The sequence below is a fragment of the Pseudorhodoferax sp. LjRoot39 genome (assembly GCF_964253035.1).
Taxonomy (GTDB): domain Bacteria; phylum Pseudomonadota; class Gammaproteobacteria; order Burkholderiales; family Burkholderiaceae_C; genus Pseudorhodoferax.
Window position 1 is genome coordinate 6,775,863 of sequence record NZ_CAXUQL020000001.1, and the last position, 734,953, is coordinate 7,510,815.

General features: G+C 69.7%; 666 protein-coding genes, 4 tRNA genes, 8 pseudogenes, 1 riboswitch and 1 other annotated feature (1 of these 680 running past the window's edge). Of the genes and pseudogenes, 338 read left to right on the plus strand and 340 right to left on the minus strand.

Features of this window, described 5'->3' with window-relative positions:
- The 12 genes from gyrA to ACSQ4M_RS31725 form a co-directional block, all read left to right on the plus strand.
- Nucleotides 1–1,043, plus strand: partial view of a DNA gyrase subunit A gene (gene gyrA, locus ACSQ4M_RS31670; RefSeq protein ID WP_436193330.1) — the 3' end only. It extends 1,591 nt beyond the left edge of the window; 1,043 of the gene's 2,634 nt are visible here — the last part of the coding sequence; its start codon lies off the left edge, out of view; its stop codon occupies nt 1,041–1,043.
- Between the two features lie 70 nt (nt 1,044–1,113).
- A complete protein-coding gene (serC, locus tag ACSQ4M_RS31675) occupies nt 1,114–2,223 on the plus strand; it encodes a 3-phosphoserine/phosphohydroxythreonine transaminase (protein ID WP_436193331.1) in 1,110 nt (369 codons plus the stop codon).
- Nucleotides 2,224–2,254: 31 nt separating this feature from the next.
- Nucleotides 2,255–3,361, plus strand: coding sequence for a prephenate dehydratase (gene pheA, locus ACSQ4M_RS31680; protein WP_436193332.1), 1,107 nt, complete (start codon nt 2,255–2,257; stop codon nt 3,359–3,361).
- A gap of 10 nt (nt 3,362–3,371) precedes the next feature.
- The gene (locus tag ACSQ4M_RS31685; protein WP_436193333.1) at nt 3,372–4,250 is read left to right on the plus strand and encodes a prephenate dehydrogenase; all 879 of its coding nucleotides are present in this window, start codon (nt 3,372–3,374) and stop codon (nt 4,248–4,250) included.
- 2 nt (nt 4,251–4,252) lie between these two features.
- Nucleotides 4,253–6,268, plus strand: coding sequence for a bifunctional 3-phosphoshikimate 1-carboxyvinyltransferase/cytidylate kinase (locus tag ACSQ4M_RS31690; protein WP_436193334.1), 2,016 nt, complete (start codon nt 4,253–4,255; stop codon nt 6,266–6,268).
- A 178-nt stretch (nt 6,269–6,446) separates the two neighbouring features.
- Complete coding sequence (rpsA, locus tag ACSQ4M_RS31695) at nt 6,447–8,135, plus strand: 30S ribosomal protein S1 (RefSeq protein WP_436193335.1); 1,689 nt, start codon at nt 6,447–6,449, stop codon at nt 8,133–8,135.
- 123 nt (nt 8,136–8,258) lie between these two features.
- Nucleotides 8,259–8,573: an integration host factor subunit beta gene (locus tag ACSQ4M_RS31700; protein WP_056656968.1), complete on the plus strand. Its 315-nt coding sequence runs from the start codon at nt 8,259–8,261 to the stop codon at nt 8,571–8,573.
- 64 nt (nt 8,574–8,637) lie between these two features.
- Nucleotides 8,638–8,970: a lipopolysaccharide assembly protein LapA domain-containing protein gene (locus ACSQ4M_RS31705; protein WP_436193336.1), complete on the plus strand. Its 333-nt coding sequence runs from the start codon at nt 8,638–8,640 to the stop codon at nt 8,968–8,970.
- A complete protein-coding gene (lapB, locus tag ACSQ4M_RS31710; protein WP_436193337.1) occupies nt 8,960–10,117 on the plus strand; it encodes a lipopolysaccharide assembly protein LapB in 1,158 nt (385 codons plus the stop codon). The genes ACSQ4M_RS31705 and lapB overlap by 11 nt, the downstream gene beginning before the upstream one ends.
- The gene (rfaE1, locus tag ACSQ4M_RS31715) at nt 10,114–11,079 is read left to right on the plus strand and encodes a D-glycero-beta-D-manno-heptose-7-phosphate kinase (RefSeq protein ID WP_436193338.1); all 966 of its coding nucleotides are present in this window, start codon (nt 10,114–10,116) and stop codon (nt 11,077–11,079) included. Before lapB ends, rfaE1 begins: the two co-directional genes overlap by 4 nt.
- A gap of 1 nt (nt 11,080) precedes the next feature.
- Complete coding sequence (gene rfaD / locus ACSQ4M_RS31720) at nt 11,081–12,079, plus strand: ADP-glyceromanno-heptose 6-epimerase (protein ID WP_436193339.1); 999 nt, start codon at nt 11,081–11,083, stop codon at nt 12,077–12,079.
- A gap of 4 nt (nt 12,080–12,083) precedes the next feature.
- Complete coding sequence (locus ACSQ4M_RS31725; RefSeq protein ID WP_436193340.1) at nt 12,084–12,371, plus strand: ComEA family DNA-binding protein; 288 nt, start codon at nt 12,084–12,086, stop codon at nt 12,369–12,371.
- Here the strand turns inward: ACSQ4M_RS31725 and ACSQ4M_RS31730 are convergent.
- Nucleotides 12,332–15,970, minus strand: coding sequence for a hydantoinase B/oxoprolinase family protein (locus ACSQ4M_RS31730; RefSeq protein WP_436193341.1), 3,639 nt, complete (start codon nt 15,968–15,970; stop codon nt 12,332–12,334). The two genes, ACSQ4M_RS31725 and ACSQ4M_RS31730, sit on opposite strands and share 40 nt — an antisense overlap.
- Nucleotides 15,971–16,084: 114 nt before the next feature.
- Between ACSQ4M_RS31730 and ACSQ4M_RS31735 the strand changes: the two genes are divergently transcribed.
- From ACSQ4M_RS31735 to ACSQ4M_RS31745, 3 genes are read left to right on the plus strand one after another with little or no spacing between them, the layout of a single operon-like run.
- Nucleotides 16,085–17,053: a TRAP transporter substrate-binding protein gene (locus tag ACSQ4M_RS31735; RefSeq protein WP_436193342.1), complete on the plus strand. Its 969-nt coding sequence runs from the start codon at nt 16,085–16,087 to the stop codon at nt 17,051–17,053.
- 6 nt (nt 17,054–17,059) lie between these two features.
- The gene (locus tag ACSQ4M_RS31740; RefSeq protein ID WP_436193343.1) at nt 17,060–17,569 is read left to right on the plus strand and encodes a TRAP transporter small permease; all 510 of its coding nucleotides are present in this window, start codon (nt 17,060–17,062) and stop codon (nt 17,567–17,569) included.
- Nucleotides 17,562–18,863, plus strand: coding sequence for a TRAP transporter large permease (locus ACSQ4M_RS31745; protein WP_436193344.1), 1,302 nt, complete (start codon nt 17,562–17,564; stop codon nt 18,861–18,863). The genes ACSQ4M_RS31740 and ACSQ4M_RS31745 overlap by 8 nt, the downstream gene beginning before the upstream one ends.
- On the opposite strand, the gene ACSQ4M_RS31750 is transcribed toward ACSQ4M_RS31745, so the two are convergent.
- Entirely contained in the window at nt 18,832–19,569 is a 738-nt protein-coding gene (locus ACSQ4M_RS31750; RefSeq protein ID WP_436193345.1) for an aspartate/glutamate racemase family protein, read from the minus strand. The two genes, ACSQ4M_RS31745 and ACSQ4M_RS31750, sit on opposite strands and share 32 nt — an antisense overlap.
- 6 nt (nt 19,570–19,575) lie before the next feature.
- On the opposite strand from ACSQ4M_RS31750, the gene crcB reads away from it, so the two are divergent.
- Entirely contained in the window at nt 19,576–19,947 is a 372-nt protein-coding gene (gene crcB, locus ACSQ4M_RS31755; RefSeq protein WP_436193346.1) for a fluoride efflux transporter CrcB, read from the plus strand.
- Between the two features lie 18 nt (nt 19,948–19,965).
- Here crcB and ACSQ4M_RS31760 read toward each other — a convergent pair whose 3' ends face one another.
- A complete protein-coding gene (locus ACSQ4M_RS31760; RefSeq protein WP_436193347.1) occupies nt 19,966–20,322 on the minus strand; it encodes a hypothetical protein in 357 nt (118 codons plus the stop codon).
- Between the two features lie 173 nt (nt 20,323–20,495).
- On the opposite strand from ACSQ4M_RS31760, the gene ACSQ4M_RS31765 reads away from it, so the two are divergent.
- The 9 genes from ACSQ4M_RS31765 (at nt 20,496) to ACSQ4M_RS31805 (ending at nt 29,830) form a co-directional block, all read left to right on the plus strand.
- Complete coding sequence (locus ACSQ4M_RS31765) at nt 20,496–22,313, plus strand: glutamine--tRNA ligase/YqeY domain fusion protein (RefSeq protein WP_436193348.1); 1,818 nt, start codon at nt 20,496–20,498, stop codon at nt 22,311–22,313.
- Between the two features lie 117 nt (nt 22,314–22,430).
- On the plus strand, nt 22,431–24,512 hold the full coding sequence (locus ACSQ4M_RS31770; protein WP_436193349.1) for a TonB-dependent receptor: 2,082 nt from the start codon (nt 22,431–22,433) through the stop codon (nt 24,510–24,512).
- A 13-nt stretch (nt 24,513–24,525) separates the two neighbouring features.
- On the plus strand, nt 24,526–25,215 hold the full coding sequence (locus tag ACSQ4M_RS31775; protein WP_436193350.1) for a DUF4198 domain-containing protein: 690 nt from the start codon (nt 24,526–24,528) through the stop codon (nt 25,213–25,215).
- 2 nt (nt 25,216–25,217) lie between these two features.
- Nucleotides 25,218–25,676, plus strand: coding sequence for an ABC transporter permease (locus ACSQ4M_RS31780; protein ID WP_436193351.1), 459 nt, complete (start codon nt 25,218–25,220; stop codon nt 25,674–25,676).
- The gene (locus tag ACSQ4M_RS31785; protein WP_436193352.1) at nt 25,676–26,320 is read left to right on the plus strand and encodes an energy-coupling factor ABC transporter permease; all 645 of its coding nucleotides are present in this window, start codon (nt 25,676–25,678) and stop codon (nt 26,318–26,320) included. Before ACSQ4M_RS31780 ends, ACSQ4M_RS31785 begins: the two co-directional genes overlap by 1 nt.
- A complete protein-coding gene (locus tag ACSQ4M_RS31790; protein ID WP_436193353.1) occupies nt 26,317–26,877 on the plus strand; it encodes an ABC transporter permease in 561 nt (186 codons plus the stop codon). Before ACSQ4M_RS31785 ends, ACSQ4M_RS31790 begins: the two co-directional genes overlap by 4 nt.
- Nucleotides 26,870–27,580 (plus strand): energy-coupling factor ABC transporter ATP-binding protein, encoded by a 711-nt coding sequence (locus ACSQ4M_RS31795; RefSeq protein WP_436193354.1) that lies wholly within the window; start codon nt 26,870–26,872, stop codon nt 27,578–27,580. The genes ACSQ4M_RS31790 and ACSQ4M_RS31795 overlap by 8 nt, the downstream gene beginning before the upstream one ends.
- Nucleotides 27,581–27,674: 94 nt before the next feature.
- Nucleotides 27,675–29,216, plus strand: a complete 1,542-nt coding sequence (locus ACSQ4M_RS31800) for a PhoX family protein (RefSeq protein WP_436193355.1) — start codon at nt 27,675–27,677, stop codon at nt 29,214–29,216.
- A 29-nt stretch (nt 29,217–29,245) separates the two neighbouring features.
- A complete protein-coding gene (locus tag ACSQ4M_RS31805) occupies nt 29,246–29,830 on the plus strand; it encodes a PEP-CTERM sorting domain-containing protein (RefSeq protein WP_436193356.1) in 585 nt (194 codons plus the stop codon).
- 41 nt (nt 29,831–29,871) lie between these two features.
- Here ACSQ4M_RS31805 and ACSQ4M_RS31810 read toward each other — a convergent pair whose 3' ends face one another.
- Nucleotides 29,872–30,858 (minus strand): Bug family tripartite tricarboxylate transporter substrate binding protein, encoded by a 987-nt coding sequence (locus ACSQ4M_RS31810; protein WP_436193357.1) that lies wholly within the window; start codon nt 30,856–30,858, stop codon nt 29,872–29,874.
- Nucleotides 30,859–31,004: 146 nt separating this feature from the next.
- Between ACSQ4M_RS31810 and ACSQ4M_RS31815 the strand changes: the two genes are divergently transcribed.
- Both ACSQ4M_RS31815 and ACSQ4M_RS31820 read left to right on the plus strand, forming a co-directional pair.
- On the plus strand, nt 31,005–31,388 hold the full coding sequence (locus ACSQ4M_RS31815) for an HPF/RaiA family ribosome-associated protein (protein WP_436193358.1): 384 nt from the start codon (nt 31,005–31,007) through the stop codon (nt 31,386–31,388).
- Nucleotides 31,385–31,600, plus strand: coding sequence for a hypothetical protein (locus ACSQ4M_RS31820; protein WP_056657055.1), 216 nt, complete (start codon nt 31,385–31,387; stop codon nt 31,598–31,600). The genes ACSQ4M_RS31815 and ACSQ4M_RS31820 overlap by 4 nt, the downstream gene beginning before the upstream one ends.
- Before the next feature lie 3 nt (nt 31,601–31,603).
- Here ACSQ4M_RS31820 and gshA read toward each other — a convergent pair whose 3' ends face one another.
- On the minus strand, nt 31,604–33,211 hold the full coding sequence (gshA, locus tag ACSQ4M_RS31825) for a glutamate--cysteine ligase (RefSeq protein WP_436193359.1): 1,608 nt from the start codon (nt 33,209–33,211) through the stop codon (nt 31,604–31,606).
- A 71-nt stretch (nt 33,212–33,282) separates the two neighbouring features.
- On the minus strand, nt 33,283–34,191 hold the full coding sequence (locus ACSQ4M_RS31830) for an SDR family NAD(P)-dependent oxidoreductase (protein WP_436193360.1): 909 nt from the start codon (nt 34,189–34,191) through the stop codon (nt 33,283–33,285).
- Nucleotides 34,192–34,298: 107 nt separating this feature from the next.
- Between ACSQ4M_RS31830 and ACSQ4M_RS31835 the strand changes: the two genes are divergently transcribed.
- Genes ACSQ4M_RS31835 through ACSQ4M_RS31850 form a run of 4 tightly spaced genes read left to right on the plus strand, consistent with a single transcriptional unit; the run spans nt 34,299 to nt 38,037 of the window.
- Complete coding sequence (locus tag ACSQ4M_RS31835) at nt 34,299–35,180, plus strand: NUDIX hydrolase (protein WP_436193361.1); 882 nt, start codon at nt 34,299–34,301, stop codon at nt 35,178–35,180.
- Nucleotides 35,181–35,218: 38 nt separating this feature from the next.
- Nucleotides 35,219–35,827, plus strand: coding sequence for an intradiol ring-cleavage dioxygenase (locus tag ACSQ4M_RS31840; protein WP_436193362.1), 609 nt, complete (start codon nt 35,219–35,221; stop codon nt 35,825–35,827).
- 56 nt (nt 35,828–35,883) lie between these two features.
- Entirely contained in the window at nt 35,884–36,705 is an 822-nt protein-coding gene (gene nudC / locus ACSQ4M_RS31845) for an NAD(+) diphosphatase (protein WP_436193363.1), read from the plus strand.
- A gap of 27 nt (nt 36,706–36,732) precedes the next feature.
- Complete coding sequence (locus ACSQ4M_RS31850; protein ID WP_436193364.1) at nt 36,733–38,037, plus strand: GNAT family N-acetyltransferase; 1,305 nt, start codon at nt 36,733–36,735, stop codon at nt 38,035–38,037.
- Nucleotide 38,038: 1 nt separating this feature from the next.
- On the opposite strand, the gene ACSQ4M_RS31855 is transcribed toward ACSQ4M_RS31850, so the two are convergent.
- On the minus strand, nt 38,039–38,302 hold the full coding sequence (locus tag ACSQ4M_RS31855; RefSeq protein ID WP_436193365.1) for a hypothetical protein: 264 nt from the start codon (nt 38,300–38,302) through the stop codon (nt 38,039–38,041).
- Between the two features lie 69 nt (nt 38,303–38,371).
- Here ACSQ4M_RS31855 and hemA point away from each other — a divergent pair, with 69 nt between their 5' ends.
- The 6 genes from hemA to ACSQ4M_RS31885 all read left to right on the plus strand — a co-directional run bounded on the left by hemA (nt 38,372) and on the right by ACSQ4M_RS31885 (nt 44,381).
- Nucleotides 38,372–39,649 (plus strand): glutamyl-tRNA reductase, encoded by a 1,278-nt coding sequence (gene hemA / locus ACSQ4M_RS31860; RefSeq protein ID WP_436193366.1) that lies wholly within the window; start codon nt 38,372–38,374, stop codon nt 39,647–39,649.
- Between the two features lie 66 nt (nt 39,650–39,715).
- Complete coding sequence (prfA, locus tag ACSQ4M_RS31865) at nt 39,716–40,801, plus strand: peptide chain release factor 1 (protein ID WP_436193367.1); 1,086 nt, start codon at nt 39,716–39,718, stop codon at nt 40,799–40,801.
- The gene (gene prmC / locus ACSQ4M_RS31870) at nt 40,798–41,619 is read left to right on the plus strand and encodes a peptide chain release factor N(5)-glutamine methyltransferase (protein WP_436193368.1); all 822 of its coding nucleotides are present in this window, start codon (nt 40,798–40,800) and stop codon (nt 41,617–41,619) included. Before prfA ends, prmC begins: the two co-directional genes overlap by 4 nt.
- Before the next feature lie 30 nt (nt 41,620–41,649).
- Nucleotides 41,650–41,976: a Grx4 family monothiol glutaredoxin gene (gene grxD, locus ACSQ4M_RS31875; RefSeq protein WP_436193369.1), complete on the plus strand. Its 327-nt coding sequence runs from the start codon at nt 41,650–41,652 to the stop codon at nt 41,974–41,976.
- 93 nt (nt 41,977–42,069) lie between these two features.
- A complete protein-coding gene (locus ACSQ4M_RS31880; RefSeq protein ID WP_436193370.1) occupies nt 42,070–43,065 on the plus strand; it encodes an AAA family ATPase in 996 nt (331 codons plus the stop codon).
- Entirely contained in the window at nt 43,062–44,381 is a 1,320-nt protein-coding gene (locus ACSQ4M_RS31885; RefSeq protein WP_436194098.1) for a hemolysin family protein, read from the plus strand. Before ACSQ4M_RS31880 ends, ACSQ4M_RS31885 begins: the two co-directional genes overlap by 4 nt.
- Here the strand turns inward: ACSQ4M_RS31885 and ACSQ4M_RS31890 are convergent.
- Nucleotides 44,371–45,015, minus strand: coding sequence for a lytic transglycosylase domain-containing protein (locus ACSQ4M_RS31890; RefSeq protein WP_436193371.1), 645 nt, complete (start codon nt 45,013–45,015; stop codon nt 44,371–44,373). The genes ACSQ4M_RS31885 and ACSQ4M_RS31890 overlap by 11 nt on opposite strands.
- Nucleotides 45,012–46,751 carry a proline--tRNA ligase gene (locus ACSQ4M_RS31895; RefSeq protein ID WP_436193372.1) on the minus strand — a complete coding sequence of 580 codons (1,740 nt, stop codon included), beginning with the start codon at nt 46,749–46,751 and terminating at the stop codon, nt 45,012–45,014. Before ACSQ4M_RS31895 ends, ACSQ4M_RS31890 begins: the two co-directional genes overlap by 4 nt.
- Before the next feature lie 113 nt (nt 46,752–46,864).
- Between ACSQ4M_RS31895 and ACSQ4M_RS31900 the strand changes: the two genes are divergently transcribed.
- Together ACSQ4M_RS31900 and ACSQ4M_RS31905 are read left to right on the plus strand one after the other, a co-directional pair.
- Nucleotides 46,865–47,515, plus strand: a complete 651-nt coding sequence (locus ACSQ4M_RS31900; protein ID WP_436193373.1) for an RNA pyrophosphohydrolase — start codon at nt 46,865–46,867, stop codon at nt 47,513–47,515.
- The gene (locus tag ACSQ4M_RS31905) at nt 47,502–48,038 is read left to right on the plus strand and encodes a CNP1-like family protein (protein WP_436193374.1); all 537 of its coding nucleotides are present in this window, start codon (nt 47,502–47,504) and stop codon (nt 48,036–48,038) included. Before ACSQ4M_RS31900 ends, ACSQ4M_RS31905 begins: the two co-directional genes overlap by 14 nt.
- Before the next feature lie 2 nt (nt 48,039–48,040).
- Here the strand turns inward: ACSQ4M_RS31905 and proB are convergent, their stop codons facing one another.
- The 4 genes from proB to rplU form a co-directional block, all read right to left on the minus strand.
- Nucleotides 48,041–49,189, minus strand: coding sequence for a glutamate 5-kinase (gene proB, locus ACSQ4M_RS31910; RefSeq protein WP_056657102.1), 1,149 nt, complete (start codon nt 49,187–49,189; stop codon nt 48,041–48,043).
- A gap of 4 nt (nt 49,190–49,193) precedes the next feature.
- On the minus strand, nt 49,194–50,264 hold the full coding sequence (gene cgtA, locus ACSQ4M_RS31915; RefSeq protein ID WP_436193375.1) for an Obg family GTPase CgtA: 1,071 nt from the start codon (nt 50,262–50,264) through the stop codon (nt 49,194–49,196).
- A 77-nt stretch (nt 50,265–50,341) separates the two neighbouring features.
- On the minus strand, nt 50,342–50,602 hold the full coding sequence (gene rpmA, locus ACSQ4M_RS31920) for a 50S ribosomal protein L27 (protein WP_056657108.1): 261 nt from the start codon (nt 50,600–50,602) through the stop codon (nt 50,342–50,344).
- Between the two features lie 11 nt (nt 50,603–50,613).
- On the minus strand, nt 50,614–50,925 hold the full coding sequence (gene rplU / locus ACSQ4M_RS31925) for a 50S ribosomal protein L21 (protein WP_056181609.1): 312 nt from the start codon (nt 50,923–50,925) through the stop codon (nt 50,614–50,616).
- A 233-nt stretch (nt 50,926–51,158) separates the two neighbouring features.
- Between rplU and ACSQ4M_RS31930 the strand changes: the two genes are divergently transcribed.
- Nucleotides 51,159–52,088, plus strand: a complete 930-nt coding sequence (locus ACSQ4M_RS31930; RefSeq protein ID WP_436193376.1) for a polyprenyl synthetase family protein — start codon at nt 51,159–51,161, stop codon at nt 52,086–52,088.
- Between the two features lie 16 nt (nt 52,089–52,104).
- Nucleotides 52,105–52,181 (plus strand) — tRNA-Pro (locus ACSQ4M_RS31935).
- Nucleotides 52,182–52,244: 63 nt separating this feature from the next.
- Here the strand turns inward: ACSQ4M_RS31935 and ACSQ4M_RS31940 are convergent.
- The 4 genes from ACSQ4M_RS31940 to ACSQ4M_RS31955 all read right to left on the minus strand — a co-directional run bounded on the left by ACSQ4M_RS31940 (nt 52,245) and on the right by ACSQ4M_RS31955 (nt 57,044).
- Nucleotides 52,245–53,693, minus strand: a complete 1,449-nt coding sequence (locus tag ACSQ4M_RS31940) for a formimidoylglutamate deiminase (RefSeq protein WP_436193377.1) — start codon at nt 53,691–53,693, stop codon at nt 52,245–52,247.
- Nucleotides 53,694–53,800: 107 nt separating this feature from the next.
- Nucleotides 53,801–55,777, minus strand: coding sequence for a PhoX family protein (locus ACSQ4M_RS31945; protein WP_436193378.1), 1,977 nt, complete (start codon nt 55,775–55,777; stop codon nt 53,801–53,803).
- A gap of 206 nt (nt 55,778–55,983) precedes the next feature.
- Nucleotides 55,984–56,457 carry a PaaI family thioesterase gene (locus tag ACSQ4M_RS31950; protein ID WP_436193379.1) on the minus strand — a complete coding sequence of 158 codons (474 nt, stop codon included), beginning with the start codon at nt 56,455–56,457 and terminating at the stop codon, nt 55,984–55,986.
- Nucleotides 56,458–56,486: 29 nt separating this feature from the next.
- Complete coding sequence (locus tag ACSQ4M_RS31955) at nt 56,487–57,044, minus strand: TetR/AcrR family transcriptional regulator (RefSeq protein ID WP_436193380.1); 558 nt, start codon at nt 57,042–57,044, stop codon at nt 56,487–56,489.
- A 149-nt stretch (nt 57,045–57,193) separates the two neighbouring features.
- Between ACSQ4M_RS31955 and ACSQ4M_RS31960 the strand changes: the two genes are divergently transcribed.
- From ACSQ4M_RS31960 to ACSQ4M_RS31975, 4 genes are all read left to right on the plus strand, one after another.
- The gene (locus ACSQ4M_RS31960; protein WP_436193381.1) at nt 57,194–58,351 is read left to right on the plus strand and encodes an efflux RND transporter periplasmic adaptor subunit; all 1,158 of its coding nucleotides are present in this window, start codon (nt 57,194–57,196) and stop codon (nt 58,349–58,351) included.
- A 5-nt stretch (nt 58,352–58,356) separates the two neighbouring features.
- Complete coding sequence (locus ACSQ4M_RS31965) at nt 58,357–61,494, plus strand: efflux RND transporter permease subunit (protein ID WP_436194099.1); 3,138 nt, start codon at nt 58,357–58,359, stop codon at nt 61,492–61,494.
- Nucleotides 61,495–61,497: 3 nt separating this feature from the next.
- Nucleotides 61,498–62,937, plus strand: coding sequence for an efflux transporter outer membrane subunit (locus ACSQ4M_RS31970; protein WP_436193382.1), 1,440 nt, complete (start codon nt 61,498–61,500; stop codon nt 62,935–62,937).
- A gap of 258 nt (nt 62,938–63,195) precedes the next feature.
- Nucleotides 63,196–63,624 (plus strand): TA system VapC family ribonuclease toxin, encoded by a 429-nt coding sequence (locus ACSQ4M_RS31975; RefSeq protein WP_436193383.1) that lies wholly within the window; start codon nt 63,196–63,198, stop codon nt 63,622–63,624.
- 18 nt (nt 63,625–63,642) lie between these two features.
- Here the strand turns inward: ACSQ4M_RS31975 and ACSQ4M_RS31980 are convergent, their stop codons facing one another.
- The gene (locus tag ACSQ4M_RS31980) at nt 63,643–64,176 is read right to left on the minus strand and encodes a GAF domain-containing protein (RefSeq protein WP_436193384.1); all 534 of its coding nucleotides are present in this window, start codon (nt 64,174–64,176) and stop codon (nt 63,643–63,645) included.
- A 93-nt stretch (nt 64,177–64,269) separates the two neighbouring features.
- On the opposite strand from ACSQ4M_RS31980, the gene ACSQ4M_RS31985 reads away from it, so the two are divergent.
- Nucleotides 64,270–65,916: a hypothetical protein gene (locus tag ACSQ4M_RS31985; protein WP_436193385.1), complete on the plus strand. Its 1,647-nt coding sequence runs from the start codon at nt 64,270–64,272 to the stop codon at nt 65,914–65,916.
- An 8-nt stretch (nt 65,917–65,924) separates the two neighbouring features.
- Here the strand turns inward: ACSQ4M_RS31985 and ACSQ4M_RS31990 are convergent, their stop codons facing one another.
- The 4 genes from ACSQ4M_RS31990 to ACSQ4M_RS32005 all read right to left on the minus strand — a co-directional run bounded on the left by ACSQ4M_RS31990 (nt 65,925) and on the right by ACSQ4M_RS32005 (nt 70,408).
- On the minus strand, nt 65,925–68,450 hold the full coding sequence (locus ACSQ4M_RS31990; protein ID WP_436193386.1) for a sensor histidine kinase: 2,526 nt from the start codon (nt 68,448–68,450) through the stop codon (nt 65,925–65,927).
- A complete protein-coding gene (locus ACSQ4M_RS31995; RefSeq protein WP_436193387.1) occupies nt 68,447–69,238 on the minus strand; it encodes an ABC transporter substrate-binding protein in 792 nt (263 codons plus the stop codon). Before ACSQ4M_RS31995 ends, ACSQ4M_RS31990 begins: the two co-directional genes overlap by 4 nt.
- Nucleotides 69,239–69,254: 16 nt before the next feature.
- Nucleotides 69,255–69,950 carry an HD-GYP domain-containing protein gene (locus ACSQ4M_RS32000; protein ID WP_436194100.1) on the minus strand — a complete coding sequence of 232 codons (696 nt, stop codon included), beginning with the start codon at nt 69,948–69,950 and terminating at the stop codon, nt 69,255–69,257.
- Nucleotides 69,951–70,036: 86 nt separating this feature from the next.
- A complete protein-coding gene (locus tag ACSQ4M_RS32005) occupies nt 70,037–70,408 on the minus strand; it encodes a response regulator transcription factor (protein WP_436193388.1) in 372 nt (123 codons plus the stop codon).
- 115 nt (nt 70,409–70,523) lie between these two features.
- Between ACSQ4M_RS32005 and ACSQ4M_RS32010 the strand changes: the two genes are divergently transcribed.
- Together ACSQ4M_RS32010 and ACSQ4M_RS32015 are read left to right on the plus strand one after the other, a co-directional pair.
- Entirely contained in the window at nt 70,524–71,183 is a 660-nt protein-coding gene (locus ACSQ4M_RS32010) for a response regulator (protein ID WP_436193389.1), read from the plus strand.
- Between the two features lie 73 nt (nt 71,184–71,256).
- Complete coding sequence (locus ACSQ4M_RS32015; protein ID WP_436193390.1) at nt 71,257–72,039, plus strand: response regulator; 783 nt, start codon at nt 71,257–71,259, stop codon at nt 72,037–72,039.
- A gap of 108 nt (nt 72,040–72,147) precedes the next feature.
- On the opposite strand, the gene ACSQ4M_RS32020 is transcribed toward ACSQ4M_RS32015, so the two are convergent.
- From ACSQ4M_RS32020 to ACSQ4M_RS32045, 6 genes are all read right to left on the minus strand, one after another.
- Entirely contained in the window at nt 72,148–73,890 is a 1,743-nt protein-coding gene (locus ACSQ4M_RS32020; RefSeq protein WP_436193391.1) for a methyl-accepting chemotaxis protein, read from the minus strand.
- 147 nt (nt 73,891–74,037) lie between these two features.
- Nucleotides 74,038–75,798 carry a methyl-accepting chemotaxis protein gene (locus ACSQ4M_RS32025; RefSeq protein WP_436193392.1) on the minus strand — a complete coding sequence of 587 codons (1,761 nt, stop codon included), beginning with the start codon at nt 75,796–75,798 and terminating at the stop codon, nt 74,038–74,040.
- A gap of 20 nt (nt 75,799–75,818) precedes the next feature.
- On the minus strand, nt 75,819–76,325 hold the full coding sequence (locus tag ACSQ4M_RS32030; protein ID WP_436193393.1) for a chemotaxis protein CheW: 507 nt from the start codon (nt 76,323–76,325) through the stop codon (nt 75,819–75,821).
- Between the two features lie 233 nt (nt 76,326–76,558).
- A complete protein-coding gene (locus ACSQ4M_RS32035) occupies nt 76,559–80,323 on the minus strand; it encodes an EAL domain-containing protein (protein WP_436193394.1) in 3,765 nt (1,254 codons plus the stop codon).
- Between the two features lies 1 nt (nt 80,324).
- Nucleotides 80,325–80,711, minus strand: coding sequence for a response regulator (locus ACSQ4M_RS32040; RefSeq protein WP_436193395.1), 387 nt, complete (start codon nt 80,709–80,711; stop codon nt 80,325–80,327).
- A 2-nt stretch (nt 80,712–80,713) separates the two neighbouring features.
- Complete coding sequence (locus tag ACSQ4M_RS32045; RefSeq protein ID WP_436193396.1) at nt 80,714–82,198, minus strand: PAS domain-containing sensor histidine kinase; 1,485 nt, start codon at nt 82,196–82,198, stop codon at nt 80,714–80,716.
- A gap of 372 nt (nt 82,199–82,570) precedes the next feature.
- Between ACSQ4M_RS32045 and ACSQ4M_RS32050 the strand changes: the two genes are divergently transcribed.
- Nucleotides 82,571–84,286, plus strand: a complete 1,716-nt coding sequence (locus ACSQ4M_RS32050) for a tannase/feruloyl esterase family alpha/beta hydrolase (RefSeq protein ID WP_436193397.1) — start codon at nt 82,571–82,573, stop codon at nt 84,284–84,286.
- 13 nt (nt 84,287–84,299) lie between these two features.
- On the opposite strand, the gene ACSQ4M_RS32055 is transcribed toward ACSQ4M_RS32050, so the two are convergent.
- Genes ACSQ4M_RS32055 through ACSQ4M_RS32070 form a run of 4 tightly spaced genes read right to left on the minus strand, consistent with a single transcriptional unit; the run spans nt 84,300 to nt 93,700 of the window.
- Nucleotides 84,300–85,715 carry an efflux transporter outer membrane subunit gene (locus ACSQ4M_RS32055; protein ID WP_436193398.1) on the minus strand — a complete coding sequence of 472 codons (1,416 nt, stop codon included), beginning with the start codon at nt 85,713–85,715 and terminating at the stop codon, nt 84,300–84,302.
- Nucleotides 85,715–88,966, minus strand: a complete 3,252-nt coding sequence (locus ACSQ4M_RS32060) for an efflux RND transporter permease subunit (RefSeq protein ID WP_436193399.1) — start codon at nt 88,964–88,966, stop codon at nt 85,715–85,717. Before ACSQ4M_RS32060 ends, ACSQ4M_RS32055 begins: the two co-directional genes overlap by 1 nt.
- A complete protein-coding gene (locus ACSQ4M_RS32065; RefSeq protein WP_436193400.1) occupies nt 88,963–92,079 on the minus strand; it encodes an efflux RND transporter permease subunit in 3,117 nt (1,038 codons plus the stop codon). The genes ACSQ4M_RS32060 and ACSQ4M_RS32065 overlap by 4 nt, the downstream gene beginning before the upstream one ends.
- Nucleotides 92,080–92,083: 4 nt before the next feature.
- Entirely contained in the window at nt 92,084–93,700 is a 1,617-nt protein-coding gene (locus ACSQ4M_RS32070) for an efflux RND transporter periplasmic adaptor subunit (protein ID WP_436193401.1), read from the minus strand.
- A 127-nt stretch (nt 93,701–93,827) separates the two neighbouring features.
- On the opposite strand from ACSQ4M_RS32070, the gene ACSQ4M_RS32075 reads away from it, so the two are divergent.
- From ACSQ4M_RS32075 to ACSQ4M_RS32105, 7 genes are read left to right on the plus strand one after another with little or no spacing between them, the layout of a single operon-like run.
- Nucleotides 93,828–94,451: a DUF6622 family protein gene (locus ACSQ4M_RS32075; protein ID WP_436193402.1), complete on the plus strand. Its 624-nt coding sequence runs from the start codon at nt 93,828–93,830 to the stop codon at nt 94,449–94,451.
- A 24-nt stretch (nt 94,452–94,475) separates the two neighbouring features.
- Nucleotides 94,476–94,769 (plus strand): 2TM domain-containing protein, encoded by a 294-nt coding sequence (locus tag ACSQ4M_RS32080; protein ID WP_436193403.1) that lies wholly within the window; start codon nt 94,476–94,478, stop codon nt 94,767–94,769.
- 18 nt (nt 94,770–94,787) lie between these two features.
- Nucleotides 94,788–95,462: a glutathione S-transferase gene (locus tag ACSQ4M_RS32085; RefSeq protein WP_436194101.1), complete on the plus strand. Its 675-nt coding sequence runs from the start codon at nt 94,788–94,790 to the stop codon at nt 95,460–95,462.
- A gap of 10 nt (nt 95,463–95,472) precedes the next feature.
- Nucleotides 95,473–96,543: an alpha/beta hydrolase family protein gene (locus tag ACSQ4M_RS32090; protein ID WP_436193404.1), complete on the plus strand. Its 1,071-nt coding sequence runs from the start codon at nt 95,473–95,475 to the stop codon at nt 96,541–96,543.
- Nucleotides 96,540–97,670 (plus strand): sensor histidine kinase, encoded by a 1,131-nt coding sequence (locus ACSQ4M_RS32095; RefSeq protein ID WP_436193405.1) that lies wholly within the window; start codon nt 96,540–96,542, stop codon nt 97,668–97,670. The genes ACSQ4M_RS32090 and ACSQ4M_RS32095 overlap by 4 nt, the downstream gene beginning before the upstream one ends.
- A 14-nt stretch (nt 97,671–97,684) precedes the next feature.
- Nucleotides 97,685–98,203, plus strand: coding sequence for a TlpA family protein disulfide reductase (locus tag ACSQ4M_RS32100; RefSeq protein WP_436193406.1), 519 nt, complete (start codon nt 97,685–97,687; stop codon nt 98,201–98,203).
- Nucleotides 98,200–99,012 carry a LytR/AlgR family response regulator transcription factor gene (locus tag ACSQ4M_RS32105; protein ID WP_436193407.1) on the plus strand — a complete coding sequence of 271 codons (813 nt, stop codon included), beginning with the start codon at nt 98,200–98,202 and terminating at the stop codon, nt 99,010–99,012. Before ACSQ4M_RS32100 ends, ACSQ4M_RS32105 begins: the two co-directional genes overlap by 4 nt.
- On the opposite strand, the gene ACSQ4M_RS32110 is transcribed toward ACSQ4M_RS32105, so the two are convergent.
- Nucleotides 98,999–100,051 carry a carbon-nitrogen hydrolase family protein gene (locus ACSQ4M_RS32110; protein WP_436193408.1) on the minus strand — a complete coding sequence of 351 codons (1,053 nt, stop codon included), beginning with the start codon at nt 100,049–100,051 and terminating at the stop codon, nt 98,999–99,001. The genes ACSQ4M_RS32105 and ACSQ4M_RS32110 overlap by 14 nt on opposite strands.
- Nucleotides 100,052–100,301: 250 nt before the next feature.
- Here ACSQ4M_RS32110 and ACSQ4M_RS32115 point away from each other — a divergent pair, with 250 nt between their 5' ends.
- The 4 genes from ACSQ4M_RS32115 to mntP all read left to right on the plus strand — a co-directional run bounded on the left by ACSQ4M_RS32115 (nt 100,302) and on the right by mntP (nt 104,404).
- Nucleotides 100,302–101,282 (plus strand): Bug family tripartite tricarboxylate transporter substrate binding protein, encoded by a 981-nt coding sequence (locus tag ACSQ4M_RS32115; protein WP_436193409.1) that lies wholly within the window; start codon nt 100,302–100,304, stop codon nt 101,280–101,282.
- Between the two features lie 53 nt (nt 101,283–101,335).
- Nucleotides 101,336–102,277: a LysR family transcriptional regulator gene (locus tag ACSQ4M_RS32120; protein ID WP_436193410.1), complete on the plus strand. Its 942-nt coding sequence runs from the start codon at nt 101,336–101,338 to the stop codon at nt 102,275–102,277.
- Nucleotides 102,278–102,354: 77 nt separating this feature from the next.
- A complete protein-coding gene (locus tag ACSQ4M_RS32125; protein WP_436193411.1) occupies nt 102,355–103,593 on the plus strand; it encodes an FAD-dependent monooxygenase in 1,239 nt (412 codons plus the stop codon).
- 61 nt (nt 103,594–103,654) lie between these two features.
- Nucleotides 103,655–103,817, plus strand: a riboswitch (yybP-ykoY riboswitch).
- Between the two features lie 17 nt (nt 103,818–103,834).
- On the plus strand, nt 103,835–104,404 hold the full coding sequence (gene mntP, locus ACSQ4M_RS32130) for a manganese efflux pump MntP (protein WP_436193412.1): 570 nt from the start codon (nt 103,835–103,837) through the stop codon (nt 104,402–104,404).
- Between the two features lie 6 nt (nt 104,405–104,410).
- On the opposite strand, the gene ACSQ4M_RS32135 is transcribed toward mntP, so the two are convergent.
- The 8 genes from ACSQ4M_RS32135 to ACSQ4M_RS32170 form a co-directional block, all read right to left on the minus strand.
- Nucleotides 104,411–106,834 carry a TonB-dependent siderophore receptor gene (locus tag ACSQ4M_RS32135; RefSeq protein WP_436193413.1) on the minus strand — a complete coding sequence of 808 codons (2,424 nt, stop codon included), beginning with the start codon at nt 106,832–106,834 and terminating at the stop codon, nt 104,411–104,413.
- A 90-nt stretch (nt 106,835–106,924) separates the two neighbouring features.
- The gene (locus tag ACSQ4M_RS32140; protein WP_436193414.1) at nt 106,925–107,749 is read right to left on the minus strand and encodes a FecR family protein; all 825 of its coding nucleotides are present in this window, start codon (nt 107,747–107,749) and stop codon (nt 106,925–106,927) included.
- Complete coding sequence (locus tag ACSQ4M_RS32145) at nt 107,746–108,267, minus strand: RNA polymerase sigma factor (protein ID WP_436193415.1); 522 nt, start codon at nt 108,265–108,267, stop codon at nt 107,746–107,748. The genes ACSQ4M_RS32140 and ACSQ4M_RS32145 overlap by 4 nt, the downstream gene beginning before the upstream one ends.
- Before the next feature lie 90 nt (nt 108,268–108,357).
- Entirely contained in the window at nt 108,358–108,564 is a 207-nt protein-coding gene (locus ACSQ4M_RS32150) for a DUF2788 domain-containing protein (protein ID WP_056657197.1), read from the minus strand.
- Nucleotides 108,565–108,569: 5 nt separating this feature from the next.
- Nucleotides 108,570–109,343, minus strand: coding sequence for a DUF2189 domain-containing protein (locus ACSQ4M_RS32155; protein ID WP_436193416.1), 774 nt, complete (start codon nt 109,341–109,343; stop codon nt 108,570–108,572).
- A 56-nt stretch (nt 109,344–109,399) separates the two neighbouring features.
- Nucleotides 109,400–109,753, minus strand: coding sequence for a hypothetical protein (locus ACSQ4M_RS32160; RefSeq protein ID WP_436193417.1), 354 nt, complete (start codon nt 109,751–109,753; stop codon nt 109,400–109,402).
- A 35-nt stretch (nt 109,754–109,788) separates the two neighbouring features.
- Complete coding sequence (gene clpB, locus ACSQ4M_RS32165) at nt 109,789–112,389, minus strand: ATP-dependent chaperone ClpB (RefSeq protein ID WP_436193418.1); 2,601 nt, start codon at nt 112,387–112,389, stop codon at nt 109,789–109,791.
- 92 nt (nt 112,390–112,481) lie between these two features.
- Nucleotides 112,482–112,964: a molybdenum cofactor biosynthesis protein MoaE gene (locus tag ACSQ4M_RS32170; RefSeq protein WP_436193419.1), complete on the minus strand. Its 483-nt coding sequence runs from the start codon at nt 112,962–112,964 to the stop codon at nt 112,482–112,484.
- 238 nt (nt 112,965–113,202) lie between these two features.
- Here ACSQ4M_RS32170 and dapA point away from each other — a divergent pair, with 238 nt between their 5' ends.
- A complete protein-coding gene (dapA, locus tag ACSQ4M_RS32175) occupies nt 113,203–114,093 on the plus strand; it encodes a 4-hydroxy-tetrahydrodipicolinate synthase (RefSeq protein ID WP_436193420.1) in 891 nt (296 codons plus the stop codon).
- On the opposite strand, the gene moaD is transcribed toward dapA, so the two are convergent.
- Genes moaD through ACSQ4M_RS32205 form a run of 6 tightly spaced genes read right to left on the minus strand, consistent with a single transcriptional unit; the run spans nt 114,080 to nt 120,092 of the window.
- The gene (gene moaD / locus ACSQ4M_RS32180) at nt 114,080–114,331 is read right to left on the minus strand and encodes a molybdopterin converting factor subunit 1 (protein WP_436193421.1); all 252 of its coding nucleotides are present in this window, start codon (nt 114,329–114,331) and stop codon (nt 114,080–114,082) included. The genes dapA and moaD overlap by 14 nt on opposite strands.
- Nucleotides 114,328–115,572 carry a molybdopterin molybdotransferase MoeA gene (locus tag ACSQ4M_RS32185; RefSeq protein ID WP_436193422.1) on the minus strand — a complete coding sequence of 415 codons (1,245 nt, stop codon included), beginning with the start codon at nt 115,570–115,572 and terminating at the stop codon, nt 114,328–114,330. Before ACSQ4M_RS32185 ends, moaD begins: the two co-directional genes overlap by 4 nt.
- A complete protein-coding gene (gene mobB, locus ACSQ4M_RS32190) occupies nt 115,569–116,102 on the minus strand; it encodes a molybdopterin-guanine dinucleotide biosynthesis protein B (protein ID WP_436193423.1) in 534 nt (177 codons plus the stop codon). Before mobB ends, ACSQ4M_RS32185 begins: the two co-directional genes overlap by 4 nt.
- The gene (thrC, locus tag ACSQ4M_RS32195; RefSeq protein WP_436194102.1) at nt 116,099–117,514 is read right to left on the minus strand and encodes a threonine synthase; all 1,416 of its coding nucleotides are present in this window, start codon (nt 117,512–117,514) and stop codon (nt 116,099–116,101) included. The genes mobB and thrC overlap by 4 nt, the downstream gene beginning before the upstream one ends.
- Nucleotides 117,514–118,836, minus strand: a complete 1,323-nt coding sequence (locus ACSQ4M_RS32200; protein ID WP_436193424.1) for a homoserine dehydrogenase — start codon at nt 118,834–118,836, stop codon at nt 117,514–117,516. The genes thrC and ACSQ4M_RS32200 overlap by 1 nt, the downstream gene beginning before the upstream one ends.
- Complete coding sequence (locus ACSQ4M_RS32205; RefSeq protein ID WP_436193425.1) at nt 118,833–120,092, minus strand: pyridoxal phosphate-dependent aminotransferase; 1,260 nt, start codon at nt 120,090–120,092, stop codon at nt 118,833–118,835. Before ACSQ4M_RS32205 ends, ACSQ4M_RS32200 begins: the two co-directional genes overlap by 4 nt.
- Before the next feature lie 130 nt (nt 120,093–120,222).
- On the opposite strand from ACSQ4M_RS32205, the gene ACSQ4M_RS32210 reads away from it, so the two are divergent.
- From ACSQ4M_RS32210 to ACSQ4M_RS32220, 3 genes are all read left to right on the plus strand, one after another.
- Nucleotides 120,223–120,600 (plus strand): Mth938-like domain-containing protein, encoded by a 378-nt coding sequence (locus ACSQ4M_RS32210; RefSeq protein ID WP_436193426.1) that lies wholly within the window; start codon nt 120,223–120,225, stop codon nt 120,598–120,600.
- Between the two features lie 143 nt (nt 120,601–120,743).
- Nucleotides 120,744–121,220 (plus strand): peroxiredoxin, encoded by a 477-nt coding sequence (locus ACSQ4M_RS32215; protein ID WP_056657231.1) that lies wholly within the window; start codon nt 120,744–120,746, stop codon nt 121,218–121,220.
- Nucleotides 121,221–121,374: 154 nt separating this feature from the next.
- Nucleotides 121,375–123,084, plus strand: coding sequence for a PhoH family protein (locus tag ACSQ4M_RS32220; RefSeq protein WP_436193427.1), 1,710 nt, complete (start codon nt 121,375–121,377; stop codon nt 123,082–123,084).
- A gap of 9 nt (nt 123,085–123,093) precedes the next feature.
- Here the strand turns inward: ACSQ4M_RS32220 and ispH are convergent, their stop codons facing one another.
- Together ispH and ACSQ4M_RS32230 are read right to left on the minus strand one after the other, a co-directional pair.
- Nucleotides 123,094–124,038: a 4-hydroxy-3-methylbut-2-enyl diphosphate reductase gene (gene ispH, locus ACSQ4M_RS32225; protein ID WP_436193428.1), complete on the minus strand. Its 945-nt coding sequence runs from the start codon at nt 124,036–124,038 to the stop codon at nt 123,094–123,096.
- Nucleotide 124,039: 1 nt separating this feature from the next.
- Nucleotides 124,040–124,501, minus strand: coding sequence for an FKBP-type peptidyl-prolyl cis-trans isomerase (locus ACSQ4M_RS32230; protein WP_114466157.1), 462 nt, complete (start codon nt 124,499–124,501; stop codon nt 124,040–124,042).
- Between the two features lie 56 nt (nt 124,502–124,557).
- Here ACSQ4M_RS32230 and radC point away from each other — a divergent pair, with 56 nt between their 5' ends.
- The 10 genes from radC (at nt 124,558) to ACSQ4M_RS32280 (ending at nt 133,702) form a co-directional block, all read left to right on the plus strand.
- On the plus strand, nt 124,558–125,244 hold the full coding sequence (gene radC, locus ACSQ4M_RS32235; protein ID WP_436193429.1) for a RadC family protein: 687 nt from the start codon (nt 124,558–124,560) through the stop codon (nt 125,242–125,244).
- 29 nt (nt 125,245–125,273) lie between these two features.
- Nucleotides 125,274–125,879 carry a Smr/MutS family protein gene (locus ACSQ4M_RS32240; protein WP_436193430.1) on the plus strand — a complete coding sequence of 202 codons (606 nt, stop codon included), beginning with the start codon at nt 125,274–125,276 and terminating at the stop codon, nt 125,877–125,879.
- Nucleotides 125,880–125,940: 61 nt separating this feature from the next.
- A complete protein-coding gene (locus ACSQ4M_RS32245; RefSeq protein WP_436193431.1) occupies nt 125,941–127,356 on the plus strand; it encodes an efflux transporter outer membrane subunit in 1,416 nt (471 codons plus the stop codon).
- Between the two features lie 17 nt (nt 127,357–127,373).
- Nucleotides 127,374–129,266, plus strand: a complete 1,893-nt coding sequence (locus tag ACSQ4M_RS32250) for an O-linked N-acetylglucosamine transferase family protein (RefSeq protein WP_436193432.1) — start codon at nt 127,374–127,376, stop codon at nt 129,264–129,266.
- Entirely contained in the window at nt 129,263–129,766 is a 504-nt protein-coding gene (locus ACSQ4M_RS32255) for a methyltransferase domain-containing protein (RefSeq protein WP_436193433.1), read from the plus strand. Before ACSQ4M_RS32250 ends, ACSQ4M_RS32255 begins: the two co-directional genes overlap by 4 nt.
- A gap of 13 nt (nt 129,767–129,779) precedes the next feature.
- The gene (locus ACSQ4M_RS32260; protein ID WP_436193434.1) at nt 129,780–130,886 is read left to right on the plus strand and encodes a hypothetical protein; all 1,107 of its coding nucleotides are present in this window, start codon (nt 129,780–129,782) and stop codon (nt 130,884–130,886) included.
- The gene (locus ACSQ4M_RS32265) at nt 130,883–131,434 is read left to right on the plus strand and encodes a GNAT family N-acetyltransferase (protein ID WP_436193435.1); all 552 of its coding nucleotides are present in this window, start codon (nt 130,883–130,885) and stop codon (nt 131,432–131,434) included. The genes ACSQ4M_RS32260 and ACSQ4M_RS32265 overlap by 4 nt, the downstream gene beginning before the upstream one ends.
- Nucleotides 131,431–131,865, plus strand: coding sequence for a sugar 3,4-ketoisomerase (locus ACSQ4M_RS32270; protein ID WP_436193436.1), 435 nt, complete (start codon nt 131,431–131,433; stop codon nt 131,863–131,865). Before ACSQ4M_RS32265 ends, ACSQ4M_RS32270 begins: the two co-directional genes overlap by 4 nt.
- Nucleotides 131,862–132,962 (plus strand): DegT/DnrJ/EryC1/StrS family aminotransferase, encoded by a 1,101-nt coding sequence (locus ACSQ4M_RS32275; protein WP_436193437.1) that lies wholly within the window; start codon nt 131,862–131,864, stop codon nt 132,960–132,962. Before ACSQ4M_RS32270 ends, ACSQ4M_RS32275 begins: the two co-directional genes overlap by 4 nt.
- The gene (locus tag ACSQ4M_RS32280) at nt 132,959–133,702 is read left to right on the plus strand and encodes a DUF5672 family protein (protein WP_436193438.1); all 744 of its coding nucleotides are present in this window, start codon (nt 132,959–132,961) and stop codon (nt 133,700–133,702) included. The genes ACSQ4M_RS32275 and ACSQ4M_RS32280 overlap by 4 nt, the downstream gene beginning before the upstream one ends.
- A 27-nt stretch (nt 133,703–133,729) precedes the next feature.
- Here the strand turns inward: ACSQ4M_RS32280 and ACSQ4M_RS32285 are convergent, their stop codons facing one another.
- From ACSQ4M_RS32285 to ACSQ4M_RS32305, 5 genes are all read right to left on the minus strand, one after another.
- Nucleotides 133,730–134,248, minus strand: a complete 519-nt coding sequence (locus ACSQ4M_RS32285; RefSeq protein WP_436193439.1) for an N-acetyltransferase family protein — start codon at nt 134,246–134,248, stop codon at nt 133,730–133,732.
- A gap of 165 nt (nt 134,249–134,413) precedes the next feature.
- Nucleotides 134,414–141,889, minus strand: a complete 7,476-nt coding sequence (locus ACSQ4M_RS32290) for a heme utilization protein (RefSeq protein WP_436193440.1) — start codon at nt 141,887–141,889, stop codon at nt 134,414–134,416.
- Between the two features lie 252 nt (nt 141,890–142,141).
- Nucleotides 142,142–143,497 carry an HlyD family type I secretion periplasmic adaptor subunit gene (locus ACSQ4M_RS32295; protein WP_436193441.1) on the minus strand — a complete coding sequence of 452 codons (1,356 nt, stop codon included), beginning with the start codon at nt 143,495–143,497 and terminating at the stop codon, nt 142,142–142,144.
- Nucleotides 143,490–145,661: a peptidase domain-containing ABC transporter gene (locus ACSQ4M_RS32300; protein ID WP_436193442.1), complete on the minus strand. Its 2,172-nt coding sequence runs from the start codon at nt 145,659–145,661 to the stop codon at nt 143,490–143,492. The genes ACSQ4M_RS32295 and ACSQ4M_RS32300 overlap by 8 nt, the downstream gene beginning before the upstream one ends.
- 85 nt (nt 145,662–145,746) lie before the next feature.
- Nucleotides 145,747–146,556, minus strand: coding sequence for an HpcH/HpaI aldolase/citrate lyase family protein (locus ACSQ4M_RS32305; RefSeq protein WP_436193443.1), 810 nt, complete (start codon nt 146,554–146,556; stop codon nt 145,747–145,749).
- A 158-nt stretch (nt 146,557–146,714) separates the two neighbouring features.
- Between ACSQ4M_RS32305 and ACSQ4M_RS32310 the strand changes: the two genes are divergently transcribed.
- A complete protein-coding gene (locus ACSQ4M_RS32310; RefSeq protein ID WP_436193444.1) occupies nt 146,715–147,413 on the plus strand; it encodes a PEP-CTERM sorting domain-containing protein in 699 nt (232 codons plus the stop codon).
- Between the two features lie 4 nt (nt 147,414–147,417).
- Here the strand turns inward: ACSQ4M_RS32310 and ACSQ4M_RS32315 are convergent, their stop codons facing one another.
- Nucleotides 147,418–148,620 (minus strand): MFS transporter, encoded by a 1,203-nt coding sequence (locus ACSQ4M_RS32315; RefSeq protein WP_436193445.1) that lies wholly within the window; start codon nt 148,618–148,620, stop codon nt 147,418–147,420.
- A 64-nt stretch (nt 148,621–148,684) separates the two neighbouring features.
- Entirely contained in the window at nt 148,685–149,485 is an 801-nt protein-coding gene (locus ACSQ4M_RS32320) for an IclR family transcriptional regulator domain-containing protein (RefSeq protein ID WP_436193446.1), read from the minus strand.
- 73 nt (nt 149,486–149,558) lie between these two features.
- Here ACSQ4M_RS32320 and ACSQ4M_RS32325 point away from each other — a divergent pair, with 73 nt between their 5' ends.
- From ACSQ4M_RS32325 to ACSQ4M_RS32395, 15 genes are all read left to right on the plus strand, one after another.
- Nucleotides 149,559–150,260 (plus strand): 3-oxoacid CoA-transferase subunit A, encoded by a 702-nt coding sequence (locus ACSQ4M_RS32325; protein ID WP_436193447.1) that lies wholly within the window; start codon nt 149,559–149,561, stop codon nt 150,258–150,260.
- A gap of 2 nt (nt 150,261–150,262) precedes the next feature.
- Nucleotides 150,263–150,907, plus strand: coding sequence for a 3-oxoacid CoA-transferase subunit B (locus ACSQ4M_RS32330; RefSeq protein WP_436193448.1), 645 nt, complete (start codon nt 150,263–150,265; stop codon nt 150,905–150,907).
- Between the two features lie 4 nt (nt 150,908–150,911).
- Nucleotides 150,912–152,117 (plus strand): 3-oxoadipyl-CoA thiolase, encoded by a 1,206-nt coding sequence (pcaF, locus tag ACSQ4M_RS32335; RefSeq protein WP_436193449.1) that lies wholly within the window; start codon nt 150,912–150,914, stop codon nt 152,115–152,117.
- Between the two features lie 11 nt (nt 152,118–152,128).
- Nucleotides 152,129–152,923: a 3-oxoadipate enol-lactonase gene (gene pcaD / locus ACSQ4M_RS32340; protein ID WP_436193450.1), complete on the plus strand. Its 795-nt coding sequence runs from the start codon at nt 152,129–152,131 to the stop codon at nt 152,921–152,923.
- Between the two features lie 15 nt (nt 152,924–152,938).
- Entirely contained in the window at nt 152,939–154,003 is a 1,065-nt protein-coding gene (locus tag ACSQ4M_RS32345; protein ID WP_436193451.1) for a cyclase family protein, read from the plus strand.
- Between the two features lie 95 nt (nt 154,004–154,098).
- A complete protein-coding gene (locus ACSQ4M_RS32350; protein WP_436193452.1) occupies nt 154,099–154,395 on the plus strand; it encodes a YciI family protein in 297 nt (98 codons plus the stop codon).
- A gap of 39 nt (nt 154,396–154,434) precedes the next feature.
- Entirely contained in the window at nt 154,435–155,160 is a 726-nt protein-coding gene (locus ACSQ4M_RS32355) for an SDR family oxidoreductase (RefSeq protein WP_436193453.1), read from the plus strand.
- 37 nt (nt 155,161–155,197) lie between these two features.
- On the plus strand, nt 155,198–156,538 hold the full coding sequence (locus tag ACSQ4M_RS32360) for a short-chain fatty acid transporter (RefSeq protein ID WP_436193454.1): 1,341 nt from the start codon (nt 155,198–155,200) through the stop codon (nt 156,536–156,538).
- Nucleotides 156,539–156,578: 40 nt separating this feature from the next.
- Nucleotides 156,579–156,863 (plus strand): muconolactone Delta-isomerase, encoded by a 285-nt coding sequence (catC, locus tag ACSQ4M_RS32365; protein ID WP_436193455.1) that lies wholly within the window; start codon nt 156,579–156,581, stop codon nt 156,861–156,863.
- Between the two features lie 41 nt (nt 156,864–156,904).
- Entirely contained in the window at nt 156,905–157,897 is a 993-nt protein-coding gene (locus tag ACSQ4M_RS32370) for a Bug family tripartite tricarboxylate transporter substrate binding protein (protein ID WP_436193456.1), read from the plus strand.
- Nucleotides 157,898–158,086: 189 nt separating this feature from the next.
- Nucleotides 158,087–158,881, plus strand: a complete 795-nt coding sequence (locus ACSQ4M_RS32375) for an energy-coupling factor ABC transporter ATP-binding protein (RefSeq protein ID WP_436193457.1) — start codon at nt 158,087–158,089, stop codon at nt 158,879–158,881.
- Entirely contained in the window at nt 158,875–159,468 is a 594-nt protein-coding gene (locus tag ACSQ4M_RS32380; protein WP_436193458.1) for an energy-coupling factor transporter transmembrane component T family protein, read from the plus strand. The genes ACSQ4M_RS32375 and ACSQ4M_RS32380 overlap by 7 nt, the downstream gene beginning before the upstream one ends.
- Before the next feature lie 86 nt (nt 159,469–159,554).
- Nucleotides 159,555–160,130 (plus strand): biotin transporter BioY, encoded by a 576-nt coding sequence (locus tag ACSQ4M_RS32385; protein WP_436193459.1) that lies wholly within the window; start codon nt 159,555–159,557, stop codon nt 160,128–160,130.
- A 13-nt stretch (nt 160,131–160,143) separates the two neighbouring features.
- Nucleotides 160,144–161,682, plus strand: coding sequence for an AMP-binding protein (locus ACSQ4M_RS32390; protein WP_436193460.1), 1,539 nt, complete (start codon nt 160,144–160,146; stop codon nt 161,680–161,682).
- The gene (locus ACSQ4M_RS32395; protein ID WP_436193461.1) at nt 161,667–162,647 is read left to right on the plus strand and encodes a beta-ketoacyl synthase N-terminal-like domain-containing protein; all 981 of its coding nucleotides are present in this window, start codon (nt 161,667–161,669) and stop codon (nt 162,645–162,647) included. Before ACSQ4M_RS32390 ends, ACSQ4M_RS32395 begins: the two co-directional genes overlap by 16 nt.
- A 36-nt stretch (nt 162,648–162,683) precedes the next feature.
- Here ACSQ4M_RS32395 and ACSQ4M_RS32400 read toward each other — a convergent pair.
- Nucleotides 162,684–163,909, minus strand: a protein-coding gene (locus tag ACSQ4M_RS32400; protein WP_157086564.1) for an IS3 family transposase whose coding sequence is annotated in 2 segments (ribosomal slippage) — nt 162,684–163,621 and nt 163,621–163,909 — 1,227 coding nt in all. Because the reading frame shifts where the segments join, the coding sequence is not laid out codon by codon here.
- Nucleotides 163,515–163,631 (minus strand) — a sequence feature (AL1L pseudoknot). It overlaps the preceding gene by 117 nt.
- Nucleotides 163,910–163,959: 50 nt before the next feature.
- On the opposite strand from ACSQ4M_RS32400, the gene ACSQ4M_RS32405 reads away from it, so the two are divergent.
- A complete protein-coding gene (locus ACSQ4M_RS32405) occupies nt 163,960–164,175 on the plus strand; it encodes a hypothetical protein (protein ID WP_436194103.1) in 216 nt (71 codons plus the stop codon).
- Between the two features lie 15 nt (nt 164,176–164,190).
- On the opposite strand, the gene ACSQ4M_RS32410 is transcribed toward ACSQ4M_RS32405, so the two are convergent.
- From ACSQ4M_RS32410 to ACSQ4M_RS32420, 3 genes are all read right to left on the minus strand, one after another.
- On the minus strand, nt 164,191–164,874 hold the full coding sequence (locus ACSQ4M_RS32410; protein WP_436194104.1) for a nitroreductase: 684 nt from the start codon (nt 164,872–164,874) through the stop codon (nt 164,191–164,193).
- A gap of 118 nt (nt 164,875–164,992) precedes the next feature.
- The gene (locus ACSQ4M_RS32415; RefSeq protein WP_436193462.1) at nt 164,993–165,982 is read right to left on the minus strand and encodes a 4-hydroxythreonine-4-phosphate dehydrogenase PdxA; all 990 of its coding nucleotides are present in this window, start codon (nt 165,980–165,982) and stop codon (nt 164,993–164,995) included.
- 5 nt (nt 165,983–165,987) lie between these two features.
- The gene (locus tag ACSQ4M_RS32420; protein WP_436193463.1) at nt 165,988–166,965 is read right to left on the minus strand and encodes a Bug family tripartite tricarboxylate transporter substrate binding protein; all 978 of its coding nucleotides are present in this window, start codon (nt 166,963–166,965) and stop codon (nt 165,988–165,990) included.
- Between the two features lie 114 nt (nt 166,966–167,079).
- Between ACSQ4M_RS32420 and ACSQ4M_RS32425 the strand changes: the two genes are divergently transcribed.
- Nucleotides 167,080–168,015 (plus strand): LysR family transcriptional regulator, encoded by a 936-nt coding sequence (locus ACSQ4M_RS32425; protein WP_436193464.1) that lies wholly within the window; start codon nt 167,080–167,082, stop codon nt 168,013–168,015.
- Here the strand turns inward: ACSQ4M_RS32425 and ACSQ4M_RS32430 are convergent.
- Together ACSQ4M_RS32430 and ACSQ4M_RS32435 are read right to left on the minus strand one after the other, a co-directional pair.
- On the minus strand, nt 168,012–168,416 hold the full coding sequence (locus ACSQ4M_RS32430) for a group II truncated hemoglobin (RefSeq protein WP_436193465.1): 405 nt from the start codon (nt 168,414–168,416) through the stop codon (nt 168,012–168,014). The two genes, ACSQ4M_RS32425 and ACSQ4M_RS32430, sit on opposite strands and share 4 nt — an antisense overlap.
- A 26-nt stretch (nt 168,417–168,442) precedes the next feature.
- The gene (locus ACSQ4M_RS32435) at nt 168,443–169,909 is read right to left on the minus strand and encodes an MFS transporter (protein ID WP_436194105.1); all 1,467 of its coding nucleotides are present in this window, start codon (nt 169,907–169,909) and stop codon (nt 168,443–168,445) included.
- 160 nt (nt 169,910–170,069) lie between these two features.
- Between ACSQ4M_RS32435 and ACSQ4M_RS32440 the strand changes: the two genes are divergently transcribed.
- Together ACSQ4M_RS32440 and ACSQ4M_RS32445 are read left to right on the plus strand one after the other, a co-directional pair.
- On the plus strand, nt 170,070–170,948 hold the full coding sequence (locus ACSQ4M_RS32440) for a LysR family transcriptional regulator (RefSeq protein ID WP_436193466.1): 879 nt from the start codon (nt 170,070–170,072) through the stop codon (nt 170,946–170,948).
- A 159-nt stretch (nt 170,949–171,107) separates the two neighbouring features.
- Entirely contained in the window at nt 171,108–171,605 is a 498-nt protein-coding gene (locus tag ACSQ4M_RS32445) for an AAA family ATPase (RefSeq protein WP_436193467.1), read from the plus strand.
- 8 nt (nt 171,606–171,613) lie between these two features.
- Here ACSQ4M_RS32445 and ACSQ4M_RS32450 read toward each other — a convergent pair whose 3' ends face one another.
- On the minus strand, nt 171,614–174,133 hold the full coding sequence (locus ACSQ4M_RS32450) for an ABC transporter permease (protein ID WP_436193468.1): 2,520 nt from the start codon (nt 174,131–174,133) through the stop codon (nt 171,614–171,616).
- Nucleotides 174,134–174,241: 108 nt separating this feature from the next.
- Here ACSQ4M_RS32450 and ACSQ4M_RS32455 point away from each other — a divergent pair, with 108 nt between their 5' ends.
- Entirely contained in the window at nt 174,242–175,180 is a 939-nt protein-coding gene (locus tag ACSQ4M_RS32455; RefSeq protein WP_436193469.1) for an SMP-30/gluconolactonase/LRE family protein, read from the plus strand.
- Nucleotides 175,181–175,231: 51 nt separating this feature from the next.
- Here ACSQ4M_RS32455 and ACSQ4M_RS32460 read toward each other — a convergent pair whose 3' ends face one another.
- The 5 genes from ACSQ4M_RS32460 to argG form a co-directional block, all read right to left on the minus strand.
- The gene (locus ACSQ4M_RS32460) at nt 175,232–176,206 is read right to left on the minus strand and encodes a Bug family tripartite tricarboxylate transporter substrate binding protein (protein ID WP_436193470.1); all 975 of its coding nucleotides are present in this window, start codon (nt 176,204–176,206) and stop codon (nt 175,232–175,234) included.
- A gap of 82 nt (nt 176,207–176,288) precedes the next feature.
- Nucleotides 176,289–176,990, minus strand: coding sequence for a MarC family protein (locus tag ACSQ4M_RS32465; protein WP_056668920.1), 702 nt, complete (start codon nt 176,988–176,990; stop codon nt 176,289–176,291).
- A gap of 16 nt (nt 176,991–177,006) precedes the next feature.
- Nucleotides 177,007–178,539, minus strand: a complete 1,533-nt coding sequence (locus tag ACSQ4M_RS32470; RefSeq protein WP_436193471.1) for a BCCT family transporter — start codon at nt 178,537–178,539, stop codon at nt 177,007–177,009.
- Nucleotides 178,540–178,782: 243 nt separating this feature from the next.
- Nucleotides 178,783–179,472: a MarC family protein gene (locus tag ACSQ4M_RS32475; protein WP_436193472.1), complete on the minus strand. Its 690-nt coding sequence runs from the start codon at nt 179,470–179,472 to the stop codon at nt 178,783–178,785.
- A gap of 27 nt (nt 179,473–179,499) precedes the next feature.
- Nucleotides 179,500–180,837 (minus strand): argininosuccinate synthase, encoded by a 1,338-nt coding sequence (gene argG / locus ACSQ4M_RS32480; RefSeq protein WP_436193473.1) that lies wholly within the window; start codon nt 180,835–180,837, stop codon nt 179,500–179,502.
- 92 nt (nt 180,838–180,929) lie between these two features.
- On the opposite strand from argG, the gene ACSQ4M_RS32485 reads away from it, so the two are divergent.
- A complete protein-coding gene (locus tag ACSQ4M_RS32485) occupies nt 180,930–182,354 on the plus strand; it encodes a DHA2 family efflux MFS transporter permease subunit (RefSeq protein WP_436193474.1) in 1,425 nt (474 codons plus the stop codon).
- A 4-nt stretch (nt 182,355–182,358) separates the two neighbouring features.
- On the opposite strand, the gene ACSQ4M_RS32490 is transcribed toward ACSQ4M_RS32485, so the two are convergent.
- Nucleotides 182,359–183,213: a CPBP family intramembrane glutamic endopeptidase gene (locus ACSQ4M_RS32490; protein ID WP_436193475.1), complete on the minus strand. Its 855-nt coding sequence runs from the start codon at nt 183,211–183,213 to the stop codon at nt 182,359–182,361.
- A 52-nt stretch (nt 183,214–183,265) separates the two neighbouring features.
- Entirely contained in the window at nt 183,266–184,093 is an 828-nt protein-coding gene (gene fdhD, locus ACSQ4M_RS32495; RefSeq protein ID WP_436193476.1) for a formate dehydrogenase accessory sulfurtransferase FdhD, read from the minus strand.
- Nucleotides 184,094–184,191: 98 nt separating this feature from the next.
- On the opposite strand from fdhD, the gene ACSQ4M_RS32500 reads away from it, so the two are divergent.
- Nucleotides 184,192–185,346 (plus strand): ATP-binding protein, encoded by a 1,155-nt coding sequence (locus ACSQ4M_RS32500; RefSeq protein ID WP_436193477.1) that lies wholly within the window; start codon nt 184,192–184,194, stop codon nt 185,344–185,346.
- Nucleotides 185,347–185,353: 7 nt separating this feature from the next.
- Here ACSQ4M_RS32500 and apbC read toward each other — a convergent pair whose 3' ends face one another.
- The 3 genes from apbC to ACSQ4M_RS32515 are packed head-to-tail and all read right to left on the minus strand — an operon-like array spanning nt 185,354 to nt 190,320.
- Entirely contained in the window at nt 185,354–186,445 is a 1,092-nt protein-coding gene (apbC, locus tag ACSQ4M_RS32505; protein WP_436193478.1) for an iron-sulfur cluster carrier protein ApbC, read from the minus strand.
- Nucleotides 186,446–186,453: 8 nt separating this feature from the next.
- Nucleotides 186,454–189,540, minus strand: coding sequence for a response regulator (locus tag ACSQ4M_RS32510; protein ID WP_436193479.1), 3,087 nt, complete (start codon nt 189,538–189,540; stop codon nt 186,454–186,456).
- A gap of 6 nt (nt 189,541–189,546) precedes the next feature.
- On the minus strand, nt 189,547–190,320 hold the full coding sequence (locus tag ACSQ4M_RS32515; RefSeq protein ID WP_436193480.1) for a substrate-binding periplasmic protein: 774 nt from the start codon (nt 190,318–190,320) through the stop codon (nt 189,547–189,549).
- Nucleotides 190,321–190,573: 253 nt separating this feature from the next.
- Between ACSQ4M_RS32515 and metG the strand changes: the two genes are divergently transcribed.
- Both metG and ACSQ4M_RS32525 read left to right on the plus strand, forming a co-directional pair.
- Nucleotides 190,574–192,646, plus strand: coding sequence for a methionine--tRNA ligase (gene metG / locus ACSQ4M_RS32520; protein WP_436193481.1), 2,073 nt, complete (start codon nt 190,574–190,576; stop codon nt 192,644–192,646).
- Nucleotides 192,646–192,843, plus strand: coding sequence for a hypothetical protein (locus ACSQ4M_RS32525; protein WP_436193482.1), 198 nt, complete (start codon nt 192,646–192,648; stop codon nt 192,841–192,843). Before metG ends, ACSQ4M_RS32525 begins: the two co-directional genes overlap by 1 nt.
- 9 nt (nt 192,844–192,852) lie before the next feature.
- Here ACSQ4M_RS32525 and ACSQ4M_RS32530 read toward each other — a convergent pair whose 3' ends face one another.
- Nucleotides 192,853–193,497 carry a TetR/AcrR family transcriptional regulator gene (locus ACSQ4M_RS32530; RefSeq protein WP_436193483.1) on the minus strand — a complete coding sequence of 215 codons (645 nt, stop codon included), beginning with the start codon at nt 193,495–193,497 and terminating at the stop codon, nt 192,853–192,855.
- Between the two features lie 160 nt (nt 193,498–193,657).
- Between ACSQ4M_RS32530 and ACSQ4M_RS32535 the strand changes: the two genes are divergently transcribed.
- The 8 genes from ACSQ4M_RS32535 to ACSQ4M_RS32570 all read left to right on the plus strand — a co-directional run bounded on the left by ACSQ4M_RS32535 (nt 193,658) and on the right by ACSQ4M_RS32570 (nt 200,712).
- Entirely contained in the window at nt 193,658–194,986 is a 1,329-nt protein-coding gene (locus ACSQ4M_RS32535) for an NAD(P)/FAD-dependent oxidoreductase (RefSeq protein WP_436193484.1), read from the plus strand.
- 83 nt (nt 194,987–195,069) lie between these two features.
- The gene (locus ACSQ4M_RS32540; protein WP_436193485.1) at nt 195,070–196,470 is read left to right on the plus strand and encodes an amino acid permease; all 1,401 of its coding nucleotides are present in this window, start codon (nt 195,070–195,072) and stop codon (nt 196,468–196,470) included.
- 9 nt (nt 196,471–196,479) lie between these two features.
- Nucleotides 196,480–196,863, plus strand: coding sequence for a RidA family protein (locus ACSQ4M_RS32545; RefSeq protein WP_436193486.1), 384 nt, complete (start codon nt 196,480–196,482; stop codon nt 196,861–196,863).
- A gap of 14 nt (nt 196,864–196,877) precedes the next feature.
- Nucleotides 196,878–197,414 (plus strand): VOC family protein, encoded by a 537-nt coding sequence (locus ACSQ4M_RS32550; protein WP_436193487.1) that lies wholly within the window; start codon nt 196,878–196,880, stop codon nt 197,412–197,414.
- Nucleotides 197,411–198,727: a fumarylacetoacetase gene (fahA, locus tag ACSQ4M_RS32555; protein ID WP_436193488.1), complete on the plus strand. Its 1,317-nt coding sequence runs from the start codon at nt 197,411–197,413 to the stop codon at nt 198,725–198,727. Before ACSQ4M_RS32550 ends, fahA begins: the two co-directional genes overlap by 4 nt.
- Nucleotides 198,728–198,738: 11 nt before the next feature.
- Nucleotides 198,739–199,071, plus strand: coding sequence for a 4a-hydroxytetrahydrobiopterin dehydratase (locus ACSQ4M_RS32560; protein WP_436193489.1), 333 nt, complete (start codon nt 198,739–198,741; stop codon nt 199,069–199,071).
- Nucleotides 199,064–199,954 (plus strand): phenylalanine 4-monooxygenase, encoded by an 891-nt coding sequence (phhA, locus tag ACSQ4M_RS32565; RefSeq protein ID WP_436193490.1) that lies wholly within the window; start codon nt 199,064–199,066, stop codon nt 199,952–199,954. Before ACSQ4M_RS32560 ends, phhA begins: the two co-directional genes overlap by 8 nt.
- Nucleotides 199,951–200,712, plus strand: a complete 762-nt coding sequence (locus tag ACSQ4M_RS32570) for an SDR family NAD(P)-dependent oxidoreductase (RefSeq protein ID WP_436193491.1) — start codon at nt 199,951–199,953, stop codon at nt 200,710–200,712. Before phhA ends, ACSQ4M_RS32570 begins: the two co-directional genes overlap by 4 nt.
- Nucleotide 200,713: 1 nt before the next feature.
- On the opposite strand, the gene bamE is transcribed toward ACSQ4M_RS32570, so the two are convergent.
- Nucleotides 200,714–201,226, minus strand: a complete 513-nt coding sequence (gene bamE / locus ACSQ4M_RS32575) for an outer membrane protein assembly factor BamE domain-containing protein (protein ID WP_436193492.1) — start codon at nt 201,224–201,226, stop codon at nt 200,714–200,716.
- A 40-nt stretch (nt 201,227–201,266) separates the two neighbouring features.
- Between bamE and ACSQ4M_RS32580 the strand changes: the two genes are divergently transcribed.
- Nucleotides 201,267–201,473, plus strand: coding sequence for a DUF3460 family protein (locus tag ACSQ4M_RS32580; protein WP_436193493.1), 207 nt, complete (start codon nt 201,267–201,269; stop codon nt 201,471–201,473).
- Between the two features lie 65 nt (nt 201,474–201,538).
- Entirely contained in the window at nt 201,539–202,339 is an 801-nt protein-coding gene (locus tag ACSQ4M_RS32585; protein ID WP_436194106.1) for a segregation and condensation protein A, read from the plus strand.
- Here the strand turns inward: ACSQ4M_RS32585 and ACSQ4M_RS32590 are convergent.
- From ACSQ4M_RS32590 to ACSQ4M_RS32605, 4 genes are all read right to left on the minus strand, one after another.
- Nucleotides 202,336–203,328, minus strand: coding sequence for an NAD(P)H-dependent glycerol-3-phosphate dehydrogenase (locus ACSQ4M_RS32590; protein WP_436193494.1), 993 nt, complete (start codon nt 203,326–203,328; stop codon nt 202,336–202,338). The genes ACSQ4M_RS32585 and ACSQ4M_RS32590 overlap by 4 nt on opposite strands.
- 3 nt (nt 203,329–203,331) lie before the next feature.
- The gene (gene secB, locus ACSQ4M_RS32595; protein WP_056900789.1) at nt 203,332–203,805 is read right to left on the minus strand and encodes a protein-export chaperone SecB; all 474 of its coding nucleotides are present in this window, start codon (nt 203,803–203,805) and stop codon (nt 203,332–203,334) included.
- An 87-nt stretch (nt 203,806–203,892) separates the two neighbouring features.
- The gene (gene grxC, locus ACSQ4M_RS32600) at nt 203,893–204,153 is read right to left on the minus strand and encodes a glutaredoxin 3 (RefSeq protein WP_436193495.1); all 261 of its coding nucleotides are present in this window, start codon (nt 204,151–204,153) and stop codon (nt 203,893–203,895) included.
- Nucleotides 204,153–204,563: a rhodanese-like domain-containing protein gene (locus ACSQ4M_RS32605; RefSeq protein ID WP_436193496.1), complete on the minus strand. Its 411-nt coding sequence runs from the start codon at nt 204,561–204,563 to the stop codon at nt 204,153–204,155. Before ACSQ4M_RS32605 ends, grxC begins: the two co-directional genes overlap by 1 nt.
- Before the next feature lie 124 nt (nt 204,564–204,687).
- On the opposite strand from ACSQ4M_RS32605, the gene gpmA reads away from it, so the two are divergent.
- From gpmA to ACSQ4M_RS32620, 3 genes are all read left to right on the plus strand, one after another.
- Entirely contained in the window at nt 204,688–205,434 is a 747-nt protein-coding gene (gene gpmA, locus ACSQ4M_RS32610; protein ID WP_436193497.1) for a 2,3-diphosphoglycerate-dependent phosphoglycerate mutase, read from the plus strand.
- Between the two features lie 113 nt (nt 205,435–205,547).
- Complete coding sequence (locus ACSQ4M_RS32615; protein ID WP_436193498.1) at nt 205,548–206,984, plus strand: S41 family peptidase; 1,437 nt, start codon at nt 205,548–205,550, stop codon at nt 206,982–206,984.
- 70 nt (nt 206,985–207,054) lie between these two features.
- The gene (locus tag ACSQ4M_RS32620; protein ID WP_436193499.1) at nt 207,055–207,804 is read left to right on the plus strand and encodes a HesA/MoeB/ThiF family protein; all 750 of its coding nucleotides are present in this window, start codon (nt 207,055–207,057) and stop codon (nt 207,802–207,804) included.
- An 80-nt stretch (nt 207,805–207,884) separates the two neighbouring features.
- Here the strand turns inward: ACSQ4M_RS32620 and ACSQ4M_RS32625 are convergent, their stop codons facing one another.
- The gene (locus ACSQ4M_RS32625) at nt 207,885–208,376 is read right to left on the minus strand and encodes a thermonuclease family protein (protein ID WP_436193500.1); all 492 of its coding nucleotides are present in this window, start codon (nt 208,374–208,376) and stop codon (nt 207,885–207,887) included.
- Between the two features lie 63 nt (nt 208,377–208,439).
- On the opposite strand from ACSQ4M_RS32625, the gene ACSQ4M_RS32630 reads away from it, so the two are divergent.
- From ACSQ4M_RS32630 to ACSQ4M_RS32640, 3 genes are all read left to right on the plus strand, one after another.
- Nucleotides 208,440–210,149, plus strand: a complete 1,710-nt coding sequence (locus ACSQ4M_RS32630) for a SulP family inorganic anion transporter (protein ID WP_436194107.1) — start codon at nt 208,440–208,442, stop codon at nt 210,147–210,149.
- Between the two features lie 106 nt (nt 210,150–210,255).
- Nucleotides 210,256–211,026, plus strand: coding sequence for a GGDEF domain-containing protein (locus tag ACSQ4M_RS32635; protein WP_436193501.1), 771 nt, complete (start codon nt 210,256–210,258; stop codon nt 211,024–211,026).
- Between the two features lie 10 nt (nt 211,027–211,036).
- A complete protein-coding gene (locus tag ACSQ4M_RS32640; protein ID WP_436193502.1) occupies nt 211,037–211,864 on the plus strand; it encodes a MinD/ParA family protein in 828 nt (275 codons plus the stop codon).
- Nucleotides 211,865–211,900: 36 nt separating this feature from the next.
- Here the strand turns inward: ACSQ4M_RS32640 and ACSQ4M_RS32645 are convergent, their stop codons facing one another.
- The 8 genes from ACSQ4M_RS32645 to ACSQ4M_RS32680 form a co-directional block, all read right to left on the minus strand.
- Nucleotides 211,901–212,143, minus strand: a complete 243-nt coding sequence (locus ACSQ4M_RS32645; RefSeq protein ID WP_436193503.1) for a hypothetical protein — start codon at nt 212,141–212,143, stop codon at nt 211,901–211,903.
- A gap of 74 nt (nt 212,144–212,217) precedes the next feature.
- Entirely contained in the window at nt 212,218–213,081 is an 864-nt protein-coding gene (locus ACSQ4M_RS32650; RefSeq protein WP_436194108.1) for a DUF429 domain-containing protein, read from the minus strand.
- The gene (locus ACSQ4M_RS32655; protein ID WP_436193504.1) at nt 213,078–213,485 is read right to left on the minus strand and encodes a type IV pilin protein; all 408 of its coding nucleotides are present in this window, start codon (nt 213,483–213,485) and stop codon (nt 213,078–213,080) included. The genes ACSQ4M_RS32650 and ACSQ4M_RS32655 overlap by 4 nt, the downstream gene beginning before the upstream one ends.
- Before the next feature lie 29 nt (nt 213,486–213,514).
- Nucleotides 213,515–216,895, minus strand: a complete 3,381-nt coding sequence (locus tag ACSQ4M_RS32660; protein WP_436193505.1) for a pilus assembly protein — start codon at nt 216,893–216,895, stop codon at nt 213,515–213,517.
- Between the two features lie 11 nt (nt 216,896–216,906).
- Nucleotides 216,907–217,623 carry a pilus assembly PilX family protein gene (locus ACSQ4M_RS32665; protein ID WP_436193506.1) on the minus strand — a complete coding sequence of 239 codons (717 nt, stop codon included), beginning with the start codon at nt 217,621–217,623 and terminating at the stop codon, nt 216,907–216,909.
- Between the two features lie 17 nt (nt 217,624–217,640).
- A complete protein-coding gene (locus tag ACSQ4M_RS32670; protein ID WP_436193507.1) occupies nt 217,641–218,450 on the minus strand; it encodes a PilW family protein in 810 nt (269 codons plus the stop codon).
- Nucleotides 218,447–219,097 carry a type IV pilus modification protein PilV gene (pilV, locus tag ACSQ4M_RS32675; RefSeq protein ID WP_436193508.1) on the minus strand — a complete coding sequence of 217 codons (651 nt, stop codon included), beginning with the start codon at nt 219,095–219,097 and terminating at the stop codon, nt 218,447–218,449. Before pilV ends, ACSQ4M_RS32670 begins: the two co-directional genes overlap by 4 nt.
- Nucleotides 219,088–219,621 carry a GspH/FimT family pseudopilin gene (locus tag ACSQ4M_RS32680; protein WP_436193509.1) on the minus strand — a complete coding sequence of 178 codons (534 nt, stop codon included), beginning with the start codon at nt 219,619–219,621 and terminating at the stop codon, nt 219,088–219,090. Before ACSQ4M_RS32680 ends, pilV begins: the two co-directional genes overlap by 10 nt.
- A 227-nt stretch (nt 219,622–219,848) precedes the next feature.
- Here ACSQ4M_RS32680 and ACSQ4M_RS32685 point away from each other — a divergent pair, with 227 nt between their 5' ends.
- Nucleotides 219,849–222,701: an aconitate hydratase gene (locus tag ACSQ4M_RS32685; protein ID WP_436193510.1), complete on the plus strand. Its 2,853-nt coding sequence runs from the start codon at nt 219,849–219,851 to the stop codon at nt 222,699–222,701.
- Complete coding sequence (gene arfB / locus ACSQ4M_RS32690; protein WP_436193511.1) at nt 222,698–223,105, plus strand: alternative ribosome rescue aminoacyl-tRNA hydrolase ArfB; 408 nt, start codon at nt 222,698–222,700, stop codon at nt 223,103–223,105. Before ACSQ4M_RS32685 ends, arfB begins: the two co-directional genes overlap by 4 nt.
- Here arfB and ACSQ4M_RS32695 read toward each other — a convergent pair.
- Nucleotides 223,102–224,547 carry an alpha/beta hydrolase family protein gene (locus tag ACSQ4M_RS32695; RefSeq protein WP_436193512.1) on the minus strand — a complete coding sequence of 482 codons (1,446 nt, stop codon included), beginning with the start codon at nt 224,545–224,547 and terminating at the stop codon, nt 223,102–223,104. The genes arfB and ACSQ4M_RS32695 overlap by 4 nt on opposite strands.
- Before the next feature lie 235 nt (nt 224,548–224,782).
- Here ACSQ4M_RS32695 and ACSQ4M_RS32700 point away from each other — a divergent pair, with 235 nt between their 5' ends.
- A complete protein-coding gene (locus ACSQ4M_RS32700; protein WP_436193513.1) occupies nt 224,783–225,370 on the plus strand; it encodes a CBS domain-containing protein in 588 nt (195 codons plus the stop codon).
- A 3-nt stretch (nt 225,371–225,373) separates the two neighbouring features.
- Here the strand turns inward: ACSQ4M_RS32700 and ACSQ4M_RS32705 are convergent, their stop codons facing one another.
- The 8 genes from ACSQ4M_RS32705 to ACSQ4M_RS32740 form a co-directional block, all read right to left on the minus strand.
- Nucleotides 225,374–225,652 (minus strand): hypothetical protein, encoded by a 279-nt coding sequence (locus tag ACSQ4M_RS32705; protein ID WP_436193514.1) that lies wholly within the window; start codon nt 225,650–225,652, stop codon nt 225,374–225,376.
- Between the two features lie 121 nt (nt 225,653–225,773).
- The gene (locus ACSQ4M_RS32710; protein WP_436193515.1) at nt 225,774–226,919 is read right to left on the minus strand and encodes a Gfo/Idh/MocA family protein; all 1,146 of its coding nucleotides are present in this window, start codon (nt 226,917–226,919) and stop codon (nt 225,774–225,776) included.
- Nucleotides 226,916–227,971: a sugar phosphate isomerase/epimerase family protein gene (locus tag ACSQ4M_RS32715; protein ID WP_436193516.1), complete on the minus strand. Its 1,056-nt coding sequence runs from the start codon at nt 227,969–227,971 to the stop codon at nt 226,916–226,918. Before ACSQ4M_RS32715 ends, ACSQ4M_RS32710 begins: the two co-directional genes overlap by 4 nt.
- A complete protein-coding gene (locus ACSQ4M_RS32720) occupies nt 227,971–228,924 on the minus strand; it encodes a substrate-binding domain-containing protein (RefSeq protein WP_436193517.1) in 954 nt (317 codons plus the stop codon). The genes ACSQ4M_RS32715 and ACSQ4M_RS32720 overlap by 1 nt, the downstream gene beginning before the upstream one ends.
- Nucleotides 228,925–228,959: 35 nt before the next feature.
- Nucleotides 228,960–229,937, minus strand: coding sequence for an ABC transporter permease (locus tag ACSQ4M_RS32725; RefSeq protein WP_436193518.1), 978 nt, complete (start codon nt 229,935–229,937; stop codon nt 228,960–228,962).
- Complete coding sequence (locus tag ACSQ4M_RS32730; protein WP_436193519.1) at nt 229,924–231,447, minus strand: sugar ABC transporter ATP-binding protein; 1,524 nt, start codon at nt 231,445–231,447, stop codon at nt 229,924–229,926. The genes ACSQ4M_RS32725 and ACSQ4M_RS32730 overlap by 14 nt, the downstream gene beginning before the upstream one ends.
- Nucleotides 231,444–232,616 (minus strand): ROK family protein, encoded by a 1,173-nt coding sequence (locus ACSQ4M_RS32735; RefSeq protein ID WP_436194109.1) that lies wholly within the window; start codon nt 232,614–232,616, stop codon nt 231,444–231,446. The genes ACSQ4M_RS32730 and ACSQ4M_RS32735 overlap by 4 nt, the downstream gene beginning before the upstream one ends.
- Nucleotides 232,617–232,744: 128 nt before the next feature.
- Nucleotides 232,745–233,647: a LysR family transcriptional regulator gene (locus ACSQ4M_RS32740; RefSeq protein ID WP_436193520.1), complete on the minus strand. Its 903-nt coding sequence runs from the start codon at nt 233,645–233,647 to the stop codon at nt 232,745–232,747.
- Nucleotides 233,648–233,731: 84 nt separating this feature from the next.
- Here ACSQ4M_RS32740 and ACSQ4M_RS32745 point away from each other — a divergent pair, with 84 nt between their 5' ends.
- The 18 genes from ACSQ4M_RS32745 to trxC all read left to right on the plus strand — a co-directional run bounded on the left by ACSQ4M_RS32745 (nt 233,732) and on the right by trxC (nt 251,748).
- Nucleotides 233,732–234,949 (plus strand): alpha-hydroxy acid oxidase, encoded by a 1,218-nt coding sequence (locus tag ACSQ4M_RS32745; RefSeq protein WP_436193521.1) that lies wholly within the window; start codon nt 233,732–233,734, stop codon nt 234,947–234,949.
- Nucleotides 234,946–235,623, plus strand: coding sequence for an RraA family protein (locus ACSQ4M_RS32750; RefSeq protein WP_436193522.1), 678 nt, complete (start codon nt 234,946–234,948; stop codon nt 235,621–235,623). Before ACSQ4M_RS32745 ends, ACSQ4M_RS32750 begins: the two co-directional genes overlap by 4 nt.
- Complete coding sequence (locus tag ACSQ4M_RS32755) at nt 235,620–236,651, plus strand: hydroxyacid dehydrogenase (protein ID WP_436193523.1); 1,032 nt, start codon at nt 235,620–235,622, stop codon at nt 236,649–236,651. The genes ACSQ4M_RS32750 and ACSQ4M_RS32755 overlap by 4 nt, the downstream gene beginning before the upstream one ends.
- A gap of 50 nt (nt 236,652–236,701) precedes the next feature.
- A complete protein-coding gene (locus ACSQ4M_RS32760) occupies nt 236,702–237,685 on the plus strand; it encodes a tripartite tricarboxylate transporter substrate binding protein (RefSeq protein ID WP_436193524.1) in 984 nt (327 codons plus the stop codon).
- A gap of 26 nt (nt 237,686–237,711) precedes the next feature.
- On the plus strand, nt 237,712–238,680 hold the full coding sequence (locus tag ACSQ4M_RS32765) for a Bug family tripartite tricarboxylate transporter substrate binding protein (protein WP_436193525.1): 969 nt from the start codon (nt 237,712–237,714) through the stop codon (nt 238,678–238,680).
- A 59-nt stretch (nt 238,681–238,739) separates the two neighbouring features.
- Nucleotides 238,740–239,447 (plus strand): SOS response-associated peptidase, encoded by a 708-nt coding sequence (locus tag ACSQ4M_RS32770; RefSeq protein WP_436193526.1) that lies wholly within the window; start codon nt 238,740–238,742, stop codon nt 239,445–239,447.
- 447 nt (nt 239,448–239,894) lie between these two features.
- Nucleotides 239,895–241,703 carry a methyl-accepting chemotaxis protein gene (locus ACSQ4M_RS32775; protein ID WP_436193527.1) on the plus strand — a complete coding sequence of 603 codons (1,809 nt, stop codon included), beginning with the start codon at nt 239,895–239,897 and terminating at the stop codon, nt 241,701–241,703.
- A 4-nt stretch (nt 241,704–241,707) separates the two neighbouring features.
- The gene (locus ACSQ4M_RS32780) at nt 241,708–242,892 is read left to right on the plus strand and encodes a GGDEF domain-containing protein (RefSeq protein ID WP_436193528.1); all 1,185 of its coding nucleotides are present in this window, start codon (nt 241,708–241,710) and stop codon (nt 242,890–242,892) included.
- Nucleotides 242,893–242,935: 43 nt separating this feature from the next.
- On the plus strand, nt 242,936–243,607 hold the full coding sequence (locus ACSQ4M_RS32785; protein ID WP_436193529.1) for an amino acid ABC transporter permease: 672 nt from the start codon (nt 242,936–242,938) through the stop codon (nt 243,605–243,607).
- A gap of 6 nt (nt 243,608–243,613) precedes the next feature.
- On the plus strand, nt 243,614–244,267 hold the full coding sequence (locus tag ACSQ4M_RS32790; protein ID WP_436193530.1) for an amino acid ABC transporter permease: 654 nt from the start codon (nt 243,614–243,616) through the stop codon (nt 244,265–244,267).
- A gap of 32 nt (nt 244,268–244,299) precedes the next feature.
- Nucleotides 244,300–245,085, plus strand: coding sequence for a transporter substrate-binding domain-containing protein (locus tag ACSQ4M_RS32795; RefSeq protein ID WP_436193531.1), 786 nt, complete (start codon nt 244,300–244,302; stop codon nt 245,083–245,085).
- A 361-nt stretch (nt 245,086–245,446) separates the two neighbouring features.
- Nucleotides 245,447–246,160, plus strand: a complete 714-nt coding sequence (locus tag ACSQ4M_RS32800) for an amino acid ABC transporter ATP-binding protein (protein WP_436194110.1) — start codon at nt 245,447–245,449, stop codon at nt 246,158–246,160.
- Nucleotides 246,157–247,110: a sugar kinase gene (locus ACSQ4M_RS32805; RefSeq protein ID WP_436193532.1), complete on the plus strand. Its 954-nt coding sequence runs from the start codon at nt 246,157–246,159 to the stop codon at nt 247,108–247,110. Before ACSQ4M_RS32800 ends, ACSQ4M_RS32805 begins: the two co-directional genes overlap by 4 nt.
- Nucleotides 247,107–248,078: a 2-hydroxyacid dehydrogenase gene (locus ACSQ4M_RS32810; protein WP_436193533.1), complete on the plus strand. Its 972-nt coding sequence runs from the start codon at nt 247,107–247,109 to the stop codon at nt 248,076–248,078. The genes ACSQ4M_RS32805 and ACSQ4M_RS32810 overlap by 4 nt, the downstream gene beginning before the upstream one ends.
- On the plus strand, nt 248,075–249,088 hold the full coding sequence (locus tag ACSQ4M_RS32815; protein WP_436193534.1) for a LacI family DNA-binding transcriptional regulator: 1,014 nt from the start codon (nt 248,075–248,077) through the stop codon (nt 249,086–249,088). The genes ACSQ4M_RS32810 and ACSQ4M_RS32815 overlap by 4 nt, the downstream gene beginning before the upstream one ends.
- 43 nt (nt 249,089–249,131) lie before the next feature.
- Nucleotides 249,132–250,175 carry an NADP-dependent oxidoreductase gene (locus tag ACSQ4M_RS32820; RefSeq protein WP_436193535.1) on the plus strand — a complete coding sequence of 348 codons (1,044 nt, stop codon included), beginning with the start codon at nt 249,132–249,134 and terminating at the stop codon, nt 250,173–250,175.
- A 108-nt stretch (nt 250,176–250,283) separates the two neighbouring features.
- Nucleotides 250,284–251,264, plus strand: a complete 981-nt coding sequence (locus ACSQ4M_RS32825) for a Bug family tripartite tricarboxylate transporter substrate binding protein (protein WP_436193536.1) — start codon at nt 250,284–250,286, stop codon at nt 251,262–251,264.
- A gap of 37 nt (nt 251,265–251,301) precedes the next feature.
- Nucleotides 251,302–251,748, plus strand: coding sequence for a thioredoxin TrxC (gene trxC, locus ACSQ4M_RS32830; protein WP_436193537.1), 447 nt, complete (start codon nt 251,302–251,304; stop codon nt 251,746–251,748).
- 3 nt (nt 251,749–251,751) lie between these two features.
- Here the strand turns inward: trxC and ACSQ4M_RS32835 are convergent, their stop codons facing one another.
- On the minus strand, nt 251,752–252,414 hold the full coding sequence (locus tag ACSQ4M_RS32835; RefSeq protein ID WP_436193538.1) for an ion channel: 663 nt from the start codon (nt 252,412–252,414) through the stop codon (nt 251,752–251,754).
- A gap of 30 nt (nt 252,415–252,444) precedes the next feature.
- Nucleotides 252,445–253,653: an MFS transporter gene (locus ACSQ4M_RS32840; protein ID WP_436193539.1), complete on the minus strand. Its 1,209-nt coding sequence runs from the start codon at nt 253,651–253,653 to the stop codon at nt 252,445–252,447.
- A 79-nt stretch (nt 253,654–253,732) separates the two neighbouring features.
- Here ACSQ4M_RS32840 and ACSQ4M_RS32845 point away from each other — a divergent pair, with 79 nt between their 5' ends.
- The 5 genes and pseudogenes from ACSQ4M_RS32845 to ACSQ4M_RS32865 all read left to right on the plus strand — a co-directional run bounded on the left by ACSQ4M_RS32845 (nt 253,733) and on the right by ACSQ4M_RS32865 (nt 257,538).
- Entirely contained in the window at nt 253,733–254,728 is a 996-nt protein-coding gene (locus ACSQ4M_RS32845) for an AraC family transcriptional regulator (RefSeq protein WP_436193540.1), read from the plus strand.
- A gap of 90 nt (nt 254,729–254,818) precedes the next feature.
- Complete coding sequence (locus ACSQ4M_RS32850; protein ID WP_436193541.1) at nt 254,819–255,148, plus strand: type II toxin-antitoxin system RelE/ParE family toxin; 330 nt, start codon at nt 254,819–254,821, stop codon at nt 255,146–255,148.
- Nucleotides 255,141–256,265, plus strand: coding sequence for a helix-turn-helix domain-containing protein (locus tag ACSQ4M_RS32855; protein ID WP_436193542.1), 1,125 nt, complete (start codon nt 255,141–255,143; stop codon nt 256,263–256,265). The genes ACSQ4M_RS32850 and ACSQ4M_RS32855 overlap by 8 nt, the downstream gene beginning before the upstream one ends.
- Nucleotides 256,266–256,546: 281 nt before the next feature.
- A pseudogene (locus ACSQ4M_RS32860) lies at nt 256,547–256,822 on the plus strand (alpha/beta hydrolase); the annotation flags it as partial.
- A gap of 38 nt (nt 256,823–256,860) precedes the next feature.
- Nucleotides 256,861–257,538, plus strand: coding sequence for a nitroreductase (locus ACSQ4M_RS32865; RefSeq protein ID WP_436193543.1), 678 nt, complete (start codon nt 256,861–256,863; stop codon nt 257,536–257,538).
- Between the two features lie 150 nt (nt 257,539–257,688).
- Here the strand turns inward: ACSQ4M_RS32865 and ACSQ4M_RS32870 are convergent, their stop codons facing one another.
- The 5 genes from ACSQ4M_RS32870 to kynB all read right to left on the minus strand — a co-directional run bounded on the left by ACSQ4M_RS32870 (nt 257,689) and on the right by kynB (nt 264,137).
- Complete coding sequence (locus ACSQ4M_RS32870) at nt 257,689–258,816, minus strand: IS5 family transposase (RefSeq protein ID WP_436188132.1); 1,128 nt, start codon at nt 258,814–258,816, stop codon at nt 257,689–257,691.
- 222 nt (nt 258,817–259,038) lie between these two features.
- Nucleotides 259,039–261,210, minus strand: coding sequence for a hypothetical protein (locus ACSQ4M_RS32875; RefSeq protein ID WP_436193544.1), 2,172 nt, complete (start codon nt 261,208–261,210; stop codon nt 259,039–259,041).
- A 97-nt stretch (nt 261,211–261,307) separates the two neighbouring features.
- On the minus strand, nt 261,308–262,144 hold the full coding sequence (gene kynA / locus ACSQ4M_RS32880) for a tryptophan 2,3-dioxygenase (RefSeq protein ID WP_436193545.1): 837 nt from the start codon (nt 262,142–262,144) through the stop codon (nt 261,308–261,310).
- Nucleotides 262,144–263,493 (minus strand): kynureninase, encoded by a 1,350-nt coding sequence (gene kynU / locus ACSQ4M_RS32885; protein WP_436193546.1) that lies wholly within the window; start codon nt 263,491–263,493, stop codon nt 262,144–262,146. Before kynU ends, kynA begins: the two co-directional genes overlap by 1 nt.
- A complete protein-coding gene (gene kynB, locus ACSQ4M_RS32890; RefSeq protein WP_436193547.1) occupies nt 263,490–264,137 on the minus strand; it encodes an arylformamidase in 648 nt (215 codons plus the stop codon). The genes kynU and kynB overlap by 4 nt, the downstream gene beginning before the upstream one ends.
- A 131-nt stretch (nt 264,138–264,268) precedes the next feature.
- Between kynB and ACSQ4M_RS32895 the strand changes: the two genes are divergently transcribed.
- The 3 genes from ACSQ4M_RS32895 (at nt 264,269) to ACSQ4M_RS32905 (ending at nt 266,825) form a co-directional block, all read left to right on the plus strand.
- On the plus strand, nt 264,269–265,153 hold the full coding sequence (locus ACSQ4M_RS32895; protein ID WP_436193548.1) for a helix-turn-helix domain-containing protein: 885 nt from the start codon (nt 264,269–264,271) through the stop codon (nt 265,151–265,153).
- Nucleotides 265,154–265,329: 176 nt separating this feature from the next.
- On the plus strand, nt 265,330–266,064 hold the full coding sequence (locus ACSQ4M_RS32900; protein WP_436193549.1) for a nuclear transport factor 2 family protein: 735 nt from the start codon (nt 265,330–265,332) through the stop codon (nt 266,062–266,064).
- A 110-nt stretch (nt 266,065–266,174) separates the two neighbouring features.
- Nucleotides 266,175–266,825: a hydrolase gene (locus ACSQ4M_RS32905; RefSeq protein WP_436193550.1), complete on the plus strand. Its 651-nt coding sequence runs from the start codon at nt 266,175–266,177 to the stop codon at nt 266,823–266,825.
- Nucleotides 266,826–266,841: 16 nt separating this feature from the next.
- Here the strand turns inward: ACSQ4M_RS32905 and ACSQ4M_RS32910 are convergent, their stop codons facing one another.
- From ACSQ4M_RS32910 to ACSQ4M_RS32945, 8 genes are read right to left on the minus strand one after another with little or no spacing between them, the layout of a single operon-like run.
- Nucleotides 266,842–268,230 carry an amidase gene (locus tag ACSQ4M_RS32910; protein WP_436193551.1) on the minus strand — a complete coding sequence of 463 codons (1,389 nt, stop codon included), beginning with the start codon at nt 268,228–268,230 and terminating at the stop codon, nt 266,842–266,844.
- Entirely contained in the window at nt 268,227–268,973 is a 747-nt protein-coding gene (locus ACSQ4M_RS32915) for an aspartate/glutamate racemase family protein (protein ID WP_436193552.1), read from the minus strand. Before ACSQ4M_RS32915 ends, ACSQ4M_RS32910 begins: the two co-directional genes overlap by 4 nt.
- A complete protein-coding gene (locus ACSQ4M_RS32920) occupies nt 268,970–269,875 on the minus strand; it encodes a polysaccharide deacetylase family protein (protein ID WP_436193553.1) in 906 nt (301 codons plus the stop codon). The genes ACSQ4M_RS32915 and ACSQ4M_RS32920 overlap by 4 nt, the downstream gene beginning before the upstream one ends.
- A 2-nt stretch (nt 269,876–269,877) precedes the next feature.
- A complete protein-coding gene (locus ACSQ4M_RS32925; protein WP_436193554.1) occupies nt 269,878–271,212 on the minus strand; it encodes an amidohydrolase family protein in 1,335 nt (444 codons plus the stop codon).
- A gap of 4 nt (nt 271,213–271,216) precedes the next feature.
- Nucleotides 271,217–271,975, minus strand: a complete 759-nt coding sequence (locus tag ACSQ4M_RS32930; RefSeq protein ID WP_436193555.1) for an amino acid ABC transporter ATP-binding protein — start codon at nt 271,973–271,975, stop codon at nt 271,217–271,219.
- Nucleotides 271,969–272,622 (minus strand): amino acid ABC transporter permease, encoded by a 654-nt coding sequence (locus tag ACSQ4M_RS32935; protein ID WP_436193556.1) that lies wholly within the window; start codon nt 272,620–272,622, stop codon nt 271,969–271,971. Before ACSQ4M_RS32935 ends, ACSQ4M_RS32930 begins: the two co-directional genes overlap by 7 nt.
- On the minus strand, nt 272,622–273,464 hold the full coding sequence (locus ACSQ4M_RS32940) for a transporter substrate-binding domain-containing protein (RefSeq protein ID WP_436193557.1): 843 nt from the start codon (nt 273,462–273,464) through the stop codon (nt 272,622–272,624). Before ACSQ4M_RS32940 ends, ACSQ4M_RS32935 begins: the two co-directional genes overlap by 1 nt.
- Before the next feature lie 55 nt (nt 273,465–273,519).
- Nucleotides 273,520–275,034 carry an amidohydrolase family protein gene (locus ACSQ4M_RS32945; protein ID WP_436193558.1) on the minus strand — a complete coding sequence of 505 codons (1,515 nt, stop codon included), beginning with the start codon at nt 275,032–275,034 and terminating at the stop codon, nt 273,520–273,522.
- A gap of 32 nt (nt 275,035–275,066) precedes the next feature.
- Between ACSQ4M_RS32945 and ACSQ4M_RS32950 the strand changes: the two genes are divergently transcribed.
- Nucleotides 275,067–275,531 carry a nucleoside deaminase gene (locus ACSQ4M_RS32950; protein ID WP_436193559.1) on the plus strand — a complete coding sequence of 155 codons (465 nt, stop codon included), beginning with the start codon at nt 275,067–275,069 and terminating at the stop codon, nt 275,529–275,531.
- A 142-nt stretch (nt 275,532–275,673) separates the two neighbouring features.
- Here ACSQ4M_RS32950 and ACSQ4M_RS32955 read toward each other — a convergent pair whose 3' ends face one another.
- The 3 genes from ACSQ4M_RS32955 to ACSQ4M_RS32965 are packed head-to-tail and all read right to left on the minus strand — an operon-like array spanning nt 275,674 to nt 278,480.
- A complete protein-coding gene (locus ACSQ4M_RS32955) occupies nt 275,674–276,543 on the minus strand; it encodes an ABC transporter permease (RefSeq protein ID WP_436193560.1) in 870 nt (289 codons plus the stop codon).
- The gene (locus ACSQ4M_RS32960) at nt 276,536–277,387 is read right to left on the minus strand and encodes an ABC transporter permease (protein WP_436193561.1); all 852 of its coding nucleotides are present in this window, start codon (nt 277,385–277,387) and stop codon (nt 276,536–276,538) included. The genes ACSQ4M_RS32955 and ACSQ4M_RS32960 overlap by 8 nt, the downstream gene beginning before the upstream one ends.
- A gap of 4 nt (nt 277,388–277,391) precedes the next feature.
- Nucleotides 277,392–278,480, minus strand: a complete 1,089-nt coding sequence (locus ACSQ4M_RS32965) for an ABC transporter ATP-binding protein (protein WP_436193562.1) — start codon at nt 278,478–278,480, stop codon at nt 277,392–277,394.
- A gap of 288 nt (nt 278,481–278,768) precedes the next feature.
- Between ACSQ4M_RS32965 and ACSQ4M_RS32970 the strand changes: the two genes are divergently transcribed.
- The 11 genes from ACSQ4M_RS32970 to ACSQ4M_RS33020 all read left to right on the plus strand — a co-directional run bounded on the left by ACSQ4M_RS32970 (nt 278,769) and on the right by ACSQ4M_RS33020 (nt 289,758).
- Nucleotides 278,769–279,818: an ABC transporter substrate-binding protein gene (locus tag ACSQ4M_RS32970; RefSeq protein ID WP_436193563.1), complete on the plus strand. Its 1,050-nt coding sequence runs from the start codon at nt 278,769–278,771 to the stop codon at nt 279,816–279,818.
- Between the two features lie 4 nt (nt 279,819–279,822).
- Nucleotides 279,823–280,554 carry a maleate cis-trans isomerase family protein gene (locus ACSQ4M_RS32975; RefSeq protein WP_436193564.1) on the plus strand — a complete coding sequence of 244 codons (732 nt, stop codon included), beginning with the start codon at nt 279,823–279,825 and terminating at the stop codon, nt 280,552–280,554.
- Between the two features lie 61 nt (nt 280,555–280,615).
- The gene (locus ACSQ4M_RS32980) at nt 280,616–281,353 is read left to right on the plus strand and encodes a GntR family transcriptional regulator (RefSeq protein WP_436193565.1); all 738 of its coding nucleotides are present in this window, start codon (nt 280,616–280,618) and stop codon (nt 281,351–281,353) included.
- Between the two features lie 67 nt (nt 281,354–281,420).
- Complete coding sequence (locus ACSQ4M_RS32985) at nt 281,421–282,779, plus strand: amidohydrolase family protein (RefSeq protein WP_436193566.1); 1,359 nt, start codon at nt 281,421–281,423, stop codon at nt 282,777–282,779.
- Nucleotides 282,780–282,985: 206 nt separating this feature from the next.
- Nucleotides 282,986–283,981, plus strand: coding sequence for an ABC transporter substrate-binding protein (locus ACSQ4M_RS32990; protein ID WP_436193567.1), 996 nt, complete (start codon nt 282,986–282,988; stop codon nt 283,979–283,981).
- Nucleotides 283,982–283,992: 11 nt separating this feature from the next.
- Nucleotides 283,993–284,817 carry an ABC transporter permease gene (locus ACSQ4M_RS32995; RefSeq protein WP_436193568.1) on the plus strand — a complete coding sequence of 275 codons (825 nt, stop codon included), beginning with the start codon at nt 283,993–283,995 and terminating at the stop codon, nt 284,815–284,817.
- Between the two features lies 1 nt (nt 284,818).
- Nucleotides 284,819–285,583, plus strand: a complete 765-nt coding sequence (locus ACSQ4M_RS33000; protein WP_436193569.1) for an ABC transporter ATP-binding protein — start codon at nt 284,819–284,821, stop codon at nt 285,581–285,583.
- Complete coding sequence (locus ACSQ4M_RS33005) at nt 285,583–286,578, plus strand: NAD-dependent epimerase/dehydratase family protein (RefSeq protein WP_436193570.1); 996 nt, start codon at nt 285,583–285,585, stop codon at nt 286,576–286,578. Before ACSQ4M_RS33000 ends, ACSQ4M_RS33005 begins: the two co-directional genes overlap by 1 nt.
- On the plus strand, nt 286,571–287,377 hold the full coding sequence (locus tag ACSQ4M_RS33010) for an SDR family NAD(P)-dependent oxidoreductase (protein ID WP_436193571.1): 807 nt from the start codon (nt 286,571–286,573) through the stop codon (nt 287,375–287,377). Before ACSQ4M_RS33005 ends, ACSQ4M_RS33010 begins: the two co-directional genes overlap by 8 nt.
- Nucleotides 287,378–287,591: 214 nt before the next feature.
- On the plus strand, nt 287,592–289,010 hold the full coding sequence (gene hydA, locus ACSQ4M_RS33015) for a dihydropyrimidinase (protein ID WP_436193572.1): 1,419 nt from the start codon (nt 287,592–287,594) through the stop codon (nt 289,008–289,010).
- A gap of 4 nt (nt 289,011–289,014) precedes the next feature.
- On the plus strand, nt 289,015–289,758 hold the full coding sequence (locus ACSQ4M_RS33020) for an aspartate/glutamate racemase family protein (RefSeq protein WP_436193573.1): 744 nt from the start codon (nt 289,015–289,017) through the stop codon (nt 289,756–289,758).
- Here ACSQ4M_RS33020 and ACSQ4M_RS33025 read toward each other — a convergent pair whose 3' ends face one another.
- The 4 genes from ACSQ4M_RS33025 to ACSQ4M_RS33040 are packed head-to-tail and all read right to left on the minus strand — an operon-like array spanning nt 289,759 to nt 293,377.
- Nucleotides 289,759–290,103 (minus strand): YkgJ family cysteine cluster protein, encoded by a 345-nt coding sequence (locus tag ACSQ4M_RS33025; protein ID WP_436193574.1) that lies wholly within the window; start codon nt 290,101–290,103, stop codon nt 289,759–289,761.
- Entirely contained in the window at nt 290,084–291,340 is a 1,257-nt protein-coding gene (locus ACSQ4M_RS33030) for an MFS transporter (protein ID WP_436194111.1), read from the minus strand. The genes ACSQ4M_RS33025 and ACSQ4M_RS33030 overlap by 20 nt, the downstream gene beginning before the upstream one ends.
- 1 nt (nt 291,341) lies before the next feature.
- Entirely contained in the window at nt 291,342–292,724 is a 1,383-nt protein-coding gene (locus ACSQ4M_RS33035; RefSeq protein ID WP_436193575.1) for an ATP-binding protein, read from the minus strand.
- Nucleotides 292,721–293,377, minus strand: a complete 657-nt coding sequence (locus ACSQ4M_RS33040) for a response regulator (protein ID WP_436193576.1) — start codon at nt 293,375–293,377, stop codon at nt 292,721–292,723. The genes ACSQ4M_RS33035 and ACSQ4M_RS33040 overlap by 4 nt, the downstream gene beginning before the upstream one ends.
- Before the next feature lie 112 nt (nt 293,378–293,489).
- On the opposite strand from ACSQ4M_RS33040, the gene ACSQ4M_RS33045 reads away from it, so the two are divergent.
- Nucleotides 293,490–295,439 carry a prolyl oligopeptidase family serine peptidase gene (locus tag ACSQ4M_RS33045; protein ID WP_436193577.1) on the plus strand — a complete coding sequence of 650 codons (1,950 nt, stop codon included), beginning with the start codon at nt 293,490–293,492 and terminating at the stop codon, nt 295,437–295,439.
- A gap of 37 nt (nt 295,440–295,476) precedes the next feature.
- Here the strand turns inward: ACSQ4M_RS33045 and ACSQ4M_RS33050 are convergent, their stop codons facing one another.
- The 5 genes from ACSQ4M_RS33050 to ACSQ4M_RS33070 all read right to left on the minus strand — a co-directional run bounded on the left by ACSQ4M_RS33050 (nt 295,477) and on the right by ACSQ4M_RS33070 (nt 300,300).
- Nucleotides 295,477–296,982 carry a carotenoid oxygenase family protein gene (locus ACSQ4M_RS33050; protein WP_436193578.1) on the minus strand — a complete coding sequence of 502 codons (1,506 nt, stop codon included), beginning with the start codon at nt 296,980–296,982 and terminating at the stop codon, nt 295,477–295,479.
- 10 nt (nt 296,983–296,992) lie between these two features.
- Nucleotides 296,993–297,436 (minus strand): DUF2141 domain-containing protein, encoded by a 444-nt coding sequence (locus tag ACSQ4M_RS33055; RefSeq protein ID WP_436193579.1) that lies wholly within the window; start codon nt 297,434–297,436, stop codon nt 296,993–296,995.
- A gap of 164 nt (nt 297,437–297,600) precedes the next feature.
- The gene (locus ACSQ4M_RS33060; RefSeq protein ID WP_436193580.1) at nt 297,601–298,161 is read right to left on the minus strand and encodes a hypothetical protein; all 561 of its coding nucleotides are present in this window, start codon (nt 298,159–298,161) and stop codon (nt 297,601–297,603) included.
- Nucleotides 298,162–298,174: 13 nt separating this feature from the next.
- Nucleotides 298,175–299,092 (minus strand): ornithine carbamoyltransferase, encoded by a 918-nt coding sequence (gene argF, locus ACSQ4M_RS33065; protein ID WP_436193581.1) that lies wholly within the window; start codon nt 299,090–299,092, stop codon nt 298,175–298,177.
- Nucleotides 299,089–300,300, minus strand: coding sequence for an aspartate aminotransferase family protein (locus ACSQ4M_RS33070; RefSeq protein WP_436193582.1), 1,212 nt, complete (start codon nt 300,298–300,300; stop codon nt 299,089–299,091). The genes argF and ACSQ4M_RS33070 overlap by 4 nt, the downstream gene beginning before the upstream one ends.
- A gap of 281 nt (nt 300,301–300,581) precedes the next feature.
- Here ACSQ4M_RS33070 and ACSQ4M_RS33075 point away from each other — a divergent pair, with 281 nt between their 5' ends.
- Nucleotides 300,582–300,899, plus strand: coding sequence for a DUF3579 domain-containing protein (locus tag ACSQ4M_RS33075; protein ID WP_436193583.1), 318 nt, complete (start codon nt 300,582–300,584; stop codon nt 300,897–300,899).
- A gap of 123 nt (nt 300,900–301,022) precedes the next feature.
- On the opposite strand, the gene rpsT is transcribed toward ACSQ4M_RS33075, so the two are convergent.
- The gene (gene rpsT / locus ACSQ4M_RS33080; protein WP_436193584.1) at nt 301,023–301,328 is read right to left on the minus strand and encodes a 30S ribosomal protein S20; all 306 of its coding nucleotides are present in this window, start codon (nt 301,326–301,328) and stop codon (nt 301,023–301,025) included.
- Nucleotides 301,329–301,446: 118 nt separating this feature from the next.
- On the opposite strand from rpsT, the gene murJ reads away from it, so the two are divergent.
- Together murJ and ACSQ4M_RS33090 are read left to right on the plus strand one after the other, a co-directional pair.
- On the plus strand, nt 301,447–303,015 hold the full coding sequence (gene murJ / locus ACSQ4M_RS33085) for a murein biosynthesis integral membrane protein MurJ (RefSeq protein WP_436193585.1): 1,569 nt from the start codon (nt 301,447–301,449) through the stop codon (nt 303,013–303,015).
- Between the two features lie 52 nt (nt 303,016–303,067).
- Nucleotides 303,068–303,925, plus strand: coding sequence for a SirB1 family protein (locus ACSQ4M_RS33090; protein WP_436193586.1), 858 nt, complete (start codon nt 303,068–303,070; stop codon nt 303,923–303,925).
- 6 nt (nt 303,926–303,931) lie between these two features.
- On the opposite strand, the gene ACSQ4M_RS33095 is transcribed toward ACSQ4M_RS33090, so the two are convergent.
- The 6 genes from ACSQ4M_RS33095 to ACSQ4M_RS33120 are packed head-to-tail and all read right to left on the minus strand — an operon-like array spanning nt 303,932 to nt 309,297.
- Complete coding sequence (locus ACSQ4M_RS33095; RefSeq protein ID WP_436193587.1) at nt 303,932–304,729, minus strand: SDR family oxidoreductase; 798 nt, start codon at nt 304,727–304,729, stop codon at nt 303,932–303,934.
- Between the two features lie 26 nt (nt 304,730–304,755).
- Complete coding sequence (gene hemW, locus ACSQ4M_RS33100; protein WP_436193588.1) at nt 304,756–306,024, minus strand: radical SAM family heme chaperone HemW; 1,269 nt, start codon at nt 306,022–306,024, stop codon at nt 304,756–304,758.
- Nucleotides 306,024–306,623, minus strand: coding sequence for an RdgB/HAM1 family non-canonical purine NTP pyrophosphatase (gene rdgB / locus ACSQ4M_RS33105; RefSeq protein ID WP_436193589.1), 600 nt, complete (start codon nt 306,621–306,623; stop codon nt 306,024–306,026). The genes hemW and rdgB overlap by 1 nt, the downstream gene beginning before the upstream one ends.
- An 8-nt stretch (nt 306,624–306,631) precedes the next feature.
- Nucleotides 306,632–307,360: a ribonuclease PH gene (gene rph, locus ACSQ4M_RS33110; protein WP_436193590.1), complete on the minus strand. Its 729-nt coding sequence runs from the start codon at nt 307,358–307,360 to the stop codon at nt 306,632–306,634.
- Nucleotides 307,361–307,402: 42 nt separating this feature from the next.
- Entirely contained in the window at nt 307,403–308,290 is an 888-nt protein-coding gene (locus tag ACSQ4M_RS33115) for a PP2C family protein-serine/threonine phosphatase (protein ID WP_436193591.1), read from the minus strand.
- Nucleotides 308,287–309,297 carry a serine/threonine protein kinase gene (locus tag ACSQ4M_RS33120; RefSeq protein WP_436193592.1) on the minus strand — a complete coding sequence of 337 codons (1,011 nt, stop codon included), beginning with the start codon at nt 309,295–309,297 and terminating at the stop codon, nt 308,287–308,289. Before ACSQ4M_RS33120 ends, ACSQ4M_RS33115 begins: the two co-directional genes overlap by 4 nt.
- A 73-nt stretch (nt 309,298–309,370) precedes the next feature.
- Between ACSQ4M_RS33120 and ACSQ4M_RS33125 the strand changes: the two genes are divergently transcribed.
- Nucleotides 309,371–310,288, plus strand: coding sequence for a YicC/YloC family endoribonuclease (locus ACSQ4M_RS33125; protein WP_436193593.1), 918 nt, complete (start codon nt 309,371–309,373; stop codon nt 310,286–310,288).
- Nucleotides 310,289–310,589: 301 nt separating this feature from the next.
- Here the strand turns inward: ACSQ4M_RS33125 and ACSQ4M_RS33130 are convergent, their stop codons facing one another.
- From ACSQ4M_RS33130 to ACSQ4M_RS33140, 3 genes are all read right to left on the minus strand, one after another.
- Nucleotides 310,590–310,901, minus strand: a complete 312-nt coding sequence (locus tag ACSQ4M_RS33130) for an MTH1187 family thiamine-binding protein (RefSeq protein WP_056669270.1) — start codon at nt 310,899–310,901, stop codon at nt 310,590–310,592.
- A gap of 146 nt (nt 310,902–311,047) precedes the next feature.
- Nucleotides 311,048–312,694, minus strand: coding sequence for a long-chain-fatty-acid--CoA ligase (locus tag ACSQ4M_RS33135; RefSeq protein ID WP_436193594.1), 1,647 nt, complete (start codon nt 312,692–312,694; stop codon nt 311,048–311,050).
- A gap of 125 nt (nt 312,695–312,819) precedes the next feature.
- Nucleotides 312,820–314,040 (minus strand): ABC transporter substrate-binding protein, encoded by a 1,221-nt coding sequence (locus ACSQ4M_RS33140; RefSeq protein WP_436193595.1) that lies wholly within the window; start codon nt 314,038–314,040, stop codon nt 312,820–312,822.
- Nucleotides 314,041–314,241: 201 nt separating this feature from the next.
- Between ACSQ4M_RS33140 and ACSQ4M_RS33145 the strand changes: the two genes are divergently transcribed.
- The 3 genes from ACSQ4M_RS33145 to ACSQ4M_RS33155 are packed head-to-tail and all read left to right on the plus strand — an operon-like array spanning nt 314,242 to nt 317,086.
- Entirely contained in the window at nt 314,242–315,429 is a 1,188-nt protein-coding gene (locus ACSQ4M_RS33145; protein ID WP_436193596.1) for a CaiB/BaiF CoA transferase family protein, read from the plus strand.
- Complete coding sequence (locus ACSQ4M_RS33150; RefSeq protein WP_436193597.1) at nt 315,426–316,097, plus strand: nitroreductase; 672 nt, start codon at nt 315,426–315,428, stop codon at nt 316,095–316,097. The genes ACSQ4M_RS33145 and ACSQ4M_RS33150 overlap by 4 nt, the downstream gene beginning before the upstream one ends.
- Before the next feature lie 20 nt (nt 316,098–316,117).
- Nucleotides 316,118–317,086 (plus strand): Bug family tripartite tricarboxylate transporter substrate binding protein, encoded by a 969-nt coding sequence (locus ACSQ4M_RS33155; protein WP_436193598.1) that lies wholly within the window; start codon nt 316,118–316,120, stop codon nt 317,084–317,086.
- A gap of 98 nt (nt 317,087–317,184) precedes the next feature.
- On the opposite strand, the gene ACSQ4M_RS33160 is transcribed toward ACSQ4M_RS33155, so the two are convergent.
- Genes ACSQ4M_RS33160 through ACSQ4M_RS33180 form a run of 5 tightly spaced genes read right to left on the minus strand, consistent with a single transcriptional unit; the run spans nt 317,185 to nt 321,033 of the window.
- Nucleotides 317,185–318,087, minus strand: a complete 903-nt coding sequence (locus ACSQ4M_RS33160; protein WP_436193599.1) for a dihydrodipicolinate synthase family protein — start codon at nt 318,085–318,087, stop codon at nt 317,185–317,187.
- A 33-nt stretch (nt 318,088–318,120) separates the two neighbouring features.
- Nucleotides 318,121–318,639, minus strand: a complete 519-nt coding sequence (locus tag ACSQ4M_RS33165; RefSeq protein WP_436193600.1) for a cupin domain-containing protein — start codon at nt 318,637–318,639, stop codon at nt 318,121–318,123.
- 25 nt (nt 318,640–318,664) lie between these two features.
- Nucleotides 318,665–319,417: an SDR family oxidoreductase gene (locus tag ACSQ4M_RS33170; protein ID WP_436193601.1), complete on the minus strand. Its 753-nt coding sequence runs from the start codon at nt 319,415–319,417 to the stop codon at nt 318,665–318,667.
- Between the two features lie 4 nt (nt 319,418–319,421).
- Nucleotides 319,422–320,243: an aspartate dehydrogenase gene (locus tag ACSQ4M_RS33175; protein ID WP_436193602.1), complete on the minus strand. Its 822-nt coding sequence runs from the start codon at nt 320,241–320,243 to the stop codon at nt 319,422–319,424.
- The gene (locus ACSQ4M_RS33180) at nt 320,236–321,033 is read right to left on the minus strand and encodes an alpha/beta fold hydrolase (RefSeq protein ID WP_436193603.1); all 798 of its coding nucleotides are present in this window, start codon (nt 321,031–321,033) and stop codon (nt 320,236–320,238) included. The genes ACSQ4M_RS33175 and ACSQ4M_RS33180 overlap by 8 nt, the downstream gene beginning before the upstream one ends.
- Before the next feature lie 396 nt (nt 321,034–321,429).
- On the opposite strand from ACSQ4M_RS33180, the gene ACSQ4M_RS33185 reads away from it, so the two are divergent.
- The 3 genes from ACSQ4M_RS33185 to ACSQ4M_RS33195 all read left to right on the plus strand — a co-directional run bounded on the left by ACSQ4M_RS33185 (nt 321,430) and on the right by ACSQ4M_RS33195 (nt 324,427).
- Nucleotides 321,430–322,050: a TRAP transporter small permease gene (locus ACSQ4M_RS33185; RefSeq protein ID WP_436193604.1), complete on the plus strand. Its 621-nt coding sequence runs from the start codon at nt 321,430–321,432 to the stop codon at nt 322,048–322,050.
- 65 nt (nt 322,051–322,115) lie between these two features.
- Entirely contained in the window at nt 322,116–323,381 is a 1,266-nt protein-coding gene (locus tag ACSQ4M_RS33190; protein WP_436193605.1) for a TRAP transporter large permease, read from the plus strand.
- Nucleotides 323,382–323,440: 59 nt separating this feature from the next.
- Nucleotides 323,441–324,427: a TRAP transporter substrate-binding protein gene (locus tag ACSQ4M_RS33195; protein WP_436193606.1), complete on the plus strand. Its 987-nt coding sequence runs from the start codon at nt 323,441–323,443 to the stop codon at nt 324,425–324,427.
- 22 nt (nt 324,428–324,449) lie between these two features.
- Here the strand turns inward: ACSQ4M_RS33195 and ACSQ4M_RS33200 are convergent, their stop codons facing one another.
- Complete coding sequence (locus tag ACSQ4M_RS33200; protein ID WP_436193607.1) at nt 324,450–325,451, minus strand: LacI family DNA-binding transcriptional regulator; 1,002 nt, start codon at nt 325,449–325,451, stop codon at nt 324,450–324,452.
- Nucleotides 325,452–325,645: 194 nt separating this feature from the next.
- Between ACSQ4M_RS33200 and ACSQ4M_RS33205 the strand changes: the two genes are divergently transcribed.
- Nucleotides 325,646–327,199, plus strand: a complete 1,554-nt coding sequence (locus ACSQ4M_RS33205) for a long-chain-fatty-acid--CoA ligase (RefSeq protein WP_436193608.1) — start codon at nt 325,646–325,648, stop codon at nt 327,197–327,199.
- Nucleotides 327,200–327,202: 3 nt separating this feature from the next.
- Here ACSQ4M_RS33205 and ACSQ4M_RS33210 read toward each other — a convergent pair whose 3' ends face one another.
- The 11 genes from ACSQ4M_RS33210 to ACSQ4M_RS33260 form a co-directional block, all read right to left on the minus strand.
- Nucleotides 327,203–328,195, minus strand: a complete 993-nt coding sequence (locus ACSQ4M_RS33210) for a Bug family tripartite tricarboxylate transporter substrate binding protein (protein ID WP_436193609.1) — start codon at nt 328,193–328,195, stop codon at nt 327,203–327,205.
- 17 nt (nt 328,196–328,212) lie between these two features.
- The gene (locus tag ACSQ4M_RS33215) at nt 328,213–329,349 is read right to left on the minus strand and encodes a CaiB/BaiF CoA transferase family protein (RefSeq protein WP_436193610.1); all 1,137 of its coding nucleotides are present in this window, start codon (nt 329,347–329,349) and stop codon (nt 328,213–328,215) included.
- Entirely contained in the window at nt 329,346–330,359 is a 1,014-nt protein-coding gene (locus tag ACSQ4M_RS33220; protein ID WP_436193611.1) for an NAD(P)H-dependent flavin oxidoreductase, read from the minus strand. The genes ACSQ4M_RS33215 and ACSQ4M_RS33220 overlap by 4 nt, the downstream gene beginning before the upstream one ends.
- 2 nt (nt 330,360–330,361) lie before the next feature.
- Nucleotides 330,362–331,336 carry an NAD(P)H-dependent flavin oxidoreductase gene (locus ACSQ4M_RS33225; RefSeq protein WP_436193612.1) on the minus strand — a complete coding sequence of 325 codons (975 nt, stop codon included), beginning with the start codon at nt 331,334–331,336 and terminating at the stop codon, nt 330,362–330,364.
- 16 nt (nt 331,337–331,352) lie between these two features.
- Nucleotides 331,353–332,891 (minus strand): ABC transporter substrate-binding protein, encoded by a 1,539-nt coding sequence (locus tag ACSQ4M_RS33230; protein WP_436193613.1) that lies wholly within the window; start codon nt 332,889–332,891, stop codon nt 331,353–331,355.
- A 38-nt stretch (nt 332,892–332,929) separates the two neighbouring features.
- Entirely contained in the window at nt 332,930–333,967 is a 1,038-nt protein-coding gene (locus ACSQ4M_RS33235) for an ABC transporter ATP-binding protein (RefSeq protein WP_436193614.1), read from the minus strand.
- On the minus strand, nt 333,968–334,963 hold the full coding sequence (locus tag ACSQ4M_RS33240) for an ABC transporter ATP-binding protein (protein ID WP_436193615.1): 996 nt from the start codon (nt 334,961–334,963) through the stop codon (nt 333,968–333,970).
- Nucleotides 334,963–335,778, minus strand: coding sequence for an ABC transporter permease (locus ACSQ4M_RS33245; protein ID WP_436193616.1), 816 nt, complete (start codon nt 335,776–335,778; stop codon nt 334,963–334,965). The genes ACSQ4M_RS33240 and ACSQ4M_RS33245 overlap by 1 nt, the downstream gene beginning before the upstream one ends.
- A 725-nt stretch (nt 335,779–336,503) precedes the next feature.
- On the minus strand, nt 336,504–337,463 hold the full coding sequence (locus ACSQ4M_RS33250) for an ABC transporter permease (protein WP_436193617.1): 960 nt from the start codon (nt 337,461–337,463) through the stop codon (nt 336,504–336,506).
- Nucleotides 337,464–337,520: 57 nt separating this feature from the next.
- Complete coding sequence (locus tag ACSQ4M_RS33255) at nt 337,521–338,675, minus strand: thiolase family protein (protein ID WP_436193618.1); 1,155 nt, start codon at nt 338,673–338,675, stop codon at nt 337,521–337,523.
- A gap of 23 nt (nt 338,676–338,698) precedes the next feature.
- Nucleotides 338,699–339,112: a Zn-ribbon domain-containing OB-fold protein gene (locus tag ACSQ4M_RS33260; protein WP_436193619.1), complete on the minus strand. Its 414-nt coding sequence runs from the start codon at nt 339,110–339,112 to the stop codon at nt 338,699–338,701.
- Between the two features lie 159 nt (nt 339,113–339,271).
- Between ACSQ4M_RS33260 and ACSQ4M_RS33265 the strand changes: the two genes are divergently transcribed.
- Genes ACSQ4M_RS33265 through ACSQ4M_RS33295 form a run of 7 tightly spaced genes read left to right on the plus strand, consistent with a single transcriptional unit; the run spans nt 339,272 to nt 346,692 of the window.
- Nucleotides 339,272–340,468, plus strand: coding sequence for a CaiB/BaiF CoA transferase family protein (locus ACSQ4M_RS33265; protein WP_436193620.1), 1,197 nt, complete (start codon nt 339,272–339,274; stop codon nt 340,466–340,468).
- A gap of 2 nt (nt 340,469–340,470) precedes the next feature.
- The gene (locus ACSQ4M_RS33270) at nt 340,471–341,682 is read left to right on the plus strand and encodes a CaiB/BaiF CoA transferase family protein (protein ID WP_436193621.1); all 1,212 of its coding nucleotides are present in this window, start codon (nt 340,471–340,473) and stop codon (nt 341,680–341,682) included.
- An 11-nt stretch (nt 341,683–341,693) separates the two neighbouring features.
- Nucleotides 341,694–342,821, plus strand: a complete 1,128-nt coding sequence (locus ACSQ4M_RS33275; RefSeq protein WP_436193622.1) for an acyl-CoA dehydrogenase family protein — start codon at nt 341,694–341,696, stop codon at nt 342,819–342,821.
- An 8-nt stretch (nt 342,822–342,829) separates the two neighbouring features.
- Entirely contained in the window at nt 342,830–344,395 is a 1,566-nt protein-coding gene (locus tag ACSQ4M_RS33280) for a class I adenylate-forming enzyme family protein (protein WP_436193623.1), read from the plus strand.
- Nucleotides 344,396–344,411: 16 nt separating this feature from the next.
- On the plus strand, nt 344,412–345,203 hold the full coding sequence (locus ACSQ4M_RS33285) for an SDR family NAD(P)-dependent oxidoreductase (RefSeq protein ID WP_436193624.1): 792 nt from the start codon (nt 344,412–344,414) through the stop codon (nt 345,201–345,203).
- A gap of 10 nt (nt 345,204–345,213) precedes the next feature.
- Nucleotides 345,214–345,987, plus strand: a complete 774-nt coding sequence (locus ACSQ4M_RS33290) for a crotonase/enoyl-CoA hydratase family protein (RefSeq protein WP_436193625.1) — start codon at nt 345,214–345,216, stop codon at nt 345,985–345,987.
- A gap of 54 nt (nt 345,988–346,041) precedes the next feature.
- Nucleotides 346,042–346,692, plus strand: a complete 651-nt coding sequence (locus tag ACSQ4M_RS33295; RefSeq protein WP_436193626.1) for a TetR/AcrR family transcriptional regulator — start codon at nt 346,042–346,044, stop codon at nt 346,690–346,692.
- A 13-nt stretch (nt 346,693–346,705) separates the two neighbouring features.
- Here the strand turns inward: ACSQ4M_RS33295 and mnmH are convergent, their stop codons facing one another.
- Entirely contained in the window at nt 346,706–347,809 is a 1,104-nt protein-coding gene (gene mnmH, locus ACSQ4M_RS33300; protein WP_436193627.1) for a tRNA 2-selenouridine(34) synthase MnmH, read from the minus strand.
- 130 nt (nt 347,810–347,939) lie between these two features.
- Here mnmH and ACSQ4M_RS33305 point away from each other — a divergent pair, with 130 nt between their 5' ends.
- Nucleotides 347,940–349,265: a C4-dicarboxylate transporter DctA gene (locus ACSQ4M_RS33305; protein WP_436193628.1), complete on the plus strand. Its 1,326-nt coding sequence runs from the start codon at nt 347,940–347,942 to the stop codon at nt 349,263–349,265.
- A 4-nt stretch (nt 349,266–349,269) separates the two neighbouring features.
- Nucleotides 349,270–349,956, plus strand: a complete 687-nt coding sequence (locus ACSQ4M_RS33310; protein ID WP_436193629.1) for a GntR family transcriptional regulator — start codon at nt 349,270–349,272, stop codon at nt 349,954–349,956.
- Between the two features lie 10 nt (nt 349,957–349,966).
- Here the strand turns inward: ACSQ4M_RS33310 and ACSQ4M_RS33315 are convergent, their stop codons facing one another.
- The 16 genes from ACSQ4M_RS33315 to ACSQ4M_RS33390 all read right to left on the minus strand — a co-directional run bounded on the left by ACSQ4M_RS33315 (nt 349,967) and on the right by ACSQ4M_RS33390 (nt 364,920).
- Entirely contained in the window at nt 349,967–350,512 is a 546-nt protein-coding gene (locus tag ACSQ4M_RS33315) for a DUF4256 domain-containing protein (protein ID WP_436193630.1), read from the minus strand.
- On the minus strand, nt 350,509–351,414 hold the full coding sequence (locus ACSQ4M_RS33320; protein WP_436193631.1) for a PaaI family thioesterase: 906 nt from the start codon (nt 351,412–351,414) through the stop codon (nt 350,509–350,511). Before ACSQ4M_RS33320 ends, ACSQ4M_RS33315 begins: the two co-directional genes overlap by 4 nt.
- Before the next feature lie 33 nt (nt 351,415–351,447).
- Nucleotides 351,448–352,479, minus strand: coding sequence for a sensor histidine kinase (locus ACSQ4M_RS33325; protein ID WP_436193632.1), 1,032 nt, complete (start codon nt 352,477–352,479; stop codon nt 351,448–351,450).
- Nucleotides 352,480–352,575: 96 nt separating this feature from the next.
- Nucleotides 352,576–353,046 (minus strand): DUF2127 domain-containing protein, encoded by a 471-nt coding sequence (locus ACSQ4M_RS33330; protein ID WP_436193633.1) that lies wholly within the window; start codon nt 353,044–353,046, stop codon nt 352,576–352,578.
- A complete protein-coding gene (locus ACSQ4M_RS33335; protein WP_436194112.1) occupies nt 353,046–354,254 on the minus strand; it encodes an HD-GYP domain-containing protein in 1,209 nt (402 codons plus the stop codon). The genes ACSQ4M_RS33330 and ACSQ4M_RS33335 overlap by 1 nt, the downstream gene beginning before the upstream one ends.
- A 46-nt stretch (nt 354,255–354,300) precedes the next feature.
- Nucleotides 354,301–355,101: an enoyl-CoA hydratase-related protein gene (locus ACSQ4M_RS33340; protein WP_436193634.1), complete on the minus strand. Its 801-nt coding sequence runs from the start codon at nt 355,099–355,101 to the stop codon at nt 354,301–354,303.
- An 8-nt stretch (nt 355,102–355,109) separates the two neighbouring features.
- Nucleotides 355,110–356,318 carry an ABC transporter substrate-binding protein gene (locus ACSQ4M_RS33345; protein WP_436193635.1) on the minus strand — a complete coding sequence of 403 codons (1,209 nt, stop codon included), beginning with the start codon at nt 356,316–356,318 and terminating at the stop codon, nt 355,110–355,112.
- Nucleotides 356,319–356,349: 31 nt separating this feature from the next.
- Nucleotides 356,350–357,627 (minus strand): acyl-CoA dehydrogenase family protein, encoded by a 1,278-nt coding sequence (locus tag ACSQ4M_RS33350; protein WP_436193636.1) that lies wholly within the window; start codon nt 357,625–357,627, stop codon nt 356,350–356,352.
- Entirely contained in the window at nt 357,624–357,986 is a 363-nt protein-coding gene (locus tag ACSQ4M_RS33355; RefSeq protein WP_436193637.1) for a DUF6285 domain-containing protein, read from the minus strand. The genes ACSQ4M_RS33350 and ACSQ4M_RS33355 overlap by 4 nt, the downstream gene beginning before the upstream one ends.
- Nucleotides 357,986–358,981, minus strand: a complete 996-nt coding sequence (locus ACSQ4M_RS33360; RefSeq protein WP_436193638.1) for a phosphotransferase family protein — start codon at nt 358,979–358,981, stop codon at nt 357,986–357,988. The genes ACSQ4M_RS33355 and ACSQ4M_RS33360 overlap by 1 nt, the downstream gene beginning before the upstream one ends.
- The gene (locus tag ACSQ4M_RS33365) at nt 358,971–359,993 is read right to left on the minus strand and encodes a branched-chain amino acid ABC transporter permease (RefSeq protein WP_436193639.1); all 1,023 of its coding nucleotides are present in this window, start codon (nt 359,991–359,993) and stop codon (nt 358,971–358,973) included. Before ACSQ4M_RS33365 ends, ACSQ4M_RS33360 begins: the two co-directional genes overlap by 11 nt.
- 5 nt (nt 359,994–359,998) lie before the next feature.
- The gene (locus ACSQ4M_RS33370) at nt 359,999–360,871 is read right to left on the minus strand and encodes a branched-chain amino acid ABC transporter permease (RefSeq protein ID WP_436193640.1); all 873 of its coding nucleotides are present in this window, start codon (nt 360,869–360,871) and stop codon (nt 359,999–360,001) included.
- A 4-nt stretch (nt 360,872–360,875) separates the two neighbouring features.
- Entirely contained in the window at nt 360,876–361,592 is a 717-nt protein-coding gene (locus ACSQ4M_RS33375; RefSeq protein ID WP_056900657.1) for an ABC transporter ATP-binding protein, read from the minus strand.
- Nucleotides 361,589–362,392, minus strand: coding sequence for an ABC transporter ATP-binding protein (locus ACSQ4M_RS33380; protein ID WP_436193641.1), 804 nt, complete (start codon nt 362,390–362,392; stop codon nt 361,589–361,591). The genes ACSQ4M_RS33375 and ACSQ4M_RS33380 overlap by 4 nt, the downstream gene beginning before the upstream one ends.
- Nucleotides 362,393–362,461: 69 nt before the next feature.
- A complete protein-coding gene (locus ACSQ4M_RS33385) occupies nt 362,462–363,640 on the minus strand; it encodes an acetyl-CoA C-acetyltransferase (RefSeq protein ID WP_436193642.1) in 1,179 nt (392 codons plus the stop codon).
- A 53-nt stretch (nt 363,641–363,693) separates the two neighbouring features.
- Nucleotides 363,694–364,920 (minus strand): CaiB/BaiF CoA transferase family protein, encoded by a 1,227-nt coding sequence (locus ACSQ4M_RS33390; protein WP_436193643.1) that lies wholly within the window; start codon nt 364,918–364,920, stop codon nt 363,694–363,696.
- A 222-nt stretch (nt 364,921–365,142) separates the two neighbouring features.
- Between ACSQ4M_RS33390 and ACSQ4M_RS33395 the strand changes: the two genes are divergently transcribed.
- Both ACSQ4M_RS33395 and ACSQ4M_RS33400 read left to right on the plus strand, forming a co-directional pair.
- Entirely contained in the window at nt 365,143–365,580 is a 438-nt protein-coding gene (locus tag ACSQ4M_RS33395) for an Hsp20/alpha crystallin family protein (protein WP_436193644.1), read from the plus strand.
- A 26-nt stretch (nt 365,581–365,606) separates the two neighbouring features.
- Nucleotides 365,607–366,002 carry an Hsp20/alpha crystallin family protein gene (locus ACSQ4M_RS33400; protein ID WP_436193645.1) on the plus strand — a complete coding sequence of 132 codons (396 nt, stop codon included), beginning with the start codon at nt 365,607–365,609 and terminating at the stop codon, nt 366,000–366,002.
- A gap of 16 nt (nt 366,003–366,018) precedes the next feature.
- Here ACSQ4M_RS33400 and ACSQ4M_RS33405 read toward each other — a convergent pair whose 3' ends face one another.
- The gene (locus tag ACSQ4M_RS33405) at nt 366,019–366,642 is read right to left on the minus strand and encodes a 2-hydroxychromene-2-carboxylate isomerase (protein WP_436193646.1); all 624 of its coding nucleotides are present in this window, start codon (nt 366,640–366,642) and stop codon (nt 366,019–366,021) included.
- The gene (locus ACSQ4M_RS33410) at nt 366,642–367,847 is read right to left on the minus strand and encodes an ABC transporter substrate-binding protein (RefSeq protein ID WP_436193647.1); all 1,206 of its coding nucleotides are present in this window, start codon (nt 367,845–367,847) and stop codon (nt 366,642–366,644) included. Before ACSQ4M_RS33410 ends, ACSQ4M_RS33405 begins: the two co-directional genes overlap by 1 nt.
- Nucleotides 367,848–368,074: 227 nt before the next feature.
- Here ACSQ4M_RS33410 and ACSQ4M_RS33415 point away from each other — a divergent pair, with 227 nt between their 5' ends.
- From ACSQ4M_RS33415 to ACSQ4M_RS33445, 7 genes are all read left to right on the plus strand, one after another.
- A complete protein-coding gene (locus ACSQ4M_RS33415; protein WP_436193648.1) occupies nt 368,075–369,295 on the plus strand; it encodes an ABC transporter substrate-binding protein in 1,221 nt (406 codons plus the stop codon).
- 1 nt (nt 369,296) lies between these two features.
- Complete coding sequence (locus tag ACSQ4M_RS33420) at nt 369,297–370,355, plus strand: alcohol dehydrogenase (RefSeq protein ID WP_436193649.1); 1,059 nt, start codon at nt 369,297–369,299, stop codon at nt 370,353–370,355.
- A 194-nt stretch (nt 370,356–370,549) separates the two neighbouring features.
- Complete coding sequence (locus ACSQ4M_RS33425) at nt 370,550–371,692, plus strand: acyl-CoA dehydrogenase family protein (protein WP_436193650.1); 1,143 nt, start codon at nt 370,550–370,552, stop codon at nt 371,690–371,692.
- A gap of 68 nt (nt 371,693–371,760) precedes the next feature.
- Nucleotides 371,761–372,000 (plus strand): AbrB/MazE/SpoVT family DNA-binding domain-containing protein, encoded by a 240-nt coding sequence (locus ACSQ4M_RS33430; RefSeq protein ID WP_436193651.1) that lies wholly within the window; start codon nt 371,761–371,763, stop codon nt 371,998–372,000.
- A complete protein-coding gene (locus ACSQ4M_RS33435) occupies nt 371,981–372,406 on the plus strand; it encodes a PIN domain-containing protein (RefSeq protein ID WP_436193652.1) in 426 nt (141 codons plus the stop codon). Before ACSQ4M_RS33430 ends, ACSQ4M_RS33435 begins: the two co-directional genes overlap by 20 nt.
- 190 nt (nt 372,407–372,596) lie before the next feature.
- On the plus strand, nt 372,597–373,565 hold the full coding sequence (locus tag ACSQ4M_RS33440) for a diguanylate cyclase domain-containing protein (RefSeq protein ID WP_436193653.1): 969 nt from the start codon (nt 372,597–372,599) through the stop codon (nt 373,563–373,565).
- A gap of 143 nt (nt 373,566–373,708) precedes the next feature.
- Nucleotides 373,709–374,932 (plus strand): hypothetical protein, encoded by a 1,224-nt coding sequence (locus ACSQ4M_RS33445; protein WP_436193654.1) that lies wholly within the window; start codon nt 373,709–373,711, stop codon nt 374,930–374,932.
- A 4-nt stretch (nt 374,933–374,936) separates the two neighbouring features.
- On the opposite strand, the gene ACSQ4M_RS33450 is transcribed toward ACSQ4M_RS33445, so the two are convergent.
- The 25 genes from ACSQ4M_RS33450 to ACSQ4M_RS33570 all read right to left on the minus strand — a co-directional run bounded on the left by ACSQ4M_RS33450 (nt 374,937) and on the right by ACSQ4M_RS33570 (nt 406,717).
- The gene (locus tag ACSQ4M_RS33450) at nt 374,937–375,587 is read right to left on the minus strand and encodes a hypothetical protein (protein WP_436193655.1); all 651 of its coding nucleotides are present in this window, start codon (nt 375,585–375,587) and stop codon (nt 374,937–374,939) included.
- The gene (locus tag ACSQ4M_RS33455) at nt 375,584–377,176 is read right to left on the minus strand and encodes a transporter substrate-binding domain-containing protein (protein WP_436193656.1); all 1,593 of its coding nucleotides are present in this window, start codon (nt 377,174–377,176) and stop codon (nt 375,584–375,586) included. The genes ACSQ4M_RS33450 and ACSQ4M_RS33455 overlap by 4 nt, the downstream gene beginning before the upstream one ends.
- On the minus strand, nt 377,151–377,825 hold the full coding sequence (locus tag ACSQ4M_RS33460) for a HemK2/MTQ2 family protein methyltransferase (RefSeq protein ID WP_436193657.1): 675 nt from the start codon (nt 377,823–377,825) through the stop codon (nt 377,151–377,153). Before ACSQ4M_RS33460 ends, ACSQ4M_RS33455 begins: the two co-directional genes overlap by 26 nt.
- A gap of 139 nt (nt 377,826–377,964) precedes the next feature.
- Nucleotides 377,965–379,611 carry an eCIS core domain-containing protein gene (locus ACSQ4M_RS33465; RefSeq protein WP_436193658.1) on the minus strand — a complete coding sequence of 549 codons (1,647 nt, stop codon included), beginning with the start codon at nt 379,609–379,611 and terminating at the stop codon, nt 377,965–377,967.
- Nucleotides 379,608–382,055 (minus strand): hypothetical protein, encoded by a 2,448-nt coding sequence (locus tag ACSQ4M_RS33470; RefSeq protein ID WP_436193659.1) that lies wholly within the window; start codon nt 382,053–382,055, stop codon nt 379,608–379,610. Before ACSQ4M_RS33470 ends, ACSQ4M_RS33465 begins: the two co-directional genes overlap by 4 nt.
- Complete coding sequence (locus tag ACSQ4M_RS33475; RefSeq protein ID WP_436193660.1) at nt 382,052–383,398, minus strand: ATP-binding protein; 1,347 nt, start codon at nt 383,396–383,398, stop codon at nt 382,052–382,054. The genes ACSQ4M_RS33470 and ACSQ4M_RS33475 overlap by 4 nt, the downstream gene beginning before the upstream one ends.
- Nucleotides 383,382–386,843 carry a contractile injection system tape measure protein gene (locus ACSQ4M_RS33480; RefSeq protein WP_436193661.1) on the minus strand — a complete coding sequence of 1,154 codons (3,462 nt, stop codon included), beginning with the start codon at nt 386,841–386,843 and terminating at the stop codon, nt 383,382–383,384. Before ACSQ4M_RS33480 ends, ACSQ4M_RS33475 begins: the two co-directional genes overlap by 17 nt.
- On the minus strand, nt 386,836–389,361 hold the full coding sequence (locus ACSQ4M_RS33485; RefSeq protein WP_436193662.1) for a hypothetical protein: 2,526 nt from the start codon (nt 389,359–389,361) through the stop codon (nt 386,836–386,838). Before ACSQ4M_RS33485 ends, ACSQ4M_RS33480 begins: the two co-directional genes overlap by 8 nt.
- Nucleotides 389,358–390,152 (minus strand): hypothetical protein, encoded by a 795-nt coding sequence (locus tag ACSQ4M_RS33490; RefSeq protein WP_436193663.1) that lies wholly within the window; start codon nt 390,150–390,152, stop codon nt 389,358–389,360. Before ACSQ4M_RS33490 ends, ACSQ4M_RS33485 begins: the two co-directional genes overlap by 4 nt.
- On the minus strand, nt 390,149–393,979 hold the full coding sequence (locus ACSQ4M_RS33495; protein ID WP_436193664.1) for a hypothetical protein: 3,831 nt from the start codon (nt 393,977–393,979) through the stop codon (nt 390,149–390,151). The genes ACSQ4M_RS33490 and ACSQ4M_RS33495 overlap by 4 nt, the downstream gene beginning before the upstream one ends.
- Complete coding sequence (locus tag ACSQ4M_RS33500; protein ID WP_436193665.1) at nt 393,976–394,386, minus strand: GPW/gp25 family protein; 411 nt, start codon at nt 394,384–394,386, stop codon at nt 393,976–393,978. Before ACSQ4M_RS33500 ends, ACSQ4M_RS33495 begins: the two co-directional genes overlap by 4 nt.
- A gap of 158 nt (nt 394,387–394,544) precedes the next feature.
- Nucleotides 394,545–394,844, minus strand: coding sequence for a PAAR domain-containing protein (locus tag ACSQ4M_RS33505; protein WP_436193666.1), 300 nt, complete (start codon nt 394,842–394,844; stop codon nt 394,545–394,547).
- A gap of 180 nt (nt 394,845–395,024) precedes the next feature.
- Complete coding sequence (vgrG, locus tag ACSQ4M_RS33510; protein ID WP_436193667.1) at nt 395,025–396,821, minus strand: type VI secretion system tip protein VgrG; 1,797 nt, start codon at nt 396,819–396,821, stop codon at nt 395,025–395,027.
- A gap of 3 nt (nt 396,822–396,824) precedes the next feature.
- The gene (locus ACSQ4M_RS33515; RefSeq protein ID WP_436193668.1) at nt 396,825–397,511 is read right to left on the minus strand and encodes a CIS tube protein; all 687 of its coding nucleotides are present in this window, start codon (nt 397,509–397,511) and stop codon (nt 396,825–396,827) included.
- Between the two features lie 16 nt (nt 397,512–397,527).
- Nucleotides 397,528–397,698, minus strand: coding sequence for a DUF5908 family protein (locus tag ACSQ4M_RS33520; protein WP_436193669.1), 171 nt, complete (start codon nt 397,696–397,698; stop codon nt 397,528–397,530).
- Nucleotides 397,699–397,706: 8 nt separating this feature from the next.
- Nucleotides 397,707–398,213, minus strand: a complete 507-nt coding sequence (locus ACSQ4M_RS33525) for a phage tail protein (protein WP_436193670.1) — start codon at nt 398,211–398,213, stop codon at nt 397,707–397,709.
- The gene (locus ACSQ4M_RS33530; RefSeq protein ID WP_436193671.1) at nt 398,210–398,668 is read right to left on the minus strand and encodes a phage tail protein; all 459 of its coding nucleotides are present in this window, start codon (nt 398,666–398,668) and stop codon (nt 398,210–398,212) included. The genes ACSQ4M_RS33525 and ACSQ4M_RS33530 overlap by 4 nt, the downstream gene beginning before the upstream one ends.
- 40 nt (nt 398,669–398,708) lie before the next feature.
- Entirely contained in the window at nt 398,709–400,331 is a 1,623-nt protein-coding gene (locus ACSQ4M_RS33535) for a phage tail sheath family protein (RefSeq protein ID WP_436193672.1), read from the minus strand.
- A 12-nt stretch (nt 400,332–400,343) separates the two neighbouring features.
- Nucleotides 400,344–401,165, minus strand: coding sequence for a hypothetical protein (locus ACSQ4M_RS33540; protein WP_436193673.1), 822 nt, complete (start codon nt 401,163–401,165; stop codon nt 400,344–400,346).
- Between the two features lie 7 nt (nt 401,166–401,172).
- Nucleotides 401,173–401,733, minus strand: a complete 561-nt coding sequence (locus ACSQ4M_RS33545) for a DUF4255 domain-containing protein (RefSeq protein ID WP_436193674.1) — start codon at nt 401,731–401,733, stop codon at nt 401,173–401,175.
- Between the two features lie 88 nt (nt 401,734–401,821).
- Nucleotides 401,822–402,244 (minus strand): response regulator, encoded by a 423-nt coding sequence (locus tag ACSQ4M_RS33550; RefSeq protein ID WP_436193675.1) that lies wholly within the window; start codon nt 402,242–402,244, stop codon nt 401,822–401,824.
- Nucleotides 402,245–402,319: 75 nt separating this feature from the next.
- Nucleotides 402,320–403,003: a response regulator gene (locus ACSQ4M_RS33555; RefSeq protein ID WP_436193676.1), complete on the minus strand. Its 684-nt coding sequence runs from the start codon at nt 403,001–403,003 to the stop codon at nt 402,320–402,322.
- Nucleotides 403,000–403,707 (minus strand): sensor histidine kinase, encoded by a 708-nt coding sequence (locus ACSQ4M_RS33560; protein ID WP_436193677.1) that lies wholly within the window; start codon nt 403,705–403,707, stop codon nt 403,000–403,002. Before ACSQ4M_RS33560 ends, ACSQ4M_RS33555 begins: the two co-directional genes overlap by 4 nt.
- Nucleotides 403,708–403,925: 218 nt before the next feature.
- Nucleotides 403,926–405,482, minus strand: a complete 1,557-nt coding sequence (locus ACSQ4M_RS33565; protein WP_436194113.1) for an acyl-CoA synthetase — start codon at nt 405,480–405,482, stop codon at nt 403,926–403,928.
- 17 nt (nt 405,483–405,499) lie between these two features.
- Nucleotides 405,500–406,717, minus strand: a complete 1,218-nt coding sequence (locus tag ACSQ4M_RS33570; protein ID WP_436193678.1) for an ABC transporter substrate-binding protein — start codon at nt 406,715–406,717, stop codon at nt 405,500–405,502.
- 185 nt (nt 406,718–406,902) lie between these two features.
- On the opposite strand from ACSQ4M_RS33570, the gene ACSQ4M_RS33575 reads away from it, so the two are divergent.
- The 6 genes from ACSQ4M_RS33575 (at nt 406,903) to ACSQ4M_RS33600 (ending at nt 413,135) form a co-directional block, all read left to right on the plus strand.
- Nucleotides 406,903–407,607 (plus strand): glutathione S-transferase N-terminal domain-containing protein, encoded by a 705-nt coding sequence (locus ACSQ4M_RS33575; RefSeq protein ID WP_436193679.1) that lies wholly within the window; start codon nt 406,903–406,905, stop codon nt 407,605–407,607.
- A 1-nt stretch (nt 407,608) separates the two neighbouring features.
- Nucleotides 407,609–408,214 (plus strand): 2-hydroxychromene-2-carboxylate isomerase, encoded by a 606-nt coding sequence (locus ACSQ4M_RS33580; RefSeq protein ID WP_436193680.1) that lies wholly within the window; start codon nt 407,609–407,611, stop codon nt 408,212–408,214.
- Nucleotides 408,211–408,984 carry an enoyl-CoA hydratase gene (locus ACSQ4M_RS33585; protein WP_436193681.1) on the plus strand — a complete coding sequence of 258 codons (774 nt, stop codon included), beginning with the start codon at nt 408,211–408,213 and terminating at the stop codon, nt 408,982–408,984. The genes ACSQ4M_RS33580 and ACSQ4M_RS33585 overlap by 4 nt, the downstream gene beginning before the upstream one ends.
- An 82-nt stretch (nt 408,985–409,066) precedes the next feature.
- The gene (locus ACSQ4M_RS33590) at nt 409,067–410,305 is read left to right on the plus strand and encodes an acetyl-CoA C-acetyltransferase (protein ID WP_436193682.1); all 1,239 of its coding nucleotides are present in this window, start codon (nt 409,067–409,069) and stop codon (nt 410,303–410,305) included.
- Nucleotides 410,306–410,380: 75 nt separating this feature from the next.
- On the plus strand, nt 410,381–411,583 hold the full coding sequence (locus ACSQ4M_RS33595) for an ABC transporter substrate-binding protein (protein WP_436193683.1): 1,203 nt from the start codon (nt 410,381–410,383) through the stop codon (nt 411,581–411,583).
- A 7-nt stretch (nt 411,584–411,590) separates the two neighbouring features.
- A complete protein-coding gene (locus tag ACSQ4M_RS33600; protein WP_436193684.1) occupies nt 411,591–413,135 on the plus strand; it encodes an AMP-binding protein in 1,545 nt (514 codons plus the stop codon).
- A 22-nt stretch (nt 413,136–413,157) separates the two neighbouring features.
- Here the strand turns inward: ACSQ4M_RS33600 and ACSQ4M_RS33605 are convergent, their stop codons facing one another.
- Both ACSQ4M_RS33605 and ACSQ4M_RS33610 read right to left on the minus strand, forming a co-directional pair.
- The gene (locus ACSQ4M_RS33605) at nt 413,158–415,110 is read right to left on the minus strand and encodes a hypothetical protein (protein WP_436193685.1); all 1,953 of its coding nucleotides are present in this window, start codon (nt 415,108–415,110) and stop codon (nt 413,158–413,160) included.
- 196 nt (nt 415,111–415,306) lie between these two features.
- A complete protein-coding gene (locus tag ACSQ4M_RS33610; protein ID WP_436193686.1) occupies nt 415,307–416,548 on the minus strand; it encodes a Bug family tripartite tricarboxylate transporter substrate binding protein in 1,242 nt (413 codons plus the stop codon).
- Here ACSQ4M_RS33610 and ACSQ4M_RS33615 point away from each other — a divergent pair.
- Both ACSQ4M_RS33615 and ACSQ4M_RS33620 read left to right on the plus strand, forming a co-directional pair.
- Nucleotides 416,472–417,962 carry a flavin-containing monooxygenase gene (locus tag ACSQ4M_RS33615; protein WP_436193687.1) on the plus strand — a complete coding sequence of 497 codons (1,491 nt, stop codon included), beginning with the start codon at nt 416,472–416,474 and terminating at the stop codon, nt 417,960–417,962. The genes ACSQ4M_RS33610 and ACSQ4M_RS33615 overlap by 77 nt on opposite strands.
- A 19-nt stretch (nt 417,963–417,981) precedes the next feature.
- Nucleotides 417,982–418,923 (plus strand): alpha/beta hydrolase, encoded by a 942-nt coding sequence (locus ACSQ4M_RS33620; protein WP_436193688.1) that lies wholly within the window; start codon nt 417,982–417,984, stop codon nt 418,921–418,923.
- Nucleotides 418,924–419,097: 174 nt separating this feature from the next.
- Here ACSQ4M_RS33620 and ACSQ4M_RS33625 read toward each other — a convergent pair whose 3' ends face one another.
- The 3 genes from ACSQ4M_RS33625 to ACSQ4M_RS33635 all read right to left on the minus strand — a co-directional run bounded on the left by ACSQ4M_RS33625 (nt 419,098) and on the right by ACSQ4M_RS33635 (nt 423,145).
- Entirely contained in the window at nt 419,098–419,892 is a 795-nt protein-coding gene (locus ACSQ4M_RS33625) for an SDR family NAD(P)-dependent oxidoreductase (protein ID WP_436193689.1), read from the minus strand.
- Between the two features lie 35 nt (nt 419,893–419,927).
- Nucleotides 419,928–422,093: a fatty acid oxidation complex subunit alpha FadB gene (fadB, locus tag ACSQ4M_RS33630; RefSeq protein ID WP_436193690.1), complete on the minus strand. Its 2,166-nt coding sequence runs from the start codon at nt 422,091–422,093 to the stop codon at nt 419,928–419,930.
- An 86-nt stretch (nt 422,094–422,179) separates the two neighbouring features.
- The gene (locus ACSQ4M_RS33635; RefSeq protein ID WP_436193691.1) at nt 422,180–423,145 is read right to left on the minus strand and encodes a Bug family tripartite tricarboxylate transporter substrate binding protein; all 966 of its coding nucleotides are present in this window, start codon (nt 423,143–423,145) and stop codon (nt 422,180–422,182) included.
- Between the two features lie 287 nt (nt 423,146–423,432).
- Between ACSQ4M_RS33635 and ACSQ4M_RS33640 the strand changes: the two genes are divergently transcribed.
- On the plus strand, nt 423,433–423,786 hold the full coding sequence (locus tag ACSQ4M_RS33640; RefSeq protein WP_436193692.1) for a hypothetical protein: 354 nt from the start codon (nt 423,433–423,435) through the stop codon (nt 423,784–423,786).
- A gap of 263 nt (nt 423,787–424,049) precedes the next feature.
- Here the strand turns inward: ACSQ4M_RS33640 and ACSQ4M_RS33645 are convergent, their stop codons facing one another.
- The 3 genes from ACSQ4M_RS33645 to ACSQ4M_RS33655 form a co-directional block, all read right to left on the minus strand.
- Complete coding sequence (locus ACSQ4M_RS33645; protein WP_436193693.1) at nt 424,050–424,775, minus strand: TerC family protein; 726 nt, start codon at nt 424,773–424,775, stop codon at nt 424,050–424,052.
- A 100-nt stretch (nt 424,776–424,875) separates the two neighbouring features.
- Nucleotides 424,876–425,706 carry an acyl-CoA thioesterase gene (locus ACSQ4M_RS33650; protein ID WP_436193694.1) on the minus strand — a complete coding sequence of 277 codons (831 nt, stop codon included), beginning with the start codon at nt 425,704–425,706 and terminating at the stop codon, nt 424,876–424,878.
- Nucleotides 425,707–425,867: 161 nt separating this feature from the next.
- Nucleotides 425,868–426,839, minus strand: coding sequence for an NAD(P)H-dependent flavin oxidoreductase (locus ACSQ4M_RS33655; protein WP_436194114.1), 972 nt, complete (start codon nt 426,837–426,839; stop codon nt 425,868–425,870).
- A gap of 258 nt (nt 426,840–427,097) precedes the next feature.
- Here ACSQ4M_RS33655 and ACSQ4M_RS33660 point away from each other — a divergent pair, with 258 nt between their 5' ends.
- On the plus strand, nt 427,098–429,776 hold the full coding sequence (locus ACSQ4M_RS33660) for a LuxR C-terminal-related transcriptional regulator (protein WP_436193695.1): 2,679 nt from the start codon (nt 427,098–427,100) through the stop codon (nt 429,774–429,776).
- 15 nt (nt 429,777–429,791) lie between these two features.
- Here the strand turns inward: ACSQ4M_RS33660 and ACSQ4M_RS33665 are convergent, their stop codons facing one another.
- From ACSQ4M_RS33665 to ACSQ4M_RS33705, 9 genes are all read right to left on the minus strand, one after another.
- Nucleotides 429,792–430,844: a hypothetical protein gene (locus ACSQ4M_RS33665; RefSeq protein ID WP_436193696.1), complete on the minus strand. Its 1,053-nt coding sequence runs from the start codon at nt 430,842–430,844 to the stop codon at nt 429,792–429,794.
- 327 nt (nt 430,845–431,171) lie between these two features.
- On the minus strand, nt 431,172–433,379 hold the full coding sequence (locus ACSQ4M_RS33670; RefSeq protein ID WP_436193697.1) for a hypothetical protein: 2,208 nt from the start codon (nt 433,377–433,379) through the stop codon (nt 431,172–431,174).
- Between the two features lie 62 nt (nt 433,380–433,441).
- Nucleotides 433,442–434,695 (minus strand): hypothetical protein, encoded by a 1,254-nt coding sequence (locus ACSQ4M_RS33675; RefSeq protein WP_436193698.1) that lies wholly within the window; start codon nt 434,693–434,695, stop codon nt 433,442–433,444.
- Nucleotides 434,688–435,509, minus strand: coding sequence for a hypothetical protein (locus ACSQ4M_RS33680; protein WP_436193699.1), 822 nt, complete (start codon nt 435,507–435,509; stop codon nt 434,688–434,690). The genes ACSQ4M_RS33675 and ACSQ4M_RS33680 overlap by 8 nt, the downstream gene beginning before the upstream one ends.
- A 13-nt stretch (nt 435,510–435,522) precedes the next feature.
- Nucleotides 435,523–436,224, minus strand: coding sequence for a YaiO family outer membrane beta-barrel protein (locus tag ACSQ4M_RS33685; protein ID WP_436193700.1), 702 nt, complete (start codon nt 436,222–436,224; stop codon nt 435,523–435,525).
- A gap of 155 nt (nt 436,225–436,379) precedes the next feature.
- The gene (wecB, locus tag ACSQ4M_RS33690; RefSeq protein WP_436193701.1) at nt 436,380–437,552 is read right to left on the minus strand and encodes a non-hydrolyzing UDP-N-acetylglucosamine 2-epimerase; all 1,173 of its coding nucleotides are present in this window, start codon (nt 437,550–437,552) and stop codon (nt 436,380–436,382) included.
- Nucleotides 437,549–439,474, minus strand: coding sequence for a hypothetical protein (locus tag ACSQ4M_RS33695; protein WP_436193702.1), 1,926 nt, complete (start codon nt 439,472–439,474; stop codon nt 437,549–437,551). Before ACSQ4M_RS33695 ends, wecB (ACSQ4M_RS33690) begins: the two co-directional genes overlap by 4 nt.
- Nucleotides 439,471–440,562, minus strand: coding sequence for a hypothetical protein (locus ACSQ4M_RS33700; protein ID WP_436193703.1), 1,092 nt, complete (start codon nt 440,560–440,562; stop codon nt 439,471–439,473). Before ACSQ4M_RS33700 ends, ACSQ4M_RS33695 begins: the two co-directional genes overlap by 4 nt.
- A complete protein-coding gene (locus ACSQ4M_RS33705; protein WP_436193704.1) occupies nt 440,559–441,887 on the minus strand; it encodes a glycosyltransferase in 1,329 nt (442 codons plus the stop codon). The genes ACSQ4M_RS33700 and ACSQ4M_RS33705 overlap by 4 nt, the downstream gene beginning before the upstream one ends.
- Before the next feature lie 725 nt (nt 441,888–442,612).
- On the opposite strand from ACSQ4M_RS33705, the gene ACSQ4M_RS33710 reads away from it, so the two are divergent.
- Genes ACSQ4M_RS33710 through ACSQ4M_RS33720 form a run of 3 tightly spaced genes read left to right on the plus strand, consistent with a single transcriptional unit; the run spans nt 442,613 to nt 447,327 of the window.
- Nucleotides 442,613–444,724, plus strand: coding sequence for a hydantoinase/oxoprolinase family protein (locus ACSQ4M_RS33710; RefSeq protein ID WP_436193705.1), 2,112 nt, complete (start codon nt 442,613–442,615; stop codon nt 444,722–444,724).
- Nucleotides 444,721–446,340 (plus strand): hydantoinase B/oxoprolinase family protein, encoded by a 1,620-nt coding sequence (locus ACSQ4M_RS33715; protein WP_436193706.1) that lies wholly within the window; start codon nt 444,721–444,723, stop codon nt 446,338–446,340. Before ACSQ4M_RS33710 ends, ACSQ4M_RS33715 begins: the two co-directional genes overlap by 4 nt.
- A gap of 24 nt (nt 446,341–446,364) precedes the next feature.
- Entirely contained in the window at nt 446,365–447,327 is a 963-nt protein-coding gene (locus tag ACSQ4M_RS33720) for a Bug family tripartite tricarboxylate transporter substrate binding protein (RefSeq protein ID WP_436193707.1), read from the plus strand.
- Between the two features lie 13 nt (nt 447,328–447,340).
- Here the strand turns inward: ACSQ4M_RS33720 and ACSQ4M_RS33725 are convergent, their stop codons facing one another.
- From ACSQ4M_RS33725 to ACSQ4M_RS33750, 6 genes are read right to left on the minus strand one after another with little or no spacing between them, the layout of a single operon-like run.
- Entirely contained in the window at nt 447,341–448,153 is an 813-nt protein-coding gene (locus ACSQ4M_RS33725) for a crotonase/enoyl-CoA hydratase family protein (protein WP_436194115.1), read from the minus strand.
- 7 nt (nt 448,154–448,160) lie between these two features.
- Nucleotides 448,161–449,060 carry an SDR family oxidoreductase gene (locus ACSQ4M_RS33730; RefSeq protein ID WP_436193708.1) on the minus strand — a complete coding sequence of 300 codons (900 nt, stop codon included), beginning with the start codon at nt 449,058–449,060 and terminating at the stop codon, nt 448,161–448,163.
- Nucleotides 449,061–449,073: 13 nt separating this feature from the next.
- Nucleotides 449,074–449,874, minus strand: a complete 801-nt coding sequence (locus ACSQ4M_RS33735) for an enoyl-CoA hydratase/isomerase family protein (RefSeq protein ID WP_436193709.1) — start codon at nt 449,872–449,874, stop codon at nt 449,074–449,076.
- Nucleotides 449,871–451,019 carry an acyl-CoA dehydrogenase family protein gene (locus ACSQ4M_RS33740; RefSeq protein WP_436193710.1) on the minus strand — a complete coding sequence of 383 codons (1,149 nt, stop codon included), beginning with the start codon at nt 451,017–451,019 and terminating at the stop codon, nt 449,871–449,873. Before ACSQ4M_RS33740 ends, ACSQ4M_RS33735 begins: the two co-directional genes overlap by 4 nt.
- Before the next feature lie 15 nt (nt 451,020–451,034).
- Entirely contained in the window at nt 451,035–452,591 is a 1,557-nt protein-coding gene (locus ACSQ4M_RS33745) for a long-chain-fatty-acid--CoA ligase (protein WP_436193711.1), read from the minus strand.
- Nucleotides 452,592–452,616: 25 nt separating this feature from the next.
- Nucleotides 452,617–453,699 (minus strand): CaiB/BaiF CoA transferase family protein, encoded by a 1,083-nt coding sequence (locus ACSQ4M_RS33750; RefSeq protein WP_436193712.1) that lies wholly within the window; start codon nt 453,697–453,699, stop codon nt 452,617–452,619.
- A 179-nt stretch (nt 453,700–453,878) separates the two neighbouring features.
- Here ACSQ4M_RS33750 and ACSQ4M_RS33755 point away from each other — a divergent pair, with 179 nt between their 5' ends.
- The 3 genes from ACSQ4M_RS33755 to ACSQ4M_RS33765 are packed head-to-tail and all read left to right on the plus strand — an operon-like array spanning nt 453,879 to nt 456,823.
- The gene (locus ACSQ4M_RS33755; protein ID WP_436193713.1) at nt 453,879–454,850 is read left to right on the plus strand and encodes a tripartite tricarboxylate transporter substrate binding protein; all 972 of its coding nucleotides are present in this window, start codon (nt 453,879–453,881) and stop codon (nt 454,848–454,850) included.
- A 4-nt stretch (nt 454,851–454,854) separates the two neighbouring features.
- Nucleotides 454,855–455,322: a tripartite tricarboxylate transporter TctB family protein gene (locus ACSQ4M_RS33760; RefSeq protein WP_436193714.1), complete on the plus strand. Its 468-nt coding sequence runs from the start codon at nt 454,855–454,857 to the stop codon at nt 455,320–455,322.
- Nucleotides 455,323–455,329: 7 nt separating this feature from the next.
- Nucleotides 455,330–456,823: a tripartite tricarboxylate transporter permease gene (locus ACSQ4M_RS33765; RefSeq protein ID WP_436194116.1), complete on the plus strand. Its 1,494-nt coding sequence runs from the start codon at nt 455,330–455,332 to the stop codon at nt 456,821–456,823.
- A 49-nt stretch (nt 456,824–456,872) separates the two neighbouring features.
- Here the strand turns inward: ACSQ4M_RS33765 and ACSQ4M_RS33770 are convergent, their stop codons facing one another.
- The 3 genes from ACSQ4M_RS33770 to ACSQ4M_RS33780 form a co-directional block, all read right to left on the minus strand.
- Nucleotides 456,873–457,382, minus strand: coding sequence for a pyridoxamine 5'-phosphate oxidase family protein (locus ACSQ4M_RS33770; protein ID WP_436193715.1), 510 nt, complete (start codon nt 457,380–457,382; stop codon nt 456,873–456,875).
- 96 nt (nt 457,383–457,478) lie between these two features.
- Complete coding sequence (pgm, locus tag ACSQ4M_RS33775; protein ID WP_436193716.1) at nt 457,479–459,131, minus strand: phosphoglucomutase (alpha-D-glucose-1,6-bisphosphate-dependent); 1,653 nt, start codon at nt 459,129–459,131, stop codon at nt 457,479–457,481.
- A 92-nt stretch (nt 459,132–459,223) separates the two neighbouring features.
- The gene (locus tag ACSQ4M_RS33780; protein ID WP_436193717.1) at nt 459,224–460,234 is read right to left on the minus strand and encodes a LacI family DNA-binding transcriptional regulator; all 1,011 of its coding nucleotides are present in this window, start codon (nt 460,232–460,234) and stop codon (nt 459,224–459,226) included.
- 177 nt (nt 460,235–460,411) lie between these two features.
- Between ACSQ4M_RS33780 and ACSQ4M_RS33785 the strand changes: the two genes are divergently transcribed.
- The 6 genes from ACSQ4M_RS33785 (at nt 460,412) to ACSQ4M_RS33810 (ending at nt 467,111) form a co-directional block, all read left to right on the plus strand.
- The gene (locus ACSQ4M_RS33785) at nt 460,412–461,368 is read left to right on the plus strand and encodes a Bug family tripartite tricarboxylate transporter substrate binding protein (protein WP_436193718.1); all 957 of its coding nucleotides are present in this window, start codon (nt 460,412–460,414) and stop codon (nt 461,366–461,368) included.
- Nucleotides 461,369–461,526: 158 nt separating this feature from the next.
- On the plus strand, nt 461,527–462,657 hold the full coding sequence (locus ACSQ4M_RS33790; protein ID WP_436193719.1) for an L-talarate/galactarate dehydratase: 1,131 nt from the start codon (nt 461,527–461,529) through the stop codon (nt 462,655–462,657).
- An 18-nt stretch (nt 462,658–462,675) separates the two neighbouring features.
- The gene (gene garD, locus ACSQ4M_RS33795) at nt 462,676–464,250 is read left to right on the plus strand and encodes a galactarate dehydratase (RefSeq protein ID WP_436193720.1); all 1,575 of its coding nucleotides are present in this window, start codon (nt 462,676–462,678) and stop codon (nt 464,248–464,250) included.
- A complete protein-coding gene (locus ACSQ4M_RS33800) occupies nt 464,247–465,155 on the plus strand; it encodes a 2-hydroxy-3-oxopropionate reductase (protein ID WP_436194117.1) in 909 nt (302 codons plus the stop codon). The genes garD and ACSQ4M_RS33800 overlap by 4 nt, the downstream gene beginning before the upstream one ends.
- Before the next feature lie 41 nt (nt 465,156–465,196).
- Nucleotides 465,197–465,985, plus strand: a complete 789-nt coding sequence (locus tag ACSQ4M_RS33805) for an HpcH/HpaI aldolase family protein (protein WP_436193721.1) — start codon at nt 465,197–465,199, stop codon at nt 465,983–465,985.
- A 28-nt stretch (nt 465,986–466,013) separates the two neighbouring features.
- Nucleotides 466,014–467,111, plus strand: coding sequence for an SMP-30/gluconolactonase/LRE family protein (locus tag ACSQ4M_RS33810; RefSeq protein ID WP_436193722.1), 1,098 nt, complete (start codon nt 466,014–466,016; stop codon nt 467,109–467,111).
- A 10-nt stretch (nt 467,112–467,121) separates the two neighbouring features.
- On the opposite strand, the gene modA is transcribed toward ACSQ4M_RS33810, so the two are convergent.
- Together modA and tsaA are read right to left on the minus strand one after the other, a co-directional pair.
- Nucleotides 467,122–467,871 carry a molybdate ABC transporter substrate-binding protein gene (gene modA / locus ACSQ4M_RS33815; RefSeq protein WP_436193723.1) on the minus strand — a complete coding sequence of 250 codons (750 nt, stop codon included), beginning with the start codon at nt 467,869–467,871 and terminating at the stop codon, nt 467,122–467,124.
- Nucleotides 467,872–467,945: 74 nt separating this feature from the next.
- Entirely contained in the window at nt 467,946–468,440 is a 495-nt protein-coding gene (gene tsaA / locus ACSQ4M_RS33820; RefSeq protein WP_436193724.1) for a tRNA (N6-threonylcarbamoyladenosine(37)-N6)-methyltransferase TrmO, read from the minus strand.
- 61 nt (nt 468,441–468,501) lie between these two features.
- Here tsaA and ACSQ4M_RS33825 point away from each other — a divergent pair, with 61 nt between their 5' ends.
- Both ACSQ4M_RS33825 and ACSQ4M_RS33830 read left to right on the plus strand, forming a co-directional pair.
- A complete protein-coding gene (locus ACSQ4M_RS33825; RefSeq protein WP_436193725.1) occupies nt 468,502–469,476 on the plus strand; it encodes a molybdopterin-binding oxidoreductase in 975 nt (324 codons plus the stop codon).
- A 33-nt stretch (nt 469,477–469,509) separates the two neighbouring features.
- Nucleotides 469,510–470,754 carry a DUF2325 domain-containing protein gene (locus tag ACSQ4M_RS33830; protein ID WP_436193726.1) on the plus strand — a complete coding sequence of 415 codons (1,245 nt, stop codon included), beginning with the start codon at nt 469,510–469,512 and terminating at the stop codon, nt 470,752–470,754.
- A gap of 4 nt (nt 470,755–470,758) precedes the next feature.
- On the opposite strand, the gene ACSQ4M_RS33835 is transcribed toward ACSQ4M_RS33830, so the two are convergent.
- The 3 genes from ACSQ4M_RS33835 to ACSQ4M_RS33845 all read right to left on the minus strand — a co-directional run bounded on the left by ACSQ4M_RS33835 (nt 470,759) and on the right by ACSQ4M_RS33845 (nt 472,068).
- Nucleotides 470,759–470,947: a DUF2970 domain-containing protein gene (locus ACSQ4M_RS33835; protein WP_436193727.1), complete on the minus strand. Its 189-nt coding sequence runs from the start codon at nt 470,945–470,947 to the stop codon at nt 470,759–470,761.
- A gap of 69 nt (nt 470,948–471,016) precedes the next feature.
- Nucleotides 471,017–471,724, minus strand: a complete 708-nt coding sequence (locus tag ACSQ4M_RS33840; RefSeq protein ID WP_436193728.1) for an LrgB family protein — start codon at nt 471,722–471,724, stop codon at nt 471,017–471,019.
- Nucleotides 471,721–472,068, minus strand: a complete 348-nt coding sequence (locus ACSQ4M_RS33845; RefSeq protein ID WP_436193729.1) for a CidA/LrgA family protein — start codon at nt 472,066–472,068, stop codon at nt 471,721–471,723. The genes ACSQ4M_RS33840 and ACSQ4M_RS33845 overlap by 4 nt, the downstream gene beginning before the upstream one ends.
- 96 nt (nt 472,069–472,164) lie before the next feature.
- Between ACSQ4M_RS33845 and ACSQ4M_RS33850 the strand changes: the two genes are divergently transcribed.
- Together ACSQ4M_RS33850 and gloA2 are read left to right on the plus strand one after the other, a co-directional pair.
- Nucleotides 472,165–473,580 carry a PLP-dependent aminotransferase family protein gene (locus tag ACSQ4M_RS33850; RefSeq protein ID WP_436193730.1) on the plus strand — a complete coding sequence of 472 codons (1,416 nt, stop codon included), beginning with the start codon at nt 472,165–472,167 and terminating at the stop codon, nt 473,578–473,580.
- Between the two features lie 5 nt (nt 473,581–473,585).
- Nucleotides 473,586–473,978: an SMU1112c/YaeR family gloxylase I-like metalloprotein gene (gene gloA2, locus ACSQ4M_RS33855; protein ID WP_436193731.1), complete on the plus strand. Its 393-nt coding sequence runs from the start codon at nt 473,586–473,588 to the stop codon at nt 473,976–473,978.
- Here gloA2 and ACSQ4M_RS33860 read toward each other — a convergent pair.
- The 3 genes from ACSQ4M_RS33860 to ACSQ4M_RS33870 all read right to left on the minus strand — a co-directional run bounded on the left by ACSQ4M_RS33860 (nt 473,960) and on the right by ACSQ4M_RS33870 (nt 477,776).
- The gene (locus tag ACSQ4M_RS33860) at nt 473,960–474,889 is read right to left on the minus strand and encodes a DUF808 domain-containing protein (RefSeq protein ID WP_056669534.1); all 930 of its coding nucleotides are present in this window, start codon (nt 474,887–474,889) and stop codon (nt 473,960–473,962) included. The genes gloA2 and ACSQ4M_RS33860 overlap by 19 nt on opposite strands.
- Before the next feature lie 74 nt (nt 474,890–474,963).
- Nucleotides 474,964–476,388, minus strand: a complete 1,425-nt coding sequence (locus ACSQ4M_RS33865) for a GTPase/DUF3482 domain-containing protein (RefSeq protein ID WP_436193732.1) — start codon at nt 476,386–476,388, stop codon at nt 474,964–474,966.
- Complete coding sequence (locus ACSQ4M_RS33870; RefSeq protein ID WP_436193733.1) at nt 476,385–477,776, minus strand: DUF2868 domain-containing protein; 1,392 nt, start codon at nt 477,774–477,776, stop codon at nt 476,385–476,387. The genes ACSQ4M_RS33865 and ACSQ4M_RS33870 overlap by 4 nt, the downstream gene beginning before the upstream one ends.
- A gap of 93 nt (nt 477,777–477,869) precedes the next feature.
- Between ACSQ4M_RS33870 and ACSQ4M_RS33875 the strand changes: the two genes are divergently transcribed.
- Nucleotides 477,870–479,765, plus strand: coding sequence for a PhoX family protein (locus tag ACSQ4M_RS33875; protein ID WP_436193734.1), 1,896 nt, complete (start codon nt 477,870–477,872; stop codon nt 479,763–479,765).
- 4 nt (nt 479,766–479,769) lie between these two features.
- Here ACSQ4M_RS33875 and ACSQ4M_RS33880 read toward each other — a convergent pair whose 3' ends face one another.
- The gene (locus ACSQ4M_RS33880) at nt 479,770–480,288 is read right to left on the minus strand and encodes an N-acetyltransferase family protein (RefSeq protein WP_436193735.1); all 519 of its coding nucleotides are present in this window, start codon (nt 480,286–480,288) and stop codon (nt 479,770–479,772) included.
- Between the two features lie 65 nt (nt 480,289–480,353).
- Here ACSQ4M_RS33880 and ACSQ4M_RS33885 point away from each other — a divergent pair, with 65 nt between their 5' ends.
- The 4 genes from ACSQ4M_RS33885 (at nt 480,354) to ACSQ4M_RS33900 (ending at nt 483,916) form a co-directional block, all read left to right on the plus strand.
- Complete coding sequence (locus tag ACSQ4M_RS33885) at nt 480,354–480,641, plus strand: 2Fe-2S iron-sulfur cluster-binding protein (RefSeq protein ID WP_436193736.1); 288 nt, start codon at nt 480,354–480,356, stop codon at nt 480,639–480,641.
- Nucleotides 480,642–480,684: 43 nt separating this feature from the next.
- Nucleotides 480,685–481,305: a guanylate kinase gene (gene gmk, locus ACSQ4M_RS33890; RefSeq protein ID WP_436193737.1), complete on the plus strand. Its 621-nt coding sequence runs from the start codon at nt 480,685–480,687 to the stop codon at nt 481,303–481,305.
- Nucleotides 481,306–481,322: 17 nt separating this feature from the next.
- On the plus strand, nt 481,323–481,526 hold the full coding sequence (gene rpoZ, locus ACSQ4M_RS33895) for a DNA-directed RNA polymerase subunit omega (RefSeq protein WP_056669554.1): 204 nt from the start codon (nt 481,323–481,325) through the stop codon (nt 481,524–481,526).
- Between the two features lie 101 nt (nt 481,527–481,627).
- A complete protein-coding gene (locus tag ACSQ4M_RS33900) occupies nt 481,628–483,916 on the plus strand; it encodes a RelA/SpoT family protein (protein WP_436193738.1) in 2,289 nt (762 codons plus the stop codon).
- Here the strand turns inward: ACSQ4M_RS33900 and greB are convergent.
- The 8 genes from greB to ACSQ4M_RS33940 form a co-directional block, all read right to left on the minus strand.
- Complete coding sequence (gene greB / locus ACSQ4M_RS33905) at nt 483,892–484,452, minus strand: transcription elongation factor GreB (protein ID WP_436193739.1); 561 nt, start codon at nt 484,450–484,452, stop codon at nt 483,892–483,894. The two genes, ACSQ4M_RS33900 and greB, sit on opposite strands and share 25 nt — an antisense overlap.
- A 44-nt stretch (nt 484,453–484,496) precedes the next feature.
- The gene (locus ACSQ4M_RS33910; RefSeq protein ID WP_436193740.1) at nt 484,497–484,841 is read right to left on the minus strand and encodes a hypothetical protein; all 345 of its coding nucleotides are present in this window, start codon (nt 484,839–484,841) and stop codon (nt 484,497–484,499) included.
- Nucleotides 484,822–485,073 (minus strand): hypothetical protein, encoded by a 252-nt coding sequence (locus tag ACSQ4M_RS33915; RefSeq protein WP_436193741.1) that lies wholly within the window; start codon nt 485,071–485,073, stop codon nt 484,822–484,824. The genes ACSQ4M_RS33910 and ACSQ4M_RS33915 overlap by 20 nt, the downstream gene beginning before the upstream one ends.
- Before the next feature lie 148 nt (nt 485,074–485,221).
- A tRNA-Arg gene (locus ACSQ4M_RS33920) sits at nt 485,222–485,298 on the minus strand.
- A 98-nt stretch (nt 485,299–485,396) separates the two neighbouring features.
- Nucleotides 485,397–485,473, minus strand: a tRNA-Arg gene (locus ACSQ4M_RS33925).
- Nucleotides 485,474–485,498: 25 nt separating this feature from the next.
- Nucleotides 485,499–486,698, minus strand: a complete 1,200-nt coding sequence (locus ACSQ4M_RS33930) for an amidohydrolase family protein (RefSeq protein ID WP_436193742.1) — start codon at nt 486,696–486,698, stop codon at nt 485,499–485,501.
- Nucleotides 486,638–487,408 (minus strand): TetR family transcriptional regulator, encoded by a 771-nt coding sequence (locus ACSQ4M_RS33935; protein WP_436193743.1) that lies wholly within the window; start codon nt 487,406–487,408, stop codon nt 486,638–486,640. The genes ACSQ4M_RS33930 and ACSQ4M_RS33935 overlap by 61 nt, the downstream gene beginning before the upstream one ends.
- 16 nt (nt 487,409–487,424) lie before the next feature.
- Nucleotides 487,425–488,201, minus strand: coding sequence for a ferredoxin--NADP reductase (locus ACSQ4M_RS33940; protein ID WP_436193744.1), 777 nt, complete (start codon nt 488,199–488,201; stop codon nt 487,425–487,427).
- A 221-nt stretch (nt 488,202–488,422) separates the two neighbouring features.
- Here ACSQ4M_RS33940 and ACSQ4M_RS33945 point away from each other — a divergent pair, with 221 nt between their 5' ends.
- From ACSQ4M_RS33945 to ACSQ4M_RS33990, 10 genes are all read left to right on the plus strand, one after another.
- Nucleotides 488,423–490,000 carry a 6-hydroxynicotinate reductase gene (locus ACSQ4M_RS33945; protein WP_436194118.1) on the plus strand — a complete coding sequence of 526 codons (1,578 nt, stop codon included), beginning with the start codon at nt 488,423–488,425 and terminating at the stop codon, nt 489,998–490,000.
- Between the two features lie 12 nt (nt 490,001–490,012).
- Nucleotides 490,013–490,885, plus strand: coding sequence for a UPF0280 family protein (locus ACSQ4M_RS33950; protein WP_436193745.1), 873 nt, complete (start codon nt 490,013–490,015; stop codon nt 490,883–490,885).
- A 79-nt stretch (nt 490,886–490,964) separates the two neighbouring features.
- Nucleotides 490,965–491,549 (plus strand): amino acid synthesis family protein, encoded by a 585-nt coding sequence (locus ACSQ4M_RS33955; protein ID WP_436193746.1) that lies wholly within the window; start codon nt 490,965–490,967, stop codon nt 491,547–491,549.
- A gap of 52 nt (nt 491,550–491,601) precedes the next feature.
- Complete coding sequence (locus ACSQ4M_RS33960; RefSeq protein ID WP_436193747.1) at nt 491,602–492,810, plus strand: ABC transporter substrate-binding protein; 1,209 nt, start codon at nt 491,602–491,604, stop codon at nt 492,808–492,810.
- Nucleotides 492,811–492,973: 163 nt separating this feature from the next.
- On the plus strand, nt 492,974–494,857 hold the full coding sequence (locus tag ACSQ4M_RS33965) for an ABC transporter permease (protein ID WP_436193748.1): 1,884 nt from the start codon (nt 492,974–492,976) through the stop codon (nt 494,855–494,857).
- On the plus strand, nt 494,854–495,630 hold the full coding sequence (locus ACSQ4M_RS33970; protein WP_436193749.1) for an ABC transporter ATP-binding protein: 777 nt from the start codon (nt 494,854–494,856) through the stop codon (nt 495,628–495,630). The genes ACSQ4M_RS33965 and ACSQ4M_RS33970 overlap by 4 nt, the downstream gene beginning before the upstream one ends.
- Nucleotides 495,627–496,352 (plus strand): ABC transporter ATP-binding protein, encoded by a 726-nt coding sequence (locus tag ACSQ4M_RS33975; protein WP_436193750.1) that lies wholly within the window; start codon nt 495,627–495,629, stop codon nt 496,350–496,352. Before ACSQ4M_RS33970 ends, ACSQ4M_RS33975 begins: the two co-directional genes overlap by 4 nt.
- A 25-nt stretch (nt 496,353–496,377) precedes the next feature.
- The gene (gene pncA, locus ACSQ4M_RS33980; protein ID WP_436193751.1) at nt 496,378–497,091 is read left to right on the plus strand and encodes a bifunctional nicotinamidase/pyrazinamidase; all 714 of its coding nucleotides are present in this window, start codon (nt 496,378–496,380) and stop codon (nt 497,089–497,091) included.
- Nucleotides 497,088–497,585 carry a (2Fe-2S)-binding protein gene (locus ACSQ4M_RS33985; protein ID WP_436193752.1) on the plus strand — a complete coding sequence of 166 codons (498 nt, stop codon included), beginning with the start codon at nt 497,088–497,090 and terminating at the stop codon, nt 497,583–497,585. Before pncA ends, ACSQ4M_RS33985 begins: the two co-directional genes overlap by 4 nt.
- A complete protein-coding gene (locus ACSQ4M_RS33990; protein WP_436193753.1) occupies nt 497,582–501,121 on the plus strand; it encodes a molybdopterin cofactor-binding domain-containing protein in 3,540 nt (1,179 codons plus the stop codon). Before ACSQ4M_RS33985 ends, ACSQ4M_RS33990 begins: the two co-directional genes overlap by 4 nt.
- Nucleotides 501,122–501,131: 10 nt before the next feature.
- On the opposite strand, the gene ACSQ4M_RS33995 is transcribed toward ACSQ4M_RS33990, so the two are convergent.
- Both ACSQ4M_RS33995 and ACSQ4M_RS34000 read right to left on the minus strand, forming a co-directional pair.
- Nucleotides 501,132–503,189 carry a GumC family protein gene (locus ACSQ4M_RS33995; protein WP_436193754.1) on the minus strand — a complete coding sequence of 686 codons (2,058 nt, stop codon included), beginning with the start codon at nt 503,187–503,189 and terminating at the stop codon, nt 501,132–501,134.
- Between the two features lie 79 nt (nt 503,190–503,268).
- Entirely contained in the window at nt 503,269–505,260 is a 1,992-nt protein-coding gene (locus ACSQ4M_RS34000; protein ID WP_436193755.1) for a hypothetical protein, read from the minus strand.
- Nucleotides 505,261–505,377: 117 nt separating this feature from the next.
- On the opposite strand from ACSQ4M_RS34000, the gene ACSQ4M_RS34005 reads away from it, so the two are divergent.
- The 5 genes from ACSQ4M_RS34005 (at nt 505,378) to ACSQ4M_RS34025 (ending at nt 512,986) form a co-directional block, all read left to right on the plus strand.
- Complete coding sequence (locus tag ACSQ4M_RS34005; protein WP_436193756.1) at nt 505,378–506,697, plus strand: UDP-glucose dehydrogenase family protein; 1,320 nt, start codon at nt 505,378–505,380, stop codon at nt 506,695–506,697.
- Nucleotides 506,698–506,748: 51 nt separating this feature from the next.
- A complete protein-coding gene (locus ACSQ4M_RS34010; RefSeq protein WP_436193757.1) occupies nt 506,749–508,227 on the plus strand; it encodes an MBOAT family O-acyltransferase in 1,479 nt (492 codons plus the stop codon).
- The gene (locus ACSQ4M_RS34015) at nt 508,227–509,279 is read left to right on the plus strand and encodes a hypothetical protein (RefSeq protein ID WP_436193758.1); all 1,053 of its coding nucleotides are present in this window, start codon (nt 508,227–508,229) and stop codon (nt 509,277–509,279) included. The genes ACSQ4M_RS34010 and ACSQ4M_RS34015 overlap by 1 nt, the downstream gene beginning before the upstream one ends.
- 91 nt (nt 509,280–509,370) lie before the next feature.
- A complete protein-coding gene (locus ACSQ4M_RS34020) occupies nt 509,371–510,282 on the plus strand; it encodes a hypothetical protein (RefSeq protein ID WP_436193759.1) in 912 nt (303 codons plus the stop codon).
- Between the two features lie 109 nt (nt 510,283–510,391).
- Nucleotides 510,392–512,986 (plus strand): hypothetical protein, encoded by a 2,595-nt coding sequence (locus ACSQ4M_RS34025; RefSeq protein ID WP_436193760.1) that lies wholly within the window; start codon nt 510,392–510,394, stop codon nt 512,984–512,986.
- On the opposite strand, the gene ACSQ4M_RS34030 is transcribed toward ACSQ4M_RS34025, so the two are convergent.
- The 6 genes from ACSQ4M_RS34030 to ACSQ4M_RS34055 form a co-directional block, all read right to left on the minus strand.
- Nucleotides 512,969–514,240, minus strand: coding sequence for a polysaccharide pyruvyl transferase family protein (locus ACSQ4M_RS34030; protein ID WP_436193761.1), 1,272 nt, complete (start codon nt 514,238–514,240; stop codon nt 512,969–512,971). The two genes, ACSQ4M_RS34025 and ACSQ4M_RS34030, sit on opposite strands and share 18 nt — an antisense overlap.
- A 30-nt stretch (nt 514,241–514,270) precedes the next feature.
- Nucleotides 514,271–515,653, minus strand: coding sequence for a Coenzyme F420 hydrogenase/dehydrogenase, beta subunit C-terminal domain (locus ACSQ4M_RS34035; RefSeq protein WP_436193762.1), 1,383 nt, complete (start codon nt 515,651–515,653; stop codon nt 514,271–514,273).
- Nucleotides 515,650–517,032, minus strand: coding sequence for a glycosyltransferase family 4 protein (locus tag ACSQ4M_RS34040; RefSeq protein WP_436193763.1), 1,383 nt, complete (start codon nt 517,030–517,032; stop codon nt 515,650–515,652). The genes ACSQ4M_RS34035 and ACSQ4M_RS34040 overlap by 4 nt, the downstream gene beginning before the upstream one ends.
- A complete protein-coding gene (locus ACSQ4M_RS34045; RefSeq protein ID WP_436193764.1) occupies nt 516,993–518,492 on the minus strand; it encodes an oligosaccharide flippase family protein in 1,500 nt (499 codons plus the stop codon). Before ACSQ4M_RS34045 ends, ACSQ4M_RS34040 begins: the two co-directional genes overlap by 40 nt.
- 215 nt (nt 518,493–518,707) lie before the next feature.
- Complete coding sequence (locus ACSQ4M_RS34050; protein ID WP_436193765.1) at nt 518,708–519,964, minus strand: pyridoxal-dependent decarboxylase, exosortase A system-associated; 1,257 nt, start codon at nt 519,962–519,964, stop codon at nt 518,708–518,710.
- On the minus strand, nt 519,954–521,546 hold the full coding sequence (locus ACSQ4M_RS34055; protein ID WP_436193766.1) for an acyl-CoA ligase (AMP-forming), exosortase A system-associated: 1,593 nt from the start codon (nt 521,544–521,546) through the stop codon (nt 519,954–519,956). The genes ACSQ4M_RS34050 and ACSQ4M_RS34055 overlap by 11 nt, the downstream gene beginning before the upstream one ends.
- 60 nt (nt 521,547–521,606) lie before the next feature.
- On the opposite strand from ACSQ4M_RS34055, the gene ACSQ4M_RS34060 reads away from it, so the two are divergent.
- Genes ACSQ4M_RS34060 through ACSQ4M_RS34070 form a run of 3 tightly spaced genes read left to right on the plus strand, consistent with a single transcriptional unit; the run spans nt 521,607 to nt 523,575 of the window.
- Nucleotides 521,607–521,864, plus strand: a complete 258-nt coding sequence (locus ACSQ4M_RS34060; protein ID WP_436193767.1) for an acyl carrier protein — start codon at nt 521,607–521,609, stop codon at nt 521,862–521,864.
- Entirely contained in the window at nt 521,861–522,724 is an 864-nt protein-coding gene (locus ACSQ4M_RS34065) for a hydrolase 2, exosortase A system-associated (RefSeq protein WP_436193768.1), read from the plus strand. Before ACSQ4M_RS34060 ends, ACSQ4M_RS34065 begins: the two co-directional genes overlap by 4 nt.
- Nucleotides 522,721–523,575: a hydrolase 1, exosortase A system-associated gene (locus tag ACSQ4M_RS34070; RefSeq protein ID WP_436193769.1), complete on the plus strand. Its 855-nt coding sequence runs from the start codon at nt 522,721–522,723 to the stop codon at nt 523,573–523,575. Before ACSQ4M_RS34065 ends, ACSQ4M_RS34070 begins: the two co-directional genes overlap by 4 nt.
- A gap of 10 nt (nt 523,576–523,585) precedes the next feature.
- Here ACSQ4M_RS34070 and ACSQ4M_RS34075 read toward each other — a convergent pair whose 3' ends face one another.
- Complete coding sequence (locus tag ACSQ4M_RS34075; protein WP_436193770.1) at nt 523,586–524,635, minus strand: GNAT family N-acetyltransferase; 1,050 nt, start codon at nt 524,633–524,635, stop codon at nt 523,586–523,588.
- 81 nt (nt 524,636–524,716) lie between these two features.
- Nucleotides 524,717–525,628, minus strand: coding sequence for a polysaccharide pyruvyl transferase family protein (locus tag ACSQ4M_RS34080; protein WP_436193771.1), 912 nt, complete (start codon nt 525,626–525,628; stop codon nt 524,717–524,719).
- 83 nt (nt 525,629–525,711) lie between these two features.
- On the opposite strand from ACSQ4M_RS34080, the gene ACSQ4M_RS34085 reads away from it, so the two are divergent.
- Nucleotides 525,712–527,922 carry a glycosyltransferase gene (locus tag ACSQ4M_RS34085; RefSeq protein ID WP_436193772.1) on the plus strand — a complete coding sequence of 737 codons (2,211 nt, stop codon included), beginning with the start codon at nt 525,712–525,714 and terminating at the stop codon, nt 527,920–527,922.
- A 19-nt stretch (nt 527,923–527,941) separates the two neighbouring features.
- On the opposite strand, the gene ACSQ4M_RS34090 is transcribed toward ACSQ4M_RS34085, so the two are convergent.
- The 19 genes from ACSQ4M_RS34090 to ACSQ4M_RS34180 form a co-directional block, all read right to left on the minus strand.
- Complete coding sequence (locus ACSQ4M_RS34090) at nt 527,942–529,309, minus strand: putative O-glycosylation ligase, exosortase A system-associated (RefSeq protein WP_436193773.1); 1,368 nt, start codon at nt 529,307–529,309, stop codon at nt 527,942–527,944.
- Nucleotides 529,302–529,481 (minus strand): hypothetical protein, encoded by a 180-nt coding sequence (locus ACSQ4M_RS34095; protein ID WP_436193774.1) that lies wholly within the window; start codon nt 529,479–529,481, stop codon nt 529,302–529,304. Before ACSQ4M_RS34095 ends, ACSQ4M_RS34090 begins: the two co-directional genes overlap by 8 nt.
- Nucleotides 529,482–529,499: 18 nt before the next feature.
- Nucleotides 529,500–530,720 carry a UDP-N-acetyl-D-mannosamine dehydrogenase gene (gene wecC / locus ACSQ4M_RS34100; RefSeq protein WP_436193775.1) on the minus strand — a complete coding sequence of 407 codons (1,221 nt, stop codon included), beginning with the start codon at nt 530,718–530,720 and terminating at the stop codon, nt 529,500–529,502.
- Entirely contained in the window at nt 530,720–531,859 is a 1,140-nt protein-coding gene (gene wecB, locus ACSQ4M_RS34105; protein WP_436193776.1) for a non-hydrolyzing UDP-N-acetylglucosamine 2-epimerase, read from the minus strand. The genes wecC and wecB (ACSQ4M_RS34105) overlap by 1 nt, the downstream gene beginning before the upstream one ends.
- The gene (locus ACSQ4M_RS34110) at nt 531,856–533,073 is read right to left on the minus strand and encodes a TIGR04063 family PEP-CTERM/XrtA system glycosyltransferase (RefSeq protein WP_436193777.1); all 1,218 of its coding nucleotides are present in this window, start codon (nt 533,071–533,073) and stop codon (nt 531,856–531,858) included. Before ACSQ4M_RS34110 ends, wecB (ACSQ4M_RS34105) begins: the two co-directional genes overlap by 4 nt.
- A gap of 9 nt (nt 533,074–533,082) precedes the next feature.
- Nucleotides 533,083–534,228, minus strand: a complete 1,146-nt coding sequence (locus tag ACSQ4M_RS34115) for a TIGR03088 family PEP-CTERM/XrtA system glycosyltransferase (protein ID WP_436193778.1) — start codon at nt 534,226–534,228, stop codon at nt 533,083–533,085.
- Nucleotides 534,218–535,420 carry a glycosyltransferase family 4 protein gene (locus tag ACSQ4M_RS34120; protein WP_436194119.1) on the minus strand — a complete coding sequence of 401 codons (1,203 nt, stop codon included), beginning with the start codon at nt 535,418–535,420 and terminating at the stop codon, nt 534,218–534,220. The genes ACSQ4M_RS34115 and ACSQ4M_RS34120 overlap by 11 nt, the downstream gene beginning before the upstream one ends.
- A 35-nt stretch (nt 535,421–535,455) precedes the next feature.
- A complete protein-coding gene (locus tag ACSQ4M_RS34125) occupies nt 535,456–537,393 on the minus strand; it encodes an XrtA/PEP-CTERM system amidotransferase (protein WP_436193779.1) in 1,938 nt (645 codons plus the stop codon).
- Nucleotides 537,394–537,409: 16 nt separating this feature from the next.
- Nucleotides 537,410–538,960 carry an exosortase A gene (gene xrtA, locus ACSQ4M_RS34130; RefSeq protein ID WP_436193780.1) on the minus strand — a complete coding sequence of 517 codons (1,551 nt, stop codon included), beginning with the start codon at nt 538,958–538,960 and terminating at the stop codon, nt 537,410–537,412.
- Nucleotides 538,961–538,968: 8 nt separating this feature from the next.
- Complete coding sequence (locus tag ACSQ4M_RS34135; RefSeq protein ID WP_436193781.1) at nt 538,969–540,195, minus strand: TIGR03087 family PEP-CTERM/XrtA system glycosyltransferase; 1,227 nt, start codon at nt 540,193–540,195, stop codon at nt 538,969–538,971.
- A 6-nt stretch (nt 540,196–540,201) separates the two neighbouring features.
- The gene (locus ACSQ4M_RS34140) at nt 540,202–541,239 is read right to left on the minus strand and encodes a FemAB family XrtA/PEP-CTERM system-associated protein (RefSeq protein WP_436193782.1); all 1,038 of its coding nucleotides are present in this window, start codon (nt 541,237–541,239) and stop codon (nt 540,202–540,204) included.
- 8 nt (nt 541,240–541,247) lie between these two features.
- A complete protein-coding gene (locus ACSQ4M_RS34145) occupies nt 541,248–542,105 on the minus strand; it encodes an XrtA system polysaccharide deacetylase (protein ID WP_436193783.1) in 858 nt (285 codons plus the stop codon).
- A complete protein-coding gene (locus ACSQ4M_RS34150; protein WP_436193784.1) occupies nt 542,102–543,184 on the minus strand; it encodes an XrtA/PEP-CTERM system-associated ATPase in 1,083 nt (360 codons plus the stop codon). The genes ACSQ4M_RS34145 and ACSQ4M_RS34150 overlap by 4 nt, the downstream gene beginning before the upstream one ends.
- Before the next feature lie 3 nt (nt 543,185–543,187).
- The gene (locus ACSQ4M_RS34155) at nt 543,188–544,777 is read right to left on the minus strand and encodes a TIGR03016 family PEP-CTERM system-associated outer membrane protein (RefSeq protein WP_436193785.1); all 1,590 of its coding nucleotides are present in this window, start codon (nt 544,775–544,777) and stop codon (nt 543,188–543,190) included.
- 75 nt (nt 544,778–544,852) lie between these two features.
- Nucleotides 544,853–545,755, minus strand: coding sequence for an XrtA-associated tyrosine autokinase (locus ACSQ4M_RS34160; protein WP_436193786.1), 903 nt, complete (start codon nt 545,753–545,755; stop codon nt 544,853–544,855).
- 7 nt (nt 545,756–545,762) lie between these two features.
- A complete protein-coding gene (locus tag ACSQ4M_RS34165; RefSeq protein WP_436193787.1) occupies nt 545,763–547,328 on the minus strand; it encodes an XrtA system polysaccharide chain length determinant in 1,566 nt (521 codons plus the stop codon).
- Nucleotides 547,329–547,331: 3 nt separating this feature from the next.
- Nucleotides 547,332–547,928 (minus strand): XrtA/PEP-CTERM system exopolysaccharide export protein, encoded by a 597-nt coding sequence (locus ACSQ4M_RS34170; RefSeq protein WP_436194120.1) that lies wholly within the window; start codon nt 547,926–547,928, stop codon nt 547,332–547,334.
- A gap of 248 nt (nt 547,929–548,176) precedes the next feature.
- Nucleotides 548,177–549,184: an NAD-dependent epimerase gene (locus ACSQ4M_RS34175; RefSeq protein ID WP_436193788.1), complete on the minus strand. Its 1,008-nt coding sequence runs from the start codon at nt 549,182–549,184 to the stop codon at nt 548,177–548,179.
- Nucleotides 549,181–550,023: a PEP-CTERM/exosortase system-associated acyltransferase gene (locus tag ACSQ4M_RS34180; protein WP_436193789.1), complete on the minus strand. Its 843-nt coding sequence runs from the start codon at nt 550,021–550,023 to the stop codon at nt 549,181–549,183. The genes ACSQ4M_RS34175 and ACSQ4M_RS34180 overlap by 4 nt, the downstream gene beginning before the upstream one ends.
- 99 nt (nt 550,024–550,122) lie before the next feature.
- Here ACSQ4M_RS34180 and pilB point away from each other — a divergent pair, with 99 nt between their 5' ends.
- The 6 genes from pilB to ACSQ4M_RS34210 are packed head-to-tail and all read left to right on the plus strand — an operon-like array spanning nt 550,123 to nt 555,654.
- Nucleotides 550,123–551,856, plus strand: coding sequence for a type IV-A pilus assembly ATPase PilB (gene pilB, locus ACSQ4M_RS34185; protein WP_436193790.1), 1,734 nt, complete (start codon nt 550,123–550,125; stop codon nt 551,854–551,856).
- A 24-nt stretch (nt 551,857–551,880) separates the two neighbouring features.
- Nucleotides 551,881–553,098: a type II secretion system F family protein gene (locus ACSQ4M_RS34190; protein WP_436193791.1), complete on the plus strand. Its 1,218-nt coding sequence runs from the start codon at nt 551,881–551,883 to the stop codon at nt 553,096–553,098.
- Nucleotides 553,098–554,060 carry a prepilin peptidase gene (locus tag ACSQ4M_RS34195; protein WP_436193792.1) on the plus strand — a complete coding sequence of 321 codons (963 nt, stop codon included), beginning with the start codon at nt 553,098–553,100 and terminating at the stop codon, nt 554,058–554,060. Before ACSQ4M_RS34190 ends, ACSQ4M_RS34195 begins: the two co-directional genes overlap by 1 nt.
- A gap of 8 nt (nt 554,061–554,068) precedes the next feature.
- Nucleotides 554,069–554,668 (plus strand): dephospho-CoA kinase, encoded by a 600-nt coding sequence (coaE, locus tag ACSQ4M_RS34200; RefSeq protein ID WP_436193793.1) that lies wholly within the window; start codon nt 554,069–554,071, stop codon nt 554,666–554,668.
- A gap of 25 nt (nt 554,669–554,693) precedes the next feature.
- Nucleotides 554,694–555,449, plus strand: coding sequence for a cell division protein ZapD (zapD, locus tag ACSQ4M_RS34205; RefSeq protein WP_436193794.1), 756 nt, complete (start codon nt 554,694–554,696; stop codon nt 555,447–555,449).
- Nucleotide 555,450: 1 nt separating this feature from the next.
- Complete coding sequence (locus ACSQ4M_RS34210; protein WP_114466620.1) at nt 555,451–555,654, plus strand: DNA gyrase inhibitor YacG; 204 nt, start codon at nt 555,451–555,453, stop codon at nt 555,652–555,654.
- A gap of 4 nt (nt 555,655–555,658) precedes the next feature.
- Here the strand turns inward: ACSQ4M_RS34210 and ACSQ4M_RS34215 are convergent, their stop codons facing one another.
- From ACSQ4M_RS34215 to secA, 4 genes are all read right to left on the minus strand, one after another.
- The gene (locus ACSQ4M_RS34215) at nt 555,659–556,126 is read right to left on the minus strand and encodes an NUDIX domain-containing protein (protein WP_436193795.1); all 468 of its coding nucleotides are present in this window, start codon (nt 556,124–556,126) and stop codon (nt 555,659–555,661) included.
- Nucleotides 556,123–556,998 carry an ATP-binding protein gene (locus ACSQ4M_RS34220; protein WP_436193796.1) on the minus strand — a complete coding sequence of 292 codons (876 nt, stop codon included), beginning with the start codon at nt 556,996–556,998 and terminating at the stop codon, nt 556,123–556,125. The genes ACSQ4M_RS34215 and ACSQ4M_RS34220 overlap by 4 nt, the downstream gene beginning before the upstream one ends.
- A gap of 136 nt (nt 556,999–557,134) precedes the next feature.
- Complete coding sequence (argJ, locus tag ACSQ4M_RS34225) at nt 557,135–558,364, minus strand: bifunctional glutamate N-acetyltransferase/amino-acid acetyltransferase ArgJ (protein ID WP_436193797.1); 1,230 nt, start codon at nt 558,362–558,364, stop codon at nt 557,135–557,137.
- A gap of 22 nt (nt 558,365–558,386) precedes the next feature.
- Nucleotides 558,387–561,149 carry a preprotein translocase subunit SecA gene (gene secA / locus ACSQ4M_RS34230; protein ID WP_436193798.1) on the minus strand — a complete coding sequence of 921 codons (2,763 nt, stop codon included), beginning with the start codon at nt 561,147–561,149 and terminating at the stop codon, nt 558,387–558,389.
- Nucleotides 561,150–561,332: 183 nt separating this feature from the next.
- On the opposite strand from secA, the gene ACSQ4M_RS34235 reads away from it, so the two are divergent.
- Nucleotides 561,333–561,638: a hypothetical protein gene (locus ACSQ4M_RS34235; RefSeq protein ID WP_436193799.1), complete on the plus strand. Its 306-nt coding sequence runs from the start codon at nt 561,333–561,335 to the stop codon at nt 561,636–561,638.
- A gap of 74 nt (nt 561,639–561,712) precedes the next feature.
- Nucleotides 561,713–562,300 (plus strand): GbsR/MarR family transcriptional regulator, encoded by a 588-nt coding sequence (locus ACSQ4M_RS34240; protein ID WP_436193800.1) that lies wholly within the window; start codon nt 561,713–561,715, stop codon nt 562,298–562,300.
- Between the two features lie 13 nt (nt 562,301–562,313).
- On the opposite strand, the gene cydX is transcribed toward ACSQ4M_RS34240, so the two are convergent.
- Genes cydX through cydD form a run of 5 tightly spaced genes read right to left on the minus strand, consistent with a single transcriptional unit; the run spans nt 562,314 to nt 568,628 of the window.
- Entirely contained in the window at nt 562,314–562,469 is a 156-nt protein-coding gene (cydX, locus tag ACSQ4M_RS34245) for a cytochrome bd-I oxidase subunit CydX (RefSeq protein ID WP_436193801.1), read from the minus strand.
- Nucleotides 562,470–562,490: 21 nt separating this feature from the next.
- Nucleotides 562,491–563,645, minus strand: coding sequence for a cytochrome d ubiquinol oxidase subunit II (cydB, locus tag ACSQ4M_RS34250; protein ID WP_436193802.1), 1,155 nt, complete (start codon nt 563,643–563,645; stop codon nt 562,491–562,493).
- Nucleotide 563,646: 1 nt separating this feature from the next.
- Nucleotides 563,647–565,248, minus strand: a complete 1,602-nt coding sequence (locus ACSQ4M_RS34255; protein ID WP_436193803.1) for a cytochrome ubiquinol oxidase subunit I — start codon at nt 565,246–565,248, stop codon at nt 563,647–563,649.
- Nucleotides 565,249–565,287: 39 nt separating this feature from the next.
- A complete protein-coding gene (locus ACSQ4M_RS34260) occupies nt 565,288–566,985 on the minus strand; it encodes an amino acid ABC transporter ATP-binding/permease protein (protein WP_436193804.1) in 1,698 nt (565 codons plus the stop codon).
- Nucleotides 566,982–568,628 carry a thiol reductant ABC exporter subunit CydD gene (gene cydD / locus ACSQ4M_RS34265; protein ID WP_436193805.1) on the minus strand — a complete coding sequence of 549 codons (1,647 nt, stop codon included), beginning with the start codon at nt 568,626–568,628 and terminating at the stop codon, nt 566,982–566,984. Before cydD ends, ACSQ4M_RS34260 begins: the two co-directional genes overlap by 4 nt.
- Nucleotides 568,629–568,806: 178 nt before the next feature.
- Between cydD and serA the strand changes: the two genes are divergently transcribed.
- Complete coding sequence (gene serA, locus ACSQ4M_RS34270; RefSeq protein ID WP_436193806.1) at nt 568,807–570,039, plus strand: phosphoglycerate dehydrogenase; 1,233 nt, start codon at nt 568,807–568,809, stop codon at nt 570,037–570,039.
- Between the two features lie 4 nt (nt 570,040–570,043).
- Here serA and ACSQ4M_RS34275 read toward each other — a convergent pair whose 3' ends face one another.
- The 10 genes from ACSQ4M_RS34275 to ACSQ4M_RS34320 all read right to left on the minus strand — a co-directional run bounded on the left by ACSQ4M_RS34275 (nt 570,044) and on the right by ACSQ4M_RS34320 (nt 577,374).
- A complete protein-coding gene (locus ACSQ4M_RS34275; RefSeq protein ID WP_436193807.1) occupies nt 570,044–570,808 on the minus strand; it encodes a YoaK family protein in 765 nt (254 codons plus the stop codon).
- 36 nt (nt 570,809–570,844) lie between these two features.
- Nucleotides 570,845–571,525: an HAD family hydrolase gene (locus ACSQ4M_RS34280; protein ID WP_436193808.1), complete on the minus strand. Its 681-nt coding sequence runs from the start codon at nt 571,523–571,525 to the stop codon at nt 570,845–570,847.
- A gap of 22 nt (nt 571,526–571,547) precedes the next feature.
- A complete protein-coding gene (locus tag ACSQ4M_RS34285) occupies nt 571,548–571,922 on the minus strand; it encodes a YchJ family protein (RefSeq protein ID WP_436194121.1) in 375 nt (124 codons plus the stop codon).
- A 20-nt stretch (nt 571,923–571,942) separates the two neighbouring features.
- Nucleotides 571,943–573,073 (minus strand): acyl-CoA dehydrogenase family protein, encoded by a 1,131-nt coding sequence (locus tag ACSQ4M_RS34290; protein WP_436193809.1) that lies wholly within the window; start codon nt 573,071–573,073, stop codon nt 571,943–571,945.
- A gap of 16 nt (nt 573,074–573,089) precedes the next feature.
- Entirely contained in the window at nt 573,090–573,719 is a 630-nt protein-coding gene (locus tag ACSQ4M_RS34295) for a pyridoxamine 5'-phosphate oxidase family protein (RefSeq protein ID WP_436193810.1), read from the minus strand.
- A complete protein-coding gene (locus tag ACSQ4M_RS34300) occupies nt 573,719–574,390 on the minus strand; it encodes an SDR family oxidoreductase (RefSeq protein WP_436193811.1) in 672 nt (223 codons plus the stop codon). Before ACSQ4M_RS34300 ends, ACSQ4M_RS34295 begins: the two co-directional genes overlap by 1 nt.
- A complete protein-coding gene (locus ACSQ4M_RS34305; RefSeq protein ID WP_436193812.1) occupies nt 574,390–575,583 on the minus strand; it encodes an acetyl-CoA C-acyltransferase in 1,194 nt (397 codons plus the stop codon). Before ACSQ4M_RS34305 ends, ACSQ4M_RS34300 begins: the two co-directional genes overlap by 1 nt.
- Nucleotides 575,584–575,628: 45 nt before the next feature.
- Entirely contained in the window at nt 575,629–576,321 is a 693-nt protein-coding gene (gene can / locus ACSQ4M_RS34310; protein WP_436193813.1) for a carbonate dehydratase, read from the minus strand.
- 98 nt (nt 576,322–576,419) lie between these two features.
- Nucleotides 576,420–576,881, minus strand: a complete 462-nt coding sequence (locus tag ACSQ4M_RS34315; RefSeq protein WP_436193814.1) for a PaaI family thioesterase — start codon at nt 576,879–576,881, stop codon at nt 576,420–576,422.
- Nucleotides 576,882–576,939: 58 nt separating this feature from the next.
- Entirely contained in the window at nt 576,940–577,374 is a 435-nt protein-coding gene (locus ACSQ4M_RS34320) for a MerR family transcriptional regulator (RefSeq protein WP_436193815.1), read from the minus strand.
- 107 nt (nt 577,375–577,481) lie between these two features.
- On the opposite strand from ACSQ4M_RS34320, the gene ACSQ4M_RS34325 reads away from it, so the two are divergent.
- Together ACSQ4M_RS34325 and rpoH are read left to right on the plus strand one after the other, a co-directional pair.
- Nucleotides 577,482–578,540 (plus strand): MBL fold metallo-hydrolase, encoded by a 1,059-nt coding sequence (locus ACSQ4M_RS34325; RefSeq protein ID WP_436193816.1) that lies wholly within the window; start codon nt 577,482–577,484, stop codon nt 578,538–578,540.
- Nucleotides 578,541–578,693: 153 nt separating this feature from the next.
- Nucleotides 578,694–579,629, plus strand: a complete 936-nt coding sequence (rpoH, locus tag ACSQ4M_RS34330) for an RNA polymerase sigma factor RpoH (RefSeq protein ID WP_436193817.1) — start codon at nt 578,694–578,696, stop codon at nt 579,627–579,629.
- Between the two features lie 83 nt (nt 579,630–579,712).
- On the opposite strand, the gene ACSQ4M_RS34335 is transcribed toward rpoH, so the two are convergent.
- Genes ACSQ4M_RS34335 through ACSQ4M_RS34360 form a run of 6 tightly spaced genes read right to left on the minus strand, consistent with a single transcriptional unit; the run spans nt 579,713 to nt 585,183 of the window.
- Nucleotides 579,713–581,128 carry a hypothetical protein gene (locus ACSQ4M_RS34335; protein WP_436193818.1) on the minus strand — a complete coding sequence of 472 codons (1,416 nt, stop codon included), beginning with the start codon at nt 581,126–581,128 and terminating at the stop codon, nt 579,713–579,715.
- Nucleotides 581,129–581,138: 10 nt separating this feature from the next.
- Nucleotides 581,139–581,729: an SCO family protein gene (locus ACSQ4M_RS34340; protein WP_082551258.1), complete on the minus strand. Its 591-nt coding sequence runs from the start codon at nt 581,727–581,729 to the stop codon at nt 581,139–581,141.
- A 2-nt stretch (nt 581,730–581,731) separates the two neighbouring features.
- Complete coding sequence (gene cyoE, locus ACSQ4M_RS34345; RefSeq protein ID WP_436193819.1) at nt 581,732–582,646, minus strand: heme o synthase; 915 nt, start codon at nt 582,644–582,646, stop codon at nt 581,732–581,734.
- Nucleotides 582,643–583,812: a COX15/CtaA family protein gene (locus ACSQ4M_RS34350; protein ID WP_436193820.1), complete on the minus strand. Its 1,170-nt coding sequence runs from the start codon at nt 583,810–583,812 to the stop codon at nt 582,643–582,645. The genes cyoE and ACSQ4M_RS34350 overlap by 4 nt, the downstream gene beginning before the upstream one ends.
- Nucleotides 583,809–584,543 carry a hypothetical protein gene (locus tag ACSQ4M_RS34355; protein WP_436193821.1) on the minus strand — a complete coding sequence of 245 codons (735 nt, stop codon included), beginning with the start codon at nt 584,541–584,543 and terminating at the stop codon, nt 583,809–583,811. Before ACSQ4M_RS34355 ends, ACSQ4M_RS34350 begins: the two co-directional genes overlap by 4 nt.
- Entirely contained in the window at nt 584,485–585,183 is a 699-nt protein-coding gene (locus tag ACSQ4M_RS34360; RefSeq protein WP_436193822.1) for an SURF1 family protein, read from the minus strand. The genes ACSQ4M_RS34355 and ACSQ4M_RS34360 overlap by 59 nt, the downstream gene beginning before the upstream one ends.
- Nucleotides 585,184–585,233: 50 nt before the next feature.
- On the opposite strand from ACSQ4M_RS34360, the gene ACSQ4M_RS34365 reads away from it, so the two are divergent.
- The gene (locus ACSQ4M_RS34365; RefSeq protein WP_189685099.1) at nt 585,234–585,461 is read left to right on the plus strand and encodes a twin transmembrane helix small protein; all 228 of its coding nucleotides are present in this window, start codon (nt 585,234–585,236) and stop codon (nt 585,459–585,461) included.
- A gap of 60 nt (nt 585,462–585,521) precedes the next feature.
- Here the strand turns inward: ACSQ4M_RS34365 and ACSQ4M_RS34370 are convergent, their stop codons facing one another.
- The 7 genes from ACSQ4M_RS34370 to ACSQ4M_RS34400 all read right to left on the minus strand — a co-directional run bounded on the left by ACSQ4M_RS34370 (nt 585,522) and on the right by ACSQ4M_RS34400 (nt 591,562).
- Complete coding sequence (locus ACSQ4M_RS34370) at nt 585,522–586,403, minus strand: cytochrome c oxidase subunit 3 (protein ID WP_436193823.1); 882 nt, start codon at nt 586,401–586,403, stop codon at nt 585,522–585,524.
- 1 nt (nt 586,404) lies between these two features.
- Entirely contained in the window at nt 586,405–587,010 is a 606-nt protein-coding gene (locus ACSQ4M_RS34375; RefSeq protein WP_436193824.1) for a cytochrome c oxidase assembly protein, read from the minus strand.
- Nucleotides 587,007–587,120: a cytochrome oxidase small assembly protein gene (locus ACSQ4M_RS34380; protein WP_436193825.1), complete on the minus strand. Its 114-nt coding sequence runs from the start codon at nt 587,118–587,120 to the stop codon at nt 587,007–587,009. The genes ACSQ4M_RS34375 and ACSQ4M_RS34380 overlap by 4 nt, the downstream gene beginning before the upstream one ends.
- A 12-nt stretch (nt 587,121–587,132) precedes the next feature.
- Nucleotides 587,133–588,758: a cytochrome c oxidase subunit I gene (gene ctaD / locus ACSQ4M_RS34385; RefSeq protein WP_436193826.1), complete on the minus strand. Its 1,626-nt coding sequence runs from the start codon at nt 588,756–588,758 to the stop codon at nt 587,133–587,135.
- A gap of 32 nt (nt 588,759–588,790) precedes the next feature.
- Nucleotides 588,791–589,978, minus strand: coding sequence for a cytochrome c oxidase subunit II (coxB, locus tag ACSQ4M_RS34390; protein ID WP_436193827.1), 1,188 nt, complete (start codon nt 589,976–589,978; stop codon nt 588,791–588,793).
- Between the two features lie 40 nt (nt 589,979–590,018).
- The gene (locus ACSQ4M_RS34395; protein ID WP_436193828.1) at nt 590,019–590,495 is read right to left on the minus strand and encodes a DUF2244 domain-containing protein; all 477 of its coding nucleotides are present in this window, start codon (nt 590,493–590,495) and stop codon (nt 590,019–590,021) included.
- 161 nt (nt 590,496–590,656) lie between these two features.
- Complete coding sequence (locus ACSQ4M_RS34400) at nt 590,657–591,562, minus strand: class I SAM-dependent methyltransferase (protein ID WP_436193829.1); 906 nt, start codon at nt 591,560–591,562, stop codon at nt 590,657–590,659.
- Nucleotides 591,563–591,594: 32 nt separating this feature from the next.
- Between ACSQ4M_RS34400 and ACSQ4M_RS34405 the strand changes: the two genes are divergently transcribed.
- Entirely contained in the window at nt 591,595–592,305 is a 711-nt protein-coding gene (locus ACSQ4M_RS34405) for a ComF family protein (protein ID WP_436193830.1), read from the plus strand.
- An 18-nt stretch (nt 592,306–592,323) separates the two neighbouring features.
- Nucleotides 592,324–592,803 (plus strand): tRNA (uridine(34)/cytosine(34)/5-carboxymethylaminomethyluridine(34)-2'-O)-methyltransferase TrmL, encoded by a 480-nt coding sequence (gene trmL / locus ACSQ4M_RS34410; protein WP_436193831.1) that lies wholly within the window; start codon nt 592,324–592,326, stop codon nt 592,801–592,803.
- Here trmL and ACSQ4M_RS34415 read toward each other — a convergent pair.
- Nucleotides 592,794–593,249, minus strand: coding sequence for a MaoC family dehydratase (locus tag ACSQ4M_RS34415; protein ID WP_436193832.1), 456 nt, complete (start codon nt 593,247–593,249; stop codon nt 592,794–592,796). The genes trmL and ACSQ4M_RS34415 overlap by 10 nt on opposite strands.
- Before the next feature lie 27 nt (nt 593,250–593,276).
- Nucleotides 593,277–593,897, minus strand: coding sequence for an AAA family ATPase (locus ACSQ4M_RS34420; protein WP_436193833.1), 621 nt, complete (start codon nt 593,895–593,897; stop codon nt 593,277–593,279).
- A gap of 79 nt (nt 593,898–593,976) precedes the next feature.
- Here ACSQ4M_RS34420 and ACSQ4M_RS34425 point away from each other — a divergent pair, with 79 nt between their 5' ends.
- Together ACSQ4M_RS34425 and kefC are read left to right on the plus strand one after the other, a co-directional pair.
- On the plus strand, nt 593,977–594,573 hold the full coding sequence (locus tag ACSQ4M_RS34425) for an NAD(P)H-dependent oxidoreductase (RefSeq protein ID WP_436193834.1): 597 nt from the start codon (nt 593,977–593,979) through the stop codon (nt 594,571–594,573).
- 7 nt (nt 594,574–594,580) lie between these two features.
- Entirely contained in the window at nt 594,581–596,398 is a 1,818-nt protein-coding gene (gene kefC / locus ACSQ4M_RS34430; RefSeq protein ID WP_436193835.1) for a glutathione-regulated potassium-efflux system protein KefC, read from the plus strand.
- A 16-nt stretch (nt 596,399–596,414) separates the two neighbouring features.
- Here kefC and ACSQ4M_RS34435 read toward each other — a convergent pair whose 3' ends face one another.
- On the minus strand, nt 596,415–597,170 hold the full coding sequence (locus ACSQ4M_RS34435; RefSeq protein ID WP_436193836.1) for a sulfite exporter TauE/SafE family protein: 756 nt from the start codon (nt 597,168–597,170) through the stop codon (nt 596,415–596,417).
- Nucleotides 597,171–597,245: 75 nt separating this feature from the next.
- Here ACSQ4M_RS34435 and ACSQ4M_RS34440 point away from each other — a divergent pair, with 75 nt between their 5' ends.
- The 7 genes from ACSQ4M_RS34440 to ACSQ4M_RS34470 all read left to right on the plus strand — a co-directional run bounded on the left by ACSQ4M_RS34440 (nt 597,246) and on the right by ACSQ4M_RS34470 (nt 605,508).
- Nucleotides 597,246–597,401 (plus strand): hypothetical protein, encoded by a 156-nt coding sequence (locus ACSQ4M_RS34440; protein ID WP_436193837.1) that lies wholly within the window; start codon nt 597,246–597,248, stop codon nt 597,399–597,401.
- Between the two features lie 155 nt (nt 597,402–597,556).
- The gene (locus ACSQ4M_RS34445) at nt 597,557–598,756 is read left to right on the plus strand and encodes an ABC transporter substrate-binding protein (protein WP_436193838.1); all 1,200 of its coding nucleotides are present in this window, start codon (nt 597,557–597,559) and stop codon (nt 598,754–598,756) included.
- A gap of 70 nt (nt 598,757–598,826) precedes the next feature.
- Nucleotides 598,827–599,747 (plus strand): branched-chain amino acid ABC transporter permease, encoded by a 921-nt coding sequence (locus tag ACSQ4M_RS34450; RefSeq protein ID WP_436193839.1) that lies wholly within the window; start codon nt 598,827–598,829, stop codon nt 599,745–599,747.
- Nucleotides 599,747–601,561 (plus strand): branched-chain amino acid ABC transporter ATP-binding protein/permease, encoded by a 1,815-nt coding sequence (locus ACSQ4M_RS34455; RefSeq protein WP_436193840.1) that lies wholly within the window; start codon nt 599,747–599,749, stop codon nt 601,559–601,561. Before ACSQ4M_RS34450 ends, ACSQ4M_RS34455 begins: the two co-directional genes overlap by 1 nt.
- Nucleotides 601,554–602,276 carry an ABC transporter ATP-binding protein gene (locus ACSQ4M_RS34460; protein ID WP_436193841.1) on the plus strand — a complete coding sequence of 241 codons (723 nt, stop codon included), beginning with the start codon at nt 601,554–601,556 and terminating at the stop codon, nt 602,274–602,276. Before ACSQ4M_RS34455 ends, ACSQ4M_RS34460 begins: the two co-directional genes overlap by 8 nt.
- Nucleotides 602,276–603,895 (plus strand): GMC family oxidoreductase, encoded by a 1,620-nt coding sequence (locus ACSQ4M_RS34465; RefSeq protein ID WP_436193842.1) that lies wholly within the window; start codon nt 602,276–602,278, stop codon nt 603,893–603,895. Before ACSQ4M_RS34460 ends, ACSQ4M_RS34465 begins: the two co-directional genes overlap by 1 nt.
- A complete protein-coding gene (locus ACSQ4M_RS34470; protein ID WP_436193843.1) occupies nt 603,892–605,508 on the plus strand; it encodes an AMP-binding protein in 1,617 nt (538 codons plus the stop codon). Before ACSQ4M_RS34465 ends, ACSQ4M_RS34470 begins: the two co-directional genes overlap by 4 nt.
- Here the strand turns inward: ACSQ4M_RS34470 and ACSQ4M_RS34475 are convergent.
- Nucleotides 605,492–606,799 (minus strand): MFS transporter, encoded by a 1,308-nt coding sequence (locus tag ACSQ4M_RS34475; protein ID WP_436193844.1) that lies wholly within the window; start codon nt 606,797–606,799, stop codon nt 605,492–605,494. The genes ACSQ4M_RS34470 and ACSQ4M_RS34475 overlap by 17 nt on opposite strands.
- Before the next feature lie 86 nt (nt 606,800–606,885).
- Between ACSQ4M_RS34475 and ACSQ4M_RS34480 the strand changes: the two genes are divergently transcribed.
- The gene (locus ACSQ4M_RS34480; RefSeq protein WP_436193845.1) at nt 606,886–607,854 is read left to right on the plus strand and encodes a LysR substrate-binding domain-containing protein; all 969 of its coding nucleotides are present in this window, start codon (nt 606,886–606,888) and stop codon (nt 607,852–607,854) included.
- Between the two features lie 27 nt (nt 607,855–607,881).
- Here ACSQ4M_RS34480 and ACSQ4M_RS34485 read toward each other — a convergent pair whose 3' ends face one another.
- Nucleotides 607,882–609,282, minus strand: coding sequence for a PLP-dependent aminotransferase family protein (locus tag ACSQ4M_RS34485; RefSeq protein ID WP_436193846.1), 1,401 nt, complete (start codon nt 609,280–609,282; stop codon nt 607,882–607,884).
- A gap of 88 nt (nt 609,283–609,370) precedes the next feature.
- On the opposite strand from ACSQ4M_RS34485, the gene ACSQ4M_RS34490 reads away from it, so the two are divergent.
- Nucleotides 609,371–610,660, plus strand: coding sequence for a hydroxymethylglutaryl-CoA reductase, degradative (locus ACSQ4M_RS34490; protein WP_436193847.1), 1,290 nt, complete (start codon nt 609,371–609,373; stop codon nt 610,658–610,660).
- 39 nt (nt 610,661–610,699) lie between these two features.
- The gene (locus ACSQ4M_RS34495) at nt 610,700–611,248 is read left to right on the plus strand and encodes a surface-adhesin E family protein (RefSeq protein WP_436193848.1); all 549 of its coding nucleotides are present in this window, start codon (nt 610,700–610,702) and stop codon (nt 611,246–611,248) included.
- Nucleotides 611,249–611,251: 3 nt separating this feature from the next.
- Here the strand turns inward: ACSQ4M_RS34495 and ACSQ4M_RS34500 are convergent, their stop codons facing one another.
- Together ACSQ4M_RS34500 and pcaF (ACSQ4M_RS34505) are read right to left on the minus strand one after the other, a co-directional pair.
- On the minus strand, nt 611,252–612,571 hold the full coding sequence (locus tag ACSQ4M_RS34500; protein WP_436193849.1) for an amidohydrolase: 1,320 nt from the start codon (nt 612,569–612,571) through the stop codon (nt 611,252–611,254).
- Nucleotides 612,572–612,593: 22 nt separating this feature from the next.
- The gene (pcaF, locus tag ACSQ4M_RS34505; protein ID WP_436193850.1) at nt 612,594–613,799 is read right to left on the minus strand and encodes a 3-oxoadipyl-CoA thiolase; all 1,206 of its coding nucleotides are present in this window, start codon (nt 613,797–613,799) and stop codon (nt 612,594–612,596) included.
- A gap of 82 nt (nt 613,800–613,881) precedes the next feature.
- Here pcaF (ACSQ4M_RS34505) and ACSQ4M_RS34510 point away from each other — a divergent pair, with 82 nt between their 5' ends.
- The 3 genes from ACSQ4M_RS34510 (at nt 613,882) to ACSQ4M_RS34520 (ending at nt 616,472) form a co-directional block, all read left to right on the plus strand.
- On the plus strand, nt 613,882–614,316 hold the full coding sequence (locus tag ACSQ4M_RS34510; protein WP_436193851.1) for a DUF1841 family protein: 435 nt from the start codon (nt 613,882–613,884) through the stop codon (nt 614,314–614,316).
- 161 nt (nt 614,317–614,477) lie between these two features.
- On the plus strand, nt 614,478–615,161 hold the full coding sequence (locus ACSQ4M_RS34515; RefSeq protein WP_436193852.1) for an NAD-dependent epimerase/dehydratase family protein: 684 nt from the start codon (nt 614,478–614,480) through the stop codon (nt 615,159–615,161).
- A gap of 30 nt (nt 615,162–615,191) precedes the next feature.
- Complete coding sequence (locus tag ACSQ4M_RS34520; RefSeq protein ID WP_436193853.1) at nt 615,192–616,472, plus strand: alpha/beta hydrolase family protein; 1,281 nt, start codon at nt 615,192–615,194, stop codon at nt 616,470–616,472.
- Nucleotides 616,473–616,810: 338 nt separating this feature from the next.
- On the opposite strand, the gene ACSQ4M_RS34525 is transcribed toward ACSQ4M_RS34520, so the two are convergent.
- A complete protein-coding gene (locus ACSQ4M_RS34525; RefSeq protein WP_436193854.1) occupies nt 616,811–617,542 on the minus strand; it encodes a siderophore-interacting protein in 732 nt (243 codons plus the stop codon).
- Nucleotides 617,535–618,764: an arabinose transporter gene (locus tag ACSQ4M_RS34530; RefSeq protein WP_436193855.1), complete on the minus strand. Its 1,230-nt coding sequence runs from the start codon at nt 618,762–618,764 to the stop codon at nt 617,535–617,537. The genes ACSQ4M_RS34525 and ACSQ4M_RS34530 overlap by 8 nt, the downstream gene beginning before the upstream one ends.
- Nucleotides 618,765–618,824: 60 nt before the next feature.
- Here ACSQ4M_RS34530 and ACSQ4M_RS34535 point away from each other — a divergent pair, with 60 nt between their 5' ends.
- A complete protein-coding gene (locus tag ACSQ4M_RS34535; RefSeq protein ID WP_436193856.1) occupies nt 618,825–619,478 on the plus strand; it encodes a TetR/AcrR family transcriptional regulator in 654 nt (217 codons plus the stop codon).
- 133 nt (nt 619,479–619,611) lie between these two features.
- On the opposite strand, the gene ACSQ4M_RS34540 is transcribed toward ACSQ4M_RS34535, so the two are convergent.
- Nucleotides 619,612–620,295 carry a c-type cytochrome gene (locus ACSQ4M_RS34540; protein ID WP_436193857.1) on the minus strand — a complete coding sequence of 228 codons (684 nt, stop codon included), beginning with the start codon at nt 620,293–620,295 and terminating at the stop codon, nt 619,612–619,614.
- 88 nt (nt 620,296–620,383) lie between these two features.
- On the opposite strand from ACSQ4M_RS34540, the gene ACSQ4M_RS34545 reads away from it, so the two are divergent.
- The 11 genes and pseudogenes from ACSQ4M_RS34545 to ACSQ4M_RS34595 all read left to right on the plus strand — a co-directional run bounded on the left by ACSQ4M_RS34545 (nt 620,384) and on the right by ACSQ4M_RS34595 (nt 632,326).
- On the plus strand, nt 620,384–621,226 hold the full coding sequence (locus ACSQ4M_RS34545; protein WP_056669914.1) for an AAA family ATPase: 843 nt from the start codon (nt 620,384–620,386) through the stop codon (nt 621,224–621,226).
- 17 nt (nt 621,227–621,243) lie between these two features.
- Nucleotides 621,244–621,837: a GNAT family N-acetyltransferase gene (locus ACSQ4M_RS34550; protein WP_436193858.1), complete on the plus strand. Its 594-nt coding sequence runs from the start codon at nt 621,244–621,246 to the stop codon at nt 621,835–621,837.
- Between the two features lie 16 nt (nt 621,838–621,853).
- The gene (locus tag ACSQ4M_RS34555; RefSeq protein ID WP_056669919.1) at nt 621,854–623,047 is read left to right on the plus strand and encodes a vWA domain-containing protein; all 1,194 of its coding nucleotides are present in this window, start codon (nt 621,854–621,856) and stop codon (nt 623,045–623,047) included.
- 4 nt (nt 623,048–623,051) lie between these two features.
- Nucleotides 623,052–624,995 (plus strand): autotransporter assembly complex protein TamA, encoded by a 1,944-nt coding sequence (locus ACSQ4M_RS34560; RefSeq protein WP_436193859.1) that lies wholly within the window; start codon nt 623,052–623,054, stop codon nt 624,993–624,995.
- Nucleotides 624,995–629,059, plus strand: coding sequence for a translocation/assembly module TamB domain-containing protein (locus ACSQ4M_RS34565; RefSeq protein WP_436193860.1), 4,065 nt, complete (start codon nt 624,995–624,997; stop codon nt 629,057–629,059). Before ACSQ4M_RS34560 ends, ACSQ4M_RS34565 begins: the two co-directional genes overlap by 1 nt.
- 40 nt (nt 629,060–629,099) lie before the next feature.
- Nucleotides 629,100–629,174: transfer RNA gene (locus ACSQ4M_RS34570), tRNA-Arg, on the plus strand.
- A 36-nt stretch (nt 629,175–629,210) separates the two neighbouring features.
- Nucleotides 629,211–629,552, plus strand: a pseudogene (locus tag ACSQ4M_RS34575) (HipA family kinase); the annotation flags it as partial.
- Nucleotides 629,549–629,890, plus strand: a complete 342-nt coding sequence (locus ACSQ4M_RS34580; RefSeq protein WP_436193861.1) for a hypothetical protein — start codon at nt 629,549–629,551, stop codon at nt 629,888–629,890. The pseudogene ACSQ4M_RS34575 and the gene ACSQ4M_RS34580, both read left to right, overlap by 4 nt.
- A gap of 87 nt (nt 629,891–629,977) precedes the next feature.
- On the plus strand, nt 629,978–630,772 hold the full coding sequence (locus ACSQ4M_RS34585; RefSeq protein ID WP_436193862.1) for a helix-turn-helix domain-containing protein: 795 nt from the start codon (nt 629,978–629,980) through the stop codon (nt 630,770–630,772).
- Nucleotides 630,773–630,959: 187 nt separating this feature from the next.
- Nucleotides 630,960–631,745 (plus strand): THxN family PEP-CTERM protein, encoded by a 786-nt coding sequence (locus ACSQ4M_RS34590; RefSeq protein ID WP_436193863.1) that lies wholly within the window; start codon nt 630,960–630,962, stop codon nt 631,743–631,745.
- A 140-nt stretch (nt 631,746–631,885) separates the two neighbouring features.
- Nucleotides 631,886–632,326: a DUF2501 domain-containing protein gene (locus tag ACSQ4M_RS34595; protein ID WP_436193864.1), complete on the plus strand. Its 441-nt coding sequence runs from the start codon at nt 631,886–631,888 to the stop codon at nt 632,324–632,326.
- Between the two features lie 7 nt (nt 632,327–632,333).
- Here the strand turns inward: ACSQ4M_RS34595 and ACSQ4M_RS34600 are convergent, their stop codons facing one another.
- Nucleotides 632,334–632,813, minus strand: a complete 480-nt coding sequence (locus tag ACSQ4M_RS34600; protein WP_436193865.1) for a YqaA family protein — start codon at nt 632,811–632,813, stop codon at nt 632,334–632,336.
- 120 nt (nt 632,814–632,933) lie between these two features.
- On the opposite strand from ACSQ4M_RS34600, the gene dusB reads away from it, so the two are divergent.
- From dusB to purH, 3 genes are read left to right on the plus strand one after another with little or no spacing between them, the layout of a single operon-like run.
- Nucleotides 632,934–633,974: a tRNA dihydrouridine synthase DusB gene (dusB, locus tag ACSQ4M_RS34605; RefSeq protein WP_436193866.1), complete on the plus strand. Its 1,041-nt coding sequence runs from the start codon at nt 632,934–632,936 to the stop codon at nt 633,972–633,974.
- The gene (locus ACSQ4M_RS34610; RefSeq protein WP_056664797.1) at nt 633,971–634,207 is read left to right on the plus strand and encodes a Fis family transcriptional regulator; all 237 of its coding nucleotides are present in this window, start codon (nt 633,971–633,973) and stop codon (nt 634,205–634,207) included. The genes dusB and ACSQ4M_RS34610 overlap by 4 nt, the downstream gene beginning before the upstream one ends.
- Nucleotides 634,208–634,244: 37 nt before the next feature.
- Entirely contained in the window at nt 634,245–635,849 is a 1,605-nt protein-coding gene (purH, locus tag ACSQ4M_RS34615; protein WP_436193867.1) for a bifunctional phosphoribosylaminoimidazolecarboxamide formyltransferase/IMP cyclohydrolase, read from the plus strand.
- 70 nt (nt 635,850–635,919) lie between these two features.
- Here the strand turns inward: purH and ACSQ4M_RS34620 are convergent, their stop codons facing one another.
- From ACSQ4M_RS34620 to thiD, 3 genes are all read right to left on the minus strand, one after another.
- Nucleotides 635,920–636,636, minus strand: coding sequence for a glycine zipper 2TM domain-containing protein (locus ACSQ4M_RS34620; RefSeq protein WP_436193868.1), 717 nt, complete (start codon nt 636,634–636,636; stop codon nt 635,920–635,922).
- A 92-nt stretch (nt 636,637–636,728) separates the two neighbouring features.
- Nucleotides 636,729–638,030 carry a glutamate-1-semialdehyde 2,1-aminomutase gene (gene hemL, locus ACSQ4M_RS34625; RefSeq protein ID WP_436193869.1) on the minus strand — a complete coding sequence of 434 codons (1,302 nt, stop codon included), beginning with the start codon at nt 638,028–638,030 and terminating at the stop codon, nt 636,729–636,731.
- A gap of 5 nt (nt 638,031–638,035) precedes the next feature.
- A complete protein-coding gene (gene thiD / locus ACSQ4M_RS34630) occupies nt 638,036–638,965 on the minus strand; it encodes a bifunctional hydroxymethylpyrimidine kinase/phosphomethylpyrimidine kinase (protein WP_436193870.1) in 930 nt (309 codons plus the stop codon).
- A 141-nt stretch (nt 638,966–639,106) separates the two neighbouring features.
- On the opposite strand from thiD, the gene ACSQ4M_RS34635 reads away from it, so the two are divergent.
- The 5 genes and pseudogenes from ACSQ4M_RS34635 (at nt 639,107) to ACSQ4M_RS34655 (ending at nt 645,523) form a co-directional block, all read left to right on the plus strand.
- Nucleotides 639,107–639,259, plus strand: coding sequence for a rubredoxin (locus tag ACSQ4M_RS34635; RefSeq protein WP_436194122.1), 153 nt, complete (start codon nt 639,107–639,109; stop codon nt 639,257–639,259).
- Between the two features lie 25 nt (nt 639,260–639,284).
- Nucleotides 639,285–639,674: a response regulator gene (locus ACSQ4M_RS34640; protein WP_436193871.1), complete on the plus strand. Its 390-nt coding sequence runs from the start codon at nt 639,285–639,287 to the stop codon at nt 639,672–639,674.
- The gene (locus ACSQ4M_RS34645) at nt 639,671–640,168 is read left to right on the plus strand and encodes a chemotaxis protein CheW (RefSeq protein ID WP_436193872.1); all 498 of its coding nucleotides are present in this window, start codon (nt 639,671–639,673) and stop codon (nt 640,166–640,168) included. Before ACSQ4M_RS34640 ends, ACSQ4M_RS34645 begins: the two co-directional genes overlap by 4 nt.
- A 16-nt stretch (nt 640,169–640,184) precedes the next feature.
- Nucleotides 640,185–640,547: pseudogene (locus ACSQ4M_RS34650) on the plus strand (methyl-accepting chemotaxis protein); the annotation flags it as partial.
- Nucleotides 640,548–640,591: 44 nt separating this feature from the next.
- Nucleotides 640,592–645,523: an Hpt domain-containing protein gene (locus tag ACSQ4M_RS34655; protein ID WP_436193873.1), complete on the plus strand. Its 4,932-nt coding sequence runs from the start codon at nt 640,592–640,594 to the stop codon at nt 645,521–645,523.
- Here ACSQ4M_RS34655 and ACSQ4M_RS34660 read toward each other — a convergent pair.
- Nucleotides 645,499–646,548, minus strand: coding sequence for a substrate-binding domain-containing protein (locus tag ACSQ4M_RS34660; protein ID WP_436193874.1), 1,050 nt, complete (start codon nt 646,546–646,548; stop codon nt 645,499–645,501). The two genes, ACSQ4M_RS34655 and ACSQ4M_RS34660, sit on opposite strands and share 25 nt — an antisense overlap.
- Nucleotides 646,549–646,851: 303 nt before the next feature.
- On the opposite strand from ACSQ4M_RS34660, the gene ACSQ4M_RS34665 reads away from it, so the two are divergent.
- The 9 genes from ACSQ4M_RS34665 to ACSQ4M_RS34705 all read left to right on the plus strand — a co-directional run bounded on the left by ACSQ4M_RS34665 (nt 646,852) and on the right by ACSQ4M_RS34705 (nt 657,867).
- The gene (locus tag ACSQ4M_RS34665) at nt 646,852–648,117 is read left to right on the plus strand and encodes an ABC transporter substrate-binding protein (RefSeq protein WP_436193875.1); all 1,266 of its coding nucleotides are present in this window, start codon (nt 646,852–646,854) and stop codon (nt 648,115–648,117) included.
- A gap of 128 nt (nt 648,118–648,245) precedes the next feature.
- A complete protein-coding gene (locus ACSQ4M_RS34670) occupies nt 648,246–649,184 on the plus strand; it encodes a carbohydrate ABC transporter permease (RefSeq protein WP_436193876.1) in 939 nt (312 codons plus the stop codon).
- A gap of 10 nt (nt 649,185–649,194) precedes the next feature.
- Nucleotides 649,195–650,040 (plus strand): carbohydrate ABC transporter permease, encoded by an 846-nt coding sequence (locus ACSQ4M_RS34675; RefSeq protein WP_436193877.1) that lies wholly within the window; start codon nt 649,195–649,197, stop codon nt 650,038–650,040.
- Between the two features lie 4 nt (nt 650,041–650,044).
- Entirely contained in the window at nt 650,045–651,694 is a 1,650-nt protein-coding gene (locus ACSQ4M_RS34680) for an alpha-glucosidase family protein (protein ID WP_436193878.1), read from the plus strand.
- A 14-nt stretch (nt 651,695–651,708) separates the two neighbouring features.
- On the plus strand, nt 651,709–652,899 hold the full coding sequence (locus ACSQ4M_RS34685) for an ABC transporter ATP-binding protein (RefSeq protein ID WP_436193879.1): 1,191 nt from the start codon (nt 651,709–651,711) through the stop codon (nt 652,897–652,899).
- A gap of 57 nt (nt 652,900–652,956) precedes the next feature.
- Nucleotides 652,957–655,356, plus strand: a complete 2,400-nt coding sequence (locus ACSQ4M_RS34690) for a glycoside hydrolase family 65 protein (protein WP_436193880.1) — start codon at nt 652,957–652,959, stop codon at nt 655,354–655,356.
- A 4-nt stretch (nt 655,357–655,360) separates the two neighbouring features.
- Entirely contained in the window at nt 655,361–656,029 is a 669-nt protein-coding gene (gene pgmB / locus ACSQ4M_RS34695; RefSeq protein WP_436193881.1) for a beta-phosphoglucomutase, read from the plus strand.
- 92 nt (nt 656,030–656,121) lie between these two features.
- Entirely contained in the window at nt 656,122–657,375 is a 1,254-nt protein-coding gene (locus ACSQ4M_RS34700) for a carbohydrate porin (protein ID WP_436193882.1), read from the plus strand.
- A 153-nt stretch (nt 657,376–657,528) separates the two neighbouring features.
- On the plus strand, nt 657,529–657,867 hold the full coding sequence (locus ACSQ4M_RS34705; protein ID WP_082551071.1) for a PRC-barrel domain-containing protein: 339 nt from the start codon (nt 657,529–657,531) through the stop codon (nt 657,865–657,867).
- 3 nt (nt 657,868–657,870) lie between these two features.
- Here ACSQ4M_RS34705 and ACSQ4M_RS34710 read toward each other — a convergent pair whose 3' ends face one another.
- Nucleotides 657,871–659,364 (minus strand): cryptochrome/photolyase family protein, encoded by a 1,494-nt coding sequence (locus ACSQ4M_RS34710; RefSeq protein ID WP_436193883.1) that lies wholly within the window; start codon nt 659,362–659,364, stop codon nt 657,871–657,873.
- 41 nt (nt 659,365–659,405) lie between these two features.
- Between ACSQ4M_RS34710 and ACSQ4M_RS34715 the strand changes: the two genes are divergently transcribed.
- The 16 genes and pseudogenes from ACSQ4M_RS34715 to ACSQ4M_RS34790 all read left to right on the plus strand — a co-directional run bounded on the left by ACSQ4M_RS34715 (nt 659,406) and on the right by ACSQ4M_RS34790 (nt 682,393).
- Entirely contained in the window at nt 659,406–660,005 is a 600-nt protein-coding gene (locus ACSQ4M_RS34715) for a YqgE/AlgH family protein (protein ID WP_436193884.1), read from the plus strand.
- Nucleotides 659,972–660,424: a Holliday junction resolvase RuvX gene (gene ruvX / locus ACSQ4M_RS34720; RefSeq protein WP_436193885.1), complete on the plus strand. Its 453-nt coding sequence runs from the start codon at nt 659,972–659,974 to the stop codon at nt 660,422–660,424. The genes ACSQ4M_RS34715 and ruvX overlap by 34 nt, the downstream gene beginning before the upstream one ends.
- Nucleotides 660,421–660,918 carry a bifunctional pyr operon transcriptional regulator/uracil phosphoribosyltransferase PyrR gene (gene pyrR, locus ACSQ4M_RS34725; protein ID WP_436193886.1) on the plus strand — a complete coding sequence of 166 codons (498 nt, stop codon included), beginning with the start codon at nt 660,421–660,423 and terminating at the stop codon, nt 660,916–660,918. Before ruvX ends, pyrR begins: the two co-directional genes overlap by 4 nt.
- Before the next feature lie 2 nt (nt 660,919–660,920).
- Nucleotides 660,921–661,883, plus strand: coding sequence for an aspartate carbamoyltransferase catalytic subunit (locus ACSQ4M_RS34730; protein ID WP_436193887.1), 963 nt, complete (start codon nt 660,921–660,923; stop codon nt 661,881–661,883).
- Complete coding sequence (locus tag ACSQ4M_RS34735; protein WP_436193888.1) at nt 661,880–663,175, plus strand: dihydroorotase; 1,296 nt, start codon at nt 661,880–661,882, stop codon at nt 663,173–663,175. The genes ACSQ4M_RS34730 and ACSQ4M_RS34735 overlap by 4 nt, the downstream gene beginning before the upstream one ends.
- A 4-nt stretch (nt 663,176–663,179) precedes the next feature.
- Nucleotides 663,180–663,920 carry a lysophospholipid acyltransferase family protein gene (locus ACSQ4M_RS34740; RefSeq protein ID WP_436193889.1) on the plus strand — a complete coding sequence of 247 codons (741 nt, stop codon included), beginning with the start codon at nt 663,180–663,182 and terminating at the stop codon, nt 663,918–663,920.
- Nucleotides 663,921–663,936: 16 nt separating this feature from the next.
- Nucleotides 663,937–664,890 (plus strand): annotated as a pseudogene (locus tag ACSQ4M_RS34745) (aspartate aminotransferase family protein); the annotation flags it as partial.
- Nucleotides 664,891–665,101: 211 nt separating this feature from the next.
- A pseudogene (locus ACSQ4M_RS34750) lies at nt 665,102–665,263 on the plus strand (amino acid ABC transporter substrate-binding protein); the annotation flags it as partial.
- 4 nt (nt 665,264–665,267) lie between these two features.
- Nucleotides 665,268–665,924, plus strand: coding sequence for an aspartate/glutamate racemase family protein (locus ACSQ4M_RS34755; RefSeq protein WP_436193890.1), 657 nt, complete (start codon nt 665,268–665,270; stop codon nt 665,922–665,924).
- A 123-nt stretch (nt 665,925–666,047) separates the two neighbouring features.
- Entirely contained in the window at nt 666,048–666,680 is a 633-nt protein-coding gene (locus tag ACSQ4M_RS34760) for a hypothetical protein (protein WP_436193891.1), read from the plus strand.
- Nucleotides 666,677–667,030 (plus strand): hypothetical protein, encoded by a 354-nt coding sequence (locus tag ACSQ4M_RS34765; RefSeq protein WP_436193892.1) that lies wholly within the window; start codon nt 666,677–666,679, stop codon nt 667,028–667,030. The genes ACSQ4M_RS34760 and ACSQ4M_RS34765 overlap by 4 nt, the downstream gene beginning before the upstream one ends.
- A 770-nt stretch (nt 667,031–667,800) precedes the next feature.
- Entirely contained in the window at nt 667,801–669,552 is a 1,752-nt protein-coding gene (locus ACSQ4M_RS34770) for a ShlB/FhaC/HecB family hemolysin secretion/activation protein (protein ID WP_436193893.1), read from the plus strand.
- Between the two features lie 31 nt (nt 669,553–669,583).
- Nucleotides 669,584–680,401 carry a hemagglutinin repeat-containing protein gene (locus ACSQ4M_RS34775; protein WP_436193894.1) on the plus strand — a complete coding sequence of 3,606 codons (10,818 nt, stop codon included), beginning with the start codon at nt 669,584–669,586 and terminating at the stop codon, nt 680,399–680,401.
- A gap of 60 nt (nt 680,402–680,461) precedes the next feature.
- Entirely contained in the window at nt 680,462–680,815 is a 354-nt protein-coding gene (locus ACSQ4M_RS34780; protein ID WP_436193895.1) for a hypothetical protein, read from the plus strand.
- A gap of 120 nt (nt 680,816–680,935) precedes the next feature.
- Complete coding sequence (locus ACSQ4M_RS34785; protein WP_436193896.1) at nt 680,936–681,826, plus strand: hypothetical protein; 891 nt, start codon at nt 680,936–680,938, stop codon at nt 681,824–681,826.
- A gap of 144 nt (nt 681,827–681,970) precedes the next feature.
- Nucleotides 681,971–682,393, plus strand: coding sequence for a hypothetical protein (locus tag ACSQ4M_RS34790; RefSeq protein WP_436194127.1), 423 nt, complete (start codon nt 681,971–681,973; stop codon nt 682,391–682,393).
- 142 nt (nt 682,394–682,535) lie between these two features.
- On the opposite strand, the pseudogene ACSQ4M_RS34795 reads toward ACSQ4M_RS34790, so the two are convergent.
- Nucleotides 682,536–682,859, minus strand: a pseudogene (locus tag ACSQ4M_RS34795) (amidohydrolase family protein); the annotation flags it as partial.
- A 192-nt stretch (nt 682,860–683,051) separates the two neighbouring features.
- Between ACSQ4M_RS34795 and ACSQ4M_RS34800 the strand changes: the two are divergent.
- Nucleotides 683,052–683,327, plus strand: a pseudogene (locus ACSQ4M_RS34800) (hypothetical protein); the annotation flags it as partial.
- A gap of 203 nt (nt 683,328–683,530) precedes the next feature.
- On the opposite strand, the gene ACSQ4M_RS34805 reads toward ACSQ4M_RS34800, so the two are convergent.
- Genes ACSQ4M_RS34805 through ACSQ4M_RS34815 form a run of 3 tightly spaced genes read right to left on the minus strand, consistent with a single transcriptional unit; the run spans nt 683,531 to nt 685,390 of the window.
- Complete coding sequence (locus ACSQ4M_RS34805; RefSeq protein WP_436193897.1) at nt 683,531–684,013, minus strand: type II toxin-antitoxin system VapC family toxin; 483 nt, start codon at nt 684,011–684,013, stop codon at nt 683,531–683,533.
- Nucleotides 684,013–684,261: a type II toxin-antitoxin system Phd/YefM family antitoxin gene (locus tag ACSQ4M_RS34810; protein WP_436193898.1), complete on the minus strand. Its 249-nt coding sequence runs from the start codon at nt 684,259–684,261 to the stop codon at nt 684,013–684,015. Before ACSQ4M_RS34810 ends, ACSQ4M_RS34805 begins: the two co-directional genes overlap by 1 nt.
- A 58-nt stretch (nt 684,262–684,319) precedes the next feature.
- On the minus strand, nt 684,320–685,390 hold the full coding sequence (locus ACSQ4M_RS34815; RefSeq protein ID WP_436193899.1) for an ABC transporter ATP-binding protein: 1,071 nt from the start codon (nt 685,388–685,390) through the stop codon (nt 684,320–684,322).
- 96 nt (nt 685,391–685,486) lie between these two features.
- Here ACSQ4M_RS34815 and ACSQ4M_RS34820 point away from each other — a divergent pair, with 96 nt between their 5' ends.
- Entirely contained in the window at nt 685,487–687,100 is a 1,614-nt protein-coding gene (locus ACSQ4M_RS34820) for an ABC transporter permease (RefSeq protein WP_436193900.1), read from the plus strand.
- Between the two features lie 3 nt (nt 687,101–687,103).
- Here the strand turns inward: ACSQ4M_RS34820 and infA are convergent, their stop codons facing one another.
- Nucleotides 687,104–687,340: a translation initiation factor IF-1 gene (gene infA, locus ACSQ4M_RS34825; RefSeq protein WP_056664868.1), complete on the minus strand. Its 237-nt coding sequence runs from the start codon at nt 687,338–687,340 to the stop codon at nt 687,104–687,106.
- Between the two features lie 215 nt (nt 687,341–687,555).
- Complete coding sequence (locus tag ACSQ4M_RS34830) at nt 687,556–688,002, minus strand: HIT family protein (protein WP_436193901.1); 447 nt, start codon at nt 688,000–688,002, stop codon at nt 687,556–687,558.
- A 112-nt stretch (nt 688,003–688,114) separates the two neighbouring features.
- Here ACSQ4M_RS34830 and ACSQ4M_RS34835 point away from each other — a divergent pair, with 112 nt between their 5' ends.
- Entirely contained in the window at nt 688,115–690,244 is a 2,130-nt protein-coding gene (locus ACSQ4M_RS34835) for a TonB-dependent receptor (protein WP_436193902.1), read from the plus strand.
- Nucleotides 690,245–690,294: 50 nt separating this feature from the next.
- On the opposite strand, the gene ACSQ4M_RS34840 is transcribed toward ACSQ4M_RS34835, so the two are convergent.
- Entirely contained in the window at nt 690,295–691,215 is a 921-nt protein-coding gene (locus tag ACSQ4M_RS34840) for a LysR substrate-binding domain-containing protein (RefSeq protein ID WP_436193903.1), read from the minus strand.
- A gap of 108 nt (nt 691,216–691,323) precedes the next feature.
- Between ACSQ4M_RS34840 and ACSQ4M_RS34845 the strand changes: the two genes are divergently transcribed.
- The gene (locus ACSQ4M_RS34845; protein ID WP_436193904.1) at nt 691,324–692,286 is read left to right on the plus strand and encodes a Bug family tripartite tricarboxylate transporter substrate binding protein; all 963 of its coding nucleotides are present in this window, start codon (nt 691,324–691,326) and stop codon (nt 692,284–692,286) included.
- Nucleotides 692,264–693,223, plus strand: a complete 960-nt coding sequence (locus tag ACSQ4M_RS34850) for an N-formylglutamate amidohydrolase (RefSeq protein WP_436193905.1) — start codon at nt 692,264–692,266, stop codon at nt 693,221–693,223. The genes ACSQ4M_RS34845 and ACSQ4M_RS34850 overlap by 23 nt, the downstream gene beginning before the upstream one ends.
- On the opposite strand, the gene ACSQ4M_RS34855 is transcribed toward ACSQ4M_RS34850, so the two are convergent.
- Nucleotides 693,220–694,113: a LysR substrate-binding domain-containing protein gene (locus tag ACSQ4M_RS34855; protein WP_436194123.1), complete on the minus strand. Its 894-nt coding sequence runs from the start codon at nt 694,111–694,113 to the stop codon at nt 693,220–693,222. The two genes, ACSQ4M_RS34850 and ACSQ4M_RS34855, sit on opposite strands and share 4 nt — an antisense overlap.
- A 105-nt stretch (nt 694,114–694,218) precedes the next feature.
- Between ACSQ4M_RS34855 and ACSQ4M_RS34860 the strand changes: the two genes are divergently transcribed.
- The 7 genes from ACSQ4M_RS34860 to ACSQ4M_RS34890 are packed head-to-tail and all read left to right on the plus strand — an operon-like array spanning nt 694,219 to nt 702,938.
- Nucleotides 694,219–696,336 (plus strand): 3-hydroxyacyl-CoA dehydrogenase NAD-binding domain-containing protein, encoded by a 2,118-nt coding sequence (locus ACSQ4M_RS34860; RefSeq protein ID WP_436193906.1) that lies wholly within the window; start codon nt 694,219–694,221, stop codon nt 696,334–696,336.
- Between the two features lie 29 nt (nt 696,337–696,365).
- On the plus strand, nt 696,366–697,553 hold the full coding sequence (locus ACSQ4M_RS34865) for an acetyl-CoA C-acyltransferase (RefSeq protein ID WP_436193907.1): 1,188 nt from the start codon (nt 696,366–696,368) through the stop codon (nt 697,551–697,553).
- 10 nt (nt 697,554–697,563) lie between these two features.
- A complete protein-coding gene (locus ACSQ4M_RS34870; RefSeq protein ID WP_436193908.1) occupies nt 697,564–698,760 on the plus strand; it encodes an acyl-CoA dehydrogenase family protein in 1,197 nt (398 codons plus the stop codon).
- 16 nt (nt 698,761–698,776) lie between these two features.
- Nucleotides 698,777–699,916 carry an acyl-CoA dehydrogenase family protein gene (locus ACSQ4M_RS34875; protein ID WP_436193909.1) on the plus strand — a complete coding sequence of 380 codons (1,140 nt, stop codon included), beginning with the start codon at nt 698,777–698,779 and terminating at the stop codon, nt 699,914–699,916.
- Nucleotides 699,913–700,710 carry an oxepin-CoA hydrolase, alternative type gene (locus ACSQ4M_RS34880; protein WP_436193910.1) on the plus strand — a complete coding sequence of 266 codons (798 nt, stop codon included), beginning with the start codon at nt 699,913–699,915 and terminating at the stop codon, nt 700,708–700,710. Before ACSQ4M_RS34875 ends, ACSQ4M_RS34880 begins: the two co-directional genes overlap by 4 nt.
- 35 nt (nt 700,711–700,745) lie before the next feature.
- Nucleotides 700,746–701,909 (plus strand): CaiB/BaiF CoA transferase family protein, encoded by a 1,164-nt coding sequence (locus ACSQ4M_RS34885; RefSeq protein WP_436193911.1) that lies wholly within the window; start codon nt 700,746–700,748, stop codon nt 701,907–701,909.
- A gap of 33 nt (nt 701,910–701,942) precedes the next feature.
- Nucleotides 701,943–702,938, plus strand: a complete 996-nt coding sequence (locus ACSQ4M_RS34890) for a Bug family tripartite tricarboxylate transporter substrate binding protein (protein WP_436193912.1) — start codon at nt 701,943–701,945, stop codon at nt 702,936–702,938.
- A 15-nt stretch (nt 702,939–702,953) separates the two neighbouring features.
- Here ACSQ4M_RS34890 and ACSQ4M_RS34895 read toward each other — a convergent pair whose 3' ends face one another.
- The 6 genes and pseudogenes from ACSQ4M_RS34895 to ACSQ4M_RS34920 all read right to left on the minus strand — a co-directional run bounded on the left by ACSQ4M_RS34895 (nt 702,954) and on the right by ACSQ4M_RS34920 (nt 705,844).
- Nucleotides 702,954–703,358, minus strand: coding sequence for a hypothetical protein (locus ACSQ4M_RS34895; protein ID WP_436193913.1), 405 nt, complete (start codon nt 703,356–703,358; stop codon nt 702,954–702,956).
- Nucleotides 703,359–703,448: 90 nt separating this feature from the next.
- Complete coding sequence (locus ACSQ4M_RS34900) at nt 703,449–703,733, minus strand: DUF3253 domain-containing protein (protein ID WP_436193914.1); 285 nt, start codon at nt 703,731–703,733, stop codon at nt 703,449–703,451.
- Nucleotides 703,730–704,488 (minus strand): DUF72 domain-containing protein, encoded by a 759-nt coding sequence (locus ACSQ4M_RS34905; RefSeq protein ID WP_436194124.1) that lies wholly within the window; start codon nt 704,486–704,488, stop codon nt 703,730–703,732. Before ACSQ4M_RS34905 ends, ACSQ4M_RS34900 begins: the two co-directional genes overlap by 4 nt.
- Complete coding sequence (locus tag ACSQ4M_RS34910; protein ID WP_436193915.1) at nt 704,485–705,048, minus strand: DNA-3-methyladenine glycosylase; 564 nt, start codon at nt 705,046–705,048, stop codon at nt 704,485–704,487. The genes ACSQ4M_RS34905 and ACSQ4M_RS34910 overlap by 4 nt, the downstream gene beginning before the upstream one ends.
- 151 nt (nt 705,049–705,199) lie before the next feature.
- Nucleotides 705,200–705,424 (minus strand): annotated as a pseudogene (locus ACSQ4M_RS34915) (tripartite tricarboxylate transporter substrate-binding protein); the annotation flags it as partial.
- Nucleotides 705,425–705,490: 66 nt separating this feature from the next.
- On the minus strand, nt 705,491–705,844 hold the full coding sequence (locus ACSQ4M_RS34920; RefSeq protein ID WP_436193916.1) for a hypothetical protein: 354 nt from the start codon (nt 705,842–705,844) through the stop codon (nt 705,491–705,493).
- Between the two features lie 235 nt (nt 705,845–706,079).
- Between ACSQ4M_RS34920 and ACSQ4M_RS34925 the strand changes: the two genes are divergently transcribed.
- Both ACSQ4M_RS34925 and ACSQ4M_RS34930 read left to right on the plus strand, forming a co-directional pair.
- On the plus strand, nt 706,080–707,522 hold the full coding sequence (locus ACSQ4M_RS34925) for an iron-containing redox enzyme family protein (protein ID WP_436193917.1): 1,443 nt from the start codon (nt 706,080–706,082) through the stop codon (nt 707,520–707,522).
- A gap of 174 nt (nt 707,523–707,696) precedes the next feature.
- Nucleotides 707,697–708,152 carry a nucleoside deaminase gene (locus ACSQ4M_RS34930; RefSeq protein WP_436193918.1) on the plus strand — a complete coding sequence of 152 codons (456 nt, stop codon included), beginning with the start codon at nt 707,697–707,699 and terminating at the stop codon, nt 708,150–708,152.
- Nucleotide 708,153: 1 nt separating this feature from the next.
- Here ACSQ4M_RS34930 and ACSQ4M_RS34935 read toward each other — a convergent pair whose 3' ends face one another.
- Complete coding sequence (locus tag ACSQ4M_RS34935; protein ID WP_436193919.1) at nt 708,154–709,038, minus strand: LysR family transcriptional regulator; 885 nt, start codon at nt 709,036–709,038, stop codon at nt 708,154–708,156.
- A gap of 154 nt (nt 709,039–709,192) precedes the next feature.
- Between ACSQ4M_RS34935 and ACSQ4M_RS34940 the strand changes: the two genes are divergently transcribed.
- The 3 genes from ACSQ4M_RS34940 to ACSQ4M_RS34950 are packed head-to-tail and all read left to right on the plus strand — an operon-like array spanning nt 709,193 to nt 712,328.
- Nucleotides 709,193–710,179: a tripartite tricarboxylate transporter substrate binding protein gene (locus tag ACSQ4M_RS34940; protein WP_436193920.1), complete on the plus strand. Its 987-nt coding sequence runs from the start codon at nt 709,193–709,195 to the stop codon at nt 710,177–710,179.
- A complete protein-coding gene (locus ACSQ4M_RS34945; RefSeq protein ID WP_436193921.1) occupies nt 710,176–711,189 on the plus strand; it encodes an NADPH:quinone oxidoreductase family protein in 1,014 nt (337 codons plus the stop codon). The genes ACSQ4M_RS34940 and ACSQ4M_RS34945 overlap by 4 nt, the downstream gene beginning before the upstream one ends.
- Nucleotides 711,186–712,328: a CaiB/BaiF CoA transferase family protein gene (locus tag ACSQ4M_RS34950; protein WP_436193922.1), complete on the plus strand. Its 1,143-nt coding sequence runs from the start codon at nt 711,186–711,188 to the stop codon at nt 712,326–712,328. The genes ACSQ4M_RS34945 and ACSQ4M_RS34950 overlap by 4 nt, the downstream gene beginning before the upstream one ends.
- Nucleotides 712,329–712,353: 25 nt before the next feature.
- Here ACSQ4M_RS34950 and ACSQ4M_RS34955 read toward each other — a convergent pair whose 3' ends face one another.
- A complete protein-coding gene (locus ACSQ4M_RS34955) occupies nt 712,354–713,202 on the minus strand; it encodes a helix-turn-helix domain-containing protein (protein ID WP_436193923.1) in 849 nt (282 codons plus the stop codon).
- 218 nt (nt 713,203–713,420) lie between these two features.
- On the opposite strand from ACSQ4M_RS34955, the gene ACSQ4M_RS34960 reads away from it, so the two are divergent.
- From ACSQ4M_RS34960 to ACSQ4M_RS34975, 4 genes are all read left to right on the plus strand, one after another.
- Nucleotides 713,421–714,290 carry a fumarylacetoacetate hydrolase family protein gene (locus tag ACSQ4M_RS34960; protein ID WP_436193924.1) on the plus strand — a complete coding sequence of 290 codons (870 nt, stop codon included), beginning with the start codon at nt 713,421–713,423 and terminating at the stop codon, nt 714,288–714,290.
- Nucleotides 714,291–714,292: 2 nt separating this feature from the next.
- The gene (locus ACSQ4M_RS34965) at nt 714,293–715,075 is read left to right on the plus strand and encodes an alpha/beta fold hydrolase (protein ID WP_436193925.1); all 783 of its coding nucleotides are present in this window, start codon (nt 714,293–714,295) and stop codon (nt 715,073–715,075) included.
- A 75-nt stretch (nt 715,076–715,150) separates the two neighbouring features.
- The gene (locus ACSQ4M_RS34970; RefSeq protein ID WP_436193926.1) at nt 715,151–716,491 is read left to right on the plus strand and encodes an amidohydrolase family protein; all 1,341 of its coding nucleotides are present in this window, start codon (nt 715,151–715,153) and stop codon (nt 716,489–716,491) included.
- A gap of 82 nt (nt 716,492–716,573) precedes the next feature.
- The gene (locus ACSQ4M_RS34975) at nt 716,574–716,918 is read left to right on the plus strand and encodes a c-type cytochrome (RefSeq protein WP_436193927.1); all 345 of its coding nucleotides are present in this window, start codon (nt 716,574–716,576) and stop codon (nt 716,916–716,918) included.
- Nucleotides 716,919–716,921: 3 nt separating this feature from the next.
- On the opposite strand, the gene ACSQ4M_RS34980 is transcribed toward ACSQ4M_RS34975, so the two are convergent.
- A complete protein-coding gene (locus ACSQ4M_RS34980) occupies nt 716,922–718,394 on the minus strand; it encodes a vWA domain-containing protein (RefSeq protein WP_436193928.1) in 1,473 nt (490 codons plus the stop codon).
- Nucleotides 718,395–718,518: 124 nt separating this feature from the next.
- On the opposite strand from ACSQ4M_RS34980, the gene ACSQ4M_RS34985 reads away from it, so the two are divergent.
- Nucleotides 718,519–719,139 carry a sigma-70 family RNA polymerase sigma factor gene (locus ACSQ4M_RS34985; protein ID WP_436193929.1) on the plus strand — a complete coding sequence of 207 codons (621 nt, stop codon included), beginning with the start codon at nt 718,519–718,521 and terminating at the stop codon, nt 719,137–719,139.
- Nucleotides 719,136–720,176: a hypothetical protein gene (locus ACSQ4M_RS34990; RefSeq protein WP_436193930.1), complete on the plus strand. Its 1,041-nt coding sequence runs from the start codon at nt 719,136–719,138 to the stop codon at nt 720,174–720,176. The genes ACSQ4M_RS34985 and ACSQ4M_RS34990 overlap by 4 nt, the downstream gene beginning before the upstream one ends.
- A gap of 25 nt (nt 720,177–720,201) precedes the next feature.
- Here ACSQ4M_RS34990 and ACSQ4M_RS34995 read toward each other — a convergent pair whose 3' ends face one another.
- The 3 genes from ACSQ4M_RS34995 to ychF form a co-directional block, all read right to left on the minus strand.
- Complete coding sequence (locus tag ACSQ4M_RS34995; RefSeq protein ID WP_436193931.1) at nt 720,202–721,251, minus strand: alcohol dehydrogenase; 1,050 nt, start codon at nt 721,249–721,251, stop codon at nt 720,202–720,204.
- Between the two features lie 4 nt (nt 721,252–721,255).
- Entirely contained in the window at nt 721,256–722,695 is a 1,440-nt protein-coding gene (locus ACSQ4M_RS35000) for an aldehyde dehydrogenase family protein (protein WP_436193932.1), read from the minus strand.
- A gap of 122 nt (nt 722,696–722,817) precedes the next feature.
- Nucleotides 722,818–723,909 carry a redox-regulated ATPase YchF gene (ychF, locus tag ACSQ4M_RS35005; protein WP_436193933.1) on the minus strand — a complete coding sequence of 364 codons (1,092 nt, stop codon included), beginning with the start codon at nt 723,907–723,909 and terminating at the stop codon, nt 722,818–722,820.
- 376 nt (nt 723,910–724,285) lie between these two features.
- On the opposite strand from ychF, the gene ACSQ4M_RS35010 reads away from it, so the two are divergent.
- Nucleotides 724,286–724,888: a hypothetical protein gene (locus tag ACSQ4M_RS35010; RefSeq protein ID WP_436193934.1), complete on the plus strand. Its 603-nt coding sequence runs from the start codon at nt 724,286–724,288 to the stop codon at nt 724,886–724,888.
- Between the two features lie 72 nt (nt 724,889–724,960).
- The gene (locus ACSQ4M_RS35015) at nt 724,961–725,497 is read left to right on the plus strand and encodes a hypothetical protein (RefSeq protein ID WP_436193935.1); all 537 of its coding nucleotides are present in this window, start codon (nt 724,961–724,963) and stop codon (nt 725,495–725,497) included.
- A 139-nt stretch (nt 725,498–725,636) separates the two neighbouring features.
- On the opposite strand, the gene ACSQ4M_RS35020 is transcribed toward ACSQ4M_RS35015, so the two are convergent.
- The 5 genes from ACSQ4M_RS35020 to ACSQ4M_RS35040 all read right to left on the minus strand — a co-directional run bounded on the left by ACSQ4M_RS35020 (nt 725,637) and on the right by ACSQ4M_RS35040 (nt 730,908).
- Nucleotides 725,637–725,846, minus strand: a complete 210-nt coding sequence (locus ACSQ4M_RS35020) for a YbdD/YjiX family protein (RefSeq protein WP_436193936.1) — start codon at nt 725,844–725,846, stop codon at nt 725,637–725,639.
- Nucleotides 725,843–727,900 carry a carbon starvation CstA family protein gene (locus tag ACSQ4M_RS35025; RefSeq protein ID WP_436193937.1) on the minus strand — a complete coding sequence of 686 codons (2,058 nt, stop codon included), beginning with the start codon at nt 727,898–727,900 and terminating at the stop codon, nt 725,843–725,845. Before ACSQ4M_RS35025 ends, ACSQ4M_RS35020 begins: the two co-directional genes overlap by 4 nt.
- Nucleotides 727,901–728,007: 107 nt before the next feature.
- Nucleotides 728,008–728,631 (minus strand): response regulator, encoded by a 624-nt coding sequence (locus ACSQ4M_RS35030; protein WP_436193938.1) that lies wholly within the window; start codon nt 728,629–728,631, stop codon nt 728,008–728,010.
- Nucleotides 728,628–729,977, minus strand: a complete 1,350-nt coding sequence (locus ACSQ4M_RS35035) for a cache domain-containing protein (RefSeq protein ID WP_436193939.1) — start codon at nt 729,975–729,977, stop codon at nt 728,628–728,630. The genes ACSQ4M_RS35030 and ACSQ4M_RS35035 overlap by 4 nt, the downstream gene beginning before the upstream one ends.
- 19 nt (nt 729,978–729,996) lie before the next feature.
- The gene (locus ACSQ4M_RS35040; protein WP_436193940.1) at nt 729,997–730,908 is read right to left on the minus strand and encodes an MOSC domain-containing protein; all 912 of its coding nucleotides are present in this window, start codon (nt 730,906–730,908) and stop codon (nt 729,997–729,999) included.
- 76 nt (nt 730,909–730,984) lie between these two features.
- Here ACSQ4M_RS35040 and ACSQ4M_RS35045 point away from each other — a divergent pair, with 76 nt between their 5' ends.
- The 3 genes from ACSQ4M_RS35045 to ACSQ4M_RS35055 all read left to right on the plus strand — a co-directional run bounded on the left by ACSQ4M_RS35045 (nt 730,985) and on the right by ACSQ4M_RS35055 (nt 734,845).
- Nucleotides 730,985–732,133 carry an FAD-dependent monooxygenase gene (locus ACSQ4M_RS35045; RefSeq protein ID WP_436193941.1) on the plus strand — a complete coding sequence of 383 codons (1,149 nt, stop codon included), beginning with the start codon at nt 730,985–730,987 and terminating at the stop codon, nt 732,131–732,133.
- Between the two features lie 76 nt (nt 732,134–732,209).
- A complete protein-coding gene (locus ACSQ4M_RS35050; protein WP_436194125.1) occupies nt 732,210–732,977 on the plus strand; it encodes a DsbC family protein in 768 nt (255 codons plus the stop codon).
- Nucleotides 732,978–733,015: 38 nt separating this feature from the next.
- Nucleotides 733,016–734,845 carry a M61 family metallopeptidase gene (locus ACSQ4M_RS35055; protein ID WP_436193942.1) on the plus strand — a complete coding sequence of 610 codons (1,830 nt, stop codon included), beginning with the start codon at nt 733,016–733,018 and terminating at the stop codon, nt 734,843–734,845.
- Nucleotides 734,846–734,953 lie beyond the last annotated feature (108 nt).

Consider the following 734,953-nt stretch of genomic DNA (forward strand, 5'->3'; position numbering starts at 1 on the left):
GCCATGTGGAGCACAGCTCCTACGACCTCAGCACCGAGGACCTGATCACGCCGACCGACATGGTCGTGACGCTCTCACACTCGGGTTACATCAAGAGCCAGCCGCTGTCCGAATACCGCGCACAGAAGCGCGGCGGCCGCGGCAAGCAGGCCACTGCGACCAAGGAAGACGACTGGATCGACCAGCTCTTCATCGCCAACACGCACGACTACATCCTGTGCTTCTCCAACCGCGGCCGGCTGTACTGGCTCAAGGTCTGGGAAGTGCCGCAGGGCTCGCGCGGCTCGCGCGGCCGGCCCATCGTCAACATGTTCCCGCTGGCCGAGGGTGAGAAAATCAACGTGGTGCTGGCGCTCACGGGTGAAAACCGCAGCTTCCCGTCCACGCACTACGTGTTCATGGCCACCTCCATGGGCACCGTCAAGAAGACGGCGCTGGACGAGTTCAGCAACCCGCGCAAGGGCGGCATCATCGCCGTGAACCTGGACGATGGCGACTACCTGATCGGCGCCGCCCTGACCGATGGCAAGCACGACGTGATGCTGTTCTCCGACGGCGGCAAGGCTGTCCGCTTCGATGAGGACGATGTGCGCCCGCTGGGCCGTGCGGCACGTGGCGTGCGCGGCATGACGCTTGAGCCAAGCCAGAGCGTGATCGCCATGCTGGTGGCCGAGGACGAGCAGCAGTCGGTGCTGACCGCGACCGAAAACGGCTACGGCAAGCGCACCCCGATCACCGAGTACACGCGCCATGGCCGCGGCACCAAGGGCATGATCGCGATCCAGCAGAGCGAGCGCAACGGCAAGGTCGTCGCTGCCACGCTGGTCCATGCCGACGACGAGATCATGCTGATCACCGACAAGGGCGTGCTCGTGCGCACCCGCGTCAGCGAGATCCGCGAACTCGGCCGCGCCACGCAGGGCGTGACGCTGATCGGCCTGGACGAAGGCTCCAAGCTCAGCGGCCTGCAGCGCATCGTCGAGAACGATGCCAACCCGGCCCTGTCCGACGACAGCGGTGAAGGCGAAACCCCCGCCAGCTGATACCGCCCTGCCCCGGCCCCGGCCTGCGCGAGCGGCCGGGGCCTTTTTCTTCCATTGCAACGGAGTGCCCATGCAACAGCGCCCCTACAACTTTTCCGCCGGCCCGGCCGCCATCCCCGAAGAGGTGCTGCGCGAGGCCGCCTCCGAGATGCTGGACTGGCACGGCAGCGGCATGGGCGTCATGGAGATGAGCCACCGCGGCAAGGAATTCATCTCGATCTACGAGCGCGCCGAGGCCGACCTGCGCGAGCTGCTGGCCGTGCCCGCGCATTACAAGATCCTGTTCATGCAGGGCGGCGGCCTGGGCGAGAACGCCATCGTGCCGCTGAACCTCTCGCGCGGCGGCGTGGTCGATTTCGTGGTCACGGGCAGCTGGAGCCAGAAGTCGATCAAGGAAGCCGCGCGCTACTGCCAGCCGCAGCTGGCGGCCAGCAACGCCGACAGCCAACACACCACCATGCCCGACCCGGCCAGCTGGAAGCTCAGCACGGGCGCGAGCTACCTGCACATCTGCAGCAACGAGACCATCCACGGCGTGGAGTTCCAGACCCTGCCCGACCTCAAGGCCCTGGGCTCGGACACGCCGCTCGTGATCGACTGTTCCTCGCACGTGGCGAGCCGCACGATCGACTGGTCGCGCGTGGGCCTGGCCTTCGCCGGTGCGCAGAAGAACCTCGGGCCGGCCGGGCTCACGCTGGTCATCGTGCGCGAAGACCTGCTCGGCCACGCGCTCAAGGCCTGCCCGAGCGCCTTCGACTACAAGACCGTGGCCGAACACGACTCGATGTTCAACACACCGCCGACCTACGGTATCTACATCGCCGGCCTGACCTTCCAGTGGCTCAAGCGCCAGCGTGAAGGCGCGCTGTCGGGCGTCGCCGCCATGGAGCAACGCAACCGCGCCAAGGCCGAGCTGCTGTATGGCTACATCGATGGCTCCGACTTCTACGTCAACAAGGTTGCGGCCGGCTGCCGCTCGCGCATGAACGTGCCCTTCTTCCTGCGCGACGAAAGCCGCAACGAGGCCTTCCTCACGGGCGCCAAGGCACGCGGCCTGCTGCAGCTCAAGGGCCACAAATCAGTGGGCGGCATGCGCGCCAGCATCTACAACGCCATGCCGCTGGCGGGCGTCCAGGCGCTCGTGACCTACATGCGAGAATTTGCGCAGTCACAAGCCTGACATCCCCCACCTGAAAGAGACAAGACCCGCCATGTCCGCAGAGCCCAGCGCCGTTTCCTCCCCCGACCTCGCGGCGCTGCGCGTGCAGATCGACGCGCTCGACCAGGAACTGCTGGCGCTGCTCAACAAGCGGGCACACGTGGCCGAGCAGGTGGGCGCCGTCAAGCGCAGCGAGGGCTCGCCCTTCTACCGCCCCGACCGCGTGGCCCAGGTGATCGCCAAGATCCAATCGCGCAACACCGGCCCGCTACGCGACGAGCATGTGGCCGCCATCTGGAACGAGATCATGTCGGCCTGCCTGGCCCTGGAGGCCCCGCAGCGCGTGGCCGTGCTGGGCCCGGCCGGTACCTTCAGCGAAGAGGCCGCGCTGCAGTACTTCGGCAGCGCAGTCGAGCTGCAGTACTGCGCCAATTTCGACGAGGTGTTCCACGCCACGGCCTCGGGCGCAGCGCACTTCGGCGTCGTTGGCCTCGAGAGTTCGGCCGAAGGCGGCGTCACGCGCTCGCTGGACCTGTTGCTGAACACGCCCACGCACATGGTCGGCTCGGTGAGCCTGGCCGTGCAGTTCAATCTGCTGCGCCTGTCGGATTCGCTGGAGGGCATCGAGGCCGTGCTGGCCCATCCCCAGGCCCTGGCGCAGTGCCAGGGCTGGCTGTCGACCCACCTGCCCCACGCCGAGCGCCGCGCCGTGTCCAGCAACGCCGAAGGTGCGCGACTTGCCGCCACCAATCCGGCCTGGGCCGGGCTCGCCAGCGAGCGCGCGGCCACGCAGTTCGGCCTGCACCTGGTGGCCCGCGCCATCCAGGACAACGCGCACAACCGCACGCGTTTCGCCATCATCTGCCTGCCCGAAACGCTGGACGCACCGCCAGCCTCGGGCAAGGACTGCACCAGCCTCGTGGTCTCCGTGCCGAACAAGCCCGGTGCGCTGCACGACCTGCTGGTGCCGCTCAAGACCCACGGCGTGTCGATGACGCGCTTCGAGTCTCGCCCGGCCCGCACCGGCCAGTGGGAGTACTACTTCTACATCGACCTGGACGGCCATCCGTCCCAGCCGCACGTCGGCAAGGCCCTGGAAGAACTGCGCGAGATCTGCGCCTTCTACAAGCTGCTGGGCACTTACCCGGTCAGCGCCTGAGGGCGCCGCGATGTTCGAACGCCTGGGCCTGATCGGCTGCGGCCTGATGGGCGGCTCGTTCGCGCTCGCGCTGCGCCAGGCCGGCCTGGTCCGTCACATCGCCGGCTTCAGTGCCTCGCCCAACACCACGCAGCGCGCGCTCGAACTTGGCGTGATCGACGTGCAGGCTGCTTCGGCCGCTGAGGCCGCGGCTGGAGCCGACCTGGTGCTGGTCGCCGTGCCCGTCGCCGCGACCGAGACAACCTTTGCCGCCATCCGTGCCACGCTTGGCGCCGACACCCTGCTCATGGATGTGGGCTCCACCAAGAGCGACGTGGTCGCTGCGGCCGAACGCGCGCTCGGGGGCGCCCTGCCCTGCTTCGTGCCGGCGCACCCCATCGCGGGCAAGGAGCGCGCCGGCGTGGACCATGCCGATGCTGCGCTGTACCAGGGCCGCCACGTGATCCTGACGCCCATGGCCACTTCGGGCGCATCCCAACTGGCCAAGGCCCAGGCCGTCTGGACCGCGCTCGGCGCACGCCTGGTCGAGATGACACCGGCCGCGCACGACACCACCTTCGCGGCGGTCAGCCACCTGCCGCACCTGCTGGCCTTCGCCTTCATCGACGGCATCGCGCAACAGCCCGAAGGCCATGCCATCCTCGCGCTGGGCGGGCCGGGCTTTCGCGACTTCACGCGCATCGCCGCGGCCGACCCGCGCATGTGGCGCGACATCTTTCTTGCCAACCGCCAGGAGTTGCTGGGCCAGCTGCGCGCGCACCAGGAGGCGCTGGCACGGTTCGAGCAGCAGATCGTGGCCGGCGACGGCGCCGCGCTGGAACAACTGATCAAAGAGGCCAGCGGCATTCGCGCCGCCTGGCACATGGATTCATTCAAACCCGGGACCTGAGAATGTTCGACACCGCCTTTCTGGATCTCCCCCCGCTGCAGGGAGCCGCCGGAACGGTGGCGCTGCCGGGCTCCAAGAGCATCTCCAACCGCGTGCTGCTGCTGGCCGCGCTGTCGGCCGGCCAGACCGTCGTGCGCGACCTGCTGGACTCCGACGACACGCGCGTGATGCTCGCGGCGCTGGCCCAACTGGGCTGCACCATTGCGCGCGAGGGCAACAGCGTCACCATCACCGGCCTGGACGGAAAGCTCGCCACCACCGAGGCCGAGCTGTTCATGGGCAACGCCGGCACCGCCATCCGCCCGCTGACCGCCGTGCTGGCCCTGCTGGGCGGCAAGTTCACGCTGACCGGCGTGCCGCGCATGTACGAACGCCCCATCGGCGACCTCGTCGATGCGCTGGTACAGCTGGGCTGCGCCATCGGCTACGGCGCCAACCCCGGCTACCCGCCACTGCAGATCGGCATGCCCGGCACGCTGCAACTGGACCAGCCGATCCGCGTGCGCGGCGACGTCTCCAGCCAGTTCCTCACGGCCCTGCTGCTGGCGCTGCCGCTCGTCACGCGGCGCGACATCACGGTCGAGGTGGTCGGCGAACTGATCTCCAAGCCCTACGTGGAGATCACGCTGAACCTGCTGGCGCGCTTCGGCATCGCGGTGGCGCGCGAGGGCTGGCAGCGCTTCACGATCCCGGCCGGCAGCCGCTACCAGTCGCCTGGCGAGATCCATGTCGAGGCGGATGCCTCCTCGGCCAGCTACTTCGTGGCGCTGGGCGCCATCGCGGCCGATGCCTCCCAGCCGCTGCGCATCGAAGGCGTAGGCGCGGCCTCGATCCAGGGCGACATCCGCTTCGTCGAAGCCGCCCAGGCCATGGGCGCCGCGGTCGAGGCCGGCCCGAACTGGCTGCAGGTGGCACGCGGCGCCTGGCCGCTCAAGGCCATCGACCTCGATTGCAACCACATCCCCGACGCCGCCATGACGCTGGCCGTCATGGCGCTGTACGCCGACGGCCCGAGCCGGCTGCACAACATCGCCAGCTGGCGCGTCAAGGAGACCGACCGCATCGCCGCCATGGCGACCGAGTTGCGCAAGTTCGGCGCCGAGGTCGAGGAAGGCCAGGACGAGCTGCGCATCGTGCCGCCGCCCATCGCCGCGCCCTGGCCCAGCGCGGCCATCCACACCTACGACGACCACCGCGTCGCCATGTGCTTCTCACTGGCCGCCTTCCACCGGCTGCGCCCGGGCGCAGTGCCCTCGCAATCTCCGGTGCGCATCCTGGACCCCAAGTGCGTCGCCAAGACCTTCCCGGACTACTTCGAGGCGCTGCTGGCGGTCTGCCGCACGCCGACCGCTCGGGTGCCGGTGCTGTGCATCGACGGCCCCACGGCCTCGGGCAAGGGCACGGTGGCCGCCGCCGTGGCGCGCGCGCTGGGCTACCACTTCCTCGATTCGGGCGCGATGTACCGCATCACGGCCTACGCGGCCCTGCGTGCCGGCCACGCCATCGGCGCCGAGAACGAAGCCGCCATCGCCCGCATGGCGGCCACGCTGCCGGTGCGCTTCGACGACGGACGCATCTGGCTGGACACGGAGGACGTGACCGACGCGATCCGCACCGAAGCCGCCGGCATGAACGCCTCCAAGGTCTCGGCGCTGCCGGCCGTGCGCGCCGCGCTGGTGGACCTGCAGCTGAGCTTTCGCCGCTTGCCGGGCCTGGTGGCCGACGGCCGCGACATGGGCACCGTGATCTTCCCGGCGGCCCCGCTCAAGGTGTATTTGACGGCCAGCGCCGAGCGCCGCGCCGAGCGCCGGCATAAGCAGTTGATTTCCAAGGGGATTTCAACTATAATCGCCGACCTTCGCGCGGACCTTGAGGCGCGCGACGCGCGGGACTCGTCCCGCGCCGTCGCTCCGCTTCGCGCCGCAGCCGATGCCCTCACCCTGGACAACTCCGATCTGCCGGTGCAAGCCTGCGTCGATCGGGTGCTGGCCTGGTGGGATCAGCGGCAGGGCTTCTGAGGTAACAGTCAGGGCCGCACGAAGGCAAGGCCCATCCGGCCAGCCCGCGCAGCAAGCGCATCGGCCGGATGGTTCACAACCCAACCGTCGCGGGACGCTCCCGCAACTACCGCCACGACAGTCTTAGAAGCCGGCGCAATCCCGCGCAGGCAAACCTGCTCCGTGGTCAAGGAACTACATGTCTGAATCTTTTGCCGATCTGTTCGCCGAGTCGCTCCAAACCACGGAAACCCGTGTTGGCGAGGTCGTGACCGCTGAAGTCGTTCGCATCGAACACAACTTCGTCGTCGTCAACGCCGGCCTCAAGTCCGAAGCCTATGTGCCGCTGGACGAGTTCAAGAGCGACAAGGGCGAAGTCGAAGTGCAGATCGGCGAGTTCGTGTCGGTGGCCATCGTCGCCATCGAAAACGGCTACGGCGACACCATCGTCAGCCGCGACACCGCCAAGCGCCTGGCCTCCTGGATGGCCCTGGAAAAGGCTCTGGAATCCGGCGAGTTCGTGACCGGCACGACCAGCGGCAAGGTCAAGGGCGGCCTGACCGTCCTGGTCAACGGCATCCGCGCCTTCCTGCCCGGCTCGCTGATCGACACGCGCCCGGTCAAGGACCTGACGCCGTACGAGAACAAGACCCTGGAATTCAAGGTCATCAAGCTCGACCGCAAGCGCAACAACGTGGTGCTGTCGCGCCGCGCCGTGGTGGAAGCCTCCATGGGCGAAGAGCGCGCCAAGCTGATGGAGACGCTGAAGGAAGGCGCCATCGTGCAGGGCGTGGTCAAGAACATCACCGAATACGGTGCGTTCGTCGACCTGGGCGGCATCGACGGCCTGCTGCACATCACCGACATGGCATGGCGCCGCGTTCGCCACCCGAGCGAAGTGGTGCAGGCTGGTCAGGAAATCACCGCCAAGATCCTCAAGTTCGACACCGAGAAGAACCGTGTCTCGCTGGGTCTGAAGCAGATGGGCGACGACCCGTGGATGGGCGTTTCGCGCCGCTACCCGCAGAGCACGCGCCTGTTCGGCAAGGTCACCAACATCGCCGACTACGGCGCGTTCGTCGAGCTGGAACCCGGCATCGAAGGCCTGGTGCACGTCTCCGAAATGGACTGGACCAACAAGAACATCGCCCCCTCCAAGCTGGTCTCGCTGGGTGACGAAGTCGAAGTCATGGTCCTGGAAATCGACGAAGACAAGCGCCGCATCAGCCTGGGCATGAAGCAGTGCAAGGCCAACCCCTGGCAAGAGTTCGCGCAAAACACCAAGCGCGGCGACCGTGTCAAGGGCCCGATCAAGTCGATCACCGACTTCGGCGTGTTCGTCGGCCTGGCCGCCGGCATCGACGGCCTGGTCCACCTGTCCGACCTCTCGTGGAACGAAACCGGCGAAGCCGCGGTTCGCAACTACAAGAAGGGCCAGGAAGTCGACGCCATCGTGTTGGCCGTGGACGTGGACCGCGAGCGCATCTCGCTGGGCATCAAGCAGCTCGACGGCGACCCGTTCACGACCTTCGTGACGGTCAACGACAAGGGCCAGACCGTGACCGGCAAGGTCAAGACGGTGGACCCGCGCGGCGCCGAGATCGACCTGGGCGGCGACGTCATCGGTTACCTGCGTGCCTCCGAAATCAGCCGCGACCGCGTGGAAGACGCACGCAACGTGCTGAAGGAAGGCGACGAAGTCACGGCCGTGGTCGTCAACGTCGACCGCAAGACGCGCAACATCCAGCTGTCCATCAAGGCCAAGGATGCTGCCGACCAGAACGAAGCCATGGCCAGCCTGAGCCAGCAGTCCGCGCGTGAAAACGCCGGCACCACCAGCCTGGGCGCCCTGCTGCGCGCCAAGCTGGACAACAACAGCAACAACTGATCGTTGCTTGGAAAGCGCACGGGAACCCGCGTTCCTGTGCGACATTCGTCGGGCCAGCACCTTCGCCGCACCTGTGCGGTGGCAGGACTGGCCCGATTCCGTTGGATGCACCCCTGAACCACCATGACCCGATCCGACCTCGTTGAAGAACTGGCGGCCCGCTTCAGCCAGTTGACCCACCGCGATGCCGAGCACGCGGTCAAGACCATCCTGGACGCCGTGGGCGACGCCCTGGTCAAGGGCCACCGTGTGGAGATCCGCGGTTTCGGCAGCTTCTCGATCAACCGGCGTCCGCCGCGCATGGGGCGCAACCCGCGCAGCGGCGAGGCCGTGGCCATTCCCGAAAAGCGCGTGCCGCATTTCAAGCCCGGCAAGGCGCTGCGCGAGGCCGTGGACAAGGGCCCGGTCGATCCCGACGAACGGCGTTACGACCGCTGACGCGGCGTGCGCATTCGGGCCTGCGGCCCGACCGTAGAATGCCCCGGATGAGGACATTCGCTTCATGAAGAATCTGGTGTGGCTGCTCAAGTGGATACTGAAAGCAGCCATTTTTTTTACGCTGTTCGCATTCGCGCTGAACAACCAGCACGAGGGCGCGGTGCGCTTTTTCTTCGGCACCGAATGGCGCGCGCCCATGGTGCTCGTGGTGCTGGCCGCGTTCGCGCTGGGCCTGGCGCTCGGCGTGGTCGCCATGGCGCCGCGCTGGTGGCGCCAGCGCCACGCCGCGCGCGGCATGGTGGTCGAGCCACCTGCCCCCGCGCCGACCGTCCCGCCGTTGCCCGCCGAGGCCGCCACCGACACCAGCCTGGGCAACGTGCCGCGCCATGGACTTTGATCTCGGCTGGATCCTGCTGGGCCTGCCGGTGGCCTTCGTGCTGGGCTGGCTGGCCTCGCGGCTGGACCTGCGCCAGCTGCGCATCGAGAACCGGCGTGCGCCCAAGGCCTACTTCAAGGGCCTGAACTACCTGCTCAACGAACAGCAGGACCAGGCCATCGACGCCTTCATCGAGGCGGTGCAGAAGGACCCGGACACGACCGAGCTGCACTTCGCGCTCGGCAACCTGTTCCGCCGCCGCGGCGAGTACCAGCGTGCCGTGCGCGTGCACGAGCACCTGCTCTCACGCGCCGACCTCAGCGCCGCCGACCGCCACCGCGCCCAGCACGACCTGGCGCTGGACTTCCTCAAGGCCGGCCTGCTCGACCGCGCCGAGGACGCACTGCGCAAGCTCGAAGGCAGCCGCTATGAGGCACAGGCCCTGCTCGCGCTGCTGGCCATCTATGAGCGCTCGCGCGACTGGCCGCAGGCCACCGAGATTGCGCAGAAGCTGCAGGACCATGGCGAAGGCAGCTTCAGCGGCCGCATGGCGCATTACCTGTGCGAGCAAGCCGCCGCGCGCAATGCAGCGGGTGATTCGGAGGGTGCAGCCCAGCTGCTGGCCCGCGCCATCGTCACCGCGCCGCAGGCACCGCGCCCGCGCATCGACCAGGCCCTCATGCAGGTCAAGGCCGAGCGGCATGCCGAAGCACTGCACACGCTGCTGGAGCTGGCCGCCGTCGCGCCCCAGTCGGTGCCGCTGATCGCCAACGCACTGGCCCAGACCGGCAGCGCCAGCGGCCAGGCGGAACGCACGCTGGCCGCGCTGCAAGAGAGCTACGAACACTTCCCCTCGCTGGACGTGCTGGACGCCATCGTGGCGCTCGAGAGCGGGCAAGGCGACCGGCGCGACGCCGCCCGCCAGCGCTACCTGCACCACCTGGAGCGCGAGCAATCTCTCGTGGCCACGGCACGCTGGCTGGCCGGCGAGAAGCTCGAGCACGAACAGTTCCATCCGCAGGTGCAGCGCGCCATCGAGCACGCCACGCGCCCGCTCACGCGCTACCGCTGCGCCGCCTGCGGCTTCGAGGCCAAGCAGCACTTCTGGCAATGCCCGGGCTGCCAGGCCTGGGACAGCTATCCGCCGCGCCGCGTGGAGGAACTATGACGGCCACACCCGCGCTGCTGCGCAATCCCCTGCCCACGCGCGAAGCGCTGGCCGAAGCCCGCGTGCTGGTGGTCGGCGACGCCATGCTGGACCGCTACTGGTACGGTGCGGTCGACCGCATCTCGCCCGAGGCGCCCGTGCCCGTCGTGCGCGTGACACGCGAAGAAGAGCGCATCGGCGGTGCCGCCAACGTGGCCTACAACATCGTCACGCTGGGCGCGCAGGCCGCGCTGCTCTCCGTCGTGGGGGACGACGAAGCCAGTCGCAAGCTCGAGGAGCTCGTCACCGCCACCGGCATCGCGGCCCACTTCGGCCGCGACGCGCAGATGCGCACCACGGTCAAGCTGCGCGTGATCGGCCGCCAGCAGCAGCTGCTGCGGCTCGATTTCGAGACCGTGCCCGAGACCGAGACGCTGGCCTCGCAGTCCGCGCTGTTCGACGAACTCATGCCCCTGCACGCGGCCGTGCTCTTCTCCGACTACGGCAAAGGCGGCCTGGCCCATGTGGCGCAGATGATCGAAGCCGCGCGCGCGGCCGGCAAGGCCGTGCTGATCGACCCCAAGGGCAGCGACTACTCGCGCTACCGCGGCGCCACGCTGATCACACCCAACCGGGCCGAGCTGCAGCAGGTGGTGGGCAGCTGGCGCAACGAGGACGAGCTGCGCACCAAGGCCCAGCGCCTGCGCGGCGAACTGGCGCTCGAAGGTCTGCTGGTCACGCGCAGCGAGGAAGGCATGACCTTGTACGACGCACACGGCGAGACCCATGTGGCAGCCCAGGCGCGCGAGGTCTTCGACGTGACGGGCGCGGGCGACACCGTGATCGCCACCATGGCCGCGCTGGTCGCCGCCGGCGCCAGCCTGCGCGACGCCATGCCCATGGCCAACAAGGCCGGCGCCATCGTGGTCGGCAAGTTCGGCACGGCCACGGCCAGCTACGAAGAACTGTTCGAAGGCCATTGAAATGACACGCTACGTGGTCACCGGCGCGGCCGGCTTCATCGGCAGCAACCTCGTCAAGGGCCTGAACGCCCGCGGCGAGACCGACGTCATCGCGGTCGACGACCTCACGCAGGGCGACAAGTTCCGCAACCTGGCGGACCTGCAGATCGCCGACTACGTGGATGCGGCCGACTTCTACACCCGCTTCGACCAGGGCCGGTACGGCCGCGTCGAGGCTGTGTTCCACGAAGGCGCCTGCAGCGACACCATGGAGAGCAATGGCCAGTACATGATGGCCAACAACTACACGCTCACCGTGAACCTGTGGGAAGCCTGCCAGCGCCAGCACACGCGGTTGCTGTACGCCTCATCCGCCGCGACCTACGGCGGCTCGGCCGTGTTCAAGGAAGATCCGGCCAACGAGGCCCCGCTCAACGTCTACGGCTACTCCAAGCTGCTGGTGGACCAGCGCCTGCGCCGCGAGACCGGCGCCCAGTTCGAGCGCGCGCGCCACCAGACCGTGGGCTTTCGCTACTTCAACGTCTATGGCCCGCGCGAGCAGCACAAGGGCCGCATGGCCAGCGTGGCCTTCCACCAGTACCACCAGTTCAACGCCGAGAAGCAGGTACGCCTGTTCGGCGAGTACGGCGGCTATGCGCCGGGCGAGCAGGAGCGCGACTTCGTCTACATCGACGACGTGGTGGCCGTGAACCTCTGGTTCCTCGACCACCCGGACCGCTCGGGCCTGTTCAATCTCGGCACGGGCCGCGCCCAGCCCTTCAACGACGTGGCTCTGGCTGTCGTCAACGCGCGCCGCGGCACGGCGCTGACGTTGGAAGAAGCCGTGCAGCAGGAAGCCATCGTCTACACCGCCTTCCCCGATGCGCTGCGCGGCAAGTACCAGTGCCACACCCAGGCCGACCTGACGGCCCTGCGTGCGGCCGGCTGCGAGCATGCCTTTGCCGATGTGCGCACGGGCGTGACGGCCTACATGCAGGCCCTGGCGCTGGCCGGCGCCTGAAGCCATGCGCGCCCTGCTCGCGCTGCTGCTGGTCCTGGCGGCGCCGGCCTGGGCGCTCGAAGTCAACCAGGCCAGCGCTGCCGAACTCGACGGCCTGCGCGGCGTGGGCCCCGGCCTGTCCACGCCCATGCTGGAGGAGCGCGCCAAGGCGCCGTTCCGCGACTGGGCCGACCTCATGGCCCGCATCAAGGGGATCGGCCCGGGCAACGCGGCGCGCTTTTCAGCCCAAGGCCTGCGCGTGAACGGCCAGGCCTACGAGCGGCCGGCCTCCCCCTCCTCCGCAGCCCGCTGACCGAAGCCACCGCCGCCCGGCGTGTGGATCTCGAACACATCACCGGCCTGCATCTGCGCCTGGCCGATGTGGCCCAGTGGCTCCACGCGCCCGTCGGCACGCAGCACGCGGTTCAGGCCCGGCGCACCGGCCTGCCCGCCAGCCATGCCGAAGGCCGGATGCACCCGCCCGTTCGACAGGATGCCGGCCGTCATCGGCTCCAGGAAGCGCACGCGGCGCACGCCGCCGTCGCCGCCGCGCCAGCGGCCCGCACCGCCCGAGCCGGCGCGGATGGCGTAGCTCTCCAGCCGCACCGGAAAGCGGTGCTCCAGCACCTCCGGGTCGGTCAGCCGCGAGTTGGTCATGTGGGTCTGCACGACACTGGTGCCGTCGAAGCCCTCACCCGCACCCGAGCCGCCCGCAATGGTCTCGTAGTACTGGTGCTGCGCGTTGCCGAAGGTGAAGTTGTTCATCGTGCACTGGCCGGCTGCCATCACGCCCAGCGCGCCGAACAGCGCGTTGGTGATGCAGGTCGAGGTCTCCACGTTGCCCGCCACCACCGAGGCCGGCGGGTTGGGGTTCAGCATCGAGCCCGGCGGAATGAGGACCTGCAGCGGCTTGAGGCAACCCGCGTTGAGCGGGATGTCGTCGTCCACCAGCGTGCGGAACACGTAGAGCACGGCCGCCATGCAGACCGCCGTGGGCGCATTGAAGTTGTTGTCCTGCTGCAGTGAGGTGCCCGTGAAGTCGATGACCGCGCTGCGCGCCGCGGCGTCCACGCGGACCGCGACCTGGATCTGCGCGCCGTTGTCCAGCGGCAGCGTGAAGCAGCCGTCCTTCAGCCGCGTGATGACGCGGCGCACCGACTCCTCGGCGTTGTCCTGCACATGGCCCATGTAGGCGCGCACCACATCCAGGCCGTACTGCGCCACCATGCGGCGCAACTCCTGCACGCCCTTCTCGTTGGCCGCAATCTGCGCTTTCAGGTCCGCCAGGTTCTGCTGCGGGTTGCGGGCCGGGAACTCTCCAGACCCCAGCAAGGCCAGCAGCTCGGCTTCGCGCAACTGCCCACCCGCGACCAGCTGGAAGTTGACGATCCGCACGCCCTCCTCCTCGATGCGCGTGGAGAACGGCGGCATCGAGCCCGGTGTGCTGCCGCCGATGTCGGCATGGTGGCCACGCGAGCCCACGTAGAACAGCGGCTGCGCGTCGCTCTCGTGCAGGTAGACCGGCGTGATCACGGTCACGTCGGGCAGGTGGGTGCCGCCGTGGTAGGGATCATTCAGCGCGAACACGTCGCCCGGCCGCGTGCTGGCCTGGTTGGCGCGGATCACGGCCTGGATGCTCTCGCCCATGGAGCCCAGGTGCACCGGCATGTGCGGCGCATTGGCCACCAGCTGGCCCGCGCCGTCGAATAGCGCGCAGCTGAAATCCAGACGTTCCTTGATGTTGACCGAGTAGGCGGTGTTCTGCAGCTGCAGGCCCATCTGCTCGGCGATGTTCATGAACAGGTTGTTGAAGACCTCCAGCAGCACCGGGTCCACCGTGGTGCCGGCCGCATGGGCCACGGCACGTGACAGGCGGCGCTCCAGCACCAGGTGGTCGCGCGCGGTCAGGCAGGCTTCCCAGCCGGGCTCCAGCACGGTGGTCGCATTGCGCTCGGCAACGATGGCCGGGCCGGCGATGCGGTCGCCCGGCCGCAGGTCTTCGCGCACCACCAGTGCGGCCTGGTGCCACGCACCTTCGCAGTACATGGCCACGGTCTCGCGCACCGGCGCAGGCCGTGGCGCGCCCAATGGCAGCTGCGGCTCGGCGGGCGCATCGCCGGCCAGCTGGGCCTCTACCGACACGGCCTCGACCACCAGCGCCCTGCCGGCCATCAGGAAGGAGAAGCGCTGGCGGTAGGCGGCCTCGAACGCGGCCTGCATGTCGGCCAGACTGCCGAAGGGCACGACCAGCGCCGCATCGCTGCCCTGGTAGCGCAGGTGCACGCGCCGGTCCACCAGCGTCGGGCCCTCGCCCATGGCCTGGCGCGCGAGCTCGGTGCCAGCGGCCTCGGCCAGGCGTTCCAGCGCAGCCGCGATGGCAGGCAGCTGCTCGGGCTGCAGCGGCAGTTCCAGCGCCTGCTCGCGGATCACGGACTGGTCGGCCAGCCCCATGCCGTAGGCGCTCAGCACGCCGGCCAGCGGGTGCACGAAGACCCGGTCCATGCCCAGCGCATCGGCCACCAGGCAGGCGTGCTGGCCACCCGCGCCGCCGAAGCACTGCAGTGTGTAGCGCGTGACGTCGTAGCCGCGCGCCACCGAGATCTTCTTGACCGCGTTGGCCATCTGCTGCACGGCGATCGCGATGCAGCCCTCGGCCACCTGCTCGGCACTGCGCCCGGCCCGGGCCGCGAGTTCGGCGAAGCGTCGGCGCACCACGGCCAGGTCCAGCGCCGCGTCGCCGCCCGGCCCGAACACCTGCGGAAACCAGGCCGGCTGCAGCTTGCCCAGCAGCACATTGGCGTCGGTCACCGCCAGCGGCCCGCCGCGCCCGTAGCTGGCCGGCCCCGGGTTGGCACCCGCGCTCTGCGGGCCCACGCGAAAGCGCTGGCCGTCGAACTGCAGGATGGAGCCGCCGCCGGCCGCGACCGTGTGGATGGCCAGCATCGGCGCGCGCATGCGCACGCCGGCCACCTGGGTCTCGAACTCGCGCTCGAAGCTGCCCGCGTAGTGCGACACGTCGGTCGAGGTGCCGCCCATGTCGAAGCCGATCACGCGGTCATGGCCACCCAGCTGCGCGGTCCGCGCCATGCCCACGATGCCGCCGGCCGGGCCGGACAGGATCGCGTCCTTGCCCTGGAAGGCATGGGCATCGGCCAGCCCGCCCGAGGACTGCATGAACAGCAGGCGCACGCCCGGCATCTGCTGCGCGACCTGGTCCACGTAGCGGCGCAGGATGGGCGAGAGGTAGGCGTCGACCACGGTGGTGTCGCCGCGGCTCACGAGCTTCATGAGCGGGCTGGTGCGGTGCGAGGCGCTGACCTGCGTGAAGCCGATCTCGCCCGCGATGCGCGCAGCCGCCTGCTCGTGTGCCGCGAAGCGCCAGCCGTGCAGGAAGACGATGGCCACGCTGCGCAGGCCGCTGTCGAAGGCCTGCTGCAGTCGGATCCGCAGCGCAGTCTCGTCCAGTGGCTGCAGCACCGTGCCATCGGCCGCCACACGCTCGTCGGCCTCGACCACGGCGCTGTAGAGCAACTCGGGCAGCACGATATGGCGGTCGAACAGCCGCGGCCGGTTCTGGTAGGCGATGCGCAGGGCATCGCGAAAGCCCTGCGTGGTGACCAGCAGCGTCGGCGCGCCCTTGCGCTCCAGCAGCGCGTTGGTCGCCACGGTGGTGCCCATCTTCACGCAGTCCACGCGCTCGGCCGTGATCGGCTCGCCCGGCGCCAGGCCCAGCAGCGCGCGCATGCCGGCGACGGCCGCATCGTCGTAGCGCTCCGGGTTCTCGGACAGCAGCTTGTGCGTGACCAGGCTGCCATCCGGCCTCTTGCCCACGATGTCGGTGAAGGTGCCGCCGCGGTCGATCCAGAACTGCCAGCGGGCGGGGACGGAAGAAGTGCGTGGGTGTGTCTGCATGCGGGCTCCGCTTGCATGGTACGTGCCGGCCTTGCGGACAAACACGGGGCGGGTGGCCCGGGAATTGCATTTATGCTGGTTTCCCTTCGCCATCCCCCTTCCACCGGAGAGACCATGAAGCTTCATCCCGCCCTGCTTGCAGCTGCCGCACTGGCCCTGGCACCCCAGGCCTTCGCCCAGACCAAGTGGGACCTGCCGGCCGCCTATCCGGCCACGAACTTCCACACCGTCAACCTGAGCCAGTTCGCGGCGGACGTGGACAAGGCCACCGGCGGCAAGCTCAAGATCACGGTGCATGCCAACGCCTCGCTGTTCAAGGCGCCCGAGATCAAGCGTGCCGTGCAGGGCGGCCAGGCCCAGGCGGGCGAGATCCTGCTCGTGAACTTCCAGAACGAGTGGCAGGTGTTCGGCGCCGATGGCCTGCCCTTCCTGGCCGACAGCTACGACGCGGCCTGGAAGCTCTACCAGGCGCAAAAGCCATTGCTGGAGAAAAAGCTCAACGAGCAGGGCATGTCGCTGCTGTACACGGTGGCCTGGCCGCCGCAGGGCATCTACGTGAAGAAGCCGATCCAGTCCGCGGCCGACCTCAAGGGCGTCAAGTGGCGCGCCTACAGCCCGGCCACGGCGCGCATCGCCGAGCTGGTGGGCGCGCAGCCCGTCACCGTGCAGGCGGCCGAGTTGTCGCAGGCCATGGCCACGGGCGTGATCGAGTCCTACATGTCGTCCGGCTCCACCGGCTTCGATACCAAGACCTACGAGCACATCAAGTACTGGTACGACACGCAGGCCTGGCTGCCCAAGAACGCGGTGATCGTCAACAAGGCCGCGTTCGACGCGCTGGATGCGGCCGGCAAGAGCGCGGTGATGAAGGCCGCGGCCGAGGCCGAGACGCGCGGCTGGGCCGCGTCGAAGAAGGAGAACACCGACACGCAGGAGAAGCTCAAGGCCAACGGCATGAACATCCTGCCGCCCCCGCCGCAGCTCAAGACCGACATGGCCAAGGTCGGCGACACCATGCTCAAGGAGTGGCTGGACAAGGCCGGTGCCGATGGCAAGGCCCTGGTCGACGCCTACCGCAAGTAAGGCCGCATGCGCCGCCTTCTCGACGCGCTCTACGACGGCGCCGCCTGGCTGGCGGCGCTGTGCATGGTGGCGCTGCTGGTCGCCGTGCTGCTGTCCATCATCGGACGCCAGCTGCACTTCAACATCCCCGGCATCGACGCCTACGCCGGCTACCTGATGGCCGGTGCGGGCTTCCTGGCGCTGGCCCACACGCTCAAGCGCGGCGAGCACATCCGCGTGACGCTGCTGATCAACGCCCTGCGCGGCGGCGCACGCCGTGGCCTGGAACTCTGGTCTTTGGGCCTGGCCACGCTGCTGGCCACGCTGTTCGCGTTCTACAGCTGCCGGCTGGTCTGGCAGTCGCACAGCTTCCACGACATCTCGACCTCCAACGACGCCACGCCGCTGTGGATCCCGCAGCTGGCCATGGCGGTGGGCACGGTGGTGTTCGCGCTGGCCTTCGTCGACGAACTGGTGCGCGAGTTGCGCGGCGAGCGCGCGCAGGCCGCCAGCGGGGAGGCACTGCGCAATGAGTGACCTGGTCATCACCGGCCTGCTGGTGCTGTCGCTGTTCCTGATCCTGGGCAGCGGCGTCTGGATCGGGCTCACGCTGTCGGGCGTGGCCTGGATCGGCATGCAGCTGTTCTCCTCGCGGCCGGCCGGCGACGCCATGGCCGTGACGATCTGGGGCTCCGCTTCGAGCTGGACACTGACCGCGTTGCCGCTGTTCGTCTGGATGGGCGAGATCCTATTCCGCACCCGGCTCAGCGAGGACATGTTCAAGGGCTTGTCGCCCTGGCTGCAGGCACTGCCGGGCCGGCTGCTGCACACCAACGTGGTGGGCTGCACCATCTTCGCGGCGGTCTCGGGCTCCAGCGCCGCGACCTGCGCGACCATCGGCAAGATGACGCTACCCGAGCTCGCCAGGCGCGGCTACCCCGAGCACATGACGGTGGGCACGCTGGCCGGCGCCAGCACGCTGGGGCTGCTGATCCCGCCGTCCATCATCATGATCGTCTACGGCGTCGCGGCCGAGGTCTCGATCTCGCGGCTGTTCATCGCCGGCGTGCTGCCCGGGCTGCTGCTGGGCCTGCTGTTCTCGGGCTACATCGTGGTCTGGGCCTTGCGCAACCCACATCTGGTGCCGGCCGCCGACGCGAAGATGGGCTTCACGCAGAAGCTCGCAGCCTCGCGCAGCCTGATCCCGGTGGTGCTGCTGATCGTGGCCGTGCTGGGTTCGATCTACGCCGGTATCGCCACCGCCACCGAGGCGGCCGCGCTGGGCGTGGTCGGCTCGCTGGTGATCTCGGCCGTGCAGGGTTCGCTGAGCTGGGCCAACTTCCGCGACGCGCTGCTCGGCGCCACGCGGCTGTACTGCATGATCGCGCTGATCCTGGCGGGCGCGGCCTTCCTCACGCTGTCCATGGGCTACATCGGCCTGCCCCGCCATCTGGCCGAGTGGATCGCCTCGCTGGGGCTCAGCCAGGGCCAGCTGCTCGCGGCGCTGGCGGTGTTCTTCATCATCCTGGGCTGCTTCCTGGACGGCATCTCCATGGTGGTGCTGACCATGGGCGTGCTGATGCCCACGGTGCAGAAGGCCGGCATCGACCCGATCTGGTTCGGCATCTTCATCGTGCTGGTCGTGGAGATGGCGCAGATCACGCCGCCGGTGGGCTTCAACCTGTTCGTGCTGCAGGGCATGACGGGCAAGGAGCTGCCCTGGATCGCCAAGGTCGCGCTGCCGATGTTCCTGCTGATGTGCCTGGCCGTGCTGCTGCTCTACCTGGTCCCCGGCCTGGTCACCTGGCTGCCGCAGCAGATGATGAACTGAGGGCCGCGCGCAGCACCGCATCGTCCAGCAGCGACAGGCAGCGCCAGCCGGTCGCCGCCGCCACCGCCGCCGCATAGGGCGGCAGGTTGGTGCATTCCAGCACCAGCGTGCGCAGCTGCGGCGCGCGGGCCTGCAACGCCAGGGCCGCGGCCACCACCTCGGCCTCGGCGCGCACCAGGTCCAAGGCCGGCGCGTTGCCGAGGATGGCGGCGACGAAATGGCTGTCCGGCGCCACGCCCTGCACCAGCACGTCGGCCAGCCGCGCCGGGGGCACACCCGCTGCCAGCAGATGGGCGGGCGTCAAGGCCTGTTCGCTGATGGTCAGCACGCCCACCTGGGCGGCCGATGCCAGCAACGCGGGCAACTGCAGAAGACTGGAACTGCGCACGGGCACAGGGGTGGCGGCCTGCAGCACATCCTGCAGCAGCACCAGGAAGCCGCAGCTTGTCGTCACCGCACAGGCACCCTGCGCGGTCAGCGCGCGCACCGCGTTGACGAAGGCCGGCGCGAGCGCCCTCAAGGCGGGCGGCGAGCCCACCACTTCGCGCGGCCATGCCCCTGCAACGCGCCACTGGCGCACGGCGCAACCGAAGCTGCCCGGATGCCCGATGTCGCCGAGCGGGCGCGGAAAGCGTGTGTCCAGCATGACCACACCGAGCAGCCCATCGGCTGCGGCTACAGTGTCGGGCGATTCGATCCGAGGCACCTCACCATGCTATCCGTCTTCGCCATCTGCTGTGGCGCCTGCTTGGGCGCGCTGGGCCGCTGGGGTCTGTCCCTGTGGCTCAACACGCATGGGCCGATCCCGCTGGGCACCCTGGCCGCCAACCTGATCGGCGGCTACCTGATCGGTGTGTGCATCGGCGTTTTCGAGGCGGCACCGACCCTGCATCCAGCCTGGCGGCTGGCCCTTGTCACAGGTTTCCTGGGTGCGCTGACGACGTTCTCGAGCTTCTCGGCCGAAGTGGTGCTCATGCTGCGGGACGCCCGCTATGGCCTGGCCTTGGCCACAGCCGCGACCCATCTGCTGGGGTCGCTGGCCCTGACCATTGCCGGGCTGCGCACCGTGATGCTGCTGCGCTGAGAGACTGACAGGCTGCCGTCAGCGCCGCCAGCCGTCGCGGCGGTCGTGCCGATGGCCGTGGCGGTGCCCATGGAAATGCGGCCGCGGCGGACCGTAGTAGATGGGCTGCGGCTGGTAGTAGACCCGCGGCGGCGGCACGTAGTACACGGGCGGCGCGTGGTAGACCGGCGGCGGCCGGTAGTAGCGCGGCGGCGGCGCCACGATGACGGGCGGCGCGACGTAGACCGGCGCATTGCCCACGATCACCTGGGCACCCGGCGCACCCACGCCGACCGACCAGACCACGTCGCGCGCCTGGGCGCCGGTCGCCATCGCCCAGCCTGCGATCCCGATGGCCGCGGCGGCGGCCCAGCGGCCTGCTTGCGTCAATGCCATGTGCACTCCTTCATGTCGTCGCCGCAAATTGCGGCCATGGGCTATTGACGCACGAACATGCAAATGGATGACGCAGCGCGCGTTAAACAGGTTACCGCGGGTAACGACTCCTGCGCAGGGCCGCACAAGCCCTCAGCCTGAGTGATCGACGCTCCCCTCCTAGAATCGGTTACATGAATTCCCCCGCGTCCGAGCCGACCGACCACAAACAAAGCAATTTCCTGCGCCAGATCATCGAGAACGACCTGGCCCAGGGCACCTATGCCAGCCGCCACTGGGGCGGCAGCCCCGGCGATGCCGCCCACCATGCCCAGGGACCGAGCGATCCGGCCCGCGTGCGCCTGCGCTTTCCGCCCGAGCCCAACGGCTACCTGCACGTGGGCCACGCCAAGAGCATCTGCCTGAACTTCGGGCTGGCGCGCGACTACGGCGGCGTCTGCCATCTGCGCTTCGACGACACCAACCCCGAGAAAGAGGACGAGGAGTACGTGCGCAGCATCGTCGACAGCGTGCGCTGGCTCGGCTTCAACTGGGAGTCCGGCGGCGCCAGCCACCTCTACCAGGCCAGCGACTACTTCGACTTCATGTACCGCGCGGCCGAGTACTTGATCGAGGCAGGCCACGCCTACGTCGACGAACAGACGCCCGAGGAAATGCGCGCCAACCGTGGCGACTTCGGCAAGCCCGGCGTGGACAGCCCGTTCCGCAGCCGCACGCCCGCCGAGAACCTGGCCCGTTTCCGCGCCATGCGCGACGGCCAGCTGGCCGATGGCGCCGCCGTGCTGCGCGCCAAGATCGACATGGCCAGCCCCAACATCAACATGCGCGACCCGGCGATCTACCGCATCCGCCGCGCCACGCACCACAACACGGGCGACCGCTGGTGCATCTACCCGATGTACACCTACGCGCACCCGATCGAGGACGCGCTGGAGCAGATCACGCACAGCATCTGCACGCTGGAGTTCGAAGACCAGCGCCCGTTCTACGACTGGCTGCTCGAACGCCTGGCCGAAGGCGGCCTGCTGTCGGCCCCGCCGCCGCGGCAGTACGAGTTCGCGCGGCTGAACCTCACCTACGTGATCACCAGCAAGCGCAAGCTCGCCCAGCTCGTCAACGAGCAGCGCGTGAGCGGCTGGGACGACCCGCGCATGCCCACCATCGTGGGCCTGCGCCGGCGCGGCTACACGGCCGAGGCCATCCAGCTCTTCGCCGAGCGCATCGGCGTGACCAAGAGCGACAGCTGGATCGACTACAGCACGCTGGAAGGCTCGCTGCGCGACACGCTGGACGCCACGGCCAAGCGCGCCATGGCCGTGCTCGACCCGGTCAAGCTGGTCATCACCAACTGGGACGCGCTGCACGGCGCCGGCACGTTGGACGATTGCAGCGCGCCGATCAACCCTCACGCGCCCGAACAGGGTCGGCGCAGCTTCCAGTTCGGCAAGGAACTGTGGATCGAGCGCAGCGACTACGAGGAAACGCCGCCCAAGGGCTTCCACCGCCTGTACCCGCCGCAGATCGCGGCCGACGGCACGGCCAAGCCCGGCAACCGCGTGCGCCTCAAGTACGGCCACGTGGTGCAGTGCACAGGCGCCGTGCGCGATGCCGAAGGCCGCATCACCGAGGTGCATGCCGAACTGGTGCCCGACACCAAGAGCGGCACGCCGGGCGCCGACGCCATCAAGGTCAAGGGCGTGATCACCTGGGTCGGCGTGCACGACGCCGTGCCGGCCGAGGTGCGGCTGTACGAGCGTCTGTTCAACGACGCCCACCCCGACGCGGGTGGGAAGAACTTCCTGGACAGCCTGAACCCGGACAGCCTGCGCACCGTGCAGGCCTACCTGGAGCCCTCGCTGGCCAGCGCCGGCGTGGACGACCGCTTCCAGTTCGAGCGCCATGGCTACTTCGTGGCCGACCGGCGCGACCACCATCCCGACAAGCCGGTGTTCAACCGCACCACGGGCCTGAAGGACAGCTGGGGCAAGTAAGCCCTCCACACCGGCGCCGCGCACGGCGCCATACGCCATTCGGCGCATGGGGCGCCGTGCGCCCGCCTGCGATACTTGTAAGAAGAAATCAACAATCTTCTTATGAGGGAGTTCCGCATGCATGCGACACGGTGGTGGAGCGGCCTGGCCGCCGCGGTTCTGGCAACGTCGACCCAGGCGCAGCAGCCCGGCGCGGCACTGCAGGATGTGACGATCAAGGGCCAGGCCCTGGCCGAGAGCGCCGACCAGCCCTACAGCGTGCAGAGCTTCACGCAGCAGGAGATCCGCGAACGCCAGATCAGCCAGCCCGAGCAGCTGTTCCGTGAAGTCCCCGGCATGGAGGTGCGTGGCCTGGGCTACGGCGGCGTGGCCAACTCCTTCGTCCTGCGCGGTTTCTCGGGCGGCGGGCATGGCGGCGACATCGGCTTCGTCATCGACGGCATCCCGCTCAACGAGGCCTCCAGCCACGCCGACGGCTACGCCGACCTGAATGTGCTGGTGCCGCTGGAGCTGGCCAACATGCGCGTGTTCAAGGGTCCGGTATCGGCCCTGTACGGCAACTTCAACCGCGCCGGCGTGGTGGCGCTGGAATCGCGCAAGGGCGGCAGCTACCGCGAGGCCGACCTGCGCCTGGGCAGCTACGGCACGGTGGACCTGCAGGCCGCGGCCGGCGGGCAGGTCGGCGGCGCCCGCGTCAACGCAGCGGCCCAGGTCTACCGTACCGACAGCTACCGCCAGCAGTCCGGCAACGAACGCGCCACCGTGGCGCTGCGCGCGGCCTTCGACCTCACCAGCGCTACCGAACTGGCCCTGTCCACCCGCCTGCACAAGGCCGATGCCGACACCGCCTCGGTCATCACCCAGGACCAATACGACAGCCGCGGCCGCTTCTACGACAAGAACCCGAACGTCATGAACGACGCCTCGGACAAGAACTACGGCACGCTGCGCGCCGACCTCTCGCACCGCATCTCGCCAGACCTGAAGCTGCTGGGCTTCGTCTACGGCACCAAACAGGACTTCTGGCGCTCGTTCACGCGGCTGACCAATGCCACCACCTGGCAGCAGCGCCGCGAGAGCTACGACCGCGACGTGCTGGGCTACGGCCTGAACCTGAACGCCAGCCAGCGCTGGCTGGACCGCCCCGTGCAGTGGGTAGCCGGCGCGGAGCACTACGCCGAAGACACGCACTACCGCTACCTGGACGCGTTGAACAACAACCAGACCACCGCCGCCACGACCACCGCCGGCGTGAACGGCGGCAGCGGCACGCTGGACCGCATGCTCAAGACCCGCACCGATGCCGTCTTCGCGCAGGGAGAATGGGCACTGCACCCGCTGCTGCGGCCCAGCCTGGGCCTGCGCCACGACCGCATCTCCGGCGGCTGCGCGCGCCGCGGCCAGGAGACGCGCACGGGCGCCAGCGCCCAGTGTGGCGACATGCAGGACTTCTCCGTCAACACGCCCAAGTTCGGTCTGCGCTCGACTTGGCTGCCCGGCGTGCTGGAAGCGCGCGCCAGCATCGCCGAAGGCTATGCGCTGCCCAGCGACGCGGCCAAGTTCACGGCCGGCCTGGCGGTGCAACCCACCACCTTCCGCCAGACCGAGCTGGGCCTGGCCTTCACGCCCGGCGCCGACTGGCTGATCGACCTGGCCTGGTTCCGCACCAACAGCCGGGACGAGGTGGCGCTGGTCGATGCCTCCTCGCTGACCTACGCCAACATCGGCCGCACGCGGCGCGAAGGCCTGGAGGCCGAAGTGCGCTGGATGCCCGGTGGCCTGTGGGAGCTGTCCGCCGCGCTCTCGCACACGCGCACCCGCGTGGTGGAGAGCCTGCCCGGCACGCCCTGGCTGGTCGGCTCGGCCATCACCGGCGTGCCGCGCAACCTGGCCACGCTCGTGGCCACGCTGCGCCCCATGGCCGGCGTCACGCTGACGGCCACCGGACGGGCCGTCGGCCGCTATGCGATCAACCAGCCCAGCGCCACCAGCGCGGCCACGACCTACGGCGGTTACCGCACGCTGGACCTGATGGCCAGCTACGACGTGCGCGGCGCGAACAGGCAGCGCTGGTTCGTGCAGCTGACCAACGTGACCGACCGCCGCTACGCCACCTCGGCCGGCATCACGGGCGGCACGCCCACCTACAACCCGGGCGCACCGCGGCTGGTCACGCTCGGCACCTCCCTCAGCTTCTGAAAGAATGAGCCGTATGAACAATTTCTCCTACCGCCGCGTTGGCGCCCTGCTGCTGGCCCTGCTCGGCACGGCCGCGCAGGCGCACGATGCCTGGATCGAGCCGGCCACGGGCGGCTTCACGGTGGTGTTCGGCCACGAGGGCAAGCTGGAAGCGGCCCTGCCCAGCAAGGTGCTCAAGGCCCAGGCGGTCGATGGCGCCGGCCGGGCGCTGCCGCTCAAGCTGGACGGGCTGCAGGTGGCCGTGGACGGCAAGCCCTCGCTGCTGCTGCTGCACTACGACAACGGCTTCTGGTCGCGCACGCCCGAGGGCAGCAGGAGCGGGCCGAAGAACGAGGTGCCCGGCGCCAGCTCGGCCTCGCACGCGCTCAAGTACGGCAAGACCGTGCAGGTCTGGGACGCTCAGGCCAGCCGTGTGCAGGGCCTGCCCGTGGAGATCGTGCCGCAGTCGGCGCAGGCGCCCGTTGCCGGCACGCAGCTGCCCGTGCAGGTGCTGTGGGACGGCCAGCCGCTGGCCGGCGCCACGCTGTCCTGGCACGAAGCCGGACAGGACAGGGACACCAAGGCCGATGCCCAGGGCCGCGCGCTGCTGCCGGTCGCCAAGGGCCGGCAGATGTTCAGCGTGAGCGCGCGCCGCCCGATCGCAGGCGACGCGCGCGCCGACACCCTGTCGGTCTCCAGCGCACTGGTGTTCGAGGCCCGCTGAACATGCGCGCCGCCCGTGCCCTCGCCTTCGCGCTCGCGGCCTGGGCCGGCACGGCCGCGGCCTGGGCGCACGCGGTGCGGCACGAGGTCGCGGTGGGCGAGGCGGTGGTCGTGGTGCTGCACTACACCGACGGCGAACCCTTCGCGTTCGAACGCTACGAACTGTTCCGCGGCCAGGGCAGCGAGCCCGTGCAGACCGGCCGCACCGACCAGCAGGGCCGCCTGGTGCTGCTGCCCGGCGCCGGCGGCGCGGCCGAAGGCTGGCGCCTGCGCGCCTACTCGGCCGACGGGCACGGCATCGAGACCGCGCTGGACTTCGCGGCGCACGACGGCGCAGCCCCCACCAGCGCCAAGGCGTCCGCGCCGGCCGACCCGGGCTGGGCGCGCGCGGCCCTCGGCGTGTGCCTGATCCTCGGCATGGGTGCGCTGGGTCAGCGCCTGCTGCGCAAGAAGCCCGCCTGATGCACATCCCCGACGGTTTCCTGTCGCCGCAGACCTACCTGCCGGCCTATGCCGTGGCGGCGGTGGCCTGGTGGGCCGCCGGCCGCGGCCTGCGCGCGCGGCTGGACGAGGCGCTGGTGCCGCGCCTGGCCGCACTCACGGCCCTGGTCTACGCCATGGGCCTGGTGATGCTGCCGCTGCCCGGCGGCACCTCGGTGCATGCCGTGGGGGTCGCCCTGCTGGCGCTGCTGTTCGGCGTACGGCTCGCCTTCCTGGCCTACAGCCTGGTGCTGCTGCTGCAGTCGCTGCTGTTCGGCGCCGGCGGCATCACGGCCCTGCCCGTCAACGCGCTGGCCATCGGCGGCGCGGGCGCGCTGGTCGCGCTCGCGGTGTTCCGCGCGCTGCGCGGCTGGCACGAAGACGCCGCCGTGCTGCTGGCCACCTGGTGCGCCGTGATGGCCTCGGCCGCGCTGGTGGCGCTGGTGCTGGGCCTGCAGCCCTGGATGGCGCACCGCGCCGACGGCACGGCGCAGTTCTTCCCGTTCGGCCCCGCCGTGGTCCTGCCGGCCATCCTCGCGCCGCACGCGCTGCTGGGCCTGGCCGAGGCCGCGCTGACGCTGCTGGTCTGGCGCGCCGCCAGGGCGCGGCGCTGGCAGTTCACATGACGCCGACCCGCTGGCTCGCGGCCTACCTGCTGGCCGTGCTGGGCCTGGGTCTGGTGCACGACGGCCGGGCCCTGGCCGCCGGCCTGCTGCTCGCGCTCTGGCTGGCCGGCCCGCAACGCTGGCGCCTGCTGCGCCGCAGCCTGCTGGCGGTGCTGGCCTTCAACCTGGCCGTGAGCGGCGGCCTGCTGCTGCAGGCCCTGCTGCAGGGCAGGCCGCTCGCGCCGCTGGCCGAGCCGCTGCTGGTGCTGAACCTGCGCGTGCTGCTGCTGGTGCTGCTGGGCTTCGTCTTCGTGGCCCGCGTCAACGTGCTGCAGGCCCTGGCCTTCGCGCCCACGCTGCAGTTCCTGGCCACGCTGGCGGCCGGCCAGGCCCAGGTGTTTGCGCGCCTGGTGCGCGAGCACGGCTTGGCGTTTCGCAGCCGCACGGCCGGCGCGGGCGGCCTGCGCGCCCGCACGCGGCATGGCGCGGCCACGGCCGGCCATCTGCTGGACCAGGCCGTGGCCGGCGCCCAGGCCTCGGCCATGGCGGTGCGCGCACGCGGCGGCTTCGATGGTTGAACTGGAGGGTGCGGCCTTCGGCTGGCCCGATGCCGCGCCGGTCTGGTCCGGCGTTTCGCTGCGCATCACGCCTGGCGAGAAGCTGGTGCTGCTGGGCGCCAACGGTGGCGGCAAGTCCACGCTGCTGCAACTGCTGGACGCGCTGGTTTTTCCCAGCGCCGGCAGCTACCGCTACGACGGCGAGGCCGTGACGCCGGCCCGCGCGCGCCGCACCGATTGGGCGCGGCGCTTCCGGCGCGAGGTGGGCCTCTTGTTCCAGCACCCCGAGGCCATGCTGTTCAACCCCACGGTGCGCGACGAGATCGGCTACGGCCCGCGCCGCCTGGGCCTGCCCGATGCCGAGGCGCGCATCGCCGACTGGGCCGCACGGCTGCGCATCGACCACCTGCTGGACAAGCCCCCCTTCCTGCTCTCGGGCGGCGAGAAGCAGCGCCTGGCCCTGGCCTGCGTGCTGGTGATGGAGCCGCGCCTGCTGCTGCTGGACGAACCCCTGGCCCACCTGGACCCGCGCACCGCGCGCTGGCTGCTGGACTGGCTGGCGCAGAGCCCGGCCACGGTGGTCACCAGCACGCACCAGCTGGCCAGCGCACCGCAGCTGGGCGCGCGCGCACTGGTGCTGGCCGGCGGCAGGCTGGCCTACGACGGCCCGCTGGCCGGCGCACTGGCCGACAAGGCGCTGCTCGTCCAGGCCGACCTCGCCTGACATCGGGCCGGCCGCGCGCGGCCGCGGCAGCGCCACGCCACTGTCATGGACGGTCAACACAATCGCGCCGCCCTGTACTCCCACGAGGAAACCCATGACCGAACACGACGTGTCCCACGGCCGCCGCAGCATGCTCAAAAGCAGCTCGGCCGCCATCCTGGCGGCCTTCGGCGGCCCCATCGCCGCGCTGGCCAGCCGCAACGCCGAGGCTGCGCAATGCGTGCCGGCCGTGGCCTCCACGCTGGTCGCCAGCCCCTACGGCGCGCTGACGCCCGTCAACGACCAGGTCACCGGCCTGCCGCTGCTGCAGCTGCCGCCGGGCTTCACCTACAAGTCCTACGGCTGGACCAACGACCTCATGAGCGATGGCCTACTGACGCCTTCCACGCATGACGGCATGGGCGTGGTGCGTTCGCGCAAGGTCGGCCGCAGCAATGAGATCGTGCTGGTGCGCAACCACGAGCGCTCGACCAGTTCCAACCCCGACAACATCCTGGGCGCCGGCCGCGCCCGCGTGGCCAAGCACGACACCGGCGCCACCAACGGCGCCTACCAGGTCGGCGGCACCACCAACCTGGTGTTCCGCGACGGCAACTTCGTCGAGAGCTACGCCTCCTTCGGCGGTACCTACCGCAACTGCGCGGGCGGCTCGTCGAACTGGGGCTCTTGGCTGACCAACGAGGAGATCCGCAGCAACGCCATCAGCAGCGAAGGCAAGAAGCACGGCTACATCTTCGAAGTGCCGGCCGACACCAGCCTGACCGCGGCCAACCCGCTGCCCATCGTCGGCATGGGCCGCATGGCGCACGAGGCCAGCGCACTCGACCCGGACACGGGCTACTGGTACCTGACCGAGGACCAGGGCAACGCGAACACGCTGTACCGCTTCCTGCCGAACAACGTGGACGGCGGCCTCGACTCGCTGCACGCGGGCGGCCGCCTGCAAGGGCTGAAGGTCCGAGGCGTCATGAACGCCGACATGCGCATGCCCACGCTGTGCCAGGAGTTCGCCATCGAATGGGCCGACATCCCCGACCCCGACATGGACGGCGCCACGCTGGCCTCCATCGTCGGCAACGTGTCGGCCGCCGGCCCCTACATCCAGGCCTATGCCAATGGCGCGGCGGTGTTCGGTGCCTGCGAGGGCTGCTGGGTCGCCAACGGCACGGTGTTCTTCACCGACAAGCAGGTCACGTCCAACCCCAACCGCGCCGGCCGCATCTGGGCGCTGGACCTGGCCAGCAACACGCTCAAGGCCATCCTGGTCAGCAACGACATCACGGTCGGCAACTCGCCCGACAACCTGTGCGTGAGCCCGCGCGGCGGTGTGCTGTTCAACGAGGACGGCAGCGGCTCCGGCCTCAATGCGGCGGGCCAGCCCATCTCGGTGCCCGCGCAGCGGCTGATGGCGCTGAACCCCGACGGCACGACCTATGAATTCGCCGCCAACAACTACAACTGCACCGCCGCAGAGCTGATGGCGGCCGGCAAGACCAACGGCGTGACCGGCAACCGCCGCAACACCGAATGGTGCGGCTCGGTGTTCAGCCCGGACGGCCGCGTGCTGTTCGCCAACCTGCAGGGCCCGGGTCTGACCGTGGCCATCACCGGCCCCTGGGCCAAGGGCACGCTGTGAACGCCCATCCCCTTCAAGGAAAGACATCCATGCATCCGTTCAAGCAATTCGCGGCCGTGGCCGCCATCACCGCCGGCGCCCTGTTCGCTGCCCCGGCATCCGCCGTCGTGGTCTCCGGCTTCTCCGGCGGCGCCGGCAGCACCGTGGACGACTACAGCACGGTGGGCCTGGCCTCGTTCGACCTGAACCTGGCAAGCGCCGCACCGGCCAAACTGCGCTTCACGCTGGAGGCCGGCGACGTTGGCAGCCCGCTGTCGTTCAACGCCATCGTCAACAACTTCTTCGGCCTGGGCATCGAGCACTTCGCGCTGACGCTGGGCGGCGCGGCGTTCCTGTCGATCGGCAGCGTGGGCGATGGCGGCTTCGGCTCCAACCCCCAGGCCAGCGGCATGGGCAGCACGGCCCTGGTCGACTTCGCGTCGCCCGAGTACGTGTTCTTCACCGTGGGCGACCCGCTGGCCGCCGGCGGCCAGGACTGGCTGATCGATGTGTCGGGCCTGGGCGTGGGCGACAGCTTCACGCTGCAGATGTCCACCGTGCCCGAGCCCGGCAGCCTGGCACTGCTGCTGCTGGGCCTGGCCGGCGCGGGCATGGCGGCCCGTCGGCGCCGCTGAGCGAAATTGCCCCCTGGCGCCTGGCGCCGGGGGCGCGACCATCACTGCGGCTGGAAGCCGCTGTCCTTGATGATCTTCGCCCAGGTCTTGGTGTAGGCCTGCTCGCGGCTGTGCAGTTGCTGCTGCGGCATGTAGCCCACCGTGAGGCCCATGGCCGTGAGCTTCTCGCGCACGTCGGACATGGCGATGACCTTGGCCACGGCGGCCGAGAAGCGGTCGATCGCGGCCTGCGGTGTGCCGGCCGGCGCGAAGATGCCGTAGTAGGGCAGGTCCTCGAAACCGGAAACGCCGAGCTCGGCGAAGGTCGGCACATCGGGCATGGCGGCCTGGCGCGCGCTGCCCAGCACGCCGACCACGCGGATCTTGCCGGCCTTGTGGTTCTCGATGAAGTCGGGCACTGAGCCGACGCCCGCGCTGATCTGGTTGCCCAGCATGTCCGCGATCATGGGCGCGCTGCCGCGGTAGGGCGCGGCCAGCAGGTCCATCTTGTACTTGTCGGCCAGCACCTTGACCAGGAACTCGGGCGTCGAGGCCGGCGCCGGGATGCCGATGGTGCCGCGCCCCCCCTGGCTCTTGAGCCAGTTCAGGTACTCGGGCATGGACTTGGCGGGCGTGCCGCCCGACACCGCGAGCGCATTCACGAAGGTGGCGAAGCCGGCCACGGCGACGAAGTCCTTGGCCGGGTCGAAGCCCGGGTTCTTCGTGACCAGCGGCAGGATGGAGACGGTGTGGTCGTGCGTCAGGAAGAAGGTGTTGCCATCGGGCGCGGAGGTCTTGAGCGCATTGGCTGCGATCTGGCCACCGGCGCCGGCGCGGTTGTCGACGATCACGCTCTGGCCGAGTTCGCCCTGGAGCTTGTCCGCCAAGGTGCGGGCGATCACGTCGGTGCCGCCGCCGGCTGGAAAGCCGACCAGCAGCCGCACCGTGGACTGGGCCTGGGCGGCCAGGCCCGTGCCCAGCAAGGCCGCCACGGCCAGGGCCTGGGTGAGCCGGCGGCGGACCGTGCAAGGCGAAGAAGGTCGAGACATGGGATCGGTTCCTGTAGGACGGGGGGACACAAAAAACGCAAGAACGATACCAGAGCCCCCGGACACAATCGCCCCGTTCCTACACCGGGGCTTGCAGGGCTCAGGCACACTGGGCGGCCCACTGGTTCAAGAGAGAGACCCGACCCATGCAAGTGCAAGTGAACACGACCGGACTGCCCAACAAGGAATCGCTGGACCGCTGGGCCGAGCAGTACCTGCAGGACGAGCTGGCGCGCTTTCGCCACGACATCACGCGCATCGAGGTGCACTTGTCGGACGAGAACGGCGGCAAGGCAGGGGGCGCCGACAAGCGTTGCCTGCTCGAAGTACGGCTGGCGCACCACCAGCCGCTGGCCGTCCACCACGACGCCGACAGCCAGGACCTGGCCGTGCGCGGCGCAGCCGACAAGCTCAAGCGGCTGGTGGAACACACGGTGGACAGGGGCCGCGACAACCGCCATCGCGAGCGCGAGTCCATCCGCAAGGACGGCGTGCCCGACGCCGATCAAGCCGACGCAGCCGCGCTGTGAGCCGCGACGCGAAGAAGGAGGCCGACCTGGCCTGGAAAGGCGGGCTGTGCTGCGTGATCGGCCTGGCCGTGCTGCTGGGTCCGCAGTTCATGCCGCCCTCGGGCATGCGCGACACGATCGCGCAGTCGGCCATCGTCGGCTGGTTCGCGCTGGTGCTGGGCCTGGCCTTCATCGGCCATTTCCTGTGGCGCCGGCGCGCCGACCGGCCTTGAGCCTCAGAGCGCGGCGGCCTGCAGTACCTGCGGCGCCGCGCCGCTGCCACGGCGCTTGAGCGCAAGGCCCAGGCGCTCGGGCCGCAGATACTCCTCGCGGTAAACGTCGAAGGGCATGGTGTCGCTGGCCTCGATGCGCTTTTGCGCCTCGATGGAAGCGCTGGACGCCGCCACGAAACGTTCGCGCAGTGCATCCGGGAACGGCAGCGCCAACAGCTGTGCGCGCGTCTGCAGCGAGTGCTGCAGCGCAAAGCGCGTGAAGCTGCTGCCATGTTCACGCGTGGCGTGCTCCAGCACGCGGGCCGAGGGCAGCGTCTCGGGCGCCAGCAGCGCGGCGCGGGCGGCCTGCACTGCCGCCACATGGCCTTGCCCACCCAGCGCAGCGTCCATGGCCTGTGCCAGCGGAAGGCATTCGTCGACGAGCTGCAGCGCCCACTCGGTCAGCACACGCTCGCGGCCGTTCTGCTCGAGCACCAGTCCCGGCTCGCGGCCGCGCGCAGCCACGCGGTGCTGGTTGCGCGCCAGCGCGGCGATCTCCTCGGGCGTGTCGGGCGGGCTGTCGTTGAGCAGGCAGTGCAGCAGGAACACGTCGAGAAAGCGCATGGTCGAGGCCGCGATGCCGAGCGGCTCGAAGGGGTCCAGGTCCATCAGGCGCACCTCGATGTACTCGACGCCGCGCTCGCGCAGCGCGTGCAATGGCCGCTCGCCGGGGTGGATCACGCGCTTGGGCCGGATCGTGCCGTAGAACTCGTTCTCGATCTGCAGCAGGCTGGTGGCCAGCTGGTTGTAGTCGCCGCCTGGGTTGCGGATGCCCACGGCCTCGTAGGCCGGATACGGCTTGGTCAGCGCCTCCTGCAGCGAGGCGCCATAGCCTTCCAGGCTGTTGTAGCTGACCGCCAGCGTGGATTGCGCATCGCTCTGGTAGCCGAGCCGGCCCATGCGCAGCGAGGTGGCGTGCGGCAGGTACATGCTGTGCTCGCCGAGTGGCTGCAGCGCATGCTCGCGGCCCTGCACGAAGCTCGCGCACACGGCCGGCGAGGCGCCGAACAGCACCAGCGGCAGGAAGGCATGGCGGCGGAAGTTGCGGATCAGGCCGAAGTAGGCCCCGCTGTCGATGCCCGGCATCGACCAGTTGTAGTGGATGCCCGAGATGGTCTGCATGCGCCGGCCATAGCGGTGGCCCAGGCCCATGCGGTAGACGCTCTTGGCGCGGCCCACGTTGGACGAACCGTAGCGGCCGATCGGGATGGTCTCGTCGGTCGGCAGGCCGCAGGGCATGCTGGAGACCCACAGCATCTCGTCGCCCTGCTCGCGCAGGACCTGGTAGACGTACTGGTGCACCTCGCGCAGTTCCGCGAGGCAGCTGTCCACATCGCCGTGCACGCCGGTGATGAGTTCCAGCTGCGACTCGCTGAAGTCGGTGGTGATGTGTTCGTGCGTGAGTGCCGAACCCAGCGCGGCCGGGTGCGGCGTCAAGGCCAGGCCGGCATCCGGCGTGGCCCGCAGGCTTTCCTTCTCCAAGCCGCGGCGGATGCCGCGCAGGCGTTCGGCCGTGAGGGCGCCCACGCGCTCCATGAGGGGCGTGCTGGCATGCAAGGTCGTTGTGGCCATTGTTGTTTCAAGCCCCGAATCTGTGTGGGGCCGGAAGGTATCACAGGCCGGCAAGCCCTGCAGGCGAGGGTTTAGCCGGCGTGTTGCACCGCGCGGCCGACTTCCAGCCGGCCCTGCTCCGAGCCGCTTTGCGGCACGGTCTCGCCTTCGCGGGCGCGCACGGCGTCCAGCGCAGCGGCCAGGCGTTCGGGCGCTTCCTCGCCGGTGCCGATCCACTGGCCCTGCGTCAGCGTGACGTGCGCAGCCTCGAACGAGCCGGCGCCGGCGCACAGCACGGCGCGCGTGGGCGCGTCTTCCGAGGCCAGCACCAGCATGGCCGGCACCACGGCGGCCGGGTCGAGCGCGCGCAGCACCTCGGGCGTCATGAGGTCCTCGGTCATGCGCGTGGCGGCCGTCGGCGCCAGGCTGTTGACGCGGATGCCGCTCTTGGCACCTTCGATCGCCAAGGTCTGCATGAGGCCGACCAGCGCCATCTTGGCCGCGCCGTAGTTGGACTGGCCGAAGTTGCCGTACAGGCCCGAGGACGAGCTGGTCATCACGATGCGGCCGTACTTCTGCTCGGTCATGAACGGCCAGACGGCCTTGCAGCAGTGCACGGCGCCCATCAGGTGCACGTCCATGACGAGACGGAAATCGGCCAGGTCCATCTTGGCGAAGCTCTTGTCGCGCAGGATGCCGGCGTTGTTGACGAGGATGTCGACGCGGCCCCAGGCGTCCACGGCCTGCTGCACCATGGCCGCCACGGCCGCGTAGTCGGTGACCGAGGCGCCGTTGGCCAGGGCCTCGCCACCGGCGGCGACGATCTCGTCGGCCACGGCCTGCGCCGCGCTGGTGGAGCCACCGCTGCCGTCGCGCGCGCCGCCCAGGTCGTTGACCAGCACCTTGGCGCCGCGTTTGGCCAGTGCCAGCGCATGTTCGCGGCCCAGGCCGCCGCCGGCACCCGTGACGATGGCCACACGGCCCTTGAAATCCAGACCCATTCGTTCGTCTCCTTGGCAAGTGGAAGCTGCGCGACAGCGGCCACCAGAAGCCTCTGGTAGCCTGCGGCACAGCAAAAAAACCGCGCAACTGTACTGGAGACGCCCCCATGGAACTGAACCTGCATGCCATCGACACGCCGCCGCGCGCGGCCTCCACCGTGGTCATGCTGCGCGACGGTGCGACCGGCCTGGAGGTGCTGCTCATGAAGCGCCACGGCCTGTCCGACGTGCTGGGCGGCGCCTACGTGTTCCCGGGTGGCAAGCTCGACCTGGCCGATGCCGAGCTCGATGCCGCACAGCACCTCGACCAGGCCGCGCCCGCGCTGCACGCCAGCCTGCACGACGCGGAACTCGACGCGGCCCAGGCCGCCGGCCTGTACGTGGCCGCCGTGCGCGAGGCCTTCGAGGAAGCCGGCGTGCTGCTGGCCGAGTCCGCCGATGGCAGCGAGCCCGACCTGGCCCGGGCCAGTGCGCTGCTCAAGGCCGGCACGCCGTTCAACGCCATGCTGGCCGAACTTGACCTGCGCGTGCAGACGCGCCGGCTCGCGCCCTGGTCGCGCTGGATCACGCCACGCGTGCCCTCGGTCATGAACAAGCGCTTCGACACGCGCTTCTTCGCGGCCATGGTGCCGCCCGAGCAGGTCGCCACGCACGACGACTACGAGACCACCGAGAGCACCTGGCTGTCGCCGCGCGCCGCGCTGCAGCGCTACTGGGACCGCGAGATCGAGATGGCGCCGCCGCAGATCATGACGCTGGCCCAGCTGGCGCGCCACGCCACGGCCAGCGACGCCGTGGCCGCGGCCCGCACGCGCCGCCCGCCGCTGATCCAGCCCGAGAGCCTGGAGGACGGCGGCACGCGCGTGGTCTGCTATCCGGGCGACGTGTGCCATCCCGTGCGCGAGCGCGCCATGCCCGGCCCGCTGCGCCTGCGCTGGCACAACAAGCGCTTCGAGCCCGTGGACGGCTTCGACGCGCTGTTCCTGTAGTCGCGGAACCTCGGCGCGGCCGGCCGCATCTCAACGCCATGCCGACCCGCCGCACGCTCACCGCCGCCCTGATCGCCTGCCCGGTCGTGCTGACGACGCGCGCCCAGCCCGTACCAAGGCCACGGCCCACGCCGGCGCAGACCGAAGGCCCGTTCTACCCCGTCGCCCTTCCGGCCGACGCCGACAACGACCTGCTGCGCAACGGCGCACGGCGCTACGCCCGCGGCCAGCCCGCCTGGCTGGACGGCACGCTGCGCGACCTGGAGGGACGGCCCGTGCGCGGCGCCCAGGTGGAGATCTGGCAGTGCGACGAGGCCGGCCACTACGACCACCCCGGCGACGGCAGCCGCCAGGACCCGGCCTTCCAGGGCTTCGGCCGCACCACGGTGGACGCCGAGGGCCGCTGGCGCTTCCGCACCATCCGGCCCGTGCCCTACAGCGGTCGCACGCCGCACATCCATGTGAAGGTGCGGCTGGGCGCGCGCGAGCTGCTGACCACGCAGCTCTATGTCGAGGGCGATCCGGGCAATGCGCGCGACTGCCTCTGGCGCCGGCTGGACACCGCCGACCGTGCGGCCGTGACCCTGCCCTACACCGCGGGCAGCGACGGCCTGCAGGCCCGCGCGGCGCTGGTGCTCGCGCTCTGACGCGCATGCACAGCGGCGGTTAGCATGCGGGCTCCAACGGCCCCGGATACCAGCCCATGCTGCAAACCCCTCCCTCGTTCACCCCGCTGCTGGCAGCGCGTGAACAGGACCTGGTGCAGAACTTCGTGTTCTGCGGTGACGAACTCCTGGTCGGTGAAGCCGATCTGGCACTGCCCGGTGCCATCGTGTGTGCCGCGCTCGGCCTGCGCAGCGCAGACTTCCTGCCCGTGGGCCTGCTCGACGAGGCCTACTGCCGCGTGGCCTGGCTGCCCAAGGGCACGCCGCTGCCCGAGGGCCTGCGCCCGCGCCGGCTGCGCGCACTGTTCGGCGCCATGGAAGAAGGCCAGTTGGCCGTCGCCGGCCGCGCCTGGCAGATCGCCGAATGGGCACGCACCCACCGCTTCTGCGGCGCCTGCGGCGGGCCCACCACGCACGTGGCCGGCGAACGCTGCATGCGCTGCCCGGCCTGCGGCCACACGGCCTACCCGCGCATCTCGCCGGCCATGATGGTGCTGGTGCGGCGCGGCCCCGAGATCCTGCTGGCACGTCACAACAACTCGCCGACACGCTTCTACACGGCGCTGGCCGGCTTCCTGGAAGCGGGCGAATCCATCGAAGAGGCCATCCACCGTGAGGTGTTCGAGGAGGTCGGGCTGCAGGTGAAGGACCTGCGCTACTTCGCGAGCCAGTCCTGGCCGTTCCCGCACTCGCTCATGGTCGCGTTCACGGCCGAATACGCGGGCGGCGAGATCCGGCTGGACGAGAACGAGATCGCCGAGGCGGTCTGGGTCGGCCCCGACGACGCGATGCCGGCCATCCCCCCACGCGGGCTCTCCATCGCCGGACACCTGATCGAGGCCCACCTGCCCGGCCGCTGAGCACATACTGCGGCGAGGAGGCACGCCATGGCCCGAACCAAGTCCCAGACCCTGCTCTCGCGCACGCGGCGCGCATTGCACAAGGGCATGCGCCAGGCCATCGGCTTCATGCCGCAGTCGGCGCGCTTCGCAGTAGCGCGCTCCTTCGTCGACTGCGACCCGGCGCCCGACCCGCGGCTCACGCTCAAGATCGCCGACACGCAGCAGGAACTCGAGGCCTGCTTCAAGCTGCTGCACGACGCCTACGTGGCGGTGGGCTTCATGCAGCCTGCGCCCTCGGGCCTGCGCGCCACCATCTACCACGCACTGCCGACCACCACCACGCTGTGCGCCAAATACGACGACGAGGTCGTGGGCACGATCTCGCTGATCCGCCAGAGCCCGCTGGGCTTTCCGCTGCAGGCGGTGTTCGATCTGTCCAGCGTGGAGGCCGAGCGCGGCCAGATCGCCGAGGTCTCGGCCCTGGCCGTGCACCCCAAGCACCGCAAGACCGGCGGCGCGATCCTGTTCCCGCTCATGAAGTTCATGCATGCCTACTGCACGCGCTTCTTCGACACGCGGCACCTGGTGATCGCGGTCAACCCGTACCACATCGAGCTCTACGAATCGCTGCTGTCGTTTCGCCGGCTGCCGCAAAAGACGGTGGCGGCCTACGACTTCGCCAACGGCGCGCCGGCCGTGGGCGCCACGCTGGACCTGAGCCAGGCCGAGCAGCTGTTCGCGCGCGCCTACGCCGGCAAGCCGCCGCGCAAGAGCCTGCACCACTACTTCTTCAAGATGGAGCTGCCCAACATCCGTCTGCCACAGCGGCGCTACTACACCACCAACGACCCGGTCATGACGCCGGCGCTGCTGGATTACTTCTTCAACCAGCGCACCCAGGGCTTCGCTGAACTCGATGCACGCAAGATCGCCATGCTGCATGAGATCTACGACCTGCCCGCCTACCAGGCCGTGCTGCCGCCTCTGGCCCAGCCGCCGGCCCAGATGGACACGCTGCGCCGGCATCCGCGCTTTTCGCTCAAGTGCAAGGGAAAGCTCGAGATCGAAATCGGCGGCCAGCGCCGGCTTGTGGAATTGCAGGTGGTCGACGTGTCGAACGAGGGCTTCCAGGCCCATGCGCGCGAGGAATTGCCGCTCAAGACCTCGGGCCGCGTGGTGGTGCACCTGGGCACGGACGAACAATCGGTGCTGCAGGTCACCGTCATGCGCGGGCGGCGGTACGACGACTATGGCGCCTACGGTTTCCTGATCAACGCCACCGACCAGCCCTGGCGCGAATGCGTGCACGCGCTGGAATCAGGCCACACGCACCACGACCTGCTGGCTTGATTCAGCGGCGCAGCGAAAGCAGCCAGGACAGGGTGCCGCAGCAAGCCACCAGCGCCGCGTAGCCGGCGATGCTGCCGTCGCGGCCCATCGCCCACAGCGCGCCCAGCAGCGCCAGGCTGCCGGCCAGGCTGGTCAGCAGCCACGCGCTCCACCAGCGCATGCCGCCGCCCCGGCCCACACGGCTGACCAGCGTGGTGCACAGCGCGACGCACAGGGCCGGCAGCACGAAGGCCAGGCCGTGCAGCAGCAGATCGACAACACCCATGGGAGAGAGCGAAGGGCTTGACACAGGTCAAGCGACAGGAAGAGGCGCCGGATTTTATAATCGCCGGCTATGGCTGTCTGGGCTCTCGGCATCAACCACCACACCGCCCCGCTGGATCTCCGCGGGCGGTTTGCGTTCGCCCTGGACCAGATCGCCCCCACGCTGGCCGGCCTGCGCTCGGCGCTGTCGGGTCCCGAGGCGGCCATCATCTCCACCTGCAACCGCACCGAGATCTATTGCGCGAATGGCGCCGCCGACGCCCAGGCCATCGACCGCACGGTGGACTGGATGGCCCATGCCGGTGGCGTGGCCCCTGCCCTGCTGCGCTCGCATGCCTACACGCTGCACGACGGCCTGGCCGCGCGCCACGTGTTCCGCGTGGCCAGCGGCCTGGATTCCATGGTGCTGGGCGAGGCCCAGATCCTGGGCCAGATGAAGGACGCCGTGCGCGTGGCCAACGAGGCCGGCGCGCTGGGCTCCACGCTGAACCAGCTGTTCCAGCGCTCCTTCTCTGTCGCCAAGGAAGTGCGCACCGCCACCGAGATCGGCGCCCATTCCATCAGCATGGCAGCCGCCGCCGTGCGCCTGGCCTCGCAGCTGTTCGAGGACCTGGGCCAGGTGCGCGTGCTGTTCGTGGGTGCCGGCGAGATGATCGAGCTGGCCGCCACCCATTTCGCAGCCAAGAGCCCCAAGTCCATCGCGATTGCCAACCGCACGCTGGAGCGCGGTGAGAAGCTGGCCGGCCGCTTCGGCGGCGAGGTCATGCGCCTGGCCGACCTGCCGGCGCGGCTGCACGAGTTCGACGCCATCGTGAGTTGCACCGCCAGCACGCTGCCCATCATCGGCCTGGGTGCCGTGGAGCGCGCGCTCAAGCAGCGCAAGCACCGGCCCATGTTCATGGTCGACCTGGCCGTGCCGCGCGACATCGAGCCCGAGGTCAAGGGCCTGGAAGACGTGTTCCTCTACACCGTGGACGACCTGGCCAGTGTGGTGCAGACCGGCCAGGCCCAGCGCCAGGCGGCCGTGGCGCAAGCCGAGGTCATCATCGACGCGGGCGTGCAGAGCTTCCTGCACTGGATGGGCCAGCGCGACCCGCAGAACGGTGTGGTGCCCTTGATCCGCCAGCTCAACAGCCAGGCGGATACCTGGCGCCAGGCTGAACTCGCGCGCGCGCGCAAGCAGCTGGCGCGTGGCGACGATGTGGACGCCGTGCTCGAAGCCCTGGCCAAGGGCCTCACGCAGAAGATGCTGCACGGCGCCATGGCCGAGTTGCACGCGGGCGACGGCCCGGCCCGCACGCACGCCGTCGAGACCATCTCGCGCCTGTTCCTGCGCAAAGAGCGTTAGCGGCGCCCATCGCCGCCTCACCGCAGCCTCTGCGCTGCGGCCCTGCCCCCATTGGACCGTCGCCCCGTGAAACCCTTTCTCCGCCAACAACTCGAGCGCTACGCGCTGCGCCTGTCCGAACTCGACTTCCTGCTGTCGCGCCAGGACATCATGGCGGACATGAAGCAGTTCATGGCCTTGTCGCGCGAGCATGCCGACGTGGCCCAGGTGGCTGGCCGCTACGCGCGCCACCAGCAACGCCAGTCCGACCTGGCCGCCGCGCAAGAGATGCTGGCCGACCCCGACATGGCCGACATGGCGCGCGAGGAGATCGCCAGCGCCGAAGCCGAACTCACGGAACTGGAGAACGAACTGCAGCGCATGCTGCTGCCCAAGGATCCGGACGACGCGCGTGCGGCCTTCCTGGAAATCCGGGCCGGCACCGGCGGCGACGAATCGGCCCTGTTCGCGGGCGACCTCTTGCGCATGTACACGCGCTTTGCCGAGCGTCGCGGCTGGAAGACCGAGCTCATCAGCGAGTCACCGAGCGAACTGGGCGGCTACAAGGAAGTGGTCATGCGCGTGGACGGCGAGGACGTCTACGGCCACCTGCGCTTCGAGTCCGGCGGCCACCGCGTGCAGCGCGTGCCCGCCACCGAGACCCAGGGCCGCATCCACACCAGCGCCTGCACCATCGCCGTGCTGGCCGAGCCCGACGAGGCCCAGGCCGTGCAGATCAACCCGGCCGAGCTGCGCATCGACACCTACCGCGCCAGCGGCGCCGGTGGTCAGCACATCAACAAGACCGACTCGGCCGTGCGCATCACCCATTTGCCCACGGGCATCGTGGCCGAATGCCAGGACGACCGCTCGCAGCACCGCAACAAGGCCAAGGCCTTGCAGGTGCTGCTCGCGCGCATCCAGGAGAAGGAACGCAGCGAGCGCGCCGCCAAGGACGCGGCCGAGCGCAAGGGCCTGATCGGCAGCGGCGACCGCAGCGACCGCATCCGCACCTACAACTTCCCGCAGGGCCGGCTGACCGACCACCGCATCAACCTCACGCTGTACAAGCTGTCCTTCATCATGGAAGGCGACCTGGAAGAGGTGGTGCAGTCGCTGCGCGCTGCGCGCGAGGCTGAGCAGCTGGCCGAGCTGGAAGTCGGCGCGGCGTGACACTGGCCCAGATCCTGGCTGCCGCGGCCGTACGCGGCCTGGACCGGCTGGACGCCCAGCTGCTGCTGCTGCACGCGCTGGGCCACGACGCCAACGACCGCGCCTGGCTGCTCGCGCACGACCAGGACGTCCCCACGCCCGAGGTGCTGCAGCGCTTCGAAGCGCAGGCCGCGCGCCGGCTCGCGGGCGAGCCGGTGGCCTACCTGCTCGGCGAGAAGGAATTCTTCGGCCTGCCGCTGCTGGTCGACGCGCGCGTGCTGGTGCCGCGCCCCGACACCGAGACGCTGGTGGAATGGGCGCTCGAACGCCTGCCCGGTGGCGGCAGCGCCCTCGACCTGGGTACGGGTAGCGGCGCCATCGCGCTGGCACTGGCCCATGCGCGACCGGACGCTCTGGTGGCGGCTGTGGACCGCAGCGCCGACGCGCTGGCCGTGGCCAGCGCCAACGCCCAGCGCCTGGGCCTGCGCGTGCGGTTCATGCAGGCCGACTGGCTGCAGGGCGCGGACGGCCCGTACGACCTGATCGTCTCCAACCCCCCCTACATCGCCGACGCCGACCCGCACCTGGCGGCACTCGTGCACGAGCCGCTGTCGGCCCTGGCAGCGGGCGAAGACGGGCTGGACGATCTGCGCACCATCGTGGCCGACGCGCCCGCTCACCTGAGCCCCGGCGGCTGGCTGCTACTGGAACATGGCTACGACCAGGCCGAGGCCGTCTGCGCCCTGCTGCGCGCCCAGGGCTTCGTGCAGGTCGGCAGCCGCATGGATCTGGCGGGCATCGCACGCTGCTCCGGCGGCCAGTGGCCGATCACAGGATAATTGCCGCCATTTCCGTCCGGAGGTTTCCCCATGAACGACACCCAACAACGCATAGCCGACCTGGTCAAGTCCAACGACATCCTGCTGTTCATGAAGGGCAGCGCCAGCTTCCCCATGTGCGGCTTCTCGGGCCGCGCCATCCAGGTGCTCAAGGCCTGCGGCGTCGACCCCAAGAACGTCAAGACCGTCAACGTGCTCGACGACGACGGCATCCGCCAGGGCATCAAGGAATACAGCAACTGGCCCACCATCCCCCAGCTGTATGTCAAGGGCGAGTTCGTCGGCGGCTCGGACATCATGATGGAGATGTACGAGTCGGGTGAACTGCGCCAGCTGCTGGGGACGACGGCCGCCTGACGGCAGCCGGCGCCCGACAACGGGGCAGCCAGGCGCTGGCAGGCTGGCACGGCTTATGCTGAAATGGTTTCGTCAGTCTCACTGGGAGCTTTGATGGAATCGCGCAGCACGGCCTTGACGGCCACCCCGATCCACCTGCCTGTTGCCAGCATGCGCAGCGTCTACCAGACGCAGGACGTGGAGCGCAAGCTGGCCAAGCTGCAGTCCAAGGAGCACGAGCAGCTGCGCAGCACCTACGAGCGCATGCTGGAACGCGGCCCCGAGCGCTTCCAGGTCAAGCCCTCCGGAATCCCCGAGATGGCCACGCTCTACCAGATGCTGCCGAACTTCACCGAGGCGCTGGATGATGTACGCCGCCACGTGGCGCTGAGCCACAACAGCCCCGATGGCCTGGAGGTCACGCCCATGCTGCTGCTGGGCCCGCCCGGCATCGGCAAGACCCACTTCGCGCGCAAGCTGGCCGAACTGCTGGGCACCGGCATGAACCTCGTGCCCATGAGCTCGATGACGGCCGGCTGGCTGCTCTCGGGCGCCTCCTCGCAATGGAAGGGTGCCAAGCCCGGCAAGGTCTTCGAGGCCCTGGTCGACGGCCAGTACGCCAATCCCGTGCTTGTGGTGGACGAGATCGACAAGGCCGGCACGGACGCGCAGTACGACCCGCTCGGCGCGCTGTACAGCCTGCTGGAGCACGACACGGCGCAGAACTTCGTCGACGAGTTCGCCGAGGTGGCCATCGACGCCAGCCAGGTGATCTGGATCACCACGGCCAACGACGAGCGGGCCATCCCCGAGCCCATCCTGAACCGCATGAACGTGTTCAGCATCCCGGCGCCCACGCCCGAGCAGGCCCGGCAGATCGCCGGCCAGCTCTACGCCGGCATCCGCGGCGAGCATGGCTGGGGCCCGCAATTCCAGCCCGAGGCCCAGGCCGACGTGCTGGACACGCTGGCCGAGCTGGCGCCGCGCGAGATGCGCCGCGCGCTCATGACCGGCTTTGGCAACGCCAGGCTCGACGGCCGCGACCACGTGCGCGTGGACGACCTGCCGCGCCCGGCCGCCGCCAAGAGCCGCATGGGGTTCGTCCACTGAGCCTCTCGACCAGTCTGCTGCTCGTGTTCGCGCTGATCGTGGTCAGCGCGTTCTTCTCCGTGGCCGAGATTTCGCTGGCCGCCTCGCGGCGCCTGCGCCTGCGCCAGCTGGCCGACGAGGGCGATGCGCGTGCCACGCTGGTCATGAAGGTGCAGGAGCAGCCCGGCCACTACTTCACCGTGGTGCAGATCGGCCAGAACGCGGTCGCCATCCTGGGCGGCATCGTCGGCGAGGGCGCCATGAGCCCGCTCTTCGCCGACCTGTGGCGCTGGCTGGACCTGGACGATGCGCAGGCGCGCACGGCGGGCTTTCTGGTGTCGTTCCTGGTCACCACCTCGCTGTTCATCCTGTTCGCCGACCTCTTCCCCAAGCGCCTGGGCATGACCCAGCCCGAGGCGCTGGCCATGCGCGTGGTCAGACCCATGCAGACCTGCATGTCGCTGTTCAAGCCGCTGGTCTGGGTCTACAGCCGCACGGCCGACGGCCTGTTCAAGCTGTTCGACCTGCCGACGCAGCGCGACGACCGCATCACCTCGGACGACATCCTGGCCATGGCCGAGGCCGGCGCGCGCTCGGGCGCGCTGGCGGCGCGCGAGCAGCAGGTCATCGCCAATGTGTTCGAACTGGACACGCGCACGGTCTCCTCGGCCATGACGCAGCGCGACCGCATCGCCTTCTTCCGCCGCGACGAGCCCGACGCCGTGATCCGGCTGCGCATCGCGGCCGAGCCGTTCTCGACCTACCCGGTCTGCGATGGCGAGATCGACCGCGTGGTGGGCTACGTGGACGCCAAAGACCTGTTCCAGCGCGTGCTCAACAACCAGCCGATCTCGCTGCTGGACGATGCGCTCGTGCGCAAGGTGCTGGTGGTGCCGGACCGGCTCACGCTGGCCGAGGTGCTGGACCAGTTCCGGCTCGTGCACGAGGACTTCGCGGTCATCGTCAACGAGTACAGCTTCGTGGTGGGCGTGGTGACGCTCAACGACGTCATGAGCACGGTGATGGGCGAGCTCATCGCCTACCCGCTGGACGAGGAGCAGATCGTCAAACGCGACGAGAACTCCTGGCTCATCGACGGCGCCACGCCGGTGCAGGACGTGCAGCGCGCGCTGGTCATCGACGAGATGCCGCACGCCGAGGAGTACGAGACGCTGGCCGGCTTCATGATGGTGATGCTGCGCCGCGTGCCCAAGCGCACCGACACGGTGACCTGGGGCGGCTTTCGCTTCGAGGTGCTGGACGTGGACAGCTTTCGCATCGACCAGGTGATGGTCTCGCGGATGACCGATCCGACCCCGGCGGCGCCTACGCGCTGAAGTTCCAGCGCTTGCGCGCCGCCAGCACGGCGTTGGGGTACGGCGTTTGACCACGCGAGCCGTTGTAGCGGCCCAGGCCCAGGAACAGATCGCCCCGCTCGCGGTCCAGGTAGTGGCGCAGGATCACGCAGCCGAAGCGCAGGTTGGTCTGCATGTGGAACAGCCGGCTCGGGTCGCCATCGGCCAGGACGCGCGTCCAGAACGGCATGACTTGGGTGTAGCCCCGGGCGCCGGCCACGCTGATGGCGAAGCGGCGGAAGTTGCTCTCGACCTCGATCAGGCCCAGCACCAGGGCGGTGTCCAGGCCGGCGCGGCGGCTTTCGTACCAGACTGTGTCCAGGAACTCGCGGCGCTCGCTCCACTCGGGCTTGCGGCGCAGCAGCAGCGGGCTGGCCGCGCCCAGCCAGCGCAGGTAGGCCATGCGGGCTTCGGTGCTGTGGAATTCGGGCACCGGCGGCGCCGACTGGGCCACGGCGGCGCTCAGCGCGCTGCGGACCGAATCGGCAAGGGGTTCCTCGACCTGGCCACCGGCATGGGCCAGTGCGCTGTGGCCGAGCAGACCCGCACTGGCGACGCCCCCCAACAGCCTGCGGCGGGACAGGCCTGCTGTGGGGCGTGGTGCGACAGGGTTCAAGCCAGGCGTGATTTGACGAACGCGCCAATCTCTGCCGTTGCCACACGCGTGGCGGCAGCGTCGCGCCGGTGCTGGTACTCGACCTGGCCGTCCTTGAGCGCCTTGTCGCCGATCGTCACGCGGTGCGGCACGCCGATCAACTCCCAGTCGGCGAACATGGCGCCCGGGCGCTCGCCACGGTCGTCCAGGATCACGTCCACGCCAGCGGCCATCAATTCCTGGTACAGCGCTTCGGCAGCTTCCTTGACGGCCGGACTGCGGTCCGGGCTGATCGGGCAGACCGCCACCGTGAACGGCGCGATCGCATCGGGCCAGATGATGCCGCGCGCGTCGTGGTTCTGCTCAATGGCCGCGGCCGGCAGGCGGGTGATGCCGATGCCGTAGCAGCCCATTTCCAGGAACTGTGGCTTGCCGTCTTCGGCCAGGAAGCTCGCGTTCATGGCGCGGCTGTACTTGGTGCCCAGGTAGAACACATGGCCCACCTCGATGCCGCGCTCGATGGCCAGCACGCCCTTGCCGTCCGGCGACAGATCGCCGGCCACCACGTTGCGCAGGTCGGCCACGAGGTCGGGCTCGGGCAGGTCGCGGCCCCAGTTCACGCCGGTCATGTGGAAGTCGGGCGCGTTGGCGCCGCAGATCCAGTCGTGCATCACGGCCACGTCGCGGTCCGCTACCACGGTGACCGGCTGACGCAGGCCAACCGGGCCCAGGTAGCCAGGCTGGCAGCCGAAGTGCGCGTCGATCTCGGCCAGCGTGGCGAAGCGGAAGCCCTGCTCCATGCCTGCGAGCTTGCCGACCTTGACTTCGTTCATGTCGTGGTCGCCGCGCAGCAGCAGCAGCCAGACGCGCACCACGGTTGCGCCATCGGCGCCGGTGCTCTCGGTGGCCAGCACCAGCGACTTGACGGTGGTGGCGAGCGGCACGCCCAGCAGCTCGGCCACATCGGCGCAGGTGGCCTTGCCTGGCGTGGGCGTCTTGGCCATGGCCTGGCTTGCGGCTGCGCGAGCCTGCGTGGGCGCCAGCGCCTCGGCCTTTTCCATATTGGCCGCGTACGCGCTGTCCGGGCAGTAGACGATGGCGTCCTCGCCGGTCGCGGCGATCACCTGGAATTCCTCGGACAGGTCGCCGCCGATGGCACCGCTGTCGGCCGCCACGGCACGGTAACGCAGGCCGAAGCGGTCGAAGATGCGACGGTAGGCCTGCGCCATGACCTGGTAGCTCGCCTTTGCCGAGGCCTGGTCGCGGTCGAAGCTGTACGCGTCCTTCATGATGAACTCGCGCCCGCGCATGAGACCGAAGCGCGGTCGGCGCTCGTCACGGAACTTGGTCTGGATCTGGTAGAAGTTCTTGGGCAGTTGCTTGTAACTGCGCAGCTCCTGGCGTGCGATGTCGGTCACGACCTCTTCGCTGGTCGGCTGGACCACGAAGTTGCGTTCGTGCCGGTCCTGGATGCGCAGCAATTCCGGACCCATCTTGTCGAAGCGGCCCGTCTCTTGCCAGAGTTCGGCCGGCTGCACCACGGGCATGGTCATCTCGATGGCGCCAGCGCGGTTCATCTCCTCGCGCACGATGGCCTCGACCTTGCGGATCACGCGCAGGCCCATGGGCATGTAGGTGTAGATGCCCGCGCCGAGCTTCTTGACCATGCCGGCGCGCGTCATCAGCTGGTGGCTGACGACCTCGGCATCGGCAGGAGCTTCCTTGAGCGTGGAAATCAGGAACTGGGACGCTTTCATGGGCGAAAAGGAATGTGTGCAGGGAAGACCCGAAACCGGCGCGGGCTGGTCGCCGCTTGATACACAGACCACGCTGTGCATAATGGTTTCAGTTAAAAAATTGGGGTTTGATTATGCTTGACCGGGAAGGCTTCAGGCCCAACGTCGGCATCGTCCTGCTCAACCACAAGAACCAAGTGTTCTGGGGCAAGCGCATTCGCACGCACTCCTGGCAGTTCCCGCAAGGGGGCATCGACCGGGGCGAATCGCCAGAGCAGGCCATGTTCCGCGAACTGCACGAAGAAGTGGGTTTGCGTCCGGAACATGTGCGGGTCGTCGCGCGCACGCGCGACTGGTTGCGCTACGAGGTGCCGGACCGCTTCATTCGCCGCGATGCGCGCGGCCACTACAAGGGACAGAAGCAGATCTGGTACCTGCTGCAGCTGACAGGACACGACTGGGACCTGAACCTGCGTGCGACCAACCATCCGGAGTTCGACGCCTGGCGCTGGAACGACTACTGGGTTCCGCTGGACGTGGTGGTGGAATTCAAGCGCGGCGTCTACGAGATGGCGCTGACCGAGCTGGCGCGCTACCTGCCGCGCCACGACCACCGCAACCGCTACCTGCGTTCCAGCATGCGAACGCGCGAAAATGATCCGCACGATCTGCGCCACGACGTGGCGCAGCAGTTCGAATTGCCGCCCGGCGGCAGCTTCGAGCCCGATCCCCAAACCAACGAGCGGCTGGGCGCCGCTCCGCACAGCAACCATGCTTCTTCGTAACGGCCGCCTGGCGGCCTGCCTGGCCGCCGGCGCCCTGTGCGCTGCAACCGCCAGTGCACAGTCCATCAGCAAGGAATACAACAGCAACGCTCCGGACGAACCGGAGTGGGTCGAAAACGAGGCGCCCGCCGCCCCGGCATTCGACATGAGCAAGCTCGTGGACGTGACCGTCGACGCGCAAGGCGCATTGCGCTATGGCATCGATCCGGCGACGCTGCAGATCGGCAAGGATGGTGTGGTGCGCTACGTGATGGTGGCCCGCAGCACCAGCGGCGCGATGACCGCCATGTACGAAGGGATTCGCTGCGACACAGGCGAATACAAGCTCTACGCGCGCTACAACGTCGACAGGTGGACGCCGGTCGGCAAGCCCGAATGGAAGTCGCTCTGGGAATCCACGCGCGTCAAGTACCCACTGGCCTTCGCGCGCCAGGGCGGCTGCGACGGCAAAGCGCGCCCCACGTCGGTACAAGACATCGTGCGGCAGCTGAAGTCGCCCGCACAGACGGTCTACCCGAACTGAGCTCAGCGGCTCAGCACGAGGTTGTCCCGGTGGACCATCTCGTGCTCGGCCGTGTAGCCGAGCAAGGCCTCGAACTCGCTGGACGGTTTGCGGCACAGCAGCCTGGCCTCGGCGCTGGCGTAGTTCGCCAGCCCGCGGGCGATGGTCTGGCCCTGGTTGTCGCGGATGGCGATCACGTCGCCGCGCGAGAACTCGCCCTCCACCGCGGTCATGCCGATCGGCAGCAGGCTCTTGCCCTCGCCACGCAGCTTGCGCGCCGCGCCATCGTCGACGACGACGGCACCGCGCAGTTGCAGGTGGTCGGCCATCCACTGCTTGCGCGCCTGCATCTTCTGCGTTTGCGCCACCAGCAAGGTGCCGATGGCTTCGCCCTGCGTCAGGCGCAACAGCACATCGGGCTCGCGGCCCCAGGCGATGACCGTCGACGCACCCGAGCCCGCCGCACGCTTGGCGGCGAGGATCTTGGTGATCATGCCGCCGCGGCCGATGCTGGATCCGACACCGCCAGCCATGGCCTCGAGCGCCGGATCGCCGGCCTGCGCCTCGTCGATGAAGCGCGCGTCCGGGTCCTTGCGCGGGTCGGCCGAGTACAGGCCGCGCTGGTCGGTCAGGATGACCAGGACATCGGCTTCGACCAGGTTCGCAACCAGGGCACCCAGGGTGTCGTTGTCGCCGAACTTGATTTCGTCGTTGACCACGGTGTCGTTCTCGTTGATCACCGGCACCACGCCGTGCTGCAGCAAGGTCAGCAAGGTGGATCGCGCGTTCAGGTAGCGCTCGCGGTCGGCCAGGTCGGCATGCGTGAGCAGCACCTGGGCGCTGCCCAGGCCGTTCTCGCGCAGCTTGCTCTCGTACATCTGCGCCAGGCCCATCTGTCCGACGGCGGCCGCGGCCTGCAGCGCGTGCACTTCGCGCGGGCGCGTGCTCCAGCCCAGGCGCTTCATGCCCTCGGCAATCGCACCGCTGGACACCATGATCAACTCACGGCCACGCGCGCCATCGCCGCGCACCAGCGCTGCGAGCTGGCGCGACCACTCGCCGATGGCTGCCTCATCCAGGCCGCGCCCTTCGTTGGTCACCAGGCTGGAGCCGACCTTGACGACGATGCGCCGCGCATCGCGCAGCAGGGTCGAGTGGGCAAGTGGCGTCATGGAATCAAGCGTCGGAGGATTCGGAAAAACGTGGATCGATGGCGACGGGCTGGTTCTCGGCCGACTTCTCGGCATGGATGTGCTGGAACACGGCCTGCACCAGCTTCTCGCAGCCCTCACGCGTCAGCGCCGAGATCTCGAACACCGGGCCTTTGAAACGCAAGCGGCGCACGAAATCCTTGACCTTGGCGGCGCGCTCCTCGGTCGGCACCATGTCCAGCTTGTTGAGCACCAGCCAGCGCGGCTTGCCGTGCAGCGTGGCGTCGTACTTCTTGAGCTCGTTGACGATGGCGCGCGCCTGCACGACTGGGTCCACGCTCTCGTCGAAGGGCGCCATGTCGATGACATGCAGCAGCAAGCGTGTGCGCTGCAGATGGCGCAGGAACAGATGGCCCAGGCCCGCGCCGTCCGATGCACCTTCGATCAGGCCTGGCAGGTCGGCCACCACGAAGCTTTGCTCCGGGCCGACGCGCACCACGCCCAGGTTGGGGTGCAAGGTGGTGAACGGGTAATCGGCGATGCGCGGCCGCGCGTTCGACACCGCGGTGATCAGCGTGGACTTGCCCGCGTTCGGCATGCCCAGCAGGCCGACGTCGGCCAACACCTTGAGCTCGAGCTTCAGGGCCTTCTTCTCGCCGGGCCAGCCGGGCGTCTTCTGGCGCGGCGCACGGTTGATCGCGCTCTTGAAGCGCATGTTGCCGAAGCCGCCATCGCCGCCCTTGGCGATCGTGATGACCTCGCCCGGCACCAGCAGCTCGAACAGCTGCTCGCCGGTCTCGGCATCGCTGATGATGGTGCCCACCGGCATGCGCAGCGTGATGTCGGCACCGGCCGCGCCGAACATGTCCGAGCCCATGCCGTGTTCGCCGCGCTTGGCCTCGTGGCGCCGCGTGTAGCGGTAGTCCACCAGGGTGTTCAGGTTGGGGTCGGCCACCGCATAGACGTGGCCGCCGCGGCCACCGTCGCCACCGTTGGGGCCGCCGAACTCCTTGTACTTCTCGTGGCGGAACGAAACGCAGCCGTTGCCACCGTCGCCGGACGCGACATCGATCGTGGCTTCATCGACAAATTTCATGCTCCACCTCGCAAGTTAAAGAGACCAAAACGACAAAGCCCCGACGAGCGGGGCTTGGTTCCGGAGGACCGAAGTCCTCAGGCTGCCGGCGTGATGAAGACCGTGTGCTTGTTCATCGAACCCTTGACGGCGAACGACACGTGGCCGTCGACCAGGGCGAACAAGGTGTGGTCCTTGCCGACGCCGACGTTGCCGCCGGCATGGAAACGCGTGCCGCGCTGGCGCACGATGATGGAACCGGCGCTGACCAGCTCACCACCGAAGGCCTTCACGCCCAGCATCTTGGGCTTGGAGTCGCGCCCGTTGCGTGTAGAGCCGCCGCCTTTTTTCTGTGCCATGACCTATTCCTTTAACCGGCGATCGCGCCGATTTGCAGTTCGGTGAACTGCTGGCGATGGCCTTGACGTTTCTGATAGTGCTTGCGACGGCGCATCTTGAAGATGTGCACCTTGTCGTGCTTGCCATGCGCCACGACGGTTGCCGTGACGGTTGCGCCGGACACCAAGGGCGTGCCCACCTTGATCTCGCTGCCGTTGCCAACGGCGAGAACCTGGTCGATCACGATCTCTTGGCCTACATCCGCAGCAATCTGTTCTACTTTAATTTTTTCGCCGGAAGCAACGCGATACTGCTTGCCACCGGTTTTTATGACCGCGTACATGTGAAACCTCTGATGAGCCCTCTACCTAAGCTCTAGAGGGTGAGCCATCGCCGGACGAATTTCCGCGAAGCCCGCGAGTATAGCACCCCTGGGCCGGGCGCAGACCAGCCAGTGCGCCGGCCCGGCGGATGGCAGGAGCGGCTTCCTATAATCCGCCGCAATTACCCTGGGTCACACCTTTGTCCGTCCACAACTCCAGCACCGCAGAGGCGGTTGCGCTGATCGCCGACGACATGCGCGAAGTCGATCGATTGATCGCCAAGCGCCTTTCTTCCGATGTGCCGCTCGTCGGCCAGGTCGCACAGTACATCATCTCCGCGGGCGGCAAGCGGCTGCGCCCGGCCCTGCTGTTGCTGATGTGCGGCGCGCTCGGCCAGCGTTCGCCCCAGCGCTTCACGCTGGCAGCGGTGGTGGAATTCATCCACACCGCCACGCTGCTGCACGACGACGTGGTCGACGACTCCACGCTGCGGCGCGGCCGCGCCACGGCCAACGAGGCCTTCGGCAACCCGGCCAGCGTGCTGGTGGGCGACTTCCTGTACTCACGCGCCTTCCAGATGATGGTCGAGGTGGGCGACATGCGCATCATGCAGACCCTGGCCGAGGCGACCAACGTGATCGCCGAGGGCGAGGTCATGCAGCTCGTGAACATGCACGACGCCTCGCTGGACGAAAACGGCTACCTGCGCGTGATCCGCTCCAAGACCGCCAAGCTGTTCGAGGCCAGCGCGCGCATCGCGGCCATCCTGGCCGGCAGCCCGCCCGAGATCGAACGCGCCTGCGCCGACTACGGCCAGGCGCTGGGCACGGCGTTCCAGGTCATCGACGACGTGCTGGACTACGATGGCGCGCCCGAGGAGATGGGCAAGAACCTCGGCGATGACCTGCGCGAAGGCAAGTGCACGCTGCCGCTGATCGCCGCCATGCGGCGCGGCACCGCAGCCCAACGCGACACCATCCGTGTCGCGATCGAGAACGGTGCTGTCGACAACATCGACGAAATCATCGCCATCGTGCGCGAAACCGGCGCTCTGGACATCACCCGCGAAGCCGCCGCGGCAGAAGCGCAACGCGCCATCGAGGCCATCTCGCAACTGTCTCCAAATGACAACACAAAAGCTTTGCTACAATTAGCGGCTCAGCTGTTGCAGCGCAGGTCCTAGGGCCTGAGTTGCAAATCGGGGTGTAGCTTAGCCTGGTAGAGCGCTACGTTCGGGACGTAGAGGCCGGAGGTTCGAATCCTCTCACCCCGACCAGCCAAGTCATTGTCATGAGCAAAAGAGGCCGCGCAAGCGGCCTTTGTTGTCTCTGCCCGCAGCTCAGCGCCACAACGCAGCCATCGCCGCGCTGAACGCCGCACCCAGTTGCGGCCCCAGCGGCACGGTCGACGTGCTGCCCACCACCCTGCCCTGCGTCACGACCGCCTGCCCGGCGACGAACACGTCCCACAGACGCGGCGAGGGCGAGGAGAACACCATGGCATCCAGCACGTGCTCTGCAGGGATGCCCAGCAGCGCCGGCGACTGGTCGTCCAGCACCACGAAATCGGCCCGGTGGCCCGACTGGATGGCCCCGATGCGTTGGCCCGTGGCAGCCCGCCCGCCGGCAATCGCCGCCTCGAACAAGGCCGCGGCGGTGCTGTCGCGCCCCGCGGCGCGCGCCGCCACATTGCGCTGGTGCAAAAGGGCGCGCTGCGTGTACTCCAGCAGGCGCAGCTCGGTCGTCCACTGGCGCGAGACCTGGCTGTCCGAACCCACCGCCCAGCGCCCGCCCAGCGCCATGTAGGCCGGCAGGTCGAACACGCCATCGCCCAGGTCGGCCTCGGTGCTGGGGCACAGCACGACCGATGCACCGGCCTTGCGCACGCCCTGCAGTTCTGCCGGGGTGGCGTGGGTCGCATGCACCAGGTTCCAGCGCGCATCCACGGCCGCGTTCTGCAGCAACCACTCGATCGGGCGCAGGCCGGTGTGGGCCACGCAGTCGTCCACCTCCTGCGTCTGCTCGGCCGCATGGATGTGCAAGGGCAGCGACACCTTGCGCGCGTGCGCAGCCACCTCCTGCAAGGCCACGGCGTCCACCGCGCGCAGCGAATGCACGGCCACGCCCGCGCCCAGCAGGGCGCCGGGGCTGGTCTGGTTGGTCTCTGCATCCACGGCCAGGCGCGCCACGGCTTCCACCGTGCGCAGCACGCTGTCCGGCGTGGAGGCGAAGCGGCGCTGCCCCTCGCCCAGCGCGTCAGCGCCGAAGCCCGCCCGCATGTACAGCGTGGGCAACAAGGTGAGGCCGATGCCCACGCGTTGCGCCGCGCGCACCAGGGCCAGGGCCATGTCCAGCGGCGCGCCATCCGGCTGGCCGTCGGGCGCACCGTGCAGGTAGTGGAATTCGCAGACCTGGGTGTAGCCGGCCTGCAACAGCTCGGCGTACAGCAGGCTGGCCACGGCCTCCAGTTGCTCGGGCGTGATGCGCCGCGCCACGCTGTACATGCGCTCGCGCCAGGTCCAGAAGTCGTCGACCGCGGTGGCGGCACCGTCGCGCCGGCGCTCCGTCAGCCCGGCCATGGCCCGCTGAAACGCATGGCTGTGCGCGTCGACCATGCCGGGCAGCACGGGTCCGCCCAAGCGCACCGCGCCACGCTGCTGCTCGGCGCTGGCATTGGGCAGCACATTGAGCCAGCAGCCGTCGGCCGCCACCGTCAACACCACATCGCGCGCCCATGCCCCCTGGATCCATGCGCGGCTCGCCAGGAACCGCCTCACCTCATGCGTCATGCGCCGTCCTTCCGCTCGGTTTTGCACATTCTGCACCGCCCCTTCCATGCAAAACGGCCCCGGCGCCTTGCAGCACCGGGGCCGTCCTGCGGCAGATCAACGAAGGCTCAGGTGCCGACCTTGCCGCCGTCTTCCCGCCAGACCACGACCGTGGCAGGACGCGGGCGGCCGCCGGCGCCGTTGTCGGGCCAGCGCGAGAAGGCCAGCGGATCGACCGCGGGATCGGTCGCCGGCGCGCGCGGATGGCTGCCGTACTCGCCCGGGTGCTGCACGTTGACGAACACGTACTTCTGGTCCGGCGTCCAGGTGATGCCCGTGATCTCGCAGCCCGAGGGGCCGACCAGAAAGCGGCGGATCTCCTTGGTCGCGGGGTCGGCCACCAGCATCTGGTTGTTGCCCATCCCGGCGTAGTTGCCGCGGTTGGAGAAGTTGCCGTCGGTCTGGATCCACAGGCGGCCGTCGGCGTCGAAGGCCAGGCCGTCCGGGCTGTTGAACAGGTTGTCGGCGTTGATGTTGCTCGATCCGGCCTGCAGGCCGCCGGCCGTGTGGGCCGGGTTGCCGGCCAGCACGAACAGGTCCCACTCGAAGCTCAAAGCGGCCGCGTCCTGGCCGGTCTCGCGCCAGCGGATGATCTGGCCATAGATGTTGCTGGTGCGCGGATTCGCCTCGTCCACCGTGCTGCGGCTGCTGTTGTTGGTCAGCGTGAGGTAGACCTCGCCCGACTCCGGATGCACCGTCACCCACTCCGGTCGGTCCATCTTGGTTGCGCCGACATCGTCGGCCGCCAGGCGCGTGTTGACCAGGATGCCGCCCAGGTCGCCGTACTTGGCGCCCAGCGTGCTGCCTCCGGCGATCGGCGTGGACGGCACCAGGGCCACCCACTCGCCCGTGCCCATCATGTCGCCCACCGTGGCGCCGGCACCGAACCTGGCCACGTACAGCGTGCCGGTTTCCAGCAGGTTGACGTTGGCGCGCTGGTTGTTGGCCACGTACTTGCCGTCGGAGACGAACTTGTAGACGTAGTCGTTGGCCTGGTCATCGCCCATGTAGACCACGACACGGTTGTCCTTGGCCAGCGTCTGCGCCGCGTTCTCGTGCTTGATGCGGCCCAGCGCCGTGCGCTTCTTGGGCGTGGACGAGGCGTCGAACGGGTCGATCTCGACGATCCAGCCCAGGCGGTTGGGCTCGTTGGGCACCAGCGCGTAGTCGAAGCGCTCGTCCTCCTCGTGCCAGCGGTAGCCCGCGCCCGTGCTCGACAGCCCATAGCGGCGCATGTTGGCGTCGCGCGCCTCGGTGGTGCTGGCGGTGCCGAAGTAGCCGTTGAAGTTCTCTTCGCAGGTGAGGTAGGTGCCCCACATGGTGTAGCCGTTGCCGCAGTTGTTGACCGTGCCCAGCGAGACCTCGCCGGCCGGGTCGGCGCTGGTCTGCACCAGCGCGTGGCCGCGCACGGGGCCGGTCAGCTGCATGGGCGTGTTCATGTGGATGCGGCGGTTGTACTGCGAGGGGATCACCACCTGCCAGTTGCCACCCACCAGGCGCACATGGGCGACCGACACGCCATGGGCGTGCTGGGCCTTGCGCACCTGCTCCAGCGACCAGGGCGTGGCACCGGATTGCTCGGCCGCCGTGTAGAAGTACTCGGGGTTGATGTACTCGTGGTTCATCACGAGCAGGCCTTCGGTGCTGTTGTTGTCCGACAGCGGGAAGAAGTGCATGCCGTCGTGGTTGTCGCCGAACTGCAGCGCCTGGTCGGCGGCCGTGTTGGTGGCGTCCGGCTTCCAGGCCGGCGAGTTGGCGAACAGCGGATCGCCCCAACGGCAGAACACGGCGTGCCGGTAACCGGCCGGCACGACGATGTCGTCGCCGGTCGCGGCCGCCACGGCCGCGAAGCCGAGCATCGGGCCGCTGTCGTCGCCGTCACCGCCGCCACAGGCGCTCAGGCCCGCGCCGAAGAAGCCGACGGCCCCCATGGCCAGGCCGCTCTTGAGAAAGCCGCGGCGCGAACGGGCACGCTCGACGAGTTCGTTGAAGTGGGGGTTGGCGCTGGTGTTGGTGGGGATGTTTTCTGGATCGATCGAACGCATCGGGGCACAGTCCTGTGGTGGGAAAAAGGACAAGACGCTTCCCCGCCATGCTTTGTGCATGGTGTATTTCGCAGGCAGAGGCTGGCTTGCGGGCGTGATGGTCGAAACCGCCCGTGACAGTCCCGTGAAGCCCGCATGACCAGCGGGCGTGTTGACAAAGCCCGCCGTTGCGCGCAGATGTCACGGCGCGTTGCGCGCCGGCGCCTTCAGTCCCCGCGCAGCCGCAGCGGATCGAAGTCCAGCGGCGCGTCGTCCTGCGGCGGCCGGTAGCGGAAGATGCCGCTCGTGCGCAGCGCGGGCGCGCCGTCGGCCGTCACGAGCGCCTGCGCGAACACCATGGTGCGCGTGCGTTGCAGCACCTCGCCCTCGCCCTGCACCCAGGCACCCAGCGGCGCCGCGCCGACGTAGTCGACCTGCAGGTTGACCGTGGGCAGGAAGCTGCGCCGGCCGTCCGTGCCCTGGTACATGGTCATGGCCGGCAGCAGCATGTCGCAAAAGCTCGCCAGCATGCCGCCGTGGCAGGTGCCGATGGGGTTGGTGTGGCGCGGCTCCACACGGAAACCCAGCTGCAGCTTCTCGCCGGTCAAGCGGCCATAGAGCGGGCCGTTGGCGGCAATGAAGGGGCCGCCCATCACGATGGGGCGAAAGCCGGCAGGAATGGCGGGAGCGGTGTCTGGCATGGCGCCGATCATAGGCAGCGCCGCGCGCGTCAGAAGTCCCGGCCTTCGAGCAGCACCGCGAGCAGCCGGGCGTACAACCGCTCCAGCGCTGCCCGGTCGGCCTGCATCTCGGTCGGCTGGCGGAACACCGTGCCTTCGATCAGCACGGCCACCACCTCGCAGCGCGCCGCCGCCTCGGCCGGCGACAGCCCGGGCATGAGCCGCAGCATCTTGGCGATCGCCTGCTGCTGGCTGCGCTTGTCGGCCTCGCGCACGATGGCCGCGATCTCGGCGTGGCGCGTGGCCTCGGCCGTGATCTCCAGCATCAGCACGGCGTCCTCGGCATGGCGCGCGTCGCGTTCGGGCGTGCGCGCGGCCAGCCGCTCGGGCGTGCACGGGCTCTCGCCGCTGGTCGCCATGCGCGCCAGCCTGCGTTCGATGATGTCCTCGACGATGGCGCGGATGATCGCGTCCTTGCCCGGGAAGTAGCGGTAGATCTGGCCCACGCTCATGCCCGCGGCGCTGGCGATCTGCGCCATGGGCGCGGCATGGAAGCCGCAGCGCAGCACGTTCTGGCGCGCGGCCTCGACGATCTGCGCCCGGCGCAAGGCATCGCGCTCTTGCTTGGGCGGGCGGGGACTGCGGACGGGAGCGGTATTCACAGAGTCTTTACAAGAGCACAACAGGCGGCTTGCAATGCTATTTGAGAATGAACGTTCATTCTTTGAATTTCATACCGCACGCAAGGTCTTCTGCCATGACACGCCTTCCCTCCCTCGGCCTTGCGGCCATCGTGATGCTCTCCGCCTGCACCCGGCAGGAGGCAGCGCCGCCCCCACCCGCCATACCCGAGGTCGGCGTGGTCACGCTGCACACCCAGGCCGTGCCCCTGCAGCAGGAACTGGCCGGCCGCACCACGGCTGCGCTCAGCGCCGACGTGCGGCCCCAGGTCGGCGGCATCGTCAAGGCGCGCAAGTTCACCGAAGGCGCGCTGGTCCAGGTCGGCCAGGTGCTCTACGAGATAGCCCCGGCCAGCTACCAGGTCGCCGCCAACCAGGCCAAGGCGTCCTGGACCAGCGCCAAGGCCGCCGTCGACGCGGCCCGGCTCAAGAGCCAGCGCTACCAGGAACTGCTGGCCATCGAGGGCGTCTCCAGGCAGGACGCCGAGGACGCCCGCGTGGCCTACGAGCAGGCCCTGGCCAGCGTGGAGCAGACCCGCGCCGCCTACGAGGCCGCGCAGATCAACCTGGGCTACACCCAGGTGCGCGCGCCGATCTCGGGCCGCATCGGCACCTCCAGCGTGACGCCCGGCGCCCTCGTCACGGCCAGCCAGGACACCGCGCTGGCCACCATCCGCGCGCTCGACCCGATTTACGTGGACGTGACGCAGACCAGCGTGGCCCTGCTCCAGCTGCGCCGCGCACTGGCGCAGGACGGCCTGCAGGCCGGCAGCACCAGCGTGAAGCTCGCGCTGGAGGATGGCAGCACCTACGCACGCACCGGCCGCCTGCAGTTCAGCGAGGTGGCGGTGGACCCCGCCACGGGCTCGGTCACGCTGCGCGCCGTGTTCCCCAACCCGGACGGCCAGCTGCTGCCCGGCATGTACGTGCGCGCGCTGCTCGACCAGGCCGTGGACCCCAAGGCCATCCTGGCACCGCAGCAGGGCATCACGCGCGACCCCAAGGGCCATGCCACGGCGCTCGTGGTCGATGGCGAGAACAAGGTGCGCCAGCGCGAGGTCACGGTGCAACGCAGCGTCGGCGACCAGTGGCTGGTCTCGGGCGGCCTGACCGAAGGTGACCGCCTGGTCGTCGAAGGCACCTCCAAGGTCAAGGCCGGCAGCACGGTCAAGGTGGTCGAGCTGAAGACCGACACCGCCGCCAAGGTGGCCGACGCCGGCAAGGAAGGTCGCTGAGCATGCTGGCCCGCTTCTTCGTCCAACGGCCCATCTTCGCGTGGGTCATCGCCATCGCCATCATGCTGGCCGGCGCGCTGTCCATCGAGACGCTGCCGATCTCCCAGTACCCCGACGTGGCGCCGCCCACGGTGCGCATCTCGGCCACCTACACCGGCGCCAACGCGCAGACGGTGGAGAACAGCGTCACCCAGATCATCGAGCAGCAGCTCACGGGGCTGGACGGCATGCTGTATTTCTCGTCGAGCAGCAGCTCCGCGGGCAGCGCCAGCATCAACGTCACCTTCAAGCAGGGCACCAACCCCGACACCGCCCAGGTGCAGGTGCAGAACAAGGTGCAGCAGGCGCTCACGCGGCTGCCGTCGTCGGTGCAGTCGCAGGGCGTCACGGTCACCAAGTCGCAGACCGACTTCCTCGTGATCATCGCGGTCTACGACCAGACCGACAAAGCCAGCGCCACCGACATCGCCGACTACATGGTCAGCAACATGCAGGAGTCCATCGCGCGCGTGGAAGGCGTGGGCTCGGTGCAGGTGTTCGGCGCGCAGTACGCCATGCGCATCTGGCTGGACCCGGAGAAGCTGGCCTCCTACAGCCTGATGCCCTCCGACGTGCAGGCCGCCATCGAGGCGCAGAACACCCAGGTCACGGCCGGCAAGATCGGCGCGCTGCCCGCGGCCGGCAACCAGCAGCTCAACGCCACCGTCACGGCGCAGTCCATGCTGCAGACGCCGCAGCAGTTCCGCGACATCATCGTCAAGCACGCCAGCGGCGGCGCCACCGTGCGCCTGTCCGACGTGGCGCGCGTGGAGCTCGGCAGCGAGTCCTACGACAGCGTCACGCGGCTGAACGGCCACCCGGCCTCGGGCATCGCCGTGATGCTGGCGCCCGGCGCCAACGCGCTGTCCACGGCCGAGCGCGTGTTCGCCGCCGTCGACCAGCTCAAGCTGGGCATGCCAGACGGCTATGCCGTGGCCTACCCCAAGGACAGCACCAAGTTCATCAAGATCTCGATCGAGGAAGTGGCCAAGACGCTGGTCGAGGCCATCGCGCTCGTGGTGCTCGTGATGTTCGTGTTCCTGCAGAACTGGCGCGCCACGCTGATCCCCGCGATCGCCGTGCCCGTGGTGCTGCTGGGCACCTTCGGCGTGCTGGCGGTGTTCGGCTACTCCATCAACACGCTGACCATGTTCGGCATGGTGCTGTCCATCGGCCTGCTGGTGGACGACGCCATCGTCGTGGTGGAGAACGTCGAACGCGTGATGGCCGAGGAAAAGCTCTCGCCGCGCGAGGCCACCATCCGCTCCATGGGCGAGATCACGGGCGCGCTGGTCGGCGTGGCCACGGTGCTGTCGGCCGTGTTCCTGCCCATGGCCTTCTTCAGCGGCTCCACGGGCGTGATCTACCGCCAGTTCTCCATCACCATCGTCGCCTCCATGGTGCTGTCGGTGGTGGTGGCGCTGACGCTCACGCCGGCGCTGTGCGCCACGCTGCTCAAGGCCCACGACCACGGCGCGCCGCGCGGCCGCCTGGCCACCTGGTTCAACACCCGCATGGAAGGCATGACCGGCCGCTACGGCAGCCGCGTGGCGCGCATCCTGGCCTCGCCCGCGCGCTGGCTGCTGCTGTACGGCCTGCTGCTGGCCGGCCTGGCCGTGCTGTTCATGCGCCTGCCCACCGGCTTCCTGCCGACCGAGGACCAGGGCCAGGTCATGGTGCAGTACACGCTGCCCGTGGGCGCCACCATGGGCCGCACCGTGGAGACCGCCAGGCAGGTCGAGCACTACTTCCTGACGCAGGAGAAGGACAACACCGACGTGGTGTTCACGGTCGGCGGCTTCAACTTCAGCGGCAGCGGGCAGAACGCCGGCATGGCCTTCGTCGAACTCAAGGACTGGAAGGAACGCCCGGGCGCGGCCAACCGCGCCGACAGCATCGCCGGGCGTTCGACCCAGGCCCTGGCCGGCGTGCGCGACGCGCAGATCTTCACGCTGAACCCGCCCTCGGTGCCGGGCCTGGGCCAGTCCAACGGCTTCGATTTCATGCTGCTGGCGCAGGCCGGCACCACGCGTGCCCAGCTCAAGGACATGCGCAACAGCCTGCTCGGCAGCGCCGCGCAGAACCGGCAGCTCGCGGCCGTGCGCCCCAACGGGCTGGAAGACACGCCGCAGCTGGCCGTGGACATCGACAACGCCAAGGCCTCGGCGCTGGACCTGTCGATCGCCGACATCCACAGCACGCTGGCCTCGGCCTGGGGCGGCACCTACGTGGACGACTTCATCGACCGCGCCCGCGTCAAGAAGGTCTACATGCAGGGCGACGCGCCGTTCCGCGCCAGCCCCGAAGACCTGGCCGACTGGCGCGTGCGCGGCAGCGGCGGCGCCATGACACCGTTCTCCGCCTTCGCCACCACGCGCTGGACCAACGGGCCCGAAAGCCTGTCGCGCTACAACGGCCTGGCCTCCTACGAGATCCAGGGCGAGCCCGCAGCCGGCATGAGTTCGGGCACGGCCATGGACCAGGTCGAGCAGATCGCCCAGGGCCTGCCGGCCGGCAGCACCTACGCCTGGACCGGCCTGTCCTACCAGGAGCGGCTGTCCAGCGGCCAGACCTTCAAGCTCTACGCGATCTCGCTGCTGGTCGTGTTCCTGTGCCTGGCGGCGCTGTACGAGAGCTGGTCGATCCCGATCTCGGTGCTGCTCGTGGTGCCGCTGGGCGTGATCGGCGCCGTGCTGGCGGCCACCTTGCGCGGGCTGGAGAACGACGTGTACTTCCAGGTCGCGCTGCTGACCACGATCGGCCTGGCCTCCAAGAACGCGATCCTGATCGTCGAGTTCGCCGAAGCCGCGCACCGGCGTGGCCAGAGCCTCGTGGCCGCCGCCGTCGAGGGCGCGCGGCTGCGGCTGCGGCCCATCCTGATGACCTCGCTGGCCTTCATCGCCGGGGTCATGCCGCTGGCGCTGTCCACCGGCGCGGGCGCCAACAGCCGCGTGTCCATCGGCACCGGCATCGTCGGCGGCACGCTGACGGCCACGGTGCTCGCGATCTTCTTCGTGCCGCTGTTCTTCGTGCTGGTGCGCCGCCTGTTCCGGGCCGGCGACCCGCATGCCGACTCCGCACCGGCCACCACCCAAGGAGCCTGAGCCATGGCCCGACCACGTCCCCTCGCGCGCATCGCCGCGGCCTGCATCGCCTCCACCGTGTTCGTGCTGGCCGGCTGCGCCTCGATGGCGCCCAGCTACGAACGCCCCGCCGCACCCGTGCCGGCGCAGTGGCCCACGGGCGCGGCCTACGCGCCGGCCACCGACCAGGGCACCAGCGCGGCCGACCTGCCCTGGCGCTGGTTCATCCTGGACACCCGCTTGCAGCAGGTCGTGGCCCAGGCCTTGGACGGCAGCCGCGACCTGCGCAAGGCCATCGCCAGCATCGCATCGGCGCGCGCCCTGTACGGCCAGCAGCGCGCCGCCCTGTTCCCCACCGTCTCGGCCGGCCTGGACGGCAGCAAGGCACGCTCACTCAACAACGGCACGGCCGTCACCACGCAGAGCGTGAGCGCCACGGCCAGCGTGAGCGCCTACGAACTCGATCTGTTCGGCAAGACGCGCAGCCTGAGCGACGCCGCGCTGCAGACCTACCTGGCCAGCGCCGAGGCCGCGCGCGCCACGCGCATCGCGCTGATCGCCGAGACCGCCAACGCCTGGCTCGCGCTGGCGGCCGACCAGGACCGCCTGGCCACGGCCCGCCAGACCATGCAAAGCGCCCAGCGCAGCATGGAGATCGCGCGCAAGCGCCAGGAACTCGGCGCGGCCTCGGCCGCGGACACGCGCAGTGCCGAGACCGTCTACCAGCAGGCGCGCGCCGACGTGGCCTCGACCACGGCCGCCGTGGCGCAAGACCGCAACGCACTGGAGCTGCTGACCGGCGGCCCGGTGGCCGATGCGCTGCTGCCCACCACCCTGCCCCAGGCCGACGGCTGGCTGGCCGAGGTGCCGGCCGGCCTGTCGTCCGAGGTGCTGCTGCGCCGCCCCGACGTGATGCAGGCCGAGCACCAGCTGCAATCGGCCAACGCCAACATCGGCGCCGCGCGCGCGGCCTTCTTTCCCTCGGTCTCGCTGACGGCCACGGGCGGCATCGCGAGCGCGGCGCTGGCCACGCTGTTCAGCGGCGGCACGGGCGTGTGGAGCTTCGCACCGGCCGTCTCGCTGCCGCTCTTCGACGGGGGCGCGCGCCAGGCCAGCCTGGACCATGACCGCGCCGAGCAGAAGGTGGCGCTGAACAGCTACGAGCTGGCGATCCAGACCGCCTTCAAAGAGGTGGCCGACGCGCTGGCCACGCGCGGCACCATCGCCGAGCAACTGGCGGCGCAGCGCGACCTGGTCAGCGCCGCGGCCGGCAGCGAGCAACTCGCCACCGCGCGCTACCAGCGCGGCGTGGACACCTACCTCAACGCGCTGGTCGCCCAGCGCACGCTGTACAGCGCGCAGCAAAGCCTGGTCACGACCCGGCTCAGCGCGCTGCAAAGCCGCGTGACGCTGTACCGCGTGCTGGGCGGCGGCCTGGCGGGCGAGATGCCGCCGGCGTCGTGAAGCGCACCGTCCGTGGCCGCCCTGGCTTGCGCCAGGGCAAGCGCGGATGCTTCGATGCATTGAATCACTGACTCATTGATCCATCTCCACCATGCGCACCACGATCAAACTCGACCCGGGCGTGCACGAGTCCGTGCGCCGGCAGGCCCTGCGACAGAACATGTCCATGGCGCGCTTGCTCGGCCAGTTGGTGCAGCAGGGCCTGCGCGCCAGCACCGAGACGACGAAGGCGTGCTGTGACGATGTGCCAATGCGCCGATGGCGGCACGCCAGCCGGCCGTGCTGCTGGACGTCAACACGCTGGTGGCGCTGGGCTGGGTCGAGCACGAAGCCCATGCCGCCGTCGTGCAGCGCCTGGACACGGCCGCGGCCTGGGCCACCTGCGCCATCACGCAGCTGGGCTTCGTGCGCATCTCCTGCACCAGCGGCATCTTCAGCCGCACCCTGTCGCCGCCGCAGGCCCATGCCGCGCTGCAGGCGCTGTGCGCCGACGCCGAGCACGCCTACCTGGCCGAGCACCCCGCCGTCACGGCCTGCGACTTCAGCCTGCTGAGCGGGCCGCGCCAGACCACGGACACCTACCTGCTCGCCCTGGCGCAGCACCACGGCATGCGCCTGCTCACGCTGGACAAGCTCCTGGCCCAGGCGTTTGCCGGGGGGCCGTTCGAGCTGCTGGAAGCGGGCTGAGCCCCTCCCCCGAAGGGCTCAGGCGTAGAAGGCCGGGATGTTCGGCCGCCCTTGCACCGTGCCGGCCGACACGCCCTGCAACTCGGCCGCCACCATCTTGCCCAGCACCGCCAGATGCTCGCGCTCCCAGGCGCTCAGGCGCTTGGGCTTGCGGTCGATCAGGCACAGCGTGCCCACCGACTCGCCATTGGCCATCACCAGCGGACAGCCGGCGTAGAAGCGGATGCGCGGATCGCCCGTGACCAGCGGGTTGTCGGCGAAGCGCGGATCCACCATTGCATCGGAGACCTCCAGGATCTCGGGCTGCAGGATGGCATGGCCGCAGAAGCTGATGTCGCGCGGCGTCTCGCTGGCCTCCAGGCCGATGCACGACTTGAACCACTGGCGGTCCGCGTCGACCAGGCTCACGAGCGCGATCGGCACCTTGAACTGCGAGGCGGCGTAGGCGGTGATCAGGTCGAAACGCGCCTCCGGTTCGGTGTCGAGGATCAGCAGATCGCGCAGCGTGGCGATGCGTTGGGATTCGGTGGCAGGCAGGGCGGGCGGCCGCATGGCGGACTCCTGGTCATGGCGGGTGGACAGGCGGGCGGATTATTGCAGCGCACCCGGCCTACACTGCCCCATCCGCAGCACGCCGCTCGCCCCATGACGCCCTCGGAATCTGCCACCGGCACCGAAGACCCCACCCGGGTTCGCCACTTCCGCCAGATCCTGTTGTGGCCGCTGCGCCTCATGCCCTTGGGCGGCGGCTCCGGCGCCAAACCCTGGGAACTCCTGGCCGGCTCGCCCTGGCAGGAGGAAGTGGACGAATACACGGGCGACACCTGCCGCTTCCACGAACGGCACTACAACGAGTTCGTGACCTTCCTGCCCTATGTGCAGCGCTTCCTGTACGGTGAGGGCCGCCACGGGCGCACGGGTGGCGCCACGCTGCACGGCTCGCCGATGCGCGTGTTCCGCCGCCACGACATCGCCGCCGTGCGCCTCACGGCCCGGCCCGGCGACGCACCGGTCACCCTGTCCATCGTCCACGCCGACCTGTACTTCTTCCTCGACGTGGACCTGGTGCTGTTCAACCTCGAGGTCAGCGCCGACGACCTCGCACTGGAACAGGCGCAGGAACTCATGTACCGCTTCGGCCGCGGCTACCCGCCCGGCTGGGACGCCGCCGGCCAGCCATTGCACTGCCTGACCGACGCCGAATGGCTGGACGCGCAGGGCCGGGTGCTGACCCGCTCCGATGCGCACCAGCGCGACGCCTTCCTGGCCCATGTGGCCGAGCACCGCGCGCCGCGCATCGCCACGCACTGGGCCGCCATGCTGGAGCCGCTGGTGCCCGACTACTCCGACCAGAGCGGCGCGCTGCGCTACCGCCAGATCGAGTACTACCGCATGCCGCTCATGGCCTACCTGGCGCTGAACGACCCGCGCGCGCTCTCGCGTGCCGATTTCGTGCGCCTGGGCCTGGTCACGGGCTCGGGCGACAACCGCGCCCTGCCTTTCGCCGACGAGCACCTGGCCGACTTCGAGCAGCGCTTCTGCTACGACCGCTTCTGGAGCGCCGGCGGCGCCGCGCCGGACACGCGCTACCTGTGCAACGGCCATTCGCTGATCGTCGTGGGCCGGTCCGACTCGGTGCTCTATGGCTGCCGCGACCGCGGCGTGCTGGCCCAGTTCCGGCACCAGCACTTCCTGCTGTTCCTGATCGCGCACTTCCAGAAGGCCGCGCTGCTGATGTACTCGGACAAGCTCGTCGAGGCGCTGCGCGACCTGGACGTGGGCAGCGCCGACAGCGTGCGCCGCTTCAAGCGCTCGATCCGCGGCGCCTTCGAAGGCTTCCTGCGCTTCACGCACCGCTACTGGTTCCACGAGATTTCCGAGCAGGCGCTGGTGCGCGCGCTGTGGGGCATGTGCGCTAGCCACCTCAAGCTGGACGCCACCTACTGCGAGGTCAAGGAACGCATCGCCGACATGGCCCAGTACCTGGAGAGCGACAGCCTGCGCCGCCAGGCCAACACCGTGGTGCGGCTGACGGTGGTGACCATCTTCGGCCTGATCGGCACCGTGACCACCGGCTTCCTGGGCATGAACCTGCTGGCCGAGGCGGATGCACCGCTGTCGCGCCGGCTCACCATCTTCGCGATCGTGTTCGTGCTCACGACCATGCTGACGGTCTACACCATGGCCAAGTCCAAGAAGCTGTCGGACTTCCTGGACGTGCTGTCGGACGAGCGGGCCACGGTGTGGCAGAAGTGCCTGGCGTTCGCGGCCGTGTGGCGCCGCGACGGCTGAGCAGCGCCTCAGAGCGAGGCCGGCACCGTCTCCGCCATCGCGCGCATCGGCAGATGGACATGGAACGCCGCACCGCGTGCCAGGTTCTCCGCGTGGATGCGTCCACCATGCGCCTCGACGATCTTGCGGCAGATGGCCAGGCCCAGGCCGGTCCCGCCCGATCCGTCCTTGGTCTTGCTGGACTGCACGAAGGCCTCGAAGATCTTGCCGAGCTCGGCTTGGGGAATGCCGGGCCCCTGGTCTCGGACGCAGAAGTGCAGCTCATGGCTGGGGCTGATCTCGCCGACGATCTCGACGGTGCCGCCCTCCGGCGAGAACTTGATCGCGTTGGCGATCACGTTGCGCATGAGTTGCTGGAAGCGCAGCGGATCGGCCTTGGCCAGCAGCGGCACGTCCGCCAGTTGCAGGCGCAGGTCCAGCCGGCGTGAGTTCACCAGCGGCTCCAGTTCCCGCACGATGGTGCGCAACGGCCCGCGCAGGTCGATGCGTTCCAGGTGGAAGGTGCCGACCGTGCTCTCGATCTTGGCCACGTCCAGCAGGTCGTTGACCAGTGCCAGCATGCGCTGGCCGGCGGCGTGGATGTCCTCGAACATGCCGGCCAGCTTGGGTTGGCCCTGGCCGCGCAGACAGCCCAGTTCCGAGAAGCCGATGATCGACTGCAGCGGCGTGCGCAGTTCGTGGCTCATGTTCGCGACGAACTCGGACTTGGCGCGCGAGGTCTCTTCCAGCGCGTCCTTGGCTTCGCGGGTGACGCGCTCGGCTTCGCGGAAATCGGTCACGTCCATCAGCACGTTCAGGATGCCGGCCGTGCCGCCCTGTGCATCGGGCACCAGCGCCTTGATGACGCGGGTGCTGCGCAGGCTGCCGTCCGCGTTGCGAACACGTGCTTCGAAGTGGACCGTGCCGCCCCCGCCCAGCACCTCGCGGTCGCCCTGGCGGTGCATGAGCCCCTCTTCGCTGCGCAGCACCTCGTCGAACCTGCGGCCGATCACGGCGCTGCGCGCCAGCCCCTTGTAGTCCTGCCAGGCCTGGTTGACCAGCACCAGCCGCCCGCCGCTGTCGGTCATCGAGATCGGCAAGGGGTTGACCTCCAGCAGCTTCTCGCTCAAGGCGAGCTGCGCCTGCAACTGGCGCTGCACCTCCCAGCGCTCGGTGATGTCCACGGCGCTGCCGGCATACCCGGTCAGCTGGCCGTCCACCAGCACCGGGACGACGGCCACATCCAGCAGCAGCTCGCGGCCCGCTGGCGTCATCACCCGGGCCTGGGTGGAGCGCGTTCCCAGGCCGGCCCCGGGCCGGAACAGCGCCTGCACCGCGGCGCTGCTCTCCTGGCGCACCAGGGTGTGCAGCGGCCTGCCGATCGCGTTGTCGACGTTCGTCCCGCGCAGCGCCGACCAGCGCGCGTTCACGAAGGTGATAGCGCCGTCGACGTCGGTGCGAAAGAGCAGCTCCTGCACGCTCTTCATCACCACCGCCATCTCCTGCTGGCTCTGGGCCACGCGGGCCTGCGCTTCGTCGCGCAGGCGGCGCGCGGCCTCCCGGGCGCGCAGGCTGCGCCACACCAGGGCGGACAGGGCCAGGATGACGGCGATGGCGCCCACACCCACCGCCACGAAGCCGCGTGCGCCGCGCTCCCAGCGCTGCACGGCCGCAGCCACTGGCTGGTTCACGATGGTCACGAGCGGGCGTGTGCGCGAGGTGCGGTAGGCCACCATGTCCTGCTCGCCCGACAGCCCGGTCCCCCGGTAGCTGCCGAATTCGTGGCGCGGCAGCAGTTCGCGAAACACCTTCAGGTCGGCCACATTGCGGTCCCGCTGCAGGCCGGCCTCGTCGGAGGCGGCCAGCACCTCCCCCGCATAGCTCGCGACCAGCGCGGTCTTGCTGGCGTCGCCCAGGCTCAGCTGCTGGTAGGTGGCAATGGCATCGGGGTTGATCAGGCCCACCAGCAGCAACGGCCGGCCCGTCTCCGACCTGAACTGGCGCATCAAGGGGATGAAGCCCAGCCCGCGCGGACTGGCGACGGCCGCGCCGCGCCGCAGGCCGCCGAGCCCGCGCGCGGCGACGAACGGGCCGACCACGTCGTGCTCGGCCGTGGGCAGCTTGCCGAGCCGGTCGATGTCCACCGCGATGCCGGCTTCCCCCGCGACCGAGCTGGCGAGCACCTGCCCCTGCAGGTCCAGCACCGCGGCCGAACGCACGAAGGGCAGGCCCACGAGCACCTGCGCCAGGCCGAGCTGGGCCGCCTCGCGGTCCTGCGGCAGGCGCTGCAGCGCAGCGGCCCGGGCCAGGCCGCTCAAGGCCACCGAGGCCGTCTCCACCGTGCGCGTGGCCTGTTCGTCCAGCACGCGCGCCAGCAGTTCGAGCTGGCGCTGTTCGGCGTCGATGGCCTGGGCGCGGTCGCTCCAGGCCACCCAGGCCGTGGCCAGCGCCACCGCGCAGGCGAGCAAGGCGCCGGCCGCCAGCGCGAGCCAGCTGGACAGCCCGGCATGGGTGCTGAACCGGGGCATGCCGCGGCGGCGGTCGGGCTGGCTCATGGTGCAAGGATGTCGACCAGCCCGTGCCTGCGCGCGGCCTGGGCCAGCGTGCCGTCGCGCTTGATGCGGGCCACGAAGCCATCGACGGCGTTGAACCAGGCGTCGTCGCCCGGCTTGGTGGCATAGGCGTAGGGCAGCACGTGGAAGGGCTTGGGCGGCGCGATCAGGCGTGCCCAGTCGGCGTTGTCCAGCAGGCGCCGGCTGTAGGGATAGTCGGTCATGAACACGTCGATACGGCCCGCCTCCAGCTCCAGCTCACGCGTGGCGGGCGGCTTGATCCTGACCAGTTGCGCCTGCTTGAGCTGCGCCGCCATCACCGGCTCCATGAACGTGCCGGCCTGCACCGCGACCTGCACGCCCGGCTGGTCGATGTCGCTCCAGTCCTTCACCACCGCGCTGCTCTTGGTGGTGATGGCGTAGATGTCGCTGCTGAGGTAGGGCCGCGTGAAGCGCAGGTGTTCCATGCGCTGCGGCAGCATGGCGATGGCGAACATCGCCACATCGCAGCGGTCGGCCGTCAGGTCGGCGATCAGCGTGCTGAACGACGAATCCACATAGCGGATCTTCACGCCCAGGTCCTTGGCCAGCGCGCCCGACAGGTCGATGTCGATGCCGCCCAGCTGCTCGGTGCGCGGGCTGCGGAACGTGATGCCGTAGTAGTCGGGCCAGATGCACACGCGCACCACGCCGCTGGCCTGCACGCGGTCGAAGGTGGCGCCGGCCATGGCGGGCGAGCTCGCCTGGGCCATGCACAGCGCGAGAAGGGAGGGAAGGATGCGGCGGAACATGCGGACTCCTGCGGTGCTAGTGCGCGCCGATCAAGGCGTGGAAATCGAGGTTCTGCGCATTGATGAACTGGCGCAAGGTCTCCAGCCCGTCGAAGCCCTCCACGAAGGCGTCGACCACGCGCGGATCGAAGGCCTTGCCGCGCTCCTGCACCAGCATGGACAGTGCCTGCCCGGGGCTGTAGGCCTTGCGGTAGACGCGGTCCATGGTCAGCGCGTCGTAGAAATCGACCACCGAGGTGATGCGCGCCGACAGCGGAATCGCCTCGGCCGCCAGGCCAGCCGGATAGCCCTTGCCGTCGTAGCGCTCGTGGTGGTGCAGCGCCACCTCGGCCGCCAGTTCGAAGAGCGGCACGCGCGAGCGCCCGAGGATGCTGTGGCCGATCGCGGGGTGCTGGTTCATCACCGCGCGCTCCTGCGGCGTCAGCGGCCCGGGCTTCTTCAGCACGGCGTCGGGCGTGCCGATCTTGCCGATGTCGTGCATCGGCGCGGCCTTGCGCAGCATCAGCGCCTTGTCCCGGGATTCGCCGAGGAGCAAGGCCAGCGCCTCGGCCAGGAAGCCGATGCGCACGATGTGCAGGCCGGTGTCGTCGTCCTTGAAGTCCGCGGCCAGCGACAGGCGCAGCAGCGATTCGTGGTGGGCGTGGGTGAGCTGGACCAGCGCTTCGTTGCGCTCGCGGTACATGCGTCCGAAGTCGGCAACGAAACGCTCCATCTGGGCCGATGCGGCGGCGTCGAAGCTGTTGCGCAAGCCGGCGGTCGGCACGGGCGCTGCCGCAGCCTGGGTGTGCGTGTGCGTGTTCATGCCGCCACCTCGACCCGGCGCAGCGTCTCCAGCACCTGCAAGGTGGAAAACGGCTTGACGAGGTAATCGTCGGCGCCGGCCTGCAGGCCGGCTTCCCGGTCACCGCTCTGGCCCCGCGCGGTCAGCATGACCACCCTGGTGTGCTGCAGCGCAGGGTCGTTCTTGATGCGGCGGCACACGTCCAGACCGTTGAGCAGCCCCGGCATCATCACGTCCAGCAGCACCACGTCGGGTGCCGTCTGCAGTGCACGGGCCAGGCCGCTGTCGCCGTCGCCCGCCTCCTCGATGTCGTAGTCTTCGAATTCGAGCGTCATGCGCAGCAGCTTGCGGATGTCGGCGTGGTCTTCAACGATCAGGATCTTGCGCATGGGAACTCCGGAATCAGCCGGCAGGGCTGGATTGGCGTTTATCATATTTATCATTTGAGCCAGATTCAACTGAAAATGCTAAGAGACACGGAAATCTGGTAAAACTGCACGCCACATGAAGAACTTGGCGGCCGACGGTGCCGAAACCCTGAGCACCCTGGAAACGGCCAAGCGCCTGGGCCTGGCCGTGCGCTCCGTACAGTTGATGGTCGACCGCGGGGAGCTGACGGCCTGGAAGACGCCGGGCGGGCACCGCCGCATCGCGCGGGCATCGGTCGCGCAATGGATGGCGCAACGCGACGGCACAACGGGCCAGGCCGCCAGGCCGCCGGACAGCGTGGCCGCTGCGCCCCGGGCCGCAGCGCCGACGCCGACCGCTGCGGGCAGGCGCCGCGTGCTGCTGATCGAAGACTCGGTGCACTTCCAGCGCCTGGTGTCGCTGCTGGTCGCCGACGCCTTCGCCGACGTGGAGCTGCATGTCGCCAGCGATGGCATCACTGGGCTCACGATGTACGGACAGCTGCAGCCCGACGTGCTGATCATCGATGTGCTGCTGCCGGGCATCGACGGGCCGACGCTGATCGCCACGCTGCGTTCGCAGCCGCTGTTCGCCCAGAGCCGCCTGATCGTCATCACCTCGCTGGACGAGGCCGAGCGCGCCCCGTATGCCTATGCGCTGGCCGGTGTGCCGCTGGTCCACAAGCCCAGGCTGGCGCTGGAACTGCCGGCGCTGCTGGCCAGCGCCCTGGCCGGCATGGGCCGCCCACGGGAATGAGCGCCGCGCCGGGCCGTCCCCAGCAAGTGCGCTCCCGCCTGACGCGGCGTGCTGCAGGCCGAAGGGTGCACCAGTGAGCCCCACCCGACCGCCCGAAGCCACGCGCACCGCAGGCGAAGCCGAAGGCCCGCCGCTGCACCTGCCCCGCGTCCTGCTGGTCGAGGACGACCCTGCGATGCGCCGCTTCGTCGATGCCGTGCTGGAGGACCAGGGGGTCGAACTGCGCAGCACGGGCTGCATCGTGGATGCGATCGCCGAACTTGCGGCCGCGCCCTGCGCGCTGGTGCTGACCGACCTGATGCTGGCGGGCGAGTCGGGCCGCAGCCTGGTGCAGCGCCTGCGGGACGAGCCGGCCCTGGGCAGCGGGCCGCGGGTGGCCGTGATGAGTGCGGGCTTGAACGCGGAGATCAGTGCAGATCTGCTGGCGCTGGGCGCCTGGCGCCTGCTGCACAAACCGGTGTCGGTCGAACAGCTGCGCCAATGCGTGCGCGACGCTCTCGACGCGGGGCCGGCTTGCCGCGCCGCCACCGCACAGGCCGCGCCGCCCAGCGCCATCGACACCTACTTCGGCGGCAACGCGCGCATCTACCGCCTGTACCGCGAAGCCTGCGAACAGCAGTTTCCGTACGACGTGGTGGAAGGGGACCGGGCGCTCGCCGCGCGGGATGCGGCGGCCATGCGCCGCCTTGGCCACACCCTGAAGTCCGTATTGCAGGCCTTGGGCCAGGACCTGGCGCTCGATGCGGCGCGCGCGATCGACCTCGCGAGTGCGCAGAACGACTGGGCCGTGGTGGCGCAGCAATGGCCCGTGTTGCGCACCGCGTTGCAGGGCCTGATCGCAAGGTCCAACGGTTAAGGCAACGCTGAACAAGTCCACCACTGGCGGCTCGATTGCGTTGTGATCCGATGAAGCAACAGATGGCGCGGGCGGGTCTGCAGACTGAGGCAGGGCGCCAGCCGATCGTCAGAACGCCGACCAACCGTCCGTGCCGGTCTTTGCCGCAGCGTCGGCTGCATGGTTCGGCTTGGAGCCCAGTGCCTTCGCCAAGGGCTTGGACGTGAACGCCGGACGGATGACATTCCTCGCCCGGTCCGGGCCGCGGCGCTCAATCGCCGGAGCATTCCCGGAGGGGGCCGGCGCACTGGCCGCGCCTGCGTGGTCCTCCCGCGACAGCTTGAAGACCGCCACCGCCTGAACCAACTGCTGCGCCTGGTCCTTCAGGCTGGCCGCGGCGGCAGCGCTTTCTTCCACCAGGGCGGCGTTCTGCTGGGTGACCTGGTCCATCTGGCCGACGGCCTCGCCGACCTGGGCAATCCCCGCGCTCTGCTCGGTGCTGGACAAGCTGATCTCCGCGACGATGGTGCTGACGCGCTGGATCGACCCGACGATCTCGCCCATGGTCTTGCCGGCCTGGTCCACCAGCGCCGTTCCGTGCTCCACCTGCTCGACGCTGCGGCCGATCAGCGCCTTGATCTCCTTGGCTGCCTCGGCGCTGCGTTGCGCCAGGGTACGCACCTCGCCGGCCACCACGGCGAAGCCTCGGCCTTGCTCGCCCGCACGGGCAGCTTCCACCGCGGCGTTGAGGGCCAGGATGTTGGTCTGGAAGGCGATGCCGTCGATCACGCCGATGATGTCGCCGATCTTGCGGCTGCTCTCGCTGATGTCCTGCATGGTGGTGACAACCCGGCCCACCACCTCGCCGCCTTGCGCGGCGACGGCCGATGCGCCCTGCGCCAGCTGGTCGGCCTGCCTGGCGCTTTCGGCATTGGCACGCACCGTGCTGTTCAGTTGCTCCATCGTCGCTGAAGTCTGCTGCAGCGCGCTGGCCTGCTCTTCCGTGCGTTGGCTCAGATCCTGGTTGCCATCGGCGATCTCCACACTGGCCGTGGCCACGCTTTCGGAGTTCGAGCGAACGTTGGCCACCACCTGCGCCAGACTGGACCGCATCCGGTCCAGGGCTTGCAGCACCTGGCCTGCTTCGTCTTGCGCGCTGGTGTCGACCGTGACACTCAGATCACCGGCCGCGACCCGGTTTGCGGCGGCCAGCGCCTGGCCCAGGGGACCGGTGACGGAGCGGATCAACCAGAAACCCGCCGCCGATGCCAGCACCAAGGCAAGCGCCACGGCAATCGCCATCGCGTTGCGCGCCGTCATGTAAGCGCCGTCGCTGGCGATGCTTTCGGCGACCGAGCCGTCGTGGTTGAGCTTGACCAGCCTCTCCAACGTGGCCGAGAAGCGGGTGAACAGGGGTTTGGACTCCTTGTCCAGCATGGCGCGGGCCCGTTCCGTCTCATTCTTGCGCGAGGCTTCGATCAAACGGTCATGCATCTGCAGGTAGAGCTTCCAGTCGCTGGCGAAGCTCTCGTAGATCTTGCGCTCCTCGTCCGAACTGATGAGCTTGACGTAGGCGTCGCGGTTCTGGTCGAACGCAGCCTTGACGACGGCGATCTCCTTTTCGATGGCCGCCATGTCCGCGTTGTCGGTGGCCAGCACATGGCTGATCTCGCCGATGCGGAAATCCGACGTCTTGGTGTTCATCGCGTTGATGAGTTCCACGCTGGGCAGCCAGTTGCTGGTGATCTCCTGCGTGGATGCACGCATCGCGCCCATCTGCCACAGGGCCAGCGCCGCGACGCCCAGCAGCATGGCGCCCAGCAAGCCGAGGATCAGTTTCAAGCGGTGGGCGATCTTGAGGTTGGCAAGCATGTTCAGTTCTTCATCGAGAAATGGGGGGTCTGGTGTTGGTGTCGAAGAAGGCCTGCCAGGACCCTGGGGGGCAGGACACGCCTGCTCTCGCGGGGGCGCCCTCTTCGACGGTCTCTCGCCGTTGGCCTTTTCGGCGCGGCCACAGTGTCAGAAGCTGGTCCAGTCGTCGCTGCCGGTCTTGGGCAGCCGCGCAGGGCCTGCGGTCTGCACAGCGCCATGCGCTGCGCAGCGCTGCATCGAACCGAATGCCGGTCGGATCACGTTGGCGGCAGGACGACGCTCCAAGCGACCTGCGCGCTGCGCAGCCGGTGTGGAGGGCACCGCGGCATGCGCCGCACCATCGCCTTCGAGCGAGAACACCGCGACCGCCTGAACCAGTTGATCGGCCTGGTTGCGCAGGCTCTCTGCGGCTGCCGCGCTTTCCTCGACCAAGGCCGCGTTCTGCTGGGTCACCTGGTCCATCTGCGAGACAGCCTCGCCGACCTGTCCGACAGCAGTGCTCTGTTCGCTACTGGCCGAGCTGATCTCGCCGACGATGTCGCTGACCCGCCGGATCGCCCCGACGACTTCTTCCATGGTCCGCCCGGCGCGGTCCACCAGCTCAGAACCCTGTTCCACCTGCTCGACACTGGTGGAGATCAAGGTCTTGATCTCCTTGGCCGCCTGTGCGCTGCGTTGCGCCAGGTTGCGGACTTCGCCGGCGACCACTGCAAAACCTCGCCCTTGCTCACCGGCCCGGGCCGCCTCGACCGCTGCATTCAGCGCCAGGATGTTGGTCTGGAAGGCGATGCCGTCGATGACCCCGATGATGTCCGAGATCTTCTTGGAGCTTTCGTTGATCCCCTTCATCGTGCTGACGACTTCGTTGACGACCTCTCCGCCCTTGACCGCCACGCTGGAGGCACCCAACGCGAGTTGATTGGCCTGTTGGGCGTTTGCCGCGTTGTGGCGAACGGTGTTGCCCAGTTCGTCCATCGTGGCGGCCGTCTGTTGCAAGGCACTGGCCTGTTCTTCGGTGCGTTGGCTGAGGTCCGCGTTGCCGGTGGCGATCTGGGTGGAGCCAGTGGCAATGGAGTCGGAAGCCGCGCGAACCTGCTGGACGATGGCACCCAGGCTGGCCTGCATCGCGCCGAGAGAGGCCAGGACGCTGCCGGCCGGCGCATGCCGGGCACCCGTGACCGGGCTCAGATCGCCCATGGCCACTTTCTCGGCCGCGACGCTCAGCTCGGCGGGTTCGGCACCCAGGGCGCGCGACAGGCGCCGCACGATGAGTGTGCCGGCCACTGCCGCCGCGATGAAGGCGAGAGCGCAGGCCAGCAGCAGGTAGTTGCGCTCCGTCTCGAACTGCCGCTCGGCATCCTCGATCATCTGTGCAGCGTGTTCCTCGGTGTAGCTCGAATACGCATTGGTCGCCTTCGTCAACGCCGCCAGCAGCGGGCGGCATTCGTCGTTCATCCTGCGTACCGCCTCGTCGGTCTGCTTCTTGAGGGCCAGATCCACGATGCCGAGCGCGACCGGCGCGTACTGCTTCTCGATGCGCGCGATGTCGGCGATCAGCTCGCGTGCCTTCTGGGAGACACCGTCCGCGGAGGCCATCTGCAGCAGCTTGGCCATGCGCTCGGTGACGTCTTGCTGGGCCCGCTCCACATCTGCCTTTTCGGCTTGCAGGTCGGCCTCCCGGGTCACCAGCACCAGGTTCCGCGCGGCGATGGCACGCCGGTCTACCGCGGTCCGCACCCTCTCCGCCATGGTCGCGCGGGCATTGATCCCCTCCACGTAGCGAACGAAGTTCTGGTTGGCATCGTTGAGCGCCATCAACGACAGTCCTGCGACCAGCAGCACCAACAGGGCGAGAGCACCGAAGGCGGAGATCAATTGGGTCCGGACGGTCATGTTCTTGCGTGTCATGGTGAAGTTCCTTCGAGCGTTCAGCGTGCCAGGCCGATGTCGGCGCTGGCGACGAGTTGTTCCATGTCCAGGAGCATCAGCACGCGCTCGTGCTGGTCTTGGCGGACGCTGGCAACGCCGATGATGTAGCGCGCATCGATGGCGCTGCTGAATCGCGGGGTGGGATGGATGTCCTCGGCCTTCAGGTCGAGGACATCCGAGACCGAATCCACCACCACGCCCACGGTGCAGCGGGGAAGATTGAGCACGACCGTGACGGTCATCGCGTCGAACCTCGGCACCGCATCGAACCGCATCCGCAGGTCGACCACCGGCACGATCTCGCCACGCAGGTTCAGAACGCCCGCGATGAACGCCGAGGCACCGGCGATGCGGGTCGGCGCTTCGTAGCAGCGGATCTCCTGAACGCACAGGATGCTGATCCCATACTCTTCGGAACCCAGCCGAAAGCTGAGGTATTCCTGCGGCACGGCGCACGCAACGGCGCTGCGTTCGGGGCTTCGATGGAGAGCTGGATCGACGGTCATGTGAATGGCTCCAGGTTTGGACGGGGAGGAGTTGGCTTGGGTGACCGTGAATGTACTTTTAAAATGATAAATATGATCGGTAAAATGATTTAAATGGATCTGTTCGTTAAAATCTTCTCGGATGGACTGGGGTGGGCACTCTGACGGGGCGTGCCATCCGCGATCCCGCGCAGGGATTCAGGAGTGGAAAAGCGGCTCCGGCAGAGTGCGGATGCCATGGAGATCGGAGCGCGCTAACGGACGGCGGCGGCGGCCTGGAGCATGTGCGCGAAGTCCGGCTCGGGGACGGGGCGGCTGATCAGGTAGCCCTGCAACTGGTCGCACCGCAGCCGGCGCAGCGTCTCGGCCTGCTGCTCGGTCTCCACGCCTTCGGCCACCACCGCCATGTGCATCGCGTGCGCCAGCGAGACCATGGTGGACACCAGCGTCATGCTGCTGGCGTCGTCGTGCATGGCCACCGTGAACGCCCGGTCGATCTTCAGCACCTGCGCGGGAAGCCGGTTCAGGTACGCCAGGGACGAATACCCGGTGCCGAAGTCGTCGATGGCCAGCGCGATGCCGTGTTCGCGCAGGCGCCCGAGTTTGTCGATGGTGTTGTCCACGTCCTCCATCGCCGCGCTCTCGGTGATCTCGAGCTCGATGCCGGCCTCGCTGCCCGAGCTGCCGCCCAGTGCCGCCAGCACGGTGTCGACGAAGTCGTGCCTGAGCAGTTGAACGGCCGAGACATTGACCGCGACGGGAGGCGCTGCCAGGCCGCGTGCCATCCAGCGCCGACGGTCCTGTGCCGCCTGGCGCAGGGCCCAGGAGCCGACCTCCACGATCAGGCCACTCTCTTCCATCAAGGGAATGAACTTGAAGGGAGGCACCAGCCCGAGTTCGGGATCCTGCCAGCGGATCAAGGCCTCCACGCCGACGATGCAACGGGTCTGGGCATCCACCTTGGGCTGGTAGTGCAGCACGAAGCGCTCGCGCGCCAGCGCATCGCGCAGCCGCATCTCCAGCGCGATCTTTTCGGTGATCGCCCTGCCGACCTGCGCGTCGTACAGCAGCACGCGCTCGGAGGACCGCTTGGCGCGTTTGACGGCCGCCTCGGCATGGCGGAACAGCGTCTCGGCATGGGCGCCATCCTGCGGACAGATGGCCACCCCGAGCCGGGCCGCTACGTGGATGGCGGTGCCGCCGCAAACAAACACCTCGCCGAAGCAGGACCGGATGAAGTCGGTCAAGGTCCTCAGGAGTTCGATGCCCTGCGGCGCGTTCTGGATCACCATGCCGAACTGGTCCGGCCCCACGCGCGCCAGCCGACTGCGGTCGCCCAAGGCGGCCAGCATTCGCCCCGCCACCTGGCGCAACAGCTCGTCGCCGGTGTGCCGGCCCCACAGGTCGTTGATGGACTTGAAGCGCTCGATGTCCAGCACCCCGATGGCCACGCGCGTGTGGGTGGTTCCGGCGGCATCCAGGAACTGGGCCACGCGTTCGTTGAACAGCATGCCGTTGGCGTGGCCCGTCAACGCATCGTAGTAGGCCAGGTGATTCAGTTGCTCGGCCTGGTGCAGGTGGTCCATCGCGAACGACAGGTCGCCGGCCAACTCGCGCAGCAGCTTGATCTCGTCCGCGTCGAAGAAGTCCACTTCGTCTGCATAGAGCATGAGGAGCCCACGCGTCACCGTCGCGACCACCAGCGGCAGGGCGACGGCGGACCTGGCTCCGGCCTTCAGGGACGACTCCCGCAACGACATCCAGGGGCTGCGGTCGATGTCGTTCACCACGATCGGCTGCTGGCGCACGATGATCTGCTCGAACTGCAGACTGCCGGTGTCCAGGTGCTTGTGGAGCTCGGCGCCCAGATGCTCGAAGTAGCCGCTCGCCGTGCCGTCGTGCTGGCCGGCCACGATCTCGACGCGCAGGGGATCCGCGTGCAGCAAGCCGATCCACGCCATCTTGAACCGGCCGGTCTCGATGGCGACGCGACAAGCATCGCGGAAGAGTTCGTCACGCTCCTTGGCGCGCAGGACCAGCGCGTTGATGTCGCTCATCACGGTGGAGACGCGGTGCAGCCGGCGGATGCGCTGCTCGGCCTGCTTGCGTTCGGTGATGTCCTCGTGCGTCACGACCACGCGGACCGGGCCATCCCCGGCGAAGCGCGAGACGCGCGCGACGAACCAGCGCGCCTGCGTGGGCGCATCGCAGGCGTACTCCATCGTGAACGTCTCCTGCTGCGCCTGGACCACGCACTGGATGCCGGCGGCCAGGGCGCGTGCGTCGACCGCCTGTGCGCCCTGCACCTGCGCGCAGGCGTGCAGGTAGTTCGCGCCTTCCGGGGCGTGCAGCAGCGCCGGCTCGGCGTGCACCTGCGCGAACGTGCGCCAGGCGCGGTTGACGGTCAGGACCACCCCCGTGCTGTCGATCACGCACACGTGCTCAGGCAGCGAATCCAGCGTGGCGCGGATGAAATGCTCGGAGGCCCTGAGCGCGTCCTTCGCCCGCCTGCGCTGCACGAACTGGCCCAGCTGGTCGCCGATCACGCGCGCCGAGGCCTGGATGCGCGCGTCGGGTTCGCGCCGGTCGCGCCCCAGGAAACTCAGCACGCCCAGGACTCGGCCACCGCTGAAGAACGGGAACAGCGTGGCACTGACCACGCCCTCGTTGGGAAGCACGGCCCGGTGCATCAGCCTGGGCTCGGCGCGCAGGTCGGGAATCCACAGCGGCTCGGCGGTGCGCCACACGCGTCCGGCCAGGCCTTCCCCGGGCCGCAGGACCGTCACGTCCTCGGCGTCCGAGACCAGCACGTCCATGGCGGGCGCCCGCCATTGCGCAGCCAGGCGCAGCACGCCGGCGGCTTCGTCGACCTGCCAGAAGCGTCCGATGGCCCAGTGCTGGGATGCGCAGATGGCCTGCAGCACGCTGGACAAGGCGCTGTCCATCGTGTCCACGCTGGCCAGGGCGCGCGCCACCTGGTGTTCCAGCCGCAGCAGCACGCCTTCGCGCTCGCGTGCATCGGCCTGGATCTGCAGCAGACCGACCTGCTGTTGCACCTGGGCATACAGGTTGCTGTTCTCGTAGAAGCGACCGACCTGCGCGGCCTGCACGGCCAGGGTGCGCTGGTCGTCCTCGTCGAAGCCGTCGCTGTTCAGCTTGTCGAGCAGAAGGACCCAGCCGTAGCGGCTGCGCAGCGAGACCACTGGTGCCCGCAGGGCACTGGGCACACCGGGGAAATGCCGGTGCACCAGGCCGCGCAGCGTGGCGCAGCCGCCTGTGGCATCGAAGCGGCTGGAGCCGCCGTCCTCGCCGACCTCCGCCAGTTCCGCCTGCAGCCGCCCGACGGCGTCGGCCTGTCCATCCGGACCGCCACGCGCGACGACGCGCATCTGCGTCGATTCCGCGTGGTCCAGCACGGACAGCACCACCAGCCGCGCGCCGAACAGGGTGCGCACGCCGTCGCAGAAGTGCTCGAGCAATGCGGCCCCATTGCGCTCGGAGGCCAGGCGCACACCCAGGTCGATCAGGGCCGCGAGCCGGCCGTTGGCCTGTTCGAGCTGCTGCGCCTTCTGCACCAGCTTGTCCGTCACCAGCCGCAGGTGGTCGCGTTCGAAACCGGGCGCAGCGGTTGCCATCGCCGTCGGCGGGCCGTCGTTCGCCAGCGCCGCCTGCACGGTGGCGAGGATCCGCTCGGGCTCGCAGGGCTTGGAGAGCACATGCCGCACGCCGCAGGCGGCGGCCAGCACGCGGGCCTCCTCTTCCAGGAAGGTCGCGGTGTAGAACACGATCTCGGTGTGGGCGATGGCCGGATCGCTGCGCAGGCGCCGCACGAACTCGTACCCGTCCATCGTCGGCATCAGGATGTCGCAGACCACCAGGTCGGGCCGGAACGCGCGTGCCTGGGCCAGCGCCTCTTCGCCATTGGCCGCCTCGACCAGTTCGTGGCCCGCATAGCGCAGCAGCGTGACCACCAGTTCGCGGTTGACCGCGACGTCATCGACGACCAGCACGCGTGCCATGTCAGCCAACGGCTTGCGGAGTGCCGCCGAGGAATGCGGCGATCTGGTCGATGAAGCGTTCCGGCTCGATCGGCTTGGACAGGTAGCCCGCGAAGCCGGCACGCATGATCTGTTCGCGGTCGCCTGGCATCGAGAACGCCGTCAAGGCCAGCACCGGGATGCTGTCGCAGGGAGGCGTGCGCTGCAGCGCGGCGATCAGCCCGTAGCCATCCAGCACCGGCATCTGCAGGTCGCTGATGATCAGGTCGGGCCGCTCGCGCGTGGCGACCTCCAGGCCCTGGACGCCGTTCGTCGCCAGCAGCACCTCGTGGCCGGCACTGGCCAGCAGGTAGCGGGCCAGTTCCAGGTTGGCGGCGTTGTCTTCGACCACCAGGATGCGTGCAGGCATGGTCAGGTTTCCGGCAGGGTCAGCGTGAACCGGCTGCCGCGGCCCGTATCGCTGTGCACCAGGATGTCGCCGCCCAGCAGCGTGGCCAGCTTCAGGCTCAGGTGCAGGCCCAGGCCGGTGCCCTCGGGCTGCACGCCGCCGCGCTGCTCGATGCGGCTGAAGGCGTCGAACAGCCTGGTCTGGTCGGCCGGGGAAATGCCTTCGCCGCTGTCTTCGACCGCGATGTCGGTGCGCCTTCCCGTGGCGGTCGCTTCGTGGGTGAGCGACACGCGCACGAAGCCCGCGGTGGTGAACTTGATCGCGTTGCTGGTCAGGTTGATGACGATCTGGCTCAGTGCGCGTCGATCGGTCAGCAACGGGCAGGGCTCTGGCGGCATCGTCAGCGCGAACGCCAGGCCTTTCAGTTCCGCCTGCGGCCGCAGGGTGGCGATGACGTCCTCCAGCACGGCACGGCAGTCGATGGCCTCGGGACGCAGTTCCGTCTTGCCGGCCTCGATCTTGGCCACGTCCAGCAGGTCGTTGATCAGCGCCAGCAGATGGCGGGCGCTGCCCTGCACCGTGCGCAACTGCTTGTCCTGGTCCGCGGTGAGCGGGCCGGGCAGCTTCATCAGCAGCGTGCCGGTGAAGCCGATGATGGCGTTCAGCGGTGTGCGCAGCTCGTGGCTCATGCTGGCGAGGAAGCGGTCCTTCGCCTGGTTGGCGTTGGCCAGCTCCAGGTTCTTCTCCTGCAGCGTCTTCTCGAAGTTCTTGCGTTCGCTGATGTCGCGGATCGCGCTCATCACGAATGCGCTCTCGTCGGTGTGCAGCGGCGACAGGCTGATCTCGATCGGGAACTCGCTGCCGTCCTTGCGGCGGCCCGCCAGATCCAGGCCCGAGCCCATGGCCCGCTTGCGCGGCTGGAACAGGTAGTTGGAGCGATGGCCCACGTGCGCCTTGCGGAAACGCTCGGGCAGCAGCAGGTCGACCGACTTGCCCAGCAGCTCGCCGACGGCGTATCCGAACAAGCGCTCCGCCTGGCTGTTCGCAATGACGATGTGGCCGGTGGGATTGGCGATCACGATGCCGTCCGGCGTGGACTCCAGCAGGTCGCGAAAGCGCGCCTCCATCAAACGCGCGTCGCGCATCACCTTGATGGGCGTGACGTCCTTCTCCACGAGCAGGATCAGGGGTTCCGTATCGTCCGGCAAGGTGACGCGCTTGGCCGACACATCGGCATAGAGCAAGGAGCCGTCCTGCCTGCGCCGGACCGACTCGAAGGTGACCAGGCCGCTCTGCAAGGTTTCCTGCATGCGCTGTACATGCTCGTGGGCGTGCGACTGGGGAACGATGAGCTCCGCGAGGTCGCGCCCCACGGCCTCGGACTCCGAATACCCGAACACGTTCTGGGCGCCGAGGCTCCAGTACGTCACGCTGCCGGTGACGCTCGTCAGGATCGCGGCGTCCGGAAACTGGGTCTTCAATAGGTCGACGACATCGAAGACACGCATGATGCTCGCCCTTTGTTTGCTCCGTTCTTGGCGCAATTTTGCACCTGATTTGCAATGAATTGTGATCAGATTGTGAAGGTGCCTGGAGCCCACCGACACGCGCCGACATCCGCATGGCGCGGCCCGTCGGGCGGAAGATTCAGCCCTGGGGCTGGGCGCCACCGGCTGCGCGCTCAAGAAGCGCTGCGCCGACACGGCCCCGTCGCTGGAGAGCGGCGGTGTGGCGGCGCGACACGTCCACCTGAACCCGCTCGCGGCCAGCCGCCACGCGCTAGCATGCGGCGGTCCGGGCCCCTGGCGCGGACGGCGCGCGTGGCGCCACGGTCGGCAGTGCCCACGCGCGGTCCATCCAATAGCCCTCGGAGACACACAATGGCACGCACGACATGGCCCCAACGGGGCCGGTTCCCGGTTTCGCTGCTCGCTGCATCGCTGGTCCTGGCTGGCCTGGCCGGTTGCAACTCGGACGACGACCCCGTGGCCTGCGCCGATCTCAACGGCATGACGGTGGCCGCCAGCGCCATCGGTCTGCGCACCCAGGGCGCCACCGTCACGAGCACCGCGGTCGTGCCGGCAGCCGGCAGCGGCGCCACCGCAGTGGGCGAGTACTGCAAGGTGCTGGGCAGCATCCAGCCGGTGGACGGCAACGCCCCCAAGATCCTGTTCCAGGTCAACCTGCCCACCAGCTGGAACGGCAAGGCCATGATGTTCGGCGGCGGGGGCTACAACGGCAGCATCGCCACCGGCCTGGGCAACGTGCCGGCCGGCCCGGCCGACCAGCCCGTGCCGCTGGGCCGCGGCTACGCCACCTTCGGCAGCGACTCGGGCCACCAGGCCAATGCCGACGGCAGCCGCGATGGCCGCTTCGGCGCCAACGACGAGGCGCTCGCCAACTTTGCCGGCGACGCGCTCAAGAAGACGCTGGACGTGGCCAAGGCCATCATCCGCAAGCACTACGCCGAGGCACCCAAGCGCACCTATTTCGCGGGCGGCTCCACCGGCGGGCGCGAGGCGCTGCTGGCCGTGGGCAACTGGCCACAGGACTTCGACGGCGCCATCGTGCTGTATCCGGCCTGGAACGCCGCCGCGCTGGATCTGCAGTTCGGGCGCATCACGCGCCAGCTGGCACAGCCCGGCGCCTACCCGAGCCGGGCCAAGCGCCAGTTGGCCTACAACGCGGCGCTCGCGGCCTGCGACGGACTGGACGGCGTCAGCGACGGGCTGATCAGCAACATGCCCGCCTGCAACACCAGCTTCAACCTGGCCAGCGCGGCGCTGAACGGCGCGCCCGTGCGCTGCGCGGGCGGCGCGGACCTGGGCGACAGCTGCCTGTCGGATGCGCAGATCGCCTCCTTCGACACCTTCAACACGCCCCTGGTGCTGCCCTACGCCTTGGCCAGCGGCGAGACCACCTACCCCGGCTTCAACACCTGGGGCACGGACTTCGGCAACCCCGGCAGCAGCCCGCTGCAGCCCACGGTGCTGACGCTGTCGCTGGGCACCGAGCAGCCGGCCAACCCGATGCCGGCCGTCACGGCCACCACCATGCCGCCCTACGGCAGCACCTTCTGGGACCAGTGGGTCAAGTACTTCGTCACGCGCGACGCCAGCTTCAATTCGCTGACGCTGGATCCGCAGGCACCCGGTGCCTGGCAGGCGCGCATCGTCGCGCTGACCGGCATCCAGGACGCGAACAAGACCGACCTGTCGGCCTTCCGCACCCGCGGCGGCAAGATCCTGATGGCGCACGGCACGCACGACGCGCTGGTCAGCACGCGCGCCACCCAGCAGTACTGGGCCCGCCTGCGCAATGCCATGGGCGCCGCCACCGTGGACAGCTTCATGCGCTACTACGAGATCCCGGGCTACGGCCACGCCGCCAGCAGCGTGTTCAACGCCGCCTGGGACTCGCTGACCACACTGGAGAACTGGGTCGAGCGCGGCACCGTGCCGCCGGCCCAGACCGTGGCCGACACGGCCGGCGTGCCCGGCCGCACCCGCCCGCTGTGCGACTACCCGGCCTGGCCGCGCTACCGCGGCGCGGGCGACGCGAACCTGGCGCAGAACTACAACTGCGCCACGCAGTGAGCCCAGGGGCGATTCAGGGCTGGCGCAGCCAGTCCGCCTCCCAGCCGCCGCCCAGGGCCTGGATCAGCGCCACGGCCGCCGTCTGCCTGGCCAGCTGCACCTGGGCCAGCGTGCGCCGCGCGCTGAGCGCCGAGGCCTGGGCGCTGACCACCTCGCTGTAGCCGACCTGGCCGGCACGGTAGCGGTTCAGCATCTGCTGCTCGGTGCGGTCGGCCGCCTGGGAGGCGTCGCGGCGCAGGCCTTCCTGCTCGGCCAGCGCGGCCGTGGCGCTCAACTGGTCCTCCACGTCCTGGAAGGCCGAGAGCACGGTCTGGCGGTAGCTCGCCACGCTGGCGGCATGGGCGGCCCGTGCCGCATCGGTGGCGGCATCGCGCGCACCGCCGTCGAACACGGTCTGCGCCACCGACACGCCCAGCGCCCACAGCAGGCTCGATGCTCTGAACAGATCGCCCACCCGGCTGGCGCTGCCGCCCAGGCTGGCCGACAGGCCGATGCTGGGGTAGTAGGCCGCGCGCGCGATGCCGATCTGCGCGTTGGCCCGCGCCACCGCGCGCTCGGCGCCCGCGATGTCGGGCCGGCGCTGCAGCAGCAGCGAGGGCAGCCCCGTGGGCACGGCCGGTACCACGGGGCGCCAGGCCGCGGGCGCCAGGGCGAACTCCGACGGCGTCACGCCCACCAGCACGGCGATGGCGTGCTCGTAGGTCGCGCGCGAGCGCCGCAGCGCCACGCGCTCGGCCTGCGCACCCAGCAGCTGGGTCTGGGCCTGCAGCACATCGGTCTGGGCCGCGATGCCCGCGTCGTAGCGGTTGCGCGTGATCGCGAGCGCGCGCTCGTAGCCGGCGATGGTCTCGTCCAGCAGCACGGTCTCCGCGTCGGCCTCGCGCAGCGCCAGGTAGTTGGCGGCCAGCGCGCCGATGGACGAGAGCCGCGCCGAGGCCAGGTCGGCCGCGCTGGCCTGGGCATTGGCCTGGGCGCTGTTCACGGCCTCGCCGAGCCGGCCCCAGAGATCGGGCGACCAGTCGGCCGCCACGCTGGCCGCGTAGGAGCGGCTGGACGCGCCACCGCCGCGCACCGGCCCGCTGCGCCGCGCGCTGCCCTCCAGCGACACCGTGGGCAGCAGCGCCGCCTGCTGCTCGCGCACCAGGGCCTGGGCCTGGGCGTAGTTGGCCACGGCCGCGGCGATGTTCTGGTTGGAGACCTGCACGCGCGCGGCCAGCGCGTCGAGCTGCGCATCGCCGAAGCGCGTCCACCAGTCGCCGCGGTCCAGCGCGTCGCCGGGCTGTGCCGGCACCCAGCCGTCGGCGGCCGGGGCTTCCTTGAAGGCGGCGGCGAAACCGGTGTCGGGCCGCGCGTAACGCGGGCCGACGGCGCAGCCGGCCAGCACGGCGGGCAGCGCGAGGAGAAGGGAGCGGCGGGGCAGCATGGCCATCATGGGGTCCGGGCGAGCAGGCGGTCGTTGGCGGCCGGGCGGCGCAGCTTGTCCAGCAGCACGTAGACCACGGGCACGGTCAACAGGGTCAGCAGCTGGCTCGCGATCAGCCCGCCGACGATGGTCACGCCCAGCGGCTGACGCAACTCGGCGCCCTGGCCGAAGCCCAGCGCGAGCGGCAAGGCGCCCAGCGCCGCGGCCAGCGTGGTCATGAGGATGGGACGGAAGCGCAGCAGGCAGGCCTCGCGCACGGCGTCCAGCGCCGACAGGCCGCGCGCGCGCTGCGCCTCCAGCGCGAAGTCGATGATCATGATGGCGTTCTTCTTGACGATGCCGATCAAGAGGAACAGCCCGATCAACGCGATGATGGTCATCTCCATGCGGAACAGCAGCAGCCCCAGCACCGCGCCGACGCCGGCCGAGGGCAGCGTGCTGAGCACCGTGATCGGGTGGATCAGGCTCTCGTACAGCACGCCCAGCACGATGTAGATGACGACGATGGCCGCGACGATCAGCAGCGTCTGCTGCCCGCCCGTGTCCTGTGCTGCGCGGGCCGTACCGGCAAAGCTGCCGCGCACATTGACCGGCATGGCGATGTCGTTCTCGGCCTGCCTGACCAGCTGCTGCGCCTGTGCCAGCGTCACGCCGTCGGCCAGCGCGAACGAGATGGTGCTGGACAGCTCGGTGTCGTCGTGGCTGATGGCGCTGGGCACGGCCCGCTCGCCCACGCGCACGAAGCTTGCGAGCGGCACCATGGTGGTGGTGCTGGTGGCCAGGGCCTGGCCGGCCGAGGAGTTGCGCGACGCGGGATTGGCCGAGGTCACGGTCGAGGTGCCCGTGCTGCTGTTGGCGTTCGACTGCACCGTGCTCGTGCTCGTCTGCCCGGTCGTGGGATCGACGCTGGTGCTGACCGTGGACGGCACGTACAGGTCCTTGAGCACCAGCGGCGCCTGCTGGAAGCGCGGCGCCCACTCCATGATCACCGAGTACTGGTTCAGGTCGTTGTAGATGGTGGCCACGGAGCGCTGGCCGAAGGCGTTGTACAGCGCGGCGTTGACGGCCGCCGTGCTGACGCCCAGGCGCGCCGCGGCGTCGCGGTCGACCGAGACGAAGGTCTCCATGCCGTTGTCGGAGGATTCGCCGTCCACGTCGGTCAGCTGCTCCAGCTCGGCCATGCGGTCGGACAGTTTCTTCGACCAGTTGCGCAGGTCGGCCAGCGAATCGCTCTTGAGCGTGTACTGGTAGGTCGAGTTGCTGCTGCGCCCGCCCATGCGCAGGTCCTGCACCGGGCCCAGGAACACGCGCAGCCCGGTCAGCTGGTTCAGCTGCGGGCGCAGCCGGTCGATCACGGCCTGGGTCTTCTCGCTGCGGCCATTGCCCAGGGGCTTCAGGTTCACGAACATGAAGCCGCCGCCCGCGCGCGCGCCGCCGCTGAAGGCGATCACGGTGTCCACCGCCGCGTCGGCGCGGATGATGTCCACCGCCTGCTTGAGCTTGGCCTGCAGCGCCACCGACGAGATGCTCTGGTCGGCGCGGATGCCGGCATTGAGCTGCCCGTTGTCCTGCTGCGGGTAGAAGCCCTTGGGGACGTGCATGAACAGCCAGACGTTCAGGCCCACCACCACGGCCAGCGAGAGCATGACCAGGCCCTTGCTGGCCAGCGCCCAGTCCAGGCTGTGGGCGTAGACGCGCAGGCTCCAGGCCCACAGCCGCTCGGTGCCGCGCAGGAAGGGGCCGCTGATGCGGCCGGGCGGGCGCTGGCGGTACCAGGCTTCGCTGCGCAGCAGCATGGCGCACAGCATGGGCGTGGTGGTCAGCGAGATCACGAGCGAGATCAGCACCGCGGCCGACAGCGTGACCGCGAACTCCTGGAACAGCCGCCCGACCTGCCCGCCCATGAACAGCAGCGGAATGAACACCGCCACCAGCGACAGGCTGATCGACAGCACCGTGAAGCCGACCTCGCGCGCGCCCTTCAGTGCCGCGGCCATGCGGTCCATGCCCTCCTCGATGTGGCGCTGCGTGTTCTCCAGCACCACGATGGCGTCGTCCACCACGAAGCCGGTGGCCACCGTCAGCGCCATCAGGCTGAGGTTGTTGAGCGAGAAGCCCAGCAGCCACATCACGCCGAAGGTGCCCAGCAGCGAGACCACGGTGGCCACGGCCGGGATGACGGTGGCGCGCGCGCGGCGCAGGAACACGCCGACCACGCACACCACCAGCACCACCGACAGCATCAGCGTGAACTCCACCTCGTGCAGCGAGCCGCGGATGGAGTTGGTGCGGTCCGAGGAAACCTGCACGGCGATGTCCTGCGGCAACTGGGCGCGCAGTTCGGGCAGCAGGCGGCGCACGCTGTCCACGGTCTCGATGATGTTGGCGCCGGGCTCCTGCGTGACCAGCACGATCACGGCCGGCTTGCCGTTGAACAGGCCCACGGTGCGCGTGTTCTCCACGCTGTCGGCCACGTTCGCCACGTCCGACAGCTTCACCGGCGCGCCGTTGCGCCAGGCGATCACGAGATCGCGGTAGTCGGCCGCGCGCAGGCCAGGCGCGGGCGTGTAGACCTGCAGGCGCCGGCCCTCACCCTCGATCGCGCCCTTGGGCCGGTTGGCGTTGTTGGCCTGGATCGCGGCGCGCACGTCCTCCGTGCTGATGCCCAGCTGGTTCAGCGGGTAGGGGTCGAGCTCCACGCGCACGGCCGGCAGCGAGCCGCCGCCGATCTCCACATCGCCCACGCCCTCGACCTGCGCCAGGCGCTGGCTCACGATGTTGGACACCGCGTCGTAGATCTGGCCCGGCGTGCGCGTCTCCGAGGTCAGCGCGAGGATGATGACCGGCGAGGCCGTGGGGTTGGCCTTGCGGTAGGTCGGGTTGCTGCGCAGCGTGCTGGGCAGGTCGGCGCGCGCGGCGTTGATGGCGGCCTGCACCTCGCGCGCGGCGGCGTCGATGTTGCGGTTCAGGTCGAACTGCAGCGTCACGCGCGTGGAGCCCGTGGAACTCGTGGAGGTCAGCTCGTTGACGCCCGGGATCACGCCCAGCCGGCGCTCCAGCGGCGTGGCCACGCTGGAGGCCATGGTCGAGGGGCTGGCCCCCGCCAGGTTGGCGGAGACCGAGATCACCGGGAAGTCCACGCGCGGTAGCGGCGAGACCGGCAGCACGAAGAAGGCCAGGATGCCGGCCAGCGCCACGCCGATGGTCAGCAGCACGGTGGCGATGGGCCGCTCGACGAAGGGCCGCGACAGGTTCATGCGGGCGCCTCGTCGCGGTGCCGCGCGAACCGCTGGCCCAGGCGGTCGAACGCCAGGTAGATCACCGGCGTGGTGAACAGCGTGAGGATCTGCGACAGCACCAGGCCACCGAAAATCGCCAGGCCCAGCGGCCGGCGCAGTTCGGCGCCCTCGCCCCAGCCGAACATCAGTGGCAGCGCAGCGAACAGCGCGGCCAGCGTGGTCATGAGGATGGGCCGAAAGCGCAGCAGCGCGGCCTGGTGGATGGCCTCCTGCGGCGTCTTGCCCTGCTGGCGTTCGGCGTCGATGGCGAAGTCGATCATCATGATCGCGTTCTTCTTGACGATGCCGATCAAGAGGATGATGCCGATGATGCCGATCACGCCCAGGTCCTGGCCGCTCAGCATCAGCATCAGCAGCGCGCCCACGCCCGCGGAGGGCAGCGTCGAGAGGATGGTGAGCGGGTGCACGTAGCTCTCGTACAGCACGCCCAGCACGATGTAGACGCAGACCACGGCCGCGAGGATCAGCCAGAGCTGGCTGGTCAGCGATTTCTCGTAGGCGCCGGCCGCGCCCAGGAACTTCATGGAAATGCTGGGCGGCAGGCCGATCTCGCTTGCTGCCGCGCGGATGGCCTGCACCGATTTGCCCAGTGCCGCGCCGGGCGCGGTGTCGAAGCCCACGGTGGCGGCCGGGTACTGCGCCACGCGCGTGACCTGCAGCGGCGCCAGCTGCTCTCGTACCGTGGCGAAGGACGACAGCGGCGTGGTGCCGCCGCTGCCGGTCTTCAGCTGCAGATTTCCGAGGCCCTGCACCGAATCGAGCCCCTCGCGCTGCGCCTCCAGGATCACGCGGTACTGGTTGGTCTCGGTGAAGATGGTGGAGACGATGCGCTGGCCGAAGGCGCTGTAGAGCGCGTCGTCCACCGCGCTGGCGGTGACGGACAACCGCGCGGCCGTGCCGCGGTCGATGTCCACATAGGCCGCCAGGCCCTGGGCGCCAGCGTCGGTGGTGGCGTTGCGCACGCGGTCGGCCAGGTCGGCGCCGTGCAGGCGCTCCACCAGCTTGCGCGCCCATTCGTTCACGAGTGCGGTGTCCACGCCTTCCAGCGAGAGGCGGAACTCGGTCGGCCCGGCCTCGGCGTCGATGGTCAGGTCCTGCGTGGGCTGCAGGTACAGCGTGACGCCGGCCACGGCCTCGCGCACGCGCTGGCGCAGCCTGTCCATGGTCTCCTGCTGGTTGCCACGGTCCGCGCGCAGGTTCACGAGCATGTTCCCGGTGTTGAGCGCGGTGTTGCTGGCGCCATCCACACCGACCACGGCCGACAGGCTGCGCACCTGCGGGTCGGCCAGGATGGCCATGGCGGCCGCCTGCTGCAACTCGGCCATGCGTGCGTACGAAACGTCCTGCGCGGCCTCCACGCGCACCTTGAGCTGGCCCGTGTCCTGCGTGGGGAACAGGCCCTTGGGGATCGCGATGTACAGCAGCACCGTGAGCACCAGCGTGGCCAGGGCCACCAGCAGGGTCAGCGGCTGGTGGCGCAGCACCCAGGCCAGGCCGCGGTCGTAGCGACGGACCACCCGGTCGAAGAAGCGCTGCACGGCGTGGCCGAAGCGGCTGGGCGTTTGCGCCTCGGGTTTCAGCCAGCGCGCCGACATCATGGGCACCAGCGTCAGCGAGACCACGGCCGAGATCAGGATGGTGATGGCCAGCGTGACCGCGAACTCGCGGAACAGCCGGCCCACCACGTCCTCCATGAACAGCAGCGGGATCAACACCGCGATCAGCGACACCGTCAGCGAGATGATGGTGAAGCCGATCTGCGTGGCGCCCTTGAGCGCCGCGACGAAGGGCTTCTCGCCCTCCTCCAGGTAGCGCGCGATGTTCTCGATCATGACGATCGCGTCGTCCACCACGAAGCCCGTGGCGATGGTCAGCGCCATCAGCGAGAGGTTGTTGAGCGAATAGCCCAGCAGATACATGAGCCCGCAGGTGCCGACCAGCGAGATCGGCACGGCGATGCTGGCGATCACGGTGGCGCGCAGGTTGTGCAGGAAGCAGAAGATCACCAGCACCACGAGCAGCACCGCCAGCACCAGCTCCAGCTGCACATGCTCGACCGAGGCGCGGATGCCGGTGGTGCGGTCGGACAGCACCTCCACGCGCAACGCGGCGGGCAGTGCGGCCTGCAATTCGGGCAGCTGCTGCTTGATGGCGTCCACGGTGGCAATGACATTGGCACCCGGTTGCCTCTGGACATTCAGGATCACGGCCGGGCGCAGGTCAGCTCCGCTGCCCTCCTTCAGCGCCGCCCACGCCCCCAGCTGCGCGTTCTCGGCCCCGTCCACCACGCGCGCCACGTCGCGCATGCGCACGGGCGCGCCGTTCTTCCAGGCCACGATGAGGTTCTGGTAGTCGACCGCGGCCAGCAGCTGGTCGTTGCTGTTGATGCTGTACGCGCGCGCCGGCCCGTCGAAGCTGCCCTTGGCGCTGTTGGCGTTGGCCGCGGCGATCACCGTGCGCAGTGTGTCGATGCCCAGGCCCACCGAGGCCAGCGCATTGGTGTCGGCCTGGATGCGCACGGCGGGCCGCTGTCCGCCCGACAGCGTGACCAGGCCCACGCCGGCTACCTGGCTGATCTTCTGCGCCATGCGCGTGTTGACCAGGTTCTGCACCTCGGTCAGCGGCATGCTGTCCGCGCTGACGGCCAGCGTCAGGATGGGCGCGTCGGCCGGGTTGACCTTGGCGTAGACCGGCGGCGCCGGCAGGTCGGCCGGTAGCAGCGAGTTGCCGGCGTTGATGGCGGCCTGCACCTGCTGCTCGGCCACGTCCAGCGTCTGGTCCAGGTCGAACTGCAGCGTGACGATGGACACGCCGGCCGCGCTGGTCGAGGCCATGCGGTTCAGGCCCGGCATCTGGCCGAACTGGCGCTCCAGCGGCGCGCTGACGGTGCGGCTCATGACCTCGGGGCTGGCGCCCGGGTACAGCGTCTGCACCTGGATGGTCGGGTAGTCGACCTGCGGCAGCGCGGCCAGCGGCAGGAAGCGCAGGCCGACCAGGCCGGCCAGCACGATGGCCAGCATCAGCAGCCCGGTGGCCACCGGGCGCTCGATGAAGGGTCTGGACGGGCTCATGACCTCAGGAACCCGGCCGGCGCCGCTGCTGCAGGTTCTGCCAGCGCGCCAGCGCCTGCGGGTCGCCGCGGTCCAGCGCTTCGAGGAACTGCTTGCGCTGGGCCAGCTTTTCGGGGTCGTCCTTGACCGACTCGAGCATGCGCTGGCGCTGTTCGGCCGTCGGCAGGCCGGTGGACTCGGGCTGGGCCGCTGGCGGCTGGCCGCTGGGTGCGGGCGCCGTGGCAGCCGGTGGCTGCGGGCCGGAGGCGCCCGGGCGCGCCGGCAGCGGCGCGGGCGCGGCGGCCGGGGCGTTGGCGGGCGTGGAGGCGCCGGCCGCAGGCGCCGCCGCGCCCTGGCCGTTGCGGCGCCCGCCACCAGCGCGCGGGCCGGCCGGCGGCACCTCGCCCTGCAGCCGCACGCGCGCGCCTTCGCTCAAGCGGTCGCCACCCTCGGTCACGACGAGTTCGCCGGCCTGCAGGCCCTCGGTCACGGCCACCACGTCCACTGTCGCCTCGCCGCGTTTCACACGGCGCATGCTGACGCTGCGGTCGTCGGCGATCACATAGACGTAAGGGCCCTGCGGCCCGGTGCGCACGGCCGTCACGGGCACCACCAGCGCGTCCAGCGTGCGCAGCGTCATGCGCACGTTGACGAACTGGTTGGGAAACAGCTTGCCGTCGCCGTTGGCGAAGCGGGCCTTGGCCTTGACCGTGCCCGTGGTGGTGTCGACCACGTTGTCCAGCGTGGAGAAGCTGCCGGTGTCCAGCACCGCGCTGCGCGTGCGGTCCAGCGCGGCCACGGTCGGCTTGCTGTTGCCGCGCACCTGCTCCTGCACCTCGGGAATGCGGTCCTGCGGCACGGCGAACTGCACGTCGATGGGGTTCATCTGCGTGATCACGGCGATGCCCGTGCTCGCGCTTGCCGCCACCGTGTTGCCGGGGTCCACGGTGCGCAGGCCGATGCGGCCCGTGAGCGGTGCCGTGATGCGCGTGAACTCCAGGTTGACGGCCGCCGCGGCCTCGGCCGCCTTGTCGCTCGTGACCGTGCCCTCGAGCTGCTGCACCAGCGCGGCCTGGGTGTCCACGTCCTGCCGGGCGATGGAGTCCTGGCCCAGCAGCGTGCGGTAGCGTGTCAGCGTGACGCGGGCGGCCTGCAGCTGCGCCTCGTCGCGCATGCGCGTGCCGCGCGCCTGCATCAGCGCCTGCTCGTAGGGGCGCGGATCGATGCGGGCCAGCAGCTGGCCCTTGCGTACGGTCTGGCCTTCGGTGAACAGCACCTCGGTCAGCACGCCACCGACCTGGGGCTTGAGCGTGACCGTGGCGGTGGGCGTGACGGTGCCCAGCGCGTCCAGCGTGATCGGGATCTGCGCGCGCGCCACGGCGGCATGGCCGACCGTGACCATGCCGAAGCTGCCGGGGCCGCCCGGCGGGCCGCCGGGACCACCGGGGCGGGGCCCCATGCCGAAGCCGGCGGGCGTCTCGGCCGGCCGCTTGACGAGGTAGTAGCTGCCACCGACCAGCCCACCCAGCACCAGCACGGTGACCAGCGCCCCGAGCCAGCGGCGCCCGTGCGAGGGCGGCCGCGCAGGCGGCGGCTCCAGGGAACGGGAGGGCAAAACAGGGCCGGGCGTGGGGTAGTCCATGGCGCGAAATCGGGGGCAGGCACGAGGTTTGTGCGATTGGAGCCGGCGATCGTAGCCGGCATGTGCTTGCAACTGTCAACGGCAGGTAAAGCGGCCGGGCCAGCCCGTTCGTCGCGCTGCACTGCAGTTGGCGGCGCCGTGCTGCAGCCCGTCGCATGGCGCTGGGAAGCGGCGCAGCGCCAGCGCACAGTCGCGCCAACGCAGCACACCACACACCACGGAGCCCGCCATGCTGATCCAGATCCTGACCCACACGCCCGCCTGGGTGTTCGCGCTGTTCGCGCTGCTCGCCTGGATGGGCGGCAAGCAGCTGCGGGACGGCAGCACCCACCTCATCCGCGCCACCGCCATGCCGGTGGCCATGGTCGCCCTGGCCATCTACGGCGTGACGGGTGCGTTCGGCCGCTCGGATGCCGGCTGGCTGGCGCTGGCCGGCTGGGGCCTGGCCGCAGCCGCGGCGCTGGCCCTCGTGGCCCGGCTGCCGCTGCACCCGGCCGTGCGCTACGAGCCGGCCAGCCGCCGCTTCTTCCAGCCCGGCAGCTGGGTGCCGCTGGCGCTCATGATGGGCATCTTCGCCACCAAGTACGCCGTGGGCGTGCTGCTGGCCATGCACCCGGAACTGGCCCACCAGGGCGGCTTCGCCACCGGCGTCAGCACGCTGTACGGCCTGTTCAGCGGCATCTTCGCCGGCCGCGCGCTGCGGCTGTGGCAATTGGCCCTGCGCCAGCACGGCGCCGCCGTCACCGCCTGACCCCTTTTCTTCAAGGAGCACACCATGTCCCGTCACCCCATCCCCGGCGAAACCCAGCTCGACTGGACCGCCCGCCGCCGCGCCAAGGCCAAGCTGGGCTGGTTCGCCCACGCCACGGTCTACCTGGTCGTCAACGCCGTGCTGGTCGCGCTGTCGCTGGCCGGTGGCCGGCACTGGGCGCTGTTCCCGCTGCTGGGCTGGGGCCTGGGCCTCCTGTTCCACGGCCTGGCGGTCTGGCTGCTGGCACCGGGCAACGCGCTCATGGACCGCATGGTGGCGCGCGAACGCCAGCGGCTGGACGGTGGCACGCCGCGCTGATCGGGCACCATGCAGGCCATGATCACCGTCCACCACCTCGACAACTCCCGCTCGCAGCGCGTGCTGTGGCTGCTGGAGGAACTGGAACTGCCTTACGAGATCGTGCAGTACCAGCGCGACCCGGCCACCCTGCTGGCCCCGCCCGAACTGCGCCGCGTGCACCCGCTGGGCAAGTCGCCCGTGGTGACCACCGACGACGGGCTGGTGCTGGCCGAGTCCGGAGCCATCCTGGAGACGCTGGTGGAGCGCCATGGCCAGGGCCGCCTGGCACCGCCGCCGGGCACGCCCGAGGCCGTGCGCTTTCGCTACTGGATGCACTATGCCGAGGGCTCGGCCATGCCGCCGCTGCTGCTCAAGCTGGTGTTCGACCGCATCGAGAAGGCCAAGATGCCCTTCTTCGCCAGGCCGATCGCACGCAGCATCGCGGCCAAGACCAAGGCCGCGCTGATCGCGCCCAACCTGCAGCGGCACCTGGATTTCCTCGAAGGCGAACTGGCCGGGTGCGACTGGTTCGTCGGCGATGCCTTCACGGCGGCCGACATCCAGCTGAGCTTTCCGGTCGAGGCCGCGCGGCAGCGCGCCGGGCTGGATGCCAGCCGCCCGAACCTCATGGGGTGGCTGGAACGCATCCATGCGCGGCCGGCGTTCCGGCGTGCGCTGCAGCGTGGTGGGCCGTATGCGCTGGCCGACTGAGGGCCGCCCCGTGGCACCGCGTGCAATGCGCATCCTGCTGGCCGCCGCCGCCATCGCCACGGGGCCAGCCGCGCTGGCGGCAACCGGCCTGGCCACGCTGCCCGCCACGGCCACCCAGGGGCCCATCACGCTGCTCTACCCCACGCAGGACGCACCGGCCGCGCTACAGCGCGGGCCGTTCACGCTGCAGGCAGCGGTGGATGCGCTACCCGCGCGCGGCAACGGCCGACTGGTGGTGCTGTCGCATGGCTCGGGCGGTTCGGTGTGGCCGCAGTTCGACATGGCCAGCGCGCTGGTGGCGGCCGGCTTCACGGTCGCCATGCCACTGCACCAGGGCGACAACTTCGAAGACACCAGCGACGTCGGCCCGGTGAGCTGGGCGCGCCGGCCGCAGGAGGTGTCCCGCGCCATCGATGCCGTGGCCGCGCTGGCCGCACCGGGCGGCCGGCTGGCTCCGCTGCAGCTGGATCTGCAGCGCGTGGGCGCCTACGGCATGTCGGCCGGCGGGCTCACCGCGCTGGCGCTGGCCGGGGGCCGTTGGTCGCCCGCGCTGCTGGCGCAGCACTGCGATGCCCACATCGAACAGGACTTCGCGGCCTGCGTCGGCCTGTCCACCGAGTTGACGGGCGGCGTGCTGGACAGCGCGAAGATCGGCATCGCCCAACGCGTGATCCGCGCCAAGCTCGGCGGCGACACGGCATGGCGCAGCTGGAGCGAGCCGCGCATCGCCGCCGTGGTGTCCGCCGTGCCGATGGCCGCCCCGTTCGACATGGCCTCGCTGGCCACGCCGCGCGTGCCGCTCGGCCTGGTGCGCGCCGGGCGGGATGCCTGGCTGGCGCCGCGCTGGCACAGCGACGCCGTGCGCGCCGCCTGCGCCGAACGCTGCACGCTGCTGGCCGACATGGCACAGGGCGGCCACGGCGCTATCCTGTCGCCGGCAGTGCCGGGCCTGTCCGGCGCGCTGGGTCGGCTCTTGAACGACCCGCCCGGCTTCGACCGCAGCACGCTGGCCCAGGTCTACGACGCCATCACGGCCTTCTTCGTCAAGAATCCGGGCACCGCACCGACCCGGACCCCATGAACCCCATCCTGCGCAACGCCCTGCGCCACTACCTGCACGTGCTGGCGCTGTGCTGCGTGGTGGCGGTGCTGACCACGCTGATGTGGCCCAACCGCAGCTACCTGTCGCAGCTGGCCTACTCGCTGTGCATCGGCACCATCTGCTGGGGCACGATGGAGTTCGGCCGCTACGCCGTGCCGCGTCGCCACTGCCACGGCGACGCCGAGGGCGGGCACGGCTGGCCCCAGGGCTGGCGCGGCCTGCTGCTGACAGTGGCGGGCATCCTGGTCGGCTTCTACGCGGGCGACTGGCTGGCCTACAAGCTGATCGGCCCGGCCGACCCCAGCCGCACGGCCGATGCGCGCGACAGCATGATCGGCCTGTACATCACGGTGGCGGCGGGTGCCATCGGCTCGTTCTACTTCCACACGCGCGGCAAGGCGGCGGCTCTGGCGGCCGCCATCGCCGCTGCCGAGCGTGACGCCACCGAGGCCAGGCTCAAGCTGCTGGAAACGCAGCTGGAGCCGCACATGCTGTTCAACACCCTGGCCAACCTGCGCGTGCTGATCACGCTGGACCCGCCGCGCGCCGTGGCCATGCTGGACCGGCTCAACAGCTACCTGCGCGCCACGCTGGGCGGCTCGCGCGCCACGCTGCACCCGCTGGCGCAGGAGTTCGAGCGCCTGGCCGACTACCTGGAACTCATGGCCGTGCGCATGGGCCCGCGCCTGCGCTACCAGCTGGAGCTGCCCGATGCGCTGCGCGCCGTGCCGGTGCCGCCGCTGCTGCTGCAGCCGCTCGTGGAGAACGCCATCCGCCACGGGCTGGAGCCCCAGGTCGAGGGCGGCACCATCAACGTGCGCGCCTGGCAGGAAGCCGGTGCCGAGGGCGTGCAGCTGGCGCTGCAGGTGCAGGACACGGGCGTGGGCCTGCCCACGGACGGCGCGCCAGCCACGGGCGCGGGCGGCTTCGGCGTGACCCAGGTGCGCGAGCGCCTGCGGGCCCTGCACGGCGAACGGGCCAGCGTGGTGCTGCAGCGCGCGCCCGGCGGCGGCACCGAGGCCCTGCTCCGCATGCCGCTGCAGAGCGGCGCCGGCCTGCGCACAATGGCAGCCACGGCACCGCCCCCGCAGGGGCCCTCTTCCTGACCGGAGACTCCACGATGCAGCAAGCCCATTCCCGCCGCCGCGCGCTGGCCCAGGCCGGGGCGCTGGCCCTGGCGTTCGGCGCGCCCACACTGCGTGCGCAGCAGCCCAGGGGCGCGCTGCCCGCGCCCGGCAGCCGCCTGTCCGTGCCCGCGCTGACGCTGCTGGACGGCAGCCGCTTCGCGCCGGCCCAGGCCGAGGGCAAGCTGCTGGTGCTGTACTGGTGGGCCAGCTGGTGCCCGTTCTGCGCACTGCAGTCGCCGCACATGGACCAGCTCTGGCGCACGCAGTCGGCGCGCGGCCTGGCCTTCCTGGGCTTGTCCATCGACAAGACCGCCGCCCCGGCCACCGCTTACCTGCGCCAGAAAGGCTACGCGTTCCCGAGCGCCTGGGTCTCGCCAGAGGTGGAACGCGCGCTTCCCCGGCCGCCGGGCCTGCCCGTGACCGTGGTGCTGGGCCGCGACGGCAGGGTTCTGATGGCCGAGGCCGGCCAGCTGTTTCCCGAGGACGTGGCGGACATCTCGCGCTTCCTGTGACCAGCCCGACCGCCCTGATCGCCGAAGACGAGCCGCTGCTGGCGCAGGCGCTGCGCGCCGAGCTGGCCGCCGCCTGGCCGCAGCTGCAGATCGTCGCCATGGCCGGCGACGGCCGCAGCGCCGTGGAAGCAGCGCTGCTGCACAGGCCCCAGGTGCTGTTCCTGGACATCCGCATGCCAGGCCAGGACGGCCTGGCCGCGGCGGCCGAGCTGGCCGAGCGCTGGCCCGAGGACGCGGCGCCGCTGCCGCAGCTGGTGTTCGTGACCGCCTACGACGAGTACGCAGTGCGCGCTTTCGAGGCCCAAGCCTTCGATTACGTGCTCAAGCCCGTGCAGCCCGAGCGGCTGCGCCGCACCGTGGCACGCCTGCAGCAGGCCTTGGCCAGGCCCGAACCGGCATCAGCCCAGGCGCTGGAGCAGCAGTTCGCGCAGTGGCGCCGCCTGCTGGGCGCTGCCGGCACCGGCGCGCCGGCCGCGCCGCTGCGTTTCATCGCCGCGGGCGATGCCGGTGGCGCCAACGTGCGCATGGTGCCCATCGACGAGGTGCTGTACTTCGAGGCCGCCGACAAGTACGTGCGGGTGCTGACGGCCGGCGAGGAGCACCTGATCCGCACGCCGCTCAAGCAGCTGTTGCCGCAGCTGGACGCGCAACGCTTCTGGCAGGTGCACCGCGCGGTAGTGGTGCGGGCCGACGCCATCGAGCAGGTCCAGCGCGACGAGGCCGGCCGGTTGCATCTGCGCCTGCGCGGCCGGCCCGGCGAGCGCATCGCCGTGAGCCGGCTCTACACCCACCTCTTCAAGGCCATGTAGCGCCGTTGGGCGTCGCGGGCGGCTGCTCGTCGTCCAGCAGGCGTGCAAAGGCGGGCTGCTCCGCGCCGCTCCAGGCCACGGGCTCGTGCCGGCGCCGTTCCACGCCCAGCGAAAATACGTCGAAGCGGTTGTAGTAGCCCACCACGTCGTGGAACTGCTTGGGCTCGATGCAGCGGTTCAAGTCGAAGTCGGCGTAGGCGATGCCCTCATGGGCCTGCAGCATGTCGCCCACCGCCGCCCCGGTGGGATCGACGAACATCGAGACACCGCGTGGCGTCTGGTCCACGATCTCGGCGACCTTCGGATCGCGGTCCACCAGGAAGTCGCGCATGGCCTGGTCCATGAAGCTGGCGCAGACGATGCCGAAGGCCTTGGCCTCGAAAGCATGGGCGGCTGCACGGATGCGGTTGGCTGCCACATTGTCGAAGTTGCCACCTTCGGCCGGCTGGCGCGTGGGCCACATCGGCGGCCAGCTCGACACATGGATCTGCTCGCCCTGGGCCATCAGCGCGAAGCGCGCCAGCGGGTTGGTGTTCTCGCCGCAGATCAGTCCGCCGATGCGGCCGAAGCGCGTGTCCGCGACACGAAGCCCCTGGCCGTCGCCGCTGGCCCAGACCAGCTTCTCGTAGAAGGTCGGCACCAGCTTGCGGTGGTGGTTCAGCAGCGTGCCGTCCTCACCGATCAGCAGGTTGCTGTTCCAGATGCAGCCCGCACTGACCGTGCTGCGTTCGCTGATGCCGAGCGACACGCAGACACCGAGACGCCGCGCGGCCGCGGCGATGCGGGCCACTTCCGGCCCGGGCACGGCCACGCTGTTCTCGACCATGGTCTCGAACAGGTCGTGGTTGTGGATCGGTGCCCACAGCGCAGCCCACACCGGGAACGCGGGGATGTAGGTCTCGGGAAAGGCGATCACGTGCGCGCCATGCCGCGCCGCCTCTTCGATGAGATCGACAGCCTTCTCCGTGGTGGCGGTCTTGTCGAGCAGGACGGGTGCGGCGTGGACCGCGGCCACGCGGACGCGGGGCAATGAACTCATGGTGTGGACCGTTCGGTGGTTGCAATGGACGCGCCACGATAGGTGGCAGCCACGCCATCGGCCACCGGCAAATGCGCAAGCTCCTGTGCAATTTCCCGGGCGGCCGTTCGCACGCTTTCTGCGTGGTTGCCGGTGTCGCCGCACCGGCTGGCCGTCATGCACCAAATGGGGTGCCGATGCTGCCGCCACCAGGCGCAAAACCTCGCGCCGGCCATCGGTCGGAAATCCGAACTCTCCAAAGCGATCCACCATGACGATCCACAGAAGAACCGCCCTCAAGACCGCCCTGGCCGCCACGCTCGCGGGCCTGGCCTCGGCACCCTGGGTGCGCGCACACGCCAGCGCACCGCTGCGCATCGTGTCGCCCTTCAACGCCGGCGGCGTGAACGACGTGCTGGCCCGCGCCATGGCCAAGCCCCTGGGCGACCTGCTGCACCAGTCCGTCATCGTCGAGAACCGGCCGGGCGCCGGCGGCAGCATCGGCGCCGGCTACGTCGCGCGGGCCAAGCCCGACGGCAACACACTGCTGATGGGCATCGTGGACACGCAGTCCATCATCCAGTTCATCTACCGCAAGCTGCCGTATGACCCGGACGCAGACCTGCGCCCGGTCAGCCTGGTCACCAGCATTCCGATCGTGCTGATGGTCGGCCAGTCGCTGGCGCAGGTGCGCACCATGGACGATCTCGTGCGGCTGGCCAAGTCCCGCCCCGGCGCGCTGAGCTACGCCAGCTGGGGCGTCGGCAGCATCGTGCACCTGGCGATGGAGCGTTTGTCCGCCGCGCTCGGTCTCGATCTGTTGCACGTGCCGTTCTCGGGCCAGGCACCGGCGGTGCAGGCGGTGCTTGCGAACCAGGTGGACATGATGTTCGTGCCGGCCGGCGCGGCCGATGCCGCGTCGAGGGACGGGCGCGTGCGCATCCTGGCCAGCGCCACGCCGGCCCGGCTGGAGCTGCTGCCGCAGTCGCCGACGCTCAAGGAGCTGGGTGTCGACCTGTCCATGGGCCTGTGGCAGGCCCTCTACGCGCCGGCCGGCACGCCCGCAGCGACGGTGGAAAAGCTGACGGCCGCCGTGCACCAGGCCATGCAGGACAGGAGTTTTCTCGAAGTGGTGCGCCTGCAAGGTGCGCAGCCCGAACCGACCTCGGGCGACGGCCTGCGCAAGCTGCAGACCGACGAGCGCCAGGTCTACGGCGCGCTCGTGAAGCGGCTGGACATCAAGCTCGATTGATGCACCGGTGAGCGGTTGGCGCGGACCACGCCGGTGCCACGCACAATGACGGCATGACCACCAAGAAGGTGCCGCTGGCCGACCTGGACTGGGACGACCTGCGCTTGTTCCTGCAGATCCAGCGCAGCGGCAGCCTGTCGCAGGCCGCGCGGCAGCAACGCGTCGACCACTCCACGGTGAGCCGGCGCCTGGGCCAGCTGGAACTGTGCCTGGGCGGGCCGCTGTTCGAACGGCGGCGCGACGGGCTCAGGCCGACCGAGCTGGCACACCTGCTGACCACGCACGCCGAGGCGATGGAGGTCGCCGCGCTCGGGTTGCAGGAGAAGCTCGGTGGCGGTGAACGTGCGCCCGCGGGCAAGGTGCGCATCGCCATGATGGAAGGCATCGGCACCACGTTCGTGGCGCGGCATCTGGCCCCGTTGCTGGCGCAGCATGGCGGACTGCAGATCGAGCTGGTGACCTCGGCCACGGTGGTCAACGTCAACCGCCGCGAGGCCGACATCTTCGTGAGCTTCTTCGAGCCGCAAGGCCAGGGCCTGGCGTGCGCGCCGGCCGGCGGCTTCGCGCTGTACCTGTATGCCGCACCGCAGTACCTGGCAGCGCATGGCGTACCGGCCAGCCTGGCCGATCTGGCCCAGCACGTATTCGTTGGCTACGTGGACGACCTGGTGCAGCTCGACGCGGTGCGCTGGCTCGACGAGCTGGTGCAGCGCCCGCGCATGCGCCTGCAATCGAACAGCATGCTGGCCCAGATGAGCGCCGCTGCTTCCGGCCTGGGCCTGGTGCTGCTGCCCAAGTTCTCGGTGGTGCAGGAGACCGGCCTGGTGCCGGTGCTGGCGGCCGAGGCCAAGGTCACGCGCACGCTGTGGCTCAGCGTACACCACGACCTGCAGTACTCGGGCCGCATCCGCGCCGTCATGGGCTACCTGCAGCAGCTGTTTGCCGCACAGCAGCCATGGCTCAACGGGCCACCGGACACCGCGCCGCGCGGCTAGCGTGGGCGACCAGGCGGCCACGCCGGTGGCCTTTGCAAGGCGCTGCAAGCGGTACCGCTGGGCACAATCGCTGTCCCATGGCACATCCCCATCAGCTTCTTGTCGCCGGCGGCGGCATCGGCGGTCTGGCCGCCGCACTGGCCTGTGCCCGCCAGGGCTGGCAGGTGCGCGTGTTCGAGCGCGCCGCCGCCTTCAGCGAGGTGGGCGCCGGCGTGCAGCTGGGACCCAACGTGGTGCGGGTGCTGCAGGCCTGGGGCCTCGATGGGGCGCTGCAGGCGGTGGCCGCATTCCCTGCGCGGCTGCGCGTGCGCGATGCGGCAAGCGGCCGGCAGTTGGCCACGCTGGATCTGGCCGCCATGCCCATACGCTACGGCGCGCCCTACGCCACCATCCACCGCGCCGACCTGCTGGCGCTGCTGCACGGAGCCGTGCAGCAGCGCGACGACATCGCGCTGGCGCTCGACCGACGGGTACAGGGCTTCGATGACGACGGGCACCAGGTGCGAATGCAGACCCACCATGGCGATGGCCGTGCTGCGGAGCCGGTCGCAGGCGACGCGCTGCTCGGCGCCGACGGCCTGTGGAGCAGCGTGCGCACGCAACTGCTGGGCGACGGCCCGCCACGCCTGACCGGCCACCTGGCGTACCGCGCATTGCTGCCGCAGGCGGTGCTGCCCGCTGCGCTGCGCAGCGCCGAGGTCACGGCCTGGCTGGGCCCGCGCCTGCACCTGGTCAGCTACCCGGTGCGCGGCGGCGAGGCGCTCAACGTGGTCGCCTTCGTGCACGGGCTGCCGCCCGGCGGCGCACGCGGCGCCACGCCCGATGCGCTGGCCGACTGGGACCACGCCACCAACGCGGCCGACCTGCAGGCCGCCATGGCCAGTTGCTGCGCGCCGCTGCAGGACCTCGTGCGCGCCGTGCCTGCCTGGCGGCTCTGGGTGCTGGCCGACCGCCCGCCGCTGCACGCGGCCACGCAGCAGGCAAGCGGTCGGGTGGCCCTGCTGGGCGATGCCGCCCACCCCATGCGCCCCTACCTCGCCCAGGGCGCCGGCATGGCCATCGAGGATGCCGAGGCCCTGGGCCGCGCGCTGCGCCAGGCCGATACGGCCGGCATCGCGGTTCCCACGCTGCTGGCCCGCTACGCATTGGAGCGCTGGCAACGCAACGCGCGCGTGCAGGCCCGCGCGCTGCGCAACGGCCGCATCTTCCACGCCACCGGGCCCGTGCGCTGGGGCCGTAACCTCTCGCTGCGTCTGCTCGGCGAGCGCTTGCTGGACATGCCCTGGCTCTACGGGCCGCAGCCATCCGGTCGCTGAAGGCGAATGCAACGTTCTCCCAGCGCCGGGCTATTCGCGCCTGCCTATACTTGCCCCTCCCTTGGGGAGTAGCCGGCTTCCAGCCTTTTGGAAGCGCCTGCGTCAACACACTCGGCATCTTGCATGCCGTGGCGCAGGCAACCCTTGCACGGTAGGCGAGACCATGGGCAGGCCCCGCGACGCAGGTCGGGCAGCGGGGCGCTGCCCTTGCGCTCTCGCCCGGCCGCACAACGGGTCCCCCATGAATCTCGCTTCCACCGCCCTGCTGGCCATGGCCATGTCGACCGATGCCTTCGCCGCGGCCGTCGGCAAGGGCACGGCCCTGCAGAAACCGCGTTGGTCCGAAGCCCTGCGCACCGGCGCGATCTTCGGCGTCATCGAGGCCATCACCCCCATCGTCGGCTGGGGCCTGGGCTACGCCGCGTCGGGCTATGCCAAGGCCTGGGACCACTGGATCGCCTTCGTGCTGCTGGGCGTCCTGGGCCTGCGCATGCTGGTCGGGGCGTTGCGCAAGCCCGATGCGCATGCCCAGGAGAAGCCGACCAGCCACGGCTTCTGGCTGCTGGCCGTGACCGGCTTTGCCACCAGCATCGACGCCATGGCCGTCGGCGTCGGGCTGGCCTTCCTGGACGTGAACATCGTGCCGGTGGCCGCCGCCATCGGCCTGGCGACCTTCGCCATGGTAACCCTCGGCGTGATGGTTGGCCGCGTGCTGGGCCAGGTTGCCGGGCGCTGGGCCGAGGCGGTCGGTGGCGTGCTGCTGATCGGAATCGGCACGGTGATCCTGTTCGAGCACCTGACGGTGCTCTGACCGGCATCAGTACCGGTAGCTCAGCGAGGCCATCACGCTGCGCGGCTCGCCGTAGTAGCTCTGGCGCGTCCAGCCGTCGGGGCGGTCGATGTACTTGCGGTCGAGCAGGTTGTGCAGCGTCAGCGTCGCGCGCAGCTGCGGCGTGATCTGGTAGCCGGCCTGGGCGGAGAACACGGCCACGCCGCCGGCCTTCCAGCGCACGCCGCTGTCTTCCGAGTAGATGCCGCTGCGCACGCGCACGCCCGCCGCCAGGCTCAGGCCGTTGGCGAAGCGGTGGTCGCTCCACAGCGAGAAGAGGTGGCGCGGGAACACGGTGGTGAACGGCTGGCCCTGCTGGGCAGGCGCGGCGCTGAGCTGCCGCGTGCTGTTGTAGCCGTAGCCAGCCGTGAGATTCCACTGTGGCGTGATGCGGCCCGTGAGCTCGGCCTCCAGGCCCTGGCTGCGCACCTTGCCGGCGGCGACGGACGCGTCGGGGAAATCCGGGTCCGGGTCGGCCATCGCGCGGTTGCTGTCCTCGATGCGGTAGAGCCCCAGGCTGCTGCTCACGCGCTTGTCGAAGTGCTCGCCCTTGACGCCGACCTCGAACTGGTGGCCCTGGCGTGGCTGGAGGAAGCCACCGCCGCGGTCGGTCTCGGACTGCGGGCTGAAGATGCTGCTGTAGCTGCCGTAGACGGACCACTCGGGCCCCAGGTCGTAGACCACGCCGGCATAGGGCACGAGCTTGGCGTTCTCGCTGCGGTCGGTCGCGCGGTCCAGCAGGTTCTGGTACTCGAACCAGGCGACTCGTGCACCGGCCACCAGCGTGAGCGGCGCGACCGGCTTGATGCGTGCCTGGCCGAACAGGCCGTTCTGGATCTGCCGGATGCGGCTGTAGGGCGCGTCGATGGCGACGTCGGGCTTGGCCACATCGGGATCGGGCGCGAACACGTTCTGCACGAAGCCGTTCTGGCCCCAGGTGCTGGAGTTGTAGGCCGCGGTGTTGCGAAACACCTGGCGGTTGGCGCCCAGCACGATCTCCTGCCTGAGGCCCTGCCGCTGGAACGGCAGGCTCAGCTGGCCCTGCAGGTTGACCTCGCGCTCGCGCGTCGTCGAGAAGTACGGCACGACCAGCATGTCGCCGGTGACCGGGTCCACGTTGCTGTTGCCCCAGGCGATCTCGCCGGCGTTGTCGCGCGCGACGTGGTTGGCCGACAGCGTGAGCTTGCCGCCGCCGGCCAGCCGGTGCTCGAGCTCGGCGAAGCTGCGTTTGGAGTTCTGCTCCTGGTGGTTCCACAGCGCGCCGATGTAAGTGGAGCGCGAGACGTCGGGGTAGCCGCCGGCCGCATAGGCGGCCAGGCCGAAGAAGGGCCGGTTGGTCGTGCGCTGCTGGCTGTGGCCGAGCGACAGCGTGGTGTCGGCATCGAAGTCGTATTCCAGCGTGCCGTAGACCATGGGCTGGCGCGTCCTGGCGTAGTCGGTGAAGTAGTGCCGGTTCTGCCAGGCGACCACCAGGCGCCCGCGCAGGCTGCCGTCGGCGTTGAGCGGGCCGGTCACGTCGGCATCGGCGTAGTAGTGGTCCCAGGAGCCGACGCTGGTCTTGGCGTTGAAGCCGAACTGGTCCTGCGCGCGCTTGCGCACCATGTTGACGGTGCCGCCCGGGTCGCCCGCGCCCTGCAGCAGGCCGGCGGGGCCACGCCAGACCTCGACGCGGTCGAACATGGCCAGGCTGAAGTTGTTCTCGTAGACGCGCGCGGACGAGGACACGCCGTCGATCTGGTAGCGGTCGATGTTGTAGCCGCGCGATTCGAGGTTGAAGTTGTTGGTGCCGTAGGTGGTGACCTTGAGCGCCGTCGTGTACTGCATGGCCTCTTCGATGCTGAAGAAGTTCTGGTCCTCGATGCGCTGGCGCGTGAGCACGCTGACGGAGTTGGGCGTCTCCCGCAGCGCGTGTTCGCCCAGGCCGATGGTCACAGCGCGGGCGGTGTAGTCGCGGCTGCCCTCGGTCGTGGCGCTGCGCTCGGCACCGGCCACGACCTGCACGGCCGGCAGCGCGCCACCGGTGCCCGGCACCGGGGCGGCAGGTGCGGTGGACGCAGTGCCGCCGCGTTCCACCACGAAGGTCTTGCCGCCATCGGCCGTGCGCACGGCCAGGCCGCTGCCGGCCAGCAGGCGGTCGAGCGCCTCGCGCGGCGTGAGGCTGCCGCGCAGTGCGCCCGCGCTGCGGCCCTGGGCCAGGCCGCTCGCGAACATGACCTGCACGCCGGCCTGCTGCGCCAGCACGTTGAGCGACTGCTCCAGCGGGCCGGCCGGCAGATCCAGCGCCACGGTCTGGGCCTGCGCACCGAGCGCGAGCAGCGCCGCAGCGGCGGCAAGCGGGGCACGGCGCCGCAGCGCCAGCCACAGCGGCAGGCGACGGGCCGCAGGGAACACGGAACGGTGGAACGGTGGCACGGAAGCGCTCTCCTGGGTGGTGGTGGACATCTGGAGAACAAGCCGTCCGGCGCGGCCACGAACCCTACCCCTGGCGCAATTTTTTTTCGCTCAGCGCGCCACCACCGTGGCGCTGCCGTCGGCGGCGTGCTGCACGCGCACCGGCAGCAGCGTGGGCAGCAGGTCGAGCAGGGCCGCGGCGTTGGCCGTGCGGTAGACGCCCGAGACCTCCAGGCCGGCCAGCGCCGGGCTGGCCAGGTGCACCGGCTGGCCGCGGTAACGGGCGATCTCGCGCAGCACCTCGGCCAGCGGCGTGCGCTGGAACACGAAGCGCCCGTCGCGCCAGGCCGTGGCAGCCTCGGCGTCGACACGGCGCACCGGGCCGAGAAGGCCGTCCTGCGCATCGGCCCGCTGGCCAGGCTCCAGCGTCACGCCCGCGGCGGCGCGGCCCTGCAGCGCCACGCGCCCGCGCAGCACGGTGACGGCCACGTCCTCGCCCCAGCGCCGCACGTCGAAGGCCGTGCCCAGCACACGGACCTGTGCCGCGCCGGCATCCACCGTGAACACGCGCCAGGCCGAGGGCGCCACCTCGAACAGCGCGCGGCCGCTCTCCAGCGCCACGCGGCGCGAACGCAGGTGGCGTTCCACGCGCAGCCGGGTGGCGGTGTCCAGCGTCACGGTGCTGCCGTCCGACAGGTTCAGCACGAGGCGCTGGTCGGCGCGCGTGGCGACACGCTCGGTGCGCCAGGCCGGGTCGATCCAGGCCAGCAGCGCCGCTGCGCCGGCCACGCAGAGCAAGGCCACGGCGGGTGCCTTGCGCCGGCGCACGGGCGGCGGCGGCTCCCCGCGCGCGGGCAGCGGAAAGCGCTCGCGCAGCGCCTGGCGGTGGCGCTGCAGCGCCTCGTCGGCCGGCGCGGGCAAGGGCTGCGGCTTCATGCGCGGCCCCCTCTTCGCAACGCGGTGCGGCAGGCCGCCATGCCCAGCCGCAGGTGCTTCTCCACTGTCTTGTGCGCAATGCCGAGCTGCTGCGCCACCTCGGCATGCGGCAGTTCGTGGATCTTGTGCATCACGAACACCTGCCGGCAGCGCTCGGGCATGGCCTCGATGGTGCGGCACAGCAGCTCCAGCTCCTGGCGCGCCTGCAGCGTGTCCGCCACGCCGGCCTGGTCGGATGGCACCTCGGGCAGTTGCTCGACCGCATCGATCCAGTGGCGTTCCCGGTCCTGCGTGCGCATGCGGTCCACGGCGCGGTCGTGCGACATGCGCCGCAGCAACGCCAGCGGCACGCGCACCGGGTCGTGGCGCGGGCGCTCCAGCAGGTCCACGCAGACGTCGTGCACCGCCTCGCGCGCCAGCCCACCGTCGCCGAAGCGCCAACGCAGCTGCGCGACCAGCGTGTCGTAATGCCGCACGAGCGCGGCCAGCAGCGGTGAGGAGGGACGGGAGTGCAGCACGGGCAGGCGGCGGTGGACGTCCAGTCCGCGAAAGATGAGAATATTTCGCATTATCAACCGGCCACGGCCTGGCCGCCGCCGGCGGCCCGCTCAGCTCAGGAAGAACTTGATCACGCCCTTGGCCGCGAAGCCGACCATGCCCAGCCCCAGCCCCAGCAGCAGCACGAAGGTTCCGAAGCGCCCGGCCTTCGACTCGCGCGCCAGCTGCAGGATGATGAACAGCATGTAGAGCATGAAGGCGCCGAGGCCGAAGGTCATGCCGAACCAGGCGATCTGGGCTTCGGTGTAGCCGAACATGCGGGTCAGGCCACCAGCTCGCGGTAGGCGTGCCAGCTGGCATGGGCCAGCCAGGGGGCCACCAGCACCAGGCCCAGCAGCGCGGGCAGCAGGGACAGCAGCGTGAGGCCCACCAGCAGCACGGCCCACAGCGCCATGGGCAGCGGGTTTTCGAGCACCGCGCGCCAGCTCGTCAGCACGGCCGCCAGCACGCCGATGCGCCGGTCCAGCAGCAGCGGGATGGCAATGACGCTGGAGGCGAACACGGGCGCGGCCAGCAACGCCCCCAGCGCCAGCCAGGCCTCGAACAGCCAGCCCTGCCCGGCTGCGACGACCAGCAGCAGGAAATCCTCAGGCCGCCGCACCATCCCCGGCGCGAAACCCGTGACGAGCGCGGCCGAGGTCACGACCCAGCCAGTGCCCGCGCAGGCCAGCAGGACGCCGAACAGCACGAGCCGGCCATCGCGGGGCCACCACACGCGCAGCGCCGTGGCCAGAGTGGGCCGTTCTCCGCGTTCCAGCGCACGGCTGACCGCATACAGGCCCGTGGCCGCGACGGGCGCGACCAGAAGAAACCCCGAGAACGCGCCAGCCAGTAGCCAGAACTCGGCATGGGCCACCAGTGCGAGCGCGGCACCGAAGCCGGCCAGTACCAAGCCGTGCAGCAACCCCGGCAACGGGCAACGCCACAGGTCAGCCCACCCACGCGCCAGCCAGCGCAGCGGCGCACCGGCGCCGACGGTGCGCACGGCATGGCGCCGGCTTTCGGTCAGGGCACTGTTGGCCTTGTGGTGGGGCATGCGCCATGCTCCCATGGCGCAGTGCAGGCCGCGTTGACCTGCATCAAGCGATCAGGTCAGCTGCGCGGCGTCTTGGGCTGGACGTCTTCCACGTCCTGCGTGATGGCGCCGGGCGGGCTGAAGGGCGAGGGCTCGCCGGGCGCGGCTTCCGGTGCGGTGCGGCCCCGCGGGCTGGTGGCCTGCTGCTGCCAACTGCGGTAGCGACGCCAGCTGGCGGCCGGGTCCACACCCATGCCGCCGAACTTGAGGATGAAGGGCCGGCCGGTGAGGCGCGCCCACAGCAGCCGCAAGCCGAACACCACGGCCAGCACGGCCGCCGCCAGCACGAGGCCGGCCGCCACCGCCAGCCCCGCGACCAGCAAGGCCACCTGCAACATCAGGCGTACGAGGCCCGCTACGAAATCACCCACGGCCCCATCACTCCTTTGTTGCGTGCCCGCGATCATCAGTGCACCACCCGGTCGAAGCGGAATTCACCCGGCGACTGGATCGGGTCCACATCCACCGGAATCACCGCCTTGGGCGCGAAACGCCCTTCGAGCAGCATCTTGGACAGCGGATTCTCGATGCGCTGCTGGATCGCCCGCTTGAGCGGACGGGCACCATACACCGGATCGAAGCCGACCTTGGCCAACTCCGCAAGCGCGGCAGGGGAAACGTCCAGCGTCAGGTCCAGGTGCGCAAGCCGTTCGCGCAAGGCGCGGATCTGGATGTTGGCAATCGCCTCGATGTGCTGCGCGTCCAGCGCGTGGAACACCACGGTCTCGTCGATGCGGTTCAGGAACTCGGGCCGGAAGTGGTTCTTGAGCTCGCCCTGCACCGCCTCCTTGATGTCCTCCGCGTCCTGGCCGACCATGGCCTGGATCAGGTGCGAACCGATGTTGCTGGTCATCACGATCACGGTGTTCTTGAAGTCCACGGTGCGGCCCTGGCCATCCGTGAGGCGGCCATCGTCCAGCACCTGCAGCAGCACGTTGAACACGTCCGGGTGCGCCTTCTCGACCTCGTCGAGCAGCAGCACGCTGTAGGGCTTGCGCCGCACGGCCTCGGTCAGGTAGCCGCCCTCGTCGTAGCCCACGTAGCCCGGGGGCGCGCCGATCAGGCGGGCGACCGAATGCTTCTCCATGAACTCGCTCATGTCGATGCGGATCAGGTGGTCCTCGCTGTCGAACAGGAAGCCCGCCAGCGCCTTGCACAGCTCGGTCTTGCCCACGCCCGTGGGGCCCAGGAACAGGAAGGAGCCGGTCGGCCGGTTCGGATCGGACAGGCCGGCGCGCGAGCGCCGGATGGCGTTGGCCACGGCCACGATGGCCTCGTCCTGGCCCACCACGCGCTGGTGCAGCTTGTCTTCCATGTGCAGCAGCTTCTCGCGCTCGCCCTGCATGAGCTTGGACACGGGGATGCCGGTGGCGCGCGCCACGACCTCGGCGATCTCCTCGGTGCCGACCTGGGTGCGCAGCAGGCGCGCGCCATGGCCCACGCCCTTGCCGGCTTCCTTGTCCTGCGCTTCCTTGAGCTTCTTCTCCAGCTCGGGCAACTTGCCGTACTGGATCTCGGCGACCTTGTTGAAGTCGCCTTTGCGCTTGAGTTCCTCGACCTGGAAGCGGAACTTCTCGATCTCTTCCATGACCTCCTTGGAGCCCAGCGCCTCGGCCTTCTCGGACTGCCAGACCTCGTCGAGGTCGGCGATCTCTTTTTGCAGCTTGGCGATCTCGTCCTCGATCAAGCCGAAGCGCTTCTGCGAGGATTCGTCCTTCTCGCGGCGCACGGCCTCGCGCTCGATCTGCAGCTGGATCAGGCGGCGGTCCAGCCGGTCCATGACCTCGGGCTTGGAGTCCATCTCGATCTTGATCTTGGCCGCGGCCTCGTCGATCAGGTCGATGGCCTTGTCGGGCAGGAAGCGGTCGGTGATGTAGCGGTTGGACAGCTCGGCCGCGGCCACGATGGCCGGGTCGGTGATCTGCACGCCATGGTGCGCCTCGTACTTGTTCTGCAGGCCGCGCAGGATGGCGATGGTCGCCTCCACACTGGGCTCGCCGACGAGGATTTTCTGGAAGCGGCGCTCCAGCGCGGCGTCCTTCTCGATGTACTTGCGGTATTCGTCCAGCGTGGTCGCGCCCACGCAATGCAGCTCGCCACGCGCCAGGGCGGGCTTGAGCATGTTGCCGGCGTCCATCGCGCCTTCGGCCTTGCCGGCGCCGACCATGGTGTGCAGCTCGTCGATGAAGACGATGGTCTGGCCCTCGTCCTTGGCCAGTTCGTTGAGCACGGACTTCAGGCGTTCTTCGAATTCGCCGCGGTACTTGGCACCGGCCAGCAGCGCGGCCATGTCCAGCGACAGCACGCGCTTGCCCTTCAGCGAATCGGGCACCTCGCCGGCGACGATGCGCTGGGCCAGGCCTTCGACGATGGCGGTCTTGCCCACGCCGGGCTCGCCGATCAGCACGGGGTTGTTCTTGGTGCGGCGCTGCAGCACCTGGATGGCACGGCGGATCTCGTCGTCGCGGCCGATCACCGGGTCGAGCTTGCCCATGCGGGCGCGCTCGGTCAGGTCCAGCGTGTACTTCTTGAGGGCTTCGCGCTGGCCCTCGGCCTCGGCGCTGTCGACCTTCTGGCCGCCGCGCACGGCGTCGATGGCCGATTCCAGCGCCTTGCGCGAGACGCCGTTCTCGCGCAGCAGCTTGGCCGCGTCGATCTTGCTGTCCACGAAGGCGAGCAGGAACAGCTCGCCTGCGATGAACTGGTCGCCGCGCTTGAGCGCCTCCTTCTCGGAGGCCTGCAGCAGCGTCACGAGGTCGCGGTCGGGCTGGACCTGCTCCTGGCCCTGCACCTGGGGCAGGCGTTTGACCGCGCCTTCGGCCGCGGCCAGCAGGCCCTGCACGTTGGCACCCGCGCGTTCGAGCAGCGGGCGCGGGCTGTCCTGCTGCTTGAGCATGGCGACCAGCACGTGCTGGGGCGTGATGTAGGCGTTGTCATTGGCCAACGCGAGGGACTGGGCGTCGCCCAGGGCTTCTTGAAACTTGGTGGTGAGCTTGTCGATTCGCATGTTCGAGTTCTCCGAATTGCAACGAACATGGGGCGAGGATGCGCCCGTTTCAAGGGCAGCGCTATCGGTGCGCGCCGACAGCTTGATCTGGATCAGGCGTTCTGCGCGGTGATGCCCCAGCGCGCCAGGGCCGCGTCGTCGCTGACGCGGGCGTCGACCCAGCGGCCGCCTTCGGGCGTCTGCTCCTTCTTCCAGAACGGGGCCTGGGTCTTGAGGTAGTCCATCAGGAACTCGCAGGCCTGGAAGGAGGCGCCGCGGTGGGCCGAGGTCACGGCCACCAGCACGATCTGGTCGGTGGGCGCGAGCGGACCCACACGGTGCACCACGCGCGCGCCATAGAGCGGAAAGCGCGCGAAGGCCGCATCGACCATGGCCTCGATGGCGCGCTCGGTCATGCCAGGGTAGTGCTCCAGCTCCAGCGCCGTGACCTGGCCCGGGGCGTCGGGATGGCGGTCACGCACGGTGCCGACGAAGCTGCAGACGGCGCCCACGCGGGCGTCCTGCGCGCGCAGGGTGGCGATCTCCACGCCGAGGTCGAAGTCGGCGGTCTGGATGCTGACGCGGGGAAGAGACATGCGGCGATTCTCGCGCAAGCTATAGTGGCGCCCCATGTTCGCCCTGATCGCCCCCAGCACCACACCCGTGGCCGGCTGCTGCGCGAAAAAAGCGAACAAACCGCCGCTCGTCTGACCGGGGCTGCGGTTCCGTCGTCGGATGTGCGACGGAACCCCTGGCAGCCCTCCTGCACGAGCTTCGCGCGCGCTCCCCCTTCGATGGTCGACCCCGACGGTCTTGTTGTACCCATCGAAAGGAATGCTCGTGTCTTCTGCCTCCCTCTTCTCCGGCCTGTGGATTCCACTGGTCACGCCCTTCACCGCCGACGATCAAGTCGACCACGCCGCGCTGAGCGCCCTGGTGCGCGATCTGTGCCAGCGCGGCGTGGCCGGCTTCGTCCCCTGCGGCAGCACCGGCGAGGCCGCCGCACTGACGGCCGAAGAGCAGCTGGCCGTGCTGGACACCACGCTGGCCGCGGCCCAGGGCCTGCCCGTGCTGATGGGCGTGGGCGGCTACCGGCTGCAAGGCGTGCTGGCCCAGCTGGAAGCCGTTTGCACCAGGCCCGTGGCCGGCGTGCTGGTGGCGGCGCCGTTCTACACCCGGCCCTCGCAGGAGGGGCTGCTGGGCTGGTTCCGCGCCCTGGCCGATGCCAGCCCTGTGCCGCTGGTGCTCTACGACATTCCCTACCGCACGGGCACGGAACTGCGGCTGGAGACGCTGCTGGCGCTGGCCGACCACCCGCGCATCCAGGCCATCAAGGACTGCGGCGGCGACGCGGGCAAGACGGCGGCGCTGATCGCCGACGGCCGGCTCTCGGTGCTGGCCGGCGAGGACGCGCAGGTTTTCAGCAGCCTGGCGTTGGGGGCCTGCGGCGCGATCACAGCCAGCGCGCACCGGCACACCGAGCGCTTCGTGCAGGTGATCGAACGGCTGCAGGCTGGCGCGCTGGCCGAGGCCCGCGCGCTATGGCAGCCGCTGCTGCCCTGGGTACAGGCGGTGTTCGCAGAGCCCAATCCCGGCCCGATCAAGGCCTTGCTGGCCGAGGCCGGGCAGATGGGCGACCGTCTGCGCGCGCCGATGACCAGCGCCTCGCCCGCCCTGCGCCAGCGGCTGCGTGCGCTGGAGGACGGCCTGCTCAGCCGCCCGTGACGGGTGGGAAGAAGGCGACTTCCGCGCCTTCGTGCAGCGCGGCGGTTTCGTCCTGCATCTGCTGGTCCACGGCCACGCGCACGGCGCGGCCACGGGCCAGCAGCTCGGCATAGGCCCCGCCGCGCGCGCGGAGTTCGTCGCGCAGCGCGCCGACGGTGGCTGCTTCGGTCTGCACCGCTTCCTGGCCCAGGCCCAGGCCTTCGCGGATGGAGGCGAAATAACGGACGGAAAGCTTCATCCCCACAGGTCCTCGAAGGGCAGGAAACGCACGGTGTCGCCGCGTGCGATCGGCTGGCCGGCAGGCGTGTCGACCAACCCGTCGCTCCAGGCCACGGAGGTCAGCACGCCAGAGCTCTGGTTGGGGAACAGCTCCAGCGCGCCTTCGGCATTGCGGCGCGCGCGCAGAAACTCGCGGCGCCGGTCGGCACGCTTCCATTCGAAGGCGGCCGGCAGGTGGACTACCGCGGGCGCCGTGTGCGCAGCACCCTGCAACTGGAGCAGGAACGGGCGGACCAGCATCAGGAAGGTGACCAGGCTGGACACCGGATTGCCAGGCAGGCCGATGAAATGGCAGGCCGCGCCGTCGCCGCCGGGGATCGATCCGTAGGCAAACGGCTTGCCGGGCTTGATCGCGATCTGCCAGAGCTCGAGCTGGCCGAGGGCCTGCACGGCGGGCTTGACGTGGTCTTCCTCGCCGACCGAGACGCCGCCACTGGTCAGGACCAGGTCGTGGCCCTGGGCCGCGCTGCGCAGGGCCTGGACGGTGGCATCCAGCCGGTCCGGCACGATGCCCAGGTCGCTGACCTCGCAGCCCATGCGCTGCAGCAGCGCGCGCAGGAAGAAGCGGTTGGAGTTGTAGATCGCGCCCGGGCGCATCTGCGCGGGCGGCACCTCGCCCGGCATCACGAGTTCGTCGCCGGTGGAGAACAGGGCCACGCGCGGGCGCCGCGCGACGGTCAGCTCCGCCAGGCCGATGCTGGCCGCCATGCCCAGCGCGGCCGGTGTGAGCCGCGTGCCCTGCGCGAGTACGGTCGCGCCCAGCGCCACGTCCTCGCCGGCGCGGCGAATGGACTGGCCCGGCGTGGGCACACTGCGCACGCGGATGCGGCCGTCGTCGAGCAGCTCGCAGTCTTCCTGCATCACGACGGCGTCCGCGCCTTCGGGCACGGGCGCGCCCGTGAAGATGCGCGCGGCGGTGCCGGCGGCCAGGGCCGTCCCGGTGCTGCCGGCCGGAATGCGTTGCGACACGGGCAGCACGGCGCCCGCGACGGGCACCTCGGCGCAGCGCAGCGCATAGCCATCCATGGCACTGTTGTCCAGCGGCGGCACCTGCAGGCCGGACACCGCATCGCGCGCCAGCACGCGGTGGTCGGCATCGAAGGTGGACACGGTCTCGGCGGCGGCCAGCGGCTCGGCGCAACCCAGCAATTGGGCCAAGGCCTCGTCCAGGGTCTTGAGCTTGGCGGCGGGATGGTTCATGGAGCCTCGTCGGTACGGTGGGCGAACTGCGCGGCATTGTCGGCCAGCCAACGGGCCAGCGCCGGCACGTCGTTCAGATCCAGCACCGGGCACAGGGGGGCGGGCTGGAGCACGGCCGGCGCGTCGGTCAGCACGGCGCGGACCTGCGAATCCTCGGGGTAGCGCGCGGGGCGCTGCTCGCCGGCGCGGCGCAGTTCCAGCCGCGGCAGGTCCTCGTGCTTGAAGCCTTCGACCAGCACCCAGTCCACGTCCTGGCGCAGCTCGGCGATCAGGCCGCGCGCGGTCGGCGCCTGCTCGGCGGCGTACTCGCGCAGCAGCGCCAGGCGGCGGTCCGAGGCGACGACCACCTCCTGCGCGCCGGCTTCGCGGTGGCGCCAGCTGTCCTTGCCCGGCGTGTCGATGTCGAAGCCGTGGTGCGCGTGCTTGACGACCGAGACCGTCTCGCCGCGGGCCTTGAGCAGCGGGATCAGGCGCTCGATCAGCGTGGTCTTGCCGGCGCCCGAGTAGCCGGCGAAGCCCACGACCTTCATGCGCAGTGTTCGGCGATGTAGCGCTTGACGACTTCCGCGTCGGCCGGCACGCGCTGCACGCGGCGCGGCAGGTCTTCGATGCCCTCGAACTTGGCCGGCCGCTCGGGCGCGCGGCCCAAGGCTTCGACGATGGTCTCGGCGAACTTGATCGGCAAGGCCGTTTCGAGCACCACCATGGGCACACCCGGCGCCACGTGTTCGCGCGCGACCTTCAGGCCGTCGGCCGTGTGCGTGTCGATCATCTGGCCGAAACGGCTGAAGGTGTCGCGGATGGTCGCGAGGCGGTCGGCGTGCGTGCTCTTGCCGCTGGCGAAGCCGAAACGCGTAGCGGCCTGCGCGAACAGCGGATCGGCCGACAGGTCGAAGCGGCCGGTCTTCGACAGCCCCGTGCCGAACAGCTCCGCCGTGCGTGCGCCGTCGCGGCCCAGCAGATCGAACACGAAGCGCTCGAAGTTGGACGCCTTGGAGATGTCCATCGACGGGCTGGAGGTCTCGTGCGTGTCGGCGCTGCCGCGCACGCGGTAGACACCGGTGCGGAAGAACTCGTCGAGCACGTCGTTCTCATTCGTGGCCACGACCAGTTGGGCGATCGGCAGGCCCATCATGCGCGCCACATGGCCGGCGCAGACGTTGCCGAAATTGCCCGAGGGCACGGTGAAGCTGACGCGTTCGCCTTCGGTCTTCGTGGCCTGGAAGTAGCCCGCGAAGTAGTAGACGACCTGGGCCAGCAAGCGCGCCCAGTTGATCGAGTTGACCGTGCCGATGCGGTACTGGCGCTTGAATTCCAGGTCGTTGGAGACGGCCTTGACGATGTCCTGGCAGTCGTCGAACACGCCGTCCACGGCCAGGTTGTGGATGTTGGCGTCCTGCAGGCTGAACATCTGGGCCTGCTGGAACGCGCTCATGCGGCCGTGCGGCGAGGTCATGAACACGCGCACACCCTGCTTGCCGCGCATGGCGTATTCGGCCGCGCTGCCGGTGTCGCCACTCGTGGCGCCCAGGATGTTGAGTTCAGCGCCGCGGCGGCCCAGTTCGTACTCGAACAGGTTGCCGAGCAGCTGCATGGCCATGTCCTTGAAGGCCAGCGTGGGGCCGTTGGACAGGGCTTCGAGGTGCACGCCTTCTTCAAGCTGGCGCAGCGGCACGATGGCCTCGGTGCCAAACACCTCGCGCGTGTAGGTCTTGGCGCACAGCGCCTTGAGGTCGGCGGCCGGGATGTCGTCGATGTAGAGCGACAGGATCTCGAAGGCCAGCTCGGCGTAGGGCAGTTGGCGCCAGCGCGCCAAGGTGGCCGCGTCGACCTGCGGGTACTGCTCGGGCAGGTACAGGCCGCCGTCGGGCGCCAGGCCTTCGAGCAGGATCTCGCAGAACTGCTTGCGGTCCGGGTGGCCCCGGGTGGAGAGGTAACGCATCAATTCAGCTCTTCCTTGCGGATGCGCGTGATCGGCGCCAGCACGGTGGGCAGAGCCTGCATCTTGGCGATGGCCGCGTCCATGCGGGCTTCCTGGCAGTCGTGCGTGAGGATGATCACGTCGGTCTGCGTCGAGCCCTCGCCGCCGACCTCGTCGGCCTCGCGCTGCAGCACCGCGTCGATGCTGATGTCCGCCTCGGCCAACAAGCCTGTCACCTTGGCCAGCACGCCGGCCTGGTCGGCCACGCGCAGGCGCAGGTAGTAGCTGGTCACCACCTCGCCCATGGGCAGCACCTTGAGGTCGCTCAGCGCATCGTGCTGGAACGCCAGATGCGGCACGCGATGCTCGGGGTCGGCCGTGTGCAGGCGGGTGATGTCGACCAGGTCGGCGATCACGGCGCTGGCGGTGGGCTCGCTGCCGGCGCCCTTGCCGTAGTACAGCGTGGTGCCCACGGCATCGGCCTGCACGACGACGGCGTTCATCGCGCCCTCCACATTGGCAATCAGGCGCTTGCTTGGCACCAGGCTGGGGTGCACGCGCAGCTCCACGCCCTTTTCCACGCGCTTGGTGATGCCCAGGAGCTTGATGCGGTAGCCCAACTGCTCGGCGTAGCGGATGTCCTGCGCCGACAGCTTGGTGATGCCTTCCACATAGGCCTTGTCGAACTGCACCGGGATGCCGAAGGCGATGGCCGACATGATGGTGGCCTTGTGCGCGGCGTCCACGCCCTCGATGTCGAAGGTCGGGTCGGCCTCGGCATAGCCCAGGCGCTGGGCCTCCTTCAGCACCACGTCGAAGTCCAGCCCCTTGCTGCGCATCTCCGACAGGATGAAGTTGGTGGTGCCGTTGATGATGCCGGCGATCCACTGGATGCGGTTGGCCGTGAGGCCCTCGCGCAGCGCCTTGATGATGGGGATGCCACCGGCCACCGCGGCCTCGAAGGCCACGATCACGCCCTTGGCCTGGGCCGCGGCGAAGATCTCGGTGCCGTGCACGGCCAAGAGCGCCTTGTTGGCCGTGACCACGTGCTTGCCAGCCGCGATGGCTTCGAGGACCAGTTGCTTGGCGATGCCATAGCCGCCGATCAGTTCGACCACGATGTCGATGCTGGGGTCGGCGATCACGGCGCGCGCATCGGCCACGACCTGCACGTCCGCGCCGACGATCTCACGCGCACGCGCGACGTTGAGGTCAGCCACGGTCGCAATCTCGATGCCACGGCCGGCGCGGCGCCGGATCTCCTGCTGGTTGCGCGCGAGAACGTTGAAGACACCGCTGCCGACGGTGCCGATGCCCAGAAGGCCGACCTGGATGGGTTTCATGCGAGAGCCGCTTGTGCGGTGGAGGAAGAGGAAACGGAATGGCGCTTGCGGTAGTGCTCGAGGAAGCTCGCGATGCGGCCGATGGCCAGGCGCAGGTCGTCCTCGTGCGGCAGGAACACGATGCGGAAATGGTCGGGCGTGGGCCAGTTGAAGCCGGTGCCCTGCACCAGCATGACCTTGGTCTCCTGCAGCATCTCGAGGATGAACTGCTGGTCGTCCTGGATCGGATAGATCTTGGGGTCCAGCCGAGGGAACATGTACAGCGCAGCGCTGGGCTTGACGCAGCTCACGCCCGGAATCGCCGTGATGAGTTCGTAGGCCAGGTCGCGCTGGCGGCGCAGGCGGCCGCCTTCGCGCACCAGGTCCTTGATGCTCTGGTAGCCGCCCAGCGCGGTCTGGATCGCCCACTGGCCCGGCACGTTGGCGCACAGCCGCATGTTCGAGAGCATGTTCAGGCCCTCGATGTAGTCGCGCGCGGGCTTCTTGTCGCCCGAGACCACGAGCCAGCCGGCGCGGTAGCCGCAGCTGCGGTAGCTCTTGGAGAGCGAGTTGAAGGTCAGCGTCAGCACGTCGTCCGACAGGCTGGCGATGGCCGTGTGCTTCACGTCGTCGTAGAGCACCTTGTCGTAGACCTCGTCGGCGAACAGCACCAGGCCGTGCTCGCGCGCCATGGCCACGAGCGCCTTGAGCAGTTCGTCGGAATACAGCGCGCCGGTCGGGTTGTTCGGGTTGATGACCACGATGCCCTTGGTCTGCGGCGTGATCTTGGCGCGGATGTCGTCCAGGTCGGGCATCCAGCCATTGGCCTCGTCGCAGCGGTAGTGCACGGGCGTGCCACCGGACAGGCTCACGGCGGCCGTCCACAGCGGGTAGTCGGGCGCGGGCAGCAGCAACTCGTCGCCGTCGTTGAGCAGCGCATTGGTGGCCATCACGATCAGCTCGCTGGCGCCGTTGCCCAGGTAGATGTCGTCCAGCGTCACACCCTTGATGCCCTGCTTCTGGGTCTCGTGCATGACGGCCTTGCGCGCCGCGAAGATGCCCTTGCTGTCCGAGTAGCCGGCCGAGTTCGGCAGGTTGCGGATCATGTCCTGCTGGATCTCTTCGGGCGAATCGAAGCCGAACACCGCGAGGTTGCCGATGTTGAGCTTGATGATCTTCTGGCCCTCTTCCTCCATCTGGCGCGCGGCGTCCATGATGGGGCCGCGGATGTCGTAGCAGACATTGGAGAGCTTGGCGGATTTACGGACGGTTTTCATGGAGTCCTCTTGTGCCCCTCGTGCTTCAGGCGGCTTGCGCCACGGCCCCACCGGCGTGCCTGTTGAAGCGAAAACCTATAATTTGACCACAGTTCGCGGCAATTCCCGGCCCGCATACCTCCCCCTTCCCATGAAGCTGCAGCCCGACAAATCCGACGTCCAGACCATCACTGCCCTGGGCCCGGGCTGGATCGGGGTGCAAGCCGACCGCATTGCGCACAGCGTGGTGATCGGCTCGCGCGGCCAGCGCGACGCCTGGCCGTGCCAGCGTTTCGAGGACCTCACCGCAGAGCATTTCGCCCAGTTGGCCGAGATCGATTGCGAGGTCGTGATCTTCGGCAGCGGCGAGCGGCTGCGCTTTCCGCAGGCTGCGTGGCTGCGGCCCCTCATCGCCAAGCGCATCGGCGTGGAGACCATGGACACGGCCGCCGCCTGCCGCACCTACAACATCCTGGCCCAGGAAGGCCGTGATGTGGTGGTCGCCTTGCTGCTGGAGCCAGCGGTGTGACGCATGCACGCCCGCACCGCGCTCCCTGTAACAAGGGAACGCGAAGAGCATTTTCAGGGTAAAATCAAGGGTTGCCGCGCGGGCCGCACAGTCCTATACACCCGCGGCTGTCGACCACTTTCCGACTCCCGAGATTCAAACATATGGCGATCGTTGTCAACAAACTCATCCCTGAATTCGAAGCCAACGCCACGGGCGGCGTGAAAGTCTCCAACACCTCCCATTTGGGCCAAGTCCTGGTGCTGTATTTCTATCCCAAGGACAACACGCCCGGTTGTACCACCGAAGCCATGCAGTTCCGGGACAAGTACAAGGACTTCGTGAAGGCCGGTGCCACGGTGTTCGGTGTCTCGCGCGACAACATGAAGTCGCACGACGAGTTCAAGGCCAAACTCGAATTGCCCTTCGAACTCATCGCCGACACCGAAGAGAAGATGTGCCACATGTTCGGCGTGGTCAAGAACAAGATCATGTACGGCAAGAAGGTCAAGGGCATCGAGCGCAGCACCTTCCTGATCGGCGCCGATGGCACGCTGCAGCAGGAATGGCGCGGCCTCAAGGTCCCTGGGCATGTGGACGAAGTCCTGGCGGCCGTCAAGGAACTCAACACGACCGTCTGAGCACTGCGGTCATCCGCGCGAAGGGCTGTCACGGGGGTCATGCATAATGGTTCCATGCCCCTAGGAGACGCTCCTCGCGCATCCCACCAAAAAGCCGCCCTGGCGACCGGGCGGCTTTTTCGTTTTTGGTCCTTCCCAGGAAACACGACGCCCCATGCCTCTGCCCCCGCCCCCCGCAAAGCGCGCTGCCACCCTGTCTCCTGACGCCTTCGACGCGCCTGCGCGCGCCACCTCCAAACCGGCGCGGGTCGCACGCGCGCGCTTCACCGAGACCGCTTCGGAAGAACCGGCGCACACGCCGCGCGAAGCCCAGGACGAAGCGCCCGTCGCCGCGCTGCGCGACACTGGCGTGGCCGTCGACGTCCCCGTGATGCGCGAGGCAGTGGACGCGCCGCCGGCGCGCACGCGCCGCCAGGCCGCCACGGACACCCCCGCCGCGGCACCCGCCCGCAAGCGCAAGCCGGCCAAGTCGGCCGGCCCGTCCAAGCTGTTCGTGCTCGACACCAACGTGCTGATGCACGACCCGATGTGCCTGTTCCGCTTCGAGGAGCACGACGTCTACCTGCCGATGATCGTGCTCGAGGAGCTCGACGGCCACAAGAAGGGCATGAGCGAAGTGGCGCGCAACGCGCGCCAGACCAGCCGTACGCTGGACGCACTGGCCGGTGCGCCGAATGCCGACATCGCCGTCGGCCTGCCGCTGGATGTCACCGGCCACCGCGAAGCCGGCGGCAAGCTGTTCTTCCAGACCCGCGCGCTGGACGACAAGCTGCCGGCCAGCCTGCCCCAGGGCAAGGCCGACAACCAGATCCTGGGCGTGGTCGAAGCCTTGCGCCGCGAGCATGCGCCGCGCGAGGTGGTGTTGGTGTCCAAGGACATCAACATGCGTGTCAAGGCCAGGGCCCTGGGCCTGGCGGCCGAGGACTACCAGAACGACAAGACGCTGGAAGACGGCGAGTTCCTGTACTCCGGCGCGCTGGCGCTGCCGCCGGATTTCTGGGCCAAGCACGGCAAGACGGTGGAGAGCTGGCAGCAGGGCCAACACACCTTCTACCGCATCGCCGGCCCCGTCGTGCCCAGCCTGCACATCAACCAGTTCGTCTACTTCGAGGCGCCTGGCGAGCCCAGCCTGTACGCACGCGTGACCGAGATCCGCGCCAAGACCGCCGTGCTCAAGACGCTGCGCGACTTCAACCATTTGAAGAACGCCGTCTGGGGCGTGACCACGCGCAACCGCGAGCAGAACTTCGCGATGAACCTGCTGCTCGACCCCGAGGTCGACTTCGTCACGCTGACCGGCAACGCCGGCACCGGCAAGACGCTGATGGCGCTGGCTTCGGGCCTCACGCAGGTGCTGGACGACCGCCGCTACACCGAGATCATCATGACGCGCGCCACCGTCAGCGTGGGCGAGGACATCGGCTTTTTGCCCGGCACCGAGGAAGAGAAGATGGGCCCCTGGATGGGCGCGCTTGACGACAACCTCGAGGTGCTGGCCAAGACCGAGACCAGCGCCGGCGAATGGGGCCGCGCGGCCACCAACGAGCTGATCCGCTCGCGCATCAAGATCAAGAGCATGAACTTCATGCGCGGCCGCACCTTCCTGAACAAGTACGTGATCATCGACGAGGCGCAGAACCTGACGCCCAAGCAGATGAAGACGCTGATCACGCGTGCCGGCCCGGGCACCAAGATCGTCTGCATGGGCAACCTGCAGCAGATCGACACGCCCTACCTGACCGAAGGCTCCTCGGGCCTGACGTTCGCGGTCGACAAGTTCAAGGGCTGGCCGCACGGTGGCCACATCACGCTGGCGCGCGGTGAACGTTCGCGGCTCGCGGACTTCGCCAGCGAAGTGCTGTAGAGACCGGCCTCAAGCCTCGAGCTTGAGACCCTTGGGCAGCGGGAACTTCAGGGTTTCCTGCACGCCGTCCATCTTGCGGACCGCCTGTGCGCCCAGCGCGCGCAGGCGCTCGATCACCTGCTGCACCAGCACGTCGGGGGCGGATGCGCCGGCCGTGAGGCCCACGCGCGGCCGGCCTTCGAACCATTCGGCGCGCAGTTCGTCGGCGCTGTCGACCATGTAGCTCTCGGTGCCGAGCTTCTTGGCGAGCTCGCGCAGCCGGTTGCTGTTCGAACTCGTGGGGCTGCCCACCACGATCAGGATGTCGACCTGCGGGCTCAGCACCTTGACGGCGTCCTGCCGGTTCTGCGTGGCGTAGCAGATGTCCTGCTGCTTGGGCTCGCGCACGTTCGGAAACCGTGCCTTGACCGCGGCCGCGATCTCCGCCGCGTCGTCCACCGACAGCGTGGTCTGCGTGACCACGGCCAGCCGTTCGGTCTGGCCCGGTTGCACGCGGGCCACGTCGGCCACGTCCTCGACCAGGTGGATGCCGCTGTCGAGCTGGCCCATCGTGCCCTCGACCTCGGGATGCCCCTTGTGGCCGATCATGATGAACTCGAAGCCTTCCTTGTGGAGCTTGGCGACCTCCACATGGACCTTGGTCACCAGCGGGCAGGTCGCGTCGAAGACATGGAACCCGCGCCGCTCGGCCTCGCGCTGCACTTCCTTGCTGACACCGTGGGCGGAGAACACCAGCGTAGCGTGGGGCGGCACATCGTCCAGCTCCTCGATGAAGATCGCGCCGCGCGACTTGAGGTCGTTGACCACGTAGGTGTTGTGCACGATCTCGTGGCGGACGTAGATCGGCGCGCCGAACTTGGCCAGCGCACGCTCGACGATCTCGATGGCGCGGTCCACGCCAGCGCAAAAGCCACGCGGCTCGGCCAGCACGATGTCGTTGACCTTGCCTGTCATCTCACAGCACCCCGATCAGCTGGACCTCGAAGGTCACGGGTTGGCCGGCCAGCGGGTGGTTGAAGTCGAACTGCACGGCCGTGTCCTTGAGCGCGATGACCGCGCCCGCGTAGCTGCCCGTGCCGTCCGGCGTGGGGAACTGCACCACGTCGCCCACGCTGTATTTCTCGTCCGGGTCGCCCAGCTTGGCCAGCAGGCCGCGCGCGACCCACTGCTGCATCTCGGGGTTGCGCTCGCCGAAGGCGGCGCCTGCCGGCAGCTCGAAATGCGTGTGCGTGCCCTCGGCCAGGCCGAGCAGACGTTCTTCGACCGCGGGCGACAGCTCGCCCGCGCCCAGCGACAGCGTGGCCGGCTTGCCGCCGAAGGTGTTGATGATGTCGCCGCCCGGACCGGCCAGCCGGTAGTGCAGGGTCAGGAAGGAGCCGGGGTGCACCACGGGCGCGGCGGCGGAGTCTGGGGTCATGGGAAGCCTCGATAAACTGGCGCCATTGTAAAAACCCGGCCCGCCGGGTCCCCGCCATGGCGCTGAAAGACCTTCCCATCGATGCCCAGCCGCGTGAAAAGCTGCTGGCACGCGGGCCGCAGGCGCTGGCCGATGCCGAGTTGCTGGCCCTGCTGCTGCGCACTGGCATCCAGGGCAAGAGCGTGCTGCGCATGGCCGACGAACTGCTCGCACCGCCGCCGCTGGGTTTCGGCGGCGTGGCCGGGCTGCTGAGTGCCACGGCGGCCGATCTCGCCCGCATCAAGGGCCTGGGCCCGGCCAAGCGCGCCGAACTCGTGGCCGTGCTCGAACTGGCCCGCCGCGCGTTGGCCGAGCAGCTGCGCGAACGCCCGCTGTTCAGCGCACCGCAGCAGGTCAAGGACTACCTGCAGCTGCAGCTGGCCAGTCGCCCACACGAGGTATTCGCCGTGCTGTTCCTGGACAGCCAGCACCGCCTCATCGCGCTCGAGGAGCTGTTCCGCGGATCGTTGTCACAGGCCAGTGTCTACCCGCGCGAGGTGGTGGTGCGCGCGCTGGCCCACCATGCCGCCGCCGTCGTGCTGGCCCACAACCATCCGAGCGGCTGCGCCGAGCCCTCGCGCGCCGACGAGTTGCTCACGCAGCAGCTCAAGGCCGCGCTGGCGCTGGTCGATGTGCGCGTGCTCGACCACGTGATCGTCGCGCCCGGCCAGGCGCTGTCTCTCGCCGAGCGGGGGCTGCTGTGAGGGCCCGCTCGCTGCAGGACCTCGCCGCCATGCGCGGCCATCTCGCCGAACAGCAGCGCCTGGCGGCCGAACACGAGGCCGCGCGCCGCGAGGCCCGGCGCCGCGCCGAAGCCGAGCGCAACCTGTTCGCCGATGCGGCTGGCCCGGTGTTGCCGCTGCGCCAGCCAGCGCGCGTGCGGCTGGTACCCGAGCAGCCCGCGCCGATCCCGGTGCAGCAGCAGCTCGACGAGCACCGCGTGCTGCTGGAAAGCCTCAGCGACGAGTTCGACGCCACCACGCTGCTGGACGTGGACGACGCCATGAGCTTTCGCCGCCCCGGCATCGGCACCGATGTGACACGCCGGCTGCGCAAGGGCGAGTGGAGCCTGCAGCGCGAGCTCGACCTGCACGGCCTGCGCCGCGCGGATGCGCGCGAAGCCTTGTCGGCCTTCATCCGCGATGCCCACCGCCAGGGGCTGCGCTGCCTGCGCGTGGTGCACGGCAAGGGCCTGGGCTCGCCCGGCCGCGTGCCCGTGCTCAAGTCCAAGGTCCAGGCCTGGCTGATCCAGAAGCAGGAAGTGCTGGCCTTCGTGCAGGCCCGCGCCGACGAAGGCGGGGCCGGCGCGCTGGTGGTCCTGCTCAAACCGCAGTCCTGAGCGACAGAAGGCATACGCGGGCGCGCAGAACGGCGCCACCCGGCACTAGACTGCCCGCGCCATGCGCCAATGCCTGCCCCGCCCTGCCACTCCGCGCGCCCTGGGCGCGCTGTGCGCCGCGCTGCTGCTGGCCGGTTGCGCGCAGCAGGCGCCGCTGCAGCGCCCGCAGGCGCCGGTGCCCGCGGTCTGGCCAGGCCAGCTGACCGAGGGCGGGCAGGACGCCACGCGCATCCACTGGCGCAGCTACTTCGCCGACGCCCGGCTGCAGGCGCTGATCGCCGCTGCGCTCGAGCACAACCGCGACCTGCACATCGCCGCCGCCCGCGTGCAGGAGGCACGCGCGCAGTACGGCATCACGCGCGCCGACCGCCTGCCCGGCGTGAACCTGGGCGCGCAGGCTGCGATCCAGCGCTCGCCACCGGCGCTGAGCGGGCTGGATGCGCAATCCAACGCCGACCGCTATGACCTGGCCGTCTCCACGGTGTCGTTCGAGCTCGATTTCTGGGGCCGGCTGGCCCGGCTGTCCGAGTCCGCGCGCGCGAGCTACCTGGCCACCGAGGAGGCGCAGCGTGCGCTGCAGCTCTCGCTGGTGTCGGATGTGGCCAGCGCCTACTTCGCGCTGCTGCAGCAGGACGAGGCCCTGGCCCTGGCACGCGCCAATCTGGCACTGCGCGAGGAATCGCTGGACCTGCTCGCGCGCGGCCAGCAGATCGGGGCGGTGCAGGACTACGACGTGCAGCAGGCCACCGGCGCGCTGGAGAGCGCGCGCGGCACGCTGTTCGCGGCCACGCACCAGCAGACGCTGGCCACCAACCGCCTGCAGTTCCTGGTGGGCCAGACTCCTGCCGCGCTGCCGCCCGGCGGCACGCTCACCGCCCAGGCCCTGGGCCAGTCGCTCGCCGCCGGCCTGCCAGGCGAGGTGCTGCTGCTGCGGCCCGACGTGCTGGCAGCCGAGCAGCGCCTGGCCGCCTCGCATGCCAACGTGGGCGCCGCGCGCGCCGCGTTCTTCCCCAAGATCGTGTTGACCGCCGGGCTGGGCTTCGCCAGCCCCGCGCTGGCCACGCTGTTCAGCGGCGGCGCCTGGAACTTCCAGCCTGCGCTGAGCTTTCCCTTGTTCGACGGCGGCCGCCTGGAGGCCCAGGCCGACGTGGCCGAGGCGCGCAAGCGCGTCGCCATCGCCGAGTACGAAAAAACCATCCAGCAGGCCTTCCGCGAGGTGGCCGACCAGCTCTCGGCCCAGCGCACGCTGGCCCATCAGCTGCAGGCCATTGCCGCCAACCAGCGCGCGCAGCAGCGCCGGCTCGAGATCGCCCAGGCCCGCTACGCTGGCGGCATGGTCGGCTACCTGGAGGTGCTGGACGCCCAGCGCGACCTGGTCGGCGTGCAGCAGACCGCCATCGAACTGCGCCGCGCGCAACTCGACGCCTCGGCCCAGCTCTACAAGGCCCTGGGCGGCGGCGCCCGCGCCGGCACTTGAACCTCTCAGAACCACGCATGTCCATCTCCGACACCCTGGTGCGCGCCATCCAGCTGCAAGGCAGCGGCCACACCAACGAGGCCGCCGCGCAGTTCCGCGCCGTGCTCGCCGCCGACCCCGCCAACGGCCCGGCCCACTACTCGCTGGGCCTGATCGCCTGGCAGGCTGGCGACCCGGCCACCGCGCTGCAGCGCTGCGCGACCGGCGTGGCCGCCGCGCCGGGCTTCGCGCCGCTGCACCACCTGCACGGCACCGTGCTGCAGGGCCTGGGCCGCAACGACGAAGCCCTCGCGGCCTACGACCGCGCGCTCGCGCTGCAGCCCGACTTCATCGACGTGCTGCTCAACAGCGGCGCGCTGCTGCGCGCCATGTACCGCCACCACGACGCGCTGGAGCGCTTCAACCAGATCCTGCGCTTCGCACCCGACCATCCGTCCGCTCTGGGCAACTGCGGCATCCTGCTCACCGAGTTCAAGCAGAGCGCCCAGGCCATCGCGATGTTCGAGCGGCTGGTGCAGGTCAAGCCCGATGCCGACTACGCGCTGGGCCTCTTGTTTTTCGAACGCCTGCATGTGTGCGACTGGACCGATTTCGACGCACTGCGCGCGCGCATCGTGGCCGGCGTGCGCGCCGGCCAGCGCGTGTGCAAGTCGCTGGCCTTCATGTCGGCGTCCAGCGATGCGCAGGGCCACCAGCGCGCCGCGCGCATCTTCGCGGCGCACCAGAACCCGCGCCAGCCGCAGGCGCTGTGGAACGGCGAGCGCTACCACCACAAGCGCATCCGCATCGCCTACGTCTCGCCCGACCTGCGCGAGCACCCGGTCAGCCACCTGATGTGCGGCATCTTCGAGCGGCACGACAAGAGCCGCTTCGAGACCATTGCCATCTCGCTGGGCGTGGACGACGGCAGCCGGCTGCGCGGGCGCATCCTCGCGGCCTTCGACGAGTTCGTCGACGCGCGCGACTGGACGGCCGAGCGCACCGCACGCTGGATGCGCGAGCGCGAGATCGACATCGCCATCGACCTGGGCGGCTACACGTCGGACACGCGCACCGCCATCTTCGCCTGGCGGCCCGCGCCGGTGCAGGTCAACTACCTGGGCTACCCCGGCACCATGGGCGTGGACTACTACGACTACATCCTGGCCGACCGCCACATCATCCCGGACGCGCACAAGCCCTTTTACGACGAGCAGGTGGTCTACCTGCCCGACGCCTACCTGCCCGTGGACGACAGCGTGCAGATCGCCGAGCGCACGCCCACGCGCGCCGAATGCGGCCTGCCCGACGAGGGCGTGGTGTTCTGCTCGTTCAGCCACGACTACAAGATCACGCCGCCCGTGTTCGATGTCTGGATGCGCCTCTTGGCCCAGGTGCCCGGCAGCGTGCTGTGGCTGGTCTCGCGCGGCGAGGCCACGCAGCGCAACCTGCGCCAGGAAGCCGCGCTGCGCGGCATCGCGCCCGAACGCCTGGTCTTCGCCGGCCGCGTGCCGCGCGTGGAAGACCACCTGGCCCGCTACCGCCAGGCCGACATCTTCCTGGACACCCACCCCTACAACGCCCACACCACCGCCGCCGACGCGCTGATGGCCGGCCTGCCCGTGGTGACCCTGGTGGGCGACTCCTTCCCCTCGCGCGTGGCCGGCAGCCTGGTCAAGGCCGCCGGGCTGCCCAAGCTGGCGACCGATTCGCTGGCCGCCTACGAAGACCTGGCGCTCAAGCTCGCGCAGAACCCGGAGCGCCGCGCCGCGCTGCGCGAACGGCTGCTGCAGCGCGAAAACGGCCAGGCCCTCAGCGACACCGACGGCTTTCGCCGCCACCTGGAGGCCGCCTACACCGCCATGTGGCGCCGCACCCAGCTCGGCGGCGCCCACGACGCGCTGGCCTGCCCGGCGCTGGAGAACACATGACCAAGACCCTGGACCTCGGCTGCGGCCCCGAACCCAAGAACCCCTTCAATGCCGACGAGGTGTTCGGCGTGGATGTGCGCGACCTGGGCAGCAACATCCGCGCGGCCGACCTGGTGGTCGAGCCGATCCCGTTCGAGAGCAACGCCTTCGAGTACGTGACCGCGCACGACTTCCTCGAGCACGTGCCGCGGCTGATCTACGCGCCGCAGCGGCGCAACGCCTTCATCGAGGTCATGAACGAGGTCTGGCGTGTGCTCAAGGAGGGCGGCCTGTTCCTGTCGATGACACCGGCCTACCCGCATGCCACCACCTTCCGCGACCCGACGCACGTCAACTTCATCACCGACGAGACCTTCCCGCTGTACTTCGACTGGCAGAACCGCTGGGCCAAGATCTATGGCTTTCAGGGCGCGTTCCGCATCGAGATGCAGGAGTGGCGCGGCATCCACCTGCTGACGGTCATGAAGAAGGTGGTGCTGGACGACACGCCCAACCCCTGACAGCCCAGCGCGCATGAACCTCCCCCCCACCGCCTACGACCTGGTCGGCAAGCTGGCAACCCAGGCCGCCGACATGCACCAGCTGCTGCAGGACCCGCTGCTCGACTCGCTGGCCTACGCACAGCACGAGCAGCTCGTGGCCAAGCTGCGCACGGCCGACTTCGGCGCCGCGCGCCAGGTGTTCATGGGCGCGCACCTGTGCCATGCGCGGCCCACCGAGCACGGCCGCCGCTACGTCGCGCTGGCGGCGGATTTCCTGGATGCGCCACCGGCCGACATCCCGCCCGGCAGCGTGTTCCTGCTGCTCAACAACGACATTGGCAAGGACCTGCCGCGCTACATCGCCTTCCGCGAAGCCAACCCGCAGGCGCTGTTCGTGGTCTGGGACTGGGATTCCCAGCACTGGCTGCAGATGAGCTGCACACTGGCCATGCAGAGCGACTTCTACGTGTCGGCCTCGTCGGACAACGCCTTCCTGCTCTCGCACTTCAACCCGCACATCCTGGGGCCGGTGTTCGCCGGCGTGCACCAGTGGTCGCGCCAGTTTCTGTTCGAGCGCTTCGACATGCTGACCGCGCCGCGCGCCGAGACCCCATTCGGCCCGCACGTGCACTACGCCAAGTACCCCAAGCGCAGCCGCGCCGTGGCCGCGCTGGCCAAGCACTTCGACTCGGTGCGCTTCGCCGACAACCAGTTCAAGGCCCGCAGCGACGAGGACAACCTGCGCGAATGGGCCGGCTACAAGAGCCACTGGATCGTGCCGGTGCTGGGCGGCGTGCCGATCCGCGTCTACAACGCGCTGATCACGGGCGGCATCCCACTGGTGCCGGGCTTCTACCGCAATCTGCCAGAGATCGCCGGCCTGGGCACCAGCCCGCTGTTCTACGAGGTGCACGATCTGATCGAGCCGCAGGCCATCGCTGCGCTGGCCAACGAGCGCTTCGACTCCGAGGGCCACGGCGCGCTGCTGCAGCGCGTGTCCGATGCGCTGGCCACGCAGCATGTGGACGCCCGCTGCGCGCAGCTGCTGGGCCTGCTGCAGAACAGCATCGCCGGCCTGCTGGACGGCCGCGAAGCCACCCTGCCCGGCCACTACGGCGGCGCCGGAGCCAGCCCATGACGCCCGCCCCGTTCGACAAATCCCGCACGCTGCGCGGCAGGACGGTGCTGCTGCGTGCCGCCACGCCAGACGACGCCGACTTCGTGCTGGCGCTGCGCAGCGACGCCGCGAAGACGCGCTTCCTGCAGCCCGTGCAGGCCGACCTGCAGGCGCAGCGCGACTGGCTGGCCCGCTCCCACGCCGACCCGCAGCAGCTGTACTGCGTGATCTGCGCGCACGACGGCACGCGGCTCGGCCTGGTGCGCCTGTACGACCCGCAGGGCGACAGCATCTGCTGGGGCAGCTGGCTGATCCAGGACGGCGCGCCCGCCTCCACGGCCATCGAGTCGGCCCTGCTGGTCTACCTGCACGCGCTGGCGCTGGGCTACCGGCGCAGCCATTTCGACGTGCGCATCGGCAACGACAGCGTGATCCGCTTCCACACCGGCTTCGGCGCGGTCGAGACGCACCGCACGGACAAGGACATCTACTTCAGCATCGGCGAGGACGCCATCCGCGCCGCGCTGCACAAGTTCCGGCGCTACCTTCCCGCGGAGACCACGCCATGAGCGAGCCCACCCCGATCCCGTTCTCGATCGACCTGTGCCAGATGGTCGAGCTGCCCAAGATCCACGAGCCGCGCGGCAACCTCACCTTCATCGAAGGCGGGCGCCACGTGCCCTTCGACATCCAGCGCGTGTACTACACCTACGACGTGCCGGGTGGCTCCGAGCGCGGCGGCCACGCGCACAAGGGCCTGCACCAGCTCATCATCGCCATGTCGGGCAGCTTCGACGTGGTGCTGGACGACGGCAAGGACAAGAAGCGCGTGCACCTGAACCGCTCGTACAACGGCCTGTACGTGTGCCCCATGATCTGGCGCGAGCTCGACAACTTCTCCTCCGGCTCGGTCTGCATGGTGCTGGCGTCCAACCGCTACGACGAAGACGACTACTACCGCGACTACGCCCAATTCATGCGCGCGAGATGGAAAGAATGAAGACACCCTTCCTGGACCTGGACGCCGGCTACCGCGAGCTGCAGGCCGAGCTCGAAGCCGCCATGCTCGGTGCGCTGCGCTCGGGCCGCTACATCGGCGGCGCAGAAGTCGAGGGCTTCGAGCAGGAGTTTGCGGCCTACACCGGCGCCGCGCACTGCGTGGCGCTGTCCAACGGCCTGGACGCGCTGGCGCTGGCGCTGCGGGCCATGGGCATCGGCCCCGGCGACGAGGTCATCGTGCCCAGCAACACCTTCATCGCGACCTGGTTCGCGGTGAGCCAGTGCGGCGCCGTGCCGGTGCCGGTGGAGCCGGTGGAAGCCACGGGCAACATCGACGTGGCGCGCATCGCCGCGGCCATCACGCCGCGCACGCGCGCCATCGTGCCGGTGCACCTGTACGGCCAGCCGGCCGACCTGGACCCGGTCCGCGCACTGGCCGAACAACATGGGCTGCAGGTGCTGGAAGACGCGGCCCAGGCCCACGGCGCACGCTACAAGGGCCGGCGCCTGGGCGCACAGGGCACGGCCGCCTGGAGCTTCTACCCCGGTAAGAACCTGGGCGCCCTGGGCGACGCCGGTGCCGTGACCACCGACGACGCGGCCCTGGCCGAGCGGCTGCGCGCGCTGCGCAACTACGGCTCGCAGACCAAGTACGTGAGCGACATGCAGGGCGGCAACCACCGCATGGACCCGGTGCAGGCCGCCGCGCTGCGCGTGAAGCTGCGCCACCTGGACGCCTGGAACGCGCGGCGCGTGCGCATCGCCGCGACCTACTCCGAAGGCCTGGCGGACAGCGGCCTCGCCCTGCCGGCGGTGCCGGACTGGGCCGACCCGGTCTGGCATCTGTACGTGGTGCGCACACCGCAGCGCCAAGCCCTGCAGCAACGCCTCGCGGCAGAAGGAGTGGAAACGCTGATCCACTACCCCATCGCGCCGCACCGGCAAAAGGCCTATGCCGGCATGGGCCTGGGCCTTGGCAGCCTGCCCGTGGCCGAGCGGCTGGCCGAGCAGGTGCTGAGCCTGCCCATCGGCCCGCAGATGACGGCGGACCAGGTGGCCGCCGTGCTGCAGGCCGTGCGCCGGGCCGTGGCGGCATGACGGCCATCGTGCTGGTGCCGGTCTACCGGCCCACGCTGCCTCCCATCGAGCAGTACTCGCTGGATGTCTCGCTGGCCGCGCTGGCCGACCGCCCGGCCGCCTTCGTGGCCCCCCACGGGCTGGACAGGCGCTACTACCAGGCACGCTACCCGCAGCTGTCCTTCGTCACCTTCGACGACAGCCATTTCGCCGACATCCCGGGCTACAACCGGCTGCTGCTGGATGCGGCCTTCTACCAGCGCTTCGCCGACCACAGCCACCTGCTGGTGCTGCAGACCGACGCCGTGGTGCTGCGCGACGAGCTGGACGCCTGGTGCGCCTCGCCCTACGACTACCTGGGCGCGCCCTGGCCCGACGGCAACGAGCTGTTCGTGAACCTGGACCATTTCGAGGGTGCGCTGGGCAAGCGTATGAAGGTGCATGTGGGCAACGGCGGGCTGAGCCTGCGCCGCATCGACAAGAGCATCGCCTTGCTGCGCGAGTTTCCGCAGGCCACGCAGGTGTTCTGCCAGACCGGGTCGAGTGAGGACCTGTTCTTTGCCTTCATGGGCGCGCTGTCGGCCGACTTCGTGCTGCCGGGCGAGATCGCCGCCTCGCGCTTCGCGCTGGAGTTACGGCCCTCGTACTACTTCGCCGTCAATGGCGGGCATGCGCCCATGGGCGGGCACGCCTGGTGGAAGTACGAGCCGGCGTTCTGGAAGGCCTTGCTGCCGGCATCGCCGGTGCTGGACACGCTGTAGGGACGCGCCCGATCCGGGCGCGGGTTTCTAGATGCCGGGCGGGGTGCGGCCGTTGGTGGCCGCCAGCCTGGCGACAGCCTGCCCTGCGAGGCGAAAGGCGAGCCGGTCCTCGACCGGGGTCGCGCCCAGGCTCTTGTAGAACGCGATGCCTTTGGCATTGCTCGCCTTGACCGGCCAGTCGATCCGGTGGCAGCCGCGCTCCTGCGCGTAGGCCGCCACCCATGCCATGAGAGCCCGGCCGACACCACCGCTGCGCCGGGAAGCGCTGACGTAGAGTTCCTTCAGCTGGCAATGGCTGCGCCGCCCGGGCTCGGGCTCGACGAACGAATACACGAGCGCGATGGCGGCGAGGCCGATCACCTGGCCGCCCGGGGTGGTGGCGACCACCAACCGATGCGGCGATCCGGGCGACAGCAGGTTGCGGACAGCATGGTCCCGCACGACGTCGCGGCCCGCGGGCGCATCGGGGTTGTAGTACGCGTTGACCTCGCACAGGAGGTCGACCAGGGACTCCTGCTGCGCCGGGGAAACGAAGCCGATGTGCATGGTGGGTGGCTGGGGGCCTGGGAGTATGCCGCCGAAAGCCAGGCGCATCGCCTGCCCACCGGCGCCTATGGACAGGCGGGACCGGCCGCAGCCGGTCCCGCCCTCGGGCCTGTCAACGCGCCGGACAGGGGCGCTGTCCGTCGTGTCGACAAGCCCTGGCCAGCGTCAGGCCTTGGGCGTTCCGCCGGCCAGGATGCCCTGCTGCGCCGGGTCCTGCAATCCGGCCAAGGTCGTCATCGACTTGCCGAGCGCCGTGACCACCGCCGTGGACGGCGTGCCGGCCACCGGGTTGCCATTGGCATCGAACTGGCGCATCGCGTCCGCCATGCCGACCACCACGCCCTGCGTGGCCGAGCGTGCCGCCGCCGCGGTCGCCGGATCGGCTGCGGCCTGCTGCGGTGCGGCGTTCCAGGCCGCCTCGCCATCGAAGTTGCCGATGGCCTCGGCCAGGCTGCCGACCTGCGCACGCAGGTCCTCGGCCGGCGCGGTGTCGGCCACCGCCTTCTGCGCCACGAACCAGACGTCGGCCGCCGCATGCGTGGCGCCGTCGGTGGTCTCGTAGCTGGACACCAGGCCCACCAGGTTGCCGTTGTCCTTGCTGAGCTCGGCGCGGGCGTTCAGGTTGATGCTCTTGATGTTGTAGTCGGCCAGGGTGCGCAGCTCGCCGGACTGGCTCGTGCCGTCGGAGTCCGCATCCACCCACAGGCGCAGATCGGCGAAGGCCGCGTCGTCGGCGTTCAGCACGCCGTCGCCGTTGCTGTCGAGCTCGCGCAGCGCGGCATAGCCGTCCGCGGCGGTCTCGCCACTGGCCAGGCGCGTCGAGGTGCCGAACAGCTCGGAGCCGTCGTTGATGCTGCCGTCGCCGTTGCGGTCCAGCACCAGCAGGCCGTCGCCGCTGGAAACCCAGCCGGTCTGCACCGCGTTGCCGTCGGCGTAGAGGTCGAACTTGACACCGGCCGTGATGCTCTGCGTCGCCACGCCGTTGCCGTCCAGGTCCAGGATCACCGGCGAGCCCAGCGCCAGGTGCTGGGTCTGGGCGGTCGTGAACGCGCTGATCTGCGTGGTCGTCAGGGCATGGACCTGCGTGGTCGTCAGCGCCGCCACCTGGGTGGTGCTCAGAGCCACCAGGTCGGCGGTCTCCAGTGCACGCACCTGGGTGGTGGTCAGCGCCAGGATGTCGCGGGTCTCCAGCGCCGCGGCCTGCGCCGTGGTCAGTGCGGCGATGCTGCGCGTGCTCAGCGATGCCACCTGGGCGGTGGTCAGCGCGGCGATCTGGGCCGTCGTCAGCGCAGCGATGCCGGCCGTCGTCAGCGCGGCGATCTGGCTGGTCCGCAGCGCCGCCAGGTCGCCGGTCTCCAGCGCCGCCACCTGGGCGGTCGTCAGCGCCGCGATGCCTGCCGTCGTCAGCGCCGTGGCCTGCGTGGAGGTCAGCGCCGCCACCTGGGCCGTCGTCAGTGCCGCCACACCCGCGGTGGTCAGCGCCGCCACGCCAGCCGTGCTCAGCGCCGCCACCTGCGTGGTCGTCAGCGCCGCCACACTGGCCGTGCTCAAGGCCGCAACCTGGTTGGTGCGCAGCACGGCCACGTCACGCGTCTCCAGCGCCGCCACCTGGGCCGTCGTCAGCGCCACGACGCCAGCCGTGGTCAAGGCCACGACCTGTGCCGTCGTCAGGGCTTCGATCTGCGCCGTGGTCAGCGCGGCCACGCCAGCCGTGGTCAGGGCCGCGATGCCGGTGGTGCTCAGCGCACCCACCTGCACGGTGCTCAGCGCCGCCAGGTCGGTGGTCTCCAGCGCACGCACCTGCGTGGTGGTCAGCGCCGCCACGTCGCGCGTCTCCAGTGCCACCACCTGGGCCGTCGTCAGCGCCACGATGCCGGCCGTGCTCAGGGCAGCCACCTGCGTGGTCGTCAGGGCCACGATCTGGTTGGTGGTCAGGGCCGCCACGCCGTTCGTGGTCAAGGCCGCGATCTGGCTGGTGCGCAGCGCGGCCAGGTCGCCGGTCTCCAGCGCCGCCACCTGGGCCGTCGTCAGTGCCGCGACACCGGCCGTCGTCAGCGCCTGGGCCTGGCTGCTCGTCAGTGCCGCCACCTGGGCCGTCGTCAGCGCGGCCACGCCGGCCGTGGTCAGCGCCGCCACGCCCGCCGTGCTCAGCGCGCCCACCTGCGCGGTCGTCAGCGCGGCCAGATCCGTGGTCTCCAGCGCACGCACCTGCGTGGTCGTCAGGGCCGCCACGTCGCGCGTTTCCAGCGCCGCCACCTGGGCAGTCGTCAGTGCCACGATGCCGGCCGTCGTCAGGGCCGCCACCTGCGTGGTCGTCAGGGCCTCGATCTGGGCGGTGGTCAGCGCCGCCACGCCAGCCGTCGTCAGCGCAGCGATGCCGGTGGTGCTCAGCGCGCTCACCTGCACGGTGGTCAACGCCGCCAGGTCGGTGGTCTCCAGCGCACGCACCTGCGTGGTGGTCAGCGCCGCCACGTCACGCGTCTCCAATGCCGCCACCTGGGCCGTCGTCAGCGCCACGATGCCGGCGGTCGTCAGCGCGGCGACCTGGCTGGTCGTCAGTGCCACGATCTGGGCCGTCGTCAGGGCGGCCACGCCGTTCGTGGTCAAGGCCGCGATCTGGCTGGTGCGCAGCGCGGCCAGGTCGCCGGTCTCCAGCGCTGCCACCTGGGCCGTCGTCAGTGCCGCGATGCCTGCCGTCGTCAGCGCCTGGGCCTGGCTGCTCGTCAGTGCCGCCACCTGGGCCGTGGTCAGCGCCGCCACGCCAGCCGTGCTCAGCGCCGCGACACCGGTCGTGCTCAGCGCGGCGATCTGCACCGTGGTCAGCGCGGCCAGATCCGTGGTCTCCAGCGCACGCACCTGCGTGGTCGTCAGGGCCGCCACGTCACGCGTTTCCAGTGCCACCACCTGGGCCGTGGTCAGTGCCACGATGCCGGCCGTCGTCAGGGCAGCCACCTGCGTGGTCGTCAGGGCTTCGATCTGGGCCGTGGTCAGTGCCGCCACGCCGGCCGTCGTCAGCGCGGCGATGCCGGTCGTCGTCAGCGCGCCCACCTGCACGGTGGTCAGCGCCGCCAGGTCGGTCGTCTCCATGGCACGCAGCTGCGTGGTGGTCAGTGCCGCCACGTCGCGCGTCTCCAGCGCCGCCACCTGGGCGGTGCTCAGCGCCACGATGCCGGCCGTCGTCAGCGCCGCCACCTGGGCGGTGCCCAGTGCAACGATCTGGGCGGTCGTCAGCGCCGCCACGCCGTTCGTGGTCAAGGCCGCGATCTGGCTGGTGCGCAGCGCGGCCAGGTCGCCGGTCTCCAGCGCCGCCACCTGGGCCGTCGTCAGCGCGGCGATGCCGGCCGTCGTCAGGGCCTGGGCCTGGGTGGAGGTCAAGGCCGCCACCTGGGCGGTCGTCAACGCCGCCACACCCGCGGTGGTCAGCGCCGCGACACCGGTCGTGCTCAGCGCGGCGATCTGCACCGTGGTCAGCGCGGCCAGATCCGTGGTCTCCAGCGCACGCACCTGCGTGGTGGTCAGCGCCGCCACGTCGCGCGTTTCCAACGCCACCACCTGGGCCGTGCTCAGTGCCACGATGCCGGCCGTCGTCAGCGCCGCCACCTGCGTGGTCGTCAGGGCCTCGATCTGGGCGGTGGTCAGCGCCGCCACGCCGGCCGTCGTCAGCGCAGCGATGCCGGTCGTCGTCAGCGCGCCCACCTGCGCGGTGGTCAGCGCCGCCAGGTCGGTCGTCTCCATGGCACGCAGCTGCGTGGTGGTCAACGCCGCCACGTCGCGCGTCTCCAGCGCCGCCACCTGGGCGGTGCTCAGCGCCACGATACCGGCGGTCGTCAGCGCCGCCACCTGGCCGGTCGTCAGCGCCACGACCTGGGCCGTGGTCAGCGCGGCCACGCCAGCCGTGGTCAAGGCCGCGATCTGGCTGGTGCGCAATGCCGCAAGATCACCAGTCTCCAATGCCGCCACCTGGGCCGTGCTCAGCGCGGCGATGCCGGCCGTGGTCAGGGCCTGCGCCTGGGCGGTCGTCAGGGCCGCCACCTGGGCGGTGGTCAGTGCGGCCACCTGGGCCGTGCTCAACGCGGCGATGCCGGTCGTGCTCAAGGCCCCCATCTGCACGGTGGTCAGGGCGACCAGGTCGGTGGTCTCCAGCGCACGCACCTGGGTGGTGGTCAGGGCCGCCACGTCGCGCGTCTCCAGCGCCGCCACCTGCTCGGTGGTCAACGCCACGATGGCGCTGGTGGTCAGCGCCGCCACCTGGCCGGTGGTCAGCGCCACGATCTGGGCGGTCGTCAACGCGGCCACACCGGCCGTGGTCAGCGCGGCCAGGCCGCTCGTCGTCAGTGCAGCGATCTGCAAGGTCGTCAGCGCCACCAGGTCGGTGGTCTCCATCGCGCGCAGCTGCGCGGTGGTCAGCGCGGCAACGTCGCGCGTTTCGAGCGCCGCCACCTGGGCCGTGGTCAGGGCCACGATGGCACTGGTGCTCAGGGCGGCCACCTGGGCCGTGCCCAGTGCGACGATCTGGGCCGTCGTCAGCGCCGCCACGCCGGCCGTGGTCAAGGCTGCGATCTGGCTGGTGCGCAGCGCGGCCAGGTCGCCGGTCTCCAGCGCAGCCACCTGGGCCGTGCTCAGTGCCGCGACACCGGCCGTCGTCAGCGCCTGGGCCTGGGTGGAGGTCAGGGCCGCCACCTGGGCGGTCGTCAGCGCCGCCACGCCGGACGTGCTCAGCGCCGCGACACCGGACGTGCTCAGTGCAGCGATCTGCACCGTGGTCAGTGCGGCAAGATCCGTGGTCTCCAGCGCACGCACCTGCGTGGTCGTCAGGGCCGCCACGTCGCGTGTTTCCAGCGCCACCACCTGGGCGGTGGTCAGCGCCACGATGCCGGCCGTCGTCAGCGCCGCCACCTGGCCGGTGGTCAGCGCCACGATCTGGGCCGTCGTCAGCGCGGCCACGCTGGCCGTGCTCAACGCGGCAATCTGGCTGGTCCGCAGTGCGGCGAGGTCGCCGGTTTCCAAGGCGGCCACCTGGGCTGTCGTCAGCGCGGCAATGCCAGCCGTCGTCAGAGCCTGGGCCTGGGTGGAGGTCAGGGCCGCCACCTGGGCCGTGGTCAGGGCGGCCACGCCGGCCGTGCTCAGGGCCGCGATGCCGGCTGTGCTCAGGGCACCCACCTGCACGGTGGTCAGCGCCGCCAGGTCGGTGGTCTCCAGTGCACGCACCTGCGTGGTGGTCAACGCCGCCACGTCACGCGTTTCCAGGGCCACCACCTGGGCGGTGGTCAGCGCCACGATGCCGGCCGTCGTCAGCGCCGCCACCTGGCTGGTCGTCAGCGCGGCGACCTGGGCCGTGGTCAGGGCTGCCACGCCGGCCGTGCTCAGCGCGGCGATGCCGGCCGTCGTCAGCGCACCCACCTGCACGGTGGTCAGCGCCGCCAGGTCGGTGGTCTCCATGGCACGCAGCTGCGTGGTGGTCAGCGCCGCCACGTCACGCGTTTCCAGGGCGGCAATCTGCTCGGTGGTCAACGCCACGATACCGGCCGTCGTCAGTGCCGCCACCTGGGCGGTGCCCAGCGCGACGATCTGGGCGGTCGTCAGCGCCGCCACGCCGGCCGTGGTCAAGGCCGCGATCTGGCTGGTGCGCAGCGCGGCCAGGTCGCCGGTCTCCAGCGCCGCCACCTGGGCCGTCGTCAGCGCGGCGATGCCGGCCGTCGTCAGGGCCTGGGCCTGGGTGGAGGTCAAGGCCGCCACCTGGGCGGTCGTCAGCGCCGCCACACCCGCGGTGGTCAGCGCCGCGACACCGGTCGTGCTCAGCGCGGCGATCTGCACCGTGGTCAGCGCGGCCAGATCCGTGGTCTCCAGCGCGCGCACCTGCGTGGTCGTCAGCGCCGCCACGTCGCGCGTTTCCAGCGCCACCACCTGGGCCGTGGTCAGCGCCACGATGCCGGCCGTCGTCAGGGACGCCACCTGGCCGGTGGTCAGTGCGGCGATCTGGGCCGTCGTCAGCGCAGCGATGCCGGCCGTCGTCAGCGCGGCGATCTGGCTGGTCCGCAGCGCCGCCAGGTCGCCGGTCTCCAGCGCCGCCACCTGGGCGGTCGTCAGCGCCGCGATGCCTGCCGTCGTCAGCGCCGTGGCCTGCGTGGAGGTCAGCGCCGCCACCTGGGCCGTCGTCAGTGCCGCCACACCCGCGGTGGTCAGCGCCGCCACGCCAGCCGTGCTCAGCGCCGCCACCTGCGTGGTCGTCAGCGCCGCCACACTGGCCGTGCTCAAGGCCGCAACCTGGTTGGTGCGCAGCACGGCCACGTCACGCGTCTCCAGCGCCGCCACCTGGGCCGTCGTCAGCGCCACGACGCCAGCCGTGGTCAAGGCCACGACCTGTGCCGTCGTCAGGGCTTCGATCTGCGCCGTGGTCAGCGCGGCCACGCCAGCCGTGGTCAGGGCCGCGATGCCGGTGGTGCTCAGCGCACCCACCTGCACGGTGCTCAGCGCCGCCAGGTCGGTGGTCTCCAGCGCACGCACCTGCGTGGTGGTCAGCGCCGCCACGTCGCGCGTCTCCAGTGCCGCCACCTGGGCCGTCGTCAGCGCCACGATGCCGGCCGTCGTCAGGGCCGCCACCTGCGTGGTCGTCAGGGCCACGATCTGGTTGGTGGTCAGCGCCGCCACGCCGTTCGTGGTCAAGGCCGCGATCTGGCTGGTGCGCAGCGCGGCCAGGTCGCCGGTCTCCAGCGCCGCCACCTGGGCCGTCGTCAGTGCCGCGACACCGGCCGTCGTCAGCGCCTGGGCCTGGCTGCTCGTCAGTGCCGCCACCTGGGCCGTCGTCAGCGCGGCCACGCCGGCCGTGGTCAGCGCCGCCACGCCCGCCGTGCTCAGCGCGCCCACCTGCGCGGTGGTCAGCGCGGCCACGCCGCTTGTCGTCAGCGCAGCCACCTGGCTGGTGCGCAGCACGGCCACGTCGCGCGTTTCCAGCGCCGCCACCTGGGCCGTCGTCAGCGCCGCGACGCCGGCCGTGGACAGCGCAGCGACCTGGGCGGTCGTCAGCGATTCGACCTGGGCGGTCGTCAGGGCCGCCACCGCCGTGGTGCGCAGCGCCGCAATGTTGGCCGTGCTGATGGCGCCAACCTGCGCGGTGGTCAGCACCGCGATGTCGGCCGTGTCCAGCGCCGTGATCTGGGTGCTGCGCAGCACGGCCACGTCACGCGTTTCCAGCGCCACGATCTGCGCTGTCGTCAGTGCCGCAATCTGGGCCGTGCCCAGGGCCTGCACCTGCGCCGTCGTGAGTTCCTGGACCTGGGTGGTGGTCAGCGCCGCGATGCTGGCGGTGTTCAGCACGGCGATGGAGCCCGTGCCCAACGCGCCGATCTGGGTGGTCGTGAGCGCCGCGACCGCTGCGGTACCGAGCGCCGCGACCTGCGTGCTGCGCAGCGCCGCGATATCGCGCGTTTCCAGGGCCGCGATCTGCGTCGTCGTGAGCGCAGCCACGTTGGCCGTGCTGAGCGCCTGCACCTGGTTGGTCAGGAGAGCCACCACCTGCACGGTGGTCAGCGCCTGCGTCTGCTCCGTCGTCAGCGCCACCATATCGGCCGTGCTCAACGACTGGATCTGCTCTGTGGTGAGCGCTGCGATCTGCGCTGTGGTCAGGCCACTGATATTGCTCATTTTGTGCTCTCTTCAGTTCTCAATTCAGGCACACAGAACCATGTGCAGTTTTGGTGAACAGATCATCCGTCTCCGCGACTGCAACGTGATCACTCCATCGGAACGCGCGGCGTGCCGCTATTCCCCCAAAACGTATTGGCGACCGGACCGCCGGAAAACTTGAATGCTGCCTGACCTAATTGGCAGATTTATCTGTTCTTAACTTGAGCAGACACTTTTTGTTGCATCTGCGCAACGAAAACACATGGAGCGTCACCGCGGCTCACGGATGGCTTCGTCCAGCCCCTTGGTCAAGGGCCAGGCCAGGTAGGACATGACGGAGCGCCGGCCGACCACGATCTCGGCGTCCAGCGTCATACCAGGCAGCAAACGGGCGCTGTCGGCCATGTTCTTGAGCGCCGCGTCGCCCAACGTCAGCCGGGCCAGGTAATAGGCGTCGGTGCCGCTGCGCGCGCCCGGGTCGCGCTGGAAGGCGTCCTCGCTGATGGTGCGCACCTCGCCATCCAGCGTGCCGTGGCGCTGGAACGGGAAGGTGGCGACCTTCACGTGGGCATGGTCGCCGCGCCGGATGTAGCCCACGTCGGCCGCCTCGACCTGCACTTCGGCCTCCAGCCGCACGTTGAGCGGCACCAGCGTGAAGAAGGTCTCGGCCTCGCGCACGACCGAGCCCGGCGACAGCTTGGCGATCTCCAGCACCACGGCGTCCTGCGGCGCGACCAGGGTCACGAGGTTCTGGCGCCGCTCGGCCTTCTGCAGCTGCTCGCGCACGCTGTCGCGCTCGCGTGAGGCGGTCAGCAGGTCTTCCATGGTCTTTTGCCGCCAGCCCTTCTCGAAGGCGGTCTGCTCGGCATCGAAGGCGGCCAGTTCGCGGCGCAGCTCCTGCTCGCGGCTGATGGCCAGCTCCAGCTCGCGCGCGACCTCCTTGCTGCGCTGCTGGGCCTCCAGCAGCTGCAGCGGCGAGCCCAGCTTCTGCGCCACCATGCGCTCCTGCATGGCCTCGATCTCGCGCAGGGACTTGAGCCGCGAGGCCACGAGCTGCTGGTCCTGCCGGTTGGTGGCCTGCGCCGCGCGCAGCTTGGCCGCGGTCTCCGCCAGCTTGCGCTGCTGGGCCTGGTAGTTGGCCTGGCGCTCGACCAGCAAGGTGGCCTGCAGCTGGGCATCGGCATCGCCCTTGGCGGGCCGGGCGGCGCCGGCCTTGCCCGACAGCTCCTGCTGCAGGCGCTGCACCTGGGTCTGCAGGCTGGCCAGCCGCACGCGCAGCTGCGATTCGTCGGCCTGGGTGAAGGTGGCGTCCAGCGATGCCAGCGCATCGCCCTTGCGCACGACCTGGCCCACGCGCACGGCGACGTTCTGCACCACCGCGGTCTCCAACGGCTGCACCACGACGTTGGGCAGAGGATTCACCAGCCGGCCCTTGGCCACCACGACCTGGTCGATCTGCGACAGGCTGGCCCAGGCCACGAAGACCACGAGGGCCAGCACCAGCACATGCAGCGTGAGCCGCGCCAGGCGCGGCACAGGGCTGCGCTCGATCTCGTCGGCGTCGGGCAGGTAGTCGACGGCGGTGGCGTCGCGGTCGCGCTTCAGGAAGGAGAAGAACCTAGACATGGCTGGTCTGCTGGTGCCACAGCGTTTGGTAGGTTTCGCAGCGCGTGAGCAATTCTGAATGCCGCCCTTGGTCCACCAACTTGCCTTGCTGCATCACAAGGATGGCGTGCGCGTTGACCAGTGTGGACAGCCGGTGCGAGATCATGATGACCGTACGCCCGACCGCGATCTGCGACAGGTTGCGGATGAAGATGGCCTCGCTCTCGGGGTCCAGCGCGCTGGCCGCTTCGTCCAGGATCAGGATGCGCGGGCGCGTGAGCAGCGCGCGCGCGATCGACAGGCGCTGCTTCTGCCCGCCCGAGAGGTTGGCGGCGTTCTCCTCCAGCAGCGTGTTGTAGCCCTGCGGCAGCCGCTCGATGAATTCGGCCGCGCCGGAGGCCTCGGCGGCAGCCACGATGTCCTCGAACGAGGCCTCGGGCCGCGCCACCGACAGGTTCTCGCGCACCGTGCCGCGGAACAGGAAGTTCTCCTGCAGCACCACGCCGATCTGGCGGCGCAGGTGCGCCAGCTCGATCTCGCGCGCGTCCACGCGGTCGAAGCGCACCACGCCCTCCTGCACGCTGTACAGCCCCTGGATCAGCTTGGTCAGCGTGGTCTTGCCCGAGCCGCTGCGCCCGACGATGCCGACCACGGCGCCGGCGGGAATCGTGAAGCTCGCGCGGTCCAGCGCGGCGACGCTGGAGCCCGGGTAGCGGAAGCTCACGGCGTCGAAGGTCACGGCACCACCCAGCTGCGGCCGCAGCCCGCCGGCCCCGGACGATCCCTCGGAAGGCCGGTTCATGACCTCGCCCAGCATGTGCACGGCCAGCGCCGTCTCCTGGTACTCGTTGACCAGGCCGACGATGGCGATCAGCGGCTGCACCACGCGGCCTGCCAGCATCTGAAAGCCGATCAGCGCGCCGACCGAGAGCTCACCGTCGAACACCAGCTGCGCGCCGAACGCGATGATCACCACGGGCAGCAGCTTGCCCAGGAAGTCGGTGATGGCCGCACCCGTGATGGCGATCTTGCCGACGCGGAACTGCATGTTGATGGACTGCGCCGAGCGCTGGTCCCAGAGCCGGCGCTGGGCCGGCTCGATGGCCAGCGCCTTGACCGTGCGCATGCCGTGGATGGTCTCCACCAGCATGGCCTGGCGCGCGCCCTCGGCGTTGTACAGGTCGTTGAGCCGGCGCCGGAACACCGGCACCATGACCGCGACCACGCAGGCGATCAGCGCCGTGAAGGCCAGCGTGACCAGCGCCAGCTTCATCGAGTAGGCGAACAGGATGGGCAGGAAGACGATCAGCGAGGTGGCGTCCAGCACCGTGAAGAACATGCGGCCCGTGAGGAAGGCACGGATCTTCTCCACCTGCTGCATGTGGCGCGTGATCACGCCGGCGGTGGTGGTCTCGAAGTAGTCGATCGGCAGCGACAGCAGCTTGGCGAAGGTGCGCCGCGTGAGCCGCATGTCGATCTTGTTGGTGGCCGACAGCGTGAGCAGCTGGCGCAGGAAGCCGAACAGCGCATCGAACAGCAGCGCGATGACCACGCCCACGGCCAGCACCCACAGCGTGGAGATGCTCTGGTGCACCAGCACCTTGTCGATCACCAGCTGGAAGAAGATCGGCGAGGCCAGGGCCAGCAGGTGCATGGCCAGCGCCGCGATGGCGATGTCGCGCAGCGCGGCCTTCTGCTTCATGATCTCCGGCACGAACCAGCGCAGGCCGAAGCGCTGCTGCTCCTGCGGCAGCGCGTGCAGGCGCTTGAGCAGGTAGACCTCGCCCTGCCATAGCGCGGCGAAGGCGGCGCGCTCGAACATCCTGACCTCGGTCGGGCGCTCGGACTGCGGGTCCAGCACCGCCACCTGGCCGCTCGGTTGGCCATCGGTGCCGGGCGCGCCGGCGTCGCGCTTGGCACCCACGACGATCACGCAGCGGCCATCGGCCAGGCGCGCGATCAGCGGGAACACGCCCTGCTGGGCCAGCAGGCCGGCCCAACCCATGCGCTCATGGCTGGCCTTGAGTCCGATGTCGCCGGCGATGCGCAGCAGCGTGGCCGGCGGTGGCTCCTCGGCACCGAGCGCGTAGTCCTCGATCAGCCGTTCCGGATTGATCGGCAGTTGGTGGTGCTGCGCGACCGCGGCGAGGCACTGGATGGTGGAATGGGCAAAGCGGTCGGGCATGTTGGATCCTGGCCCCCAGGGGCCGGGCCGAATTTCAGCACGAGCCGCCCGGCATCGACGCCCGACCAGACCGCCGTTCGGACCGCTAGTCGGCTGGACGCGCCTCCGCCAGGATCGCCTGTGCGAGCAGCGCGATGGGCTTGTCGACCATCTTGCCGTCCACCGTGACCGCGCCCAGCGGCCCGGCCGCCAGCGCCGCGACCACGCGTTCGGCCCAGGCCACCTCGGCGGCCGTGGGCGCAAAGCCCTGGTGCACGCCAGCCACCTGCTTGGGATGGATGCAGAGCTTGGCGCCGAAGCCGAAGCGGCGCGAACGCCGCACATCGGTGTGGAGCTGGGCGGCATCGTCGATGGCCACCGACACGCCGTCGATGGGCGCAGCGATGCCCGCCAAGCGCGACACCAGCACCAGCTGCGTGCGCACGCTGTTCATCTCCTCGGCCTCGCCCTGGATGCCCGAGTCGGACATGAAGTCCACCGAGCCGAACGCCAGCCGCAGCACGCGCGGCACGCGTGCAATCTCCTGGGCGGCGAACCAGCCGGCCACGCTTTCGACCAGCGGGATCAGCCATTGCCCGTCGCGCAGGCGGCCGGCCAGCTGCGCGAGGCCGTCGGCGTCCTGGGCCTTGGGCACCATGAAGCCGCGCACCATGGGTGAGTCCAGCAGCGCGCAGTCCTGGGCGTACCAACTGGTGTCGGACGGATTGATGCGCACCCAGACCGGTGCCGTCGCCTGCGCCAGCCAGGCGCGCACGGCCTCGCGCGCGAGCTGCTTGCGTTCGGGCTGCACCGCGTCTTCCAGGTCCAGGATCACGCCATGGGCGCCGCTGGCCAGGGCCTTGTCGAAACGTTCCGGCCGGTCGCCCGGCACGAACAGATAGCTGCGTTCTTGCATTCTGAAATCACCCCTTCTTCCATTGCATACAGAGAAAAGCCTAACTACGTCACACCCGGCGGCCGCTCGCGCAGATGGAACACCAAATTCCACACAAAAGTAAAACACCACCATTTGTATGCTTCAGTTCCCTGTCGCACACCACCGAATCCTCTGCAATGAACCTGCAAAGCATCCTCACCGCCGCCGCTCTATCCGCTTGTCTCGCCGCCCCCGTCGGGGCCACCGTCGTGCAGGGCACGATCACTGAAGACAAACTCGTGGGCTACATGGGGAACATCAGCCTCACCACGGTCTCCGGCAACGACACGCTGCCCGACACCGCGTTCGCGTTCTGCATCGTCGGCTGGGCCCATTGGCCCGGAACCGGCAGCGCCCACCAGTACACCCTGACCGATTCCTTTGCGCCCTTCATGAGCCAACCGGCTGCCGTCGACAAGGTCACGGGGCTGCTGCACTACGTCATCGACTACTACTACGCACCGCTGCTGGCAGGCTTCTATGGCGCCGAGGCCGGCTACGGCTTCAACCAGGCGATCTGGCAGCTGACCGGCGCCGACGGCACGCAGAACAGCGTGGTGGCCAGCGCCAACGACGAGGACACCGACCCGCGCGGCACCTACGCGCTGTACGCGACGATCATGGGCGACCTGTACGAACACTACGACAGCATCTCGCCCGACTACCGCTCCCAGCGCTACACCATCCGCTTCCTCCAGGAGTCCGACGACACCTACCAGTCGCTGGCGATCGTGAGCGAGAACGCGGGCAACGAAGTGCCGGAACCCTCGTCGCTGGCCCTGCTTTTCGCCGGGGGCTTCGCGGTCTTCGCCGCGCGCCGCAAGCAGCAGGCTTGAGTATTCAACGGCCGCCATCGGCCGCCCGCGCCGACAGCCTGGCGCGCAGCAGCGCCACGCAACACAGGCCGGTCGGCACCGCCAGCCCCAGATAGCCTGCGCGGTAGGTCCCGAACAGGGCCGACAAGGCGCCGAACACCGGCGGCCCCAGCACCACCCCGAAGAACGTGAACGCCAGCGTGCCCCCCGTGGCCACGCCGGCCAGGCCGGGCGGTGCCTGGCGCGCCACCTCGGCCAGGTAGACGCCGTTCCAGCCGATCGCCGAAGCGCCGAACACCACCAGCACCGCCAGCACCAGCCACTGCGGCCAGGCCGGCGAAAGCCAGGCCGTGGCCGCACTGCTGAGCGTCATCACAGCAGCCAGCAGCGCCAGCATGCGGCGCGCGCCCATGCCGCGGTCGGCCACCCAGCCCCACAGGATGCGCCCGACCACGCCGCCCAGTTGCGCGAGCGAGAGCGCGAGCCCCGCGGCCACGAGCCCGTAGGCCAGGCCTTCGTTGAGGTAGGTCACGAGGTAGGTGGTCAGCGACAGCTGGGCAATCGAGAACACGAAGGAACAGGCCGCCAGCATCTTGAGCGCTGGATGCCCCAGCACGAGCCGGATCGGCTGCGCAAGGTTCCCCAGCGCCATGGGCTTGCCGGCCTGCCGGTCTGCATCGAGTTCGGCCCGCAGCGGCTGGGCGACAACGGCGCAGACCAGACTGGCCGCGGCCGAGGCCAGCAGCGCGCCCTGCCAGCCCAGCAGCAGCATCAGGCTGGGCACCAGTGCACCGGCCAGCATGCCGCCCAGCGGCACGCCGGTCTGCTTGACCGAGAACACCAGCGACATGCGGTGCGCTGGCGTGCTCTTGCTGAGCAGGTGCGAGCTCGCGGGCGTGATCGGGCCGTAGCCCAGGCCGATCATCAATGCACCGACGGCACTGGCGGCCGGGTGCGGCACAGCGCACAGGGCCAGTCCGGCGGCGCACAGCACCAGGCCGCCCTGGCTCACGCGGATCGCGCCGAAGCGCGCCACGGCCGTGCCGGCCGCCAGGCTCGCGGCCATGGCGCCGGCATAGACCAGGGCCACGTAGACGCCGACCAGCGCGGCCGACACGCCCAGCGCGGGCGCCACCACGGGCGCCATGACCGGCAAGGTCAGCAAGGCCATCGACACCATGGCCTGCACGGCCAGCGTGATGGCCAGGGTCATCCAGGGACCGGTCATCGTTGTTGCTCCATGGCGCCGCACTGTAGCGGCATGCCTGCCCCGGAGCCGACGCCCGGTGGACTCAGCCGCGCAGCATCCTCTGCCCGATGGCCTGCGCGGCCGACAGCAGGGCGGGCAGCATCTCGCCCCGCATCTGCGTCTCGCTCGTGCGGTTGGCCTGGCCGCTCACGTTGAGCGCGGCCACGGTGCGGCCCGCGCGGTCCACCAGCGGCGCCGCGATCGAGATCAGGCCCTCTTCCAGTTCCTGGTTCACGAGGCACCAGCCCTGCGCGCGCACCGCGCGGATGCGCGCCAGCAGCCCTGCGTCATCGAGCGTGGTGTGGGCGGTGTGGCGCTCCCGCGGCAGCCGGGCCAGGCGCTTGAGCAACTCGTCCTCGGGCAGCGCCGCCAGCAGCACGCGGCCCATCGAGGTCCAGAACGCCGGCAGGCGCGAGCCCACGCCGAGATTGGTGCGCATGATCTTGTGCGTGGGCACGCGCAGCACGTAGACGATGTCCAAGCCCTCGAGCACGGCGGCCGAGCTCGACTCGCGCACGCGCTCCACGAGGTCTTCCATCACGGGCTCGGCCAGGTTCCAGATCGGCAACGAGGACAGGTAGGCGAAGCCCAGGTCCAGCAGCCGCGCCGTCGGCCGAAACAGCCGGCCGTCGGTCTCCACGTAGCCCAGCGCCTGCAGGGTCAGGAGGATGCGCCGCGCCCCAGCCCGCGTGAGGCCGGTGCGCGCCGCCACTTCGCTCAGCGTCTGCTGCGGCGCCTCGGCGCTGAAGGAGCGGATGACTTCCAGCCCGCGCGCGAACGACTGCACGTAGCTGTCGCCGGGCCTGGGTGTCGCCAAAGCGTCTGCGGAGTTGTCGGTGGCCATGAGGGTGTTCACTATAATTCTTTTAGCGAACAAATGTTCGTATGTAGAACAAATTTTGTTTGAGGAGCATGCAGTGATCGACAAGATTGCAGAGTCCGTCGCGTCCGCACTGGCGGACGTGCGCGACGGTTCCACCGTCCTGATCGGTGGCTTCGGCACGGCCGGCATCCCGGCCGAACTCATCGACGGGCTGATCGCCCAAGGCGCGCGCGACCTCACCGTCGTCAACAACAACGCGGGCAATGGCGACGCGGGCCTGGCGGCGCTGCTGGCCACGGGCCGCGTGCGCAAGATCATCTGCAGCTTCCCGCGCCAGGCCGACAGCTACGTGTTCGACAACCTGTACCGCAGCGGCAAGATCGAGCTGGAGATCGTGCCCCAGGGCAACCTGGCCGAGCGCATGCGCGCCGCCGGCGCCGGCATCGGCGCCTTCTTCTGCCCCACGGCCTACGGTACGGAACTGGCCAAGGGCAAGGAAACGCGCGAGATCAATGGCAAGCACTACGTGCTGGAGTACCCGATCCATGGCGACGTGGCGCTGATCAAGGCCGAGCGCGGCGACCGCTGGGGCAACCTGACCTATCGCCTGTCGGCACGCAACTTCGGCCCCGTGATGGCCATGGCCGCGCGCCAGACCATCGCCTCGGTCCACGAGGTCGTGGAGCTCGGCCAGCTGGACCCCGAGGCCATCGTCACCCCCGGCATCTTCGTCAGCAAGATCGTCAAGATCGACCGCGTGGCCACCCAGGCCGCCGGCTTCAAGAAGGCGGCATGAACATGGCCTACACCAAACGCAGCAAGGACGCGCTGGCCCGCCTGGTCGCGCAGGACATCCCCGACGGCGCCTACGTGAACCTGGGCATCGGCCAGCCCACGCTGGTGGCCAACCACATCCCGGCCGGCCGCGAGGTCATCCTGCAGAGCGAGAACGGCATCCTGGGCATGGGCCCGGCGCCCGCCGCGGGCAGCGAGGACTACGACCTCATCAACGCCGGCAAGCAGCCCGTCACGCTGCTGCCGGGCGGCGCCTTCTTCCACCACGCCGACAGCTTCGCGATGATGCGCGGCGGCCACCTGGACATCTGCGTGCTGGGCGCCTTCCAGGTCTCGGCCACGGGCGACCTGGCCAACTGGAGCACGGGCGAGCCCGGCGCGATCCCGGCCGTGGGCGGCGCCATGGACCTGGCCATCGGCGCCAAGCAGACCTGGGTCATGATGGATCTGCTGACCAAGCAGGGCGTCAGCAAGATCGTCCAGCAGTGCAGCTACCCGCTGACCGGCCTGGCCTGCGTCAAGCGCATCTACACCGACCTCGCCACCTTCGCCATCACGCCCGAAGGCGTGCGCGTGGTCGATGCCGTGGACGGCCTGTCCCACGCCGAGCTGGAACAGCTCGTCGGCCTGCCCCTTCTCAAGGACTGATCCCATGAGCCAACAAGCCTTCATCTGCGACGCCATCCGCACGCCCTTCGGCCGCTACGGCGGCGCGCTGTCTTCCGTGCGTGCCGACGACCTGGGCGCGATCCCGATCCGGGCGCTGATGGCGCGCAACCCCGAGGTCGACTGGGAGCAGGTCGCCGACGTGCTGTACGGCTGCGCCAACCAGGCCGGCGAGGACAACCGCAACGTGGCGCGCATGTCGGCGCTGCTGGCCGGCCTGCCCATCGCCGTGCCCGGCGCCACCATCAACCGCCTGTGCGGCTCGGGCCTGGACGCTGTCGGCACGGCCGCGCGCGCCATCAAGTCCGGCGAGGCCGGCCTCCTGATCGCCGGCGGTGTGGAGAGCATGAGCCGCGCGCCCTTCGTGATGCCCAAGGCCGAGACGGCGTTCTCGCGTGCCAACGCGGTCTACGACACCACCATCGGCTGGCGCTTCATCAACAAATTGATGAAGGCCCAGTACGGCGTGGACGCCATGCCCGAGACGGCCGAGAACGTCGCGGACGACTACAAGATCGAGCGCGAAGCGCAGGACCGCATGGCCCTGGCAAGCCAGAAGAAGGCCGTCGCCGCGCAGCAGGCCGGCCACCTGGCGCGCGAGATCACGCCCGTGACCATCCCGCAGAAGAAGGGCGACGCCATCGTCGTCGACAAGGACGAGCACCCGCGCGACACCAGCCTGGAAGCCCTCGCCAAGCTCAAGGGCGTGGTGCGTCCTGACGGCACCGTGACGGCCGGCAACGCCAGCGGTGTCAACGACGGCGCCTGCGCGCTGCTGCTGGCCAGCGAAGAACAAGCGAAGAAGAACGGCCTGACGCCGCGCGCCCGCGTGGTCGGCATGGCCACGGCCGGCGTGGCCCCGCGCGTGATGGGCATCGGCCCGGCGCCGGCCACCGAGAAGGTGCTGGCCCAGACCGGCCTCACGCTCGCGCAGCTGGACGTGATCGAACTCAACGAAGCCTTCGCCGCGCAGGGCATCGCCGTGCTGCGCATGCTGGGGCTGCCGGACGACGACGAGCGCGTCAACGCCTGGGGCGGCGCCATCGCGCTGGGCCACCCGCTGGGCGCCAGCGGCGCACGCCTGGCCACCACGGCCGTCAACCGCCTGCACGCCACGGGTGGTCGCTACGCGCTGGCCACCATGTGCATCGGCGTGGGCCAGGGCATCGCCGTGGTGCTCGAACGCGTGTGAGTGGGGACGGCATGAGCGATACCCTCGTCCCCACCGCCAACGGCAGCCTGCGCGTGCGCGTCGAAGGCCCGGCCGACGCCCCCGCCCTGGTGCTGTCCAACTCCCTGGGCACCACGCTGGAGATGTGGGATGCCCAGGCCGCGCGCTTCGCCAAGGACCACCGCGTGGTGCGCTACGACACGCGCGGCCACGGCGGCAGCACCGTCTCGCCCGGCCCCTACGGCTTCGACCTGCTGGGCGCCGATGTGCTCGCCATCCTGGACGCGCTGGGCATCGCCCGTGCGCACTTCTGTGGCATCTCCATGGGCGGCTTCACCGGCCTGTGGCTGGGCGTGCATGCGCCCGAGCGGCTCAACCGCCTGGTGGTCGCCAACAGCGCCGCCAGGATCGGCACCGCCGAAGGCTGGACCGCGCGTGCCGCGCTGGTGCGCGCACAAGGCGCCGCCGCCATGGCAGAACTTGCCGCCTCCTCGCCGAGCCGCTGGTTCACCGAGGCCTTCAGCGCCGCCCAGCCCGCCCTGGTGCAGCGGGCTCAGGCCTGGATCGCCGGCATCGCGCCGGAAGGCTATGCCGCCTGCTGCGAGGCACTGGCCCAGGCCGACCTGCGCACCGCCATCGCGCGCATCGCCGTGCCCACGCTGCTCGTGGCCGGCAGCGCCGACCCCGTGACCACGGTGGCCGACGCGCAGGCCATGCAGTCCGCCATCGCCGGCGCACAGTTGGTGGAGGTGCCGGCCTCGCACCTGTCCAACCTCGAAGCGCCGCAGGCCTTCGACCAGGCGCTGGCGCAGTTCCTGCGCGGCTGAGTGGGCGGACCAGCCATGACGACCGCCGCCAACCCGCGCTGGAAGCAGCGCCCGCCGGGCTCCACCTGGGGCGACTTCGGCCCCGACGACCAACTGGGCCGCCTGAACCTGCTGACGGCCGAGAAGGTGCGCCAGGGCGTGGCCGAAGTCCGCGAAGGGCGCAGCTTCGCGCTGAGCCTGCCGCTGGACTACCCCGGCGGCAACGCACTCAACGCCAACCGGCAGCCGCCCGTGCTGCGCCCCCTGCTGCGCAAGGGGCTGGTGAACTTCAACTGCCTGCTGGGCGAGCTGGAACCCGGCCGCACCGACGTGCTGTCCGACGACCTCGCGATCCTGCACCTGCAGTACTCGACCCAATGGGACGGTTTCGCCCACGTGGGCGCGCTGTTCGACGCCAACGGCGATGGCCTGCCCGAGCCGCTCTACTACAACGGCTTCGCGGCCGGCCGTGACATCGCCGGCCCCAGCGACGTGCGCGACGCGGGTGTCCCCGCGGCGCCCGGCGCCGCCGTCAGCACCTCGGCCGCGCATGCGCTGGGCATCGAGGGCATGGCACGCACCGGCGTGCAGGGACGTGGCGTGATGGTCGACCTGCATGCCCATCTGGGCAATGCCTACACCGTGGTCGGCTACGAGCAGCTCATGCGCGTGCTGGAGGCCGATGGCGTGGTGGTGGAGCCTGGCGACATGCTGTGCCTGCACACCGGCTTTGCCGAGGTGGTGCTGGGCATGCACAAGCGCCCGGACCCGGCCGTGCTGGCCGCCAGTTGCGCCGTGCTGGACGGCCGCGACGAGCGCCTGCTGCAATGGATCACCGACAGCCAGATCGCTGCCATCGCCGCCGACAACTATGCCGTCGAGGCCTTCCCGGCCAAGGCCGGGCCGGCCTGCTGCGCCGCCCTGCCGCTGCACGAGCACTGCTTGTTCAAGCTCGGCGTGCACCTGGGCGAGCTGTGGCACCTCACGCCGTTGGCCCAGTGGCTGCGCGCGCATGGTCGCCACCGCTTCCTGCTGACGGCACCGCCGCTGAACCTGCCCGGGGCCGTGGCCTCGCCGGTCACGCCGGTCGCCACGGTCTGACCGCCACCCGGGCGGCGACTGCCGCCCGCCCCCTGCGCCACAGGCCTCATCGCGCGACCTGCCTGTGGCGAAACGCCGCGCATCCGGAGACCGCCATGCCTTTCATCATCGAAACCTTCGACAAGCCGGACCACCAGTCCGTGCGCCAGGCGCACCGGCCGGCCCACCTGGCCTTCCTGGAGCAGCACAAGCACCTGCTGCTGGCCTGCGGCGCCAAGCTGGCCGACGACGGCACCGACCTGGGCGGTGGCCTGTACGTGGTGGCGCTGGACAGCCGCGAGGAAGCCCAGCGCTTCATCGAGGCCGATCCTTTCCATGCCGCCGACCTGTTCGAGCGCGTGACGCTCACGCGCTGGCGCAAGGCCTACGTGGACGGCCACTGCCACCTCTGACCCCCCGGTCCTTCCCGCCTTCGACCCAGGAGAACAACCATGACAACCCATCCCTCCCGTGAACGCGTGCTGATCACCGGCGGCGGCGCCGGCATCGGCGCGGCCACCGCCGAACGCTGCCGCGCCGACGGCTACGAGCCCGTCGTCATCGACCGCACGGTGGACCATGTGCCCGGCGGCATCCAGGCCGACCTGTCCAACCCTGAGGAGACCGCGCGCGCGCTGCAGCAGGCGCTGGCTGGCGGCCCGATCACGCGGCTCGTCAACAACGTGGGCATCGTGGTGCCCGCCGAAACGGCCGAGCAGACGCTGGCCCAGTTCGACCTGGCCGTGGCGCTGAACCTGCGCTGCGCGCTGCAGTGTCTGCAGGCCCTGCTGCCGGGCATGCAGGCCGCGGGCTTCGGCCGCGTCGTGAACATGTCCTCGCGCGCGGCACTGGGCAAGGAGCTGCGCACGGCCTACTCGGCCACCAAGGCCGGCCTGATCGGCATGACGCGGGTCTGGGCGCTGGAGCTGGGCCGCCATGGCATCACGGCCAACGCCATCGGCCCCGGGCCGATCCGCACCGAGTTGTTCGACCGTGCCAACCCGCCCGACGCGCCGCGCACGCAGGCCATCATCGACGCGGTGCCGGTCAAGCGCGTCGGCACGCCCGACGACGTGGCGCACGCCGTGTCCTACCTGCTCGATGCCCGCAGCGGTTTCGTCACCGGCCAGGTGCTCTACGTCTGCGGCGGCATGACGGTCGGCGTGGCGGGCGTCTGAGCCGCACCGCCCTCTCCCTTTCTTCCCAACGGACTCCATGTCGAAAATCACTGCGTTCTTCACCGAGCTGATGCGGCGTTACCTGCCCGATCCGTTCGTCTTCGCCATCATGCTCACGCTGCTCACCATGGCGCTCGCCTTCGGTGTGGAGAGCCGCCCGCTCCCGGCCGTCGTGCAGGACTGGGGCAAGGGCTTCTGGAGCCTCCTGGCCTTCACGACGCAGATGGCCGTGATCCTGGTGATGGGCTATGTGCTGGCCGCCGCGCCGGTCGTCGACCGCTTCCTGAACCGCATCACCGAGCGCGTGCACACGCCGCGCCAGGCCATCATCGTCGCCACGCTGGTGGGCTGCATCGGCAGCTACCTGAACTGGGGCTTCGGCCTGGTGATCGGCGGCATCATGGCGCGCAAGCTGGCGCTCAAGGTCAAGGGCGTGCACTACCCGCTCATCATCGCCTCGGCCTACACCGGCTTCACGATGTACAGCCTGGGCTTCTCGGCCACGATCCCGGTGCTGATCTCCACCAAGGGCCACGGCTTCGAAGGCAAGATGGGCCTGATCCCGCTGAGCGAGACCATCTTCTCGGCGCCCATCCTGCTCACCAGCCTGGCCGTGCTGATCGCGCTGCCGCTGCTCAACGCGACCATGCACCCCAAGCGCGGCGAGCCCGTCACCGAACTGGATCCGGCCAGCGTGGCGGCCGAAGCCAAAGCGGGTGGCGACGCGCAGCAGCTGCTGGGCGACGAGAAGACGCTGGCCTACCGGCTGAACAACAGCCGCCTGCTCAGCCTGCTGATCGGCCTGTGCGGCATGGCCTACGTGGTGATGCACTTCGTGCAGGGCGGCAACCTCGACCTGAACATGATCAACTTCTTCATCCTGTTCCTGGGCGTGCTGCTGCTCGGCACGCCGATGAAGTATGTCGAGAAGCTCAACGAAGGCGTCAAGACGATCGGCGGGATCATCCTGCAGTTCCCCTTCTACGCTGGCATCATGGCCATCATGCACGGCTCCGGCCTGGTGGAGTCCATCGCCCACCTGTTCGTGAGCGTGTCCAGCGCGAACACGCTGCCGCTGTGGGGCCTGATCAGCTCCTTCGTCATCAACTTCTTCGCGCCGTCCGGCGGCGGCCACTGGGTGCTGCAGGGGCCGTTCATGATCGACGCGGCCCACCAGCTGGGCGCCTCGCAGGCGCAAACCGCCATGTCGGTGATGCTGGGCAACGGCTGGAACGACCTGGTGCAGCCCTTCTGGATCCTGCCGGCGCTCGCGCTGTCCAAGCTCAAGCTCAAGGACATCATGGGCTACACCGTGGTCTCCATGCTGCTGGTGGGCGCCATCTACGCCGCCACCATGGTGATCTGGCCGCACCTGTGAGCCGGCCACCCCTCATCCGTTCTTCCAAGGAGTCCCCCACATGCTGTACATGGTCCACATGGTCGTGAACATCCCCGCCAGCGTCAGCCCCGCCGAGGCCGACGAGATCAAGCGCCGCGAGAAGGCCTATTCGCAGGACCTGCAACGCGCCGGCACCTGGCGCCACCTGTGGCGCGTGGTCGGCGAATACGCCAACGTGAGCATCTTCGACGTCGCCAGCAACGACGAGCTGCACACCCTGCTCAGCGGCCTGCCGCTGTTCCCCTACATGCAGATCAAGGTCACGCCGCTGGCCAACCACCCGTCGTCCATCGTGCAGGAATGAGTGCTGCGCACCCCATCCCCGCCATTTTTCGAGAAGCATCCATGACCGCCATCCACACCGTCACCCGCCGCAGCCTGCTGGCCGTGGCCGCCGCCACCGCGACCGCCCTCGTCGCCGGCCCGGCCGCAGCCCAGGCCTACCCCAGCAAGCCCATCACCATGATCGTGCCGTTCTCGGCCGGCGGCACCACCGACATCCTGGCCCGCATCGTGGGCCAGGCGCTCTCCACCGAGCTGGGCCAGAGCGTGGTCATCGACAACCGTGCCGGCGCGGGCGGCAACATCGGTGGCCAGCTGGCCGCGCGCGCCCCGGCCGACGGCTACACGCTGTTCATGGGCACGGTGGGCACGCACGCCATCAACGAGGCGCTGTACAAGAAGATGCCCTTCAACCCGATCAAGGACTTCGCGCCGCTCTCGCGCGTGGCCAACGTGCCGAACCTGCTGGTGGCCCACCCCTCGCAGCCGTTCAAGACCGTGCCCGAACTGATCGCCTACGCCAAGGCCAACCCGGGCAAGGTCAACTTCGGCTCCTCGGGCAGCGGCAGCTCCATCCACCTGTCGGGTGAGCTGTTCAAGTCCATGGCCAAGGTCGACATGGTGCACATCCCCTACAAGGGCAGCGCACCGGCCGTCAACGACCTGCTGGGCAACCAGATCGCGATCATGTTCGACAACATGCCCTCGGCCATCCAGCACGTGCGCGCCGGCAAGCTGCGCCCGATCGCCGTGACCACGGCCAAGCGCTCGCCCGAACTGCCCGACGTGCCGACCATCGCCGAATCCGGCGTGCCCGGCTACGAAGCCACCTCGTGGTTCGGCCTGTTCGCCGTGGCCGGCACGCCCGCACCCATCGTGACGCAGCTCAGCAAGGCCCTGGTCAAGGTGCTGAACCAGCCCGACGTGAAGGCCAAGATCGTCGCCCAGGGCGGCGAAGTCGTGGCCGAGACGCCCGAGCAGTTCGCGGCCTTCATCAAGGCCGAGACCGCCAAGTGGGGCAAGGTCGTGAAAGAGTCCGGCGCCAGCGTCGACTGAAGCCGCTCCCCCGCCGCCATCCGGCGGCGCGCGCGGCCGCCTAAAATGCCAGCCGCGCGGCGGCGGGCGAACCGGTCGATGTGTCGACAGGTGTCGATGTCCATCGATGGCAGTGTGGTCCGATGACAGGCCGTGTGCAGCGCGGCACCGTTCGGTCGGTGGCGCGCGATCTGCTCTTCGCGCCGCGCCATGTCCCTCTCCTCGCCCTCCTCCCCGGTCCCGCAGACCACGCCGGCACCGGCCCCCCCCTCCCCGTCCGGCATCCAGCTCGAATCGATCGTGCTCGAGCGCGGTGGCCAGCCGCTGTTCGACGGCCTCACGCTGCGCCTGGACGAGTCCCGCATCGGCATCGTCGGCGACAACGGCGCCGGCAAGACCAGCCTGCTGCGGCTGATCGCGGGCCTGGAGCAGCCCCGCAGCGGCCGCGTGCTCGTGCACGGGATCGATGCGCGCGTGGACCGCGCCGCCCTGCCCGGCAAGGTCGGGCTCATGTTCCAGAACCCCGACGACCAGATCATCTGCCCGACCGTCGAAGAAGAGCTCGGCTTCACGCTCAGCGCCCAGGGCATGCCGCGCAAGCAGGCGCGCCTTGCGGCCCGTGACTTCCTGCACGCGCAGGGGCTGGGGCACTGGAGCGCGCGCAGCATCGCCGAGCTGAGCCAGGGCCAGCGCCAGCAGGTCTGCCTGCTCGCGCTGCAGATCGGCCGCCCGGCCACCCTGCTGCTCGACGAGCCGTTCGCGAGCCTCGACCTTCCGAGCCAGCACCGGCTCTCGCGCCAGATCCTCGCGAGCGCACAGCAGCTGGTGTTCTCCACGCATGTGCTGGACCAGGTGCGCGGCTTCGAGCGCGTGCTGTGGTTCGAGGCCGGGCAGGTGCGTGCCGACGGCCCCGGGCACGAAGTCTGCGACGCCTACCGGGCCGATGTGCAGCGCCGCGCCGACGATCCACTGGGCGCGCAGACCGCGCAGGCCGTGCCGTGCTGAGCCTGTATGCGTCCCGCAGCACCTGGCTGCACCGCGTGGCGGCCGCGCCCAAGCTCGCGGCGCTGTGCGTGCTCGGCACCTCGCTGGTGCTGGTCCGCGACCCGGCCTGGCTGCTCGGCGGCTGTGCGCTGGCGACCACCCTGTTCGCGTCCCTGGGCCAACCCGCCTGGCAGGCCGCGCGCCGGCTGCGCGGCGTCGTCATCCTGGCCGTGCTGATCGCGGCCTTCCACGCCTGGCTGGGCACACCCGCGCTGGGGGCCGCCAGCGCACTGCGCCTCGTCACCGGCATCCTGCTGGCCACCATGCTCACGCTGACGACGCGCTTCGACGATCTGCTCGACGTGCTGGAGTCCGTGCTCCAGCCCCTGCAGCGGCTCGGCGTCCCGACCCAGCGCCTGTCGCTGGCGCTGGCCCTGGTGCTGCGCTTCATCGATGTGTTCCACGGCCAGTGGCAGCGCCTGGACGATGCCCACCGGGCCCGGACCGGACGCGCCGGAGGGTTTCGGCTGCTGGCGCCGCTCACGCTCCGTACACTGCAGACCGCCGACCGCGTCGCCGACGCGCTGGCGGCCCGGCTCGGCCGCTGAGCACTGAAGACCGGCCGCTCCCCCGCCACCACCCCCACCACCGCTTGCGCCGCCCGGCCCATCCACCGCTTTTTTCTCGCGCGACCATGATGCACAACGCTCCCGACCGCTCCTCCAGCTCCATCGCCCACATCGCGCTGTTCGCAGCGCTGATCGCCGTCATGGGCCTGATCCCCAAGTTCGACCTGCCCTTCGGCGTGCCCATCACGCTGCAGACCCTGGGCGTCATGATGGCCGGCTGCCTGCTCGGGGCCAGGCGCGGCTTCCTCGCGGTGTGCCTGCTGCTGCTCATGGTGGCCCTGGGCCTGCCGCTGCTGGCGGGTGGACGCGGCGGGCTCGGCGTCTTCGTCGCGCCCTCGGCCGGCTTCCTGATCGGCTGGCCCTTCGGTGCCTTCGTGGTCGGCCTGGTCATGCGCCGCCTGTCGCACCTGCAGGGCCGGGCCCTGCTCGCGGCCGCGTTTGCCGCGTCGCTGGTCGGCGGCATCGGTGTCGTCTACGCCTTCGGCATCGCGGGCCTGACGGTGCTCGCCAACCTGACGCCCGCCCAGGCCGCACTGGCCAGCGCGGCCTTCATTCCGGGCGACCTCGTCAAGTGCGCGATCTGCGCGGTCGTGGTGCAGACCGTGCTGCGCGGGCTGCCGCACTGGCGCCTCGCGCGCTGAGCGCGGGCACGGCATGACGGCGAACACCGCGTCGCGCGCAGAGGCCGCCGCCGTGGACCGCGCCAGCCCTTCGGATGCCCAGCCGCGGCGCCGGGACACGGTGCATGCGCCGCTGCAGGACTGGGCGCTGCAGGCACCGCACCGCCTGGCCATCGACGACGGCACGCTGCGCCTGAGCTTTGCAGAGCTGGCGGCCCGGGTCCAGGCCGCGGCACCGGCACCGCGCGCAGCCGGCACGGCGCCGCGCCCGGTCTGGGTCGACGATGCGCTCGCGCCCGGCGCGCAGCTCGTGCAGTTCCTGCAGATCATCGCGGCCGGCGACGCCGCCGCCGTCGGCGACCCCGACTGGTCTGCCAACGTGCGCCGCACGGTCGCCGAGCGCCTGGGCGCGCATCCGGCCGGCGGCACCGCACCGCCAGCGGGATTGCCGCCAGAGTCCTTCTACGTCGGCTTCACCTCGGGCAGCACCGGCCTGCCCAAGGGCTTCGTGCGCAGCCACTGCTCGTGGACGAGCAGCTTCGAGGCCTGCCTGGACGCCTTCGGCCCTGCCGCGCACACGACGCTGCTGGCGCCGGGGCGGCTGTCGCATTCGCTGTTCCTCTTCGGCGCGCTGCTGGGCCTGTGGACCGGCGCCGGCGTGCGCCTGCAGCCGCGCTTCTCCGCGGCCGCCACGCTGCAGACGCTGGCGGCCGGCGAGGCGCTGAGCCTCGTGGCCGTGCCCAGCCAGCTGATCCTGATGCTGGAGCAGGCCCGGCGGCACGGCCCCTGCGCGATTGAGGCGACGCGGCTCGTGATGGTCAGCGGCGCGCCCTGGCCGCGCGCGCGCTCGCCGCAGCTGCAGCAACTGTTCCCCAACGCGCGCATCGTCGAGTTCTACGGCGCCTCGGAGACCAGCTTCATCGCCTGGACCGATAGCCACGCCGAGCTGCCCGCCACGGCCGTGGGACGTCCCTTCGCACAGGTCGATCTGCGCATCGTGCCGCCCGACACCGCACCTGCCGACACCATGCTTGCCGGCAGCACGGTCGACCCCGCCCAACCCGGCCGGATCTACGTGCGCAGCCCCATGGTGTTCAGCGGCTATGTGACGCCCGAGCCCGCAGCGGGCCCCGGCGCGCTGCTGCGCGAAGGCGACTGGCTGTCGGTGGGTGACATGGGCCACCTGGACGCGCAGGGCCTGCTGCACCTGGCCGGCCGCCAGCAGCGCATGTTCGTGGTCCAGGGCAAGAACCTGTTCCCCGAAGAGGTCGAGCAGGTGCTGGCCGAACACCCTGCGGTCGCGTCGGTCTCGGTCCAGGCCGTGGGAGACGCGGTCCGTGGACAGCGCGCGGTGGCCGTGCTGGAACTGTCCGGCCAGGTCGACCGCGCCGCCCTCGTGGACTGGTGCCGCGCACGCCTGGAGGCCTACAAGACACCGCGCGCCTTCCACCTGTGCAGCGATTGGCCGCGCACGGCGAGCGGCAAGACCGACCACGGCGCCCTGGCCCGCCTGCTGGCCGCGCACCCCGAGGGGCCGCCCGGCTGGAGCGTGCTGCCATGGCGACGGGGCTGAACCCCGCGCCGGAAGCGCCCGTGCTGCTGGCCTGGGCGCGCAGCGCGGTGCAGCCCCGCGCGGGTGCGCTCGCAGAGCTGGCCGCCCACGAGATCGGCGCACCCGTCGTGCGCGCGCTGCTGGCGCGCGGCGGCATCGCGGCCACGGCCGTGGACGCGCTGGTCTGCGGCAACGCGCTGGGTGCCGGCGGCAATCCGGCGCGCATGGTGGCGCTGGCCGCCGGCCTGCCGGACCGGGTGGCGGCCTTCTCCGTGGACACCCAGTGCTGCTCGGGCCTCGATGCGGTGGCCATGGGCGCCGGCCTGATCGCGAGCGGCCAGGCGGAGCTGGTCGTGGCCGGCGGCGCCGAGGCCTGGAGCCGCGCGCCGATCCGCCAGCACCGCCCGCGCACACCCGAGGAAGCGCCGCGCGCGTACGAGCGACCGGCCTTCGCACCCGACCCGTCGCGCGACCCGGACCTCGCCCAGGCGGCGGCCGAGCACGCGGCGCAGGCCGGCATCTCCCGCACCGCGCAGGATGCGTTCGCCATCCTGAGCCACGCGCGCACGCTGGCGGCCCGCGCATCCATGGCCGCGGAGATCGTGCCCATCGCCGCGGCCACGCACGACAGCTACGCGCGCCAGCTCGATGCGGCGCGCGCCGCGCGCATGCCGCTCATGGCCATGGCGGCCTCGCCGTCCAACGCGGGCACGGACCCGCGGACCACCGCGCTGAGCCGGCTCGCGATCTCGCCCCAGGCCGACGGCGCGGCGTTCGTGCTCATGGCCTCGCCCGCGGCCGCAGCGCGTCTGTCGGCCCGGGCCCAGCTGCGCTGGCGCGCCGGCATGGCCATCGGCACGGCACCGGAAATGCCGCTGCTGGCCGCCGGCCACGCGGCCCAGGAGCTGCTGGCGCGGCACGGCCTCACGGCGGACGCGCTGTGGGGTGTGGAGCTGCACGACGCGTTCGCGGTGCAGGCGCTGTGAACCGCCCCGGAATTCGCGGAGGCCCGTTGGCTTGAGTCAGGCCGACATGGCCTGCTGCTCAAGAGTTCGATAGTAGTTGGCCTCGAACTCGGCCGGTGGCACGTACCCGATGGGTTCGAGCAGGCGCTGGTGGTTGAACCAGGCCACCCATTGCAGCGTCGCCAGCTCTACCGATTCCTTGGTCTTCCACGCACTGCGCCGATGGATGACTTCGGCCTTGTACAGCCCATTGATGGTCTCGGCCAGCGCGTTGTCGTAGGAGTCGCCCTTGCTGCCCACGGAGGGCTCGATGCCGGCCTCGGCAAGCCGTTCGGTGTAGCGGATGCTGACGTACTGCGATCCGCGGTCGGAGTGGCACACAAGGGCATCTTCGCGCTGCGGACGACGGTCGTACAGCGCCTGCTCCAGTGCGCCCAACACGAAGTCCGTCCGCATGGAGCTGCTCGTGCGCCAGCCCACGATGCGCCGCGCAAACACGTCCACGACGAAGGCCACGTACAGCCAGCCTTGCCAGGTGGACACGTACGTGAAGTCCGACACCCAAAGCTGGTTGGGCCGCTGCGCGTTGAACTGGCGATTGACCCGGTCCAGCGGGCAAGGCGCTTTGGCGTCGCTGATCGTGGTGCGTGCGGCCTTGCCACGCATCACGCCGCGCAGACCCATGTGGCGCATGAGTCGTTCCACGGTGCAGCGGGCCACCGTGACGCCCTCGCGCTGCAACTGGTGCCAGACCTTGTCGGCGCCGTAGACCCGCAGGTTCGATTGCCACACGCGCTCGATCTGCGGCATCAGCACCGCATCGCGTTTCGCGCGGGCGCACAGCAGCTCGGGGTGGCGCTGGCGGGCCGCATGGCGCCGGTACGCCGACGGGGCGACCTGCAGTGCCCTGCAGATCGGCTCGACCCCGTGCGCGGCGCGATGCGCGTCGATGAACGCCTTCACGACTTCAGCCGGCGGTCGAGCTCCGCCTGGGCGAAAAACGCGCTGGCCAGCTTCAGGATCTCGTTGGCCTTGCGCAGCTCGCGGTTCTCCCTTTCAAGCTCCTTCATGCGCTGCGTCTGCGTCGTGGTCACGCCCTCGCGCTGGCCCGTGTCACGCTCTTGTTGGCGCACCCAGTTCAGCAGCGTCTGCGGCGTGCTGCCGATCTTGCCGGCAATCGACACCACCGCCGCCCACTGCGACTCGTACTCACCGCGGTGCTCGAACACCATGCGCACGGCGCGCTCGCGTACCTCGGGCGAAAACTTCACTGACTTCCTCATGGCTCCATCCTCTCAAAAGTTGGAGCCTCCTCAAAATACGGGGCGGTTCACTGGCCTTCGCCGCCGCGCTGGGCATCGCGCCCGAGCGGCTGAACCCTGCCGGCGGAGGGCTCGCGCGCGGACACCCCATCGGCGCATCGGGCGCCATCGGCCTCGTGCGCCTGCTGGCCGACATGGCGCGCGAGGCGCCGCCCGGTGCGCTGGGTCTCACGGCCATCGCCGCGGCCGGCGGCCTGGGGTCCGCGGCGCTCATCGAAAAGCTGTAGCGCCGGCCGCCCCGGCTAACGGATCACGCGCAGGAACTCCGCCACCTCGCGCCGCGTGGTGCGCACGGCGTTCTCGGGCGCGGTCGGCTCCGCATAGCCGATGGCCATGCCGCACACGAGCGCCTGGCCGCTGTCCAGACCCAGCACCTCGCGCACGATGCCGGGATAGGAGGCCAGTGCGCCGATCGCACAGCTGCCCAGGCCACGCGCAGCAGCGGCCAGCATCAGGCCATACAGGCACATACCCAGGTCCATGTAGCAGCCCGCGCCCATGCGCGCATCGATCGTGACGAGCAGGGCGACCGGCGCGTCGAAGAAGCGAAAGTTGCGCTCGAACTGCGCCCGCCGCGCCGCCTGGTCGTCGCGCGCCGCGCCCAGCGCACCATAGAGCGCCTGCGCCGCCGCCACCTGTCGGCGGCGCAGGCCCATGGGCATGGGCACCGGGAAGTAGCCGTAGTCCTCGCGCGCGGGCAGCTGGTCCCGGTGCGCCTGGACCAGCGCGTCCGACAGGCGCTGGCGTGCTGTCCCCTCGACACGGATGAATTCGCCAGGCTGCAGGTTGGCGCCGCTGGGTGCGCGGCGCGCCTCGTGCAGCATCTGGCCCATCCACGCATGCGGCACCTCCTGGTCCGTGAAGCGGCGCGTGGATGTGCGCTGTTCGGCCAGTGCGGCCCAGCCCGGCCAGACAGACGCCGGCATGCCGTCGGCGCCCTGCTGGACGGTGTCATCGCTTGCTTCTTGCATCGCCCGATTTTCGCCGCCCTGGCGCCCGGGAACGGCGACCGGCGATCGCCCGCCGCGCCCGCACGCCGGTGCGTCAGCGCGCCGCCATGCGCACGCAGAGGTCGAAGGCTTCCTGCAGGCCCTCGATCTGCGCGCTGCCGCGGCCCGCGATGTCGAAGGCGCTGCCGCTGGCCGAGGTGGCCACGGGCACGGGCAGCCCGCCGTGCAGCGTCACCCCCTTCTCGAAGCCCATCAGCTTCATCGCGATCTGGCCCTGGTCGTGGTACATGGAGACCACGGCGTCCACGTCGCCGCGCCGCGCGCCGATGAACACGGTGTCGGGCGAATAGGGGCCGCGCGCGTCCAGCCCCTCGGCGCGCAGGCGCTGCACGGCCGGCGCGATCACCTCGATCTCCTCCATGCCGATGGAGCCGCCGTCGCCCGCGTGCGGGTTCAGGCCGGAGACCGCAATGCGCGGCCTGGCGACGCCGGCCCGGCGCAAGGCACTGTCGATGAGCCGCACGGCATCGGCCACGCCCTCGCCCGTGATGTGCGCCGCCACGTCCTTGAGGGGGATGTGCGAGGTCACGCGCGAAGTCCACAGCGCGCCCGTGAGGTTGAACTCGCTCGTGAAGCCGCGCACGCCGAAGCGCTCCTGCAGGTGCCGCAGCTCGTCCTCGTGCACGAGGCCGCCCAGACGCAGCGAATGCTTGTTGAGCGGCGCGAACAGGATCGCGTCGGCGCGGGCGGCGCGCACGGCATCGATGGCCAGGTCCAATGCGCGCATGCTGGCGCTGCCCGAGGCCTCGTTGGATTCGCCGAGCACGGGCGGACCGTCCAGCGTGTCGCAGGGCAAGAGCGTGATGCGGCCGGGCTCGTAGCGCACGGCGTCCAGGTGGTCCACGCGCAGCAGCTCCAGCCGCTGGCCTGCAATGGCCTGGCCCGAGGCGAGCGCGGCAGCATCGGCGATCAGCAGGATCTCGGCCTGCTGCCGGTTGCGCTCGCGCGCGAGCAGCTTGACGGCCATCTCGGGGCCGACGCCGCTGGGGTCGCCGAGCAGCACGGCGATGCGGGGGATGCTCATCTTCTTCATTCCGCCTTGATGTTGGCGCCGCGCACGAGGCGGCCGTAGTGTTCGTATTCGCTGCGGTTCATCTCGGCGAAGCGCTCGCCGCTCAAGGTGCCGAGTTCGCCGCCCAGGGACTTGATGCGGGCCTGCACATCGGGCAGCTGCAGCGCCGCCGTGAGGTCGGCTGTCAGCCGCTCCACCGTCGCGCGCGGCGTGCCGGCCGTGGTGTAGAGCCCGTACCAGGTCGACACGTCCGCGCCCTGGACGCCGAGTTCGGCCAGCGTGGGCACCTCGGGCATCTCGGCCGAGCGCGTGGGCGAGCTCACCGCGAGCGCGCGCAGCTTGCCCGCGCGGATCTGCCCCATGGCCGAGGAGGTGCTGTCGAACATCATGTCGACCTCGCCCGCGATCACGTCGATGTGGGCCTGCGAACTGCCCTTGTAGGGCACATGGATGGCGCGCGTGCCGGTGACCATGCCGAAGGCTTCGCCGCCGATGTGCTGCGTGCTGCCGATGCCCGAGGACGCGTACTTGAGCGCGCCGGGCCTGGCCATCAGCGCGGCCTGCACGTCCTTGACGCTCCTGAACGGCCCCGTGCTGGAGACCACCAGCACGTTGGGCATCACGGCCACGAGGCCGATGGGCAGCAGATCCTTGAGCGGGTCGTACTTGAGCTTGAGCATGTGCGGCGCCACGGCCTGGGCCGTGTTGGTGGCCAGCAGCAGCGTGCTGCCGTCCGGCGCCGCGCGCACGGCCAGTTCGGCCGCGATGGTGTTGGACGCGCCGGGCCGGTTCTCCACCACCACCGGCTGCTTGAGCGTGGCCGCCAGCTTGTCGGCCAGCACGCGCGCAAGGATGTCGGTGCCGCCGCCGGGCGAGGCGCCGACCAGGATGCGCAGCGGCTTGTCGGGAAAGCCTTGGGCCAGGGCGGGTAGGCCCGTGGCCAGGAGGCCGAGCAGAGCCAGCGCGCGGCGCCGGTCCAGGGTGTCGTGGGGCATCGGGGTGTCTCCGGCTGCGCGGCCGCTCGAAGCGGCGGCCGTCGCGGCAAAGCTTAGGGATTTCCGCGGCGGCGATCCAATCGCGGATGCCGAACAATCCATCACCTTTCGGATATGACGCCACCCGCCCACCTCAGCGATGCCGCCCTGCTGCTGCGCGTGCGCCCGCGCCAGTTGCTGCTGCTCGCCGCGCTGGACGCCGAGCGCCACCTGGGCCGCGCTGCCCAGTCGATGAACGTGACGCAGCCGGCCGCCACCAAGCTGTTGCTGCAGCTGGAGGAGTCGCTCGGCGAGCGGCTGTTCGAGCGGCTCGCGCGCGGCATGCGGCCGACGCCCGCCGGCGAGGTGCTGATCCGCTACGCACGCCGCGTGCTGACCGACTTCGGTGCCGTGCGCGAGGAGATCGGCGCGCTGCGCTCGGGCCTGTCGGGCGCACTGCGGCTGGCCGCCGTGCCGGGCGCCGTGCCCGCGCTGCTGGCGCCCGCCCTGCTCGAATACCGGCGCCGCCATCCGCAGGTGTCGCTGGCCGTGGCCGTGGGCACCAGCGACGTGGTGCTGGCCCAGCTCGCGCGCGGCGACGTGGACCTGGTGCTGGGCCGGCTCACCGAGGGCTTCAGCGAGGACGAATTCACGATCACGCCCTTGCTGGAAGAGGCCATGCAGGTGGTGGTGCGCAAGGGCCACCCTGCGTTCGCGCGCAAGCGGCTGCAACTGCACGAACTCGGCGACTGGTCTTGGGTGCTGCAACCGGCGGGCTCGCCGCAGCGCGGCCGGTTGGAAGCGGCGCTGCGCGAGGTCGGCGTGCACCAGCGGCTGGACTACATCGAGACCGCGTCGACCACGGTGACGACGGCGCTGGTGGCCAGCTCGGACATGGCGGCCCTGATGCCCACCTCACTGGCCGCGCACTACGCGCGGCTGGGTGCACTGCGCGTGGCGCCCATCACCTTGCCGATCCGGCTGCCGGCCATCGACGTGATCGTGCCGCGCGGACGGCCGCTGTCGCCAGCGGCGCAGCAGTTCCGTGCGCTGCTGCTGGAGCGGCGTTAGCCGCCGCGGTTGCGCATCCAGTCCGCGGTCTGGAAGAAGCTGTCCTTCAGCCGCGTGCGCAGGTCCTCGGGCACGCCGGTCTCGCCCATGGCCTGGTCCATGCAGGCCAGCCACTGGTCGCGCTCACGGATGCCGATGGAGAACGGCATGTGGCGCGCGCGCAGCCGCGGGTGGCCGAACTGGTCGGTGTAGTAGGACGGGCCGCCCAGCCAGCCGCACAGGAACCAGAACAGGCGCTGGCGCGCGTTGTCCAGGCTGTCGCCATGGGCGGCGCGCAGCGCGGCGTAGCCGGGCTCCAGGTCCATCAGGTCGTAGAAGCGCTCGACCAGCGCGCGCACCTTGTCCTCGCCGCCGATCCATTCGAAGGGGGTGGCGAAGGCGGGTTTTTCTTCGGTCTGCATGGACCGATTGTCGGTGCAGGCCCGGGTCAGCCCCGCTCCGCCGCGAGTGCGTCTTCGGTGCCGTGCGGATCGGGCGTGCGCAGGACCAGGAAGACCACGCAGGCCGTGGCCAGCGTGATCCCGGCCAGCACCCGGGTAAGCACGCCGAAGGCCCGCGCATAGGCCAGCAGCAGTTCGGCGCGCGTGCCGCCGGGCAGCAGGGCCATGGCCTGCGCCAGATCGCCTGTGGCCAGGCGCTGCGCGGCCTGCGCCACGTCCGTGCCCGGAAACAGCGGGTGCAGCTGCGTCGCCAGCAGGGCCGCCAGGCCTGCGCCGACCAGGGCCAGCGCAATGCCCTCGCCGGCCACGCGCACGGTGTTGAAGATGCCGGCCGCCATGCCCGCACGCTCGCGCGGCACCACGCTGACGGCCAGCCCGTCCATGAGTCCCCAGGGCAGCCCGATGCCCAGGCCAATGGCAAGCAGCGGGCCGGCGTAGTCGCGCACGCCGCTGAGCGGTCCGCACCGCCCCAGCCACAGCAGCCCTGCGGCGCACAGCACGAGCCCGACCGCGCAAACCGCTGCAGCCGACCAGCGGCCCACGAGCCGCGCCGCAACGCCGGGCATGAGCAGGATGGGGCCGGACAGCAACAGCATGAGCTGCCCCGCCTCCCAGCTGCTGCGGCTTTCCAGGCCGATGAAGCGGATCGGCAGCAGCACCAGCAGCACGACGAAGCCGTAGGCCGGCGCGGCCGCCAGCAGCTGCACGCCGACGAAGCGCGGGTAGCGCAGCAGCGAAATGTCCAGCATGGGCTGGCCACCGCGGCGCAGCAGGCGCGCCTCGGTGCACCAGAACAACCACGCGGCCAGCACGGCGCCGGCCAGCGGCAGCACGACCTGCACCGCGCCCCAACCCTGCCCGGGCGCCTGCAGCACCCCCAGCGTGAACAGGCCCAGCGCCAGCGTGAAGGCCAGGGTGCCGGCCCCGTCCAGCCGCGTCGCCACCGGGTTGCGCGAGGCCGGCAGGCGCCAGACGCCGAGCACCAAGGCCAGCACGCTGACCAGGCCCGGCAGCACGACCACGGCGCGCCAGCCCAGGCTGTCGCCGAGCAGCCCCGCGGCCAGCGGCCCGAACGCGAGGCCGGCTCCGAAGCTCGCGCCCAGCCAGCCGAAGGCGCGCGTGCGCGCCGCGCCCTGCACCACCTGGGCCAGCGCTGCCGAGCCGCTGGCCAGGGCCGCGGCCGCCGCCAGACCCTGCACACCGCGCAGCAGGTTGAAGACCAGCAGGTTCGGCGCGCAGGCCAGGGCCGCACCGCTGGCCACGGCCAGCAGCAGCCCGCCCAGGAACACGGGGCGGCGGCCCAGGTTGTCGGCCAGCGCGCCGGCCGCCATCAGCGCGGCACCGAAGCTCAGCATGAAGGCGTTGGTGGCCCAGTGCAGCGCCACCGCGCTGCCGCCCAGGGCCTCGCGCAGGAGCGGCAGCACGACCGCGGGACCTGTGAAGCTCAAGGGCATGGCCAGGCCGGCGAGGCAGACGGCGGCAAGCACCCAGGCCACATCCGCACGTGAAGAGGAAGACGATAGACACATGGCAGCGACGATAGAAAGGATGCAGTCCCCGCACAATCGGGTCAGAACTCCGTACATTGCCAACCTACACTCTGCAATCGAGACCATGGACAGCCTCTCCACCATCGTGTCCTTCGTGCGCGCCGCCGACCTGCAGGGTTTCGCGGCGGCCGGGCGCGCGTTGGGCATCTCGGCCTCGGCCGTGGGCAAGAACGTGGCCCGGCTGGAGCAGCAGCTCGGCGTGCGCCTGTTCCACCGCACCACGCGCCAGGTGCGGCTCACGCAGGAAGGCGAACAGTTCCATGCACGTTGCCGGCGCATCCTCGACGAGCTGGACGACGCCCAGGCCGAAGTGCAGTCGGCCGTGGCCACGCCGCGCGGTCGCCTGCGCGTGAGCCTGCCGGTGATCGGCTACCGCTTTTTGCTGCCCATGCTGCCGGCCTTCGGCGCGCGCTACCCCGAGATCGAGCTCGAACTGGACTTCAACGACCGGCTCGTCGACGTGGTCGAGGAAGGCTTCGACATCGTGGTCCGCAGCGGTGCGCTCGACGACTCGCCGCTGGTGGCGCGCCGGCTGGGGCCGTTCCGCTTCCTGCTCGTGGCCGCGCCGGCCTACCTCGCGGTCCACGGCACGCCGCAACGGCCCGCGGACCTCGCGCAGCACGCCTGCCTGCGCTACCAGTTCGCCAGCGGCGGCAGGATCGAAGACTGGAAGCTGCAAGGCCTGCCCGAGCGGCTGCCGACCGCGCTGGTCTGCAACAACATGGAGGCCATGCTGGGCGCAGCCATCGCGGCCATGGGCATCGCCTGGATGCCGGACTTCCTGGCGCACGACGCCCTCGCGCGCGGCGAACTCGTACAGGTGCTGGCCGACGCACCGCGCCAAGCGGGCCAGTTCTCGGCGCTGTGGCCTTCGAGCCGCCAGCTGTCGCCCAAGGTGCGGGCCTTCGTGGACTTTGCGGCCGAACACCTGTTCCCCGAGTAGCCGCTACACTGCGACCCCTTCATGGCCCACACCCTGCGCACCACCATCATTAACCGCCGTCCGCGGACGGTGGGTTAGCGCGCGGCTGCAAGCCAAGACGACCCGCCCCAGAAGGCGCGTCGTCACGGTCTCCTGGGGTTTTTTCCTTCAGGAGATCCCATGACCCGTCCCACCAGTGCCCCCGCCATGCTGCACCTGCTGTGCGGCAGGATCGCGGCCGGCAAGTCCACGCTCGCGCGCCGCCTGGCGGCGCAACCGGCCACCGTGCTCGTGCAGGAGGACGCCTGGCTCGCCGTGCTGTACCCGGGCGAGATCCAGGCCCTGCCCGACTACCTGCAGCGCACCGGCCGGCTCAAGGCCATGCTCGGCGAGCACGTGGTGGCGATGCTGCGCAGCGGCGTCTCGGTGGTGCTCGATTTCCCGGCCAACACGCTGGCCCAGCGCGCCTGGATGCGCGGGCTCATCGACCAGTCCGGCGCGGCGCACCGGCTGCACCTGCTGGACGTGCCCGAGGCCGTCTGCCGCGCGCGGCTGCAGGCGCGCAACGCGGCCGGCACGCACCCGTTCCAGACCGACGAAACGCAGTTCAGCCTGATCAACCGCCACTTCGATCCGCCCAGCCCGCGCGAGGGCTTCGCGCTGCAGCGCTACGGATGATCCTAGATTCAGGCAGCGGCGCGGCGCAGCGTGTCGACCACGGGCCGGCGCAACACGTCGCGCAGGCCCCACCAGCCCGCGCCGAGTGCGAGCACGGCGCCCGCCGCCGCGCCGGCCAGCGGCACCCACAGTGAGCCCGACCAGGTGAACTCGAACACGAACTTCGCCAGGGCCCAGCCCACGGCCATGGCCACCAGCGTGGCCAAGAGGCCGGCCAGCACGCCCACGCCGGCCAGCTCGGCCCGCTGCACCTGGCGCAGCAGCGCGCTGCTGGCACCCACGGCGCGCATGATCGCGAACTCGCGCGCGCGCTCCTCGCGCGTGGCCGTGATGGCGGCGAACAGCACCACCAGGCCCGCCGCCAGCGTGAAGCCGAACAGGAACTCCACCGCGCGCACCACCTGGTCCAGCACACGCTGCACCTGGGCCAGCGCGGTGCTCATGTCCACGTTGGTCACGTTGGGGAATGCGCGCACCAGGGCGTTGTCGAAGCCGGGCGTCTCGGGCGCGCGGTAGGCCGCGAGGTAGGTGATGGGCAGGTCGGGCATGGCCGCCACCGGGTACATCACGAAGAAGTTGGCGTGCAGCGAACCCCAGTCGACCTTGCGCAGCGAGGTGATGCGCGCGTCCGACGGGATGCCGCCGATGTCGAAGCGCAGCTGGTCGCCGAGCTTGAGGCCCAGCGTCTGCGCCAGCCCTTCTTCCACGCTCACGGCACCCTGCTCCTCGGGCGTCCAGCGGCCGCCGACGAGTTCGTTGTGCGGCGGCTGCTGGGCTGCATGCGAGAGGTTGAACTCGCGGTCGACCAGGCGCTGCGCGCGCTCGTCGGTGTAGTCGGCCGGATTCACGGGCTTGTCGTTCACGGCCACCAGGCGGCCACGGAACATGGGGTACCAGTCGTACTTGGCGACGCCGGCATCGTCCAGCGTCTTGCGGAAGGCGTCGCCCTGCTCGGGCAGGATGTTGATGACGAAGCGGTTGGGCGCGTCCGGCGGCGTGGCCTGGCGCCAGGCGCCGATCAGGTCGGTGCGCAGCAGCACCAGCAGCACCAGCGCCAGCAGGCCCACCGACAGCGCGCTGACCTGCACCACGGTGTAGGCCGGCCGCGCCGAGACCTGGCGCGTGGCCAGCACCAGCCAGCGCGGGGCGGTGCTCTCGTTGACGCTCCTGCGCAGCAGCCAGACCGCGACCCAGGACAGCGCGGCGAACAGCAGCACCGCGCCCGCGAAGCCGCCGACCGCGATGAGGCCCAGCTTGATGTCGCTGCTGACAGCCAGCAGCAGGCCGGCGAAGCCGGCCACGCCGAGTGCCAGCACGGCGATGGACGCGGGCTTCAACTGCCCCACATCGCGCCGGATCACGCGCAGCGGCGGCACCTTGGCCAGCTGCAGCACAGGCGGCAGACCGAACGCGAACAGCAGCGTGAGGCCGATGCCCAGGCCGTAGGCCACCGGCCACAGCGTGGCGGCCGGCAGCGTGGCCTCGACCAGCCCGGCCAGCAGCAGCACGAACAGGTAGTGCACGCCGAAACCGACGGCCACCCCCAGCGCGCTGGCGAACAGGCCGACCAGCGCGAACTCGAAGCTGTAGGACAGCGCGATCGTGCGCTGCGACAGGCCCAGCACGCGCAGCATGGCGCAGTCGTCCAGGTGCTTGGCGGCAAACGCACGCGCGGCCAGCGCCACGGCCACGGCCGAGAGCAGCGCCGACAGCAGCGCCACCAGGCTCAGGAATTTCTCGGCGCGGTCCAGCGTCTGGCGCATCTCGGGCCGGCCGCTCTCGATGGATTCGAGACGCAGGCCGCGCGCCTCGCGCGACTGGATCTGTGCATCGGCCCAGCGCGTGAAGCGCTGCACGGCGGGCTCGTCGCCGGCCACGGCGAAGCGGTAGGTGATGCGGCTGGCCGGCTGCACCAGGTGCGTGGCCGGCAGGTCAGCCGCGTTGACCATCACCCGCGGCGCGAAGCTCATGAAGCCGCCGCCGCGGTCGGGCTCGATCACGATGACGCGCGCGATGCGGAAGCTGCTGTCGCCCAGCAGCAGCGCATCGCCCATCTTCAGGTCGAGCGCGGCCAGCAGCGGCGCATCGACCCAGACCTCGCCCGGTGCCGGCACGTCGCGCGTATTGCCCCCCTCCTCGCCCGGCTGCTGCGCCACCTTGAGGCTCCCGCGCAACGGGTAGCCCGCCGGCACGGCTTTCAGCGCCACCAGCCGGCTGGCGCCGCCCTGCGCTTCGGCGGCCCGGCCCATGGTCGGAAAGCCCAGCGTGGAGACGGTCTGCAGGCCCAGTGCGCGGGCCTGCTCCTCGAACGCGGCCGGGGTCGGGTTGTCGCTGGCCACCACGGCGTCGCCACCGATCAGCTGGCGCGCGTCGCGCTGCAGGCCGCCCTGGAGCCGGTCGGCGAAGAAGCCCACGGCCGTCAGCGCGGCCACGGCCAGCGTCACCGCCACCAGCAGCAGGCGCAGCTCGCCCGAGCGCAGGTCGCGCCACAGCGTGCGCCACCCCAGGGAAAGAAAGGATTGATTCACGGCTGGCTCCGAAGCAGGGGCGGATTATCCGGGCCGGGTGATTCCGGGCCAAAAGCCTTGGCGCGGCGGGCATACTGCGCGGCTCCGACCGCTCCACCCTTTCACACCATGTGGCAACCCGCGACCCGCTACCCCGACCCCGCCGTCGTCGTCCTGGATCCCCGCTTCGCCAAGGTCCGCATCGCCTCGGCTGCGGTCGAGCGCATCGCCACCGGCATGCGCTGGGCCGAGGGCCCGGTCTGGTTCGGCGACGGCCGCTACCTGCTCTGGAGCGACGTGCCGAACGACCGCATCATGAAGTGGGACGAGACCACGGGCGCCGTGAGCGTGTTCCGCCAACCTTCGGGCAACGCCAACGGCCACACGCGCGACCGCCAGGGCCGGCTGGTCGGCTGCGAGCACCTGGGCCGGCGCATCGTGCGCACCGAGTACGACGGCAGCATCACGCCGCTGGTCGAGCGCTTCGAGGGTGCGCGGCTCAACTCGCCCAACGACGTGGTCGTCAAGTCAGACGGCAGCATCTGGTTCACCGACCCGCCCTTCGGCATCCTGGGCTGGTACGAAGGCCTGCCCGCCCAACCCGAGCGGCCCGAATGCGTCTACCGCTTCGACCCGGCCACGGGCCAGACGACGGTGGTGACCGACGCCGTGGCCCGCCCCAACGGCCTGTGCTTCTCGCCCGACGAAAAGCTGCTCTACGTGGTCGAGTCCGGCGCGGCGCCCAAGCGCATCCGCGTGTTCGACGTGGCGGCCGACGGCGCCACGCTGACGAACGACCGCGTGTTCCACACCTGCGGCGAGAACGAGTCGCCAGACGGCTTCCGCTGCGACGTGGACGGCAACCTGTGGGCCGGCTGGGGCACGGGCGAAGGCCAGGACGGCGTGCGCATCTTCGCGCCCGACGGCACCACCATCGGCCGCATCCATCTGCCCGAGCGCTGCGCCAACCTGTGCTTCGGCGGGCGGCAGCGCAACCGGCTGTTCATGGCCGCGAGCCAGTCGGTCTACGCGCTGTACGTGAACACGCAGGGGGCGCCGGGGGGCTGATGAGCCCCGCAGATCTTCCATGGTGCGGAAGATCTGCAGGGTTGGGTGCGATCACCCCTCGATCTTGAAGCCCGTTTCCTTCACCACGCGCTGCCAGCGCGCGTAATCGTCGCCGATCAGCTTGGCGAACTCGGCCGGCCCGCTGCCCACGGGCGTGTGGTCCATGGCCTTCAAGCGCTCCTGCATCTCGGGCGTGCGCACGATCTTCTGCACCTCGGCCGACAAGCGCTCGACGATGGCCCGGGGCGTGCCCTTGGGCGCGAGCAAGCCGGACCAGCTGGCGAAGTCCATGTCCTTCACACCGAGTTCGGCCAGTGTGGGCACGTCGGGCAGCGAGGCCGCCCGCTGCGGTGCCACCACGGCCAGCGCGCGCACCTTGCCGGCCTTGATCTGCGGCAGCGTGACGAAGGAGTCGAACGACACGTCGACCTCGCCCTTGATCACGGCCTGGGCCTGCATCGAGGTGCCCTTGTACTGCGCGTTGATGAGCGTGGGCGCGCCGATCACGCGTTTGAGCTGGTCGGTGGCCAGCACGATCATGCTGCTGCCCGAGGAGGCGCTGAGCGGCGGGTTGCCGGCCTTGGCCAGCGCCGCGAACTCGGCGAAGTTCTTCACCGGCAGCCCCTCGCGCGCGACGATCACGAACGGGATGGAGCTGATCAGGCTGATCGGCTCCCAGCTGTCGAGCGCGTGGAACTTGGTCTTGTAGATCACCGGCGCCAGCGCCTGGGCGCCCGCGGTGTTCATGAGCAGCGTGTAGCCGTCGGGCGCGGCGCGCGCCGCGATGTCCATGCCGATCACGCCGTTGGCGCCGCCCTTGTTGTCGACGATGAAGGGCTGGCCCAGGCTTTCCGCCAGCTTCTGCGCGATGAGCCGGGCCACGATGTCGGTGGAGCCACCGGCCGTGTAGGGCACGACCATGGTGACGGGGCGGCTCGGGTAGGGCTCGTTGGCCAGAGCAGGCGCGCCGAGGCTGGCGGCGATGCCGGCCAGGGCGGTGCGGCGGGTGATGCGGGATGCGGGCATGGCGTCTCCTGTGGAAAGTTGCCGGCGATTCTGGCCAGCCGCCGCCCGCCGGCCCACTGGGTTTCCCCCAGCCCGGTGTCGCCTAGGCGCTCACGGGGAGCAGCCCGTCGCGCAGCATGCCCACGCCCAGTTCATACACCCCGTCCCACACGATCTGCACGCCCAGGCACAGCAGGATGAACGCGGTCAGCCGCAGGAAGATCACGGTACCGGCCTCGCCGAGCGGCTTGAGCAGCTGCTGCGCGTAGCGGAACGCCAGGTACACCAGCACGCCGACGGCCAGCAGCGCCAGAACGCCGCCACCCATGCGCGCCAGCGACAGCGACAGCCGCGCATCGGCCAGCGACACGCCGACCGTGATGGCCGCTGCGATGGAACCCGGCCCGCAGCTGACCGGGAAGGTCAGCGGATAGAAGGCCTGGCGCCGCGCCATGTCGGGCGTGAAGCTCTCGGCCAGTTCGGTGCGGCTGTCCACGGTGGCATGCGTGGCCGTCAGCAGGCGCCAGGCGGTGGCCGCCACGATGAGGCCACCGCCCACGCGCACGATGGGCAGCGAGATGCCGAAGAACTCCAGCACATACGAGCCCACCAGCATCGCGCCCAGCAGCAGCCAGAACATGTTGCGTGCGATGCGGCGCGCCAGCAGCGCGCGCGTGGGCGGCGAGGCACCCTCGGTCAGGCCCAGGAAGATCGGCGCGGTGGCGGCCGGGTTCAGGATGGGCAGCAGCGCAGCGAACACGAACAGAAAGCTCTTGCCGAAGGCGCCCAGCAGCTCGAAGGTCAAGACGGTCTCCGCGGGTTCAGGGCCTGGACGCGGGCTGATCGGCCAGCTCGCGCATGCGCCGGCGCAGCGCGCGCTCGCGCCGGCGCTCTTCCTCGTAGTCCTCGCGCAGGCCGCGCCACAGGGCCACTGCCATCAGCACGATGACCACCGTGAACGGCAGCGCGAACACGATGGTGGCGGTCTGCACCGACTGCAGGCCACCGGCCAGCAACAGGCTCGCGGCGATGCCCGCCACCAGCAGGCCCCACGCGATCTTCACGCGCGCGCTGGGGTTCTCGTTGCCGCCCGTGCTCATCATGCCCAGCACCAGCACGGCGGAGTCGCCCGAGGTGACGAAGAACACCACCACCAGGATGGTGGCGATGCCCGACATCAGCACGCCCAGCGGCAGCTGGTCGAACAGCGCGAACAGCGCGGTGGACACATCGGCCTTCACCGCTTCGGCGATGGGCACGTTCTGCATGACCTCCAGGTGCAGCGCGGTGCCGCCGAACACCGAGAACCAGACGAACGCGGCCAGGGTCGGCGCGGCCACCGTGCCCAGGATGAACTCGCGCACGGTGCGCCCGCGCGACACGCGCGCGATGAACAGGCCCACGAACGGCGACCAGGACACCCACCAGGCCCAGTAGAAGATGGTCCAGCCGCCGACCCAGGTGCTGTCGCGGAACGGCGTCATGCGCAGGCTCATGCGCACCAGTTCGCTGAGGTAACTGCCCAGCGTGGTGGTCAGCGTGTCGATGATGGCGATCGTCGGCCCCAGCACGAACACCGCGAGGGCCAGCAGCGCGGCCATGACCAGGTTGAACGAGGACAGCCACTTGATGCCCTTGGTCACGCCGCTGACGGCCGAGGTGATGAACAGCACGGTGGTCACCGCGATGATGCCCAGCTGCGACACCTGGCTCACCGGCAGGCCGAGCACGGCGTTGAGCCCGCTGTTGATCTGCAGCGCGCCCATGCCGAGCGAGGCCGCCACGCCGAAGGCCGTGGCGATCACCGCCAGCACATTGACCAACGGCCCGATGCGGCGCAGCGGTGCCCAGGGCAGCGATTCCACCGCGGTGCTGACCAGCGCGGAGCCGCCGCGGCGGAACTGGAAGAACGCGATGGCCAGCGCCACCACGCTGTAGACCGCCCAGGGATGCAGGCCCCAGTGGAAGAAGCTGTAGCGCATGGCCGCGTTGGCGGCCTCGGGACTGTTCGGCGCGATGCCCGGCGGCGGAGCGCCGTAGTGCGACACCGGCTCGGCCACGCCCCAGAACACCAGGCCGATGCCCATGCCAGCGGCGAACAGCATGGCGAACCAGGCGCCGACCGAGAACTCCGGCTCATCGTCCTCGCCGCCGAGCTTGAGGTCGCCGTAGCGGCTGAAGGCCAGCACCAGCGCGACGACCACCAGGCCCAGCACCAGCCAGAGGTAGAACCAGCCGAAGTTGCGCGTGATCAGCGCGAGCGCGCCGTCGAACACGGCACCCAGGTGGGCCGGGGCGACGACGCCCCACAGGACGATGGCCAGGATGAATCCGGCCGATACGATGAGCTGCATGTGATCTTTCCTCCTCGGATGACCGGGCCGCCCGAGCATGCGCAGACCCACGGGGGCGCACGCAAGGCATCGGCAAGCGAACCGGTACGGATGGATGGATGGCGCAGGTGCCGGCCCGATGTGCCAGATGGAGTCTGCCGCGGCGAACGCGTGGCAGCTGTCAGCAAGGGCCTGGAAACCTGGGTGCCGGTACCGTGCAGCGCACTTTGTGTATACCGGCAAGTCGCCGAAGGGGCGCGTATTCTAGCCGCCCGCCTCGCGCAGCAGCTGCAGCACCAGTTCGTGCACGCCGTTCCAGACGATCTGCACGCCCAGACAGAGCAGGATGAAGGCCGACAGCCGCAGGAAGATGATCATGCCGGCCTCGCCCAGCGGCCTGAGCAGCCGGTCGGCATAACGGTAGGCCAGGTACACCAGCACGCCGATGGCCAGCAGCGCCAGCACCGCGCCACCGGTGCGGGCCAGCGCCAGCGACAGCCGCGAATCGGCCAGCGAGACCCCCACCGTGATCGCCGCCGTGATCGATCCCGGGCCCGAGGTGATCGGGAAGGTCAGCGGGTAGAAGGCCTGGCGCTTGGCCATCTCGGGCGTGTAGGCCTCGGCCAGCGCGGTGCGGTGGTCGCTGCTGGTCTGCGAGGTGTTGAGCAGGCGCCAGGCGCTGGCCGCCACCACCATGCCGCCGCCCACGCGCACGATGGGCAGCGAGATGCCGAAGAAGTCCAGCACGTACACGCCGACCAGCATGGCGCCCAGCATGAGCCAGAACACGTTGCGCGCGATGCGCCGCGCCAGCAGCGCCCGCGTGGGCGGCGCGGCCCCGTCGGTCAGGCTCAGGAACACCGGCGCCGCGGCGGCCGGGTTCAGGATGGGCAGCACGGTCACGAACGCGAACAGGAAACCCTTGCCCAGGGCCGCCAGCAGTTCCAGCGTCATGGCGTGCCGCCGTTTCGCGCCGGTGGCTTATTCGCCTTGCGAGAGCAGCGGCAGGTCGGTGTCGCTGCCCTTGCCCAGCAGGCCCACGCCCGCGTAGATGGCCAGCTTGTCGCGCGTGTCGGCGATGTCCAGGTTGCGCATGGTCAGCTGGCCGATGCGGTCGGCCGGCGTGAAGGCCGCGTCTTCCACCTTCTCCATCGACAGGCGCTCGGGCTTGTAGGTGAGGTTGGGGCTGCTGGTGTCCATCAGCGAGTAGTCGTTGCCGCGGCGCAGTTCCAGCGTCACCTCGCCGGTGATGGCGCGGGCCACCCAGCGCTGCGCCGTCTCGCGCAGCATCAGCGCCTGGCTGTCAAACCAGCGGCCCTGGTAGAGCAGGCGGCCGAGCTTGCGGCCGTTGGCGCGGTACTGCTCGATGGTGTCTTCGTTGTGGATGCCGGTGACCAGGCGCTCGTAGGCGATGTGCAGCAGCGCCATGCCCGGGGCCTCGTAGATGCCGCGGCTCTTGGCCTCGATGATGCGGTTCTCGATCTGGTCGCACATGCCGATGCCGTGGCGGCCACCGATCACGTTGGCTTCCATGAACAGCGCCAAGGGCGAGTCGAAGGTGCGGCCGTTCAGCGCGACCGGCTGGCCTTCCTCGAAGCGGATCGACACCGTCTCGGGCTTGACAACACAGTCCTCGCGCCAGAACGGCACGCCCATGATGGGCTTGACGATGTGCATGCCGGCGTTCAGGAACTCCAGGTCCTTGGCCTCGTGGGTGGCGCCCAGCAGGTTGGAGTCGGTGCTGTAGGCCTTCTCCACGCTCATCTTGTAATCGAAGCCGTTGGCGATGAGGTACTCGCTCATCTCCTTGCGGCCGCCCAGCTCGTCGATGAACTGCTGGTCCAGCCAGGGCTTGTAGATGCGCAGCTTGGGGTTGGCGAGCAGGCCGTAGCGGTAGAAGCGCTCGATGTCGTTGCCCTTGTAGGTGCTGCCGTCGCCCCAGATGTCCACGCCGTCCTCGCGCATGGCCACCACCAGCACGGTGCCGGTGACGGCCCGGCCCAGCGGTGTGGTGTTGAAGTAGGTCGCGCCGCCGGTACTGACGTGGAAGGCACCGGACTGGATCGCGGCGATGCCTTCGGACACCAGCTGCGGGCGGCAGTCGATCAAGCGGGCCTTCTCAGCGCCATAGGCCAAGGCCTTGCGCGGGATGTCGTCGTAGTCGCTCTCGTCGGGCTGGCCCAGGTTCGCGGTATAGGCGCAGGGAATGGCGCCCTTGGCGCGCATCCAGTGCACGGCGGCGCTGGTGTCCAGGCCGCCCGAGAAGGCGATGCCGACGCGCTCGCCTGCGGGCAGGCGGTTCAGGATGGTGGCGGTCATGGGAAGGAGTCCGGAAAGCAGGGAAAGGGCGCGATTTTAGGGGCGCGCGGCCACGGTTGACGATATCAACCAATCCCTGGACAATGGAGACAATGTCAACCAATAACACCGGCCCGGGCAGCTACCGGCGCGTCACGCTGACCGTCGCGGCCGTGATGTTCATGCTGATGCTGGACAGCAGCATCCTGAACACCTCGCTGCCCTCCATCGCGCGCGACCTCGGCACCCAGCCGCTGGCGCTCAGCGCCACGATCACGGCCTACCTGCTGGCCAGCGCCGTGGTGCTGCCGCTGGCCTCCTGGCTGGCCGACCGCTACGGCATGCGCCGGCTGTTCCTCGTGGCCGTGGGCGTGTTCACGCTGGCCTCGCTGCTGTGCGGGCTGGCGCAGACGTCCGGCCAGCTCATCGCGGCGCGCGCGTTGCAAGGCCTGGGCGGCGGGCTGCTGCTGCCGATCGGCCGCGCCATCGCGCTGCGTGGTTCGCGCACCGAAGACCGCATCGCCATCACCGCGCTGCTGACCTGGCCCGTGCTGTTCGCGCCCGTGCTGGGGCCGCCGCTGGGCGGCTTCATCACCACCTACTGGTCCTGGCACTGGAACTTCCTGCTCAACGTGCCGATCGGCCTGGTGGGCCTGTGGCTGGTGCGGCGCTGGGTGCCGGCCGACGCCGCGCCCACGCCGCGGCCGCTGGACCGGCCCGGCGCCGTGGGTGCGATCGGCGGGCTGTGCCTGTTGATCACGGGGCTGGAATCGGCCGCGCACGCGACCGATCCTGCGGCCTCGCGGCTGCCCGCGTTGCTGGCCACCCTGGCGGGGCTGGCGCTGCTGGCCTGGACGGCACGCCACCTGCGCCGCGCGCCGCACCCGCTCGTGAGCCTGGCGCCGTTCGGCTGGCGCAGCTTCTCCATCGCCTCGCTGGGCGGCACGCTGGCCTCGATGAGCATCCAGGCCACGCCCTTCCTGCTGCCGCTCTTGTTCCAGCTCGGCCTGGGCCACGACGCGGTGACGGCCGGCGCCATGCTGCTGCCCTACTTCCTGGGCAACCTGGCGCTCAAGTCGGTCACCACGCCCATCCTCAAGCGCTTCGGCTTTCGGCGCGTGCTGCTGGTGGCGGGCAGCCTGAGCGTGCTGGGCATCGCGGCCTTCGCGGCCGTCACGCCACAGACCGGCTGGCCCGTGCTGGCCGCGCTGCTGGTGCTGGCCGGCTGTGCGCGCTCCATGCTGCTGACGGCCAACTCCACGCTCATGATGATCGAGCTGCCCAATGCGCAGATGGGCGCGGGCTCCACGCTGTCGGCGATCGCCATGCAGGTGTCCGCGGCCATGGGCGTGGCGGTCGCGGCACTGGCGCTGGCGCTGGCGGGCCAGATGCATGCGCAGGTCGGCGGCCAGGTGCTGCTGCAGGACTTCCACCTGGCCTTCCTGGCCGTGGCCGCGGTCGGCGCGCTCGCGCTGTGGCACTACCGGCAGGTGCCCGCGGACGTGGGCGCGGGCATGCTGGCCGGCAAGGCCGCCTGAGGATTCAGCGGCCGGACAGCGCGGGGTAGGTGAAGGCCAGCGCGTGCACGGCATTGACGGCGAAGTGCACCAGCACCGCCGGGCCAAGCCGGCCTGTCACGGCATAGGCCAGCGCCGCCCCCAGGCCCGTGAGGCCCGCCAGCAGGGCCATGCGCGGCCCGCCCGCCAGGTGCGCCAGGCCGAACAGCGCGGCCGACAGCAACACGGCCAGCGCAGCGTGCCCCGCCGTCGGCCGCACCGATGGCGCAGCGAAGCGGCCCGCCAGCGCGTCCTGCACGAGCAGGCGGAACAGCGCCTCCTCGGCCACACAGGTCAGCAGCAGGTTCACGGGCAGGAACCAGGCCAGCTGCAGGTTCCACTTGAGGTCCGGCCGCACCAGGCCCAGCCACCAGCCCAGGCCCAGCACCAAACACAGCGTCGCCAGCGCGATGGCCGCCGTCGGCAGCAGCGCGCGCCGGCTATCGCCCTGGGCGGCCGGCGCCAGCAGCACCAGCAGCGCCAGCCCCACCGAGCCCTTGTCGAAGTTCAGCCGCTGCGTGAACGCCGGCGCCCCGGCCGACCAGCGCACGCCGTCCAGCAGCACGGGGTTGTGGAAGCCCGGCACGCGGTGCAAGGCCAGTGCCGCGCACAGGCCCGCCAGCGCGAGCCAGAGCAGCACGCGCAGCGCACGGTTCTGCACGTGCGCCGCCGCGGTGGCCAGCACGAACAGCCCCGCCAGCGCGGCGAGTGCCGGCGGGCGCAGCAGGCCGTGGTGCCAGGCCAGGGCCACGGCGGTGCCGTACAGCAGCGCCCAGGGCGGCACATGGCCCGGCCAGCCGCGCTGCGGCTGCGGCCACCAGGCCGCGGCGATGGCGAGCAACAGAAGAACGAAGGAGCTGTGCACGGCTATGCCGCGCGCCGACAGCGCACCATCAGGCTGCGGCCGCCCAGAGCACGCGCTCGGGGTGCGTGTAGACGCTGAGCCGGTCGCCGCGCGCGAAGCCGACCAGTGCCAGGTTCGCATCCGCGGCCAGATCGATCGCCAGGCCCGTGACGCCCGAGACCGCCGCCAGCAACGCGCTGCCCGCGCGCACCGTCTTGCCCACCATCTCGTAGCTGGCGCGGCTGGTCACGACGACGAAGCCATCCTGCGCCGACCGGTTCGCCGCCAGCAGCGCGCCGACCAGCTTGTCCAGCGCGTTGTGGCGGCCCACGTCCTCGCGCACCAGCAGCAGCCGGCCCTGGGCATCGGCGAAGCCGGCGGCATGCGTGGCGCCACTGGCATCGCGCAGCGGCTGGCGCTGGTTCAGGGCCTGCACGGCCTGCGACACGGCGGCGGCTTCGAAGCGGGCCGCGCTCTGCAGCGGCGCGGGCCGCTGCACGGCCTGCGGCAGGCTCTCGGCGCCACACAGGCCGCAACCGGTGCGGCCGGCCAGGCTGCGGCGCTTGTCCTTGAGCCGCGCGAAGCAGCCGGAGGCGATCTGCAGCTGCACCGTGAGCCCGCCGCGGCCCTCCACGAGCTCGATGTCGCGCACGTCGGCGCGGCTGTCGACGATGCCCTCGGTCAGCGAGAAGCCGAGCGCGAAGTCCTCCAGGTCCAGCGGCGTGGCCAGCATCACGGCGTGCGAGATGCCGTTGTATTCGAGCGCGACCGGCACTTCCTCGGCCACGCAATCGGTGTCGGACGCGCCCGCGCCGCGCCGTACGATCAGCTTGCGCGTGCCGGTGGGGGTGTCGGAGGAAAGATCCTGGGCTTGCATGTGGCGAGTCTCGCACCAACGGCGCGGCCCTTGTTCCGGATTGGCGACTGCACCGCCTCATCCTTGTAAATTGAGCATGATTCGATCAAAATGCAAGGATGATTGAGCGCCATCTCGCCGCCGACCTGCGCGAACGCCTCGGGTTCTACCCCGGCGTGGTGCTGCTGGGGCCGCGCCAGGTCGGCAAGACCACGCTGGCCCGCACCATTGCCGCCGAACATGCGGATACGCTGGTGCTGGACCTCGAACGCCCCAGCGACCGTGCCCAGCTGGCCGAACCCGAATTCTTCCTCGCCCAGCACCGCCGGCGGCTCGTGGTGCTGGACGAAGTGCAGATGCTGCCCGAGCTGTTCACCCAGCTGCGCCCGGAGATCGATGCCGACCGCCGTGCCGGCCGCTTCCTGTTGCTGGGCTCTGCCAGTGGCGCCCTGCTGCGCCAGCGCACCGAGTCGCTGGCCGGCCGCGTCGGCTACCTGGAACTCACGCCGCTGCTGGCCAACGAGCTGCCGGCCGACCTGGCGACGCTGCAGCAGCTGTGGCTGCGCGGTGGCTTTCCTCAGGCACAGCTGGCGCCGAGCGAGCGCCTGTCCTTTGCCTGGCGGCAGGATTTCATCCAGACCTTCCTGCAACGCGACCTGCCGCAGATGGGCGTGGGCGTGGCGGCCGACCCCTTGCACCGCTTCTGGCGCATGCTGGCCCACCTGCAAGGCCAGCTGTTCAATGCATCGCAACTCGGCATGTCCCTGGGCGGCGCCTCGCACAGCACGGCCACGCGCTACCTCGACCTGCTGGTGGACACGCTGATGGTGCGGCGGCTGGAGCCCTTCCTGCCCAACGTGGGCAAGCGCCTCGTGAAATCGCCCAAGGTCTACATCCGCGACAGCGGCCTGGTGCATGCGCTGCTGAACATCGCGAGCCTGTCCGATTTGCAGGGCCATCCCATCGTCGGGGCGTCCTGGGAGGGTTTCGTCGTCGAGCAGGTGCGTGCGCTGCTGCCGGCGGGCGCCGAGATGGGCTTTTACCGCACGGCCGCCGGCGCCGAACTCGACATCGTGGTGCAGGCCGGCACGCGGCGCCTGGGCATGGAGGTGAAGTTTTCGGCCGCACCGACCGTGACCAAAGGCTTCTGGCACGCCATCGGCGACCTGCAACCGGACAGGACCGTGGTGGTGGCGCCCGTCGCCCGCCCGTATCCGCTGCGCAACGGCGTGGACGTGGTGCCGGTGTGGGCACTGCCGGAACTGCTGGCCTGAAGCCCGTTCAGGTGTCCTTGGACACCTTGATGGTCGGGAACTTGGACGAGAAGTCCTTGTTCTTCTGCGCGATCGCCACCGCCACCTGGCGCGCCACGGCCTTGTAGATGCCGGCCAGTTCGCCATCGGGTTCGGCCACCACGGTGGGCGTGCCGCTGTCGGCCTGCTCGCGGATGGCCATGGCCAGCGGCAGCGCGCCCAGGTAGTCCATCTTGTACTCGGCCGCCATCTTCTTGCCGCCGTCGGCGCCGAAGATGTGTTCCTGGTGGCCGCAGTGGCTGCACACGTGCACGGCCATGTTCTCCACCAGGCCGAGGATGGGCACGCCCACCTTCTCGAACATCTTGACCGCCTTCTTGGCATCGATCAGCGCGATGTCCTGCGGCGTGGTGACGATCACGGCACCGGTCATGGGCACGCGCTGGCTCAGCGTGAGCTGGATGTCGCCGGTGCCGGGCGGCAGGTCGACGATGAGGTAGTCCAGCTCGGTCCAGTTGGTCTGGCGCAGCATCTGCTCCAGCGCCTGCGTGGCCATGGGGCCGCGCCAGATCATGGCCTGGTCCTGGTCGACCAGGAGGCCGATGGACATGACCTGCACGCCATGGCCGACCAGCGGGTCCATGGTCTTGCCGTCCGAACTCTCGGGCCGGCCCGACACGCCCATCATCATGGCCTGGCTGGGGCCGTAGATGTCGGCATCCAGCAGGCCCACGCGGGCGCCCTCGGCGGCCAGCGCCAGCGCCAGGTTGGCCGAGGTGGTGCTCTTGCCCACGCCGCCCTTGCCCGAGGCCACGGCCACGATGTTCTTCACGCCGGGCAGCAGCTGCACGCCGCGCTGCACGGCATGCGCGGTGATCTTGCTGGCGATGTTGACGGACACGTTCTCCACGCCCGGCACGCTGCGGGCCGCGGCCACCAGCGCGCTGCGCAGCGCGGGGATCTGGCTCTTGGCCGGGTAGCCGAGTTCCACGTCGAAGGCCACCTCGCCGCCCTGCACGCTGAGGTTGCGCAGCAGCTTGGTGGACACGAAATCCTTGCCGGTGTTGGGATCGACCACCTGCTTGAGCGCGTCGGTCAGCGCCTGTTCCGTCACTGGCATCTTGGCATTCACTCCTTTGGGGGCGCAAAGTGTACCGAGGCATCCGGCAGCGGGTTGGCAAGGGCTTTTCGCAGGGCGAGCAGCGCCGCTTCGAAGTCGTAGTCGTCCAGTGCCATGGCAATGGTGCTGGCGGCAGCCGGCACCTGCCGGGCGAACAGGGGCGCATGCCGGCGCCAGTGGTCCACCGCCTCGGCGCTCGACTCGGCCAGCAGCCCCTCCAGCACGCGTGCCGGCTCGACCCAGGCCTGCGGTTCGCCGCAGCCATCGGCCGGTGCCTCCTCGGGCGCCGGCAGGACCGGCGCCAGCGCCAGGACGAGCGCATCGAGCTGCACGCTGGTGGCCTGCAGCACGGCCTGGCGCTGTGCGGCGGGCCCGGCTTCGCGGATGCAGTCCTCCAGCCGGCCTGCGCCCTCCTGCAGCCCGGTGGCGCCGATGGTGCCGGCCAGGCCCTTGAGCGTGTGCGCCAGGCGCTCGGCCTCGCCGATGTCCTCGCGGTGCAGCGCCGCGGCGATGCGGGCGCTGGCATCGTGCTGCGTCTGCACGAAGCGCCGCAGCGTGGCCAGGTACAGGCCCTTCTTGCCCAGCATGCGCTGCAGCCCAAGTTGCGTGTCCAGGCCCGGCACGCCCTGCGGCACGGCGCCGTCCGCGCTGTCGTCGGCCGCGGCGGCGCGCGGGGGCGGCGGCACGGCCCGCGCACGGCGGCGCGTCCAGCGCAGCAGCGCCGCCCACAGCCGCTCGGGCACGATGGGCTTGGTGACCGCGTCCACCATGCCCGCGGCGCGGCAGCGGTCCAGGTCCTGCTGCATGGCGTTGGCGGTCATGGCGACGATGGGCAGGTCGGTGCGCCCCAGCGCGCCGCGGATCTCCAGCGTGGCCTCGATGCCGCCCATCACCGGCATCTGCATGTCCATGAGCACGAGGTCGTAGTCGTTCGCGCGCACCCGGTCCACTGCCTCGCGGCCATCGCAGGCGAGATCGACCGCGAGGCCCAGGTCTTCCAGCAGGCCGACGGCCACCTCCTGGTTCAGCGCGTTGTCGTCCACCAGCAGCACATGGGCGCCGGCCAGTTCGCGCAGCCCGGCCTGCGCGTCCGCGCCGACGCTCGGCGGCTCCTCGGGCCGCAGGCGGCCGTCCTGCAGCTGTTGCAGGGCCTCGCGCAGGGCCGCCGGGTGCAGCGGCTTGGACAGCACGCGCGCGCAGGGCGCGGTGGGCAGGCTGTCGTCGCGGCCCGGCGGCGCCAGCAACAGCAGGCCGCCAGGCGCGCCGGGCAGATGCGTGCCGATGGCCCGGACTGCCGGCTGGCCGTCCAGGTCCGGCAGGCCGGCGTCGACGAGAACCCAGTCCGGGGCCTGGTCCGGCGGCAGGCCGCGCAGGGTCTGCACGGCCTCGGCAGCGCAGCCGGCCGGGCGAACCGCCACGCCCCATGCCTGCAGCGTGCGCACCAGGGCGGCGCGGGCGGCCGCGTTGTCCTCGACCACCAGCGCACGCCGGCCCTGCAGCGGCGCGGGCTGCGGCCCGGCCTGCGCCACGCGGCCCATGCGGGCGGTGAACCAGAACTCCGAGCCCTGGCCAGGCACGGACGACACGCCGACCTCGCCGCCCATGAGCTGGGCCAGGCTCTTGGCGATGACCAGGCCCAGGCCGGTGCCGCCGTACTTGCGCGTGGTCGAGGCATCGGCCTGCGCGAAGCTCTTGAACAGGCCCTGGATCTGCGCCGGCGTCATGCCGATGCCGGTGTCGCGCACGCCGAAGCGCAGCAGCACACTGTCCGGCGCCGCTTCGGCCACGCTCACCGAGAGCACGACCTCGCCCTGCTCGGTGAACTTCACGGCGTTGTTGCCGTAGTTGATCAGGATCTGACCCAGGCGCAGCGAATCGCCGACCAGTTGCCACGGCACCTCGGGCGCCACGTCGAGCACGAGCTCCAGGCCCTTGTCGGCCACCTTGTCCTGCAGCACCAGCACGGCGTTGTCCAGCACCGCGGCCAGCTCGAAGGCCGCCGTCTCGATGGCGAGCTTGCCGGCCTCGATCTTGGAGAAGTCCAGGATGTCGTTGATCAGCCCCAGCAGGTGCTTGCCCGACTGCTCGATCTTGCGCACGTAGTTGCGCTGGCGCGGGTCGGCCGCCTGCTTGCCGGCCAGGTAGGCCATGCCGATGATGGCGTTGAGCGGTGTGCGGATCTCGTGGCTCATGTTGGCCAGGAACTGCGACTTGGCCTGGTTGGCCCCGTCGGCCGCGGTCTTGGCCTGGCGCAGGTCCTCGGTCATCTGCCGCAGGTTGTGCTGCATGCGCGCCAGCCCGCCCATCACGCTGTCGCTGCCGCTGAACGCGATGGGGCGCTCCAGCTCGCCGCGCGACACGTGGCCGATGGCCGCATGCACCTCGTCGATGGTGCCGCCCATGACGGTGTTCAGCCGCTCGACGAAGGCGTTGAAGTTGCGTGCGACGGCATCGAACTCGTCGGTGCGCCCGGGCGGCAGGCGGCGCGACAGGTCGGCATGGGCCGCTGCAATGCCGCTCAGCGCATCGCGCACGCCGAACAGCGGCCGCAGCACCATCGCCCGCAGCGCGAAATAGAGCGCCGTGATCAGCGTGAGGTCCAGCGCCAGCGTCAGCAGCACGAGCCGCACCAGTTCGCGCTGGAGCGCGGCGCGGATCGGCGCGCGTGTCACGTGGACGATCGCGCTGCCCAGGTTCTCGGCGGCGTCGTCCTGCCGCAGCGCGACGCGGCGCAGGATGAGGTCCGCGTCGCCGGGCGGGCCCTCATCGGCGGCCGCGTCGCGGTGCGCACGGAAGAGCACCGTGCCACCTTCGTCGCGCACCTCGATCGCCAGCACCTCTGGCGATGCGAGTTCGGAGACGACTGTCTTCTCCACCTGCTGCATGTCCAGCCGCCAGAGCACCGGCGGCAGGCTCACCGCCAGCCGGCCGGCGATGCCGTCGATCTGCCGGTCCAGCTGGCGCTGCAGGCGCGCGCTGCTGTCCAGGTAGTTCAGCACGCCGAACAGGCCCACCACCGCCGAGGCGATGAGCACCACGAGCCAGACGAACTGCGCGCGCAGGGACCACATGCGCGCGTTCAGGCGGCGCCGCATGCGGGCTCAGTCGAATGGAACTTCATAGCCATATTGCTTGTAGATGGACAGGAAGCCTGCGTCCTTGTGCAGCACCTCCATCTGCTCGTCCCAGATGGTGCGCAGTGCCGCGCCGCGGGCGGTGTCGGCGAAGGCGAGGTACAGGCCCAGGTGCAGCACGAAGGCCGTGCGGTAGCGCGACATGTCCACCTTGGCGTCGCGGAGGTAGTCGCCCAGGTCGGACTTGGCGCCGACGAAGAAGTCGATGCGCTTGCGGTCCAGCATGGCGAAGGCACTGGCGATGGTGTCGACCTCGGTGACCTGCATGGGCACCTGGATGTAGCGGTCCAGGCCGAAATCGCGCAACCAGGCCACGCGCCGCTGCGCCAGCGAGGACGGGTCCTGGTAGGCCAGTTCCGCATCGGCCCGGTACACGACCATCTGCGCATTGCGGTCGAAATGCCACTTGGGATAGAGCGGGAAGTCCTTCTCGCGCAGGAAGGACGCGACCCAGGCATCGACGCGCTTGTCGCGCACCATGCTGACGGTGCGCGCGTAGGGCAGGATCTGGATGCGCACCGGCCCGATGCCGCCGCGCGCATAGACCGACCGGATGAGGTCGAAGTACAGGCCCGTGCCGTCCTTGCGTGTGAGGTCGTGCCAGGTGTCGGACGCCAGAACGATGTCGGTGGGCCGCTCGATCCGCCCCTGCGCATGGGCGCCCAGCGCCAGCGCCGGCAGGGCAGCCAGCAGGGCACGGCGGCCCGCGCAGAGTCCGATCGCCCGCATCACCTGGTCCATCACGCGCCTCCTGGCCGTTGTTCACACCGGGTTGCACCGGTGGCCGCGCGGACCGAGGTGCACAAAAATTCTAGTGACTTCAGGCGCGCAGGAGCGCCATGGCGGGTGCCGTACATCGCACACCTGCCCCGCCGGTCCGCGAGGATGGGGCCGGGGCCGCCGTGGGCGGCCGCGCGGGACTTCTAAAATACCGCTCCTTCCGCGCCAGCCGGCGCGGAACGCCACCGCCTTTTCCTGAAAGCGCACCTTCCAGATGTCCGCCCCGCGCAAGATCTTCGCCACCACCGCGCTGCCGTACGCCAACGGCAATTTCCACATCGGCCACATCATGGAATACATCCAGGCCGACATCTGGGTGCGGTTCCAGCGCATGCGGGGCGCCGAGGTGAACTTCGTCGGCGCCGACGATGCACATGGCGCGCCCATCATGATCGCGGCCGAAAAGGCCGGCAAGACGCCCCAGCAGTTCGTGGCCGACATCGCCGCGGGCCGCAAGCAGTACCTCGATGGCTTCCATGTCGCCTTCGACAACTGGAGCCACACCGACAGCGCGGAGAACCATGCGCTGTGCGCCGACATCTACCGCGCGCTGCGCCAGGCCGGCCTGATCGCGCAGAAGAGCGTGGAGCAGTTCTTCGACCCCGAGAAGAACATGTTCCTGCCCGACCGCTTCATCAAGGGCGAGTGCCCCAACTGCGGCGCCAAGGACCAGTACGGCGACAACTGCGAGGTGTGCAGCGCCGTCTACACCCCCACCGACCTCAAGAACCCGTACTCGGCGCTGAGCGGCGCCAAGCCCGTGCTGCGCACCAGCGAGCACTTCTTCTTCAGCCTGTCCGACCCGCGCTGCGCCGAGTACCTGCAGGGCTGGATCACCGACAGCGGCCTGCAATCCGAAGTGGCCAACAAGGTGCGCGAGTGGTTCACCGTGCGCAAGAACGCCGACGGCAGCACCAGCGAAGGCCTCGCGGACTGGGACATCTCGCGCGAGGCGCCCTACTTCGGCATCGAGATCCCCGATGCGCCGGGCAAGTACTTCTATGTGTGGTTCGATGCGCCCATCGGCTACCTGGCTTCGCTGAAGAATTTGCTCAACAAGCGCGACCAGGACTTCGATGCCTACATGGCCGACCCCGCCCTGGAGCAGTACCACTTCATCGGCAAGGACATTGTCACCTTCCACACGCTGTTCTGGCCCGCCGTGCTGCATTTCGCGGGCCGCAAGGTGCCCAACAACGTGTTCGTGCACGGCTTTTTGACCGTCAACAACGGCGAGAAGATGAGCAAGAGCCGCGGCACCGGCCTGGACCCGCTCAAGTACCTGAGCCTGGGCATGAACGCCGAATGGCTGCGCTACTACATCGCCGCCAAGCTCAACGGGCGCAACGAGGACATCGACTTCAATCCCGACGACTTCATGGCGCGCGTGAACGCCGACCTGATCGGCAAGTTCGTCAACATCGCCTCGCGCGCGGCCGGCTTCATCACCAAGCGCTTCAATGGACAGCTCTCGCAGCTTCCAAACGACGGAAGTGCCGGTCTTGTTCAGCTCATCGCATCTCATGCAGATGACATCGCCGAGGCCTTCGAGCGCCGCGACACCGCGCGTGCGCTGCGCGAGGTCATGCTGCTGGCCGACCGCGTGAACGAGTACGTGGACGCCAACAAGCCCTGGGAACTGGCCAAGCAGGAAGGTGCCGATGCGCGTCTGCAGGACGTCTGCAGCACCTGCATCGAAGCCTTCCGGCTGCTGGCGCTGTACTTGAAGCCCGTGTTGCCGGCGCTGGCCGCGCAGGTCGAGGCCTTTCTCAAGGTCGAGGCCCTGCAATGGCCCGATGCCGGCCGGCTGCTGGGCGCGGGCCATGCCATCGGCGCTTACCAGCACCTGATGCAGCGTGTGGACATCAAGCAACTCGACGCGCTGTTCGAGCCGCCCGCGGCACCCGAACCCGAGAAGCTGCAGCCCGGCGGCGAGGAGATCGCACCGACCATCTCCATCGACGATTTCGCCAAGATCGACCTGCGCATCGCCAAGATCGTGGCCTGCGAGAAGGTCGAGGGCTCGACCAAGCTGCTGCGCCTGACGCTGGACGTCGGCGAAGGCCGCATGCGCAACGTGTTCAGCGGCATCGCAAGCAGCTACCAGCCCGAGCAACTGGTCGGCAAGCTGACCGTGATGGTGGCCAACCTGGCGCCGCGCAAGATGAAGTTCGGCGTCAGCGAAGGCATGGTGCTGGCCGCCAGCCATGCCGACGAGAAGGCCCAGCCCGGCATCCATGTGCTGGAGCCCTGGCCAGGCGCGCAACCCGGCATGCGGGTGCGTTGATGCGCCACGCGGCCGCGCTGCTCGCCCTGGCCTGCCTGGTGTTGGCTGGTTGCGCGGTGGTGACGGTGGCGGGTGCGGTGGTCAGCGTGGGCGCCACGGCCGTGGGCGTCGCCGCCGACGTGGCCGTGGGCGCCGTCAAGGTCACCGGGCAGGCCGTGGGCGCAGCCGTGGACGTGGTGACGCCCGGCAACGAATAGCAGCGCCGCTCAGTGCGCGCGGTGCGCGCAGGCGCCCACGATCAGCTCGGCCAGCACCTCCAGGCTGCCCACCTTCTCGGCCGCATCGACCGTGAACAGCTCCTGCACCGCCGCGCCGCGCAGCGAGGAGAACACCACCGAGGCCACGCCCTGCGGATGGGGATGGGATTTCAGCTCGGGGAAGGTGGCGAAGAACTGCGTGTAGAAGCCGCGGTCCACCTCTTCGCGGTAGTTCTCGATGCGCGCGAACAGCGACGGAATCGCCTTGCAGCCGAAGAACAGGCTCCAGGCCGTCTGGTAGTTGGGCGCGCCGAAGATGTGCTGCCAGGCGCGTTGGACGAACTGCGGCGCGCGCTGGTCCAGCGGCAACGCCGGGTCCGGCCAGACGCCGCCCTGGTCGCCCAGCGGCGCCATGACCTCGGCCACCAACCGTTCCATCAGCACGTCACGGCTCTCGAAATGGTGCTGCAGCGCACCCATGCTGACCTCGGCGCGGCGCGCGATGGCCTGCAGCGTGGCGCTCTTGAACCCTTCCTCGCGCAGCAGCGTCAGCGCCGCTTCGATGATCTTGCGCCGGGTCGCTTCCACGCGCTCGCTCTGCGGCGTGCGGACGCGGGCTTCATCCTGGGACGTGGTGCTGCGGCGAGAAGTCATGCACAAATAATAAATTGATATGGCCGCGCCACCTCCGCGCGCACCGCTCTAGCTTCTTTCAATTCGCTTGTCCATAGGGTCATCTACTAAACAATAATAATTTATTGATACTGCACAATTTCCGCACCAGCCCACGAGGCCCACCCTGCGGAGTTCACCCTTGCCCCACGACATCGACCGCCTGCCAACCGACGACAACACCAACGGCTGGAGCGCACTGCTCGGCCCGCGCCAGCCGCGCGCGCCGCTGCAGCAGGATCTGTCGGTGGACTTCCTGGTCATCGGCGCCGGCTATGCCGGCCTGGCCGCAGCCCGCCAGCTGGCGGCCCAGGAACCGCATGCCAGCATCGCCGTGGTCGATGCCAGTGTGGTCGGCGAGAACGCCTCGGGCCGCAATTCGGGTTTCGCCATCGACCTGCCGCACAGCTCCGCCCCGTCCGACGCCGATGTCGAAGCCGGCCGGCGCGTCATCCGGGTCAACCGCTTCGCGGTGGACGCGCTGGAAAACCTCGTGGCCGAGCACCGCATCGCATGCGACTGGGCCCGGCGCGGCCGTTACCACGTGGCGGTGACGGACGAAGTGGCCGAGAGCGCACTGCAGCCCTACACCCGCAACCTGCAGGCCTGGGACGAGCCCTATGCCTGGCTGGACCGCGACGCGCTGCGCAAGCGCCTGGGCACCAGCTACTACGCCGCAGCGGTCTACACCCCGGGCACCCGGCTGTTGAACCCCGCCGCACTGGTGCGGGGCCTGGCCGACAGCCTGCCCGCACAGGTGCAGCTGTTCGAGAACACGCCGGTGGTCGAGGTCGAGCTCAAGGGCGCGAACCCGCATGTGCGCACGGCCCAGGGCCGCCGCATCCGCGCCGGCCGTGTGATCCTGACCGTCAACGCCTACTCGCAATCCTTCGGCGTGTTCCGTGAACGCCAGGTGCCGGTGCTGCTGTTCGCCAGCCTCACGCACCGGCTGGATCCGGAGCAGCTGGCCCGGCTGGGGTCTGAACCGGTCTGGGGCGTGACGCCCGCGCACGGCGTGGCCGGCTCCACGGTGCGGCTGACGGCCGACGGGCGGCTGATGATCCGCCAGGGATTCGAATACTCGCCCGAGTTGCGCACCGACGACGCGCGCCGCGCCGAGGCCCGCGCGATGAACCTGGAGCTGCTGCGCCGCCGCTTCCCGCAGCTGGGCGCCATCGAACTGGAGCACTTCTGGATGGGCTGGCTGGCCGTCTCGCACAACCACGCGCCGGCGTTCGACCAGATCGGCCCGCAGGCCTGGGCGGCCTCGTGCTGCAACGGCTCGGGCATCGTGCGGCACACCGCCGCCGGCATGCTGATCGCCGACCACGCCCTGGGCCACAAGAACCCGCTGATCGACGACTTCCTGGTGCAGGGCACGGCCAACTACATCCCGCCGCGCCCGGTGCGCGACGTCGGCGTGGGCCTGAGCCTGGCCTGGGACATGTGGCGCGGCAAGGCCGAGCAATAAGACCTTCGCCCCCCGACATCCCTGAGATCCCCAAGGCGGCCACGAGCCGCCGCCCCCCCACCTTGACCCGAGGAGACATTCCCATGACACCCACCCACTCCGGCCACCTGGAGCGCAAGCTCCAGAGCCGCCACATCCAGCTGATCGCGCTGGGCGGCACCATTGGCACCGGCCTGTTCCTGGGCTCGGCCGGCATCATCGAGATGGCCGGCCCGGCCGTGCTGCTGGGCTATGCCGTCGGCGGCGCGCTGATCTTTTTGATCATGCGCTTCCTGGGCGAGATGCTGGTCGAGGCGCCCAACGCCGGCTCGTTCAGCTACTTCGCCAACCGCCACCTGGGCCGCTTCGCGGGCTTCCTGTCGGGCTGGAACTGCATCGCGCTGTACGTGCTGGTGGGCATGCTGGAGCTGACCGCCTGCGGCAAGTTCATCCAGTACTGGTGGCCCGAGGTGCCGACCTGGGCCACGGCCGCCGTGTTCTTCGTGCTGATCAACGCGGTGAACTTCATCAACGTCAAAGCCTATGGCGAATTCGAATTCTGGTTCGCGCTGATCAAGATCGTCGCCGTGGTGGCCATGATCGCCACCGGCATCTACCTGCTGTCGACCACCAGCAATCCGACCCAGACCGTCAGCAACCTGTGGACGCACGGCGGCTTCCTGCCCAACGGCATCGCCGGCCTGGTCATGTCGCTGGCCTTCATCATGTTCGCGTTCGGCGGCGTCGAGATGCTCGGTTTCGCGGCGGCCGAGACGGACCAGCCGCGCAAGGTCATTCCCAAGGCCATCAACCAGCTGGTCTGGCGCGTGCTGGTGTTCTATGTGGGCTCGATGGCCGTGCTGCTCTCGCTGACGCCCTGGACCGACCTGGTCGCCCAGCTCAAGGCCGGCGGCGACACCTACAGCAACAGCCCGTTCGTGCTGGTGATTTCGGGCATCGGCCAGAACCTGGCGGCCCACGTGCTGAACTTCGTGATCCTGACCGCCACGCTGTCGGTCTACAACAGCATGGTCTACAGCACCAGCCGCCTGCTCTACGGCATGGCCAGCGAGGGCAATGCGCCCCGGTCGCTGATGCAGGTCAACCAACGCGGCGTGCCGGTGCGCGCCATCGTCTACCCGGGCCTGGCCACCGCCCTGTGCGTGGTGCTGAACTATGTGGCGCCGCACGGCCTGATCGAGCTGCTGATGTCCTTGATCGTGGCGGCGCTGGTGATCACCTGGGTCGTCATCATCGTCACGCACATGCGCTTTCGCCGCGACGCGGTGCGCAACGGGACGCCGCTGGCCTTCCGCGCGCCGTTCGCCCCCGTGTCCAACCTCATCTGCCTGGCCGGCATGGCGCTGGTGGTCGGCGTGATGCTGCTGACCCCGTCCATCCGCGGCTCGGCCCTGGCCATCCCTGTCTGGATCGGCGTGCTGTATCTCGTCTTTCGCGCCGTGTCGTCCCGTCCGGCCCTGCCATCCGTGCAGGGCGCAGCCTGAAAAAAACCCATGCCAGCCACCTTCCACCCCGCCCCCGGCCCCATGCCGTTCTCCACCGCCGTGCGCGCCGCCGGCCTGCTCATGCTGTCGGGCCAGATCCCGTTCGACACGGCCGGCAAGCCGCACACCGGCAGCATCGAAGAGCAGACCCATGCGGTGCTGCAGGCCATCGCACAAACGCTGCAAGGCCTGGGCAGCACGCTGGACCAGGTGGTCAAGACCACCGTCTGGCTGCGCGACCTGGCCGACTTCGCCGCGTTCAACGCGGTCTACCGCAGCTACTTTGAGGAGGGCCGCTACCCCGCGCGCAGCCTGGTGCAGGCCGAGCTGGCCTTCGGCGTGGCCGTCGAGATCGAAGTGCAGGCGCTGGACACGTCCGGCGCGCCCGCCTGAACAGGAGCAACCCCATGAAGATCGACCGCATCCACCACGTCGCCTACCGCTGCAGGGACGCCAAGGAAACCGTGCTCTGGTACCAGAGCATGCTGAACATGGATTTCGTGCTGGCCATCGCCGAGGACCAGGTGCCCTCGACCAAGGCGCCGGACCCGTACATGCACGTCTTCCTGGACGCCGGCAACGGCAACGTGCTGGCCTTCTTCGAGCTGCCCACGCAGCCGCCCATGGGCCGCGACCCGAACACGCCGGAATGGGTGCAGCACATCGCCTTCCGCGTGAAGGACCGGGCCGAGCTGCTGGCGTTCAAGGCCCACCTGGAGGCCAAGGGCGTGCCGGTGCTGGGCGTGACCGACCACGGCGCGTTCCACTCGATCTACTTCTTCGACCCGAACGGCCACCGTGTCGAGCTGGCCTGCCCGGACCCGGAAGAGGCAGCGATGATCGAGAAGCTCGACGCCGTGAAGTGGGACATGCTGGAGGACTGGTCTAGAACGAAGCGCGCGCCCCAGCACGCCGCTTTCCTGCACGCCAGGGAGTTCGCATGATGGACGCCACGCACGACCCGGCGCTGCGCAGCTGGGTCGCCTCGGCCCACGCCGCAGGTACCGACTTCCCGATCCAGAACCTGCCCTTCGCCAGCTTCCGGCGCCAGGGTTCTGCCGAGCCGTTCCGCGGTGGCGTGGCCATCGGCGACCAGGTGCTGGACCTGGCCGCGCTGCACCGCAGCGGCACGCTGCAGGGCCTGGCCGCCACGGCGGTGGAGGCGGCCAGCCAGCCGCAGCTGAATGCGCTGATGGCCTTGGGGCCAGACGCCTGGAACGCCCTGCGCCATGCCCTGTCCGCAGGGTTGCGCGAAGGTGCACCGCAGCAGGCCGCGTGGCAAGCCTGCCTGCTGCCGCAGGCCGAGGCCGAATACGGCGTGCCGGCCCGCATCGGCGACTACACCGACTTCTACACCTCGGTCCACCACGCCACCAACATCGGCCGGCAGTTCCGCCCGGACAACCCCTTGCTGCCCAACTACAAGTGGGTGCCGATCGGCTACCACGGCCGTGCGTCCAGCATCGGCGTGTCGGGCCAGCGCTTTCGCCGGCCCATCGGCCAGACCATGGCGCCGGGCGCCGCGTCGCCCAGCTTCGGGCCGTGCCAACGGCTGGACATCGAGCTGGAACTGGGCGTGTTCATCGGCACCGGCAACGCACGGGGCGAGCCGATCACCATGCAGGGGGCCGAGGACCATGTGTTCGGCCTGTGCCTGTTGAACGACTGGTCGGCGCGTGACATCCAGGGCTGGGAGTACCAGCCGCTGGGACCCTTCCTGTCGAAGAACTTCGCCACCACGGTCTCGCCCTGGATCGTCACGCTGCAGGCGCTGGCACCCTACCGCGTGGCCTTCGAGCGGCCGGCCGGCGACCCGCAGCCCCTGCCCTACCTGGACTCGGCCCACAACCGCGCGGCCGGCGCGTTCGACATCCAGCTGGCGGTGGACTTGCAGACCGCCACCATGCGCGCATCCGGCCAGGCGCCGGCCCCCATCGTGCAGACCAGCTACCGCCACGCCTACTGGACGGTGGCGCAGATGGTGGCGCACCACACGGTCAACGGCTGCAATCTGCAAAGCGGCGACCTGTTTGGCAGCGGCACGCTGTCCGGCCCCACGCTGGACCAGGCCGGCGCACTGATCGAGCTGACCAGCGGCGGCACGCAGCCGGTCCGGCTGCCGAACGGCGAGGCGCGCACCTGGCTGCAGGACGGCGACAGCGTGACGCTGCGCGGCTGGTGTGCGCGACCCGGGGCTGCACGCATCGGCTTCGGCCGCTGCGAAGGCACGGTGTTGCCCAGCCTGTCCACCATGTGAAGGAACCCGAGATGAAACTGTCCCCCGCCCAACTGCAGCCGCTGCTGGCCCAGCTGCCCGCCTGGCAGGCCGACGCGGAACGCGGCGGCACGCTGTCGCGCCGCTTCGTGTTCCGCGATTTCGCGCAGGCCATGGGTTTCATGTGCCAGATCGCGGTGCACGCCGAGAAGCACGACCACCACCCCGAGTGGTTCAACGTCTACAACCGCGTGGACGTCACGCTCACCACCCACGACGCGGGCGGCCTGTCGCTGCGCGACATCCGGCTGGCCCGCACCATGGACCAGGTCGCCGCGGCGCTCGCGCTGCAGGCCGCCCCGACCCAGGAGATCGACCATGCATGACACCGCCCCCGCCAAGCACGGCCTGGCCGCCGGCGACCACCGGCCCGACCGCCCCGACTGGACCATAGCCCAGGACTGGGAGCGCTACACGGCCGCAGAACACGCCGTGTGGAAGACGCTGTTCGAACGCCAGAGCCGGCTGCTGCCCGGCCGGGCCTGCGCCGAGTTCGTGCGGGGCATGGCCGACCTGCCGCTCGGCGCCGACCAGATCCCGAACTTCGAGCAGCTGTCCGAGGTGCTGATGCAGCGCACCGGCTGGCAGGTGGTGGCCGTGCCCGGACTGGTGCCCGACGACGTGTTCTTCGAGCATCTGGCAAACCGCCGCTTTCCGTCCGGCCAGTTCATCCGCAAGCCGCACGAGCTGGACTACCTGGAAGAGCCCGACGTGTTCCACGACGTGTTCGGCCATGTGCCCATGCTCATGAACCCGGTGATGGCGGAGTTCATCCAGGCCTACGGCCAGGGCGGCCTGCGCGCCAAGCAGCTGGGCGTGCTGGACCAGCTGGCGCGCGTCTACTGGTACACGGTGGAGTTCGGCCTGGTGCTGGAGGATGGCGCGCCGCGCATCTACGGCGCCGGCATCGTGTCCTCGTCCACCGAGACGCGGTTCTCGGTCGAGGACGATTCGCCCAACCGCGTGCGCTTCGCGCTCGAGCGCGTGATGCGCACGCGCTACCGCATCGACGATTTCCAGGAGACCTACTTCGTGCTGGACCACCTCGACGAGCTGCTGGCCCTGGCCCAGGTCGACTTCGCCCCCTACTACCAGCGCGTGCGCGGCGCCGCCGAGCACGCGCCCGGCGACGTGCTCGCCAGCGACCGCGTGCTGACGCGCGGCACCGGCCGCTACCACGCGCGCAAGCGCCAGGGAGCGGCAGCATGAGCGCCGCCCGGCCGCCCGAAGGCGCTCGCGCCGCAGCCGCAGGCGCAGGCGCCCCAGTGAGCGCGGCGCCGCAAGTGGTGCTCGTCACCGGCGCGGCCGGCCATCTGGGCCAGGCCGTGGCCGCCCACTTCCAGCAGGGCGGCGCCCGCCTGCTGCTGCTGGACCGCGACGCGCAGGCGTTGCAACGCCTGTACGGCGAGATGCGTGGGGCGCAAACCATCGCAGCCGACCTGCTGGACCGCGCCCAGCTGCAGGCCCGCATCGAGGCGGCCTGGGCCGCACCGCAGCGCATCGACGTGCTGTGCCACCTGGCCGGCGGCTTCCGCATGGGCGAGGCAGTGCACGAACTGGCGGCGGGCAGCTGGGACTTCCTGATGGACCTGAACGCGCGCAGCTTCCTGAACGTGGCGGCCGCCGTGGTGCCACGCCTGCTGGCCCAGGGCGCCGGCCGTGTGGTGACCGTGGGCGCCGGTGCGGCGCAGCGCGGCGGCGCCCACATGGGCGGCTACAGCGCATCGAAGAGCGCGCTGATGCGGTTGACGGAATCGATGTCGGCCGAGCTGCGCGACCAGGGCATCAACGTGAACTGCGTGCTGCCCTCGGTCATCGACACGCCGGACAACCGTGCGTCCATGCCCGACGCCGATGCCTCGCGCTGGGTCACGCCCGCGGCGCTGGCCGATGTGGTTGGCTTCCTCGCGTCCGACGCGGCCCGCGCCGTGCATGGCGCGGCGCTGCCTGTCAGCGGCCGGGTCTGAGTTATTGGACCTTGTTCTCGGGTGCCTGCGGATCCGGCACGGAGCCGGTGCGCAGCACCCGGTAGTCGGTGTTGAAGACCACGCTGAACACCATGGAGGTGTTGGGCGGCTCCAGGTAGCGCCAGTCGTAGACCACCTCGCGCTTGAGGTCGTAGGGCGTGACCTTCATGGGCTTGCCCAGCATCTTGCGCACGTCTTCCATCATCATGCCCGGCTGCACCTTGGCGAAGTTCTCGGGCGTGAGCACCTGGCGCAGTGCGCTCATCTTGCCGTCCGGGCCGATGGTGATCATGTAGTTGCGGTGGCCGGCGGGCTGGCGGTTGTACTCGAAGGTGCGGCCGCCGCCCGGCGCATCCCAGATCTTCTCGGGCTCGCCGAACTGCTTGCGCACGTCGGCCTCCGTGGCCACGCCCTCTTCCAGCGCGTCGATGCGTTGCGGGTCGCAGGCCAGCAGCAAGGAGCCCGCCAAGGCTGCCGTAGCCCATTGCGCCACCAGCTTCCATCGCCCCGCCATGCTGCCCCCTTAAAATCCGCGCCTTCGAAAGGTTCAGTGTATGTCCATCTTCCGCCGCCCCGACTACAAGTCCGAAGCCACCCAGTTCATCGACCAGCTCAAGGCCCAGCAGCCCGACCTGGAAGCGCGCCAGCGCGCCGGCCGCGCCCTGCTGTGGGACAAGGCGGTGGACCGCAAGGTCTGGACCGAGTTCCGCCAGGGCCAGGTGGCGCAGAAGCCCTACGTCTACCAGACCGACAACCACTGATCGCGGCAGGCGCCACGCGCGTGGAGTCCAAGCTGCTGCCACCCGCCCACGGCGAGGCCGCCCCCATGCCGGAGGTGGTGGACCAGGTGGCGCTCGCGCGCCTGTACGGCGAGCCGCTGTTCGCCATCCCGCAGGACCTGTACATCCCGCCCGATGCGCTGGAAGTCTTCCTGGAGGCTTTCGAAGGCCCGCTGGACCTGCTGCTCTACCTGATCCGCAAGCAGAACTTCAACATCCTCGACATCCCCATGGCTGCCGTGACACGGCAGTACCTGGCCTACGTGGACGAGATCCGCACACGCAACCTCGAGCTGGCGGCCGAGTACCTGCTCATGGCGGCCATGCTGATCGAGATCAAGTCGCGCATGCTGCTGCCGCCCAAGAAGGCGGCCGAGGGCGAGGAGGCTGAAGACCCGCGCGCCGAACTCGTGCGCCGGCTGCTCGAGTACGAGCAGATGAAACTGGCGGGCGCGCGGCTGAACGCGCTGCCGCAGTTCGGCCGCGACTTCCTCAAGGCCCAGGTCACCATCGAGCAATCGCTGCAGCCGCGCTTTCCCGACGTGCACCTGGTGGACCTGCAGGAGGCCTGGCGCGACATCTTGAAGCGCGCCAAGCTCGTGCAGCACCACCGGATCACGCGCGAGGAGCTGTCCGTGCGCGACTACATGACCCAGGTGCTGCGCACGCTGCAGGGCCGCAAGTTCGTCGAGTTCGAGGAACTGTTCAATCCGGAGAAGGGTTCGACCGTGCTGGTCGTGACCTTCATCGCGCTGCTGGAGCTGGGCAAGGAAACGCTGGTGGAGATCGTGCAGGCCGAGGCCTTCGCCCCCATCTACGTGCGCCTGGCCTACACCGCCACCAACTAAACGCCGTCGGCGGCCGGCCCGCGGCCCATCAGCGCGGCCAAGGCCTGCTGCGGCTGCAGCTGGCCATCGAGCAAGGCCAGCACGCTTTCGGCGATCGGCATCTCCACACGCAGCGCGCGCGCGCGCTGCACCACGGTGCGCGCGCTGTAGACGCCCTCGGCCACATGGCCCAGCGAGGCCACGGCTTCGTCGAGCCGCATGCCGCTGGCCAGCAGCAGTCCCACCTTGCGGTTGCGGCTCAAGTCGCCTGTGGCGGTCAGCACCAGATCGCCCAGGCCGGACAGGCCCATGAAGGTCTCGGCGCGTGCGCCCAGCGCCAAGCCCAGGCGCGTCATCTCCGCCAGGCCGCGCGTGACCAGCGCGGCCCGGGCATTGAGCCCCAGCGACAGGCCATCGCACAGGCCGGTGGCGATCGCCAGCAGGTTCTTGACGGCGCCGCCGACCTCCACGCCCGGCACGTCGTCGCTGCTGTAGACCCGCAGCGTCGGACCGTGGAAGGCCTGGACCAACGCTTCGCGCAGCGCCGCATCGGCACTGGCAGCGACCAGCGCGGTCGGCTGGCCGGCCGCGACCTCCTGCGCGAAGCTGGGTCCGCTCAGCACGCCGAAGGCGCCTGTGCCGACCACGGCATGGTGGATCTCGTGGCCCAGCAGGCCTGCACCGCCGGCCTCGAAGCCCTTGCACAGCCAGGCCAGTGGCCGGCCCAGCGGCGCGAGTTCGGTCAGCATGGCGCGCAGCGCCGCCATGGGCGTGGCGATGACGAGCAGGTCCTGGTCCGCGCACAGTGGCGCCAGCGGCCCGTCGGCAAGCTGCAGCGCAGCCGGCAGCGGCGCCTCGGGCAGGTAGCGGGTGTTGCTGCGCTGTGCGCGCATCTGCGCCACCTGTGCAGCGTCGCGCGCCCACAGCGTCACGCTGCGCCCCGGCAGCCGGCTGGCGTGCACGGCCAGTGCCGTGCCCCAGGCGCCCGCGCCCAGCACGGCGATCTTCATGGATTACTGCAGGGCCGGGGCTGCGCCGTTGGCGGCGGTGGCCTGTTGTGCCTGCTGTTGCTCGTACATGGCCTGGAAGTTGATCTCGGCCAGGTGCACGGGCGGGAAGCCGGCGCGCTGGACCAGGTCGGCCACGTTGCCGCGCAGGTAGGGGTAGACGATCTGCGGGCAGGCGATGCCCATGATGGCGCCCATCTGGTCCTGCGGCAGGTTGCGGATCTCGAAGATGCCAGCCTGCTTGGCTTCGACCAGGAACACCGTCTTGTCGCCGCCCACGCGCGTGTGCACGGTGGCGGTGACCGTCACTTCGTAGATGCCATCGGCCACGTTGTTGCCGTCCACGCCCAGCTGGATGTCGACCTGGGGCTGCTCCTGCTGCAGCAGGATGGCCGGCGAATTGGGCTGCTCCAGCGAGGCTTCCTTCAGGTAGATGCGCTGGATCTGGAACACGGGAGCTTGGTCTTGGGTCTCGGCCATGGAGGTCTTTCGGGTGTCAAAAAAAGCCCGCCGGGGTTGCGTCCGCGGCGGGCAGCAGTCAGCCGGTCATTATGGCCGAGCGCCGTGTCAGCTTCCCTGCAGCAGCGGCACCAGGCCGCCACGGCTGTCCAGCGCGATCAGGTCGTCGCAGCCGCCCACATGGGTGTCGCCGATGAAGATCTGCGGCACGGTGCGCCGGCCCGTCAATTCCATCATCTTCATGCGTTCGGCCGGATCGGTGTCGACGCGGATCTCCTCGATCTGCGCCACGCCCTTGGCCTTGAGCACCTGCTTGGCGCGGATGCAGTAGGGGCACACCGCGGTGGTGTACATGCGCACGGCCTGCATCAGGCCTTCTCCACCGGCAGGCCAGCGTCGCGCCAGGCCTTCATGCCGCCGCCCACGGCCTGGGCGTTTTCGTAGCCAAGCTTCTTGGCCGCAGCGACGGCACGGTTGGCACGGGCGCCGGTCGGGCAGACCAACAACAGCGGCACGCCCTTGTTCTTGACCACGCCGGCCAGCTTGGTGTCGAGCTGGCCGAAGGGCACGTTCCTGGCACCGACCACATGGCCGGCGGCGAATTCCGCCTCTTCGCTGACATCGACCACCACCGCCTTTTCGCGGTTGATCAGTTGCACGGCACCGGCCGGCGACAGCGCCGAGGCGCCGGCGGCACCGGAGACCATGGGCCACAGCAACAGGCTGGCGGAAGCCAGCGCCACGGCGAACAGCATCCAGTTGTCGATCACGAAATTCATGCAGGGGCTTTCTCGTTGGGACCGCGACCGATCTGGCCTGCGGGTCGGCGATTCTAAAATGCCCGGTTTCGGCACGCTGCACGCGCCGACCCAATTCCCTCTTGCTCTCCAAACCTTGACCACCATGCACAAACTCGTCCTGATCCGCCACGGCGAATCGACCTGGAACCTCGAGAACCGTTTCACCGGCTGGACCGACGTCGACCTGACGGAAACCGGCGTCGAACAGGCCAAGAACGCCGGCCGCCTGCTGCGCGCCGAAGGCTATGAATTCGACGTGGCCTACACCAGCGTGCTCAAGCGCGCCACGCGCACGCTGTGGCACACACTGGACGAGATGGACCGCACCTGGCTGCCCGTGGTGCACAGCTGGCGCCTGAACGAGCGCCACTACGGCGCGCTGCAGGGCCTGAACAAGGCCGAAACCGCCAAGCAGTACGGTGACGAGCAGGTGCTGGTCTGGCGCCGCAGCTACGACACGCCCCCGCCGGCGCTGGAAGCCACCGACCCGCGCAGCGAGCGCGGCGACCTGCGCTACGCCAAGCTCTCGCCCGAGCAGATTCCGCTGACCGAGTGCCTGAAGGACACCGTGGCCCGTGTGCTGCCGTTCTGGAACGAGGCCATGGCGCCGGCCATCCAGTCGGGCCGCCGCGTGGTGGTCGCCGCCCACGGCAACTCGATCCGGGCGCTGGTGAAGTACCTGGACGGCATCTCCGACGCCGACATCGTGGGCCTGAACATTCCCAATGGAATTCCGCTGGTTTACGAGCTGGACGCCGGTCTGAAGCCGATCCGCCACTACTATCTGGGCGATGCCGAAGCCGCTGCGCGCGCCGCAGCGGCGGTGGCGGCGCAGGGCAAGAAGGCCTGATTTCCGTGAACGGCCTGTAAAGGCCGAAAATTCTCCGCTGTTCATGCGGAACCGGCCCGCGATCCGGCATTCCAATCGCTTATTTGTCGGAACCTGTCTGGGGATTGCTCGCTATGGGTCAGAAACTGAAGATCGCAGGCTGGGTGGCAGCCGGTGCCCTGGCAGGGGCCATGACCACCGTGTCGCTGCAGACCGTGGCGCGCGGCGCCATGGCGCCCCTGCCGCTGGAGGAGCTGCAGCAGATGGCCGCCGTGTTCGGCATGATCAAGAGCGACTATGTCGAGCCGGTGGACGAGAAGAAGCTCATCAGCGACGCCATCTCCGGCATGGTGGCCAGCCTGGATCCGCACTCCCAGTACTTCGACAAGAAGTCCTTCAAGGAATTCCGCGAGGGCACGACCGGCCGCTTCGTCGGCGTGGGCATCGAGATCACGCAGGAAGACGGCCTGGTCAAGGTGGTCTCGCCGATCGAGGGCTCGCCGGCCTTCCGCGCCGGCCTCAAGCCCGGCGACCTGATCACCAAGATCGACGACACGGCCGTCAAGGGCCTGTCGCTCAACGACGCCGTCAAGCGCATGCGCGGCGAGCCCAACACCAAGGTCGACCTGACCATCTTCCGCAAAGACGAGAGCCGTACTTTCCCGGTCTCGATCACGCGTGAGGAGATCCGCACCCAGTCGGTCAAGGGCAAGGTCGTGGAGCCGGGCTACGCCTGGCTGCGCCTGAGCCAGTTCCAGGACCGCACGGTGGACGACTTCGCGCGCAAGCTCGAGGAAATCTACAAGCAGGAGCCCAACCTCAAGGGCCTGGTGCTGGACCTGCGCAACGACCCGGGCGGCCTGCTCGACGCGGCGGTGGCCGTCTCTGCGGCCTTCCTGCCCGAAGGCGTGACCGTGGTGTCGACCAACGGACAGCTGGCCGACAGCAAGTTCACCTACAAGGCCGCGCCCGAGTACTACCTGCGCCGTGGCGGCTCCGATCCGCTCAAGCGGCTGCCGGCCGCGCTCAAGAACGTGCCCATCGTGGTGCTGGTCAACGAGGGCTCGGCCTCGGCCAGCGAGATCGTGGCTGGCGCACTGCAGGACCACAAGCGCGCCACCATCATGGGCAGCCAGACCTTCGGCAAGGGCTCGGTGCAGACCGTGCGCCCGCTGGGTCCGGACACGGGCCTGAAGCTCACCACGGCGCGCTACTACACGCCGAGCGGCAACTCGATTCAGGCCAAGGGCATCGTGCCCGACGTGATGGTCGACGAGACAGAGGAAGGCAGCCCGTTCGCCGCCCTGCGCACACGCGAGGCCGACCTGGAGAAGCACCTGAACAGCGGCCAGGGTCCGGAAGTCAAGGATCCGGCCCGCGAGAAGGCCCGCGAGGAGGCCCGCAAGCGGCTGGAAGAGGAAGCCAAGAAGCCGGTGTCCGAACGCCGCCCGCCCGAGTTCGGCTCGGACAAGGACTTCCAACTGGCCCAGGCCGTGAACCAGCTCAAGGGCGGCCCGGTGCTGGTCAGCAAGACCCTGGTCGAGCGGCCGGCGGAGAAGAAGGAAAACTGATCCCCGCCGCCGCTGCCGGCCCAAGCCCCGCGCTGCGGGGCTTTTTCTTTGCTGCCGCCACAATCCGGGCATGACCGACGACCAGCTCCTGCGCTACTCGCGCCACATCCTGCTCGACGAGATCGGCATCGAAGGCCAGCAGCGCCTGCTCGATGCCCATGCGCTGGTGGTCGGCGCCGGCGGGCTGGGCTCGCCGGTGGCGCTGTACCTGGGCAGTGCCGGGGTCGGCCGCATCACGCTGGTCGACGACGATCAGGTCGACCTGACCAACCTGCAGCGCCAGATCGCCCACAACATGGCGCGGCTGGGCCAGCCCAAGGCCGATTCGGCGCGTGCGGCCATCGCGGCGCTGAACCCCGAGGTGGTGGTGGAAGCCATCGCGCAGCGCGCCGACGCGGCGCTGCTGGACCGCCTGGTGCGCGAGGCCGACGTGGTGCTGGACTGCTGCGACAACTTCGCCACACGCCAGTCCGTCAACGCGGCCTGCGTGCGGCATGGCCGGCCGCTGGTCTCGGGCGCGGCGATCCGCTTCGATGCGCAGCTGGCGGTGTTCGACACGCGCGACGCGGCCTCCCCCTGCTATGCCTGCGTGTTCCCGCCCGACAGCGCCCCCGAGGAAGTGCGCTGCGCCACCATGGGTGTGCTGGCGCCCCTGGTCGGCGTGATCGGCAGCCTGCAGGCGGTGGAGGCGCTGAAGCTGCTCAGCGGTGCCGGCCCTTCGCTGGCTGGGCGCCTGCTCATGCTCGATGCACGCCAGCTGGAATGGACCACGCTGCGCGTGTCCAGGCAAGCGCATTGCCCGGTGTGCGCCAGCCGCTGAGGGTCACTGGTGCACCCTTCGGCCTGCGGCCTGTCCCGCCAAGCGGGAGCGAGCTTGCTTGGGGCGGCCCGGCGCGGAGCTCAACCGCACGGGCCGTGCGCGCGGCGGAACGCGTAGGGACGCTGCGCCCCGGCATCGGCAAACAGGCCGCGACGGGCAGCGCGCGCTGCGCGCTCTTCCTCGGCGTAGGGTCCGGGGCTGTGCCGGTAGCGGTACGACCAGGCATGGCCGGCGCGCACCATGCGGGCCGCCACATCCTCGTCCGCCTGCCACAGGCGCGCCAGCAGCCGCCCGTAGTCGTCGTGGCGCAGTGGCTGCACGCGCACCGCAAGGCCGAGCAGCTCACGCTGCAGCGCTGACCGCGCCTCGGCTCCATGGGCCTGGCACAGCTCCGGGGCATCGATGCCATGCACGCGGACCTTGCGCGGCGCGCCGCCATCGGCCGGTCGCACCCACAGCGTGTCACCATCGCTGACGTAGCTGACCACGCCCCACCACGCATCTGCGGCATGCGCGGGCGCGCACAACAGGCTTGCAAGAATCCAGCACAGGGCGGCGAGAGAACGGAACACGACAGGCGAGGAGAACAGACGATGGGAGAATGCGCCGCCCGCAGCACGCCGGGCCCCTGCATGATGCCCGAAGCCCCGCACCCTCCCGCTCGCCGGCCCTGGCGCCGCTTCTTCCCTTTCCTCGCCTGGCCCAGGCCCGGCCGCGCCACGCTGCAGGGCGAGGCCATGGCCGGCCTGACGGTCGGCATGATGGTCATTCCCCAGGGCGTGGCCTATGCCGCGCTGGCCGGCATGCCGCTGGTGACGGGCATCTACGCATCGCTGCTGCCGGCGCTGATCGCGGTGCTGTTCTCGGCCTCCACCCGGCTGTCGGTCGGTCCCACCGCGCTGAGCTGCCTGCTCATCGCCGCCTCGCTGTCTGGCATGGCCGAGCCAGGCAGCCCGCAGTGGGTCAACCTGGCGGTCTGGCTGGCACTGCTGTCGGGCCTGCTGCAGGTGGTGCTGGGCCTGGCCCGCTTCGGCTGGCTGCTCAACGTGGTCAGCGCGCCGGTGCTGATGGGCTTCACGCAGGCCGCGGCCGTGCTGATCCTGCTGTCGCAGCTGCGCGACCTGCTGGGCCTGCCGGCCGACTGGCAGGCGGCGCAACTGGCGCAGCAGGTCAACCCGGGCGCGGCGCTGTTCGGCATCGGATCGCTGGTGCTGCTGGTGCTGTCGCGCCGGCTGTCGCCCAAGCTGCCGGCCGTGGTGCTGGTGGTGCTGGCCGCAGCAGGCATCAGCTGGGCCATCGGCTTCGAGGCCGCGGGGGGCGAGGTGGTCGGCACCCTGCCGGCCGGCATGCCGCAGCTGTACCTGCCGCAGTGGCCGGGCTGGCAGGACTTCAGCCGCCTGCTGGTGCCGGCCCTGGTGATCACGCTGATCAGCTTCCTGGAGACCGCCTCCAGTGCCAAGGTCGACAGCCAAAAGGGCGGCCAGCGCTGGGACCAGGACCAGGACCTGATCGGCCAGGGCCTGGCCAAGCTGGCGTCCGGCCTGTCCGGGGCGTTTCCCACCAGTTCCTCGTTCTCGCGCTCGGCGCTCAACCTCTATGCCGGCGCCCGCACCGGCTGGGCCACCATCGCTTCGGTGGTGGTGGTGCTGGCGGCCCTGGTCTGGTTCACGCCGCTGCTGCACCCCGTGCCGCAGGCGGTGCTGGCGGCCATCGTCGTCGCGGCCGTGATGGGCCTGGTCAAGCCGGCCGCGTTCGCACACCTGTGGCGGGTGTCGCGCGTGGAGGCCGCCACGGCCGGCGTGACCTTTGGCGTGACGGTGCTGTCGGCACCGGCGCTGTACTGGGGCGTCATCGCCGGCCTGCTCATGAGCCTGTCGCACTTCCTGTACCAGCGGCTGCACCCACGCATCATCGAGATCGGCCTGCACCCGGACGGCAGCCTGCGCGACCGCCACCTCTGGCACCTGCCACCGCTGGCGCCCCGGTTGTGCGCGCTGCGCATGGACGGCGGGCTGGATTTCGCCTCGGCCAACGCCTTCGAGCGCGCCGTGCTGGAACACCTGGCCGCGCACCCGGACGTGCGCCACGTCTGCGTGTTCGCGCTGTCCATCAACCACATCGACGCCACCGGCGTGGAGATGTTCGGCCAGCTGCGCAAGGGGCTGCGCGAGCGCGGCATCTGCCTGCACATCGCCGGCATGAAGCTGCCGGTCGAGCGCGTGCTGTTGCGTGCCGGCGAACTGCCCGCGGCAGGCAGCACGCCCGATCCGTTGCTGCGCCTGTACCGCACCGACGCCGAAGCGCTGGCGGCGCTGCAGCACCCGAGCATGCAACAGCCGGCCTGAAACACGGGTCGATCCGCCTGTTTTTCCGGCGTTCGGCAGCGCCGCGTGACAGCGCCGCAACCGGACCGCGCTGGTAAACTGGCCCGGTTCAACCCCCCGCCCATCTGTGATCCATCCGGCCCCGTCCAACCTGGTCGACCTGCACGAGTTGCGCCTGGATGCGGCGCGTGCACAGTTGGCCCGCGCCGGTACGGTCGAGCTGCCGCCAGCCGATGGCGATGCCACCGCCTATCTGCAGGCGGTGATCGATGGCCTCAACGAACTCTCGCTGAAAGACGCGCTGACCGGCCTGTCCAACCGGCGCCAGCTCGAGCAGGTGCTGGAGGCCGAGATCGACCGCGTCGCGCGTTCGGGCGAGGCAGCGCTGCTGCTGATGCTGGACATCGACCACTTCAAATCGGTCAACGACAACTACGGCCACATGGCCGGCGACCAGGTGCTGCAGGCCGTGGCCCAGGCCCTGGCCGGCTGCATCCGACCCATGGACACCGCCGCGCGCTACGGAGGGGAAGAGTTCGCCGTGGTGCTGCCCAGCTGCCAGCCGGCTTTCGGCCAGGTGGTGGCCGAGCGCATCTGCCGCACCATCGAGGCCACGCCGATCCGGGTGTCGCCCAGCGTGGACCTGCGGGTGACGGTCAGCATCGGCGGTGCTTTCGCGCTGCAGTGGATCCGCTCCACCACCGAACTCTGGATCGACCGTGCAGACCAGCAGCTCTACGTGGCCAAGACCGGTGGGCGCAACCGGTTGTGCCTGGAGGAGCAACCCGACAGCACCGTCAGCGCGGAGGAAAAGCACTTGCTGTTCGGCCATCTGGCCGCCGCAGATCCTGCCTGGATCGACATGAGTTCTGGCGTCGCCCCTGGTGGCGCTGTGTAAGAGGAACACGATGAGCGATCCTTCCACCCCCAAGTCCGTGCCGCCGGCGCTCGGCGCCAGGGTTCTGGCCGTCACCAGCGGCAAGGGCGGCGTGGGCAAGACCTTTGTCTCGGCCAACCTGGCGGCCGCACTCGCCCGGCGCGGCCAGCGCGTGCTGGTGCTGGACGCCGACCTCGGCCTGGCCAATCTCGATGTGGTGCTCAACCTGCACCCCAAGATCACGCTGCACGACGTGTTCACGGGCAAGGCGACCATCGCCGAGGCCATCGTCAAGGCGCCGGGCGGCTTCTCGGTGCTGCTGGCTGGCTCGGGCATGGTCGAGTACTCGCGGCTCACGCCCGAAGTGCGCGACGAGTTCCTGGGCGTGATCCGCAGCGTGATGCCCAACTACGACGTGCTGTTGCTCGACACCGGTGCCGGCATCTCCGACGTGGTGCTGTTCGCGGTGTCGCTGGCCTCCGAGGTCGTGGTCGTGGCCACGCCCGAGCCGACCTCGCTGACCGATGCCTATGCCGCCATCAAGGTGCTGGCCACCCAGCACAAGCGCCAGCATGTGCGCGTGGTCATCAACCAGACCGCCCGCCCCGGCGATGGCCGGGCCATCACCTCGCAGCTGCAGCAGGTGCTCGACCGCTTCGTGGCCAGTGCCACCGGCCGCTCCGTGCGCCTCATCCACCTCGGCGACATTCCGGCCGACCCGACGGTGCGCGAAGCCGTGATGCGACGCCAGTTGCTGATGGTCAGCGCGCCGGGCAGCCCGGCCGCCATGGCCGTGACCGAGCTGGCGCGCAAGCTCGACGAGACGGTGATCTCCCGCGCCGACGGCACGGGCAGTTGACGGGTGCAAGGCGCGCGGCTGCGCGCCAGTTGCGTCCTACTCGCGCCAGGCCCGGGGCTCCAAGGGTGCCTGCGCGGTGTCCCATTTCGACTGCGGCGTCATCACTTCGCCGCAATGGCCGCAGCGCCGGCCGGCATGGTCGGCCTCCTCGCCGCAATGCGGGCATGGTGCCCACTGGGGTGCGGGCTTCGCCGGCGGCACGATGCCGATGGCCCGCGCCACCGCAATGCACTTGCGCGCAAAGCCGCGCAGGCCCTGGTTCGGATCGGCATTGGACATCGCACCCCCTTGTGTAACGAGCGGGTGCATTTTTGCAGGCATTCGGCGAATCGGCAACGCGAACCGTTCGCCTGTCAGCCAGATGATGGAAACGGCGCTGTCAGGATCCAGCCTTCGAGTGCGTCGCTGGCGGACGGCATGCCGTAGCGCCGGTCGCCTTGCGCATACCGGCACTGGCCCCAGGCGGCCTGCAACAGGCACAGCGTGGCGTCCAGCAGGTCGCCGCTGCCATCGTCGGCCACGGCCTTTCGGGCGGCCTGCGGCAACGCCAGGCGCAAACCCAGGCGGGTCGCGCCAGCGTCCCTGCACAGGGCCGACAGCAGATCCATGCGTGCCAGTTGGCGCTCCGCGGTCTGCCGCTTCGGATCGTCGCTCTTGTAGCTGCGCCGCCCGCCCAACACCTCGCGGGCGAGCAGGCCCGGATAGGCCTCCAGCGCCACGCGCCGCCGGTCGCCTTCGGACAGGCCGGGTAGGTGCACGCCGGCCGCGCGCAGCAGCGGTACACCGGCGTGCAGCATCCAGGCCACGGGTGGATTGACCCATTTCATCGACGGGCTCGCGCCGGCCGGGCCGTCGGTGGCGCGGTGGGCGAACTTGCCACCCGCCGGGCGGCTGGCACAGAAAGCCTGGAACACGCCGCGCAACTGCGGCCGCGTGAGGCTGGCGTAGTGGGCCATGCAGGCGGCCCACTCGGTCGGCCAGCCCAGCGCCAGCACCAGTTCGCGCGGCAGGCCGAACGGCAGGTCGAAGCCGCCGACCCAGTCGGCCGGCTGGGCCAGCCAGGCGCCGAAATCGGCCAGCGTGGTGAAGCGTTCGAAGCGATACAGGTGCACGGTGTTGCCGCTCAGGTGGCCGAGCGCCAGCACGATGGGTTTGCGGCGCGTGGGGCTGCTGCTGAAGTCGCAGCCGAGCAGCGGCGGATGGGCCGGGATGGTCAGCGGTTCCAGCAGTTCTGGACGGTTTCGTTGACGCCGGTCACGCCGCGCACACCCGTGTTGGTGAGCGTGAAGCTGCCGCATTTGTCGTTGGCCTGCGCGCCCTTGGGCGCGGCGGTCAACGTGAAGGTCCGTCCATCCGCCGAAGCCAGGCTGATGTCATAACGATTGGACGGCGTCGTCTTGAGCCCGTCCGGAAACTCCTTGTCCGTCGCCGTCTCGATCGGGTAGGTCCCTCTGGCGGTCGCCGCACGCTCCATCCACTGCGCAGCCTGCAGCAGCGCCGCCCGCGCCTCGGAGCGCGCGCCGCGGCGCACGTACTCCGTGTAGTTGGGCAATGCGATGGCAACCAGAATGGCAGCGATCGCCACTGTGATCATCAGTTCGATCAGCGTGAAGCCGCGCATGGCGGACCGGGGAGGGAGCGGGTGTGTGCTCATTGCAGTTGGCGCCAGTTGGGACGCAGCGGAATCTCGGGCAGGCGCGCCAGCTTGTCGATGGTGTTCGTGGATGTGGTGCTGCCTTTTCCGATGCGGATCTGGCTGGCCCTGGTCGTCACCCGGTTTTCAGCGGCGGATGCCGTCATGCGCGAGGTACCACCGTCGGTGGCCTTGTAGAAACCATCACCGTTCGTGTCCATGACCTGCACCGAAGGCCGCTTGCCGTCCATGATGTTGAGCAGCGTGCGGTACTTCTGGACTGCCGTACTCGTCCCTGCGCAGGTTTCGCCAGCCGTGCCGCCGCCCGAGGCGGGCACCTCGGAGATCAGCTCGATGTTGTTGCTCTCGTCGTAGAAGTACATCTGCGCCAGCACCCGCTCGCCGCTCATGGGCAGGTTCATGTACCAGCCCGACTTCTTGCCGGCACCGGTGTAGGCCACATCGTTCTGGCTCACGGTCCAGAAGGTCCGCGTGGAGCTACTGTCGGAGCCTGCGATCGGATTCTCGCCGACCGTCTGCTGCTGCAGGTTCGTCACCCCACTGCCCAGCGCCGCGGGCGTCACCACGCTATCGTCGATCACCACCTTGCCAGACACCAGCTTGTAGCGCGTGTTGTCCAGCACCGAGTAGACGCTTTGCACCGAGGTGTCGGTCCTATCGGCCTCGGTGAGGCTGCGCCCGGTGCCGAACGCCACCATCAGCCCGGTCGCGCCACGCTCGTTGGCGCGCACGACGGGCGGCGCCGTGATCGGCTGCGCCTTGCTGGCACCTCCACTGGTGTAGACCGCGCGGTACAGCGGCGTGCCGTTGAACACCCGAATGGTGCTGCCCGACAAGTTGTCGATCGCCGGGGTACTGAACGCCACATTCCAGCTCAGGGGATTGGCCGCAGACACATCGAACTTCCAGAGATTGCCCAGCAGGTCGCCGGCATAGACCAGGTCCGGCGTGCCGTTGCCATCCAGATCCACCAGGCGCGGCGCCGACAATCCGTTGCTGGTGCCCGTCGTGCTGCTGGCGACGATCTTGAACAGCTCCTTGGCGCCGTCCAGGTACTGGATCAGCAGCACCGGGCGCTCGTTCGTGCTGTTGTAGCCATTGCCCATGACGGCGGCCCAGCGCCCATTGTTCATGCGCACGATCTGCGTGGTCTTCAGCGCATTGCTGTCGTCGAGCACCGGGGCGACCATGATGTGGCCGAGGTCGGCATCCTCTGCGGTCGAGCCGGCCGCGGAGGTCTTGTCCATCACGACCAGGGATGCGGCATGGGCCTTGAGCATATTGGACTCCACCGCGGTGCTACCGGTGACCGTGCTGCCGGGCGTGGTCACGTCCAGCACGAAATACCCTTTGCCCCCGGCACCCAGGGTGCCGAACAACAGCGTGCGCCATTCCGGGTCGGTACTGGTGCCGAACGGGATGAACACGTCGCCGCTGAAGGGTGAGCCGTCAACGTAGTAGCGGTGCGTGTAGCTGCTGCGCGTGAGCTCGGGCAGGTTCTGGATCACGCCTTTGGGCACATAGGCGATCTTCTCGCTGCCGTCCACGCCGGAAAAGCCGTGCAGCATGCCGTCGTTGCCGCCAACATAGACCATAGGGAGGCGCTTGGCGTGCTTCCTGGCGAACGCCAGGTAGTTGTCGAAACCATAGTTGCTGACCGGATCGGCCACGTACCACAGGCCCGAGTTGACGATGTCGCCCTGGATCGAGGTCCGCGTGCGCAAGGTCGTGCCCTCCTGGCTCCTGTCGCCGCGGATGAAATCGAGACGCTGCTGGCCGAGCAAGTTGGCCGCAGTGGTCGTCGCGGTGCTCTCCTTGAGCAGATCCTTCTGCGCGGTGCTCAGGTAGCTCTCGTCGGCCGCCCATTCGAACGAAGTCGCCCCTCCCCCGATAGCCAAATCGCGCCAGCTCAGGATCAGCCGGTTGGCGATGCCCGTGGCGGTGACCGCCAGCGCATTGAGCTTGTCCGCTGTGTTGAGGTTGGGAGGCGAGGCGCTCTTGGTGCCCCAGGTGGTGTCGGGCGTGGTGGTCGTGCCGCCTGTGCTGCTGTCCTGGGTCACCGTGTCGGCCTGCACGAAGCCGTACCAGCCGTCGGCGTAGTAGCCGCTGGTGTACTGGGTGGTGGCCGAGTAGGCGATCGAGGACGAGGCATTGGCGAAGCTTGTCACCGGCTGGCTGCGGTCCGCCGAGATCTCCCCGAAGATGTCCTTGAAAGCGGCCACCAGGCCGGTCGAATCCGAGGCAGGGATGAAGCGGCCGCGGCCGGCCAGCGCCATGGCCCACAACTCGATGCGCTTGGCCGCGTTGGATGCGCCCGGATTCGGCCAGGTGACGGCACCCGTCACCAGACTTTTGAAGTCGCCATCGTCGCCATACATGTCGCCCGAGGGGGCCCAGGTCGGCCGGATCGTCCATTCGGAAGCATCGCGAAAACCGATTGCATAGGTCTGGATGTGCTGCCAGGTGGCCGGATCGTTGCGCGGATGCCAGTAGGGCGACAGCGTCACCGACCTCAGGGTGCCGCCCGAGCCGGTCCGGTACGGCGTGTCCTCGGAAACCTTGGTCAGTGGCTTCAGGTTGTTCGTCAGGTCACCGTTCAGGTCCGTGGCCCAGTAGTGGAAGGTCAGATCTGCCAGCTTGTTGTAGTTGGTGGCATTGGGGTTGCGGTACAGCTGCGTCTCGGCACTGGTCGCGTCGTAGCGCGTCACCCCGTCGGGCAGGTTCGCGGAGGTCGCGGTGGGGGCGGTGGTGCCCGAGGCGCGCGATGCCGGCGTGATGTTCCACTCGCCGTCCGTCATCACGATCACGTAGTTCCTGCGGCAACTCAGCACCGGATCGGCTGTGGCGCCCGGCGTGGCGGCCCAGACCCCGCTGGCATCGGTGGTCAAGGAATTCTGGACGTAGTTGCCGGCCGCCGCGTAGGCCGTGTGCGTGGGCGTGCTCCCGGACCCACGCAACTGGTTGCCCGAGGACGCCTGGGTCGCTGGCCCGACCCAGTTCAGAAACTTGGTGCGATGCGCCGCATTGAGCACCCGGACCGCATTGCACCCGTCAATGTTCGAATTGACGGCTTGACACTGATTGAAAGTGTTCCAGCCGAGGCGGATCGAGTTGTCCGGGATGACCTGGGTGGTCGCGTTGAAGATGGCATGCAGGGCCGTCTTGAGCTCGCGCATGCCCGAGCCCGCCGTTCCGGACGAGCCCATGCTCCCCGAGTCGTCCAGTGAGAGGATCACGTTCGGCGCCGGCGCGCGGGTGGCCGAGCCGGCGGGATACTGTGCCAGCGACAACTGGGCCGCGAACGGCGCCGACGGCATGCCGATCGCCGCGATGAGCACGCTCAGCAGCGTGCGCCTGGCCCGGGGATGTGCGTGCATCGTGGCCTCCTTCAATCCCTGATTTTCTGCCGCGCGAAGGTCGACTGGAGCACCACCTGCGTGCCCTCCTTCAACCCCCGGGCCACGGCGGTGATGCGGTAGACCACACGCGGACTCAGGTTCAGCGCCATGGTCTGCGACGCGTTCGAGACAACGCTGGACTCGCCAGTGCTGGCGTATTGCATGACCTCGATCCAATACCACGCTCCGCGGCGGGCCGTGCGCTCGGTCAACAGCGGATTGACCATGGCCGTGCTGCCCGTGGCTGGCAACGCGCCGGTGTACTCACCATAACGCGCACCGACGTTGTCAGCGATCATGGGATTCATCGTGGCGTCCGCGCTCCAGAAGTCCTGCGCGCCCGCACGCTTGAGGCAAATGCCGTTCAGGCACTGGGTGGTGGTCTCGGCCGACAGGCGCGTCAGCAGGCGCTGGAAGGCAGCCATTTCGTCGATGAACCGAACCGTCGTGCCCATGCGGCAGATCTTCGTATTGGTGGGTTCAGACACGCAACTCGTCCCGTCCGCGCGCATGCCCTGGATGTCGAGCTCGGCGTCCTGGATCATGGCCTGGGCCGCCTCGAACGCACGCTGGTAATCGGCATCGTTGCCCACGATGGCCTCGTTGACGAGCGAGGTGCGGAACGCCCACAGCGCCAGCAGCGAGGACAGCAGCACGACGATCATCACCACCAGCAGCGCGATACCGCGCTGGCGCGCGCCCGCCAAGCCCGCGGGTGCGCGCCTCACCGCGCCGCCCCCTGGCTGCGCAGCTGGAAGGTGTTGCGCAGCACCACATGCATGCGGTTGCCCAGCGACACGTCCGACTGCGCGCAGTTGCGGTAGGTCGCACCGGCCGTGTCGATGTTCTCGTCACCGGCAAGTTCCAGGCAGATGTCCACCGCGACGACCGAGGCCCAGTCCGCCGTGGCCATCGCGGCTGGGGCGATGCGGCGCATGGTCGTGGCACCGACCCCGCCGGCCGGCAGCGTTTGCACCAGGTACGTCACCCGGAAGTCCGCCACGTTGCCGATCAGCACCTCCTCGGAGCCGTCCGTTCCCCGGCACAGCAGATCGCCTGTCGCCGCACCGGTGGCCCGCTGCAGCCGGAAATCGCTCTGCACCACCGCCGCCGTGGTGGAACTGCGGCCCAGGCAGTCGCTGAGCAGTGACTGTGCCGTGGTGGCGGTCGACACCGTCTCCGTGAAGTTCTGGTATCCCACGCGCAACGCATAGGTCGTGTCGTTCTGCAGCGTGCGCGTGCTGCGATCGAACGTAGTTTCGAACGCCACCGGCTGGGCCGGATCTTCCGCCGCGTCGGCGGCAGCACCGAAGGCCATGTTCAGGCGGATCGCCCCCGCCTGCCGCAGCTGCCGACCGGCCACGCGCAACGCATAGGCGCCTTGCTGCTGCAGCTGGCTGGCGTCGCTGACCGTGCCTGACACGCCGCGCGAGATCAGCAGTGCCCCCAGCGCCACGGCGATGGTCATCAGCCCGATGGCCAGTCCGACCAGCAATTCGAGCAGCGTGACGCCGGACTGGGTGGCGCGGGTCATGGGCAGTACATTTTAGGATCGGCCGCATCACCCACCACGTAGGGCGCACAGCGCAGCGTGGGTTGCAGGTACTGCAGGTGGCAGATGCGGTCGGCGGGGCAACTCACGCTGGTGACGCCGGTGGCCGCGCCGGTGGTCACGGTCGCCGTGGCGAACGGTGCCTTGTAGGCCGCGTTCTCGGCGGCCGTGGCGCCCTCGCGCTGGCGCTCGTTCTCGCGCCAACTCACCATCACGCCCAGCTGCGGCCGCACGTTGGTGGCCGTGCCCTGGGCCACGACGAACACCGCGGCTTCGCCCAGCGGCATGGTGGCGGCCACGTTGGCCTTCCACTGTGCAATGTCCGCCAACGCCGTATCACCTGGCCCGCAGCCGTTGGCACAGTTCGGCGGCGCGCCGCTGACCTCGTTCTCGCCCACCACGTAGTTGGCCAGGACCGCCGCCGTGAGCGAGGTCGGATTGGCCTTGATGCGTTCGCCGAGGTCTTCGATCAGGCGGATCGCCTGGGCCCGGCGTACCGCGGTCTGCGTGTCGGCGAGGGTGCGCAGCTGCACTCCCAGGATGCCGAGCACGCCCAGCGCCACCAGCACAATGGCGATCATGGATTCCAGCAGCGTCACACCGCGCTGTCGCCGCACCATCAATCGCATGCACTCGCCCCTGCCTTGCTGCGGATGCGGCCACCGCCACCCAGGCAGACAGCCGATCGCACGGTGGAACCGCTGCGCGTGGACGCCACCACGAACGTCACAGCGCCGCCGGTTGCCGGATCGCCCCAGCGCGTGAGTGCGAACGAGCCCGAACTGGCCGCATTGGTGACACTGACGCCATTGCCGAGCGGCGATTCGCGCAACACGGCCGTGCCATCGAACACCGTCCAGCCGCATCGCCAGTCGGCCACGTCGGTCGGCAGCGCGCATTGGTCCGTCCCGGGCGTGCTGCGCGCCACCGACACATTGCCCCCCCGCTTGATCGCCTCCGACCGTGCGAACGCGATCGTCGCCACCATCTCCTCCGCCGCCTGCCGCACGCGCCAGCGCTCGATCACCGGCACCATGCTGGGCCCGGCCAACGCCGCCAGGATGGCCAGGATCGCCACGACCACCATGAGCTCAAGCATGGTGAAGCCGCGGGCTGCAGGAACGGGGGAATGGCCACGGAATGGGCGGATCATGACTGTGCGAATGCTAATCGCCCGACCGCCTGAAACAAGCGTGTTGCACGCAAGCCGCGTCAGGCGGACCCCGGCGCACGATGAGCGGTTGCGCCCGCGACAGCCCCGTGCCTGGTATGCCAAATAGTTCACACAGACATGGGTGTTACAAGCCCGGAGTAGGATGCTCCGGCACCCGCCGCAGTTGCGGCGCCGCCCCACCACCCAGATAAAACGGAGCATCCGGCATGGCCCACGCATTCGCGCGCACCCGCAAGAAGTTCACCACGGCATCCGGCAAGACCGGGCAGTTCTATTCGCTGCCGGCCCTGGCCAAGGAGTTCCCGCAGATCCAGCGCCTGCCGGTGTCGCTGCGCATCGTGCTCGAATCGGTTTTGCGCAACTGCGACGGCAAGCGCGTCGCCGAAGAGCATGTGCGCCAGCTCGCCAACTGGGGTGCCAAGGCCGAACGCACCGACGAGATCCCGTTCGTGGTCTCGCGCGTGGTGCTGCAGGACTTCACGGGCGTGCCGCTGCTGGCCGACCTGGCCGCCATGCGCAGCGTGGCCGCCCGCTTGAGCAAGCCGGTCGGCCGCATCGAGCCGCTGGTGCCGGTCGACCTCGTGGTCGACCACTCCATCATGGTCGACTACTACGGCCAGAAGAACGCGCTCGACCTGAACATGAAGCTCGAATTCCAGCGCAACCGCGAGCGCTACGAGTTCATGAAGTGGGGCATGCAGGCCTTCAAGACCTTCGGCGTGGTGCCGCCCGGCTTCGGCATCGTGCACCAGGTCAACCTGGAGTACCTGGCGCGCGGCGTGCACAAGACGCGGGACGACGTCTACTACCCCGACTCCCTGGTCGGCACCGACAGCCACACCACCATGATCAACGGCATCGGCGTGGTGGCCTGGGGCGTGGGCGGCATCGAGGCCGAGGCCGCCATGCTGGGCCAGCCGGTCTATTTCCTGACGCCCGACGTGGTCGGCTTCGAACTGACAGGCCGGCTGCGCGAGGGCGTCACGGCCACCGACCTGGTGCTGACCGTGACCGAAATCCTGCGCCGCCACAAGGTGGTGGGCAAGTTCGTCGAGTTCTTCGGCGAGGGCACGCGCACGCTGGCCCTGCCCGACCGCGCCACCATCGGCAACATGGCGCCCGAGTACGGCGCCACCATGGGCTTCTTCCCGGTGGACGAGAAGACCATCGAGTACTTCAAGGGCACGGGCCGCACCAAGGCCGAGATCGAGGCCTTCGAGGCCTACTTCCGCGCCCAGGGCCTGTTCGGCGTGCCGCAGGCCGGCGAGATCGACTATTCGCAGGTGGTCAAGCTCGACCTGGGCGATGTGACGCCCAGCCTGGCCGGCCCCAAGCGCCCGCAGGACCGCATCGAGCTGGGCCAGGTGGCGAGCCAGTTCAAAAGCCTGTTCTCCAAGCCCGTGGCCGAGAACGGCTTCAACCAGCCGGCCGCCGTGCTGGGCACCCGCCACCAGGTGCGCACCAGCGAAGACCCGCTGCTGGACAAGGTGCCCGAGAACCCGCCCACGCCCAGCGGCGCGGCGCGCCCCGTGATGGAGATGGAAGGCAACAAGCCCACCCTGGCAGCGGCCCAGGCCGAAGCCACGGCCCCGGCCAGGAAGACGCCGGAGATCACCATCGGCAACGGCGACGTGCTGATCGCCGCCATCACGAGCTGCACCAACACCTCCAACCCCAGCGTGCTGCTGGCCGCCGGCCTGCTCGCCAAGAAGGCCGTGGAAGCCGGCCTCAAGGTGCAGCCGCACATCAAGACCTCGCTGGCGCCGGGCTCGCGCATCGTCACCGAGTACCTGACCGAGACCGGCCTGTTGCCCTACCTGGCCAAGCTCGGCTTCGCGCTGGCCGGCTATGGCTGCACCACCTGCATCGGCAACGCGGGCGACCTCACGCCCGAGCTCAACGAGGTCATCACCAAGAACGACCTGGTGTGCGCGGCCGTGCTGTCGGGCAACCGCAACTTCGAGGCCCGCATCCATCCCAACCTCAAGGCCAACTTCCTGGCCAGTCCGCCGCTGGTGGTGGCCTACGCCATCGCCGGCACGGTCACGCGCGACCTCATGACCGAGCCGGTCGGCAAGGGCAAGGGCGGCAAGGACGTCTATCTGGGCGACATCTGGCCGACCAGCGAGGAGATCCACGCACTGCTCAAGTACGCCATGAACGGCAAGGCATTCCGCGCCAACTACGCCAAGGTCAAGACCGAACCCGGCAAGCTGTGGGAGAGGATCTTGGGCGTGGCCGGCGCCACCTACACCTGGCCTGCCAGCACCTACATCGCCGAGCCGCCGTTCTTCGCCGACTTCGCCTTGGAACCGCCCGCAGCCGACGAGGCCGTGGCCGTGCGCGGCGCACGCATCATGGCCCTGTTCGGCGACTCCATCACCACCGACCACATCTCGCCCGCCGGCTCCATCAAGGCCAGCTCACCGGCCGGCCTGTGGCTGCAGGAGAACGGCGTGGGCAAGGCCGACTTCAACAGCTACGGCGCGCGCCGCGGCAACCACGACGTGATGATGCGCGGCACCTTCGCCAACGTGCGCATCAAGAACCTCATGATCCCGGCTGGCGCCGACGGTTCGCGCGAGGAAGGCGGGCTGACGCTGATGCAACCGGGCGGCGACAAGCTGCCGATCTACGACGCCGCCATGCAGTACATCGCCGCCGGCACGCCCACCGTGATCTTCGCGGGCGAGGAGTACGGCACCGGCTCCAGCCGCGACTGGGCCGCCAAGGGCACGCAGCTGCTGGGCATCAAGGCCGTGGTGGCCAAGAGCTTCGAGCGCATCCACCGCAGCAACCTGGTCGGCATGGGCGTGCTGCCGCTGCAGTTCAAGCACGGCGAGAGCTGGGAGTCGCTGGGCCTCAAGGGCGACGAGCAGATCGAGATCGTGCCGGCGGCCGACCTGGCGCCGCGCAGCGATGCGGTGCTGAAGATCACGCGCGCCGACGGCAGCACGCACCAGACCGATCTGACGCTGCGCATCGACACGCCGATCGAGGTCGACTACTACCGGCACGGCGGCATCCTGCCGTATGTGCTGCGGCAGTTGCTGGAATGACCGCTGCGCTGGTCATCGACGAGTCCGAAGTGGAGGTCACGGCCATCCGCGCCCAGGGCGCGGGCGGCCAGAACGTCAACAAGGTCTCCAGTGCGATCCACCTGCGTTTCGACATCCCGGCCTCGTCGCTGCCCGAAGACGTGAAGGAGCGGCTGCTGGCGCTGCGCGACAGCCGCATCACGCAGGCCGGCGTGCTGGTGCTCAAGGCCCAGCAGCACCGCACGCAGGAGATGAACCGGCTCGACGCGTTCTCGCGCTTGCATGAACTGGTGCAGAGCGTGGCGCGGCCGCCGCGCGCGCGCAAGGCCACCAAGCCCACGTTCGGCTCGCGCCAGCGGCGGCTCGAAGGCAAGAGCCGCCGCTCGGAGATCAAGGCCGGCCGCGGCCGGGCCGGCCTGGACTAAGGCGCGGGGCAGGTCGCACCGCTCAGCGCAATCGCGCCGCGCAGTTGCCCAGTGGTGCTGCTGTCGTCGACACCCAGCGTGTCGCGCGTGAAGGTGCAGCCGTAGGTCGGCGCGGCCACGGTGGCAGCCGTCAGCACATCGTCGCCGGCCGGCTTCGGCCCGCCCTGCTCCCACTGCACCATGGCGTCGAAGGCCTCGACCTGCTCGGCCACCGTGAAATCACAATGCGAGATGCCGCGGATCGCGCGCTGCACCAGCCAGCGGTCGTTGCCCTCGGCGACCACGCGGCGCTTGTAGATCTGCTGCATGCTGAACGGCACGTACAGGTCGCCCAGGGTGTGCAGCGACACGACAGGGATGCCGATCTCGCCGTTCGCCTTGGGAATCCAGCGCAGGCCGTCGCGGCGCTCGCGGTTGGCGTCCGCCACGGCCGTCAGCTTCTGGGCGGAGGCGTTCAGCGCCGTCGAGCCCGCTGCATCGCCCGTGATGGCGTAGGTGAAGCGGTTGGTGTCCAGCACGCTCTTGTTGAGGATGCCATTCACCGTGCCGTCACCGCCGAACACGCCCCAGACCGGGCTGAACGAGCCGCCGTACGCCACACCCAGTTCGAACAGCGGCCGGTCGCCGCCGGTGAGGTTTTCCACCACCGACATGAACTTCGCACCGGTCGCCGTGGGCGTGCCCGGAAAGCTGGTGAAGAGCGTGCTCGTCACCTGGTCGCGCACCGTCGCCCAGCCCGTGAACGGGTTGTTGGGCACGCCTGCCAGCGCCTGCGCGGCCACCTGGGCCCCGGCGAAGTAGTCGAACAGTTCGGTGTCGCCCATCACGCCGCACATGGGCACGGCACCGTGGTAGCGCACCTTGTTGTTGGCGTCCTCCATCGCTTCCTCCTCGATGGCGGCCGCGGTGACATGGCCGCCCATGGAATGGCCGGTGATGTACAGCCGCGTGGGCGCCGCCAGGTTGCGGCCGTTGGTGCTGGCGATGCGGTTGAAGGCCAGCGCCAGGGCGTTCGTGTCCTCCACGCCCGCGCGCACGTCGTAGAAGTTCTTGCTGTAGCTGGATGCAGCCCAGGCATACCCGTTCTGGATCAGGTGGCGGCGGATGGAAGGGTTGCTGACCCCGAGCTGGTTACCCTCGCCTGCGTAGCCGTGGGCGTACATCACGAGCCGGCCGTTCCAGTTGGCCGGCACCTCGATGCGGTAGGCCGCACCGTTCAGCACGCCGGCCCAGCGGCTGGTGGTGGCGTTGTCCACCGTGTCGCCCGTGTCGGCCACCAGCGCGGCGAAGGTCGTGGCATTGGGCTCGGCCGGCACGAAGCTGTTGCGGCTGTCCTGCAGGCGGGTCTCCTCGGGGGTGTTGTCGTCACCGTCGCCGCCGCCACATGCGGCAAGGGCAGCGGCCGCGAGCAGGCTCAGGAACATCGGTCGCGTGGATTGCATCGGGTGTCTCCTCGTCATGTCGTTGGCGCGGAATGCGCCGGCGCAGCCTACGCCTGCCCGCGCCGCTGCCGTGTCAGCAAAAACGCCGAGACAGGCGGTTTGACGCTCCCTGGCCCGCGTCGCATACTGGTCCGGCAGCGCCACATCCCACCACATGGCGACGCGGGCCAACGGAGCGGGCCCGTGGATGCACAGGGCGCTGGCACGCTCCACCCGTCTTGCAAAGGACCGCACCATGACCGGCATGAGCTTCAAGCCTCTCGGCACCCAACCTCTTGCGGCGCGCGCGCTGCTGGCGCGGCCGGCACCGGGCAAACCGGTCACGCTGGAGTCGCCGGCCGTGGAAGTCATGACCGACTTCACGCAGACCCAGCCGGTCGGCATCGCACCCGAGGCCACGCTGTTCGCGGCCAACGAAGCCATGATCACCTACGGCGTGCGCCTGCTGTTCGTGACCGAGCGCGATCACCTGCTGGGCATCATCAGCACCCAGGACACGCTGGGCGAGCGCCCCCTGCAGATGCGCCACCTGGGCAAGGGCACGGTGTCCGACCTCAGCGTGTCCGACCTCATGCACCCGCTCGCCAGCCTGCAGGTGCTGCGGCTCGCCGATGTGCTGCATGCCAATGTGGGCGACCTGGTGGCCACGCTGCAGCGCCTGGGCCGCAAGCACCTGCTGGTCAGCGAGCAACTGCCCGACCAACCCCTGGCCATCCGCGGCATGTTCTCCGCCACACAGATCGAGCGCCAGCTCGGCGCGCCGGTGGAAACCTACGAGCGCGCCCAGACCTTCGCGCAGATCGAGGCCGCGCTCGGTGCCTGAGCTTCAGCGCCCGGCGGCGCTGGCGATGGTGGCCTGCACGCTGCCGCACGATGGCCAGGCCAAGGTCCAGGCCCAGGCCGCCGAAACGCCGCATGATGGAACCTTCGGCTTGGTGGCAGCGGTCGGAAATGTGCGGCAGGAACGCGGGCGAATGCCGATGCCGCTGTCCTGCACCACGATGCGCAGCGGATCGGCGGGCCGCCGCGGAAGGCGGGCCGTCAGGCGCATCACCTCGGCAGGATCGTCGATGCGCTTCGTCAGCTCGAAGAGCGCGTCGAGCATGTGCGCATGACCGGCGCCCGGGCCATGGAGGTCGGGCGTGGCGAGAGTTGGGGTCATGGGCCTCCCCGCAAAGCGCGGCGGCGCGCAGTTGAGCCCCTGCGCCGCCGTGCCTCGGGGGGCTTCAGGCCAGCGGCACCCAGCGCCCGTCGGCAGCGTTGCTGCGCAGCACCGCGTCGATGAAACGGTGGCCCGCCACACCATCTTCCACCGTCGCCACCTGCAACGCCTGCGCATCGGCCGGGCGGCCCTCGCCCTGCGCGCGGATCAGTTCGGCCGCGTCGCGGTAGACCTGGGCGAAGGCCTCCAGGTAGCCCTCGGGGTGCCCGGCCGGCACGCGCGTGGCCTCGCGGGCGGCAGCACTGTCCACACGGCCACGCGTGAGGCGCTGGGCCGCACCGCCCAGCGGCGTGAACCACAGTTCATTGGGCTGCTCCTGGTCGAACGCGATGGAGGCCTCGGTGCCGAACACGCGCAGGCGCAACGCGTTCTCGCAGCCGGCCGCGACCTGGCTGGCCCAGAGCAGGCCGCGCGCGCCATTGGCGTAGCGCAGCATCATCTGCACATGGTCGTCCAGCACGCGGCCCGGCACGAAGCTGGTCAGCTCGGCCGCCAGCGCGCTGGGCACCATGCCGGTCACGAACGAGGCAAGCTGGAAGGCGTGCGTGCCGATGTCGCCCAGGCAGCCGGCCGGGCCGGCCTGTGCCGGGTCGTTGCGCCAGGCCGCCTGCTTGTTGCCGGCCTGCTCCTCGGCGCGGGTCAGCCAGTCCTGCTGGTACTCGGCCTGCACCAGGCGGACGGAACCCAGCGCGCCGCTGGCCACCAGCTGCCGCGCATGGCGCACCATGGGGTAGCCGGCGTAGGCATGCGTGAGCGCGAACACGCGGTCGTGCTGGCGCGCCAGCCGCGCGAGCTCCTCGCCCTCGGCCAGCGAGACCGCGAGCGGCTTGTCGCAGATCACATGCAGCCCGGCCTGCAGCGCGGCCGTGGCCATGGGCGCATGCAGGTGGTTGGGCGTGACGATGGCCACCACCTCGGCGCCGTCGGGCCGGGCCGCTTCGGCGCGGACCAGTTCGCGCCAGTCGGCGTAGCTGCGCTCGGCCGGCAGGTGGATGGCGGCGGCGCTCGCGGCCGCGCGCGCGGGGTCGGACGACAGCGCGGCGGCCACCAGTTCGTAGCAATCGTCCAGCCGCGCGGCGATGCGGTGCACGGCGCCGATGAAGGCGCCCTCGCCGCCGCCGAGCATGGCCAGTCGCAGGCGTCGCGTCATGGCTGCAGCCCCATCAGGCCGCGCACGGCGGCGCGGTCCACGCCGCTGCCGGCGAAATCGTCGAAGGCCCGGTCGGCCACGCGGATGATGTGGCGGCGGATGAAGTCCGCGCCCTCGCGCGCACCATCCTCGGGATGCTTGAGCGCGCACTCCCACTCCAGCACGGCCCAGCCCGCGAAGTCGTACTGCGCGAGCTTGGAGAAGATCGCGCCGAAGTCGACCTGCCCATCGCCCAGCGAGCGGAAGCGCCCGGCGCGGTCGACCCAGCCGCTGTAGCCGCCGTAGACGCCCTGCCGGCCGTCGGGCCGGAACTCGGCGTCCTTGACGTGGAAGGCCTTGATGCGTGCGTGGTAGATGTCGATGAAGGCCAGGTAGTCGAGCTGCTGCAGCACGAAGTGGCTGGGGTCGTAGAGGATGTTGGCGCGCTGGTGATCGCCGACCGCTTCCAGGAAGCGCTCGAACGTCACGCCGTCATGCAGATCCTCGCCCGGGTGCAGCTCGAACGCCGCGTCCACGCCGTGCGCGTCGAGCTTGTCCAGGATGGGCCGCCAGCGCCGCGCGAGCTCGCCGAAGGCCTCCTCCACCAGCCCGGCCGGCCGCTGCGGCCAGGGGTAAAGATAGGGCCAGGCCAGTGCGCCCGAGAAGGTGGCCGTGGCCGTGAGGCCCAGGCGTTCGCTGGCCTGCGCCGCCAGGTGCATCTGGGCGATGGCCCACGCGGTGCGTGCGGCTGGCCTGCCGCGCACGGCCTCGGGCGCGAAGCCGTCGAACAGCGCGTCGTAGGCCGGGTGCACGGCCACGAGCTGGCCCTGCAGGTGCGTGGACAACTCGGTGATCGCGAGGCCATGCGCCTGCAAGGTCCCCGTCACCTCGTCGCAGTAGGTCTGGCTGCTCGCCGCCTTCTCCAGATCGACGATGTGCGGCGCCGTCGGCAGCTGCACGCCCTCGTAGCCCAGGCCCTTGGCCCAGGCACCCAGGTGGTCCAGCGTGTCGAACGGCGGCGCGTCGCCCAGGAACTGGGCGAGGAAGATGGCCGGGCCCTTGAGCGTCTTCATCAGAAAGGGCTGTCCGGGTGGTAGAAGTCCTTGGCGTTGTCCTTCGTGATCAACACCGAGGGAATGATGGTCGTCGCCGGCAGCTTCTCGCCCTTGAGCCGCGCCTCGGCCGTGAGCTTGATCGCGTCGTAGATGAACTTGGGCGAGTAGCTCACGTCGGCGTCGATGCGCTTGTCCTTGCCGTCCATGATGGTCTTGACCATGCCCTTGGCGCCGGCGCCGCCGAACACGATCTTGATGTCGTCGCGCTTGGCCTGGTCGATGGCCTTGAGCACGCCCACGGCCATGTCGTCGTCGGCGGCCCAGATCGCGTCGATCTGCTTGAAGCGCGTGAGGTAGTCCTGCGTGACCTTGAAGGCGTCGTCGCGGTTCCAGTTGGCGTACTTGGCGTCGAGCAGCTTGATGTCGGGGTGGTTCTTGAGCACGGCGTTGAAGGCGTCCATGCGCTCGTTGTCCAGCGTGGTGGCGATGCCGCGCAGCGCCACCACGTTGCCCTTGCCGCCCAGCTTCTTGGCGATGTACTCGGCCGGGATCCTGCCGAAGGCGGTGTTGTCGCCGGCCACGTAGGCGTCCTGCGCGCTGGTGTCGGTCAGGCCGCGGTCGACCACCGTCACGTAGGCGCCCTTGGCCTTGACCTGCGCGACCGGCTTGGTCAACGCGGCCGACTCGAACGGGAACACCACCAGCGCATTGATCTTGGAGACCGACGACAGATCCTGCAGCTGGTTGGCCTGCTCGGGCGCGTTGGCCGCCGTGCGGATCGTGATCTTGAGATCCTTGTGCTGCTTCTCCAGGTCCTTCTTGGCCTGGTTGGCCCAGTAGTTGATGCCGCCCATGAAGCTGTGCGTGGCGGCCGGGATGGACACGCCCAGGTGCACCGGGTCGGCGGCCAGGGCGGGCAATGCGAAGCTGGCGGCGGCGATGGCCGTCAAGGTCAGGCGTCTGGAAATCATGCGGAAGTCTCCTTGGATGTTGCTGGCACAAAAACTCATCTTCTGCCGCGCTGCAGGAACGCGACGACGATGATCACGAAACCCTGCACCGCCGCGTTCAGGTACACGCTGATGATGCTGGTCAGGTTCAGGATGTTGCTGATGACCGAGAGCAGCACGGCACCGACCACGGTGCCCGTGATGCTGCCTGCGCCGCCCTTGAGCGCGGTGCCGCCCACGATCACGGCGGCGATGGCTTCCAGCTCCCACAGCAGGCCCGTGGTCGGCGAGGCCGAGCCCAGCCGCGGCACGTAGAGCAAGGTGGCGATGCCCACGCAGATGCCCAGCAGCATGTAGGTCTGGATCTTCACGCGGTCCACTGCCACGGCCGCGTAGCGCGCCACCTGCTCGTTGGAGCCGATGGCCTGCACGTAGCGGCCATAGGCCGTGCGGTTCAGGACCACGCCGCCGGCCAGCGCCACGGCCAGGAACACCCAGACCGGCACCGGGATGCCCAGCAGGCTGGCGTAGTAGACCGGTGCGTAGAGGTCCGACAGATCGTTGTCCAGCGTGATCGCACCGCCGTCGGCGGCCCAGGTCAGGTAGGCGCGGAAGATGCCCAGCGTGCCCAGCGTCACGATGAAGGGCTCGATGCGGCCCTTGGTGATGAGCAGCCCGTGTGCGAGGCCGAAGGCCGCGCCCAGCACGATGGACAACACCGCGCCCAGCGCCACGGCCAGCAGTGGCGAACCCGTGAGCGGCCCCATGGCGTTGATGAACAGGATCACGCAGCCCGCGATCAGCGCGGCCATGGAACCCACCGAGAGGTCGATGCCGCCCGAGATGATCACGAAGCACATGCCCACGGCGATGATGCCGATGAAGGCCGTGCGCGTGAGCAGGTTCATCGCGTTGTCCACGGTCGCGAAGTCGCTGTTGAGCAGCGTGCCCGCGATGCACAGCAGCACCAGGCCGAGCACCGGGCCCCAGCCCTGCAGATTGCGCTTGGATTTGGAATTCTCAGGCTGGGACATGGGGTTGCTCCGCTACGCCAGTGGCGTGGGCGATCAAGGTTTCTTCGGTCAGGCCGTCGGCGTCCAGCGTGGCCACCAGGCGGCCCGCGCGCACCACGGCCACGCGGTGCGCCAGGCCGATCAGTTCCATGAGTTCGGACGAGACCACGAGCACCGCCAGGCCCTGGCGCGCCAGGCGCTGCACGAGTTCGTAGATCTCGCGCTTGGCGCCCACGTCCACGCCGCGCGTGGGCTCGTCCAGTACCACGATGCGCGGATCCGGGTGCAGCACGCGCGCGAGCGCCAGTTTCTGCTGGTTGCCGCCCGACAGCGCCGAGGCCGGCACGTCCAGCGATCCGGTGCGGATGCCGAAGTCGCGCTGCGCCTGCTCCAGCGCGCGGCGCTCGGCAGAAGGGTCGAGCCAGGGCCTGGCGTAGCGCTGCAGCGCCATCAGCGTGAGGTTCTCGCGCAAGCCCATGTGCACATGCAGGCCGCGGCCCTTGCGGTCTTCGCTGAGGTAGGTCAAACCGGCGTCGGCCGCCGCGCGCGGGTTCTTGAAGCCGCCATCGCCGGGCAGCGGCTGGCCGTTCAACCAGGCCCGGCCACGCGCGGGACGCAGGCCCAGCAGGCCCTCGAACAGTTCAGTGCGGCCGGCGCCGACCAGGCCGGCGAAGCCCAGGATCTCGCCCGGGCGCACCTCGAAGTCCCAGCCCTCGGCCCAGCCGGGCACGCCGAAGCCCTGCAGCCGCAGGGCTGGTGCGCCGTCGGTCGGCCGCGCGTCGCGCACCGGGTACAGGTCGGCGATCTCGCGGCCCACCATCAGCCTGGCCATCGCGTGGCGCGTGAGGCCCTGCGTGGCCTGCTGCGTGACGAACTGGCCGTCGCGCATCACCACCACCTCGTCGGTCACGCACTCGACCTCGTCGAGCTTGTGCGAGATGTAGACCACGGTCACGCCATCGGCGCGCAGCTGCGCGATCAGCGCGAACAGGCGTTCGGTCTCGGCCGCGGTCAGCGTGGCCGTGGGCTCGTCCATGATCAAGAGGCGCGCGCGGCGCGCCACGGCCTTGGCGATCTCCACGAGCTGCTTCTCGGCCACGATCAGGTCGCGCACGCGCCGGTCCGGCGGCACCGACAGGCCTACCTGCGCCAGCGCGGTACTGGTCGCGCTGTTCATCGCGGCATCGTCGAGGAACAGGCCCTTGCGTTTCTCGTGGCCCAGGAAGATGTTCTGCGCCACCGTGAGGTCGTCCGCCAGGTTGAACTCCTGGTGGATCAGCACGATGCCCAGCGCCTCGGCATCGCGCGGGCCTTTGAACGCGCAGTCCTGGCCGTTCACGCGCAACGTGCCCGAGGTGGGCGCTTCGTAGCCGGACAGGATCTTCATGAGCGTGGACTTGCCGGCGCCGTTCTCGCCGAGCAGGCCGACCACGCGGCCAGGTGGCAGGCTGAACGAGATGCCGTGCAGCACCTCCACCGGGCCGAAGGACTTGCGGATCGCGTCGAATTCGACGCCGACGCTCTGGGTCATGGCGCGACTCCTTTGACACGCAAGGTCTCGCTCATTGCGAGCGCCCCCGCCCCGATCACCCCACCCTGCGCGCCCAGCGGCGCGTACTGCACCTCCAGCTGCCGCGTCGACAACGCCAGCGAGCGCTGGTAGACGCTTTGCCGCACGGCCGCCAGGAACAGCGGCCCCACCTGCGTGATGCCGCCGCCCAGCAGCACATGCGAGGGATTGAAGAAGTTCACCACCGCGGCCAGCATCTGCCCGACCAGATGGCCGGCGTGCTGCAGGATGCGGTTGGCCGCGGCGTCGCCGGCACGGCTGGCCGTGCCCACGTCCTCGGCGGCCAGGCTGCCGCGCGCGGCCAGCGCCGCGGCCAGCACCGGGCTCTCGCCAGCTTCGGCCGCGGCGGTCGCCATGCGCACGATGGCTGGCCCTGCCGCCATGGCCTCCACGCAGCCGCGGTTGCCGCAGTGGCAGCGCGGGCCTTCATGGTCCACGCTGATGTGGCCCACGTCGCCGGCCGAGCCCGTGGCACCGCGGTACACGCTGCCGTGGCAGACGATGCCGCAGCCGATGCCGGTGCCGATCTTGACCACGATGAAGTTGGGCAGCGCACGCTTCAGGCGCCACAGCTCACCCAGCGCCATGAGGTTCACGTCGTTGTCCACGAACACGGGCGCGCGGTACTCGTCGCGCAGGAAGTCGCGGATGGAGAACTGGTCCCAGTCGGGCATCAGCGGCGGACTGACCAACTGGCCGGCCTCGAAGTTGACCGGCCCCGGCACACCCACGCCGATGGAGAGCACCTGCCCGGCCTTGCCACCGCTGCGCGCCAGCAGCTCGCGCATCAGCGCGGCGGCACGCGCCAGAACCACGCCGGGGCCCTGGCGGCGCACGTCGATGTCTTCGCTGTGCTGGGCCAGCAGCGTGAGGTCGGGGCGCAGCACGGCCACGGTCAGGCTGGTCACGCCGATGTCCACGCCCAGCAGCAGGCCCAGTCCGTGGTGCAGCCGCAGCGTCTCGGCCGGGCGGCCGCCCTGCGAGGCCTGGGTGCCGGCCTCTTCGAGCAGGCCCTGGTCGATCAAGCCGGCGACAAGCGCCTTGCCCTTGCTGGCCGAAAAGCCGAGCGGCGCGGCCAATGCATGGCGCGAACTGCCGGGCGACCAGAAGGCCGCATCGAGCACGCGCATTTCATCCACAGTGGTGGCTTGCCAGGGCGTCACGCCGCTTGTCTCCCGGTGTTCTAGGCGATGCGGCGCATGCTAGGGCCCCGGCTTTGGCTTCACAAGACCCAAGTTAGGACAATTTCAGGCCAAAGTCAGACCAGGCAGCGCGGCGCCGGGAAGTCGATCACGCTGCGGATGATCTCGCGCATCTCGGCGATCAGCGGCCGCGCATCGTCGCGCCGCCATTGCACGGTGTAGGTCAGCGGCACCAGCGCGCCACCGCCCGACAGGATGCGCAGCGCGCCGCGCGCCTGCAGCGCCTCGGCCCAGCCCTGCGGCATGTAGGTGAAGCCCAGGCCCTCGGCCACCATGCCGACCACGGCCCCCCAGCTGTTGCAGCTGAGCCGGCGCTCCACGCCCAGGCCCTGGCGGCCCAGCCATTCGTCCAGCGTGCGTGTGGCGCCCGAGCCCACGGGCAGTGCGATCAGCAACTGCTCGCGCACCAGGCGTTGCGGCTGGTCGGTGCCGGCGCGCGCGAGGAAGGCGGCACTGGCAACCCAGACGAAACGCACCTGCGCGACCTGCTCGAAGGCCAGGCTGCTGCGCGACGAGGGGCCGGCGATCACCACGCAGTCCAGCTCGCCATCGACGATGCGCTGCTCCAGCACCTGGCCGATGTCCGCATGCGGCTCCAGCTGCAGGGCCGGGTGCAGCTCGGCCACCTTCTGCACGAGTTTGGGCAGCCAGGTCAGGCCACTCAGTTCGCCGAAGCCGATGCGGCAGCGCCCCTGCAGGCCCACGCTGCGGCCCGTCGACTGTTGCAGCTGCGCGGCATCGTGCAGCAGCGCGCGCACGCGCGGCAGCAGTTGCTCGCCCTGGGGCGTGAGTTCGGCCGCGCGGCCGCTGCGGTCGAACAGCTGCGTGCCCAGCGAGGCCTCCAGCTCGGCGATGCGCTTGGACAGCGAGGACACCGACAAGTGCACCCTCTCGGCCGCGACCGAAAAGTTGAGGCAGGTGGCGGCCCAGTAGAAGGCTTCGAGTTGCTTGAGCGTCATGGCCTGATTTTCCAAAAAGCGAAATGACAGTGCCGATTTTTTTCGCTTTTCTTTGAACATGACCCTGGGCACCATGGCCGCCCCATGCCCGCTCCCTCCTCTCCCTTGCCCCGGGCCTGCCGCCAGGTGCTGTCCCTGGACGACTTCGAGCCACTGGCCCGGCGCCACCTGCCGCGGCCCATCCACGCCTACATCAGCGGCGCCGTGGAAGACAACCACGCGCTCGCCGAGAACCGCCGCGCCTTCGCCGATCTGGCCTTGCGCCCGCGCGTGCTGGCCGGCGTGGCCCAGCGCGACCTCGGGTTCGCGCTGTTCGGCCACCGCTACGCCGCGCCCATCGGGCTGGCGCCCATGGGCATCTCGGCGCTGTCGGCCTACCGCGGCGACGTGGTGCTGGCCCAGGCCGCGCAGCAGGCCAATGTGCCGGCCATCATGAGCGGCTCGTCGCTGATCCGGCTGGAGGAGGTGATGGCCGCTGCGCCGCACACCTGGTTCCAGGCCTACCTGCCGGGCGAGCAGGCGCAGATCGACGGCCTGCTGGACCGCGTGCAGGCCGCCGGCGTGCAGACGCTGGTGATCACGGTGGACACGCCCGTCGCGGCCAACCGCGAGAACAACGTGCGCGCGGGCTTCTCCACGCCGCTCAAGCCCAGCCTGTCGCTGGCCTGGCAGGGCATCAGCCACCCGCGCTGGCTGCTGGGAACCTTCCTCAAGACGCTGCTGCGCCACGGCATGCCGCACTTCGAGAACAACTACGCCACGCGCGGCGCGCCCATCCTGTCGGCCAACGTGCTGCGCGATTTCTCCGACCGCGCCCATCTGGCCTGGCCGCACCTGGCCGCCATCCGCCAACGCTGGCCGGGCCAGCTGGTGGTCAAGGGCATCCTGACGCCGGAGGATGCCGCCATCGCCCGCGACCACGGCGCCGACGGCCTGATCGTCTCCAACCACGGCGGCCGCCAGCTCGACGGTGCGGTGGCGCCGTTGCGCGTGCTGCCCGCCATCGTGCGCGCCGTGCCCGGCCTGCCCGTGATGCTGGACAGCGGCGTGCGCCGCGGCACCGACGCCGTCAAGGCGCTGGCGCTGGGCGCGCGCTGCGTGTTCGTGGGCCGGCCCTTCAACTATGCGGCGGCGGTCGCCGGGCTGGCCGGCGTGGCCCATGCCATCGGCCTGCTGCGCGAGGAGATCTCGCGCGACATGGCCATGCTGGGGCTGACCCGGCTGGACCAGATCACGCCGGCCTGCATCCGGCCCGTGGCCAGCGCGGCCGACTACTTCCCTCCAACGGAGACACACCCATGAGCAAGATCCAGGGCTTTCACATCCATCCGCGGCCGGCACCGGCGGTCAGCGACGCGCTGCTGGCGCGCTACCGCGGCTTCCAGGTCGCCAACGTCAGCGACGCCATGAGCCGCACCACCGGCACCTCGGCGCTCAGGCCATTCCACAAGCGCGACGGCGCGTTTGCCGGCCGCGCGCTGACGGTGCGCACCCGCCCGGGCGACAACCTGATGGTGCACCACGCCATCGACACCTGCGCGCCGGGCGACGTGCTGGTGGTGGACGCGGGCGGCGTCGGCCCCAACGCCATCATCGGCGAGATCATGCTGGCGCTCTTGATCGCGCGCGGCGCGGCCGGCATCGTCATCGACGGGCTGATCCGCGACAGCGACACCATCGCCCAGCACAGCCTGCCGGTCTATGCGCGCGGCGTCTCTCACCGCGGCCCGTACAAGGACGGCCCCGGGGAGCTGCACGTGCCCGTCAGCATCGACGGCATGGTGGTGCGGCCCGGCGACATCGTGGTCGGCGACGGCGACGGGTTGCTGGCCGTGGCGCCCGAGGAGGCCGAGGACATTGCGGCGCGCGTGGAGGCGATCCAGCGCGTCGAGGCCGATGCGCTGCAGGCAATCGCCGAAGGCCGGGCAGACCGCAGCTGGGTGCTGCGCACGCTGCGCGAGAAGGGCGCCGCATGAGCCGCGTCGTCCGCTTCAACTACTGGCTGGACCCGGCCTTCGACCGCATCGTCGGCGAAGCCCCCGGCGTGCTGCTCCAGACCTGCGCCATGGAAGGCGCGGACGATGCCGCCTGGAGCGCGCTGGCCCACGCCCAGGTGCTGCAGATCACCGCTGCCAAGGACGAGCTGCCGCGCCATTGGTTCGTCACGGCCGAGTTGCTGGCGCGCTGCCCGCAGCTGCTGGCGGTCTCGTCCAGCGGCTCGGGCTGCGACACCATCGACATCGACGCCTGCACGCGCGCCGGTGTCATGGTCATGAACCAGGCCGGCGGCAATGCCGACTCGGTGGCCGAGATGGCGCTGGGACTGATGCTGGCGGTGCTGCGCCGCATCCCCGAATCGAATGCCATGCTGCGCGGCAAGGCCCGCGGCTTCAGCCGCGAAGACCTGATGGGCCACGAGCTGCGCGGCCGCACACTGGGCCTGGTCGGCGTGGGCGAGGCCGGCAGCCGCGTCGCTGCGCTGGGCCGCGCCTTCGGCATGCAGGTGCTGGGCGTCGACCCGGCCCTCGATGCGGCCCAGATGGCCGCGCGCGGTGCCGAGGCGGTGGCGCTGGACGAACTGCTGCGCCGCGCCGACATCGTCTCGCTGCACTGCCCGCGTGACGCCAGCACGCTGGGCCTTGTGGACGCCGCAGCCTTCGCCGCGATGCAGCCCGGCAGCATCTTCGTGAGCACCGCGCGCGGCGGCATCCACGACGAGGCCGCACTGCACGCGGCGCTGGCCAGCCGCCACCTGGGCGGCGCCGGGCTCGACGTCTGGGACCAGGAGCCGCCGCCGGCCGACCACCCGCTGCTGCAGCTGCCCAACGTGGTCGCCACCTTCCACACGGCCGGCGTGACGCACGAGGCGCGCCGCAACAACGCCACCCTGGCCGCGACCCAGATCGTCAAGCTGCTGGCCGACGGCCAGCGGCCCGCGCGCCTGGTCAACCCCGAGGTCTGGCCACAGGCCAGCGCACGCATCGCCGCCGCAATCCGCCACTGATGGCCACTGATTCGCACAGCCCATTCCGGGCACCACAACGGAGACATGAGATGAACAAGCACTGGACACGCCGCGCGCTGTGCGCCGGCCTCACCGCCATCGCCCTCGCGGGCCCGGCGGCCGCGCAGCCCGACGCCACCTACCCCGCCAAGCCCATCGAGCTGATCGTGGCCTACGGCCCCGGCGGCGGCACTGATCTCGTGGCACGCCTGCTGGCCCGCCACCTGGAGAAGCAGATCGGCGGCAGCGTGGTGGTGCTGAACCGCCCGGGCGCAGGCGGCGGCATCGGTTTCGGCGAACTCGCGCGCGCCAAGCCTGACGGCTACACCATCGGCTTCATCAACACGCCCAACGTGCTGACCATACCGGTCGAGCGCAAGAGTTCCTTCCACTGGAGCCAATACGACCTGCTGGGCAACCTGGTGGACGACCCGGGCGGCTTCGCCATCCACAACAGCAACGCCATCACCACGCTGGCCGGCCTCGCGGCCTATGCCAAGGCCAACCCCGGCGCCGTGACCGTGGGCACCACCGGCACCGGCTCGGACGACCACCTGGCCATGCTGCTGTTCGAGAAGGCCACCGGTACCAAGCTGACCCACGTGCCCTACAAGGGCGCAGGCGAGGTGCGGGCCGCCGCCACGGGCCAGCAGATCGTCATCGGCGCCATCAACGTCGGCGAGGTGCTGGCCTACCAGAAGGGCGGCACGCCCATCCGGCTGCTGGGCCAGATGTCGGCCGCGCGCACCTCGCTGGCGCCGCAGGTGCCGACCTTCAAGGAGCAGGGCATCGACATCGAACTGGCCTCGCTGCGCGGCCTGGCCGCGCCCAAAGGCCTGCCCGAGGCGGTGCGCAAGAAGCTGGTCGACGCCGTGGCCGCCATCGCCGCCGACCCGGCCTTCAAGCAGCAGGCCGAGGCCATGTACGCGCCGCTGCGCTACCTGGCGCCCACGGCCTACGCGGCCGAACTCGAACGCACCGAAGCGGGCTTCCGCAAGCTCTGGGGCGAGATGCCCTGGCAGGACAAGCCTTGAATTCCCTCCGCTCTTCAGCCAACACCATGCACACCCTCACCCGCCGCGGCTTCACGGCCCTCGCCCTCGCCCTGCCCCTGGTCGCCACCGCCCAGGGCGCACTGCCACCCGGCCCCATCACCATGATCGTGGGCTGGCCGGCCGGCGGCCCCTCCGACAACGTGGCGCGGCTCACGGCGGTGCGCATGGCCGAGGCCCTGGGCCAGTCCATCGTGGTCGACAACCGCGGCGGCGCGGGCGGCAACATCGGCAGCGATGCCGCGGCCCGTGCCAAGCCTGACGGCAGCACCATCATGCTGGCCACGGCCACCTCGCACGGCCTGAACTCTGCCCTGTATGCCAAGCTGAACCACGACCCGATCAAGGACTTCGCGCCGGTCGGCATGATCACCACCTCGCCCAGCGTGCTGCTGGTGCCGACCAACTCGCCGTTCCGCTCGGTCGCCGACCTGCTGAAGGCGGCCAAGGCCGAGCCCGGCAAGCTCAACTACGGCTCGGGCGGCGTCGGCTCCAGCCAGCACCTGGCGGGTGCCAACTTCAAGCGCATCGCCGGCGTGGACGTCACGCACATCCCGTTCAAGGGCACGGCCCCGGCCATGACCGACCTGATGGCAGGCCGCGTGGACTTCGTGCTGACCACGGGCGCGATGTCCTTCATCCGTTCGGGCAAGCTGCGCCCGCTGGCCGTGGCCGCGCGCCAGCGCCTGCCCGCGCTGCCCGACGTGCCGACCTTCGAGGAGGCCGGCGTCAAGGGCTTCACCACCGACTCGTGGTATGGCCTGGTCGCCCCGGCCGGCACGCCGCGCGCGGCGCTGGACAAGCTCAACGCGGCGCTGGCCACGGCCCTGCGCAACCCCGAGGTGCAGAAGCAGTTCCTCGACCAGGGCTCGCTGCCGGTCCAGCCCATGGGCGTGGACGCGTTCTGGAAGTTCGTCGTCGCGCAGATGCCGGCGGCGGCCGAGCAGGTTCGCGTATCGGGGGCGAAGGCGGAGTAACCCCGCCTGGGGCCCGCAGCCCAGACCGTGGTGGCGCGATGGGGCCGATACCATCGCGCATGAGCACACACTACGAATCCCTGCCGCTGGCGCAGGACTACCAGGACGCCTTCGCGGTCCCGCCGCCCGAGGCGCCCGGCCTGCGCGACATGTGGCCGCGCAAGCCGGGCCTGTGCATCCGCTCGGAATCCCCACCAGTGGCTGCGGTCGCCGATGGCGCAAGCGCCCCCGCTCCGACGCGCGCGCTGGTGCCTGCACAGTGGGGCCTGGTGCCGCACTGGGTCAAGTCGGCGTCCGACGGCAAGCTGCGCGCCACCAAGCTCGTCAACGCGCGTGCAGAGACTGCTGCCACCGCCCAGGCCTTCCGCGACGCCTGGCTGCAGGGCCAGCACTGCATCGTGCCGATGGCGGCGTTCTTCGAAGACGACTGGCGCAGCGGCAAGGCCGTCCCCACCCGCATCAGCCGCGTCGACGGACAGCCCATGGGCGTCGCCGGCCTGTGGGCGCTGTGGACCGGGCCCGACGGCGACACCCTCACCAGCTACGCCCTGCTCACCGTCAACGCCGACAACCACGCGCTGCTGCGCCGCTACCAGCCGCAGGGCAGCGAGAAACGCATGCCGGTGATCCTCAACGAAGGTTCGTACGACGCCTGGTTGAACGCGCCCATCGACAAGGCCCACGCGTTCATGCGGCAGTACGCGGCCCAATGGCTCACGGCAAACCCGGTGGAGCACAAGGCCGACAAGGTGCCCAGGCGGCTGTAGCGCAGCCGGTCGGCTGCATGGCCACTGGTCAGGCGCGGGCCAAGCCCGAGGTGCCGCGCCGACCCCCTGCGTGTGAACGCGGTCTGGATCTTCGTACGACACCGAATTCCGCTCTTTGCCGAACAGGTGCGCATACCGGGCACCGAAGCCGGGTGGGCCTGGCAGCCGGGCGCCACGCACCTGCCGGCTGACGATCCGCAGCGCTGGGGCGACAGACGGAATCCGCGCCCCGCGCACGGTGCACAAGCAAACCTAGTCTGGTGAATGTGTGAACGAACCAGACGCACCGAATCCCGCCGTTTCAAGACTTATTTGTTGTAAACCAAGACGATGCACGCAGCGCATCCGCCTCGACTGTGCACGCACCTGCACAGGGCTTCCGAACGGCAGGCAAGGCAGACGCCATGGTGAGAGCACAGGCTTTCAGACCAACCCTTGGGGAGCGACATGGCAAAGCAGGCAATGACGTTGCGGACGCGCTTGATGCTGTACACCGGTGCGCTGGTGCTGCTGGGCCTGGGCGTGCAGGCGGGCGCCAACATCTGGATCGCACGCAGCAACGCCTTGCGTACCTTGGAATCGAGCGCACGGGCCGTTGCGCGCGCGCACGCCGAGAGCATTGCCCTGTGGGTGGACAACCGCCTGCAGGTCATGCACGCGATGGAGCCCCTGCCCAACACCACCGACCCCATGCTCGGGCTGCGGCAGGCCGCGGTCGCCGCCCGGCTGGACATCGCCTACGTCGCCTTCCCCGACAAGCGCGCCCTGTTCTCGCGCGACGAACCGCTGCCCGCCGGCTACGACCCGACCGTGCGCCCCTGGTACCTGCAGGCGGCGGCCAGCGACGCACCCATCATCACCCAGCCCTACCTGGACCTGGGCACCAACAAGGCCGTGCTGACCGTGGCCATGGCCGTGCGCGCGGGCGGCCAGATCACCGCCGTCGTTGCCGGCGACGTGTTCATGGACAGCGTGATCGCCAACGTGGCCTCGATCCGGCCCATGCCCAACACGCGCGGCTTCGTGCTCGATGCCCAGGGTCGGCTGGTGGTGCACGAGGACCTGAAACTGATCGGCAAGCCGGCGACCGACATCGCGCCCCAGCTGACGGCCGAACGCGTGGCGAGCCTGCTGGCGGCCGGCAACCTGGAGGCACTGGACATCGCCGGCCAGCACCGCCTGGTGCAGTTGGCGCAGGTGCCCGGCACGCCCTGGATCCTGGCCGTGGCGCTGGACCGCGGCGAAGCCTTGGCCGCGATGGTGCGCATGGTCTGGATGTCCTCCATCAGCAGCGTGGCCATCGCCATCGTGGCGGTGCTCGTGATCGGCACCGTGCTGGCGGCCAGCCTGCGGCCGCTGCGCGCGCTGCAGCAGGCCATGGTGGACGTCAGTTCGGGCGAAGGCGACCTCACGCGGCGCCTGCCTGCGCGCGGCGCGCGCGAACTGGCCGGCATCGCGGCAGGTTTCAACGGCTTCGTGGACAAGCTGCAGCACATGCTGCGCGAGATCCGCGCCAGCGCCGACCACATCAGCACCGCGAGCTCGGAGATCGCCAGCGGCAACCAGGACCTGAGCCACCGCACCGAACAGACCGCGGGCAACCTGCAGGCCTCCGCATCGAGCATCGACACGCTGACGGCTGCGGTGCGCCAGTCGGCCGATTCCGCGCAGCACGCCAACCAGCTGGCCGGCAGCGCCGCGGCGGTGGCGCAGCGCGGCGGCAGCGTGGTGGGCGAACTGGTGTCCACCATGGACCAGATCCAGCACAGCAGCAGCCGCATCGCGGACATCATCGGCGTGATCGACGGCATCGCGTTCCAGACCAACATCCTGGCCCTGAACGCCGCGGTGGAGGCGGCCCGGGCCGGCGAGCAGGGCCGCGGCTTCGCCGTGGTCGCCAGCGAGGTGCGCAGCCTGGCGCAGCGCAGCAGCCAGGCCGCCCGGGAGATCAAGGAACTCATCGGCAGCAGCGTGGAGCGGGTCGGCGCGGGCAGCACGCTGGTGCAGACCACGGGCGCCACCATGCAGGACATCGTGCAGAGCGTGCAGCGCGTGAGCGACATCGTCGGCGAAATCAGCACGGCCGCGCGCAGCCAGAGCCAGGAGATCGCCGAGGTCAACTCCACCGTCACGCAGCTCGACCAGATGACCCAGCAGAACGCCGCGCTGGTCGAGCAGAGCACGGCCGCCGCGCAGAGCCTGCACGACCAGGCCGAGCGGTTGCGCCACGCGGTGGCGGCATTCCGACTCGATTGATGCCATGTCCACCTACGCGCTGGATCCGCGCACCACGATCCTGATCGGCGGCATCACGAGTGGCCTGATGGCCCTCGTGCTGACCTTGCTGGCACGCGCCACGCCGCTGCCTGTGCCGGGGCTGCGGACCTGGGTCGCAGGCGGCTGGCTGATCTTCAGTGCGATGGTGTTGCTGGGACTGCGGGACTGGACCTCCAACCTGGCCACGGTCACGCTGGGCAACGGCGCGCTGATGCTGGCCTACATCGCCTGGCTGGCCGGCACGCACCGGCACCTGGGCCAGCGCATCCGCTGGACACCCTGGCTGCTGGTCTGGGCAGTCGCCACCGCCCTGGTGAGCTGGTTCATCTTCGTCGAGCCGAGCTTTCGCGTCCGCACCGTGGTCGTGGCCGGCCTGTGCGCCTACCTGAGCGCCCACCATGCGGTGGTGCTGCTGCGCAACCCGCGGGTCGAGCGCTTCGGCCGTTCCATCGGCGTTTCCCTGACCATCACCTGGCTGCTGATCCTGGCCGCCGTCTACGGCATCCGCGCGCTGCACGCGGCCTGGTTTGCGCAGGGCAGCACCGGCCTGCTCACGCAGGGCGTGGTGCAGATCGTCTACACGGGCAGCTTCACGATCTGCAACCTCATGCTCGTGATCGGCTACGCCACCACCGCCTCCGACCATGTGCGCGCACGCATCGAGGACCAGGCCATCCACGACCCACTGACGGGCGGCCTGAACCGCCAGGCCCTGATGGACAGCCTGGAACGCGAGCGCGCCAGCAGCGCACGCACGGGCCTGCCCTTCAGCGTGGCCATGCTGGACGTGGACCACTTCAAGAAGATCAACGACAGCCACGGCCATCCCGTGGGCGACCGCGTGCTCGTGCACCTGTGCCGCCGCATGTCGGCCCTGGTGCGCCCCAACGACGTGGTGGCCCGCTATGGCGGCGAGGAGTTCGTCATCGTGATGCCGGAGACGACGCTGGGCGAAGCACTGCAGGCCGGCCAGCGCCTGCTCACGCAAGCGGTACAGGTCGACGACCAGGCCCTGCCCGCCTTCACCGTCAGCATCGGCCTGGCGCAATGGTCTGCGGTCGACAACTCCGTGGAGACCGTGATCGCGCGCGCCGACGCCGCGCTCTATGCCGCCAAGGCCAACGGCCGCAACCGGGTCGAAGTCGGCGGCTCGGCAATCTCCGTGTAAACCCTCATCGCCACGGACTGAAACCGGTTTCAAAATCCGGCGCGTGCACTACCAATTCCAGTTCGACGCCGTCTTTGCCGCCTGGCCGCTGCTGCTCAAGGGCACCTGGATCACCGTGCAGCTCTCGCTCACGGCCACGGTGCTGGGCCTCGTCGTCGCTGTGCTCGGCGCCTGGGGAAAGACCAGCGGGCCGGCCTGGCTGCGGGTGCTGATCCAGGCCTACATCGAGCTGATCCGCAACACGCCCTTCCTGGTGCAACTGTTCTTCTTCTTTTTCGCGCTGCCCGTGTTCGGGCTGCGCTGGTCGCCCTACCAGGCCGCGCTGACGGCCATGGTGGTCAACCTGGGCGCCTACGCCACCGAGATCATCCGCGCCGGCATCGAGTCCATTCCCAAAGGGCAGATCGAGGCCGGCCGCGCGCTCAACCTCAAGGGCTGGGAGATCTTCCGCTTCGTGATCCTCAAGCCCGCGCTCAAGGCCATCTACCCCGCGCTGACCAGCCAGTTCATCCTGCTCATGCTGACCTCGGCCGTGGTCTCGGTGATCTCGGCGGACGACCTGACCTCGGTGGCGGCCACGCTGCAGTCGCAGACCTTCCGCAGCTTCGAGATCTACATCGTGGTGACCGCCATCTACCTGGGGCTGGCCCTGCTGTTCTCCGGGCTGTTCAAGCTCGTGCACCGCCAGTTTCTCAACTACCCGGACAAGAGGTAAGCCGGTATGCGTACCTTCGGCTGGTCCGAATTCCTGTTCATCGTCGAGGCGGCGAAGTGGACGCTGGCGCTCTCGGCGATTGCCTTCGTCGGCGGTGTCGTCCTGGGCCTGCTGGTCGCGCTGGCGCGCACCGCGGAGCACCGCGGCGCGCAGTTCCTGGCGACCGGTTTCATCCAGATCTTCCAGGGCACGCCGTTGCTGCTGCAGCTGTTCCTGATCTTCTTCGGCTTCCCGGTGCTGGGGCTGGACATCAACCCCTGGGTGGCGGCCGGCATCGCGCTCACGCTGAACACGGCGGCCTTCCTGGCCGAGATCTGGCGCGGCTGCATCCAGGCTGTGCCGGGCGGCCAGCGCGAGGCGGCGCTGGCACTGAACCTCTCGTACGTGGACCGCATGCGCTTCGTGATCCTGCCGCAGGCCTTCAAGATCGCGCTGCCGCCCACCGTGGGCTACCTGGTGCAGGTGATCAAGGGCACCTCGCTGGCGGCCATCATCGGCTTCGCCGAGGTCACGCGCGCGGGCCAGATCATCAACAACGCCACCTTCCAGCCGCTGCACGTGTTCACCACCGTGGCCGCCGTCTACTTCGTGATCTGCTGGCCGCTCTCGCTGCTGGCCGCGCGCATGGAAAAGCGCCGCGCCGCGGCACTGGCCCGCTGACCCCGTTCCCGTTCCACCCCAAGGAGACCCGCATGAGCATGACCCGCCGCGCCACCCTGGCGCTGACCCTGGCCGCCACGACCGCCACCTTCGCCATTCCCGCCATGGCCCAGACCGTGGCCGACCTCAAGAAAAAGGGCGAGATCACCATCGGCATGCTGGTGGACTTCCCGCCCTACGGCACCACCAACGCGCAGAACCAGCCCGATGGCTACGACGCCGACGTCGCCAAGCTGCTGGCCAAGGACCTGGGCGTGAAGGCCAACATCGTGCCCGTCACCGGCCCCAACCGCATCCCCTTCCTCCTGACCAACAAGGTCGACGTGCTGGTGGCTTCGCTGGCAGTCACGCCCGAGCGCGCCAAGCAGGTCGACTTCTCCACGCCCTACGCGGCCGCCACCATCGTGCTGTACGGCGCGACCAAGGTACAACTGAAGGAAGCCGCCGACCTCAAGGGCAAGCGCGTGGGCGTGGCCCGCGCCAGCACGCAGGACGTGGCGCTCACGGCCATCGCGCCCGAGGGCACGGAGATCCGCCGCTTCGACGACGACGCCTCGGCCATGCAGGCGCTGATGTCGGGCCAGGTCGACGCCATCGGCTGCTCGACCACGGTGGCCGCGCAGATCGCCAAGCGCGCGCCGGCCGGCACCTACGAGAACAAGTTCAACCTGCGCCAGCAGGTCATGGGCGTGGCCATGCGGCCGGGCCAGGCCGAGCTCAAGAAGACGCTGGACGAGTTCGTCGAGCGCAACAAGAAGAACGGCGAGTTGAACAAGCTCTACCAGAAGTGGCTGGGGACGGACTTTCCGGCGCTTTGAGCTGGCTGGGGTGGTGCGGGACCGCGCCGACGGTGTACTCCACTCCGCGAATGTCCCCCGCCCAGGGCCGCAGGCGGCCCAGGGCTCCTCCTTTATTTCGCTGCGTGGAGCACACCATCGACACGGTCTACCAACGTCGCGTCGCATCACCCGTTCGACGCGACGTTTCCAAGGCCGAGGGTGTCGGGTGGCCTTCCCAGCGAAATAAAGGAGGAGGCCGCCAGGCCGGGGGACATTCGCGGAGAAGGCCACCCGGCGACCTCGGCCCTCGCACCACGCATCCGCCCCTCGCCTTTAAAAAACCAGACCAGCCAACGTGAACACTCCACAGCAACACACCCTCGGCCCCCCCATCATCGAGATGGCCGGCGTCAACAAGTGGTACGGCCAGTTCCAGGTGCTGACCGGCATCGACCTGTCGGTGCGCGCGGGCGAGCGCATCGTGGTCTGCGGCCCCTCGGGCTCGGGCAAGTCCACGCTGATCCGCTGCATCAACCGCCTAGAGACCGTGCAGCAGGGCACCATCACGGTGGACGGCATCGAACTCACGGCCGGCGGCAAGAACGTGGACCGCGTGCGGGCCGAGGTCGGCATGGTGTTCCAGCAGTTCAACCTGTTCCCGCACCTGACCATCCTGGAGAACTGCACGCTGGCGCCCATGCGCTCGCGCGGCATGACGCAGCAGCAGGCCGAAGAGGTGGCCATGCAGTACCTCACGCGCGTGCGCATTCCCGAGCAGGCGAAGAAGTACCCGGCCCAGCTGTCGGGCGGCCAGCAGCAGCGCGTGGCGATCGCCCGTGCGCTGTGCATGGCGCCCAAGATCATGCTGTTCGACGAGCCCACCTCGGCGCTGGACCCGGAGATGGTCAAGGAAGTGCTGGACACCATGATCACGCTGGCCGAAGACGGCATGACCATGCTGTGCGTCACGCACGAGATGGGCTTCGCGCGCAGCGTGGCCGACCGCGTGATCTTCATGGCCGAGGGCAAGATCATCGAGCAGGCCGCACCACAGCAGTTCTTCGAGAACCCACAGCACGAGAAGACCCGGCAATTCCTGGGACAGATCCTATGAACGACGCACCCACCTTCGACGTCGCCGTCTTCGGCGAAGCCATGATGCTGCTGGTGGCCGACCAGCCCGGTCCGCTGGAGGACTGCACCGGTTTTCTCAAACGCACGGCCGGTGCCGAGACCAATTTCGCCATCGGCCTGGCGCGCCTGGGCTTCCAGGTCGGCTGGGCCAGCCGCCTGGGCACCGACAGCATGGGCCGCTACCTGCTGCGCAGCATGCAGGCCGAAGGCATCGACTGCGGCCACGTGGTCTGCGACGCGACGCAAAAGACGGGCTTCCAGTTCAAGGGCCGCGTGACCGACGGCAGCGACCCGCCGGTCGAATACCACCGCAAGGGCTCGGCCGCGAGCCAGATGGCGCCCAGCGACATCGACGAGGCCTGGCTGCGCAGCGCGCGCCACCTGCATGCCACGGGCGTGTTCCCGGCCATCTCGGCCACCACGCTGCCCACCGCCATCCGCAGCATGGAGATTGCGCGCGCCGCCGGCCGCACGATTTCGTTCGACACCAACCTGCGGCCCACGCTGTGGGGGAGCCGTGAGGCCATGGTCGCGGCCATCAACGGCCTCGCCGCGCGTGCCGACTGGGTGCTGCCCGGCATCGAGGAAGGCGAGATCCTGACCGGCGAGACCGCACCTGAAAAGGTCGCCGCGTTCTACCGTGCGCAGGGCGCCAAGCTGGTCGTCGTCAAGCTCGGTGCCGAGGGCGCCTACTACGACAGCGACGTGGCTGGCACCGGCCGCGTGCCGGGCTTTGCGGTAGAGAAGGTCGTCGACACCGTGGGCGCGGGCGACGGATTCGCGGCCGGCGTGGTCAGCGCGCTGCTGGAAGGTCTGAGCGTGCCCGAGGCAGTGCGCCGCGGATCGTGGATCGGCGCGCGCTGCGTGCAGGTGATCGGCGACACGGAAGGCCTGCCCACGCGCGTGCAACTCGAGGAGGCCGCACTGTGAACGTCGTCGTCTTCGGCGCACTGCCGCCCGACCAGCTCGCGCGCCTGCAGGCCGTGCACCAGGTCACCGTCACCAACCCCAAGGCCGACCCCGCCGTCTTCGCGGCCGCTCTGCCGCAGGCCGAAGGCCTGATCGGCGCCAGCTACCCAATCACCCCCGCGCTGCTGGACCAGGCCCCGCGCCTGCGCGTGGTCTCCAGTGTCTCGGTCGGCGTGGACAACTACCCGCTGGCCGCCTTGCACCAGCGCGGCATCACGCTGTGCCACACACCCGGCGTGCTCGACGAGACCGTGGCCGACACCGTGTTCGGCCTGCTCATGGCCACCAGCCGGCGCATGGTCGAACTGGCCAACCTGGTGCGCGAAGGGCGCTGGGCCAAGAGCGTGGGCGAGGCGCTGTACGGCTGGGACGTGCACCACAAGACCCTGGGCCTGCTGGGCTTTGGCCGCATCGGCCAGGCCATCGCGCGCCGCGCCGCGCTGGGCTTCGGCATGGAGGTGCTCTACCACGCGCGCCGGCCGGTCGACCTGGCCGCGCAAGCGCCCGAACTGGTGGGCAAGGCCCGGCACACGCCGCTGGCCGAACTGCTGCCGCGCGCCGACTTCGTGGTCGCCATGCTGCCGCTGTCGGACACCACGCGCGGCATGCTCAACGCCGAGCTGTTCGCGCAGATGAAGCCCGGCAGCATCTTCGTCAACGGCGGCCGTGGCGCCACCGTCGACGAAGCCGCACTGCTGCACGCGCTGGACCACGGCCCGCTGCGCGCGGCTGGCCTGGACGTGTTCGCCAAGGAGCCGCTGCCGGCCGACTCGCCGCTGCGCACGCACCCGCGCGTGACGCCCTTGCCGCACATCGGCTCGGCCACGGCCGAGACGCGCCATGCCATGGCTGCGCTGGCCGTGACCAACCTGCTGCAGGTGCTGGCCGGCGAGCAGGCCACGGCGGCCTACGACACCGCCGGCACGTGACCACCGCCCGGCCCACGATCTCCGACGTGGCAGCCACCGCCGGCGTCTCCAAAGCCACGGTCTCGCGCTTCTTCAACCACCGGGAGCGCCTGCTGAGCCCGGACATCGCCGCCCGCGTGCAGGCCGCCATCGACCAGCTCGGCTACGCGCCCAGCCCCGTGGCCCAGGCGCTGAGCCGCGGCCGCTCGCGCCTGATCGGCCTGGTCGTGGCGGACATCGCCAACCCCTACTCCGTGGCCGTGCTGCGTGGGGCCGAGCGCGCCTGCCGCGAGGCCGGCTACCTGGTCATGCTGTTCAACCTGGGCAACGAGCCGGGCCGCGAGCGCGAGGCCATCGAGGCGCTGGCTGGCTACCAGGTCGACGGCTTCATCCTCAACACGCTGGGCCGCGGCCACAGCGTGCCCGACGCCGTGGCCGCCCAGGGCAAGCCCGTGGTGCTGATCGACCGGCGCCTTGCCGGCATGCAGACCGACTTCGTGGCCCTGGACAACGCGGGCGCCATGGCCCAGCTGTGCGGCCACCTGCAGGCCGGCAACTGGCAGGAGCTGCTCTACGTGACCGAGCCCGTGGCCGGTGTCAGCACGCGGCGCGAGCGCACGGCGGCCTTCGGCAGCTGCCTGCACGCCCCCATGGCAGGCACCGTGTTCGAAAGCGCCGAGGGCGACGAAGCCGCACTGGTGGCCGCCCTGGTCGCCCTGCGCCAGCGCGCCGGCAGGAAGCGCCGCCCGGCCGTGGTGGCCGGCAATGCGGTGGTCACGCTGCGTGTGGCCCATGCCGTGCGCCAGCTGGGCTGGCAGTTCGGCAGCGAGCTGGGCTTTGCGGGCTTCGACGATCCGGATTGGGCCTCGCTGATCGGGCCGGGCCTGACCTGCATCGCCCAGCCGACCGACGCCATCGGCGAGGGCGCGGCGCACTGCCTGATCGAGCGCCTGCAGGGCCACACCGGCCCGGCGCGGCGGGTGTTGCTTGAGGGACAGCTGGTGGTGCGCGGATCGTCCGCACCCGGCTAAGCCGCGCTAGCATGCCGCGCCACCCCACACCGGAGACATGCGCATGACCGCCCCCCTCGTCAACCACCAGGTCCGCCTGGCCAAACGCCCCGAGACCACCGCCACGCGCGAGCACTGGAACTTCACGACCGAACCCGTGGCCGAACCGGACCAGGGGGGCGTTCTGGTGCAGACGCTCTCGCTCTCGCTGGACCCGGCCATGCGCGGCTGGCTCAACGACGCGAAGAGCTACATCCCGCCGGTGGCCATCGGCGAGGTGATGCGCGCGGGCGGTGTCGGCCGCGTGATCGCCTCGAAGAACCCGGCCTTCGCGGTCGGCGACACGGTCTACGGCACGCTGGGCGTGCAGGCCTACGCGCTGGTCCCGCAGGACGCCCTGAAACGCGTGGGCCTCGTGAAGATCGACCTGCGCCTGGGCACGGTGGGCCAATGGCTCAACGTGCTCGGCATGCCGGGCATGACGGGTTACTTCGGCCTCCTGGACATCGGCCAGCCGCAACCGGGCCAGACCGTGGTGGTCTCGGCCGCGGCCGGCGCGGTCGGCCAGACGGTCGGCCAGCTCGCCAAGATCAAGGGCTGCCGCGCGGTCGGCATCGCGGGCGGCCCCGCCAAGTGCGACTGGGTGGTGAAGGAGCTCGGCTTCGACGCCTGCATCGACTACAAGGCTGGCCCCAGCGCCGTCCGCGAAGGCCTCAAGCAGCACTGCCCGAACGGGGTGGACGTGTACTTCGACAACGTGGGCGGCGAGATCCTCGACCAGGTGCTGGCCAAGCTGGCACGCAAGGCCCGCGTGATCGTCTGCGGCGCGATCAGCCAGTACAACAATGCCAACAGCATGCCGGGCGCCGGCCCCCGCAACTACCTGAGCCTGCTCGTGAACCGCGCGCGCATGGAGGGCATGGTGGTGTTCGACTACGCCGACCGCTTCCCGCAGGCCATCGCCGAGCTGGCCGGCTACCTGAAGGACGGCCGCATGCAGAGCAAGGAGGACGTGGTGCAGGGCCTGGACCAGTTCCCCGAGACGCTGAACAAGCTGTTCGCGGGCGGCAACTTCGGCAAGCTGGTGCTGCAGGTGGCGGCGGCCTGAACCCGGCAACCATGCGAATTTTTCGCATGCAACGTTGCTGATGCTGTGATGGACGGCAATGCAGGCGAATCCTAGGATGCGCCCATCGCCCACCCTGGAGTTGCCGCCATGACCATCACCCGCCGCCTGTCCCTGCTGGCCTGCACGTTCGGCCTGCTGGCCGCTGCCCTGCCGGCAGCCGCCCAGGGCAAGTACCCCGACCACCCCGTCAAGCTCATGGTGGCGCTGCCGGCCGGCGGTGGCGTGGACATGATCGCGCGCCTGGTGGGCCAGAAGCTGGCTGCGCTGAACGGCCAGCCCTACGTGGTGGACAACCGGGCCGGTGCCTCGGGCCGCATCGGCCTGCCGCTGGTGGCCAAGGCCGCCCCCGACGGCTACACGCTGATGGCCTCGCCGGCCTCGTTCCTGACGACCAACAAGCACATCTTCAAGGAGATGCCCTACGACGCCGAGGCTGACTTCGCGCCCATCTCCAAGCTGGCCAACCAGTCCATGGTGCTGGTGGTCAAGGACCGGCAGAAGTTCGCCAACGCCGGCGCGGTGCTGGCCGCGGCCCGTGCCAAGCCCGAGGCGGTGAACTATGCCTCGTCAGGCGACGGCAGCCCGCAGCACCTGGCGGCGCTGATGTTCGAGACGCGCATGAAGGTGCGCATGGTGCACATCCCCTACAAGGGCGGCGCGCTGGCCATCAACGACCTCTTGGGCGGCAACGTGGACATGCTGTTCGCGCCGCTGCCCGAGGCCCTGCCCCACATCAAGGCCGGCAAGCTCACGGCGCTGGCCATCATGAGCGAGCAGCGCTCGCCGCTGATCGCCGACGTGCCGACCATGCGCGAGGCCGGCATCGACAACATGGTGTTCCAGACCTGGATCGGCATGCTGGCCCCGGCCCGCACGCCGCGCCCGCTGATCGACCAGCTGAACCAGCAGATCCACGCCATCCTGGCCAGCGAGGAGGTCAAGGCCCAGCTGCGCGAGGCCGGCATGGACGTCGCGCCGACCACGCCCGAGCAGTTCGCCAGGACCATCTCGGAAGAAGGCAAGCTGCACGCGGAGCTCGTGAAGGCCTCGGGGCTGGTGCCGCAGTGAGGCTTGAAATCGGGCCGGACGCCCTGCAGCTGGCTGCATGACCACCCCGCTGCACCTCGTCTGCCCGCACTGCCACACCACCAACCGCGTCGCCGCGGCCGACCTGACCAAGGCGCCGGACTGCGGCAAGTGCCACCAGGCGCTGTTCACAGGCCATTCGGTGGCGCTGGACGCCGCCAGCTTCGACCGCCACATCGGCCGCAGCGACATCCCGGTGCTGGTGGACTTCTGGGCGCCGTGGTGCGGGCCCTGCCGGCAGATGGCGCCGGCCTTCGAGCAGGCCGCGGCCCAGCTGCAGCCGCATGTGCAGTTGGCCAAGCTGGACACCGAGGCCGAGCAGGCGCTGGGCGCGCGCTTCGCCATCCGCAGCATCCCCACGCTGGCGCTGTTCCGCGGCGGCCGCGAGATCGCACGCCAGGCCGGCGCCATGGGCGCGGCCGACATCGTGCGCTGGACGCAGGCGCAGCTGGCTCGCGTGGCCTGATCCTCAGCGCCGCTGCAGCGTGAGCCCGATCAGCCGCGACACCACGGCCGCCAGGTAGATCACGCCGGCGAACATCTCCAGGCTGGCCATGGCGCGCGCCACCGGCCGCACCGGGATCACGTCGCCGATGCCGGTGGACGACAGCAGCGCGAAGCTCAGGAACAGCAGCTCCGTCCAGCTGCGCGGCGCCTGCGGCTCCACCGCCGCCAGGAAGCTGGCGGGCTGCAGCGCCTGCAGCACCACGAACACATGGGCGAAGGCCCAGGCCAGCAAGGTGAAGGTGGCTCCCGCGGCGAACAGTTCGTCGGTGGTGGCGCGCAGGTCGCCCAGCATGTAGGCGATCAGGCTGCCCGCGGCATAGAAGTAGAACAGCGCCTCCAGCGCTGCCGACCAGGGCAGCAGCCAGTGCATGTCCCAGGCCGACTGCAGCACCAGCAGCACGATGGCCGGCAGCGCGATGCACACGCTGAGCCAAGTCAGTCCCGGCGTGCTGCGCACCATGTGCGTGGTGACGATCAGCACGACGATGCCCAGGCTGCCCAGCGCCAGCGGCCCGGCGCGCGTGGCCTCCAGCAACGGATAGAGCACGAGGCCGGCCAGCTGCACGAGCAGCAGGATGGCGCAGGGGTGGCGCCGGGTCAGCGCGAGGAAACGCAAGGGCCGCATGCGCCGCATTCTCGGCGCAGCGCGACGCTCTCAGACCCGCGCTGGCCGCGGTCCGTAGCGCCAGACCAGCAGCGCCCCCAGCGTGACCGAGCCCAGCGCGAACAGCGGCCCGCCGTGCGCGCCCACATGGTCGACCAGCAGGCCGCCACCGATGGCGCCGCTCGCGATGGCCACCTGGAAGGCCGCGACCAGCAAGCCGCCCGCGCCCTCGGCCTGGTCGGGCGCGGCACGCACGATCCAGGTCTGGAAGCCCACCGGGAAGGCGCCGAAAGCAAAGCCCCAGAGTGTCACCGCCACGGCCGTCACGACCACCGACGAGGCGCCCAGCAGCAGCACGCCGGCCAGCAGTGCGACCAGCGTGCTGCCGGCCACGACTGCGCGGCGCTCGCTGCGTTCGGCAATGGCCCCACCCACCAGGTTGCCGACGAAGCCGCCCACGCCATAGCCCAGCAGCACGCCCGTGATCGCGCCGACCGACAGGTGCGTGACGTTCTCCATCAGCGGGCGGATGTAGGTGAAGCCTGCGAAGTGGCCAGAGATCACGAGCAGCACGGCCAGCAGCGCCACGCGCACGTCGGGCCGCATGAGCAGTTCGGCCAGCACGCGCAGGTCGGGCCGGTCGCGCGGCGGCAGTGGGGGCAGCGTGGCGAACTGGAACAGCAGCGTCACGAGGCTCACGCCGCCGGCCGCCCAGAAGGCACTGCGCCAGCCCCATTGCTCGCCCATCCAGGCACCGATGGGCGCGGCGCAGACCGTGGCCACCGACACGCCCGTCAGGATCAGCGCCATGGCGCGCGCGAAGCGATCGGCCGGCACCAGCCGCAGCGCCAGCGCGCCCGACATCGACCAGAAGCCGCCCAGCGCCACGCCCAGCAGCACGCGCGCCACCAGCAGCGCCGGCAGGCTGGTGGCCGCCACGGCCAGGCCGTTGGAAAGCACCAGCAGCACGGTGAGCGCCAGCATCACGCTGCGGCGGTCCAGGTTGCGCGTGAGCAGCGGCAGGCTGGGCGCGGCCACGGCCGCGACCAGCGCGGTGGCCGTCACGGTCTGACCGGCCGTGCCTTCGCTGACATGCAGGTCGGCCGCCATGGCCGTGAGCAGGCTGGCCGGCAGGAACTCGGCCGTGACCAGGCCGAACACGCCCAGCGCCAGCGCGGCGACGGCCGGCCAATGGGCCTGGTTGGGTTCCGGCGGCGCGCCGGCAGTGGGTGGGCAGGTGGTGCAGGAAGCAGAAGACACAGGGTAAACACCAGGTTGGACAAGCAGAGTGCGGAGCTTAGGCCTAAGATCCCGGCGTTTGAATGCCGGAAAAGCCGAAATGCTTGACGAATCCTCCAGCACCCCTGCCCTGTCCAGTGCAGAGCTGCCCGCCATCCATCCCGACCGGCGCGACATGCTCACGCGCATCCTGCTGGGCCTGCGGCTGGACGGTGTGGAATATGGCCGCTGCCTGTTGCGCGCGCCCTGGGCGCTGCGCTTTGCGGCGCAGCGCGATGCGCACTTCCACTTCGTCGCCAGCGGCGGCGCCTGGCTCCGCCTACCCGGCAGCGACTGGATGCGGCTGGAACCCGGCGACGCCGTGCTGCTGCCGCGCGGCAGCGCGCACGAACTCGCCAGCGCGCCCGACCTGCCCGCCACCGACATCGCCACGCTCGCGCGCGTGCCGGTGTCCGAGCAGATCTACCTCGTGCGCGACGGCGCGCAAGACGCCGGCGACGCGCCGTCCGACCTGCTGTTCTGCGGCAGCATGCGCTTCAACCTGGACCCGCTGCACCCGCTCATGGCGCTGATGCCGGATCGCATGCGCGCGGGCGAACTCGCGCTGCGCGACCCCGGCGTGCCGGCCCTGCTCGACGCCATGGAGCGCGAGGTGGCGCTGGACCGCATCGGCAGCTGCGGCATCCTCGCGCGGCTGGCCGACGTGCTGGCCGCCAGCATCATCCGCGCCTGGGTGGAATGCGCCTGCGGCGACGCCACCGGCTGGCTCGCGGCCGTGCACTGCCCGCAGATCGGCAAGGTGCTGGCGGCGATCCACGCCGAGCCCGAGCGCGACTGGAGCGTGCCCGCGCTGGCCGAACTCATGGGCGCCTCGCGCTCGCGCTTTGCCGAGGCCTTCACCAAGACCGTGGGCGAGAGCCCGGCGCGCTACGTGGCCAAGGTCAAGATGTTTCAGGCCCGGCACTGGATCGCGCAGGAAGGCATGCGCGTGGCCGTGGCCGCCAGCCGGCTCGGCTACGAGTCCGAGGCCTCGTTCAGCCGCGCCTTCAAGCGCGTGATCGGGCAGCCACCGAGCGCCGTGCGGGTAGCGGCCTGACCGAAGGCACAACGACGCGAAGCCTCTTGTCGCTCCACTCTCTTTACCTATCTGGTAATATTTCATCCCCGACACAAGATCAACAACAGCGTGGAAATCCGCTTCCAAGACAAGCGCCTGCGTGAGCTGTGCGAGAAAAAAGCGGCCGCGACAAAGAAGCTGGGAGATGCCGGAGCCCGCAAGCTGCAAACGCGCCTGGCCGACTTGATGGCCGCTGCCCGCGTCAGCGATCTGGTGGCGGGCAATCCACATCCCCTCAAAGGGGACCGGCTTGGTCAGTTCGCCGTCGATCTGAGCGGTGGCTGGCGTCTGGTCTTCGCGGCCGCGAACGATCCCGTTCCGCGCCGTGAAGACACCACCATCGATTGGTCAGCCGTGACCATCGTCTGTATCGAATTCATCGGGGACTACCATGACTGAAGCTGTTGAACCTGGCAGCGCCTTCGCGCCGAACTGGGTTTCCCCTCCAGGTGACACCATCCTGGACCTGCTGGAAGAGCGCGGCTGGACACAACAGCACCTGGCGGATCGCCTCGGTTTCTCCCTCAAGCACGTCAACCAGCTCACCAAGGGGAAGGTGCCGCTGTCCGAAGATGCCGCCATCCGTCTGCAGAACGTGTTGGGCGCTCCGGTGGGCTTTTGGTTGACCCGCGAAGCCCAGTACCGCGAACGGGCTGCACTGCAGGACACGGCCCAGCGCAATGCGGCCATGGTGCCCTGGCTGCAGCGCTTTCCGGTCAAGGCGCTGATGGACGCTGGCGTGTTGCGCAAGCGCCGGATGCAGGCTTCGGAGAAGCCCGCGATGGTCGGCGAACTTCTGGCCTTTTTTGGCGTTGCCAGCACAGAGCAGTGGGAGAGCCAGTACGGAGAAATGGAAGTGGCTTTTCGCCGCAGCCGGGAAGACCAGGCCGATGTCGCCGCAATTTCTGCGTGGCTGCGCATGGGCGAACGCGCCGCGGAACGCTGGGATGGCCTGCGCTATGACGAGGGCCGCTTCCGTGCGGCATTGACCCAGATCCGCACATGGACCAACCTTGAGCCCGTGGCGTTCGAGCCAAAACTCCGGCAGACGCTTAAGGAGGCTGGCGTCGCCTTCGTCCTGGCGCCCGCCTTGCCGAGAACACATGTTTCCGGCGTCGCGCGTTGGCTGTCGCCGCATCGCCCGCTGATCCAGTTGTCGCTGTACGGCAAGACGAACGACAAGTTCTGGTTCAGCTTCTTTCATGAGGCAGCGCACATCCTGCTGCACAGCCGGCAGAAATCCACCGTGTTCCTCGACGACCCAGGCCGGTCAGGATCGAACTCGGCCGACGAACGAGAGGCCGACGCCTGGGCACGTGACTGGTTGATCACGCCCCAGGCCGCCACCGCCATGGCGCAATTGCCACGCACCCGCGCAGCTGTGCTTGCCTTCGCCAGCAACGTTGGCGTGCACGCAGGCATCGTGGTGGGCCGCATGCAGCACGACCGGCTGCTGGAGGTCACGTGGTTGAACGACCTCAAGGTGAGTTTTTGCCTGGCGCCTTCGGCAACGTGAAGTTCGCCTGAACGCGCATCGCCTGCCCCCACGAGCGGCAGCAACGTGCAACGGAGCAGGCAATGCGGCTGATCCACCCGCGACGCAGTTGCGTACGGATTGGATGCACGCCGCCATTGCGCGCCCATCCCTCACCTGAGCGCGTAGCGCAGACCACGCGCCCGCGACAAGAGGCAACTTTGTTCCACATCCCTCACTTCGTCATGCTGGCAGCCGCCGCCGTGGCCCTGTGCCTGGCGGCCGGCTGGCCGATGGTGGTGTTCTTCTAGGGAGGCTCGTGGCGCAGCGACGCGCGCGGCGCCTACCGTTTCCTCGGCGAGGCCCTGGCTGCGCAGGGCGTGCTGGTGCTGGTGGCCGACTACCGGCTCTACCCCGAGGTGCGCTTTCCCGACTTCCTGGCCGACAGCGCACAGGCGCTGGCCTACGGCATGGACCACGCGCCCGCGCTGGGCGCCGACCCGCGCCGCGTGTTCGTCGTCGCCCCGGCGCACGCCCTGCACCGACACGGCCGGGCTTGTCGCGCACGTGATCGCGCCAGCGCTGCGGCCTGGGGATGATGCCGCGCGCCCCGGCATCAACGACAAGGAAGACAAGCATGGATTTCGACCACGTGGTCCGACAGCGCCGCAGCATCCGCGGCTACCAGGACAAGCCCGTTCCCAAAGCGCTGATCCGCGAGGTGCTGGCGTTGGCCATGCGCGCGCCGACCTCGCTCAACACCCAGCCCTGGAACTTCCACGTGGTCACGGGCGCGGTGCTGGACCGCATCCGCGCCGGCAACGTGGAGCGCAACCTGGCCGGCATTCCGCACTCGCGCGAGTTCCGCATGGGCCCGGACTATGCAGGCCTGCACCGCGAGCGCCAGATCGGCATCGCCAAGCAATTGTTCGCCGCCATGGGCATCGCGCGCGAGGACAAGGCCGCACGCCAGGACTGGGTGCTGCGGGGCTTTCGCCAGTTCGGTGCGCCGGTGTCCATCGTCGTGACCTACGACCGCGCCATCCACGGCAGCGACATCGCGCCCTTCGATTGCGGCGGCGTGGTCAACGCCATCGTCAACGCGGCCTGGTCGCGCGGCCTGGGCTGCGTGATCAACAGCCAGGGCATCATGCAGTCGCCCGTGGTGCGGGCCGAGGCCGGCATCCCCGACGACCAGGTGATCCAGACCTGCATCGCGATGGGCTGGCCCGACGACAGCTTCCCCGCGAATGCCGTGGTGTCGCAGCGCAAGTCGGTGGACGAGGCGGCGCGCTTCGTCGGGTTCGAGGACTGAGAAGGGCCACTGCGGCAGGCTGCGGGGCGGCACTCCATGGCGCCGCGCCAGCGATGCGACAGCGCGCCACCACCCCGGTGGCCTGCCCGACAGGGCACCTGCGCACCCAGCCGAGGCACCTGAGGCCTGAGAGGGTGTATCTAAAATGATTTACCCGGCCAGCCTAGTTGCGAGCATACGCGCTTCTGCGAGCCAGACCCAGGCCACAGGCGCCCAGTTGGAGCGGTCATGGTGAGCGATCAGCCTGCGCGCACGCTCGTTCCATGCGTGGGTGCGCTCGACCACCCAGCGCTTGGCTTGCACGACGAAGCCCTTGGCTGGGGCCTCGGGCCACAGTTGCTGCTGCTCGACAACAAACGTGCCCGTCACGCGATTCGAAGGTCTGCGGACGATCTCTACGGCGATGCCATGCGTCTTCTCCAGGTCCATGGCGCACTGACCGCCGTAGGCCGAGTCTGCGTACAGCCTCTTGAGGCCCGTCACCTTGGCGCAGGCTTGGGCCACCACGGATGCGGCCCCGTCGCGATCCTGCACGCTGGCAGCCGTGACGGTCACAGCCAGCAGCAGCCCCAGCGTGTCGACCACCAAGTGGCGCTTGCGGCCCTTGACCTTTTTGCCGGCATCGAAGCCGGTGTCTCCGCCCTGCGGGGTGCTGCGCGTGCTTTGCGAATCGATGATGGCCGCCGTGGGTTCGGGTGCCTTGCCCACGCGGTCGCGCCACTGTTGGCGCAACCGGTCGTGCATGGCCTCGAAGGTGCCGGCGCGTGCCCAGCCGCGAAAGGCCGAGTACACCGCACGCCAAGGCGGAAAGTTGCCGGGCAGCAAGCGCCACGCGCAGCCGGTGCGCACGATGTACATGCAGGCGTTGGCAATGTCGCGGCGCGCGTGCGTGATCGGCTTGCCGCGCCCACCTTCGCGCTCAAACAGGTCATGCACGAGAGCCCACTCGGCATCGGTCAGGTCCGTGTTCATGCCGCCAGGCTTGGCTTGCCGGCGGTGCGCTGTCGTGTAGCCGTAGCGCTGCGGAGCCGAGCCCTGGACCGCCGCACGCGTGCTGGCGCCGCGAGGCGGGCGCACGCGCTTGACTCCCGCCTTCTTCAGCGCCTTGCGAATCGTCGCCGAGCAGACATCGATGCCCGTGTGGCGAACGAACTCGCGGGTGAGCTCATCCATCGACGACTGCGGCATGCGCAGCGCCAGCTCCACCAATGCGCGCAGGTCCTGCGCTTGCAGCAGTGCTGGCCTGCCGGGTTGCTTCTTGCTCGTCCCCGTGTCCACTCGTCACCTCCTGCGCTCCCAGAACCGAGAGGGCGCGCAGGGTATTTTAATTCAGATACACCCTCTGAGAAGCTGTGAACGAACCGCTCACGCCCACGCGAGGCCCCCCAATGACGAACTTCTCACGTTGCGACCGCTGCTCCCAGGGCCTCGCCCTTCGGGCGGGGGCGCGATCGGTTCATTCACAGCTTCTGACGCGTACCTGACGGCGGTGCGAGTCCCTCACTCCTCCGCATCGAGATAGGCGTAGCCACCATGGCCGCCGAGCGCGCAGTCAGCGGCCTCCACCTTGAGGGTGAGTGCATCGCCCACGTAAGCCGCCACAGGCAACTCCACCAGTTGCCACGGGATGGACTTCCAGTTCCCGTTTTGGTAGGACTTCCAGCCTGTGTAGGTCGGGTCGTTCGTGTAGAAGCGCTTGCTGTAGATCACCGCGCCCTTGGTCGTGTTCGTGACCGTGACCTCGATGTAGGGCTGTTCGGAAGGCGTGTGCTGGGGGTCCTCCAGCACGGCTGCCCAGTAGAAGCGCAAGACCGGATTCGCGGCGCTGGGCACGACGGCTGTCTGCACCAAGGTGCTGATGTGGTAGTCCGGGTCGCTGTTGTTGACACGTGCGGCAAACTGGCCGAACAGGGTGGTCTGCAGATCGGTCGCGATGGGATCGGCCCCCGCCGACACCACGCCGCTCTTGTCCGACGGAGTCACCCCACTGCTGCCGCCCCACACGTGGCGCTCGGATGCCCAGAAATCCAGAGACCCGGTTTCAAACCCGAGATTGGTGAAGAAGAAGCTGTTCTTCACCCTGAGCTTGAATTGCTTGAAGGCTGTGAAAGCACCCTGCCAAGCCCTCGGGCTTTCAGACACCAGGAGCATGACATCGGTGCCGGTCGCCGATGGCAGCTTGGGAATGCTGACAGAGAAGCCGTCGTCGGAATTGCCGATGGGCAGTCCGCCGTTGCCATAGCGCGTGCCGTTCAGGTAGACGTGGACGTAGCGTTGCGCTGTGGGGTTGTCCGCGGTCGGTGCACGCGGCACGGTTCCCGTGATCGTGACGTTGTCTTCGGAAGCAACTTCGTAAACGCCCGGGAGCGACACCACCGCGGTGGGGCTCGTCACGTTGATCTTGGGGAAATGGCTGACCGGCCAGCCGCTTTCCGAACCGGCATACAAGGCCTCCATGGTGGCTTGCGAGTAGGCCTGGTTGAAGCTCGCGAAGGCGAACGCATCCCAGGTCGTGTTCTTGACCGTGTAGCTGCCGAAGCCGTTCACCGGATCCCACGGCACCGTGACGACTTCGTTGGGGAAATTGTTGTCGTAGAACTTGAAGACCTTGGCGGTGCCGTCGTAGGCGTAGACCGTGACGGCATGGCCCTTGGACCACTTGAAGAAGCCACCCACGCCCATCGCGAGAATCTGGGCTTGCTTGGTCACCATCAATTGCTGAATGATGGAATAGGCCGTGAAGCGATCGGCATCGTTGCGGGTCAGAAAGCTCTGGTCGTTGACCCAGTTGAGTGCCTCCAGATGCGCTTTCTGGTTCCCTGCCTGGTACGCCCGCGTGATCAGCTCGCGGACCGACTGGTCATCCTCCTCCCTGACCGCGTCGCCCTCCCGGTAGAGGGAATACAGGCCCGCCCCCTTCGTGGACTTCTTGTAGGACTGGAACCATGCCGCATAGCCGGCCATGCCGAAGCAGTTCCCGCCGGGCGAGTCATAGCTGCCGAAATTGTGAACATAGAAGCCATCAGCGCCGGGTTGAAATCCGGCGTCGGTGCTCAGCCCGATCGGATCGGGTGGCGTGGTGCCGAAGAGTTTGTCCAGCACGATGACCACATACTTGGAGAAATGCGCCGTCATGAAGGTCAGCGTGCCGTTCGCACGATCGACCGATCGGACCGTGACCGGGCTATAGCGCCCGGCGGCCTCATCCCAGGTCACCACGATCGGAATCGCATCGCTGGCCAGTTCGGCCTTGTTGAACGGCAGTGTCACACGCACGGCCTGACCGAAGTCCCTGCCGCCCGTGCGTTTGAGCACCAGGACCTTGCTGATCTGCTTGGCCCCCATCGCCAGCGCCTCCGGATTCAAGGGCGCGGGAAGCTGATCCTCGTAGGTGATGGTGATGGTCTCGTTGTCGGAGGCCAGGGCATCGGCCGGCACTTCCACCTTGGCGCCACGAATCGGGCTGCCGGTGTCATCGACGGAGACCGTGCCGCCAGCGAGCGCGATCTCTTTCTGGCCATCGACGATTGCCGGCGTGGTGGGCGGTTCCGCGACAGGGTCGGGACTCTTCTCATCGCCGCCTCCGCAGGCAAACAGCGCGAGCAGCGCCACAATGGCCACGGCACGCCCGATCATCCCCGTCACCCTTTCGGTGGTGGTCTGTCTTTTCATGCTGGAACTCCTCCTGTTTGGAGTCGCAGAATTTAGACACCCTTGGGGGGATCGGCATCCCTAAAGTAAAGGATGGGGCACGCGCAGCGGCCTGCACTCAAAGCGCCGTGCGCACCGACCAGATCTCGGGGAACAGCACCACGTCCAGCATCTTGCGCAGGTAACTCACGCCGCCCGTGCCGCCGGTGCCGCGCTTGAAGCCGATCACGCGCTCCACCGTAGTCACGTGGCGAAAGCGCCAGAGCCGGAACGCGTCCTCGATGTCGGTCAGCTTCTCGCCGAGCTGGTAGAGGTCCCAGCGCTGGTGCGGGTCGCGGTACACGGCGGCCCAGGCGGCCTCGACGGCGGGGCTCGCGGCGTAGGGCTGGGTCCAGTCGCGTTCGAGCCGGTCGTCCGGGATGTCCAGGCCGGCGCGTGCGAGCAGGCGCAGGGCCTCGTCGTACAGCGACGGCGCGCGGTACGCCGATTCCACCTGCGCCAGCAGGTCGGGCCGGTGCGCATGGGGCTTGAGCATGGCCGCGTTCTTGTTGCCCAGTGCGAACTCGATGCACCGGTACTGCGCGCTCTGGAAACCGCTGGAACTTGCGAGGTAGGGCCGCATGGCGCTGTACTCGGGCGGCGTCATGGTCGAGAGCACGGTCCAGGCGCTGACCAGCTGCTCCATGATGCGCGTGACGCGTGCAAGCATCTTGAAGGCGTCGGCACGCTGGTCGCCCGCGATCGCGCGGATCGCGGCATGCAGCTCGTGCAGCATGAGCTTCATCCACAGTTCGCTGGTCTGGTGCTGCACGATGAACAGCATCTCGTCGTGCGCGGGCGACAGCGGGTGCTGGGCGTGGAGGATCTCGTCCAGGTGCAGGTAGTCGCCGTAGCTCATGGACTGGCTGAAGTCCAGCTGGGCCTTTTCGTCGTGGACGATTTTCTCGGTGGTCATCAGGTCACCGCGTTCTTCTGGTTGAACTCGGGGCTGCGCCATTGCTCGGTGGTCAGGACTTCGCGCAGCTGCTCGACGGCGTTCCAGACGTCTTCGAAGCCCAGGTACAGCGGCGTGAAGCCGAAGCGCAGGATGTCGGGAAGACCTCCGCCCCCAGGCCCCGGCAAGCCGGGGCCGTCCCCCGAGGGGAGCTCGGCGGCTTGGGAGCGGCCCGGCGCCGCCGGGCTGTCGCCCGCGCGGTAATCCCCGATCACGCCGCGCGCAATCAGGGCCTGCACGATGGCGTAGGCGCCCTCCTTGCGGCTCAGACAGACCTGCGAGCCGCGACGGGCATGTTCGCGCGGTGTCACGAGCGCCAGGCCGTGGCCCGCGCAGCGTTCCTCGACCAGTGCGATGAAGAGGTCGGTCAGCGCCAGCGACTTCGTGCGCAGCGCGGCCATGCCGCCCAGCGGCTCGGCGGCCAGCACCGTGTCCAGCCCGCACTCCAGGCCCGTGAGGCTCAGGATGGGCTGGGTGCCGCACAGGTAGCGCGCGATGCCGGGCGCGGGCTGGTAGTTGGGTGTGAACGCGAACGGCGCCGCATGGCCCCACCAGCCCGACAGCGGCTGCCAGAAGCGCTGCGCATGGCGCTGATGCACCCAGACGAAGGCGGGGGCGCCCGGGCCGCCGTTGAGGTACTTGTAGCCGCAGCCCACGGCGAAGTCGGCGCCGCCGCCGTTCAGGTCCACGGGCACGGCACCCGCGCTGTGCGCGAGGTCCCAGACCGCGAGTGCGCCGGCCGCGTGCGCCGCGGCGCTGACGGCCGCCATGTCGTGCATGGCGCCGGTGCGGTAGTTCACGTGCGTGAGCATGAGCACGGCGGTCTCGGGCAGCAGCGCGGCGATCTGGCCGGGTTCGTCGACCAGGCGCAGGGTGAAGCCGCGTTCGCGGCACAGGCCTTCGGCGATGTAGAGGTCGGTCGGGAAGTTGCTGCGCTCGCTGACCACCAGGCGGCGCTGCGGCGCGTCCTCGGCCGCGATCTTGAGCGCGGCCGACAGCACCTTGAACAGGTTGACCGAGGTCGAGTCCGTGCAGACCAGCTCGCCAGGCTGGGCGCCGACCAGGCGCGCGAGCCGGTCGCCCAGGCGCTGCGGCAGGTCGAACCAGCCGCTCTCGTTCCAGGCCCGGATCAGCTGCGTGCCCCACTCCTGGGTCACGGCGGCGGCGATGCGCGTGGGCGCGGCGGCGGGCATCACGCCCAGCGAGTTGCCGTCGAGATAGATCACCCCATCAGGGACAGTGAACAGGTCGCGCAGAGGGCGCAGCGGGTCCGCGGCGTCGCGCGCGCGGCAGTCTTGGAGAGTCGTCATGTTCGGTTCCGGAGTTCGCGCAAGACCGCGCGCACGGGGGAGGCGTCGGCCGTCGTGAGCTTGAGCGGCAGCGCGATGAGTTCGTAGTCGCCCTCGGGCACGTCGTTGAGCACGAGGTTCTCGAGAACGCGCATGCCGTGGCGGCGGATGGCCTGGTGGCTGTCGAGCGTTTTGCTGTCGGCCGGGTCGATGCTGGCCGTGTCGATGCCGATCAGCCGCACGCCCAGGGCCGCGAGCCGCTCCACCGTCTCGGGCGCGTAGGCCGCGAGTTGCGGGTCCCAGCGGTCCTGCGGCATGGTGGCGTAGGTGCGCACGAGCAGGCGCGGCGGCAGGCCATCCAGCGCATGCGCCAGGTGCGCCCACTGCACCAGCGGCCCGCAGCCGATGGCATGGACCACGCGGCACGGCCCCAGGTAGGGCGCCAGGTCCACGGCGCCGATGGCCGCGCCGTCCGGGTCGTAGTGCAGCGGCGCATCGGCGTGCGCGCCCACGTGCGGCGACAGCGTCAGCTCGCCGACGTTGACGGGGCAGCCGGGGCCGATGCTGGCGGCCCAGCGCTGCTGGTAGGGAGTGTCGCCCGGGAACACCGGAGTGCCCGCGTGCACGGGCGGCGAGATGTCCCACAGGCGTGGTTCGGTCGACATGGACGCGAAGGTAGCGCCATGCGGGGGGGCGTGGTGTCGGTTATTTCCAACATTGCAGCCCGCCACCTGCGCGCTGCGGGTTGCCCGCCGTTCCGCGGGCAAATAGGCGTTGCCGGCATAGTGGTGGAACCATGACACCGCCCACCGCCCACGCCCTGCCGCTGCCCGACAACGTGGTCGACCTGGCCCGGACGGAACGCGCGTGGAACGGCGCGCGCCTGGCCGTGACCGACTTCCAGTGCGCGGGCCCCGTGGTCCATCGCCTCGGAAACCGGGAGGAGACCTGCCTGAGCACGGTGCTCGAGGAGGTCGGCGGCCGCTGCGTACCGCTGCTGCGCAAGAACCAGCCCAGCCCCGTGGGCTACGTTCCGAGGCACATGACCCTCGTGCCTGCGGGCATGGAGGTCTGGGGCCATGCGGACGACCTGCGCTTCGCGCGCGATGCCAGCCTGCATTTCGATGCTGGGCAGCTCGAAGACCGGCTCGGCATCCGCATCGACACCGGCGAGCGGCATGCGCCCAGGCTCTGCTTTGCGGACGACCACGCCTGGACCCTGGTCCGGCTGCTGGCGGCGGCGGTCGACGACCCCGATCCCTCGGCGCAACTCTACGGCGATGGCCTGGTCACCGCGATCAGCGCCAAGCTCTTCAGCCACCCGGGCGAGCGCGGCCGCAGCGCCGGTGCGGGCCTGGCCCCGTGGCAGCTGCGGCGCGTCATCGCGCGCATGGACGACCAGTTGCCCGAGCGCGTGGAGCTGGCCGAACTCGCGGGACTGGCCGGCCTGTCGCAGTCGCACTTCAGCAAGGCCTTCAAGGCCTCGACCGGGCTGGCCCCCTACCGCTGGCAGCTGGACGCGCGCATCCGCCGCGCACAGAGCCTGCTGCTGGATGGCGAGGCTCCGCTGGAGCAGGTGGCCGAGGCCACCGGCTTCGCCGACGCCGTGCACTTCGGCAGGACCTTCCGCAAGTTCGTCGGCGCCAGCCCGGCCGCCTGGCGCGACGACCGCAAGCGCTGACCGCTCCGGCCGGCGCCCGCAGCGCGCCGGCATCGCCGCGATCGATTCGGACTGCCATCCGCAGGATCGGACAGTGCCTTGTGCCGCCTGGACCGGCAACATCCCTGGCACCGCGCCGCCCGCCAGCGTGCACTCCGGCACCTGGCCTGTGCGGCAGCGTCGAAAGGACCCTGCATTTGTCGAACGACCGCTTTCCCGTCGGGCTGGAGATGGACGTGTCCTATCCGGAATTCCAGGTCCACCTCGTGTTGCTGTCGGCCACGCAGCTGCGCTTCGAGATCCGGGAAGGCGCGCTGGCGCGCACGGAGACCGTCGCCATCCAGGTCGTGCCGCTCGGCAACGGCATCTTCGCCGTGAGCTGGCAGGAGCAGGACGGTGCGACGGTCACCAACGTGCAGGATTACGACCGCGGGCAGGTGCATTCCTTCGCGACCCTGCCTGGCGGCAGGTTCCTGCGCATGACCGGCCGCATGGCCATCACGCAGCCCGGCGCGCACGCGCTCGATGAACGCCCCCAGCGCAACAAGGCGCTCGTCCACGCGGCGATGACGGCGCTGTTCCAGCGCCGCGACGCCGCGGCCGTGGAACATCTCTACGCCGCGGACTACATCCAGCACAACCCCGACATCCCGCAGGGCCGCGACGCGCTGCAGGCCCTGGTGGCCGGCCTGTCGCCGGCCGTGCACTACGAGCCCGGCCTCATGGTCGCCGAGGGCGACCTGGTCGCCATCCACGGCCGCATCCGCGGCTGGGCGGACGCACCGCAGGTGGTGGTCGATGTGTTCCGCATCCAGGACGGCCGGCTGGCCGAGCACTGGGACGTGCTGCAGAACGAGGTGCCGCTGACGGCCGCGCATGGCGGCGTCGCCATGTTCGACTCCGCAGAAGGCACGCGCCACCCCGCACGCTAGGTCTCCAACCGCACCCTGCGCTGCCGCCGCCCCTGGCGCGGCGGCGTGCGCAGCTTTGCCCTTTTCCCAACCCCCGGCGCCTCGGCGCCCCATCCCTCCAGGAGATTGCCATGCCCAAAACCGGACTTCCAGGACTGCTGCGCCCCGAAGACAGCATCGTCGTGCTGATCGACCACCAGCCCTACCAGTTCGCCAACCTGCACAGCCACGAGCCGACGATGGTCGTCAACAACGTGGTCGGTCTGGCCAAGACGGCCAAGGTCTTCAACGTGCCGACCATCCTGACCACCGTGATCGAGGAGCGCGGCGGCTACCTGATCAAGGGCCTGCAGGATGTGTTCCCCGAGCAGAAGCCGATCGACCGCACCTTCATCAACACCTGGGAAGACCCCAAGGTCACCGACATCGTCAAGAAGAGCGGGCGCAAGCAGCTGGTGCTGGCCGCGCTGTGGACCGAGATCTGCCTGGCCATGCCGGCGATCCACGCCCTGGGCGAGGGCTACGAGGTCTTCATCGTGACCGACGCCTCGGGCGGCGTCTCGCTGGAGGCCCACGACATGGCCGTGCGGCGCATGGTGCAGGCCGGCGCCGTGCCGATCACCTGGACCGCCGTGCTCGCCGAGTGGCAGCGCGACTGGGCGCGCGAGGAGACCGCGGCCGGCATTTCGAGCATCGTGCTCGAGCATGGCGGCGCCAGCGGTGTCGCGCTGGCGTGGGAGATGCAGCTGCTGGCCACGGCCGCCAGGGGCGCCAGCAAGTAAGGCTGCCGGGCCCGGGCTACGCGCCCAGGGCCTCGATCTCCCAGGCGGCCTGCAGCACGCGCGGGTCCTCGAAGCGCGGCCCCACCACCTGCAGCCCCACGGGCAGGCCGCGCACCGTGCCGGCCGGCACCGAGCAGGCCGGCACGCCGCAGTAGTTGAACAAGGGCGTGAACGCTGCGTGCCCGCGCGGCCCGGCCGGGCGGCCGCCGATCTCGGTCGGACCGAGTTGCTCGAGCGGCCAGGCCGTCACGGGCGTGGTCGGGCACAGCAGCAGGTCGTAGCGTTCGAAGAAGCCCGCTAGGCAGGCGATGAGCCGCTCCTTGAGCCGCAGCGCGCGCGCCACCTGCGCGGGCGTGACCTCGCCGCCGGCCTCGATCTGGGCCACGAGCACGGGGTCGATCCGCTCGCGCGCGTCGGCCAGGCGCGCGCCGTACAGCGCGTGCAGGCCGGCCTGCTGCAGCGCCAGCAGCGGGTACTCGCGCGCCTCGGCCGGCCAGGGCGGGTCGGCGTCGTCGATCTGCCAGCCGGCCGTGCGCAAGGCGTCCACGCGCTGCTGCAACGCCTGCAGCACGTCGGCATCGACCGCGAAGTCGCAGCCCAGCTGCGGGCTCCAGGCCACGCGCAGGCCGGTCACGGGCTGCTGCAGGCCGGGCGAGGCCTCCAGCCCCACGGCGATCGGCACGCCGGCCGGGTCGGCCGCATCAAAGGCCAGCAGCTGGTCGTAGAGCCAGGCGCAGTCGTCCACGTCGCGCGCGAGCTGGCCGATCACCGAGAGGCCAAAGTTCGGCTCGGCGAAGCCCCAGGGATGCGGGATCAGCCCGTTGCTGGGTTTGAAGCCGACCAGACCACAGTGCGCGGCGGGCCGGCGCGTGGAGCCGCCCGCGTCCGTGCCCAGCGCCAGCAGGCCCAGGCCCGCGGCCAGCGCCGACACCGCGCCGCCCGAGGAGCCGCCCGGCGTCAGGGCCGGGTCCAGCGGATGGCGCGTGGCGCCATAGAGCAGGTTGCTGGTCACGCCCTTGCAGGCGAACTCCGAGCAGTTGGTGATGCCCAGCACGACCGCACCGCGCGCGCGCAGCCGGGCCACGGCCCAGGCGTCGCGCGGCGCGACGAAGTCCTCGAACAGGCGCGAGCCCTGGGCAATGCGCCGGCCCGCAACCCAGAGGTTGTCCTTGACCGTGAACGGCACGCCGGCCATGGGCAGATCCTCGCCCGCGGCCAGACGCGCATCCACGGCCGCGGCCTCGGCCAGCACCTGCTGCGGATCGAACTGCACGATGGCATTGAGGCCCGGGTTCAGGCGCTCCACGCGGTCGATGAAGTGGCGCGCGACGGCCACCGCGCTGAGCGCGCCGCCGCGGACCTGCGCGGCCAGGGCGCGCGCGCTAAGTGCATGGAGTTCCGTCATGCCGACCTTCCGAACAATGCCGTGAGTGCGGGCGACACGCCCTGCACGGTGCGCCCGCCCGTGGGACTCACGCTGCCCACGCGGGCACGCGGCAGGCGCAGGCCGACCAGGGCCTGGGCCAGGGCCACGGCGCAGCCCACGCCGTCCAGCAGCGGGACGGGCAGGCGCGGCTGCAGCACATCGGCCATGGACGCCATGGCCGCGCCGGCCAGCAGCACGGCCTCGGCGCCGTCGCGTTCGACGAGCGTGCGGGCGGCGGCCAGCACGGCCTCCTGGGCTTCCTGCGGCGCACCCACCATCTGCTGCGGCGTGAGCGTGAGCGTCTCCACGCCGGCCAGGCGCTCGCCCAGGCCGTAGGACTGCACGAGCTCGCGGTACAGCGGCCCCATGCGCGCGCCGTTGGTCAGCAGGCCGATGCGCGTGGCCACGGTGGCGCCGCACAGCAGGCCGGCCTCGGTCATGCCGACGACCGGAATGTCCAGCAGCTCGCGGCAGGCCCACAGCGCCGTGTCCAGCGAGACACCCAGCACCACGGCGTCGCAGCCCGGTGCGTGCTGCGCCACGAGCTCCAGCACGCCGTGCTGGGCCAGGGCGTTCTCGGCGCGCGAGCCGATCACGGCCGGGCCGAAGCGGCCGGTCACGGCCACGAGTTCGGTTCCAGGGGCGGCGCGGCTGCGCGCCGCGGCCAGCACCGCGTCGGTCACGGCCTGGGTCAGGTTCGGGTTGACCAACAGCAGCTTCATGCGGCGGCCTGCGGCGGCATGTGGGCCAGCCAATGCCGCGCGATCTGCTCGCGCGTGGCGCACCAGGCACCGCCGCGCTGGGCGATGTAGCGCGTCAGCTGGCGCAGGCCCTCGATGCGGCCGGGCCGGCCGATGATGCGCGTGTGCAGGCCGATGGACAGCATGCGCGGCGTGGCGCGCGACTCGGCCAGCAGCGCGTCGAAGGCGTCGATCGCGTAGTCGGCGAAGTCGCTGCCGCGCACGTAGGCGTGGCTGTCGAAGAAGCGCATGTCGTTGGTGTCGAAGGCGTAGGGCAGCACCAGGTGCGGCTTGCCGGCGACGCGCACGTAGTAGGGCAGGTCGTCGTTGTAGGCGTCGCTGTCGTAGAGGAAGCCGCCCTGCTCGACCAGCAGGCGCCGGGTGTTGACCGAGGCCGAGGACTTGGTGTGCCAACCCACGGGCGCGCGGCCGTGCAGGCGGCGGATGCTGTCCACGCAGCGCACGATCAATGCACGCTCCTCTTCTTCGCCCATGCCCGCGTGCGACTCCCAGCGCCAGCCATGGCAGCAGACCTCGAAGCCCTGCTCGGCCGCGTCGGTGGCGATCCAGGGTGTGGCCTCCAGCGCACGCGCGCAGGCGTTCAGTGTGAGCGGGATGCCGGCGGCCAGGAGCTGCCGCGTGATGCGCCAGTAGCCCACGCGCGCGCCATACTCGAACTGGCTTTCCATGCACAGGTCGGGCGTGCCCACCACCTCGTGCGTGACCTCGTGGTGGCTCTCGTTGCGCGGGTCGCCGGCGCTCAGTGCGAACTCGGCCCCCTCCTCCACGTTGAGCACGAAGGAGACGGCGAGGCCGGCGTCGCCGGGCCAGCGCAGTCGGGGATAGTTCCAGCGGTAGCCGGAGAAGTCGCGGGGTTCGGACATGCTCACGCTCCGCGGGCGCGTCGCCACAGCGCATCGGCCGCCTGCTGGGCATCGGCCAGGATCTGCTCCAGATCGACCTGCGTGGGCCGGCCGCAGGCCACGACCTGGCGGCCGCCGACCCAGACATGCTCGACGTCGCGGCCCTGTGCGGTGTGCACCAGGTTGCCGACCGGCTTGACGCAGGGCACCAGGTGCGCACGGCGGAAGTCGAAGGCCACCAGGTCGGCCTGCTTGCCGACCTCGATGCTGCCGATCTGGCCGGCCAGACCCATGGCCTGGGCCCCGCCCAGGGTCCCCATGCGCAAGACATCCTCGGGCTGCCAGAAGTCGTCCACGCCGTCTTCCTGGATGCGGCCGATCGCCAGCGCCCAGCGCAGCACCTCCACCATGTCGGCATGCATGTTGTCGGTCCCCAGCGCCAGTCCGGCGCCGGCGCGGCGCAGCGCCGAGGTGGGCGCCGCCGTGCCGCCGGTCGCATTGCCCTTGGGGATGTGGGCCACATGGATGCCGGCGCGGCCACAGCGGGCGATGTCGGCGTCGTCCAGGTACAGGCAGTGTGCGGCGATCAGGCGGTCGTTGAGCAGGCCGGTGTCCTCCAGCAGCTGCGCCGGCGTGCGGCCAGAACGCTGCAGCACCTGCGCCACCTCCTTGCGGCTCTGCGCCAGGTGCGTGTTCACGCGCAGGCCGTGGCGGCGCGCGGCCTCGCCGATGCGGGCCAGCAGCGCGTCCGAGCAGGTGTCCGGCGCATGCGCCGACAACTGCACGCCGGTGCGGCCGTCGAACGCGCCATGCCAGCGGCTGGCCAGCGCCAGTGCCTCGTCCAGCGTGCGCTCGCCGATGGCGTCGTGGTGCTCCCAGCGGCCATCGCCGATCAGCGAGAAGTCGGCATCGTGGATGCGGCCGCAGCTGACCACGCGCCCGCCGATCTCGGCCATGGCCGGCAAGGTCAGGTCGGCGTGCACATAGGTGTCGTTGACGAGCGTGGAGCCGAACAGCAACGCCTCGACCGCCCCGAGCCGCGCCAGTGCCACGGCCTCGTCGGGCGTCACGTCGTGCCCGTGCGGAATGCCCGGTGTGTAGGCCGGCGCGAAGCCGAGATCCTCCGCGACGCCGCGCACCATGCTCAGGATGGCGTGCGTGTGCACGTTGACGAAGCCGGGCGTCAGCACGCGCCCCGGCAGCGCCAGCCGCGGCAGCGGTGCCAGCGCGGCCGGCAGCTCCGCCATCGGCCCGACCCAGGCGATGCGGCCTTCGCGGACCGCGACGCCGGCATCCTTCAACACGCGCATCTGCGCGTCCACGGTCACGACCGTCAGATCGGTCAGCAGTTGGTCCATCGTCTCATGCATGTAGATGCCCCAGAAAGCGGCGCGTGCGTTCGGCCTGCGGCGCGTCGAAGATCTGTTCCGGCGGTCCCTGTTCGATGACCAGGCCGCCATCCATGAAGACCACCCGGTCGGCGGTCTGCCGTGCGAAGCGCATTTCGTGCGTGACCACCACCATGGTCATGCCGCCCTGGGCCAGCTCGCGCATCACGTCCACGACCTCTGTCACAAGTTCCGGGTCGAGTGCCGAGGTCGGCTCGTCGAACAGGATCAGCTCGGGCCGCATTGCCAGCGCACGCGCGATCGCCACGCGCTGCTGCTGGCCGCCGGACAGCTGCGACGGCCGCTTGTCCATGTGCTGCGCCATGTGCACGCGGGCCAGCTCGGTGCGTGCGCGCTCGCGCGCTTCCTCCACGGAGATGCCGAGCACGCGTCGCGGGCCCATCGCCACGTTGTCCAGGGCGGACTGGTGGGCGAACAGGTTGAAGCGCTGGAACACGAAGCCGATGCGGCTGCGCTGGCGCGACAGCACGGCTTCGCTGTGCTCGCGGCCGGCCACGTCGCGGCCGATCAAGTCGCCGCGCAGCCGGATGTGGCCCGAGTCGGGTGTCTCCAGCCAGTTCAGGCAACGCAGGAAGGTGGTCTTTCCCGAACCCGAGGGGCCGATCAGCACCACGGTCTCGCGCTCGGCCACGGTCAGCGCCGCATCGCGCAGCACCTGTCGGCCGGCGAAGCTCTTGCAGACGTCGGTGGCCTGCAATACCGGTTTCACCATGCGGGCAACCGCCTTTCCAGCCAGCGCGAGAGCCAGGCCAGCGCCGACACCGTGAGGTAGTAGTACAGCGCGATCAACAGGAAGATCTCGAACGGCGCGAAGTGCACCGCGATCACGGCCTGGCCTGCGCGCGTGAGTTCGTAGACCGAGATCACGGACAGCAGGGCAGAGCCCTTGACCAGCGAGATCAACTCGTTGGTCGCTGGCGGCACGACCGAGCGCAGCGACTGCGGCAGCAGCACATGCCACAGGATCTGGGTGTGGCGCATGCCGATCGAGCGCGCGGCTTCGGCCTGGCCCTTCTCCACCGAGTTCAGGCCGGCACGGAAGATCTCGGCCAGGAAGCCCGCCGCGTTCAGCGCCAGTGCGATCACGCCGGCCCAGAACTCGGGCAGGTTGATGCCGATCTCGGGCAGCGCGAAATAGACGAGGAAGATCTGGATCAGCAGCGGCGTTCCGCGGATGAAATCGACATAGGCGCGCACCAGCCAGCGCAGCGTGCCGGAGCGCGACATCGAGGCCAGCCCCAGCACACCGCCCAGGGCCAGGCCCAGCAGCATGGCGAGCGAGGAGATCTTCAGCGTCGTCAGCAACCCGGCCCCCAGCAGGGGGACCGAGTTCTCGACCAGGTTCCAGTCGAAGGCCATCAGCCGAAGGTGGGGATGTTGTCGGCCAGCTGCATGCGGAAGCCGAACCACTTCTCCTGCAGCTGGTAGATCGCGCCACTGGCCTTCAGCGCCGCGAGCTGCTCGTTCAGGTAGGCGATGATCTCGGTGTCTTCCTTGCGCACCGCAATGCCGGCCCAGTTGTCGCCGCCCATGCCCTTGACGATGGCGTACTTGCCCGGTGCGTCCTTGAGCACCATTCCCAGCGTGGCCAGGGTGTTCAGCACGCCATCGACCCGGCCCTGGGCCAGCGCCACATAGGCGGACGGATGGTCGTCGAAGGTGCGCAGCTCCTTGAAGCCGCTGCCGCCACCGCCCTTGAGCGCTGCGTTCATCTTCTCCTGCAGGATCTGGCCGGGCGAGCCCAGCTTGACCGCCAGCGTGCGGCCATTGAGGTCGCCGACGGCCTTGATCTTGTCCGCATCGCCCGCGCGCACCAGCAGCGCCTGCGACGCCTCGGCGTAGGGGATGGAAAAGCCCACGCGTTCAAGGCGCTCCTTGGTGTAGCTCATCGAGCTCATCACGATGTCGAACTTCTTGGTGTACAGCGAGGGGATCACACCCGACCAGGCGGTGTCGACGAACACCGGCTTGACGCCGAGCGGCTTGCACAGCAGGCCGGCCAGCTCGACGTCGTAGCCGACGATCTCGGCGCCCTGGCGGTAGGTGAAGGGCACGTAGGCCGCCTCGCAACCGATGCGCAGTTCGCCGGCGGCCTTGATCTGGGCCAGAGACAGGCCGGCGGCGTGCGCCAGACGGGACAGCACAGGCAGCGCCGTGGCGGCGCTGACGGCAAGCAGATGGCGGCGGGAAATGGTCGTCATGGGTGGAACTCCAAGTGCTGGGAACGGTGGATCGGAAAGCGGATGCGCGGCCGCTTCAAGGAACGGGCAGGCGCGCAGCATGGGTGTCGGCCGGGATCGGCATCGCCAGCGTGCGCCGGTAGATGGCCTCGACCGCCTGCAGGACCGGCTGGACCGAGGCCTCAGCCGCGTCGAAGCGCTCGGCCAGCTGGCCGAACTCGGACTGGGCTTCGCGCAGCAGCGCGCGCTCGTCGATGCGTGTCAGTGCGCCGTCCTGCAGCACCACTTCGCCGGCCACCATCGAGAAGGCCAGGCCGGCGCCACGCTCGGCATAGACCAGTTGGCGGACCGGGTCGGTGTACGGGGTGAAGGTCACGGTGTCGGTGCGGTAGGCCACCAGGTCGGCGAGCGCGCCGACGCGCAGGCTGCCGAGCGACTCGCCGAAACCCAACGCTCGGCCGCCCGCCAGCGTGCCGGCGGACAGCGCCTCGCGCGCCGAAAGCCAGCGGCCGGGCTCGTCGCCGCGCAGCTTGGACACGGCAGCGGCGCTGCCCAGCACGTTCAGCATGTTGACCGTGACGGTGGAGCAAGAGCCGTCCGATCCCAGGCTGACGTTGACACCTGCCTCCAGCAACTCGCGCACGGGCTGAACACCCGATCCCAGTGTCAGGTTGCTCCAGGGGTTGTGCTGGGCCGTGGCGCCACTGCGGGCCAGCGCCTCGATCTCGCGCGGGTTCAGCCAGACCGCATGGATCAGGCTGGTCGCCGGCTTCAGGAAGCCGATGCGGTCCAGGTACTCCACGATGGGACTGCCGTAGAAGATCTGCCCGGTCACGACCTGCATGCGCGTCTCCTGCACATGGGTGATGAGCGGCAGCGCCAGCTCGTCGGCCAGCGCGCGCACCGCCAGCAGGAAGGGCTCGTTGCAGCGCTGCGGCGCCGAGGCCGAGACCAGTACACCGACCCGGTTGTGCTGCGGATGGCGCGTGCGCACCAGCTCTCGCACCAGACCCAACTGATCGTCGCCAGGCGGCGGCGGTGCGGCGCGCAGTTCGGCAGCCAGGTCGGGCGGGAAGTGCTCGTCCGCGAACGGGAAGTTGTCGATGATGGGCCGGTCCATCATGGCGAAGCCGGTCAGCGAGCGGATGCCGATGTCCTCGTAGGCCTGGAACATGGCGTCGATGCGGGTGCGGTCGATTGCGCCGCCCAGCGCCGTGTCGTCGACCAGCGTGGTGCAGCCCGTGCGCAGCGACTCGATGGCGCCGATCATGGTCCGCAGATAGACCTGGCGCGGCGTGAGGGGCACGGGGATGCGCGTGCGGACCAGGTGCATCCAGAGCTCCAGCGGCAGGTTCTCGGTGCGGCCGCGCTGGAAATGCTCGTGCGAATGCTGGTGGCCGTTGACCAGGCCCGGCACCAGCAGGTGGTCCGACAGATCGACGGTGCGGTCGGCATCGGCCAGTTGGCCCGCTGGCGCAATGGCCGCGATCCGGCCGTCCTCGACCAGCAGATCCTGGGGCTGCTGCGACGGCGCGAGCGCGTCGCCGAGCAGCACGCGCGCGTTGCGCAACAGGGTGCGTTTCTTGCTCATGGTCTGGCTCCGAATGTTGTGAAAGGTGTGGGATGAACGACGAGCACTGGATGCGCCTGGCGCTGGACGAGGCCGAAGACGCCTACGCGCGTGGCGACTGGCCCACGGGTGCGGTTCTGGTGCGGGATGGCGCACTGCTTGCGCGGGGCCAGAACCGCCAGGTCAGCCAGGGCGACCCCACGCTGCACGCCGAGCCCGACGCGCTGCGCCAGGCTTTCGCGACCCACGGCCCGGCGGCCGCCCAGGGCGCCACGCTGTACTGCACGATGGAACCCTGCCCCATGTGCGCGGGCGCGCTCAAGCTGGCGGGCGTGGGTACGCTGGTGCTGGCGCTGCGCCATGCCACGCTGCGCCGCAGCGACCTGGGCGACTACAGCATCGAGCGCTTCTGCACGCTGACCGGCCACGCCATGGCGCTGCGCGACGGCGTGCTCGAGGCCGAGTACCTCGCGCTGCGGCTGCGCTGGGGCGGCGACCAGATCCATCGACAGGGTTGAGATCAGCAGATGGTCGGAAGGCCGCGGAGCAGGCCGTGCCAGCAGACGCCGCGGAACTGGCTCTGCCAGGCCGCTGGCGGCGCCCCTGGAGGGGGATGGGATGGCTACACGAAGTGAGCCAGCCAAACGGGGTGGGCTCATGTCAACGCATGTGGCGCGTGATGCCGGCCACGCGCTCCATGACGATCATGAGGACGAGCGTCGCAGCGATCAGCACGCCCGACACGGCCGCCGCCCGCACATCCAGGTTCGACTCGATGATGTGCCACATGCGGATCGGCAGCACCTCGCTGCGCGCATCCGACAGGAACAGCGACACGGCCACGTTGTCGAACGAGTACATGAAGCCGATGAAGGCGCCGGCCAGCACGCCGCGCGCGATGAGCGGCAGCGTGATGGTGCGGAACACGTAGAGCGGCGAGGCGCCCAGAGAATGCGCGCTTTCCAGCAGCACGCCGTCCATCTGCAGCAGGCTGGCCGAGGTGGTGCGCAGGATGTAGGGCGTGGTGATGGCGATGTGGCCCAGCACCAGCGTCCAGAACGACAGGCCCGTGCCCGCGATGTTGAACAGCATCAGCAGCGACAGGCCGATGGCCAGCGCCGGCAGCATCAGCGGCGAGAGCAGCACGGCCTCGGCCGCGCGCGCCCAGCCCTCGCGCCGGCGGGCCAGCGCGAGCGCGGCAGCGACGGCCAGCACAGCCGAGATGCCCGTGGCCACGGCCGCCAGCTTCAGCGAGAGCACGCCCGCATCGATCAGTTCGGGCGAATCCCACAGCGCCTGGTACCAGCGCACCGAGTAGCCCGGCGGCGGGAACTTGAGCGAAAAGCCGCTCGTGAACGAGGTGATCAGCACCACCACGGTCGGCGCCAGCAGCAGCACGCCGGCGCAGACGCCCAGCACGCCGAACACGGCCCAGAACGAGCGCCGCTCGAAGGCGCCGGCCAGCGACTCGGCCGCGCGCGGCGCGGTGGCGGGGCACACGGGGGCGCCGGAAACGAAGGCATCAGGCATGGACAAATCCCCGGCTGCGGCGGCCCACCGCATTGATGGCGACGACCACGGCCAGCACGCTGGCCAGCAGCAGCATCGCGATCGCGGCGGCGAACGGATAGTTGTTGGCCTGGATGGCCTGCTGGTACATGTAGTAGGGCATGAACATCTGCTGCCCGCCACCCACCAGGGTTTGCGTGACGAAGGCGCTGATGCTGGAGGCGAACACCAGCAACGCCCCGGCCAAGAGGCCCGGCATCGTGAGCGGCAGCGTGACCTGCCAGAAGGTGCGCCAGTGGCCCGCACCCAGCGCCAGCGAGGCCTGGCGCAGGTTGGCGTCGGTGTTCATGAGCGAGGTGATGAGCGGCAGCACCATCAGCGGCAGCTCGATCTGCGCCAGCGCCACCGTCACGCCGCCCGGCGTGTAGAGCAGCTTGAGCGGCTCTGCGATCAGGCCCCAGTCCAGCAGCGCGGTGTTCACGATGCCCTGGCGGCCCAGGATCACGACCCAGGCGAAGGTGCGCACCACCGAGCTCGTGAGCAGCGGCAGCACGATCAGCAGCATGAGCAGCCCCTGCCAGCGCGCCGGGGACTGGGTGTAGAGGTAGGCCAGCGGAAAGCCGATCAGCAGCGTCAGCGCCGTGACCTTGAGGCCCAGCCACAGCGTGCCGCCCAGCACCGACAGGTTGAATCCGTCGCCCAGGAACTTGACGTACTGGGCAATGCCGAACTGCGTCATACCCTGGTCGTCGTGCAGGCTGATCCAGCCCAGCAGCAGCATGGGCGCGAACACGAAGAACAGGAAGAAGATGCCCAGGGGCAGCGCCAGGCCCAGCGGCGGCGCGAAGCGGGGTGCGGTGGACATCGCTTCAGCCTGCGAACACGCCAGCCGGCGCGCCGGGACGCAGCCGCACTCCGACCTGTTCCCCGGCTTCGTAGCGCATCTGGCCCGCGCTGCGTGGCTGCGTGACCTTGATCGTGCCGCCACCCGGCAAGGCGAGCTCGTAGACCAGCGAGGGACCGAGCGGCAGCACCATCTCCACCCGGGCCGGCAGCGCCCCCACGCTGGAGCCTGCCAGCACGAGGTTCTCCGGCCGCGCCGCGACCACCACGCTGCCCACGCGCGAACACGGCGCGGCCCGCTCCAGCGAGATCGCACCACCGTCCGCGCAGTCGACCATGTAGCCGCCCTCGGCACTGCGCAGCTGGCCCGGCAGCAGGTTGGCCGTGCCGATGAAGGTGGCCACGAACAGCGTGGCCGGCCGGTCGTAGATGGTCTCGGGCGTGTCGAACTGCTCGACCCGGCCCGCATGCATGACGGCGATGCGGTCGGCCATGGACATGGCCTCGTCCTGGTCATGCGTGACCAGGATGGTGGTGATGCCCAGCTCGCGCTGGATGCGCCGGATCTCGATCTGCATGTCCAGCCGCAGGTTCTTGTCGAGCGCGGCGAAGGGCTCGTCGAGCAGCAGCACACGCGGGCGCACGGCCAGCGTGCGCGCCAGCGCCACACGCTGCTGCTGGCCGCCAGACAGCTCGCGCGGGTAGCGCTTGCCATAGTCGGCCATGCGCACCATGGCCAGCATCTGCGCGGCCGTGGCGCGCGCCTCGGAGGCGGCGACGCCGCGCGCGCGCAGGCCGTAGGCCACGTTGTCGGCCACCGTCATGTGCGGGAACAGCGCGTAGTTCTGGAACACGATGCCGGCGCCGCGCTCGTTGGTCGGCAGCGCGTCGACAATCTCGCCGCCGATGCGCACATGGCCGCCGCTCTGGCGCAAGAGGCCCGAGACGATGCGCAGCAGCGTGGTCTTGCCGCAGCCGCTGGGGCCCAGCAGCGCGACGAGTTCGCCGGCCGGGATGTCCAGCGACACGGACTCCACCGCCGTGGAGCCGGCATAGCGGTGGTGGATCTGGTCGAGCACGATGCCGACGCCGGCGGTTCGATCGGGAGCTTGCATGCAGTGGCCTGGTTGGGGGCGGCACCGGATGCGCCGCATTGCCTGCGGGAACTCAAGAAACGTGCCACAGGGCATCCTTTTGCGTGGCCACAAACAGCCCATAGATTGGACACAATCTCATTTTTCATTGAGCACAATTTGGTGCGGGATGCGCCACATTGGCGCAGCTGGCGCACCGGCTTGGGAGGCAAGGTCCGGTGCAGCCCTGGATACAGGCCATGGCACAAAGCTTGCGCTGGCATGCCCAGTCCCGCCATCGGGCAGCCCTTGCAACCTAGGAGTCCACCCATGTCCCTGTCCCGCCGCACGCTGCTGCAGGCCGCCGCCGGTTTCGGTGCCGCCCAACTGCCGCTGCACGCCAGCCTGGCCCACGCCCAGTCCAAGAGCATCTCGGCCACCACCTACCCGGGCGCCTGGGAATCGGCGCACCGCAGCATCCTGCTGCCAGCCTTCGCCAAGGCCACGGGCGCCTCGACCAGCCTGGTCTCCTCGCTGGCGGTGGACACCGTTTCCAAGATCGTCGCCTCCAAGGCCAACCCGCCCTACGACGTGGTGATCCTGGACGAAGGCCCCTACCTGGCCGCGCTGTCGCAGGACATCTTCGAGAAGATCCCCGTGGACAAGATGCCCAACCTCAAGGACGTGCCGCCCAAGCTCGTGGACCCGCGCGGCCTCGGCGTGTTCGTGTCGGGCCAGATCATCGGCATCGCCTACAACACCGAGAAGATCAAGAACCCGCCCAAGAACTGGAACGACCTGCTCAAGCCCGAGTACAAGGGCCGCGTGGGCCTGGCCGGCATGGGCTCCACGCTGATGTCGGCCTGGATGGTGGAGATCGCGCGCCTGAACGGCGGCAGCGAAGAGAACCTTGAGCCCGCCTTCCAGTTCGTCAAGAAGCTGCTGCCCAACGTGAGCGCCGTGGCCAGCAACCCGGGCGCGCTGGCCACGCTGTTCCAGCAGGGCCAGATCGACATCTCGGTGCACTACAACAACAACGTGGGCGACCTGCAGGGCAAGGGCGTGCCCGTGGCACTGGCCAAACCCGAGACGGGCTGGATCCACATCAAGAGCGTGATGCACATCGTCAAGAACACCAAGAACCCGGACCTGGCCGCCGCCTACATCAACGCCGCGCTGAGCCCCGAGGTGCAGACGCAGATGGCCGCCGCGCCCTACTTCGTCGCGCCGGTCAGCAGCAAGGCGCAGTTCAGCCCCGGCCTGCAGGCCTACGCCAAGAACGTGGCCGAGATCGAAGCCATGAACGGGGTGGACTGGGCCAAGCTCAATCCCCGCCGCGGCGAGTACATCGACCGCTTCAACCGCGAAGTGAAGGTGTGACCCGATGAAGCGTGTGCTGCTGGGCATGCTGACGCCCTCGTCCAACACCGCGCTGGAGCCGCTCACGGCGGCCATGCTCGCGGGGCTGCCCGAGGTGTCGGCACATTTCGCGCGCTTTCGCGTGACGGAGATTTCGCTCTCCGCGCAGGCCCTGGGCCAGTTCGACCTGGAACCCATCCTGCAGGCCGCGCGGATGCTGGCCGATGCGCGCGTGGACGTGATCGCCTGGAACGGCACCTCGTCCGGCTGGCTGGGCTTCGACACCGACGAGGCGCTGTGCGCGCGCATCACCGAAGAGACCGGCATCCCGGCCTGCACCTCGGTGCTGGCGCTCAACGAGGCCATGCAGCTGTCCGGCCGCACGCGCTTCGGCCTGGCGTCTCCCTACCTGGACGATGTGCAGCAGCGCATCGTGGCCAACTACCGCGCCAGCGGATACGACTGCGTGGCCGAGCGCCACCTGGACAAGCAGGTCAACTTCGAGTTCTCCGAGGTCACGCCCGCGCAGATCGAGGCCATGGCACGCGAACTCGCAGCCACTGGGCCGCAGTGCATCACCACCTTCTGCACCAACCTGCGCGCCGCGCAGCTGGTGCCGGCGCTGGAGGCGGAACTGGGCATGCCCGTCTACGACACCATCGCCACCGCGGTCTGGAAGTCGCTGCGCCTGGCCGGCGTGGACACGCGCCGCGTGCAGGGCTGGGGCCGCTTGTTCACCGAACTGCACGGTGACTGAACCCGCTACCATTCGCCGGCCCTCCCGCGGCCTTCCATCCGAAACCATCGCCAGTCCCACCATGGCCACCCCTCCGTCCCGGCGCACGCTGCGGCTGCCCCCCACCCAGGCCAGCGGCAAGGCCGCCTCCAAGGACGACATCTACGAACGCATCTACGAGGCCGTGGTCGAGCACCGGCTGCTGCCCGGCACCAAGCTGTCGGAGGAGCGCGTGGCCGAGCTGTTCGCGGTCAGCCGCACCCAGGTGCGCGGCGTGCTGCAACGCCTGGCCGTGGAGCAGCTCGTGACGCTGATCCCCAACCGCGGCGCCTTCGTGACCACGCCCAGCGCCGAGGAGGCGCACGACGTGCTGGAGGTGCGCCGCACGCTCGAGCCGGCCGTGGTGCGGCGGCTGATCGAGCGCATCGCCGCCGGCAAGGCCAACACGGCCCTCAAGCAGCTGCGCACGCTGGTCAAGCGCGAGCAGCAGGCCCATGCCAGCGGCGACCGGCGCGCGGCCGTGCGGCTGTCGGGCGAGTTCCACGTGCTGCTGGCCCAGCTGTCGGGCAGCGCAATCATGGCGCGCATGCTGCGCGAACTCACGCCGCTGACCTGTCTGGCCATCCTGACCTTCGATGCGCCCACGGGCGCGGCCTGCCCGAACGACGAGCACACCGAGCTGCTCGACGCCATCGAGGCCGGCGATGCCGATGCAGCCGTGGCACTCATGGACGAGCATTTGCACCACATCGAGAAGTCGCTGAACCTGGACGCCGAGGCCGCGCCCGAGATCGATCTGGCCGAGGCCCTGCTGGGCTGAGCCGCTGGCGACAGGCCAGCGGCAGATTGGATACAAAGTCGGCACGCCCGTTGCTTGCAACGGGCGCATGACGACCACCACCGACACCCCCACCTTCGACCTGCTGCTGCTGGACGCCATCGCGCTGACGGCCGACCCCGCCCAGCCCGAGATCCGCGGCGCCGCCATCGGCATCCAGAACGGCCGCATCACCTGGCTGGCCGCCCAGCCGCCCGAGCGCTACGAGGCCGCGCGTGTGCTGCGCCTGCCGGACCACTTCGTCACGCCGGGCTTCGTCAACACGCACGCGCATTCCATCCTGACCATGGTGCGCGGCGTGGCGGCCGACCTGGGCTTTGCGCCCTCGTACACGCCCGGTATTCCCAAGGGCACGCAGGTCAACCCCGCGCAGGCGCGCGCGCTGGCCCGGCTCGGCGCGCTGGAGGCCCTGCTGTTCGGCTCCACCGTGCTGGGCGACAACTTCGTGCACGCCGACGTGACGACCGAGGCCATGGTGGAGCTCGGCATGCGGCTGGCGCCGAGCTGGCGCATTCACGATGTCGACTTTGCCCGCGTGGCACATGGCGACTGGCACCACAGTGCGGCCATCGGCAACGCCACACTGCAGGCCGGCCTGGACCTGCACGCGCGCTGGGCTTCTCACCCACGCGTGCGCGTGAACCTGGCCGCGCACGCGGTCGACACCTGCTCGGAGGGCTTCCTGCGCGAGGTGGCCGCGGCCTCGCAGCTGCACGGCCTGGTCGTCAGCACCCACCTGGGCCAGAGCCAGGTCGAGGTGGACCGCGTGCGCGCACGCTGCGGGCGCAGCTCCACCGAGGTGCTGGCCGACACCGGCCTGCTCAACGAACGCTTGATGGGCGGCCACTGCATCTACGTGACGCCCGAGGACGCCGCCCGCATGGCGGCGGCCGGCGCGCATGCCGTGCACATCCCCAAGTGCAACGCCACCTCGGGCCGGCTCGCGCCCACGCCCATGCTCAAGCGCGCGGGCGTGAACATGGCGCTGGCCACAGACACCCAGCACGGCGACATGGTGGAACTCATGCGCTGGGCCCTGGTCACCGCGCGCGTGCAGGAAGGCCGGGTGGACGACAGCTGGCAGCCGCGCGACGTGTTCCACATGGCCACGCTGGGCGGCGCCAAGGCCCTGGGCATGGCGGACGAGATCGGCAGCCTGGCACTGGGCAAGGCGGCCGACCTCGTGGTCTTCGACGCCAACCGCCCGCACCTGCGCCCGCACGTGAACCCGCTCGGCAACCTGGTCCACACAGGCCAGGGCCGCGACGTGAGCATGGTCGTCGTGGACGGCGAGATCCTCGTGGAGAACGGCCAGCCCACGCGCGTGGACATGGACGCCGTCTGCCGCGAGGCCGAAGAGGCCGCGCGCGCGCTGTGGGGCGCAGAGGGCAAGCACTACTGGCGTTGAGCGCACCAAGTCCGGGCACTTTGTATCCAATCTGGCGCATGGCATGGATCCATTCCCGTGCCCCGCGCCGCGGGCTCCGGCATCGCTACATCGGCGAAACCGTTTGGCGCCAAACACTTATAGGATTGGATACAAACTTGGCATGTCCCTTGCTGGATGGCTGCAGGTCCCGCGCCCGCGGGCCCGCCCAACCCCCAGGGAGCACCATGTTCAAACTTCTCGCCCGCCTCGCCCTCGCCGCGGCCGCGATCCTGCCGCTGGCAGGCAACGCCCAGGACGCCATCAAGCTCGGCTACGCCAAGTGCGCGCATTGCACGCCGCTGGCGCTCACGCCGGCCAACGCCAGCAACGTCAAGCTCGAGGCCATCGCCTTCAACACCGGCAACGACGTGCTGACGGCCCTGCTCTCCAAGAGCATCGACGTAGCCCAGGTCACCTACCTGCACTACGCCACGGCGCTGGACAAGGGCTTCGACGTGGTCGCGATCTCGGGCCAGATCAACGGCGGCTCGCAGATCCTCGTGGGCAACGACCTGCCGCTGGCCGAGAACGACTGGGCCGGCCTCAAGAAGCTGATCGCCGAGTACAAGGCCCAGGGCAAGCCCTTCCGCGTGGCGGCCTCGCGCGGCAATGCGCAGGACATCCACATGCGCGGCGCCTTCGCCAAGCAGGGCATCGACATCAACAAGGATGTGCAGTTCATCAACATCCCGAACCCGTCGGACCACGTGCAGGCGCTGCGCCGCGGCGAGGTCGAGCTGATCTGCTCGGTCGACCCCTTCGCCACCCAGATCCGTGAAGTGAAGGCCGCCAAGTTCTTCACCTTCCCCTACGACCAGGCCGCCGGCAAGCTGACCAACCTGATCGTGACGCGTTCGGACGTGATCGCCGGCCGCGCCAAGGGCGTGGAGGAAACCGTGCGTTCCATCATCAAGGTCAACAAGCTGATGGAGAGCGACAAGGCCCAGTTCATCGACACGATCCAGAAGGTGACGGGCCTGGACAAGGCGATCGCCACCGGCGCCGCCGCCAACCTGTACCCCGACTACGCCATGCACCGTGCCTCGGCCGTGGCCATCGCCCAGATGATGCGCGAGCTGAAGTACATCAACAGCGACGTCAGCGCGGCCGTGGAGAAGAACATGGACTACCGCTTCCTGGAAGCCGCCACCGGCCAGCCGAAGTCGGCGCTGGGCTACTGAGGGGCCGCAGCGTGAGCCTCCAATCCGCCCTGCTACGCCTGTACCGGCGCATCGAGCGCGCGATCGTCCCCGTCGCGCTGCTGATCGGCTGGGAAGTCTTCTCGCGCTCCGGCGTGCTGCCGCCAGCCCTGCTGCCGGCGCCTTCGCAGGTGCTGGTGGCCTGGGCGGACTGGGTCTTCGCGACCGACGGCAACACCCAGACCTACAGCGGCAAATGGATCCAGGACGTGGCGGCCAGCGCCTCGCGCGTGTTCGCCGGGTTCGCCATCTCCACCGTGCTGGGCATCGCCATCGGCATGGCCATCGGCTGGTCGCGCACGGTGGAGCGGCTGATCGAGCCGGTGCTGCAGATCCTGCGGCCGGTGCCGCCCGTGTCGTGGATTCCGCTGGCCATCATCTGGTTCGGCATCGCCAACAAGCCGGCCATCTTCCTGGTGTTCCTGGGCTCGTTCTTCCCGGTGCTGCTGTCCACCATCCATGGCGTGAAGACCTGCGACCGCAACCTGCTGCGCGCCGGCGCCATGGCCGGCGGTGCGCCGGGCAAGCTGCTGCGCCACATCGTGTTCCCGGCCGCGCTGCCCAGCATCTTCTCGGGCCTGCGCATCGCCATCGGCTCGGCCTGGATGCTGACCGTCACGGCCGAGATGGTGGCCGTCAAGAGCGGCGTGGGCTACGTGCTCTGGGATTCCTACTACTTCCTGCGCTACGACATCGTGATCGCGTCCATGGTCAGCATCGGCCTGCTGGGTTTTCTGAGCGACCTGGCGATCAAGTTGTTCGCCGGCCGTGTTCTCCGGTGGCAGCGCGGCTCCACCCTGCAAGCGAAAGAGGCATGAGATGAGCCTGATCGAGATCGACCACGTCACCCGTCTGTTCGACGACCCCAAGCGCGGCAGCGCCGTCAAGGCGCTGGACGATGTCAGCGTGCACGTGGCGCGCAACGAGTTCCTGTGCCTGCTGGGCCCCAGCGGCTGCGGCAAGTCCACGCTGCTGAACCTGATCGCGGGCTTCGACATGCCCTCCAGCGGCAGCGTGCGCGTGGGTGGCCAGACCATCACCGCGCCGGGCGCCGACCGCGGCGTGGTGTTCCAGCAGCCCACGCTGATGCCCTGGCTCACGGTCTGGGAGAACGTCGCCTTCCACCTCACCATGCAGGGCGTGGGCAAGGAGATCCGCCGCAAGAAGGCCCAGCACTTCATCGAGATGGTGAACCTGAAGGGCTTCGAGAACCACTTTCCGAGCGAGCTGTCGGGCGGCATGAACCAGCGCGTGGGCATTGCGCGCGCGCTGCTCATGAACCCCGAGGTCATCCTCATGGACGAGCCGTTCGGCGCGCTCGACGAACAGACCAAGATGGAGATGCATGCCGAGCTGGTCCGCATCTGGCGCGACAGCCAGAGCACCATCGTGTTCGTCACGCACGGCATCGACGAATCGCTGGCCCTTGGAACCCACGTGGCCGTGATGTCGGCGCGCCCGGGCCGCATCCGCGAGATGCTGACCATCGACCTGCCGCGCCCGCGCGATTCAACGAGCCCGCAGTTCAACGACATGAAGCGCCGCATCCTGTCGCTGCTGCGGCCGGAACCGGTGGCGGCCTGATGCCGACCTTCATCACGGGCGCCTGCGGCTTCGTTGGCCTGGCTTTGACGGAGCAGCTGCTGCGCGCCGGCGAGGCCGTGGTCGGCTTCGACCGCGCGCCGCTGCCGGCCGCTGCGGCACGGGCTTTCGCCGCGCTGCCCGGCCGCCTGGCCATGGTGCAGGGCGACGTACGCGAGGCCGCCGCGCTGGAAGCCGCGATGCGCGCGCACCGGCCCCACCGCCTGGTGACGCTGGCCGCCGTCACGGCCGATGCGCGGCGCGAACGCACCACGCCGGGCAGCATCTTCGAGGTCAACCTGGGCGGCGTGGTCGCGGCGTTGGCGGCGGCTGCCGCCACCGGCGTGCAGCGCGTGCTGCATGTCAGCTCGGGCTCGGTCTACGGCGCCAGCGGCATCGATGCGCAGGCGCTGCATGAGGACAGCACGCCCTTGCGGCCCGAGGGCCTGTACGGCATCTCCAAGCAGGCGGCCGAAGCCGCGGCCCTGCGTCTGGCCGCGCTGCACGGGCTGGACCTCGTGGTCGGCCGGCTGGGCACCTGCTTCGGCCCTTGGGAGGCCGACACCGGCGTACGCGACACGCTGAGCGCGCCGCTGCAGGTGCTGCTGCGCGCCGAGCGCGGCGAGGCCGCGCGGCTGCCGCGCGACAGCCGGCGCGACTGGCTCTACGTGCGCGACGCCGCCGCGGGCCTGCAGGCGCTGCTGGACCGCCCGCAGCTGCCACGCCCCGTCTACAACGTGGCCGCGGGCTTCATGGGCTGCATGAGCGACTGGTGCGCCGCCGTGGCCGCCGCGCACCCGGGCTGGTCCTGGCAGATCTCCGAAGACCCTGTCGACATCGACTACTACGCGCCCTACGACCGCGCGCCCATGGACATCGCGCAGCTGCGCGCCGACACCGGTTTCGTGCCGCGCTACGACCTGCGCGCCGCGGCCGAGGACTTCTTCGCCTGGCGGCGCCGGCACGGCGGCGCTCCTACCGAGGCCGCCCATGCCTGATCCCTACGCCCTCCAACCCGCCGCCGCGGCCCGCATGGCCGGCCAGGTCTGCATCGTGACCGGCGCGGCCTCCGGCATCGGCCGCGCCATCGCGCGCCTGCTGGCCGCGCACGGCGCCGCCGTGGTCGTGGCCGACGTGAGGACCGAGGTCATCGAAGGCGGCACGCCCACCGTGGCCGCCATCGAAGCCGCCGGCGGCCGCGCCGCCTTCATCGCCACCGACGTGGCCAGCACGGCGCAGGTCGATGCACTGGTCGCGCAGACCGTGGACCGCTTCGGCCGGCTCGACGCCATCGTCAACAACGCCTGCATCCGCCATGCCCGGCCGCTGCTGGAACTCGAAGAGGCCGACTGGCAGCGCGTGCTCGACGTGAACCTTTCGGGCGTCTACCGCTGCTGCCGCGCCGCCGTGCGCCAGATGCTGGAACAAGAGCCCGTGGAGGGCGTGCGCGGCCGCATCGTGAACCTGGCCTCGCAGCACGGCATGATCGCCGCGCCCGATGACCTGGCCTACGGCGTGAGCAAGGCCGGCATCGCCTACCTCACGCGCCAGGTGGCCACCGACTACGCGGCGCAGCAGATCGTCTGCAACGCGGTGGCGCCCGGCAAGATCCAGACCGGCCAGGGCGGCCGCGCGCTCGACCCGGCCGTGATGGACCGCGCCACGCGCCGCACACCCTGGCCGCGCCTGGGCGAACCCGACGACGTGGCGCGCGCCGTGCTGTTCCTGGGCAGCCGCGACTCCACCTTCACCACCGGCGCCCAGCTCATGGTCGACGGTGGCTGGATGGCGGCATGAGACCACCCCCGTTTGGACTTCTCCACTTCGTGTGGAAGTCCCATACCCCCTTCAGGGGGCGCACCCGGCGGCCCGGCAGAGCCGGTTCCGCGGGTGCGCTGGCATGGCCTGCTCCGCGGCCTTCTGCACCGTGGCGGGCGACGGTCGCCGCCAGGCGTCCGGGCCGCGCGTTGCGCAGCGGCTCCCCTTCCAATTTTTCACCCCAGACAGCACCATGTCCGACTTCGACCTCGTGATCCGCAACGCGCGGGCCGTCACCGCTTCCGACAGCTTCGACTGCGACATCGGCATCCGCGCCGGCCGCATCGCCCAGTTGGGCCTGGGCCTGCCTGCGGGCAAACAGGAGATCGACGCGGCCGGCCGCACCGTGACACCCGGCGGCGTCGACGCGCACTGCCACCTGGACCAGCCCATGCCGCCGCCGACGCGCACGGCCGACGACTTCGACACGGGCACGCGCTCTGCCGCCTGCGGCGGCACCACCACGGTGATCCCGTTCGCCGCGCAGCAGAAGGGCCAGTCGCTGCGCGCGGCGGTGGAGGACTACCGCGCGCGTGCGGCGGGCAAGGCGCACATCGACTACGCCTTCCACCTGATCGTGAGCGACCCCACGCCCACGGTGCTGCAGGAGGAGCTGCCGGCGCTGATCAAGGAGGGCTTCACCTCGTTCAAGATCTACATGACCTACGACGACATGAAGCTCGACGACGGCCAGATCCTGGACGTGCTGGACGTGGCGCGCCAGCACGGCGCGCTGGCCATGGTGCACGCCGAGAACGCCGACTGCATCGAGTGGCTCACGCGCCGGCTGGAGGCCGCCGGCCGCACGGCGCCGCGCTTCCATGCGCATGCGCGGCCCATGCTCGTGGAGCGCGAGGCCACGCACCGCGCGATCGCGCTGGCCGAGCTCGTGGACGTGCCCATCCTGATCGTGCACGTCTCGGGCCGCGAGGCCGTGGAGCAGATCCGCTGGGCGCGCGCGCACGGCCTGAACATCTTCGCCGAGACCTGCCCGCAGTACCTGTTCCTGACGGCCGAGGACCTGGGCATCGACGACAGCTACAAGGGCGCCAAATGCGTCTGCAGCCCGCCGCCGCGCGACCGCGCCAACCAGCAGGTGATCTGGGACGGGCTCAACGACGGGCTGTTCACGGTGTTCTCGTCGGACCACGCGCCGTTCAAGTTCGACGCGCCCGAGGGCAAGAAGCCGGACGGCCAGGAGGTGTCGTTCCGCCACATCCCCAACGGCATCCCGGGCCTGGAGACGCGCATGGCGCTGCTGTGGTCCGAAGGTGTGCTGGCCGGCCGCATGACGCCGCACCGCTTCGTCGAACTCACGGCCACGGGCCCGGCCAAGGCCTACGGCCTGCACCCGCGCAAGGGCACGATCGCCATCGGCGCGGACGCCGACCTCGTGGTATGGGACGAGCGCGCGTTCGTGCTGCACAACGCGCAGCTGCACCACGCCGTGGACTACACGCCCTACGAGGGCATGCGCCTGAAGGCCTGGCCCGGCATCACGCTGTGCCGTGGCGAGGTGGTGTGGGACGGCCAGTTCCACGCCCAGCCCGGCCGCGGCCAGCTGCTCGCCTGCGGCACCCCTTCTCTTCTCCCACAACGCCGCCCGGCCTGACGCCATGCGCCTGCTCATCATCAACCCCAACATCTCCACCAGCGTCACGGCGCTGATCGAGGCCGAGGCGCGCCGCAGCGCCTCCGACACCACGGCACTGAGCATGCAGACCGCGCCCTTCGGCGTGGCCTACATCGAGACGCGCTTCGAAGCGTTGATCGGCGCCTACGCCACCGCGCAGGTGGCGGCAGAGCACGCGCCCGGCCACGACGCCGTGATCGTCGCGGCCTTCGGCGACCCGGGTCTGGCTGGCCTGCGCGAGGTGCTGCCCATGCCCGTGCTGGGCCTGACCGAGTCGGCGCTGGCCAGCGCCTGCCTGCTGGGCCAGCGCTTTTCCATCGTCGCGATCTCGCAGCGCATCAGCGCCTGGTACCGCGAAGTGGTGGAGGCCAACGGACTCATCGGCCGGCTCGCCAGCATCCGCGCACTGGACCAGCCACTGGCCGGCATCAGCAGCGTGCAGACCGACCACGGCCAAGCCCTGAAGGCGCTGTGCGAGCGTGCCGTCGCCGAGGACGGTGCCGACGCGATCGTGCTGGCCGGCGCGCCGCTGGCGGGCCTGGCGCGCAGCCTGCGCGGGCAACTGCCGGTGCCCGTGGTCGACGGCGTGTCCAGCGCCGTGCGGCATGCCGAATCGCTGGTCGCGCTGGCGCCGGGCAAGGCCACGCATGGCAGCTTCGCGCCGCCGCCGCTCAAGCCCAACGCCGGGCTGCCGGACGCCATCGCTCGGCTGCTGGCGCGCGGCTGATCAGGCGTCCAGCGGCGCCATGCCGTGGCGCGCACGCGCCCGGTCGCAGGCCTCGCTGCCGGCCTCGAACTCGCGGCAGGGCGAAGGCCGCCACTCGTAGATGCCGCAGCCCACGTGCTGGCCGAGCTGGCCGGTCAGCGCCGCGCAGCGGACCGGCACGTGGTCGGTGCCGCGCATGCGCGCGGTGTGTCCATTGACCTCCACGGTCAGCCCGTCGGGCACGCTGCCGCCCTCGCTCAGCAGTTCATGGACCGAGAAGTCGACGCGGAAGCAGGCGCAGCAGGCGCCGCAGGACAGGCAGGGCGAGACGGCTTGCGGCACGGCTTCAGGCGCCGCGCAACGCATCGCGGCGGCGCAGCACCCGCGCGAAGAACAGCCCCATGCACAGCACCCCGCAGCCGGCCGCGGCCACGACGGCCGTGGAGCCCCAGCGCCCGACCAGGCCGGCCGCCAGCACCACACCCAGCGACTGGCCCATGAACAGGAAGGTGGAGAACATGGCCACGCCCAGGCCGCGTGCCTCGGGCGCCATCTGCGTGGCATTGGTCTGCAGCGTGTTGTGCAGCATGAAGAGGCCGAAGCCCGCGACCAGCGTGGCCACGGGCGCCAGCGCCGGGTGCGGCACGAAAGCCAGGCCGCAGGCGCCCAGCGCGAGCAAGGTGGCCCCGGTCAGCACCAGGCCGCGTTCGCCCAGCCGCGGGATCAGCCGGCGCGCGGTCAGCATGTACAGCACGCCGCCCACGCCGGCCAGCGCCACGCTGGCGCCCGAGGCGGCCAGGGACAGGCCCAGGTGCGCGTGCAGGTGCGAGGCCCAGATCGCCATCGCGCCGAAGGCCAGCGCGCCCTGCAGCAGCGAGACCAGCAGCACGGCCCGCGCATGCGGGCGCCGCCACAGGCTGCGCAGCTGGGCGGCAAAGCCCTGCGGCGTACCGGCCGCACCGGCCAGCCCGGCCATGTGGTGCGGGCGCTGCCGCTGCGCGCGCCAGTCGCGCCACTGCAGCGTGCCGACCACGCCGAACAGCGCTGTCAGAAACCAGAAGGCCCAGCGCCAGCCGAACCAGTCAGTGAACAGGCCGCCCAGCAGCTGGCCGCTGACCAGGCCCAGCGTGGAGCCCAGGCCCAGCAGCGCCAGCGTCTCCTGGCGCTTGTCGTAGCTGACCGCATCGCCGACCCAGGCCAGCGCCATCGGGATCATGGCCGCGGCGGCCACGGCCACGAGCACGCGGCCCAGCACCAGCGTGGCCAGGTCCGGCGCCAGCGCCGAGACCACGCTGCCCACGCTGCAGGCCAGCGTGCACAGCGCGATCAGCTTGAACTTGCCGAAGCGGTCGCCGAGCGGGCCGTAGAACAGCAGGGCCACACCGTAGGCGATGGCGAAGAACGAGACCACCTGGGCGGCCTGGCCCAGCGAGACCGAGAACTCCTGCGCCAGTGCCGGCAGCATGGCGTCGCAGATGCGCTGCACCGACATGCTCGAGAAGTTCGACAGGGACAGCAGCAGGATGGAGCGCCGCAGCGCGGGCGAAAGGGCTTGGGAGTCGGGCATGGGACAGGCGGCGCGCGACGTACCGCGGCGCGCAATTCTAGGTTTGTGCCGGCACGCTCAGCTGCAGGCCCACGCCGCGCCCGGCCAGGCCTGGGACGATGGCCACGCTGCCGCCCAGGCGCAGCGCAGCCTGGCGCACGATGGCCAGGCCCAGGCCCGAGCCGCTGGCGGCCTGCCCGGCACCGCGGTAGAAGCGGTCGAACACGCGTGCCTGCTCGGCCGGCGCGATGCCGGGGCCGTCGTCCTGCACGGTGAGCGACCAGCCTGGCTCCACCGCGCGCAGTGTCACCAGCACGGAGCAGCCGGCGCCGGCATAGCGCACGGCGTTGTCAACCAGGTTGGTGGTGACGGACTCCAGCGCCGGCAGGTCCACCGGCCAGACCAGGTGCTCGGGCGCCTCCAGCGCCAGCTCCACCCCCACAGCCATGGCCGCCGGAGCGGCCTGCGCCATCAGGGCCCGCACGTGGTCGGCCACATCGACCGGCGCCGGCGTGCCGCGCGGGGCTTCGTCCAACTCGGCCAGGTCGAGCAGTTGCTGCGCCAGGTGGGCGCTGCGCTGGATGGCCTGGTCCAACTGCTGCTGGGCAGCGACCCGCGCACTGGCATCGGGCGAACGCGCCAGCACGTGGGCTTGCGCGGTGATCACGGCCAGTGGCGTGCGCAACTCGTGCGCCGCGTCCTGCACGAAGGCGCGCTCGCGCTGCAGCCGCTGGCGCGCACTGGCCAGCAATCGGTCCAGCGCCTGCACCAGCGGCCGCAGCTCGCGGTGACGCGCCATGAAGCCCACCGGCTGCAGATCGTCGTCGCGTCGGCTGGCGATGCGGTCGGCCAGCGCCTGCAGCGGGCGCAGGCCCAGGCGCACCGACAGCCAGACGGCGAGCAGGACGACAGGCGCCGCGATCAGCAGGTAGGGCAACAGGAAGCGCGCGTTGTAGGCCAGAAAAGCGGAAGGCGTGCGGCGCGGCTCGGCGATGCGCAGCGTCCAGCGGCCGGCACTGGCCTGGAACAGGCGATGCGCAATGCCGTCGATGTCTGCATGCGTGATCGGGTCGGCGGGCCGCGCCGTGTCGGCCGCGAAGCCGGACGAGGCGTAGACGGTCCGGCCGTCCCGGTCGGCCAGCGCGAAGCGGTAGCGGCCGCTGAGACGCTCGTCGGCCGCGCGCCGTTCGTTGACCCAGCGCGCGGTGGCCGCCAGGGTCGCGCGGGCCTGGTCCGCATCGTCGATGTCGGCCAGGGCATCCGCCAGCGCATGGCCGAACCGCTGCAGATTGGGTCCTGTCGCCAGGGCGTGCTGGTTCAATGCGAACTGGTAGCCCAGCAGCACGGCCCAGACCACGAAGAAGGCCCCCAGCACCGACCAGGTACTGCGACGCACCAGCGAGGGCGCAGCCAGCCAGGCGCGCAGGCGCTGCAGCATCATGCCGACAGCAGGTAGCCGACGCCCCGAACAGTGCGGATCGCATCGGCGCCGATCTTGCGGCGCAGGTTGGAGATGTGGACCTCCAGCGCGCTGAAGTCCAGCGGCTCGCCCTGCGGTTCCAGCCGTTGCGACAGCTGGCCCTTGGCCACGACCGCGCCCGGCTCGCGTGCCAGCTCCAACAGGATCTGGAATTCGCGCGGCGACAGCGCCAGCGGCGCGCCGCCACGCGCGACATGGCGGCGGCGCGGCTCGATCACCAGGGAGCCGATGGTCCAGCGCTCGCTGGCCTGGCGTGCGGCGCGGCGCAGCACGGCGCGGATGCGCGAGATCAGCTCCTCGGTGGCGAAGGGCTTGACGACGAAGTCGTCGGCCCCGCCGTCCAACCCGGCCAGCCGGTCGGCCACGGCCGAGCGCGCCGTGATGATGATCACCGGCACCTGCATGCCGGCACGCCGCCAGCGCAGCAGCAGGTCCAGCCCGGAGCCGTCGGGCAGGGCCAGGTCCAGCAGCACGCAATCGAAGCCGCCTGCGTCGATGGCCTGCGGCGCGTCCACGGCGCGGCGGCGCCACTCGCTGCTCAGGCCCTCGACGCGCAGGGCCGACTGCAGTGCGCGGCCCAGGTCCAGGTCGTCCTCGATCAGCAGGAGATGCATGCCAGGCATTGTGGGGGCGTCGCGGCACACGTGGCCAACGCCTGCCCGCACCTTTGGCGTTCCTTAAGCCGGCGCCCCCTAGCATCGGCCACCCGACAAGAAGGAGAACAGCATGCGGAGCACATGGATGGCCCTGGCCCTGGCCGGGGCGCTGGCCGGCTGCACGGCAGCCCCCACGCACCCGGCGCTGCGCGATGCGGCCCTGCCGGCCCTGGTGCCGGTGCGCGACTTCGTGGCCAACCGGCAGGCCAGCGGCGGCTACCGGGTCTCGCCCGACGGCCGCAGGATCGCCTGGTTCGGCGTCGACGGCGTGGTGCCGGCGGTGTGGATCAAGTCGCTGGACGTGGACGACGCCAAGGCCGTGCACCTGCGTGGCCGCGCGCTGCGCTGGAGCGCCGACAGCAGCATGCTGGCCATCGTGGCCGACCGCGGCGGCGACGAGGACATGCACCTGCACGCCGTGCCGGCCGAGGGCCCCTCCACCGAGGCCGTGGACCTCACGCCGTTCGCGCGCACCAGCTCGCACATCGTGATGCCGGTGGACGGCACGGCGGATTTCGTGGTCAGTTCCAACCTGCGCGACAAGAGGGTCTTCGACCTGTACCGCATTGACGCGCGCAGCGGCGCACGCCAGCTGCTGCAGACCAATCCGGGCAACGTGGCCTGGTGGGGCGTGGACCGCCAGGGCCGCCTGCTCGCCCGCGTCGCCCTGGACGGGGCGGACAGCCAGCTGCAACGGCCGCAGGCCGACGGCACGTGGCGCGACCTGGCCCAGTGGAGCCGCTGGGACAGGGTGGTGCTGTTCGGCCTGCAGGAGGACGGCCGCCGGGCCTGGGCGCTGTCCAACCGCGGCCGCGACAAGCTGGCCCTGGTGCGCTTCGACCTGGACAGCGGGGCCGAGGAGCTGGTGCATGCCGACCCCGCGGTCGACCTGGACAGCGTGGTGCTGAGCCGCAGGACACAGCAGCCCCTCGTCATCCATTCCATGCCCGGCTACCCGGCGCGTCGCGTGCTCGACGCAGGCCTGGCCCGCCGGCTGGACGCCCTGGCCAGCGACGGGCCGGCCGACGTGCAGATCGCCAGCATGGACGACAGCGAGACGGTGCTGGTGGCGGTCGTGACCACGGACCGCGGCAGCCGCAGCCATCTGCTGCAAGGCGACCGGCCTGCCCAGCTGCTCGGCGAAAACAGCCTCAGCATGGTCGCCGCGGAGCTGGCCAGCACCCGGCCGATCACCGTCACCAGCCGAGACGGCCTGGCGCTGCACGGCTACCTGACGCTGCCGCCCGGCGTGCAGGCGCGTGGCCTGCCCATGGTGCTGCTGGTGCACGGCGGCCCCTGGGCACGCGACCGCTGGGGCAGCGGCGCAACGAACCGCGCGCTGCAGCAGTTCCTGGCCAACCGCGGCTACGCGGTGCTGCAACTCAACTACCGCGGCTCCAGCGGCTATGGCCGGGCCTTCATGGAAAAGGCCATCGGTGAGTTCGCCGGCCGCATGCACGACGACCTGGTCGACGGCGTGCGCTGGGCCGTGGCTTCAGGCGTCGCCGACCCGGCGCGCGTGGCGATCTACGGCGCCAGCTACGGCGGCTATGCCGCGCTGGTGGGAGCGACCTTCACGCCCGAGGTGTTCGCCTGCGCCGTCGACGTGGTGGGCATGAGCGACCTGGCCAGCCTGCTGGAGGACGCCCCGCCCTACTGGGAGCTGGGCCGGCCCTGGTGGCAACGCTTCGTGGGCGACCCCGCCAAGGCCGAAGACCTCGCGCGCATGCGCGAGAAGTCACCGTTGTACCGTGCGCAGCAGGCCAGGGCGCCGATCCTGGTCATGCACGGCGTGAACGACGCACGTGTCAAGCTGGACCAGTCCGACCGCATGGTGGCCGCGCTGCGCGCGGCCGGCAAACCGGTCGAGTACCTCATGTTCCAGGGCGAGGGCCACGGCAACCAGAAGTGGAACAACAACCTGGCGATGTACCGCCGGACCGAGGATTTCCTGGCCGGCTGCCTGGGCGGGCGCAGCAGCGGCTTCGACTACTACCAGCTGGGGGCGTGGCTGTTCTAGCCGTGCGCAAGGGCCCGGAACCGTGCCGGGGTCGGCATCAAGCCGCGACGAAGATCGCGTGCAGCCCCAGCGGCATCACGCGCGGCAGCACACCCTGCGCCACCGGCCCGTCCGCCAGGTGCTGCGCGTCGAACACCGACAGCAGCATGGCCCGTTGCCGCAGGTCCAGCGCGGTGCCCAGCACCCAGCCGTGCCCCTCGGGCGCGCTGGCGCGCGGCACGAACACATGCTCCTCGACCATCACCTCGGTGCCATAGCGGTAACGGTCCGCGTGCCCGGTCTGCAGGTCCACGCGGGTGACGGCGTCGTAGCCCGGCCGCGGGCCGGCCGCCACGCGTTCGGCCACCAGCACCTGGCGCGTGCGCTGGCCGACGAAGCGCGGGTCGATGCGCGGAAACTCGGCCACGTGCGGCAGCAACTCCTGCCGCGCCTGGCCCGACCGCAGGTCCAGCGTGACCAATGCCATCGCCGTGCGGTCGGCACTGCGGTACTCGCCGCGCATCAGGTCCTGCAGGCCCTGGGTGGCCCACCAGGCGTCGGGCGCGCGGATGTAGTCGAGCTGGATCACGCCGCGACGCAGGTCTTCCCAGGCGTTGCCGATGTGGAAGACGAAGCCGGTCGGCAGCTGGAACCAGCGCGGCGCGTCGAGCGCGTCCTTGGGCAACACCAGCACGCGCATGCCCAGCCCGGGCCGCCAGACATGGCTGGCCAGGAAGGTCTGGCCCGCGCGCATGCGCTCCGGATCGAACACCAGCGGCGGCAGCAGGAACACCAGGTACCGCTCGGTCACCGCGAAGTCATGGACCATGGTGATGTCGGGCACGGGCAGGCTGGCCGTGCGAACCTCGCGCCCGTCCTTCGACACGTGGTAGATCGACAGCAGGCCGGCGCCGCTGCTGACACCGAAGTTCCACAGGCTGCCATCGCGACCGATGCGCGGGTGTGCCGAGAACGGCATGCCGGTGTACTCGGGCGTCCAGGTCTTCAGGCCACGCGTCTGCAGGGTTTGCGCGTCCACGCGCGTGGCCGAGCCGCCCTCCCACAAGGCCAGCAGTTCGCCACCGTGCGCCACCACGCTGGTGTTGGCGACGTTGATGGCGTCGGCCGAGCGGACGGGTTCGGCATGCGGCGGGTTGGTGCCGAACGCGGCACGCACGGGCCGACCGGCCGCGCTGTCGGCCTGGAACTTCTCGGTGCGCACGAAGCGGCCCCGGTGCACCACGCCATCCGGCCCCAGCCGGTACTGCTGCAGCATGCCGTCGCCATCGAACCAATGGTGGTAGCGCTCGCCGCCGAGCGCGTGGCGGGCCGCGCCGTTGCGGTAGAACGCGCCGTACAGCGCAGGCGGAATGCGGCCACGCATCTCCAGCAGCATGGGCGCTGCGTCGGCCTGCACGCCCTCGAAGCCCATCTGCCAGGGCTGCGCGTCGCGGCGGGCGGCGAATTCGGCCTGCCAGGTGTCGGATTCAGTCTGCGCGCGGGCCTGCGCCAGGCCCAGGCCGGCGGTGCCCAGCAGCGCACGGGTGAAGGAGCGGCGGTCCATGGCAGCCCCCTCAGCGCAGCTGGATCCGGATGGTGGTGTCGGACTGCAGGTCCAGCGCCGCATCGTCGAAGGCCGGCGGCCCCATGCGCCCCTGTGCGTCACGGCTGAAGCCGTAGGGTTCGGTCGGCAGCCCGACCACGTTCGCGTCCAGCCTGGCGTTGCCGTTCTCGTCGTGGTAGGTGGAGACGGCGTAGCGGCCGGGGGCCAATCCACGGAACAGGAGGACGACCTTGTCCGACGCCGGCACGAACTGGCCTTGCACGGCCTGGCCCGGCTTGGGCCAGCCCGTGCTGCCGGCGAACAGCGCGCCGGCAACGCTGCCTTGGGCCGAGCGGGCGCCGAGCACTTCGACGGTCAGGTCGGCAGCGCCGGCCATGCCACCGGCCAGTGCCAGCATGGCGGCTACCGTCGTGGCCCGCACAGCGCGGGGGATGCAGGAAGAGGTTGCGAACATCGTGGGGCTCCGGTCAGTGGGGACACGAAGGCAGCAGCGCCTTCGATGTCTTCACTGTAGGAACGGCACGGTCGCACGGCGACCGGTTTGCGACGGAACGCCGCCGCCGCGGTGCGGGCTGCAGGCAGGCGGCGCGAGCTGCAGCGCCGGTGGTGCGCCGCGGCTCAGGGCGTGCGGGACAACGCGGCGTCGTGCACGCGCCGCAGCAGGCGCCGACGGATCAGGCCGCTGGCGGGACGGATCAGCCACCAGTACGCCGTGAAGCGGCGCCGCGCCTCGTCGCCGCCGCACCAGATGCGGGTGCGCGTGGTCAGGCGCGTGCCGCCGGCCGCGGGTTCGGCGGTGAAGTGCAGCACCAGCTTGGCCATGCCGGCCGGGTCCAGGGCCGCGAAGGCAGCGGCGTCCGCGACGGGCTCGAGCCCATAGTCGGCCCGCCAGAAGCGCCCGACCAGGCCGAACGCCAGTTCGCGGTCGCCGTCGCGGCCGAGCGCGGTGAAATCCGCCAACCCGAAAGGTGGACGGTGCTGCAACGACGACGTGAAGCCGAACCGGCCCGCCAGGCGACCCGGCAGTTCGCGCAGTGCGATCAGGCCGCGCGCCACCGGGTCGTCCACCACATCGGGCCGCGCCGCCGCGTCGAGCACGCGCGCCGGCGCGGCGGGCACGTGGCGGCCGTGCTCCTCGGCGAACTGGAAGCGCGGCAGGTAGCGCTCCATGAGTTCCATGGCGCGCGGCGGTTCAGGCGATGCGCCCCAGCAGCAGGTACTCCATCAGTGCCTTCTGCACATGCATGCGGTTCTCGGCCTCGTCCCAGACCACGGATTGCGGGCCGTCGATGACCTCGGCCTCCACTTCCTCGCCGCGGTGGGCCGGCAGGCAGTGCATGAACAGCGCGTCGGGCCTGGCGACCTTCATCATCTCCTCGTCCACGCACCAGTCGGCGAACGCCTCGCGGCGGGCCTCGTTCTCGGCCTCGTAGCCCATGCTGGTCCAGACGTCGGTGGTCACGAGGTCGGCACCGCGGCAGGCGTCCATCGGGTCCTTGAAGACCTGGTAGCTGTCGGCCGAGCGCAGGCCGGCGACCGATTGGTCGATCTCATAACCGCTGGGCGTGCTCACATGGACCTTGAAGTCCAGGATCTCGGCGGCCTGCAGCCAGGTGTTGGCCATGTTGTTGCCGTCGCCGACCCAGGCCACCGTTTTTCCCTTGATCGAACCGCGGTGCTCCAGGAAGGTGAAGATGTCGGCCAGGATCTGGCAGGGGTGGAACTCGTTGGTCAGGCCGTTGATGACGGGCACACGCGAGTTGGCGGCGAAGGCAACGATCTTGTCCTGCCCGAAGGTGCGGATCATCACCAGGTCGACCATGCGGCTGATGACCTTGGCGCTGTCTTCGATCGGCTCTGCGCGGCCCAACTGGCTGTCGCCGGTGGTGAGGTTCACCACCGAGCCGCCCAGCTGGTACATGCCGGCCTCGAAGCTCACGCGCGTGCGCGTGCTGGCCTTCTCGAAGATCATGGCCAGCGTGCGGTCCACCAGCGGGTGGTGCTTCTCGTAGGCCTTGAACTTGCGCTTGATCAGCGCGGCGCGCGCGAACAGGTAGGCGTACTCGTCGGCCGAGAAGTCGCTGAACTGCAGGTAGTGCTTCAGGTTCATGGCGCTGCCACCGGTTCGGCCAGGAATTCCTTCACCAGCGGCACGAGGATGGCGACGATCTCGTCGGCCTCGGCCTGCGACAGGATCAGCGAGGGCACCATGCGGATCACGGAATCGGCGGTCACGCTGAGCAGGAGGCCGCGCTCGGCCGCGCGGGCCGTCAGCACGCCGCAGGGGCGCGTGAGTTCCACGCCGAGCATGAGGCCCTGGCCGCGGATTTCCTTGAAGCCTTCCAGGCCCTCGAAGGCGTTGAGCAGCGACTGCTTCAGGTGCGCACCGACCTTGGCCGCGTTCTCCAGCAGCCCCTCTTCTTCCATGATGCGGATGGTCTCGATCCCCGCGCGCATGGCCAGCGGGTTGCCGCCGAAGGTGGTGCCATGGTTGCCGGGGCCGAAGATGTGGGCGGCCTTGGGGCCGGCGACGACGGCGCCGATCGGCACGCCCGAGCCCAGGCCCTTGGCCAGCGGCATCACGTCGGGCACGATGCCGGCCCATTGGTGCGCGAACCACTTGCCGGTGCGGCCCATGCCGCACTGCACCTCGTCGATCATGAGCAGCCAGTCACGCTCGTCGCAGAGCTTGCGCACCTGCTGCAGGTACTCGGCGCGCATGGGGTTCACACCGCCCTCGCCCTGGATGGTCTCGAAGAACACGGCCACCACGTTGGGGTTGCCTTCGGTCTTGGCCTTCAGCGCGGCGATGTCGTTGAGCGGCACGCGGATGAAGCCCTCGACCAGCGGGCCGAAGCCCTGCTGCACCTTGGTGTTGCCGGTGGCGGACAGCGTGGCGATGCTGCGGCCGTGGAAGGCCTTCTCGTAGACGACGATCTCGGGCTTGTCAATGCCCTTGTCGTGGCCGAACTTGCGCGCCAGCTTGATGGCGGCCTCGTTGGCCTCCAGGCCCGTGCAGCAGAAGAAGGCGTTGGTCATGCCGGCCAGTTCGGTCAGCTTGGCCGCCAGCTTCTCCTGGCCGGGCACGTGGTAGTAGTTGGAGCTGTGGATGATCTTGGTGATCTGGTCCTGCAGCGCAGGCACCAGCTTGGGATGGTTGTGGCCCAGCGTGTTGACCGCGATGCCGCCCAGCGCATCGAGGTACTGCTTGCCGTTGGTGTCCCACACGCGCACGCCCTGGCCATGCGACAGCGCGATCGGCACGCGGCCGTAGGTGTTCATGACGTGGGGGGATGTGGGCTCTGCGGCAGCGGTCATGGTGCTGATCTCTCCAGTAATCAACGGCGAAACACGAGGGATTCAGCAAGACCGGCGCCTGCTCGGCATCTCGCCTAGGCCCGCTGAACGGCGATTCTAGGCGCAGCGATTGCTCGCTTTTTTGACAAATCCGCATCACAGCTATGCGCCCGGCGACAGGCCAACGACAGGCGGCTCGGCTAAACTCTGGTGCGCCGCAACATAAAACCGGCACCGTTCTTGCAGCGGATCCTGCACACAATGCAGCGTCCCAGCGCCTCTTTCCCCATCGATCCCACCAGATGACCCCGCCCCCGTCCAAGGAAGTCTTCATCCAGGGCATCACGCGCGACGGCAGGACCTTTCGTCCCAGCGACTGGGCCGAGCGGCTGGCCGGCGTGCTGAGCCAGTTCCGTCCGGGCGGGCCACAGCCAGGCAGCCACCTGGGCTACTCGCCCTGGTGCGTGCCGACCACGGTCAACGGCATCAAGTGCGTGATCGTGCACCGCGACCTGCGCGACTACGACGTGATGGCCTGGGATTTCGCAATGAACTTCGCCAAGGACAACGAACTGCAGGTGGCCGAGGCCTGCCTGGTGCCCGAGCCGCCCAAGCGCTGAACCCCTTTTCCACTCTCACGCGCCCAAGAAAAAACCGCCCGAAGGCGGTTTCTCTTTTTCTTTGCTGGCAGCGCACCCGGTCAAACAGCGGGTTGCACGTGCAACCCGGGCGGGTTGGCTGGTTTAGGCTGCGGCCGAAGCAGTGGCCAGGGCCTTGACCTTGGCGGCCAGGCGGCTCTTGTCGCGCGCGGCCTTGTTCTTGTGGAAGATGCCCTTGTCGGCGACGGTGTCGACCACGGATTGCATCTTGCCGAACAGTTCGGTGGCCTTGTCCTTGTCGCCGGCGGCAACAGCCTTCTCGACGTTCTTGACGAAGGTGCGGTACTTGGAACGCAGCGAGGTGTTCGCGGCGTTGATCTTGACGTCCTGGCGGACGCGCTTGCGGCCCGACGCCAGGCGCGGGTTCTTCTTTTTGGGCTTGGTTGCCATGGTATGTGTTCCTTAAGGGCTTGAGGATGTTGCCAGCAAAGCCCGCGAGTATAACAGTGCCGTCACAATCCGGCAGGCGCGCCCAGGACGCCCCGGGCCGCTGGCTACACTCCCTGCGGTGAGTCTCCTCAAATCCGCCTCCACGGTCTCGCTGCTGACGCTGGCGTCGCGCATCACCGGCCTGGGCCGCGAGCTGCTGATGGCATCGCTGTTCGGCGCCAGCGCGATGACCGATGCCTTCAACGTCGCCTTCCGCATTCCCAATCTGTTCCGGCGCCTGTTCGGCGAGGGCGCCTTCAGCCAGGCCTTCGTGCCCGTGCTGGCGGCCAGCAAGGCACAGGAGGGCGAAGCCGCCACCAAGCAGCTGATCGACCACGTGGCCAGCGTGCTGACGGCCATCCTCGTGTTGGTGTGCCTGGCCGGCGTGCTGGCCGCGCCGTGGATGGTCTGGGTGCTGGCCGCGGGCCTGCAGCAGGATGCCGCCGGCTTCGACGCTGCCGTGGTCATGACGCGCTGGATGTTCCCCTACATCGGCTGCATGTCGCTGGTGGCGCTGGCCTCGGGCATCCTGAACACCTGGAAACGCTTCGCCGTGCCGGCCGTCACGCCGGTGCTGCTGAACCTGGCCATGATGGGCTCGGCCTGGCTGGGCGCGCCCTGGCTGGCCGCACGCGGCATCGAGCCGATCTACGCCATGGCCGGCGGCGTGATGCTGGGCGGCCTGCTGCAGCTCGGCGTGCAGGTGCCGCCCCTGGCCCGCATGGGCCTGCTGCCGCGCGTGCGCCTGGGCCTCGCGGGCCTGCGCGAAGCCTGGGCCGATCCGGGCACGCGGCGCATCGCCAAGCTGATGGGCCCGGCCCTGCTGGGCGTGGGCGTGGCCCATGTGTCCATCATGATCAACACCCAGATCGCCTCGCACCTGGCGCCGGGCAGCGTGAGCTGGCTGGGCTACGCCGACCGACTCATGGAGTTCCCGACCGCGCTGCTGGGCGTGGCACTGGGCGTGGTGCTGATGCCGCAACTGAGCGGCGCGCACGCGGCCGGCGACACCGCGCGCTACTCGGCCATGCTGGACTGGGGCCTGCGCCTGGTGGTCCTGATGGCCGTGCCCAGCGCCGTGGCGCTGCTGACCTTCGCCACCCCGCTGGTCTCCACCATCTACCACCACGGCATGTTCGGCGAGGAAGACGTGCGCCAGACCAGTCTGGCGCTGATGGGCTACGGTGCCGGTCTGTTCGGCCTGGTGGCGATCAAGGTGCTCGCGCCGGGCTTCTACGCGCGCCAGGACGTGCGCACGCCCGTGAAGATCGCGCTCGTGGTGCTGGTCTTCACCCAGTTGCTGAACTTCGGCCTGGTGCCCATGCTGCAGCATGCCGGGCTGGCGCTGTCGGTCGGCCTGGGCGCCACACTCAATGCGGCATTGCTGCTGATCGGCCTGCTGCGCCGCGGCAGCTACCGGCCCTCGCCGGGCTGGGGGCGCTTCCTGTTGCAGGTGGTGGCGGCCAGCGCCGTGCTGGCCATCTTCCTGATCTGGGCCTCGCGCGCCTATCCGTGGACCCAGGTCGGCCATGGCTGGCTGCGCATGGGCGGCATGGCGCTGGCGCTGGCCGCCTCGGCGGTCGTGTACTTCGGCGCGGCCTGGGCCGGCGGCATCCAGCTCAAGCGCATGCTGCGCCACGGCATCTGAGGCCATCCGGCCCTTGCTTGACGCGCCCTGGCCCGTCCATTACAAAGAACCGATGCCGCCCAGCTACACGATCCCGACACCGCTCGAGTACTTCACCGCCCTGGTCCAGAGCGACGAGCAATTCCCTTTGCTCGAGGCCTGTGCCAGCCTGGCCCAGGACGAATACCCCGAACTCGACGTGCAGCAGGTGCTCGGCGACATGGACCAGCTGCAGGCGCGCCTGCAGCGCCGCCTGGCAGCCGATGCGCCGCCGCTGCACCGGCTGCGCATGCTGAACCAGTTCTTCTACCGCGAACTGGGCTTCGGCGGCAACGTCAACAACTACTACGACCCCGACAACAGCTACCTCAACGCCGTGCTGCGCACGCGCATGGGCATCCCGATCTCGCTGGCCGTGCTCTGGATGGAGCTGGCCCAGGGCCTGCATTTGCAGGTGCGCGGCATCAACTTCCCGGGGCACTTCCTGGTCAAGGTCAACCTGCCCAAGGGGCAGGTGGTGATCGACCCCTTCGTCGGCCAGTCGCTGAGCCGCGAGGAACTGGTCGAGCGCCTGGCGCCCTACAAGCAGCAGCAACAGGCCCAGCACGGCGAGGACTTCGAGGTGCCGCTGGGCCTGTATCTGCAGTCGGCCAAGCCGCGCGACATCCTGGCGCGCATGCTGCGCAACCTCAAGGAAATCCACCGCAGCCAGTCGGATGCGCAACGCCTGCTGGCGGTGCAGAACCGGCTCGTGGTGCTGCTGCCCGAGGCCTGGTCCGAGTACCGCGACCGCGGCCTGACGCACGCCGACCTGGGCAACACCGACGAGGCCGTGCTCGACCTGGAGAAGTACCTGGTCTTTGCCGACGAGCCGCAGGACACGGCTGTCATTGCGGACCGGGTCTCTGCGCTGCGGCGCGCGCAGCACTAGCCTGCGTCAGATCATCGGCGTCATGGCGCCGTCCATGGCCAGGATCGCACCCGTGATGTAGCTGGCCCGTGCCGAAGCCAGGAACAGCACGGCATCGGCGATCTCGGCCGGCTCGGCGATGCGACCCAGCGGCAGCCGCGCGGTGGCACGGCGCAAGGCCTCCTCGGCATCGATGCCCTGCAGCCGCGCGTCGGCCGCCAGGCCTTCCTTGAGCCGCTCGGTCAGCGTGAGCCCGGGATTCACCGCGTTCACGCGCACGCCCTTGGCCGCGTAGGCGGCGGCCATGCCGGCCGACGCCAGCATCAGCGCCGCATTGGCCGCGCCGCCCGGCATGTGGATGGGGCTGGCCACCTTGCCGCCCGCGCCGATGACGTTGACGATGGCGCCGCTGCCGCGCTCAGCCATGCGCTTGACCAGCGGGTCCAGCACATGGATGTAGCTGAAGTACTTGGCATCCATGGCCTCGTGCCAGGCCTGGGGCGTGAGTTCGTCCGGCGGCGTGCGCTTGGCCGCGCCGGCCGAGTTCACAAGCACCTGCACCGCGCCGGCCTGCTGCTCGATGGCGTCGACCATGGCCAGCGCCGCGGCTGCGTCGCGCAGGTCCGCCGCATGGGTCTGCACGCGTGTGCCGGCGTCGGCGAAGTCGGCGCGCAAGGCCATCGCGGCGCGCTCCAGGTTGCCGGCATCGCGCGAGACCAGGCTCACGCGCGCACCCTCGCGCAAGAAGGCCTGGGCACAGGCCAGGCCGATGCCCTTGCTGCCGCCCGTGATCAAGACATGCTGGCCCGTCAACTGCAGATCCATGGTGTGCTCCGTTGAAGTGGAAGGCGCTACGCGCCGGACAGAAAGATCTCCTGCAGGTCGCTCAGGAAGTCGAAGCCCTTCTCGCTCGGCCGCACGCGCGCCGCGTCGCGCACGAGCAGGCCGCGGCGTTCGCCCTCGGCCAGGCCGGCCGCGATGGCCGAAAGCGGCAGGCCCGTGCGCTCGGTGAAGTCCTGCAAGGCGAAGCCCTCGCGCAGGCGCAGTGCATTGAGCATGAACTCGAACGGCAGGTCGGCGCGGCGCACATCCTCGTCCTGCGCCAGCGCGGCGCCGGCCAGGGCCTGCTCCATGTACAGGCCGGGCTCGCGCAGCCGCACCTGGCGCACCACGCGGTGCGCAAAGCTGAGCTTGCTGTGCGCACCCGCGCCGATGCCGAGGTAGTCGCCGAACTGCCAGTAGTTGAGGTTGTGCACGCAGCGGTGGCCGGCGCGCGCATAGGCCGATACCTCGTAACGCTCCAGGCCCGCGCGGCCGGTGGCCTCGGTGATCTGGTCCAGCATGCCGTAGGCGATGTCGTCCTCGGGCAGCACCGGTGGGTGCTTGGCGAAGAAGGTGTTGGGCTCGATGGTCAGGTGGTAGACCGACAGGTGCGGTGGCGCCAGCGCCAGCGCGGTCGCCAGGTCCTGCGCCAGCATCTCGGGCGTCTGGCCGGGCAGCGCATACATGAGGTCCAGGTTGAAGGTGTCGAAGGCCTGTGCAGCCTCCTCCAACGCAGCAATGGCCTGGCGACGGTCGTGCACGCGGCCCACGGCGCGCAGCAGGCCATCGTCGAAGCTCTGCACACCCACCGACAGGCGCGTGACACCGGCCGCACGGTAGGCGCGGAAGCGGTCCTTCTCGAAGGTGCCGGGGTTGGCCTCCAGCGTGATCTCGCAATCGGCCTCCAGCCGCAGCCGCGCGCGCACATCGCCGAGCAGGCGGTCGATGGCCTGCGGCGAGAACAGGCTGGGCGTGCCGCCGCCGATGAAGATGCTGTGCACGGTGCGGCCCCAGACCAGCGGCAACGCGGCCTCCAGGTCGGCGACCAGCGCATCGATGTAGCGCTGCTCGGGCAGCTCGGCCGGCGCCGCCACCTGCGTCACGGCCGGCGCATCGGCGCCGGCCCAGCGCACCACGGCCTCGTCGCCGCGCACGGCATGCGAATTGAAGTCGCAGTACGGGCACTTGCGGATGCACCAGGGCAGGTGCAGGTACAGCGCGAGCGGCGGCTGGGCCTGCAGCTGCAGCAGGCCGGGCCGCACGTAGGCGCTGAGTTCGCGCGGGCGCAGGCCGGACATCAGAACCAGCGCTCGCGCATCAGGCGCAGCATCTCGCGCGCGGCCTGGCCGCGGTGGCTGTGGGCGTTCTTCACTTCGGCCGGCAGTTCGGCAAAGGTCTTGCCGAAGGCCTCGATCCACATCACGGGGTCGAAGCCGAAACCGCCCTCGCCCACCGGCGCCTCGGTGATGCGGCCCACCGCACGGCCGACCGCGATCAGCGGCTCCGGGTCTTCGGGGCTGCGCACGGCCACCAGCGTGCTGACCAGCGCGGCGCGCCGGTTCTGCACGCCGCGCATCTGCTCAAGCAGCGCACGCACGTTGTTGTCGTCGCCCTTGGCGTAGCCGAACTGCGTGGCGTAGTAGGCCGTGTCCACGCCGGGCAAGCCGCCGAAGGCGTCCACGCACAGGCCGGCGTCGTCGGCCACCGCGGCCAGGCCGGTGTAGCGCGCGGCGTTGCGGGCCTTGGTCAGCGCGTTCTCGACGAAGGTGCGGTAGGGCTCCTCGGCCTCGGGCACGCCCAGTTCGCCCTGGGCCACGAGGCGCACGTCCAGCGGCGCGAACAAGGCCTGCAGCTCGGCCAGCTTGCCCTTGTTGTTGGAAGCCAGGACCAGGTCCATGCCCGACCTCAGCCTGCCAGCGCCTGCAGCTGCAGCGCGATGAGCTCCTGGATGCCCTTGTCGGCCAGCTGCAGCAGCTGGTCCATCTCGGCACGCGTGAAGGCCGCGCCCTCGGCCGTGCCCTGCACCTCGACGAAGTGGCCAGCGCCGGTCATGACCACGTTCATGTCGGTGTCGCAGGCCGAGTCTTCCACGTACTCGAGGTCGAGCAGCGGCGTGCCTTCGACAATGCCGACCGAGATCGCCGCCACCGGCTGCACGATGGGCGATGCGGCGAGCTTGCCCTGGGCCAGCAGCTTGTTCACCGCATCCTGCGCGGCCACGAAGGCGCCCGTGATGGCGGCGGTGCGCGTGCCGCCGTCGGCCTGCAGCACGTCGCAGTCGAGGTGGATGGTGCGCTCGCCCAGGCGCTTGAGGTCGAACACGGCGCGCATGGAGCGGCCGATCAGGCGCTGGATCTCCTGCGTGCGGCCGGTCTGCTTGCCCTTGGCAGCTTCGCGGCTGCTGCGCGTATGGGTGGCGCGCGGCAGCATGCCGTACTCGGCCGTGACCCAGCCCTCGCCGCTGCCCTTCTGGTGCGGCGGCACCTTCTCCTCGACCGAGGCGGTGCACAGCACACGCGTCTGGCCGAACTCGATCAGCACCGAGCCCTCGGCATGGATGGTGAAACCGCGGGTGATGCGCACGGGGCGCAACTGGTCGGCAGCGCGGCCGCCGGTTCTTGCAAATTCAGTCATGGAGCGATTGTCGCCAAGCGCGAAGCCTGCGCCCGGCGCAGGTCAAATCCGGCGGGCGGCCGTGCGGCGGATGGCTTCGTTGATCTCGGCGATGGAGCGGTCGATGGCGGCCTCGTCCAGATCGGGCACGGCGGCCTTCGGGTCCGTGCCCTGCACGGTGGCGGCGAATGCATCCGGCGCCTGGCCGCGCGTGGAGGCGAAGGCATCCGCCGAGCGCCACTCCAGCGCCAGCGCGGTCACGTTGTCGCTGCTGTCACCCGCTGCGCGCAACGCCTGCTCCACGAGCTCCGGCACGGCCTGCGCCACCGGCATGGCACTCAGTTGCTCGACGATGCGCTCGTCGCTCAGGCTGGCCCACAGGCCATCGGAGCACAGCAGGATCTTGTCGCCGCGCTGCAGCGCCACCGGGCCGGTCAATTGGTACTCGGGCGCGACCGGCGAGCCCAGGCAGGTGTACAGCACATTGCGGCTGACCCGGCCTGCGCGCGCCATGTCCGCTGGCATCTGCTCGAGGTAGGAATGGTCGCGCGTGCGCGCCAGCAGCGCACCGCCGCGCACCAGGTACAGCCGTGAATCGCCGCAATGCGCCCAGGTCACGCTCTCGCCCTGCACCACGGCCGCCACCAGCGTGGTGCGCGGCTTGTCGGCCAGGCCACGCTCCTCGCCATAGCGCAGGATGCGCCGGTGCGAGGCCAGCAGCGCATGCACGAGGAAGTCGCCGGCCTGCGGCAACTGCGGCGTGGCCTGCTGCTGGTGCAGCGACGACACCGTCTGCACCGCCAGCTGGGCCGCGGCCTCGCCCTCCGGGTGGCCGCCCATGCCGTCGGCCAGCACGAACAGGCCCGACTCCCGCGTGTAGCAGTAGCCCATGCGGTCCTCGTTCTTGGCCCGGCCACCGCGCCGGCTGACCTGGAAGACCGAGAACCTCATCGCGAGGTCTTGTCGGCCGACCCAGCGGGCGCAGCCCCGCTCCTCTTGCCGTCCGACACCAGCGTGTCGAACTGCATGCGGATCTTCTCGCCCATGGACAGCTTGGTGTAGCGGCGCTCGCCCTCGCGGCTGAGCTCCTTCTGCAGCGCGAACACCGATTGCGGCCGCGACAGCGGATCCAGCGCCATGCACCACTCGACCACCTCGATCAGGTTGTCCGAGTACACGCCGCGCAGGCGCGCGAGCGAGGCGGTGATGCGGTCCTTCTCGAGCCGCTGCGGCGCCTCGGCCGGCGGAAAGCCCAGCATGCAGGCGTAGATGCAGGCGCCGATGGCGTAGATGTCGGTCCACGGCCCCATGGTGGCGTCGCGCCGGTACATCTCGGGCGCGGCGAAGCCGGGCGTGTACATCGGCCGGATGAAGTTGCCTTCCTTGTTCAGCACCTCGCGCGCGGCGCCGAAGTCGATCAGCACGGCCTTGTCGTCGTCGGTGATGAAGATGTTGGCCGGCTTGATGTCCAGGTGCAGCATCTTGTGCTGGTGCACGATGCGCAGCCCGCGCAGCACCTCGTCGAACAGCGAGCGGATGGTCGACTCGCGGAACACCTTGGGCCGCTTGAGTTCGCGCGAGGTGATGATGAAGTCCTGAAGGGTCGCCCCCTCCAGGTAGTTCATGACCATGTAGACGGTCTCGTTCTCGCGGAAGAAGTTCAGCACGCTGACCACCGAGGGGTGGGCGATCTGCGCGAGCGAGCGGCCTTCCTCGAAGAAGCTTTTCAGCCCCAGGCGGTACAGCGAGAGCTTCTCGGCCGGCACCACGGGCAGCGTCTGGCCCGGTTCACGCGAAGCCAGCGAGGACGGCAGGTACTCCTTGACCGCAACGTGGTTGCCTTCGCCATCGATGGCGAGGTAGACCATGCCGAAGCCACCGGAAGAGAGCCTGCGCACGACGCGGTAGCCACCGATGACGGTCTCGGGCCGCAACGGCGCCGGCTTGCTCTTGGTCATGGAAAGGGCTGCAATCGTCGCGGATGGTGGAAGCCGTTATTCTCTGGCCTTTGCAACGACCAGAAACGTTCTCATGCCAGTCTACAGCATGACCGGTTACGCAAGCGCCCAGCAAAGTGGCGCCAGTGACCCCGCGGAAACCGACGCCAGGAGTCAGCCGTCGCGCCGCCTGGGCATCGAGATCCGCGCCGTCAACAGCCGCTTCCTCGACCTCGCCTTCCGCCTGCCCGACGAGCTGCGCCAGCAGGAGCCCGCGCTGCGCGAGCTGCTGACGGCCAAGCTCAAGCGCGGCAAGGTCGAGCTGCGCGCGTCCATCGACAGCGTCGACACCGGCAGCGTGCCGGACCCCTCGCCGCGCCTGCTGCAGCGCTTGAACGGCGTGCAGGACCAGGTGCGCTCCTGGCTGCCGAACGCCACGCCGCTGTCGGTGGCCGAGGTCATCCGCCTGTCTTCCGCCGAACAGCATGGTGCCGGCGAACTCGACGAGCAGGTGCTGCCCCTGGCCGAGAAGGTGCTCAAGGAATTGCTGGCCGCGCGCCAGCGCGAAGGCGCCCGCCTTGCGGTGATGCTGAACGAGCGCCTGGGACAGTTGCGGGCACTCGCGGCACAGGCCCTGCCGCTGGTGCCGCAGCTCGTGGAGCAACAGCGCCAGCGCTTCCTGGACCGCTGGAAGGAAGCCATGGCCCTGGCCGATGGCGCCACCTTGCCCGAGGCCGCGCAGGACCGTGCACTGAGTGAGGCCACGGCCTTCGCGATCCGTATCGACGTGGCCGAGGAGATCACGCGGCTGGACTCGCACCTGGATGAAATCGAGCGGCTGCTCAAGAAGGGCGGCGAGCTCGGCAAGCGGCTCGACTTCCTGATCCAGGAACTGCACCGAGAAGCCAACACGCTGGGCTCCAAGTCGGCGGCGCTGGAACTCACGCGGATCTCGGTCGACATGAAGGTGCTGATCGAGCAGATGCGCGAGCAGGTGCAGAACATCGAGTAGTCCGCCGGCAACGCACAAGTGCGCAGCGCCAAGAGCAGCCTGAAGCGCGAAGCCGTGCGCGCCGAAGCCGTGTACGCCGTGCGCCATGGCGAGCAAGTGGGCGGCGAAGTCTGACCCCACCGGCACGCGCCTCCGGACAAACCGCCTTCGGGCGGTTTTTGCTTTTCAGGGTGGCCGACTTGTCCCTGGACGCCGTGGGCAAGGCTGTGGACAAGCGCCGTCGAATCTCCCGAAACCCACGCCCGGCGTGGGCTGCGACGCGATGCCCGGAAAACAGGCAGTCGCGGCCGCGGCGAGCGACTCAGGTGTGCAGCTTGCGGCCCAGCAGCTGTTCCACCTTGGCCGTCTTGGCCTGCAGCCGGCCGGCCGGGCCCTCGCGCCAGTCCACCTTGAGGTGCAGGCCGATGCGCGTGCAGCCGACAGCGCGCAGGTGGTCGAAACACGCCTTCACGACAGCGAAGGTCTCGTCCCACTCGCCTTCGAGGATGGTGCCCATGGGCGTGAGCTGGTAGGGCACGCCGCTCCTGTCGATGAGGTCGATGATCTGGGCCACGTAGGCGCTCACGCTGTCGCCCTCGGCGCGGGGGGACATCTGGAATTCGAGCAGGACCATGCTTGTTCCTTGGAGTTGTTCAGGGGAAGACCAGCCGTGCGCAGCAAGGTCGTGGCGACCATCGCAGGAGCCGTCCACGGGCTGCGCCGCCGCCACACCAAGCCCATGCCGCGATGCTAACCAGTGCGCCGCGTGCCCGCCGGCCGTCACCCCGGCAACTGGTAGTCCTTGAACTGCATTCTCAGCTGCGTCTTGAGCAGCTTGCCCGTCGCCGTGTGCGGCAGGCTGTCGACGAAGACCACGTCGTCCGGCATCCACCACTTGACGATGCGCTGGCCCAGGTGCTCCAGCACGCTCTGCTTGTCCACCTCGGCGCCGACGCGCTTGACCACCACCAGCAGCGGGCGCTCCTGCCACTTGGGATGCGGCAGGCCGATCACCGCTGCCTCGGCCACGCCGGGGTGGCTCATGGTGGCGTTCTCCACGTCGATGGACGAGATCCACTCGCCGCCGGACTTGATCACGTCCTTGGCGCGGTCCACCAGCTGCAGGAAGCCGTCGGGGTCGATGGTGGCCACGTCGCCGGTGCTGAAGTAGCCCTCCTCGTCGATGGGCGAGCCGCCCTCGCCCTTGAAGTAGCCGCTGGCGATCCAGGGGCCGCGCACGCGCAGGTGGCCGAAAGCCTCGCCGTCCCAGGGCTGGACCTGGCCCGCGTCGTCCACGATCTTGAGGTCCACGCCCCAGACGCCGCGGCCCTGCTTGAGCTTGACCTTCACCAGCTCTTCGCCCGACATGCCGTCGTGCTTGGGCAGCAGCTTGCTGATCACGCCGATGGGGCTGGTCTCGGTCATGCCCCAGCCCTGCACGACCTCGGCGCCGAACTGGTTCTCGAAGCGCTCCAGCATCGCCCGCGGCACGGCCGCGCCGCCGATGCCCACGCGCGTGATGTCCAGCTTCTTCGGGTCGATGTCGGGGTTCGCGTCCAGGTACTGGAACAGCATGAGCCAGACCGTGGGCACGCCTTGCGAGAAGGTGACGCGCTCATCGCGCATCAGCGTGTAGACGCTCTGCCCATCCAGGTGCGGGCCGGGCAGCACGAGCCGACAGCCCACCATGGCCGCCGCGTACGGCGTGCCCCAGGCGTTGGCGTGGAACATGGGCACGATCAGCATCACGGTCTCGCGCGAGCTCACGCCGAAGGTGTCGGGCGCCAGCTCCATCAGCGTGTGCAGCATGGTCGAGCGGTGCGAGTACAGCACGCCCTTGGGGTTGCCCGTGGTGCCCGAGGTGTAGCACAGCGAAGAGGCCGTGCGCTCGTCGAACTCGGGCCAGGTGTAGGCATCGCTCTGGCCGCCGATCAAGTCGTCCCAGCAGTGCAGGTTGGGCACGTCGATCTGGGGCATGGCGCCCCGCGAGCACATGCAGACGAAGGCCTTGACGGTCTTGAACTTCGGCGCAAGCTTCTCGACCAGCGGCGCGAAGCTGGTGTCGAAGAACATCACCTGGTCCTCGGCATGGTTCACGATGTACTCGATCTGCTCGGGAAACAGCCGCGGGTTGACCGTGTGCAGCACCGCGCCCGAGCCCGACACGCCGAAGTACAGCGCCAGGTGGCGGTAGCTGTTCCAGGCCAGCGTGCCGACGCGCTCGCTCGGCTTGACGCCAAGCGTCTTCAAGGCGTTGGCCACCTTGCAGGCCTCGCTGCGGATGCCGGCCCAGTCGGTGCGGTGCATACCGCCCTCGGGCAGGCGCGAGACGATCTCGGCCTTGGGGTGGAAGCGTGCCGCATGCTCGATCAGCGACGAGATCAGCAACGGGCGGTCCTGCATGAGGCCGAACAAGGGGGATGCCATGGCGTGTGTGTCCTCTTTCATCTCGAATGCCGTGCCGGCCGGCGGGCCTGGCGGTGCGCCGGCATGCTAGGCGGGGACGCCGCTGGCGGCGTCGTCGGAACGGACGATTGCGCCCCCGTGCTGCCTCAACGTCCCAGCACCGGGCCCATCGGCACGTAGCGCGTGCCGTCAAACTGCTGCGGCTGCATCTTCTCGATCGGGTGGAAATCGTCCGCGCTGGTCTTGATCTCGATGCCCGGATACAGCATCGGCAGCGTCATCGACAGGTTGGCCGCGACCTTCATGATGTTCTCGCGCGTGAGGTTGTCGCCGGCCTTGCGCAGCACGAACTCCAGCGTCTGCGCCGAGGAATAGCCCAGCACGTTGAGCGAGTCGTTCGGGTCGCCGCCCGGGTAGTACTTGGCCATCACGGCCAGGTAGTCCTGCACTTCCTTGGTGTCCTTGTAGTCCGTGGGGTCGCGCAGGTAGGCGGCCGAGATCACGCCCTTGGCGTTCTCGAAGCCCGCCGGCTTGAACACCGAGGTCACCGACTGCGAGACGCTGGCCAGGTAGTGCGTGGGCTTCCAGCCGATCTCGGCCACCTTGCGGATGGCCTGGGCCGCGAACTTGGGCGTGGTGATCGAGAAGAACACGTCGGCACCCGAGCCCTTGAGCGCCACCAGCTGGCTGTCCACCGTCGGGTCGGTCACCTCGTAGGTCTGCTGGGAGACGACCATGGTCTTCGCCTTGTCGCCCAGGCCATCCAGGAAGCCCTTCAGGTAGTCCTTCCCGAAGTCGTCGTTCTGCATGAGGATGCCGATCTTGGCGTCCGGCTTGGTCTTCAGGATGTGCTGGGCGTAGATCTGGCCCTCGGCCTGGTAGGTCGGCTGCCAGCCCATGGTCCAGGGGAAGGCCTTGGGATCGCCGAAGCGCGTGGCGCCCGTGGCCACGAACAGCTGCGGCACCTTCTTGGCGTTCATGTAGCGCTGGATCGCCATGTTGTGGGCCGTGCCCAGCGTGCCGAACAGCAGCAGCACCTCGTCCTGCTCGACCAGCTTGCGCGCCTGCTCCACCGTGCGCGAGGGCGTGTAGGCGTCGTCCAGCGAGAGGAAGTTGATCTTGCGCCCGTTGATGCCACCCTCGGCGTTGAGCTTGGAGAAGTAGGCGTTGACGGCCTTGCCGATGGTGCCGTAGGCCGAGACCGGGCCGCTGTAGGGCACCAGGTGGCCGATCTTGATCTCGGTGTCCGTCGCCCCCGTGTCGTACTTCTTCTGTGCCTGGGCCGTGCCGGCCAATGCCACGCCCATCGCCAAGGCCACGCCGGCCTGGAGGAAACGGCGCAGCGGCCGCGAAACACCATGGTTCATCTTCGAAGTCTCCCGCTGTGCTGAGGGTGTTCCGGGCGGGCTGCCCAGGGAATCGGCCGCATCGTAGGCAGGCCCCTCAAGGGGGCACATCGTCGGAACGGACGATTGAGCGCGCCAGCGGGTTGACCCTAGGATGCGATCGCGACAGGGACTCTTCAGCGCTGCGGCGATGATCCCCGCACCACTGTTTCGAGGAGACCCATGTCCGCTGCCCCCCGCATGCTCGAAGGCCTGCGCGTCGTCGACCTGACGACCGTGATCTTCGGTCCCTACTGCACCCAGATCCTGGCCGACCTGGGTGCGGAGGTGATCAAGGTCGAGCCGCCCGATGGCGACCACACCCGCATCATCGGCACGCCGGCCAAGACGCCCGGCATGAGCCCGGTGCACCTGCGGCTGAACCGCGGCAAGCGCTCGGTCGACTGGAACCTCAAGAGCGCAGACGGCCAGGCCGCCATGCGCGCACTGCTGAAGACAGCCGACATCTTCGTGCACAACGTGCGCAGCGAGGCCATCGCGCGGGCCGGGCTGTCCTACGAGGACGTGAAGGCGATCAAGCCCGACATCCTGTACGTGCACTGCACCGGTTTCGACCAGAGCGGCCCCTACGCCGGCCTGCAGGCCTACGACGACATCATCCAGGCCGCGGCCGGCGTGGCCTCGCTGCCGCCCAAGGTCGACGGCAACCCGGCGCCGCGCTTCGTGCCCATGACCATGGCCGACAAGGTCTCGGGCCTGCACGCCGCCTATGCCGTGATGGCCGGCGTCATCCACCGGCTGCGCACCGGCGAAGGCCAGCGCATCGAGGTGCCGATGTTCGAGTCGGTCGCCAGCTTCAACCTGCTGGAACACCTGTGCGACGCCACCTTCGTGCCGCCCACGGGCCCGGCGCTGTACCCGCGCCAGATCGACCCCAGCCGCCAGCCCATGGCGACCCGCGACGGCTGGATCGCGATCGCGCCCTACATGGACGAGCGCTGGCTGCGCTTCTTCGCCGCGGCCGGCCACCCCGAGGCGCTGGACCGGCCCGAACTGGCCGACAAGGATCTGCGCCGCAAGAACATGAGCCTGATGTACCAGGCGGCCGCGCGCATCATGCCCGAGCGCAGCACCGACGAATGGCTGGAGCTGCTGCGCCAGGCCAACGTGCCGGCCATGCGCGTGAACGAGGTGGCCGACCTGCCGAACGACCCGCAACTGATCGCCAGCGGCCTGTTCCGCCAGCGCACCCACCCGACCGAAGGCGACTACCTGGAAGTGGCCCCGCCGGTCCGCTTCTCCGCGTACGACCGTGCCGAGCGCGCCCATGCGCCGCATGCCGGCCAACACAGCGCCGAACTGGCGCACGAACTGGGCGTGCCCGTGCCCACCAAGGGAGAGAAGAAGTGAACGTTCAAGAAGCCATCGCCAGCCGCCGTTCCGTGCGGGCCTTCCTGCCGACGCCGGTGCCGGGGGAGGTCATCCGCCGCGTGCTGGAACGCGCCCTGCGCGCCCCATCAGGCGGCAACCTGCAGCCCTGGCACCTGCACGCCGTGGGCGGCGAGCGGCTCGATGCGCTCAAGGCCACCATGCGCGAGCGCGTGCTGCAGGCGCCCGGCGGCGAAGGCAAGGAGTACGACGTCTACCCCGAATCGCTGCCCTCGCCCTACCGCGACCGTCGCTTCGCCGTGGGCGAGGCCATGTACGCCAGCCTGGGCATCCCGCGCGACGACAAGCCCGCGCGGCTGCGCTGGTTCGCGCGCAACTTCCAGTTCTTCGACGCACCGCTGGCGCTGTTCTGCACGGTCGACCGCCTGATGGGCCCGCCGCAGTGGTCCGACCTGGGCATGCTGCTGCAAAGCGTGATGCTGCTGCTGCGCGCCGAGGGCCTGGACAGCTGCGCCCAGGAATGCTGGGCGCTGTACCCCAGGACCATCGGCGACTTCCTGGAGCTGCCCGAGGGCCGCATGCTGTTCTGCGGCATGGCCATCGGCTACGCGGACCGCAGCCATGCGGTGGATGCGCTGGAGACTGCGCGCGCGCCGCTGGCCGAGGTGGCGAGCTTCCACGGCATCTGAAGGCAACGAGGAGAAACCGCATGCCCCCCACCCGCCGCACCTGGCTGGCACTGGCCGCCACGCTGGCCTGCACCGGCGTCCTGGCGCAGGCCGCCTGGCCCGACAAGCCGATCCGCCTGGTCGTGCCCTACGCCGCCGGCGGCGCCACCGACGGCTTTGCGCGCATCGTCGCCGAGGGCGTGGGCAAGCGCCTGGGCCAGAACGTGGTGGTGGACAACCGGCCCGGCGCCAACGGCGGCCTGGGCCTGACGGCTGTGCAGCGCGCGCCGGCCGACGGCTACACGGTGCTGTTCACGCTGACCTCCATCGTGCAGAACCCGCTTCTCTACGCCAACGTGGGCTACGACCCGTTCAAGGATTTCGCGCCCGTCTCCGAAGCCGGCCGCCTGCCCATCGTGTTCACGGTCAGCACGAAGTTGGGCGTGGATTCGCTGGCCGGCTTCGTCGAGAAGGCGCGCGCCGCACCGGGCAAGCTCTCCTACGGCTCGTTCGGCGCCGGCTCCAGCGCCCACATGTACATGGAGCTGCTGCAGGACGCCGCCGGAATCCAGCTGCTGCACGTGCCCTACAAGGGCGAGGCACCGGCCATCACCGACCTCTTGGGCGGCAACGTGGACGCGGTGTTCGTCTCCGCGCGCGGCGTGTCGCCGCACGTGGCGGCCGGCAAGGCCAAATCCATCGCCGTGGTGGGCACGGCGCGCGCGCCGCTCGCCGCCGAGGTGCCGACCTTCCGCGAGCAGGGCTACCAGGCCATGGACCTGGTCGGCTGGTTCGGCATGTTCGCGCCGGCCGGCACGCCCGCACCCGTCGTGCAGCGCATCTCCGAGGCCGTGGCCGAAGTGGTCCGCGACCCGGCACTCAAGCCGCGCATCGAGGCCCTGGGCGTGATCCCCGTGGGCAGCACGCCCGCGCAGCTGGCGCAGACCATGCGCGCCGACCAGGCGGTGTGGGGCAAGGTGATCAGGGACAAGAACATCCGGCTGGAGTAGCACCCGATCAGGCGCGCTCTGGCCCGTCTTGATGGATTGAACTTGGTCATTTTTCAGTCCAATGGACTGGTCCGCGCGCCACAGACGCAGCGCGGGGCTCAGCCCAGGGCCTTCAGGTCTGCGACCGTCTTGTGGATGATGGCCAGCGTGCGTTCGCGCTCCTCGCCCACCAGCGGCAGCCGTGGCGGCTTCACCGTCTCGGCGTAACCCGCAATCACGTGTTCGGCCAGCTTGATGTACTGCACCAGCTTGACGTGCGTGTCCAGGTGGAACAGCGCGATCAGCGTCTGGTAGAGCTTGCGCGCGCCGACGAAGTCGCCGGCGTTGGCCAGGTCCAGCAGCCGCACCGATTCCTTGGGCAGCGCATTGGCCATGCCGGAGACCCAGGCCTGCGCGCCCAGCGCCGCACTCTCCACGATCAGGTCGTCGACGCCGCAGACCACGTTCAGCCGCTGGCCGAAGCGCGCCAGCAGGTCGGTCACGCGCGTGGTGTCGTAGCTCTCTTCCTTGATCGCCACGATGGTGGGTTCTTCCAGCATCTCCACCAGCAGGTCGGGCGTGAGGTCCACGCCGTAGCCGCGCGGGTTGTTGTAGAGCAGGATCTGCAGCGCGCTTGCCCGCGCCACGCTGCGGTAGAAGGCCACGGTCTCGCGCGCGTCCGACTTGTAGGTCAGGCCCGGGAACACCATCAGGCCATCGACGCCGATCTCTTCTGCCTTCTTGGCGAACGCCATGGCGCGCTCGGTGCTGGTCTCGGCCAGGCCGGAGATCACCGGCACGCGGCCGGCCACGGTCTCCTTGCCGATGCGCAGCACGGCCAGCTTCTCTTCGGGCGAGAGCGAGGCGTTCTCGCCCACCATGCCCATCAGCACGACGCCTGCGACGCCATTGGCGATCAAGCGCTCCAGGCCGGCACGGATGGCGGCCTCGTCGAGCGAGAAGTCGGGCTTGAGCTTGGTGGTGACGGCGGGGAAGACGCCTTTCCACTGGATCTTGTTCATGGTCTGCTGGTCCTGTTGAACGTTGGTGAAAAATCAGGCTTGCGGCGGCGCAGCGAACACGGTGTTGGCCTCGATCTGCAGCACATCGGACGGCCGTGCGAACGGTTCGGGCGCGGGCTCTGCGGGGCTGCGCGGGCGGCCGATCGCGGCGAAGAAGTCCTCCAGCCCGCCGGGCATGAAGAACCAGACCCACTTCAGATCGGTGTCGCCGTCGTTGATGAAGGTGTGGGGCACGTTGTGGCCCATGTACAGCGTGGCGCCGGGCGTCATGCGGTGGGTTTCGCCGCCGATCTCGGCGCTGCCCCGGCCTTCGACGACATAGAACACCTCCTCGCTGGTGTCATGCGCATGCAGGCGCACGCGGCCACCGGGCGGCAAGGTTTGCGTGCCCATCGAGAAGCGGTGGAAGCTGCGGATGTTCTTTTCCGACAGGATGCATTCGGCGTGGCCGTTGGCCGGCACCGGTTGCCAGAAGGTGGCAGCGCTGCCGGCGGGCACGGCCAGAGCATCGCCATGCGGTTCATCGAAAGACAGGCGGGGGGGCTGGGTCATCGTGGTCTCCTTGGAATGGGGTGGCTCACCAAGCGGTGAAGCCGCCGTCCACCGTGAACATGGCGCCGGTGGCGAATGACGATTCGTCGGATGCCAGCCACAGCATCATGGTGGCGATCTCGCTGGGCTGGCCCATGCGGTTGACCGGCGAGCGCGCCTCCAGCCCTTTCTTGAAGGCCACCGGGTCGGGCACCTGCTCGAACATGCGGTCGTAGTAGCTGGAGGCGATCACGCCCGGCGCCACGCTGTTCACACGGATGCCGTCCACCGCATGGTCCAGCGCCATCGCCCGCGTCAGCGCGGCCACGCCGCCCTTGGCCGCCACGTAGGCCGCGCGGTCCTTGATGCCGACGACCGAGATGGTCGACGCCATGTTGATGATGGTGCTCTGGCCGCGCCGGCGCAGGTGCGGCACGGCGTATTTGGAGCACAGGAACACGCCCTTGAGGTCGACCGCCATCAGTGCATCCCAAGCCTCCTCTTCCAGCGTTTCCACCGTGCCCAGGCACCCGAAGCCGGCGTTGTTCACCAGCACGTCGAGACCGCCGAAGCGCTCCACGCACAACGTCACCATGGCCTGGACTTCGGTGGACTTGGACACGTCGGCGGTGCAGGCCAGTGCGTTGTCGCCCAGGCGCGCAGCGACGCGCTCGGCCAGCGCGCCGTCGCGGTCGGCGACCAGTACCTTGGCGCCCTCCTTGATGAAGAGTTCGGCCGTGGCCTCGCCGATGCCGGCGCCGGCGCCCGTGATCAGCGCCACCTTGTTGTGAAGTCGCATGGGTTCAATTCCAGTCGGATGCGTGGAAGGAGGAGGGATGGAGGACGTCGCGCAGCACCGCCTCGATGCTCAGCGCAGCGAGCCAGGAGGTCTTGGGGTTGTCGGGCAAGGGCGCGTTGGCCAGCCGCAGCGACAGTTCGCCGAAGCTGCCGCTGGCCTGCAGTTCGTGCACATTGGCGTTCACGTCCGGGTCGGCCACCAGGGTCACGGTCGTGCGTTCGAAGCCCGCGCCGGCCAGCGCCACGGCGGCGGTGACATTGGCGTTCTTCGGAAAGGCGCGCGCCGCATCGGCGGCGTTGCCCTCGAACACCACAGTCGGCTGACGGATGTCGGCCAGCACGCAGCGCGCCTCGGCCGGCGTTCCGGCCCAGGCCCGTGGCGGCTTGCGGCCGGTGTAGCGCACGCTGCGCAGGCCGGCCTGGCGCGCGGCGCGCAGCGCATCGAGGCCACCGACCGCGCCGGACGGAACGATGGGCCGAGCACCGCCGGCACGCGCGGCGGCTTCGATGGTCCTGCGCAAGCCGGCATCGCCCAGCGCGCCGACCGAGGCGATCACCACGTCGGCGCCGGTGCGCAGCAAGGCCGGCACCGCCTGTGCGACGACCGCATGGCCCGCGCACTCCACAGCCAGGTCAGGCGCCCAGTCGAGCAGCGCATCCAGGTCGATGAAGAAGTCGATGCCCGCCACGCCCTGCGCCACGGGCCGGCGCACCAGCGCGGCGAGCGCCGCACCAGGTGCCAGCCGCTGGCGCAACGCGGCCTCCACGCGCAAGCCGATGGCGCCACGGCCCAGCAGGGCGATGCGCGGGGACCTGTGCTCAACCATGGCGCAGCAGGAATTCGTGGATCGCCCGGGCGTATTCCGCCGGCCGGGTGGCCGGCACAAAGTGCCCGCCCGACAGTTCCAGCGTACAGGCATGCGGCATGCGCCGCGCCAGGTCCTGCGCATGGTGGAAGGGCACGATCTGGTCGTCCGCCGCGCCGACGATCAGGGTCGGCTGCGCGATGCGCCCCAATTCAGCAGCGCGCTCGTAGCCCAGCAGCATGTCGATGCGCTCGGCCGTGAGGGCGTTCTGCGCGGCACCGCCCCAACCCCATTGCGGTACCGTGTCCTGCGCCAGCGCGCTGGCGTACCAGGCGGGCGGGTAGCCCAACAGCTGGCCGAGCACGGCATAGGCGCCCTCGCCGGCCCGCTCCAGCACGATGCGGCGCAGCGCGAACAGGTCGCGGAAATGGCGATCGGGTTGAGCCCAGGTACTGCTCAGCACCAGCGACTGCAGGCGCTGCGGCGCATCGAGCGCCAATGCCTGGGCCACCAGGCCGCCGGTCGAATGGCCCAGGCAACTGAAGCGCGCAATGCCCTGGGCGTCCATCAAGTCGAGCACCGCCTGCGCAATGGTGGCGATGCTTTGGGGACCGCGCGCAGCGGAGCCGCCCACGCCGGGGTGGTCGAAGCTCAGCACATGCCAGTGGCTCGACAGGATCTGCGCCACGGGCTTCCAGAACCGGCCCAGCCCGCCCAGGCCGGCGACGAGCACGAGCACCGGCCCCTGGCCCATGGACTCGAAGGCCAACGGCGCTGCGGCAGCGGATGGATTGGAGGCGGTGCATTGCATGGCGATGCGATCGGGCGGTTGGAATTCCACCAAAATGTAATCGATTACACACAACACATGCAAGAGAATCCTGCAACCGCACAGGCATGAAGCGGACACGCCCCGCTCCGGTGCCGACGCACCAATTCAACGCGCTATCCAGAGGTATTTCTTGTGGAGAGACCGCATATGTCTGCCGCAAAAACGATACGAACGCAATGTGGCTAGCACTGGCACCGAATCTGCTTCACGGGTCTAGACTTGTAATCCTTTACATGGATGCCGGCGGCGCCCTCTCCATCGGCGTACCGACGTGTTTCCGGTCATACCGCGCGCCAGACATTTCTGGTCCGCTTCTTGCGTCAAATTTGTAATCGATTACAGCGCCTTGGCGCGAGACGTTCTGAAAGGTCTGCCATGCACACCAACGACAAGACGGCCGATGCGCCCCAGCCGCTGCAAGCCCTGCCCATGGGCGCGGCGCTGCGCACGCTGTTCAACGTCAGCCGGTGGATGAACACCGCCCTGCGCGGACTGGTGGGCGCCATGCTGGCCACGATGGTGGTGGTGGTGTTCCTGCAGATTCTGGTGCGCTTCCTGTTGCCGCGCCTGGGCATCACTGTGTCGGCGCCATGGTCGGAAGAACTGGCGCGCTATCTCATGGTGTGGTGCATCTTCTTGGGGGCTGCCGTCGCCTCGCGCGCCGGCGATCTGATCGCGGTGGAATCGCTGATCGACGCCCTGCCAGAGCGGCTGGGCTGGCGCCTGAAGATGCTGTCGTACGTGGCGACCATCGCCTTCCTGGCCACCTTGGTCTGGCTGGGCTGGCGCTGGGTGGAGTTCGGCGAGGGTGAAAGCTCCACCGTCATGAACCTGCCGATGTCCTGGGTCTACCTGTCGCTGCCGGTCGGCGCGGCGCTGACCATCCTGAACATCCTCACGCGGCTGCTCGAGGGCGTGGTCCGCCAGCGCGCGGCCACGGCCACCGGGCAGCACGCGCCAGCGGCGCCGCCCGCCGGCGAGCCCTCCCTGGTCTGAGGCACACGCGTGCCCCGCTCCCTGTCGCCCCTGCCCCGCAACGCTGCCCCCTCCAGGAGAACCCCATGCTGATCTTCGGCTCCATGGCGATCACGCTCGCGCTGTCGATCCCGATCTTCGCGGTGATGGGCATCTGCGCCATGCTGGCGCTGCACAACGTCAAGATGGACTGGATCGCGGTGCCACAGAACGTGTTCGAGGCACTCGACTCCTTCGCGCTGCTGGCCGTGCCCTTCTACGTGCTGGCCGGCAACCTCATGAAGTCCGGCGGCATCTCGCGCCGGCTGATCGCACTGGCCATCGCGCTGGTCGGCTGGGTCCGCGGCGGCGTGGGCGCGGCCTCGGTGCTGACCTGCATGTTCTTCTCCACCATGTCGGGCTCGTCCTCGGCCACCACGGCCGCGGTCGGCGGCACCATGATCCCGGCGATGGAGAAGAAGGGCTACCCCAAGCCTTTCGCCGCCGCGTTGGTGGCAGTGGGCGGCGAGCTGGGCGCCATCATCCCGCCCTCGCTGCCCATGGTCATTTACGGCCTGGTGGCGAACGTGTCGATCGGCAGCCTGTTCATCGCCGGCATCCTGCCCGGCATCTTCGTCGGGCTGTCACTGATGGTCGCCGTGTGCGTGATGGCCAAGCTCAAGAACTTCGACGAGGTCAAGCGCGTCTCTCCCCGCGACTGGCTCCGCGGCCTGGGCAAGTCCGGTGCCGAGGCCGCGCTGGCGCTGTTGATGCCCATCATCATCCTGGGCGGCATCTACTCGGGCATGTTCACCGCGACCGAGGCCTCGGTGGTCGCCGTGGTCTACGGCCTGGTCATCGGCACCTTCGTCTACAAGGAAATCCGGCTGAGGGAGCTGGTCACCATCTTCAACGAGTCGGCGGTGATGACCGGCATGGTCATGCTGATCGTCGGCTTCGCCGCGCTGTTCGGCTACGCGCTGACGGTGAACCGCGTGCCGCACCATCTGGGCGAACTGATCGGCCACATTGCCAGCGGACCCATCGTGTTCCTGCTGCTCGTCAACGTGCTGCTGTTCGTGATCGGCACGTTCATGGAGGCGCTGGCCACCATCCTGATACTGGGCCCGATCCTGGCGCCCATCGCGCAGACCTACGGCATCGACCCAGTCCACTTCGGCATCATCATGATCATCAACGTGGCCACGGGCATGGTCACGCCGCCGGTGGCCGTCAACCTGAGCATCGCCAGCCAGATCTCCGGCGTCTCCATGGACGCGATGACGCGGCCGCTGCTGGTCTTCCTGGCGGTGCTGGTGTTCGATGCGCTGGTCATCAGCTTCGTGCCGGTGCTCTCGCTCGGCCTGCTCTGAGCGCAGCCGGCATTCCTTTTCCGTTCGCCCCCTCCCTCCCCCTTCACAAGGAACTCTCCATGACCTTCCGTTTTGCACGCTTCGTGGGCACGCTGGCCTGCGCCATCGGCTTCGCCGGCCTGGCCACCGCGCAGACCGCCGAGATGTCCGTCGGCCACGTGCTGGCCACGGCCAGCCACTACCACGCCGCGGCAACCAAGTTCGCCGAGGTCGTAAACCAGAAGTCCAAGGGCGCGATCAAGGCTTCGGTGTTCCCGGGCGGCCAGCTTGGCGGCGAAGTCAAGATGCTGCAATCGGCCCGCACCGGCACGCTGGACGTGGTCGTCACCGGTGAGGCGCCGCTGGAGGGTTTCGCCAAGGAATACGCGGTGTTCTCGTTCCCCTACCTGTTCAGCAGCGTGGACCAGATCAACGGCGTGCTGCAAGGCCCCATCGGCCGCGGCATGCTGGACCTGCTGCCCAAGTACAACCTGGTCGGCCTGGGCTTCATTTCGGCGCTGGAGCGCAACATCTTCACCAACGGCAAGGTGGTGAACACGGTGGCCGACATGAAGGGCCTGAAGATCCGCGTGATCCAGGGCCCCGGCTACGTCAAGGCCTACCAGGCACTTGGTGCGCAGCCCACGCCCATGGCTTACACCGAGCTGTACACGGCGCTGCAGAACGGCGCCGTGGACGCCGCCGAGAACTCGCCCGACGTGTTCCTGCAGGACCGCTTCATCGAGGTCTCCAAGACCTACGCCAACCTGAAGATCATGTACATGCCGGCCGTGATCGTGATGTCCAAGGCCAAGTACGACGCGCTGTCGCCCGAGATGCAGAAGGTGGTGCACGAGGCCACCGCCGAAGCCATCACCTTCGCCACCGCGCAGTACAAGAAGGACTACGCCGACGCCTTCACCGCAATGAAGAAGACCGGCGTGAAGATCGTCGAGCCCGACCTCAAGCCGTTCATGGACGTGGGCCGATCCGTGCACGGCGACCTGCTGGGCGAGTTTCCGATGGCCAAGCCCTGGTACGACAAGATCGTCGCCGCGACGAAGTAAGCGGCCGGAACGGTGCCGCCGCTCAGGCGGTGCCGCGCACCGCGGCCGTCGAGCCGCGGAGCACCAACTCGGACGGCAGCACCTGGTCCTCGACCGCCTGCCCGCCATCGAGCACACCGAACAAGGCCTGCGCGGCCAGTTCACCGATCTGGTCCGCACCGACATTGATCGTCGTCAGCGGCGGCTCGGAAAGCGGCGAGAAGTCGTCGTTGTCGAATCCCGTGATCGAGATGTCCTGCGGCACCCGCAGGCCCATGCGGCGCGCCTCGCTCATCACGGCCAGCCCGTACGCATCGCTGTTGCAGACCACCGCCGTGACCTCGGGGTGGTTCTCGCGCATGGCGCGAAAACTGCGGATCGCGTAGTCGAGCGAATAGCCGTGCGTGTCCTCGTAGATGCGCGGCTCCCCGGCGATGCCGGCACGCTCCAGCGCATCGGCGAATGCGCGGCGGCGCGCCTGCTGGCGGTCGTTGCCCTTCACCGGGCCCGAGAACATCGCGAACGCCCGGTGGCCCAGCCCCAGCAAATGCGTCATCACCTTCTCGGTGGCGGCGTAGTTGTCGTAGCCGATCGACGGAAACGGCGTGTGGGTCAGCGCCGAGTAGGTGCACACCGTGGGCACCTGCTTGTCGATCAGGTAGGACATCAGCTTGGGGTCATCGATGCGGCCGACCATCATCAGCGCCTCGACGCCGCGGTCCACCAGTTGGCGTACCGGCTCGAACACGCGGGAATTGTCGAAACCCACGGTCAGCAGCACCGACAGGTAGCCATAGCCGCTCATGCGCCGCTGGAAGCTCGACACCATGCGCGCGTAAAGGCCGTAGTCCATGGTCGGGAACACCGCGCCGACCATGCCGCTGCGCTGCAGCCGCAAGGCCTTGGCCGCAGGATTGGGCGTGTAGCCCAGGCGCAAGGCCACCGCCAGCACATGGTCGCGAGCCTCGTCGCGCACCGTGTGCGGCAGGTTGAAGGCGCGTGACACCGTCGCCACCGACACGCCGGCCGCCCTGGCCACGTCCATGACGCGGGGGCGTCGCGGTTTACTGTCCAAACGGTTCTCCACAGCGGTTGATGAGTCTGGGTCGATTATGTAATGCATTACACGGTTGCGAAGGTGGTCCACGCGCCCTGCATTCCGTCGCTTTGGACGATGCCGCGCGCGCAGGCCCGTCGCCATACTCGCCGCGCGCAAGAACCAAGGACGGAGACGCCCCCATGCAACTGACCCAAGCCCTGCACAAGGCCCTGCAGGAACGCCCACAGGCCGAAGCCCTGGTCTGCGGCCCACGCCGCAGCAGCTTCGCGCAGTTCGCCGACCGCGTCGCGCGGCTGGCGGCCGTGCTGCGCGGACTCGGCCTGGCGCCGGGCGACCGGGTCGGCCTGCTCGCCCTCAACTCCGACCGCTACGTGGAATACCTCTACGCCACCTGGTGGGCCGGCGGCGTCGTCAACCCCGTCAACATCCGCTGGAGCGCGCGCGAGGTCGCCTACTCGCTGGACGACTGCGACACGCGCATCCTGCTGGCCGATCACCACTTCGGCACCGTCGCGGCCGAGCAGCGCCAGCTCTCGACCAGCCTCAAGACCCTGGTGCACTTCGGCGACGGCCCGGCGCCCGCAGGCTTCGCCGACGCCGAGCCGCTGATGGCCGCCGCCCAGCCCATGGCCGACACGCGCCGCAACGGCAGCGACCTGGCCGCCGTGATGTACACGGGCGGCACCACGGGCCTGCCCAAGGGCGTGATGCTCTCGCACACCAACCTCTACGCGGGCCAGCTCTCGGCCAACATGGCAGCAAGCCGGCCCAACGAAGCGGTCGGCCTGAACATGGCGCCGATGTTCCACGTCGGCGGCGCCGGCCTCACGCTGCAGCTCATGATGCGGCTGGCCAGGCAGGTCATCCTGCCGGCCTTCGACGAAGTGGCCGTGCTGCAGGCGCTGCAAAGCGAGCGCTGCAGCGAGACCTTCATGGTGCCCACCATGCTCAAGCGCCTGATCGAGCACCCGCGCTTCTCCGAGTTCGACACCAGCAGCCTGCAACTGGTGCTGTACGGTGCCGCGCCCATCGACGACGCGCTGCTGCTGCAGGCGCTGGACAAGCTGCCGCGCGCACGCTTCTGCCAGCTCTACGGCATGACCGAGCTCTCGCCCGTGATCACGGCGCTGCCGGCCTGGTGCCATGCGCCAGAACAGCCGGCCGCACGGCGGCGCTCGGCCGGCCGGCCCGTGCCCATCGCCGAGGTGCGCATCGTCGACCGCGCCGGCCAGCCCGTGCCGAACGGCACCGTGGGCGAGATCGCGGCGCGCGGCCCCATGGTCATGCAGGGCTACTGGAACAAGCCCGAGCAGACCGCCGAGGTGCTGCGCGACGGCTGGATGCACACGGGCGACGGCGGCGTGATGGACGCCGACGGCTTCGTCTACGTGGTCGACCGGCTCAAGGACATGGTGGTGACGGGCGGCGAGAACGTCTACTCGGCCGAGGTGGAGAACGCCATCGCCCAGCTACCGCAGGTCTCCATGTGCGCCGTGATCGGCGTGCCCGACGAGAAGTGGGGCGAGCGCGTACACGCCGTCGTGGTGCTGCGCGCGGGCCAGGCCCTCACGGCCGAGGAACTCATCGCGCATTGCAGGCAGTTGATCGCGGGCTACAAGTGCCCGCGCAGCGTGGCGTTCGTCGACGCGATCCCGCTGTCGCCGGCCGGCAAGCTGCTCAAGTACAAGCTGCGCGAGCAGCACTGGGCCGGGCGCGCACGCCAGGTCGCCTGACGCTCAACTGTTCGCCGTCACGCCCAGCTCGCGGATCACCTTGCCCCAGAAGGCGTGGTCGCTGCGCACCAGCGCCGTGAACTCGTCGGTCTGCATCGCAGTGGGCACCATGGCCAGCGCCGCCACATTGGCCGCCAGCTCGGGGCTCTGCATGGCCTGGGCGATGGATTCGGACAGCTGCACCAGCAGCGCGCGCGGCACGCCGGCCGGCACGAACAGGCCGGCCCAGCCGAGCTGGTCGAAGCCGTCGTAGCCTTTTTCGCGCAGCGTAGGCAGCTCGGGCCGGTCGGCCATGCGACGCGTGCCGACGGAGGCAAGAAAGCGCAGCGAGGCCGCGTTGGCGCGCGAGCTGCCCGCATCGACGAAGGCGCAGCCGATCTGCTCGCCCAGCAGCGCGTTGATCATCGGCGCCGCGCCGTTGTAAGGCACGTGCACCATGTCCAGCCCGGCCTGGCGCGACAGCAGCAGGCCCCACAGGTGCGTGCTGGTGCCCGGCCCCCAGGAGCCGAAACTGAACTTGCCCGGCGCGGCCTTGACCGTGGCGACGAACTCCTCCAGCGTCTTGATGGGGCTGTTCCTGTGCACGGCCAGCATGCTGTAGGAGTCGGCGATCTTCGCCACCGCGCTGAGGTCGGTCAGTGGGTCGTAGGGCAGCTTCATGAGCCAGGGCACCTGCACCAGCGGCGCGTTGGTCAGCAGCAGCGTGTGGCCGTCCGGCTTGGAGCGCACCACCGCATTGGTGCCGATGGTGCCGACACCACCGGCCTTGTTCTCGACCACGACCGAGGTGTTCCAGCGCTCGCCCAGGCGCTGGCCCAGGCGGCGCGCGATCAGGTCGAGCGCGCCACCGGGCGCCGACGGCACCACGATGGTGACGGGCCGCGCGGGGTAGCCCTCCGCGGCCCGGGATGCGGGCAGCAACGCGGCGGCGGCGGTGGCCGCGCCGGTCCGCAGCAGGCTGCGGCGGCCGGGCCGCCAGAAGGTGGTGTCGTGCATGCGTGTCTCCTCGTGTGTCATGTGGCCGCCCGCGGACATCCTTGCAGGCGGGCGATCTCGTGCTGGGGCAGGCCCAGGGCGGCCAGCACCTCCTGGGTGTGGGCGCCGCGCGGCGGCACGGCGGCCAGCGGCGGCGAGGGCGTGGCGCCGAAGCGCGGCGCCGGCGCGGCCTGCAGCACGCCATCGACCTGCTGGTAGGTGCCGCGCGCGGCCAGGTGCGGATGGGCGGCTGCCTCGTCCGGTTGCAGAACGGGCGCCCAGCAGGCGTCGCTGCCGTCCAGCACCGCGCACCAGTGGGCGCGGTCGTGTTCGGCGAACAGCTGCGCCAGCTGCCGCGTCAGCTCCGGCCACAGCGCCGCGTCGTGCTGGCCATGCAAGAAGCGCGCATCGCCGTCCAGGCCCAGCCGCTGCAGCAACTCTGCGTAGAACTGTGGCTCCAGCGACGCCAGGTTGATCCAGCCGCCGTCGCGGCAACGGTAGCTGCGCCCGGCCCAGTGCGCCGCGTCGAACGCGTTCACGCCGCGCGCCATGCTGCCACCCCGGGCTGTGATGGACAGCAGCAGGCTCAGCATGTGGGCCGTGCCGTCGACGATGGCGGCGTCCACCACCTGGCCGCGGCCGTCGCTGCGCGCACGCAGGATGCCGGCCACCAGGCCCAGCGCCAGGTACAGCGCGCCGCCACCGATGTCGCCCAGCACCGTGCTCGGCGCCTGCGGCGGCTGGCCGGTGGGGCCGGCGAACCACAGCGCACCCGCCAGGCCCGTGTAGTTGCTGTCGTGGCCAGCGCGCTGCGCCAGCGGGCCGTGCTGGCCCCAGCCCGTCATGCGGCCATAGACCAGCTGCGGTCGGCGCGCCAGGCAGGGTTCAGGCCCCAGGCCCAGGCGCTCCATCACGCCCGGGCGCATGCCTTCGATGAGGCCGTCGGCGCTGTCGAGCAGGCGCAGCACCACCTCGGCAGCACCGGGGGCCTTGAGGTCCAGCACGATGCTGCGCTTGCCGCGCTGCACGATGGCGCTGGGCCGCGGCCCGTCGTCTCCGGGCCGCTCGATGCTGAGCACCTCGGCCCCCAGGTCGGCCAGCAGCATCGCGCAGAACGGCCCCGGGCCGATGCCGGCGATCTCCACGATGCGCACGCCCGCCAGCACCCCCGTCATGCGGCCGCCATCTCGGCACCAGCGCAGCGCTGCTGGAGCGCTTGCATCGCTGCACGTGCCTCTTCCACCAGCCGCGCGACGATGGCACCAGCCGGCTCGATCGCATCCGCGAAGCCCGCGGCCGGGCTCAGCGAGACGATGCCCTCGTCCACCTGGCCATCGCGGTACACGCGTTCGCGCGTGCGCGTGGACAGGATCAGGTCGCCGAAGTCCTCGTGCCGGCGTGCACCCTCCGCTTCCATCCTCTGCACCTCGCGCGCCGTGCCGTTGGCCATCACGCGCCAGGTGTCGTTCAGCGTGCCGAGGATGGCGATGGAGCCGTGCTCGTCCAGGTCCACGATGCGCTGCTTCACGGCCGCGTGCATCTCGACCTCGCTGGCCACCATGAAGCGGCTGCCCATGACCACGCCCTCGGCGCCCAGCGCCATGGCGGCGGCGATCTGCCGGCCGCTGCCGATGCCGCCGCCCAGCACCACGGGCACGCGCAGGCGCTGCACGGCCACGGCGCCGTTCACGAAGGTCGGCAGCTGGTTGGCGCCCGGGTGGCCGCCCTCCTCCATGCCGACCAGGGCCACCGCGTCCACGCCCAGGCGCTCGGCCGTCAGCGCGTGGCGCACGCTGGGGCACTTGTGCAGCAGCACGCCGCCGCCGGCATGGATGGGGCCGACGATCTCCTCGGGCGAGGTGCCGGCGCTCTCGAAGTGGCGCACGCCCTCTTCCAGCGCGATGGCGATCCAGGCCGGTGCGTCGCGGTTGAAGCCGGGCCGGCGCGAGATCGTGAGGTTCACGCCGAAGGGCTGGCCGCCCGTCAGATCGCGGCAGCGCCGCAGGTCGGCGCGGTAGGCCGCCAGATCGTCGAAGCTGCGCGGCGTGATGAAGCCCATGCCGCCCGCGTTGACCACGGCCGCCACCACACCCGAGCGACCCAACTGGTGCATGCCGCCCAGCAGGATGGGGTGGCGGATGCCGAACAGTGCGGTGATGCGGTTGCGAAACAGCGGCGCCTGCATGGTCAGGCCTCCAGCAGTGCGGCCGTAGCGCGCCGCGCCTGCAGGTACTCGCGCTCCAGCCCGTCCACCAGTGCGGCCACGGGCTGCACGGCGCCGACGGCCGAGACCGTGTGGCCCGCGCTCCAGATGTCGACCCAGCGCTTGGGGCCGCTGGCCTCCTTGCCGTGTTCGCTGAACAGCTCGCGTGCCCGCTCCGGCGTGACCGGCCCGCTGATCGCCTGCGGGTCCAGGCCGGCCGCCACCACCGAGGGCCGTAGCATGTTGGTGTCCAGGCCCGTGAAGGCGCGCGTCAGCATCACGTCGTCGAGCCGGCTGTCCACCAGCATCTGCTTGTAGCGGTCCACGGCCATGCTCTCGGGCGTGGCGATGAAGCGCGTGCCCATCATGCCCAGGTCGCAGCCCAGCACCCGCGCGGCCCACAGCGCCTCGCCGTCCGAGATGCCGCCCGACAGCACGATGGGGCCGTCGAACATGGCGCGCACCGCCCGCGCGAACGACATCCCATTGACCCAGCCGGTCTGCCCGCCCGCGCCGGCGCTCAGCAGCACCAGCCCATCGGCGCCGACCGCCAGCGCCTTCTCGGCATGGCGCACCGAGGCCACGTCGGCGAACACCAGGCAGCCCACGTCGTGCAGGGGCTGGACCACAGCCTCCGGCGAGCCGACGCTGGCGATCACCATCTCGACCTTGTGCTTGACCAGCACGCGCACGTCCGCGGCCAGCATCGCGGGCTCGCGCCGCATGATGATGTTGGGGCACACCGGCGCGGCCGGGCGCTCGCCGGCGGCACATTCGGTGGCGATGCGCGTGAGCCAGGCGTCGAGCTCGTCGGCGCTGCGCGCGTTGACGGTGGGAAACGAGCCGATCACGCCGCTGCGGCAGGCCGCCGAGACGAGGTCGGGGCCGGACACGCGCAGCATGGGCGCGGCGATCAGCGGCAGGCGCAATCGCGCGGCGATGGAGGAAGGCAGGCTCACGGCAGTTCCTTGGAAGTCATTGGCGCCACATGGATGCGAAGCGCACCAGGCCGTCTGGCACGACGGTCAGGTCTTTCACGTAGGGCTTGGTGACGATGGTGTCGGTCACGGTGTTGAGGTAGGCATAGGGCATCACCTCCTTGACCAGCACCTGCGCCAGCTCGGAGTAGACGGCGGCACGCTTGGCCGGATCGGCGGTGGCGCGGCCCTGCTCCAGCAGCTCGTCCACGCGCTTGCTGGTGTAGCCGCCGTAGTTGGACGAGGGGTTGATCTCGGCGCTGCGCGAGTGGAAGAAGCCGTAAGTGTTCGAGTCCGGATCGGCCCGCCCGGTGTAGCGGTAGATGCTGGCCTCGAACTGCTTGGACGACATGTTCTGCACCAGCCGGTTCTGGTCCAGCGGCACCAGTTCCACCTTCATGCCCACCTGCGCCCACATCTCCTGCAGCGACTGCACCTGGTGCCGCGTCTCGGGCGTGTTGTTGTAGCTCAGCGTGAACGCCACGGGCTTGCCGTACTCGGCCAGCAGCGCTTTGGCCTTGGCCGGGTCGTACTTGGGGTAGACATCGACCGGCTGCTTGATCTGGGCCATGCCGCGGCCGAACGGGCTGTAGGCCGGCGTGGGCACGCCGAAGCCCAGCGTGCGGTTGAGCAGGTCACGGTCGATGGCGTGCGCCACGGCCCAGCGCACGCGGATGTCGTCCAGCGGCGCCTTCTTGGCATTGAGGTACACCCCCTCGGCGCCGAAGCCGGCCGGCGACAGCACCACGTGGCGCTTGTCGGTCTTCATGGTCGAGACGAAGTGCATCGAGGGCTGCAGGATCACGTCGGTCTGACCCGACTTGAAGGCCGCCTCGCGCGTCTCGGAGTTCTGCATGCCGCGGAACACCAGCTTGTCCAGGTAGGGCTTGCCCTGCTGCCAGTAGTCGGGGTTGCGCTCGACCACGAAGCGGCTGTTGCGCACCCACTCGACGAACTTGAACGGCCCGGTGCCGACCGGCTTGGTGCCCACGCCCTGCGGATCGGCCTTGAACGCGGTGGGCGAGACCATGATGCCGGGCGCGTCCGCCAGGATGGTCGGCAGGCCGGCGTTGGGGCCAGCCAGCACGATCTCCACGGTCAGCGGGTCGATCACCTTCCACTCCTTGAAGTCGCCCATCTGCACCAGGCAGCGGCAGCGGTTGGCGGGGTTCGCCGTGCGCTCGAAGTTGGCGGCCACGGCCGCGGCATCCAGCGCCGTGCCGTCATGGAACTTGATGCCCGGGCGCAGCTTGATGCGCCAGGTCTTCAGGTCGTCGCTGGCCGTGAAGCTCTCGGCTAGGAAGGGCACGGTATTGCCCTTGGCGTCGATGTCGAACAGCGGCTCGTACACCGGCGTGGAGAGTTGCCGCTCGGTGAAGGTGCCGGTGCGGATCGGGTCGACGATGGCCGGGTCCTGCGCCAGGCCGATGGAAAGCGTGCCGCCGCGCTTGGGTTCGGCGGCGCCGCTGGCCGTGGCGGCCGCCAGCGCCGAGGCAGCCAGCAGCCAGTGCAGGACAGAGGGGGGAAAACGCAACATGTCCGTGTCTCCTGTGTTTCGAATCGAACGGGTCTGGCTCAGGCCACGCGCGCCAGCGGCGCCGCCGCGCTGGCGCCGGCCGGTAGCGGGTGGTGGCAGGCCACGAAATGGCCGTCGGTCGCGCCGCTGGCGGCGGCGATCTGCGGCTCCTCCTGGCTGCAGCGCTCGCTGGCGCGCGGGCAGCGCGTGCGGAAGCGGCAGCCCGAGGGCACGGCCAGCGGCGACGGCGTCTCGCCGCGCACCAGTGCCGGCCGCTGGGCGCGCCGGCTCGGCTCCAGCGTGGGCACCGAGGCCAGCAGCGTGGCGGTGTAGGGGTGGCGCGGCGCGTTGTACAGCGAGGCCGTGGGCGCGATCTCGCAGACCTTGCCCAGGTACATCACCATCACGCGGTCGCTGATGCCGCGCACCACCGAGAGGTCGTGCGAGATGAACAGCATGGTCAGGCCGAAGCGCTCCTTGGCGTCCTCCAGCAGGTTCAGCACCTGGGCCTGCACCGACACGTCGAGCGCCGAGACCGGCTCGTCGCAGACCAGCAGCTCGGGCCGCAGCACCAGCGCACGCGCGATGCTCACGCGCTGGCACTGGCCGCCCGACAGCTCGTAGGAGCGCCGGTTGCCGACCACCGCGCCGTCCAGCCCCACGCTCTGCAGGGTCTGCAATGCCGTGGCGCGGCGCGATGCCGCATCGCCGCGGCTGGCCACCTCCAGCGGCATCTGCACCACGTCGAGGATGGACTGCGCCGGGTTCAGCGAGGACATCGGGTCCTGGAACACCATCTGCATGCGCCAGCGCAGCGCGCGCAAGCCGGCGCCGTGGGCCGCGTAGACCGGCTGGCCATCGAAACGGACCTCCCCGCTGTCGGGATGCGGCAGCGCGAGCACGGCGCGCGCCAGCGTCGACTTGCCCGAGCCCGATTCGCCGACCACGCCCAGCGTCTCGCCGCGCAGCAGGTCGAACGACACATCCGAGAGCGCCTGCACGCGCCGGCTGCCCTTGGCGCGGTAGGTCTTGACGAGGTGGTGCGCGCTCAGCAGCGCGCCGTCGGGTTGGAGGTGTGCGGTGCCGCTGCCTGCCATTCATGCCTCCTGGGGTTGGGATACGGGCGCCCAGCACGCGAACGCACGGCCCGGGCCGGTGGCGGTGAAGGGCGGGCGCTGGGCCGTGCAGTTCGCCACCGCATGGCGGCAGCGCGGCGCGAAGCTGCAGCCGGCCGGCGGATGCACGAGGTCGGGCGGCGCGCCCTCGATCACGGGCAGCCGCGCGTGCGGCGCCGCCGTCATGCTGGGCACCGACTCCAGCAGCGCCTGCGTGTAGCGCATGCGCGGGCGCTGCAGCACGGCCGCCACCGGGCCGCGCTCGACCACACGGCCCGCGTACATCACGGCCACGTCGTCGCACATCTCGGCCACCACGCCCAGGTTGTGGGTGATCAGCACCATGGCCATCTGGTGCGCGTCCTGCAGCCGGCGCAGCAGCTCGAGGATCTGCGCCTGCACCGTCACGTCCAGCGCGGTGGTGGGCTCGTCGGCGATCAACAGGCGCGGCTTGCAGGCCAGCGCGATGGCGATCACCACGCGCTGGCGCATGCCGCCCGACATGCGGTGCGCGTACTCGCGGGCGCGCTGGCGCGGGTCGGGGATGCCCACTTCGTCGAGCAGCTCGACCGCACGCTCGGCCGCGGCTTTCGCGGAGAGATCGGTGTGCTGGCGCAGCACCTGCGCGATCTGCCGGCCGATGGTCAGCACCGGGTTCAGCGAGGTCAGCGGGTCCTGGAAGATCATCGCGATCTGGCGGCCACGCACCTGGCGCATCCCGGCCTCGCCGAGCTGGCGCAGGTCGCGGCCATCGAACACCACGCGCCCGCCGGGCGTGAGCGTGCGGTCGGCCGGCAGCAGGCCGATGATGCTGCGCGCCAGCACCGACTTGCCCGACCCCGACTCGCCCACCACGCCCAGCGTGCGGCCGGCACGCAGCGTGAACGACACGCCGTCGACCGCGCGCAGCACGCCCTGCGGCAGGTCGAAGTGGGTCTGCAGGTCCTCGACCTGGAGCAGTGGCTGGTTGGCATCCATCAGGCGGCTCCCGCGCGGCCGTCGTGGCGGCGCTGCACTTCCTCGCCCACGATGTTGAGTGCGAAGATGGTCAAAAACAGCATCAGCGCCGGGAAGAACACCGCGTGCGGCGCCTCCATCACGCGCGACTGCTCGCCGGCCATCATGCTGCCCAGCGAGGGCGCCGGCGGCGGGATGCCCAGGCCCAGGAAGCTCAGCGCGGCCTCGGCCAGCGCGGCGATGGCCACCAGCAGCAGGCCGTAGGCCAGCATCGGCGGGACCAGGTTGGGCAGCAGCTCGCGCCCGATGATGCGGGCGTCGCTCATGCCGGCCGCGCGCGCCGCGGTGACGAACTCCAGGCCCGCGAAGCGCAGCGTATTGGCGCGCGCGATGCGCGTGGTGGCCGGCACGAACACGATGCCCAGCGCGATCACCACCTTGGCCAGCGGCAGGCCCGGGTAGGCCACCATGGCGATCACCAGCACCAGTGGCGGGAAGGCCAGCAGCACATCGATGACGATGAGGATCACGCGCTCGATCCAGCCGCGGAAGTAGCCGGCGCACACGCCCACCACGGTGCCCACCACCAGCGCCAGCCCGACCGAGCCCAGGCTCACCATCAAGGTGATGCGAAAGCCGTGCAACGAGCGCGAGAACACGTCGCGGCCGAGCGAGTCGGCGCCGAACCATTGCGCCGCGCTGGGCGGTTTCAGCATGTCGGCCAGGCTCTGGTGCAGCGCATCGCGGATCGGCAGCCAGTCGGCCGTCAGCGCGGCCAGCAGCACGAGCGCCAGCCAGGCGAGTGCGATGCGGTAGACGGAACGGGGTTTGCGCATCTCAATGTCCTCCGGCGTTGCATTTGTGCAGCTGCGCGGCCGAGCGCAGCGATGGCCCGTGTGTGACCCCGCTCCCACCCCTGTGCCCACGCCGAGGAGCGCAGTGGCCTGGGCGGCGCGGGGAACCTCGCGCTTCGTTGACTGACTCATCGTGCTTGTTTGAGCGAAGTGAGCGCAGCGAACGCAGCGAGTTGCACGATGCGCCCAGGCCGCGAGCACCGCAGGTTGCCCGGAGCGCCAGCGCAGGGACAGGGGCACCGGGGCCGCCTTCTCTTTGGTTACTTTCTCTTGGGCGGTAGCCAAGAGAAAGTGACTGCGCTGCCGGGCGCACATCCCGGCCTCTGGTGCCAGCAAGAACAACTACGTTTGATCGACGTGAGGAGGTGGGGACTTCATCCCCACACCCCGACTGACTTTTCTTGCTTCGCCAAGAAAAGTAAGCAAAAGAAGGCGACCCCGGTGCCCCTGTCCCTGCGCTGGCGCTCCGGGCAACCTGCGGTGCTCGCGCCATGGGCTGCATTGCGCAACTCGCACCGTTCGCTTCGCTCACTACGCTCAAACAAGCGCAATGAGTCAGATGTTGAAGCGCGAGGTTCCCCGCGCAGCCCATGACGCTGCGCTCCTCGGCAGGGTCACAGGGGGAAGTCCCACACAGGCCATCGCTGCGCTCGACCTCGCGAACGGGCCATCGCTGCGCTCGGCACCGACACACGGTGTGGCTCATCTCATGCCTCCGCGTCGCGCAGAAGGCGCGGATCGACCAGTGCGTAGACCAGGTCGGTGGCCAGATTGATGCCGATGAAAGCCACCGCCACGAACAGCACGATGCCCTGCGTGACCAGGTACTCCTGCTGGTAGATCGACTCCACCAGCAACTGCCCCACACCCGGCAGCGCGAACATGCTCTCGATGATGATGGCGCCGCCCATGAGCCGGCCCATGTTGATGCCGACGACCGTGATGAGGTTCAGCGACGAGGGCCGCAGCGCGTTCTCGAACAGGATGCGCCAGGTCGGCAGCCCCATGCCGCGCGCCAGCGCGATGAAGTTCTGCTGCAAGGTGGCCACCATCTCGCTGCGCAGCAGGCGCAGGTAGATCGGCACCTCGATCAGCGCGAGCGAGAGCACCGGCATGGCCATGCTCTGCAGGTTGTCCCACACGCCTTCGGACAACGACACATAGCCCGTGGCCGGCAGCCACTGCAGCTGCAGCGCGAACACGTAGATCATGGCCAACGCCAGCACGAACGCCGGGGTGGACAGCAGCGCCAGGCAGGCGGCCAGGGTGGTGTGGTCCACCGCCGAGCCGCGCCGGTAGGCGCTCCAGATGCCCAGCGGAATCGCCAGGCCCAATGCCACCAGTTGCGTCAGCAGGATCAGCTCGATGGTGACCGGCAGGCGCGAGAGGATCACGTCCAGCGTGGCCTCGCCCGAGTGGATGCCGTGGCCCAGGTCGCCGTGCAGCACGTTGCCCATCCAGGTCAGGTAGCGCAGCCACAGCGGCTGGTCCAGGCCCAGTTCGGCGCGCAGCGCGGCCAGGCGCTCGGGCGTGGCCGAATCGGCCAGGATCAGCAGCGCCAGGTCGCCCGGCAGCAGCGCGACCAGCAGGAAGCTCACGAGCGATACCGCCAGCAGCGTGACCCCCGTCCTCGCTGCGCCCAAACCGACGCGACGCCATGCCGTCATGTCCTGTCTCCTTCTCGTTGTGTGCGCGCGGCGTATGGTTCGCCGCGTCGCACGGAATCAATCCCGCTGCAGCGTGTGCACGTAGCAGACGGCGCCCACGCCCACCATGTGCGCCAGCCCGGTCTTGGCGCCCGCGTGCTGGCGCGGGCCGGCCGCACCGCGCAACTGCAGCGTGATCTCGCCGATCTGGCCCAGGCCGGTCGGGCCGATGGGGTGGCCCATGGCGATCAGCCCGCCCGAGGGGTTGACGGCGCAGCGCCCGCCGATGTCCCAGGCGCCTTCTTTCAACAGCGGCACGGCCTGGCCCGGCTGGCACATGCCCATGGCCTCGACGTACTCGACCTCCTCGACCGTGAACGCGTCGTGCAGCTCGACAATGTCGAACTGGTCGGCGCGCAGGCCGGATTCGGCGATCGCCAGCTGCGCCGTCTCGGCCGTCAGGTTGGCGTCGAAGCGCGTGGGCTCGTCGTACACGCGCTGGCTGCGCGCGGCCGAGCCGGTCACGCGGATCGGCTTGTCTGCCCCGATGCCCAGGCGGCGGATCGCGTCTTCCGAGGCCACGATGACGGCCGCCGCGCCCTCGCCCACCGGCGTGCACTGCAGCGTGGTGAGCCTGCCCGAGACGGCGCGCCCGCCGAGCACCTCTTCCAGCGTGCGCGCCTGCTGGCGCTGCGCGAACGGGTTCTTCGCGCCGTTGCCGTGGTTCTTGACAGCCACGCGCGCGATGTCGTCGTGCGAGACGCCCCAGCGCTGCGCGTACTGGTCGGCCAGCAGCGCGAAGTGGGTGAACGGCACGATGGCGTCGTCGGCCAGGTGCTCGATGCCGCAGGCCTGCTCGCCGCGTGGCACCGGCGCGCCGGTCGGCTTGTCCACGCCCACGGCCAGCACCAGGTCGCTGCAGCCGCTGGCCACTTCCATGCAGGCCTGGCGGAACGCGGCCGAGCCCGAAGCCGAGGCGTTCTCGATGTGCACGATGGGCAGGCCGGTGGCACCCAGGTGGCGCAGCATGGGCCGACCCGGTGCCATGGGCAGCAGCGCGGTGGCCACGTAGGCCGATTCCACGGCCGGCCATTCGATGCCGGCGTCCGCCAGCGCGCCGCGCACTGCGGCCAGACCCAGTGCGGGATACGGCGTGTCGCTGAGCGGCTGGTAGCGGTGCCAGCCCACGCCGACCACATAGACAGGGCGCATGCGCGCCAGGGTTTGAGCCATCAGGTTCTCCGGAAGCTTGGAACTCAGCGGGTGCGGGTGAAGCGCAGATCGCCCAGCGGCGTGCCGGCCTCGCTGCGGCCCACCTCCATGAGCCGGCCCTGCAGCGGCGTGCCGATGGCAATGACATCGGCCGTGTCCTCGTCCAGCAGCGTGCGCACCACCGGGCCGTCGTCCAGCCGCACCGACACCACCACATAGGGCGGCTCGCGGTCCTTGCGGGCATGCATCAGCACGCGCGACGAGGCCACCAGCGTGCCGGTGGCCGACAACGCGGCGGGCTGCAGCGCGTCGCCCGTGGCGCCGCATTTTTCGCAGCCCAGCGTCTGCATGGGAAAGAACACATGGCCGCAGCGGCAGCGCCCGCCCAGCAGTTGGGGCGGCGTGCGGGAATCGGGCGGCACGGTGTAGAGCGATGGCTTGAGGGCTTGCACGGGCATGGCGTCGGTCCGTTCGTGTAGATGGCGCCAGTGTGGTCACTTATTTGATGCCATGCAAGTATCCAACTTCAAACCTGCGCGTTTGTCCCGATAGGGAAAACTAGATATTAGATCACTATCTAATTTGTTTAAGGTTGCGACCGATTGCAGGAGAACCATGTGCTGAACGGTTTGCGCGTTTTCGAACTGTCCGCCCCGGCCACCATGCTGGCCGGGCAGATGCTGGCCGACCTGGGGGCGGACGTGGTCGTGGTCGAGCCGCCCGGCGGCGCGGCCGGGCGGCGCATGGGCCCGTTCCTGGACGGGCGCATCGGCCTGGACCGCAGCCTCAGCTGGCACGCGCTGAACCGCAACAAGCGCAGCCTCACGCTGGACCTGGACGGCGTGGACGGCCAGGATCTGCTGCACAGCTTCGTGCGCACGGCCGACGCCGTGATCGAGGCCGCGCCCGGGCGCTGCGCCCACCTGGCCGACGGCGGCCTGGTGCACTGCGTGGTGCGGCCGTTCTCGGCCGCCGGCCCCAAGAGCGGCTACGCCTGGACCGACCGCACGCTGGTGGCCGCCGCCGGCGTGCCGCTGGCCACGGGCGACGCCGACCGCGCGCCCCTGTTCCTGCCGCTGCCTCAGGCCATGCTGGAGGCCGGCTGCGAGGTCGCCATCGGTGTGCTGGCCGCGCTGGCCGCCCGCACGCGCGACGGCGAGGGCCAACGCGTGGAGGTGTCCATGCGCGCCGCCGCGATGATGAGCGCCTTCTCGCTGCCCTACTACGCCGACACGCCCGAGCGGCCGCCGCGCCGCGGCCAGGCCAAGCGTTCCGTCGCCGGCGTCGACCTGCCCAATTTCCTGCCCTGCCGCGACGGCCATGTGCAGGTCTCCATCGCCTTCGGCGGCTTCGGCGGCATCACCGCGCGCATGGCGGCCTGGGCCGTGGCCGACGGCCGGCTCGACGCGGCCATCGGCCAGGTCGACTGGACGCGCTTTCCGGGCGAGGACGTGGCGCTCGCCGCCAGCCAGCTGCGCCAGCTCGTCGAGGGCGTGCGCAGTGCCGTCGCGGCGCGCACCAAGGACGAGGTCGGCGTGGCCGCGCGCACGCACGGCTTCTTCGCCGCGCCGCTCATGGACATGGCCGATATCGCCGCGTTCGACCAGTACCGCGAACGCGGCCTGTGGCTGCGCCAACCGCTCGTCGACGGCGTGACCGTGGACGCGCCCGCCCATGTGGTGCGCAGCGACAGCTTCGCCACCCAGCTGCGCCATCCCGCGCCGCGCCTGTCCGAGCACACGCAGGAGCTGCTGGCCGAACTCGGCCTGTCCGCCGGTGAGATCGAGGCGCTCTTTTGCCACCACATCGTTTGACCATGACCGCACCACCCCTCGCCCACCTGCGCGTGCTCGACCTGAGCTGGGTCATGGTCGGCCCCATGAGCGGGCGCTACCTGGCCGACTTCGGCGCCGACGTGATCAAGGTCGAGAGCGCCAAGCGCATCGACCCGCTGCGCACGCTGGGGCCCTACCGCGACGGCACGCCGCACCCGGAGCGCACGCTGTCCTACCACTTCATCAACGCCGGCAAGCGCAGCCTGGCGCTGGACCTGTCGGGCGAAGCCGGCCGCGGCATCGTGCGCCGGCTGGCCCGCCATGTGGACGTGGTGATCGAGAGCTTCACGGCCGGCACGCTGGACCGCATGGGCCTGGGCTGGGAACGCCTGCGCCTGGAGAACCCGCGCCTGGTGATGGCCGCCAGCTGCCTGTTCGGCCAGACCGGCCCGCACCGCAGCGCCAGCGGCGTGGGCACGCTGGGCGCGGCCTACTCGGGCGCCAGCCAGCTCACGGGCTGGCCCGACCGCGCGCCGACCGGCCCGTTCAACGCCTGGACCGACTCCGTCACGCCGCGCTTCCTCGTCGCGGGCCTGCTGGCCGCGCTGCGCCGGCGCGACCTGACCGGCCAGGGCTGCTACCTGGACGTGGCCCAGGCCGAGGCCGGCCTGCAGTTCCTGCTGCCGGCCTGGTTCGCGCATGCCGCCAATGGCACGGTGCCGCAGCGCCAGGGCGACGCGGTGGACCCGCTGCGCGCACCCAGCGGCGTGTTCCGCTGCGCCGGCGAGGACCGCTGGATCGCGCTCGACGCCTCGGCCGACGTGCACTGGCAGGCGCTGCGCCGGCTGGCTGCGCCGCAGCTGGATGCCGCGGACTTCGGCACCCTGCTCGGCCGCCTGCGCCACCGTGGCGACCTGCATGCCCAGCTCTCCGCGTGGACGGCCGACCAGAACGCCGAGGCGCTCGAACACGCCCTGCAGGCCCAGGGCATCCCCGCCCACGTGGTCTGCGACCACGCCGAACTGGCAACGGATGCGGACCTGCTGGCCGACGGCTACTACGGCCAGATCAGCGACCCGCAGATCGGCACGGTGCGCATGCGCAACGCGCAGTGCGCCATCACGCCGGCCGCGCCGCTGCCGGCCCGGCCGGCCCCCCGCATCGGCGACGCCACGCAGCAGGTGCTGCAGGACGTGGCCGGCTACACCGACGAAGAAATCGACGCCTTCCGCCGCGACGGCGTGCTGACCTGAAAGGAGCCCCCTTGTACGTCCTGAACGAAGAGACCCGCGCACTGACCGACCTGGTGCGCCGCCTGGTGAACGAGCACCAGATGCCGCTGGAAGCCCGCGTGCTGCGCGGCGAGACGCTGGCGCGCCGCGACTACGCGGCTGGCACACAGGCCGCGCGCGCCGTCGGCCTGTGGGGCCTGACGGCGCCGCCGGAATTCGGCGGCGCCGGCCTCTCGCTGGTCGACAAGATGGCCATCACCGAGGAGAACTACCGCTGCCTCACGCCGCTGCGCTTCGGCGGCAGTGCGCTGGGGCCGCTGTACGCGCTGCAGGGCGAGCAGCGCGCGCGCTACCTCGACCCCATCCTGGCGGGCACGCTGAACTACTGCTTCGCGCAGACCGAGCCCGGCGGCGGCGGCGACCCGGCCGGCGCCATCCTCACGCACGCCCGCGAGACCGCGCGCGGCTGGGTCATCAACGGCGCCAAGATCTGGATCAGCAGCTTCCAGGAGGCCGACGTGGTCTTCGTCGTCGCGCGCACCGACAGGAACAAGGGCGCCGGCGGCATCTCGATGTTCGCCGTGGACAAGAACAACCCGGGCATGCATGCGCGCGAGGTGCCCATGCTGGGCGGCTTCAAGACGCACCAGCTGACCTTCTCCGACTGCGAGGTCGACGTGCTGGCGCTGATCGGCGGCGAGGGCCAGGGCTTCAAGGGCGCGCAGCAGGCGCTGTCGGCCGCGCGCTTCGACGTGGCCGCGCGCGCGCTGGGCGTGGCCCAGCGCGCCTACGAGATGATGGTCGCGCACGCCAAGCAGCGCGTGGCCTTCGGCGGCCCGCTGGCCGAGAAGCAGGCCGTGCAGTCCAAGATCGTGGACTCGTGGATCGAGATCCAGCAGAACCGGCTCATGCTGTACCACTGCGCCGCGCAGGACGATGCCGGGCAGGACACGCGCGTGCAGGCCGGCATGCTCAAGATGCTCTGCACCGAGATGGTGGACCGCGTGGTCGACCGCGCCATCCAGATCCACGGCGCGGCCGGCTGCACCTACGAATCGCCGCTCGCACACTGGTACGACCACCAGCGCATGGCCCGCATCTACGAGGGTCCGACCGACGTGCACAAGTACCGCGTGGTCGCGCGCCACCTGCTGGCATGAGGCCGCCCATGAACACTGCTTTGCAAGCCGCCGCGCTGCCCGGCACCCTGGAGCACTGGGCCGCCGCCCAGCCCGACGCCATCGCCTTGATCGACGGCGAGCGCGAGCTGCGCTGGGGCGGATGGAACGACCAGGCCGACCGCCTGGCCGCAGCGCTCAAGGCGCGCGGCCTGGGCGCTGGCGACATCGTGGTGCTGCGCACGCAGACGCGGCTGGAATGGCCCGTGATCGCGTCGGCGCTGGCCAAGCTCGGCTGCTGGCTGCTGGGGCTGAACTGGCGGCTGACCAACGCCGAGATCCGCCACGTGCTGAACAACAGCCGGGCCAACGCCATCGTCTGCGACGACGCCGACCCCGGCGCGCTGCTGCCGGCCTTCGAGGGCCAGCAACTGAAGCTGGCAGTGTCGCTGGACGCGCCGGCCACGGGCTTCGTGACGCTGGCCGAACTGATGGCCGGCACACCCACGGCACCGCCGCTGTTCTCCACGGGCGATCCGCCGCTGATCATCTACACCTCGGGCACCACCGGCCTGCCCAAGGGCGTGGTGCTGGACCGCAAGCCCAGCGCCGACGACCCCGTCACCACCGAATACCTGCTGGACGTGCGTTCCAAGCGCCAAACCGACGGCCGCGCCGCCTACCTGCTCTCCATGCCCATGCACCATGGCTCGGGGCCCGGCCAGCTGTGGTCGGCCCAGCGCAGCGGCGCGCTGACCGTGCTGCAGCGCCGCTTCGCGCCTGAGGAAGCGCTGGCGCTGATCGCGCGGCACCGGCTCACGCACTGGACCGGTGTGCCCACCATGTACAAGCGCATCGCCGCGCTGCCGCCCGAGGTGATCGCGCGGCACGACCTGGGCTCCATCGTGCAGCTGACGGTGGGCGCGGCGCCGGTGTCGGCCGAGCTCAAGCGCTGGATCATCGCGAACCTAGGCGACTGCCTGCACGAGGGCTACGGCAGCACCGAGACCGGCATGGTCACGCACATGCCGCCCGAGATGCAGCAGGCCAAGCCCGGTTCCAGCGGCCTGCCGTACCGCCATGTGCGCATCGAGATCCGCGATGCCGACGGCCAGCCCCTGCCCGCGGGCGAGACCGGCGAGATCTGGGCCTGGACACCGGCCAACATCCGCAACTACCTGAACGCGCCGCCGCTGGATGCCGACACGCTGGATGCGCGCGGCTACTTCCGCACCGGCGACATGGGCCATCTGGACGCCGACGGCTGCCTGTGGATCAGCGACCGGGCCAAGGACATGGTGATCGCGGGCGGCGTGAACATCTACCCGGCCGAGATCGAAGCCGCGCTGCTGACCCATCCCGCGCTGTCGGACGCCGCCGTGATCGGCGTTCCCGACGACGAGATGGGCGAGCGCGTGATGGCCTTCTGCGAGCCCAAGCCGGGCCATGGCATCACCGAGGACGAGCTGCTGGCGCACTGCGCCGAGCGGCTGGCCTCCTACAAGCGGCCGCGGGCGATCCGCATCGTCGACGAACTGCCGCGCAACACCGTGGGCAAGCTGCTCAAGCGCGAGTTGCGTGCCCCCTTCTGGCAACACACCGACCGCAAGGTCTGAACGAGGAGAACCGAAGATGCAAGACATCCTGAGCATGCAGGGCAAGGTCGCCCTGGTCACCGGCGCCGGCCAGAACGTGGGCCGCGAGATCGCACGCTTCATGGCCGCGCACGGCGCCGACGGCATCGTCGTCAACGACTACGTGCTGGAGCGCGCGCAGACCGTGGCCGACGAGATCAACGCCGAGGGCGGCAAGGCCATCGCGCTGCAGGCCGACGTGAGCAGCCACGCCAGCGTGATGGCGATGTACGCCAAGGCCTTCGCGCACTACGGCCGCGTGGACGTGCTGGTGAACAACGCGGGCAATGCCGGCGCCAACCCCGACGAGGCCGTGCGCAAGCCCTTCTACGAGACCAGCCCCGAAGTCTGGAAGTCGTGGATCGGCGTGAACTTCGACGGCGTGATGAACTGCACCGCGGGCGCGCTGCCCGGCATGATCGAGCGCAAGGGTGGCAAGATCGTGACCATCATCTCGGACGCGAGCCGCTTCGGCGACGCCGGCATGGAGGTCTATGCGGGCGCCAAGGCCGGCGCGGCGGGCTTCATGCGCTCGGTGGCGCGCGGCATGGGCCGGCACAACATCAACGCCAACAGCGTGGTGATCGCGGCCATGGGCACGCCCATGATCGAGGCGCGCATGGCGGCCGACCCGGAGCGCGCCAAGAAGATCATGGAGAAGTACATCATCCGCCGCCTGGGCAGGCCCAGCGACGTGGCGGCCATGGTGCTGTTCCTGAGTTCGGGCGCCAGCGACTACATCACCGGCCAGGTCTACCCGGTCAACGGCGGCTTCACCTTCGCGCTGTGAAAGGAACACCATGCCCCAAGAACAAGCCGTTGTCCTGACCGAGCGGCGCGGCCATGTGCTGGTCGTCACGCTGAACCGGCCCGAGGTCAAGAACGCCGCCAACGGCGCGCTCGGCATGGCCATGAACGCGGCCATGGACGAACTCGACCAGACGGATGAACTCTTCGTCGGCATCGTGACCGGTGCCGGCGGCGACTTTTCGGCCGGCGCCGACCTCAAGGCCGCGGCGCGCGGCGAGCTGCGCGAACGGCCGCCGCGCGGCGGCTTCGGCGTGTTCAAGCGGCCGCCGCGCAAACCGCTCATCGCCGCGGTGGAAGGCGTGGCCGTGGGCGGTGGGCTGGAGCTGTGCCTGTCGTGCGACATCATCGTGGCCGCCAGCAATGCGCGCATGGGCCTGCCCGAGGCGCGCCACAACGTGATCGCCATCGGCGGCGGGCTGTTCCGGCTACCGCGGCGCATTCCCTACCACCTGGCCATGGAACTCGCGCTGACGGCCGAACTGCGCGGCCCCGAGTTCTTCGAGCGCTGGGGCCTGGTCAACCGCGTGGTGCCGCCAGGCCAGGCGCTGGCCACGGCGCTGGAGATCGCCGAAAAGATGATGGTCAACGGCCCGACCGCGCTGGCCGCCACCAAGGAGATCGTGTTCCAGGGCATCAACTGGACCGAGGAGGAAGCCTGGGAGCGGCAGATGCCCATCGCCAACCGCGCCATCGAGTCGGAAGACCGCAAGGAGGGCCTGCAGGCCTTCGTCGAGAAGCGCAAGCCGGTCTGGAAGGGGCGCTAGCCGCCACGGATGCAGGCATGACGACAATGGCGCCCCAGCCCACAGCCTGCACCCATGGAACGTCCTGAAGACCCGGGCGACACGCCCAAGACCAACGCCGAACTGCGCGAGGTGGCGATCAGCCGCATGATCCAGACCGCGATCCGGCTGATCGCGCGCGACGGCGCCTCCAAGCTCTCGCTGGTCGACGTGGGGCGCGAGTCGGGCTACAGCCACTCGCTGCCCAACTATTACTTCAAGACCAAGGAGAAGCTGCTGCTGGAGGTGTACGGCTTCATCGTCGGCCGCTTCCGCACGCGGGCCACGTCCTGGGCGCGCGAGCACATCCCGGGCCGCATCACGCCGGGCCTGGCCAACATCGACGCCACCATCCGCGCCTACCTGGCTCTCGTGCGCGTGGACCCGGAACGCTCGCGCGCGATGAACGTGATCTGGGCCGAGTCGTTCTCGTCCATGCCCGGCCTGCTCAAGGAGGTCCGGCCGGCCAATGCACGCACGCTGCTGTTCTTCGAGGAGGAGATCCGCATCGCCATCGCCAAGGGCGAGGTCGACGCGGCCATCGACCCACGGTGCCTGGCGATGGTCATCGTCTCCACGCTGCGGGGCGCGGTGTCGCAGTACCTGCTCGATCCCGAGGGCGGCAACCTCGACGCGGTGGCCGACACCCTGGTGGCCTTGCTGCGCAAGGGCGTGCGGCCGGCCTGAGGCGCGGCCGCGGTCAGCGCGGCGCCAGCCGCTCTCGCAAATAGTCCAGCACGGCCGCCCGGTCGCCCTCGAACACCACGCGCTCGGCCCGGCTCTGGCGCTGGTAGGCGTACATGGGATCGTAATACTGGCGCAGCAGCACCGCGATCCAGTCGCGGTGGCCGTCCACACGGCCGCTGTCGCGCTGCTCGGCCAGCGCTTCCTGCATGACACCCTGCAGCCGCTGGTACTGCGCGCCGCCCAGCCGCTTGGACAGCCTGGCCAGGCTCTCCAGCAGCCGCTCCGCGAATCGCTCGGCGCCGTGCTCAGCGCCGTACACGGCCACGAAATCGGCGGCCTGCCGGACCACGTAGTCGTGCAGGATGCGGTCCACGCGCGCGTCGAAGCCGTCGGTCAGGCAGACCAGCGGCACCTGCTCCAGGCGCAGGCGCAGTTCGAGCGGCACCGAGCAGGTGCCCACGTGCCGGCCTTCGTCCTCCACCACGAAGCTGCGCTGCCCGCCGGCGCGCTGGCGCAGGATGTCGACTGCGAGGCGGTTCTCGAAATCGATCTGCGCCGGCTGCGGCGTGGCGCGCGCACCGAAGCTGGAACCGCGGTGGTTGGCATGGCCTTCCAGGTCCAGGCCGCCGCCCAGCGTTGCCAGCACCTCGGTCTTGCCGGTGCCGGTCAGGCCGCTCAGCACATGGAAGTCGCACTGCGCTGCGGCCTCCTGCGTGGTCTGCAGCAGAAAGCCGCGCATGGCCTTGTAGCCGCCGTCCACGCGCGGGTAGGCGATGCCGGCCTCGGCCTGCAGCCACTGCTGCACGATCTGCGAGCGCAGGCCGCCGCGGAAGCAGTACAGCACGCCCTCGGGATGGGCCCGGGCGAACGCGGCCCAGGCCTCGATGCGTTCGCGCTTGGTGGCGCCGGACACCAGTTGGTGGCCCAGCGCGATGGCCGCCGCCTGGCCTTGCTGCTTGTAGCAGGTGCCGACCTGCTGGCGCTCGGCGTCGTCCATGAGCGGGCGGTTGACCACGCCCGGGAACGCGCCCTGCGCGAATTCGACCGGGGCGCGCACGTCCATCATGGGCACTGCGTTCAGCAAGAGGGAGCGGTAGTCGGCAAGCGTGGCAGGCATCGGCGCATTCTCGCGCTGCGGTGCCGGCGCCCCGGCGTCTCATGGATTACCCGGTGTCGCTCGTTGCCGCATCTTGTCTATATTTCTTGCATGCAAGATCAATGCGGTCTTGCATCCAACAGGAGCTGCCATGCGCTTTTTCCGTTCCCTCTTCGGCCAGGTCGTGATCGCGCTGGCGGTCGGCACCACGCTCGGCCTGGCCAACCCTGAATTCGCCGTCCAGCTCAAGCCGCTGGGCGATGCGTTCATCAAGCTGATCAAGATGATCATCCCGGTGCTGGTGTTCTGCGTCGTGGTGCACGGCATCGCGGGCGCGGGCGACCTCAAGCGCGTGGGCCGCGTCGGCGTCAAGGCGCTGATCTACTTCGAGCTGCTGACCACGCTGGCCCTGGTGCTGGGGCTGGTGCTGGGCTATGTGTTCCAGCCCGGCGTGGGCATGAACGTGGACCCCAAGGCGCTGGATCCGTCCGCCATGGCGGCCTACGCCAGCAACGCCGACAAGCTGACCAGCGGCGGCACGGTGGACTTCCTCATGAAGCTGATCCCCGGCACCGTGGTGAACGCCTTCGCCACCGGCGACGTGCTGCAGGTGCTGCTGTTCGCCGTGCTGTTCGGCTGCGCACTGGCGCTGCTGGGCGACGTGGGCCGGCCCGTGGCGCAGCTGGTGGACACCATGTCGCTGGTGCTGTTCAAGATCATGGGCATCCTGATCAAGCTGGCCCCGCTGGGCGTGCTGGGCGCCATCGCGTTCACGGTCGGCAAGTACGGCGTGGGCTCGCTCAAGCAGCTGGGCATGCTGGTGGGTCTGTTCTACGTGGCCGTGCTGCTGTTCGTGTTCGTGGTGCTGGGCACGGTGATGCGCGTCTCGGGCTTCAGCCTGTGGAAGCTGCTGCGCTACCTGCGCGAGGAGCTGGCCGTGGTGTTCGCCACCACCTCCTCGGACAGCGTGCTGCCGCAGATCATGGCCAAGCTGCGCCGCATGGGCATCCGCGACTCCACCGTGGGCCTGGTGATCCCCACGGGCTACTCGTTCAACCTCGACGCGTTCTCGATCTACATCACGCTGGCCGCGGTGTTCATCGCCCAGGCCACCAACACGCCGGTGTCGATGACCGACCTGCTGGCCATCCTGGCCGTGGCGCTGGTCACCTCCAAGGGTGCGCACGGCGTGCCCGGCTCGGCCATCGTGGTGCTGGCCGCCACGCTGCACGCCATCCCCGCGATCCCGGCCATCGGCCTGGTGCTGGTGCTGTCGGTGGACTGGTTCATGGGCATCGCGCGCGCCCTGGGCAACCTGATCGGCAACTGCGTGGCCACCGTGGCCGTGGCGGCCTGGGAGGGCGACATCGACCGGGCCCGCGCCCATGCGGTGCTGAACGGCGAACCGATCGACGACGAGGTGGTGGCGCAGCCCGATGCAACGCCGGCCTACCCGGGACGCGCTGCTGCACACTAGCGCGATGTCCACCGACGTCAGCCCCACGACCATCGCCGAGCGCGTGGTCCAGTCCATCCTCGCGCAGAAGCTCGCCCCGGGCGAACGGCTCGGCGAGCAGCAGCTGGCCGACCTGTTCGGCGTGAGCCGCACCATGGTGCGCGAGGCGCTCATGCAACTGCAGGCGCGGGGCTTCGTCGAGGTGCAGCCCAAGCGCGGCTGGTATGTGGTGCAGCCCTCGGCCGAGGAGGCGCGCGACGCCTTCGCAGCGCGGCGCATCGTCGAAACCGGCATCCTCGGCGCCGAAGGCCGGCCGCTGGCCCAGGCCATCCGCGCGCTGCGCCAGCACATCGCCCAGGAGCAGCAGGCCATCGAAGGCGCCGACGCGGCCACGCGCGCCTTCCTGCTGGCCGACTTCCACGTCTGCCTGGCGCAGGAGATGGGCCACCGCTTGCTGTCGGACGTGCTGCGCGACCTGACGGCCCGCACCACCTTGGCCGCCACGCTCTACCAGTCCAGCCACGAAGCCAGCCAGTCCTGCGCCGAGCACGCGGCCATCGTGGCCGCGATGGAACGCGGCGACATGGGCGAGGCGCGCCAGCGCATGCTGGAGCACATCGGCAACGTGGAGGAAGCCTTGCAGACCGAGCCGGCCGAACTGTCGCAGGCCGACCGGCTGCGCGCCACGCTGTCGCCGCTGGCGCTGCCCTGAGCGCGGACGCCTACACCTGCAGCACGCCGCGGAAGCCCCGCGCCGCGTAGTACGACTGCGCGCCGTTGTGGTAGGTGAACACCTGGTCATAGCGCCGGTCGCAGAACAGCGCGCCGCCCAGGGCGCGGATGCTGGCCGGCGTCTGCACCCAGCTGGAGGTCTTGAGGTCGAACTCGCCCAGCTGCTGCAGCGCGCGGTACTGGGCCTCGCTCAGCAAGGCGATGCCCATGGCCTCGGCCACGTCCTCGGCGCAGCCCTGCGGCTTGTTCTCCTTGCGCGCGTCGAGCGCGGCGCGGTCGTAGCACAGGCTGCGGCGCCCGGCCGGGCTCTCGGCCGCGCAGTCGCAAAAGCTGATGCGGCCGCCTGCCGGCTCCAGGCTGACCACGTCGGGTTCGCCTGCGCTCGACTCCATGGCCTGCAGCGCCGCCAGGGCCGCGGCCTGGCCTTCCAGCCGGGCCAGCACATCGGCCCAGGCCAGGCCTGGATGGCGCTGCATGTTCTGTTCGAACCGCGCCTGCAGCGTCTGCAGCAGCCGGGCCTTGTCCTGGGCGTTCATGGGTGGGTCTCCGTCAGCAGGAAATTGCCGCGCGCCACCGTGATCGGCTGCGACGGCCCATTGCCTTGCCAGCAACGCACCGTCACCAGCGCCACGCGCGCGCCCAGGCGCACGGTCTCGCAGGACGCATAGGTGTCCTCGGGCCGGCCGCTGCGCAGGTAGTCGATGGAGAAGTCGATGCACTTGGGAAACTTGGCCCCGCCGACGGCCGAGATCAGGTGCAGCGTGGCGGCGCTTTCCGCGAAACCGGCCACCACGCCGCCGTGCAGCGCGGGCAGCTGCGGGTTGCCGATCAGCTTGGCCTGGTACGGCAGGCGGAAGACCGGCGCGCTGCCGCCTTCGGCCAGGCGGATGCCGAGGTAGTCGGCGTAGGGGATCGCCACGCCCTCCAGCACCGGGGCGTCGCCGGCCGGCGGCACCCAGGGCGCCACCTGCGGCGCAGCGGCCCCATCCGGCGCCGCCTTGCGCCGCGCGGGCGTGGCCAGCATGAAGGCGGCCTGCACGTTGGCCACGGGCTGCCCCGGGTCGGCCTGCCAGACCGCGCCGCGCACGAAGGCCACGCTGGGCGTCATGCGGTAGCAGTGCGTCTCGCAGTGCAGGTCCTGGCCGGGGCCGGCGCGGCGCAGGTAGTCCATGCGCAGGTCCAGCGTGGCGATGGGCTGGCGCTCGGCCAGCGCCGTGACCACGGACAGCCCGCAGCAGGAGTCGGCCAGCACGATCAGCGGACCGGGGTGCAGCAGCCCGCGCGCCGGATCACCGACCCAGTCGGGGCGGTCGGGCAGCCGCATGGCGGCACGGCCCTGGTCGGCCGCGGTGATGGCGAGGCCGATGTCGGCCATCTGGGGGGTGCGCGCGACGAACACGCGCTGCACATCGTCGAGGGAAGGGGTCCGGGACAGCATGCGGCGAGTATGCAGGCTGCGGTGCGGCCGGCGTCAGGCGCACGCCACACGGGGCAGGCGCAGGACCACAACGAGACCTTCGACGCGCCATGTCCGCTCGATGCTGCCGCGCGCGGACTGCAGGATGCGGTCGACCATCTCGCCGCCGAAGCCCGCGCGCCCCGGCGCCCCGGCGACCTGCGGGCCACCCGTCTCGGTCCACACCATCTCCAGCACGCCATCGGGCAGCGACCAGTGCAGCGCGACGTGCCCGTCGCCCATGCCGAGCGCTCCGTACTTCACCGAGTTCGTCGCCAGCTCGTGCAGGATCAGCGCCAGCGTGGTCATGGCTTCGCTGTGGACCGATGCCGCGGGACCGGAGAGCGTGCAGCGCGCACCATAGGGCTGGAGCACGGCCCCCGCCAGCGCGGCAAGATCGGAGGCAGCGGCATCGGCGCCGGCGTCGGCCTGCGCGAAGACGGCGTCGGACGCCCGCGACAGCGCAGCGAGCTTGTCCCGCAGCACGGCCGCCATGTCCTGCGCGGTTCCGGTACCGCGCAGTTCCCTTTGCGCGATGTAGGTCAGGCCGGACACCACCGAGAACAGGTTCTTGATCCGGTGGCGCATCTCGTGCGCCAGCAGCTGCTCGCGTTGCACCGCCGCGTGCAGTTGCTGCTCCATCAGGGTGATCTCGGTCACGTCGCGCGACACGCACAGGATGGACAGGACGGCTTCGCCGCCACCGGTGATCGGCAGCAGCAGGTTGTCCCAGAACAGCGTACCCGCGGGCGATACGCTGCGGCCCGGGAAGCGGACGCTTTCGCCCGCGGCAGCCTTGCGCAGCGCAGCCTCGCCCGCAGCGCGGACTTCCGGCGGCAACAGCCCCAGCCACTGCATCCCGGCCACGGCATCTTCGGCCACACCCAGGGCCTGGCAGCCGGCCCTGTTCATCGTCAGCACCCGACCGTCCAGGGTGAGCATCTTCACGCAGTCCGGCGTTGCATCCAGCATCGCGCGCTGCGGGTCGTGCACCTGCGGGTCCTCATGCGTCACAACGCCGGTGTACACGTTGGCAAAAGGCTTCATCTCGGTTCCTCCCGACGGGCTGCTGGATTCCCACAGTATCGGGCGATCCGGCGCAGCGTTTGCGGGGCATGCCGGCAGCGCCCTCGCCTGCGTGCTTCAGGAACGCCAGCGCGGCTGCGCCCCCCGCTGGCGCAGCGCGCGCAGCATCAGCACCACGATGCCGGCATTGAGCAGCAGCATCGACACGCTGAGCCAGCCCGGCCGACGCAGCAGCTCGGCCACCTCGAACGGCAGGTAGATCGCACCGCTGCCCGCCGCCAGCCATTCGGCCCAGGCGCGTCCGCGCCACAGCCCGTAGCCCTCGGCCAGGCGCAGCAGCGCATAGGCCGCCGCCCCCAGCGCCAGCCAGGTGAGTTTCTGGTCCTGCAGATGCTCGATGGCCTGCACGAAGATGTGCGGGTAGCGCGCCGCCGGATTCAGGTGCATGTGCTCCAGCAGGCGCAGCGCCAGGGCTTGCAGGTCGCGGTGCGCGAACACCAGCAGACCGGAGGCGCCCAGCAGCGCCAGAAGGCCCTTGGCGGTTTCGAACAGCGCCACGGTGCGCAGCGCGGGGCGGGCGCCGGGCATCACCATGGCTGCACCGGGAAACCCGCCCACAGTTCGTCGAGGTCGGTGAAACGCCATTGCGCCGGGTCTTCGCGCGCCACGATCTTCTCGTTCACGGTGCGCGAGAGGTCCAGCACTTCGGGCACCAGGCGCAGCTGCGCCTTGGTCGAGAAGAAGATCTTGACCTTGGGCGTGGTCAGCGCGGGCGACTGCTCCACCACCACCGCCAGCCGGCCGGAGCTGAGCCGCACGAGCGAGCCCACGGGGTAGATGCCCACGCTCTTGACGAAGGCCTGGAACAGCGCCTTGTCGAAGTGCCCGCCGGCCCATTCGGCCATGCGGCGCACGGCCTCGGCCGGGTCCCAGGCCTTCTTGTAGGGGCGGTCGGAGGTCACCGCGTCGTAGACGTCGCACAGTGCCGCCATGCGCGCGATGCGGCTGATGGCCTGGCCCTGCAGGCGGCGCGGGTAGCCGCTGCCGTCCATCTTCTCGTGGTGGTGCAGGCAGGCGTCGAGTACGGCCTCGCCCACGTCTCCGCAAGCCAGCAGCATGGCGTGGCCATGCTCCGGGTGGCTGCGCACGACGTCGAATTCCGCGTCAGTGAGCTTGCCGGGCTTGTTCAGGATGGACAACGGCACCTTGGCCTTGCCGATGTCGTGCAGCAGGCCGGCCAGGCCGGCGTCGCGCGTCTGCTGCTCGTCCAGGCCCAGCTGGGTGGCCAGCGACACCATCAGCGCGCAGACCGCCACCGAATGCATGTAGGTGTAGCTGTCGGCGGTCTTCAGGCGCGCCAGGCTGATCAGCGCGCCCGGGTTGCGCAGCACCGAGTCGCAGACATCCTCCACCAGGCCGCGCGCGGCCGACGAATCGGTCAGGTGGCCCATGCGCGCCGCCTCGAACACGGTGGTGATGCATTCGCGCGCCTGGCCGCAGAGCTTGACGGCGGTGCGCAGCTCGTCTTCCATGCCGGTCGGTGCGCGCCGCGACGGTGCGGGCTGGGCCGGCTCCTGGGCCGCTGGCTGTGCGGCCGCCAGCGCAGCTTCGGGCAATACGCTGCGCGCCATGTCGACCCAGGCGGCCCGCACGCCGGAGGCGCGGATGCGCGCCAAATCCTCGGCGGATTCGAGCAGGAAGTTCTGACGCCAGAACGGATGGTCCATCCACGCGCCATCGAAACGGTGCAGGAACATGCCGAGGGTCAGATCGGCGACGGGAACGCGCTTGAGCATGACGGCGCGCATTCTCGCCTATTCGGACTACATGTCCGAAAAACGATCAATTTCTTGGAAAGATTGGATCTCTTTTCTCGCGAAACGCCTTCACGCCCTCGGCGAACGAGGGTGCGTCGAGCAGCTCGCGCTGGCGCTCGGCCTCATAGCGCATCTGCTCCACCAGCGACACGCGGCCGGCCGAGTCGTAGGCCGCGCGCACCTCGCGCGCGGCATGCGCCGGCAGCTTGGCCAGCCGCTGCGCCAGGGCCAGGGCCTGGGTGCGCAGGTCGGCGTCGTCCACGACGGACCAGATCAGCCCCCACTGCAGGGCCTGCTCGGCCGACAGCTTCTCGTTGAGCATGGTCATGCCCACCGCGCGCGCGCGGCCGACGAAGCGCTCCAGGAACCAGGTGGTGCCCAGGTCGGGCACGATGCCCAGCTTGGGCATGAAGGGCAGGTAGAAGTAGGCCGAACGCGCGGCCACCACCACGTCGGCCGCCAGCGCGATGCCCACGCCGGCGCCGGCCGCCGGGCCGTTGACGGCGCTGACCACGGGCATGGGCAGCGTGCGCAGGTCCTCGATGATGCGGTTGGACAGCGACTCCATGGCCTCATAGCTGGCCTGGCCGACGGACGTGCCGTTGCCGGCCATGTTGCTGGACAGGTCGGCGCCCACGCAGAAGGCGCGGCCCGCGCCAGTGAGCACGAGGGCCGCGACACTGCGGTCCTCGCGCAGCGTGGCCAGGCGCGCGCGCAGCGCATGCTGCAGTTCGCGCGCGATCGGGTTCAGGCGCTCGGGGATGTTCAGGCTGATGACGAGGACATCGCCGTGGCGCTCTTCGAGCAGGGGGTTTTCGATGGTCATGAGGGTGCTCACTTCAAGCTGAGGACGGAACCGATGGGGTCGAGGTCGACCCCGTTGTAGCGCACGGGCTGCAGGGCCGCAAACACATGCAGGTCCTGCGGCGAGGTGCTGATGCTGACGCCGGGCAGCAGCATGGCGATCTTGGGCTGCTTCAGGTTGCTGGCGATGCGCCGCACCTTGTCGCGCGTGAGCTCGTCGCCGCACTCGCGCAGGATGTGGGCCATGAGCTGGCCCACCACATAGCCCGAGACGCCCGAGGAGTTGTTCGGATCCACGCCGGGCGCATGGGTCTTGAGCAGGGCGAGGTAGGCCTGCATCTCGGAGTCGTCGGCCCAGCGCTTGCTCGCGGGCTCCTTCCAGGCCGACAGCGTGACCGCGCCCTTGGCCTTGTCGGCCCCGGCCGGCTCGAAGGCCATCTTGACCGAGGAGCCCGCCAGGTTCACGTAGCGGTCGGGCTCCCAGCCGATCTCGGCCGCCTTGCGCAGCGCCTGGGCCACGGTGCGCGCGGTGGCGGCCAGCACCAGCACGTCCGCGCCCGCGGTCTTGAGCTGCACGATCTGCGAATCGATCGTCGGATCGGTCACCTCGAAGCTGGCCTGCGCGACCAGCTTGGCGGTCTTGCCCGCGAGCCCCTGCTGCAGGCCCTTCTGGATCTCGCGGCCCAGGTCGTCGTTCTGCATCAGCAGCGCCACCTTGGCACCGGGTTTGTTGGCCAGGATGTGGGCCGCAAACACCCGGCCCTCGCCCTGGTAGCTGCCCAGAAAGGGCGAAGTCCAGGGAAACTTCTCGCCGTCGTTGAACTGGCTCGCGCCGCTCTGCACGAACAGTTGCGGCACCTTCCTGGCATTCATGTAGCGCTGGATCGCCAGGTTGGGTGCCGTGCCCAGGTTGCCGAACATGGCCAGGATCTCGTCCTGCTCGACCATGCGGCGCGCCACCTCCACGGTCTTGGGCGGGGAATACTGGTCGTCGTAGACCAACAACCTGACCTTGCGGCCGTTGATGCCGCCCTGCTCGTTGAGCTGCTTGAAGTAGGCTTCGGCCACCTTGCCCACGATGGCGTAGCCCGAGACCGGGCCCGACAGCGGCATGGGCATGCCCAGCACGATCTCGGTGTCGCTGGCGCCGGGGTCGTACTTCTTCTGGGCCAGGGCCAGGGTGGGCACGGTGGCCAGCGCGGCCGCGGCCAGGGCGATCTGTCGTCGGTTCATCTGCATGCGTGTCTCCTCGTTGCTCTTGTGGAACGAATCAGTGCTTGCCCGCGCCCATGTAGCCGAACAGGTGGCCGGCCACCTTGCGCATCTGGATCTCTTCGGACCCTTCGGTGATGCGGTAGCGGCGATGGTGGCGGTAGATGTGCTCGAAGGGCTTGTGGCGCGAATAGCCCATGCCGCCGTGCACCTGCATGGCGCGGTCGGCCGCCTCGCAGACCAGGCGGTTCGCCCAGTAGTTGCACATCGACACCTTGTCCGACAGGCGCTTTTCGACCTCGGGCTTGGGCATCTGGTCCATCTGCCAAGCGGTCTTGCGGATCAACAGGCGCAGCATCTCCACCTGGGTCGCGAGTTCCACCAGCGGGAACTGGATGCCCTGGTTGCGCGCGAGTTCCTCGCCGAAGGGCTTGCGCTCGCGTGCGTAGCGCACGCTCTCGCGCACGCAGTAGTCGGCCGCGCCCAGGCTGGAGGCGGCCTGGCGGATGCGGTTCTCGTGCACGAAGTGCTGGGCGATGGCCAGGCCGCCGTCCAGCGGGCCCAGCAGTGCGTCCTCCGGCACCCAGACGTTGGCGAAGCTCACGCGCGGGTGGTCGGTCGGCATGTTGAAGGTCCAGAGGTATTCCTCGACCTTCACGCCCTCGGTCTTCGATGGCACCAGCAGCGCGCTGATGCCTTTGGCCGCACCGTCCGCGCCGCTGGTGCGTGCGAACACCAGGCAGTGCGTGGCGATGTGCATGCCCGTGGTCCACATCTTCTCGCCATCGATGCGAAAGCCGGCACGGCCGCCGCGCGTCTCGCGCACGGCGCGGGTCTCCATGTGCGTGGCGTCCGAGCCGTGGTTGGGCTCGGTCAGGCCGAAGGCGATCTTGAAGCGCTCGTCCAGCATGCCCTGCGTGAACTCCTGCTGCTGGGCTGCTGTGCCGAAGTCGCGCAGGATCAGCACGAAGGGGTTGTTGGCGACGATGGAGTGCTCGTTCTGCAGGTCGTTGTGCAGCCCCAGGCCCTTGGCCGCGAAGTGGTCGCGGATCACGGCCATCCAGAGGTTGCTGCCGTCCTGCCCGCCATAGGCCTTGGGCAGCGCGAAGCGCAGGTGGCCGGCACGGTCGGCGCGCCGGCGCGCCTCGCCCAGCAGCGCTTCCCACTCGTGGCGCGGCAGGCCGCCGTTCTCGAAGTCGGTGCGCGCCCATTCGCGCCGGTGGTCGAAGAAGCGCTGGTTGTCGTCCTGCTGCTGCAGCGGCACGATCTCGCGTTCGATGAAGGCGTCGAGTTCGGCCAGGTAGGCCACGAGGTCAGCTGGAAGATCGAAGTTCATGGTTCGTCGGAGTACCCGGGTTGGTCGATGGCGAGCTTGGCCGCCGTCGTGGCTTGCAGGTGCGCGAGCAGGCCCGGCGTGGCCAGGTCCATGGCGCCTGCGGCGATGCGTTCGCACAGCAGGCGGTTGGCGGCTTGCAACTCGACTGGGGCGTCGGCGCCCAGCAGCACGCGCAGACCCTCGGCCTCGCGCGCCTGAGCGGCAGCCCCCTGCTCCGCCTCGCGTTGCGCGATGCCCAGCGCATTGGCGGCCACACGCACCTGGTAGGCCAGCGCCCCCTCGGTGGCGGGCAGCACGCGTTCGCGCAGGAATTGCGCCACGGCCTGCAGCAGCTCGGGCGCGTGTGGTCGGTCCTGCATCAGGTGCTCTCCTCGGCCAGCAGGGCCAGCAGGTCGGACTCGACTTCCGAGGCGCGCCGGCCGATGGCCGCCTTCTCGAGTTCAGGTTCGGAGCCGTCGATCCAGGACTGCACCATGGACTCGCAGACGATGCCCCACTTGAGCGTGCCCAGCATCTCCCACCAGCGCAGCCGCGCGGCGTCGAGCCGGCCGCCCGCCTCGACATAGCCCGCACAGAGCGCCTCGCGCGTGCCGAAGCCACCCACCGGCAGCGCCTTGCCGCCACCGAAGCGCCAGGAGCGCACGCAGATCCAGCCCAGGTCTTCCATGGGGTCGCCCAGATGGGCCAGTTCCCAGTCGAGCACGCCGCACAGGCCGTCGGCATCGACCATCAGGTTGCCGTTGCGGAAGTCGCCGTGCACGAGCACTGGGCGGGCCACATCGTCGGGCGCGTGGCGCGCCAGCCATTGCAGGGCCAGCGCGAACACCGGCCGCACCGTCCCATGCTCCCTGTGCAGCCCGGCCTGGAAGTCCAGCTCGGCGCGCGCGCAGGCTGTGCGCAGAGGGGGCAATCGCTCGGTTGCCAGGCCGTGGATGCGTGCCATGGCCGCACCGCACTGCCGCGCCAGCACGCGGCGGGCACCGGCCAGCGCCGGGTCGCGCACGATGCGCCGCCCCAGCGTCTCGCCTTCCAGGCGGTCCATCACGAAGCCGTCGCCGGCACCGTCCTCGGGCCGCAGCACATGGCGCACGGCCGGCACCGGCACGCCGGCGCCATGTGCCGCAGTGATCAGGGCCGCCTCGTTGGCCAGGCCCGCGGAGCCATGGTTGCGCCCGTGTTCCGCGGTGGCCGCACGGCGCAGGATCAGCGGTGTGCCGGCTACCGTGAAGGCCCAGGTCTGCTGGCTGGCGCCACCCGACAGGCGGCGCAGTTCGGCTACCGGGCCGCCCCCCTGCACCAGCCGACCGGCCAGTGCCTGCAAGGCGTCCAGCAGCTGTGCACGCTCATCCTGCACGGCCGAAGCGCGCCTGGATCTTGCGCAGCAGCCCGACCACGCCACCCGGCATGGCGAACATGAAGATGATCAGCACCACGCCGTAGACGGCCCAGGGCGCGGCCTTGGAGACCTTCTCGGCGAAGGTCGGCACGAACATGATGAAGATGGCGCCGAAGATCGCGCCGTACAGCGTGCCCACGCCGCCGACCACGATGCCCACCAGCAGCGAGATCGACAGGAACAGCGTGAACGAATCGGGCGCGACGAACTGCACGGCGATGGCCGACAGCGCACCGCCCACGCCCGTGAACGCGGCCGACACGCCGAAGGTCATGGCCTTGTAGTGGCTGTTGTCCACGCCCATGGCCTCGGCCGCCATGGCGTGGTCGCGGATCGCGCGCATGGCCCGGCCGCTGCCGCTTTGCAGCAGGTTGTGGGCGATCACGAACATGACCACCGTGACCAGCAGCGAGAACAGGTAGACCCACTGGTCTTCGGTGAGCGGCAGGCCGAACGGTGCGCCCGGCTTCATGAGCACGATGCCCTGCACGCCGCCGGTCCACTGCTCCAGGTGCTTGTACTTGAGCAGCTGCGGCATGGCCACGCCCAGCGCGAAGGTGGCCAGCGCCAGGTACAGGCCTTCGAGCTTGAGCGCTGGCCGGCCGAACAGGTAGCCGACGATCAGGCAGACCACGGCGGCCGAGGGCACCGTGAGGAAGTACGGCATGCTGGCGTGCTCCATCAGGATGCCCGTGGTGTAGGCACCGATGGCATAGAACGCGCCGTGGCCCAGCGAGATCTGGCCGTTGTAGCCGGTCAGGATGTTCAGGCCCAGCAGCGCGATCGCGTACGACAGCACCATGGTGGCCTGGAACAGCTGGTAGCCCTTCAGGAAGAAGGTCAGCGCGATGGCGACCAGCACCAGCAGGCTGACCCAGACCAGGGTCTGGCGCGAGGCGGGTGCCTGGGCCCGTGCAGCGGGTGCAGCGGCCGGCGCGATCGGCAGGGCGGAAGAGACTTGCGTGTTCATGGCGTTCAGACCCGCGTGACGATGGTGCGGCCCATGAGGCCGGAAGGCTTGACGATGAGCACGCCGACGATCAGCACGAGTGCCACCGACAGCTTGAGCTCGGTGCCCACCACGTAGGTGCCGATCAGGTTCTCCAGCACGCCGACGATGAAGCCGCCGAGCACGGCGCCCACCGGGTTGTCGATGCCGCCGATCAGCGCACCGGCGAAGGCGTACAGCAGCACGCCGCTCATCATGTGCGGGTCGAGGAAGACCACGGGCGCGACCATCATGCCGGCCACGGCGCCGATGGCACCGGCCAGGCCCCAGCCCAGCATCAGCATGCGGCCCACGTTGATGCCCACCAGGCGCGAGGACACCGGGTTCTGCGCCGCGGCGCGCATGGCCAGGCCCAGCGGCGTGAAGCGGAAGAAGCTGAACAGCAGCGCCACCACGCACAGTGTGACGAAGATCGCGCCGACCTCGTGCGCCGACATCATGGACGTGGCGAACCAGGCGTCCGACGGGAAGGGGCTCGGGAACTGCTTGATGGTGTAGCCGAACAGCCAGCCCGCCACGCTGTGGAAGATCACCAGGAGGCCGATGAACACCACGACCACCGACAGCACGGGCTTGTCGTGCATGGGCCGGATCACGGTGAACTCGACCACGGCGGCAAGGATGAAGGAGATCACCACCGTGGCCACGAAAGCGGCCCAGTACGGGAAGCCGGCCTGGATCAGGCTCCAGGCGATGAAGGTGGAGAACATCGCCATCTCGCCCTGGGCGAAATTGATGTGGTGCGTGGCCTGGTAGATCATGACCAGGGCCAGCGCCACGCTGGCGTAGATGCCGCCAGTGGCCAGGCCCGCCAGCAGTTGGTGGATGAATGCGTCCATCTGTCTATTCCCCCAAGTACGCGCGGCGCACCGCGTCGTTGCTGCGGATCTCGGCCGAGGGCCCGGACAGCACGATGCGGCCGGTCTCGATCAGGTAGGCGGTGCTGGCCAATTCCAGCGCCAGCTTGGCGTTCTGCTCCACCAGCAGGATGGAGACACGCTCCTCCTGGTTGATGCGCCGCATGATGGAGAAGATGTCCTTCACGATCAGCGGGGCCAGGCCGAACGAGGGCTCGTCCAGCAGCAACAGGCGCGGCTTGCCCATCAGCGCGCGGCCGATGGCCAGCATCTGCTGCTCGCCGCCGGACAGCGTTCCGGCCTGCTGGGCATGGCGCTCCTTCAGGCGCGGGAAGTAGCCGTAGACCTTGGCCAGATCGTCTTCGATGCCGGCGCGGCTCGCGCGGGCGTAGGCGCCCAGGCGCAGGTTCTCCTCGGTCGTGAGGCCCAGGAAGGTGCCACGGCCATCGGGCACGTGGCCCACACCAGCCTTGGCGATCTGCTCGGTGGCGCGGCCGTCGATGCGCTGGCCCGCCAGCGTGATCGTGCCCTGCGTGCTGACCATCATCTGGCACAGCGCGCGCAGCGTGGTGGTCTTGCCGGCGCCGTTGGCGCCCAGCAAGGCGACGACCTCGCCTTCGGACACGTCGATGTCGATGCCCTGCAGCACACGCGTGGGGCCGTAGGCGGCATGCAGGCCGCGGACTTCCAGAAGCTTCGTCATGCCGTCTCCGTCTCGTCTTCACCCAGGTAGGCCCGGATCACCTCGGGATGCCGGCGCACCTCGGCCGGCGTGCCTTCGGCGATCTTCTTGCCGAAGTTCAGCGCGACCACCTTGTCCGACACGCCCATCACCAGGCTCATGTGGTGCTCCACGAGCAGCACGGTGACCTTGCGCCGGTTGCGGATGTCCAGGATCAGTTCGCCCAGGCTTTCCAGTTCCTCGTGGTTCAGGCCGCAGGCCGGCTCGTCGAGCAGCAGCAGCTGCGGCTCCGACGCCAGCGCGCGCGCGAGTTCCACGCGCTTTTGCGTGCCGAACGGCAGGTCGGCCACGGTGCGGTCGGCCACCGCGCCCAGTTCCAGGAAGGCGATCAGTTCGTGCGCACGCGCAAGCGCATCGGCCTCGATGCGGGCCACGCCGGGCAGCCGGAAGGCGTTGCGCAGAAAGCCCGCGTGGTGCTTGCTGTGGCAGCCGATCAGCACGTTCTCCAGCACGGTCATGGTGCGGAACAGCGCCAGGTTCTGGAAGGTGCGGCCGATGCCCAGGCCGGCCATCTTGTGGCGCGGCAGGCTGGCCAGCGGCTGGCCCTCGAACTCGATGCGGCCGCTGCTGAAGGTGTAGAGGCGCGAGAGGCAGTTGAACAGCGTGCTCTTTCCTGCCCCGTTGGGGCCGATCAGCCCGCAGATCTGGCCGCGCGCGACGTCGAACGACACGCCGTCCAGCGCCACGATGCCGCCGAAGCGCACCGTGACGCCCTCGATGTGCAGCAGGGGTTTGTCTCCACGATCACGGTCTTGTGCCATGCGTCGATCCTTTGTTCTTGGTGGGGGACGCGGCAGGCGCTGCTGCGGGCGCCCGCCGGGAAGCGTGGCTCAGAGCCGCTCGATGATGGTCACGTTGGCCATGCCGCCGCCTTCGCACATGGTCTGCAGGCCGTAGCGCTTGCCGTGCGTGCCGAGCGCATGGACCAGCGTGGCCATGAGCTTGGTGCCCGAGGCGCCCAACGGGTGGCCCAGCGCGATCGCGCCGCCGTGCACGTTCAGGCGTGCCGGGTCGGCACCGGTGGCCTGCAGCCAGGCCAGCGGGATCGGCGCGAAAGCTTCGTTGACCTCGAACAGGTCGATGTCGGAGATCGACATGCCGGCCTTCTTCAGCGCACGCTGCGTGGCGGGAATGGGCGCCTCCAGCATGATCACCGGGTCGTGGCCCAGCACGCTCATGTGGTGGATGCGGGCCAGCGGTTGGACGCCCAGGGCCTTCAGGCCGCGCTCGTTGACGACCATCACGCCGCTGGCGCCGTCGCAGATCTGGCTGGCGCTGGCAGCCGTGCAGCGGCCGCCCTCGGCGATCAGCTTGACCGCGGCGATGCTCTCCAAAGTGGCCTCGTAGCGGATGCCTTCGTCGGCCAGGTGCTGCTCGCCGGGCTCTGTGCCATCGGCCATGCGCACGGCCACGGGCAGGATCTCGCCCTGGAAATGGCCGGCCTTGGTCGCCGCGATGGCGCGCTGGTGGCTCAGCAGCGCGAACGCGTCGAGCTGCTCCTTGGACAGGCCGTAGTTCACCGCGATTTGCTCAGCGCCCGTGAACTGGCTGAACTGGATGCCGGGGTAGCGCTGCTGCATGGCCGGGCTCATGTAGCTGCCCTGGCCGGCCTTGGCGGCCAGGATGGCGGGCGAGCCCATGGGCACGCGCGTCATGCTTTCCACGCCGGCGGCGATCACCACGTCCATGCTGCCGGCCATCACGGCCTGGGCCGCGAAGTGCAGGGCCTGCTGCGAGGAGCCGCACTGGCGGTCGATGGAGGTGCCGGGCACGGATTCGGGCAGGCTGGAGGCCAGCACGGCATTGCGCGCGATGTTGGTGGACTGCTCGCCGGACTGGCCCACGCAGCCGAGGATCACGTCTTCGACCAGGGCCGGGTCGGCGCCGGTGCGGGCCACCAGTGCGTCCAGCACCTGGGCGGCCAGGTCAGCCGGGTGCCAGCCGGCCAGGCGGCCGTTGCGGCGACCACCAGCGGTGCGGGTGGCGGCGACGATGAATGCTTCTGCCATGCGAATGTCTCCTTAGCGATCAGGGGTCCGGGCGGGATGTTCGCGGCGGTGCCTCAGCGGGGCGTCGTCGGAACGGACGATTTTGGAAACGCGGGCGCGGGGCCCAGCACGCCGGCCGCGCGCCAGGCATTTTGCTGCGCTGCGTCATGACCCAGTTCGGCCAGCACATCGGCCGCATGCTGGCCCAGGTGCGGCGCCGGGCCGGGGGCTGCGGCGGGCGTGCCGTTGAACTGCGCGGGCGATCGCGGCAGGCGCACGCGGCCCAGTTCCCCATGGTCCACCTCGACCAGCGTGCGGTTGTGCAGGACTTGCGGGTCGGCCAGCACCTCGTGGCGCTCGTTCACGCGGCCCACGGGGCAGTTCTGCGTGCGCATGCGCTCCAGCATGGTGGCCGTGTCGAGGGCGGCGGCCTGGGGGTCAAGCTCCTCGCGCAGCGCGGCCGCATGGCGAAAGCGCCCGTCCACGCTCGCGAAGCGCGGGTCCTTGGCCAGCTCGGGCCGGCCGAAGCCCGCGCACATGGCGGCGAATTCCACCGGCTGCGGGCCCGAGGCCACGGCATAACCATCCGAGGTCTTCCAGGGCTTCTGGCTCACACCGAACTCGGGTGAGGCCGGCGGTGCGTCGTCGAGCCAGATGTGGTTGTACATGGCGTCCGGCCACTGGAAGGACACGGCCGCGTCCAGCATGGCCAGTTCCACCCACTGCCCCTTGCCGGTGCGTGTGCGGGCCAGCAGCGCGGCGCAGATGGCCTGCGCAGCCGTCAGCGCCGTGAGCTTGTCGCACAGCGCGGCGGCCAGCACCTGCGGGTCGCCGCTGATCTGGTTGCGGTGCGAGGCGCTGATGCCCGAGACAGCCTGGATCACGGCATCGTAGGCGCGCTCGCCCGCATTCGGGCCGGTCTGGCCGAAGCCGCTGATCGACAGGTAGACCAGGCGCGGGTTCAGCGCCAGCAGGGCCTCGTGGCCCAGGCCCAGGCGGTCCATGGCGCCGGGGCGGAAGTTCTCGATCAGCACGTCGGCGCGCTGCGCGAGTTCGCGCACGATCTGCTGCGCGGCGGATTGCTTCAAGTCCAGCACCAGCGAGCGCTTGCCGCGGTTGGCGGCCAGGAACATGGCCGAGATGTCGGCCTTGCGCGGGCCGATGCGGCGCGAGGTGTCGCCGTCCGGCGACTCGATCTTGACCACGTCGGCGCCCTGGTCGGCCAGCATGCCGGCCGCGATGGGGCCGGACAGCACGGCCGACAGATCCAGCACGCGAATGCCCTCCAGGGGTCCTGCCATGTGTTTGTCTCCTGTTGAAATGGGTGGCCGTCGGCGTGCACCGGCCCACCTGGACTATCGCCGCGCCGGCCGCGCGCGGCCATGGCGGAATCGTCCAAGCATGTTGGCACAAAGCGCCACAGCGACCCTCTTGAAACGCCGCGCGGCGACCCCTACATCGTCACCGGAAGCGCTGGAGGACGCCTCCGGCGCGCCATCCGTTTCATCCTATGGAGGTTTCGCATGTACCGATCGCTCTTTCCCCGCGACATGGTCGCCGAGATGGATCGCCTGCAACGCGAGATGCAGCAGGCCTTCGATCTGTCTCCCAGCATCCGCGGCTTCGCCCGCAACGGCTACCCCGCGCTGAACGTGGGCGGCACGGCCAGCGCCATCGAGATCTACGCGTTCGCGCCGGGGCTGGACCCTGCATCCTTGGAAGTGCACCTTGAACGCGGCCTGCTCAGCATCGCCGGCGAGCGCAAGAGCAGCCTGCCGCAGGCCGACAGCAAGGCCGCCGTGCACATCAACGAACGCTTCGCGGGCCGGTTCCGGCGCGCGCTGAGCATGCCCGAAGACGCCGACCCGGACGGCGTGGAGGCGCGCCTGCGCGACGGCGTGCTGCACATCACCGTGCGCCGCAAGGCCTCGGCGCAGCCGCGCCGCATCACCGTGCAATGAACCCCCAGCCTGCAAGGAGCAACACCATGGACAAGCAACACGAGGTACAGAAGACGGGCGCGGCACGCGACGCTGGCGCGCGCTATGCATCGGATGCGCTCACGCCCCCGGTCGACGTGATCGAGGATGCAGGCGGCATCACGCTGTACGCCGACCTGCCCGGCGTCACCCGGGACAAGCTGCAGCTGCAGGTCGAGGCCGACACCCTGACCATCGAGGCCGAGAGCGGCCTGGCCGTTCCGCCCGACCTGGTCTCCAGCCACACCGAGGTGGGGCTGGCGCGCTTTCGCCGTGTGTTCACGCTCAGCAAGGAGCTGGACTCCGAGAAGGTGGCGGCCGAGCTGGCCAACGGCGTGCTGAAGCTGCGCATCCCCAAGGCTGCGCACGCGCAGCCGCGCCGCATCGAGGTGCAGGTGCAGTGAACGGCACGCGGCGGCCTCACCAGCCGCCGCGCCGCAGCCAGTCGTCCACCAGGTGCAGGCGGTCGGCACCCCAGAACATCTCGCCGTCGACCACGAAGGTCGGCGTGCCCCACACGCCGGCCTCCACCGCCGCGTCGGTCTCCACGCGCAGGCGTTCCTTGGCCGGCGCCTGCTGCACCGCCGCGGCGATGTCCAGTCGCGCAGCGTCCAGCCCCACGTTGGCGGCGGCCTGCGCGATCTGCTCGGGCGTGTTGGGCGGCGTCGCGCGCACATGGTGCCACTCGAAGATTTCGCGCGCGAAACGCTTGGCCAGGATGGGATCGAGGTCATCGAGGAGCCAGAACGCGCGGCAGGCGTTGGCGCTGATGAAGTTGGAGAGGCCCCCGGACTTGAACGGCAGGCCGAACCAGCGCGCCATGCGCGGCACGTCGCGCCTGTAGTAGTCGCCCTTGAGCGGCACCTCCAGGAAGGGCCGGGTCTGGCCCAGCTTGTCCTGCATGATCCCGCGCATGTAGAACGCGCGCCAGCGCACGCTGCGGCCGTACTGGGCCGCGAGCGCATCGATGCGCGTGGACGCGAAGTAGCCGTAGGGCGAGAGGAAGTCGAACCAGAAGTCGATCGGTTGCGCGTCGGCTGCCATCAGAAGCCGATCACGTCGCCCACGTTGACGAACTTGTCGCCGTCGAAGCGCGTGAGCTGCATGGCGCGGATCACGCGGTAGTCGTCGGCACTCGTGTTCACGCGGATGCCGGGGATCAGCAGCGGCAGTTCCACGTTCTTGAGGCTGGTGGCCTGCTTCATGACGTTCTCGCGCGTGAGCTCGTCGCCGCACTGCCTGAGCACGTGCACCATGAGCTGCGAGGCGCTGTAGCCGTTGTAGCAGACGCGGTCCGTCGGGTCGCCATCGGGGTAGTACTGCTTCATGAAGGCGTGGTAGTCCTTCACGCCGGGGTCGTCCTTCCAGCCCGGGTCGCTCGGGTCCTTCCAGTAGGTGGCCGAGAAGATGCCGGTGGAGCGCTCGCGGCCTGCCGGCACCATGGTGGTGTTGACGCCAGAGGCCGAGCCGATCAGGTAGTAGGCCGGCTTCCAGCCCAGCTCGGCCGACTTGCGGATCGCCTGCAGCGCCTGCTTGGGCAGGCTGATGTTCATGAACACGTCGGCACCCGAGGCCTTGAAGCCCACGATCTGCGAATCCACCGTGGGGTCGGTCGGCTCGTAGGTCGCCTCGGCCACGATGTTGCCGACCTTGTTGCCCAGCCCGGCCTTGAAGCCGCGCAGGAAGTCGCGGCCGTAGTCGTCGGCCTGCGACAGCACGGCGATCTTGGCGTTCGGATTGGTCTTGACGATGTGGGCGGCGTAGACCGCGCCCTCGATCTCGTAGCCGGCCAGGAAGGCCATCGACCAGGGCGCGCCCTTGGGGTCGATGAAGCGGCTGGCCCCTGTGGACAGGAACAGGTGCGGAACCTTCTTGGCGTTCATGTACTTCTGGATCGCCGCGTTCGAGGCCGTTCCGAGCTGGTTGAACATCAGCAGCACGCCCTCGGATTCCACGAGCTTGCGCGTGGCCTCCACGGTCTTGGGCGGGGAGTAGGCGTCGTCCAGGCTCAGGAAGTTGATCTTGCGGCCACCCACGCCGCCCTGCTCCTCGTTGACCTTGCGGAAGTAGGCGCTGGCGGTCTTGCCGAACACGCCGAAGGCCGAGGCCGGCCCGCTGTAGGGCACGGTGTTGCCGATGCGGATCTCGGTGTCGCTGGCGCCGGTGTCGTACTTCCTGGCGAAGGCGGGCAGCGGCAGCCAGGGGGCGCTGGCAGCGGCCAGCAAGGCGGTGCGGCGGGTGAAGGCCATGGCATTTGTCTCCAGATGAGCCGGTCTGCGCCGGCGGTCGCCCGCACTATCGCGCTGGCGTCAGCCAGCGGCCATGGCCGATTCGTCCAAAGCCACTGGCCGCAACGACCAGCGCCGATCAGGGGAAACCCGGTGTCGCGCAGGTACCGCGCTCGTCGGATCGGACGATGCCCGGCCCGCCGCGCCGGGGCACGATGCGCCCTTCCACCAACATCGGGGAGACAAGAATGCAGAACAGCAAAACCATGCTGGCCGTGGCGCTGTGCAGCGCGCTGGCCTTGTGGGCCGGCGGCGCGGCCGCGCAGGCCAAGCCGCAGCCCATCAAGATCGGCGTGCTGACCGACCTCACCTCGCTCTACGCGGCCATCGGCGGCAAGGGCCTGGTCGACGCCACCCGCATGGCCATCGAGGACTTCGGCGGCAGCGTGCTGGGCGCGCCCATCGAGATGGTCTTCGCCGACACGCAGAACAAGGCCGACGTGGCCGCCTCCAAGGCGCGCGAGTGGTTCGACACCCAGGGCGTGGACATGGTCACCGACCTGCCCTCCTCGGGCCTGGCACTGGCCGTGGCCAAGCTCGGCGAGGAGAAGAAGAAGATCGTCATGGTGACCAGCGCCGCCACCTCGGAGCTGACCGGCAAGAGCTGCACGCCCTACACCGTGCACTGGACCTACGACACCTACGCACTGGCGCGCAGCACCGGCGCCGCCGTGGTCAAGGCCGGGGGCGACAGCTGGTTCTTCCTGACGGCAGACTATGCCTTCGGCCAGGCGCTGCAGAAGGACACCAGCGACGTCATCGCCGAGCTGGGCGGCAAGGTGGTCGGCAGCGCCAAGCACCCGCTGGGCGCGTCCGACTTCGCGTCGTTCCTGATCCAGGCACAGGGCTCCAGGGCCAAGATCATCGGCCTGGCCAATGGCGGTGGCGACACCATCAACAGCATCAAGGCGGCCAGCCAGTTCGGCATCGGCAAGGACGGGCAGAAGCTGGCCGCGCTGCTGGCGTTCCTGACCGACATCAAGGCCATCGGCCTCAAGCAGGCCCAGGGCCTGCTGCTGACCGAGGCCTTCTACTGGGACCAGGACGACAAGACGCGGGCCTGGTCGCAGCGCTTCTTCAAGCGCAACGGCGTGATGCCCACCATGACGCAGGCCGGCACCTACGGCGCCGTGACGCACTACCTGAACGCCGTCAAGGCCACCGGCACGCGCGATTCGGACAAGGTCATGGCGCAGATGCGCGCCACGCCGATCAACGACTTCATGACCGTCAATGGCCAGCTGCGCGTGGACGGCCGCGTCGTGCGCGACATGCACCTCTACCAGGTCAAGACGCCCGCAGAATCCAAGGGCGAGTGGGACCTGTACAAGGTGGTCGGCACCACGCCGGGCGCCACCGCCTTCCGCCCTCTTTCCCAAAGCGAATGCCGACTGGCAAAAGGATCCTGACATGATCAGCTACGACCTCACCGCGTTCGGCGCGCCGCTGGCGCGCAACGAGCAGCCCACGCCCACGCCGATGGGCAGTGAGGTGCTGGTGCGCGTAATGGCCGCGGGCGTGTGCCACAGCGACATCCACATCCGCCACGGCTACTACGACATGGGCAACGGCAAGCGCCTGAACATGGGCGACCGTGGCGCGGTGCTGCCGCTGACCATGGGCCACGAGACGGCCGGCGAGATCGTCGCAGCCGGCCCCGATGCCAAGGACGCGAAGATCGGCCAGCGCGTGGTGGTCTACCCCTGGCTGGGCTGCGGCCAGTGCAAGGTCTGCGCGCGCGGCCAGGAGAACCTGTGCATGAAGGGCCGCTCGCTGGGCGTGTTCGCGCCGGGCGGCTACGCCGACCACATCGTCGTGCCGCATGCGCGCTACCTCGTCGACATCGGCGACATGGCACCCGAACAGGCCGCGCCCTGCGCCTGCTCGGGCCTGACCATGTACAGCGCGATCGGCAAGATCGACCCGGCCGTGCTCAAGGACGAGCACGTGGTGGTGTTCGGCGCGGGCGGCCTCGGCCTCATGGCCGTGGGCCTGCTGAAAGCCCTGGGCAATCCGGGCGCCATCGTCATCGAGCCCGACGCCGCCAAGCGCACCGCGGCGCTCAAGGCCGGCGCCGCGCACGCCATCGACAGCGCCGCGCCCGATGTGGCCGAACAGGCCAAGGCGGCGGCCGGCGGCGCCGTCTGGGCCGCACTGGACTGCGTGGGCACCGAACAGACCGTGGGCACCGGCATCGCCATGCTGACCAAGGGCGGCCAGTTCGTGCAGGTGGGGCTGTTCGGCGGCAAGGTGGAGATCTCCACGCCCTCCATGCCCATGCGCGCCGTGAGCTACGAGGGCTCCTACGTCGGCAACCTGGGCCAGCTGCGTGCGCTGATCGACCTGGCCAAGGCCGGCAAGCTCGTGCCGTTGCCCATCGATGCGCGGCCACTCGACCAGGCCGAGGCGGCCCTGCAGGATCTGGAGGCCGGCAAGGTCGTCGGCCGCGTCATGTTGAAACCGAATTGAATGACCACCCCGTTTGAATGGCTCACTCCGTGTAGCCATTCCATCCCCCTCAAGGTGCGCCGCCAGCGGCCGGGCAGAGCCCGTTCCGCGGCGTCTGCCCGCATGGCCTGCTCCGCGGCCTTCGGAACCTCTGCCTGCGAGCCGGATTCGTGCTCAGCGGATGAAGTGCAACACAACCGACAACAGAGACACCCATGGACATCCAACGCACGGTCTACCGCGAAGACCACGAACAGTTCCGCACCACGGTCCAGCGCTTCCTGGACCGCGAGTGCGTGCCCCACATGGCGGCCTGGAACGCGGCCGGTGCCATCGACCGCGCCGTCTGGGCCAAGGCCGGTCGCGAGGGCCTGCTCTGCACCATGCTGCCGACCGAGTACGGCGGCGGCGGGGGTGACTTCGGCCACGCGGCCGTGCTGGCCGAAGAGATGTCGGCGCGTGGCCTCACGGGCATCAACTTCGGCCTGCATTCCGACATCGTCGTGCCCTACCTGCACCGCCTGGGTACGCCCGCGCAGAAGGACAAGTGGCTGCCGCGCTGCGCGGCCGGCGAGACCATCACCGCCATCGCGATGACCGAGCCCGGCACGGGCAGCGACCTGAAGGGCATCCGCACCACGGCGCGGCGCGAGGGCGACGAGTACGTGATCAACGGTGCCAAGACCTTCATCAGCAGCGGCCTGCTGTCCGATCTCGTGGTGGTGGTGGCCAAGACCGACCCGCAAGCCACCGGCTCCAAGGCCATGAGCCTGATCCTCGTGGAAGCCGACCGGCCCGGTTTCCGGCGTGGCCGCAAGCTCGACAAGGTGGGCCAGCACGCGGCCGACACGGCCGAGCTGTTCTTCGACGACGTGCGCGTGCCCGCCAGCAACCTGCTGGGCGAGGAAGGCAAGGGCATGTACGCGCTCATGCATGAGCTGCCGCAGGAGCGCTTCCTGATCGCGCTGGGCGCGGCGCGTGCGCTGGAGGCCTGCCTGGCCCACACGCTGGCCTACGTCAAGGAGCGCCAGGCCTTCGGCCACAGCGTCTGGCATTTCCAGAACACGCGCTTCAAGCTGGCGGACATCAAGGCCCAGTCGATTGCCGTGCGCACCATGGTCGACCACTACCTGGGCGAGCACATGCGCCGCAAGCTCACGCTGGAAGAGGCGGCGATTGCCAAGCTGTTCGCCACCGAGACCCTGGGCAGCGCGCTGGACACCATGGTGCAGCTGCACGGTGGCTATGGCTACATGCTGGAGTACCCGGTGGCGCGGGCCTTCGTGGACTGCAGGGTGAACCGGATCTATGGGGGCACGAGCGAGGTGCAGCGGGATTTGATCGCGCGCAAGCTGTAGGGCCGTGTGTTGCACGCACTGCTCCCTGGATATACATTCCTTCCTTCGTATATCCAACAGGAGCCCGCATGCAAGTCGCGAAGTGGGGCAACAGCCTGGCCGTGCGCCTGCCCGCCAGCGTGGTCGAAGCCCTGGCCCTGCGCGAGGGCGATGACATCGAGATCGTGGTCGATGGCGCCCGCCGGTTCGCGCTGAGGCGCAAGCCCGGCCAGCAGGAATTGCTGGCGCGGCTGCGCAGCTTCCGCGGGCGCCTGCCGGCCGACTTCAAGTTCTCCAGGGACGAAGCCAATGCCCGGGACGCAGGCTGAGGCTGGCGCCAGCGCGTTCCTCGACAGCAATATCGTGCTGTACCTGCTGTCGGCCGATCACGCCAAGGCCGATGTGGCCGAGGCCCTGTTGCAGCAGCGGCCCGTGCTCAGCGTGCAGGTCCTGAACGAAGTCACGCAGGTCTGCCGTCGCAAGCTCGGCATGTCCTGGGAAGAAATCCAGGATGTCCTGTCCATGGTGCGCAGCCTGTGCTCCGTGGTGCCGCTGACCGAGACCATCCACGACGACGCGCGCCGCCTGGCGCAGCGCCATGGCTTGTCGTTCTACGACGCGTGCATCGCGGCGGCCGCCTTGGAAGCGGGCTGCGGCACGCTCTACTCGGAGGACATGCACGACGGCCTGGTGCTCGACAAGGCCACGGTGATCCGCAATCCTTTTGCCCACTGAGCAGCGACCGGTCGACCACCTCTTGCGGCGTGCCGCACCGCAGCCTTCACCGCCCCTGGATATACTTTTTGTAACCATGCGTTCGCAGCACCGGGCCAGCAGCCTTCCGACCTGAGGCCGACGCCCCGCCGTCGCAGACCCTCGACGGCCCACCACACCGCCCCCCCACCAAACCAGCATTCCATCGACAGTGACCCCAGAGAGCTCTAGCACGCCCGATACCAACCACCTGAACAGTGACGACGCGGTCTACCGCACGCTGCTGGAATCGACCCGGGCCATCCCCTGGAAGATCGACTGGGCGACCAAGCGCTTCGCCTACATCGGCCCGCAGATCGAAGCGCTGCTCGGCTGGCGCGCGGACAGCTGGGTCGGCGTAGAGGACTGGGCCATGCGCATGCACCCCGAGGACCGCGACGACGTGGTGAACTTCTGCGTGTCGCAGTCCCAGGCCGGCGTCGACCACGAAGCGGACTACCGGGCGCTCACCAAGGACAACGGCTACGTGTGGATCCGCGACGTCGTCCACGTGGTGCGCAACGGCCAGGGCGAGGTCGAGGCCCTGGTCGGCTTCATGTTCGACATCACCGAACGCAAGAAGACCGAGGAGAAACTGCTCGCACTGCAGAAGGAACTCGAAGCGCTCTCGTTCAAGGACGGGCTGACCAACATCGCCAACCGGCGCCAGTTCGATGCCAGCCTCGAACTGGAATGGGAAAGCGCGCGCAGCAATGGCCTGTCCCTGTCCGTGCTGCTGCTCGACATCGACTTCTTCAAGCAGTACAACGACCTGTATGGCCACATCCAGGGCGACGGGTGCATCGTGGACATCGCGCGCACGCTGAGCCTGGCGGTGGACAGCCCGCGTGACCTGGTCGCGCGCTTCGGTGGCGAGGAGTTCGTCATCCTGCTGCCGCAGACCGGCCTGCCGGTGGCGCTGAAGGTGGCCGAACGCTGCCAGCGGCTGATCCGCAAGCAGGCCATCGCCCACGCGCAATCGCCGCACGGCCAGTGCGTCACGGTCAGCATCGGCGTCGGCGCCGTCGCACCGGGCGCGCATTCGAGGCCCTCCGACTTCATCGAAGCCGTGGACCGGCAGCTCTATGCGGCCAAGAAGAACGGCAGGAACCGGATCGAGGCCGTCCAGGGGTCCGCTTGAAGGCGCAGGCCACTGCGCACGTAGCCGCCTCGGCTCACAGCTGATTTTGCGCATCCGCCATCCCTCGACCGCACGCTGACACCTCCCGCGCCGCGCGCCGCCCGCCATCATCCAGGGCGCAGTGGTTTCTCGGAGGACACAAGATGTCGCGCATGAGCTTGGTGGTGCTGGCGGTGCTGGCCGCCATCTGGTGGGTGGTGGGCAACCTGGAACGGGCCCTGCCGCCGGACAGCGTCGTGATCCAGGCCGGGCCTGCCGGCGGCTCGTTCGACAAGCACGCCCGCCGCTATGCCGCCTACCTGGAGCGCAAGGGCCTGCGCACGGAGGTGCGCAACCAGGACGACAGCCTGCGCATCATCGACCGGCTCGACGACGCCAAGGGCGGCGTGCAGATCGGCTTCACGGCGCAGCGCGTGGACCCGCGCCAGCACACCCACGTGAACTCGGCCGGCGTGGTCGAACTGCAGCCGCTGTTCCTGTTCGTGCGCAAGAGCGCCACCGAGCCCCCCACGCTCGCCGCGCTGGCCGGTCGCAGGCTCGTGATGCCGCCTGACAACAGCATCACGGCCAAGGTGGCGCAGGAGGTGCTGGGGCTCTACGGCGTCACGCCCGGCAACGCCACCTTCGCGTTCGTGCCACTGGAAGCGGGCGTGCGCGCGCTGCAACGGGGTGAGCACGATGCCGGCTTCTTCGTGCTGGCACCCGACAACGGCTTCGTGCAGGAGCTCGTCAACGATTCCGGGCTCGACCTGTACCCGGTCGGCGACAGCACCGGCATCGCGCGCCACCTGGACTACCTCAAGCCCTCGGTGCTGGTGCGCGGCGCGTTCGACCTGAAGGCCCCGCTGCCGCCGCGCGACGTGGCCCTGGTCAGCGCCACCGTGAACGTGGTGGTGCGGGACGACATCCATCCCGCCGTGCTCTACGCGCTGCTGCAGGCCATGGCCGAGGTGCACAAGGGCCAGACGCTGGTGTCCGACGCCGGTGAGTTCCCGCGCCAGGCCGGTGCCGCCCTGCCCGTGCATCCGCACGCGCTGGAATGGGCCAAGACCGGCACGCCCTGGCTATTCGCCAAGCTCCCGCCGGCCGTGGCCGGGGTGATCGACGCCTACTGGGCGCCGCTGCTGGCATTGGCCGCACTGGTGTCGGCATTCGGCAGCTTCCAGTCGCTGAACGGCGCCATCGACAGCGCCGTGCTGGCCGCGGCGGTCGGCTGGCTGGGCTGGGTCTACCGGCGTGTCGCGCGCGGCGGCAGGCCGGGCTGGGCCACGCGCACGCTGTTCAGGCTGGTGGAGCCGCTGATCGTGCAGCAGCCCGCGGGCGAGAGCGCCCGCGACCGGCTGGAGCGGCTGCGCCCGCTGCTGTAGCGGCTCACCGGGCGGCCAGCCGCCCGGTGCGCCGCTCCACCAGCCAGCGCACTCCGTGGATGGCCGCCTGCACCGTCTGGCGCAGCGCGATGAAGACCAGCACCACGCCGGCCAGCAGCCACAGCCGGTCGCCGAAGGTGGGCAGGCGCTCCAGCGCGCGCAGCGTCACGGCCGTCGCCTCGGTCACGCCGATGGCGGCGCCGAAGCCGCTGGACAGCACCATCACGAAGTAGACGCGCACCACGCCCAGCACGAACAGCAGCGCACCGCCGTGCGCGCCGGCACGCCGGTCCACCAGCGTGGCCAGCAGGTGGTCGGCCAGGTAGGCCGCGGCGTAGGCGGCCAGCGCCAGCGCCACGGCCGACTGCGCCGACACGGCCCAAGCCCCGGACAACGCGTGCAGCAGCACGTACATCACGACGAAGGCCGGCGCCGCGCGCAGCAGCCCCACCACGCCGGCGGCCGCATGCCCGGCCAGCCGGCGCCACGCCGGCGCGGCGCCAGGGTCGGCCACCGGGCAGCACAGCAGGCCCAGCAACAGGCCGGCCGGCAGGCCGATGGCCAGCGCCTGGGCCGCGATCGCCAGGTTGACGAGCAGCGCGCGGCCGAAGTCGGGCACGAACACCGGCAGCGCCTGCAGCAGGGCCTGGGTCATCGGCCCGCCTCGGCCAGCTGCAGCCGCCGTTGCAGGCGCCGTAGCAACGCCACCACCAGCGAGACCAGCGCCATGTAGAACACCAGCAGCAGCCCGAAGGTGGTGGCCGACTCGCTGGAGAACGAGGTGATGTCGGTCAGCGCGGCCAGCAGCTCGGGCACGCCGATCAGCGCGGCCACCGGGCTGCCGCGCGTGGCATTGGCCGCGAACGCGGCGATCTGCGCCCGCGCGCGCAGCGCCGCCGCGCGCAGGCTGGCCGGCCGGCCCTCGGCCAGCAATGCGGCGCGCGCCTCGGCCACGGCCTGGCCCGCGTTGCTGCCGTTGAACAGGCCCAGCACCGCCACCGCCACGCACCAGGCCATGGCCGGCGTGCCCAGCCCGGCGCTGGCGAGCAGCATGCCCGCCGCGGCCATGAACAGCACCATCGGGGTGGACTGCATCGCCAGCAGCAGCCAGCCCAGCGGCCAGCGCAGCCAGCGGCTGCGCGCCGCCAGGCCAGCCCCGAAGCCCAGCGCCAGCAGCACAGTGGCCAGCACGGCACCCGCCACCAGCGCGACCGAATAGGCCATGCCGTCCAGAAACAGCTGCAGCGCCACCTGCGTCTTGAGCATGGCCAGCGTGACCTGCAGGCCCCAGCGTTCGTGCAGCCAGCGTTCCAGCCGCTCGACCGCGCCGGCCATGGCCGTGGGCGCCAGCTGGTTGTCGCGTGGCGGATCGAGGCAGCGCGCATCGTCCAGCGCCGCCGTGGCACAGGGTGGCAACGACCAGCGCAGCTGCTGCGCCTGCAGCCAGGGCGTGGCCACGCCGTACTGCGCCGCCAGCGCCAGCAGCTGGCCGCTGGCATGCAGCCGGCGCAGCTCCTCGCCCAGCTGCTGCGCCAGCGCAGCGCCACCACGGCCCACCACGATGCCCCAGGGCAGCGGCGCGAAGGACAGCTTGGCTTCGTAGCCGGGCGGCAGCACGGGCAACAGCAGGCTGTCGTCGTGCGCGGCCAGCGCGCAGGTGCCGTTCTGCACCTGTTCCACCAGCCGGCGCGCGCTGTTGAAGAGCATGAGCCGGGCGCCGGCCACGGCCAGGTCGGCATTGGTCGAGTTGCCCACCGTCACGCAGACCGTGCGGCCGTACAGGTCGGCCAGACTGTCCACGCCCTGCAGCGCCGCGCTGCGCTGGCCGACGACCAGCGTGTGCGACCGGTAGTAGTGCGGCCGCACGAACAGGGCCTGGCCGTCGCGCTGCACGGTGTGGCCGGTGGTGGCGACGAGCACGTCGACCCGGCCCTCGCCCAGCGCCACCATGCGGTCGGCGGCGCTGACCTCGACGAAGCGCAGGCCCACGCCCAGGTGCGCGGCCAGCAGCCGCGCCAGCGCCGGCTCGAAGCCGCGCGGGCCGTCCCGCGTGGCCTGGCCGAACGGCGGGTAGTCGGCGCGCGCACCCACGCGCAGCTCGCCCGTGCAACGCACGCGGGCCAGCAGCTCGGGCATGGCGGCGCAGTCGGCATGTGCCGTGGCCAGCGCGGGCCAGGCCGCAGCAGCCAGTGTCAGCGCTGCGGCCGTGCGGCACAGCTCAGCGCGGCGTCGCCACATCTCCATGCCGGATCTCGACCACGTGGAAGTCGCTGAACACGTAGGGGCCGATGCGGTGCAGGCCCTCGGCGTGGCGGTCCAGCCAGCCCGGTGGCAGTACATCCAGCTTGGCCGGCGGCAGCAGCGTGGTGCAGGTGTGCAGCAGCTCGGCGTGCAGGCCCCAGCCGGCCAGCAGGCGCACGGTCTGCGCCATGCCAACGAAGCCGCTGTGCGTGATCAGCGCCCGGCCGCCGGGCGCGAGGTGCGATGGCAGGCCGGCCAGGAAGCGGTCGAGCACGGCGCGGCCGTCTTCGCCGCCATCGCTCCAGCTGCGCAGGCGCAGGCCGTCGCCGGTGTGCTGCACCGGCAGCTGCGGCGGGTTGAACAGCACGAGGTCGAACCAGTCGCCGGCCAGCGGCTCCCACAGGTTGCCGCAATGCACCACGCCGTGCCGGACGTCCTGCGCCTGCAGCAGAGCGCGCGTGCAGTGCACGGCGGCAGCTTCGATGTCCACGCCGACCAGCGTGTCCGCACCGGCGGCGGCCAGGGCCGCCAGCAGCACGCCGCTGCCGGTGCCCATGTCGAGCACGCGGCCGGTGCACGCGGGTTGCAGGCGCAGTTGGCGCAGCAGGGCGGCGGTGTACTCGGAGGGGCGGAAGAGGTCGTGGTCGGGCATGGGGGCTGATTGCTGCAGTCTCTCCATGGTGCGGCGGTACGGGCGCTCTGCGCCATCGGTGCAATGCTGAGATCCGGGGGGGCAGGTGGCGGAGCTCGGCCTTCAAGACCTGCCTCCGCCGTCGGGCTTGCGAACCACGCTACCGACCTTGCACGATGTCCTCGCCGCCCATCGCACGGGCATAGGCGTCCCAGGCCTGTTCGGCGAGATCGAACCATTGATCAACGGTTTTTGAGCTCGCATAAGGCGCACGCACTTCAAGAAGGGGAGCCCCCTTTCCATCCGATTTGCGATGGTCCATCTGCCCACCCATCTTGCCAATACCCATGTAGCCCTTGGCAGTCAAATGATCAAGATGCGGCATGTCGGTCAGCCACTTTCGGCGCTTTGGACCTGCGCCTATCGTGTCCCAGCCTGCGATCTTCTCGTTGATCATTTTTTCATCCAGCAAGTCGTCGGTTCCGCGAACGTCGGCGGGCTTCAGGGCGTTGTCGACAATGAACCTTGTCCACTCGTCCTTCATGACCTTTCCATGGGGACCGTCTTCTGACAGCCTGTCCTTCTCGCCGTCCGACAGCGTATTGAAGATCGATGTGAAGTCGTTGCGGGCCATCATTTCAAAGATCGCCTTGATGAAGCGGGCGCCACTGTCAACGTTCACGACAGTTGGACGGAACTCGACTGGAACCCATCCGCGTCGCAGGTAGTCCATCAGCAGCAGAACGAATCCCTGGGTCTCGGCTGGAAGCATCTGGAACTCGACGTCACCGGGCGCCAGAATTCTCTGCTGCTGCATCTTCTCAAAGCTTTTAAGTGCGAACTTCTCCTTTTCGGTACGAAACGCCCGCATGACATCGGGAATGTGTTCCAGCGGCGTGCCCACGGTGATCTGAATCGCCGCATCGGCTGGGCCAGCCGCTGTAATGGTGAAATCGCCGATCGTGGTCGTTCCGTTCTGCGTCAGATTTTTGGCCTTGCCGACCATGCCCTTCACGGCCTGGAGCAGTTGCAATGCTGTGTTGGCCGCAGGCTCAACCACGAACTCCGCAACAGCGGGACCGGCGGCGGTGGTCTCGTACACAAGCTTCCACATATAGCCACCGCATATCTGGTCGCCCTTTTCCGCTTTTCTGCTGGAGGTGACGGAAAAGTTCGAACACTCGAACTCCATACCGATGGCTCGCTGGGCGACAGCGCGCTGCATCGACGATGGTGCCGGGGCCAGGTTCCGTCTTGTTCTTTGAACCCCCAACGGCCCCACACCAGCCGCCGCCCTTGCCCCCATCACATCAGCATCCCGCTCCAGACCGACATCGTCATTCACCGCCGCCCCCGCCATCTGCATGGTCGGCCGCACCCTCCCCTGCGCCTGCTGCACCACATGCCAGGCCTCGTGCGGCAAATGCTGCTCCTGCCCCGGCCCCAGATGGATGTCGTTCCCCTGCGCATAGGCCAGCGCGTTCAGCTGCGCCGGCTTGTCGGAATTGCGGTGCACGCGCACGTCCGACATGTCCATGCCCGACAGCGCCTCGATGCCGGCCTTGAGCTGGTTCGGCATGCCGGTCTCATTCTTCGGCGCCGCGTCCTCCATGCGCGCCTGCAGCGGCTCCTCGTCCTCCAGCGCATCGGCCTTCTGCGCCACCGCGCCGAACGCCGCGTCGATGCGCGCCCGTTGCGTCACCATGCGCGGGCTGTCGCGCAAGGGATCTGCCGCGCTGGCCGACGCCAGCGCCTGCTGCTGCACCACGCGCGCGCCCTCGCGCTCGCCTCGTTTCGTCTCTTTCATGGCACCCCCACTCTCGGCTTGAACGTCGCGAACACGCTGCCCCAGAACAGCACCAGGATCAGCGCATACAGCAGGAAGTTGCCGTTGCGCAGCTGCGCCAGCGCCGGGTCGCAGTTCAGCAGCAGCGGCGCCACCACCAGGATCAGGAAGCCGCCGGCCCACAGCGCCAGCTGGTAGCGCCGGCCGATGCGGCGCACGCGGCAGTTCCAGGCGTACAGCGCAATGCCCACGGTTTCGGCCAGCAGCAGCGCCTCCAGCAGCAGGCGCAGCGGCACGCGGTTGGGACAGGTCAGGTCGCAGACCCAGGTCAGCGTGCCGCGGGTCGGGCCGTAGTTGCGCTGCACCAGCGCACGCACGGCATCGGCCTCGCCCACGCCCGCGGTCGTCGCCGGCCACAGGCCGACACCGCCGTAGGTCCAGTTGATGTAGGCCAGGTCGCGGTCGAGCCGGTCGCTGGCCACCGGCGGCAGCGGCACCGGCTTGTCGCCGCGCTCGTGGAACAGCACCGGCATCACGCTCTCCAGGAAGGCGATGCGGCGGTGTGCGACCAGCGCGGCGGCGGTGTCGATGCGCGCGCGCAGCGCCGTGGTGGTGTCCTCGGTCGGCCCGTCCAGCAGCACCAGGAAGGTCACGGTCAGGTCGGTCTTGCCGCGGTAGGCCTTCTTGTCGCTCTCCTCCACGCTCTTGCTGCTGCGCGGCGGCTCGGCCGCCTCCATGAAGTCCATGAGGTCCTGGAAGTTGTAGGCCCCCGTGTCGCCCAGCTGCTGCCCCGGCACCACCACGTTGATGTAGTAGGCGCGGCCGGTGGCCTGCATCTCGACCACCAGGCGCTGCAGGAACAGCTTGAGGAAGCGCGCGAACGCCTGCTGCTGCGGCCCCTCGGTCGGCGAGTCCTCGAAGAACACCGTGACGCCGTCGTACACGTGCGGCGACTCGCGCCAGCTCGGCAGCAGGAAGCCGTTCACGCGGGCGGCCAGGTCCTCGTGCCGCGTGTCGGCCGTGATCACGGCGTTGCGCGCCGCCACCTGCGCCACCTCGTCGAGCTGCGCCGCAGGCCGGTTCAGCAGCGAAGACCAGTCGCGCCGGTACAGCACCAGGTCCAGCCGCGTGCCATGGCGCTGCGCCTCGCGCGCGAAGCCGCTGGCCTGGCCGTCCCAGCCGGGCGGGCGCGCCCAGTTGCCGGAGTTGCTGAGCACCGCACCCATGTACGACAGCCGCGTGTAGACGCTGAAGTCCACCGACAGCGGCGCCTCGCCGGCCAGCCAGTAGGGCAGGAAGCCGAGCACCTCGTTCTCGTTGCGCGGGGTCGAGCAGCCGCAGCCGTCGCCCGTCAGGCGCAGCGGCTTGGCGTCGCCGAACGGGTGGCGCTTCTCGGCCAGCGCGACGACCTCGTCGCGCGTGGCGGCCGGCAGCAAGCCGTCGAAGAAGCTGCGCAGCGGCACGCCGCCCTTGGCCGGCACCGGGCGGCGCGCCGCGGCCGGCGGCTCGGGCGGGCAGCGCTCGTCCACCGTCATGCCGCGCTTGAGGGCCATCTCGCGCACATGGGCGCGGTAGTAGACGCAACGGGCCTGCTCCAGCGCGTTGACGAACAGCGCGCGCGTGGGGTATTCGACGTCGATCAGCGGTTGCAGCAGGGCCTTGAGCTGCTCCTCGGTCGGCGCCTGCAGCAGCGGCTCGGCGGTGGCCGCCAGCGGCACGGGCGCGCCCTCGGGCTGCTCGGGTTGCGTGCCCGGGCCGGTGGCGGGCGTGGCCTCGGGCACCAGCCGGGCCAGGTCGGCCGGCGTCAGCTTGTAGCTGGCCGGCAGGCCCACGTGCTGGTTGGCCGTGGCATCGGCCTCGGCCGGCGTCAGCGCGGTCAGGGCCGGTGGTGCGGCCGGCGCCCGGGGGACGGACGCCGCCGAAGCCGGCGGGCGCGGCACCGGCGGCAGGCCGACGTACAGCACGTAGGCCTGCTGCTCGACGATGGCGGCGTGCACGGCGTCCTGCACGCTCAGCACGAAGCGAAAGCTGCCCGTGGTGGTCGGCTGCCCGCCCAGCCGGCCGTCGTCGCCGAGCCGCAGGCCGGGCGGCAACGCGCCGTCCACCGTGAAGCGGTACGGCGGCGTGCCGCCCTTGGCGAGCTGGTGCGGGCCATAGGGCAGGCCACGGCGGCCGGAGGGCAGCGTCACGGTCTGGTAGACCAGCCGCAGGTCGGCCGGCGGCGTGCCCTGCACCGCGGGCGGCGGCGGTGGCGGTGCCGGCGACACCACGGTGGGCTGCGGCGCCGACGATGCGGCCGGCACCGCGGTGGCCGGGGTGTCCGGCGGCGATGCCGCCGACGACGAGGCCGCCCGCAGCCCCAGGCACAGCACCAGGCCCAGCAGGGCGCCGGCCAGCATCAGGCGAAGCCGTGCGCACTGCGCGCAGCGGGACGGTGCCGACTGGCGGCCTGCGGTCGGGTTCATGCGGTGCGCCCTTCCTTGCGCAGTTCCTTGGCGATGCCGCGGCGCAGGTCTTCGGCACCGATGCGCTCGCGTCCGTCCTGCAGTGCCGCGAGCGCGCCGTAGCGCACCACGTTGGCGATGGCGCCACCTGCCAGCACATGGCGCTCGGCCAGCGCGGCGAGGTCGACCTCGGCATGCAGCCGGCCGGTCTGGCCCAGCATGCCCTGCCACAGGCGCAGGCGCTGCCCGGCGTCCGGCATGCCGAAGGCCACCAGCGACTGGAAGCGCCGCGCGAAGGCCTCGTCGATGTTGGCCTTGAGGTTGGTGGCCAGGATCACGGTGCCCGGGAAGTCCTCCACGCGCTGCAGCAGGTAGGCCACCTCCTGGTTGGCATGGCGGTCGTTGGCGCTGGAGGTGGCGGTGCGCTTGCCGAACAGCGCATCGGCCTCGTCGAAGAACAGGATCCAGCGCCGGTTCTGCGCCTGGTCGAACACCTGGGCCAGGTTCTTCTCGGTCTCGCCGATGTACTTGGACACCACCATCGACAGATCGATGCGGTAGACATCGGCCTGCACGGCCTGGCCGATCAGCGTGGCCGTCAGCGTCTTGCCGGTGCCGGGCGGGCCGAAGAACAGGCTGCGGTAGCCGGGCTTGAGCGCCTTGTCGAGCTGCCACTCGCCGAGCAGCTGGCTGCCGTGGCGGTACCAGGCCACGATGGCCCGCACCTCGTCCATCACGTCGGCATCGAGCACCAGGTCGTCCCAGCCCAGCCGCGTGGTGATGCGCCGCGCGGGAAAGCCGCTGCCCTGGTCGGGGCTGCGCAGCGCGCCCGTTGCCAGGCGCTCCAGCAGGCCACCGCCCATCTGCAGCGCGGCGGCGAGCCAGGGCTCGCCCGGTGCCTCGTGGTGCAGCTGCAGCAGGCCGTGGCGGCGCAGCGGCGCGTCCTCGCCCAGCAGCTGCAGCACGGCGAAGCGGCGCGCCAGCTGCTCGCCGGCCAGCAGGAACGCCGCGGTCTCGCCGGTCGGCAGAAAGCCCTGGTGCACCCGGCCCTTGCTGCCGCCGAACTCGGCGAAGCCGCGGTCCAGGTTGCGGTTGCGCACGCACAGCAGGTCCAGCAGCTGCGGCCGCAGGTGCGGCGCCAGCGCCAGGGCCAGCAGCAGGCGCTCGTCGGGCGAGAGCCCGGCTTCGCGCACCAGCGCCGCGTACTCGCCGCCGTCGGCAAGCGCCGGCACGGCGATGCGCGCCAGCGCACCGGCGTCCTGCTCCTGGCCGAAGTGCAGCGCGATGCGCGCCTGCAGCACCTGCTCCAGCCAGGCCAGCTCGCGCTCGAGCGCGCGTGCGGTGGTGTCAGCGCCAGTCGACATGCAGCACCTGTTCCATCCACGGGTGGCGGATCGTCGCGTAGCCCCAGGGCAGCTGGTCGATCAGCATGTCGAACGGCCCCGGCAGCACCTGCAGCCGCCAGGCCTCGTCCTGGCGCTGCAGGCGGCCCGGGCGTTGCAGGAAGGTCTCGCGCAGGCCGGCCGGCGAGGTGCTGCCCAGCACCTTCCAGTGCTGCACCACGGCGGCCAGCAGGCCGTCGATGGCGCTGCGTTCGGCGGCGGTCGGCTCGAAGCGGCGCGCCACGGGCGTGGCCTGGTCCAGCCCGCACAGGAGCTTGTTGAGCACCAGCGCCGGCTCGGGCGCATCGGCCTCGCCGGTCACGAGCAGCTGCAGCAGCTGCACCGCGCGCTCGGCCGCCTCGGGGCCCGTGAAGGCCCGCGCGTCGGCCAGGCCCAGCAGCATGAACAGGCGCGGCTGGTAGGGCGCGAGCAGCACCAGGCCGGCGTTGCCCACCGCCAGTTCCGACGGCAGCTCCGGCGGCGGCAGCAGCAGGGCCGGCGCGGCCGGCGGCGCGCTCGCGCGTTCGCGGCCCGGCCAGCCCAGTGCGGCGGCGGCGCGGGCCAGCAGCGCCGTGGCGCCACGCACGGCCCGGTCGAACCAGCCCGCGGCGGGCACGACCGGCAGCTGGCGGCGCACCTGCTGCGCATAGTGCTCGGCATCGAAGGCCTGCGCGCCGCCCTGCAGCGCGTGCTGCAGCGAGGCCTGCCACAGCTGCTGGCGGCGCCCGGACAGCTCGGCAGCCGGGGCCGGCGCACCGGCCGCGACCTGGCCGATCCAGCCCTGCATGGCGGCCGCCAGCGCGGGGCCGAACCACAAGGCCAGCAGCTGGGGCCGCTGCTCCTCGGCCAGCGCCTGCACGATGCGCTGCTGCACGGCGGGGCGCTGGGCCTGCTGCTGCAGCGTGGCCTGCAGCCAGGCCCGGTCGCCCTGCCACAGCGGCGCCCAGGCGCGCGCCAGCTGGGCCGTGGCCGTGGCCGTGGATGGGGCCGGGTCGGACGCGAGCACGGCCAGCAGCTCGGCCCGCAGCACCGGCAGGCCGGTGGCCTGGGCGCTGCCATGGGCCAGCGCCTGGCCGAGCACGGCCTGCCACAGCGCGCGCTGCTGGCCGGCGGCCTGCACCAGTTGCGCCGCCTCGGCCGGTGCGCCGGGCAGCAAGGCGTGCACCAGGGCCGCCAGCCAGGGCAGCGTGAACTGCGTGGCCAGGCGCTGGCCCAGCAGCGGGCGGTCGTCGATGGCGCGCAGGCCCCTGGCCAGCGCGGCGCCGTCGTGCTGCAGCAGCGCGTCCGCCAGAGCCTGGGCATCCTGTGCGCCGTAGGGCGCGGGCAGCTGGCCATGCTGCAGGCAGTGCAGCAGCGCCTGCAGGGCATCCGGCGTGGGCACGGCCTCTCCCAGCCACAGCGCCATGACGGCCTGCCGCTGCGCGCCGGGCAGCACGCGCGCCATGCGCTGGCGCATGGCGGTGCTGTCGTGCAGGCGCTGCAGCGTGCCCTGCAGCCAGGCGCGGTCATGCCGCAGCAACGGCGCCCAGACCGCCTGCAGGGCCACCAGCGGGTCGGGGACGGTGGCATGGGCCTGCAGCGCCAGCCGCAGTTGCGCGCGCAGCAGCGCCAGCGGCTCCGGCTGCCGCGGCACGGGGTCCAGGGCCTCGGCCAGCACGGCCTCCCACAGCCAGGCCGCCTCGGCACTGCGCGGCTCGGACCCGGCCGGCGCGGCGGCCTGCAGCAGCCGCTCGACCGCAGCCGGGGCGTCGGGCAGCAGTGCCCGCACCAGCGCGGCCAGCCAGGGGGCACCGAACTGCGCGGCCAGGCGGCGCAGCAGCTGCGGCCGTGCGTCCATGCCGCGCAATGCCGCGGCCAGCGCCGCGCCGTCGCGCTGCAGCACGGCGGTGGCCAGCTGCTGCGGGTCCGCGCCGGCCGCCTGTTCGGGCCAGTGGCCATGGCGCAGGTAGTGCAGCAACGCCGCCAGCCCGGCCGGCGCGGCGGCCGCTGACGATGCAGCGGTGCCCAGGTCCACGGCGGCCGCCGTGGCGGCGGCCGTGCCGGCCTCCTCGGCCAGGGTCAGGTCCGGTGCGCGCCCCAGCCACAGCGCCAGCAGCGGCTGCAGCAGCGCGGGCGGCGCGGCACGTTCCAGGCGCTGGCGCACCGCGCCGCCATCGCCCAGGCGCTGCAGCGTGGCCTGCAGCCAGGCGCGGTCGTCCTGCAGCAACGGCGCCCAGACGGCGGCCAGCGCCAGCAGCGGGTCGCTGCCATCCGGCGCGCCTACGCCGGCCCGCAGCGCCACGCGCAGTTGCGCGCGCAGCAGGGCCAGGGTCAGCGCGTGCGGCGCGGCCGGGTGCGCCAGCGCCTGCGCGAGCACGGCTTCCCACAGCAGCGCGCCGCTGCGGCTGCGCCGGCCGGTGCCGGCCGCCGCCGCGGCCCGCAGCAAGCGCGCGGCCGCGCCCGGTTCGCCCGGCAGCAGGGCGTGCACCAGCGCGGCCAGCACATCGGCATCGAACTGCGCGGCCAGGCGGCGCAGCAGCTGCGGCCGGTCGTCCATGGCGCGCAGCGCGGCGGCCAGCGCCGCGCCGTCGCGCTGCAGCACGGCGGCGGCCAGCCGCTGGGGATCGTCGCCCCGGGCCTGCCAGGGCAGGTGGCCGTGCCGCAGGTAGTGCAACAGGGCCTGCAGGGCATCCAGGCCGCCGCGCCCGGACACCGCGGCCTCGCGCTGCGGGTCCGGCGGGCCTTCGTGCGGATCGCCCGCCGGCAGGCCGTTGGCCGCGGACGCCGGGCTGCCCAGCGCCAGCGCGAGCACCGCCTCCCACGGCGGCGCCAGGCCGGGCGCGGCCCGCGTGGCCTGCAGCAGCCGCTGCGCGGCGGCCGGCTGGTCGGGCAGCAAGGCCTGCACCAGCGCCGCGCGCCAGGCCGGCGCGAACTGCACCGCCAGCCGGCGCAGCAGGCGTGGCCGATCGGCCTGCGCGCGCAAGGCCTCGGCCAGCGCGGCGGGGCTGTGCTGCAAGGCCTGCTCGGCCAGGCGCGCCGGGTCCTCGCCCTGGGCATGCCAGGGCAGGTGGCCGTGCTGCAGGAAGTACAGCAGCGCCTCCAGCCGGGCCTGCGCGCGGCTGCGCTGCGTGGCACCGGCCGCGGCGCGGCCGGCGGTCGCACCGGCCGGCCCGCGCAGCTCGGCCAGCCGCTCGGCCAGCTGCGCGTGCAGGCGCTGCGCCCACAGTTCCTCCATGCGCTCGGCCGGCACCTCGCCCAGGTCCAGCGCGAGCGTGTCGATGCGCCAGACCTCCTGCGCGCCGCAGTGCGCACCGAACACGGCGTCGACGATGGCCAGCGCCGGCCCCTGCATGAAGGCGGCCAGCCGCGTCTCGGCCTCGGGCAGCGCCCGCTCGCCGGCGAAGCCGACGTCCAGCGTCAGCTGCTCGACCAGGTGTTCTTCAGGCATGGCCTTGCAGCCAGGGTTCGTCGTCCCCGGCCTCCCCGTCGTCCGGCCCGCGCAGGTGCGCGATCACGCGCACGGCGGCGGCATCGGCCGCGGCCGCCAGTTGCGCGTCCAGCGGCGCCTGGGCCAGCGCGCGGCGCGCGGCCAGCCAGGGCTCCCAGTCCTGCTCGAAGGCCTGCATGGCGGCGAAGTCCAGCCAGCGGCAGCGCAGCGACAGATGCACCGGGCAGCTGATGCGCAGCGTTTCCTCGGCCAGGCGCTGGAACGCCGGCTGCGCGGTGCGCAGCGTCCAGGCCGGCAGCAGCACCGTCACGCGCAGCTGGAAGAAGCGCGCCGACAGGCCCAGCGGCGCATGCGCGCGCCCGTCGCCCAGCGCGCGCAGCAGCACATGCTCGACCACGTGCATGCCTTCGCTCTCGGCCGTCAGCCACAGCAGGTACTGGCGCAGCTGCGCCGCGGCCTGGCGCGCCAGCTCGGCGCTGGCGTACAGGCCCAGGTGCCACCAGCGGCCCGCATCGTCGGGGCCCAGCACCAGGCGCTGCGGCGCGTCCGGACGCTCGGTCTGCGCCAGCAGGCGGTAGCGCTCGCGCCACAGGCCGGCACTGAACACGGCCTGGGGCAGCGGCAGTTGCAGCAGCAGCATGTTGGGCGCCTGCGCGGGCTCCAGCGGGCCGGCCGCGCGGCCGGCCCCGGTGCCGGCCTCGGCCAGCCGGGCCGCCACGCGCAGCGGCTCGTGGCGCTGGTCGGGCTCGGCCACCAGGGTCAGCCGCTGCTCCGCGAGGCAGCGCGTCAGCGCGCGCGGCGCGCGGATGCGAAAGCCCAGCAGCAGCGCCGCGCGGCGCTGCAGGCCGCTGCAGTTGGCCGGCTGCAGCGGGCCGACGAAGCCGGCCGCCGCACCGACCGCGGCCGGCCGGTCGCGCAGCGGCTGGCCGGGGTCGAAGCCGCCGGCCCGGTCGCGGCCCAACTCGATGATGAGCTGCAGGTAGCTTGCCTTGTTCTCCAGCAACAGCAGCTCCAGCTCCTGCGGGTCGTGGTGGCCGCCGAACTGGCGCATGGAGTTCTGCGCGTAGGTCTCGCCATGCAGTGCCAGCAGATGGTCCAGCGCGCGGCGCTTGCGCGGCGCGCCGGCGTCGAACGGCGGGTACACGGCCTGCTCGATCGCCGGCGCCGTGCCGGTCCACAGCGCCGCGCTGCCGGGCAGCGCCTCCTCGTCGACCATCTGCGACCACAGCGTCCGCTCGGCGCCGGCATCGACCGAGTACAGCACGCGCAGCTGCTGCAGCTGGGCCAGGCCCTGGGCGATGACCTGCTCCATCAGCAGCAGGTAGGCCTGCAGCTGCCGCGCGCGCGCGCGGTCCTGTGCGGGCGCGGAGCGCGGCACGCCATGGCGGCCCACGCCGTAGATGGCGGGCAGCAGGTGCTGCACCGAGTGGTACTGGCCCAGCGGACGGTGCGTGCCGCGCGGCAGGCCGGCCAGCGCACGCTCGGCCTGGTCGGTCTGCTGGCGCGCGCGGGCGGCGCGCTCGGCCGCGCGCAGGTCTTCCAGCCGGCGCCACAGGTCGGCGGCCACCAGCGGCACCGGATTGCCGCGCCGCGTGACGGCCAGCGTGCTGGGCTGCGCCTCGTCCGGCAGCACCAGCCGCAGTGCCCAGCCCGGGCCACGCCAGTCCACGGCGCCGCTGCTGGCGGGCACATCGGCCAGGGGCCGGCCCTGCGCATCGACCGGCCGCAGTTCGGTCAGCTGCGCCTGCTCCACGCCAGGCACCTGCTGCACGAGCCTGGACAGGTCGGACAGGTACAGCCGCAGGCGCTCCTCCGCGGCCTGCGGCAGCGGCTCGACGAAGCCGTACAGCTGCGCCGGGCCGGTGTAGATCTGCTCCAGCGTCGCACCCGCGCGCAGCCGCTCGTCCAGGCTGCGGCAGACCGGCCGGCGCGCGATGAACTGCTCGCAGCGCTGGTAGACCTCGGCCAGCACATCGGCCGCATCGCGCGGGCCGCCGATGTCGATCTGGCCGTGCAGCTGGCACAGCCGGTCGGTGGTGCAGACCACGCGCGGGTCCAGGTCCTCGCCCAGGTTGCGCTGCGCCATGAAGGCCGCGCGCGCGGCGACGATGCGCGCACCTTCGTTCTCCACCGCGCCTTGCGACAGCTTGAGCACCAGCTGCAGCACGCCGCCGGGGCCGGGCAGCACGGTGGCGTCGTCCAGGCCCGCCACGGCATCGAGCAGCACGCGCCGGTAGTCCTCGGCCGTCGTGGCGCGGCAGGGCAGCACCTGCGCCGGCGGGTGCAGCGAGAGCGCCTCGAAGTCGATGCGGTCGCCTTCGGCCGCCAGGTGGTCGGCCACGTCGAAGCCGGCGCGGTAGGCCACGTCGGTCAGCGAGAAGCACAGCTGCTCCAGCAGCGTGATGCCGGGGTCGTGCAGGTTGTGGTCGGTCCAGCGCGCACCGCTCAGGCCCTGCAGCAGGTGCAGGCCCTGCGCGCGCAGCGCCTCGAAGCTGGTGGGGCCGTCGTCGCGCTTCATGGCTGGCTCCCCGCCATGGTCGGGTCGAACCACAGCCGCGTGAGCGTGGCCTGGATGCGCGCGCCGGCACCGTAGTCGCAGCGCGTGCGGGCCTGCAGCCGGTAGCTCGCGTTCACACCGTGGCTTCCCTCCCAGCGCAGCTCCAGCCGGTCGCAGCGCTTGCCATACCAGGCCTCGCTGGCGCGGATGTGCTTCTTGCGCGAGAACAGGTCCAGCCAGCTGGTGGCCGGGTTGAAGGCGTTCAGCGCCACGGCATGCAGCAGCGCGTAGCGCCCGCCGCCCTGCACGCCGGCACCGGCCACCACCTCGAAGGCCTGGCAACCGGTCAGCGGGCCGGTCAGGTCGTGCCATTGCCCGTCGGCCAGCGCCGGCGCCAGGTCGGGCCAGCTGCAGCTGCCCACGCGGCCCTGGGCGGCCACGGTGCCGGCCACGTCCAGCGTCTCGCGCGGCGTGGCGGTGCCGATGCCGACGCGCTCCTGCGCATCCAGCGCCAGCACCGGCGGCTGGCCGCGCGCGGCGTCCACGCCGGCATGGTGGAACTGCAGCTGGTCGCGCTCGCCGCCGAAGGACAGGGACCACAGCGCGCTGCGCGCCTCCTGCGCGCGGTAGAAGCTGAGCAGCGCGTCGTAGCCGCCCGGGGCGGTCACCTCCAGCCCGTTCTCGGCCGACTTGTGGAAGCCCTCGTCGCTCATGTTGAGCATCGAGTCGATCATGTCGCCGAAGTGGTCGCGCGTGGGCAGCCGGCCTTCGTCGAAGAACTGGCGCAGGGTCTGGCGGCTGCGGATGGTCATGCCGTCACTCCGTCGCTGGCGGCGATCACGAAGGTGCTGCCGATGGCCAGCCGCGCGATGCCGGTGGGCTCGGGCGCCCCGCCCTGCCCGTCGGCCGCGGCATCGACGATGTGCGTGGCCAGCGGCAGCGCCAGGCTCCAGGGCGTGCGGGCCACGGCATGGCCGCGCCTGGCCGCACCGCCCGGCGCCGCGGCGCCGTCCGCGGCGCGCGCGGTGTCGCCCAGGGTGTAGTCGCCCTCATCGCTGCAGCCCACGTGCAGCAGCGACAGCCGGGTGACGGAGGCCACGCCGTCGAGTTCGCGCAGCCGCGCCTCCAGATCCTCGCTGCGCACCACCCAGTCGAAGTCGGGCGCGTAGCCCTCGTCGCACCAGGGCGACAGCAGCCGCACGGCCGTGGCGTTGATGCGCTGCAGCACCTCGCCTTCGTGCGCGCCGGGCACCAGGGCCACGCTGCAGCGCAGCTGGATGCGGTCGTACACCGGGTTGCGCACGACCACCCGTGCGAACGGCGAGGCGCGGTCCTGCAGGTACTGCTGCATGCGCTGCAGTTCGTTGGCGTTGAAGCGCGGCGCGTCCAGCGCGTGCAGCAGCTCGTTGCGCGGCACCTGCGGCACGGCAACCACCAGCACCTGGCCGGGTTCGGGGCGCGGCTGGCCGGCGGCCACGATCTCGTCGCCGGACAGGCAGCGCGCCTTGAACACCTCGGGGAACGCCGCCAGCAGCAGCCGCTCGGCATCCCAGGCGTTGCTCGCGCGCTGCTTGTGGCGCAGCCGTTCGCCGGCGCGCGTGTACAGCCCCCGCGGGTCTTCCGGCGCACGCAGGCCGAACGAGGGACCGACCTGCTGCACGCCGGCCAGCCCCGGCACCGACGCGCTGGGCTTGGTGATGCGCCCGTGCGGCAGGATGGCCAGCGCCGCGGCGCCCGGCGTCAGCACGCGCCGCGCACGCAGCGCATGGGCCTGCACGCCCAGCAGCGCGGCAAAGCCCTCGAAACCCGCATCGGCCGACACGCGCAGCCAGTACAGGCCCGCCGGCATCACGGCGTTGTCGCAGCTGAGGTCGTCCGGCAGGTCCAGCGTCACGATGCCCGAGCTCAGGAAGCCCTCGGTGCTGTCGGCAAGCACGCGCGTGGGCGGCAGGGGGCGCCAGTGGTCGTTCGCCAGCGTGGCCCAGCGCACGCGGCCGCGCTGCGCACGCGAGGAGCGCGCGTCGGCCGCCGATTCGCTGAGCCGGAACAGCAGCGTCAGCGTGCCGCCCGGCGCGCTGGCCGACAGGCCGATGTACAGGTTGCCGTCGTCCTCGACCAGCGGCAGCAGGCCGTGGCGCTGGCCGGCCGCGGCCGAGTGCAGCCGCTCGGTGCCGAACGGGTGCAGGTGCAGCAGGCATTCGTCGTCCAGCGCATCGCCGCCCGCGTGCAGGCGCGGCCCGTGCTCGGCGCCCGGCCGCACCACGCTGGCCGCCTGGTAATGCAGCGCCAGCGTCTCGATGAGCGGGGTATAGGGCGGGTTGGGCAGCGGCTGCTGCAGGCGCGGGCTGCGCGTGCGGGCGTTCGCGCCCACGGTCTCGGCCAGCACCAGCGGATAGACGGCATGGCCGAAGGCGCCCTGCGGGCTGTTCAACTGCAGCCGGTACAGGTCGTTGCGCGGCCAGGGTGCCCCCCAGCCGGAGGCATCGCCGGCGCGGCTGTGCTTGCGCACCGAGCCGGGGTCGAACACGATATCCATGCGCGGGCGCAGCCGGCCGCCGCCGTCCGGCGCGGCGAACAGCGGCTGCTGCGCCGACGCCCCGGCGCACGGGTGCCAGCTGCCGTCGCGCAGGATGGACAGCGCCACGGTGTAGGCCCCGCTGCGCTGCGCGTCCGGGTAACCGCGGTAGTGCTGGGCGAAGCCGCCGGCGTCCTGCGGCAGCGCGCCCCATTCCAGCTGCAGCGCCAGCTGCTCCAGCTGCTTGCCGGCGATCTCCTGCGCGCCCACCACCAGGTAGGACGAGAGCGTGGGCAGCGGGCCGAAGGGCTGCAAGGCCTTGGTCGGATCGAGCCGGCCCATGTTGTTGTGCAGCACGATGTCGCGCAGGCCGCGCACCGCCACGCGCAGGCGCGCCTCGGCCAGCGGCAGGCCGGCCAGCAGCGAGTAGCCGTACATCCGGCCCTGCGTGCCGAGCTCGATGCGCAGCAGCGGCAGCCGCGTGCCCCATTCCCGGCCATGCAGCAGCGGATCGCAGCCGATGATGGCCGGCACCTCGGACCGCAGCCGCAGCTTGATCACCAGCCCGCCCGCGTCGAGCCGGCCGACCTGCGCATCGGCCGGCTCGAACCAGCCATCGGCCGCGCTGAGCCGCAGCTTGAGCAGGCCCTGGAACAACCGGTCGAACACCAGCGCGCGCACCGGCGGGCGGTTGCCGGCCAGCAGGCCCAGCGGGTCGCCGGCGCTGTGGGCCTGCGGCTGCCTGGCACCCAGCACCTGGGCGGCCGTGCTGCGCAGGCGCAGCAGCTGCGCCTCGGTCAGCGCGCTGCGGGCCACCAGCAGCCAGTGGCCGAACAGCCGGCCCATGGCCGCCCGCAGCGCGCCCGCTTCGGTGGTGGCGGCGGCGGCATCGACCAGCGCCGCCAGTTCGGCCAGGTCCTGGGCATCGGCCACCGGCGCGCGGGCTGGCAGCTCGACCGTGATGCTGCGCTCGCCCTCGCGCAGCAGCAGCAGCGGCGAGGCGATGGCCAGGCCCAGCCGCGCGTCCTCGGCGCCCAGGCCACGGCCACCGCCGAACAGCAGCGCCGGCTGCTCGCCCTGCGGCGCCAGCCGCGTGGCCTTGGCGCGCGTGGCATGGCCGAAGCTGCGCTCGGGCGAGATCAGCGCATCGCGCTCCAGCCGCAGCGTGCACAGTGCGGCCACGGCCGCATCGGTCACCACCAGCGGCGCGGAACTGGCAAAGCGCAGCGGCTGCCCGTCGGCGCCCTTGCCGGCCTCGAACACCGTGCCCTGCGGCACGCTGAGCAGGGCGCCGGCACGCGCATCGCGCGCGCAGGCCAGGTGCACCTCGTCGGGCTTCGGGCCGGCCACGCCGAAGCCCAGGCAGTCGCCGTAGTAGAAGTCCACGTGCCGCGCGGTGAACTGGTTCAGCGCCTGCTGCTGCACCGTCTCCCAGAGCTTGAGGAAGGCGATCACGAGGGCCGGCGCCGGGCCGTGGTGGCCGGACTGCAGCGATGCCGGCAGCAGCGTGCGCGCCAGCGCCTGCAGCGTCTCGATGGCGCTCAGGAACGCGAAGTAGCGTTCGCGCAGCAGCTCGCGCTTGCCGCGGCCGACCCGGTCGGCGCCCAGCACCGGCCGGCCCTGGTCCCAGATCTCGGCCAGCCGGCCCTCGCCGCGCGCCACATCCGCGCGCGTGCGCAGCGTGCCGTCCAGCTGCGCATAGACCCAGCGCAGGTCCTCGCCGAGCTGCTGCTCGACCAGCTGGCGCACACGTGCGCAAAAGCTCCTGGCCACCGGGTCGTCCTGCTGGTCCAGGGACTTGAACCACAGGTCGATCCACTGCCCCAGCTGGAGCACCTGCAAGGCCAGCGCCTGCCACTCGGCCGTGTCGGCCGTGCGCAGGAAGGCATGCTGCAGCGCGCGCAGGTCGATGGCGGCGATGCGCGCCAGCACCAGCGTGACGTCGCTCGAGAACAGGTCGCGCCAGTCGCCGACGTCGGGCCGGTCCAGCCCGGCGAAGCGCAGGTGGCGCGCCAGCAGCGCCGTCATCGCCACGCGCTGGGTGAAGTCCAGTTCGTCCGGCGCGAACCAGCCCGGCGCCAGCCGCGGCGGGAAGCGCTCGTGCTGGGCCGTTCCCGCCGTCATGGCGCATCTCCGCGCAGGTACAGGGGGAACACCATGTTGTCGCGCGTGCTGGTGCTGCGCAGGGTGTAGAACAGGCCGATCCTGAGCACGCCCTCGGACAGCGCGTCGGTGTCGAAGTCGATGCGCTCCAGCACGATGCGCTGCTCGAAGAACAGGATGGCCTTCTCGATGAGGCTGCGGATCTCGGTCAGCAGGCTTTCGCTGAGCTGCTCGAACACCAGGCGGCGCAGGCCGCAGCCGTAGGTCGGGTGCATCACGCGCTCGCCCGGCGCGGTGGACAGCAGGATGCGCAGGCTCTCGCGCACGTCCTGTTCGTCCGAGACCAGCACGGCGTCCAGCGTCCGGCCGTCGAAGCTGGGGGGAAAGGCCCAGCCCGTGCCCAGGAAGTCGCGCTCCGACTGCGTCATCTCGCGCACCCCCTGCGCCCGGCGCGCCAACGGCAGTGCACGGCACCGCCTGCACGCCACGGTGCGAGAGGCCGCGGATCTGGCTCCGCCAGGCCGCTGGCGGCGCTCCCGCGAGGGGGTTGGCGAAGCGCGCAGCGCGCAGACTGGGGGTGGTCCATTCAACCGCCGACGATGACCGTGAAGCAGCCCAGCGCGATGCTGCCGCCATGCGCCGTGGTGTCGCCCACACGGGCCGCCGGCCGGCTGCCGATCATGACCGTGGCCGAGCCCTTCACGATGGTGTCAGGCGGGCCGACGCACAGGGCGGTGTCGCCCACCACCGCGGCCACGAGCTGGCCGATCAGCACCGTCGGCACGCCCGGCCCCAGCACCGGCCCGCCCACGTGCGGCACCGGCGGCAGGCCGGGTGTGACCATCGGGCAGGCGTGCAGGTCGGTGATGCGTGCGGCGGGTGGCATCAATGACAAGCCTCCAGCGCGACGCCGCCATGGCACAGCGACCTGTGCAGGCCGCGGGACAGAAGGCCGCGGAGCAGGCCATGCCAGCGGACGCGGCCGAGCGGGCTCTGCCCGGGCGCTCGCGGCGCCCCCTGGAGGGGGTTGGCGGAGCGCGCAGCGCGAAGACTGGGGGTGTTCATGTCAATTGATCAGGACCATGGCGCCCTTGACGACGGTCTGCCCGGCGGCGGACAGCTCGGCACTGGCATTGCCCTTGGCGGAAAAGCCCATCTGCGCCATGCAGGCCACGTTGAGGCCGTCCACCGTCGCATCGGCCTGCGCCTTGAGTGCCATGCTCAGGCCAGCCGTGACCGAGACCTTGCCCTGGGCCTGGAGCACGATGTCCTTGGGGCTGGACAGCGTGATGCCGCCGGGGGCCAGCTCGACCTTGTTGCCGTTCTGGTCCTGCAGCACGATGGACTTGTCCTTGTCGCTCAGCACGATGGTGTTGCCGGCCGGCGTCAGCACGGTGATGGTCTTGTCGCGCTCGTCGAACGCGAGCTTGTGCTTGCAGCGCGTGACGATGGCCTTGATGTCGTTGGCCGCCTCCAGCGCATACGGCGTGGCCTGCTTGCTGCTGTACAGGCTACCCAGCACCACCGGGTGCGAGGGGTCGTCGGCGAAATAGCCCAGCACCACCTCGTCGCCGACCTCGGGCAGGAAGAAGCTGCCGAAGCCGTTGCTGGCGTGCAGCTGCAGCAGCCGCGCCCAGACGCCTTCGTCGCTGGCCTGCAGCACCGGCACCTTGACCTGCACGCGCGCCTCGCCGGCCGGGTCGGCGTCCAGCTTCATGACGACGCCCACCTGCAGCCCGTGAACACCCGGCAGCAGGCCGGCGCCGGGCGGCGCGACCACGTCGCTGCGCTCGACGAACCAGTCCGGCGCCAGGCCGAACTCGGCCTCGGTGGTCCAGCCACCGTCGACGATCTCGTGGCGCAGGCCCGTCACGAACACCTGGCCCGAGAAGCGCGCACCCACGCCGGCCAGCGCGATCAGCCCGCCGACCCTGGCCAGCGCCGAGCCCTGGAAGCGCATCCGCCCGCGCAGCCGCGCCAGCGCCGCCTTGAGCTGCAGCGCCTTGGCCCATCCCGCCAAGGCCTCGGCGGGTTGCGGCGCGCCGCTCTGCAGCCGGAAGGTGGGCAGGCCCACCACCTTGGCGAGCTCGGCCGAGCCCAGGTCGCCCTGCACCGGCAGCGCGGCAGGCTCGCTGGCCGTGCCTTCCAGCGCCGCCTGCGTCTTGGGATCCCACGAGAAGGCCTGGGCGCTGGCGTACTGGCCGCGCACGTCCAGGTCGGCCTGGAACTCGATCAGGTCCACGCCATAGGTCACCTGCAGATCGGGCTGGGCGTCGGCCTGCGGCGCCTTCACGGCCAGCTTGCCGTCGGTGGCCACCACCAGCAGGCCGTTGGCCTCGGCGCGCGCGAGCATGAAGTCCCAGTCGGTGCAGTAGTGCTGCACCAGCTCGCCGTAGCTCAGCGCGGTGCTGTCCCCGTCCAGCGCCAGGCCATGGGCCTGGGCCAGCGCGGCGATCACGTCGCTGTCGGTCTTGTCGATGTGGTTGGCATTGCGCCGGCCCACCGTCATCAGCACCGCCTTGTCGCGGCACTCGATGACCAGGCGCGCGTCGTTGTCGCCGCGCACCTGCACGCCGTGGCGCACCACGATGCCTTCGAACACCTGGGCCGGCTCGCCGCTGCCATAGCCGGCCTGGATGCGCAGCAGCACACCGGGCTTGAACTGCGCCGAATCGCTGAGCGGGAACTCCTTGTTCGGCATGTCGCCATCGATCAGCTCGATGCGCGCCGACGGCACGGTGTTGACACCGCGCTGGATGCTGACGGAAATCACGTCGGGCATGGGCTCGGCCACCTGGCCGTCCAGGCTGAGCGTCAGGCGCACCACGCCTTCGCTGTTGTCCAGGGGGGATGCAGCGGGCATGGCCTACTTCCGCGGTGGCATCAGCAGCCGCGTGCCCGGCTTGAGGTCGAGCAGGTTCGGCAGCTTGTTGTAGCGGGCCACCTCCAGCGTGTGGAAGGGCTCGCCATAGTGCTGCTGGCACAGCTCGGACAGGGTCTGGCCTTCGCGCACGACGATCCTGGTGGGCGCTTCCTCGGACTGGCGGCTGGTGACCAGTTCCGCCTCCTTCTTGCTCATGGCACCCCGGAAACTCAGGTCGACCTTGGCACGCAGCGGCTCGCCGCTGGGCTTGAACAGCGTGTAGGTGGTGGCGATCGTGTCCAGCCGGCCGAAGAAGATCAGCGTGCCCCAGAGCAGCCGCACGAGCGGCGTCTCCCCGGTGAGGATGACGTACTGGTAGGCCACGGTGTTGAGCTGCCTGATCTGCGTCCTCACATCGGACGGCTGGCCGCCGGCCGCGGGCGGCACCACGCCGGTGCCGTCCAGCACCAGCGAGAAGGCCAGCCGCTCCTCCTCCACCGCGCTGTAGCGCGGGTTGTTGGCGCTCTCGCCCAGCGCCTTGGTGTCGTCGTAGCGCAGGCCATGGCTGTGCTTGACGTCCGCCGGGTTGATCTGCGCCGTGAACTGCACCGACGGCTCCAGCTTGATGGTGCCGCCGCGCTGGATGCTGTAGCGCATCAGCTGCAGGTGGGTGAGTTGGCCGGATTCCATCGCCACGCCCCGGTGGTCAACGTTCGCGCCGCGCGCGCAGCTGCTCGGCCACCGCCTGCCGGCACTCGGCCAGCAATTGCTGGCGCAGCCGCTGCAGCTCGGCCGCGGACAGCGCCGGCCGTGCCGGCGCCGCGGATGCGATATTGACCTGCGAGCGGATCAGCAGCTGGCGCACTTCGATGCCCATGGGATGCCTCAGCGGATGCGGTTGGAGCGGGCATAGGCCAGCTCGATCTTCTCCATCGCCACCTGGTTGCGCGTGGCGTTGAAGCTGTCGATTTCCCACTTGACGGGCCAGGCGTTCTCGATCGACCAGCCGCGCAGCGGCTCGCCCTGGTGGTCCAGCAGGAACACGTGCATGAGCTGCGGCACGATGGGCTTGATCAGGTCGCCGTTCAACACGTCCTGGCACCAGCCGACCAGGCGCGAGGTCTTCAGCGCAATGCCGCGCTTCAAGACCAGCCGGGGCTGCTTGACGCCCTTGGGCAGCACATGGACAGAGCCATTCAACCCGCCCTCGGCCACCGTTTCGGTCTCGATCTCGGGCGCGATGCCGCTGACCTCGTGGAACGCGCTGTCGGCATCGCGGCTGGGCTGCGCGCCGAAGCTGACCGTGAAATGGAAGGCCGGCGGCGGGTAGTTGGCGCCGGTGGCCGAGCGCAGCTGCGCGCGCCCCGCCTGCAGCGCCTGCGGCGTGATCATGCGTTGGCGATGGTCAGGCCTTCGTGTGCGATCACGATGGTCTCCACCGCCACCTCGTTGCCTTGCGCCTTCAGGTCGGTGCCCGTGATCTTGGTCGGCCAGGCGTTGGCCAGGGTCCAGACCATGGTCGGTTTGCCGGCCTCGTCGAGCAGGCTGATGGTCACCGGCTTGCGCTTGATGGTGTTCATCTTGATCTCGTTGAACCAGTCCCACAGCTTGTTGTCGGACTTGAAGACGCCCTTCTTCATGGTCACGTCGCTGTACTTCTTCATGCCCGGCATCTTGATGACCGAGAAGGCCGGGCTGTCGCCGTGCCGGTACTCGATGGGCTGGGCCTCCACGTCGAGGCCGGAGACCTCCTGGAAGGACATGACGGCCGAGTCCCACTTGACCTCGAACCGGAATTTGGGCATCGGCCACACCGTGGTCGATTGCGCGGAACCATCGTCTGCCATGAGGGGCCTCCAACTAGGATGTGTGTGTCAATGGACGGGATCAGGACTTCTGCATCTGCTGCTGGAAGGTGATCTCGATGAACTCGGCCGGGCGGCTGATGGCCACCAGCACCGTGACGCGCAGGATGCCTTCGAGGATGTCCTCCGGCGTCATGGTCTCGCCCAGGCCCACGTGCACGCTGAAGGCGTCGTCCGGCACCGCGCCGGCCAGGCCGCCGCGCTTCCAGATGCCGGTCAGGAAGTTGGAGACCATGCTCTTGATGGTGACCCAGGTGTTGGCCACGTTGGGCTCGAACACCATGGCCTTGGCGGCCAGGCGGCAGGACTCCTCCAGCATGATCATGGTGCGGCGCACGTTGATGTAGCGCCAGTCCAGGCTGTTGCCGTCCAGCGTGCGCGCGCCCCAGACCAGCACGCCCTCGCCGATGAAGGAGCGGATGGCGTTGATGGACTTGCCCTGCGTGGTGACGTTGAGGTCTTCCTGGTCCTCGTGCGAGATGTTGACGGCCGGGGACACCACGCCGTTCATGCTGACGTTGGCCGGCGCCTTCCAGACACCGCGCGTGTTGTCCACCATGGTGTAGATGCCGGCCATGGCCGCGGCCGGCGGCAGCAGGTTGAGCCGGTTCTTGACCTCGGTGAGGACCGTGACGAACAGCGGGCTGGAGGCGACCAGGCTCTTGTTGAGCAGCGCCTTGTTGGTCTCCACCGCGAGCTCCAGCGCGCGTGGCTCCAGCAGTCTGGCCTTCTGCTCGTCGGTCTTGTCGGTCGCCTTGTTGATGTCGGCCGTGAGCTTGTCGGTCCACTGCGCATCGGTCTTCAGGATGTCCTGCACGGCCTGCCATTGCTGGGCGGTGCGGGCCGGCGTCTTGTCGGTCACGCTGTCGGGCAGCGACAGGTCGGCCATCAGCAGTTGCACCAGCAGCTCGCCGTTGGCGATGTGGGTGTAGTTGAGGTCCTTGTCCTGGACGATGGTGGTGTTGACCCAGGGATAGTAGGCCGCCGCGAAGTCCAGATGGTTGATGCCCAGCGCATTGCGGAAGCCCTCGATCGGATCGCCGGCGGGGTCCTTGCGGTCGCGGTCGCCGCCCCACACGTCGAGCACCGAGATGCGGCTGCGCATCCGGCCGCCGCAGTGCTGCAGCATGGCCTGCTGCACCGAGATGCAGTTGGCGGCGCTGAGCAGCACGGCATCGGGGATGACCAGCATGGTCGGCTCCTGCTCCTTGACCAGCGGCTCGATGCCGGCCATGAGCCGGTCGGCCTCGACGCCGCCCTTGTAGTCGCCGACCGCGACGATGTAGCAGGGCCCGCCGCCGTTCTGGAAGAAGTGCAGCATGCTGTAGTACAGCAGGAAGCGCCCGCCCTCGGCCCCGTCGGCCTGGGCCAGCAGGTACTCCTTGTCGCCGGCGTGGAAGGCGGCTTCCACGTTGGGGTCTGCCTTCGGCGCGATGCTGAACCGGGGGTCCGGCGCATAGCCGTAGTACTGGTGGAACTCGGCCATGGAGCTGATGCGCCACGGCTTCATGAGCAGCGACTTGCCGGCGTTGTCGGCGCGCCGGGTGTACCCGATGAAGGCTGGCACCGCAGTGGCCACCTCGACCACGGAGTTCGGGAATGCGTTTTTCTCGACGATGTAGACGCCGGGGGTCTTCATAGCCATTGCGGCCTCCTCTTAACGATGCACATGGATCTCGGAGACCAGGCGGCTTGCGCCGTCGATCCGCTCTCGGGACAGCCAGCGCGCCGCCGCCACGGGCAGGCGCTTGACCAACACCTTGTCGCCGCCACGCTGGCGGCTGCGCAGCTGGAAGCACTGCGCGCTGCGCTGCGCCAGCGCGATCGGCGCCTGCGAGCGGATGGCCAGCAGCGCCGTGCCGTCGTCCAGCCGCTCGGGCTCGGGCGCGGCGAAGCTGGCCCGGCTCGCCAGGTCGACCACCTGCAGCTGCGGTTCGGGCCAATGGCCGTGCAGGCAGTACTTCCACCAGGTGGCGCGCGGCGCCAGCCGGATGCGGTAGTGCACGGGCGCGGGCGGCAACGCGGCCAGCGGCACGCGCAGCAGCGCCAGGGGCGGCATGCGGCGCGCGGCGCCGTGCAGGGTCTGCGCGACCACGGGCCAGCTCAGCGGCCGCACTTCGGCCTGGGCCACGGTGTCGCCGGCGTGCAGGCGCCAGCCGTCGGCGCCGTCCGGCAGCGCGGCGGCGGCGTCCAGGTACAGCAGTTCCTGCGGCCACAGCGCGGGTTGTTCGGTCCAGTGGGCGAAGTCCGCGTCGGTGCCGTGCAGGTGCCAGGTCAGCACGGTGTCCGGTGCGCCGGCCAGCGCCTCGGCCGTGCCGTACAGCATCAGCGCGCCGTCGTGCTCGCGCACCACCGCGTCCTGCTGCTGCAGCCAGCACGCCGTGGCGCCCAGCGGCTCGAAACGCAGGCCGCGGCAACGTCCATCGGCAAAGAAGCCATGGCCCACATCGACGCGCAGCAGGGGGAAGTAGCGGCCCATGGCGGTCTCAGTGATGGGCGCCGACGACGGGCTCGCGCACCAGCGGCAGCGGGCCCTCGCGCGGGCCGGCGTCGAAGGTTACCATGCGCATGCGGTACAGCACCGATGGCAGGTAGCGCCCGCCGAAGATGCCCCACAGGTTGCTGAGCTCGGCGGTGGCCTGGTTCTCGATGTCCAGCACCAGCCGGTCGATGCGCGGGTCCAGAGCGGGCGTGTTGTCGTGGTCCAGCAGCGGCGCGGCCTGGAAGAACGCGACCGTGCTGGCGACGAACTTCAGCGCCTCGGTGTAGTTGGCCGCACCGAAGCTGGCGGCGAACATGAGCTGCAGGTTCAGCGAGACGGGCGGCGGCCGCAGGGCGTCTTCGGCGCGGCGCGGCCGCTGGACGGGCATGGTGTCGCGCTCGATGTTGACCAGGAACACCGCCAGCTTGTTGTTCACGCCGGCAGCGACGCTGCCATCGGGTTCGTACAGGCTGGAGACGACGACGAGTTCCTCGGACAGGCCGAACGCGCGCTGCAAGGCGCTGTTCAGGGTGCTGGCAACCTGGCCGATGGCCGCGTCGATCATGCTCGCAGGACTCCGTTGAAACGATGGCGCCAACGGTAGCGGTGCGGCCGCAGCGGCCGCATCGGTCAAATCCTGAACTTGGGCATCTTCATTGCTGAGCGTGCGGCAACGCCCGGCTGAGCCGGCGCTGCCCGGCGGCGACACCGTGGATGGCATCGACGAGCTCCGCCAGCGGATCGTCCTTGAGCAGGTAGCCGCCGGCCCCGGCGGCGAGCATGGCGGCGACGATGGCCGGATCGTCGTGCGCCGACAGTGCCAGCACGTGCAGGCCCGCATGCTCGCGCAGCAGTGCGGCCAGGCCGGCGGGGCCGCCGCCGGGCATCTGCACGTCCATCAGCACCAGGTCCGGCGGCACGGGGTGGCACGCCAGCCAGCCGCGCAGCGCGTCCACGCCGTCCGCCTGGCCGACGACCGCCAGGCCGGCGCGGCGCAGCAGGTCGGCAAGGTAGCTGCGGTAGGCGGTGTGGTCGTCGCACAGCACCAGTGCCGGGGAGGACAGGGGAATGGCCATGCGCGCAGCCTGAAGGCCAACAGCCCGCCGCACCATCGGACGAGGCCGCAAATGTGCAGCGGCGATTGCTGACTATCAGAGCGGCATGCGTGCCGAGTTGCGCCAGGGCAGGTCGAGCGAACTCAGGCCTTCGCGCAGGGCGTAGCGCGTGAGTTCGGCCAGGCTGCAGATCTCCAGCTTCTGCATCACGTGCTCGCGGTGCGTGGCCACGGTCTTGGGGCTCACATGCAGCCGCTGGGCAATCTGCTGCGTGGACAGTCCTTCCGACAGCAGCTGCACCATTTCGCGCTCGCGCGGCGTCAGCACCGAGGCGTGGCCGTCCTGCTGCGGCTGGCCACGGCCCCGCACGGCGCTGACGACCAGGCCGACCAGTTCGGCGCTCAGGTGCACCCGGTCGGCCATGGCCTTGCGGATCGCCAGTGCGAGATCGTCGTAGGAGTCGTCCTTGAGCACATAGCCGGAGGCACCGGCCTCGAGCACGGCCAGCACCATGCGGCTCTCCGCATGCACCGACAGGCACAGCACGCGCACGGCGGGCGCATCGGCGCGGATGCGGCGAATCGCCTCGACGCCGTTGAGCCCGGGCATCGACACATCGGTGACGACCACGTCGGGCTGCAGCTGGCGCGCCAGCCGCACCGCGGCCAGGCCGTCGCTGGCCTGGCCGATGACCTCGATGTCGGTCTCGCGCGCCAGCAATGCGGCCAGCCCGTCGCGCACGATGCGGTGGTCGTCGGCCAGCACGACGCGGATGCTCATGCCCGTCCTCGCGCGGCCAGCGGCACAAGGATGCGGGCCCGCGTGCCGGCACCCGGTACCGAGCAGATGTCCAGTTGCCCGCCGATGGCCAGCATCTGCACCTGCGCGCTGGCCAGGCCGAAGCCGCCGGCCCGGCTGAACTGCTGGCGCGGCGCAGGCACGAAGCCGGCACCGTCGTCCACGACCTCGATGGCCAGCCGGCCGTCTTCGCAGCGCACGGCGATGTCGACCCGCTGCGCGCCCGCGTGCTTCTGCACGTTCAGGCACAGCTCGCGCACGCCGCGGAACACGACGGCCAGAACCGCTTCGGGCAGCGCGGGCGGCGGCACGCTGCACAGGAAGGAAACGTGCAGGCGGCTGTCGCGCGCGAGCCGGTCGGCCAGGCTGTGCAGGGCCTGCTCCAGGCCCAGGCGCAGCACGGGGCTGCTCAGGTCGAAGGTGGCCGAGCGCGTGGCGCGCGCAGCCTGCGCGAGCAGCGCGTGGATGTCATCGAACAGGGGCTCGCCCGCCCCCCCCGGGACACAGGCGCGCAGCTCGCCCAGCTTGAGCCGGGCCAGCGTCAGGAACTGGCCGATGTCGTCGTGCAGGCCCAGCGCGATGCGCTCGCGCTCACGCGCCTCGGCAATGGTGATCTCGTACGCCAGCGTGCGCAGGCGGTTGCGCCCCTTGCGCGACCGGCTCACAGCTGCGGCATGCACCGACATCGTCGCCTCCTTGGAGTTCCATGGCTGCCCGGCTGCACACAGGCGGCCGGGCCAGGGAGACGCATGTTGGCATGGAAGTCCAGAAAGTCCACATCGCCGCAACGGCAACTTCAGAAGTTTTAAGGACGTTGCAGGAGAAGCCTCGAATCGGCTGTACTGAGCCCCCGGTTCGGTGTTTTGCTGATGGCCGCGCACTTGCGCGTGGGGCAGATGCGCGCTCAGGCGACGGCGCGCCGATGGTCCTTCCAGTGCGACTCGCGCAGCTTGTACTTCATGACCTTGCCCGCCCCGCTGATCGGCAATGCCGCCACGAACTCCACGCTGCGCGGGCACTTGTAGCCGGCGATCAGCGCCTTGCAGTGGGCCTGGATCTCCTCGGCCCCGGCCTGCATGCCGGGCTTGAGCACCAGCACCGCGTGCACGGCCTCGCCCCATTGCGCATGCGGCACGCCGATCACGGCCGCCGCAGCCACGGCCGGATGCCGCGTGAGCGCGGCCTCGACCTCGCCGCAGTAGACGTTCTCGCCACCGGAGACCACCATGTCCTTGAAGCGGTCGACGATGAAGACGAAGCCGTCCTCGTCCATGCGCGCGGCATCGCCCGTGAACATCCAGCCGCCACGCAGCGCCTGGGCCGTGGCCTCGGGCAGGTTCCAGTAGCCCGACATCGCGCAGGGGCTGCGCACTGCGATCTCGCCGACCTGCCCACGCGGCACCTCCACGCCTTCGAAGTCGACGATGCGCACGTCGACGCCGTTCAGCGCGCGACCGGCAGATGGCAGCTTGCCCAGCTTGCGGCCCTCTGCCGAGTGGTACTCGGTCGTCAGGTAGGTCACGCCGGCGGCCAGCTCGGTCATGCCGTAGCCCTGCACGAAGTCCGCGTGCGGAAGCCGCGCGAAAGCCCGCTCCAGCAGGGCCTCGGAGATCGGCGAGGCGCCGTAGCCGATCACGCGCACGCTGGACAGGTCGGCATCGCGCGCAGCCGGGTCGTCGAGCAGGAACTGCAGCATCACCGGGATCAGCATGAGGCTGGTGATGCGGTGCTCGGCGATGGCCTTGAGCACGCCGCCCGGCGTGAAGCCCGGCAGGAACACGTTGGTCGTGCCCACCACCAGGCTGCGCATCAGCGCGGACAGGCCGCCGAGGTGGAACAGCGGTGCGCTGTGCAGCAGCACGGCGTCGCGGTCCAGCGGCGCGGGGACCAGCGAGAGCACGGCATTGGCGGCCAGCGCCTCCTGGCTCAGCATCACGCCCTTGGGCCGGCCGGTGGTGCCGCCGGTGTAGAACACGCCGGCCAGGTCGTCGCCGCTGCGCAGCGCGTCGTCCACGGGCCGGGCCGCGGCGATCAGCTGCTCGGTGTCTGCAAAGCCGGTCGGCGCGGGCTTGTCGCCCACGTAGAGCAGGGTTTGGAGGCACGGCGCCTGCGCCTGCAGCTCGGCCACCATGGGCACGAAGCTGTCGTCCACGAACAGCATGGCGGTCTCGCAGTCCTGCAGCGAGAAGGCGATCTCGGCCGCGCTCCAGCGCGTGTTGACCGGGTTCACCACGCCGCCGGCCCACCACACGGCCAGGTAGAACTCCAGCGTGCGGTCGGAGTTCAGCGCGAGCATGCCCACGCGGTCGCCCGCGACCATGCCCAGCGTCTGCAGCGCACCGGCGAGGCGGGCGACGCGGTCGTGCAGCTGGCGGAAGGTCTGGCGGCGGCCGTTGTAGACGGTGGCCACGCGGTCGGGGTACTGCTGCACGGCGCGGTGCAGGGATTGGGTCTGGCGCAGGCGCATGGGAGCTCCTTTCAGGTCGGCAGGACGGGGCCGAAGCGTTCGTAGGTATCGCCCTTCAAGCGCAGCATCTGCAGCTGCTCGAGCGGCGCGTAGTCGCTAGGGCTGGTCTTCACGCGCATGCCGGCGCGCACCATGGGCAGCGTGAGGTCCAGCGCCGCGGCCTGGCGCATCACGTTCTCGCGCGTGAGCTGCTCGCCGGCCTGCTGCAGCACCTTCTCCATGAGCTGGCCCATGCTGTAGGCCAGCGCGTTGAGCGTCTCGTAGGGGTTGCCCTCGGGGTAGTACTGGGCCATGAAGGCCGAGAACTCGCGCACCTCGGGCGTGTCGCGTTCGGCCGTCTCCGAGGGGTCGCGCATGAAGGTGGCCGTGATCACGCCCTGCGCGTTGTCGATGCCGGCCGGCTTGATCACCGATTGCAGCGAGGCCGACACGCTGGCCAGGTAGTGCGTGGGCTTCCAGCCCATCTCGGCGCTGCGCCGGATCGCCATGGCCGCGAACTTGGGCGTGCTGACGTTGAAGAAGGTGTCGACGCCCGCGGCCCTCAGCTGCACCAGCTGGCTGTCGATGGTGGGGTCGCTGAACTCGTAGCTGAGCTGGGCCACGACCATGGGCTTGGCCTTGTCGCCGAGCGCGTCCAGGAAGCCCTTGAGGTAGTCCTTGCCGAGGTCATCGTTCTGGTAGAGCACGCCGATGCGCGCGTTCGGCTGGTGCTGCAGGATGTGGCGGGCGTGGATGGCGGCCTCGACCTGGTAGGAGGTCTGGAAGCCCATGGTCCACGGGAAGACCTTGGGATCGTTCCAGCGGCTCGCGCCGCTCTGCACGAACAGCTGCGGTACCTTCTTGGCGTTCATGTACTTCTGGATCGCCAGGTTGGTCGCCGTGCCCAGCACGGCGCCGATGAACAGCACCTCTTCCTGCTCGACCAGCTTGCGCGCCTGCTCCACCGTCTTGGCGGGGTTGTAGCCATCGTCCAGCGACAGCAGCTTGAGCTTGCGGCCGTTGACGCCGCCCTGCGCGTTGACCTTGTTGAAGTAGCCCTGCAGGGCCTTGCCCATGGTGCCGTAGGAGGATGCCGGTCCGGAATACGGCAGGATGTTGCCGATCTTGATCTCGGTGTCGCTGACGCCGTGGCCGTAGGACTTCTGCGCGCGTGCCGGCAGCGCCGTGGCGAGCCCCAAGGCCAGCGTCGCACGCCGTGACAGACCGGCGCGGTCTCCGTCTTTCTTCATGCTCTTGTCTCCTGGTGGTTGTCGTGACCTGCAAGGGCCAGGGCGGCCCCGTCGGCGCGAAATCCTAGGCCGGGGAACCGCCGGGCCTCTCGTCCAGAACGACGATTTGTGCAAGCACAGCCACCTGCGGGACAGCCGCGGCCGCGCATCCGCTCTACAAAGCGGCGCAAGGAGACGAGCGCACCATGATCGACCTGCACTACTGGCCGACCCCCAACGGCTGGAAGGTCAGCATCCTGCTGGAGGAATGCGGCCTGCCCTACCGCGTGCTGCCGGTGGACATCGGCGCCGGCGCGCAGTTCACGCCGGAGTTCCTGGCCATCGGCCCGAACAACCGCATCCCGGCCATCGTCGACCACGAACCCCTGGGCGGCGGCCCGCCGCTGGCGCTGTTCGAGAGCGGGGCCATCCTGCAATACCTGGCCGAGAAGGCCGGCCAGTTGCTGCCCACGGCCACGGCCGAACGCTACCGGGTGCTGCAATGGGTGGTCTGGCAGGTCGGCGGGCTGGGCCCCATGGCCGGACAGAACGGCCACTTCCTGCTCTACGCGGCCGAGAAGATTCCGTATGCCATCGACCGCTACGGCGCCGAGGTGCGCCGGCTCTACGGCGTGCTGGACCGCCAGCTTGCGTCCACGGGCGCCTGCATCGCAGGCGACTACTCCATCGCCGACATCGCCACCTTCCCCTGGGCGATGACGCACAAGGCCCAGCAGATCAGCCTGGACGACTTCCCGCACGTGAAGCGCTGGTACGCCGAGGTGCGCGCGCGGCCCCAGGTGCAGGCCGGCCTGGCGGTCGGCAAGGAACTGGGCCGACCCGGCAAGGCCATGAACGACGACGCACGCCGCCACCTCTTCCGCGGCACGGCCGCAGCCAACAAGGACTGACATGCCCGACATCGAGTTCTTCTTCGACATCTCCAGCCCCTGGACCTACCTGGCCTTCACCAACGTGCAGCCCATGGCGGCCGAACTCGGCGCCACGATCCGCTGGCGGCCCTTCATGGTCGGCGGCGTGTTCAACACCGTGAACCCCACGGTCTACGAATCGCGCCGCACGCCGGTGCCGGCCAAGCAGGCCTACCTGGGCAAGAGCCTCACGGACTGGGCACGCTGGACCGGCGTGCAGGTCAACTTCCCGCCCAAGGTGTTCCCGGTCAACAGCGTGAAGGTGATGCGCGGCTGCCTGGTGCTGGACGGCAGCGGCCAGCTGCCGGCCTTCGCCAAGGCCGCCTTCGAAGCCTATTGGCGTGACGACCTGGACATCGCGCAGGACGAGGTCGTGCGCGAGGTCTGCACGCGCGCCGGCGTCGATGCCGACGCGTTGCTGGCCGCCATCGGCGCGCAACCCATCAAGGACCAGCTGCGCGCCAACACCGAGGAGCTGATCGCGCGCGGCGGCTTCGGCACACCCACCATCTTCCTGGGAGACGACATGTACTTTGGCAACGACCACCTGCCGCTCGTGCGGGCTGCACTGGAGCGCGCACGATGAGCGCCGAGACCGAACTGCTGCAGCTGAGCACGCCTTCGCCGGGCGTGGCCTGCCTCACGCTGAACCGTCCGCAGGCCATGAACGCGCTGTCGCTCGCGCTGCGCCAGGCCATCACCGACGCCGTCGACCGCCTGGCCGCCGACCCCGCCGTGCGCGTGCTGGTGCTGACCGGCGCCGGCCGCGCCTTCTGCGCCGGCCTGGACCTGCGCGAGATCGACGGCAACGCGCTCGGCAACGCCAAGGCCGACCCGGTGCTCGCGCTGCGGCGCTTCCCGCGGCCCATCATCGGTGCCATCAACGGCGCGGCCGTCACGGGCGGGCTGGAGCTCGCACTGGCCTGCGACCTGCTGATCGCCTCCACCCAGGCGCGTTTCGCCGACACCCATGCACGCGTGGGCGTGGTGCCGGGCTGGGGCCTGTCGCAGAAGCTGCCGCGGCTGATCGGCATCGGCCGGGCCAAGGAGATGTCGTTCAGCGGCAACTTCGTCGGAGCCGAGCAGGCCGAGCGCTGGGGCCTGGTCAACCGCGTGGTCGCACCCGAGGAACTGCTGCCCCAGGCCTTCGCGCTGGCAGCCGACATGGCCAGCGCATTGCCCGAGGTGGTGGGGATCTACAAGCAGCTCATCGACGGCGGCTACGCAGGCAGCCTGGCCGACGGCCTGGTGGAGGAAAAAGCCGCCTCGCGGCGCTGGGCCGAGTCGCTGGACACGGAACAGCTGCGCGCCCGGCGCGAAGAGGTGCAGGCCCGCGGCCGATCGCAGGCGGGGTAAACCCCGACTCGTCGCTTCGGACGATGACGGCGGCGCGCTGCGCCGCTAGTCTGCAGGTCTTCGCAACGCACAGACCACCACCATGTCCGACGCATACATCATCGACACCTGCCGCACCCCGCGCGGCATCGGCCGCATCGGCAAGGGCGCCCTGGCCGACCTGCACCCGCAGCACCTGGCCGCCACGGTGCTCAAGGCCATCGCCGAGCGCAACCAGATCGACACCGCCGAGGTGGACGACGTGATCTGGGGCACCTCCACCCAGCGCGGCAAGCAGGGCATGGACATGGCCCGCATGGCGCTGCTGGACGCCGGCTACAGCCAGCTGGCCAGCGGCGTGACGCTGGACCGCTTCTGCGGCTCGGGCATCACCTCGGTGAACCTGGCGGCGGCCACCGTCGCTGCCGGCTTCGAGGACCTGGTCATCGCAGGCGGCTGCGAGATGATGAGCTACACCGCATCGCTGGCCGACCCCGCCAACCCCAACATGATGGACGCGGGCAACCTGCACCTGCGCCGCACGGTGCCGCAATCGCACCAGGGCGTGTGCGCCGACGCCATCGCCACGCTGGAAGGCATCCCGCGCAGCGCGCTGGACGAACTGGCCCTCGTGAGCCAGCAGCGCGCGGCGGCGGCCATCGAAGCCGGCCACTTCAAGCGCAGCCTGGTGCCGGTCTACCGCGAAGACGGCAGCCTGGCGCTGGACCGCGAGGAGTTTCCGCGCCCGCAGACCACGCTCGAAGGCCTGGCCGGCCTCAAGCCCGCCTTCGAGGCCATGGCCGAGAAGCCGCTGGACGAACAGGGCAACACCTACGCCGGCCTGATCCGCCAGGTGTTCCCGGACCTCAAGATCAACTACGTGCACCACGCGGGCAACAGCTCGGGCGTGGTCGACGGCGCCGGCGCGCTGCTGCTGGCCTCGGGCGCCTACATCAAGAAGCGCGGCCTGAAGCCCCGCGCCCGCATCGTCGCCATGGCCAACGTGGGCGACAGCGCCACGCTGATGTTGAACGCCCCGGTGCCAGCCGCGCGCAAGGTGCTGGCCAAGGCCGGCCTGACGGTGGACGACATCGACCTGTGGGAGATCAACGAGGCCTTCGCCGTCGTGGCCGAGAAGTTCATCCGCGACCTGAAGCTCGACCGCGCCAAGGTCAACGTGAACGGCGGCGCGATGGCGCTGGGCCATCCGATCGGCGCCACCGGCTCGCTGCTGATCGGCACGCTGCTGGACGAACTGGAGCGGCGCGACCTCAAGCGCGGCCTGGTGACCATGTGCGCCGCTGGCGGCATGGCCCCGGCCATCATCATCGAGCGCGTCTAGGCGCCTCCCTTTCTTGTTCCTCCAGCCCATGGCCGCGCGCCATGGGCCTGGCCTGCTGTCGCCTTCGCATTGCCCATGACCACCTTCGCTTCCCGCAGAACCACCCTGATCGCCCTGGCCGGGCTGCTTGCCACCGGCTCCGTGCTGGCCCAGAAGAAGTACGACCCGGGCGCCAGCGACACCAGCATCAGGATCGGCAACCTGGTCGCTTACTCGGGCCCGGTCTCGGCCTACGGCACCATCGGCAAGGCGGCAGGCGCCTACTTCGCCAAGGTCAACGCCGAGGGCGGCGTCAACGGCCGCAAGATCGACTACCTCTCGCTGGACGACGCCTACACGCCGTCCAAGACCGTGGAGCAGGCGCGCAAGCTGGTCGAGCAGGAGGAGGTGCTGGCGCTGTTCCTGCCCGTGGGCACGGCGCACAACCAGGCCATCCAGCGCTACATGAACGCCAAGAAGGTGCCGCAGCTGTTCGTGGGCTCGGGCGCCACGCGCTGGGGCGACATCACGAAATTTCCCTGGACCTTGGGCTGGCAGCCCACCTACCACACCGAGGGCCGGGTGTTCGGCCAGCACGCGCTGGCCAGCAACCCCAACGCCAAGATCGCCGTGCTGATGCAGAACGACGACTTCGGCAAGGACTTCCAGAAGGGCCTGCTCGACGGCCTGGGCGACAAGGCCAAGGCGCACATCGTCTCGACCCAGACCTTCGAGGTGACCGATCCCACGGTGGACAGCCAGATCGTCTCGGCCCGCGCGGCCGGTGCCGACGTGCTGATCATCCTGGCCACGCCCAAGTTCGCCGCCATGGCGATCCGCAAGACGGCCGAGATGGGCTGGAACGCGCAGCGCTATGTGGCCAGCGTGGCGCAGTCGGTCGGCGCGGTGCTCAAGCCCGCCGGCCTGCAGAACGCCGAGGGCGTGATCAGCGCCACCTACTTCCGCGACCCGTCCGACCCGGGCCAGAAGGACCAGCCCGAGGTCAAGCAGTACCTGGCCTTCATGCAGCAGCACTACCCGCAAGGCGATCCGTACGACTCGCTGAACCTGATCGGCTACTCGGCCGCGCAGACCCTGGTGCAGACGCTCAAGCAGGCCGGTGACAACCTCACGCGCGAGAACGTCATGAAGCAGGCCTTGAATCTGTCGATGACGCTGCCCATGCTGTACCCCGGCATCGACGTGAAGACCGGCCCCAGCGACTTCTTCCCGATCGAGAAGATGCAGCTGATCCGCTTCAACGGCACGCGCTACGAGCCCGTGGGCAGCCTGTTCTGAGGCTGCCATGCACGGCCCCACCGCCCCCGCCCTGGCGCTGCGCGCGCTGCGCCGCTACCCGGACCGCATCGCCTTCGCCGAGGACGGGCGTGCGCTCAGCTACGCCGGCACGCTGGCGCTGATCGGCCGCCTCCAGGCCGTGCTGGCGGCCGGCGGCATCGCGGCGCCGCGCGTGGCGCTGCTCGCCGCCAACCGCGCCGAGGCCTGGGCCGCCGAGATCGCGGTGCAGGCCCTGGGCGGCAGCACGACCTGGCTGCACCCGCTCGCGGCGCTGCCCGAGCAGCAGTTCCAGATCGAGGACGCGCAGGCCCAGCTGCTGGTGGTGGACGCCGAGACCTATGGCGAACGGGGCGGTGCACTGGCCGCGGCCTTGCCGCAGCTGCAGCAGGTCTGGACACTGGGCCCGGCCGGCTACGGGCGCGACCTGCTCGCGGCCATGGCGGCCGCGGGCGAGCACAGCCCGCGCGACCTGTCGCACGCGCAGACCGTCGCCAGCCTGGGCTACACGGGCGGCACCACGGGCCGTTCCAAGGCCGCGCTGCGCCACCAGCACCAGGCGGCAGCGATCACGCGCGCCATCCTCGCGGACTTCGAACTGCCGGCCACGCCACGCTACCTGGCGGCAGCGCCCATCAGCCATGTGGCCGGCACCAAGGTGCTGCCCACGCTGCTGCGCGGCGGCACCGTGCACCTGCAGCGCGGCTTCGACCCGGACCGGCTGCTGGCCACGCTGCAGGCCGAGCGCATCAACATGACGCTGCTCGTGCCGACCATGGTCTACAAGCTGCTCGACCACCCGGGCCTGGGCCGCACCGACCTCGGCGCGCTGGAGCTGCTGCTGTACGGCGCCTCGCCGATGTCGCCCACGCGGCTGCTGGAAGGCATGGAGCGCATCGGCCCGGTGTTCTCGCAGCTGTACGGCCAGACCGAGTGCTACCCGATCAGCCTCTTGCGCAAGGCCGACCACGACGCGCGCCGGCCTGAGCGCTTCGCCTCCTGCGGCATGCCGCTGGCCGGCTGCGACGTGCGCCTGCTGGGCGACGACGGCGAGGAGGTCGCGCCGGGCGCGCCGGGCGAGATCTGCGTGCGCGCCGACAGCGCCATGGCGCTGTACTGGAACCGGCCCGAGCTGACGGCCGAGACCCTGGCCGGCGGCTGGCTGCACACCAGCGACATCGCGCGCCAGGACGACGCCGGCTACCTCTACATCGTCGACCGCAAGAAGGACATGGTGGTCTCGGGCGGCTTCAACGTCTACCCGCGCGAGGTGGAAGACGTGCTGACCACGCACCCGGCCGTGGCCATGGCGGCCGTGATCGGCGTGCCCGATGCCACCTGGGGCGAGGCCGTGGCGGCCATGGTGGTGTGCCGGCCTGGCATGCAGGTGGAGGCCCAGGCGCTGATGGCGCTGGTCAAGCAGCACAAGGGCGCGCAGCAGGCACCCAAGCGCGTGGACTTCGTGGACGCGCTGCCGCTGACGGCGCTGGGCAAGATCGACAAGAAGGCGCTGCGCGCGCCGTTCTGGGACGGGCAGGCGCGCAAGGTCGGCTGAGAGCTTGTGAACGCCGAGCCGTTCAGAGCCGGCCCAGCGCCTGTGCCACGCGTTCCAGCAGCGCGGCGTTGCCAGGCCCGCCCAGCGAGGTCTGGATCTCGCGGACGTGGGGCAGCGCCCCGCTTTCGATCAGGCCCACCAGTTGCTCAACGGCCTGCACCGTCAGGCGCTCCGGCAGTCCGCGCAGGTCGATCCGCTGCAGCAGGCCCCATGGCAGCGTGGACGACTGCAACGGCCTCGGCGGGTGCTGCCAGGCGCCGCGGACCACCTCCCAGGCTTCGTCCTGCGGCATGTCGCCCGGCTCAATGCGGACATGCGTCTCCGGCGCCTGCACGCCGTCCACGTCGATGCCTTCCTCGCGCAGCCGCTTGAGTGGCGCCATCAATTCCTGGTAGGCCGAGCCGCCCTGGCTCAGCTCGAACAAGGGATAGGGTTTGCCGTAGGCCAGCGAATTGGCGGTCTTCTTGCTGCCCTGCACCGGCATCTCGAAGTCGGCCTCGCCGCTCCTGGCGTCGCGCTTGTAGCCGGTGATGTCCCGCAGCTGCCACCGCACCCAGCCTTCCAGCTCCAGCAGCGCCCGCACGCGCGGCAGTTCGTCGGCCGCGCCGGGCATGTCCTTGTCCGCCGCCCGACCCAGCAGCCGGAGCCAGTCGGCCAGCTTGACCTTGCCCTTGATCGCCTGGTGCTTGCGGTCGGGGACGAGCGCGAGCCGCTCCCACCGCGCCCACATCTCCTGCGGCACGTCGATGAAGGCATCGATGTCGAACGCGCCCAGATTCACGCCGACGGCGCGCTTGCCGAAGTCCACGTGCAGTGCCACCGCCTGGTCGGGCGCGAGCAGCGCCTGGCTCTTGGTGAAGTTCTTGATGGCATCTCCCAGGCTGCCGCGGTAGTGCAAGCGCGCGCCGGGCAGGATGTGCGCCACCAGGACGGCCACGGGCTGCAGCAGGGCCTGGATGCGCCGGCGCATGGTCACCAGCGCCTCGCGCTGCTGCAGCGGCAGGGTTTCCTCGAACGTGGTGGGCAGCAGTGCCGGCAGGTGCGGAGGGTTGAGCAGTTGCACGATCGTGGTGGCGATCCGGCGCAGGGCCTGCAGGTCCTGTTCAGGGTCGAAGTCGAGCAGCTCCTGGGGCAGCTGCTCGGCATGGAAGCCGTACTTCTGCGCCAGGGCCGCCATCGCGACCTCGAACTTCTCCTGTTCCTGCGCAAGCCGGTCGGCCTGCGCGCCGATGCGCACGTGCTGCTCTGTGGACGCGCCGCCGGACCGCAGCTGGACGAAGGTGGCCGGGTCCGGGATCTCGACCAGGAAGTAGGCCGCCAGGCGCATCAGCTGGCGCATGCGGTCCTGCACGGCCTGGCGCCTGCACTCCTGCAGGTAGGCCGTCTTGCGGTCGTTCCATCGGTTGATGGGCTGTCGCGCGGCCTGGAAGCGCTTCGCCCTGTCCCCGTCCCGGGGCAACAGTTTGGCCGCGGTGAAGATCGGTCCCGGGTCCACCGGTGGGGGGCCGTCGGGTCCGTCCGCGTCCTCCTGCTGCCATGTATCCAGGTTTTGCAGAACGATGTCGATGTAGTTGCCGGCGGCCTCCACCGCGGGATTGCGCCCCGGGAACGCATCAAACCTTTGGGCAGCCCGCGTCACCAGCGCGCCGTCGCGGTCCAGCAGGCGCAGCCAGTCCCCGAGCGTGAAGCGCCGGTCGATCTCGTCGCGCAGGATGCGCATCGCGCCGTTCTGCTCTTGGACCGCGTTGTGCTTGGAAACGAAGATGTCCAGCAGTTGCCGCGGGTCGAACGCGTCGGTCTCCAACGCGTGCAGCCGGCCCGTGGCGCCGGGCTGGCCTGGATCGAAGAAGCTCTGGATCTCGACGCGCTGGACGACCGGCACCGTGCGGTCGGACGGCTCGGACGCGCCGCCGAAGGCGGCCCGGATCAGTTGGCGTTGCGCCACCTGCCGCGGGCTTGCATCGATGGATGGCATGGCCGCGGCGGACTCGCGCTGCCCCTGGACAGGAAGGGGACGGGTGGAAACGGGTGACCGCTTGTACACGTGGATGGCAGCCTGGTCGGGTTCGGCCAGGGTAGCCATCCGGCCGCAGGCCGGGCATCGGAAAAAAGCTGAGACTGGCTGGGGAAAATGCCGCGCCTGCAGCCGGGCCGTGCACCGGCCCGATGCTTCACTCGGGTTCGATCTTCGCGTCCTTGACGACCTTGGCCCAGCGCGGCGCCTCGGCGCGGATCAGCGCGGCGAACTGCTCGGGCGTGCCGCCCATCACCTCGTTGCCCTGGCTGGTGATCTGCTCGCGCAGCATCGGGTCCTGCAAGGCCTTGTTGCCGATGGCGTTGAGCTGCTTCACCAGGTCGGGCGACAAGCCCTTGGGACCGACCAGGCCCTGCCAGTTCATGACCTCGACAGCGGGGTAGCCGGCTTCTGCCCTCGTCGGCACATCCGGCATCAGCGCAGAACGGGTCTTGCTGGTGACGGCGAGCGCGCGCGTCTTGCCAGCCTTGATGGAGGGCATCGCGATGTACATCTGTTCGAACATCATTGCCACCTGGCCGCCCAGCAGGTCGGTCGCCGCGGCCGAACCGCTCTTGTAGGGCGCGTGGATCAGGTCGATGCCGGCCGTGTGCTCGAACAGCGCCCCGCTCAGGTGGTGCGTGCCACCGATGCCGCCCGAGGCATAGGCCAGCTTGCCCGGCGCGGCCTTGGCCGCGGCCACGAGCTCCTGCACCGTCTTGTAGGGTGCGTCGGCGCGCACGGTCAGCATCAGCGGGCCGCGCTCGATCAGGAAGATTGGCACGAGGTCGTTGAAGGGGTCGAAGTTGAGCTTCTTGAACAGCGACTGGTTGACCGACAGCGGCGCGAAGCTGCCCATGCCCAGCGTGTAGCCGTCGGCCTTGGCCCGCGCGATGGCCTTGGTGCCGATGTTGCCGCCGGCGCCCGACTTGTTGTCGATGATGATGGCTGGCCCATCAGCGTGCTCATGGCCTTGGCGAGCCTGTGCGAGCGCTGGTCGGCACTGCCGCCGGCGGCGTACGGGCAGATCCAGGTGATGGGCTTGCTGGGGTACTTGTCCTGCGCCAGCACCAGGCCGGGCAGGGCCAGTGTGGCGATGGCGCCTTGCAGGAAGCGCCTGCGAGCCAGTGGAACAACGTACATGAAATGTCTCCTTCAGTGGTTGGCCAGCCACTCTGGCGAGCAGAACTGTCAGTCGGCTGTCATCGTCGCCGGCCCGCGCCGCACCCGCAGCGCCTGTCCCTGGAGCGACGCCGCCTGCGCACCCACCCGCTACGATGGCCGCAAAGGCACCCTGTACACCGCGACAAGGAGACAAGCCCATGGCCACTGCCAACAGCGTCAACGAGAACGACGCGCACTTCGACTTCCTCGTCATCGGGGCCGGCATCTCCGGCATCGGCGCCGCCCACCATCTGCGCGAGCGCTGGCCCGAGCGCCGCTTCGCTGTGCTCGAGGCCATGGAAGGCTTCGGGGGCACCTGGTGGACGCACCGCTACCCCGGCGCGCGCTCCGACAGCGACCTGCACACCTACGGCTACGCCTTCAAGCCCTGGATGGGCAGCGCCATCGCCACGGCCGACGAGATCCGCCACTACCTGGACGAGACCATCGCCGAAAACGGACTGGCGCCGCACATCCGCTACGGCCACCGCGTGCTGTCGGCCGACTGGTCGTCGCAGCAACGGCACTGGACCCTGCGCATCGCGCGCAAGGACCAGGACGCGGTGCTGGTGCTGACCACGGGCTTCCTGTGGATGTGCGCCGGCTACTACGACCACGGCCAGCCTTACACGCCCGACTGGCCGGGGCTGGAGCGCTTCCAGGGCCGCGTGGTGCACCCGCAGCACTGGCCCGAGGACCTCGATTGCACGGGCCAGCGCGTGGTGGTGGTCGGCTCGGGCGCCACGGCCGCCACGCTGATCCCGGCGCTGGCCGAGCAGGTGGCGCACGTGACCATGCTGCAGCGCTCGCCGACCTTCTTCTCGGCCCTGCCGCGTGCGCACCCGCTGGAGGCCCCGCTGCGCGCGCTGGACCTGCCAGCCGAATGGACGCACGAGATCCTGCGCCGCGCCCACATCGCACGCAACAGCGAGGTGGTGCGCATGTCCTTCGAGCGTCCGGAGGACCTGCGTGCCAACCTCATGGACCAGGCGCGCAGCCAGCTGCCCGCGGACTTCGACGTGGACCGGCACTTCAATCCGCGCTACCGCCCCTGGCAGCAGCGCGTGGCCGTGGTGCCCGACGGCGACCTGTTCGCCGCCATCCGCAGCGGCAAGGCCTCGGTCGTCACCGACCAGATCGAATGCTTCGACGCCACCGGCATCCGGCTGGCCAGCGGTGCGCACCTGCCGGCCGACGTGGTGGTCACGGCCACGGGCTTCGACCTGCAGGTGCTGGGCGGCGTGCCCTTCGCCATCGACGGCGTGCCGGTGGACTTCACGCAGCGCGTGACCTGGCGCGGCGTGATGCTCGAAGGCCTGCCCAACCTGGCCTATGTGATGGGCTACTTCCGTTCGAGCTGGACGCTGCGGCTGGACCTGGTCTGCGACCTCGTGTGCCGCGTGCTGGAGCACATGCAGGCCCACGGCCACACCGTGGTCGAGCCGCGGCTGCGCGCAGAAGATGCCGGCATGGCGCGCCAGCCCTGGATGGACCCGCAGAACTTCAATGCGGGCTACATCCTGCGCGCGCAGCACCGCATGTTTGGCCAGGGCGACCGCGACCCGTGGCGGCACAACCTCGAATACCACGAAGAGCGCAGCCTGCTGCCCGCCGTGCGTGCGGACGAAAGCGCCCTCGCCTACCGCTGAACCCAAGGAAGCCCGAACCATGCCCCTCGATCCCCACCTCGCTGGCGTCTTGCAGATGATGGCCGCCGCAGGCAGGAAACCCACCTCCGAAGGCACGCCCGCCGAAGGGCGGGCGGGCTACCTCGCACTGACGGTCGGCACGCGCAAGCCGCACGAGGTCGTCCCCGTCGCGAGCGTGCAGGACCGCCGCGTCGACGGCGCCACCGGCCCCTTGCAGGCCCGCGTCTACCGCCCCGAAGGCGACGGCCCCTTCCCCACCGTCGCCTACTTCCACGGCGGCGGCTGGGTCATCGGCGACCTGGACACGCACGACAACATGTGCCGCGACCTGTGCCGCGGCGCCCGGGCCGTGGTCGTGGCGGTGGACTACCGGCTCGCACCCGAGCACCCGTTCCCGGCCGGCGTGGAAGACGCCATCGCCGCCGCCCGCTGGGTCGTGGCGCATGCGGCCGAACTCGGTGGCACGAGCACCGTGGGCGTGGCGGGCGACAGCGCGGGCGGCAACTTCGCGGCCGTGGTCGCGCAGCAGCTGCGCGATGCAGGCATCGCGCTGGCCGCGCAGTTCCTGATCTACCCCGCGGTGGACCACGCGACGGCCGACTACCCCAGCCTGGCGCAGAACGCCAAGGGCTACTTCCTCGAAACAGCCACCATGGACTGGTTCTACGGCCACTACGCGGGCGCCATCGGCGACCCCTTGGATCCCCGCCTGGCGCCGCTGCGCCACCCCGACCTCACGCACCTGCCGCCAGCCGTGTTGGTGACCGCCGAGTTCGATCCGCTGCGCGACAGCGGACTGGCCTACGCGGATGCGCTGCGGGCTTCGGGCAACCAGGTCGACTATTTGGCCGGGCCCGGCATGGTGCACGGCTTCTACGACATGGGCCGCTGGTCGCCGGCCGCGCAGGCCACCGTGCAGCAGGGCATCCGGCGCTTCGGCGAGGTACTGCGCGGCGGCTGACCACCGCGCGGCCAGCGGCCCGTTGCTGGCGGTTCTCAGGGACTTGCGACGAAGTCGCCGTCCAATGCAGTGCGCGGCGTGTGCAGCTTCAGCCAGGCGACACGCCACACGGCGCGCTCGCGCACGACCTGGGCGAACAGGCGCGGCCCGGAGCGCGGGCCGCGCCATCCACCCTCAGCGCGGCGCCATGCGGATGGCGCCGTCCAGGCGCACGCACTCGCCGTTGAAGTAGCCGTTGGTGACCATGGTCTCGGCCAGCTGGGCGTACTCGTCGGGGTTGCCCAGGCGCTTGGGAAAGGGCACGGAGGCGGCCAGCGCGGCCTTCACGTTGTCGGGCGCGCCCTGCAGCAGCGGGGTGTTGAAGATGCCCGGCAGGATGGTGTTCACGCGGATGCCCTCGGCCATCAGGTCGCGCGCGATCGGCAGCGTCATGCCGACGATGCCGCCCTTGCTGGCCGAGTAGCTGGCCTGGCCCATCTGGCCGTCCACGGCCGCGACCGAGGCAGTGTTGACGATGGCCCCGCGCTCGCCCGAGTTGTCGGCGTCCTGCAGCGGCTCCAAGGTCAGCATGCCGGCCGCGCTCTTGGCGATGCAGCGGAAGGTGCCGACCAGGTTGACCTGGATCACGCGGTCGAAGTTGGCCAGCGGGAAGTGCTTGATGTCGCCCGTGGTCTTGTCGCGGCTGGCGGTCTTGACCGCGCCGCCGATGCCGGCGCAGTTGATGAGGATGCGCTCCTGGCCGTGCGCGGCACGGGCCTTGGCGAAGGCCGCGTCGACCTGCTCCTCGCTGGTGATGTCGACCTTGCAGAACACACCGCCCAGCTCCTGGGCCAGCGCCTCGCCCTTCTCGGCGTTGAAGTCGAACAGCGCGACCTTGACGCCGGACTTGGCCAGGCGGCGCGCGGTGGCGGCGCCCAGGCCGGATGCACCGCCGGTGACGACGGCGGCGATGCTGGAATTGAGTTGCATGGGTTCTCTCCTGTTGGGGTTGTGTGTGTCGGAAATCAGAGGCTGTGGTAACGGCCGCCTTGCGCCGCCATGGCGCGCATGCGCGCCGTGGGTTGGTATTGCGGGCCGAAGGCCGCGTACTTCTCGCACAGCGCCACCACCTGGGACAGGCCCAGCCAGTCGGCGTACTGCAGCGGGCCGCCGGCATAGGCGGGAAAGCCGATGCCCAGCAGCATGGCGGTGTCGAGTTCGGCCGGCGTGGCGACCACGCCCTCCTCCAGCGCGTGCGCGGCTTCCACGACCATGGGCAGCATCATGCGTTCGACGATCTCGGCATCCGTGAAGTCGCGCGCGCCAACGGTCTGCAGCGCGGCCACCAGCGCGCGCGCCGCGGGCGAAGAACTCTTGCGCGGCTTGCCGGCCGGGTCGGCCTGGTAGTCGTAGAAGCCGCCGCCGGTCTTCTGGCCGAAGCGGCCCGCGGCGACCAGCGTGCGGATGGCGTTGCGCTCGATGGGGCGGATGCGCTCGGGGTAGCCGGCCGCGATCACGTCGAACACGTGCGCACCCACGTCCATGCCGACCACGTCCTGCAGGTAGGCCGGGCCCATGGGCCAGCCGAAGGCCTCCATGGCGCGGTCGACCTGCTCGAAGTCGGCACCGTCGGCGACCAGCTGCACGAAGGCGTTCACGTAGGGCGTGAGGATGCGGTTGACCAGGAAGCCCGGGCCGTCCTGCACCACGATGGGCACCTTGCCCATCGCGGCGGCGTAGGCGACGGCCGTGGACACGGCCTGCGGGCTCGTGCGCGAACCGCGGATCACCTCGACCAGCGGCATCACGGGCACCGGGTTGAAGAAGTGCATGCCGACGAAGTTCTCGGGTCGCGCGAGCGGCTGGGCGATGTCGTCGATGCGCAGGCTGGAGGTGTTGGAGGCGATCACGGTTCCGGACCCTACGCAGCCTTCCAGCGCGGCCAGCACACGGCGTTTCACATCGAGGTTCTCGACGATGGCCTCGATCACGCAGTCAAGCTGGTCGAACCCGGTCTCGTCGAGCTGCGTGGTGATGGACGCGCGCACGGCCTGCGCCTTCTCGGGCTTGAGCCGGCCGTTCTTGACCTGGCGGGCCAGCTGCTTGTCGGCCTCGGCCAGGCCCAGGTCCAGCGCGGGCTGGGCGATGTCCTTCATGCGCACGGGCACGCCGCGCAGCGCGCTCGTGAACGCGATGCCGCCGCCCATGGTGCCGGCGCCGAGCACGGCCGCGTGCTGCACGGGACGGCCCTCGCGCGCATGGCGCTTGTGCAGTTTCTTGACGGCCTGGTCGTTCAGGAAGGCGCGCACCAGCGAGGCCGCGGCCTGGGTCTTCGCGACACGGCCAAAGGCGGCGGATTCGAGGTCGATCGCGCGGTCGCGGCCCAGGCTCGCGCCCTCGGCCATCATCTCCAGCGCAATCTGCGCGGCCGGCTGATGCGGCGCGCCACGACGGGCCGTGTCCAGGGCCTTGGCCAGTTCGGCCGCTACCGCGTCGGCAGCCAGCGGCAGCGCTGCGCGCTTGCGCTGCTGGCGCGCAGCCCAGTCGACCTCGCCACGCACGGCGGACTGCAGAAGCGCCAGCGCGCGCTCGCGCAGCGCTGCAGGCGCGGCCACCTCGTCGACCACGCCGGCGGCCAGCGCCGCCGCGGCCTTGGCCGGCTTGCCGCCGGCCACCCAGTCGAAAGCCGTGGCGAGACCGGCCACGCGCACCAGGCGCACGGTGCCGCCGAAGCCCGGGAACAGGCCCAGCTTGACCTCGGGTACGCCCACCTGGGCCGCCTCGGACATCACGCGCAGCGCGCCCAGCAGGGCCAGCTCCAGGCCGCCGCCCAGCGCGAAGCCGTTGATGGCCACGACGCTGGGGATGGGCAAGTCCTCGAAGCGGTTGATCATGGCGTTGCTCTCGCGCACGCCGGCTGCGATCTGCTGCGGACTCTGCTGGAACTTGGTGCCGAACTCGGTGATGTCGGCACCGACGATGAACACGTCCTTCGCACTGGTCACGAGCACGCCGCGCACGGCGGGTGCCGCGGCGATCGCGTCGATGGCCTGGCGGAACTCGTCGACGGTGCGTGCGTCGAGCTTGTTGATGGCATCGCCCTGGCGGTCGAAGCGCAGTTCGACGAGTCCTTCTGCGCCCGCTTCGGCGACGGGCAGGACCTGGATGCTTTGGCCTTGGAACAAGAACACTCTCCCTGCGGGCCCCTGCCCGCGTTCCGGGAAAGTCTAGGGAGGGGGCTCGCGACGGGCCATCGTCCGAACGGACGAATCGGCTTTCAGTCCAGCCGGATGTTGTTCTCGGAGATGGCCTTCTTCCAGTACGCCATGTCGTCGCGCAGGCGCTGCTCGAAGGCTGCGGGCTGCTCCACCACGGGCAGCAGCCCCAGTTGCGTGAGCCGGGCCTGCATCTCGGGCGCCTGCAGCACCTGCGCTACGCCGGCCCGGATGCTGCGCACCACCTCGGGCGGCGTCTTCGCGGGCGCGAACAGCGCGTACCAGCCCGGCACGTCCAGGCCCGTGTAGCCGAGCTCGGCGAAGGTCGGCACCTCGGGCAGCAGCGGCGCGCGGCGCGTGCCCGTGACCGCATAGGCCTTGAGCCTGCCCGACAGGATGTGCGGCAGCGGCGAGGCCAGATCGGTGAACGACAGCGTCACATGACCGGCCAGCAGGTCGTTGATCAGCGGCGCGGCACCCTTGTAGGGCACGTGCACGGTGCGGATGCCGTTGGCGCGGTTGAAGATCTCCGCAAAGATGTGGGCCGAGGTGCCCGCGCCGTAGGTGCCGTAGCTGAGCTTGTCCGGATTCGCCCTGGCCAGCGCCACGTAGTCCTTGACGGAGCCGATGCGCGCGTCGTTGGTCACGAAGACCGAGACCGCGTCGGCCACGCGCGCGAGCGGCACGAAGTCCTTTTCCACGTCGTAGGCCATCCTGGGGTAGAGCCAGGGCGCCAGTGCCAGCTGGCTGATGCCCAGCAGCAGCGTCGTGCCGTCGGGCGCAGCGCGCGCCACGTACTCGTTGCCGATCATGCCGGAGGCGCCGGCGCGGTTGTCCACCACCACGGGCTGGCCCCAGAGCTTCGCGAGGTCGGTGGCCAGGTGGCGGGCCAGGATGTCGCCCATGCCGCCGGCCGGGAACGGCATGACCAGCCGCACGGGCTTGTCGGGATAGACGCTGGCACGCCCCGGGAGCGGAAGGCAGGCGGCCAGGGGCAGTGCGGAGAATCGGCGTCGTGACAGGGGCATGGGGGTCTCCAGTGGGTGCGCCGCCCATGCTAGAAGTGCGCCCCCGCGCCGGGCCATCGTCCGATCGGACGAGTTCGGACAGCGAAACCGGCGCCGCCGGATTCCTCAACACACAAATTGGACACAAGCCATCAACAGAACATGTCGGCTAAAGAACACATACAAGAGGCAATTCTTGTTGTGCGCTCGACAACTTCATACAATTTTGTGTCGGACCAGTGGCTCCGACGCGCAGGGCGTTCTTCGGCCCGCGTGTTCTCCCAGACCTACAAACCTGAAAGTCATCCATGAAGCATCCGATCCTTTCCATTGGCATCGCCCTGGCACAGGTGTTCGCCGTGAGCGCCTTCGCCCAGGGTGAAGCGGGCGTGTCCAAGGCGCCACCGCCGGCCGCCAAGGCTTCTCCCGAAGAACGCGCCGCGGCACGCGCCAAGCGCAAGGCAGAGGGCGCCGAGGCCGTCAGGCAGCAACCGGTGGGGGAAACCGGCCAATCCAAGGCCCCGCCCAGCGCAACGCGTGCTTCGGCCGAAGAGCGTGCCGCGGCACGCGCCAAGCGCAAGGCCGAAGGCGCCGAGGCGATCAAGCAGCAACCGGATGGCGAAGTCGGCCAGACCAAGGCCCCTCCGGCGGCCAGCAAGTAAGCCGGCAATGGCGACAGGGCAGCTTGCCCTGTCGTCCGGCGCGCCCGCCAGTGCGCGCTTCCTTCAGCGATGCGAGGGCTGCTTCAACGCCCCGCGGCCGGCACCGTCACGACGCCGGCCTACCCTCTTTCCTCTCGCCACGCCCTGAGCCGCAGACCGTCGGCGCAGCAAAAAGCCCTGCCGGCCGGTGGCCGCAGGGCTTTGGGGCGGCCCGGGCTGGCGCCCGGGATCCTCGGCGGCGCCGCGCAGGCGGCGCCTGGCGCTCAGGCGTGGCCGCCTCCGGCGGGCTTGCGGCTGGCGATGGCCTTGCCGATCACCAGCACCAGCAGCGCACCGGCGACGGACGCGCCGTACTTGACGACGTCGGTCTGCGGCAGCTTGAACATCCACTGCCACTTGTCGGGGTTGGCCAGGGCCGGGTCGGTCACCAGCATGCCACCGGCGATCCAGCCCAGCAGCATGCCGCCGGCCGTGATGATGAGTGGATAACGTTCCATGAGCTTGATGACCAGCTGGCTGCCCCAGACGATGATGGGGATGGAGATCAACAGGCCCAGCACCACCAGCAGCATGGAATGCTCGCCGGCGTTCTGCGCGGCGCCGGCGATGGCGATCACGTTGTCCACGCTCATGACCAGGTCGGCCACGATGATGGTCTTGATGGCGGCAAACAGCTTGTCGCTGCCGGCCACGTCGCCGTGCCCCTCTTCATCGGGCGCGAGCAGCTTGACACCGATCCACACCAGCAAGATGGCACCGACCAGCTTGAGGAAGGGCACGTTCAGCAGCGTCATCGCGAACGCGATCAGGATCACGCGCAGGACGATGGCACCGGCCGTGCCCCAGATGATGCCCTTGGTGCGCTGCGCAGGCGCCAGCTTGCGGCAGGCCAGCGCGATCACGACGGCGTTGTCGCCACCCAGCAGGATGTCGATGATGATGATCTGCCCGAGGGCGACCCAAAAGGCGGGGGAAGTCAGAAAGTCCATGGTTCCTCGTTGTACTGCATACGCCGCTCCCACGGCGGCCGGCACTGTAAGCTGAGGAGTCCCTGAATACCCTTATTCCCTTACAGGATGCTTCCCTGGATCAGGCCCGCACGCGCACCAGGCCTTCCTGCGCGACCGAGGCCACCAGCCGGCCGTCGCGGCTGTACAGGCTGCCGCGGCAGAAGCCGCGGGCGCCATAGGCCGAAGGCGAGTCGGCCTCGTACAGCAGCCAGTCGTCGCAGCGGAAGTCGCGGTGGAACCACATGGCGTGGTCCAGGCTCACGCCCTGCACGCCGGGCTTGCGGAAATCCAGGCCGTGCGGCTGCATCGCCACGCCGAGCAGGCTGTAGTCGGAGGCATAGGCCAGCATGGCCTGGTGCAGCAGCGGGTCGTCGGGCAAGGCGTCCACCGTGCGCAGCCAGGTCTGCCCGCTCGGGCCCCACTTGCCCTCGCCCAGCGGCGGGCGGCCGTCGGCGAAGCGGAATTCGATGGGCAAGGCCAGCGCCAGCCGTTGCTGCTCCGGTAGCGATTCCGGCGCCGGCACCGGCACCATGGCGCGCTGGTGTTCCACGCCGTTCTCGCGCCGGTGGAACGAGGCCGACATGTGGAAGATGGCCTCGCCATGCTGGATGGCGACCACGCGCCGCGTGGTGAAACTGCCGCCGTCGCGGATGCGGTCCACGTCGTAGACGATGGGCGCGGCCTTGTCGCCAGGCCGCAGGAAGTAGCCGTGCAGCGAATGCGCGGCATGGCCGTTGTCCACGGTGCGGGCGGCCGCCATGAGCGCCTGGCCCAGCACCTGCCCGCCGAACACGGCCGGCGCACCCAGGTCGCTGCTGGTGCCGCGGAACAGGTTCTTCTCCAGCTGCTCCAGGCGCAGCTGTTCGACCAGCGCGCGCAGCGCCTCTTTGCGCAGTTCTTCGCGGTTCATGTCAGTTGTCCATTGCACTGGCCCGCAAGCCGGTGGTCGAGAGGCCGCGGAGCAGGCCATGCCAGCAGACGCCGCGCAACGGGCTCTGCCAGGGCGCTGGCGGCGCCCCTGGGGATGGAATGGCTAAACGAAGTGCGCCATTCGAACGGGGTGGTTTCACGTCACCCAAAGTAGCCTCGCGCGCGCTCGAGTTCGCGGCGGCAATCGGCCACCATGCGCGTGAGCAGTTCGGCGCAGCTGGGCACGTCGTCGATCAGGCCGATGCACTGGCCGGCCGAGACGATGCCGCCGTTGACCTCGCCCGATTGCAGCGCGGCACGCCCGCGCACGCCGGCCACCAGCGGGCGGATCTCCTCGAAGGCGACACCGCCCGGGCGCCGCTCCATGCCCACGACCTCCTCGGCGATCGCATTGCGGAACACGCGCGCCGTGTTCTTGAGCGTGCGGTACAGCAGCGCGGTGTCGCGCTCGCTGGCCTGCACCAGGGCCTGCTTGATGTTGGCGTGGATCGGCGCCTCCTGCGTGACGCAAAAGCGCGTGCCCATGTTGATGCCCTCGGCGCCCAGCGCCAGCGCCGCCGCCATGCCACGCCCGTCGGCGATGCCGCCCGAGGCGACCACGGGGATCTTGAGCGCGCGCGCGGCGGCCGGGATCAGCACCAGGCCGCCGACATCGTCCTCGCCCGGGTGGCCCGCGCACTCCAGGCCGTCGATGGAGACGATGTCCACGCCATTGCGTTCGGCCGACAGCGCATGCCGCACCGTGGTGCACTTGTGCACGATGGTCACGCCCGCTGCCTTGAACTGGGCGATGAACTCCTTGGGGCTGTTGCCCGCGGTCTCGACGATCTTGATGCCGCTGTCGATGATCACGCGCACGAACTCGGCGTACGGCGGCGGCTTGATCGCCGGCAGGATGGTCAGGTTTACACCGAATGGCTGGTCGGTCATCGAGCGGCAGCGCGCGATTTCCTCGCGCAGCGCATCGGGCGTGGGCTGGGTCAGCGCGGTCAAGAGGCCCAGGCCGCCGGCGTTGGAGACGGCCGAGGCAAGTTCGGCCAGGCCGACCCATTGCATGCCGCCCTGGATGATGGGGTAGCGGATGCCCAGTTGCTCGGTGACGCGGGTGTGCATGCGGTCCATGGAAATTCCTTCAGGCAGATGGGGTCAATGATCGCCGCGCGCGCAGGGCGCGAAGCGCAGGTCTGTCACCTAGGCGGCACGCGGGTGCCGGGCGGTCTGCCAGGCCAGTTTAGGCAGCAGAATCCGGCCTTCGCATCGTCGGAAGCGACGGAACGCCACCGCCCCCTGCGCCCTAGGAGACATGCCCGGCACCCGTTGCCGCCGACACTTCGCGCCCGCCCGCCGCACATCCGCCCTCCTCCGTCCGCGATGCCGCCCTCCGCCACCCGCATCCTCGAAGCCAAGCTCAACCCACCCTCGGCCGCGCCGACCCAGGTGCTGCGCGCCGCCATCGCCGACGAGATCGCGGGCACCGCCGCGCGCCTGGTGCTGGTGCGTGCGCCGGCCGGCTTCGGCAAGACCACCACCATGGCGCAGGCACGCCAGCGCCTGGACGAGCAAGGCATCGCCACGGCCTGGCTCACGCTGGACCGGGCCGACAACGACATGTCGCGCTTCGTCAGCTGCCTGGGCGAGGTGGTGCTGCGCCTGGGCATGGAGGGCCCGCGCGGCAACGCGCCCTTCGACGCCGTGGCCGTGCTGGCCGCGCACGACGCGCCGTTCGCGCTGTTCCTGGACGAATTCGAGGTGGTGCACGAACCCGCCGTGCTGGGCCTGGTGCGCGAGATCGTCGAGCACATGCCGCGCGGCGGCCGCATCGTGATCGGCTCGCGCAGCCTGCCCGATCTGGGCCTGGGCCGGCTGCGCGCGCGCGGCCAGTTGCTGGAGATCGACACCGACCGGCTGCGCTTCAGCCTGGAAGAGACCGGCGCCTTCCTGGGCCAGCGCGCCATGCCGGCGCTGTCGGCCGAGCGGCTGGCCCAGCTGCACCGCAAGACCGAGGGCTGGGTGGCGGCGATCTGGCTGGCCTCGATGGCGCTGGAACGCCCGGGCGTGGCGCCGGACTTCGTCGAGCGCTTCTCAGGCTCGAACCGTGCCGTGGCCGAGTACCTGGCCGAGGACGTGCTGGCCCACCAGCCCGGCGCCATCCGCGACTTCCTGCTGCGCACCAGCATCCTGCGCCAGCTCGACACCTCGGTCTGTCAGGCCCTGATCCCGCGCGGCAACAGCGCCGCCATCCTGGAACAGCTGGCCGCGGCCGACCTGTTCCTCACCCCCATCAGCAGCGAAACCGGCGACGAGGCCCAGGCCTGGCGCTACCACAGCCTGTTCTCCGACTTTCTGCGCGCCCAGCTGGTGCGCGAGCAGCCCGACGAACTGGCGCGCCTGCACCTGGCGGCCTCGGGCTGGTACGAATCGCAAGGCCGGCCGGTGCCGGCCATCGACCACGCCATCGAAGGCGGCGACCATCCGCATGCGCTGACGCTGCTGGACATCTGGGCCGAACAGTTCCTCGAACAGGGCCGCATGCGGCTGCTGGCGCGCTGGTTCGCGGCCATCCCCGAGCACCAGCTGCGCCAGCACCCCTTCCTGCAGCTCATCGCGCTGTGGGCCGAGTGCTTCACGCACGGCCCCTGGGATGCGATGGCCCGCCTGGAAGCCTCCGACTGCATCCACAGCCCGGTGCCCGAGGTGCGCGCCTGCGCCCACACGCTGTACCCGCTGCTGTGGGCCATGCAGGACCGCTACGACGAGGCCTACGAGGCCGGCCGCGCCTGCCTGAACCGCCTGCCCACGGGCCTGGCCTTCGCCGACAGCGCGCTGCTCAACGCCATGGCCCACATCCTGTCGGTGATGGGCGACCAGAACGCCTCGCTGCGCCTGCTGGATGCCGCGCGCAGCAAACAGGGCCATGCCAAGCGCGACGGCACCTTCCACCGCATGTACACCGAGGCCTCCGAGGGCATGCTGGACCTGCAGGCCGGCCGCCTGCGCCAGGCCACGGCGCGCTTTCGCATCGCCGTGGACTCCACCCATGCGGTGACCTACAACCACAGCCACGGCAATGCCTGGGCCGGCGTGCTGTACGCCGGCGTGGTCTACGAGGCCAACCAGCTGCCCCAGGCCGAGCACCTGCTCAACGTCTACCTGCCGCTGGCGCGCGACGTGGGTCTGCCCGACCACATGATCCTGTCGCACGTGATGCGCTCGCGCATCGCCTTCCACAGCGGCGACGTGGAGGCCGCGCTGCAGGCCCTGACCGAGCTGGAATACCTGGGCCATGCGCGCCAGCTGCCGCGCGTGGTGGCCGGGGCCAAGCTGGAACGCTCGCGCATGCTGCTGCTGCAGGGCAACGGCCCGGCCGCGCGCGACGAACTGCAGCGCGCCGACGACCCCGCGATCTGGGAGCGCGAGCGCCGCATGCGCCTGCCCGCCCACGACCTGGACTACCTGGCGCTGGCCAAGGCACGCTGGGAGGTCGCCTTCGGCGACGCGCGCGCCGCGCTGCAGCTGCTGGACGCCGAGATCCACGCCGCCACTGCGGCCGCGCGCACGCGGCGCGTGCTCAAGCTGCAGGTGCTGCGCGCGCTGGCGCAGCAGCGTGCCGGCGACCCCGCCGCCGCCGTGGCCGAGATCGGCAGCGTGCTGCAGACGGCCAGCCAGGAAGGCTTCATGCGCCTGATCCTGGACGAGGGCCCGGCCGTGGGCCGGCTGCTGCAGCGCCATGCCGCGGCCCTGCCGGAAGCGGGTGACCCGATCCAGGCCGAGTACCTGCAGCGCCTGCTGCACGCCATCGGTCCGCTGGCCGCGCCCGAGCCCGAGACCCCCGCCGCGGCCGCAGGCGGCAGCGAGGAGCCGCTCACGCGCAAGGAGATCCGCGTGCTGCAGCTGCTGGCCGAGGGCTACTCCAACAGCGCCATGGCCGAGAAGCTGTTCGTCTCGGACAGCACGGTGCGCACGCACCTGCGCAACATCAACATGAAGCTGGACGCCAAGAGCCGCACGCAGGCGGTGGCGATCGCGCGCAAGCTGGGCGTGATCCGCTGACGCACGCCAGCCGCGTCACCGCGTGCCGGACACCGAGGCGCGCGGATCCGCCATCCAGAGCAACCAGCGCAGATCGCCGACATGGAAGGGCCACGGAAACGGTTGCTCGGGACGCAGCCAGGCGTCGCGGGCGCGGGCGATCCAGGTGCGGGCGGATGCCGTGTCGCCGACGCACTGCGCGGCCGCCGCGGCGGCAGGCCACCAGAATCCAGCCGTGTCGACATTGCGCCGCGACCAGTCGTCCGCGCCCAGCCAGCGGGCCGAGGCCCTGCGCCAGGCATTGGCGGCGTCGCCGCTGCGCGGCCCTTCCACACCCCACAGCAGGGGCCACGCCTGGGCCACGGTGTCGGCGTACCAGCGGGAGAAGACTGGCGCACCGGCCTGCAGCGCATGGCGCCAGGCTTGGCTGGGTGCATGCCACAGCAGCGCCCGCATCGCATCTTCTGTCCGCTGGGCCGTCGCCATGCTGCCTGCGGCACCAGCGGTGTCGCCGTAGGCCGCCCGCTGGACACGGGCCCAGGCGCGCCAACCGGCAGCCACCTCGACCGCATCCATGAGGTAGGCCACGGGGTAGTCGGGCTTGGCCCAGGTCAGGCCGTCCGCCTGGCGCAGCGCGGCCATGGTGGCGGCCGACGCGCGCAAGGCGGCTCGCACCGCGGTCTCGCGCAGCACGGCCACGTCGCCGGCCGCAGCGAGGTAGCTGTCCGCCACCATCAGCATCGAGGCAGCGGTGCTGTCGTACGAATCCACGAAGGGGCATGACCCGGTCGGCGCGGGCGGGCAGACCGCCACCTGCAGGTCGGCTGCGCGCAGCCAATGGTCGAACACCACGCCCTGCCCCGGTCCCACCGCGCTGAGGTGACGTGACTGCCAGCGCAGCCAGTCGGCCGCCAGCGGGGCCAATGTGGGGTCGATGCGCAGCACCTGCACGACCGACAGGTTGGCCTGGTAGGCCTGCACCTGGTACCAGGCCTGGCCCTGCGGGTCGACGTGGCCCGGGGTCCAGTGCATCCGCACCGCCCCGTGGGCATCCTGCCCCGGAGCCTGCACCGCGAGTTGCCTGAACATGGCGAGCGCCGCATCGCGGAACGCCCCATCGACCAGGCCACCGCCAGGGCAACTGCGCACTGCGCCGACGGCGGCCGTCTGCACCCGCGCCGTTTCGGCGGCAGGTCCAGACGACGGTGCGGCTTCGTCACCCGCCGAACACCCGATCACAGACACCGCAACCGCCAGCAGTCCTGCTTGCCAACCCAGCGACACATGTGCCATGGCAGCCTCCTCGTGAGAGGCGGGACGCACAGCGCGTCCGCCGCAGGCACCACTGTGCGCCGCAGGCGCGGGTCGGACACGGCGCGTCGCGGCCGGCCGTCGCTTGCAGTGCGCCGGCCGGCGTCAGCGCGGCGCGGTGTAGAACTTGAGTTCCGTGCCCGAGCGGGCGGTCACGATCCAGTCGGTCGCGTCCGAGGACACGCTGCCCCTGCCCCAGAATACGAACGGCATGGTGTAGCGGCTGCGGGGCAGCAGCATGGTGATGTCGGTCAGCGACTGTCCGTTGTTGAGGACGAACACCTCCTTGCCCAACCACGTGCTGGAGCTCGCCCAGCCGGTCTGGACACGGCGCTGCGAGAAGTCCGCCAGTTCGGCCATGGTGTACCAGGTGAAGCGGCCGCTGTCGCGCAGCGCCTTGCCGCGCTGCACGAAGGTCTTGACCACGTCCAGGTGCGCGGCCGCGCCAGGCGGGTGGTTGTAGAACATGCGGTTGCTGCGCCGGTTGACCACGAAGCTCTGCAGGTCCAGCAGCCACTGCGCCGAGGCGGCGTCGCTGACACCGTTGGCCTCGAAGTCCTCGAAGGTGGCGGAAGTGCCGAACGGAGTGACGGGCATCGACCACAGCTTGGTCGTCAGCCGTGTCCCGCTGCGCCACTCGCGCGTGGCGGGGCTGCCCGTGTTGCTGACGGTGTACATGCCGACGATGCCCCAGAACTCGTTCCAGGCCACTGCCCAGCTCGGGTTGTTGCCCTGCGGCGCGGAGTACGAACGCGAGCGCTCGCCGCTCACGTCGTCCACCGCCATCAAGTTCCACTGCAGCCACGGCAGGTAGGTGGCCGCGTTGTCCTCGTTGGCGTTGAGCCCGTAGATGTTGTGGATCCAGCCTCCGTGCGAGCCGACTTCATGCTTCACGAGGTTGTACGCCGAGGCATACGGGCCGGTGCGGGCGGTGCGCCGCACCACATCCTGGGCGGCGGCGTTGCCCAGCAGGTTCATGCCCAGCCGGTCGCCCACGGTCTCCACATCGGGGCCGGCCGTGAAGTGCACCGAGAACGGCCCGGCGCCGGCCATGAAGCTGCTGGCCATGATGTCGCGGAAGTCGGGCACGATGTCGTCGCCGTCGTCCACGTGCCAGTTGTAGACCAATCCACCGATGCCGCGGGGCTGGACCGCCAGGCGCGGCATGCCGACCTGGTCGCGCGCGAAGTGGCCCAGCACACCGTGCAGCAGCACGCCATCGGTGCCGATGGCCTTGAAGAATCCCAGCGGCAGGTTGACGAAGAGCAGCTTGCCATTGCCGTAGCTGCGCTCGCCGGCGACCAGCCCGAACTCGGGCGAGCTGAGGAACACGTTGCCGGGAAACGCGCCGGTCGTGACGAAGCTGTAGTAGCTGAGCGGGCCGAAGGCGTAGCCGCTGACCACCTGCAGTTCGGCGTCGCCCGCGGCCAGGTTGCCCGCCGTGCGCGACGGCGAGGTCTCCGTCCAGCCGGCACCGCCCGCGCCGGCCACGGCACTCACGTCGTCGGGTTTGCGCAAGGAGGCATAGCCCGTGGTCTGCAGCCAGCGCAGCGCTGGCGTGGCTTCGGCGACGGGAGCGTCGTAGCGCAGGCCGCTGACCAGCGAGGCCACGCGCGGTTGCGAACCGGCACGGGCCAGGAGCCACGTGCGCATGAACTCCGAACCGCCAGGGTCCAGGTGGCTGGTCGGCACGTAGGGCACTTGCGCCGCGGCCGCCGCGAAGGGCGTTACGCCGCCCGCCGTCGGGTAGGGCATGTACTTGCCCGGCGGCAGCGACAGGTTGTCGAGCCGGCCGCGCGTGCCCACCACCGGGCCGAATCCCACCACGCGGTCCCGCAGGGTTTCGTACAACACGTAGTCCACGCCCACCATGTCGGAGAAGCGGGAACGGCCGCTGGCGTCGTAGAGACCCTCGTCGTTGAGGCTGGCGGCATCGTAGACCAGCAGCAGCCTGCCGCCGCGGGACACGTATTGCTTGACGCCCGCCACCAGGCGGTCGCTGGCGCGGATGAGGGCGCTGTCGGGCAGGATCAAACCGCTGATGCTGGCGTTCGCCGAAGTGCCGAGTGCCAGGAAGGTGGAGGCCTTCATGACCTTCATCTGCAGGCCCTCCTCGACCGCGGTGTCGGTCCAGACCTTGACCTGCCAGCTCGCGGTGTCGGCGTCGTCGGGCACGAGCAGCGTGAGGCGGTCGCGGCTGCCCGCCAGCGCCGTGCCCGGGCCGGCCAGCAAAACCAGCAGCAGCGCATACAGCGCGACCGCCCCTCGGTGCCGCCAGAAGGCGAGGCGGCGGACAAGAACTGTCAATGACATGGATGCATCCTTGTTGAAAGAAAAAACACGGGAAACGCGGAGAACAGGGGCGGCGGCATGGCCTACGGCCGGGGCACAACTGCGACGGGATCGGACAGCCAGAACAGCCAGCGCAGGTCGCCGACCTGGAACGGCCAGGCGAAGGGACCGCTGGGCGCCAGCCATGCGGCGCGGGCGCGGGCGACCCAGCGGCGCGCGTCGGCCTCGTTGCCCACGCAACGCGCCGCCACGGCGGCGGCAGGCCACCAGAAGCCATCGGGGTCGACGTTGCGGTGCGTCCAGCCGTTCGCGCCCTGCCAGCGTGCGGACGTATTGCGCCAGGCCGTGGCGGCGTCGGTGGCGGCCGGGCCGCGCACGCCCCACAGCAGCGGCCAGGCCTGCGCCACGGTGTCCGCGTACCACACCGAAAAATCGGGCGCGCCGGCCTGCAGGCTCACGCGCCAGGCCTGGCTGGGCGCATGCCACAGTTGTTGGCGCATGGCGTCTGCCATGCGCCGGGCCGCGGCCAGGCTGGCCTGGGCACCGGCCCTGTCGCCATAGGCCGACTGCTGCACGCGGGCCCAGGCACGCCAGCCGGCCACCACCTCGGCGGCGTCCATCAGGTACTCCACCCGATGGCCCGGCTTGGCCGAACTCAGGCCTTCGGGCTGGGTGAGCGCGACCACGGCCCCCGCCGAACGCTCCAGCGCGGCGCGCACGGCGGCCTCGCGCAGCAGCGCGGTGTCGCCGGTCGCGGCCAGGTAGGCATCGGCCATGAGCAGCGCGGACGCCGCCGTGCTGTCGTAGGCATCCACATGCGGGCAATCGCCGAGCGCGCGGCCCGGCGGGCACGGCGCCACGTGCAGGTCCGAGACGCGGATCCAGTGGTCGAACACCACCCCCTGCCCGACCCCGGTGGGCGTGGTGTGGCGCGCTTGCCAGCGCAGCCAGCCGGCCGCCACCGGCGCGTTGCCGGGGGCCACGCGCAAGGCCTCCGTCAACGCCAGGTTGACCTGGTAGGCGGAGATGAAATGCCAGGTCTGCCCGCTGGGATCGACGTGGCCGGGCGCGCTGTTGGCGCGGACCGCGCCATCGGCCGCCAGGCCCGGCGCGTGCACCACCAGCTGCGACAGCGCTGCCAGTGCGGCATCGCGGAACCCGGCGTCGACCAGACCGCCCTTGTCGCAGACGGTTTCCGCAGGCTCGGCCACGGACGCAGCCGGGGCGAGCGGCACGACCGGTGTCTCGGCCCGTGCCGTGGCCTTGCCCGACGAGCAAACCGACAGCAGCATGGCCAGGACCAGACCGGTGCCGCGCCACCCCGGAGAACTAGACATGCCGTGCCTCCATGCCCCGGTTGCGCCACCCCATGCCCCAGCCGTACAGCGCGACCACCCCGACCACGGGCAGCATCACGCCGAACACCAGGTTCAGCAGCGGCAGCAGGATCAGGCCGCTCATCTGCGCCAGCGCGGCATGCGCGGCGTACTGCAGCGGCGTCAGCAGCGCCAGGAAGGCCAGCGTGGTCACCGTCAGCACCACGCGCTGCCAGGCCGCGAAAGGGAACAGGTAGTAGGTCAGCAGATGGATCCAGGGCGTGGCCAGCATCAGGTACCAGGCCTGGCGCAGCCCGCTGGCCACGTGGCTGGTCACGGTGTGGGTGAAGCTGGCCGGCCAGAACATGAAGAACAGCACCGAGGCGCCGTGCACCAGCGCACCGAGCCGGATGAAGAAGGCCAGCGGCTTGGCCGCGTCGGAGAACCAGCCCGAACACCACCACAGCAGCAGCACGACGGCGCCATGCCGCATCGGCGACCAGGGATCGGACAACGGCAGTTCGGGCGCGATGATGGGCACCACCAGGCCCAGCCCGCCGCCCTGGCTCGGGTCGCCCGGCAGGAAGCGGCCCGGCAGCGCCAGCGCGTGCATCCACCAGAACAGGGTGTCGGTCCAGGCCGCTTCCAGCCACGGCCGCAAGCACAGCAGCAGTGCGCTGAAGGCCCCTGCCAGCACCACGCTCTGCAGCACACGCTGCATGGGCAGCGTCTGGCGCCAGATGGCGCGGTGCCGGGCGATGGTGCCACCCAGGTGGCCACGCACGCTCAGGCGCAGGAGCGCGGCGCGGGACTTGGCATGCAGGGACTTGGCCATGGTGCGTTGCGGCTCAGAACGTGAGGAACACGCCCACACCCAGCGTGTGGCGCTTGTAGCTCGGGTTGGAATAGCGCTCGGCCTGCGCGCTCAGGCCCCAGCGCTGGCCGAGCCACACGCGCCCGGTCGCCATCACACTGGTGCTGCGGAAGTCCACCAGCTGGGAGCGTGCGCCGATGGACTGGTAGGCCTCGGTGCCGCTGGCCACGCGCAGGCTGAAGTAGGCCGCGCCTTCGCGTCCCACCGTCATGCTGGCGAACGGCATGTACGAGAACACGTTGCGCGGCTGGCTGATGTTGAGCACCACGCCGCTCTCCAGCACCACCGGTGCCGGCAGGTACCAGGCCACGGCCAGGCGCATGCCGGCCTCGCTGCGGTCGCGGTGCAGCGCCGCGCCGTAGACCGCGGCCGAGGTGACCAGCTGGCCTTGCGACAGCCACTTGCGCGAGAGCTGCGTGTCCGACCGCAGGATGGACCAGTTCTCCCCCCCCTCGCCGAACGCCAGCGACTGCACCACGTACCAGCGGTCCGACAGCTGCAGGGTGTAGCTGCCGGCCGCCACGCCGCCGGTCTCGCCGAACTTGCGCTCGCGCAGCAGTTCGAGGTTCAGCACGTCGCCGTTGCCCAGCGTGATGGCCCCGCGCAGGTTGACCGTCTCGCCGTCCGGCAGCCCGGCGCTGAGATGGCTGTGCGTGGTCTGCAGGTCCCAGGTCATGCGCGAGGACACCGGGCCCGGGGCTGGCGCGGGAGCCGGTGCCGGTGCCGATGGCTCTGCCGTCAAGGGCCCCGCCGTCTGCGCCTGCGCGGCGCCGCACAGCGCACATGCCAGCGCTGCCGCCCAGGCCAGGCGGCCGGTGCACCAGCGCGGCCTCATCGCACGCCCGACAGCACGTCGGCGATGCGCTGCGATGTGCGGCCGTCGCCGAAGGGGTTGACCGCTTCGCGCATGCGCGCCAGTTCGTCGCCCTCGCACAGCAGGCGCGTCACGCAGCCGACGATGCGCTGCATGTCGGTGCCCACGACCATGCCGGCGCCGGCCTCGATGAGCTCGGGCCGCTCCGTGGTGTCGCGCAGCACCAGCACCGGGCGCGACAGCGCCGCGCCCTCCTCCTGGATGCCGCCCGAGTCGGTCAGCGCCAACGCGCTGTTCTGCAGGCACCACAGCAGCGCCGGGTAGTCCAGCGGCGGGCACAGGCACAGTCGGCCTTCCAGCCGCGCGGCCAGTGCGCCAAGCTCGGCATGCACGGTGTCGGCGACGGCCGGGTTGCCGTGCACGGGCCAGGCCACCGCCAGGCGCGGATCGGCCTGCAGCAGCCGCGCCACGGCGCGCGCGATGTCGCGGATGCCGGTGCCCCAGTTCTCGCGCCGGTGCGCGGTGACGGTGATGAGCCGGCCATGCGCCAGCCAGGGGCGCAGCCGCTGCAACGGCTCGGGCAGCGCCAGCGCGCCACTGGCCAGCAGGTGCTCCAGCCGCGCCGCGCCGCCCAACGCGGCGTCCACCGCGGTGTTGCCGACCACGTGCACGGCATCGGCAGCGATGCCCTCGCGTGCCAGGTTGGCCGCGGCGCCCGCGGTGGGTGCGAAGTGCCAGTGCGCGAGGCGCGCCGTCAGCTCGCGGTTCTTCTCTTCGGGGAAGGGCTCGCGCGGCTTGAAGGTGCGCAGCCCCGCTTCCACATGGCCGATCGGAATGTCCAGGTAGAAGGCCGCCTGGGCCGAGGCCAGCGTGCTGGTGGTGTCGCCGTGCACCAGCACCGCGGACGGTTGCGCCTGCGTGTAGACGGCGCTCAGGCTTTCCAGCAGCAACGCGTTCAGGTGCGCCAGGCTGCCATCGCGGCGCTCCAGCTGCAGTTCGTACTCGGGCCGGATGTCGAAGAAGTCGTACAGCGACTGCGCCATTTCGCGGTGCTGGCCGCTGTGCACCCAGGCCACGGCCTGGCCGCGCCGGCGCAGTTCGGCGTAGACCGGCGCCATCTTGATGATCTCGGGGCGGGTGCCGACCGAGATGAGGATGGGTCGGCCCGTCGGTGTGGAAGATGCGGTCATGGAGATGCGGATGCGTTGGAGATCGAAGCGGTGGGCGGCGTGGCGGCGTGCAGGGGCAGCCGCAGGCGCAGCTGGGTACCGGGGCCGGCGATGACGCGCCAGGCATCGCCCTGGCGCGTGATCTCGGCCTGGCCCTGCAGCACCTGCGGCGCGTCGTAGCGGCGCGCCGGCAGCAGCCAGGCGAAGTGCGCGAGCGAACGCGGGTGCTCCGCCTCCAGCCATTCGGCGCCGTCGGCGGCCCGCGTGCGCCAGTCGACGGCCAGCCGCTCGTTGGCGAACGTGGTGTAGGCGGCCATGGTGATCCAGCGCAGCGTGCCGTTGCCGACCAGTTGCCTGGTGTGCTGCAGCCAGTCGCGGAAGGCGTCCGGAAACAGCGCGACGCCGGGTGGGTGGAAGTACACCAGCCGCACCGTGTGGTACTGGGCGCAGAAGTCGGCCACGTCCTTGAGCCAGGCACCGATGTCGCGCTGCGCGATGCCGGCGAACGAGGTCTCCTCGAAGCTGGCATGCGCGCCGTAGCTCAGGACCGGAAAGGCCCACATGCCGGACGGGCCGCGCCTGCCATCCTGGTAGCTGCGCGTGGGTGCCATGCCGATGTCGCCCGTGAAGTAGTAGGCCTGGATGCTCTGGTCGCGCAGCCACGGCGTCGTCCAGGCCGGATGGTTGCCCAGCGGCGCGGAGTATTCGCGCACGGGCTTGCCGCTGGCCGCACGCACGGCCTGCAGGTTGCGCTCGATGAACGGCACCGAGACCTCCTGCTTCTGCTTGTCGACCGTGCGGCCGAAGGCGTTGTGGATCCAGCCGCCATGGCTGCCGACCTCGTCGCCGCGCGCGACGAAGCGCCGCACCCACTGCTGCATGCTGGGGTTGCGGGCCAGGTCCATGCCCTGGCCATCGCCGGGGTTGTCGACGTCGGGCCCGGCCGTCAGGTGGATCGAGTACGGCCCCTGCTCGAACACGCCCAACGCGTCCAGCGCTTCGATGGCCGGCACGGCCGCGGCCGAGTCGACGTGCCAGTTCATGATCAACGCGCCCTGGGCGTCGGGCACCGGCGACAGCTGCGGCAGCCCGACCAGGTCCTGCGCGAAATAGCGCAGGAAGGCGTGCAGGAACAGGCCATCGGTGCGCAGCTTGAGGTAGGTCAGCGGCAGGTTGACGAACAGCACCTGGCCCTTGCCCACGCCGTGCACGCCGGCCAGCAGGCTGCCGTCTTCGGCATGCATCAGGCGCTTGCCCGCGAAAGCGCCGCGCGTGGCGAACACCGAGTAGGTGAGCCGCCCGTAGTGGTAGCCCACCACCGCGAGCGGCTCGTCGTCGCCCGGTGGCGGCTGGTGGCTGCTGAGTGGCTCTTCTTCACCGTCACGGATCAACTTGCCCGGTGGCAGCCGCAACAAGGGCACGGCAGCGCCGTCCACCCAGGCCACGTGGTCGCCGGACATGCGGCCACGCAGCTCTTCATACAGCGCGTACGACACGCCGGCCAGGTCGGACAGGCGCGAGGCGCCCGGCGGATAGCTGCCGGCCAGGTCCTGGACACCGGCGTCGTGCACCAACAGCAGTTGCGTGCCGGCCTGCACGCGTTGCTCCAGCGCCGTCACCAGCGCATCGTTCATGCGGCGGTGCACCTGGTCGGGCAGGATCAGCGCAGCCCCCTGGAGCGCCCCACCGTCGCGCAGCAGGTCGGATGCGCGCACCACCGACAGGCCGAAACCGAGCTCGGCCGCTGCATCCTCCCAGGCCTGCACATGCGGGTCGCTGGTGGACAGCTCATCGGGGATCAGCAGCGCCAGCCGCGTGGCGGCCTGGCCAGAGGGTCTTGCCGTACCGCTCAGCCAGCCGAACAGCACGAACGCCGCCACGGCCGCCAGCACCAGCGCCGCGCGCAGCAGCCAGACGCGGGTTGGAGACGCCTGGCCGCTCATGGCGCCACCGCCTGTGCCCCGAACGGCTGCGCCGGCTCGACCGCCGATGCCACGGCCGCCACGCAACGGCCCTGCACCTCGGCCCAGACCGTGCCATGGACTTCCACGCCGGCACCGATCTCGATGCGCGGCGCTGCCACGGTGGTCTGCGAGGCCAGCGTGCCCAGCGTGCAGCCGGTATCGAGTGCGATGGCCATTTCGGACATCAGCACCCCGCGCACGGTGCAACCCGCTCCGAGCGCGGCCTCGCGCTCGACGAACACGTTGCCCGCGAAGGTGCAGCCCGGCCCCGCCGTGAGCCGGCCCCGCACCTTGAGGCTGCCGCCGACCACGCAGCGCGGTCCCAGCACCAGGTCGCCATGGCACACCAGATCGCCCTGCCAGGCGGTGCCGGCCGGTACGGCGAGCGCGCCGCTGCGGATGGCGCGGCGGCCCGAGGCGTCCCAGCGCACGCCGGTCAACGCCGCGCCGTCGCCCGGCACGGCAGCGAACACCGGCCTGGGCCCGCGCGGCAGGAACTGCACGCAGGGCGCATGCAGCAGCAGGAAGTCGGCGCCCGGCGCGAGCACCAGCAGGCGCTCGGCCGTCACGCGGCCTGCCAGGTGGCAGCCCTCGTCCACGAACAGTTCGTCCCCATGGGCCCAACGCAGCACCGAAGCCTGGGCCGCGAGCCGCACTGCGCCGCCGGCCCACAAGGCCTTGTAGATGCCGCGCCTGGCGGTACGCAGGGCGCCTGTGGTCGCCACCTCGGCGTAGAACGCGATGCCGTCCGGCAGGCGCAGGTCGCCCTCGGCGTACCACAGGCGGTGGCTCGCCTGGGCCGCCTGCTCGGCCGCGTCCAGCGGCAGCGCCTCGTCCGCCGCGGGACAGGCCACGATGGCGGTGCTGCCGAGCACGCCTGTGCCGGCGGCCACCGCCTCGGCCAGGCGCGTGGCGAAGCTGCGTGCCAGGTAGGGCGGGTCCAGCGCATCGGCCTCGTCGATGGGCAGCGGCTGCACGTCGCTCGGACGCAGCCACTCCACCAGTGCCGGCAACATGGGCAGCAGCATCACCGAGAAGGTCGCCAGCAACAGCAACGCGAGATTCACGGGCCGGCCTTGGCGGGAGGCATGGCGACGACCGGACTGGCGCGGCGGTAGCGCACGGTCTTGTCCCACTGGAACTTGCCGCCCGGCAACCGGTCGGTCAGCACCTGCTCGTACACCGAGCGCATGATGGCCACGGCACTCACGATGAAGCCCAGGAACGAGAACGCCAGCAGCCGGATGCGCTGGCGCGAGCGGTCCAGGTGGGTCGCGGTGGCGATCTCGAAGAAGGCGGCGAAGTTGCCGAGCGCGCTGTGGACCATGAAGGCCATGACCATCAGCGCGGGCGCCAGCCACTGCATGCTGACCGTGAAGTACATCAGCACGCTGAGCACCCAGCCCAGCAGCAGCACCGGCGACATCATGTAGACGCCCAGCAGCAAGGCGCCGTCGATGCGCTCGGTCCAGCGCAGATCGGGCTGGCGCAGCAGCGCGGCACTGTGGCGCACCATGGCCTGGTTGTGGCCCTTGGACCAGCGCTTGATCTGGCGCATGCGCACGGACCAGTTCTGCGGCACTTCCTCATAGCACTCGGCCCGGTTGTGGTAGACCGTGCGCCAGCCACCCAGCAGCAGCCGGTAGGTCAGGTCGGTGTCCTCGGCCAGCACGTCGTCGTGCCAGCCGCCCACGGCCTGGAGCGCGCTGATGCGGATGCCACCGACGGTGCCGCCGTACTGCGGCACCAGCCCCAGGTTCATGCGCGCCTGCTGGTCGACCTGGTAGCCGCCCGAGCGCTCCAGGTCGAGCAAGCGGGTCAACAGATTGGCACCCACGTTGAGCGGGACGACGCGGCCCATCACGGCACCGACCTCGGGGTCGAAGAACGGCGCCATCAGGCGGCGGATCAGCCCGCGCGAGGGCATGTAGTCCGCATCGAAGACGATGATGAAGTCGGTGTCGACGGTCTCGGTGGCGTCCTTGAGCGCCGCCGCCTTGCCGGGCTTGCCGCCGGTGCGGTGGAACGGCCGGATGCGGCCCGGAAAGCGTGACACGACCTCGTCGACGATCTCGCGCGTGCGGTCGGTCGAGCGGTCGTTGACCGGCACCACCAGCATGCGATCGGCCGGGTAGTCGACGCGCATGAGGTTTTCCAGGCAGTCGCGGATCACGTCTTCTTCGTTGTGCGCAGCAACGAAGATGGTCACGCGGGGCCATTCGGCGTGGACCAGGCTGGCGTAGGGGTTGCGCTGGCGGCCGAACAGGCGGTTCAGCGAGAAGACGTAGTGGCGCGCCGTATAGACCGTCAGCAGCACCATGACCAGCCCCATCAACCCGCCCAGAGACCACGCCCAGACGTCGCCCAAAGGGCTGGAAATCGTCAGCGACATGCCACCGGCCTGCGCGCCCGGCACACCGGCGGTTGCAACCGTTCCCAGCACGGCGCCCAGCCAGCGAATCGCTGGCGTACGGCCCCTGCAGGCCACGACCAGCCGCGAACAGGCGCGCTGACGCGACCCACGCCCAGCGCAAGGCGCACGTTGGTATTGCTTCAAGAATTCCCCCTCTTCGCACGCAATGCGAAGCCCTCGAAAAGACCATTTCTTAACGTACACAATTGTAGTTTTCCCCGATTCCGCTTGGTTGCAAATAGAACAACTGCATGTGACAGTTGTGCTTAATATGCAACTTAGTACGCTCAACTACTTTGAATAGTGTTATGTATGTACTCAATATTCTGCAATAACTACACATTGAGTAGACAAAAATAAAAGATTGCATTCAATTAGACAATTCTTAATAAAGGAGACGGAGTACAGGCGGCCGTTTGTCGGAGTTGTCGAGGCCGCGTCAGGGCCTGATCCAGCAGGAAGGCCGGTCGCGCCGCAGCAACCGTTCCACCCTTCGTCGTGCGCAAGCGTTCTCGTAGACTGCCGCCGTTCTCCCTGTGGTCCCCCGGCGCGGCACAGAAAATGCGTTCTGCCCCGCCGCGTTCCATCTCGGTACGTTCCCTTCCCCCGTCGACCTCCCGGCACAGCGCTGCCCGCGACGGTTCCTGTTCCTGCCGACCACAGCACCGGCGGGTTGTCCCAAGTAGATGAAGAAGGCAGGTTGTGTGACCCATTGGACAGTTGGCATCGATATCGGCGGTACGTTCACGGACCTCGTCGCCCTGGACCTGGCGCGCGGCGCACAGCGCAGCCTGAAGGTCCTCACCACGCACCAGGATCCGACCGAGGGCGTGGTGCGCGGCACCGCGCAGCTGCTGGCGGACCACGGCATCGCACCGGCCGACGTGGCCCGCGTCGTGCACGCCACCACCTTGTTCACCAACGCGCTGATCGAGCGGCGCGGCGCCTGCACCGGACTGCTCACCACCCAGGGCTTCGGCGACATCGTCGAGATGGGCAACGAGCGCAAGTACGACCTGTACGACCTGCGCATCGAGCGCAGCCGGGCGCTGGCGCCGCGCCAACTGCGTGGCGAGGCGGTCGGGCGCCTGGATGCACAAGGCCGCGAAATCGAGCCGCTGGACCTGGCGCAGGCCCTGGCCGAGGTTGCGCGTCTGGTCGATGCGGGCGTCGAATCGCTGGCCATCTGCCTGCTGCACGCGTACTGCAACGACATGCACGAGCGTCGCCTGGCGCAAGCCATCGCCCAGGCCCACCCCGCTCTCACGCTCACACTGTCGTGCGAGACCGCGCCCGTGATCCGCGAGTACGAGCGCCTGACCACCACGCTGGCCAACGCCTACATCAAGCCCATGGCGCGCAGCTACCTCGACCGGCTCGCGCGCCAGCTCGCCGCGCTGGGCCTGCCGGGCGACGTGCTCATGATGCTGTCCAACGGCGGGCTGGCGCACCTGGACGAGGCGCGCGCCCAGCCGATCGCACTGCTGGAGTCCGGCCCGGCCGCGGGCGCGATTTCCGCCGCCCACCACAGCCTGCGCGAAGGCCAGAGCGACCTGCTGGCCTTCGACATGGGCGGCACCACGGCCAAGCTCTGCCTGGTCAACGGTGCCAAGCCCTCCATCACCTTCGGCTTCGAGGCGGCGCGCCAGAAGCGCTTCGCCGAAGGCAGCGGCATGCCCATCGGCATCACCACGGTGGACCTCATCGAGATCGGCGCCGGTGGCGGCAGCATCGCCTCGCGCGACGCGCTGGGCCTGCTCAAGGTGGGGCCGCACAGCGCCGGCTCGCAGCCTGGCCCGATGTGCTACGGCCAGGGCGGCGACGCACCCACGGTGACCGACGCCAACCTGCTGCTGGGCTATCTGAACCCGGACTTCTTCGCGGGCGGCTCACTGCAGATCCAGCCCGCGCTGGCCCGCGCCGGCTTCGAACGCCTGGGCGCCACGCTGGGCCACGACGCGGTGCAGACGGCCTGGGGCGTGCACGACATCGTGGCCGAGAACATGGCGGCCGCGGCGCGCGTGCACGTGGCCGAGCGCGGCCAGGACCCGCGCCGCTTCGTGCTGGTGGCCACGGGTGGCGGCGGCCCGCTGCACGCCTACCACGTGGCGCGCAAGATCGGCGTGGCCACCATCGTCTGCCCGCCGCAGGCCGGCGTGGCCTCCGCCTTCGGGCTGCTGGTGGCCCAGGCCCGCGCCGACCGCTCGCGCAGCTTCGGCTTCAAGCCCGCCAGCGACGCCGTGGACGGGCTCGAGCAGGTCTTCGCAGCGCTGGAGCAGGAGGTGCGCGGCCCGCTGCAGGCGCTGCAGGCCGACTTCGGCCCGATCCGCCTGCGCCGGCGCGCCGATGGCCGTTTCATCGGCCAGGGCTTCAACCTCGGCGTCGACCTGCCGGACGGCCCTTACACCGCGCAGGACGCAGCGCAGGAAGCCGGCTGGCGCGCGCAGCTGGACCAGGCCTTCCGCAGCGCCTACGCCCACAAGTTCGGCCGCACCCCGCCCGACGTGCCGGTCGAACTGGTCAACCTGCAGGTGACGGGCGAGGCCGCGCCCTTGCGGCCCTTCCAGGCGCCCGCCCTGCACGCGCAGGCCGCCACGGCCGAGCCCACCGGCCACCGGTCCGTCTATTTCGCCGAGCGCCAGGGCTTCGTCGACACGCCCGTCTACCAGCGTGCGCTGCTGCACCCCGGCGCGCAGCTGGCCGGCCCGGCGCTGGTCGAGGAGGAGACGACCACCGTGGTCGTCGGACCGCTCGCCCGCGCAAGCGTCAGCACCCAGGGCAATCTTGTGATCCAGATCGAGGAGGCCCGCGCATGAGCACCCCCACCACCGACCGCGGCAGCGATGCCATCTTCCTGGAAGTCTTCTGGACGCGGGTGCGCTCCATCGTCAACGAGGCGGCCAAGCTCATCGTGCGCACCTCGTTCTCCACGCTGTCCTCCGAAGCCAACGACTTCGCGGTGGTCATGACCGACTCGCGCGGCCAGACCATCGCCGAGAACGCGGGCGCCATCCCCTCGTTCATCGGCACGCTGGGCAACACCGTGCGCGCCATGGTCGAAGTCTTCGGCATCGGCGCGATGCAGCCCGAGGACATCTACATCACCAACGACCCCTGGATCGGCACCGGCCACCTCAACGACGTCTGCCTGGTCAAGCCCCTGTTCCACGCCGGCAAGGTGATCGGCTTTGCCGCCACCACCGGCCATGTGCCCGACATCGGCGGCAAGATCCGCTCGGTCGACGCGCGCGAACTGTTCGAGGAAGGCTTCCACATCCCGCCCATGCACTTCCTGCGTGCGGGCCAGAGCGACCCCTCGCTGCTGCGCCTGCTGCAGGCCAACGTGCGCACGCCGGAGCAGACCACGGGCGACATCTGGTGCCACGCCAGCGCGACTGAGCTGATCGCGCGGCGCGTGGAGGCGCTGCTGCAGGAGTACGGGCTGGCCCAGATCGACGACCTGGCCGACGCGCTGTTCGACCGCAGCGAACAGGCCATGCGCGCGGCGATCCGCGCGCTGCCGCAGGGCGTGTTCCGCTACAGCATGCCGACCGACGGCTTCGCCGAGCCGTTCCAGTTCGAGGTCGCGGTGCGCATCGAAGGCGGTGAGATCACATGCGATTTCGAGGGTTCCTCGCCACAGCAGCCACGCGCCATCAACTGCGTTCTGGCCTACACCCACGCCATGACGGCCTATGCGGTCAAGAGCCTGCTGCTGCCGGACCTGCCCAACAACCACGGGCTGTTCCGCCCTGTGCACACGCGCGCACCCGAGGGCTCCATCCTGAACCCGAGCTTTCCCGCGCCCGTGGGCGGCCGCTCCTGCACCGGCCACTATGTGCCGAGCGCGATCTTCGGTGCGCTGCATGCCGTGCTGCCCGAGCGCGTGATGGCAGGTGTCGGCTCGCCGGTGTGGATCACCAACCTGAACGGCCGGCGCGCCAACGGCAAGCCGTTCGCCACCGTGCTGTTCTACAACGGCGGCATGGGCGCCACGGCGGGCAAGGACGGCGCCTCGGTCATGTCCTGGCCGAGCAACATCTCGCCCACGCCGATCGAGATCGCCGAACGCGACGCGCCGCTGCTGTTCCGCCGCAAGCGCCTGCTGCCGGACTCCGGCGGCGCTGGTCGCCATCGCGGCGGGCTCGGCGAGGAGATCTGTTTCGTCAACCGGCACGAGACGCCGCTGTCGGTGGTGTTCCTGACCGAACGCATCAAGTTCGGGGCACCGGGCCTGCACGGCGGCGGCGACGGGCAGTGCGGCGCGGTGCTGATCAACGGCCAGGCCATCGACTCGCGCGTGCCGCAGGTGCTGCAGCCCGGCGACGAGGTCACCTTGCGCACGCCCGGCGGCGGCGGCTTCGGTCCGGCCCGGGAGCGCACGGACGCCGCGCTGGCACAGGACCTGCTGGCCGGCTACGTCACTCCCTAGTTTCCATTGCAGAGGTTTCGCACCATGTCCTTCCACTCCGTTCTGACCTCCCTGCTGGCGGCCGCCAGCCTGTCGTTCGGCGGTGCCGCCGCCGCGGCCTATCCCGACAAGCCCGTGACGCTGGTCGTCGGCTTCTCGCCCGGCAGCAGCATCGACATGGTCGCGCGCGCCGTGGCGCAGAAGCTCGGCGACAAGCTGCACCAGACCGTGATCGTGGACAACAAGGCCGGCGCGGGCGGCAACGTGGCGGCCGGGCAGGTCGCGCGCGCCACGCCGGACGGCTACCAGCTGCTGGTGGTGGCCAACAGCATCGCGATGGCGCCGGCCGTCTACCCCGACCTCAAGTTCGACACGCAGCGCGACCTGCGCGCCATCGCCTACGTCGGCGTGGGCCCGGTGATCCTTAAGGTGCACAAGGACCGCGGCTTCCACACGCTGGCCGACCTGGTCCAGTACGCCAAGGCCAACCCCGGCAAGCTGAACTACGGCTCCTCCGGCGTCGGCGGCACACCCCACATGGCCACCGTGCTGTTCGGCAAGGTCGCGGGCATCCAGATGACCCACATCCCGTACAAGGGCGGTGCCGACGCGCTGAGCGCGCTGCTGGGCGGGCAGGTGGACGTGCTGATCAACCCGCTGCTGGGCGACACGGCCTCGGACCGCATCACCGCGCTGGCCATCACCGGGGCCAGCCGCTCGGCGCAGGCTCCTGGCGTGCCGACCTTCGCCGAAGCCGGCTACCCGGCCTACGACATCGGGGTCTACTACGGGATCATGGGGCCGGCCGGCCTGCCCGACCCGGTCGTGCGCCAGCTCAATGCCGCCGTCAACGAGGTGCTGGCCGACCCGGCCATCGTCGACAGCCTGACGACGCGCAGCGGCATCGTGCTCAAGCCCGGCTCGGCGGAGCAGTTCCAGCGCTTCATCGACGACGACGTCGCGCGCTGGAAGGACGTCGTCAAGAACGACAAGTCCATCAAGAACTGAGCCCGCCCCCCGCTCAGGCGGGATCCTGGAAGCGCGCCGCCCGCCTCTCCATCGACGCCGCCACCGCCTCGCGCTGGTTGGTGCTGCCGATCAGGCGCTGCTGCTCGACCGACTCGGCCAGCAGCAGCTGGGCATCGTCACCGTCTGCCATCTGGTTCAAGAGCCGCTTGGCGGCGCGCACGGCATCGGGGTTGCGGCCGGCGATCTCGCGCGCCATGGCCAGTGCCTCGGCCAGCGGGTCGGTCGCCACGCGCGTGCCCAGGCCGATGCGGCAGGCCTCCTCGGCCTCGACGATGCGCGCGCTGTAGACGAGGTCGCGCGCGATGTCGGCCCGCACCAGTTCGCGCATGAGCGCGATGCCGGCCATGTCGGGCACCAGGCCCCATCGCATCTCCATGACCGACATGCGCGCATCGGCGGCGAGCAGCCGCACGTCAGCGCCCAGCGCCACCTGCAGGCCGCCGCCGAAGGCCACGCCCTGCACGGCCGCGACCACGGGCACGGCCAGCGCGCGCCAGCCCCAGGCCACCTGCTGCGGCCGGTTGGCCGGGCCGTGCGTGCGCGCCTGCAGCGCCGACAGGCCGTCCAGCGGCGCGCCCTCGCGCATCTTGCCAAAGCGCGACATGTCCAGCCCGGCGCAGAAGGCCCGGCCCTCGGCATGCAGCACCACGGCACGCACGCCACGCGTGGCCTGCAGCAGCTCGGTGGCGGCGACCAGTCCGTCGAACATGTCCATGTCCAGCGCGTTCATCTTGTCCGGCCGCGCGAGCCGGACCTGCGCGACGCCGTCGGCGTCCACGCGCACGGCCACGCGGCCGTGCAGCAGTTGTTCTTCAAGCAAGGCGTTGCCTCCTGTCCTTGGCGTCCTGGCCGGCGATGTTCTCGCGCGCGCGCTGCCAGTCTTCGCCGGTCCACGAGCGCATGCGCGAGAAGTTGCCGCCCGTGGCCTGGTACTGGCCACCGTCGATGGCGATGGTCTGGCCGTTGATGTAGTCGGCGCCGGGGCCCAGCAGCAGCACTGCCAGGTTGGCGAGTTCGGGCATGCGGCCGTTGCGGTCCATGGGGTTGCCCTCGGTCTTGTGTTCGCCGCCGCCCGGGTTCAGGCGCGCGCTCATGCCCTCGGTCGGGAACAGGCCCGGCGCGATGGCGTTGAAGCGGATGCCGCGGCCGGCCCACTCCACGGCCAGCGACTGGGTCATCGCGTGCAGGCCGGCCTTGGACATGGCGGACGGCACGGTGAACGCCGAGCCGTTCCAGACCCAGGTGGTGAGGATGGAGACCACGGCCGCGCTTCTGCCCTCGGCCAGCCAGCGCTTGCCGCAGTCCAGCGTCATCATGAAGCTGCCGCGGAACACGATGTTGGCGATGGCGTCGAAGCCGCGCGGCGACAGGTCTTCGGTGCGGCTGACGAAGTTGCCGGCCGCGTTGTTGACCAGGCCGTCGATGGCGCCGCCATCGGCCCAGACGCGGTCCAGCATGGCCGTGATCTGCTCCTCCTTGCGGATGTCGCAGGCCACGCCGATGGCGCGGCCACCCTGCGGGCCGGCGGCGGCGGTGAGCTCGCGTGCGGTGTCTTCCAGCACGCTCTCGCGCCGGCCGCAGATGTAGACCGTGGCGCCCAGCAACACCAGGGCCTCGCTCATCACGCGGCCCAGGCCGCTGCCGCCGCCCGTCACGAGGTAGCGCTTGCCGGCCAGCAGGCCGGGCTTGTACATGAGGTCGTCCAACGTCACGGTGTGGTCTCCTTCAGCGCCCGGTGTACCTGGGCGCGCGTTTTTCGAGGAAGGCGTTCATGCCTTCGCGGAAGTCGCCGGTCTGCGTGCAGAGCACCTGGTTGCGGTCCTCCAGCGCGATCACGGCCTCCATGCTGGGCGCGTCGATGGCCAGGCCCAGCGCATCCTTGGTCAGGCGCAGCGCCACGGGCGTGGCGCGCAGCATGTCTTCGGCCAGGCTCTGCGCATCGGCCTGCAGGTCGGCCAGCGGCGCGACGCGGCTGACCAGGCCCAGGCCGTAGGCGCGCTGCGCCTCCATGAAGCGGCCTGTGAGCAGGTATTCGGCCGCGACCGAGCTGCCGACCATGCGCGGCAGGAAGTAGCTCACGCCCACATCGCAGGCCGACAGGCCGATGCGGATGAAGGCCGCGTTCATGCGCGCGTCGGGCGTGGCGAGGCGGATGTCCGAGGCCAGCGCCAGCGCGAAGCCGCCGCCGCTGGCCGCGCCCTGCACCACGCTGATGATGGGCTGCGGGCAGCGCCGCATGGCCAGCATGATGTCGCGGATGCTCTTTTGCTTCTCGAGCATCTCTTCCACGCCGCGCGTGCCGCCGTCCTGCGCCGTGGTGTCCTTGATGTCCAGGCCGGCGCAGAAGGCGCGGCCAGCGCCCTGCAGCACGACCACGCGCGCGCTGCTGCGCGCGTTGAGGCCTTCGAAGTAGTGGCGCAGTGCGTCGGTCAGGGCCGGGTCGAGCGCGTTCAGGCGCTCGGGCCGGTTCATCGTGAGCCAGGCGACGGCGCCACGCTCCTCGATCTGCAGGACCGGCGCCGTCACAGCGCGCGCGAGATCACTTCTTTCATGATCTCGCTGGTGCCGCCAAAGATCCGCTGGATACGGGCGTCGGTGTACATGCGCGCGACCAGGTACTCGTTCATGTAGCCGTAGCCGCCGAACAGCTGCACGCATTCGTCGATGACGCGGCCCTGCGTCTCCGAACCCCAGAGCTTGGCCATGGAGGCGGTCGCGGTGTCGAGCTTGCCGGCCACGAGGTCTTCCACGCAGCGGTCGATGAAGGCGCGCCCGACCTTGATCTGCGTGGCGATCTCGGCGAGCTTGAATTTGGTGTTCTGGAACTCGGCCACGGGCTTGCCGAAGGCCTTGCGCTCGCGCACGTAGTCCAGCGTGGCGTGGTAGGCGCCCTCCATCGCGGCCAGCGCCGCGACGCCAATGATCAGGCGCTCGTAGGGCAAATCGCCCATGAGCTGGAAGAAGCCCTGGCCTTCCTTGCCGCCCAGCAGCGCGTGGGCCGGCACGCGCACGTCGTCGAAGAAGAGTTCGGAGGTGTCCTGCGCCTTCATGCCCATCTTGTCGAGCACGCGGCCGACACGGAAGCCCTTGGCATCGGCCGTGTCGACCACCAGGATGGAGGTGCCCTTGGCGCCCAGGTTCGGGTCGGTCTTGGCCACGACCAGCACCACGCCGGCCAGGTAGCCATTGGAGATGAAGGTCTTGGAGCCGTGCAAGGCGTAGCCGCCCTCGGCCTTGTCGGCGCGCGTGCGCACGCCCTGCAGGTCCGAGCCCGCGCCGGGCTCGGTCATGGCAATGGCGCCGACGATCTCGCCACGCGCCAGCAGCGGCAGGTAGTGGCGCTTCTGCTCTTCGGTGCCGTGGTTCAGGAAGTAGTGCGCCACGATGGAGTGCACGCCCACGCTCATGCCCGACAGCGCACGGCGCGACATCTCCTCGTGGATGATGGCCTCGTGGCGGAAGTCGCCGCCCCCGCCGCCGTACTCCTCGGGGATGTCGGTGCACAGCAGGCCCAGCTCGCCAGCCTTGCGCCACAGTGCGTGGCCCACGTGGCCGTTCTTGCGCGCGGCCTCGTCCTGCGGCTGCACCTCGGTCTCGATGAAGCGCACCACGTTGTCGCGGAACAGCTCCAGGTCTTCGTCCATCCAGGAGCGGCGGAAATCGATGCTCATGCTTGTCTCTCTCTTTCAGTTCACCTTGCGGGCGCGGTCTTTCCAGTAGGGCTCGCGCAGCACGAATTTCTGCAGCTTGCCGGCAGGCGACACCGGCAATTCGGTACGGAACTCCACGCTGCGCGGGCATTTGTACCCTGCGATCAGCGTTTTGCAATGGGCGATCACGGCGGCCTCGTCCAGGTCCGCGCCGGGGCGCAGCACGACGACGGCGTGCACGCGCTCGCCCCACTTCTCGTCGGGCACCCCGATCACGGCCGACATCGACACGCCATCGAGCTGCGCCAGCGCGTTCTCGACCTCGGCCGAATACACGTTCTCGCCGCCGCTCACGATCATGTCCTTGATGCGGTCGACGACGTAGAGGTAGCCCTCCTCGTCCATCATGCCGCCGTCGCCGGTGTGCATCCAGCCGCCACGCAGCGCGGCCTCGGTCTCGGCCGGCTTGTTCCAGTAGCCCTGCATGACCATGGGGCCGCGCGCGCAGATCTCGCCGACCTGGCCGGGCGGCAGTTCGTTGTTCTCGGGGTCGCGGATGCTGATCTCGGCAATCGGCACCGACTTGCCGGCCGAGCGCAGGCGCTTGGCCTGGTGGGGGCCGGGCAGGTGGTCCTCGGGCAGCAGCACGGCGATGGTGGGCGCCAGCTCGGTCATGCCATAGGCCTGGCAGAACTGCACGCCGGGCAATGCGGCCATGGCCTGGCCCAGCAGCGTGGCGTCGATGGGCGCGGCACCGTACAGCACCATGCGCAGGCTCTTCAGGTCGAACTCGGCGAAGCGCGGATGCTCGATGAGCCGCTTGACCATGGTGGGCACGAGGAAGGTCTCGGTCACCTGCTCGCGCGCGATGGCCTGCAGCACCGCCACCTCCTCGTAGAACGGAATGACGACCTGGGTCGCCATGCGCAGCACCATCTGCAGCGACAGGCCGCAGCCGGCGACATGGAAGAACGGCGCCGTGACCAGGGCCTGCACCTGCCAGCTGCGCGGCACGGCGGCGGCCGAGGCCAGGCCGTTCAGGTACAGGTTGCTGTGCGTGAGCATCACGCCCTTGGGCCGGCCCGTGGTGCCGCCCGTGTACATCACGGCGGCCAGGTCGTCGCGCTGGCGGCGCAGGTCTTCCACGGGCTCGGCCGCGGCCAGCAGGTCCTCGAAGGAGAGCATGCCCTCGGGCGCCGGCTCCGCGCCGACGTAGATCAGTGTCTGCAGCGACTTGGACAGGTCGCGCAGCGAGGCGACCTGCCTGGCGAAGAATTGGTCGACCAAGAGGATGCGCGTGTCGCAGTCGTCCAGCGAATAGGCGATCTCCTGTGGGCTCCAGCGCACGTTGACGGGGTTGATCGCGCCGCCGCCCCACCAGGTGCCGAACAGGTACTCGACATAGTTGTCGGAGTTCATGGCCAGCATGGCCACGCGGTCGCCCGGCGCCATGCCGAACCCGCGCAGCACGGCGGCCACGCGCGCCACGCGGTCGTGCAGGCGCGCGAAGCTGCTGCGGCGTTCGCCGAACACCACGGCCGTGGCCTGCGGCTTTTCGCGCAGCGCCTTGTGCAGGGCCTGGGTCAGTTGCATGGATGTCTCCTCGTTGTTCTCGAATTCAGCGTGCGGACCAGCGCGCCAGCAGCGCTTGCGCGTCGTGTGGCGACTGGGCCGGCGGCAGCTCGGGCGGCGTGCGGCTGAAGCGCGGCGCAGGCGCGGGCTGCACCATGCCACCGGCTTCGGCGAAGGTGCCGCGCGCGCGGTTGTGGGCGTGGGCCGGCGCCTCGTCCCAGTCGAGCACGGGGGCGAAGCAGGCGTCCGTGCCTTCGAGCAGCGTGCACCATGCGTCGCGCGTGCGCGTGCGGAACAGGTCGGCCATGCGCAGTTTGAGCAGCGGCCAGCGCGCGTGGTCCAGCTGCGCATCGAAGGCCGGGTCGTCGGCGATGCCGCAGCGCTCGCGCAGCAGCGCGTAGAACTGCGGCTCGATCGCACCGATGGCCACGTACTTGCCGTCGGCGCAGGCGTAGGTGTCGTAGAAGTGCGCGGCGCCGTCGAGCAGGTTCTCGCCGCGCTGGTTGTTCCACTGGCCGGCAGCCTTCATGCCGTACATCATGGACGACAGCAGCGCGGCGCCATCGGTCATCGCAGCGTCGATCACCTGGCCCTGGCCCGAGCCCTTGCTCTCGTGCAACGCAGCCAGGATGCCGAAGGCCAGCAGCATGGCGCCGCCGCCGAAGTCGCCCACGTAGTTGAGCGGCGGCACCGGCGTCTCGCCCGCACGGCCGATGGCATGCAGCGCACCGCTGATGGCGATGTAGTTGATGTCGTGGCCAGCAGCCTGCGCCAAGGGGCCGTGCTGGCCCCAGCCCGTCATGCGGCCATAGACCAGGCGCGGGTTGCGGGCCAGGCAGACGTCCGGCCCCAGGCCCAGGCGCTCCATGACGCCGGGGCGAAAGCCCTCGATCAGCACGTCGGCCCGCGCAATGGTCTGCAGCAGCTGCTCGGCCGCGCCCTCGGCCCGCAGGTCCAGCTGCAGCACCGTGCGGCCGCGCGCCAGGATGTCGTGCGGGTTGCGCTTCGTACCGGGCCGCTCCACCCGCAACACCTCGGCGCCCATGTCGGCGAACAGCATCGCGCAAAAAGGCCCCGGGCCGATGCCCGCCATCTCCACCACCCGAAGTCCCTGCAAAGGTCCTGCCATCTCGTATGCCTCTCCAGCCGGCACAGGCCAGCCATGTTCGATGGGGCATCTTGGCGCCGCCGCCGTGGGGCGGCATCGTCGGAACGGACGAAGTTGTCGGGTTAGGGTCATCCAGAGTGGTCAGACCACCCGACCAATGTTGCAATCGCGCCCACTTCGAAACCATGAGGAGACACCGCATGCAACGACGCCACGTCCTGGCCCGCACGGCCGGCGCCATCGCCACCCTCGCCCTGGCTCTGCCGGCCCTGGCGGCCTGGCCCGACCGCCCGATCACCTTGATCGTGCCCTGGGGCGCCGGTGGCGGCACCGATGCGGTGGCCCGCATCATCGGCGCGGAGCTCGAGAAGGAATTGAAGCAGCCCATCAACGTCGTGAACCGCACCGGCGGCAGCGGCGTGGTGGGCCACCAGGCCATCGCCTCGGCCGCGCCGGACGGCTACACCATCGGCATCCTGACGGTGGAGATCGGCATGATGCGGCACGCCGGCCTGACGCAGCTCTCGGGCGCGGACTACACGCCGCTGGGCCTCATGAACTTCGACGCCAACGCCGTGCTGGTGCGCGCCGATTCGCCGATCAAGACCGCCGCCGATCTGCTGGCCGCTGCCAAGGCCAGCCCCGGCAAGATGAAGGCCAGCGGCACCGGCCAGGGCGGCATCTGGCACCTGGGCCTGGCGCAGTGGCTGGTGGACAACAAGCTGCCCGGCAACGCCATCGGCTGGGTGCCCAGCCAGGGTGCGGCGCCCGGCCTGCAGGACCTGCTGGCCGGCGGGGTGGACGTGGTCTCGTGCTCGCTGCCCGAGGCCCGCGCGCTGATCGAGGGCGGCAAGGTGCGCCCGCTGGTGCTGCTGGGCTCCAAGCCCGACGGCATCTTCCCGCAGGTGCCGCTGTACACGGATGCCAGCGGCAAGATGTGGAACGCCGGCGCCTGGCGCGGCATCGCCGGCCCCAAGGGCCTGCCCAAGGACGTGAGCGACCGGCTGTCGGCCGCACTCAAGAAGATCTTCGACGGCGCGGGCTACCAGGATTTCCTGAAGTCGCGCGGCTTCGGCGCGCTGTACGCCGGGCCGGCGGAATTCGGCAAGTTCATGGCCGACAAGGACGCCGAGGCGGCCACCGCGATGAAGGCCGTGGGCATCGCCAAGTAAGGCCGTGCGCATCCACGACAGCCTGACCGGGGGGGTACTGCTGCTCTTGTCCCTGGCCGTGCTCTGGCACATCCAGGGCTTTCCACCGGCGGCCGGCCAGCAGTACGGGCCGGCGCTGTTCCCGGGGCTCATCGCGGGCGGCCTGGCCATCGCCTCGGCCGTGCTGTGCTGGCAGGGCTTGCGTTCGGACCAGCCGCTGCTGGCGCTCGGCGAAGGGCTGCGCTCGCCGCGCCACCTGGCCAGCCTGCTGGTGGCCCTGGGCGGCATGGTGTTCTACATCCTGTGCGTCGACGCACTGGGCTTCATCGTCTGCAGCGCGCTGGTGCTGCTGGCGCTGCAGTGGGCGCTGGGCGTGCGGCCGCTGGTGGCGCTGGCCGTGGCCCTGGTGGCCACGCTGGTGATCCACACCTGCTTCTACAAGCTGCTGCGCGTGCCGCTGCCCTGGGGTTGGCTGCAACCCATGGCCTGGTGAAGGACGCCTGATGGACGCGGTTCTGCAAGCCTTCGCGCTCGTCGCCACACCGCAGGTGGCGCTGGTGATGCTGCTGTCCGGCATGTTCGGCATGTTCGTGGGCGCCGTCCCGGGGCTGACGGCCACCATGGCCACGGCCCTGCTGGTGCCGATCACCTTCTTCCTGCCACCGGTGCCGGCGATTGCCGCCATCGTCACCGCCACGGCGATGGCGATCTTCGCCGGCGACATCCCCGGGGCGCTGCTGCGCATTCCGGGCACCCCGGCCTCGGCCGCCTACACCGACGAGTCCTACGCCATGACGCGCAAGGGCGAGGGCGAGAAGGCGCTGGGCATCGGCCTGGTGTTCTCGTGCATCGGCGGGCTGTTCGGCACGGCGGTGCTGATCGTGGCTGCGCCGTCCCTTGCCGAATTCGCCATCCGATTCAGCTCGTTCGAATACTTCTGGCTGGTCGCGCTGGGCCTGAGTTGCGCTGTGTTCATCACCAGCGACGCGCCGCTCAAGGGCTTGATCACGCTGTTCCTGGGCTTGCTCATCGGCTGCGTGGGACTGGAGAACCCGGCCGCCCATCCGCGCTTCACCTTCGGCAACACCGACCTCCTGGGCGGGGTGAGCCTGGTGCCCGCCATGATCGGCATGTTCGCCATCTCCGAGATCCTGCGCTTCACACTGACGGCCGAGCAGCTCGGCCGCTTCAACCAGCAGCTCGGCTCGGTGTTCAAGGGCATGTGGGGCTTGATCCGCAAGTACCCCAAGCAGACCCTGCGCGGCAGCGCGCTGGGCACGGCGGTGGGCATCCTGCCCGGGGCCGGTGCCGACATCGCGGCCTGGATGTCGTTCGCGATGAGCAAAAAGCTCTCCAGGGAGCCCGAGAAGTTCGGCACCGGCCACCCCGAGGGCCTGGTCGAGGCCGGCGCCGCCAACAACAGCGCCATCGCCGGCGCCTGGGTGCCGGCGCTGGTGTTCGGCATCCCGGGCGACTCGATCACAGCCATCGTGATCGGCGTGCTCTACATGAAGAACATGAATCCGGGGCCGATGATCTTCATGAACAACGCGCCCAGCGTCTACGCCGTGTTCCTGGTCTTCATCGCCGCCAATCTGTTGATGCTGCCGCTGGGCTGGGCCTGCATCAAGGCGTCCTCGCGCATGCTGCGCATGCCGCGCAACATCCTGATGCCCATCATCCTGCTGTTCTGCCTGGTCGGTTCGTTCGCCATCAACAACGCGCTGTTCGACCTGTGGATCCTGCTGGCCTTCGGCGTGGCGGCCTGGCTGCTGGAGGACAACGGCTTTCCCATTGCGCCAGCCATCCTGGGCATGCTGCTGGGCAAGATGCTGGAGGAGAACTTCATCACCTCGATGATCAAGTCCGAAGGCAGCTGGCTGGCCTTCGTCGAGCGGCCGATCGCCGGCGGGCTGGCGCTGTTCACGCTGGCACTGTGGTTCGGCTCGGCCTGGCTGGCCTGGCGCCGACGCACGAACACACAGGCCGCGTGAACGCCACGCCACCAGTCGGCGACACGGGCGCGGCCCGGCATGCGCTGCATCAGTCCGCGTGCATGCGGATTTCGCGGCTCTCACCCATGCCGGTGGGCGGCTTGCCCGTGGCGGCGGCCTTGGCCATCTTGTAGAGCTGCGTGAGCTTGTTCTCCTTGACGTCCCAGAAGTGCGCGTGGGTGATGCGCACCTCGACCAGGGCCACGTCCGGATCGTCGACCCCGCCCGGGAACCAGGCTTCGGTCATCTTGTTCCACAGCTGGCGCGCCTTCGCCTTGTCATCGCTGACCACCGCCGTTCCGCTCACCGAGACGTAGCTGTCCTTGCCAGGGTCGGCGTAGCTCGCGTTGACCGTGGACTCGCGCGCCAGGTCTTCGACCGAATCGCCCTTGCGCGACATGAAGAACCACAGCCGGTCGTCTTCGTCCAGCTGCTTGTTCTGCGTGGTCATGGGCCGCGCATGCAGGTGGCCATTGGCCGGGTGGCGCGTGGTGAACATGGCGAACTTGATGTCCTTGATCAGTTCCCACAGCTGCTGGCGGTCTTCGGGGGTGCTCATGTGCTCTCCTTCGTTGGTGGGCAGCCGCATCGGACGACACGGCCTGGTCCCATTGAAGGCGGCCTGACGGCCACGCCCCATCGGCGCGGTGCGTGCCTACGCGTCGGCGATGGCGCCGTCCACCACGGCCTGGGCCTCGGCAAAGATGCGCTGCAGATGCGCCTCGCCGCGCAGGCTCTCGGCGTAGATCTTGTAGACGTTCTCGGTGCCCGAAGGCCGGGCCGCGAACCAGCCGCCGGCGGTGCTGACCTTGATGCCGCCGATGGCCGCGCCATTGCCGGGCGCATGGCTCTGCACGCTGGTGATGGCCTCGCCCGCGAGTTCGGACGAGGTGATCTGCGCGGGCGCGAGCTTGCCCAGCAGCTTCTTCTGCGCGGGCGTGGCCGGCGCGTCCTGGCGGCTGAACACGGGGTTGCCGAAGTCGGCCGCGAGCGTCGCGTAGAGCTGGCCCGGGTCGCGGCCACCGCGCGCCGTGATCTCGGCCGCCAGCAGGGCCGCGGTGATGCCGTCCTTGTCGGTGGTCCAGACCGTGCCGTCGCGGCGCAGGAAGCTGGCGCCCGCGCTCTCCTCGCCGCCAAAACCCAGCGAGCCGTCGAACAGGCCGTCGGCGAACCACTTGAAGCCGACCGGCACCTCGTGCAGTCGCCGGCCCAGGCGCGCGGCCACGCCGTCGATCACGCTGGTGCTGACGATGGTCTTGCCGACGGCGGCCTGCGCGCTCCACTGCGGACGGTTGCGGAACAGGTAGTCGATGCAGACCGCCAGGTAGTGGTTGGGCGGCAGCAGGCCCGTGCTGGGCGTCACGATGCCGTGGCGGTCGTGGTCGGTGTCGCAGGCGAAGGCCACGTCGAAGCGGTCCTTCATGGCCAGCAGCGACTGCATGGCGTGCGGCGAGGATGGGTCCATGCGGATCTGGCCGTCCCAATCCAGCGTCATGAAGGCGAAGCGCGGGTCCACCGTCTCGCTGACCACGGTCAGGTTCAACTGGTAGCGCTCCGCGATGGCGCGCCAGTAGTGCACGCCGGCGCCGCCCAGCGGGTGCACGCCCAGGCGCAGGCCGGAGCTGCGGACCAGGTCGAGGTCGAGCACGCTGGCGAGGTCGGCCACGTAGGTGTTCAGGAAGTCGTGGCGCTGCGTGGTCGCTGCATCCAGCGCCGCGCGCAACGGCATGGTGCGCACGCCGGCCAGGCGGGCTTCGAGGTATTTGTTGGCCGCGGCCTCGATGGGGCCGGTGATCTCGCCGCCGGCCGGGCCGCCGTTGGGTGGGTTGTACTTGAAGCCGCCATCGCGTGGCGGGTTGTGCGAGGGCGTGACGAGGATGCCGTCGGCCAGGCCCTGGGTCCGGCCCTTGTTGTGGACCAGGATGGCGTGCGAGACGGCCGGCGTGGGCGTGGGCTCGTCGTTCGCGGACAGCAGCACGGGCACGCCGTTGGCGGCCAGCACCTGCACGGCACTGGCCACGGCCGGCTCCGACAGCGCATGCGTGTCGGCGCCCAGGAACAAGGGGCCGGTGATGCCCTGGGCCTTGCGGTGGTCGCAGATGGCCTGGGTGATGGCCAGCACATGCCAGTCGTTGAAAGAGCGGTCGAACGCCGAGCCACGGTGGCCCGAGGTGCCGAAGGCCACGCGCTGGGCCGGCACGCCCGGGTCCGGCTGGTCGTCGGCGTAGGCGGCGCGCAGCGCGGCCAGGTCGATCAGGGCATCGGCGGGAGCCGGCTTGCCGGCGAGAGGGTGCAGATGGGCGCTCATGGTGTCCTTCGGTCGGTGTAGCCCCTTGGTGCAAAGGCCATGCCAGAGCATAGCGGTGCACCGCCACGCATCCGGTAGGACGGGTGGCCCTGTTACGCCGTGGAGCCGCGTTCGACGATGCGAAAGCCCACGTCGACGACGGGCTGCGCCACCGTCTCGCCGCGGCAGCGCGCCAGCACGAGCTGCGCGGCCAGCCGGCCGATGGCCGGGCCGTCGATGAGCACGGTGCTGAGGGACGGCCACAGGTGCGCCGCGAAATCGGCATTGCCGAATCCGCAGACCGCCAGATCCTGCGGCACGCGCAGCCCGCGCGCCTGCGCCTCGACCAGCACGCCCTGGGCCAGTTGGTCGGAGCTGCAGCACACGGCCTGCAGGCCGGGCTCGTGCGCCAGCAGTTCGGCCAGGGCCTGGCGGCCCCGTTCCAGGTTGCTTGGCGCGGCCACGGTGGCGGTGGGCACAGCGCGGCCGTAGGCGGCCTCGAAGCCGGCCTTGCGCAGCAGCGCACGCGGATCGCCGGCCGTGGCGATGCCCACGCGCTGCCAGCCCTTGGCGCGGAAGAAACCACCCACGGCGCGTCCCACGCTGTCTTGCGAGAAGCCCACCAGCATGTCCACCGGCGCGTCCGACAGGTCCCAGGTCTCGACCACGGGAATGCCCGTGCGGCGCAGCCGCTCGCGCACGGCCGGGTCCTGCACCAGGCCCGTGAACACGATGCCATCGGGCTGGCGGCTGATCATGGTGTTGAGCACCACCTCCTCGCGCGCGCGCTCGTAGCCGGTCTGGCCCAGCAGCACCTGGTAGCCCTCGGCCGCCAGCGTCTCGGTCAGCGTCTGCACCGAGGGGAGGAACTGCGCCACCGCGAGCGCCGGCACGATGCCGGCCACCATGCGGCTGCGCTTGGACTTGAGCCCGCCCGCCAGCAGGTTGGGGATGTAGCCCGTGACCTGCACGGCCTGCTGCACGCGCGCAATCGTCTTGGCCGAGACCACGCCCGGATTGCCGAGCGCACGCGAGGCGGTGATCAGCGACACCCCCGCGCTACGGGCGACATCGTGCAGCGTGGCGGGCTTGGCAGATCTGGCAGCAGGTGGCGCGGCGTTCATGGCGGCTGGCACGTGCGGGAAACAACCCGCTTGACGGCAGAAATGACAACGATATCATCCGCATCCGTCCAGGTCATCGTACAACCATGCAGAAAACACCAGGATTGCACGCAGACGTCCGACATCACGCCGGGTGACAACGATGTCATTCGCCTCACAGACTGCTTTGGAGACTCTATGAAGAAGCTTTTCGCCGCCGCCCTGGCCAGCTTGGCCTTCGCCGCCGCCGCCGACACCTGGCCCAGCAAGGCCGTCACCATGGTCGTGCCCTTCCCGCCCGGCGGCTCGACCGACCAGGTGGCGCGTGCCGTCGGCCCGCTCTTGACCGACAAGCTCAAGCAGTCCTTCCTGGTGGACAACAAGGCCGGCGCCACCGGCACCATCGGCGCGACCTTCGTCAAGCGCGCGCCGGCCGACGGCTACACCTTCCTGGTCACCTCGCTGGGCCCGCTGGTCATCGTGCCGCACCTGCTCAAGGGCATGCAGTTCGACCCGCTCAAGGACTTCGACACCATCACGGTGGCCGTGCAGTCGCCCAACGTGCTGGTAGTGCACCCGAGCTCGCCGTTCAAGAGCCTGGCGGACGTGGTGGCCTTCAACAAGGCCAACCCGGGCAAGATGACCTTCGCCTCGGCCGGCAACGGCTCGTCCGACCACCTGACGGCCGAGCTGTTCTGGCAGCAGATCGGCGTCAAGGGCATCCACGTGCCCTACAAGGGCGGCGCGCCGGCCCACACCGACCTCATGGGTGGCCAGGTCGATGCCTCCTTCCAGAACGTGAACTCGGTGCTGCAGTACATCAAGGGCGGCAAGATGCGCGCGCTGGCCGTGACCAGCACCAAACGCTCGCCCGTGCTGCCCGACGTGCCCACCATGGCCGAGGCCGGCGTGGCCAACGTGGAGGTGACCTCCTGGCAGGCCATCGTGGCGCCCAAGGGCCTGCCGGCCGACGTGCGCGAGAAGGCCCATGCGGCCTTCGTCGAGGCGCTCAACAGCCCCAAGGTCAAGGACCAGTTCACCAGCATCGGCTTCGAGATGGTGGCCAACACGCCGGCCGAGTTCGCCGCCTTCCAGCAGAAGGAATACGCGAAGTGGAAGACGGTCATCGAGACCGGAAAAATAAGCATCGAGTGACCCCCCGTTTGGCCGGCTCACTGCGTTCGCCGGCCGATACCCCCAAGGGGGCGCACCCGGCGGCCTGGCAGAGCCAGTTCCGCGGGTGCACTGGGATGGCCTGCTCCGCGGCCGCCTGAACCGAGGCTTGCAACCGCCGCTGCACTTTCAACACCGCCATGACACACGACAGCATCGCCCACATCCGCCTCTCCTCCTGCTATTTGCCGCTGGCCAATCCGATCAGCGACGCCAAGGTGCTGACCGGCCGCCAGAAGCCCATGACCGAGATCGCGATGCTGTTCGCTGAAGTTCAGACCAAGGACGGGCACACCGGCCTGGGCTTCAGCTACTCCAAGCGCGCGGGCGGCCCCGGTCAGTTCGCGCACGCCAAGGAAGTGGCGCCCGCGCTGATCGGCGAAGACCCCAGCGACATCGCCAAGCTCTGGACCAAGCTGTGCTGGGCCGGCGCCTCGGTGGGCCGCAGCGGCCTGGCGGTGCAGGCCTACGGCGCCTTCGACGTGGCGCTGTACGACCTCAAGGCGCGCCGCGCCGGCCTGTCGCTGTCCAAGCTGCTGGGCGCGCAGCGCGACTCGGTGCGCTGCTACAACACCTCGGGCGGCTTCCTGCACACACCCATCGAGCAGTTGTCGGTGAACGCCGCCGCCTCCATCGAACGCGGCATCGGCGGCATCAAGCTCAAGGTCGGCCAGCCCGACGGCAGGATCGACATCCAGCGCGTGGAGGCCGTGCGCAAGCACCTGGGCGACCACGTGCCGCTGATGGTGGACGCCAACCAGCAATGGGACCGGCCCACGGCCCAGCGCATGTGCCGCATCTTCGAGCAGTTCAACCTGGTCTGGATCGAGGAGCCGCTGGACGCCTACGACCACGAAGGCCACGCCGCGCTGGCCGCCACCTTCGACACGCCCATCGCGACGGGCGAGATGCTGACCAGCCTGTCGGAGCACTACGACCTGATCCGCCACCGCGCGGCCGACTACCTGATGCCCGACGCGCCGCGCGTGGGCGGCATCACGCCATTCCTCAAGATCGCCGCGCTGGCCGAACACGCCGGCATCGCGCTGGGCCCGCACTTCGCGATGGAACTGCACGTGCACCTGGGCGCCTGCTACGCCACCGAGCCCTGGGTCGAGCACTTCGACTGGCTGGAGCCGCTGTTCAACGAACGCCTGGAAACCAGGGACGGCCGTATGCTGGTGCCGACGCGGCCGGGCCTGGGCCTGTCGCTGTCCGAACAGGCGCGCGGCTGGACGCGCGAGACGGCGGAGATCGGCCAACGCGCCTGAAACAACGAAGCAAGCACGATGAGCAAGCCCCTCTACATCACCATGCACGAGGCCGACAACGTGGCCATCGTGGCCAACGACGGCGGCCTGCCGGCCGGTACCGTCTTCGAAGGCGGCCTGACCCTGGTCGACAAGGTGCCGCAGGCGCACAAGGTGGCGCTGGTCGACATCCCCGCGGGCGGCGCCGTGCGCCGCTACAACGTGACCATCGGCTACGCGCTCAAGGACCTGCCGCGCGGCAGCTGGGTGCACGAGCGCCTGCTGCAGATGCCCGAGGCACGCGAGCTGGTCGGCCTGCCGATCGCCACCGTCAAGCCCGAACCGCAGCCGCCTCTGGAGGGCTACACCTTCGAGGGCTACCGCAATCCGGACGGCTCGGTCGGCACGCGCAACATTCTGGCGATCACGCAGACCGTGCAGTGCGTGGCCGGCGTGACCGACTTCGCGGTGCAGCGCATCAAGGCCGAGCTGCTGCCCAAGTACCCGAACGTGGACGACGTGGTGGCGCTGGAGCACACCTATGGCTGCGGCGTGGCCATCGACGCGCCGGACGCGATCATCCCGATCCGCACGCTGCGCAACATCAGCCTGAACCCGAACTTCGGCGGCGAGGTGATGGTGGTCAGCCTGGGCTGCGAGAAGCTGCAGCCCGAGCGGCTGCTGCCGCCTGGCTCCATCCCCATCGTGGACGAGCGCAACGTGGCCGATGTGGGCGACACGGCCGAAGCCAAGCTCGATGTGGTCTGCCTGCAGGACGATGCGCACGTGGGCTTCATGTCCATGGTCGATTCCATCCTGCGCCAGGCCGAGGAGCACCTGGAGCGCCTGAACGCGCGCCGCCGTGAGACCGTGCCGGCCAGCGAACTGGTGGTCGGCGTGCAGTGCGGCGGCAGCGACGCGTTCAGCGGCGTGACTGCCAACCCGGCCGTGGGCTATTGCACCGACCTCTTGGTGCGCGCCGGCGCCAGCGTGATGTTCAGCGAGGTGACCGAGGTGCGCGACGGCATCGACCAGCTCACCTCTCGCGCCAGCACGCCCGAGGTGGCCGAGGCCATGGTCCGCGAGATGGCCTGGTACGACGCCTACCTGGACAAGGGCCGCGTGGACCGCAGCGCCAACACCACGCCGGGCAACAAGAAGGGTGGGCTGTCCAACATCGTCGAAAAGGCCATGGGCTCCATCGTCAAGAGTGGCTCCTCGCCCATCACGGGCGTGATCTCGCCCGGCGAGAAGCTCAAGGCAAAGGGTCTCATCTACGCCGCCACGCCCGCCAGCGACTTCATCTGCGGCACGCTGCAGCTGGCCGCCGGCATGAACCTGCACGTGTTCACCACCGGCCGCGGCACGCCCTACGGCCTGGCCGAGGTGCCCGTGATCAAGGTGGCCACGCGCGACGACCTGGCGCGCCGCTGGCACGACCTCATGGACATCAACGCTGGCACGATTGCCACCGGCGAGAAGACGATTGCGGACGTGGGCTGGGAGATGTTCCAGCTCATGCTGGATGTCGCCAGCGGCCGCAAGAAAACCTGGGCGGAACAATGGAAGCTGCACAACGCGCTGGTGTTGTTCAACCCCGCACCCGTGACCTGAAACCTCAAAGGAGAGACAGCATGAAAATCGGATTCATCGGCCTGGGCATCATGGGCGCGCCCATGGCCCTGCACCTCGTCAACGCCGGCCACGAGCTGACCTACGTCAAGCGCAGCAAGGTCAATGCGGAGATCGCGGCCAGCAGCGCCAAGGGCGTCGCCACGGCCAAGGAAGTCGCGCAGGCGGCCGACGTCGTCATCCTGATGCTGCCCGACACGCCCGACGTGCAGGCCGTGCTGTTCGGCGAGAACGGCGTGGCCGAAGGCCTGACCCAGGGCAAGACCGTGATCGACATGAGCTCGATCTCGCCCATCGAGACCAAGGCCTTCGCCGAGAAGATCGCGGCGCTGGGCTGCGATTACCTGGACGCGCCGGTCAGCGGTGGCGAGGTCGGCGCCAAGGCCGCCAGCCTGACCATCATGGTCGGCGGCAGCGACGAAGCCTTCGCCAAGGCCAAACCCCTGTTCGAGAAGATGGGCAAGAACATCACGCACGTGGGCGGCGTGGGCGACGGCCAGACCACCAAGGTGGCCAACCAGATCATCGTGGCGCTGAACATCGCGGCCGTGGGCGAGGCCCTGCTGTTCGCCAGCAAGGCCGGCGCTGACCCGGCCAAGGTGCGCCAGGCGCTGATGGGCGGCTTCGCGGCCAGCCGCATCCTGGAGGTGCACGGCGAACGCATGATCAAGCGCACCTTCAACCCGGGTTTCCGCATCGGCCTGCACCAGAAGGACCTGGGCCTGGCGCTGGCCGGCGCCAAGTCCATGGGCGTGGCGCTGCCGCAGACCGCGGGCGCCGCGCAGCTGATGCAGACCTGCGCTGCGCAGGGCTGGGACCAGCTCGACCATTCGGCGCTGGTCAAGTCGCTGGAGCTGATGGCCAAGCACACCGTCGCCCCCGACTGACCCCTGCTTCCCGGCAAGACCCACAACAACAGGAGCACGCCATGAGAGACAACCGCCTGCGCACCCTCTGGCAGTCGGGCGGCGCCGCCGTCAACGGCTGGCTGGCCATTCCCAACAGCTTCACGGCCGAGACCATGGCCCACCAGGGCTGGGATTCGCTGACCATCGACCTGCAGCACGGTGTGGTGGACTACCAGGCCATGCTGCCCATGCTGCAGGCCATCGCCACCACCGACACCGTGCCGGTGGTGCGCGTGCCCTGGCTGGAGCCCGGCATCTTGATGAAGACGCTGGACGCCGGTGCCTCCGCCGTGATCTGCCCCATGGTCAACACGCGCGAAGACGCGCAGAAGCTCGTGGCCTGGACCAGCTACGCGCCGCGCGGCACGCGCAGCTTCGGTCCCATCCGCGCGCTGCTGGTCCATGGCGCCGACTACCCCACGCAGGCGAATGACCACATCGTGCGCTTCGCGATGATCGAGACCGCGCAGGCGCTGGACAACCTGGACGACATCCTGTCCGTCGAAGGCCTGGACGCGGTCTACATCGGCCCGTCCGACCTGTCGCTGTCGCTGGGCTGCCGGCCGGTATTCGACGATGTGGACCCCAAGGCCCAGCAGGCCATCGACCACATCCTGGCGCGCGCCAAGGCGCACGGCATCGTGGCCGGCATCCACAACGGCAACCCGCAGGGCGCGCTCGCGCGCATCGCGCAGGGCTTCCAGTTCATGACCGTCAGCTCGGACGCCCGGCTGATGGCGGCAGGCGCGCAGCAGGTGGTGGCCGCCATGCGCGCACAGGCACCGGCCAAGGCCGGCAGCGGCTACTGAATTCCGCAACCAAGGAGGAGACTTTCCCATGCACCAAGACAGCCGCAGACGCTTTTTGAAAACCGCCGCCGGCACGGCACTCGGCACGGCCGCCAGCCTGGCCGGCGCCCAGTCCTTCGACTTCAAGCCGGCGCAGCGCTACCCCGACCCCAACGTCTTCATCCTCGACCCCAGCTTCGCCAAGTACCGCATCTACAGCAGCACCATCGAGCAGCTGGGCAGCGGCATGCGTTGGGCCGAAGGGCCGGCCTACTTCCCCGAGACGGGTACGCTGATCCTGTCGGACATCCCGAACAACCGGCTCATGAAGTACGAGGAGAAGACCGGCAAGTTCTCCGTGCACAAGGAGAACGTCAACTACGCCAACGGCAACACGCGTGACCGCCAGGGCCGGCTGCTCAGCTGCGAGCACTCGGTCACGCGCCGCATCGTGCGCACCGAGAAGGACGGCAGCACGACCGTGCTGGCCGACAACTTCGAGGGCAAGCGTCTGAATGCGCCCAACGACATCGTCGTCAAGTCCGACGACAGCATCTGGTTCACCGACCCGCTGTTCGGCATCAACGGCGAGTGGGAAGGTTCGCGCGCCAAGCCCGAGCAGGCCACCACCAACGTCTACCGCATCGCCAAGGACGGCAAGATCACGGCCGTGATCACCGACCTCGTGAACCCCAACGGCCTGGCCTTCTCGCCCGACGAGAAGAAGCTCTACGTGGTCGAGTGGAAGGGCACGCCCAACCGCAGCATGTGGAGCTACGACGTCGCGGCCGACGGCACCCAGCTCTCGAACAAGACCAAGCTGATCGATGCCGGCGGCCCGGGCGCGTTCGACGGCTTCCGCGTAGACCGCGACGGCAACCTGTGGTGCGGCTGGGGCTTCTCCGGCGCCTTCGCGCCCGAGGCGACGGACATCGGTGGCGGCATGAAGGCGCACCTGCCGCTGGCCAGGTCCGACGAGATGGACGGCGTGAAGGTCTTCAACAAGGACGGCAAGCCCATCGGCTTCATCCGCCTGCCCGAGCGCTGCGCCAACCTGGAGTTCGGCGGCCCCAAGCGCAACCGGCTCTACATGGCGAGCAGCCACTCGCTGTACGCGCTGTACGTCGAGGCGCACGGCGCGGTGTGATGCAGCAACGCTATGGCCTGCCGAAGCCGTAGCGCGCCAGCACTTGCTGGCCGGCGTCGGAGTTCACGAATGCGATGAAGTCGGCTGCTGCAGCCTTGTTCCTGCTGTCGGCCACCACGGCGATGGGGTAGGACACGGGCGTCGCGCCCTGCGGCGAGGCCACCACCTTGACCTTGTTGCTGGCAATGGTGGCATCGGTGCGGTAGACGAAGCCGGCCTCCACCTCGCCGCGGCTCACATAGTCCAGCACCTGGCGCACGCTGTCGGCCTGCACGAACTTGGGCTCCAGCACATTCCACAGGCTGGCGGCCTCCAGCACGTCCTTGGTGTAGCGGCCCACGGGCACGGTGGCCGTCTTGCCCACGGCGATCTTCCTGACCGCCGCGCGGTTGAGGTCCGCCAGGCCTGTGATGCCCACGCCGCCCTGGGCCGGCTCGACCAGCACCAGGCTGTTGGTCACGAAGTTCTTGCGCGAGGCGGCGTCGACGAGCTTCTGCGCACCGGCCCGGTTCATGGTTTCCTGGTCGGCGCTGGCGAACACGTCCACCGGCGCACCCTGGCTGATCTGCTGCAGCAGCACGCCGGAAGCCGCGAAGTTGAAGCGCACCGTGGTGCCGGGCTTGCCGGCCTCGAACCTGGGTGCCAGTTCCTTGAACGCGTCGGTCAGGCTCGCGGCGGCGGACACGGTGATCTGCTGGGCCCAGGACGCGGCGGGCAAGGCCAGGGCGAGAACCAGAGAAGCGACGGCAAAGGACCGCATGCAAGGACTCCTGAGAGGGGATGGTGTTCGGACAGCAGGTTCGCTGTGTTCTCATGAATATAACAGCGAGCAACTCAGGCCATGCGGCCGTCGGCCCGCATGGTGTCCACGCCGGCGATGCGTGGCGCGAACCAGCCGATGCGCTCGGTCTGGCGCACGTCGAAGCGCGGCACATAGGGCTTGATGTCCAGCACCGGCGTGCCATCCACCATGTCGTTGCCCGAGAACGCGAGCACGAGGCCCTGCACGGATTCCAGCCGCACGATGGACAGGCCGATGCGGTTGGGCCGCGTCGGCGCACGCGTGGCGAACACGCCGTGGCTGCGGTCGTCCAGGAACGGAACCACCTCCAGGCGTTCCTGCGTGCACAGGTGCAGGTGCGTGAGCACGATCAGGTACTCGAAGCCTTCGATGTCGCGCAGGCCCGCGGCGTAGGCCGAGGCGATCTCGATCTGCCCCAGTTCCTGCTGCGCACCGGCCGTCTGGATGGGCGTGCCCTCGGGCGTGGCGAAACGGCTGCGCACCACGCCGATGGGGCAACAGACGACCGTGCCTTCTTGCTGTTTCATTGTCATACCTCATCGCTATGCCATACTGAATATAACGAACAACGACCCCGAGGAGCTTTCAGTGTCCGTGCGCATTTTTTCCCGCAGTGTCATTTGCTCGCTCGCGGCCGGCCTGGCCCTGGCCGCCTGCGGCGGAGGCGACGATGCAGCCACCGTGCGCATCGACGGCGCGCTGGACCGCCCGGCCAGCCTGGGGTCCGCTGCGCTGGGCGAGCGGCCGGCCATCACGCAGAACGTGGCGTTCACGAGCGGCAGCGGCACGCAGCAGCGCAGCTACGTCGGCGCGGACCTGTGGTCGCTGCTGTCGGACATGGGCATCCAGACCACGCCGGGCGCACGCAACGACCAGCTCAACCGCTACGTGCTGGCCACGGGCGCCGACGGCTACCGCACCGTGTTCGCGCTCGGCGAGCTGAGCCCGACGTTGGGCAACAAGGGCAGCATGCTCGCCTACCTGGAGAAGAACGGCGACGGCACGACCACGGCCATCGGGTCGGAAGACGGCCCGTTCCGCGTCACGGCACCTGGCGACGTGCGCGGCGGACGCTATGTGTCGCAGCTGGTGCGGCTGGACGTGCGCCCGTCCGGCTCCACGGCGGCCGGCACCGGTGGCGGTGTGTCGCCCAGCTTCACGGTCGCTGGCGCGGTCGCCACGCCGATGGCGTTCGACCTCGCGGCGCTGCAGGCCCTGCCCGCCAGCACCGTCACGGTCGGCAACAGCGCGTACACCGGCGTCAGCCTGTGGAACCTGCTGAACACCCAGGTCGGCCTGAAGACCGATGCAAGCACCAAGAACCCGCTGCTGAGCATGTACGCCGTGGCCACGGGCAGCGATGGCTACAAAGCCATGGTCTCGGTCGGCGAGATCCATCCAAGCTTTGGCAACCGTGACGCCCTCGTGGCCTATGCGGTGGACGGCGCGCTGCTGGACCGCAACGGCATGGCGCGGCTGGTCGTGCCCGGCGATGCGCGCGCGAGCCGGCATGTCTCCAACCTCGTCGCCATCGAGGTCTTCGCGGCGCCGGCAGCGCCCTGAGCGGCTCAGGGCTGCGGCAACAGAAGCCACTCCATGGTCTCTCCGCCCTTCCAGTTGGCCAGCAGTGCCGTGGCTGCAGGCCGCTGCGCACCCGGCACCCCGCACCTGCAGCAGCCCGCGCCGGTGCGGCGCCGCGCCCGCCTGGCCGACCTCGATCCCAACTACCACTGCTCCATCGTCGGCACCTGCCTGGGCACGGCCAGCCTGCGCAAGCTCATGGTGCGCTGCCTGCCGGAGCTCGCCCAGGCATCGGACGTCGACATCCACCACGAAGCCGTGCACCTGGCCACGGCCGGCGGCGCGGGAGCCAAGGCCTTGCACAAGGCGCTCGACGAAGCCCATGCCGTGGCGATCAGGCGCTTCGCGGGGCTGGACGGCGCGGCACTGGCGCAGGCCTGGCAGCAGGCCCTGGCCCTCGGCCAAGTGCCCGGCGCCTACTGGGCGCTGCTGACACACGCCCAGACCACGCCCGAGCTGCGCAAGCGCGCCTTCGGCGATGTGCACATGCTTTCGCACCTGGTCGGGGCGGCGAACCGCGCGGACATCCGGCGGCTGCAGGCACTGACGCAGCGCAACGCCGAACTGGGCGAGCAGGTCGAACGGCAGCAGCTGCGGCTGCAAGACCTGGCGCAGGAACGGCAGGCGCTCGCCGAGCGCCTGCAAGCACAGGCACTGGCGCAAACCCGCTGCTGCGCGCCAGCGCCCGACGTCGCCGGCCTGCAGGCCGAGCTGGCAGCGCGCGACCAGGCGCTGGCGCACCAGACCGGCCGGCGCGAGGCGGCCGAGTCGCAGATGCTGGCCGAGCGCCAGGCACGCGAAGCGCTGCAGCAGCGTGTCGGGACGTCACTGGAACTGATCGACGCCTTGCAGGCCGAGCTGCAGGCCCTGGAGGAACAGCTGGCCGCGCAGCTGGAGCCGGTGGCACCCATCCTGCGCTTGCAGGGCTGCCGCATCGTCTATGTCGGCGGGCGTCCCGGCGCGAACCGCAGCATCCGCGCCATGGTGCAGGCGGCCGGTGGCGAACTGGTGCTGCACGATGGCGGCATCGAGGACCGCAAGGGTCTGCTGGCCGCAGCGCTGCCCCGGGCCGACTTCGCGGTGTTCCCGGTGGACTGCGTGGACCACGACTCCATGGCCACCGTCAAACGGCTCTGCGAGCGCCACCAGATCCCGTTCCACCCGGTGCGCAGTGCCAGCGCCGCGAGCTTCGCAGCCCTGCTGGCACGCCTGGCAGACGCGCAGTTGCCCGGACCGCACCGGTGCATGCGCCACGGCTGAGGGTTCAGGGGCCCGCCGCGAACCGGGCCAGCGCCACCAACCCCACGACCAGCAGCAGCACGATCACGAAGGCCACCAGGATGAGCGGCAGGAAGCCCACCTGCTCGGTGCGCTTGTCGGCCTCGGATCGACGCCCGCCCAGGCCGATGAAGCTCCAGAGCACGGCGCGCACGGTGCGCAGCAACTTGTTCATGGCCCGACTGTGCCGCAGACCGGCTTCAGAGAACAGCAGCAGTTGTGCATGCGGCAAGCGTAGCAGGCATCACACGCACGCCAGCAGCAGCGGCACGAGCAGGCTGGTCAGGATGCCGTTCAGGCCCATGGCCAGCGCCGCGAACGCGCCCGCCACCGGGTTCAGCTGCAGTTCGCGCGCCATGCCGATGGCATGCGCCGTGAGGCCCAGCGCCACGCCACGCACGACCGGGTCCTGGTCCACGCCCAGCCAGCGCAGCAGCGGCTGCGACACCATGGTGCCGGCGATGCCCGTGATCGCCACGGCCACGGCGGCCAGCGCGGTCAGGCCGCCCATGCGCTCGGCCACCGGCATGGCGATGGGCATGGTGGCCGATTTGGGCGCCAGCGACGCCAGCGTCTCCCAGGAGCCACCCAGCGCCCAGGCGATGCCCACGGCCGAGACGATGGCCGCGGCCGAGCCGACCAGCAATGCGATGGCCAGCGGCCGCCAGATCGCGCGCACGCGCGGCCACTGGTGGAACAGCGGCACGGCCAACAGCACCGTGGCCGGCCCGATCAGCAGCGTGAGCGGCTGGGTGCCGCGCGCGTAGTCGGCATAGGGCGTGTCGCTGGCCAGCAGCAGGCCGACCAGCACCAGCACCGAGGTCAGCACCGGGATCAACGCGGGATGCGCGCCGCTGCGCCGGTACAGCGCCAGCGTGCCCGCGTAGACCAGCACCGTCAGCGCCAGCCACCAGACTGGCGAGGCCGCCAGTGCGCTCCAGGCCGCCGTCATGCCGCCGCCTGCCGGCCCAGCAGCCACTTGAGCACCAGCGCCGTGACGACCAGCGTGACCACCGCGCCGAACACGCTGGCCAGCAGGAACGGGCGCCACTCGCGCGCCACGCGTTCGAAGTGCAGCATCACACCGGCCACGGACGGAATGAACAGCAGCATCATGTGCGGCAGCAAGGCCTTGGCGCCCTGGTCCAGCCCGGCCGGCACGCGGCGCAGCACCAGCAGGCCGCCGAACAGCGCCAGCATGCCGACCACCGAGCCCGGCAGCGGCCAGCCGGCCAGGCGCACCAGGGCGTCGCCCAGCGCTTGCAACAGGAACAGGGTGGCGATGGCGTAGAGCATGGGGCGGCGATGCTAGTGCATGCGGCGGCGGCCGAACACCACCAGTTGCGCGGCAGGGCACCGGATCAGATGCATGACAATGCCGCCGCCCCACCCATGAAGCGCTACGAAGCCCTGGCCCACGACATCGCGGAATCCATCCGCGCCGGCGTGCTGCGCCCGGGCGACCGGTTGGCCTCGGTGCGCCACACCAGCGCCAGCCGCGGCGTGAGCCCGTCCACGGTGTTCCAGGCCTACTACCTGCTCGAAGCGCGCGGCCTGGTGCAGGCGCGCGAGCGCTCGGGCTACTACGTGGCGCCGCATGCGCAGCAGGTGCCGCCCGAGCCCGAGACCGCCTCGCAGCCGCAGGAAGGCTCGGTGCCCGTGGACGTCAGCGCACTGGTGTTCGAGATCCTGGACGCGAGCATGGTGCGCGAGGTCGTGCCCTTCGGTTCGGCCTTCCCGAGCCCGCTGCTGTTTCCACTCGCGCGGCTGGGCCAGTCGCTGGCCGCCAGCGCGCAGGCGCTGGACCCCTGGAGCACGGTGGACGACCTGACGCCCGGCAACGCCGCGCTGCGCCGGCAGATCGCACTGCGCTACCTGGCGGCCGGCATGCCCATGTCGGTGGACGACATCGTCGTGACCAACGGCGCGCTGGAGGCGCTGAACCTGTGCCTGTCGGTCGTCACGCGGCCGGGCGACACGGTGCTCGTGGAAGCGCCGGCCTTCTACGGCGCGCTGCAGGCGCTCGAGCGCCAGGGCTTGTCGGCCGTGGAGGTGCCCACGCATCCGCGCGAGGGCATGATTCTCTCCGCGCTGGAGCAGGCCATCGCGCGCCACCGGCCCAAGGCCTGCTGGCTCATGAGCAACTTCCAGAACCCGCTCGGCAGCCTGATGCCCGAGGAGCGCAAGCGCGCCCTCGTGGAACTGCTGGCGCGCTACCAGCTGCCGCTGATCGAGGACGATGTCTACGCCGAGCTCTACTTCGGCGACAGGCGCCCGCCCCCGGCCAAGGCCTTCGACAGCCAGGGCCTGGTGCTGCACTGCTCCTCGTTCTCCAAGTCGCTGGCGCCGGGCTGGCGCATCGGCTGGGCCGCGCCGGGGCGCTACGCCCAGGCCGTGGCGCGGGCCAAGCTGATGTCCACGCTGGCCACGGCCGTGCCCACGCAGATGGCATTGGCGCGCTACCTGGAGCGCGGCGGCTTCGACAAGCACCTGCGCAAGCTGCGCCAGACCCTGGCGCAGCAGCAGGCGCAGTTCATGCAGGCGCTGGGCCGGCATTTCCCGCCTGGCACGCGCGCCACGCGGCCGGCCGGTGGGTACTTTTTGTGGGTGGAGTTGCCGCCGCAGGTCGACGCGCTGGCACTGCACCGCCAGGCGCTGGCCCAGGGCATCAGCATCGCGCCCGGGCCGATCTTCTCGCCGAGCCGTGCCTTCGCGCACTGCATCCGCCTCAACTACGGCCACGCCTGGAACGCGCGCAGCGAGGCTGCACTCGCCACGCTGGGCCGGCTGGTCCACGCGGCCCTGTGAACGCCATGGAACTGCTGCGCATCCACCACGCCGCCATCATCTGCGCCGACTACGCGCGCTCCAAACGCTTCTACACCGAGGTGCTGGGCCTGCGCGTCGTGGCCGAGCACTACCGCGCGGCGCGCCAGTCGCACAAGCTGGACCTGGCGCTACCCGATGGCAGCCAGATCGAGCTGTTCAGCTTCCCCGCGCCGCCGCCGCGCCCTTCGCGGCCGGAAGCCCAGGGGCTGCGCCACCTGTCGTTCGCGGTGTCCGATGTGGCGCGCTGCAAAGCGGAACTCGAAGCGCAGGGCGTGTCCGTCGAGGACATCCGCACCGACGCGTACACGGGCCGGCGCTTCACCTTCTTCGCCGACCCCGACGGGCTGCCGCTGGAGCTCTACGAAGACGCCGCCTGACCGCGCAGCTTCTGCACCAGCGTGACGGCAGCCAGCACCACGGCGCCGGCCACGATGCCGACGCCCGCGTTCGCGAGTGCCGGCGTGATGGCCTCCCAGAACGGTCCGCCCGGCCAGATCGCCGTGGCGTGCGCCATCTCCTCGATACCGTGGTGCAGCACCGCCACGCCGTGCGTGAGGATGCCGCCGCCGACCAGGAACATGGCGGCCGTGCCGACCACCGACAGGCCCTTCATGAGCCAGGGCGCCGCCGCCAGGATGGCGCGGCCCAGCGCGGCGCGCGCGCCGCCGAGGCGGCTCAGGTGCAGCCCCGCGTCGTCGAGCCGGACGATGCCGGCGACCAGGCCGTAGACCCCGATGGTCATGGCCACGGCGATGCCGACCAGCACCACCAGCTGGGTCAGGAACGGGCTCTGCTGCACCGTGCCCAGCGTGATCGCGATGATCTCGGCCGACAGGATGAAGTCGGTGCGCACGGCGCCCTTGATCTTGTCCTTCTCCAGCACCACGAGGTCGACCGTCGGGTCGGCCACGGCCTGCTTGTGCTGGACCGCGTGCGCCGCATCGTCTTCCGGGCGGTGCAGGAACTTGTGGGCCAGCTTCTCGAAGCCCTCGTAGCACAGGAAGGCACCGCCCAGCATCAGGAGCGGCGTGACGGCCCAGGGCGCGAACGCGCTGATGGCCAGCGCCGCCGGCACCAGGATGGCCTTGTTGAGCATGGAGCCCTTGGCCACGGCCCAGACCACGGGCAGCTCGCGGTCGGCCTGAACGCCCGTGACCTGCTGGGCGTTGAGCGCAAGGTCGTCGCCGAGCACGCCGGCCGTCTTCTTGGCCGCGACCTTGCTCAGGACCGAGACGTCGTCGAGGATGGAGGCGATGTCGTCGAGCAGTGCGAGCAGGCTGGAGGCCATGGGGGTCCGAGTGGAGTGGATGAGCGGACCATTGTGCGCGAGCCGGTGACGGGCGCGCGACAGCGCAGGCCGCGTCAGTCCGTCGGCTGCAGCAGGGGGCGCAGCAACGCCGCGGCTTCTTCCTGCACGCGCCGGCGCCGGTCCGAGCTACTGCCGGGCTTCTCCCAATCGGGCCGGCTGCGGGCGGGCTGCACGGCCTGCACCACGCGGCGCAACGGGGCATCCAACGCAGCGTCGGACGCGGTGCCCTGCTCCAGCTGGGCCAGTGCCGCGTGGCCGCGCCGGTCGAGCTGGCGCGCCAGGCCCACGAGCTGCAGCGCGACGAGAAACAACAGGGCGTTGTCCAGTGTGAGCTCGCGCACGCCATTGAGCTGGTTCAGCAGCTTGCCACCGATCTGGCGCCAGCCCTGCGAGACGATGCTGCCCAGCGCGCCGCCCAGCGCCGCACCAGCGCCCAGCGAGAGCCCGCCCACGGCCAGGTCGGCGATCACGCCGACCGAGGCGCCCACCGCCGCGCCCATGCCCAGCCGGCGGCCGGCCTGGCGCAGGGCCTCGGGGTGGAACAGGTCGCTGTCCCAGCGGCCGTCCTGCCAGGGCAGCGCGGCGAGCCGTGCGTCGTCCTCGGCAAAGCCCTGGATCTCCAGCAGTTGGTCGGCGCAGCCGCGTACCAGCACCAGCGCCAGTTGCTGGAAGTCCTGCTCGGCGCGCGCCCGCGCGGCGGGCTCCGCGTAGACCACCTCGCCGATGCCGCGGCGCAGCGCCGCCAGCCGCAGCAGCACGTCGGCAATCGCCCGGCTGGCGGCATCGCGCCGGCCACCGGCTTCCTGCTGCAGGTGCTGGCCGACCTGCTGCAGCCGCGCGCGCTGGCCCGGCAGCAGTGTGGCCAGGTCCTGGTAGAGATGCTGCTCGGCGCCGACGAAGGGCGCGACGGCGTCGAAGCGCACCTGGGCGTGCAGGCCACCGCCGGCCAGCACGGCCTGCCAGTCGGCCAGGCGGCTCGCGGGGTCGCGCACGAAGTTGAGCACGGGCATGACCGGGCGCGCGCAGGAGTTCAGGATCTCGATCTCGGCCCGGTGCTTGGGCAGCACGGGCTCGCGGCTGTCGATGACGTAGAAGGCCGCGTCCACCTCCAGCATCTTGCGCAGCACCTTGGCCTCCTGCTCGAAGCTGCCGCGTGCCTCCGGCCCTTGCAGAAAGGCGCGCACGCGTGCGGGGCGGTCCATGCCGGCGTCGGCACCGACGCCCTGCAGAAAGTCCCACAGCGCGACGGAGTCTTCCAGGCCCGGCGTGTCGAAGAAGCGCAGCGCGGGACGGCCGGCGATGCGCAGTTCGACCACCTCCACATGGCGCGTGGTGCCGGGCCGGTCGGACACCTCGCCGAAACGGCGCTTGCGCGTGAGCGTGCGCAGCAGCGAGGTCTTGCCCGCATTGGTGTGGCCGACCACGGCGATGGCCAGGGCCTCGTCGGGAGTCTGGGCGCCGGGGATGGGCAGCTTCATGGCGCCTCCAGCCAGGCCAGCGCGGCCTCGGGTTCGGTCAGCACCGCGAGCTGCACCAGATCGCTGCGCTGCAGCCAATCGCGCCAGCGTGCCGCGTCGGACTCCTGCCGCGCACCGCCCAGCAGCACCGCGCAGGCAGCACTGCGGCCGCCGGCCTCGCGCAGGAAACGCTCGGTGCCACGGTCGGGGCTGGAGGCCGCATGGCAGGCCACGAGCAGGCGGTGCGCTGGCGCCACGGCAAGGCGCTGCAGCAGGTCGGCGCGCTCGCGCTGGCTGCCGTCCATGCGCAGCACCTGCACCGTGGCAGGCGGCGTGAAGGGCGGCCAGGGCGCCTCGGGCGGCAACTCGAAGCCCACCAGCAGCTGCGTGCCGGCATCGGCCACCGGCGCGGCAGGCGCGGCGGCTGGTGCGGCGCCAGGCTGCTCGGCGTCCACCACCAGCACCGGCTCCATGGCCTCGAAGCGCGACAGCAGCGCGCGCACGCCGGGGTCGGCCAGGTCCAGCGCCAGCCGGCCCTGGCCGCGCCGCCAGGCGGCCCAGCACAGCAGCGCGCAGACCAGGCGCACAGCCAGGCCGTAAACGGCCACACAGCCCAGCAGCCACCAGGCCCAGGCGCGCTGCGCGTCGGTGCCGGCCAGCGCAGGCTGCAGCAGCGTGGCGGTATCCGGCATGGCAAAGCCCAGGTGCTGCGGCAGCCAGCCCGTGGCCTGCACGAAGTGCACGAAGAAGTCCGGCGTCAGCAGCGTGGTCTCCCAGGTCAGCCGGTAGGCGCGCAGCGACAGTCCCAGCGCCAGCGCAGCCAGCAGCAGCACGAAGGCCAGCGTCCAGATGGCATGGCTGATGCCACCGAAGGCCCAGGGCGCCAGCCGCGCGCGGGCCAGCACGTCGGTGGTGGCGCGCGCCAGCTGCACGGCGTGCGGGCCACGGTCCAGCGGCAGCCGGGCCGTGAGCTGCAGCGCCCAGCGGCCCAGTGCGCCGCCGGCCGCCGATCGCCAGGGCAGCAGCAGGCTGGCCAGCCACAGCGCCAGCGTCACCGTGTGCAGGCCCAGCACGGACACGAAGGCGGCGACCACGTTGATCTCGCGCGCATCGCCGAGCACCCCGCGCGCCAGCGCCCAGGCGCTGCCGACCACGCCGAGCACCAGCAGCAACAGCACCGCACCGCCCAGCTGGCGCCAGCGCCGCCATTCGCGCTGCAGGCCCAGGCGCTCGCCGAGCAGCCAGGCGCGCTCCAGCACACGGCCGGCGCCATCGGGCCGGGCGCTGAAGGCCTGGCGCATGGCCTGGCCATCTTCGAGCCGGCCCTCCTCCTCGATCAGTTGCACGGCGCGCCAGATGGCGGCCTGGGCCAGGGGGCTGCGTCCGGGGTCGGAAGGGAACGGAGACATCGGGCGGGACAACGGGGCGCGTGACAATCGGACGCGCAGCATGCCACAGGGGCAGGAACCAGCAGGGACACGATGGCCAAGGACTTCAGTCGCATGGAACACAGCAACCGCTCGGGCAATCCGGCCCTGGACGCGGTGTCCGATCTGGCGCGGCGGCGCTGGCTGCAGGGCGGCCTGGGTGCGGCGACGGCCGCGTTGCTGGCACCGCTGGCGGGCTGCGCCACTGCAACCAGCGGCACCGGTGGGACCGACGGGCGCATCGGCTTCGAAGGCATTCCGGCTTCGGCCGCCGACCGCGTGGTGGTGCCGCGCGGCTACGTCGCCCAGGTCCTGGCGCCCTGGGGCGAGCCCGTGGGCGTCGCCGGTGCCATGCCGGCCTTCCGCGACGACCTGTCGAACAGCGCCGAGGAGCAGGCGCTGCAGCTGGGCATGCACCACGACGGCATGGGCTACTTCGCGCTGGACGGCGGGCAGCGCGGCCTCCTGGTCATCAACCACGAGTACACCGACGACGGCATGCTGCACCCGGGTGGCATGGTGCCCTGGACGGCCGAGAAGGTGCACAAGTCGCAGGCCGCGCACGGGCTGTCGGTGGTCGAGGTCGCGCTCGAGGGCGGCCGCTGGCAGTTGCAGCGGCCCAGCCGCTTCGCGCGCCGCATCACGGCCAGCACGCCCTGCACGGTGGCGGGCCCGGCGGCCGGCCACCCCTTGCTGCGCACGGCCGACGATCCGGCCGGCCGCACCGTGCGCGGTACGCTCAACAACTGCGCCGGCAGCACCACGCCCTGGGGCACCTACCTCGCGGGCGAGGAAAACTTCCGCTTCTACTTCGCGGGTGGCCGCGAGCGCGACACCGACCAGCGGCGCTGGGGCATGACGGAGCAGGCCTTCTTCCGCTGGGCCGAGCACGACGCGCGCTTCGATGCGCGCCAGCACCCCAACGAGTTCCACCGCTTCGGCTGGATTCTGGAAGTCGACCCGATGGACCCGAACGCCGCGCCCGTCAAGCGCACGGCCCTGGGCCGGGGCGCGCACGAGGGCGCCTGGGTGGCCACGACCGAGGACGGCCGCGCCGTCGTCTACTCCGGCGAGGACGCGCGCTTCGAGTACCTCTACAAGTTCGTGAGCCGGGACCGCATCGCGCCCGCCTCCGCCGGCCAGAGCGCGGCGCAGGCCAACCGTGCGCTGCTGGACCACGGCACGCTGTACGTGGCGCGCTTCGACGCCGACGGCACGGGCCGCTGGCTGCCGCTCGTGCACGGCGAAGGCCCGCTCACGGCCGCGGCCGGCTTCGCCGACCAGGGCGCGGTGCTGGTCAGGACGCGCCAGGCCGCCGACCTGCTGGGCGCCACGCGCATGGACCGGCCCGAATGGCTGGCCATCGACCAGGCACGCCGCACGGTCTATTGCACGCTGACCAACAACAGCGCGCGCGGCGCACCGGGCCAGCCGGGTGTGGACGCGGCCAACCCGCGCGCGGGCAACGTGATGGGCCAGGTCATCCGCTGGCAGGAAGACGGCGATTTCGACGCCACCCGCATGCGCTGGGACCATTTGCTGCTGGCCGGCGACCCGGCCAACACCAGGCCCGAGGCGCGCGGCAACATCCGCGGCGACATCTTCGCCTGCCCCGACGGCCTGCTGCTGGACGCGCGTGGCCTGCTCTGGATCCAGACCGACGCGGCGGCCGGCGAGATGCGCCGTGGCGAGATGCAGGCGCTGGGCAACAACCAGATGCTGGCCTGCGACCCGGCCACGGGCGAAGTGCGGCGCTTTCTGACCGGGCCCGTGCACTGCGAGATCACGGGTGCCACGATGGCGCCGGACGGCCGCACACTGTTCGTCAACATCCAGCACCCGGGCGAGCCGCCGTCGGACCGCAGCGTACCGGATGAAGTGACCAAGTACTCGACCTGGCCGGATGGCGGCCGGCCACGCTCGGCGACCCTGGCGATCCGTCGCGAGGACGGCGGGCTGGTCGGAAGCTAGAAGTTCAGTCGACGGCGCGCTTGAGCCGCATCTCTTCGATGCGGATGTCGCCGAACGGCGTGGTGCGCGCGGTGTTCAGTTCGCGCTTGAAGCCGGCGAGGTCGAAGAAGCGCAGCGCGCGCTCGTTGCGCAGCGGGATCCAGACCGTCACGCTGGTGCAGCCCTCGTCGTCCAGGCCTTCGCGCGCAGCGTCCCACAGGGCCAGGCCCGCGCCCTTGCCCCAGTGCTCGGGGAGCACGTGGATGGCCCAGACCTCGCCCACGGTGGGCTTGGTGCCCTTGTCGCGCGAACGGTCGAAGGCGACAAAGCCCACCACCTGGCCCTCAAACCGGGCCACATAGACCTGCGGATCGCCGAACTCGATCGCCTCGCGCCACTGCTGCAGGCGTTTGGCCACGGGCTGCGCGTTCAGCAGTTCCTCCGGCACGATGCCGGCATAGGCGGCCAAGGTGGCAGCGGCGTGGACATCGACGATGGCTTGGGCGTCGCGCTTCTCGGCGGGACGGACTTCGTAGAACGACATGTGGGTGCGAGAGACTGAAAAAGCCCTCCATTGTCGCCGCAAGCCGCGCCCTACACTCGCCGCCCATGTCTGGCACCTTCACCGTGCGGCTGCAGCGGCCGGGCGCGGACCCTCTGCAATTCGAGGCACCGGCCGACCTGCCGGTGCTGCTGGCGGCCGAGCGCGCCGGCCTGGCCATGGAGAGCTCCTGCCGCAACGGCACCTGCCGCAGCTGCATCTGCTTCATGGACGCCGGCAGCGTGGCCTACCGCGTCGCCTGGCCAGGCCTGTCGCTGGACGAGAAGCGCGAGGGCTGGATCCTGCCCTGCGTGGCCTACGCCACGGGCGACCTGCAGCTGTCACTGCCCCTGTAGGACGCGCTGCTAAACTCTGGCGCCTTTTCAGCCCCCGTTCGCCATGGACTATCCCGGCAACCTGATCGTCGTCGCAGCCCCGAGTGGGGCCGGCAAGTCCAGCCTGGTCAAGGCGCTCCTGGAACTCGACGCGCAGATCCAGCCCTCGGTGTCGCACACCACGCGCGCGCCACGCGGCCAGGAAAAGCACGGCCGCGAGTACTTCTTCGTGCCCGACGCCGATTTCGACGCCATGGTGGCGGCCAACGGCTTCGTCGAGTGGGCCAATGTGCACGGGCGGCGCTACGGCACCTCCAAGAAGGCCATCGAGGACCGCATCGCCCAGGGCGCCGACGTGATCCTGGAGATCGACTTCCAGGGCGCGATGCAGATCAAGAAGACTTTCGCCAATGCGGTGCTGATCTTCATCCTGCCGCCGAGCTGGGAAGAGTTGCGCTCGCGCCTGGAGCGCCGTGGCGAAGATGCGCCGGAGGTGATCGAACTGCGGCTCAAGAACGCCGCCGTGGAGATGGCCCAGGCCGAAAATTTCGACTTCGTTATAATCAACGAGTTGTTCGACCGGGCCGTTTTCGACTTGAAAACCATCGTGCACGCCCAGCGACTCAAATACCTGGCGCAGGTGCGCGCCAGGGCCGACACCTTCAAATCCCTGCACATCCTCTGAGAGGACTGGAGTCCACCATGGCCCGCATCACCGTCGAAGACTGCCTCGAGCAGATCCCCAACCGCTTTCAGCTGGTGCTGGCCGCGACCTACCGCGCCCGCATGCTGAGCCAGGGCCATGCCCCCAAGATCGAGAGCAAGAACAAGCCCGGCGTGACGGCCCTGCGCGAGATCGCCGCCGGCAAGGTCGGCCTGGAAATGCTCAAGAAGGTGCCGAGTTGAGCGGCATCCGCCTGCGCTGAAAGGCAGTAAAAAGGCACCGCATGGCGGTGCCTTTTTGTTTGGCGGCCTGCTCTCGCGGGCCTGCACGCTACAGTAAGCGCATGAATGCCGCGTTGCCCACCACTGCAGACAGGACACCGCCGCCGGCTCTTGCGCCCGCCACCCCCGCCGCGGCGAACGCCGCCGCGGCCAGCTTTGCCGCCCTGACCGCCAGCCTGGACTACCTGGATGCCCAGAGCGTCGAGCAGGTGCGCCAGGCCTACCGCTTCGCCGACGAGGCCCACCTGGGCCAGCTGCGTTCCAGCGGCGAGCCCTACATCACGCACCCGATCGCCGTGGCCACGCAATGCGCGGCCTGGAAGCTCGACGCCCAGGCGCTGATGGCGGCGCTGCTGCACGACGCCATGGAAGACTGCGGCGTGACCAAGCCTGAGCTCATCGAGCGCTTCGGCGCGCCGGTGGCGGAACTGGTGGACGGGCTGACCAAGCTGGACAAGCTGCAGTTCAACACGCGCGAGGAGAACCAGGCCGAGTCCTTCCGCAAGATGCTGCTGGCGATGGCGCGCGACGTGCGCGTGATCCTGATCAAGCTGGCCGACCGCACCCACAACATGCGCACCATGGGCGACATGCCGCGCAGCAAGTGGGGACGCATCTCCAAGGAAACGCTGGACATCTACGCGCCCATCGCCCACCGGCTGGGCCTGAACGTGACCTACCGCGAGCTGCAGGAGCTCGCGTTCCAGCATCTGATGCCCTGGCGCCACGGCGTGCTGGCCAAGGCCGTGGCCAAGGCGCGCAGCCGGCGCCGCGACCTGGTGCAGAAGGTGCAGCAGGAACTCGAGACGGCCTTCGCCAATGTCGGCATGAAGGTGCGCATCGCGGGCCGCGAGAAGACGCTCTACTCCATCTTTCGCAAGATGGACGACAAGCACCTGTCGTTCGCCCAGGTCAACGACATTTACGGCTTTCGCGTGATCGTGCCCAGCGTGACCGACTGCTACACGGCGCTCGGCGTGCTGCACCAGCTGTACAAGCCGGTGCCGGGCCGCTTCAAGGACCACATCGCGATCGCCAAGGCCAACGGCTACCAGTCGCTGCACACCACGCTGGTGGGGCCGTCCAACATCAACATCGAGTTCCAGATGCGCACGGACGCCATGCACGTGGTGGCCGAATCGGGGGTCGCGGCGCACTGGCTCTACAAGGCCAACCACCCGGGCAGCGCCACCACCGACCGCATGGGCACGCAGTGGCTGCAGTCGCTGCTGGACATCCAGCAGGAAACGCGCGATGCGTCCGAGTTCTGGGACCACGTCAAGGTCGACCTGTTTCCCGACGCCGTCTACGTGTTCACGCCCAAGGGCCAGATCATGGCGCTGCCGCGTGGCGCCACCGTGGTCGACTTCGCCTACGCCATCCACAGCAACGTGGGCGACCGCACGGTGGCGGCCCGCATCAACGGCGACCAGGCGCCGCTGCGCACCGAACTGCACAACGGCGACGTGATCGAGGTCATCACCGCGCCGATCTCGGCGCCCAACCCGGCCTGGCTGGGCTTCGTGCGCACGGGCCGGGCGCGCTCCAAGATCCGCCACCACCTCAAGAGCCGGGCCATCACCGAGTCGGAGGACCTGGGCGAGAAACTGCTGACCCAGGCCGTGCGCGCCGAGGGCATCGAGGCCTTGCCCGACCACGACGCCGGCGGCCAGCCGATCTGGGACAAGCTGCTGCGCTTCTCGGGCAACCGCACGCGCGCCGAGCTCATGACCGACATCGGCCTGGGCAAGCGCATCGCCAGCATCGTTGCCAAGCGGCTCAAGGTACTCATGACCGAGGGCGGCGGCGTGAAGGCCGACCCGCTGCTCATGACGCGCGAGCGCTACACGGCACACGAAACCGTGTCGCAGGGCGGCGTGCTGATCGACGGCAGCGAGAACGCCTCGGTGCAGTTCGCACGCTGCTGCCGGCCGGTGCCCGGCGACGAGATCGTCGGCTACCTGGGGCGAGGCGAAGGCCTGTTCGTGCACACGGCCGACTGCGCCACCGCCAAGCGCCTGCAGTACAAGGACAGCGAGCGCTTCATCGCCGTGGCCTGGTCCGACGAGCCGGTGCGCACCTTCGAGACCGGCATCGTCGTCACCGTCAACAACGGCAAGGGCGTGCTGGCGCGCGTGGCGGCGGCACTGGCCTCCTCCGAGGTCGACATCACGCACATGGACATGGGCCAAGAGGAGGCGCAGGACGCCTCGGACCTGCGCTTCGTGGTGGCCGTGCGCGATCGCACGCACCTGGAATCGGCCTTGCGCAACCTGAAGCGCATGCCGGCGGTGCTGCGTGCCGTGCGCGCCGCACCCGCCCCCTATCAAGCCGCGACTGGCGCCGGATAACGCACCTCCAGCACCTCCAGGTCGCGCACACCAGCGGGCGTGGGCAGGCGGACCTCGTCACCCACGCGCGCGCGCAGCAGGGCCCGCGCGATCGGCGCGATCCAGCTGACCTCGCCGGCCGCACTGTTGGCCTCGTCGATGCCGCGGATGGTGATGGTCTGCTCCTCGCCCTGCGCGTCTGCATAGGTCACGGTGGCGCCAAAGAACACCTGGTCGCTGCCATGGTGCACGCTGGGGTCGGTGACCTCTGCGATCTCCAGACGGCGCGTCAGGAAGCGGATGCGGCGGTCGATCTCGCGCAGCCGCTTCTTGCCGTAGAGGTAGTCGCCATTCTCGGAGCGGTCGCCGTTGCTGGCGGCCCAGTGCACGACCTCGACCACCTTGGGGCGCTCGTTGTCGATCAGGTCCAGCAACTCGTTGCGCAGGCGGGCGTAGCCCTGCGGCGTGATGTAGTTCTTGCCGCCGGCCGGCAGCGCGGGCAGGGCCAGCTCGTCCTCGTCGTCGCTGTCGCTTTCCTTGGTGAAGGCTTTGCTCATGGGGCCTAGTGTCCGGCAAAAGCGGCAGCGGGCCGCCGACCGCGCTACAGCCGCGGCAGGTCGCGCAACGTGCGTCCGGGCAGCGAAGGATCGACCTCGATCCGCTCCGTTCCATCGGCCTGGACATGGACCTTGACCAGTTGCGGCGTCGCACCAGCGCCGCGCCCCGGGAACAGGGGAACGACAGGCTCGGCCTCGAGCAGCTTGTCCACCACCTCGAGCGTGTCGACCACGCTCTCGCCCGACAGCGGGCGCGGCGCTGGGCCCGCCGCCAAGCCGACCTCGCTGCCGTCGGCCAGGTACCAGCGCACGCGCCGCACCTCGCCGCGCGCGTCCAGCTCGACCCCGGTCACCACATGGGCCGGGCCTTCAGGCACCTGGATGTTCATGGCGCGCGCTGTGGCGGCGTTGCACATGCACGGGCCGGCCGGGATGGCCAGGCAGGCGCGTGGGCACGTCGCCCTCGTCCGGCGGTTCCTGCACGGGCGTGCCGGGTTCCGGGTTGACGGGATCTTCGTCGTCGAACGGGCCAACCGGCGGCGGCACGGGCGGCACCGGGTGCGGCGTAGGCACGGAGGCCAGGCGCCGGGAGCGAAGCGAAGGGGAAAGGGTGTCGAGCATGCGTCTCCCAATCAAAGGAACCCATATCTTCGGAGGATTGGAGGCCCGGCCGCATCGTCGGATGGCGCGTGCCGCTGTAGTCGATGACCGACAGGGCGACCCCAAAAGAAAATGGGCCGGTCCTTTTGCAAGGACCGGCCCATCCATTTGGTGCGGCTGGCAGGAATCGAACCCACGACCCCTTGGTTCGTAGCCAAGTACTCTATCCAGCTGAGCTACAGCCGCGAAGCCTTAGAGTATATACCGAATTTTCTCCATTGCCGAAAATTGGAGCTCGGAAAAGAAAATGGGTCGGTCCCTTGTGAGGACCGACCCATTCGGTTTGGTGCGGCTGGCAGGAATCGAACCCACGACCCCTTGGTTCGTAGCCAAGTACTCTATCCAGCTGAGCTACAGCCGCGAAGCCATAAAGTATAGCGCAGTTTTCAATGCGCGCCCGAGACGACGACAGGAATTTCGGTTGCCGGCGGCGTGTTGCGGCTGCGCCCGCAGCGCACGATGCCGTCGATCATGACCATGCCGATGCCCGGGATGTCGCCCAGCTGCACGCTCTCCAGCAGCGTGCGGCCGGCGGTGTGCTGGGCCCGGTCCATGAACACGAAGTCGGCCGCGCGGCCAACCTCGATGAAGCCGCAGTTGAGCTTGCGGATCTTCGCGGTGTTGCCGGTGGCGAAGCAGAACACGAGTTCGGCCGGGATGCTGGCCAGGCTGGACAGCAGGGCCACCATGCGCAGGATGCCCAGCGGCTGCACGCCCGAGCCAGCCGGCCCGTCCGTGCCCAGGATCACGCGGTGCGGGCACTTGAGCTGCAGCGCCATCTGCGCGGCCGCGATGGCCACCTTCTCGTTGCCGTTGTGCACGATCTCGATCGCGCGGCTGGACTTCTCGCAGAGTTCGCAGACATGCGCCTCGGACAGCGAGGTGTGGCCGCCGTTGATGTGGCCGATCACGTCGGCATCGGCCTCCAGCACCACGTCCTTGTCGATCAGGCCCGAGCCCGGGATCGACGGCCCGCCCGTGTGGATGGTGCTCTGGATGCCGGCCGCGCGCGCCCACTTGACCATGGTCGCGGCCTCGGTGCCGCCCTTGACCGAGCCCAGGCCGATCTCTCCGAGCAGGCCCACGCCGGCCGCCGCCAGTTCCTTGAAGTCGCTTTCGACCATGCCCTTCTCGATCACGGGCGCGCCGGCCAGCACCTTCACGCCACCCGGGCGGAAGTTGTCGAACGCGCGCTGCGCCGTGATGGCCAGGGCCTTCAGGCCGACGATGTCCTTGGGCCGCCCCGGCAGGTGCACCTCGCCGGCCGAGATCATGGTGGTCACACCGCCGTTCAGCGTGGACTCGATCCAGCCCAGCTGGTTCTGGCGCGGCGTCCAGTCGCCGAACACGGGATGCACGTGGCTGTCGATGAGGCCGGGTGCGACGCAGGTCTGCCTGGCGTCGATGACGGTGGTGGCGCCTTCGACATCGCAGTCCTTGAACTTGCCGACCGCGGTGATCAGGCCGTCGTGGACAACGATGGTGTCGGCTTCGAGGATGGGCTGGTCGATGTCGCCCGACAGCATCAGGCCGATGTTGCGGATGACGACTTTGCCGGAGGCGGCGGTGGCGGCGGCTTCTGCCATGTGGGGGTTTCTCCGTGGGGGCTTGGGGATTCGTTGTACGGCACGGGCTCGCGCATCACGGTGCGCAGCACGGCATCGACGACGAAGGCCTCCCAGCGCGCGGACGCCGCCGGGTCGTCGATGCGCTGGCCCAGGAATTCGGACAGCGTGAAGCGGTTGGACTGCGGGAAGTAGCCCAGCGCGGCGATCATCATGTAGACGTCGTGCACCGCGATGTCGTCGCGGAACACGCCCTGCGCCACCCCAGCGGCCAGCAGCAGCTGCAGTACCGAGATCGCGGGCGAGGAGTACTGCTGGGCCGACTGCATCTTGGCGATGTGGCGCCCCTGCAGCAGGTTCTCGTTGTTGAGCAGCGTGACGAACTCGGGGTGCCGGCGGTAGTAGCCGCAGACGAAGCGCACCACGGTCTTGAGCGATTCCACGGGCGCGTGCTCATCGAGCGCCAGGGCCTCCTCGGCCTCGTTCATGCGCCGGTAGATGTCCTCGATCACCGCGATGTACAGACCTTCCTTGCTACCGAAGTAGTAGTAGATCATGCGGTCGTAGGACTTGGCCGCCTTGGAGATCTGGCCCACGCGCCCGCCGGCAAAGCCGTGCTTGGCGAAGATGCGCGTGGCCGCGCGCAGCAGGTTGGCGCGCGAGGTGATGACCGCCTGTTCCCGCACCCCCGGCTTGCGCTGGCCGTCTGCTGTCTTGGCGGGCCGGGGCATGTGCGAGGTGCCGGTCTTATTGCTCGACGAAGGCGCGCTCGACGACGAAGTCGCCCGGCGTCGTGGTATTGCCTTCCTTGAAGCCGCGGTGTTCCAGCATGACCTTGAGGTCGCGCAGCATGGCCGGGCTGCCGCACAGCATCACGCGGTCTTCGGCCGCATTGATCTGCGGCAGGCCGAGGTCGTCGCACATCTTGCCGTTTTCGATCAGCTCGGTGATGCGGCCCATGTTGCGGTAGGACTCGCGCGTGACCGTCGGGTAGTAGCGCAGCTTGCTGCTGACCAGCTCGCCCAGCACCTCGTGTGCGGGCAGGTGCTCGGTCAGCATGTCGTGGTAGGCCAGCTCGTCGACCTGGCGCACGCCGTGCACCACGATGACCTGCTCGTAGCGGTCGTACGTGTCCGGATCGCGCACGATGCTCAGGAACGGTGCGAGACCGGTGCCCGTGCCGAACAAATACAGGCGCTTGCCGGGCAGCAGGTAGTCGGTCACCAGCGTGCCAGTCGGCTTGCGGCCGACGATGACGGAGTCGCCGACCTGGATGTGCTGCAGCTTGGAGGTCAGCGGGCCGTCCGGCACCTTGATCGACAGGAACTCCAGGTGGTCCTCGTAGTTGGCGCTGGCGATGCTGTAGGCGCGCAGCAGCGGTTTGCCGTTGTCGCCGCGCAGGCCGATCATCGTGAAGTGCCCGTTCGAGAAGCGCAGCGACGGATCGCGCGTCGTGGTGAAGCTGAACAAGCGGTCGGTCCAGTGGTGGACGGAGAGGACCTTCTCTTCGTTGAATGCGCTCATGACGTTCGGACGGTTGGATGCAAAAGTGAAACGGCCGATTTTTTCACATGCCGCTGCGGCCACTGGTGTCTCCGGCATGCGAACGGCATGGCTATTGCCTGTTCGAATGCTTGCGGCGGGGTGCAATTCTGAGTAGCATCTGCCGCACTCACGTTAAGTGAATGCTACATGAAACGCGATTGCGCGGCAAGCCGCAGCACCGCAACGGAGCCCCCACGATGCTGAACGAGCACACCAAGACCGACGGCCTTCCCGACCTACCGGAGGTCGTGCTGCCGCAGGGCCTGGAGCGCGCCAGGCCGCGCAACGAGCGCATGGCCGGCGACAAGGTCGAGTGCAATGCCTGCCCGGTGCTCTGCCAGATCGGCCGCGGGCGCACGGGCGCCTGCGACCGCTATGCCAACGCCGACGGCGTGCTGGTGCGTGTGGATCCCGTGGTGCTGCTGCAAAGGACACTGGATGCGGAGCAGCCGCTGGTGCCTTTCACCGCGCGCGAGACCGATGAAGCCGCACCGCTGGCGCCCGCCCCCCAGGTCTTCGTGACAGGCATCGGCGCCTCCACCACCTATCCCGACTACAAGCCCGCGCCCTTCATCGTCGCCTCCGAGGCCGATGGCGTGGACATGGTCACGGTGGTGACGGAAGGCATCTTCAGCTACTGCAGCCTCAAGCTGAAGATCGACACCGACCGCTGGCTCGGCCCCGAGCAGGCCAACGTGCGCTGCAAGGGCGAGGTGATCGGCCATGTGACCACCGCCGAGTACGGCTCGCAGATGCTGTCGCTGGGCGGCGTGCACCACCTCACGGGTGGCAGCAAGAAGGAAGGCCGCGTCACGCTGGACGCGATGCAGCTGTTGGGCAACAAACAGGCGGTGGATCTCACGATCGATGGCGGCGCGCAACTCACGGTGCAGGCCGGCAAGGCGCCCATCGTCAACGGCGTGCGGGAGCAACGCATGCGCGTGGGCTGCGGCTCGGCCACGGTGGGCATCTTCGCGCGGCAGTTCTTCGGCATCTGCGACGAGGTCATCGTGGTGGACGACCACATCACCGGCGTGCTGACCGAACACCAGGCCGGCCGCTGCCTGGACATGCGCCCGGCCGGCATCAAGGTGCGGGGCCGCAAGTCCACGCCCGGACGCTACTTCCAGGTCGCCAACCCCGGCACGGGCTGGGGCGGCACCGACATCGCCGACCCGCTGTCCATCATCGAGGCCTGCGAAGCCGACACGGCCTGGCCCGGCCTGCGCCTGCTGATGGTCTCCACCACCGGCGAACACGCGGCGTGGTACGTGCTGGACGACCAGCTCGTGCCGCAGCCCCAGCCCATGCCCGACGAGGTCGCACGCGTGGTCGCGCGCATCGGCGAGAACTGCGAACCCTCGCTGACCACCGTGCTGTTCCTGGGCGGCGCGGGCGGCAGCCTGCGCGCAGGCGTCAGCGAGAACCCGGTGCTGCTCACCCAGGCCATCAAGCAGTCGCTCGTCAACGTCACGCTGGGCGGCGCGCCCGGCTACGTCTGGCCCGGCGGCGGCATCACGGTCATGGTCGATGTGATGCGCATGCCTGACAACAGCTTCGGCACCGTGCCCACGCCGGCCATCGTGGCGCCGCTGGAGTTCACGATGCGGCTGGCGGACTACGAACGCCTGGGCGGCCACATGGAGCAGGTGCGCTCGCTGCCCGACACGCTGCAACACGGCGCCTGGCACAACGACGGCGCACCGCGCGCGCGCCGCATGCTGGCGCCCGCCGCCGGCAACGGCTGGCCCATCGGACAGGCGCCGCTGCTCGGCTGAGGGCCACCCGCCATGGGGCCGAGCCGCAGCACCTTGCCCAACGGCCGGGCGCATTTCCAGCACGGCCCCATCGACCTCGTCGTCGCCGCCGAGGGCCATGTCCATGCGGTGCAGGCTGCGCACGACGCGGCCTGGCAACGCTTCGCCACGGTGCTGCCCGAACTCGTGGCCGAACTGCCACTGCTGCGCGCACCGGTCGGCGCCGACTGCCCCATGCAAGGCCCCGTCGCGTGCCGCATGTGGCAGGCCTGCGCGCCCTACCGCAGCGGCTTCATCACGTCCATGGCCGCGGTGGCCGGCGCCGTGGCCCAGGAGATCCTCGTGCACTACACCGGTTCCGGCATCGCACGCGCCTGGGTCAACAACGGCGGCGACATCGCGATCCACCTGGCGCAGGGGCAGCAGGTGCGCGTGGGCCTGTGGGCCGACCTTGCCCGCTTCCGCCCGCGCGCGGACCCCCACCCACTGCCGACCGACGCCCAGTTCACAGTCACAGCCGATCTGCCGGTGCGCGGCGTGGCCACCAGCGGCTGGCGCGGCCGCAGTTTCTCGCTGGGCATCGCCGACAGCGTGACCGTGCTGGCGCACAGTGCGGCAGCCGCCGACGCCGCGGCCACCGTGATCGCCAACGCCGTGGACGTGTCCGATGCACGCATCACGCGCCGTCCGGCCGACGAGATCAAGGACGACAGCGACCTCGGCGCGCGCCTCGTCACGGTCGACGTGCCGCCCCTGCCCGCCGCACTGGTCGACCAGGCGCTGCAGGCCGGTCTGGCGCGTGCCGAGGCTTTGCGCGCGCAAGGTCTGATCTGGCATGCTGCACTGGTTTGCCAGGACCGCTGGCGCAGCACCGACGCGGCGGCCGGGCGGCCGTTGGTGCAGTAATTGCTTAATGAAAGTACCTAAACGCAAGCCCTGGCACCGCACGCACAATGCCCACCTCTTCGCAACCTGAACCGCAGCCATGCCCGCAGAGATCCGCAAACTGATCGTTCAAGTCGACGAAACGCGCCTCGAAATGGGGCGTCCTGTCACGCCGCCGGTGCGCCGTGCACTGGCCATGGCGGTGATCACCAACCCGTTCGCGGGCCGCTACGAGGAAAACCTCGACGCGCTGATCGCCATCGGCGAGGAACTCGGCGGCCTGCTCGGCGACAGGTGCGTGGCCGCGCTGGGCATCGCGCCCGGTGAGGCCGAGGGCTACGGCAAGGCCGCCATCGTCGGCGAGGCCGGCGAGCTCGAACACGCGGCCGCGATCCTGCACCCCAAGCTCGGCGCGCCGCTGCGCCGCGCCGTCGAGAAAGGCGCGGCCCTCGTGCCATCGGCCAAGAAGGTCGGCGGCATGGGCTGCGCCATCGACGTGCCGCTGGGCCACAAGGATGCGGCCTTCGTGCGCAGCCACTTCGACGCGATCGAGGCACGCGTGCCCGATGCGCCGCGTGCGAACGAGATCGTCGTGGCCGTATCGGTCACCGCCGGCGGCCGGCCGCTGCCGCGCGTCGGCGGCCTGCAGGTGTCAGAGGTCCAAGGCCAGGACGGCCTGCGCTGAGGCGCGCGCCGTCCCGCCCAGAATGTTTCCACCGTCCCCAAGGAGCCACTCCATGAAATCCATGCGCCACGTGTTCAGCGCCGCCTCGGTCCTCGCGCTGTCCGCGCTCGTTCCGGCACACGCCCAGGGCGTGATCAAGATCGGCGAGATCAACAGCTACAAGGCCCAGCCCGCCTTCCTGGAGCCCTACAAGAAGGGCATGGACCTGGCCGTCGAGGAGATCAACGCCAAGGGCGGCATCAACGGCAGGAAGCTCGAGCTCATCACGCGCGACGACAACGGCAGCCCGGGCGACACCGTGCGCATGGCCGAGGAACTGGTCTCGCGCGAGAAGGTCGACCTGCTGGCCGGCGCATTCCTGTCGAACACCGGCATGGCGCTGGCGGACTTCGCCAAGCAGAAGAAGTTCTTCTACCTCGCTGGCGAGCCGCTGACCGACAAGATGACCTGGCAGGGCGGCAACCAATACACCTTCCGGCTGCGCCCCGGCACCTACATGCAGGCGGCCATGCTGGTGCCCGAGGCCGTCAAGCTCAAGAAGAAGCGCTGGGCCATCGTCTACCCCAACTACGAGTACGGCCAGTCGGCCACGGCCGCGTTCAAGAACCTGCTCAAGGCCGCGCAGCCCGATGTGGAGTTCGTCGCCGAGCAGGCCACGCCGCTGGGCAAGGTCGACGCCGGCAGCGTGGTGCAGGCCCTGGCCGACGCCAAGCCCGATGCGATCTTCAACGTGCTGTTCGGCGCCGACCTGACCCGCTTCGTGCGCGAGGGCAACACGCGCGGCCTGTTCAAGGACCGCGCCGTGATCAGCGTGCTGACCGGCGAGCCCGAGTACCTGGACCCGCTGCGCGACGAGGCACCCAACGGCTGGATCGTCACCGGCTACCCCTGGTACGGCATCCAGACGCCCGAGCACAAGGCCTTCTTCCTGGCCTACCACGGCAAGTACAAGGACTATCCGCGCCTGGGCTCGGTGGTGGGCTACAGCATGATCATGTCGGCCGCCGCGGGCATCACCAAGGCCAAGAGCACCGAGTCCGACAAGCTGGTCGCCGCGTTCAAGGGCCTGCAGGTGCCCAGCCCCTTCGGCAAGATCACCTACCGCGCCGAAGACCACCAATCCACCATGGGGGCGTTCGTCGGCAAGACCAAGAACGAGGGCGGCAAGGGCGTGATGGTGGACTACGTCTACCTGGACGGCGCCGATGCGCGCTTCCAGCCCTCGGCGGCCGACATCAAGAAGTCACGCGCAGTCGATTGACCACCCCCGTTCCTTGCTCACTTCGTGTAGCCGGATCCCCCCTCAAGGGGGCGCACCCAGCGGCCTGGCAGAGCCAGTTCCGCGGGTGCTCCCGAACAGGCTTCGCTGCGCTCGCCCTGGGCTCCTGGCAGTGGTCGTGCGGCACTGAACTCCAGAGAATTTCATGAGTTTTTCCGGACTGATCGTCCAACTCCTCAACGGGCTCGCTTCGGCGTCCTCGTTGTTCCTGGTCGCGGCCGGCTTGTCGCTGATCTTCGGTGTCACGCGCATCGTCAACTTCGCGCACGGCTCGTTCTTCATGGTGGGCATCTACACCGCCTACATGCTGGTCGACCGGTTCGGCGACGTGCTGGGCTTCTGGCCCGCGCTGGTGCTCGCAGCCGTGGCCGTGGGGGTGCTCGGCGCCATCGTCGAGGTGCTGCTGCTGCGGCGCATCTACAAGGCGCCCGAGCTGTTTCAGCTGCTGGCCACCTTCGCGCTGGTGCTGGTGATCAAGGACGCCGCGTTGTGGCTCTGGGGCCCCGACGAATTGCTGGGCCCGCGTGCCCCGGGGCTGCGCGGCGCTGTCGAGATCCTGGGCCGGCAGTTCCCCGCCTACGACCTGTTCCTGATCGTCGTGGGCCCGGTGGTGCTGGGCCTGGTCTGGCTGCTGCTCACGCGCACGCGCTTCGGCACGCTGGTGCGCGCGGCCACGCAGGACCGCGAGATGGTCAGCGCGCTGGGCGTGAACCAGGCCTGGCTGTTCACGGCCGTGTTCGCGCTCGGCGCGTTGCTGGCCGGCCTCGGCGGCGCACTGCAGCTGCCGCGCGAACCCGCCACGCTGGAGATGGACCTGCACACCATCGGCGCGGCCTTCGTGGTCGTGGTGGTGGGCGGCATGGGCTCGCTGCCGGGCGCCTACCTGGCTGCGCTACTGGTGGCCGAGCTCAAGGCCGTCTGCATCTGGCTCGGCGTGGTGGACGTGCTGGGCATCAGCGTGTCCTTCTCCAAACTCACGCTGATGGTCGATTTCCTGGTCATGGCCGCCGTGCTGGTCTGGCGCCCCTGGGGCCTGCTGGGCCGTCCGCAGGCGCCCAGCCGCTACGTGGGCATGCCCGAGGCGCCGCTGCGCCGGCCGGGCCAGGCCGCCATCGCCGGTGCCGCGGTGCTGGCACTGGCGCTGGCGGCGGTGCCTTTGTTGACGGAAGCCTCCTCGTACACCACGGTGCTGCTGATCGACCTGCTGATCGCTGCGCTGTTCGCAGCCAGCCTGCACTTCATCATGGGGCCTGCAGGCATGCATTCGTTCGGCCACGCGGCCTACTTCGGCCTGGGCGCCTACGCGGCCGCGCTGCTCGTGCGCACCACCGGCATGCCGATGGAAGTGGCGCTGGTGCTGGCACCGCTGGCGGCCGGCATTGGCGCCATCGTGTTCGGCTGGTTCGCGGTGCGGCTGTCGGGCGTGTACCTGGCGATGCTCACGCTGGCCTTCGCGCAGATCACCTGGGCCATCACCTACCAGTGGGACAGCTTCACGGGCGGCAGCAACGGGCTCACCGGCGTGTGGCCGTCGGACACGTTCGCCGACAAGCGCATGTACTACTGGCTCACGCTGGTGCTCGTCGGCCTGGGCCTGTGGTGGCTGCGCCGCGTGCTGTTCTCGCCGTTCGGCTATGCGCTGCGCGCGGGCCGCGACTCCATGCTGCGGGCCGACGCCATCGGCATCGACGTCAAGCGCATGCAGTGGGCCGCCTTCGTCGTGGCCGGCACGGCGGGCGGCCTGGCCGGTGCGCTGTTCGCCTTCTCCAAGGGCAGCATCTCGCCAGAGTCGCTCAACGTGACCAAGTCCATCGACGGCCTCGTCATGGTGCTGCTGGGCGGCATCCAGACCCTGGCGGGCCCAGTGGTGGGCGCGGTCACCTTCACCTGGCTGCACGACACCGTGGCGCGCAACACCGACTACTGGCGGGCCGTGCTGGGCGGCACCATCTTGCTGCTGGTGCTGCTGTTCCCGCAGGGCATCGCCGGCTTCGCCAAACAGCTGTTCGACCGAAAGGCCAGACCGTGAGCGCGCCCCTTCTCCAGGTCCAGGGCCTGGGCAAATCCTTCGGCGGTGTGAAGGCCGTGGACGGCATCGACTTCACGTTGCAGGCCGGCGAGTTGCTGGCCCTGATCGGCCCGAACGGCGCCGGCAAGACCACCACCTTCAACATGGTCAACGGCCAGCTGCGCGCCGACCGGGGCTCGATCCAGCTGGCCGGTCAGGAACTGGTGGGCCGCAAGCCGCGCGACATCTGGCGCCTGGGCGTGGGCCGCACCTTCCAGATCGCCGAGACCTTCGCCTCGCTGACCGTGGTGGAGAACGTTCAGATGGCATTGCTTTCGCACGATGGCAAGCTGTTCTCGATGTGGCGCCGCGCGGCCGACCACCGGCGCGAGGCGGCGCTGGCGCTGCTGGAGCAGGTCGGCATGCGCGCCCAGGCCGACCGGCCCTGCAGCGAGCTGGCCTACGGCGACGTCAAGCGCGTGGAGCTGGCCATCGCCATGGCCAACGACCCCAAGCTGCTGCTCATGGACGAGCCCACGGCCGGCATGGCGCCCAAGGAGCGCAACGACCTCATGGCGCTGACCAAGCAGCTCGTGATCGATCGCGGCATGGCCGTGCTGTTCACCGAGCACAGCATGGACGTGGTGTTCGCCTATGCCGACCGCATGATCGTGCTGGCCCGCGGCCGGCTGATCGCCCAGGGCAAGCCGCTGGAAATCCGCGACCATCCCAAGGTGCAGGAGGTCTACTTTGGCAGCGGCAAGACCTTCGAGAAAGAGACGGCCCACGCATGACCACCCTGCTAGAAACCAAGGCCCTGCGCGCCTGGTACGGCGCCGCCCAGATCCTGTACGACGTCGACCTGTCCGTGCGCCGCGGCGAGGTGGTGGCGCTGATGGGCCGCAACGGCGCCGGCAAGTCCACCACGCTCAAGGCCATCATGGGCATGCTGGCCAAGCGCGCCGGCAGCATCCGCTTTCTGGACCACGACATCTCGCGCACCGAGCCGCACCATGCATCGCGCCTGGGCCTGGGCTTCGTGCCGGAAGACCGGCGCGTGTTCACCGACCTCACGGTGATGGAGAACCTGGAGGTCGGCAAGCAGCCCGCGCGGCGCTGGGCCGACGGCACCGACGCACCGCTGTGGACACCCGAGAAACTGTTCAAGCTGTTTCCCAACTTGGGCGAGATGCCCAACCGCCCCGGCGGCCGCATGAGCGGCGGCGAGCAGCAGATGCTGACGGTGGCGCGCACGCTGATGGGCAATCCCTATCTGGTGCTGCTGGACGAGCCCTCCGAGGGCGTGGCGCCGGTCATCGTGGAACAGATGGCGCACATGATCCTGGCGCTCAAGGGCCAGGGCGTGTCCATCCTGCTGTCCGAGCAGAACATGCATTTCGCCGAACTCGTGAGCGACCGCGCCTACGTGCTGGAGAAGGGCCAGATCCGCTTCGAGGGCACGATGGCCGAACTGGCCGCCAACGAAGAAGTGCGCCGCGCCTACCTGAGCGTCTGATTTCCTCCACCACCGGGAGCTTTCCGTGCAACGCAGAACCGTCCTCCACTCCGCCGCCGCGCTGGGTCTCGTCGCCCTGGCCCCGCCGCTGTTCGCCGCCGCAAAGCTGAAGCCGGGCGCCAGTGCCGCGCTGATCGTCGTCGACGTGCAGAACTGCTTCATCGACGGCGGGACGCTGCCGGTCAAGGGCGGGGCCGAGGTCGTGCCCGTCATCAACAAGCTCTCGCTGGCGTTCCAGAACATCGTCGTCACGCAGGACTGGCACACCCAGGGCCATGCCTCGTTCGCGAGCGCGCACGGCGGCAAGAAGCCGTTCGACAGCATCAAGCTGAACTACGGCGACCAGGTGCTGTGGCCCGACCACTGCGTGCAGGGCACGGACGACGCCGCGCTGCACAAGGACCTGAAGCTGCCCACCACGCAGCTGATCATCCGCAAGGGCTTCAACAAGGGCGTGGACAGCTACTCCGCATTCCAGGAAGCCGACCGCAAGACCGTGACGGGCCTGGCTGGCTACCTGAAGGCGCGCGGCATCAAGACCGTCTACATCACGGGCCTGGCGACCGACTTCTGCGTGGCCTGGACGGCGCTGGACGCGCGCGCCGCCGGCTTCGAAGCCTATGTGGTCGAAGACGCCACCCGCGCGATCGACCTCAACGGCTCGCTGGCCGCGGCCTGGAAGCAGATGGCGGCCAAGGGCGTCAAGCGCATCCAGTCGGCCGACGTGGAAGGCGTGTGACCGCAGCCCACGGCACCTTTGCGCTGCACATCAACGGCAGCGCGCGACAGTTCGACACGCCACGCGAGACCTCGCTGCTGCACCTGCTGCGCAACGACTGCGGTTTGAACGGCCCCAAGTACGGTTGCGGCCTGGGCCAATGCGGCAGCTGCACGGTGCTGGTCGACGGCGTGGCCGCGCGCAGCTGCGTGGTGCCCGCGCGCGGCGTGGCCGGCCGCCGGGTCACCACGCTGGAAGGCCTGGGCACGCGCGAGGCGCCGCACCCGGTGCAGCAGGCCTTCATCGATGCGCAGGCCGCCCAGTGCGGCTATTGCCTGAACGGCATGGTCATGGCCACCGTGGCGCTGCTTGCGCGCGTGCCCGACCCCACGCCTGCGCAGGTGCGCGCCGAGCTTTCGCACAACCTGTGCCGTTGCGGCACGCACCTGGAGATCCTGGACGCCGTGCAACGCGCGGCCCGTCTGTGCGCGGCTGGCGCGGAGGGCCGCCATTGATGCGTGCCGCGCAGGCAGGCCTGTCGCGCGCAGCGGTGCGCATGGCCGACGGCGTGCTGCTGGTGCTGCGCGAGGTGCCACCGCCTCCCGCCCCGTCCCCAGGCCAACCGCCGGCCGTGGCCGGCAACCCGGCCGAAGGCCCCGAGTTGCTGTTGGCCTGCTGGGATGACGGCAGCGCCACTGGCTTCGCCGGCCACGTCGACCTGGGCACCGGCCTGCGCACGGCCCTCACGCAGATCGTGGCCGAGGAACTGGACGTGGCGCCCGCGCAGGTGCGCATGCAGATGGGCAGCACGGCCAGCGCGCCGAACCAGGGTGCCACCATCGCCAGCGCCTCGATCCAGATCCATGCGCAGCCGCTGCGACTGGCCGCGGCCCAGGCCCGGGCCTGGCTGCAGGCGAATGGTGGCGCCGCAGCGCTCGCGGGCCGGCATGTCGAACTGCGGCTCGACACCCAAACGCCCACCAAGCCGGTGCAAGACTACCGCCTGGTCGGCCAGTCCCTGCCGCGCGTGGACATCCCGGCCAAGGTGCACGGCGAGCAGGTCTTCGTGCACGACATGCGCGTGCCCGGCATGCTGCACGGCCGCGTCGTGCGCCCGCCCTACGCGGGGTTGGATGCGGGCGAGTTCGTCGGCAACACGCTCGACGGCGTGGACGAAAGCTCCATCGCCCACATCCCGGGCGTGGTCGCGGTCGTGGTGCAGCGCGATTTCGTCGGCATCGTGGCCGAGCGCGAGGAGATGGCCGAAGCCGCCATGGCAGCACTCGCGGTGCGCTGGAAGCCCTGGCCCGGCATGCCCGGTATCGACCAGACCGAGCAGGCGCTGCGCGCCAACCCGTCCACGCGCCGGCTGTTGCTGGAGCAGGGCCAGGTCGATCAGGTCATCGCGGGCGCCGCCGCGCACATGCCGCGCACCTACGTCTGGCCCTACCAACTGCATGCGTCCATCGGACCGTCCTGCGCGCTGGCGCAATGGCATGGCGAGGTCGCGGACGGCCCGGTGGCCACGGTGTGGGCCGGCACGCAGAACCCACATGTGTTGCGTGCCGACCTGGCACTGCTGGCCGGGGTGGCCGACGCTCGCATCGACGTGGTGCGCATGGAGGCGGCCGGCTGCTACGGCCGCAACGGCGCCGACGACGTGGCGGCCGATGCGCTGCTGCTGTCGCGCGCGGTCGGCCGGCCCGTGCGCGTGCAGCTCACGCGCGCACAGGAAAGCGCCTGGGAGCCCAAGGGCGCGGCGCAGCTCATGCAGGTCGACGGCGGGCTGAATGCCGACGGCACGCCGGCCGCCTACGACTTCCAGACCTCCTACCCCAGCAACGGCGCGCCCACGCTGGCGCTGCTGCTCACGCGCACGGTCGAGCCCGTGGCCAAGGCCTTCGAGATGGGCGACCGCACGGCCGTGCCGCCCTATGCCTACGCCCACCTGCGCGTGGCCGCCAACGACATGGCGCCCATGCTGCGCGCGTCGTGGCTGCGCGGCGTGTCGGCCCTGCCCAACTCCTTCGCGCACGAGTCCTACATCGACGAGCTGGCCACGGCGGCCGGTGTCGACCCGGTGGACTACCGGCTGCGCCACCTGCCCGATGCGCGCGCGGCCGAGCTCGTGCGCGCCACGGCCGCCAAAGCCGGCTGGCAGCCGCACACCGCGCCGCGGTCGCAACCTGCCGAAGGTGAGATCCTCAAGGGCCAGGGCTTCGCCTATGCCCGCTACATCCACAGCAAATTCCCCGGCTTCGGCGCCGCCTGGGCCGCCTGGGTGGCCGACGTGGAGGTCAACCAGCGCACGGGTGAGGTCCATGTCAGCCGTGTCGTCGTCGGCCACGATGCCGGCCTCATGGTCAACCCGGCCGGTGTGCAGCACCAGGTGCACGGCAACGTGCTGCAGACGACCAGCCGCGCGCTCAAGGAGCGCGTGCAGGTCGACCCTGGCACCGGCGTGACGCTGAACCGCGAATGGGGCAGCTACCCGCTGCTGTCGTTCCGCGAGGTGCCGGTGGTCGAGGTCATGCTGATGCCGCGCGCGGGCGAGGCCCCCCTCGGCGCGGGTGAATCGGCCTCAGTGCCAGGCACGGCGGCAATCGCCAACGCCATCTTCGACGCGACCGGCGTGCGCCTGCGCGAACCGCCGTTCACGCCCGAGGTGGTGCGCGCCGCGCTGCACCAGGGGCAGCTGCCGCCCCCGCCACCGGCCCCCACGCCCCAGGCCGAGGCAGCGGCCCCCACCCCCGCCACCGGGCTGCCGCCGGACGCCCGCCTCCCGCGCCGCAAGCCGCTGTGGGCCGTCGCGCTGGCCCTGGTGGTGGGCGGCATCGCCACCGTGGCCGGCCTGGCTGGGTGGCGCAGCGCCATCGCGCCCGTGGCCCGCCCTGCGCTGGACACCTACAGCGCCGCCACCATCGAGCGTGGCCGCCTCCTCGCGGCCGCCGGCGACTGCGTGGTCTGCCACACCACGCCGGGCGGCCAGCCCAACACCGGCGGGCGCGCCATGGAGACGCCGTTCGGCACGGTCTACACCACCAACCTCACGCCCGACCCGGCCACCGGCATCGGCGCCTGGTCGCTGGCCGCCTTCCAGCGCGCCATGCGCGAAGGCATCTCGCGCGACGGCCGCCACCTGTACCCGGCCTTCCCGTACACGGCCTTCACGAAGATGACGGACGAGGACCTGACGGCCGTCTACGCCTACCTGATGGCCCAGCCGGCCGTGGCGCACCAGCCACCCGCCACGCAACTGCCTTTCCCATTCGGCCTGCGCCCGCTGCTGGCGGGCTGGAATGCGTTGAACCTGGAAGCCGGCGCCTGGAAGCCCGACCCCATCCAGACGCCGGAATGGAACCGCGGCGCCTACCTCGTCAACGGCGTGGGCCATTGCGGCGCCTGCCACACGCCGCGCGACGCGTTGGGTGCGGAGCGCAGCGGCGCGGCCTTCCTGTCCGGCGCGCTCATCGACGGCTGGGAAGCGCCGGCGCTGACAGGCCTGTCCAAAGCCCCCGTGCCCTGGAACGCGGACAGCTTCTACGCCTACCTGCGCCACGGCCACAGCCGCGAGCACGGCGCAGCCGCCGGACCGATGGCGCCTGTGGTGCAAGAGCTTGCCGCGCTGCCCGATGCCGACATCCGCGCGATGGCGCTCTACCTGGCCTCGTTCCAGCTGCCGGCCACGCCGGCGCGCCCCGTGGCCACACGCACGGACGCGCTGCCCGGCCCGGCGCAACGCCTGTTCGAGAACGCCTGCGGCGCCTGCCACCACGACGGCGACGGCCCCAAGCTGCTGGGCCTGAACCTGCCGCTGGCGCTGTCGACCAAGCTGCACAGCGACCGGCCAGACAACCTGCTGCGCGTGATCCTGGAAGGCGTGCGCGAGGCGGCGGGGCCGCAGGTCGGCTTCATGCCGGGGTTTGCCGACAACCTCTCCGATGAGCAGATCGCCACGCTGGCGGGGTATCTGCGGCAGCGCCATGCGCCGGACAAGCCGGCCTGGCAGGACCTGGCCGGGCGGACGGCTGCCCTGCGCGCTGCACGCTGAACGCTGAACTTCAGCGCAGCGCCACCACGGCAGGCATCAGCGCTTCGATCTCGGCAAGCGGCCTGCGTTCACCGGGCGGCGCCAGCGGCCCCAGGGCGTTGAGTTGCTCGGACGACAGCCTGCCGACCAGGCGCCCCAGATCACCGAACCGCAGGCCCTGGCGCACGAGGAAGGCCACGTAGGTGTGGCGCAGGCTTTCGGGCGTCACCGACTGGGGCTGCTCCAGGCCCGCGTCGAAAGCGCTGGACGTCACGACGCTGGCGACATCCGCCGCCGCGAGCGCCTGGCCGGACACGGACAGCAAGGGCTGCTGCGGTGACGCTCCGGAGCCGGCACTGGCGACCAGCAGGGCCAGCAACGGATCCGACAGCGCCAGCGCCCGTGGCGCCTCGCCCGGCACCGTCAACCGGCCTGCGGCGCCATCCAGGTCACCCACGCGCAAGGCCCCGGCCTCCTCGGCCGACAGTCCGCAGAGCAGACACACCAGCAAAGGCAGGTGCTCGGGTGCCGTGGCCGCCAGCAACTGCCCGACCTCGTACTGCTCCAGTTCGCGCGGCAAGGCCTGCGCCAGCAGCGGGGTTGCCGCCGCAGAGGGCGGTGCGCTCTGCTGGTGCGCCACGGCCGCCATCTGCGGCGCTGCGCCGAGCACGGGCCCGACGGGATGGGGTTGCATCCAGGGTTGCGGCACGATGACCGTGGACGGCCCTGGTGCCACGGGCTCGGTGCGGTTGAAGAACTCGACGAACCACACGGCCAGGAAGCCCAACAGCAGCGAGGCGCCCACCGCGATCGCGGCGTCGCGCGTGTACAGCGGGCGCCAGGCCGTCTCCGGCACCGCGGCCGGCTCCACGACCAGCAGGCGCGGCTTGCGCTCGCGGGCCGTGGCCTCCAGTGCCAGCAGGCGCTGGCGTGCGCCCTGGCGCACCTGCTCCAGCCCCTTGAGGTCTTCCTTCATGGCCTCGAACTCGGAAAAGCGGCGCGTGAAGTTCTGCGCTTTCACCCGGTCTTCGCCGAATTGCTGCTGCAGGCGCTGCGCCGTGGCCTTGGCACCGGCCAGTTCCTCGCGCGCCTCGGTCAGCGCGTTCTGCGCGCCCTTGCGCCGCTCGTTGTCCAGCTGCTGCTGCAGGTCGGCAATGCGGTTGCGGGCCGCCCGGGCGGTCGGGTCCATGTCCAGGTACTGCGGCGTGAACTGCCGCTCCATCGCCTTGTAGTCCTCGCGCAGCTGGGACAGCCGCGCCTCGATGCTGGCGACGGTGGGATTGTCCCTGGCCGAGGGTGGCCGCCGCCCCTGGGCCACCGCTTCTTCCAGTGCACGCACACGGCCTTCTGCGGCTGCTGCGCGCTCGTCGTTCTTGGCGACGGCATCGCCCAGGCCCTTGAGCCGTGCCAGCGTCTGGTTCTCGCTGCGTTCGGCCGACACGATGGCCGAATTGACGCGGAACGCCTCCACCTCGCGCTGGCGCGCCCGCACCCGCTCGTCCATCTCGCGCGCTGTCTCGCGGGCCTGCGCCAGTTGCTGCTGCACCGCGTTGTCGCCCTGGGCGGCTTGCTCGTCGCGATAGACCTCCACCAGGGTGTTGACCAGGCGCGCCACGCCCTGCCGGTCCGGACCGCGCGCCTCGATGCGCACGATGTTCGTGCCGTCCACGGCCCGCAGGCTCAGCATGTCCTGCAGTTGCTGCACGCGCTCTTCCAGTGCCGCGCCCTGCAGCTGCCCCCCGGCCAGACGCTGGGCCACCTTCTCGAGAACCGGCCGGCTGCCCAGGTTCTGCAGGTCGGTCAGGAAATCCTGCGACGCATCGCGCGGTGCCGAGGCCGCGATCGACGCGCCCAGCGCCGACGGCGTCAGTTGCACACGCGCATTGGCCAGGTAGACCGCCGGCCGCATGTAGGTGTAGGCCAGGCCAGCGATGGCCGACAGCAGGAACACGCTGAAGAAAACCAGCACACGCCGACGCATGGCCGCACTGCGACGCGCAGGCATGGCGTCGATCAACGGTGGGCCGGCCGCATAGGCCTGGAAGGGGGGCGCGTGCAGGCGGCGGGCGGTGTCGTCGTCAAGGGGCACAAAATACCTCACGGACTGGGCAACTGCGCACCCGTCGCCGCCAACCAGGGTCGTGCGCGGCCAGCGGGGTGGGCCGCCACTATACGTGGGCAGGCGGGCTGGCCACAGCCGCCGTGCGCGGCAGATGCAGGGAGAAGAACAACAGCAGCAGGAACAGGAACGCCACCCGCGGCATGTCCATGATGCTGCTCACCAAGCCCAGCGCGCAGGCACCCGCCAGCCCCGCTGCCAGGTAGGGCGCCAGCGGCCGGCCACGCGCCGCGCCGAATGACACCCGCCACAGTGCCCAGGCCACGAGGGCGGCGAAGACCAGCAAGGCCAGGACGCCCCGTTCGATCAGCCACTCCAGGTACAGGTTGTCGATGTGCCACGGCAGAAAGTAGCTGTCGACCACCGGAAACCACTGCGCCAGCCCTTGTTCGAAGCCAGCGTTGCGCAGCGCGACCGGCTGCCCACCGGCCGCGAGTGACAGGTTGTCCAGGTCCACCGCGCCGCCGGGCCGTGTCACGGCCAACTCCAGGCTCACGCGCCGCGGCGCCCATGCCGCACCGGCCTCGAGCGGCGGTCCGGCCAGGTCCAGTTCCACATGCTGCCAGGCGCCGTTGCTCCCCCTGCGCACAGTCAGATGGCGGATCTGGCAGTCGCCCTCGTAGATCAGGTGCCGCTCACACACCAGGATGCGCAGCCGCGTCGGCTGCGCCATCCGCACGTCCAGACCGACGCGGTAGCGCGCACCAGGCACCAGCGCGACCTGCTGCGTGAGCGCATACCGGCCCGCCAGTTGCGGACGTGTCGGCGGGCCGTACAGACGCAGGAACTGTCCACCGGGCCGCTCTGGATCGGCCAGCGCCACGGCGGCGCCCGGGAATTCGCCGGCACGGTCGATGTCGGCGTAGTGCTCGGGCAGGCGGCCCAGGCCGATGCCGCCGAGCCATGCGGACGGCGTCTGCAGGACCGACACCCCCCGCATCCAGTGCGACAGACGGCTGCCGAAATCCTCCTTGGTGTCGCCCAACCGGTCGAACAGGAAACTGCTGGCCAGTGCCATCAACACCACCTGGGCCACCAGCAGCACCCGCAGCACGGCGTTGGCGCGTCGGCGCCACGGCGGCCCTGCATCGGCCGGGGCGCCGCGCGGCTGCCGATGCAACAGCAGCCCCACCACGGCGAGGCTGCCAGCCACCGCGCCGTAGACGCCACGAGCGAAGGTGGTCAGGCAGACATAGGCCAGCACCAGCGCCAGCAACGCGGCCGCGCCCCACGCCAGGGGGCGCCGTGCCGAGACCACGGCCCAGACCGCGAACGGCACCGCCAGCGCCAGGTAGCCGTCGATGGCGGCGCCGCCGACGTGCATCTCCCAGAACAGCCCCGCTGTCCGGTAGTCCGAGGCGAAGTTGAGCAGGCCCGGCAGCGCCTCCCGCTCCCAGAGCACCCCCAACGCGAACGCGGCCAGCCCGGCCACCAGGCCGGCGGCCAGCCCGCGCTGCGCCGACGCGGCCGAGCGCTGCAAGGCATCGCGCAGCAAGGGCACGGCCAGCAAGGCATAGGCCAGCGATTTGCCGACGCGCAGGCTGTTCTCGAAGGAGGTGTAGGGACCAGAGGGATGCGGCGGCAGCCGCTGCAGATCGGCCCAGGCCAGCCACATGCCGGCCAGCAGCGACAGGCCGAGCGCGAGCAACAGCGCGTCGCGCCAGGACCAACGGGCCGGCAACGACGACGCCGGCGGGCCCTGCATGGCCAGGCGTGCGTGGCCGGCCGCCAGCGCCACCAGGACCAGCAGGTCGGTCTCGTCCGCGGCGATCCAGCCCGTCCAGGGCGCCAGGCTCAACCACGGCATGCCTGCCGGCACGACGATGAGCCACAGCCGCGGCCAGCGCCAAGCCGCGCCCAGCCAGAGCAGGCACAAGGCGCACGCCAGGACCGGCGCCAGCGGGTGCCGGCTGGCCAGCCACAGGGCCAGCGCACCGCACACCAGCGCCGCCAGGGCGTTCGCCCCGCGCCGGGCCATCCAGCGCAGACCGTCGCGCCGGGTCGCGGGCGCGGCGGAAACTGCATCAAACTTTGCCGACAAATTGGGCCCGGAAGGGAAAGAGTGGTTGCTGCGCCGCAACATCGCCGCATCTGCTCGTTAAGATCGCGACTTTGCCGCCATGGGGGCGGCATTGTCCTCGCCCAATCTCTGCACACCATGAAAATCACCGTCGTTGGAACTGGCTATGTCGGCCTCGTGAGTGGAACCTGCCTGGCCGAAGTCGGCAACGACGTGCTCTGCCTGGACGTGGACCCGGAGAAGATCCGCATCCTGGAAGAGGGCGGCATTCCGATCTACGAGCCGGGCCTGCAGGAGATGGTGCGCCGCAACGTCGCGGCCGGACGCCTGCACTTCACCACCAGCATCGAGAAGGCGGTGGACCACGGCACCATCCAGTTCATCGCCGTCGGCACACCGCCGGACGAGGACGGCTCGGCCGACATGAAGTACGTGCTGGCCGCGGCGCGCAACATCGGTCGCCTGATGACGGACTACAAGGTCGTCGTCGACAAGAGCACAGTGCCCGTGGGCACGGCCGATCTGGTGCGCGCCACCGTGGCGGAAGAGCTCAAGAAGCGCGGCACCGAAGTGCCTTTCAGCGTGGTGTCCAACCCCGAGTTCCTCAAGGAAGGCGCGGCCGTCGAGGACTTCATGCGCCCGGACCGCATCGTCGTCGGCGCCGAGGACGAACAGGCCATCCTGCTCATGAAGGCCTTGTACGCCCCGTTCCAGCGCAACCACGAGCGCCTGATCGTCACCGACGTGAAGAGCGCGGAACTGACCAAGTACGCCGCCAACGCCATGCTGGCCACGCGCATCAGCTTCATGAACGAGCTGGCGAACCTGGCCGAGAAACTGGGCGCAGACATCGAGATGGTGCGCCAGGGCATCGGCTCGGACCCGCGCATCGGTTACCACTTCCTGTACCCGGGCTGCGGCTATGGTGGCTCCTGCTTCCCCAAGGACGTCAAGGCGCTGATCAAGACCGCCGCCGACAAGGCCGACATCGAGCTCAAGGTGCTCACGGCCGTGGAGGAAGCCAACGACCTGCAGAAGCACGTGCTGACCGGCAAGATCAAGGCCCATTTCGGCGATTTGAAAGGCAAGCACTTCGCGCTGTGGGGCCTGGCGTTCAAGCCCAACACCGACGACATGCGCGACGCCCCCAGCCGCACGCTGATCGCCGACCTGCTGGCCGCGGGCGCCACCGTGACGGCCTACGACCCGGTGGCCGTGCACGAGGCCCAGCGCATCTTCGGCGCCACCGAAGGCCTGCGCTACGGCGACAGCCCCACGGCCTGCCTGGAGGGTGCCGATGCGCTGGTCATCGTGACGGAGTGGAAGGAATTCCGCAGCCCGGACTTCGACGTCATCAAGGCCAAGCTTTCGGCTCCGGTGATCTTCGACGGGCGCAACCTGTATGACCCCAAGTTCGTGCGCGCGGCCGGGCTCACCTATCTGCCGATCGGCCGCTGAACGACATCACCACAACCCGCAGGCAGCACCCCGCGTGCTGCCCGGCTTGCCATGCTGTTCACCACCGCGACGTTCAGCTTCCTCTATCTGCCGATCGTTCTGATCGGCTTTTTTGCGCTTGGCAGGCGCGCACCGACGCTCTCGGCACTGTGGCTGTTCGCCGCATCCGTGTTCTTCTACGGCTACTGGATGCCGGAGTTCACGCTGCTGCTGCTGGGCTCGATCGGCGTCAATTTCTTCATCGGCCAGCGGATCGCAGCCCGCCAGGGCCCTGCGCGCCGCACCTGGCTGGCGGTTGGCATTGTTCTGAACCTGGCCACCCTGGCGTACTTCAAGTACGCCAACTTCTTCATCGACAACCTCGAGGCGCTGCTGGGTGCGCAATTCCGGGTCGCGCGCATCATCCTGCCGATCGGCATCTCGTTCTACTCGTTCACCCAGATCGCCTACCTCGTTGACACATGGCAGGGCAAGGTGCGGGAGGCGCGGCCTGTGCACTACGGCCTGTTCGTCACCTTCTTTCCCCACCTGATCGCGGGCCCGGTACTGCACCACGCGCAGATGATGCCGCAGTTCGCCAATCCCGCCGTCTATCGCTTCAATGCCGCCCATTTCACCGCCGGCCTGGCGATCTTCTGCATCGGCCTGTTCAAGAAGATCGTGTTGGCGGATGGCATCGCGCCCTATGCCGACGCTGTGTTCGTGCCGGTTGACGCCGGTGCGCACCCGGACATGGCCGAAGCCTGGATCGGCGCGCTCGCGTACACGTTCCAGCTGTACTTCGACTTCTCGGGTTACTCCGACATGGCCATCGGCCTGTCCTGGATGTTCAACATCCGCCTGCCCTTCAACTTCGACTCGCCCTACAAGGCACTGAACATCAGCGACTTCTGGCGCCGCTGGCACATTTCGCTGTCCACCTTCCTGCGCGACTACCTTTACGTCCCGCTGGGTGGCAACCGCAAGGGGCGCATGCGGCGCTACCTGAACCTGGGCGCCACCATGGTGCTGGGCGGCCTCTGGCATGGGGCCAGCTGGTCCTTCGTGCTGTGGGGAGCCATGCACGGCGTCTACCTCATGGTCAACCACGCGTTCCGCGCGCTGACGGAGAAGCTCGGCTGGCGCGCCGCACTGGACGCGAGCGCAGCGTTCCGGCTGTTGGCATGGTCGCTCACTTTCCTGTCGGTCGTGGCAGCCTGGGTGCTGTTCCGGGCCGAGACGATGCATGGCGCGTCGCGCATGCTGCAGTCCATGGCGGGATGGGTTCCGCAGAGCACGGACAGGGGCCTGCTGTGGTGGAACGCAGGTCTCCAACCGCGGGTGGCCATGGGTTGGTGCCTGGTACTCGCCGTGGTGGCCGTCGCCCTGCGCAACAGCAACCAGATCGGGGAACGGTTGCTCGCCGCCATGCAGGCACGGCCAGCCTGGCGCGCACCTCTGGCCGGTGCCGCGCTGGCCAGCGCCGTGGCCCTCGTCGTCGTGAACACCACGCGCAGTTCCTCCAGCGCATTCATCTACTTCAATTTCTGATGGGCCGCGCACCGCTCCTGTTCCTCGGAGGCATTGTCGCCACCGCAGTCTGCGCGGAAATCGTGCTGCACGGGCTGCCCGTGTCCACGGCCACGATGACGGGCTACTACCAAGACCCCGACATCCTGGCCTATCCGGCCCACCACACGTGGACCATGGCCACGGGCTGGGATCTGCGCAACCCGCACACGCTGCGGGCCAACAACTGGGGCTTTGCGGCGGAGCACGAATTCACCGCCGACCCCGAGGCTGTCGCGCTGATCGGGGACAGCTATGTCGAGGCCTCCATGCTGGCGCCGCGCGATCGCCCGGCCGCTCAGCTGGAAGCGCTGCTCCCGGGGCAGCGCAAGGTCTACGCCATGGGAACGCCCGGAACCGCGATGCTCGACTACGCGCAGCGCATCCGTTTCGCCAACGAACACTTCCAGATCCGTGATTTCGTCGTGCTCATGGAGGGTGCGGACGCCCCGCAGGCGCTGTGCGGCAGCGGCAACATCGTGAGCCGGTGCCTCGACCCGGAGACGCTGGAACCCCGGATCGCACGGCATCCGCGCGCCTCGGCCTGGACCGACCTGGCCCGGCATTCCGCGCTTGCGCAATACCTCATGAGCCAGCTGCGCTTCAAGCCCGCAACGGTGGTCAAGGCCATGTTCACCCGCAAGCCACCGGAAGAGGCCGGCGCCGGGGCCGGCAAGGCCGTACCGGCCGCACCCGACCCGGAGCAACTGGCACGCGCGCGAGCCGTAGTCGATGCCGTCGTCCAGCAGTTCTTCGCCACCGTTCCGCGCGCGCAGATCCGACAGCTCGTCTTTCTCGTCGACGGTCGCCGCACCAGCCAGGCCGCGCCCCGAACACTGGCAGAACTGGAGCGCGCGCACCTGATCCTGCGCCTGCGCGAACAGGGCGCGACCGTGCATGACCTCGAGCCACTCTATGCGGCGCATGCAGCCAGGTCGCAGCGCTCGCTCGCGGTCGGCCCCTACGATGGCCACCTGAACCCCACGGGACTGCACCTGGCCATGGCAGCCGCTGCGCAGTCTCTGGCGCGCTGATGGCTGCTCCTGCGAGCCGTTACGATCCGGGTTTGGCGTGCAAGCCGATGCCCTGAACACTGCGCCACGCACACATCAAACAAAGATCCGCATGCCGACACTCAAAGCCCTTCGCGAGCGCTGCGCCAGAACCTACTACAAAGCGCTCTACATGCAGCAGGCCAAGGCCGTCTTGCGCACGCCCCCTGTGCAGCCCGGCACCTTGCCGCTGACAACGCTGTCAATGGTCCATACGCGCGACGTCGTCCCGTACCTTGTCGCGTTCAAGTCGTTCCACCGTCAGGCCACGGGGCAGCGTGCCGTCGTGGTCTGTGACCCCAGCATCACGCCGGCTGATCGAGCCACACTGCGCGCGCACATCCCACACCTGGAACTGCGCGACGCCGGGGAGTTCACGCACCCGTCCATTCCGCGCGGGGGTACCTGGGAACGCCTGTTCGCCATCTCGGAGTACGCGACACGGCAATTCACCGTCCAGCTCGATGCCGACACGCTGGCCACCGGCCCACTGCCAGAAGTCTGCGACAGCATCTTGGCCAATCGCCCTTTCGTGATCGGCGAGGTGCTGGCGCAGCGCATCGATCCGCTGGCGGTGTTCGCGGCCACCGCACGCACCTGGACCAGCGGCCATGTGCAGGCCCTGGCAGAGGCATCGCTGGACGGCATCGGACTGCCACCCGAGACGCTCTATGTCCGAGGCTGTTCCGGTTTCACCGGGTTCCGCACTGGCGCGGACATGCGTGGTTGCCTGCTCGATTTTTCCGAAAGAATGCGCAGCAAGCTCGGCGACCGCTGGCGCGACTGGGGCACGGAGCAGGTCACCTCCAACTTCGTGGTCGCCAACCAGGCCGATGCGCGCGTGCTGCCGTTCCCGAAATACGCTTCGGCCCATCAAACGGATGCCGATTCGGTGTTCTTTCACTTCATCGGCTCGGTGCGCTTTCGCAACCGCCGCTACGAACGCGAGACCGCAACGTTCTTGCGCAGCCTGGGTACAGGCTGAAACCAGCGGGGTTGAACCCCTGCCCGGTGCTGCACACCAAGCATCGTGTTCCCCGGCTGGAGTGCTCCCCGCGGTCTGCGGGAGCTCCGTCCTTTCTGGGAGATGGGAGATGGCGATGGATTCCTTGGGTTTGGGTTTTGGTCTGGCGCTGGTCTGCTCGGCGGCCGTCGGCATTGGCGTCTTGCTGGTTGTGGCCAAGTCGCGCCGCGCGCCTTCGGCAATGCCAACGGGCGGCCGGCGCGGTTTGATGCTGTGGCTGCTGCTTCCAGCCTGGCTTGGCCGCGCCGTGGCGGCCCCCAGTCCATCCAAAACTACGGTGCCTCCTGGCAAGCGTCTGTGCGTGGTCCGGCTGCATAACACGCACGCCGAGCGACAGCAGGTCGCGCACTTCGTGACCCCCATGTTCGGTCAGGCCTTCAGGCAAGGCGACATGCCCGCGGGCGAGCGCCCGCGGTTCACGTTGGCCGATGGCACAGACTGCCCGGCGACGCTGTGGGGCATCACGAGTTGGCCGGATGGCTCCATGAAGTTCTGCGGCGCCATCGTCCGGGTCCCGACTCCCGTTGCCGCTGGCGCCGGCCTGGAGCTCGAGGTGCGGGCTGGTGGCAGCGCCGAACGCCAAGTCAGTAAGCGCACCACTACCGACCTGGAGTCGGCAGAGCTGTCGGTGGTGCTCGAAGGGCTTGTCGCGCTGGAAGGCACCTGGACAGCCGCACTGAACGACGGCATCCATAGCCGTGCCAACATCGTCCAGCTGGCTGCGGGACCTGCCGGCGCACTCTGGCGCATTGGCTCCGAGTTTCGCAATCGTGCTGGCAAGCCCCATGGGCAGCTGTACTGCTGGCATTACGTCCTGGCCCTTACTGGTGCCAATGACGAGTTCACAGGCTTGCGCTACCTGGCACGCATTGCGCAGCCCTGGACCGACGTGGAGCAACCCAAGGCAGAACACCGAGAGTTTTCCGCCAGCCTGCGCGCAGGCGCGCAAGTGCTGCGCAAGCTGTTGGGCCATACGACGACCGAGACGCCTGGTGACGCCATCCGTTTGCCGCACTACGCTTCCTTCTTCTCCGCTGGGCACGACGGTCGATGGGACTATGTGCAAGGCACCGGTAAAAGCCCTGCCGACGCCCATGTTCGCGTAACTCTCGATGGCGAAAACCTGCGGCGCAGCGGTCTTGTGCCTCCGTACGATCCTGAGGCGCTCATCAACGACGCAGAACGCATCGACTACCACCCCATGGGAAGGGGAAGCATCAACCGCGCGATGGGCACCACAGGCGAGCGTAGCGACATTGGCCTGCTGCCCGAATGGAACGTGCGCCACTTGCTCAAGCAGTCCGAAGACCACGAGCGGGTGGTGCGCGTGAACGGACTGTCCGCCGCGGGATTCCGGCTGACCTTTCGCAAGCGCGCGACGCTGCAACCAGTGCCATGCGTCGACATCCGCGCGCAATACCCGGGGCTAGGCAACGCTGAGACGAACTGGCGCGGCTACATCTATATGAGCGGCATGACCAAGCCCGCCCCCAACGAATCGCTATGGCGTGAAGACACGGCGCACCGGCCAGGCTGTACCTACTGGCCCTACCTCTTCACGGGGGAGCCACAGTATCTGGATCTGCTGACCGAACACGCCTTCGCGCATGTCCTGGAACTCAACCAGGGCAATGGAACTGTCTGGGGCACCACGTTCCCGCGGCAGCAACTGCTCGAAGGTGCGTGGGGCGGAGAGCGCGGCATTCGCGTCGGCGCGGGAGGAACGCTTTACAAGGGCAGCGGTGTGCTGCTCTACGGCATCGGTGGCCAGCGCATGGCCGCCTGGCGTTCGCGCGACGTGGCACAAGCTGCGGCGCTGGCGCCCGATATGCCGCCCGATGGCGCCGCCGTGCGCCAGTACCTGAATGATGTGCTCGCTTCTTCGTACGCGGCGTTCAGAGACTACATGTCCAAGGTGCCAGCGAGCTTCCGTGAGGCGGGCTTGTTCATGCAGGACAAGGGCAACGGCCTCCCCTGGCAGATCGCCTACATGTCTTGGTCGGTGTGCCACCAGGCCGATATCCTGGGCACTCCTGATGCGGCCTACGTGCGATCTCATCTCGGCCGCTTCTGGAACGGCTTTGCGAGACAAGCTGACATGGCCTGCCTGGTAGCCATGGCTTGCAGCTACCGCGACGAGGACGGCAACTTGGTCGACAACATCAATGGCGTATTGGGCAGCTTGCGTTGCAATCTGAATTTCGACGCTGCATCCTCACGCATCACGATTGCGCCAGCCAAGGACAAGACCAATGGCGCCTGGAGCGCCCATGACGGCGACCGCTTTTCCTTTGCAGGAAAACCAATGGACCTGCTCAAGAGCTTTGCGGAAATGAAGCCTTATCGCGTGTTCTTCGCGGTGAGGTGCGAAGGCCAGACATTTCAACTAGCACTCAAGCCCAACGGCCCGCCGATCCGCTTTCCGGAAAGCGTGGTGATCACGGACTGTTTCGCGCAACTCAAGGACTTTAGGCCTGACCTAGCATTCAGTCCGCCCAATAGCCCCTCGGGATACTCGGCCAACATCCGCGGCGCCGTGGCGTACCACCTCGCATGTGGAGACAAGGTCAACGATGCTGTGGAGCAATTGGACAGGATCGTCAAGGGCCAACGCATCAACTACAAGGACAGGCCGAAGTACCGCACGCTAACCAGCCGCACCTGAAGCGGCGCCCGAACGCTGATTCACCGAGGCATAGTTCATTTTGGACATGGCCTTAACCGCCGGCAGACGGTCCTGCAAAGCCTTCCGGCGCTGCTGGAGGTCCGGTACTTTGGCGGCGAGCCAGGCAGCCAAAGTGTGCGGCTGCTCCAGCACTTGCGCATCCGGGATGAAATCAGAAATTCGCAAGTGCTCCGCCAAACCTTCGTACTTGCCAACGTAAGCGATGCAGAACGTCGGCACAGCCTGGGAAAGTGCCCCGATCGCCAGATGCATGCGGCCCGCGAACACCATGTCTGCCATCCCGGAGATGGACTTCGCAATCGCCGCCGTCTCCGGGGTGTCCACCGCGTGGACGCGCTGACGCAACCCAATGGGCAAGGTGGCGATCACCTCGCGCTGCATCGATGCATCGGAACTGTTACTGCGGTTGTCATGCGACAGAAACAGGAAGCTCGTTTTTGGATGAAGGCTGAGGAAGCCCTGAACGAAAGCGCTCCAGTACTCCTGCACGCCAAGACCGGCCGACTGCTTTTCAGCGTTCAACCCGCTGACGTTCAGGCAGAGCACGAGGTCGCCAGCAGCCCGTCGAGCAGCGATCCACTGCGCAGCTTGGCGACAATCGTTTGACGTGCGGTCCGGCTGCACCAAGAAGGCCACATCAGCAACCAGCGTCGCTTTGCGCCCGATGAATCGTTCGAAACGGGCATGGCTGATGGGATCACGCACATAGATTGCAACCGATGAGGGCAGTGATTCGATCATCTGGACCGCTTCGGGGTGCGGTTGCTCGCTGATGCTGTGGCCGAGCAAAATCGCCGGTCGGCCTTGTTCGGCAGCGATGCGAAGCATGCCGATCTGGTAGCGCACGGGGTGCAAGCCGTAATAGCCATCGATGATATCGGCGCCAACAGCGAGCACCGCTCCGGCGTCGCGAACGGCGGCCACTACGCGCGCAGACTTGGCCTCCACTTCTTCGACGCTGAAACGCAGGCTCGGGAGCATGGGCCCTTTGACAGCAAACTCGCCCCAGTTGGGCATCAACACCTGCCGCACGTAGTGCAGCCCCATGAGCTCCAGATTGTCCGCCACCGATTGAAGCATGGCCTGGTCGCCGAGGCTGCCTGCCGCCGCGCTCATGACCACGAGCGCGTCGTCGCGGCGGGCGGCCCCGCCCGACATACCGCGCAGCGCTTGACGCAACTGCGCCTGCACACGGCGCCGCACGCGCCTCACCCGAGCTTGCAATGCATTCAAGATATTCCTCCGCTTTCAGCCCACGGGCCGTCAAACTCGACGCGAGAAGCGCGATGATCTGCTCAATCTCACCAGGCTCTTGTTAAGGCGGGCCAACACACGCACATACAGCGTGTAGACCGGCAGCATCTTCATGGCGCGGGCGACACCGAACACCCGGTGACTGCTCCAGCTCATGAACATCCGGTACCGAAAGATCAGGCGGTAGATGGGGACGACGTGACTCGCATCGGCCTGCACGCGCTTGGTAGGCCGCCATTGTCCACTCTTGTCCTTCAGCCACAGGCGGTAGGCAAGCCCGATACGGCGGTGGCGAAAACTCGCATTCTGGGACTTGACCATATCGTCCACGTTACTGCTGTCGAGAACAATGCGCCCGTCGCGCCCTGCCTCAACGAACAACTGCTGCAGGTCAGGGTGACGAACGATCACGAGGCTGGTGCCAGCGCTATCGTTCACGTAAGCCGGTAACCAAGCATCGCCAAAACTCGCATCGGCGGTCTCGCCGACCACGTCGTCGCAGTAGTCGCAGGCTGAGAGTCGAAAAACTCCCATGCCCCAGTCGTAGCCCTCCAACTGACCCATAGGCGTCACCATTTCGGCACCGCCACCGTGCGGCTGCACAGCAAAGCCGTAAGAGCTCGCGGGACGGTTGGCCAGCTTTCGGCGGAAGTCAACCGTTTTCCAGTCGTCAGGTTCGGAGCCCATCTGCCAGGCCAGGCTTTCAGCAAATCGCCCGCTTTTCATGTGACCGCAGAACAGACTCACGGCGTAGACGATCCGCTCCTTGAGGACGGAGTCGGTGCGCATCAGCCGCCGGACAGCCTTGACATAACATGGCACGCCGACAAAGACGTAGCGTCCGGGGGTGGCACGTACCTGGGCCATCACCTGGGACATCTCGACCGGGTAATACCTCGTCTTCGCGTTCGCAGTCACCATGTCAGTCGACGTGGACACCGTGTAGGCAAAACGCGGCTTGCCGCTCTCAACGACTGGCCGCACATGGATAACGCCAGTCACCATCTCGCGGCTCAGCAACTCCGCCAGAAGCCAACTTGTCAGGCCACCGGAACTGCCCTCGTTCCGATGCCCTCGCTCAAGCGCATGGCCCGCATAGAGTCCCTGATACCAACCAAGCCTAGCATCGTGACCGCCGCCGAGACTCGAGTACTCGTGTGCGGCCAGCGTATCCTCGTCCGGCCCATCCAAGAACGGACACACCTGCTCGGACACAGTGGCACGCGCAGCTGAGACATGGTCAGGTCTGTACCGAGCGAACCGGTCAAACTTCATTGCGACCGGAGCATCGGTCACTGCAGCGCAAGCGCCACAGCCCACGCAGTAGCCACCATCGACCACATCGGCCAGAGAACCTTCGGTTACACCGCGATTCAAAGGAGCTAACTTCATTGCGATCCATTCTTTGCCGAAGAGGCGTGGGCATGCGGCTCAGAACGAGCCAGGACACCACCTAAATAGGCTCGAAAATCGCGCACAACGCTGTCACGGGCGAACCTCTCCTGCACGTAAGCGCGGCCAGCCTGCGACAACCATCGGCGGCTGTCGGCATCTTGCAAAAGGCCAATCAACTTGTGTTCGAAGTCGGCCTTGTCCTTCGCCACAGCGGCGTGGACGCCATCTCGCAAGCCATGTCGCATGGTGGACACCTCGAATCCAACCAGTGGCGTCCCGTACGCCAGTGCCTCCAAAATCTTGATAGCGGAGCCGACGCTGAACTGCATTGGCGCTATCGCCACATCTGCACTTCGGTAAAAGGGCTCCACCGATACTACTTCCCCCACCACCACCACGCCGTCGCGGCCATCGAAGCCTCTCAATTCGGGCGAGGGCCCACGGCCGACCACCTTGAGCTCCGCGTAAGGCAGCGCGGCTCGCACTGCTGGCCAAATGTCCCGTAGAAACATCAAGATGCCCTGGTTGTTGGGCCAATAGCTCATGCTGGCCACAAACACAACCTGAGGCGCAGTGCCTGCTCGACTGGCTGCGCTCAGCGGCGCCAACTCGGGCATGTCCACAGTATTGACCAAGCAATAGAGCTTGCCGCGTGGAGAACGCTGACTGAAATAGTCGACATCCAGCGGCGAGGCGTAGAGCGCATGCTGCCAGCGGCGGAACAAGGCCTTTTCGTGGAAGCTCAGCTTGAGCACGTTGGCCCAAGCCGACAGAAACTGGAGCGGCTGGTTGCCAAATCGAGAGCGCGCGGCAATCGCACGCATCGCCGGCGCCTCCGCCGCATCCCAGTCAAGCATGCTGACGCCGCCCGGCAATAGCAACTGATCAAGTGCAGGCGACAGGAGGGCGGCCCAGTGCGCCTGCATGGCGAACACCAGGTCGAACCGCTCGGCATCCGCGTTCGCGCGAATTGCAGCAACAAGCTCAGCGGACTGCTTCCGCGTCGCGGGATTGATTCTGCCGGTGGTCACCCACGCCAAGCAAAGCAACTTGCGCAGCGCCGAAGGCTGCAGTTGGCTGGCCCAGACCATCGGCTTGGCCTGCATGACCGCACCCAACACTGTCACGCTGCAGATCTGCGACTTGAACGGCGTTTCAAGTTCGATCTGCGCACGTGCGTCCTGCGCGGCATTGCACAACAGCAGGTGCACCTCCCCAGCGGCCGCCAGGGCCTCAAGTGATGCGCGGATCCGCAACTGCGCCCCACCGCCCGAGACGGAGGGCAAGTAAGGTGTGATGAACAGTAGGCGTGGGCGAGAAGCAGAGCGCGTCATGTTCAAGAGAACCTCTTGAGGGGCTTGGAAATCTTCTTCCACGCGGCAGCAACATGCTCCAAGATGATTTTTTCGCTCGAATCAGGTCGACCAGCCAGTACCCAACAGGAATAGATCAGTCCACCATACACCAGGATACTCAGCACGACCTTGAACACGAGGACCACAAAGACCGGACCACCGACGTACCTGGCTGCGGCTGACGCGGCGAAAAACATGGCAGTGGCCGAAACAATGACACGCAGCAGCGCCACCCACACCTCGCTTCCCTGCAACACCTTGAGCCGGATCAGATAGAAGCCGAACGCTGCGGTGCTCACAAAGGTCCAAGCGCAATAAAGCCAAGCGACGCCCAACACGCCCTGCCAAGAGAACGCCGGAATGATCAGCACCAAGACGGTGATGGCATATGCCCAGGAAAGCGCCGCATTGACCCGCACGTAACCCAGCACGACCAAGGTCTGCTGAGCCGTGTAGCGAAAGCCCGAGGTCATGGCTGTCAGGCTAAAGATCGCCACGATGGGGGTGGCACCCATCCACTTGTCGCCAAAGAGGACATGGACGAACTCGGGAGCCACCAGTGCAAAGCCGACAGCCAGAGGTACAGCAATCAGGTTGACGCCAGCAATGGCTTTCTGGATAGCGGCGATCTGCCGATCCTTCTGGTTGTTGAGGCTGGCCAGCGTCGGCATCAGCGCGCGGCCGATCGGCATCACGAGCTCAGTGCTAGGCAAGGTCGCCACTTCACGCCCCACAGCGTAAAGCCCGACCTGCTCCGATCCGCCGGCCTTCCCGATGTAGGCCCGGTCTAAGTGGTTGACGGCGTACTGCGCCAGACCATCCAAGAAATACCAGAGCGAAAAGCCGGTGAGTTCCCGCCAGTACTGCAAGGACCAGCGCGGACGTTGCGCCACCAGCCAATAACTGAGCAGGCTTCGAGCGATCTCCGCTGAGCAGATGCCAAGCACAAGACCCCAGTAGCTTCGCAGCGCCAACACCGCACTGACACTTACAACGAACGAAACAAGCCGAGGCACGAACGAAAACAGGAAGTCGCGGCGGAAATCAAGCTCCTTGCGGAAGTTGACAACATAGATGTTCTGCAGACCGCCCACCAGGCCTGCAGCTCCTACAGAAAACATGATCGGCATGACTCGGCTATCGTCATAGGCCTTGGCAGCGAACGGCGCGGCGGAGAAGATGATCAAGGAAATCAGCAACGTTTGCATCACCTTGATAGACCAAGCCGTGTCGTAGTGGCCGGACGTGGCATCGCGGTTGCGGATCAGCGCCGAGTCCATGCCGAACTCAACCAACACCTGGGAAAATCCGATGACCACCATCGCCATGTTGACCAAGCCGTAGTCCGCGGGCGTGAGGATCCGGGCGCAAATGCCCAAGCTGATCAGGCCCAAGAACTTGGCTCCCCAGCGGATCGCAATCGCCCAAACAGATCCCTGAATTAACGCACCGGACAGGGAGCGGTTTTGAGAAGAAGACATCGGTCAGTCAACGGCGCGGGTTGCGGCGCGCGCCCATTGCCGCGCCACCAACGGCAACATCGTGCGGGGTGGGAAGCGAGAGCAACACACTGCGCTGCGCGCATGCAGGAAAACCGGAGACTGGCAGCTCATGCAGGTAGGGGAATTGAAGGGTCGCATCATACGCATGCATCACGATCAGTCGGCCGCGGAACGCGCGGCCCGCGCACGCCGTGCTAGATCAGCACCTCTACGCAAGCAGGATGCAGCAGAAACCGCTCGGGGCTGGCGCTGGCGCCATAGGCGCCAGACTGGAAGACAACGACTAGTTCGCCAATGGACACATCTGCAAGAGCGACTTGGTCCGCCAGTCTGTCAAGCGGTGTGCACAAAGGGCCCGTCACCGTGGCCAGCCCATTCGATGGCGCCGTCATCTGGCACCCAAGCCCTACCGGATAGTTTCGTCGCACAACCTGGCCAAAGTTGCCGCTCGCCGCGAGATGGTGGTGCAGCCCGCCGTCGGTGACGACAAATCTTTCGCCTCGTGAGGTTTTGTGGTCGATTACACGACAAACATAGACACCCGCCTCTCCCACCAGATAGCGCCCAAGTTCCAGCACCAGCGCCGCCTCGGGCAGTTCCTGCGCGGCTTGCTCGATCAACGTGGCCAAGTTCTCGCCGATTGGCGACAGATCCAACCGCATCTCACCAGGAAAGTAAGGTATTCCAAAGCCCCCACCAAGGTTCAACGTCTGAACAGGCGCCGGCGCGCTGGCGGCCAAACGTACAGCCAACGCATAGGACTGCCGCTGCGCCTCGCAAATTGCCTCCGACTTGAGATTCTGCGAACCAGCGAACAGATGAAAGCCCTCGAACTGCAGCCCCGCCGCGGCGATGTCGCGCAGCAGCGCGGGCACGGCCTCGGCATCGACGCCGAATGGCTTCGGGCCGCCGCCCATCTTCATGCCGGAGCCCTTGAGCTCGAAATCGGGATTCACGCGCACCGCCACCCGCGCCGGCAAACCGAGTTCCTGCGAGGCCGCAGCCAACGGCCGGATCTCGCGTGCCGACTCCAGGTTCACGAGAATGCCGGCCGCCACGGCCTGGCGCAGTTCTGCGTCGCGCTTGCCAGGCCCCGCAAAACTGATCTCCTGGGGATCGGTGCCCCCATCGAGTGCCACCTGCAACTCACCTGCAGAGGCGACGTCGATTCCATCGACGAGGCCTGCCATGAAGCACACCAGTGCCGGCATGGGATTGGCCTTCATCGCGTAGTGCAGCTTCACCGCCGCCGGCAAGGCCGACCGCAGTTCGGCGACGCGAGCGCGAAGCACCCCCCGGTCATATGCATAGAACGGTGTCTGTCCCACCCTGGCGGCCAGCCGCGTGAGCGGGATACCGCCCACGACGAGTTCGCCTTCATGCACCGGAAACTGCGACATCTCTGCATGCTGGAGCGGCGGCCGCGCCGGGGCACGGCGTTCAGTGGTCATGGAATTGTTCCGTGTAGGCCGCCAGCAGCTTGCGGTCGATCTTCCCATTGGGATTGCGCGGCAATGGCCCCTCCTTGACGTAGACATGCGCGGGCACCATGTAGGCCGGCATGCGCGCGCGGCAGACGGCCATCAACTGCTCCACATCGAGCCCGCCGCCAGACGTGGGCGTGACAACGACATGGACGGACTGTCCCAGCGCAGGGTGCGCAACACCCAAAGCAGCGCATTCCCCCACGAGCCCGGTCTCGTAGAGCAATTCCTCGACCTCCGTCGGGCTGATCCGGTAACCCGACGACTTGATCATCTCGTCGCGTCGGCCGATGAAGTAGAGGAAGCCATCGCTGTCCATGCGCACGGTATCGCCGGAAAACACGGCGGTTTCGGGCAGCGGCAGGCCGGATGCCATGGCGGGCAGCACCCGGAAGCGCTCGGCCGTTCGCTCCGGATCGTTCCAGTACCCCATGCTGACGAGCGCGCCGCGGTGCACCAGTTCACCAGGTTCGTCGGGCGCGCAGGGCGTGCCGTCCTCTCGCAGCACCAGGATCTCCGCGTTGGGGATGGCCTTGCCGATCGAATCGGGCCGCCGGTCCACTTCGTGCGGCGGCAAATAGGTCGACCGGAAGGCCTCCGTCAGCCCATACATGAGAAAAGGGCGGGCTTGCGGCACCCGCCTGCGCAGCGCGGCGAGGGTCTCGCGCGGCATGTGGCCACCGGTGTTGGCGAAGTAGCGCAAGTGCTCACCGATGGCCGGCGACCAATCGAGCGATGCCAGTTGGATGTACAGCGGAGGAACCGCGGTGATGCCGGTCACGCGCTCGCGCTCCATGCTGCGCAACACATCGCGCGGCAGCAGGTAGTTGAGCAGCACCACGCAGGCACCGCTATGGAAGCCGGTCGTCAGCTGGCTGAAGCCGGCATCGAAGGACAGCGGCAACGCCGCCAGCAAGGTATCGCCGGGATGGTTCTCGAGATAGGAAGAAACGCTTGTCGCCCCGGCCACCAGATTGCGGTGCGACAGCACCACGCCCTTGGGCAGGCCTGTGCTGCCGGACGTGTACAGGATGGCGGCCATGTCGGTGTCGATCACGCGATGCGCCGGCCGCGCCTTTCCACTTGCCAGGGCATGCCAGCCATGCAGCGCCACGCCCTCCGGGCGCCCATCCGGCATGGCATTCGCAGGGTCCGTCAGCACGACGTGCTTCAAGGCAGGGCATCCACGCAGCAACGGCGCGAGCAGTGCCAAGCGCTGGGAGGACGTGACGAGCACCTTCGCGCCGCTGTCGGCCAGCACATGCACGACCTGCCCGGGCTTCAGTACAGGGTTGACCGGCACGAACACCCCGCCAGCTGCCGCCGCGCCAAAACACGCGACGACCATTTCGGGCGACTTGTCAAGCCAGATGGCAACGCGGTCGGCGCGGCCGACGTCCAGCCCCAGCAGCCCGTCCCGATGGGCTGTCACGGCTGCTTGCAAGGTCCCGTACGCGATGGCGCGGCCATCGCTGCGTAGCGCATCGGCGTGAGGCCAGCGCTCGGCGGACTGCGCCAACAGGTCCGGGAGCAGCGCGGGGGTGTGCATCGAAAAAGTATCGCATGCCCCCCACCTAGAATGGCCCCCCCTCTCCTTCCCGCTGTCACGATGTCTGTATTGCCCGACGTACTGCAGGTGCTGGACGAAGCCCTGGCCCTTGCCGGCCGCAGCGCAAACTTCGATGCCGATACGCCCTTGCTCGGCGCGTTGCCCGAACTCGACTCGATGGCCGTCGTGTCGCTGATCGCAGCGCTGGAGCAGCATTTCGGCGTGATGCTGCCCGACGACGAACTCGACGGCAGCGTGTTTGCGACGGTCGGATCGCTGGCAGCATTTGTCGACGACGTGCTGCAGCGCGACGCATGACATTGCGCGGTCCCGAGGCCTTCTTTCTGTCGGCCCTCCACGGCCAGCGCTATTGCCTATTCCACACTGCGCACGGCGTGCCGCGCGGCCTCGTGCTGCATGTGCACCCCTTTGCCGAGGAACTGAACAAGACGCGTCGCATGGCGGCGCTGCAGGCACGCGCCCTTGCAACGGCCGGGTTTGCCGTGCTGCAGATCGACCTGCTGGGCTGCGGCGACAGCGAGGGCGACTTCGGCGACGCCCGCTGGGACATCTGGATCGGGGACCTGCTTCAAGCCTGCCGCTGGCTCGCTGAAGCCGACCCGCGGCACGCTGCGCTGCCCTTGTGGCTTTGGGGAGTGCGCGCCGGCAGCTTGCTCGCGGCGGATGTCGCCCGTGTCTTGGAGCGCCCCTGCCACCTGCTGTTGTGGCAGCCGGCCTTCGCCGACGGCGCAGCGCAGTTGCAGCAATTCCTGCGCTTGCGGCTGGCGGCGGACATGCTGGCGGCATCGGATGCAGCGGCCCGAAGCCATGGCGCAATGGAGGCGTTGCGTCGGCAGCTAGCGCAGGGCGAGACACTGCAGATTGCAGGCTACGCGCTGCACCCGACGCTGGCCGCTGGGCTTGAGGCAAGCCGGCTCAGCCCTCCCCTCGCCAACGGGAGCGGCCGCCGGCTGGTCTGGCTCGAGACGACGATGGCGGCCCAGCCCTCCCTGAGCCCTCTCGGCACAAGAATGCTGGAACGCTGGAAGCTGGCCGGCTGGCAGACGCACGGCGAGGCGGTACAGGGTCCCGCGTTCTGGCAATCCGCAGAGATGGAGGAAGCGCCCTTGCTGTTGAGCACGACGACTGCGGCGCTGTCGGCGGTGTCCACCCCATGACACCCACGGGCCCGTTTCGAGAATCGCCTCTGTCGTTCGGCTGTGCCGGCGAGACGCTGCAGGGCGTCCTCGCCACGCCGGCCGATGTGCCAGTCCATGGCCTGGGTGTGCTCATCGTGGTCGGGGGGCCGCAGGTGCGCATTGGCAGCCACCGTCAGTTCGTGGCACTTGCACGCCGGCTGGCGACGCAGGGCCATGCCACGCTGCGCTTCGACGTCCGCGGCATGGGCGACAGCACCGGCATGCCGCGGAGCTTCGAGGATCTGCACGACGACATCGCCGCCGGCATCGATGCCCTGCTGGCCACGCCTGGCGTCGATCGTGTCGTTCTATGGGGCCTGTGCGATGGCGCCTCGGCCTGCCTGCTGTATGTGGATGCGGCACGCGACGCCCGCATCGCGGGGCTGGCCCTGCTGAACCCTTGGGTCCGTTCGGAACAGAGTCTGGCGCAAACGCATGTCAAGCACTACTACCGCCAGCGCCTGCTGCAGCGCGCGTTCTGGAGCAAGCTGCTGCGCGGCGGCGTCGGCCTGCGGGCCATCCACGATCTCTTGCGCAACCTGAGGCGCCAGCGCCGGCTGCCCAAGGCGACGCAGCGCAGCTTCCAACAGCGCATGGCCAGTGGATGGCAGGGCTTTGACGGCGGCCTGCTGGTCCTTCTGAGCGACACCGACTGGACCGCCCGCGAGTTCGAAGAGCAGTACCGCAACGACGAGGCATGGTCCCAGGCGCGCGGACGCCATGGTGTCGTGTGGCGTCCTATCGAAGGGGCTGACCACACCTTGTCGGCAGCACCGGCCCGCATGGCAGCCGAGGAATCGACGCTCGCCTGGCTACGCGACCTGGGCTGACCGGCCGACCTTACCGCGGTACAGACGGCCGCAGGCTACGCAACGCCTTGCCACCGAAATGCCGCGCCGCTGCCAGCAAGCCCCGCAGACGCCTGGGGTGGAACGCAATCAGGCCGATGCGCTCACGCCGATGGCTCATCCAGTCCTTCTTGTACGCATCGTCGCCGGTCAAATAATCCACTTCACGGACGCGGTCCACGTCCATGACGTGCGCCATCAACGCTGCCGTCAACACCGACCCCGGCGAGAAACGCTCGAATCCCTCGACATAGGCCAGCTTGTAGATGTTGGCCTTGCCAGCATGGACCAGCCAGGCCTGGGCCGCGACGGGCTCGCCCTGCACGCGCAGCACACCGAGGCGCAGCCAGCCCTGTGCGGCCGCCAGGCGGATCAGCCCTGGCATGAACGCGGCGCAAGGCTCGGGGACTTTCCAACTGCGCTGGTACACGCTTTCGAAAGCGGCGATCTCCTCTTCCAGCTCCGGGCCGGCATCGGCCTGGATGCGCAGCGCATGGCCTGCCCGCTGGAGCCGCCGGCGGCCGCGCTCGATGCTGTGGCGCAAGGGGGACGGCCGCTCGCGCAGGTAGTCGGAAAAACAGGCATGCACGACCGGCAGATACCAGTTGCCAAAGCAGAAGTAGCGATCGACCCGGTAACCCGCAGCACGCAAGGCCGTGGCCATGGAGTCCACCCAAGGCGCCTCGGCATCGAGCGGCTGAAGATCGACCACGGCGCCTGAAGGATGGCGGCGCAGTGCTTCGGCGAGCAATGACCAGGCCGCCAACGCAGCGCCCTCGCCGACCGGACCGAACAGGCTGCTGTAGTAGTTGCTCAGACCGCGCACACCGCTTTTCGCCGAGGTCAGCGCCAGCGCGCAGCGTGGACTCTGCGAGCCGGACGCCATTCCGACAAGCCAGCACCGAGGCGCCGCCTCGAAACCGTGCTGAGCCAGATGTTGCAGCCACTCGACGGTCTGAAATACCTCGGGCGCCACCACCTGCGCAACGGGGGAAGGCATCAGGAACCCGCGCATCTGCGCGAAATCGGCCAGGATCTCCAATCGCGGCCCGCCTGTCGGTGGCCCTGCCAGCCCACGTTCGGCGGACGGCCGCATCACCGCCGTCCGCACCGGCAGCAACTGTCAGGCGGCATGTTGACTCGCGGCAAACTCATCCATCGTCGCGAGAATGCGCCGCCGGGCCTCGTGGTGGGCATGATCCGAACTCAGCACCACCCCAGCCCTGTCACGGCAATCCGCCAGCCGCTCAAGCAGCGGCCCCATGGCCTGACCGGCATTGTTGTCCGGCAGCGGTGGTGTCCAGTTCGAGCCATCCATTCCCACCTGCATGAGCTTCTTCTTCAGGTTGCTCTTGAAAATCTCTTCGCGACTGCGGAACTGCTCGACATCCCAGACCTCCGGCAATGTCTCCGGCTGGTAATTCAATGCCAGAGATTCCGCCCAGTCCTGCCATTTGAAATCCAGGATGTGGGAATATGCCTTGACCGGCACCCAGGGTATTCTCAGCGCATCGGCAACGATGGCGCCATGCATGGCCTCTGCAATGACAAACTTGCTGCGGCACATTTTGAACATGGTCTCGTGGATATCATCTGCCGGATCAAGATAAACCAAGCCGAGCTTCTTGCATATCGCGCGCCAGTCAGCTCGCCAAATACTGTCATGGTGAGGCATGTAGCAGATGGATGATGCCTGCCGCGGCCGCCGACCAAGCAAATCGGCAACCAGGATTCCTGGATCTGTGATCGCCTTTTCGATGGGTAGATTCATGCGGGCTGCGGTTTTTGGGCCGCGCACGAACACAAAACACCAATCATCACTGACCGGCGCAGCGCCGTGGTATCCAGCCCCCGAACCGCAAACCCATATCTTGCCATCACGGGGCGCTCGGTCATTGATCAGCGTTCCGATCCCGAGAAAATGGTCTGGCGCTTGATCGTCGAATAACCCCGGGTACAGGGAATACCAAATCCAGGGATTGAGATCATCGCCAAAATTACCTCGCCCATCCCGGTAGTAAAACAGCTTCAGCAATTATTCCTCGCAAATGGTCAAAACGAACATCGACATGCAGCCGCAGCTGCGCATGCTATCCTCGCCCGGGCAAAGGGAAGAAAATGCATTTCGGCGACTTGGCACTCAAGATTCTTGCACAGGAAAAATTGTCGGTCCTGCTGTTTCACGCGGTACCGAGCACGACCACTGAGCTGGTCAATGACCTGACGCTTGCGTCTTTTGAACGGGTGATCGACTACGTCAGCGAGCACTTTACCGTGGTGCCTCTGGACGAGGCCGCCGGGGCATTGAAGACGGGGCGTCTGCCCCGCAGGGCCGCCTGCATCACCTTCGACGATGGCTATGACAGCTGGCTGAGCGGCGCAGCGCCCCTGCTGCGCCAGCGCAATCTGCACGCCACGTTCTTCATCACGACAGGCCAATTCGATGACGAGCGCATGTGGCATGAGCGTGTTGCCCATGCATTGACCAACCACGCAGGCCCTGTACTCGATCTGCCTGGCTTCGGGTTGCCTCAGGTTCCGTTGGGGCAACTTTCAGAAAGGCGTCGGGCATTGAGCATGGTGGAGCAACTGCTCAAATACCAGCCGCTGGATGTGCGCGACAAGCTTCTGCACGCGCTGGAAGCCTCCGCCGGGACCCGTCAAGACCAGCTTTGCCGCATGACCGTGGACCAGTTGCGCGATCTGCATGCGCAGGGCTTTGGCATAGGAGCGCACACGGTGCGCCACCCCATTCTCTCCCTCTGCGACGACGACGCCGCCATGCACGAGATCGGCGGAGCGCGCGAAGTGCTGGAGCACCTTCTGCATGCACCGGTCAAGGCGTTTGCCTATCCCAACGGCCGTCCCGGCGTGGATTTCCGTGCTGAGCACGTGCGCATGGTTCAGGCAGCCGGTTACACCCACGCGGTGACCACCGAGGGCGGTGCGGCCAATCGGCAGACGTCCGTTTTCGAGATTCCCAGGTTCACGCCCTGGGGGCCGTCGGACGTGCAGATGGGCGTCCAAATGGCGCGCAATCTGATGGCCAAATCACGCCGCGTGTTGGTGGCGCCGGGCGGCATACCGGCTCAGGACGCCACGGTGGCAGGCGGCCGCGACACCCGGCCGCTGGTCGCGTTCGTCGAAAACGGGGCGGGATTCGGCGGCGCCGTGGTGGCACTGCAGACGCTGCTGAGCAACTCCAATGCAACCGGGTACCGCTACCACGTTGTGACCAACATGCCCGTTGGCGATTTCACGCAGACCGCCGAGCGGTCGGTGGTGATCCCGGACCGTGCTGTCGACTACCGCGCCATCGCTCGCCGCGTCCGGGCTCGCCTGGGTTCAGGCCCGCTTGCCAGGGGCGTGCTGTTCGCGCTGGGACGGGCCGACGACCTGACCAACCGGCTTCCGTACTTCCTGCGGCTGGTGGCGCACCTGCTGAAGGTGCGGCCCGCGATCGTCCACGGCAACAACGATCCCAGTGCCAATCGCGAGGCCATGATGGCCGCCAGATTGCTGGGCATTCCCTACATCCAGCATGTGCGCGGGTCGGTGAACGACAGCCTGGCGCTGCCGATGATGCGCAACGGGCCGGCGACCTTCATTCCGGTGTCGAGGTGGCTGACGGGCGAATTGCTGCGCAGCGGCGTTCCCGCCGAGCGGATACGGCACATCTACGACGGGATCGATCTTCAGGAACGTCCAACGTCGGAGACGGCGTCGGACCTGCGCGCCGAACTCGGCCTTCCCGAGGACACCATTCTCATTGCGATGGTGGGCATGTTGGTGGCTTGGAAGGGGCAGGACCTGTTCCTCGACGCCCTGGCCGCCGTCAAGCCCTCCTCCACAACCCAGGTCGTCGCACTGGTCGTCGGAGACACGCCGGAGCGGGGAGACGCCAGCTATGCGCGCGGGCTGCATGCGCAAGCTGACGAACTGGGACTAAGAGATCGGGTTCGGTTTCTGGGGCGCCGCAACGACCTGCAGTCCCTGCTGCCGCAAATTGACATCTGTGTATCGGCGTCGACTTCGCCCGAACCGCTTGGCCTGGTGATGCTGGAAGCGCTCGCGCACGGCTGCCTGTTCGTCGGGCCGGCCTTCGGCGCCGCCTGCGAGGTGACCGAGGACGGAACGACCGGTTTCCTCTTCAAGCCCGGGTCTGCCGCTTCTCTGGCCGCCAAACTGGAGTTGGCCATCGAACGAGCGACCGCACCGGACGCGGCGGCCCAACAAGATGGACGCGACTTGATCGATCGCCAGTTCTCGGGTGCACGCTGCGCACGCATCACTTCGTGGGTCCACCAGCATCTGCTCGACGCCCGGTAGGCAGGCGCCGTCGATGGCGCTACGGCGCCTGAAGCCGTTTGTCCGCTCCAGCCGGCTCTGACGCAACGCGCCCCCCGGGGAGCGAGCGCCCCGACGCCGGGCGCAATTGCGCGAGCACGTACTGACGCAGCGCCTCCAGGAGGCAGACCACGACGTAGTACGTTTCGAAATAGGCCAGGCTCACACCAGCGCCGCCCACGGTAAAGGCAAAGCAGGACAGGGCCAGGGCGTCGGACATGTCCCGGGCCCACAGGAGGTCGCTCCTGTAGGCCGTCATCCGACGGATCTGCAACGCCGTGACAAAGGCATTGCCCATGATGGCCAGGAACAGCAACAGCCCCACGAACCCATGGTCTCCGAGGACCTCGAAATAGATGCTGTGCGCAGCGCGCGCATGGGTCGACAGACTCGCCGATCCCAGCAGTCCGCCCAGCAGCCCATCGGACGGCCGCACACCAAACCAGAGTTCCCCGGACTGCATTGCATGGAAGCCCGTGCCGAAAACCGGGTTCTGCAGTGCGAGCGCCGTGGCGACGTTCCAGGCCTCCACCCGCCCCATGAATGAAGCATCCTGGTCTGCACTGCCGATGGTTTCGATCCGCTGGAACCACGACTCTGGACTGAGTACGAGCACCAGAGCCACGCCCAGCATCACGAACAAGGAAGCCATCCCTTTGCGCCGCGAGGTCAGCAACAGCATGAAAGCCACCATCGCCATGGCAAGGAAGGCCCCGCGCGACCTCGAACCGATGATGGCCAGCACGGTGGCCAGCAGAACCCCGAGGAAGCCCAGGCGCACCAGCCTGACTTTCGAGTACTGGTACAGATACAGGAGGATGGGCAGGGCCATCACGAGGGCGACACCGAAATGGTTGTTGTCGCTCATCTTGGTGCCCGGCAGGCCGATGATCTTGTGGCCGCCCGCCGTGACCAGGGTTTTCAGACCTTCCGCCAGGCCGTGGAAGCCCAGCCCCAGTGCGATCGCGATGAGCATCGCATGCAGGCGCAGGCGCGAGTTCACGAACAAGAACATCACGAGGCAATACGTGATCGACTTCAGCAGGTCCGTGTAGATCGAGAAATTGTTGCGCGCGCTGGCGTCCGCCAGCACGGCGCTGACCGTGACGTGGGCCACGAACAGCAGGATCAGGGCGGAAGTCCTGTTGAGCCGGAACGGACTCTTGTCGACGCTTTTGCCGATCACAAGCAACAGCAAGGTGACCAGCGCAAAAAACAGGTTGTAGCGCAGCGACCCCATGAATCCCCACATGTAGTAGGGAACGGCGATCACCGAAGTCCAGCCCCAGACGAGGTAAGCCGCGAAGGCATTGGACAACGCGATGGGGACGATGATCATCATCATCCCCAGCATCATGAGGTCACGCATCGCCGGCGCCCTTCTGTGCTCGCAGACCGCGCTGAACGTCGTCCGTCTTGGCGTTCAGGTAGGACAGCACGCCCAGATCACGCGCCTGCGCGGGCTTTCGGTCCGCGCGGCGGACGGCCAGGATCAGGAGCACCAGGCAGATGACATCCAGCGTGAACAGCGCGGCTTCCATGTGGGTGCTCTGCGCCCCTCAGCGCCAGATCCCGCGCGTATCGATCACGATCTTGTCCTTGATCGCCTCCCTGTCGATCGCCTTGAACTCCTCGTGGTCGACCAGCAGCAACAGGATGTCGGCGTTCTTCATCACGTGCTTGAGGTCGTGCAGCGGAATGTCGATCTTGTCGGCCGCGACATTGGGGTCGCAGGCCAGCACCTGGCCCACGTTCTCGGCGATCAGGTCGCGCACGATGTCCAGCGATGGCGATTCGCGCAGGTCATCGATGTTGGCCTTGAAGGTCAGGCCCAGGCAACCGATCACGGGCGACTTGAAGCGCTCGGCCTTGGCCTTGACGCGCTCGATGACCCAGTGCGGCTTGGCATCGTTGACCTCGCGCGCGGTCTTGATGAGGCGCGACTGCACCGGCGCGCTCGAGACGATGAACCACGGATCGACCGCGATGCAGTGCCCGCCGACACCAGGGCCCGGTTGCAGGATGTTCACACGCGGGTGGCGGTTGGCCAGCGCAATGGTTTCCCAGACGTTCACGCCCAGGTGGTCGCACACCAGCGAGAGCTCGTTGGCGAAGGCGATGTTCACGTCACGGAACGAATTCTCGACGAGTTTGGACAGCTCGGCCGTGCGGCTGTCGGTCTCCAGGATGGCGCCGTTGCAGAAGGTCTTGTAGAGCTCGCGCGCCTTGGCCACGGCCGCCTTGCTGGTGCCGCCGATGATGCGGTCGTTGTCGACCAGTTCGCGCAGGATGTGGCCGGGTAGCACGCGCTCGGGGCAGTGCGCGGCATGCACCTTGCCTTGAAGTTCGGGACGCGCCTCGACGATGGTCTTCTCGATGAACTCGGTCGTTCCCACCGGCGAGGTGGACTCAAGGATCACCAGGTTGCCCTCGCGCAGGAACGGCGTGATGGCCTTGGTGGCGGCTTCCACGTAGGACAGGTCCGGCGCCTTGGGGTTGCCGTTCTCCTCCTTGAACGGCGTGGGCACGGCGATGATGAAGGTGTCGCCCTCTTCCGGTGTCAGCGAGGCCTTGAGGTTGCCGCTGTTGACGGCCGAGCGCACCAGCACATCCAGGTCGGGCTCGATGATGTGGATGCGGCCGGAGTTGATCGTGTCCACGGCGGACTTGTTGACGTCCACACCCAACACGCTGTGGCCCTTGGTGGCCAGCATGGAGGCGGTGGGAAGGCCGATGTAGCCCAGGCCCATGACGATGATTTTCTGCAGTACGTGGGCCATCAGCGGCTCTCTTTCCAGGACAGGACAGCTTCAAGGATGCGGCCGACGGCCTGGCCGTCGCCGTAGGGATTGTGGGCCCGCGCCATGCGCGCGTAGGCCTCGGCATCGTTCAGCAGGTGCAGGGTCTCGCGCACGATGGCCTCGCGCGAGGTACCCACCAGCCGTACGGTGCCCGCCTGCACGGCTTCTGGCCGCTCGGTGATGTCGCGCATGACCAGCACCGGCTTGCCCAGCGAAGGCGCCTCCTCCTGCACGCCGCCGGAGTCGGTGATGATGAGGTAGGCGCGGTCCATCAGGTGCACGAAGGGCAGGTAATCGACCGGCTCGATCAGGTGCACGTTGGACAGGCCACGCGTGGCCAGGATCTCCTGCACCGGCTTGCGCACGTTGGGGTTCATGTGCACCGGGTAGAGGACCTCCACGTCGGGCTGGCCGGCCGCGATGTCGGCCAGCGCATGGCAGATGTTCTCGAAGCCTTCGCCGAAGTTCTCGCGGCGGTGGCCGGTCACCAGGATCAGGCGGCGCGCTGGATCGAGGAAGCTGAAGCGCTCCTGCATCTGCTGCCGGAGGGCCGCGTCGGTGCGCAGCTTGCCCACGACGGCCAGCAGCGCGTCCACGACGGTGTTGCCTGTCACGGAAATACTGTGGGGATCGACACCCTCACGCAGCAGGTTGTCGCGCGACATGGCGGTCGGAGCGAAGTGCAGGTCGGCCACGGCGCCTGTCACCTTGCGGTTGATCTCTTCCGGGAAGGGTGCGTACTTGTTGCCCGTGCGCAGGCCCGCCTCCACATGCCCCACCGCGGCGCGCGCGTAGTAGGCGGCCAGGCTCGTGGCCAGCGTGGTGGTGGTGTCGCCGTGCACGAGCACGAGGTCGGGCTTCTCGGCCGCCAGCACACCCTTGAGGCCTGCCAGGATGTTGCCCGTCACGTCGTACAGGTCCTGGTTGGGCTTCATGACGTTCAGGTCGTGCTGCGGCACGATCTCGAAAAGGCGCAACACCTGATCGAGCATCTCGCGGTGCTGCGCGGTCACGCAGACCACGGTCTCCAGCCGATCGGCGGCGGCCTGGAAACCCTTGACCACGGGCGCCATCTTGATGGCCTCCGGGCGGGTTCCGAACACGATCAAGACCTTCATCGACCCCCCTTCCGTGTGAGCCGCTCGAACGGCTCTCTGTAGTTCGCAACGCTGTTGCGCCAGTTGCGCACCTGTTCGACATGGTGGCGCCCGGCGGCCCTGAACGCGGGCCAGCGCCCGCGCTGTTGCAGCAGGCCCAGAACGGCGTCGGCCAGTGCCTGTGTGTCGTCGGCCTTGAACAGCACGCCTGTGCGGTCATGCTCCACAAGTTCCTTGTGGCCACCGACATCGGAAGCCACGAACAGCCGCCCCTGCGCCATGGCTTCCAGCGGCTTGAGTGGCGTCACAAGCTCGGTCAGGCGCATGGAATGCCGCGGATAGGCCAGCACGTCGATCAGGTCGTAGTAGCGGCTCACGTCCTTGTGCGGAACGCGGCCCGTGAACAGGATCCGGTCCGCCAGACCCAACTGTGCCGCCTGGGCGCGCAGATTATCGTCCTGCGGCCCGCCACCGACGAGCAGCATGCGCAGCGCGGGTTCTTGCGCGAGCAGCCGCGGCATGGCTGCCACCAGCAGGTCCAGGCCCTCGTAGGCGTAGAACGAGCCGATAAAACCCACCACTGGCGCGCCGGGTATCAGCCCCAGGCGTTGCTGCAGCGTGGGATCCGGCGGGCTGGAGAGCGTGAACGCATCCACATCCACGGCGTTGGGCACCACGCCGACCTTGGCGCTGGGAATGCCGCGCGCCACGATGTCGGCGCGCAGACCCTCGCAGATCGTGAACACATGGTCGGCCTGGCCCACGGCGCGGGTCTCCAGCGCACGCGTGAGCCGGTAGCGCAGGCTGCCCTCGCGCGTGGTGCCATGGTCGACTGAAGCGTCTTCCCAGAACGCGCGGATTTCGTAAGTGACGGGAATGCCGCGCCGCCGCCCCACCTTGAGCGCCGGCAGCACGTTGAGCACCGGCGAATGGGCGTGGATCAGGTCGGGCTTGACCTCTTGCACCACCTGGTCGATGCGCGTCTCGAGCTGGCGCATCAGCGCCCACTCACGCGCCACCGGGAAGCGGTCCAGCACGGATGGCTGCGGCGGGGTGCGGAAGAAGGAGAAGCCTTCGGATTCCTCCACGGCATGCACGTCGCCCTCCTGCTTGGGCGAGGTCAGGTGGAAGGTTTCCCAGCCCAGCGCGCGCTGCTCGCGCAACAGCGCCGCCGAACGGAAGGTGTAGCCGCTGTGCAGCGGCAAGGAGTGGTCGAAGATGTGCAGGATGCGCATGGGAAAACCTCAGGCACCAGCGCCCGAGAACAAGGTGTCGTAACGCTGCACCATGGCCGCCAGGCCGTAGCGCGCCTGCGCCTGGCTGCGCGCCGCCTGCCCGTGGCGACGCGCCCGGTCGGCATCGTCGGCGTAGGCGGCCAGGGCCCGGGCCATGGCCGCATCATCCTCGGAGGGCACCAGGCTGCCGGTCGCGCCGTCGGTCACGACCTCGGGGTTGCCGCCAACCGCCGTGGCGACGATGGGCAGGCCGCAGGCCATGGCCTCCTGCAGCGTGCACGAGGTACCTTCGGTCAGCGAGGGCAGCACGAAGCAGTCCAGCATGCGCAGGACGTCGGGCACATCGCCGCGGGCGCCGGCCAGCCAGGCCAGTTCGCGCAAGCCGGCCCGGGACAGGATGGCATCGATCTCGGCCGCCAGCGGGCCGTCGCCGACGAACACCAGGCGAGCACGGTCGGCCAAATCCGGCCGCGCCTGCAGCAGTGCCACGAAGGCTCGGGCCAGAGCCGGCTGGTTCTTCACGGTCTGCAGCCGGCCGACGGTGCCGACCAGCCAATGCCGGCCCGGTTCGAAGGGGCAGCCGGCCACTGCGGCCACCGGGGCCGCGGCCGGGGCGAAGCGGTCCGTGTCCACGCCGTTGGCGATCAGCGAGCGGCGCCGCGCGGGCACGCCAATGGCGCGCGCCAGATAGTCGTCCAGATCCTGAGACACGCTGACGTAGTGCGACACGAACGGCCGGTAGCCACGGCGCAACCGCCGGTAACGCACGCTCTGCCCATGCGGGTCGTGCGCATCCCAGCCATGTTCGGCATGCACGCGCAGCGGCACACGCGCCAGCCAGCCCAACGGCACGATCTCCAGCGCCGCGAGGTTGCAGGTGTGCAGGACCTGGGGCCGGAGCCGGCGCAGCAACGCGTGGATGCGCCGGTACAGCGGGATCGCATGGCCGACCGGCTTGTCCAGCGCGATGAACTCCACATCCGGCCGCTCCACGCGCAGGCGGAAGTCGTCGATGGTGGTCAGCGACACCACGGTGTGGCGGTAGCGCTCCGCGGGCAGGCGGTTGATCAGCTGCACGATCACGTTCTCCAGGCCGCCGATGCTGAAGCGGTAGACGAAATGCACGATGTGCAGCGGAGCGCGCTCAGCCAGCATGCGCAGCCGCCTCTCGGGTGGCCAGGATCTGGCGGAACAGTTGCAACTGGCCCTGGGTGGTCGCGTCCCAGGAGAAGGTCTCGGCATGGCGGCGCGTGTCGGCGCGGTCGGGCAGCTGGGCGAACAGCCGGTTCCAGGCCGCGACCAGGCCGGCGCCGCTGCGCTCGGGCATCAGAACGCCGGCGGCCGGCAGGCTCACGACCTCGGGCGTGCCCCAGATGTCGGTGGCGATCACGGGCGTGCCGCAGGCCATGGCCTCCAGCAGCACGTTGGCCCAGCCTTCGCGGCTGGAGCACAGGGCCAAGGCGTCCGCGGCGCTGTACCACCACTTGAGCTCGGTCTGCGGCACCACGCCGGCGAAGTGCACGCGCTCGCGCACGCCCAGGCGCTCGGCCTGCCGCAGCAGCGCGGCGCGCTCGGGGCCTTCGCCGGCCAGCACCAGGCGCACATCGGCCGGCAGCGCCGGCAGGGCGTCGATGGCCAGGTACTGGCCCTTGCGTTCGATCAGGTGGCCGACGCACAGCAGCATGCGGCCCTCGACCGGCAACTGCAGCCGCACACGCGCGGCGGCGCGCGGTTCGGGCACGAAACGCTGCAGGTCCACGCCGTTGCGCAAGGTGTGCAGCTTGCTTGCGTTACCGCCGAGTTCCTGCAGACGGTCCATCAAGGCCTGGCAGACGCCGATGGAGGCGCTGGCTGCCCGCTCCGTCGACTGGATCAGGCGGCGCGGCACCGCATAGTCGGGAATCAGGTTCAGGTCGGTGCCCCGCGCCGTGACGACGAAAGGCTTGCCCAGCCAGCGCGCCAGCAGGCTGGCCGCGACGCCATCGGGGTAGTAGTAGTGCGCGTCGATCAGGTCGAAGTCGAAGCCTTCGCGCTGCAGGCGGCGGATGGTCTTCAAGGCGCCCAGCGCCATGGCGAACGGCGCGCTGCTCATGCCCACGCGGGGCAGCAACAGATAGCGCGGATGGTGCACCTCGATGCCGTTGCGCACCTCGAACGACGGCGTGGCGGCAAACTTCGCGTACTCACCGAAACGCTCGCCGCGCAGGGGAAACCAGGGCACCGGTGCCACCACACGGGCCTGCACAGCCCCGGTCTTGAGCAGTTCGCGCAAGCGCGTCTCGACGAAGATCCCATGGATCGGCCGCGCAGTGCTGGGAAACAGGCTGGAGAACAGCAGGATGCGCAACGGCGCGTGGTCCTTGCCTGCGAGTGCGAGGGGGCTCAAGCCGCGACCTCGCTGCTGGCGGCAGGATCAGCCACCGGACGCTGCTCCAGCTGGCGCAGAAAGGCTTCGAACATCAGCAGCGTCCACAGCGGTGCCGAGAAATCGCGCTGGCCACTCTGGTGCTGGCGCACCATGCTGCGCAGCTGGTCGGGATCGAAGTAGCCCGCATCCGCCATGCGCGGGCCCAGCAGCGCCTCGCGCGTGCGCTCGGCCAGCGGGCCGCGCAGCCAGCTCGCCAGCGGCACCGAAAAGCCCATCTTGGGCCGGTACAGCACGTCGGACGGCAGGCGCGGCTCGAAGGCCTTCTTGAGCAGGTACTTGCCCTCCTGGCCCTGGATCTTGAGCGCGCTGGGCAGCGTGGCCAGCCATTCGATCAGCTGGTGGTCCATGAGCGGCTCGCGCACCTCCAGCGAATGCGCCATGCCGGCGCGGTCGACCTTGGTGTTGATGTCGCCGACCAGCCAGGTCTTGTAGTCCAGGTACTGCACCAGGGCCAGCGGGTCGTCGGTGCCGGCGCGTTCGGCGTGCGTGCGGAACATGTCCAGCGCGCTGTAGCCGCCCAGCTGGCGCTTGAAGCCGGCCGAGTACAAGCGCTCGCGCTCGTCTGCACGCAGCACCGAGACGCTGTGCAGATAGGCTTGCGCGGAATCGAAGGCCAGCGCCTGGAAGGTGGTCTTGGCACGGAACACCCGCGGCGCCCAGTCGGCCTTGGGATAGATCTGCCCCAGTGCGCCGAACAGCGGCCGGCGCAGGCCAAGCGGCAGGGCGCGCCGGGCCTTTTCCTCGGCCAGGTGCAGGCGGTAGCGCCGGTAACCGCCGAAGCTCTCGTCACCGCCGTCACCCGACAGCGCCACCGTGACATGCTTGCGCGCCATCTGGCAGACGCGGTAGGTCGGCACGGCGGAACTGTCGGCGAAGGGCTCATCGTAGAGCCAGGCCAGTGTGTCGATCAGGTCGAAGTCGTTGCTGCCGACGATGTCCAGGCTGTGGTCGGTCCGGTACCGGTCGGCCACCATCTGGGCGAATTGCGATTCGTTGAAGCGCGGATCGTCGAAACCGATGGCGCAGGTCTTGATCCGGCTGCCATCCACCTGGGCCATGGAGGCCACCACGGCACTGGAATCCACGCCGCCTGACAGGAAGGCGCCCAGCGGCACGTCCGCCACCAGGCGCAGCCGCACCGACTCGTCGATGCGCTGCAGCAGCTCGGCCTGTGCGTCCTGCAGGCTGATCGGATTGTCCAGCGAGAAGCGCACGTCCCAGTAGGCTTGCGGCGCTGGGATGCGCGCCATGCCACGGCGCAGCAGCAGCTTGTGGCCCGGCGGCAGCTTGAACGCCCCCTCGTAGATGCAGCGCGGATCGGCCACATAGCCCAGCGCGAAGTACTCCTCGACGGCGAGCGGATCGATCTTGCGCGCGAACGCAGGATGGGCGGTGATGACCTTGAGTTCGGAGCCGAACACGAAGCTGCCGTCGGGCAGCAGCGCGTAATGCATGGGCTTGACGCCCATGCGGTCGCGCGCGAGGAACAGCACCTGCTGGTTGCGGTCCCAGAGCCCGAACGCGAACATGCCGCGCAGCCGGTGCAGGCAGTCCTCGCCCCAGGCCTCCCAGGCGTGCACGATGACCTCGGTGTCGCTACGCGTCTTGAACACATGGCCCAACGCCTTGAGCTCGGCGGTCAGCTCGCGGTAGTTGTAGATCTCGCCGTTGAACACGATGGCGACCGAGCCGTCCTCGTTGAACTGCGGCTGGATGCCGGTCGCCAGGTCGATCACCGACAGTCGGCGGTGGCCCATGGCCAATCCCGGCTCCAGGTGCAGGTCGGCCTCGTCCGGACCGCGGTGGGCCTGGATGTCGTTGATGGCCGACATCAGCGCGGGCGAGAACGCGCGTGTGCCGCGCAGGTCGAACAGGCCGGAGATTCCGCACATGCTGCTGCTCCTTGCCTCAGCGCTGCCGCGTCTGCTGCAGGCTGGCCACGATGGCCTGGCCGTTGGCCTGGACGAATGCCGCCAGGGTGTCCTGCGCCCGCGCGCCGGTGTCTGCGATCGGCGTGTACACCACGACCACGGCCGAATCGTCGCCGTGCCCGAGCAGGCGCGAGAGCGCGCCATGGACCTTGGCCAGCGCATCGCTGGCGACCAGGCGGCCGTTGACCCAGTAGACCTGCCAGGCCAGCAGGCGCACCGCGCCCGCGCTGCCGACGAGCGAGGCCCGCAGCTCGGCCTGCCGCACCGGCACAGCACCACCGGGCCAGGGCGCGCTGGCCGTGCCCGCGCCGACTTCGGCCCAGTCCTTGTCGGAGTAGGTGACCAGTTGGTTCGAGGAGGACACCAGCTTGCGCTCGGTGTTCTGGCTGCGGTAGTAGCCGATGTACAGGCCGACCGGCTGGCCATCCTTGACAGCGCCCTGGAACAGTTCGGCCGAAGGGTTCTGGAAAGCCGGCTTCCAGTCAGGCGACGGCCGCTCCGCGGCCTGCCATCCGCCTTGCAGCTGGCCCTGCAGGGCCAGCTGCGGCACTGCATGGTTTTGCGCATGCTCCAGCGCCCAGACCACACCATGGGGTGCCAGCACCACCAGCACCAATGCCAGCAGCACGGCCGGACGGAAGCGGCCGGCCGCGCCACCGGTGGCGACCAGCGGCTGCTTCATGTCGGGAGAAGGCTCGGACCAGCGCGCGCCGATCGCGAACATCAGCATGATGACGATGCCGAAGAAGAGCCAGCCATAGATCAGGTGGTCGACGCCGGTGGCGATGGTGTTGCCCGAGTAGTGGCCCAGCATCACGATGATGTAGGCGCGCAGCCAGTTCGCCACGATGGGCACCAGGATGGACACCAGCACGAACAGCGCGCGCCGGCGCGGCGACTGGTAGTTCAGGTAGGCGAACAGCGCGCCGACGGTGACCGAGGCGATCAGGTAGCGGATGCCGCTGCAGGCTTCGACCACGGACCAGTGGCCCGACGGGATCACGAACTGCTGGCCTTCGCGGTACACCGGGATGCCGCTCATGCGCAGGGCCAGCACGGTGAAGTCGGCCGTCCACTCCATCAGCCGCGGCATCATGAAGTCGCCGATGGGCACGGCGAAGAACAGGAAGCCCAAGGGGAACAGCAGGGCCCAGGCCACTTGCCAGCCCAGCACCGCCGGCACGGCCAGCACGACGAGCATGGTCAGCGCCAGCTGCGTCGCCGCGTTGACGGCCACCAGATCGCCTAGCAGCCACAGCAGCGCCGCGCCCAGCATCAGCACGACGGCCGTGGGGCTGGGCTCCGGCACGAGGCCGGCCAGCCGGTGCCGTTGGCGCCACACCAGCCACAGCACGATGGGCGGCACGAGCAGGCCATGGGCATAGGTGTCCGAGCGCAGCCAGATGGAGACCATGGCTGCAGCTGTTTCGCGGTACAGCAACAGCAGCGCCACCAGCGTCAGGACCAGCAGCGCCAGGGGCCGGCGCCAATGCGCGGGCAGGCCCGGCGCGGAAGAAGTGGGGGCCATGCTGGCGCTCATGTCGGTATCAGTGCCGGTGGGGCCGTCGCGGCCGGTGCGGTCGGAAGGTGCCGGTCGATGCCGGCGAGGTGGGCGTCCCAGCTGAAGCTGGCCAGCACCTTGGCGCGTGCCGCCACGCCGGCGGCGGCGGCCTTCGGTGCATCGGCCAGCAGGGTTTCGACCTCGGCGACGAAGCCGGCGGCGTCAGCGGCCGGAAACATCTCGACGCCGTCGCGCGCGCCGATGGCCTGGGCACACTCAGCAGTGGCCACCACGGCCTTGGCCATGGCCATGGCCTCGAGGATCTTGTTCTGGATGCCGCGTGCCACGCGCAACGGTGCCACCACCAGCGCTGCGTGCTGCAGGTAGGGACGCACGTCGTCCACGGTGCCGGTCACGGCCACGGCCTCGGACGCCAGCGCGCTCACGGCCGGCGCAGGGTTGCGCCCGACGATGTAGAAGCGCAGGCGCGGCCAGCGCTGGCGCAGCGCCGGCAGCATGTCGGCGCAGAACCAGCTGACGGCATCGATGTTGGGCCAGTAGTCCATCGCGCCGGTGAACACCAGCGGCAGTTCGTCGGCCGCATAGGGCGAGGCGCGCTGCGGGTCGGGCGAGAAGAACTGCGCGTCCACGCCATTGCACAGCGGCTCGACGTTCGCGCCGCTGCCCTGGGCCTGGCTGCGGAACAGCTCCGTCTCCTGCGGGGTGACGAAGAACGAGCGCCGCGCGCGCTGCGCCACGGCACGCTCGAACGCGAGCAGGCGTTCGCCCTCGCGCCGGTACAGCCAGGACATCGGCCAGGGGCGCGCCGCCGCGTACTGGGTCCACTTGGCCGAATCCAGGTCGACGAAATCCACCAGCATCGGCAGGTTCGCCGGGGCGTACTGCGCCATGGCCGAGGAGAACACCACGGTCGCGTCGACGGTCTCGGTTGCCAGCGTCTCGCGCACCCAGCGCGCCAGGCCCGCATCACGGTAGTACGCCAGCGTCAGCGCCTCGCCGCGCAGCAACCCCGACAGGCTGCGCAGCTTGGCCCGGCGCGGCTGCAGCGGCGCCACATGCAGTTCAGGGCAGATCGCGCGCAGCGCGGGCAGGTGGGCTTCATCCTGCGGATCGTCGATGAAGGTGCCCAGCAGCACGCGGTGCGAGCGCTGCAGGTGCCGCAGCAGATGGTACGAGCGCACCTTGTCGCCCTTGTTGGGCGGGTAAGGCATGCGGTGCACCAGGTACAGCAGCGTGGCCATCGGAGTTCAGCCCAGGTTGCGCACGATGTGCGGGCCGACGAAATTGACCAGCGCGCGCGGCAGGCGGCGCCAGGTGCGGATCACGAGCTGGTACTTGGCGTTGGACGGGTTGTTCTGCGGCACCGCATCGCGCTTGTAGAGCTGGTACTCGTAGTGCAGTGGCTGCGGCTCGAAACCCCAGTTCTTCTTGAACGCGAAGGAGCCCGTACCCTGCTTGCTGCGGCCGTAGTCGAACACGCGCGCACCACGTGCCGCGGCATGGCGCATCAGCTCCCAGTACTTGAAGTCGTTGCCGGCCAGGTCGCGCGCGGCCTCGTCGTCGCCGGCGTAGTAGGGCAGCACCTCGTCGCGGAAGTAAAAGCTCAGCACGCTGCTGAGCGGCTTGCCTTCGGGCGAGGTGACGGTGAGCACCTCGCAGTCCTTGCCGAAGGTCGTCAGCAGCGCCTGGAAGTAGCGCTTGGACATGGCCGGTGTGCCATGGCGGTGCACGTTGTCGGCATAGAGTGCGAAAAAGCGGTCCACATTGGGGTCGATCGTGCTTTGCAAGCCGTTCTTGATGCCCTTGCGCACCATGGCGCGCTGCTTGCGTGGGATGGCCAGCATGTTGGCCTCGTCGTCGGCGACGATGTTCTTGCGGAACGTGACGTACAGGTCCTGCAGCGGCCAGTCGGCATGCCGGCGCTGCACGTTGCGCATCTCCAGATGGTCGACGCCAAGCCGGCGCGCCAGGCTCTGCGCCTCCTGCTCGAGCAGCTGCGCGGCCGCGGGATCGCTGGCCGCCACGCCGCCATAGACGCCAAAGGGCAGGCTGACCAGCGCATTGCCGAACAAGCGACTCTTGACGTGGCCGAGCGGCAGCACGCCCACGATCGCACCGCCGTCTTCGGCGTAGAGGAAATGGCTGTCGTGCCGAAAGATGTCGCGCAGCAGGGTCTGCCAGCCGGCGCGGTGGAAGAAGCTGGCTTCGGGGCACTGGTGCACGAAGGCATCCCAGCGGCGGTACGCCTCGGCATCGCCGGGCTGCAATCGTTGGATGGTCAGCATGGAAACGGTCAGGCCGGCGTGGCCGCAGGACGCAGGAAGATCTCGTCCATGCGGCCCCACTTGAAGTCGCCCATCAGGCGGTCCAGGCGCGCTTCCATGCGGTCGATGTTCACGTAGTGGCGAAAGCGTGCCTTGGCATCGATGCCGGCCACGCGCGGCTGCTCCGGATCGATCTCCCAGGGATGGAAGTAGAAGATCGCGGCCTCGCGGTCTTGCGCGTTCACACGGCGCAGCATCCAGCGCGACAGGCCGTACGGCAACAGGCGGAAGTAGCCGCCGCCGCTGGAGGGCAGGTTGCGCTGCAGCATGCGCAGCGTGGTGACTGGGATCTCCAGCAGGCCGTCACGCACGGCATGGGCAAAGCGCGGCGCGTCCGGCATGCCATAGTGGTCGTGCTGGATCGGGTAGATGCTGGAGCTGTACTGGTAGCCGGCGGCCTGCAGGCAATCGAAGGCCCACAGGTTGCGCGTGCCGATCGAGAAGCTGGGCGCGCGGTAGCCCTGCACCGAGACACCGCCCAGGTCTTCCAGGATCTGCTTGGCACGCTGGATATCGGCCAGGAAATCGGCCTCGCTCTGGTCGCTCGCACGTTCGTGGCCGTAGCCGTGGCTGGCCAGTTCGTGGCCTTCGGCGACGATGCGGCGCACCAGCTGCGGATAGCGTTCCGCGATCCAGCCCAGCGTGAAGAAGGTCGCCTTGGCGCCATGGCCGGACAGCATGTCCAGGATGCGGTGCACATTGCGCTCGACGCGGCACTCGCGCGTCTCCCACTCGTCACGGCGGATGTAGGGGGCAAACGCAGAGACCTGGAAATAGTCCTCCACGTCGATGGTCAGGGCATTGGTGATTGGTGCTGCGGCGGTCATGGTGTCTTGTCCTCTGCCCCGCGGCGCGCAGCAACGACGAGTTTCTTCAGCATCGCAAGCACCTCCAGGTTGATCCGCTCCAGGCGGAGCAAGCTGCGTTCCAGGCGCTGCAGGCGATCACCCTGCTGCTCCTGGTCCAGGCCGGAAATCTGCGCTTCCATGCCGTCCAGGGCGTCCGCATTGAACTGCAGGCCACCGACGATCTCATCGCCGACCGGGGCGGTCGACCAACTCCGCTGCGCTGGTGCTGGGCCCAACTGGGTCAGCCCGGATTCTTCGCGAATCTCCTGTGCCACCGAGGTCACATCTTCGGCGGTCAATGTGTCTTTTTCGTTCAGGAACCCCAGCAGCAGCAGCCGATCGCAGATCGCATTGATGCGCCGGGGAATGCCACCGCTGGCGCTGAAGATCTCGACGAAGGCCTCGGGCTCGAAATGCGGCCGCCCGGTGCCGCCGGCACACTTGAGCCGGTGTTCGATGTAGCCCTGCGTCTCTTCCTGGTCGAGCGGACCGATGTGGCAGGCCGCGATCACGCGCTGGCGCAGCTGCTGCATCTGCGGATGCTGCAGGATGTCGCGAAACTCCGGCTGGCCGACCAGGAAGCTCTGCAGCAGTGCCTGGTTGCCGAACTGAAAGTTGGACAGCATGCGCAATTCCTCCACCGCGGACTGCGTCAGGTTCTGCGCCTCGTCCACGATCAGCAGGCAGCGCTTGCCCTGCACGGTCTGGCCTACCAGGAAGGCCTCCAGAGACATCAGCAGATCGGCCTTGCTCGCATCCTTGGTGCGCACGCCGAAGGCCGCGGCCACCATGCGCAAGGTGTCTTCGGCCTCCAACTGGGTGCTGACCACGTTGCCGGCGACGACCTTGCTCGGGTCCAGGCTGTCCAGCAGGCCGCGCACGATGGTGGTCTTGCCAGCACCGATCTCGCCGGTGATGACGATGAAGCCCTCGTTGCGCAGCACGCCATAGTCCAGATAGGCCTTGGCGCGCCGGTGTTGCTTGCTGGCGAAGTAGAACGTGGGGTCGGGGTTGAGCTGGAACGGTTTGCCGCTCAAGCCGTAATAGGCTTCATACATCAGTCAGAACTGCAAGCTGAGCCCGCCACGCAGCGCGGATTCGGAGTAGGAGGACAGGCTGCCACTGGACACCGTCCGGCGCAGCCCCAGTGTTCCGGTCGTGTGCGGCCCGAGCTTGGTCGACAGGCTGATGTTGAGCGAGCGCAGGTCGCTGCTCTGCGCGCCGCTCTGCTGACCGGCTGCCCGCGTCATCGAGCCGAGAACGCTGAGCGAGGACTGCGGCGTCAGGCGGCGCGAATAGACGATGCTCAAGCCGTGCTGGCGCACATAGTTTGAACTGCCCAGGTCTTCACCGGTGTCGGCGGTCACCTGCCGCAGGCGGCTGGTCTCCGATTGCGACACCGAAAAACTCAGCGTGTCACGCAGGCCGATCAATGTGAACGAAGCATCCCGGCGCCGCGTCAGCGTCACGGAGGAGCTGAGGAAGCCCAGGTCCACGCTGGTACTGCCATCCAGGCCATTGGCCAGCAGAAAGGAATTGACCAGCTGCGCACGGCGCGCGGGATCAGGCTCGAGCGAGGTGAACTGGAAGAAATACAGGTCGTACAACGTGCCGACACTGAAGGAGCCGGCCTGGCTCGGCGTCGAACTCGCATCGCGCGAATCGGAGAAGCGCCACGCCGAGCGCGGCGTACGGTGCTCGAAGTTGACGTTGTAGGCGCGGCCGAAGAAGCGCTTCTCCAGCAAGGCCGAAAAGCGCGTGCGCTCGGACAATGCCCACTGGACCTGCCCGCCGAACGTCGCGTGGCTCTCCTTGTCCTGCGAGGCGTAGTTGTTCGACTCCCAACCCGGGATCACCGAGATCGACAGCTGCGGCGAGAAGGGATGGGTCAGGAACGCGCGCACCCGGTCGGATTCGTACGAGCGGCCCGAGGCGTAGTCCTGCTTCTGGTGGTTGGCATCGAGCGACCAGCCGATCACGCGCTGCTGGTTGGTGCTCGCCAGGCGCAAAGACAGATCGTCGAGGTCATAGTCCGCCGCGACCAGACTCGACTTGGTCCGTGAAGCGGTGCGTCCATAGCGCAGCTCATACTGGGACCAGTCGCCGAACCGGCCTCGCACGTAGGGCGATACACGGTACAGCGCCGCCTCCGTCCGATTCTGGTTGTCCGTCACGTCACTGCCCGAACGCGTACCGAAGGCCGAGATCGTTTGCTGCGAGATGTTGCCGGTGAAATCGACAAAGGCGAAGTTGTCCGCCACCTCCAGGCTGCCGAGCGCCCGCAGCGCATTCTGGTTGCGGTCCAGCGACCGCTCGCGCGCGTGCAGCAGCCGGGTGAGCGAGTAGTCGACATTGGCTTTCAGGCGATCACCCTCGGCCGTGAAACGCAGGCCAGGACTCACCGAGGTCACGAAGTCCGCGACCTTCTCCACGCCCCCACGCGAGTGGACGTTGTCGGTCCAGGTGCCTTCCACCGCAACCCGGGGAACCAGAGCCATCTGCCGGCGGTCGTTCTGGCCATTGCCCTCGGCAGCCGAAGTCTGCCGCGCCGACAGGGGCTCCGGGGACGCAGACGACAGCCCACCGGAGGCGGTCTGCCCCTGTGCGACCGAAGCAGCGCCGAACAGCCCCGCCACGACCAAGGCCTGCACCAGCCCACTTTCCCGTGCGAAAGGTGGACGAAACGACTGCATCAGGGAAAGGCCTTGCCGCATGGACACCCGGCCTCAGCTGCCATAGCCATAGCCATAGCCCTGGCCGTAGCCGCCATAGCCATAGCCCTCGCCGGCACCCGCCTTGGCCTGGTTCAACACCATCATCTTGACAGGGCAGGATTCGATGGTGGCCAGGGCGTGCTGCACGTCGTTGCGCAAGGTTTTCTCCGCATGGACGACCACCACGATCTGCCCCATGTGCGTGGCCAACACACGGGACTCCGTTGTCAGCAGCAGCGGTGGCGAGTCGAAGATGACGATGCGGTCGGAGTAGCGTCGCGCAATGTCGGCGATCAGCGTGTTCATGGCATCGCTGGCCAGCAACTCGGTGGCTCGCGGATGCGGCGTGCCGCTGGGCAGCAGGGTCAGCTTGTCGATGTTGGTCCGCAGCAGCACCTGGGACAGGTCAGCCTTGTCGTCAACCAGCAGGTCGAGCAAGCCGCGACTGGCAGGCAATCCCAGCATGCGCAGGATCGACGGGCGCGCCACATCCGCATCCACCAGCATGACCGTGTTGTTCAATTCGGTGGCGATGCTCAGCGCCAGATTCAGGGCGTTGAAGCTCTTGCCCTCCCCCGCCACCGCACTCGTGACCATGATCAGGTTGCCGTTCACGATGGGCGATGTGCCCTTGCCCATCGCATTGGCAATGAGCGGACGCTTGATCACGCGGTACTGGTCGGCAATCTGGGACCGCGGCGCATTGGGGCTCACGAAGCCGGCGACCGTCAGCGCATCCAGGTCCAGATCCACCTGGCGCGAGATCACGGAGGGACGGGCCGGGGCCGGGGCCACGGGCCCGGGCGCCACCGGTGCGGCAGCGGCGGCAGGGTTGGCGACGATGTCCGGCACCGCCACGCCCGCCTGCCGCAATTGCTCCAGGCGCCGCGACGCTTGTTCGATCAGACTACTCATGCCATCCTCAAGCGGCCCTGCTGGCCATGAAGGCCATCAGGCCGATGCCCAGCGCGAAACAGACAACCAAGCTGCCCGAAGCCGCCGCAAACTTCCAAAGGTTCCTGCGCTCACTGCGTTTGGCTTCGTCGCTGATCACCAAGGTCACCACCCCCAAGAGCGGCAAGGCGACGGCGTTGCGCAGTGCATGCGCGTTGTGGAACACGGGACGCAGCTGGCTCAGGCCCAGGGCCACCGCCACACCAACCGCCAAGGAGGCGACCAACGCCCCGATCAGCAACAAGGACCGGTTGGGCGCCACCGGGCGCTGCGACACGCGCGGTGGATCAATCAAGCGGAAATCCGCCACGCCAGCGACGGAATCCAGATTGCCCGTCATGGACGCGGACTCGCGCCGCGTCACCAGATCCTCATAGTTCTTCTTGTTGACCGCGTAGTCGCGGTTCAACTGCGCGTACTCCGCCTCGATCTGTGGCGCCGTCTTCGCCTGTTCCTGCGCCCTGGCGTAGCGTGCGCCAAACTCGGCCACTCGCGCGCTCAGCGACGCCACCCGCACCTCTGCCGTGGCGAGCAAGCGCCCAAGCTCTTGAACCGCCAGACTGCTGCCGGCCCCGGTGATCGGGCCGGACACCGCTGCCTTGCGCAATACCTCGACCTCCTTGCTCTTCTGCTCTTCAAGCTCCTTGATCGAGCGCCGCGTCGCCGTGACATCGGGGTGCTGTTCCGTGTAGCGCTGCAGCAGGTTGTCGAGATTGCGCTTTTGCTCGGTCAGCCGGCCATCGATTTCCGGCGTCGGAAACAGGCGTTCAGCATCGCCGCTCTTGGCCGCCTTGGCGACCTGTGCGCGCTCCGCGTCAAGCTGGCGCTTGGCGGAATCGCGCGCGCGTTCGGCTTCCACCAACTCGAGTTTGGCGTTGTTGTACTGGGCGCCCAACTCGCCAATCCGGGAGGCGACATCCGGGCCTGCCGTGGACTGCAGTTCGATGTTGCGCAGCCGGAATTCCTTCAAACGTGTCTCGGCTTCCTCCAGTCGCGTTTCATACATGCGGATCTGCTCGGAAATGAACTTCTGTGCAGCCGCCGTGTCCTTGCGGGAATCGCCCAGACTGGATTCGACGAAGATCGACACCAGCGACTGGACGACCTTCTGCGCACGCGGTGGCACGGAGTCACGGTAGGTGATCGTGTACAGATTGTCGCGGCCCGCGCCTCTGATCTCCAGCGTGCTCATCAAGGTATCGATCAAGCGCTCGCGTGCCGCCGGGGAGTCGATGTTGAGATCCAGGTCGGCCATGCGAACAAGCTTCTCGACGTTGGGCCGGTTGATGAGCGTGCGGCTCAACATGACGACCTGCTGGTTCACATTGGGCTGCACCGCCAGACCCGACATGAGCGGCTTCAAGATCGACTGGGTATCGACGAATATCCGCGCGGAAGCCTCGTATTTGTCAGGGATCCGCAGAACGACGGCCGAGCCAATAATGGCAACGACCCACGCTGCCAGCAACCCCCACCACCGATGCTTCCACGCGCCTTTGGCGAACGTGGAAATCTGGTTGACTAATTCGTCCATCGATCAGAACCAGCTTTGCGGAATCACCAGAATATCGCCGGGCTTCATCTCGACGTTGTTGGAAATCTCCCCGCGCTTGACCAAATCGCGCAAACGCACGGAATATTGCTTTCCACCCTCTGAAGTGCGCAGGATCGAAGCCGCGTTGCCATCGGCAAAATCGGTCAGGCCACCCACAGCGATCATGACATCCAGCAAAGTCATCTTCTGCTTGTATGGCAGGAACTGGGGCTTGGCCGCCTCGCCAACCACCCGAATCTGCTCGCTGTAAGGGCCGACGAACGACGTCACAATCACGGTCACCACCGGATCGCGCACAAACTTGCCCAACAACTGCTCGATTTCGCGTGCAACCTCTGTGGAGTTCTTGCCTTGGGCAATCAATTCATCGACCAACGGCGTGGAAATCTTGCCATCGGGCCGCACCGGAACGCTCATCGACAATTCCGGATTGCGCCAGACGATGATATTGAGAGAATCGCCCGCGCCGATAATGTAGTTATAGTCGCCAGATGCGGCCAATGTCGGCGCGGCTGGGTGTTTACTGGAAGCACATCCCACGAGAATGATCGCCGTGAGGAAAAGTCCAAGCTTGCTGATCAAGCCTCGAATCGCAGCGTGATGAATTTTCAAGGCAAATCCCCTACAGTATTCGGCAACAGTTCTTCGAGCGGGGCACTATAGCGCACTTCCCCCCGCGCGATTGCGACGTTCCGGCCAGCGGTCCACAGGCTGTGACCAGCGGCGAAGCCATCGATTCTCTACGCGTGGCACGCGCGATTCGCGCGACAAATGCACATAAGTGCCAGGTATGTTGCGCCGGTTGCGCGGCGCAACGGCGCACCGACTCAGACGCGGTAGTAGCTTCGGTACCAGGCCACGAAGCGGGCGATGCCCTGCTCCAGCGGCGTTGCCGGCACCGCCCCCACCCAGTCGCCCAGCGCCTGCACATCGGCATAGGTGGCGAGCACATCACCATCCTGGAGCGGCAGCAGGCGCTTCTCCGCCGTCCGCCCCAGCGCCTGCTCGATGCAGCCGATGAAATCCAGCAAGGGCACAGGGTTGCGGTTGCCGATGTTGAACACGCGGTAGGGCGCATGGCTGGTGGCCGGATTCGGGTGCGCGGCATCGAACGCAGCGTCCGGGCTGGCCGGCCGGTCGAGCACCCGCAGCACGCCGTCCGCGACATCGTCGACATAGGTGAAGTCGCGCTGCATCTGTCCGAAGTTGTAGACCTCGATGGGCCGCTGCTCCAGGATGGCCTTCGTAAACAGGAACAGCGCCATGTCGGGGCGCCCCCAGGGTCCGTAGACGGTGAAGAAACGCAACCCCGTGGTCGGCAACCCATACAGATGGCTGTAGGTGTGGGCCATCAACTCGTTGGCCTTCTTGGTGGCGGCGTACAGGCTCACAGGATGGTCCACCGGATCGGCCTCGGCAAACGGCATCTTGGTGTTGCCGCCATAGACACTGGAGCTGGATGCATAGACCAGATGGCGCACCTTGTGGTGGCGGCACCCCTCCAGCACGTTGACGAAGCCGACCAGGTTGCTGTCCACATAGGCATGTGGATTGCGCAACGAGTAGCGCACGCCGGCCTGCGCCGCCAGATGGACCACCCCATCGAACCCATGCCGCGCGAACAGGGACGCCATGCCGTCGCGGTCGGCCACGTCCAGACGCTCGAAGCGAAAACCGGGCAGCCCCTGCAGCAACCCCAGGCGGCCCTCCTTGAGCGACACGTCGTAGTAGTCGTTCAGGTTGTCCAGGCCCACGACCTCGTCCCCGCGTGCCAGCAGACGCTGTGCCACATGCGCGCCGATGAAGCCCGCCGCCCCCGTCACCAAAACTTTCACGCCTTGCCTCCTTGCGCATAGGCGCTGTCCAACTGGGCCTCGATGGCCTTCCACAGGGGGCGGATCATCAGGCGCAGCCCGGCTTCCACGGTGGCCGCACGAATCAAGGACGGCACCCGCGTTCCCCGGTGCTCGACCGGCGCCCCGATCGGCACGATTTCCACGCCCAGCTTGGCGAAGTGCTCGGCCAGTCGCGGCTCCGTCAGCGTGAAGAGGTACTCGATGTTGTGGCGCCGGGCGATCAGCACCGATGCCATGTACAGGCCGACCGGGATGTACGGGAAGCGGGGCTGTTGCGCATCGCCGAAGTCGCTCACGTCCAGCGCCACCTCCTTGTGGTCCTCGCCACGACGGCGCCGGAAGTCCGACAGCACGGCCAGCCGGGACACCTCGGCGATCCGGTCACGCGGCAGGCGCGAAGGATCGATCTGGTCGCGGAACAGGGAATCGCGACAGGATTTCTCGAACGGCAGCAGGGAATCCGGCGCAGCCGGGTCGGTCAGGATCACGCGCGCGGAGCCCACCAGCCGCGGTGAGGTCTCGGCGGTACGCATCAGGCAATGCATGGACCGCACGTCGTAGGCGTCGGTTTCGCGCTGGTCCGGCCGCACCGGCTCGAAGCCCAGCTCGCGCGCATAGACGTCGTGGCGGATGAAGAAGACGTCGTTCTGCTCCTTTTCCGTCAACGCCGGAGCGACGGAAAAGAAGCGATTGAAGTTGTCGGCAAGATTGAGTCTGGACATCGAAGGCTCCGGGTGCTGGCGTCGGCAGAAGCCGAGCATAGCGACCACCCCGTACACAAGCACCACGACCACAGCCAAAACTGTGGACTCGCTCACAAAATGGTGAGGTTCGCCGGCAACACTGCTCGTTTACAGCACAGATCCTAACGACGAAGATGCGTCTGGACCACCGGGCTTTTGCTACATTTTGAGGCTATGGCTGCAGTCGACACGGCAAAGAACGCTCCCGGTGTGGCCCTGCCCGGGCTTGGCAGGGCCTTGATCGCCGCAGGGAAACTGGGGCAAAAGGCGGCCGAAGACCTGTACCGCAAGGCGCAAAGCGGCCGCACCAGCTTCATCGCCGAGCTGACCGGATCGGGTGCCGTGTCGCCGTTCGACCTGGCCCACACCATGTCGTCGGCCTTCGGCGCGCCGGTGCTCGATCTGGATGCGCTGGATCCGCAGCGTCTGCCCAAGGATCTGCTGGACGCGAAGATTTGCCACGCGTACCGGGTGGTGCCGCTGTCCAAGCGCGGCAACCGCCTGGCCGTGGCCACGGCCGACCCGTCCGACCAGGAAGCGGCCGAGAAGATCAAGTTCGCCACCCAACTGGTGGTGGACTGGGTCATCGCCGAGTACGACAAGCTCTCGCGCATGCTGGAGTCCGGCGTGGGCCGCGTCGACACGACGATGCAGAGCCTGGTCGGCGGGGACTTCGAGTTTGACGAGGCGAGCGTGGCCGCCGCGACCGAGACCACCGACACGGCGGCGCAGTCCGAGGTGGAGGACGCCCCGGTCGTCAAGTTCCTGCACAAGATGCTGCTCGATGCCTTCGGCATGCGCGCGTCCGACCTGCACTTCGAACCCTACGAGCACAACTACCGTGTGCGTTTTCGCATCGACGGCGAGCTGCGCGAGATCGCCGCGCCGCCGGTGGCCATCAAGGACAAGCTGGCCTCGCGCATCAAGGTCATCTCGCGGCTGGACATCTCGGAGAAGCGCGTGCCGCAGGACGGCCGCATGAAGCTCAAGATCGGTCCGGAGCGCGTGATCGACTTCCGCGTCAGCACGCTGCCCACCTTGTTCGGCGAGAAGATCGTGATCCGGATCCTGGACCCGAGCAGCGCCAAGCTGGGCATCGATGCCCTGGGCTACGACCCCGAGGAGAAGGCGCGGCTGATGCACGCCATCGGCCGTCCCTACGGCATGATCCTGGTCACCGGGCCGACCGGCTCGGGCAAGACCGTGTCGCTGTACACCTGCCTGAACCTGCTGAACAAGCCCGGCGTCAACATCGCCACGGCCGAAGACCCCTCGGAAATCAACCTGCCGGGCGTCAACCAGGTCAACGTCAACGAAAAGGCGGGCCTGACCTTCGCCGCCGCGCTGAAGTCCTTCCTGCGGCAGGACCCGGACATCATCATGGTCGGCGAAATCCGCGACCTGGAAACCGCCGACATCGCGATCAAGGCGGCGCAGACCGGCCACCTGGTGCTGTCCACGCTGCACACCAACGACGCGCCCACCACGCTCACGCGCATGCGCAACATGGGCATTGCGCCGTTCAACATCGCCTCCAGCGTGATCCTGATCACGGCCCAGCGGCTGGCACGCCGACTGTGCAACAACTGCAAGCAGCCCATCGAGGTGCCGCGCGAGACGCTGTTGCAATCCGGCTTCGAAGAAAAGGACCTGGACGGCAGCTGGAAGCCCTACCACCCGGTCGGCTGCAACCAGTGCAACAACGGCTACAAGGGCCGTGTCGGCATCTACCAGGTCATGCCGATCAGCGAGGAGATCCAGCAAATCATCCTGGCCGATGGCAGCGCGCTGGACATCGATCGGCAGGCCAAGCGCGAGGGCGTCCGATCGCTGCGGCAGTCGGGGCTGCACAAAGTCAAGCAAGGCATCACCTCGCTCGAGGAAGTGCTGGCCGTCAGCAACGAGTAAGCACGTCCACCGCCGAGAGAATCTATGGCCACCGCAGTTTCCAGGGACGTCAAGGAGTTTGTCTTCGAGTGGGAGGGCAAGGACCGCAATGGCAAGCAAGTGCGCGGCGAGACCCGCGCCGCCGGCGAGAACCAGGTGCAGGCCTCGCTGCGGCGCCAGGGCGTGTTCCCGACCAAGATCAAGAAGCGCCGCATGCGGGGCGGCAAGTCGATCAAGCCCAAGGACATCGCCATCTTCACGCGCCAGTTGGCCACCATGATGAAGGCCGGCGTGCCGCTGCTGCAGGCCTTCGACATCGTGGGCCGCGGCAATGCCAACGCCAGCGTGACCAAGCTGCTCAACGACGTGCGCATGGACGTGGAAACCGGCAGCTCGCTGAGCGCGGCCTTCCGCAAGTTCCCGCTGCAATTCGACAGCCTGTACTGCAACCTCGTCGAAGCCGGCGAAGCCGCCGGCATCCTGGAGGCGCTGCTGGACCGGCTGGCCACCTACATGGAGAAGACCGAGGCCATCAAGTCCAAGATCAAGTCGGCGCTGATGTACCCGATCTCGGTGGTCGTGGTGGCATTCGTCGTGGTCTCCGTCATCATGATCTTCGTGATCCCGGCGTTCAAGGAAGTGTTCAGCTCCTTTGGGGCAGACCTGCCGGCGCCCACGCTGCTCGTGATCGCCATCAGCGAGTTCTTCGTTTCGTACTGGTGGCTGATCTTCGGCGGCATCGGCGGCGGCCTGTACTTCTTCATGCAGGCCTGGAGACGCAACGAGCGTGTGCAGCAGGTGATGGACCGCCTGCTGCTCAAGGCGCCCGTGTTCGGCGTGCTGATCGAGAAGTCGTGCATCGCGCGCTGGACGCGCACGCTGGCCACCATGTTCGCCGCCGGCGTGCCGCTGGTGGAAGCGCTGGACTCGGTCGGCGGCGCCTCCGGCAACTCGGTCTATGCCGTGGCCACCGAGAAGATCCAGCAGGAAGTCTCGGTCGGCACCAGCCTGACAGCCGCCATGACCAATGCCAAGGTGTTCCCCAGCATGGTGCTGCAGATGTGCGCCATCGGCGAGGAATCCGGTTCCATCGACCACATGCTCGGCAAGGCGGCCGACTTCTACGAGGAAGAGGTCGACGACATGGTGGCCGGCCTGTCCAGCCTCATGGAGCCCATCATCATCGTGTTCCTGGGCGGGCTGATCGGTGGCATCGTGATCGCGATGTACCTGCCGATCTTCAAGCTCGGTCAAGTCGTCTGATGCCCGGTACTGCCTGGCTGGACGCCGCGCTCGGCGGCGTCCTGGGATTGCTCATCGGCAGCTTCCTGAACGTGGTGGTCTACCGCGTGCCTGCGATGATGTACCGCGGCTGGCTGCGCGAGTCTTCCGACAACCTGATGGCAGCCGACCCGCAGATGGGCGTCCCCACCTCGCTGTGGGACCTGGTGTTCGGCAGCAAGGCCGCCCCGCCCCCGCATCTGTACGCCAGCGCCGAGGCGGCCGGCAAGGCACTCGACGCCCTGGCGCCGCTGGACCTCGTGCAGCCGCGCTCACGCTGCCGCGCCTGCGGCCACCAGATCCGCTGGTACGAGAACCTGCCCGTGCTGAGCTGGCTCGCGCTGCGCGGTGCCTGCTCGGCCTGCAGCGCGCGCATCGGCTGGCGCTACCCGCTGGTCGAACTCGCGACCGGCGCGCTGTTCGCGCTGTGCGCCTGGCGCTGGGGTCTTGGCCCGGTGGCCGCAGCCTGGGCGCTGTTCGCCGCCCTGCTGCTGTGCCAATTCCTGATCGACCTGGACACGCAGCTGCTGCCCGACCAACTCAACTATCTGCTGCTCTGGTCCGGCCTGCTGGCCAGCGCGCTCGGCTGGACGGTGCCGCTGTCCGCGGCCGTCTGGGGCGCAGCGGCCGGCTACCTCGTGCTGTGGGCCTTCTTCCATGCCTACCGCCTGCTCACGGGCAAGGAGGGCATGGGTTACGGCGATTTCAAGCTGCTCGCGGCGCTGGGAGCCTGGCTTGGCGCCGACCACCTGCTGGCGATCCTGCTGCTGTCGTCCATCGTCGGCGCGCTGCTGGGCGGTGCCTTGCTGCTGCGCGGCCGGCTCGCGCACAAGGACGTGCCCATCGCGTTCGGCCCGTTCCTGGCCGGCGCTGGCCTGCTGTGCCTGGTGCTGGGACCGGACCAGGTGCGCCACCTCGCACCGTTCGCCTTTCCCTGGGGCTGAGGGCCGAGATGAAGACCCTGGGACTCACGGGCGGCATCGGCAGCGGCAAGAGCACGGTCTCGGCCATGCTGGTCGAACGGGGCGCCGCATTGATCGACGCCGACGCCAACGCCCGCAGCGTCACGGCGCCGGGCGGTGTCGCCATCGGGGCCATTCGCGCGCAGTTCGGTGACGCACTGATCACAGCCGATGGCGCGCTCGACCGCGCCCGCATGCGCGAGCTCGCGTTCCGCGATCCGGCCGCCAAGCGCCGGCTCGAAGCCATCGTGCACCCGCTCGTGGGCGAGCTGGGCCGCCAGCAGCTGGAGGCCGCGCGCGCGGCCGGCCACGGCTGCGTGGTCTACGACATCCCGCTGCTGGTCGAATCCGGCCGCTGGCGTGCCCTGCTCGATGCCGTGCTCGTGGTCGACTGCCGGCCCGAAACCCAGGTCGCGCGCGTGATGGCCCGCAGCGGCCTCACCGAAGAGGCCGTGCGCGCCATCATGGCCGCGCAGGCTTCCCGCGCAGAGCGGCTGGCCGCAGCCGACACCGTCATTTACAACGACGGCATTTCCCTGGACGCGTTGCGGAATGCCGTCCATCGGTTCGCTGAGGCCTTCGGGCTATGATCGGCCGCGAACGGAAGTCCAGAGCGTGATCCTTTACGAGTACCCCTTCAACGAACGCGTCCGCACGTACCTGCGCCTGGAGCACCTGTTTCGCCGCCTGGTCGAGCTGATGCCGCGCGAGCACCCGGTGGACCACCATTTCGCGCTCGTCACGCTGTTCGAGATCATGGACGTGGCGGCCCGCGCCGACCTCAAGTCCGACGTGCTCAAGGACCTGGAGCGCCACAAGAGCCAGCTTGCGGGCTACCGCGAGAACCCCGCCATCGACCAGCGCGTGCTGGAAGACGTGATCGGGCAGCTGGAGCAATGCTTCACGGCCCTGCACGAGCAGCCCGGCAAGGCCGGCCAGCCGCTGACCGAGAACGACTGGCTCATGAGCCTGCGCAGCCGTGTGAGCATTCCGGGCGGCACCTGCGGCTTCGATCTACCGGCCTACTACGCCTGGCAGCACGAGAGCGCGGACGTGCGCCGCCAGGCCATCGCCGGGTGGAGCACCACGCTGGCGCCGCTGGCCGAATCGATCCAGCACCTGCTCAAGATGCTGCGCGACTCCGGCGCGCCGCAGAAGGTGATGGCGCTGGCGGGCCAGTTCCAGCAGAACCTGCCGCAAGGCCGGACCTACAACCTCATGCGCCTGCGCATCGACCCAACGCTCGGCCTGGTGCCCGAGATCAGCGGCAACCGGCTCATGGTCTCGGTGCGGCTCATGCGCCTGGGCGAGGATGCCAAGTTGCACCAGGCCAGCGACGATGCCGCCTTCGAAGTCGCGCTCTGCGCCTGACATGGCCAGCGATCCTTCGGCACGCTGGGTGACGTGCCCGACCTGCAAGGGCAAGAGCCTGTATGGGCCGGGCAATGCGTTCCGCCCGTTCTGCAGCGAGCGCTGCAAGAACCTGGACTTCGGCGCCTGGGCCAGCGAGAGCTTCGCTGTGCCCGACCCCACGCCGCCGGACGACCAGCCGTTCGGCGACCCCCGGCTTCAGTAAGACCTCAGGCGCAGGTCGCGCCCTTGAAGCCGCGCTCGGCAGCCAGCCAATCGAGCACCGGCAGTGCGCCAGGCAGTACGGGCGACTGCGCCACCGGCAGGCTGGCCCAGGCGAAGCGCTGGCCTTCGCGCATCTCCAGTTGGCCGGTCCATGCGCGCACCTTGCAGAAGTTGAGCCGCACCAGTGCGTGCGGGTAGTCCACGAGTTCCACGCGCCAGGGCTCCGCAGCGGCGATCACGATGCCGATCTCCTCGTGCAGTTCGCGGCGCAGGGCCTGCTCCACGGTCTCGCCGGCTTCGAGCTTGCCGCCCGGGAACTCCCAGTAGCCCGCGTAGACCTTGCCCTCGGGACGCGAGGTCAGCAGGAACTGGCCGTCGGCATCGAGCAGCACGCCCACGGCCACATCGATAGCCTGACGGTCCGGCCCGCCCTCGCGTGGGCGGTCACCGTCCGCCACCAAGGTCTTGCTCATGCTGCGCCGTGCCGGCCCGCGTAGTCGCGCGCGAACTGGTAGGCCACACGGCCACTGCGCGATGCCCGCTCGAGCGCCCAGACCAGGGCCTCGGGCCTGGCCGCCTCGACAGCCGCATCCGGCACGCCGAAGGAACGCAGCCACTGGGCCACGATGACGAGGTACTCGTCCTGGCTGAACGGGTAGAAGCTGACCCACAGCCCGAAGCGCTCGGACAGCGAGATCTTCTCCTCGACCACCTCGCCCGGGTGCAGCTCGCCGTCGTCCGTGTGCTTGTACGTGAGGTTTTCCTTCATGTACTCGGGCAGCAGGTGGCGGCGGTTGCTGGTCGCATAGATCAGCACGTTGGGCGTCGACGCGGCCACCGACCCGTCCAGGATGGACTTGAGCGCCTTGTAGCCGGGCTCGCCGTCCTCGAAGCTGAGGTCGTCGGCGAAGATGATGAACTTCTCGGGCCGCTGGGCCACGACCTCGACGATGTCGGGCAGGTCCACGAGGTCGGCCTTGTCGACCTCGATCAAACGCAGGCCGCGCGGCGCGTACTCATGCAAACAGCCGCGGATCAGCGAGGACTTGCCCGTGCCACGCGCGCCCGTCAGCAGCACGTTGTTGGCAGGCTTGCCTTCGACGAACTGCAGCGTGTTGCGCTGGATCTTTTCCTTCTGGCCGTCGATCTCCTGCAGATCCGAAAGGCGCATCGCGCCCACATGCCGCACCGGCTCCAGCAGCGCGTGGCCGGAGCTGCGCTTGCGGTAGCGGAAGGCGATGGAAGCATTCCAGTCGGGTTCAGACAACGGTGCCGGCAGCACGCGCTCGATGCGCGCCATGAGCTGCTCGGCCCGCGCGAGCATGCGTTCAAATTGTTCGTTCATAGGGACTGTCCATGGCACGACATGCGCCTCGACGCCACCCAGGCCAGAGCCGCCGCGGAACTGGCTCTGCCAGGCCGCTGGCGGCGCGCCCTGCAAGGGGGTTGGCGGCGCGCGCAGCGCGGAGACTGGGGGTGGGTCAAGACCGGTAGTCGGCGTTGATGCTCACGTAGTCGTGGCTGAGGTCGCAGGTCCAGACCGTGTCGACGGCCTCGCCGCGGCCCAGGCCCACGCGGATCGTGATCTCGCTCTGCTTCATCACGCGCTGGCCGTCCTCCTCGCGGTACTCGGCCCGGCGGCCGCCGCGCGTGACCACGTGCACGTCGTCCAGATGCAGTTCGATCTTCGTCTGGTCCAGGTCATGGATACCGGCATAGCCAACGGCCGCAAGAATGCGGCCCAGGTTCGGGTCGCTCGCGAAAAACGCCGTCTTGACCAGCGGCGAGTGCGCGATGGCGTAGGCCGCCAGCCGGCATTCCTCGGCCGTCTTGCCGCCTTCGACGCGGATGGTGATGAACTTGGTCGCGCCCTCGCCGTCGCGCACGATGGCCTGGGCCAGCTTCTGCGCGACTTCGAGCAGGCCGGCGCGCAGTGCGCGGCCGTCGGCCGTGTCCCAGGACTCGACGACCGGGTGCGCGGCCTTCTGCGTCGCGATCACGACGAAGGAGTCGTTGGTCGAGGTGTCGCCATCGATGGTCACGCGGTTGAACGAGGCGTCGGCGAGGTCCTTGGCCAGCTGCTGCATCAGCGCCGGCGCGATCTTCGCGTCGGTCGCCAGGTAGCCCAGCATGGTCGCCATGTTCGGCCGGATCATGCCGGCGCCCTTGCTGATGCCGGTAATGGCCACGGGCACGCCCGAGAGAGTGACCTGCGTGCTGAACGCCTTGGGCACGGTGTCCGTGGTCATGATGCCTTCGGCGGCGCGCGCCCAATGGTCCGCCTTGGCATCGGCCAGCGCGGCCGGCAGGCCCGCGATGATGCGCTCGCTGGGCAGCGGCTCCATGATCACGCCGGTGGAGAACGGCAGGATCTGCTCGGGCGCCACGTCCAGCTGCTGCGCCAGCGCCACGCAGGTGGCCTGCGCACGGGCCAGGCCGTCATCGCCCGTGCCTGCGTTGGCATTGCCGGTGTTCACGAGGATCGCGCGGATGCCGTGGCCGGCCTCCAGGTGCTTGCGGCAGATCTGCACCGGTGCAGCACAGAAGCGGTTCTGCGTGAAGACGCCGGCCACGGCCGCACCTTCGTCGAGCAGAACGACCGTCAGGTCCTTGCGGTTGGCCTTGCGCACGCCGGCTTCGGCGACGCCGATGCGCACGCCAGCGACGGCATGCAGTTCTGCGGGATTCGGGGGAGAAAGATGAACGGGCATGGGGATTCCTTGGATCGGCGTCTTATGCCAGCTTCCCGTGACACTGCTTGAACTTCTTGCCGCTGCCGCAAGGGCAGGGGTCGTTGCGGCCCACGCGCTGGCCATCGAAGGCCAGTGCGTTGCCGCCGGCCGCCTGGCCTTCGCTGCGCGTCTCGACCTCGCCGGTCTCGGTGGGCGCGGTGTAGGTCACGTTGCCCAGGTTCTCGCTGCGCTGCTCCAGGTCCTGCGCAGCCTGGCCGGCCTCTTCGCTGGACTGGATGCGCACCGTCATGAGCAGCTTGGTGACGTTGTTCTTCACCGCGTCCAGCATCTGACCGAACAGTTCGAAGGCCTCGCGCTTGTATTCCTGCTTGGGCTGCTTCTGCGCATAGCCGCGCAGGTGGATGCCCTGGCGCAGGTAGTCCAGCGACGAGAGGTGCTCGCGCCAGTGCTGGTCCATGCTCTGCAGCAGCACCATGCGCTCGAACTGCGTGAACTGCTCGCCACCGACCAGCGCCACCTTGGCGGCAAAGGCTTCGTCAGCAGCGGCGATGACCTTCTCGACGATGTCCTCGTCGGTGATGTCGCTGGCCGCCTCGACGGCGGCCTGCAGCGGCACCTGCAGCTGCCAGTCGTCCGCCAGGGTCTTCTCCAGGCCCGGCAGGTTCCACTGCTCCTCGACCGATTCGGCCGGCACATACTCGCGCACCAGGTCGGTGAAGCAACCGTGGCGCAAGCCCTTGATCTGCTCGGTCAGGTCGGCTGCGTCCAGGATCTCGTTGCGCTGGGTGTAGATGACCTTGCGCTGGTCGTTGGCGACGTCGTCGTACTCCAGCAGCTGCTTGCGCATGTCGAAGTTGCGCGCCTCGACCTTGCGCTGCGCGCTCTCGATGCTGCGCGTGACGATGCCGGCCTCGATGGCCTCGCCCTCGGGCATCTTCAGCCGGTCCATGATGGCCTTGACGCGGTCGCCCGCGAAGATGCGCATCAGCGGGTCGTCCAGGCTCAGGTAGAAGCGCGAGGAGCCCGGATCGCCCTGGCGGCCCGAACGGCCACGCAGCTGGTTGTCGATGCGGCGCGACTCGTGGCGCTCGGTCGCGATGATGCGCAGGCCGCCCAGGGCCTTGACCTGCTCATGGTCCTTCTCCCATTGCGCGCGCACCTTGGCCTCCTCGGCCTGCAGCGCCGCGGCGTCCAGGCCCGGATTGGCCGCGTGCACCGCCTCAATGGCCTTCTCCAGGTTGCCGCCCAGCACGATGTCGGTGCCGCGGCCGGCCATGTTGGTCGCGATGGTGATCATCTTGGCCCGGCCGGCCTGGGCCACGATGTCGGCCTCACGCGCGTGCTGCTTGGCGTTGAGCACCTGGTGCGGCAACTTGGCCTGGATCAGCAGCTGGTCGATGATCTCGGAGTTCTCGATCGAGGTCGTGCCCACCAGCACCGGCTGGCCACGTTCGTAACACTCGCGGATGTCGGCAATCGCCGCGTCGTACTTTTCCTTCGTGGTCTTGTAGACGCGATCGAGCTGGTCTTCACGCCGGTTGACGCGGTTCGGCGGGATCAGCGTGGTTTCCAGGCCATAGATCGACTGGAACTCGAAGGCTTCCGTGTCGGCCGTGCCGGTCATGCCGGCCAGCTTCGCGTACAGCCGGAAGTAGTTCTGGAAGGTGATCGAGGCCATGGTCTGGTTCTCGGGCTGGATCGCCACGCCTTCCTTGGCCTCCACGGCCTGGTGCAGGCCATCGCTCCAGCGCCGCCCGCTCATCAGGCGGCCGGTGAACTCGTCCACGATCACGACCTCGCCGTCCTGCACCACGTAATGCTGGTCGCGGTGGTAGATGTGCTGGGCCCTGAGCGCTGCGTTCAGGTGGTGCATCAGCGTGATGTTGGCCGGGTCGTACAGCGAGGCCCCCTCGGGGATCAGACCCAGGCTGGACAGGATGCGCTCGGCGTTCTCGTGGCCCTGCTCGGTCAGGAACACCTGGTGCGACTTCTCGTCCACCGTGAAGTCGCCCGGCTTGGTCACGCCCTCGCCGGTGCGCGGATCGGCCTCGCCCTCCTGGCGCGTCAGCGTGGGCACAGCCTTGTGGATGGCCAGGTACAGCTGGGTGTGGTCCTCGGCCTGGCCGCTGATGATCAGCGGCGTGCGTGCCTCGTCGATCAGGATGGAGTCCACCTCGTCGACGATGGCGTAGTTCAGGCCACGCTGCACACGGTCGCGCACCTCGTAGACCATGTTGTCGCGCAGGTAGTCGAAGCCGTATTCGTTGTTGGTGCCGTAGGTGATGTCGGCGGCGTAGGCGGCCTGCTTCTCCTCGCGCGACATCTGCGGCAGGTTGATGCCGACCGTGAGGCCGAGGAAGTTGTAGAGCCGGCCCATCCACTGGGCGTCGCGGTTGGCCAGGTAGTCGTTGACCGTGACCACGTGCACGCCCTTGCCCGACAGCGCATTGAGGTAGACCGGCAGCGTGGCCGTCAGCGTCTTGCCCTCGCCCGTGCGCATTTCCGAGATCTTGCCCATGTGCAGGGCCATGCCGCCCAGCAACTGCACGTCGAAGTGGCGCATCTTCATGATGCGCTTGGAGCCCTCGCGCACGACCGCGAAGGCCTCCACCAGCAGCGAATCCAGCGTCGCGCCACCGGCCACGCGGTCCTTGAACTCCTGGGTCTTGGCGCGCAGCGCGTCGTCGGAGAGCGTCTCCAACTGGGATTCCAGCGCATTGATCGCCTGCACCGACTTGCGGTATTGCTTCAGCAGCCGTTCGTTGCGGCTGCCGAAAATCTTGGTCAGGAAATTGATGTTCATGAATACGAGATCGCCTCGCTCCGCCCGGCATGGCGCGGTGGCATGGCGACCGAAATCCCTTGGTGTCGGTGGAATCCGGAAGTGGCGGCAGGTGCGCAGCTGGCCCAGGGCCTGGCGCATGCCAAACCGGCGATTTTATGCCGGGCGTCCTGCGGCGCTGGCGACCCCGATAATCCCCCGGCCATGCATGCCCCACGCCGCTCGTTCACCCTGCAACAGGCCGTTGCCGATTCCGGGCCACTGGCCCGGCTGTCGGCCTTGGTGCGCGAATCGGCCGAGCGCCTGGCCGCCGTGCAGCAGTTGATCCCGCCCCCCATGCGCGCCGCCATCCGGCCGGGGCCGATCGACGAGAACGGCTGGTGCCTGCTGGTGGACAACAGTGCGGCTGCCGCCAAGCTGCGGCACCTGGCGCCGCTGCTGCAGCAGGCGCTCAGCAACCGTGGCCTGGCCGTGGTGGCGATCCGCGTGAAGATCCAGAAGCGGCTCTGAGCCGCGCCGTCTGCGCATCTCCCGCACGCCGGCGAGGAGTTTCAGAAATTCCTGAAAACCATACAATTTCAGGAATGCGCACAGACGACCTGCCCGAGCTCAGCCGCCAGTTCATCGCCCATTTCGGCGAGATGGGCAGCCGCTGGGGCATCAACCGCACGGTGGGGCAGATCTATGCGCTGCTGTACGTGGCGCAGAACCCCATGAACGCCGACGAGATCGCCGAGGCGCTGGCCTTCTCGCGCTCCAACGTGAGCATGGGGCTCAAGGAGCTGCAATCGTGGCGCCTGGTGCGCTTGCGCCACCTGAGCGGCGACCGGCGCGAGTACTTCGAGGCGCCGCAGGATGTCTGGGAGATCTTCCGCATCCTGGCCGAGGAGCGCCGCCGCCGCGAGATCGAGCCGACGCTGTCGATGCTGCGCACCGCGCTGCTGGAGACGCCCGCCACCGACGCCGAGCGCCACGCCCAGCAGCGCATGCGCGAGATGCACGACCTGATCGACCGGCTGATGAAGTGGTTCGACGACGTGCAGCGCCTGGCGCCCGAGACGGCGCTGCAACTCATGGGCATGGGCGCGGCCGTCACGCGGGTGCTGGGCGTCAAGGACCGGCTGGCCGGCGCGGTGCGCGGGCGCAAGCCGCCCCCGCCGCCCAAGCCCTGACCCCGCAGCGCCCTCAGAGCGCTTCCTGCTGCCCCGCCTCGCCCGGCGCGGGCCGGGCCAGCTTGTCGCGGCGCTGGGCCTCATCGTCCATCAATTCGTACCACATCGCGTTGAGCACCGCGAAGGCCGCGGCCAGCGGCAGGCCCAGCAGCCAGGAGAAGTACCACATGTGCGTTTCCTCAGGTTCGGTTCAATAGGAATGGCCGCTGCCGTCCGCGATGGCGCGGGCGTCGACCTTGCCCCACAGCACCTTGTAGACCCAGCTGGTGTAGGCCACGATGAGCGGCAGGAACACGGCGGTGACCACCAGCATGACGAACAGCGTGAGGTGGCTCGACGAGGCGTCCCACACCGTCAGGCTGGCGCGCGGGTCCAGCGACGAGGGCAGCAGGAACGGGAAGGTCGAGGCCCCCACGCTCAGCACGATGCCGGCGATGGCACCCGCGCTGGCCAGCAGCGCCAGCACCTCGCGCCGCAGCGCCAGGCCCAGCGCAGCCAGTGCGCAGCCGGCCAGGCCGAGCGCGGGCGCCGCCATCGTCCAGCCGTGCTGCGCGTAGTTGGCGAACCAGGCGCCGGCCGCGCGCTCCACTGTCTTGCGCAGCGGCGCCGATGGGCCCATCGGATCGATCACGCTGGTGATGCGGTAGCCCTCCACGAAGCTCCACAGCACCACGCCGCCCAGCGCGAACAGCACCAGCGTGGCCAGTGCCGCACCCATGCCGATGCGGCGGGCGCGCTCGGCCACCGGGCCTTCGGTCTTGAGCAGCAGCCAGGCGCTGCCGTGCATGGCCAGCATGGCCACCGACACCAGGCCGGCCAGCAAGGCGAATGGGGTCAGCAGGCCGAAGAAGCCACCCTCGTAGAAGATGCGCATGTCCGGCGCGAAGCGGAATGGCACGCCCAGCAGCACGTTGCCCATGGCCACGCCGAAGATCAGCGCGGGCACCAGGCCGCACAAGCACAGCACGGCGTCCCAGCGCGCGCGCCAGACCGGCTCCTCGCGCTTGCTGCGGAACTTGAAGGCCACCGGCCGCAGGATCAGCGGCACCAGCGCCGCGAACATGGCCAGGTAGAAGCCCGAGAACGACACCGCGTACAGCGGTGGCCAGGCCGCGAAGATGGCGCCACCGCCCAGGATCAGCCAAACCTGGTTGCCCTCCCACACCGGGCCCACGCTGTTGATGGCCACGCGGCGCTCCAGGTCGGTGCGGGCCACGGCGGGCAGCAGCATGCCCACGCCCAGGTCGAAACCGTCGGTCACCGCGAAGCCGATCAGCAGCGCGCCCAGCAGGGCCCACCAGACCAGGCGCAGCACGTCGTAGGAAATCAGTTCATGCAGGACCATTTCAAGCTCCCTTGGCAAGCCGCGTGGCAGACGGGTGGACGATGGGGCCGGACGCGGCCCCCACGCCAGGCGGATGCTCCTCGTGCGGACCCGAACGGATGGCCTTGAACATCAGCTTGAGCTCGATCACCAGCAGCACGGTGTAGATGGCGATGAAGCCCGCCAGCGTGAACAGCACCGTGTGCACGCCCAGGCTGGAGACGGCCACGGCGGTGGGCAGCACGCCCTCGATGACCCAGGGCTGGCGGCCGAACTCGGCCACGATCCAGCCGCATTCGGCCGCGATCCACGGCAGCGGGATGGCCCACACCGCCACCCTGAGCAGCCAGGGGTGGGCGTCCAGCCGGCGCCGCGCCGACAGCCAGAAGAACACCGCCGTCAGCACGATGAAGAAGATCCCGAGGCCGACCATGATGCGGAAGGTCCAGAACAGCGGCGCCACCTGGGGCACGGTGTCCCAGGCCGCCTTGGCGATCTGCTCGGGCGTGGCCTGGCGCGGGTCGTCCACGTAGCGCTTGAGCAGCAGCGCGTAGCCCAGGCGCTGGCCGTGGTCCTCGAAGGCCGTGCGGTCGCTCGGCGCGATCTTCTCGTCCGAACCGGCTTCGCGGATGCGCTGCAGCGCGTCGTAGGCGAGGATGCCCTCTCGGATGTGGCCTTCGGCGCTCCTGACCAGATCCTCGATGCCTGGGATCTCCTGCGTGAGCGAGCGCGTGCCGATCAGGCCCATGGCCCAGGGAATGTGGATGGCGTAGTGCGTCTCACGCGATTGCTGGTCCGGGAAGCCGAAGGCCGTGAACGCGGCGGGCGCGGGCTCGGTCTTCCACATGGCCTCGATGGAGGCCAGCTTCATCTTCTGGTGCTCGGTGGAGAGGTAGCCGCTCTCGTCGCCCAGCACCACCACCGACAGCGAGGCCGCCAGGCCGAAGGAGGCGGCCACCGTCATCGAACGCTTGGCCAGCTCCAGGTGCCGGCCCTTGCGCACGTACCAGGCCGAGATGCCCAGCACGAACAGCGCCGCGCAGACGTAGCCAGCCGACACCGTGTGCACGAACTTGGCCTGCGCCACCGGGTTGGTCAGTACCGCGAAGAAGTCCACCACCTCCATGCGCATGGTCTGCGGGTTGAACACCGCACCCACCGGGTTCTGCATCCAGCCATTGGCGATCAGGATCCACAAGGCCGAGAAATTGGTGCCCAGCGCCATGAGCCAGGTGACGACGAGGTGGGCGCGCTTGGAGAGCTTGTCCCAGCCGAAGAAGAACAGGCCGACGAAGGTGGCCTCCAGGAAAAAGGCCATCAGCCCCTCGATGGCCAGCGGCGCACCGAACACGTCGCCCACGTAGTGGCTGTAGTAGCTCCAGTTCATGCCGAACTGGAACTCCAGCACCACGCCCGTGGCCACGCCCATCGCGAAGTTGATGCCGAACAGCACGCCCCAGAACTTGGTCATGTCGCGCCAGATCCTGCGGCCCGTCATGACATAGACCGTCTCCATGATGGCCAGCAGGATGGCCAGCCCCAGCGTGAGCGGCACGAACAGGAAGTGGTAGAGCGCGGTGACTGCGAACTGTAGGCGCGAGATGGAAACGATGTCGAGGTCCATGGCGGGGGTCTCTCCGGGTAATTCGTTCAGTTGAAGAGCTTAATCCGGCCGCAGCTGTTGCAGCAACCGATCAAAAAGGGGTTCGCCGCGGCGCGCCTCGGCAACGATGCGGCCGCGCGCCAGGCACACCAGCCGGTCGGCCAGTTCCGCCTCGCGGCGCAGGTGCGTGGCGACCAGCAGGCTGCGGCCGGCAGCGGCCGTGGCCAGGCGCGCCAGCACGTCGCGCGCGGTGGTGGCGTCGACGGCCTCGGTCGGCTCGTCCAGCAGCCACAGCGGCGCATCGCGCAGCAGCAGCCGCGCCAGCGCCAGCCGCCGCGCCTGGCCGCCGGACAGGCCCAGGCCACCCTCGCCGAGCACGGTGTCCAGCCCGCGGGGCAGCCCGTGCACCAGGCCGTCCAGACCGGCCGCGTGCAGCGCCTGCCAGAGCGCGGCGTCGTCCGCGCCGGGGCGGGCCAGCAGCAGGTTGTCGCGCAGGCTGTCGGCGAACAGTTCGCTGCGCTGGGTCATCAGGCAGGCCGTGCGCGCGCTGCACGCGCCGGACAGGGGCACCAACTCGCCGGCCGCCAGCGCCAGCAGCGTGGACTTGCCAGCGCCGCTCGCGCCGACCAGGGCCACGCGCTCACCGGCGCGCAGTTGCAGGCCGATGCCGTGCAGCACAGGCGCCGCCGCGCCGGCGGGTGCGGCGTCCACGGCGTCCAGCTGCAATGCGACGCCGGCTGGCGGAGTGCGCAGAACGGTGGTTGCGGGCTCCTCTGCCAGCCGCGGGCCGACGCGCCGCGCGGCCAGCAGCGCGCGGCCCAAGTCCAGCGCGCCGCGACGCAGCCCGGCCAACGGCTCGGTGGCCGCCAGCGCCACGAGCAGCAGGCCGACGGCGGCCGGCATGCCGATGCCGCCCTGCTCCACGCACCAGGCCGCCAGCAACAGGCCCGCCGTCAGCACGGCCGCGGCCAGGGCGCCCAGGCCCGTGGCGGTGAGCGCCTCCAGCCGGTTCAGCGCCCGCTCCGCCACGGCCAGCCGGGCGTCGGCCTGCGCCAGGGCCGCGCACTGCGCGGGCAGGCGGCCGGCCATGGCCAGCTCCGTCTGGCCGGCCACGAGGTCGATGGCGACGGCGCGCAATTGTTCCTGCGCCTGGGCGCGCCGGTACGCGGGCAGCCGGGCCTGCCGCGCACAGCGCCAGGCCAGCAGCAGGCCGCCACCGGACACAGCCACGCCCAGCCCCAGTCCGGCCCAGGGAGCCGCGAACGCCCAGACCAGTGCGGCCGCCAAGCCCGCGGCGGCCAGGGTGGCGAGCGGCACGGCCACACGCAGATACAGCGCGTCCAGCGCGTCCACGTCGGCCGTGAGCCGGAACAGCAGCCGCGCCGGCCGGGCCAGCAGCCGGTGCGCCGCGCGGGGCTGTGCCCAGCCGCGCAGGAGCCGCTCGCGCAGCCCGGCCAGCACGGCGAGCGTGGCGTCGTGCGTGACCAGCCGCTCGGCGTAGCGCAGCCCGGTGCGCCCCAGTGCCAGCAGGCGGATGCCGGCGGACGGCGCGAACACGTCGAACGCCAACGCCGTGGCGGTGCTCAGGCCTGCGAAGGCCGTGGCGCTGATGAACCAGCCCGACAAGCCCAGCAGCGCCATGCCCGCCAGCGCCGTGGTGGCGGCCAGCGCGGCGCCTGCCAGCAGCGCGCGCGCCCGGTCGCGCCACAGCAGTTGCAGCACGGGGCGCAGCGCGCCGGGACGGCGGCGGCGCGTCACGCGGCCGCTCCGAGCACGAGGCGGCGCGGCAGGCGCGCCAGCAGCACCGGGTCGTGCGTGGCCACCACCAGCGTGCGGCCTTCGGCCAGCTGGAGCAGCGCGTCGATCACGGCGTCGGCGGTGGCGCGGTCCAGGTGGGCCGTGGGTTCGTCGGCCAGCACCAGGCCCGCGCCGACCTGCAGGCTTGCCCGCGCCAGCGCCAGGCGCACCAGTTCGCCGCCCGACAGGCCTGCTCCGCCCTCGCCCATCGCGCGCGCCAGCGCCGGCCGGTCGGCGCCGGCGAACGCCGCCTGCGCCAGGACCCGCCCCGCCGCCGCTGCCGGCACCTCGTCGCGGCCCAGCAGGAGGTTGTGCTGCACGCTGCCGGCGAACACGTGCGGCGCCTGCGCGACCCAGGCCATGCGCGCGCGCAGGCCCGCGGCCGTGGCCTCGCTCAAGGCCACGCCGTCGATGGCGATGTGGCCGCCATCGGCCGGCGCCAGGCCCGCGAGCAACGCGAGCAGCGTGGACTTGCCGGCCCCGCTGGCGCCAACCACGGCCAGCTGCTCACCCGGCGCAAGCGTGAACGACAGGCCGTCCAGCAGCGGCCGCGCTGCGCCGACGTGGGTGAAGCGCAGCCGCTCCACGCGCAGCGCCACGGCACCGGCACCGGCCGGACAAGCCGCGCCCTGCGCCCCCAGCAAGGCCGGCGCCGGTGCGGACCACTGCACGATGGACTGGCGCGCCGCCTCGCCGGCCGCACGGTCGTGCCAGGCGGCGGACAGCTCTCGCAGCGGCTCGAAGAAGGCCGGCGCCAGCAGCAGGATGAACACGCCCTCGCCCAGGCAGAGCCGCCCACCCCAGGCGCCGAACGGCAAGGGCCCGAGCAGGTGGAAGCCCACGTAGACCGCCACCATCGCCACGCCCAGGGCGGAGAACAGCTCCAGCACGGCGGACGACAGAAAGGCCACGCGCAGCACGGCCATGGTGCGCTGGCGCAGCAGCTCGGCACTGGCGCGCAGGCGCAGGGCAGTCGTCTCCACGGCGCCGAGGGCGCGCAGGGTGGCCAGACCGCGCAAGCGGTCGAGCAGGAAGCCATGCATGTCGCCCAGGCCAGCCAGTTGCGCCTCGCTGGCCGCCTTGGCACGCCAGCCGACCAGGGCCATGAACAGCGGGATCAGCGGAGCGGTGGCCACCAGGATCAACGCCGCCACCCACGACAGCGGCGCCACCGCGACCACGATGGCCAGCGGCACGCAGGCCACGCGCCAGCGCGCCGGCACATAGCGCAGCAGCTGCGGCACCAGCGCATCGGCCTGCTCGGCCATGGCACTGGCGGCCAGACCCGAGGATGCACGCGCGCCATCCAGCGGCGATCGGCGTGCCAGGGCCCGGCCCAGTTGCGCGCGCAGCTGCGCGATCTCGGCGCGCGCGCCATCGAACAGCCGACGCAGCGCAGCGCCCTCGCAGACCGCGCGCAGCAGGCCCAGGGCCAGTACGCCGGCCGCCGGCACCAGCACGCCGGCCACGCCCAGCCCGTCGGCCAGCCGCTGCACGGCCCAGGCCAGCAGCCCGGCCTGCGGCAACCACAGCAGGGCCGCCATCACATGCAGGGCAATGCCGGCCGGGCTGGCAGATGGGGAAGAAGTCGAAGGCCTGCGCACAGTGCGTGATCATATCGAATTTTCAGTAATTACTGAAAATTCAGTCTTGCCGCCTACGATCCAGGTTTGCTGGCCTTGACCGCATTGGCGGCATTGGCAAACACCGCCACGGCCCGAAAGCCCCAGGGCCCCATAGTAGGATCGCGCTCCTTTTTTCCGCCCTGGCGCCACCGCATCCATGACGCTTCCGACGACCTCCCTGGACAAGGCCAAGATCAAGTTCCTGTTGCTGGAGGGCATCCATCCCTCCGCCGTGGAGGTGCTGCGCGCCGCCGGCTACAGCCAGATCGAGTCCCTGCCCTCGGCGCTGCCCGACGAAGAACTCAAGCGCCGGATCGCCGACGTGCACTTCATCGGCATCCGCTCGCGCACGCAGCTGACCGCCGATGTGTTCGCGCACGCGCACAAGCTGGTCGCCGCCGGGTGCTTCTGCATCGGCACCAACCAGGTCGACCTTGCAGCAGCGCGCGAGCGCGGCATCGCGGTGTTCAACGCGCCCTACTCCAACACACGCTCGGTGGCAGAACTCGTGATCGCCGAGGCCATCCTGCTGCTGCGTGGCGTGCCGGCCAAGAATGCGGCCGCGCACCGCGGCGGCTGGCTCAAGACCGCCGAGAACGCCTACGAGATCCGCGGCAAGACGCTGGGTGTGGTGGGCTACGGCGCCATCGGCACACAGCTGTCGGTGCTGGCCGAGGCCCTGGGCATGCATGTGCAGTTCCACGACATCGTCTCCAAGCTGCCACTGGGCAACGCGCGCCAGGTAGGCCTGGCCGAGTTGCTGGCCAGCAGCGACATCGTGACCCTGCACGTGCCCGAGACGCCGTCCACCCAGTGGATGGTGGGCGCGGAGCAGATCGCGGCCATGAAGCCGGGCGCCATCCTGATCAACGCCTCGCGCGGCACCGTGGTCGAGATCGACCCGCTGGCCGAGGCGGTCCAATCCGGCAAGCTGCTGGGGGCGGCCATCGACGTGTTCCCGGTGGAGCCGCGCGGCAACAAGGACGAGTTCCTGTCGCCGCTGCGCGGCCTGGACAACGTGATCCTGACACCGCACATCGGCGGCTCGACCATGGAAGCCCAGGCCAACATCGGCCTGGAGGTGGCCGAGAAGCTGGTGCGCTACAGCGACACGGGCGCCACCACCTCGTCGGTGAACTTCCCCGAGGTCTCGCTGCCCTCGCACCCGGGCAAGCACCGGCTGCTGCACGTGCACCACAACGTGCCGGGCGTGCTGTCGGAAATCAACCGCATCTTCTCGGACAACCAGATCAACATCTCGGCGCAGTACCTGCAGACCAACGAGAAGATCGGCTACGTGGTGATCGACCTGGACGCCGGTTCGTCCGAGCGCGCGCTCGAGAAGCTGGCCCAGGTGCCCGGCACCATCCGCTCGCGCGTGCTGTTCTGAGCGCCTAGAGACGGCGCGGCCGCGCCAGCAGCGGCCGCAGCTTGTGCAGGTCGCGCCATAGCGGCGGCAGCGAGATCGTCAGCAGCAGCGCGGCGAGCGGCACCACGCAGACGAATCCCAGGTGCGTGAAGCCAAGCGCGCCAGCGATGCCGCCCAGCACGAAGGCGGCCAGCAGGCCCCCCGTGAGTCGCAGCTTGGCGCGGTCGTGACGCACCGGTCGGTGTGCGACGGCGGTACGGTTCAGGTAGAGCAGCTTGCCCAGTTCCATCCCCAGGTCTGTCACGTTGCCTGTCATGTGCGTGGTGCGCACACGCCCGCCCGAGGCCTTGGAGCTCACGGCGTTCTGCAGGCCCATGATGAAGGACAGCAGCAAGACCGTGAGTGGCACCGTGAACGGCGTCTGCCAGCCCAGCGTGATGGCGCCCACCAGACCGAACGGGAACATCAGCAGCGCTTCGAAGAACAGCGGCAAGGCGTAGATGCTGTCCAGCCGGTGCTGGCGCCCCCAATTGACCAGCATGGCCGTGGCTGCAGCCCCAGCGACGAAGGCCAGCAAGGCGCCCAGCGCCGTCAGCACGAGACGCGTCTGCCCCAGGGCCACCCCGTCGGCCAGCTGCGAGGTGAAGCCCGTCATGTGCGAGGTGTACTGGTGCAGCACGAGAAAGCCGCCCGCGTTGATGGCCCCTGCGTTGAAGGCCAGCAACAGGCCCAGCACCAGGTTGGTCGACGGTGCGCGGTGCCGGCTGGTCAGGACGAGGAAGCGACGCATGGCGGAGGACAGAGCAAGCGCGGTGCCGGCCTGGCTTCAGTCCCAGAACGACAGCAGGGCCGGCAATGCCGCCATGTCCTCGAAAACATGGGCGGCGCCGGCGGCGCGCAGGGCCTCGGCCGGGCTGTGGCCAGGGCCGCCCGGGCTGTAGCCAAACACCGTGGCACCGGCCGCTGCGCCCGCAGTGACGCCGGTGACCGTGTCCTCCACCACCGCGCAGCGGCGCGGGTCCACGCCCAGCGCCTCGGCCGCGGCGAGGTACACGTCGGGAAAGGGCTTGGAGCGCGGCATCTCGTGCCCGCTGAAGATGCGGCCCTCGAACAGCGGGTACAGGCCCACCTTGCGCAGCTGCATCTCGACCTTGCCGCGGTCGGCACCCGAGGCGCAGGCGATGCGCCCACCGGTGGCTTCGTGCAGCGCGGGCACCGCCTCCAGGGCCCCGGCAATGGGCAGCAGATCACGCTCCAGCGCCGCGTTGCGCCGGCCCCAGAAGGCCTGCAGCCACTCGGCCGTGACCGGCTGGCCGGTGCGCTGCTCGATCAGCGCTGCCTCGTCCTTGACGGCCTTGCCGATGAAGATGCGCATGCACTCTTCCTGCGTGATCTGCCAGCCGCGCTCGCCCAGGACCTGGACGAGCACGCGGTGGGTGATGGGTTCGGAATCGACGAGCACGCCGTCGCAGTCGAACAAGATGGCTTCGAATCGCATGGCCACCATTGGACCACGCACCGGGGGCCGTTCAGTGCAGCGAACCGTCCAGGTAGTACCAGCGCCCACCCTCGCGCACGAAGCGGCTGCGCTCGTGCAGGCGGTGCGCGCGACCGCTGGCGTCGCGCTGGCGGGCAACGAACTCGACCTCGGCATGCTCGGCATCGACCTGCTGGTGGTCCTTCACCTGCAGGCCCAGCCAGCGCGTGCCGGCGTCGAAGTCGAGCTGCGCGGGCCGGTGGCTGGCGTGCCAGGTCGCCAGCAGGTAGTCGGCCCGTTCGCGCACGAAGGCGGTGTAGCGCGAGCGCATGAGCGACTCGGCATCGGGCGCGGGCGTCGCCTCCAAGGCGTCGAGGTAGCGGCCACAGCAGTCGGCATAGGCCAGCGCGCGCTGGCGCGCATCCATGCGGCCGCAGGGACAGGCCGTCACGCCAGCGCGCGCGTGATCAATATCTTCTGCACGTCGCTCGTGCCCTCGTAGATCTGGCACACGCGCACGTCGCGGTAGATGCGCTCCACGGGGAAGTCGTTGACCACGCCGTAGCCACCCAGCGTCTGGATCGCCGCGCTGCAGACGCGCTCGGCCATCTCGCTGGCGAACAGCTTGGCCATGGCTGCTTCCTTGAGGCACGGCAAGCCCGCATCGCGCAGGCTCGCGGCATGCCAGATCAGCTGGCGCGCGGCCTCGATCTGCGTTGCGCAGTCGGCCAGCCGGAAGCCCACCGCCTGGTGCTGGAAGATCGGCTGGCCGAAGCTCTCGCGCTGCTTGGCATAGGCCAGCGCGGCCTCGAAGGCGCTGCGCGCCATGCCCACGCTCTGCGCAGCGATGCCGATGCGCCCGCCTTCGAGCGCGCCCAGCGCAATCTTGTAGCCCTCGCCCTCGGCGCCGATCAGGTGGTCGGCCGGGATGCGACAGCCCTCGAAGTTGATCTGCGCCGTGTCGCTGCTGTGCTGGCCCAGCTTGTCCTCCAGCCGCGCCACCTGGTAGCCCGGTGTGTCGGTGGGCACGAGGAAGGCGCTCATGCCCTTCTTGCCGGCGCCCTTGTCGGTCACGGCGATGACGATGGCCACCTGGCCGTTCTTGCCGCTGGTGATGAACTGCTTGACGCCGTCGATCACATAGCCGTCGCCGTCGCGCCGTGCCGTGGTGCGCAGGGCCGAGGCATCGGAGCCCACATGCGGCTCGGTCAGGCAGAAGGCCCCCAGCATCTGGCCCTGGGCCAGGGGTTCGAGCCAGCGCTTCTTCTGCGCGGCGTTGCCATAGCGCATCAGGATGGCGTTGACGGGGCAGTTGGTCACGCTGATGGCCGTGCTGGTGCCGCCGTCGCCGGCCGCGATCTCTTCGAGCACGAGCGCCAGGGTGAGGTAGTCCAGGCCGGCGCCGCCATGCTCCTCGGGTACGCAGATGCCGTACGCACCAAGCGCAGCCAGGCCCTGGTGGGCGGCCTTGGGGAAATGGTGTTCGCGGTCCCATTGCGCGGCGTGCGGCCACAGCTCGGCCTGGGCAAAGGCGCGCACGGCGTCGCGGATGGCTTCCTGGTCGGGGGTCAGCAGCATGGTCGGTTCCGTTGTCTCAGGCGGAGGCTTGTGTTTCCTGGGCGAGCTGGTCGCGGTAGCGCGCCAGCATCTGCTCCTGGGTCTCGGTCGGCGCGCCAGCGCCGATCTGGTCGTGGATCATCTGGTTCATGCTGGGCAGCGCAGCACGCTCGGGCCAGGTGCCGGGCTGCCACAGCTGCGAGCGCATGAAGGCCTTGGCGCAGTGCAGGTAGACCTCCTCGACCTGCACCTCGATCACGAGCCTGGGGCGCTGGCGCTCCTCGGCGAAGCGGTCGACAAACTCCGCCTCATCGCGCAGCCGCGCACGGCCGTTCACGCGCAGCGTCTCTTGCACGTTGGGGACCAGGAAGATCAACGCCAGGCGCGGGTCGGCCAGCAGGTTCTCCAGCGTGTCGAGCCGGTTGTTGCCGCCCGAATCGGGCAGCAGCAGCGTGCGTTCGTCGGCCAGCTTGACGAAACCCGGCGTGCCGCCGCGCGGCGAGGCGTCGAGCAGGGCTCCGTATACGCCACCCGTGGCGACCACGCAGAACGGCGACAGCGCGATGAACCGCGCCGCGTGCGGATCGACATGGTCCAGCTGCTTGCGCAGCGCGCGTTCGCCGGGCGCGGCGTACAGGCCGCGCAGTTGTTCCAAGGTCTGAATCATCACCACCCTTCGAAAGGTCTGCCGTCGTAGTCGAGGAATGCGCCCTTGTGTTGGGGGCCGAGCCCGTCGAGCGCGGCGCGCATGCCGGCGACGCTCTGGTCCACGCGCAAGGGAGCGGCCGCGCCGCCCATGTCGGTCTGCACCCAGCCGGGCGACAGCGCGACCAGGATGGCCTGCGGATAGTCGTGCTGCGCAGAAGCCACCGCCATGTTCAGGGCGGCCTTGCTGGCGCGGTAGACCCAGGCCAGGCTGTCGTCCACGCCCGCGATGCGGCCCATCTCGCTCGTGATGAAGGCAAAGCGGCCGTGCGGCGCGGCCTCGACCAGCGGCGCCACCTGCGGAATGGCCTGCATGGCGCCCAGCACATTGGTGTGCATGAGCCGGTCGAAGTCCTCGCGCGTGGGCGGCGTGCGCGCATCGGCCGTGACCCAGGCACCGGCCACGTAGAGCGCGATGTCGATCTTCTCGCCGTCCAGCTGCCAGGCCAGGCCGCTCACGCTGGCCGGGTTGGCCACGTCCACGCGCAGCGGCGTGGCACCCAGGGCCTTCAAGCCGGCCAGGCCCGCGTCGTCGCGCGCCGTGGCGATCACGCGGTCGCCGGCCGCGCGGTACTGGCGCACGAACTCCAGGCCGATGCCGCGCGAAGCGCCGATGACGAGGACCGTGGCCATCAGAGCAGTTCGAGTGCCAGCGCAGTCGCCTCGCCGCCGCCGATGCACAGCGTGGCGATGCCGCGCTTCTTGCCCCGGGCCTGCAGCGCATGGATCAGCGTGACCATGATGCGTGCGCCGCTGGCACCGATCGGGTGGCCCAGCGCGCAGGCGCCGCCATTGACGTTGACGATGTCGTGCGACAGGCCGAGTTCGGTCATCAGCGCCATGGGCACGACGGCGAAGGCCTCGTTGATCTCCCACAGGTCCACATCGGCCACGCTCCAGCCGGTCTTGGCCAGCAGCTTCTGCGTGGCGCCCACGGGCGCGGTGGCGAACCAGTTGGGTTCCTGCGCGTGCGTGGTGTGGGCCACGATGCGCGCGATCGGCTTGGCGCCCAGGCGCTGCGCCGTGGAGGCACGGGCCAACACCAGCGCGGCGGCGCCGTCGTTGATCGACGAGCTGGAGGCGGCGGTGATGGTGCCGTCCTTCTTGAACGCGGGCTTGAGCGTGGGGATCTTGTCCAGCTTGATCTTGCCCGGGCCTTCGTCCACGGCGATCAATTGCTCGCCGGCGCGGGTCTTGACCGTCACGGGCGCGATCTCGGCCCGGAAGGCACCGGAGGCCGTCGCCTCCTGGGCACGCCGCACGCTGGCGACGGCGAATTGGTCCTGCTCCTCGCGCGTGAAGCCGTACTTGGCGGCGCAGTCCTCGCCGAAGGTGCCCATGGAGCGGCCGGCCTCGTAGGCGTCTTCCAGGCCGTCCAGCATCATGTGGTCCATCACGCGGTCGTGGCCGATGCGGATGCCGCTGCGGCCCTTCGGGAGCAGGTGCGGCGCGTTGGTCATGCTCTCCATGCCGCCGGCCACCATGACCTCGTGCGTGCCGGCCAGCAGCATGTCGTGCGCCAGCATGGCCGCCTTCATGCCCGAGCCGCACATCTTGGACAGCGTGACGGCGCCCGCACTCTTGGGCAGGCCGCCCTTGAACGCGGCTTGGCGCGCGGGCGCCTGGCCCTGGCCGGCCATCAGGCAGTTGCCGAACAGGACCTCGCCGACCAACTCGGGCGAGATGCCGGCACGCTCGACGGCGGCCTGGATCGCGACGCCGCCCAGGTCGTGCGCCGCCAGGCCGGCGAAGTCGCCCTGGAAGCCGCCCATGGGCGTGCGCGCGGCACCGAGGATGACGATGGGGTCTTGGTTTGCTTGGCTCATGGTGTCTCCTTCAAAGGTGGATGGGAGGTTTGGAAAGCGGGCGGCCTACTCGTCGTCTTCCTCGGGCTGCAGCGGCTGGCCGCTGTCGTGCCGGGGGTAGCGCTTGATGGCCGCGCGGAAGATGTCGAGCACGGAGTCAGCATCGCTGATGCTGACCTTGAGGTCGTTGACCAGGCCGTCCTTGAGGCCATAGCACCAGCCATGGATGGTCAGCGGCTGGCCACGCGCCCAGGCGTCCTGCACGACGGTGGACAAGGCCACGTTGCCGACCTGCTCGATCACGTTGATCTCGCACAGCACGTCGTGCCGCTGCTGCTCGGTCGGCAGGTGGTCGATGCGCTTCCTGTGGCGCAGCCGCAGGTCGGCGATGTGGGCCAGCCAGTTGTCGGCCAGGCCCACGCGCTGGCCCAGCAGCGCGGCGCGCACGCCGGCACAGCCGTAGTGGCCGGTCACCATGATGTGCTCGACGCGCAGGTGGTCGACGGCGAACTGGATGGTCGACAGCGCGTTGAGGTCCGAATGCACCACCACGTTGGCCACGTTGCGGTGCACGAACACCTCGCCCGGGTCCAGGCCCGTGATTTCATTGGCCGGCACGCGGCTGTCGGCGCAGCCGATCCACATGTAGCGCGGCTTTTGCTGCGCCATGAGGCCGGTGAAGAAGCCCGGACGCTCCTGCTCGACCCGGGCAGCCCAGGCGCGGTTGTTGGCGAGGAGGTGTTCGAGAGAGTTGCTCATCTGGATCGTTCCCTTTGCAAAGCTGTGGAATCTGGAATGGATCTGCTGCGCCGCAGCAAACACCGCATTTTCCGCGCTCGCGGACGGGGCCTTGGAACTCAGTGGCGAATGCCCTCGCGGCCGACCACGGCCATCAGCGTGCAGTTCATCGTGGCGACCAGCCTCTCGCGCCCGTCGTCGAAGGCCAGCGCCCGGCCCTCGACCACGCTGATGGTGCGGCCGGGCTTGAGCACCTGCCCCTCCATGCGAAAGCGCTGGCCCTTGGCCGGCGCCAGCAGGTTGATCTTGAATTCGATGGTCAGCACGGCAGCATCGGCCGCCATCAGCGTGAAGCCGGCGTAGCCGCAGGCCGAATCCAGCGCCGTGGCAAGCATGCCGGCATGCAGGAAGCCGTGCTGCTGCGTCAAACCAGGCGCCCAATCCAGTTCGACCGCCACCAGGCCCGGATCGACCTGCGCCAGCCGCGCGCCCAGCGTCTGCATCGCGCCCTGGCGGGCGAAGCTGTCGTGCACACGCGCAGACCAGTCGGCCACCTGGGGTTCGAAGACGGGGTTGCTCATCGCGGCGCTCCAGACAGGTAAGTAATTGACGTTTACGTAAACGTCAATCATAGCCAGCTCAGCTGGAACGCGCCAGCAGCGCGCGCGCCTCGCGCTCGTGCGCCTTCACTTCATCAAGGTTGGCGTGCAGCTCGGTCAGCTGCGCCTCCAGCGCCTGGCGGTGCGCGGCCAGCACGTCCAGGAACTTGCGCAACTGGGGGCCGGTGTCGCGCGGGCTGTCGTACATGTCGAGGATCTCGCGCGCCTCGTTCAGCGACAGGCCCAGGCGCTTGGCCCGCAGCGTGAGCTTGAGCCGCGTGCGGTCGCGCGCGGCGTAGACGCGCACGCGGCCGCCCGGTCCGCTGCGCTGCGGCTGCAGCAGGCCCATGTCCTCGTAGAAGCGGATGGCGCGGGTGGTCAGGTCGAACTCGCGGGCCAGGTCGCCGATGCTGTAGGTGCCGGCGTCGGCGGCGGTCTCGTCGGACGGCGGGGGGCAGGAGGCATCGGTGGTCATCGGCAGGGCATACGGAGGTGACAGGTGAAAGAGCAGGCGCATTCCTAGAATGACATCGGATTACAGATGACGTTTACGTCAACGTCAACCCAACCGGCAGACACTCCATGAACGCACTCGAAAGCCAGCTGCACTACCCCTTTGGTGATCAGATGCCGGAGCCGGGCAAGACCATGGAGGTGGTGCCCGGAATGCGTTGGATCCGCATGGCGTTGCCGTTCGCACTGGACCACATCAACCTCTGGCTGCTGCGCGACGAGATCGACGGCCGCGCTGGCTGGACCGTGGTGGACTGCTGCATCGCGCGCGGCGAGGCCAAGGCGCAATGGGAAGAGGTGTTCGCCACGCAGTTGCAGGGCCTGCCGATCCTGCGCGTGATCGTCACGCACATGCATCCGGACCACATCGGCCTGGCGCATTGGCTGTGCACGCGCTGGAACGCGCCGCTGTGGATCAGCGCCACCGACTACCACGTGGCCCGGCTCAATACCCAGGGCACCAGCGGCAACGGCGGCGAAGCGGCCGCTAACTTCTTCCGCAGCCACGGGCTGGCGGACCCGGCAGCGCTGGAGCAGGTGCGCGGCCGCACCAACTACTACGCCGACATGGTGCCGGACGTGCCGCGCCAGTACATCCGCCTGCTGGACGGCATGCACCTGAGCATCGGCGGGCGCGCGTGGCGCTGCATCAGCGGCTACGGCCATGCGCCCGAACACATCGCGCTGTACTGCGAAGAAGCGGCTGTGCTGGTGGGCGGCGACATGATGCTGCCGCGCATCTCGACCAACGTCAGCGTCTACGACAACGAGCCCGAAGCCAACGCGCTGCAGCTGTTCCTGGACTCCATCGACAAGTTCCGGCCGCTGCCGCCCGAGACCCTGACGCTGCCAGCCCACGGCAAGCCGTTCCGCGGCCTGCACACCCGCATCGACCAGTTGCACGATCACCACCGCCAGCATCTGGAGCGCGTCATGGAGGCCTGCCGCACGCTGGGCCCGCGCACCGGCGCCGACCTGCTGCCCGTGCTGTTCACGCGCAAGCTGGATCTGCACCAGACCACCTTCGCCATGGGCGAGGCCGTGGCCCACCTGCACAAGCTGTGGTTCGACGGCCAGTTGCAACGCCGACGTGGCGAAGACGGGGTCTACCGCTTCGCCCTCGCTTAGGCCAGGCTGAAGACGCGGAACCGAAGAGCGTCCGCCAGCATCCAACCTCGGTCGGGAAGGGGTTATCCACACCCCCGTCAAGGGCGCAGACAACGCCCTTAGCACTCACCACCGGAGAGTGCTAGTATTTCCCCTGAAGGAAAGGAATCTGGTATGAGTTTTCAAACTGGAACCACGTCCGTTGCGCTTGCCACGGCGAACCCATGGTCGCTGGTCCCGCCGCTGGGCAACCTGGACGCGTACATCTCCGCGGTCAACCGCATGCCCATGCTCACGCTCGAGCAGGAGCAGGAGTACGCGCGCAAGCTCAAGAACGACAACGATCTGGAAGCCGCCGGAAAGCTGGTGCTGTCGCACCTGCGCCTGGTGGTGTCCGTGGCCCGCCAATACCTGGGCTACGGCCTGCCGCACGGCGACCTGATCCAGGAAGGCAATGTGGGCCTCATGAAGGCCGTCAAGCGCTTCGACCCCGAACAGGGCGTGCGCCTGGTCAGCTACGCGCTGCACTGGATCAAGGCCGAGATGCACGAGTACATCCTGAAGAACTGGCGCATGGTCAAGGTGGCGACCACCAAGGCCCAGCGCAAGCTGTTCTTCAACCTGCGCTCGATGAAGCAGGGCTTCAAGGCCGATGCGGCCGAGGGCGAGACCCACCGCGACTCGCTCAGCGAGGGCCAGATCGAGGCCATGGCCGAGCAGCTCAACGTGAAGCGCGAGGATGTGATCGAGATGGAAGCCCGGCTGTCGGGCGGCGACGTGATGCTCGATCCCGGCCCGTCCGACGACGGCGAGGACAGTTACGGTCCGATCGCCTATCTGGCCGACGCCAAGCAGGAGCCTACGGCGCTGATCGAGTCGCGCCAGCGCGACCGGCTGGCCAGCGATGGCATCAGCACGGCCCTGGCCGAGTTGGACCCGCGCAGCCGGCGCATCGTCGAGGAGCGCTGGCTCAAGGTCAACGACGACGGCTCTGGCGGCATGACGCTGCACGAGCTGGCGGCCGACTACGGCGTGAGCGCCGAGCGCATCCGCCAGATCGAATCGGCGGCCATGAAGAAGATGAAGAAGGCGCTGGCGTACTACGCCTGACCGCCGGCTCCCTCCTGCAAAACGCCAGCGCCTGCGCTGGCGTTTTGCTTTCTGGACGCACGATCCGGGTTCGGGGATTCGATTCAAGGCCGGGCGAGCAGCGTGTCCGGCTGCAGCGCGCCCACGACCACCGGCGGGCCGTTCAGGCGCTGAACCTGCAAAGGGTGGACATACTGGGCCGAAGGCACGGCCGTTCCGGCCTGCACGACCTGGTATGCCAAGGCCATGCCGCGGTCGTTGACCCGGTAGTCGTAGCGTGCAGGCTGCATGAAGACGCTCCAGTCGGTTTGGCGGCTGTTGACATCGGTGTGCTCCACCGGAATCTGCAAGCCGCCGCGCCCCACCAGCAGGTTGTTGGCCAACAGCACCCGTTCGGTTCCTGGCGCCGCGCGCACGAAGGTTCCGCCATGCGGGTGGTCGTTGACCAGGGTGTTGCTGGCGAGCTCCAGCGTATTGCGCTGATGGGCCAGCCCCTCGGCGCCGAAGCTCACCATGACGGAGTTCTCCGTCCTGCGCCCCTGCTGCACCACATTGCCCACCAGGCGAACCACCCCTCCATTGGGGAAGTCCATTTCGTAGCTGGCCCGGCCACCCTCTTCGTCGGTCAGGCGGTTGTAGAACACCTCGTTCACCGCAGCCCGGCTCTTGAGCAGGTGCCCCGTGTCGGCGTGGTGCAGGTAACTGCCCGTGATGCTGAAGCGGCCGATGTGGCCGACGTAGATGTTGTGGCTCTGGCCGTCGCCGTCGCCGTTGTAGCCGAACTCGCTGGACGCGACTTCCAGCTGGCTGTCGGGCTGGCTGCCGATGGTCAGGATGCCGTTCTGGTTGCCCCAGAACAGGCAGTGCGCAACCCGCAAGTGCCCGCCTTCGAAGCGGATGCCGGCGCCGTTCTTGTCCGCGACCTTCGCGCCGACGAAGTCGAAGCCCGAAATATCGAAGTCGCCGTTGCGGATGACCCAGATGGCTTTGCCCTGCGCACTGCGGCCGTCGGCGATCAGCCGGACGCGGCCACCGACGGCCCGGATCGTCAGCTGCTTCTGGCCCCAGACCGCCACGTCGCCCCGGTAGGTGCCTGCCTGCACTTCCACGGTATCCCCGCTGCGTGCCAGCTTCGCCGCGGCGGCGATCGAGAGCAGCGCCTCTTGCGGCCCGACCCGCCACACCTTGCCCTGCGGCAACGGTTGCTCCGTGAGCGGCGGAGCCGCCCGCTCCGGCACCGGTGGAACGACGAACACGGTGCGCCGCCGCTCGGCGATGGATGGTGCATCGAACCAGCCGCGCAACAGCCCCATGGCCGGCAGCGCCACGGTCTCGAGCTTGTTATGCCCCTGCAACCGACGCTCCGCGTAGTCCATCAGCTCGCCCGGCGTGCGGCCGACGCGCTGGTACGCCCACCAGCCAATGGCCAGCCCGACGAGCCCCCCGCACAGGATCAGCGCGGCCAGCCAATGCAGCCAACGTCCTCTCGACTTGCCTTTGCGGCTGGATGGTGCGCGCATGGCCGACCGCTCAACCGGCCTGCTTCAGCAACTGCCGCACATCGGCGAGCAACGCATCGGCCCCGGAGCCGTAACGCACGTACAGGCGCAGCCGCCCCTGCGGGTCGTAGACATAGCTGCCGGCCGAATGGTCCATGGTGTAGCTGGTGGGCGTCTTGCCTTCGACCTTCTTGTAGTACACCTTGAAGTCCTTGGCCAGCGCCGCCAGGCCTTCGGGCGAGGTGCGCAAGGCCAGGAAGCTCGGGTCGAAGTTCGCCATGTAGGCTTTCAGCACCTCGGGCGTGTCGCGCTCGGGGTCCACCGTCACGAACAGGCCTTGCAGCTTGTCGCCGTCCGCGCCCAGCGACTGCTTGACCTGGGCCAGCTCGGCCATGGAGGTCGGACAGACGTCGGGGCATTGCGCGAAGCCGAAGAACACCACAACCACCTTGCCGCGGAAGTCCTGCAGGCTGCGTTCCTGGCCGTTGTGGTCGGTCAGGCGGAAGTCCTTGGCATAGTCCGCCCCGGTGATGTCCACCGCCGTGAAGCTGGGCTTGGTGTCGGTGCAGGCGGCCAGGCAGCCGGCGGCGGCCAGCGCGATCAGGGTGCGTCGGTGGAGCATGTTCACAGGAGGTAGTGGTCCAGCAGCAGCGCCGCGAACAGGGCGGCCAGGTGAACCAGCGAGAAGCGGAAGGTCTTGCGCGCCAGCGCATCGGAGTAGTTGCGCCACAGCCGGAAGCCGTAGGCGCAAAAGCCGATGCTGAGCACCACGGCCGTGGCCAGGTAGAGCCACGAGCTCATGCCGTAGACGAAGGGCAGCAGGCAGGCCGCGAACAGGATCAGCGTGTAGAGCCAGACCTGCAGGCGGGTGAATTCGTTGCCGTGCGTCACGGGCAGCATGGGCAGGCCGGACTTGCGGTAGTCCTCTACGCGGTACAGCGCCAGCGCCCAGAAATGCGGCGGCGTCCACAGGAAGATGATCAGGAACAGGATCATGGCCTCCGGCCCCACATCGCCCGTCATCGCAGCCCAGCCCAGCACCGGCGGCATGGCGCCCGAGGCGCCGCCGATCACGATGTTCTGCGGCGTCAGCGGCTTGAGGATGACGGTGTAGACCACGGCGTAGCCGACGAAGGTCGCCAGGGTCAGCCACATGGTCAGCACGTTGACGCTGAAGTACAGCAGCACCGAGCCCCCGACGCACAGCAGCGCGGAGAACAGCAGCGTCTGGCCATCGCCGAGTTCGTTCTTGGCCGTCGGGCGCCAGGCCGTGCGCTTCATGCGCGCGTCGATGCCCTTCTCGACCAGGCAGTTGAAGGCCGCGGCCGCGCCGGCCACGAGCCAGATGCCCAGGCAGGCCACGGCCATCTGGCGCAGCTGCATCCAGGATGGCAGGCCGGGCACGGCCAGCACCATGCCGATCAGCGCGCAGAACACGATGAGCTGCACCACGCGCGGCTTGGTCAGGACATAGAACTGCTGGAAGCGCGACATGCTGGGGCGTGCGAGGGCGGTGGGGTGCGGATCGATGGCGCTCATCGAGCCGCCTCCAAGGTCTGCTGCAGCGGAGCCGGCACGGCCGTGCGCACGGACTCGGTGGCGCAGAGCAGCCAGGTCAGCACCACGACCAACCCGGCGGCCCCGCCCGTGTGCGAGACGGCGGCCACCAGCGGCCAGTCCAGCACGACGTTCGACAGGCCGGTGCCGAACTGCCAGGCGGCCAGTGCCGCGAGCCAGCGCACCGGCCGCTGCAGCCCGGGCACATGCCACAGCCGCCAGGCCAGGCCGGCCAGCGCCGCGAGCACGGCATAGGCCGCGAGGCGGTGCACGTAGTGGATGGCGGTGAGCGCCGGGAAGGCGATGTGGCTGCCGTCGGCCAGCCGGCCCAGCGGCCGCCAGACCTGGAAGGCCTGCTCGAAGTCCATCGTCGGCCACCAACTGCCCTGGCAGGTCGGGAAATCGCTGCAGGCCAGCACCGCGTAGTTGGTGCTGACCCAGCCACCGAGCGCAATCTGCAGCAGCACCAGCGCCGCCGTGCCCCACAGCAGGCCGCGCAAGCCGGGCGACAGCACCACGGCGCGCAGCGCACCCGTGCGGCGCGCATCACGCACGACCTGGGCGCACAGCAGGGCCAGCAATGCGAGCCCGCCCAACAGGTGCAGCACGACGATGGCCGGGAACAGCTTGAGCGTGACGGTCCAGGCGCCGAAGGCGCCCTGCAGGCAGACCCAGCACAGCGTCAGTGTCGGCCAGCCCGGGTGGATGGCGTGCGGATCGCGCGGGCGCTGGCGCCAGGCCGCCCAGCTCACGGCGGCCAGGGCCAGGATCAGCACGCCCACCGCGGTCGCGAGATAGCGGTGCACCATCTCGATCCAGGCCTTGGTGTGGGTCACCGGGCCCGTGGGCATGGCCGTCTGGGCCGCGGAAATCTCCGCGTGCGCGCCGATCGGGCTGGCCTTGCCGTAGCAGCCGGGCCAATCCGGGCAGCCCAGGCCGGAATCGGTCAGCCGCGTGAAGGCGCCGAACAGCACCAGGTCGAAGGTCAGGAACAAGGTCAGCAGGGTCAGCGCGCGCCGCCGCCTGGCGGGCGAGGCACCCCGGTTGCGCAGGGCCACCCAGGCCAGCGGGCCGAGCGCGAGCACGACGCCCATCAGCATCATGCGGGCGATCGGACTCCAGTCGTAGGAAGCCACATCCATCGTCATCGGCCCGCGTTGTCCCAGGAGCCCGAGGCGCGCAACAGGCGCTCGATGTCGCGCTTGGCCTTGGCCGCGCTCGCGGCGTCCAGCGCTGGCGGCAGCCGCATCATCCAGTTGCCCATGGGATCGACGATGTACAGGTGGGCCGGCAAGGCCTGGCCCGCCGCCGGGGCCAGCCACTGCGCCAGGCCCGCGCGGTCGACACGCAGCACGGTGGCGCTCTGCAGCGCCGGGCGCAGGGTCTCGCGCACGGGCGCGCCGTCGTCGACGAGCCAGACCCAGTCCACGCGCTCCTTCTCCTTGCCCAGGCTCTCGCGCAGTTGGCGCTGCAGGTACAGGTTGCGTTCGCAGGCTGCGTCGCAGTCGCCGCCGGCCACGCTGACCAGCAACCACTGGCCCTTGAGACTGGGCAGGCGCAGCGTCTGGCCATCCAGGTCCACGGCCGGCAGGTCCGGCAGCGGCCGTTGCGGATCGATGAGTTCGCCGAACACGCTGCGCCCCTCGGGCCGGACCAGGTAGTAGGTGAAGTACGAGGCGATCACGGGCGCGGCGCAGACCAGGACCACGAGCAGCATCTTCAAGCGCCCGCTGCGTGTGCGCTGCGCCGCCTCGCCCGCGGCTTCGGCCTCGGCCGGCGACGGCAGCGAATGAACCGTCAGGCCCAGCGGCTGGTCGGCTTCAGCCATGGCGCGCGAGGCGCCGAACGGCGGGACGTCGGACAAATTGGAACCAGACATAAAGACCCGTCAGCAGGGCGCAGAGCCCGAACCACTGGAAGGCATAACCGTAGTGCTTCTCGACGCCGGTCCTGGGCACCGGCCATTCACGCAACAGCCCCGCTCCGTCCTCGCCCGTCTGTTGCACCGACTGCTGCCACAGCGGCAGCCCGGTCTCCTGGGCGAATGCGCCGAGGTCCAGATTCTGCCGGATCGTGCCCCTGTCCTCGCCAGCGAACTCGTAAAGCCTGGACGGCGCGGGGACGACGAGGCCCTCAATGTCCACCAGCCCGGCCGGCGTGGGGATCTTCGGCAGCGCCGTGCGGTCGACGAAATTGCGCTGCACCCAGCCGCGCTGCACCACCACCACGGTGGAACTGTTCTCCAGCGCCAGCGGCGTCAGCACGTAGAAGCCCGGCTGGCCGCGCATCTGGCGGTTGTCCAGGAACACGGTGCGCTCGGCGAGCCACAGGCCGCGCAGGCGCACGGGACGGTGCAGCAGCGCCAGCGGATCGGCCGCGCCCAGCATGGCCTGCGCGTCGAGCGCGGGCAGTTTCCCCTGCGAGTCGATGACCGCTTGCAGGGCCTCCTTCTCGGCCGCGCGCGACAGCTGCCAGCGCCCCAGCGAGGCAGTGCCGGCGATGCCCACGAGCGCCGCCAAGGTCACCAGCCAGAAGCGCAGCCCGAAGCGCCGCGCCGGATAATCCCCCCATGAGCTACTTCGCACTGGTTGCCTTCATCGCCATCATCGGCAGCCTGGGCGCCGCCCTGTACTTCATGCTGCGCGGCGGCCAGGATGCCGACGGCAAGACCCGCCCCAACCACATGGCGCGCGCGCTCGCGGTGCGCGTCGGACTGTCCATCCTGCTGTTCCTGTGCATCCTCATCGGCTGGAAACTGGGCTATCTGCATCCAACGGGCATTCCCGCCGGCAAGTAAGGGAAGAAGAAAAATGAAAAGGGCCGCTGCGCGGCCCTTTCGATGCGAGGCCTGGCAGCCTCAAAGCCAATACACCAACACGTACAGGCCGAGCCAGACCACGTCCACGAAGTGCCAGTACCAGGCCGCGCCTTCGAAGCCGAAATGGCGCTCCTTGGTGAAGTGGCCCTTCATCAGCCGCAGCGTGATGAACAACAGCATCAGCATGCCCACCAGCACGTGGAAGCCGTGGAAGCCCGTCAGCATGAAGAAGGTGGAACCGTAGGGGCCGGAGTTCAGCTTGAGGTTCAGGTCGCGGTAGGCGTGCACGTACTCGTAGCCCTGCACGAACAGGAACACGATGCCCAGGATCACCGTGGCCCACATCCAGGTGATGGTCTTGGCGCGCTCGCCGTGCTGCAGCGCATGGTGGGCGATCGTCAACGTCACGCCCGAGGTCAGCAGCAGCGCGGTATTGATGGTGGGCAGCCAGAACGGCGTCATGGCCTGGAAAGGCTCGACGATGTTGGCGGGCGAGCCGGTCACGCCAGCGGCCATGCTGGGCCACACGGCCTTGAAATCGGGCCACAGCAGTGCGTTGTCCAGGCTGCCGAGGACCGGCACCGAATGCACGCGCATCCACCACAAGGCCGTGAAGAAGGCGCCGAAGAACATCACCTCAGAGAAGATGAACCAACTCATGCTCCAGCGGTAGGAGAAGTCGATCTTGCGCCCGTACAGGCCACCCTCGCTCTCGGTGACGGCATCGCGGAACCACTGGTACAGCACCACCCACCAGAACAGCAGGCCGAAGGCCAGCGACCACTTGCCCCAGTCGTGGCCGTTGATCCACTGGGCTGCGCCCAGGATCACGAAGAACAGGCCGATGGCGGCCATGATCGGATGCCGCGAGGGCCCTGGGACGAAGTAATACGGCGTGGATCCGTGGGTCGTGGCACTCATCTCAGCTCCTGGTTTCTTTATTGGTTTGCGCGGCCGCGTCGGCACTGGCCGGTGCCGGCGGCGTCTTGCCGCCCACCTCGAAGAAGGTGTACGACAGCGTGATCGTGGTCACGTCCTTGGACAGCTTGGGGTCGATGATGAAGGCCACCGGCCATTCCTTCTTCTCGCCCGCGTCCAGCGTGTATTGCGTGAAGCAGAAGCACTCCAGCTTGTTGAAGTGCGCGGCGGCCTGGCGCGGCGCATAGCTCGGGATCGCCTGGGCCGCCATGCGCCGGTTCTGCACGTTCTGGAACTCGTACATCACGGTGGCCAGTTCGCCGGGATGCACCTGCATCGAGCGCATCGCCGGCTTGAACTCCCAGGGGCCGCGCGAGTTGGCGTCGAACTCCACCGTGATCGTGCGGCTGCGGTCAACCTGCGTGTTCTCCGGCGTGACCTTCGACACCACGCCAGGCACCTGGCGCTCGGACAGCGACAGGATGTTGATGCCCGTCATCTCGCAGATGGCGTTGTACAACGGCACCAGCGCATAGCCGAAGGCGAACATGCCGGCCGTCACCACGGCCAGCTTGCCCACCATGCGGACGTTGGCGCGCCGGATGCTCATGAGCGCCCCAGGTAGACCATCTTGACCATGAAGCCGATGAAGAAGACCAACGCCACGGACAGCAGGATCAGGCCGGTCCGCAGGTTCTGCTTCTTCTTGTCGGGCGTCATCGGCCTGTGTCCTCAACCGACCACGCGGGTCGCGGTGGCGTCCAGCTTGGGTGGGTTCTCGAAGGTGTGGAACGGCGCCGGCGACGGCACTTCCCACTCCAGGCCTTCGGCTGCTTCCCAAGGCTTCTGCGGCGCCTTGGCACCCTTGCCCATCATGCAGGGCAGCACGATGAACAGGAAGAAATAGACCTGCGCGATGCCGAAGAAGAACGCGCCCACGGTGGCGATGGCGTTGAAGTCGGCGAACTGCATCGGGTAGTCGGCATAGCGGCGCGGCATGCCGGCCAGGCCCAGGAAGTGCATCGGGAAGAAGGTCACGTTGAAGGCGATCAGCGACCACCAGAAGTGCACCTTGCCGCGCGTCTCGTTGTACATGACGCCGGTCCACTTGGGCAGCCAGTAGTAGACGCCCGCGAACATGGCGTACAGCGAGCCGGCCACCAGCACGTAGTGGAAGTGGGCCACCACGTAGTAGGTGTCCTGCAGCTGGATGTCGATCGGCGCCATGGCCAGGATCAGACCGGTGAAGCCGCCCATCGTGAACACGAAGATGAAGCCGACGGCGAACAGCATGGGCGTCTCGAAGGTCATCGAGCCCTGCCACATGGTGGCGATCCAGTTGAAGATCTTCACGGCCGTGGGCACCGCGATCAGCATGGTCGCGTACATGAAGAAAAGCTGGCCCGTGACCGGCATGCCGGTCGTGAACATGTGGTGCGCCCAGACGATGAACGACAGGATCGCGATCGACGACGTGGCGTACACCATGGAGGCGTAGCCGAACAGTTTCTTGCGCGCGAAGGCCGGCACGATCTGGCTCACGATGCCGAAGGCCGGCAAGATCATGATGTAGACCTCGGGGTGGCCGAAGAACCAGAAGATGTGCTGGTACATCACCGGGTCGCCGCCGCCGGCGGGGTTGAAGAAGCTGGTGCCGAAGTGGCGGTCGGTCAGCGTCATCGTGATGGCGCCGGCCAGCACGGGCATCACCGCGATCAGCAGGTAGGCCGTGATCAGCCAGGTCCAGCAGAACATCGGCATCTTCATGAGCGTCATGCCGGGGGCGCGCATGTTCAGGATGGTCACGATGATGTTGATCGAGCCCATGATGGACGAGGCGCCCAGGATGTGCATCGCGAAGATGCCGGCGTCCATGGACGGGCCCATCTGCAGCGTCAGCGGCGCGTAGAGCGTCCAGCCCGCGGCCGGTGCACCGCCGGGCATGAAGAACGAGCCGACCAGCATGCCTGCGGCCGGGATCATCAGCCAGAAGCTGAAGTTGTTCATGCGCGCGAACGCCATGTCCGAAGCACCGATCTGCAGCGGGATCATCCAGTTCGCGAAGCCCACGAAGCCCGGCATGATGGCGCCGAACACCATGATCAGCCCGTGCATGGTGGTCAGCGAGTTGAACAGCTCGGGGTTGACCAGCTGCAGGCCGGGCTGGAACAGCTCGGCGCGGATCAGCAGCGCCAGCACACCGCCCACCATCAGCATCGTGAAGCTGAACAGCAGGTACAGCGTGCCGATGTCCTTGTGGTTGGTGGCGAACAGCCAGCGGCGCCATCCGGTCGGCGCGTGGTGGTGTTCGTCGTGGGCGTGGTCGTGGTCGCCGTGGGGATGGAGGACTGCGCTCATCTCTGTTTCCTTCTGTGCGGGAATGCGCCGGTTTACTTCGCGCGCAGCGCGACGACTTCGGAGGGCTGGACGATCTGCCCGGTCTTGTTGGACCAGTTGTTCTTGGTGTAGCTGGCCACAGCCGCGAGGTCGGTGTCGCTCAATTGCTTCCACGAGGGCATGGCACCGTTGCCTGCGCCATTGAGCAGGATGGTCAGCTGCTTGGCGTGGTCGGTGTCGAGCACGATGGCGGAGCCGTCCAGCGGCTTGATCGGGCCGGCGCCCTTGCCGTTGGCCTGGTGGCAGGCCGCGCAGTTGGCGGCGTAGACGCGCTCGCCGCGCTTGACGATGTCTTCCAGCGTCCAGACCTTGGTCGGGTCATCGAGCTTGGCGGCAGCCTTCTTGCGCTCGCCATCAACCCAGACTGCGTACTGCTCGGCCGTCACCACCTTCACGTGGATGGGCATGTAGGCGTGTTCCTTGCCGCAGAGCTCGGCGCACTGGCCATAGAAGTCGCCGGTCTTCTCGGCGCGGAACCAGGTATCGCGCACGAAGCCGGGGATCGCATCCTGCTTGATGCCGAAGGCCGGCACCATGAAGGCGTGGATCACGTCGTTGGCCGTGGTGATGATGCGGACCTTCTTGTTGACGGGCACCACCAGCGCGTTGTCGACCTTGAGCAGGTAGTCGTCCACGGCCTGGCCCTTGGGCGGACCGCCAGCGTTGGACATGGCGCGGTGCGAGCTGTCCAGCGTGGAGACGAAGGAGATGCCCTCACCCTCGCCCTTGATGTAGTCGTAGCCCCACTTCCACTGCATGCCGGTGGCCTTGATGGTCAGATCGGCATTGCTGGTGTCCTTGAGCGCGACCACCACCTTGGTGGCCGGCAGCGCCATCAGGATCACGATGACGAAGGGCACGATGGTCCAGATCACCTCGACCACGACCGATTCGTGGAAGTTGGCGGCCTTGTGGCCGACCGACTTGCGGTGCTTCCAGATGGAATAGAACATCACCGCGAACACGGCGATGAAGATCACCGTGCACAGGATCAGCATGAACCAGTGCAGCCACTGCTGCTCTTCGGCGATCTTGGTGACGGGGGGATGCAGGTTGAGCTGGCGTACAGCCGGGCCGCCTGGAAGGTCGTTGACCGCGTGGGCCGCCGTCGCGAGCCAGGCCCCCGAGACGAGCGCGGTGCGAGATAGCAGGGAAGTCAGCTTGTTCCAGATCATTTTCATCGTCGTCTCTACTTCTTCAACCTTTTATGAACCACCCTGCTCAGGCCCCGCGCAACGCCATCCGGATCTCGCGCGCCAGCACCGGCCGCAGATCCGGGCGCACGTAACGCCCCACCTCCACGCATCGCCCCTGCCCCGACACCTCGATCAGCGAATGGTCGCTGGTCTTGGGTTCGACACGGACCCACTCCCTGCGGAACTCGGCCCGCTCCAGGCGCCCCGCGTTCTCGAGTTCGACGACCAGACGGTCGTCCTGCAGCGAGATGCGCTCGCCATCGGTCGCGTGCCGGGAGTACGCCAGAAAGGCAACGCCCACCAGAACCACTTCCAGCCACGCAAACGGCAGGACCAGCCTGGCACCTTGCAACCAGAAGAATGTCCCGATCCCGAGCGACACCACACAGATCGACGCATACAGGCCGCCCAACTGGCCCGGCGTGATGGAACAGTTGCGCTTCAGCAGCCAATGGATGCCTTGGCCCGAGACGGTGGCGAAGCGATAGACCAGTTTCGACACAGACAACGTTCAACCATCAATGCGGCGCGCGCCGCGGGTATTGACACCCGCCGGAACAACGCCTGGTTCATTCGTGGGGAAGCCCGAAATGCGTTTAAAAACCCTTCATTGTAGCCCGTGAATATTGCACGAATGTCCGCTGCCGGACACCCGAAAGACCTTCACTGGCCCTCGCCTTTGCCATGGCGCAACAGGCCGCGCATGTCCTCCAGAGAAACCGCGCTCTGCGCCGCCACCGGCACCCGCGCCGCGGGGCGGAATGCGTGGCCGTAGACGATCTCGAAGGTCAGCGTCAGGCGGCCCTGCTCGGCCGGGTCGGCCAGCTGCCGCGCGAGTTCGGCGCGCAGCTGCGCATGCCATTTGCGGCCCCGCAACGCGCCGAAGCGCCCGGGATGCAGGTTGCGGCCCAGCCCACGCAGGTCTTCGAGCAGCTTGTCGGGCGTGGCGTAGGTCAGGCGGATGCGCTCCATGTCCATGATCGGCTCGGCGAAACCGGCCTGCACCAGCATGTCGCCCCAGTCGTGCATGTCGGTGAAGGCATGGCCGGGCGGCGGCCAGCCCAGGGCGGCATAGACGCGGCGCAACTCCAGCAGCGAATCGGGGCCGAGGCAGGAGAACATCAGGAAGCCGTCGACCGCGAGCGCGCGGTGCCAGTCGGCGATCAGCGCCTGCGGATCGGCCACCTGGTGCAGCAGCATGTTGGACCAGACCATCTGCACGCTGCCGGCCGGAGGCATGCCGGCGTGCTGGGCCGCGGCGCTCCAGCGGCCGGGCTTCCACCAGGCCTCGACGCTGGCGTCGAGCACCTGCCGGGCCAGGGTGGGCACAGACTCCACGACCCAGTTTTCGGCGCCCAGATAGCGCTTGCGCAGCTCGGCATGGACCGCCATGCCGCCGCGCAGCGCCTGCCAATGGGCCCACGACGTGGGGCTGCGCTTGATCCATTGCAGGCGCTCGGCCATGCGGCGCGCCACCTCGTCGTGCAGCCAGGGCGCGGACTGGACCGGCTGCTGCGCCCAACGCGCGGCGGCCACGGGGGCGATGGTGGGGGGACGGTGCTGGCTCATGGCGATGCGCGACGAGTATATTGAGCCGCACCATGCTGCGCCGCGGGCTCGCCTCCCTGCTCTCGCGCCTGCCGAGCCAGTGCGCGGTGTGCCACAGCTGGCAGGACCAGCCGCTGTGCGAAGCCTGCATCCAGCGCTTCGCCCAACCGCAGCCGCGCTGCCGGACCTGCGCCCTGCCCCTCACCGGGGGCGCCCTGCAATGTGGCGCCTGCCTGCGCCACCCGCCGCCGCTGGACGCCTGCCTCTGCGCGGTGGACTACGCCTACCCCTGGGCCGATTGCATCGCCCGGTTCAAGTTCCGCGCGCAGCCGGGCTGGGCCGGCGCCCTGGCCGAGCTGCTGCGCCACACGCCCTGGGTGGAGCCGGCGCTGGAACGCTGCACGCTCGTGTTGCCCATGCCGCTGTCGGCCCCGCGCTTGCGCCAGCGCGGCTTCAACCAGGCGCTGGAACTGGCCCGCCGGCTCGCGCCCGACAAGACCGACGCCCGCCTGCTGCTGCGCATCCGCGACACGGCGCCGCAGCTGGACCTGAGCGCAGCGCAACGCCGGCACAACGTGCGCGGCGCCTTCGCGCTGGAACCGCTGCGCGCAGGCCGCGTGCGCGGAGCCGATGCCGTGCTCGTGGACGACGTGATGACCAGCGGCGCCTCGCTGTTCGCGGCGGCCGAGGTGCTGCGCGCGGCCGGCGCGGCGCGCCTCACCGCACTGGTGCTGGCACGCACGCCTACGCCTGTGGAGCACTGACACACGGACAATGGCCCCATGTTCCACATCGTCCTGGTCGCCCCCGAAATCCCGCCCAACACGGGCAACGTCATCCGGCTCGCGGCCAACACCGGCTGCACGCTGCACCTGGTGGAGCCGCTGGGCTTTTCGATGGACGACAAGCACATGCGCCGCGCCGGGCTGGACTACCACGAGTACGCCGAGTTGCGCCTGCACAAGGACTGGGCCGCCCTGCTGGCGCGAGAGCAACCGCCGCTCGAGCGCATGTTCGCGATGACCACGCGCGGCTCGCGCAGCACGCACAGCCTCACGTTCCAGGCCGGCGACTGGTTCGTGTTCGGTTCGGAGACCAGCGGCCTGCCGCCGGCCTTGCGCGACAGCTTTCCGCTGGACCAGCGCCTGCGCCTGCCGATGCGCCCCGGCCAGCGCAGCCTGAACCTGTCGAACGCCGTGGCGGTCACGGTGTTCGAGGCCTGGCGCCAGTGCGGCTTTGGAGGCGCTGCGGATCAGACGTAGCGCCGCACGATGGACTCGGCCACGCAGGCCGGCTTGGCCGCACCTTCGAGTTCCACCGTCACCTCCCAGACCTGCTGCACGCCGCCGCCCGACACCGGCTCGCTGCTGACCAGCTTCAGGTGCCCGCGTACCCGGCTGTCCGCCGGCACGGGCGTGATGAAGCGCACCTTGTTGAGCCCGTAGTTCACGCCCATGCGCGTGCCCTCGACCTTCACGGCGCTGGCGAACAACAACGGCAGCAGCGACAGCGTCAGGTAGCCGTGCGCGATCGGCGCGCCGAACGGGCCGGACTTGGCGCGCTCCGGATCGACGTGGATCCACTGGTGGTCGCCCGTGGCCTCGGCGAACAGGTCGATCTGCTTTTGCGTGACCGTGGTCCATTCGCTGGTGGCGATGTCCTGCCCGACCAGGGCCGTCAGTTCGTCCAGGGTGCTGAAGGTCTTCATCTGCGTTGTCTTCCTCGTTGTTGAAATTCAGGGGGCATCCAGCCAGCGGCACAGGTCCTGCCACTGCTCCAGATCCTTCTCGACACGCTGCGGCGCCACGTCGAACAGCGTGAGCCCGCGCGCGGCCAGATGCACGTAGTTCTGCGTGTTGCGCAGCTCGCCCAGCACCGGCAGGTTCAGGCTGGCGATGTAGGCGCGCAGCTTGTCGGCCGCCAGCGTGCGCGCGTCCACGCGCATGCCCACCAGGCCGATGGCCATCTTGCCGGCATGCCGGTGCTCGGCCACCTTGTCCAGAAAATCGCGCGTGGCGAAGATGTCGAACACGCTGGGCTGCAGGGGCACGACCAGCTTGTCGGCCATCTTCATCACGTCGCTGAAGCGCCAGCCGTGCAGCCCGCCCGGCGTGTCCAGCACCACGTGCGTCGTGCCCTTGGGCGGGCGCACGATCATGTCCGACGTCATCTCCCAGGTGCCGATGGGCCGTGCCTGCGCAGGCCGCAGCCCCAGCCACAGGCGCGAGGACTGCTGGCGGTCGGCATCGCCCAGCATCACCGCATGGCCCTGCGACGCGAAGTAGCCGGCGATGTTGGTGGCCAGCGTCGACTTCCCGACACCGCCCTTGGGGTTGGCAACGACCACGACCGGCATGCGCGCTCCTCTTGTGTCCGCGGACTCGGCTCCGCTCGGGTATGTTACCCACCCCCGACTTGCGCATTCTTTCGACAACATGCAAGGCATCTACCTCATCGCCGCCCACCCGGCCTGGCGCGAATCGCGCGTCAACCGCCGCCTGCGCGACGTCGCGCAGGCCCTGGCCGGAGAACTGCCGCTGGACATCCAGGACCTGTACGGCAGCTATCCCGACTACCACATCGATGTCGCGGCCGAGCAGGCGCGCGTCGACCGCGCCCGGCTGCTGGTGCTGCTGCACCCGATCCAGTGGTACAGCATGCCGGCCCTGCAAAAGCTCTGGTTCGACGAGGTGCTGACCTACGGCTGGGCCTTCGGCCCGGCCACGTCCGAGGCCGGCTCGCACGAGCAGGCGCCCGCCGGCACGCCCGGCACCGCGCTGCGCGGCAAGGACTGCTGGCTCGTCACCACCACGGGCGGCCCGGCAGAGTCGTACAGCGCCGAGAGCTACAACGGCCATCCGTTCGACGCCTACCTACCGCCCTACCGCCAGACCGCCGCGCTGTGCGGCATGCGCTTCCTGCCGCCGCTGGTGCTGCACGGCGCCCACGGCGCGAGCCGGCAGGACATCGACGCACATGCCGAGGCCTTCGCCGAACGCCTGCGCAGCTACCCGCACTGGGCCCAAGGCTGAGACCGCCATGGAACACGCACCCGCCTGGCTGTCCAACAGCTTCATCTACCTGGCCGCGGCCGTGCTGGCCGTGCCGATCTCGCGCGCGCTGGGCCTGGGCGCCATCCTGGGCTACCTGGCCGCCGGCATGGCCATCGGCCCCTGGGGCCTGGCGCTCGTGCCCAATGTGCAGGACGTGCTGCACTTCGCCGAATTCGGCGTGGTGCTGATGCTGTTCCTGGTCGGCCTGGAACTGGAGCCGCGCCGGCTCTGGAGCCTGCGCCGGCCCATCTTCGGCGGCGGCACGGCCCAGGTCGCGGTCTGCGCGCTGGCCATCTACGCGGTCGCGCTGGCCTGCGGCATCGGCTGGAAGACCGCGCTCGTCGCCGCGCTGGGCCTGGCGCTGTCGTCCACGGCGATCGCGCTGCAGGTGCTGGGCGAGCGCAACCTGCTCGGCACGCGCAGCGGCCAGGCCGGCTTTTCCATCCTGCTGTTCCAGGACGTGGCGGCCATCCCCATCCTCGCGCTGCTGCCGCTGCTGGGCGTGGCCGACCAGGGGGCCGACGACGGCTCCGCCGCGCTGCAGGCGCTGCGCACGGTCGCCGTCATCGCCGGCATCGTGCTGGGCGGCCGGCTGCTGCTGCGCCCGGTGCTGCGCTGGATCGCACGCAGCCGCACGGCCGAGATCTTCACCGCCGCCGCGCTGCTGCTGGTGGTGGGCATCGCCTACCTCATGCACAGCGTGGGCCTGTCGATGGCGCTGGGCGCCTTCCTGGCCGGCGTGCTGCTGGCCGAGAGCGAGTACCGGCGCGAGCTGGAGGCCGACATCGAGCCCTTCAAGGGCCTGCTGCTGGGCCTGTTCTTCATCGCCGTGGGCATGAGCATCGACTTCGGCGTGCTCTGGCGCGCGCCGGGCACCATGGCGCTGATCGTGCTGGGCTTCCTGTCCATCAAGCTGGCCGTGATCTACGGCCTGTCTGCCGCCATGCGCCTGCCCGCGCCCGAGCGGCCCGTGTTCACGCTGCTGCTGGCCCAGGGCGGCGAGTTCGCCTTCGTGGTGTTCCAGGCCGGCGTGGGCGCGCGTGTGCTGGCGCCGGACACGGCCTCGCTGCTGACCGGCGCCGTCGCGCTGTCCATGCTGCTGAGCCCGCTGCTGCTGGTGCTGGCCGACCGTTACTGGCTGCCGCGCTTCAACCGCAGCAGCGCAAGCCCCGCCGAGACCATCGCCGAACCCCAGGCGGCGCCCATCATCATCGCGGGCTTCGGCCGCTACGGGCAGATCGTCGGCCGCGCGCTGTTCGCCCAGGGCCTGCAGTGCACGGTGCTGGAGCACGACGCCGACATGATCGAGGCCATCCGCCCGTTCGGTTTCCGCGTGTTCTACGGCGATGCCACCCGGCTGGACGTGCTGCGCGTGGCGGGCGCCGATCGGGCCCGCGTGCTGGTGCTGGCCGTGGACGACGTGGCGCAGAGCCTGCGCGTCGCAGCCCTCGTGCGCGAACACTTCCCGCAGCTGGAGATCGTCGCGCGGGCGCGCGACGTGCCGCACTGGAACGCGCTGCGCGACCTGGGCGTGCAGCGCGTGGAGCGCGAACTGTTCGAGTCCAGCCTGCGCAGCGCGCGCAATGTGCTGGAGGTGCTGGGCGCGCCGCCGCACGAGGCGCGCCACAGCGTGATGCGCTTTCGCGACCACAACCTGGCGCTGTTCGAGCGCATGCACCCGCACCACCAGGACCGCGCCCGCAGCATCGCCGTGGCGCGCGAGGGCCGGCGCGAGCTGGAAGAGCAGCTCGCACGCGAACGCGAGGAGCGCGCCCAGCGCCGCCCGACCGGCTGGCGCGACTGACCCCCGCCGCGCAGGATCAGCGCAGCCCGTCCCACAGCAGCTTGAGGCCGGTCAGCAGCATGCCGATGTTGATGAGCCGGTAGAACAGCGACGCCGGAATGCGCCGCGCGATGCGCACACCGGCCCACACGCCCAGCGGCGCGAACGGCAGCAGCAGCAACGAGGTGGCCAGGTTGCGCGCATCGAACAGGCCGAGCCAGGTGTACGGCACCCACTTCGAGAGGTTGATGCAGAAGAAGAACACGGCCATCGTGGCCGCGAATTGCACGGGCGCGAGACGCAACGGGATCACGTAGGCGTTCAGCGGCGGCCCGCCCGTGTGCGAGACGAAGCTCGTGAAGCCCGACACCGTGGCCAGCAGCCGGCCGGCCCAGCGCGGTGGCGGCGGGCTGTCGGCACGCGGCGGGAACAGCCAGCGCTGCGCCAGGAACAGCAGCGTGAACACGCCGACCAGCGTGGACACCGTGCGCCCGTCGAGCACGCGGAACAGCGCCGTGCCGACCAGGGTGCCGAGCAGCCCGAACGGGATCAGCAGCCACAGCAGCGCCTTGTCGATGTCGCGCCGGAACGCGGCGACGCTCAGGATGTCGGTCAGCAGCAGCACCGGCATCAGCAAGGCAGCGGCCTGCGGCACCGGGATGGCCAAGGCCATCAGCGGCACGGCCAGCGAGCCCAGCCCGGCGCCGAAGCCGCTCTTGGACAGCCCCATCAGCAGCGTCGCCGGGATGGCCGTGGCATAAAACGCCCAGCCGGTGATCAGGGGCCAGTCCATGGCGGGTGGTATGGTTTTCCGGTTGACACAAAAAAAAGCCGGCGCAGTGTAGGCCGGGCCAGGAGGCGAGCGCAGATGCAAGAGAGCCGAGCCGGGCCGCCCGACCGCACCCCCTTCATCCACATCCCGGCCGGCTTCATCAAGGTCGGCCACGGCCCCCGCTACACCTGGCCCTTCAAGACCATGGCGAGCGCCGAGAAGGCGGCTGAACTCATCCCGCAAGAGACCTGAGCCATCAGGGTTCACCCCGGCCGCCCGCCGCCGCTGTCCCGGCAAACTGTACCCACATCGACAGATACAGTTCCCCTACAGTGGGGCCGCTGCACCGGGCCGACAGAAGCGCCGGACCGCCCCATCCCCCAGTCCATCCCCAAGGAGACACACCCATGCCATCGGTCCACCGTTTCGCCAAGCTCGCCGTCGTCGGCGCCATTGCCGGGTCCCTGTGGGCCGGCGCCGCCTATGCCCAGGACATCAAGATCGGCTACACGGCCGACCAGTCCGCCAGCGGCGTGGCCGAACTGGGCATCGCGGGCCGCTGGGGCTTCGAGGCGGCCATCGAGGACATCAACAAGGCCGGCGGCATCATGGGCCGCAAGGTCGTCGGCGTGATCCGCGACGACCAGGGCACGCCGCCCAAGGCGATCCAGAACATGACCGAGCTGATCGACGCCGAGAAGGTGCAGGCCGTCGTCGGCCCGGCCAACTCGGGCAACGCACTGGCCTGGCTGCACCTTCCGCAGCAGAAGAAGATCCCGGTCGTCGTGCCCATCGGCACCGCCACCGAGATCACCAACCGCTACGCCAAGGAGCCGCAGAACTATTTGTTCCGCGTGTCCATGGTCGACCGAGAGCAGGTGGCGCTGCTGGGCGCCTACGCCATCAAGGCATCGAAAGACAAGAAGATCGCCATCCTGGCCGACTCCACGGGTTACGGCCAGGGTGGCATCAAGGACGCCACCGACATCCTGGCGCTGCACGGCGTGACGCCCGTGGCGACCGAGAAGTACGGCCCCAAGGACACCGACATCACCTCGCAGCTGTCCAAGATCAAGGCCGCCGGCGCCGACACCGTGATCATCTACGGCATCGCCGACGGCACGGCCCAGGTGCTGCGCAGCATGGAGAAGATCAACTACATGCCGGTCACGCTGGGCACCTGGGGCAACCTGTCCTCACTGCTGCCCAAGATGGCGGGCGAGAAGCTGTCCGAGCATCTGATCCTGGCCGCGTCCACCACCGAGGACACCAATGCCAAGACCAAGGCCCTGGGCGAGCGCGTGCGCAAGAACTTCCCCACGCTGACCACCTTCCCGTGCTCGGCCCAGGCCTACGACTCGGTGATGCTGATCGCCGCCGCCATGAAGCTGGCCAACAGCACGGACGGAGAGAAGGTCGCCGCGGCGCTGGAGAACGTGACCGGCGTGGAGGGCGTGATCAAGACCTACAACAAGCCCTTCACCAAGACCGCGCACGAAGGCCTGTCGGTGGCCGACTTCTACCTGGCCCGCTGGAAAAACGGCGCGCCGGTGCGCTACGAAGACCAGTTCACCAAGGCGCTGACGCCGGCCGACCTGAAGAAGTAAGCCCTTCTCGGCGGCAATGCCCACGCCAGCCGGCGTGGGCCATTTTTTTCGTGGTTCTGGAAAGGTGGACATGGGCGCGTCACTCCTGCAAGCGGTCTTCAGCGGCCTGGCGCTGGGCAGCATCTATGCGCTGGTCGCGCTGGGCTTCAACATCACCCACAACACGACCAAGACCTTCAACTTCGGCCAGGGCGAGTTCCTGGTGGCCGGCGCCTACGTGGCCGTCTCGGCCGTGCTGCTGCTGGCCGGCAAGCCGATCAGCGGCGCGCTCTCCGAGATCGAGGTCACGCCGGGCCGCTACCTCGCGGCCCTGGCCATCTCCATCGTGGTGCTGGGCGCCTTGGGCGTGCTGCTCTACCACGCGGCTGTCAAGCCCTTCGTGGGCCGCGGCGGGATGGCCTGGGTCATGAGCACCATCGGCTTCGGCATCATCATCCAGAACACCGCACTCGCCATCTGGGGCCCGGCACCGCTGGTCATGCCCTCGCCGCTGGGCAACGCGGTGATCCGCATCGGCGGCGCCGGCGTGCTGCCGCAGGAGATCCTGGTGCTGGTGTCCAGCATCCTGGTCATGGTCTGCCTGGACTTCGTGATGCGCAAGACCGGGATCGGCAAGGCCGTGCGCGCCGTGGCGCACAGCGGCCCGGCCGCCACGCTGATGGGCATCAACGTCTCGGCCATCGTGGTGCTGGCCTTCGTCATCAGCTCGGCGCTGGCCGGCCTGGCGGGTCTGCTCATCGCGCCGATCACCACGGCCTCCGTCTTCATGGGGCTCACGCTGGCGCTCAAGGCCTTCTCGGCCGCCATCGTGGGCGGCCTCAACAACGCGCGCGGCTGCATGCTGGGCGGCTTTCTGCTCGGGCTGATCGAGGCCCTGGTCGGGCTGTGGCAGGCCGAGCTGCGCGAGATCAGCATCTTCATGCTGATCATCCTGGTGCTGGTCTTGAAACCGGAAGGCCTGCTCGGCCGCCGTGTGGTGGAGAAGGTCTGATGGCGCAAGGCAAAGGACATGCCATCGGCGTGGCAATCGCCGTCGCCGCCGTGGCGCTGGCGCCGGTGCTGGTCACCAACGGCTTCTACCTCAAGGTGCTGTTCCTGATCGGCGTGAACTACCTGGCCGCCGCCGGGCTCAACGTGCTGGTCGGCCACACCGGCCAGAAATCGCTGGGCCATGCGGGGCTGTTCGCGGTGGGCGCCTACACCGCCGCGCTGCTGACCGCGCGGCTGGGTTGGAACCCCTGGCTGGCCTTCGTGGCGGCCGGCGCCATGGCCGGGCTGTTCGGCGTGCTGATCGCGCTGCCGGCGCTGCGCGTGCGCGGCCCGGCGCTGGCCATGGTCACCATCGGCTTCGGCATCGTGGTCGAGAAGGTGGTCTCGGAATGGCAGGACGTGTTCGGCGGCCAGGCCGGCATCTATGGCGTGGTGCCGCCCTCCATCGGCGGCAGCGCGCTGAACGACAGCCAGTGGGTGTGGTTCGTCGGCGCACTGGCCATCGCCGCGCACCTGAGCATCCGCGCGCTGCTGAACGGCAAGTACGGCCGCGCGTTCATGGCCGTCAACACGGCCGAGGTGGCGGCCGAGAGCGTGGGCGTGTCGGTCTACAGGTTCAAGGTGCTGGCCTTCGTGATCAGCGCCGTGACCTGCGGTCTGGCCGGCGCGCTGATCGCGCAGCAGAACCAGTACATCAACTCGGACTTCATCAACTTCAGCCTGTCGATCTTTTTCCTGCTGATCGTGCTGTTCGGCGGCAGTTCGGTGTACGGACCGCTGGTGGGCGCGGTGGTGCTGACGCTGCTAGACGCCTTCCTCGCGCGCTGGCCGACGGCCCAGCACTTCACCTACGGCGCGCTGCTGCTGTTCGCGTTGTACGCCATGCCCGACGGGCTGTCGGGCGCGCTCGGCCGGCTCGCGAAGAAGCTGGTGCCGGCGCTGGCGCGGCGGCCCGTGCTGCCTGCGCCCACCAGCGGCTGGAAGCTGCGCGCCACCGAACGGCTGGCTGCGGACAAACCACTGCTGCAAACGCGCGCCGTCTACAAGGCCTACGGCGGCGTGGTGCCCACGAACAACATCGACATGGAGATCCGGACCGGCCACATCCATTCGCTGATCGGGCCGAACGGCGCGGGCAAGACCACGCTGCTCAACATCCTGTCGGGCATCGTGCCGCCCGACCGCGGCAGCATCGAGTTCGCGGGCCAGAGCATCGTGAACATGGTGCCCAACCGCATCTGCGCCATCGGCCTGGGCCGCACCTTCCAGAACTTGAAGCTGTTCAGCGACATGTCGGTGCTGGACAACGTGAAGGTCGGCCTGCACCGCCACATGCGTGCGGGCTTCTGGTCCTGCCTGTTGGGACTGCCCGCCGCACGGCGCGAGGAGCAGGCCGCGCGCGACGAGGCGCTGCAGATCCTCGATTTCCTGGGCCTTCTGGACAAGGCCGACGAGGTGGCCGGCAGCCTGCCCTACGGCCTGCAGCGCCGGCTGGAGCTGGCCCGCGCACTCGCCACCCACCCGCACCTGCTGCTGCTGGACGAGCCGGCCGCCGGCCTGAACCCGCAGGAGACGCAGGACCTGGTCGGCGTGATCGCGAAGATCCGCGACCTGGGCGTCACCGTGCTGCTGATCGAACACCACATGGACCTGGTCATGGCAATTTCCGACCACGTGATCGTGCTGGACTACGGCGAGAAGATCGCCGAGGGCAAGCCGGCCGACGTGCAGAACAACCCGCGCGTGATCGCGGCCTACCTGGGCACCGACGAGCCCGACGAGGACGACCTGGAACTGGAGGCCAGCCATGGCTGAGCCGCTGCTCCAGATCGACGCCCTCGAAGTGCGCTACGGCGCCATCGAGGCGCTCAAGGGCATCTCGCTCGAGGTGCAGGCCGGCGAGGTCGTGACCATCATCGGCGGCAACGGCGCCGGCAAGAGCACGCTCATGAAGGCGGTCTCGGGCCTGGAGCCGGCCTTCGCGGGCAGCATCCGCTTCGCAGGCAAAGACATCACGCGCGTGCCGGGCCACCAGCGGGTGGCACTGGGCATCGCGCAGTCGCCCGAGGGGCGCCAGGTGTTCGCCGACCAGAGCGTGCGCGACAACCTCATGCTGGGCGCCTACCACCGCACGGCATCCAAGGCCGAGATCGAGGCCGACATCGACGCGCAGTTCGCGGCCTTCCCGCGGCTGCGCGAACGCCAGGACCAGATGGCCGGCACCATGTCGGGTGGCGAGCAGCAGATGCTGGCCATCGCGCGCGCGCTGATGGCCCGGCCCAAGCTGCTGCTGCTGGACGAGCCCTCGCTCGGCCTGGCGCCGCTGATCGTGAAGGAGATCTTCGGCATCATCCGCGGCCTCAAGACCCAGGGTGTGACCATCCTGCTCGTGGAGCAGATGGCCAACCAGGCCCTGGCCGTGGCCGAGCGCGGGTATGTGCTGGAGACGGGCCGCATCACGCTGCAGGGCGAAGGCCGGGCGCTGCGGCGCGACCCGCAGGTGCGGGCGGCCTACCTGGGCAAGCATTGATGGACACCTTCGACTACGTGATCGTCGGCAGCGGCGCAGCCGGTGCCATCCTCGCCGCGCGGCTGGGCGAAGACCCCACCCGCAGCATCTGCGTGCTCGAAGCCGGCCCGCGCGACTGGCACCCCTGGCTGCATGTGCCGGCCGGCTTCATCAAGGTGCTGTTCAACCCCGACTTCACCTGGCAGTTCAGCTCCGAGCCCACGGACTGGACCGGCGGGCGCCGCGTGCCGCTGCCGCAGGGCCGCACGGCCGGCGGTTCCACCGCCATCAACGGCCTGGTCTACAACCGCGGCCAGGCCGAGGACTACGACGGCTGGGCCGCCCAGGGCAACCCGGGCTGGAGCCATGCAGACCTGCTGCCCTACTTCCAGCGCAGCGAGCGCCGCATCGGCCCGGGCGACGACGCGCTGCGCGGACGCCGTGGCCCCGTGGCCGTGACCGACATCGACTGGAAGCACCCGGTCTGCGAGGCCTTCCTCGACGGCGCGCAAGAGCTGGGCCTGCCGCGCAACCCCGACTACAACGGCGCCACGCAGGCCGGCGTGGGTTACTTCCAGCGCACCATCCACCACGGCCTGCGCCAGGGCACGGCACCGACCTTCCTGACCCCGGCCGTCAAGCGCGGCAACGTGACGCTGCGCAGCAACGCCCAGGCGACCGGCATCCTGTTCGACGGACTGCGCGCAACGGGCGTGCGTTACCGGCGTGGCGGCGTTCACGGCCGCGCCGAGGTGGTGCGTGCGCGGCGTGAAGTCATCGTCTGCGCCGGCGCCGTCAACACGCCCAAGCTGCTGCAGCTGTCGGGCATCGGCCCGGCCGAGTGGCTGCAACGCGCGGGCATCCCGGTGCACCATGCGCTGCCGGGCGTGGGCCAGCACCTCAAGGACCATTTCTCGGTGCGCCTGGTCGCACGTGCGAAGAACGCCGTGACGATCAACGAACTCGCGCGGGCGCCCAGGCTGTGGCACCAGGTCGCGCGCTGGCTGGCCGGCCAGCCCAGCATCCTCGCGCTGAGCCCCTCGCTCGCGCACTTCTTCTGGCAGTCGCGGCCCGGCCTGGCGCGGCCCGACCTGCAAGGCGTGTTCGCGCCGGCCAGCTACCGCGCGGGTTACGTGGGCATGCTGGACGACTACCCCGGCATGACCTGCGGCGTCTGGCAGCACCGGCCGCAGAGCAGCGGCTGGGTGCGGCTGGCGTCGAGCGACCCGTTTGCCGCCCCCATCGTGCAGCCCAACTACCTGGCCCACGCCGAAGACCGCCGCGTGCTGCTGGACGGCGTGCGGCTGGCGCGCAAGCTGTTGCAGACGAACGCGCTCGCGCCCTACGTGGCTTCGGAGACCATGCCCGGCCCGGAAGTACAGGCCGACGACGAACTGCTGGATTACGTGCGGCGCTACGGTGTCTCGTCCTACCACCTCAACGGCACGGCGCGCATGGGCCCGGCCGGCGACGCCATGGCCGTGGTCGATGCCCAACTGCGCGTGCACGGCCTGCAGGGCCTGCGCGTGGCCGATGCCTCCGTCATGCCCGAGATCCCCTCGGCCAACACCTGCGCCGCCGCGATGATGATCGGCGAGAAGGCGGCCGACCTCGTGCGCGCCCACCCCCTGCAACCATGATCGACATCGTCCAGCACCCCACGCTGCACCAGGCCCTGGCCGCCGCGGCCCAGGCCTATGGCGCCAACAGCCTGCTCGCCATTCCCGCGAATCCAGAGCGCGGCTACCTGCCCGAAGGCCTGGAGCTGAGCTTCGCGCAGATGCACGCCGAAGTGGTCGCGCTGGCCGCGCGCTATGCAGCGGCCGGCTACGGCCATGGCCACCGCGTCGCGCTGTTCCTGGAGAACCGGCCCGAGCACCTGCTGCACAAGCTGGCGCTGAACAGCCTCGGGACCTGCTGCGTGCCCGTGAACCCCGACTACCGTCCGCGCGAGCTGGCCTACCTCATCGACCATGCGCGCGTGGACCTCGTCGTGGTGCTGGGCACCCGCATCGATGCGCTGCGCGCCGCGCTGGCCGAATCCAGCCACCAGGCAGCGTTCGCCACGCCCGACTCCGCGCTGCCGCCGGCTGCGCGCGACCCGCTGCCGGGCCAGGTGCACGGCGACACGCCGGCCAGCATCCTCTACACCTCGGGCACGACGGGGCGGCCCAAGGGCTGCATCCTGTCGCACCGCTACGAGCTGGCGTCTGGCCATGCCTACGCCACGCGCGGCGGCCTGGCGACCTTCGGCGAAGGCACGGACCGCATCTACAACCCGCTGCCGCTGTTCCATGTCAACGCCTCGGTGGTCTCGTTCCCGGGCGCGCTGCTCACGGGCAACTGCCAGGTGCAGACCGACCGCTTCCAGCCATCACGCTGGTGGACCGAGGTGCGCGAGAGCCGCGCCACCGTCGTGCACTACCTGGGCGTCATCGTGCAGATGCTGTGGGGCCAGCCGCCCGGCCCGCAGGACCGCGACCATGCCGTGCGCTTCGCCTACGGCGCCGGCGTGGAGCCCCAGTTGCACGCGGCCTTCGAGCAGCGCTTCGGCTTCCCGCTGATCGAGCTCTGGGGCATGACCGAGATGGTGCGCATCCTGACCGACAACCATGCGCCACGGCAGATCGGCACGCGCGCCTTCGGTCGCCCGCAACCCGACATCGCCGTGCGCGTGGTCGACGACGCCGACCGCGACGTGGTCGGCGAGACGCCCGGCGAGATGGTGATCCGCCACAGCGCCGCCACGCCGCGCCAGGATTTCTTCTCGGGCTACCTCGACGACCCGGCCGCCACAGAGGCCGCCTGGCGCGGCGGCTGGTTCCACACCGGCGACATCGTGTGGCGCGATGCCACAGGCATGCTGCACTTCGTGGACCGGCGCAAGAACATCGTGCGCCGCTCGGGCGAGAACATCGCCGCGGCCGAGGTCGAGGCCACGCTGCTGACCCACCCTTGGGTCGAACAGGTGGCCGTGATGGCCCTGCCCGATGCGGTGCGCGAGGAGGAGGTTCTGGCCTGCATCGTGCTCAAGCCCGGCCAGCAGCGCGACGAGGCCACGGCACGCGCGCTGTTCGAGCACTGCAACGCCGAGCTGGCCTACTACAAGGCGCCGGGCTGGGTCTGGTTCGCCGACGCGATCCCGACCACGGCCACGCAGAAGATCCAGAAGCACAGCCTGTTCCCGGCCGGCACCGACCCGCGCAGCCTGCCGGGCATGCTGGACCTGCGCGGTCTCAAGAAGCGGCGCTGAGCCGCGCCCGGCGCGGCACGAGCAGCCCCATCGCCAGCACGGCGCAGGCAGCCGCGGCCAGCCACACCAGCGCCCAGCCCTGTGCCGAGAGCAGGTGCGGAATCGCCAGCGGCACGAGAAAGCAGGCGACGAACACCGCCGTGTTGGCCATGCCCAGTGCGGTGCCGGCCCGCTGCGCCCCTGCCAGGGTCGCGAGCTCGGTGTAGGCCACGCCATGCCAGGCCGACACGCAGATGCCGCCCACGGCCAGCAAGACCATGAGCCCCCATGCGCTGGCCGGAGCGGACGCCAGGCCGGCGCCGCGTTCACCGGCGAAGCTGGCCACAGCCAGCCCCACGAACAGCATGGTGGTGAGCCAGCAGCAGGCACGCAGGTAGGCCGGGCGGTTGCGGCGCCGGTCGGTCCAGCGCCCGCTCCAGATGCGTGTCCCCATGGCGCCCACCTGCACCAGCGCCATGGCCACCGCGATGCGGGCCAGGTCCAGTTGCGCGAGGTCGTGCAGGAAGACCGTGCCGAAGGACAGCACCGCGAACTGCGGCGCGCACAGGATGCCGATGCCGGCGGCGATCCGCCAGACGCGGGCGTCGCGCAAGGGGCCGCCGCGTCCCGGGTCCTGCGCGCCGGTGCCCGCGCGGCGCATCGTTCCCGGCACCTGCGCCGGCTCGCGGATCCACCAGGCCGCGAGCAGGGCCGCCCCCAGGCACAGCGCCGCGAGCGTCGCGTACACGGCCGCGAAGCCACCGTGCCGCGCCAGCGCCGTCAGCAGCGGCGCGCCGACGGCGCCGCCCAGCGGCACGGCCGTCTGGCGGATGCTCATCGCGAAACCACGCTCGCGCTCGCCGAACCAGCCCATGACCGCGCGGCCACTGGCGCTGTTCACGCTGCCCCCCATGAGCCCCACGAGGACCAGCCCGCCGGCCAGCCAGCCCAGGGCCGGCACCTGGCCCGCGGACGGCGCCGCCCACAGCGCCATCGCGCCCAGCGCGCCGGCGGTGCCGGCCAGCCCCAGCAGCAGCACCGGCCGGTCGCCCCAGCGGTCGGTCAACAGGCCCCAGGGCAGCTCGCTGAGCGCGATGCCCAGGCCCATGAGCCCCAGCACCAGGCCCAGCGTGGCGTTGTCCAGCCGGTAGCCCGCGCGCATCAGCACGGCCGTCATCGGAATGCCGCTGAAGGCCACGGAAAAGGCCGCATTGGCCACGACGCCGGCCGCCAGCACCTTCCAGCGGTGGCTGGGCGGCGGGGCATCGGCGGCGCAGGCGGCACGCGGCAGGCAGGAGAGCGCAGAGGTCATGCGGCGCAGTGTGGTCTTCACCATTCATTTTGAAAATCAGAAAATTCAAGACGCACAATCCACATTTTTGGGACGATGGAGCCACCATGGGACGCGTGCTGTACGACCTGGACGTGCTGCGCAGCTTTTGCACCGGGGTCGAGCTGGGCAGCTTCGCGCGGGCCGCCGACAAGCTGGGACGCTCCACCTCGGCCATCAGTGCGCAGCTCAAGAAGCTCGAGGCCCAGTGCGGGACGCCCTTGCTGCGCAAGTCGGGGCGCGGCCTGGTGCTGACCGATGCCGGCGAGACGCTGAGGAACTATGCGCACCGCCTGCTCGAGCTCAACGACCAGGCCCATGCGGCCGTAACGGCCAGCGAGCTGCGCGGCCTGGTGCGGCTGGGCCTGCAGGAGGACCTGGGCGAAAGCGTGCTGCCCGCCGTGCTCGGGCGCTTTGCGCGCGCACACCCCCAGGTGCGCATCGAGGCCAGCGTGGCGCGCAGCGACGAACTGCGCAAACGCTTCGCGCTGGGCCAGTTCGACCTGGCGCTGCTGTGGGACGTCGGCATGGACCCGGACTGCGCCCAGGGCACCCGCGTGATGCGGCTGCCGCTGCGCTGGATCGGGTCCGCCGCACCCCAGCACGCCGAGACCGGCTGGTGGCAGCAGCTTGCAGGCGATGCGCCGGCAGACCAGCCCCTGCCCCTGGTGCTGCTGGACGCGCCCTGCCCCCTGCGCGGCCTGGTCACGGCCGCGCTGGACCAGCAGGGCAGGGCCTGGCGCCATGCCTTCGACAGCGGCAGCCTGACCGCCGTGTGGGCCGCGACGGCGGCGGGCCTGGGCCTGTCGGTGCGCACGCCGTTCGGCCTGCCGGCCCACGTGCGGGTGCTGGACGCGGACGCGCTCGGCCTGCCGGCCCTGCCCGCCATGGACCTGGTGCTGGGCCGCGCCAGCACGGTCGACAACGTGCCTGTGGAACGGCTGGCCAGCATCCTGGTCGACGCCGTGCGCGAGCACATGCAGCTGCTGCAAGCCGGCGCGGCCGTGCCGCTGCTGCCGCAGGAGACAGGGCCTTGACGCAGCAGGCCTGGACGCGATCGCGGCTCAGCCGGCGCGCTGACGCAGCACCGTTTGCAAGGCCGGCGCGAAGCGCGGGTCGAGAACGGCGCCCACGTTGAAGCGCGACCAGGGCGAGACCGCCTCGGGATCGACGCTGAAGATGCGGCCCGGGGCCATCATCACCTGGCGTTCGAGCATCGCCTGCGCCAGCACCAACGCATCGGGCGCGCCGGGCAGCCGCGCCCACAGGAACAGCGAGGCCGGCGTCTGCGCAAACAACTCGGCGCCCAAGCCCTGCAGCAGTTCCTGCGCGCGCAGCGTGGCCTCGGCGACGCGTCGGCGCAGGTGGGCCAGATGGGCCAGGTACTGGCGCTCGCCCAGCAGCGTGTCCACCGTGCGCTCGCAGTACTCCGAGCTGCTCACATGCACCAGGGCCTTGAGGTCCGCCAGGTCGCTGGCCAGATCGGCGCTGCAGGCGATGAAGCCCACGCGCAGCGCGGCCGACAGCGACTTGGAGAAGCTGCCCACATAGAGGGTGCGTTCCAGCCCGTCCAGCGCCGCGAGCCGCGTGGACTGCGGCGGCTTGAAATCGGCCAGCGGATCGTTCTCGACGATCAGCAGGTTGTGCTGGCGCGCCAATGCGAGCACACGCTGGGCAACGGCGGGCGCAAGGTCCGAGCCCGTGGGGTTGTGCGCCAGCGATTGCGTGAAGAACACGCGCGGCCGGTGGCGCAGCAGCAGTTGCTCCAGCGCCTGCGGATCGGGACCGTCGGGCGTGCGTGGCACGCCCACCGTGCGTGCGCCGGCCAGGTGCAGCTTGCCGAACAGCGGGTAGTAGCCCGGGTCGTCCGCCAGCACCACGGCACCGGGCGGCACGAAGTAGCGCACGATGATGTCCAAGGCCTCGTTGGCGCCATGCGTGAGCACGGTCTGCCGCGTGCCGGCGGCGATGCCGAAGTCCGCCAGCCGGCGCACCAGTCGCTGGCGCAGCGGCTCGTAGCCGAAGCGGTTGCCATAGCGGAACAAAGTGCCCAGGCCGCCGCGCGCCACCTTGTGGTGGTGCCGGTCCAGCCGCGCGCCGGCCAGCCATTCGATGGGCGGGAAGCCATCGCCCACGTTGAGCTGGCCCGGCTCCTCGCGCAGCTGGTTGCGCATGAGCCAGACGATGCCCATGGCCCGCCCCAGCGAACCCGCATCGTCCTCGGCCGCCGCGGCCGCGGCGCGCGTCGGCGCCTTGACAAAGAAGCCCGCACCGCGGCGCGGCTCGACCAGGCCGCGCGCGACCAGCAGCTCGAAGGCGGCCACCACGGTGTTCTTGCCCAACCCGCGCTGGCCGGCCAATGCGCGCAGCGAGGGCAGCTTGTCGCCGGCACGGAAGGCGCCTTCCAGGATCTGGCGCTCCAGCGTGTCGGCCAGCTGGACGAAGATGGATTCGGTCGGTGGCATGGGGCAGCTGTTCCGCCGAACTGTACCTGTGCGCGCGGGTACAGCCGACCCAGAATGCCGCGACACCAACACCACCGGAGACGACACCATGGGCAGCGACTCGCGCCTTCCGAACTTCCGCGCGCTCAGCCCGGCGCAGCGGCTGGACCACATCGCCCAGGCCGCGGGCCTCGGGGCCGAGGAGCGTGCGCTGCTGGAGCAGCCCGGCGCGCTCCGGCTGGAGCTGGCCGACGGCATGATCGAGAACGTGATCGGCCGGTTCGAGCTGCCACTGGCCGTGGCCGGCAACTTCCAGGTCAACGGGCGCGATGTGCTGGTGCCCATGGTGGTCGAAGAGCCCTCGGTGGTGGCCGCGGCGTCCTTCATGGCCAAGCTGGCGCGCGCGGGCGGCGGCTTCGAGACCTCGAGCAGCCTGCCGCTCATGCGCGCGCAGGTACAGGTGCTGGGCATCAGCGACCCGCAGGGTGCGCGCCAGGCGCTGCTGCGCAAGCGCGACGAGATCCTGGCCACGGCCAATGCCCGCGACAAGGTGCTGGTCGGCCTGGGTGGTGGCTGCCGCGACATCGAGATCCAGGTCTTCCCCGACACGCCGCGCGGCCCCATGCTGGTGCTGCACCTGATCGTGGACGTGCGCGACGCCATGGGCGCCAACACCGTCAACACCATGGCCGAGGCGGTGGCGCCGCAGGTCGAGCAGATCACCGGCGGGCGCGTGCTGCTGCGCATCCTGTCCAACCTGGCCGATCTGCGGCTGGCGCGCGCCCGCGTGGTGCTGGCGCCAGCGACGCTGGCCACGCCCGAGCGCCGCGGCGAGGACATCATCGAAGGCATCCTGGACGCCTACGTGTTCGCGGCCGTCGACCCCTACCGCGCGGCCACGCACAACAAGGGCATCATGAACGGCATCGACCCGGTGGTCGTGGCCACCGGCAACGACTGGCGCGCGGTGGAGGCCGGCGCCCACGCCTACGCCGCCCGCAGCGGCCGCTACACCTCGCTGACCTGCTGGGAGAAGGATGCGGCCGGCCGCCTGGTCGGCAGCATCGAGATGCCGATGCCGCTGGGCCTGGTCGGCGGCGCCACCAAGACGCACCCGCTGGCCCGGCTTGCGCTCAAGATCATGGGCGTGCAGTCGGCCCAGGAACTGGCCGAGATCACCGTGGCCGTGGGCCTGGCGCAGAACCTGGGCGCCCTGCGCGCGCTGGCCACGGAGGGCATCCAGCGCGGCCACATGGCGCTGCACGCGCGCAACATTGCGCTGGTGGCAGGCGCCACGCGCGCGCAGGTCGACGCGGTGGCCGCGCGCATGGTGGCCGAGGGCGATGTGCGCGTGGACCGCGCCGCGGCCTTGCTCAAGGAACTGGGCGGCGCTGCCTGACTCAAGACGGCGCCGCGCGCGCCGATAAGCCCGGGGACCATGCGCTTTCTGCCGATCCCCCTGCTTCTTGCCTGTGCCTGTGCCACCGCGGCCGAATGGACCGAGTTGCCGCTGCCGGCCAGCGCCGGCATGGCGGTCTACCAGGAGCCCGGCACCGAGCGCTCGCGCCACAACAAGTTCGTCGGCAGCTTCCTGGCCAACCCGCGCCAGTCCTGGTTCCTGGTCGACTACGCGGTGCCGCACCGCTGGGGGCTCTACGAGGTGCGTTCGTTCAAGCAACGGCTGGAGTTCGACTGCAAGGACTTCAGCATGCGGGTGCTGGCGCGGCTGTACTACGAAGGCCCCATGGGGCAGGGCCGCGTGCTGGCCAGCGAGCGCGAAGCGCGCCAGTTCGTGTCCATCGTGCCGGGCGAGCCAGAAGAGGCCATGCAGCGTGCGGCCTGCGCCTACCTCAAGAAGGAAGAGCAGGTGGCCGCGGTGCCGGTGGCGGCACCACCACCGGCTGAGCCAGCAGCCCCGGCGCCTGCGTCGGCGGCGCAGCCCCAGCCCGTCTACATGCCGCTGGAGCCCGCAGCGCCCGCGCGCTGAGGCTTACGGCGCGCCGAGCGCCGTCAGCACGGCCACGCTCATGGCCTGCACGCCGGTCTTGATGGACGGCTCGGGCACGGGCGCGAAGAAGGGCGAGTGGTTGAACGGCAGCGGCTTGCCGCCCGGCTTCATGGCGGCGGCGACATCCTCGGGTGCCGACACGCCGACGAAGAACATCATGCCGGGCACGCCGGCATTCAAGAACTCCGAGAAGTCCTCGCTGGCCGTGATCGGCGGCACCTGCGCGATCTGCACGCCGGGCAGCGCGGCCTTGAGCGCAGCGGTGGTGCGCTCGACCACCTTCGCATCGTTGACGATGGCCGCGCCGCCGGGCACCAGCTCCACCTGCGGCTCGGGCGCGCCGCCCATGGCCGCGGCCGCCAGCGCCGTGCGGCGGATGCCGGCCAGCAGCTTCTCGCGCACCTGCGGCTGGTAGGAGCGGATGGTGCCGCGCAGCACCACGGTGTCGGGAATGATGTTGCCCACCGTGCCGCCCTGGATGGCGCCGATGGTCACCACGCCGAACGCGGCCGGGTCCTTCTCGCGGCTGACCACGGTCTGCACGTCGGTGATGAAGCGCGCCGCGATGGTGATCGGGTCGATGGTCTTGTCGGGCGCCGAGCCATGGCCGCCGCGGCCCTTGAAGGTGATCTCCAGCGCGTCGGAATTGGAACTGGTCGGCCCCGCCCGGTAGCCGACGAAGCCGTAGGGCGAGGGCGAGCTGTGCAGCGCGAACGCGAAATCGGGCTTGGGAAAGCGCGTGAACAGGCCATCGGCCAGCATGGCCTTGGCACCCGAGACGGTCTCCTCGGCCGGCTGGGCGACGAACATCAGCGTGCCCTTCCACTGGCCCTTGAGTGCGACCAGCGTGCGCGCCGCGCCGACCCAGCTGGCCATGTGCAGGTCGTGGGCGCAGCTGTGCGCCACGAAGGTCTCGCGGCCCGCGTACTGGGCCTTCACCTTGCTCGCGTAGGGCAGGCCGGTCTTCTCCTCCATGGGCAGCGCGTCGAGTTCCGTGCGCACCAGCACCGTGGGGCCGGCGCCGTTGCGCAGCAGCGCCACCACACCGGTGCCTCCCACCTTCTCGGTCACTTCGAAGCCGAGTTGGCGCATCTCCTCGGCCATCTTCGCGGCCGTGCGCACCTCCTGGAAGGCCAGTTCGGGATGGGCGTGCAAGTCCTTGTAAAGCGCCTCCAGCGCGCCGTACATGCCGTTCACGAGCGGGGCGACCTGCTGCTGCGTCTGCGTCTGCGCCGTGGCGCAGGTGGCTGCCAGGCCCAGCAGGCTGGCCAGCACGCTCAGACGGAGGGAGGGTTGGGGCATGTTGCTTTTCCTTCTTCGGTTGTCAAACACGTTCGAGCACGATGGCGATGCCCTGGCCCACGCCGATGCACATGGTGCACAGCGCGTAGCGGCCGCCGGTCCGGTGCAGCTGGTTCACGGCCGTGGTGGCCAGGCGCGCGCCGCTGGCGCCCAGCGGATGCCCCAGCGCGATGGCGCCGCCGTTGGGGTTCACGCGCGGGTCGTCGTCGGCGATGCCGAGTGCACGCAGCACCGCCAGGCCCTGGGCCGCGAAGGCCTCGTTGAGTTCGATCACATCGAGCTGCGCGAGCGCGATGCCGGTCAGCGCCAGCACCTTCTGCGTGGCCGGTGCCGGGCCGATGCCCATCACGCGCGGCGCCACGCCGGCCGTGGCCATGCCGACCACGCGGGCCCTGGGCGTGAGGCCATGGGCGGCGGCGCTCTTCTCGTCGGCCAGCAGCAGCGCGCAGGCACCGTCGTTGACGCCGCTGGCGTTGCCGGCCGTCACCGTTCCATCGGGCCGCACCACGCCCTTGAGCTTGGCCAGCGCCTCCAGGCTGGTCTCGCGCGGGTGCTCGTCACGGGTCACGGCGATGGCGTCGCCCTTCTTCTGCGGGATCAGCACGGGCGTGAGTTCGGCGTCGAAGAAGCCGGACTTCTGCGCCGCCACGGCCTTCTGTTGGCTGGCCAGCGCCATGCGGTCCTGTGCCTCACGGCCGATCCTGTGCTCCACGGCCACGTTCTCGGCGGTCTCGGGCATGGAGTCCACGCCGTAGAGCTCCTTCATGCGCTTGTTGACGAAGCGCCAACCGATGGTGGTGTCGTAGACCGCATTGGCGCGGCTGAACGCGCTCTCGGCCTTCGGCATCACGAAGGGCGCGCGGCTCATGCTTTCGACCCCGCCCGCGAGCATCAGGCCGGCCTCGCCAGCACGGATCGCGCGCGCCGCGCTGCCCACGGCATCCAGGCCCGAACCGCAGAGCCGGTTGATGGTGGCGCCGGGCACCTCGATGGGCAGGCCCGCCAGCAGCGCGGACATGCGCGCCACATTGCGGTTGTCCTCGCCGGCCTGGTTGGCGCAGCCGTACAGCACGTCGGCCAGCGCCTGCCAGTCGACCTTGGGGTTGCGCACCATGAGCGCCTTGATCGGCACAGCGCCGAGGTCGTCGGCGCGCACGCCGGACAGGGCACCGCCGTAGCGGCCGAAGGGGGTGCGGACGGCATCGCAGATGAAGGCCTGGGTGCTCACGGTGGTCTCCTCGGCAAAGGGGTTGCGGGTCATTCTAGGCAGGCCCTCCCCCCGGGAAGACCCGCATGCTAGGCTCGCCCGCATGTTCAATCCTTCGCAAGCGGACGTGCGCCGCTTCTTTTGCGGCGCGCATGCCAAGGCACTCGCCGGCCAGCCCATGGAGGCCATCGAGACCCTGGCCAGCCAGTGGATCGCCGAGCACCCCGAGTACCACGCCGACCTGGCCGACGCCGACGCCGCCGTGGCCCGCGTCTACGACGGCCAGGACGGGCAGCAGAATCCCTTCCTGCACCTGTCCATGCACCTGTCGATCAGCGAGCAGTGCTCGATCGACCAGCCGCGCGGCATCCGCCAGGCCGTGGAGCTGCTGGAACGCCGGCGCCAGTCGCTGCACGACGCCCACCACGAGGTCATGGAATGCCTGGGCCGCATGATGTGGGAGAGCCAGCGCGCCGGCCGGCCGCCCGATGGCCAGGCCTACATCGACTGCGTGCAGCGCCGCGCCACGCAGGACTGAGCGGCGCGCCGACCAGGCGCATCCGCTGCCAAGCGTCCGTCGCGGCCAGCAGTCGCTTTCGGGACGACTGCGCAGTCAGTGCGGCGGGCGTGTTTGCCGCCCTCGGCCCGGAGCCGCCGTGGCAGGCGCCATCTGGCTGCGCAGGAAGCCGATCATGAGGGATGCAGCACACCAGTTCGATCGCCACCTTGCGCAATGCCACCGGCATCACGCTGCAGGAGGACGACCTGGCTGCCCCTGAAGACGCGGTGGATGCCTACTACCGCAGCAAGATCCTGTGCGACCAGGTGGTCGCGCAGTTCGCGCAAGAGCACCCCGCCATGCGCATCACCACCGTGATCCCGGGCTGGATGCATGGTCCCGGCGATGAAGGCCCGACCTCGGCGGGCCAGTTCATTCGCGACTTTCTGTCGCGCAAGATGCCGGGCGTTGTCGACGCGTCCTTCTCGGTGGTCGACGCGCGGGATGTCGCGCAGGTCATGCTCGCGGCCTCGGAACAGGGCCAGGCCGGGCGTCGGTACCTGGTGGCCGGCCGCGCCATGCACATGCGCAACCTCATGGCCGCGATGGCGCAGGTCACTGGCATTCCCGCACCGAAGCGCCGCCTTCCGCGCGCCTTGCTCACCGCCATCGCACTGGTGCAGGAGGCCTACGCGCGTCTGACCGGCCGGCCTGTGCTGTTGAGCCTGGCCACGGTGAACAACATCGGGCGCGACCGCTCCAGGCGCTTCTCGGACCAGCGGATCCGGGAGGAGCTGGGCATCCAGTTCCGCCCGCTCGAAGACACCCTGCGCGATGCGGTGGCGTGGCACCGGCCCCGCCTGTCCCCGCGCACGGCATCCTGACCATTCCAACATCCACCCACGAGACAGACCATGATGCGCCTTCAGTCCTTGAGAACCTTCCTCGCCCGCGCGGGACAGCTCGCGAAACTCGCGGGTGCCGTGGCGATGGCATCCGCACCGCTTGCGCCAGCCGCGCACGCGCAGACCGCGCCCAGCATGGCCGCGTACTGCAAGGCGGGCTTCGCCGCGTATCCCGACGGCATCCAGGGCCTGCCGCCGATCTTCAAGTACAACCTGTGCTGGTGGCTCGAAGATGCAGGCATCGCGCCCGCGGCGTTCGACCAGGTCGTCGCCGCCACGCCCCGTCCGGCAAGCCACCAGGAACTCGTGTCGCGCTTGCGGGCGCAGGCAGACGCGCATGCCCAGACGGCCAGGCAGTTGGACACGGGCGGTCTTGCGCCCGGCTCGCAAGCCGCGCTTGCGGCAGCCGGCGAGTGGCGCAAGGCCGCGTTCTACGGAAAGCTCACCCGCCGGCCCAAGCAGGCGCCCACGGACGACCTGCGCGCCTCGGAGCGCGCGCTGCAGTTGACGGGAGCCGCACCCGAGCGCATCGAGGCCACGCTCGATGGCAAGCGCTTTGTCGGCTACTTCCAGCCCGCGGCATCGCAGGGCGCGCGGGCGCCGTTGGTCATCGTGTTCGGCGGACTGGACAACTTCAAGACCGAGATGGCGCGGCACGTCGCCGCCATGCGCGCCAGGGGCTTTGCCACCCTGGTGCTGGAGAACCCGGACACGGGCGAGAACACGCTCTCCTTCCGTCCCGAAGCCTGGCGCATGCTGAATGCGGCTCGGGATGCGCTGCAAGGCCGTCCCGATGTCGACCTCGCGCGCGTGGGGGTGTACGGCTGGAGCATGGGAGGCTACCTGGCCACGCTCGGCGGCCTGCAGTCGGACTGGATTGCCGCGGTGGTGAACGTGGCGGGCCCCGTGGAGTCCAGCTTCGCGAACGGCCATTGCCTGCGCATCCCCTCATCGGTGGGCGCGGCCTATGCCCTGTTCGCCGGCCTGGCACCCACGGCACCGCGCGACGCCATGTGCGCGCACTACGCCCGCTACGCGCTGTCCAAAGCCATGCACATCGGGCCGGCAGCGCAGCGCAAGCCCGTGCTGATGCTCAACGGCCTGCTCGAAGACCTGACCGCCAAGGATGAGCCCGCGAGCCTGCGCGCACTGGGCCTGTCGGTGACGGAGCTCAGCTACGCGAACGTCGGCCACACCGCGGAGGGCAACATGCGGGACCATCTGCGCATGGCCGCCGACTGGCTTTGGTCGAGGGTGGCGGGTTCGCCCGATCACCCAACATCGGACTGAGAAGCTGTGAACGAACCGCTCACGCCCACGCGAGGCCCCCCAATGACGAACTTCTCACGTTGCGACCGCTGCTCCCAGGGCCTCGCCCTTCGGGCCGGGGCGCGCCAAGCCACATGCGGGCGTTGCAGTCCTTGCCCGGGCACGAGCCCGGGCGGCGGACTGCGCCTACGCCTGTGGCCCGGCGCACCCCGTCGTGGACGCGATCGGTTCATTCACAGCTTCTGAGGGCTCGCGCCCGCCATTGCCGCAGCAAAGGGCGAACGTTGCCCGCGCCGAGCGCATCGGTCCGCCGTCCCCAGCGCACCTCGGCGAGCACTCCACCCGGCCCCAAGCGCCACTCAATCCCGATGATCGGCATTGCCCGTCCGCCAGTACCCTTTGGCACTGAGCCGATGTCGCTCGATGCCATGTTCCTGGAAATACAGCTTCAGCTCGCGCACCGCCGATGCTTCTCCGGCCAGCCAGATGTAGCCCGGCCCTGGCGGCAGCGGGTGGTGCAACAGCTGTTGGCACAACCTTCGGCCGGGCTCGTCAGGGTCGGCACGGAGCCACGTCGTTCGCCAATCCGCGGCGGTGGAGATCGGCTGTTGCTCCGCCGCGCCATCCACTTCGACATATGCTTCCACCGGCATGGAGGCATCCAATGCCGCAGCGATCGACTGGATGGCCGGCAAGGCGGTGGCGTCGCCCCCCAGCAGCAGCCAGCGCGCATCCGCCGGCGGCGCGAATCCTCCGCTGCGCGGCCCGGCAATGCTCACCTGATCGCCCACCCGTGCCTGCGCTGCCCACATCGACGCCGGGCCGTCGCCGCTCTCGCCATGCAGCACCAAATCGATGCGCACCGTCCCAGCAGCACGGTCGACGCTGCGCAAGGTGTAGGCCCGGCCTTCACCGGAGGGCACGAAAAGCTTGACCCAGGCCCCCGGCACATCCACGCCCTCGCACCGTACGAAAGCGGCGACCTCCGCGCCACCGAGCGTGATCCGCCGCATGTGCGGCGTCACGGCCTGCACGTCCAGCACCGTGCCCAGCGCACGCTGCCGCCCTTGGGCCGCCGGCCGCTCAAGCATGGTGCACTCCGCTCGCCGGCCGAAGCCGAAGCTGCAGCGCCACACCAAACGACAGCGCCACCGCCGCCGCGCCGGCCAGATACACCGCGCCGACGCCCGCGCTGCCCGCGATCAGGCCGGCCGCCGGCCCGGTGATGCCCAGCGAGATGTCCAGGAAGGCCACGTAGGCCCCCATGGCGACACCGCGCGCCTGCGGCGGCGCACGCCGAACCGCCTCCACGCCAAACGCCGGGAATGCCAGTGAGTACCCGAACCCGGTCAGCGCCGCACCCACCGCCGCGAGCGAAACGTCGTTGGCGCCCCAGATCAGCAACTGGCCCGACACCGCGATCGGAATGCAGACCAGGGCGACCCGCGCACCGCCCAACTGGTCGGGCAGATGGCCAAAGACAAGGCGCGCGGCGATGAAGGCCAGGCCGAAGGCGGTGAAGGCCACGGACGCCGGGCCCCAGCCCCGGTCGGCGAACAGCAGCGCCGCAAAGGTGGTGATCACGCCGAAGCCCACGCTGGACAGGGCCAGCCCCAAGCCCGGCACCCACACCGACCCGAGCACCCTGTAGAACGGCGTGCGCCGGTGCGCCGCCGCAGCCGTGCCGCGCAGGCCCAGCACGATGGCCAGCGCCAGGAGCGGAACCAATGCCGTTGCCAGCGAGATCCCGGTGAAACCCCAGCGTGCGTTGACGGCCACCCCGACTGGTGCACCCACCGCATAGGCGCCGTACATGGCGATGCCGACCCAGGCCATGACCTTGCCCGCGTTCTGCGGGCCGGCCATGCCCACGCCCCAGCCCAGTGCGCCGGTGACGATCAGGCTTTCGGCACAGCCGAGCAGCAGACGGCCGGCCAGCAGCGTCCAGACCGCCGCCCGCGCATCGGCGAATCCAAGCGAGACCAGATAGGCGATACCGGATGCCATCGCCAGCAGCAGCCCCGAGACGACCGCGCGCTTGGCACCGCGCGCATCGGCCAGGTTGCCCGCCCAGGCACGCGACAGCAGCGCCGCTGCGAACTGGCCGCCCACGACGACGCCGACGCCCAGTGCACCCAGCCCCAGATGCTGGCTCAAGTGCAGCGGCAGCACGGGCAACGGCAATCCGATGGTGAGGAAGCCGACGAACACAGCGACGGCCAATGGCAGCAGACGGAGCAAGACGCCGGCTGGCGGTGCGGCCACCCAGGCGCGTGGCGCCGCGGACGGACGAGACGAATCTGAAGAAGACATGCGACCTTTCATTTCAATGCGAGTAAAAACTCAATTCGGATGTCCAGGAGAATATGAGCCATGGCTCGCATTGAAAACTCGCGTTCACCGGCCGGCGCAGGACCACTGCCCCTTCCTCGCAAAGTGCCGCGCCAGGCCCGCTCCCAGGCCATGGTGGAGGCGATTCTGGAGGCGACGGCTCGCGTTCTGGCCGAGCGCGGATATGCCGGCACGAACACCAACGTGGTGGCGGAACGTGCCGGCGTGAGCGTGGGGTCGGTCTACCAGTACTTCCCGAACAAGGACTCGCTGGTCACGGCGCTGCACGCGCGCCACGGGACGCAGATGTACGCCGCCATTGCGGCAGTGCTGGCCGCCGCGCGTCCAGACGGGCTGTATGGCCACGTGCAGGCCATGGTGCGCGCGTTGCTGGCAGCGCACCGCGTCGCGCCGGAGTTGCACCGCGTGCTGGAGAAGGAGTTCCCGTTCTTCGACGCCCCGCGTGAACAGAGCGCGGCAGACGGCGGCATCTTTCGGCAGGTGCGCCAGCTCCTCGAAACGCACCGCACCGAGCTCGCGCTGGACGATCTGGACCTGGCCACCTGGATGGTGCTGCAGACCATGGAGTCGCTGGTCCATGCGGCGGTGATCGAGCCGCCCGCGATGTTCCGACCCGAAGCGGTGGAGGTCGCGATCGGCCAGGTTCTGATGCGCTACCTGACCGGGCGCGGATAGTGCCTGCGTTTGCGCATGCGCTCAACTTGCGGGAGGACTTGCACCTCCAGGAGTGCGCCCGTGCCGGGTGCACCAATGAAAAAGCCCGCGCGCGGCGGGCTGGGTGCAGCAGGCCGCAGCCTTGCCTGCGCGCTTACTTCTGCGAAGTGCGGAAGCGCGACTCGGGCACGATCTGCAGGCCGCCTTCCAGGCTGGCCAGGTAGCTCGAGATGGCCTTGAGTTCGGCATTGGAGAACTGCTTGGCCAACGGCGCCATCACGCCATTGGAACGGCCGACCAGGCCCGTGCTGGCGCCGGTCTTGTACGCCTTCAACGCGACGAACAGGTAGTCGGCGTGCTGGCCCGCGATCTTGGGGTAGCTCCCATCGATGGGCTTGGCGAAGTTGGCGCCATGGCAGGACACGCAGGCCCCCTTTTGCAGCAGCGCCGCGACCTGGGCGCTGGGCTCCTTGGCCTGCTCGGGCGGCGTGGGCGCGTCCTCGACATGGGTGCTGTAGAAGGCCGCGAGGTCGGCGATGTCCTGATCCGTCAGCGACTCGGCGATGCCCCGCATGGACGGGTGGCGCCGGTCGCCGGTCTTGTAGGCGTTCAGCGCGGCCGCGATATAGGGCGCACCCTGGCCCGAGATCTTGGGCACCTTGTAGACCTCGGGAAACGCGGTCTGGTAGCCGACGATGCCGTGGCAGCCAATGCACATGTCGGCCTTGCCCAAGCCGGCTTTGGGGTCTCCTTTGATTTGCTGGGCCATCGCAGGAAGGCCCAAAGCCGTCACCGATGCGACAGCCAATGCAAACACCGTGGTCTTCAATTTATTCATTTTGCGCGCACAATCTCTATTGAAATCAGGCCGGAAGCAGCGTTTGAGTATAGCCGGCACGTCTCCCAATCTCCCTCCTCCAGACTCCATGAAATTCCAAGGCTCGAACAATTACGTCGCCACGCAAGATCTGATGCTGGCGGTGAATGCGGCTGCCACGCTCAAGCGGCCGCTGCTGGTCAAGGGCGAGCCCGGCACGGGCAAGACCATGCTGGCCGAAGAGGTCGCCAGCGCGCTGAACCTGCCGCTGCTGCAGTGGCACATCAAGTCCACCACCAAGGCGCAGCAAGGCCTGTACGAGTACGACGCGGTGAGCCGCCTGCGCGATTCGCAGCTCGGCGACGAGCGCGTGAAGGACATCCACAACTACATCGTCAAGGGCGTGCTGTGGCAGGCCTTCACGTCCGAGCAGCCGGTAGCCTTGCTGATCGATGAAATCGACAAAGCCGACATCGAATTCCCGAACGACCTGCTGCGCGAAATCGACCGCATGGAGTTCTATTGCTATGAAACCCGCGAACTGATCCGCGCCAAGCACAGGCCGCTGGTATTCATCACCTCGAACAACGAAAAGGAATTGCCCGACGCGTTCCTGCGCCGCTGCTTCTTCCACTACATCAAGTTCCCCGACGCGGCGACCATGCAGCAGATCGTGGACGTGCATTTCCCCGGCCTCAAGAAGGAGTTGCTCACGGCAGCGATGAAGACCTTCTACGACGTGCGCAACCTGCCCGGCCTGAAGAAGAAGCCCTCCACCTCCGAGCTGCTGGACTGGCTCAAGCTCTTGGTGGCCGAGGACATCCCTGCCGAAGCGCTGCAGAGCAAGGACGACAAGGTGGCCGTGCCGCCGCTGGTCGGCGCGCTGCTCAAGAACGAACAGGACGTGACCCTGTTCGAGAAGCTGGTGTTCATGCAGCGGAACAACCGCTGAACCGGGGACGCGCGACCGTGGCCTTCGCCGAACCCGTGACCCTGCGTGGCCAGCATGTGCTGCTGGAGCCGCTCGCCCCGGCCCATGCCGCAGAAGCCCACGCCGCCGCGCAGGACGGTGAGATCTGGAAGCATTGGTACACCACCGTTCCAGCGCCCGACAAGGCCGGCAACGAGATCGCGCGCCGGCTGGACCTGCAGGCCAAGGGCAGCATGCTGCCGTTCGCCGTGCGCGACGCCCGCGGCGGCTTCGCCGGCATGACGACCTTCATGAACATCGACGCGGGCAACCGGCGCGTGGAGATCGGCAGCACCTGGTACCGCGCCAGCGTACAGCGCACCGGCCTGAACACCGAGGCCAAGCTGCTGCTGCTGGGCCATGCGTTCGATCAACTGCGGTGCATCGCGGTGGAGTTCCGCACGCACTGGTTCAATTTCCAAAGCCGGGCCGCCATCGCCCGCCTGGGCGCCAAGCAGGACGGCGTGCTGCGCAACCACATGGTGGCGCCCAACGGCACGCTGCGCGACACCGTGGTGTTCTCCATCCTCCAGAGCGAATGGCCCACGGTGCAGGCGCATCTGCGCTACCAACTCGACAAGCCACGCGCCTGAGCGCGAGGAGTCCGCCATGCTGATCGACTTCTTCTACACCCTGCGCTCGGCCAAGCTGCCGGTCTCGGTCAAGGAATACCTGATGCTGCTCGACGCGGTCAAGCAGGGCGTGGTGGGGCCGGCCAGCCCCGACGGCGCCTACGCGATCGACGATTTCTACTACCTGTCGCGCACCGCGCTGGTGAAGGACGAGAAGCACTACGACAAGTTCGACCGCGCCTTCGCCGCCTACTTCAAGGGCGTGGAGATGCTGGCCGACTTCACCAAGGACATCCCGCTCGAGTGGTTGCGCAAGAACCTCGAACTGGAGCTGTCGCCCGAGGAGAAGGCCAAGATCGAGAAGATGGGCTGGGACGAGCTCATGGAGACGCTCAAGAAGCGCTTCGAGGAGCAAAAGGAGCGCCACGAGGGCGGCAGCAAGTGGATCGGCACGGGCGGCACCTCGCCCTTCGGCGCCAACGGCTTCAACCCGCAGGGCATCCGCATCGGCCAGGAGAAGGGCCGCAACAAGAGCGCCGTGAAGGTCTGGGACCAGCGCGCCTACAAGGACTACGACGACAGCCAGGAACTGGGCACGCGCAACATCAAGGTGGCGCTGCGCCGGCTGCGCAAGTTCGCGCGCGAGGGCCACGAGGAAGAGCTGGACCTGGACGACACCATCCGCTCCACCGCTGCCAACGCCGGCTACCTGGACATCAAGATGGTGCCCGAGCGCCACAACAACGTGAAAGTGCTGCTGCTGATGGATGTGGGCGGCACGATGGACGAGCACATCGCGCGCGTGGAAGAGCTGTTCTCGGCCACCCGGACCGAGTTCAAGCACATGGAGTTCTACTACTTCCACAACTGCGTCTACGACTTCATGTGGAAGAACAACCGGCGGCGTTTCTCCGAGAAGTTCGCCACCTGGGACATCCTGCGCAAGTACAACAAGGACTACAAGCTGATCTTCGTGGGCGATGCGACCATGAGTCCTTACGAAATCTTGCAACCTGGCGGCAGCGTGGAATACAACAACGAGGAGCCCGGCGCCGAGTGGCTGCAGCGTCTCACGCACGCCTTCCCCAAGTTCGCGTGGATCAATCCCGAACCCCAGGGGGTCTGGCAATACCGGCAGAGCATCGGCGTGATCCAGCAGCTCATGAGCAACAGGATGTTTCCCCTGACGCTCAAAGGGCTCGAGGAAGCCATGCGCCTGCTGTCAAAATGATTTGATGTTCCTGGCGGTTGCGAAGCGTGCGCCGGCCCTGTGGCCGGCGTTTTTGTTGGTGGTGGTTCTGGTGCTTCCGGGGTGCGGCCTGCTGCGTTCCGCCCCCGAACCGGTGCCAGCCAACGCTAGCGGAGCCGATGGCACCCAGGTCATGCCCAGCGAGGCCGCCGCCAAGGACGCAGACAAGCCCGACGACAGGCGAGACAACTTCACGGTCGACGTGCGCGGCCCCGATCCCGCGCGCGCGCTGCTCGAGACCCACCTGGATCTGCAGCGCTACCGCCGGCTCGACGCGCTTTCCGTGGCCGAGATCTCGCGCCTGATGGCCGCGGCCGAGCCCAACGCGCGCCAGCTGCTGGGCACGCTGGGCTACTTCACGCCGACGCTGACGCTGGAGCTGCAGGACACCCCAGGCGGCGAGCGCGCGGACCACGCCGTGCTGATCACCGTCGACCCCGGCCCCATCACCCAGGTGGGCGAGGTCAAGCTGGACTTCAGCGGCGCCATCGCCGCGGAGAACCCGCAGGCCGAACGCCGGCGCAACGCCATCGAACGCAACTGGTCGCTGCGCAGCGGCGCGGCGTTCACCCAGTCCGGCTGGGACAGCGCCAAGAGCGCGGCCCAGCGCCAGCTCACGGCACGGCGCTACCCGCTGGGCCGCATCGCCGACAGCCGCGCCCAGGTCGATGCAGACCGGCAGCTGGCCGACCTCGGGGTGCAATTCGACTCGGGCGCGGCCTACCGCTTCGGCGACCTGCAGATCCGCGGCAGCGAACGCTACAGCCCGCTCAACGCGGTGCGCATCGCGCAGCTGCCCACGGGCCAGGAGTACGACCAGCAAAAGCTGCTGGACACACAGGCGCGCCTGGCTGCCAGCGGCTTCTACGAATCCGTGTTCCTGACACTGGACACCGACGGCACCGATCCACAGAACGTGCCCGTGATCGCCCAGGTGCGCGAGGCACCGCTGCAAAAGCTCGTGTTCGGCGTGGGCTACACCACCGACACGGGGCCGCGCCTGTCGATGGACCACATCCACAACAAGATCCCGCTGCTGGACTGGCGCGCCGTGTCGCGCCTGTCGCTGGACAACGAGAACCAGTCGCTGGGCACCTCGCTGTTCGGCCTGCTCGACGCGCGGCTGTGGCGCTGGTTCGGCAGCGGGCTGGTGCAGCGCGAGCGCTCGGGCAGCTTCGACGTGCTCTCGGGCAGCCTGCGCTATGGCCGCAGCAAGTCCACCGACCACATCGACCGCAGCTACTTCGCGCAGTACGACTACGCGCGCAGCTCGGGCGCGGATGCACCGCCGCCGGCCTCCACCGTGAGCCTGAATTGGGGCTGGACCGGCCGCTACTTCGACAACAACAGCCGGCCGCGCCGCGGCCAGGGCCTGCAGCTGGAGGCCGGCGTCGGCACCACGCTGCTGGGCGGCCAGTACCCCTACACGCGCACGGTGGCGCGCTGGCTGGGCTACGTGCCGCTGTACCAGGTGCGCGCGGGCGGCTCCACGGACACCGAGACGCGTGCACGCCGCGCACGCCTGCAGCTGCGCGCCGAAGCCGGCGCGGTGGTCGCCGCCGACGCGGCGCAGATCCCTTCCACCCAGCTGTTCCTGACCGGCGGCGACACCACGGTGCGCGGCTTCGGCTACCGCCAGATCGGCGCGAGCTACGTCAACGACACCACGGTGGCCGGCCGCTACATGGCAGTGGGCAGCGTGGAGCTGCAGCATCCCATCGTCTGGAACGGCGCCCTGACGGACTTCGAGGCCGTGGCCTTCGTCGACTCCGGCTCGGTGGCCGACCGCGCAGCCGATTTCCAGTACAAGGTCGGCGCCGGCGGCGGCATGCGCTGGTACAGCCCGGTCGGGCTGGTGCAGGCCGACATCGCCCACGGCTTCGGCGAGGGCGGCATCAGCATCCACCTGCGGCTGGGGTTCACGTTCTGATGGCGCCCGCCACGCCCCCCACCCCAGCCGCGCCGCCCAGGCCGCGCCGGCGCCTGCTGCGCGCGCTGGGCTGGGGCGCGGCCGGCCTGGGCACCGCCATCGTGGCGCTGGGCGCCTATGGCTGGTGGTGGAGCGGCCAGCCCCAGTCGCTGCCCACCGTGCTGTCGTTCGCCAGCCGCTACCTGCCAGCCGGGCAGACGCTGCAGACCCGCGACGCGCAAGGCGCGCTGCGCCACGGCGCCAGCATCGCCTGGCTGCGCTGGCAGAGCCCGGCGATGGCCGTCGAAGTCACCGACCTGCAGCTGCGCTGGCGGCTGCGGCCCCTGCTGGCGCGCCGCGTGCAGGTCGACCAGTTCCAGATCGGCAAGCTGCAGCTGGTGCCCGGCGCGCCCCAGCCCGAGACCACGCCGGCAGAGCCCCTGCAGCAGCTGACGCTGCCGGTGGAAATCGCGCTGCCGTTCGACGTGCGCGAGATCGTCTACGGCGCCGACCCGGCCGCGCCCACGCTCACGGTGCAGGCGCTGGCCGGCCACTACCGCTACGCGGCCGGTCACCACCAGCTCAAGCTCGACAGCGTGGAGGTGGCCGACGGCCGCTACCAGGGCCAGGTCGCGCTGCAAGGCGCCACGCCCATGGCCATCGATGCGCAGCTGCGTGGCGAGGTGCGCGCACCCATGGTGGAAGGCAGCGCGCCGCTCACGGTGCTGGCCGAGGCCACGGTGCGCGGGCAACTCGCGCAGCCCGACGGGCAGCTCCAGGTCAGGGGCCAGGTCGCGCCTGTCGGTGGCGACGAAGGCATGCGCGCCACGCTGGACGCCGACATCGCACCCTGGCAAACCCAGCCCGTGCTGCGCGCGCTGGCGGATTTCCAGCGCATCGATGCCGCGCGCTTCGTGCCCGGCGCACCGCGCACCGACCTGTCCGGCACGCTCAAGGCCGGCCCCGTGCCAGCAGCCACGCCCGGTGCCGCCACGGCCTGGCAGGCCGAAGTGCAGGCGCGCAACGCGCTGTCCGGCCCCTGGGACCAGCAACGCCTGCCGCTGGCCGGCGTGCAGGCCACGGCCCGCCTGGACGGCCAGGACTGGACCGTGCCGCAGGCCGAACTCGAACTCGGCAAGGGCCGCATCGCGCTGCAGGCCAGCTACAGCCCGACGCCGCTGCGCTGGCAGGCCGAGGCACGCATCGAGCGCGTCCAGCCCGCCCTGCTGTACTCCACGTTGGACGCCGCGCCGGTGTCTGGCACGGCCAAGGCCGACCAGCAGGACGCCGTCATCCGCTTCGATGCCGGCCTGCAAGCCGCTGCGGCACGCGCCGGCACGCCCGCCGCGCCGCGGCTGGACCTGCTGCAGGCCCGCGGCCTGTACCGCACCGCCACGCAGCAGTTGGAACTCGACGCGCTGCGCATCGACGCCGGCCCGGCGCGCGTCGCGGGCCAGCTGCGCGCGCAACTCGACACACGGGCCGGCGCCGGCAAGCTCGAGCTGCAGGCCCCTGGCCTGCAGGCCCAGCTGGAGGGCGACATCGCCGCCACGCGTGGCCAGGCCCAGGCCCGCGTGAACCTGCGCGACGCCGCCAGCCTGCAGCGCTGGCTGTCCAGCCTGCCCGGGCTGGAGAAGGCCTTCGCCGGCACGTCGGCGGCCGGCAATGCGCAGCTGGGCCTGCGCTGGCAGGGCGGCTGGGCCCAGCTGCAGCAGCAGCTGGCCCAGCCCTCCACCGTGCAGCGCGGCCTGGCCATCGAACTGGCACTGGATGCGCCGCGGCTGGACCTGCAATTGCCCGGTGCCGACCCGGCCACGCCCCGGTCCATCGCGCTGCGCGACATCGCCGCGCGGCTGTCGGGCAGCCCGGCCGACGCGCAGCTCGCCGTGGACGGTCGCGCCGCCATGGGCCCGCAACAGTTCCGCCTGCGCACGCGCGCCAGCGGTGGCATCGCGGGCCGCGACCAGTGGCGCCTGGCCGTCAGCGAACTGCAGGCCTCGGCCAGCGGTGTGGCGGGGGGCACGGAGAAGCAGCCCTGGCAGCTGGCGCTGCAGCAGCCACTGTCGGCCACACTGCGCCGGGGTGCTTCCCCGCTGTGGCAGCTCGATGCCTCGGCCAGCAGCGCCACCTTGCAGGGCCCGGGCCCGGACGCGCTGCAACTGCAATGGCAGCCGCTGCTGCTGGCGCAGACGGCAGGCACGCCCACAGCTGCCTGGCAGCTGCGCGGCAGCGGCCGCGTGCTGGGCCTGTCCATGGCCTGGGCCGAGGCACTGGCGCCCCAGATGGCCCAGAGCGGCATCGGCGGCGACCTGGTGTTCGATGGCGACTGGAACGTCGACACCACCGGCCCGCTGCGCGCCAGCGCCAGGCTGGTCCGGCGCAGCGGCGACCTGCTGGTGCGCGCGGGCGAGGGTGCGCTGGTCCGGCGCATCCACACCGAGGGCACGGGCACGGCGCGCGAAACCACCATCGACAACGGACGCCCGGCCGATGCGCCGGCCACGCCGGCCGGCATCCAGCGCGCCGAACTGGTGCTCAACGCCCAGGGCGAGGACGTGCGCGCCCAGCTGTTCTGGAACAGCACGCGCGCCGGTGAGGCGCAGGCCGACGTGCGCACGCGCATCGCCACGGCCGGCGGCAGCTTCGCCTGGCCCGAGGACGCGCCGCTGACGGGCCGGCTCACGGCCCGCGTGCCCAACGTGGGCGTGTGGTCCATGTTCGCGCCGCCAGCCTGGCGCATCGACGGCACGCTGGCGGCCGATGCGGCGTTGTCCGGCACACGCAGCGCGCCGCAGTGGAACGGCACGCTGTCGGCCGATGGCCTGGCCGTGCGCGCGGCCGTCGAGGGCGTGGAACTGAAGGACGGCCGCCTGCGCGCGCGGTTGCAGGGCAACCGCTTGACGCTGGACGAGTTGACGCTCAAGGGCGGCAGCGCCAGCCGCGTGCGCATCGCGGGCCCGGCCGGCAACCTCAGCACGGTCAGCAGCGAGGCCGCCCGCGACGGCGGCGAACTGCGCCTGTCTGGCAATGTGCAATGGGATGCCGCGGCCGCCGACCAGTCGGGCATCGCGATGGACCTGAACGCCGATCTGCGCAGCCTGCGCGTGCTGGTGCGCAGCGACCGCCAGGTCACGGTCTCGGGCCAGCTGCAGGCGGGCATGGCGCAGGGACAGATCCGCGTGCGCGGCGCGCTGACGACCGACCGCGGCGTGGTCATCCTGCCCGACGAGACCGCGCCCACGCTGGGCAGCGATGTCAGCGTCCGCTCGGCCGCGATCGACGCCGAGGCCCGCGCCCGCCAGGCGCGCGAGAAGGCCAGCGCCGACGCCGCGGCCGCCAAGCAGGCCAAGGCCCAGCCCGCCAAGCCGCCGGACATCGCCGTCAGCCTAGACATGGGCCGCGACTTCGCGGTCCAGGGCCATGGCCTGACCACGCGCCTGGGCGGCAAGATCGACATCACGGCCAACGCCAACAGCGGCGGCCAGCCGCGCGTGACGGGCGAGATCCAGACCGTGCAGGGCCGCTACCGCGCCTATGGCCAGCAGCTGGACGTGGAGTCGGGCCTGGCCCGCTTCAACGGCCCCTACGACAACCCCTCGCTGGACATCCTGGCCGTGCGGCCGAACCTGGAGCAAAAGGCCGGCGTGCACATCACCGGCACGGCGCAGTCGCCGCGCGTGGCGCTGTATTCCTCGCCGCAGCTGACCGATGCCGAAACCCTGTCCTGGATGCTGCTGGGCCGCTCCACGGCGGGCGGCGGCGCCGAGGCGGCCGTCATGCAGCAGGCCGCGCTGGCGCTGCTCGGCGGCTTCGGCCCCAAGGGCGGCGGCGGCAACTTCGCCAGCCGTTTCGGCCTGGACGAGATCGGCTTTAAGGGCGCGGCCACGGGCGAGGACGCCAGCGGCTCGGCGCTCACGCTGGGCAAGCGGCTGACCGACCAGATCTACGTGACCTACGAGGCCAGCCTGGCCGGCAGCCTGGGCACGCTGTACATCTTCTACGACCTCACGCGCAACCTCGCGCTGCGCGGCCAGGCCGGCCTCAAGAGCGGCGTGGACCTGATCTACACGCTGAGCTACGACTGATCGGCCCCCTCTGCGGGCCCCCTACAATGCGCGCCCGCGCCTCCTCGTAGTTCAATGGATAGAACGAGTGCCTCCTAAGCGCTAGATACAGGTTCGATTCCTGTCGAGGGGACCAACAACCTGCTGATCTCACAGGGGCCACAACAGGCGCGGGCTCGCTGCCGAGGTCATTTGCGCACAGTTGGCAACAGCGCTTGACCTACCGGTCCCCGAGGCGGTCATCGCCGAGATTCCAGAAGAACTGATCTCGGAATCCAAGGCAGCAGGCATCTCCCTTGACGAACTCGGCCCCGGGCCTTGCTTCGGGTCCCAGGTGGTGCAGGCAGTCGAGTTCACGATGTCGCACAAGAGCGAAGTGGCCCAGCCCGTGAAGCAGGCGCTCGCGGTGTTCGACTGGTGGACGCGAAACGAAGACAGAACGCTGACCGCCCTCGGCGGCAACGTGAATTTGCTCTGGAGGCGCGACGCAAACGGGGGGGCTTGTGGTCATTGACCGCAACCTGGCGTTTTCCGAGCGCAACTTTCCCTTTGGTGAATGCCACTGTTGAGGACGAACCGCTCAAGATCATCAAGCCCTTGTCGCTTGTTCATGCAGATGCCTCGCAGATCCTGGACCATGGGGCTGCGTGGCAGCACAAAGTCCGAACGTTGCAGCGCCGCAACTTGCTGCCCGCACCCGTTCTGGTGGCAGTCGAAGGGCAGCTGGAAGACGATACGCGTCAGGCCATCGCTCGCCGCGAGGTAGTCGAAGGTTTCCGCGAACTGAACGTTCAGGTTGTGTCGTCTACTGACGAAGCCGCCATCGAAGAGTTCGCTCTGCGCTCTGCTTGAGCCTTTGGATCAGGCCTCCCGCGGTCAGATCCAGTGCACCCATCGCCGCGCAGCCACGCCAGGCCGCAGGTCCCCGACAGCGCGAAGATGCCCCACTGCTGGGACTGCCAACTGGCCCAGAACCAGAACGGCGTGCCGACAAGGCCGAAGACCAACGCCCAGCGCCACGCGCAGGCAGCGGCGGAAGCGGCGGGTCTTCACGACAACGGAGCCGGGCCAGTTTCGAAGTCCCGCGGCTCGCCCTTGCGCTCGCTACGGATCAGTTCACTGCCACGCGCCCGCAACGCATCGCGCAGCGTCAGCCATTCTCGACGCGGGGGTGCCCCCTTTGCCGCTGTCGTTCAGAAAGCCGCTGATGAACACCTTGTCCTGTCGGCGCAGTCGCCGCACATCGCGCTCGGCGCATCGCTGGACCACCGCCTGCGCGCGGCCATCGCGCACATGCGCGCGCACGTGTCCGACAAGGCCACCATCGACGACATCGCAGGCCGCGTCGGCCTGTCACGCGGTCACCTGTTCGCGCTGTTCCGCGACCAGTTGAACACGACACCCCAGGTGTTCTGGCGCGCGGTGCGCGTGGAAGAGGCAATGCGGCGCGTTGGCGACGGCGCGCCGCTCACCGACGTCGCGCTCGATCTCGGCTTCTCGGCGCCTGGCAACTTCTCGCGCTTCTTCAAGGAGCACACCGGCGTGTCGCCCTCGATCTTCCGGCGGGCCGTACGCGCGCCAATGCCATCGACCGTGACGGGCGTTCCACGCAAAGCCTGTCGGCGGGTCCGCACACATCGAAGCAAGGCTCGCCTCTGTAGGACTTCTTGCCACTCAATGTCGGAACTCTCCTACACGATCACCCACCCAACGACAAGAGAACAAACCTTGTAAAACGTCGATTTTTTTGACATTTAGCACTTCACCTGTTCCATTTGAGCGCGCTAACTATCTGGTACTAGACATAAAAAGCGAACAGGCACGGCATTTGCGCGGTGCAGCATTCGCCGGGTCTCCGACCTGTTCTTTCCCCCAACGCAAAGGAAATGCAATGCGCTCTCTGAAATCAAGCCGTGTCGCCATGGCTGTCGCTGTTGCCCTGGCAGCATCCGCCGCGAGTGCCGCTCCCGTCGCCAACTGGACCTACGAGGTGACGAGCGCGTTCGACACGGCCCCCGCTGCCACGACGTTCGTGAACTCGGGGACGAATCCGGGCCCCGTCAATCCATCCACCGGCTACTGGACCAGCGCGAACCTGCTGCAGTGGGGCCAGAACGACGGCAGCATCGCCGCCGGCACCCGCAGCGGCCTGGAGATCACCAACTCGCCCTCCAACGGCCCGATCGCCACCAATGGCGCCTTCGTCCCGGCCAACAGCTACACCCACTACAACAACGCCGCACTGGGCGCCAACAGCTGGACGCTGAGCACGACCAAGATCGACTCGACGCTGAGCCTGTCTGCACCTGGCGTGGACAAGCTGTTCGAGACCTCCTACAGCGTGTACTTCACGGAAACGCCGAACCGCAACACCGGCTGCCCGTCCGCACCCGAAGCCAACCCCTGCAGCGACATCTTCGTGCTGGTGGGCGGCTTCGGCGAGTCGTTCACCTACGACGGCTACGAGTACAGCTTCCAGTTCATCTCCGACCCGGCGTTCACCGAGTTGAGCGACGCCCAGTGCGTCGCCGCTGGCTACCAGGCTGGCTGCTTCGGCTTCGCCACGCCCGAAGGCCAGGACTACACCGTGGACTTCGCATTCCGCCTGGTCGCAACGGAAGTGCCCGAGCCCGCCACCCTCGCGCTGATCGGCGCGGGCCTGCTGGGCATGGCCGGTCTGCGTCGTCGCCAGCAAGGCAAGCGCTGAGCACTCGGCGGCCTCAGCCAACCCCGCTTCGGCGGGGTTTTTTGTGTCCAGTGCCGGCATCGCGTCCATGCCACGCCACGGAGAAATGCGCAGCCTAGAATTCGGCGCAGCTCCGCACCCGCACCAACCAGGACATCACCATGGCCCGCCACCTTCTTCGCACTTGCACCATTGCCCTCGCCGTGCTGACCGCCCTGTCGGCACAAGCGGCGAGCCCGCTCGACAGGCTCAAGAGCGCGGCTGGCGAACAGTTGGGCGCCAGCGGCAGCGCGGCCGGCATGCTGGGCGGCCTGGGCCTGCCCAGCATCGGCGGCGGCACGGCCAGCAACGCGGCCGGCGTGCTGCAGTACTGCATCGAGCGCAAGTACCTGGCCGGCGGCGCGGCCGGCATCAAGGACAAGCTGCTCGGCAAGATCGGCCTGGGCGGCGGCAAGGAAACGCAGGACAAGGGCTACCAGAGCGGCCTGTCCGGCATCCTGAGCGGCAGCGACGGCAAGTCCTTCGACATGGGCAAGATCCAGGACCAGCTCAAGGACAAGGCCTGCGAGTACGTGCTCGACAACGCCAAGTCGCTGATCTGACCAAGCCTCAGTGCCAGACCCCGGGGAACGCCCAGACCAGCGACCCCGTCATGAGCAGGTAGCGCAGGAACTTGCCAATGGCCATGTAGAACAGGCAGGGCCAGAACGGCAAGCGCAGCCAGCCGGCCACCGCGCACAGCGGATCACCCACCGCGGGCAGCCAGGCCAGCAGGCAGGCCTTGGGCCCCAGCTTCTTCAGCCAGCCCAGCACGCGCACGTGGTGCGAGGAATGGCTGTAACGGTCGGCCACCTTGTGGGCGCCGTAGCCCAACCACCAGTCCACCGCACCGCCCAGCGTGTTGCCCACGGTGGCGACGGCAATGGCCGGCCAGAACATCTCCGGGTTGAGCTTGACCAGGCCGAACACTACGGGTTCGGAGCCCAGCGGCAGCAGCGTCGCCGAGATGAAGGACACGACGAACACCGTGCTCAAGCCGAACTCGGGCAGCGCCAGCGCGCTCAGCAATTGGTTCAGCCAGGCTTCCATGAGCGGGGCAGTATAGGGGTCGGCTCTCGCCCTCCTTGTAGGCAGGCAACCGTTTCAATTGCTGAAATATGAGGCAGCTAGAATCCGTCCCCCGCCTCCGCCCCCTCCCCTTCACCCCGCATGCAGATCGGCCAGTTCACTTTGGCGAACAACGTGTTTGCCGCCCCCATGGCCGGGGTGACGGACCGCCCCTTCCGCCAGCTGTGCAAGCAGCTGGGGGCGGGCTACGCGGTCAGCGAGATGGTGACCTCGCGGCGCGACCTGTGGACCTCGCTGAAGACCTCGCGCCGCGCCGACCACACCGGCGAGGTGGCGCCGATCGCCGTGCAGATCGCCGGCACCGATCCCGAGATGATGGCCGAGGCCGCGGCCTACAACCTGGAGCGCGGCGCCCAGATCATCGACATCAACATGGGCTGCCCGGCCAAGAAGGTCTGCAACAAGTGGGCCGGCTCGGCCCTGATGCAGAACGAGGCGCTGGCCGTGTCCATCGCCGAGGCCGTGGTGGCCGTCTGCGCCCCCCGCAACGTGCCGGTCACGCTCAAGATGCGCACCGGCTGGTGCGCCGAGCAGCGCAATGCCGTGGTGCTGGCGCGTGCCTTCGAGAGCGTGGGCGTGCAGATGCTGACCGTGCACGGCCGCACGCGCGAGCAAGGCTACAGCGGCCATGCCGAGTACGAGACCATTGCCGCCGTGAAGGCCGCGGTGCGCGTGCCCGTGGTGGCCAACGGCGACATCAGCACACCCGAGCGCGCGCGCGAGGTGCTGACCGCGACCGGCGCGGACGCCGTCATGATCGGCCGCGCGGCCCAGGGCCGGCCCTGGATCTTCCGCGAGGTCGTGCACTTCCTGGCGACCGGCGAACACCTGGCGCCGCCGCTGGTGGCCGAGGTCCGGCGCCTGCTGCTGGACCACCTGGCCGAGCACTACGCGCTGTATGGCGAGTACACCGGCGTGCGCTCGGCGCGCAAGCACATCGGCTGGTACGTGCGCCAGCTGCCGGGCGGCGAGGCGTTCCGCCAGCGCATGAACCGGCTCGAGCAACCGACCGAACAACTGGCCGCCGTGGCCGACTTCATGGACGAGATGGGCAGCCTTCACGAGCGCATGCCCACACCCGCAGCAAGCAGCGAAGAATTTCTGGAGGAGAGCGCAGCGTGAGCAAGAAGAGTATCGAAGAGTGCGTGCGCAGCAGCCTGGAAACCTACCTGAAGGACCTGCACGGCATCGAGCCGGGCGGGGTCTACGACATGATGATCCGCGCCGTCGAGAGGCCCATGCTGGAGGTCGTCATGCAGCACGCCGAGAACAACCAGTCGCGCGCGGCCGAGTGGCTGGGCCTGAACCGCAACACACTGCGCAAGAAGCTGGTCGACCACAAGCTCATCAAGTGAGCCAGCCCCCATCCCTTAGCTTTATTCCTTCGACCCGATGAATGCACTGATCTCCGTTTCCGACAAGACCGGCGTGCTGGCGCTGGCCCAGGGCCTGCACGCGCTGGGCGTCAAGCTGCTGTCCACCGGTGGCACCGCCAAGCTGCTGGCCGATGCCGGCCTGCCGGTGACCGAGGTGGCCGACCACACCGGCTTTCCCGAGATGCTGGACGGCCGCGTCAAGACGCTGCACCCCAAGATCCACGGCGGCCTGCTGGCACGCCGCGCGCTGCCCGCCCATGTGGCCGCGCTGGCCGAGCACGGCATCGAGACCATCGACCTGCTGGTCGTGAATCTGTACCCGTTCGAGGCCACCGTGGCCAAGGCCGGCTGCACGCTGGAAGACGCCATCGAGAACATCGACATCGGCGGCCCGGCCATGGTGCGCAGCGCCGCCAAGAACTGGCAGGACGTGGCCGTGCTGACCGACGCCTCGCAGTACGACGCAGTGCTGGCTGAACTGCAGGCTGGCAAGGGCAAGCTGTCTGACAAGACACGCTTCGCGCTGTCGGTGGCCGCGTTCAACCGCATCGCCGACTACGACGGCGCCATCAGCGACTTTCTGTCGGCGGTGGACTTCGAGGCCAGCGCCGGCCAGCCGGCGCCCGTGCGCGCGCTGTTCCCGGCGCAGAGCAACGGCCGCTTCGTCAAGCTGCAGGATCTGCGCTACGGCGAGAACCCGCACCAGCAGGCCGCGTTCTACCGCGACCTGTATCCGGCGCCCGGTTCGCTCGTGAGTGCCAAGCAGCTGCAGGGCAAGGAGCTCTCCTACAACAACATTGCCGACGCCGACGCGGCTTGGGAATGCGTCAAGAGCTTCGACGTGCCGGCCTGCGTGATCGTCAAGCACGCCAACCCCTGCGGCGTGGCCGTCGGCACCGACGCGCTGGACGCCTACAGCAAGGCCTTCCAGACCGACCCGACCTCGGCCTTCGGCGGCATCATCGCCTTCAACCGCCCGGTCGATCTGGCCACGGCGCAGCAGGTGCACAAGCAGTTCGTCGAGGTGCTGATGGCACCGGGCTACAGCGACGAGGCGCTGGCGCTGTTCCAGTCCACCAAGGCCAAGCAGAACGTGCGGGTGCTGCAGATTGCATTGCCCGTGGGCGGTGCGACCGACTGGGACAACGGACGCAACGCCATGGACGTCAAGCGCATCGGCTCGGGCCTGTTGATCCAGACCGCCGACAACCACGAGCTGCAGCTGGCCGACCTCAAGGTCGTGACCAAGAAGCAGCCCACGGCCGAAGAACTGCAGGACCTGCTGTTCGCCTGGAAGGTCGCCAAGTACGTCAAGAGCAATGCCATCGTGTTCTGCAAGAACGGCATGACCATGGGCGTGGGCGCCGGCCAGATGAGCCGGCTGGACTCGGCCCGCATCGCCAGCATCAAGGCCGAACACGCCAAGCTCTCGCTGGCCGGCACGGTGGTCGCGAGCGATGCCTTCTTCCCGTTCCGCGACGGCCTGGACGTGGTGGTGGACGCGGGCGCGACCTGCGTGATCCAGCCCGGTGGCTCCATGCGCGACCAGGAAGTGATAGCTGCCGCCGACGAGCGCGGCGTGGCCATGGTGTTCTCGGGCGTGCGGCACTTCCGCCACTGAGCCCAGGTTTCTCGGGTTTCGCCCAACAAAAAGCCCGCTCTGGTAGCGGGCTTTTTTGTGGGCGAGAGCTTCAGCGCCAGTGCGGGCGCCCGTAGTAGTAGCGCGGCGGCGGACCGTAATGCCGGTGCGACAGGTTGGCCCCGATCACGCCCAGGCCGATACCGATGGCCAACGGAGCCACATAGGACGGCGGGCTGTAAACCGGCGCCGATTCGTACACGGTGGTCACCGGCGCGGTCTGGTACACCGTGGCCGGCTGCACATAGGTGGTGCTGGAGATGATGCGGGCGGGCGCGCGCACCGGGGCCTGCTGCGGCGGCATGCTGCCGACCGGGGTGACCTGCAGCGGCACGCTGGGGCCCGGATCGTTGGCCATCTGCACCTGGTAGCGGCGGCCTGCGTATTCGTAGACCACGTCGTAGTACGAGGTCTGGTTCTGGTAGAAGGTCTGCGTGCTGCAGTTCTGCACGGTGCGGACCTGGTCGGGCTGCTGGCCTTCCACCTGGTTGCCGACCACCGCGCCGCCCAGGGCGCCGATCGCGGTGGCCGCCGCGTGGCCGCTGCCACCGCCGAAGGCACTGCCGATCACGCCACCGGCGATGGCACCGATCACGGCACCGGCGCCCGAGGGCTGCGACGCCGTGACCACCTGCTGGTTGTTGCAGACCAGGCGCGGCACGGCCACCTGCTGCATGACCGGCGTGGCCGAAATCACCGTGCCGTATTCCTGGGCCAGCACCGAGGCGCTCAGCAGGCTGGCGCCGGCAAGAAGCAAAAGCTTTTTCATGGTGATCCTTACGACCTGTGGGCCTGCCAAAAGTTTAGGCCTTTACACAGGCTTTTCAACGCGCCGGCCGACGCCGGGGTTGACGGTGGGGATCAGCCGCGCGCCAGCAGGCGGAACACGGCGCGCGCCGCATCCACCGTCTGCGCGATGTCGTCGTCGCTGTGGGCCGCGCTGACGAAGCCGGCTTCGTACAGGGCCGGCGCGATGTACACACCGCGCTCCAGCAGGCCGTGGAACAGTTGGTTGAAGCGCGCGCCGTCGGTGGTCATGACGGTGCGGTAGTTCTGCGGCAGCGCGTCCAGCAGGAAGAAGCCGAACATGCCGCCCTCGCTGTCGCCGCTGAAGGGCACGCCCTCGTCGGCCGCGGCCTGGCGCAGGCCGGCCACCAGGGCCTGCGTGCGCCGGGCCAGCGCGTCGTAGAAGCCCGGCTTGCCGATCTCGTGCAAGGTGGCCAGGCCGCAGGCCGTGGCCACGGGGTTGCCCGACAGCGTGCCGGCCTGGTAGACCGGGCCCAGCGGCGCCAGCTGTTCCATGACGGCGCGGCGCCCGCCGAAGGCCGCCAGCGGCATGCCGCCGCCGATGACCTTGCCCAGCACCGTGATGTCGGGCGCGAAGCCCGGGATCTCGCGCGCGTAGACGCTCTGGGCCCCGCCCAGCGCCACGCGGAAACCCGTCATGACCTCGTCGAATACGAACAGCGCCCCATGCTGCGTGCACAGCTCGCGGCAGCGCCGGATGAAGGGCACGCTGGCCCGCACGAAGTTCATGTTGCCCGCGATCGGCTCGATCATGAGGCAGGCCAGCGCCGCACCGTGCTCGGCAAAGGCCTGCTCCAGGCCCGCGAGGTCGTTGTACTCGAGCACCAGCGTGTCCTGCACCACCTCGGGCGGCACGCCGGCGCTGGTCGGGTTGCCGAAGGTCGCCAGGCCCGAGCCGGCCTTGACCAGCAGCGCGTCGGCATGGCCGTGGTAGCAGCCCTCGAACTTGATGATCTTCTTGCGGCCGGTGGCGCCGCGCGCCAGCCGGATCGCGCTCATCGCGGCCTCGGTGCCCGAGCTGACCAGGCGCACCATGTCCATGGACGGCAGGTGCGCGAGGATGGCCTCGGCCAGTTCGATCTCGCGCTCGGTCGGCGCGCCGAACGAGAAGCCCTGCACGGCAGCCTCCTGCACGGCGGCGAGCACGGCAGGGTGGCCGTGGCCCAGGATCATCGGGCCCCAGGAGCCGATGTAGTCGATGTAGCGCTGGTCTTCGGCATCCCAGAAGTAGGCACCCTGGGCACGCTGCACGAAACGCGGCACGCCGCCCACGGCGCGGAAGGCGCGCACAGGGGAATTCACGCCGCCGGGGATCACGCGCTGCGCGCGTGCGAACAGTTCTTCGTTGGTGCTCATGGTGGTCAGTGGCGCACGGCGCCTGCGTCGTTGTCGGTCTCGGGCGGCTCTTCGCCCTGCGCCTCTTCCTCGCCCTCTTCGGGCTGGGCCCAGAACATGCGGTCGGGCAGCACATGGCCCATGCCGGGGCGGAAGCCGCCATCCAGGCTCTGGTCCAGGTAGGTCAGCGCCTCCACCACGGCCTCGTTGAGTTCGGAGCCGCTGGCCAGCAACGCGGCCAGGGCCGCCGCCAGCGTGTCGCCGGCCCCCGTGAACTGGGCCTCGAAGAGTTCGAAGCGCGCATTCGCGAGCACGGTCTGCGGCGTCGCCAGCACGTTGTCCACGTGCTGGTCGGGCAACAGGATGCCGGTCACCAGCGTGTAGGGCGCGCCCTTGTCGGCCACCGCCTTGGCGATGTCGCGTGGCGAGGGGCTGCGCTGGCTGCTCCAGTCCGGCAGCAGCCAGCGCCACAGTGTGCTGTGGTTGCCCACCAGCACCGTGGTCTGCGGCAGCATCAGTTCCTGGAACGCGTCCAGGTAGGCGTCGATCTGGTCCTCGTCCCACCACGACAGGTTGGGCATGTAGGCGACCACCGGCAGGTCGGCGTAGTCGGCCGTGAGCTCGGCGATGGCCGAGAGGTTCTCGGGGCTGCCGACGAAGCCGACCTTGATGACCTGCACCGCCATGTCCTCGAGCACGGCGCGGGCCTGCTCCGTCACGGCCTCCTCGTCGAAGGCGTAGTGTTCGAAGATCTCAGCGCTGTCGCGCGCGTAGCTGCCCGTCACCACCGGCAGCGCGTGCGCGCCCACCGATGCGATGGCCACGGCATCGGCGGACAGACCACCCGCTCCGCTGGGGTCGTTGGCGTTGAAGACCAGCACGCAGGCCGGCCCGGCGTCCTCGTCCGTGTCGGACAGCTCGGGCTCGGAACCAGGGGATGCGGCGGAGTCGGTCATGCGGATAGGCGGTCTTGGAAGGGGGTGGAGCGGCGTGCGCTGGAGCCTTTGCCACCGGGCATTGCGCCCGGGACGCCTCTATACAATCGCCGGCATTCTATTGGAACGCCCCCGAACACTGTGACCGACCCTAAAACCTGGATGTGCCTGATCTGCGGCTGGATTTACGACGAAGCGGTCGGCGCGCCGGACGATGGCATTGCGCCCGGCACCCTGTGGGCCGATGTCCCGATGAACTGGACCTGCCCCGAGTGCGGCGCGCGCAAGGAAGACTTCGAGATGGTCCAGATCTGAGCGCCAGCCCAGACACCAAAACACCATGACGGCCACCACCCCCAGCCTGCGCGTGATGGTGGTCGATGACAGCGCCACCATCCGCCGCAGCGCCGAAATCTTCCTCAAGCAGGGCGGCCACGAAGTCCTGCTGGCCGAAGACGGCTTCGACGCGCTGGCCAAGGTCAACGACCACGCGCCGCAGCTGGTCTTGTGCGACATCCTGATGCCCAAGCTCGATGGCTACCAGACCTGCGCCATCATCAAGCGCAACGCGCGCTTCGCGGACATCCCGGTGGTCATGCTCTCGTCCAAGGACAGCGTGTTCGACAAGGCACGCGGCCGCATGGTCGGCGCGCTCGACCACCTGACCAAGCCCTTCACCAAGGACCAGCTGCTGCAAGCCGTGCTGCAGTACGGGCGCGCAGGCGCGTGACCCCACCCGACACCGGCAGCGCGATGGCTGCGCACGACACCGCCTCTGCCCTGCCGCCCGCGCACTGGCTGGCCGTGCAGGCCGGCGGCCAGCGCTGCCTCGTGCCGCTGGCCCAGGCCGGCGAGATCTTTCCGTGGACCGCAGTGCAGCCCACGCCCTACACGCGGCCCTGGTTCCTGGGCGTGGCCAACCTGCGCGGCGAGCTCTGCGGCGTGGTCGACCTGGGGCTGTTCCTGCACAGCGGTCCAGAGGCCGCGGCGCCCGAGCCCAAGCTGCTGGGCTTTCACCCCGCCATCGGCCTGAACTGCGCCCTGCGCGTCGACCGGCTGCTGGGCCTGCGCACGGCCGAGGACTTTGTGCCCGCGGCGGCCGATGCCCCGCGCGCGCAGCCCTGGCTCGGCCCGCTGCACACCGATGCCGACGGCCTGGCCTGGCAAGCCCTGGACCTGCAGGCGCTGGCACGGGCGCCTGCCTTCCTGGCCATCGATGCCTGAGCACGCTGCCGCCGGCCTGCACAGCGCCGTCGGCGCCATGAACACGCTGCGCGTGCAGATCCAGGACGCGGCCAAGCGCATCAAGCGCCTGGGCGAATCGGCCCAGCAGATGGGCGAACTCGCGGCCCTGGCCGCCGACCTGGCCGAGCAGGCCCAGGTGTTGGCGCTGAATGCCGCCATCCAGGCCGCGCCGGCCAACGCGTCCGGCCAGGGCCTGGCGACGGTGGCCGGCGAGGCACAGCGCCTGGCGGTGTGCTCGGCCGACGCCGCCAGGCTGGTCGCCGGGCTCGTGCAGGCCCTGCAGTCCGACACGCACGATGCGGCGGCCTCCATGGAGCGCGCCACCCAGGGCGTGGTGGCCGGTGCGCGACTGCTCGACCGCCTGGCCGCGCCCTCCCCCGTGCCCAGCCCGACAGAACCGACGTGAACGAAACCAACGCCCCGCCGCCCCCGGCCCACGACCTCGGCCCCATGGCCTGGGTGCTCGACGAACTGCGCCGCACGCTGGACGCCGCCGCCAAATGCCTGCACCGCTACCGGCGCGAGGCCGATGCCGCAGCCAGCGACTTCCACGTGCCCGGCCTGCAGCACCTGCTCCAGGCCGGGCAGCTGCTGCACCAGTGCGCGGGCGCGCTGCACCTGGTCGGGCAGCCGGCCTGCGCGGCGCTGGCCGACGCCATGCAAGCCGCCGTCCAGCGCTTCGCCGAACAGCGCACGCCCTGCACCGACGAAGCCATCGCGCAGGTCGAGCAGGCCGGCCTGGCCATCACCGAATACCTGCAGGCCCTGCTGTCGGGCAAGCCCGTGGCACCGGTCGAACTGTTTCCGCAGTACCGCGAAGTGCAGGCCCTGGCCGGCGCCGAGCGCAGCCGCCCGGTCGACCTGTGGACCCCGCCGATGGCCGACGCCGCGCCGCCCGCGCAGTTGCCGGCCGGGATCCAGGCGCTGCAGCCCGATCCCGCACTGCGCAGCCGCCTGGACCAGGCCGTGCTCAAGGTCGTGAAGACCGCCGACCCGGCCGCCGCGCTGGCGCTGCACGACCTGGCCCTGGGCCTGGCCGCCGGCAGCGGAGCGCCGGCACGGCGCAGCTTCTGGCAACTGGCGGCCGCCTACTTCCAGGCCCTGGCGCTGGGCCTGGTGCCAGCCGACCTGTACACCAAGCGCATCGCCTCGGGGGTGCTGACGCAGTACGCCGCGCTGGCGCGCGGCGAGGCCGAGCCCGCCACCGCGCTGCTGCAGGAACTGCGGTTCTACTGCGCCGGCGCGGTGCCGCCGGCCGACACCCACCAGGCCGGCACGCTGGCCGCCGTGCGCGCCGCCCACGGCTTCGGTGCCGCCGGCACGGCCGACTACGCACAACGCCGCTTCGCCCGCTTCCATCCGGCTCCGCTCGCGCAGGCCCGCAAGCGCATCGCGGCGGCCAGCGAGACCTGGGCGGCCGTGGCCGGCGGCGACGCCCACCAGCTGCGCGCCGCGCACGAACAACTGCTGCCACTGGCCGATGCGCTGGCCCGGCTGCACGACGACAGCGCCCCGCTCGCGCAGGCCCTGCTGCAGGCCGTCGAAGCCGCCTGGCGCGTGGGCGGCACGCCGCCCGTGCCGCCCTCGCCCGCGCTGGCGCTCGAAGTGGCGACGGCGCTGCTGTACCTGGACACCGCCTACGCCGACCTGGACCGCAGCGGCGCCGAGCTGCGTGCGCGCGCAGCCCAGCTGGCCGAACGGCTCGCGCTGGTGCAGCAGGGGCAGGTGCCCGAGCCCATGGACGGCTGGATGGAGGCGCTCTACCACGGCGTCAGCGAACGCCAGACCATGGGCAGCGTGGTGGCCGAACTGGGCCGCCTGCTTGCCGAGATCGAACAGGCGCTGGACCAGTTCTTCCGCGCGCCACGCGAGAAGGGCGTGCTCGGCAAGGTCGTCGCCCAGCTCACGCAACTGCGCGGCGTGCTCTCGGTGCTGGACCTGGAGCAGGCCGCCCATGCCGTGCTGCGCATGCGCGAGACCGTGGACGGCTACATGGCCGACCAGGTGGACGACGCGGCCCTGCGCCATACCAGCTTCGAGCGCCTGGGCAGCAGCCTGGGTGCGCTGGGCTTCCTGGTCGGCATGCTGGGCTACCAGCGCCACCTGGCGCAGCAGCTGTTCGTCTACGACGAGGAGCAGGGTCTGTTCCGCCTGCGTGTGGGCCGGGCTGCGGACGGTGCCGAGCCGGCGCCGGAGCCCCCGTCCGACGCGGACGGCGAAGCGCCGGCCGACCCGGACGCCCGGGCCGACCTGCTGCAGATCTTCACCGACGAGGCGCAGGCTGTCGTCCAGGACGGCCAGGCCGCCGTGCTGGCGCTGCAGGCCGCGCCCGGCGAACGCGCGCCACTGGAGCAGCTGCGCCGCGCCTTCCACACGCTCAAGGGCAGCGCCCGCATGGTGCAGCAGGACGGTTTTGCTGCGGCGGCCTGGTCCTTCGAGGACGCACTGAACGCCCTGCTGGACGCACGGGGTCCGGCCGATGCCGCGCTGCTGCAGGCCACGCAGCAGGCCTTGCAGGAGCTGGCCGGCTGGATCGCCGACATCGCGGCCGGGCGCGATGGCGCGCACCGCCTGCCTGCCTTGCAGGAAGCCGCGACCGCCTTGCGCCAGCCACCGGTCGCCGAAGCGCCGCCCGCCCCCGTCGAGGCAGCCGCAGCGCCGGCCGCCGACCACGCGGACGGCGGCGACGACGAGCACTTCCGCCAGGTCGGCCCGCTGCGCATCGCGCTGCCGCTCTACAACGCCTTCCTCAACGACGCCGACGAGTGGTCGCGCCAGCTGCAGACCGAGCTCGGCGAATGGGCACTGCAGCAGCCGCTGCCGCCTGCGGCCAGCAGCAGCGCACTGGCCCGCGCGCTGGCCGAGAGCGCGGCCAGCGTGGGCTTCGACGCGCTGGCCCAGCTGGCCGACCTGCTGGTCCGGGCACTGGACGGCGATCCCCTCCGCGCCACCCAGCCCGTGCTGGACGCCGCCGAGGAGATCCGGCGCCTGCTGCACCAGTTCGCGGCCGGCTTCCTCAAGCCCGCGCGCGACGGTGTCGTGCTGGCACTGCAGGCCTTGCTGCAGGCCGCGCCGGACGGCGCCGCGTTCGAGGACGAGACCGACAGCCAGGACGCCATCGACGCCGACCTGTTCCCCGTCTTCGAGGACGAGGCCGCCGAACTGCTGCCGCAGCTGGCCGCGGCGCTGCGCCAATGGCAGAGCGCGCAGTCCACACCGGCAGATGGCTCGGCGCGCCAGGCCGTGCTGCGCGCCCTGCACACGCTCAAGGGCAGCGCGCGGCTGGCCGGCGCGTTGCGGCTGGGCACGCTCGCGCACCGGCTGGAGAGCGCGGCCGAGCAGGTGCCCGACGACGCGCAGCCAGCGCAGATCGACCCGCTGCTGGCCCATGCCGACCGGCTGCAGCAGGCGTTCGACCAGCTGCGCCCCCCGGCCACGGGCCTGGCCGCACGGCTGGACGAGGCCGCGGTGGTGCATGCCCCCCGTCCTGTTTCCGGCCAATCGGTGCGCGTGCGCGCGCAGCTGCTGGACAAGCTCGTCAGCGGCGCTGGCGAGGTGCTCATCACGCGCGCGCGCATGGAAGCGCGCCTGGGCGAACTCGGTGGCGCGCTCGGCGCGTTCGACAGCCGGCTCGGCCACCTGGGCCAGCAGCTGCGCGAATTGCAGACACAGACTGAATCGCAGATCCAGGCCAGGCTGGCGCAGGCCGGCGACGGCGTGGACGCCTTCGACCCGCTGGAGCTCGACCGCTTCACGCGCACGCAGGAGCTCGCGCGCGGCATGGCCGAGGCCGTGGCCGAGCTGGCCACCGCGCAACGCCAGCTGCAGCGCGGCCTGCAGGGCACGCAGGACGACCTCGCCGCCCAGGGCCGGCAGGCCCGCGCGCTGCAGCGTGAGCTGCTGCGCACACGCATGGTCCCGTTCGAGGCGATGGCCGAACGGCTGTACGGCGCCGTGCGCCAGAGTGCCAAGGAGGCCGGCCGCACGGTGCGGCTGGACCTCGCCAGTGGCGGCATCGAACTGGACCGCGGCGTGCTCGACCGCCTGGCGCCGGTGTTCGAGCACCTGCTGCGCAACGCCGTCACGCACGGCATCGAGGACGCCGCAGAACGCAGCGCGGCCGGCAAGCCGGCCAGCGGCGCCATCGCGGTCAACGTGGCGCACGGGGCCAACGACATCGCCTTCACCATCACCGACGATGGCCGCGGCCTGGACCTGCCGCGCATCCAGGCCCGGGCCGCCACGCTGGGCCTGCTGGCGAACGACGCGCCACTCACCCCCGATGAGGCCGCCGCGCTGGTGTTCCTGCCCGGCTTCACGACCGCCACCACGGTCACGCCCATGGCCGGCCGCGGCATCGGCATGGACGTGGTGCGCACCGAGGTCCACGCGCTGGGCGGCCGCATCGAGACGTCCAGCACGCCCGGCCAGGGCACGCAGTTCAAGCTCGTGCTGCCGCTGACCACGGCCGCCACCCAGGTGGTGCTGGTGCGCGTGGGCCAGCAGACCTTCGGCATTCCGACGCACCTGGTCGAGGCCGTGCGCCGGCTGGCGCCGGCCGAACTGGCGCAGTGCTATGCGCGCGAGCAATGGGTCGAGGACGGCGAGCCGCTGGCCTTCTACTGGGCTGGCGCGCTGCTGCAATGCGCGGTCGCGCAACCGGTCGCGCGCGAGCGCCATGCCAGTGTGTTGCTGCTGCACAGCGCGCAGCAACGCCTGGCCCTGCACGTGGACGAGGTGCTGGGCCACCAGGAGGTGGTGGTCAAGAGCCTGGGGCCGCAGCTGGAGCGTCTGCCTGGCCTGGCCGGCATGTCGGTGCTGCCCTCGGGGGCGGTGCTGCTGCTCTACAACCCGGTGGCGCTGGCCGCCGTCTACGGCGTGATGGCACGCCAGGCCCAGCGCGAACAGGCGCTGCGCAACGGCGATGGCAGCCCGGCCGCCGACCCGACGGTCGCGCCGGCCCCACTGGTGCTGGTGGTGGACGATTCCGTGACGGTGCGCCTGGTGACGCAGCGCCTGCTGCACCGGGCGGGCTACCGCGTGGCCTTGGCCGCCGATGGCCTGCAGGCACTCGAACAGCTGCAGACCGAGCGGCCGGTGCTGGTGGTGACCGACATCGAGATGCCGCAGATGGATGGCTACGCGCTGACCCAGGCCATCCGCGCCAACGCGGCGCTGGCCGACCTGCCCATCGCCGTGATCAGCTCACGCATGGCCGACAGGCACCGCGACCATGCACTCGCGCTTGGCGTGGACCACTACCTGGGCAAGCCCTATGCCGAAGAGGAACTGCTGAGCCTGGTGCGGCGCTATGCCGCTGCGGCACCACCCTGAGTGCGGGCGCGCGGCGGCAACGGCCCGTCGCTGTCGCCGGGCACCAGCGCCGGCGCATGCAGCTGCTGCAGCCGTTCAGGCGGCGTTCCGCCCAGCCGTGCCAGCGTGAGTTCGGCCAGCAACTGGCCTGTACGCTCCGGCTCCGGTTGCTCCACCGCGGTGATCGCACTGCGGATGACCGAATCCATGCCCAGCCCGTCGTAGACCACGATGGACAGGTCCTGCCCGAGCCGCAGGCCCGCCTGCAGCGCGGCATGCACGGCACCGACGCCGGCGAGGTGGTTGTCGACCAGCACCGCACTGGGGGGCCTGGCCAGGGCCAGCAGCTGCTGCATCGCGGCATAGCCGGAACGCCGGTCCAGGGCCTGGCGCAGCACCAGCGTCGGCGCGACGCGCTGGCCATCCCGGGCCAGCTCTTCGCCGAACCCGGCGAAGCGCAGCGCCGCAAAGTTGTACTCGGCCGGCGCGCCGAGGTAGGCGATGCGCCGGTGCCCCAGCGCCAGCAAGCGGCGGGTCGCCAGCCGCGCGCCCAGCGCGTTGTCGAAATCCAGCCAGGCGTAGGGGGCCACCAGGCCGGCACTGCGCCCATAGGCTACGAACGGCACGCCCTGCTCCTGTAGCAGTTCCAGACGCAGGTCGTGCACGCGCGTGCGCGGCACCACGAAGGCGCCGATGCGGCGTCCGCGGATGGCCCGGCGGTAAGCCGCCACCTCGTCCCCAGCGGTGGTCGAGACGATCAGCAGGTCCAGGCCGGCCTCGGCCAGCCGCGCACTCAGGGCCGCCGCGACCGCAAGGAACAGTGCGTCGCCGAGATCGCCGGGCGTGATCGGAAACACCAGGCCCACCGCATCGCTGCGCCCCAGGGCCAGGCCGCGTGCGCGCAGGTCGGGCTCGTAACGCAGCCGTTGTGCCGCCGCGAGCACGGCGTCGCGCGTGCCGCGCGCCACTTCGGGATAGCCGTTCAGCGCGCGGCTCACGGTGGTGAGGGACAAGCCCAGTTCGCTGGCGATCTGCTTGAGGCTCACGGGGCAGCCCCCGCCTGCGCCCGGGCGCGGAGCACAGGTGCTGCAGTGCATGGTTGGCGGATCGGCATGCGCGCGAGGTTAGCCGATCGACACCCTAGCCGACGAATCGCACGCAGACAAAAGGCAAAGAAACCACGCCGATGCAGTGAATGCAAAAACCTCATTCATCCATGCCATCCATCGATAACACACTGGTTACGAGGGAAAACCATTGCATTCCTTCAAAGCGCTTTGAACACAATTCATGCCATATCAACGAACGCATTGCGTTCGTGAACAAAATCACAACGAGGAGAACAAAGCGTGAAAACAAGCACAAGAATCTGTCTTGCCGCCGCCATGGGCTTTGCCCTGACCGGCGCCCAGGCCGGGGTCACCATCACCGTGTCCTGCGGCACCGTCGGCCAGGACTTCGAGTTTTGCAAGAAGGCCACCGACGAGTGGAGCAAGAAGACCGGCAACACGGTCAAGCACCTGACCATTCCGCAGTCCACCTCGGACATCCTGGGCCTGTTCCGCCAGATGTTCGCGGCCAAGTCCAGCGACGTGGACGTGATCTCGGTCGACGTGGTCTGGCCCAGCTCCATCAAGGCCCACCTGCTCGACCTGACCCCTTATGCCAAGGGCGCCGAGAAGAACCACTTCCCGGCCATCGTCGCCAACAACACCGTGGACGGCCAGCTGCTGGCCATGCCCTGGTTCACCGATGCCGGGGTGCTGTACTACCGCAAGGACCTGCTCGAGAAGTACGGCGAGAAGCCCCCCACCACCTGGGACGAGCTGACGGCCACGGCCAAGAAGGTCATGGACGGCGAACGAAAGGCCGGCAATGCCGACATGCAGGGCTACGTGTTCCAGGGCAAGGCCTACGAGGGCCTGAGCTGCAACGCGCTGGAATGGGTGGCCAGTTACGGCGGCGGCACCATCGTAGATGCCAAGGGCGAGATCACCATCAACAACCCGCAGGCCGCCAAGGCGCTGACGACCGCGGCGGGCTGGATCGGCACCATCGCGCCCACCGGCGTGCTGAACTACGGCGAGGAAGACGCACGCGGCGTGTTCCAGAAGGGCAACTCGGTCTTCATGCGCAACTGGCCTTACGCCTGGTCGCTGAGCCAGGGCGCGGACAGCCCGGTCAAGGGCAAGGTCGGCGTGGTCAACCTGCCCAAGGGTGGCGACGGCAAGCCGGCGGCCACGCTGGGCGGCTGGCAGCTGTCGGTGGTCAAGTACTCCAAGAACCAGGCCGTCGCTGCCGACCTGGTCATGTACCTGACCAGCCCCGAAGTGCAGAAGGACCGCGCCATCAAGGGCTCCTACAACCCCACCATCCCGGCGCTCTACAAGGATGCCGAGGTCATCGCGGCCAACCCCTTCTTCGGCACGCTGTACGACACCTTCGTCAACGCCATCCCGCGTCCGGCCACCGCCACCGGCGCCAAGTACAACGAGGTCTCGTCCGCGTTCTGGAACGCCTCGCACAGCGTGCTGTCCGGCAGCGCCAAGGCCGACGAGGCACTGGCCAAGCTCGACGGCCGCATCAAGTCCATCCGCCGCGGCCCCAAGTGGTGAGTTGCGCCTGAGAGCGTCGGCGGCAGCCAGCCGCCGCGCCTGAGCGCGTCCGCGCGTCCCATGCCTGCCGGCACTGCCCGGCGGGCGGGACGTGTGCCCTCGTCCCCTCCTCCCAAGCAGGTTCCTTCATGAGCAGCCCGACTTCCGCGCTGACGCGCGAGCGCACGCGCAGCGCCTGGATCTTTCTCGCGCCCACCCTCATCGTTCTGCTGCTGGTGGCCGGCTGGCCGCTGGGGCGCACGATCTGGTTCAGCTTCACCGATGCCAGCCTGGACACCATCGGCAGCTCCAGCTACCAGTGGGTGGGCCTGACCAACTACTTCGGTGAGTACGGCGTCTTCAACTTCAGCGCCGCCGAAGGCTTCTGGCACACGGACTGGGGCCGCGCGATCATCAACACCTTCCGCTTCGCCACCGTGTCGGTGGTGCTGGAGACGGTGCTGGGCGTGGTGTTCGCACTGGTGCTCAACGCCAACTTCAAGGGCCGCGCCCTCGTGCGCGCGGCCGTGCTGGTGCCCTGGGCCATCCCGACCATCGTGTCGGCCAAGATGTGGGCCTGGATCATGCACGACCAGTTCGGCGTGCTGAACGCCATGCTCAAGAGCTGGGGCGTGATCGACGCCAACATCGCCTGGACCGCCGACCCGGCCTACGCGCTGTGGTCCGTGGTGCTGGTGGACGTGTGGAAGACCACGCCCTTCATGACGCTGCTGACGCTGGCCGCGCTGCAGATGCTGCCGCGCGACTGCTACGAGGCCGCCCACGTGGACGGCATCCACCCGGTCAAGGTGTTCTTCAAGGTCACGCTGCCGCTGATCTGGCCGGCGCTGATGGTGGCCGTGATCTTCCGCCTGCTCGATGCGCTGCGCGTGTTCGACATCATCTACGTGATGACGTCCAACAGCGTGGACACGATCAGCATGTCCGGCTTCGTGCGCCGCGAGATCGTGGACAACAACTACGTGGGCTACGGCTCGGCCGCCTCCACCGTGCTATTCCTGATCATCGGCGCCTGCACGCTGCTGTATCTCAAGATCTCCCGCGTCGACCTCGGCGGCAAGAAGTGAGGGCCGCGCCATGAACCTCTCCACCCAACGCCTGCTCGGCAACATCGGCCTGTACGCCCTGGTCGCCGTCATCTGCCTGTTCTGCCTGTTCCCGTTCTACTTCGCGATCGTCACCTCGCTCAAGCAGGGTACCGAGCTGTTCAGCACCTCGCTATGGCCCGACGCGCCCACGCTGAAGAACTACGTCAGCCTGTTCACGGTGCCCGAGCAGCCCTTCGGCCGGCACATCCTCAACTCGCTCGGCGTGTCCTTCCTGGTGGTCGTGGCCTCGCTGCTGCTGGGCGTGACCGCCTCCTACGCGCTGGGCCGCATCCAGTTCAAGGGCCGCGGCCTCTTGCTGCTGACGGTGCTGGCCGTGTCCATGTTCCCGCAGGTGGCGGTGCTGTCGGGCATGTTCGAGCTGATGCAGGCCATCGGCTTCTACAACCACTGGTGGGGCCTGACCCTGCCCTACATGATCTTCACGCTGCCCTTCACGGTCTGGGTGCTGACCACCTTCGTGCGCGACCTGCCCAAGGAGCTCGAAGAGGCCGCCATCATGGACGGCTGCACGCCCTGGGGCATCATCACCAAGGTGTTCCTGCCTGTCATGTGGCCGGCGCTGGTGACCACGGGCCTCTTGGCCTTCATCGCGGCCTGGAACGAGTTCCTGTTCGCGCTGACCTTCGTGCTGTCCAACGCCGACCGCACGGTGCCCGTGTCGATCTCGCTGATCAGCGGCGCCGACAAGTACGAGATCCCCTGGGGCAAGATCATGGCGGCCTCGGTGCTGGTCACCTTGCCGCTGATCGCACTCGTGCTGATCTTCCAGCGCAAGATCGTCGGCGGCCTGACCTCCGGCGCGGTGAAGGGCTGAGGCCATGGGCGCACCTTCCCCGCACGACTGGTGGCGCGGCGGCGTGATCTACCAGGTCTACCCGCGCAGCTTCGCCGACAGCAACGGCGACGGCATCGGCGACCTGCCCGGTGTCACCGCCCGGCTCGAGCACATCGCCCGCCTGGGCGCCGACGCGGTCTGGCTGTCGCCCTTCTTCACGAGCCCGCAGAAGGACTTCGGCTACGACGTGAGCGACTACCGCGGCGTCGACCCCATGTTCGGCACCCTGGCCGACTTCGACGCCCTGGTGGCATGCGCGCATGCACTCGGCCTGAAGGTCATGATCGACCAGGTGCTCTCGCACACCTCGGACCAGCACGCCTGGTTCGCCGAGAGCCGCGCCAGCCGCGACAACCCCAAGGCCGACTGGTACGTCTGGGCCGACGCGAAGCACGACGGCACGCCGCCCAACAACTGGCTCAGCGTGTTCGGCGGCAGCGCCTGGCAGTGGGACACGCGGCGCTGCCAGTACTACCTGCACAACTTCCTGACCAGCCAGCCCGACCTGAACGTGCTCAACCCCGTGGTGCAGGACGCGCTGCTGGCCGAGATGCGCTTCTGGCTGGACCGCGGCGTGGACGGCTACCGGCTGGACGCCATCAACTTCTGCTGCCACGACGCGCAGCTGCGCGACAACCCCGGCCGCGGTGCGCCCGCGCACGTCGACCCCACCGCGCCGGCCGCCAACCCCTATTCGTGGCAGATCCACGAGTTCGACAAGAGCCGGCCCGAGGCACTGGACTTCCTGCGTCGCCTGCGCACGCTCGTCGACGAATACCCGGGCGCGGCCATGGTCGGCGAGATCGGCGACGAGCGCGGCCTGGCACTGATGGCGGCCTACACGGGCGGCGGCGACAAGCTGCACATGGCCTACTGCTTCGACCTGCTGGGCCCGCAGTACGACGCTGGCTACCTGCATGCCCTGCTGGCGCAGTCGCTGGACACGCTGGGCGACGGCTGGCCGTGCTGGGCCATCTCCAACCACGACTGCGTGCGCGTGGCCACGCGCTGGGGCGGCACGCAGCCCGACCCGGCCCTGCTGCGCCAGGCCGCCGCGCTGTTGCTCACGCTGCGGGGTAGCGCATGCATCTACCAGGGCGAGGAACTGGGCCTGCCCGAGGCCGACATCGCGCTCAAAGACCTGCAGGATCCCTACGGCATCACCATGTGGCCCGAGTTCAAGGGCCGCGACGGCTGCCGCACGCCGATGGCCTGGCAGGCCGACGCGCCCGACCTGGGTTTCGGCAGCGGCGCTGCGCGCCCCTGGCTGCCGCTGGACGGGGCTCACCGCACATTGGCCGCCGACCGCCAGTGGGCCGACGACGGCGCCCTGCTGCACCACTATCGCCGCCTGCTGCAATGGCGCCGCACGCAACCGGCGCTGCGCCAGGGCGCGATGGTGCTGCTGCCGCGCCAGGGCCAGGTGCTGGCCTTCGAGCGCGCGCACGCCGGCCAGCGCCTGCTGTGTGTGTTCAACCTCGGCACGCAGAGCGCCCGCTATGCCCTGCCGGACGGTGGCTGGACGCCGGACGCGGACGCACCCGCGCAGCCGCCCGGCCTGCGCAGCGGCCAGGACGCGCTGCTGCTGGCGCCCCACGGCACCGCCTTTCTCACCTTGCCCCCCCAGATCTGACAGGAGAAGAACCCATGTCCGCCATCAGCTTCCGCGGCGTCCACAAGCGCTACGACGGCGCCGCCGCCGACACCATCCGCAACGTCAACCTGGAGATCAAGGACGGCGAATTCGTGGTCTTCGTCGGCCCCTCCGGCTGCGGCAAGTCGACCCTGCTGCGCATGGTCGCCGGCCTGGAGGACATCTCCAGCGGCGACCTGGCCATCAAGGGCCAGCGCATGAACGAGACCCCGCCCTCGCGCCGCGGCGTGGCCATGGTGTTCCAGAGCTACGCGCTGTACCCGCACATGACGGTCTACGAGAACATGGCCTTCGGCCTGAAGCAGCTGCGTACCGAGAACACCACCGTCGACCAGCGCGTGCGCAAGGCCTCCAAGATCCTGCAGCTGGACCCGCTGCTGCAGCGCCTGCCCAAGGAGCTGTCCGGCGGGCAGCGCCAGCGCGTGGCCATCGGCCGTGCCATCGTGCGCGAACCCGACGTGTTCCTGTTCGACGAACCGCTGTCCAACCTGGATGCCTCGCTGCGCGTGCAGACCCGGCTGGAGATCGCCAAGCTGCACAAGGACATCGGCACGGCCAGCATGATCTACGTGACGCACGACCAGGTCGAGGCCATGACGCTGGCCGACAAGATCGTGCTGCTCAACGCCGGCGAGCCGGTGCAGCGCGACGGCAGCGTGGCCCAGTTCGGCGCGCCGCTGGCGCTCTACCACCACCCGGTCAACAAGTTCGTGGCCGGCTTCATCGGCAGCCCGAAGATGAACTTCGTGGCCGCCAAGCTGCGCAGCGCCGATGCGCGCCACGCCGTCGCCATGGTCGGCCCGGTGGCCTGCCAGGTCGAGGCCGATGCCACGCGCCTGAAGGCCGACAGCGACATCACGCTGGGCGTGCGGCCGGAGCACGTGCAGATCGCCGAGAAGGAGGGCGGCGCCAATGTGGTGACCGGCCTGATCGCCTTCCTGGAGCAGCTGGGCGAGGCCAGCTACGTCTATGTGCGCCTGGCCGGCGGCGAACTCGTCACGGTGCGCCAGAGCGGCCACTGCGCACGCGACATCGGCAGCCCCATCGCGCTGCACTTTCCACCGCAGCACTGCCACCTGTTCGACGGCGACGACGTGGCCCTCCAGCGCACCGTCGACCCGCTGATCCTGAGTGGCCAGCCGGTCGTCGCCGGCGTGTCGATCACGCGCACCGCCGCGCACTGAGACCGCGCTGCCGTCCATCCTGCCGCGGCGCCGCGCGCCGCATCCCGACTCCTCTCCATGACCAGATCATCTTCCGCCGCGCTCGGCGTGGCCCCCTGGTGCCTGCGCGAAACCCGGTTCGATCCCGAACTCGCCGGCCTGCACGAAACCCTGTTCTGCCTGGGCAATGGCCGCATCGGCCTGCGCGGGGCCCATGAGGAAGGCCGCGCCTGGCCGGGCACCGAGCAGGATGCGACCTACCTCAATGGCTTCCACGACGTGGCCGACATCGCCTACGCCGAAAACGCCTACGGCCTGGCCCGGCTGCACCAGTTCATCGTCGCCGTGCCCAATGGCAAGGCCGTGGCCTGGCAGATCGACGGCGAGCCCTTCGACCCGGCCAGCGGCTGCATCGAGGACTATGCGCGCGACTTCGACCTGCGCAGCGGCGTGCTGACGCGCCGCTTCGTCTGGATCTCGCCACGCGGGCGGCGCGTGTCCGTGCACAGCACCCGGCTGGTCAGCCTGGAGCGCGACGCGGTCTGCGCGCTGCGCTACGAACTGCAGGTTCTCGACGGCCCGGCCCACATCGCCGTCGAGTCCTTCATCGACGCCCGGGCGCAGGACATGGAGGCCAGCGACGACCCGCGCGCCGGCTCGGCGCACGCGGCCAAGTCGCTCGTCGAAGTCTCGGCCGAGCGGCGCGGCCCGCAGGTGCTGCTGGTGCACCGCACCAAGCGCAGCGAGATGCAGGTGGCCAGCGCCCTGCACAGCCTGGCCTGGCATGCCGGCGAGGGGGTCCTCGCGCCGCAGGACGCCGGCACCGCCGCTTGCCTGGGCCACCGCTTCGAAGCCGAGCTGCGGCAGCACGACACGCTGCGGCTGGACAAGGTCTTCGGCCTCATGGGGTCGCAGCACGCGCCGGCCGAAGACCTGCCCGATCTGCTGGCCCGCGCCGTCGAGCAGGCGGTGGAGGCCGGCTTCGAGCAGCTGTGCGCGGAGCAAGCGGCCTACCTCGCGCGCTACTGGCAGGACGCGGACATCGTGATCGAGGGCGACGACGCGCTGCAGCAGGGCATGCGCTTCAACCAGCTGCACCTGCTGCAATCGGTCGGCCGCGACGGCCGCACCAACATCGCCGCCAAAGGCGTCACCGGCAGCGGCTACGACGGCCACTACTTCTGGGACACGGAGATCTACGTGCTCCCGATGCTGCTGCACACGCAGCCGCAGATCGCCCGCCGCCTGCTCGAGTTCCGTTACCACACGCTGGACGCCGCCCGCGCCCGCGCACGCGAGATGGCGCACGCCCAGGGCGCGCTGTTCCCCTGGCGCACCATCAGCGGGCCGGAGTGCTCCTCGTACTTCCCGGCGGGTACGGCGCAGTACCACATCAATGCCGACATCGCCTTCGCGGTGAAGCGCTACTGGGACGTCACCGGCGATGACGCCTTCATGCTGGACCACGGTGCCGAACTGGTCTTCGAGACCGCCCGCATCTGGATGGGCCTGGGCCATTTCCAGCACGGCCGCTTCGAGGACGGCAGCGCGCGCCGCTACTGCATCCACACCGTGACCGGCCCGGACGAATACACGGCGCTGGTGGACAACAACTTCTACACCAACGCCATGGCCCAGATGCACCTGGGCCTGGCCGCCGAGCTGGTGCAGTGGCTCGCGCAGCAGCACGCCGGCCAACTGCTGCAGCTGCAGCTGCGCATCGGCCTGGACCTGCGCGAGGCCGAGACCTGGCAGGAGGCGGCGCGCCACATGTATTTGCCTTACGACGAGCGGCTGGGCGTGCACCCGCAGGACGACGGCTTCCTGGCCAAGCCGCGCTGGGGCTTCGATGGCGACAGCCCCAAGCGCCCCTTGCTGCTGCACTACCACCCGCTGGTGATCTACCGCCACCAGATCTGCAAGCAGGCCGACGTGCTGCTGGCCCTGCTGCTGCTGGGCGAGCAGTTCAGCCTGGACGACAAGCGGCGCGACTTCGAATACTACGAAGCCATCACCACGCACGACTCCTCGCTGTCGCGCTGCATCTTCGGGATCATCGCTTCGGAGGTCGGCTACGCCGAGAAGGCCTACGCCTACTTTGCCGACGGTGTGCGCACCGACCTGGACGACCACCACCGCAACACGCGCCACGGCGTGCACACGGCGGCCATGGCCGGCGCCTGGCTGGGGGTAGTGGCCGGCTTCGCCGGGCTGCGCATGCGCCGACGCATGCCCTGCTTCTCGCCCACGCTGCCGGCCGGCTGGCGCCGCTACAGCTTCAAGCTGCGGGTGGCCGGCGCCCAGCTGGAACTGGACATCGGCCCCGAGGGCTGCACCTACCGGCTGCTGGCCGGCGACTGGCTGGCGTTCCGGCACGGCGGGCAGACCGTGGTGCTGGGCGGCGACCGGCGCGAGACCACGCTGGCCCTGCCCAGCGCCACCCGCCCGCCCGCCACGGCGCGGGCTGCCTTCCACTGACCTCTTGCCTGCCACCACCGTGACCCGCCACTTCTCGCACGCCTTCATCTTCGACCTGGACGGCGTTCTCACCGACACCGCCCGCCAGCACCTGGCCGCCTGGGGCGCCCTCGCGCGCATGCTGCAGTTGCCCTTCGACGCGGCCATGGAAGACCGCCTGCGCGGCCTCTCGCGCATGGACTCGCTGGAGCTCGTGCTGGGCTCCGCCGCCGGCCGCTTCAGCGCGGAGCGAAAACAGGCGCTGGCCGAGCACAAGAACGCCGCCTATGTCGACGCCATCGCCGGGCTGACCCCGGCCGACCTGTTGCCGGGCGCGCTGGCCGCATTGCAGGCCGTGCGCAGCGGCGGCTGGGGGCTGGCCCTGGCTTCGGCCAGCCGCAATGCCCCCACGGTGCTGGCGCGCCTGGGGGTCGCCCAGCTGTTCGACCATGTCGTCGACCCCGCCAGCGTCGCCTGCGGCAAGCCCGCGCCGGACATCTTCCTGGCGGCGGCGCAGGCCCTGAACGTCGCGCCCGTGCACTGCGTGGGCATCGAGGACGCTCCGGCCGGGGTCCAGGCCATCCGTGCCGCGGGGATGTTCGCCGTGGGCATCGGCGATCCACAGGTGCTGCACGGCGCCGATCTGGTGCTGCCCGACCTGCTCGGCCTGCAGCCCGGCAGCTGCCTGCACTGAAGAGGCCGAACCCCGATCCACCGTTTTCCAGGCCCGCCGGCCCTGGCGCGCAAGCCGGCAACTTCCACAACCACAGACCCGAGGAGAACCGCATGAAACCCCACCTTCCGAGCCGGCTCGCTGCCGCCATCGCCGCGCTGCTGCTGGGCAGCCAGCCGGTGCTGGCGCAGGACCAGGCCGCCGACCCCACCCGCGACTTCGTCAAGAAGGTCAATGACGCGACCGGACTGGAGTTCTGGGGCTATGCCCGCAGCGGGTTCTACAGCGGGCACAAGGACCAGGGCCGCCTGCGCGGCAACTACTCGCTGGGCGGCGACCTGCAGAAGTACCGCCTGGGCAACGAGGGCGACCACTACATCGAGTTCGGCATCGGCAAGCGCTTCGACCTGGGCGAGGGCATGAAGTGGGGCGTGTTCTACCAGCCCAAGATCTACAACGGCGAAAGCGGCACGGCCCAGGCCTATGCCACCATGACCGGCATCTTCGACAACAGCGCCACGCTGTGGGCCGGCCAGCGCTTCCACCGCATCCAGGACGTGCACATCGTCGACAACTGGGTCATGGAGGACGGCGACAACTACGGCGCCGGCATCGACGACATCCCGCTGTTCGGCGTGGGCACCTTGAACGTGGCGCTGCACACCTCCGACGCGTTCGACAACAAGGCGGGCAACCCGAACAACGCCACGCGCGCCAACCTGCAGTGGCGCAAGATCCCGACCAACCCCGGCGGCACGCTGACGCTGACGGCCGCGCTGGTGTCCGGCGACTTCGCCCAGGGCAGCGACGGCGGCGCCGTGGGCCTGCTGCACAACCAGAAGGATTTCCTGCTCAAGGGGCTCAACAACTCCCTGTTCCTGCAGGCGTCCACCGGCCACGCCTCGATCAACGGCAAGTTCTACGGGCTGGACCGGGACGGTGCCGCCCAGATGGGGGCCAAGCAGCGCCGCGTCATCGATGTGGTGGACTTCCAGATCGGCAAGCTCGGCGGCCAGGCCATGGTGGGCTACCAGACGCTGAGCCCGGACACCGGCGCCGACGTCAAGGACTTCTCGCTCGGCGGCCGCGTCAGCTACGGCATCGCCAAGCGCACCAAGCTGCTGGCCGAGATCGCCACCACGCGGCGCAGCGTGGACGGAGAGGCCGCACGCCGGCTGAACAAGGGCACGGTGGCCGTGGCCTTCGCACCCAACACCGATTTCTGGACCCGGCCCGAGTTCCGCATCTACGCCACGCGCGCAAACTGGAACGAGGCCGCTGCGCTAGCCGCTGCCGAGAGCTACGGCCTGGGTGGCCGGCGCAACGGCAACACCTTCGGCGTGCAGATGGAAGTCTGGTGGGAATGAGGTGAGATGGGCGGCCACGGACCGGTCTGCGGCCACCAACCCACCGTCCAGCCTACGCAGGGCGTGGGCCGGCACCGACAGGCGCGCCGGCCTGCGCGTGCGACAACCACGGACATCGGGGCCGCCGGCCTCCCACCCCGCAAGGAGAACCCCATGTCCAGTCCCACCATCACCTCCGACAAGGTCGAAGGCACGACCGTCTACGACGCCAAGGGCGGCAAGCTCGGCAGCATCGACAACCTGGTCATCGACAAGCGTTCGGGCCTGGTGCGCTATGCCGCACTGGAGTTCGGCGGCTTCCTGGGCATTGGCACCGACCGCTACCCCATCCCCTGGCCCATGCTGAAGTACGACACGGCGCTGGATGGCTACGTCGTGCCGCTCGATGCCAACACGCTGGACAACGCCCCGCGCTACGCCCGCGAGGAGCGGCCCGACTACAGCGACGACTACGGCCGCCGCGTGTACGAGCACTACGGCGTGACCTGGTGATCTTCAGCGCCGCCTGGCCGGCGGCTTCTTGCCGGCCAGCGGCTTCTTGACCACGGCATAGCGCGCCAGCGTGCGCTCGCGCGCCTCCGCATGGTCGACCACGGGACGCGGGTAGTCGCGCCCCAGTTCCACGCCCGCTGCCGCCAGCTCGATCGCGCCGGCCTTCCAGGGCGCGTGCAGCAGAGGTGACGGCAGCTGCTCCAGCTGCGGCAGATACTTCCTGATGAACTTGCCTTCCGCATCGAAACGCTCGCTCTGCGCGATCGGATTGAAGATGCGGAAGTACGGCTGTGCATCGCAGCCCGTGGAGGCCGCCCACTGCCAGCCGCCGTTGTTGGCCGACAGGTCGAAGTCGTTGAGTTTCTCGGCGAAGTAGGCCTCGCCCCAGCGCCAGTCCAGCCCCAGGTGCTTGGTCAGGAAACTGGCCGTGACCATGCGCAGCCGGTTGTGCATGTAGCCGCTCTGGTTGATCTGGGCCATCGCGGCATCCACCAGCGGGTAGCCCGTGCGGCCCTCGCACCAGGCCGCGAACAGCGCTTCGGCATGCTTGCCGCGCTCCCACTTGATGGCGTCGTACTCGGGTTTGAAGGCCGATTCCGCTGCGTGCGGGAAATGGGCCAGGATCTGCATGTAGAAGTCACGCCAGATCAGCTCGGACAGCCACACGGCCGGCCCCTGCATGCCCTGCACCGCCAGCTGCTGCGCGCTGGAGGCCAGCTGGCGGATGGACACCGTGCCGAAGCGCAGGTGGACGCCAAGATAGCTCGGCCCCTTCACCGCCGGGTAGTCGCGCGCCAGGTGGTACTGGTCCATGCGGTCGAAGAACTCCTCGAACAGTTGCTGGCCACCGCTGGCGCCCAGCGGGATCTTGAGTTCCGCCAGGTTCGTGGGCTCGAAGCCGATGTCCGACAGGCAGGGGATGGGCCGGCACTCGCCCTCGGGCCGCGGCGCCAGCGCCTCGGCATGGCGCGCCACGGGATAGGACGACAGGTAGAACGCGTCCACCTTCTTGAGCCACGCCGTCTTGTAGGGCGTGAACACGGTGTACGGGGTGCCGGCCTGGGTCACCACCTCGCCGCGCTCGAAGATCGCCTGGTCCTTGCTGGTCAGCAGCGCCGCGCCCATGCCGGCCAGCGTGCCGCGCACCTGGGCGTCGCGCGCCATGGCGGGCGGCTCGTCGTCGTGGTTGGCGAACACGGCCTGGGCGTGCAGGGCGTGGGCCAGCTCGGGAATCTGCTGGCGTGCCGAGCCCAGGCGCCAGATCAGGCCGGCATCCGGCACCAGCCGGCGCAGCGCGGCGTCGAGTTCTTCCAGCGCCGCCAGGATGAACTCCACGCGCCGATCGGCCCTGGGCAGCGCGTCCAGGATGTCGGTGTCCAGGATGAACACGCAGTGCAGCTGGCGGCAGGCGCGCAGCGCGTGGTAGAGCGCCGCGTTGTCAAAAGCGCGCAAGTCGCGCCTGAACCACATCAATCCAGTGGCGTACTTCTTTTCCATGCGGCAAATCCGGAACGGGGGCGTCGCTAAAATCGCGGGTTATGAGCTCAGATTCTGCGCCGATGAACCTCACGCATCATTTCCTGATCGCGATGCCGGGTTTGGAAGACGAAAACTTCGCGCGCAGTGTCGTTTACCTGTGCGAACACAGCGAACGCGGCGCGCTGGGCCTGGTCATCAACAAGCCCAGCGACATCAATCTGAAGAAGCTGTTCGACAAGGTCGACCTGCCGCTGCGCCGCGACGACCTGACCGACAGCCCGGTGTTCCAGGGCGGTCCGGTGCAGACCGAACGCGGCTTCGTGCTGCACGAGCCCATCATGGCGGCCCCGCCGCACGACAGCGAGAGCATCTACGCCTCCACCATGACCATCCCGGGTGGGCTGGAGATGACCACCTCCAAGGACGTGCTGGAGGCCCTGTCCACCGGCGCCGGCCCCAGGAAGGTGCTGGTCTCGCTGGGCTACTCGGCCTGGGGCGAGGGCCAGCTGGAATCCGAGCTGGCCGAGAACAGCTGGCTGACCGTGGAAGCCGATGCGGCGGTGATCTTCGACACGCCGATCGAACAGCGCTACGACCGCGCCCTGCTGCTGCTGGGCCTGCAGTCTTGGATGCTGTCGCCGGATGCGGGGCACGCGTGAGTCCAGCGCCAGCCACGTCCGACGCCGTTCCCGCGCATTTCCAATCCTTTCTGGCCTTCGACTACGGTACCAAGCGCACCGGGGTCGCGGTCGGCAACCGCTTCACGCGCACGGCCACGCCCCAGGGCACGATCCGCGCCGAGGGCGATGCGCGCTTCGCCCAGATCGATGCCCGCGTGCGCGAATGGCAGCCCGACGCGCTGGTCGTCGGCGTGCCCTTCCACCCCGACGGCGCGGCCCACGAGAACACGGCGCGCGCGCTGCGCTTCGCGCGCCAGCTGCGCGGGCGCTGCAAGCTGCCTGTTTACGAGGTGGACGAGCGCTACACCACCACCGAAGCCCACAGCCTGGGCGCGCGCGACGCCGATGCGGCCGCCGCCTGCATCATCCTCGAGCAATTCCTGAGAAACCTGCCATGAGTACCCTGACCCTCGACGCCGAGGCCTTGTACGCCGAGCTGCTGCGCGGCGTGCGGCCGCTGTGCACGGCCGATACCCAACTCGTCGGCATCGCCTCCGGCGGCGCCTGGCTGGCCGAGCGCCTGCAGGCCGATCTGCAGCGCGCCGGCAAGCCCGGCGTGATCTCGTCGGCCATGCACCGCGACGACTACGGCCAGCGCGGCATGGTGGCCGGCGCCAGCGCCACCGCCCTCACCTTCGACGTGACGGGCGCCCACATCGTGCTGCTGGACGACGTGCTCTACACCGGCCGCACCATCCGCGCCGCGCTCAACGAACTGTTCGACTACGGCCGCCCCGCCAGCGTGCGCCTGGCCGTGCTGGTGGACCGCGGCGGGCGCGAGCTGCCGATCCAGGCCGACTTCGCCGCCGCGCGCGTGGCGCTGCCGGCCGGGCAGTCGCTGGCCCTGGCGCGCAAGGACAACGGCCGCTTCAGCTTCGAGATCAAAGGCTGACCATGCTGGCCAGACGCAACCCCCAACTCAACAAGAACGGCGAGCTGATCCACCTGCTCTCCATCGAAGGCCTGCCCCGGGAAATCCTCACGCAGATCCTGGACACCGCAGCCAACTTCGTCAGCGTGGGCGACCGCGAGGTCAAGAAGGTGCCGCTCTTGCGCGGCAAGAGCGTGTTCAACCTGTTCTTCGAGAACAGCACGCGCACGCGCACCACCTTCGAGATCGCGGCCAAGCGGCTGTCGGCCGACGTGATCAACCTGGACATCGCGCGCTCCTCGGCCGCCAAGGGCGAGTCGCTGCTGGACACCATCGCCAACCTCTCGGCCATGGCGGCCGACCTGTTCGTGGTGCGGCACAGCGAATCGGGCGCGCCCTACCTGATCGCCCAGCATGTGGCGCCGCATGTGCATGTCATCAACGCCGGCGATGGCCGGCACGCGCACCCCACGCAGGGGCTGCTCGACATGTACACCATCCGCCACTACAAGAAGGACTTCAGCAACCTGACGGTGGCCATCGTCGGCGACGTGCTGCACTCGCGCGTGGCGCGCTCGGACATCCATGGCCTGACCACGCTGGGCTGTGCCGAGGTGCGCGTGGTCGGCCCCAAGACCCTGGTGCCCGGCGACATGGCCCAGATGGGCGTGCGCGTGTGCCACACGCTGGAGGAAGGCATCAAGGGCTGCGACGTGGTCATCATGCTGCGCCTGCAGAACGAACGCATGAGCGGCGCGCTGCTGCCCTCCAGCCAGGAGTACTTCAAGAGCTTCGGCCTCACGCCCGAGAAGCTGGCGCTGGCCAAGCCCGACGCCATCGTCATGCACCCGGGCCCGATCAACCGCGGCGTGGAGATCGATTCGGCCGTGGTCGACGGCAAGCAGGCCGTGATCCTGCCGCAGGTCACCTTCGGCATCGCCGTGCGCATGGCGGTGATGGGCATCGTTGCGGGAAATGAAGCATGAAGACGCTGATCCAGAACGGCCGCGTGGTCGACCCGGCCTCGGGCCGCGACACCACCGCCGACATCGCCATCGCCTCGGGCCGCATCGTGTCCATCGGCAACGTGTCGCCCGAGTTCAAGCCCAACCGCACGCTGGATGCCAGCGGCCTGGTGGTCATGCCGGGCCTGGTGGATTTGTCCATGCGGCTGCGCGAACCCGGCCACGAGCACGAGGGCATGCTGGAAAGCGAGATGGCCGCGGCTGTGGCAGGCGGCGTGACCAGCCTGGTCTGCCCACCCGACACCGACCCCGTGCTCGACGAGCCCGGCCTGGTGGAGATGCTCAAGTTCCGCGCCGAAAAGCTGCACCAGGCGCGCGTGTTCCCGCAGGGCGCACTCACGCGCGGCCTGGCCGGCGAGGTGCTCACCGAGATGGTCGAGCTGACCGAGGCCGGCTGCATCGGCTTCGGCCAGGCCGAGGTGCCGCTGGCCAACACCCAGGTGCTGCAGCGCGCGCTGCAGTACGCAGCGACCTTCGGCTTCACCGTGTTCCTGCGCCCGCAGGACCGCGACCTGGGCAAGGGCGTGGCCGCCAGCGGCCCGCTGGCCACCCGCATGGGCCTGTCGGGCGTGCCCGTGATCGCCGAGACCATCGCGCTGCTGACCATCTTCGAACTCATGAAGGTGACCGGCGCGCGCGTGCACCTGTCGCGCATCTCCAGCGCGGCGGGCGTCGAGCTGGTGCGCCAGGCGCGCGCCGCGGGCCAGCCCGTCAGCTGCGACGTGAGCATCAACTCGCTGCACCTGACCGACCAGGACATCGGCTACTTCGACAGCCGCGCGCGCGTGAACCCGCCGCTGCGCCAGCAGCGCGACCGCGATGCGCTGCGCGCCGCACTGGCGGACGGCACGGTGCAGGCCCTGGTGTCGGACCACACGCCGGTGGACGCCGACGCCAAGACCCTGCCCTTCGCCGAGGCCGAACCCGGCGCCACGGGCGTGGAGCTGCTGCTGAGCCTGGCCCTGAAATGGGCCGACGAGCAGGGCGTGCCGCTGCCGCAGGCGCTGGCCACGGTCACGAGCCAGCCGGCCGCCTTGCTGGGCGGCGCGCTCGGCACGCTGCAGGCCAGCCTGGGCCAGCTGGTCGAAGGCGGTGTAGCCGACATCTGTGTGTTCGACCCGGCCGCGCGCTGGGTGGTGACCGATGAGGCGCTGCAGAGCCAGGGCAAACACACGGCGTTCACGGGCTACGAGCTGCCGGGCCGCGTGCGCTTCACACTGGTCGGCGGCCACCTGGCCCACGACGCGGCCTGAGCCCATGCGCCATGTGCGCGCGCTGTGGCGCTCGCTCCGCCTGATCGGCCATGCGGCATCGGGCCTGTGGACCATCCGCACGCGCTTCGCCGGCTGGAGCCAGGACCAGCGCGAGCAGGCCGTGCAGGCCTGGGCCGCGCGCCTGCTGGCGCTGACCGGCATCCGGCTGCAGACCAGCGGCGCGCCGCTGGCCGCCGGCCCGGTGCTGCTGGTGGCCAACCACATCTCCTGGCTGGACATCGTGGTCATGCACGCGGCGGGCTACTGCCGCTTCGTCTCCAAGGCCGACGTGGCGCACTGGCCGCTGATCGGCAGCCTGGCGACGGGCGCGGGCACGCTCTACATCGAACGCGCCTCGCGCCGCGACGCCATGCGCGTGGTGCACCACATGCGCGACCGGCTCGCGGCCGGCGATGTGGTGGCCATCTTCCCCGAGGGCACGACCGGCGACGGGCGTGCGTTGCTGCCGTTCCACGCGAATCTGGTGCAGGCGGCGATCAGCGCGGACGCGCCCGTGCAGCCGCTGGCGCTGCGCTTCGCGGACGGCACGGGGGCGACCAGCTTCGCGCCGAGCTTCGTCGGCGACGAGACGCTGGTCGGCTCGGTCTGGCGCACGCTGGCCGCCGAGGGTCTCGTGGCCCAGGTGCGCTATGGGGCGCCGCAGCACCATGCAGGCCGCGACCGGCGCGCCTGGGCGCAGGCGCTGCACGCCGAGGTCGAGCGGCTGTACCGCCAGACCTTCTGAACCTGGCTCAGCCGCCGCGCGGCGCCGGAGCTACCACGGCAACACGCTGGGTGCGCTGGCCGTGGGCGGCAACGCCTGGCGCCGCGCGCCCTTCGCGCCGCTGCTGGCGCCGGCCACGCATGTGGCGCCCTGCTACCCCTACCGTGAGCAGCGGGCCGACGAGACGCCCGCGCAGTACGGCCAGCGCCTGGCACGCGAGCTGGAAGAGGCCATCCTGGCCCAGGGCACGGACCGCGTGATCGCCTTCGTCGCCGAGACCGTGGGCGGCGCGACAGCCGGCGTGCTGACGCCAGTGCCGGGCTACTTCCAGGCCGTGCGCGAGGTCTGCAACCGCCACGGCGTGCTGCTGATCCTGGACGAGGTCATGTGCGGCATGGGCTGCACGGGCACGCTGTACGCGAGCGAACAGGAGGGTGTGGTGCCCGACCTGGTCACCATCGCCAAGGGCCTGGGCGGCGGCTACCAGCCGGTCGGCGCGGTGCTGGCCCAAGGGCGCATCGTCGGGGCCATGTCGCGCCGCAGCGGCTTTTTCCAGCACGGCTACACCTACCTGGGCCACCCGGTGGCCTGCGCGGCGGCGCTGGCCGTGCAGCAGGTGATCCGGCGCGACGACCTGTTGGCCAAGGTGCGCGCGGACGGCGCGCATTTCGGCCAGCTGCTGGAGCAGGCGCTCGGCGCGCATCCGCGCGTGGGCGACATCCGCGACCGCGGCTTATTCTGGGGCGTGGAGCTGGTGGCCGAACGCGCCGGCAAGACGCCGTTCGACCCCGCGCGCCAACTGCACGCCCAGGTCAGGAAGGCGGCCATGGCGCGCGGCCTGATGGTCTACCCCATGGGCGGCACGGTGGATGGCCGCCAGGGCGACCACGTGCTGCTGGCGCCGCCCTTCATCGCCACGCGCGCCGATCTGGAACGCATCGCCAGCCTGCTGGCCGAGGCCATCGGCGCGGCCACGCAGGCGGCCGCCTGAGCGTTCTGCCCCATCCCCCACCACCCGGAGCCATCCCACGCCCATCTCCCGCATCGCCGTCGCCGCACTGGCTCTCCTGGCCCTGGCCGCGCAGGCCCAGGAGGACACGCTCAAGAAGATCATGGACAGCGGCAGCATCACGCTGGGCCACCGCGAATCCTCGTTCGGCTTCTCCTACAACGACGGCAGCGGCAAGCCCGTGGGCTACAGCATCGTCGACCGCGTGGTCGGCGGCATGATGCAATCGGGCGAGATGGAGACGCTACCGGCAGTGGTTCATGGCCCCGATCCCGCCCAAGGGCGCGAACATCAACTACCGCTGAACGCCGAAACGCGCGAGGCCTTCGCCAACCCCTCCTCCAAAGGCATCTGATCCCATGCCCCGCATCGCCCTGATCCACGCCCTGGCCCATTCGGTCGCGCCCATCAACGCGGCGTTCGAACGCGACTGGCGCGAGGCGCGCCGCATGAACCTGCTGGACGACAGCCTGTCCGCCGACCTGGCCGCCAGCGGCCGCGGCCTGGACGCGGCCATGCACGCGCGCTTCGAACGCCTGGCCGACTACGCGGTCGACTGCGGCGCCGAAGGCATCCTGTTCACCTGCTCGGCCTTCGGCCCCTGCATCGAAGCCGTGGCCAAGCGCCATGCCGGCATCCCCGTGCTCAAGCCCAACGAGGCCATGGTCGAGGAGGCCGCCGCCGGCAGCGGGCCGCTGGGCCTGGTGGCAAGCTTCGCGGCGACGCTGCAGTCCATGCCGGCGGAGTTCCCGGCCAGCGTGCCACTGGAGCTGGCGCTGGCCGAAGGCGCGCTGGAAGCGCTCAACGCGGGCGACGGCGCCCAGCACGATGCGCTGGTCGCCGAGCAGGCCAGAGCGCTGGCCGCGCGCGGCTGCACGCGCATCGCGCTGGCGCAGTTCAGCATGGCGCGGGCGGTGGTCGCCGAGGCCACGGGCCTGCCGGTCCTGACGACGGTGGACAGCGCGGTGCGGGCGCTGCGGGTGCGGCTGCAGCCGCGCGACGGTGCACAAACATAATTTCACACTTATCGTATGCAATTGATGTCCGTGTTTTTCACGGAGAAGTCCGTCACGCGCTGAATACAAAAGCAACGAGACGATATGAGGGCGCGGCATCCCCGCCGTTCAGGAGCGCCCTCCATGTCGTCCACCGCCCCCGCATCGCACCGTCCTGGCCACCGCACCAGCCTCGTCTGCCGGCTGCTCACCGCGAGCAGCGTCAGTCTGGCCCAGCTGCCAACGCCCGCCGATGCCGCAGTGGAGGAACGGCGCAGGCAGGAACGCCAACGCCTGCTGCGCGAGCAGTTCAAACGCCGTGCCGATCTGCGGATGCAACTGCCGAAACTCCCGGCCACCGGCCACAGCGCCGGCCAGTACATCGTCAAGCGGGCGGGCGGCGCGCCCGAGTTGGCCATGACGCTCGCAAGCGACCTGCCGGGGCTGATCGCGGGCCTGCTGGCTGCAGCCACGGCAAAGCGTTGGGAGGTGGAAACCGGGGACATCACGCTGCCCGGTGGCGTCCGCGTGAACACCGCGAAGGTCGACCAGGACCGGGTTCCCAGTGCCGTGGTGAACGCGGTGGCGCGGCATGTCCCGGCGTGCTTCACGGCCGAGCCTACGCACCACGAGGCCATTGTGGCGCTGCAGTCGAGCGAAGCGGGGCGGCCTGCGACGTGGACGCCGGCTGGCCTTCGAACGGCGCGTGAACGCTCGTTCAACCGCTTTCAGCGCACCTTCACGGGCTGCTCGACCCATCCGGGAGACCCTGAATGATCCGTGTGCAAACGCTTGCCGAGGGTGGGCAGAAAGACATCCTGCGGCTGTTTCACGATGACAGCGCCCCAGACGGCGCGCCGTTCGACGGTCAGTGCGTCGTGCACTGGGTCGATGACACCAGCATGTGGGTGCACGGCCTGACCGTCAGGAATGGCCGCATGGGGCGCAAGTGGCTGCTGGAGGTGCTGGAGTACGCCGAGCGCCACGGTGCGGTCTGGATCAAGTCGAAGCGGACCGACGGGCACGTGCTGCCCGGCGGTGTGGTCCAGCCCAACGGTGACATCTGGGTGGCCGTGCAGGCCATGCGCGCCCGGTATCCCTTCAGTTCAAGTTTCGCGCCACTCTAGGAGTCCGTCGGACCTGACCCTGGCTGGGACTGCTTTGCCAGGCCCGAGAGCCAGCCTCAGCCGGCCGTCGTCTTGCACCAGGCGTGCACGCGCTCAAGCCTGCGAGGGTGAGCGCCCACGCAGATGGATGCGGCGCAGTGTGTGCGCAGCTACAACTCTCTGGCCAGCGTGGAGCGGGCCTTCGCTTCATCAAGGCCATCGATCTGAAGGTGCGCCCGATTCACCACCGGCTGTGCGCTCCGATTCGGCACAGGACAGGTCAGTGTCGAACTCGGGAGGCTATGGTCGAAGAGGCGTCGAGCCATAGCGGGCCGCTGGTCCTGATCGCGAGCTGCCCGGCAACGCAGCAGTCCATGTCGGCGGAGTTTCCGGCCGGCGTGCCCGTGAAAACTGGCGCAGGTCGAAGGCGCACTCGAAGCGCTCAACGCGGGCGACGGCACGCGGCACGATGCGCTGGCCGCCGAACAGGTCCGGACCCTGGCTCTGGCCGCGCGCGGCTGCACGCGCATCGCGCTGGCGCAGTTCAGCCTGGTGCGGGCCAAGGCCGCCTGCGAGCATGCCCGTGGGCGGCCTGTTGACGACCGTGGACAGCACCATGCGGTGCGCGGCGTGCGCGGCTGCAAGCCAGCCACAGTACACAAACATAATTTCACGCTTTTCGTATGCACTTTATTCATCCTGTTTCTACAGAGAAGTCCATCACACACCGCATACAAAAGTAACAAGACGATACGAGGGCACGGCATCCCTGCCGTTCAGGAGCGCCCTCCATGTCGTCCACTGCCCCCGCATCGCGCCGCCACGGCTGCCGCACCGCCCTCGTCTGCTCGCTGCTCACCGCAGGCAGCGTCGGCATGGCCCAGGTCCAACCATCGGCCGATGCCGCCGTCCAGGAACTGCGCAGCCAGGAGCGCCAGCGCCTGCTGCGCGAGCAGTTCGAACGCGGCGCCGATGTGCGGATGCCGCTGCCGGAGCTCCCGGTCGCCGGCCGCCTGCCCGGTGACGAGCAACCGTGCTTTCGCATCGACGCATTGGTGCTACAGGGCGCAGAGCCCTTCCCCTGGCTCGCCGCTGCCGCCGCCGGGCCCGAGGCCAACGACAGCCCGATCGGGCGTTGCCTGGGCACGCAGGGCATCAACACGGTGCTGGCACGCCTGCAGCAGGCCCTGGTCGCGCGCGGTTGGATCACCTCGCGCGTGCTGGCCGCGCCACAGGATCTGGCCACGGGACAGCTGCAGCTGACCGTCGTTCCAGGCCGCATCGCCGCCATCCGTGGTGCCGCCGGCGCCACCACGGCTGGCCTGCGCAGCGCCGTGCCGGCCGCCCCCGGCGACCTGCTGAACCTGCGCGACATCGAGCAGGGGCTTGAGAACCTCAAGCGCCTGCCGACGGTGGAGGCCGATATCCGCATCGAACCGGCCCAGGGCGAGGGCGCCGGACCCGGCGACAGCGACCTGGTCATCGATGTCCGCCGTGCCCCGCGTGCGCTGGGCCCGCTGCGCCTGGCGATGGGCCTGGACGACAGCGGCACGCGCGCTACCGGCCGGCTGCAGGCCAACGCCACGCTGGCCTGGGACGGGCCGCTGGGCCTCAACGACCTGGCCTACCTGAACCTGCAGCGCGGCGTGTTCAACCCGCAGGGGCGCGGCACCGGCGGCGCCACGCTGCACTACTCCATCCCATTCGGCGACTGGCTGCTCGGCACCACGGCCAGCCGCAACCGCTACCACCAGCGCGTGGCCGGATTGCAGCAGGACTACGTCTACGCGGGCACGTCGCGCAACATCCAGGCGCAGATCACCCGGCTGCTGCACCGCGACCAACGCCACAAGACCAGCCTGACCCTGGGTGCGTTTCGCCGCAGCAACAGCAGCTTCATCGACGACACGGAAATCGAGGTGCAGCGCCGGGTGGTGGGCGGCTGGTCGCTCGAACTGGCGCACCGCGCCTTCATCGCGCTCGCGGACGGCGACACGGCGACGCTGGACGCCAGCCTGGGCTGGCGCCGCGGCACCGGGGCCTTCGGGGCGCAGCCGGCGCCGGAGCAAGCGTTCGGCGAGGGCACGGCCCGCTTTGCACTCGCCACGGCAGAAGCCTCGCTGCAACTACCGCTGCAATGGGGCACGCAACGCCTGGCCTACACCGGCCAGGTCCGCGCGCAATGGAACCGCACGCCCCTGGCGCCGCCGGAGCGCTTCGGCATCGGCGGCCGCTACACCGTGCGTGGCTTCGACGGCGAGAGCAGCCTGTTGGCCGAACGCGGCTGGCTGCTGCGCAACGAGCTGGCCTGGTCGCTCGGCGCCAGCGGCGCTGCGCTGTACGCCGGCCTGGACTTCGGCCGCGTCGGCGGGCCCTCCACGCGCCACCTGCCCGGCCGCAGCCTGGCGGGCGCGGTGCTGGGCCTGCGCGGCCAGCACGGTGCCTTGGGCTGGGATCTGTTCGCCGGCGTCCCGCTGCGCAAGCCGCAGGCCATGCACAGCAGTTCCCCAAGCCTCGGCTTCAGCCTGCAGCTGAGCTACTGACATTCCATACGGCAGAGAAGGAGCGTTCACCATGAACAAGCATTTGCACCGCATCGTCTTCAACGCCGCACGCGGCCTGCGCATGGCCGTCCAGGAAACGGCGCGCAGCGCCGGCAAGGCGGCGAGCGGCACGACGTCGCTCGCGGTCGCCGCGCTGGCCACGCTGGCCGCAGGGCCGGCCGTGGGCCAGATCGCCGCCGACCCCAATGCGCCCGGCTCGCTGCGCCCCACCGTGCTGGCCGCCCCTGGCGGCGCGGCCCTGGTCAACATCCAGACGCCGAGCGCGGCCGGCGTCTCGCGCAACCTGTACCGGCAATTCGACGTCGCCCCCCAGGGCGCGGTGCTCAACAACAGCCGCACGGCCGCGCAGACACAGCTGGCCGGGCAGGTGGCAGGCAATCCCTGGTTGGCGCGGGGCCCCGCGCGCGTCATCCTGAACGAGGTCAACAGCGCCGACCCCAGCCGCCTGCGCGGCTACGTGGAGGTGGCCGGCCAACGCGCCGAGGTCGTGATCGCCAATCCGTCCGGCATCCAGGTCGACGGCGCCGGCTTCATCAACACCAGCCGCGCCACGCTCACCACCGGCACGCCCCAGTTCGGCGCGGCCGGAACACTCGATGGCTTCCTGGTGCGGGGCGGCACCATCATCATCGACGGCGCAGGGCTGGACGCGGCCAGCACCGACTACGTGAGCATCCTGTCGCGCGCCCTGCGGGTCAACGCCGGCATCTGGGCCAGCGAGCTGAAGGCGGTTGCGGGCACGGACGGCGCGTCCGGCACAAGCGCGGCCACACCGGCGTTCGCACTGGACGTGTCGGCGCTCGGCGGCATGTACGCCGGCAAGATCGCGCTGGTCGGCACCGGGGCCGGCGTCGGCGTGCGCAATGCCGGCCACATCGGCGCCGGCGCCGGCGGGCTGGTCGTCACCGCCGCGGGCCGGCTGGAGAACACCGGCACGCTGGAAGGCGGGCGCGTCGAGCTCGCCAGTGGCGAGGACATCCACAACCGCGGTGGTCGCATCCACCAGGCCGGCGACATGGCCTTGCAACTCGCGGGCACCATGGTGCGCAACAGCGACGGCGGACAGATCGGCACGCCGCCGCCCGCAGTGCCCAGCGCAACCAACGCGAGCGCAGCCGCAGCAGCAAGCGCGCCCGCCGCGGCACCCGATGCAGCAGCCGTTGTCGATCCAGCGCAGCAGGCGATCCCTCCCGCCAGCGCAGCTGGCAGCATCACCGCCCAGGGCAGGCTGCACAACGAAGGTGGGCGCATCGACGCCGCCGGCACCATCGTGCTGCAGGCGCACGACATCGACAACGCAGGCGGCGCCCTGCACATCGAGCGCCTGTCCTTCGACGGGCGCCACTTCGGCAACGCCGGCGGCCAGCTCAGCGTGCGGGGCGACTTCAGCGTCAATGCCGAGCGCTTCGACAACGCCGGCGGCCAGCTGCAAGCCGGCCACGTCGCCATTGCGAGCCGCAGCACCCTGGACAACCGTGGCGGCCAGATTGCCACCACGGGGGCCGATCTGGCATTGCGGGCCGGCACGCTGGCCAATGCCGGTGGTCGCATCGAGGTGGCCGGCAATGGCCGCCTGTCGGTCGACGCCGACCAGTTCGATGGTGGCGATGGCACGCTGCAGACCGGTGGCGCATTGGCGTTGCGGGCGCGCGAAGCGACGCACGCCGGCCAACTGCAGGCCGGGCAGGTGACGGTCGAGGCCACGCGCTTGCGCAACAGCGGCCAGATCGTCCAAACCGGCACAGAGCCGATGCGTCTGGCGGCCAGCGAGGTGCTCGACAACCGTGGCGGCAGCATCACGGGCCATGGCGTCGACATGGCCATGCAGACGGCCCATCTGTCCAACCACGGCGGTCAGATCGCGCATGCGGGTACCGGGCAGTTGAGCATCCAGGCCGAGCGGCTGGACGGTGGCGATGGCGCCATCGCCAGCAACGCCCACCTCTCCGTACAGGCAGGCCAACTGCAGCAGGGTGGGCGCATGCAGGCGGCCCAGATCGAGATGGCAGCCACACGCCTGGACAACCGCGGCGGCGACATCGTGCAGACCGGTGAAGCCGCCATGCGCATCAGGGCCAAGTCACTGGACAACAGCGGCGGGCACATCGCCACGAACGCCACCGATCTGCGCATCGAGACCGCCACACTGGACAACCGCGCCGGCAGCATCGCGCACGCCGGCCTGGGTCAGCTGGACCTGCGCGCCGACCGCCTCGAAGGCGACGGCGGACACATCGCCAGCAACGGCGCCCTGCATCTGCAGGCCACCGAGATCGCCCATGGCGCCGGCGCCGCGATGTCGGCCGAGCAAATCACGCTGGAGGCAGGGCGTCTGGCCAATGCCGCCGGCGAGATCGTGCAGCGCGGCAGCCAGCCCATGCGCATCGCGGTGCGCGAGGACCTGGACAACCGCGGCGGCCGCATCGTGGGCCATGCCAACGACATGGAGCTCCACGCTGGACATCTCGCCAACGCGGGCGGCAGCATCGCACATGCCGGCAGCGGCGTGCTGGGCATCACCACCGTCCAACTCGATGGCGGCGATGGCCGGATCCTCGGTGGCGGCAGCTTGCAGATGCAAGGCACGCAGCTGACCTTGGCCGGCAGCGTGCAAGCCCGGCAAATCACCATCGCGGCCGCCACGTTGGACAACCGCGGAGAGATCGTGCAGACCGGTGACGCCAGCATGCGGCTGTCCGCCAGCGGCAGGCTTGCCAACCAGGGCGGCCGGATCGCGGCCAATGCACAAGACCTTCAGATCCGCGCCGGCGTCCTGGACAACGCTGGCGGCACGATCGAACACGCCGGCACAGGTCGGTTGCAGATCCAGGCCGATCGCCTGGACGGCAACGGCGGCCGCATTCTCGGCAATGGCCTGCTGCAGATCGAGGCGCAGCAGATCGCCCACGGACAAGGCGCCAGCATGGCTGCAGAGCAGATCGCAGTGGTCGCCACCCGCCTGGACAACCAGGCCGGCGAGATCGTGCAGCGCGGTGCACAGGCCATGTCCATCACCGCCAGCGAGACCCTGGACAACCGCGGTGGCCGCATTGCCGGCAATGCGAGCGACATGGCGCTGCAGTCCGCACACATCGCCAACGATGGTGGCCACGTGGTCCACGCGGGCAGCGGCCGGCTGGCCATCGATGCAGGCCGACTGGCGGGCGGCAACGGCCACATCACCAGCAACGGCATGTTGGCACTGCAGGCCGACACCGTCGCCAACCAGGGCAGCATGCAGGCGGCGCAGATCGGCATGGCCGCCCGGATCCTCGACAACCGCGGCGGCCAGATCACGCAAACGGGCAACCAGGCCATGCGGCTGCACGCCACCGAGGCGCTGGACAACACGGGCGGCAGCATCGCCGGCAATGCCCAGGACATGGAACTGCGGTCCGCGTCGATCACGAACGGCGCAGGCCACATCGAACATGCCGGCAGCGGCCAGCTGACGATCCACACCGAGACATTGCACGGCGGCGATGGCAGCATCGTCGGCAACGCCGCACTTGCGCTGCATGCCGGGCAGATCACGCATGGCGGCCACATGCAGGCGGACCGCATCGACATCCGGGCGGCCACGCTGGACAACCGCGGCGGCCAGATTGTGCAGACCGGAACGGAGGACATGCGCGTCGCCGTCACGGCACAGCTCGACAACCGCGGCGGCCGCATTGCCGGCAACGCGCGCGACATGGACATCACCGCGGCGACCCTGGCCAATGCCGGAGGCGAGATCGCGCATGCCGGCACCGGTCGCCTCGCCATCGCCGCGGAACAGCTCGACGCCGACGATGGCCGCATCCTGGGCAACGGCCAACTGCGCGTGCAGGCACGCAGCGTTTCCCACAGCGGCACCATGCAGGCCGACCGCGTCGTGATCGAGGCTGGCACGCTGGCCAACACAGGCCTGATCGCCCAGACCGGCGACGCCACCATGCAGGTCCGCACCACCGGCATGCTGGACAACCGCGGCGGGCGCATCGTCGGCAACGGCCACGACATGGCGCTGCAGGCCGAGCAGATGGCCAACGCAGGCGGCCACATCGCGCATGCCGGCAGCGGCCAGCTCGCCATCACGGCCGCACAGTTCGACAACGGCAACGGCGAAGCCACCGGCAACGGCACGCTGGCGCTGCAAGCCATCGGCGTGCACAACGCGGGGCGCATGCACGCGGCGCGCATCGCCATCGACGCCAGCGACCTCGCCAACAGCGGAGAGATCCTGCAAACAAGTGCCGGCCAGGCGCGCGTCACGGTCAGCGCGACGCTGGACAACCGCGCCGGGCTGATCGGCACCGCGGCAGGCACCGGGGCCGACCTGACACTGTCGGCCGCGCAGGTGCTGAATCAGGGCGGACGGCTGCAGGCGGATGGCATGCTGGCCCTGCGCGCGGCGACCGACCTGCACAACACCGGCGGGCTGCTGCGCGGTGGCAATGCGCTGGACGTTGCGCTGGGCGGGCAACTGCGCAATGCCAGCGGCGCGCTGGAAGCCACCGGTGCTGGCGCATCGCTGGCGTTGCAGGCCGCTGCCATCGACAACCAGGACGGACGCATCGTCAACGCCGGCAACGGCGCCAGCCGCATTGCAGCCGCCAGCATCGTCAATGCCGGCGCCGCCGGCCTGATCGGCAGCAACGGTGCGCTGCAGTTGTCGGCCGCCACACTGGACAACCTGGCCGGCGCGCAACTCTCGGCCGGCCAGGCGCTGGACCTGGCCGTCACGGAACAGGTGCGCAACCGCGGCAGCATGGCCGGCGACGGCGGTCTCACCATGGCGCAGGCGAACGCCCGGCTGGACAACGCCGGTGGCAGCATCGTCGCGGCGGGCCCCGTCCACATCGCCGTCGCACAGGTGCAGAACGACGGTGGCCGCATTGCCACGGCGACAGGTTCACAAGGCGACCTGACGATCGCGACGGGCAGCCTGTCGAACCTGGGAGGCACCTTGTCCAGCGACCGCGACTTGAGCCTGCAGATCGGCGGTGATCACGCGCATGCGGGACTGGCCCACGCAGCGCGCGACCTCGCCCTGACGGTCGGCGGCGCGCTGCGCAACGACGGTCTCCTGCGCGCCGGCGGCACCCTGGCCGCCCAGGCCCAGAGCATGGACAACACGGCAGGCGCCAGCATCGAGGCCGGACAGGTGGTCCTGCACGCCGCCGGCGCTCTTCACAACGGCGGCGAGATCGGCGCAAACAGTGCCGCGCTGCACGCCGATGCGCTGACCAACCAGGGGGCGATCACGGCGGGTGCGCTGTCCATCACGGCACGCACGCTGGACAACACCGGACCGCAGGCGCTGATTGGCGCCACCGACGACCTGGCGCTGCGGGCCACACAGGCCCTGTCGAACACCGATGGCGCCAGCGTCTATGCGGGCCGCGACATCCGCATCACCACGGGCGCGCTGCTGAACCGCAGCGCCACCGTCGAGGCCGGGCGCCACATCGCCATCGACGCGGCCACGGTCTTGAACGAGCGGCCTGGCGTGGCGGTGCAGCGCGTCGTCACGCTGGAGGAGAACCACACGATGCGCATGCCGTCGTGGTGGCAGAACCGCGACAGCAACGGCAGGGGCTACACACCGGAAGGCACCAACTACTCCGCCTACCAGGTCTCCTACGTCAACCCCGCAGACATCCTGGAGCAGAGCACCGTCTACACCCCCGATGGCTACGCGATCGGCCGCGTGGTGGTGCGCACCCATGCCAACGACACGGTGTTCTTCAGTGGACGCGCCGGCCGTGCATCGGCCGACGGCAAGCACTGGGGCCAGGCCGAACGCATGAGCGGCTCTGACGGGACACGCGTGCTGTACTACACGGCGCGCCAGGATGGCATGCCCAACCCGGACCAGGTTCCCGGCGTCACCAGCGGCGTTTGGGAGGACGCACAGGTGCACACGATGGACACCTCGCGCGTGGCATTCAGCCCCGCCTACGGCAGTTGCTCCACCAACTGCGTGCGCTTCGTCGCACCTCTGGACTACGCGGACCCGAACACGACCATCATCCGCGACACCCAGAGCGTGCTGGGGCCCAGCACCTCGCTGTCTGAGTTGCAACGCGACGCGCACGTCACAGCCACCGAGGACCGCCTCGCCCCCGGTGCCGGCACCGCTGGACGCATCGCGGCCGGTGGCGACATCCGCGTCAACTTCTCCGGCTGGATGCTCAACGACCACAGCGACATCGTGGCGGGCGGCGCACTCGCCCTGCACGGCTCCGATGGCGCCGCCTTCGAGAACCGGGCCACGACGCTGCTGCGCACCTGGCGCTTCGACGGCACGCACCACTACGCCAATGGCACGTCGGCCGCCTACCGCCAACCAGACAAGACCGAGGTCATCGGCAGCATCGGCGCGGCGGTGTCGGGCCAGCAGCTCGACATCCAGGCCGGCAGCATCCGCAACGTCGACACCTCTGCCGGCAGCCATGCCAACCTCACCGCGGATCTGCGCCTGAGTTCCGGTGCCACGCCGCAGGCCGGCACGACGCGACGCATCCAGAACGGCATGCTGGCCGCGCAGAGCGGCAGCGGCGTCAGCGTCCATGCGCAGGCCGTAGACCAAGCCGCGGCCGGTGCCACCGTGGGCCGCTCGGAGGACGCAGCGCATGGCGGGACGGCACAGGGCGCCGGCGTTGCCTTGACGAACGGCGCCGACATCGCCACGCGTGCGCAGGCCAGCACGGGCGGCAGCGGCCTGTTCCAACTGCAGCCCGCAGCTGCAGGCGCGACGCTCTACACCACACACCCGCGCTTCGCCAATGCCAAGCCCTGGGTCTCCAGCGACAGCATGCTGCAGACCCTTGGACTGCACCCGGCGCTGGTGCTCAAGCGCCTGGGCGACGGCTTCATGGAGCAGCAGCGCATCCGCGAGCAGGTCACCGCGCAGACCGGCCGGCGCCATCTGGCCGGCTACAGCGACGACGACGCCCAGTACGCTGCCCTGCTCAACGCCGGCGCATCGTTCGCCCAGGCCCTGGACCTGCGCGTGGGCGTGGCGCTGACCGCCGCGCAGATGGCCCAGCTCACCAGCGACATCGTGTGGCTCGAACGCCAAAGCGTCACGCTGCCGGACGGGAGCACGCGGGACGTGCTGGCGCCGCGCCTGTACCTGGCCCATCTGGGAGAGGGCACGGTGCGACCGCATGGCGCGCTGGTGACCGGCGACGACGTGCGTCTGCAAGGCCAGGACATCCTGAACCGCGGCGGCGTGATCGGCCAGGCGTCCACGGGCCGCACCGTGCTCGTCGCCGGTCGCGACATCGTCAACCAGGGCGGCACGGTGCAAGGGCAGGACGTGGCGCTGGTGGCCGCGCGGGACGTGCGCAACGAAAGCCTGGCGATCACGCAGGACTGGAGCGCGTCGAATGCGCGGGCCAGCGTCGTCGGCAGCCACACCAGCTTGTCGAACACCACGCGCATCGAGGCCGGCCGAACACTGCAGATCCAGGCGGGGCAAGACGTGCAGGACACCGCCGGGCACATCGCGGCTGGTGGCACGGCCAGCGTGCAGGCCGGCCGCGACATCGTCTTCGGCACCTTGGACAGCGGGCACGACAGCCGCATGCAGATGGGGCGCGCCAGCGTCACCAGCAGCAGCCGCCAGGCCCATGCAGGCCAGATCGGGGCCGGCGGCGACCTGGTGCTGTCGGCCGGGCGCGACCTGCAGTTGAACGGCACCCAGGCCCATGCCGGCGGCGACGCGCTGCTGGCCGCCGGCCGGGAGCTGAGCCTGCAGGCCGTGGCCAGCACCTCCAGCAACGATCTGCGCAACGATCCTGCCGGCTCGCGCTACCGCCAGACCCGCAGCGAGACCACGGTGCAGGGCGCCAGCGTGCAGGCCGCGGGTGACTTGGTCGCGCGCGCCGGCCTGGCCGACACTGGCAGTCTGCGCACCGTCGGCAGCACGCTGGCAGCCCAGGGCGCGGCCTCGCTCTCGGCCAGCGGCGACGTGACCATCACCGAAGCGCGCGAGAGCCGCAGCATCGAGAGCTTCCAGCGCGGCAGCCGCTCGGGGCTGCTGTCGCGCAAGACCACTGTCGACGAGACCAGCCACCGCAGTGATACCACGGTTGGGTCGTCTGTGGGCGGCAGCAGCGTGACCATCGCCGCCGGCCACGACCTGACGGTACGCGCCAGCGAAGTCATCGCCGATGCCCGCCTGCACATGGCCGCAGGTGGCGACCTGCGCATCGAGGCCGGCGAAGACCGCTTCGCCGACAGCAGCCTGCACCAGGAAAAGAAGTCCGGTCTGTTCAGCAGCGGCGGCCTGGGCGTCACCATCGGCAGCCAGAAGATCTCCGGTGCGCAGCAGAGCCAGTCCACACAGGCCGTGGCCAGCACCGTGGGCAGCGTAGCCGGAGATGTGACGCTGGTCGCGGGCGGCCACTACCGCCAGACCGGCAGCGACGTGATGGCGCCGGATGGCGTGGTGACAGTTGCCGCGCAGAGCATTCGCATCGAGGAGGCACGCGAGACGCTGACCCAGCAGGCGCAGCACAAGGCCGGCGGCAGCGGGTTGACGCTGGCCATCACCGGCGGTGTCGTCGATGCGCTGCAGGGGGTGGTGGGCACAGCACGCGCCATGAGCGGCACCGGCAGTGCGCGGGCCCAGGCGCTGGGCGCCGCCAGCCTGGCGCTGGACGCCTACGGCGTGGCCGGCGCAGCCAATGCCCTGATGCAAGAGCCGTCCGAAGCATTCACCCAGGGCCAGGGCAGCCTGAACCTGAGCCTGAGCCTCGGCTCGTACAAGAGCAGCAGCCAGAGCGCCTTGCAGGCCGACAGCGCGCGCGCGAGCAGCGTGCGCGGGCGCGACGTGCACCTGTCGTCTACCGGCGCTGGCGCGGCCAGCACCCTCAGCGTGCAAGGCAGCGACATCACCGCCGCGCGCGATGCCTCGCTGGTGGCCGATGGCGCCATCGACATTGGCGCCAGCCGCAGCACCCGGGCCGCTCAGGGCGCAAACAAGAGTTCCAGCGCCAGCATCGGCGTGAGCATCGGCGCAGACGGACTGCTGTTCAACATCGGCGCCAGCCAGGGCAAGGGGCGCAGCAACGGCACCGAGTTGACCCACCGCAACAGCCGCGTGAGCGCCGGCAACCGGCTCACGCTGCAAAGCGGCGGCGACACTACCATCGCAGGTGGCGTGCTGGCAGGCGATGCCGTGGTGGCCGACATCGGTGGCGCGCTGAACATCGAAAGCCTGCAGGACACCGCACAGTCCGCGGCGAAGAACACCAGTGCGGGCTTCAGCCTCAGTGTCGGTTGGGGTGTCTGGAGCGCCAGCGTCAACGTGGCCAGCGCTCGCGCGCAAGGCGACTACGCCAGCGTCACCGAGCAATCCGGCATCCATGCCGGCGACGGCGGCTTCGACATCCGCGTGCAGGGCGCCACCGCGTTGAACGGCGCAGCCATCACCAGCACCCAGACCGCCGTCGACGCGCAGCGCAACCGCCTGGACACTGCCAGCCTGGCGCTGCGCGACATCGACAACCACGACGACTACCGTGCCAGTGGCTTCAGCGTGGGTGTCGGCATGGGCAACAAGAACCCGGGCGGCCAGACCAGGACCAGCGGCAGCGCTGGCGCGGCCAGTGCATCGGGTAGCCAGAGCAGCACCACGCGCGCCGGCGTGTCCGGCATCGCCGGCGACCACGACGTGCGCACGGGCGATGACGGCAGCAACGCGCTCAAGCGCAGCTGGGACACACAGGCGCTGGTGCAGGACATGCAGGCCCAGGCGCGGATCACGCAGGAATTTGGGCAGCATGCCAGCAGGGCCGTTGGCGACTATGCACAGCAAAAATACGCCGAGCTCATGAACTCCGATCCCGCAGAAGCGGCGAAGTGGGCTGAGGGCGGCGCCTATCGCGTGGCTGCGCACGCAGCCGTAGGTGCTTTGACAGGAGGACTCAATGGGTTAGTTGGTGCTGGGGCCAGCGCTTATGTCACGGCGACTATCGGTCAGTCCATCGATGACATGGACGTACCGGACCCGGTCAAGCAGATGCTAGGCGCTGCCTCTGCTGCAGCCGTTGGCGCGATCGTAGGCGGGCCGGCCGGCGCCGCTCCGGGCTTCACGGTGGATCTCAACAATCGCCAGCAGCACTCCACTGAGCGGCAAGCATTGCAGGCCAATGCGAAGGCGTTCGCAACCCATCTTCAAAAACTCGGCTACTCGTCCATGACCGAAGAGCGGGCACTCGCCATACTGCAGGAGCAAGTCGATAACCGCATTGACTCCACGCAGGCAAGCCGATTAGACACGGCCACTATGGATCCATATATTAAGGCCCAAGCCAGTAAATTCCTCAACGCGTTGAGTTCGTCCTTGGGAAGCTATGACGATGGCAGGGGTCACCAGGTCCGCTACTTCACCAATGCGACGGCAGATAACGAAAGGTTACTTGGAGACCGCCGTGATTCTAGTATCAATGCAGTGCCGCATTTTCCGCCAATTGACTACGTGACTCTTCAAGGCGGCGTATTTGGAATCAACGGCGGCATATCAATCAATTTACACAATAGTGAAGTTTTTTTGGGAGGTGCCAAGTCGAATATCTCCTCTAACTGGGGCAGCAGTATTGTGGTCGGACGGATTTTGCAGGAAGAGACCGACCCCAACAAGCGCGCAGAGCTCATCTCCAAAACTCTAGGGGGTGCTTCCGCACAAACCTCTTTCTGTGCCGCCGGCCTGTGTGCAGGCATAAATCAATCAATCGGACCCAAAGAAAGTAATCCCGCCACCGCTGTTGAATTCGGCATCGGAACACCAGGAATATCTGGAGGAGTCGGGATTAGCATTCCTGCCAAATAGAAAATGAAAATACTTATTCCGATAATCTCAGCGTTTCTTTTCTCTGGCTGCGCGAAAGACATGACAGAAAAGACTTCGCAGATGGACACCCAGCAAAAAACCTTGATTGAAATGTGCAAGCAAAGTCCCAAAAACATACAGAGGAAATTTACAGGATCGAGCCTTACAATAGAAATGAACTGCGAAAAATCCATCAATAACAACGCAGCAGAAATGCAAAGATTCGTTCGGCAGCATGGATGGATCGAAAAACAAAGAACAGAACAAGTAATCCTCTACTGCCTGCGAGACAGCGGAATATCACTAGTAGCAGATCTGGATGACAGAAAACAACGAATTGAAACCATCATGCGATATCCATCCGCCAACTGTGAAAGCGCCTTTTCGGTTCGTCAGATCAATCCAAATAATTGAGAACTGGCGCTTCAAGGGGTGTTGCACTTCCGATTTGAGGCCGCCATCCCAAACCGCACCGGTCGCGGGAAACGTGAAGTCCTATCGCAACGGCCAAACCCTGCCTTCGGAGAACACACCATGATGCGCCAAGCGATCAAACTCGCCATGCTGCTGATTGCTGCTCTGGCGTCGAGCAGTTGCGGCAATCTCCTCGGCACCTCGACCGACGACAACATCTATCTGCCCAGCGGGCCCATACCAAAAGGCCCCGTGAGCATTGGACGCCACTACTCTTTCCGCTTTGCCGAGAAATGGCGTATTCGCCACTCCTGGATCCAGGGAACAAGGATCCGACCGTGCGGGCATGGGACCAACTTCTTCCGCAAGCATCCGGTTCCGGGGCACCCGGAACTGGAGTACGACGAAAACCTGGCGCTCTACGACCGCGGCGGACGCATCTACTACGTCATGGACCTGCAAACCACCCTGCAGAGCGGGATTTTCTACTTCAACCTGGACAACTACGTCATCGGCCACGTCCCCGACGGCTTCGAGCGCGATGGGTACAAGCCGTTCTGCGCCCAGCCCCTGCCCGACTCCCCCCATGGCATGGCACTGTGGATCCTCAAGCCCAACCCCGCCTTCGGCACCGACAAATGGATCGAAGACGCCGTGCCCACGCAGGTCAATGGGCTGACCTGGCTGGTCCGCAAAGTGCCCCCGCTGGACATGGGCCCTGGCGTCAAGGAGACCAGAACCATCGAGTACTGGACGCTGCCGATTCCTGACACGCCCTACTGGCTTGCGATGCAGTTCAGCGCAAACCTGCGCTCGCTGGTGGAGTTCCCCGCCGAGCACGTGCGCATGCAGAACATCTTCTATGAGCTCGTGCGCTCGGTGAAGCTGGAGCCCATCACGCCCGCCCCCGCGCCGCCGTTCGTGGAATGGGCACCGCCACCACGCCAGGCACCGCCGCCGCAAGACACCGAACCGGCCATCCCGCTGGGTGCCCGGCCCATCCGCCGTTGACGCACCATGCCGACCATGCACCTGCGCCCAAGCCTCCTTCTCTCGGCAGTGCTGGCCGGATGCGCGTCGGCACCCGCGCCGTCTGCCGAATCCGATGCCGCCGACGCCGCCGGGGTCCGCATCTGGAGTGGATCCCGCGCCGCCATGCACCTGGGCAGAACCTGCTATGGCAAGGGTAGACATCCGACGGTGTCGACCCACACGGGCGGGTGGGTGCAGTTCCTGCCCAACAAGACCGCCGGCCTGCCACGCACGCAAGACACCCCGCTGTCGTTCAACGAGTACCACGTCCCGGGCGGGCAGGTGCTGACCATGGAGATGGCCTGGGGCTCCAAGGAGGTGGGCGCCCCGCGCTGCGGCCCGGTCGGTGCCTCCTTCGTGCCCGGCCCGGGCAAGAACTACGACGTGAGCCTGCAGCTCGAACGGAACTATTGCTGGGTCCGGGTGCGCGAGATCGTCCCGGCCGCAGACGGCACGGTCGGCACGACGCCCGTCCAGACGACGCCGGCCCTGCTCTGCGGTGACGACAAGGACCACCGCCGGCGCCGCTACGACACCGCTCCGTAGAGCCGCCGCACCGTGCCCCGGTGCCGGCCCAGCAGTTCGGCCACGTCGAGCTGCGTGAACTCTCGTGGGCGATGAGCTGCCGACCGTGCACGAAGCTGTGGTCCACGGGGAACGGCCCGCACATGACCAGCGCGGCGAGCGGGTCGCGCTGGGTGCCGGCAAAGGCCAGCTGGTCCATCTTCACGGCGATGAAGTCGGCGCTCATGTCCGGCGCCAGATGGCCCACGTCGTCGCGGCCCAGCACCCGGTCCCCACCGCGCGTGGCCATGGCCAGCGCCTCGCGCACACTCAGGGCCGCGGGCGAACCGCTGAAGCCGCCGCGCCCGCCGGGCGGCTCGGCACCGTAGCGCGCCGGCGCCGCGCGCTGCAGCAGCTGCGCCAGGCGCGTCTCCAGGAACATGTTGATGGTGTCGTTGGAGGCCGAGCCGTCCACGCCCAGCGCCAGCGGCACGCCGGCGTCCAGCATCTGGCGCACCTTGGCGATGCCCTGTGAGCGTCCGGCGGCCCCACCTTGGCGCCGCTCCCAGAAGCCGGAACGCTACCGGCCCGTCGCGGCCGCGCAGCACCTACTTGGCCGCTGAAGCTCCCGTTGCGCTCGGATGCCAGTTTCCACCGATACATACATGAATGCAGCAGCCCCACGGGCCGCACGGTGCTGGTGGCCAGCCGCGACATCGTCAACCAGGGCGGCACGGTGCAAGGGCAGGACGTGGCGCTGGTGGCCGCGCGGGACGTGCGCAACGAGAGCCTGGCGATCACGCAGGACTGGAGCGCGTCGAATGCGCAGGCCAGCGTCGTCGGCAGCCACACCGGTTTGTCGAACACCGCGCGCATCGAGGCCGGCCGGACACTGCAGATCCAGGCGGGGCAGGACGTGCAGGACACCGCCGGGCACATCGCGACCGATGGCACGGCCAGCGTGCAGGCCGGCCGCGACATCGTCTTCGGCACCTTGGACAGCGGACACGACAGCCGCATGCAGATGGGGCGCGCCAGCGTCACCAGCAGCAGCCGCCAGGCCCATGCGGGCCAGATCGGGGCCGGCGACGACCTGGTGCTGTCGGCCGGGCGCGACCTGCAACTGAACGGCACCCAGGCCCATGCCGGCGGCGACGCGCGCGCGGCCAAACGGCTGAACTACGCGCCGTTCCCCACGATCACCCGCAGCCCCGCGAGCCGCGAAAAATCGCGGTCGTGCGTGACCAACGCAACAGCGCCGATCTCCAGCGCGGTGGCTGCCTGCAAGGCGTCGGGCAGGCGCAGCCCCGTGCCGGCACACAGGCGTGCGGCCGTCACGGCGATGTCCTGCGACACGGGCACGAGCTCGAAGTCCGCGAGCACCTTCTCGTAGCGCTTGGCCAGCGCTTCCTGGCCGTGCTTGAACGGACCTGCCAGCACCTCGGCCACGGCAATGGTCGACAGCGCAATCCGCACGCTGCCGCGCTCGTAGGCCTCGAACAATCCTTCGAAGAGGGGTGCGAACGCCGGATGCCCGTCCAGCAGGTAGATCAGCGGCGCCGAATCCACCACGACGAGATCCCCCTGCTGCAAGCCGCCCCAGATACCCGCCGCTATCGCACCGGCGGACTTCTTGCGGGCCGGCGCGCGCGCAGCCGCCATCAGGCCCACTCGTCGCGCAGTTCCGCCACAGCCTCCGCTGGCGAAGTACCCCACAAGCCCCGGCCCGTGCCGCGCAGCGCGAGGAAACGCGCACGCGGCCGCGCCTGCGCCAGCATCTCGGGCGGCACGATGGCCGCGTAAGGTTTGCCATGGCGCATCAACAGGCTGGGCTCGCCGGCATGCGCGCGCGAGGCCAGGTCGGGCAAGGTGCTGCGCCCTTGTTCGAGTCCAATGGTGTGCAAGGTCATGTCGGCAGTTCCGTACAGTCTGTACATTGTAGGTGCGCCCGTCACCTGGCGCACAGCCCTACCCGCCCCGCGGAAACATCACCACATGGTCCAGATCCGCCCGTACCCCGATCCACTCGCCGATGCGGTGGTCGTGGTGGCTGGGCACATGCGCCAGCACCGTCTCGCCCGAAGCCAACCGCAACGTGTACAGGAACTCCGAGCCACGAAAGGCCTTACGGATCACCTCGGCCTTGACCGGTGCGTCGTCGTCGTGCACCACATCGTCGGCACGCAGCAGCAGGTCCTGCGGGCCGCCTTGCGCGAGGCTGGCGGCGGCCTGCGCCGCAGCCGCGCCGTTGACCGGGCCCAGCGGCGTTTCCAGCAGCACACGCCCATCCACCGTGGAGACCGTGGCCGGCGCGAACACGCCATGGCCGATGAAGTCGGCCACGAAGCGCGTGGCAGGCCGGTGGTACAGGGTGTAGGCGTCGGCCCACTGGTGCAAGCGCCCCTCGTGCATCACGCCGATCGCGTCACCGATCGCGAAGGCCTCCAACTGGTCGTGCGTCACGAACAGCGCCGTGGTCTTGGCCGCCTTGAGGATGGCCCGCACCTCGTGCGCGAGCCGCTCGCGCAGCTCCACGTCGAGGTTGGAGAAGGGCTCGTCCAGCAGCATGAGCTGCGGCCGCGGCGCCAACGCGCGCGCCAGCGCCACGCGCTGCTGCTGCCCGCCTGACAGTTCGTGCGGCGCGCGCCGCTCGGCACCGCCCAGGCCCACGAGCTCCAGCACCTCGGCCACGCGCGCGGCGCGCTCGGCCTTGGGCATGGCCGACAGGCCAAAGCCCACGTTGCGGCCCACGTCCAGGTGCGGGAACAGCGCGTAGTCCTGGAACACCATGCCGATGCGGCGCTGCTCGGCCGGCAGCTGCAGGCCCGGCGCGCTGACGGGCGTGCCCGACAGCCGGATCTCGCCGCCCTGCGCCGGCTCCAGCCCGGCCACGGTGCGCAGCAAGGTGGTCTTGCCGCAGCCCGAGGGGCCGATCAGCACGCCGATTTCGCCGGCCGCCAGGCCGAAGCTCACATCGGCCACGGCCGGACGCGTGCGGCCGGCGTACTGCACGACCAGGTGGGAGACATCCAGGAACATGGTCGGCGATTGTAGGCAGCGTGATGCGTACAATTCTCATCCTCGGCGCAGCAGCCGCCGCACGCCCCCGCTTCTCTTCTCTCCTCCCTTCCCACGATGCCCCGTCGCTGGCTGTCCCTGCCCTGCATGCTGCTGGTCGCGACCTTGCTCACGCTGCCCGTGCTGGCCGTGCTGGCGTCCTGGACGCAATGGGATGCACAGACGGCGCAGATCCTGCGCGAGCTGCGCCAGACCGTGCTGCCAGGCTACATCGCCACCACCCTGGGCCTGTCGGCCATGGTCGGCGTGGGCGTGGTGCTGATCGGCACGGGCGCCGCGGCCTGCGTGACGCTGTTCGACTTCCGCGGCCGGCGCACGCTGGAATGGGCGCTGCTGCTGCCGCTGGCCATGCCGGCCTATGTGGTGGCCTACGCCTACACCGATTTCCTGCAGTTCGGCGGCCCGGCCCAGACCTGGCTGCGCGACATCCTCCATCTGCGTGGGCGCGTGCTGCCCGAGGTGCGCAGCCTGGGCGGCGCAGCCATCGTGTTCACGTTCGCGCTGTACCCCTATGTGTACCTGCTGGCGCGCACCGCGCTGGCCGAGCGCGCCGCGCACCTGATGGAGGCCGCACGCCTGCTCGGCGCACCGCTGGCCCGGCGCATCCGCCAGGTCGCGCTGCCGATGGCGCGGCCGGCGATTGCGGCCGGCACGGCGCTGGCGCTCATGGAAACGCTGGCCGACTTCGGCGTGTCCAGCTACTTCGGCATCCAGACCTTCACGGCCGGCATCTACAAGGCCTGGCTGGCCATGGACAACCGCATCGCCGCGGCCCAGCTGGCGACCATGCTGCTGGTGTTCGTGGTCGTGCTGCTCGCGCTGGAGCAACGTGCCCAGGCACGCATGCGCTTTGCCAGCACGCGCGGGCGCGCCGGCAGCCACGATGGCCGGCCCCTGGTGCTGCGCGGCTGGCACCAGTGGCTGGCGCAGGCGCTGTGCGTGTTCCCGGTGCTGATGGGCTTCGTGCTGCCCGTGGCCTTCATGCTGCGGCCGCTGGCGGCCGACTGGTCGGTGCTGCCCTGGGACCGCTTCGTGCAGTGGGCCGCCAACAGCATCTGGCTGGGCGCGCTGACCTCGGCGATTGCCGTGGCGCTGGCGCTGTTCCTGGCCTTCTGCGTGCGCCGCACGCCGCAAAAGCTGCAGCGCGCCGCGGTGCAACTCGTGGGCCTGGGCTATGCCGTGCCGGGCGCCGTCATCGTGGTCGGGCTGCTGCTGCCGGTGGGATGGCTGCAGCAGACCATGCCCCAGCTGGGCGCGGCCTACTGGGTCACGGCCACCGCGCTGGGCATCGTCTGGGCCTACCTGGTGCGCTTCTGTGCCGTGGCGCTGCAGTCCATGCAGAGCGGCTACGCGCGCATTCCGCAGAGCTTCGACGATTCGGCGCGCACCTTGGGCACGGGCGGATTCGGCCTGATGGCGCGCGTGCACTGGCCGCTGTTGCACCGCTCGGCGGCCGCGGCGGCGCTGCTGGTGTTCGTGGACGTGATGAAGGAGTTGCCCGCCACCATGGTGCTGCGGCCGTTCAACACCGACACGCTGGCCGTGGTGGCCTACCAGTTGGCTCGCGACGAGCGCCTGGGCGAGGCCGCCCTGCCCTCGCTGGCGCTGGTGCTGGTGGGCCTGCTGCCGGTGGTGCTGCTGAGCCGCACCCTGCGCAGCAAGCCGACATGACGCTCAGCGCGGCCCGCGCGTCTCGAGGTGACGGAACTTGATGCGGCCCTTGCTGAGGTCGTAGGGCGAGAGTTCCAGCGTCACGCGGTCGCCCGCCAGGATGCGGATGTGGTGTTTGCGCATCTTGCCGGCGCTGTAGGCCACCAGGCTGTGGCCGTTCTCCAGTACGACGCGGTAGCGCGAGTCGGGCAGCACTTCCTCGACCACGCCGTTCATCTCGATCAGGTCTTCCTTGGCCATCGTCAGCTTTCGGTCTGTTTTGCCTTTCGACCCACCGTGCCAAGCCCGGCAGGCCATCCCCATCCATCGGAAACGTCTTGCGCGACCAGGGCCGCTCCAGCGGCGAGGCCGCACGTGTACGCCACGGACCCGCAAATGCGGGCGAAAGTCTAACGGATCAGGACCTGGCGGGCATGCTCCAGAACGCGGGCGGCGCACGGGCGCGGGCTGTGGCCTCAGCCGTCTTGCAGCGCCGCGCGCAGCCGCGCCGCGTAGTCCTGCAGCACCGCGCCGCCTGGCTCCTTGCGCGGCCAGGCCAGCGCCATGCCGTCGTCTTCGTGGCGCGGCAGCACATGCAGATGGAAGTGGAAGACCGTCTGCCCGCCGACCGGCCCGTTGGCCTGGAACAGCGTCATGCCGGGCGGATCGAACGCGGCCTGCGCCGCGCGTGCCACGCGCTGCGCTGTCTGTAGCACGGCGGCGGCCTCCTCGGGCGTGATGTCCAGCAGGGTGACCGCATGGCGCTTGGTCGCCACCAGCACATGGCCAGGGTTGACCTGGCCGATGTCCATGAAGGCGACGGTCAGCGCGTCCTCGCAGACCTTGGCGGACGGGATCTCGCCAGCGACGAGGCGGCAAAAGATGCACTGGCCGGGCGGCGAGTGGTCGACGAACATGGGCATGCGGGCAGTCTCCTTTGCGCGGCATGGTAGCGGCGCCCACCCGCCAAGCTCGGTTTGATAACATTCAAATGAGAATACTTTTCATTTGAATGCCATCCGAGGCCTTGACTCCATGCACGCACGCCACCTCCTTCGACCGACGCCCATCGCGCTCGCACTGCTCGCCTTCAGTGCCTGCGCCACCGCCCAGACCAGCGGCACGCTGGACCCCGTCAACGTGCGCAGCAAGTACGAGCGCGAAGACCTGCCGACGCGGGCCGCCGGCAACAAGGCCGCCTCGGGCGCGCGCCTGGGAATTCTGGGCGCCACCTCCATCATGGACGCACCCGTGCACGTCAACGCCTACACGCGCGAGCTGGCCGAGGACTGGTCGGCGCTGACGCTGCAGGACGTGCTGGAGAACGACCCTGCCGTGGTCTTCACCACCAACAAGAACCATTTGCTGCAGAACTTCAACCTGCGCGGCCTGGACATGGGCGCCATGGACATCGCCACCAACGGCCTGTACGGCATCGCTCCGGCCAACGCCGTGCCGATCGAGATGTTCGAGCGCATCGAGGTGCTGCGCGGCCCCAACGTGCTGCTCTCGGGCATGCCACCGGGCTCCAGCGTGGCCGGCACCGTGAACATGGTCACCAAGCGCGCGCTGGCCCAGCCCATCGCCGACCTCACGCTGACCTACGGCACGCACTCCTACTTTCAGGCCCATGCCGACGTGGGCAAGCGTTTCGGCGAGGAGAAGCGCCTGGGCCTGCGCTTCAACGGTGTCTACGGCGACGGCGAGATGGGCGCCAAGGACGAAAGCCAGACCCGCCGTGTCGGCGCGCTGGCGCTGGACTACCAGGGCGACCGCGCGCGCTTCTCGCTGGACGTCTACGACAGCGTCAACAAGATCGAGAACGGCAGCCCGGGGATGTTCAACTTCCTGGGCACCACGGCCATCCCGGGCGTGGGCCGCCTGCTGTCGCCACCGGACGGCGACACCAACATGTTCCGCGGCACGCACGGCCGCTACGACAACAGCGGCCTGCTGGCCCGCGCCGAGGTCGACTTCAATGCCGACTGGCAGGGCTACCTCGCGCTGGGTGGCTCCGAGGCCAAGGGCCAGGGCCTGCTGTTCGGCACGCGCGCCTACGTGACGGGCGCGGACGGCACCACGCGCGGCGCCATCTACAACGTGCACACCGAGTCGGAGCGCCGCACGGCCGAGACCGGCGTGATCGGCAAGTTCGCCACGGGCGGCGTGCAGCACCGGCTGCAGCTGTCGGCCAACGTGCTCAAGCACAAGGAAGGCTCGGTCAACACGGCCTGCAACTACTGCTACACGACCAACATGTACGACCCGGTGACGCCGACCTTCCCTGCCGCGCCGGCCTGGACCCGCTACACCACCGAAAACGACTTCCGCTCGCTGGCCATCGCCGACACCCTGGCCTTCGCCGATGAGAAGGTGCTGCTGACGCTGGGCGGGCGCCACCAGACCGTCAAGACGCCGCTGGTGAGCGGCGCGGCGAGCAGCTACAGCAAGAGCCGTTTCTCGCCCATGGTCGCGGCCGTAGTGCGCCCCTGGGGCGACTGGCTCTCGCTGTTCGGCAACTACACCGAAGGCCTGGAGCCGGGCCAGGTGGTCAGCGTCACCTACGCCAACGAGAACGAAGCACTGCCACCCAGGCTGACCAAGCAGATGGAGCTGGGCGTGAAATTGCAGGCGGGTGCCATGACCCACACCGTCAGCGCTTACCAGATCAAGCGGCCGTCATTCATCAGCGTCGACATCGGGGCCACCCGCCCCGCGCTGCGCGCCGACGGCGAACAACGCCTGCGCGGCCTGGAATGGAGCATGTACGGCCAGGTGCTGCAGACCGTCTCACTGCTGGGCGGCATCACCTACATCCAGTCCGAGCAGCGCCACACCGGCCTGGACACCTACGGCGTGCCCGAATGGCGCGCGCGCATCGGCGCGGACTGGCAGACCCCGGTGGCCGGCCTCAAGATCGGCGGCCGCATCATCTACACGGGCTCGCAATGGGCCGACTCGAAGAACCTGCTGAAGGTGCCCTCGTGGAACCGGCTGGACCTCAACGCGAGCTACGCGACGAAGTTCGGCAACACACCCGTGCGCTTCAACGCCAGCGTGGAGAACGTGACCGACAAGAACTACTGGATCGGGCTGTTCGGCGACGGCTTCGTGATGGCCGGCGCCCCGCGCACGGCCAAGCTGTCGGCCACGGTGTCGTTCTGACGTCCGGCAGGGCTTGCCAAGGCGGCCTTCGCGTTGACGACGCCTTCCGCCTAGGACGGCGCGCCCGCAGGCTCCGCCTCCGCCTGCGTCAGCAGCCATTCGCGAAAGCCCACCAGCTTGCCCAGTTGGGCGCGCGCCTGCGGGTAGCACAGCCAGTAGCCGAGGTCGCAGACATAGCCGCCGGCCTGGCCCAGGGGCTCCTCGACGCTGCCCGCGTCGATCTCGTCCTGCACCAGGCAGCGCGGCACCAGGGCCACCCCCATGCCGGCCATGACGGCGCGCACCATGGTCTGGAACTGGTCGAACTGCGGACCGGCCAGCGCGTCGATGCCGGCAACGCCGTGCGCACCGCACCAGTCCTGCCAGGCGGTGGGCACGCTCACATGGCGCAGCCGCGTGCAGCGCCCCACATCCCGGGCCATGCGGACCTCGGCTTCGCCCAGCCCGCGCCGCGGCGCGATCAGGGCCACGTCGCGCCCGGCCAGGTAATGGCTGCGCGCGCCGGGCCAGTGCCCGTCACCGAACAGGATGGAGCAATCCAGCGCCGGATCGGCGAAGTCGTAGCCCTGGACATAGGGCACGAACTGCAGCGTGATCTGCGGCTGCTGGCGGCGCAGCTGCGGCAGCCGCGGGATCAGCCACTTGGCCAGCAGCGTCGGCAGCACCGACAGGTGCAGTGCGCCACCACCCTCGCTGTCGGTGATCAGCTCCAGCGTGGCCTCCTCCAGCCGCGCCAGCAGGCCGGTCACCACCTTCTCGTAGCGTTCGCCGGCCGGTGTCAGGACCAGGCGTTTGCGGCTGCGCTCGAACAGGTCCACGCCGATCCAGCGCTCCAGCTCCTGCACCTGCTTGCTCACGGCGCTCTGCGTCAGGTGCAGCGCCTCGGCCGCGCGCGAGATGCCGCCGAAGCGCACCACCGTGCCGAAGGTACGCAGCAGGTGCAAGGGGGGGTGCAGGCGGCGCAGGGACATGTTCCCACTCCATAAAACATTCCTAATTGGAATGATTTTAGGCACAGCAGTTGCTCAAACCAGGTCCTCCTCCACCGATACTTCCTCTTGAAAAGGATAGCTTTCACCATGCAACGCCGTACCGTCTTGTCTGCCCTGGCCACAGCAACTGTCGCACCTGGAATGTCCTTCGCACAGTCCAAACCGCTGCGCATCATCGTTCCGTTCCCGCCCGGCGGTGCCACCGACATCACCGGCCGCTCGCTGCAGGAGCCGCTGCAGCGTCTGCTCGGCGTGCCCGTGGTGATCGAGAACCGCGGCGGCGCCGGCGGCTCCATCGGCATGGCCGAAGTGGCGCGCGCACCGGCCGATGGCCTCACCGTGGGCGTGGCCACGCTGTCCACGCACGGGGTGAACCCGGCCGTGTTCAACAAGCTTCCCTACGACCCGGTGGCCGGCTTCGTCGGCGTGACCGAGATCGTCAAGGCGCCCGGCGTCATCGTCATCAACCCGGCCGTACTGCCGATCAAGGATTGCGCCGACCTGGTGCGCTACCTGAAGGCCAACCCGGGCAAGGTGTCCTACGCCACACCGGGCAACGGCACCATCGGCCACATGTGGGGCGAGCTGTTCAAGAGCAGCACGGGCACCAGCATGGTGCACATCCCCTACCGCGGTGCGGGCCCGGCCATCAACGACGTGCTGGGCGGCCAGGTCGCGGTGTACTTCGACCAGGTGGCCTCCTCGCTGCCGCACGTGAAGGCCGGCAAGCTCAAGGCGCTGGCCGTGTCCTGGCCCCAGCGGCTGGCGGTGCTGCCCGAGGTGCCCACCTACGCCGAACTGGGCTACCCGCAGGCCAACGAACCCTCGTGGTTCGGCCTGGTGGCGCCGGCCGGCACGCCGGCCGACGCGGTGGTCCGCATCCAGCGCGCCGTGGCCACGGCGGTGCAGGAACCCGATGTGCGCGACCGCCTGGCCGGCCAGGGCCTGTACCCCTCCGGCAGCACGCCGGCCGAGTTCTCGCAGCAGATCGTGCGCGAGATCGAGAAGATGAAAAAGGTCGCTGCCTATGCACGCATCAAGCTCGACTGACACGCCGCGGGGCGGCTCCTCGCCGGTGCTGATTCTGATCCACGGCCGGCACCAGGGCCAGGCCGCAGAGGGCGCCGATGGCGCGGAAAGCGCCACCATGCTGACCCGCATCCCCGGCCGCACACCGGTGGTGCTGGACTCGCCGCACAGCGGCACGGTCTACCCGGCCGACTTCGGCGCAGCGCTGCCGCTGGCCACGCTGCGCCAGGCCGAGGACACGCACGTGGAGAAGCTCTACGCCTTCGCGCCGGCGCTGGGCGTGGGCTGGGTGGAGGCGCATTTCCCACGCAGCTACCTGGACGCCAACCGCGACACCACCGAGCTGGACACCGGCCTGCTCGACGCCCCCTGGCCGCACCCTGTCACCACCGACCCGGTGGTGCTGCAGAAGGTGCGGCTGGGCAAGGGCCTGGTCTGGAAGTGCACCGACGACGGCCAGCCCATCTACGACCGCGCGCTCAGCGTGGGCGAGGTCGAGGCCCGCATCGCGCGCTGCTGGCAGCCCTACCACGCCGCCGTTGCGGCCGAGGTGGACGCCGCCCACGCGCGCCACGGCTACTGCATCCACATCAACTGCCACTCGATGCCCGCCGTGGCCGCCAGCCACGCCACGCTGCATCCGGGCCTGCACCACGCGGACTTCGTGGTCGGCGACCGCGACGGCAGCACCGCCAGCCCGGCGCTGTCGCGCCGGATCTGCGAGTTCCTGCGCGCGCGTGGCTACAGCGTGGACTACAACCACCCGTACAAGGGCGTGGAACTGGTGCGCCGCCACGGCGCGCCGGCCCGGCAGTGCCACAGCATCCAGGTGGAGATCAACCGCAAGCTCTACATGGACGAGCGCACGCTGGCGCTCGACCCGCAGGGCAGCGCGCGGCTGCAGGCCGACCTGCGGGCCCTGGTCGAGCAACTGCTGGCGACCGACCCGCGCGGCTAGCCCGCGTCCCGCGACCGCTGCAACACGTACTCGATGAAGGTCGCCATCGCCCGCGTGTGGTGCCGGTTCGGCATGTACAACAGGTGCATGCGCGTGCCGAAGATCGACAGCCGCCAGGCGTCCAGCGCCGTCACCACGGTGCCGGCCTGCACCAGGTCGCGCACCGTGTAGTCGGGCACCAGGCCCACGCCCAGGCCGGCCAGCACGGCGTCGCGCAGGAACATGAAGTTCTCCGAGATCAGCGTGGGCTCGATCAGCACCTCGTGCCGCTCCTCGCCCTGGTACGCGGCCAGGCGCAGCTGCTTGCCGATCACGGCGGCCGTCAGCAGCGGCGTGTGCTGCAGATCCTCCAGCCGCTGCGGCAGGCCGGCCTGCGCGGCGTAGTCGCGCGAGGCGCAGGCTACGAAGCGCACCGGCCCCAGGTCGCGCGCCACCAGGTTCTGCGGCGGCTCGGACAGCACGCGCACGGCCACGTCGACCTCGTCGCGCATGAGGTCTTCCACGCGGTTCTCGAACAGCACGTCGAGCACGATGGCCGGGTATTGGCGCTTGAACTCCAGCAGCCAGGGCGACATGGCCAGCTGCCCATAGCCACTGGGCACCGACAGGCGCACGCGGCCGCTCAAGTCCTGCCCCAGCGTGGCGATGGATTCGCGCGCGGCCAGCAATTCGTTCTGGATCACGCGGCCATGTTCGTAGAGCTTCAGGCCGATCTCGGTGGCTTCCAGCCGGCGCGTGGTACGGCGGATCAGCTGCTGGCCGATGGCGCGCTCGACCTGGTTCAGGTGGTAGCTCACGTTGGCGCGGCTCATCTTCATGCGGCGCGCGGCCTCGGCCAGGTTGCCGGCGTCCAGGATCTGGACCAGCAGGGTCAGGGACTGGACATCCAGGCTCATTGTTCAAATCGGCTTGACGGTGTGTTTGAAGTCTATGCCATTGTCAAACCGGAATCGCGAACCAACAATGCCCGCTCCCCAACGCTCAGAGACAACGCCATGGCAAACACGCCGGACGAACAAGTGGTGCGCACCCAGCTGCACGGCAAGGTGCTGCTGGTCACCGTGGACAACCCGCCCGTCAACGCGCTGGGTGCCGCCGTGCGGCGCGGCCTGCAAGAGGCCATGGAGCGTGCCGAGACCGACGCCGCCGTGGCCGCCGTGCTGATCGTGGGCGCTGGCAAGAGCTTCATCGCGGGCGCCGACATCCGCGAGTTCGGCCTGCCGCCGCAACCGCCGCTGCTGACCGATGTCTGCAAGCGCATCGAGGCGTCGAAGAAACCCGTCGTCGCCGCCATCCACGGCGCCGCGCTGGGCGGCGGGCTGGAAGTGGCCATCGCCGCGCACTACCGCATCGCCGTGGCCAACGCCAAGCTGGGCCTGCCCGAAGTGCTGCTGGGCCTGTTGCCCGGCGCCGGCGGCACGCAACGCGCGCCGCGCCTGGTGGGCGCCGCCGCCGCACTCGACATCATGCTGACGGGCCGCCATGTGGGCGCTGCCGAAGCGCTCCAGCTCGGCCTCATCGACCGGCTGGCCCGGAGCGACGACACGCTGGCCGAGGGCCTGGCCTATGCGCAGGAACTGCTGGCATCCAACGCCGGCCCGCGCCGTTCGCGCGATGCAGCGGGCCTGGCGGACGTGGAGGCCAGCCGGGCCGCCATCGCCGCCGCGCGCGCAGAACAAGGCAAGAAGGCCAGGAACCTCTTCTCGCCGCACCGCATCGTCGACGCCGTGGAAGCCGCACTCGACAAGCCCTTCGACGACGCCCTCAAGTTCGAGCGCACGCTGTTCATGCAGTGCCTGGAAAGCCCGCAGCGCGCTGGCCTGATCCACGCCTTCTTCTCCGAACGCGACGTGGCCAAGGTGCCCGAGGCCGCAGCCGCCGAGCCGCGTGCGCTCAAGAGCATCGGCGTCGTCGGCGGCGGCACCATGGGCGCCGGCATCGCCGTGGCCGCGCTCGACGCCGGCCTGCCCGTGACCATGGTGGAGCGCGACGACGCCTCCATCGCGCGTGGCCGCGCCAACGTCGAGAAGGTCTACGACGGCCTGGTCGCCAAGGGCCGCATGACCGCTGAAGCCAAGGCCAAGGTCATGGCGCGCTACACCGGTTCGACCGACTACGCCGCCTTCGCCGAGGTGGACATGGTCATCGAGGCCGTGTTCGAAGACATCGAGGTCAAGAAGTCCGTGTTCCAGGAACTCGACCGCGTCTGCAAGGCCGGCGCCGTGCTGGCCACCAACACCTCCTACCTGGACATCGACGCCATCGCGGCCAGCATCGCCCGGCCGCAGGACGTGATCGGCCTGCACTTCTTCTCGCCGGCCAACATCATGAAGCTGCTGGAGATCGTGGTGCCCGCCAAGGTCAGCGCCGACGTGGTGGCCACGGCCTTCGCGCTGGCCAAGAAGCTCAGGAAGGTGCCGGTGCGCGCCGGCGTCTGCGACGGCTTCATCGGCAACCGCATCCTGGCCGTGTACCGCCAGGCCGCCGACCACATGATGGAAGACGGCGCCAGCCCCTACGCCATCGATGCAGCGGTGCGCAACTTCGGCTACCCCATGGGCCCGTTCCAGGTGTCGGACCTGGCCGGTGGCGACATCGGCTGGGCCACGCGCAAGCGCAAGTCGGCCACGCGCGACCCGAACGCGCGCTACGTGCAGGTGGCCGACCGCATCTGCGAACGCGGCTGGTTCGGCCAGAAGACCGGCCGCGGCTGGTACCAGTACCCGCAGGGCGCACGCACGGGCGTGGAAGACCCCGAAGTGCTGGCCATCGTCGACGCCGAACGCCAGCGCGCCGGCATCACGCCACGCGCCTTCACGGAAGAAGAAATCATGCGCCGCTACATGGCTGCGATGGTGAACGAGGGCGCCAAGGTCGTGGCCGAGGGCATCGCGCTGCGCCCGCTCGACGTGGACGTCACCTTCCTCTACGGCTACGGCTTCCCGCGCTTCCGCGGTGGCCCCATGGCCTATGCCGACCAGGTCGGCTTGCCGAAGATCCTGGACGATATCCAGACCTTCGCCAAGGAAGACCCGCTGTTCTGGCAGCCCGCACCGCTGCTGGTGCAGCTCGTCGCCGAAGGCCGCAATTTCGCGAGCCTCAACAAGTCCTGATTTCCACACCACCACCGGAGACATCCCCCATGCGCGAAGCCGTCATCGTTTCTACCGCCCGCACGCCGCTGACCAAGTCGCACCGCGGCGAATTCAACATCACGCCCGGCCCCACGCTGGCGGCCTTCGCCGTGCGCGCCGCCGTCGAGCGCTCGGGCCTGGACCCGGCCCTGATCGAGGACGTGATCATGGGCACCGGCTACCCCGAGGGCACCACGGGCCGCAACATCGGCCGCCAGGTCGCGCTGCGCGCCGGCCTGCCGCTGGAAGTGGCCGGCCTCACGGTCAGCCGCTTCTGCGCGTCTGGCCTGCAGGCCATCGCGAGCGCCGCCGGTGCCATCGCGGCCGGCGCCCCCGCCATCGTGGCCGGCGGTGTGGAAAGCATCTCGCAGATCCGCACGCGCAGCGCCACCGACGCGGGCGATTCGGGCATGGACCCCTGGCTGGTCGAGCACAAGCCGGCCCTGTACATGGCCATGATCGAGACGGCCGACATCGTGGCCGCGCGCTACGGCATCAGCCGCGAGGCACAGGACCGCTTTTCGGCCGAAAGCCAGCGCCGCACCGAGGTCGCGCAGAAGACCGGCGTCTACGACGACGAGATCGTGCCCTGCACCACCACCATGGCGGTCACCGACAAGGAGACCAAGGCGGTCACGCACCGCGAGGTGACGGCCACCATGGACAACTGCAACCGCCCCGGCACCACGTACGAGGCCCTGGCCAAGCTGGCGCCCGTGCGTGCGCCCGACCAGTTCATCACCGCCGGCAACGCCTCGCAACTGTCCGACGGCGCCTCCGCCTGCGTGGTGGTCGAGGCCAAGGAAGCCGAGCGCCTGGGCTTGAAGCCGCTGGGTGCCTTCCGCGGCTTCGCCGTGGCCGGCTGCGAGCCCGACGAGATGGGCATCGGCCCGGTCTACGCCATCCCCAAGCTGCTCAAGCGCCACGGCCTCACGGTGGACGACATCGACCTGTGGGAACTCAACGAAGCCTTCGCCTCCCAGGCCATCTACTGCCAGCAGCAGCTCGGCATCCCGCACGAGAAGCTCAACGTGAACGGTGGCGCCATCTCCATCGGCCACCCCTTCGGCATGACGGGTGCGCGCCTGGCCGGCCACGTGCTGCTGGAAGGCCGCCGCCGCAAGGCCAAGTACGCCGTCGTGTCGATGTGCATCGCCGGTGGCATGGGCGCCGCCGGCCTCTTCGAAATTTACTGAGCACCCCGCCATGGACCTGAACTTCACGCCCGAAGAGCGCGCATTCCGCGACGACGTGCGCAGCTTCCTTGCTGACAAGCTGCCCAAACGCATCTCCGACAAGGTCAAGGCCGGCCAGCGCCTGACCAAGGCCGACCAGGAGGAGTGGCACGCCATCCTGCAATCGCGGGGCTGGCTGGCCTACCACTGGCCCAAGCAGTACGGCGGCCCCGGCTTCACGGCGGTCGAGAAGTTCATCTTCGACACCGAGTGCTGCCTGGCCGGCGGCCCGCGCATCGTGCCCTTCGGCGTGAGCATGCTGGGCCCGGTGCTGATCAAGTACGGCAGCCAGGCGCACAAGGACTACTACCTGCCGCGCATCCTGTCGGGCGAGGACTGGTGGTGCCAGGGCTATTCCGAACCCGGCGCGGGCTCGGACCTGGCTTCGGTCAAGACCACGGCCGTGCGCCAGGGCGACCACTACATCGTCAACGGCCAGAAGACCTGGACCACCCAGGGCCAGCATGCCGACATGATCTTCAGCCTGGTGCGCACCGACCGCGAGGCCAAGGCCCAGTCGGGCATCAGCTTCCTGCTCATGGACATGAAGGCGCCCGGCGTGGAGCTGCGCCCGATCCGTACGCTGGACGGCGACCGCGAGGTCAACGAGGTGTTCTTCACCGACGTGAAGGTGCCCGTGGAGAACCTGGTCGGCGAGGAGAACAAGGGCTGGACCTACGCCAAGTACCTGCTGACCTACGAACGCACCGGCATCGCCGGCGTGGGCTATTGCATCGCCACGATGGAAAAGCTCAAGCTCATCGCTGCCAAGGTGCTCAAGAACGGCAAGCCGCTGGACCAGGACCCGCTGTTCGCCGCGCGCATGGCGCGGGTGGAGATCGACCTGGAGAACATGAAGACCACCAACCTGCGCGTGCTGTCGGCCACGGCCCACGGCGCCGTGCCGGGTGCGGAAAGCTCCATGCTCAAGATCCGCGGCACCGAGGTGCGCCAGGAGATGCTCTCGCTGATCCGCCGCGCGATGGGCCCGTATGCCGCGCCCTACATCGAGGCCGCGCAGTACGAGGGCTACAGCGACGAGCCGCTCGGCCCGGACGCCGCCGCCACGGCCGCGGCCAGCTACTTCAACTACCGCAAGCTGTCGATCTTCGGCGGCTCCAACGAGATCCAGAAGAACATCATCTCCAAGATGATCCTGGGCCTGTGAGCAGGGGAGCGACACCATGAACTTCACACACACCGAAGACCGCCGCATGCTGGCGGACTCGCTGGACCGCTACCTGGCCGAGCAGTACGGCTTCGTCGAGCGCGACCACATCGCCTGGAGCGCGCAAGGCACGAGCGACAAGCACTGGAACCAGCTGGCCGAGATCGGCGCGCTGGGCGCACTCTTCCCCGAATCCGTGGGCGGCTTCGGCGGCGGCGGCTTCGACGTGGCCGTGGTCTTCGAGAGCCTGGGCAAGGGCCTCGTGGTCGAGCCCTTCCTGGGTGCGCTCGTGGTCGGCCGCGCCATCGCGCAGGCCGGTAACGCCGCGCAACAGGAGCGCATCGCCGGCCTCGTGGACGGCAGCACCGTGGCGGCGCTCGCGCACGATGAACCCGGCAGCCACTACGAGCCCACGCTGGTCGCCACGCGCGCCGAGAAGAACGCCAACGGCTGGGTGCTCAAGGGCGCCAAGGCCGTGGTGCAGCAAGGCCAGCGCGCCGGGCTGCTGCTGGTCTCGGCGCGCACCTCTGGCGCCGTGGGCGATGAACAAGGCATCTCGCTGTTCCTGGTGCCCGGCGACGCCGAGGGCATCGCCCGGCGTGACTACCCCAAGATCGACGGCGGCCGCGCGGCCGAAGTCACGCTGCAGAACGTGCAGGTCGGTGCCGACGCGCTGCTGGGCACCGAGGGCGCCGGCGCGGCCGTGCTGGAACACGCCACGGGCTGGGGCCTGCTGGCCCTGGCCGCCGAATCGCTGGGCGCGATGGAAGTGGCCAAGCGCGACACGCTGGAGTACCTGCGCACGCGCAAGCAGTTCGGCGTGCCCATCGGCAGCTTCCAGGCCCTGCAGCACCGCATGGCCGACCTGCTGATCGAGGTCGAGCAGGCACGCTCGGCCGTCATCAACGCCGCCGCCGCCATCGACGGCGACGACCGCATCGCGCGCGAGCGTGCGCTGTCGGCCGCCAAGTTCAGCGTGGGCAAGATCGGCACGCGCGTGGCCGAGGAAGCCATCCAGCTGCACGGCGGCATCGGCATGACCTGGGAACTGCCGCTGGCGCACTACGCCAAGCGGCTCGTGATGATCGACCACCAGCTCGGCGACGAGGACTTCCACCTGGAGCGCTACATCGCGCTGGGCCGGGAGGCCGCATGACGACCGACGCATTGCTCACGCGCCGCGAAGGCGCCGTGCTCGTTCTGGTCAACAACAACCCGGCCGCGCGCAACGCACTGTCGGCCGAGTTCTACACGGCCGCGACCCAGGCCCTGGCTGACGCGGAGAACGACCCCACCATCGGCGCCGTGGTGCTGACCGGCGCGGGCAACTTCTTCTGCGCCGGCGGCAACCTGAACCAGCTCATCACGCGCCGCGACATGGCTCCGCACGAGCGCCGCGAGCGGCTGGAGCTGCTGCACGGCTTCGTCCGCCGGCTGCGCGACAGTTCCAAGCCCGTGATCGCGGCCGTCGAAGGCGGCGCGGCCGGCGCCGGCCTGTCGGTGGCGCTGGCCTGCGACCTGCTCGTGTCCTCGCGCACGGCCTTCTTCAGCGCCACCTACATCAAGGTCGGCCTCACGCCCGACGGCGGGCTGACCTCCTTCCTCGCCGAGTTCGTCTCGCGCCAGCTGCTGACCGAGCTGTGCCTGACGGGCGAGCGCGTCACGGCCGAACGCCTGCATGCGCTGGGCGCCGTCAACCGCCTGGTCGATGCGGGCCAGGCCGAGGCCGCTGCCATCGCGCTCGGCGCGCAGCTGGCAGAAGGCCCGGCCCGCGCCAGCGCGCGCATCAAGGCGCTGTGCCGCGGCGCGCACGCGCGCACGCTGGACGAACAGCTGGAGCTGGAAGCCGCCTCCATGGTCGAGAGCCAGGGCGACGACGAAGCGCAGGAGGGCATCGGCGCCTTCCTTGGCAAGCGCAAAGCGGACTTCGCCGCGCTGCGCCGACGCTGACAATCGCGCATCCACAACGAACGGAGACTGTTCCCATGACCGCTACCTCCCCTGGACTGCCGCTGGCCGGCGTGCGCGTGCTCGATTTCTCGCGCGTGCTGGCCGGGCCGCTGTGCGCCCAGGTGCTCGGCGATTTCGGCGCCGACGTCGTCAAGATCGAGCATCCCCAGCGTGGCGACGACACGCGCGACTGGGGCATCCGCGTGGGCAAGACCGAGACCACCTACTTCAACAGCATGAACCGCAACAAGCGGTCCATTGCGCTGGACCTGGGCACGCCCGAAGGCCAGGACATGGCGCGCCAGCTGGTGGCCAAGGCCGACGTGCTGGTGCAGAACTTCAAGACCGGCGGCATGGAGAAGATGGGCCTGGGCTACGAGCAGCTGCGCGCCATCAACCCGCGGCTCATCTACTGCTCGGTGACCGGCTACAACCGTGGTGGCCCCGAGGCCAAGCGCCCGGGCTACGACCTCGTGATCCAGGGCCAGGCCGGCATCATGGCCATGAACGGGGAGGAAGGCCAGGGGCCGCTCAAGTTCGGCATCGCCGCGGTCGACCTCATGACCGGAATGGCCAGTGCCCAGGCCGTGCTGGCCGCGCTCTACCAACGCGAGAAGACCGGCACCGGCCGCCATGTGGAGATGGCGCTGTACGACTGCGGGCTCATGATCACGGCCTACAGCGGCCTGGAGGCGCTGCACCTGGGCGAGGACCCGCCCAAGTACGGCAACGCGCACCCGTCCATCGTGCCTTACGGCGTGTTCGACGCGGCCGACGGCCCGGTCATCATCAGCGTGGGCAACAACGCGCAGTTCGAGCGCCTGTGCATCGACGCGCTGCAGCGGCCCGACCTGGCCGCCGACGAACGTTTCAAGACCAATCTGGGCCGCGGCCAGAACCGCGCCACCCTGCTGCCCGAGCTCTACAAGGAGATCGGCAGCCGCAAGCGCGACCAGTTGATCGCCGCCATGAGCAAGGCCGGCATCCCCTGCGGCGAGGTGCTGGGCCTGCACCAGGCGCTGACCTCGCAGCGCACCCAGGAAGGCGGGCTGGTCACCGAGCATCCCCATCCCGTGGCCGGCAGCACCCAGGTGCTGGCCCCGCCCTACCGCATCGACGGCGAGCGCCTGCCCGTGCGCCTGCCGCCGCCGCAGCTCGGCGCCGACCGCGACACCGTGCTGCGCGACTGGCTCGGCTGATTCCATCCTTTTGTCTGTGACCCGTTTTTCCGCATGACCGATCTGCAACGTCCCACCCTCACCCGCCGCAGCCTCACGGCCCTGGCCCTCGGCACCGCGCTGGCACCACTGGCCGGCCGGGCCCAGGGCTTTCCGAGCAAGCTCATCACGCTGTACGTGCCCTTCCCGCCCGGCGGGCCGACCGACACGGCCTCGCGCATCGTGGGCCAGAAGCTGGGCGAGATCTTGAAGCAGACCGTCATCGTGGAAAACCGGCCCGGTGCCTCGGGCTCCATCGCCGCCGCGGCCGTGGCGCGCATGCCAGCCGACGGCCACAGCCTCATGATGCTGGCCACGCCTACGCTGCTGGCGCCGCACCTGTACCCGGCGGTCAAGTTCGACATCAACAAGGACTTCACGGCCGTGGGCACGACCTACGACCTGCCCATCGTGGTGGTGGTGAACCCGACGCAGCTGCCCGACGTGCGCACGCTGCCCGAACTCATCGCCAAGGCCAAGACCAGCAAGCCGACGCTGAACTACACGAGCTCGGGCCAGGGCAGCTTCGGCCACCTGACCATGGAGCTGCTCAAGATCCAGGGCGGCTTCGACATGACGCACGTGCCCTACAAGGGCGGCGTGCCGGCCATCACCGACACCCTGGGCGGCCAGGTGCCCGTGATGTACGCCGACATGGTCGCCGCGCTGCCGCACATCCAGGCCGGCAAGCTGCGCGCCATCGCGGTGGGTTCGCCGCAGCGCGTGCCCTTCCTACCCGACGTGAAGACGGTGGCCGAACAAGGTTTCCCGGGCTTCTCGGCCGTGTCCTGGGGCGGCCTGCTGGCCCCGGCCGGCACACCCGCGGCCGTGGTCAAGACGCTCAACGATGCGCTCAAGCAGGCCCTGGCCGACCCCGTGGTGCAGGACAAGCTCAAGACCGCCGGCACCTTCGCGGCGTGGCAGTCGCCGGCCGACACGGCCGCGCGCATCCGCAGCGACGACCTGCAGTGGGGCAAGCTCATCAAGGACAAGGGCATCGCCGGCAGCTGAGCCGACGGCATGCGCTCAGCGCATGCGGCGCAGCCGCTCGATCTCTGCCCGGCCCAGTGAGGTGATGTCGACGACGATGGCGCGGTCGCCTTCGCCGCGGCCGTCGTCGTAGGTCACGGCCGCCTCCACCATGCCCTGCTTGCGCAGCACGTCGACGAGGCGCACCGCGCCGCCTGACACCGGCAGCGGAAACAGCGCCTGGGCGAGGCCGACCAGGTAGTCGCTGTCGGATGGTTCGCGCGCGGCGGCAGGCTTCCCGTCGGCCTCCGCCAGCCGGGCGCACACCCAGGCACTGCCGCCCCGCGCGCGCAGCTGCTCCGCCTCGGCCTGCGAGAGTTCCAGCTGCACGGCCACCATCTTTTCCGGCTGTGGCGGCACAGCGACCGGCGTGGCAGCTCGGACATCGACATTCGGTTCCATGGGCTTCTCCGTGGTGTGCGTGGTCGGCCCGGCGGGCCATCTCCGCGCCAAGCTAGTGGACGCGTACACCGGCACGGCGGCTGCGGGGCGTCACCGCCGCGGGCCGTCAGCGGCCATGCCGTGCGCAGGTGGCAGGCCCAGACGGATCGGGCCACCCAGCGCCGTCGCGTCCACCGGCACACCGCCGCGCGTCACGCGCAGCCGCCCCGCTTGCACCAGCTGCTGCGCCACCCCACGCACCTGCGGCATCAGGCCGCGCCAGCGCGCGCCCTCCGGCTCCAGCATGCGCGCCACCTCGGACGGGCAGACCGTTGCACCGGGCCTGCGGTCGGCGAGCAGGCCGAAGATGCAGCGCTCGACCGCGGCGTCCGTCATGGCCCGCCCGCCAGGGCCTGCAGGCGCAGCGCATCGGACGCCGCAGCGCCCGATGCCGTGTTGTCGAAGATGCACCAGCACTCGGCGCCGGCCGGCCAGCGCGCCAGTTCGGCCGCACGGGCCTGCAGCCAGTCGTCGCCATAGGCCGACCAGTAGGTGCGCGGCGATCCGTGCCAACGGTGGTAGAGCACGGCGCCCGCGCCATCGCCCGCTGGCCCCAGCCAGCCGCCGGGCACGGCGGCCGCCGGCCAGCGCGCCGGATCGGCCGCAACCCGGCCGATGTGCCAGCGCACCAGCGCGCGGTCGGCCGCAGCCTCGAACCAGCTCGCGTGGCGCGGCTCGCAGACGACCGCGCCGTCGAACAGGCGCGCCAGCAGGCGAAAGAACGTGCCCACGGGCCGGGCCTCGAAGGCCAGCGAGGGCGGCAGCTGCACCAGCAGCACGCCCAGCCGGTCGCCCAGGCCCGCGACCTCGGCGAGGAAGCGCTCCAGCGGCGCCCGCGCGGCGCGCAGCCGCCCTTCGTGCGTGATGGCACGCGGCAGCTTCACGGCGAAGCGAAAGCCCGGCGGCGTCTGCGCGGCCCAGCGCGCATAGACCTCGGGCCGGTGGCTGCGGTAGAAGGAGGTGTTGATCTCCGCGCAGCCCAGCACCCGGGCGTAGCGGGCCAGGTGGCTGCCCTCGCCGGCGAAGCGCTCGGCCACCGCGCGCGGGATGCTCCAGCCCGCCGTGCCGATGCGCAGCGTCTGCGGGTTCATGGGAAGCGCCGGCTCACGAAGCGCGAGCCCTGCAGCCCGAAACGCCAGGGCATCTCCTGCGCCTTGGAGATGCCGATGCGCGGACCGACGACCACTTCGACCAACTGCGGCGCAGGCCGCAGTGCGAAAGGCGCCCGGTCCAGCGGCAGGCCGTCGTGCGCGCGCGTGATGCCCAGCGCCTGCCCCACACGGCCGGGGCCGGCGCACAGCAGCAGGTCGGCCACCGGCCCGCGGCGCGCACGCATGCGCTCCAAGCCTTCGGTGGGCTCGAGCGCGCGGACCAGCACCCCGGCGCCATGGCCGGCCTCGCGGCAGACCAGGTTCAGGCACCAATGGATGCCATAGGAACGGTACACGTAGGCATGGCCGGGCGGGCCGAACATGCTGGCGTTGCGCGGATCGGGCCCGCGGTGGCTGTGCGATGCCGGGTCCTCCGCGTCGTAGGCCTCGGTCTCCACGATGCGGCCGCCGACACCGTCGACGAGCAGCACCGCGCCGATCAGGGCGCGGGCGAGATCGACGGACGAGCCCTGGAAGTCGAGCGCGGCAGCGGCTGGCATGGCCGCATGCTACGCAGGGTCCACCGGTGCGCGCGTCGGCCACCGCCGTGCACGCGCGTCGCCGCGCGTCGGCGACGTACTCGGCCTTGATGTTGTTGTCCTTGACCACCTTGGCCCAGCGCACGGTCTCCACCTGCATCCACTCGGCCATCTGCTGGCGCGTCATGTCCGAGGGCTCCGAGCCCAGTTCGGCCAACCGCTTGGCCACGTCGGGCCGCGCCACGATCTGCTGGACCGTGGCCTGCAGCCTGTCCAGCACCGCGGGCGGCGTGCCGGCCGGCGCCAGCAGGCCCTGCCAGGAGCCGGTCACGAAGTCCGGGATCTGCGATGCGGCGCCCGCGCGCGAGGCCATGAGGCAGCACCTGCGCAGCGGCATCGCACGGCTGTTCCCGCGGCAGGGCTGAAGGCGCGCGCTCGCCTCAGCCAGCACGGCCCCTGCGGCTCACGGCGCCCCGATGCCGTCCGGATCGGGATCGGACGACAGGGGGCCGGAGGCGCGCCAGTCCTGTGCCTGCGCAGCGGCCGGGCGGGCCGGCGCGGCCCCGGCCCAACGGCGCAGGCCATCGCGGCCCGAAGCGGCGCGGAACAGCAAGGCCCCGGCCAGCATGGCGTGCAGCACGGCACCCAGCCGGCTCTGCGCACGCAGGGCGCACAGCGCGAATGCGCCGGCGCCGAGCAGCGTGGCCGCATGCTCCTGCGGTGCGCTCTCGCGCGCGTCGTCGTAGTCGATGATGTCGCGCACCTGCTGCTTCAGGCCCGATGCCTGGCCGGTGCGGTGGTCGAACGTGTCGTGCATGGCTGATCTCCAAGGTCGCCACCACTGTGAACGGGACAAGAATCCGCTGCGCACCGCCGTGCGGCCGTTGCCGTGTCGGAGAAGACGCCGTGGCCGCCTGCGTGCCAGGCGGGCACTTCCGAACACAGGTTTGGGGCGCGTCGGACAGCAGGCCTGCCCGCGCCGGATGCCGTCCCACGTCCACATGTGGCAACGCCTTCGCGCGACGGCACCCGCGCACCGGCACGCTTGCAGCATGCACTCCACCCCCACATCCGCCCTGGCAGAGCCGGCCCACGCAGCGACGCCCGCAGCCCTGCCGCGCCAGGCCTATCCCTGTTCCGACGACCTTTACCCCGCCAGCATCGGCCAGGCCCTGGCGCCTGCGCGTGCCAGCTCGTACCGGGCCGTGTACGAGGACCTCGTGCACCCCGCCACCGAGCGGCTGGCGGCGCAGCGGCGTTCGCTGGCGCTGCTGCGCGATGCGCTCGATGCCGTGGCGAGCCAGCCGGACGACCTGCCGGCCTCGCCCGAGGGACTGGTCGACTGGATGACGGCCTCGGCGAAGAAGGCCACCGATGCCTACCAGGACTATCTGGCCCAGCGCCGCGCCGGCGCGCCGCGCCGCTTCTTCTCCACCCGCACGCATGCGCTGCACTTCCTGCAGGCGGTGGCGCCGACCAAGTTGGTGGACGGCTCCTGGCTGTTCGGCTGCATGCGCCATGCGCGCGACCCGCGCATGGCCGGCCTGGCGCAGACCTACCTCGAGGAACTCGGCAACGGCGACGCCAGCAAGAACCATGTGCTGCTGTACCGCGAGCTGCTGCGCGCCCACGGGCTGAACGAGGGCACGCACCTCAGTGACGAGCATTTCGAGCAGGGCGCCATCCAGCTGGCGCTGGGCCACACCACCGAGCAGATGCTGCCCGAGGTGATCGGCTTCAACCTGGGCTACGAGCAACTGCCGCTGCACCTGCTGATCACCGCCTACGAGCTCAATGAGCTGGGGCTGGATCCGTACTACTTCACGCTGCACGTGACCGTGGACAACGCCGACAGCGGGCACGCGCGCAAGGCCATCGAGGCGGTGAGGCTCAACGCCGCACGCTTCGCGCATGCCGGGCGCTACTGGGAGCGCGTGCGCCGCGGCTACCGGCTCAACGATCTGGGCCTGGGGACCAACAGCGTGATCGCCGGCTTCGACCTCGACTCCGAGGTGCTGCGCATCTTCATCGCCAAAAGCGCTGCCGGGGCTGGCGCGCATTCGGACTACTGCCGCATCGAGGGCCGCACCGTGAACGCCTGGCTCAGCGAGCCCACGCGCGTGGGGGACTTCCTGCAGGCCCTGGTGCGCAAGGGCTGGATCGTGCCGGGCGCGGAGCCCGCACAGAGCCGCTTCTGGCAGCTGCTGGTGGGCGAGCGCGCCGAGATGTTCGGCGTGTTCAGCGACTACGAGCTGCAGGCATTGTTCGACTGGATCCGCGGGCCCGCAGCAGCAGACGGCCGCCGCTACGACGCGCCCACACTGGGCACGGCGCGCACGCCGAGCTTCCGTGCCGCGCAACGCCTGCGCGCCGGCGTCGGCACCGATGGGCCACCCGCACAGGATGCGGAACAGCCCCTGCTGGCACCCGGCGCGCACTGGACGCCACAGGGCCTGGACGCCACGCGCGCGCTGGTCGCCAGCCTGCGCGGCTGAGAAGCTGTGAACGAACCCCTCACGACCACGCGAGGCCTGATGACGGCCTGCCTGCATCGCCATCGTCGCGCCCAGGGCCGCGCCCTTCGGGCCGGGGCGCGATCGGTTCATTCACAGCTTCTGAGCCCTGCCCATGGCGCGCGGGGCGCTGGGCTGCCGCTCTACCATCGCGCCATGAGCACCTTGCACGACGACGACTCCAACCACCTGCGCCGCGCCTTCGTGGCGGCACGCACCGCGCGCGCCGCCGGCGACATGCCCTTCGGCGCGGTGCTGGCCCGCGACGGCCAGGCGGTGTGGACGGCACGCAACCGCCAGCACACGGCCGGCGACCCCAGCGCCCATGCCGAACTCGTGCTGTTGCGCGAGGCCTGCGCGGCCCTGGGCCCCGACGCGCTGCGCGGCGCCACGGTCTACGCCAGCGGCGAGCCCTGCGCCATGTGCGCAGGCGCCATGTTCTGGGCCGGCGTGGCCCGCATCGTGTTCGGCGCTCCGCTGGCCGAGATGGAGACACGCCTGGGGGGGCCGCTGCTGGGCCTGGGCTGTGCGAACACGCTGGCCGCCGCGCAGCCGGCTGTCACGGTCGAAGGGCCGCTGCTGCTGGACGAAGCGCTGGCCGCGCTGGCTTAGCTCAGCCGCCCTGCACCACCGCGTCGCGGAAGTCGGCGCACACCGGCGACAGATAGCCTGCCGCGCGCCAGAACACGCCGAGCTCGCGCCGCCACAGCAGCGCATCGCCAGGCAGCGCCGACAGGCCGTGGCCTTCGGGCTGCTGCAAGAGCTGCGCGGGCATCACGCCCAGCAGGTCGGACTGGCGCAGCAGCTCGGCGAAGGCCGAGGGCGAGGCCGTGCTCTCCACGGCCACGCGCGGCGGCGGCAGGCCAGCCTCGGTGAAGCGCTCGTCCAGCCAGTGGCGCAGGTAGAGCGAGCTGGCCGGCAATGCCCAGCGTTCGGCAACAAGGTCGGCCAGTTCGCGCAGCTGCGCGCGGCGCGGATGGCGGCTGCGCAGGGCCACGCGCAGTTCCAGCGGGCCGAGCGGGCGCCAGTCCAGGTCGCGCGGCACACGGTCGGGCCGGGCCGCCAGCACGAGGTCGACCTCGGCACGCTGCAGCAGCGCCAGCAGGCGTGCGCTCAGTTGCGTTTCGATGCTGAACTGCGCCAACGGCCGCTGCGCGATGAAGCGCGCCAGCAGCGGCGAGAGCAGCGTGGACATCAGGTGCGGCAACACGCCCACGCGCACGGCGCCGGCGCGGGCCTGGCGCTGTTCGGCCAGGTCGCCACGCAGGTCGCCCATGGCCAGCAGCACGCGCTGGGCATGGGCCTGCAGCGAGACGCCCGCCGGCGTCAGCGCCACGCCGTGGCCGCTGCGCTCGACCAGCCGCAGACCGGCCTCGGCCTCCAGCCGCGCCAGCGTCTTGGACAGCGCCGACTGCGTGACGCCCAGGGCGTCCGCCGCACGGTGCAGGTTGCCGTGCTCGGCCAGCTTCAGGAACGCCTGCAGGTCTTCCAGCCGCATCTGTCTCCTCCGCGCGGTGGGGCTGCCGGCGATTCCCGCCAGGCATCGGAATCGGCCCGGCGGGAATTCCGCGGGGCCGGGCGGCGATCCTAAACTGCCCCGCAAGCAGGCGGCCCGGGCACCGGCCGCCGCACAGACACCAAGGAGACAACCCATGCCCATCGCCCCACGGCGTCGTTTTGGCGCAGCCCTGCTCGCCCTGCCCCTGCTGGCCGCGCTGCCCGCACACGCGTCCGACAACGCGCCCTACCCCAGCAAGCCGTTGACCATCGTCGTGCCATCGGTGGCCGGCAACGTCAACGATGCCGTGGCCCGGCTGCTGGGCCAGGAGCTCACCAAGGCCTGGGGCCAGCCTGTGATCGTCGACAACAAGCCCGGCGCCGGCACCACCACCGGCACCAGGTTCGTGGCCCAGGCGCCCAAGGATGGCTACACGGCCCTCTTGACCTTCACGGCCCATGTGCAGAACCCGCCGCTGTTCCCCAACATCGGCTACGACCCGGTGAAGGACTTCACGGCCGTCAGCGAGGTGGCGGCCTCATCCACCATCCTGGCGGTGTCGCCGGACTTCCCGGCGCGCACGCTGCCCGAGCTCGTCAAGCTCGTGCAGGCCAACCCGGGCAAGTACCCGTACGGCTCCTATGGCATGGGCACCACCGGCCACATCCTGGGCGAGCTGTTCAAGCGCGAGGCCGCTCTGGACATGGTCCACGTGCCCTACAAGGGCGGCGCGCCGCTGGCCACCGACCTGGCGGCCGGCCACGTCAAGATCGGCCTGATCGCCGTGGGCACGGCCAAGCCGCTGCTGCAGAGCGGCAAGCTGATCCCGGTGGCCATGGCCGGGGCGCAGCGCTCGGCCCTGCTGCCCGAGGTGCCTACTTTCCTCGAGAGCGGCTACAAGGGCTTCGAGCCCGACGCCTGGATGGGCCTGTTGATGCCGGCCGGCGTGCCGGCGGAACGGGCCGCGGCGCTGTCGAAGGAAGTGGCGCGCATCGTGCGGCTGCCCGAGATCGACAAGCGCATGCGCGAGCTGAACCTCGTGCCCATCGGCAACACGCCGCAGGAGTTCGACGCCGTGCTGCGCGGCGATTTGGACAAATGGTCGCGCTTCGTGCGCGAGCTCAACATCAAGATCGAATGACCTCGTCGACCTATACCGGATTGCTCTGCACCCGCTTCGGCCACTGGAGCGAGCTGGCACTCACGCAGTTGCCGCGCCAGCCGCTGGCCCCCGGCCAGGTGCGGCTGCGCGTGCGCCATGCCGGCGTGGGCTTCGCCGTGAGCCTGTTCGTGGCCGGCACCTACCAGCGCAAGCCGCCGCTGCCCTTCACGCCCGGCACCGAGGCCGCGGGCGAGGTGCTGGAGGTGGCACCCGATGTGACACAGCTGCAGCCCGGCCAGCGCGTGACGGCCGCATTGGACTGGGGTGCGTTCGCCGAGGAGGTGGTCATCGCCGCCGACACCGTCTACCCGCTGCCCGACGCCGTGCCGCTGGCCAAGGCCGCGGCGCTGCCCATCACCTACGGCACGGCCTGGTCGGCGCTGCAATGGCGCGCCGCGCTTCAACCGGGCGAGACGCTGCTCGTGCACGGCGCGGCCGGCGCGCTGGGCATGGCGGCCGTGCAGATCGGCCAGCTCATGGGCGCACAGGTCATCGCCACGGCCAGCACGCCCGCCAAGCGCGCGGCCGCGCTGGCGCTGGGCGCGCACCACGCGCTGGCGGGCGATCCCGAGACCCTGGCGGCCTCCGTCAAGGCGGTCTGCCCGCACGGCGCCGACGTGGTGTTCGACCCTGTGGGCGGTGCGCTGTTCGATGCCTCGCTGCGCTGCACCGCGCCCGAGGCGCGCCTGCTGAGCATCGGCTACGCGAGCGGCACCATCCCGAGCGCGCCGGCCAACCTGCTGCTGGTCAAGAACCTCAGCGTGATCGGCTTCAACTACGGCTACTACATCGGCTGGGGCCTGACCGACGAGCGCCGCCGCTACGCGCCCAAGGTGCAGGCGCTGATCGCCGAACTGCTCGCCAACGTGGCCGAAGGGCGCATGGCGCTGCCGCAGACCCAGCATTTCCCGCTGGCCGACTGGCATGCGGCGCTGGACACCACGCTGTCGCGCCGCGCCATCGGCAAAGTGATCATCGACATGCCATGAACTCTGACGACCTCCCGCTGCACGGCCTGACCGTGCTCGACCTCTCCCAGGGCATCGCCGGCCCGCACTGCGGCCTGCTGCTGCGCCAGCAGGGCGCGCGCGTGATCAAGGTGGAGCCGCCGCAGGGCGACTGGAGCCGCCAGATGGGCCGCTCGCGCGCCGGCCACACGGCGATCTCCATCGCCTACAACCTGGGCAAGGAGAGCGTGGTGCTGGACACACGCACCGAAGCCGGCCGCGCTGCCCTGCGCCAGCTCGCCGCGCAGGCCGACGTGGTGGTGCAGAACTACCGCCCCGGCGTGGTCGAGCGCATGGGCGTGGGCTATGCCGAGCTCGCGGCGCAGCGGCCGGACCTGGTCTACGTCTCGATCTCGGGCCACGGCGCAACCGGCCCCGACGCCCAGCTGCCCGCCTTGGACACCACCATGCAGGCCGCCACCGGCCTCATGCACCTGAACCGCGACGCCCAGGGCGCGCCGCGCCGCATCGGCCTGTTCCTCGTGGACATCGCGACCGGCCTGCAGGCCGCGCAGAACGCCATGGCCGCGCTCGTGCGCGCCGCGCGCACGGGCCAGGGCCGGCATGTGCAGGTCTCGATGCTGGAGACCGCCGCCGCGCTGCAGAGCTACCTGGTGCTGGACGCCGCGATGTTCCCGGATGCCGAGGCCACGGCCTTCAACGTGCCGACCGGCCTGTTCCGCGCCAGCGACGGCCACCTCTACGTGAGCATGCTGGACGACGCCATGTTCCGCCGCCTGGCCGAGGCGCTGGACCGCGCCGACTGGCTGGCCGACCCGGACCTGGCCACGAGCGCGGGCCGCATCCCGCGCGCAGCCGAGCTCAACGGCGCGCTGGCCGCCCAGATCGCCACGCAGACGGTCGCCGACTGGGAGGCCCTGCTGCGCCGCCACGATGTGCTGCACGCCCGCGCCGCGCGGCCGCAGGACCTGCCGCAGAGCGCGCAGGCACGCCATGCGGGCGTGTTCGCGCCGCTGGAGGTGCCGGGGCTGGGCCGGCTGGACTGGCCCAAGATGCCAGGCCAGGCCGGGCACACACCGCAGGGCGAGGCGCCGCTGCTGGGCCAGCACACGCAGGCGGTGCTGGCGGAGTTCGGCATCGCGGCGGCCACTCAGGCCTGAGTAAGGCCAGCCAGGCGCCCCGCGGCTAGCGCGGCACCCCCGTCACAGTGGACGGCATCGGCGCGCGCACGGCGCGCCGAAAGATCGAGGGCGACACGCCGGTGTGCTCCTTGAAGAAGCGCGAGAAGTTGCCGGGCGCCGAGAAACCGAGGTCCAGCGCAACGTCCGTGAGCGGCGCACCGTCGCCCACGCGCCGCATCGCCTCCTCCACACGGACCGCGCTCCAGAACACCTGGGGCGTCGTGTTCAACTGGTCGCGGAACAGCGCGAACAAATGCCCCCGCGACAGGCCGACGCGGCCCGCGATCTCGTCGATGGTGGCCTTGTCGGAGACATGCGCGCGCATGTGCGCGATGACCGCACGCAGGCGGTGGTCCAGCGATGCGCCCAGTGCGATGTGCGGCCTGGGAACGACCTCGTTGGCCGCATCGGTGGCGGCCTCCAGCAGCCGCTCCACCTGGTCGTCGACCGCGGCACGCGGGGACTGCGCCGACAGGATCAGGTCCAGCACCTGCCAGCAGGCACGGCGCAGCCCGGCGTCGATGTGCACCCTCGGGGTCGCGAAGCGGAACCCGCGGCCCGCGGCGTCGGCGCGCTCCTTGAGCCACTCGTGCCGCACCATGAAGACGAGGAACACCGCGACGCCGCCGTCCTCGCGCATCGCGAAGTCGTGCGACTCGAAGGCATTGACACCCAGCGCCAGGTCTTCGCCGTACTCGACGCGCTCGTCGCCGACGCGGGCCGTGCCGCGTGCCCCGCCCAGCCAGAACGCGATCTGCGCTTCCGAATGCGCGTGCGGTACCAGGTTGCCCCGCAGCTCCAGCACGATGGCCGTGCCGAAGGCTCCTTCGTGAAGTGCATACGCCTCTGCCATGCCCAAGCTCCCACAACGTGGCGCGGATTCTGGTGCGCGTTCCGGCGTGCACATCGGCCACCTCGGGTAAGCCCTGAGAAATGCACCTGACTCTGCGATACGCCGGCCGACTCCGCGATAAGCGCGCCGGCGGGCCGGCGCCTACAGTTTTGCCAGCGTCCTGCGCTGCCCTCGCAAACCGGGCAGGCAGGCCGCCCCGCAACTTTCTGGAGCACCCCATGCGTCTTGCCGCATTTCTCGCCGACGGCCATCCCCACGTCGGCCTGGTCGACCCCACCGGACACACCGTCACCGCGCTCGACCTGCCGCGCGCCGAGGCCGCCTACGGCGTCCTGCCCCTCATCGAGGCGCTGGCCGAAGGCAAGCCACTGCCGGCGACAACGGAGCGCCGCTTCGACCTCAAGGAGGTGCAGCTGGATGCACCGCTGCCCAAGCCGCGCCGCAACCTCTGGTGCGTGGGCCGCAACTACCACGCGCATGCGAAGGAGCTCTCGGCCTCGGTGTTCAAGGACAACGACGCCAACCCCGAATCCTGGCCCATCGTCTTCACCAAGGTGCCCGAGTGCGTCGTGGGTCCGCACGACACCGTCCACGTTCCGAGCGAGGTCTCCGAGCAGATCGACTACGAGGCCGAGCTGGCGGTCGTCATCGGCAAGGGTGGTAAGAACATCCCCAGGGCGGCCGCGCTGGCGCATGTGTTCGGCTACACCATCGTCAACGACGTGACCGCGCGCGACGTGCAGATGCGCCACCAGCAGTGGGACATGGGCAAGTCGTTCGACACCTTCTGTCCCATGGGCCCGTGGATCGTCACGGCCGACGAACTGGACGGCACCAGGACCCGCGTTCGCTGCTGGGTCAACGGCGAGCTGCGCCAGGACGGCCCGACCGAGAACATGATCTTCGACATCCCGACGCTGATCGAGACCGTCTCGCGCGGCATCACGCTGTACCCGGGCGACGTCATCGCCACGGGCACCCCCGCCGGCGTGGGCATGGGCCTGAAGCCGCCGCGCTACCTGCGCGCCGGCGACGTCGTGCGCATCGAGGTGGATGGCCTGGGCAGCATCGAGAACCGGTTCGTCTGACCATGGCCACGCAATGCATCAACGGCCTGGCCGTCGAGATCAGCGGCGAAGGCGACGCTGTCCTGTGCATCCACGGCCTGGGCGGCTCGTCCAACGTATGGACGCCTGTCGCGGGCGCACTGCAGTCCTTCCAGCGCATCGCACCCGACCTGCCGGGCAGCGCGCGATCCGCGCTGGCGGCCGGTCCGCTGTCCATCGAGAGCCTGGTGGAGACCATCGCCGCACTGCTGCACCAGCTGCAGTTGAAATCGGTCCATGTGGTCGCGCACTCGCTGGGCACCATCATTGCCCAGCACCTGGCCGTGGCGCATCCGCAGCGCGTGCGCTCGCTCGCGCTGTTCGGTCCCCTGGTTGCTCCGCCTGATGCGGGCCGTCCGGGCATCCGGGCACGTGCGGAGCTCGCCCGCAAGGGCGTGGTCGCCATGCAGGAGATCGCCGATGCCATCGTGCAGGGCGCCACGAGCCAGGAGACCAAGGCCGAGCGGCCGGCGGTCCTGGCCGCTGTGCGCGAGCTCATCATGCGACAGCCGAGCGAAGGCTATGCGCAAAGCTGCGAGGCGCTGGCCGCCGCCCAGTCTGCGGCGTTGGAAGCCATCGCCGTGCCCGTGCTGCTGGTGACCGGTGACCAGGACGGTGTCGCGCCCGCTGCCAACGTCGAAGCCATGGCCAAGCGACTTGCAGATGCCTCGTTGGTGGTGCTGCCTCGCTGCGGTCACTGGACCACCCTGGAGCAGCCGCAACGCTGTGCCCAGGAACTCGAAACGTTCTACACGCGCCTGCGCTGAACACGCTTGCGCTTGTAAACCCGCCCGCCCGGCCTGGCCGGGAACCCCACCTGACCACAGGTCAAGGAGACAGACATGACTCGGTATGCATTCACGAACGTTCGCATCTTCGACGGCACCGGAGAAGACCCGTATCTGGGCGACGTGCTGGTGGCAGACAAGAAAATCATCCAGGTGGCGCGTGCGCCTGGGAAGGTCGATACCGACGGTGCCCGCGTGTTCGAGGGGCGCGGCCGCTTCCTGATGCCCGGCATGACCGAGGCCCACACGCACTTCTCCTGGAACGACCAGCCTTCGCTGGCTGCCATCCAGTTCATGCCGCCGGAGGAGCACATGCTCTGGTGCGTGCGCGTGGCCAGGCGCTACCTGGACATGGGCTGGACCTCGGCCATCGGCGCGGCCGCCGCCAAGCCGCGGCTGGACGTGGTGCTGCGCAACGCCATCGACGCGGGCGAGTTCCCGGGGCCGCGCTACCTGGCCGGCTCGCAGGAGATCACGACCATCGGCGCGCTGGGCGACAACACGCTGCCGCACATGCCTTTCGAGGAGCTGAGCTTCGGCAGCGTCTGCAGCGGCCCGGAGGAGATCCGCCGCTCGGCACGCACCTTCATCAAGTACGGCGTCGACCACCTGAAGATCAACCTGTCCGGCGAGTACATCGCCGGCCTGCCGGCCGAGATGTCGCCGTTCTCCGAAGAAGAGGTGGCCATGCTGTCGCGCGAGGCCAAGCGCTACGGCAAACGCATCGCGGCACACGCCCGCTCCAGCGAATCGGTCAAGCTGTGCGTGCGGCACGGCATCGAGATGGTCTACCACGCCAGCTTCGCCGATGAGGAGGCGCTGGACATGCTCGAGGCCCACAAGGACAAGCACTTCGTGGCCCCGGGCATCGGCTGGCTGGTGCGCACCACGTACCACGCGGCGGAGTACGGCATCACCGAAGCCGTCGCCACGCAGATGGGCTACAAGCGCGAGCTGGAGGTGGCGGCCGAGAGCCTGCGCAAGATGCATCAGCGCGGCATCCGCATCCTGCCCGGCGGCGACTACGGCTTCGCGTGGATGCCGCACGGCACCAATGCCAACGACCTGCAGTACTTCGTCGACTACATCGGCATGACGCCCAAGGAGGCGCTGCTGTCGGCCACCGCGCTCGGCGGCCAGATCATGATGCAGCCCGACACGCTGGGCCAGCTCAAGGCCGGCTACACCGCCGACTTGCTGCTGGTCGACGGCGACCCGCTGCAGGACCTGTCCGTCCTGACCGACCCGGCCAGGATCCAGCTGGTCATGAAGGACGGGGTCATCCACAAGGAATGCTCGACGCCGACGCCCAAGGACGCGGCGCTGCACCTGGAGGGCGCCGACTTCCCGCTGCGCGAGGAAGGTGTCAAGGAAGCCTTGGCAGAGATCGGCTGACGCGCTGCGCCGCCCCGGCAGGCCGTGCGCCGGGCGAGAATCCGGCCCGCGCGCGCCGCATGCCGCCCACCCACGACTCCAGATGCAGCCCCTTCACCGCGCTTCGGCGCTTCTCCTGGCCGCAGCCGCGCTCTGGCTGGGTGGCTGCGGCAACGAGGCCGGCGGCGGCGGCATGGCCCAGCTGAGCCAGGACCGCGGCTGCATGCGCTGCCACGGCATGGTGACGAAGTTCGTCGGCCCCGGCTTCCAGCAGGTGGCCGGCCGCTACCGCGGCGATGCCACGGCCGCGGCCCGGCTCAGCGCGAAGATCGTGCAGGGCAGCGTGGGCACCTGGGGCAATGTCATCATGCCGCGCCAGCCACAGGTCAGCGCGGCCGAGGCCAGTGCCTTGGCCGAATGGGTGCTGGCCCAGCCGCCCGCGCCCTGAGCGCTACAGCGCCCCGAGTTCATCGCGCACCAGCCGCACGATCAGGCGGTCCAGCGTGTCCACCGAGTAGTTGCGCACGTCGTGCACGGTCTCGCGGCCCGGGCCGCTGGCCGGCCGCTGTGCGTCGGCGTAGGTCAGGAACACGAAGCGGCCGCCGGTGTACTGCGCGATCTGGCGCTGGATGTACTCGCCCTGCCTGTCCAGCCCGCTGGCGCCCACGCTGAAGACCTTGATGCCCTTGCCCAGCGCCGCCTGCATGTCCGCGTCGTACTGCGGCCCGCCGTAGTCCAGGTGCGGCGGTGCGTCGGCCAGCAGCAGCACCATGCGCGTGGCGCCGTCGCCGCGCCAGGCGAGGCGGTGCACGGTCTCGTGCAGGGCCTCGTTCAGGGCCTCGGGGTAGTCGCCGCCGCCGTCGGCCTGCAAGCGATCCAGCACGCGCTGGAATGCGCCCAGGTCGTTCGTGAAGTCGTGGCTGCGCAGCACGAAGGCGTCGCCCTTGTCGCGGTAGGCCACCAGCGCGAAGCACAGGTCGGGCCGGCTCGGCAGGCCCGCCACCTCGTCGGCGATGCTGCGCAGGCTGGCCTTGAGCTTGCCGATCTCGTCGCCCATGGAGCCCGTGGCGTCGACGAGGAAGACCAGGTCCAGCCGCGCGCGGTCCTGCGGCGCCGTGCCGTCCAGCCTCAGCTCCAGCGCGCTCTTCTGGCCGCGCTGCAGGTAGCCGCGGCTTTCCACGCCGTTGCGGCGTGCCGTCACCTCGTAGACGCGCGCCTGCCGGGCGTCGAAGGCGTCCGGGTGCAGCCAGACCTTGCCGGCGCTGTCGGTGCGGGCCCAGGCCGCCTGGCCCTGCGGCGAGCGCACCAGCACCTCGGCATCGGCCACCGCGCGGCCCAGCCCGTCGCGCACCTGCAGCAGGTAGCGCTCGCGGATGTCCAGGGCGCGGTGCGCGACCTGGGTGCGCGCGCGAAAGGCCAGGTACTCGGCGAAGTCGGCGTTGTCGTCGACCACGCCGGCCGTCACCGGGCCCGGATCGCGCTGGCGCCGCAGCGCCGCCACCTCCGCACCGCTGGCGTCCTGCGGCGGTGCGGCTTCCGCACGGTCGGCCAGGGCGGACTCGGCGGCGGCTGGTGCGGTCTTGGACAGGGCCGGCGCCGGGGCCGCCGCCAACCGCGGCCGCGACAGTGCCTTGGGCGCGGCCATCTCCTGGCCATCGCCACGGCCCAGTACCTCGCGCATCTGCGGCGGCCGGGCGCAATGGGCGGCGCTCGGCGCGCGGAAGTTCGGGCGCACCTGCAGGGGCGCGAACTCGGGCGGCTGGGCCGGCCCCGAACCGCCCGCTGCCGGCTGCTCGGCCGGCAGCGGCCAGAGGCCCTGGCCCGGCGCCTGGGCGGCGCAGGCCGAGAGCATGAGCTGGGCGCTCAGCAGCGCCACCGAGAAACGATGAAGGCGCTGCAGGCGGGGGACGAAGGCTTGGGGCATCGGTGGCTCCGGTAGTTGCGATGTCCTGTGTACGGCCCGGCCGCAGCAGCGGGGTTGCAATGCGCACCCCACGCTAACCCCATGCGCGCGGCTGCGCCGTAGAAGGTGGTGTGAGAATCCATCGATGCTTCAGCGCAGCCACCACGACATGCCCGACGAGGTGCTGATGCAGGCCTATGCGGGCGGCGACAGCGCGGCCTTCGACCAGCTCTATGCGCGCCACGAGGCCGCCCTGCTGCGCTTCGTGCGCCGCCTGCTGGGCACGCGGCTCGCCGCGCAGGCGGACGAGGTGTTCCAGGACACCTGGATGCGCATCGTCGCGGCCCGCACCAGCTTCGACGCCGACCGCGCCGGCTGGCGCACCTGGGCCTTCACGATCGCCCACAACCTGGCCATGGACCGGCTGCGCACGAGTGGCCGCGAGCAGAGCCTGGATGAAGTCTCCACCGAGGGCGAGGACCCCCTGGAATGGCTGCAGGAGGCGCTGGACCTGGCCCACCCGCCGGCCGATGACCTGGCCCACTGGCGTGCCGCCGGCCGCCAGTTGCTGCACTGCCTGGACGCGCTGCCGGACGCACAGCGCGCCGCCTTCCTGCTGCACCACGAAGACGGTGCCAGCGTGGAAGACCTGGCAGAACGCCTGGGCCTGGGGTTCGAGACCGCCAAGAGCCGGCTGCGCTACGCGCTCGCCAAGTTGCGGGGCTGCATGCAGCACTACCTGACGCCCAGCGGAGCAGCCCGTTGAACGCGCCCCGCCCCACCCATCTGCGCGATGCGCGCCTGCGCCACGCGCTGGAGCACGCGCCCGATGCGCAGGCCTTGCCGGCCGAGGCCACGCGCGCGGCCATCCTGCGCCACGCCCACGCGGCGGTGGCGAGGCCGGCCCCCGTCGCACCCCTGCCCTGGTGGACACGGCTCGCCCAGGCGCTGGCCGGCCCCCGCAGGCCCTGGAACGCGGGCTTCGCCACGGTGCTGGTGGCCTGCGTGGTGGCGGGCCTGTGGTGGGAGCGCGATGTGCCCGGCCCAGCGCCGGATGCGCAGAGTCCGGCACCGGCCATGCCGGCGCCCGCCACACGGCAAGCCCCAGAGCAGAAGGAAAGCACGGCGCCTGCCGAGCAGCCCGCCACCGGCGCAAGCGCGCTGCCGCAGACGCGTGAGAAGGTGCAGCCCCCCCCGCGCCCGGCCCGGCCGCAACCGCAGCCAGCGCCTTCCATGTCGCAGGCCGAACCCGTCCTACCGCCTGCTGTGACCCTGCCAATGCAACCGCCTGCCGATGCCCAGCGGCGCCCGCAGGCGGCACCGCCCCGCGCGGAAACCGCCGACGCGCCATCCGCACCGGCGCAGGTGCCTGCGCCTGCGCAAGACCCGGCGGACATCACAACCTCCAGGGCCAGCCGCGCGTTCGCCGCCGGCCCGCCACGCCCTGCTGCCGCGCCAGCCCAGGCCCGGCCCGCGCCTGCCACAGCCACGGAGGCCTTCGCCTGGAACGCACTGCGCCTGCAACCCGCCACGGCCCCGGCCCGTGCGCGCGGCAGCCTGCCGGCGGACGTCTTGCAGGCCATCGACAGCCTGCTGCGCACGGGTGCCACGGCCGTGCCGGCCGAGGACCCCGTGCTGGCCCGCATCGCGCTGCTGCACGAGGGCGGTTCCGTGCTGGGCGTGCTCGAACTGGGTGCCTACAGCATGCGCTGGACGCCGACAGGCGACCGGCTCCCGCGCGCCTTTGCCGCGCGCGTCGAACCTGCCACGTCCCAGAAGGTCCGGGACGCGCTGGCGCCGTGACAGGCCGTGCCGCGCGGCGGCGTGCTCAGGGATGCAGGATGGTCCGGCCGCGGATGCGGCCGGCGCGCAGGTCGTCCAGGGCCAGCGAAGCCTGGGCCAGCGGCTGGGCCGTGAGCGGCATGGCCGGCAGGCGCCCGGCGCGCGCGATGGCCAGCAGCTCCTGCATCTCGGCCAGGCTGCCCACGTAGGAGCCGACCACGCTGACGGCCTTCATCGAGACCATGGCCGGCACGATGCGCGTGGCGCCGCCGAACAGGCCCACGCAGACCAGCTTGCCGCCCTTGCGCAGCGCGCCGAAGCCGAAGTCGAACGAGGCCGGCGCACCCACGAAGTCGACCGCAGCGGCCACACCGCCGCCGGTGGCCTTGACCAGCGCCTTGAGCGCGCCGGCTTCGCTCGGGTCGATGAGTTCGCCCGCACCCGCCTCGCGCGCCACGTCCCACTTGCTGCGGTCGAGCTCGACCACGATGGGCGGGCGCTGAAACAGCTCGCGCGCGAGCCGGATGCCCGACAGGCCGACACCGCCTGCGCCGATGACCATCACCGCATCGCCCGCGCCCAGCGCGTCGATTTTCTTCAGCGCGCCGAAGGCCGTGAGGCCGGAGCAGGCCAGCGTGGCGGCCTGGTCCTCGGGCAGCGGGTCGTAGTCCAGCAGCACGCGCGGGTGCGGCACCATGACATGGTCGGCGAAGCCGCCGTCGCGGTGCACGCCCAGGGCCTGCGGGGCATTGCACAGCTGCTCGTCGCCCGTGGTGCACAGCGTGCAGCGGCCGCAGCCGATCCAGGGGTAGACCACGCGGCGGTCGCCCACGGCCACGCCACGCGCCTCGGGGCCCACGGCCACCACGGTGCCGGCGATCTCGTGGCCCAGCGTGCGCGGCGGCTGCATGGCGCGCGCCATGTCCATCCGGTTTCCGCCGCCGAGGTCGAAGTAGCCGTCCTGCAGGTGCACGTCGCTGTGGCACACGCCGCAGCTGCCGACCTGGAGCAGCACCTCGCTGCCCTGGGGCTGCGGCGTCTCGCGCAGGACCTGGGCCAGCGGCTTGCCAAAGGTGTCGATCTGGTAGCTCAGCATGGCGTCACCCTCCAGCCGTCTTGGGCGCGAAGCCCAGCATGGCCTTCACTTCGAGAAACTCGCCGAAGGCATGGTCGCCCCACTCGCGGCCGTTGCCCGACTGCTTGAAGCCGCCGAACGGCGCCGTGAGGTCGATCGCCGCGCTGTTGATGTTGACCTGGCCGGCGCGCAGGCGCGAAGCCACCTCGCGCGTGGCCTCGGGGTCGGTGCCCGACACATAGGCCGCCAGGCCGTAGGGCGTGTCGTTGCCGATCTCCACGGCCTCGTCCACCGTGTCGTAGCCCAGGATGGTCAGCACGGGGCCGAAGATCTCCTCGCGCGCCACCGTCATGCGGTTGTTCACGCCGCCCAGCACCGTGGGCTTGACGTAGTAGCCCACCTCCAGGCCCGCCGGCTTGCCCGGGCCGCCGGCGACCACGGTCGCGCCTTCGGCGATGCCCTGGTGGATCAGGGTCTGGATCTTGTCCCACTGCGTGGCCGAAATCACCGGGCCCAGCTGCGCGCCGCTGTCGGGCGCGCCCACCGTGGTGGCCTCGGCGACCTGCTTGGCGATGGCCAGCGCCTCGGCCATGCGCGCGTTGGGCACCAGCATGCGCGTGGGCGCATTGCAGGACTGGCCGGAGTTGTTCATGACGCCGCGCACGCCGGCCTTGATGGCCTGCTTGAAGTCCGCGTCGGGCAGGATCACGTTGGGCGACTTGCCGCCCAACTCCTGGTGCACGCGCTTGACCGTGGGCGCCGCGTTGCGGGCCACCTCGACACCGGCGCGCGTGGAGCCCGTGAACGAGACCATGTCAACCTCAGGGTGCGAGGAGATGGCCGCGCCCACCGTGGGGCCGTCGCCATTGACGAGGTTGTAGACGCCCGCCGGCACGCCGGCCGCATCCAGGATCTCGGACCAGATGTACGCCGAGAACGGCGCGATCTCCGAGGGCTTGAGCACCATGGTGCAGCCCACGGCCAGCGCGGGCGCGACCTTGCAGGCGATCTGGTTGACGGGCCAGTTCCAGGGCGTGATGAAGCCGCAGACGCCGATGGGCTCCTTGACCAGCAGCGTGCTGCCGCGCTGCTCCTTGAAGGCGTAGTCCTTGAGCACCGCCAGCGCGGTGCTCAGGTGCGCCAGGCCCATCGCGGCCTGGGCATCGCGCGCCAGCGCCACGGGGGCGCCCATCTCCTCGGTGATGGCCGCGGCCATGTCGGCGTAGCGCTTCTTGTACTCGGCGATCACGCGTTCGAGCAGCGCGACGCGCTCATCGACACTGCTGCGCGAATAGCGCGCGAAGGCCTTGCGCGCGGCCTGCACGGCACGGTCCACGTCGGCTGCGCTGCCCATGGAAATGCGGCCTGCCGGCCGCTCCGTGGCCGGGTCGATCACATCGATGCTCTTGGGCTCTGTGGGGTCGACCCACTGGCCGTCGATGTAGAACTTGAGGTAGTCGCGCATGTCTCGGGCTCCTGGTGTGAACGTCGGTGTTGAGAATCTCTTGCGTTCAAGAGGGTACAACGACCACCCGCCACCCGGGCCCGGCACAGTCCCGATGGCGACTGCCACCGGCGCGCCCTCGCTCAGCTGCTGAACAGGAAGTTCATCACGTCGCCATCCTTGACGACGTAGTCCTTGCCTTCGGCGCGCATCTTGCCCGCGTCCTTGGCGCCCTGCTCGCCCTTGAAGGCAATGTAGTCGTCGAAGGCGATGGTCTGGGCGCGGATGTAGCCCTTCTCGAAGTCGCCGTGGATCACGCCGGCGGCCTGCGGGCCGGTGTCGCCGACGTGGATGGTCCAGGCGCGCACTTCCTTCACGCCGGCCGTGAAGTAGGTCTGCAGGCCGAGCAGCTTGTAGGCGGCGCGGATCAGGCGGTTCAGGCCCGGCTCCTCCTGGCCCAGCTCCTTCAGGAATTCGAGCCGGTCGGCGTCGTCCATCTCGGACAGCTCGGCCTCGATCTTGGCGCAGATGGCGACCACGGGCGCACCCTGCTTGGCCGCGTACTCGGTCAGGCGGTCCAGGAAGGGGTTGTTCTCGAAGCCGTCCTCGGCCACGTTGGCCACGAACATGGCGGGCTTGGCCGTGATCAGGCTGAAGGTCTTGACCAGCGGGCGCTCTTCCTTGGTGAAGTCGAGCGCGCGCACGGGGGTGTTCTCGTTCAGCGCGGCCTGGCAGCGCTCCAGCAGGGCGACCAGCTTCTGCGCGTCCTTGTCGCCCGAGCGGGCGACCTTGGTGTGGCGGTGCAGCGCCTTCTCGACCGTGGCCAGGTCGGCCAGGCACAGCTCGGTCTGGATGACTTCGATGTCGGAGATCGGGTCGACCTTACCGGCCACGTGGATCACGTTGGGGTCTTCGAAGCAGCGCACCACGTTGACGGTGGCGTCGGTCTCGCGGATGTGGGCCAGGAACTTGTTGCCCAGGCCTTCACCCGTGCTGGCACCGGCCACCAGGCCGGCGATGTCCACGAACTCCACGATGGCCGGCACGATGCGCTCGGGCTGGACGATCTCGGCCAGCTGCGCCAGGCGCGGATCGGGCACTTCGACCACGCCCGTGTTGGGTTCGATCGTGCAGAACGGGTAGTTCTCAGCCGCGATGCCGGCCTTGGTCAGCGCGTTGAAGAGGGTGGACTTGCCGACGTTGGGCAGGCCCACGATGCCGCATTGGAGGCTCATGGAAATTCCTTTGAAATCAACCCCTTCTGCACCATCGAGCCCAACACGGGCGTGATCGATATGCCCGATCCGCGCGAAGCGCCGGCGGCAGGCGAGCACGCCATTTCGACCGGAGGTGCTGCAGCAATCGGAGGGCTTCGTCCTCGTCTTGCCTGGGGAAAGCAGGCGCCGATTGTAGGGAGCAGCGACGCCCCGCTGCGTCCACCGCATGGGCCCATGCCCCGCCCCCGTCAGCACAACGCGCAGGCGTACGCCCACGGCCGGAGGCGCTCCAACGAACGTTTGCGTGGAGAAGTCAACCCCTAGAATCTTGGGGGCGTATTTTTCTCTGTGGCGCGCGGTAGGCCACCTGTATTCATTTCCTGAAAGAGATGGCATGCGAGTTCTTCTTCTGGCTGCGGCATTCTTGGGCCTTGCGGGCTGCGCACAGATTCCGCCGGTGGCGGTTGACAAACCCGCCCAGCGCGAGCCCATCAAAAGCCAGGCGCAGGCCACGAAGTCGATCTACGTTTCAAACGTCACGACAAAAATGCTCGGCAGGAAAATAGGACAGGCCACAAGCGGATTGATCTGCATCAATGGTGAGGAGATGACCTGGCTTGACAGCCAGTTCGCGATCAATCTGATGCGGGAAAGGATTTCCGACACGCTGAGAAATAACGGTTACTCCGTTCACGTAGGCCTGATTCAGTCGAGCGCAGAAAAAGACGCCGATGTTCTGATTGGCGTAGGAATCGAGGACATGAAGGCCAATGTTTGCTTCTCGGTCCAAGGCCAGAAAGGTGAAGCATCATTCAAGCTGAAGTTCGAAATCCTGGACAACAAGACGCGCCAATCGATCAATCTCCTGGCCTCGGGATCGAGCAAGTTGACCGAGTTCGACAAGACAGGGACATCCCAGCTTCTGGCAGACGCCGCCGCCATGGCGACCGTGAATTTGCTGGCAGAAGAGATGTTTTTCAATGCCACGCGCAAGTGACCTTAGGCTGCTTCTTCCATAACCTGACGCCCCATCACCATCCCTGCTCCATCACCTCTCAAGAAAGAAAAAATGAAGGTAACCTCATCGCTGGCCCTGCTCGCCGCGGCTGTTCTGTCTGGCTGTGCATACAACGTCTCACCCTATGGCGCTTCGGTCAAGAACGTCGAATCCATCAAGTCGCTCGGAATCAAACCCGTCGCGGTAGCGGCGTTCCAATCGGTTAAGCCGGGGCAGTCATCGATCACTTGCCGTGCGGCCGGGCCCGTGAGCGTGTCGCCCAGCTTCGAGAACTACATCGAGAAGGCGCTGATCGACGAGCTCAAGTTGGCCGGGGCCTATGACCCGAACTCGAAACTCGTACTGAAAGGCAAGCTCGAAGAGATTGATTTCAGTTCCGGAATTACCGACGGGAAGTGGCTTTTCACCACCACGATTGCCAATGCAAGGAACGAGAGCCTGACCACGAAGTCGGTATTCGGGTTTTCCGGCAGCTTCGTCGCCGACAAGGCCTGCCAGGAAACTGCGCAGGCGTTCGGGCCCGCAGTCCAGAAGCTGGTCGAAGACATCGTCCGCGATCCGAAGTTCAAGCAGATCGCAACCGACTGAGGCGGCGGCGGCGACGGAGGGGCCCACGGTGGGCGGCGGCTGTCAGACGTCGGGCAAACACCTGCGTCGTGCCCACCGCAGCCAGGGCCTGAAGCGCCTCCGCCCCACGGTCGGGCAGCGCGGGGCCTGCTCCGCAATCTCAACAGCAACGGCCCTTGCCCGCGCCGTAGCGCGCCTCCAGGCGCTCTTTGAAGAACTCCTCGTAGCTCATGGGCGCACGGTCCGGATGGGTCGCGGCCATGTGCGACAGGTAGGTGTCGTAGTCCGGCAACCCGACCATGAGCCGCAGCGACTGGCCGACCGCGCGCGCAGAGCGCGCGAGGTAGCGGCCTGTGCCCTGCAGGTTCATCGCGCCGCCAGCGCCTCGTACGGCGTCTCGTGCGTCGTCGGCCGGTTGCTCGCGCGCGCCGCCAGGCAGGCCTTGACGCTGTAGACCAGCACGCTCAGCACCACGAAGATGAACAGCGCGCAGAGCGCGGCGTCCAGTCGGTCGTTGAAGACGATGCGGGCCATGGCCTCGGGCGTCTTGGCGGGCGCCACCAGCACGCCGTTGGCCAGGCCTTCGGAGTACTTGGCCGCGTGCGCCAGGAAGCCGATCTTGGGGTCGGCCGAGAAGATCTTCTGCCAGCCCGCGGTCAGCGTGCAGGCCAGCAGCCAGGCGGCCGGCGCGATGGCGACCCAGGCGTAGCGCTCGCGCTTCATGCGGAACAGCACGACCACGCCCAGCATCAGCGCCACGGCGGCCAGCATCTGGTTGGAGATGCCGAACAGCGGCCACAGCGTGTTGATGCCGCCCAGCGGATCGACCACGCCCTGGTACAGGAAGTAGCCCCAGGCCGCCACGCACAGCGCCGTGGCCAGGAGGTTGGCCGGCAGCGAATCGGTGCGCTTGAGCGCGGGCACGAAGCTGCCCAGCAGGTCCTGCAGCATGAAGCGGCCGGCGCGGGTGCCGGCGTCCACGGCCGTCAGGATGAACAGCGCCTCGAACAGGATCGCGAAGTGGTACCAGAAGGCCATCATGGCCTGGCCGCCGATGACCTGGTGCAGGATGTGGGCCATGCCCACGGCCAGCGTGGGCGCGCCGCCGGCGCGGCCCAGGATGGTGGTCTCGCCCACGTCCTTGGCGGTCTGCACCAGCATCTCGGGCGTGACGGCGAAGCCCCAGCCGGAGATCACCTGGGCCACGGCCTCGGGCGTGCTGCCGACCAGCGCGGCCGGGCTGTTCATCGCGAAGTAGACGCCGGGCTCGATGCAGGCCGCGGCCACCAGCGCCATGATGGCGACGAAGGATTCGGCCAGCATGCCGCCGTAGCCGATGAAGCGCGCGTGGCGCTCGTTGTCCAGCATCTTGGGCGTGGTGCCCGAGGAGATCAGCGCGTGGAAGCCCGACACCGCGCCGCAGGCGATGGTGATGAACAGGAACGGGAACAAATTGCCCGACCAGACCGGGCCGTTGCCCTGTGCGAACTGTGTGAGCGCGGGCATCTGCAGCTGCGGGCTGACCCAGACGATGCCGATGGCCAGCGCGATGATGGTGCCGATCTTGAGGAACGTGGACAGGTAGTCGCGCGGCGCCAGCAGCAGCCACACGGGCAGGCTCGCGGCCACGAAGCCGTAGCCGATCAGCATCCAGGTCAGGGCCTTGCCGTCGAAGGTGAACATCGGGCCCCAGACCGGGTCGGCGCTGACGGCCTGGCCGCCGAAGATGGCCGCCATCAGCAGCACGAAGCCGATGACGGAGACCTCGCCGATGCGGCCGGGACGGATGTAGCGCAGGTACACGCCCATGAACAACGCCACCGGAATCGTGGCGGCCACCGTGAAGGTGCCCCAGGGCGATTCGGCCAGGGCCTTGACCACGATCAGCGCCAGCACCGCGAGGATGATGACCATGATCATGAAGGTGCCGAACAGCGCGATCATGCCGGGCACGGCGCCCATCTCCTGCTTGACCAGGTCGCCCAGCGAGCGGCCGTCGCGGCGCGTGGAGATGAAGAGGACGATGAAGTCCTGCACGGCGCCGGCGAAGACCACGCCGGCCAGGATCCAGAGCATGCCGGGCAGGTAGCCCATCTGCGCGGCCAGCACGGGGCCGACCAGCGGGCCGGCGCCGGCAATCGCCGCGAAGTGGTGGCCGAACAGCACGTTCTTGTCGGTCGGCACGTAGTCCAGGCCGTCGTTGTGGCGGTGCGCGGGGGTCTTGCGGTTGCCGTCCAGGCCCAGCACCTTGTCGGCGATGAACAGGCTGTAGTAGCGGTAGGCGATCAGGTAGGTGCAGATCGCCGCGGTGACGATCCACAGTGCGTTGATGCTCTCGCCACGCGAGAGGGCCACGGTGCCGAGCGCGAATGCGCCGACCACGCCCACGGCCAGCCACACCAGGTGGCGACGGATGGTGTCCATGCGGATGTCTCCTCGAAGATGAAGGCCCGCAGTGTTCCGCGGCGGCGCGTACGCCGCATCCGTCGCAGCGCGTGGGTGGCCTACGCGCGGCCACCTAAGTGATAACCCTAAATCTGGCGCGTATGCTCCACGGCGTAGCGGATTAACTCGGGCAGGCTGTCGATGCCCAGGCGCCGCTTGATGCTCTGGCGGTGCGCGTCGACCGTGCGCACGCTCAGGCCCAGGTCGCGCGCGATCTGCTTGCTCGATTCGCCCCGGCCCAGCGCGGCCAGGATCTCGGACTCGCGCGGCGTGAGCAGCGGCCGCGGCTCGGCCTTGCGGAACAGCCGGCGCGAGACGGCCGGCGAGAGAAAGGTGCCGCCAGCCGCCGCGGCCTCGATGGCGGCCACGATCTCGGCCGCCGGCGCGTCCTTGAGCACGTAGCCGCGCGCGCCCAGCTGCAGCGCCTGCTGCACGTACTCGGGGTTGTCGTACATGCTCAGCATGACGATATGGGGCGGTCGGTCGCGTTGCAGGACCCGCGCCGCCAGCTCCAGGCCGTTCATGTCCTTCATGCCCACGTCCATGAGCAGCAGGTCGGGCGCGGCAGCGTCGAGCAACTCCAGCGCCTCGGCCGCGCTGCCGGCCTCGCCGACCACCGTGATCCAGGGCACGGACGCGAGCCGCGCGCGCAGGCCGTCGCGCACGAGCGGGTGGTCGTCGACGAGGAACAGGCGGACAGGTCGGCTCATGCGGAGGTGGGGAGTTCGGCTTCGATGGTGGTCGCGCCAGGTTCGGAATCAAGGTGCAGCCGGCCGCCCACGGCGGCCATGCGCTCGCGCATGTTGCGCAGGCCGATGCCGCGGCGCGCATCGTCCTGCACGGCCAGCACGTCGAAGCCCTGGCCGTCGTCGTGCACCGAGAGGCGCACGCTGGCGGCGTCGAAGCGCAACGCCAGCGTCACGCGGTGCGCGCCGGCGGCGTGCTTGTGCACGTTGGTCAGCGCCTCCTGCGCGACGCGGAACAGCGCGGTCTTGGCCTCGGCCGGCAGCTCGCGCGGCGCGCCCTCCACCACCGCCTCGGCCTGGATGCCGCCCTGGTCGTCGAACTCCTGCGCCAGCCGCTCCAGCGCGGCCGGCAGGCCCAGCTGGTCGAGCAGCGCGGGCCGCAGCCGGTGCGAGAGCCCGCGCACCTCGTGCAGGGCAGCGTTCAGGCGCTGCAAGGCCTTGGCCAGGGCCGGCGGCGGCGCGGGCGCGCCCAGCTGGTCCACATAGGACTCGATCTGCAGCTTGACGCCGACCAGCGCCTGGCTGGTGCCGTCGTGCAGCTCGCGCGCGAGGTGGCCGCGCTCGTCCTCCTGCGACTGCACGACGCGGCGCGCCAGCAGGCGCAGCTTGGCCTCGGCCGTGCGGTGCTCGCTGAGGTTGAGCAGCAGGCCCGCCGCGCTGACGGCGGCCAGGCACAGCGCGGCGATGCCGGCGATCCACAGCAGCGTGGCGGCCACGTTGGCGTTCATCTGCCGGTCCATGGCCGACAGCGTGGCCTGGATGTCGTCCAGGTACAAGCCGGTGCCCACCATCCAGCCCCAGCGCGGCAGCAGCGTCACGTAGCCCAGCTTGGGTGCCAGCTGCTCGCTGGAGGGTTTGCGCCATTCGTACTCGACCAGGCCGCCGCCGCTCTGCTGGGCGCCGCGCAGCAGGTCCTGGATGGTGTAGCGGCCCTGGGAATCGCGCAGGTCCCACAGCGAGCGGCCGACCAGCTCGGGCTGGCGCGAGTGCATGAGCGAGCGGCCCTCCAGGTCGTAGACGAAGAAGTAGCCGTCGTTGCCGTAGTCCAGCGCGGCGAGGCGGCGCAGCGCCTCGGCGCGCGTGGCCTCGTCCTGGCGGCCGCTGTCGTAGAGCGGCTGCACGGTGCTGAGAGCCAGCGCCACGTAGCTGCGCAGCTCGCTGCGGCGCTGCGCCATGTGGCTCTGCTCGATCAGCGTGCGCTCGCGCTGCGCAAGGTCGCGCTCCTGGTGGCGCACCGCCAGCGTGACCAGCACCAGGGCCAGCAGCAGCGGCAGCGCGGCCAGCGTGACGATCTTGGTGCGCAGCTGCATGGGGCGCAGCCCTCCTGGCTCAGTCGAAGCGGTAGTCGGCCGCGGCCGGCTGGCCGGGGCGCAGCGCGTGGTCGATGCCGTCCAGCACGATGGCGTTCATGCCGAAGGCGATGGCGCCGTCCACGGCCGGATGGGCACGGTAAGCCTGCATGGTGTCGCCGACCTCGGGGCTGGACAGGGCTGTGGCCGGGTCGATGTTGGGGATCGGGCAGCGCGGGCAGGGCTTGACCAGACGCAGCCGGGCCGCGCCCTCAAGCGTGGAGATCAGCAGCTCGCCGAAATTGTCCTCGTCGTGCGCGTCCACGCCGTCCAGCACGATGTTGGGGCGGAAGCGCTCGATGCCCACGGCGGCGTGGCCAGCAGCCCCCAGGCGTTCGTTGAGGCCATCGAGCGCGGATTGGCTCAGCACCAGCACGGGGAAGCCGTCGGCGAACTGGTTGGGCGCATCGACCTCGCCGGTCCAGCGCTTGTTGGACAGGCGCTGGAACTCGGGGTCGAAACGCACCAGGCGCAGCTTCTGGGCGGGCACGCCGGCCGGGCGTTCGCTGTTCAGGAAGTCGCTGAACCACTGGGCCGCCACGTCGCCCATGTCGTAGGCCTTCACACGGTCCTTCCAGACCGTGACCTCGCAGGGCTCTTCCACGGCATCGAGTGCGATGTGCAGGGCCAGCATGCCGGGGGCGCGCAGCACCATCTCGGAATGCTTGAGTTTGGGCTGGACCAGCGCCATGCGCGGCAGTTCGCGCTGGGTCACGAAGCGGCCTTCGTCGTCCACCACCATCCAGGCGCGGTCGAACTCCAAACCGGTTTCTGTCAACAGCACCTCGTCGACCTCGACGCCGGCGCAGGATTTGACCGGGTAGACGAACAGCCGCGCGACGCGGGCCTGGACATCGCGGGCGGACAGGTCGACAGCGGAATCGGAAGACATGGCGGAAGGCATGGCTGGGAAAGGGCTGAACGGTGGAGCGCGCATTGTGCCCAAGGGCGACTCCTACAATCCCGCGATGCCCTCCCCTCAAGCTTTCGACATCTGCGTGCGCGGCGGCGGCATCGTCGGCCGCACGTTGGCCCTGCTGCTCGCACGCGAGCGGCTGCAGGTGGCGCTGGTGCAGCCGGCCGCGCCGCGCCAGGGCGAGTCCTCCGACGTGCGCGCCTACGCGCTCAACGCGGCCTCGCGCCAGCTGCTCGAAGGCCTGCGCTGCTGGCCCGATCCGGCCGAGGCCACGGCCGTGCAGGCCATGCAGGTCTTCGGCGACGAAGGCGGCGAGGTGAACTTCGATGCTGCACGCCAGGGCCGCGGCATGCCGCTGGCCTGGATCGTCGATGTCGCGGCCCTGGAAAGGCGCCTGGCCGAGGCCGTGCGCTACCAGCCGCAGATCGAGGTGCTGGAGCAGCCTCCTGCCTCTGCGGCACTGACGGTGGTCTGCGAAGGCCGGGCCAGCAGCACGCGCGCCGAACTGGGCGTGGCCTACGACACCCATGCCTATGGTCAGACCGCCATCGCCACGCGGCTGCAGTGCGAACGGCCACACGGTCAGGTGGCGCGGCAGTGGCTGCTACAGGGTGAGGTGATGGCCCTCTTGCCGATGGCCGGCGCCGAAGGGCACCAGGTGGCTGTCGTCTGGTCGGTGCCACAGGAGCGCGCCGCCGCCACGCTGGCGCTGGACGACCTGGCCTTCACGCAGGCGCTGGAGCAGATCAGCCACGGCGCGCTGGGCACACTGCAGGTGGCCGGTGAACGTGCAGCCTGGCCGCTGCAGCTGGCGCAGGCCCGACACTTCGTCGGCGCGCAGGGCGTGGCGGGCGGCCTGACCGGCGCCTGGGCGCTGGCCGGCGACGCCGCGCACACGGTGCACCCGCTGGCCGGCCAGGGGCTGAACCTGGGGCTGGGCGATGCGGCCGAACTCGTGGCCCAGCTGCGCGCGCGGGACGGTTGGCGCAGCGTGGGCGATCTGCGCGTGCTGCGCCGCTACGAGCGTGCCCGCAAGACGGCGCTGGCCGGCATGCGCCTGGCCACTGACGGCCTGCAGCAGCTGTTCGCGCACAATGCACCGGCCTGGCAGGGCCTGCGCAATTGGGGTATGAACGGCTTCGAACACAGCGGCCCGCTCAAGCGCTGGGTCGCGCACCAGGCCATGGGTGTGAACGGCTGAACAGGCCGGCATTGCTGAAGGATTCCACGTGACGATTCGATTCCCCCGGCCCCAGGCCGCTCTCGCCGCACTGGCCATGGCCGTGTTGCTCCCCGCCTGCGGCAAGAGCGAGGCTCCGGCGGCGGCAACGCCCCCGCCTGCTGCGGCCCCCGCAGGCCCCGTCGCGGCCGGCACACCGGCCAACGCCGAAGCCACCATCCGCAAGGTGCTGACCGAGCGTCTGCCGCAATTGCCGGCCATCGAGGAAGTCACGGCCAGCCCGCTGCCCGGTCTGTACGAGGTGCGGCTGACCGGTGCCGAGATCGTCTATGCCGATGCGCAGGGCAACTTCCTGCTGCAGGGCCAGATCTTCGACACCCAGCAGCGCCGCAACCTGACCGAAGACCGCATCAACAAGCTCACGGCGCTGGACTTCAAGGACCTGCCGCTCAAGGACGCGTTCAAACTCGTGCGTGGCGACGGCAAGCGCAAGATGGCGGTGTTCGTGGACCCGAACTGCGGCTACTGCAAGCGCTTCGAGCGCGACATGGAAAAGATCGACAACGTGACGATCTACCTCTACCTCTACCCCATCCTGGGCGCGGACTCGGTGCAGAAGGCCCAGCACATCTGGTGCGCCAAGGATCAGGCCAAGACCTGGTCGGACTGGATGGTGCGCAACCAGGCGATCCCGTCGGCCGAGTGCGATGCCGCACCGGTGGCGCGCAACGTGGCGCTGGGGCGCAAGCACAAGATCACGGGCACGCCCACGCTGCTGTTCACCGACGGCACGCGCGTGCCGGGCGCGATGCCGCTGGACGAGGTCGAGAAGCTGCTGGTCAGCGCGTCTTCGCGCAAATCCTGAAGACGCGGGGCGCGTTGGGCGTCCTGTATTCTCGGGTGATGCCGACGACTTCCCCCTCTCCCGCGCCGGCGCGCAAAGCCGCCTCCGCAGACCAACACCACGACACGCCGGCCATCGCCTACCGGGTCGAACTGGCCGACCTGCATGCCCATCTGTACCGCGTCACGCTGACGGTGCAGGCCCCCCAGGCCCTGCAGCGCGTGTCGCTTCCGGTGTGGATTCCGGGCAGCTACATGGTGCGTGAATTCTCCAAGCACCTGCAGCAGCTCGAGGCCCACCAGGGCCGCAAGGTGGTGGACTGCCGGCAGCTCGACAAGAACAGCTGGGATCTCACGGCCGAACCCGGCAAGCCTCTGGTGCTGCGCTACCTCGTGCATGCGCACGACACCTCCGTGCGCACGGCCTTCCTGGACGCCGCACGCGGCTTCTTCAACGCCACCAGCCTGTGCCTGCGCGTGCATGGTCAGGAAGCCCAGCCGCACGGGCTGGAACTGGTGGCCTCGCGCCAGACCACGGGCTGGTCCGTGGCCACAGGCCTGGCGCCCCAGCAGGTCGATGCGGCGGGCTTCGGCCACTACCTGGCGGCGGACTACGACGAACTGGCCGACTGCCCGTTCGAGATCGGTGCTTACTGGCATGGCGACTTCAAAGCCGGCGGCATCGCCCACCGCTTTGTCGTGGCCGGCGCGCCGCCCTCGTTCGACGGCAACCGCCTGCTGCACGACGTGCAGAAGATCTGCGAGGAGCAGATTCGCTTTTGGCATGGGCAAGGCGGCAGCAAGCCGCCGCACAAGCGCTATGTGTTCCTGCTCAACGCGATGGACGACAGCTATGGCGGGCTGGAGCACCGCAATTCCACGGCCCTGGTCTGCAGCCGGCGCGACCTGCCGCGCCGCGACGAGGCCGGCGGCGAATCCGCGCGCCAGGCCGAGGGCTACACCACGCTGCTGGGGTTGATCAGCCACGAGTACTTCCACACCTGGAACGTCAAGCGGCTGCGCCCGGCGGAGTTCGCGCAATACCACTACGACGCCGAGCAGTACACGCAGCTGCTCTGGTTCTTCGAAGGCTTCACGAGCTACTACGACGACCTGCTGCTGCGCCGCTGCGGCCTGCTGGACAACGCCGGCTATGTGAAGCTGCTCAACAAGACCATTAACCAGGTGCTGCAGACACCGGGCCGGCTGGTGCAGTCCGTGGCCGAGGCCAGCATGGACGCCTGGGTCAAGTACTACCGCACCGACGCCAACACGCCCAATGCCACGGTGAGCTACTACGCCAAGGGCGCGCTGGTGGCGCTGTGTTTCGATCTCACGCTGCGCGCCGAGGGCCGCGGCACGCTGGACGCTGTGATGCAGCGCCTGTGGACGCAGTGCGCGGCCGGGCCGATGTCCGAGGCCGACTTCGCCGCAGCGCTGGCCGCAGTCGGTGGCCGGCCCTTCGACGCCGAGATTGCGGCTTGGGTCCATGGCCAGGGCGAACTGCCGTTGCGCGAACTGCTGGAGCGCCATGGTGTGGTCGTGCACGACGACCCAGCACAACTGGCCCAGCGCCTGGGCCTGCGCGTGAGCGAGCAGAACGGTGTGCAGGTCAAGGTCGTGCTGCGCGGCGGCGCGGCCGAACTGGCGGGCCTGGCGGCCGACGACGAGTGGCTGGGCGTGGAAACCGAGAACGAAGGCTGGCGCCTGAGTCGCCTGGACGACCTGGCCCTCTACACGGGCCGCACGCGCAGCGTCACCGCGCTGGTGGCGCGCGACAAACGCCTGCTGCGCCTGCGACTGGAACTGCCGGCGCCGCAGGACGGCAAGACCTGGCGCCTGGCGATCCAGAACACCCAGCCGGTCGACGCCTGGCTCGCGCCACTCTGAGCGGCGGCGGGCTTGTCCCGTGCAACTGAGCCAGTGGCTCGCTTTTGCATTGACGCCAATACGCCACCTCAAGCATCCCTGAAGGCGCAGCGAATCGGCGGCCCAAAG

What these genes read in the sequence shown, in the direction of transcription:
- ACSQ4M_RS32760 (WP_436193524.1), top strand. Translation starts at nt 236,702, where the DNA reads ATGAACAAGCACTGGACACGCCGCGCGCTGTGCGCCGGCCTCACCGCC.
- ACSQ4M_RS34935 (WP_436193919.1), bottom strand. Translation starts at nt 709,038, where the DNA reads ATGCGGCTGGAAGACCTGCAGGCGTTCCTGAAGCTGGCCGAGCACGGC.
- ACSQ4M_RS34440 (WP_436193837.1), top strand. Translation starts at nt 597,246, where the DNA reads ATGCAAGAGAGCCGAGCCGGGCCGCCCGACCGCACCCCCTTCATCCAC.
- ACSQ4M_RS32185 (WP_436193422.1), bottom strand. Translation starts at nt 115,572, where the DNA reads ATGAACCATCCCGCCGCCAAGCTCAAGACCCTGGACGAGGCCTTGGCC.
- ACSQ4M_RS33305 (WP_436193628.1), top strand. Translation starts at nt 347,940, where the DNA reads ATGCGCTTTTTCCGTTCCCTCTTCGGCCAGGTCGTGATCGCGCTGGCG.
- ACSQ4M_RS32640 (WP_436193502.1), top strand. Translation starts at nt 211,037, where the DNA reads ATGAGCGATCCTTCCACCCCCAAGTCCGTGCCGCCGGCGCTCGGCGCC.
- ACSQ4M_RS34025 (WP_436193760.1), top strand. Translation starts at nt 510,392, where the DNA reads ATGGCGATGGATTCCTTGGGTTTGGGTTTTGGTCTGGCGCTGGTCTGC.
- bamE (WP_436193492.1), bottom strand. Translation starts at nt 201,226, where the DNA reads ATGGCGGGGCGATGGAAGCTGGTGGCGCAATGGGCTACGGCAGCCTTG.
- ACSQ4M_RS32620 (WP_436193499.1), top strand. Translation starts at nt 207,055, where the DNA reads ATGACCGACGACCAGCTCCTGCGCTACTCGCGCCACATCCTGCTCGAC.
- ACSQ4M_RS34220 (WP_436193796.1), bottom strand. Translation starts at nt 556,998, where the DNA reads ATGAACGAACAATTTGAACGCATGCTCGCGCGGGCCGAGCAGCTCATG.
- ACSQ4M_RS34150 (WP_436193784.1), bottom strand. Translation starts at nt 543,184, where the DNA reads ATGTATGAAGCCTATTACGGCTTGAGCGGCAAACCGTTCCAGCTCAAC.
- serA (WP_436193806.1), top strand. Translation starts at nt 568,807, where the DNA reads ATGACGCTTCCGACGACCTCCCTGGACAAGGCCAAGATCAAGTTCCTG.
- ACSQ4M_RS33180 (WP_436193603.1), bottom strand. Translation starts at nt 321,033, where the DNA reads ATGCAATGCACCGCCTCCAATCCATCCGCTGCCGCAGCGCCGTTGGCC.
- xrtA (WP_436193780.1), bottom strand. Translation starts at nt 538,960, where the DNA reads ATGGCCCCCACTTCTTCCGCGCCGGGCCTGCCCGCGCATTGGCGCCGG.
- ACSQ4M_RS34730 (WP_436193887.1), top strand. Translation starts at nt 660,921, where the DNA reads ATGCTGGCCAGACGCAACCCCCAACTCAACAAGAACGGCGAGCTGATC.
- ACSQ4M_RS33900 (WP_436193738.1), top strand. Translation starts at nt 481,628, where the DNA reads ATGAATGCCGCGTTGCCCACCACTGCAGACAGGACACCGCCGCCGGCT.
- ACSQ4M_RS32430 (WP_436193465.1), bottom strand. Translation starts at nt 168,416, where the DNA reads ATGCAGACCGAAGAAAAACCCGCCTTCGCCACCCCCTTCGAATGGATC.
- rpmA (WP_056657108.1), bottom strand. Translation starts at nt 50,602, where the DNA reads ATGGCACAGAAAAAAGGCGGCGGCTCTACACGCAACGGGCGCGACTCC.
- ACSQ4M_RS33395 (WP_436193644.1), top strand. Translation starts at nt 365,143, where the DNA reads ATGTACCGATCGCTCTTTCCCCGCGACATGGTCGCCGAGATGGATCGC.
- thrC (WP_436194102.1), bottom strand. Translation starts at nt 117,514, where the DNA reads ATGCGTTACCTCTCCACCCGGGGCCACCCGGACCGCAAGCAGTTCTGC.
- hydA (WP_436193572.1), top strand. Translation starts at nt 287,592, where the DNA reads ATGTCCGACTTCGACCTCGTGATCCGCAACGCGCGGGCCGTCACCGCT.
- ACSQ4M_RS34160 (WP_436193786.1), bottom strand. Translation starts at nt 545,755, where the DNA reads ATGAGTAGTCTGATCGAACAAGCGTCGCGGCGCCTGGAGCAATTGCGG.
- ACSQ4M_RS33780 (WP_436193717.1), bottom strand. Translation starts at nt 460,234, where the DNA reads ATGAACGCCGCGCCACCTGCTGCCAGATCTGCCAAGCCCGCCACGCTG.
- ACSQ4M_RS34710 (WP_436193883.1), bottom strand. Translation starts at nt 659,364, where the DNA reads ATGGAAAAGAAGTACGCCACTGGATTGATGTGGTTCAGGCGCGACTTG.
- ACSQ4M_RS32200 (WP_436193424.1), bottom strand. Translation starts at nt 118,836, where the DNA reads ATGAAACCCATCCAGGTCGGCCTTCTGGGCATCGGCACCGTCGGCAGC.
- ACSQ4M_RS34480 (WP_436193845.1), top strand. Translation starts at nt 606,886, where the DNA reads ATGGGACGCGTGCTGTACGACCTGGACGTGCTGCGCAGCTTTTGCACC.
- ACSQ4M_RS34255 (WP_436193803.1), bottom strand. Translation starts at nt 565,248, where the DNA reads ATGGACCTCGACATCGTTTCCATCTCGCGCCTACAGTTCGCAGTCACC.
- ACSQ4M_RS34540 (WP_436193857.1), bottom strand. Translation starts at nt 620,295, where the DNA reads ATGAATAAATTGAAGACCACGGTGTTTGCATTGGCTGTCGCATCGGTG.
- ACSQ4M_RS34780 (WP_436193895.1), top strand. Translation starts at nt 680,462, where the DNA reads ATGACAGAAAAGACTTCGCAGATGGACACCCAGCAAAAAACCTTGATT.
- ACSQ4M_RS32370 (WP_436193456.1), top strand. Translation starts at nt 156,905, where the DNA reads ATGACCGCCATCCACACCGTCACCCGCCGCAGCCTGCTGGCCGTGGCC.
- ACSQ4M_RS31805 (WP_436193356.1), top strand. Translation starts at nt 29,246, where the DNA reads ATGCATCCGTTCAAGCAATTCGCGGCCGTGGCCGCCATCACCGCCGGC.
- pilV (WP_436193508.1), bottom strand. Translation starts at nt 219,097, where the DNA reads ATGCGATTGATGGTGCGGCGACAGCGCGGTGTGACGCTGCTGGAATCC.
- ACSQ4M_RS32260 (WP_436193434.1), top strand. Translation starts at nt 129,780, where the DNA reads ATGAACCTCCCCCCCACCGCCTACGACCTGGTCGGCAAGCTGGCAACC.
- ACSQ4M_RS32960 (WP_436193561.1), bottom strand. Translation starts at nt 277,387, where the DNA reads ATGTCCACCGCACCCCGCTTCGCGCCGCCGCTGGGCCTGGCGCTGCCC.
- ACSQ4M_RS31790 (WP_436193353.1), top strand. Translation starts at nt 26,317, where the DNA reads ATGACGCCGACCCGCTGGCTCGCGGCCTACCTGCTGGCCGTGCTGGGC.
- ACSQ4M_RS33445 (WP_436193654.1), top strand. Translation starts at nt 373,709, where the DNA reads ATGTCGCGCATGAGCTTGGTGGTGCTGGCGGTGCTGGCCGCCATCTGG.
- ACSQ4M_RS34775 (WP_436193894.1), top strand. Translation starts at nt 669,584, where the DNA reads ATGAACAAGCATTTGCACCGCATCGTCTTCAACGCCGCACGCGGCCTG.
- ACSQ4M_RS32455 (WP_436193469.1), top strand. Translation starts at nt 174,242, where the DNA reads ATGTGGCAACCCGCGACCCGCTACCCCGACCCCGCCGTCGTCGTCCTG.
- ACSQ4M_RS33850 (WP_436193730.1), top strand. Translation starts at nt 472,165, where the DNA reads ATGAAGCGCTACGAAGCCCTGGCCCACGACATCGCGGAATCCATCCGC.
- ACSQ4M_RS31930 (WP_436193376.1), top strand. Translation starts at nt 51,159, where the DNA reads ATGCGCGAAGTCGATCGATTGATCGCCAAGCGCCTTTCTTCCGATGTG.
- pcaD (WP_436193450.1), top strand. Translation starts at nt 152,129, where the DNA reads ATGAGCGATACCCTCGTCCCCACCGCCAACGGCAGCCTGCGCGTGCGC.
- ACSQ4M_RS34900 (WP_436193914.1), bottom strand. Translation starts at nt 703,733, where the DNA reads ATGACGGACGCCGCGGTCGAGCGCTGCATCTTCGGCCTGCTCGCCGAC.
- ACSQ4M_RS34380 (WP_436193825.1), bottom strand. Translation starts at nt 587,120, where the DNA reads ATGACGCCCGACAAGAAGAAGCAGAACCTGCGGACCGGCCTGATCCTG.
- ACSQ4M_RS35045 (WP_436193941.1), top strand. Translation starts at nt 730,985, where the DNA reads ATGCCCTCCCCTCAAGCTTTCGACATCTGCGTGCGCGGCGGCGGCATC.
- rpoZ (WP_056669554.1), top strand. Translation starts at nt 481,323, where the DNA reads ATGGCCCGCATCACCGTCGAAGACTGCCTCGAGCAGATCCCCAACCGC.
- ACSQ4M_RS34010 (WP_436193757.1), top strand. Translation starts at nt 506,749, where the DNA reads ATGCTGTTCACCACCGCGACGTTCAGCTTCCTCTATCTGCCGATCGTT.
- ACSQ4M_RS31800 (WP_436193355.1), top strand. Translation starts at nt 27,675, where the DNA reads ATGACCGAACACGACGTGTCCCACGGCCGCCGCAGCATGCTCAAAAGC.
- cyoE (WP_436193819.1), bottom strand. Translation starts at nt 582,646, where the DNA reads ATGAGCGCCATCGATCCGCACCCCACCGCCCTCGCACGCCCCAGCATG.
- ACSQ4M_RS34425 (WP_436193834.1), top strand. Translation starts at nt 593,977, where the DNA reads ATGCAAGGCATCTACCTCATCGCCGCCCACCCGGCCTGGCGCGAATCG.
- radC (WP_436193429.1), top strand. Translation starts at nt 124,558, where the DNA reads ATGGCGCTGAAAGACCTTCCCATCGATGCCCAGCCGCGTGAAAAGCTG.
- ACSQ4M_RS33310 (WP_436193629.1), top strand. Translation starts at nt 349,270, where the DNA reads ATGTCCACCGACGTCAGCCCCACGACCATCGCCGAGCGCGTGGTCCAG.
- ACSQ4M_RS33270 (WP_436193621.1), top strand. Translation starts at nt 340,471, where the DNA reads ATGACCGCACCACCCCTCGCCCACCTGCGCGTGCTCGACCTGAGCTGG.
- ACSQ4M_RS32305 (WP_436193443.1), bottom strand. Translation starts at nt 146,556, where the DNA reads ATGCAAGAACGCAGCTATCTGTTCGTGCCGGGCGACCGGCCGGAACGT.
- ACSQ4M_RS34975 (WP_436193927.1), top strand. Translation starts at nt 716,574, where the DNA reads ATGCAGCCCCTTCACCGCGCTTCGGCGCTTCTCCTGGCCGCAGCCGCG.
- ACSQ4M_RS31855 (WP_436193365.1), bottom strand. Translation starts at nt 38,302, where the DNA reads ATGGGTGTTGTCGATCTGCTGCTGCACGGCCTGGCCTTCGTGCTGCCG.
- ACSQ4M_RS32100 (WP_436193406.1), top strand. Translation starts at nt 97,685, where the DNA reads ATGCAGCAAGCCCATTCCCGCCGCCGCGCGCTGGCCCAGGCCGGGGCG.
- ACSQ4M_RS32385 (WP_436193459.1), top strand. Translation starts at nt 159,555, where the DNA reads ATGATGCACAACGCTCCCGACCGCTCCTCCAGCTCCATCGCCCACATC.
- trmL (WP_436193831.1), top strand. Translation starts at nt 592,324, where the DNA reads ATGTTCCACATCGTCCTGGTCGCCCCCGAAATCCCGCCCAACACGGGC.
- ACSQ4M_RS33345 (WP_436193635.1), bottom strand. Translation starts at nt 356,318, where the DNA reads ATGCAGATGAACCGACGACAGATCGCCCTGGCCGCGGCCGCGCTGGCC.
- ACSQ4M_RS34735 (WP_436193888.1), top strand. Translation starts at nt 661,880, where the DNA reads ATGAAGACGCTGATCCAGAACGGCCGCGTGGTCGACCCGGCCTCGGGC.
- wecB (WP_436193701.1), bottom strand. Translation starts at nt 437,552, where the DNA reads ATGACCGCATCTTCCACACCGACGGGCCGACCCATCCTCATCTCGGTC.
- ACSQ4M_RS33530 (WP_436193671.1), bottom strand. Translation starts at nt 398,668, where the DNA reads ATGGCAGACGATGGTTCCGCGCAATCGACCACGGTGTGGCCGATGCCC.
- ACSQ4M_RS32330 (WP_436193448.1), top strand. Translation starts at nt 150,263, where the DNA reads ATGGCCTACACCAAACGCAGCAAGGACGCGCTGGCCCGCCTGGTCGCG.
- ACSQ4M_RS34485 (WP_436193846.1), bottom strand. Translation starts at nt 609,282, where the DNA reads ATGCCACCGACCGAATCCATCTTCGTCCAGCTGGCCGACACGCTGGAG.
- ACSQ4M_RS31730 (WP_436193341.1), bottom strand. Translation starts at nt 15,970, where the DNA reads ATGCAGACACACCCACGCACTTCTTCCGTCCCCGCCCGCTGGCAGTTC.
- ACSQ4M_RS33715 (WP_436193706.1), top strand. Translation starts at nt 444,721, where the DNA reads ATGAGCACCCCCACCACCGACCGCGGCAGCGATGCCATCTTCCTGGAA.
- ACSQ4M_RS31795 (WP_436193354.1), top strand. Translation starts at nt 26,870, where the DNA reads ATGGTTGAACTGGAGGGTGCGGCCTTCGGCTGGCCCGATGCCGCGCCG.
- ACSQ4M_RS34920 (WP_436193916.1), bottom strand. Translation starts at nt 705,844, where the DNA reads ATGCACGACACGTTCGACCACCGCACCGGCCAGGCATCGGGCCTGAAG.
- ACSQ4M_RS33425 (WP_436193650.1), top strand. Translation starts at nt 370,550, where the DNA reads ATGGACATCCAACGCACGGTCTACCGCGAAGACCACGAACAGTTCCGC.
- ACSQ4M_RS34865 (WP_436193907.1), top strand. Translation starts at nt 696,366, where the DNA reads ATGCGCGAAGCCGTCATCGTTTCTACCGCCCGCACGCCGCTGACCAAG.
- ACSQ4M_RS32730 (WP_436193519.1), bottom strand. Translation starts at nt 231,447, where the DNA reads ATGACCCAGAGCGTCGGCGTCGAATTCGACGCGATCCGCAAGTCCTTC.
- ACSQ4M_RS33215 (WP_436193610.1), bottom strand. Translation starts at nt 329,349, where the DNA reads ATGACGGGGGTGCTGGCGGGCGTGCGCATCGTGGAGATCGCCGGCATC.
- ACSQ4M_RS34340 (WP_082551258.1), bottom strand. Translation starts at nt 581,729, where the DNA reads ATGCTCCACCGACGCACCCTGATCGCGCTGGCCGCCGCCGGCTGCCTG.
- ACSQ4M_RS34785 (WP_436193896.1), top strand. Translation starts at nt 680,936, where the DNA reads ATGATGCGCCAAGCGATCAAACTCGCCATGCTGCTGATTGCTGCTCTG.
- ACSQ4M_RS32875 (WP_436193544.1), bottom strand. Translation starts at nt 261,210, where the DNA reads ATGAAAAGACAGACCACCACCGAAAGGGTGACGGGGATGATCGGGCGT.
- ACSQ4M_RS34405 (WP_436193830.1), top strand. Translation starts at nt 591,595, where the DNA reads ATGCTGCGCCGCGGGCTCGCCTCCCTGCTCTCGCGCCTGCCGAGCCAG.
- ACSQ4M_RS32570 (WP_436193491.1), top strand. Translation starts at nt 199,951, where the DNA reads ATGAGCGCCGCCCGGCCGCCCGAAGGCGCTCGCGCCGCAGCCGCAGGC.
- ACSQ4M_RS33660 (WP_436193695.1), top strand. Translation starts at nt 427,098, where the DNA reads ATGCCGCCCTCCGCCACCCGCATCCTCGAAGCCAAGCTCAACCCACCC.
- ACSQ4M_RS34595 (WP_436193864.1), top strand. Translation starts at nt 631,886, where the DNA reads ATGGCCCGCCACCTTCTTCGCACTTGCACCATTGCCCTCGCCGTGCTG.
- ACSQ4M_RS33045 (WP_436193577.1), top strand. Translation starts at nt 293,490, where the DNA reads ATGCGGAGCACATGGATGGCCCTGGCCCTGGCCGGGGCGCTGGCCGGC.
- ACSQ4M_RS33485 (WP_436193662.1), bottom strand. Translation starts at nt 389,361, where the DNA reads ATGAAGCGCGACGACGGCCCCACCAGCTTCGAGGCGCTGCGCGCGCAG.
- gshA (WP_436193359.1), bottom strand. Translation starts at nt 33,211, where the DNA reads ATGGCCACAACGACCTTGCATGCCAGCACGCCCCTCATGGAGCGCGTG.
- ACSQ4M_RS34450 (WP_436193839.1), top strand. Translation starts at nt 598,827, where the DNA reads ATGGGCGCGTCACTCCTGCAAGCGGTCTTCAGCGGCCTGGCGCTGGGC.
- purH (WP_436193867.1), top strand. Translation starts at nt 634,245, where the DNA reads ATGAATGCACTGATCTCCGTTTCCGACAAGACCGGCGTGCTGGCGCTG.
- can (WP_436193813.1), bottom strand. Translation starts at nt 576,321, where the DNA reads ATGAGCAACTCTCTCGAACACCTCCTCGCCAACAACCGCGCCTGGGCT.
- ACSQ4M_RS34790 (WP_436194127.1), top strand. Translation starts at nt 681,971, where the DNA reads ATGCACCTGGGCAGAACCTGCTATGGCAAGGGTAGACATCCGACGGTG.
- ychF (WP_436193933.1), bottom strand. Translation starts at nt 723,909, where the DNA reads ATGAGCCTCCAATGCGGCATCGTGGGCCTGCCCAACGTCGGCAAGTCC.
- ACSQ4M_RS32425 (WP_436193464.1), top strand. Translation starts at nt 167,080, where the DNA reads ATGACGCCACCCGCCCACCTCAGCGATGCCGCCCTGCTGCTGCGCGTG.
- ACSQ4M_RS33915 (WP_436193741.1), bottom strand. Translation starts at nt 485,073, where the DNA reads ATGCTCGACACCCTTTCCCCTTCGCTTCGCTCCCGGCGCCTGGCCTCC.
- ACSQ4M_RS31785 (WP_436193352.1), top strand. Translation starts at nt 25,676, where the DNA reads ATGCACATCCCCGACGGTTTCCTGTCGCCGCAGACCTACCTGCCGGCC.
- rpoH (WP_436193817.1), top strand. Translation starts at nt 578,694, where the DNA reads ATGAGTTTTCAAACTGGAACCACGTCCGTTGCGCTTGCCACGGCGAAC.
- ACSQ4M_RS34500 (WP_436193849.1), bottom strand. Translation starts at nt 612,571, where the DNA reads ATGCCCCAACCCTCCCTCCGTCTGAGCGTGCTGGCCAGCCTGCTGGGC.
- ACSQ4M_RS32300 (WP_436193442.1), bottom strand. Translation starts at nt 145,661, where the DNA reads ATGCCCGACCGCTTTGCCCATTCCACCATCCAGTGCCTCGCCGCGGTC.
- ACSQ4M_RS33370 (WP_436193640.1), bottom strand. Translation starts at nt 360,871, where the DNA reads ATGGACGCATTCATCCACCAACTGCTGGCGGGCCTGGCCACTGGCGGC.
- ACSQ4M_RS32590 (WP_436193494.1), bottom strand. Translation starts at nt 203,328, where the DNA reads ATGAAGATCGCCGTGCTGGGCGCGGGCGCCTGGGGCACGGCACTGGCC.
- ACSQ4M_RS34905 (WP_436194124.1), bottom strand. Translation starts at nt 704,488, where the DNA reads ATGAACCCGCAGACGCTGCGCATCGGCACGGCGGGCTGGAGCATCCCG.
- ACSQ4M_RS31765 (WP_436193348.1), top strand. Translation starts at nt 20,496, where the DNA reads ATGAATTCCCCCGCGTCCGAGCCGACCGACCACAAACAAAGCAATTTC.
- ACSQ4M_RS34125 (WP_436193779.1), bottom strand. Translation starts at nt 537,393, where the DNA reads ATGTGCGGAATCTCCGGCCTGTTCGACCTGCGCGGCACACGCGCGTTC.
- ACSQ4M_RS32150 (WP_056657197.1), bottom strand. Translation starts at nt 108,564, where the DNA reads ATGTTCGGCTACACCGAAGCCCAGATCGCCTGGTTCGGCATGACCTTC.
- rfaE1 (WP_436193338.1), top strand. Translation starts at nt 10,114, where the DNA reads ATGACGGCCACACCCGCGCTGCTGCGCAATCCCCTGCCCACGCGCGAA.
- ACSQ4M_RS34115 (WP_436193778.1), bottom strand. Translation starts at nt 534,228, where the DNA reads ATGCTGGCTGAGCGCGCTCCGCTGCACATCGTGCATTTCGTCTACCGC.
- ACSQ4M_RS34995 (WP_436193931.1), bottom strand. Translation starts at nt 721,251, where the DNA reads ATGCTGAGCTACCAGATCGACACCTTTGGCAAGCCGCTGGCCCAGGTC.
- ACSQ4M_RS32205 (WP_436193425.1), bottom strand. Translation starts at nt 120,092, where the DNA reads ATGAAAACCGTCCGTAAATCCGCCAAGCTCTCCAATGTCTGCTACGAC.
- ACSQ4M_RS32755 (WP_436193523.1), top strand. Translation starts at nt 235,620, where the DNA reads ATGAGCCGCGTCGTCCGCTTCAACTACTGGCTGGACCCGGCCTTCGAC.
- ACSQ4M_RS33025 (WP_436193574.1), bottom strand. Translation starts at nt 290,103, where the DNA reads ATGCGTTGCGCGGCGCCTGAAGCCGTGCCGCAAGCCGTCTCGCCCTGC.
- ACSQ4M_RS32525 (WP_436193482.1), top strand. Translation starts at nt 192,646, where the DNA reads ATGCGCCACGCGGCCGCGCTGCTCGCCCTGGCCTGCCTGGTGTTGGCT.
- argF (WP_436193581.1), bottom strand. Translation starts at nt 299,092, where the DNA reads ATGAACCTGAAGCACTACCTGCAGTTCAGCGACTTCTCGGCCGACGAG.
- ACSQ4M_RS33135 (WP_436193594.1), bottom strand. Translation starts at nt 312,694, where the DNA reads ATGGCATCCCCCTTGTTCGGCCTCATGCAGGACCGCCCGTTGCTGATC.
- ACSQ4M_RS32070 (WP_436193401.1), bottom strand. Translation starts at nt 93,700, where the DNA reads ATGGACTACCCCACGCCCGGCCCTGTTTTGCCCTCCCGTTCCCTGGAG.
- ACSQ4M_RS35000 (WP_436193932.1), bottom strand. Translation starts at nt 722,695, where the DNA reads ATGCGCGACTACCTCAAGTTCTACATCGACGGCCAGTGGGTCGACCCC.
- ACSQ4M_RS34755 (WP_436193890.1), top strand. Translation starts at nt 665,268, where the DNA reads ATGCCCCGCATCGCCCTGATCCACGCCCTGGCCCATTCGGTCGCGCCC.
- nudC (WP_436193363.1), top strand. Translation starts at nt 35,884, where the DNA reads ATGCTGCAAACCCCTCCCTCGTTCACCCCGCTGCTGGCAGCGCGTGAA.
- ACSQ4M_RS33295 (WP_436193626.1), top strand. Translation starts at nt 346,042, where the DNA reads ATGGAACGTCCTGAAGACCCGGGCGACACGCCCAAGACCAACGCCGAA.
- ACSQ4M_RS34370 (WP_436193823.1), bottom strand. Translation starts at nt 586,403, where the DNA reads ATGAGTGCCACGACCCACGGATCCACGCCGTATTACTTCGTCCCAGGG.
- ACSQ4M_RS34015 (WP_436193758.1), top strand. Translation starts at nt 508,227, where the DNA reads ATGGGCCGCGCACCGCTCCTGTTCCTCGGAGGCATTGTCGCCACCGCA.
- ACSQ4M_RS34515 (WP_436193852.1), top strand. Translation starts at nt 614,478, where the DNA reads ATGCAGCACACCAGTTCGATCGCCACCTTGCGCAATGCCACCGGCATC.
- ACSQ4M_RS34065 (WP_436193768.1), top strand. Translation starts at nt 521,861, where the DNA reads ATGACATTGCGCGGTCCCGAGGCCTTCTTTCTGTCGGCCCTCCACGGC.
- ACSQ4M_RS34495 (WP_436193848.1), top strand. Translation starts at nt 610,700, where the DNA reads ATGCGCTTTCTGCCGATCCCCCTGCTTCTTGCCTGTGCCTGTGCCACC.
- infA (WP_056664868.1), bottom strand. Translation starts at nt 687,340, where the DNA reads ATGGCCAAGGAAGACCTGATCGAGATGAACGGCGTGGTCGAGGAAGTG.
- grxD (WP_436193369.1), top strand. Translation starts at nt 41,650, where the DNA reads ATGAACGACACCCAACAACGCATAGCCGACCTGGTCAAGTCCAACGAC.
- ACSQ4M_RS34830 (WP_436193901.1), bottom strand. Translation starts at nt 688,002, where the DNA reads ATGCCCATGTTCGTCGACCACTCGCCGCCCGGCCAGTGCATCTTTTGC.
- ACSQ4M_RS32670 (WP_436193507.1), bottom strand. Translation starts at nt 218,450, where the DNA reads ATGACCCGCGCCACCCAGTCCGGCGTCACGCTGCTCGAATTGCTGGTC.
- ACSQ4M_RS33465 (WP_436193658.1), bottom strand. Translation starts at nt 379,611, where the DNA reads ATGAAAGAGACGAAACGAGGCGAGCGCGAGGGCGCGCGCGTGGTGCAG.
- ACSQ4M_RS32615 (WP_436193498.1), top strand. Translation starts at nt 205,548, where the DNA reads ATGGGTCAGAAACTGAAGATCGCAGGCTGGGTGGCAGCCGGTGCCCTG.
- ACSQ4M_RS33140 (WP_436193595.1), bottom strand. Translation starts at nt 314,040, where the DNA reads ATGAACCATGGTGTTTCGCGGCCGCTGCGCCGTTTCCTCCAGGCCGGC.
- ACSQ4M_RS34315 (WP_436193814.1), bottom strand. Translation starts at nt 576,881, where the DNA reads ATGAGCAACCCCGTCTTCGAACCCCAGGTGGCCGACTGGTCTGCGCGT.
- lapB (WP_436193337.1), top strand. Translation starts at nt 8,960, where the DNA reads ATGGACTTTGATCTCGGCTGGATCCTGCTGGGCCTGCCGGTGGCCTTC.
- ACSQ4M_RS33940 (WP_436193744.1), bottom strand. Translation starts at nt 488,201, where the DNA reads ATGAGCGCATTCAACGAAGAGAAGGTCCTCTCCGTCCACCACTGGACC.
- ACSQ4M_RS34280 (WP_436193808.1), bottom strand. Translation starts at nt 571,525, where the DNA reads ATGGTGGCCATGCGATTCGAAGCCATCTTGTTCGACTGCGACGGCGTG.
- ACSQ4M_RS32025 (WP_436193392.1), bottom strand. Translation starts at nt 75,798, where the DNA reads ATGACACGCAAGAACATGACCGTCCGGACCCAATTGATCTCCGCCTTC.
- ACSQ4M_RS33060 (WP_436193580.1), bottom strand. Translation starts at nt 298,161, where the DNA reads ATGGAACTCATGGAGCGCTACCTGCCGCGCTTCCAGTTCGCCGAGGAG.
- serC (WP_436193331.1), top strand. Translation starts at nt 1,114, where the DNA reads ATGCAACAGCGCCCCTACAACTTTTCCGCCGGCCCGGCCGCCATCCCC.
- ACSQ4M_RS33195 (WP_436193606.1), top strand. Translation starts at nt 323,441, where the DNA reads ATGACCTTCCGTTTTGCACGCTTCGTGGGCACGCTGGCCTGCGCCATC.
- ACSQ4M_RS33605 (WP_436193685.1), bottom strand. Translation starts at nt 415,110, where the DNA reads ATGCCATCCATCGATGCAAGCCCGCGGCAGGTGGCGCAACGCCAACTG.
- ACSQ4M_RS35030 (WP_436193938.1), bottom strand. Translation starts at nt 728,631, where the DNA reads ATGAGCCGACCTGTCCGCCTGTTCCTCGTCGACGACCACCCGCTCGTG.
- ACSQ4M_RS33810 (WP_436193722.1), top strand. Translation starts at nt 466,014, where the DNA reads ATGCACCAAGACAGCCGCAGACGCTTTTTGAAAACCGCCGCCGGCACG.
- ACSQ4M_RS33870 (WP_436193733.1), bottom strand. Translation starts at nt 477,776, where the DNA reads ATGTCTCCGTTCCCTTCCGACCCCGGACGCAGCCCCCTGGCCCAGGCC.
- ACSQ4M_RS32315 (WP_436193445.1), bottom strand. Translation starts at nt 148,620, where the DNA reads ATGACCGGTCCCTGGATGACCCTGGCCATCACGCTGGCCGTGCAGGCC.
- ACSQ4M_RS34875 (WP_436193909.1), top strand. Translation starts at nt 698,777, where the DNA reads ATGAACTTCACACACACCGAAGACCGCCGCATGCTGGCGGACTCGCTG.
- ACSQ4M_RS33365 (WP_436193639.1), bottom strand. Translation starts at nt 359,993, where the DNA reads ATGAACACGCAAGTCTCTTCCGCCCTGCCGATCGCGCCGGCCGCTGCA.
- ACSQ4M_RS32990 (WP_436193567.1), top strand. Translation starts at nt 282,986, where the DNA reads ATGTTCAAACTTCTCGCCCGCCTCGCCCTCGCCGCGGCCGCGATCCTG.
- ACSQ4M_RS33405 (WP_436193646.1), bottom strand. Translation starts at nt 366,642, where the DNA reads ATGGCAGCCGACGCGCAACCGATCGACTTCTGGTTCGACTTCCTCTCG.
- ACSQ4M_RS33475 (WP_436193660.1), bottom strand. Translation starts at nt 383,398, where the DNA reads ATGTCGACTGGCGCTGACACCACCGCACGCGCGCTCGAGCGCGAGCTG.
- ACSQ4M_RS32210 (WP_436193426.1), top strand. Translation starts at nt 120,223, where the DNA reads ATGAAGCTGCAGCCCGACAAATCCGACGTCCAGACCATCACTGCCCTG.
- ACSQ4M_RS33420 (WP_436193649.1), top strand. Translation starts at nt 369,297, where the DNA reads ATGATCAGCTACGACCTCACCGCGTTCGGCGCGCCGCTGGCGCGCAAC.
- pcaF (WP_436193449.1), top strand. Translation starts at nt 150,912, where the DNA reads ATGAGCCAACAAGCCTTCATCTGCGACGCCATCCGCACGCCCTTCGGC.
- ACSQ4M_RS32460 (WP_436193470.1), bottom strand. Translation starts at nt 176,206, where the DNA reads ATGCCCGCATCCCGCATCACCCGCCGCACCGCCCTGGCCGGCATCGCC.
- ACSQ4M_RS34190 (WP_436193791.1), top strand. Translation starts at nt 551,881, where the DNA reads ATGGCCACCGCAGTTTCCAGGGACGTCAAGGAGTTTGTCTTCGAGTGG.
- ACSQ4M_RS32895 (WP_436193548.1), top strand. Translation starts at nt 264,269, where the DNA reads ATGACACCGCCCACCGCCCACGCCCTGCCGCTGCCCGACAACGTGGTC.
- ACSQ4M_RS31950 (WP_436193379.1), bottom strand. Translation starts at nt 56,457, where the DNA reads ATGCCAGACACCGCTCCCGCCATTCCTGCCGGCTTTCGCCCCATCGTG.
- ACSQ4M_RS31840 (WP_436193362.1), top strand. Translation starts at nt 35,219, where the DNA reads ATGCCGACCCGCCGCACGCTCACCGCCGCCCTGATCGCCTGCCCGGTC.
- ACSQ4M_RS32805 (WP_436193532.1), top strand. Translation starts at nt 246,157, where the DNA reads ATGAACGACGCACCCACCTTCGACGTCGCCGTCTTCGGCGAAGCCATG.
- ACSQ4M_RS32985 (WP_436193566.1), top strand. Translation starts at nt 281,421, where the DNA reads ATGACGACCACCACCGACACCCCCACCTTCGACCTGCTGCTGCTGGAC.
- ACSQ4M_RS34520 (WP_436193853.1), top strand. Translation starts at nt 615,192, where the DNA reads ATGATGCGCCTTCAGTCCTTGAGAACCTTCCTCGCCCGCGCGGGACAG.
- ACSQ4M_RS32820 (WP_436193535.1), top strand. Translation starts at nt 249,132, where the DNA reads ATGACCGCCCCCCTCGTCAACCACCAGGTCCGCCTGGCCAAACGCCCC.
- ACSQ4M_RS34705 (WP_082551071.1), top strand. Translation starts at nt 657,529, where the DNA reads ATGTCCAGTCCCACCATCACCTCCGACAAGGTCGAAGGCACGACCGTC.
- ACSQ4M_RS31690 (WP_436193334.1), top strand. Translation starts at nt 4,253, where the DNA reads ATGTTCGACACCGCCTTTCTGGATCTCCCCCCGCTGCAGGGAGCCGCC.
- kynB (WP_436193547.1), bottom strand. Translation starts at nt 264,137, where the DNA reads ATGTCGACCGAACCACGCCTGTGGGACATCTCGCCGCCCGTGCACGCG.
- gpmA (WP_436193497.1), top strand. Translation starts at nt 204,688, where the DNA reads ATGCACAAACTCGTCCTGATCCGCCACGGCGAATCGACCTGGAACCTC.
- ACSQ4M_RS34600 (WP_436193865.1), bottom strand. Translation starts at nt 632,813, where the DNA reads ATGGAAGCCTGGCTGAACCAATTGCTGAGCGCGCTGGCGCTGCCCGAG.
- ACSQ4M_RS34835 (WP_436193902.1), top strand. Translation starts at nt 688,115, where the DNA reads ATGCACGCACGCCACCTCCTTCGACCGACGCCCATCGCGCTCGCACTG.
- ACSQ4M_RS33155 (WP_436193598.1), top strand. Translation starts at nt 316,118, where the DNA reads ATGCCCCCCACCCGCCGCACCTGGCTGGCACTGGCCGCCACGCTGGCC.
- ACSQ4M_RS34210 (WP_114466620.1), top strand. Translation starts at nt 555,451, where the DNA reads ATGGCCAGCGATCCTTCGGCACGCTGGGTGACGTGCCCGACCTGCAAG.
- ACSQ4M_RS32915 (WP_436193552.1), bottom strand. Translation starts at nt 268,973, where the DNA reads ATGAAGCTGCTGTTGGTCAACCCGAACCTGACCCAGGCCGTGACCGAC.
- ACSQ4M_RS35015 (WP_436193935.1), top strand. Translation starts at nt 724,961, where the DNA reads ATGAAGGTAACCTCATCGCTGGCCCTGCTCGCCGCGGCTGTTCTGTCT.
- ACSQ4M_RS33410 (WP_436193647.1), bottom strand. Translation starts at nt 367,847, where the DNA reads ATGGCCTTCACCCGCCGCACCGCCTTGCTGGCCGCTGCCAGCGCCCCC.
- ACSQ4M_RS33330 (WP_436193633.1), bottom strand. Translation starts at nt 353,046, where the DNA reads ATGCCCGGCGCCCGCCCCGCGCTGCGCACCGTGGCGCTGTTCGAAACC.
- ACSQ4M_RS33285 (WP_436193624.1), top strand. Translation starts at nt 344,412, where the DNA reads ATGCAAGACATCCTGAGCATGCAGGGCAAGGTCGCCCTGGTCACCGGC.
- ACSQ4M_RS31880 (WP_436193370.1), top strand. Translation starts at nt 42,070, where the DNA reads ATGGAATCGCGCAGCACGGCCTTGACGGCCACCCCGATCCACCTGCCT.
- ACSQ4M_RS32410 (WP_436194104.1), bottom strand. Translation starts at nt 164,874, where the DNA reads ATGCCGGCGTCTGTCTGGCCGGGCTGGGCCGCACTGGCCGAACAGCGC.
- ACSQ4M_RS33635 (WP_436193691.1), bottom strand. Translation starts at nt 423,145, where the DNA reads ATGCCCCTGTCACGACGCCGATTCTCCGCACTGCCCCTGGCCGCCTGC.
- ACSQ4M_RS32715 (WP_436193516.1), bottom strand. Translation starts at nt 227,971, where the DNA reads ATGAAGACGCTCAAGGGCCCGGCCATCTTCCTCGCCCAGTTCCTGGGC.
- ACSQ4M_RS33875 (WP_436193734.1), top strand. Translation starts at nt 477,870, where the DNA reads ATGGAACACAGCAACCGCTCGGGCAATCCGGCCCTGGACGCGGTGTCC.
- ACSQ4M_RS31830 (WP_436193360.1), bottom strand. Translation starts at nt 34,191, where the DNA reads ATGGGTCTGGATTTCAAGGGCCGTGTGGCCATCGTCACGGGTGCCGGC.
- ACSQ4M_RS32920 (WP_436193553.1), bottom strand. Translation starts at nt 269,875, where the DNA reads ATGTCCGAACCCCGCGACTTCTCCGGCTACCGCTGGAACTATCCCCGA.
- ACSQ4M_RS34090 (WP_436193773.1), bottom strand. Translation starts at nt 529,309, where the DNA reads ATGCGTGACCTCATGATGCTGGGGATGATGATGATCATCGTCCCCATC.
- ACSQ4M_RS34165 (WP_436193787.1), bottom strand. Translation starts at nt 547,328, where the DNA reads ATGGACGAATTAGTCAACCAGATTTCCACGTTCGCCAAAGGCGCGTGG.
- ACSQ4M_RS34290 (WP_436193809.1), bottom strand. Translation starts at nt 573,073, where the DNA reads ATGCTGCTGACCCCCGACCAGGAAGCCATCCGCGACGCCGTGCGCGCC.
- ACSQ4M_RS33205 (WP_436193608.1), top strand. Translation starts at nt 325,646, where the DNA reads ATGCAACTGACCCAAGCCCTGCACAAGGCCCTGCAGGAACGCCCACAG.
- ACSQ4M_RS34400 (WP_436193829.1), bottom strand. Translation starts at nt 591,562, where the DNA reads ATGAGCCAGCACCGTCCCCCCACCATCGCCCCCGTGGCCGCCGCGCGT.
- ACSQ4M_RS31980 (WP_436193384.1), bottom strand. Translation starts at nt 64,176, where the DNA reads ATGCGGCCGCCCGCCCTGCCTGCCACCGAATCCCAACGCATCGCCACG.
- ACSQ4M_RS33755 (WP_436193713.1), top strand. Translation starts at nt 453,879, where the DNA reads ATGCAACGACGCCACGTCCTGGCCCGCACGGCCGGCGCCATCGCCACC.
- ACSQ4M_RS34955 (WP_436193923.1), bottom strand. Translation starts at nt 713,202, where the DNA reads ATGGCAGAGGCGTATGCACTTCACGAAGGAGCCTTCGGCACGGCCATC.
- ACSQ4M_RS32060 (WP_436193399.1), bottom strand. Translation starts at nt 88,966, where the DNA reads ATGAACCTGTCGCGGCCCTTCGTCGAGCGGCCCATCGCCACCGTGCTG.
- ACSQ4M_RS34460 (WP_436193841.1), top strand. Translation starts at nt 601,554, where the DNA reads ATGGCTGAGCCGCTGCTCCAGATCGACGCCCTCGAAGTGCGCTACGGC.
- ACSQ4M_RS33910 (WP_436193740.1), bottom strand. Translation starts at nt 484,841, where the DNA reads ATGAACATCCAGGTGCCTGAAGGCCCGGCCCATGTGGTGACCGGGGTC.
- ACSQ4M_RS32110 (WP_436193408.1), bottom strand. Translation starts at nt 100,051, where the DNA reads ATGAGTTCATTGCCCCGCGTCCGCGTGGCCGCGGTCCACGCCGCACCC.
- ACSQ4M_RS33170 (WP_436193601.1), bottom strand. Translation starts at nt 319,417, where the DNA reads ATGCGACTTCACAACAAGGTGGCGCTGATCACGGGCGCCGGCGCCGGC.
- ACSQ4M_RS33480 (WP_436193661.1), bottom strand. Translation starts at nt 386,843, where the DNA reads ATGCCTGAAGAACACCTGGTCGAGCAGCTGACGCTGGACGTCGGCTTC.
- ACSQ4M_RS34585 (WP_436193862.1), top strand. Translation starts at nt 629,978, where the DNA reads ATGCCCCACTGCTGGGACTGCCAACTGGCCCAGAACCAGAACGGCGTG.
- ACSQ4M_RS32065 (WP_436193400.1), bottom strand. Translation starts at nt 92,079, where the DNA reads ATGAGCCCGTCCAGACCCTTCATCGAGCGCCCGGTGGCCACCGGGCTG.
- ACSQ4M_RS32725 (WP_436193518.1), bottom strand. Translation starts at nt 229,937, where the DNA reads ATGTCCCAGCCTGAGAATTCCAAATCCAAGCGCAATCTGCAGGGCTGG.
- ACSQ4M_RS32375 (WP_436193457.1), top strand. Translation starts at nt 158,087, where the DNA reads ATGTCCCTCTCCTCGCCCTCCTCCCCGGTCCCGCAGACCACGCCGGCA.
- ACSQ4M_RS34805 (WP_436193897.1), bottom strand. Translation starts at nt 684,013, where the DNA reads ATGGCGGCTGCGCGCGCGCCGGCCCGCAAGAAGTCCGCCGGTGCGATA.
- ACSQ4M_RS31810 (WP_436193357.1), bottom strand. Translation starts at nt 30,858, where the DNA reads ATGTCTCGACCTTCTTCGCCTTGCACGGTCCGCCGCCGGCTCACCCAG.
- ACSQ4M_RS33590 (WP_436193682.1), top strand. Translation starts at nt 409,067, where the DNA reads ATGTCCGACGCATACATCATCGACACCTGCCGCACCCCGCGCGGCATC.
- rph (WP_436193590.1), bottom strand. Translation starts at nt 307,360, where the DNA reads ATGACTGAATTTGCAAGAACCGGCGGCCGCGCTGCCGACCAGTTGCGC.
- ACSQ4M_RS34845 (WP_436193904.1), top strand. Translation starts at nt 691,324, where the DNA reads ATGCAACGCCGTACCGTCTTGTCTGCCCTGGCCACAGCAACTGTCGCA.
- vgrG (WP_436193667.1), bottom strand. Translation starts at nt 396,821, where the DNA reads ATGCCCGCTGCATCCCCCCTGGACAACAGCGAAGGCGTGGTGCGCCTG.
- ACSQ4M_RS33655 (WP_436194114.1), bottom strand. Translation starts at nt 426,839, where the DNA reads ATGCACACCCGCGTCACCGAGCAACTGGGCATCCGCTACCCCATCATC.
- ACSQ4M_RS32395 (WP_436193461.1), top strand. Translation starts at nt 161,667, where the DNA reads ATGGCGACGGGGCTGAACCCCGCGCCGGAAGCGCCCGTGCTGCTGGCC.
- pgm (WP_436193716.1), bottom strand. Translation starts at nt 459,131, where the DNA reads ATGAGCGCCCATCTGCACCCTCTCGCCGGCAAGCCGGCTCCCGCCGAT.
- ACSQ4M_RS31905 (WP_436193374.1), top strand. Translation starts at nt 47,502, where the DNA reads ATGCTTCTTCGTAACGGCCGCCTGGCGGCCTGCCTGGCCGCCGGCGCC.
- ACSQ4M_RS32435 (WP_436194105.1), bottom strand. Translation starts at nt 169,909, where the DNA reads ATGCCCTTGAGCTTCACAGGTCCCGCGGTCGTGCTGCCGCTCCTGCGC.
- ACSQ4M_RS31850 (WP_436193364.1), top strand. Translation starts at nt 36,733, where the DNA reads ATGGCCCGAACCAAGTCCCAGACCCTGCTCTCGCGCACGCGGCGCGCA.
- ACSQ4M_RS32270 (WP_436193436.1), top strand. Translation starts at nt 131,431, where the DNA reads ATGAGCGAGCCCACCCCGATCCCGTTCTCGATCGACCTGTGCCAGATG.
- ACSQ4M_RS34070 (WP_436193769.1), top strand. Translation starts at nt 522,721, where the DNA reads ATGACACCCACGGGCCCGTTTCGAGAATCGCCTCTGTCGTTCGGCTGT.
- ACSQ4M_RS33965 (WP_436193748.1), top strand. Translation starts at nt 492,974, where the DNA reads ATGAGTTTTTCCGGACTGATCGTCCAACTCCTCAACGGGCTCGCTTCG.
- ACSQ4M_RS32250 (WP_436193432.1), top strand. Translation starts at nt 127,374, where the DNA reads ATGTCCATCTCCGACACCCTGGTGCGCGCCATCCAGCTGCAAGGCAGC.
- ACSQ4M_RS33335 (WP_436194112.1), bottom strand. Translation starts at nt 354,254, where the DNA reads ATGCTCAAGCGCGTTCCCGTCGCCGATCTGACCCTCGGCATGTTCCTG.
- ACSQ4M_RS32695 (WP_436193512.1), bottom strand. Translation starts at nt 224,547, where the DNA reads ATGCAATCCACGCGACCGATGTTCCTGAGCCTGCTCGCGGCCGCTGCC.
- garD (WP_436193720.1), top strand. Translation starts at nt 462,676, where the DNA reads ATGAGCAAGCCCCTCTACATCACCATGCACGAGGCCGACAACGTGGCC.
- ACSQ4M_RS32765 (WP_436193525.1), top strand. Translation starts at nt 237,712, where the DNA reads ATGCACACCCTCACCCGCCGCGGCTTCACGGCCCTCGCCCTCGCCCTG.
- ACSQ4M_RS34940 (WP_436193920.1), top strand. Translation starts at nt 709,193, where the DNA reads ATGCCCATCGCCCCACGGCGTCGTTTTGGCGCAGCCCTGCTCGCCCTG.
- ACSQ4M_RS32735 (WP_436194109.1), bottom strand. Translation starts at nt 232,616, where the DNA reads ATGCGCGTGCTCGATGCGGCCTTCTGGTCGCCCGGCAGTTCGCGCCAT.
- ACSQ4M_RS31770 (WP_436193349.1), top strand. Translation starts at nt 22,431, where the DNA reads ATGCATGCGACACGGTGGTGGAGCGGCCTGGCCGCCGCGGTTCTGGCA.
- ACSQ4M_RS34770 (WP_436193893.1), top strand. Translation starts at nt 667,801, where the DNA reads ATGTCGTCCACTGCCCCCGCATCGCGCCGCCACGGCTGCCGCACCGCC.
- kynU (WP_436193546.1), bottom strand. Translation starts at nt 263,493, where the DNA reads ATGACGACTCTCCAAGACTGCCGCGCGCGCGACGCCGCGGACCCGCTG.
- ACSQ4M_RS32350 (WP_436193452.1), top strand. Translation starts at nt 154,099, where the DNA reads ATGCCTTTCATCATCGAAACCTTCGACAAGCCGGACCACCAGTCCGTG.
- ACSQ4M_RS34320 (WP_436193815.1), bottom strand. Translation starts at nt 577,374, where the DNA reads ATGACCACCGATGCCTCCTGCCCCCCGCCGTCCGACGAGACCGCCGCC.
- coxB (WP_436193827.1), bottom strand. Translation starts at nt 589,978, where the DNA reads ATGAAAATGATCTGGAACAAGCTGACTTCCCTGCTATCTCGCACCGCG.
- rplU (WP_056181609.1), bottom strand. Translation starts at nt 50,925, where the DNA reads ATGTACGCGGTCATAAAAACCGGTGGCAAGCAGTATCGCGTTGCTTCC.
- ACSQ4M_RS31745 (WP_436193344.1), top strand. Translation starts at nt 17,562, where the DNA reads ATGAGTGACCTGGTCATCACCGGCCTGCTGGTGCTGTCGCTGTTCCTG.
- ACSQ4M_RS34435 (WP_436193836.1), bottom strand. Translation starts at nt 597,170, where the DNA reads ATGGACTGGCCCCTGATCACCGGCTGGGCGTTTTATGCCACGGCCATC.
- ACSQ4M_RS33885 (WP_436193736.1), top strand. Translation starts at nt 480,354, where the DNA reads ATGTCTGGCACCTTCACCGTGCGGCTGCAGCGGCCGGGCGCGGACCCT.
- ACSQ4M_RS32415 (WP_436193462.1), bottom strand. Translation starts at nt 165,982, where the DNA reads ATGAGCATCCCCCGCATCGCCGTGCTGCTCGGCGACCCCAGCGGCGTC.
- ACSQ4M_RS33540 (WP_436193673.1), bottom strand. Translation starts at nt 401,165, where the DNA reads ATGGGCCGCTACTTCCCCCTGCTGCGCGTCGATGTGGGCCATGGCTTC.
- ACSQ4M_RS33790 (WP_436193719.1), top strand. Translation starts at nt 461,527, where the DNA reads ATGACACACGACAGCATCGCCCACATCCGCCTCTCCTCCTGCTATTTG.
- ACSQ4M_RS32310 (WP_436193444.1), top strand. Translation starts at nt 146,715, where the DNA reads ATGAACCTGCAAAGCATCCTCACCGCCGCCGCTCTATCCGCTTGTCTC.
- ACSQ4M_RS33385 (WP_436193642.1), bottom strand. Translation starts at nt 363,640, where the DNA reads ATGGCAGAAGCATTCATCGTCGCCGCCACCCGCACCGCTGGTGGTCGC.
- ACSQ4M_RS34960 (WP_436193924.1), top strand. Translation starts at nt 713,421, where the DNA reads ATGCGTCTTGCCGCATTTCTCGCCGACGGCCATCCCCACGTCGGCCTG.
- ACSQ4M_RS34620 (WP_436193868.1), bottom strand. Translation starts at nt 636,636, where the DNA reads ATGAAAAAGCTTTTGCTTCTTGCCGGCGCCAGCCTGCTGAGCGCCTCG.
- ACSQ4M_RS32080 (WP_436193403.1), top strand. Translation starts at nt 94,476, where the DNA reads ATGTCCCGTCACCCCATCCCCGGCGAAACCCAGCTCGACTGGACCGCC.
- ACSQ4M_RS32645 (WP_436193503.1), bottom strand. Translation starts at nt 212,143, where the DNA reads ATGTCCAATGCCGATCCGAACCAGGGCCTGCGCGGCTTTGCGCGCAAG.
- ACSQ4M_RS34980 (WP_436193928.1), bottom strand. Translation starts at nt 718,394, where the DNA reads ATGCCCCAAGCCTTCGTCCCCCGCCTGCAGCGCCTTCATCGTTTCTCG.
- ACSQ4M_RS34325 (WP_436193816.1), top strand. Translation starts at nt 577,482, where the DNA reads ATGAACGCACTCGAAAGCCAGCTGCACTACCCCTTTGGTGATCAGATG.
- ACSQ4M_RS32050 (WP_436193397.1), top strand. Translation starts at nt 82,571, where the DNA reads ATGGCACGCACGACATGGCCCCAACGGGGCCGGTTCCCGGTTTCGCTG.
- ACSQ4M_RS34285 (WP_436194121.1), bottom strand. Translation starts at nt 571,922, where the DNA reads ATGGATGCGCGCCAGCGCGCGCTGGCCTATGCCGACTGCTGTGGCCGC.
- ACSQ4M_RS32245 (WP_436193431.1), top strand. Translation starts at nt 125,941, where the DNA reads ATGCGCCAATGCCTGCCCCGCCCTGCCACTCCGCGCGCCCTGGGCGCG.
- ACSQ4M_RS35010 (WP_436193934.1), top strand. Translation starts at nt 724,286, where the DNA reads ATGCGAGTTCTTCTTCTGGCTGCGGCATTCTTGGGCCTTGCGGGCTGC.
- cydX (WP_436193801.1), bottom strand. Translation starts at nt 562,469, where the DNA reads ATGTGGTACTTCTCCTGGCTGCTGGGCCTGCCGCTGGCCGCGGCCTTC.
- ACSQ4M_RS34555 (WP_056669919.1), top strand. Translation starts at nt 621,854, where the DNA reads ATGCTGATCGACTTCTTCTACACCCTGCGCTCGGCCAAGCTGCCGGTC.
- ACSQ4M_RS32420 (WP_436193463.1), bottom strand. Translation starts at nt 166,965, where the DNA reads ATGCCCCACGACACCCTGGACCGGCGCCGCGCGCTGGCTCTGCTCGGC.
- ACSQ4M_RS34850 (WP_436193905.1), top strand. Translation starts at nt 692,264, where the DNA reads ATGCACGCATCAAGCTCGACTGACACGCCGCGGGGCGGCTCCTCGCCG.
- ACSQ4M_RS32290 (WP_436193440.1), bottom strand. Translation starts at nt 141,889, where the DNA reads ATGAGCAATATCAGTGGCCTGACCACAGCGCAGATCGCAGCGCTCACC.
- ACSQ4M_RS32170 (WP_436193419.1), bottom strand. Translation starts at nt 112,964, where the DNA reads ATGTCTCTTCCCCGCGTCAGCATCCAGACCGCCGACTTCGACCTCGGC.
- ACSQ4M_RS34060 (WP_436193767.1), top strand. Translation starts at nt 521,607, where the DNA reads ATGTCTGTATTGCCCGACGTACTGCAGGTGCTGGACGAAGCCCTGGCC.
- ACSQ4M_RS34110 (WP_436193777.1), bottom strand. Translation starts at nt 533,073, where the DNA reads ATGCGCATCCTGCACATCTTCGACCACTCCTTGCCGCTGCACAGCGGC.
- ACSQ4M_RS33210 (WP_436193609.1), bottom strand. Translation starts at nt 328,195, where the DNA reads ATGCACGACACCACCTTCTGGCGGCCCGGCCGCCGCAGCCTGCTGCGG.
- ACSQ4M_RS33280 (WP_436193623.1), top strand. Translation starts at nt 342,830, where the DNA reads ATGAACACTGCTTTGCAAGCCGCCGCGCTGCCCGGCACCCTGGAGCAC.
- ACSQ4M_RS31705 (WP_436193336.1), top strand. Translation starts at nt 8,638, where the DNA reads ATGAAGAATCTGGTGTGGCTGCTCAAGTGGATACTGAAAGCAGCCATT.
- ACSQ4M_RS32750 (WP_436193522.1), top strand. Translation starts at nt 234,946, where the DNA reads ATGAGCAAGATCCAGGGCTTTCACATCCATCCGCGGCCGGCACCGGCG.
- ACSQ4M_RS35040 (WP_436193940.1), bottom strand. Translation starts at nt 730,908, where the DNA reads ATGTCTTCCGATTCCGCTGTCGACCTGTCCGCCCGCGATGTCCAGGCC.
- ACSQ4M_RS32390 (WP_436193460.1), top strand. Translation starts at nt 160,144, where the DNA reads ATGACGGCGAACACCGCGTCGCGCGCAGAGGCCGCCGCCGTGGACCGC.
- ACSQ4M_RS33955 (WP_436193746.1), top strand. Translation starts at nt 490,965, where the DNA reads ATGCCCGCAGAGATCCGCAAACTGATCGTTCAAGTCGACGAAACGCGC.
- ACSQ4M_RS34815 (WP_436193899.1), bottom strand. Translation starts at nt 685,390, where the DNA reads ATGTTCCTGGATGTCTCCCACCTGGTCGTGCAGTACGCCGGCCGCACG.
- ACSQ4M_RS34760 (WP_436193891.1), top strand. Translation starts at nt 666,048, where the DNA reads ATGTCGTCCACCGCCCCCGCATCGCACCGTCCTGGCCACCGCACCAGC.
- ACSQ4M_RS34985 (WP_436193929.1), top strand. Translation starts at nt 718,519, where the DNA reads ATGCTTCAGCGCAGCCACCACGACATGCCCGACGAGGTGCTGATGCAG.
- ACSQ4M_RS32800 (WP_436194110.1), top strand. Translation starts at nt 245,447, where the DNA reads ATGGCCGGCGTCAACAAGTGGTACGGCCAGTTCCAGGTGCTGACCGGC.
- ACSQ4M_RS32230 (WP_114466157.1), bottom strand. Translation starts at nt 124,501, where the DNA reads ATGACCCCAGACTCCGCCGCCGCGCCCGTGGTGCACCCCGGCTCCTTC.
- ACSQ4M_RS32240 (WP_436193430.1), top strand. Translation starts at nt 125,274, where the DNA reads ATGCGCGGCCATCTCGCCGAACAGCAGCGCCTGGCGGCCGAACACGAG.
- ACSQ4M_RS33010 (WP_436193571.1), top strand. Translation starts at nt 286,571, where the DNA reads ATGCCTGATCCCTACGCCCTCCAACCCGCCGCCGCGGCCCGCATGGCC.
- ACSQ4M_RS32740 (WP_436193520.1), bottom strand. Translation starts at nt 233,647, where the DNA reads ATGACGCTCAAGCAACTCGAAGCCTTCTACTGGGCCGCCACCTGCCTC.
- ACSQ4M_RS34715 (WP_436193884.1), top strand. Translation starts at nt 659,406, where the DNA reads ATGAGCTCAGATTCTGCGCCGATGAACCTCACGCATCATTTCCTGATC.
- ACSQ4M_RS33130 (WP_056669270.1), bottom strand. Translation starts at nt 310,901, where the DNA reads ATGGTCCTGCTCGAATTCCAGATGTCCCCCCGCGCCGAGGGCGACAGC.
- ACSQ4M_RS34680 (WP_436193878.1), top strand. Translation starts at nt 650,045, where the DNA reads ATGGGCGCACCTTCCCCGCACGACTGGTGGCGCGGCGGCGTGATCTAC.
- modA (WP_436193723.1), bottom strand. Translation starts at nt 467,871, where the DNA reads ATGCGGTCCTTTGCCGTCGCTTCTCTGGTTCTCGCCCTGGCCTTGCCC.
- ACSQ4M_RS34700 (WP_436193882.1), top strand. Translation starts at nt 656,122, where the DNA reads ATGAAACCCCACCTTCCGAGCCGGCTCGCTGCCGCCATCGCCGCGCTG.
- ACSQ4M_RS33290 (WP_436193625.1), top strand. Translation starts at nt 345,214, where the DNA reads ATGCCCCAAGAACAAGCCGTTGTCCTGACCGAGCGGCGCGGCCATGTG.
- ACSQ4M_RS33315 (WP_436193630.1), bottom strand. Translation starts at nt 350,512, where the DNA reads ATGAACGCCCAGGACAAGGCCCGGCTGCTGCAGACGCTGCAGGCGCGG.
- ACSQ4M_RS34375 (WP_436193824.1), bottom strand. Translation starts at nt 587,010, where the DNA reads ATGAGCATCCGGCGCGCCAACGTCCGCATGGTGGGCAAGCTGGCCGTG.
- ACSQ4M_RS32530 (WP_436193483.1), bottom strand. Translation starts at nt 193,497, where the DNA reads ATGACTTCTCGCCGCAGCACCACGTCCCAGGATGAAGCCCGCGTCCGC.
- ACSQ4M_RS33600 (WP_436193684.1), top strand. Translation starts at nt 411,591, where the DNA reads ATGCACGGCCCCACCGCCCCCGCCCTGGCGCTGCGCGCGCTGCGCCGC.
- gmk (WP_436193737.1), top strand. Translation starts at nt 480,685, where the DNA reads ATGGACTATCCCGGCAACCTGATCGTCGTCGCAGCCCCGAGTGGGGCC.
- ACSQ4M_RS33560 (WP_436193677.1), bottom strand. Translation starts at nt 403,707, where the DNA reads ATGTCGGTGCATGCCGCAGCTGTGAGCCGGTCGCGCAAGGGGCGCAAC.
- ACSQ4M_RS32125 (WP_436193411.1), top strand. Translation starts at nt 102,355, where the DNA reads ATGGCACATCCCCATCAGCTTCTTGTCGCCGGCGGCGGCATCGGCGGT.
- ACSQ4M_RS34510 (WP_436193851.1), top strand. Translation starts at nt 613,882, where the DNA reads ATGTTCAATCCTTCGCAAGCGGACGTGCGCCGCTTCTTTTGCGGCGCG.
- ACSQ4M_RS34530 (WP_436193855.1), bottom strand. Translation starts at nt 618,764, where the DNA reads ATGTCTTCTTCAGATTCGTCTCGTCCGTCCGCGGCGCCACGCGCCTGG.
- ACSQ4M_RS33685 (WP_436193700.1), bottom strand. Translation starts at nt 436,224, where the DNA reads ATGACCTGGGACCTGCAGACCACGCACAGCCATCTCAGCGCCGGGCTG.
- ACSQ4M_RS32280 (WP_436193438.1), top strand. Translation starts at nt 132,959, where the DNA reads ATGACGGCCATCGTGCTGGTGCCGGTCTACCGGCCCACGCTGCCTCCC.
- ACSQ4M_RS32655 (WP_436193504.1), bottom strand. Translation starts at nt 213,485, where the DNA reads ATGCGCGGCTTCACGCTGATCGAACTGATGATCACAGTGGCGATCGCT.
- ACSQ4M_RS32910 (WP_436193551.1), bottom strand. Translation starts at nt 268,230, where the DNA reads ATGACGGAACTCCATGCACTTAGCGCGCGCGCCCTGGCCGCGCAGGTC.
- ACSQ4M_RS34135 (WP_436193781.1), bottom strand. Translation starts at nt 540,195, where the DNA reads ATGGCCACGCTGCTGTACCTGGTGCACCGCATGCCTTACCCGCCCAAC.
- ACSQ4M_RS33950 (WP_436193745.1), top strand. Translation starts at nt 490,013, where the DNA reads ATGGGGCCGAGCCGCAGCACCTTGCCCAACGGCCGGGCGCATTTCCAG.
- ACSQ4M_RS33460 (WP_436193657.1), bottom strand. Translation starts at nt 377,825, where the DNA reads ATGCCCGACCACGACCTCTTCCGCCCCTCCGAGTACACCGCCGCCCTG.
- ACSQ4M_RS32275 (WP_436193437.1), top strand. Translation starts at nt 131,862, where the DNA reads ATGAAGACACCCTTCCTGGACCTGGACGCCGGCTACCGCGAGCTGCAG.
- argG (WP_436193473.1), bottom strand. Translation starts at nt 180,837, where the DNA reads ATGACCGCCACCATCCTGAACCGCCTGCCCGCAGGCGAGCGCGTCGGC.
- ACSQ4M_RS33880 (WP_436193735.1), bottom strand. Translation starts at nt 480,288, where the DNA reads ATGTCGTTCTACGAAGTCCGTCCCGCCGAGAAGCGCGACGCCCAAGCC.
- ACSQ4M_RS31735 (WP_436193342.1), top strand. Translation starts at nt 16,085, where the DNA reads ATGAAGCTTCATCCCGCCCTGCTTGCAGCTGCCGCACTGGCCCTGGCA.
- ACSQ4M_RS32440 (WP_436193466.1), top strand. Translation starts at nt 170,070, where the DNA reads ATGGACAGCCTCTCCACCATCGTGTCCTTCGTGCGCGCCGCCGACCTG.
- ACSQ4M_RS34420 (WP_436193833.1), bottom strand. Translation starts at nt 593,897, where the DNA reads ATGCCGGTCGTGGTCGTTGCCAACCCCAAGGGCGGTGTCGGGAAGTCG.
- ACSQ4M_RS34195 (WP_436193792.1), top strand. Translation starts at nt 553,098, where the DNA reads ATGCCCGGTACTGCCTGGCTGGACGCCGCGCTCGGCGGCGTCCTGGGA.
- ACSQ4M_RS33400 (WP_436193645.1), top strand. Translation starts at nt 365,607, where the DNA reads ATGGACAAGCAACACGAGGTACAGAAGACGGGCGCGGCACGCGACGCT.
- ACSQ4M_RS33830 (WP_436193726.1), top strand. Translation starts at nt 469,510, where the DNA reads ATGGTCTCTCCGCCCTTCCAGTTGGCCAGCAGTGCCGTGGCTGCAGGC.
- ACSQ4M_RS34970 (WP_436193926.1), top strand. Translation starts at nt 715,151, where the DNA reads ATGACTCGGTATGCATTCACGAACGTTCGCATCTTCGACGGCACCGGA.
- ACSQ4M_RS32010 (WP_436193389.1), top strand. Translation starts at nt 70,524, where the DNA reads ATGAAGAACTTGGCGGCCGACGGTGCCGAAACCCTGAGCACCCTGGAA.
- ACSQ4M_RS33185 (WP_436193604.1), top strand. Translation starts at nt 321,430, where the DNA reads ATGCACACCAACGACAAGACGGCCGATGCGCCCCAGCCGCTGCAAGCC.
- ACSQ4M_RS31725 (WP_436193340.1), top strand. Translation starts at nt 12,084, where the DNA reads ATGCGCGCCCTGCTCGCGCTGCTGCTGGTCCTGGCGGCGCCGGCCTGG.
- ACSQ4M_RS33845 (WP_436193729.1), bottom strand. Translation starts at nt 472,068, where the DNA reads ATGCTCTACGCCATCGCCACCCTGTTCCTGTTGCAAGCGCTGGGCGAC.
- ACSQ4M_RS33770 (WP_436193715.1), bottom strand. Translation starts at nt 457,382, where the DNA reads ATGAGCACCCCCGAAGACCGCCAGCAGCTGTGGGAACTGATCAAGGAC.
- ACSQ4M_RS33620 (WP_436193688.1), top strand. Translation starts at nt 417,982, where the DNA reads ATGCCCCTCGATCCCCACCTCGCTGGCGTCTTGCAGATGATGGCCGCC.
- proB (WP_056657102.1), bottom strand. Translation starts at nt 49,189, where the DNA reads ATGACGCCACTTGCCCACTCGACCCTGCTGCGCGATGCGCGGCGCATC.
- ACSQ4M_RS33075 (WP_436193583.1), top strand. Translation starts at nt 300,582, where the DNA reads ATGACCCCGCCCCCGTCCAAGGAAGTCTTCATCCAGGGCATCACGCGC.
- rpsT (WP_436193584.1), bottom strand. Translation starts at nt 301,328, where the DNA reads ATGGCAACCAAGCCCAAAAAGAAGAACCCGCGCCTGGCGTCGGGCCGC.
- ACSQ4M_RS34535 (WP_436193856.1), top strand. Translation starts at nt 618,825, where the DNA reads ATGGCTCGCATTGAAAACTCGCGTTCACCGGCCGGCGCAGGACCACTG.
- ACSQ4M_RS32630 (WP_436194107.1), top strand. Translation starts at nt 208,440, where the DNA reads ATGCCCGAAGCCCCGCACCCTCCCGCTCGCCGGCCCTGGCGCCGCTTC.
- ACSQ4M_RS33450 (WP_436193655.1), bottom strand. Translation starts at nt 375,587, where the DNA reads ATGACCCAGGCCCTGCTGCAGGCGCTGCCGGTGTTCGTGCCCGACTTC.
- ACSQ4M_RS32945 (WP_436193558.1), bottom strand. Translation starts at nt 275,034, where the DNA reads ATGAGCAAGAAACGCACCCTGTTGCGCAACGCGCGCGTGCTGCTCGGC.
- ACSQ4M_RS33520 (WP_436193669.1), bottom strand. Translation starts at nt 397,698, where the DNA reads ATGGGCATCGAAGTGCGCCAGCTGCTGATCCGCTCGCAGGTCAATATC.
- ACSQ4M_RS32030 (WP_436193393.1), bottom strand. Translation starts at nt 76,325, where the DNA reads ATGACCGTCGATCCAGCTCTCCATCGAAGCCCCGAACGCAGCGCCGTT.
- mobB (WP_436193423.1), bottom strand. Translation starts at nt 116,102, where the DNA reads ATGAAGGTCGTGGGCTTCGCCGGCTACTCGGGCGCCGGCAAGACCACG.
- hemW (WP_436193588.1), bottom strand. Translation starts at nt 306,024, where the DNA reads ATGTCCGGCCTGCGCCCGCGCGAACTCAGCGCCTACGTGCGGCCCGGC.
- ACSQ4M_RS32040 (WP_436193395.1), bottom strand. Translation starts at nt 80,711, where the DNA reads ATGCCTGCACGCATCCTGGTGGTCGAAGACAACGCCGCCAACCTGGAA.
- ACSQ4M_RS32955 (WP_436193560.1), bottom strand. Translation starts at nt 276,543, where the DNA reads ATGCCTGATGCCTTCGTTTCCGGCGCCCCCGTGTGCCCCGCCACCGCG.
- ACSQ4M_RS32155 (WP_436193416.1), bottom strand. Translation starts at nt 109,343, where the DNA reads ATGCCCCACCACAAGGCCAACAGTGCCCTGACCGAAAGCCGGCGCCAT.
- ACSQ4M_RS31985 (WP_436193385.1), top strand. Translation starts at nt 64,270, where the DNA reads ATGACGCCCTCGGAATCTGCCACCGGCACCGAAGACCCCACCCGGGTT.
- ACSQ4M_RS32710 (WP_436193515.1), bottom strand. Translation starts at nt 226,919, where the DNA reads ATGACGCGACGCCTGCGACTGGCCATGCTCGGCGGCGGCGAGGGCGCC.
- ACSQ4M_RS33380 (WP_436193641.1), bottom strand. Translation starts at nt 362,392, where the DNA reads ATGGCACAAGACCGTGATCGTGGAGACAAACCCCTGCTGCACATCGAG.
- ACSQ4M_RS32605 (WP_436193496.1), bottom strand. Translation starts at nt 204,563, where the DNA reads ATGAATTTCGTGATCGACAACTGGATGCTGTTCGCCGTGGCGCTGGCT.
- ACSQ4M_RS33675 (WP_436193698.1), bottom strand. Translation starts at nt 434,695, where the DNA reads ATGTCTAGTTCTCCGGGGTGGCGCGGCACCGGTCTGGTCCTGGCCATG.
- ACSQ4M_RS33070 (WP_436193582.1), bottom strand. Translation starts at nt 300,300, where the DNA reads ATGACCGCTGCCGCAGAGCCCACATCCCCCCACGTCATGAACACCTAC.
- ACSQ4M_RS34445 (WP_436193838.1), top strand. Translation starts at nt 597,557, where the DNA reads ATGCCATCGGTCCACCGTTTCGCCAAGCTCGCCGTCGTCGGCGCCATT.
- ACSQ4M_RS33595 (WP_436193683.1), top strand. Translation starts at nt 410,381, where the DNA reads ATGACCACCTTCGCTTCCCGCAGAACCACCCTGATCGCCCTGGCCGGG.
- ACSQ4M_RS33840 (WP_436193728.1), bottom strand. Translation starts at nt 471,724, where the DNA reads ATGACGGCGGCCTGGAGCGCACTGGCGGCCTCGCCAGTCTGGTGGCTG.
- ACSQ4M_RS33375 (WP_056900657.1), bottom strand. Translation starts at nt 361,592, where the DNA reads ATGACGAAGCTTCTGGAAGTCCGCGGCCTGCATGCCGCCTACGGCCCC.
- ACSQ4M_RS32345 (WP_436193451.1), top strand. Translation starts at nt 152,939, where the DNA reads ATGACGACCGCCGCCAACCCGCGCTGGAAGCAGCGCCCGCCGGGCTCC.
- ACSQ4M_RS31700 (WP_056656968.1), top strand. Translation starts at nt 8,259, where the DNA reads ATGACCCGATCCGACCTCGTTGAAGAACTGGCGGCCCGCTTCAGCCAG.
- ACSQ4M_RS33125 (WP_436193593.1), top strand. Translation starts at nt 309,371, where the DNA reads ATGCCAGTCTACAGCATGACCGGTTACGCAAGCGCCCAGCAAAGTGGC.
- ACSQ4M_RS32795 (WP_436193531.1), top strand. Translation starts at nt 244,300, where the DNA reads ATGAGCATGACCCGCCGCGCCACCCTGGCGCTGACCCTGGCCGCCACG.
- cydB (WP_436193802.1), bottom strand. Translation starts at nt 563,645, where the DNA reads ATGGTCCTGCATGAACTGATTTCCTACGACGTGCTGCGCCTGGTCTGG.
- moaD (WP_436193421.1), bottom strand. Translation starts at nt 114,331, where the DNA reads ATGAAGCTTTCCGTCCGTTATTTCGCCTCCATCCGCGAAGGCCTGGGC.
- ACSQ4M_RS32975 (WP_436193564.1), top strand. Translation starts at nt 279,823, where the DNA reads ATGAAGCGTGTGCTGCTGGGCATGCTGACGCCCTCGTCCAACACCGCG.
- ACSQ4M_RS34740 (WP_436193889.1), top strand. Translation starts at nt 663,180, where the DNA reads ATGCGCCATGTGCGCGCGCTGTGGCGCTCGCTCCGCCTGATCGGCCAT.
- ACSQ4M_RS34820 (WP_436193900.1), top strand. Translation starts at nt 685,487, where the DNA reads ATGCCCCGTCGCTGGCTGTCCCTGCCCTGCATGCTGCTGGTCGCGACC.
- ACSQ4M_RS33720 (WP_436193707.1), top strand. Translation starts at nt 446,365, where the DNA reads ATGTCCTTCCACTCCGTTCTGACCTCCCTGCTGGCGGCCGCCAGCCTG.
- ACSQ4M_RS32700 (WP_436193513.1), top strand. Translation starts at nt 224,783, where the DNA reads ATGACCGGCATGAGCTTCAAGCCTCTCGGCACCCAACCTCTTGCGGCG.
- ACSQ4M_RS34950 (WP_436193922.1), top strand. Translation starts at nt 711,186, where the DNA reads ATGAACTCTGACGACCTCCCGCTGCACGGCCTGACCGTGCTCGACCTC.
- ACSQ4M_RS34565 (WP_436193860.1), top strand. Translation starts at nt 624,995, where the DNA reads ATGGCGCCCGCCACGCCCCCCACCCCAGCCGCGCCGCCCAGGCCGCGC.
- ACSQ4M_RS33750 (WP_436193712.1), bottom strand. Translation starts at nt 453,699, where the DNA reads ATGGCAGGACCTTTGCAGGGACTTCGGGTGGTGGAGATGGCGGGCATC.
- ACSQ4M_RS32825 (WP_436193536.1), top strand. Translation starts at nt 250,284, where the DNA reads ATGACCATCACCCGCCGCCTGTCCCTGCTGGCCTGCACGTTCGGCCTG.
- ACSQ4M_RS34885 (WP_436193911.1), top strand. Translation starts at nt 700,746, where the DNA reads ATGACCGCTACCTCCCCTGGACTGCCGCTGGCCGGCGTGCGCGTGCTC.
- ACSQ4M_RS33350 (WP_436193636.1), bottom strand. Translation starts at nt 357,627, where the DNA reads ATGAACTTCGATCTTCCAGCTGACCTCGTGGCCTACCTGGCCGAACTC.
- ACSQ4M_RS34295 (WP_436193810.1), bottom strand. Translation starts at nt 573,719, where the DNA reads ATGATTCAGACCTTGGAACAACTGCGCGGCCTGTACGCCGCGCCCGGC.
- ACSQ4M_RS34685 (WP_436193879.1), top strand. Translation starts at nt 651,709, where the DNA reads ATGTCCGCCATCAGCTTCCGCGGCGTCCACAAGCGCTACGACGGCGCC.
- ACSQ4M_RS32355 (WP_436193453.1), top strand. Translation starts at nt 154,435, where the DNA reads ATGACAACCCATCCCTCCCGTGAACGCGTGCTGATCACCGGCGGCGGC.
- ACSQ4M_RS33745 (WP_436193711.1), bottom strand. Translation starts at nt 452,591, where the DNA reads ATGCAACTGACCCAGGCCCTGCACAAGGCGCTGCGCGAAAAGCCGCAG.
- ACSQ4M_RS33000 (WP_436193569.1), top strand. Translation starts at nt 284,819, where the DNA reads ATGAGCCTGATCGAGATCGACCACGTCACCCGTCTGTTCGACGACCCC.
- ACSQ4M_RS33610 (WP_436193686.1), bottom strand. Translation starts at nt 416,548, where the DNA reads ATGCCGGAGATGCCGGCCCCGATGACGAGGAAGTCGAAGTGCGCGTCG.
- rdgB (WP_436193589.1), bottom strand. Translation starts at nt 306,623, where the DNA reads ATGGACCTGGTCCTGGCTTCCAACAACAAGGGCAAGCTGGCCGAGCTG.
- fahA (WP_436193488.1), top strand. Translation starts at nt 197,411, where the DNA reads ATGATGGACGCCACGCACGACCCGGCGCTGCGCAGCTGGGTCGCCTCG.
- ACSQ4M_RS32950 (WP_436193559.1), top strand. Translation starts at nt 275,067, where the DNA reads ATGAACGACGAGCACTGGATGCGCCTGGCGCTGGACGAGGCCGAAGAC.
- ACSQ4M_RS31940 (WP_436193377.1), bottom strand. Translation starts at nt 53,693, where the DNA reads ATGACGCATGAGGTGAGGCGGTTCCTGGCGAGCCGCGCATGGATCCAG.
- ACSQ4M_RS33325 (WP_436193632.1), bottom strand. Translation starts at nt 352,479, where the DNA reads ATGAAGCCTTTTGCCAACGTGTACACCGGCGTTGTGACGCATGAGGAC.
- ACSQ4M_RS32115 (WP_436193409.1), top strand. Translation starts at nt 100,302, where the DNA reads ATGACGATCCACAGAAGAACCGCCCTCAAGACCGCCCTGGCCGCCACG.
- ACSQ4M_RS33175 (WP_436193602.1), bottom strand. Translation starts at nt 320,243, where the DNA reads ATGGTTGAGCACAGGTCCCCGCGCATCGCCCTGCTGGGCCGTGGCGCC.
- ACSQ4M_RS34470 (WP_436193843.1), top strand. Translation starts at nt 603,892, where the DNA reads ATGATCGACATCGTCCAGCACCCCACGCTGCACCAGGCCCTGGCCGCC.
- ACSQ4M_RS34945 (WP_436193921.1), top strand. Translation starts at nt 710,176, where the DNA reads ATGACCTCGTCGACCTATACCGGATTGCTCTGCACCCGCTTCGGCCAC.
- ACSQ4M_RS33430 (WP_436193651.1), top strand. Translation starts at nt 371,761, where the DNA reads ATGCAAGTCGCGAAGTGGGGCAACAGCCTGGCCGTGCGCCTGCCCGCC.
- ACSQ4M_RS33090 (WP_436193586.1), top strand. Translation starts at nt 303,068, where the DNA reads ATGCCGCCCAGCTACACGATCCCGACACCGCTCGAGTACTTCACCGCC.
- ACSQ4M_RS33535 (WP_436193672.1), bottom strand. Translation starts at nt 400,331, where the DNA reads ATGGCTATGAAGACCCCCGGCGTCTACATCGTCGAGAAAAACGCATTC.
- rpsA (WP_436193335.1), top strand. Translation starts at nt 6,447, where the DNA reads ATGTCTGAATCTTTTGCCGATCTGTTCGCCGAGTCGCTCCAAACCACG.
- ACSQ4M_RS33260 (WP_436193619.1), bottom strand. Translation starts at nt 339,112, where the DNA reads ATGCCCGTGCAAGCCCTCAAGCCATCGCTCTACACCGTGCCGCCCGAT.
- ACSQ4M_RS33930 (WP_436193742.1), bottom strand. Translation starts at nt 486,698, where the DNA reads ATGGCAGAAGCCGCCGCCACCGCCGCCTCCGGCAAAGTCGTCATCCGC.
- ACSQ4M_RS34045 (WP_436193764.1), bottom strand. Translation starts at nt 518,492, where the DNA reads ATGTCTTCTTCTCAAAACCGCTCCCTGTCCGGTGCGTTAATTCAGGGA.
- dapA (WP_436193420.1), top strand. Translation starts at nt 113,203, where the DNA reads ATGCTCGTGTCTTCTGCCTCCCTCTTCTCCGGCCTGTGGATTCCACTG.
- ACSQ4M_RS32005 (WP_436193388.1), bottom strand. Translation starts at nt 70,408, where the DNA reads ATGCGCAAGATCCTGATCGTTGAAGACCACGCCGACATCCGCAAGCTG.
- ACSQ4M_RS32515 (WP_436193480.1), bottom strand. Translation starts at nt 190,320, where the DNA reads ATGGACCAGGTGATGCGGGCGATCGGACTCTGCGCGGGCCGCCGTGCC.
- ACSQ4M_RS33020 (WP_436193573.1), top strand. Translation starts at nt 289,015, where the DNA reads ATGCGCCTGCTCATCATCAACCCCAACATCTCCACCAGCGTCACGGCG.
- ACSQ4M_RS32215 (WP_056657231.1), top strand. Translation starts at nt 120,744, where the DNA reads ATGGCGATCGTTGTCAACAAACTCATCCCTGAATTCGAAGCCAACGCC.
- ACSQ4M_RS34235 (WP_436193799.1), top strand. Translation starts at nt 561,333, where the DNA reads ATGCATGCCCCACGCCGCTCGTTCACCCTGCAACAGGCCGTTGCCGAT.
- mnmH (WP_436193627.1), bottom strand. Translation starts at nt 347,809, where the DNA reads ATGCCTGCCACGCTTGCCGACTACCGCTCCCTCTTGCTGAACGCAGTG.
- ACSQ4M_RS31895 (WP_436193372.1), bottom strand. Translation starts at nt 46,751, where the DNA reads ATGAAAGCGTCCCAGTTCCTGATTTCCACGCTCAAGGAAGCTCCTGCC.
- ACSQ4M_RS34035 (WP_436193762.1), bottom strand. Translation starts at nt 515,653, where the DNA reads ATGAAGTTAGCTCCTTTGAATCGCGGTGTAACCGAAGGTTCTCTGGCC.
- ACSQ4M_RS32095 (WP_436193405.1), top strand. Translation starts at nt 96,540, where the DNA reads ATGAACCCCATCCTGCGCAACGCCCTGCGCCACTACCTGCACGTGCTG.
- ACSQ4M_RS34560 (WP_436193859.1), top strand. Translation starts at nt 623,052, where the DNA reads ATGTTCCTGGCGGTTGCGAAGCGTGCGCCGGCCCTGTGGCCGGCGTTT.
- ACSQ4M_RS32550 (WP_436193487.1), top strand. Translation starts at nt 196,878, where the DNA reads ATGAAGATCGACCGCATCCACCACGTCGCCTACCGCTGCAGGGACGCC.
- ACSQ4M_RS32660 (WP_436193505.1), bottom strand. Translation starts at nt 216,895, where the DNA reads ATGCACGCACATCCCCGGGCCAGGCGCACGCTGCTGAGCGTGCTCATC.
- ACSQ4M_RS34810 (WP_436193898.1), bottom strand. Translation starts at nt 684,261, where the DNA reads ATGACCTTGCACACCATTGGACTCGAACAAGGGCGCAGCACCTTGCCC.
- ACSQ4M_RS32780 (WP_436193528.1), top strand. Translation starts at nt 241,708, where the DNA reads ATGTCCACCTACGCGCTGGATCCGCGCACCACGATCCTGATCGGCGGC.
- ACSQ4M_RS35055 (WP_436193942.1), top strand. Translation starts at nt 733,016, where the DNA reads ATGCCGACGACTTCCCCCTCTCCCGCGCCGGCGCGCAAAGCCGCCTCC.
- ACSQ4M_RS31685 (WP_436193333.1), top strand. Translation starts at nt 3,372, where the DNA reads ATGTTCGAACGCCTGGGCCTGATCGGCTGCGGCCTGATGGGCGGCTCG.
- ACSQ4M_RS34020 (WP_436193759.1), top strand. Translation starts at nt 509,371, where the DNA reads ATGCCGACACTCAAAGCCCTTCGCGAGCGCTGCGCCAGAACCTACTAC.
- ACSQ4M_RS34690 (WP_436193880.1), top strand. Translation starts at nt 652,957, where the DNA reads ATGACCAGATCATCTTCCGCCGCGCTCGGCGTGGCCCCCTGGTGCCTG.
- kynA (WP_436193545.1), bottom strand. Translation starts at nt 262,144, where the DNA reads ATGACCACCGAGAAAATCGTCCACGACGAAAAGGCCCAGCTGGACTTC.
- ACSQ4M_RS31960 (WP_436193381.1), top strand. Translation starts at nt 57,194, where the DNA reads ATGACACGCCTTCCCTCCCTCGGCCTTGCGGCCATCGTGATGCTCTCC.
- ACSQ4M_RS33165 (WP_436193600.1), bottom strand. Translation starts at nt 318,639, where the DNA reads ATGACCCAGCCCCCCCGCCTGTCTTTCGATGAACCGCATGGCGATGCT.
- ACSQ4M_RS31780 (WP_436193351.1), top strand. Translation starts at nt 25,218, where the DNA reads ATGCGCGCCGCCCGTGCCCTCGCCTTCGCGCTCGCGGCCTGGGCCGGC.
- ACSQ4M_RS33865 (WP_436193732.1), bottom strand. Translation starts at nt 476,388, where the DNA reads ATGAAGCTGCCCATCCCCGGCGCCCAGACTCCCGACGAGGCCCTGGCC.
- ACSQ4M_RS31945 (WP_436193378.1), bottom strand. Translation starts at nt 55,777, where the DNA reads ATGCGTTCGATCGATCCAGAAAACATCCCCACCAACACCAGCGCCAAC.
- ACSQ4M_RS32585 (WP_436194106.1), top strand. Translation starts at nt 201,539, where the DNA reads ATGCCGGAGGTGGTGGACCAGGTGGCGCTCGCGCGCCTGTACGGCGAG.
- catC (WP_436193455.1), top strand. Translation starts at nt 156,579, where the DNA reads ATGCTGTACATGGTCCACATGGTCGTGAACATCCCCGCCAGCGTCAGC.
- ACSQ4M_RS32000 (WP_436194100.1), bottom strand. Translation starts at nt 69,950, where the DNA reads ATGGAGCGTTTCGTTGCCGACTTCGGACGCATGTACCGCGAGCGCAAC.
- ACSQ4M_RS31995 (WP_436193387.1), bottom strand. Translation starts at nt 69,238, where the DNA reads ATGTTCCGCCGCATCCTTCCCTCCCTTCTCGCGCTGTGCATGGCCCAG.
- dusB (WP_436193866.1), top strand. Translation starts at nt 632,934, where the DNA reads ATGCAGATCGGCCAGTTCACTTTGGCGAACAACGTGTTTGCCGCCCCC.
- ACSQ4M_RS32470 (WP_436193471.1), bottom strand. Translation starts at nt 178,539, where the DNA reads ATGCAGCTCATCGTATCGGCCGGATTCATCCTGGCCATCGTCCTGTGG.
- ACSQ4M_RS32720 (WP_436193517.1), bottom strand. Translation starts at nt 228,924, where the DNA reads ATGATTTCCAGACGCCTGACCTTGACGGCCATCGCCGCCGCCAGCTTC.
- ACSQ4M_RS33545 (WP_436193674.1), bottom strand. Translation starts at nt 401,733, where the DNA reads ATGATCGACGCGGCCATCGGCCAGGTTGCCAGCACCCTGAACAGCGCC.
- ACSQ4M_RS32500 (WP_436193477.1), top strand. Translation starts at nt 184,192, where the DNA reads ATGATTGAGCGCCATCTCGCCGCCGACCTGCGCGAACGCCTCGGGTTC.
- ACSQ4M_RS33525 (WP_436193670.1), bottom strand. Translation starts at nt 398,213, where the DNA reads ATGATCACGCCGCAGGCGCTGCAGGCGGGGCGCGCGCAGCTGCGCTCG.
- ACSQ4M_RS33960 (WP_436193747.1), top strand. Translation starts at nt 491,602, where the DNA reads ATGAAATCCATGCGCCACGTGTTCAGCGCCGCCTCGGTCCTCGCGCTG.
- ACSQ4M_RS34860 (WP_436193906.1), top strand. Translation starts at nt 694,219, where the DNA reads ATGGCAAACACGCCGGACGAACAAGTGGTGCGCACCCAGCTGCACGGC.
- ACSQ4M_RS32085 (WP_436194101.1), top strand. Translation starts at nt 94,788, where the DNA reads ATGATCACCGTCCACCACCTCGACAACTCCCGCTCGCAGCGCGTGCTG.
- ACSQ4M_RS34350 (WP_436193820.1), bottom strand. Translation starts at nt 583,812, where the DNA reads ATGACGATGGATGTGGCTTCCTACGACTGGAGTCCGATCGCCCGCATG.
- phhA (WP_436193490.1), top strand. Translation starts at nt 199,064, where the DNA reads ATGCATGACACCGCCCCCGCCAAGCACGGCCTGGCCGCCGGCGACCAC.
- ACSQ4M_RS32705 (WP_436193514.1), bottom strand. Translation starts at nt 225,652, where the DNA reads ATGCTCGACGCGCTCTTCGAGCTGACGAAGCGCATCGACGATCCTGCC.
- pilB (WP_436193790.1), top strand. Translation starts at nt 550,123, where the DNA reads ATGGCTGCAGTCGACACGGCAAAGAACGCTCCCGGTGTGGCCCTGCCC.
- ACSQ4M_RS35025 (WP_436193937.1), bottom strand. Translation starts at nt 727,900, where the DNA reads ATGGACACCATCCGTCGCCACCTGGTGTGGCTGGCCGTGGGCGTGGTC.
- ACSQ4M_RS33505 (WP_436193666.1), bottom strand. Translation starts at nt 394,844, where the DNA reads ATGCCACCCGCCGCACGCATCACCGACCTGCACGCCTGCCCGATGGTC.
- ACSQ4M_RS33490 (WP_436193663.1), bottom strand. Translation starts at nt 390,152, where the DNA reads ATGACCATCCGCAGCCGCCAGACCCTGCGCCAGTTCTTCGACGAAGGC.
- ACSQ4M_RS33245 (WP_436193616.1), bottom strand. Translation starts at nt 335,778, where the DNA reads ATGCGCAAACCCCGTTCCGTCTACCGCATCGCACTCGCCTGGCTGGCG.
- ACSQ4M_RS34085 (WP_436193772.1), top strand. Translation starts at nt 525,712, where the DNA reads ATGCATTTCGGCGACTTGGCACTCAAGATTCTTGCACAGGAAAAATTG.
- greB (WP_436193739.1), bottom strand. Translation starts at nt 484,452, where the DNA reads ATGAGCAAAGCCTTCACCAAGGAAAGCGACAGCGACGACGAGGACGAG.
- ACSQ4M_RS34300 (WP_436193811.1), bottom strand. Translation starts at nt 574,390, where the DNA reads ATGGCCACGGTCCTCGTCATCGGCGCTTCGCGCGGCATCGGCCTGGAG.
- ACSQ4M_RS32485 (WP_436193474.1), top strand. Translation starts at nt 180,930, where the DNA reads ATGTCAACCAATAACACCGGCCCGGGCAGCTACCGGCGCGTCACGCTG.
- ACSQ4M_RS33435 (WP_436193652.1), top strand. Translation starts at nt 371,981, where the DNA reads ATGCCCGGGACGCAGGCTGAGGCTGGCGCCAGCGCGTTCCTCGACAGC.
- ctaD (WP_436193826.1), bottom strand. Translation starts at nt 588,758, where the DNA reads ATGAGCGCAGTCCTCCATCCCCACGGCGACCACGACCACGCCCACGAC.
- trxC (WP_436193537.1), top strand. Translation starts at nt 251,302, where the DNA reads ATGACCACCCCGCTGCACCTCGTCTGCCCGCACTGCCACACCACCAAC.
- ACSQ4M_RS32360 (WP_436193454.1), top strand. Translation starts at nt 155,198, where the DNA reads ATGTCGAAAATCACTGCGTTCTTCACCGAGCTGATGCGGCGTTACCTG.
- ACSQ4M_RS32685 (WP_436193510.1), top strand. Translation starts at nt 219,849, where the DNA reads ATGGCCCACGCATTCGCGCGCACCCGCAAGAAGTTCACCACGGCATCC.
- ACSQ4M_RS33415 (WP_436193648.1), top strand. Translation starts at nt 368,075, where the DNA reads ATGCAGAACAGCAAAACCATGCTGGCCGTGGCGCTGTGCAGCGCGCTG.
- ACSQ4M_RS35035 (WP_436193939.1), bottom strand. Translation starts at nt 729,977, where the DNA reads ATGCAGCTGCGCACCAAGATCGTCACGCTGGCCGCGCTGCCGCTGCTG.
- ACSQ4M_RS33740 (WP_436193710.1), bottom strand. Translation starts at nt 451,019, where the DNA reads ATGAGCATCGATTTCCGCCGCTCCTGGATGGACGAAGACCTGGAGCTG.
- ACSQ4M_RS33645 (WP_436193693.1), bottom strand. Translation starts at nt 424,775, where the DNA reads ATGGACTTTCTGACTTCCCCCGCCTTTTGGGTCGCCCTCGGGCAGATC.
- ACSQ4M_RS32140 (WP_436193414.1), bottom strand. Translation starts at nt 107,749, where the DNA reads ATGAAGCCGCAGCCCTTGCCCGCGCCGGCCGACGAGGCGCTGCAGCGC.
- ACSQ4M_RS34525 (WP_436193854.1), bottom strand. Translation starts at nt 617,542, where the DNA reads ATGCTTGAGCGGCCGGCGGCCCAAGGGCGGCAGCGTGCGCTGGGCACG.
- ACSQ4M_RS33040 (WP_436193576.1), bottom strand. Translation starts at nt 293,377, where the DNA reads ATGCATCTCCTGCTGATCGAGGACGACCTGGACCTGGGCCGCGCACTG.
- ACSQ4M_RS34240 (WP_436193800.1), top strand. Translation starts at nt 561,713, where the DNA reads ATGCGCACAGACGACCTGCCCGAGCTCAGCCGCCAGTTCATCGCCCAT.
- ACSQ4M_RS33550 (WP_436193675.1), bottom strand. Translation starts at nt 402,244, where the DNA reads ATGGCCATTCCCCTGTCCTCCCCGGCACTGGTGCTGTGCGACGACCAC.
- ACSQ4M_RS34275 (WP_436193807.1), bottom strand. Translation starts at nt 570,808, where the DNA reads ATGCGTCGCTTCCTCGTCCTGACCAGCCGGCACCGCGCACCGTCGACC.
- ACSQ4M_RS33200 (WP_436193607.1), bottom strand. Translation starts at nt 325,451, where the DNA reads ATGGACGTGGCCAGGGCGGCCGGCGTGTCGGTGGCGACGGTGTCACGC.
- ACSQ4M_RS32835 (WP_436193538.1), bottom strand. Translation starts at nt 252,414, where the DNA reads ATGCGGCCCTTGCGTTTCCTCGCGCTGACCCGGCGCCACCCCTGCGCC.
- ACSQ4M_RS32560 (WP_436193489.1), top strand. Translation starts at nt 198,739, where the DNA reads ATGAAACTGTCCCCCGCCCAACTGCAGCCGCTGCTGGCCCAGCTGCCC.
- ACSQ4M_RS32855 (WP_436193542.1), top strand. Translation starts at nt 255,141, where the DNA reads ATGACTGAAGCTGTTGAACCTGGCAGCGCCTTCGCGCCGAACTGGGTT.
- ACSQ4M_RS32935 (WP_436193556.1), bottom strand. Translation starts at nt 272,622, where the DNA reads ATGGCCTTCGACTGGAACCTGGTCGAGAACTCGGTCCCCCTGCTGGGG.
- ACSQ4M_RS33340 (WP_436193634.1), bottom strand. Translation starts at nt 355,101, where the DNA reads ATGACCATCGAAAACCCCCTGCTCGAAGAGCGCCACGGCGATGTCCTC.
- ACSQ4M_RS32475 (WP_436193472.1), bottom strand. Translation starts at nt 179,472, where the DNA reads ATGACGCTGGAACTGCTGGCGGCCCTGGGCAAGGGTTTCCTGTTCGCG.
- ACSQ4M_RS34490 (WP_436193847.1), top strand. Translation starts at nt 609,371, where the DNA reads ATGGGCAGCGACTCGCGCCTTCCGAACTTCCGCGCGCTCAGCCCGGCG.
- ACSQ4M_RS34055 (WP_436193766.1), bottom strand. Translation starts at nt 521,546, where the DNA reads ATGCACACCCCCGCGCTGCTCCCGGACCTGTTGGCGCAGTCCGCCGAG.
- hemA (WP_436193366.1), top strand. Translation starts at nt 38,372, where the DNA reads ATGGCTGTCTGGGCTCTCGGCATCAACCACCACACCGCCCCGCTGGAT.
- ACSQ4M_RS34545 (WP_056669914.1), top strand. Translation starts at nt 620,384, where the DNA reads ATGAAATTCCAAGGCTCGAACAATTACGTCGCCACGCAAGATCTGATG.
- ACSQ4M_RS33670 (WP_436193697.1), bottom strand. Translation starts at nt 433,379, where the DNA reads ATGTCATTGACAGTTCTTGTCCGCCGCCTCGCCTTCTGGCGGCACCGA.
- tsaA (WP_436193724.1), bottom strand. Translation starts at nt 468,440, where the DNA reads ATGAAACAGCAAGAAGGCACGGTCGTCTGTTGCCCCATCGGCGTGGTG.
- ACSQ4M_RS33390 (WP_436193643.1), bottom strand. Translation starts at nt 364,920, where the DNA reads ATGGCAGGACCCCTGGAGGGCATTCGCGTGCTGGATCTGTCGGCCGTG.
- ACSQ4M_RS33255 (WP_436193618.1), bottom strand. Translation starts at nt 338,675, where the DNA reads ATGGCTCAAACCCTGGCGCGCATGCGCCCTGTCTATGTGGTCGGCGTG.
- cgtA (WP_436193375.1), bottom strand. Translation starts at nt 50,264, where the DNA reads ATGAAATTTGTCGATGAAGCCACGATCGATGTCGCGTCCGGCGACGGT.
- ACSQ4M_RS32020 (WP_436193391.1), bottom strand. Translation starts at nt 73,890, where the DNA reads ATGCTTGCCAACCTCAAGATCGCCCACCGCTTGAAACTGATCCTCGGC.
- ACSQ4M_RS33835 (WP_436193727.1), bottom strand. Translation starts at nt 470,947, where the DNA reads ATGAACAAGTTGCTGCGCACCGTGCGCGCCGTGCTCTGGAGCTTCATC.
- ACSQ4M_RS32255 (WP_436193433.1), top strand. Translation starts at nt 129,263, where the DNA reads ATGACCAAGACCCTGGACCTCGGCTGCGGCCCCGAACCCAAGAACCCC.
- ACSQ4M_RS31970 (WP_436193382.1), top strand. Translation starts at nt 61,498, where the DNA reads ATGGCCCGACCACGTCCCCTCGCGCGCATCGCCGCGGCCTGCATCGCC.
- kefC (WP_436193835.1), top strand. Translation starts at nt 594,581, where the DNA reads ATGGAACACGCACCCGCCTGGCTGTCCAACAGCTTCATCTACCTGGCC.
- ACSQ4M_RS32965 (WP_436193562.1), bottom strand. Translation starts at nt 278,480, where the DNA reads ATGCAAGCTCCCGATCGAACCGCCGGCGTCGGCATCGTGCTCGACCAG.
- ACSQ4M_RS34005 (WP_436193756.1), top strand. Translation starts at nt 505,378, where the DNA reads ATGAAAATCACCGTCGTTGGAACTGGCTATGTCGGCCTCGTGAGTGGA.
- ACSQ4M_RS33615 (WP_436193687.1), top strand. Translation starts at nt 416,472, where the DNA reads ATGGCCACTGCCAACAGCGTCAACGAGAACGACGCGCACTTCGACTTC.
- secB (WP_056900789.1), bottom strand. Translation starts at nt 203,805, where the DNA reads ATGGCCGAGACCCAAGACCAAGCTCCCGTGTTCCAGATCCAGCGCATC.
- ACSQ4M_RS33555 (WP_436193676.1), bottom strand. Translation starts at nt 403,003, where the DNA reads ATGAGCATCCGCGTCGTGCTGGCCGACGACCACCGCATCGTGCGCGAC.
- ACSQ4M_RS32045 (WP_436193396.1), bottom strand. Translation starts at nt 82,198, where the DNA reads ATGCGTGTCTTCGATGTCGTCGACCTATTGAAGACCCAGTTTCCGGAC.
- ACSQ4M_RS32580 (WP_436193493.1), top strand. Translation starts at nt 201,267, where the DNA reads ATGTCCATCTTCCGCCGCCCCGACTACAAGTCCGAAGCCACCCAGTTC.
- apbC (WP_436193478.1), bottom strand. Translation starts at nt 186,445, where the DNA reads ATGCCAGTGACGGAACAGGCGCTGACCGACGCGCTCAAGCAGGTGGTC.
- ACSQ4M_RS33580 (WP_436193680.1), top strand. Translation starts at nt 407,609, where the DNA reads ATGCCCGACATCGAGTTCTTCTTCGACATCTCCAGCCCCTGGACCTAC.
- ACSQ4M_RS34050 (WP_436193765.1), bottom strand. Translation starts at nt 519,964, where the DNA reads ATGACCACTGAACGCCGTGCCCCGGCGCGGCCGCCGCTCCAGCATGCA.
- ACSQ4M_RS33640 (WP_436193692.1), top strand. Translation starts at nt 423,433, where the DNA reads ATGAAGCATCCGATCCTTTCCATTGGCATCGCCCTGGCACAGGTGTTC.
- ACSQ4M_RS33005 (WP_436193570.1), top strand. Translation starts at nt 285,583, where the DNA reads ATGCCGACCTTCATCACGGGCGCCTGCGGCTTCGTTGGCCTGGCTTTG.
- crcB (WP_436193346.1), top strand. Translation starts at nt 19,576, where the DNA reads ATGCTATCCGTCTTCGCCATCTGCTGTGGCGCCTGCTTGGGCGCGCTG.
- ACSQ4M_RS33705 (WP_436193704.1), bottom strand. Translation starts at nt 441,887, where the DNA reads ATGTCGCTGACGATTTCCAGCCCTTTGGGCGACGTCTGGGCGTGGTCT.
- ACSQ4M_RS34415 (WP_436193832.1), bottom strand. Translation starts at nt 593,249, where the DNA reads ATGAAGACCTTCAGCACCCTGGACGAACTGACGGCCCTGGTCGGGCAG.
- ACSQ4M_RS32925 (WP_436193554.1), bottom strand. Translation starts at nt 271,212, where the DNA reads ATGGACCAACTGCTGACCGATCTGACGGTCGTGACCGTGGACGCGCAG.
- ACSQ4M_RS31900 (WP_436193373.1), top strand. Translation starts at nt 46,865, where the DNA reads ATGCTTGACCGGGAAGGCTTCAGGCCCAACGTCGGCATCGTCCTGCTC.
- ACSQ4M_RS34335 (WP_436193818.1), bottom strand. Translation starts at nt 581,128, where the DNA reads ATGCGCGCACCATCCAGCCGCAAAGGCAAGTCGAGAGGACGTTGGCTG.
- secA (WP_436193798.1), bottom strand. Translation starts at nt 561,149, where the DNA reads ATGAACATCAATTTCCTGACCAAGATTTTCGGCAGCCGCAACGAACGG.
- ACSQ4M_RS35050 (WP_436194125.1), top strand. Translation starts at nt 732,210, where the DNA reads ATGGCCGTGTTGCTCCCCGCCTGCGGCAAGAGCGAGGCTCCGGCGGCG.
- ACSQ4M_RS34930 (WP_436193918.1), top strand. Translation starts at nt 707,697, where the DNA reads ATGAGCACCTTGCACGACGACGACTCCAACCACCTGCGCCGCGCCTTC.
- ACSQ4M_RS33455 (WP_436193656.1), bottom strand. Translation starts at nt 377,176, where the DNA reads ATGGAGATGTGGCGACGCCGCGCTGAGCTGTGCCGCACGGCCGCAGCG.
- ACSQ4M_RS35020 (WP_436193936.1), bottom strand. Translation starts at nt 725,846, where the DNA reads ATGAACCTGCAGGGCACAGGCCGCTACCTCGCGCGCTCTGCGCGCGCG.
- ACSQ4M_RS32775 (WP_436193527.1), top strand. Translation starts at nt 239,895, where the DNA reads ATGGCAAAGCAGGCAATGACGTTGCGGACGCGCTTGATGCTGTACACC.
- ACSQ4M_RS33650 (WP_436193694.1), bottom strand. Translation starts at nt 425,706, where the DNA reads ATGAACCGCGAAGAACTGCGCAAAGAGGCGCTGCGCGCGCTGGTCGAA.
- ACSQ4M_RS33095 (WP_436193587.1), bottom strand. Translation starts at nt 304,729, where the DNA reads ATGGATCTGCAGTTGACGGGCCAGCATGTCTTGATCACGGGCGGCAGC.
- ACSQ4M_RS34365 (WP_189685099.1), top strand. Translation starts at nt 585,234, where the DNA reads ATGAGCTACTTCGCACTGGTTGCCTTCATCGCCATCATCGGCAGCCTG.
- ACSQ4M_RS32970 (WP_436193563.1), top strand. Translation starts at nt 278,769, where the DNA reads ATGTCCCTGTCCCGCCGCACGCTGCTGCAGGCCGCCGCCGGTTTCGGT.
- ACSQ4M_RS34215 (WP_436193795.1), bottom strand. Translation starts at nt 556,126, where the DNA reads ATGAGCAAGACCTTGGTGGCGGACGGTGACCGCCCACGCGAGGGCGGG.
- ACSQ4M_RS34140 (WP_436193782.1), bottom strand. Translation starts at nt 541,239, where the DNA reads ATGCTGACCATCCAACGATTGCAGCCCGGCGATGCCGAGGCGTACCGC.
- ACSQ4M_RS32445 (WP_436193467.1), top strand. Translation starts at nt 171,108, where the DNA reads ATGACCCGTCCCACCAGTGCCCCCGCCATGCTGCACCTGCTGTGCGGC.
- argJ (WP_436193797.1), bottom strand. Translation starts at nt 558,364, where the DNA reads ATGCCCGTTCATCTTTCTCCCCCGAATCCCGCAGAACTGCATGCCGTC.
- ACSQ4M_RS34095 (WP_436193774.1), bottom strand. Translation starts at nt 529,481, where the DNA reads ATGGAAGCCGCGCTGTTCACGCTGGATGTCATCTGCCTGGTGCTCCTG.
- coaE (WP_436193793.1), top strand. Translation starts at nt 554,069, where the DNA reads ATGAAGACCCTGGGACTCACGGGCGGCATCGGCAGCGGCAAGAGCACG.
- ACSQ4M_RS33220 (WP_436193611.1), bottom strand. Translation starts at nt 330,359, where the DNA reads ATGCAGGCGCCGCTGTTTCGCAACCGCATCACCGCACTGTTCGGCATC.
- ACSQ4M_RS31835 (WP_436193361.1), top strand. Translation starts at nt 34,299, where the DNA reads ATGGAACTGAACCTGCATGCCATCGACACGCCGCCGCGCGCGGCCTCC.
- ACSQ4M_RS34965 (WP_436193925.1), top strand. Translation starts at nt 714,293, where the DNA reads ATGGCCACGCAATGCATCAACGGCCTGGCCGTCGAGATCAGCGGCGAA.
- fdhD (WP_436193476.1), bottom strand. Translation starts at nt 184,093, where the DNA reads ATGCAAGCCCAGGATCTTTCCTCCGACACCCCCACCGGCACGCGCAAG.
- grxC (WP_436193495.1), bottom strand. Translation starts at nt 204,153, where the DNA reads ATGCAGGCCGTGCGCATGTACACCACCGCGGTGTGCCCCTACTGCATC.
- ACSQ4M_RS33935 (WP_436193743.1), bottom strand. Translation starts at nt 487,408, where the DNA reads ATGCCCCGGCCCGCCAAGACAGCAGACGGCCAGCGCAAGCCGGGGGTG.
- metG (WP_436193481.1), top strand. Translation starts at nt 190,574, where the DNA reads ATGTCCGCCCCGCGCAAGATCTTCGCCACCACCGCGCTGCCGTACGCC.
- ACSQ4M_RS31975 (WP_436193383.1), top strand. Translation starts at nt 63,196, where the DNA reads ATGGCGGCACGCCAGCCGGCCGTGCTGCTGGACGTCAACACGCTGGTG.
- ACSQ4M_RS33785 (WP_436193718.1), top strand. Translation starts at nt 460,412, where the DNA reads ATGAAGAAGCTTTTCGCCGCCGCCCTGGCCAGCTTGGCCTTCGCCGCC.
- mntP (WP_436193412.1), top strand. Translation starts at nt 103,835, where the DNA reads ATGAATCTCGCTTCCACCGCCCTGCTGGCCATGGCCATGTCGACCGAT.
- clpB (WP_436193418.1), bottom strand. Translation starts at nt 112,389, where the DNA reads ATGCGAATCGACAAGCTCACCACCAAGTTTCAAGAAGCCCTGGGCGAC.
- ACSQ4M_RS34910 (WP_436193915.1), bottom strand. Translation starts at nt 705,048, where the DNA reads ATGCCAGCCGCTGCCGCGCTCGACTTCCAGGGCTCGTCCGTCGATCTC.
- ACSQ4M_RS33680 (WP_436193699.1), bottom strand. Translation starts at nt 435,509, where the DNA reads ATGGCCAAGTCCCTGCATGCCAAGTCCCGCGCCGCGCTCCTGCGCCTG.
- pheA (WP_436193332.1), top strand. Translation starts at nt 2,255, where the DNA reads ATGTCCGCAGAGCCCAGCGCCGTTTCCTCCCCCGACCTCGCGGCGCTG.
- ACSQ4M_RS32510 (WP_436193479.1), bottom strand. Translation starts at nt 189,540, where the DNA reads ATGCGGCGCCGCCTGAACGCGCGCATGTGGTCCCTGCGCGCGCAGTTC.
- ACSQ4M_RS33120 (WP_436193592.1), bottom strand. Translation starts at nt 309,297, where the DNA reads ATGACCAAGAGCAAGCCGGCGCCGTTGCGGCCCGAGACCGTCATCGGT.
- ACSQ4M_RS34305 (WP_436193812.1), bottom strand. Translation starts at nt 575,583, where the DNA reads ATGAGCCAAGCAAACCAAGACCCCATCGTCATCCTCGGTGCCGCGCGC.
- ACSQ4M_RS34355 (WP_436193821.1), bottom strand. Translation starts at nt 584,543, where the DNA reads ATGTCTGGTTCCAATTTGTCCGACGTCCCGCCGTTCGGCGCCTCGCGC.
- ACSQ4M_RS33190 (WP_436193605.1), top strand. Translation starts at nt 322,116, where the DNA reads ATGCTGATCTTCGGCTCCATGGCGATCACGCTCGCGCTGTCGATCCCG.
- ACSQ4M_RS33515 (WP_436193668.1), bottom strand. Translation starts at nt 397,511, where the DNA reads ATGGAATCCGGCCAACTCACCCACCTGCAGCTGATGCGCTACAGCATC.
- ACSQ4M_RS34670 (WP_436193876.1), top strand. Translation starts at nt 648,246, where the DNA reads ATGAGCAGCCCGACTTCCGCGCTGACGCGCGAGCGCACGCGCAGCGCC.
- ACSQ4M_RS32930 (WP_436193555.1), bottom strand. Translation starts at nt 271,975, where the DNA reads ATGGTGAAACCGGTATTGCAGGCCACCGACGTCTGCAAGAGCTTCGCC.
- ACSQ4M_RS33145 (WP_436193596.1), top strand. Translation starts at nt 314,242, where the DNA reads ATGTCCGCTGCCCCCCGCATGCTCGAAGGCCTGCGCGTCGTCGACCTG.
- ACSQ4M_RS31775 (WP_436193350.1), top strand. Translation starts at nt 24,526, where the DNA reads ATGAACAATTTCTCCTACCGCCGCGTTGGCGCCCTGCTGCTGGCCCTG.
- ACSQ4M_RS33860 (WP_056669534.1), bottom strand. Translation starts at nt 474,889, where the DNA reads ATGGCCTCCAGCCTGCTCGCACTGCTCGACGACATCGCCTCCATCCTC.
- ACSQ4M_RS32055 (WP_436193398.1), bottom strand. Translation starts at nt 85,715, where the DNA reads ATGGCCATGCTGCCCCGCCGCTCCCTTCTCCTCGCGCTGCCCGCCGTG.
- ACSQ4M_RS33115 (WP_436193591.1), bottom strand. Translation starts at nt 308,290, where the DNA reads ATGAGGTTCTCGGTCTTCCAGGTCAGCCGGCGCGGTGGCCGGGCCAAG.
- ACSQ4M_RS34635 (WP_436194122.1), top strand. Translation starts at nt 639,107, where the DNA reads ATGTGCCTGATCTGCGGCTGGATTTACGACGAAGCGGTCGGCGCGCCG.
- ACSQ4M_RS31990 (WP_436193386.1), bottom strand. Translation starts at nt 68,450, where the DNA reads ATGAGCCAGCCCGACCGCCGCCGCGGCATGCCCCGGTTCAGCACCCAT.
- ACSQ4M_RS31815 (WP_436193358.1), top strand. Translation starts at nt 31,005, where the DNA reads ATGCAAGTGCAAGTGAACACGACCGGACTGCCCAACAAGGAATCGCTG.
- ACSQ4M_RS33975 (WP_436193750.1), top strand. Translation starts at nt 495,627, where the DNA reads ATGACCACCCTGCTAGAAACCAAGGCCCTGCGCGCCTGGTACGGCGCC.
- ACSQ4M_RS32745 (WP_436193521.1), top strand. Translation starts at nt 233,732, where the DNA reads ATGCCCGCTCCCTCCTCTCCCTTGCCCCGGGCCTGCCGCCAGGTGCTG.
- ACSQ4M_RS33235 (WP_436193614.1), bottom strand. Translation starts at nt 333,967, where the DNA reads ATGGCAGGCAGCGGCACCGCACACCTCCAACCCGACGGCGCGCTGCTG.
- ACSQ4M_RS32905 (WP_436193550.1), top strand. Translation starts at nt 266,175, where the DNA reads ATGCCCAAAACCGGACTTCCAGGACTGCTGCGCCCCGAAGACAGCATC.
- ACSQ4M_RS34465 (WP_436193842.1), top strand. Translation starts at nt 602,276, where the DNA reads ATGGACACCTTCGACTACGTGATCGTCGGCAGCGGCGCAGCCGGTGCC.
- ACSQ4M_RS33495 (WP_436193664.1), bottom strand. Translation starts at nt 393,979, where the DNA reads ATGACGGCGGGAACGGCCCAGCACGAGCGCTTCCCGCCGCGGCTGGCG.
- ACSQ4M_RS34455 (WP_436193840.1), top strand. Translation starts at nt 599,747, where the DNA reads ATGGCGCAAGGCAAAGGACATGCCATCGGCGTGGCAATCGCCGTCGCC.
- ACSQ4M_RS33575 (WP_436193679.1), top strand. Translation starts at nt 406,903, where the DNA reads ATGATCGACCTGCACTACTGGCCGACCCCCAACGGCTGGAAGGTCAGC.
- ACSQ4M_RS33055 (WP_436193579.1), bottom strand. Translation starts at nt 297,436, where the DNA reads ATGTTCGCAACCTCTTCCTGCATCCCCCGCGCTGTGCGGGCCACGACG.
- ACSQ4M_RS32770 (WP_436193526.1), top strand. Translation starts at nt 238,740, where the DNA reads ATGAGCACACACTACGAATCCCTGCCGCTGGCGCAGGACTACCAGGAC.
- ACSQ4M_RS32295 (WP_436193441.1), bottom strand. Translation starts at nt 143,497, where the DNA reads ATGTCTAGGTTCTTCTCCTTCCTGAAGCGCGACCGCGACGCCACCGCC.
- ACSQ4M_RS32790 (WP_436193530.1), top strand. Translation starts at nt 243,614, where the DNA reads ATGCGTACCTTCGGCTGGTCCGAATTCCTGTTCATCGTCGAGGCGGCG.
- ACSQ4M_RS34675 (WP_436193877.1), top strand. Translation starts at nt 649,195, where the DNA reads ATGAACCTCTCCACCCAACGCCTGCTCGGCAACATCGGCCTGTACGCC.
- ACSQ4M_RS34640 (WP_436193871.1), top strand. Translation starts at nt 639,285, where the DNA reads ATGACGGCCACCACCCCCAGCCTGCGCGTGATGGTGGTCGATGACAGC.
- ACSQ4M_RS32545 (WP_436193486.1), top strand. Translation starts at nt 196,480, where the DNA reads ATGCCAGCCACCTTCCACCCCGCCCCCGGCCCCATGCCGTTCTCCACC.
- ACSQ4M_RS33470 (WP_436193659.1), bottom strand. Translation starts at nt 382,055, where the DNA reads ATGAACCCGACCGCAGGCCGCCAGTCGGCACCGTCCCGCTGCGCGCAG.
- arfB (WP_436193511.1), top strand. Translation starts at nt 222,698, where the DNA reads ATGACCGCTGCGCTGGTCATCGACGAGTCCGAAGTGGAGGTCACGGCC.
- ACSQ4M_RS32845 (WP_436193540.1), top strand. Translation starts at nt 253,733, where the DNA reads ATGCTTGACGAATCCTCCAGCACCCCTGCCCTGTCCAGTGCAGAGCTG.
- ACSQ4M_RS33570 (WP_436193678.1), bottom strand. Translation starts at nt 406,717, where the DNA reads ATGAAGAAAGACGGAGACCGCGCCGGTCTGTCACGGCGTGCGACGCTG.
- ACSQ4M_RS34895 (WP_436193913.1), bottom strand. Translation starts at nt 703,358, where the DNA reads ATGGAACCGAATGTCGATGTCCGAGCTGCCACGCCGGTCGCTGTGCCG.
- ACSQ4M_RS32980 (WP_436193565.1), top strand. Translation starts at nt 280,616, where the DNA reads ATGGCCACCCCTCCGTCCCGGCGCACGCTGCGGCTGCCCCCCACCCAG.
- ACSQ4M_RS34840 (WP_436193903.1), bottom strand. Translation starts at nt 691,215, where the DNA reads ATGTCCCTGCGCCGCCTGCACCCCCCCTTGCACCTGCTGCGTACCTTC.
- ACSQ4M_RS34475 (WP_436193844.1), bottom strand. Translation starts at nt 606,799, where the DNA reads ATGACCTCTGCGCTCTCCTGCCTGCCGCGTGCCGCCTGCGCCGCCGAT.
- ACSQ4M_RS33230 (WP_436193613.1), bottom strand. Translation starts at nt 332,891, where the DNA reads ATGTTGCGTTTTCCCCCCTCTGTCCTGCACTGGCTGCTGGCTGCCTCG.
- ACSQ4M_RS32865 (WP_436193543.1), top strand. Translation starts at nt 256,861, where the DNA reads ATGGATTTCGACCACGTGGTCCGACAGCGCCGCAGCATCCGCGGCTAC.
- ACSQ4M_RS33625 (WP_436193689.1), bottom strand. Translation starts at nt 419,892, where the DNA reads ATGCAACTCAATTCCAGCATCGCCGCCGTCGTCACCGGCGGTGCATCC.
- ACSQ4M_RS33585 (WP_436193681.1), top strand. Translation starts at nt 408,211, where the DNA reads ATGAGCGCCGAGACCGAACTGCTGCAGCTGAGCACGCCTTCGCCGGGC.
- ACSQ4M_RS32285 (WP_436193439.1), bottom strand. Translation starts at nt 134,248, where the DNA reads ATGCACATCGGCTTCGTTTCCCCGGCGCAGCAGGAGTCCCTGGTCGAC.
- ACSQ4M_RS32540 (WP_436193485.1), top strand. Translation starts at nt 195,070, where the DNA reads ATGACACCCACCCACTCCGGCCACCTGGAGCGCAAGCTCCAGAGCCGC.
- ACSQ4M_RS33050 (WP_436193578.1), bottom strand. Translation starts at nt 296,982, where the DNA reads ATGGACCGCCGCTCCTTCACCCGTGCGCTGCTGGGCACCGCCGGCCTG.
- ACSQ4M_RS33805 (WP_436193721.1), top strand. Translation starts at nt 465,197, where the DNA reads ATGAGAGACAACCGCCTGCGCACCCTCTGGCAGTCGGGCGGCGCCGCC.
- rfaD (WP_436193339.1), top strand. Translation starts at nt 11,081, where the DNA reads ATGACACGCTACGTGGTCACCGGCGCGGCCGGCTTCATCGGCAGCAAC.
- ACSQ4M_RS34145 (WP_436193783.1), bottom strand. Translation starts at nt 542,105, where the DNA reads ATGACCGCCGCAGCACCAATCACCAATGCCCTGACCATCGACGTGGAG.
- ACSQ4M_RS34765 (WP_436193892.1), top strand. Translation starts at nt 666,677, where the DNA reads ATGATCCGTGTGCAAACGCTTGCCGAGGGTGGGCAGAAAGACATCCTG.
- thiD (WP_436193870.1), bottom strand. Translation starts at nt 638,965, where the DNA reads ATGACCGACTCCGCCGCATCCCCTGGTTCCGAGCCCGAGCTGTCCGAC.
- wecB (WP_436193776.1), bottom strand. Translation starts at nt 531,859, where the DNA reads ATGAAGGTCTTGATCGTGTTCGGAACCCGCCCGGAGGCCATCAAGATG.
- ACSQ4M_RS32320 (WP_436193446.1), bottom strand. Translation starts at nt 149,485, where the DNA reads ATGGCCACCGACAACTCCGCAGACGCTTTGGCGACACCCAGGCCCGGC.
- ACSQ4M_RS32265 (WP_436193435.1), top strand. Translation starts at nt 130,883, where the DNA reads ATGACGCCCGCCCCGTTCGACAAATCCCGCACGCTGCGCGGCAGGACG.
- ACSQ4M_RS34590 (WP_436193863.1), top strand. Translation starts at nt 630,960, where the DNA reads ATGGCTGTCGCTGTTGCCCTGGCAGCATCCGCCGCGAGTGCCGCTCCC.
- ACSQ4M_RS34890 (WP_436193912.1), top strand. Translation starts at nt 701,943, where the DNA reads ATGACCGATCTGCAACGTCCCACCCTCACCCGCCGCAGCCTCACGGCC.
- hemL (WP_436193869.1), bottom strand. Translation starts at nt 638,030, where the DNA reads ATGAGCACCAACGAAGAACTGTTCGCACGCGCGCAGCGCGTGATCCCC.
- ACSQ4M_RS32035 (WP_436193394.1), bottom strand. Translation starts at nt 80,323, where the DNA reads ATGGCACGCGTGCTGGTCGTCGATGACGTCGCGGTCAACCGCGAACTG.
- ACSQ4M_RS34880 (WP_436193910.1), top strand. Translation starts at nt 699,913, where the DNA reads ATGACGACCGACGCATTGCTCACGCGCCGCGAAGGCGCCGTGCTCGTT.
- ACSQ4M_RS32940 (WP_436193557.1), bottom strand. Translation starts at nt 273,464, where the DNA reads ATGACGACCATTTCCCGCCGCCATCTGCTTGCCGTCAGCGCCGCCACG.
- ACSQ4M_RS32120 (WP_436193410.1), top strand. Translation starts at nt 101,336, where the DNA reads ATGACCACCAAGAAGGTGCCGCTGGCCGACCTGGACTGGGACGACCTG.
- ACSQ4M_RS34870 (WP_436193908.1), top strand. Translation starts at nt 697,564, where the DNA reads ATGGACCTGAACTTCACGCCCGAAGAGCGCGCATTCCGCGACGACGTG.
- ACSQ4M_RS31760 (WP_436193347.1), bottom strand. Translation starts at nt 20,322, where the DNA reads ATGGCATTGACGCAAGCAGGCCGCTGGGCCGCCGCCGCGGCCATCGGG.
- ACSQ4M_RS33665 (WP_436193696.1), bottom strand. Translation starts at nt 430,844, where the DNA reads ATGTTCAGGCAACTCGCGGTGCAGGCTCCGGGGCAGGATGCCCACGGG.
- wecC (WP_436193775.1), bottom strand. Translation starts at nt 530,720, where the DNA reads ATGGCCCACGTACTGCAGAAAATCATCGTCATGGGCCTGGGCTACATC.
- ACSQ4M_RS32680 (WP_436193509.1), bottom strand. Translation starts at nt 219,621, where the DNA reads ATGATCCGCCCATTCCGTGGCCATTCCCCCGTTCCTGCAGCCCGCGGC.
- ACSQ4M_RS33160 (WP_436193599.1), bottom strand. Translation starts at nt 318,087, where the DNA reads ATGAACAAGATCCAGTGGAAAGGCGTCTTCCCCGCCGTCACCACCAAG.
- ACSQ4M_RS34925 (WP_436193917.1), top strand. Translation starts at nt 706,080, where the DNA reads ATGCACTCCACCCCCACATCCGCCCTGGCAGAGCCGGCCCACGCAGCG.
- ACSQ4M_RS33320 (WP_436193631.1), bottom strand. Translation starts at nt 351,414, where the DNA reads ATGCTGTCCCGGACCCCTTCCCTCGACGATGTGCAGCGCGTGTTCGTC.
- ACSQ4M_RS33695 (WP_436193702.1), bottom strand. Translation starts at nt 439,474, where the DNA reads ATGAGCGGCCAGGCGTCTCCAACCCGCGTCTGGCTGCTGCGCGCGGCG.
- pyrR (WP_436193886.1), top strand. Translation starts at nt 660,421, where the DNA reads ATGAGTACCCTGACCCTCGACGCCGAGGCCTTGTACGCCGAGCTGCTG.
- ACSQ4M_RS32220 (WP_436193427.1), top strand. Translation starts at nt 121,375, where the DNA reads ATGCCTCTGCCCCCGCCCCCCGCAAAGCGCGCTGCCACCCTGTCTCCT.
- ACSQ4M_RS33500 (WP_436193665.1), bottom strand. Translation starts at nt 394,386, where the DNA reads ATGACGCAGTCGGAGCGCGACTTCCTGGGCACGGGCTGGGCCTTTCCC.
- ACSQ4M_RS31740 (WP_436193343.1), top strand. Translation starts at nt 17,060, where the DNA reads ATGCGCCGCCTTCTCGACGCGCTCTACGACGGCGCCGCCTGGCTGGCG.
- ACSQ4M_RS33240 (WP_436193615.1), bottom strand. Translation starts at nt 334,963, where the DNA reads ATGGATGCCAACCAGCCACTGCTCCAGGTCGAGGACCTGCAGACCCAC.
- ACSQ4M_RS33355 (WP_436193637.1), bottom strand. Translation starts at nt 357,986, where the DNA reads ATGCAGGACCGACCACACGCGCCCGAGCTGCTGCAGGCCGTGGCGCAA.
- ispH (WP_436193428.1), bottom strand. Translation starts at nt 124,038, where the DNA reads ATGACAGGCAAGGTCAACGACATCGTGCTGGCCGAGCCGCGTGGCTTT.
- gloA2 (WP_436193731.1), top strand. Translation starts at nt 473,586, where the DNA reads ATGGAACTGCTGCGCATCCACCACGCCGCCATCATCTGCGCCGACTAC.
- ACSQ4M_RS33035 (WP_436193575.1), bottom strand. Translation starts at nt 292,724, where the DNA reads ATGATGCTGCAGCGCCTGCGCGCCTGGCTGGCTGCGCCCTCGCTGGTG.
- ACSQ4M_RS33250 (WP_436193617.1), bottom strand. Translation starts at nt 337,463, where the DNA reads ATGACGGCATGGCGTCGCGTCGGTTTGGGCGCAGCGAGGACGGGGGTC.